Source organism: Bacillus sp. FSL P4-0334 (assembly GCF_038004825.1).
Lineage (GTDB): Bacteria > Bacillota > Bacilli > Bacillales > Bacillaceae > Bacillus > Bacillus velezensis.
The window spans coordinates 3,307,844-4,082,007 of record NZ_JBBORX010000001.1; the positions used below are offsets into that span (position 1 = coordinate 3,307,844).

Sequence of the window (774,164 nt, forward strand, 5' to 3'; positions counted from 1 at the left end):
TATATTATATCACGGGAAGCTTCCGGCGGGCATATACTATGTTGTCCGTTAAGAAAGGGTGAGATGCCGTGTTTGATTGGAACAGATATTTTCCCTTCCAAAATCAGTTCTCTAAAGAAACGTTTAAAAATGCTGATCCGAAAGATGTCGAGACATATGTCAACCGAGTGATGGAAAGCGTATTCGGCGCCGGTTATGCCGGACAGTTCCCTTTTCGCGACCCAATGTCCAAAAAGGCCGATCCGGTCGAAGCGGAACCGCCCAAGCCGGAAATTGACCTGTTTGAAACATCCGATCATGTTTTTGCGAAAATTCCCGCAGAACAAGAGGAACTCGACCGTATCAGGATTAAGCATACGTCACACAGCCTCGTTGTAGAGAACAGCAGTCTGGGAGAAGGAAAAAAAGAAATCGTCCTTCCGAGCCTCGTCAAACGGAAAGGAACAAAAGCAGTCTATAAAGACGGGATGATTGAAGTTATGTTTTCAAAACAGGAAGACTACAATCTATCGGAAGTGGAGATTTTAAGATAAAAAAAACGGCCCGCGCGATGCAGGCCGTTTTTTCTTTAATAAAATGGCGGATAACCGCCGGCTCCCGGCCCGAAACCGCCGTATGGGACGCCTCCGTATCCGTAACCGGCGAACCCGTACGGATAGCGGGGTCTTGTAAAACCTGTGGCAATCACGCCTCCGAGAAGACCGCCTAAAAATCCGCCGAATAAAGGAGCGCCGAACAAAAAAGGACTTCTCGCCGGAAATCCGGCAGGACCGAAATTCCCGCGATACAATGCATGACGAGGGTACATGTTTTTCCTCCTTTATGTCTGCCTATTCTTAAGCGTATTCATAAAATGAGGAAATTGATTGGGCGATTGTAACAACATGTGCCTCTCTGTGATATTGCATTAAAGTATAAATATTTGGTTATAATTTGATTACATTTTGATTAACTGTTATACTTTTTTACAAGTTACGACATGATAAAAAACCATCAGGGGGAATAAAACAATGCCATTACTTCGTTTTGACGTTATTGAAGGCCGGGATGACGCAGCATTAAAAAAATTACTGGATACCGCCCATTACGCCATGGTTAAAGCTTTTGACGTCCCTGTAACGGACCGTTATCAGATCGTTCACCAGCATCGGCCTCATGAGCTTATCATTGAAGATACCGGGCTCGGTTTCAAAAGAAGCAAAGATCTTGTCATCATCAGCATTGTCAGCAAAGCGCGCACCGAACATCAAAAAGAAACGTTATATCAACTGATGGCTGATCAGCTTAAAACAGAATGCGGCATATCACCCGAGGACATCATGATTTCCATTACAGAAAACGGGAACGCCGATTGGAGCTTCGGGCTTGGTGAGGCTCAGTTTTTAACCGGGAAACTGTAAAAGGCCTCCCCGCTTGTTCTGAATGATTGCAAACTGAATAAAAGAGGGATGTATGTTGGTTAGTGAGTTATATCCTTTTTTGCGGATTTAAAGGATTAGAGACAAATCCCGTTTATAACGGCGAATATCAAAAAACATTGATATTTGCCCCTGCTGCGGGTTTGAATTCGGCTACAGCGAGGACCATGACGTAAGCTTAGGGTTTATTGTAACGCCTGATTATTTAATTGAATCGGCATTTCAGTTATACCGGAAACAGTGGATTGAGGGAGGAATGAAACTATTTTCTCCAAATGATGTCCCGGCGGAATGTAAAAATGATCATTTCCTTACATTTGATGCTTTATTAAAGCAATTAAAAGGCTTGAATCTTAATCTGAACAATTTTGATATTAATGGTTTTTATGACGGGTAAACATGATCATTAAGAAAAGGCTGCCTTGGGCAGCCTTTGTTATTCATCACATGTGTCGTTGGCAGATCCCCCGGGCTCGCAAAAACTGTCTGCCCATTTTTGCATTTCCTGAAAAACGGCTTGCAGGGCCAAGCCTTTATCAGTCAGTTTATAAATGACTTTGACAGGTGTTTCAGGCAGCACCTGACGCTCGACAATTTCATTTTGTTCCAGCTCTTTGAGCCGCTCCGCGAGCATTTTTTGGCTGATTGTCGGTATCGTTTCGGTCATATCTTTAAATCGTTTCGGCCCGTCCATCAGTACATGGATAATGAGGCCGTTCCAGCGCTTTCCCAAAAGAGAAAAAGCGGATTCCATTTTAGGGCACATTGTATATCCCACGTGAGTTCATCCCTTCATCTATGAATTGACAAGTTTTTTGTGATCCATTAAAATTAGTTTTCGAGTTACATTTAGTAAGCTTCTAACTTTTCTATTATGATAACACGTTTATCCGAAGGAGGAAACATGATGACATCCGTATTAGACGTTTTAAAAGAACGCGCATCTGTTAAAGAATACGATAAAGACGCGGTCATTACAAAAGAGGAATTAACAGAACTCCTTGAAATCACAACGCAAGCGCCTTCCGCCTGGAACCTTCAGCATTGGCATTTTCAAGTCTTTCACAGTGATGAAGCAAAAGCTGCCCTGCTTCCGGTTGCTTTTAATCAAAAACAGATTATTGATTCATCAGCAGTTATTGCCGTATTAGGCGATTTAAAAGCAAATGAAAATGGGGAAGACGTTTATGCTGAACTGGCTGAGCAAGGCAATATCACAGAAGAGATTAAACAAACGCTTTTAGGCCAGATTAACGGTGCATACCAAAATGATCAGTTTGCCCGTGATTCAGCATTTTTAAACGCTTCTTTAGCAGCAATGCAGCTGATGCTTGCCGCTAAAGCAAAAGGCTACGACACTTGCGCGATCGGCGGATTCAATAAAGAGCAATTCGTTAAGGAATTCGACGTGAGCGAGCGTTTCGTGCCCGTCATGCTGATTTCAATCGGTAAAGCCGTTAAGCCGGCGCATAAAAGCAACCGGCTGCCTGTATCTAAAGTGTCAACTTGGCTGTAAGATGAAAGAAACCCTTAATCCGCTTAAGCGGACTAAGGGTTTTTTATAGGAATCGCTCACTGTACCAGGTTCGTGCCTGCTCTGCTTCCTGCTGTGTGAGCTGATGACCGCCCTCCTGCCAAACAAGAGAAACGGATGCATGGGCATCTGTCAGACACTGATAAAGCTCCTCCGATTCTTCTTTTGTACATAGAGGATCGCGTTTTCCCGCACCGATAAACACAGGCATCCCTTCCATATCAGGCAGCTTCACTCCGCGTATCGGCACCATCGGATGATGCAGAACCGCTCCTTTCAGTCCATCTTTATAATGAAACAAAAGACTTGCTGCAATATTGGCGCCGTTTGAATAGCCGGCAGCAATCACGTTTTCTCTGCTGAATCCGTACATTTGCGCCGCTTCATCAATAAAATTCTTTAATTCTTCCGTCCGTTCAATTAAATCTTTCTCGTCAAATACGCCTTCTTTCAGCCGCTTAAAAAAACGGGGCATGCCGTTTTCCGACACTGATCCTCTGACCCCGAGCAGACTTGCGTTCGGATCGATAAAACGTCCGAGCGACAGAAGATCATGTTCATTTCCTCCCGTTCCGTGCAAAAGCAGCAGAACATTTTCTGACGTTCCCTGTTCAAACACATGTTTCATCATCATTCTCCTTTCTCCATTTTGGGCAGAACAGCTGTAATCTGGCTGCGATGCTCTTCCAGCCATTCCGGAAGCTTCAGCTCTGTTCCGAGATTTTCAAAGGATTCATCCGTCATAAACCCCGGTTCATCGGTTGCCATTTCAAATAAAATGCCGCCGCTTTCCCTGAAATAGATTGATGTAAAGTAAGACCTGTCAAGAATGTCAGATGAAGCAAGATGAGAATCAGCAAGAATATCCTTCCATTCCGCCTGCTCTTTTTCGCTAGTGCGGAAAGCGACATGATGAACCGTCCCGTAACCGCCGATACCTGCTTCTTTCGGCGCAAGGTCAACATCTATAATATGTCCGATCCGCGCCTCCGATTGCAGCCTGACAATCTGCTGTTCTTCTCCTGTCTTTGAATAACCGAAGCATTCTTTGAGAAATTGAATGGTTGCTTCAGGACGGTACGAGTACAGAAGAACACCTCTCATGCCTGTGATCGCTTCTTTTTCAGTAATACCCGCAGGCGTCCATTCACTCTGTCCGCTTCTTTCATCTTCCATTATGGCAAGCGGCAGGTCTTCTGTATCATTAAAGAGAAGCACTTGTTCAGACAGCATGATCTGTTCTTTTACAGACAAGCCGTTTCCTTCAAGCCGGCGCTTCCAAAACGCGAGTGCTCCTTTCGGCACGGAGAAATAAATTCTTCCGGCCTGCCCTTTTCCCACGGTTCCCGGGCGGCTTCCCTGAAAAGGAAAAAATGTAATGATCGTGCCCGGCTCTCCGTTTTGGTTGCCGAAATAAAAGTGATAAGTGGCAGGGTCGTCAAAATTAACGGTTTTTTTAACGAGCCGCAAACCCAGCACTTCAGTATAAAACCGAAGATTTTCAGCAGGATCTTTTGCAAATGCGGTAACATGGTGCAATCCTTGCGTATTCAATGTATTCACTCCTAAATATCTTGATTTCGAGATATTAACTATTTTAATTTAATATGAATGAATATGCAACTAAAGTGTTTCAGTTAAAAAAGTAATAGAATTCTTTTTTTTCTGAAAAATATCTTGTGATCTTATCTGACACCTGCTATGATAAGGAGCATTATCAAGTTTCAGGAGGAAAGTAAATGGTCAGAAAAGCACTAATTTTCGTTCTCATCTTAATCCCTTTCAGCCAGCTGGCCCTGCTGTCAGTCGCTAATCGGGTTCATCCGATCATTATCGGGCTGCCTTTTTTTCATTTCTGGCTGCTTTTATGGATCGCAGTCACTCCATTATGTTCGTTTCTTATTTATAGGCTGCAGAAGAAACAAGGAGGACTGGACTGATGCCCGCAAATATAACAGCATTGATCATTACAGCCGTCATCGTTTTAACCGTTGTCTGTATCGGCTTTATAGCCGGGAGAGACAAATCATCACGCACTTCTGTTGAGGAATGGTCTGTCGGCGGCAGACGGTTCGGGGGGCTCCTCGTCTGGTTTTTAGTCGGCGCGGATCTCTATACGGCTTATACGTTTTTAGGCTTAACAAGCACAGCCTACACAGGGGGAAGCGTTGCTTTTTTTGCAATCCCGTATTCTGTTTTGGCGTATTTTATCGCTTATTTCTTTTTGCCGAAGCTGTGGAAGGTGGCAAAAATACACAAATTAACGACGCTTGCCGATTATGCCCGTGAGCGTTTTGACAGTAAACTTTTGGCCAGTCTTGTCGCCATTGTCGGCGTTCTTATGCTCATTCCTTATATTTGTCTCCAGCTGAGCGGAATTCAAGATACGCTTCAGGTGGCCGGAACGGGTGTCATTAATGTCAATATGGTCGTCATCATCTCTTTTATTCTTGTAGCGCTGTATACTTTTTTCAGCGGAATTAAAGGGCCGACGTTTACGGCGATTATTAAAGACATTCTCGTGTGGGTGATTATGCTGTTTATGGTCGTGTCACTCCCGCTGATCCATTTTCACGGCTGGACGCCGATGATTCACACTTTGGCTGAAAAAGCTCCGCAAATGCTGACGATCCCGGACTCGGGGCCGAAAGGAATTCCTTGGTTTATCACAGCTTCCATCGTATCTGCGCTGGCGCTCTTTATGTGGGCGCATGCGGCAACCGGCGTATTTACGGCAAAAAGCGCAGATGCCGTCCGCAAAAACAGCATGTTTCTGCCGCTTTATAATATTGTTTTGATTCTTGTTATTTTTCTCGGCTTTATCGCGTTTCTTGTCCTGCCGGAAGATACCAATCCGCGGCTTGCTTTATTGAAGCTGATTCAAACGTCTTACGGCGGAGTCGCGCAGGGCTTTGCTTACTCCACGATTGCCCTTGCGTCATTGATTCCCTGCTCTATCATGGCCATCGGAGCATCAAACTTATTTGCGAATAACTTATATCGGGATTTGATTCACCCGAATGTGTCACCAAGCAAGCTGACGATGATCACCCGTTCAATGGTATTTGTCGTCATCGGACTCGCGCTTTTATTCGGCATGCTGTTCCCGACTGCGCTCGTTACCCTTCAGCTTCTCGGTGTTTCCGGCATGGTTCAGATCTTTCCGGCTATCGCCGTCAGTCTGTTTTGGAAGAATCAAACGAAAGAAGCGACAATTATCGGTCTTCTCGTCGGTCTTATCGTGACATTCACGGTAAATATCACCCAATCCGCCCACGGTATATATGAAGGCTTTTGGGGTTTGACCGCTAACATGGCAGCCGTTATTATCCTTAACCCGTTTTTTGTAAAAAAAGCGGCTTCAAACGCCGTCAAAGACGGTTTATTCAATAAAGCGCCTTCTGATCAACTGAACCAAAAAGGCGCTTAACAGAAAGAAGCCGGCACGTAAATGTGCCGGTTTTTTACTTTTTTCACTTCCATTTGTAGGTAGCCACAGTTTTAGCCGGGATGACAGCTTCAAACTGCCGATTTTCTGAAACGACATGGAATTTTTGATCGGCGGATGTCTGGTTGATTACGACTGTCACAATGGATTGATCAGGATTAAGGAACGATACATTCGAGACTGTGTTTTTGGAGCCATAATTACTTTCTATCCGCTTTGCTCCCCGGTCGATAAATTTTGAAAAGTTGCCTGTCATATGAAAGATCGGGATATTCCAATAGCGGTCAGGGTTTTTAGCATCCTGAATAAACAGCGTCGGGTCTGGGGTGCCTATCCAATGATGCGTCTTGATTTGACTGTCGAGCATCGTCACCCACGCATTGTAGCTCGACGCGCCATTGCGGAAATACTGCGCGATCCGGTCCGCCCCTGCCGTCCCCCAGACAGACCGCTCCGTTAAGTGAATAGATTGATCAGGATATCTCTTTCCGATTTCCGACATGACGGAAAGGTCACCGTCATAATCGTGAAAAGCGATGCCGTCTGCCGCCCGGTTTCCTTTTTTATCATCTAAAATCGGCGGAATATAGTTCCACGCCCCGCTCGCATTGTGATCATAAATCCAAATTTTCGTGTCAATTACGTGTTTTTTCATTTCTTTTTTTAAGGCCAGTGCCAGTTTACGCTGCTGAGACGGCGGCATATACATGCTCGGATAGTCGATTTCCAGCAAAGGTTCATTTTGAAGGGTCATCGCATAAATCGGAATTCCCTGCTTTTCGTACGCCTCAATAAATTTGCGGAAGTAAACGGCCAGTGCGCCGATATATTTATCTTTCAGCTTTCCCCGCTTGAGGTTTTCATTCGTTTTCATCCAAGCCGGCGGACTCCACGGTGAGGCAATGATTTTTAGTTCCGGATTTATCGCCAGCGCTTCCTTGATGGTTGCTGTAATGTGTAAATCAATATCCTTTTGGATCGAGAAATGGCGGAGCTTAGGATCTGTTTGGCCTTCAGGCATATCGTCGTACGTATAAAATTCCTGTGCCGTAAAATCAGATGTCCCGATCGTTATGCGCATAACGTCCATTCCGATACCATCTTTGGGATCAACCAGTTTTTTCAGCACTTCTTTTCTTTTTGCGGGTGTCATTTTTGATAAATTATGGATTGTGGATTCTTCCAGGGACGATCCTACGCCTAACACATTTTGATAGCGGCGCGACGGATCAATATACACAGCGGCGGAGTCAGAAGCCTTCTTTTTTGTCAATGTAAGCGGTGTTTGTTCGTCTAAGGCGTATTTCACTTCTAGCGGCCCGTCATACCACGTACGGGAAGCCGGATCTTTTTCAGAACTGAACCACACCCTTACTTTGTTTTTGTCTGAAGCCTTCCGATCAGCCGCATACACTTCGGTTTCCATGCTGCTTGATATGAAAAAGAAAAACATAAGAAAAACCAGCGTTATGTGCAGACCTTTTTTAAAAAACATGAACCACCATCCCTTTCCTTATTTTTATAAGCGATTCTAATTGAAAAGCCGGACAGTCACCTCCTTCCCGCTTGAATGAATGCGCTTTCAAAATTACTGATAAAAAGCCGGCTTCACACAACGGTGAAGCCTTCCCTTTTTACACCTTTAAGATACATATGAGCCGTTTGTTTCAATCACTTTTTTATACCATTCAAATGAGTCTTTCTTAAGCCGCCTCATTGAACCGTTGCCTTCATTATCCCGATCAACATAAATCATGCCGTAGCGTTTTTTCATTTCTCCGGTTGTAAATGACACGATATCAATAATTCCCCATGGTGTATAGCCCATTACATCCACACCATCATATGTGATTGCTTTTTTCAAAGCTTTTATATGTGACGATAAATATTCAATTCTTGAAGTGTCATGAATTGAACCGTCCTCTTCTAATGTGTCGATGGCGCCGAATCCGTTTTCCACGATAAATAATGGAATCTGGTAGCGGTCGTATAAGCGGTTTAATGTGTACCGTAAACCGGTCGGGTCAATCGCCCAGCCCCAATCACTCGCTGTAATATAAGGATTTTCCACACCGTTTGGCAATCCTCCGTTTACGACATCCCCGGTATTATCGTTTGATACATCACTTTTTACGGTTGTAGACATGTAATAGCTGAATCCGAGGTAGTCCACTCGGCCGTTTTTCAAAATCTCTTCATCACCGTCTTCAAAGTGTATCTGATAGCCTTCTCTTTCAAACTCTTTTAACGCATAGCTTGGATAATATCCGCGAACCTGCACGTCCGGGAAGAAAAAACGCTGTCTCATCGTTTCTTCAGCCAGCATCACATCGTCGGGGTGAGATGAGTACGGGTAAATCGGAACATGTGATACCATCGCGCCGATCCTGAACTCAGGATTGATGTCTCTTCCCTTCGAAACAGCCAATGCGCTTGCCAGCAGTTCGTGATGGCCGGCCTGATACATGACTTCTTTTGCGTTTTCGTTTTCTTTGACGGCGACGCCCGAGTTCGTCCATAAAAAGATCGGATTATTCACATCCATCTTATTATTGATTTCGTTAAACGTCATCCAATACTTCACCTTATGTTTATAGCGTTCAAAACACACTTCAGCGAATTTTACAAAAAATCCGATGGTTTTTCTGTTTCTGAAACCGCCGTATTCTCTCGCCAAATGCAGCGGCATCTCAAAATGTGACAGCGTGATTACCGGTTCAATCCCATGTTTCAGCAATTCATCAAACACCCGGTCGTAAAAAGCCAATCCTTCCTCATTGGGCTCGGCTTCATCACCTTTAGGAAAAATTCTGCTCCAGCCGATGGACGTTCTTAAACATTTCAGGCCCAGCTCGCTGAATAATGCGATGTCCTCTTTATAACGATGATAAAAATCGATCGCTTCATGATTCGGATAAAATTCCCGCTCTTCAATTGTATCTGTTATTTTCCGGGGCACACCATGCGCGCCTGCCGTCATGACGTCCACTACACTCGGCCCCTTGCCGCCTTTATTCCATCCCCCTTCAAATTGGTGGGCGGCCAGAGCGCCTCCCCATAAAAAATCTTTTGGCAATGTCCCCATCGTTTATATCCTCCTTTATTTGACTGCCGCTTGCATGCCGAATAAATGCACTGCAGCCGCTTCAAGCATCCGCTTCGCAAGTGCAGAAGAATGCCTGCCTTTATTTTCATATTATACGTTTACATTATAATTGTACCGATATAATTTATCAATACATAAACAATTATAGTTAATTTACGAAATGGCTTTTAAAAACGATTATGCTATAATTCTGGAAGAAGCGGGACAATAAATGAATGAGGAATGTATATGTTAAAATACCAGCAAATCGCGATAGATATTGAAAAATACATAGAAGAACATCAGCTGCAGCAAGGGGATAAACTGCCTGTGCTGCAAACCTTAATGAGCCGGTTTAACGTGAGCAAAAGCACGATCACCAAGTCCTTAGATTTATTAGAAAAAAAGGGGATTGTGTTTCAAGTGAGGGGAAGCGGCATTTTTGTCAGACGGAATAAAAGAAAAGGGTATATCAGTCTGCTTTCTAATCAGGGATTTAAAGAATCACTTGAAGATTTTAATGTCACTTCCAAATTATTAGCGCTGGAAGTGAGAAAACCCACGCCTGAGGCTGCCCAAAATCTGAATATGCCGCCTGACGGCGACGTGTATTATGTCAAGCGAATCCGATATATTGATGGGCTGACATTGTGTATCGAAGAGTCATTTTACAACAAATCGATTATTACGTATTTGAATAAAGAGATCGTGGCAGAATCAATATTTGATTATATTAGAGAAGGTCTCGGGTTAAAGCGCGGTTTTTCAGATTTATATCTGTACGCGGGGATGTTAAATGAGGAAGAAGCGGAGTACTTAGGTCTGTTTACAGGAGCGCCTAAGCTTTGTGTTGAAACGATTTTTCATTTAACCAACGGCCAGCCGTTTGACTTCTCAAAAGTCACCTATCACTATGAGCAATCACAGTTTTTCATTCAGGCGAACAGCCACCTTTTTGAACAGGAAACGACATAAGACGGGCTTTTCGCAAACAAAAAACACCCAATGCGCGAGCGGCGCATCGGGTGTTTTTTACTATTTCATATTCTTATTTAATGTTTCAACGGCTTTTTTCATTTGTGTATCGTTGTCCGCAAGCTGTTTTTGCAGATCCGTCATCAATTTTGCCGTTGTGTCTCCCTTTATAATGCCTGTTTGTTTCAGTTTCTCTTTTGCTTGGAATTGTTTAACGGCTTGTTCAAATGCTTTATCATACGTGCCGTTTACTTTCACGCTGTACCCCAGCGCTTTCAGCATTTTTTGCGCATTGGTGACGGTGGTTCCGGAATCCCCGTATTTGTATGTTTTTTTCGCATCTAAATACGGCAGGTTCGCATATTCAGGAAGCTTAACCTGATATTGCGGTTTGATGCCTTTTTTATGAATCCACTCTCCGTCCGCTGTCAGCCATTTAGCGATTGTCAGTTTAACGGTAGAACCGTCGCTGTAATCTTTTGCCGTCTGCACGGTTCCTTTTCCGAACGTTTTCTCGCCGATCAGCGGAATGCCCGATGATTCATGCAGCGCAGCCGACATGATTTCCGCGGCGCTCGCGGTGCCGTCATTGACGAGGACGACTGTCGGTTTTGTCACTTTGCGCTCTTTCGTCGCTTTCATGACCTCTTTCGTGCCGTCTTTGTATTCGACCTGCATGATATTTTTCCCTTTATCGATAAACATGTTGCTCATTTTGATGGCTTCATCCATCAGTCCGCCCGGGTTGCCCCTTAAATCGAGAATGTATCCTTTCGCTCCTTGTTTTTCGAGGCTGTCAATGGCTGAATTCAGCTCTTTTGCCGTCGATTCGGAGAAGGATGTGATTTGGATTTCGCCGATGTCTCCTTTTTTCATTTCAGAGTACACCGTTTCAACCGGAATGGTGTCACGTTTGATCGACAGGTTCAGATCGCCGACACCCGCTCTGTGCAGCACAAGCTTGACGTTTGTTCCCTTTTTGCCGCGGATTAATGCGACGGCTTCGTTTACATTAAGGCCTTTAACGCTTTTGCCGTTGACCTTCAAGATCTGGTCATTCGGTTTAACCCCCGCTTTTTCCGCGGGTGACCCTTTAATCGGCGATACGATCAGGATGCTGCCGTCCTTTTCTTCCACTTGTGCGCCGATGCCTTCAAACGAAGCGGAAATGGTTTCTTCAAAAGACTTTCCTTCCTGCGGGTCCATATAAGAAGAATATGGATCATCCAGGGAACTGATCATGCCTTTTATCGCTCCGTCTACTAATTTGCTGTCATCTGTTTTTTGATAGTAATCACTTTTAATCTGCTCGTAGGCTTTATTGAATTTCTCAAATTTGCTGTTCGTCAAAGCAGCCGAGCCTTGTCCGAAAATGGTCGTATTGCCCGTGATAAACAGCGTAAGCGCCGAGGCTGCGACCGCGGTGATCAATATAATAAAAAACAGTTTAAATTGCCGCTTCAAGAAAACACCACCTTTTTATTCTTACATTATTATCATAGACGAACGCTCATTCGTCAACTTCAAACGTGAGGCGCCCTTCTTTCCCGTTTACCCAAACCTATGCTTTTCTCTCAACATATGCTGAGGAAAAAGGAGGATTCGGCCTTTGAGCAAATATTTAGAAATGCTGTCCTTATTCGGAGTCGGAGGGGCTCACCCCGGCGGGCTCGCTTTTTCCAAAGCCGTTCTCACAAAAGCGGCTCCTCCTCCTGGCGAACCGATTCTTGACGCCGGCTGCGGAACGGGACAGACGGCCGCTTATCTCGGCCACCTGCTGTACCCCGTCACCTGTGTTGATAAGGATCCCCTTATGCTTGAAAAAGCAGCAAAACGATTTGCCGCTGAAGGCTTAACCATTCCGGGCTATTTGGCGGAGCTTGAGCGGCTCCCGTTTGCTGAAAATCATTTTTCCGCCGTTCTTTCCGAATCAGTTCTCACCTTTTCAAATCTTGATTCATCGCTGTCTGAAATCCTGCGGGTCCTTAAACCCGGGGGTATGCTGATCGGCATTGAAGCTGCTTTACAAAAGCCCATGCCGGAAAACGCCATCACGCAGATAAAAGACTTCTACGGTTTTACCGTATTGCAGGATGAAACGGCATGGAAACAGAGATTGCTTCAGCAAGGCTTTCAGAAAGCGGATTTCATTCCCGCTGTCTTTGAAAACAATGCGCAGGAGCCGACTACAGAAATGGATTTATCGCCCGTTATTCAGCCGGTTCACTACGATACGCTGACGGCTCATTACGAGCTTATGCAGACGTACCGTGAATATATGGGACACTGCGCTTTTGTCGCTTACAAGTAAAACGGCGATTGTCCTCCTGTTTTCGTCCAACCTTTTTACCGCACTCTATCATAAGCTGACATAGAAAGATAGGTTGGATAGGAGGAGAAAAGATGCAAAACTATTATCATCTTTGCCGGCAGCACCAGGGAAAAGTAGCAAGAATTACAGAACGAAACGGCAGAGTCCACGTCGGAAGAATCGTACGGGTGACTAACAGCAAAGTGTATATCGCCCCTGTCGGCGGCCGTCACAGAGGATACGGGTTCGGCTATTGGGGAGGCTGGGGAGGCTGGGGAGCAGCCTACGGTATCGGCCTTGGTTTAATTACCGGATTTGCGCTTGGAGGTTTACTCTTCTGGTAATAAAGAAAGCCCGCTTTCTATTTTTCAAGCGGGCTTCTTCTTATTACACTTTCTTTACTTCATTAAAATATTCTTCAAGTGTTAATTGATGGTCATGGATGGCTTTTGCCGCTTTTTTGCCTACATAGCGTAAATGCCATGGTTCATACTCATACTTTGTGACATTTTCTTTGCCTTTAGGATAGCGGATGATAAAGCCGTATTCATACGCATGGTCTTTCACCCATTTGCCGTCCGCCGTGTTTCCGAACGCTTCATTCAGCTCATATCCGTTGCTTTTGCTGGAAATGTCCATGGCAAGCCCCGTCTGGTGTTCGCTTTGCCCCGGATATGCGACGGCTTCTTTCGCCTTTTTTTCACCTTTCAGACTGACTTCATTATCGAAAATAACTTTCTGTCTGTCATAAGAGCGGTATCCTGAAACGGCAACCAGGTCATAACCTTCTTTTTTCCCGGCGCTGAATAGTTCCGCCAAAGCATCGGCGGCAGGTTTGCGGATATATCGTTTCTCGATTTTCTCAGTAAAAGAAAATTCGACTTTCGGGATCACGAGATCATTCGGTTTATAATCTCCCGGCAGCGTGTATGTCTTATTCACGAGCGCAAGTGTATTTGTCGGGTTTTGAATGGTCTCAAGCCCGTTCACTTCTTTAATATCATTAAAATATTTGCTCTCCAATACAAAATCGCTGTTTTCTGCCTTCGTTGTTTTTTTGCTTGATGTGTCATCTGATTGTTTTGTTTCAGCTGCTGTTTTTGTGTCCTTGTGGCTGTCGCCGCCTGAAATGCTGCAGCCGGTTCCCACGATTGCGGTTACGCTGAGAGCGGCAGCGAGCGAAAACCATTTAGTGGATTTCTTCATTTTACACTTACCTTTCTTTTTTTGAATCAGGGCGATGCATAAAGAAGAGGGCTGCTTTAATCAGCATAACCCTCATCTCAAGTTTACGATACAGTATGCAGCGCCAGTTTAATCATATCATGAAAAGTCGTTTGACGCTCTTCTGCCGTTGTTTCTTCTCCCGTTAATACGTGATCGCTTACAGTCAGGATAGACAGCGCTTTTTTGCCGTATTTAGCGGCAAGCGTATATAAAGCAGTCGTTTCCATCTCTACGCCGAGAACGCCGTATCTGGCAAGCTTTTCGATTTGGGAGTCTTCATTGTAAAACTGATCGGCGGTGAATACGCTTCCGACCGCTACGGGAAGATTGTTTTTTTGCGCTTCCTGGTACGCTTTATGAAGCAGTTCGAAGTCTGCGCAAGGAGCATAATCTACACTGCCGAAGGCGACACGGTTCATCTGTGAATCCGTTGAAGACGTCATAGCCAAAATCACGTCACGCACCTTCACGTCATTACGGATGGCTCCGCATGAGCCGACTCTGATTAAGTTTTGAACATCATAGCTTTGAATCAGTTCATTCACATAAATAGAGATAGACGGAACACCCATGCCGGTGCCTTGGACTGATACTTTTTTGCCGTTATATGTACCCGTAAATCCGTACATTCCTCTGACTTCATTATAGCATTCCACATTTTCAAGATAAGTTTCCGCAATAAATTTCGCTCGGAGCGGATCTCCCGGCAAAAGCACTGTATCCGCAATTTGGCCTTTTTCTGCGTTTATATGTACACTCATTTCCTTTTCCTCCTGCCTATTCAAACTCCCACCCATTGTACACTGAATAACGGTAAGAGACAATCATCAGCATGATCAGGGCGATCTTGGGCAGAATATGCGGGATGACAAGCCTAAAGAAAAAGGAGTGAACATAATGGGCAAAAAACAGCGCAACCGGGTGACCGGCCAGAAAAAGAACAATCACGTGCCCGTTTCAGACGTCATTGCAGCTGATGAAGCGCATGGAAAAGAGCATTCCGCCGCTAAACGGAAGCCTTAACACTGTCTTTCCCAGACAATACGGAAGCCGGCTGAAGATTCAGCCGGCCCCGTCTTACCTCGGCTGGACGAGCAACCGGTTAATTTTGCTCCATCCCGCAGGGTTAAGCCTGTAATAGGTCTTTCCTTTTCTTCCTTCGTCTATGAGTATGACATCTCCGGTCGCTATGAATCTGGCTTGATAGTCGTTTGGGACCGTATCAGGCACATTAAAAACAGAAAATGCCCTTTCCAGTGCGTCTTGATGATTGTCAGCGGCCAGCTCTGTCCGATAGACGACCCTGTATCCCTTTTTCTCGCCGTAGCGGGGTGTTTGAAAAATCGTCACATCATAGGCGCAAGTCTTTTTTTTAAACACGGGCAGCGATAACAGCATCAAGATCCCTCCCTCTTATTTCTTAATAGTATTAGCGTTTTTTCTCATTTCTCCTGTCTCTATTTTTGTCGAAACGGATGATACTTTTCGTCAAAGAGCGCAAAAAGCGAAACGAGGCAAAGTCCGAGACTGAATCCGGCAAGCACATCCGTCGGAAAATGCGCGCCCAAATAAATTCTGCTGAATCCGATCAGAATGACGAGAACCCCGGTAAAAACGGTGACGGCCCGTTTTCTTTTCGTGAAAAACGGAACATGCTTGATCAAAAAGTAAGCGATGACGGGATACATCACTGCCGAATTCATGGAGTGGCCGCTCGGAAAACTGTATGAGGTTTCATGGACGAGCGGTTCAAAAGCGGGTCTGGCTCTTTCAATCAATTCTTTTATTTTTATGTTTACAATCCGTTCAATGAGAAAGAGAAGCGGCAAAAAAACAACATCCGGCGTTTTTTTGTACATATACAGAGCCGCGCCTGTCAAAAGAAGAAGCGGCAAAAGCACCGCGGTCGTGCCGAGCTCCGTTATCCATAACATCAATTCATTCAGCCAGGGAGCCCTGATCCTGACAGCCGCTTCTATGAGACGCTCATCAAAAACCTGGACGGCTTCTATCCGGATCGCTGCTGCGAGCAGAATAAACAATGCGAAAAGACTTGCTGGCTTGTACAACGTTTTCCCCCCATGTTTCATTCTCCCGAGCTGATTGAAAAAACCGAAGCTTTTTCACTTCGGTTCCGCAGTTTCAGTCTTCATCAAGCTCTTCGTCTATCATACATTTTTCTAATAAATAATCAAAGGTGATGTCGGCTATTTCGAAGATTTCCTCTTCACTCGGTATGTACCCGCGCATAGCAAGCTGACTGTAAAAATAATCAGCTATTTCTTCTGTGTCAATCACAAGATCTATTTCTTTCATGCAAACACCGCCTCCTTTTTTATGTTTTATGAAAAAACCGTTCAAATTATACCCGAAAGTTCTAAACGTTTTGTCCGCTCATATACTTTTAAAAAACAAGCCCCGGAGGGAGAAAAGATGATGACGAAAATGATGGCTTTATTGGACGGAGATGGATTTGATATCGTATTGGAAAAAGTGCTGAAAGGAATGTCGTTTGTAATCTTTGCCGGCTGTCTGCCCTGGTTTTTATATGTCACCGTCCGTTTTTTTGCCGGCTAGCTGAAATGCTCCCGCAGGCTTTCCAGCACAAAATTCATCATATCTTTATATTCTTCGTCACCGAACAAATGATAAAGAATCTTATAATCGTTATAAATATCAAGCAGCTCATCTACAATCGATACCGCCAGCACATGCAGGGCATCGGGATCATCAGCATCGCCTTCAAACTGAAGAAGAGCAGACGCGACGGTATCCTCGCCGATCTCATGAGATGCTTCCCCAACATAGTGGACAAACAGCAGCTGATGTACAAACTGATCCATTTCATATTTTCTCAGAACCAGCGTGAGATCCTCTTCCTCCGTTTCAAGCCACTCTCCGTCTTTCAGCCGAGTCAGCTCATAAATAATATCCTCCCAGCCATCCTCTAAATATCTCCATATTTCAGTTCTGTGGCCGATGACACGGAATAATTCCTTTCCGTAGTCCTTTACATATACTACGTCGCCGATCAGAAATTCATATTCAATATCCAATTTTTCCATATCGACGATCACGCCCTCATAATCTTTATAAAGCTGGATGGACGATTCAAAATAAAGCACTTCATTATGATTGACTTCGTAAAGATAATGTTTATCAATTTGATGAACCTTCGTAATGGTGCCGACGGTTCCGTACATCACGACGACCACGATGTCTCCCACTTGAAATTTCGGTTTATCTGGCTTCATGCTGTCTCCCCCTTGCCGCGGACTGTCATACGCTATCGTATGCCGGCCGCCATCATTTCGCATGGGCATGAAAACCACAGGAAATATCTATTTCTGAACCTGTTCAAAATGTCAAAAAGCGCAACATGCTTGTGCGTTTTTTCGCTTACCGTAACAGAAGCGTCCGATGACATTCCGCTCTCGATCGAATGAGCAGTAACAATGCTGAGACAAAAAGCTTCTATTTTTTATGAGTCTTTGTTTTTTTCTCTATGACGCAAAGGTAAATACCCGGCCCGAAGGCATGTTGACAATATCACCGCCGTGATGTTCAAGATTTGCCGTGAAACAAATCATCGAAGGTGTATGGAGATTCAATTCAGGCTGCATATTTGCAACAGAAAAAAACCGCACAATGTGCGGTTTTTCGTCAGGCGTGATGCACCTCGGTCTCATATTTTTCCCAAGCTTCATCAAATGTCGCCATCGTTTCTAAATAGTCGGCGCTCAGTTCTAAATAAGAACTGAGCTCGTGATAATCGCTTGACGTTTTCGGAAAGCTGTGATCTTCGTATGCCTGATTCGCAAACTGGCTGATTGCGTCCTGCGGCTTGGGATGCCTGTATTTCATCAAATAGTGATAAAAGGATTTCATGGGTTTCCCCTCCTGATGACTGTCTTTTGTTGTACTATTATACAATTCAAGTGTGAAATTACAACAAAAGAAGACTAGGAGAAGTCAAAATAATTCCGTTTCAAGATCCGTTCTGTCTCCATCAGCTCTTGATATGTGAGTGTTTCCGGTAATTTTTTTGCATTGACTAAAAAAAGCTGATTTTCGATTTCCGCTATGACCGCTTCCTCCTGATAAGTCATGCCGCAGGAGGAACAGGCGAATGCGGGTGTTTCTGTAATTTCTATGGCCCTCGTACCGTCAGGAAGCTCCCAGTACACAGCCGCCTGACAAGCTGATGCCTTCTGATTGCCGCACCACTCGCATGGCTTCACGGCGACTCACCTCCGACTTCCGATCCTGCTTTTTGCTCTTTCTTTTGCTGTGCAATAAATTTCTTTTCTTTCAATTCATCTCTCTTTTCCCTGCGGTCTTTCAGCGTTTCATGATCAGGGTTTGATGTAAACGTTTTCCTCCTGTCGATCCTCGATACATTTTCCGGTGTGAACGAAACCTCTTTGTCCGCGAAAATGGCGCTCAGTCCGACCGGCTCGTGTTTGGCCATCGTTCCCGGAAAAACAGATTCAAAATAGTCGTCGGCTTGATTCGGGATATAGTTTTCCGGCTCGGGATAAGATGTAATCACCCCTTCGAAGTTTCTGATCACAACTTTCTCCGGACTTTGGGAGAGCAAGTAGTTCGGCTGCAGGGCGATTTTACCGCCTCCGCCCGGGGCGTCGACGACAAAGGTCGGCACGGCAAAGCCCGTTGTGTGGCCCCTCAGTCCTTCAATGATTTCCAGCCCTTTTGACACAGGCGCTCTGAAATGGCCGATTCCCTCTGACAAATCACATTGATAAATATAATACGGACGCACACGGATTTTCACTAAATCATGCATGAGTTTTTTCATAATCGGCACCGAATCGTTAATGCCTGCTAAAATAACGGCCTGGTTACCGACCGGAACACCTGCGTTAACGAGCTTTTCACACGCCGCAACCGATTCTTCCGTCAGTTCGATGCTCGTATTAAAATGAGTGTTCAGCCAGACCGGATGATATTTTTTCAAAATCTCACAAAGGTTATCCGTTATCCGCTGCGGAAATACAACGGGCGCTCTCGTTCCGATCCGGATAATTTCAAGATGGGGAATGTCACGCAGGTTTTTCAAAATATATTCCAGAATCTGATCGTTGATTAAAAGCCCGTCTCCGCCGGAAATCAGGCAGTCACGGATTTCCGGCGTTTCCCGGATGTAAGCGATTGCCGCATCAAGCTGTTTTTTCGGCACCCCCATTCCGATCTGTCCGGAAAAACGCCTTCTGGTGCAATATCGGCAATACATCGAGCATTGATTTGTCACCAGAAAAAGAACGCGGTCGGGATAGCGGTGCGTAAGACCGGGAACCGGTGAATCTTCATCTTCAAACAGCGGATCTTCAAGGTCATATTTCGTTTTGTGCATTTCTTCTGACAGCGGCACGGACTGCATGCGGATCGGACATCTCGGGTTATCGGGATCCATTAAAGAAGCATAATAAGGCGTAATATTCAGGGGAATGGTTTTTACAGACATCCTGACGCCTTCTTCTTCCTCTTCGGTCAAATGAATGACTTTTTTCAGGTCATCAACGGTTCTTACAGTATGGGTGAGCTGCCACAGCCAATCATTCCACTTGTCTTCCGGCACATCTTTCCACAATTCAATCTCCTTCCAATGACGCTTCGGCTGAAACCATTTGTTTGTCAAACGAATTCCTCCTTATGAATGGCCAAACGTAAAGTCTTGCACCATATATTCATATTTTCGAGCCCTTCTGAAATGCGGCAGTTGTTCAAAAGCCTGCCTCTGTAGCCGTATCCGGCATGATACAAAACGGCATTCATCCCGTAAGACGCTGCACGGGCCAAGGAAAAAAGATGGATGATTCCCCGGTCCGCGAGTTCCTGCTCCAACGCTTTAAACAAGTGTGCCGTTACGGAGTTCCCCCTGTAATCTGACAGAACCGCGCAATCGGTCATTTCAGCGTGCCCCAATACCGGATTGATATCTGCGCTTGCCGCCCCAATGAGACGATCCTGATCGAATGCGGCATAATAGATGGTGTTTTCTCTCATTGTTTTTTTAATATAAAGGGGATTAAAGACAGGAGTCGGATAGGTAAGAAAAACATGTTTATATAAGTGCGTTAAACGGTCTGCATCATCTTCGTCCGCTTTTCTGAACATCAGCGCGCTTTCTGTCTGAGTCAGTCCCCGCCGCGGTGTCTCATGTAAACGGTCAACAGTCGAATCTTCTGATACATATGAATCTGACCGTCTCCGTTCCTCTGCTAAATAGCGCACCATCACAACAGCCTCATGCCCGTTGTAATACCCGTCTATGACACCCTCAACAATAAAAAGATGCTTGACAAATTCCGGCTCATCGCCGCGCTTGGCAAAGAAAATTACCTTTTGGGCTCCTTCTTGCTTTGCTTCTGCCAAAACGGCCGGAATAAGCGCCGTGATCTGTCCGTCATAATGAATGACTCTGAGCCGCTCATTGAAACGGTCTGCATCAATCTCGGCCGCTCCCTTTTCAGCCCTCAGTTCCTTTATCAGCTCCGTCACCCCCATCTGCCACCCCGCACCATTCCATGATAAAAAGAGAAATGATTTTGACGGCATCGATTAACGCCCGGATTTCAATGTATTCATTCGCCTGATGCGCCGCCTTGACTTCTCCCGGCCCGAAGACGATGACCGGCGTCTGTCCTGCGTGCTGCAAAAGCCCTCCGTCCGTTCCCCACGGGGACGCTTCACGAACCGGTTTTGCCCCTTTCATTTTCTCAAAAGAAGATTCCAGAGCGGAAATCAGCGGATGCTCATCCGGGAGATCATTCGGAAGCCACTGAGCCCCAAACCATTCTATTTCCGCGGGGTGGTGTTTAAACCATTCATCCCGGTACTCCAAATCTTTCAGCCAGCTTGCCAGCTCTTCTTTTACTGCTTCGGGCGTTTCATCCGGAGCTATTCCGCACCTGCCTTCTATCACCACACGGTCAGCTACCGATGATGGCCACGTTCCCCCTTGGACGGTGCCGATATTAATGGGAACCGGGATCGGAACGTCCCGATAAAGCGGGTCTGTGATACGGGCGTTGCGGACGTGTTCAAGCTCTTTAAGGGCTGTGATGACATGCAGGCTTTTTTCAATTGCGCTCACCCCTTCATAGCGGGTGCCGCCGTGTGCGGACAATCCCCTTACCGTAATGCGGAACCACATAGACCCTTGCTGCTTAACAAACAGCTTTAAATTAGTCGGTTCGGGAATAAGCGCCCCGTCAGCCTTGTAGCCCCTCATAACAGCCGACAGCGTTCCCGCGCCGCCGCACTCTTCATCTACGACACTTTGAAACAGGACATCTCCTTTTAACGTAATCCCGCAGGCTTCAAGCGCTTCTAACGCAAACAAGAGGGCTGTATTGCCGCCTTTCATATCCGTTGAACCGCGGCCGTAAACTTTGCCGTCCTTTTCAACAGCGGTAAACGGTTCATACGTCCATGCGGCGGGATTTCCTTCCGGGACAACATCAATATGTCCGTTCAGTATCAGTGATCTTCCGCCCCCGGCCCCTTTCTTTACGGCTGTGATATTCGGGCTTTCATGGAAGTCTTCGCGTTCCGATACAAAATAAGGATGCTCTTTCAAATGTTTGACACTCGGCTCCCATACATCAATATCCATGTCAAACTGTCTCAGTTTTTCTAAAACGACTGCCTGTGCGTTAAATTCATGGCCGAACGTGCTTTTTTCCCCGATCAGCCGTTTCAGCAAGCTTACCGCTTTTGCTGTGTTTTCTTCCGCCCACTCAGTGACTTTCTTTTCTAATTGATCCATGGACATGCCCCCTTTTAAGAAAACATTCTCCCAATCTGATCTCGGCATCCGTTGTTTGAATGACATCGTCTATGGTCGTGCCATTCAGCAGTTCCTCAAGAACAAAAGCCCCATCATCTATGCTGATGACGGCTTTCTCTGTAATGATGAGATCTGCACAGCCCGCTGCTGTAAGCGGCAATGAACAGCTTTCGACCAGCTTCGGCCGTCCTTTCTGATCGGTGTGGCTCATGACGACAACTACTTTTTTCGCGCCTTGGGCAAGCTCCATCGCCCCGCCCATTCCAGGCACTTTTTTTCCCGGCACGAGCCAATTGGCGAGATCACCTGTCCTGCTGACTTGGAGCGCGCCTAAAATGGTAATATCTATCAGCCCTTTTCTGATCATGGCAAAAGACAGAGCTGAATCAAAATAGGAAGCTCCCTTAACTGTACTGACAGGAAATCCGGCCGCATTGCATAAAAGCTCATCCTCCTCTCCGCGCTCCGGACTGCCGCCGATCCCGAGGACGCCGTTTTCCGCCTGCAGCATTACCTCCATGCCGGCCGGCAGAAAGTTCGGCACTAAAGAAGGAATGCCGATCCCCAGGTTGACAATCATACCTGAGGTAACTTCACTGGCGGCCCGCCTCGCGATACTCTCTCTTTCCGCTATTCCCAAGCCCATTTCCACTTCACTCCTTCACTTTGCACGACACCCTCCACGAAAACGCCCGGCGTTACAATATGCTCGCTGTCAAGTTCGCCGGCAGGCACAATCTCTGCCGCCTCAGCAAATGTTCTTTCGGCCGCCGCAGCCATCAGAGGGTTCATGTTGCGCGCCGTTTTGTCAAACGTCAGATTCCCGAATTCATCAGCAGTATGTGCGGACACAAAAGCGAAATCAGCCGTCAGCGCTTTTTCAACTAAATAGGACTTTCCGTCAATCGTTACGGTTTCTTTGTTTTCACAAACGGTTGCGTTATCAATGCCGATATCAGTTAATATACCGCCTAGCCCCGCTCCGCCTGCGCGAATCCGTTCAGCAAGCGTCCCTTGCGGCGAAAATTCCACCTCAAGCGCTCCGTCAGTCATTTGTCTGCCCGCGACAGGATTTGAGCCGATATGGGAAGCGATCAGCCTTTTTACCCGCTTATGAACGATAAGCGGGCCGATGCCGATTTCCGGAAATCCGGCATCATTGCAGATGACGGTCAGCTCTTTAACGCCGCTTTCCAAAATCGCTTCGATTAATGACGGAGGTGAACCCACTCCCCCAAAACCGCCGAACATGATGACAGATTCGTCCTTGACATCGGCAATTGCTTCATGAATATCGATTTTTTTATGAAAAATAGACATATCAGCTCAATCCTTCTTCATCATTTTTTCAACTTCTTCTGCTGCCTGGGAAAATAGATCTGACAGCTCATCCAGCTCGGCATATGAAATCGTGAACGGCGGGGCGATGATGACGGCGTCTCCTTCTCCGCTGTCAATACCGGGCTTTGCAGGGTAAATAAGCAGGCCCCGTTTTTTTGCCGCTTTAATGATTTTTTCGGTGAAGGCCTGTTTTTTCGAAAAAACGTCCTTCGTCGTTTTATCCTTAACGAATTCAACCCCGATCAGGAGGCCTTTACCGCGGACATCCCCAATCACCCCGCTGCGCTCTTTGATTTCTTCTAATTTCCGCTTCAGCATTACGCCTTTCTCCTCTGACTGCCGAAGCAGCTCGTGTTTCTTAACATAGCGAAGCACTTCAAGCGCCGCTCTAGCACAGTATGGGTTGGCACTGTACGTATGTCCGCTCATAATGACCCCGGAGCCCCGCTTGATCGTTTCAATGATGTCATCAGACGCAACGGCTGCCGCTATCGGAGCGTAACCGGCGCCTAACCCTTTTCCGAGCACCGCGATATCAGGTGCGATCCTCCAATGCTCAGAAGCAAGCATCCGCCCTGTTCTCCCGAGCCCCGTCATGACTTCATCCGCGATAAACAAAATACCGTGCCGGCGGCAGACATCCTCAAGCGCTTCATAATAACCTGCCGGCGGAGTGATGGCCGCCCCGGCTGCTCCGACAATCGGTTCTGCGACAAATCCCGCGATAAATGAGGGACCGATCCGCTGAACAGCCGTTTCCAGTTCAGCCGCCGCAGCTTTCACAAATTCCTCTCCCTGCAGCTCTGAACGATACATATTAGGCGCTGAAACGGCAGGAAACCGTTCGAGCAACTGGGTGAAGCGGTATCTCCGTTCGTAGAACCCCGATAATGAAAGCGCTCCCAAAGTAATGCCGTGGTAACTGCCCCATCTTGATAGAAAGACGGATTTTTGGTATTGCCCTTTTTCCTGCCAATATTGAACGGCCATTTTCATCGCTGTTTCGACTGCCTCTGATCCGCTGTTTACAAAAAATGACCAATTCAGCCCGCCCGGCAGATGATCCGCCAGAAATAAAGCGAGTTCTTCTGCCGGAGTACTGGTGAATTGCGAGCGATACACAAACGAAACGGAGTCAAGCTGCTCTTTTAAAGCTTGTATAATATCCTCCGTGCCGTGGCCGATATTGCAAGTGACCGCCCCCGATGCTCCGTCAAGATACTTGTTCCCCTCCTGATCATACACATATGATCCCTTTCCATGACTGACTGACGGATAATTCCCGTCAAGCTCCGGTTTGATTAAATAGCTCCCCATATCTTTCCACCTCGAAAACCCATTTGCTTCATTGTATGAACAGATGAATAACCGCATTCTTATCCTTCAGAAAGTTTTTTGCAGAAAATACCTTTCTGTAAAACAGGCTGCCGGAGATGTCCCGACAGCCTGAAGAGCGTTCTGGAAATTCTATTCCTATTGTTGATTTTATTCTTTGCTCAGCTCATCATCCATCATTTTTGATCTGAATCAGTATAAGCAGAAGGCGGAAAATTCCCGTCTTCTTTACCGTATGGGAATCAATATTTCACACAAATGATGATTCACCTTTTGTAAAGTATACCTTTCGATAATGGGCTGCTCTCTGATTGATAAATTATTTTTTTCGATCTCAGAAAAAACAGTGTTCCAAAATCCACTGACTGCCTCTTTTGTATGATCAAGCAAGAAAACAGCGTACTTCCCTCCGGAAAATGTACCAATCCGGGCTGGTTCAGGCACATGGTCTTGATTGATAACAAGACAAACATCATAGCGGCATTTCTCTTTAGGAGTACGATTCGGATGATCTTGCGGAATTCCTAAAATGACAGAATGACAAAGCAGACCATTCAATTGCGCCCAGTTTTTAAATGACCTCCATCAGTTCTTTGTTTTGCTTTCCGCCATACTCTCCGATGTTTCGGAAATAAGCAATTTTTGATTCAGGTAATTCTTCAATCGTTATGTTCACATTTTCGCCCCCTTCTCCAGAAAGGTAGTATGTATTAAAATGTTTTTCAAGCTGATTTTTCAGCATGGAAATAACAAAAAGCCTGCAGAAAGTGATGTTCTCTGCAGGCTGATTTTCATTATAGGATTTTTTTCAGTCTAACAAATAAAAGCCGCACCGACGATGATTAATAAAATAAACAATACCACGATCAGCACAAAAGTGCTGGTTCCGCCTCCGCAGCCGCCGTGCCCGTAACCATAGCCAAAACTGCCGCAACCGTAGCCATATCCGTATCCGTACATGCGCAAATCATCCTTTCTTCTTACGATATACGGCATTGTATGCGGGCCAACTCCCAATTGGTTTATGCGAATGCCCAACTATGTAAGAAAATAATGAAAAATTGTATGCACGCGCCGAAATCTTTTGAAGCCGAGTTTTTCATAAAAGCGGTTTACACCGTCCATCCCGGACGTCACAAGGTATACGGTTTCCATGCCGTTCAGCTTTGCCGCCGCCATCAGCTCATTCATCAATATCGATCCGTAGCCTTTTCGTTGGAATTGGTCCAGAATTGCGACTTCTTCTATTTTTGCGGTTTTATCTGCTTTGTTGATGAAAAGCTCTCCGCAGCCGATCGGAATCGTTTGCGAGGCGTCGCTGTAGCACACGACAAGCATAACCGTTCCGTCCTTATACAAAGGATATTTCCGCTCAAGCTTTTGTTCGGCCGCCGCCTCGCCAATGTAAAGGGCATCATAGATGTTCATAATAGACGACCCGTCGGCGAGGCTTTTTTCCGTCCCCCAAGCAGTGAGCGGGTGTCCGGCCTGCAGGTCCCCATTTTCCAGTTTCCTTGCAAAAAACAGCTCATCTTCCACTACGCAGCCCTGCTTTACGAGATTTTGTTTCAGAAGAAGCGGAAACGCGTGCTCCGGAGCCGCTTTCACATGAATATAATTGGCTTGAAGCAAGCCCGGAACGGACGAAAAAAACGGCAGCAGTTTGTCTAACGGAAATGTACGGTGCAGCTGAACAAAGTTATGCGAAAAAATCTGCGGCAAAAAAGGGTCCGTATATACACTGAAATGCTCGAACCTCTGAATGCCGGAAGTAAGCTCTATATACTGCTTCTCGGTTTTATCAAATTGATCGGTCATAAAAGCTCTCCTTTTCCTTACACATCCAACTGCATCCCTCAACCTTTTGTTATATTGAGATTTCTCATAATTTCATCGTACACCGGATAGAACGGCATTCCAATTGGTAATTGTTTAATTTGCTGAAAGGAAATGGGTATCGCCTTCTGATTCGCAAAAAAGCGTTTCGCTACGTCATGACTGATCGGATGGAGAACCCCTCTCAAATAAACATAAAATTCCCGTTCAATGCGAAACAGCATTCTCCCGGGCAGATGTTGAATACAGCCCGATGTCCCCCGGCTGATCGGCGGACCGTCCGGAAGCGATTGTATTTCGGCCCGCTCTAAAGCCGGGATGTCATGCCGTTTAAATCGGTAAAAGCGAAATGCGCTATGATCAACCAGCCTTTTCTCCCCGTCTTCTATAAAATAAACATGAAACTGATCCCTGACGAGCTGAAAATTCGGAATACTGACGGAGTTCTCTTCCTCATATTGAAATAAAAACGGATCCGGAATGACGACGGTTCGGCCTTCATATAACGAATGCCAGCGCTCGTTTACAGGCTTCCTTTTATTTCGGTCAAGCTGATATACTTTCTGATCCGTCCCCTTTACAAAGGATCCGTCGATCAGGACAGACGGAAGCGATTGATACGTGTTCTGAAATGAGTGGGGTGTTTTATAGGTCGTATCCAACACTTCTTTTATCGGCAGAAATGATGTAAATGTGTTGAGCCTGCTCCAAAAAACAGAGTCTCCGTGATTCCAATGCATAACATCTTCGTCCCAAAAGCTGCCGAACTTCTCTTTCACACGCTCAAGCAATGATCTCCGGTGCATCACTGAACAGTGATCAACGAGAAAAGCGGCCTGATCAAGCACCTCTTCAGCAAAACGATAGAAGTGGAATTGTTCTGTTCCGCGCCCGTTTACATGTATCACCTTCTGGCTGGAATAGACGGCATCAAACTCGCTGTATTGATTAAGCGCTTCCGCCATGCGGCTGAGCCTATCCGGATGAAATACGGTGTCGTCTGTCAAATAAGTGATGTATTCGCCTTTAGCCCGTGAAAGCGCATCATTAATCAAAACGGCATACCGGGTGGACTTCAGCCGTTCGGCAGGATTGATAAAACTGTTGTCATAATATATGCGAGGATCTTTTATATACGTACTGATGGCAGCCGAGGTTTCTTCATTTGAATGATCATCCATTACAAACAGCTCCCAATTGCTGTAGGTCTGATGCAAAACACTTTCAATCGCCTGTTTCACAAGATCCGGTTTGTTGTAACTCGTTAAGATAATTGAGATCTTCTTTTCCATCCCATCACCCCTTCTGTAAAACGTAAAAAACGGCTCCGAAAGAGACAGAGCCTGATATCCGTTATTAAAAAGCACCCCAGCTGACGATGCTTGAAATCGCGACGTTTGATCTCGTATTATTGAGCGGATTTTGAAAAACGGCCAAATCTGACAGCACTTCTTTGACAATTACGTTTTGCAGTGTGCTGCCGTTAATCAGATTGACGCGTGATACAGGAACCCCAAGCTCTTTTGCCATTACAAGCTGACGCCGCAAATCTGAATGATCTCCGGACGGCTGACGGGATAACAAAAGAAGAAGAAGCAGTACGAGCTGAAAGTCCTCCTCAAAACCCCCGTGTTTTACAGTTTCTTCTGAATCCAAAGTATTCCTCTCCTTCATTTTTTAATCTATACAACGTATGTCATACTCTTACAAACCGCATAGGCAAACAAAGCCTGATTCGAAAATTCAGCTGTTTGATTAAATATTGAAAAAAACACAAGCAAAACGGCATTCGACTTATACCAATCTCTTCAATCAGGAATATGAATAAACGTGAGGTTGAAATTGTTAAAGGAGGTGTATGTCCGCATGAGCGAAGATCGTTTGGAGCTTAAAAAGAACTTATTGAAAACTCTTTTAGCCCCTGTATTTGACAACAGCGCTTTATCTGGCGGTACAGATGGAGGAGATAACGTGAAAAACAGCGTAAAAGAATTATTGGAAGCGGCAATTGATGCAAAAGTAGATGAAGCAGCGGTGAAAGACAGTCTCAGCGCACAATCTGTATTGGGAAGCGGTATTTCATTAGCGGCGAGATGGATTTTTGCAAGAATTCAGCCCGGCACTGTCATCAGCATTGTGATGGATTCAGGAGACATGATCGGCCCGGTTCAATTTGTTGCCTTTGACGAAATTCACGGAATCGTTTTTGTTACACAGGAAAATTCTGTTACACCGGCAGGCTCTGCTACAACATTGCTTGACGTCGACAAAGTTGAAAGTGTCACGTTCACTTCGTAACAGCATATGAACGTTTTATATATCCGTTCAGGATATAAAGGCATATACACGTATTTTGACCGCTGGATCGAGGAAGGCTTTTTACAGTCTTCCGTCCGCTTTTTTTCTGTTTCTGAGTTTGAGGAAGATACCATCCGCAGTATACGGGCATTCAAACCAGACATCAGTCTGATGATGACGGGAGACCGTATTCCGTCTGAATGGCTTCAATGGCTGAAGACAGAACAGATTCCCGTTTATCTATGGATGACGGAAGATCCTTTTTATTTCGATGTGAGCATGACAATCGCCCCTTTCGCCGATGCCGTTTTAACGATAGAACAAAACGCGCTTGATGCTTACCGGCAAATGGGCTTACAGCACGTATATTATGTCCCGATCCCCGTTAATCAGCGGCTTTTTAAGAAACAACCTGCTGAAGCTTCTCTTCACACAAATCTGCTTCTGATCGGATACCCGTACCCGAACCGCGTTGAACTGGTGAAAGCAGCGGCGAAGCTTCCGTATACGCTTCGTATCATCGGGAAGGGATGGCGCAGACATCTGCCTAAAAAAATCGCCAGGCAGCAAAATGTGCTCGTAATGGATGAATGGATTGCACCCGAACATGCCGCATTATATTACAACAGCGCAGACGTGGTCTTAAACCCTCACCGTTCTTATCGGTTTGCGCTCAATCAGAACGGACGCGGCATCGAAAATATCAGTTTAAATACGAGAAGCTTAGACATTGCGGCTTGTCAGGCCTTTCAGCTGACAGACCTTTCTCCCGCGCCCCCGTTTTCATCCTTTGTTTCTTACAGCGGGCTTGCGGATTTTGCGGATAAAATCCATTTTTATATGACAAACCCGGGTGAACGTAAACAAATCGCGGCGCTTAATTATCAAGAGACAGTACCGGCGTACACGTATGACCAGCTTCCGGCTGTGCTTGCGGCTATCCGTTCCAAGACTTTCTCATGAAACGCTCTTCACATCAAAAAGCAGCTTGGATAAGCTGCTTTTTTCATGTTTATTTTCCGCTTCTGTCAGTCAGTTTTCTCGGGTCAACCTGTTTATTGACCTGCGGGTGAAAGCCGATTTTATCAGCGATTCTTTCCCAAGGCACCATTTTAAAATTTTGATTGGCCTTTTGGCCGTGATCTATATTTTCTCCGTCCTGTGCGACAAAAAGGCCGAACGGATATTCAGGTCCCAGCCCGAAACCCAGAACGTCAATTCCGTCTGTATCGCTTGTGCCGTCTGTCTCAGACCCGTCTGTTATCTGAAAGTCCGCAACATATTTGTTCTGTCCCTGTCTTTCATAAATCGCGTAGCTGCTGTTACCCTGGCTTGATGCAAGCAGATAACCTTTCCCGTCAGCAGCGTAGTAAATCGTCAGTCCTTCAATATCAGGGGTTAAATGCCTGCCGTCGGCACGATCGATAACCGTTCCGTTACTGCCGCTGTCCGGCTCAGCGCTGAACTTCCAGATGGCCTCATCTTCTTCTGCGATATAAAGACTGCCGTATTCATCGTCTGCTGCCATCCCTTCTGTCTGAGAATTCATTTTAAACACCCTTACCTTTTTGCCGGATATGTATCCATTTTTATCAGCATTTAATTCGTATTGTTCAAATTCGCCTTCTTTCCCTGTCACCATCGCGTAATATTTTCCTGTTTTTTGACTGTGGTACAAGCTGAAACCGTATACTTCATCAATTGCTGACGCAATCGGGCGGTCTGGGTTCGTAATGCTTTGTAATGTGCCGTTTTTCCCGTCAATGGCGTAAATCTCAATGGTATTCTTTCCTTCAGACCGATTGGATGCCGCCGCAATATCGACTTTTTTTCCGTTCAACGGAAAATCATAGCGGATATCAACATTGTTCAGCTTCCCGGTAGGATAGGAATGAAGCATCTTTCCCTCTAGGCTGTACACGACTAAGCCTGATTTTTTATTGGTTGTGATCAATTTGCTGTTCTGAGGATTCTTGGGGTCCAGCCAAATCGCAGGATCATCAGCTGCATCACCTGCTGTATCAACCGGTTCCGTTTCCGCCGCCGCATTCACGGTAAAATGATAAGGATCAGACAGCTTATGCTTGGCCTGGGAAGAAACCGCACCGCATGTGAGCATCAATCCGGCTGCCGCGGTTAACAAAAGTGTTTTTGAATGATTCATTTTCCTTCCTCCTTTTATGAAAGTGTACTTCAATTGTAAAATACATACAGGAATGTCAGTGTTAAGTTTTTGTGAAGATTGTCCGCATGTGAGAATTTATGAAGAGAAAAAATTGACGTGAGCAAATATTTAAAATGAACATTTAGTACAATGTTTTATTTGTTATTTCTATTCTATTAACCAGGTAAAGCGATATAAAAGCGCATCAGATTAATGTTTTTCTCTAATTTTTGATTTATTGGTTTCTTTCATTAACTCGCTGAAATTGTTCAACATATGATGCATGGTAGAGAAACGAGAGTTGGAGGATAAGCCATGCCTAAACAGCAAGCAGTAGAGCTACAACCGTTTTTTCACGATAAAACTGTTCTCGTCACAGGCGGGACAGGATCAATCGGAAGCCAAATAGTAAAACGCCTTTTGCTCTTAACCCCTAAAGAAGTCATTGTGTTCAGCAAAGATGACAGCAAACAATATGTGATGAAACAAAAATACGCGGATGAACAAAGACTGTCGTTTGTGCTCGGCGATGTTCGTGACTACAGAAGAGTCAACCAAGTGATGAAAGGTGTTGATATTGTCTTTCACACAGCTGCGCTGAAGCAGGTTCCGACATGTGAGGATAATCCCTTTGAAGCCATTCAAACCAACCTTATCGGCGGACAAAATGTCGCCGAAGCCGCTTTGCTGCAAGAGGTGACGCATGTGATTAATATCAGTACCGATAAAGCTGTTTATTAAGATACTTACTACAAACAAATCAAAAAAAGAAGCTTACTCTGCACTCCTTTCCAAAGCAGCCTCCAATAAATGCTGAGCAAATTGTTTATAAAATTCATCTAAGTCATCACTGGCTTCATCCTGTTCTATATAGCGGATACTGTAATTATCTTTATGGACAACCTTTATTGTTTTCTTCTTCAATTCCTCATAACGTTGGTAAGGTTCCAAAACTACACCCCCGCTTTCACAGGAGTATTATATGTATGTAATGGTTCGTCTCTTGACTGTTCTTTCTTTATCAAAACCTCGCAAGCTTGTTCAAATGTATGGTTAACTTTTTTCTTTATCCAGCGTTCAGTACCGATCTCTTCGCATATGAATACGGGAATGCTGGTTTTATTCAAGGTGCCCACTAATTCAAAAATGTGTTCTTGGCATGTGCCTTCTCCTTGCACTTGAGTCAACAATCGTCAAATAAATCCCGGAGCAGGAATAAGCCACCGCGAATGAAGAATGACGTGAGGTTTGAAGACATTATTTCGGTTCAATATGCCGCTTAAGTTTTGAAGCGGTATCCCTGAGAATTAAAGAATACGTACTAAATCCTTTCAAACTTTGAGATGTTTGTTTTTGGCGGTGAAGATTCATTTAATCTTTTATACAAAATACGAATTTTTTGTCCTTTGCTCAAGTCATCTTTATTGTTAAGTTGACTAAGTCCCAGTAAAACTATATCCGATCTATACTTTTTAATAATCTCTTTTTCACTAAGATTTTTAAAGTCTTTAGCATCAGCTTTTTCATTAGGTATGAGAATTGCTTGATTCTCTCCTTTAAAAATGACATAGCCGACCATGGTTTGCTCAACTTCCATAAAATGTTTGTTATGTTGGTTTTGACACCCTAATGTTATACATAACAAAATTAACAGCATTATAAACACTCTATACAAGTTCAAACCGCCCTTCTTGCATATTTGTAACAAGAATAAAACACTGGCTTAGGAAATGACAGACTAAAACGCCTTATGTTTATGAATTTAAACAAATTCCCCCCCTAGACAAATGGAACACGGCGAGGTCTTCACCATTATAGAACCGCACAATTGCATCATGAAATATTCAATTGACTGATCAACCACATCACCTTCTTTAAGCGATCTAATGTTTATATTATAAGGTCCTATAAGTCTATACAGCCTTTCCGCTTAATCATTTTGCTTATCTATAAGCAGTTTACATTAACTAAGGGTATGTACAGTTTTTCAGACATGTTCAGCTTGTCCTTGAAATGCCGGATTGCTTTATCTTGTTCTTTACTTAAAATGTTTATCATTTAATCATGCTGACTTAATATAATGTTTAAGTGTTTTTATATGGGGGGAATATGTGTAAGGAGGCGGTTTATTTGAAAAACGATCAGAAAATAACACTTGACTCTTCTTTTGCGTTATCCACTCTTATTGTCTTACTTATTGCATTGTACCCGTCCTATTCTTCTTGGTTTGTCACAATATTCTTTTTAGGATTTGCACTGATATACACATTTGAAAAAAAGAGCAAATCTTCAAAACTAATTGCTGTTATCTCTTATCCATTATTTATTGTTGCGTTTGTTTACAGCATAATAAACAGCATGTCATGATCCACTCTAAATTTGTTCTTAAAATTACGATTTTAAGTTAAGTTTAAACTGCATTATGTTGAGAATATCACCTTTAATTGGTAAGCTGATATCTAAGGTCATACTTATACAAAGCAGGTGATATATTGAACAAAATAATCGGAATGACCGGATTAATTATCTCCTTACTTGTGCAAGGGTTCTCAGCAAGTGATTCATTGACTCATAAGATCGCCATGGCTTGTCTATTTTTGTTCTTATTGGTTTATAATTTTAACCATACTAAGGAGTTCTCTAAAAAGTCTCTGGCGATTATAGGCGCTTCCTTTATTGTGCTAATGCTTGGAATTTATCAATTGCTCTTTTTTACTGGTGATTACTTTGAAAGTCGCGGTTTAAATTTTGGATTTATCCTCTTACTTGAAATTGTTTTAGTTATTGGATTAGTGACTGCTGCGCTGAGTTTAATTAAGCATATTGCAGACCGCTTAAGGAAAACACCTGATGGTAAAGAGCGTTGACTCTTTGCCTTTTTTTAGCTAACCATTTCTTTTTATGCCGTCTTTCTATGTACAAAATCAAACGCAATATCGACTTTTGCCGGCTCTCTTCTGTCAAATGATGAATTGACTCCAGACATTGCATCTTAATGGACTCTTTTTCATTTTTCACCAGAATTTCTCGATCAATTACCTTTTTGACTCCAGTCGCATTGCTCTCTTTGATAAGAACTCTACATTTCTAATAGCAAGATTGAATATTGTTTGTTAATACACTTGGCCCCAACTTTTGCGTCTTAGAATTTGAAAGGCGCACTTGCACTTTAACATTTGTCATTTCAGCTGATATGGAATCAACCCTTCCAGCCCAATTAGGGCTCTCTTCCTCGGGAGTCGGATATAGTTTAAATCGCCAACTGACCTCTCCTGTTTTGGAGGCAAATCCTTCATAACCGTCGTAGCTTCCATAAGAAGATGGTTGAGGAAGGTGGACAGCAAGAATACTCATATTCGTTCTTGCAGCACTTGGCGGGTATAACTGCACTTTATAGATTAGTGCCGCACCCTTCGCATTTTTCAGTTTTTGATTTACCGGTTCGAGTACTGCACTACAAGGCATTGGACTTGCTTTCATTTGAGTTGGAGAGGCAATAACAGCAGCCAATAACGGTATAACCAAGATAAATCGTTTCATCTACATTCCCTCACATTTGTTAATTTCCCTTACTCCCGCCTTGAATATTCATCACTTTTGAATGGTTAGCTTCATTAAAAGGTGAAAAAGGCAGTACTGGAGCTAAAGGAGCTACTGGTGCTGCCGGTAAAGATGGAAAATCAGCATATGAATTAGCGTTCAACAAGTTTTCTCAGGAACATTAGATGAATGGCTAGCTTCACCAAAAGCAACAGCAAACTGATCACGTACCCTTCTCTAACAAGGAGGATTCTATCGCATTCCATACCGAATTGAGAAATTAAGAAAAAACACCCTTCCCAACATATTACATTATGATAAAATATTACATAATCAGACGAAATGCTAGGAGGGTGATTTTTTTGGAGCAATTGATCTCTTCTTCAAAAGTTGGCTTAAAAATCAATGAATGGTACAAATACATAAGATTGTTCAGTGTTGCAGATGCAGAAATTCTAAAGGATGAAGTTGAACAAGAAATAGAGCATATGGAAGAAGATCAAGACTTATTGTTGTACTATTCGCTCATGTGTTTTAGACATCAATTAATGCTTGATTATCTTGAACCAAAAACCATGAATGAAGAACGCCCAAAAGTTTCAGACTTATTAGAAAAGATCGAAAGTAAACAAAGTGATCTAAAAGGAATTCTTGAATATTATTTTAACTTTTTTCATGGGATGTATGAATTTGAACAATACGAATATCTTAAGGCAATAAGTTTTTACAACCGAGCTGAAAAGAAGTTAGCCGTTGTCCCCGATGAAATAGAGCGAGCTGAATTTCACTATAAGGTAGCTGAAGTGTACTATCACATGAAGCAAACCCACATGTCTATGCATCATATCGTTCAAGCAATAGAAACCTACAAAGCGCACGAAACGTACTCAATAAGAGTAATCCAATGTTCATTCGTCATCGGTCTGAATTATTTAGACATGGAGTATCCAGAAAAAGCAATACCGCATTTCATGAATGCATTAAAACAAGCACAAGAAATTGATATGCCACGGTTAATAGGTTCTTCTTTGTACAATCTCAGTTTATGCTCATTTACAACAGGAAATATGGAGAAAGCATTGGAGTATTTTAAAGAAGGCGTCTCAATTTATCAAAGTAATTCTCTTCACAATTCTAGCCGACTACTAGACATACTTCTAATGTTGGCAAAAACGCACTTTAAATTGTTCAACACGGTTGAGGGAAAACAGGTTTGTAAACAAGGTCTCACGCTATCAAAGGCGTTGAACGATGACGTATTAGGAAAAATGTTTGATTTTCTTATGGGTTTATTCGTTGAGAATGACAAAGACCGACTATTTAAAATCTTAGATTACTTAGAATCAAAAGCTATGCTTTCAGATGTGGAAGACCTAGCGACTGATGCAGCAATGTATTATAATGTAAATGAAGACCATAAAGTAGCTACCGCCTTTTATGAGAAAGTGCTTTATGCCCGAAAACAAATTCAGAGAGGGGATTGTCTTTATGAAATTTAAACTTACATCTGCTTTTATTTTTTTAGTTATTTTACTTGGGTTTGCCGGACATTATCTTCTTGACGGCCACAAAGTTTTTAAAGAAGCCCGAAGAGGCCACACAGCCAGTATCCACATCGCGCTTGATCACCATAATGACTTCTCAACGGAACGCCGAGGGCAAACCGCATAAATGTTTTGGCACTCCCATATAAGGGGGTGTTTTTTTATGCTCTGTGTTCACCTGTTAAACCTGCTCTATGCAATGTTGTGCTCCAGGTGTATAAAAGATCGCTTTTGATCTGTATTTATTTCTGCTCAAAAAGAGGAATAAACAAATGTTTACTCCTCTAACTCAAGAAATAACAGGGCCTTCCTCATTTCAAATACAATTAAGAGACTAATTCGGAACTCTAAAGGTTTACCCTTTGTTTGAAATATTAAAGCATACTGCTTTGTTCAGTCATCTCCTGATAGAATATTTTATTCCTTCCCATCCTAAGCCCGATCCCTCTCCCCACCAAAAGGCATAGCGTCTATCCGATAATCAGAACCATGGTTTACCATGACTCAACCAACATCCAATTAATTTATAGCTTTAAAAGCCGCATTTATATTCTGAGTAAAGATTCCAACTTGTAAACCATAGGATACATCATTAGATTTTGAAATAGCGTTTTCAAGATCTTCAATTGAAACAACAGGGCCAAAAACTTCACTTAGTAGCAAGCCTACAGTCGTGAGGTATGCACTCAAAACCTGTTGGATAATAAAATGATCCCTCTCTTTTTCCACCACAAAGCAAGTCTGCCCCTTTTTCAAAATCCTCATTTACCCAAGACTCAACTCTATTTGCTTCTTCAACAGAAATCGTAGGCCTAATAGATGAACAGGATTTTAGAACAACAGATGTTGGTTGTTGTATAACTAATGCACCCGATAGTTTAAGTGTAACCCTTCACAATCTTTTTAGGCCTAACTCTGATTTAATGTGTGGAGTGGTTTGAAAAAGACGCTCGCCCTTTTCCATGATAGAACTAATGGCCTCTAAATTCATGAAGGAGATCACTTAACTCTTCGTTCTTTTTAATAAAATGATAAAGGTAATCCTCTGTAATAATAAACTGTTTTCCATGCTTATGTTTAGTTGCTAAAGTCTGTTTACCATCACCATCGGTTATTCGAAAGCTATGAATAATTCTATTTCTCATTTCAATGATTTCAGAAAAACACGAAGTAATTTTTGCACCTGAAAACTTAGTTATAGTTTCCTTTATTGGTTGACTAAGTTGACCAGAAGTATAGTCAATTAATTCTTGCCAATTAAACCTGTTTTCCACATCATTTTTAAGTATATTTTCAATGATAAATGCATTGTTAGAGTTGAAAACACAGATTGCGCTTCCTAACAACTCCCTATACTTTCTTGACGGTAAAGACTGCTTACTATATTCTTCATACATTTTCACTATTCTCCTCGCTGTTCAAGGTAAACTTTATTCCTTTTATTCATTCATAAATTATTTATTAATCTCGTGGCATGGCGCTAAATCATCGAATGTTCTCATCAGCGTTTCAGAGGATTTACCAAGTTAATCGTCCCAATCTTCGTCCTCTTCCCAATTTTCTTTTGCTTCTTCAAGCTCTTCCAAGAAAAATTGCAGAAAGTTATCTGCAACCTTGTCACCATAACCGGCTTCATTTGCCCAAACTATTACTGGACATTCGTCGTTTTCCATTTTGTTTGTATCAAGGCAATAAGAGAATTCATCTACATCTTCTATAACGATAATACCGTCACTTAAATTATAATAAGTTCTATATTCCTCAGTAACTGTAACAACCCTTGCAGAAACTTTCCCATGGCCTAGTATATTTACCCCGTAAATTCCACCGGAGCCATATTTATTTAAAAACCACTTATAACTCTCGGGAAGTTTTACATTTAAACGATTTTGTATCTCTTTGATTTTTTCTTCACTTATTCCGCCTGTAAAATCATCATCTTCAGCGTTTTCTTTAATAAATTCTTCAATTTCATGATAAGTCATTGTTACATTTCTCCTTTCTCAAATTGGCTCGCTCTCCATTTCCAATATCTTCGTTGGAAGCTTTTATACTGATTCCGCAACTCCCTGTCATTTCTAAAACTTTCCCCACCTTTTTTCAATCCATGGAGAACTTTTTTATTATTTTGATGAACAGAAGCTGGAATTTCCACCATCGTTCCTGGCTCTTCTTGAATTAAATGATGTAAGTTGATTTTTGTGCCATCATTAGCAAAAGGAGCGTCACCTTTTTTCATAAGTTGTAAATTTGTTTTTCCGCTTTCAGCATCAACTTTGTTTATATCAATATCTTTCAACGTGTATACTCTTCGACTTACATCTTTAGTTTTACCCGAAGCTTTTACCTTCCCTTTAACTTCAAAGGCGCCATACTTCTCTTTATTTAGCCAAGGGAGAGTTAATTCCTTACCTGTAAACGGCTTTCTACTCTCATCTAATTTCTTCGCATTAGTTAATAGTTGATTTTTAAGGTTTTGGCTGTCAACCACATTGTATGGTACGTCACCTGCCAGAGCAAGATCATATTTAGAGTTATAAGGAAGCAGTTCTGGAAGTTTAACGTCTTTAATTTTCTTCCCTGCCTGTCCTGCCTTGTTTATGACTTTCCCCGCCGCATCAGCTTTGTTAACGGCTCCTGCGCCTCCGACGACAGCCACAGCTGCTGAACCAATTGCATATGTCACCCATCTTGATCGGGAATACGCATCTCCATTTACCATATCTTTTTGATACGACTCTTCAATTGCCTCTGCAACAGCATCATATGTTTTAACAGGATGAAGTACTGCATTCCCCAGTGCTGACAAGGTTTCTCCCGGATCGGTTATGAAGTCCCATAGACCGGTTACCGTGTCTTTCCCGACATCATATAAACCAACGCCGGCTCCTTTTAATATATCCCAAGTCACCTCTCCGGCTTCTTCCAGCTGTTTTGCTTGTTCAAGCTGAATGACATATTGCTGCTGGGAAGGTTCAAGGTTTTCATAGCCGATCTTCTTCGCAATTTCCAAATATTCATCCGGATCGGCCACACCGTCGGCGAGTTTTTTCTTCAGATCCTTGATTTCCCGTTCTTTCGCCTCTTCCTTTTTAATCGTCAAATAAGCATCCGAATGTCTTGCAATCTCGCCTTTTTTCTTATGTATGTCACTTTCCCTGTATGCTTTGGCGTTATAGTGAAGTGGTGTTGCGTTTTTCCCTTTACCCGTGGCATTTTGAAGCTGCTGAAAATCTGCCTGAATGAAATGTTCGTTTGCCTCGGTTTCTGCGTATTCTTTCGTTAGATCATGATCAAGCTTGCCGAGCTTATGTATGGTTTCGCTTCTTTTTTTGTCAGCTGAAGAGAGCTTCTGATCCGTGTTTTCGGTTGAAAACAGATCAAGCGAGATGATGTCTTCGATCTCTCCGAGGATGGAGCGCATGTCCTTTTTCTGCTCTTCCATAATTGCCTTTGATTTATTTAGGGCGTGGGTGAGCTCGTGTTCCAGAAATGATTCCTCCACATGTGAATTGGAAAGTCCGGCATCTTCGACTTTGCCGGGAAGGCTTGTGAGAAATGCGATTTTCATGTCGATCAGATCAAGCCAGCTGTCTGTGACGCCGGCGTGGTCCTTAAAAAAAGCTTTGATGTTGTCTGCGCCTTTGCCTGAAAACTCACTGTCATCTAAGTCAGCCATTCCCTGATAGGCTTTCCTGAGAGTGATAAATTGCGTTCTTAGTTCCTTGTACTCTTTGGTTCTTTTATCCACTTCAGAAAGTAATGACTTCGCTTCAAACACCTTCATATCATTCTCCTTTTTCTGACACTCAACAGTCTAAATTTTACCATAGTATAGGAGAGTTAATGCTATTCCTATAGTTATTTTTACTCAATCCATAGTCCGACTCCTACGGCTATTGATCGAGATTACGGCACTACAAAAAAACTATATGCGCGATGATTGGGTGCAATTTAAGGGGAACGTTTATATATCGGATGAGGAAAAGAAGCGAGGTCTATCAGATAGCACGATAAATACACGCTTAAAAACACTGCGAGTAATGTATAACACCTTGGAGAGCGAAGGACTTATTCAGTAATTTATCTTTTATGTCTAATTCACCGAAATCACGAAGTTTACGCCTGCATATTCGTTTAATCGGTTTCCCCTTCCGAACATCATCCATAAAAAAAGAACGCCTCCTATTCCAGTTTAATAGAATAAGAAACGTTCAAACACGGTAACGGCCCACCGCTACCCTGTGCCTTAATACGCCTAAGTCATCGACTAAGTCAACGCAATAAAAAACGGCTAGAAACGTTGATATAACGCCTCTAACCGCCGTGGATGATTCCGACTGGGCTCGAACCAGAGACCTCTACCCTGTTAAGGACGAGACACGTATTCTGACTAATCTTTAACAATCCTAAATAATTGCCCAAACCCTTGTCATATCAAACTTCATGGGATTTAGTTTTCTGATTGATATTTGTTGTTTCTAAGTAGTTTAAAATGTTTGTGTGACTCCATGGTACACGAAAAGACCCGCTGAACAATTAGTTATGGAGTAACAAAACAAGACTCCATCATTGCCGACATAATTAAAGTAGTGTACAAATCAACATACCTTCACCTGAGGGTATGCAAAAGAACAGTTTCATTGACTAAAATCAAATTGAGTTAGTTCGAAAAACGCGACTTCGAAAATTTAGGTATCGCTCACCTTGGTCTCACTCTGCATTTTTGTAGACTGAACGATTCTTCACCCAGAAAAAGGAAATGTCTGTTTTGATCCAAAAGGCAATTTGTTCGTTTGCTCTAAGGAGATACACTATATACAATATATAGAGTGGACAGCAGCGCACTAGATTTGGAAGAGTGTTCCGACCTTTGACCTGATCGGAATAAAGTTCCGATTGATATTCTCTTTGTTCAATTTCATCATTCCTTTAATACAGGTCGTTGTTATTTCTCTAGATTAAATCGGTCTTTGATCTTTTCTGGCAGTTTTATCGGATTTAATAGCTTCAGGTTCTCCAGTATATCCGTTATGGCTCCTCGGCACACGTACAATATCCCCTTCTCGATAAGGCTTTTCAACAAAGAAAGAGACCATCTTTTTCTATCCTTTCTCGTTATACCCTTCTAAATTGTAAACGTAGTTGCTAAACTTATGAACCCAGCAGCTCCTATAATTGTAGATATAATGTAAATTAAGTAAATCCATAAGTCTTCTCCCCTAAGAAAAATTCAGATCCCTCTAATTAAATTCGTATTTTAAGGAGACAAGACTACGGCACTCTCTTGTCCCCTCAATTTTTTGTACTAATTTCTCCAAAAATTTAATTGCTCTGCTACTTCCAAAATACCTTCAATTCTTCTTTTCTTTTTATCAATCATTGTTGCTATAAACTTATCAAAAGATTCAGCCGGATAATGTGGATTTTTTCTATTAGTGTAAAGCTGTGCTGCAAATGTTTGTGCGAGAGATGTAAAAGCATAACTTTTGTTGTTATATTTATTAATATTCCCATATAAACATCTCAATTGTTCTATATGCTCATTCAAAGTTAACGATGAAAGATCGTGATACGTACTATGAACTCGTTTTTTGACCATTTCCTCTATTTCATGGCTGTTTGCCTCTTCAACAGACGTGTTTCTTCTTACATAAATTCTGTTTACTTTGATTCCTGTTGTTTCTTTCTTTGCTAAGAATGGAATGTATCTCAATTGCTTTGGAATGTATACAACAAAAAAAGCTTTTCCTTTCAAATCACCGTAAACATCTTCGTCGGAGTATTTTAAAAGTTGAGAAAAAAACTTAAGCTCATCAGGTACATAATTCCTCAATTTCTTCTCAAAAACTGTTTTATCAAAGTTGTCATCTAATTGTAGCCCAACTGGCTTATATTCTTTATCTTCAATACCAAAAACAATCATTCCTCCACCTGAATTCGCCATTGCAAGGAGAAGCTTTGCTAATTTAAATTCTTCAATTATCTTCTCCTTATAATCAAGAAAATTTGTCTCCCCGTATAAGGAATTGACAAACTCTTTAAATGAACCCACATCAAATTTTTCGTTTTTTATTACATCAAAAAAATCTTGGTAGCCTATTTGCTTTATTTCATCCATTGAATATATACCTACTTTACTTTAAAGTCTAAGTTCACTTAAAAATTCATTAGTTAATATCAAGCAGTTGCTCTTTTTTCTTCGCGAACTCTTCTTCGGTTATTATTCCTTGATCCCTAAGCTCAGCAAATTGTCTAATTTGTTCAGGGACATTCGAGCTTGAAAAAGACACATCATTCATATTTTGATTTGATTGCTCTGCTATCTTTTCTTGGATATATGCGAAAATTTCGTCAATGCTTCCTTCATCAATTGTTGAAACTGAAATTTCTTTCCCGGCATAATCAAAGATTAGTTTATAACCCGTTAGCCCACTTTTAACTTTTACATGATCAATCAGATTATAATCAAATTCCACAATCTCGTACTTTGCATATTTATCACCATAATGCAATAACCTATCTGGCATTGCAAAAAGAACGCCGGCATTTCCCATGAAACCATTTAGATTCCCTCTAACGAAAGTCACTATTTGATCTTGATTTATTCGATTGGCTGCATGACTAAATATTTTTTGAAGATCTTTAGATGGTTTTTTATATTTTTTACTCAAGGAACTATAGACTTCCTGAATAGGGTTTTGGAATGAAGTAGCTTGAACTCTTGCCTGATCTGAAGATATTGTTTTATTTTTAGACCTTTTAGAATTCACGGTATTACTATAAGAAATACCCGTACCTGGAATTCCTACAGTGGTTGTGGTTCTACCTTTAGTGTTTGTTGATATACGTGCCCCTTTAACACCGGCACTGATGCCGACACTTTTTGAGTTAATGTTCAGTTTAACTCCTGGAGCAATTTTGACACTTTTTCTAAATTTAAACCCCATTGTATACCCCTCACTTTTGGTTAGTTAATTTTTCCTATGCCTTACTCTATCATCATTTGATTATTTTTTCCATCTGCTATCTCCTTATATCTAGTTAAAGTCTCTTCCATTCAACATACTCAAATCGATGCTGATAAAGGTCTTCCAGGATTGCGGCCCATTCAATCCAGTACACCTGGACACTCCTCACCTAGTAATAACTTCAATTTGTCTTATGGCAGAAGTGGCTTTAAACTCTGTATGTAGCTCGTTTGAGATCACTAAAGCTTCTGACATTGTAGTAAACTTAGAAGCGCCATGACCCCCTTAGATACTATATAACCACTGCCTTTTAATTTAAATGACTTGAAGTAATAGTAATTATTATTTTCAAATTAAATAATAAAAAGGTATCGATAACCGGCATAGCTAACTCCTCTTCAGCAGACCAGCAATTTTTATGGCCAGTGGCAGCAACCCAATTAATATGTAAAACACCATGATATTTATTTTATTCTTAAAGAACAGTTCAATCATATTTTGCTCCATACCTGGTGGAAATGAATCAATCAGTTCCTGCTTAAACTCTTCATCATAAACCTGATCAACAAATAAGGCCTTAAATCCCGTTAGAAAGCCAACACCAAGCCAGAGTATTAAGAAATATGCTATTCCAATCAAATTAAAGCCCTCCTTATATACATCGTCTGGTATTATAGTAGTGTTAAATACTTTGTGTAGGTGAAATAAATGAAAGAGAAAGATTTTGAGACTAATGGCTACGATGTAACAGTTGTATATGATTATAAGGAGTACCCCGATGTTAAATATGGACGCTGCGACAATTGCAATTATACTTTGTTCAAAAGCTCTGTAAAAAGCGGTATATTCTTGCGTGAATGTCGGCGATGTGGTATGAAAAAGAGCATTTAGTTTAATGCTCTTTTCAGTAAAACTCTGTGTCTATTTCATAAATTTTAATAGTAGGAACAACTGCTTCACCATCAAAAGTTTCGATAGTCTCCTTTCCAATCGCAGTTGCTTTAACACCAACAAGAACAGATCTTTTTTCAGAAGTGCCTGCTTCAATTTGTTTTTTTAATTCCCAGGTTATACTCCCAACATCACTTTTCACAGTTTTTTTCCCGATATAACATTTTATAATGTCTTTGTTTGCATCTCTTAAAAGAAAATAAGGGTTAGCCAATTTAAGATGTCTCCACTCTGACATCCATAGATAACCTAACAAATAAAAAGCATGACCAAGTTTTTTATTTTCAATATCATTACTTAATTTTCCTCGATCCTGTATCAAGTAAAGAACACACTGATCTTGCAATTCTCCATATATCTTTCTTTGAATCTCCTTATCATATGCAGCAAGTTCTTTTTTCAAAGTAAAGAAAGATCTCACACTAATAAGCTTTTGAATATATGGTTTAGTAATTTCCTTTATTGATTTATTTACAGTTACAGTGGCGCGATTGGAAATTTCTGTATTATAAGACCCGCTATTATTAAAATAGGTTTGCTCTTCTTCTAGTGGCACAACCCACTTTACCTCATTGTATTTTGTCCTTTTTTCATTTACTTCAAATACATCCACATATTCATCAGGAATTAGATAACTACAACCATTTATATGGTTGTTTGGCTTACCGTTTGGTAGTCTCCGCAAAAAGAAATATGGTTTAGGGTTCTTACCACACCCCTTATTATGACTTAATTTAGCGTTGCAATTTGTATTTGGACAATAAAAAACTTGGCTTCTATCCTTCATTATTTTTGTAACATCTCTTGCATAAATCGATTTTAAAGTTCCATTTACCTCTATATGTGCTTTTTGAATTGATCTTCCTCTCCCCATTGTAGTTACTTACCTCCATTAAATTTTCTTTTAATTACGAATGAGGATGGGAAAAGTTTCAAACTTCTTTATAAAACACTTCTTTTATTAAATTTTATTTTTTCCCCTCTCTAAAGCCATATAACATTTCCCTAAGGACTTTCCCTGTTATAATTTGGCTCTTTTTAACCTCGTTGTCTGTTGAGTAGTAGGCATCTTCCTTATCTTTAAATTTAGACAGGAATTGATTTTGATTGACTTGAACATAATCAGCAAAATCTTCTTTTTCTGCTTCAGAATTGAATACTAAGATTACTTCAAAGAAATTCCTTCGTGCTATTATTCCCTCATAATTTTCTTCATTAAGTAAAAGGTCATTCAATTTATAATCGTTTTCATTATGAATATAATATCTAAAACTAAACTTTTCATTTATATCAAAAACAATAAAACCCCATTTAGGAGTGACTACTCTAAAACGACCAGCATCCAAAATTGCTGTATTGTATCCCTCTAATATAGTTCCATTAAATTTTAATTTAATCTTTTGATAACTTGTGTGCTCATTATCCATACAGTATGAATAAAATGCAGGATCTCCACTTTCATAGTCGCCATATTCCAATGAATATTCGGGATTATAGAGGTGATAAAAACCCACTTCATTTTCAACCCAATCATTCGAGTTATTTAGCAGAAATGATACTCTTTCAATTACTGTCTTGTTCAAGCCAAACCTCTTTTTCCATAAAGACTCTATAGTAGAGAAACTTGCCCCTTGATCAATTGGTGTATTTGTATCACCAAATCTGCTGTAAACAATGCCTTGTTTAATTTTTTTATAACTTTTTCCCCTTTTGGAGAGAATAAATGGAACTGAATAAGAATTTAATATAATTAATATGTCCAATGCTTTTCCTTCTATCTCAATATGTTCAAGTTTAATGTTTGGGGTTTCCCCGGAAAAAGGAAAGCTGTTAACCATATTGATCAAATCAGCTTGTTTTTTTCTTTCGTGCTCACCAAGACCAACTACTTCACCATCATCTTTAACACCGACTATAATAAAACAGTCTCGATCATGAACAGTATTAGAGAAGCATAAAATATCGTGAATTAAAAGTTCATTAAAAGAATGCCACTTTTCTTTGAAGTCCCAAAAGTCACCTTCTCTCTTTAATCTGATTAAATCTTTAACTAGTCTAATTAGGTTATAATTCATTTTACTTATGACTCTCCCCAAAATCGTAGTTTTATATGGATTGAAAGACTATTGAAAATAACGTTTAATGATTATATTCTTCAACCCCCGCAGAAGATAATACAACAGAGTAAGTTGAATTACCGATCATTATATTGTCAACTCTTTTTATTGCTTTAGAATAAAGTTTAGAAAGGTTTTGAGGGAATTGATAATAAAGTGGTTGTTTGGCTATTTCACTCCCTATAAAATTTACTGTTTCATCTGTAAGCAAGTCCTCTTGATCCGGATTGTTGGAGTGCATCTTTATAGCCGCCTCTCTTTCGACTCCAATGTAGTCATCATCTGAAGAAAAAGAGTATAATTTCGGCTGATTTTGATTTATATATCCGAGGAAAAACACCGAAATTGGGGGTATGTCAGGATAACTTGTTTCAAAAAATGTTTTTCCATTCTTAAATGCCTCTTTGAAAAATATTAGAGGATCAATATAATTGTTTATTCCATCTATTTTCGCATCAATGTATTCAAATGCTTTTTTTGCTATATCTGCTCTTCCAGCAAAAGAAACAATGTACTTATCCTTTATAATCTTAATCTTCCTGTAATCATCAGAAACTACCTCAAATCCTTGACCAAAACCGTTAGATTTGGTTACTCTTTTATCAGCAGTCATAATTATGCTATTATCTGAAATTACTGTTATCACCATCGTCATTCATTCATCATGCCCTTTCCATAACAAACTTTATTGAATCCTTGGAACACAATGTCCTAGATGTCTTATATCTGGTTAAAAGTACGATTTTATGTGGACTCAGAAAATTTGAAAGTATTTACTGTTCTTGTAACTTTAGTATACCATGATCACTTTAAGTGATCAATATCTTTTTTGTAAATCAACAGCTCATGCAATTCAATGTCTAAATATGTACAGACTTTATCCAACAGATCCCTTGGGTATCGCTCCATTTCGTCATGATACAGCTTCCTGACTGTGTTAAAACCATGATTAATATCATTGGACAGCTTTCGAATACTGATATTCCTTTCGTCTAATATTGGCTTTAAATTTGATTTAATCAATATTACTACCTCGCATTCATTATGTATGATCACTTTAAATTATCATTATATCCATAAAAAAGGTCAAGGATATACCTTGACAATGTATTAAGCTTACCAATCAAATGAATCTTCATGTTCAAACCCATAAATACCTTTAATCCACACATCTCCGCAGCCTGGATTTTTTGTAATCTCTAACATATGATTACGATTAGCATCTCCCTCTACTCGATCTGTAGCAGTATAGTCGGCATAGTTCCCTACAAACTGTTTCTCACTACGTGGAAATACCCAGCCAGCAAGAGTTATCCTACTGATTTTCATATTTAGAGTACACCCTTCTGCATTGCTAATTGTGAATTTGTAGAAGAACCAAGTGCGATCATAATTCCGATCAAAATAATCTGCCATTGAAAAACTCTCTGAATCCTCACTCATGTGAAAATTCACATTTTTGTAGTCTAATGTAAGCTTCGCCTCAGCACTTGGTGTGTTAAAACTCAATATAAAACCAATGCAATGCAAATCACAACCAAAAAGATTAGCTTTTTCATTCCCTCTCCCCCTTTTCCAAATTATACTATATTTGAAATAAAGGTGAAAGAACAGGCAGAAGCTTCGTGATTTATCTGTATTCTTCATGATATAGCTAGATATACATGTATCTATGAATATCTACGTGTATTTATAAGTATCTACACCTCCCTATATCACACAAATACATCTTATTGAGAACAAAAATATTTATTTTAGTTCATTTTCAAGAACAAATCTTCCATTTTTATGATATAATCATCACTGCTTATAGGTAACCTTACTGCTTATTCGACATATGGTATAGGAAAGAGGTTCTTTTAATGAATGTAAAACACTCTAATTGTTTCTTTCTTGTCAGGCTTTTTGCTGCTCTTTGTGTGTTGATTGGTCATGCTACAAGAGATCTAAACATTTCTGTCTTTGGCTATACTCCAGGGAGTAAAGCAATATTTCACACCGGCATATCGATCTTCTTTTTTCTAAGCGCATTTTTTCTTTTCACTTCTTATGAGAGATACAAGCTTAAAGGAAATAATGTAACGGATTTTTATTGGAGCCGAATTATCAGGATCGCACCCGCAATTTACACCTATACTATTGCCTCACCATCCTGTTAATTGTTCTAGGAGCTCTTTCATTAACAGTATTCACTACTAAAGAGTACTGGTCATGGCTTCTTAGCAATTTTGTGTTATACCCTCAATACTTCCCTGACATATTCCATCACATTGGCACAGGTCGCCTTAACGATTCACTTTGGACAATTCCTGTTCAGATTAGCTTTTACCTGGTGTTACCCGCAATTTATTGGTTTTATAAATGCTTCGGATTCAAAAAAATGATTCTTTGTTCTTTTGCTGTTTCCGCTTTTAGTGTGCTGATTTCTTTCGTGGCTTTGAAGTTCTTGCCAGGTAATGTAATCGGCAGCCTATACTTACATTCTTTTTTGCCGCAGATGTTTTATTTCACCTTGGGCATCTTCTGGGCAAAGGCATGGAGTAAGTCACCGCGGCATATTGTTTTATTCTTATCTTCAATAATTTTATTTTTATTCTTTAAATTTGACCTTCTACATCTCTACATCTCAGCTCAATAAACAGCACATTATGGAACTTTTCATGGTTCGTCCCCCTAAGCTATGCAATCGTCTGGTTCGGTTACAATGGGCCGAAGATATTGTGGCAGCTGAACCGGTTAGATGATATCAGTATGGGGATTTTCATATGGCACATGGTGATCATCAACATCTTCTTATACACTGGAATTAATAAAACATTGTCTGATTACCCGCTGATCATAGCCCTAATTGCTGTTACTGCTGCATCCGCATTTCTTTCGTACAGAATAGTGGAAAAACCCGCTCTTAAATTACGTAATATCAAGAAAAACAAACCAGTCAAAGCAAGGATTGCGAGCTAACTGCAAGGGCTGTTCTTATGTAGGCAGCCCGATTCCCGTTGATGTTTTGTTCACCAATTCCAATCTCCAGTTGGCTTATACATAAGCTCAATATCAATATAGGTTTTATAATTACCCTTAGGAAATTTAACCAGAACAATCTCACCCTTTTTAGGAACAAAATCTACATCGTTCCTCCAAAATTTAATTGTTTTAGCTACTTCCTTAGTAATTGGTGTTGTGTGATAACCATAGCTTTCGGCTTGACTACTAGAGATCACGTTGCCTCTATAAACATATTCGTCTTGTCCATTACGTGATTGAATTTCCCTGGTTGTTAAATCATATGCGTAAATGTCATATTCCTTATTCTCTTCTCGGCTTAAATATTTGTCATTAAGCGCTTCACTTTCTTGACTTGAATCATTGTCATAATAACTTTTTCTTTCATTTTCATCATCGTGATTTTCCTCTAATTGAGTATCCACATAAACTTCTGTATTGTTGTTAAATTTACTACACTGAACTATAAGAAATACCCCGATAATACCCAAACATAAAATTATTAACTTTTTCATCACTTCTCCTTTAGTTTCTTCGTCATCCCTCATGCTGTTGTACATATTTTAAAGTAACTTAAATGATTTTTTTATCGATACAATGCATATCGAATCCTTGTTTTATAATTCTTGCCTTTCCATTTGCTGCAGACCAACTTTCACTTATCTTTTCAATAAAAGAAAAAAGTTTGTGCTCTAATTTTCCGGGCGTAATCTTCATAACATTGCGAAAGATTTTTCTATAGCGAAAACTTTCTTCAAACTCAATCATAAATTCATTTAATTGCTTATTCCAAGTGTCCAACTTTTGATCGTTGAGACTGTAGGAAGATCGTTTAAATGAGTAAGGCGGATCTATAGAATAGAGTGCTACGGGCATACCTTTGTAAAGGATTTCTGAATAGTATCGAGTATTTTTAACTCCCCAGCTAAGGTCATTCTCCTCAAAATACTTATTAATCTGTGATTCTAATTCTTTAAATCTTAAGTATGATTTATATAAGGAAGGATTCTTTCTTGCTCTAGTTACTTGAGCATAAATTGTTGGAGCTCCTGTTATCTTGGCCCAAATTGTACGGTGTGTTCCATCACCGTAAACAGCATAAAAGTCGTCATCTTCATAATGAATCAATTTCACTGGTGAGTGTTGATAATAAGTGTGGAATTCTTCTAGGCTTTGTTTTTTCAAGTATTCAAAAGCTTTTTCACATCGGCCGATGTCAATATTATCTGTACCGTTATAACATGCGTGATCAAACCAAGACACACCACTGGTTCCCCTGAACCCTAAACCCTTAATTTTTTTTAACGGAACATCCCGATATAGTTTTTCGCTCTTTCCGACTTTATCATAATACAATTCATATGGATACTCACTTATATTTGCGGTTTCCTTCATTTCCTTAATATGAAATTCAAATACACCCTTTTCAAGAAGCAATTTTTCAAGTTTATTTTTCAAATCTCTCCCCCCAAGCAGTCGGACGTCTAAATGTCATTGGCAACTCAAGCCTATAGGTGAATTTTACATTTTTTCTTTGCGATGATAAAGAATCGTTTTGAAAATCTAATTAAACTGCTGTTTTATCTTAATTTAAAGCCATTAAAATGTGATGATCAACGATCCAACAAGTTTCCCCCTCAAAACTTTTGCCATCACAGCTTGAAATTATCGGTCTGTCTCCGAAAGCTTTGGCATACGCAATCACATAATATTCAGCAGTGATATCTATCTTAGGGAGACCACCGCCTAAATAGCTCGGGGAGTTTATCTCCTCTTTTTTTCATTTTTAATTAATGATTATTGATCATGCAAATAGGATCTGGATATATCGGGAGCCCAATGCTTGAGAAGTCAGAATCTAACCATGAAGTGATCCCTTCTCCTCCTGAGACATGGACGATTAAATATTCTTTCTATAAGTTCAGCTTTTCAAATGATCAGGAATGCCACGTATCAATCAATGGTGGCGATCCTATCAATTTAAGAGCTGGACAAGGCTTTCAAATGGAAGCTCATGAATCACCTATCACAAGCTTCAAGATTTCTGAGTCAGGAATAACATATAACTTTTTGGGGGCGCGCATAAATGAGTTTCTTCAATCCGATTGTTAATGTCTCAATTGTCACTGGGAAGTCTGCTTATGATATTGCAGTGGACAATGGTTTTTCAGGAACTGTAGAGGAATGGTTAGCTTCATTAAAAGGTGAAAAAGGCGATACTGGAGCTACAGGTGCAACCGGGGTTAAAGGAGCTACTGGTGCTGCTGGTAAAGATGGAAAATCAGCATATGAATTAGCCGTTCAACAAGGTTTCTCAGGAACATTAGATGAATGGCTTGCCTTACTAAAAGCAACAGCAAACTGATCACGTACCCTTCTCTAACGAGGAGGGTATTTTTTTCGTTTTTTCAAATTAGAAAATCCCAAAATCTCTACATCCTTTTACAATTTTTTCAATGACTATGTTATGATTATCCCCAAAGGATTTTTGAAATTTTCAGAAAGAGGGGTTTGGATGAGCAAGATCGCTTCAGAAGTTGTTGCTACTACACTGAATGATTGGTACATTGCTATAAAGAAACAAAAGGTACATGAGTCAATAAAATATTACTCAGAGATTAAAAGCCTGTTCGATGATATGGAAGAGGATCAAGAAGTTCTTGCATATTACAGTTTATTAGAAGAAAGACACAAAATGTTGCTACACTCTTCACGCGGAGAGCCTTTACAAAAGCACACTTATTTCACTGAAGAGAATGAAAATTTCATAAAAAGAACGAACGATAAATTGGAATATAACTTTTATTTATTCGAAGCAATGTACGAGGCATACAACAAAAATTATGATCGAGCAATTAACTTATATGGATTAGCGGAGAAAAAGCTTGCAGAAATTCCGGATGAAATTGAAGCAGCTGAATTCTACTCCAAGGTCTCCTACTTATACACTCTTGTTAAACAAAGCATTGTGGCACAACACTACATCAAGAATGCAATTGCAATATATAAGCGACACCCTGATTATAAATGCAAACTGGCAACTTCAACAATGATTGCGGCTGCAAACTATTCCGATATGAAACGGTTTGAAGAGTCAGAAACATATTATTTAGAAGCAATAGACATTGCACAAGAAACAAAGGATGAATATTTGGAAGCTCAGTTATATCACAACCTTAGTATCGTGTATTCTGATTGGGACAAACCTGATAAGTGCATTAAATCTCTCGAAAAAGCTATTGGAAATGAATCTTGGATGAATTCAAATTATTATATAAATTCTTTATTCATGATGATTAAGGAACTATTTAAAATTGACGAAAAAATGAAAGCCATTAATTTTTACAATAAAGCACAGGAAAGACTCATATTAATGGAGAATAAGATATACGAAGCCAAAATTAGCATCCTATACAACCTATATTGTGGTGAATTAAAAAACAACTTCAATAATTGCATCCGTTATATTGAGTTTTTAAAACAACAAAATGACCTTGAAAGTGTAGATGAATTGTCCTACATAGCTGCAAAAAGGTTTGAATCAATAGGTGCTTTTGAAGAAGCAACAAGCTTTTTCAATGAAAAAATTTGGGCTGAACAGAAAATGAATCAGGTGGAGGGAATCTTATGAAAAAAATTGTGCTTTGCGTATCTATTTTAACTGTAATTTTAAGTGGGGTAGCTTTAACGCAATTGAGTACAGATTCACCATCTAACATCCAGGTAGCTGAAAGGCCAGTCGGAGGTTAAAAATTAATTTAGCCCTACTCATATGAGTGGGCTTTTTATTTTATGATTTGTGATCACCTGTCAAACCTGCTCTATGCAAAGCTGTGCCTCCAGGTGTATAAGAAACAGCTCGTAAGATCGCTTTTAGATCCGTATTTATTTCTTATCCAGTCCATAACAAAATTATGGAAGCATGGGCTGGAAAAGGGTAAGGAATTATCAGAACAACTGGAGTAAGCGATTCAAAAGCATAAGGGCGCAGATATCTATGATAAGGTAAAGGCTCAGACATATGCTAGTAGTAAAACAGGTAAGCCTTATTCAGTAGCTGCAACCAAAAAAGCACAAATAAATAGTATTGCTCTAAACTTGTGTGGCAAGCATACAAAAACACAAAAGGAACAGACCTAAACAGTAATGGAGAAGCACTTGTCACATCTGGATATTGACCGCTCATCAAAAACTGTCTGCTCCTAATCATTTAATTTACTTGCAGATTTATTCTGCAAGTGTCTTTTTATTTTATATAAAAGATAAGGAGCGTTATATGAAAAAGTCTTATGTTTTATATGGGATTTCAGGAGTTCTAATTGGTGCAATAGTTATATTGTTGATCAATGCATTCTTTATAAATAAAGGTGAACACTCTGTAAGTACTTCTAAAATTAATCCAACCGAGGATAAAATCTTTTTTATCTATTCAAATCCACTCATCAAGAAAAGCGTACTCATATCCACATCCCAAGGAGAAAAATTCAATAAACGATACTTTAAGGTACCGGATATACCCATATATCCAAAAAAAACCTTCTTCAGACGATATCGTCTTGTTAGCTGAACATGAACCATATTATTACACATTAAATAACAACACCATTAAGGAACATCAATTGTCCAATCCATTTGCTTTTTGGTATCAAGGAGAGGATGTTATCGTAAAAGCCTATAATGTCGACACCAATGGAAATGAACTGAAAGTAAATGATAAAAAGTTCAATAAAAAATATAGCCTGACTTTGCCTACCCTCGTAACCATGGGAGGAAGCGATAAGAGGTATATTTACATCATTCAAGGAATGTCTATGTACGTCATTGATAGAAAAAAAGAAGAAATTATAAAAACGATTGGATTAGCTTCCTATGGAGATGTATTTGATCACTCTGAAAAATATGTTGTGGCTAGCTCAGAAAATGAACTAACTGTAATCGAAAAAGGATCCTGGAAATCAAAATTCATAAAATATCCTGATGATCTTGAACAAGCGGACACTGTATATTACGACAAAAAAAGCAACAAATTTTACGTTACATATATTAACAAATCCCGATACACCTGCTTACTTGAGTACGGTCAAGATTTTTCTTTTGAAAAATTCGATTTACAATTTCCATATATGAATGCAAAGTTTAAAGATCAAAAACTTTATGTGATTTCACAAGAGGAAAACAAAAAAGGCATTGGTGGCTATATGGGGATTTTTGATATCCGTACTAAAAAGAAACTTAATGAATTTGATTTGCCTGAAGAAGAAACAAAAGTGCAGGACTTTATGGTTTTAGATTAAACATAAAGAATAGGTGCAAAGCAAAAAGCCCCTTCCTGTACGATAAGGGGCTTTGATTTTAAATTAAATAGATGTTTTATACGCGTTAATTGCTTGATTTCTCAAAAGCATATTATCTTTCGTAACCATTCCGAGATTGTATGCTTGTTTGATGATATCCAGCACTTGATTATCAGTTTCAGTTACAGCTCGTCCCCCAGTTATTCTGGACTTCCAGTAATCAAACTGGTGATTTAACTCTGAACTGCTTTTAAGGTTTTTATTATCAACTACTTTGCCATTCTCCAGCGCTTCTTTGAATTCAGTAAAACCAATTGAACATTGCTGATTCGAACTAATTCCTGCGCCTTCTGTCGCTAAACTGCAAAACGCTAAAAACTTCGGATCTTTCGTGATATTGTAAGAGTTATTTAGACCTTCCATAACATTCACCCTCTCTCGAATTTTACAACGTTGCTATAAATGATTTTCATGTTTTTCCCAAGACCTTCAACTTGAATCTCATTTGAAGGAAGTTCGTTCATTGGAATTTCAATGTATTTGTCCCATCCTATCACAACTTTGTTTTGTCCAAGTATAGGGTCATATTTGTATATGTTCGCTTCACCTTTGTATAACAAATTTCTCCCATCCTTTGCTTTAATGACGGTTGAATTTGTATAGCCCATAAAGCGAACCTTAATATGCAGCTTGTCACCTTTCAAAACATTTGTTGCATTTGGTTTGCTGCTTGTAATGGATTCCCAAGCAAATTTGTTGCCATCTGATGTGACGGAAAGAATCTAAAGACTGTAAAGCGGTACTGCTTCAACTGCTTTTGCTCTCGATGTGTGAATGGAAAACATCGTTGTAACAGCAAGAAGTGTAATTGTTACTAAACTAAGTACATTTTTCAATTCTTTAACCCCATTGGTATTATTCCACATGTTATTTATCGGTAATTCCAGCGAGATATTTAACTTAAATACAAAAAAAGAACCTGATTCTAACATGGTTCTTTTCGTTTTAGTAACTGAATGGGTTTTTAACGACATATAAATGATTCCTGTACATTAAGTATGCTTACTTAAGGGAGTCTTGCTCCCCCCTATAGAAAGGGGGTGATGCTTATGTCAACATTTCAGGCATTAATGTTAATGCTTGCATTCGGGTCGTTTATAATCGCCCTGTTGACGTATATAAATAAAAATAGACCTCCCTTAAGCCTCAGAACCTGAAGGGATGGGTCTACTAAGAAACCGCATCGAGTAAGCCTTTTGACGGGGTGTGATCAACACCATACTCTTTTATTTTATGCATTTCTTATTAAAGAAATACACTATAACCAGTTTATATTTTACAGTTTGATTATAACAGATTAAACGAAACCATTGGAATTATTTACAAAAAATTTATTTATTGGATAAAACCATTTTTTATAGATCACACAAGTGTAATACTTTTGCTTAAGCGTCCCAGTCTTCATCCTCAATCCAGTCGTCTTTCGCTTCTTCTAGTTCCTCTATTAAAAACTCTAGGAATGTGCTACTAACTTGTTTACCATATCCCTCTTGGTTATCCCAAAGAATGACGGGGCATTCACCATTTTTCATCTTGTTAGTATCAAGACAATAAGAAAATTCATCTACATATTCGATAACTACGAGACCATCAGAAAGGTTATAATACTTTTTATATTCATTGGTCTGTTCGACAACTTCAGCACCGTGAGAGTCATAACCGAGTATCATAGTCCCGTATGCTCCCCCTGAACCATACTCAGTTAAAAACCATTTATAGCTGTCTGGAAGAGTTACATTGAGATGCTCTTCTATTTCTCTAATCTGGTCTTCAGTGACTCCCCCCGTGAGAATTGAATTTTCTTTATTTTCATCAAAGAAAGTTTTTATTTTCGAATAATCCATTAAACTTTCACCTCTTATTCTTGGTTCTCAAATTGCTGAGCTCTCCATCTCCAATACCTTCTTCTGAAACTTTTATATTGTTTATCAAGTACTGGATCATTTCTAAAACTCTGTCCATTCCCTTTTAATCCATGCAAAACATCACTGTACTTATTATGCCAGCTTTCAGGTATCTCCAGCATAGTACCAGGCTCTTCTTGGATCAAATGATGCAAATTAATTTGGGTTCCATCTTTTGCATAAGGAGCATTACCATTTTTCATTAGTTGAAGATTCGTAAGGCCTTTACGATTTTTTTGATTAAGATCAATATCTTTCATTGTATATACCCTACGGCTTACATCTCTAATTTTCCCTTTTGTTTTTACTTTGCCATCTATTTCATAGGCCTCATACTTCTCTTTATTTAACCAAGGGACTTTTACTTTCTGACCAGTAAATGGCTTTCTCGTTCCATCCGGGATTTTCTTTGCATTGGTCAAAAGTTCATTTTTAAGGTTTTGGCTGTCAACCACATTGTATGGTACGTTATCGGCCAAGGCAAGATCATACTTAGAGTTATAAGGAAGCAAATCTGCAATCTTAACATCTTTAATTTTCTTCCCTGCCTGTCCTGCCTTGTTTATGACCTTCCCCGCCGCATCAGCTTTGTTAACGGCTCCCGCGCCTTTCGTTCCGACGACAGCCACAGCTGCTGAACCGACCGCATATGTCACCCATCTTGATCTGGAATACGCATCTCCATTTACCATATCTTTTTGATACGATTCCTCAATAGCTGTTGAAATGGCATTATACGTGTTAATTGGATGAGCAACTGCCCCTATGATACCTTCAACAACTTCATCAGGCTTGCTGATCAGCTGCCATAAACCTGTTACCGTGTCTTTCCCGACATCATAAAGACCGACGCCGGCTCCTTTTAAAATATCCCAAGTTACTTCTCCGGCTTCTTCCAGCTGTTTTGCTTGTTCAAGCTGCGTCACATACTGTTGCTGGGAAGGTTCAAGGTTTTCATAGCCGATCTTCTTAGCAATCTCCAAGTATTCATCAGGATCAGTTACTCCATCAGCGAGCTTTTTCTTAAGATCCTTGATTTTCCGCTCTTTCGCTTCTTCCTTTTTAATTGTCAGGTAAGCGTCTGAATGTCTTGCAATCTCGCCTTTTTTCTTATGTATGTCACTTTCTCTGTACGCCTTGGCGTTATAGTGAAGCGGAGTGGCGTTTTTTCCTTGGCCTGTTGCATTTTGGAGCTGCTGAAAGTCGGCCTGGATGAACTGTTCGTTCGCTTCTGTTTCGGCGTATTCTTTCGTTAGATCGTGATCAAGCTTGCCGAGTTTATGTATGGTATCGTCCCGTTTTTTGTCTGCTGATTCCAGCTTTTGATCGACACCCTCTGTTGAAAAAACCTGCATAGGGACAATATCGCTTATCTCGTTAAGAATATCCCTCATTTCATTCCGCTGCTCTTGCATGATGGCTTTTGATTTATTCTTCGCATGAATCAACTCATGTTCTAAAAATGACTCTTCCACAAACGAATCGGCTAATCCCGCATCAGATACTTTTCCAGAAATACTGTTAAGAAACGCAATCTTCATATCTATTAGATCAAGCCAGCTGTCAGTAACACCTGCATGATCTTGGAAGAATGCTTTGATGTTATCAGCACCTTTACCTGAAAACTCACTGTCATCTAAGTCAGCCATTCCCTGAAAAGCTTTTCTGAGATTGATAAATTGTTCTCTAATCTGATCATATTCTTTTGCTCGCTTTTCCGCTGCTGAGATTAACGAGGATGCTTCAAATACCTTCATATCTGTCTCCTTCCCACTTATTTCATCTAAATTTTACCATAGCTTTATTATTTGATTAACAGAAAAAGACAGTCCGTTCCGACTGTCATACACAGTTTTATCTCGTCCTGTAATAATTTTCAGCTGTATAGTATTTCCAGTCCCAAAAAGCATCCCCGTTCGACATAATATATCGGTCTAAAAATATTTCAAAGTTTAAATTTAATGGATTATATTCTGAACCACTTTCAAATATAAATAGATAATTAGGATCACCTTGATTCACTCTATCCTTGTCGATCATTAAATGACATTCTTCCAACAGGTAGCCAACAGGTATTCCATTGATACCTTCAAACAAAAGCTCGTATTTTAGTTCTTCTTCTATTTCTTCAAGGCTAAATAGATGAAGTCCTCTTCCAATATTCTCACCCTCTGAAAGAATTTCGAAAATTTTCGCACCATTATGCTGAGAAATAAACTTCAGGTAATCATCAGGAAGAGTGAATTTATGATTCGACTGAAAGTTTTGGATTTCACTAAGAGACGCTTTGTTTGGAGAAAAAGTCACAAGGCTCTCTATAATATATCCCTCAGAACAAAACAATTTAATAGCCCCTTTTTCATCTAAAAGACTTTTCAAACCATTGATAGTCTTATGGACAAAGTTAGTCAATAAAAACACCCCCATACTCCTCAGAATAATTACTGAGGATACGAATTTGTTAATCAGTAACAATTTTATTCATAATTGAAGCAGCACTTGTGGTGAACAAAATGTAAGTGTTATTTGCTGTTTTAATTACTATCCTATCCGTAGAGCCAGAAGGAAACTCTATCCTAACTCTATCCTTACTGCGCTTTTCTCCCCTCCCCCATAGTTAGGCTCAAGAAATACATCGTTATTTGATTGGAAATGGATTTTTAATTTTGAAATAAATTGTTAAGTAAGAATGTAGTGTTAATCTTGATGACGAAAAAGGGAATTCGTCCGTGAAATTAAAAATAATTATGACCAAAGATATCTTTATCGTTGATTTTCAAAATTAGCTCTAGTATTCTTCATATATTCTCTGATAATTGGTGATTCCATTCTTTGTAACCCTCCCATATGTCGAGGAAGAACTAAGCTTTTTGCAAATCTAGAATCAGTAATCCACGGAAGATTAATTTTTTTGGTAACTCTATTGTGTGAGAGACTTATTATTTGGTTATTATCCTCTGATGAATGGTAAAATTTAACTTCTTTATCTAGTTCATTAATTTTGGAAGTATTCCTATTTTTATTATGAATTTTTCTAATATAGTCTTCTTTTATTCTCTGATTAAAGAAAGTATTATTATAAGAATTTAAATAGAACAGCTCATTTAAATAATCTATTTCTCGGGCTCTTTTTAATGTTAGAATACCATTTTCTTCCCCTGGAATATCATATGCTACACTATCGTAAAAGAGTAAACAGTGCTGGGGAGATATTGGGAGGAACAACTGTAGCCCTCTAGTAACAAGGCCAAAGCCCCTTCCATAATAATTCCTTCCAATATAAAATGAGTTGTAACGAACTAATGGATTATCTGATGTTATGAACTGTCTTGATGTTTTCTGTAATATCAAGATAGGTTCCAAATCATAAATTAGCGGGGAACTTTCTAAAGCAATACCTATAATATTATTAGCAGGTTGATTTATCTTGATTTCAAATTGTTCTAAATCTACTTCTTTAAAATTAGGGTGTCCCTTAATCATTGTTTTAATCAGTTTATCAGCTGCATTTTCTGCTGAGTCAGCACTCCTTAAATTTCTTCCCTCACTAACTAATAAAAAAGTAAGTAGATGTTCATAATCTTCTATTTCATTAACAAAGTGTATGATACTGTTCGTGTCTATAATTTTCTTTAAAATTCTCGCGGCTTTTCTTTCAATCTCTTTATCTAAAAAATCCTCAACTACTTTGTCGTCACCGTAGAAATTGTTTCTTTGGCACATATCTTTAATCGAAGCATTTTGGATGTATAATGAATTCATGATATTAAATGTGCTAATTGATTTGTCAGTTTCAGAAAAATTCTCAAATAAAATTTCGGAACATAGTGCTGTCTATTTTTTTGTCCCATACTTGCTCCTCCCATATCCCTTTACTGGACAATTTTACTCCACCTATTATTTGAATTTTAATTACCCTTTTATTGAATAACAAACCTCTAATATATCCGAAGGTACAAACACTTAATTAAGTTCCATTTGATTTTCCGACTTTAAAAACCCAATAATACTTTCTTCAACTTCATTCCCCCTTTTAGAATGTTTGTTCTCTAATTATATCGGTAAACCATCAATAATTATAATCCTGTATCTAATTATTGTTTCTAAATTTAATTTTCCCAAAATATAATCACATCTCTGTTTAAGTTTTGTTGGGGTATGTTAAAACTTTACTGGGTTCAGGATTCACTTTGAGCTTATCATTGGCAGCCTGCAGCTCAAATGATTCTGAAAAAGTAAGCACAGAAAAAGAAACGTCACAAGCGTCTACGGATGTAGAAAAGAAAACAGAACAAAAGGAAGCTGCTAAAGAAAAAACTGCTGACAAATCTAAGAAAAAAGACAAAAAAGAATTGGTCGATGTTAAATTAGATAGAGCAGTTGATGGTTACACAATTAAAGTTAACTACAACGGAAATGTAGACACAGTCTGCTACTTGCTTATTGATACACCTGAGACGAAGAAACCAAATTCTTGTGTTCAGCCACATGGTGAGGATTCATCTAAGCGAAATAAAGAATTGGTCAATAGCGGTAAGCTACAGCTTGAATTTGATAAAGGTGACCGCAGAGATAAGTATGGAAGACTGTTAGCTTACGTTTATGCAGATGGCAAATCAGTACAAGAAACACTGCTTAAAGAAGGATTAGCACGAGTAGCTTATGTATATGAGCCAAACACGAAGTATTTAGACACGTATAAGAAAGATGAGCAAGCTGCGAAAGATAAAGACTTGAAGATTTGGAGTAAGAATGGATATGCGACTGATAAAGGATTTAATGGCTGCGTAACGAAACCGAAGAAATCAGTAAGTGTATCTAAGCCGGCTCAAAAGTCAGTTGCAACACACCAATCCGAGACACATAAATCGAACTCAAGCGGTTCAGCATCAAGCAGCTCTTCTAACTCTGCACAAGCCTCCCCTTCTGCTGGAGGAACAGAACACTTTGCAAACTGCACAGAGCTGAGAAAGAAATATCCGCATGGAGTACCAAGCACTCACCCTGCTTATACATCTAAGATGGATCGGGATAATGACAACTTTGCATGTGAGAAGAATTAATTATTTTGAAGTCCTCTGAGGCTTCTTTTTTTATTTGGATACATTCAAAACCACTGAGCGTGTGAGGGACTCTGTGGCCTATAGTGGCTGATTAAACCCCTATGATACATCAATTAGGATTTTATCAAAACTTTTCTTTTAAAGATAACATCATCTCTGTCTCAAATAATACCTGAAGCAGTTCATCTATATTAATTTCGTTCTGCTTGTAATTATTCTTTTCATAAGTACGAATAATTTCTTCATATTCTGATCGATTATCTCCTTTAATGGAGCTAATTCCAAGCTCTTCACCGTATCGGTTAATGAATAGTTGTTTATTCATTTCTTTCGCTTTATCATTTTCATAATTACAAAATGCACCTGACAACTGGACGAGAAAAGTTTCATCTTTAGAATTTAAGTTATTTTCGTTACACCAGTCTACAAAACGATTTCCAGTCATGTTATCACCTTTAATTTTAGTATTTAAAGAACAAGATAATCTGCAGCAAGGATGATATATTCTACTGCCATGCCAATTGTTTCAGCAACTCCTGCGCCAACTGCACCTTTAATAGCTGGCGGGATTTGTTTTCTTGCCATAGCAGCAACCTCTTTAGGAGCTCCGGTTATATCTTCGAGAACCTTACAAATTTTGTTTGTGTTTTTAATAATCTTGTTTACCGTGGACTTTCCAAACATTGTACCTAAAATGTCTTTTGCCCAAGCATTATTCGCTAGTCCTCTAATAACCTTAATCGCTTCTTTAGCTGCGGCGCTTTTAGCTCCCATAGTACTCATTTGATCTTGTGAGTTACCATTTTCGAGACCTTTTAATTCTTCAGCAGCATTTAAAATGCCTTTTTCTTTAACTGGTGGGACTGAGTATTCTTTAGCTAGTTTTTGAAGCTCGGTAGGATTATAAGTAAATTGCACGTCCTGTTTAGAAACACTTGCTTTTTGCACTTCTGAGGCCGAAGCTCCAACAGTAGGGATGGCTATAACGGCTGCAAGCACCATCAAAAGAATTTTATTTAAACTCTCCTTTATCCCTAATTTTATTGTTCAACACATTGACCACAATACCATAAAATACTAATATTTTTTCCTGTTTTTATAATATTAGTTTAAAAAAGGCAAGGAAGTCCTGCATTTGAAACTGTTCAGAAATCACTACGGTGATCAAATATTCATTCACAATTTAAGATATTTTTACTACATAAAAAAGACTGTTCTCAAAAACAGTCTTAGATGTTTTTAGAATTAACGTATCCGTTAATTTCCTTAATTCTTATTCTGATTTTTAAACGCCAAGTGCTCAATTCCTTGATCCTTAAAAACTTGACGGATGTAGGGAGGTGAATAACCATATTTCCGGCCAATTTCTTTTAGACTCATTTTTTTGTTGAAATGCAGATCGTATAACAGATCAAAGTCCTTTGCTCTCCTCCTCTTTGACAATTCAGGATAAGAAAGCTTGTCCACTTTTTTCGCCTTAAAAAAAGATTCAGAATACCCCAGTCTGGAATATTAAGCTCCTTTGATATTTCCCCCATCGTTTTAAGTTCTTTGTTTATGGATAAAACCATTATTTTATTTAGTGTTCAAGTTATAGTTGCTCATAAGCGCTGCCATATGAGGATTAAATGAACAAAATAAAAACCCTGTTAATTACAGTCGGCGTTTAATTAAAAAATGAATACGATTAGAATAGATCAATATTCAAACAATACAATCCTTACAATATATTACGTTATTTTCGTATTCAATGTCAGACAGCATATTGTATGAATACTTCTGTTTTTACAGCAAATACAATAAAGAGGAGGTGCTGATTTTTGGAGTTAAAAAACATCGTTCATTCTTACAACATTACAAATATTTTGGGTTATCTTAGACGCTCTCGTCAGGATATGGAGCGAGAAAAAAGAACAGGCGAAGATACGCTAACAGAACAAAAAGAACTCATGAATAAAATACTGAAGTCGATTGAAATCCCCTATGAATTAAAAATGGAAATCGGGTCAGGAGAAAGCATTGAGGGCCGCCCTGTTTTTAAAGAATGTCTTAAAGACCTCGAGGAAGGCAAGTACCAGGCAATTGCTGTTAAAGAAATAACAAGACTCAGCCGCGGGAGCTACAGTGATGCGGGACAAATTGTTAACCTTCTTCAAAGCAAGCGATTGATTATCATTACACCATATAAAGTTTATGACCCTCGAAACCCTGCAGACATGCGTCAGATTCGTTTTGAATTGTTTATGGCCAGAGAAGAATTTGAAATGACCAGAGAGCGTATGACAGGCGCTAAATACACATATGCGGCACAAGGGAAATGGATTTCCGGACTAGCGCCTTATGGATACCGGTTAAACAAAAAAACATCCAAACTAGTCCCAGTCGAAGAAAAAGCAAAAGTCGTTCAATTCATCTTTAACATCTTTTTAAATGGGTTGAATGGAAAAGATTATAGTTATACAGCGATTGCTTCTCACTTAACAAAATTACAAATACCGACTCCATCAGGAAAAAAGCGCTGGAATCAATACACAATTAAAGCAATTCTGCAAAACGAAGCGTATATCGGAACTGTTAAATATAAGGTTAGAGAAAAAACAAAAGACGGTAAACGAACAATTAGACCTGAAAAGGAACAAATTGTAGTATCGGATGCACATGCCCCTATAATAGATCAAGAACAATTTCAACAATCACAAGATAAAATTGCAAACAAAGTCCCCCTGCTGCCTAATAAAAATGCATTGGAATTAAGTGAATTGGCAGGCGTATGCACTTGTTCTAAATGCGGTGAACCATTATCTAAATACGAAACTAGACGAACGCGAGAAAACAAAAACGGCACGAAAAGTGTGTATCACGTTAAATCACTCACTTGCAAAAAGAATAAATGCACTTATGTAAGATATAACGATGTTGAAAATGCCATTTTGGATTACCTCTCTTCTTTAAGCAACTTAGATAATAAGACTTTAACAAAACATATCACTTCAATGATTTCTAAATACGAAGACGTAAATAGTAATGTGAAAACAAAAAAGCAAATGTCTGAACATCTTTCACAAAAAGAACAAGAGTTAATAAATAAAGAGAATTTTATCTTCGAGAAATATGAGAGCGGCATTTACACTGATGAACTTTTTTTGAAAAGAAAAGCTGTTTTAGATGAAGAATTTAAAGAACTCCAGATTGCCAAGCATGAGCTCAATGGAACTCAAGAAGCGCAATCAGAAATAGACAGTAATACAGTCAGAAACAACATAAATAGGATAATTGATCAATATCACATTGAATCAAGCACAGAGAAAAAGAACGCGCTATTAAGAATGGTCTTCAAAGAAGTTATCGTTACGATGACACAAAAAAGAAAAGGGCCAATTCCGGCTCAGTTTGAAATTATCCCTATCCTAAGGTTTAATTTTTCGTTATCGACCTCACCGTCACTGATAGTCCCTCAAAATACAGTAAATATCTTAAAAAACCGATAAAGCCGTTTCCCCGGTAAACACAATGGGAGCTACGAAGCTGTTGTCCGAAAAGCTGTTTCATCAGGCGAATCATCATGTTCAAAACCGCGGTACGGTATTTTGTTCGGTCCGCTTCGGCAATGTTCTAGGTTCACGCGGTTCCGTTATTCCTATTTTATTTGAGCAGTTGATGGCAGGCGGTCCGCTCACCATTACGGATAAAAACATGACGAGGTTTTTTATGTCGATTGATGACGCCGCAACGCTCACCCTGCAATCTGCGGCGATTACAAAGGGCGGAGAAACGTTTATTTTTAAAATGGAGTCCCTGAGGCTTGAAGAACTGCTTCACGGATTTGAAGAATATGCGTTCCGGCATGGACTGCCGCGGCCAGCCGCTGTTGAAGTGGGAAAACGCCCCGGTGAGAAGCTTCATGAAGAACTGACCTCTCCTCATGAGACGGACTCTTTATATGAATGGGGCAATCTTTACGCGATATTGCCCGACCCCGCCAAACATCCGGAATTTCGGAAGGTCAATCTCCCCAGATATCAATCCGATCAGGCGCCGCTCATCACAAAAGACACAATCGTAAAGATTATTGAACGATTACATGAAGAAAAAAAAACATAGAAAAAAGGCCTGTCTGATAGGCAGGCCTCATTGCTGAGCTCTATTTTTCAAATAAATGCAGGCAGGCTTCATAGCCCTCTTCCTTCAGCTTGTCTTTCGGAATAAACCGGAGTGCCGCAGAGTTAATGCAATAACGGAGACCGCTTGGCCCCGGACCGTCATTAAATACGTGGCCTAAGTGGGAATCCGCTGTTTTGCTTCTCACTTCCGTCCGGATCATCCCGTGGCTTGTGTCCAGTTTTTCGTCAACCTCTTCTTCCTCAATCGGTTTTGTAAAACTGGGCCAGCCGCAATGAGAATCGAATTTATCCAGAGAAGTAAACAAGGGCTTTCCCGATACGATATCAACATACAGCCCCTCTTCTTTGTGATCCCAGAATTCATTTTGAAACGGCGGCTCCGTTCCGTTATTTTGTGTGACTTCATATTGCATGCGGTTTAATGATTTGATTTTTTCTTCTTTATTAAAAGCCATCTTATCTGTCCCTCCAATGCTCATCCAGAAAGCCTTGACGTCCGGAACCTACACGGTAGCGCCTGTAGTGATCAGGATTTTTCTTATAAAAGTGCTGATGATAGCCTTCCGCTTCATAAAAAGGCTCAGCCTTCAAAATGTCTGTCACGATCGGCTTTTTAAATATGCCGCTTTCTTCAAGCTGTTTTTTTGAGGCTTCAGCGATTTGTTTTTGTTCATCATTATGGTAATATATCGCCGCCCGATATGAACTTCCGCGGTCTGCAAACTGGCCGCCTGCATCAGTCGGGTCGATCTGCTGCCAAAACAGCTCGACAAGCTTTTCATACGGATAAATGTCAGGTTGAAATGTGATTTGAACGGCTTCTCTGTGTCCGGTCGTTTCACTGCACACTTCTTCGTAAGTCGGATTCTCAGTATGACCTCCTGTATAGCCGGACACCACCTTTTCAATCCCGGGCTGTTCGTCAAACGGCTTCACCATGCACCAAAAACAGCCGCCTGCAAATGTGGCGATTTCTTTTTTTTCTGACATACGGGTGCCCTCCTTTGTTCATACGTGGTATTATTATATTATAGCATGTATAAACAGAATAAAAATAATTCTGCTTTCAGGGGAAGCTAAACGAATGCCACGCTGACTACATATTGGAGGTTCATGATTTGAAAGTAAGGACACAAATGATGTATGATATGGAAGCTTTGCTTCGAAAAGTGTTTAAACAAATCAGAAATGAAGTTAATGAAATTCTAGATAAAGAGCTGTCCAGGAACGAATTCACCATTTTGCGGATTCTCAGTGAACAAGGGCCTAAAAAAGTAACGGAATTCGCCCCCATTCTTGAGGTCTCCGCAAGCCATATTACCGCAGTGACCGACGCTTTAGTAGAAAAGGAATGGATCACCCGCATCCGTTCTAAAGAGGACAGGCGAATTATCAGAATCCATATTACGGAAGCCGGGGAGAAAATTGTCGATCATTTCAACCAGAAAAAAACAGAATACTTTTTTAAACGGTTTGACTGCTACTCTGATGAAGAGCTCGCAACGTTAATCAAACTATTCAGCAAGCTGGACAAAAAACGCTGACACGAAAAAACACAAATCCCTGAAAGGATCTGTGTTTTTTTTTATGAAAACTTATTGTTTCGGATGATAATAGGAAAATTCAATTTCATCCGTGTCGAGATTGATTTTATCCGCTTTTACATACATGCCGTTGTCTAAAGGCATTTCCGACAGACGGATCTCGATGCTTTTATCCCCGGAATGAACGTGCACAAATGACGGGAGTTCATAAAAGCTGTCCATATAATTCAGCACAAAGCTGATCGGCAGGCTTAATTCGCCTAAGGAAAACTTCGTCACTTTCAACATCACATCTCCGTTCTCCTGTACGGACGGTTCAAATGTGACGACCGCGTTAATGGAGGTTGAGAATGCTTTGATTTTACCTGCCACGTGCACATCGTTATTGATGTCCACTTTGTAGTCAAGCTGATTCGATGCCTTCTCTTTTAAGTACGCATTCACAAACCTGGCAAGAGATTCTTTCGAGCTCGTGATATGAAAGCCGTACTCACTTTTTGTCTGATCTTGTATTTTCGCCTGCTCTCCCGGCATAACCAATAATGTCACAATTACCGCGGCGGCAATCACATTGAGTGCGAGAAGAACAAAAAACAGCGATTTCCACTTTTTCATCATTTCACCCTATTCTGCTGGTAACCCTTGTTTTTCAATGATGCCGTACAATCGATCGGCGATGAGTGCATACCCTTTTGCGTTCGGATGAAAATCATCATCCTTTGAAATCCGTCTGCTGCCGCTTTTTTGACTGAACAAGTCTTCAACATTCACCGCAGCGGCGTGGGGATCTTTTTCCAGCTCTTTTGCGGCGATCTTGTTCCAATCCGTTACAACCCCATTAATTTCTTTCAATTCAGGCAGCGTAAACGTGAATGGATTATACATGCTGACATACACCAGCTCTGCGTTTTCATTATATTTGCGGATTTTTGAAACGATCGCCTTGAATCGTTTTTCAAAAGGTTTCTCTTCCTTTTGGAACGGCTGAACCGTCAGCTGCATCATATTCTGGCGGAGCACCTTCATTAAGTCATTGCCGCCAATGGTAAAAAAGATATAGTCGGCGCTCTTTAATGATTTCTGAACTTTTTTATTATCAAGCTTTTCCAGCAGGTCCGACGTTTTGTCACCCTGCACCGCATAATTTTTAATATCTACCGTTTTCACATGTCCCTTTTTCTTAAGAGACTCCGCTGCCCTGCCGACGTATCCTGAACCGTCAGGATCTCCTACTCCTTCAGTCAATGAATCACCGACCGCAGCTATGACAATATGATCTTTCGTTTTCGGTTCTTCAGCGTTTGAACCGGTGCGCTGGACAGAACAAGCTGATAAAAGCAAGGCCAGTCCGGCGATCAATGAGAACATTCGCAGCTTCAATCTAGTTGCTCCTTCCCCGTCTACTAGTGGAAAGTGTAACATGTTTTTTCAGATTTGAAAATGTCTAATCTGCCAGTTTACTTGAGCTCCTCAGCCGCTTTGACATCTGACAGGATATCATCATACGGAACTTTCTGCACGCCGTCATAATCTTTAAGCACCTTGCCGTCAGGTCCGACTAAATAAAAAGAGGTTTGATGTATGACCTGGTCCTCTCCCTCCGGCTTTTTGACGATTGCTTTAAAGCTGTTCAGCGCAAAATCTTCAATGTCCTTTTGGCTGTAACCGGTCAGAAAATCCCAGTTGCGAAGCGAAAGCGGATATTTGGAAGCAAAGGCTTTCAGCTGTTTCGGCGTATCCTTTTCAGGATCTACACTGAACGACACAATCCGCACGTCCAGATTCTCAGCCTTCAGTTTTTTTTGCAGTTCGGTCATGTGGGCCGTCATCGGCGGACAGACCGTATTACAATTTGTAAACATAAAGTCGGCAATCCAGACATGCCCCTTCAGGCTTTTCAGTGACACTGTTTTTCCATCTTGGTTTTGATATGAAAACGGTTCAATCTGATAGTTCAGCGGGTCTTTTATCGTTTTCCCCCCGCAGGCGCACAAGAGCAGCAAACAAAAGACGGCAGCGAAGATTTTCATTTTTTTCATTTCCATTCCCCCCATGGATAAAACGCTTACAGCATTCATCATAAAAAAATTCCCGCACCCTCCCTTATCAAAAGGAAGGCGCTAAGGAATATGCACCGTTATGCGTTATGTTTTAAAATCTCTTGGTTGAAAACGGCCTCGTAATCTTTCCACTTCATACGGCGCTTGACATATTGTCGGAATGAATACACTGTTCTCACACTTTGTGAAGCAAAAACCTCTCTCAAATAAAGCTCAAGGTGCTGATGAATTTGAAAAAAATAATGTTCACCTTCCGTGACAACCGGTATTTCTGTCACTTTTACCTGAATCCCGTCCTGTCGTTTGAACTCTAGGCTTTTGAGTAACAAGATATCAATCCTTCTTTTTCGATTGTTTTCTTTTTATTATATACAATCTGAGAAAGCGTGTCTGTCATTTTGCGCGTCGTTCTAAAAAAAGTCAGATTAACAGGTGGAACAGATCCTGATCTTTATTCACCTCTACGTAATGAAATCCTTTTTGATTCATCCGGGCAATGAGCGCGCCGTAATCTTCCCGATGCTTAAGCTCAATGCCGACCAATGCGGGGCCGCTGCTTTTGTTATTTTTTTTCGTGTATTCAAACCGGGTGATGTCATCATCAGGCCCAAGCACTTCATCTAGGTATTCGCGAAGCGCTCCCGCCCTTTGCGGGAAATTAACGATAAAATAATGCTGCAGCCCCTCATAAATCATGGAGCGCTCCTTCATCTCCTGCATTCTGCCGATGTCGTTATTCCCTCCGCTGACCATGCAGATGACGTTTTTCCCTTTAATCTCTTCCTTGTACAGATCAAGTGCTGACACGGACAATGCCCCCGCCGGCTCCGCTACGATGGCGCATTGATTATATAATTCGAGAATCGTGCTGCACACTTTTCCTTCCGGGACAAGCACAACGTCATCGACGACGGTTTCGAGCGTTTGAAAGGTTTCCGCGCCGATTTTTTTTACGGCCGCCCCATCGACAAATTTATCAATTTTCTCAAGTTCAACCACTTGTCCGGCTTTTTTCGATTCAAAATAGGAGGCTGCGCCCTTCGGCTCTACCGCTATGATTTTTGTATCCGGCGAGATGTTTTTCATGTACGTGCCGAGCCCGGACAGGAGTCCTCCTCCCCCTACGCTTGCAAAAAGAAAATGCGGTTCAACGTCAATGTCATTTAAAATTTCGATGGCAGCCGTTCCCTGTCCGGCCATGACATCGGGATCGTCAAACGGATGAATAAACGTACGGTTTTCTTTTTCACAGCATTCCGCAGAACTCTTATACGCATCATCGAAAGTGTCACCCGTCAATATGATTTCAACAAATTCTTTTCCGAACAATTCCACTTGGGATACTTTCTGTCTCGGTGTGGTTGACGGCATAAAAATCTTGCCGTGAATGCCGAGGTGTTTGCATGAAAACGCAACCCCCTGCGCATGGTTTCCCGCACTTGCGCATACAATTCCGTTTTCAGTCTGCTCTTTTGAGAGCTGCCTCATTTTATTATAAGCCCCTCTGAGCTTAAATGATCTGACCACCTGCAGGTCTTCTCTTTTCAAATAGATGTTGCAGCCATACCTCTCAGAAAGTCTGTCATTCCTCTGCAAAGGCGTATGTATCACAACGTCCTTTACATTTTGGTGCGCTTTTAAAATGTCTTTTACCTGGATGAGAGAGTCTTCTTTAAGCAACGGTTTCATTTACAGAGTCCTTTCTTATTTAAATCCCTATTTAATATGCCATTATAACATGAATATTCAAATAATAAGACAATTATTTTAATTTTGTAAATAAAATTAAATGAACCGATACAAGAGAAAAAGATATTTTCGATCGCACAAACGTGTTATACTTAAACCAATTAGAACCAAAAGGAGCCAATTTATGAGTGTAATTGAACAAACTGATCCTTTTTATCAGCTAGCCGGCGAACATCACACCTTTTCAGAAGCGAAACGATTGGCCTCGCAATTTGCCTTATCTGATTTGCCAGTCTTCATAACGGGTGAAGTCGGAACCGGAAAAAAACAAATGGCCAAAGCGATCCACCATAAATCCCGCAGAAACAGCGAACTATTTATTACCGTTCACTGCAGCCAAAGCGAAGAGCGGCTCGAATATGAACTGTTCGGCGCTGAAGGCGCATTAAACAGGGCCAGCCGCGGAACATTATTCTTATATGAAATCGGAGACATGCCGCTCTCGGTACAGGCCCGCCTTCTTTCCGAGCTGGATGCCGGGCTTTCCGCCCGCATCATTGCAAGCAGCACGGCGGATCTTGGCGATACCGGCGCAGAAAATACGTTCAGCCAAGATTTATTTTACAGGCTTCACGTGTTATGCCTTCCGCTCCCTGCTTTATCTGAACGAAAAAGCGATATACCGCTTCTTCTGCAGCATATGCTGACAGCCACGGGGCAGCATGTTCATATCGATCCGTCCGTTTATCCGCTGTTTGAGCGGCACACCTTTAACGGCAACATCAGGGAACTTCAAAATGCGGCGTACTATATGGCCGCGGCAGCATCCGGCAGCACGATTTATCCCGATGATGTCCCGCTGTATATCAAAAACAGCCAGAAAGCGAAAACAGCTAAGAAAAAAGAAAAACGGCTGACATTGATGGAGAAAGAAGAGTTTTTGTTTATTTTGGAATCAATTAAAGACTTAAATACAAAAGGCGAACCTGCCAGCAGACGGAGCATATCCGAATTAAGCGAAAACAGCACAATGACATTATCGCCCCAGCAGGTCAGAAACAGGCTTGATTACTTAGAAAAGATGAACTATGTGACAAAAGGCCGAGGACGCGCTGGAACAAAAATTACATTAGAAGGGTTGAGCTTTTTGCAGTCACTGCAAAAACAAATCCTTTAAAAAGGAGGACATTTGATTGTTCACAATAAAAGAAGAAATCGCAAATGCCGTCACACACGGAATCGGTGTATTGCTGTCGATTCCGGCGCTTATTTTTCTCATTATCTTCGCGGTGAAATACGGATCGCCGACAGACATCGTCAGCTTTTCAATCTTCGGCGCTTCAATGCTGCTGCTGTATCTCAGCTCGACTCTTTTGCACAGCATTCAGCATAAAAAAACGAAAGACATTCTTGAGATTGTGGATCATTCCGCGATATACGTATTAATAGCCGGAACATATACGCCATTTTTATTAGGACCCCTTAAAGGGGCGCTCGGTCTGACCCTTTTAATTATTGTTTGGTCGCTTGCCATCGGAGGCATCGTGTTTAAAATCTTTTTCGTGAAGCGGTTTATCATTTTTTCAACGCTTGTCTATTTAATGATGGGCTGGCTGATCATCGTCGCCATTAAACCGCTGTACGCTTCGCTGTCAGGCCCCGGTTTCGGCCTTCTTCTTTTCGGCGGTTTATTGTATTCCGCCGGCACAATATTTTATATTTGGAGAAAGGTTCCGTATCATCACGCCATTTGGCACAGTTTTGTTTTAGGCGGCAGCGCCTCGATGTTTTTCTGTATTTTATTTTATTGCGTCAAAGTCCCCTTTATCTGAAATAAAAAAGCACAGCCTCTCTATAGAGACTGTGCTTTTTTTATGCACGGAGCCGTTTCTGACCGGCCGGATAATAAGCGGGCTTTATATGTAATTCAATGTCAGCCGGTTTCAGCCGTTTCAGTAATCTGCCCCGCAGCAGCCGGTCTGTTCCCGAAGTGCTGACAGGCACAATCGGGAGATCGAAACGAAGGGCCAGTTCCTCCGGATTGATTTTGCCGTCTTCGGACAGAATCAGACTTTGCCCTTTTTGCAGACGGACTTCCGCCTCCTGAAACATGGCATCCCGGCTGTCTCCGTCACAAATGACACCCATCAGCCGCAGCCAATTTCCGAGAAACGGCATCCGGAAAGCTTTCTCGCCAGCGATAAAACCAGCCGGCTCTTCAAGATGTCCCGCAAGCAGCAGAAGATCAGCCGGGCGCAATCTGGGATGCACATACAATACGGGGCCGTCCGGTATCGGCTGATCATGATGAATGCCGATTGCCGATCCCGACACGTCAATGCAGCCTCTCATAAAGGCTTTCGGCCGCTCATACACCAGCCTCATCTGTTTTTGAAAAGAAAGCCGCGGGTCAAGCTCTTTTTGATTGATATATTCCTGAATATTTTTCATGAACATAAATACAACGTACATCACAAGGCAGCCGTAACGAATCAATTCTTGTCCCCCTGCTTAAACTCAATTCTTTTTCTCGTATACAAGGTACTCATAATCGTAAGGGTTTTTTTCATCTTTTACTCCCTGTTTGCGGGATGTCAATTCCCATTCAGCTTCATTAAATTCCGGAAAAAAACGGTCTCCTTCAAAGACATGGTGAATTTTTGTCATGTAGAGTCTGTCCGCGTAAGGAAAGAGCGCACTGTACAGCTGGGCGCCGCCGATTACAAAGCATTCTTCATCCGCCGGGATCAGCTTGAGCACTTCCTCAGCCGAGTCAGCGGTAATACAGCCCGGGAATGAAGATTCGTCCCGTGAGGTTACAACGATGTTACGCCGGTTCGGAAGCGGGCGTCCGATTGATTCAAACGTTTTCCGCCCCATTACAATGGTGTGGCCCGTCGTCACTTTTTTGAAATATGCGAGATCATCGGGAAGGTGCCAAGGCAGATCGTTATCTTTTCCGATCAGCCGGTTTTCATCCATCGCAAAAATAAACGAAATCATACGCTGACAGCTCCTTTTATGTGCGGATGCGGGTCATAATCCTCAATGATAAAGTCTTCAAACGTAAAATCAAAAATAGAATCAACATTTCGCGCAAACCGCAGTTTCGGCAGCGGACGGACATCCCTTGTCAGCTGCAGATTCACCTGCTCCACATGGTTTTGGTAAATGTGGACGTCTCCGAATGTATGAACAAACTCACCTGGTTCAAGTCCCGTCACATGCGCGATCATCAATGTTAAAAGCGCATAAGACGCAATATTAAACGGCACGCCGAGAAAGACATCCGCTGAGCGCTGATAAAGCTGACACGACAGTTTTCCGTCCGCGACATAAAACTGAAACAGGCAGTGGCAAGGCGGAAGCGCCATATGATCAATTTCGCCGACATTCCAGGCGCTGACGATTAAACGTCTGGAATTCGGGTTTGTCTTGATGTCATGAATCAGCCGGGAGATTTGATCAATGGTCTCGCCGTCCGCTCCGCGCCACGAACGCCATTGAGAACCGTAAACCGGTCCGAGTTCTCCGTTTTCATCCGCCCATTCGTTCCAGATGCGGACTCCGTTTTCCTGAAGGTAGCGGACATTCGTATCTCCTTTTAAAAACCAAAGCAGCTCATGCGCGATGGACTTAAAATGGAGCTTTTTCGTCGTAAGCATCGGGAAACCTTTCTGAAGGTTAAACCGCATTTGGTAGCCGAACGTGCTGATCGTACCCGTTCCCGTACGGTCTCCTTTTTTTTCTCCGTTTTCTAACACATGACGGCACAAATCTTTATATTGTTTCATTTTTTTTCATCCTTTTAAAGTAGTCTTTTAGTAGTGTAACACAATAAAAAATCATTTCTGCAAAATTTCTCAGAAATGATTTTTTTATTTCTTCTCGCTATTACACGCTCATCCAGTCAGGCGGCGTATTGCGGTCCCAGTAAATGCTGCCGAGCTCATGATGTGATTGAAATCCGTCTTCAGCGGTATGGTAATGAAAATTAAACCAGTAGCCGTCTTGCGGGGGATGATCCCGGCGGACGTGGAACCTTAAAAGATCTTCACCCGTCAGCCTGTTATACACATGAAAAATTTTTTCAGTTTTTCCGGCCGACGGTTTGCTGGAAATAACCACATCCTGATACGCTTCATCATCTTGAAACTTGGCTAAATGTCCTGTGATCACATCTTCGATTTTCGGCAGAATTTCACTTCTGTAATCATCTTCAATGACCGGAGAGATTTTGCTGCCGAATTTTAAAAATGATTGATTTTCAGCATCACCGAGAAGCTGCTGCTGATACGATTGAAACAGAAATTCAGGCTCCCGCCCTGCCTTCTCTTCTCCCGGCAGGGCGTGTTCATCATAAAAAGCGGTGTAATCATTCTGCTCAAGACTGCTCGACTGTCCTGAAGGCTTGTCTGTCATCAAAGCAGCCGGAGGAGACACGAGTCCGAACGTTACAATGGTAAACAGAACCACAAGGGTCTTTTTCATCCACAATTTCATGACAGATTGTTCCCCTCTGTTTTATTGTCCTCTTTTCCTTTATTTTAGCATAGATGAAAGCGCGGCGTCATGTCCGGCAGCGTATTATCATGCAATATGGGAAATTGGTAACTGTGACTGAGCGGATAAACCGCTTACAATAAGAAGGAGAAAAAGGAGGGGATGAGATGATTAACGCTTTATTTGCGACTGTATCACTTCTCACGCTGCTTTATTTTGTCGTTATGGAAATCACTGATTAACGAAAAAGAAGCCCATGATATCATGAGCTCACATGGATGACACCAAAGTGGAAAAGCGCCGTCTTTCTTTTCAGCACCTTGAAGCCGTATCGTTCAAACCGCGGGCTTTTCCAATGGTCTTTAAGCACTACGCATTTTTTCGCCGCCCGGACGGCTTGCGTGATGCACTCTTCGTTAAAACCCTCTTCTGCCAGCGCGCGGAGCGGTGCAATGCCGTCTGACGTTTCTACAGGTTCGTGAAACATCGGGTCAAAATAAATGACATCTACCGATGAATCAGGAAGCTCCCGCAAATAATCGGCGCAGTCGGCATGTTTGACCTGAATGCGTTTCATGGCGGTTTGGAGCTGCTCCATTCCGGTTTCCCACGTTTGAAGTCCTGTTTCTACAAGCAATGAGACAAGCTTGTTTTTCTCCAGGCCGATGACTTGTCCGCTTTTTCCGACTGCCAGGCTTGCCAAAATCGCATCGGATGCCAGGCCGAGCGTACAATCTAAAAAGGAATCCCCTTCGCGTAATCCGGCTGCTTTTAACAACGGCTCGGCTTCACCTCTCAAAAACCGCTTTGCGCGGAACATCGCTGTATTCGGGTGAAAAAAGAACTTCTCCCCTTGCTTCGTGTAAAGTTCGAACCGTTCCTTTCCGATGACTAAAAGATCGTTAGCCGCTCGTTCCAGCATTTTTTCAATGGGCTGTTTATTGCGGCTGCAGTAAGTGTCACCCAGCTTGACACTGAGTGACTGCGCTGTGTGTATCGTATATTCGCTTGGTCTGTAACTCGTTGTGATCATTTTTTTCTCCAAAAAGAAAATGCCCGGAATTCGGGCATTTCAGCAGTGCGCATCGAAGGCATCCGTCAGATTTTTCATAATTTCCTCCATGTCATGCCCTTCGATTTCGTGGCGGGGAATAAAATGAACGACCTCTTTCCCTTTTAACAGCGCCATTGAAGGCGAGGAAGGTTCCTGCCCCGTAAAATATTCACGCATTTTTGCAGTTGCGTCTTTATCTTGACCGGCAAATACGGTAACCGTATGATCAGGCGCTTTTTCATGCTGTAAAACAGCCTGAGTCGCAGCCGGACGGGCAAGACCGGCAGCACAGCCGCACACGGAGTTGACAACGACCAATGTCGTGCCCTCTGCCTGTTCCATAAAGCTTTCTACTTCTTCAGCAGTCGTTAATTCCTGAAAACCCGCACCCGTCAGCTCACGGCGCATCGGCACGACCAGCTGGCGCATATATTCTTCATAAGCCATTGACATAAAAAAGCCCCCTCTAAAATCCTTATATGAAGTCAAGGATACTATAGAGGGGGCCGGAATTCAATTGTTCAGGCCTCTGTTTTATATTTTCATGATTCCGCCTGTATTGGCGCTTGTTACGAGTTTGGAATACCGGGCTAGATATCCTGTTTTTACTTTCGGCTCGAAGCCTTTCCATTCGGCTTTGCGTTTTTCCCATTCTTCTTCAGGCACTTGTACGTCCAAAATCCGTTTTTCTATGTCAACGATGACATGGTCGCCGTTTTCTACGAATGCGAGCGGGCCGCCTTCAGCCGCTTCAGGCGATACATGCCCGATTGAAAGGCCCCGGGACGCTCCTGAAAAACGGCCGTCTGTAATAAGCGCCACTTTCGGGCCAAGCCCCATTCCGACAATCTGAGACGTCGGAGCGAGCATCTCCGGCATGCCCGGGCCGCCCTTTGGCCCTTCATAACGGATAATGACAACATCTCCTTCTTTTACTTTGCGGTTTATAATGCCTTCAAGCGCGGCTTCCTGGGAATCAAAGACGACAGCGGGCCCTTCATGTCTTGTAATCCCGTCCTGTACGCCGCCTGTTTTGATAATGGCGCCGTCCGGAGCCAGATTCCCAAATAGGACGGCCAAACCGCCTTTTTCGGTAAACGGATTGTCAATGGGATGAATCACGTCATAATCCTTTACTTCATGACCCGCAATTGTTTCTCCGAGTGTGCGGCCTGTTACAGTCAGCGCGTCAAGATGAAGCGCTCCTTCTTTTTTCGCCAATTCATTAAGGGCCGCCGAGACTCCGCCCGCTTCGTGCAGATCCTCAATGAAGACGTCCGAGGCCGGCGCCAATTTCGATATGTGAGGCACTCGTTCAGCCACTTCGTTAATGCGTTCTAAAGAGTACTCAACCCCAGCTTCATTGGCAAGCGCAAGCGTATGAAGCACAGTGTTGGTTGAGCCGCCGAGAGCCATGTCTAACGCAAATGCGTTGTCAATCGCTTTTTCGGTGACGATATCGCGCGGCTTAATGTCTTTTTTGATGGTCTCCATCAATTGGGCCGCTGATTTCCTCACAAACTCTCTTCTCTCCGGTGAAGTTGCTAGAATTGTTCCGTTTCCAGGAAGCGCCATACCGAGCGCTTCAGACAGACAGTTCATGGAGTTTGCCGTAAACATGCCCGAACAAGATCCGCACGTCGGGCAGCCGAACTGTTCCAGCTCCTGCAGGTCGCTTTCACCGATTTTCCCGGCTTGATATGCGCCGACGCCTTCAAATACTGAAGAAAGCGAAATTTTGCGGCCGTCGCTTGTGCGGCCGGCTGCCATCGGCCCCCCGCTGACAAAAATGGTCGGAATATTAATCCGCATAGCCGCCATCAGCATTCCCGGCGTAATTTTGTCGCAGTTCGGAATGCAGACCATTCCGTCAAACCAGTGAGCCGAGACGACCGTTTCAACTGAATCGGCAATGATTTCGCGGCTCGGCAGCGAATATCTCATACCGATATGCCCCATCGCGATTCCGTCATCTACTCCGATCGTGTTAAATTCAAAAGGCACACCGCCCGCTTCCCTGATTGCTTCTTTTACGATTTTTCCAAATTCCTGCAGGTGAACATGCCCGGGAACGATATCGATGTATGAATTACAGACCGCGATAAACGGTTTGCCGAAGTCTTCTTCTTTTACGCCGGCAGCGCGAAGAAGGCTGCGGTGCGGCGCTCTGTCAATTCCCTGTGTGATCATGTTGCTGCGTAATTCTGCCATGGTGATCCCCCTACTGTTTTTAGACTGTGCGCTATTTTTAAAATTTTCAGTTTATTCTAGGGCGCGTTCTGCAAATTTTACAGTGTCTTTGCCCTGTCTCGCTTTTCTATTCTTTCTGTATTTCGATAAAAACCCTCCAACAATTAATATTGTACTTACTATATAGAGTTTTGAATCATTTTTCAACAATATTCTAAATAATTTTTATAAAAAGTGAATTCAAATAAAAAAGGTGCATGGCGCACCTTTTTGTTATAACTGTTCTTTTTTTCTGCTTTCAGTCATCTGTTTCCAGACTGAACCTTTCGCCTCTTCTCCGTGCTCAATCCGTTCAATCGCCATTTTGACTTGCAGGCTGACTTCGAATTCCGGATCGTCTTCCGCCGCTTTTAATGCTTCCAGCGCGCTTTCATCGCCGACTTCATATAAAAACATGGCCGCGCGCCAGCGCACGAGCTTGCTTGAGTCACTGAGCGATTTAATCATGGCCGGGATGGCGCTCGCATCGCCGAGATCCGACAGACAGTCACCAGCCGTCCTTCTGACCGTCACCGTTTTGTCTTCAAGCGCTTTGTATAACAGCGGAAGCACAGACGGCTTTTCGATCATTCCCAAATAAACGACGGCTTGTCTTCTGATCGAAGTCTTCGGATCATGCAGCGCCTTTTCCAATACTGGTAAATCGTCTTCATCCGGATCCATTTGCTCAAGATGGGCATAGCGCTGTTTCCAGTCTTCATCATCAAGCATGTCCAGTGTCACTTTATAAGCTTTCCGCTGCACTGCAGGTCTGGCCTCACCCTTTTGCTGTGCGGCTGCTTCTGTCAGGCGTTTGAGCCGCTCATCACTGTAGGCGGCCTGAAGCTCTTCTGTGACATCGTGTCCGATTTCGGTAAAATCTCCGAAGCGCACGCCTTGTTCTTTCCAAGTCCGCTCAAATACAACATTTGAAGCTTCGGAACGCAGCTTTAAAATGGCTTCTTGGAAACGTTCCGGAAGGCCGAAGCGCTCTTCACGTTCGCCGTCCGTCAATTTGACCTGCATCGGGATTCCGCTGAACATTTGTACGAAAACTTTCACTTCACCGAACGATTCCTGTTCAGAACGGCTCTCAGACTGCTCCGTATGTTCCATTCCGAAGGCGGAACGGACCTGAGGCAGAATTTCCTTCCAGTCAAAACGTGCGTTTCTCTCCACAGCCAGGAAATCGGCAACGTGATAAACGCCCTTTACTCCTTCAATGTTTAAAATATCACGTACGACAACCGGAGCATCATCTGCCTGATCGGGCTTGTAATTGTTGCTTTTCCCTGCCGGAAGCTCTTCAGTCAAAATCACTTTCATCGTGTTCGGACTCGGCGTCGGTTCTATTGATTTAATCTTCATATTGGTCCTCCTATGCGCAATCTGACACTTATTCTAACATAGTCGGCACAAGCGTTCTATTGCGCCGCTTAGCTTTTGCAAATGCCGGCTTCTTTTTGGATACGGGCGGCGAACTGCAAAAGAAATTGATGCCGCTCCTCTGCTAAACCGGCCCCCGCTTTTGTATTCATTAAGCCTTTAAGCTTGATTAATTTATCCTCTATATGGGCCAGCACACTTGTTTGAGTTCCGTACATCGGATGACCCTTCGCCCCGGCAAACATAAAAGCCCTGCCGATGCCCGCTGCGCCGATCGCATCAAGCATGTCTGCATCCTGAACAACTTTCCCCTCCAATGAAAGCGGCCGCTTTATCAGCAGTTCCCTGTGTCTGAATGACATTCTCGTGATAATATCCGTGATCTCCTGAATGGAGCCATCCGCGATGTTGAAAGCAGCCAGCCGTTCTGTCACTTCGCCTGCCGTCAGCCTTTCGCTTTTTTCGAGCTTGGCGTCAATCAGATCATGAACCAGCGCGGCCGTCTCAGTGATAAATAAGTCGGCGCCTTCTTCTTTTGCCATATAAACAGAAAGTGTTGCGACCCGGGAAATATGAAGCCAGTCATGGCCCGTTCGTTCATTGATAAGCTTGTCTCTGACCCAATTCCTGACGCTTTCCAGCTGCTCTTTTTCGTTCACCGTATCACCTCTTATCGGGCCAAAAGCCTCTGCACCGTATCTTCAAGCTCTTTTGGGTTGACGTTCGGTGAAAAACGCCCGGTGACTTCACCGTTTCGGTCCACGATAAACTTAGTGAAATTCCATTTGACCGCTTTTGTGCCGAGCATCCCCTTCGCCTGCTCCGTCAGATATGTGAAGAGAGGATGAGCGTCTGCTCCATTGACATCAACTTTCGCAAACATCGGGAATGTGACTCCGTAGTTTTTCACACAGAACTCTTGAATTTCCGCTTCGTTTCCAGGTTCTTGGTTCATGAATTGGTTGCAGGGAAATCCCAATATTTCAAGACCTTCCTCCCGATATGTATCATAGAGCTCCTGAAGCTGCTTGAGCTGGGATGTGAACCCGCATTTGCTTGCTGTATTCACAATGATCATCACCTTGCCTCTGTAAGCCGATAGCGTCATGTCTTCGCCTGTTATGGTCCGTACGTTTATATCGTAAATTGTCATCTGCGGCCCTCCTTTTTACATTCTCCATTTATTTTACCTGTTTTACACTGCAAAACAAACGGAAACCGCTTTTTCCTTCCACTTAACGGAAAACGTTTTTTTCGAGGAACCAAACGGCTCTTTACCCGTCATAATAAAGAGCCGCTCCGAATTTATGCCCATTTGCCGCTTTTATCCCTGTCATTATGCGTTAAATGCGGTTTATTACGCCGGGATGGATTGAAAAATGGCTTAAAAATTTCTATAATGAAGAAAATTAACGGGGAATAACGGAGGTGGCATGTTGCCTATTAATATACCAAATCACCTGCCCGCTAAGCAGGTGCTTGAAAGTGAACACATCTTTGTAATGGATGAAAGCCGGGCTTTTCATCAGGATATCCGGCCGCAGAAGATCGTGATTTTAAATCTGATGCCGAAAAAAATCCAAACGGAAACCCAGCTCCTCAGGATGCTTGGGAATTCACCTTTACAAGTTCACTTTACGTTCTTAATTCCGAGCACACATACTCCAAAAAATACGGCAAGGCAGCATCTGGATGAATTTTATACGGATTTTTCCAGCATCCGCCACAAACGGTTTGACGGAATGATTATTACCGGGGCTCCGATTGAGCACCTGCCGTTTGAAGATGTTTCTTACTGGGAAGAATTGAAGGAAATCATGGAATGGAGCAAAACGAATGTCACTTCAACCCTCCATATCTGCTGGGGCGCTCAAGCCGGTTTATACTATCATTACGGCATTGAGAAAGTGGAGCTGCCGAAAAAAATCTTCGGTGTGTTTGAGCATACCGTTCTTAAAAAACATGAGAGATTGGTAAGAGGATTTGACGAGCTATACTATGTGCCCCACTCACGGCATACAGATATTAATACGGAGCAGCTGCAATCGGCTTCGGATCTGGATGTGCTCAGCGTTTCAGAGGAAGCGGGGGTCTGTTTAATCGTTTCAAAAGACGAAAAACAGATTTTCTTAACGGGTCATCCGGAATATGATACCGATACGCTACTTCAGGAGTATGAGAGAGACATAGAGAGAAATCTTTCAAACGTAGAAGCTCCTAAGCACTATTTTGCGCCCGGCGGGAAAGAACCTGTTAACCGCTGGAAAGCTCATGCAACGTTATTGTTTATGAATTGGCTGAATTATTACGTATATCAGGAAACCCCGTATGAATGGGATTAATTTTTGTTTTGAGTGATACGGTGACAAAAATATGATAAAATACTCTTGATTCAGTATGCGTATAACAAAACTTTAAAATAATGGAACATATCAATTAAATTTAGTTTAAATATGTTGCCGCGCTTATTATAAAATGATGCACTTGTGTTATGTTTATCTATAGACAATAACTCCTTACGATGCATGAAGCTTGCTTGTTGTTGATTACATTGAGGTGAATTTACTTGAATACCAATAAAAAAGTATTAATTTTGACTGCAAATTACGGAAACGGGCATGTTCAAGTGGCCAAAACGCTCTACGAACAGTGTCTGCGTCTCGGCTTAGATGTGACGGTTTCCAATTTGTATCAAGAGTCAAATCCGATTGTTTCAGAGGTTACTCAATACCTTTATTTAAAAAGCTTCTCAATCGGGAAACAGTTTTATCGTTTGTTTTATTACGGAGTTGACAAAATCTATAATAAACGCAAATTCAATATTTATTTTAAAATGGGAAATAAACGTTTAGGCCAGCTCGTCGAAGAGCATAAGCCGGACATTATTATCAATACATTTCCGATGATTGTCGTACCGGAATACAGACGGAGAACCGGAAAAGTGATCCCGACGTTCAACGTTATGACCGATTTCTGCCTTCACAAAATCTGGGTTCATGAAAATGTTGATAAATATTATGTCGCCACAGATTACGTGAAGGAAAAACTGATTGAAATCGGCACTCACCCGAACAACGTAAAGATCACGGGCATTCCCATCAGGCCTCAATTCGAGGAATCAATGCCGAAAGAGCCGATTTATAAAAAATACAATCTCTCTCCCGACAAAAAAGTTCTTCTTATTATGGCGGGAGCGCATGGTGTGCTGAAAAACGTAAAAGAACTGTGCGAAAATCTCGTTCATGACGATCAGGTGCAGGTTGTGGTGGTATGCGGCAAAAACAGCTCGCTGAAAGAATCCCTCAGCAGCTTGGAAGGTGACAATGCCGACCGGCTGAAAGTTCTGGGCTATGTAGAAAGAATTGACGAGCTGTTCCGTATTACGGACTGCATGATCACGAAACCGGGCGGCATCACACTGACGGAAGCGACGGCGATCGGAGTACCCGTTATTTTGTACAAACCGGTTCCCGGGCAGGAAAAAGAAAACGCCATTTTCTTTGAAGATCGCGGTGCGGCTGTTGTGGTCAACCGCCACGAAGAAATTTTAGAGTCTGTCACCTCCCTTCTTGCGGATGAGGAGAAGCTGAACCGGATGAAGGACAATATTAAAAGCCTTCACCTCCCCAACTCTTCTGAAGTCATTTTGCAGGACATTATAAAAGAATCTGAAATGATGGCCGGGAAGGCGGATATGGCATTATCGTAAAAGAAAAGCACACGAATGATTCGTGTGCTTTTTGTTTTTTCCGGTTAAGCTTTGTTACTGGAAAAATAAAGATAAAAAATAGGGAGCGGCCGCTTGACGTCCGCTCCCATATGGTGTATAGTTGAACCATCATTTAACAACGTTTACATACGTACGGTTGGATGATGACAAAATTTTTTTTAGCACGAAGGTGCTACAGTACTAGGAGGAATTAAGCAATATGCAAAACGGTAAAGTAAAATGGTTCAATAACGAAAAAGGATTCGGCTTCATCGAAGTTGAAGGCGGAGACGACGTATTTGTTCACTTCACTGCTATCGAAGGAGAAGGATACAAATCATTAGAAGAAGGACAAGAAGTTTCTTTTGAAATTGTCGAAGGTAATCGTGGACCTCAAGCTTCTAATGTTGTAAAACTCTAAACTCAATACATGTTGATCAGATGACAAATAGAGGAGAGGCGTATGCCTCTCCTATTTGATTGCCGTCTGAATCTCAATTGCGACAAGATTCTGCTTGCAGCGCTGCTCGATCTCTTCAATTTGTTTCTCCATTGACGGCATTCCTTTTTTTGCCATTTCCGCTAAACTTCCCAAATCACCGTATATCTCTTTAAATGTCTGCTGAAGGATTGTTTTTAAATCTTTATCATTCACGGCTGGTTTTTCCCTTCTCTCCCAAGATACCCTGAATAATAGTAAATAAGCCCTAATTAATCAGGTTCAATAGTTATATCGGCTTATTTTCTATATTTTTTTCTATTTTCCGTACATATTTCTAAAAAAAAATCTCCAAACTATTTGCGGAGGTGTTTTTTAATGGACTCTGAATTTTTTCCAAACGGACTGACGGATAAACGCCAGCTTGAATTAGCGGTGGAAACGGCCCAGAAAACAACGGGAGCGGCTACCCGGGGCCAAAATTCAACTTTGGTGGAATCTGCATACCAGGCGATTCAGGATGCCAGAACGATGTCACAATCCAGTGAACTGCAGGCTCTCGACCAGGATTTTCTGCAAAAGCAGCGAATGCTTCTCGACGATTGCCAGCATCAGCTTGATGAATTCGAAAAATAAAACCGCAGAAGCTGCGGTTTTATTTTTTATTGATTTGTCAGCTCCTTGCCGTAGGCTTTCAGCTTCTCCCCCACTGTGCATTGGTTGATGCAGAAAGAATGAGCGTGATTTTTTCCAAACTCTTTGCGGAAATGCTTTTTTACGAAACAGTCTTTGCAATATTCATCCTGAAGCTCTGTCAATTCTTTATAAATGCTTTTTTTATCCAATATCAGTCATCTCCGTTACCTTCTAATGTTATACGGCTTTCAATCTGCCGGTCCGAGAGAATTTTTCTGGCAAGGTCATCCGCTTCTTGATTTTCCTTTCGGTTTACGGCTTCATATGTCGGTGTCAGCTTTAAGGATTCGAGCAGCGCTTCAATTTTATCCAGCCATTCGTTTTGCGTTTCATCATAACACGGCCAGCTGCCGTCAAGCTGATGTAAAACGACAAGGGAATCCCCTCTTATCGTGATTGAATTTCTGCTTGCGCCAAGTTCCTGCACTTCCTTAAGCGCTTCGTATAAAGCGGCATATTCCGCCTCATTGTTCGTCTGAAGCGTTAAGCTTTTGTTTTTCCGTATGCGGTATCGCTTGCCGCCGATAGAATAATACACGACAATTCCGAGTCCGGCGCGTCCGCTTGTTTTGTCAAAGCCGCCGTCGAAATACACTGTAATGTCGTCAGGTTCGTGCGCAAGCTCTTCAGTAAGCTTTTCTAATTCTTTAAGCGTCCAGCTCGCGCCTTTTTCATCCTCAAAATAAATGTCTTTTATATAAGGAAAGCGGCTGACTTCTCTTGCAAGCATGCGCGCTTTCGGAACGGTCAGCCAATCTTCGGAAAAAAACGCGACAGGGCCTGTTCCTTTTGCTTCTATTTCGATATACGGCTTAAGATTCATTGAAATCACCTTACCATTCATTAGTTGACGGGCGTGTGCTATAATCAAACCATTCTCAAATTGAAAGGAAGTCAGCAGGTTTTGTTTAACGATGTGTTATGGATCTTATTTGCGGTCATTCATTTTATCATTGTTCTTCTGTTTTATAAAGGATTTGGCAAAACGGGCCTATTCGTATGGATCGGTTTCGCCACGGTGTGCGCCAACTTGCAGGTTGTCAAAACAGTCGAACTGTTCGGGCTTACGGCGACACTGGGAAATATCATGTACGGCACCGTTTTCTTCGCAACGGATGTGCTGAATGAAAAATACGGTCCCAGGGAAGCGCGCAAAGCCGTCTGGCTCGGGTTTTCCACTCTGCTCGCTTTGACATGCGCCATGCAGGGGGCTCTTTTATATAAACCGGCTGCGTCAGATATCGCACAGCCTGCCCTTGAGACGATTTTCGGTTTTCTGCCGCGTGTTGCGCTCGGAAGCCTCTTGGCTTTTATTTTCAGCCAAACGATAGATGTTTATGTATATTCAGCCATTCGGAGAATCTTTCCTTCAGACAGGCTTCTCTGGCTCAGAAACAGCGGAAGCACGGCGCTCAGCCAGCTGCTGGATACATTTATCTTCACTGCCGTGGCCTTTATCGGCGTTTATTCCGCGGGAGTATGGTTCAGCATCTTCATTTCAACTTACCTGATTAAATTTGCGGTATCACTCATTTCTGTCCCTTATGCGTATGCGGCAAAACGAATGACACCGAATGGAGAGTGACGGATGATGCCCGCTGAAATTTATGTAGACGGTGCAAGCGCCGGAAACCCGGGCCCGTCCGGTATCGGTATTTTTATTAAACATGCCGGGAAAACAGAATCTTTCTCAATTCCGATCGGCGACCAATCAAATCAGGAAGCTGAATTTCTCGCTTTAATTGAAGGAATGAAGCTGTGTGCCGCCCGCGGATTTGAGTCCGTGTCATTCCGGACGGATTCGGATATCGTGGAGCGGGCCGCAGATCTTGAAGCGGTTAAAAACAAGGCTTTCCAGCCGTTTGTTGACGAAATCATCCGCTTAAAGGCCGAATTTCCATTGTTTTTCATTAAGTGGATTCCCGGCAGACAGAACCAAACAGCCGATCAGCTCGCAAAAAAAGCGATTCGGCTGAATAAATAACCGGAATGAAATTGCGTCTCACTGTTCATCCTACAAATGAGGTGAACAGCTATGAGAAAGGAAAATAAAGGCCGGCTGACCGGGGGCGTAAATCCTCAGGGAAATATGGAAGGAAATGCGCATAAAGACCCGAAATCAGCCCTTGAAAACAACGCAAAAAAAAGCAATACAAAACGCTAGAGGGATCAGCTGATCTCTCTGGCGTTCAGCTTTTCGAGCATCCTTTCAATTCCTTTTATCTGATGACGTCTGAGCATTAATGCCGCCTCTTCCATCTTTAATGAAAAAAGCGCTTCTTCAAGCGTACAGACTAACGGCACCTCGCAATGTATTTCAGCAAGCTGCCTTGACAGCTCCAATTCTTTCAAGCTTTGCTGAATTTTCGTTTGCTGGCCCTTCGGCAAGAGAGCGAGGCTTTCTAATAACCGGTCTATGTTTTGGTATTCACGGATCAGCTTGTACGCCGTTTTTTCCCCGATCCCTTTAACGCCGGGATAGTTATCGCTCGTGTCTCCCATCAGCGCCTTAATGTCAATCAGCGCTTTTGGCGGAACTCCCGTTTCTTCTCTGAATATCTCATCTGTATATACCTTATAATTGCCGATACCCTTTTGCAGCAGCGCTACTCGAACTTGATGATTCAGCAATTGAAGCAGATCTTTATCACCCGTTACAATCGTAATTTCCGCTTCCCCGGAAAATAGGGCAGAAAGCGTACCGATACAGTCATCCGCCTCATAGCCTTTTATGCCGATGTTTAAAAAACCGAGCTCTCGCGCTGCTTCTTTCGCTAGATCAAATTGCGGAATCAGCTCTAGCGGCGGTTCGCTTCTGTTGGCCTTATAATCTTGAAACAAATCATTGCGGTACGTTTTGCTTCCCATATCCCAGCAGCAGACGACATGTGTGGGCTGAAACGTATCAACCGCCGTAATAAGATGCTTTAAAAAACCGTTGACGCCGTTTGTGGGAATTCCGTTTTCATTTATCATAAAATTGCGATGAACGGCCGTCGCGAAAAACGAGCGGAACAAAAGCGCCATGCCGTCAACGAGCAGTAATTTATTATTCATATATCAAAACTCCTTTTTATTCAATGTTCCTATTTTACCAAAGAAGGCGGTAAAAAAACAGCATCCCCCCATTTGGAAGATGCTGCCGTCACGTTACTCACCGTGTCTTTTATTGCTTGCCATCAGCTTTTCAGCTTCACGGCCGGCATAAGAATCAAATTTCTGTCCGAAGCCGTTTTTCTTTTTGGCATTGTTATTCTGCTGAGCATTTCTGTTTCCCAGTTTTGTTCTGCCCATGGTCATATCCCCCTTTAGAGAAGATACGGATAGTATGTACAGCAAGCGCTGATGACACACGCGGCAGGTTCATCCATTACTGTCTGCTGACGAATTCTTTCACCATCTCTTCACTTACGAATCGTCTTTGCGGCACGATGCCCTTTTTCGCCAGCTGGTTCATTTTTGCGGTGATGCCATTGATGGCATCTGTCGTGAACGGTTTATTCTGTCTGCATTTTACAATGGCTTCTTCAATGGCCTGTTCACGCTCATAATCAAGCTGTACAAATGTTTTGACGTGCTGATGCTGTTTTGCGGAATGTGCTGAAATTGCTTTATGGACTTCTGACATAAAAGGTTTCATCTCGCTTTTTTTCATTTTAGTCTACCACGACTGTAATCTGCCCGCCAAGCGGATTTTTAAATTTTCAGCATTTCATCTTTCTTTTTCCATGCTTTTTCGGCTTCGTAAAGGTGTTCAATTTCCCTTGCACTCGTATTTTCCGCAAGACCTTGTAAATAAGTGTCCCGCTGCTCGCGGATCTGGGACAGGCTTTTATCCGCCATGTCTTCTTGCAGACGGCGCACCTGCTCAGCATATCGCTCTGAAAGGCTTTCTTTCTCCTGCTCAAGCCACTTTTCTGTCACTTTTTGCAGGCTCAGCCTGAGCCCTTCTACAAACGCTGCTTTTCCGTTCTGTTCAAAAAACTGCTTCGGTGATTTAACTTCCTTTACGTGATGTGAGAATGCCGAGACGTCAATGACCGGAGCGACCTCTTTCAGCTGAACGGCAAATTCGTTTTCACCGCTCACATAAATGGAGAAATCTCCGTCTTCCATAAGCTTCTTCTGACAGTTTTCCATCCATTCCTCAGTCATATGGCGCTCAATAAAACCGGTCATCCGGATATCGAGCGTTTTCAGCTCTTGAATATATTCAAAACGGAATTCCTTGAGCGCCTCATTCAGCGCCGCTGATATATTTCGTTTCCAATCACCGTTTTGAAGACCCGGATGGAAGGCGTTTTTCAACATATCATTCGCATAAAACGTCAGGCGGTGTTTAATGTGATAGAGCTGTTCTTCCGTATCTTTCATCACTTTTCGAATGATGACCTCAGACGTACGGCGCTTTGAAATGTCAGCGAGAGCTTTTTCATAGGAAGACTCCAGACGCTGTTTCTTTTTTTCTTTTTCTTCTGCCGACTGGTGAAGAGATTCGTGAAGCTGTTCCACCATATCGCACAATTTGTCCGCCTCTGTTTTCAGCTGGGCGCAGCTGGCCCTCATTACATCTTCCTCAATAAAGTGCTCAAGCCCGGTTCTTACATCAGAGAACCTGTTATAAAAAGCTTCTTTTTTACCCGCAAGCTCTTCTTTACTTGAGACATGATATAATTTCGGCCGGTTAATTCCCTCTTTTGAGAGTTCTGAGCGGACATAGTCTTTGACGGTTTCCAGCTCGCTTTCGGTTTTGGCCAGATCGGCGGCGTTAATGACAAAAAACATTTTATCCATGCCGAATGATTCTTTGACGAGGCCGAGTTTCTTCAGAAAAGACCTGTCTCCTTTTGAAAAAGAATGCTGATAGTACGTCATATAAAAGAACGCGTCAGCATCTTTTATATATTGAAAGGCAAGCTCCGTATGGCGCTTGTTTATACTGCTTGCTCCCGGCGTATCAACAATGGTGATGCCTTTTTGCGTGAGAGGCGAATCATAATACACGGTGACTTCTTTTACGCAGCAGGCCGTTTTTTCTTCGGCTGCGTACGGTTTTAAATCTTCAACCGGCACCGTCAGTGTCAGCCTTTGACGGATCTGTTCTTCGTACGTATCAAACGCCTGCAGCATCGTCTGAATCACCGGGATGAGTTCATCCGGAATTTTTCCCTTTTTAATGGCATAATTCCATCTCTCTTTCAGTGAACGCCCCTTTACATCAGCATCTTTCAGCTCAGTCAGCTGAAGCATTTCAGCGTCCAGCTCCTCCTCCGTTTTAAAAACGATCTCCGCAGATTTATGCGGTTTGCCGTCTTGCGGTTTCGTTATTTTGTTGATTGTAGCCGTTGTGGGCGTCGGTGATGATGGAAGCACGTATTCACCGACAAGCGCATTTGCAAATGATGATTTCCCCGAGCTGAATCCGCCGAATAATGCCAAGGTAAACTGGCGGTTTTCAAGCCGCTCAATCCTGCTTCGAAAGGCTTCTGCCTGTTTTCCTAATATGCTCGAGGATTCAAGAATCCCGGCAAGCTCATAGAACCGATCAGTCTGCTCTTTTATAGGAAGTTCCTTCATCGCATTTTTTTCAGGCTTGCTTACTTCATGCTGTACAGCCTCTTTTGGTTTCTCTTTTTGGACGGGCGCTTTCGCAAGGCGTTTTTTTCGCGTATACCAGTCGCCGCTTCCCGTAGCACAGGTCAATTCTTCTTCCCACAAAGCGCGGACGCGGGCTGCTTTTTCCAAGGCATTGCGTTCTTCTTTTGCCGATTGCGCGAGCTCATCCCTTATTTTCTTTTCTTTTTCGAGCCGGTTTTTCAAGTTCTCAATGAGCGGTCCGTTTTTTGTCTGAACATAAGCTGTCAGCTCCTCAATGAGTTCCGCTGTCTGTCTTTTGGCTTCCCTTCTGATCATTTCAGCGAGGTCTTTCGTATAAGTTAATACGTATTCAGATGAAAAGGCCGCTCCCTGCTTAAGGGCCTGAGCGGTGATATCATCAGAAAGCGATGTGCGGTACGCCTGGATTTTCTTGATCAGTTCGTCCGAATCCGCTTCATACCGCTTGGCAGCTTTCGTAAATGTGTCGATAATATGCCAATCCGCTTCCCCTTCCGTTCTTTTTTTAATATCGGCAAAAAATTCAGCATGCCTTCTCTCTTTCTCCTGAGCCGTTTTCGCTTTTGAAAAGAATAATCCGGTTTTAAATGAGGGCTGCTGTGATTCAATATAAGCAGATGCAAGCTCCCTCATCTCAAAGGGTGTCAGATTAGCGTTTTGCAATATGTTCTGCACGTCTTTTCTGATGTCTTTCTCTGCTGTTTCAGCCTGTTGAACGGCTTTTTTAAGCTCATCTTCAACAGAACGGACAAGTGCTTCTTGTTTGTCAAACTGCTCTCCGCTGCTGTTTTTATCTTCTTTTACGAGCATCTCTGTATGCTCTGTGACTAAGTGTGCGACTTTTCTCTCCGTTAAGGACCATAAATTTGTTTTTGCCTGCTGTTTCAGCTTCTGCAGATGTTTTTTCAGCTGTTCCATGCCGTTTAAAGGATGGTCAGGCTCAGTGACAGACGTAAAGAAAAGCGATTCTTTCGGTATTCCCGCGCCTTCAAGCATGTCTTCCACCTGCCTGCGGTACTCTTCAAACTTCGTTTCAGTTTCATCATGTCTGTCAATTTGGTTGACGATCAGAAATAAATTCGGAATACGGTCTTTGATGGAGCTGAGAAACAGCATATTTTCTTCTGAATGGACGTGATTATAATGAACGACGTAAAATAAAGCGTCAGCCTGATGCAGAACCGAAGCGGCAGATAAAAAATGCGCTTCGTCCGTCGAATCAATTCCCGGTGTGTCAATGTAGGCCGCATAAGGCTCTGACTCCTTAAAGCCGGCATAGACTTCCACCGTTTCAATTTGCTCACCGTCTTTACAGAATTGCTGCACTTGTTCTTTATCGTAACTTCCTTTAATTTCTGCATAAGCCCCGTCCGTCGTATGAAGCATGACTTTATCTTCACCGTGCCGGATGACAACGAGATTGGCGCTTGTGGGAATCGGGCTTGTCGGCAGTATGTCTTCACCGAGCAATGTGTTTAATAAAGAGGACTTTCCGGCCGAATAATGCCCGGTAAACGCGATATAAACCTCTTCATCAGCCGCTTTTTTCATAATGGCCGCGAGCTGATCGGCCCGTTTTTCATCCTGATGATCCAAAAATTGTGCGTATAAGGCACCCGTTCTGCTGAAAATCTCCCTGTTATGGCGTTCTTCTTCTGTCATGTGTCTTTACCCCTTTGTGTCTGTCGCATCAAATGACGTTTTTCATTTTTAGAAAGCTCTGAAAAAAACCTCTCCCCCATTTTACACAAGAATGGCTCACTTTTCTTCAGGAAACGCAAAAAAGCCGCCGATATCGGCAGCTGATAAAGAAAAAACACCCGCGGCAGGAAAAACCGCAGATGTTTAAGAAGACATCGATTTATTCGAAACTTTTTTCAATACGAAACCAATTAAAACACTGTATGTACAAACGGCTGCAAATAAAAATAACATTGTCATTTTCGGCACCACCTTGAATGAGAATCATTTTCATATTTATATCTTATCATGAGTGAGAATGATTTTCAATCTCTATTTTGCGGTGTTTTCTTCTAGCGCTTTCTCTTCGGCGCGAATCCTCACAGTGAGCATGCAGGCATTGAGAATCGAAAAGAGAAACAGTGTCCAATACGCTCCGTATAACAGCGGCAGAAAAATAAATTCTAAGATGACGACCGCGTAGTTCGGGTGCTTCATCCACCTGTACGGCCCCTTTCTGACAAGCTCCGCATCCGGCACGACAAGGATTTTCGTATTCCAATACCGCCCTAATGATAATAGCGCCCAATACCTGATCCCCTGTACAAATAAAATGATACATATAATGGCGGTCCACCTTGGAGAAAGCGTTTTTTGAAACGCCGCCACCTCAGCTGTAAGAGAGACAAAAAAGAGCACGTGCATCAGGACGAGAAAGGGATAATGTCCTTCTCCGTATTCGACTGCGCCTAGCTTTTTCACCTTTTGCTCATTGCGCCGGGCCACGATCATCTCCGCAATCCGCTGGGCCGCAAGCAGCATGATAAACAGCCAAAACATTAAGAAGCCCCCTTTTCCCAGCTGAACAGCAAAAGCTCAGACGAAAATCCCGGCCCGAGAGCGCCGATCAGCCCTTTCTCGTTTTCTTTCTGCCGTCCGTGGAGCAACTGTTCTTTTATCACATGAAAAATAGTTGCGGAAGACATGTTCCCGTGTTTTTGCAGCACCTTCCGAGATGCCGCAAGCTGACCGGTGTCCATTGAAAGACTCGTTAAATAGGCGTCAATGACCTTTTTCCCGCCTGGATGGGCAAGAAAGGTTTTAATGTCGTGAGGACTGACACCATATTCAAATAAAAATTCATCAACATTGTCCTTCAGCCACTGTGAAACCAGGGTGGGAATATCTCTTGAAAAAATGACTTGAAAACCGCTGTCCGTGAATTCCCAGCCCATCACATCTTCCGCATCCGGCATCATCACCGATTGGGTGGCGAATATCCGCGGAAGAAGCGGCTGTTTGACGTCGTTTCGGTTCGCCTTTTCTCCTCCGATTAGTAATGCGGCAATCCCGTCCGCAAACAGGGAGGTTCCGATTAAGTTGCTTTTTGACTTGTCGTTCGGCTGAAACGTTAAGCTGCAGAGTTCAGCCGCGATGACAAGCACGTATGCTTCAGGATACGCGCGGCAGTATTCGTACGCCCTGGACAGGCCAGCCGCTCCGCCCGCGCATCCTAAGCCCCAGATCGGTATCCGTTTTGTTTTCGCAGAAAACGGCAGCTGATTCATCACTTTCGCTTCAATGCTGGGTGTTGAAAGCCCGGTGCTGGAAATAAAAAAGATCGCATCGACTTTTTCATATGGAAAGGGATTTGTTAAACAATCCGGGTTTGTTAAACAATCAAGTGCCGCATCCGCACTGTGCTTGACGGTTTCTTCCGTATACAGCCGGTTTTTTTCTGAAAAACCCCGTGCCGTTTTATACCATTCAATCGGCCGGACAAACTGCCTTGATTCAATTTCGCCGTTTTGAAAGGCTTTTAACAGCCGGTCAATATCCTTAAATGAATCGGCAAACATCCCTCTCGCAAAATCCGCCGCCGTTTCTTGCGAGACATGATACTTCGGAATGCTCGTTCCGACAGATAACACATATGCCATGCCCATCACCTCTTTACATAAAGGTTCCCGCTTTTTTCCTGAATGTATGCATAAGTTTGAATCGAGGATTTCACTGACATGCCATTTTAATAGGAAATTGGCCCTTTTGAATAAGAAACCCTTCGACTATACTTGATCCATTCATAAAAAAAGGTTGTGATTGGGATGCTGACACCTGTCATTCTTAGAGGGTCACTCGTTCAGTTAGAGCCGATGACGATTGATCACACTCAGGCACTTTGTGACGCTGCTTCAGAAAATAGGACGACTTACGCTTACACCCATGTCCCTGACGGAATCGAAGAAACAAAGCGTTATATTGAGCGCTCGCTTTCCGATTATGAAAAAAGACTTGCATTGCCTTTTGCAGTACGGAGTCTTGAAACAGACCGAATCGTCGGAAGCACGCGGTTTATGGATGCGGAAGTGTTTACGCGGCCGGCGGACGCAGCTCCGGAAGTGTGTGAGATCGGCAGCACATGGTATGCCTCTGCCGTGCAGCGGACCGGTGTCAATACGGAATGTAAACTTCTGATGCTGACTCATGCGTTTGACGTGTGGCAAGCTGTCAGGGTGACGCTGAAAACCGACGTTCGCAACCAGCGCTCACGGACTGCGATTTTGCGGATCGGAGCCCAATTTGAAGGGATCCGCCGCGCACACATTCCGGCTGTCGACGGCGGTCTCAGAGATACCGCCTACTACTCCATCCTTCGGGAGGAATGGCCTTATATACGGCAAAACCTTTCTGGCCGGCTCAAAGCATATAACTGAAAAACCTGCCGATATATGGCAGGTTTTTCACATATTCGGATCATGGACGTATAAATTGAGATCGATCCGTCCGTCTGACGTGACCGCTACCCCCTCAGCTTCAAGAGACAGCTTCTGTACAGAAAACATCTCTTCGTCTCTCAATCCGATTTCGCCCTTTGCATTGATGACCCTGTGCCAAGGAAGACGATGCTTTTTACTCATGGAGTGAAGAATCCTCACAACCTGCCTCGCTCCCCGCGGACTTCCCGCAAGATCGGCAATTTGACCATACGTCATCACTTTTCCTTCAGGAATCTGTTTGATAATGGCTACCGCCCGTTCCGTAAATGTCATGGAACTCCTCATTTCGCAAGAGCAGATGATTTTTGAGAAAATCAGCCACTTCCTGATCTTATTTCTATAGATGATAATTGCTATATCATCATACTTATTTCATCTCTGCGTTTAAATAGATTATCTGTTTGTTCACAAAAAATTAACAAAGATAAGTATGTACATATTTAACATAATATGTAATAATACAATTGTATTAAAAAAGAAAAGGAGTGTTTACAATGAAAATGAAAAAAGCTTTAGCCGGCTCAGCCCTATCTCTCGCTTTACTCTGTTCTGCCGCCCCTGCTTTTGCCGCAGGTCCTGCTGATACACCTTCTGCAGAAAGTAAAACGAAGGAAGTATCTGCTTTGGCGACGTTCATACTGAATGGTTCCGGCCCTGATTATCCTACTTCAATTTACCGGAATGGAATCACCTATTATTTAGACAACATCACCTTCCATGGTGCTGATGGCACTTGGACAGCCGTCTACAAAAGCTGATTTTTCATGACGCGGAATGTTTGTTCTAGGCAACAACTAAAAATAATCCGTATGTTACCGTGCCGATAAGAGAATAAATGATTGCTAACATGTACCTAAGAAGTGTCAAAATTGAAAATTGTGACAGATTCTTCTGAATTATCTCTTGCTCTACTTTTATCAGCATCTCCTGCTTTTGCAACTGCTGGACGATATCAACAATTGGTATCTAAAAGGAGTTTCTTTCTGGAACGGAATCTGGTATGGGAATGATGAGCACTGTTACTAATATGAAGGGGGCTTTGCCCCTTTTTCTAGTTTCACTGCCTTTTATAATTGATCCAACATATAGCACCTAGGTGCGTAATTTCATTTCACCCGATGATCATTATCAGTTGTACTGTTTTCTGCTTTTAGACGCAAAAACACATAATCTAAAATTCTCTCCTGCCATAGGGTTTTTGATCGGATCCTGCAGCATTTTAGTGAATCACATGTCTATCCAAAAGCCGAGCCTCAACTCTTTACGAAGAATCAATCCAGATCCTTCAGAACATTTCTATGGACGCCTGAGTTCCCCAGCTCATGTTAAGGTAACTCTATTCTTGATATATGCTGACGTAAACAAAAGGCCATGGAATGTTTTTCCTCCCCTCTTTAGTTATCAAACCTTCTTTTGGACGAGGGGCACAGGACATCCCCGATCAGAAAAACACCTAAAATGAATAAAATTAAATGTAAGGGCAATAATTTTTCGTGAGCAAGTACACATAAAACCTCTTACTTGCTCTTTTATTTTTGATAAAACACAATCCAGGGTGATAACATGAGATTTGCTTGGGAAGAATTAATTATAATTGCATTCGGAATGATTTTACTGAGAATTTCAGGGAGAAAATCCATTGCACAAATGACCATTGCACAGACAATGGTGATGATTTCAATCGGTACGATTATCGTTCACCCCATTTTAGAAACCAGTTTATTGAAAACATTAATCGCTGCGTCTATCCTTTTTAGCGCTTTGATTTTGATGGAATGGTTTCAAGTAAAAGTAAACTGGATTGAATCTTTTCTAACCGGAAAATCTAAATTCGTTATAGAAGACGGCCAACTCAATATAGAAAACTTAAAGAAGCTGAGGCTGACAGCAGATCAACTCGAAATGCGTTTAAGGCTTCTTGGCATTTCAAATATAAACACAATTAAATATGCCACTTTAGAAGCTAATGGACAATTAGGCTACGAATTAAAAGATGATTGTAAGCCTTTAACCATCAAAGATCTTAAAAAAGTGATCGATCCAAAATGTCTTAACAAAGAGCCTCAGCCTCAAAAAGATGATCAAGCCAATATATTCGAGGAAATCAAAAAACACCAGGCTCAGCACAAGCCAAAAAATCTGAATAATTCGCTGATTAGTAATGCCTTTTGTTATTCAAAACCGATGCCGAATCAGACCGTTAACCGCCATTTTTTACCGAAACCGGTTTACAAGAAACAAAAAAAGCATCTGAAGCAGATGCCTTTTTTAAATTGATATTGCGACGATGAAAAGAGTCGGCAACCCCCGTATTTTTCGAGAGGTCCTTGTATGCGCCTGAATATGCTTTTCAGCCGTCTATATCCACCGCCGCCCTTAGCCATAATGTTAGTCAGTTTGTTTTTATAAAATCATTGATTAATTGATCAGTCGTTAATATTGTGGCAAATTCATCATGCAATGTTGCCAGAGATATATTGTGAATAGTCTCTGCATCATAATATGTATCATTTTGATCTCTCATTCCGAAGGCTGCTGTTGCATCTGAAATCAGGTATGTATCAAATCCTAAATTACCGCTCATCCTTGTGGTTGTTGAAACACAGTGCGGCGTAGTCAAGCCAGTGATTACGACAGTTGTTATATCATTTGCTTTTAAAAGCTCTTCTAGATTAGTCCCAATAAAGCTGCTGTTTACTTTTTTGGTTATAATGACTTCTTTTTCCATAGGTTTAACGATTTCCTTTATAGCAACCCCCTCATTTTTTGGATAAAATAAAGAACCAGGTTTATCAGAAGTATGTTGTATGTATATGACTGTCCATCCTTTTTCTCTCCATAATTTCAGTATTTTGCTGATATTTTCTTCCGCCTTTACGTTATTTCGTTCTCCCCACTTTTTATCATCAAAGGCTTTTTGTACATCCACAATGATTAAAGCTTTTTTCTTTTCTGCCATCAGATAACCTCCTATATTGAAAATTCGTATTTATAACATTTTAAATAAAGATTTTACTTTTGTACAATTGTTTCAGTGTTAAATTTCATATCGCACCTTCCCCGTTGGAAAAGCATTGAAATATCTAAAGCTAGCACTCACTCAAAAGCTGCAGATCACCAGAGGCCAGCAATATTCAACTCTTTTTCTCTATATACTTATCAATATCCTGAAATAAGCCGCAACAGTGAATGAAAAGATTGCCCCTAACTAAATTCACGCTCGCAAAATATTAACAAAAAAACCCTTGGTTATTTTTGTATTGTATGTAATAATACAAGTGTATTAAAAAACAAAGGAGTGTTCAAAATGAAATTAAAAAAAGTTTTAACTGGTTCTGCCTTGTCTCTCGCTTTACTCGTTTCCGCTGCCCCTGCTTTTGCATCTAGCCCTGGTCATACAAATAGCGACTCAACTCAAACAAAAATTTCGACACAAGCGACCAAAGATTCTTTTACAATGGATTACCTTCATAGATGGGATATCCCAAATACAACTGTTAAGAATGGTGTTACATATTACCTTAAGAAAGTAGAGATAATCGAAGGGTTCTATCGCGCAACTTTTGAAGGATGGATTAATTAAAAGAAGGGGCTTTCCCTTCTTTTCACTCTCATTTGTAAGGATCCGTGCACAAGATACTCGTTCACGTACATATAGTCCGGGACGGTTTTTCGGCAAAAAAAGTGGATGCCTCATCACTCAATTTGTTTCTTTTCAAACAATGAAAATAATAAATGAAAGAGGATGCCTCGCAAAAAGTTCAGCAAACTTTCGGAAGCATCCTCGATCTGGATAAAATAAGATGTTATTTTAAAGAAAAACGGGTGACTAACCCTCTTGAACCCTTGTCACATCAAGGTTTTTTTTCGTTTTAGGAATCATATTATAAATAATATTCAAAAGGACGGCGGTAAAGCTTCCGGCGACGATTCCGTTTGTGGTCAGTAGATTTAAGTAAGACGGCAGGTGCTTAAACATATCGGGAACGACGGTTACACCGAGTCCCAATCCGACCGAACACGCGACAATCAGAAGGTTTTCCTGCTTTTTAAAGTCAATTTGACTGAGCATTTTAATGCCGTAGGAGATGACCATGCCGAACATGGCCACCATCGCGCCTCCCAGTACGGAAGACGGGATGATGGTCGTGAAGGCTGCGATTTTCGGAAAAAGGCCGAAGAGCATTAAAAGTGCGCCCGTGACACCGATAACCGCGTTTTTCTTAATTCCCGTCAGCTGCACGAGGCCGACGTTTTGGGAATAAGCCGTGTACGGAAAAGCATTAAAAATGCCGCTGATGAATACCGCCAGGCCTTCCGCACGGTAGCCTTTTGCTAAATCACGTTCAGACAGGCGCCGGTTTGTCAGGTCACCGAGAGCGAAATAGACGCCGGTTGACTCAACAAGGCTGACAATGGCAACGATGGACATCGTAATAATCGGTGCCGCATGAAATGTCGGCGCCCCGAAGTAAAACGGTTTAATCATTTGAATTGCGTCAGCATTCGCCACATTGTCAAATTGCACTTTTCCCATAAAATATGCGATGGCCGTCCCGATGACAATGCCGATTAAAATCGAAATGGATTTCAAAAATCCTTTTGTAAACCGATAAAGCAGCACGATGATGACGAGCACCGTAAATCCGAGGGCAAGGTTAGCCGGATCACCGAAATCCTTGCTGCCTTCCCCGCCGGCAATATGATTCATCGCGACCGGCATTAAGGTCATCCCGATAATCGTCACGACAGATCCGGTTACGACAGGCGGGAAAAAGGATACGAGCTTGCCGAAGAAAAACGACAGCAGAATGACAAGCAGACCCGATGCCAAAATGCTTCCGTAAATGGCTGAAATCCCGTACTCCTTACCGATGGAAATAATCGGCGCTACCGCGGTGAACGTACAGCCGAGCACAACGGGCAAGCCGATGCCGAAACATTTATTCCTCCATACTTGAAGCAGCGTAGCCGCCCCGCACATAAAAATGTCAATTGATACGAGATATGTCAGCTGTCCTGCGTTCAGTCCCAATGCCGCTCCTACAATTAAGGGAACGACGACGGCGCCGGCATACATGGCAAGCACGTGCTGGATACCGAGTGAAAGTGTTTTGGCATAGCCGTTTTTCATGAACGGACCTCCTGTACAAATGTCACTTTTCCGTCTTCAAGCGATTGAATTCTCGCCAATGATTCGACCCGGCATCCTTTTTTCACCAGCTCATCTCTTCCCGGCTGAAATGACTTTTCAATGACGATTCCGATCCCGCAAACCGCTGCGCCTGCTTGTTTTACGATGGATAAAAGTCCTTCTGCCGCCTGTCCGTTCGCTAAAAAGTCGTCAATGATTAACACGCGGTCATCTTTCGACAGATGATTTCCGGAGACAGCAATCTGACTTTCTGTTTTTTTCGTGAAAGAATAGACGGATGCCGTCAGCAGATCATCCGTTAATGTGAGAGACTTCCTTTTTCTCGCAAAGATGACGGGAACGCCGAGTTCAAGGCCGGCCATCACCGCAGGGGCAATGCCCGAAGATTCAATTGTGACGATTTTGGTTATCTCGTCTTTTTCAAAACGGCGCGCAAATTCCCGGCCGATCTGCTGCATGAGAACCGGATCAATTTGATGGTTTAAAAAAGAATCCACTTTCAGCACTTGATCAGAAAGAACAATTCCGTCTTCTGCTATTTTTCGTTTTAATGCTTCCACAATGATTACCCCCGCTTATAAAAAATAAAAAAAGCATTGCCCGCTCTCCAAAAAAAGAGCAAGCAATGCCGAATGATCTACACGCAACGGCCGAATAAAGCCGTTCCATTGCTCACTCATAGTCGGACATTTACGGTGACCGGTAGAAACTTGCGTGCCATATCCACGCGATTATATGAGTGTTCGTATGATATTAATCAAATTATAACAAGATACACTTCTTTTGCATAGTGAAATTTGAATATTTCCGAACTTTTACAAAGAATTGGTTTTCGATTATTCGTGTTTTTAGAATTTTTAGAAAAACACCCGGTGTATACCGGGCGTTTCGTTTATAAATATAAATTTGAATATTTGCCGACGAGATACTCAATGAGATATTGAACGTTCAGCTCTTCTCCCGTTGCATCTTTTATGATGTCAAGCGGCATTTTGCGTCTTCCGTGCTGATGAACCTTTTCTGTCAGCCATTGTTTGATCGGCTCAAAATCGCCCCGTTCTATTAATTGGTCAAATTCAGGCAGATCGTCAAGCATGGTATGCTTCAGCTGTGCCGCATACATATATCCGAGCGCATAGGAAGGGAAATAGCCGAAATCGCCGCCCGCCCAATGTACGTCCTGCAAAATGCCTTTTGCGTCAGATGGCGGCGTAATGCCTAAATAATCATGATATTTTTGATTCCACAATGCAGGCAGTTCTTCCACTGTCACTTCATTGCTGAAAATCGCTTTTTCAATTTCATAACGGATAATAATATGAAGCGGATATGTCAGCTCATCGGCTTCAATTCGGATAAATGTCGGTTTCGCCTCATTTACGGCGCGTACAAAGTCCTCTCTTTTCACATCTTGAAATTGATCAGGCGAAGCCTCAACCATTTTTTCATAATAGGCGGTCCAGAAATGTTGATTTCTGGCGATAAAGTTTTCATAAAATAACGATTGGGATTCATGAATTCCCATGGATGCACCGTCAGATAAGTTCGTTCCGCTCAACGCTTCGTCAATATTCTGCTCGTAGATCGCATGCCCGCATTCATGAATCGTTCCGAAAATCGCCGTGCGGAAATCGTTTTCGTCATATCTGGTCGTCACCCGCACATCGCCCCGGTTGATTGTCGTCGCAAACGGATGCACCGTCTCGTCCAGGCGGCCGCCGTCAAAATCATACCCGAACTCTTTTAAGAAATACAAGGAGAGGTCTCTTTGTTGTTCTTTCGAAAACGTTTTCGTTATAAAGGAAGTGTCCGGTTTATTGCCGGATTCCGTCACTTTTTTGATAAGCGGAATAATCGCTTCCTTCAATTCAGAAAACAGCTGATCCAGCACCTTTACCGTAACACCCGGTTCGAAAATATCGAGCAATGCGTTGTATGGATGATCTTCATAGCCCCAATACGAAATAAACCGCTTATTAAAATCAATCAGCTTCTCAAGGTACGGAGCAAACATAGAAAAATCAGAGGCAGCCTTTGCATCCTCCCAAGCCGTTTCAGCTTTCGATGTTAAAATGACATATTCTTTATACTCATCTTCAGGAATTTTTTTATTATGATCATAATCTTTTTTCGCAAGTTCCGCCGCTTTCACTGTATCTTCAGGCAGCTCTTCTGCATGCGCGAGAAGGATGTCGATCAGCTCTTTCATCCGGTCGGATGTCTGGATTTGAAAAACGTCAGCCGACAGCTGTCCGATGCTTTCCGCCCGGTCATCAGAGCCTTTTTTTGGGGCTCCCGTTCTTAAGTCCCAATGCATAAGTGCAATGGCTTCGACATAGTGGGATACTCTTTTTAACAGATCAAAAAACTCTTTTTCATATGTATGTAAATCCATATCCGTTCCCCTCCCTTTTCACTATCAATTACAGGCTAATGGAATGCCGTGATAAAGTCAACTTCCCGGATTTAAAAAAGCCGCAGGATAAGAATCCTGCAGCTTTTGTTTTTATACGATTTTCGGTGTAACAGGCAAGATCTTTTTGACTTCGGCCAAGACCCGTTCACTTTCTCCGCCCGCATAAATGGATATGGTTCCGCTGTCCTGATTAGAACGGATGAGGCGGCCGATTCCCTGCCGGACTCTCAAGAGCATGTACGGCAGATCAACTTCCTCAAACGGATCTTTTTTCGCTCCGTTCCGCTTTGCGGTAAACACGGGATCATGAGGCGGATACGGCAACGCCCAAATGGTCACATTCCGGAGCGAGTCACCGGGAATGTCAAGACCTTCCCATAAGTGGACGGAACAAAGCACGGATTCTTCATCCCGCTGGAATTTTTCGACCAGACTGCTGATTTCTTCATCACCTTCGTAGTATATCGGATACGGCAGCTCCCACGCGGCAGCCTGTTCTTTAAATTCCTTCATGTCTTCAAAGGAAGGGAAAAGAACGAGGGTGCGTCCTTCATTCTTCTTAATGGTTTCAATCGTTTCGGCTGTTTTCTGCTCAGACGTCATGTCACCGTGAAGCGCAACAGACATTTGCTCCTCATAATCGTACGGAGATTCAACGGTGAATGATAAAGGATCACGGATTCCGAGGCTGTCAGCGATATAATCAAATGAACCGCCCTCAGAAAGAGTGGCCGATGAGAAGATATAAGGAATCTTTTTAGAAAAGACCTTTTCTCCCAAAACTTCGGCTACAGTTCTCGGCATAACGACAAACGTTGAGTCTGTATCCCGCGTTTCAAGCCAGCTGATGGCATCCTTTTGATACAGCGACAGCGAATATGCCATTTGTTCGACGTATTCTTCTACGACTGACAGCTCGTACTTATCGATCGTATACATTTCCGATTCAAATACGAGCGCCTCCCCGATTTTATCGAGCAGACGGCACAGTTCGTCAGCCGCACGCTTAACACGCTGATCGTTTTGGATGTCCAATCGGTGAGAGCCTGCGATTTCCTTCGATTCCTCTGACAGCACATAGAAAAACTCATCGTTTGCGGCAAGGGCATCTTCAATCAGTTCGGCGAATTCCTCTCTGATATCATTTTGAAGCAGACGCTCTAAAAACAGCTCAAGCGTCGACTGCTTCACGCGATACGTTAACGCTTTTTGCGCGGCGAATTCCAGCAGATGTCCTTCATCAAACACGACGGCGCTGTGATCCGGCAAAAGCGGCAGCTGTCCTTCCCTTTTGCGTGATTCTTCCGTCCATACATGCTCCATGTAGAAATCATGGGAGCAAACAATCAGATCCGTTGATTTTCTGTAATGATCTCTCGAAAGTGTTAAACCGCATCTATGTCTCATATCACAAGTTAAACAATCTTGGAAGGAATCATAGCTGACGCCTGCCCACTCTTCATTCGTCAAATCAGCGTACTGTTTGCGGTCGCCGTACGGATAAAAGCGCTGCATCGCTTGTGATTCGTGTACGAATGAAGGCAGCGACTCATAAAGATCCAGCCACTTTTCATCATCAGAACGCTGCATCGTTTTCTCAAGCTTTTTCAGACACAGATACTGCTCATGGGATTTGGACAGCCGTGTATCAATCTGCAGATCCAAATGTTCTGTCAGCTTGGAAATGTCGCCTTCTTTTTTGACAAGCTGTTCAATTAACGTTTCATCGGCGCATGCGATAATGGCCGGTTTACCCGTATATCTGGCATAGCTGATGGCAAACAGCAGATACACCAGCGTTTTCCCCGTACCGACTCCTGCCTCAGCGAACATGACTTTTTTCTCTTTAAATGCCCGTTCAAGCTGAAACGCCATAAATACCTGCTCATCCCGAAGGTCAAAGCCTTTCTCGGGAAGGATATCGTAAAACACGTCACCAATCCAATTGTTCAATTCTTCGTAAAAATTCTTTTCTTTTGTTAAAGCAAAAGGCAAACGTGATGTTGTCACCCAACTCCAACCCCTAACTATTCGGCATTCAGACCATCTATAATATCATTTAACCCTTTTCAATACAACAAAAAAACTTGGCCTCGCCAAGTTTTTGCCATTATCATTTCCGGTTAATGATATGTGTACATAGGAACGGATGGTCTGTTGAATGTGTATGTTTTACCGCATTTTCAAGTTCTTCCTGTGCGTGTGTCATGGCGGAAGGACCGAACTCCGCTCCGGCTTCCTCCAGCCGGAAAGCAGTTGCGTCTAACGCCTTTTGTATTTTACTGAAGTGCTCGCTGTTCAGCATAAAATAGATCACCTCTCAAATAGAAATAATCATCATTCTATGCCGATGCTTCACTTTCTATACATGCCATTCTGAATGATCCGCACCTGACCTGCACAAACTACAACAGATATTCGATCGAATATCCATCTTCACAAAATTATTCTATCCGGGAGTGATGGTTACATGAGTTATAAAGATCGATTAGATCAGCATTCTGAATTGTTTCATCACAATTGGACGCGGCCGAAACGCTCTAAATCGCAAGTGAACGGCCACACCGAAATGTCCAAGACCAACATTATTTTACGGAGCAACGCAAAAGCGCACCGCTGGTAATGGCAGAATAAAACGTAAAGATGCCGGAGAAGACGCTGTTTCAGGCGTCTTCTCTTTGTTGCGGCTTTTTCCGCTGCGGCCGCACTTTAGCCCAGTACTGATAATAATCCGTTTTGATAAAACCGTTAAAGAGCTTCCGTTTTTTGGTTGCTTTTCTTCCGTAGACCTCTTCAAATTGTTCATTTGACGTTAACATGTAGACAGACCATGTATCAAGAGATTCAAATGCCCGGCCCATTTCTTTATACATCTGCTCGACTTCCCTTTTTTCGCCGAGCCGTTCGCCGTACGGAGGGTTTCCGACGATTACGCCGTATTCGAGTTTCGTCGTAAAATCCTGCACCCGCATTTGTTTGCATTCGATCAGGTCACCAAGTCCCGCTTCTTCTGCGTTTTCTTTGGCGATGTTTACCATCCGGTGATCCACGTCACTGGCAAAGATCTGCAGCGGCTGATCATAGTTAGCCTTTTCTTCCACTTCAAGACGCGCCTTGTCCCACAGTTCTTTTCCGATCCATTCCCAGTCTTCTGAAACAAAATCACGGTTAAAACCGGGAGCAATGTTTTGCCCGATTAAAGCGGCTTCGATGGCGATCGTGCCGGAACCGCAGAACGGATCGACGAACGGACGGTCAGGCGTCCAGTTGGTTAACTGAATTAACGCGGCAGCGAGCGTCTCTTTAATCGGAGCTCCTCCCTGATCAACCCTGTATCCCCGTTTGTGAAGGCCTGTTCCTGATGAATCCAGTGTAAGCACGGCTTTATCTTTTAAAAGGGAAATCTCCACCTTATACTCGGGGCCCGTTTCTTCAATCCATTCATTTTGTTTTTCTGATTGAAGTTTCAGCTTTTCCGCTATCGCCTTTTTGACGATCCGCTGGCAGTCAGGCACACTGGCAAGCACTGATTTCACGGACTTTCCGATAACGGGGAACTTTGCGTTTTCCGGAATGTACGCGCGCCAGTCAATCGCTTTTGTTTTTTCAAACAGCTCATCAAACGTTTTCGCCTGAAACTCGGCGACCTGTACTTTGATGCGGTCAGCCGTCCGCAGCCATAAGTTAGCGCGGCAGATCGCAAGCGCATCTCCTTCAAAAATGACTTTTCCGTTGTCTACTTTGCATTCATAACCTAAATCACGCACTTCTTTGGCGACGATCGCTTCAATTCCCATCGGCGCTGTCGCTATTAGTGTGTACTTCTTCATCGTATCACCCTGTCTCTTTTAAGCTTTCGTTTCATTCAAGATAAAAGCTCCCCTTTTAAGGAGAGCTCTAATTTGTCATATCAATAATGTTTAACGTTCTGTAAGCCATGTTTTGTTCCGTCGTACTGCAATCGGCTCATCACCTCGTACTCAGGCGGCAATCATCTATCTACAGAAAGCATTCTGTCCTTCTATCTGTTCAATTCCTTCAAGAAGGTTCCCCTACCAAAATTTGGGTTTCTCGCTCGAGGGGTTTACCGCGTTCCACTCTCACCATTTCTGATGAGACTTCGTCACTGTGGCACTTTCAAGGATACTCAGCCATATCCGGAGACGTAGGCTTTTTTCCTGCCGTCAGCCTATCAAGGCTGCCCTAGCTTATTTCTTCGCTAGGCACGAACACTACGGGCATCTCAGCACCGTGCGAGCATGGACTTTCCTCTACAGATTCAAAGATCTGCAGCGATTACCCGAACGTTAAGAACACTTGTTCATTATAAAGCAACTTGTCTCATTTGACAAGTGCATCTGCCCTATTCGTCATAAAGTTTGCTTCCGAATACATGTTTCTCAAGGTTGGACAGCCTTTTCAGAATGTCAAAGTTGGTCGTATTGGACTGCACCGGCTGTTTTTTGCTTGCTTCTTCAAGCTGTTTTTTCAGCTGCAGATTTTCTTGCTGCAATTCTTCAATTTCTTGATGAAAGGTTTCATAATCCTTAATAATCATATCTAAAAATTTGTCAACGTCTTCTTGTCTGTAACCTCTAACGCCTGTTTTAAATTCTTTTTCCAAAATGTCTTTCGCAGAAAGCTTTACTTTATCAGCAAGCATCTTTTTCACCTCATATCGTGAATCATCATGTTATATTTTATTCAGAAACACGTCCCGTTGTCAAATATTCTCTGACGTGTTATGTAAAGAAATCTTCTTCTTCAACGGCGGCACGGAGATCATCCATCGTAATTGAATAAATCGGATATCCGTCTGTTTCACGGCGTTTTTCTGCCTGCTGCAGCATATATTTCGGTGATCCTTCCATTTCAGGATCATATAAAAGCAAAAGCGCATCTGACTTTTCAATAAAGAACGCGTTTTTCTGCCGGAATTGGAGCGGACTTTCGTACGGCCGATGCGTCAGGCTCTCCTCATAATCTGCCTGAGCAAGCACCGCTTCATACATTTCTTTATTCGGTTCCTTCCACTTTTCCTCCTGGCCGTAGAAAGGCGTGATAACGGCAACCTTTAATTCCGGATACTCTTCTCTGAGATCGTACGCCGTTTCTGCCGCCCAAAGCTCAGTCCCCAGCTGTCCGGATATGAGAATCCATTCCAAGCCTTCGTCAATAAAGCTTCTGAGTCTGGTTTCTATCGCCTTTTTTATATAAACAAGGGCCTGGTCATCCTGTTTAAAAATCCCGAGTTCAAACGGCTTGTATCCTGTTACGGCTAATACTTTCAATTGATCACCTGCTTAAAAAATGGGGCTCCCCATCGGGCCCCATTTTGATTTGCTGATATCCTAACCGATCTTGCTTAAGCGTTCAATACTAATGATCGCAGCAAGGGCTTCCGCACTGAAAATGCTGGTGAGTTGTCGGGTCAACATTTGAAAAAGTGTGCGGATAGTAATGAACGTGCTCAAAGTTGTGGTGATTTACGTTAGTTGTATGTTGCGGATGAATATGCGGCACAACCGTGTTAGAAAAGCAATGGTGTTCACAGCAATGAGTCGGATGGACAATCGGCGGCATCACGTTTGGTCTGCAACAATGATGATGAAACATGCTAAATCCCCTCTCCATTAACTTTTATTACACTGTTAGGTTATGAAGAAAAGAGGGTACATGTTCTAATTCAATCACCCAATTTAAAAGTGCGTCAGCAAACTGTCTTTAAAATTCGAAAATACAAACGCAATCAAAAAAACCACGACAAAGAACAAGTAAAAAACACCTTTATACATACCAACTCTCCCCTATAAATAACTAACGCTATTTTACAAGATGCGGCACCATTCTACAACAAAATCGATGCGGATTCAGAAAAAAATATTTTTGGCGAAACAGCTCGGCTTTTGCGCTTTCCCGGGCAATATTTCAAGAGGAATATTTCCTCTTGAGCCGGGCAATTCTCACATGGAGCTTCTCAGCTTCTTTTTCCGATATTTCCCCGTCTTCTGCCGCCTGCTGCGCGGCCTGCAGAGCTTTTTTGTAATCTTTTGCGTGATGCTCAAAATAGATCGCCAGCTCTACCGCTGATTGGTGTCTGCATATGTGAAGATCAGAGCCCGTCAGTTTCTCCCAAAGGGGCACGGCGTCTTGCCTGCGGTTTTGTTTTTTATAAAGCATTGCTAAGTCAAAAAGGGCCCGATCTGAATCTTCAAAGGCTTTGCCTTGCAGCGCTTCCAGCTGTGAAACAGCCCGATCGGTTTCTTTATGAGCGATAAACCATTTCGCCATGGCGTATGCTTCCTGACGTTCTGACGTCTGATCAGAAGATGCAAAGATCTTTTTTGACATATGGATGTAAAGAGCGATGAGGGAAAGCACATCTTGTTCATTATGCGAGAGCACTCCCTTTAAAAGAGCCGGATCCTCCGCCTTTAAAAATTGAAAATACAGCATCGGCGCCAAATAACCAGGGGTGTCTTCGTCCCTTTTAAAAGCAAGCTCTTCATTTTCAACCGCCGAAAGCGATACACGCTCTAATTTATGTTTCCAAAGCCGTCTCGCCCCGTGCAGAAGATCAAAGTGACCGAAGTCAGGAAGTTTCGGAAGCCTGTCCCGGAGCAATGTATGCCTAGTTTTTACCTGCGGCCAGTCAAAGGCTTTTCCGTTATACGTAACAAGGGACGTAATGTCAACCTCACTTAAAAAGCTTTTGTAAAGAGCCGTCTCGTTTCCCGGTTTAGGAAGCAGATGCTGTTTAACCGCGACACGGTCTTCATACACTCTTGCATGACCGAGCAAAAAGATCATATTGCCGGCCCCGCCGCCGAGGCCGGTCGTTTCAGTATCAAAGAAGAACAGCTGGCTTTTTTCGTATCCTTCTGCTGATAAAGTATGTGTCAATCCGCCTTTATTCCATAATGCCATGACGTCATCAAGTTCACTGAAGCTGTACCGTCCGTGGCGGTGCGAAAGCGGATAGACGGTTTCGCGGATAAGACAGTATTCATCCTCAAAAAAGAAAGGCTTCACTCCGAATGCCTCCCATTCTTCTCTAAATGGGACTTGAATATCCGGGACCGAAAGTTGTGAAGCTGCCGGCTTTTTTTCAGCTTCCGGCACATTCAGGTGGTTTTTCATCCGCTTTAATTTATTTTTCAAGGACATCTTTCGTCCCCCTTTTCTTTTACACGTAATTCAAGAGCCGGAGTATCGCTTTCTTTGCATCTATTCCTTCTATTTCGGAGCCGATGCAGGAAGGACATCCGTCTTGACATGGACATTGTCTGATCAGGCGCTCAGCCCCTTCATTGATTTCATCAAATCGCTTATATACTTCATCGGCAAGTCCGATTCCGCCCGGATAATGATCATACAGAAAGATTGTCGGAAGTCCGGTATGTGCGGCTTTGATTTGCGGCACGACATGCACGTCATTTCGGTCGCACATGACGTATACAGGCACGATATGCTGCAGGACGTGGGCAATACCTAAAAGCAGCTGTTCAAGCGTTTTTTCGCCGATCTCCGAATCCGTCTCTTTCAATTCAAGCCAGGCAGCACTGGTATGCAGTTCTTCTTCTGGAAGATGAATCGGCCCTGATCCTATATTTTCAAATGTCGTCATTTTAATTTTTTTAAATATTGTCGGAAGTGCGTTCACGGTTACATCGCCGAAATGTAAGGCCGTTTTCTTTCTGCTGTCCGTTCTGTCAATGTCCAGCACTTTCAGCTGCACCGCTAAATTGGCATCTGTATAATATTCGACATCGACCTTTCGCACGTACGCTTTTTTATGATCCCAATCAAGCTTTTCAACCTGATACTGCACCCCTTCATGAAGATAAATCGCTTCATCATGAAGAAGCGTCATCGCGCTGAAGCGGTCCATTTCTCCGATGATTTTTACATCAGCCGTCTCTGACTGGTCAACGATGACCACGTTTTCCTGTGACGCCGAACGGAGACTGATGTTGGAGGCGGGAAAAGATTCGCTCGCCCAGTGATAGCGTTCGCGGTTTTCGTAAAGCACCCCTTCTTCTTCTAAATACTCGAGAATATCTCTTGCATCATTTTCTCCGAATGTTTCATCGGCTCTGAAAGGCAGCTCATACGCGGCGCATTTCAGGTGATCGACCAGTATAATGAGATTATCGGGATTAATCCTTGCAGATTCAGGCGAGCGTTTAAAGAAATAATCAGGATGGCGCACAATATATTGGTCAATCGGATCAGAGTTCGCCACCATCACGATAAGCGCCTCTCCCTGCCGCCGCCCGGCCCGGCCCGCCTGCTGCCATGCGCTCGCGACACTGCCCGGGTACCCCGTCATCACGCAGACCTGAAGCTGGCCGATATCAACGCCGAGCTCCAGCGCGTTTGTGCTGACAACGCCGAGAATGCTGCCGTCTCTTAACCCCCGCTCTATTTCTCTTCTTTCTTTCGGAAGATATCCGCCGCGATAGCCTCTGACAGACTTCGCGCCGATTTCTTTTTTTACGATCTCCTGAATGTGGCTTAAAATAATTTCAACCCGGACACGGCTTCTGGCAAAAACAATCGTCTGGATCTTATTTTTTAAAAAAGTTTTGGCAAGTTCGTTCACTTCCACGGTGGCGCTTTTTCGAATATGCAGCGGTTTATTTACAATCGGAGGATTGTAAAAAGCAAAGTGCTTTCTTCCGGCCGGGGCGCCGTTATCGTCAATCAGGCGCACTGATTTTCCCGTCAGCTGCTCCGCCAATTCCCTCGGATTGGCGATTGTGGCGGATGTGCAGATAAATGACGGCTTGCTTCCGTAAAAAGCGCAGATTCTCATTAAACGGCGGATGACGTTCGCCACATGGCTGCCGAATACGCCCCGGTACGTATGTAATTCATCAATGACGATATATTTCAGGTTTTCAAACAGACTCACCCATTTTGTATGGTGGGGAAGAATGGCTGAATGAAGCATATCGGGATTTGTGATCACAATATGCCCGGCCTTTCTGACTTTCTGCCTGATGGCCGGAGACGTATCTCCGTCATAGGTGAAGCTTTTAATGTCCATGCCCGTCTCGTCTATGATTTCGTTCAGCTCGCTTTTTTGATCCTGCGCGAGCGCCTTTGTCGGAAATAAATAAAGCGCGCGGCTTGAGGCATCTTCCGCGATAGACTGAAGAACCGGAAGATTATAACACAGTGTTTTTCCGGAGGCCGTCGGTGTGACGGCCACAATGCTTTCTCCGTTTTGAACCGTCTGAAAAGCGGAGTATTGATGTGTAAAGAGCCGCTCGATCCCCCTCTTTTCGAGAGCCGCCCGAATTTTCCGATCTACTTGCTCCGGCATCGGCATGGTTTTCGCCTCCCGCGGTTCCTCTTCATGCCAATGCACAATATTTTCATGATTTTTTAATTCCTGAATCAGTTCGCTCAGTGATTTTTTCTTCATCGTTCACACCTCTTTATGAGGTACAGTTTACCGAATATTTGTTTGCCTGGCTAGATGAAAATCCTGCACAAGAAAAAAAGCAGGGAATCAGCCCCTGCCTACTTCATTTTTATCGTAAAAAGCTCTGTTTGTCCTTTTTTCGCTTCATTTGCGCCTGCAAATTGCAAAGGTTCTGCGGCATCGCCATTCATAATCACCATAGGGATGACGGTGCTGCTTGCTTTTTCTTTTATTAAATCCAGCCGGCACGTTAAAAGCAGATCGCCTGTTTTCACTTTGTCTCCTTCTTTTACATGCGCTTCAAAGCCTTCACCGTTCATATTGACGGTATCCAAACCGACATGTATCAAAAGTTCCGCTCCGGAAAGGGTGCGGATGCCGACAGCATGTTTTGTATGGAACAGCTGAATCACTTCTCCCTCAACCGGTGAAACAATGTCTCCGTTTGCAGGCTCGACGGCGATCCCGTCCCCCATCATTTTTTGTGAAAATACGGGATCCGGCACTGAAGCCAAATCCATCACCGCTCCGTCAGCCGGAGAAAAGATCACTTCCTCGGCCGGCTTTTTCCGGCTGTCTCCCAATCCGAATAATTTTTTCAGCAATGTGTTGTGCTCCCCTTCCTAAATGTGAATCCGTTACCAGTTTATTCTCCACTATTTAACCATACTTTCTTTTTTCCTTCAATTCTTAACCATACGGCATAACATCGCATAGTCTGTTTGTAAAAAGGCGGTGGTCATATGGATCAATCACAAAACGATAAACTTGATCCGCAAAGAAATGAGGACATCATCAGCCATGCGATGGACCAATTTTTTCACTCAGGTCCCTTCGCAGAATTGATGCAGGGTTTTCAGCACCTTGTCAATTCGGCTTTTACTGAAGCGCAAGTGACGATTGACGTCAGAGAAGAGCCGACGGGCCTCGCGGTTGATATCAGCGTTCCCGAGACATTCCGTGACGGTGATATGCTGGTGGAAACGAAGGGGTGCTACCTTCACGTTACAATCCGCTACGATCATAAACAGGCTCATTCATCCCATGTGTCTTCAAGCATGACAAGAACCGTTGTCCTCCCGTATAAGGTGAGTGAAGAAGATATGGAAACATCCTGGAATGAACAGACGCTTACCCTCTTTTTCCCTAAAAAATAAGCATGAATGATGGATATCATTCATGCTTTTTATTTGAAGATACTGGTGAAGCCTTTCACCAGCGATCCGACCTGATTTACGGCGCTTACCATCTGCCCCGTTGTATCTATCATTTTATTAAAGTCAAACTGTCCGTTCGTTTTTTTAAACTGGGAGAGTATGCCTGAGAATTGGGAAGACTGCTGCTGATTCGGTCTGGGAACGGGGTAAGGATTCACAAACCCCGGCTGCCCCCCCGGCATGGCTGCCTGAGGAGGAGAGGGAGCAAACGGCTGCTGCACATGACCGTATTCCTGATTCGGATAAAATTGCTGCGGGTACTGCCCTTGCTGATGATATGGCGGCTGCTGCAATGGCTGTATCTGCTGCGGATACGGCTGCTGTAATGGCTGTATCTGCTGCGGGTAGAAATATCCCGCCGGCTGCTGGTACATATTTTGATATGGCTCTGCTCTCCATTGCATATGACATTCCCCCTTGTCTCTCACTAAGTTTCTGCTATATATGTATGAATTCCGCCGTGGTTATGTGCTTTCGGTGATTCTGATTTTTGTCAAATGCTGTCGAAAGTCTTAATTTTTTAAAAACAGAAAAAAGTCGAATCGTTATGTTACCATAATCTCAACATACATGAGAGGGGATGCACCATTATGAACGTATCATACTTAAGAAAGCGTTTTGCTGAAGTGAAAAAATATGAAACAGATTGTGCAGATAAACTGATGGACTTTGCAAAATTCCTCTATATTCAAGGCCATCTCACCGCAACCGAATTTCGAAACAGTATGAAGGTTCTCGAAGCAAGTGGAGCAGAAAACCCGGCGTATGAATAACATACCCGACCCCTTTATATAAAAGAAGGCAGCCGTTTTCAGCTGCCTTCTTTTTCAATTTCATCCCTTAATATACGAAGCGTATATAAAACAGATTCAGTTAAATCCCTGTATCTTTTTTTATGAATATGATGAACATATGATTGGAGCATCAGCTCTCCGAAATTTTCTGTAACGGCCTGAATTTGTGCGTGATGAACGTATTTCGGACGGTTTTCCTGAATAAACGCAAGCGCTGCTTCTGTCCAAAGCGCGCAAAGCCGGTCTCTTTTTTCAACATCGGGTTTAATAATCTCAAAAAAATCATATGAACGGCCTGACTCTTTTCCATCCTGATACCTTTTTTCGGCTTCCAGAACCGCCTCTATCATTTGTTCTGTCAGCTCCAATAACGACTGTGTCTGCAAACGGACTCACCTCAGTACATATGGTACCAAAGTTTTTGCATAAAATCAGCTGATCCGGCAGGCTTTCGGCAAATCCTTTTTACGCCGGTCAGCCAAAAACAGGTCATCAATACAAACATGAAGCTCCCGCGCCTCTTCCTCAAGGCGGGAAAGTTTCTCCTGTCTGATTTCTTCAGCTTCCGCCTGACAGGATCTGACTGCTTGGGTAAGCGTCTTTTCAGCAGCAGAAATCCGGAATTCGATATCAGAAAGCAGACGGAGAATATCAGCCTTGCTCGTGTAAACAGACATTCATGTTCCTCCCTTTTATCACTTGCGTCTCTTTAGAATATAATTCTCGTTTTCATACCGCTCTCCTCTGCACATGACAAAACTAGAAGCAGTTCGGCAAACAAACAGAGATTATCCTAAAAGGCGTGCCTTTCGACAAAAAAGTGCCGCAAACTTTGTATGAACCGGCACGTTAATGCAAACGATACAGTTGAGGAGGTGCCGTATGAAAACGAGACCGAAAAATGCAGGTAAACAGCAAAAAACCGAAGCAAAAACGACTGATACGCTTGATAAAAAATTAGGCGGCCCAAACCGCCCTTCCACGTAACACATCAGCAGCCCGAAACCCCAGCGAACGGTTTCGGGCTTTTTCATTTCTTCAGCCACTCTTTAACCGCGAAGAGCGCATGGAGCTCCCGTCTTTTCTGGAAGTACCAGTCCGTCAGTTCAAGCTGTTTCGGCATTTTCTCCTGTAAGAAAGCCCCTTTTCTTAACCTTTTTTGAAACCAATCCGCCCTTTCGCCGTCTAATGGGTGGGCAACAATGGGATAGGTTGTCCTCAGCATCGGTGATGTTCTTTTTTTGATGCCGATCATTTTCTCCATATCAAAGCGTGAACCGGTATGAGGAACGGTATCAAGAAAACGGTAAAAAGAAGCGTGCAGATCAGGGCTGAACAGAAGACGGGCCAGCTGTTTTCCGAGCGTAATTCTTTCTTCGGTTTTCGAAAACCGTTTGACGGAGATTCCGTATAAATGTCCGTCAAATGAAGGGAATATCACCGTATTAAAGTGAAACCAATCACTTAAATAAAAAGGAATCGTGCCAAAAACATTCTTTTTAAACGAAGGATTTTGTATAATAGGTGCTTGGATAGTGTTTTGTTCATTTATAATAAGAGCATACATGAGCCGTTCCGTATCTCCGTCACGCCAAAAGCGGAACCATTCTTCCTGCATAAAAGCCGAGACGCGGAAATGAGGAAGATGACGGAAAAGAGGTTCGCCGATTTGTTTTGACCACTGGTAGACCAAAAGCTGAGGATAGGCATCAGAAAAAATCAGCCAATTCGCCCTTTCATACGAAAGGAAAAACCAGTTTTTCTGACTGCTGTCAAGGCCCTCCTGATAAAGGACGCCTCTTAAATCAGTCATCGACCAGCCCGCATTGCGGGACACAAACGATGCCAAAAGCGGCCACTTGATCTCAGGATGGCGGTCATAATATGCTTTATAGGCATTCGTCCGGGAAATATTATCGGCATTTTTTATTTTCGTCTCTTTTTCGATCAGGCGAAGAATGGCGGTTACGGTCTGTCGTTTATGCACGTTCATTCACTTCCGTCACTATTAGTTTGATAAGGAGGATGGAAAAAGTGATTCGGTACCCGAATGGAAAAACTTTTCAGCCGAACAAAACGGTTTCATCCCAAAACAGCCAGAAACGGTCTCATTCATACAGTAATCGCGGCATGACCCTCGAAGACGACCTGAATGAAACGAATAAGTATTATCTGGCTAACCAAATTGCTGTCATTCACAAAAAGCCGACACCCGTCCAGATTGTAAACGTCCACTATCCGAAAAGAAGCGCCGCAGTCATTAAGGAAGCTTATTTTAAACAGTCTTCCACAACTGACTACAACGGCATTTATAAAGGGCGCTACATTGATTTTGAGGCAAAAGAAACAAAAAACAAAACGGCATTTCCCCTGCAGAATTTTCATGATCATCAGATTGAGCATATGAAGCAGGTGGTCAGACAAGACGGCATTTGTTTTGTTATTATATCCGCTTTCGGAAAGGTTTATTTCCTCGAAGCCGACAAGCTGTTTGTCTTTTGGGAGAGAAAGGAGAACAATGGCAGAAAATCGATTCGCAGAGACGAATTAGAAGATGCTTCCTTTCCGATTTCCCTTGGATACTCACCGAGAATTGATTATATTAGTATTATTGAACAGCTTTATTTTTCGCAGGAACAGTAGACTGAGCGAAAGGTTGATAAACGAAAGGTTGAGATGTTATGTCAGATCAATTTACGAGCCGTGAAGAACGCCGTAAGGCAAGGCAGATGAAAAGCACTAAGCCCTCTTCACCGAAAAAAGGCAAGAAACAGCGTAAAGGCGGTTTATTCAAAAAGATTGTGCTGTCCTTGGTTATTCTGTTTGTCCTTGGCATAGTCGGCGGAGCGGCGGCATTTGCCGTTTTGGTTTCCGGCGCGCCGTCTTTGGACGAAGCCAAGCTGAAAACGCCTTACTCTTCAACGATTTACGATAAAAACGGCAAAGAAATCGCGGAAGTGGGCGGTGAAAAACGAACCTACGTCCCGATTAAGGATATACCCGATGTTGTGAAAGAAGCATTTATCGCAACTGAAGACGCCCGTTTTTATAAGCACCACGGTATAGACCCGATCCGGATCGGAGGCGCCTTGGTCGCCAACTTTACGGATGGATTCGGTTCAGAGGGAGGAAGCACAATCACCCAGCAGGTTGTGAAAAACTCGCTTTTGACCCATCAGAAAACGATTAAACGGAAAGCACAGGAAGTGTGGCTTTCACTGCAGCTGGAGCGCCATTATTCTAAAGATGAAATCTTAGAAATGTATTTAAACAGAATTTATTTCTCACCGCGCGCCTACGGCGTCGGTAAAGCGGCTGAAGAATTCTTCGGCGTAAAAGACTTGAGCAAGCTTACGGTTGAACAGGCGGCGACGCTTGCCGGAATGCCGCAAAGCCCGACCGGATATAACCCGGTTAAAAATCCGAAGGCTTCCGAAAAACGCCGAAACATCGTTCTCAGCTTAATGGAAAAACAAGGATTCATTTCAAATTCTGACTACCAAAAAGCAAAGAAAGTGTCCATGAAAGATGAAGGCGTCGTCAGCCAAAAGGAATACGATAAAAAGGACACAAATAAATACAGCGCTTTTGTCGAAGAAGTTATGAAAGAAATTGAGACAAAAGAAAAGAAAGACGTCGATATTTCAACTGACGGATTAAAAATTTACACGACTCTTGATACGAAAGCACAAGATTATCTTGATCAATTGATGAACGGAGATACAGCCGGCTTTTCGGAAGGCATGCAGGGCGGCGTCACCCTCCTTGATACGACAAACGGAGAAATCCGCGCTATCGGAGCAGGACGGAACAGAACTACCGGGGGATTCAATTATGCAACACAAGGTAAAACCCAGCCCGGTTCAACGATAAAACCTATTCTTGATTACGGGCCGGTCATTGAAAATAAAAAATGGTCGACGTATGAGCAGATTGATGATTCGGCTTATACGTACTCTAACGGCACACCGATTCATGATTGGGACAATAAATACAGAGGGCAGATATCTATGCGAGAGGCCCTCGCAGACTCACGTAATATTCCTGCTTTAAAAGCATACCAAGCAGCAGGAAAAGATAATGCCGTCGACTTCGCAAACGACTTAGGATTGGGATTAAACAAAGATCAAGTATATGAACCCTACTCTATCGGGGGATTTGGTGAGGGTAACCGCGGTGTATCTACTATGACCATGGCAGGCGCCTACAGTGCGTTCGGAAATAACGGAACGTACAACGAACCGCACGCGGTCACATCGATTGAATTTAATGACGGCACTAAGCTTGATTTAACACCGAAACCGAAAAGTGCTATGAGCGACTACACAGCGTTTATGATTACCGATATGCTCAAATCAGCTGTCGAATCAGGAACAGGTAAACTGGCTCAGGTGCCGAACGTGGAAGTCGCCGGTAAAACGGGTACGACCAACTTTACTAAAGAGGACATTCAAAAATATAACATTGCTCCGGGCGGAGTCCCAGACTCATGGTTTGTCGGATACACCCCTCAATATACAGCGGCGGTTTGGACCGGAGTTGAGTCTGGCAACAAAGCAGGCAAGAAATCACTGTCTTCTGCTGACCAGCAAGTCGCAAAACGGATTTTCCAAAAGCTGATCTCATACGTTGATGACGGTAAAGGAAGCTTCAAGCAGCCTGACAGCGTCGTCAAAGAAACAGTTGAGAAAGGCTCGAATCCTGCCGCTTTAGCCGGACCGAATACGCCGGATGATAAAAAAGTGACGGAGTACTTCGTGAAAGGAACGCAGCCAACTGCCGTTTCTAAAACGTACACGAAAGAAAAAGCCGATAAACCGACAGGATTGCAAGTGAAATACGACAAAGATAAAAAATCATTAACTTTAAGCTGGAATTATGACGGTGATGCAACATTCAATGTCAAACAATCCGTTGACGGCGGAAGCTACAGTGACATTCAAAACAGTTCAGCAAAAGAAGCCGTCGTCTCAGATGTCACACCAGGCTCCACATACAGCTTCCAGGTGACAGCGGAAAACGATGACGGAAAAAGCGATACGGCATCAGCTTCTTTCAAAGTCCCGAAAGATGAAGAAGACGATGCGGATAAAGATAAAGCGACTGACGATGAACAGAAGTCTGATGAAGATAAAGACAAAGACAAAACGCAAACCGATGATTCAAACACAGATGACAATCAGACAGATACGTCTGACGGATCGGATCAAACACCAACTGATGACTCGGATAAAAATCAGGATCAATCCGATAAGGATCAAACAGATAACAACAATCAGAATCAGCCCGGTAACGGGACCGATAACAACGGACAGCAAGATAACGGCTCTGATAATGATTCCGATTCCGGTTCAGACGGCTCAAATAAACCTGACAACGGTCAAACGGACAAAAACCAAGACTCATCTTCAAATATCAACGGGCAGTCAAATTCGTCAACCATCCAGTCAAATTCCGCTCATTAGCGGACGAAATCCTTCACCTCAACCAGGTGAAGGATTTTTTTCATACAAAAAAACCTCCTTATGAGAAAAGGAGGTTTTTAACCTTTGTTCATGGCTTCATATTTATGATATTGTTTCTTCATCTCCGTCATCAATTCATCAAGCTGAATAAACGAGTGATATTGAGTCGGTTTCGTTAAAATAAACGCCATTCGCTCCGCCCAATTGATCGGTTCGGCGGGAAAATGCTTTGTTTCAAGCACAGTCCAGTCGAGTGATGTGACCCGCTCCCCTGCCGTCCAGTGAAAAGCGGCAATCAGACAGGCAATTCCCTTCAGCATGTCATTTTGATCACATCTCGATTTTCTTGTTTGAAAAACGGGAAGCAGCGTTTCTTTCGTTTCATTCCAAATCTGAAACAGAAACGGGACATATTCGCCCCTTTCCCTCCATGGCTGCACGGTTGGCTGACCGCTGAAATCCATATACAGCGGATGGCGGCGCAGCGCCGTTTTGATCTCGAGGCTTTCCAAGTCCGTAAGGCTGCGCAGGTATGTTTCATAGCCTGCCAGAATGTCAATCGCCGTCACCGTTTCACCAGCCCTTTTTTGTCACGCTTCTGCCCTTCTCTGCATAGCGGAAGCAAAGGACATTCCGCACAGCGGGGAGATTGCGCTTTACAATGATACCTGCCGAAAAATATTAATCTGTGATGCGTAACAGACCAATCCTCTTTCGGCACTTTTTTCATTAATGTTTTCTCTACTTCCAAAACAGAGTCCTTCCAGCGGCAGATACCGAGCCGTTTAGAGACCCGCTCCACATGAGTGTCTACTGCGATCGCAGGTACGCCGAAAGCAACAGACACGACCACATTTGCCGTTTTCCGTCCGACACCCGGCAGATTCACAAGCTCATCCCGGTCTTTCGGCACTTCTCCGCCGTACTCTTCGATGATCATTTTGCTCAGCTTTTGAATATTTTTGGCTTTATTACGGTACAGGCCGATTGATTTAATATCTTGCTGGAGTTCTTCCAGCGATACGGCAAGATAATCTTCGGGCCGTTTATATTTTTGAAATAGCGTTTTTGTCACTCTGTTGACGAGAGCATCCGTACATTGCGCGGATAATGCGACTGCCACAACCAATTCGAAAGGATTTGAATGGACAAGTTCACATTCTGCGTGCGGAAACATATCGCCGATTTTTTCAAGACAATATTCAATTTGCTTTAAATTTAACACGTTTCTCCCCTTCTCATGTTATTGTTCCAGCCAATTGTAAAAAGGCACCTGCCTCGTATACTCTTTTTGCGGATCATTTTGTTTTGTTTGAACACGCCGGAATTTTTGGCTGTGCGCCTTTGCCTGCTCAACCGTTTTGAAGCCGTTCTTTTTCCATTCAAATAAAATACGGTCAATATAGCGAAAACTGAGTTTCCCCGATAAAACGGCTTCTTTTAAGGCGTGTTTAATCAGAATCGCATCATGCTGATCCTGGTCCTGCCATATGGCCAGCGTCTCGCATTCAAGCGGCGACAGCGGTCTTCCGAACTCTTCTTCAAAGATGGTATACAGGCTTTTTTGTTCTCTTTCTGACGTTCTTTCCTGCGTTTCGTTTTGTGAATGCTGCATGTAATCATACAGCTTCGCCCATAACGGCTGCAGAGAATATTTTTCAAACTTTATGCCGTTATGGTCTTCACATTCTTCAATAAACAGAAAACCTTTTTGAATAAACATTCTCAGGCAGCTTGTACATTCTTCAGCAGAGATGGACATGCCTGACTGAAGTTCAAACGGCGTCGGAAAATAAGAGCCCTTTTCCAAATGCATTTTAATCTTCAAAAGCAGGATCAATTCGGTTTCATTCAGCCCGAGCTGCCGGTAATGTGTCAGCAGCAGGTTGGGAATGCTTGAAATGCCGAGTTCCTGCATATCTATAAATTGCTGTTTTTTCATCCTTACACCTCTTACTGTAAAAGGTTATCTCCGGGAGCTTTCCCCTTTACTTAGAAAAAGTCTCCCTTGCAGGAGACTTCGTTTTTTAAAACTATTACGGATACAGACGGTTCAGAAGTCTCGGGAACGGAATCGTTTCACGCACGTGAGGCGCTCCGCTGATCCAAGCCACTGTCCGCTCAAGTCCGAGGCCGAAGCCGGAGTGCGGAACAGAACCGTATTGTCTGAGTTCAGCATACCATTTGTAAGCATCTGAATCCAGACCGTGTTCTTTTAATCTTTCTTCCAATAAATCCATATCATGAACGCGTTCTGAACCGCCGATGATTTCCCCGTAGCCTTCCGGAGCGATTAAGTCGGCACATAACACGACATCGTCACGATCTTTGGCAGGCTGCATATAAAACGGTTTTAATGACGTCGGGTAATGAGTGATAAACACCGGTTTGTCATAGCTTTCTGCGATCGCTGTTTCATGCGGCGCACCGAAGTCATCTCCCCACTCAATATCGTCAAAGCCTTTTTCTTTCAGGAATTCGATCGCTTTATCGTACGTAATGCGCGGGAATGGCGCTTTGATTTGTTCAAGCTTCGATGTGTCTCTACCTAATGTGTTCAGCTCGATCTTACAATGTTCCAGCACACTTTGTACGATGTATGCAACATAATTCTCCTGAACTTCAAGGTTTTCTTCAAATTCAACAAATGCCATTTCAGGCTCAATCATCCAGAATTCGATGAGATGGCGTTTCGTTTTCGATTTTTCCGCTCTGAACGTCGGTCCGAAAGAGAATACTTTTCCGAGCGCCATTGCAGCTGCTTCCATATACAGCTGGCCGCTTTGAGACAAGAAGGCGTCTTCATCAAAATATTTCGTCGCGAACAGCTCAGTCGTGCCTTCCGGAGCGCTTCCCGTCAAAATCGGCGGATCAACTTTCACGAAGCCTTCTTTGTTGAAAAATTCATAAGTCGCACGGATGATTTCGTTGCGGATTTTCATAATTGCGTGCTGGCGTTTCGAACGGAGCCATAAATGTCTGTGATCCATTAAGAATTCCGTACCGTGCTCTTTAGGCGTAATCGGATAATCAGTCGCTTCGTGAATGACTTCAATGGATGTAACAGCAAGCTCATAGCCAAGCGGTGAACGCTCGTCCTCTTTCACAATTCCTTTTACATAAAGTGACGTTTCCTGCGTCACTGATTTCGCGATTTGGAAGATGTCTTCTTCTACTTCAGCTTTGACGACAACTCCCTGAATGAAGCCGGTACCGTCTCTCAGCTGTAAAAATGCGATTTTACCGCTTGAGCGTTTATTAGCGACCCAAGCTCCAATCATTACTTCCTCGCCTGTGTGTTTATACACTTGGTTGATTGTTGTTTTCAAACTCTTTCCCTCCAGAACAAGAAAGACATTCAGGAATCTGCCTGAATCTCTTTTTTCATCACTTTATTATACCCGTTCTACTCTAACGGGGTCAATGCAAGTGAAAAGCGGCTTTAAAAGCCGCTTTTTCAGAATCAGCTGTGTTTTTCTGTGAAGCGGCGGATTCTTTCGACCGCTTCTTCTAAAAGATCGAGTGACGTTGCGTAAGATAAACGGACGTTGTCCGGTGAGCCGAAGCCCGAGCCCGGCACGACGGCGACTTTTTCTTCTTCCAGAAGCGCCTTGACGTATTCATCGACATCTTTGAATCCGCAGTTTTCTGCGGCCGCTTTGGCGTTAGGGAACAAGTAAAACGCCCCTTCAGGTTTGACACAGGTGAATCCGGGAATCTCACTGAGCTGAGCGTAAATGGTGTTCAGTCTGTGCTCAAATGCCTGTCTCATCTCTTCCAGCGGCTCAGCCGGACCGTTATAGGCCGCAATAGCGCCGTATTGAGCGATAGACGTCGGATTTGATGTGCTGTGGCTCGCAAGGCTCGTCATCGCTTTAATAATCGTCTCCGAACCCGCCGCATAGCCGATCCTCCAGCCCGTCATGCTGTGAGATTTGGACACGCCGTTAATGATGATCGTCTGCTCTTTCAATTCATCTGAAAGCTGTGCGATTGAGACGTGTTTTTTTCCTCCGTATGTAAGCTTCTCATAAATCTCGTCGGAAACGATCAGAATGCCATGCTCCAGACACACTTTTCCGAGTTCCGCAAGCTCTTCTTTCGTATACATAACACCTGTCGGGTTGCTCGGTGAATTGATAATGAGCGCTTTTGTTTTCTCGGTGATAGCCTGCTTCAGCTGCTCCGGTGAAATTTTAAACTGATTGGATTCCAGCCCTTCTGCATAGACGGGACGCCCCCCTGCCAGTTTCACCTGCTCAGGGTAGCTGACCCAGTAAGGAGTCGGTATAATCACTTCGTCCCCTTCATCGAGAATAACCTGAAATAATGTATACAGAGCGTGTTTCGCTCCGGTGCAGACAATGATTTCTGACGGCTTATATTCAATCCCCTGGTCGTTTTTGAATTTTTTTGCGATACTGTCTTTCAGCGCCGGCAGACCGCCTGAAGGCGTATATTTCGTATGGCCTTCATTCATGGAACGCACCGCGGCATCTATAATGTGCTGAGGCGTATTAAAATCCGGTTCTCCTGCTCCGAGGCCGATGACATCATGGCCTTCTGCTTTCAGCTCTTTCGCTTTTGCAGTAATTGCAAGTGTTGCAGACGGTGTTAATGCGGATACTCTTTTTGCCAATTTCAACTTGAACTCCCCCTAATACGTCTCACGGTGTGATGTTTTTGAGAATCTTGCCGCTTGTAAAGTCCACATAACTAAAGCTATACTGCCCGCTTTTGTTGATATAGGTCACTTCCCATAACGGAACATTGTTTTCTCTCGCCGGGTGAACGCCATTCAGCTTGGAAACAAGCCCTTCGTGCCGGACGATCTTGGCAGCCTTGCCGCTTGAAATGCCGTCACTGGCTTTTTTTGAGAGAATTTTTGCTTTTTTGTCGGCCGGAACCCATACATACATATCTTTTCCATGTTTATCCGTTCCGGTAACAACATAATATTTCTGTTTGCCGACAAAGGTCTCCACTTTCTCAGCATCTGTCAGATCCGTTTTTTCTTTAGCGGCTGCGGCAGCTGTGTCGTGGCCTTCTTCTTTTTGGGCCATTGCAGATTTAAAAATGCTGGCCGAAAATAAAAGAACTGCTAAAAAAATAATACCAAATACGGCTGTAAATATTAATGCTTTTTTTCTCATCTTTTTCACCTATGTGCGATAAATGGTGAAGACCGCTTCATTTTGATTTTCTTCGTCGAGCGCAAGCCCGAACATCAGATTGTCCCGTTTCAAAGTCCGGTTTAAAGTATCGACGATTTTATATAAATCATCTGAATGCTCCACATTAATCGTTGACAGAATTTCAATTTTGCTTTCCATTTTTATACCCTCCATCGGTCGAACAAATTTTGTTAGTCATAACGGGATGCGCCCGCGGCATAATAAAATCACAAGGCGGCATGAACCCGCTTTTACTATAAAAACAATTCCTCATCCCACACCACGAAAGCCGCGATTATGCGGCTTTTATTCCGTTTGGCTGACATAAGCCCCGAGTTCGGCATCAGTCAGCTCCAAAAGGGATGAAGTCGGGAGCGCTTCAAGAAACAGCCGTCCGTATCCCGCCGTCTTTACACGCTGATCTAAAAGAACGATTGTTCCTTTGTCTCCCGCCGTACGGAGCAGGCGCCCGATCCCCTGTCTGAACGTTAACACGGCCTCAGGCAGGGAAATCGTCTGAAACGGATTTTTCCCCTGCTTCTTGGCAAATTCGCATTTTGCGGCATGAAGCGGATTGTCAGGCGCCCTGAAAGGAAGTCTTGCGATCATGACGGTTGACAATTCATCCCCCGGAAAATCAACGCCTTCCCAGAAATGATTTGTCCCGAGTAAAATCGCCCGGCTTGCCGTTTTAAAGGTTTTCATTAATTTACCGGGACTCCCGCCCGAAATACCTTGGGCGAGAAGCTGAATGCCTGATATCTCCATACTGAGTTTCAGTTCCTGATACACTTTTTTCAGCATATCATGAGACGTAAACAGGACAAGGATCTTCGGCTGTTTTCCCTTTGACATGATTTCTGCATACTTGGCAATATGCTCAATGACTTCCCGCTCTCCGTCATATTTAACGGATTTCATCTCTTTCGGAATGATGACGTTCATCTGATCATCGTAAGAAAAAGGAGACGGGATGCTTTTGGTGCGCGGATAAAAATCCGCAAGTCCGAGCCTTTCAATCATAAATTGAAAAGAATGCTCCACCATTAAGGTCGCTGATGTGAGCACAACGCTTTTTTTGCGGGCGAAAAACTGGTCTGCCAGCATTTCACCGGGCTCCAAAGGCTGCGCATAGATGCTGACGGCATTTTTTGCGCCCTTCGCGTCAATTTCAACCCAAACGGCTTCTTTCTCATCATTTTCAAACAGCAGCCTGCTGAACGTATCGCGATATTCTTTCAGCCCCCTGATACACTTTACATATTCGGCCGCTAAAAAAGCCGCTCCGCTTTTCATCTGATCAAGCTTTTGATGTAACAGTTTCTCTTGTACTGAAAACATGTCAAGCAGCTGATCCAGCATCGCACAAAGCCGCTCCGCTCCGTCCGTTATCATGTGAAACCCTTTATCCTGGCTTTTATGATTGAGACTATAGACGAGACGGTTCGAATCGTCTTTAGGTTTTCTTCGTTTGACAAAAGAATGCACTGAACTGAAAAATGCGTCGCTTTCCGATTGAATATGCTTCATCCACTCATCGGCGTCAAAAAAACTTTCCGCCGGCAGTTCATACGTATAAAACAGTTTTCTCATCCGCTTTAACAGTCCGTGTTCCTTTAAGGTGCCGATTCGGCTGAGCTTTGTGTGCAGTCCGATGTATGAAGCTCTCTTCCCCAGGTGCTCGCTGGCGGCGCGTTCGAAATGATGCGCTTCATCAATGATGACCGTTCCGCTTGCAGGCAGTTTTTTCGTTTCACTGCTTTGATCTGAAAACAGCAAAGCATGGTTTGTGATAATCAGATCTGCGGCCTGCGCCTTTTCTTTAGCCCGTTCATAAAACCCGGCAGCCGAGTCCTTCCCTTTTTTAAAAAAAGAATTCTCATCGTAAGCCATGCGCTCCCACAGCAATCTGCCGCCTGATGGAAGATTCAGCTCAGCGGCGTCGCCAGTTTCAGTCTCCGTCAGCCAGACGAGAAGCTGCGCTTTCGTCAAAACCGCATCATAGTTGTCATCTTCCTCATGCAGAATATGTTCAAACTTAGGCAGGCACAGATAATGTGATTTCCCTTTTAAAATAGCGGCTTTGACCGGCCAAGGAAATATACGCTCCAAAAGCGGAAGATCTTTAGACATGATCTGCTGCTGCAGAAGAGTAGAGTACGTGCTGATAATCACGGGAGTTTGTTCCGCTTTGGCAAATAAAACAGCCGGAACGAGATAACCGATCGTTTTTCCGATGCCGGGTGCCGCTTCAATCAGCGCATGCTCCCGATTGCGGAAGGCGCCAAGCACTTCATCCATCATCGAAAGCTGCCCTTTCCGCTTTTCATAGCGGGGGATGATGCCGGATAAGATCTGTTCTTTTTCTTCGTTCCACTTTTCAAGGTCAATGTCCGCATTCACCGGACGGGAAACCGGAATGTGATCGGGCTCTTTAATCGAAAAAGAGGCGTATGGAATGCAGCTCTTTTCTTCCGCCGGCCTGCTTTCATGTATAAAAGAATCCAAAAGCAGCGTCAAATCGCTGATAAAATGCTGTGAAAGCCTTCTAAGCTGCTTTAATGTCGGTAAAGGCAAATGTTTCAGTTTATGTAAAATGTCTAAAAAGACCAGTCCCGTAACCTCCGCATCGCTGTCTGCGCGGTGAGGTCGGTCATGAACAATATTCAGCTCCGCGCACAACTCACCGAGCTTATATCCTTCAAACCCCGGGAAAACAATACGTGAAAGCTCAACCGTATCAAGCACTTCACAATCCGGCAGCTCATAGCCCGCTTCGCTCAGTTCATGCCGGACAAATCCGAGGTCGAAATGAATATTGTGGGCAACAAAATACGCGCCGTCAAGCAGATGAAAAATCTCCTCCGCGACCGCTTCAAACGGCAGTTCATTTTCAACCATTCCGGACGAAATTCCGGTCAGCTGTTCAATAAACGGCGGGATGGCCTGTTTCGGATTGATATATTTTGAAAACCGCTCAGTTATTTGTCCATTTTCAATGACAACCGCTGCGATTTGAATGATTTTATCGCCCTTTTTCGGCGAATTTCCTGTTGTTTCGACATCTATGACAACGAACCGTTGTTTGTTCATTAAAATGGACACCTCAATTCTTGCATACGAGAAAAGTGTAACACGTTTTGTTGAGAAATGGAGCGGAAAAACAGCTTTTGCCCCTAAATCTTAAAAGAAAACCCCCATGAAGGGGGCTCTTTTACAAAATCGTGTGTGCCGGCTCCTGACCCAGCATCTGCTCGATTTTATTCTGATCATCCAGAACGGCCACCTTCGGCTGATGGCTTTTTGCTTCCTGATCAGACATCATTTGATAAGAAATAATAATGACTTTATCTCCTTCTTGGACGAGACGGGCGGCTGCTCCGTTTAAACAGATGACGCCGCTCCCCCGCTTACCGGGAATAATATACGTTTCAAGTCTCGCTCCGTTATTATTATTCACAATCTGAACTTTTTCATTAGCGAGCATTCCGACGGCATCTAAAAGATCTTCATCAATTGTAATGCTGCCGACATAGTTTAAATTGGCTTCCGTCACGGTAGCACGGTGCAGTTTTCCGGCCATCATAGTGCGGTACATATTATGATCTCTCCCATTCATCAATATCAATAATGATATTATCAATCAGTCTGGCTTTAGAAAATTGGACGGCACAGGCCAGAATGACCTTGCCGTTTAATGTTTTAAGCGGAGTCAGCTCCGGATAAGCGTACAGTTCGGCATAATCAATGACGCCGCTTGTGTTTTCGATGATATCGGTGACGGTTTTTATAACGGTTTCCGGATTTCTTTCACCGTCTCTGATCCGTTCGGCGCCTTGCTGCAATGCTTTATAGATCATCGGCGCTTCTTTGCGTTCCTGCTCAGTCAGATAGACGTTGCGAGAACTTTTGGCAAGTCCGTCTTCTTCTCTGACCGTGTCCACTGCAACCAATTCGATATCCATAAAGAAATCCTCAATCAATCCGTCCACAACCGCTGCCTGCTGGGCATCTTTCAGGCCGAAGTAGGCGCGGGTCGGTTTAACGAGATTGAAAAACTTCGTCAGCACAGTGGCCACTCCGTCAAAATGGCCGACGCGGGAGGCGCCGCACAACACGTCAGTTCTCCTTTTCACTTGCACGGCAACATTTTGCTCGCCTTTGTACATATCACTTGGAGACGGCGTAAACAAAACATCTGCCCCCGCCTGTTCTGCAAGCCGGGCATCGCGCTTTAAATCTCGCGGATATGCTTCGTAATCCTCGCCCGGTCCGAATTGAGTCGGATTGACAAAGATGCTCATCACAACAATATCGTTTTCTTTGCTTGCTTTTTCAACCAGCGTCAGATGTCCTTCATGAAGAAAACCCATTGTCGGGACGAATCCGATCGTCCGGCCTTCTGAGCGGTATTGTGCAATTAATTCTTTCAGCTGTTGAGTTTCTGTCAGTTGTTTCATCGCTTACTTTCCTCCGTACAAGCCTTGCAGCACAGTTTGGTTTATCTGAAAGGAATGCTTTTCTTCCGGGAAAACCCGTTCTTTCACATCACGGACGTAACCGCTGAGGGCCGACTCAATCGTGCCGTCGATTTTGGCGTATTGCTTCACGAACTTCGGTGTTCTGTCCACGCCGTGGCCGACGACGTCATGATAGACAAGGACTTGGCCGTCCGCTTTTGAACCGGCTCCGATTCCGATGACGGGAATGGATACTTCTTCTTTTATTTTAGCAGTCAGTTCAGCAGGCACGCATTCAAGCACGAGCATCATCGCTCCCGCCTGCTCGCATTTGATGCTGTCTTCAATGAGCTTTTTCGCGCTTTGCTCATCTTTTCCCTGCACTTTATATCCGCCTAATACGCCGACAGACTGCGGTGTGAGGCCTAAATGGCTGACGACGGGAATTCCGCCGAGAGTCAGCGCGCGGATGGATTCGAAAACGCCGTCTCCGCCTTCCAGCTTTAACGCGTCCGCGCCGCTTTCCTGAATAATGGCCGCGGCGTTTTTCAATGTATCCTCTTTTGAAAGGTGGTAAGACATAAACGGCATGTCAGTTACGATAAACGTATTTTTCGCACCGCGTTTTACCGCTTTTGTATGGTGAATCATGTCACTGACCGTTACGCCGACTGTTGAATCGAGTCCGAGCACGACCATTCCGAGCGAATCCCCGACTAAAATCATGTCGACTCCCGCCTGTTCCGCAAGCTTTGCCTGCGGATAATCGTAAGCGGTGAGCATCACGATCGGCTCTCCGTTTTCCTTCATTTTCACGAAATCCAGTTTTGTTTTCATTCTGTTTCTCCTCCTCTAAACGGTGAGGAGATGAGCCGCCAATTCTTCGCAAGCAAAAAAGCCTTCTGTAAAATAAGAAGGATTCCCACTTGTTTAACGTTCGGCGAATGTCATCCCTCTGTCCCAGTCCTTTTTTGGATCAAGGCAGACTTTTCGTAATCTCTGTTCTGCTGATCGGGTGCAGTTCATTATGATACTGCCCATAGGAAGTATACCAAATTCACGAGGCTTGTACCAACTAAGATTAATTGAGCTCAATATCGGCAGAATAGATCTTCTTTATACCATCTCTCGTTTCCAAGAGAAGAACTCCCTCATCATCAATGCCGAGCGATTTCCCGTAAAACGTCCCTTGCAGCGTTCTCGCTCTGAGCTCGTTCCCCAGTCCGACCGCATAGCTTTCCCATAGCAGCTTGATCGGTGTAAAGCCGTGGTTCAAGTAATCCTGATAGCGTTTTTCAAAAGTCAGCAGAATCTCTTGTATCAGACCCGCTCTGTCAATTTTCTCGCCGGCTTCCATGCTCAGGCTCGTCGCAATGTCCTGAAGCTCGCCGGGAAAATCGGTTTCCTGCTGGTTCACGTTGATCCCGATCCCGAGAATAACCGAACGGACACGGTCTTCTTCCGCCTGCAGCTCAGTTAAAATCCCGACGGCTTTTTTGCCGTGAATCATTAAATCATTCGGCCATTTAATGGCGGGCTGTACACCTGTAAAAGCCTCGATGGCCTGTACGACCGCAACGGCGGATAACAGGGTGAGCTGCGGCGTTTTTTGCAAAGGAACGTCGGGTCTCAGAATGAGGCTCATCCAAATCCCGTTTCCCTCCTGTGAATGCCATACTCTGGCCATTCTTCCTCTGCCTGCCGTTTGTTTATCGGCGACTACGAGCGTCCCTTCCGGCGCGCCGTCATTGGCAAGTTCATGAGCGGTTTTTTGGGTGGACGGCAGGACGTCCCGGTAATGAAGCTGTTTGCCCAAAACCTCTGTTTTCAGCCCGAAACGGATTTCGGATTCACTGAGTTTCCCCGGTTTTTTAATGAGCCTGTACCCTTTTCGCCTGACCGCCTCAACCTCATAGCCCTCTTTGCGGAGCTCCTCTATATGTTTCCAAACGGCGGTTCTCGAGCAGCCGAGCGCGTCACTTATTTTCTGCCCGGAGATAAAGCCGTCACCCGCTTCAGAAAATAAATCAATTAATCGGGTTCTTAATGTTGATCCCATGATGCGAGCCACTCCTTTATGTCATGTTTTCGGTTAGGGAGCTTCCCTGCCAATACCGCTTCTTCGATCCGGCGAAGTTCTTCGGCCACCCATTTACCCGCGCGGCGGTTTCTGAGCTCCATCAGATCAGCGCCTGAAATGTCGAGGTCTCGAAGGCTTTTGATCGGCAGCTGCTCATACAGGCTCTGAACCTCTTTCAGCTTTTGTTCATCAATCGTCTTATGCTTTTTCAGCATCCCGATTTTAACGGCTGAAAACAGCGCCTCTCCCGCCCGGTACATCGCTTCCGCTTCCAGCTGCGCCGGATAAACGCTTATGATCTGCACCGCTTTTTTTATGACTTTTCCCGGCAGTTTCCATTGTTTTAAAAACGCCTCGGCGCTTTTCGGACAAAGACCGAGAAACAATAACAGCGCTGCCCAGCGTTCTTCGCGTGCATCTAAAGAAGAAAAGGGAAATCCGCTTGCTTCCAGCATTTGCTGCTCATAACCGGAAAGGCCGGGCAGCTCTTGTATCAGACCTGTCTGCACCATCGTTTGAATTGCTTCCTGTGAGAAAGCGCCCTGCAGCAGCTTTTCAAACTCGACGGTCTTTCGTTCTACTGATACATGTGCCAAAAGCTCCCTGTCTTTTATGACGGCCTCTCTTGTTTCTTTTTCTAACAGAAAGCCGAGCTGACTCATAAAGCGGACGGCTCTCATCATCCGCAGAGCGTCTTCCCGAAAACGGTCTTCAGGATTACCCACCGTACGGATCAGCTTTTGTCCGATATCATGTGCGCCTCCGAAATAATCAAGCAGCTCTCCTTCGGCAGACATCGCCATCGCATTAATCGTTAAGTCTCTCCGCTTTAAGTCTTCTGATAAAGAAGTAATGAACCGCACAGCTTCAGGGCGCCGGTAGTCCTTATATTCTGATTCGGCACGAAAAGTGGTGACTTCATAGGTTTCATCTTCCCACAGGACGATGACGGTGCCGTGCTCTTTTCCTACATCGACAGTCCGCTTAAAGAGACGCTCCACCTCATTCGGCGAAGCGCTGGTTGCGATGTCCACATCACCTATTTTTCGTTTCATATAGCTGTCTCTGACGGCTCCCCCGACAAAGTACGCCTGATGGCCCGCCTTCATCAGGTGATGAAGGATGGGGAGGGCTTTGACAAATTCCTGTTCCATAAGATCACTCCGGTCCTGCCAATTCGTCATAAATCCGTTCATACTGACTGACGATTCTTTGCGAAGAAAAGGCGGTCTCCACCATTTTCAGCGCATGATCAGTCAATCGTTTGCTGAGCTGTTTATCTTCTAAAACGGCAAGCGCCTTTTCAGATGCCGTCTGAATATCGCCGACTTCCACCAGAAAACCGCTTACTTGATCTTTAATCACTTCCGGTATTCCGCCGATATTTGTTCCGATGCACGGCACGCCGCAGGCCATCGCCTCCAGAAGTACGAGTCCGAAACTTTCTTTTTCAGAAAGAAGGAGCTTAAGGTCACTGATGGAATACAGCTCTTCCACCCTGTCCTGATTTCCGAGGAGCAGCACTTGATCCTGCAGTCCGTATTTTTCGACAAGCTGCCAAGCGACGCACTTTTCCGGCCCGTCGCCGACAAGCAGGAGCTTCGCCTTTGTTTTGGCTGCGATATTACGGAAAACGCGGATGACATCTTTAACACGTTTTACTTTTCTGAAGTTCGAGACATGGATGACGACTTTTTCATCCGGCAAAATGCCATGTTTCTCTTTTATACTCTCTGTATTTTTCTTAAGATAAACACGTTCATCAATAAAGTTGTAGATGGTCTCAATTTTTTTATCCGGCTTGATTAAGTCATATGTTTCTCCGGCAAGCGCGGTTGATACCGCCGTCACTCTGTCGGACGCTTCGATGGCAAAACGGATTAAATCTTTTAATGACGGATCATATCCTAAAACGGTGATGTCCGTACCGTGAAGCGTCGTCACGATGCCGATGTCGCGTTTGAGCATCTGTTTGGCAAGATAAGCGCATACCGCATGCGGCAGCGCATAATGCGCGTGAATGATATCAAGATTTTCCCTCGCGGCAACCTCGGCGATTTTGCTCGCCAGCGTAAGGTCATAAGGCGGATATTTAAATACCGCGTATTGGTTGACTTCCACCTCATGAAAATGAATATTCGGATGATATGTATTTAATCTGAACGGGATGCTTGATGTGATGAAATGAACCTGGTGCCCTTTTTCCGCAAGCAGCTTGCCGAGTTCCGTCGCAATAATACCCGAGCCTCCGACACTCGGGTAGCATGTAATCCCTATTTTTAATGGTCTCATTGTCCGCCCCCAAAAACATCATCATTCAAAACGGGAAGCTGTTTTGAAAAGAAGCCTTCGGCATACCCCGTCCCGGCTTCTTTGCCATACAGTTTTTCCCGCGCTTCCACCATTTCGATATAACCGTTGGTCAGCGGTGTGTTCACTGACTGCGCCGTAGGAATAAACTGGCTTTGATAGGCGTGCAGGCTTTCTTTTTTCAGATCGATGGTTTCCGTTATGTCGATTACAAAGTCCGGACGGTGAAACCCATTGATCATATAATAGTATACGCGCTGAGCCTTATGAGCCGGCAGTTCCTGGTGATCTCTGTATTTATGAATTCCCGCCGAGAACACCGCTTCTTCGACCAAAGCCGCCGCATTGCCGTGGTCAGGATGGCGGTCTTTCGGATAAGGCATGAAAACGGTTTTCGGCCGGCAGGCTCTGATGACACTGACAATCCGGCGGATGCCGTCCTCACTTTTCAAAAGCCCGCGGTCGGGAAACGTAAGCTGGATTCTCTCTTTTACGCCGAGAATTCGTGCCGCCTCTGCCGCTTCTTCTTTTCTTATCCCTACCGTTCCGTTGGATGATAGTTCGGCCTCGGTCAAATCGCATATCACCGCGGTTTTTCCTTGAGCCGTAAATTTTGCGATCGTGCCGCCCATACCGATCTCGACATCATCACTATGGGCGCCGAACGCCAGAATATCAACGTGTTCAGACATTCGGCTCTCCTCCGCGCACAAGATTGCGGAAATCAAATGCCCCGCCGTCCAGCGTCCGGACGAGGATTTCCGCTGTCCCCATATTTGTGGCGAGCGGGATCGCGTATACGTCACACAGCCGGATCAGCGCCGAGACATCCGGTTCATGAGGCTGCGCAGTTAACGGATCGCGCAGAAAAATGACGAGATCCAGGGCATTTGCCGCAATCAATGCGCCGATTTGCTGATCTCCGCCGAGCGGGCCGGATTGAAAACGTTCAACAGACAATCCGGTCGCTTCCTGGATTTTCAGGCCTGTCGTACCTGTCGCGTATAACTCATGATGGCTCAGTATATCTTTATATGCGGTCGTAAACTGAACCATATCCTGCTTTTTCTTATCGTGAGCAATCAAAGCGATTTTCATTTGATGTTCTCCCCCTTGCCGATTCAGTCGATAATATTTTCGAGTCCGTATACAAGCTGGTCGATTTTCATCACTTGCTCCACTGACAGCTTTACTCCTGACATAAAGGAAGCCCGGTTATAGGAGTCATGGCGCAGTTTCAGCGTCTGGCCGTCCATGCCGAACATGACTTCCTGGTGGGCGATAAGGCCCGGCAGACGCACGCTGTGAAGGCGGATGCCGTTTAATTCAGCACCGCGGGCGCCTGGCAGAATTTCTTTTTCATCAGGATGGCCCTGCTGCTTTTCTGTACGGACGCTTGAGATCATTTCCGCTGTTTTCAGCGCCGTTCCGCTCGGGGCATCCAGCTTTTGATCATGATGAAGTTCAATGATTTCTACATCTTCAAAATAGTTGGCGGCCATTTGTGAGAACTTCATCATCAGCACCGCGCCCAATGCAAAGTTCGGAGCGATGATGGCGCCGATTCCTTTTTCTTCAGTCAAGGCTTGAAGCTCCTCTAAATCCGCTTCAGAAAATCCGGTCGTTCCCACAACGGGGCGGACGCCGTGTTCAAGAGCGGCTTTCGTATGTTTTTTGCCGATTTCAGGCGTTGTCAAATCGATCAGCACATCCGGTTTTGTTTCTTGGAAACATGCGCGGATATCCGTATAAATAAGAGCGTCTGAATCAGCTGACATCACTTCCCGCAATGTTTGCTGATCGTATGTATGGTCAATGGCGCCGACAAGCTCAAAATGAGGCGTGCGGACGGCAAGTTTTACGGCCTCCTGGCCCATTCTGCCTCTCGGTCCGGCAATGACGACTTTAATGGTTTCATTTGACATGGTTTCTCCTACTTTCCTTCTTCTTTTCTAGTCCAGCGGTCTTTATCACGTGTATTAAATTTATGCATGACGCGGTTATGAGCTTCCACCAATGAAATATCAAGGGAGTTGGCGAGGCAGATCAGGACGAACAGCACATCGCCCATTTCCTCTTCCATGCTTTTCTCATTTTCCGTCGTTTTCTTCGGCTTTTCCCCATAATAATGGTTGACTTCTCTTGCAAGTTCGCCCAGTTCTTCCGTGAGACGGGCCATCATGGCAAGCGGGCTGAAATAGCCTTCTTTGAATTGGCCGATATATTCATCGACCTCAGCTTGTAAGTCTTTCATCGTTTTGTCACTCACTGTGCGAATACCTCCTGTCATCTCTTCCATGTTAGCTAATTCAAGTACATTTGACAAATGTTAAAAACGGCAGTTTGCTGTTTTCTTTTGTATCCACTATAATATTTACGCAATCTTATGGAAGGAAAAGGGGTTTGATGCAATGCTTGGAGAAATCAGAATCAAAAACATTTGCTTTATTTTAATCGGCGCCGCTGTTTTTTCATTCGGACTGGTTCACTTTAATATGCAGAACAATTTGGCGGAAGGCGGATTTACCGGCATTACGCTGCTTTTATATGCGTTATTCCACATCAGCCCTTCTATTTCCAACCTGGTATTGAACATTCCTATCTTTTTCATCGGCTGGCGTATGCTCGGCCGGACGATGTTTGTCTATACCCTGATCGGCACCGTCTCTCTTTCCGTTTTTCTGAGTGTTTTTCAGCGCTACGAAATTCATATGCCGCTGTCGCATGATTTAGCGCTGGCCGCCTTATTCGCCGGTGTATTTATCGGCGCGGGTCTCGGCATTATTTTTAAATACGGCGGCACGACGGGCGGGGTCGATATCATCGCCAGGCTGATCAACAAATTTTTCGGAATCCCGATGGGCCGGACGATGTTTGCCTTTGACGCCTGTATCATTTTGCTTTCTTTGTTTACGTATCTTTCTTACAAGGAAGCGATGTACACGCTTGTAGCCGTTTTTGTCGCTGCGAGATTGATTGATTTTATCCAGGAAGGCGGCTATGCCGCAAAAGGGGCAACGATTATTTCTTCGAAAAACGATTTGATCCAGCAAAAAATCATTGAAGAGATGGAGCGCGGCGTCACTGTTTTAAAAGGACAGGGATCATATACAAAAGAAGACAGGGACGTTCTTTACTGCGTCGTTCCGAAAAACGAAATTGTGCTTTTGAAAAGCGTCATCACTTCCGTTGACCCGCACGCCTTTGTTGCAGTAAGCGACGTTCATGATGTGCTCGGCGAAGGATTTACGCTTGATGAAAATAAAAATCCGATCAGACGATAATAAAAAGGCGGCTTTTGCCGCCTTTACTGTTTGTGTTTCCATTTGACAACCGGTGATTTTTTCTTTTTTAATCGGCGGGCGAATGCCGGACTGACATTGAGCGTCTGTTCGACGAAGCGCTGCGGCGTCAGTGCCAGCCATTGGTTTAAGGAGACGTCTTCGAAACGGTCGCTTTTGAAAATTTCCAGAAAGCGAAGTACGGTGTCACCGGTATTCTGAACATAATGTCCCATTGCAAAAGGAACATATCCTACGTCACCTGCTTGATAGTTAAATGTCCGCGCTCTTCCCTCCGCCGCAAACACCGTCATTTTCGCTTCTCCTGAAAGATAATACTGCCACTCGTCCGTATTCGGATGCCAATGCAATTCTCTCATGCCTCCGGGTTCGACTTCCACGAGAGCTGCGGCAATCGTTTTTGACACCTTAAACGTTTTTGAATCGACAATCTTTACTCTTCCCCCGCTGGTAACAAGGGGCTCCTGCCGGGAAAGCTTGTAGCTGAACGGCTCCAAAACGGTGCCTTCCGGGGAAGAAACTGCTGCCCGCTCAATCTGGGGAGGCGGTTCCAGCTGGAACATGTAACGCTCTTTTTTATGGATGTAAGCCAAATCATATCCGGGAACACCGAAGTTCGCCTCCAGCACGCTGCGCGGGGTATGGGCAAACCAGTCCGTTACTGAAAAGGTGCTGTTTTCTGAAAAAGAGCCGTCATCAAAGACGAGCAAAAACTCACTGCCCTGCTCTAATCCTTGAATGGAATGAGGAATGCCGGAAGGAAAATACCACAGGTCCCCTTCACTTACGTTGTCAATAAAATTCCGCCCATTTTGATCGACCGCAGTTAAACGGACTCCTCCGTTAATCACATATCCCCATTCGGCTTCTTTATGCCAATGAAGCTCCCGCACAGCTCCCGGCTTCAGTCTCATGTTCACCGCCGCGATGTTTTTGGATACCGGCAGTTCCCTGACCGTCACCTCTCTGGACCATCCGCCGTCTTCAAGCCTCATATGCGTATCAGAAAATGAGAATTTCAAGTTTTGAACCGTTCCTGCATCCGTTGAAGGCGGAACGAGCATGTCAGGATTCTGGAAGTCACGCGCGAGGTTTCGCGGTCCTTCGTCAGTCGCCCCTTTTCTGCCTCTGATCGGCTGCGGGAGGTGTTTTGAAGCCAATTGCTGGATGAGTTTTTTCACTGCCTTAGCTCCTTTACAGCAATTTGTGTTTATTTAGACTTAGGATACTCACGCTTTTTCTCTTTCTTTTTTTCCGCTCTGTATTTTCGGTAGCCGACATATGTCAGCGCAGTAATAATGATACCGCCTGTTGTCAGAATGACCCAGAGCAGCGAAGGGTCAGCGTCATCCCGCTCCACCTTGTCAAAAACCCGCTTTAAATCCTGCTGCAGGAGCGTCAGACGCTCAAGCTTTGTTCCTTTTGTCATCTGCTGGAACCCGTCCTGCTCAATCACCTCGATATGTTTCGCCACCGTATCAAGCTGGCCGGCCGACACATCCATTGTCAGGCTGGGATAAATTAAATCATATAATGATATAAATTCATTCCACTTTTCATTGAAATTTTCACTTCCGTTTCCGCTGACATCTTCTTTTAAGGCGCTGAATGTCGCCATAATCGGTCTTTCAAGCGAACCCCACAGCGGATCGGAGTGGTCTTCCATCGCATCCATTACCAACCTGAACTGGGCGGCTGCCCGGATTTTTTCGGTATCTGAGGCGTCTGCCTGTTTCAGAACGCGCACTAAATCATTGAAACCCAGAGTCACCTGCCTGACTTCGGCGCCGCTCAGTGAGTTTACGTGTGTCATTTTTTTCTTAAAGTAGCCAAGCACTTGCAGAGCCTCATCATACTGCGAATGCCGCGTCATTTGGAAAACGGTATCCGAAAGGTCGTTCAGTTCCTTGAGACCGCCCTCATCTTCAGCTTTGGCAGTTGTGATGAAACACATAAGAGCAAGTAAAAGACAGATCGTCAGCTTTCGTTTCATAGAGGTCCCTCCCACTCCTTCTCTTTACAGAATATGAGGAGCGGGACAAGGTTAGACCAAGATTCTATCAGTGTAAGTCAAGCTTTATCCGTCTTTTAGAAATCACCAAATAGTATGCAAGGCCGAGTGAAAATATGCTCAGCCAGAATGTAGCATAGCCGATCTCTTGCATATAGTCATTGAGCATTGAGTAGCGGGGCATCATGCCGAAAAGATAATCAATGACATCATTATGAAGCGTCCAAACAGCGGCAACGGCAAGATGCCTTAACCGGAACCGAAAATACGGGCTGTATAAAACGCCTTGAACGGCCATGGCAAAATGTGAAGCAATCAGCATGTACCCTTCCCAAGGCATCTGCCCCATTTTGACCAGCACAAAGACATTCATTCCGACCGCCCACAGCCCGTATTTTACAAGGGTTACAAGAGCCAGCGCTTCAAACAGCGGCGCGTTTCTTCCCATGAGAAATGCCAGAAGCACGAACAGGAAGAAAAACGTCGCCGTCGGGCTGTCAGGCACAAATATCAGAAATCGGAACGGCGTGTCCGCAAGCTGAGGCACATACCAATAATAGCCGTATACCGTACCGATAAAATTAACGGCAAGAACAAGCAGAAGCATGCCGCGCAACCCTAAAAGATAAGAAATCCACCTCATACCATCAACTCTCAGTCCGTAAAAAGTATGTATTATGCAAAAAAAGCTGACATCCAAGTCAGCTCTTTTCATAAAAGTATATCCTGCTATTGTCTACTTCACAATACGTTATTTCGCTGTCGTTTCAGAAATGAACTTCGCCAGCTGATCAAGCTGTTTGTCATTCCCTTTAAAAATACCGGCTGGCATCTGCCCTTTCCCTTTAACGGCGATTTTTTTAATTTCTTCCGGGCTCAGCCCGTTATCGACCAGGGACGGACCGGCGCTTCCGCCTTGAAGATTATCCCCGTGACAGGAAATACAGCCTTGTTCTTTAAATACCTTATAACCGTCTGATTCAGTATCAATGGCGGCTTCTTTTTTGATTTTCCCTTGCTCCTCCGCCTTCGCCCAGTCATGCGTTGCGACTGACTGCCACGTTAAAAAGACCGTAGCGCAAAGCGCCAAAAGCATCATGCCGACCGCAACCGGACGCTTCCACGGCCTTCTTTCAGACCCCCTGTCGAGAAACGGAGCCAAAAGCAGCGACCCGAAAGCAAGACCCGGTATAATCATCGCGCCGATAACGGTGTAGCTCCCTGCGGCATATTCATATTTTAATAGCTGGTATAAAAATAGAAAATACCAATCCGGCAGCGGAATATACCCTGTATCCGTCGGGTCCGCCACCCGTTCCAAAGGCGGCTCGTGCACAATCGTTAAAACGAGAAATCCGACGAGGAAAACGGCCCCGACCATCCATTCTTTCAGCAGGAAGTTCGGCCAAAACGCCTCTGTCTTTCCAGGATACTCTGAATAGTCTTTCGGTATATTCGGTTTTTTTTCAGCCGGTATCCTTGAATCTCCTACAAACTTCATTCCTTTCCCCCGGTGCATGTCATCCCCTCCCTTTTATATCAGATTTGTATTAAAGCGGTCCTGAAATTCCCTGCTTGCGGATCATGACAAAGTGGGCGCCCATGAGCGCAAACAAAGCGGCAGGGAGAAAAAATACGTGAATCGCAAAAAATCTCGTCAGCGTTTGGGCGCCGACAATATCGTGGTGGCCGGCAAGAAGAGTTTTCACCTGCGCTCCGATCAATGGCGTCGCCTCCGCAATCTGAAGACCTACCTTTGTCGCAAACAGCGCCTTCATATCCCATGGAAGCAGATACCCTGTAAAACCGAGACCGAGCATCACAAAAAAGATCAGAACACCGACGATCCAGTTCAATTCCCGAGGCTTTTTATAAGCTCCCTGAAAGAAAACCCGCAGCGTATGTAAAAACATCATCACAATGACTAAACTTGCACCCCAATGGTGCATACCCCTTACAATCTGCCCGAAAGCGACTTCATTCTGCAAATAATACACAGATTCCCACGCGTTTTTTATATCCGGCACATAATACATCGTTAAAAACATCCCGGACAACACTTGGATAACGGTTACAAAAAACGTCAAACCGCCGAAACAATAGACAAAAGCCGAGAAATGGTGAGCGGGATTTACATGTTCCGGCACTTCATGGTCGGCGATATCCCGCCACATCGGCGTAATATCGAGACGTTCATCCACCCAGTCATAAATTTTGTTCAGCATGTCACCCTTCCCCCCTAGGCTTTGCTTTTCCAAGATACAAAAAGCCGTCCTTTACTTTTTGCTCATAACGGTCAAGAGGCGCGAGCGGCGGCGTGCCCGGAACGTTTGTGCCGTCTTTTTCATACAGCCCGTAATGGCAGGGACAAAAGAACTTGTTCGGATTTTTAGGATCATTGTTCCAGTTTACGGTGCAGCCCAAATGCTTACAGATCGGAGAAAGCGCTATAATTTCATCCCCATGCTTGTAAACCCAGGCTGACCTGGATTCTTCCGATTCGTACCAGGCGTCGACTTGATGAATTTTAAAGTCAAACCGCTTCGGCTCCTTCGTCAGCTCATCCACACTGACAACCTGCACCATTTTTTGATCTCCCGTCGGTTTTAATACCGGGTCCAGTGCAAAACGGACCATGGGCATAAGCGCACTGGCGGCCATAAATCCCCCCACGCCGGTGAGCGCATAGTTTAAAAATTGTCTTCTTGATATATCTTGTTTTCCGCCCATCTCTTCCCCCCCTAAAGATTGACCAAAAATTAACTAAAATAGAAAATAATTCTGAGATTTGACACCCTCATAATATATGAATCTTTCAGCAAGGTCAACAGAGGCAAAACGGGTGTTTTGCGGGATGCCTGGTGTTTTTAAGAATTGTTCCACTTCTGTAACAAAACGTTCAAAATTTCTCCGCACTTGTCATCCGCAATTTTTCTCTTTAAAGAGTCTTTCATATGTTCAAACGGAACGGCAGGTATGTATATGACATCAGACCCTATTTCAGAATCCTTCCATTTTTCGTCTGCCGTCAGGAACAAGGCGTGGCGAAAGTTGGTCATCACCTCGTCTTTGAGTTTTTGAAGCAGGGCGATTTGTGATTGGTCTATATCAACATATGTATAAGAGGGGAATAAATATACCCGTCCCTTCAATTGGCGCTCAAGCTCTTCAGAAAGCAATTGGGTGCTTTCCCCCTGTTCAACGGCCTCTTTTAAGCCTCCTGAAGATGTTATGGAAATTAACGGAATGACAGCGGTATCAATGTAATCCGCAGATTGTAAATAGGCATCGGCATCAGCGGCCCTCCATCTCATGTCTCGTTCCTCCTCTTTACGCAACAAGCCTTGCATATTCTGCAAGGCTGTCATTTATGTGAGCTGATTCAATTGGCGGGAAAGCTTTTCAAATGTTTCTTTGTCGTGGCGGTCCAGCGCCTCGTCGATATCTTTAAGCAGCTTTTCCCGCTGGAAAGTGGAAATGGCATGTTCTAATATTTTTTCGGCCATCCCCTGATCCTGTTTATTTTCAAACAGGTCTTTCGGCAGATGCGGATTTGATTCAAGAACAGCGGCATATTCCGGTGAGCTGTAGGCCGAACGGAAATTCAGCTGGATAAATAAATCCTGCTGTTTATTTAACCGGATGTCGTGAAAAGATTTTTCCGCGTCCGTAGTCATGACATTTTCTTTGTAAAACCTAAACGGCACCTCATCAACGCAATGAGTAGACATGATAATGCCTCGCGGGCAAAATTCGGCTTGTTCTACAAAATGGACTTTTTCCATTAATGAATCATGACTCATTAAATAATTTAAAATCCAGACGCACTCCCGGCGTTTAAGCTGATAATGATTTAAAAACCAACGGATAAAATCCTTTTTTTCATTGACAGAAACAGGGGTCTGCATGTAATTCCCTCCTCTATCGATCGTATAATCTGACATCACTTATACATTCAGCAAGCATGGTCCAAAATCCTGCTTATCTTAAAAATTCATCCTCTATCCGTAAGATTGTTTCTTCAAGCTCTTCGTTTGTTCCATCCATTGAAAGCACTTGTTTTAAAAGCGGCAGCGCTTCTTTCTGGAGACCCTCTTCCAATAAGAAGTGAGCGTATTCATATAAGAAATCCCGATCATCCTGATAATGGAGATACGCAGCTTCGAAGCTTTTTTTCGCTTCAGCGTATTGCTCAAGGCCTGTATAAGCACCCGCCAAATACCAATTGTATTTCGGATCTTCTTCTCCGTAGCCGCGGACTTCCTGAATCAGATCAATAATCTCTTCAAAGCTTTCTTCTTTATGATAGACGGCTAAAAGCGTATGGAGCGCTTCCACGTAACCCGGATCGAGCGCCAGCGCTTCCTGAAGAAGCTTTTTTCCTTCTTCTGCGTTGCCGAGCTTTAACGCCATTTTCGCCGCATAGAGAAAAAGCTCTTTATTGTATTCATCGTAAGTAATACCTTCTTTAGCGGTTTTTAATGCATCTTCATACATGCCTTCTGCCTCGTAGCTTTTTGCAAGCGGCATATAAAGCGATGAATAGGAAGGATCAAGCCCTTTTAAATCAGACAGCTGCTTGATGGCTGTTTTGACCATTCCCGCCTGATAGGCTGTGAACCCGTACCCGAAAATCGTATTCGGTTCTGTATGTTCTGCCGCCGCTTTTTCATACCATGAAATCGCTTCCTCAAATTCACCCGCCGCGCTCAATGACTCAGCCAGCCTCTGATGAACATTTACGCCGCCGATTTCGTGCCGTTCTTTTGCCGTCTCTTCATAGTAAGGAACGGCTTTTGCATATGATCCCTGAGTGAAGTATAATTCCCCCAGAGCGAAATCAATAACAGGTTCATCTTGTAACATCGATTTCGCCTGTAACAGCTTTTGCTCACTTACTTCAAATAAGCCCTGCATCTGATACAGATCAGCCATTAAAAGAAGGCTTTCCGCGTAAGACGGGTCTTCCGGAGAAATTGTCTCCAGCACCTCTAGAGCTTTTTCTTCTTCATCAATATCTATTAACAATTCGGCGTAAAAATTCGTCAGCTCAGACTCATCCGGATAAAGGTCATGCAGATCACTGATCAGCGCTAACGCTTTTTCGGCGTTTCCCCATTCATAGTAGAGCTGGGCTGCAATGGCTTTGTCTTCGTCATGAAGCTGCGTTTCAGCTATCGAAAGCGCTTTTAGTCCCTTTTCGGTTTCACCTGCTTCAACTAATTTTATGGCTTCTTGGATCAATGTATTCAAATCAGACCGGTCCTTTCTTTTCCTATACCTCATCAACCAATGAAAAGGGTTTTTATTCGGGTTATTCTTATCATAATTCAGACAGGGCCTGCCCGCAAATAAGATGCTTCACCCGGCATTATAGTTTATCAGAAAATGCTTAAGAGGAAAACGGCAAAAAAGGGGACGGCATCTTTATACGCAAACAGCGCAATTTGTTCCGGCTGTTTCTGTAACGAAAACGCATTCCCCCTTTCTGTTATTTTCTGTTTAAGACAAGCTATGTCAAAGCCCAAAGTTTTATGACACATGAAGAAAAAAGCCCGAAGAATCGGGACTGACCCCCGTTTTTGAGACAGGGATCAAAACACCTTTAAGCAGCCAGCTGTCGGTATGTGACCGGCGGCTGGTTGTTTAGTTTCGTTTGAATACGAATGTTGTTATAATAGTGTATATAGGTTTCGACAGTTTGTTCTACGATGGTCGTCGTAGTGCTTTCCAACCTGTCGAGGTAGAACGTTTCAGACTTTAGTGAGGAATGAAACGATTCGATGGAGGCATTATCAGCGGGCGTCCCTTTGCGGGACATGCTCATGGTAATGCCTTTTGTTTTAACAGCTTTCTGATACTCATAAGATGTATAAACAGAACCTTGGTCACTATGTAACACACAGTTCTCTGGCAGTGCGGGCAGCTGATCAAGTGTGTGTAAGACAAAGTCTGTGTCCTGTCTATCGCCAATCGTAAAAGCAATCACTTCTCCATTGTATAAATCCAATATACTGGAAAGATACAATTGTTTCTGCCCATAAGGCAAATATGTGATATCCGTTACTAGCTTTTCCAGAGGGCGATCAGACTGAAAGTTCCGATCCAATATATTCTCGGCCACGGCATATGGCTGCCCATTCTTCTTACGCTTTTTCACCTTAACCCGGCATTGCCACTGATTCTTCTGCATAATGCGCTGAACCGTTTTATGATTCATACGCATTCCCTTTTTTAATATGGCTGTGATTTTCCGATAGCCATATCGATACTTGTGTTCTCGGCACAACGTGCCGATTTGTTTTTCTAAATGGTATTTAGGGTTATCTTTCATCAGATTCTTCTTCCAACGATAATAAGATGCTCGTGAGATACCTAAATGAATACAGATATCCTTTATGGTCATTGTGCTGCGCAATGCTTCTACAAGCTCGACTGGCGTTTCGCTATCAGCTTCCTTTCCAATTCGTTGTACTTTTTTAACACTTCATTCTGTTGTCTCAGATAACGATTTTCTGCCTGCAGTTTCTCTAATTCGGAAGAATACTCTGGACCTTTTCCATAAGAATATTGCTTTCCGACAGGTTGTTCGAATCGATGTGTGTCCCCAGCTTTATACCACCTGACCCATGTCTGCACCTGCGTCTTATTCTTTATATTCAATTCCTGCATGATCTCCTTCACAGGCACGCCCGCCAATCTCATTTCTACAGCCTTCTGTTTGACTTCAACCGGATAACTCACTCTTGCCCTCATAGAAAAACACCTCCAAGTCTAATTTCGGATAACAACGATCCGTTTTCAAACTTGAAGGTGTTTTTTGTTTGTCTCATATTATGGGGTCAGTCCCAATCTCTTCGGGCTTTTTTGGCTAATTGATCTAAATGCTCAAAAAATGTCGGATATGAGACATGGATTGCCTCAGTATCACAGATGTCAATCGGCTCTTCTGTCAGGCATGAAGCGACACCGAGCATCATGCCGATGCGGTGGTCGCCGTGGCTTGACACATCGGCTCCGCCCGCAAGCGTTTTTTTGCCGTGTATTTTCATGCCGTCTTCAGTCGGTTCAATGTCTGCGCCGATTTTCCGGAGCTCTGATACGACGGTGTCGATCCGGTTCGTTTCCTTCACCTTCAGCTCCGCAGCGTCTTTAATGACAGTTGTGCCTTCAGCCTGCGTTGCCAAAAGGGCGATAATCGGGATCTCGTCAATTAAACGGGGAATGATTTCTCCGCCGATTTCTGCCGCTTTCAGAGCTGAGGTTTCAATAACCAGGTCTCCGTAAGGCTCTGCGCTGTCCGCTTCTGAAGGAATCACTTCAAGTGAAGCCCCCATTTGCTTTAAGACATCAATCATTCCCGTGCGTGTCGGGTTCAGGCCGACGTTTTTCAGCACAATCCGGCTTCCGGGAACGACAGCGCCTGCCGCAAGGAAAAAGGCTGCTGAAGAAATATCGCCGGGCACGAAAATATCAGCCCCCTGAAGCTTCTGGCCGCCCGTTACGGAAGCGCTCGTCTCCGTTTCCGCCAGCTCGGCGCCAAAAGCGTTCAGCATCCGTTCCGTATGGTCTCTTGATTTATGAGGCTCCGTGACGGTCGTCGTCCCTTCAGCCTGCAATCCGGCAAGCAGCACGGCGGATTTGATCTGCGCGCTTGCAACAGGGGAGACGTAATCAATGCCTTTCAATTGTCCGCCTCTTACGGATAAAGGCGTAAATCCTCCGTCCGCTCTTCCGTCAATCGCGGCTCCCATCTGTTTTAAAGGCTCCGTCACCCTCTTCATCGGGCGCTTTGCAATACTTTCGTCGCCCGCTACCGTACTGTGAAATGGGCGTCCGGCTAAAATGCCGAGCATCAGGCGGATGGTCGTGCCGGAATTTCCGACATCAAGAAGGCTGTCAGGCTCACAAAGTGCGTCAATGCCCTTCCCGTATATCGTTACATCACTTCCGTTTTGTTCAATGGAGACACCCATTTTTCTGAAGCAAGCAATGGTGCTCAGACAATCTGCTCCGGGCAAAAAGTTTTTTACCGTTGTGGTTCCTTCCGCAAGCGCTCCGAACATAACAGAACGGTGGGAGATGGATTTATCCCCCGGAATATGAATTTCACCGTTTAAAGACGTCACTTTTTCTCTTTTCAATGTTTTCCACCTCAGTCAGCGTAAAATGTGTCATATTTGGCGCGGGATTGAATGCAGGTTTCCGCGCGCTTCCGGTCATCATCAGTCTGGAAACTGATTCTGAGAATTCCGTTAATATCTTCTCTTGTTTCGATAATGCGGATGTTGGTGATACTGATTTTTTCTTCTGCCAATATCGCCGTAATTTCCGAAATGACCCCCGGATGATCGGGAACATCGACATAAAGGTCATAAAAGGACGGGATCGCTCCTTTTTGACGGAGCGGCAGACCGTCGCGATAATCTTTCGCTTTTTTAAAATATCCGAACAGGCTGTCCGCATCTTCATTTTCTACATAAGATTCGATCGTGTCAATCTCCCGTTTCCATTCTTTGAAGCGGTCAAGCAGTTTATCTTTGTTATGAAGAAGTATGTCCCTCCACATCGCCGGACTGCTTGAGGCGATCCTGGTGATGTCCCGAAAACCGCCGGCTGCGAAACGTTTCAAAAACGGATAATCTTCTTCAGCATGATGAGCCTGATGTACGAGGCTTGCAGCAACGATATGAGGGAAATGGCTGATGACGCTCGTTACGCCGTCATGCTCCTCGGGGGTCATCTCCACAAAGTGGGCGTTTGCCGCTTTCAAGAGTTCCTTCAGATGCATTACTGACTCTTTAGAAGTTGATTTTCCGGGTGTTAAAATGTAAAACGCATTTTCGAATAAAAATTCTTTCGCGGCAGCGGCCCCGGATTTATGAGATCCCGCCATCGGATGACCGCCGACAAATTGATAGTGAGCCGGAAGCACTTTGTCGGCGTAGCTGACGACTTTCTGTTTCGTGCTGCCCACATCCGTAATCAGGAGTTCATGGGTGATGTCTGATGCGGCCAGCACATCGAGCATTTTCAGCGTTTGGGCGACAGGCGTGGCGATAATGACAACAGACGCTTGCTGCGCCCCTTCCGTAAATGAGCCGGCCCGCTCGTCAATAATTCCGAGCTTCAGCGCGGCAGTGAGCTGTTCTTCCGAAATATCCACACCGATAATCCGTTTATGCGGATGCTCCTTTTTGATGGCCAATGCGATCGATCCGCCGATCAGCCCGATCCCCGCAAGCAATATAGTATCCTTCATTTCACTCATTTCCTTTTTCAACTATTTTAATAGAGCAAAGAGGTGATGCCTGATCACCTCTTATAATATTTCAGCTAAAATTGTGAGAATTTCCTCATTCTGCTCTTTCGTACCGACCGTAATCCTTAACGCTGTCGGAAATCCGAGCGCCTGTCCTGAGCGGACGATATATCCTTTTTCCAACAGGGCTTGGAACAGTTCATCCGCCGGGCGGTTAAAATCAATGAGCACAAAGTTGGTTTGTGAAGGATAACAAGTTAATCCGTGAGTTTCTGCAAAATCATAATACTGCTTAAGGCCTGCTTTATTTTTCTCGACGCATTCCTGAATAAATGTCTGGTCATCAAGCGCTGCCAGTGCCGAAGCCTGACCGATTCTGCTCGTATTGAACGGCTCTCTCGCCGGTTCAATCTGGCGGATCAGTGCTTCGTCCGCAATGCCGTATCCGACGCGCAGCGCGGCAAGTCCGTACGCTTTAGAGAAGGTGCGGAGGATCATAACATTCGGATATTGCTTTAAAAGCGGAATGCTTTCTGGGTAATCTTCCGCCGTAACATACTCGTAGTACGCTTCATCAAGTACAACGAGTATATGCTCGGGAACTCTGTTTAAAAAGGCAATTAGCTCTTGCTCAGAAGTATATGTCCCCGTCGGATTATTGGGGTTGCATACCCATATGACTTTCGTCTCGCCGTCAATTGCTTCCAGCATCCGGTCCAAATCATGAGCGCCGTCACTGCGGAGCGGCACCTCGCGCACCTCAGCGCCTTCAATCACCGCATTGTGTCTGTATTGCGGGAAAGTAGGGGCGGCGGTAATCGTGTTTGCCTGATCATTTAATAAAGAACGGCAGATAATCTGCACAAGCTCATCAGAGCCGTTGCCAAAAATGATCGAAGATTCACTGACCTGCAGATGCTCACTGAGCCGTGTTCTCAAAGCGGCACTGTAACCGTCGGGATACAGCGCAAGCTGCTCAATCTCCTGATGCAACGCATCTTTAGCGGCCTGTGAACAGCCGAACGGATTTTCGTTAGAAGCGAGTTTTACTACTTTCTCAAGCCCGTATTCCATTTTCACTTCTTCTATTGGTTTGCCCGGCTGATACGGTTTCAGCTGCCGCAGCTGTTCTTTAATCTGCAAATCCAGTCACCTCATTTTACACTGTACAGTCGTCCGAACGTCTTTGCGTATTCTTCAAATTCAAGAAGCGCATTGGCTCTTGTGCCGGGATTCACAAGCTTTGTTTTAAGCTCTTCAACTTTTTTGACAAGCGCGCTGCCGACAACGACACCGTCAGATATTTCATTCATCCCGTCAACCTGTTTGCGGTTTGAAATGCCAAAACCGACCGCCACCGGAACAGGGCTGAATTCTTTCACCTTACGTATGAAAGAGTATACAGACGGATCGAATTCGCTGCGTACGCCCGTCACTCCTAAAGAGGATACACAATACACAAAGCCGCAGGCCTGTTCAGTAATTATTTTCAAACGGTCTTCACTTGTCGGCGCAACCAGTGAGATATAAGCGATGTTCTCCTTTTTGCATGTCATTTGCAAAAGGGCGCTTTCCTCTAATGGAAGGTCGGGTACAAGCAGACCGTCTATGTCGTTTTCCCGCAGTAAAGCGAAAAAGTATTCTTTTTCTAATTGTAACACAGGATTATAATACGTAAAGAGGATAATTGGAATATGAACGCCGTTTTTTTTCATTTTGCCGCCAAGTTCAATTGCTTTTACGATATTCATTCCGTTTTCCAGAGCCCGTTTTGAAGCCCGTTGTATGACGGGTCCGTCCGCAAGCGGATCTGTGTAAGGAACGCCGATTTCAAGGGCAGAAGCGCCTGCATTCTGCAATGATATTGCCAGCTCAACAGAAATGTCAGGAAGCGGATCGCCAGCTGTAATAAAAGGGATAAATAATTTTTCAGAATCTCGCAGATTAAACATGTGTCTCCACCCCGTTTTCCAAAACATTCATCAGCGTATGAACATCTTTATCTCCTCTTCCCGATAAACTGACGAGAATGATTTTGTCTTTATCCATGTCTTTTGCCATTTCAAACGCTTTTGCCAGGGCGTGGGCAGATTCAATAGCCGGAAGAATACCTTCTGTTTCAGAAAGCAGACGCAACGCGGCAATCGCTTCATCGTCTGTCACGCTTTCGTACGTTACACGGCCGCTTTTATGCAGATAAGCGTGCTCAGGGCCGATCCCCGGGTAATCAAGGCCGGCTGAAATGGAATACGGTTCGATAATCTGCCCGTATTCATCTTGTATTAAATAGGTCATTGAACCGTGAATCACCCCGAGCGTCCCTTTTGCGATCGTTGCCGCATGCAGCGGCGTATCAATTCCTTTTCCGGCAGCCTCGGCGCCGATCAGCTCAATATCTTCGTCTAAAAAGGCCTGAAATATGCCCATGGCATTGCTTCCGCCGCCGACACATGCAACAACCTTGTCCGGGAGCGTTCCTTCAACCCGGCGGAGCTGTTCTTTCGCTTCCTCGCCGATGATTTTCTGAAATTCGCGAACGATATACGGATACGGGTGCGGCCCCACTACAGAACCGATAAGGTAGAAATGATCTTCACAATGCTGGACCCAATACCTGATCGCCTCATTCGTCGCATCTTTCAGCGTGCCGTTGCCGCTTGTGACCGGCACCACTTCCGCGCCGAGCAGTTTCATCCGGAATACGTTCAGCGACTGGCGTGCAACGTCTTCTTCACCCATAAAAACTGTACACTTAAAACCGAATTTTGCGGCGGCTGTCGCGGCAGCCACACCGTGCTGTCCCGCACCGGTTTCGGCGATGATTTTCGTTTTGCCCATCTTTTTGGCAAGCAGAATCTGGCCTAACGCGTTGTTAATTTTATGAGAGCCGGTATGGTTTAAATCTTCTCTTTTCAGATAGATTTTCGCCCCTCCCAAATACTCTGACACCCTGTCTGCGAACGTTAATGCGGTCGGTCTTCCGGAGTAATCAAACAGTAGTTTTTTATATTCGGCATGAAAAACGGGATCATTCTTTAATTCTTTGAAAGCCGTTTCGATTTCCTCAAGGGGCCGCATCAATGTTTCAGGGACAAATTTGCCGCCGAATTCGCCGTATCTTCCGATTTCATTTGGATATGGATACATAGTGGTTCATCCTTTCTTCTAAAAGCCGGATCAGTGTTTGATCCTTTTGTCCGTTTTTTTCAATTCCGCTGGCAAGATCTATACCGCACGGACGCGATCTCAGTAAGCCGGTAATCGTTTCAGGATTAACGCCGCCCGCGATAAAACAGCGCTTGTTTGCATTTTGAGCCTGCTTTCGGTACAAGGGGACACGAGCCCATGAAAACGCGATTCCCGTGCCGCCTCTCATTCCTTTTACTGAAGAATCAATGACATATCCGTCGACAGCAGGTGCAAATTGAGCCATCTGACGAAGCGTCCCTTCCCCGTGATGGAGCGCTTTCCATATCTCCGAGCGCACAAGCGGACGGAGACGGAGGGCATCCTCAGGCGATTCATCACCGTGAAGCTGGATGGCGTCAAGTGCCAGATCAGAGGCGATTTGCGCGATGTTTTCTATCGTTTCATTTACAAATACTCCGACATGTTTCTTGTCTGTCCGGACCTGCTCTTTCCATTTCCGGACCTCATCCGGCGTTACTCTCCGTTTGCTTGCGGCAAAAACAAATCCCAGATAATCCGCTCCTGAAGCTGCCGCAAGTTCGTAATCACGCTTCGATCGTATCCCGCAGTACTTTACCTCAGGCTTTTTCATATCATCACTCCCCGAACAGTCCGCGGATCGCCTTTTGCTGCGAATCCTCTCTCATTAAGGATTCTCCGACCAATACAGCCTGCGCCCCGTGCTTGTTGACGAATTGCAGGTCAGCCAAAGAACCGATGCCGCTTTCGCTGACCAGCAGGCAGCCGTCCGGCACAAGCTGCGCTATTTTTTCCGTTTGCGAAACAGAAGTACGGAACGTTTTTAAGTCCCGGTTGTTTATGCCGAGAATGTCCGGCTGAAACACTTGTAAAATCCGTTCAAGTACAGTTTCATCATGGACTTCAACGAGAACGTCCATGCCCTTTTCGCGGGCTTCCAGATAAAGCTCATGAAGCTCTGAAGGTTCCAGCGCTTCCCCGATCAGCAAAATGGCATCGGCGCCGATCCTGAACGATTCCTCCACCTGAAGGGAATCAATAATAAAATCTTTTCTCAGCACGGGGAGAGACACGGTTTGTTTAACATCTGTCAGAAATTGATTTCTCCCCTGAAAAAAACGGGTATCCGTGAGAACCGAAAGGGCGTCGGCTTTAGCCGCTTCATAATCCGCCGCAATCGTTTCCGGAACAAAATGCTCTTTAATCAATCCTTTAGACGGCGAAGCTTTTTTCACTTCGGCGATCAGCCCGATAAAACGGTTCGGGTTCAGGAGCGCTTCTTTAAAGGATCTCGGTTCAATTTGACAGGTTTCCGGCAGCACGAGGGATTTGATTTCTTCTTTTTTCTGCTGAATGATTTGATCAAGCATACATTTCTTCCTCTTTCTGTTTCAGACGTTCGAGCTGCCTTTTGGCATCTCCGTTTTGAATCGCTTCTAAGGCGGTTTTCGTTCCTTCTTTCAGATCGTTTGCAAGACCTGCCGTATAAATGGCCGCGCCCGCATTTAAGGCGGTAATATGCAGAGCGGATGACGGAGCTTTATTTGCAAAAATATTCTGAATGAGGAGCGCGCTTTCTTCCGATGAACTCACTTGAATATCCTTTAGTGAACCTTCTGTAAAACCGAATTGTTCAGGTGAAACGGAATATTCCAGACGTTCACCGTTTTTCAGTTCAATGATATCGGTCGGTGCTGAGATGGACAGTTCATCTAATCCGTCACGGGCCGACACAAGCATGACGTGTCTGACATCAAATTGTTCCAAAGCGCTTGCCATCAGGCGCGCTTTATCAAATGAATAGACGCCGATCACCTGCCGCTTCACCTGCAGCGGGTTGCTGAGCGGGCCCAGCAGATTAAATACGGTTCGGAAGCCAAGCTCTTTTCTTGCGGCGGCGACGTGCTTCATTGACGAATGAAACAGCGGCGCAAACAAAAACCCCATTTGTTTCATTTCAATGCTGCGTTTGACGCTGTCTGGTGTGGCTTGAATGGAAACCCCCAGTTTTTCCAGCACATCCGCGCTGCCGCTTTTAGACGAAACGGAGCGATTTCCGTGCTTGGCAACTTTAGCTCCGGCGGCAGAAGCTGTAATCGCCGCTGCCGTGGATATGTTAAACGTAGAAATCCCGTCTCCGCCTGTTCCGCACGTATCAACGACATCCGCCAAGCCACCTGATGTCTGTGCCCGCGCCCGCATCACTTTTACAAATCCGGCAAGCTCCTCCGCCGTTTCACCCCGGTGGGCTAATACCGATAAAATCCCGCCGATCTCAGACTGCGACATGTCCCCGTTCATCATCATCTCCATCAGCTTTTCGGCTTCTCCGGTTTTCAGCGTACGGCCATTAACGCACGATTGCAGAAATTTGTTCATCCGTCTTCTCCTCCCCGCCAGAAAAGATGTCTTCTGCGATTTGAATCGTTTTTAAAAGCGCCCCCGCTTTGTTACAGCTTTCTTCATATTCGGCTTCCGGGACGGAATCGGCGACTATTCCCGCGCCCGCCTGCACCGATGCCGTACCGTTTTTGACACTCATGGTGCGGATGGTAATACACGAATCAATTGACCCGTCAAATCCGATATAAGCGATACATCCGCCGTAGGTTTCTCTGGAAGTCGGTTCTAATTCATTTAAAAGCTGCATCGCGCGGATTTTCGGAGCGCCCGTGAGTGTTCCTGCCGGGAATGCTGACATCAGCGCGTCAACGGGATGGACGCCCTGCTTTAAACGGCCGGTTACAACAGAGATGATGTGCATCACATGTGAAAAAGAAACGACCTTTGTGAATTCCGGAACGGCTACGGAACCGTACTCCGCAACTCTGCCGATGTCATTGCGCGCAAGATCGACGAGCATGTAATGTTCAGCTTTTTCTTTTTCGTCATTCATCAGCTCTTTTTTCAGGCGTTCATCCTCTTCTTTTCCGGCGCCCCTTCTTCTCGTTCCGGCAATCGGATGAATTTCCAGGTGCCTGTCATGCACGCGGATCAGACGTTCAGGCGAACTCCCGACAATGTCTCTGTCAGGCAGTTTGATATAGTACATATAAGGTGAAGGATTGATGATGCGAAGCACCCTGTACAGCTCAAATGAATGCCTGGATACCGGAATGTCAAACTTTTGCGAAAGCACCCCTTGAAAAATGTCTCCCGCTTTTATATATTCTTTCAGTTTATTAACACCGGCCATAAACTCTTCTTTCGTATAATTGGATGTCACATCGGCAAAACTTGGCGTGTCAAACGTTTCTTTAGAAAAAAACGGCTCTTTCATATCTTTCGATTCTGTCAAAATACCGATAAGCTTACGAAGCTCCGCGCAATTTTCTTTAAAAACGGCCCGCTTTTCTTCCTCCGTCTCCCGGCCGTTAAGCTCCGCATACTGAATGAAATGCACTTGTTTCGTTTCGTGGTCGTACGCGATGATTTTCCGGCAGACAAACAGCATGCATTTTTCGAAATCTGTTACTTTCGCGTGGCTTGGCACGGAAGGCTCAATCAAAGGAATCATCTCATAGCTCAGATAACCGACCGCCCCTCCCGCAAATGGGATATCAAGCTCTGGTGTTTTAATGCGGAAGCTCTCATTCATCCAGTCAAGCACGGCTTTTAATTCTCCGGCTTCAAACAGCGTATGCCCGTTTGGATCAGCGGCAGTGAATGTGTTATGACTCTCTTTAATCGTGATAAAAGGATCGAGGCCGATAAAAGAGTATCTCGACCAGCTTGATGACTCATCCTTGCTTTCTAAAAGATACGTAATGTTTCTGTCCAGTTTTTCAACCATCTGAATGGGTGTGATCGTGTCGACCGTAAAAGTCTCTGCGATTGGAATGGTGCGGTGTGTCAGACTGTCCTTTAAAAATAAAGAAACATCCGATTGTAAATTCATGATTCTCCTCCTTACGGTAAGGAGAATGAGATGAAGAGTGAGAGGAGTCTTGCGTATAAGAAATAAACCCAAAAGAAAGGCTTCTTTTGGGCAGAATAAAAACGTGTTTATCTCAGCTCAGCTAAACTCATTCTCTGCTACCCTATTCTAAACTCAACTGTTCAATGTCTTACTTACCAGCTCTATACACACTCTTGTGTATTTCTAAGCTTTGTTTATCGTATTACATGTCAGTATTTTTTGTCAATGATAAATCCGGCCTTAACACAACGGCTTTTTCTAAATAGACATGCTTGATTTCATCCTGAGGCGTATCCGTCTGAACCGTCATCAGGACACGGATACACTTTTGCAGAGCGCCGGTGACATCCATTTCCTGCATGCACGTCACCGGGACGTATTGCCACCCGGAAAGGCGGCGGACCGCTTTTGCCGGAAATACGGAATGGATATCAGGCGTGGCGGATAACAGGATCTGTACAACGTCTTCCGGCTTGCATCCATTTTGTTCAATGATTTTTTCAAGCAGCTGCTGTGTTTTTTCTAAAATTTCTTGTTCGGTGTCTTGTTCCACCGTTGTTGCTCCGCGAATGCCGCGTATCATCATGCTGTTTCCTCCATTCGCCATTTGTTCAGCAAATTTTCGAGCTCATCTTTTGAAAGCATGCAGTCCCGCGCTTCGCCTAATTCCTTTAACACGATAAACTGTGTCATGCCTCCGCGCGTTTTTTTATCATTCATCATCCGGGCGGAGAGAACCGGCGTTTCAATATCTTGTCTGATGCTTCCCGGGTAGCCGAGCCCAATCAGCCATTGTGTAAGTTCTTTCCTGTTCATCTTGCAACCCGCAACCTGTTCACTCACGTAAAGGGCAAACTGCATGCCGAGGGCGACCGCATCTCCATGTGTAATCCGTCCGTAGCCGTATTCCGCCTCAACGGCATGGCCGAGCGTATGGCCGAAATTCAGAAAAGCTCTTACCCCCTCTTCCTTTTCGTCCTCACGCACGACGGCCGATTTGATTGAAATTCCTTTATAAATCATTTCATTCAGCTCAGCGCTTGTCAGTCCTTGCAACGTGTCAAACGTGAGAAGTTTTTCTAAAAAAGCATGATCGGCGATAAACGCGTGTTTGATCACTTCAGCCATGCCCGATCTCAGCTCTTGTTCCGGCAGGGTTTTCAGTAGCTCCGTATCGTAAATCACCGCTTTCGGCTGATAAAACGCGCCGATTAAGTTCTTTCCGAGTTTATGATTGACGGCCACCTTGCCGCCGACCGCGCTGTCATGGGCAAGCAGTGTTGTCGGCATTTGAATGAAATCAATTCCGCGCATAAAAGTTGCTGCGCAAAAGCCGGCCAAATCACCCGTCACGCCGCCTCCGAAGGCGATCATACATGAGGAGCGGTCCATATGGAAAGCGATCGCTTCCGTTTGAATCCGTTCATACTCTTTTAGAGACTTCGCTTCTTCTCCGCTTGGGACGATCACTTTTTTCACGGGCCATGTTTCGTTTAAAAACCGGAACATCTCATCACCGTAAAGCCGGTCAACTTCAGCATCGATGATGAGAAGGATCTTTGTCAGCGGCCTGTTCAGTGAAGACAAAAGGGCAGCGGCCTGTTTCCTTATGCCTTCACCGATATACACGGGATATGCGGAGGAAGCTGTCCGAACCTCAAGCTCTTTCATCAGAATTCCCTCGATAATTTTTTCATGTTTTCAACATTTTCTTTAATTCGGTCGATCTGGTCAAGCCCGAATTGTTCTACGACGGCATTTGCGATTTCCCAGGCCACTGCTGCTTCAGCCACTACACTTGCTGCCGGAACCGCGCAGCTGTCTGAACGTTCAATGCTCGCTGTAAACGGTTCTTTCGTTTCAATGTCGACGCTTTTCAGCGGCTTGTACAAAGTAGGGATCGGTTTCATAACGCCGCGGACGACAATCGGCATTCCCGTCGTCATACCGCCTTCTAATCCTCCGAGCCTGTTTGTGGCGCGTGTATAGCCTTTCTCTTCATCCCATACGATTTCATCATGAACTTCACTACCGTTTTTGCCGGCCGCTTCAAAACCGATGCCGAACTCTACGCCTTTAAAAGCGTTAATCGACAGAACGGCAGCAGCGAGCTTGCTGTCCAGCTTACGGTCATAGTGGACATAGCTTCCGACACCGACCGGCATACCTTCGACGATCACTTCAACGATTCCGCCGATCGTGTCGCCGTTTGCCTTCGCTTCATCAATGGCTGCCATCATTTGACGGCCTGCTTCTTCATCGTAGCATCTGACCGGTGATTCTTCCGTTACCCGTTTGAGATCCTCAATGGATGTGTAATCGGTTTTCTCTGCTTTTACGCTGCCGATTTGCAGGACATGTCCGGCGACTTTAATGCCAAGCTCAGCTAAAATCTTTTTAGCGACGGCTCCGGCAGCCACGCGAACCGTTGTCTCACGCGCGGAAGATCGTTCTAACACATTTCTCATATCACGGTGATTATACTTAATAGCACCGTTCAAATCTGCGTGTCCCGGTCTCGGTCTTGAAATCTGGCGTTTCATTTCACTTTCTTCTTCTTCTGTAATCGGTGCGGCGCCCATAATTTTTGTCCAGTGGGTCCAGTCTTTATTTTCTACAACGAGCGCGATGGGTGAACCGAGTGTCCGGGCATGCCGCACGCCGCTTGTGATCTTCGCTCTGTCCGTTTCAATCTGCATGCGGCGTCCGCGGCCGTGCCCTTTTTGACGTCTGGCAAGCTCAAAATTAATGTCTTCTTCAGTTATATAAAGCCCCGCAGGCACACCTTCTATAATTGTCGTCAGCTGCGGACCGTGTGATTCTCCGGCTGTTAAGTATCTCATTTCTTTCTTCTCCCTTCATCGCATTAACGCTTTTAAGTAAAACTATACCACAAGTTTTCATTAAATGTCTTCTATCTTTTTTGATAAAAAAATGTATCAGTGCTCTCAAGGCCGAATTTTTCCGGGCTGAAAATCTGTTCTGTACTGCCGACAAACAGAATTCCGTTCTTTTTCAGACTGCCCGCCATTTTTACATACAGCTCTTCTTTTGCTTTTTCAGTAAAATAAATAAAGACGTTGCGGCAGACGATCAGATCAAAATCCTGTTCATAGCTGTCGGCAAGCAGGTTGTGCCGCTTAAACCGGATGTTTTTCTGAATCTCTTGTTTTACTTGATAACTGTTGTCAGCCTGCTTAGTGAAATAACGGCTTTTCACGGAAGCCGGCACCTCTTGCAGCGAGCGTTCCTGATAGATGCCCCGCTTGGCTTTGCTTAGCGCCTTTTCATCAATATCTGTCGCCAATATATCAAATCCGGCCAGTCCCGTCTGCTGATTGAGAATCATCGCCAAAGTATAGGGCTCCTCTCCCGTTGAACAGGCCGCACTCCATATTTTTAACGGTTTGTTATGCTTTATTAATGGGAGAATTGAGGTTTCAAGAACTTCCCACCGTTTATAATTTCGGTAAAATTCAGAAACATTGATCGTCATTCTGTCCAATGTTTCGTTTAATAAAAGCTTGTCCTTTTCCAAAGCGGCGGCAAATTCCTGAAAATCTCTGAACCCCTTCTTTTCATAAAGGGACGTCAGCCGCCTTTTCATCTGTGCTTCTTTGTATAAAGATAAATCAACGCCGGTTATTTGTTTCCACTTGGTGATAAAAATGTCGTAAGGCTCCATTGCTTCTCTCCCAATCTCGCTGTCTTTTGTCCTAGTATAGCCTGTTTTCTGTCGAAATTGTACGATTTCAATAAAAAAATCAGCCCGCGGGCTGATTTGTGAGAAACGAAAAGACAGGGCAGCGCAGCCTCTGTCTTTCATAAATGATGTAAACCTTTTCATAATGCGAGAAAAAGAAAGGCTGACGGCTTAGTACACCCAGTCGGCCATTAATTTTTGATACGGTACAAGCTCTTCCTGTTTAAAGAAAATGTGAATTTCCCGCTCAGCGCTTTCTAAGGAGTCTGAACCGTGAATGATATTTTTGCCGACAAACATGCCGTAGTCACCGCGGATTGTGCCCGGCAGTGCATCTTTCGGGTTCGTTTTTCCGATCAGCTGTCTTGTGATCTCTACTACATTTTCCCCTTCCCATACCATTGCAAATACGGGTCCTGATGTAATGAATTCCACAAGCTCGCCGAAAAACGGCTTCCCTTTATGTTCAGCATAATGGGTTTCAGCCATCTGTTCTGAAACTTGCATTAGCTTGGCTCCTGCCAATTGTAAGCCCTTACGCTCAAATCTGGATAAAATCTCTCCGATCAGCTGGCGCTGTACGCCGTCCGGTTTTACCATGATAAAAGTTTTTTCCATAAGATTCTCCACCCCATCATTATGTATAGGCTTTCAAGTTGCACACCGAAATCGTAACATCTTTCTGACAATTAATCAATCCAGGGCGGAGAATGTTCACATCTTGTTCGTAAAAAGGAATTTAAAATTTCCGTTTGCCGATATATTTGGCGATGGCGGCCAATGATGAGCGCGCACGTCCTCTCGGCAGTGTATTCAGTTTTTCAAACGCTTTTTTTAAGTACCTGTCACTGACGGCCATTGATTTTTCAATCGCGTCTGTGCGTTTAATATTTTCAATAATGGGGGCGAGCTGCTCCTGTGTTGTTTCACTGTTAATTAATTTCAGCTGATTTTTCAATTCAGGCTGACGGAGCGCGTACAAAACGGGCAGAGTGACATTTCCTTGCAGCAGATCCCCTCCGACCGGTTTTCCCAGTTCCTCTTCCGTTGAAGTGAAATCAAGAATGTCGTCAATAATCTGATAGGACATGCCCACGTAATAACCGAACCAATATAATGCTTTGTGAATCTTCTCATCAGCTCCCGAAGCGATGGCGCCGAGCTGGCAGCTGACGGCAATGAGAAGAGCCGTTTTCCGTTTGATGCGGCGCAAATAGGTTCTGAGGTTTTGCTCCATATTGTATTTATCTCTGATCTGTTCAATTTCTCCGAGGCATACTTCTACGATGGTTTTGGACAGGATCCGGTGGGCTTTCGGCTCATCCAATCTCGTCATCATCTCAAGTGAGCCCGCAAGCATATAATCACCGGTATACATGGCGATGCGGTTGTCCCACTTGGCTTTGATGGTCGGTTTTCCCCTCCGCAGCTCGGCGTCATCAATGACGTCGTCATGCACGAGGGACGCCATATGAATCATTTCCAGCGTCACCGCAACATATTTTATTTTATTAATGTCATAGTCGCCGAACATGCCGGAAAGCAATACGAAAACAGGGCGGATCCGCTTGCCGCCCGCCTGGAGCAGATGGAGTCCGGCTTCACTCAGCAAGGGATAGTCTGACCGCACCGTTTGCTCAAGCTCCCTTTCGATCACATCAATATCGTCATTTAAAAAAGAATAGGCCATTTTAAATTTCATATCATTCACCCAAACATCTGTATATTCATCATTTCCAACCGATATGCGTAGCAGCCACTCCGCCGGTAAACGAATGGTATTTGACATTCGTCAGGCCCGCTTCTTCAAACAGACGGGCAAGTTCTTTCATACCGGGAAATTCTCTTGCCGATTCTTGAAGCCAAGAATATTCTTTATAGCTCTTCGCAAACATTTTTCCGAAGAAAGGCATGATGTATTTAAAATAAAGAAAATATGCCTGTCTGAATCCGAACATTTCCGGCTGGGATGTTTCCAGACATACGACCTGTCCGCCCGGTTTGACGACCCGCCGCATTTCTTTCAGCACGGTCAGATAGTCGGGAACGTTCCGCAGCCCGAAGCCGATGGTGACAAAATCAAAAGAATCATCAGCGAAAGGAAGCTCCATCGCATTTCCGTGCAAAAGCTCAATTTGGCTGTAACCGCCCTCTTTCACTTTTTTCTCACCGATGCTCAGCATATTTTTGCTGAAATCCAGTCCTTTGATTTCGCCGCTTTTTCCGGCCGCTTCTGCGAGGGCAATCGTCCAGTCAGCCGTTCCGCAGCAGACATCAAGCGCTTTTGCGCCTTCTTTTACATTCATGATCTGCATCGTTTTATCGCGCCATTTTTTATGCTGCTGAAAACTGATAACAGAGTTCATTTGGTCATAATTTTTATAGATTTTTTCAAACACGCCGTGTACGCGCTGTTCTTTTGACTCCTGCATGTTGATTACCCTTCTTCCACTTTCTGATGATATGTTTTGTCCTGGCTGATCGCTTTAAGCCGGTTCAGCATTAGGTTTTGGATTGGTGAATTGAGCGGCAGCAGCGTTTCAATGCTTTGCTTTGCCTTTCGGAAGCTATCTTCCATTATGTCAGCCTTTGATTTTCCTGACTTTACAATATTGCCGATGACATCGAGAAATATAGCATTGCCGTTCATCAGCCGCTTATATACAAAAAAATCACTCGCCAGCTCTTTCCAGCGCGGAAGATTAAAGTGGTCTGACACTCTGTGAAACAGGGCCGCTTCCACAATCGCCATGCTTTCGATCAATTGATTCAAGTCATTGACAGACCGATCGTACAGACGGATTTTATGCTCATTGATTTCTTTAATTGCCGTAGCGAGCGTCCGAATCATATAGATATCCTTCATTTCAGATAAAAGCGAATAATACAGTCCGCTGAAATAGTCGCCGGCAAGCACGGTGAGCTGCCGGTTTTTATTTTCGTCTCGCTTTAACGCTCTGGCTGTTGTCACTTCATCGTGGGTATCAAGGGCGCTTTGGACAAGCATCGCAGTTACTATGTAATTTTCTCTGTCGTTGTTCTTAATGTCCGCCTCTTCAAACAAAGCGTGAAAAAGAAGAAGCTTATCCTCATCGATTTTAGGCGCAGAAATATGTTTCGCTAAATAAGGATGAGACAGCTTTTGTTTTAATTTCATATTTAGATTCGCTAAAGTTCCGTAGATGTCTTGCAAAAATATCACCCTTGTCCCCAAATTCACATTTATTCTAATATGTATGAGATTTACTCGTCATTATTATACGCAGGTATCATTATAGCATAAAAAAAAGAAATTGGCTGTATTCTCCCGCCGTTTGCGGGCATTTGGCAAAAGCGGGAAACAGCCGGCTTATTTTTTTTCGCTGTTCATTTCTCCGTAAGCGGTCTGGATGAGGGCGTTGCCTCTCACTTTGATGGCAGAGGTATGCTCAGTAAACTGAGCGATAATCACTTCGCCTTTGTCCAGTTTTTCGGAATGGTGAAATTTCGTATCCGTTCCTCTCGTTAAACCGATGACGTTCACGCCGTCCTCGACCGCTTTAATGACGACAAAATCACTTGAATGCTTTGAATTCATATCTGCACCCTCTATCATTATTAATCCGCACGTTTAATATGTTCTAACACTTCGGAACGCGCCGCTGCGTCATCTTTAAAAATACCTCTTACAGCGGAAGTCACTGTTTTTGCACCCGGCTTTCTTACGCCCCTCATCGTCATGCACATATGCTCAGCTTCGACGACAACCATGACGCCGTGGGGATCTAAGGTCTCTACGATGCTTTCTGCAATCGTTGAAGTGATGCGCTCCTGCAGCTGCGGGCGTTTTGAGACGGCTTCCACCGCCCGCGCCAATTTACTCAGGCCCGTCACTTTGCCGCCGCGCGGAATGTAGGCAATATGCGCTTTTCCGTAAAAAGGAACAAGGTGATGTTCACACATGGAATGAAACGCGATATCTTTTACAAGAACAAGCTCCTCATGGTCTTCTCCGAAAACGGTTTTAAAGTGTTCTTTCGGGTCTTCATTTAATCCCGAGAATACTTCCGCGTACATTTTTGCCACGCGTTTCGGCGTATCTAAAAGCCCTTCCCGGTCCGGGTCTTCTCCAATCGCCTCTAAAATCTGGCGAACCGCCTGTTCAATCTGTTCTTTATTAACTTCTTTCATTGTCTGTGTCCTCCACCATTGAATACATTTAATTTCGATTCTAGCACATTTGCCGCGCCAAAAGCAAAACGAAAGTCCTGCCCGGTGACCGAGGCTGCTTAAATATGAAAAGCCCCTTTATCAAGGGGCTTTTCTGTGAAGAAACAAAGTGTATGTATCAGATGCATACACGATCTATATTCACAATTATTTTCCTGCAACAGCGTCTTTAAGAGCTTTACCTGGTTTGAAAGCAGGTACCTTGCTTGCAGGGATTTCGATTTCTTCACCTGTTTGCGGGTTACGTCCTTTACGTGCAGAGCGCTCGCGCACCTCAAAGTTACCGAAACCGATCAGTTGGATTTTATCACCGTTTTTAAGTGCATCTAAAATCGTATCAAAAACAGAATCAACTGCTTTTGTAGCGTCTTTTTTAGACAATTCGCTTGCTTCAGCAACCGCATTGATTAGTTCTGTCTTGTTCATGCCTTTCACCTCCTCCCAAAAGGGTATCAAATCAGCAGTTTATTATCATTTCTTCACAGTTCAGCCTGATTCTAAACCTGTCTGATAAAAAATCAAAGCAGGGAAGAACAGACAAGTAAACGGCTTTTCAAAAGAAAACAGACACTTTGAGGAATGTTTGTCCAACAAAGTGAAGATTTTCTGTATGTAGAGTAACACATATAAAAAGCCATATCAAGCATTTTAAAGCCTCAATCCCTTGCTCGTCAAGGTTTTCACGTGTTTTACCGAACAAATATTCCTTTTTTTGTTTTTTTCCTCCTAATCCTTGATTGATTTCCAGTATCTAAAAAGAATAAAAAAAGACCCCCCGTTTCAGGAAGAGGTCCTTCAGCTTACAAAATAATGGCGATCAGGCCGCCTGAGCCTTCGTTAATAATTCTCTCCAGCGTTTCTTTCAGTTTATATCTCGCATTTTCCGGCATGAGTGACAGTTTTGCGGAGATTCCTTCTCTTACGATAGAGCTCAATGATCTGCCGAAAATATCGGAGTTCCAGATAGAAAGCGGATCATCTTCAAAGTCCTGCATTAAGTAACGGACAAGTTCTTCACTTTGTTTTTCCGTCCCGATGATCGGCGCGAATTCACTTTCCACATCCACTTTGATCATATGAATGGACGGAGCGACCGCTTTGAGCCTTACTCCAAACCTTGATCCCTGTCTGATGATTTCCGGTTCATCAAGGCTCATATCGGCTAAGGCCGGGGCGGCAATGCCGTAGCCGGTCTGTTTCACCATTTTCAGCGCATCTGATACCTGATCATATTCTTTTTTCGCGTGGGCGAAGTCCTGCATTAATTCAAGCAGGTGGTCTTTCCCGCGGATTTCAACACCGACAACTTCTTTTAAAATCTGGTCATATAAATGATCCGGCGCATACAAATCAATTTCTGCGACACCCTGGCCAAGTTCGATTCCGGCCAGACCGGCGCTTTCAATAAACTCAAATTCACTGAAGTGGCCGACAACCCGGTCGACATCGCGCAGGCGTTTAATATCTTTTACGGTTTCTTTCACTGATTCCTGGTAGCTCTCTCTGAGCCAGTGATTTTCTTTCAGCACCATGACCCAGCTCGGAAGGTTGACATTGACTTCCAGCACAGGGAACTCGTAAAGCGCTTCTCTGAGGACGCTTAACACATCTGTTTCCCGCATGCTTTCAACACTCATGGCGAGGACGGGAATATCATATTTCGCGCTTAATTCAGCTCTGAGCGCTTCTGTTTCCGGGTGGTACGGTTTTACCGAGTTGATGACCATAATAAACGGTTTGCCGACTTCCTTCAGCTCGTCGATGACTCTTTCTTCCGCTTCCACGTAATCGCCCCGCGCAATATCGCCGATTGAGCCGTCTGTCGTAATGACGACCCCTATTGTGGAGTGTTCCTGGATGACTTTTCTCGTACCGATTTCCGCTGCCTCATGAAAGGGAATCGGTTCTTCGTACCAAGGTGTATTGATCATTCTCGGGCCGTTTTCATCCTCATATCCCTTCGCCCCGGGAACCGTATATCCCACACAATCCACAAGACGGATGTTGACATCCAGTCCTTCCGCAACATGAACGGACATGGCTTGATTCGGGACAAATTTTGGTTCTGTGGTCATTATCGTTTTTCCTGCTGCGCTTTGCGGAAGCTCATCCTGCGCCCGCGCTCGATCGGCCTCATTGCTGATATTCGGGAGCACCACGAGCTCCATAAATTTTTTAATGAATGTAGATTTCCCTGTACGGACAGCGCCAACGACTCCTAAGTATATATCGCCCCCTGTTCGTTCAGCGATATCCTTGAAAATATCGACCTTTTCCAAGTGATCCCCTCCCGGACTTCCTATCCTTATCATTTTTCATTCACCATTCTCCAATCAAATACAGGACACTATATGTGTATGACGTTGTCCTATTTCAATATGACATCTTTAGAAAATTTTCAGGCAGTCTTTTCTATCAAAATCAAAAAAACCTTTCTCCCTATTTGTATGCGCGGGAAAAAGGTTCATTCCTGTTTCGTTTGACTTTCTAAAAAAACGGGTTCCTGTTTTTCATTTACGGTGTATGTGACTGAAAAGGCCGGGACGAAAGGAGTCTCTTTCCATAAAATATCTTGAATTTCCGCGCCCGGTTTGATTTTCTTTTTGTTTTCCTTCAGGCAGCGGGCGAGATCGACGCGATAGTCGGCATAGATTTCTCCGTCAGCGCCGATTAAAAGCGGCAGAGACGTGCCTGAAACCGGACTTTTGACTGAAGGAGAGTCTTTCATGCCGAGCTTTTTTTTATTTAAAGTGAAAAGCCCTTTTGAAACGGCGTCCTCATAGGGAGGATATGTATGCTTTTCCTGATACATTTTGACACGCAGCTTCATGTCGCGGATTGCTTCCGCCATTTGGAGATCGACCAGCTTGACGGTCGGCTTATGTTCCACATCGACAAGCACGTATTGGTACATTCCCCCGCTTTCATAAGCTGAGGCCGGCGGCTCCTCTATGTATCTGGGCGCGAGCCGCTTAAAATCTATCGGATATTTTTGATAGAGCGGTGTTTTCATATCTTTTGTCTGAATCGGCAGAAGTCCGCCGTTCGCCTTTTTAAATTCATCCACTGCCGCTTGCACCTGCTGAAGCTGATGTTTGTAAGATACTTTATTTTCAGTTTTTTCCGCTTCAGGGTACAGACAGCCGGACAGCAGGAGCACCGCCATTGCCGTTATGACGGCCATTTTTAACTTATGCATTCCGCGCCCCCTTTTTGCTTTATTCATTGACAGGCCCGCTGAAAACGACCATTAACACGATCAATCCCGAGATGACCATGCAGGCATAAGCAAGTGAAGAAACCGCTGCTTTTATCAGTTTGTTTTTCACTTTGTACCTGCTGACATAAATAGAGGCCACCGCAACAAACATTAATCCCATAGCACCAAGCGCAAACCACATTTTCATCAATGCCACACTCACGTTCGTGCCCCCCGTCCCATCATTGTAAGCGTTATATTTCATTTTAATATACAAATGTTGAAAAGATCAACAGGTTTTCCATCTATTGAAAAAACAAAAAAACTGAAGCAAAGAGGGGGACTTTGCTTCAGTCAAGTTGACTATATTCACCTGTACGTCTGAGATACACTCTCTTGGACTTCGATGCTATAGTATGCGCAGATGCATACGTCTGCATCCTCTTCTGCCTAAATCAGCAAATGTTTTAAGCGATTTCAGCCGGAGAGTTCTGCGTTTTGGACTTTCGTCACTTCAGAATATGCTGACGGCATGTTATTGTCACTTCACCCGGTTTTCGAATGTGTTGACCAAGTCTTCCATCTCATGGGTTTTCACTCTGGCCATTAAGGATTCTACGGCCGTTTCTACCTTCTGCCCGTTAAATAATACTTGGTGAAGCGCCTCTGTGATCGGCATTTTCACTTGGTATTTTTGAGACAGCTGATACGCAGCTTTCGTCGTCCGCACGCCTTCAACAACCATCCCCATCTTATCCAGGACAGCTTCCAGCTTATATCCTTTGCCGAGCAGGTTGCCGGCGCGCCAGTTTCGGGAATGAACGCTTGTACACGTCACGATTAAATCGCCTACGCCGGTCAGGCCGGAAAAGGTGAGCGGATTTCCGCCCATCTTTGTGCCGAGTCTGGCGATTTCAGCAAGACCTCGGGTGATTAAGGCCGCTTTTGCATTATCTCCGTATCCCAATCCGTCTGTAATCCCCGCTGCAAGAGCGATGATATTCTTTAACGCTCCCCCTATTTCAACACCGATCATATCCGGATTGGTATAGACGCGGAAATGCTGGTTCATGAATAAATCCTGAACCGCTTCTGCAGCCTTGATATTTTTTGAAGATGATGTAACAGTCGTCGGGTGTCTTAATCCGACTTCCTCAGCGTGGCTCGGCCCTGAAAGCACGACGATGTCTTTTCTGTACTCCTCAGGCAGCTCCTCTTCCATTAATTCTGAAATGCGGAGAAGCGAATCCGGCTCAATTCCCTTGCTGACATGAACAAAAATCGATTGTTTCGGGATGTACGGCAGAGCCTTTTTCAGCACTTCCCGAATGGCTTTTGTCGGAACTGCCACAATGATGAAGTCAGCTCCTTTTAAAGCCTCGCTTAAATCAGCTGTACCGATGATAGAACTTGATAGCTCCACCCCCGGCAGGTAATCTTTGTTTTCATGCAGTTCGTTGATTTGATCGATCAATTCGGCACGGTGTCCCCACATCATGACTTGATGTCCGTTATCAGCCAGCACTAAAGAAAGTGCAGTGCCCCAGCTTCCCGCTCCAAGCATTGCCACTTTTTTCATCTCTGTATCACACCTTTTTATTTTCTTGCTCTTGCAAATATTTTAATTGGCGTACCTTCAAATCCGAAAGCGTCCCGGATTCGGTTTTCTAAAAAGCGTTCATAAGAAAAATGCATCAGTTCCGGATCGTTGACAAAAACAACGAAGCTCGGCGGCTTAACAGCGACTTGAGTCGCATAGTAAATTTTCAGACGGGAGCCGTTGTGCGTCGGAGTCGGATTCATGGCGACCGCATCCATAATGACATCATTTAAGACATTTGTCTGCACGCGGAGAGAGTGGTTTTCACTCGCTTTAATAATCGCAGGCATGAGTGTATGAATCCGCTTTGTCGTCAGTGCCGACATAAACAGCACCGGCGCGTAATCGAGAAATTGGAAATGTTCCCGAATATTCTGTTCAAATTCTTTCATCGTGCGCTCGTCTTTATCAACGGCATCCCATTTGTTTACGATAATGACGACGGCTTTCCCGGCTTCATGGGCGTATCCGGCGATCCGCTTGTCCTGCTCAAGGATGCCTTCTTCTGCATTCAGCACAACGCCGACGACGTCTGAGCGGTCAATGGCTTTTAACGCCCGAAGCACACTGTATTTTTCTGTTGTTTCATATACTTTACCCTTTTTTCTCATTCCCGCCGTGTCAACGATTACAAATTCCTGCTGATTGTAGGTGAACGCCGTATCCACAGCGTCTCTAGTCGTTCCGGCTACGTTGCTCACGATAACCCGCTCTTCGCCGAGCATCGCATTGACAAGGGATGATTTTCCGACATTCGGGCGGCCGATCAGGCAGAATTGAACGACATCATCACTGTACTTCGTCTCCGGAATGTTTTTAAAATGCTCGGCACAAGCATCGAGCAAATCTCCCAATCCTAAACCGTGTGTGCCCGAAATCGGATACGGTTCTCCAAAGCCGAGCGCATAAAAGTCATAGATGTTCGCTCTCATTTCGGTATTATCTAATTTATTAACGGCTAATACGACCGGTTTTTTCGTCCGGTACAGTATTTTTGCCACTTCTTCATCCGCAGACGTCACACCTTCGCGGCCGTTCACCATAAAGATGATCACATCAGCCTCGTCCATGGCGATTTCAGCCTGCTGGCGGATCTGTGTCAGAAACGGTTCGTCTCCGATATCAATTCCGCCCGTATCAATCAGGTTAAAATCATAATTCAGCCATTCCGCCGAACTGTATATCCGGTCCCGCGTCACTCCGGGGGTATCTTCTACTATTGAAATTCTTTCACCCGCAATCCGGTTAAAGATTGTGGATTTTCCCACATTCGGTCTTCCGACAATGGCTACGACAGGTTTACCCATAGTACCCTTCCTTTCAATCCAGCCGCTTACATTTTCACAAAAAATTGTTCAACCGGTTATTAAAAATCATCTTCGCTATGAAAAGAACCCTTCAAACAGAAGGGCTTAACTCATTTATTATATCAGTTTTCACTGAGATCACAATGTATTCTTCAAAATGTTTCGCATTCATGTAACAGTCTCCGTCTGTTTTCAAGACATTTTTGTCGCTCCTTTGCCCTGCTTTTTGCTTTTTTGGCTGATGCGCGCCGCAAGCTGTTCATATGTAGTCAGCCCGACGAGCAGAATCACTCCCGCCGAACAGCCTGAAAGCCATTGATAATCCCCGACGGCTGCAGCACCCGCAATATTGCGGATGACCGCAGCATACAATAGCTCCCCCTGGCACATGCCGAGAACAAAAAGACAAAGCCTCTCAGGGAACCGCCCCTCAACGGAAAGCGTAATAACGGTAAGCAGTATAACCGCCGCCCATTCAGGTTTTATGATAAACCAAACAGGATCATATAATGCAAAAAGAAAAATAAAGCTGTACGCCGCAGCCGCCGTCAGATGAATCACAATATTACGGAGCCGTTTATGCATGCCGAGGCTTCCCGCATAAACAAATGCCGCAGCAAAAAACATGACATATGCCGCATTCAGCGTAAAATAAGCCGTAATCTGATGTATGCTTGCCATCATATTAGTCAAAATAAAGACTGATACGTAAAAACGGCTTTTCGTTTTGGCAAAAATAAAAGTCGCTAGTATCCATAAAAACCACATTGACCAGTAATAATAAAACGGTTCCATAATCGCTCCTCCTCTGATCAGTATGGAGCGGGAACGCATTTTTTAAACCAATTATGCCTGAAAGGAGCGGATAAGGATGGGAAAAGACAGACAGGAGAAAAAACTGAAAGCCTCCCGACGAGTGGAATCTGATCGCGATGATTCGATTCACCATAAAGGAGCGACAAGCCTTGAGCAAAACGGGGAATTCCGAAAAAGAAAATCGTAAAAAACAGAAAAAGGCATGCGGGTTCGCATGCCTTTTAACGTCTGCTGAAACGGGACGTGTCAATCCCCCGTTCAGAAAGCCAGTGATGTGTGTCACCTTTTATGACCAAAGGCGTCTTTTGCAATTGGGAAACCGATTGGCATCCGAGGGCGGTCATAATCATTTTCAGCTCTTGCAAAAGCGCCGTCATCTCGTCAAACAGGCCCTCTTCTCCTTTAGAGGTGAGAGCTTTCAGAAAAGTGCCCGCCATTCCCGCGCCGGAAGCGCCGAGGGCAATCGATTTGGCGACATCCAGGGCGCTTTGCAGCCCGCCGGATGCGATAATTGATTGATCAGCGGAGAGCGAGTGGATTTCCGCTAAGCTTGCGGCAGTGGAAATCCCCCACGTATTAAAAAAATGAAGCTCCTTCTCTCTGCGCATATTTTCAATCTTAGAGAAATTTGTACCGCCGTATCCGCCGGCATCAACTGCTGCTGCGCCAGCATCAAATAACTGCCGTGCCGATTCCCTGCTCATTCCGAAGCCGACTTCTTTGACAAAAACGGGAACTCCCGCTTCCGCCGCAATCCGCTCAATACGGCCGAGAGCGCCAGTAAAGCTTCTGTCACCCTCTGGCATGACGATCTCCTGAATCACATTTAAATGAATCTGGAGGGCATCTGCTTGAATCATATCAACTGCTCTTTTCGCTTGCTCGGCATCCGCCTCGCTGCCTAAATTGGCAAATATCAGCCCGTCCGGATTCTCTTTTCTGACGATCTCGTAAGAACACCGTTCGGAGGGATCTTTTAAAGCTGACATTTGCGAACCGACAGCCAGCGGCATGCCGGCTTTGCGCGCGGCTATTGCCAGCGATCTGTTAATTTCGTATGTAAGCTGTCCGCCGCCGCCTGTCATCGCATTGATAAAAATCGGCGAACTGCTTGTGAGTCCGCCGATTTTCGTTGATATATCCACTTTTTCCAATGCTAGGTTCGGTAGGCTGACATGAACAAACGTAATATCATCAAGCCCCGTTTCCCGGTTTTGGCCGGTAGACAGCGCATGATTTATATGTTCTCTTTTTCGTTCTGCTCGTGTCACGTTTTATCACCAATTTATTTTAATTTATTAAGCTTGTCTCCGATTAAATCGCCAAGCTGGAAGCCGGTGCTCGGCTCTTCTTTCGCCTGGTATTGGCGGAAGTCCTCCTGATCGGCTTTCGGCGCTTCTTCAAGCTCACGCATGCTTAAGGAAATGCGCTCTTCGCTTTCGTTCACGTCAAGCACTTTCACTTTAACAGTCTGTCCTTCTTCAAGCACTTCATGCGGCGTTCCGATATGTTTATTGGAAATTTGCGAAATGTGCACAAGTCCTTCCACGCCCGGAAGAATTTCAACGAAGGCGCCGAAGCTTACAAGGCGCTGCACTTTTCCTTCAAGCACATCTCCCTGTTTTACCTTTTCGCCGATCTGGCTCCAAGGTCCCGGCAGCGTTTCTTTAATAGATAAAGAAATACGTTCGTTATCGCGGTCTACGGACAGTACTTTCACTTTTACGTCCTGACCTTCTTCCACCACGTCAGACGGTTTTTCGACGTGTGAATGAGACAGCTGCGAAATATGAACAAGCCCGTCAATTCCGCCGATGTCGACAAATGCGCCGAAATCAGTCAGACGCTGCACTTTTCCTTCAAGCACGCTTCCAACCTCAAGTGTTTGGAGAAAATCATGCTTTTTGGCTGTCTGTTCTTTTTCCACTACAGCCCGGTGTGACAGAATCACCCGGTTTTTATCACGGTCGAGTTCAACGACGATAAGAGAGAGGGTTTTCCCTTTATAGTCAGTGAAATCCTCGACGAAATGAGCTTCGACAAGTGATGCGGGAATGAAGCCGCGAACGCCGATATCAACGACGAGACCGCCTTTCACCACATCTTTCACTTCAGCTTCAAACACTTCTTTTGTGTCGAATTTTTTTTCAAGGTCTTCCCAAGCGCGGTCAGCATCAACGGCACGTTTAGATAAAATCAAAGCATCGTCTTCCACTTTTGTTACTTTCAGGTCAAGCTCGTCGTCAACTTTTACGACATCCGATGCTTTCTCTACATGAAGACTTGATAATTCACTGATTGGAATGATTCCGGACTGTTTGACATTGACAATTTCGACATCTACATGCTTGTCCTCTACCTTTGTCACAATCCCTTTTACTACATCTCCAACCTCTGGCACTTGAACATCAATTTGATTCATTTCCTCTGTCATTTGAATAACCTCCTTGGTCCAAACCTACACAGCTTAATTAATACGGTTTGAAAGCTGAACATGTGAATGTCCGCTTTTCAGCCGAATATGTATTAAAGAATCATCCAAAAAAGATTTTGAATGATCAATAAAAAGTTTTATTAGTATTAACTTCTAATAAATGGACTGGTTTGTCAAGCAATAACATCTTGTCTTTCGAAAAAAATTATAAAGCGCTCCGCCCGAAGTTAACGTGATTTCTGTTCGACGATCTCCAGAATTTTTCCTGCGACTTCGGCAATGCTGAGTGACGTCGTATCGATTTCAATCGCGTCTTCCGCTTTGCGCAGCGGGGAAACTTCCCTCTCTGAATCGAGTTTGTCGCGTCTGGAAATTTCTTCAATGAGCGTCTCGTAATTCACGTCATAGCCTTTTTTCTTATTCTCTTCATATCGGCGCTTCGCTCTTTCCTCTACAGACGCGAGCAGAAAAATTTTCACTTCGGCATCAGGCAGCACATGAGTACCGATATCACGGCCGTCCATGACGACACCGCCTTTTTGTCCGAGCTGCTGCTGTCTTTTGACCATTTCTTCTCTGACGCCTTTATGCTTGGCGGCGATTGATACTTGGTTGCTGACTTCGTCTTTTCGGATTTCTTCTGTCACATCTTCTCCGTTTACCAGAACGATTTGTCCTTCCGGAGCGGATACAAGCTCAATTTCCGTACGCTTCAGCAGCTCTGTAAGCGCTGCTTCATCAGTTAAATCGGCATTCTGCTTGAGCGCCGTATATGTAATGGCACGATACATCGCTCCTGTATCAATGTACACATATGATTTTTTCTCAGCCACTATTTTAGCAACGGTGCTTTTTCCGGCAGCGGCCGGCCCGTCGATCGCAATTGATAATTTCTTGTCCATAATCTCTCTCCTTGCTCTTTACTCCTCTATGGATTGTATCATGAACTGCCGGAAAAGGGGCGAAAAAATTGAGCTGATTTACCGCTTTACCGTTTCAATCCATTCTTTTTTCTCCATTTTATCAACTCCCTCATATTTCACAGCTTTCGAAATATAAGGTTCAATAGGCTGATAATGAAGCAAAAATTGCACCGCGCCCAAAATGATAAGCTGAATACAGACCAATTTGACCAGCAGACGTTCAAACGTTTTCATATACGCGCACCTCCATTAGGATTAGTATGGAAAAGTGCGCTGCTGTTTATTCCGACAGACTGTTTCTTCTCTGCTGAAGCTGCGCGCGCATACAATATTGGAGTAAAAGCTGCTGTGATGCGGGATCGATTTCTGCAAATTCAAGCGTCATTTTTTGTTTATCCGCCTTTTCATCATAAAAAATCCGCTGGGTAACAGCCTCGGCCGTAATATCGGCTGTATTTTCCTTGCCGGGAAGAGAAAATGAGACATACAGCTTTTCACCTGGTTCCGCGGAAATATGCTCAGGCATCACAACAGCGATTCCGCCGGCGCTGATATTAGAGGAAACCGTTTGGAAAGCGGTTTTTTTCGCTTCCATTTTGACGGATACATCCAATACTGCGTCTGCACGGACGTATCGGCGTCTTTGAATCCGCTTCATTTCCTCCTGAGGGGGGATGTCCAATCCGATCATCGGGATGGGGTCTTTTTTCTTTCCTTTGATTATGCTTTTAAATTGATACGGCACGTGGCCATTCCCCATAAATTCCGCTGTTATTTCCAATCCTTTATGCAAAAAGACCGTCCGTCCCGAATCCAAATCGACGGGATATGAGATGTGCAGTTCGCCGTTTTCAACGCTTACTGCTTTGCTCCTCGCTTTTTTGGGCTCATTGTTCTCTATGTATTCAATCCAAATATAATCTCCGACAGCTATCATGGGCCTTCACTCTTTCATTATTTATGCTTTTATTAAAGCATGTAACGAAAAAAAGGAAAAGACTTTTAGTCCTTTCCTCCTTTATTTTTTATAGGTCTTTATATATAGGTTCTGCACTTTTTAACTTTTCTATTTTTTCCTCTTTTCCGTCGTCCGCATTAATGAACATTTGATATGTGTCTTTCCCGATCGTCCCAAGCATTTCGTAGCAAAGCACTTCCTGACCGAGTTCATTCGTGATCAGCGCCTGCCGGGTCTCCCGCACTTCAACATTTTTATTCAGCTTCGCTTTCGCTTCATCAGCTGACAAAGCGGGAGCCGGAATCGTTCTCGTGCGGTGTGCGGCCAGGTAATCACGCGCGGAAAAACCGACGACTTCACCATCATCCAGCGCCACTTTCATTCGGATGGCTTCCGGATAAATGCGGACATTTTTCTCCACGGGGATAAAAGAAAAGACGCCGATGTTATTATATTGCGCGCTTTCATCAATTTCGAGGCCTTTTGTTTCATATCCATTTTTCTTTAAAAACGCGACGGCCCGGTTAGATGCTTCATTGAGGCTGATCTTTTGTTTCTTCACGGCCCGTTTTTGAATCAAATAGACCGGATGTCCGCCTTTTTGGGTAATATCCATATAGATAAAAGACTTGTTGTCCGCGTCTTTCATGCGGATGCTGTATACGTCCCGATTCGTCTTCCTGCCGCTTTTGACCACTTTAATTGAATAATTATGATCAGGCGCAAACCGTTGTGCGATTTTGACCGCTTCTTTTTCCGTAATTTGTTTTCCTTTCAGATGCGTAAAACCTTTTCGTTCTGTATTTGCTCCCGTAAATGTGGGGCTGATGCTGTCTTCAGAAAAAGCGCCTACATTTTTTTCGACTGTTTTAAAGCTGTCGACGATCGTATTATCGCTTTGTTTTTTGTCAGAGGCGAGCGCCATCTCAACATCCATCCACCGTAAATTTTTGCTCATGACGAGATGCTGAACGCTGCGGAGCTGGTTTTGAATGTTCTCCGCCTGTTTGTACAGGCTGTTCAGTGTTGTATATTCTTTCTTATCAAGCGGTTTTTGATCTAAATCCCGGACGGATGTTTTATAGCTGAAATCTCCTATGTTGGATAAAAACTCCTCCGTCTTATTAAAAGGCATGAGAGTCAGCGGCAGCTGGCTCACATTGTTATGTGCTTCAGATGTAATTCTCCATACATCAATGAGCGCCGGAGACAGAGATTTTTTACTGTTCATTGCAAGCGTCGTCCCGATTTTGTCGTGAAGCTGATCAACATGGTACGTCAATTCATGAAAAGCCCTCTGATAATTATTTTCCGCATGCAGAAGGACCGCATCTTTTTCCTGATGCTCTTTATATCCCCAGTATCCGGTTGCGGCGATCGCGACACCGAGAACAGCGATAATGATTCCTCTAATCATGTTAACACCTCATTTTGCGTACTTTTACTCACAGAAAATGTGTTTTCCGATTCTTTTTATCTGCGGACGTCCCCAAATCCATTTGCTTGTCGCCGTATCAGGATTGAAATAATAAATCGCGTTTTCAGAAGGATCCCAGCCGTTGATCGCATCAAGAACCGCTTCTTTTGCTCTTTCATTCGGCTGCATATATATTTGGCCGTCGGCAACGGCGGTAAACGCGAGCGGTTCGAAAATGACGCCGGCCACCGTATTCGGAAATAACGGGCTTTTAATACGGTTTAAAATAACCGCGGCGATGGCAACCTGCCCTTCAAACGGCTCACCGCGTGCTTCCCCGTACACAGCCTGTGCCAGAAGATTGATGTCGTTGTTTGAGAAACCGCCAGGCATATTGGCCGCTGTCGTATTTTGCTTTTGATTTGACTGACCGCCTGTATTGTTTTGCGGCTTTTGAGCAGGCTTATTCGTTCCCGCCGGCTTCTGCGTTCCGGCTCTCGGTTTTGTTTGGTTTTCCAATGGGACGTTGCCATAATGAGTGAACGTATTCCCTTTTTGGATCTGCTCCATTACATATTCACGGTAATATTTTGATTTAGAAATCAGCACCTGTTTGGTTTTCGCGCCGACGAGGCCGTCAACCGGCTTCATGCCGAATTTCTCCTGAAAATTTCTCACGGCCCAGTATGTGGTCCAGCCGTAAACACCATCGATTTTCCCGTTATAAAATCCGTTATATTGAAGACGGGCCTGCAATTCTATAACATCATCACCCGTCGCGCCTCTTTGAATCACTTGATTTGAAAACGCATGAACCGTTTCATGATGATCGAAGAAAGCGGCGGCGAAAGAAAATAGAATGAGACATGCCATAAAGGCTCCTTTGCACTTCATCTCTTCAAGCCTCCTACTGCAAAATTTAAAGTGTACCCGTATTGTCTGTCACGAGGTTATTTTTATGCACGTTTCCTTCTTATCCCCTGTCAAGGCATAAAAAAGAAACCGCACGCGACGCGCGGTTTCTTCACACTTGGATCATATTGACGGAGCGTGCTTTTTTTGCCTTTCGCAGCCCGAACCACCATAAAAACAGCATAAACGGCAGCATATAATATACCCAATGATTGAGGGCGGTAAGAATAAAATCGTAAGAACCGTGCAGACATGAAGGCACGGCCAGCGAAATCACAAGCCATTTGACACGGGCTTTTTTCTGCGAAAAGCGGGCTTTTCCGAGATAAAATCCCATAATCACTCCGATCAGCGCATGGCAGGAGACCGGCAGAAGCGCCCTGATGAAAGCATGCTCAACGCCGTGGCCAAATAGATACAGAATATTTTCAAGCGTGGCAAATCCTAAAGACACACTGGCCCCGTAAACGATTCCGTCATAATGCTCATCAAAATGAGCATGCGGATACACACTGATCATCAGAACGAACCATTTCACCGATTCTTCCAGAAATCCCGAAGACAAAAACGAAACGAAAAAGCTTCCTCCCCCCACATGCTCTTTTTCAAGAACATATTGGATAAACATGGTCGGAAACACAAGGACAACCCCGAGAAAAAAAGACCTCAGCACCATATGTACGGGTTCATTGTCATACTGATCTTTTAAATAAAAATAGCTTAACAGCGCAATGCCGGGAGCAATTCCTGCAGAGATGATTGCAAACATCAGGCAACCTCTTTCCTTTATATTCCTATATCTATCGTACCATGTTGTTCACATTTTTACATCTTTCAATTTTTTTAAAAAAGAGCATATGAATGATCATATGCTCTCTGCACCCAGCCGTTTTGATATTTCATTTGCGATCAAGCCGCCGTGAAAACGGCCGTTCTCGATAAAAATTTCGTTGGCGTTATTTCCAGCCGCAATGACTCCGGCGATAAAAACACCGTCAACATTTGTTTCCATCGTTTCTTCCCGGAAAAACGGCCGGCCTGATTCCGCATCAATCCGCACACCGATTTTTTCGAGGAAACCGTGATCGGGATGGTATCCCGTCATGGCAAATACGAAATCGTTTTTCAGCCGGACCGTCTCATTTCGGCCGGAGCGGAAAATGATTTCATCTTCCGTCACTTCTTCAAGACAAGCGCCGAATTCCATCCGGATTGTGCCGTTTCTGACGAGGGCCTCAAACTCAGGCAGAATCCACGGCTTGATGCTCGGGGAGTACTCATGTCCTCTGTAGAGCACCGTGACGCGCGCACCGGACTTCACCAGTTCCAAAGCCGCGTCCACACTTGAGTTTTTCCCGCCGATCACAGCAACATCTTTATCAAAATAAGGATGGCCTTCTTTAAAGTAATGAAATACCTTAGGAAGCCCTTCACCCGGTATGTTCATATAATTCGGATGATCATAATATCCTGTCGCAATGATACAAAACGGAGTGAGGTAGCGGTCTTTTGATGTTTCTACAAGAAAACGGCCGTCTTCCTGTTTCGTTACGCGCTCCACCGTTTCAAAGGCGTTTACGCGCAGCTCTTTTCTTCTGACAACCTCTCTGTAGTAAGAGAGAGCCTGTATGCGGACCGGTTTTCTGTTTTCCGTAATAAAGGCGACATCGCCGATCTCCAATTTTTCACTTGAACTGAAAAAAGTTTGGTGGGTCGGATAGTTATAAATGCTGTTTACGACATTCCCTTTTTCGATCACAAGCGCGTTCACGCCAATTTGCTTCAGATGTATAGCCGCCGATAATCCGCAAGGACCTCCGCCTATTATAATTGCTTTTTCTTCTGTCATGTCCTTCAACTCCTGCGATTGGCATTTCCATCATAAGTTTCCACTCATATAAAAAATCTCCTATATTATCATAGGAGATTTTTTTTGTTTATGCAAACGATTGGTTTATATCCAGCCTCTGAAACGCGAAGCCTCCGCCATTTTCCGCACGCCGACCATGTAAGCCGCAAGCCTCATGTCAATCCGGCGGTTTTGGGACATTTCATAAATATTATTAAACGATTTTATCATCATATTTTCCAGTTTTTCCTCGACTTCTTCTTCACTCCAGTAGAAGCCTTGGTTGTTTTGAACCCATTCGAAATAAGAAACCGTTACACCGCCGGCGCTCGCCAGAACATCGGGAACCAGCAGCGTTCCTTTGTCTGTCAGGATTTTCGTTCCTTCCAGTGTCGTCGGTCCGTTTGCCGCTTCTACAACGATTTTCGCTTTGATGCGGTCAGCGTTCTCTTCTGTAATTTGGTTTTCGATCGCCGCCGGGACAAGTATATCACAGTCCAGCTCAAGCAGCTCCTGATTCGTAATGGTGTCATTGAAAAGCTTCGTCACCGTTCCGAAGCTGTCTCTGCGGTCAAGCAGGTAATCAATATCAAGACCGTCCGGATCGTAAAGGCCTCCGTACGCGTCAGAAATTCCGACAACTTTCGCGCCGGCGTCATGCATAAACTTGGCCAGATAGCTGCCCGCGTTTCCGAAACCTTGTACGACGACGCGCGCGTTCTGAATATCGAGACCTTTTTTCTTGGCCGCTTCTTTTATGCAGATGGTGACGCCTTTTGCCGTCGCTGATTCCCTGCCGTGGGATCCGCCGAGTACAAGCGGTTTTCCCGTAATAAAGCCGGGTGAGTTAAATTCATCAATTCTTGAATATTCATCCATCATCCAAGCCATAATCTGTGAGTTTGTAAATACGTCAGGTGCCGGGACGTCTTTAGTCGGTCCGACAATCTGACTGATTGCTCTGACATATCCCCTGCTCAGTCTTTCAAGCTCTCTGAATGACATATTTCTCGGATCACAAACAATTCCGCCTTTACCACCGCCATAAGGAAGATCAATAATTCCGCATTTTAAACTCATCCAGATGGAAAGTGCTTTCACCTCTTTTTCAGTTACATTCGGGTGAAAACGAATGCCGCCTTTTGTCGGACCTACGGAATCATTGTGCTGCGCACGATAGCCTGTAAATATTTTCACAGACCCGTCATCCATCCGAACAGGAATTTTAACCGTTAATAATCTGAGCGGCTCTTTCAGCAGTTCATACACTTCTTCTGGATACCCCAATTTTTCCAGAGCTTTATGTATTACGGTTTGGGTTGATTTTAATACATCATGTTTGTCTTCTTCATTATGACCGGTGAATCGATCGGCTGCCATTTGAGTTAACCTCCTAAAATCTTCTGTTTCTCTCATGCTCCCTTTCAGTGACTAGTATACACCTTCAATATCTCCGTGCATAGAAGAAAGACAATGATTTTTCCATTATTTCGCTTAAAAAAAGACGGCCGCTGAAAACAGCTGCCGTTTCAAATCTTTTTTATGAAAAATGTTTCTGGATGGTCTCCACAGCATTGCCGTCCATGATGAGTTTTCCGTACTCATGGAGCCTGTAAATCGTAATCGTCGCCGGGTGTCCGTATTCAGCCAGCACCGCGATGACGCCTTCGGCGGAACGGGAGCCGAGGTCTTCAAGGCTTACATAGTATTGGTTCTCATAGTGGTAGACGGTGCCGCCGGTAATCCCGATTCGGTGAAGGCTTCCGGCAAGCTGAATGATATCTTCAAACGAATGGAACTGATAAATAATATCCGGGCTTTCGTCAAGTTTGACCTGCATCTCGATATAATCATCGTCATATTCGTCATCTTCTGCGTCCGCGTCATGATTTTTCGTTACAATCACAACCATGCCTTGTGCCTGAAGAGAATATACTTCCACCGCGATCGGACCATTCGCTTCAAAGCCGAGCTCTGTATTTGCTTCATTCATCATATCTTTAAATAACTGGTGGACTTTAAACGAGTCCTTCCAGAGGTCTTCTTTTGTCAGTCCCCGATCAGTCAGATCGTCGAGGGTTAAAAAGATTTTAATCTTATTATAGTTCAGACGCTCAAGCCGCATAATGTTCCCTCCTGCCTCTTCTTGCACACAAATCATATAACACAGTATATGAATAAATGAGTCATAGGTTCTTAATTTGTTATCAGTTTACACCGTGTACAGCGGGAAGACAAGCAGAATGCCGTTTTTTATCACCGCGGCCGGGTTTGTTTCAGGAAGACGGCTCATCCGGTCCGCACAGCGTAATCATATGCGTCTCCGGTTTCGCCCCGAGCCTCAGCGGAACTTTTGTCGTCCCGTAGCCGTTGCTGATCAGGTAATGCGCTTTTTTTACCGTTCCCGTCCCGCCCAATTCGTACGGCCCGAACCGGCCGAAACGGATTTGGCCGCCATGCGTATGGCCGCTGAACACAGCGTCAATCCCGTCTGACTCCCTCATCTGCTCATGGATGTCCGGGTTATGGCAAAGCAGGAGGTTTACTTTGTCAGCATCCGTATATCTGATTGCAGCATCGTAATCATCCATCATCATCCTGATATCATCCACGCCGCAGATCGTAACGGTTTCCCCTTTATAAGCAAACTGAACCGATTCATTTCTCAGTGGGATCACTTTGTATGCCCGTAAAAGAGAGAGCAGTTTTTGCTGGCTGACCTCGTAATCGTTATTTCCCCACACATACATGACAGGCGCGAGAGCCGTCAGACGTTTGATGTTTTCTTCAATTCTGGCGTAAGGAACTCCGCCCTCCGCCATATCACCGCCGAGCAAAACGGCATCCGGCTTATAACCTGCCGCTTCGCGGAGAAGCTTTTCATCAATTAAACGGCGGTGCACGTCAGATATAAAAAAGATGGTGAGCGGCTTCATCCCCTTCATTTTATCAAGCGTAAATGTATGTGTTTTCAGATGGCTGCCGTTTGCCGTTTTGTACATAACGGCCGCCATAACCGCAGCCGCTCCCGCCAATGAGCCGAGAATTCCCGCTGTAAGCTTCATAAACGCACTCTCCATTCTGTCATTGTCTTATATTAGACGGACAAACAAAAAAAGACGTTTCTATCCTTTCCGGAAAACGCCTCATTTTATTTGCTTTCAAAATAAAGATTGATATCATACCGATGTTTCATCAAGTGAAAAACAGATTCTCTCGCCCTCCATTTTTCAGGCTGGGGCCATAAATCCGTGCTTTTTTGGATAATTTCACATCTCAGTTTATGAAATTCACCCTCAGCTTTTTCTTCCTTTTTTTTGAAATAATAAGAAGTGCAATACGCAAAAGCGGAAGCCATAATCCAGCACAAGTAAACCGTATGGCCTAATATTTCCTGCAGAATCAGCTGCGGAGAGGCTTGGGGGGCATTAAAGCTTTTAAACATCAGCAGTATGCACATCAGGGAAAAACAAACGAGGGACGCCCACTGCCATCTTCGGCATTGTGCGGCATAATTTTCGTATTTTAATTTCCGTTTCACCAGCGCCTGAAGCATTTGTTTCGTCGGTCCGTCAGCAAATCGGTCTAATTGCTTCCATAAAGAATCCATGCGCTTCACACCTTGTCCGTTTTCATTGGTACACTATATGAAAAACGAGGTGAAAACATGCATTTATTTTAATCAGACAGCGGAATGTTCAGAACCTGGCCGGTGTACACGTCGTTTCCGTTTAATCCGTTGTAGCTGCGGATTTTTTCTTCACCCGCCCGGCTTTTATAGTATTTCATTGAAATGCGGTAAAGCGTTTCTTTCGGCTGTACAGTATGCTGTACGGTCCGCACTTTTTTTGGGACAGTCCCGGCTTGATCACTCGCCTCAGCCGGAGCCGCTTTTTCACGGACAGCCGGCGGAGACTGCTGTTTTGTCTCCGCGTATTCGGTGTCTGTCGGCTTTACTTGTTTTTCTGAGGGCGTTTCCGTTTTTTTAGGTGTTTTTTCACTTGGTTTTTCTTTCGTTTTTTCAGGTGCAGCCGCTTCTTTCTTATCTTTGTCGTCAGACTTTTTTTTCGGTTGTTCTAAAAGAGCGGTTTCTGACGTTTCTTTCTGAGCGCCTTTCGGAATAACGGCAGGCGCGCTTTCACTGTGGTCTATAAAGACATCTTCATAGTCCTTCGGGTCAAATCTGCTGCTGTTCGTCATATAAAGAAGACCGAAAAAGACACCGATTGTTACGATAATGAACAGGACGGTCAGAAAAGTGAACAGCGGCGTTTTTGTTTTGGTTTTTTCCTTCACCTGCTCTTCCTTTTTTTTACGCTCCTCTTTTACAGATTGTCTTGTCGGGAGGCTGTCTTCAAGATATTCAATTTGTTCATCCGCGGCCGCGGCAACCTGCTGCTCGGCACGCAGCTGAGCTTTTCTTCTTTCAACTCTTGACATTTCCGTCATGCAAACCCCTCCTAACATATTGAAAACGGATCTGACAGGCAAATACCGCATCAATAATAAAATGCGCTGTAACCGGAACGAATAAATTGCCGGTCCATTCATAGATAAGCCCCAGCAAAAGACTGATGCCCGCAACCATCATAAACAGAAGCCACTTCGCCAAGTATCTGAAATGAAGCACGGTAAAAATGAAGCTGGCGGCCCATAAGCCGATATGTGTCTGCAGAACGCCTCTGAACAAAATCTCTTCGCTGAACGAAATGAGAAGCGTCAAAAACAAAATGTGCAGAACCGGCCTGTTCTTAAAAAGCAATACATTAATGCCGCCGTCATCATATAAATGCGAAGGACACCATTTCATCACCGCCAGATCGGCAAAAATGACAAGGACGGCAAGAGTTACACCGTACCATATGATATTATCGTCACGTATATGCCACAGCTTTAAAAAATCGTGAATGTCGGTAAAAAAGAAAAAGCCGATAATAGCTGAAACCGCCAATATGAGCAATTGGGTGGCGTACAGCTGCATCACAATCTCCCGGTCTGAGAGCTGCCGGATCAATTCGCTTTGCCGTCTCAGCTGAACTCACCCGCAGACTCTGATCCGAAAATCCGGCCTAATTCCAGCTTCCAATCTTCAAACCGTTCCATATTTTTACGTTCTCCTTTTTGCTCGTACGGAGCCAGATCAAGTCCGCAGCTGCTGCAGCATTGTCCGGTTTGACCATCAGGCTCATACGGTTCATCAAAATAAGACAGCAGCGCTTCTCTTATACATTCTTTCCGCTCTAATAACGCCGAAAAACGATTCATTTTACGCAGCTTCTTTTCCACGCGGTATGTCAGTTCTTCCTGCAGTTGCTCTTTTGTGGTTTTTCCTTGCAGATACAGATGGACGGCCGTTCGCGCCTGTGTTTCCTGGACGCCCTTATTGATCAGAACGTCCCGAAGCTTTCGTTCATCACCCGTACCGGCATCCCGTATGACGGCCAGAATGCCTTCCAGGTCATAATCAGACAGGCTTTCTGTCTGAATAATCTGCTGCTGAAGCTCGGTATCGCCGGGCGCCCTCAGCAAAATACTGACACTCGGGCTGCCGTCGCGTCCCGCTCTGCCGATTTCCTGCATAAAGGCCTCGGCCGTTTGGGGAGGATAAAAGTGAATGACAAAGCGGATATCTGACTTATCCACACCCATGCCGAACGCATTGGTGCAGCAGATGCAATCAAGCTGGTTATGGATAAATTGCTGCTGGATTAAAATCCTGTCGCCTGTATCCATTCCGCCGTGATAATAATCCGTCCGCTTTCCCGTTTTTTCGTTCAGCTCAGCCGCAAGCTCTTCCGCCCATTTTCTGGTCGGACAATATATGATACCCGGGCCTTCAAGCTTTTCGGCAAGCTCCGTGAGCCTGCTTATTTTTTCGGCATTATCAGCCAAATGTTCTGCCGCCAGGAGAATATTCGGCCGGTTGACTGAATAAAGATGACGCACCGCATGCTCAAGTCCGAGCACATCCGTCACGTCTCTGAGCGTTTCTTTTGTCGCTGTTGCGGTCAGCGCCAATACAGGCGGCTTTCCGAGTGCCTGCCTGAAAGGTCCGAGCTTCGAATAATCAGGCCTGAAATCATGTCCCCATTCTGATATGCAATGAGCCTCATCAATAACAAATAAACTGACCGAGACATTTTTCAAACGGTTCAGCACATAAGGTGAAGAAAGGGCTTCAGGAGACATATAGAGAAATTTATAACGGCTGATGTTGCTGAGGATAAAATGCCGCTCTGCGGAATTCAGCATGCTGTTTAATGCAGCAACCCGCTTTTCTCCTTTCGCTTTCAGCTGCTGCACCTGATCTTCCATTAATGAAAGGAGCGGCGAAATAATCAGCACCAGCCCGTCCATCATGTAACCCGGGAGCTGATAGCATAATGATTTTCCCCCGCCGGTCGGAAGCATGGCGATCGTATCTTTTTTTTGGAGCACGCTAGTCATAATCTCTTCCTGCCCTTTTTTAAAGGAATGCAAACCAAAATACCTGGATAAAGCTTTATGCAGCTCAGTCATGCTGATTCACCGTCTTTGCCAGCGCCAGCCTGATCTGAAAATAGCTGAAGCGCATCTGCATTCCTTCGCGAATCCGTTTAATTTTATTCGTTTGATGCTGTTTTGCAAATGCCGTTATCATACGCTGTTCCTCTTCAGAAAGATACTGTTCTATAAAAAATGCAGGCTGATGCAATGATATTTCTACGATATGATCTTCGATTGTGGCGGTTTTTAAATTTCTGACCGCGGCGATCCGTTCAATCGGAAACCCTTTTTCCAACAGCTCAAAGGTTTTTCTGGCAGACTGTGTCAGCGCGCTTTCCGCCTGCAAATCGGACAACAGCTCGCGCAGAGCGGGATATGCACATTGCGGAAGCGATTGAATAACATAATGTACCGCTCCCCAAAACTGGACGGACACATACCATTCATCTTCGTTCAGCTGGAGAGCAAGCTGCTTATTCGTTTTGCCGATTCTGTTGAATGAAGTTAAAGAATAGACAAAAATAAGCGCCTGCCGTTCACTTACGCCTTGCAGAAGGTGAAACAGCGTCTCATGCATTTGGACGGAGAGCTCTTTAGCGTCTCTGTTTTTCCGCATGAACCGTTTGACCCATCTCAGCGTCTGCACATCGTTTGTAACCGGGATATATTGACTGCATTGATGCTCTTTGTTTGACAGGACTTGAATGAGCAGGGAAAGCCGCCTCCACAGGGTGACAGCAGGCGTTTGATAATTCGCGCCGTGGCAGTGCTTCGGCCAAGGACGCTCGGCAAACGCCCGTTCAAGCCTTTGAACGCCGCGCGCAGTCACTTTCCACGTTCCCTCTTCTTTTCCGGCTGTAATGTATGAGTTCTCGGTGAGTTTATGCAAAGAAGCCGCAATATCGCCGCGTTCACAATGTGAAGCCATGCCGAAATATTTAGCGATCTGAAATAAGCCGGCATCCTGAATGGTTTGAGACGACTTTTTTCCTTTTAATAAATGAAACACAGCACTCGGAGTCCGTTCGCCGTCTATTTTGTTCAGACAGTCGAGAACCACGGTATCAAAGTAGTTTATCGCCAATCTAAACACACCTACATTTCTTCTGTGACAAGTTTCGTTTTTTGGTTCTTTTTATTTTAACAGATTTTCATATAAATTTGACGTTTAAAGTCATCTTTTAGGGGGAAGTGCTAAAGAGAATCCCTTATGTGATAAGCATTCTCAATCATTTTTCTGTTGAAATTTGACACTAACATCATTACAATAAGTAAGAGGAATAGGTGTTATATTTAAAAATATATAAGGTAAACCATTTGTTCCAACACGAACAATCTGGGAGGTTTTATTCATGGCAAAGTACACAATTGTAGATAAAGATACGTGTATTGCATGCGGCGCCTGCGGAGCTGCGGCACCAGACATTTATGATTATGATGATGAAGGCATTGCGTTCGTTACGCTTGACGAAAATAAAGGCGTCGTCGAAGTTCCGGAAGTTCTGGAAGAAGATATGATTGACGCATTTGAAGGATGCCCTACTGATTCAATCAAAGTTGCGGATGAACCGTTCGAAGGCGACCCGCTGAAATACGAATAAAAAAGCCCTCCCCGTGAGAGGAGCTTTTTCGTCCTGAATAAGACTCCGGCTGTTATCGGCCGGAGTCTTATTTTTTTGCGTGATCAAACAATCAAAAAAGCGCCCGGTCTGTGTTTTACAGAGCGGGCGTTTGAAGTGGTTATTGTGTCTGGATGCTGCGTTTTTGTTCAATCCAAGGTTTCAGCTTCGTAAAGATGAACGTAAAGACGATGGTGATGATAACGCCTTTTACAATGTTAAACGGCAGGATTCCTGCGACAACCGCCGTTTTTAACTGGCTGTTTGACAGTGCCGGTGAATGTAAAAACCAAGTATACGCGGGCAGGATAAGAATATAGTTCAAAATACTCATCAATACAGTCATCGCTGCGGTTCCGGCCAGCAGGCTCACTGCAAGTCCTTTAGCAGATTTGAGCTTTTTAAACATAAACGCCGTCGGCAGAATAAACAGCGTTCCTGCGATAAAATTGGCTGCCTGCCCGACAGGCACGCCGGCCATGCTTCCTTGAATGATATACTGCAGAATATTTTTAATCGCTTCAACCGCAATCCCCGCCGCAGGCCCGTAAACCAAAATGGCGATAATTGCAGGAACGTCACTGAAATCAATTTTCAAGTAATCCGGCAGCCCCGGAAACGGGAAATTTAACAGCATAAGCACAAAAGCAATACTGCTAAGCATACTGATGACAACTAATTTTTTTACTTTCACAATGCTCTCTCCTTTTCGATCAAATCTCTCGAAAAGAGGAAAGGTTCTTTTGCGCCCCAATAAAAAAACCGCTTTTGTTAAAAAGCGGGAGCTTACTAAGGCTTGGCAAAGAAACGTTTGATATAAGCATCAAAACGCCTGCTGAACCTCCATCTTCTCCCATCCAGACTATACTGTCGGCTCCGGAATCTCACCGGATCCTGCCGCCGAAGCAGCTCGCGGGCTTAGAGCATGATGCTCATCACCGCCGGTAGGGAATTTCACCCTGCCCCGAAGATTGATCTTATGAATTTATTCACATTATATATGATCAAATTGCAATTGTATAGAGAGCTGCTCAAATTTAAATAAAATATTGGGGAAGCCCAATTTAAGCTGATTCAGCGGTTTCCTTTTCTCCTTTACTGCGTCAATACACATTGACACTCTATTGAGAATATGATAAATTATCAGATATTTAGTCAGCTAAACTAGGAGGAAATCTAACAATGTTTCGAGTTTTGGTCTCAGATAAGATGAGCAATGACGGCTTAAAGCCGCTGATGGAATCAGACTTTATAGAAATTGTTCAAAAAAACGTCGCGGATGCAGAAGATGAATTACATACCTTTGATGCCCTGTTAGTCCGCAGTGCCACGAAAGTAACCGAAGAATTGTTTAAAAAAATGACCTCTTTAAAAATCGTCGGCAGAGCCGGTGTCGGCGTAGACAACATCGACATTGATGAGGCCACAAAACATGGGGTTATCGTGATAAACGCGCCGAATGGAAACACCATTTCAACGGCAGAGCATACATTCGCGATGATTTCTTCATTAATGAGACACATTCCGCAAGCCAATATCTCAGTAAAATCAAGAGAATGGAACCGGACGGCTTTTGTCGGGGCGGAGCTCTACGGAAAGACTTTAGGCATTGTCGGTCTGGGCCGGATCGGAAGCGAGATTGCCCAGCGCGCCAGAGCGTTCGGTATGACGGTTCATGTATTCGATCCTTTCTTAACCGAAGAGAGAGCCGGTAAAATCGGCGTAAACAGCCGGACATTCGAAGAAGTGCTTGAAAGCGCGGATATCATTACCGTCCACACGCCTTTAACAAAGGAAACAAAAGGACTGCTTAACAGAGAAACCATTGCCAAAACGAAAAAAGGCGTCCGTCTTATCAACTGCGCAAGAGGCGGCATTATTGATGAAGCGGCGCTTTTGGAAGCGCTGGAAAGCGGCCATGTCGCAGGCGCTGCCCTTGACGTGTTTGAAGTGGAACCGCCAGTTGAATCAAAGCTTCCCGACCATCCGCTGGTGATCGCCACACCTCACTTAGGCGCTTCAACGAAAGAAGCACAGCTGAATGTCGCTGCACAGGTTTCTGAAGAAGTGCTGCAGTTTGCAAAAGGTCTGCCTGTCATGTCAGCGATCAACCTGCCTGCGATGACGAAAGATGAATTCAAAAAAATCCAGCCTTATCACCAAATTGCCGATAAAATCGGAAGTCTCGTGTCACAATGTATGAAGGAACCCGTCAAAGATGTTGCGATTCAATATGAAGGCACCATCGCCAAACTTGAAACATCATTTATTACAAAAAGCCTGCTGTCCGGTTTCTTAAAACCGCGTGTAGACTCAACGGTCAATGAAGTGAACGCCGGCGGTGTAGCAAAAGAACGCGGAATCAGCTTCAGCGAGAAGATTTCCTCCAATGAATCAGGATATGATAACTGCATCAGCGTAAAAGTAACCGGAGACCGGAGCACATTTACGTTAACGGCTACGTATATCCCTCACTTCGGTGAACGAATCGTTGAACTGAACGGCTTTAATATTGACTTAAATCCTGCCGGCCACCTCGTTTATATCCAGCACCAGGATACGACTGGTGTAATCGGACGCGTAGGACGCATCCTCGGCGATAACGATATCAATATCGCTACCATGCAGGTAGGCCGTAAAGAAAAAGGCGGAGAAGCCATTATGATGCTTTCTTTTGATAAACATTTAGATGATAAAGTCGTCAATGAGCTGACTTCAATTCAGGATATTGTTTCCGTTAAACTGATTGACCTTCCGTAACCAACAAAAAACCCAAAACATTCATATGTTTTGGGTTTTTTACGTTTAATGGCTTGGAAGCGGATTAGGCGCGGCAGGCACAGCGATAGGTTTTGTCACATCATAATTACCGATTTTCTTTGTATGCGCATGTGTGAACAGCACCTCAGAATAACCGAATTCCTTCGCAGTTAACAGAAGTCCTTCGATCATTAAAATCCCTTCCAGCGAATCTTCAACCTTATGTTTTTCGGACAATTGAATCCGCAGCTGCTCGCCGTCTTCCCTTTCCGATACCGATGCAATCGCATCGGCTTCTATAATGCTCGCAGTCTGTGAGCCTCCGTCTGTTGTCTTCATCCCGTCAATAGCCTGATATACTGAATAATAGGTTTGTTCAGACGGGACGAGATACTCTTGTCCCAGACTGTCGCTGTAAGAAAAATACGCCCGGTTTGTCTGTTTATGTACGGACATCTCAGCGGAAATGCCGTAAGATTTATAAAAATCCTGTCCGGCTCCGTTTTGAACCTTTTTCAATTTAATCCGCTCGTAAGGACTCCATGTCAAAGTCTCTTTCAGCATCTTTTTCAATAAGTCAGCATCGACAACTGATTCGATAGAAAGCCGTCCGTTTACCTGCACAAGCAAATCCTTCTTATCCTCCGTTACCTGCACACCTTCCAAAAGGTTCGGCACAGACAGGAAGGATTCGGGCACTTCTAGGTCTTCCGCTTCGGATAAAGCCTCTGATACCGATTCATCCGGCTTCTTTTTTTCAAAACTGACCGGTATGACGGCGGATGTTTCTGAATCGGCAAATGCCAAAGTAATGTAATTGTTTTTGTTTTGGTTTGAGACGACGAACGTCTTCTGATCCGGCGGCTTGACAGAAGCTGACTGACTGGCTTTTTCAGTCTGGCGGCTGTCAGCGGTAAGATCACCGGAAGATTTGTTTGTCATCAGGTGAGGAGATATAATCAGAGCGATGCACAATGCGCAGACGCCGGCTGCGGCGGGGCTGATCCAGCTTCGGGCCGGTTTTTTCCTGTACGGTTTACCCGTTTCAATATTCCGGTAAATGGCCTCGGGTGAACGATGATCTCTAACCGCCGGAAGTTGTCTTAACAACTCCTCTACTCTTTCTTCGTTCCAATATGACTTCATCATCCATTAGCTCCTCCCTCAAAAGCTCCATCTGTTTCCGAAGTATTTTGAGCCCTCTGTGTTGGGTCGTTTTGACTTTGCTTTCCGAGAAGCGGAGAGCGGCGGCTGTTTCCTGAATGGAATATCCCTGAATAAATCTCAAGATAATAACAGCTCTTTGATCAATGGTGCAATGATCAAGCGCGGTATAAATTTCCCGGACGTTTTCATGCTGTACGGCGAGTTCGTCCGGAAGCAAATGCTGATCTCTGACATCTTGTGTATCCCAATCAAACGTACCCATAATACGCTGTCTGATCGTCTGCTGCTTGCGGAACCAGTCAATCGCCACATGGCGTGCGATGGACAACAGCCATGTTTTTTCACTGCTTCTTCCTTCAAATGTATGATAGGAATTCAAGACGCGGATATACACTTCCTGCGTCAAATCTTCAGCCTGCGACTTATCTTTTACCATATAAAATAAAAATTGATATAAATCTTGATGGTATGCATCATATAATATCTGAAAGGTTTCTTCCATGGGAAACCCCTCCGTTCACTTTTTTGTCGTAAAAATGCGTTGAAAAGTTACATTACAACTATATTACGAGAAACTGGAATTTGGAAGGGAATTTATATTAACATATTCTTAAATTTTTAAAGGAGAAACAAATAAAAAACACCCGCAGAACATGCGGGTGTTTCGTATGGAACAAGATTGTTCGTCAATTTCAGACGTCATCCTGCGCTTTTGTCGGAATATAAAATGTAAACGTCGTCCCTTTGTCGATGCTGCTGTGAACCGCAATTGAGCCGCCGTGGGCTTCCACGATATTTTTTACGATGGCGAGTCCGAGTCCGGTTCCCGCCCTGCCTCTTGTTCTTGCTTTGTCCGCTTTATAAAAACGTTCAAAAATAAAAGGCAGATCCTCTTCCGGTATTCCCGAGCCGGAATCTTTGATATCGATTTTCAGTCCGTCTTTTACGGTCTGAGCCGCGATATGAACGCTTCCGCCTGACTCCGTATGGCGCAGCGCATTATCTATAAGGTTGGTAAACACCTGTTCCATTTTGTCTTCATCAAAGACACACTCCGGCTGAGACACCGAGATGTCCTCTGTGAGCGAAACGCCTTTTTCCTTCGCTACCCCGGAAAATTTGCGGGAGATCTTCTCCAGAAATTCATGCAGGTTTACCGTTTCATAGTGCAGGCCCGTATGTCCGGATTCCATTCTGGCCAAATCCAGCAAATCATTGACGAGCCGGCCCATGCGAAGAGATTCATCATAAATGATCTGCGCGATTTCTTTTTTCTCCTCTTCGGTGCTTGCAATGTCGTCCACTATTGCTTCGCTGTATCCCTGCAGCATAGAAATCGGGGTTCTGAGCTCATGACTGACATTGGCAATGAAGTCTTCACGCAATTTATCCAGCCTGCGCTCTTCGGTCATATCACGGAGCACGGCCACGGCGCCGCGGACGTGTGATTCCGCATAAAGAGGCGACATCAATAAAACCCATGACCTTCCTTGAAGCGTCATTTCAATCATTTGCTCTTTTTCCGTGTTCACTGCATTTTGAAATAGCTCTTTTGCTTCAGGGGGAAGGTTGTCTCCTTCTTTAATGTTCATGTTCTGCTCATAATACCATGCCTGCAGAAAACGTTCGGCCGGCGGGTTGGTCACCAAAATGGTGCCGTCGATATTAATGGTGATGACCCCGTCTGCCATACTGCTTAAAATATTGGACAGCTGTTCTTTTTCCTGATTCAGCGCGTTAATATGGAAATTGAGCTGCCGTCCCATCTGATTAAAGGCAATGGCCAGTTCCCCGATTTCATCTTGGGTCAGAATCGGAATTTTTGTATCAAACTTTCCTTTCGCCAAGTCTTGGGCGCCTTCCCGCATTTTCCGAAGGGGATATGTCACCCTGCTGGATAAAAAGAACGCGAAAAACGTTGTCAAGACGATGGCAATGCCCGCCGCAAGAAAAATATAGCGTGTCGTATGTTTCGTCGTATCTTTGACGGCAAGCAGCGATTGGGATAAAAAAACCATGCCTTTTTTGCCGTCTTTTTCATACGGCACTCCGACGATCAGCCGTTCGTTATCCGAACCGGCATTGTTGGGGACCGCGCGTTTGCTTACTTTTTTGCGGTCTGTCAGCGCCTTGTGCAGATCCCGGTCATGTTTGATCTGCTCTAATGTAATAGAGGATAAATGATTATCGTCATTGGGCGAATACCAGACATGCTTATCATCCTGAATGATCGCGATGCTCGTTAAATTGTCCGCCAGTTCCCACGTGATGGATCTGGCAAGCGGCTGGTCTTCATGATTTTCTATTATGACCGCAATTTTATCGGCAAGCTGCGTTAAATCTTTTTCCGCTTCTTCAACGTGGTAATTTTCTATAAATTCCAGAAGCAGCACCGTTAAAATAAATAAAACAATTAACACGAGTGAAAGAATGGTAAACCAAAGCTTTCCTACTACGCTTTTCCAAAACTTCATTCAGCGCCTACCTCAAATTTGTATCCGACTCCCCATACGGTGACGATTTTTTTCGCCGCTCCCGGGGACACTTTATTTAATTTTTCACGGAGCCGTTTGACATGGGTGTCCACCGTTCTGAGGTCTCCGAAAAATTCATACTGCCACACTTCTTTTAAAAGCTTTTCCCTGTCGTACACTTTGTCCGGTGTTTTCGCCAGGAAGTACAGCAGTTCATATTCCTTCGGCGTCAGGCTCACCTCCGTGCCGTCCGCAGTCACCCTGTGAGCATCGTGATCAATGGATAGATGCGAAAAGACGAGCACATTTTTTGTCGGGGTATTGGCTGTCAGATAAGATGTTTGGGAAGCTCTTCTTAAAAGCGCCTTTACCCGAAGCACCACTTCTCTCGGGCTGAAAGGCTTGACGATATAATCGTCCGTACCCGCTTCAAACCCCTGGACGCGGTTGGCTTCTTCCCCTTTTGCCGTCAGCATGATAATCGGCGTCGCTTTTTTTTCTCTGAGCTGCCGGCATACTTCGATTCCGTCCGTTCCCGGCATCATTAAATCCAAGAGCACCAGATCATAATCTGATGCCAGCCCCATTTTAATGGCCTCGTCGCCGTTTTCCGCTTCTTCAATCACATAGTTTTCCCGTTCAAGGTACATTCTTAAAAGGCGTCGAATTCTGGCTTCATCATCTACTACTAATATTTTAGTTTCATTTGTTTGATCCATCGTTTTCCCCCTGCTTTCCTTCTGTTACTTTCATTTTAACAAACTGTGCGGCAGCTTGAGAACTGTATCGGCTTTTTGCATCTATGCGTACGAATGAAGTCCGGCAAGCACGAGATTCACAAAAATCAAGTTAAACATAATAATGGCGAAGCCGATGACGGCAAGCCACGCGGACTTTTCGCCATGCCAGCCTCTTGACAGCCGCAAGTGCAAATACGCTGCGTAAAATAAAAAGGTGATCAGCGCCCATACTTCCTTCGGGTCCCAGCCCCAAAAACGCGTCCATGCAAGCTGCGCCCAAATCATCGCAAACACAAGCGCGCCGAGTGTGAATACCGGAAAACCGATGGAAACAGCGCGGTAGCCGACTTCATCGACCAAGTCCAGATTCACATTTTTGACGAGCGGGCTGATAAGAGCGCTGATTCTCTTTCTGAATATCAGCCTGAGCGCACCGTATAAAACGAGGCCTGCGCCAAACGACCAGATCACCGTATTGACCTTTCTGCCTGAAAAAATGGCCGGAAGCTCAATAAGCGGCTTCATTGCGCCTTCCGTAAGCAGTTCTCCCTCATGCGGGCCGACAAGCGCAGGCATATCATATATCATGACGCTTTTAGCTTCTTTTTTATCCACCCAATTAAATTCAGCTTTGTAGTCCGCCAGCCGGAATGCCGACGTGACGGCAATAAATGCCACGGTCGTCACGAGTATAAACATGATGACTTCAAGCCAGAACGTTTTTTTGCCCGGTCTGGATTGGTCGACATGCTTTAACAGGAAAATGACGCCGGCTACAAAACTGATCGCAAGAATCGCCTGCCCGAGCGCCGCCGTCGTGACGTGAATGTACAGCCAATTGCTCTGCAGTGACGGAATAAGCGGCGTGATGTCTGTCGGAAACATGCTTGCATATGCGATAAGCAAAAGCGCGATAGACAATGTGAACATGCCTAATGAAGGCAGTCTGTAAATAAAGTAAATAATAATAAAAGCGAGAACAAGCATCATGCCGAATGACGTCGTAAATTCAAACATATTGCTGACAGGCGCATGTCCGCTTGCCGACCATCTCGCAATGAAGTAGGCGAGATGACAAAGAAATCCGAATATGGTTAACGTGATTCCGATAGCCGACCAGCGGCCGTTACCGTCCTTAGCACCTTTTGTTCCCCGGATGGCGCCGCCGAAAACCGGGACGGCAATTAAATAAATCAAAAAGGCAGCATAAAGAAAATTTGCGCTCAGCTCCGCCATGACACCACTCCTTTTTCACTAGGCCTGATTTTTGGCCAATTCTTTTTGATCGGCCGGCTCTTGAATCCCGGTCCCGCTAAGAACAAATTCGATATCCTTTTTCAGACCGAACCAGTTTTTGTTCGTATGTCCCGCCACAAGCACTTCATGATCACCTGTTTTGATCCAGATCCTTCTGTGCTGCCAGTACATTCCTTGAATGACGCCGATCATAAAGATCGCGCCGCCGACGGCAAGCACCCATAAGGTTAAATCTTTTCTGACGGTGAGTCCTGTAATGTTTTTCGTTTCCACATGGTCGAATTTTAATTTGTACTTGTTACTTTCGGAACCTTCAACAGTCTGCTGAATCGCAACAAAACTTTTCTCCCCTTTCGGCTTGTCAGGAGCCGTGATTTTAAAGACAAAAGCCGGATTGTTAGGAACCTTCGTTTTCGTGCTCGGTTCTCCGTCCTTGTTAAAATAAAAATCAGGAAGATAACTGGCGATCTGCACTTTGTAACCGTTACCAAGATCATAGTCCGTGTCGGGATCGAGAAGATTGATCTTCAGTTTGCCGAATGACTGTTTTGTTTTTTGGTCGATCAGCTGAAATACCATCTGATCGAGCTGGTTTTCTTTATAGTCCACCTGATACACAGAATAGGAGTCAAAGCGCAGCGGTTCATTGACGCGGATATTGTTTTCTTTGACTCTTTTAAGCTTCGGCTTTTCACCGAATACAATGTCGCCTTCCCTCTTGTACAAAACCGCGTCCGTTGTGAAGGATTTGGCGACTTTGCCGTTTCCGGCTCTGTCAATGGCGTCGGCGAATACTTTTTTCTCAGTGTTTTTGTTATATGTCTGTATCGTGAACCGATTGTTTTTTAAGTAATACTTGCCGTCAGTGCCGGGGATCTGAGCGGTTTCGCCTTCACGGACCCAGAGCGTTTCATCGACATACATACCAGGTACAAATCTCAGCATGGCTCCGATCAGAAAAATGATCAGGCCGATATGATTGACGTAGGGCCCCCACCTTGAAAAACGGCCTTTTTCCGCCAGAATGCTTCCCTCTTGTTCTCGCACTCTATAATGCTTTTTTTTCAATCGTGTTCTGAGGCCATCAGCCGCATCCCCGCTCAGCTCGGTTTCTGTCCGGCTGTATAGACGCTGCCTCTTCAAAAAGACCGGATTCCGCCGAACTCCTTGATTTTTCAGCGCCCTGTACAAAGGAATCACCCGATCCAGGCTGCAGATGACCAGTGATATGCCAATGGATGCGATCAGGAGCATATACCACCATGAGCCGTACAGGTGATGAAATCCCAGCAGATAATACATTTGGCCGATTATGCCGTACTGCTGTTCATAATATGTATCCGGCTGGGCGCCCGGCGGCAGATAAGCTTCCTGCGGAAAAACCGTGCCGAAAGCAGACGCCGCCAGAGTAATGACGATCAGCCATATTCCGACTTTTACGGAAGAAAAGAAGTTCCATACCTTATCTACGATTGTTTTGTTATATGTTTGCGAACGCCTTGCGCTGCCGTCGTACCGCATATCGGCAAGCGGCGATTTTTGATCATCAAGCGGCTTCCCGCACGACTCGCACAAAACCGTCCCGGCTGGATTCACGTGCCCGCATTCACATTTGACCTTTTTCATGAAGACGCCTCCGGCTTAATTAAATTCATATAGTCATGAACCATGCGTTCTGTCATCGTGCCGGTCACCACTTTCACGACTTTTCCGTCGGGATTGATCAAAAATGTCGTCGGAATAGGTGATACGCCGTACGCGTCCAGCACTTGCCGGTCAGTATCGAGCGCAACCGGGAAATTGACGCCGTATGTTTTCATAAAATTATGTACTGCAATTTTTGATTCGCCGACATTTACCGCAACCACCTCGACACCGAGGTCTTTAAAATGCTTGTATTGATTCTCCATATAGGGAAATTCCTGCTTACACGGCTCACACCACGTTCCCCAGAAATTCAGAAAAACACCTTTTCCTTTTAACTGACTCAGTTCTATGAGTCTGCCCTCTGTATCTTTCAGCGCGAAATTCGGGGCTTTGGACCCCTCAGATATACGCTCACCGTTTGTGTATACGGCATTATAGATGGTATATCCGAGCGCGCAGAGTAAGATGAGAAGGATGCCGGTCCGAATGAATAAACGCCGCCGTTTTTTGTTCATTGTACACTGCTCCCCTCCCCTGCCTGCAAATCCATTCAATTATATCATCAACACGTTTTGTAATTTTTGAAGGTTATGTGAAAATTAGAAAGCGTTTTTACCGTGTTCAGCTAAAGCCCGCAGCCTTTTCACCTCATGCGGCGACAATTCTCTTGCGTCTCCTGTGCGCAGGCCTCTTAAATCTAAAAATGCGTATTCTTCACGTTTTAGTTTCAGCACGTCATGACCGATCGCCTCGAACATGCGGCGGACCTGTCTGTTCCGGCCTTCATGAATCGTCAGCTGAATGATGCTCGTCTGCTTTCTTTTGTCCAGGGAAAGCATTTTCGCTCTGGCCGGCGCCGTCTTGCCTTCTTCAAGCTGAATGCCGCGCTCAAGCTTTCTCAGAAGTTCCTTGGAAGGAATCCCCTTCACTTTGGCGACGTACGTCTTATCAATTTCGTATTTCGGATGCATGAGTTTGTTGGCAAACTCGCCGTCATTTGTCAGCAATAAAAGTCCGCTCGTATCATAATCAAGCCTGCCGATCGGATAAATGCGCTGCGGCACTTCTTTGAAAAAGTCGGTCACCACTTTCCGCCCTTTGTCGTCATCAGCTGCTGAGATCACTCCTCTCGGTTTATAAAGCAGAAAGTACACGGGTTCTTCCCGCTCCACCTTTAATCCGTTTACTTCAATCTGATCAGAACCGGTCACTTTTACGCCGAGCTCTGTTATTACTTTTCCATTCACCTTTACTTTTCCTTCTTTTATCAGCTCTTCTGCCTTTCTGCGTGATGCCACGCCGGCATGAGCAATAACTTTTTGCAGTCTTTCCATGTCGTTCACCTCAAGTATAATCTTACTTTTTTCCCCTTGAACAAACAAGCTTTTTCAAGGAGAGTTATTTTGATATATAAAAAGCGCCTGATTTCAGGCGCTTCCAAATAATAACGTAACTATGATGATTGATGCAACCACCCCGATCAAATCAGCAAGAAGACCAACCTTTAAAGCATCCCCCATTTTTTTGATGCCGACCGCCCCGAAATACACCGTCAGGACATACAGCGTCGTGTCAGTCGATCCCTGCATGACCGAAGCCAGCCTGCCGATAAATGAATCAGGCCCGTACACGGCGATCAGATCTGTCGTCATGCCGAGCGCCGCCGTCCCCGAAATCGGGCGGATCAGAGCAAGCGGCACGACTTCTGCGGGAATGCCGATCGCTGTAAAGAAAGGCTTGCACAGCCCCATGACAAAATCCAGCGCGCCCGAGGCCCGGAATACGGTAATCGCCACCAGCATCCCGACCAAATACGGAATGATGGAAAACGCAATCTCAATTCCTTCTTTTCCGCCTTCAACGAATGATTCATACGTCGGCACTTTTTTGATCGTGCCGTATATCAATATACCGGCGATAATAATCGGAATCATGGCTAAAGACAGCCAATTCACCATTTCCATTCGCTTACCTCCCTTTTCTTTTGCGGCGGTACCAGAAGTAGCGGTCAATGAAAATCGCGCCGATTCCCGAAATTAAAGTCGCTAAGATGGTCGGCCCGACGATATCGGTCGGTGATTTCGCCGAGTAAGCCATGCGCACGGCAATGACGGTTGTCGGTATCAATGTAATACTCGAAGTATTTACCGCCAAAAAGGTAATCATGGAACGGCTGGCCTCAGACTTACCTCCATTCAGCTTTTTCATCTGCTCCATGGCTTTAATGCCGAGCGGTGTCGCCGCATTTCCCAGTCCGAAAAAGTTTGCCATGAGATTTGATAAGATGTATCCCATCGCCGGATGATCAGGGGGAATATCGGGAAACAGCTTAGAAATAAACGGGCGGCACATTCTGCTGAATATATCCAAAAGGCCGGACTGCTCGGCTATTTTCATCAGGCCGAGCCAGAACACGAGAACGCTCATTAATCCGAACGAGATCGTAACCGCTTCTTTCGCTCCTTTAAAAACGGCTTCATTCACATCCTGCAAGGTACCGTTAAACATCGCAAAGACAAGTCCGATTACCGTCAGACATACCCAGATTAAATTGACCATGACGAACCGCCCGCCGCGCTCATAAACAGGCTCGTAAACGTCTCAATGAAATGCTTTTTCGGTTTTTTATGGCGCTCATTTTCATAATAGACGGGGATCTTGGCGATCACTTTCCCATCATGCATAACAGTCATCCGGCCGACGACATCAGGAATGAGAGAGGCGTCCTTTTTCCAGGCTTTTTTCGGTTTTATTAAGGTTGTGCGGATTTTTACATCGTCTATTTCATCCTCTTTTAACAAATATTTGACATCCCGGGCAATAAAAGCGCGCTTTCCGTAAAACGTCTTTTTCAGCTTCGGGATGCCGCCTTTTTTAGCGACGACATAGGTTTTATAGTGCTCAAAGACATAATTAAACATATTCATATGATCATCCCAATCATCCGGATCATTTATGGTGACCGCGATGAGATCCGTACCGTCTTTTGAGGCCGTCGAGACGAGCGTCCGTTTCGCGATTTTTGTGTAACCTGTTTTTCCGCCTGTGCTGTAACGGTAGAGCCCTGTCAGAAGCTTGTTTTTATTTTTCCATACCCGGTCCATCGTTTCCGCCTTATACACTTTTGTGCCTGAAACGGTCCGGTATTCCTTGATTTTCATCGCGTATTTAGTCAAAAGCGCCATGTCATACGCCGTTGAATATAAATTTTCATGGTCGTCCAGCCCGTGCGGATTTTGAAATTTTGTATTTTCCATCCCGATTTGCTCGGCTTTTTTGTTCATCATAAATACAAAACCGTCAAGGCTTCCGCCGACATATTCCGCTATTGCCGCAGCGGCGTCATTTCCTGACCTTAACATAAGCCCGTATACGAGATCTTTCAGCTTTACTTTTTGTCCCGGCTGAAGATAAATGGCTGAGCCTTCCGTTTTTACGGCATTCGGGGAAACCGTCACGGTCTCTTCCATCTTCCCTGATTCAATCGCCAGCACCGCCGTCATGATTTTCGTAATGCTTGCAATCCGCCGCTTATGATGTTCATCCTTGGCGAATAACACCCGGCCAGATGCTCCGTCGATTATAATCGCGCTTTTTGCGCTGACATGTATTTGGGCATGTGCCGTATTGCCGTCTGTAATGGAAAAAAGAATAACAAAAGTCAAAAGAAATACGGCAGCTTTTTTGAGAAAGCGCATGAATGCTCACGTCCTTGTTGTGGGTTTGTACAAGTTTATGCGCATGTCCATGACTTATGAATACCAATTGCATCACTTTCACATAAAAAAACTCTCCCAAAAGGAAGAGTTTTTATCTGACTGATGCCATATTTGAGCCTGATGCTTCATATTGCGCCAATTCTTCCCGCATGCGCAGAAATTCACTGCTGAGCGAAAGCAGAAGGCTCCGCAGCGAGTCCGGCACTTGCTGGTAGAATTCAATCGCGCTTTGGCCTGTATAAGCGGCGCGGCTGTTTTCGTACCATGTATCCTTTTTCGGCATGAAAAACTCTTCCACGCACTGATGATATACTTTATACAGCGTTTTTTCCGCTCTCGCCTCATGAAACGGCTCCTGCATTAAAAGCCGCCTGCAGGCTTCCTGGGCGCCTTCGCAAAAGACGGTCATCCTCCTCAGCACACTGAGCACGTCGCGGCAGTATGCTTCATCCGCCTCTCCTTGAGCCCGCATCTCCGGCAAAGTTGTATGATTTAAATAGCTGCTGACCATCGTGACAACCTCGGCTAAAAATTCACCAGTTTCTTCAGTATGGGCCCTCACAATCGAATTTCCCATTTCCGTCCGTTTCCTTCCTCTCTTGTACGTCGTCATTTGCGTCATTCATCAATGGCCTTTCCCTACTATCGTATGATGAAAAACGATTATTATTTAATATCCTCAAAAGTTTGGTTGAAGTTTTCAAAGAATAAATCGGCTTCCTCCTGGAGAACGTCTTCCTCCGCATTTTCAGGAAGCGGCGGGAGCTCCTCCAATGTTTTTAAGCCGAATTGTTCAAGAAATACCGGTGTCGTGCCGTATAAAATCGCCCGGCCGGGACCGTCGGCGCGGCCCACCTCACACAGCAGCGCTTTTGACACGAGGCTGTGCAGAATCCGCTCAGACTTCACGCCCCGGATATCTTCAATTTCCGCCCGTGTGATCGGCTGCTTGTACGAAACGATCGCCAGCACTTCCAAAGAAGCCTGTGACAGCCCTTTTGACGGCACTTCGATTAGTTTTTTCAAATAAGGCACGAATTCTTTTTTCGTTCCAAGCATATACGTATCCGCATATTCGGTAAGCTCGATGCCTCTGTCGTCTTCCTTGTACTGAGCGGCCACTTCTTCCATGATTCCGGCCAGTTCCGCTTCTTCTATTTCAAGCACCGTCACCAATTGCTTTTTGGTCAGCCCTTCATCACCCGCCGCATACAGCAGGGCTTCCACAATCGCTTTCCAATTCACGATATCAAGCGCCATGAATGGATTCACTCCCCGTAATGTATATATCTGAAAAGTTTTCTTCCTGTTCAATGATAATCTGCTGATTTTTCATCAGTTCCAGGACTGCTAAAAACGTCACGACGAGATGGTCCTTTTGCCGAGAAGGAAAAAGCTCCGTGAAGTTTATTCTTCTCCCCGCCGTTTTTAAGCTTTTTACGATTTCGTTCATTCTGTCTTCAATCGGTATTTCCTGCCTTGTAATGGTCGTTTCTTTCGGCCGCGTGATTTTTTTACGCTGAAGCACCTTTTGAAACGCGCCGATCATGTCATAAACGGTCACCGACAGTTTCTGCTCCGTCTGTTTGATTTCTTTTGCATACTCACTTAAATCACTCGGCGGCTTTGTAAATGACTTTTGTCTTTCTTCTTCCCGCTCTTTTAAATCCTTCGCAGCGGTTTTATACTTTCTATACTCAATCAGCTTTTCAATCAGCTCGTCCCGAGGGTCTTCTTCTTCAAGCATTTCGTCTTCAAACAGCTCTTCCTCTTGTTTCGGAAGCAGCATTCTGCTTTTAATGCTGAGAAGCGTCGCCGCCATGACCAGATATTCACTGGCGACATCAAGTTCAAGCTCTTGCATTGTATGTACATATAATAAATATTGTTCAGTAATGGTTGCCACGGGTATGTCGTATATGTCGATTTCAAGACGGTTAATCAGATGAAGCAGCAGGTCCAATGGGCCTTCAAACGTATCAATTTTCACTTGATATTCTACCATTATCTCACCATTTTCAATATCACTCTCATTGCCGGAAAAACTGGCTACCCTTTAGTATAATCCACCGAAATGCTCTCGTCCAATACTTTTATACACGTCCTCCGTTATTTAGAAAATACTGAAAAAGAAGATATACGCCTATACCTTTAAAGGCGGATGCACATATGATAGCCGTGTAAACTTGAAACAAAGGGAGGCTGATTTCACATGAGCGGAGCTTGTTTCGGCGGAGGTTTTGCATTAATTGTCGTTCTGTTTATTTTGCTCGTTGTCGTAGGAGCATCTTACATCTGCTAGTTCCTCAGGCTTCAGACACCAAGCCGCTCTTTTTTTCCTTTTCATAGCGCTGTGGTACACTGGTTTTAGCATAAAAGGAGGAAGCGGCTTGTATCCTAAAGCTTATATCGGCTTTTTGGCCGAATTTCACGCATCAAGAGATTATTTTGAGTGTCATGAACTGTTAGAGGAATATTGGAAAGAAAGCCCGGCTGAAAAGCGGAGCATTCATTGGGTCGGCCTGATTCAGCTTGCCGTCGCTCTGTATCACCAGCGCAGGGGAAATGAAGCCGGGGCGAAACGGCTGATTGCCAACAGCTTACGTATTCTCCGGTCTGAAAAGCAGGCGGTCTCTTCTCTCGGTCTCAGCCACCCGAAGCTGATTGAGCTGATAGAAACGCTGTCAGACGATATAGAAGCGGGCCTGCCTTACAGAAGTGTTATGCTGCCGATTACAGATGAAGCCTTGAAAGAAGCATGTCTTGCCGAATGCCGCCGAAAGGGCTATACATGGGGGCAAGACGGCGTATCAAATACCTTTCTTATTCATAAACACCGCCTGCGGGACAGGACGGATGTCATTAAGGAACGCGAACGGGAAATTGAGAGAAGAAAAAAAAGCAGAGGCTGACGGTCAGCCCTGCTTTTTCTATATCAAAACAGCTCCCGAAACCGTGAAGATTCCGGGAGCATTTGTCAGTTATTATATGAGATATCCTGATCTTTTTGATGTTGACAGCGTTCAAAAAAGCTTTGCGTTAATTCATTCGGAACGAGTGCCTCCGTTTTGAACAGACGTTTTAAGGCGTCCATCATTTGCTTTCCGATTCCTTGATGGCGGTGAGAAGGATTCACGCTGATATGCCGGATTTCAACTTCTGAGTCCTTTTTTTCGACTCCGATCGCTCCGACGATATCTTCATCCTCTTTCCAAAGAAAGAGCTGGCGGCCAGTATCCGTTTCATAGTCCTTTATTGTCTGCTGAAGCTGCTTGAGATCTTTTTCATTCGGCATAAATGACAGAAGACCCATCGCAATCTTTTCAAACGATTTTTTATAACGAATTAACATAAAAACCCCTCTATATCCAAAATGTCCATTCATGTCCTATCAAACGGATACATAAAGGCGATCCGTTTCCTCACATTATATCATTTTCGCCGCTGTTTTAAACGCTTTTCAACAAATTATTCAAATGAACGGTTTAAGTTTGCCATTTCAATGGCAGATACCGCGCAATCCGCTCCCTTATTTCCGGCTTTTGTTCCGGCTCGTTCGATGGCCTGCTCAATGGTTTCAGTCGTCACGATGCCGAAGATAACCGGGACGCCCGTCGCCGTTCCCGCCTGGGCAATGCCTTTTGCCGCTTCATTGCAGACATAGTCATAATGCGTTGTCGCTCCTCTGATAACCGTGCCGAGCGTAATGACGGCATCGTATTTTTTCGTTTCCGCCATTTTCTTTGCCGCAAACGGGATTTCAAACGCTCCCGGCACCCAAGCGACGTCAATGTCGTTTGATTCTACACCGTGGCGAAGCAACGTGTCTTCCGCTCCGCTTAACAGCTTGCTCGTTATAAATTCATTAAATCTGCCGACGACGATTCCGATTTTAAGTCCTGTTCCTACTAGGTTTCCTTGTATGATATTCATATGTTATCCATCCTTTTTTGTGAGATTTGTTTTTAGAAATGAAGCAGATGTCCAAGTTTTTTCATTTTGGTCTGTAAATATTGCTTGTTATGCTCACTCGCTTCCATTTGAAGCGGCACCCGTTCTGAAATGCTGAGACCGTATCCTTCGAGGCCGGCGATCTTCCGGGGGTTATTGGTTAAAAGCTTCATATGCTGAACCCCTAAGTCGCGGAGAATCTGGGCGCCGATGCCGTAGTTGCGCAGATCAGGCAGAAAGCCGAGCGCTTCGTTCGCTTCAACCGTGTCGTACCCTTGTTCCTGCAATCGGTACGCCTTCAGCTTATTGATTAAACCGATTCCTCTGCCTTCCTGGCGCAAATACAATAGAACGCCGCGGCCTTCTTCAGCAATTTGCGCAAGCGCGGCATGAAGCTGAGGTCCGCAATCACAGCGATGGGATGCAAACACATCGCCCGTCAGGCATTCTGAGTGCACTCTGACAAGAACGGGTTCGCTGTTAAACGGGACATCCCCCATGACAAAGGCGAGGTGTTCTTTTCCGTCAACCTCGTTTGTATATCCGTAAACTCTAAACGTGCCGAAGTCAGTCGGCAGCGTAATATCAACTTCTTTGTTCACAAGTGTCGTAATGTTGTAACGGTACTCTATTAAGTCTTTTATCGTAATCATTTTCAGCTGGTGGCGTTCGGCGATTTCGGCTAACTCCGGCACTCTGGCCATTGTGCCGTCTTCATTCATAATTTCACAAATGACGCCCGCTCCCTGAGATCCGCAGGCTTTTGCAAGGTCAACGGCTGCTTCCGTATGGCCGGCCCGCTTCAGGACGCCTCCTTTTTTTGCGATTAAGGGGAAAATGTGGCCCGGACGCTGAAAATCGTCAGACACAGATTCTTCGTTCAACAGCGCCTGAATGGTAAAGGATCGTTCCTGCGCGCTGATGCCCGTTTTTGTCAGCCTGTGGTCAATACTGACCGTAAACGCGGTCTCATGTGAGTCCGTATTATGATCGACCATCGGGTGAAGATCCAGCCGGCCGGCGATGTCTTCAGACAGCGGCGTGCAGATCAGGCCTCTCCCATGGGTCGCCATAAAATTCACCACTTCCGGCGTGGCATGCTCAGCCAGCGCTACGAAGTCTCCTTCGTTTTCTCTGTCTTCATCATCGACAACAATGATGACTTCACCTTTTTTCAGCGCCTCTAACGCCTCTTCTATCGGATGAAACATATCGATCTTCCTTTCTAAAAGCCGTTCTCGCTTAAAAAGGCTTCCGTGATAGTTTGATTGCTTTTCGTTTGTTCTGTTTTGTGCAAAAAGCGGTATAAGTATTTGCCGATCATGTCACACTCAATATTTACGGTCGATCCGACTGTTTTCGTCTGAAAAATCGTTTCTGAGATGGTATGCGGAATGATGGATACCGTCACGCTTTCGTCTGATAAACCGAAAATCGTCAGGCTCACGCCGTCTACCGTAATTGAACCTTTCAATACGAGCGTTTTTGTCAATTCCGGCGAAAGTTTTAAATCGTAATAGACCGCGTTGCTTTTTTTCTCGATCCGCGTAATTTCCGCCGTTCCGTCCACATGCCCTGATACAAAGTGGCCGCCGAACCGCCCGTTGGCGGACATCGCTCTTTCCAGGTTTACTTTACTGCCTTTTGACAAGCCGTTCAGCGAAGTGGCTTTCACTGTTTCCGGCATGACATCAACCGTAAATTGATTGTCAGAAAATCCGGTTACGGTCAGGCAGATGCCGTTTACCGCAATGCTGTCGCCAAGCTTCACATCACTTGTCACTTTTGAAGCGGCGATGGTTAATGCCATGGAAAGGCCTGTCTTTTTGATTGCTTGGATCGTGCCTGTTTCTTCAACGATTCCTGTAAACATCGTCACCATCCTTTCCATCTTTAGGTATGGCCGTCAGTTTTATATCCGGCCCGATTTGGGTGATTTGTGTGAATTGTAAATGGGGGACATCTTTCATTGATTGAAAACCTTCACCGGAGATCAAGCTGGGAGCAAGCGTTCCTCCGATTAATTTAGGGGCGAAATAGAAATGAAGCTCTTGGAAACAGCCTTCCTTGACAAAACTTCCGTGTACGGATGCTCCGCCTTCCACATAAACGGACATTATGCCGTTTTCAGCGAGAATACTGAGCACCTCAGGGACGTGAATGCGGTCTGTTTCCAACGGAATAACTTTTATTCCGAGTGCGGTCAGCCGGTCTTTCTTTTGCACGTCTGCACCTTTGGCCGTAAATATCCATGTCGGCGCAGCGCCGTCAGTGAGCACATTTGCCGTTTCAGGAATGGTCAGCTTTGTATCGAGAATCACTCTGACCGGCTGCTTCACCGCATCAGGAAGCCTGCAGGTCAGGCTCGGATTATCGGCTTTGACTGTGCCTGCTCCGACAAGAATGCTTTGATGCGATTTCCTGTATTGCTGGGCATCAAGCCTTGCTGCCTCTGATGTAATCCATTTGCTGTCACCGGTTTCAGTCGCTGTTTTCCCGTCAAGGCTCGCGGCCGCTTTCAAGGTGACATACGGAAGTCCGGTCCGCATGAAGTGAAGAAACATTTTATTCAGCTCTTCTGCCTGCTGCCTGAGAAGTCCGGTTTTCACTTCGATGCCCGCTGCTTCCAGCATTCCGATGCCTTTTCCGGCTACAAGCGGATTCGGATCTTTCACAGCGATGAACACCCTTTTTATTCCCGACTTTATTATCAGTTCGGCGCATGGCGGTGTTTTTCCGTAATGGCTGCAAGGCTCCAGCGTCACATACAAATCGGCGCCTTTTGCGTGTCTGCCGGCCATATGAATCGCGTGAACCTCGGCATGCGCTTCTCCGTATTGCAAATGGGCGCCCATTCCGACGATCTGTCCGTTTTTGACGACGACAGCGCCGACAAGAGGATTGGACTGTGTCTGTCCTTCACCGCGTCTGGCAAGTTCTATTGCCGTATTCATATAATATTCTTCCATCGTTATCCCTCCCTTCTTCCACGCAATTTGGCGTCAAAAAAGCCCCGAATGTTTACACAGTTCGGGGCTTTTCCAGTTTTAATCCATAGGAAATAAGACTATACAGTAAGTTTATTTTTTGCATAGCTTCTCTCATCCTTCTCCCATCCAGACTTTCACTGTCGGCTTCAGCTTTTCACTGAATCCACCGTATACAGATGCATACGGGTCACGGGCTGTAAAGCGCAAAACGCCTTATTACCGCCGGTCGGGATTTTCACCCAGCCCCGAAGGATACAATCAATATTTTTTTGTCCTTATCCGCTATTATAACATCCTTTGCGGCAGGCGCAATGAATTTGCACCTAATTATTCAGAAAAATAAAAAGCGCCCTTTTCCCATAAAAGGCGCCTTTATTTATTCGTTCACTTTGACGACCTTCAATAAGCCGTCAATCCGGTTTGATTTGCTGAAATACGCTTTAATCTTATCTCCCTTTTTCACATCGGAGAGATCCTGCTTCAGCTTGTCGCCGTTAAAAATAATTTTTGTGCCGTTTTCTGCCGTACCGTGGTACTCAGTTCCTTCGATTTTCGTAATTTTATATGTTTTGACTGTATATTCTTCTTTTTCCTGGGACAGGGTTTGTCCGATTGCAGTCGGCACGTCTTTCAGTTCAATATCGTTTATGACCATATAACCGCCCGCTAATAACAGCAGCAGTACAAGTAAAATGGCTGCTTTTGTTTTAATTCTTCCCATTTTTCTACCTCCAGCCCGTATCAATCTATTCATTACTATGTCATATTCCTTTTGTTCATGAATAGAAAACCGTTCTTCCCTGCGTGAGTTATTCATATAACGTTTCATAAAGGGAAGATGTTTCATGTATCTGTAAAACTTTCTATCTATTAAATAGATATACGAATTTATGTTCTGTTTTTGAGGGTAGAAAGATAAATTTATATAAAAAAGCAGTTTTCCTCATGAAGAAAACTGCCTGTACGGTTTATTTCGTCTTGCGAATTTCATTAAACGGGAAGAAGACGAATTTTGATGTGCCCGCTATTTGTTTTTTCGTAAAAAGACCGAGGCCGTTGCGGCTGTCCATAGATTCTCTGCGGTTATCACCCATGACGAAATATTTGTCGTCCGGCACCTTCACCGGGCCGAAGTCTTCTGTCAGCCGGTCATAGCCGTCTTGCTTCGCCTTGTGCTTATTTGCCGCTAAATACGGTTCGGACACTTTTTTGCCGTTGATGTACAGCTGGTCGTTTTTCATTTGCACCGTGTCGCCGGGAAGTCCGATAATCCGCTTGACATAGTGTTCGTTTTCTCCGTTCAGAACGACGATCTGGCCGCGTTTGAAGTCGCTTATGTATTTGACCGTCATATTGACAAAGATTCTCTCGCGGTCATGCAGCGTCGGATCCATTGATTCGCCATCAACGAGATAAGGGGCAAATAAAAAGTTTCGGATGAGCAGTGCCAGAACGACAGCGATGATAATGGCTTTCGCCCAATCAAGTACGGCGCTTTTTTTAGAAGTTTTTTCTTTTTCTGATTTCAAGTGATTTCCTCCCATTAGCCATGGTCGTTTTTATTTTACCATGAATCCCTGCACAGAGGGCAAATAAGCCCCGCACCTCATCCATTTTTTTCATTTTATATGCCGGATCTGCTGATTTTACGGTATTTCACGAAGCTTCCGATCCGCCAAATGCACAAATACACAAAAGCAAGTTCCATCGTTAAAACGGCGAATTCCGCCGCGTCAATGTTTTTGAAATATTGGCTGAGCACGATACGGATCGCAATAATCGCGATAATGACATATTTAAAGTTTTTATTCCGCTTGGAGTAGACAAAGCCGTCTTCCCGGATTTCATAGGCGGTTTGCGACAGCATGATGACGCCGAATACCACGCCTAACAGTCCGGCGATGGCGAGCTCCCAAAGAGCGGGAAAATGAAACGGCTTTCCCGGGATATTCATGAGCTGGCTGATGCTGAATGTAAAAATGACGGCGATAATTAAAAGCGGGAGAATGATGCCGAAGCCGCCGCCTTTAATCGGCCTGTTCCCCTTTTTCGCCCTGAACCAAATTATAAGTGCGAGAATGATAATGACAAATAAAACGGTTGCCAATTGAACCAACGTTTCTACCTCTTTTCATTGTTGTAATCGGTCTTTATCACTATACCAGAATGATCACCGATGTTCATATATGTATTTTTTCATGATTTACACATGAGAATTTTCATATACATAAAAAAACCCGCCTGAAAAAGGCGGGTTTTCCGTCATTATCCTTCTACACGGATTTCTTTCATTTTGTCTCCGTTAGACATGTTTTTCGCATGCTCTAAACCGCTTGTCACTTTTCCGAATACAGTATGAACGCCGTTTAAATGCGGCTGCGGCTCATGTACGATGAAGAATTGGCTTGAACCCGTGTCTTTACCGGCATGCGCCATTGATAAAGAACCGGCTTCGTGCTTATGCGGATTGCCTTCTGTTTCACATTTGATCGTTTTTCCGCTTCCGCCCATGCCTGTCCCAGTCGGATCTCCGCCTTGGCTGACAAAGCCCGGAATCACGCGGTGGAAAATAACGCCGTCATAAAAGCCCGTATTCGCCAGGTTTTCAAAGTTAGCGACTGTATTAGGCGCTTCATTCGGATAAAGTTCAAATTCGATTCTGCTGCCGTTTTCCATTTCGATGTAACCAGTTTTCATTCTCATTCCTACTTCCGTATTGTTTTTTGTCAAAGCCTTCTTCAATATGAATTTCAATTGTAAGCCGGCTTTCTTTTTGATATTCTTTTGAAGGAAGAGGCCTCTGCTCTTCTTTTCGCGGCTATTATACCACACCTTCAGCCGGAAAACGAATCTCCCCGCTTCCGCAGAAAGAAAATGAAACCAGAACAGCTTCACAGCCGTCTATGTATCGGAACTGCTTCACGCAGGCCCTCACAAACCGCTTCAAAACGGCATTTGTGAAAAGAAGGAGGTTAACCGCTTTGAAAAAAATGTGGATTGGATTGCTGGCGGCGGCCGTTGTATTGTGCACAATACCGAAAATCAGCCTGGCCGATGCCGCAGTCGGAGATGTCATCGTCACACTGGGGGCGGATCTGTCAAACGAAAACCGTCAGAAAGTGCTTGACGAATTAAATGTCCCTGATAACGCGACAAAAGTGACGGTCACGAATAAAGAAGAACATGAATATCTGGGAAAATATATATCGAATGCCCAAATCGGCACAAGAGCCATCTCTTCATCATCCATCACGGTGGCAAAGAAAGGGTCCGGGCTTGACGTTAAGACCCATAATATCGATTCCATCACGGATGAAATGTACTTAAACGCCCTGATGACAGCAGGAGTGAAAGATGCGAAAGTATACGTGACGGCGCCGTTTGAGGTATCAGGCACCGCAGCATTAACGGGAATCATCAAGGCATATGAAGTCTCATCAGACAAAGCGATTTCAGAAGATGTAAAACAGGTCGCCAACCAAGAGCTTGTCACCACTTCAAATCTCGGGGATAAAATCGGGGATAAAAACGCCTCAGCGCTCATCGCAAACATTAAAGATGATTTCGCGAAAAACGGTGTGCCCGATACAAAAGAAGGAATCGAGAAAAAGGTCGATGATGCGGCTTCAAACCTTAACATTACACTGACTGACGCTCAAAAAGACCAGCTCGTTTCATTGTTTAATAAAATGAAAAACGCCAAGATTGATTGGGGCCAAGTCGGCAGCCAGCTTGACAAGGCAAAAGACAAAATCACGAAGTTCATTCAATCCGATGAAGGCAAAAGCTTTGTTCAAAAAGTCATTGATTTCTTCGCTTCGATTTGGAATGCGATCGTGTCTGTATTTACAGGAGACAGCGGATCAAGTTCTAACAACAGCTGAATGCAAAAAGAGACCGGACGCCATTGTTCCGGTCTCTTTTTTATTTATTGTTTGACCCCCGTCTTAAACGGCAGATCCAGTTTTACAATGTCTTCATAAGTTTCCCTTCTAATGACAAGGTGCGCTTCGCCGTCTTCCACAAAAACGACGGCGGGACGCGGAATGCGGTTGTAGTTGTTAGCCATGCTGTATCCGTATGCTCCCGTGCAGAAAACGGCGAGAAGATCGCCTTCTTTCACTTCCGGAAGGTCTATATCCCAAATGAGCATATCACCGCTTTCACAGCACTTACCCGCGATGGATACCGTTTTATCGTGGTGTTCTCCGATTCTGTTTGCCGATACGGCTTCATATTTCGCCTGATACAGCGCAGGACGGATATTATCGCTCATGCCCCCGTCAACCGCTGCATATTTACGGGTGCCGGGCACTTCTTTTTGCGAACCGATGGTATAAAGCGTCGTTCCGGCGTCTCCGACGAGCGAGCGTCCCGGTTCAATCCAGATCTCCGGAATGTCAAAAGCGTGCAGCGCTGCGTTTTCTTTTACCGCTTCGATAATTTTTTCCACATAAACGGCGGGATGAAGGGGTTCATCCTCCTCCGTGTAGCGGATGCCAAAGCCGCCCCCTAAATTCAGCACTTCAGAGACAAAGCCGAATGATTCTCTCCATTCATTCAGTTTTGTGAAGATTTTTTCTGCGGCCAGCACAAAGCCCGCCGTATCAAAAATTTGCGATCCGATGTGGCAGTGAACGCCGAGAAGGCGGATATGGTCTGACTGTAATACTTGTTCAATCGCCTTTTCTATTTGCCCGTTATGCAGATCAAAACCGAATTTGGAATCTTCCTGTCCCGTTGTAATATAATCATGCGTATGCGCCTCTACCCCCGGAGTGATCCGCAGAAGCACATCCATTGTGCGCCCTGATTTGCGGCACAGTTCCGCAAGTAAGGATATTTCATAAAAATTATCAACGACGATGCAGCCGATTTGATGATCGAGCGCCATTTTCAACTCTTCTTCGCTTTTGTTATTTCCGTGAAAATGAATCCTGTCAGCCGGAAAACCAGCCGCAACCGCCGTAAACAGCTCTCCGCCGGATACAACGTCCAGTGAGAGCCCCTCCTGCTCAGCGAGCTGTATCATCGCAACAGAAGAAAACGCCTTGCTCGCGTACGCGACCTGCGCCTTTAAATCCGCGTCAATGAATGCCTGTTTAAAGCTTTTAGCGCGCTCACGTATTAAAGCCACATCGTAAACATAAAGAGGCGTGCCGTAATGCTCCGCTAAATACAGCGCGTCCACACCTCCGATTTCCAAATGACCTAGTTTGTTTTGTCTGCTTGTGCCATGTAAGAACAATGCTCATTCCCTCTTTCTGATCCGCATATGGGTGAAAAGGACAGCTTCTTTTGAGCTGTCCTTATACAAGTCCCGTATAAGTTAAGACATACAATATCATAATCTTCTGTCGGTTTCAATGCGATTATGAACCGCTTGGCTGTCTTTGACGGTCTTTCGGGTGAACAATGCTCGGTCTGACTTTGGCTCCCGGCACTGTCGTCCGGACGAGCACCTGCCACAGCGCCTTGCCGTTAAACGGTAAAAACGGCCATAAATACGGCGTGTGAAACGAGCGGATATTCGCCATTATGATCAGCAGCAATGTAAAACCTATCACAAAGCCTTTCACTTGGAAAATGGCCACGAGCACCATTAAGATGAGGCGTATCATTTTATTGGCGAGGCTGAGCTCATAGCTCGGCGTGGTAAATGATCCGATGGCGGCGATCGATACGTACAGAATCACTTCTGCTGAAAACAGCCCCACCGCTATGGCGATTTGACCGATCAGCACCGCCGCAATCAGACCCATGGCGGTGGATAAAGCGGTCGGCGTATGGATCGCGGCCATCCTGAGAAACTCAATCCCCAAATCGGCCAAAAAGATTTGCAGAATGATCGGGATGTGCGTATTTTTATTTAAACCGATAAAATCCAATCTTTCAGGCAGAAGAGACGGTTCGAGAACAAAGAGGAACCAAATCGGAAGCAGAACGGTTGAAGCAATAATACCGAAAAACCTGATCCATCTTAAAAATGTGCCCACTGAAGGCGCCTGCCTGTATTCTTCCGCATGCTGAACATGGTGAAATATCGTTGTCGGCGTTATGATCACGCTCGGTGACGTATCGACGACGATGATGACGTGCCCTTCTAAAATGTGATTGGCTGCTACATCCGGCCGCTCTGTGTATCTGACCATCGGAAACGGATTGTAACCCTGTTTGACGATGAATTCTTCCACCGTTTTATCAGCCATCGTCAATCCGTCAATGTCAATCGCATTCACTTCGTTTTCGACGATGCTGACAAGGTCCGGGTCCGCGATGTCTTCTATATACACAATCGCAAGATCGGTCTTAGAGCGCTCGCCGACTTTCGTAATTTTGACGCGGAGCCTTTCGTCCCTGATTCGTCTTCTGATCAATGCTGTATTAATGACGATATTTTCAATAAAACCGTCTCTTGCCCCGCGGACGACCTTTTCCGTATCCGGTTCTTCAGGTGTGCGTCCGGGATAACTTCTGACGTCAACGATAAAGGCGAAGCCCGCGTCTTCAACGATAACCGCCACAAGTCCGGAAAGCACTTGATCCGTTGCTTCGTCGAGCGTTTTGACTTTTTGAACCTGCTGATTGACAAGCCTGTTTTCAACAACGTCAATCGCTTCATCCGCATTCTCGTCATAATTATTGACGTCGACGAGCTGTTCCATTAAATGAATGATAAACAAAGTATCGGTTAATCCGTTGACAAAGTAAATCTGGACTTCCCGGTCTAATACTCGAACTTTGCGGACGCCGACATCATAGCTCGTTCCCATACCGACGCGGTCTTTAAAAAATTGTTCATTTTTTCTAGGATCCCGGTACACCTTGATCATGTTTTCCGGTTTTTCCGGCATGGCTTTCGCTCCTTTCTAAAATGAATTCGACCGCCTTCATCGTGATCGGCGAGCCTTTGGATATGTCATCTTTTCTTCCCATCTTACCTATGTCGCCGATGCCCACAATGAGGGGAACGTCCAATTTATCCAGACAATACACCGTATCTCCATTCATTCTGTGCTCGTCCATTTCTCTCATTCCGGTTTTATCGACGCCAAACTCCGTCACTTCTCCATCACGGTCAATGGAGACATCGACTTTCGTCCATTCAGCCTGATGGGTCTTAGAAGCGACCGCAATCACCCCCAGCACTTCAATGTCCTGATGTGAGGCGACATATTTCAGCGCCGTTTCGCCCGGCCCTTCCCCTTGCAGGCCTGAATCGTCAAACATGACAAACACCGGGTCATTCGGCGCGGCTTTAATCAGCTGAACAAGTTCGGGGCCGCTTCTTGTTGACGGATTGCCCTTTGATTGGGAAATACACCGTCCGCCTGCTTTTTCCGCGGCGTATTCAATTGTTTTTGCGGCGTATACGTCCCCGTCTGTCACAAGAATGACCTTCCGTTTCGTCATCAGGCATTATCCTTTCGGTTTAAAAATAACGGCTACAAGAAATGCGAATAAAATCGCTGAAGATATACCGGCGGAAGTAAGTTCAAAAATCCCCATGGCGATCCCGATAAATCCATGCTCGTGAGCTTGATGCATGGCGCCGTGCAATAAGCTGTGACCGAAGCTGACGATGGGAACCGTCGCGCCCGCGCCTGCGAATTCGATAAATTTGTCATAAATTCCGAACCCATCTAACAAGGCGCCGATAACGACAAAAGTTGTCATCACATGGGCGGGTGTCAGTTTAAAAATGTCAAGCAGCAGCTGACCGATAATGCAAATGATTCCCCCGCAAACAAAAGCCAACAGATATTCCATTTATGATGCACCTCCCGCCCGCTCAAATACCACACCGTGCGCGATGGTCGGAATGGTTTCCTTCTGCTGGATCATTGTCGGACTCAAAAGCGCTCCTGTCGCGACAACGAGTACCCTGTTTAGAGTCCCCGCTTTTAATTGATTAAAAATATGTGTGTACGTAACAAGCGCAGAGCAGGCGCAGCCGCTTCCGCCCGCAAACACCTGCTGGTCCGGCGTATAGATGAGAAGACCGCAGTCATCGTGTTTCGTTCCCACGGGATAGCCTTCTTCTTTGAGCAAATCTTTCACGATCGGCGAGCCGACGCCTGAAAGGTCTCCCGTTAAAATCAGATCATAATCATCCGCCGTGCGGTTTAAGTCCTGCAGGTGCTGTTTGATTGTGTCGGCGGCAGCGGGCGCCATGGCGGACCCCATATCGAACGGATCTGTTATTCCGAGGTCGCTTACTTTTCCCACTGTTGCGCTTGTAATCTTGATATCAGAAGGGTTTTGGCTGATGATGACCGCCCCGCCCCCCGTGACCGTTGAAGTGGCGGTATCCGGTTTTTGCCCGCCATACTCCGTCGGATTGCGGAATTGCCGTTCTGCCGTCGCGTTATGGCTGCTCGTGGCTGCGATCGCCCGGTTCGCAAAACCGCCGTCAATGAGCGCGGATGCGACGGCAATCGTTTCCATTGATGTCGAACAGGCGCCGAACAGACAGAGGAACGGAATTTTCAGATGTCTGGCGACGTAGTTGGCGGTCACATTTTGATTTAAAAGGTCCCCCGCGAGTAACAAATCAATATCGCTCTTTTTCAAATTCTGTTTTTGCAAAGCGGAGTTGATGGCATCTTCCATTAACTGACGTTCCGCCATTTCCCAGTTTTTCTGATTGCAGTGCATTTCATCGTATGTCTTATCAAACAGCGAACCGAGCGGGCCGTCTTTTTCTTTCGGTCCGGCTGCCGTCCCCGCCGCATTTACAAATAACGGGTTTTCAAACACCCAGGTTTGCTTTCCGGTCAATTTCATTTTTTCTCCTCCTACGAAAACAGTTTTTCACAAGCAAACCGTATCAAGCCTACGATATAGGCTGCCACGACGCCGAATACAATGACGTTGCCCGCCAATTTAAACATGTTTGTCGCTACCCCGAGCACGAGTCCTTCACTTCTGTGTTCGAGAGCGGCGCTTGTCATACTGTTTGCAAAACCCGTCACCGGCACGGCTGAACCCGCTCCGGCAAACTGCCCGAGTCTGTCATAAATGCCGAATCCGGTCAAAAGGGCGGAAATTAAAATAAGAGTGGCGGCCGTCGGGTTGCCCGCTGTTTTTTCATTAAAATTAAAAAAGTGGATGTAAAAGTCTTGAAGAGCCTGCCCGATCAGACAGATCAAACCGCCGATCAGAAAGGCTTTGACGCAATTCCAAACATATGGCGGTTTCGGCTGATAGTCTTTCACTTTTGTTTTGTAATTTTCTTTTAAGTTTGTCATGTCGGTTCCTCCTTATGAATGATGGATAAAATACAGCCAATGAAATAAAGAGCCGGCTATTTTGCCGAACACAATAGCCATCAGCAATATGATGATTTTGCTGCCGAAGCCGATCCGTTTGGCAAGAATGGGAAGCACATTCAGCACTTCTGTAAGCGCGGCGGCCAGCATGCCGACAAACATGCCGGCCAAAAGCCCGACCGGAACGGCCAGCCATTCAGATAAAAAAAAATGATTCATATTTAAGGTTTCCCAGCCGCCGAACACAGCTCCTGAAATAACAGCTCCTTCGTAGGCCTGTACAAAGCGCATTGTTTTTGTCAGCTGCATAAGGCGGGGGACGATTCCCATAACGGTTAAAAAAGCCACAAAGCCCGCTCCCACGGTCAGCCCTCCGCCAAGCCCGACAAACATAACGAAAAGAATGCTAACGATCATGCAGATCTTTCATCGTCTCTTCATTTTCGTGCATTGCGACATAATGATCGAGATCAAGCTGATAATTAAACATCTCGACTTCCAGCGGGCTTGGCTCTTCATTCAGGCGTTTTTTGAAGATGTGATTAAAAAAGACGATCATACCGAGACCGAGGCCGATGCTGTATGGAATCTGAAGCAGATACGGGTATTCATTCCGTTCGCCCGTTATGATTTCATATAAAGCGATATGAACTTCTCTCATACTGACATCTTCATGAAAATTCATAATGGCAAGACATGAACCGATAAAAAGCAGGAGCCAGACACCGACGAACAAAACGGCTGACAGCTGCTTTTTCTGGTAATGGATTTCCACTATCGTTTCAGCGCCGCCGACGGTCTGTACATCAAGAGCGGGAAAAGCGGTATGAATGGTTTTCAGCACTTTTATGATGTCCAGCACGACGATATTTTTGTCTTTTTTCGTGACCTTATACAGCGGCAGTGCCGACAGTTTTTTTTTCAGCTTTTGCTGTCCCGCGATCTGCGCGGCGTCGCCGATTGTGATGATATCTCCGGTATGAGCCTTCACGCGGTGGCGAAGTCTGAGAAATATTCGTCTTTCCATCTTGCATCACCATCTTTCGGGTGGTTATATATGTAGTATGCGGTTCACTTTTGTTCTCATTCATCAGCGGCAAAAGACCATAAATTACCACCGATGCACAAATAAAAAAAGCCGGCCCGTAAAAGGTCAGCTTTCCGTATGATCCATCTGCACTTTAATCTGCTTTAATATTTTTTTCTCCAGCCTCGATACCTGGACTTGGGAAATCCCGAGCCGTTCGGCTACTTCCGACTGTGTCTGATCTTTATAATATCTCAGATAGACAATGAGTTTTTCCCGTTCTTCCAAATCACTGATTGCTTCCTTGAGGGCGATTTTGTCAAACCACTTCTCTTCTGAATGATCGGCGATCTGATCAAGCAGGGTGATCGGGTCTCCGTCATTTTCATACACGGTCTCATGAATGGATGAAGGCGCCCGCACCGCTTCCTGCGCAAGCACCACATCCTCCGCGTCAATTTCTAAATGGTCCGCGATTTCCTGGACGGTCGGCACTCTTCCGTATGTTTTTGACAGTTCATCTTTCGCCCGGCGTATTTTATTGCCGAGCTCTTTTAAAGATCTTGAAACTTTGACGGTTCCGTCATCGCGGATGAAGCGCTGGATTTCTCCGATAATCATCGGCACGGCATAAGTTGAAAAACGGACATCATAGGACAAATCGAATTTATCAACGGATTTTAACAATCCGATACAGCCGATCTGAAACAGATCGTCCGGCTCATAGCCTCTGTTTAAGAACCTTTGAACGACGGACCACACAAGACGCATGTTTTTTTCTATGAGGAGGTCTCTTGCCTGCTGGTCGCCCTCTTGGCTCTTTTTGATTAATTCTTTGACTTCATGGTCCTTGAGCTGCGCGTTTTTGGTGTTTTTCTTAACCTCCACATCCATAACAAATCTCCTTAATTACAAAGCGCTTTGCTTTTTGATAGGTGTTTTGTTAAGCGTATCGTCGTTCCCATCTCCGGCGAGGAATCAATCGTGACATCATCCATGAAGTTTTCCATAATGGTAAAGCCCATTCCGGAGCGCTCAAGCTCGGGTTTTGTCGTAAAGAGCGGCTGGCGCGCTTCCTCAAGATCCGTGATCCCGAGGCCTTCGTCACGTATGGTCAGATAGACGACATGATCCTCCAGCGTAACGGAGATGTACACCTTTCCGTCGCAGTTTTCTTCATAGCCGTGGATGATCGCGTTTGTTACCGCTTCTGATACGACGGTCTTGATTTCCGTCAGCTCATCCATCGTCGGGTCGAGCTGTGCGATAAAAGAAGCAACTGTTACGCGCGCAAACGATTCGTTCTGACTGAGGGCTGAAAATTCAAGATGCATCTCGTTTTTCATGATGCCACCCCCAACGTTAAAAGCGCTTTTTGTTCTGATTGTTCGAACCTGATGATTTTAAACAGGCCGGACATGTCAAACAGACGCCTCACCGCGGGTGAAATCGCGCACACGACCATTTCTCCGCCGAGCTGTTTAATTTGTTTATAACGCCCTAAAATCACGCCGAGGCCGGAGCTGTCCATGAAGGTAAGATCTTCAAGGTTCAGCACGATGTGACGGATGCCGTCAGCCTCCAGCGATTCAGTAACCTTTTGTTTTAATGATTCTGCCGTATGATGGTCGAGTTCACCTGTTAATCGAATACAAAGCACGGATTCTTTGACATGAAAGTCAATTCCAAGGCTCATGCTCATTCCTCCTTGATATGATCGGATAATGAGTGTTTCGATTTTCGGGAAAGCAATTCCTTCACTATGACAAAACTAGTGCCCGTTCGCCACGATTATTTAAATTTAGTCCAATCTCCCATCGTCCGCTTCAGAAAAGTGAGAAAACCCGCTTTTTCCATGTCGTCTTTTGCCGTGACCGGGCTTTCAACGAGCACCTTTCCGTCTTTTTTCAGAACGAGGCTGCCGAGCACTTCTCCTTTTTTAACCGGAGCCGTTACATTGCCGTTGATTTTCACTTCTTTTTTTACTTTGTCCATGTTCTCTCCCTTTTTGGCCAGAAGAGAAATCGGCTCAGATGTGGTCAGCTTGATCAGTTTCTGTTTTCCTTTTTTTACTTTTACCGTTCCGACGATTTGATCCCGTTTGTACAGCGGGTGTGTTTTAAACTGGCTGAAGGCGTAATCAAGCATTTTGGTCACTTGGGCATTTCTTTCTTTCGGAGTGCTGGCTCCGAAAACAACAGCAATGACCCTCATATTTCCTTTTTTAGCGGTGGCGGTTAAACAATACTTCGCTTCGCCTGTAAAGCCCGTCTTCACGCCGTCTACACCCGGATAAAATTTGATCAGCCGGTTTGTATTGACGAGCCAGAACTTTTTGTCTGTATTTTCTCTTAAATAATCCTCATACGTTCCCGTAAATTGAGTGATTTTATCATACTTTAATAATTCCTTCGCCATTTTCGCCATGTCATAAGCAGAGCTGTAATGGTCTTTTTCAGGCAGTCCCGTCGGGTTTTTGAAGGAGGTATCTTTCAATCCCAATTCTTTTGCTTTTTTGTTCATCCGGCTGACGAAATCCTCTTCTGAACCGGCAATATACTCCGCCATTGCGACAGATGCGTCATTTCCGGAAGCTATCGCAATTCCTTTGAGCATTTCTTTTACCGTCATTTCTTCTCCGGGTTCAAGGAAAATCTGTGATCCGCCCATGGACGCGGCATGTTCACTCGTCCTGACTTTATCGCTCATCTTTATTTTCCCTTTGTCAAGCGCTTCCATGATTAAAAGCATGGTCATGATTTTTGTCATGCTTGCCGGCGCCAGACGCTCCCGGCTGTTCTTGTTATAAAGAATGCTTCCCGTATCGCGTTCAATCAGCACGGCGCTTTTGGCTTCATGAGCGAGCTCCGATGTATGTTTTCCGTCCGGCTTTGCAAAAGCGGACGGTGCTGATGCCGTTAATAAAATGCCAATCAACAAAGTGGATATAAGACGTTTCATCTCCAAAGCCCTCCATTTCATAATCCTTTTTATTTTTTCCAAATCCGGTGGTTTTATACGCCTCATCTGGAAAATGTTTCGTGTTGAGGGCACAAAAAAACAGCTGCTTCCGAAGAAACAGCTGACTTATGCTGACTTATTTTTGAGATCGTGCGACTACGGCTTTTACAAGCTTCAAAAAGCCGCCTTTTACTTTTTCCGTCATTTCCATTACTTCTTCATGGGATAACGGCTGGTCAAGAATACCTGCCGCCGCGTTGGAAATGCATGAGATGCCGAGCACGCGCATCCCCGCGTGGTTGGCGACGATGACTTCCGGCACGGTCGACATGCCGACAGCGTCAGAACCCATCGTTCTTAAAAACCGAACCTCAGCAGGCGTTTCGTAAGACGGCCCCGTAACAGCTGTATACACCCCTTTTTGAACAGGGATGCCAAGCTCATCGGCCGTTTTTTCAGCCAAGCCTGACAGCTCTTTGTCATAGGCTTCTGACATGTCCGGGAATCTCGGTCCGAATTCAGCTTCGTTCGGCCCGATTAACGGGTTGGTGCCCGTAAAGTTGATGTGGTCTGTAATAATCATCAGATCGCCGGCGCGGAATTCAGTGTTGATACCGCCGGCTGCGTTCGTCACGACAAGAGATTCAACGCCGAGCGCCTTCATCACGCGGACGGGAAATGTGACCTGATCCATTGAGTAGCCTTCATAGTAATGAAAGCGGCCCTGCATCGCGATGACCTGCACGCCTTCAAGCGTTCCCATCACAAGCTGGCCGGCATGGCCTTCTACCGTTGAGACCGGAAAATCAGGGATCGTTTCATATGTAAGCTTGACAGCTCCTTCAATTTCATCGGCCAATACGCCGAGCCCTGACCCTAAAATCAGACCGATCTTTGGTGTTTCTTTCACGTGTTCTTTAATAAATGCAGCAGCACGTTCGATCTTTTGTTTCAAAAAAAGTCCCCCTACTGTAATCTTGATAAAAAGCTTTTTCCGTATTTCGGCTTTTCCGTTTTGAAATTATCCGCAATGGTTGCGCCGATATCGGCAAATGTATCCGCAAGCGGCAGCTGTTCAGTGTGTTTGTGCTTTTTGCTGTACACAAGAAGCGGCACATACTCCCGCGTGTGATCCGTGCCGTGATGGACAGGATCATTGCCGTGATCCGCAGTGATGATAAGCAGATCGTCTTCTTTCATTTTCTCAAACACTTCCGGAAGCCTTGCGTCGAATTCCTCGAGCGCTTTTCCGTACCCTTCCGGATCGCGGCGGTGTCCGTACAGCGCGTCAAAATCAACGAGATTGGCAAAGCTCAGGCCCGTAAACTCTTCACCGAGCGTTTCAATCACTTTGTCCATGCCGTCCATATTAGATACCGTGCGGCGGGAAGATGTAATGCCTTCTCCGTCATAAATATCAGAAATTTTGCCGATGGAAATGACGTCTAATCCGCTGTCTTTCATTCCGTTCATTACCGTGCGGCCGAACGGTTTGAGCGCATAATCATGACGGTTCGGCGTGCGTTTGAAGCTGCCCGGTTCTCCGACGAACGGTCTTGCGATAATCCGGCCGACCATGTATTTCGGATCAAGCGTCAGTTCTCTGGCCGTTTCACAGATGCTGTACAGTTCGTCAAGCGGAACGACATCTTCGTGAGCCGCAATCTGCAGCACGGAATCTGCTGATGTATAAACGATCAGCGCACCCGTTTCCATATGTTCTTTTCCGAGCTCATCCAGAATCGCCGTGCCTGAAGCCGGCTTATTTCCGATGATTTTCCGTCCTGAACGCCGCTCAAGTTCCTGAAGAAGTTCATCCGGAAATCCTTCCGGGAACACTTTAAACGGTTTTTCAATGTAGAGGCCCATAATCTCCCAGTGCCCCGTCATCGTATCTTTCCCGTTTGACGCCTCCTGCATTTTTCCGTAGTACGCAAGAGGGTGCTCCGTTTTTTCCACGCCCTTAATGTCTCCGATCAGTCCGAGACCGAGCTGCGCCATATGGGGCATATGTAAGCCGTTCATGTGCTCTGCGATGTGTCCGAGCGTATTTGCGCCTATATCATTAAAATCGGCGGCGTCCGGCGCTTCACCGATTCCGACAGAATCCATTACGATCAAAAATACCCGGTTATATTTGTATTCAGACATCATAAAAGCCTCCTTTTCTTCCATCTGTCCATTGTAGCTTACAGAGGTCAGACAACTCAAGTATAAACCGTTTACATTCTTGCTGACAATGCCGATTCAAATAATTAGAACCTTCTCTGTATTCCGCCAATCCGGCAAAAAAGCCGCGGCCCCTCTGGCAGCGGCTCCTAAGCGCGCGGATGATACTGTTTGTACACGTCCTTCAGCCTTGTTTTCGTCACATGCGTATAAATTTGCGTGGTGGAAATATCGGCATGTCCGAGCATCTCCTGCACGGCGCGCAGATCCGCGCCGTTTTCGAGCAGGTGCGTTGCAAAAGAGTGCCGGAGCGTGTGCGGTGTCAGCTCTTTTTTAATCCCCGCTTCAAGTGCGATTTTTTTCAGGTTTTTCCAGAATCCCTGACGGCTGATCTGCCTGCCGTGATGATTCAGAAAAAGCGCTTCGGTTACGTTTTTCTTTAATAATTTCCCTCTGGCTTTTTCAATGTATGCTTCTATCGCATGAGAAGCGGCTTCACCAATCGGCACAATCCGCTCTTTCCGCCCTTTTCCGAAGCAGCGGACAAATCCCATCGTCAAATGGACGTCGGATAATTTCAGCTCGATCATCTCGCTGACCCTGATGCCGGTTGCGTACAGCAGTTCAAGCATGGCTTTATCCCTGAGACCGAACGGGCTGTCAAGCTTAGGCGTGTCCAATAACCGCTCAACTTCGTGAAGCGCCAATACTTTTGGAAGCGTCCGCTCTGTTTTTTGTGTTTCAATATGTACCGAAGGATCTTTATCCGCGGCTTTTTCCCTTAACAGAAATTGATGAAAAGACCGGATTGACGCCAAATGCCTCGCAGACGTCTTGCCGGATTTCCCGGAGTCCTTTATATGCTTTAAATATTGAATAATATGAAGACGGGTCACATCATTCCATGAAGTGATCTGAAGGCTTTCAGTTAAGAAGAGAGAATAACTTTTCAGATCACGCTCATAGGACATCATCGTATTTTGGGACAGCCCTCTTTCAACCCTCACATAATGGATGAAATCCTTAATTTGATCCTTCACTCTTGATCTACTCCCCGTTTTGGTAAAAAAAGATCAATCGGCCGAACCAGCCGTCTTTATCCTCTTGTTCCGTTTTGGCCACTTTGACGGCGGAGCCTTCCGGTTTATCGTACCGATGATAGTTTTCATACTCTGAATTCACCCATATCATAGCATAATAGAACAGCGCGGTAAAACCTGTGAACAGAATAAACACTTTGATCGTATCCGCGGCTGTTTTTAGGAATCTGCCCATCTTTCGATCGACCCTTTCTTTTGGCGGCTGTTAGTACACCTTATGCCAATTTCAAAGGCTTTTATACATAAAAACAGCAAAAAACCCTTTCCTGGCAGAAAAGGTTCGTAGGCTTTTACTCTGTTTCATCCCCGCGGCAGCGGTGGCAGATTCCGTGAAAAGTCAATCTATGATCTTTAATTTTAAATTTCCAATCACGTTCAATCACTTCTTCAACGTCTTCAAGCAGATCTTCTTCAATTTCATCGACGGCTCCGCACTCCATGCACACCAAATGGTGATGAAAGTGAGCCGCGCCTTCTTTGCGAAGGTCGTAGCGGGATACGCCGTCCCCGAAGTTAATTTTATCAACGACTTTTAATTCTGTTAATAATTCTAATGTACGGTATACTGTAGCGAGACCAATTTCAGGAGATTTCTCTTTTACGAGGAGGTATACATCTTCTGCGCTTAAATGGTCTTCTTCGTTTTCAAGCAGCACTCTTACCGTTGCTTCCCGCTGTGGCGTAAGCTTGTAGCTTGACGAGTGCAGCTGCTTTTTAATTCGATCAATACGGTTTTCCATGTCTTTCCCTCCTACGCCGCATTCCATGACTCATTATAACAAAATACGCGCAGAGTTCCAACTATAATTATTATAAACTGATAAATAAAAGTATTATTTTGTGATAATCATTCTAAAATATGCGTGATGACAGCTTTTCCATAAACAGCGGAGACACGTACGCCTCGAGCAGCGAGGCGATGACCGAGAAGAAAACGATGAGAATCAGCACGAAGGCGTAGCGTCCGAACCATTGGATCGGCGCGTCATGAAGGCTGCGTTTGACAAACAGCTGCCGGATCAGTTTCAGTGAAAAAGCGATGGAGCATGTCCCCATGATAAGATACGCCGGAATGAGAACGATGTTTTGCGGCAGAACCGAAATAAATGACAGGAAAAACCCGTTCATCCCCATTTGATTCACTAAAAAACCGACCGTGAAGCCGACCACGATTCCTTTTAAGAACACCATAATGAAAATAACCGGAAGACCGATCACGGAAATACCGAGAATCCACATCAGCCCCAAATATTTCACATCATGAAAGACGGCCTGCCAAAACATTTCTGAAGCGCCGGCATGTTTTCCGTCAGACAGCTGTCCGAAAAACTTGCTTAAATAGTAATACAAATCTTCTTTCTGCGTGATGGTCATGCTGTTGACGATAATCGCCCCGAAAATGACCCCCATTAAAAACAAGACGAACACAAATATATAAAGTGACAGATGATCCTTTACATGGCGAAAAAACAGTTCTTTGTACGATTGTTTTCTCATACCGCTTTCCTCCCGCTAATCTATTGACTTGATTTAGTAGATTGTATGAAAGAAAAGAGAAAACATGACAGAGAAATCATAGAAAGGCGCGAGATTCGGGCATAAAAAAAGAACCCCCGTCATCACTCCGGTGATCATAGGGGCTCCTTTTTTTATGCTTTATTCTTTCGAGCCTGTCTTTTTTGGTTTTCGTCACTCTTTCATGGGTGCTGAAAGACGGCGCCGTCCCCCTTGACAGGACTGCGTCACGCATCCCGTTTCTTTTGAGATGCTCCCGCATTTTTTTCGTTTTGCTCTTCGCCATGTGCCAATCGCTCCTTTTTCCCTTTTCTTTATCATAACAAAAAAATCCGGATGTGTTCATGAATACGGCTCATGTTTCGACCGGTAAGCGCGCAGAGACGTTTTGGCAGATGAATAGCTCCCCATTGCGGCGTATCCGTAAAAAAAACCCATAAAAATCCCCGCATACACGTGTTCATGATGACCGAAAACGATAGACACAACATTTCCGGCAGCAAGGGCAATCGTGGGAACGAATATGCCCGGAACCCGGCAGAACACTTTGATCAGCTGTGTGACACATAAGACGACCGGCACGCCGATCACAGCATCCCAAATATTTGTATGGATCAGCGGAAAATAATCCACATCGACACCTCTTTATTCCGTCTTTTGCTATCTGTTAGCCTGCCTAAGAATTCCGCTTCCTATTCATGATAAAAAAACAGCACCGGCACATGTCCGGTACTGTAAGAGTTGTTTATTTCCCTGCCGCGGCCCGTTCTACGGCTGCTGATACGGCTTGATGCACGTCCGCATCCAAAGGCTGAGGCACGAGATCGCCGTGTTTCGTGCAAGAGGCGATGGCTTCTGCGGCCGCCACAAGCATTTCATGGTCGATTTTCTTGCTTTTGGCGTTCAGCGCGCCGCGGAAAATCCCCGGGAAGCCGAGAACATTATTGACCGAACGGCCGTCAGCTGCATAAGCGGCTCCGGCTTGTAATGCCTCTTCCGGTTCAATCTCCGGCTTCGGATTAGATAAAGCCAGAATGACGTGTCCTTTTCTGACATCCTCTTTTTTAATGAGACCCGGAACTCCTGTGGTGCTGATCACAATGTCACACGTGTCCATTAATTCTTTGATGCTTCCAAGCGGCTGACCTCCGTACTGAGCGAGGCGGTTCATTGCGTCTTCTGACTTGTCCGTTCCGCAGACCGCTTTGACTCCGTATGCCATAAACATGCGGCAGATGGCGACGCCTGCCGCGCCGAGACCGATCTGACCGACCTTCGCTTCTTTTAAATCAAGACCGGCGCTTTTACAAGCGGAAATGGCGGCGGCGAGCGTGACGACCGCCGTGCCGTGCTGGTCATCGTGCATAACCGGAATGTCCAGTTCTTCTTTCAGGCGGTCTTCAATGTCAAAGCAGTGGGGCGAACCGATATCTTCAAGCAGAATTCCGCTGAACCCCGGAGAAATATGTTTTACCGTGCGAATGATTTCTTCCGGATCAGAGGTATCGAGCAAAATCGGAATTCCGCTGATACCCGCCAGCTGGTCAAAAAGCGCGGCTTTCCCTTCCATTACGGGCATTCCGGCGACAGAGCCGATATTGCCGAGGCCGAGAATCGCCGTTCCGTCGGTGACAATGGCGACAGAATTGCTGATTGTCGTATAGATGGACGCTTTTTCAGGCTCGTTTTCAATCAGTCTGCACACATCGGCGACACCCGGCGTATAAACACGCCCAAGCTCAGCCAGTGTCCGGATCGGCATTTTGCTTTTCATCTGAATTTTGCCGCCTTCATGAGCAGAGAGCACTTCATCTGAGACTGTATGAAGCCGGATGCCTTCACCGAGAGCTTCAATGGCTTGAATGATTTCCTGCAGCTGCTCTTCATTTTCGGCCTGCACCGTGATGTTGCGCATTGTGTAGTTCGGGCCGACTTTAACAGTTTCAACTTCCCCGATATCTCCGCCCATCACTCCAATGGCGGTTGCCACTTTTCCGAGATTTCCGGGAACAGTCGGCGTTTCAATCATTAACGTCCGAATCATATGCTTTGTAATCATGAAATGAACCTCCTAACCCAATTTTTGAGATTGCAAGGATTTTTCTTTCGTGTACCAAATGAATTTCCCCGTGTATCCGTACAATATTGCCAGTCCGATAGATACAAAACTGAGCCACATGAACGGCAGATAAGAAAATGTGGATACGCCGAGAATGCCGGCCATATAGATGCCGTTATCAGACCACGGCACCATCCCTGAAGTAAGCGTGCCGCCCACCTCTGCGTTCCGGGATAAAACTCTTCTGTCAAGTTTCAGTTTATCATAACTGTTCTCCATGATTTTCGGCGTCAGAATCAATGACACGTACATCGCACAGCCGAAAATGTTTCCTAAAAGGGCGACGATCAATGTCGAAAGCGTTACATTTCCCGGTGTGGTCAGCTTTTTCTCAAAAGTTGAGACAATCACTTTTAATACGCCGAGCTTCTCAAGAATTCCTCCAAAACCGAGACCGAACAGGATAACGACTAACGTATCCAGCATACCGGTAATGCCTCCGCGGTTTAACAGGCCGTTTAAAAATTCGACGTCCGTTTTAATAGAAAAACCATTATAAGCAGTCGCGATGGCACTGGCAAAATTCATTCCCTGAAAGACGGAAGCCCAGATTGCGCCAAGCAAAGCACCGATGATAATAACGGGCATAGACGGCTTTTTCAAAATCAGAAGGACAACGACGACAACAGCCGGAATGAGCATCCATATATGAATGTCAAACGTTTTCTGCAATGAAGATTTTAAAAATTCCACTTTGCCGAGATCAATATTTTTTCCGCCGTATATAAATCCCGTTACGGTAAACAGAATGGCCGTAATAATATAGGACGGAATTGACAGATACATCATCGCTCTGACGTGTGACAGCACATCCACCTTAGAAAGCGTGGAGGCAAGCACCGTACTGTCAGACAGCGGTGAAAGCTTGTCTCCGAAGTAAGCGCCGGACAAAACGGCTCCCGCTACGATCGGAAGCGGTATACCCATTCCCTCTCCGATGGCAATCATGGCGATCCCTGCGGTTCCCACGGTTCCCCACGACGTTCCGGTCGCAACGGACATAACGGAACAAATAACCAGTGTGGCCAGAAGGAAAATATGAGGATTAATAAACTCTAAACCATAATAAATTAACGTCGGCACAACGCCGCCGGCAATCCATGTCCCGATGAGCGCACCGACCGAAACGAGAATCAATACCGCTTCAAGACCGTTTGATATCCCGGTGACAATCGAAGCCTGCAAGTCTTTATATGAATATCCCAGCCTGACTCCGAGAATAATAGCGAAAAACCAGGATATTAATAGAGCTAGCTGGATCGGCAGGTCTAAAAACACTGTGAACGATAAGACAAGTGCTAAAAACCCGAATAATAAGATAATAATTTCCAATAAATTTGGCAATCTGGCCTCTTTCACAAGAAAATCCCCCTAGAAGAAAAAAGCTAAAACGCTTTCATCAAATGATATAACAAATTATACTATACTGCCTCATCCCTTTGTATGGCAACCGCCTATTCACTAAAAAACGTGAAAAGGCGGCTGTTGTTGCTTTAAAATTTATTTTTCTAATAGATCTTTTCCGGCAATCCCCGGTTTTGTCATTTCATATGGATTCAAAATGATATCCAATTCTTCTTCTGTCAGTACATCATTTTGAAGGCAAAGATCTCTTACAGATTGCCCCGTCATGATTGCTTCACGGGCAATTCGCGCAGCCGCTTCATACCCGAGGTGCGGATTGACCGCTGTAATGACGCCGACGCTTTTTTCCACGTATTGCTTCAGACGTTTTTCGTTGGCTTCAATTCCCGCCAGACAATGATCGGTAAATGAACGGAACCCGTTATTCATGATGCTGATGGATTGAAGCAGGTTAAATACGAGTACTGGCTCCATTACGTTAAGCTCCAGCTGGCCCGCTTCTGAAGCGAGGCAGATCGTATTGTCATTCCCGATGACCTGGAAGGCGATTTGGTTGATCAGCTCTGCCATTACAGGGTTGACTTTCCCAGGCATAATGGATGATCCCGGCTGACGGGCGGGCAGTGAAATTTCCGCAAGTCCCGCGCGCGGACCTGAAGCCATTAAGCGCAGATCGTTGGCGATTTTCGACATGTTCATCATGCATACTTTCAACGCGGCTGAAACTTCCGTATACGCATCAGTGTTTTGTGTGGCGTCAACCAAATGGCCGGCGCCGACAAGCGGCAGTCCGCTGATGTCAGCCAGGTGCTTCACAACCTGTTCTATGTAGCGCGGATCGGCGTTAAGTCCCGTACCTACGGCCGTTGCCCCCATGTTTACTTCATACAGATGCTGGCGGGATTGTTTAATTCGCTTTATGTCACGCTCAAGCACGCGGCTGTATGCTTCAAATTCCTGTCCGAGACGGATCGGCACAGCGTCCTGAAGGTGTGTGCGCCCCATTTTAATGACAGAATCAAATTGTTTCGCTTTATCTTTAAAGACACTGAGCATATGCGCCATCGTATCAAGGAGCTTATCCAAAAGTTTCAAGGTTGAAATATGGATTGCCGTCGGAAACACGTCGTTCGTCGATTGTGACATGTTGACGTGTGTGTTCGGGCTGAGGTGAATGTATTCACCTTTTTTATGGCCCATGATTTCAAGAGCCCTGTTGCCGATTACTTCGTTGGCATTCATGTTCATGGACGTTCCGGCTCCCCCTTGGATCGGATCGACGATAAATTGGTCATGCCATTTTCCCTCAAGGATTTCATCTGCGGCCTGTACAATCGCATTTCCGATTCCTTCATACAGCCGTTTTACATCCATGTTGGCAAGCGCCGCCGCTTTTTTGACGATGGCGAGCGCATTAATCATTTCTTCGTGGATGCGGTAGCCGGTAATCGGAAAGTTTTCTTTCGCGCGCAGCGTTTGTATTCCGTAATACACATCAGCTTCAATTTGTTTTTCTCCGAGGAAATCTTTTTCCTGACGATATTCTTTTTGCGCGTTTGTCATGCTAAAACCCTACTTTCTCTTTGTGGTAGTCATGTTTTTACAGTACAACGTCGTCTGCGATCGGTGTCTCCATAATGTTTTTGACTTCAGCCAAGTTGTGAGACTGGCCGAGCGCCCACATTAATTTCGGCACGATGGCTTCCGTGTTCATATTTCTGGAGCGGATAATGAGATCTTGATTAACTCTTCGGCCGACTTCATAGACGCTCATGTCCTCTCCTTCTTCAAGACATTGTGTCGTAATGACGACGACAATGCCGCTTTCAATCATTTCATTGACTTTGGCGAGAATGTCTCTTCCTTCAAACGGCACGCCGCCGCTGCCGTAGCTTTCAATGACGATTCCTTTGTACATGCCCTTTAATGCATCAAACATTTCCGGTTTCAGCCCAGGGTGTAGCTTGAGCAGGCACACGTCCGTGCAAAGTGAAGTATTGACCGTAAAAGCATCGTCTTTTGGGATGTGCACTTGTTTGTTGTATTCAATTCCGTTTTCGGTAATAAACGCGATATACGGATAGTTAATGCTCTCAAATGCATCATAGCTTTTCGTTCTTAATTTAATGGCGCGTGTGCCTTGAATGACTCTGCCGTCAAATACGACGTATACGCCGCCCACCCCTTCACATGCGAAGCGGATCGCGTCCGTGATATTTTTTTTGGCATCGGTTTTTTGAAATGTAATCGGGATTTGCGAACCCGTAATGACGATCGGTTTATCAGCATGCTGAAGCATATAAGACAGTGCCGCTGATGTATAGGCCATTGTGTCTGTTCCGTGCGTAATGACGAACCCGTCATATGCGTCATATTTTTCTTTGACAGCATTTGCGATTTCGGCCCAGTATTCAGGCTGCATATTTGTGCTGTCGATGTTCATTAACGAATGGGTTTCCATCGTGTAATCGTTATCAAGTTTTGATACGTAGGTTAACAATTCGTCTGCTTTCACCCCGGGTGCAAGCCCGTTTTCTCCTTCGACTGAGGCGATTGTTCCTCCGGTTGTTAACAGCAATAATTTTTTCATACCCTGCACCTCTTCATCCATTTCTCAAGATGTGTTAAGCATTCGCTTTTCGCATACTTTTAATCAAATTATAGACAGACGAATGAAATTAATCAAGTGATTATTATTCAATTCGCGTACACTTTTGCATATCGATATGATATAATTTGCTCAAGTGAAAAGGAGCGGTTTTGAATATGAATTTAGATCGTTTAACTGAACTGAGAAAAAAGAAAAATTGGTCTCTTCAATATACGGCTGACCGTCTCGGCATCGCCAAAAGCACGTACGCCGGGTATGAATCAGGATACCGGCGTCCGTCATTCGAGGCGCTGGGCACGCTTGCCGATCTGTTTGACACGACGTGCGACGATTTACTCGGGCGCACTGAAAAAAAGGCGGAGCCGTTTGCCCAGACCATCGAATTAACAAACGCCGCACAAGGCCGCGGCACACTGACCGTTGACGGACAGCCGCTGAATCAGGATGAAATCATCGAATTGATTGCGTTTGTCCGCACGAAAAAGAAGGTGCAGGAGGAGCTCCGCTAAAAACCGGCTTTTACGGCTTGATTCTGCCGTACGTCCCTCCGCCCCCGGCCTCAAGGACAAGCTGCCCGGTGCGCGCTTTATGAATGACAGCCGCTATTTTAGGCTGGACGACACGCGCCAATTCCTCTTCTTGCGCCTGATGAAGAATCGCCATCTCCGTCCCGAAAGCCCGCTTCAGTTTTTCTAACGTTTTCGGCCCGACCCCGGGAATGAACTGCAACGGGATTTGATGAATATACGGCGGCCGCGGCACGCGGCTTTTTTTCGGGCCGCTCAGTTCCTCCAGCCGTTCACTGACCCCTTTTGTCATTGTTTTCCCCCCGCACTCCGGACATGCGGAAGCTCCTTTTTCAACCGGGCTGCCGCAGCGGTCGCAAGCCGTCCGGTAATACTTCCCGAGCTTCGGGTTCAGCCCGTAATTCGCCGTGATTTTTCTTCCGTCCTTCCCTTTTAAAGCCAGCGAAAATTCCGTGAAATTCGCTTCTTTAAGAAGCATTTCATTATATTCTCTGCCGATTTTTCCTAAGGAATGCGCATCAGAATTTGTTAAAAATGTATACGGATCAAGTTCTGTTACCCGCGAAGCCATGTCGGTGTCACAGCTTAACCCGAGTTCCGCCGCGTCAATGAGCGACGGGTCGAAAACTTCTGTCAAAGAAGATCTGACCCCTTTTCCGTACAGGCTTTTATGCGGGGTGAACATATGGGCGGGAATAAACAGGCCGCCCAATTCCTTTGTTTTCCTTTGAAGATTCAAACCGGTTTCATAAATGCGCTGGGAACTGAGATGGATATTTTTAAGCCTTTTTGCAAGCCACTCAGAAAACATCTTCATTTCGGCAAGAGACGGCATAAAGACGAGAACGTGAATCGGCCCGCGGCATGTGTGATCATAGATTTCAAGCTCACTGCCCAACAGAAGCGTCGTATTCCGATACCGGATGCCGCCTTCTTTCAGCCCACGGTATCCGCCTTCTTCAATTCCGCGCTCGATTTCTTCTATGACTTCCGGGGAATGGCAGTCGATGATGCCCAATAGTTCAATTCCCTTCCCCTCACTGGCTTCTTCTAAAATCCGGTGCAGCGTCAACGTTTTGGCCCCGGTGATTTTGACCGGTTTTCCCGTATAGGTGCGGCCGATATGAATATGCAGATCCGCATAGATGGTTTTCATCATTTTTCCTTCAGCGCTTCTTTCAGCTGGAGATACTGAATCGCGTAAGCCGTTTTTGCGTCATACACCCTGCGGGATTCAATCAGCTTCACGGCCTCTTCAAGCGTGACCTGCATGACTTCGACAAATTCATCCTCATCCAGCTCTCGTTTTTCTTCCAGCGGCGAAAGCCCTTCCGCAAGAAAGAGATGCACGATTTCATCAGCAAACCCGGGTGATGTATAAAAAGCGGTGATTTTCGTCAAGGTTTCCGCCGTATATCCCGTTTCTTCCTCGAGCTCTCTTAACGCCGTATGTTCCGGCTCTTCCCCCTTTTCAAGCTTCCCGGCCGGAATTTCAACGATTGTCCGTTCCAGCGGCTTTCTGAACTGGTTCACCAAAATGATTTTTCCTTCCTCGGTCACCGCAAGTACGGCCACCGCTCCCGGATGTTTGACGATTTCCCGCTTGCTTGTTTTTCCGTTCGGGAGCTCTACGTCCTCTAAGTAAAGATCTATGACTTTCCCGTCATACAGCTTTTTTTTCGCAAGTGTTTTTTCTTCTAAATGTTTCATCATGTCATCTCCCGTTCTGTCTCTCTATTATGCCTCATATATTTTATCATACATGCATGAGAGGGAGGTGCTTTTCGATTGAAGGTGTACCGGAAGGATAAGAGTATCGTATTGGTCGGAAAGGCGTGGGAAGTGCGGGCTAAACTGAAAGAATACGGACGGACATTCCGCTATGTCGGAGATTGGATCACCGGGCCTTAACAGTTGAAAACTTCGCGCCTTTATATTACGGTCAATAAAAGACTATAAAAAGGAGCGAAACGATGAGAAAACGCACACTGGGACATTCTGATTTAGAAATAAGCGAAATCGGGCTCGGCTGTATGTCGCTGGGCACGGATAAAGCTAAAGCGCTGTCTATTTTGGATGAAGCGATCGAGCTTGGAATCAATTATTTAGATACCGCTGATCTTTATGATTTCGGCAGAAATGAGGAAATTGTCGGGGAGGCCGTCAAAAACCGCAGGCACGACATCATTTTAGCCACGAAAGCCGGAAACCGCTGGAATGATGATAAAGACGGCTGGCATTGGGACGCTTCCAAGGGCTACATAAAAGAAGCGGTCAAAAACAGCCTGCGCCGGCTGAAAACGGACTATATCGACCTTTATCAGCTGCACGGCGGCACGATGGAAGACCATATTGACGAAACGATCGAAGCATTTGAGGACTTAAAACAGGAAGGTGTCATCCGGTATTACGGCATTTCCTCGATTCGTCCGAATGTTATTAAAGAATATGTGAAAAAATCAAATATCACCAGCGTTATGATGCAATACAGCCTGCTGGACCGGCGTCCCGAGGAGTGGCTTCCCCTTTTAGAGGAGAACGGAATCAGCGTAGTCGCAAGAGGGCCTGTCGCTAAAGGGCTTCTTACGGAAAAACCGCTTGATCAAGCGGCCGCAAGCGTAAAAGAGAACGGCTATTTAACATATTCTTTTGCAGAACTGGCAGAAACCAAAAAAGCGATCAGCGCTGCCGCACCTGACTTGAGCATGACGGAGCTTTCTCTTCAATACTTGCTGTCACAGCCGGCCGTCGCTTCTGTCATCACCGGAGCCAGCTCACTTGAGCAGCTGAGAGAAAACTGTTCGGCTGCAGAGGCCCGGCGTTTAAGCAGCCAGGAAATCAAAGCCCTGCAATACCATACAAAACGGGACGTATACGAAGCCCATCGTTCTTAAATAATAAAACCGGCACCTTTTCAGATGCCGGTTTATTTATATTTGTGCCAATCGAGACTGCTTTCATTCAGCAGCTCTTCAAAGCTTTTATGTTTTTCTTTTTCTTTTCGTTTTCTGATTTGTTCCGCCTTTTGCTGCGCCTGTTTTTTCTCGTCTTCTTCCTTCAGCTCACTTTTCATTTGCAAAAGCCTGGCCTTCAGATCTTCCTCCAGATCGTCTTTTAAGCTGTGTTTTTCTTTAGGCAGCTGCTTTTTCATCATTACGCCCCCCGTATCTGAATATGGTGAAGCAAGTGTACCACGGAGCGCCGGAGGCCGGCAACGTTCACGGTCCTGAATAGCCGGAGGAAGGATTTTTCATATGAAAGGAGGGTGCCTGTGTGAAAAAATGGCTGGCGGTGTTCGGTTCGGCTTGCGCAGTCTTTTTGGCTGCCGGATTCGCTTTTACGAATCTGATTATGTTTATGAAGAAAAAGACGGATGAAGATATCATGAAAAAAGAAACGGCGGACGGGCATGATAGATTTGATTCCTTTCAGGCCATGGAAAAAGAAGAGGCCGTCATCCTGTCACGCCACGGGTATGAGATCAAAGGCTTTTACATCGCCCCGCATCATACGGCAAACACCATGATTATTTGTCACGGCGTTACCGTAAATTCGTTCAATTCATTGAAATACATGGATTTATTTTTAGATTTAGGCTGGAATGTGCTCGTATATGACCACCGCAGGCACGGAAAAAGCGGCGGCAGAACGACGAGCTACGGCTATATTGAAAAAGATGATTTGGAAGAAGCCGTGAATTGGGTGAGACACAAAACCGGAGACGGCGGTCAAATCGGCATCCACGGGGAATCGATGGGGGCGGTGACGGCCTTATTATACGCGGGCGGGCATCAGGATGAAAACGGCGCTGATTTTTATATTGCGGACTGTCCGTTCGCAAGCTTTCGCGATCAGCTCGCCTACAGGCTGAAACGGGAGTTCCGGCTGCCTCCGTGGCCGCTTCTGCCTTTGGCTGATTTCTTTTTGCGGATGAGAGAAGGCTACCGTATCCGTGATGTATCTCCTCTATCGGTTATCAGCCGCATCCGGCAGCCCGTGCTGTTTATTCACAGTAAGGAAGATGATTATATACCCTCCGCTTGTTCCGAATTGCTGCACCGCAAAAAAAGCGGCCCTAAGATGCTCTATCTGGCCGAATCGGGCGGGCATGCCATGTCGTACACCAAAAATCCGGAGAGCTACCGTAAAGCCGTTCAAACCTTTTTAGATACCATGACGCAAACGTAAAAAAGCGAAAGAACGTATGCTGGTTCTTTCGCTTTCCCGTCATAAAACGTCGGTAATCCCGTCCATATTTTCTCCGATCCAGTCAATGGCGAGGTCGATTGTCGTAAACTCCTGCGCTTTGAAGGTCATCTCATCCTGAAGCAGCCAGACATCCTTCTGAACGGATTCAGCGCCTCCGATGGACCAGTGCAGCAGACTGTACGGGTGGTTGTTGTTCAGAAAGGATACCCACGTTTTATGCTGTGCCGTCTGTTTAATGGCTTTCAGCTTTTGATTCACTTTCCGTTTCTCCCTGCTTTACTAATATGCTCATTCTCGGGCTCAGCATCTCTGCCGGGCTTTTTAAGACGAGCGTTTTTGCCTTTTCATTGTAATCGATTGTCATTTCCTCGTCAAAAAACACTTTTTGTGAGGTCTGGATGTAAAGCGGAAGTCCGTTGGTTTCAATGGCTTCGCATTGTCCCGTTAATTCGTCCGCCAGCCAGATGGTCGGCACGCCGCTCACCGCGCACCCGCAGCCTTCTGCGTCATAGCGGAGCTGCGCTTTTTTCCCCGGGTTGGCGTCCATTGCCTGCTGAAGTGTGTGTTTCGCCGCATCCGTCACATGTATTTGCATAGATGATCCTCCGTTTTTCATTTTCGCCATTGTAGCATACCGAGCCGCTGTATGCATTGTTTCTGCTTTCTTTACAGCAGCCCGCTCTCCCAGACCTTTGCCTCTTGTTCAGCCGCCTTGATCCAGTCATTTTTCCCTTCACTATACTTTGCCATATCGTATGGGTACGTCTTAGCGAGGTGCCGTTTCAGTTCCATGTATTGAGCCGCTTTTTCAGGCTTTGCGGTGAGGTAATCCCGGAACAGCAGATGACGCTTCACGTCCGGATGGCCTGTTTCGTATATGTGAACGTGGTGTGTGCGCTTGTTGCCGCCTTTTTGAAAGAAACGCCGGCCCTCTATCCCGTTTTCCCCTTTCGCCTCATAGCCGAGTGCTTCCAGTTGCGGACTGAATCGGTCAGCGTCCGAAATATCTTTAACCTCCGCCAGTATATCGATGACGGGTTTGGCGGCCATCCCTGGGATAGAGGTGCTGCCGATGTGGCTGACAGAATGAAGTGCTGGGCCGAAGATTCGGATCAAGTCCGTCTTCTCTCTTTCAAATATTTCTTTCCATTCCGGCTTGTACGGAACAACTTCCGCTTTCCTCTTCGGATAAAGATGAAAAAACGAGAGGGTCAGCCCTTCCGGCGTCTCTATCTGTCCGGCTTCTGTGAAACCTATTTTTAAATAGAGAGAGACTGCCGGAACGTTTTGGCTGGCGGTAGCCGCCTCTATTTTTTGGGCGTCCCGGTTTTGATTTATCACAAATTGAATAAGCGCCCGTCCGATTCCTTTCCGAAAGCCGGACGGGTGCACCGTCAGCCTGCATATGACAAGGTCATATCCCTTTTTTTCATACGAAATGACGCCTGCAAGCTGATCTTTTTCCTTGAAACCGGCAAACGTCTCCCGTGACCGCTGTATATCATCGGGTGTTTCATGCAGGGCGGGAATGCCGAAAAAGCCGATCAGCTCGGCTTCTTTTTGATAAGCGCAGCGCTGAACCGCCGCAATTTCCCGCGCGGTCTGTTCTTGTGTATGCTGTAAAAATGTAATCAATCTTCCGCCCCTTTTGACGCAAACATCCGCTGAGACTCCGTCTTCGTAATGCGGACCGCGTACGCTTCATACCAGGCGCTTTTTCCTTTTTGTTTTGCCGCCTGGTGGTCAGTATGATCTTTCCACCTTTTAATCGCTTCCAGGCTGTCCCAGTAGGAAACCGTGATGCCGCAGCCGTTTTCCTCCCGAACGCTTTCCGCACCTAAAAAGCCCGGCTGTCCGCCTGCCAAATTCATCATGCGCTCTGCCGTATGTTCATATTCCTCATCATATTTTCCCTTTATTGATGAAAAAATGACCGCATAATAGGGCGGTTTGGGCGTGTCAGCTAAAAAACCCATATTCATCCCCCTCTACATATATTTCACAAACAGAATCCGGTCTTCTCCCGGACCGTCATAATTCGCAAAAACAGGGATTCCGTTTACGGTTTTGGTTCCTTTTTCAGCTTCAAATCCTAATTTTGTATGATAAGCGATTGATACTTTATTGACAGGCGCCGTCACGCAATTGACTTTCGTGCAGCCCCTTTTCTTCACCGTCTCCATAAATCGGTCGTAGAGCTGTTTTCCAATTTGCATTTTTCTGAAATCCGGATGCACACCGGAAAAATGAATGTAGGCTGTCTCAGGGTCTGATTGTGACTGAAAACCGATTAAAAAACCGGTCATTCCCTCCGGCCCGTACGTGATAAAGCTTGTGTCCTGAAAATGTTCAAAAAACAAGCGCGGCAGTTTGTCTTTCATCTGCCTGCCGCCCCACCATTCATTCAAAACAGACGTAACCATTTCATAGTCTTCAGAGGTAATTGTTCGAATATCCATTATCGATTGACTCTCCTTTTCGTCCGGCAAAATGAATGTCAGCTCTTCTCATTGGAATATAAAAAATTATATGTGGGTTGTTTGCAATTGTAAATGATTTCTTTTCAAGCGAACGAATCAGCACGTCTTCCAGCCGGGGAATGATTTACCAGTATAAACGTGATCATTGTTCGGGTACAATGAAAAACAGAACAAATGTTCCCGGAGGTTTTTTTATGGCTGATATTCTTCTTGTAGATATGCAATCGTTTTATGCGTCTGTGGAAAAAGCGGAAGCGCCTCATCTCAAAAGCCGGCCCGTGATTGTCTCGGGAGATCCCGAAAGACGCAGCGGCGTCGTGCTTGCGGCTTGTCCGCTCGCCAAACGATACGGCGTAAAAAATGCCGAACGGCTGTGGGAAGCGCAGGCCAAATGTCCCGACGCCGTTATTGTCCGTCCGCGGATGCAGCGGTATATTGATGTATCCGTCATGATTACCGAACTGTTTGAACGGTATACCGATCTTGTAGAACCCTACTCCATCGATGAGCAGTTTCTCGACGTGACCGGAAGCAGGCGGCTGTTCGGTGATCCTTTTACAATTGCCAAAAGCATTCAGCAAGCGATTATGCGTGAATTCGGAATTTATGCCCGTGTCGGCATCGGGCCGAATAAGGCGCTCGCGAAAATGGCTTGCGACCATTTTGCCAAAAAAAACGCATCCGGCATCCACAGATTGGATATGTCAAATATCAGGCAGGATCTGTGGCCGCTGCCGGTCGGAAAATTATTCGGCATCGGAAAACGGATGGAGCATCATTTAAGACGGATGGGCATCAGCACAATCGGCGGGCTTGCCGGACACCCCGCCGAATTGCTGAAAAAACGCTGGGGCATTAACGGCGAATTGCTTCAGCGGACAGCCCGCGGCATCGATCCCTCTCCGGTCACCGTCAACACGCACAGCCGGCAAAAAGCGATCGGCCATAACATGACCCTCCCGAGAGACTACAGCCGCTTTGAGGATATCAAAGTCGTGCTGCTGGAGTTAAGCGAAGAAGTGGCCCGCCGTGCCCGTTTCAAACAATACATCGGCCATACGGTTTCGGTCAGCATCAGAGGCGCTGATTTTGAATTCCCTTCAGGTTTTCACAGACAGAGAAAGCTGGTGTCTCCGACTAATTTCGGAATGGATATTTTTAAAGCGGCGGTCAAGCTCTTCAAAGAGCATTGGAACGGTGAGCCCGTCCGCAGCGCCGGCGTCTCCCTTTCCCAGCTGGAGCCCTGTGATTATGTTCAGCTGAGCCTGTTCGATGCCCAGGAAAAAAAGATCAGTCTCGGCAAAGTATTGGATGATATTCATGAGCGGTACGGCCCTGCGTCGCTCCTCCATGCCGCTTCACTGACAGAGGCCGGCCAAGCCTTTCACCGGGCTGAAAAAATCGGCGGGCATTACAAATAATTTGAGGTGATATACATGAATCCGAACAAATTAACACCCGGGTATAATGTCATGTGGGAATCAAGCCGGATGATGCTGCCCGAACATCGGGAACAGCTGCTTGCGAAAAAACAAAAAGAACGGGAATTCCGGCCTCCGGAACTGAGCGAAGAGCAACTGAACGACATGAACCGCATCATTGCGGCGTCAATTGAAGAAGACAGGGCCATTTCGGTCACCTACGCTTCAGCACACGGCCCCCGCCGCTTTTGGGGCTGGGTAAAACAAGTGATGCATGACGAAAAGCGTTTAAAAATCATAAACGATGAAGATGCGTTAACGCTGCCTTTTCATCGTATTCTCTCGGCTGAACTGGAATAAAAGCCCAAATCGTCCTGACAGAAAATATGATAGAAGAGTGGGAGGATCACATGATATTTAGTAGAATAAAGATGAATGACAAGAATAGGAGAATATATGATGGATCAATTTATAGAAAAAATGCTGGGACAAGCCCTCCGCCAGTATGGACGGAATGTGTCGACAGATCCGCTGAGCCCCTATGAAAAACAGAGTTTAAAAAAAGCTTTAGAAGAAAGAAGGAATGAAGAACCCGATGAGGATCTCCATGCCCATGTAGAAGATATTATCTACGATTACGTCACCAATCAGGGGCAGTTTTCCTGACACGACGTTTATGCACCGGGCGATAAGGGAAATGTCCGAGAGTAAACCCTTAAAGATTGCGTGGTGCAGGATATGCCTGTCGGGCCTTATTTCAGGATCGGCTATGCCGTTCTTCTGTTATTTCTCATCATTTATCTCGGAACATTAATAGACTTTTTGTTCCAGCCTGTTGTGATTACGGTTAAAACCTTATTTCCGCCCATTGTATTATCGGGCGTCCTTTATTATTTGTGCCGCCCGCTCGTCAGACTGCTGCATGCGAAATTAAAGCTGCCCGAAGGAATCGCGATTTTAGCGATTTATGCGGGAACAGCCGGCCTTTTTGTCCTCTTCCTTTATACGGCGGGCCCTGCCGTTCAAAAACAGTTTACAGCCTTCACAGATCATATTCCGGAGCTTTCCGCAAAAGCTGAAAATTGGATCGGGCATCTCCAGGACAGCAAATGGTTTTCCCGGCTTCAGCATGGGGATTCCTTTAAAAAATTAGCAGACAAAGCCGCAAATTATTCCGGTTCAATCGCTGATTCTCTCAGCAGCCTGGCCGGTACGGCTGCCAATGCCGCCATCACCGCAGCCATTATTCCGTTTGCGCTGTATTACATGTTAAAAGAAGGAAACAAAGCCCCCCGGCGACTGCTGCAGCTTCTTCCGGAAAAACATCAAAAAGAAGGAAAACAAATCCTTCGGGACATGGATGAAGCTCTCAGTTCATACATACAAGGACAGCTGCTCGTCAGTTTCTGTGTCGGCGTTCTCGTCACGATCGGCTATTTTATAATCGGGCTCGATTATCCGCTCGTTCTGGGCGCGTTCGCCATGGTGACAAACCTGATTCCGTTTATCGGGCCTTGGATCGGCACATTTCCCGGAGTCATTGTCGGATTGTTCGATTCACCGACCGAGGCGGTGCTGGTGATTACGGTCGTCGTCATTGTCCAGCAGCTTGAAAGCCAGCTGATTTCCCCGCAAATTATGGGACGGAAGCTGGACATTCACCCGCTGACCATTATTTTTCTTCTGCTTGCCGCCGGCAAATTCTCAGGAATTGCCGGGATGCTTCTGGCCATTCCGGGATATGCGGCCGCAAAAGTGGTCATAAGCCACATGCAGAAACTATTCATTCTCAGAAAAAAAACAAAGCTAGGAGAGAAATGATTCATCCCCCATGTCTTCACATCGGTCAAAATGAAAAAACGGCGGGCTGAAGAAGCCCGCCGCACACGGAGGTAAAAAAGATGAACATCGGTGATGTCATTTTTCAATTGATTTCATTTATTGCAGCCGCATTTTTCCTGTTTGCCGCGATATACGTATTCAGAAGCTTGAACAAGCGCCGCATACAATTGGACAGAATCGAAAAGAAACTCGACGCGCTGCGCGAAGAAAAAAACGAAAAGTTATAGTTCATTCAGAAACAGGAGCAACGAGCTCCACTTTTATCCGATCCGGGTCCTCCGTGTATACGGCGTAATGCGTGCTTCCGCCTGCATATGGATGGCGGTCCCTGTAAAGCACGGGGCATCCTCTGGCAAGCAGCTTTTCTGTCATCTCGTCAACCTGCTCTCTTGATGCAGCATGAAAAGCCAGATGGTTCAGCCCGACCCGGCATCTGTGGTACTCCGGTGTTAAAAAACGCTCCTCTGTCTGTACAAGCACAACATAAAATCCTGCGTTTTTCCAGCTGATGCCGGAGTCCCAATTTTGAAATTCCCTATAACCGAGCTCACCTAAAAACCATCCCCAAAACCGGGCGGAGGCATTCAAGTCAGATACATACAACTCAATATGATGCATCATAATATTCGCTTCCTCCTCCCATCACACCCGCCTTACCAGCACCTCTTCAACTTTATGGCCATCACCTTTTCTCAAAATCAAATCCGATCTGAATTTTGTCGGCAGGATATTTTCATACAGATTCGGACGGTTGACGCTCTCCCAAATGGAGGCGGCCATGGTATCCGCTTCTGCATCAGACAAATCCTTAAATTTATGAAAATAAGAAGCCGGATCCTGAAAAGCGGTTTCTCTTAAGAGGCGGAAACGCTCCAAATACCACGTGAAAATCCGGCTTTCTTCGGCATCCACATAGATCGAAAAATCAAAGAAATCCGATACAAAAATCCGCGGATCTTCCCTGTCGTCCTCTAAGGTCGGCGACTGCAGGACATTGATTCCTTCGATAATAACGATATCCGCACCTTCGACAACCTCGACGGCGCCCTCTTCCCTGTCATAGGTAAGATGGGAATATACGGGCGCCTCCACTCTCTCTTTCCCCGACTTTATATCGTTCAGAAACTCAAGCAGCGCTTTCACGTCGTAGCTTTCCGGGAATCCCTTTCTGGACAGAAGGTTTTTCCTTTTTAATTCCGCCGTCGGATACAAGAAACCGTCGGTTGTCACCAGGCTCACCTTCGGCCTGTCCGGCAGACGGGAAAGAAGCTTTTGCAAAATTCTCGCCGTCGTGCTTTTGCCGACGGCGACGCTGCCCGCGATTCCGATGATAAACGGGATTTTCGCTGAATGCGGATGCTTCAGAAACACATTGACATGCTGATTCCGTCTTGCGGCAGACGTGACATGAAGATGGAGCAGGCGCACAAGCGGAATGTAAATCGTTTCTACTTCTTCCACCGACAGGTAGTCATTCAGCCCCTCTACGGCCTTGGCTTCTTCCTCTGAAACGGCAATGGAAAGATGGCCGCCGAATCCGGCCCACGACTCGCGGCTGTGCTGCGTATACAATGTATGTAAGTTCAATTCTTTACTTTTCACAATTCACACCAATCTCTCTGTATGGCTTTCCGATAAAAAAACAAACGCTTACAAAGATTGTAACGGAAAACCGCTTCACTGTCTGCCCATTTTTTTCACAAATGAGGAACCGATCCGGCTGTACTCTTCCATTTCCTCCTCCGGAACCATGCTTCCGCCGGTGCTCCACACAAGGTGCACGGCATTTTCCATCTCAAGCCCCCGCTCTTTTATATAACGGTTTCCGGCTTCGGTCTGAACGACCTTGACGGCTCCGGCCAGTCCGGCGAGTGCAGAGGGTTCAAGGCTCTTATTCTCGGCCGCCCTTAATTGATAAAGCAGCGAAAAAAGCGTGCCGTCATCGGCGGTATAACAGCCGCTGAGTATAGGTTCCATCAGAGGGCCGGCCAGTCCGGACGGCCTTCCCACCGCGAGTCCGTCGGCGGCCGTTTGATTATCAAGACCGATATCCTGCACGCTGATTCCGTCATGCAAGCCGGAAAACAGTCCTAACAGCATACACGGTGAATGCGTCGGCTCACCGAAAAAAATATGGACATGCTCGCCATAGATCAGCTTTAGCGCAAGCGCGACGCCGCCCGGGCCTCCTCCGACCCCGCATGGCAAATAAACGAAAAGCGGTTCATCTGCATCAGGCTTTATGTTCATTTGATCGAGCTGCTTTTTCACACGGCTTCCCGCAACGGCATACCCCAAAAACAGATCCCGGGAATGTTCATCATCAATAAAATAACAATAAGGGTCCTGCTTCGCCTGCATGCGCCCCTCTTTGACAGCCAGACTGTAGTCTGCTTCATATTCGATGACGCGAACCCCCTTTTCCCGGAGCAGCTCCTTTTTCCACTGCTTTGCGTCACTGGACATATGAACGGTCACACAAAAGCCGAGCTTCGCGCCGATTATGCCGATACTCAGACCTAAATTGCCCGTAGAGCCGACGGCTATAGAGTATTTTGAGAAAAAAGCGGTAAACCGTTCTTCAGTCAATATGCTGTAATCGTCGTCTGCTGAGAGCATTCCCGCTTTTACCGCGAGATCTTCGGCATGCTTCAGCACTTCGTAAATCCCGCCGCGCGCTTTAATGGAACCGGAAATCGGAAGTTCGTCGTCGCATTTCAAAAGCAGACGCCCGGGGAAAGCCTGAGCGGCGCTGTGTTCCAGACGCTTTTTCATTTCATTAACCAAGACAAGCGGAGATTCAATGAGGCCTCCCTCCGCTTCCGTCTCCGGAAAAGCCGACGCGATATAAGGCGCAAACCGGCGCAGCCTTTCTCCCGCTTCGGCAATCTCCTTTTTCCATTCAGCGCCATGCTTTACTGGATCATCGGTTTTATGCGGATTGATCCAAAATACTTCACGCGCCTCCGCCATTTGCCTGACTAGAGGCTCTGCCATCAATGCCTTGTGTATATCCCGGTCGGACATTCCTTTTTCCCCCTTGTTACTTTTTCTTTAATGCGCGGCCGGCCAGTTTTTCTGTAAACGATGGGAAAAGCTGATACAGCTTCGTCCCGAGGCTCATCCATCGCGGAAGATTCATTTCCCGTTTATCCGTCAGAATCACGGATGTAATGCGCTCTGCCACATGGTCGGCATCAAGCATCCATCTGCCGACGCTTTTCACATAACCGCCCTCTTTATCTGCAATTGTAAAGAAGTCTGTTTTGATCGGACCGGGATTAACCGTTGTCACGGCTACACCCGTACCGGCCAGCTCAAGCCGCAGCGCATTGGAATACCCTAACACGGCGTGCTTCGTTGCAGAATAAAGGCTTGATTTCGGCGTCGCCAATTTGCCGGCCTGTGAAGCGATATTGATAATATGGCCGCTTTTCGCATGAAGCATCACAGGAAGACAGGCCTTCGTACAGGCGATTAATCCGAAGACGTTGACTTCAAACATTGCCTTCATATCATCCAAAGATGAATCAGCGGCCGTTTCAAAAATGCCGAAGCCGGCGTTGTTGATTAATACGTCAACATGACCGATCAAACGCCTTACGTTTTCAGCCTCTTCTGCATACCGGACGTCAAACGGAACGACATCACACTGTCCGCCGCGCGCGGTAATCGTCTTTTTCACTTCCTGCAAGCGGTCCTCCCGCCTGGCGGATAAAAAAACATGAGCCCCTTCTGCCGCGCAAGAATATGCAAGCCGTTCTCCGAGTCCGCCTGATGCTCCGGTGATCCAAATCCGCTTATCCGTTAATCTGCTCATTTCCTTCACCCCTTCACAGCTTTAAACTTCAGAGTGTTCCCCGACTGAAAGGATACAGCCTTCCCTTCGGCGGCCAGCACGTCAAGATGGCCGATCGTTTCTGACATCGTTAAAAACAATTCATTTTCATACACAGCCGGAAACAGCCGCCGGCATACCTGGAAAGCCGTCAGTGTTTCCTCTGACAACAGGCGCAGCACATATTCCGACCGATTTCTCTGTTTTTCAAGCCGCCTGTCAAAAGCAGGCTTTACGTCTGTCAGCAGATCGCCGTGTCCCGGATATAAAAAGGACGGGTTTACGTCATACAGCCGCTTCATTGAGTTCAAGTAGTCGAGCATCGGGGCCGCGCGCACGCCCCCCTTTTCCGGAGCTTCCAGAATCGGATTGGTGGAGCTGTTGGACAAAAGCAGATCGCCGCTGAACATTTCACCGCTTTTTTCATGGTAGAGCGCAATGTGAGAAGCGGCATGACCCGGGATTTCGAGCACCGTCCAGCCGTTAAGCCCGTCAATTTTTCCGCCTTCCCTCACTGTTTTCGTTAACGGACGGTTTGCAGAAAATAAGTATGACAGCTTAACTGTTTTATGTATGTCTTCGGGCGTCAGAGGAACGCCCATTTCTGTCATAAGCGACAGAAAAAAATCCTCCTGCCGGGCGATATACGACTGGTTCTGAGTAATGTACCTGTCATTCAGCGGATGTCCGATCACTTCCGTATCCTCAGAAAAAAGGTGCAGCAGACCTGAATGATCTGCGTGATGATGAGTGAGCACCACCTGTTCTATATCCGCCGCAGAAACCCCGTGTTCCTTAAGCTGCAATGAGAGCGATTCAGCCGCTTCCTTTGTATTCGGGCCGCAATCAATAAGGGTTAGGGCTTCATCTTTTACTAAATAAACGATAACGTCGCCGACTGCAAACGGAGTCGGCACACGTATCGGAATGATCTTTCTCGCTGCCATGTTTACGCTCCTTCGTTCTTTTCATTCCTGAATAATCATATTTTAGCGTTTTCTTTTCACTGTGTCATTATTGCCGCATATCGGAAAAAAAGATTGACATCCCGCTCTTGCGCATAGCATAATGAACAACAAACTAGAAAACACGGAACGCGATGACGAGGAACTAGTATATAAACAACGGCAGCAGAGAGCAATGTCCCCGGCTGAAAGACATTGCGGCCCTCTTGTTTACAGAACCTGCCCTCAGAGCGGTTAGGAAAACCTAAACGTATCCCCTCGTTACGGGATTTGAGCTGAGCACGGCTGATTCGTGCTAATGTAAGGTGGTACCGCGAAACCTTTTCGTCCTTTTTGACGGGAAGGTTTTTTTGTGTTTTGAGAAGAAGGAGGATTTATATGAAGAAAATCGGTTTTATCGGGGCCGGATCAATGGCGGAAGCAATGGTGAACGGACTGCTGCAAAGCGGGATGACAGCCCCCGGACATATATATATGACAAACCGGTCAAATGACAGCCGGCTTGAAGAGCTCCAAAAAACGTACGGAGTGAAACCGTGCCGGGATAAAGAAGAGTTTTTCAGCAATACCGACATTATCGTTCTCGCCTTTAAACCGAAAGATGCGGCAGAAAGCATTGAGAACATTCGCGAATACGTGAAAGATCAGCTTGTGATTTCTGTCATCGCAGGGCTGACGATTCACACGATTCAGCAATATTTCGGCAGAAAGCTCACCATCATCCGGGCGATGCCGAATACATCCGCGGCCATTCAGCAATCGGCGACCGGTTTTTCCGCAAGCTCCGAGGCGAGTGAAGCTGAAATCCGGACGGCAAAAGAGCTTCTGGAAACAATCGGAGAAGCGACGCGCTTTGAAGAAAAACACCTTGATGCCGTCACAGCCATTGCCGGAAGCGGTCCCGCCTATGTGTACCGGTATGTCGAAGCAATGGAAAAGGCCGCCCTTCAAGCCGGCCTGCCGGAAGAAACGGCAAAAGAGCTGATTTTACAAACCATGGCCGGGGCGACGGAAATGCTTAGAACAAGCAGCAAACGGCCTGAACGCCTGCGCAAGGAAATCACAAGCCCGGGCGGCACGACTGAAGCAGGCCTTCGCGCATTAGAAGAGCGCCGCTTTGAAGAAGCCATCATGCACTGCATCGCAGAAACCGCAGCCCGGAGCGCCGAAATTAAAGAACAATTCGCAGGCTCCGTTCTGCAAAAGACGGACCAGTGATAAAGCATGGGGCTTCCCATGCTTTTTTCATTCTGTTTAACTGCCGTATAAGCGGCTGATTCTCTCTTTTACTTCAGGAAGATGGAATGTGGCTTCGTGCATGTTCACCTCTTCCTCAACCGCTTTTGTCAGCTCTCTTTTGATCCGTGCCGTCACATTGGTTTTCAGCGCAACCAGTGAGGCTCTCGGTTTATCCGCCAGCAGCCGGGCTAATTCGCGGCCTCTTTGAAGGACGTCTTTTTTCGGCAGCACTTCAAACGGAACTCCCCGTTTTTCCAGAGCGGCGCCGCTGAAATTCGCGGCAGTAAACAGCATTTCTTCCCCGAGGACAATTCCCAGTTTTTCAGGCACAATATACGTCGCGCCCATTCCCGGTGTAAATCCGTACTTCATATAATTACAAGAATAAAAACTCTCTCTGCTTAAAATCACAAAATCCGAGCTCAGACCGATCGTAAAGCCGGCTCCGATCGCATGCCCCTGCATGGCGGAAATCACAGGGATCCTGCAATCCAATAAAAGACTGTGAAGCTTTAAATCTGTAAATTGGAGCTTTCCGCTCTGAATGGTCAAAAGCCCCTCCTGCGTTCCTCCCGTGCAGAAATAATTTCCGTAACCCGTCAGAAGGACGGTTTTATAGGACGGGTGGGCATTGATGTCTTGGAATACCCGGTGCAGCTCTCTGACAAACTCTTCTGACAGCCCGTTTTTCCCGGCCGTATCCTGCATTGTGACCTGCACAATGCCCGGTTCTGTTTCCTGTACATCAATCATTGGATTCATGTTTATTCTCCGTTTCTTTAAAAATACTCAAGCCTTCCGTCTCTGAGTGTTTCTGATACTAGGTCGTCCATTCATACTTTCTGTGAAACTCTTTTATTTCAGTCAGCACCAATCGCGTTTTTCCTTGATGCGCATTCGGGATGTCTGCTGCGGGCGCGGCATTTCTTGTGCCGAATTTTACGATGCCGCTGTCTTGGAGCAGCCGGTCATAATCAGCCATCGATAAACGGACGCGTTCATCCAAATGCCGGCTGATCTGAAATTGATTCTGCCGCGTACGGCTTTGCGGCATAACGACACCGCTGTAAAATTCAGAACAGCAGCCCGAACCGTATGAAAAACAGCCGACTCGTTTCGGCGTTTCAAAAGAGCCGTTATCAATCGTGCTGGCAAGAGATAAAAATACGGTGGCCCCCATGATGTTGCCGACGCGCTGACAGTATTGAATCCCAGGCAGCACGCGTTGCTGAAAATCCGCTTCAATGTCTTGCGGCTTAGCCTTTGCCAATTTTCTCATCATCGTCCGATGCGCTCCTTTTACCATTCCGCCAAACGGAGTATGAAAAGAAAGGTATTGAAATGTATTCTTATAATCCGCCCCGCTCACACGCTTTCTGTATTCCTGAAATGATTTTTCACAGCAGTCCAAATAAGACATGAGCGACAGATCAGCATCCCCCGCTTCACTATCCGGGATCGGGCGGCAGGTATCCATGACTTCATACCCGTAATACCCGCTTGCGCCTTGATCAAGCAAAAAGACATGAGGGGTGCTGCTGACTAAAAGCGCCACAGCTCCCGCCCCCGCACTCGGTTCGGCATAGGACCATTCCTCCGTCAACGCGTCACCGCCTTCAGCCACTAAAAAGCGGGAAATATCCGTTCCGATGATGAGCGCTTTCGCTCCCGGCGATGTTTGCGATAAGATGAAATTCACGCCCATTTGAAACCCGGCCGTTAAAGAATAGCAAGCCTGTTTCACCTCAAATAACCGGCAATTCCGCTTCAGCTGCAAATAATCATGGACGTATGTACTGATGGATTTGCCAAAATCAATCCCGGATTCCGTACAGGTGATGACCATTTCAATCTGATTCCGTTCCTCTTCTGACAGAGAGTCGATAATTGGTTTTGCGGCATTTACGGCGAACGTAATCGGATCTTCAAACGGAAGCGCCACCACTTTTTCTTTCATCAGCAGGTTCTCAAACCTTTTTTTATCCAAGTTCCGATGTTCCGCAAGCTCCATGACGTCTACATACGCGGTTCCGCCAAACACGTTCATTGCTTCGATTCCTACATTCATTTCTCCAAGCCCCCAGAGTAAAGAGGCTTCCTGTGGAAGCCTCTTTTATTTTTTCGCTCAAAACTCAACAAGCAGCCTGTCAACGCCGTGAAATACAGGGCTCGGAACCAGATTCGGCTCTTGATCCTCAGTAAAACGCCATGCGGGCACCTGTTCAAAAAAGTGGGAAAGCGCGATTTTCGCTTCAAGCCGGGCCAGCGGCGCTCCTAAACAATAATGGCTGCCCTGACCGAATGACAGATGCTGATTCGGCTTTCGTCCCAAGTCAATTTGATCGGCATTTTCAAACTTCTTTTCATCTCTGTTCGCCGATCCAATCCACGCATACACTTTTTCTCCGGCCGGAATCGTTTTTCCGCCAATCTCGCTCTCAACCGCGGTGTAGCGGGTTACCCGCTGAATGGAAGGTCTGAGGCGGATGACTTCCTCAATAAAGTCAGGAAGGAGCGCCTTGTTTTCAAGCAGCCGGGGCAGAATGTGCGGGAACTCCTTGAGACTGAGAAATGAATTTCCGATCACATTTTCCGTCGTTACGTGCCCCGCGACGATCAACAAGCCGCAAAAACCGATTAATTGCTTGTCTGACAGTGGCTCTCCGTCTAAATCAGCTGAAATTAAATGGCTGATTAAATCATTTTGCGGCTGTTTTCTCCGCTGTAAAATAAACTGCATGAAGTATCCGATCATCTGCTTTTGCACTTCATTCATTTTCTTTTCATCTTTTACATTCTGGCTTTGGTCGACCCAGCCTTTAAAGATATCTCTGTCTTTCGGAGGAAATCCTAAAAGCTCTGCGATCACGATAATCGGAAGCGGAAATGCGTAATCTTCAATAATGTCCATCCTGTCTTTTGAACGGACGGTCTGAAGCAGGTCATCAGCGATAGCGGCTATACGCGGTGCAAGAGTCTCAACCGATTTCGGCATGAACGGCTGATTGACCAATTTTCTGAAGACGGTGTGTTCAGGCGGGTCCATTTTCAAAAGGCTGTCTTTGTTAATATGCCGAATCATTTTTTCCTGTTTGTCCGCACTTAAGTATTTATGATCGGAAGAAAAATGACTGTAGTCAGAAATCACCCGCTTCACTTCATCATAGGTGAAGATTTCCCAGCAATCTTCCTTTTTATTGTAATGAACGGGAGAGGTTTCTCTCATCGTTTGGTACCACTTGTACGGCTGCTGCTGTCTGATTTTTGTTAAACTGGTCATTTTCATTCCTCCAAGATGTGATCAAGATTTGAAATGACCCGCCAAAGCTTACGAGTAAACCCGGCGGGCGGATATGTGAAATTACGGTCTTGTTTTGGCGGGCTGCTTCAGCATCTCACCATGCACATTCAGTATCTTTTCCTGCAGCTGCAGAAAGCTGTATTCTGTCATTCCGTCTGCCGAATATAAAACGCCGCAAAATTCAGAAATCGTTTCGGCTGTGCTGTCTTCTGCCAATAACGTCATATGGTTGGATACCGCCACATCCATGATGGCGATGTTTGTCATATGCTCTTCCCACTGGCTCCAATAGTTGACGAAATCAGCGGATAAAATATCAGCCCTGATCGTAAAATACGGATCAAGCTCACCCAAGAAAATACCGTTTTTATTTCGGAAATAATAGCATGTCACCCCGTTCGGATCCGGAAGCGGCAGGAGTTCGTAATCAGTGATTTCGTAAGCGTCCTGAACGTTTATATTCTGCCTGATCAGATTTTTCACCAACGCGTCCGTCTTCGTTAACCCCCGCTGTTTGGCTTTTGCGATTAATTGCTCTAAAAATATGTCTTCATGAAGATCGGCATTCAGTTCATCACGATGAATCAAGGTTTCAGAAATGCGTTCCGGATGTTGATAGATTGGTGCAAATAAAGCCATGTTCACCGTCTGCAGCATCATATTTTTATCAAATAATTCATCAGGAATGTTTATTTCCCGCGCACCCGCCGAGTCAAAGGAGTCGAGCATGACGATTGACTCAACGGTTTCTCCAGCCAGCTGCAATTGCCGGGTGACTTCATAAGCGAGCATGCCCCCTAATGAATAGCCGCCCACATCGTAAGGACCCCGGGACTGCACGGTACGTATGAGCTTAACGTAATATTCGGCCATGTTTTTAATGCCGCGGATCGGTTCCCGGTCTGTCATCCACCCTCTTGCCTGAATTCCGTAAAAAGGACGCCCGGTCCGTTCGGCAACAGGCTGGTACAGCTCCACTGCCCCCAGCGCGGAATGAAACCAGAAAATCGGTCTTCCCTTTCCACCCGGGTTAAGACAGATCAGCTCGGGCGGTTCTTGATCATCTGTCTCTTCTGATATATCGTTTTGTTTCGTATGTTCCCCATGTACTTCCTCAGTGTCTTTTTGGACAGAACCGGTCAGATACCCGGCTAATGTTGCGATTGTCGGATATTCATAGACCAGATTTGCCGTAATAGACGCTTGATAGGCTTTATTAATGGACTGAACCCATTCCACACCGATAATAGAATCCAGCCCCATCTCAATGAATGCCTCATGCTCATCAATATCTTCCGGCTTCAGAAACAGGATGTCCGCAAGGCTTTCTTTGAGCTCTTTGCGCAAAGTGCCGTCAGAGATGCCGGCAAGGGGAGTTTCTGCTTCCGGGATTTGCGGACGTACCGCTGTTTCCTCCGCTTCAGCATACTCGGGTTTCTTTATTTGTCCCGCTATATATTCCGCAAGCTCTTCAAGCGTCGGGTGTTCATACACCTTATTGGCAGTAATCTCAGTGTGGTACGTTTTATTTACTGATTGTATCCATTCAACCCCGATAATGGAGTCAAGCCCCATGTCGATGAAAGGCTCATCAGCATCAATATCTTCCGGTGACAAAAATAAAATATCTGCCAGGCTTATCCTCAATTCTTCAAGCAATGTTCTATTGTCTTCGGAAACGGCTTTTTCTGGCTGCTGGACAGAAACAGTACAATCCAAAGGCTGTAACACGATCGGTTTTTGCAATGTCTCCGGTTCAAACGCTGTCATTTCGATCTCAGTTAAAGGACTCAGAGAAATCAGCCCTTCATGTTCAGGCGGCGAAGACGGGAGAACGGTTTGCGTTTCAGACTTTTTCATGGTCTGTCCTGGTAAAGAACTGTTTACATCAGCCGCCCAATACCTTTCTTTTAAAAACGGGTAGGCAGGAAGCGGCGTTTTATAATATTGCCCTCCGTCAAAAAGCCGTGTAAAAGGAAGATCATACCCTCTGCAAAAAAGGTCAGCGATATGTGCCAGGCTTTCTCTGTACTGTGCGGGCGAAGCCGCCGAGCGGCACTGTTCAATGCATTCCATTCCGAATGTTTTCATTCCGGCTTCTTCTGCCGGCTTCTGATCCTTCAAATTGGACACAAACACACCCGGAAGCTCTCTTTTTACAAGCCACTCCGATAATACCCGCTTCAGTTCGTCCGCACTGCTTACGATACAGGCAAACCGGTGATGTAAATGCTTTCTGCCGAGCAGGAGCGTATAACTTATATTTCCCAGATCGCTGTCTTTGTTCTTGCTGAGTGAATCCAGCAGGCGTTCTGCCTGAATTTCCAGCTGACGCTCCGTCCGCGCAGATAAAGGAATGAGGCAGACCGGTTTTGCCGGCGACCGGCGCACGGTTTGCGGCGCCTCTTCAATCACAAGATGGGCATTTGTTCCGCTGAATCCGAATGAACTGATGGCGGCTCTGCGCGGTGCATCCGGATTCCGTTCCCACGGTATCAGCTTTTCATTCACAAAAAACGGGCTGTCCGCAAATTGAATATGCTGATTGGCTTGGTGAAAATGCAGGGAAGCCGGAATCTGCCGATGCTTCAGCGACAGCAGGATTTTAAACAGTCCGGCCATCCCCGCGGCCGCAGCGGCATGTCCGAGATTGGTTTTCACAGAGCCGATGGCGCAATATCCTTTTTTATCCGTATAGCGGCGGAAAGCGCGCGTTAAGGCGCCGAATTCGATCGGGTCGCCCAGTGCAGTGCCCGTTCCGTGAGCTTCCACCATTTGAATGGTTTCCGGATCAATGTGAAAAGTATCATAGACATGACGTTCCAATCGTTCTTGAGAAAGCGCGCTTGGAGCGGTGATTCCGTTTGTAGCGCCGTCCTGATTCATTGCAGATCCTTTTATGACGCCGTACACATGATCTCCGTCACTAACGGCGTCGCTAAGACGTTTCAGCACCACCGCTCCCACGCCTTCACCCGGCACGAACCCGTCCGCGCTTTGATCAAACGTATGGCAGCGTCCGGTCGGTGACAGCATATTCGCCTTATTTGACGACTGATAAAAAGCAGGAGTGGATTGAATGAAAACCCCGCCCGCCACCGCCATTTCCGTTTCTTTCGTCCAGAGCCCCTGACATGCCAAATGAATGGCTGTCAGTGAACTGGAACATGCCGTATCAACAGTGATCGCCGGACCTTGTAAATTAAGGTGATAGGCGATCCTTGCCGGAGTGACGGAATTGTGATTGCCCCAAAACGCCTGCGCGGGCCCCTGCTGTTTAAAAATGGCCTGGTAATCTCCGCCGCAGGAGCCGGCATACACGCCGCATTCCCGGCCTCTTACCGAGTCTCCCGCATATCCCGCATCTTCAAGCGCTTTCCATGATTCTTCCAAAAACAGCCGCTGCTGAGGGTCCATATAGGTCGCTTCACGTCCCGATATATGAAAGAAAACGGGGTCAAAACATTCAATGTCCTCTATAAAACTGCCATACTGGCATTGGCTGTCAGAGATATCCCATCTGTCTGCTTTTTTAATCAGATCCCGTCCGGCGGCTAAGTGTTCCCAAAACTCATGGAGATTCTCCGATTCAGCAAACCGCCCGCTCATCCCGATAATCGCGATCGGTTCTTTTTCAGGTAACACAGCTGCTGATTTTACTGTATCGGCCGGATCCTTTTGTTCGGGGCGGTACGTCATTTGATACGGCTCAGAAACGCTAATGACGATTTTCCCGATATTTCCGCGGTCATCCAGACAGTGATACGCTTCTTTTATGTCTTCAAAGGAAAAGATTTTTGAGATGACAGGCTGAATGACTCCCTCTTCCGCCAGCCGCTGCAGTTCCAATTGATAGTCCTTGACCTGATCCGGATTTTGAAGGGACAGCTTCCGCAAATCCACGCTGTGAAACGATTGATTGTTATGAAGGACGGACAAGTCGACTGATTTAGCGGATTTCAGCGCAGTCATGGCAATTTCGATATATCTTCCGCCCGGCGCCAGGCAATTCATTCCTTTTTGCAAGGCATCACCGGCCAGGGTATTAATGACAACATCCACCCCCCGGCCGCCGGTCATTCGCATGATTTCCGTTTCAAAATCTTCTTCTAAATAGCAAATGGTATTGCGGACCCCGAGCGAATGCAAATACTCAATTTTTTTCTGTGATCCGGCCGTGGCATATATTTCCGCGCCGATATGCCGGGCCATTTGCACCGCGATCAGCCCCGTTCCTCCCGTCGCGGTCTGAATTAATATTTTTTCGCCTTTTTTAAGTCCGGCTTTCCGGAAGGCGTCTATCATTGTCACCGCCACGGTGGGAAGAGCGCATGCTTCTTCAAAGGTCAGCCGGGCCGGTTTATGATAGACTTGATGTTCTTTACATGTGATGAGATTCGCCTGAGATCCAAATTCCTCTCCCATGCCGACAATCACTTCATCACCTGGAATGACGGATGTTACATGCCTCCCTGTCTTGATCACGACGCCGCTTGCTTCAAATCCCGGAGTGAACGGATAAGGCGGCATCGTCGGGTACAGCCCTCTGACACAAAGCAAGTCTCCGAAATTTAAAGAAAAGGCGCGGACGGCTATTTGAACCTCGTCATCTTTTGTCTCGGGCACTTCACTGCGGGCAATCGTCAGATCTTCAATGCCGCCCGGACGGTCAATCACAACCCGTAACATTCCCGAGTCATCGGACTTTGCGAAAGAAGGCGGCATACGTTCTTGTTTCGGTTTCTGATAACCGTTTTCCTTTCTTTCCGTCTGCAGAGGTTTTTCAGCAGGCCGTTCTTCCTGAAGCGCCGGGCGGATTTTCGCTCTTTCGGCCTTCAGAGACGAGGCTATGATGGTTTCGTATTCTTCCGAGATATAACCGGTCAGCAGTTTCACATGATAGTAATCAAATAAAATCGTTGTCTGCAGTGTAAGATTCAATCGCTTATTAATCTCGTTAATCACATTGACGGCCAGAATGGAATCAATGCCGTATTCAGAGAAATTCAGTTCTTCCTGAATATCCTCTTCTTTCATTTTTAATACATCGGCAATACTTGTTTTGATGACAGAGCGGACATGGGAAGAGACCGATTCCCCATCAGCCTTAACAGCTTGATGCTCCTCTGGCGCGCGGCTGCGGGAAGCAGGCTGCGCGGGCTTTCGGAAAACTTCGGCCGGGGCGGCGTATGGCTTTCTGCCGTCTCTGATCCCTTGCATCCGGACGAGTCCGTCACTCTCAGCTGCGATAATCTGCTGGCCTAAATCATGAGCCGTTTCAGCAGGGAAACAAACCGCTCTGTATCCTTCCGAATGCAGCACACGCTCCCACGATTTTGGATATAAGCCGGGACTTCCCGGAATCCGAAGCTCAGCATCCTCATAGGACCACCACCCGTCAAGCAGCCCGAAGGTTAAATGGGTAAAAACAGAACGATCGCTGATTTCGTTTATCAAAATCATCCCGTTGTATTTCAGGAGCGCTTTCAGACGGCGCAGTGTCAAACCGATATTTTTTGTGGCGTGAAGCACATTGGCGGCGATGACAATATCGTAAACACCCGTTTTGATATTTTGTGATTCGCAAGGCTCCTCCGCATTAAACAAGGCTGTTGTCAAATACGGCACATCAGGTCCGTATTCCTGTTCGGCATGCATTAAAAAAGCTTTAGAAACGTCCGTATAACAATATTCCGCAATCTGTTTTGCAAATGGTTTCAGTTTTGTAAACAGCATGGCGCTCGTTCCGCCCGTCCCGGCCCCTACTTCTATCAGCCTGATGCGGGCATCGGGGTGTTCTGTAAGATAGGCTTTCAGGTAAGCGGCCGCGGAATCTGCTAACACTTCATTAAAATAATCCGCGACGGGATTATGCTTATAAACACCTTCAACGAGCCGCATTGATGAATCGGGAAATACGATATCCGTAGCCGGACGTTCTCCTTTTAAAATGGAAGGCATCGCTTTTATCGTCGCCTCGGCCAATTCAGCTTGCGCAAGCTCCCCATTGGGAAGCAGGCGTTTATGGGCATTCCACTCATTCCAGACTGTGCGGCCGTCCGGGCGCTGATCCGTGAGAAGAGTGATCGTGTATCCGTCATACGCGATATATCCGTTTTCTTTTAATAGATTCAAGCTTTCTTCCAGCCATCTGCCGTATGTGCCGATCACGCCGGCGCTCCGCATGGATGCTGCAGGTGTGGTGACAGGCTCGCTGAAAAACCCGATTGACTGTAATTGGTAAAAGAGCAGTTTGCAAAGAAGGCTGTTCATATGCGCAACTCCATTTCTCGTTTTAAAGTCTCAAGCCGGTCATTCCGATCCGGATTTTGCCGCTTGACGCTTTCCATAAATGAAGGCTTCGGGCCGGATACAACCGATATTGCATCTTGATCCGTCAGCGCGGCTAAGCCGTGCGGAGCAGCTTTGATGAATGCCGCTTGGCTGAACGGTTCTGATAGTAAGACTTCCAGCGCCTCCATTGCTTCATCGGGTTCAATAGAACCGATCCCTGACGCCTCCATCCGTTTTCTGTAAGACGGGTCTGATACAACACCCAGACTGCCCCAATATCCCCAATTCATGACTTTCACTTCACAATCAAGCAAGGAAGCGATATGGCGGGCAAAGGAGTCTTGAAATGTACACCCTGCCGCATAGTTGCTTTGCCCGGCATTTTTTGTGAAAGAATTAACGGATGAGAAAAACAGCACAAAATCAAGCGGTTCTCCCTTAAAAGCTTCGATCATTCGGACGCTCGTATTCACCTTAGCTGAATAAGCGTTTCTGAAAGAAGCTTCATCCATATTCGCCATACTTTTGTCGGCAAGCGTTATCGCGGAATGGATGACTCCCGTTATATTGCCGTATTGTTCTCTTACGGAACGGACGGCCGCTTTAAGCGCTGCGGCATCTTGAGCATCAGCCTGTATATAATGCGGCGCGGGGCCTGATAGCGCCAGCCTGTCTATTTTGCTCTGAATCTCCTGATCCTTAGGCCGCCTGCCGATCCATATCATCCGTGCCTTGTAACGGGTGATCATGTATTTGCTCCATGCTTCTCCGATGCCGCCCGCTCCGCCGATGACAGCATAAACGCCGCCTTCTCTGTACGACATACGCGGAGCGGAACTTGTCAGCACCCGGACTGTTTTTTGCTTGTGCCAAGCTCCGTGACGGTACGCGGCAGCATTTCCGCCCGGATCTGGAGGAAGGCGCCAGATGTTTTTCATCTCAGACGAATCACTGCCTTCTTCTGCATCAATCAGCCTGATGTCCCAGTTCGGATATTCTTTTGCCAATGAACCGATCAAACCGTGTACGCCTGCATGCTCAGGCTGCGGCAGATCACCCGGATACACGGACTGTGTCTGCCGGGTCACCGCCGTAAAGCTGATGTTTCGGTTTCCATACCCGAGTGACAGCAGCGCTTTGATGAAACGGAAACATTGAATCACCCCATTCTCCTGCTCATCAAGCATTTCCTGACTGACGGATGCGGGTGCGAAACGATCCGGCGCAATCCATAAGAAATGGCGGATATCCTGATACCCGGCTGTCAATTCACGTAATGTTTGCTCGCTTGAATGATCCGGCGTCTCCGCCAGATGGGCGCGGGGCCACATTTTTGCCGCAGCCTTTATGGTATTTCCCGGCTTTCCGATGATCAGCAATTGTTCCTGATCAACCGCTCGATTTTCTTCCAGAGAAAAGAAAGTTTTGTCCCAAACAGGGGCAAGCATCGCCGTCTGAACTTCCTGCCGTTTGCTTTCGGTTTGGTTTGTCTGCCGGACAGCCCGGCAGGAAAATCCTGTTAATCTCATACAAACAGCGCCGTTTTCATCACATAAATCAATATCCAGCGTCAGCGCTCCGTTATCTGACCGATCGCTCTGTTTGCGGACAAGCGCCCACATCGTTTTCTGAGTCGGCAGAAATATTTCTGCCTGCCTCAGGGAAAACGGCAGCATCGGAGTGTCTCCGGCAGTATCTGAACCGGCACCCATTGACGCCTGAAACGCGGCATCTAAAAGACTCGGATGGATGACAAACTGATCGGCGGTACTGTCTGCCGTTTCCGGCAGCGACAGCCGGGCTGCAGCACCCCTCTCTCCGATCATCAGCTGATCAATTCCTTGATGGCTCGGCCCGTATATCATACCCGCATGCCGGAAAGCCTGATAAACCTCATCAGACGTCATAACCGATTGGCTGCAGTCGGACAGCCAGCCCTCTAAGTGAACTGACGGAGCCGCTGCTATCTCTCCTGATACCGCGGTGCCTTTACTGTATAAAATCCGTTCTCCCCCGGGTTCTTCCGATAGGCTGTAAATTGTAAATTCAATGTCTTCATTTCCCTTAAGGATAAGGCTGATATGGACTTCTACATCCGTCCCCTTATGAACGACAGGCCTCATCCATATGAGATCTTTCAAATACAGTCCTTTACGTCCGTCCGGCACAGCGTATGCGGCACGCTCAACGGCCGCCCTGGCCATTTCGATCACGGCGGCTCCCGGGAGCACCTTCTCCCCATTGACTGTGTGGTCAGTGAAAAAGAATTCCCGTCCGGTAAAAACGGAGGTGAATTTCAGCTCCCACAGATCGGATGTGTTTTCATGAAGCAGCGGATGGATCACCGTTTTGCCGTCATTCCGTTTTGAAACCGCCTCGGCTTCATCTTGAATCCAGCATCTGACCTTTGCAAACGGATAGGCGGGAAGGCTGATTCTCCGGGGTTTTTGTCCCGAATATAACAAGTTCCAGTCCACATCGACTCCCTGCACCCACATGTTCAGCAAATGACCGTACTTTCTCTTTTTCAGCCATTTGACCATGGCTTCCTGCAAATCTTCATCAGATTCAAACACAGCCACTGTCTCATGATTTCGCTTCGCCCGCCCCCTGTAAAGATGCGGTGCGTTTTCATTTTCCAAGTACGATCTGAGCTTGTCCTCCAGCTCCTTAAGAGAGTCCGCAATGAAAGCCAGCCGCTCATCCATCGCTTCCCGCCCCGCTTGTAAAGTGTATGCGACATCAAATAAGTCCGGCTTATCCGTATGCTTCTTTTGAAGAAAAGCAAGAAGGCGCTCCGCATATTCTGTCAGACGCTCCCCATTTTTCGCAGACAGCAGAATGACAGCCGGCTCTTGGCTGCTGATTGCTTGTTTGACAGGAGCCTCATATTCTTCAATAATGATATGCGCGTTAGAACCGCCCGCCCCAAAGCTGCTGATCCCCGCCCTGAGAGGCTGTTCTGCTCCGTCTGCTGCAATCCGTTTCCAATCTGTTAATTCCCGGCAGACGGAAAACGGTCCTTCATCAAATTGGATATTCGGATTTAAAACATCTGCATGCAAAGATGGGGCGATTTGTTTGTGCTTCATCTGCAGCAGCACTTTTGTGACAGCGGCGATGCCTGCTGCTGATTCCCCATGTCCGATATTTGATTTGACAGACCCGATGAGACATGTTTCAGGAACATCACCGAATGCATCGGTTAAAGCCCGGATTTCAATCGGATCGCCTAATTTCGTCCCTGTCCCGTGCGCTTCCACATAGCTGATCTGGCTCGGAGAAACCCCCGCCTCCTGTAAAGCTTGAGAAATGACTTCGCTTTGCGCCTTGGGGTTCGGTACGGTGTAACCGCTCGCTCTTCCGCCGTGATTAATGGCAGCTCCCTTAATGACGCCGTAAATCCGATCTCCGTCTTGTACGGCGTCTTCTAAACGTTTAAGAAGCAGCACCCCGACCCCTTCTGCCGGAATATAGCCGTCACCCCCGGCGCCGAAACTCCCGCAGTGTCCTTTAGATGAGATGAACTGCCCCTGGCTCAGCATGAAGTACTTGTTAGGATGAACGGTGAGATTCACTCCGCCGGCAAGCGCCGCGCGAATCCGATGATCCCGCAGATCCCGGCACGCCATGTACAATGAAGTCAGCGAACCCGAACACATCGTATCGACCGAAATGCTCGGCCCTTGAAAATCACAAAAATAGGAGACACGGTTAGCAATGGATGAAATCCCGCCGGGGAGCCCGATATGCCGTCCTTTCACTCCCGCTTCAGCCGCGAATAGCGGGTATTCCTGATACATGACACCGGCATACACACCTACCTGACGGCCCAGTTCAGGTGATGTCCTCGTATATCCCGCATCCTCCATGGCCATCCACGCATGCATTAAAAACAGCCGTTCCTGAGGATCAAGGTGTTCCGCTTCACGGGGGGAAATCTTAAAGAACTCAGGATCAAAATCGGCGATCCCGTCAATGAATCCGCCCCATTTGCTGTAGATCGCTCCCGGCGCCGTCCGGTCCTCGGAAAAGTAATGTTCCCATTTCCAGCGGTCTTTCGGAATTTCGGTAATACAATCCTTTCCTTGTTTGAGATTTTCCCAAAACGCATTGATATCATCGGCCTGCGGATACTTGCCGGAAATCCCGACAATGGCAATATCCAGCGGTTTTCCTTTCGTTTTCGGACGGTTTTGATTCCCGGACGGGGCAAAAGACGCATTTTCAAGCCGATTTGGCTGAAGCACTTCTTTCACAGACGCGTTTTTCAATTCCGCCAGCTGTTCCCCGGTATGACTGAGGACTGCGGCATCAAATGAGAGAAACCCGTCTTTTTTATGTTTGATTGTATTCACCACATAGGCGGTATCAGACATGACTGGTCCGTAAAGCGTCAGCCTCTCAATCATGAGCGGGACGTGAATCCGCTTTTTCAGCTGCAATTCTTCTTCACCGAGCGACATATAACAAGAATTCAATATAAGCGGGTCAAATGCAAAGTGACGCAGATCGCCTTTTTCTTTTTTTCCTGATAAGTCCAGCTGCAATAAAAAGGAGCTCTCACTCATTTTGTATCCCGCCGTTACCGTTTTCAGCATCGGGCCTATCGTGAAGCCGGCAACCGAATCGTACAGACGGGAAATAACATCCGGCGCTACCTTTTGTGCATGCGCCTTCATTTGTTCAACGTCATACGATTTTTTTACGGGTGCCTCTATACCTCTGCTTATTTCTCCTTCGGCACACGTCTTCCGGCTTTCTTTACCGGAAACAGTGCAGCTTGCGGTAAAGCGTTCGGCACTCTTTTCTGCCGCAAATGAAATGTCAATCTGTGCGGCCTCTCCCGGCTCCAGCGTGACGGGCCCGCCCGTAAAGCGGATATCTTTCAGCTCGGCGGGATACGTGCCGGAATGAGACGCTCCGGATGCTTCAAGCACCAGACACGGATACACTACACCCATCAGTGCCGGTTTGCCGAAAACCAGATGATCCTGAAGGAATGCTTCATGTTCATAGAAAGTAAATGTCTGACTGACTGATTGCGTTTCAGAGACCGGTGCTGCATCCGCGACAAGGCCGGAAGATTCTTCTGTTCCTTTTGTTTTTATGTCTTCAAGCAGTTCGGATATGCTGCTGCACTCAAATAAAAGAGTCGGATTCAGCCGCAGATCAAACGCCCCTTCGATGTCTTTAATAATGGCCAGAAGCTGTGACGATTCAAGACCTAATTCAAAAAACACGGTGTGCGCATCATTTCTTGTGACAGGACGGCCTACGTATGTTGAGAAAATGCGGTATAAGGTTTCCTCCATCTGCTGAACGCCTGGTATCAGCTGCCGGTCTGTCCGCACCTTTTTGGCTGTCAGGCCGAGCAGTGAAGCAATATGCGCACCGCTGAGGTTGTAAAAGTCAATATCCATTTTCACCATTTCAGAAGGCGTGCCGGATTTTTTCGAAATCACCGCGTAACAGCGCTCCGTAACGGTTTCAGCGGCAATAAACGAATCATAATAAATCGGTAAAAACAAACCGGCGCCTGCAGCTGTCTGCAATACGCCGGAGGCCATGGCGGCACCGTCCATCAGCGCGGGATGAAAGAGAGCGCCGGGGAGATTTTCCTGGCATGAATCAGACTGCCGAATATCAAGGAAACATTCCTCTTCATTTGCATAGATCTCTCCCTCCGGCTTCATCAGCCCGTCATGCGACAGTCCGCGGCTTCTCGCGTCTTCGTAAACCGTATGCAAGGAGACTGATGGAAGCGCAACTTGTTTTTTCTCTTCCGCGTCAAGGCGCTTATCTGATGAGAAAACCCCTTCATGCACCTCCGCTGATAAGAAAACCGTCCCGGAATCCGCCCCGCAAATCGAGGCTGTCCAGAACTCCTTTTCTTTGCTGAATATGACACTCACATCAAGCCGCTCTGACCGTTTCACTGATAAAGGATGATAAATGGTCACCCGTTTCAGACAGATGGAACGGAATGAAAGATCAAGGCTTTGCTTTGCCAGCTGATACAGCATATCAATATAGGCCAGACCGGGCATGACAGATTCTCCGTGAACAAGATGGTTTTTCATAATGGGATGTTCTGCCGTCAGGCGCAGATTCACTGTTTTTTTCATGGTTAGTCCCCTTTTAAAAACGTCACGTTGTCACCTGCCAAAACGAGTCTGCAGGTGCAGTGCTTGTCTCTGCTTTTTTCTCATATTTCTTTAAAAGATCCGCAATGTCTGTTTTTTCATTACTTGTTTTTTCCGCTTCATTCTCCGTGCTGTTCCAGCCGCCCAAAAGCGGGTAGTGTTTTTTTCTGAATTCCGGCGGCTGAGGCGCCAGGTGATGTTCCCGCTGCCTTTCACCTCTGTATTCTTCAACGAGGATATGAGCATTTGTCCCGCCGTCAGGAAATGAACTCTGAGCTGCGACGCGGGGTTTCTTCTCTGAATGCCAATCAATGGGTTCACGATTAAAATGAATACGCGACGCTTCAAAGTCATAATGTTCAAATGGCTCACGCGCTGATAAGAAAGGCGGAATCCGCTTATGATAGACGCTCAGCACACATCGGATGAAGCCCGCAAGACCTGAAGACAGAAGCAAATGCCCTACATTCGGTTTCACCGATCCGATCCGGCAGGGCAGAAGCGTTTTCCGGTTCAGCTGATAGACATCTGAGAGCGCCTTGATTTCCACCGAATCAACGATTGGGGAACCGCCTCCGTTCACTTCTATATATCCAATGTCTTCGGGCGACTTTTCCGCTATGTCAAGCGCAGTTTGAATGGCGTCTCTCTGCGCTCTTATATTCGGTGAACCGGGACCGAGCGTCCGGCCGTCATTGTTTACCGAGACGGCTTTTATGACGCCGTAAATACGGTCTCCGTCCCGCACCGCATCGCTCAATCGCTTGATAAAAACCGCCCCCGCTCCTTCTCCGAGCACTTCTCCCGCTGATTCACGGTCGAATATATGAAACACGCCGTTCTCATTTAAAATATGGCGCGCTCCGAATAACCGGTGCGCGGACGGAGATAAGAGCAGACTCACCGAACCGACTAAGGCCGCGTCAATCCTTCCGGCCAAAAGGGCGTCTTTTGCAAAGGACAGCCCGATCAGCCCTGAGGAACATGCTGTATCCACGACAAGGCTCGGCCCTGTGACATTCAAAAATCGTGAAATGTTGGCCGCTAAATAGTTTTGCCCCGCCCCCAAAATCGGGTTAGGCGCCTGCAGGATATGTTCCATACCGGCTGAAGGCTGCGCCCTGCCGCCGATGTACACGCCGACTTTCCGGCCCGATAAATCCTTTTGGCCGTACCCGGCATCATAAACGGAATGAACCGCTTCTTCTAATATGATCCGCGCCTGGGGGTCCATAATTGCCGCGTCTTTTTCAGAGATGCCGAAAAAGCCCGCATCAAACATATCGATATCATCAATCCACCCCGCATAATCCTTTGCATTTGCTGTTGCATGCCAGCGCGTTGCGGGGACAGGCCGGATGGCGGTGTTTCCTTTCATCAGCAGCTCCCAAAAAGCATCCGTTCCGCCCGCCCCCGGAAAACGGCAGGACATGCCGACGACGGCAATATCGTCTTCAGTATCCGCTTTCGGCTCCATGAATGTTCTCTCTTCAGCGTCAGCGATTAAATCAGGCTCTACGTCCCTGTCTTGAACGAAACCATTTTCTTTTGTCACAAAATCGGCTTCATGATGCGCTGCGAAATAGTCAACCATTTCTGTAATCGTTTGATATTGAAGCATTAAGGACGGTGTTAACTTAATGCTGATCCGTTTTTGCAATGATTGAACCAATTCCGCAAAGAGTATTGAGTCAATCCCGTATTCATCAAACGGCATATCATCTTTTATCCGCTCATCCGTCATTTTCAGTTCTTCGCTGAAAACGGTGCGCACCCATTGACGAATCATGTCCTTCACCTTTTGGTCACCGGCAGTGCTTTTTTTCACGGGAGCTTCAGATTTCTTCACCTTCAGAAGATCACCAAAATCAGCCTCACTGTCTTCGGGAACACAAGGAATTCCGCAGCTTTGTCCGTTTAAAATGATGTAATCTAAAAACTTCAGTCCGTCTTCGGCAGACAGCCTGGAAAGTCCTGATTTTTGATAAGCAGGTGTTTCCGGCAGGCCTTCAGCCATGCCGGTTTCTTTCCAGACGGGCCATTGAACGGCTTTAACAAACACGTTCCCTTTACCTGCTTGATGATTTGCAAAAGAGTCCATAAACGAATTAGCCATCGCGTAGTCACTTTGCCCCGCAGCAAGCGAAGGGATCAGGCCCGAAACGGATGAGAACAAAATAAAAAACGACAGCGGCTCATTCTGAACAGCTTCATAGAGACCGCGAAGCCCTGTTACTTTCGGCGTGCAAACGCTTTCGATTTCAGTTTCGGTTTTGTTATAAAAAGCGGGGTGTTCTCCCATTGAACCCGCGCAATGAAAAACGCCGGTAATCGATCCCATCGTACCGCGGATACTGTCCGTCATGTTCCGGAGCCCCTTTTGATCCGTAAGAGAAACGCTGTAATAGCGGATCTCCGCGCCCCGCTCGGCTAACCTCTGCATCCGCTCGGCTTTTTCCGGGAGAATGCCGTCCTTTTTCATGTCTGCCCACTTTGAGGAATCGGGAAGCGGCTCCCGCCCCATGATGACCAGTTTCCTGCATCCGCGTGATACGGCATGCTCCGCCGCAATTGCGCCGATCCCGCGCGATCCGCCCGTTATTAACAGCACATCATCAGACGAATAGGAAAGCTCAGGCGCCGCCGAAACATTCACACCCTGCTTCAGAAACGGCACATAACGGCGATTCAGCCTGTAGCAGCATTCACTGACGCTTTTGGCCCGGGGCTGTAAAAATTCAGTCTCAATCTGTCTGCTTAATTCTTCTGTATGCTCAATCTCACAATCGCTATCTATCGTAAAAGAATGAATGTTGGCATACTCAGCGCCCAGCATCCGGTACAGCCCCGCCGTTTTCGCCCCTTGCATCAGAGGTTTACTTTCCTTGAAAGGCTGAAGGCGGTGTGTCACTTGGCTGAACACAGCGCCGCTATGACGGAATGATTCAAGAGCCTGCTGTAAAAAGGCAAGCTTTCCGTGTTCTATCTCTTCCTGCCGTTCATATTCCGCGTCATATGCGGTTATGTCGACGACCCCGAGTATCTGTTTGTTTTGAAGAGACTCCCGCACTCTGCCGTAAAGGTTTCGCCCCGATGCGGCGGCGTAATAATCAGCGCCGTCTTTTGCCTGATGGATGAAGCAGATCGTTTCAATATGGCCGTTTCCTTTAAAAAGAGCATCGGCCAATCGGCTCGTCTTATCAGTTGCAAGTATCATTACTGTTCCTGATAATGCTTCAGATTCCGCCGGATCTTGCTGCTTCCAGTCTTTTTGAAGAATGATCTTTTGGTTTTCCGCCGGTTCGTCTGTCTGTTTCCGGATATCCGCAGGCACAGGCACCCAATACCGCTCCTTCGCGAACGGATATACAGGAAGGCTGACCCGTTTCGGCTTCTCTCCTTCGTATAACAGGCTCCAGTTAACGGCGGCTCCTTTTGCCCACTCAGTGAGCAATCTGGAATATTGCTGGTTTTTCAACAGCTCGGCCATTCCACTTGATGAAATATCATCTTGAGCACGTCCCCGGAAACATCCTTCAATTTCTGTTTTCCGTTCAAGCACATCCTTCAGTTTCGCTTGCAGGCCGCAAACGGATGTAACGATCAATGCCAGCCGTTCAGGCATCGCTTCTCTGCCAGCTTGAAGCGTGTAGGCCAGGTCTTTAAGGTTGACTTCTTTTTCCCGTAAAAAGCGGTCATACCGTTTGACATATTCTAATAGGCGATCTTCATTTTTTGCCGAAAGCAGAAACAGAACCGGCTCGTCTTCCCGTATATTTACCGATTTCTTTTCAGCCTGCAGCGGCAGATATTCTTCTATGACAAAATGGGCATTGCTCCCGCTGGCGCCAAAAGAACTTAAACCCGCTCTTCTCGGCTGGTCAGGATGTGACGGCCGTTCCCATTCTTCCAGCCGGTCCGCCACATAAAACGGCGTGTCCGGAAACGGAATATGGGGATTCAGCGTGTCCGCGTGCAATGACGGAAAGATTTCTCCATGCTTCAGCTGCAAAAGCACCTTTGTTAATCCGGCGATCCCGGCTGCTCCTTCTAAATGGCCGATATTTGATTTGGCAGAGCCGATGGCGCAAAACCGCTTCTTGTTTGTCCATTTGCGGAAAGCGCGGCTCAGCCCTTCAATTTCAATCGGATCACCCAAAGACGTGCCTGTTCCGTGGGCTTCAATATAGCTCAGTGTCTCCGGATCAATGCCGGCACTCTGAAAAGAATCTGTAATGACTTCCGCCTGTGATGCCGGATCAGGCACGGTCAAACCGGATGTTTTTCCGACATGGTTTAAAGCGGAGCCTTTTATGACGCCATATATCGGACAGCCCATTCTTTCCGCTTCTTGAACGGTTGTCAGTAACACCGCGCCGACGCCTTCTCCCGGCACATAACCGTCACCGCCGTCGGCGAAGCTTTTGCAGACGCCTTCTGAAGACAGAAATCCGGCATTCGCCAAAAACGCATATTTATGCGGGTGTGTGACCGCATTCACACCGCCGGCAAGGGCGAATTCGCACTCCCCTCTTTTAATGCTTTCACATGCCAAATGTATGGATGTGAGCGAAGAAGAGCACATCGTATCAACAGCCATTGACGGTCCCGTAAAGTTCAGGCAGTGAGACACGATATTCGGAACAGAGGCAGGCGTCACGCCCATAGACAGCGGTGTACCCCGCTGTGTGATTTCAGCCCCGAACAGCTCATAATGGCTCCAAAACACACCTGCGAATACCCCGACGCGTTTTCTCTTTTGCGAAGATGGCCCGCGCGCCGTTCTGTCCTGATAAAAACCGGCATCTTCACAAGCTTCCCAAGCCGTCTCTAAAAACAGCCGTGCCTGCGGGTCCATCATTTCAGCCTGGCGAGGAGTCAGATTGAAAAACAGCGGATCAAAGCTGTCTATGCGATCTAAAAATCCTCCGTAACGGTAGAACTGATCTGCTTCATATGAGAAAGGATAACCTTTCCATCTGTCTTTCGGCATTGTTGTGATGCAATCTTTCCCTGAGCGCAGATTTTGGTAAAATTCATCAATGCTTCCCGCCTGCGGGTATCTTCCCGCCAATCCGATTACCGCAATATCGTGCTCTTCTGTATGTCTCTCTTGTTTTTGGCTCCTTCTCTTTACAGCTGCATGGGATAATGAAGAGCGGTTCTTGTCTGCCATCGGAACCAATCGGGCCATGCTTTCAGTTACAGCCGGCTCCTTCCCGTATAAAATAACAGATTGCAGCTTGCCGAGACGCAGCATATATTCAAGTGAAGCCATCCCTTCCCCGGCCGGAAGCGGGCTGGTGCCCGTTGCATCATTCATGATCTCTTTCATCAAGCTGTCAACCTGCATGCCGCCATCTTCCCAAAGCGGCCAGTTGATTGTTATAGAAGCCCCGGTCCGTTCGCCTTTTTCCGCTTTGCAATCGCGATATTTCATATATTCATCCATAAAAGCGTTCGCCGCGGCATAATCTGTCTGGCCCGCATTTCCGGCCAACGCCGAGAATGAGGAAAATACGGCGAAAAATTCAAGCGGTTCATGCCGTGAAGCTTCGTCCGCATGAATCAGGCCGCTGATTTTCGGCAGGAACACCTGCTTCAAGTCAGAACTGTCTTTTTGGATGATAAATTGATCTTTTAAAACACCGGCGCAATGAAAAATGCCCGTCAGCCGGCCGAAGGTTTCTGTAATCTGAGCAAATGCCCGCTCTGTTTCGGCTTTGCTGCCGATGTCCGCTTGAACGTAAAGAACTTCTGCGCCCAATGCTTTCAGTCTGCTGATCTTCTCAGACTGTTCAGGCGAACGGCCGATGAGTGCGAGCTTCACCTTTTCTTTTTCTGCAAGGTGACAAGCAAGCAGAAATCCAAGACCGCCGAGACCTCCTGTAATGACATATACGCCGTTTTGTTTCCAGGGAGACTGTGTCTGCCCGTCCAGTTTCTCAATACGTTCGAACAATCTGATCTGCCGTATATTGTCTTTATACCGAATGTCTGTGCAGCCTGCATGAGAGCAGTCTGCTTCTGTTCTAATGATTGCGGCCGTCTCACTTGGCAATCTCTCATTCTTGTCACAGAAGGTAATCACCTGAGTGCGAAGAGCCGGATTTTCCAGATGTGCCGTTTTCAGCATAGCCCCGAGAGCGGAAGACAATGCCGCTCCATCCTCAACGGCGCATACAAGCTGAATCAATGTATGTTCTTTCGGATGGTCTGTCAGTTCCCGTTTGAGCATACGAAATATGCGCTCGGCATCTGCTTCAAACTGCTCATCTGCAACCTCATGCTCCCTTTTCAGTTCTATCACTTCCGCTTCCGGGCAATGTGTGCCGAGTTCACCGGTGAGACGGGGTCCTGCATCGGCAGCGATAATGAGATGACGGGTGTGTTTTTGCCCGTTCTGCACCGCCGTTTCCAGCGGATGATCTTTCCAGGCGGGTTCAAAAAACAGAACCTCATCAGCAATGTCAGCATCTGATGTATGCCGTTCTTCGGCCGAATCTTTCAGCACACAGCCCGCTTCATTGATAAGGTAATCCGCAAGGCGGCGGACAGAGGAATATTCAAAAAGCAGTGTCGGATAAAACTGCTGCTGAAAAGTCTGCTCTAATATCTTTACAAGCTTCAGCAAATGCGCCGAGTCAAGCCCCATATCATAAAAGCCTTTCCGCACATCAATATCCTGTGCCGGACGATTGATCAACCTGGCGATTTCCGACTTTATGTAAGTCACCATGTTTTGTTCCGGCGTTTGCTGTTCAGACACGTCTTCTGCGGCCACAGAATTTTCCGACTCACCACGGCCGCTTCTGTTCTGCTGAGGCGGCTTCTCTTTGTCTATCAGATGGGTAATCATATTCGCTTGTCTGACCCTTTTTACTGTCAGTTTCTCACATTCGGCCAATACGTTCCCTGCCCTGTCGTAAATCGTGAAGTCAGCCGAATAAACATCAGGTTCGCTATCTGATACGCCGCTTTCAGTGCGGCTGTTTTTCGCAGAATAAGTGTAAATCGTTTTCGGAAACGGCTGATACATGCAAAAACGATCGATCATAAAAGGAATATAAGGTGTGTCATTCTGCTTTTGGGCCGACAATGCAAAGGAAGAGCCGGCAAGGGTGGACGCATCTAAAAAAGCCGGATGCGCCTTAAATTTCTCCCGGAATCCTTCAGCCAAATCACTCAGAGTGAGCTCCATTAATTCTTCTTTATCCTGAAGCTGATAAACGGCCCCTTCATTTTTCATAAACTCGCCATGCTCAATATGGCTTCTTCTTGCAATTCCGTAAATGTCATGCATGTCCCATTTTCGGCTTGCGTTTTTCATGAACGCTTCAATATTCAGTTCTTTTGCCCTGGGCGTGTCTTCTTGCAAATAAAGCTGGCATTCCATATTCTCATCCCGGTTTCCGCCAAGCGGTGTGCCGTTTTTTGCTTTTTCGCTAGTAATCTCAACTTTCCAGCTGTCACGCGCCGGCGTAAAGGTCACATACAGGTGTTTATCAAACTCTTCAGATGTTACAACAGGCTGCTTAAAAATGATCTGTCTTAATTCTATAGGCCTTTCACCGAGATACCCGGCGGCGAGCCGATACAGCATATCTATTAAAGTCACGCCCGGGAGGACGCGGATTTGATGAACGCGATGATCCCGGACGATATAATTCGTATGGCTGATTTTCTGCAGGAACGTTTTGACTTGATCGGTGGCAACTGCCAATCTATCACACCTCGCTTATTTCAAACATTGCTTCTGTGCCCGCCTCATTTTCTTCCGCTTCGGACAACTGTGCTTTTTCAGGCCAATACCGTTGTTTTCGGTATACTGTCTGGCCGCCTTTCGGTTCCATGGCCGCTTTTCGCTCTTTCGGAATTCCTTCGTTGCTGACAATGATATGGGCATTATTCCCGCCCAAACCGAACGCGCTGACCCCGGCCCTGAGTATCTCTTTTTTTCCGTCCCACCGCTTCAGCTCAAGCACAGGATAAAGCGGCGAATCATTAAATTGAAAGCGGGGGTTCGGCTTATGGCAATGCAAAGTCGGCGGCAGTTCTTCATTGGCAATCGCCAGCAAAACTTTGATGATTCCCGCCGCGCCCGCCGCACTCAGCAAGTGGCCGATATTGCTTTTGACGCTTCCTACACCGCAAAATTGTTTTTCATCGGAATAAGCAGACAAGACATTGGTTAATCCCTTTAATTCAATCGGGTCGCCGATCAATGTACCGGTTCCGTGCGTCTCTACGTATGTCATGGTGTCCGGATCGATTTCCGCTGATTGAACCGCCTGCTCAATCAAGTCCTGCTGCGCCCGGGGATTCGGCGTCGTCACGCCCATTGTGCTGCCGTCATTATTTATCGCAGAGCCGTCAATAACGCCGTATATTTTATCTTCGTCTTCTATCGCTTTTTCGAGCGGCTTCAGCATCAGCACACCGCAGCCCTCTCCGATTCCTGTTCCGTCCGCATCGGCATCGAAAGATTTTGAACGGCCATTTGGCGATAAGATTCTCGCCGCGCTCATTGTGAGAAAAGGTTTTTCATCAAGCAAAATGTCAACCCCGCCCGCAAAGGCCGCTTCCGCTTCTCCATTTTGAATAGCCTGCACGGCCAAATGAATTGCCGTAAGCGAACTGGAGCAGGCCGTATCCACGACCAGGTTGGGCCCTGTAAAGTTATAAATGTGCGCCATGTGTGCGGTAATAAAATTTTGCCCCGCGCCAATAATCGCGTCTTTTTGCAAATATTGAAATTTCTGATGGAACGCACCTGCCCTTGCACCGGCAAAAACGCCGATACGGCGGCCCCAGAGATCCTCTTTTTGATAACCGGCATCGGCCAAAGCTTCCGCGCTCACTTCGAGCCACTGCCTTTGCAGCGGGTCTATCATCGGTGCCAGCGTTTCTGAAATATTGAAATACTCCGGGTCAAATTGATCAATATCGTGAATAAAACCGCCCCATTTACTGATGCTTTTTCCTTCTTGATATTCACCCGGCTGATAGTGTTCCCCGGCGTTCCATCTGTCCGGCGGAACTTCAGTGACGGCATCCGTTCCGCTGCGGAGATTCTTCCAAAATTCTTTTATATCTCCCGCTTTCGGAAAATGGCAGGCCATGCCGATGATCGCAACCTTTCCCCGTTTCCCGGGGTTATCTGCCGTTTTTTTGCTCCGTTTCGGCGTCTTCTGCAAAGGGACCTTCTCCGCGGGAACTGCTGCATCTGCCGAAAAAGCTTCCGGACAATGTACGGCTAAATAATCCGCGAGCTGTTCTATGGTAGGGTGTTCCAGAAGGACAGTCGGATCAATTGAAACGGACGGCAGTTTTTGATCGATCTTTGTCAGCACTTGCGCCAGAAAGATAGAATCCATTCCGTATTCCTGAAAAGGCACATCGATATCCATATGCGTTTCATCGATACTCAGCTCTTTTGCCAAAAGCGACCTTAGCCAAGATTGAATATCAATCCGGTTATGTTCCCGTTTTTTTGTTTCAGGAGGTTTGGAAGCTGCTTTCATTCCTTTATGGGCGGCTGGCTTGGCATTTTCCAGCGCTTTGGCGTCCCAATCATGTTTCACTTGTGCCGGCAGCACGACAGCTCCGGGTCTTTCTCTTAAAATGTAATCAAGCATCTTGAGACCTTCAGCGTCAGAGTGCCGCAGCAATCCCGTTTGCTCATAAATCCCGCTTTTTATATCCCTGCTCATGCCCGTCTCATCCCATGCCGGCCATTGTATGCTAATGATGCCGCTCTCATTGTTTTCTGCAAAATAGTCCATGTAAGAATTAGCCATCGCATAATCGCTCTGTCCCGCCGCAAGAATCGGGACGGCTGCTGAGACAGATGAAAACAGGACGAAAAATGCCGGCGCATCATCCTTTACACTCTCATACAGACTGTGAAGGCCGTCTGCTTTCGGCGCGAGCACCCGCGCGATACTGTCTTTGGATTTGCGGAGAAAAGCAGGGTTTTCACGGTCCGCAATTCCCGCGCAATGCAGAATGCCTCCGACAGGTCCGAGCGTTGTGGTTACCTCTTTTATAAGCCGTCCGACGGCCTGCTTATCCGTCAGATCAACTGCTGAGACGCACACTTTTACACCTTGTGATTCCAGCTGCCGGATAAGCTGTATTTTTTCCGAAACGACAGGGTCTGTTTGCTCAAGATCCCACTCGGTTTTCGGCGGCAGCTCCTTTCTGCCTGTCAGAAGCAGTTTCTTCACACCGTATTCGGAAACGAAATGCTTGGCGCATAAAGCGCCGAGTCCGCGCGTTCCTCCGGTTATCACCAGGACGGCGTCTTTTGGAAACGCAGTCCGGTCTGTTTGCACAGCTTCTGGTTCAATCTGATCAGTCTGCTGAAGAACATAGCTGAAGCGCATGCCGTCCCTATAGCAAACAGCAGACTCCGTTAAGTCTGATTCAATTTCTTGTTTAATAAAAGCGGCTGTCTGCTCCAGCGGCCCTTCAGGATCAATATCGGCGTGACAGGTGAGAATATGGCTGTATTCATGCCGCAGCATGCGATAAAGCCCCGCTTTTTCAATACCATGCATAACGGCAGCCTTATTTTTGAAGGCTTCAAGCCCTTTTGTAAGATAAAGCATTTTCATGTTTTCTTGTCCGCGGCCGTATTCAATCAGCTGCTGCAGCGATGCCACCCAGCTGATGTCCTGCCGCTTTTGTCGGGAGCCGCAGCCGGTGAAGTCAATAAACCCGGAATAGATGGCCGCGTTCGGACCCTGTAAGAAAGAGATGAGCTGATTTTCCTGCACAATGTCAGCATCATTCAGGTGTTTTTTCACCTCGGCGGCAAGGTCTTTTGTATCTTCAGAGACGATGAGCGCTATTTTGCTGTTGAACGGCTCGGATGAAGACACTGCCTCGCACGGTTCCCATGTTTTTTGCAATAATACTGTTTTTTGATTCGAAAGCGGCAGCTGTCCCCGTTTCGGCACCCAATAGCGGTCGGCTCTGAACGGATAGGAGGGCAGGCTGATGCGGCGCGGTTTCCTGTCCGTATACAGCTGCTCCCAATCTGTGTCAAATCCGTTTGCCCAGAGCCGCAGCACTTTCCTGTATTTCTTTTTCTCAAGCCAGGCGCTGACGAGGTCAGCCGCGTCTTCATCGTCTGAGAACATGGAAATCGTGTTATTCTCGCGTTTTTTACGGCCGCTGATGATATCTTCGCTGTTTTTTCCCAACAGAAACGCGTTCAGTTTTTCAGTCAGTTCCTCTGCGGAGCCTGCAATGATTCCCAGCCTCGCTTCCATCGCGTCCCGTCCGGTCTGCAGTGTGTATGCGGCATCTGCAAGATCGATATGGCGGGATGATCCGTTCTGGATAAAATCGCGAAGGAGACGCGCTCTTTCTTTCAGCCGCTCTTCATTTTTAGCTGACAAAACAAAAAGAGATGACGCTTTCTCACTGGTTTCCTGCTGTTCCGTCTCACTTCTGCCCATGTATTCTTCAATAACGATATGCGCATTGACACCTCCGAAACCGAATGAGCTTACACCCGCCCGGCGGGGCAGGACCCGGCCGTTTTCATCACGCAGCGCTTCCCACTCCTTTGTTTCTGTCACAATGTAAAACGGACTGTCCTTCAACTTGATATGGGGATTGATGTTCTCGCAATGCAGACTTTTGGCGAGCGTCCGATGTTTCAGCTGCATCAATACTTTGATAACGCCCGCAATACCTGCTGCGAGCTCCAAATGTCCGATATTTGTCTTCACTGAGCCTATCCCGCAATATCCGCCCGGCGCCCCCTCTGTTTGGAAAGCTTTTTTCAATGCATTGATCTCAATCGGATCTCCGAGTGCCGTTCCGGTTCCGTGCGCTTCTATATAAGTGATCGTTGACGGGTGAATACCGGCTTTTTGATAAGCGCTTTTCAGCACATCCGTCTGAGCCTGCGGATTCGGCGCGGTAAGTGACGCTGAGCGTCCGCCGTGATTTTCCGCTGTACCGCGGATGAGGCCGTAGATGTGATCCCTGTCACGCTCAGCCTCTGAAAGCTTTTTCAAGACAATCATCCCGGCACCCTCTCCTCTGACATAACCGTCAGCCTGATCAGAAAATGTTTTGCAGCGCCCGTCTTCACTGAGCATGCCTGCTTTTTGAAAACCGATATGCCCTTCAGGCGTGACGATCGTGTTGACGCCCCCTGCGACCGCCATATCACAATCTCCCGTTTCAATGGCTTTTACCGCGCGGTGAATGGCGACTAAAGAGCTTGAACAAGCGGTTTCTACCGGCTCGCTCGGCCCGTGGATATCAAGAAAATAACTCATTCGGTTCGGCCCGACGGACGGCACGATTCCGGTCATCGTATACCCCTCGACAGGAAGACCCGCCTTATTGATTAAAGTTTGATATCCGCTTCCCAGTGTGCCGGTGAAAATGCCGGTTTTTGTTCCGGCAATCCGTTTTGCTGAGTACCCCGCGTCTTCAATGGCTTTCCACACATACATCATTAATAGACGCTGCTGAGGATCCATCATTTCAGCTTCTTTCGGAGATATCCCGAAAAACAGCGGGTCAAACTCGGCGATTCCATCTATAAAACCGCCCCATTTAATTGACGTTTTATTTGCATCCGCTGCCGGATCGCCGTAATATTCGCGCCAATCCCAGCGATCTCGTGGAATTTCTGTGATGCAATGCTCTCCTTTTTGTAAACGTGTCCAGAATTCATCTATGTCTTTCGCTTGCGGAAAAATACCGCTGATTCCGATAATGGCTATCGGTTCGGTTTTTTCTTCTGATTTTCCTTTTACGGATACGGGCGTTTCCCGCTTGACATGAACGGCCGCCGGAGCTTCAGCTTTTCTTATTCCGGCTTTTGGAGCGGTTTTTAAACGCTCTCTTTCTAAGCCGCTGAATGCTTCTTTCCATTCAGATATCAAATGGCCGCTCAGTTTGCGCAATGTCGGAAATTCAAAGAAGATAGTCGGGCTGAGCTCAAGCTGATAAGACCGATTTAATAGATTTGTAAATTCAGTGAAAATGATCGAATCAAATCCGTATTCCGTCAGTTCGCTGTCAGCCTCAATATCTTTCATGCTTACCTTTAAAAGATCTGATACATGCCGCTTTAGTTTCTCTTGAACCTGATCTTTCAGATCTCTTGCATCTGCCACTGCCGGAGCTTTTCCGGCGGCGCTTTGTTCTTCGCCCAGATCGAAAATATGGCGGCGGATCCGTTTTTCGTCGCCTTCTGCCACCATGACCTGGTGTTCTCCGGAGGCAAAAGCGGCGTACAGCGCTTGGATGCCTGAGGCCGATCGCATGGCTTTCATTCCGGTCTGTTCGTACATCAGCCGTTCGGTCTCTTTGTCCACGCGCATACCGCCTTCTTCCCAAAGCGGCCAGTTGACAGACAGAGTCTTCCCGCTCCGCTCGTTGTCCCGCACGAGACGGTTCCGGCGGGCTGCATAAACATCCATAAATGCGTTGGCTGCCGCATAACCGGCCTGCCCCGGATTTCCCATACCTCCAGCCAAGGAAGAAAACAGAATGAAAAAGTCCAGCCGCACATCTTTCGCTGCTTCATCAAGATTGATAAGCCCTTTCACCTTCGGCGCCATGACGGTCTTCCGTTCGTTTTCTGTCTGGTTGAGAATGTAATTGTCAGCGATCACGCCTGCGCCGTGAATGATCCCGTCGAGTGTTCCGTGCTCCTCCTGTATGTCGCGGACGAGGGCGATGACCGCCGCCCTGTCTGTCACGTCTACCGGTTGATACAATACGCGGGCACCCGACGCTGCCAAGCGCCGTAAGCGGGCGGAGCGCTCTTCATCAAGCACTTCTTCCCTCCCTGTTAATACGAGGACGGCGTTTTTGACGCGGGAGGCTATTTCTTCAGCGAAAATCAGGCCGATGCCGCCCGCTCCCCCGGTGAGGAGGTAGACCCCTTCGTCTTTCCACGGAATGGCGCCGCTTTGAGGCGCCGGCAGATGACGCCAGTTTCTGACGAGACGTTTGCCGTCTTCATAACGGATTTCCGCTTGTTCAGGATGCGCCCGGTTTTCTTTCAGCTTGGCAAGAAGCGCCGAGGCTGACTCGTCCGGATCGGCTTGGATGACTTGGCCGTACAGCTTCGGATGTTCAAGGTGAGCCGTTTTCAGAAAAGCGGCCAGCCCCGCCAATACATTGTCTTCCCCCCTGTCGGGGACAAGAAGCTGGATCAGCGTTTTTTTCTTCTGTTTTTCTTTGATAAGACGCGTGACGATCGCTGACAGCTCCGCCGCGCAGGCGTCATAACGGTCTTCAATCGGACCTTCGCCGTCAGCCGCACATACGGCGCCGCCGCTTATGTCCTCAGCGTTCATTCCGCCATACAGCGTCACGTATCTGAAAGACGCTTCTTGTCCGCCGCCTTCATCCGGCGGTGATTCCTGCCACTTTGGCTGAAGCAAGAGCGGTTTTTCCTCCGTTTCCTCTTCCAGAAAACGGGCGGTGAGCCCCGTCAATCGGACACATACCGCGCCGTTTTCATCACACAGCTCAATATGATAGGCGCCGTCCGCTGAGGAAAGCACCGCCCACATCGTCTCCCGGCACGCAGAAAACACCTGCATATCCTGGAGGGCAAACGGCAGAAACGGCCGTCCGGACGCGGAACCGTCTGAGAGCACGAGACCGATAGAAGCCTGAAGGGCGGCGTCCAGCATGCTCGGATGCAGGATGAACGGCTCCTTTTCCTCGCGGGCGGACGGCGGAAGAGTGAGCTTCGCGAGCACTTCTCCGTTTCCGGCATAGACGGCGTCAAGCGCCTGATGAGACGGTCCGTAGGTGATGCCGAGGCTGTCGAACGCTTCATAGCACTCAGCCTTTGACAAGTGACGGCCGCCGCAGCGCGCCTGAACCGCTTCCACATCGAGAACAGGAGCACGCTCCGTCTCTTCGAGCACGGCCTTTCCCTGGAAAAAGACAAGCGGCTCTTCTCCTTCGGCATACGCTTCAAAAGCAATATCTCCGTTTTCTTCCGGCTGAAGCTTTACATGAAGCGTCACTCCTTCAGAAAGCGCCGTCACCGGACGGAGCCAAACGATCTGTTTGAGCCTTACACCCGTTTTCCCGCCGGGTAAGTCTTCAGCAGCCAGCGTAACGGCGGCCCGGGCCATTTCTAAAGCAGCCGCGCCCGGAAGCACCGGTTTTCCATTGACGATATGATCGGCAAAAAACGGTTCATGCCCTGAAAAAACAGAAGTAAAGCGCTGGGCGGTAAAGGTCGATGTATTCGTATGGAGCAGCGGATGGAGCTTTTCACGTTCAGCTGAATTCCGGCTTTCAAGCTCCCTCTGAAGATGATCGGATGCCCAATACGTCTGCCTGGCAAACGGGTAGCCCGGCAGATTGCCGATTCGCGGCAAAGGTCCGCCATAAAGCAAGTCCCCTTCGATTTCATAACCTTGACAATAAAAATCTGCCAGCACGCATAACAGCTCCTGATATTTTCTATGGTCAGAATATGAGGCGCTGCACTTGCCGAGCACTTCTATTATGTGCTCCTGAATATGCTGACGGCCTGCAAAGTGCTGCGGTACTTTTCCCGAAAACACATAAGGATGATGTTCATTAAGCTTTGCCTGCTTCCATACATACACTGCGTCATCAGCATCTTGCACTACGATGGCGGCGCGATGGTTAAAGTGATGCCGTCCTTTTAGCAACGTGTAGCTGAGCTGGGCTAGATCATTTTCTTTCAGTCCGCCATTTTTCGCCCAAGTGATCATATCTTCGATTTTTTCCTGAAGGGCCTCCTTTGTTTTTGCAGACAAAGTCAGTAAATATGCAGGGGCATCCGGATGAGGTGAAGCGCTGCGCTTATAGCTTTCCATAACGATATGGGCATTTGTTCCGCTCATCCCGAATGCGCTGACTGCCCCCATTCGGTTTTTACCCGGCAGAGAAGGCCACGGTTTACCCGTTTTATTCACATAAAAAGGACTCTTCTCCCAGTTGATATAGCGGTTTTCCCCGCTGCAATGCAGACTGGCGGGAATCATTTCACGGGAGAACGCCTGTAAAAGACTGATCAAACTGACAATGCCTGATGCGGAAAACGTGTGGCCGATATTGGTTTTAATTGATGTGAGCGCGCAAAAAGCTTCTTCGTTTGTATAGGCAGAAAATGCGTCATAAAGCGCGTTAATTTCCACCGGATCACCGAGTTTTGTACCTGTGCCGTGTGTGACGATATATTCGATATCTTCAGGGTTGATACGGCCCCGGTCATAAACGGAAGTAAGCAGCCGGGTCTGCGCGACGCCGCTCGGAGCGGTAATTCCGTTTGTTTTCCCATCATAATTGATGCCGCTCGCCCGAATCACCCCGTAAATCGGATCACCATCTTTTTCCGCCTCTCTCAGCGGCTTCAGAACAACCGCCGCGGCCGCTTCCCCCGGAACCATGCCGTCAGCCCTTTTATCAAACGCGAAGCATTTCCCGTTTTCCGACAGCATTCCGGCTTTATCTATCGTTTCAAAAAAGTCCGGGGTATTCATGATATTCACCCCGGCCGCAACAGCTGTTGTGCACTCTTTATTCTGCAGGCTTAATACCGCCTGATGGACAGAAACGAGCCCCGAAGAACATGCTGTATTTATGGCCATCACAGGACCTGATAAATTCAAGTGATAAGCCAGCCGTGCCGCCAAAATACCGTTATGATGAGACGTGACATTGCCTTTGTCCCGTGTTAAAAGGTGATAATCTCCTTCTTCCGCCCCCACAAACATACCGATCGTCTGCTGCTTGATGTGACTGGCGCCGTAGCCGGCGTCCTCAAGGGCCCTCCACGCTTCCTGAAGAAGCAGCCGCTGTTTCGGATCCATCGTTTCAGCTTCCCTCGGCGATATTTCAAAAAATAAAGGGTCGAATTCGTCCGCCCCCGGTACAGCGCCGAGTTTCCATTTTGAACTTGTGAAGCCTTTTTTTGCGACCGGTGCGACAACGTCCTTTTCCTGAAACAGAATGTCCCACAGCTCGTCCGCCGTGCGCGCCTGAGGAAATCGGCCGCTCATGCCGATAATGGCAATGGAATCAGCTGCCTGACTGCCCTCGGTTCCGGCGTTCAGCTTATTTCTTCCCCTCTGCTTCTTTCGCTTTTCCGTTCCTGCCTTTTCAAAGACAGATTGATCTGCGGATTCAGGTTTCTTTTCTTCATAGACATGCTCCATGACGGACTTGTGTTCCGTCAGAAAATAGCGGACGACCTTCTCCAGTGTGGAATGTCCGAAAAACAGGGCCGGTGTCACTTCAATCCCGTAATGGGCGGACAAAGAAGAGGCGAATTCCGCCAAACTGATAGAATCAAAGCCGAAATCAGCCAGATTGTCAGCGTCCGTCAGTCTGTTCTTGTCTATTTTCAAAAGCCCCGCCGCCAGTTCTTTCACATCCCAGCTTACGCATTCTTCCAGTGTAAAGCCTTTCATTTCACTCCGCCTTCCTGAAAACGGGACGTTCCTGTTTACAGAACCCGAAATCGGCCGTTCGCCTTGATCTATCTGCAGGAAGCGTTTGGCCCTCGACGGAAAACCGGCCAGGACGAGATACTGGCTGGACGGCTGGACTAACAATGTTTCAAAAGCTTCGAGTCCTTCCTCAGTGTATAAATAACGCTGTCCGCTTGATTTTAAATACATATCGGTGCTTTCCGCCGTGCCGACATGCATCCCCCCTTCTTTCCAAAGCGGCCAATTGATTGCAAGTGACTTGCCGCTTCTGAGTCCGAGGCTCACAAGTTTATCCCGGTGACGGACAAAAGCCATTTGGAAGCGGTTCCCCATCGCGTAGTCACAAGAACCGAAGTCTCCTAAAATCGCTGAAGAAGAAGAGAAACAACAGAAGAAGTCAAGCGGCTCCCGTGACAGAACCTGATCTAACACCGCGGTGCCGTCCGCTTTTGGCGATAAGACTTGCTGAAAGGTTTGCAGATCTTTCTCCAGAATGCTTTCAGTGCCTTGAAGACCTGCAGCGTGAATGACACCGTGAATCGGCCCGCATCCTTTCTCTTTCACTTCTTGCAAACCTTTCTCCATCTGAGCCTGATCAGCGGCATCCGCCTGCACGTAAAACACCTTGGCGCCTGATTCTTCCAATCTCTTTATCTTGTTCAGTACCGGGCCATCTGCCGCTGATCTCCCCGTCAAAATGAGCGTAACCGGTCCTTTTTCAGAAAAATATCCGGCAAATAACAAGCCTAACCCCCCGCATCCGCCGGTAATCAAGTACGTTTTTCCGCTCTTTATCACACGCTTCTCGCCAGGGGCAATATCCGTCTGCTTCATTTCCATGACGCGACGGATTTCCCCACTGTACATGACACTGCGGAACGACGCGCTGTGAAGTTCTTCACATACGTTATAGATCAGTTTTTCTAACGGTCCTTTTTGTCCAAAATAAACCGCGGCCGTATCCGTCTCCGGCAAGATCAGTTTCAGCGACCGTTCCAGCCCGATCCATGACTCGGCGTAACTGATATCGGTATCGCTCCCGCACTGAGCGGAAAGAAGGATCCGCCTCGGTTTAGAACGCAAAGAAGCAGCTGCGCGGATCACATGATACAGAATGGAATAGTCTTTCACGGCCTTTTCATCTTCAAGCGGCCATCCATATAAAACGGCATCCGCTTTGCCTGCAGCCGTTTCAATATGCCGAAACGTTTCTTGATATGCTTGTCCGTCAGTGATTTTAATTTGATAATGCGTGTTTGAAAGCTTTTGAGTTTCCTCACCCTGTGAAATAAAAAACACGCCGGATTCCGGATAAAGGGATTGTAAAGACTGATAAGCATGCTTTCTGGCAGCTTCTCCCGTAAGAAAACAGATGACCGTTTTCAGCTCTTCATGAATGGATTTCTTCAGAGGCTGCTGAGTCCACATTTCTTCAAATATCATCATCTCGGATTGTTCCTTTTGCCCGTGATCCTGCTGAGACGGCTGTCTCATTCTCACCCCTTTGATTTCTGCGCAGACAATGCCGGTTTCGTCACAAAATTGAATGTCACAGCCGGTTTGATTCTTTTTATTAATATACATCCACATGCCGGATGAGCACGGACGCATGACGCGCAGTTCTTCAACCGCTTCAGGCACGATATGGACTGACGGCTCCGTTTTGGCCAGGACATGAAAAGCTGCGTCCAGAAATTCCGGCGGCAGATGATATCCCGGATTACGTCCGCTTTCATCTGTGAGAGCAAGCTTCGCCCAAACCGCACTTTCTCCCGCATAAAGCTTTTCAACGGTGCGGAACTCCTTACTGATCGTTACACCTGATGTGCCTGGTGTTTCATAATCGAATGAAAGCGGGCGGCAGTCTTTTTGTAAGGAGGCAATATCAAGCACGCGGGATGGCTGTATGTTCCCTTGTCCGATGATTCCATAATGATGCAGCTTCTCTTCGTCACTGTATATTTCATAATGGATGCCTTCCTCGTCTTCAGACAGAAGGGAGAGATTGACGCCCGCACCGTGAAGTCCGCCGGTAATCGGGTCAGTCCATGCCGCTGTTCGGATCCATATCTCTTTTTCTTCAGAGCTGTCTGCCGCATGATGAAAAGCCGCAAGCGCCATTTCTAAATAAACGGCTGCCGACAGAACCCGCTCCCCGCTCACATCCTGGAAAACGTGTTCCCGGCCTGTAAAAGATGTATGATAGCTTTGCTCCGCCAAGGTTGACGTATTTTCATGCAGGAAAGGATGCACATATTCAGTTGTTCCTGCTTTTTGTTCTTCCCGCTTCATCCAGTAGCTTTCTTTTGCAAATGGATAAGACGGCAGACTGATACGATGCGGCAGCGCGCCTTTATATAAAGATGCCCAATCGACGGGCGTCCCGTGAACCCAGGCATTCAAAAGACTGTCAAATTGACGTTTTTCCATCCAATCACTGACTGTGCCTTCCGTCTCCGTGACAGCACTATCACTCCGGCCCGTAAACACCCCGCTTACAGAACCAGCATTATTCAGAAAAGCAGTCAGCTTCTGTTCCAATTCAGAAACAGAGTCCGCTGTCATCGCCAGCCGTTCTTCCATCGGGACCCTCCCGACTTGAAGGGTAAATGCCGCGTCAAGCAGGTTCGCATCTGTAATTGTTCCGTTTCCGGCGGCATCCGACAGCAACAGAGCCCGCTCGCGCAAGCGGTCTTTATCTTTTGCCGATAAAACAAAAAGCGCCGGACGGCCGGTGTCTGCCGAAGTCATTTCAGCCGGTTCATACTCTTCTATCAGCAGGTGGGCATTTGCACCGCCCGCTCCGAAAGAAGATGTACCCGCGATTCTCGGATATTCCCGTGTTACTCCTTCAGATTCTATGACCGGCCGTCTCCATTCCGCTGTTTCCTGCTGCACGATAAAAGGAGAAGTTTCAAAATCAATTTCCGGGTTCAGCTGCTTTGAATGCAGCGACGGCACCAGATATCCGTGTTTCATCTGAAGAAGAATTTTGGTGACCGCAGCAATGCCCGCCGCACTTTCCAGATGTCCGATATTGGATTTAACAGAACCGATGGAACAAAATTGGTTTGCATCCGTATAGCGGCGGAAAGCCTTGGTTAACCCTGCGATTTCAATCGGATCTCCCAAGGAAGTGCCGGTGCCGTGGGCTTCCAGATAGCTGATTGCTCTCGGGTCAATCCCTGCCCGCTCCATCGCATCTGTGATCACTTCTCCTTGTGCATTCGGATTCGGAACGGTGAACCCGTTCGTTTTGCCGCCGGCGTTCAGAGCGCTTCCTTTAATGACACCGTATATATGATCATGATCTTCAACAGCCTTCTTCAACGGCTTTAACACGATACAGCCGACGCCCTCTCCGTCAACAAACCCGTCAGCCTTATCACCGAACGCTTTGCACGCGTTTGACGGTGACAGCATTCTCATAGAAGAAAGTCCGATATAATGAACCGGATCTGTAATCAGGTTTACGCCGCCGGCAATCGCGCATTCAGATGCACCTGTTCTGATGCTTTCTGCGGCGAGATGAATGGCGGTTAAGGATGAGGAGCATGCGGTATCGACCGCGATGCTCGGACCGTGAAAATCAAACACATAGGATACGCGGTTCGGGATAAAGTGATAGTGGGCCCCTGTCGGATAGTTGCCGTTCATGACACCCGCAAAGACACCAACCTTTTTACCGGCGCATAGTGAATCAGGGGTATATCCGGCATCCTCCAGGGCCGCATAAGCGGTTTCCAGAAACAGTCTCTCCTGCGGGTCCATGCGCTCCGCTTCTTTCGGGGAGATTTTAAAAAACAGCGGATCAAATTTATCAATATCTGTTAAAAATCCGCCCCACTTTGTATACATCCGGCCTTCCTTACCTTTTGTCTCATCATAGTAGTCCCGCCAATCCCAGCGGTCTTTCGGAATTTCGGTGATTCCGTGTTCACCGGTCTTTAACCGTTCCCAGAACTCATTAACATTTTCAGCTCCGGGATACCGTCCGGCAAGACCGACAATTGCCACTTCAAGGTGTTTTGACGGCGGTTCGGAAGCGGGCGGCGCTTTTTCAGAAAAAGATGCCGCTTGGCGCTTCGTCAATCCCGCGCTTTTGTTGCGGCTTTGCTTTTTCTGTAGAATGTGCGGCCCCTTTTCGGCTTCTTTATTTGTCTTGAAAATCCCAGCCATATCTTCCTGTCTTGAGCTGACGAGATATTCCGCTAATCCGCCGATTGTCGGATACTCGAAGAACAATGTGCTGCTGATATCAGGTATGTCTTCCCGCACGCGGTTGGTCAGCTGTACGATTAAGATGGAATCGATTCCGTATTCTTCCAGGGGCGTATGGGCTTGAACGTCCTCAATCGGCATCTTTAAGATGGCGCTGACGATCTGTTTCAGATACTCTGTGCTTTTTTCAAGCAAAGAGCCGGATGATGCCGCTTCAGTATGACGGACTTCTTCAGAAAATTGCGCATGCAGTTCGCGCTCCTTCGTTTCAGCCAAGTATGCGGCAAGCTCTCCTATCGTCCGGTATTCAAAAAACAGCGTGCTGCTGATATCAGGGACGAGATCCCGCAGCTCATTCGTCAGCTGAACGATCAGAATAGAGTCAATGCCGTATTCATCCAGAGGAGCCAGCGGATTTATCTCTTCTGCCGGCATTTTTAATACTTTTGCCGCAGCCCTTATCAGAAAAGCCGCTGTCTTTTCCGAAAGCCCCTCTCCCGCTTGTTTGATTGGGAGCTGACGATCAGAGGATGTTTGCGGTACGTTTGATTGGCGCTTTTGCGCGGTGTGAGCTTCCCTGCTCTGCCTGATGACTCCGTTGCTTTTCGCCGTGATAATCTGCTGGGTGTGCAGACGTTCGTTTTCAGCCGGAAATTGAATGGAATGAAAACCTTCAGCCATTAAAACGGATTTCCATGTTTCCGGATAAAGACCGGGACACCCCGGAATCCGCAACGCCTCGTCTTCGTACAGCCACCAGCCCTCTAATAAGCCGAATGTAACATGTGTAAACGGCGTATGCCCGCCCAGTTCATTAACAAGCAGCAAACCGTCCTTTTTCAATACGGCTTTTGCCGTCCTTAAAGTTTTCCGGATATTTTTGGTGGCATGCAGCACGTTTGCAGCGATAGCGATATCGTAGGTTCGCAGATGTAATCCCTGGCCCGCCGCAGGCTGCTCCACATTAAACAGCTGATACGTCAAATACGGATTGTCCGCGCCGTATTCCTTTTCGGCATGCATTAAAAAAGCTTTTGACAAGTCGGTATAACAGTATTCCTGAATATGGTTTTGATAGGGGCGGAGCTTTTTAAACAGTGTGCTGCTCGTTCCGCCGGTGCCCGCTCCGATCTCCAGCAGACGGATGTTTGCATCAGGATTGTTTTTCATTACATTTTCCACATAAATACACGCTTCATTTGCCAGCACATCGTTGTAATAATCAGCGAGAATATTATGCTTATAGATTCCTTCAACAAGCTCCATTGAAGAATCGGGAAACATCACGTCAGTGGCTTTTATTTTGCCTGTTAAAATGTCAGGCAAAGCTTGAATGACGGTATCCGCCAGCAGAACCTGCGCTTTCATATCCGGATCTTTCAGCCATTCGTTTTTCTTCTTATGCCACTCTTCCCAAACCGCGGCCGTTTCACCGCTTTTAAAATCTCTGTCTAAAAGACGGATGCTTTCTTCCAGCCAGCGTTCATATAAAGGCAGACAGGAAGCCGCCGGCGCTTCGCCGGTCAGACCCATTGAACGCAGCGTCACCCGCAGCACTTGCAGCAAAAGCCGATTCAATTCTTTCATTTGATTGCTTATTTCTGTTCTTAAGGATAACTGTGTACGGTCTTTTTGTTTGTCTCCCTTACCCAAAACCTTATCCTCCTAAGAAAATTAAATTTGCTCCGTCATTTTGACAGGCAATCAGATAGTCACAAATTCATAAGGGTTCATTCCCTCGATCGGAATCGGCTTGGTCAGCTTCATCAGCCCCATGCGGGAGATCGGCTGCGTCAGCAGAGTTTCCAGCGCCTGCATCCCTTCCGCCCGGCTGATCAGCCCGAGACCGATTGCACTCAGTCTGTCAAACTCTTCAGAAATGTGATTGTCAGCCCGCTCCCAATAACCCCAGTTCATCACTTTGACCCGGCATGACAGCCGTCCGGAAAGCTCATGGGCAAATGCGTCTTTAAATGCGCACCCCGCCGCATAATGGCTTTGATTCGGATTCTTAATATATGAAATAACCGAAGAGAAAAAGAGAATAAAGTCCAAAGACTCTTTCGCAAATACTTCGGCAATGTTGACGGAAATATCCACTTTCGCCGCAAGACCGGCGTGAAACTGTGATTCTTCCATATCTTTTACGCTTTCATTCGCAAATACCATCGCTGAATGAACGACGCCGCTGATGGTGCCGTATGTGTTTTTAATCTGTTCATAGGCGCGCTGAAGCGATGGAAGATCAGAAGCATCTGCGGCTATATATTCGGGAGCCGGGCCTGATGGCCGGTACCGGTCTATTTTTTGGCGTATCCGGCTGTCCAGCGGCCGCCTCCCGATCCAGACGACTCGGGCTTTATACGTCGTCACTATATAATCTGTCCAAACCTCGCCGATGCCTCCCGCACCGCCGATGATGACATATACGCCTCCATAGCGGTAAGGAACACTTTCAGATGGCTCGCTTTGGACCGGAAGCAATTGAGGCCGGTACCATTCCTGATGTCTGCGCACCCATGCTTTACCCGTACGGTCGCGGGACAGGCTGAATATGTCTTCTGCGGGGAAATCCCCCCCGTCTTCAAGATCGGCGAGACGGATGTGCCAGCTCGGATGTTCTTTAGCGAGAGACCCGACGAAACCGTGCACACTGGAATGAGCGGGACGCACCTCATCATATTGGGTGATAGGCTGTGCTTGGTGCGTAATCACCGTCATCCCGAGCTGCTCCTTTCCATACCCGAGACCGATAAGAGCTTTGGCCGCTCTGAAAATCTGCAGCACCCCGCTTTTTTGATCATGGCTGTCAGAATCAGCCGGCTGAGGGGCAAACCAGATCATATGCTGAATCTCACCGAGACGGCGGAGCCGATCAGATATCACTTCAACGGAAGCACTTTGGCCGATATCAAATCGCACAGCTTTAGGAAACAATCGTAAAACCGCGTCCGCCTGCCCGTCTGTACCGCCTATGATGACAGCTTTTGCTTCAGAAATGGGGAAGCCGGTTTGGTTGTCTATCGGTTCCGCGTCCCATACCTGCATCAGTTTGACGGCTCCGGTAAGGTTACCCGGGAGATCGTATTGCTTATTATCGGTTACGGCCGGCGCACTTTCGGCCATCCGGGCAGAAAATCCTTTTATCCTTACACACACATTGCCGCGTTCATCACATATATCAATGTCCATTCTTCGCACGGCCGGTGTTTCATGCGTCACAAATACGGCCGCCCACATGTTTGGACTGCACGGATGAAAAACGGTCAGTTCATGCAATTCAAAAGGCATTAACGGCTGCTCCGGATAACCCGCTTGATCTTCATTTATAACGCCGATGGCCGCCTGAAAAGCGGAATCAATCAGACTCGGATGGAGCACAAACTGTTCGGCTTCATCAGAAACGGAAGCAGGTAGCACCAATTTAGCCAAAGCTTCTTTTTCCCCGCAATAAATGTAATCAATTCCTTGATGTGAAGGTCCGTATACAATTTCCGCCTTTGCAAACGCCGCATAGCAGTCTTCTTTTGACAGCACTTTTTTGCGGCATCGCGCTTTCAGCTGTTCAATATGCAAAACCGGCGCCTCAGACAGCGGCTCAATCACAGCGCTGCCTTCACAATAAATGTCTGAATCATTTTCATTGCTGTACACTTGAAATGAAACATTGCCGTTGTCCTCCAAAGAAAGCCCTGTCGTCATACGCAGAGGCTCTTTTTTATGAACGGCCTGGCGTATCCAGCTGATATACCGCAGCGAAATGCCGGTTTTAGCCGTGTATCCAGCGGCTAACGGCGCGGCAGCCAGTTCAGCCGCGGCTCTCGCCATTTCAAGATAAGCCGCCCCGGGGAGAACACGCTTGTTTCGGACGATATGATCGGCTAAGAAGAATTCATCTCCGTTCAGTATCGTACTGAATTTTTGTTCTAACAAATCTGATGAATTGCGGTGAAGCAGCGGGTGAAGCCTGCTTTCTGTATTTGCGGAAGTGACGGGATGATCGGGCTCCGGTATCCAATATCGTTCCTTTGCAAAAGGGTACGTCGGCAGACTCATCCTGCGCGGTTTCTCCTCCCGATACAGCCGCGTCCAGTCTATCTCAAATCCTTTTGACCACAGCTCCGCAAGTTTTTTGTAAGTGCCGCTGTCCATCCATTTTCGGATCAGCTCCTCCGTATCCTGATCATCATTCAGGAAACCCCTGATTTCCGTTCCGCTATCAGACCGCCCTTGAAAGCAGCCGTCAATCTGCCGTTTTCGTTCTGTAAATTCAGTTAATTTCCTGATCAGGTCCGCTTGATCGTTCACTAAAAAAACAAGCCGTTCTTCCATTGCCAGCCGTCCCGTTTGCAGCGTATACGCCAGTGACCGCAAGGAAAAAGATTCATCAGGCTGCTTATCTAAGCCGGACTGACCGAAAAGACCGGAAAGAATATTCTTATGTTTCTCATCGTTTGTAAGACATTCTGCTAAAGTCCGGACGGAAGTATGCTGTATGAGATCAGTCATGTCTATTGCCAGCCCGTATTGATCCGTCATCAGCTCAGAAAACTGTGTCAGCTGCATGACATCCAAGCCGAATTCCTTCCAATCCTGTTCATCATTTACCGAGCCGGCCTCTACATGCAGAACTTCGGCCAGAACACCTCGCAACGCTTTTTCCAGCTGATTTTGCATTGTATCTATTTTGTCATGAAGCGGACCGCTTCCTTCAAGCGCTTTATCTTTGAGAAACATCAGCAGGCGGGCAGCGTATTCCTTCAGCCGCTCCGGATTTTTCGCTGACAGAGGCACGATATACGGTCTCTCTTGATCCTCCGTAATACCGGGGTTTTTAGGCCTGTACTCTTCTAAAATGAGATGAACGTTTGAACCCGTCGCCCCGAATGAACTGATGCCTGCGCGTCTCGGGCAGGCATGTTCACGGCCGTTCTCTGTATACGCCGGCCTTTTCCATGACTCAGTTTTTTGCTGCACGTAAAATGGCGAGTCCTCTAAACGGAGATACGGATTAATCGTCTCTGAGTGCAAAGAAGGGACAAGCGTTTTGTGAAACAGCTGCAAAACCGTTTTATGAAGCCCGCTGATCCCGGCAGCTGATTCCGCATGTCCGATATTCGATTTAACGGAACCGATCGCACAAAATTGACGATCCTCCGTAAACGTGCGGTAAGCTTTAACAAGACCTTGTATTTCAATCGGATCTCCTAAAGAAGTTCCGGTTCCGTGCGCTTCCACATAAGAAATCGTCCGGGGATCGATCCCCGTCTTTTCAAGACATTCAGCTATCATATCCCCCTGCGCCACGGGGCTCGGCACGGTAATCCCGCTGACGGTTCCCACGTGATTGACGGCGCTGCCTTTTATCACCGCATAAATATGATCCTTATCTTCTTCGGCTTTGTGAAGCGGCTTCAGCAGCACGGCTCCGATGCCGTCAGCTGAGACATAGCCTGTGCCTCCTTCGCCGAACGTGCGGCACAGCCCGTCACTCGAATGCATATCCATCAAGCCGTATGTGATATATTTTGTCGGGTGCAATGATAAATTGACGCCTCCGGCAAGAGCTGCTTCACATTCACCGCGTCTCAGACTTTCCGCCGCCATATGAACGGCCGTCAAAGATGACGAACACACCGTGTCAACCGCCATGCTCGGCCCGTGAAAATTGCAAAAATATGAAACCCGGTTTGCGATCGGCGCATAGTTCAAGGGATAAGGAAAGACCAGCCCTTTAGCAGCAGCTTCAGCGCCGGCGAGAGAATAATCCATATGCATCACCCCGGCAAACACACCGACGTTCATTCTCTTATTCGGCCCTTTCGGCTGAACGATTGTTTCCGGGGTGTAGCCCGCATCCTCAATCGTTTCCCAGCATGTTTCTAAAAACAATCGTTCTTGCGGATCTTTAGCTTCTGCCTCCCGCGGAGAAATCCGAAAAAATTTCGCGTCAAAACAATCTGGATCGTCTATAAAACCGCCCCATTTGGAAATCAGCTTGCCGGACGGCGATCGCAAATGCTCATATGTCCTCGTATCCCAGCGGGAACGAGGCACTTCCGTTACGCTGTTTTCTCCATTTTTTAAATTTGTCCAAAATTCACGAAGATTTTTGGCGCCGGGGTACCGTCCCGCCATCCCGACGATCGCAATATCTCCATTCTGCGTTCCGGCTGACGCCGATTTTTTCACGCGGATTTGGGTTGTCCTCTTTTTTTCCCGGGGCAAAGGCTCAGCACTTGAATGCCCGCTTTGAGCATGGCCGAAACCGGCTCCGTAATGTTCGCACAAATATCCCGCCAATTCCGCGATGGTCGTGTATTCAAATAACAGTGTCGGCAGTAGCTGCGTTCCGATTTTTTGTTCAATTTCCTTTACCATGTCCAACAGCCCCGGAGAATCCAGCCCCATTTCATAATAGCCGATATCCGGGTCAATCTCTTTCACAGGTTTGTTCAATCGGGCGGCAAGCAATTCTTTTAAATAAAGGATGCACTGTTCAGTAAGGCCGGCGGAAGCCTCCGCACGGCGGGGCTCAGAAGGCTCCGGTTCCGCTTGCGGAGCCGGGACGGCATTCCGCCCGTCAGGTTCTTTCTTTTGCCGTTTCTGATTGATCAGTTCCGGGTCCCTCACCAGTTTATTGGCGAAGTTTTTCAGTTCGCCGACTTTTCTGCCTTCCTCATTAAAAAACTCCATTGTCACGTAAACGAGATCTTTCTTACGGGTGACGGATTCTTTTTTTATCTTGGTGATACATGTCGTCTGCAGCAATTCGGCGCAATAAAACGATTCATAAAACAGCGGCAGAAATAATTGCCCCTCCTTCCTCGTCAAAGGAGCGAGATATACATTGGAGCCGATGCTGCTCGCATCTATCAATGCGGGATGAAACATCGTCTCTTCTGCATGTTCCAGCTGATCCTTTTGCACCGACAGATCAATATAAATCTCTTTTTCAGTTTGGTAGACGCTTCCGCAGCCTTTCATCATTCCTGAATGAACCAGTTCTTGATCCCTGCATTCCGCGTAAATGTCCTCAAGCGGTATTTCTGCCGCCGTTTGTTTTACGGCATCCATCCGGACGCTTTCTTGGAAGCCGGCGGGCTTGACGGAATGCATTTGCGCCGCGGCATATACCTTTGTCTCTGCTGCTTCGTCACCTTGTTTTTGCCCTTTCACCTCTACCTTCCACTGCCCTTCGCCGTTCTCTGTACAATTAACGGAAAGCAGGATTGTTTCTCCCTGTTCAGGAGCTAAAGGGTGAAAAATCGATAAGTGCCTGAGTTCAAGGCCGGCATGAAAAAAACCGTTTTCTCTGAAAGTCTGATAGATCAGGTCAATATAAGCCAGACCCGGCAGCAGTTCCTTTCCATAGGCTTTATGATGTTTCAGAACGGGATGCTGATTGTTAATAAGAAGCTGCTCTTGCATATGAACTTCCTCCATATCGACGTTCAATTTTCAGCGCAATCAGTAAGTCTTCATTTGTTTCCAAAACGTATTCGGACGGGACTTATGTGCGTTTTCATGCAGGTTTTCGGCTTTGTCCGGACGAATGGGCCGGCGTTTTAATTCCTGTCTCGGCAAAGGCTTTCTAACCGGGGTATACGCCTCTTGCTCCCAGGCTTCCACTATGACATGGGCATTCGTCCCTCCGTCAGCGAAGCTGCTGACGGCGGCAATCCGCGGTGAATCCGTCCATTCACGCAGAGCGTGCGAAAAATAAAACGGCGAGGCGGACAGATCGTAATGCGTCATCGGCTCTTTGCCCGAAAGGAAAGGCACACGCATTCGGCGCGAGAGCATAAGCACTGTTTTAATGAATCCGGCAATCCCTTCAGCGCATAACGGGTGTCCGATATTCGGCTTCATCGACCCCAATTCGCAAGGCGCGCTGTTTTGCATACGGTACACCGCTTCAATCGCCCTCAGTTCCAAAAGGTCTGTTACTTCAGAGCCTGAACCGTTTGCTTCAATGTAGCTGATATCCTCCGCTTTTCTGCCGCTTTTGGCAAGCGCCTTGGCCATCACTTCTTTCTGCGCCTGTATATTCGGTGTGGCAGGCCCCGCGGTTCTGCCGTCATTGTTTACGGAAATGCCTTTAATGACCGCATGAATCCGGTCCCCGTCTTTTACAGCCTGGGCCGCTGTTTTTAAATACACCATTCCGACGCCTTCTCCCAATACGATGCCGCCGGTGCGGCGGTCAAAAATATGAAACGCAGGCTCTTCGCTTAACAGATTGCGAAGTTCGAACATCCGGTGGGTTTGACCGGATTCCAGCAGACTGACTCCCCCGACCACCGCTGAGTCGATTTCACCGCAAGAAAGCGCCTGTATCGCCATATTCATACCGACAAGCGCTGAAGAACAGGCCGTATCCAAAACAAGACTCGGCCCCTTCAAATCAAAGAACTGAGAAAGATTGGCCGCTAAGTAATTCGGACCGGCTGCGACTATCGGATTTTTTGCATGCTTCAGACGGTTTTCATCAGGCATACTGCCGCCGCGTCCTCCTAAATAGACACCGGCTGACCTGCCTTTCATTTCTTGTAAAGAGTAACCGCTGTCTCTGAACAGATGAAGCGCCTCTTCTAATATAAGAAAGGACTGGATATCCATTGCCTTGATGTCTTCTTCGGGAATAAGGAAAAACTCCGGGTCAAAATGCGTTACATTTTGTAAAAGGCCCGCATAATCCGCCTTCTCCGTTTTCCAGCGCTCTTTCGGAACTCTTTGAATGGCTGACGTTCCTTCAGACAGCAGCTTCCAATAAGCTTCAATTGATTCAGCTCCCGGAAAACGGCAGGACATTCCGACAACAGCAATGTCTTGCGCCGCTCTAGCACGAGAAGGCTGAATAACAGCGGCTGCTGTTTGTTTGGGAACGTCCGGGATTACAGGCTGAACCGGTTTTGAAACGGCAGCTTTGATTTCCGGATATGCTGTTTCAAGCCATCCGGCCAGCGCAGCAACCGTAGGGTATTCATACAGCACCGCCGGGTCAAGGTCAGCTTTGATCCTCTTTCCGATCGCTCTGGACACTTGGGCAAGCATGATGGAATCGGCTCCGTAATCTTGAAACGGTGTATCAGATTCAAATCTTGACGGCTCCAGTCTTAATTCCCGGCAGCAAATGCCCGTCAGCCACTCCTCAACGCTTTCTGTATCGGCCTGTTCCTGCTGCTTTGTTTCAGTAAGGCCGGATGAAAGCAGCAGACGGTCAGGCTCCCATTTTTCCGGGTGAATGACGGCCGGCATAATAACAGATCCGCAATCGCCTGCCATGATGGCATCAAACAGGCTCAGCCCTTCTCTGTCAGTGATGCTCTTTAAACCGCTTTTCAGATAGGCCCGGCTTTTTGATTCGCCCATACCCGTTTCTTTCCAGCTCGGCCACTGGATGCTCAGCACCGGAAAACCTTTTGCGGCCGCAAAATAATCCATATAGGCGTTAGCCATGGCATAATCGCTTTGTCCCGCTCCTAATTCCGGCATCACGCCGGACACTGAAGAAAACAGCGCAAAAAACCGGAGAGGCTCCTTGTGCAGCGCTTGATACAAAAGGTCCAGTCCGTCTGTTTTAGGCTCAAGCACGGGCATCATCTGTTCGCTTGTTTTGCGGATAAAGGCCGGATGATCGAGATCTACGGCTCCCGCTGCGTGTAACACACCTCCTATCGGCCCCATTTGATCTTTCACACGGCTGACGGCCTGCTCATATTCAGGGCCGGAAGATACAGACAGCACTTCCGTTCGGATACCTTTTTGTTCGAGCTCTCTAATTCTTCTCACCTTATCGGAAAACGGGGAATTCCGTTTGATATGATCATCCCATTCCGCTTTCGGCGGCATTGTTTCTTTTCCGGTAAGCACGAGTTTCGTGACTCCGTAACGTTCGGCAAAATGCCGGGCAAATAAATATCCGAGTCCCCGGGTCCCTCCGGTGATCCAGAGCACATGGTCTTTCGGAAATGAAAATTCTTTTTCAGCTAAGCTGTTTGTTTCCTTTAACCGCGCGTGATAGCGCACACCGTTTCGGTAACACACTTCGATGTCTTCAGAATCGCGAAAAAACTCATCTGCGATCTGGTTTGCCAGCTCAGGATCTTCGGCAGTCCGTTCTGCATCCATATGCCGCGAGCGGATATCCTTATACTCACTTTGGAGCATCCGGTACAATCCGGCCTTTTTTGCACCTGAGAGATTTATCGTTTCATTTGCAAAGGGTTCAAGCCCCTTTGTCACACAAAGCAGCTGAAGCTTTCGGCCGCGGTTTCTGTTGTCAATGAGAGACTGCAGACGATGAATCCAGCCGTCATCATGATTGATTTCCGTCCCGCATCCGGTCACATCAATCAGACCGCCGAATCGGGCCGCGTCCCCGGATATTTCCGGTGATGCAGCGTCAATGATTTCAGACTCGGGGAAATAACGGGACAGCTCAACGGCTAAATTTCCTGTCTGGTGATCAGCAGCTATTCCGATGACGCCCCGCATTTCCTTAGCCGGAACACTGCTGCTTTCTGCCCAGCTTTTCTGTAAAAAGCGGATTTCACGAAATGTTTCAGAATGTGTTTCAGCATCACGAACATTGTCCGGCGCTGCATCGTCCGGCCAATACCGATCCTTTATAAATGGATAACCGGGAAGGCTGATGCGGTGCGGCAGGCTGCCGTTATAAAGCTCTGACCAATCAATCTTCAGCCCTTTCACCCAAAGTTCCAGAAGCTTCGCGAATTTTTTTCTTTTCATCCATTTACGGACGGCTTCCTGCATATCTTCATCCTTAAAAACGGCTAGAATGTCTTTATACTGTTTGCTTTTTCCCCTGAAGCAGCCGTCTGTCCCGCCGTCAATAAAACGCTGCAGTTTTTCCGCTAACTGCTCTGTCGACGTCACGATAAACGCCGCACGTTCTTCCATCGCTTCTCTTCCGGTTTGAAGGGTGTAAGCCGCATCCCGGAGGCTGCGGTCTGTGACGTCATTTTTTCTGATCGCTTGAAGAAGCTGCTGCGCCCGCTGCTTCAGGCTGGCCTCCAGTTTGGCGGATAATAAAATGACTGCGGGATCTTCATCTGTGAATGGCTCATAAATCTCCCTATCAGGTTCAATATATTCTTCTATCAATATGTGGGCATTTGCCCCGCCCGCGCCAAAAGAAGAGATTCCCGAGATTCTCGGAATCTCTTTTTGCGCTCCGTTTTCCTCAATGACCGGCCGTTTCCAGTCTGCCAATTCACGCTGCACCACAAACGGCGTCCGGTCGAATGCAATATTCGGATTCAATTTTCTGCAATGTAAAGAGGGAGCCAGCTGTCGTTTTTGAAACTGAAGCAGCAGTTTCGTTACACCGGCAATGCCTGCCGCGGCTTCCAAATGCCCGATATTGGATTTAACTGAGCTGATGGCGCAAAAACCTTTATCAGACGTTTTCGTTTGAAATGCGCGGGTCAAACCGTCAATCTCGATCGGATCTCCGAGTTCAGTACCCGTGCCGTGTGCTTCGATACAGCTGATCATCCGCGGATGTATTCCTGATTTTTTAAGCGCGCCGGAAATCACGTCAGCCTGGGCGCTCGGACTCGGCACTGTATACCCGTTTGTTCTGCCGCCGTGATTGATATGAGTGCCGCGAATCACCCCGTAAATATGGTCCTTATCAGCCATCGCTTTTGACAGCGGCTTTAACAGCACGGCCCCGACGCCTTCCCCGGGAACAAATCCGTCCCCGCTTTCACCGAAACTTTTGCACGTTCCGTCTTTTGAAAGCATTCGATAGGCGCTGAGCTCCGCATAAGCCGAAGGATGCGTATACACATTCACACCGCCGGCAATCGCCATGTCGCATTCGCCGCGAAGGATGTTTTCACACGCTTCGTGAATTGCAGTCAGCGAAGATGAGCACATCGTGTCGACCGGCATGCTCGGCCCTTTCAGATTAAGAAAATAGGAAACTCTGTTGGCCGCTGAACTGAACGACGTTTTCGGCTGCAGGGTGCCGCCGTTTTTCCAGTACATTCCGTACCCGTTTTTCGTAATGCCCGCAAAAACGCCGACCCGGCCGTTATACAAATTCTCAAGCTGTTCCTTCGTATAACCGGCATCCTCCAGCACCTGCCAGCACATTTCAATAAAGAGACGCTCCTGCGGGTCCATATTCAAAGCATCACGGGGTGAAATTTGAAAAAACAGCGGATCAAAGAAAGCGGCTTCTTTCAGAAACCCGCCCCGCTTACTGTAACTTTTCCCTTCTTTCACGGCCGCTTCAGGATCAGGGTTGTAGTACTTGTCCTTTTCCCAGCGCTCTTCGGGAATTTCCGTCACACAGTCTTTTCCGGCCGCTAAGTTATCCCAGTACTCTTCAAGTGTTTCAGCTTGCGGATAACGTCCACTGACTCCGATAATCGCAATCCCTTCTTTTGTCTGGTTCTCATTGGAAAAAGCAGGCCGTTTCTTTCGCTTGATAAACGACGGAAGCACCGGAAAATCTTCATTTGCCAAAACCTGTTCTGATATGCCTGAACGGTGGTCATCATCATTTGTCCATTTTCGGCATTCTTTTGGATAATCCGTGACAAAGTGAGCTGCCAGAGATCCCAGTGTCTTATATTCGTAAAAAACCGTTTTGGAAAGGTCACCGAAAAGCAGAGACAATTCGCGGTTCAATTTCGTCACAGTGACTGAGTCGATTCCGTAGGTTTCCAGCGGCTCTTCAGTATCTATGTTGGAAACAGCAATTTTTGTAGTCAGGGCAAACAGCGTTTTGAGCTGAAGAAGCGTTTGTTCATACAAACGTTCACTGCGGTGTTCGGCATTGGTTTTTCCGGGAGCGCCCGTCTTGATGACAGGCTGCAGCTTCAACCCTGATAGGGAAGCCCATATTTTCCCCTCTTCGTCACATAAATCAATATAAAAGCTCCCCGCCTTCTCTTGTATCTCGGCCCATACCTTGTCAGGACAAGGTTCATAAAACAAAAGCTCGTCCAATGAAACCGGGGCGAGCGTTTTATATTCTTTGCCGCCAAGCAGCGCGCATGCCTCTGTCACACTTTTCATCAGACAGGGAGGGAGGCCGAATCGGGCGGATTCTTTTTGGTTTGTCAATGGAATTGATATGTCTGCCAGCATCCGTCCTGCTGAGGCGTAAATACGCTCAATTCCTTTCATGTGCTCACTGTATTGAACGGTATCGTTCTGAGTGATGGCTTCAATTTGCTGCTGATCCATCAGGAAGCCGCTGTTTTCCTTCAAGCGGCTGATATCCAGCATGCCAGGCGCAGCATCAACTGGCTGAATCGTCCCTTGGCTGTACACATCATAATGACTGAAATCGGCAGAAAATGGATTATAAATCTCAAACCTTTTGGCTTCACCCTCTGCGGGTATCAGCCTGATTTCGATATGGAACGGCTCAGCCTCAGTCAGAATGGGCTTTGACCACACGATATGCGTCAGCCGGACAGCCTCAGTCTCCTTTACTGTCAAAACAGCCGCAGCTCTCGCCATTTCCAAAAGAAGTTCTCCGGGCATAAGCTTTTTACGCTGTAAAGAAACATCAGCGAGAAAAAATTCCCGGCCGCTGAAAGCTGCCGAGAATCCCTGTCCCGTTTCATCGGAAATATGCTGCTGAGCAAGCGGATGAAGGGAATCCGCTTGGCGAAGTCCCATCCGCATATCATAATCGCGCAAAATGCCGATCGCATCCTGTTTTGTCATTTTTTTATTTTTGACGTCAGAAAAAACCCGGTGCAGAAACTCTTTCATATGGTTTCCTCCATTACGCTAATCCCTGTAAAAACCGATCGTTCTTTTTACAGCGGCTTCTATGCTTATTTCGTTTTTCTCCAATTCATCAAGCAGGCGCTCATAAGTCTCAAGCGGGGACGTATCAATCTCATAAGTCTCCCGGTGCCTTATATGCTGCGCACTGTGCGGTATCCAGCAATGTGTTTTCGCAAAAGGATAGACGGGCAGGCTGACTTTTTTTGGCCTTTCGTCCGGATATAATTTATTCCAGTCGACATGTAAACCTTGCACCCATAATTTTGCAAGCATTGTATACTTTCCTGCTTCCATCCATTGATCTACGGTCCCGCTCATTTCTGCGTTGTCCGTCATCTCTGTAAACAGCTGTTTCATCGCTTTGTTCCGGCCTGTAAAGAAATTCTGCCCCGTCTCCTTGCCGCTGAGGAAATCATTCAGCGCGTTCGTAAGCTCTTCTTTTGTTTCAGCAATGACGGCTAGGCGCTCTTCCATTTCATCCCGGCCAAGCTGAAGCGTATAAGCGATACCCGCAAGAGCTCCGTCAGCTGAATGTGTCTTTTCCAAATATCTGCGCAGCTGTTCCGCACGTTCCTTCAGCTGTTCCGCCGTCTTTGCCGAGAGAATGAATAAGGACGGCTGAAGTTCACCGGCCGTCCATTGTTTCTCTTCAACAGGAGAAACATATTCTTCGAGCACGACATGAGCGTTGACACCGCCAAATCCGAACGAGCTGACACCCGCTCTCCGCGGCAGTTCATTTCCGCTATCATCAGTCGCCGCTTTCCACGGCTGAGTGTCGCGGACGAAATAAAACGGGCTGCCATCGAGGCTGATATACGGATTAACGGTTTCACAATGCAGACTTTTCACAAGCGTTTTGTGCTGCATCTGCAAAATAATTTTTAAAAGCCCGGCCATGCCGGCGGCAAGCTCTGTGTGGCCGATATTCGTTTTGACGGAACCGAGGCCGCAATGAGGCTGATCGGGTGCCGTTACTCCGGCTTTCTGATAAAGCGCTGCAAAAGCCGCTTTGAGTCCGTTGATTTCTATCGGATCTCCGAGCGCCGTTCCCGTGCCGTGGGCTTCAATATAACTCACTGTACGGGGGTCGATGTTCGCTTGCTGATAAGCTTTTATCATGACTTCTGTCTGTGCTTTCGGATTCGGCGATGTAAGGGAAGCCGCCCGTCCGCCATGATTTTCCGCCGTTCCGCGAATAACGGCATAAATACGGTCGCCGTCACGTTCCGCATCGGATAATGTTTTCAAAACAATCATGCCCGCACCTTCAGCTCTGACATACCCGTCCGCTTGATCGGAAAATGTTTTGCATCGCCCGTCTTCACTGAGCATTCCCGCTTTATTAAAGCTGATATGCATATCCGGCGACACAATAGCATTGACGCCTCCTGCAATTGCGATGCCGCAGTCTCCGGCCTGAATTGCCCTGACCGCACGGTGAACAGCGACCAATGAGCTTGAACAGGCGGTTTCAATCGGTTCGCTCGGCCCATGTATATTCAGAAAATAGCTCATGCGGTTCGGACCGATTGACGGAACCGTACCGGCGGCGGAAGAACCCTCAATCTCTATATGGAACTTTGAAGCTTCCTGAGCGTAACCGCTGTTTGTCGTGCCTGCAAAAATGCCTGTATTTGTTCCTGACAGGCTTTTGGCAGAGCAGCCGGCATCTTCAATCGCTTTCCATACATGCATCATTAAAAGTCTTTGCTGAGGATCCATCATTTCGGCTTCATGCGGAGAAATACCGAAAAATAAAGGATCAAATTGAGCGGTTTCATCAATGAAGCCGCCCCACTTTACATTACTCGCATTTTTATCTTTCTGCGGTTCTCCGTAATACTGTCTCCAGTCCCAGCGCTCCGGCGGTATTTCAGAAATGCAGTCCTTTTCTCCGGCTAAATTCTCCCAAAACATTTCCGGATTTTCAGCCATTGGAAATGCACAGCTGATTCCGATTATCGCCACGGGCTCAGGTGCAGCTGCGGTTTTTGTTTTAGGAAGACGGGACGGAATCGAGAATGGCTCCGTCTTCATTTTTTTACGCACAACCGGTTTCTCCGTTTCTGTTTCTGCCTGTGAGCCGAATGTATCCGGATGTTCCGTCAGCAAGTATTGGGCAAAACGAAAGACTGTCGGGTATTCAAAAAACACAGCCGGTGTCAGTTCAAGCCCATACATTTTATTTAGTTCATTTGCAAACTGCGTGAATGAAACCGAATCAAAGCCATAATCTCTCATCTCTGATTCAGCATCTATCTCGTCTTCTTTCACCTTCAGAATGCCTGATATCATATGTTTGAGTTCCGCTTGTACTTTATTCGGCATATGGACGGGCGTCTTCCTTGACACATGAATGCTACGGGACGGTTCCGGCGGTTCCGGCGTTTCAGGCATCAGGTTTTTTCGAATCCGTTTTTCGTCGCCCTCTGCCACCATGACCTGGTGTTCTCCGGAGGCAAAAGCGGCGTACAGCGCTTGGATGCCTGAGGCTGATCGCATGGCTTTCATTCCGGTCTGTTCGTACATCAGCCGTTCGGTCTCTTTGTCCACACGCATACCGCCCTCTTCCCAAAGCGGCCAGTTGACGGACAGGGTCTTCCCGCTCCGCTCGTTGTCCCGCACGAGACGGTTCCGGCGGGCTGCATATACGTCCATAAATGCGTTGGCTGCCGCATAACCGGCCTGCCCCGGATTTCCCATGCCTCCCGCCAAGGAAGAAAACAGAATGAAAAAGTCCAGCCGCACATCTTTCGCTGCTTCATCAAGATTGATAAGCCCTTTCACCTTCGGCGCCATGACGGTCTTCCGTTCGTTTTCTGTCTGGTTCAGAATGTAATTGTCAGCGATCACGCCGGCGCCGTGAATGATCCCGTCGAGTGTTCCGTGCTCCTCCTGTATGCCGCGGACGAGGGCGATGACCGCCGCCCTGTCTGTCACGTCTACCGGTTGATACAATACGCGGGCACCCGACGCTGCCAAGCGCCGTAAGCGGGCGGAGCGCTCTTCATCAAGCACTTCTGCCCTCCCTGTTAATACGAGGACGGCGTTTTTGACGCGGGAGGCTATTTCTTCAGCGAAAATCAGTCCGATGCCGCCCGCTCCCCCTGTGAGGAGGTAGACCCCTTCGTCTTTCCACGGAATGGCGCCGCTTTGAGGCGCCGGCAGATGACGCCAGTTTCTGACGAGACGTTTGCCGTCTTCATAACGGATTTCCGCTTGTTCAGGATGCGCCCGGTTTTCTTTCAGCTTGGCAAGAAGCGCCGAGGCTGACTCGTCCGGATCGGCTTGGATGACTTGGCCGTACAGCTTCGGATGTTCAAGGTGAGCCGTTTTCAGAAAAGCGGCCAGCCCCGCCAATACATTGTCTTCCCCCCTGTCGGGGACAAGAAGCTGGATCAGCGTTTTTTTCTTCTGTTTTTCTTTGATAAGACGCGTGACAATCGCTGACAGCTCCGCCGCGCAGGCGTCATAACGGTCTTCAATCGGACCTTCGCCGTCAGCCGCACATACGGCGCCGCTTATGTCCTCAGCATTCATTCCGCCATACAGCGTCACGTATCTGAAAGACGCTTCTTGTCCGCCGCCTTCACCCGGCGGTGATTCCCGCCACTTTGGCTGAAGCAAGAGCGGTTTTTCCTCCGTTTCCTCTTCCAGAAAACAGGCGGTGAGCCCCGTCAATCGGACACATACCGCGCCGTTTTCATCACACAGCTCAATATGATAGGCGCCGTCCGCTGAGGAAAGCACCGCCCACATCGTCTCCCGGCACGCAGAAAACACCTGCATATCCTGGAGAGCAAACGGCAGAAACGGCCGTCCGGACGCGGAACCGTCTGAGAGCACAAGACCGATAGAAGCCTGAAGGGCGGCGTCCAGCATGCTCGGATGCAGGATGAACGGCTCCTTTTCCTCGCGGGCGGACGGCGGAAGAGTGAGCTTCGCGAGCACTTCTCCGTTTCCGGCATAGACGGCGTCAAGCGCCTGATGAGACGGTCCGTAGGTGATGCCGAGGCTGTCGAACGCTTCATAGCACTCAGCCTTTGACAAGTGACGGCCGCCGCAGCGCGCCTGAACCGCTTCCACATCGAGAACAGGAGCACGTTCCGTCTCTTCGAGCACGGCCTTTCCCTGGAAAAAGACAAGCGGCTCTTCTCCTTCGGCATACGCTTCAAAAGCGATGTCTCCGTTTTCTTCCGGCTGAAGCTTTACATGAAGCGTCACTCCTTCAGAAAGCGCCGTCACCGGACGGAGCCAAACGATCTGTTTGAGCCTGACACCCGTTTTCCCGCCGGGCAAGTCTTCAGCGGCAAATGTAACGGCGGACCGGGCCATTTCTAAAGCAGCCGCGCCCGGAAGCACCGGTTTTCCATTGACGATGTGATCGGCAAAAAACGGTTCGTGTCCTGAAAAAACAGAAGTAAAACGCTGGGCGGTAAAGGTCGATGTATTCGTGTGGAGCAGCGGGTGAAGTCTGGCTGCTTTCTCACTTTTCGCTGAGCCTGTTTTGTCAAGTGACACATCAGCTTTTGTGACCCAATATCGGTCTTTGGCAAAAGGGTAGGCCGGGAGACTGATGCGGCCCGGGTTGCGCTGATAAAGAGCTGACCAATCGACGTCAAGTCCTTTAACCCAAAGGTCAAGCAGCTTTCCGTATTTCCCTTTTCTCAGCCAGGCATTTATGGTAAGCGCCATATCTTCATCAGAAGTGAGTGAAGCCGCCAATGAATGATGTTTGGCTGTCCTGCCCCGCCAGATATGAGCATGTTCGATATTATGATCGTTTGAGAAACTCATAAGCTTCATTTTCAGTTCTTCTATCGACTCGGCCGTAAATGCAAGCCGCTCAGCCATCGGTTCTCTTCCCGTCTGAAGCGTGTAAGCGATCTTGGCTAAATCCCCGTCAGAACGTTTTTTTCTTATGACATCATCCAGAAGCTGGCGGGCGCGCTCTGTCAATTGCTGCTCATTTCGAGCTGATAAAATAATAACAGCCGGTTTTTGCGGAGAAACAGACGCGTTTTCCATTGGTTTCAGGCTGTCAGACGGCACATATTCCTGAATGATGACATGCGCGTTTGAACCTCCTGCTCCAAACGAGGAAATGCCGGCAATTCTCGGATATTCCTTCATTTTACCCGTGATATTCAAGACAGGTCGTTTCCATTCCGTTTCTTTTTGCTGTACGAAAAACGGAGTGTGCTCAAACTCAATATTCGGATTCAATTCCGCCGCATGCAATGAAGGGGCAATCCTCTTATGTTTCAATTGCAGAAGCAGTTTGGTGATCCCCGCAATCCCGGCAGCGCTTTCTAAATGTCCGATATTTGATTTAATTGAACCGATGGAACAAAACTGCCGGTCTTCTGTTGTCAGGCGAAAAGCTTTCGTTAACCCGTCGATTTCAATCGGATCACCGAGCGCAGTGCCCGTTCCGTGGGCTTCCAAGTAACTGACCGTTCTCGGGTGAATGTCTGTCCGTTTCAACGTCTCTGCGATCAGATCAAACTGCGCTTTCGGATTCGGCACCATATAAGCGTTTGTCCTGCCTGCTGCGTTCAGCATGCTTCCTTTGATAACGCCGTAAATATGATCGCCGTCTTTCTCCGCTTGAGCAAGCGGCTTTAACACAATCGCCCCTACTCCTTCACCGTCAACAAAACCGTCCGCACTGTCTCCGAAAGATTTGCATTTATCACCGGGAGACAGCATTGAAAAAGCGGACAGCCGCTCATAGTGGGCCGGATCAACGATAAGATTGACTCCGCCGGCAATCGCTGTTTCACTCATTCCGCTCCGCAGGCTTTCTGCAGCGAGATGGACAGCTGTTAAAGAAGAAGAGCATGCTGTATCCACAGCCATACTCGGCCCTTGGAAATTGAACAAAAACGATACTCTGTTTGCGATAGACCAGTCGCTGGGAACTGTCGGGTAATTGCTGTTCATCACACCGACAAAGACTCCGATTTTCCGGCTGTCACAAAGGGTGGCCGGGGTGTACCCCGCATCTTCAATGCTTGAATAAGCAGTCTGCAGAAACAACCTTTCCTGCGGATCCATCCTTTCAGCTTCCGCGGGAGATATACGGAAAAACAGCGGATCAAATTTATCAATGTCATCGAGAAAACCGCCCCATTTTGAATAAATGGACCCCCATTTTCCGCGTTCCTCGTTATAAAACGTTTTCCAGTCCCAGCGATCTTTCGGCACTTCAGTAATAGAATGCCTGCCGGCTTTTACATTTTCCCACAGCTCATCAACGTGATCGGCGCCCGGATACCGGCCTGACAGACCGATGACAGCGATATCCTGGATATAGGGATCTCCGTTCGTCCTGCTGCCTTCCTCGTTTTGAGGAATTTTGTTTTGTTTTACATTCAGGTTATCTGTGTGATCAGACAGCTGCTCTTCACGCACACCCATCGCTTTCATAAATGCTCCCCGCTGAGAAAGAAGCAGGTAATCCGCGATTTCTTCTATCGTCTGATATTCAAAAAAGAGGGTGCTGGTCATTTGGTCAAACACGTTACGAAAAGCATTCGTGAGCCTGACGACCAGAATAGAATCCAAACCGTATGCGGTTAAGGAAACCGACGGATCCATTCTCCCGCTCGGAATCTTCAACGTTTTTCCTATTAATTCCGTCAGATATGCGATGCCCCGTTCTCTTACGTTTGGAATCGGCGCGGCGCTTTCTGCGGGAGCCTGCACCCGTCCGGCGTTTTCGGGATGAGCCCGTCCATTCCCGAATTGCCGCTCGAGCGCTTCTTTACGGGAAGACAGAAAGTAATCAGCAAGCTCATCAATGGTTTGATATTCAAAAAATAAAGTGCTGCTGACAGAACCGAAGACGTCTTTTAACGCATTGGTCAGTCTGACGACCAGTATGGAATCCAATCCGTATGCGGTTAAAGGTTCATGGGATAAAAGACGATGCGCCGGCACTTTAAGCGCTTCACCGATTACCTTCTTCATCAGTTCAACGCTTTTTTCTCTCAGGCTGACATGCAAAGTATCATCCGAAAGACCTTCTGCGTCATACGGACGGCGCTCCGGCTTCTCTTCTGACGCCTGCGTGAGGGCAAGCCTGACCGTTCCGTCACTTTCAGCCGCTATAATCTGCTGGCCTAAGTCGTGTGCGGCTTCAGCCGGAAACAGAGGATGGACGAATCCTTCAAGCGAAAGCGCTTCCGCCCAGCCGGCCGGATTAACCCCCGGACAGCCCGGAATCCGTAAATCATGATCCTCATACAGCCACCAGCCTTCAAGAAGGCCGAACGTCACATGGTTGAATATGGTACGGCTGTTGATCTCATTTATAAACAGCTGGCCGTTTTTTTGCAGCATTGCTTTCGCATGGCGCAGCGTAGAGCGGATATTTTTTGTCGCATGAAGCACATTGGTCGCGATCACTGCGTCATACGTGCCGATGTCCGGCGCTTCTGTTGATACCGGCTGCTCAGCGTTGAATATTTTATAAGTGACATAAGGATATTCCGGACCGAATATGTCTTCTGCATGTAAAAGAAATGCTTTAGAAATATCCGTGAAACAATATTCGGCAATATGCGCTTCATACGGTTTCAATTTTCTCATGACCGCAGCGCTCGTCCCGCCCGTTCCGGCTCCGATTTCTAAAATGCGGATTTTCGCCTGCGGGTCTTTTTCCAGACGTTCCTTCAAAACTGCAATCAATGTGTCAGCAAGCTTGTCATTGAAAAAATCAGAAATGATATTATTGCGGTAAATGCCTTCCACAAGACGGAAAGAGGAGTCAGGGAACATCACTTCCGTTGCCGGAAGCTTACCGGTTAAAATGTCTGGAAGCACACGCAATGTCTCTTCTGCCAATCTGACATGCGCCCTCATGTCTTTCTGGCGCAGCCAAGTCTCTTTTTTCCGCTCCCATTCCTCCCACACCTGCCCTAGATCCGTTTTTTCCGGAGTAAGCGCTAATTTATTCAGGAGGACAAAGCTCTCTTTCAGCCATCTGCTGTATTGTTCCGTTATGCCGGCAGCCGATTGAAATAACGGCAAAGCCTGACCAAGCCCGGCTCCCATCTCATAAAGGGTTGATACAAGCATTTTTTCAATAAGGGACTCCATCTCTCTCATGCAGCTCATGACACTTGATGCTTTTAACCGCTCAGCTTCGTCATTCTGCGTGATGTTAACCGTTAATTGTCCGAGTGCGGAAGGAATCTTTTCCGGATAAACCGTTACTTGTTCTTTCAGATCGTCTTTCATAAAAACCGGATCTGTCGTTTTGATCAGCGCCAGCTGGTCATGAGGTCCGGAAAGCAGGGTTTCCAGCGTTTTCATCGCTTCGGGCGCCTCAATAGAAGCGATTCCGTCCCGCTCCATCCGTTTCCGGTATTGTTCTGAAGCGACAACGCCGACACTTCCCCAAAAGCCCCAATTGACAACTTTTACGGCATACGGCGCTTTCTGTGAGATCCGCTTAGCAAAAGCGTCTTTAAACGTGCACCCGGCGGCATAATTGCTCTGTCCCGGCGCTTTTTGAAACGACATCATCGAAGAGAAAAACAGCAAGAAATCCAGGGGTTCCCCTTCAGCTATCCGGGCAATCTGCAAGCTCACATCAGTTTTTGCAGAAAGTGACGCGCGGAACTGATCCTCTTCCATATTGGCAAAACTGCGGTCTGATAACACGATGGCGGAATGGATGATTCCGCGGACCTTTCCATTTTCCTTTACAATGGTGTCATACGCCCGTTTGAGAGAGTCATAATCGGCAGCATCCGCGCTGAAATATTGCGGTGCGGGGCCTAAAGCCGCAAGTCTTTTCAGCTTTCTTTCAATCTGTGTATCTTTTTTCCGCCTCCCGATCCAGACAATTTTCGCCTGATAGGTCTGAATCATATATTCAGTCCATACTTCTCCTATTCCGCCTGCTCCGCCGATAATCACATAAACCCCGCCGTGCCGGTATAATGAAGGCTCATCTGCATGAGGCTGGCAGACGGCCAATTGCTGTCGATGCCACTGACCTGCACGAAAGACCCACGGATTTCCCTCGGGGTCCGACGGTAAAGAGAAGACATCAGGAAGATGCCGGTTTCCCCTTTGAGATTCCAAATCAAGAAGCCGGATGCTCCAATTGGTGTATTCTTTTGCGAGCGCCCCCGCTAATCCGTGTATGCTTGCATGACTCGGATTGACCTCATCATGTTCATGAATCGGCTGTGCTTGAAACGTGCAGATTGTCAATGATAGTTGTTCCGTGTCAAAATTCAGAAGCAGAAGCGCTTTTACCAGCCGGAAAAGCTGCATGACCCCGTGCTCCTGTCCCTCGGCCGTATCCGCATCATAAACGGATGGAATGGGATGATCCGGCGCCGCCCATATCATGTGTTGAAAAGAACCTTGCGCTTTCAATGTTTCAGCCATTTGTTCCGCGCTGTCCAAAGAAGTGATGTCCGGAAAACGGACATCGGAATACATCTCTTTCAAAGCCTGCTGAAAATCCGGCCCGGCCCCGATGACGATTATTTTTTCTTCACGCATGAAAGACATGCCGGTTTCCGGAATGGTGACGGTGTTCCAAACCGGTGTCATAAGCAATTCCGTTTCACGGCTTTTCTTCGGCGTGACGCCGGCTTTTTGGTTAAACCCGGCGCTTTCCTGCACCTCTTTTATGATAAAATCTTTCACTGCCGCCAACAGCACGCCGCGCTCATCACAAATATGCAGATCAAATTGGTGAACGGAGGCCGCTTTTACCTCCGCATGCACAAATACGGTTTTCGCTAACGGTTCAAGCAGCTGTATTTCTCCGAAGGAAAACGGTACGATAAGCGCAGGCTCTTTTTGAAATTGCAGCACATGCGCCATTGCAGTTTGAACAGCGCCATCCATTAAGGACGGATGTAGGATGTACTGTTTAAAATCGGCTTCCAAGTGTGACGGGAGCGTTAATTTGGCCAGTGCTTTCCTTTCTGTATAAGAGAATTCGCGGATGACCTGAAAACTGTCCTTTTGCACGATTCCCGCCTCAGAGAACGAGTGATAGATGTCTTCCGGCTCCGTTCTCTGCGCAAATGGCGCCGGGAGCTGAAAGGCCGAGGCCTCAAAAGACGCCCCTTTTTCTTTACAAATCACTTCTCCTTGCGAAAAGAGGGCGCCGTCCGCTCCTTTTTCTTTAATGACATAGCTTATACGCTCTTTTTCTGCTTCAAACTCTATCATGACGGATCTTGGGTCTGTCCCTGTCACAATCGGCTCCATGTACCACACACTTTGAAGAGAGACGACCGGGCGTTCTCCCCACAATCCCGCGCCGTATGCCGCCATTTCCAGATGACAGACTCCGGGAAGCACATATTTTTCGTTCACTAAATGATCTTTAAAGAAATATTCATCCTTGGAAAATATCTTTTGAAACGTCCCTTTCCGGGCGGATGAAATATTCTCATCAAGCAGAGGATGCAGCGCTTCACGCTTTTTGATATTTTGGGGCTTTTTTGTATACCGCTTTTTTTGATCGGTCAGCCAGGACGTTTCCTTTAAAAACGGATACGTAGGAAGCGGAACTTTCTGATACGGCGTTTCCGGCTTTTTGCAACCTTGAAGGCCTTTCACCCACAGCGCGGCAAATTTCTCAGGATCTGAAATGGATTGGCCTGAAACATCCGGCCGCCCGTGTGACGCTTTTCCGAAGTACATATACCTGCCGTCGCTGTGACCGCTTACAAATCCGTCCAATCGCTGTTTCAGCTCAGAAAGGGATGATGCAATGACAGCAAGCCGGAAGGAGAAAGGCTCTCTGCCTGACAATAAGGTGGCAGCGATATTTTCCAGACTGTATCCGCCGGCAGAAGGCAGGTTTTCCAATCGGGCAAGAAAGGAGCTCAATTTCCCGGCATATTCTTTCAGCTGCTGTTCGGAATGTGCGCTTAATACGACGGCATGCGGTTTTTGCTCAGTATTCTTGTCCGCTTGCCGTTTTGGGTGATAAGCACCTACGATCAGATGGGCATTAGAGCCTCCTGCGCCGAATGAACTGATTGCGGCGATTCTCGGTTTATCTCCTTCAGCCGGCCACGGCCGGTTGTTTCGGACGACATAAAATGGCGAATCAGAAAAAGAAATCTTGCGGTTCAGTTCCTCGGAGTGCAGACTGGCGGGAAGCGTTTCATATTTCATGCTTAAAAGCACCTTGATTAAACCGGCGATCCCTGCAGCCGCTTCCAAATGACCGATATTGGATTTCACCGAGCCGATTCCGCAGTAGTTTTTCTCATCGGTCTGTTTATCAAATGCCATAGACAGGCCGCGTATCTCAATCGGATCGCCGAGTGCCGTGCCGGTTCCGTGAGCTTCAATGTAGCTGATATCCGCCGGACTTACCGCGGCTCTGTTTAGAGCGGATAAAATCAGGTCCCGGTGCGCTTCCGGATTAGGCACCGTATACCCGGTCGTTTTGCCGCCGTGATTAGTGGCGGACCCCTTAATGACACCGTAGATGTGGTCTTTGTCCGCAATCGCTTTTTTCAATGGTTTTAACAAAACGGCTCCCGCGCCTTCGCCGGGCACGTAACCGTCTCCGCCTTCACCGAAACTGCGGCATTTTCCTTCAGAAGACAGAAAATGCGATTGGCTTAAAAACATGTATTTTTGCGGATGTAAGCTGAGGTTGACGCCTCCGGCCAGCGCCATTTCACAGTCGCCCGACATAATGGCCTGACAAGCCTGATGGACGGCGACAAGCGATGAAGAACACGCCGTATCAACAGCGATGCTCGGGCCATGGAGATCAAGGAAATAAGAAACCCGGTTCGGAATGCCCCAATATAAGGAGCCGGGGCCTTTGTACTGATCTTTGAGGAAACCTTCTTCGTGTGCAATTAATGAATATTCATTCCAGGTCACTCCGGCGAATACACCGATTTGATCCGTCGGCCTCGCCGTCGGATTCCCGTAACCGGCATCCTCCATCGCTTCCCAGCAGCACGTGACATACAATTTTTGCTGGGGGTCCATTAAATCAGCTTCCCACGGGGAAACAGAAAAAAACAGCGGGTCAAATTGATCCGGATGATCAATAAAACCTCCCCATTTACTGTATGACGCGTATTCTGCCGTTTTCTCTTCCGAGTAATAAGAGCTGTCCCATCTGTCCTCTGGGATTTCGGAGACACAATCTTTATTTTCCATTAAATTGTCCCAAAAATCATGCTGGTTTTCCGCTTTCGGAAACATCCCGCTCATTCCGATAACCGCAATATCAGAGCTCCCGCCCGTTCCCGGTTCAGGCACCTTTTCAGCCGCCTGTACGGGAAGCAATTCTTCTTCCTGCCGGCTTCCCGTATCAGGCTCCGTTTCTGTGAATTCAAGAACGCTTTCGGGATTTCGTTTCTGCGCACTTAAAAACTCACTCAATTTCTCAATGTTCGGATATTCAAAAAGCAGCGTTTCAGAAAGGCCGGTAAATTCTTTATGCAATATGGTCATGATTTCTTCACTGATGAGAGACGTCACGCCCAAAGTAAAAAAAGCGGTTTTATCTTCCGCTTCGGTCACCTCGGCACCCAGCTTTTGCGCTATTACCGTTCTTAAAAATTCGTTAATACATTTCATGAGGATACCATCCCTTGTACAAAAGAATTTTTCTGTGCTTTAACAAGTTAATCCGCCGTCTATTGCCATTGTCTGTCCGGTCATAAAGGACGATTCAGGAGAAAGCAGGAAACGAACGAGTCCGGTCATATCGTCTGTTTCGCCTAAACGGCCCATCGGCGTCCTTCTGATAATCTGTGATTTTTGTTTTTCCGGCATATTTTTCGTCATATCGGTGTCCACAAAACCGGGCGCAAGAGAATTGACACGGATTCCTTTAGACCCGAGCTCCCTGGCCAGGCTTCGCGTCAAGCCGTCAAGAGCCGCTTTGGATGCACTGTAGACTGAAGTGCCTTTAAATCCTCTTGAGCCGATAATGGAGCTTATGTTAACGATTGAGCCGGAATTTTGTTTCAGCATGACACGGGAAACGTTCCGGGTCAGCTTGATGACTGAGCCGATATTCAGATTGAGGATGCGGTCAATGTCTTCATCATTGGTCAGGGGCAGCAGCTGATCAAGGTTCAAACCGGCGTTATTGACCAAGCCGTCTATTCTGGAAAACTTGCGGTATACTTGAAGAACAAACTGTTTCATGGCGGCATCATCCGCCGCATCCGCCGCTTCCCAATAAAAGCGGCCGCGGTACTTTTCACTCTCTCTCAATGTGTTAATAAAATCAGATTCACTGCGGCTGAAAGCGGCTACTATGTAATCCTCATCCAAAAGCGTCTGTACAATCGCTTTTCCCAGCCCCCGGCTTCCTCCGCTGACGACCGCTACTTTTCCGTTATTCATATTTGCCTCCTGTTTTACACGTTTCTTATTTTTTTAAATCGATCATTAGACAGTTTCCGATCTGTAACAGAGATGATCTGCGGTATCTGATATGGCTGCAGCTTCTGTTTGCAATGAGCTACGGCCCGCTTTCTGAAAGATTTGATATCTTCTTCTTTTTCGAGCACGGCCTCTGCCGCGACAATCTCGCCTGTAATCGGATTTTTTCTGCCTGTTATGAGAACATCCCGGACATTCGGTATCTCCAGAAAGACGCTTTCCACCTCTGCCGGAAACACTTTCTCTCCGCCCACATTAATGATTTCACTCTTTCTTCCAAGGATTCTTATATATTCGCCGTCTGTTTCCACCTGGTCACCGGTGTCATACCAGCCGTCTTCATCGAAAGGTGACGGTGCGTTTAAATAGCCGAGCATCGCGGACTCAGAACGGACCCAAAGCGTGCCTCCGGTAATTTTGGTCTCTGTTCCGGCACCTCCTACTTTCATCCAAGTGGATTGGCTGTCTTTTGATTTCGTTGAGAATATACCCAGTTCAGTTAATCCGTATGTTTGTTTCAGCCGTACATCCGGAAACAGCCGGTGAATGCCGCGCAGCGTTGATTGGGGCATCGGTTCTGTGCCGTAAGTGATCAGCCGGAGTGAAGAGAGGTTATAGCCGGCATCCGCCTTGGACATCAGCAGCATGTTTAAAAAGGTCGGGGTGGCGGGGAGCACTTGGACAGCATGCTTGTCGACCGCCTGATAAACGGACTCCGGCGTTCTGCTGTCTGATGTGACGATGGTTCCCCCGTTAAACAGAATCGCAAACAGCGTATTAATGCCGCCGATATGATCCAATTTCAGAAAAATGAGCGTACGCAGCGGTTTTCTCTTCGCCGTTTTATATTTTTCAAGCAGCCGGCCGGCGCTTAACACGGATGCTTTGCTTTTGCCGGAAGTTCCCGATGTGAAAATAATAATGCCTGACTCCTCTCTCTCGCGCAGGTCATCAAGCAGAGGGTGAGAGGCGCTTTCAGAACCTTCACGAAGCGTCCAGCTGTCATTTTCATTTATTTCAATGATTTGATTCACTTTCGCGTCTTCAAACATATCGAGATGCTTTTCCCTTGATTCATTGCTGAGAGGGACAACGATATTTCGGTTTAACAAAAGCGCCATCAGCAAAAAAATGGCGTTCGGGGAATAATCCCCGATAAGCGCCACACATTCTCCTTCACGTATTCCGTTTTGTTTAAGTTCTTTCTGAAAAAAGCTGATTCGTGTCAGCAAATCATCATACGTAAAAGTCTGCCCTTTAAAAATGAGAAACTCACTGTCTTGCGTTTCCCTAAGCTTATCAGTCACCCAGCTGATATCTCCCCTGCTTTCTGTTTTCATGATTGAGCACTGTCCATATATTTTTGATAAATATTACAAATGCTGCCGACGGTTGTAATGCTGGAAATCGTTTCTCCTTGGGAAAAAGGATCTACTCCGGTTTCCATCTCCATCTGTGCGACTAATTGAGCGATATCCAGTGATGAGAAGCCCAGATCCTCTATGACTCTCACATCATCCCCCGCTTCGACGGCCCGATATGACTGCTGTTCTTGAATATCCTGAATGATTTGAGCGATGATCTGCTTCATTTCCTTGGTTTGTTCCATTTGCTTTCAGCTCCATTCTTCATTTTATAAACTTCTGATGACCCGTTTATAATCCGGAATATGATCTTGTGAAGAGGTCGGCACCGCCAGCAGCTTATCCACCTTGGAAATGGCCAGCAATGTATGATTTCTTTTCATATAGACTTCAATCTGATAGCTGATTTTCGCCACTGAGATCATACCGAGGGACTCACCGTGAAAGTCGGGATCGCACTCTTCAATGTGTCCCGTCATATAAATATCAAGCTCTTCATCTGCAAAACAATTTCCGTAATAATACGTCTCTCTTTCAAGCAAAAATAAATGCCGCGCGATTGAAACCGGAAAACCCGGCTTCGACCGGCGCGTCATCCATTCAAATTCCGCCGCATCCATTATCTTGCTGAATTTCGCAAACACCATGGCATGTCCGGGCGCAGCATCCTGATCAACAGGAACCCGATATGAAACGGGGTCTGCTGTTTTGAGATTGCCCGGCTTCATACCGAAGGCGTCCGTTCTGATTTTCTTTGACCGCATCAGGGCGTAAGGCGGCTTGGCTAGCTTAGAAAGTTCCGCAATGCATTCAGCCTTAGGCGCTGAGACTTTGCGCGTCGAACCTTCTGTTTGTGTGACGTCGACGACAATTAAACTATTGGCTTTCATAGAAGGAAACCGTCCCCGGTCCCACTCGCTTTTATCAGAGCTGACCGCTCCTTTCGGCCCGAACAAATAATCAGATTCTAATATGGTTTCTCCAAACCGGGAGATATCGACTCCGACGGAAACCTCGTCCCATAATCGGTACTGATCAAGAGGCTGATCTGAAGGAACTTTGAGATGTGTCATAAAATAAGCCGGATACAAAATCAGCCCTTGGTGATCGGCCATCTGATCAGGCCGGAATCCCGTTCCGTCCGTTAAATGGTGACTGTGTGCGTTGCCGAATAACAGCAGCAGCGCGTACTCATTCAAATTCCCTAACCCGACATGGCTCATCGTTAATTCATGATTTTCAATCAGCATGGTCTGTCCTCCGCAGAAAAAATGTAATGGCTGGTCATACTCAGCCTGTAATCGATACCAGCCTTTGCGCAAGAAGGCCGGCTGTTTCTTCCATGAGCTGTTTGCCGATCAGATCGACATGCCTGTTTCTCCAATTTTCAAGCGGGGTTCCTTTCACCCATTGATTAAACGCGCCGAGCGCAGGACCGCAATGAATTTGGTAATCTATTTTACTTTCGCTTTTTCCTTCCAGAGCGAGCCTTGTCGTATGAGAAAAATACCATTTAAATACCATCGCCATTTTGTGTTTCGGATTCTGTTCGGCTTTGGCGATCTGCTCAGGAGATTTATCACGTTTCAACTGCTCATACACTTCTTCAAAACTGCGCTGGAAATACTTTTCTTCAATTAATGTTTTCGTTTTTTCATCTATTTCATCTAAAGAATTGTATTGTCTGTACAAGTCAAAGAGTTTATTGGCTCTTGCCGGGAAAAACAGGCCTTTTTTCAGCACCTGCACCCTTGCTCCCGCTTCAAACATATCTCCCGCAGGAGCGTATGACGTATCCTGCACGTTCGCTTCCTGAAGCAGATCTTTCACTGAATCACTTGTCCCGGCTTCGACCGTGCATTGATTAATAGAACCGGTTCCGATAAATTCGGCGCCGAGCAGAAACGCGGCAGCAGCCGCTTCCGGAGTGCCGATGCCGCCCGCTGCGCCGATTCTTACTTTTTTCGCATAACCGTGCTTCTCCATCATGCGGTCTCTGAGTCTGATCATAGCAGGCATTAATGTATACGGAATCCCTTGGTCGGTATGCCCTCCTGAATCCGCTTCAACGCAAATGTCATCAGCCATCGGAATTTCTTTTGCAAGCGCCGCTTCCCCGGCTGTCAGCCGATTGTCAGACACAAGTCTTTCCAGCACATGAGCCGGAGCCGGATTCAGAAAGGCCTCAGCGACTTCAGGCCGGGATACTTTCGCGATGATTTTGTTTTGAACTGACACCGACCCGTCATGATTCCTGGTTAATCCCTTTGCCCTGTATATAACAAGAGCGGGGGTTATGCCCATAAATGCCGATGCTTCAATAAGATGAATGCCGTTTTTCAAATATAAATCTATCATTCTGACTTCCTTGTCAGGTGACATCATATGATGAAGAAGATTCATTCCGAATGTTTCCCCTTGCCGCAGTGCAGACCGGATGGTGCCGATGGCCTGTCCGATCCGTTCGATACTCAATCCGCCCGTTCCGAAAAAGCCCAGCATTCCCGCTTTTGCCGCTTTAATGACCATCTGTTCCGAAGCAATTCCCCTGTACATGGAGCCCGTCATGTAAGCATATTGGATGTTATAATCTTTTTTAAAATCTTCGTTCCCTAATCTCATTCCCGCCGTTTTTTGCGGATCAGCTGCCGATGCTTTAACATCAGCAGTATCAGACTCTTCTTTCGGCATAGGTAATGGGACGGCATCTTTTTTAATCTGACGCGTCAGTTTTGTCAGCACTTCTCCGGGCCCGACTTCTGCAATTTCATTATTTTCAAGTCCCATCAGACGGCGTATCGTGTCCGTCCACTTTACCTGATTGGTCATTTGCAAAGTCAGATTTGTTTTGATTTCATCATTCTTATAAGGTGCGGCATGAAGATTTGAGATCACCGGAAAACGAAGAGGCAAAAACACCGTTTCTTCTAAATAATCCGCGAACTCTTTTTCAGCATCTTTCATATAGCGGGAATGGAAGGCGCCGCTCACATTTAAAGGAAGGTACATTCTCACGCCGGCTTTTTCAAAGACGGGGCCCGCTTTTTCAATGTCTTGTTTCGTTCCGGCGATCACAATTTGCGAAGGTGAATTGTGGTTAGCGATATCAATGCCGGTCAGATGATAATCGGATAGAACCTCTTTTACTTGTTCAGCGGTAAACCCCAAAACCGCCGCCATGCCTCCGGGAGCTGCCTTGCTCATGAGCTCCCCTCTTTTTTTCACAAGCTGCAAACCGGTCTCAAAATCAAAGCAGCCGGCCGCAAATAACGCATTATATTCTCCTAAACTGTGCCCTGCGGCGTAATCAGGCTCTCTGCCGGACTCTTTCATTTTCTTTAAATAACTGAGTGCACTCACCGTATATAACGCCGGCTGGGTAAATTGCGTTTTCCCCAGCTGGTGATTCGGATCCTCCAGACACAATTCTTCTATAGAGTAGCCTAATATGTCATCAGCCTGACGTGTCAGATCTTGAAATTCATCAAACAGTCCGGCTCCCATTCCTTTAAATTGAGAACCCTGCCCCGGGAACACAAACGTAAGCATCTTATCCTCATCCTTTCCGCATCGCCAATTTTGTACATCACATGTGGTTCTCCATACAAAAACGTCTCTTATTTCATATATTGACTGGTGTAAACACCGGCATAAAAATAAAAACACAAACGCGTTTGCGATTCAGCACAGGTTTAAAAATCGCAAACGCATTGTGTTTTCCTTTTCTAACATAATTTATATAAAGACATCTTGCTTGTTTACTGAATGTTTCGCATGACAAGCTGCAGTGCCAATATGCCCGAAAACAGCCATGACGGCACACTTCTCCCTTATCATGTATATGTAGATATATACACTACAATCATTTTTATAATCCCTATTTCCTCTTCAACGTGCCGAAACAGCGATTGAAATTTAATAGGTGCTTTACATCAATTTAATAAATTTAACAAATAGTTGCTATTTAAAGAGAATAATATCAATTTATAGATAATAATGTCAAGGAATTATTTCATTATTTTCTGACATTTATTTCACAGTTTTATGTTCGGTGGACAGTCGGCATAATTGTTTCGGGATAAATGTCAGATAATTCCCTGAACCCTATTCATGTCAAAGAAAATTCATCGCTTCTCTGTCAATTGGGTCTATACTTATTTTTCATTTTCATATATTATGTAAAAAAAAGACGAATTAGAAAAATTTTTAATCACTTTAAATACTATCCATTAAATACTTTCTTTGTATAATAATTTCTTATTATTCTAAGGAGGACCCAGTCATGAAATGGTACGCACTTTTTGTAGAGTCCGGAAAAGAAGAAACAGTTCAAAAATTTCTGCGTCTGCAGTTTGATGAGCAGGCTCTCTACTCAATCATACCCAAGAAAAAAGTCACAGAACGAAAAGCCGGAATCAAATACGAGGCACTCAAAAAGATGTTTCCGGGATATGTTCTGTTTAAAACGAAGATGACAGAGCGGACATTTCATAAAATCAAAGAACTCCCCATTTCATGCAGAATCGTGAATAACGGCGCATATTATTCCAAAGAGCGTAAAACCTATTTCACGACAATTAAGGATGAAGAAATCCTCCCTATTATCAGGCTGATCGGAGAAGGAGACACTGTAGATTATTCAAAAGTCTATATTGAAAATTCAAAAGTAACCGTTGCCTCAGGGCCTCTTAAAGGAATGGAAGGCATTATTAAAAAGATCGATAAAAGAAAAAGACGCGCCAAAATCTGCCTGTCTTTTATGGGACTGGACAAAATGGTCAACGTCGGAATTGAAGTGCTCTCCAAACCCTAGCATATCAAAAAAAGCATCAACAGCATGTGCCGTTGATGCTTTTTTTATATAAACAGACGAAAGCCCGACATCAAAATAACCCCGCTCACCACCGTCACGGTCAGACTTTTTGACATAGTTGACCTAAAGCCGGGCTGCGCCCATGAGGCAAAATCACATTTAGGGGAAGATACATTTTAATCAAGAGCGGTGAATTGACGGTTGAGCTTCATGACGAAAAGCATGTGCTGACTTCGGGCGATGCCGCACAGTTATTTTAATTCCTCGGATGAACCGGTGACATATTTTATGCTGGTCTATTATGCTGAACCGGCTTAAACGCATATCAGGCTTCTTCAGACAGAAGCCTGACGGACCGCAACCCATTCTTGTATGCATTGAATCAGTTTCTGGACAGAAGGTGTCTGCGTCTCCTTTGCATGAGCTGTCAAAATGCCGAGCTGCCTGGAGACATACCGGTCGAACCGTTTGATGAGCACATCACAATCATTCACCAAAAGCTGCGGCAAGATGCTGATCCCCAGATTGTTCCGCACCATTGCAATAATCGCTTCATCCCCTCTGATTTGATAAGCGACCCGCGGCGTAATCTTTTCTTCCTTCAGCACTTTCAGCACATCAAAATGTGTCTCCGGATAAGGCACGATACATTTGACGGACTCCATGACATGTAACGGAACCGTTTCACATTGCGCCAATTCATGCTGCGGGCTCATCACCGCTACAATCTGATCCTCGGCCAACGGGTAAAAATGCCACCTCTCGCTGTGGGATGTGCCGATCGCCGCATCAATCCGGTCATCTTTCAGCCATTCTTCCAGTTCAGTAGAATTTCCTTCAAACAAATGCACCTTAATGGAAGGATACAGCTCATTAAATTCCCTCAAAATTTTCGGCAGCCATTTTACCGCCACGCTCGTAACAGTGCCGAGCCGGACTTCCCCTCTTTCTAACCCATTAATATTATCAACGGTTTCAGACAGTTTTTCATAGTTTTTTTGAATTTCCTTCATAATATGTAACACTTTCAAGCCATTTGCGGTGGGCCTCACTCCATGCCGCTGTCTGATCAAAAGCGGAAAACCGTACTCTTCCTCTAATTTACTGATCATTTGGCTGATGTTCGGCTGTGTGTAATTCAATATGGCAGCGGCTTGGGTCAGGCTGCCGCTTTCAACCGTTTTAATAAAGGCTAAATGCTTCTTTAAATCCAACCGGCTTCATCTCCCAGATATCATTCTTTATTATCCAATGCATTAGTTATATTTAGTTTACTTATACATCAATCAAAAATAAAATGGCAATGTCTCCATCATTATACTTGATAACAAACAGAAGGTGAGCGTTTCAGCATGGGTTTTCTCATTCAATTTTTTATCGGCGGCACCGTTATGGTGGCCGCCGCGTATTTAAGCAAATCGAAATACTTATTCTTATCAGGCGTTATTACATTGCTGCCGATCATGACGTTACTGAATATTCACTTGCAGCTGAAAAATATGAGCCCCGACGATTTCAGAGCCGCTCAAAAAAACGGAATATTCGGTGCCTTCGGCGCAGTGATCTTCATCAGCAGTATTTTCATCCTGACAAACTGGTTCAAAGGTGGCCACGCAGTCATCGGTGCGTTTCTCATCTATATTTGCTATATGATCGGCTGTAAATGCCTGTTATGAAGATACGGCTACGCTGTGTATAAAAAAACAATAATAACAATGCGCTCAGTCGTGAGCAGTTTATATGACTGAATGATCATGAGTTGTTATAATCAATGTCTAAAAACATTCCGGGAGGCGAAATAAATGGCCAGAAAATTATTCACACCATGGACCGTTAAAGATGTAACGATCAAAAACCGTATTGTTATGGCACCGATGTGCATGTATTCCTCACATGAGAAGGACGGAAAACTGCAGCCTTTTCATATGGCGCACTACATATCGCGTGCAATCGGACAGGTCGGCCTGATTATCGTGGAAGCGACAGCCGTTAATCCTCAGGGGCGCATTTCCGATCAGGATTTGGGCATTTGGAGCGATGATCATATCGAAGGTTTTGCCAAACTGACGGAACAAGTGAAAGCGCAAGGATCTAAAATCGGCATTCAGCTTGCGCACGCCGGACGTAAAGCTGAGCTTGAGGGAGACATTTACGCTCCGTCAGCCATTCCGTTCGATGAGCAGTCCAAAACACCGGCTGAAATGACGACAGAACAAATTAAAGAAACCATTCAGGAATTCAAACAGGCAGCGGCGCGCGCGAAAGAAGCCGGCTTTGACATTATTGAACTTCATGCGGCACACGGCTACTTAATGCACGAATTTTTGTCCCCTCTGTCCAATCACCGTACAGACGAATACGGAGGCTCACATGAAAATCGCTACCGCTTCTTAGGCGAGACCATTGAAGCCGTCAAGGAAGTCTGGGACGGCCCGTTATTTGTCCGTATTTCTGCATCGGATTATACAGACAAAGGGCTGGACATTGCGGATCATATCGGTTTTGCGAAGTGGATGAAAGAACAGGGAGTCGACCTCATTGATTGCAGCTCAGGCGCACTCGTTCAAGCTGATATTAATGTCTTCCCAGGCTACCAAGTGAGCTTCGCAGAGAAAATCCGTGAACAGGCCGAAATCGCAACAGGCGCCGTCGGTTTGATAACGACGGGAACAATGGCGGAAGAAATTCTGCAAAACAACCGCGCTGACCTTATTTTTGTCGCAAGAGAACTTCTGCGCGATCCGCACTTTGCAAGGAGTGCAGCGAAGCAGCTGAATACTGAAATACCGTCACCGGTTCAATACGACAGAGCATGGTGATGAAATGACAGCCGGAGTTTTTCGATCCGGCTGTCTCTTTTTTTATTTTTTGAGAAACGATTGCCGAAGCTTCTCCGTCTTCCCTATAGAACCAATTAGAGGGGATGACTCCAATGAAAGCAGCATGGATGGAAAGGACATATCTGATTGACGGGTGTCCGTTTTATACGAAACACCGTAAAGGCGCCGGCGAAGTGACGATCGTCTTTGAAGCCGGCTACGGCACTTCTTCTGAAACATGGACATCATTACTCGCTGACATAGATGAAGAATTTGGGGTTTTCACATATGACAGAGCCGGAATCGGCAAAAGCGGACAAAGCCGAAACAAGAGAACGGCGGACCACATGGTACAGGAATTAAACGCTCTTCTTCTGAAGGCCGGCGTCAAGCCTCCTTATCTTGTCGTCTCGCATTCATACGGCGCGATTATCAGCAGACTTTGGGCGAGCCGAAACCGCCGGGATATTCTCGGGATGGTGATGCTTGATCCGGTTTCTGAGGATCAGGAGACGAAAGTGCTTCCGCTTCTTCCCGAAGAAATGAAAGCCGCCTATTTGAAACAGTTCATATTGGAAGGATCACACGCGGAATTTTTGACGAGCCTTCGTCAGATCAAGCATCAGCAGATTCATTTCGGCGATATGCCGCTGTTGATTTTATCATCGGGAGAGCGGGATGAGCGTTTAAAGCACGCTCATGAACAATGGGTGAAACTGCACAGAAGCATGCTTGATGTCTCTTATCAAAGCGGATGGATTCAGGCCAAAAACAGTTCTCATGCCATTCACCACGATGAACCGCACATCGTCCACCTTGCCATTTATGATGTTTGGTGCGCGGTGCGCCAGCAAATGAATGCTCCTGCCTATCAGGCGGTAAACTGATAAAACAAAAGCCATTGTGCAACGGCACAATGGCTTTTGTTATCGTGATCTATTTTGTCTCACGATGCAACGTATACTTTTTCAACCGGGGGGAATACTTTTTCATTTCTAACCGGTCCGGATTCGTCCGTTTGTTCTTCGTCGTAATATAATTTCTGTCCCCTGTCTCTGTACAGGCCAATGTAACATTCACACGCATCATTTTCACCCCTTGTGCAAATCGTAATTATTACGTTTTATTATATCTCACCAGAAAAAAATGTCAAGCGTCCATTTTTTAAGACCGCTCCACAGTGACCTCCATGAAGTCAAATGCGATCTTACTGTTTTCAAATACCGCTTTCGCCTCATGTTCGAGACGCTCTATCGGCGATTCACCCTGATACCTTGCGCTGATATGAGTTAAGATCAGCTGTTTGGCGCCTGCTTTTTTTGCCGTTTGCGCAGCCTGTTCTGTCGTCGCGTGATAATAATTATGTGCGAGCTTTGCATCTTCCTTGGCAAATGTCGCTTCATGAACAAGCACATCCGCATTGCGCGCCAGCTCCGTTACCCGCTCTGATACCCTCGTATCCCCGGAAAAAGCGACGATTCTCCCTTTTTTCGGGGGTTCCAAAAAATCCCGCCCGTTAATGATTCTGCCATCGTCAAGTGTGACCGTTTCGCCGTTTTTGATTTTCTGATAGACGGGTCCGGGCGGGATATTCATTTCTTTTAATCTGCCGGCCTGCAATGCGCCGGGAATATCCTTTTCCTGAACCCGGTAGCCGAACGCTTCCACGCCGTGAATGACGGATGCTGCGGTAACAATGAATTGCTCATCTTCAAAAACCGTCCCCTCTTCGATTTCAAGTACGGTAAGAGGATACGTCAGATGAGTCGCCGTCACGTTCAGGCTTGTTTCGATAAAGGCTTTAATGCCTTTTGGCCCGTAAATCGTCAGCTCTTCTTCACCGCCCTGAAATGAACGGCTCCCCAACAGACCCGGAAGACCGTAAACATGGTCGCCGTGAAGGTGGGTGATGAAAATCTTCTCAATTTTCCTCGGTTTGATTGTTGTATGTAATATCTGATGCTGAGTGGCTTCTCCACAATCAAACAGCCATACGGAACGCCTTTCTTCAAGAAGCTTCAGCGCGACGGACGTTACGTTTCTCGTCTTTGCCGGCATGCCGGCCCCCGTCCCTAAAAATAATAATTCCACAATGCTTCCTCCTAGATCTTTGTACTACTAAGGATACAGGATCAGGCTGAAAATGTGAATTCACCCGGGCCTTCTCCGGCCTGATTAATTTTTTTCCGCAAACCGCAAAAAACAGGCTGAAATGTTTGCTTTCAACGAATTTTAGATTTAAAATGAAGGAAATATGCGGGGTTTTAAACCATGCTTCAGATAAAGTGAGGTACTCTAAGTGAAAACAAACGACAAACCAAAAGCAGTAATTGTAATATTTGGTGCCACAGGGGATTTGGCAAAACGAAAACTTTACCCATCCATTCACCGTTTATATAAAAATGGTCAAATTGGTGAAGAGTTTGCAGTTGTAGGTGTTGGAAGAAGACCTTGGTCAAACGAGGACCTCCGGGAAACCGTTAAAACGTCTGTTTCTTCTGCCGGGCAAAAAGACATAGACGATTTCACATCTCATTTTTATTACCATCCGTTTGATGTAACGAATCCGGGTTCCTATCAGGAGCTGAATGTCCTGCTTGATCAGCTTGAACATACATATGAAATCCCGAACAACAGAATGTTTTACTTGGCGATGGCTCCTGAGTTTTTCGGCACTATCGCAAAATCACTTAAAAACGAAGGTGTCACAGCGACAAATGGCTGGTCACGTCTCGTCATTGAAAAACCGTTCGGCCATGACCTGCCGAGTGCGAAAGAGCTTAACAAAGAAATACGCGAAGCTTTCACGGAAGATCAAATTTACCGGATCGACCATTACTTAGGCAAACAAATGGTTCAAAATATCGAAGTCATCCGGTTTGCGAATGCGCTGTTTGAGCCGCTGTGGAATAACCGCTACATCTCAAACATCCAGATTACGTCAAGTGAGGATCTCGGCGTTGAGGATCGTGCGAGATATTATGAGAAATCAGGCGCACTCCGTGATATGGTTCAAAACCATATTTTACAAATGGTCGCTCTCTTGGCGATGGAACCGCCGATTAAACTGAACACGGAAGAAATCCGCAGCGAAAAAGTGAAGGTGCTGAGAGCCCTCCGCCCTGTCGCTCCAAACGAAGTAAGTGACTTCTTCGTCCGCGGACAATACCAAGCGGGAACGATTGACGGAAACGCTGTACCGAGCTATACAGATGAGCAAAATGTAGCACCGGATTCCAATACGGAAACATTCGTGTCCGGAAAGCTGTTAATCGATAACTTCCGCTGGGCCGGCGTTCCGTTTTATATCCGCACAGGGAAACGGATGAAAGAAAAATCAACGAAAATCGTCGTTCAATTTAAAGACATTCCGATGAACCTTTATTACGGCAATGAAACGAATGTAAATCCGAACCTGCTTGTCATCCATATTCAGCCGGATGAAGGCATCACACTATATCTGAACGCTAAAAAATTAGGCGGAGCCGCACATGCTCAGCCGATTAAGCTGGACTACTGCAGCAACTGCAGTGATGAAATGAACACACCGGAAGCCTATGAAAAATTAATCCATGACTGTCTGCTCGGTGATGCGACAAACTTTGCCCATTGGGACGAAGTGGCGCTTTCATGGAATTTCGTCGATGCGATTTCCGAAACGTGGGCAGCCGACAAAACCCTTTCTCCGAATTATGAAGCCGGGTCAATGGGACCGAAAGCTTCGGACGATCTTCTTGAAAAAGACGGTCTCCACTGGTGGAATATATAAGAAAACATCAAAAACCGCGGCGCCGTTCATGACGGCCCGCGGTTTTTAATATTAGAAAAGCCCCCGCAATAACTGCGGGGGCTTCTTCATTACTTCATCCATTCAGTATGGAAAATGCCTTCTTTATCTGTGCGTTCATACGTATGCGCGCCGAAGTAATCACGCTGCGCTTGAATCAAGTTTGCAGGAAGCACTGCCGTACGGTAGCTGTCGTAATACGCAAGTGCGCTTGAGAACGAAGGTACCGGCACGCCTTGGGCTACGGCAAGTGAAATCACTTGGCGAAGGGCGCCTTGGTAGCTTTCTGCAATGTTTTTGAAGTAGCTGTCTAACAGCAGGTTGTCAAGCTCCGGTTCACGGTCATATGCGTCTTTGATCTTTTGCAGGAACGCCGCGCGGATGATACAGCCGCCGCGGAAGATCATCGCGATTTCACCGTATTTCAGATCCCAGTTATACTCTTCAGACGCGGCTTTCATTTGGGCGAAGCCTTGTGCGTAAGAACAGATTTTACTCATGAAGAGCGCTTTTCTGACCGCTTCAATCAGCTCTTCTTTATTTTCAGTGACCGGCTTAACGTCTGGTCCGGACAGAAGGCTGCTTGCTTTCACACGCTCTTCTTTCATTGCGGAAATGAAACGCGCAAAAACAGATTCAGTGATAATCGGAAGCGGCACGCCTAAGTCAAGAGCGCTTTGGCTTGTCCATTTACCCGTTCCTTTTTGGCCTGCTTTATCAAGGATCACGTCAACAAGCGGTTTGCCCGTTTCTTCATCTTTTTTAGTGAAAATGTCAGCCGTGATTTCGATCAGATAGCTGTCAAGCTCTCCTTTGTTCCACTCAGCGAATACTTCGTGAAGCTCTTCGGCAGACAATCCGAGCACCTGTTTCAAAATGAAATATGACTCAGAGATCAGCTGCATGTCACCGTATTCGATACCGTTGTGCACCATTTTTACATAGTGCCCCGCTCCGTCCGGGCCGATGTATGTCGTACAAGCTTCTCCGTCCACTTTAGCAGAAATGGCTTCTAAAATCGGTTTCACGAGTTCATGCGCTTCCTTTTGGCCGCCCGGCATAATAGAAGGCCCTTTCAGCGCTCCCTCTTCACCGCCTGATACACCCGTTCCGATAAAGTGAATGCCGCTTTCGGCAAGCTCTTTGTTCCGGCGCTGTGTATCTTTATAGTATGTATTTCCGCCGTCAATCAAAATATCGTCTTTTTCCAGATGAGGAAGAAGAGATTGAATCGTCGCATCCGTTGCAGTTCCCGCTTTAACCATTAATAAAATTTTACGGGGTGTTTCAAGAGACTGGACAAACTCCTCAATGCTGTATGTACCGACAACATTTTTGCCTTTTGCCTCTTCTAAAAACTCTTCCGTTTTGCTGCTTGATCTGTTGTATACAGACACAGAAAATCCCCGGCTTTCGATGTTAAGAGCCAGATTTTTACCCATTACCGCAAGACCGATAACTCCGATTTGTTGTTTTGACATATTCTAACGTCCCTTCTTCAAACGTTTAACCATTTTAAAATTTAAATTAAAATAAAATGATATTTATACTAAAGAAATTATCATACATAACCCCTTTTTTCAAGTTATTCACCTTTTCTTTTCATCCTGAAAAAAGTCTCTGTTAAAGCTCGTTCCCCTTGTTTTGCTTTCTTCTTTTTTTATAACGGCGCCTTTTCTGATCAGGTTTTGGCCGTACTTTTCATTCAGCTCGTTCATCATCTGAAAAATCGGCTCATCCTTTGCGTCCTCCTTGAATGAAAACAGATCAAGCTGTTTATACGCCTGCTGTTTTTCAACCAGTTCCGTTCCGGTGATGCCGAGAAGCCTTACCGGATTTTGGTTCCAGTGCTTGTCAAACAGTTCCATCGCCGCTTCCATGATGTCTTTTTTCTGATCAGCCGGATTGCTGAGGGTCATGCTTCTTGTGACCGTTTTCCAATCCGCATACCGAATCATGATGAACAGCCGGCAGGCCATGACCTCCTTACGCTGGAGCCGTTCGCTCACAGACAGCGCGAGCCGGTCAAACACGCCCGTTAATTCATCCCAGTCAGCCGAATCATGCGACAGGGTGGATGAGTTGCCGACACTTTTAAATTCATATATCCGCTCGGGATTGACTTCTGCAGGATGGATGCCGTTCGCTTTATCCTTCAGCCTCGGGCCGTTTATGCCGAGAAGCGTTTTCAGCGCATGTTCATCTCCTTTTGCCAAATCACCGATCGTTTTGATGCCGAGCGTTTTTATTTTTTCCGCAGTTTTCGTTCCTATACCGTGCATCTCTTCAATCGGAAGAGGCCATAAGACGTCCGGCAGCTCTCTTTTTCTTAAAATGGTGATGCCGAGCGGTTTTTTCATGTCAGACGCCATTTTGGCGAGAAATTTATTCGGGGCGATGCCGATGCTTGACGGAAGCAAAAGCTCTTTTTGCAGTCTCGCCTGAATGTCTTCGGCTGTCTCATACGCCCTGTGTCTGTGCGGTGTGTCCGTAATATCCATGTATCCTTCATCAATAGAAACAGGCTCGACTAAATCCGTATACTCCCTCAGAATGCTGAACATTTCTTTTGATGAACTCCGGTAGCGGTCAAAATTCGGAGGCACGACGATGAGTTCCGGACAGAGGCGTTTTGCCCGCCACACCGGCATGGTGGTCTTTACGCCCCGCGCTCTCGCTTCATAGCTGCAGGTGACGATGATTCCTTTCCGTTCCTTCACGTTTCCGGCAACGGCGATAGGTTTTCCTCTTAAAGACGGATCATACGCCATTTCTACGGAGGCATAAAAACTGTTCATATCGATATGAAATATAATTCTCCCTTTTCCGGCCACTCCCGGCGCCTCCTTTCCTTTCATAGACAACCTTATATATATGTAGTAAAATAAGAGCTGAATGGATGTGATAAAATGATTCTTGAGTCAATGAATGACTTTTTATTTTTAGTCGATTTTTTCACAATTATTCTTCCCGCTCTGACCGCGATCGGCATCGCTTTTCTTTTGCGTGAGCGCCGCGCAGGCGAGCATTGGAGAACGAAACGAATAGATGAACATCAAGCAGTCGTTCAGCTGAACCGAACAGACTTTCTTATTATTATATATCATCGCATTACAACTTGGATACGTAAAGTCATCCGCATGAATTCACCGGCGAATGATGATGAAGATGTCAGCTTCCTCCTTTTATAACGGCAAGTGAAGATAAAAAGGAGGAGACATAATTGTCTAAAACATATCAAAAATGGATCGCATTCGGATTGTTTTTTATCGTACTGTGCACAGGCCGCTCGGCTTTTGCGGCGACATCTCAGACTCAGACGGGAGGCCTCGGGAATATCGGGTTTTTCCACGATTACCTGATCGAGCCGTTTTCGGCACTTTTAAAAGGTGTGGCGGGCCTGTTCCACGGTGAGTACGGACTGTCGATTATTCTGGTGACGATTATCGTCCGGATCGTTGTATTGCCTTTGTTTGTGAACCAATTTAAGAAACAGCGGGTGTTCCAGAAAAAAATGGCTGTGATCAAACCGCAGGTCGACAGCATTCAGGCTAAAATGAAACAAACGAAAGATGCGGAGAAACAAAAAGAACTGCAAATGGAAATGATGAAGCTTTACCGTGAGCACAATCTGAATCCGATGGCAATGGGATGTCTTCCGATGCTGGTGCAATTCCCGATTTTGATCGGTTTTTATTACGCCATCCGCTCAACGCCGGAAATCGCTTCACACTCATTTCTGTGGTTCAGCTTAGGGCATTCTGATATTCTTGTATCACTGTGCGCGGGGGCCATGTATTTCTTACAGGCTTATATTTCCCAAAAATTAAACGAGAAATATTCACCGGCTGCTCAAAATCCGGCCGCGATGCAGTCAGCAAAAATCATGGTCTTTATTTTCCCTGTCATGATGACCGTTTTTTCACTTAACGTACCGGCTGCGCTGCCGCTTTACTGGTTTACAAGCGGACTGTTTTTGACAGTGCAGAATGTACTTTTACAGCAGACGCATCATAAAAAGAAACAAGCTGCGGCTCAGGCGGAGCCCGCCAAATCATAATACTGAAACCCTGCCGGAACCTATCCGGCAGGGTTTTTTCTTGTATCTGCAAGGCTTTAAACCAATTATCATGAAGAATGAAAAAAGCACCCAAACAACTGGGTGCTTCGTTTTTAGTTGGCCGCTGTTTCGATAATGGCAACGACCATTTCCGCCGTTTTGACGAGCTCTTCAATCGGCATTTTTTCATTTTTCGTATGGATTTGTTCATAGCCTACTGACAGGTTGACTGTCGGAATGCCGTGGCCGGCAATGACGTTTGCGTCACTTCCGCCGCCGCTTGTCTGAAGTTCGCTCGGCCGGCCGATTTTTGCCGCCGCTTTTTTCGCGACTTCCACAACCTGATCGCCGTCCTGATATTTGAAACCCGGATACATGACCGCGATGTCCACTTCCGCGCGGCCTCCCATCTCAGCTGCAGCAGATTCGAAAGCTTCTTTCATTTTCTGCACTTGCGCTTCCATTTTTTCAGGCACTAATGAACGCGCTTCAGCCAGAATATCAACCTGGTCGCAGACGATATTGGTTTGCGTGCCGCCTTCGAAACGTCCGATATTAGCCGTTGTTTCTTTATCAATACGGCCGAGCGGCATTTTAGAGATTGCTTTTGATGCGATTGTAATCGCGGAGATGCCTTTTTCCGGTTCTACCCCCGCATGAGCCGTTTTCCCGAAAATGGTTGCTCTCACTTTCGCTTGTGTCGGCGCGGCTACAATAATGTTGCCGACTTTTCCGTCTGAATCAAGCGCAAAACCGTATTTCGCGGTAATGTCTGAACGATCCATTGCTTTTGCCCCGACTAATCCCGATTCTTCTCCGGCCGTGATAATGAATTCAATGGTGCCGTGCTCGATGTTTTGTTCTTTCAGCACTTTAATGGCTTCAAACATTGCGGCAAGTCCCGTCTTATCATCAGCACCGAGAATCGTCGTGCCGTCGGATTTTACATAGCCGTCTTCCACAATCGGCTTAACGCCTTTGCCCGGGACAACCGTGTCCATGTGCGATGTGAAATAAATCGTATCCGCATCTTTTGTGCCCTTTAACGTACAGATTAAGTTGCCGGCTCCATGCCCCGTCACTTCTTTTGTATCATCTTCTTTTACGCTCAATCCTAAATCAGTGAATTTTTGTTTGAGCACCTTGCTGATTTCCGCTTCATGTTTTGTCTCTGAATCAATTTGAACGAGTTCAAGAAATTCTTCAAGCAGACGTTTTTCGTTTACCATTTTCAGTTCCCTCCGTTTAAAGCGGTATATTACCGTGCTTTTTTTTCGGTCTTTCCTCTTCCTTATGCGCAAGCATGTCAAATGCCTGAATCAATTTTTTCCTCGAGTCTTCCGGCCGGATGATATCATCCACCATTCCGCAGGCCGCTGCTTTATACGGACCGGCGTTTTCCTTTTCGTATATGGCTTTTTTTTCGCGCTTCGTTTTCTCCGGGTCGTCAGAAGCCTGTATGTCTCTGCTGTATAAAATCGACGCCGCGCCTTCCGCTCCCATCACGGCGATTTCCGCATTGGGCCAGGCGAATACAAGATCTGCCCCGAGCCCTTTCGAATTCATGGCGACATAGGCGCCTCCGTAAGCTTTTCTGATGATGAGCGTCACTTTCGGCACCGTCGCTTCGGCAAAAGCATACAGCAATTTTGCTCCGTGACGGATGATTCCCGCATGTTCCTGCTGAAAGCCCGGAAGAAATCCCGGAACATCAGCGATCGTCAATAGCGGAATATGAAACGCGTCACAAAAACGGATGAATCTCGACGCTTTGTCAGCGGCATCAATCGTGAGGCTCCCCGCCAAGTGTTTCGGCTGGTTTGCGACAACACCGACTGTACGCCGTCCGAGTTTCAGAAAACCGACAGCAATGTTTTTGGCAAAATACGGCTGAATGTCAAAAAACGTTCCGTCATCCGCCAGCTCTTTTATTACCTGTAACATATCGTAAGGTTTCGAACTGTCCGCGGGAACGAGGGTGTTTAATAACGGTCTGGCGTCTTCCTTTTTAACGGGCAATGCCGTCTGTCCGCCGTGCGGGAGATAAGAAAGCAGGGTTTTCACAGCGGAAAGAGCCTCTTTTTCCGTTCGTGCGGAATAGTGGGCATTTCCGCTTATCACATTATGTATTCCCGCACCGCCTAAACTTTCCGCGTCAATCTGTTCACCCGTCACCTGTTCAATGACTTTCGGGCCTGTAATAAACATGTGCGACGTATGTTCCGCCATAATCACAAAATCCGTCAATGCGGGTGAATAAACAGCACCGCCGGCACACGGCCCAAGGATGACAGAGATTTGCGGAATCACTCCCGAGTAAAGGACGTTGCGCCTAAAGATATGACCGTATCCATTTAATGATACCACACCCTCTTGAATTCTCGCACCACCTGAGTCGTTCAGCCCGATGATCGGAGTTTTATTTTTCGCCGCCAGATCCATTACCGCCGCGATTTTTTCCGCATGTGTCTCGCCGAGCGTCCCGCCGAGTACGGTAAAGTCATGGGCAAACAAATACACGGGCCGTCCGTCAATTGTGCCGTATCCGGTAACAACGCCGTCTCCCGGAGCATTTCGGGACCCGGGCATGCGGCTTTTGGCAAACGGCTGCAGCTCTGAAAAACTGTCTTCGTCCAATAAATAGTCAATTCTTTCTCTTGCCGTCAGCTTGCCTTTTTTGTGCTGTTTTTCATTTTTTTCCGCTCCGCCGCCATTTGTTAAAAAGGAACGTCTTTCATTTAAGTGTCTGATATGATCACTCATGCTCATCTTGAGTTTCTCCTTTTTCAATTGTTTCACAAAGCTCAATCAGGACCCCGTTCGCCTCTTTTGGAGAGAGAAATGCGATCTTCTTCCCGCCCGCTCCGTTTTGCGGTTCATGATGGATCAAAGTCATGCGGCATGCTTCAAGCTCCTTGATCGTTTCCTTCATATCGGCGCAGCGGAATGCCAAATGATGCAGCCCTTCGCCTCTTTTCTGTAAAAAAGAGCTGACGGGAGACGCGTCCGACAGCGGCTCAATCAGCTCAAGCTTTGTGCCTCCCGCTTCTAAAAAAGCAACTCTCACATTTTGGCCGCTTACCAGCTCGTCTCCCATATACGTAAGCCCGAGCATCCGTTCGTAAAATCCTCTCGCGGCTTCAATAGAGCTGACGGCAATGCCGACATGATCAAGTTTTTTCATAGCGCGGCCACCTGCTTTCCGCCATAGGATATGGCTTGTTCATACAAGCAAAACACGTTAAAATGATAGACAGTAATCTTAAGGAGTGAAACAATGTCTCAAAAATTTATGAAAAGCGCCGTCATCGTCATTTTGGGCGTATTTATACTTTCAACCCTCCTCTCAGGCATTATGATGTATTTGCGGTAAAAAAGCAGGCGCCTCATTGCAAGGGGGGTTCCTGCTTTTTTATGAGGGCTTTCCGCTCTATTGCAATGTCCTCGAATGAGCGGTTTTCTTTTGTAATCAACACTTTCGTTCCGGGAGGGATAATCCGGAAAATACGGATGACATCCCGGTTTTTCATACGGATGCAGCCGTTTGAAACAAACCCCCCGATCAGCTCTTCTCTGTTTGTTCCGTGAATGCCGTATATCCTGCCGTCGGTGCCTTTCGCGTCAAAACCGATCCAGCGGACGCCGAGCGGGTTTTCCGGCGCGCCTCCCTCTACATTTTTCTTCCGGTAATACGGATTGACGGCTTTGACCGTTACCGTAAATTCTCCTTCAGGCGTCAAATCATCCGTTTTTCCCGTCGCCACCTGATAAATGCCTTCTATTCGGTTATCCTTCACAACAGCAAGCGCATTTGTGGCTTTATTGACGATAATATAAGGGTCACCCGGCAAAGGGTTCGCGCCAAGCGGCCAAAGCGGAGACAGCAGCAGGGCGGCTGACAATAAAAAAAATCGCATGGGCTCCCCTCCTTTTTTCATTAGAATGACCAATGAAAGGAGGACTCATGCGATTGATCCATATGTTTTTTACAGCTTGATGCCTTTGAAATAACTTTTAATCACGAGATATTGTTCCATCTCACCGAGGAGGTGGAACAAAGCCGCCCGCGCTTCAAACTCCTCGCGCGTTGCCGGGAGCGGCATTTCTTCAAATTCCGTTCTCATTTCTGCAAGTCTTTTTAAAAATTTATGAGCGGTATTGCCGGGGTGAATGGCTTCCCTTAATTCATGGATGAAATGGGCGATTATTTTGCCCTGCTCCACCGTTATTGAAATAGAGGTAATCTTCGGCAGCAGCCGTTCAATGATTTCAAATTGTTTCTGTCTCATCTTAAAATAATGATAGTAGAGATTTTCATGGCGCAAAATATGATTCTGAACGTCCCGATAGGCGAGGTTTTTCGCCTCTTGAATCATCTGATGCGTCTCCGGTATTTCCTTCCCCGACCAATCTTGCTCACCAGTTAACAAATACCGTTCGATTTCGGCGAAGATGACGGAAAAGTTGTCCTCGATTTTTTTCCGGTACGCCGCGAGTTTTCTGTCGAGGCTCGGCATATACAGATTCATTAACAGCGCGACGCCGATACCTACGGTGATCAGCTGGAACTCATTCCAGATAAACGCCATCGTAATGCCGCCGGACATATATAAATGAAGAATGATTACTGAGCTGGTGACAATTCCTTCGTTTATTTTTAAAACGACTGTAGTCGGAATGAACAGCACCAGCAATATTCCGATCGCAAACGGATAATAGCCGATCAGCCCGAAAAAGACATATGAGAAGACGATCGCCAATAAACAGGCGGCAAATCGGGCCCACGAGGCCTGAAGCGACCGCTTTTGCGTAATCTGGATGCACAATATGGTGATGATTCCTGCGGATGCGAAGTTTTGCAGATGCAACAGCTGGGCTAAATAAATGGCCAGCGCCGTTCCAAGTGCGGTCTTTAGTGTGCGGTAACCGATTTTAAACATTGCTTGCTCCATTCTGTTTGTTTCTTTCTCAAAAAAAAGAAGAAGAGCACTCTTCTTCTTTTCTTACAGTTATATTTTATAATATTTTTTCTAAAAAGTCCTGTGCTCTTTTTGACTTCGGAGAAAGAAAAAATTCTTCCGGCTGCCCGTCTTCCACGATCGTCCCTTCATCCATGAATAATACGCGGTCTGCCACTTCTTTGGCAAATCCCATTTCGTGCGTTACGATCACCATCGTCATGCCCGTCTGCGCGAGCTCTTTCATCACCTCAAGAACTTCTTTGACCATTTCCGGGTCAAGAGCCGAGGTCGGTTCATCAAACAGCATGATGTCAGGATTCATGGCAAGCGCACGCGCGATGGCGACCCGCTGCTTCTGTCCGCCTGACAAACGGTTCGGATAGTCGTTCTGTTTGTCAAGCAGTCCGACTTTTTCAAGGAGGGCGCACGCCTTTTCCTCCGCCTCCTTTTTAGACTCTTTCTTCACGCTGACTGGCGCGTATGTGATATTTTCAAGCACCGTTTTATGAGGAAACAAATGAAAATGCTGAAATACCATGCCGATATTTTCCCGCACTTTCAGTTTATTCGTTTTAGCTGCGGTAATTTCATTTTCTTTAATGGCAATCGTTCCGCCGCTCGGGGTTTCCAGCAGATTTAAGCAGCGCAGAAACGTTGATTTGCCGGAACCGGAAGGGCCGATGACAGCGACGACTTCCCCTTCTTCGATCTGTGTTGAAATGTTTTTCAGTACTTCATGTTTCCCGAATGATTTTGACAGGTTGTCGACCTTAATCATTGGCTTTCAGCTTCCTTTCTACGCCTTTTCCGATGAATGCTAAGATCAAAACGAGCACGTAATAGATTAAGCCCGCCACAATAAGAGGTTCTAAATAGTTGTATGTTGCGGCGCCGGACTGGTAGGCCCGTCTCATAATGTCGCCAAGACCGATAACTGTGACGATCGCCGATTCTTTCGTTAAGGTGATTAATTCGTTAATAATAGCCGGAGAAATGTTTTTAAACGCCTGCGGCAGCAGCAGATCTTTCATCATTTTTCCGTACGGCACGCCGAGAGCGACGGCAGCCTCTTTTTGTCCTTTGTCAATTGCGTTGATTCCCGCTCTGATAATTTCAGAGACGTAAGCGGCTGAATTGAGCGATAATGCGGTGACCGCCGCCCAAAATTGATCGATCTGAAAGCCCAGAAGCTGCGGCATACCGAAATAAATGATCATCAGCTGCAGCACGAGCGGCGTGCCGCGGAATATCGAAGTATAAAAATCCGCAATCCATTTCAGCGGACTGATCGTGCTGATTTTAAATAAGCTGAGCACGATGCCTAATACAAGACCGATGACCGCCGAAACGAGCACAATTTTCAATGTGACCGCAAGGCCTTCCAATATAAAAGGAATTTGGGGGATTGTCGCTGAGAAATCCAAATTCATACGTGTGATCTCCTTTGTCTTTATTCAAGATAAAAAGCTCAACGAAAAGTTGAGCTTTCTTTTATTTCTCGTTGGTGAACCATTTTTTCTTCAGTTTTTCGATTTCTCCGTTTTTCTCCATTTCTTTCAGCGCTTTGTTGAACTTCGCTGTCAGATCACTGTCTTTGCGGAACGCAATCGCGGAACCCGATTCGTCTGATTTCGCATCTGCTGACGCAAAGCCCTGCAGATCTTGATTTGAACTGAAATAGCCTTGTGCTACGATGTCTTCGATAATCGCGGCATCAAAACGCCCGGATTTGATCTCTTCGGTTAAGTCTGAGATCCGGTTGCGGTCTTCGAGCTGAAAACCGTATTTCGAAGCGAGCTTCTTGCCTTTTTCCTCTTGAATGGAGCCGAGCTGAACACCGACGGTTTTGCCTTTCAGATCATTCAAGGATTTCATGCTGCTTCCCTTTTTCGTAACGATCATATTGTTAGCAGTATAATAAATATCAGAAAAATCAACTTGCTTTTTCCGTTCCGGTGTAGGTGTCATTCCAGATAAAATCATATCTACCTGCTTGGACTTCAAGGCTGTAATCAGGCTGTTGAAGTCCATGTCCTGCACCTCAACGTCATAGCCGGTCTTTTTGCCCAGAGCTTTTGCCAGATCAACGTCAAACCCGGTGATCTGATCGCCGTCTTTATATTCAAATGGTTTATAGTCAGCCGATGTACCCATAATCAGCTTGTTCTTTCCGCCCTCTGAGCCTGAATTGCCTGATCCGCAAGCGGACAGCGCAAAGGTGATACATGCGGCAGCTAATACCAACAGCCATTTCTTCATGATTCATTTCCCCCATATCTACTGATCTCTTAAATTTGAATATTTATTCGTTAACTTGTATTTTAAACACTTTTTAATTGTGATGCAATACTATTTTTGAAAAATATATTTTCCTTTCCGTGTTTATTATAGTCATTGTTTTTCAGGTTAGTGACAGCTGAACGCCGATGTATATATATTTATATTTATACATATGCCATATAAAAAAAAACCCCCAAGCGCTTGGCTCCGGGGTTTTTCTTTCACTTATACTTCTTCACAATATTCTTCAAATGCTTCCTGCAGTTTTGTGACGACGGCCATCGGCTCATGGCCTTCAATTTCATGGCGTTCCACCATTTTCATGATTTTCCCGTCTTTTAAAATGGCAAATGACGGAGAGGACGGCGGATAGCCTTCAAAGTATTCTCTCGCTTTGGCTGTCGCTTCTTTATCCTGTCCGGCAAATACCGTCACAAGCTGATCCGGGCGTTTATCGTAATGTACGGAATGGTACGCGGCAGGCCGTGCAATACCGCCTGCGCATCCGCACACAGAGTTGACCATGACGAGTGTCGTTCCTTTTTTCGAAAGCGCTTCGTCCACTTCCTCAGCGGTTTTCAGCTCTGTATACCCGGCGGCCGTGATTTCCTGACGGGCTTGACGCACGACATCATTCATAAATAAATTAAAATCCATATTCAACTGGGACCTCTCCTTTTTGATCATCTCTTCTTATGATAGCAAGGAACCTCCCTATCGGCAAATGACACCGCTCATATCCAATTGTTTTTTGTCCCTTTTATGTTCCCGATGTAAGTTTATGACCCTTTAAAAACGGGAAACTTGTTAAGGAGATTGTCTGAAATAAAGGAGCAGTCATATGAGCCAACGGAAAGCAGTTTTAATTTATAACGGAAACGCCGGTCAAAAACAGATTGATAAAACGCTCGGCACGGTCGTCCCCATTTTGGCCCAGTCAGCTGATGAACTTTTGATTAAACCGACCAAACATCAGGATGATGCCCGTCAGTATTGTGAAAATCTCGACAGTTCAGTTGACCATTTATATATTTTAGGCGGAGACGGCACTGTGCATCAATGCATCAACAGCATCAGCAAGCTTGATCACAGACCCGCTGTCGGCATTTTGCCGGGAGGAACGTGCAACGATTTCTCCCGGGCGCTCGGCATCCCGCAAAACCTTCAAAAGGCCGCTGAAGTGCTCGCGGCCGGACATAAACGGATGATTGACGTCTGTAAAACGGATGACGGCTATTTTCTGAACTTCTGGGGCATCGGACTGATCACCGAAGCATCAAGCCATATTAATGAAACTGAAAAAGCATGGCTTGGTAAAATCAGCTACTTCACGAGCGCCTTGCGGACGATGACAAGCGCGAACCCGTTTCCTGTCAAATTGACGATTGACGGCGAGGTGAAAGAAGACGAAGCCGTAATGGTGCTTGTCATGAACGGGCATTATATCGGGACAAACAGAGTTCCCCTGCCTGATGCCAGCCTCCAGGACGGCTTAGCCGATGTGTTAATCTGCCGCAACACAAGCCTTGCCGCGTTGCGGGAGCTGATGACGATGGAGCAGGGTTCGTTTGATGATTTCAAAGGGGAGCTGTCCTATATTCAGGCCTCCAGGATTGAAATCGAAACCGGACGTGAGATGGACGCGGATACAGATGGCGAGGTATACGGAACAACACCTTGTACGATCGAAGTGAAAAAACATCATCTCACTATGATTGTTCCCGAGGATTCACAATGAAAATAAAAAAACTCCTTTTGCCGCCCGGGCAAAAGGAGTTTTTTTAATAGACGGAAGTATGTTCATCAATGTTTTCTAAGATCTCTTTGACGCGTCCGAGGAATCGGCCGCACACGAGCCCGTCGAGCACTCTGTGATCTAAAGACAGGCAAAGATTAACCATATCACGAACTGCGATCATCCCGTTATTCATGACAACCGGACGTTTGACGATAGATTCTACCTGAAGAATCGCCGCCTGCGGATGGTTGATAATGCCCATAGATTGAACTGAGCCGAAAGATCCCGTGTTATTGACGGTAAATGTGCCGCCCTGCATATCTTCCGCAGTAAGTTTTCCGTTTCTCACTTTTTTCGCAAGGTCCGTTATTTCTCTGGCTATGCCTTTAATCGTTTTTTCATCAGCATGCTTAATAACCGGAACAAACAGCGAATCTTCCGTGGCAACGGCAATGGAGATGTTGATGTCTTTCTTTTGGACGATTTTGTCTCCCGCCCACATGCTGTTCATCTGCGGGAACTCCTTGAGAGCCTGCGCCGCCGCTTTTACAAAGAAAGCGAAAAACGTTAAATTGAAGCCTTCTTTCTGTTTAAATGAGTCTTTAATGCTGTTTCTGTACGCCGTCATGTTCGTGACGTCGACTTCCATCATCGTCCAGGCATGCGGAATTTCTGTTTTGCTTTTATGCATATTGGCGGCGATGGCTTTTCTGACGCCTGTAACCGGAATTTCAATATCACCGGCTGACAGAGCGGGTGCCGGCGCTTGTTTTTGCTGTTGTTTCGGCGCTTGTTGCGTTGTTTGAACGGCAGCCGGCGCCGGTGCTTCCGACTTCTGCTTCATTCCCGAATCAATGATCTTTTGAATGTCTTTTCGCGTAATTCTTCCGCCTGCACCCGTTCCTTCAACTTCTTCAAGCTGAATGCCGTGTTCTCCCGCTAACCTGAGCACGGCCGGCGAATAACGCGCTTTATTTGACTGATCTTTACCTTGACGGTTTGCATCTGTGTCTGAAGTGGTATTCTGCTCTTCTTCCCGCTTCGGCGCCTCTTCGGTTTCCGTTTCTTCTGTTTCAATTTTGCAGATGATCTCGCCGACTGCAAGAGTCTGGCCTTCTTCTCCTACAAGTTCTCTAATCGTACCGGTAAAAGAAGACGGCACCTCCGCGTTCACTTTATCTGTCATGACCTCCGCGATGGGGTCATATTTATTCACTTGATCACCGGGGGATACCAGCCATTTGCTGATCGTCCCTTCCGTCACGCTCTCTCCGAGCTGAGGCATAGCCATTTGTTCAATCGCCATGTCAAAAACCTCCTTACGTCTTTAAAACTCCGCTAATTCTCTCATCGCGGCTTCTGCTTTGTCAGGATTCATCATGAAGTATTTTTCCATTGTCGGCGCATAAGGCATTGCCGGAACGTCAGGACCTGCAAGCCGCTTGATCGGCGCGTCTAAATCAAATAAGCAGTTTTCAGAAATAATGGCGGCGACCTCGCTCATAATACCGCCTTCTTTCGTATCTTCTGTGATCAGCAATACTTTTCCCGTTTTAGACGCGGCTTCAATGATGGCTTCTTTATCTAACGGATAAACCGTACGCAAGTCTAATACGTGCGCGGAAATTCCGTCTTTTTCAAGGCGCTCGGCAGCCTGCAGAGCAAAATGGACGCATAATCCGTACGTAATAACAGTAATGTCGCTGCCTTCGCGTTTTACATCCGCCTTTCCGATCGGAAGGACGTAATCATCCGCAGGGACTTCGCCTTTAATCAGACGGTACGCCCTCTTATGTTCGAAAAACAGCACCGGATCTTCGTCACGGACTGCAGCTTTCAACAGCCCTTTTGCGTCATAAGGAGTTGAAGGCATGACAATTTTAAGGCCCGGCTGGTTGGCAAAAATAGCCTCCACAGATTGGGAATGATACAACGCGCCGTGCACGCCGCCGCCATAAGGCGCTCTGATGACCATCGGACAGCTCCAATCATTGTTTGAACGGTAGCGTATTTTTGCCGCTTCTGAAATGATTTGGTTGACCGCAGGCAGAATGAAATCGGCAAACTGCATCTCGGCAATCGGGCGCATGCCGTACATCGCGGCGCCGATGCCGACACCGGCAATCGCTGATTCAGCAAGCGGCGTATCCATCACCCGCTCTTCTCCGAACTGTTCATAGAGACCCGCCGTGGCTTTAAACACGCCGCCTTTTCTCCCGACGTCTTCCCCGAGAACAAACACGCGCGGATCTCTTTCCATTTCTTCTTTCATTGCTGCATTAATACTGTCAATATAAGACATTACAGACATAAGTATTCCTCCCTACTTCGCATAAACGTGATCAAGCGTTGATTCAGGAGATGCGTATGGCGCTTTCTCCGCTTCGTCTGTCGCTTCGTTTACGATAGCCATGATGTCATCCAGCATGGTCTTTTCTTCTTCTTCACCTAGAAGCCCGGCTTCTTGCAAGTATGCTTTGTATAAAAGAAGCGGATCTTGTTTCTTCGCTTCTTCTACTTCTTCGCGTTCTCTGTAGCTGCTGTCGTCGTCATCACTGGAATGCGGCGTCAAACGGTAGGAAACCGTTTCTATTAATGTAGGGCCTTCGCCTTTAGACGCCCGTTCGCGCGCTTCTTTTACGACCCGGTAAACTTCCAGCAGGTCGTTTCCGTCAACAGTGACTCCCGGCATGCCGTAGCCTGCCGCCCGGTCGGATATTTTCTCGCACGCCACCTGTCTGTCATACGGGACAGAAATAGCATACTTATTGTTTTCACACATGAAAATGACCGGCAGTTTATACACGGCGGCAAAGTTTGCCCCTTCGTGAAAATCCCCCTGGTTGGAAGATCCTTCTCCAAAGGTAACGAAAGAGACGATATCCTTTTTATCCATGCGTCCCGCAAGCGCGATTCCGACTGCATGAGGAACCTGCGTCGTAACAGGGGATGAGCCCGTTACGATTCTGTTTTCCTTTTGCCCGAAGTGGCCCGGCATCTGCCTTCCGCCTGAGTTCGGGTCAGCTGCTTTCGCAAAACCCGACATCATCAAATCCTTTGCAGTCATACCGAATGCAAGCACAACCCCTATATCTCTGTAGTACGGAAGCACATAGTCGGTATCACGGTTTAAGGCATAGGCCGCGCCTACTTGCGCCGCTTCCTGTCCTTGACATGAAACAACGAACGGAATTTTGCCCGAGCGGTTTAAGAGCCACATTCTTTCGTCGATTTTTCTGGCTAACAGCATGGTTCTATACATTTCAACGGCTTCTTCGTCAGAGAGCCCTAATGCTTGATGGCGGTTTGTAGTCATTCAAACCCCTCCTTCTTTCCTTTTAAAAATGAATCGCGTTTCCGTCTGCGGCTAACGCAGCTTCTCCAATCGCTTCTGACAGCGACGGATGCGGATGTATGGATTGGCCGATTTCCCAAGGCGTCGCGTCGAGCACCTTGGCAAGCCCCGCTTCAGAGATCATATCGGTGACGTGCGGACCGATCATATGGACACCGAGAATATCATCTGTATTCCGATCGGCGACGATTTTGACAAAGCCATCGCTTTCTCCGTATACAAGAGCCTTTCCGATCGCCATGAACGGAAACTTCCCGATCTTCAGTTCATGCCCTTTTCGAAGAGCTTCCTCTTCTGTCAGACCGACGCTCGCCGCTTCCGGATTTGAATAAATACATTTCGGCACAAGAGCGGCATCAAGCGGAGCCGGATTAAGACCCGCCATATGCTCAACGGCAATGATGCCCTCACGGGAGGCCACATGCGCAAGCTGCAGCCCGCCGACAACATCACCGATCGCATAAATGTGCGATTCCTTCGTCTGCCCGGCTTCGTTCACGATGATAGAACCGTTTTCCGCTTCAATATCCGTGTTTTCAAGCCCGATCCCTTCAATGTTCGGCTGGCGGCCGATGGAAACAAGCATTTGTTCCGCGTGATACGTTTCTTTTTTTCCATTCTTTTCAGCGGCAATTGAAACGCCGTCCGCTTTTTCCAATGTATCCGGAAGCACTTTCGCACCCGTCACGATCTTAATTCCTTTTTTCGTTAACAGTTTTTCCATCTCGCTTGAAATATCACGGTCTTCCGTCGGCAAAATGCGGTCCGCATATTCAATCACAGTGATATTGACGCCGAAATCGTTCAGCATGGATGCCCATTCAATTCCGATGACACCGCCGCCGACGATCATCATGGATTGGGGCAGACGTTCAAGCTCTAACGCTTCATCTGATGTCAGAATATATGTACCGTCTGCTTCTAAACCCGGCAGCATTTTCGGCCTTGAACCGGTTGCGATAATCAATTGTTTCGGTATCAGCATGTCGTTTTCTTCACCATTTGCGTATTCGACGGAAACCGTACCGGGAAGAGGTGAGAAGATGGAAGGGCCGAGCATACGTCCGTACCCGTTGAATACATCAATCTTCCCCTTTTTCATCAAGTGGGCGACACCGCCGGCCAGCCGGTCAACGATTCCCTGCTTTCGTTTTTGCACGCTGTCAAAGCGGAGGGAGACACCTTCCGTTTCAATGCCGAATGCTGCCGCTTCCTTTGCGGTTCGGTACACTTCCGCGCTTCTTAACAGCGCTTTACTCGGGATACATCCTTTATGCAGGCATGTTCCGCCGAGCTTTTCTTTTTCTACAACGGCCGTTTTTAAGCCGAGCTGGGCCGCTCTGATGGCGGCTACATAACCGCCCGTGCCGCCGCCCAGAATGACCACATCATACTCAGTCGCCATTTGTTTTCACTCCTTCGCCGATCTGATATTGCTTTGACTGCTCCTCACCGGCTAAAACCCGAAGCGCGCCTTGCGCGAGAGATTGCAGTTCATTTTCTCCCGGGTACACCAGTACATCCGAAATCCAATCTATGTACGATCTGATGGCGGATACGAAACTTTTCCCGTACGCCAATCCGCCCGTCAGAACGATAATGTCTACTTTTCCTTTTAAAACGGCGCTTGCCGCCCCGATTTCTTTTGCTACTTGATAAGCCATGGCGTCATAAATGAGACGCGCGTTTTCATCGCCGGCCTGAATGCGTTTTTCCACCTTCACCGCGTCCGTTGTCCCCAGGTAGCCGGAGAGTCCGCCCGTGCCGACAAGTTTTTTCATCATATCGGCTTTTGAATACTTGCCGGAAAAACACATTTCTACCAAATCACCCGCCGGAACAGTTCCCGCGCGCTCCGGGCTGAAGGGTCCTTCTCCGTGAAGCCCGTTGTTGACATCCGTCACCCGTCCGCAATCATGGACACCGACTGTGGTGCCGCCTCCCATATGAGTGACGATCATCTTCATCTGTTCATACCGTTTGCCGAGGGACGCCGCCGCCTGACGGGCAACAGCTTTTTGGTTCAAAGCATGGAAAATGCTTTTCCGCTTGATTTCAGGCATTCCTGATACTTTAGCGAGCGGAGTCATCTCATCCACCACGACCGGATCGACGATATACGCGGGGATATTTAATCCGTCAGCTATTTCCCTGGCAATAATTCCGCCCAGATTAGAAGCATGCTGGCCGTTGTAGCCGTTTTTCAAATCAGTGATCATGGCGTCATTCACTTCATATGTGCCGCCCTCAATCGGTCTGAGCAGGCCGCCTCTGGCACAAACGGCATCGAACTTTGAAATGTTGATGCCCTGTTCGTGCAAAGACTCAAGAATGCTTATTTTTCGAAATTCGTATTGGTCGATGATGCTGTTAAATGTTTTCAGCTCTTCTTCGGGATGCCGCAGCGTCTTTTCAAAGATACAGCGTTCATTGTGAAAGACACCGATTTTCGTTGATGTTGAGCCTGGATTCAGAATGAGAATGCGTTTTTCCTTTTCGAACATTTTCATACCTCCAGATCAAATTCCTATCGTCTGCTTAATATACTTTGGCCGTTTTGCAGAAACTGGCTTCTTGAACGGCGCATGCGCTCAATTCGTTCCTCAGCCAGACGGTCGGCCGCTAAGTATGTCGGAATGCCGTCACGCGCGGAAATATCGAGCACCCGCTCAATGTTTGCATAGATGCCTTCAACCTTTTTCAAAGCCCGCTCAGCATTGTAGCCGTAAAGCTCATCGGCCACATTGATGACGCCGCCTGCATTGATGACATAATCCGGAGCGTACACGATTCCCATTTCATGAATGGTATCGCCGTGACGTGTTTCTTTCAGCTGGTTATTGGCCGCTCCCGCAATGACTTTCGCCTTCAGGTGTTTAATCGTGTCATCGTTAATGACGGCGCCGAGAGCACATGGGGCATAAATATCGCACGCCTGTGAGTAAATGTCGCCGGGATCAACTGCGCGGGCGCCGAAGTCCTCAACGGCACGTTTAACAGATTCTTTATTGATATCCGTTACGATTAAAGAAGCGCCTTCTTCGTGAAGGTGGCGGCATAGATTGTAAGCCACATTTCCCACGCCTTGCACGGCAATTGTTTTACCTTCCAGTGAATCAGTGCCAAACGCCGCTTTCGCTGCGGCTTTCATCCCTTTGTAGACGCCGTACGCCGTAACGGGAGACGGATTTCCTGATGAACCGAATGCCGGAGAAATTCCGGTTACATAGTCTGTTTCATCATGAATGATGTCCATATCTTCAACGGTGGTGCCGACGTCTTCCGCCGTAATATACCTTCCGTTTAAGCCTTGGATGTAGCGGCCGAACGCGCGGAACATTTCTTCATTTTTATCTTTGCGCGGGTCTCCGATAATAACGGTTTTCCCGCCGCCTAAGTTTAAACCGGCAGCCGCATTTTTATAAGTCATGCCTTTTGCGAGTCTTAGTGCATCTTCAATCGCCGCTTCTTCACTGTCATATGTCCACATTCTTGTTCCGCCGAGTGCGGGGCCGAGCGTCGTATCATGAATCGCGATGATCGCTTTTAATCCGGATTGTTCATCTTGGCAGAATACCAATTGTTCGTAATCATAAGTCTCCATATATTTAAAAATTTCCATTGGTTCGTTCCTCCTACTGTTCTTGTGATGCGCAAATCGCAAGCGCAATTGAATACAGTTTATTTTCTGCGGTATCCGCTCTGCTCGTTAATGCGATCGGCGCTTTTGCACCGGCGATGACGGCAGCAACACTTGCTTTCGCAAAATAAATCATTGACTTATAAAGCATATTTCCGGCCTCGATTGAAGGAACCAAGAGAATATCCGCCTGGCCCGCTACGCTTCCGGAAATCCCTTTTTGCAGCGCAGCCGCTTGGGATACGGCATTATCCAAAGCAAGCGGTCCGTCCGCAATGCAGCCAGTAATCTGTCCTCTGTTGCACATCTGGACGATCGCAGCCGCGTTCAGCGTCGCCTCCATTTTCGGATTAACCGTTTCAATAGCGGCAAGGACTGCGGCTTTCGGCATAGGGTTCCCTACTGAATGTGCGACATGAACCGCATTTTGCAGAATATGCCCGAGCTCTTCAAGAGACGGGGCAATGTTCAGCGCTGAATCAGTCACATACATCAGCCGGTCATAGTCCGGCACCTCAAAAACGGCTACATGTGATAACACCCTTTTTGAACGAAGCCCTTCATGGCGGTTTAAAACCGATTTCAGAAGAGTTGAGCTCGGGAGATTCCCTTTCATTAAAACGTCCGCCTCTTGTTCACGCACTGCGCGCACTGCTTTTGCCGCAGATTCTTCGGGTGAATCGGCGTGGATGATTTCAGCATTGAACTTCGGCTCATTTGCGAGAAGCTCTTTCAGCTTTCCGCTGTCACCCGTCAGTAAAAATCGTGCCGACAAGTGTTCTGCCGCCATTTTGACGGCCTGGATCACTTCTTTATCTGCTGCGTGGGCCACTGCAATGGTTTTTGCGTTTTTTGCCGCGGCTTTTTCAACTAGGTCTCTCAGCTTCATTTTGTACCACCTTCCTTGTGCGAATCCGCTTTTAACAATGCAAGTTCCGTGCCAAATGTGCGGGAGGGTTTATTCCGGCTTTCTTCAAGAAAACATGCAGCTGTTTGCGCTTTCTCTGCAATTTATTGCATGCCGTCATTTGCAAGGCCGTACTTGTCCATTTTGTAGTACAGATTCCGAATGCTGACACCAAGCGCTTTTGCCGTTTTGGTTCGGTTGAATTTATGCTTTTCAAGCGTTTTTTGAATGACGTGCGCTTCAAATTTTTCAACAGCCTGAGACAGCTTTTCCCCTTCCACATCCGGAAAATCACTTTGGGTGCCGTTTTTTTCATTCAGCTCTGATTCAAAAACAGGCAGATGCTGCTGTTCGATCCGTTCCATGTGCGGCTCTAAAAATATCATTGCCCGTCCGAGAACATTTTCAAGCTCCCGGACGTTTCCCGGCCAGCTGTAGGCTGATAAAGCTCGCAGCGCGTTCGGCGTGAGCCCCTTTACATTGCGGCCGTAATCCTGATTGATTTTTTCAATGAGCCGAATGCTCAGCGCTTCAATATCTTCTTTGCGCTGCCGAAGCGGCGGGATTGAGATCGGATAGCGGTTAATCCGGTAATACAGGTCTTCACGGAACGCGCCTTCCGCCATGGCCTTTTCGATGTTGACGTTTGTCGCTGCGATAATTCTGACATTGACAGAAATCGCTTTAGCGCCGCCGACTCTGATAATTTCTTTTTCCTGCAGAACTCTGAGCAGCTTTGCCTGGGTGCTTTGGGTCAGCTCTCCGATTTCATCTAAGAAAATGCTGCCGTTATTCGCTTCCTCAAAAAGTCCTTTTTTGCCCCCGCGCCTCGCGCCCGTAAACGCGCCTTCCTCATAGCCGAAAAGCTCGGATTCTAGCAGTGATTCAGACAAGGCCGCACAATTGACCCGAATGAACTTATTGTATTTTCGGTCGCTTTCATTATGGATGGCGTGGGCGAAAAGTTCTTTTCCTGTGCCGGATTCTCCCCGCAGCAGAATCGTCGCCGGCGTTTTCGCCCCGAGCTTCGCCTGTTCAAGGGCGACCAGCATTTGTTCACTCGTGCCGATAATGTCGTCAAACGTATATTTCGCTTCAAGCGTGCGGATGATCTGGCGCGCCCGATTCAGCTCAGCAGTCAGCGTTTTAATTTCTGACACGTCGTGGATGACGCCGACGCTGCCTTTTAAAATACCGTCCACAATAACGGGGGCAACATTTACGATAACATCCTTTTTATTGGGGCCGACCTTCATTCTCACACCCCGCACGGGCCGCCTTGTCCCCAATACTTTCAGGTGCATGCTCTCCCCTTCTGAGATATCGGTGGAAGCGGGTTTTCCGATGACTTCGCTTTCTGACAGCCCGGTCATTTTTGTATACGCTTTGTTGATTAACATTCCGATGCCGTTTTCATCAACGACGGAAATGGCCTCGTCTGACGATTGTATAATCGCTTCAAGCATGGTGCGGATTTGTTTTAAGTTCGTGACCTCTTCCGCCAGTTCAACTGCGTCGGTGATATCTTTAAACACGCATAACGCGCCGAGAAGTTTTCCGCCTTCATCAATGATCGGCAGTCTTGTCGTGACAATCTGCAGGTGCTTTCCGAGAAGCTGCTTCTGGTTATATTCCGGCTCTCTCGTTTCCAGAATCCGCGGCAGCTTTGTGTTCGGCACTACATCTTTAATTTGGCGGCCGATGACATCCTCCCGTTTTTGGCCGACCATTTTTTCTGCCATCTGATTAAATAAAATGATCGTTTCGTTGACGTCTATAAAAATCATGCCGTCGTGCGTTGAATTAAAAATCCGGTCATGCTTATACGTCTGCGACTTCAGCATTTGGATAAGCTGCTGTTTTTCCTCCATCAGCTGAAACACCATGTACGCCAATTTTCCCGGCATGACGATGGTTTGTTCTTTTTTCTCATGGAGCAGCTCATCCATGACCGCTTTATCGCCTGTTGTATGGATGATAATATCTATATCTTCAGTTATGTAGGGTTTCCAATCTGATGAGGTTGCAATTCCATATTTCCGGGCTTCTTGCAGCCCTTGCGCCTCCGGATCTTGATCAACCACCGCAATAATCCGGATCAGCTTTGTTTTCATCAAAATCTGTAGGAGCGCCGTGCCTCCTTTACCAGCACCTATAATCAGCACCTTCTGCATCCCGATACCCCTTTATATGAAAAAATTTGCACACCTGTATTTCCCGTTGCAATAATTTGCACAACCCCTATGTTACCACGTTTTGATCTCTTGACAAAATATTTTTTCGATTGGACAATAAAGGAAAACATATCGTAAAGGGGTTTTCTGAATATGAGCCGGCTTGTTGCGCTTTTGATTCTGGTCCTCCCCGGCGCTGTCGCGGCGCTCGGCATTAAGCTGATGAGAGATGCATTATTCGGGCATGCGTTTTCCCCGTTTCCGTCCCTTTTTCTTCAGGGGGCGGCCGGATTGGCGTTTTTTTTGTTCGGCCTTTATGTTCTGGCCGGGTTTATTCTGTACAGAGATCGGAAACGCAATCAAGTCAGCCCGCGGTTCAGGAAAAAAAAGCTGTAAAAAAAGCCCTTGCAAAAAAAGGGCTTTTTCAGTCGTCCGGCAGTATCGTTTTGGCAATGGATTGATCCAGTTCTTCATAGTCATCGTAAGCGATCGTTTCATATAATTCTTTTCTCGTCTGCATATCCGAAAGCCCCTCTTTTTGCGAGCCTTCTTCTTTCAGAAGGCGGAAAATACGCTCAAAAGCCTTGGCCGCCGTTCTGAGTGACGTGACCGGGTAAATGACCATCTGACAGCCCATATCGGAAAATTCATCAGCACTGTAATACGGCGTTTTTCCGAATTCAGTCATGTTTGCGAGAATCGGCACACTGATTTGTTTGGAAAACGCTCTGAATTCACTTTCGGATTGGAGCGCTTCCGGAAAAACAGCGTCAGCACCCGCTTTTATATAAGCGGACGCCCTTTTTAATGCCCCCTCCAATCCTTCCTGCTGTCTGGCGTCTGTTCTCGCAACAACAAGAAGAGTCGGCGCGGCCCGCTTGACCGCTTGGATTTTTTGCGCCATTTCTTCAATCGGCACGAGCTGCTTCCCATTCAGATGTCCGCATTTTTTCGGCAGGCGCTGATCCTCCATCTGGACGGCGGCCGCGCGCGCTTCATACATTTCTTTCGCCGTCCGGGCGGCATTCAGCACTCCTCCGAAACCCGTGTCAATATCAACAAGGACGGGCAGATCAGTCGAGCGGACCAGATCTTTAACCCGTTCAGCCATTTCCGCCGACGTGATGATCCCTAAATCGGGCAGCCCTCTGCTCGCCGTGTAAGCCGCGCCTGATAAATAAAGAGCCGAAAACCCCGTTTTCTTGGCGATAAGAGCGGCCATCGCATCGTGAGCGCCAGGGATCTGCAATAGATCCGGCGCTGCCATCAGCGTACGGAACCGCTCTGCAAGCTCCTCTTGAGACGACTGCTTGCTGACGATCCACGTCATGTTTGTCACCCTCCTATTTTATACGAGAAATAAGTCCATAAATTCACTAACGCTGAGCTTCTGCATTCGGCCGCTATGTTCGCAGGCCTCTTTGATTTTACGCTGCTGCTTCAATGAAAAATGAGTGCTGATGTTTGCTGAAAACTTGGCAAGAATCTTCGGAACGGCTTCTTTTCTGCGGAACCGGTGCCCGAGCGGGTATTCACATTCAATCCGTCCCGTAGCCGTGCCGTCTGTAAAATGCACCTGTACGGCATTTGATATGGATCGCTTATTCGGGTCTAAGTAATCTTTTGAGTACGCTTTGTGTTCCGTCACCTCCATTTTGCTCCGCAATGTATCAATTCGCGGGTCAGACGCCGTTTCCTCTTCATAATGATCCGCCGTGATATCTCCGAAAAGCAGCCCGATTGCCGTAATATACTGGAGGCAGTGATCCCGGTCAGCCGGATTGTGAAGCGGCCCTTTTTTATCGATAATCCGGATAGCCGACTCATGGGTCATAATCGTGATCCTGTCAATGTCTTCGATGCGGTCTTTCACCTCAGGATGAAGCCGGACCGCGCATTCCGCCGCTGTCTGGGCGTGGAATTCAGCCGGGTAGGATACTTTAAACAAAACATTCTCCATCACATAGGACCCAAGCGGGCGGGCAAGCTTCATTTCCTGCCGGTTAAACAATACGTCTTGAAATCCCCACCCAGATGCGGTCAGAGCCGTCGGGTACCCCATTTCACCTTTTTGCGCCATAAGGGCCAAATATACGCCTCTGCTCGTCGCGTCGCCGGCCGCCCATGATTTGCGTGATCCGGTATTCGGCGCATGACGGTACGTTCTGAGGCTTGAATTATCAATCCAGGCATGAGATACGGCGTTATTGATTTCCTCTTTTGAGCCGCCCAGCATTTGCGCGCAAACAGCCGCAGTCGCCACTTTCACAAACAGCACATGGTCAAGCCCCACTCTGTTTAAGCTGTTTTCCAAAGCGAGAATTCCTTGAATTTCGTGCGCTTTGATCATTGCGCAAAGCACATCGCGCACGGTAAGCGGTTCTTTCCCTTCTGAAATCCGCACTCTGGATATATAATCCGCACAAGCCAATATGCCTCCGAGATTGTCAGACGGATGACCCCATTCCGCCGCAAGCCACGTATCATTATAATCGAGCCACCTGTTGATACAGCCGATATTAAAAGCAGCCGTGACCGGGTCTAAAACAAAAGGCGTGCCCGGGACTCTGCTGCCGTTGGGCACGGCGGTTCCCGGGACAATCGGGCCGAGCAGCTTTGTACATTCGGGATAGCTGAGCGCCAAAATTCCGCAGCCTATCGTATCAAGAAGCACATGTCCTGCCGTAGTAAAAGCTTCTGAACTGTCAATCTCCTGATGGAGCACGTAATCAGAGATCTCTTCGATTACAGCGTCCATTCGGCGGGGTTCTGTCATGTTTTCATCTTCCTTTCTCATCTGTTTACAGGCGCGCTCCGGTATAGCGGACACGCGGGCGGAAAAGCCGGTTTCGGCTGTGCTGTTCAATGACGTGTGCGCACAGTCCGACCGTCCGTGCGCTGAAGAATATAGGCGTGTACAGCGGTATTGGGATGCCGAGCATGTAATAGACCGGCGCTGCGTAGTAATCTAAATTCGGATAAAGGCCTTTTTTCTCCCGCATGACGGTTTCGCCGGCTTCACACATATGATAAAGACGGAAATCACCTGAAAGATCAGACAGCTTTTTTAACGCTTCTTTCATCATGAGCGCCCTCGGGTCCATTTTTTTCATGTAGACACGGTGGCCGAAGCCCATGATTTTTTCTTTGTTTGCGAGTTTTTGAGTTAATAATTGTGTAAATCCGTCTGTATCCTTCGCTTCTTCAAGCATGTACATAACCGCTTCGTTCGCTCCGCCGTGAAGATTTCCCTTAAGCGAGGCGACGGCTCCGGTCAGCGCGCCGTAAATATCCGATTGCGTCGAAGCGATGACACGGGCCGTAAACGTTGAGTTCGGCAATTCATGCTCACTGTATAAAAGAAGCGACCGGTCGAAGATTTCTTCTTCCAAAGATGACGGTGTTTTTCCGGTAATCATATATAAAAAGTTTGCGCTGTATGATAAGGTTCCAACCGGCGCCAAAGGCTCCAGCCCGTTGATGACTCGATAGCTGTTGACCGTCAGATTCGGCATTTTGCCTATCAGTCCGCGTACGCGGTGCTGATTTACGGAAGATGAACGGTCATCGATGTCCTTGTCAAAGCCTCCAAGCGCGGACAAACCCGTCCTCAGTCCGTCCATCGGGTGAGTATGTTCGGGCAGCAGACGGCATATGTGCAAGATTTCCTCGGGAAGGTGCCCGCCGCGCCGAACGTCTTCTTCAAGCGCCGCCTTCTCTTTCGCATCAGGAAGTCTGTCTTCCAATAAGAGATGAACAATGTCCATATAGCCGGCCGTTTTAGAAAGCTCAATCAGATCGTGGCCTTTGATTAAAATACTGCCCTGCTGTGTATCCAGGAAAGAAATCCCCGTTTCCACCGCAATGACGCCATCTAAACCGGGAGAATAAGATTCCATGGTTTCGCTCCTTTGCGCACTTTTTATTGAAGAAGATACTTAGAAATAATCAGCCTTTGAATCTCATTGGTTCCTTCATAAATTTGCGTGACTTTCGCATCCCGAAATAAACGCTCCGCGGGATACTCTTTCATATAGCCGTAGCCGCCGTGAATCTGCACAGCCTCCACCGCCGCTTTCATCGCCGCATCGGACGCGAATTGCTTCGCCATAGATGCTTCTTTTCCGCACGGAAGCCCTCGCTGATACAGATCAGCAGCATGATAGACCAATAATTTGGCAGCTTCCGCATTCGTCGCCATGTCAGATAATTTAAATGAAACGGCCTGATTCGAAGCGATGGGTCTGCCGAACTGGCTGCGGGTTTTGGCGTACTCCACCGAGCAGCCGAGCGCCGCTTCGATAATCCCGAGCGCCTGAGCCGCTATGCCGATCCGTCCGACGTCAAGGTTTTTCATGGCGATTGAAAAGCCCTCGCCCTCTTCGCCGAGCCGGTTTTCAATCGGAATTTCCGCTTGGTCAAACTGCAATTCGACAGTATTGGAACCTAACAGTCCGAGCTTTTTTTCTTTTTTTCCGACAGAAAAACCGGGTGTGTTTTTTTCAACGATAAACGCGGAAATTCCCTTTCTTCCCTTACCTGGATCGGTTATGGCGAATGTCAGATACAGATCTGCCGCTCCGCCGTTTGTAATAAAGATTTTTGAACCGTTCAGAATATATGAACCGCCTTTTCGCACAGCCGTTGTTTTCAGGCTTCCCGCATCAGATCCGGATTGAGGCTCAGTAAGCGCAAAAGCCCCAATATATTCGCCCGCTGCCAGCTTCGGAATATACGTTTGTTTTTGGGCTTCTGTCCCGAAATGCAAAATCGGGATTGTCCCTACCGATGTGTGGACGGACAAAATAACGCCGACGGCCGCGCTGACTTTTGATATTTCATGAATCGCTAAAATGTAAGATGTTGTATCAGCACCCGCCCCGCCGTAAGTTTCCGGGACGGGAATACCCATCAATCCCGCTTCGCCCATTTTTTTAATCAGCCGCTCCGGAAATTCATCTGTTGATTCCATGAGCTCAACCACCGGCGCGATTTCCTTGCGGGCAAAATCACGCACCATTTTTCTCATCATGATGTGCTCTTCTGTAAAATGCATGGCTGCCGTCTCCCCTCATGATCTTTACGTCATCTGCCGTACTCATAAAAACCGCGCCCGCTTTTTTTGCCGAGCCAGCCGGCGCTGACATATTTTCTGAGCAGAGGGCATGGGCGGTATTTCGAATCTCCGAGCCCCGCATAGAGAACCTCCATAATGGAAAGGCACGTATCCAGCCCGATGAAGTCAGCTAATGTTAAAGGACCCATCGGATGCCGCATGCCGAGCTTCATCACCTCATCAATGGCTTCCTTTGAAGCTGCTCCTTCGTAAAGGCAATAAACGGCTTCGTTAATCATCGGCATTAATATGCGATTAGATATAAAGCCCGGGAAGTCATTGACTTCGACAGGGGTTTTATTCATCCGGACGGCAAGCTTCTTTACTGTTTCCGCCGTTTCTTCCGATGTGGCGAGTCCTCTGATGACTTCGACAAGCTCCATGACAGGAACCGGATTCATAAAATGCATGCCGATTACTTTTTCAGGCCTTTTTGTGGCCGCGGCAAGCTCCGTAATGGGAAGAGAAGACGTATTGCTTGCCAATACGGCATGAGGGGGACAGATTTTATCTAGTGTGTCAAACAATTCTGCTTTTGCTTTTTTGTTTTCTGCAATGGCTTCAATTACAAAATCAGCATCTCCCGCTTCTGTGAGCTCTGCCGGGGAAATACGGCTGAAAACGGCATCTGTCTCCTGCTGTGTCTTCCGTCCTTTTGCCTGCTCTTTCTCCAGGTTTGTCTTTATGCGGTGAAGACCTTTTGTTACCGTTTCCGGCTCCCAATCGTATAACTTGACGGCAAACCCGGCTTCTGCAGCCGTCTGCGCGATGCCTGCTCCCATCTGACCCGCACCTGCGACCATGATTGTTTTCATCTTCATCCGGCGCTCCCTCCTTTGATCAGTACACCTCAAGCAGGACGGCATCTCCTTGAGCCGCTCCGCTGCATATAGCCGCTATGCCTAAACCTCCTCCGCGACGCTTTAATTCGTATATTAAACTCATGATGATTCTCGCTCCGCTTGCGCCGATCGGGTGGCCGAACGCGATTGCCCCTCCGTTTACATTCACTTTTTCCCGGCTGAACCCGGCTATTTTTTCACTCACCAGCACGACAGACGCAAATGCCTCATTTACCTCAAACAAATCAATATCGTCAACGGACAGTCCGGTTTTTGTCAAGAGCCGGCTGATGGCCTCTCCCGGCGCGCTGGCCAGCTCGGACGCTTCCAGTCCGACTGACGCAAAGCCAAGTATCGCTGCGAGCGGCCTGACATGCTGCTTCGCGGCTTTTTCCTCTGACATCAGCACAAATGCTCCTGCCCCGTCATTTACACCGGGAGCGTTTCCGGCTGTAACCGTTCCGTCGGCTGTAAAAATTGGCTTGAGCGCTGCAAGCTGCTCAAGGCTCGTATCAGGGCGCAGCCCCTCATCCGCTTCAACGGTATGCTGTTTGCCCTTTTTGCCGGTCCAGGTGACGGGGACAATTTCTTCACGCAATTTGCCCGCCTCGGCCGCCTCAGCCGCGCGTTTCTGACTCAAAAGAGCGTAATGATCCTGTTCATCCCGGGAAATGCCGTACTTTTTGGCCGCAGTGCTTCCGTGGACAGCCATATGCACCTGGTCGAACGCACAGGTCAGCCCGTCATGAACCATTAAATCCTGAAACACCCCGTCCCCCATCCTCACACCCCAGCGGCCGGCCGGAATGGCGTACGGAATGTTGCTCATGCTTTCCATTCCGCCTGCAATCAGCACGTCCGCATCTTTCGCCCGGATCATTTGATCACAGATGGTAACGGCCCTGAGCCCTGATGCACAGACCTTATTAATGGTTTCAGCCGGAACGGACCACGGAAGCCCGGCATATCTTGCAGCCTGCCGTGCCGGAATCTGCCCGGCACCCGCCTGGACGACCATTCCCATCACCGTTCCTTCCGCTTCGCTTTCACTGATAGCGGCGCGCTTGATTGCTTCTTTTATGGCGATGCCGCCAAGCTCGGCCGCCTTTACCTCTTTTAATGTGCCGCCAAATTTTCCGAACGGCGTTCTTGCCGCACTGACGATAACCGTTTTTCCCACAATTTTGCCTCACTTTCAATAAGATAAAAGATAACGCTTACACAAAACTGTTACAATATATGAACCGGCTGACCGAGTTATGAGTGCACCGCCTTTTTCCCGCCCATAAAAAAAGAAGACTGTCTGAACAGTCTTCTCAGCTGCGGCATTCTTCTTTTATAGAAACAGCCAGCTTTGGATAATCGGTAAAAATTGCGTCTGCTCCCGCTTTCATCAGCTGCTTCATATCCTCAGGACGATTGACGGTGAACGGACGGAGCGCCGCTTGGTGTTTTGCAAGATGTTTGATCACTTCAGCGCTCACCGCCGGCGTACCGAGCTTCGGATGATAACCCGAAGCGGGAATGGCGGCAAGATACCGTTCAGGCCGGTACAGCACATCCATTGTCAGCACCGCCCGCTCAATTTCAGGCGCCAGGGCATAGCAAACCGCGAGACTCTCATGATTAAATGAAGAAAAAATAACGCGCTTTTCCAGTCCGTAATATCTGACTTTTTTAATCACTTCTTCTTCCATTCCTTCGTAACGGAATACACTGTTTTTCAGCTCAATGTTTATCAGAAAATCAGCACGTTCCGCAAAACGCAGCACATCTGACAAAAGCGGAATTCTGACACCTTTAAAAGCATCTTTCCATTTTCCGGCGGCATCAGCGGTTCTGATTTTGTCATACGCCGTATCTTTCACAAATCCTTTCAAAGACGTCGTGCGGTCGAGTGTTTCATCGTGAATGACCACGATCCGGCCGTCTTTTGTCATCTGTACATCAAGTTCGATTCCGTCAGCCCCGTCCTCAATCGCTTTTTTGAACGCGGGCATCGTATTTTCAGGGCAGTCGCCCGACGCCCCCCGGTGGGCAAAAATATTCGTCATATGTGTCACCTCAGGTGTTTGTCATCGGTTTTCTCTATTATATTCGTTATGCACATAAGGAGGGCGCTATTTACACATATTTTATAATTACCGTCCGCTGTAATAGGTTTCGATTCCGTTTACAACGGCGTCCGCGGCGTGCTCTTGTCCGTTATCGCTTTTCAGCTTGTCCGCATCTTGAGGATTTGTGATAAAACCTAATTCAGCCAGCACACTCGGCATCTTTGAATATGTAATGACATAAAAAGGAGCTTCTTTTACGCCTCTGTCCTTCATCCCTAAAGACGTGACAAGCTGCTGCTGGATGTCGGAAGCAAGCCTTTCGCTGTCTGCTCCTTCATATGTCGAATTAAAATACGTTTCCGTGCCCGATGCCGTTGAGACGGCTGAATTCGTATGGAGGCTGACGAATAAATCGGATTGGCTGGCGCTTGCTTTCGCCACCCGCTCGTCCAAACGTAAAAAAGTATCGTCAGTCCTTGAAGCAACAGGTTTTGCGCCTTCTGTCTCCAATTTGGCGATCACCTTGTTTGACACCGCTAAATTGATGTTTTTCTCAAGCAGTCCATTTCCGCCGGCCCCGCTGTCTTCTCCGCCATGTCCGGCATCGATATAAATGGTTTTCCCTTGCAAAGGTTCAGCTGCATAAGCAGACGGCGCAAGCAGAAGAAGAGCGGCACCGAAGGCAGCAGCACTTTTTGTCAGTAAACCCACGTTTTTTCCTCCCCGTTTTCACATATCTGTTTCTTTTTTCAGTTCCTCAAGCCGTAATTGTCCGTTGCTCTCTTTTTTATAGGTGATTTGCACCGCCGTATGTTCAGGCAGAGACTGACATTCAAACCGCTTAGCGAAAGGCACCTTCACCTCTTGCCTTTCTCCGTCAATTTCGACCGCGATCGTATCGTTTCCGGCCGCTTTTATAAATGTTCCTTCCTGTGTAAATGACGGCGCCGCATCAGCCTCCGCGGTATACTCGCAGCCTGATAACAGCCATGCGGTGAAGATCAGAAGTATGACAGACTTCACACAGATCACCTCACGTTTTCTCATTCGGCTTTATCTTTGAACAGAATGACCGATTTGTAAAGGGAGCCTCCATTCCTCCAGCGCTTTTCCATATTTGGAATGAAGGCTATCTGACCTGCTGTTTACCTGAACTTAGAAAGAAAACAAGCTGATCAGTCTATGAAAAAGGTTCTGTCTGAAGGCCGAATATGCAGAATTTAACGGAAACGGACGACTTTCTGTTCATTTTGAAAAAATATCAGATCGGCAAAAAAAGAGAGCCGCGTCATGCGCTCTCCCGAATAGAAACATTCATATTTATTTTGAGCTTTTCATAAAATGAACGGGACAACTTAAAAGAGCAGCGTATTGGCGGCAATGATGAGAATAATCACTCCGCTCAGCACCGTGCTGAACTGTCCGATGTGAAAAGAACCGATGCGCAGTGACGCGGCTTTTTTTCCAAGCGAGCAGCCGATCCATATGGTCAGAAAGCTTCCGACCGCCGCAGTGATGGAAATGGCAGCGGGAGAAAGCCCGATCAACCCCGCGCTTAATCCGTTGGTCAGCGCATTTGCGGATACGGCTACCCCGAGAACCATGGATTCCAATATACCGATTTCTCCCGAACCGTCGGCATCCGCTGCCTCCGGATTTTGCAGCAGACCGGCAAAACGGCCTTTTTTTCCTGACGCGCCAACACGCGCTGTTTTTCTCGGCACAGCCAGCAGAATGATGCGGATACCGATGACAGATAAAATAAACGCCGCCAGTAATACAGGAAGAAAGCCCGGTAAAACGGCTGAAATCCATTTGCCGAAATAAATTCCGATATAACTGAATACAAAACAGATAAAAGCGATCATCATATTTGACGCATGCGATATTTTGATTTTTCTGATGCCGTATGACATCCCCACTCCTAAATTATCAATGCTCGAGGACACTGCCAAACCTAAAATCAATAACCAAGCCATGTTCGTTTCTCTCCATTCTTTGATGTCTTTTCAACATGTTGTGCCGTTGAATCTACACTATCCTATTCAGCAGCACAGAAAAGGTACCTATTCTGCAAAAATTATTGATTAATGATCATCATTCCGGCGGAAACGAGGTGACACCCTTGACAGAAAATAAAAATACGACACTGGGGCCCCTTTTAAAATCACTGCTTGATAAGCACTCGCTCTCCATGAGAAAACTCGGCGCCTTAACAAACATTGATACGGCCACCATCTCCCGGATTATAAACGGCAAGCAGAAGGCCAATTTAAAGCATCTTCAGGAATTTTCAAAACATCTCCGCACCCCGCTGGAGGAATTGCTTGAGGCGTCAGGCATAGACATCGGCCATGAAAAAGAAGCTGCGCCGCAAGACCCGATGCACGCGATTCAGGATATGCTGAATATGGCCGAGATGTTTGATCAGCCTTTTTCCCGGGAGCAAATTGAGCGCGAACTGACCAGATATGAACAATATGCCAAAACCCAGCAGGGCCATCGCCTGATTTGCGATGAGTTTCAAAAGAAAATGGACAATGAAGAAAGCGTCGGCCCTTTTATTGATCATTTGAAAAACATGCATCATCAGTATATGGATGAATCAACACCGGCTGAAGACCGCGCGATTCTCGGGAGCGCGCTGCTGTATTATATTTTAGCGACCGACGTCATTCCGGATTACATGTTTCCGATCGGCTACCTGGATGACGCCATCGCCGTTCAAATCGCTTTGAACCGGCTGAAAAAAAAGTAAAGGCGCTTAAAAAAGCGCCCTTTTTGTGTTGAAAAATATGAAACACCGCATTACGGTTTTGTCAAAACAGAGACAGCTGTCATATGATACATCAACCTAACAAAAAGGAGGGTGTCTTCTATGGACAGCAACACAGTTGTGGCAGTGTGCGCTCTGTTAAGTGTTGTGATTCAGATCGGAACGATATTCGCCGCAGGAAAGTGGAAAAAAGAATAAATAAAAACAAATTGACGGTTTTTTCGCACAAGCGTATGCTTATAAATAACCTTGTAAAAGATAAGAAAGAAGATATGTATATGAAAAAAATCATTCTCCTCTTCGCCGCCGCTGTCATATTCAGCTCGATCGGCCATCAAATTTCAGGAGGATATAAAGATCCTGAAAAGGAACGGAGAAAACCGTTTCATTCGTTTAAATGGTTCAGCCGGTCATAACCTCAGGAAGAAGAACAAGCAAAATAATTGCACACAATTAAAACATAAGCTAGAATACGGACGAGTTAAACTCCTAAGGAAGAAGGCGAAATGATGAAGCAAACTTATAAACCGCTGTTTGAACCTTTTACGTTCGAAAGCGGCGTCACCATACCAAACCGTATTTCAGTCGCACCGATGACACACTATTCATCAAATGATGACGGAACGATTTCCGACCGTGAATTAAGCTACATTACTCCCCGTTCAAAAGAAATGGGCATGGTCATTACGGCATGTGCAAACGTAACGCCGGACGGCAAAGCGTTTCCAGGCCAGCCCGGCATCTATGATGATTCTCACATTCCCGGCTTGAAAAAACTCGCTCAGGCGATCCAGTCTCAAGGAGCGAAAGCCGTTGTGCAGATTCACCACGGAGGATTGGAATGCCCTCCTGAACTCGTGCCAAACAACGACGTCGTCAGTCCGAGCGGCTCAGAAGAAGACGGGAGACAAACGTCCCGGGCTCTCACCGAACAAGAAATTGAGCACATCGTGAAAGCATTCGGCGAAGCGACACGCAGAGCGATTGAAGCCGGCTTTGACGGTGTTGAAATTCACGGGGCAAACGGGTACCTGATTCACCAATTTTATTCACCGAAAACAAACCGGCGCACAGACCGCTGGGGCGGAAGCGATGAAAAGCGCCTTGCGTTCCCGCTTGCAGTCGTTGACGCTGTCAAACAGGCAATTGATACACACGCTGAAAATCCATTCGTTCTCGGCTACCGCCTGTCACCGGAAGAGCCGGAAACACCGGGGCTTACAATGAAAGAAACATTCATGCTCGCCGACGCGCTTGCGGAAGAGAACTTGGATTATCTGCATATTTCACTGATGGATGTCAACTCCAAAGCCCGCCGCGGGGCGGATTCTTCACGGACGCGGATGGATTTATTAAACGAACGCGTCGGCCATAAAGTGCCGCTGATGGCCGTCGGTTCCATCTATACCGCGGACGAAGCGCTTGCTGTATTAGAAAGCGGAATTCCGCTGGTGGCTCTGGGACGTGTCATTTTGATTAACCCCGAATGGGCGGTGCTGGTCAAAGAAGGCCGCGAACAGGAAATCGAAAAAGCCATTCAAGCATCTGAAATTGAGAAATACCGACTTCCTGAACCGTTATGGGAAATGATTCAGAATACAGGCGGCTGGGTGCCGTTTGAAAAGTAGACTAAAAAAACTGCCGGATGGGGACTGACCCCATAATATGAGACAAACAAAAAACACCTTCAAGTTTGAAAACGGATCGTTGTTATCCGAAATTAGACTTGGAGGTGTTTTTCTATGAGGGCAAGAGTGAGTTATCCGGTTGAAGTCAAACAGAAGGCTGTAGAAATGAGATTGGCGGGCGTGCCTGTGAAGGAGATCATGCAGGAATTGAATATAAAGAATAAGACGCAGGTGCAGACATGGGTCAGGTGGTATAAAGCTGGGGACACACATCGATTCGAACAACCTGTCGGAAAGCAATATTCTTATGGAAAAGGTCCAGAGTATTCTTCCGAATTAGAGAAACTGCAGGCAGAAAATCGTTATCTGAGACAACAGAATGAAGTGTTAAAAAAGTACAACGAATTGGAAAGGAAGCTGATAGCGAAACGCCAGTCGAGCTTGTAGAAGCATTGCGCAGCACAATGACCATAAAGGATATCTGTATTCATTTAGGTATCTCACGAGCATCTTATTATCGTTGGAAGAAGAATCTGATGAAAGATAACCCTAAATACCATTTAGAAAAACAAATCGGCACGTTGTGCCGAGAACACAAGTATCGATATGGCTATCGGAAAATCACAGCCATATTAAAAAAGGGAATGCGTATGAATCATAAAACGGTTCAGCGCATTATGCAGAAGAATCAGTGGCAATGCCGGGTTAAGGTGAAAAAGCGTAAGAAGAATGGGCAGCCATATGCCGTGGCCGAGAATATATTGGATCGGAACTTTCAGTCTGATCGCCCTCTGGAAAAGCTAGTAACGGATATCACATATTTGCCTTATGGGCAGAAACAATTGTATCTTTCCAGTATATTGGATTTATACAATGGAGAAGTGATTGCTTTTACGATTGGCGATAGACAGGACACAGACTTTGTCTTACACACACTTGATCAGCTGCCCGCACTGCCAGAGAACTGTGTGTTACATAGTGACCAAGGTTCTGTTTATACATCTTATGAGTATCAGAAAGCTGTTAAAACAAAAGGCATTACCATGAGCATGTCCCGCAAAGGGACGCCCGCTGATAATGCCTCCATCGAATCGTTTCATTCCTCACTAAAGTCTGAAACGTTCTACCTCGACAGGTTGGAAAGCACTACGACGACCATCGTAGAACAAACTGTCGAAACCTATATACACTATTATAACAACATTCGTATTCAAACGAAACTAAACAACCAGCCGCCGGTCACATACCGACAGCTGGCTGCTTAAAGGTGTTTTGATCCCTGTCTCAAAAACGGGGGTCAGTCCCATGTCCGGCAGTTTTTTTTGATTTACAAGTTTTTACCGCTTTGTTTACTCCTATTTCTAACACACAGCGTACATATAGTAAATAGATTAATAGAAAGGAGACCGTATATGATGGCTGGTTTTCCTATTACGATTAACAGTCTTTCCGGAAACGGGGTTGTCAATGTCGGCGGTGCGTTTTCGATAAGTCCTTTAACCGTATCAAAAACCGTCTACGGCTCAGGTGGGGGAAATACAGGGATGGTCCTGCAAATGAATCAATCCAGTACATCTCAATCTTCAAGCTCTCAATACTCTGATCAAAATGTAACGAAAACACTATGACATCCGTATTTCCCTCCCTTTCCGGCTGGCAGCAGCCGGATTCTTTTTGCCGTTTTGTTTAATCTTATTCCATATCACAGCGTACATATAGTTAGTAGACTGTGAGAGAAAGGAGAAAAAATAGAATGAGCGGTTGCCCGATTACGATAAACAACGTATCAGGAAACGGAGTTGTCAATGTTGGCGGCGCCATATCCATCAGTCCGCTGACTGCATCAAAAACTGTTTTCGGTGCCGGAGGGGGAAATATCGGCATTGTCATTCAAAACAATGCTGTAAGCCAGTCCAAAATGTTTGAACATCAATTTTCAGATCAGAATATTGTAAAGTCAATTTAAGGGCTGCCATGCAGCCCTTTCAGCATAAATAAAGCAGCCACACTGATTTCCCAAAAACTTGATTTTTAAACATCAGCGATCACCTTCCCTTGTTTTGAATGATTTCAGTTCAAGGTGAATAGAATGCAGATTGAAAGCATGAGTACTGAAACTCATTAAGGAAAGAAGGAATCGTGATGAAAAAACTTTGCCGGGAAGTTTGGATTGAAGTTGACCTTGATGCGATAAAAAAGAACGTACGGGCGATCCGCCGCCATATTCCGAATACGTCTAAAATTATGGCCGTCGTAAAAGCGAACGCTTATGGCCACGGCTCTGTGGAAGTAGCGCGGCAGGCACTGGAAAGCGGGGCGAGCGAGCTCGCTGTCGCCAGCGTCGAAGAGGGAATTGTGTTACGGAGAGCGGGAATTACGGCACCTATTCTTGTGCTCGGCTTCACAGCTCTCAGCTGTGTGAAAAAATCTGCCGTTTGGAACATAACATTATCAGCGTTTCAAGTCAGCTGGATCAAAAAAGCGAATCGGATATTGGAAAAAGAAGCAGATTCGAAACGGCTGTCCATTCATATCAATGTGGATACGGGAATGGGCCGGCTGGGTGTGCGTACGGAAGAAGATCTTTTAGCAGTGGTGAAAGCGCTCAAGTCGAGTACATATCTGTCATGGGATGGCATCTTTACACATTTTTCAACAGCGGATGAACCGGACACTGAGCTGACGATGCTGCAGCACGAAAAGTTTATCAGCTTTCTCCGCTTTTTAAAAAATCAAGACATTACGCTGCCTACCGTGCATATGTGCAATACAGCCGCCGCTATCGCATTCCCGGAATTCAGCGCCGACATGATCCGTTTAGGCATTGGGTTATATGGTTTATATCCGTCCGCCTCGATAAAGGAACTGAACCTCGTAGATCTCACACCCGCACTAAGTTTAAAGGCGCGTATCGCTTATGTGAAAGCCATGGTGACAGATCCCCGGACCGTCAGTTATGGCGCCACATATATCGCCGAACCGGGTGAAATCATCGCGACGATTCCGATCGGCTATGCTGACGGTTACTCCCGCGCCCTGTCCAACCGCGGGTTTATTCTGCACCGCGGCAGACGGGTGCCGGTAGCGGGGAGAGTGACAATGGATATGATCATGGTCAGTTTAGGTGAGAATGAGGGCAAACAAGGAGAAGAAGTCGTCATCTACGGTAAACAACAAGGAGCCGAGATTTCCGTTGATGAAATTGCCGAAATGCTCGGTACGATCAGCTACGAAGTCTTATCTGTGTTAAGCCGCCGCGTCCCCCGCTTTTATTTCAGAGACGGCAAAATCATTAAAATATCAGCTCCGGTATTATACGTGTAGACGTCATAGATCCCGCATTTATAGAACAAGTAACGGCGTGAGTGATTTCCATTGTTTTCGCCAGCAAAATTTCAAAACGCCTTCTCTTCCGCGTTCATGCACGGAATAGAAGGCGCGAAAAAGACATATGGCCAAAAGCTTGCGTTACGAAGCTTTATGCTCCAATCTCAGCTTGTCAGCAACCATCGCGATGAATTCCGAGTTGGTTGGCTTTGCTTTTGTCATGCTTACCGTATATCCGAACAGTGAAGAAATGGAATCAATATTTCCCCTGCTCCATGCGACTTCAATGGCGTGGCGGATGGCCCGTTCTACACGGCTTGCGGTCGTGTTGAATTTTTTGGCGATGTCGGGATAAAGGACTTTTGTGATGCTGCCGAGGAGTTCAATATCGTTATACACCATGGAAATGGCTTCACGCAAATAAAGATAGCCTTTGATATGGGCAGGCACACCGATCTCATGGATAATGCTTGTAATGCTGGCATCGAGATTTTTCCGCTTCGGTTCCGGCTGGCTGCGGATAATACTGCTTTGCGCGGACGGCGCACGGTGTGTGACACTGCTGACATTTCCGCTTACCTGGCGGATATGGCCGACAAGGTTTTCCATATCAAACGGCTTCAGGATGAAATAGGACGCGCCTAAATCGACGGCTTTTTTCGTAACGTCTTCCTGACCGAATGCCGTCAGCATGATGACGTTCGGCTGCTTCTCGAGCTCTGATTCCCGCAGACGCTCCAAAACCGCAAGTCCGTCCAGATGCGGCATGATAATGTCTAAAACGAGCACATCTGGATTCTTATCTTTAAACAAAGAAAGACATTCCTGTCCGTTATAAGCAACGCCGATCACTTCCATATCATCCTGTCCCTCTATATATTCACTCAACAGGCTTACAAGCTCTCGATTATCATCAGCAACACAAACTTTAATTTTCTCCACGTTTCTTCCTCCCCCAATGTATTAACAGGACGCAACCCATTTGACTGCTACATGTTACATTCGACAAAACCACTACTTCCCCTTTTAAAAAATCCATATTTACCAATAATAGTGGTATATCTTTGTTTTTCTAGCATTTTCTAGGTTTTTCGACTAAAAATTAAGTTTGACAAATCAGGAAACGTGAATTTGTCGAAAAATCTTCATGTCTTATTTTACATGAATCCAGGAAAGAAGTGAAGAACGCATCACATAAAAAAACTGCCGGATCATCCGGCAGTCAGCTTGCTTTGTCTTTCCCGTAAACATCAACACCCGCTTCAGACAGCATCCATTCGATATGAACGCCGTAGCCGCTTGTCGGATCATTGACAAATACGTGGGTTACGGCTCCGACGACCTTTCCGTTCTGGATGATCGGGCTTCCGCTCATCCCCTGAACGATTCCGCCGGTTCTTTTCAGCAGTTTCGGATCTGTCACTTTCAACACCATTCCCTTTGTCGCCGGGAATTTTTGCGGCGTGGTGCTGACGATTTCAATATCAAATTTCTCTACTTTATCGTTTTCGATAACCGTCAGCATTTGCGCAGGTCCTTTTTTTACTTCATTTGACAAAGCAATCGGAAGCGCTTTGTCGGAAATGTTGTTTTTAATCGGCTGATGCAGTGTCCCGAAGATGCCGAACGGGCTGTTGCGGTTAATATCGCCGATCGTTTTCCGTTCTGACGAAAACCTTGCCAGTTTTTCGCCTGGATTGCCGCCTTTTCCTTTTTCAATCGATGTTACAGTTGAACGGACGATTTCTCCGTCTTCTACAACAATCGGTTTTTTTGTATCCATATCAGAGATGACGTGGCCCAATGCGCCGTATTTTTTTGTTTTCGGTTCAAAAAATGTCATGGTGCCGATGCCGGCTGCCGAATCGCGGATATAAAGGCCGATTCGATATTTCCCCTCGGCTTCGTCCTTTGTCGGAATCAGCTTTGTTTTGATTTTTTGCTTATCGCGTTTCACCAATAAATCCAAAGATTCACCGGTTTTGCCCGCTTTTTGAATAAACGGGGCGATGTCGCTCATTTTTTCAATTTTATGTCCGTTCATTTTAATAATGATGTCGCCAGATTCAATTCCCGCTTGTTCTCCCGGAGACTTTTTTCCATCCTTTGTCATCACTTGGTGAAAACCGACGACCAAAACACCGACTGAATGCAGTTTTACACCGATGGACTGTCCGCCCGGAATGACCTTCAATTCTGGAAGGACACGCACTTTCGTTTTTTTAATGGGAAATCCGGCAAGATCATATACTACTTCCGACCGGCCTTGTGTTTGCCCTGTTATGTTTGCATGGCCGTGCTCTTCTTTCAGCGTAAAGGCTTCTGATAATTCGCCCTTTTCAGCGCTTATTGATGCATTGACCGAAACGGCCTGTGTCTGGTTTTCAAAGACGCTCATTTCTGATGGTATCAGTAAATATTCTTTAAATGGCTTAAAAAAGCCTACACTTAGTAAAGAAACAAGGAGAATTACACCTATTGCTTTCCTCATGTTATCGTGCATTCATTCCTTCACTCTCCTCGCTCCTATCCCACACCACTTTCTTTTTCTGCTACATCTATACTTTTGCCTTCCTGCGCTTGATTTATAACCGGCATACGAAGAAAAACATTGGATACACTGTTAGAGAAATGGAACAAAAAAATAAGCTGCCTGTATCAGCAGCTTATCCTGTCGTTTTGACCTGTCCGGCCTGTTTTAAAAGCTCTTGTGCATGCCGTTTTGTCAGATCGGTCACTTCGACGCCCGCAATCATGCGGCCGATTTCCGCTACCTTGTCCTGTTTGGAAAGCGGCGTGACATGCGTTGTCGTCCGGCCGTCTTTGAATTCTTTTGCGATTAGAAGGTGCGTATCCGCCATAGCGGCAACCTGCGGCAGGTGTGTAATGCAGAGCACCTGTGAACCGGTCGATACTTTATGGATTTTTTCCGCGATGGCTTGGGCAACCCGCCCGCTTACACCGGTGTCCACTTCGTCAAAGATGATGGAGGTGACATCCTGCTGGGAAGAAAAAATACTCTTCATCGCCAGCATCACCCTTGAAAGCTCGCCTCCGGAAGCGACCTTTGACAGCGGTTTTAAAGGCTCACCGGTGTTTGTTGAAATTAAAAACTTCACAAGGTCAATCCCCTTTTGGGTAAGCTGCACGGGCTGCCCGTTAACAACCGGTGCTTCACTGGCTGACGGATCGGTTTTCACGAGAAATTCCGTATCAAACGTTGATTTGCCCATATACAGACTTTTTAATTCCTGATGAATCGCTTCCGCCAGTTTCTTAGCCCAAGCTTTTCTGATTTTTGATAAATTGGCGGCTTCTACGGCCACATCTTTGCCGACCGACTCCAATTCCTTCTTCAGCGCTTCAAGGTGGCTGTCGCGGTTCTCGATTTGATCGATTTCCTCTTCTATTTTAGAGCCGTATTCCAAAATGTCTTCTACCGTCGCTCCGTATTTGCGCTTCAGCTGTTTAATTTCGTTTAAACGGGTTTCAATAAAATTCAGCCGTTCCGGGTCATATTCCAGATCATCTAACAGATTGCGCATCTGAAAGGTTGCATCCTCCAGCAGATAATAGGAACTTGACACACTTTCAGACAGCTTTTGCAGCGGTTCATTGATATCCGAAATATCTTCAAGCTGGGCAGAGGCCATTCCGACCCAGTCAAGCCCCCCCTGCTCGCTGCGGAGCGCATTATAGGCGTTTTGCAATGATTCATAAATTTTTTCAAAATTGGATATCTGCTTCCGTTCTTCCTGAAGAAGCTCGTCTTCATTCAATTCAAGCTTCGCCGACTCGATTTCTTCAAGCTGAAATTGAATCAGGTCTAACCGATGCGCCATTTCCTGCTCGCTTTCTGACAGCTTCTTCACTTTTTTGAGCAGCTTCATATAACGCTCATAGCCTTCATGGTAAGCCTGAAGCGCGGATTCGGCCTCAGCGCCCGCAAACCTGTCCAACAGCTCTAAGTGTTTATCGTCCTCCATTAACAGCTGGTTATCATGCTGTCCGTGAATATCTAATAAAAGTCTGCCGATTTCCCTCAAAGCCGCAATCGTCACTAATTTTCCGTTGACACGGCAGACGCTTTTTCCTCCGGCATTAATGTCCCTTCTCATGACAATCATGTCGTCAGATGCGTCTATTCCCTGCTCACGGCATACTTCAAAAACGGGATGACCGCTGTCCAAAAGAAACAGTCCTTCAAGCTCGGCCTTTGTTTCACCGTAACGGACAAATTCAGACGAGCCGCGGCCGCCGACTAATAGGGAAACGGCGTCTATAATAATTGACTTGCCGGCCCCTGTTTCTCCCGTCAGGACGGTGAGCCCCCGTTCAAACGAAATCGTCAGTTCCTCTATAATGGCAAAGTTTTTTATTGATAGTTCAGCTAACAAACAGCATTCCACCTTTTATCTGATAATTACGCTACAGCAGCTCCAAAAGACGGCTTTGAACGCCCTCCGTATCTTCAGGCGTCCTGCAGATGATTAAGATCGTGTCATCTCCGCAAATCGTGCCCATGATTTCTTCCCATTCGAGATTATCCATCAGAGCGCCGATTGCCTGAGCATTCCCCGGCATCGTTTTTAATACGATCATATGGCTTGCTGAGTCAATTTTTACGAACGCATCCATTAATGAACGCTTCAGTTTTGACAGCGGATTGAACCGCTGATCCGCCGGCAGGCTGTATTTGTAGGAGCCGTTGTTTGTCGGCACCTTTACGAGATGCAGCTCTTTAATGTCTCTGGAGACAGTCGCCTGAGTTACCTTATATCCTTCTTCTCTCAGCATGTCAACTAAGTCATCCTGCGTTTCAATCTCATGGCTTGTAATAAGCTCTCTGATTTTTATATGCCTTTGGCCTTTTGTCATGTAAGCACCTCTGTTTTCAAGCTGTTCTTGTCATTATGTTAACCGCTTCTTGATAAAAAGTACATGATGGCAGAAAAAAGGAATAATAGCCCCCTATTATTCCGGTACATCTGTCTTTTTGGCTTTTAATGTCTCATGTGCTTCGCGGACGGTACGGTGAATGTCTTCTTCCGGCAGTTCAGCGCCGTTTCCGTCTTCTCCGCCCCATTCCAAATGAAGCAGAAACTCAATATTGCCGTCTCCCCCTGTAATCGGTGAGAAGGACAGTCCTTTCACTGTATATCCTTCAGAAGCGGCAAATTGATTCATGCGGCGGAGAACGTCAGTATGAACGCCGGGATCTCTGACAATGCCTTTTTTTCCGACGGATTCCCGCCCGGCTTCAAATTGCGGCTTCACCAGTGCGATACAATCGCTCCCCGGTACAAGCAGCGTTTTTAAAACCGGCAGAATGAGGCGGAGTGAGATGAAAGAAACATCGATTGTCGCAAATTCCGGCAAACCCTCTGTGAAATCGGAAGGCTCGGAATAGCGGAAATTCGTTCGTTCCATGACGACGACCCTCTCGTCCTGTCTGAGCTTCCAAGCAAGCTGATTATAGCCGACATCCACTGCGTAGGACCGCTCGGCTCCGTTTTGGAGGGCGCAATCCGTGAATCCCCCCGTAGACGAGCCGATGTCAATCATCGTTTTGCCTTTTACCGAGACGGGAAACACTTCCAGGGCTTTTTCAAGCTTTAATCCGCCTCTGCTGACGTATTTAAGAGGGTTTCCTTTTACCGTTAACGGAAGATCCCGGGCGATTTTTTCACCCGGTTTGTCCAATCGGTTTTCATTTGAGTATACGATGCCCGCCATAATGGCGCGTTTCGCTTTTTCCCGCGTTTCCGCAAGGCCTTTTTCTACAAGAAGTACATCTAATCGTTCTTTTTTTGCTGTCATGATCCAATTCCTTTATGTGTCTTCGGCGGCATCAGCAGTTTGATCCGGTTCATAACCTCAACCTTAGTGAGACCGATTTCTTCAAGCAGGGCGGTTACGCTGCCGTGTTCAATAAACCGGTCTGGGATGCCCATTCTGTCAATCGGTGTATGATACATGCCGAGGTCATGAGCGTATTCAAGAATCGTGCTGCCGAATCCGCCTTCAAGCACGGCTTCTTCTATCGTTAAAATCGGCAGACCTTCATTAAGAATGGCCTTCATCATTTGTTTATCAATCGGTTTTATGAACCGCGCATTCACGACACGCACGGTCAGGCCTTCTTTTTGCAGTTCTTCAGCCGCTTCCAGCGCCATTTCAATGGTCGTACCGAATGTTAAAATGACCGCGTCTTTTCCGGGACGGAGCACTTCCCATGTTCCGATCGGAATGGTTTTCAGCTCTTTATCCATCTTTACGCCGAGCCCGTTTCCGCGCGGGAAGCGCATCGCGATCGGACCCTCCTCATAATTAAGGGCTGTATTGACCATATGGCGGCCTTCATTTTCATCCTTCGGCATCATTAAAACGAGGTTTGGTATATGCCGCAAAAAGGCGATGTCAAAGACGCCTTGATGCGTCTCCCCGTCAGCGCCGACCAAACCGGCGCGGTCAATGCCGATAAACACATTCGCGTTTTGACGGCAGATGTCATGGACGACCTGATCGTACGCCCGCTGCAAAAAGGTCGAATAAATCGCAAGAAACGGCTTCATGCCTTGGAGCGCCATTCCAGCCGCCATCGTCGCCGCATGCTGTTCTGCGATTCCGACATCAAACATGCGTTCAGGGAATTCTTTCGCAAACCCTTCCAGTTTGGAGCCGACCGGCATGGCCGGTGTAATGGCGACAATTCTGTCATCCTCACGTGCCAGCTCCTGCACGGTGCCGCTGACAAGTCCGCTCCATGAAGGCGCCGCGGCTTTCGGCTTGACGAAATCACCCGTATTGATTTTATACGGACCCGTTCCGTGCCATGTGCCGATTGTGTCGGTCTCAGCCGGTTTATAGCCTTTGCCCTTTTTCGTGATGACATGTAACAGGACAGGGCCTTTCGTTTTTTTGGCGTATTGCAGGTTTTCAAACAGTTCGTGGTAGGAATGACCGTCAACCGGGCCTAAATACGTAAAGCCCAGCTCTTCAAAAAACATGCCTGACACAAGCATATATTTCAAACTGTCTTTTATCCGTTCAGCTGTGGCGGCCAATTTTCCGCCGACGGCCGGGATGCGCTTAAATAAATATTCAAGCTCGTCTTTTACCCATTGATATTTGCCGGCCGTGCGAAGCCGTCCCAGCATAGAATGAATCGCCCCGACATTCGGCGCAATGCTCATCTCATTATCATTCAGGATGACGATCATGTCTTTCTTCTCATCACCGATATGGTTCAGCGCTTCAAGCGCCATTCCTCCGGTTAAAGCGCCGTCTCCGATAATCGGGATGATATATTCTTTCGATCCTTTAATATCACGGGCGGCAGCCATTCCCATCGCGCCTGAGAGCGAGGTTGAGCTGTGGCCTGTTTCCCATACGTCATGTTCGCTTTCGCTGCGTTTCGGGAAACCGCAAAGCCCTTTATATTGGCGCAAGGTTTCAAACTCCTTGCCGCGTCCGGTTAACAGTTTATGAACATAGGACTGATGTCCGACATCCCATAAAAATTTATCTTTCGGACTGTCAAATTCTTTGTGAAGCGCAATTGTCAGCTCGACAACCCCAAGGTTCGGCCCGATATGGCCGCCAGAGGCAGACAGCGATGTGATGAGGAAATTGCGGATCTCCTCACTCAGCTCTTCCAGCTGTTCAATTGACATCTTTTTAAGAAATGACGGGTCCTGTATTGATAAAAGATCCAAAGCGGATCAACTCACTTTCAGCATGAATTTCTGCAAATTAAACAGTGTCTTTTTGAAAAAAGAAAAAGACTCCCTTTGTATTTTCATCGAAACTGCTTACATTTTACCATAGGAGCGGCAGCCCCTTCAAATCAGGACCGTTTTTAATGATCTCTCGCCGCGATTAAATCACAGAGGTCATGCAGCAATTCTTTCTGAAGAGAAAGGCCGCTGATGATCTGTTTCGCCTCGCTTATATGATACGCAAGCTTTTCTTTCGCGCCTTCAAGCGTTAAAAGCGACGGATACGTTGACTTTTCATTCGACGTGTCTGAGCCGACCGGTTTGCCGATCCTCTCCTCATGCCCTTCAATATCAAGGATGTCGTCTCTGATTTGGAATCCGATGCCGATATGGCTGCTGAACAGACGGAGCTTTTCGACTTCATCCTCCGGCGCATCTGCCAAAATGGCGCCCGCCGTCACGGAAAAACCGAGGAGCTTGGCCGTTTTCCGCTCGTGGATGGATTCCAGCTCCTCAAGCGTTATCCGCTTTTGTTCCGCTTCCATGTCGGCAGCCTGTCCGCCGACCATTCCTTCCGTTCCCGCCGCGCTGATCAGCTCATCGACGAGACGGAGCCGTTTTTCTGCTGAAACCGCCTCAGACACATGAGATGTGATCAGTTTAAAGCTTTCTGTCAGAAGCCCGTCTCCGGCCAATACGGCTGCCGCTTCTCCGAAGACTTTATGGTTTGTGGGCTTTCCCCGGCGCAGATCATCATCGTCCATGCAAGGCAAATCATCATGGATTAAAGAATACGTATGAATCATTTCGACAGCGCATCCGACCGGAATCCCGTCTTTTTCATCTTTTCCGTAAGCATTCAGAACGGCTAAGACGACGAGGGGGCGCAGCCTCTTTCCGCCCGCTTCCAAAGAATACAGCATAGATTTTTTGAGGGTTTCCGGCATCGCAAGCCGTTCTGTATACAAAGAAAGCTGCTGTTCAATCAGTTGTTTGCGCGATGCTAAAAATGCGTCCAGTTTATTTGTCACCTTCGTCTTCCTCCTGAACGCTGAAAGGTGCAAGTTCGCCGTTATCTTTTAAAATAAAGTCCATTTGCTTTTCAACATGCTGAAGCTTTTCATGGCACATTTTTGAAAGGGCCATCCCTTCCTGAAAATAATTAATCGCCTGCTCCAGCGGCACGTCTCCTTCTTCAAGCTTTGCCACAATGCCTTCAAGGCCTTTCATCGCCTCTTCAAATGTCAGCTCTTCACTTTTTTTGGTTTCTGTCATTATCGTTCGCCTCTCTTTTGCAATACTTCACACGTCAGAACGCCGTCTGTCATCTTTACTTCAAGCGTATCATTTTGTTCCACTTGATCAACGCTTTTGATCAGCTCTTTGTCTTTATAGGCCAGGCTGTATCCTCTCTCCATCACCTGAAGGGGACTTAATGCATTCAGTTTACCAAGAACCGTCTGAAACTGCGAATGAAGCTGCTTCAGCTGGACATTCATGCTTCGGGCGAGCTGATTTGAGCGCTCCTCGTACCGTTTTTTCGCCTGTTTCAGCTGGGTTTCAGGGTGGAGCGCCGTTAATCTGTACGTATTCCGCTCCAGCTGCCTTTGTTTCCTGTCCGTAAGCCCTGTGAGCTGTGATTGGAACTGCTGATACAAAAGGTCAAACTGCTGTTCTTTTTGGGTATACAATCGTTTCGGAAAACGGAACGCGTAGGATGACTGGAGCGATTGAACCCGTTCTTTTTTCTTGCTGATATGCTGCTGCATCGCTCTTGTCAGGCGGACTTCCGCCGTTTTTGTCCGTTCCATTAAGTCCGTCGTGTGGGGGACGGCGATTTCTGCCGCTCCTGTCGGCGTTGCCGCCCGGATATCCGCGACGAAATCACTGATTGTAAAATCTGTTTCATGTCCGACGGCTGATATAATCGGAATGGCGGAAGCAAAAATCGCCCGGGCCACGATTTCTTCGTTAAATGCCCACAATTCTTCGATCGAGCCCCCTCCTCTTCCGACGATCAGGACGTCACACATTTTTTGTGCATTGGCTTCTTCAATGCGCTTCACAATCGATCTGCTGGCATTTTCACCTTGAACGAGCGCGGGAAGCACAATGACTTTCACAAGGGGGTATCTTCTTTTGAGTGTGGTAATGACGTCTCTGACGGCTGCTCCCGTCGGTGACGTGACGACCCCGATCGTGGCCGGAAAAGCGGGGATGGCCTGCTTATGCCGGTCATCAAACAACCCTTCGCCGGCAAGTTTTTTCTTTAATTCTTCATATGCTAAGTAGAGCGCCCCCACACCGTCCGGCTGCATTTCTTTCGCGTACAGCTGATAGCTTCCGCTCGGTTCATAGACGGAGATGCCGCCTCTTACGATGACCTTCATTCCGTCTTCTGGCTTAAACGCAAGCCTCGAACTTTGCCTCTGAAACATGACGGCCTGCATGCGGGCATGCTCATCTTTTAATGTAAAATAGATGTGGCCTCTCGTATGAATTTTAACATTGGAGAGCTCACCCTTAATCCAAATGTCTTCAAGATGAGGGTCCACATCGAATTTTCGTTTAATGTATTTGGTCAGCGCGGAAACCGTGACATATGCCGCTTCACTCACATCCTGCACTCCTTTCATAAAGGCTTTTTGCCCTAAACTAAGAAAACCCGCTCTGGCTGAAAGGAGCCTTAAGAAGCGGGTATCGTGCTCATTGTCACAATTTTTGTGACTGTCTCCGGTTATCTATGATAACGTACGTCTGGCAGATTTAACAGTATTATGCGCAAGCATTGTGATGGTCATCGGACCTACTCCGCCCGGCACCGGCGTAATGAAAGATGCTTTTTCTTTCGCTTCATCAAACTGAACGTCTCCGCAGAGTTTTCCGCTTTCGAGACGGTTGACGCCGACATCAATGACAATGGCGCCCTCTTTGATTTGATCAGCTTTGATGAAGTTCGCTTTACCGACCGCTACCACAAGAATATCTGCTTTTTTCGTATGCTCAGACATATTTTTCGTGCGGGAATGGCAATATGTGACGGTCGCGTTTTCGTTCAGCAGCAGCTGGCCGACCGGTTTACCGACAATATTGCTTCGTCCGACTACAACAACTTCTTTGCCGGAAAGATCTACGTTCGTCTTTTTCAATAACTCGACAATTCCGTGCGGCGTGCATGGAAGAAATGTATCTTCGCCAAGCAGCATTTTCCCGACGTTGAGAGGGTGGAAACCGTCAACATCCTTATCAGGGGAGATCCGCTCGATTACGGCTTTTTCAGAAATATGATCCGGGAGCGGCAGCTGGACGAGAATGCCGTGGAATTCCGGATTTTGATTATACTGATCAATCACTGTTAAAAGCTCCGCCTCGGTTAAGCTTGAGTCAAAGCGGTCAAGCTTAAATTTCATTCCCATTGTTTCAGCGGCTTTTTTCTTGCCTGTCACATATGAAACAGAAGCGGGATCGTCTCCGATTAAAATGACCGCCAATCCAGGCACTACGCCTTGTGCTTTCAGCTCTTCTACTTCTTTTGCCAATTGTTCGCGTTTTTCTTTAGCCGTTTCTTTTCCGTCGATGATTGTTGCAGTCATTTTCTTTCCTCCTATGATTCGATATCAGTTTTAATGTTAGAAAGAACCCCGTTTACGAATTTTGCAGCTTTATCGTCGCCGAACCGTTTTGCCAGCTCGATTGCTTCGTTTAATGACACGTTAGCAGGAATGTCGTCAGAATAAACCATTTCATACACCGCCAGACGCAGGATCGCGCGGTCTACGTTTGCAATCCGGTCAAGCTTCCAATTGACGAGATGGCCGGAAATCATTTCATCAAGCTGAACCTGATGTTCGATCACTCCGTACACCAGCTGTTCAAAGAAGGCATCTGTTTTTTCACCATCAAGCGCGTGCTCAATGGCATCGTTCGGTGCAATATCGCTGACATCAATCTGAAAAAGTGCCTGCAAAGCTTTTTCTCTAGCTGTTCTTCTTTTCATTTTCTTTCTCCTTCAGATCCGCTTTATCCGCTTGTCGTTAAGCTTAAAGAGATCATAACATATTTTTTTCTCAATCGCATGTCGAAATTTAGGTTTTTTCACCCTAATGCCGAATATTTTCACAAACCGTATTAATTTCATTCGGATTTCACAGCATGAAGAAACTCGGCTGCCGTTTGTAAGCCGGCTTTCTTCATGCCTGAAATGACGGGAAACGTATAAAAAACCAAAGGGCTGCCCATCCCCTTGGTTTTTATACGCTCATTACATTTCTTCGTCGATTTCGACTTCTTGGGCTTTCGTGTCAAATTGAATGCCGACGATATGAATATTGATTTCATTAATGGTCAGAGACGTCATGTTTAATAAGGTTTGGCGGATATTCTCCTGAACGCTTGCCGCCACTTTCGGGATCGAGATCCCGAATTGAACGACGCAATAGACGTCGATGGTAATCCCGTCATCGGCTAAATCGACCTTTACGCCTTTGCCGTGATTGATTTTGCCGAAGCGTTCTACGACGCCCGTGGCGAAATTGCCGCGCATTTCAGCAACTCCTTCAACTTCGGAAGCGGCGATGCCGGCAATGACTTCAATGACCTCAGGAGCAATTTCAACCTTGCCTAAATGAGCCTCATCATGATCCATTTTAAGCACACTGTTGTCTTCCATTCAATTCACCTCCCGCAAAAATTATGAGCCCATTACATCATATGTTTCTAAAAACTTTGTATTAAACTCTCCGCTGACAAATGTTTCGTGTTCAAGCAGTTTCAAATGGAACGGAATCGTCGTTTCAATACCTTCAATCACGAATTCGCTCAGCGCGCGTTTCATCCGTGCGACTGCCTCATCACGCGTTGTTCCGTATGTGATGACTTTAGCAATCATACTGTCATAGTACGGCGGGATCGAGTAGCCGGGATATGCGGCTGAATCCACGCGTACGCCGAGTCCGCCCGGCGGCAGGTACATGTTAATTTTACCGGGTGAAGGCATGAAGTTTTTCGCAGGATTTTCAGCGTTGATGCGGCATTCAATCGCCCAGCCGTTAAATTCAACGTCTTCCTGTCTGAGCGAAAGCTCCTGTCCGGATGCCACTTTGATCTGTTCTTTGATCAGATCCGTTCCCGTCACCATTTCTGTGACAGGATGCTCTACTTGAATACGCGTGTTCATTTCCATGAAGTAGTAGCGCTGTTCTCTGTAGTCATAGATGAATTCTACTGTGCCGGCTCCCGTGTAACCGACGGCCTTCGCTGCTTTTACCGCTGCTTCACCCATCTGCTCCCTGATTTCAGAATCAAGCGCAGGTGACGGTGACTCTTCAAGAAGTTTTTGCAGACGTCTTTGGATAGAACAGTCACGCTCTCCGAGATGGATCGTGTTTCCGTAATTATCCGCAAGCACCTGAATTTCAACATGGCGGAAATCTTCTATGTACTTCTCGATGTACACACCCGGATTTCCGAATGCCGTAGCGGCTTCCTGCTGGGTAATTTCAATGCCTTTGATCAGTTCTTCTTCTGTGCGTGCGACCCGGATGCCTTTTCCGCCTCCGCCCGCAGTGGCTTTTATAATGACAGGATACCCAATTTCACCTGCAAGCGAAACCGCTTCTTCCGTATTTTTTATGATTCCTTTTGAACCGGGCACAATCGGCACGCCCGCCAGCTGCATCGTGTCGCGCGCGATATCTTTTGTTCCCATTTTTGAAATGGCGTCCGCCGTAGGGCCGACAAACGTTACGTTTAATTCCTCGCACAGCTCGGCAAAGTCGGCGTTTTCAGCTAAAAACCCGTATCCCGGATGAATCGCATCCGTGCCGGTCAGCTTTGCGACGCTGACGATGTTCGTTACATTTAAATAGCTTTCTTTTGATGTTTTCGGCCCGATACAAAAAGCCTCATCGGCCATTTGGACATGCAGGGCGTCTTTATCTGCCTCAGAATAAACGGCTACAGTTTCAATGCCCAGCTCTTTGCAGGCCCGGATGATTCTGACGGCGATTTCTCCTCGGTTGGCGATCAATAGCTTTTTAATCATAATAGCAGGTCTCCTTACTCAGCTTTTACAAGAAATAGAGGTTGTCCGTATTCGACCAGCTGGCCGTTTTCAACTAACACTTCAACGATTTCTCCTTTTACTTCGGCTTCAATCTCGTTAAAGAGTTTCATTGCTTCTACGATACAAACAACTGTATTTTCGCTCACTTTTGAACCTTGGTTTACGTAAGGGCCGGCTTCCGGCGATGAAGAAGCATAAAACGTTCCGACCATCGGAGACGTAATTTTGTGCAGGTTTTCGTCTTGTTTCGGCGCTTCCTGAGCAGGAGCGGCTTCACTCGCTTCCGGTTTTGCAGCCTGCGGAGCAGGTGCGTAAGCGGCGGGAACGGCTTGGGCTTGTCCCGTTACATTCACTGCCGGCGCTTCATTTTTTTTCAGTTTGAGACTTACGCCTTCAATTTCGTAAACAAATTCGTCGATGGAAGATTCATCGATTCTTTTTATCAGTTCATGAATTTCGTTGATTTTTAACATCAGTTTCCACTCCTATGTATAAAAAATAGAAATTTATGGGTTGCTACTAAAAGTACATACTATGTTTATCTTACAGGAGCGCTTGTGTAAATTCAACACTGATCTAAAATGACATCAGAAAAGCCCGCAGCGGGTGCGGGCGGTTCAGGTCTCTTACTTTGTCGGTTCAAACGTGACGGCGACGTCTTTCATCGTCTTGATTTCTTTTTCCACCAGGTCAATGATAGCGGAAGCTTTTGCGTTTGAATGTTTGTCAGACATGACGGTAATGTTGATTTTGTCTCCTTCAGCATCCACGAGCGCATCTTTGTAGCCTTGTGTTTTAATCAGCGTTTCCAGCTGTTTTTCCGTCCCTTCAGCATTGCTCAGCGCCGTCATTTTATCGTAGGCTTCGCTTTTTTCCTTTGCGGTCGCATCATCGCTTGAAACAATGCTGTTTAACTGTTCCCTTTCTTTGCTTCTCGCGTCTTCAAGCTCCATGCGGTATGCGGTAAATAAGTTTTCATCAGCTGTTTCTGTGGCGACCGATCCGTCTTTGTCCGATGCTTCGGCTGATGTTTCTTTATCCTCTTTTGTGCCTTTAGAATCTTTCGTTCCTTTTGTGCCGTCTTCTTTTTCCGTGCCGCTTCCGCTCTTATCTTTCGTTTCAGGAGCCGGCGTTTTTTCAGTGGCGACTTCTCCGCTGCTTTTTTCGCTTTTCATCTGCACGGCATTTTTGCTTTCCGGCGACATAATATAATAAACACTTAATACCACGACAAGACTGAGCATTGTTAAAAGCCAAACCGTTTGTTTTTTCAGCATGATTTATGAATCCTCCTTGATTTTTTTAGGGGCAACCGCTACACGGTAGCTCGGAACATCAAGCACCCTTGTGACGGCATCAATGATGGTTTTTTTTATTTGAACGTTGTCCACTCCCTGAGCGACAACGAGTACACCGCGGATATCGGGCTTTTTCGTCTGGACGACGACCGGGGTTTCCTGGTCCCCGTTTCGAATCATGACAATTTGTTCTTCAGAGGTTTGATCGGTTACGCTTCTTTTGCCGCCTTCTTTATCGGTTTCTTCAGTGGTGGTGTCTTTTTTCGTTTTATTTTTCTCAAACACTTTCAAAGATGTTGCGTCTACGTTTACGACAATTGAGACATCCTCCACGCCGATAATCGTTTCAAGGATTTCTTTCAGCTGGTTTTCATAGTCTCTTTCGTAATCATCGATCGTGGTTTTTGCGCTGCCGTCTTTCGATGCCTTAAAAACGGGTGCGCTTTTTTGCCCGCTTTTGTCTTCCGTTCGGCCGGACATGACGGTCTGCACCGCTTGGTCCTTCCCGGTTTTCTCCGGTGAAGAGAACAGCTGGCTGACCAGCATAAAAGATACCCCGAGCACAAACACGAACAGAAAGTAATGATATTTTGTCAGTTTTGGTTTTTCTCCGTCTTTCGCCTGTCCGATCATCAGCTGTTTTTTGAGTATGGTCCATAGTCCGTTTTTATTCATGGCCGTTTTTCTCCCCGCCTTCCATATAAACCGTAATTTTCTCACTGCCGATTTCCCATATATCCGCAAGTTTTTCTTTGATGTCTGCGGCCTCTTTTTTGTCGGCTGCGCCTTCCGGTTCGTATTTGCGGTCTGTGCGGATGTCGATCGGTGCGACGGTTTGCACGGTTTTTTCAGAAGATGGGGCCATATACACGCTGATCGTTTTTACATCTTCTTCTGAACGAACCTGTTCTTCCGCTGTAAGGCGGATGTCGTCTATTTTGTATTCGTCATGACTGAACATCTCCTCCGCTTTCTTTTTTAGTTGGACAGCCATTTCTTCTAAAACATATGCGCGGTTTGATGCTTGTATTTCTTTTTTTTCTGATTTAATTTGATTTTTTATATCAGCGGATTGAGATTGCTCTTGTTTTGTCAAATAATCGAAGATGATTTCCGGGTCTGTTTTGAAAAGTTTGAATATCGGGTTGAGCATGACAATGATTAACAGCAGGCTGACAACCATCTTGGCGTATTTTTGCATACTGGAGCTGGGCAGCAGCATGTCGATAACGATGGCGAATAAGATAAATAAAATAATGCTTGTCAGCCATTCTGTTAAAAAGCTCATATCCAATGGGCCTCCTTTATTTCATCATCATGGTGAGGTTGCCTGCTGTAATAATGACTGTGATGCTGAGGAAAAACATGAGAGAGACGATGGCGAGCGCCGCGAAAATATACAGTACGCTTCTGCTGATGACGCCGAGGCACGTAATGACGGGCCCGCCTCCGAGCGGCTGCAGAATAGCGGCCGCGAGCTTATAAATAAAAGCGAGCGAGAGCACTTTGATCGCCGGAAACGCGGAGATGCAGATCAAAATTCCGACTCCGAGGATTCCCACGGTGTTTTTTAATAGGAGCGAGGCGCTGATGACCGTATCCGTCGCATCCGTAAACATCCGGCCGAGTACGGGAATAAAATTGCCTGTTATAAATTTTGCAGTCCTGAGCGTAATCCCGTCCGTCACGGCAGCCGAAGCCCCCTGTACGGAGATGACGCCGAGAAACACGGTGAGAAATACGGCAAGCGCGCCGATCGCGATATTTCTGAGCAGATTGGCAAGCTGCGTGACTTTATATTGATCCGTCATCGTGCTGACGATGCTTAAAATCGCTGACAGGAAGATAAGCGGCATGACGATGTTTTGAATGAGAAGGCCGCTCGTATTCATCAGAAATAAAATAACGGGGTGAAAAAAAGCTGCGGAGACGGCTCCCCCGGAAGACGCCAAAAGCGCGAGTAAAAGCGGGATGAGCGCGAGAATGAAGCTTGTCATCGTCTGGATCGCTTCACTGGCATAATTGACGGCAACATGAAAGCTGTTTAAAGCGAGAATAATCAGCACCATGTAGACGATTGCATAAGCCACTTTGCTGACGGTGCTCTGCTGGAACGCATTTTGCAGGAGCTGCAGAATGACACAAAAAATGGTGAGAAGAATCAAAGTTCCCAGAAGCTTTCCGTTTGCGAGCACTTCATGAAACAAGTATGAAAATAAAGCCTTCAGCCATGCCTCCGGCGAGAACGTTTTTTCTCCGTTAATAAAGTCGACGATGCTTCCCTTTTGGCTTTCAGGCAGAAGACCGCCGTATTCTGTCATGATGTCGTCCCAAAACTTTCCGATGCCTTCTGTTTTCAGCGCTTCGGCCTGCTTTTTCGCCACTTCATCAGCGGATTCTTGGTGAACTGCGGTTTCCTGCGACGCACCGTCTGTTCCGGCAGCTTGTACACATTCAGTCTGAAAAAATAAGAGGATGAACAAAAAAGCTCCCGCCCACCGAAAGCGCTTCATTTTTTGTGTCCCCCTTTCCATTTTATTTATGATCAAGAAGGAATAAGTCCGAGAATCGTTTCAATAATGACGGTGAGTATCGGCACGGCCATTACCAGTATCAAAATTTTTCCGGCCAGCTCTATTTTCGAAGCAATCGCTCCCTGGCCCGCATCCTTTGTCAGCTGCGCTCCGAATTCAGCGATGTAGGCGATGCCGATAATTTTTAAAATGGTTTCCACATAGACCATATTGACATTTGCATTGACGGCTATTTTTTCTATCATTCTGATAATGTCGTAAATCTGGTCGATGAGATAAAGAAAGATCACGCAGCCGCTGAAGACGACAATCATAAACGCGAAAGTCGGTTTCTGTTCTTTTACGATCAGGGAGAGAAATGTGGCGATCAGGCCTAAACCTACAATTTGAACAATCTCAATCTGTAAGCCCCCCTATCCTTGGAATAGAAACACAGCTTTGATCTTTTTGAACAGGTCATCGACAATCGTCGCCACCATAAATAAAATATAGATAAAGCCAAGCAGCGTCACCCATTGGGCGTATTCTTTTTTTCCCATTTGGTCAAGTATGGTGTGCAGAAACGCAACCACGATACCGACTCCGGCGATTTGAAAAATGACATTTACGTCGACTCCCATTTTATGTTTGCTCCCCTCATGTTTACATCAATAGAAGAATGAGTAACAGTCCGGCTAAAAATCCTAAGCTTTTCACCATTTTTTCATTTTTCGCCTGCGCCCGTCCGGCATCCGCTTCCGCCGCTTCCAAATGTGTAAGCGCAAGCTTGATATGTTTCTGCTGAGAAACACGGTCATGGAGCCCGAGCGTCTCTCCGAATTGCTTCAGCACCTCATATTCGCTTTTTTTCATCGCCATGGACGACCAATTATGTTTCAAGCTCTGTTCCCAAGCCGTTTTGGCGGAATCGCTTCCCTGCTCAAGCCTTCTGCTGAAAGCTTGAAACAATAACGATACAGGTTTGGAAAGCTGTGCAGCAATTTGTCCCGAGGCGGTATGCAGCGGTGTATGCCCGAACATGATTTCCGCTTCAAGCGATTGGAGCGCCGCGCGCAGCTGACGGATCTGCCTCGGCCTTTCTATATACATTTTGGCGATCTCAAATCCGGTCCAAGTCGTCGCTGTCAGAATAAACACGGCACCCAAAAGCTTCAGCATGTCATCACGCTTTCAGCATGCGGAACAGGTTCCCCGTCCTTTCCGTACATCCTGCTGATCGTTCCCGGACCGCGGCGCCTTGACAGTTCAACATACCGGTCAAACACGTTTTCCTCCCAAAGCATTTTCAGCGACGGCCTCTTTACCAAGTCTTTCATATTCCACCCGTGCGCAGATACGATGACGGATACGCCCGCATGGAGCGCCTCCAGCAGCGCTTGTGAGTCTTCCATTCTCCCGATTTCATCCACAATTATGACATCAGGACTCATAGAGCGAATCATCATCATCAGCCCTTCCGCCTTCGGACAGGCATCAAGGACATCGATTCTGCGGCCGAAACTGTGCTGGGGAATGCCCCGCAGGCAGCCGGCAATTTCCGAACGTTCATCTACGATACCTGTCTTTTTTGCGGGTATGCGTTTTGATCCGGTGCTGGAAAGCCGGGCCAAATCACGAAGCAAGGTCGTTTTCCCCGTTTGCGGAGGACCGATGATCAGCGTATTCAGCCAGTTTTCTTTCCATAAGAAAGGAATGAGCGGTTCTGCGATTCCCAGCTTCTCCCGGGCGATTCGGATATTAAAAGAAGTAATATCCCGGAGTCCTTTGACGGCTCCGTTTTCGACGATGACTCTTCCGGCCAGCCCCACACGGTGGCCTCCTCTGATTGTGATATATCCTTTTTTCAGCTCTTCTTCTAGCGTGTACATACTGTAATTGCTGAGCCGGCTGAGGATCAGCTGTGCGTCGCCGGCCGTACAGACATATGACAAATACAAAGGTTGTCCTTTTTGGATCAGTTCAACCGGCCTGTCGACGCGGATTCTGATTTCTTCTGTATCCCGCCTCGCTTCTTCGGGCACGGCGGAGATGGCATCTCTCAATAATTCAGGGAGAACCTCTGTAATCTCATTCAATAGAGTCTCCTCCTTTTTTACCGATTGGCTTCTCTAAAATGTATGATCCGGGACAGACTTTATGACACCCCGGCCCTCTATTTATGCACACCGGCCAAAATCAGCACCACTCCCGCAAAAATCAATATTAATTTTGCATATGAGAGCTGTCCGGCAATCTGATAAATGCCGATCGTCATTGTGATGATAAAGATCAGCGGGCCGACGATTGCCAAAATACTATTCACCACAACCGCCTTTCTGATGTCGTTTGTCAAAAGCATGATAATAGCGGCCGATAATTCAATGAGCGAGGACAAAACTCGTAAACCGGCCATCGTTAAAACAGTAGAATTGATTGAACCGAACAAAAATTTCATTGCAATCCCCCAACTTCAAGCATTTTGTTACACTATATGCTCTAGCTGACGGAAGTAGTCTCACTATTTTCATATAGAAGAAAGATTCAGGCAGAACGCAAAAAAAGCCTGCCCCGTAAAAGGAGCAGACTCCGAATTTCTTTGACTACGCTCTTGACACGTAAGAGCCGTCTGATGTATTTACAACCAGCGTATCGCCTTCGTTCACGAAAAACGGTACGTTTACGACAAGACCTGTTTCCGTTTTGGCAGGTTTTGTGCCGCCTGACGCCGTGTCGCCTTTAATTCCCGGCTCTGTTTCAACAACTTTCAGTTCAACTGTGTTCGGCAGTTCAATACCGAGCGTTTCAGACTGATACATCATGATGTGCACAGACATATTTTCCAGAAGATATTTCAATTCTTCTTCGATTTGGTTTTCGTTCAATTCAAGCTGTTCATATGAGCTTGTATCCATGAACACGTGCTGATCGCCGTTGGCATAAAGATACTGCATCGTTTTTGTTTCGATTTGAGCTTTCGCGACTTTTTCACCTGCACGGAATGTTTTCTCCTGAATAGCGCCCGTGCGGAGGTTACGCAATTTAGAACGGACAAATGCCGCTCCTTTTCCCGGCTTTACGTGCTGGAAGTCAACGACGCGCCAAATGCCGCCGTCTACTTCAATCGTTAGTCCTGTACGAAAATCGTTAACTGAAATCATGTTTGATGTCCTCCTATATTCCGATCACAAAATAATTAATTCTTTAGGGGAATGCGTAATTGTCCGGTTGCCGTCCTCAGTGATGATGATATCATCTTCGATTCTTGCGCCCCCAACTTCCGGTATGTATATGCCCGGCTCAACCGTTACCGCCATGCCCGGCTCAAGAACGGCCGATGACCTGAAAGACAGCCCCGGTGATTCATGGACTTCCATTCCAAACCCGTGTCCTGTCGAATGGCCGAAATACTGTCCGTAGCCTTTTGCGGTGATGTGATCCCTCGTCAGGGCGTCCGCTTCTTTTCCCGTCATGCCGGGTTTAATATGCAGGACACCAAGCGCTTGGGCATCGTATACGACCTGATAAATCTCTTTCAGTTTATCACTTGGCTCTCCGACCGCGACGGTGCGTGTGATATCAGAACAATAGCCTTTATAATAAGCGCCGAAATCGAGCGTGACCAAGTCTCCCTTTTCAATCAATTTGCCGCTTGCCACTCCGTGGGGAAGGCTGGATCTGACTCCCGAGGCGACAATCATATCAAAGGAAGAGCCGTCTGCTCCTTGACGTCTCATATAAAATTCAAGCTCGTTTGCAACTGAAATCTCTGAGATGCCCGGTTTGATAAACGTCAGAATATGTTCAAACGCATCATCCGCAATCTTCGCAGCTTCCTCTAATATCTTAATCTCTTCACTTGACTTAATCAAGCGCAACTTTTCAACGGAATCCGCGACGGGAACCATCTCCGCTTCCTGCAGCACCGCTTGGTAGGATGCATATGTTCCGTACGTCATGCTGTTTTGCTCGAAGCCGAGTTTTTTAATGCCGTACTCAAGAATCGTATCCGCAGCCGTTTGGATTAAGCTTCCGCCGTGCTCGATAATGTCAAAACCCTTCACTTGCGTCTTCGCCTGCTCGGTGTAACGGAAATCCGTGATAAATGCCGCACGTTCTTTCGATATGACCGCAAGGCCTGACGAACCCGTAAATCCCGTCATATACTGCAGATTGGCGGAGCTTGTCACCAACATTCCGTCTATATCCAGCTGACCGAAAAGATTTCGCAATTTCTCAAGTTTCATTCCCTTTCTCCTCCTCGCCGATTCTTGACTGCCGCCTGACAACGCGGGAGCATCCCCGCCCGGTTTTCAGCATAAAAAATGTTCACTTCTCGTGAACATTTTACCATACCGGACAGGGATTATACACTTATTCACTTGTTGCCGAGCGCCCTTGCAAGCTTGTCTGACGTAAGTTCATTGTAGTTGAAGGAAATTGAGTAGCCGACAAACAAACCGTACAGAATGTAAAGGCAAAGCGTCGTCACGATTGTATCTGATTTCAATTCAGTGACGGATTTCACATCTTCGAAAATCGGATTGAATAAGAAAAAAACCGCACACCATAAAATGACGCCGTACACCATCCCCGGCCACATGGTTTTAAAACGTTTCAGGCAGACGAAATAAATAAACGCCCCGGCAATTGAAATGAATCCGATGACAACGATGCTGACCATCGTGCCGAGCCATTGTTTTTTCCATTCTCCGATCATAAACGGCTGAAGAATCATGTTGGGGCTGATCTCTGAAAAATGAAAGACATACCCGAGATAGCCGATCAAACTCCAAAATACACCGCCGGCAAATCCGATACCGCAAATTCTGCCGGTAAATGAAACAGGCTGCTGATCATCATCCTGCTTCTTTTTTTCTTCCTGTTCTGAATGTTTTTCGCTTGTCATCATGGCACCTCCAGTCATAGATTGCCCCAAAATTGAAAAGTCATAAAAAACTGCGCCATATTTTCATTCAATGAGTAAAATCTAAAGAAACGGGGTATACTGCATGTAGAAAAAGCATTGATTTTCCGGCTGTCTAACTAGAGGTTTACCGCGGTTTCCTGTACAATAGAGTGAAAGGAAATGGTTAGTAAATCCTAAAAAAACAGGCAGGTTGATAAACAATGTCCAAACAAAAAACGCCCCCTGCTTACGGCGGGCAGGCTGTCGTTGAAGGGGTCATGTTCGGCGGCAGAAAAAATTATGTTACCGCCATCCGCAGGAATGACGGAAGCATTGATTTTTTCAAGCTTCCGAGAGTGCCGAACGCCAAGCTTTCGGCTTTAAAAAAGATTCCTTTTTTGCGGGGAATCGTCGCCATCATTGAGGCGAGCGCCAACGGCACAAAGCATTTAAACTTTTCCAGCGAACGTTACGGGCTTGACCCTCAAGATGACGCCAAGCTGGAGCAGGAAGATAAGAAGGGTTCGGGCTTATCGATGTTTTTCAGCCTGGCGGTGATCGGCGTTCTGTCGTTTTTGTTCAGCAAATTCGTTTTTACGCTCGTCCCGGTCTTCTTAGCGGAGCTTGTAAGGCCCGTCTTTTCCTCAGACGCCGCGCAGATCGGAATCGAAAGTCTGTTTAAGCTTATTCTGCTTCTCGGCTACATTTATTTTTTATCAATGACGCCGTTAATTAAAAGAGTGTTTCAATATCATGGAGCCGAACATAAGGTCATAAACTGTTATGAACAGAATTTGCCAATTACAATAGAAAATGTTCAGAAGCAGTCACGGCTTCATTACCGTTGCGGTTCAAGCTTTATTTTATTTACGATCATTGTCGGCATGTTCATCTATTTACTCGTTCCGACAGATCCGCTTTGGGTGCGGATTTTAGACAGGATTGCGCTTATACCGGTCGTTCTCGGCATCTCCTTTGAAGTGCTCCAGCTGACGAACAGAGTGCGGAATATCCCCGTTTTGAAAGTGCTCGGTTATCCCGGCCTGTGGCTGCAGCTTTTAACGACAAAGGAACCGGCGGATGACCAGGTCGAGGTTGCCATAGAAAGCTTTAACGAGCTTCTCAGACTGGAAGACATTTCAGAACAGAGCGAAAAGCCGTCTCACAACGTAATCTGAACCGTTACCGTTATTATTTTGGAGGTGGGCAGTTATGAATCATCGTGTACAACCTTTTTTTGCTGTATTGATAGCGCTTGGCGCATTCGGTTTCATTTATGCGGCGGTAACCAACCCCGGGCAGATGATTTCAAGAGCGATCACCGTTATTATCGCAGGCATCATTATTTATTTTATCGTGAGGACGGTCCTGAACCGCCGCACCGGCCGTGACGGAACCGCTTTCAGAAAAGCGGCCAGACAATCGCAGCTCCGAATGAAGGAGCAAAAAGCGAAGCACCGCGCCGGACACAGAGGCCGGGTCAGCCATTTGCGGAGCGTGCCGAGCAGCAGCAGACCGAAGCCGATGATTCTTAAGAAAAAAAGCCAGACCCAGCTTACCGTCATAGAAGGCAAAAAGAATAAAAAGAAAAACAGAGCGCTTTTTTAATAGCTCCATTGCTTCAAAAATTGCTCTGTTCTGCTTTTTCCTAGCTCAATGAGAGCTAGTTTTTTTTGCGGTGTGAGATGAAACTCCGTCGCCATCACATGTTCCACCGGAATAAAAATAATATTCTGTTCGTACTTTGTCGCGATATGCCTGGCATCATGAGCGTCTTTCATCGTTTCAAACAAAGCCCCGAACAGCTCAAAAGCGTTGCGGATTGATTTTTTCGGGCGCTCTTTTTCGTTGGGCGAAAGCGAAATTCCGATGACCGGCCGTTTGCGTTCTTTTGAATACAGCCAAATCGGGAAATTGCTTAACACGCCGCCGTCAACGACCGTTGAGGTGCCTTTTTCTGTCTTCAGTTTTATCGGTTCAAAAAAATAAGGAATGCTGCAGCTCATTCTGACGGCTCTGGCAACCGGGAACATCTCCGGATTTAATCCGTAGCGGGGAAGATCGTCAGGAAGCACGATCATCGTTCCGTTCGTCAGATCTGAAGCGATGAGACGGAGCGAGCCTTTTTTCAAATCGCCGAACGCGATGATGCCCTTCGCTTTTAATTTATCCGCAATCCATTTTTCCAGCATATCGCCTCTGTATAGTCCGAGGCGCCAATATATCGACACCCACCGCAGGATTTTCAGCGGGAGGAATGAGTATCTCTGATCAAGCAATTGCCTTCCGTCAACCTCATCTATGATGGAATGAACCTCTCTGCTCGTATAGCCCGCAGCGATAAATGCGGCAATAATTGCGCCGGCGCTTGTTCCGGCGAGTCTTTCAAAGCGAAAGCCCTTTTCTTCCAGCGCTTCATAAGCGCCGGCAAGCGCCACCCCCTTTATCCCCCCGCCCGAAAATACGCCGTCAATCTGCATAGCGCGCCCTCTCCCTTCCATCTCAAGGTGTATTATTATTTTAAGAAACGGCTGGGCGAAATAGACCAAAGAATGAAGACATTAAAAAAAGGGCGCCCCATTTCGGACTGCCCTTTATTCACCGGGATTTTCGGTTTTTTTCTGTACGGATTTCAATTCTTTTTTCCGGCTTTCGTCATCTTCGAAATACTGAACGAGGTCGCCGATGCGGTCAATGCTGTTCCAGCTAAGATGATGTTCGATTCCTTCAACATCATTGTAAATCTTCTCTTCATCAACACCAATGATTCTTAAAAACTGCTCAAGCAATTCGTGTCTGTATACGAGCCGTTTGCCGATCTTTTTGCCTTTTGACGTCAATACGAGCCCGCGATATTTTTCATAAATCAAATACTCGTCTTTATCTAGTTTTTGAACCATTTTCGTTACAGAGGAGGGGTGGACTGCCAAAGCTTCCGCGATATCAGAAACCCGTGCATATCCTTTTTCTTCTATCAGCATATAAATCTGTTCAATATAATCTTCCATACTTGGTGTTGTCATAAGTAACCCTCCCAAAAAGCACCTTAACTTTATAAACCATTACAAGTTTACACTAACGGTCATGAAAAAACAAGGATGCTTCCGGTCTGTCAAGCCTTATCAGCGCTTATAATTCCATTCATCAGACGCGTATTTCGTCTCAGCCAGCTCATTGACAAATGCAAGCTCTTCAGACGTGAGTGTGTAAGGCTCAAGATGAATGTTCAGCCCTTCCTCAAAACCGGCTTTAAAAGCGATTCTGGCCTCATCCATCGTTACCCGTTTCGGCGCTAAGGCGTTGATGGCTACCGCTTTGTTTTTGAAATTCCGCTGCATGCGCTCACGGACTCTGTCGCTCGGATATAAAAACAGATCAAACAGCTTATCCTCATCAATGTCAAGCAGGATGGAACCGTGCTGAAGAATGACGCCTTTTTGGCGTGTCTGTGCGCTTCCGGCAACTTTCCGTCCTTCGACGACCAGTTCATACCACGAAGGTGCATCAAAGCAGACGGACGAGCGCGGATTTTTCAAGCTTTCTTTTTCTTTCTCTGTTCGCGGAATCGCAAAGTAGGCATCAAGTCCAAGGTTTCTGAATCCCTGCAGAATACCTTCTGAAATCACCCGGTACGCCTCTGTCACCGTGGCCGGCATTTCCGGGTGATCCTCTGAAACGATTACGCTGTATGTCAATTCTTTATCATGCAGAACACCCCGTCCGCCTGTCGGTCTTCTGACAAACCCGAGGCCGTGTTTATGTACTGCGTCAAAGTTAATTTCCTTCTTAATATTTTGAAAATACCCGACAGACAAAGTTGCCGGATTCCAGCCGTAAAAACGGATCACCGGAGGAATTTTTTTTTGGCTGTGCCAATATAAAAGCGCTTCATCCAGCGCCATGTTAAATGCCGGGCTTTCATTCCCTGAGTCAATAAACCGCCATGTTTCTTTTTCCATACACTGAACCCTTCTTTATCGTTTTAATAAAATCAGTTTAACAAACTGCCTTGAAAATGAAAAATATTTCGTTTCATTAAGGATGACAATCGCTTCATGCTTTACTATAATAGTATTTGTCCCAAAACGTCCGGTAAGCCTTGTTTTCAGGAAGCGGGGCTTTGATTTTATAAGCTAAAGGAGTAGAATCGCATTGTCTAATATGATTGCTTTAATTATTGTTGCGGCGTTTATCGTTTATATGATCGTGTCGTATTTTTACCAGCAGCGTTTAATGAAAACACTTACGGAAGAGGAATTCCGCGCGGGCTACAGAAAAGCGCAGCTGATTGACGTCCGTGAACCGAATGAATTTGAAGGCGGCCATATTCTCGGCGCGCGCAACATTCCGCTGTCACAGCTGAAACAGCGCAAAAGTGAAATCCGTCCTGATAAACCCGTTTATCTGTACTGCCAAAACAATGTCCGCAGCGGACGCGCGGCACAGACGCTCCGCAAACACGGCTGTAAAGATATTTACAACCTGAAAGGCGGATTTAAAAAATGGGGCGGAAAAATTAAAGCAAAAAACTAATCATAAAAAAGAGCTTCCGTATAAAACGGACAGCTCTTTTTTTTTACACCGTGTCAGCGGCTGCCGTCAAGTGTACGTTCGTATTTTAAAACGGGCTTTCTTGCCGCCTTGGTTTCATCCATTCTTTTGACAACTGTTGTATGCGGCGCCTCCTGAACGATTTCAGGCGATTCCTCCGCTTCCCGCGCAATTTGAATCATGGCATCTATAAACGCATCTAGCGTTTCCTTTGATTCCGTTTCCGTCGGTTCGATCATGATGCTTTCTTCAACATTGAGGGGAAAATACACAGTCGGCGGATGATAGCCGAAGTCTAAAAGCCGTTTGGCAATATCAAGCGTTCGTACGCCGAGCTTTTTCTGCCTTCTTCCCGATAACACAAATTCATGCTTGCAATGACGGTCATACGGGAGATCATAATAAGGCGCGAGTCTTCTCATCATATAATTTGCATTTAAAACCGCGTTTTCGGTCACAGCTTTTAAGCCGTCAGGCCCCATGGACCGGATATACGTGTAGGCTCTGACATTAATGCCGAAGTTGCCGTAATAAGGTTTTACACGCCCGATCGACTGCGGCCGGTCATAGTCAAAAGTCAAACGCCCCTCTTTTTTCGTGAGAACGGGTTTCGGCAGATACGGAATGAATTCTTTTTTCACGCCGACCGGACCTGATCCCGGTCCTCCCCCGCCGTGCGGCCCGGTAAATGTTTTATGCAGATTAAGGTGAACGACGTCAAATCCCATATCTCCCGGTCTTGCTTTACTTAAAACGGCATTTAAATTCGCTCCGTCATAATAAAGCTTTCCGCCGGCCTGATGGACGATTTCAGCCATTTCCGTAATGTTTTCCTCAAATAACCCGAGGGTGTTCGGATTCGTCAGCATCAGCGCCGCTGTTTCTTCGTTTACCGCTCTTTTCAAATCTTCAATGTCAACCAGCCCGTGCTCATTTGACTTAACGGTAATCGTTTCAAAACCGGCGACCGTGGCGGATGCCGGATTCGTACCGTGGGCTGAATCAGGGACAATCACCTTCGTCCGTCCGAAGTCTCCCCGCGCTTCGTGATAGGCGCGGATCATCATCAGGCCGGTCCATTCGCCGTGAGCGCCCGCCGCAGGCTGCAGCGTCACCTCGTCCATGCCCGTAATCTCCTCCAAGTGTCCGCTTAAATCGTATAAAAGCTCAAGCGCCCCCTGAACCGTGTCCTCGTCCTGAAGCGGATGAATAGCGGAAAAACCTGGGATCCGGGCAATTTTTTCATTTAATTTCGGATTGTATTTCATCGTACAGGAGCCGAGCGGATAAAAGCCTGAATCAACTCCGTGGTTCCTCTTAGAAAGAGCGGTATAATGCCGCATAATATCGAGCTCTGATACTTCCGGCAGCTTTGCGTCTTCATCGCGGATATAGTCACCGGGAAGAAGGCTTTCAAGCTCTGTTTCCGGCACATCAAGCTCCGGAAGGCTGTAACCGATACGCCCTTCGCGGGACATTTCAAAAATAAGCGCCTGATCTTGATTATTCATGTTGATCCCCCAATCCCGCAATAAGCGAATCGATCTCTTCTTTTGTTCTCAGCTCTGTGACGGCAATGAGCATATGCTGATTCAGTTCCGGATACGCAAGGCCTAAGTCATATCCGCCGATTATGCCGTCTTGCAGGAGCCGCCGGTTTGCTTCCTTGACGGGAAGATTCAGCCTGACGGCAAATTCATTAAATATCGGGCCGTCAAATGCTACGTGCAAGCCGGCTTTTTCCGCTTGGCGTCTCGCGTAATCAGCTTTCAATATATTTTGGCGGGCCATGTCTTTGACGCCGTTTTTTCCGAGCGCCGTCATCGCGGCTGAAGCCGCTAAAGCATTCAGCGCCTGATTTGAACAAATGTTAGACGTGGCTTTGTCTCTTCTGATATGCTGCTCGCGCGCCTGAAGAGTGAGAACAAAACCTCTTCGCCCGTTTTCATCCTCCGTTTGGCCGACAAGCCGGCCCGGCACCTTTCTCATCAGTTTTTTCGTTACTGCAAAATAGCCGCAGTGCGGGCCGCCGAACGCCGCAGGTATGCCGAAAGGCTGCGCGTCCCCGACGACGATATCAGCTCCGTATGCCCCGGGCGGTGTCAAAATACCGAGCGCGAGCGGGTTTGAAGAAACAATCAGCTGGCTGTTTCCTTTATGTGCGAGCGGCTCAATGTCCTTTAACGGCTCGATTTGTCCGAAGAAGTTCGGATACTGGACGATCACGGCGGCCGTTTCATCACAAACGGCATGTTCCAATGCTTCAAGATCTGTGACGCCGTTTTTCGCGGGCACCTCTACAACCTCAATATATTGGCCCTTTGCGTATGTTTTCAAAACATCCCGCGATTCCGGATGAACGGCTGCGGAAATGACGATTTTTTTCTTTTTCGTATGTCCCGACGCAAGCATCGCCGCTTCCGCCAGCGCCGTTCCCCCATCGTACATAGAGGAGTTTGCGATATCCATTCCCGTTAATTCACAGATCATCGTTTGAAATTCAAAAATCGCCTGCAGCTCTCCTTGTGAGATTTCAGGCTGGTAAGGCGTATATGCCGTGTAAAACTCTGATCGGGATATCACATGATCGACGATAACCGGCTGGTAGTGATCGTACACTCCTGCGCCCAGAAAAGATGCATATGTAACAGCGTCTTTATTTTTCGCCGCAAGCTTCGTCAGCTCTCTCGTCAGCTCTGTTTCTGATTTTGCTTTTTTAATTTGGTAGTCTTTTTGAAACCGTACATTTTCCGGAATATCGGCAAACAGTTCATCAATTGTTTCTGCGCCGATGGCTTTCAGCATTTCTTTTTTATCCTGTTCTGTCGCGGGCAAATATCGATGCTTCATATGACTCTCCTTTTTCAGCTCTGTTTTGGACGTTTATAAAACGGTGTGCGGACAATCTTCGCTTTTACCGTTTTTTTACGGATTTCCACTTCTACTTCCGTTCCGACTTCACTGAATTCCGTTTTGATTAAGGCAAGGCCGATATTTTTCTTTAAAGTCGGAGATTGCGTGCCTGTCGTGATTTCACCGATCGGAACACCGTCTTTTTTCACGGCGTACCCGTGTCTCGGAATCCCTTTTTCAATCATCTCAAGTCCGACCAGCTTTCGCGGGGCTCCTTTTTCTTTCTGTTCGCGCAATACAGACTTCCCGAAAAAATCGGAATCTTTCTTGTGTTTCACGGCAAATCCGATTCCGGCTTCAATCGGTGTAATATCTTTCGTCAATTCCTGACCGTATAAAGCAAGCTTCGCTTCAAATCTCAGCGTATCACGGGCGCCGAGGCCGCACGGAACGAGGCCTTCATGCTCTCCCGCTGCAAGTATCTCCTTAAATAGATGAACCGCATCTTCATTGCGGCAATATAACTCAAATCCGTCTTCACCGGTATAGCCTGTTCTTGAAAGCAGGACTTGTCGTCCGGCAACGTCCGCCCCATCAATAAACGTAAACGGCTTTAAGGAGGACAAATCACATTCAGTCAGCTTCGTAAGAACCGACTGAGCATTCGGCCCCTGAACGGCAAGCAGTGAAATCCCGTCAGACTGATTCGTCAGCGTGACATCGCCTTCCGCATGTTCCGTCAGCCAAGCGATGTCTTTTTCAATATTAGACGCGTTAATCACGAGCAGATAGCAGCTCTCGCTTTTCTGATAGATCAGCAAGTCATCGACCGTACCGCCGTCAGGATAACACATGGCGGTATAAAGCGCGTTTCCCGGCTTTAAATCGGCAACGTCATTTGTCATCATTTTTTGCAGAAAAGACAGGGCGTCTTTACCGGATACTTCAACTTCTCCCATATGGGACACATCAAACAGGCCCGCTTTTGTGCGGACGGCTTCATGCTCCTCTTTAATAGAAGAAAATTGAACCGGCAGCTCCCATCCTCCAAAATCAATCGTTTTTCCGCCGTATTCTTTATACACGTCATAAAGCGGTGTTCGTTTCAGCATCATCTTCCCCCTTCAGTCATTGGCGCATTGTAAAAACATATAAAAAAGGACAGAGAAACACCTCATGAAAATGAAGGTTTCTCTGTCCCGGCACCTGAAAGTTTACTTTATGAACATATCATAAAGACGTCCCCTTTGGTGGTCTGCTGCTTCTAAGTGCAGACACTCTCCAGAGTTGCGTCGAGCAAGAGTTCTTTTGCCTGAGAGATTCACTCCGCAGTTTGCTCCTTCGGCGCCCGGACGCCCATCTTTCGTCCGAGTCTCTCCCCTTGCTGTCATTCGCTCATATTTACCAATTTTATGGACATACTAAAGCAATATCTTTTAGTGAAATCATTACTTATATCCTACCACCCTCATTTACGTCCGGCAACAAAAATTATGATAAATCAGTTTTTTAAAAGAAAGGCGGTTTTGTTACATATGACAGCAGAGATCATATTTGATGCAAACTGGCCGGGAGAGTTTTCTGAGCGGCTGAAAACGGACGGTCCCTGGTCAAATTGGGAGATGTACAAATTGTCGGCTGAAGTCCAGCAGACCCTTGCCATTCCTGAATTTGAAGGATTGAGGGCTCCTTTATACCTGCCCGATTTCACTCCGCTTCCCCATCAGCTTGAGGTCGCGCAGAAAGTCGTTGAAAAAATGAACGGCAAGGCGATTTTGGCTGATGAAGTGGGGCTCGGAAAAACGGTGGAAGCGGGCCTGATTTTAAAAGAATATATGATTCGCGGGCTGGCCAAAAAAATCCTGATTCTTGTGCCGGCATCACTCGTTTCCCAGTGGGTGAAAGAGCTTCAGGAGAAGTTTTTAATACCCGCTGTTGAACAGAAGAAAAGCTATGTGTGGGAACAGTGCGATATCGTCGTTTCTTCTATTGATACGGCCAAACGCTCGCCTCACAAAGACATTGTGCTTTCTATTCCGTATGATCTCGTCATTATTGACGAGGCGCACAAGCTCAAAAACAGCAAAACGAAAAATTATGAATTTGCGAGAAGTCTTGTGAAGAAATACTGCCTGCTTCTGACGGCGACGCCGATTCAAAACCGGATCGAAGAAATCTTCAATTTAGTGTCACTGTTAAAGCCCGGCCATTTAGGAAACGAAAGCGGATTTCAAGAAACCTTCAATCAGAAGGACGGGATTGACGCTCATGAGCATTTGAAAGAGCTCGTCAATAAGGTGATGATCCGCAACACGCGGAGCGACACCGGCCTTACATGGACGAAGCGCCATGTGGAAACAGTGCCGATCACCTTTTCACCGACGGAACAGGCGCTTTACGATGACATCGCCGCACTGAAAAACGGCACGGAAAAGCCCGCAAGCGCATTTTCCATTATGACGCTGCAAAGAGAGTGCTGTTCAAGCAGGGAAGCCGTGTATATGACGCTCAAAAAAATGCTTGACCAAAAAGACAAACAAGCGCCCGCATTCGATGATCAGACGATCGCTAATTTAATGGACCGCATCAATCAAGTCACGCAAAACTCAAAAGCGATTCAAGTTGTTGACTTGATCCAAAAGATTAATGATAAAGTCATTATTTTTACTGAATACAGGGCGACACAGATTTACCTGCAATGGTTCCTTCAGCAGAACGGCATAAGCTCCGTTCCGTTCAGAGGCGGATTTAAGCGCGGAAAAAAAGACTGGATGAAGGATCTCTTCCGCGGCAAAGTGCAGGTGCTGATCGCTACAGAAGCCGGAGGCGAAGGGATCAACCTGCAATTCTGCAACCATATTATCAATTATGACCTCCCGTGGAACCCGATGCGGCTTGAACAAAGAATCGGAAGGATTCACAGACTCGGTCAGGAAAGAGATGTCCATATCTACAATATGGCGACAAAACATACGGTGGAAGAGCATATTTTAAAACTTCTGTATGACAAAATTCATTTATTTGAAAATGTCGTCGGAGAATTAGATGACATTTTAACAAAAATCAAAGTGAGCAATTTTGAAGACCATTTGCATGATATTTTATGCCATTCGCTGACAGAGGAAGAAATGAGAATCAAAATGGACAATCTCACCTCTTTTCTGTCGTACGATACGGAAAAGCCCGCCAGAAAAAAAGGATCTTAATCTAAAAGGAGGAAGCGCGACATGAGACAGCAGGAGGTTCACGAATTTTTACTGCGCTTTTTTGAAGCGAACCACTGTCCGATTACAGAACACGGGCCGGGTTTTATGACGGTTCAGTTGACGGTCGAGATGGACAAACAAATTATGAACCGCCCGTTTTATTGGCATTGGCGTGAAAAAACGGGCGGCGAACCGAACCCGATGAAGATCACGTTCATCACTGATAAAGAAACGGCTCCGGAGGATATGGACGGCGAATTTATTTACTTTGGAGCCCCGCGCCTCTTTCAAATCTTTCAAGCAGTTAAACAAAATGGGAGATTTACAAGAATATATGAGAAAATTGTATCAGCCGGAGCCAGAGTGCCGCTTCAGCCCTGGCTTGGATTAAATGTAGTGATTTCATACCAATCCGACATGAAAAAAGACAGACTTTTGTCTTTAGGCCTGCATCTTGTTTCTGGAACAATTATAGAAGGGTTTCAGCAGAAGCTTGCACCGCTTCCGCTGACCTCGCAAATATCAGACTATTGCTTTACCATATCGCCGATGATTAAGCCGGAAAGCGGAATTAAAAGAATGGAGCATTACTTAAAAGACGCTGCCGCCAAAGAGCCGTCAGCCTGGGCTGACAGTGCGATCGCCAGATGGAAAAAGGACCTCGGGCTGCTCGATCAGTTTTATGAGCAGACAGAGGAAAAACCTGAGGAATACCATTTGGAAAAACAAGCGCTGAAAGCCTTATATCAGCCGAAAATTCACATTCAGATTGAAAACGGCGGTTTATTTTTCCTGCAAAGTAATTTTTCTGGATAAGCGTTATCCATTCGACACCTTTCCCGTTTTTTCTGGAAATTCTATATTATAATAAAAGTATATAGAAAAAATTTCTGGCGTTTCGCATGCGATGAATCACTTCCAGACATGTAAAGATAAGGTCATGGGCGGATTGGCTGAAATACATAAACAAGTATTTTAGGAGGAGAAAATGCATGAAAAATGCAAAAATGGAATTTTCGCAATTAGATAAGGAATGGGTTGAGCTGATATTAGAAGCCCAAAAAGCAAATATCAGCCTAGAAGAAATACGCAAATACCTGCTTTCGCATAAAAAGTCTTCTCAACATATCCAGGCAGCCAGAAGTCATACCGTAAATCCTTTCTGAATGTGCTATAATATCACAAGGAAGGTGATGACATTGATTGGCCAGCGTATTAAACAATACCGAAAAGAAAAAGGCTACTCACTATCAGAACTAGCTGAAAAAGCTGGGGTAGCGAAGTCTTATTTAAGCTCAATAGAACGAAATTTACAGACGAACCCCTCCATTCAATTTCTCGAAAAAGTCTCCGCTGTTCTGGACGTCTCGGTTCATACTTTACTTGATGAAAAACATGAAACCGAATACGATGGTCAATTAGATAGTGAATGGGAGAAATTAGTTCGCGATGCGATGACATCCGGGGTATCAAAAAAACAATTTCGTGAATTTTTAGATTATCAAAAATGGAGAAAAGCGCAAAAAGAGGAGTAGTGCCGCCATATGTGCACAACTCCTCTTTTAACTGTCCGACTTTCGGATTAGTTTTTATCCTCACTGTGAGCCTTTTCATTTTCCTTGACGTAACCGTCTTTATCCGTATGATCTTTCGTAATGGTCAAGCCGTTCCATTGCGTTGCTTCAAAAGAGAATTGAAGAGAAATCGCATTGCCTTGGAACTTGTTTTGCACACTTAATCCGTCCGCAGTTTTTGCGGTGTCATTTTTAAATTGGATTTCCATTCTCACCTGGTCATAATCAGCAGGCGTTTTCGGAACTCCGTCGTACTCAGGAGCTGTTTTGCCGTTAATGGTTGCTACATTGACTTTTCCGCTCTCACTCAGGAATTTCGGATCAATGTGCTTGCTGATCGCTTCGGCAGCTGCTTTATCCTGTTTTGTTGACATTAAGTATAAGTCTTTCAGGCTGGCCGCCTTCAAAATGATATTTTTAGGATAGCCGTTGCCCCCTTCTTTACCGACTGTCAGAACCGTAATTTCAAACTGACTGAGGAAATCCTCCGCAGATTCATTTCCTTTCTTTGCTCCTTTAAAGTCAGTAAAATTCAAAGCCATCAGCACTTCTTTAATAGCAAGTGAACCGTTGTTTCTGAATTCAAAATCTTTCGTCAATTTATCACCTGGTTTTAAGTTTGACAAATTGACATTGGCTGATTGTTCTTTAGCCGATAAATCAAGTGTTCCTGACGCAAATGTAGCGTCTGTCGACTTCACATCATTAAATGCGGCCCATGTGCCTCCTCCTACTAATGCTAAACCGAGTGCGGCTGAGGCAACGCCCAAGCTTAATTTCTTTTTCATACCCATGTCTGTACTCTCCCCTTACTTTTTATTTTTGTTATCAAATCCTGTCGCCAGGTTGCAACCGTATTCATGTGGAGATGGTTCCCTTTTTCGCATGTTCTTCCAGCGCTTTCGTTTTCCGCTCAATATCGCGGAGGGCGCTGACAATGACTGTTATTGAGTAAATCAAAAGCATGACGCCGGGAACGATTAACAGAATCGCCGTTCCGATCGGCTGGCTGGCCAAATGTATGACATATCCGGCATACGGAAGCTGATATCCCGTATACTGGGCCGCCACTTTTTCAGCTTGAACGGGTGCGGCATCCGGGGCGGCATTATGGTCCCCTTTTGTCTCAAACAGCAGGTTCCCGTCCTTTTTTGTGATCCCGATTATTCTGTGTGTGACGGCTGTTCCGTCATCTTGCGTAAAGGTGATCACATCCCCTTTTTCTAAGTCATTCACGTCAGAAATTTTCTTTACCGCTATGAGCGAACCCGTCTTAAATTCCGGGTCCATTGAACCCGACAGCACGGATTTCAGCGTATAGCCGAAAATAGCCGGCTCACCCCCGGAAGCCCGGGTCGAAATCACCGTTAACGTCAGCACAATAATCAAGCTGAAGATGACGGCATACAAAATATTACTGATCAATTTCAGCGTTTTTTTCATGTTCTTCCCCGCTTTCTTTTACCGGCTCAGCCGGCTCTTTCTCCGTTTTCTTTAGATCGGAAACGGTCGCCTGTTCCCGGCATTTGACGAGTTTCATCGGTTTTGACCACTCAAATTTTTCTTCGTCCGCCGGATACCCTTCAGGCTTGTAAACCTTGAATGCGTATATGCCCGGCTTCAAAGACCGCTTTGACTCAATTTTATAAATCGTTTTGCTTTTTTTATCAGTAATAAGCCCTTTTTCCACAACATTGCCGTTTCGTAAAGGCTGCTGCTGAGAAGCAATTTTATGGAGCTCCCATTTCCAGTCAGAAACAGTCCGCTCTTTTCCCTTATTCTCCAGCTCGGCATAGAGCTGAAGCGGCGCACACACGGTGCCTGACGTATCAGTTTGATTTGTTATATGTAAATCACTTTGATCCCAGCGTTCGTCATAACGGCAATCGTCATCCGTATATTGAAAATCTCCGCACGTTTGAACCTGGAGACTGAAGCTTTTCACATCATTGAAGGAGGAACTTGTATCACCTGTGAACTGAGCACATATCGTCACGGACAGGCAAAAAATGAACGAAAGCCGTAAAAATAGCATCATCCGCCATCTCACCTTGCCCTTTTTTTCCATTCGCAACAATCGGAACATGCCTTACCCCCTGTAAAACTGTTAATAAATATGACAACCGTTCTCTTTAAAGAACTGTATGAACAAAGTATAATCAAGGATTATCGTCTTGAAAAATGTCAAAATCGGTCAAATTGTTCGTTTTTGAGAATGGTATCTTTTAAAAACAGCGTTTTGCTTCAAATTACACACCTTTTTGGAATTTTTTCTAATAAAACGTGAGAAAATAACGAGGTGCCTAGAACAAAATGGAAAGTATATACAGCGAAAGGACGAAGAATGATGATCAAACAAAGTCTGATTTGCCTTTCTCTTCTTGTTTTCGGGGTTTCAGGAACAGCTCAGGCGGAAACGGTGCCTTATTATGCTGTTCACCATAAATCAAAATGGGAAAAGTTAGCAGAAAAGGAAGCTAAAAAAAGATATCCTCTCGCCCAAACGTTATTTATTCAAAAGGTGTGGGATCGGAAAAGAACGGACGAAGCAGTCAAGCAATACCACTTGACATTGCGGGATGGCGCAAAAGAATTTGGCGTGTTTGTTACGATTTCTTTTAATCCCTACAGCCAAAAGGTAAATAAAATTGCCGTCATTGAGGAATACCAATAAGGCCCTCCTGTATCAGGAGGGCCTTTCGTGTGATTCACTTTATTTTTTCCGCTGCATCCACAGCTTAAAACTATACGGCAATATTCCGAACCAGTGCTGAGAAGCCGGCACTTTCTTTTCTTTCCGCACTTCTTTTCGCTCTCTCCGTTCCTGTTTCGGCGTATCGAAATATTTAACGAATTGCTCAGTCATATATTTTACATAATCATTTGTTTTCACGGCTCTCACCTCATAGTGCTGTCTTTACTATGAAGTGTTGTCCCGCCGCCTCTTTTTTATACTTCCGTCCATTGAATCAGCTGTTTCTTCTTCTGATCGAACAAAAGGTGAGCCCCCCGTCTCGTTCCGGTCGTTGTTTCCGCCTGAATTGTAACCTGAACCGTTTCCCGGCGATCACTCCCCGTGATGTGAAAAGAAACGGTGCCATACGGAAAACGCTGTGTACCAGTTTGGACCTTTTGTCCCTGTGTCATATGGCGGCTTGACAGCAGCACGCCGTTTTGGAGCAGATTCTCTCCGATCCAGTACTCCCCGGCCTCTTTTGCAAATGTTTTTCGGGTGAAGAAATCAGACGAAGTATAGCTGATGACAAGTAAAACTGCGGCAGAAACAAACAGAACCGCGGGATATATAAAACCGTCAGATTTGTACATTTAATCACCTTTAAAAGAGCTGTAAACCGGAATGACCGCCTGATTCTTTTGACCTGCAACGCTTGAGATCTCTAATAAGAGCAGGCCGTTTTTCACATCAGCCGTTAATGATGCCGCGTTTTGCAGGATCGGCACGTGGCCTTTTCCGTTTACTCTTTTCCTTATCATCTTATGATAAATTTCAAAACGCACTTCTTCGCCTCCGGTTTTCCGGCATGCTAACGTCCGTCCGCCGTCCGCCGGCTTCACAGTCTCAGCCTGTTTACATTCGTTCATGATCTGCTGAACGGCAATTTGATGCTCCCGGCTGTCTAATCCGCCGTTATCGGCCCGGTTTGATAAAAACAGATGTAAAATCGGGCCCAAGGTGCCTGATAGGAAAAGACAGACTGCCAAGGAGAACAAAACATTAAGAAGCGTAAAGCCAGTCTGTTTTGAGAATGCTGAGGCACATTTCTTTTTCGCTGCGGTCAGCCGTACACACTTTGTAATACTCACCATCCTCCTTCCACTTCACACCGGGAGACGGCGGCTTTTTTCCGGTCATCATATAAGTGCTGATATGTTTCTGAAGAAGCTGGTACGCTTCCTGGCGATCTTCTATTTTCAGACCATCTGTCAGCATGCCCGTCCAGACCGGAATGATAGACGTCATAAGGAACAGCCAAATGGCCATTGCTGATAGTGTTTCAATAGTAGAGAACCCCTTATTTCCGTTTAGCATGAACATTTCCGCTCCCTAAGTAAACTGTGATCTCATAGGTGAACCCGGCGCTCTTCAATTGAATCTTTCCTCCCGAATTCGGATGGCCTTTTTCGTTAAATTCAAGGCTCTCCGGTAAAGTCACAAGTGTAATGTGAAGCGAGTCAAAAGAACGCTCGACAATCCTTCCGCCTGACTGCAGTTTGTATTTATGCTCTTTTGGAAGAAAAGTGATTTTTGTTCTTTTATGTTCTGCGATAGCCGTTTCCTGAGCAAGCTGAATATCTTTTTGGAGCAGTTCTGTTTTTTGCCGCACGGCAAGGTGGGTGTAGGCCGGCGGAACCGTCGTGAACAAAACCGTCAGCAGGACGGACGCCAGGCTTAACACAATCAGGCTTTCAAGAAGGGTAAACCCATTTTCTGTCCGCCTGTTATTGTTCAACTGTAACTTCTCCGCCACTAATTAAGATCTGTTTACCATTCGGGCAGGCTGTATTCTTTTTGATATACCCCTCTGATTGTAAATCGTTCATATCCGGCATTTTACCTTCATGATCGATTTCGTACGCCGTCACTTGGGCTTTCACCATATTCTGCAGTCCTTCACAGCCTTTATGCTGAATGCTTTGATTATGTTTTGTAACGTTAGGAATGGTGATTAAAAGCAGAATGGAAACGATAAATAAAACGATCAGCATTTCAATTAAAGTAAATCCATCTTGATTTTTCAGACGAAGCACTCCCTTACATTTGGTTCATCATCTGGTACATCGGCATCAGCATTGACATGTAGACAATTAAAATCATACCGGCCACAACACCGTAAATGACAGGCTGGAGAATGCCGGTATACTTCGCCGCGTTTTGTTCAAGACGCTCCATCATAAACTGGCTGTACGTATAAAGTTCGCGGTGAAGCAGGCCGTTTGCCTGTCCGTGGCTGACTGCAGCCGCAAGGTCTTTTTCATAACACGGATGCCCGGAAAGAGCGGATTCTATGGTTTCTCCGGCTTTCAGACGTGTAATGAGCATCTTTGCTTCTTCACGATAAAAAGGCAGAAAAGATTGTTCTTTAAAAGCTGTTAAGCTGTCATAGATCGATAGGCCGGATTTCAGAAGACTGCTGAGCTGTAAAGAGAAAAAGTAGCTGTTAAAAAGAACGGCCACTTTTCCTAATAGTGGTATTTTCACAACAATCAGCATTTTATCTTGCGGGGATTTTTTTTTACATAAGAACCAAACGTACAAAAACAAGCAGAAAGCGGCGGACAGCGCCAGTGCGCAGGCTTCATGAAAATGCCGAAAAAACGCAAAGATGAAAGCAGTCGTACCGGATGTATTCATATTCATTGATTGATAAATCCCAGAAAACTGCGGAATAATTAAACTTTGCAGGATATAAAACATGACACAGACGGAAGATATTAAAAACATCGGATACCGGAGCATTTTTTTGATTTGATTCGTCTGCATGAGCTTTCTCTGTAACAAGTCGCCGCTTTGTTTCATCGCCCCCGGCAATTCCCCATGTTTCTCAGCGAAATAGCAGATAGAGACGGCTTCTTTATGAAAAGACAGTGCCTCAAGCACTTGGTAAAACGCATCACCTTCCCTCAGCCGGCGGATTCCGTCCGTCAGCTCTGCAAGCTGACGTTTATGCAGCTGGAGTTTTAGCAGTCTGAGCCCTTCAATCAGACTGTATCCTTTTTCCGTCATTTCACCGAGCCTTTTCAAAAAAGCTGCTTGATCCTTCAAGGGCCAGGTTCGGTTAATCCGCTTCATGATACACCCACCGATCGTAATTGTCGGTCGTGACATAGCCGAGCGCGATTCCTTTTCTGATCAGCCTGCGGAGCGTCTGATATTGAAAATTCGCGTGCTCTCCCTTTGCTTCCTGAAAGCATTGGGTGAGGTTTTTCCCGTAGAGCAATTCATAAATGCCCGCACGGCGTGTCTGCCTGTACATCCGGCAGTACACGGAACAGTTTTCCTCTTTGCAGAACGGACATGTTAAATCAACCAGACGCTGAGCGGCAATAGCAATGACGGTTTGTTCAATTTCTGTCATGTTCACGCCGAACTCCAGCAGCCTGTATATGGCGCCCTTAGCATCTCTTGTATGCAGGCTTGAAAGAACGAGGTGTCCCGTCATTGCCGCGCGGACTGCGATTTCAGCCGTCTCGGCATCCCTGATTTCCCCTAAGATGATCATATCGGGATCATGTCTTAAAATCGCTTTTAAACCGGCGGAATATGTGACTCCGGCTTTTTCATTCACCTGAACTTGCAGCACATCCTCATCTCTTGTTTCTACGGGGTCTTCAAGCGTGACAATCCGCCGGTTGAAATGCCGTTTTGCATAGTTGACAAGCGAGTAAAGAGTGGTCGTTTTTCCAGAGCCGGTCGGGCCGGTAAACAGAAGCAGGCCGTGCGAATGCTTCAGAAAGGACAATAGTGCGGCGCCCGCCCCCCGAAATAAGGACAGTTTATCCAGAGGGGGAATCTGCCGCTTAGGCAAAAGCCTGATGACAAGACTTTCATCATTCATTGTCGGCAAGGTTGACATTCTTAAATGAACGGTTTCCGTCGGAAGCGGCAGAGACAATGACCCGTTTTGCGGCTTACGTCTTTCTCCTATATCCATGGCCGATAAAAACTTAAAATGAGAAATTAGCCTTACGCATTCCTCTTTTTTTAAGACTCTTTTTTTCACAAGAGCATGGCCGATGCGAAAATGAATGAAAGCATCCCTTTCTCTCGGCACAATGTGTATATCTGAAGCCCTTGCCGTATAGGCCTCGTTTATGATGTTCCTGCTGTATGTTTCAATATTTTTCACAAGACTTCCCTCCTTCCGCACGTATTGTAAATCAGATACACAAAAGCCGGCAAAAGAGAGATTATGCGTTTTACACTGTGTAAAACGTAAAAAAATAAAAAATAAGCCGCTGACATTGATTTACCGAATGAAATCCGGAACCATTCGGCCATTTTCAGCCATCAAAAAAAGCAGGCGTATGCCTGCTCTTCTTAGCGTTTCTTTTCTTTCCGCAAATATTTTTTTTGATGCTCCCTCAAAATGTCCCCTGTCCAGCCTTTCTGCCGCAGATAAATATAAATCAGCAAGGTAGATACAATAATGAGCACGATGGAACAAATATACGCATATTTCCAATGAAGCTCCGGCATGTTATCAAAGTTCATCCCCCAGAGAGCTCCAAGCGCCGTCATCGGTGTAAAGAGAGTTGTAAAGATCGTCAAGGCTTTCACAATTTCATTTCCTCTTTGGGAGGTAATGACTTCCTCGGCGTGCAGCAGATTGCTCAATTCCTGATCAAACTCATTGATATATGTAATTCCTCTTTCCATCTTTTGATGGGCTCTGAGGTAATCTTTCTGCCTGTCATTTTTGGGGAGAAAAGCTTCTTTTAAAGCCATTTCCACTTTTTTAGCCCCCAGTGTAAGGCCTTTCCAAATGAACAGCTCATGGCGCAGTTTATGCACATTTTCCAAGATTCCTTTGCTGTTGTCATCATGAATCTGCCATTTCAGCGTCCGCTGCTTGACTTCAAATTCATCCAGTCCGATCAGATAGGAATTCATCAGCTCTCCCAGCAGAACAAAAAAGCCTTCAATCGGATTTTCACAGGTTTGGATCTGCTGTGTGGCATGCTTTTCTTTTACACCGCGCAGCAGCGAAAAATCAAAATTAATTGTAAAAAAGAAGTCTCTCGTAATATAAAAGTGAAATACGGTATGGTTTTTTTCATCATCTAATCCTTGATGATAGATTAAAGAACCGAAAACCGCTTCATTATTCTGATCATTTGTATCTGAGCGCAGAAAGTTTATATGATTTTCATGTTCAAACCACTTTTCGCATTGCGGCCAGTGATTGTGATGAATCATTTTTTTCGCTTCTGTTTTTTCATGCGGCCCGAGCTGGTACCACAGCCAGTCCGCACCCGAATGTACCTTCATCTCTTGTCATCCTCCAGTATCGCTTTCTTGTTTTATTACCGTAAATGAAGCAGGCTAAACCAGGTTCGATGTTTGAGCAGCTTTCTACAGTGGTATTATTCCGAAAAAAGGGAGGTGCAAGCCTTCCTTCGCGGAAGGCGTTACATTGTATATCATCAAACTGTCTGCCATCGTACTATTTATTTTATTAACGGCGTGTTTTGTCGCCATAGAGTTTTCAATCGTTAAAGCAAGGCGCTCCCGCATTAATCAGCTCTTTGAGGAAGATGTAAAAGGAGCAAAAGCAGCCAAGCATGTCATTACACACCTCGATGAATATTTATCGGCATGCCAATTGGGCATCACCGTCACCGCTTTGGGAATCGGCTGGCTGGGTGAACCGACAGTCAAAGCAATGCTTCAGCCGTTATTTTTAAAGACCGGAGTTCACGAAGCGGTTGCCCAAGTCCTGTCATTGATCATCGCCTTTCTGCTGGTTACATATGTGAATGTCGTTATCGGCGAACTTGCCCCGAAAAGTTTTGCTATCCAAAAAGCCGAGCGGATTACACTTTTGTCTGCCAGACCGATGATTTTGTTTTATAAGTTAATGTTTCCGTTCATCTGGCTGCTCAATCATTCCGCCCGCCTGATTACAGCCATGTTCGGCTTGAAGCCTGCTTCCGAACATGAAATGGCTTATACGGAAGAGGAATTGCGGGTGCTCCTTGCCGAAAGCTATCGAAGCGGTATGATTAAAAAAAGCGAGCTGCATTACGTAAATAACATTTTTACATTTGATAAGCGCACTGCCAAAGAAATTATGGTGCCCCGGAATGAAATGGTGAGTCTGCCGTTAGACAGCGGATCGGGACATATGCTCCGGGACATTATCAAAACAAATAAATATACCCGGTATCCCGTAGTAAAAGGAGATAAAGATCATGTAGTCGGCATCATCAATATAAAAGAAGTTTTATTCAGATTCCTGTCAGAAGGAGCGGCGTTTACAAAACACGAACTCAGCCCTTACATCCAGCCGGCGATCCATGTGATTGAGACGATTCCGATTTATCAATTATTCGTTAAAATGCAGCGGGAACACGCCCATATGGCCATTCTCATTGATGAGTACGGCGGAACCGCGGGATTAGTAACGGCGGAAGACATCATTGAAGAGATCGTCGGCGAAATCCGCGACGAATTTGATACGGATGAAACACCTTCCGTTCAAAAGCTTGGGAAGAACCGCTATCTCCTGAACGCCAAATTGCTGATCAGCGACGTCAATGATGTACTCGGAACAGAGATTACGGCTGATCAAGTCGATACACTCGGGGGCTGGTTTCTTACTCAGCATATTGACGCGAAGCCCGGGAGCACCATTGATTTTGAAGGCTACACATTTACGGTAAAAGAAATCGACAGCCATCATATCATTACGATTGAAGCTGAAAAAGCTGAATAGCTGAGGGAGACATCCCTCCCGGCCATTCAGCTTTTTATCATCTTAATGATTCTTTTACGATAAATCCGTTTTTTGCCAGCGCTTTCGCCAGACTCTGCTCCGTTTTCACCTGAGAAAAATCGATGCCGAGCTTCACGACGGTCTGCGCGATTTCCGGCCTGATGCCTGAGATTGTCGTTTCTATGCCAAGAAGTTTTGTGCTGTCAATCACTTTAAAAATCTGATAAGCGACCATCGTATCCACAATCGGCACACCTGATATATCTAAAAATAAATAAGAAAGACGGAGTGAAGAACATTGGTCAAGCACCGATTCCAAAATCATTTTTGCCCGGTAGGTGTCAATTTCGCCGACGAGCGGCAAAATTCCAATACCGTCGGCAATCGGCATAATCGGCGCACTTAGTTCGTTAATCATTTCTTTTTGGGCGTTTAATTGTGTAACCGTCACTTTATAATATTCCTCTGTAAATACTTCAATCATATGGTCAATTGCTTTGTTCAGCTTCTCTCCCCAATGGAATACCGCATTCGCCCCAGGCTTCTCAGACATTGTTTCACAGCACGTCTGTATGCGGTTCCAGACCAATCTCCGGAATTCTTTAAAGCTCGTGACGCTTTCATAGACCGGTACTTCATGGACGGCCCGGTCCCTTGCGAACTGAAGCGCCCATTTTGTCAGCTCCTCTTCCCCGCCGTCTTTTTCCGATAAAATGCCGGCAACGATTTCAATTAACAGACGGTGCTGCATTTCCGCTTTCTGATCATCTGTAGGCCGCCCCGATTTTGGTATGAGCAGCCACTGGCGTGTGATTTCACCTGATTCTTCAATTAAGGTTCGAGATAATGTTTCACTCAAATGTTTCACGGGTCTCCTCCATTCAAATTCCTTTGTATGTATAAATCGGCGCCGGACGCACATACTGTAATTACACCCGATGGGCTATAGCCAAGCGGTAAGGCAATGGACTTTGACTCCGTGATCGTTGGTTCGAATCCAGCTAGCCCAGTCCCGCAACCGCAAAAAACGAAGATTAGCTGATAAATTTTGATCAGCGGATCTTCGTTTTTCTCTTATGATACAGATTGATGTACCGTTTTTTTCTTCGTCAGCTTCATCAGTTCTCCCGGATTGTATCCGATAACGAGCTTATTTCGATCGATCAGAATCGGACGCCGCAGCAGTTTCGGCTTCTCAGTCAAAAGCTTCAGCACTTCATTTACAGTCATTTCTTCAATGTTCAGGTTGAGATTTTTAAATGTTTGACTTCTCGTCGCCAATATTTCATCAATTCCTTCAGTCGTTAATGATAAGATCTGCTTCAATTCATCAATTGTCGGTGTCTCCCTGAATAGATGGCGCTCTTGAAAGTCAACATTGTGGGCTTTTAACCAATGTTTCGTTTTTCGGCATGATGTGCAGCTCGGGTATGAATAAAAAATAAGTTCTTTCATTTTTAAAAATTCCTCCCTCGGATAATCCGTCTCTTTGTTAACATAAGTACCCTGAACTTTTTTTCATTAAACATATTTCAAAAAGATTTTTCGGATCTTTTTCAGAGAGCGGCATAAGATATAAAACACAGGGAAAGACATAAATTCCACAATAAATATAATCATGAAAATGTTTACATTTCGAGTGCCGATCTATTATAATAAACTTCAGATAGACTCTCGGGAGGGGATAAGGAATGAATCGCATGTTCCGGGTGTTAGGATTTTGGACGGGGATATTTGCAGTTATGTTTTTTTTAGGGGGCATGAAAGACGCTTCACTTTTGTTTTTTGGACAGACGATCTTTTTCGTATTTCTTTCTTATTTGAATCTGACTGAGCGGATGTATATTTATATTTTCGGAGCTTACTTAACCGTATTTTTCGCCGGATTTACATATTACTCTATTTTTATTATGACACCGGGCGGCGGAACCCACTGACAGAAAAAGACAGACCGTTATGGTCTGTCTTTTTTCATTTACAGTGAAAAACCATTGATAAACGGGTTTCGCTCCTGCTCTGTCTGAATATCCGTTTCCGGCCCGTGCCCGCTTAACACAAGTGTATGTCCGGGAAGCGTGAGCAGTTTTTGATGAATGGAATCAAGCAATACGTCCTGACTTCCGCCCTGTAAATCAGTTCGGCCGATGCCTCCCTGAAAGAGCACATCACCTGAAATCACCAGATCCGCGTCCTTCACATAATAAGAAACGCTTCCCGGTGAATGTCCCGGCGTAAACAATGTCTCCAAATGGAAAGGCCCGATGTCCAAAATGCCGTCGCCTTCGATGAGCCGTTCGGCGGGCCGTGCCGTTACGGCGATGCCCCGCAATATGCCCGATCCGTTTAAGGAAGAGTCCTCCAGCCACTTTTCTTCATTTTTGTGAAGATATACGGGAACATCCCATCTGTCTCTTACTTCGTCAAGCGCGCCGATATGGTCAAAATGGGCGTGCGTCAGTAAGATGGCCAGCGGCTTCAGATTGTTTTCTTTTATGTAATTGTTGATTTTGTCCGCTTCTCCGCCCGGATCAAAAATAAGACAGGACTGATCCTCACTGACAAGAAAATACGCGTTTGCCTGAATCGGACCGGCCGGCATTCGTCTCCATTTCACTTTCATCACCTCTTTATGTATATGCCCTTATTATGAAGGTTTTCTGCGGAAGATTCAATGAATGCGGCCGGGAAAACGCTATCGACAAACAAAATGAAAACGGTTAAAATGAAATGGAAAGATTTTCAGGTTTCAATGACAAAGGAGGAGCATGATGTTACTTGTTGTAATCTTCGGCCTTGTCGCATTATTAGCTATATTAGGAGTCCTGCGGGCTGTCAGACAGAGAAATATCCTGGGATTTTTGTTAGCCGCCGCCACGCTGGGCGTGTTTGGCTGGTTTACCGTAATGACCGTTGTAACCAGCGGCTATCCGACTGCACATTAAAAGCCTGTATCCAATGGATACAGGCTTATTTTTTATTGCTGCAAATGTTTGCTGACACTTTTGATTTTGCTCTCCAGTGTCGTTTCTTTATCACGTCTGTCATCAATGCGGATATTTGTCGCCACTCTGTGCAGCCCTTTTTGGAACGGGGCTTCGTGAATGTCCTGAATGACTGCGAATAAGTCGCTCAGCTCACCTTCAATCAAAGTGTTCATCGGCGTGAGCTGAAATTTGATTTTGCCGGCAGCTTTGTAACCCTCCAAAATGTTTTGCACATCCGCTACATACTCACTGACGCTCGGTGTTTTTGTTCCGATCGGAATGATTGTCACATCTGCAATTGCCATTTGGTTCAAACTCCTTTTTCATTTGTTATGATTGGTTCTGTCATGCCTGTTTTCAGTGAAATCAGACGGTCATACGTAAAGCCGTATAAAGCGTATTCCCCGTTCGGAGAGATCTGAATCGGCTCCATTTCCGTGTTTTTGAGCACCGTCCGCTCCCGTTCGTCTCCTAAGTCAAAGCTGATCAGATTGTAAGAGCGGCCTTCAGGCTTGAATATGTAAAACCGCTTGTGTGTCTGATCGTAATCATATTCCATCGGCGCAAAGCTCTGATACTTTTCTTGGAGAGGAAAGCGGTGCGTCACGGATGCCGGCTTTTGGAAAAGGAACTCGCCGTCTCCGTCCGATTGATCCGTTTGTCTGACGGCAATCGTCATGCCCGGGCGGGAATCGGCCCAGATGACGTGATGAAGCACTCTTTTTTCTTTTTTTGTCTGCAAGTCATAAGAATATAAAGGACCCTCTTCCTCCGTTTTTCCTTTTTTGATATATTGGAATTCATCAGTGGAGGTCCAATGGACAAAAGGGGCCTGAACGGGACTCTTTTTTAAAATGCCGTTGTTCATATCGGCCGTATAGGCTGTGAAGTCCCATGTTTCAGTAAAGACGGTAATCATCATTTGATACGGGTCATACGGATTCCAAGCCGTCTCCAGCTCATAAGAGTTAAAGGCTTTGTGATAAAGTCTTTTCCCCTGCTTGTTCATAAGCACAAGCTCAGTCTGACCGCTGCTTGTCACCTGTACGAGAATCAGCTGTTTTTTCCGGCTGATCTTTACATTGACAATATTGCCCTTTGTTTCATAGAGCCGTTCGGATTTTCCGCTGAAAAGATCATATTTCATCAGCTGATGATGTGCTGTATACAGGATCGTTCTGTTATCCAGCCATCCTTCCGTTTTCTCCGCTTCCTTTTTACTGAGCGGAACGATTTTCTGTTCTGCCGATTTTGCCGAAACGCCTGTGTCTTGCTGCTGATGAGATGGTTCACAGGCCGCTAAACACAGAACGAATGCGGACAGCAGAACACAAACCAAGTATCTCACCAGCCTTCCCTCCATTCTTTTCTATTGTCCCATATTTGTTTATGTAAACAAATGAGAAATTTCACAGATGTCTCAAAAAACAAGCGACCTCCACAAAATACCTTCCGTCGCTTGATAAATATCAGCAAACTGATGAAAAGGCAAAGGGTTTTTTCCCTTCCCGAGCTCAATGGTATAGCCCTCTTTTCCATACTGCTGTATAAACCAATCCCTAAAACCGGCATGGCTGTCAATGGTTTTTACGCCTTGATAGCGGTTTCCGCTTATCGCTTCAAACTCCCGAATCATCCGGGATGATTGCTCGGGTTCACATCCTTCGTATCCCCAATAAATCTCTTTTCCCTGCGTATGAAGCGCGATCAGCCTGTCAGGCGGCTGCTCCGTTATCAGCCGGTGCATTGCCTGCGCCTCCGGTTCAGTGAGCGGCGCCGTCCCCGGAAAATCACGGTATGAAGGGGCTTTCGGTTTGCGCCTCTGTTCAATATCCCAATTGGATGGGAAATGTTTATTTAAATCCACACCGTTTATATTCGCCTTCCATTCGCGGAAATCCGGGCGGTGTTCATTTAATCGATTAAGAAATTCATTTTTTTCTGATAAATCTTCACATCCGTAAAGTACGAGATCAACACCGTCGGGATTTACGAGCGGAACGAATGACAATGATGTCAGGCTGAATATATCAAGCGCAGAGTGCCCGAAAACGGTTTTATTTTCGCATAATGCCGCGCAATATTCTTTACACCATTTAAGCGCGACCGAGGTGGTGATCCATTCATTGGCATGAAATGAGGCGTTTACATGGACTTTTCTTTCAGCCGTATCCGCACCTATTTTCAGCTCATAAAGCGGCTTTCCCAATACGGAACTGCCGATTTTACGGCACGTGACAAACGGAAAGACATCCGTTATTTTCTCAATTTCTTCATAAACCGATTGGGAGTCGTACACCTTTTCTTCCTTCACCCATTGATCAGCGGAAAGAATCCTTTCACAGTGCCGGATGTATCGCGAAAGCCCGCTCAGCGTCTCAAGCGGCGGACCCTCTGACTGCCCGCTCACGGCAAAGCCGGGACAAAATAATTCATCGCTTTCCGCCGTTTTATCAGCGGCTTTCAACAGTTTTTCATCAATTGAAAGCACCTTTGCAATATCTTTCATATGCTGTTTCAATTCAGGTTTGACACGAATTCCCGCCATGTTCATCCCCCTTTTTTAAAAACTATATGACTGGGGAGATAAAAAAAGAAAGCCGCCCGCGATATGGGCAGGCAGACTTTCTTCAGCAGTTTTGATGTTTGAGCCATTCATTTTTGGCAATCCACGCCCCGCCGATGACTCCGGCGTCATTTCCAAGTGCCGCAATCGAAATATCCGCCGCTTCCGCAGAACGCGGGAACGCGGTGATTTTGAAGGTCTCTTCCACTTTTGACCGCAGGATTTCACCCGCTTTAGACACGCCTCCGCCGATCACGATTTTCGTCGGATTCATGGCGCTAGCCAGATTTCCGAGCACGAGGCCTAAATGTTTTGCGACATAATCGACGACTTCAAGCGCTGTCTTATCCTGCTGTTTAGCCGCTTCGAACACGTCACGTGCTGTCAGATCGCGCACTTGTAAGAGCGAAGAGTCGGAAACCGCCGCAAGCTTTTCTTTCGCGATGCGGACGATGCCTGTTGCGGACGCAATCGTTTCGATGCAGCCGGATTTTCCGCAGTTGCACGGAGCTCCTCCTTCCGGAATACTGCAAATATGACCGATTTCTCCGCCGGCCCCGTTTTTTCCGTGAACGATTTCTCCGTTGACGATGATGCCTCCGCCGACTCCGGTTCCGAGCGTCACTAAAATGACATCTTTGGCCCCGTCACCTGCACCCTTCCACATTTCTCCGAGCGCCGCGATATTGGCATCGTTTTCAATGACGGCCGGAATACCCGTTTCCGCCTCGAGATGGTCTTTCAGCGGATAGTTTTTCCACCCCATATTTGTCGTCTCATAGACCATCCCCGTCGTCATTTCCACGGGTCCGGGCGCTCCCATTCCGATCCATTTTACGATCCGTTTCGGCTTGTTCAGTTCTTCCAGCTTCTGGTCAAGCGCTTTGGCGATCGTGACCGTAATTGTGTTTCCTGATTTATCGGTCGGAACTTCCCATTTATGCTGAATTTCACCGTACATGTTGATAAAGGCCAGCTTGATGGTTGTTCCGCCAAGATCAATCCCCGCAAACCATGTATCTTCCATAATAATCTCCTTTTCTTATTAAAATCCTGCTGTGTTATCTGCCTTTGATCCGCTCCGATTCTCTCTGAAGAACTCCGGCGGCTTTTTGCCATAATTCTCTTTCAATCACGTTTGACAAGTACATTTCCTTTAATTCATCTTTCATAAAGTCAATTTCGGCTTGTCTGTCACCGAAATAAACGATATGTCCGAATGACTTAAACAGCTGCTGCACGTCATAAAATGAATTCATCTTCTTCACCATTTCTATTCTTCTTAGTATAAGCGTATTTCATCACTGATCCGGGCGTCAAGCAAAAAACGATTGGAGAAAATATCCTTGTATTATTTTCATAAATTGTATATTCATAATTGTAAAAAAACACTCATTTATGCGTTTTTCTGTTACAATACTTTCGTGCCCAAAAGCACAAAAGGATTAAAGTTTGATGGGGTGTTGTTTTGAAACAAGAAAAAAGGCTGACGTTCATCTCAGCCATCAGTTTATTTGTCTTGATGTTAGCAGTCATTATTTCCTGCCTGTTTTTCTTTCATACAGAGCCGCATATGCCGCTGTTCTTTTGCGTCATTATTCTGTCTCTGGCAGGTTTGTGGCTCGGTTTCTCGTGGGAGAGTCTTGAAAAAGGAATTGTCAGCGGATTGAAAAACGGTGTGCAGCCGATTATCGTGCTGGCTTTGATCGGTGTGCTGATCGGCGCCTGGATGTACAGCGGCGCCATTCCCACCGTCACCGTTTACGCTTTGTCAATTATACAGCCGAGTCAGCTGCTTTTGACCGCATTATTTTCCTGCATGATTATCAGCACGCTTGTCGGCTCAAGTCTGACAACTGTCAGTACAATCGGCGTCGCGCTGTTAGGGGTAGCAAGCGCGGCGGGAGTTCCGCTCGAATGGACGGCGGGAGCAGTCATTTGCGGGGCTTGTTTCGGTGATAAAATGTCACCGATGTCCGACACGACGAATTTTGCCGCCGGAATCGGCGAAATTCCGATTTTTAAGCATATTCGCCATATGATGGGCACTACCGTTCCGGCACTGCTGATCACGATTGTTCTTTTTTATATTCTCGGTTCATCGGTTTCAATAAATGCCGCTTCAACGCAAAATATTGATGCGGTCATTTCCGGAATAAAAGAGGCCGTGCACGTTACGCCTTGGTCGCTTCTTTCACCTCTGTTGGTGATCATTTTAGCTGTGAGACGGGTTTCCGTGATTCCGGTGCTTACCGCCGGTATTATTTCCGCAGGGCTTCTGACTGCTGTTTTTATTCCTGACAGCAGCATTCAAGGATTTATATCCGCCCTGCAAAGCGGGACGGCGTTTAAAACCGGCGACCAGGCTGTGGCCAGCATTATCAACAGAGGCGGGCTCCAATCGATGATGGGATCAGTCTCTCTGATCATGATCGCCTTTGCGCTCGGCGGCCTGATGGAAAAAACGGGCCTGATCGCGGCGCTGCTTCAAGGATTGATAAAAGGCGTGCATACGAAAGGACGTCTTGTCATGGCGACCGTCTTCTCAAGTATAGGCGTAAACCTTGCGACAGGTGAGCAGTATTTGTCGATCTTAATTCCGGGTCAATCTTATAAACCTTTATATGACAAGCTCAGCATTAAGCGGATTCACCTTGCGCGGTCGCTTGAGGACGGCGGAACATTGATCAACCCGCTGATTCCCTGGGGAGTAAGCGGCGCTTTTATGGCAAGCGCATTAGGGGTTTCCGTCATCGACTACCTGCCGTTTACCTTTTTCCTGTACATTTCTCCTATGATCTCAATTCTGCTCGGTTTCCTGAAAAAAAGCTGACAATACGAGAAAACCTGCCGTTTTTTACCGGCAGGTTTTCTTATGCAAAAAATCCCGCTGAAAAACGGGATTTGTTTAAAATGCCTGCTGAATGAATTTGTTTCTGATAAACGGTATTTTTAAAAAGAAATGAATGAATGACCGTCTGATCCCTGGCTGGCTGAGCACGCTGTTCATCAGACGGTAGCGGTTTTGGTAAACGGCTAAAACAGATACGGCGCATAATGAGTAGATCAACAATTTTTTCATCTTATCCCTCCTGCCCCTATCGTTTGTCAAACAGCGAGAATTATTCCGGTGCAAGAAGTTTTTTATGCGATTAAGCGATGGTTTCAGATTCAGTCACGATCATATCGACCGGAATATCGTGGGGCATGCGGGGAATGCGGTCTGTCAGCTGGCAGTCAAAGAGAAGCGACACGGTACGGCCTTTATAACCGGAGAGGTACCGATCATAATATCCTCCGCCGTATCCGATTCTGAAGCCTTCCCGGTCAAAAGCCACGCCGGGCACAATCACAAGGTCAATGTCTGTTTGGGCGGCTTTTTCCGTCTGGCTCTCGATCGGTTCACTGAGGCCCGCATATACGGTTTCCAGCTGATCATACGCAGAAAATGTACGGAACTCCATCGCTCCCGTCTGCGGAAAGCATTTTGGGATACAGACTTGTTTTTTCTCTTTCCAGGCCTGTTCAATAATCGGCTGTGTCGGAATTTCCAGGCGTGTCGAGATGGTAACGGCGATCACGCGGGCCTGTTTCCATTCTTTTAAAGAAAACAGCGTTTCACGCATGCTGCGGCATTTTTTCTCCCATTCACTTTCTGTCATGTCAGAAAGCTTTGCTTTGATAGCGGTTCTGATTTGTGCTTTCACGTTTCTCAAACCTCCCTGAAAGACAAAAAAGCCAGAACTTTATTGAAAGCTCCAGCTTTTTCCGCTGTTTTAAACAGCTTATTTTGTTTCACGGTGTAACGTAGATTTTTTATCACGTGGGCAATATTTTTTAAATTCAACGCGGTCCGGATTGTTGCGTTTGTTCTTTTTAGAAATATAGTTACGCTCACCACATTCAGTGCAAGCCAAAGTAATATTAACGCGCATTATTTTCCCTCCAAACTAAATATCATTTACTTATTCAGACTTATATATAATACCACTATAATGGACGGAATGCTAGAGTGATTTACATGAAATGTTGTTTAAGTGCAGAAAACATCAGTTTATGCTTCTGATCCTCTGAATGAGCTTGCGTCAGATGAAGGGAAAATATGACGAAACAGGACAAAAAAGGACTTTCTGATACGAAATCTATAGAGAAATAACCGTTTACTCCCCGAATAAAAAAGATTTCCCGACAAAATTCCGTTTTTTTCTCTATTTCCTTTAGAATGGCGGCGTTTTATGGTATAAAAAAGAAGGGCAAATTAATAATAGAAGGTGATGAAACGTGGAAATTGCTATTATTGCGTTGTTTATCGTCAGTATAGCGCTTATTGCATTCTCATATTCTCAAAGAGATCCGATGAAAGACGTGGAACAGGAGCTTGAAACGCTTCAGCTTTCCGCCATGCAGGAAATTTACAAGTTGAAAAAGAAAATGACGGTGCTTGAAGAAGAATTGCTGGAAACCAACCTCGTGATCCGCAAAGCCAAAAGCAGCGGCATTAACCAAAAAATCGCCAAACAAATCATTTCAAAATATAACAACGGAATGTCTGCGGAAGCCATCGCAAAAGCGGAGCACGTGTCTGTCGAGGACGTCAATACCATTATTAAAGATAATGAGAAGGTGCTCGTATGACAAAACGGGGCATTCAGGCTTTTGCAGCAGGCATGATTTTAGCGACGGCCGTTCTCGCCGCTGTCTTCTATTTGACTGACCATGACCAGGCAGCCGCCGTTAAAACCGAAAAAACAGCATTGACAGAAAAAGAAGTAAACAGCTACCTCGACGATCAGCAAAAAGTCTCCGTCAACCGAGATGACTATCAAAAACTGCTTGATTCTAAAGAAAAATCGTTAAACAACGACCAAAACACAGACGCCAAAAAGAAAAAAGTAACATACAAACTGACGATTAAAGACGGAATGAGCACTGCTGATGTGTCATCCATTCTTGAAAAAGAAGGGATTATTCCTTCAGCGAAGGACTTTAATGATTACGTCATTGACGCAGGCTACCATAAAGAAATCCGCGCCGGCCATTTCAAAGTCGACTCAGATATGAGCTTTAAAAAAATCGTCAAAACATTAACCCGCTAAAAAAGCTTGCAGGCATCGTCCATTCAGATGGATACGGCCGGCAGGCTTTTTTAATAGGCAGTATAAAACGGACCCGGTCAATGGCCGGGCCCGTTTTTTTCATCCGAATTTTCCGGTGATATAATCATGTGTTTTTTGATGATCCGGCTGAGAAAATATTTTGCCCGTATCGCCCCACTCTACCAGTTCGCCCATATAGAAAAACGCGGTTTGATCAGAGACCCTCGCAGCCTGCTGCATGTTGTGCGTCACAATGACGATTGTATACTTTTCTTTCAATGTCAAAATCAGCTCTTCTATTTTCCGCGTGGACACGGGATCAAGAGCAGACGTCGGTTCATCCATCAGAAGGACGTCCGGTTTTGTGGCGAGCGCCCTTGCGATGCACAGCCGCTGCTGCTGACCGCCTGACAGTGAAAGCGCCTGCTGGTGAAGGCGATCTTTCACTTCATCCCAGAGCGCAGCTGCCTTTAAAGATTCCTCGGCGATTTCAAGCAGTTTCTTTTTATTTTTTTCGCCGTGAATTCTCGGACCATACACGACATTCTCAAATATTGACTGGGGAAACGGATTGCCTTTTTGAAACACCATACCGATCTGTTTTCTTAATTCTGCCGCATCCGTCTTTTCTTTCAGCAGATTGCGCCCGTTATAGATCATGTCGCCTGTCACTTTGACATTCGGGGCCATTTGCAGCATTAAGTTTAATGTTTTAATAAAAGTGGATTTCCCGCAGCCGGACGGACCGATGATCGCAGTTACCTTCCGCTCCTCAAAACCGATCGTAATGTCTTTTAAAGCCTGGTGGGCTCCGTACCATACGTTCATGCCGTGAATATCAAATAAATTCTGTGTGTGCACCGCTTCCTTCACAAGGCTCACAGTCCTTCCCCCTATCCGAACTTTCCGTTAATGTAGTCATCTGTCTTTTGCGCTTTAGGACTCGTGAAAATTTGTTCTGTCTGCCCGTATTCCACCACTTCCCCGTTTAAAAAGAAAGCCGTTCGGTCAGACACCCTAAGTGCCTGCTGCATGTTATGCGTAACGATAATAATCGAATAATCTTTTTTCAGTTCTGTCAAAAGCGTCTCGATTCTGGCGTTTGAAATAGGGTCCAGAGCTGAGGCCGGTTCATCTAAAAGTAGCACGGCAGGTTTCATCGCAAGCGTACGGGCGATACAAAGACGCTGCTGCTGGCCGCCTGATAACGAAAGAGCCGATGAATGAAGCCGGTCTTTGACTTCATCCCAAAGCGCCGCCTTCGTTAAGCTTTCCTCGACCGCATCATCCAAAACGGCTTTCCTGCGTTCCCCCGCATACTTCAGCGCATGTGTGATGTTATTGTAAATGGATTTCGGGAACGGATTCGGTTTTTGAAACACCATACCGATCTCCCGTCTGAGAGACACGACATTAATCGCTTCCCCCAAAATATTCAGCCCTTCATAAAGGATCTCTCCCTCGCTTATTGCCGAAGGGATGGCATCGTTCATTCTGTTAATCTGTCTCAAAAATGTTGATTTCCCGCAGCCGGACGGACCGATCAGAGCCGTCACCGCATGTTTTTCAATATTCATGTTCACATCTTTAACCGCTTGTTTGTCACCGTAATAAATTGATAAATGCTTCACTTCCAAAATTGAAGACTCCGGCGAACGCTTTGTCTGTTCCGCTTGTTCCCTGATGATGTGATCAATCATGTTTTCGCCTCTTTCCGATTAATTTGCCGTAAGCTTTTTATAAATGACAGATCCGAGCCATCTTGCACAAAGGTTAAACAAGAGCACCGAAATCACCAGCACCGCGGAGCCGCCGTTTGCAATCGCTTCGGCGTCAGGGATGATTCCCTGCGTATTGACACTCCATATATGAACCGCCAGCGTCTCAGCCGGCCTGAAAATGTTGAAAGGAGATGATTCAGAAAACGGGTTCAAATCCGTAAAGTTCAACCGCGGCGTTGTCAGTCCCGCTGTAAATAACAATGCGGCCGCTTCTCCAAATACTCTTCCGGATGCGAGAATGGCTCCGGTCAAAATCGAAGGAATCGCACTCGGAACCAGCACCGTTTTGACGGTATGCCATCTCGATACGCCTAAAGCGAGAGAAGCTTCTTTCAGCTCCTTAGGAACTGCAGTGAGCGCGCCCTCCGTCACCCGGACCATAACGGGAAGGTTAAAGACCGTTAACGCGAGCGCACCCCCGATAATCGTGTAACCCCATCCGGTCAGGTTTACAAACATCAGCATGCCGAACATCCCGATGACAATGGACGGAAGCGAAGACAGCACCTCAATACACGTTCTGATAAAATCAGTGATTTTATTTTGGGGCGCATATTCAGCCATAAAGACGCCGCCCCCCACTCCAAGCGGTATCGTGATCAGCATGGTGATAAACAGAATGTAAAAGGAGTTAAAAAGCTGATCCCGTATTCCGCCGCCTGACGCAATGGCGCTCGATTTTGACGTAAGAAAATGCAAGGAGATTTCAGAGACGCCGTGAATAAGAATGTACAAAAACAATCCTGCCAAAATCGCCGCGATTACAGCGGCGCATAACCCGAATACACCGGTGGCCAATTTATCCGTTATTTTCCGGTTCATTACACTTTCCTCCTAGATGACAAGTAGCGTATGAGCAATATAAACAGAAACGACATGATAAGAAGAACAAGCCCCATAGACCATAACGTATTATTTTCAATACTGCCGTATGTGGTATGGCCCATGTTTAACGTAATAATCGTCGTTAATGTTCCCGCCGTATCAAGCAGGCTTTCCGGCAGAAGCTTTGTATTTCCGATAACCATCTGTACGGCGAGTGCTTCTCCGAACGCTCTTGCCATCCCGAGCACGACGGCGGTCAGCAATGTCGGAAACGCCGCCGGGATAAGCACCTTTCTGATTGTCTGCCACCTCGTCGCACCAAGCGCGTATGAACCGTCGCGAAGATGTTTCGGAAGTGACGCAAGCGCATCAGCGGAAATCGATGTAACAGTCGGCAGAATCATTACCGAGAGTACGATCGTCCCCGCCAGAAGGCTGTGACCCGTTCCGCTTGATTTAAATGAGCCGATAAACGGAACCAATACTGTAAGACCTATGAATCCATAAACGACGGACGGAATGCCGACAAGCAGCTCAATTACCGGCTGCAGCACCTTTTTTCCCCAAGTCGGCGCAATTTCCGTCATAAACACGGCACCCGCAATTCCGAGGGGCGCTGCGATCAGAGCGGACAGAACCGTGACCGCAAATGATCCGAAAATAAAAGGCAGCGCGCCGAACTCAGGTTTTGCCTGGGTTGGATTCCAATTCAGACTTGTTAAGAACTCAATCGGGCTTACACCATTTACAAAAAAAGATTGCAGCCCCTTAATGCCGAGAAAAATTGTGATCGCCGCTGATGCCGCAATGATAATCGCGGCACACACAGACACAATCACCCTTCCGCGGACTTCATCCAATTGCCTGTTTTGTTTTGAGCTTATTAAGCGTTCGCTTACAGACTCTTTTTCTCTGTGATTTATCATTTGTTTACACTCCTATAAGGAAGAAGAGGCGGGGAGCCCGCCCTCCCCTCAGCTTTGCTTGCCGTTTGCGTCACGTGTGACTTTCATATCAGAGATCGGGATGTAGCCCTGATCTTTTACGATACTTTTCTGTACTTCATCGCTGTTCATATAGTCAAGAAACGTTTTTGTAAGGCCTGACGCTTCACCTTTCGTATAAGAGTGCTCGTAAGCCCAAATCGGATACTCGCCTGTGACGACGTTTTTCTCTTCCGGTTTGATGCCTCCGATCGATAAAGGCGTTACTTTGTCATCGTTTATATAAGAGAATGCCAGATAACCGATAGCTCCCGGCGTTTCCGCAATGATTTTTTTGACTGTATTGGAGGAATCCTCTGTAATGCCCTCAGCAGGATCTGCTCCGTCAAGCGCGTATTTGACGAACGTAGCGCGTGTTCCTGATGAATCAGGACGGTTCACGAGTGTAATTTTTTGATCTTTACCGCCAAGCTCTTTCCAGTTTTTAATTTTTCCTGTAAAGACGTCTGTCAGCTGTTTTTTGGTTATATCCTTTACGCCCGCACCGGGGTTGACCGCAGCCGCCATCGCCACTACCGCTACTCGGTGGTCTTTTAGGGCTTTTGCATCAATGCCTTCTTTTTCTTCAGCAAAGACATCTGAGTTGCCGATTTGCACTGCCCCTTCAGACACTTGCGAAAGACCTGTTCCTGAACCTCCCGCTTGCACCTGCACATCAGCATCCGGATGTTTTTCCATAAACTTTTCCGCCGCTGCCAGTACTAACGGCTGCATGGCTGATGAACCAGAAATGGTTAAAGAACCTGATGCTTTTTTATCCTCACTTGCAGATTGACTGTCTGTCTTGCCGCTTTCCTTTGCATTTCCGCATGCTGCAGCAACAATCATAACAGCAGCCATCAGAAGCATAAGCATCCATTTGTTTTTTTTCATTTCCTGAATTCCCCCTGCATTTAATGTGTAATTTGTCCTACAGGTCTAGAGTAAAGGGTTCTTGTAAAATGCGTATAAATCAAGTGTTAAGGTTTTGTAAATCCGGATGTTTTTTTGTATAAAAAAAACGCTCACAAGTTGTGAGCGTTTTTCTGTTAGTGATTTGTATTGCCGTTTTCAGCGTCTTCCTGAATTTTATCTTCGTTTTTCTGCTTCGTATTATTATCTTCTTGTTTCTTTTTCAGCTCAAAGTATTTGTCCAGAGCTGCTCTCCCTATATCATTCGTAATCGAATATCGATCGCTGTAATCAATATAGGCCCAAGGAACGACTACAGAAATAGCCACTTCCGGATTATCCGCAGGTGCATAAGCGACAAGAGTCGTATTATACGTTCCTTCACCCGTCTCTGATTTGTCCGGACCGTCATAGAAAGATTGCGCCGTACCCGTTTTACCGGCAGGACTGTATGTCGCCGTCGCAAAATCAGTTGCGGCTGTCCCTTTCGTCATGACGCGTCTGAAACCTGCCTGCACTTCTTTAATGTCTGCATTATTCATATCAATCTTGTTCAGTACTTGAGGCTGAACAGACTCTACAACGGCTCCGATTCCTTTTTTCGAATCAGGCTGCCTGACCTCTTTTACAAGCTGAGGCTTCAAACGATAGCCTCCATTGGCGATTGTAGATACATACTGCGCCATTTGCAGCGGTGTAAACGTATCATACTGTCCGATGGCAAAGTCTAACAGAAGACCGGAAATTCGCTGTGACCCTTGGTACCCGGTCGCTTCATTCGGGAGATCAATTCCCGTCTTAACTCCGAGTCCGAACTGATTGAAGTAATATCTGAAAGTATCGAATGCCTTCATATCAAGCGGCAGGGACTGGCCTTTTTTGTATTCCCCTTTACCGACGGCAATCGCCGTTTTGAACATGAACACGTTTGACGATTCCTGAAGCGCTTTTTGGATATCTACGGGACCTAAATTCGTCCATGATTTTTTCGGGTTTTTGCTTCCCTTGAAATACATAGGTTCATCCTGGAAAACGGTGTTCAAATTAATCGCGCCCGTCTGCAGTCCGGTCAACACCGTCGCTCCTTTGACCGCCGATCCCATTGCGTAGGAGGAAGTCATTGCGCCGAGGGCATAATCATTAATTTTGTACTTTCCATGGTCATTCGTAATCTGTTTGCCGGCCATCGTCAGCACTTCTCCGTTTTTCGGGTTCATCATGACGACGAAGGCCCGATCAAGAAGCTTCGTGCTCGGTCTCGCTTTTGCCGATTTTAAATTTTTCTCAATGATTTTTTCAACGGATTTCTGCAGGTCCATATCAATGGATAAAACAAGGTCTTTGCCGGCCTGTCCTTTTGAAATCACTTTGCTGCCCGTGACATTTCCGGATGAGTCGGTTAAGTTCTGCACTTTCTCTTTTTGACCCTGCAGCAGGCTTTCATATTGATATTCTAAATAGCTTTTTCCGACCCTGTCATTCCGGCTGTAGCCAAGTGACAGATAGTGATCCAGCAGGTTGGACGGAAGACCTTCGTTCGAACTGGATACACTGCCGAGCAATGTCCGGATCAGGCTTTTATAAGGATAAGACCGTTCCCAGTCAGACGTCACGTCAACTCCCGGCAGTTCATCCAAATGTTCGCTGACGACGGCCATTTCTTTTGCCGACACGCCTTCATTTTTGATGTATTGAGGCGTCAGGGAGTAGCCTGAATCCATCTGCCTTTTGATCGCAAGGATCTGCATGTCTTTTGAAGTGAGCTCATTCAGCTGTTTGTCTGTGATGCGTTTCAGCTGAAGCTGATATAAATCATCGTCAGACAGTTTTTTGTCTTCAGCTTTTTGCTTTTCTTCGGCCGTAATCAGTTTTTTCGCTTCATCAGGCCTCGTTAACATCCAATAGTCTTTTTTATCCCGCTCAGTCACCTTTTTGGTGCTTACCTTAATCATACCCGACAGTTTTTTTGCGATTTTCAAACGCTGCGCCTGGGTGGTTGAGGCTGAACGTGTATATGTAATCGCATTTAATGCTTTATTCGTTACGATGGGATTTAGGTTCCGGTCGTAAATTTTCCCTCTCGGAACCGCCGTGCTGACATCAGACTCCTCCTGCTTATTAGCGGCGTTTTTATAATCATCACCCTGAACGATCTGCTTGATGCCAAGCTCGACGATAATCCAAGTGAAAATAAGAAACGCAGCCAAAAACAAAAAATTAAGCCGGATCGGCAGTGATTTTTTCTTTTCTTTGTTTACAGCTATTTTCTTTTTATTTCTCCTCATGACATCACCTTTTCTTATTTACAGAAAGAAATGACACCTTCTGTTCAGGTGCCATTTTTCATTCTAAAGGTTTTTTCGATATTTTTCTACAGATAACCCTTTTATCTTTCTCCTTTTATAAAATTCGGTTCCGCCGCCCGTTTTTGTCGGTCTTCTTCCACTGTTTCATCAGAAGTTTCCGTGTCCAGTTTGATGTCTTTTATAAAGTAATAAATCAGCGGATGCCCGGCTCCGAGCAGCACGAGCGCCGCCGGTATTCCCACTTTTTCCTTGAACAATGTAACGATGACAAGGAAACAAAGGATGGAAACGATCCGGCCCGCATTTAAAAATAACTCCCTGAGCACAATGTATTCAATTCTGGCTTTTCTGGCAAGCCGCGCCCGGCCTATCACATCGTATGTAAGCGAGACATACGGCACGAGAAGAACTGGATAGCCGATCGCAATAAACACTCCGTACAAAAGGAGCGTCGTGAAGCTCATTTTAAAAATGATGAGAAACAGGGCGCCGTACAAGATCAATCCGCCGATAAGAATCGCCTTTTTCCGCGCTCTTTTTTTGATGAGCCTTGATGCAAAATAATAGGCAAAAAAAGAAACCGCGGAATTGACGAGACCGAATGTTCCGAGCGCCAGCTCACTGTTTGTCGCAATGAATACAAATACGCTGATTAAAAAAACAAAAATCCCTTCTCTCAAGCCTTGAAAAAAGTGCGCGTTGGTAATCCGGCGCCAATTCAGATTCGTGTGGCGCTCATCAAAAACTTTTTTCAGCATAAACCGGCCTTTCGACTCCCTCCGCTTCAGAAAAAAGCTCATGACCACGGCAAGGGCAAATAAGCCGAGCGACAGGCTGAAAATGATTGTATAACCCGTATTGTTTTCAAGTCTTGAAATGACATATCCGGCCACAATTGGACCGATCATGCCCGCCGATGAAGACAAAATGCCTAAAAACCCGTTAAAAAAATCTCTCGTTTCCGGTTCCGTGATTTCGAAAGTCAGCACATTAAAAGCCAGCCAGTAAAAGCCGTATCCAACTCCGAGCACAGCCCCTATCAAAACGAGACGGGAAGCCGCAGTTTCTCCGGCAAGCAGCACACTTAAATAAAAAGCGGCCAAAAAGATAACGCCGAACCTGAGAATAAACACCCTGTCAATTTTTTTAGCCAGCCGGCCAGCCAGCAGAAAGGTAACCGGCTGCATCGTCACGACCGACAAATTGTATATGGCCAAATCAATAAATTTTCCCGACTGCTTCCACAAATACACGTTGACAAATGTATTTGACAGCGCGATGCCCAATGAGTAAAGGCCGCCAATCGTCAATAACAGCAGCAGCCCTTTATTTATTTCGATGTCGCCGATAATTTTTTTTATTTTGCTCATCATTGACTCCCCTTTACTACACATTAGTTTGTCTCACTCAAACTGAGATATGTAAAAGGAATCAAAGTCAATAAAAAAACAAGGCCTCCCGCGGGAGACCTTGTGATCATTCAACTCAATTATTTTGCTTCGCTGTAAAGACGGGCAACTTCATCCCAGTTCACAACATTCCAGAAAGCTGAAATGTAATCAGGACGGCGGTTTTGGTAGTTCAGGTAGTACGCGTGCTCCCAAACATCAAGGCCGAGAACAGGTGTTTTACCCTCTGAAAGCGGTGAATCTTGGTTTGGCGTGCTTGTAATTTCAAGTTTGCCGTTGTTTACAACGAGCCAAGCCCAGCCTGAACCGAAACGGCCTGCAGCTGCTGCGGCGAATTTTTCTTTAAATTGATCGAAGCTTCCGAACGTGCTTTTGATCTCTTCAGCAAGCTCACCAGTCGGTTCGCCTCCGCCGTTCGGAGATAAAAGAGTCCAGAATAAAGAGTGGTTTGCATGTCCGCCGCCATTGTTGCGGACTGCCGTGCGGATGTCCTCCGGCACTGCGTTCAAATCAGCAACTAGCTCATCTACAGATTTCTCTGCAAGCGCTGATCCTTCGATCGCTTTGTTGAGGTTTGTCACGTATGTGTTATGGTGCTTCGTATGGTGAATCGTCATCGTTTCCTTATCGATATGAGGTTCTAAAGCATCATAAGCGTAAGGCAATTCTGGAAGTTTGTAAGCCATAATTTTTTCCTCCTTTAAATATATGTACTGAAATGCCGCTTAACGCGAACTTTTCTAATCTCAATGTAACAAAAGAAAGCGTGGTAATCAATGAAAAAGCTCACAATCCGGCGATTCCAGCAGACATATTACACTTTATCCGTTCACGGCCGAAATTAAACCTTTCTAAAGCACCGTCCATAAGAAATATCCGATCATAAAGAGCTGAATGACGCCTTTTGCCGCCACGCTTGTTAAAAAGCCGATTAACGAGCCGAGCCCCACTTTTGCCGCGGACTTGATATCCTTTTGATGAACAAACACCTCAGCGCAGAGAGCACCGATAAACGGGCCTAATATAATGCCCGCCACGGGAATAACGAAGGGCCCGATCAATAGTCCGATCGTGCTTCCCCAGATTGCCGCCCTGCTTCCTCCGTACCTTTTAACGCCAAGTAAATTTGACACATAGTCAGCTGCGAATAAAACGGCCGCAAATACCGCCTCAATGAGCCAAAACAGGTAAGAATAAGGACTGAAGGAAAACAAAAATCCGTAGAGAAGAAAACCGGCCACAATAAAAATAACGCTTGGAATCACCGGATATACAAGCCCGATAAAAGCAATGACGAAGACCGCAATGATCATCAGCCAATACAAAACACTCATGACAAAAACACCCTCCTTTGTTTTGCGGGCGATCACCGCTTCCCGCATTATCTTATTATGTATGATTCCTAATCAACGCTTTAAATACTCTCACTTGTGTTCATCCCCTGTGAACGATACAATAAGCAACATATACCAGTTTAGGCTAGGAAGTGAAGATGTTGAACATATTTACGGCTTTATTGAAAAGTACATACTCTCCGGCAGATATTGCAAAAACACGGTTTCAGGGGATAGGAAAAGCGATCCTTTATGTATTTTTGCTGTCTGTCCTTTTTACGCTGCCAAGCGCTTATTACCTTTGCTCCGGCACCGTAAATTCAATGAACGGTTTCAAAACCGTGTTAAAGAAAGATTTCCCTGATTTCAGCATTTCAAACGGAGAATTGCAGACGAAAGCGTCCGCCTCTAAGGAAACGGAAGCGAACGGGTTCGTCATCGTGTTTGATCCGACAGATGCTTACGGCGCGAAACAAATAGCGGCGAAACAAAATGCGATCGGCATTTTGAAAAATAAAATGGTGCTTGCTGTAGACGGACAGGCGACAGAAATGAATTATTCGCTGATGCCTGCTGATATCACAAAAAAAGAAATCATATCAGCATTAAACCAAAATAAAACAATGATCGTCACCGTCCTGTCCGTTTTGCTGTTCATCATGACAGCAGCCGGAAAATTCATTGAAGTATCATTTCTCGCCGTCATCGGACTGATATTGAAAAATGCGCAAAGAAAGACATTGAATTACCAGCAGCTCTGGAAGCTTTCGGCTTATTCCATTACACTTTCGACCATATTCTTTACGATCATGCGCGCGCTTGTTATTACAGTGCCGAGTGAATTTTTAGTGAATTGGTTTGTAAACTTTATCATCCTTTTCCTCGTCTTAAAAGAGATACCGCCAAGAAAAACAGCTGTGTAACAAAGACTGCCCCCGGCGGTCTTCTTTTTTTGTCATGAACAAAATGGGACAAGCATACAATGAAGTAAAAATGTATGCGGGAGGCGGTTGGAATGAAGCGGCTTACTTTTGTATTCGGCAGTTTATTTGTGATATTCATTATCTTTTACGATCTTAAAATCGGCACGATCCCTTCTCAAGACCTTCCAGCATACGCAGCGGCGGCACAGCCAGCCCGACAGGAAGCTTCATACAGAACGGTTACGGTCAAAAAAGGCGATACGGTGATGTCGATAGTCGGCGCACATAAAGCGCCAGATGATATTGCACAAGATTTTGAAGCGCTGAATCCGAATGTAAAAGCAAATGCCATTCAGGCAGGCACCGCTTATAAATTCCCCGTCTACCGCAATTAAACGTTAATTTCTTGTCAGTTCGGCAAATACACTGTTACAATATAACATGTAAATAGAAGTTGCCTGACATGTAAAAGGCTCAGCCTGCAAAAGCGGTAACTACAATTAAGGAGCGATTGACAAGTGAGTGAAATCACACATCGTACAAAAACGCGTCCCGTCAAAGTGGGACCTTTAACAATAGGCGGAAATAACGAAGTCGTCATTCAGAGTATGACGACGACCAAAACACACGACGTAGAAGCAACAGTTGCGGAAATCAACCGTTTAGCCGAAGCCGGCTGCCAAATTGTCCGGGTGGCATGTCCGGACGAACGCGCCGCTAACGCGATTGCCGACATCAAAAAACAAATTTCCATCCCTCTCGTTGTCGATATTCATTTTGACTACAAGCTTGCATTAAAAGCAATTGAGGGCGGCGCCGACAAAATCAGAATCAACCCGGGTAACATCGGCCGGCGCGAAAAAGTGGAAGCCGTCGTAAAAGCGGCGAAAGAAAAAGGAATTCCGATCCGGATCGGTGTAAACGCGGGATCTTTGGAAAAACGCATTTTAGAAAAATACGGCTATCCGACTGCTGACGGGATGGTTGAGAGTGCGCTTCATCATATCAAAATCCTGGAAGACCTTGACTTTCATGACATCATCGTCAGCATGAAAGCGTCTGACGTCAATCTCGCCATAGAAGCATACGAAAAAGCGTCAAAAGCATTTGATTATCCGCTCCACCTCGGAATTACAGAATCGGGCACACTGTTTGCCGGAACGGTAAAAAGCGCGGCCGGACTCGGAGCGATTTTAAGCAAAGGAATCGGAAACACGCTCCGGATCTCTCTGAGCGCCGACCCGGTTGAAGAAGTAAAAGTAGCCAGAGAACTGCTGAAATCATTCGGTCTTGCTTCAAACGCGGCTACGCTTATTTCATGCCCGACATGCGGACGGATCGAAATTGATCTCATCAGCATCGCAAATGAAGTGGAAGAATACATTTCTAAAGTCAAAGCGCCGATTAAAGTAGCCGTTCTCGGATGTGCCGTTAACGGACCGGGCGAAGCAAGAGAAGCTGATATCGGGATTGCCGGCGCGCGCGGCGAAGGACTTCTTTTCCGCAAAGGCCAAATCGTCCGCAAAGTCCCTGAAGAAACCATGGTCGAAGAGCTGAAAAAAGAAATCGACAAGCTGGCAGAAGAACACTACGCAAAGCTTGAAGCGGAAAAAGCAAAAGCAGAACAAGAAACACAAAAAGCTTGACGGATATTCCGCCAAGCTTTTTTTGCGTTGTGTTAAAAAAACGGTGTAATGAAGATGCCGAGCACAAGGGAAACAATACCGATTCCCATCGCCCATCCGCCTAAAGCGCCTGCTCCTCTTCTTCTGGCGATATAGCCGACGATAATGCCGCATGCCCCTAATAAAACAGGGAGCACAAACAGGGAAATGATAGAAATAGCCAATGCTGCATACCCTATCCCCCGGCCTTCACTTACTCCGTCCCGATTATCATCACGGTCTGCTGCCCGGTCAGAAGCACGATATGGCTCTGAAATTTCGGCCGCTGTTTCTTCTGAATAAACATCACGCGTGATATCGGTTCCTTCCGATCCATGATCCACATAGTAGTCGTTGCCTTTTCGATTTTCGTAATCGTATGCCACCTTCAATTCCCCCTTTTTCTTTTATGAAAGGAGCTTTTTTAGTTTCCGCGTTTTTTACGGATTCATGTTTGCTAAACTTTTCTGGTATTGTTAATTGTTTATGTTACACTTGAAGGGATGAATTTATAGGAGTGTGGACATGTTACGGTTAGGTATAGATATTGACGGCACAGTTACGGCACAGGATACATTTGTCCCTTATTTAAACCGCTCATTTCATCTTTCCATTACCCTGGATGATATGACTGATTATGATCTGACGAAGCTTTTGAACATTACAGACGAGGAATTTTGGGAATGGATGAACGTTCATGAAGCAGCCATATATAAAGAAGCGAAGCTCGCGGAATTTGCCAAGCAGGCACTGGACGGACTGAAAGAAGAGCACCGTCTGATCTACATTACGGCAAGACGCGGCCACTTAGAAGAAGTTACGCTGGACTGGTTTGCAAACCGGGACATTCATTACGATCACATTGAGCTTGTCGGAGGCCATCACAAAGTGGAAGCCGTCAAAAAACACGGCATTGATTTATTTTTCGAAGATCACCACGGCAATGCGACAATGATCGCAAAAGAAGCAGGCATTCCGGTTATCCTGTTTAACTCCCCATATAATCAGCTCCCCATCGATTCCAATATTATCAGGGTGCAGAATTGGCTTGAAGCCGTCGCCTGGATTAATAAAAACAAACATAGCTTTCAGCATGTCAAAAGCTGAAAAAACCTCCTGTATAAGCAGGAGGTTTTTTATCGGCACGCCGGACAGGTGCCGTAAATTTCAAACTTATGGCCGCTGATTTCATACCCTTCCAAATCATCGTGCAGCTTATCCATCGGACAGGACTCAATTTCCTTCGTTTTCCCGCAGGTTAAACAGATAAAATGGTGATGATGATGGGTATAAGAGCATGTAAAACGGAACAGTTTTTCTCCGGAAAGCTCCGTCGTTTCCAAAATGCCGAGTTCTTCATATAACGAAAGATTTCTGTATATGGTATCAAAGCTCAGACCCGGATAGTCGTCATTTAATGCGGCAAGCACGTTTTTGGCGGTCAGATATTTATCAGAATCAGCAAAAAGCTGCAGCATGTCTTCTCGCTTACTCGTATATTTATACCCTTTTTCTTTCAGCAGGTTCAACGCTTCTTGTACGTTCATGAGGACCTCCCCTTTACAACACGGTATCGCTCCAAAAAGAAAATGGCAGCTGTCTGAACAGCAGGCCATTTTCTTATGATGTATCAAATTATACCTATAAAATGATGAAAAGTAAATGAAAGCCTAGTGAATCGCGGTTTTGAACTTACCGCCCCTCGTTTCATGGGTATTCATGATTGTAATAAAGGCGTTTTTATCAATTTCAAACACAATGGATTTCAATTTAGTCACTTCAAGCCTTGTCACGACCGCGTAAATGACTTCTTTGGTTTCATCCGTATATCCGCCTTTTCCCTGAAGCTTGGTGGTTCCCCGTCCAAGCCGGTGCAATATTGCATCTGAGATCTCAGCATATTGCTCTGCAACAATAATGACCGCTTTTGTTTCATCAAGCCCCTGGATGACCGCGTCAATCGTTTTCATGGCAATATAATAAGTCATGAAAGAATACATTGCCTGCTCCGGACCGAACACAAAACCGGCCCAAATGAAAATAAACACATTGATGAGCATAACGAATTCCCCGACTGAAAAGGGCAGCTTTTTCGTGAGAAGGATACCGAGGATTTCAGTACCGTCCATCGAGCCTCCGTTTCGGATGACAAGGCCTACCCCGAAACCGAGCAAAAGCCCCCCGAATACCGTCGCCAAAATAGGCTGGGTCGTAATGGCCTCCACATGGTGCAATGAGGATTCAATCAGCGCTAAACCGACGATTCCGATAACAGTAGAGATGAGAAATGTTTTTCCGATATATTTATATCCGAAAATCATAAATGGAATGTTGAGTAACACAACGAATAAGGCAAAATTGAGGAGGGGATTGGACATAAAGAGGTGGTCTAAAATTAATGAAACACCGATAATGCCTCCGTCGATAAAATTATTAGGGACCAGAAACAATTCAATACTTACGGCGGCTGAACCCGCCCCGATCAGAATCATAATGACCCTGAAGATAAAGTGTAAAAATGATTCTCTTTTATGCTGTTTATTTGGGGTCATAAAATCTCCTTTCCTATAATAACTATTTTAAACAGTAAGCAACTTTATTTTACCATTAAAAGCTGTAACAGTTTAATGATCTGCTCAATACATTATGTCTAAAGAGGTGAAAGTATCGATGATTTTAATACAAAGAATTATTTTGCAGCGGCTCAATCAAGTCACTGCGGACGATCTGCTGAAATATTCCAAGCAATACGGGATCAGCATTACAAGAAGTCAAGCGGCTGAGGTAGCGGCTCTGATGCACGGAAAAAACATCAATATTTTTGATGAACAGGAGCGGCTGCGCCTGCTGAAAAAAGTGGAAACGATAACTTCAAAAGAAACGGCGCGGAAAGTTGACGAACTTTTCAATCAATTCTCAGGGTAAAAAAGGAGGGACACCCGCCCCTCCTTTCTTTCTTATTGAGCTGATATTTTTTCAAGAAGCTCTTTATCAAACTGCTTTTCTTTCAGCATTTCGATTTCAAAACGGTACGGCGGCTTCTTATTTTTCTTGTCTTCGCCTACATACGGTGTTTCGAGGATTTTCGGAATATCGGCAAGCTGCTCGTGATGAACGATGTACTGCAGAGCGTCAAAACCGATCTCTCCGAACCCGATATTTTCATGGCGGTCTTTCCGGGCGCCTTTAATATTTTTACTGTCGTTAACATGAAGGACTTTTATCCGATCGATGCCGACGATTTTATCAAACTCGTTAAGAACACCGTCAAAATCATTAGCGACATCATACCCGGCGTCATGAGTGTGGCAAGTGTCAAAGCAGACGGATAGATGTTCATTATGCGTGACTCCCGCAATGATCTCGGCCAGCTCTTCAAAGCTTCTCCCGCATTCTGATCCTTTGCCCGCCATTGTCTCCAGCGCAATCTGCACGTTTTGCCCTGGAACAATCACTTCGTTTAAACCTTCAATGATTTTTTTGATGCCCGTCTCAGCCCCGGCTCCGACATGCGCCCCTGGATGAAGCACGATCTGTCTCGCGCCGATCGCTGCCGTTCTTTCAATTTCAGAACGCAGAAAATCAACGCCCAGCTCAAATGTTGCCGGATTTGTCGTATTTCCAATGTTAATGATGTACGGCGCATGCACGACAATCTCATCGATGCCGTTTTCCTTCATATGGGCGCGGCCCGCTTCAATATTCAAGTCCTCAATTTTTTTGCGGCGCGTGTTTTGAGGAGCGCCCGTATAGATCATAAATGTGTTCGCCCCGTACGAAACAGCTTCCTTGCTTGCGGCAAGGAGCATATGTTTTCCGCTCATTGAGACGTGTGAACCTATTTTCAGCAACCCGATTCCCCTACTTTCCTTTGTTAGATTTGTTTCTTCTCTGCTTTCTTTTTATCTTTTCCATTTCGTAGCCCATTTTCTTTTTATAACCCGGCTTCACTTTTTTCGGTTTTTTCACGAGGCGCTTCGCCATTTGGTCGGCCTCATTCTCCGATTTTTTGCGTTTTTTGCGGCGGTGGCGGTCATCGCCTTTCTTCCATTCGCCGTTTACAAGCTCCGCATAGTCAAACACAATACCCATCTTTTCGAGTCTTACGAGCGCATCTTCGTCAGAAAGCTCGTAAATGGTCAGTGCTTGGCCTGATGAACCCGCGCGTGCGGTTCTCCCGACGCGGTGAACATAAAAATCCAGATCATCCGGAAGCTCGTAGTTGATGACGTGGCTTACGCCTTTAATGTCAATTCCTCTAGCCGCAAGGTCTGTCGCAATGACATAAGTGAACTCCAGATCATTAATCTGCTTCATTACCTTTTTGCGCTCACGCGGCGTTAATCCCCCGTGCAGAAGACCGACCCTCATTCCTTTTTCAGTCAGGTATTTCGCAATATGGTCAGCCGTGTTTTTCGTATTTGCAAACACAATGCCCAGATAAGGATTCAGATGAGACATCATATCAAAAAGCAGTTTGTCTTTATCACGCTGTTTAGAAGGAACCAACACATGTTCAATCTTTTCGGCTGTGATTCTTTTCGGCTCAACATGCGCGTACTTCGGATTTTCCATATACTTTTTCAAAAACGGCTTCAGCTTTTCCGGAATCGTAGCTGAGAACACAAGCATCTGCAGTTCTTCCGGCATACGCGATCCGATATAATCAACGTCTTCTAAAAAGCCCATATCAAGCATCAGATCAGCTTCGTCAATGACGAGAGACTGCGCTTTATAGACGTTCAATGCCTGCGCCTTAATCAGATCCGCGATCCGGCCCGGCGTTCCGACGACCAGATGCGGCTGTGTTTTCAGCTTATCAATTGATTTTTGCTTGTCCGTCCCGCCGATGAAGCATTTTGTCCGGATCGGCTCGTCTTCCGCACCCTGTGTGATTTTGAGCGCTTCCTGATGAATCTGATTGGCAAGCTCTCTCGTCGGCGCCGTGATAACGGCCTGTACCGTATCAGAACCCGGATCAATCCGATTCAAAATTGGCAATAAATAGGCGTGGGTTTTCCCCGTCCCCGTCTGGGACTGCCCGATCACGCTTTCGTTTTTCAGTACGGCAGGTATCAGACGCTTTTGAATATCTGTCGGTTCATAAAAACCAAGGCGGTGAACTGCATCTATAATAAACGGTTTTAAGTTGTATCCATCAAATTTAGTTTCTTTCATTTTTCCCAGCTCCTTAAAGCGGCACATTCTGTGTCCATCATCACATTATAACCGATTTTACTTAAAAACACCATGTCTTGGGGGAATCCTGTTTTCGAGACAGAAAAGCAAATGCCCCCTCCGATGCATATTGTAATAGCAGAGAGACAGAAAGGAGGTACAAGTATGTTTCCACAGCAGCCGATGAGAAATATGGCGCAGCAGGGACGGCCGTTTATGAATCCGCGTATGATGATGGGAGGAAGACCGTCATTGCCGGGACGGCAGCTAATGCAGCAGGGACGGCAGCTTTTCCCTCAGCAGCAGATTGCCGGAGCGGGCCTGAGAAACGCAGGCACGGGCGGCGGAGGGGGCTTAAAAGGGATGCTTTCCCGTTTTTTACCCGGTTCAGGAGGAGGAAGCGCTGCCGCGTCGGCACCGGCGGCGGCCAGCGGAGGAGCAGGTGCAGGACTGCAGGGAATACAGAACCTGGCAAGTCCGGCATCCCTGTCGAGCATGCTCGGCAACGTTCAGAAGGTGCTCGGCGTGGCGCAGCAGGTTACGCCGATGATCCAGCAGTACGGTCCTTTAGTACGGAGTCTGCCCGCCATGATGAAGCTTTACAGCCAATTAAGCAGCAGTGATGACGAGAATGAATCTGACGAGACGAAAGAAACAGACGAACAGGACAAAAAGGATGAAGCTGAAAAAACAGATGAAACAGAAGATGAAAACAAATCAGACGCCTCATCCAAAACATCAAAGAAGACGTCTGAAAAAGCATCCGCTTCAAAAGAAAAAGACGCCGCACAGGCAGACTCAGCGGAACAGCCGCGTCCAAAAAGAACATCGGGCAGATCAAAGCCGAAATTATATATTTAACATTCTTTGATATCTCACGAAAGATTAGCTATAATGAGATCAGAAGAATGCAAGATTTGAGCCGTTTAACTACGGCTTTTTATATTGCCTCTACACTCACTTTTGATAGGAGGACATCTACATTGGACGTTATCAAAATATCGCCGCGCGGCTACTGTTACGGCGTTGTTGATGCCATGGTCATAGCCAAAAACGCGTCACTCGATAAAACACTGCCAAGACCTATATATATACTCGGAATGATTGTTCATAATAAGCATGTCACAGATGCGTTTGAGGAAGACGGCATTTACACGCTTGACGGCACAAACCGTCTGGAGATTTTAAAGCAGGTGGAAAAAGGAACCGTTATTTTCACGGCTCACGGGGTATCTCCGGAAGTAAGAAAAGCCGCTGAGGAAAAAGGGCTTGTTACGATTGACGCCACATGCCCGGACGTCACGAAAACACATGACTTAATCCGAAAAGTAAAAGCTGAAGGTTATCACGTCATATACATCGGTAAAAAAGGCCACCCCGAGCCTGAAGGAGCCGTCGGCGTCGCTCCTGAAATCGTTCATCTCGTTGAAACAGAGGAAGACGTGAGAAATCTCGATATTCAGGCTGAGAAATTAATCGTTACAAACCAAACGACAATGTCCCAGTGGGACGTCCACGATATTATGGAATCAGTCAAAGAAAAGTACCCGTACGTGGAATACCATCAGGAAATCTGCCTGGCCACACAGGTTCGTCAAGAAGCTGTATCAGAGCAGGCAAAAAAAGCGGACTTAACCATTGTTGTCGGTGATCCGAAAAGCAATAACTCCAACAGACTGGCGCAAGTGTCAGAAGAAATCGCCGGAACAAAAGCCTACCGAATCGGAGACATCAGTGAACTGAAGCTCGAATGGCTGAAAGACGTCAATACCGTCGCCGTTACCGCAGGCGCATCAACACCGACACCGATTACAAAGGAAGTCATCCGCTTTTTAGAGCAGTTTGACCACAACGATGAATCGACATGGCAGCTTGAACACAGTGTGCCGCTTAAAAAAATCCTTCCGAAAGTAAAAATAAAAAACTGAGGCCCGGGGCCTCAGTTTTTTTATAAGAAAGTAAATGGGTTTGTATCTGTTTCGGAAGCGAAAATGCGGACGTCATAGTTTTTCTCTCCGGCCATTGCCGTAAGCTTCTCAGCAGTGCCTTTTCTCATGATCTTTTCAGCATAATGCCCCGGGTCCACGACGTTTAATCCCATCATCATCGCATCATGCGCTACATGGAAATAAAGATCGCCTGTCACGTAAACATCTGCACCCTTCCGCTTTGCCTGATAAATATATTTATTTCCGTCACCGCCAAGAACCGCGACTTTTTTCACCTTGCTGTTTCGCTCTCCGACCATCCGGACTCCGTTAACGTCAAACTTTTCTTTCACAAACAGCGCAAACTCTTCAAGCGTCATGTCTTGCTGAAGTTTTCCGATGCGGCCGAGCCCTTTTTTAAGCGGAGACTGCTCCACCGGATAAATATCATATGCCACCTCTTCATACGGATGGCTTTTTTTCAGCGCTTTTACGACGGTTTTCTCCATACTTGCCGGAAAAACGGTCTCAAGTCTCACTTCATGGACGAGCTCCAGTTCTCCCGTCTGTCCGATAAACGGTTCTGCCCCGTCCAGCGGCTTAAAGCTGCCGATTCCCTCAGAGGAGAACGCGCAATGGCTGTAATTGCCGATATGTCCCGCTCCGGCGTTGCCAAGTGCAGTTCTTACAGCTTCTTCATAGTCTTTCGGAACATATACAGCAAGCTTTTTCAGCGGGTCCGAATATGTCGGGACAAGCACTTCTGTGTCTGTCAGGCCGAGAGCTTCGGCAAGCAGATCATTCACACCGCCGTCCGCCACATCAAGATTCGTATGAGCCGCATATACGGCAATATCATGCTTTATACATTTCTCAATCAGTCTTCCGCCAGGCTGATCAGTGGTGATCTGTTTAAGCGGCCGAAAAATCGGCGGATGGTGGGCGATAATTAAGTCAACTTTTTTCTCAATGGCTTCATCTACCGTTTGTTCCAGAACATCCAGTGTCACCATGACATTTTTCACCGGCTTATTCAATGTACCGATCTGCAGGCCGATTTTATCTCCTTCCACCGCAAAAGCCTTCGGTGAAAATTGTTCAAACAGCTGGATGATTTCCTGTCCGTTCACATGTTTAGGCATGTCCGATTACCTCCTTCAGCAGAGAAATCCGCTCTTTCAATTCAGCTAATTTTTCATGATTTTCATGCTTTGCGCTGCGGCTGATCTGTTCATAAATTTGTTCAGTATGCTTAAGTTCCTGGCTCCATTTCCGAAGAAACACTTCATTCCTCTCTTTTAATAAAAACGGACCCGCAAGCATTCCGGCAGCCATCGGCACGTCCCGATACGGCGCATCACGGTCGCCAGTTTCCGCAACGAGGATTTCATAACACTTTCCGTCTTCTTCGAGAATCACTTCATCAATCAGTTCATAACCTTCCTGATACAGCCACTCTCTTATATGAACGGCATGAATATTCGGCTGCAGAATCAGCCGTTCACGCCCCGTCAATTTCGTTTTTCCGGACTCCAAAATATGAGCGATCAGCGCTCCGCCCATGCCAGCGATTGTAATGGCGCCGGCTTCTCCTTTTTCAAGGACGCTCAGCCCGTCACCTTTCCTTACGGAGATAAGAGTGCTTAAGTCCAGTTTTTCCACCTGCTGTTTGGCGGATAGAAACGGTCCGTCTGTAATTTCACCAGCGATTGCCCGGCTTGCCAAATGATTCAAAACGGCATAGCAAGGAAGATACGCGTGGTCCGACCCGATATCAGCAACCAGGGCACCCGGAGGGATATATTCCGCCACAGACTGCAATCTCTTAGATAACTTCATTTCATTCACAATATCACAACTTTTCTCAGGTTCTTTTTCCTTTACTATCATATAAAAAAACCGCCCGGAATCCAAGCGGCGGATAGAGTTTTTCATATGTCTTTTATATAGGGACCGGTAAAGCTTTATTTAATGTCAGAAACCCATTTTGCCATGTCATCCAGCTTTTCGGCCGGCACAAGGCCTGCGGGCATCCCGTTGCCGCCTTTTTCAATTTTTGTTTTAATCTCAGCGACATCTTTTCTTTTGCCGACGCCTTTTAAGTTCGGCCCTGACACACCTTCATAGTTTTCCCCGTGACAGGTGATGCAGTTCGCTTTATAAATCTCTTCAGGTGAAGCGTTTGCAGTTTCCTTCTCGGCATTTTTGCTTTCACCGCCGCTTGCGATCTGATGCGCATCTCCATTGCCTTTTACAGCTAAAAAGAAAGTCAGCCCTATTCCCAGCACTGCAATGAGCAAAAAAGGAATCAGCGGATTCCACTTCATATCTCCATCCCCCTTTTTCATTCTCCCCCTATGTAAACACTTCTAATTCTAACTTATTTTTACAAAAAGTAAATGGTCTTGCTCAGCAATTTCATTGATTTCACAATTTATACAAAAAGCAAAAATAACTGTTTTGTTTATCACAAAATTATCTTTATTCTATTGTATAATGAATTGTATACGCTTACAATAAAGAATATAAATAAACTTATCTCATTTTCCCCCTTTCAGGACATGCCGCATTTTTTCCAAACTCATTTGCAAAACATATGCTTATCCAGTAAAATAAAGGTATATTATCCATATATCTTTATACATAAAAAAGAACGGATCAAAAAGACCCGTTCCATTCTATTCGAGAAAATCCTTCAGACGTTTGCTTCTGCTCGGATGTCTCAATTTGCGAAGCGCTTTTGCTTCAATTTGGCGAATACGCTCTCTCGTTACTCCAAACACTTTGCCTACTTCTTCCAAAGTTCTTGTGCGTCCGTCATCCAGACCGAAACGGAGACGCAGCACGTTTTCTTCACGATCTGTCAACGTATCCAGCACATCTTCCAGCTGTTCTTTTAAAAGCTCATATGCCGCATGATCCGACGGAGATGTCGCTTCCTGGTCTTCGATGAAATCACCGAGATGTGAGTCGTCCTCTTCACCGATCGGCGTTTCTAAAGAAACAGGCTCTTGAGCAATTTTTAATATTTCACGGACTTTTTCAGGTGTAAGATCCATGTCTTCAGCAATCTCTTCCGGTGTCGGCTCTCTGCCAAGATCCTGAAGAAGCTGACGCTGCACCCGGATTAATTTGTTGATGGTTTCCACCATGTGAACCGGGATACGGATTGTTCTCGCCTGGTCAGCGATGGCGCGTGTAATCGCCTGTCTGATCCACCAAGTCGCATACGTACTGAATTTATATCCTTTACGGTAGTCAAACTTCTCGACGGCTTTCATGAGACCCATGTTTCCTTCTTGGATCAAGTCTAAGAAAAGCATGCCGCGGCCGACATACCGTTTAGCAATGCTGACAACTAAACGAAGGTTTGCTTCAGCCAGTCTGCGTTTAGATTCCTCGTCACCCTCTTCAATTTTTTGAGCGTAGGTGATTTCTTCTTTAGCAGAAAGAAGATTTACCCGTCCGATTTCCTTAAGGTACATGCGGACTGGATCATTGATCTTTACGCCAGGCGGTACGCTGAGGTCATTAAGGTCAAATTCTTCTTCGGCTTTGGCAAGCTGTTGAATATTAGGATCTTCCGTTTCTTCATTTTCACTAATTAATTCAACACCTTGTTCTCCTAAAAATTCATAATACTCATCCATTTGGTCTGATTCAATTTCAAAGCTGGACATGCGTTCAGCAATTTCTTCATATGTTAAAACGCCACGTTTTTTTCCAGTTTCAGTAAGCTGCTCTTTTACCTGGTCTAATGTAAGTTCTGTTTCTGTTTCGTGGGTTTGTTTATCAGCCATTATGGATCCCTCCTTCCAAAGCTTGCAACGAATTCTAAAAGCGGTATGTTTCTTATCCGACCCGGAAGCCTTCTCTCTTTTTCAGCATGCAGGGCTGCGGATAATAAATGACAATTCATGATGAGGTTAAGCGATCTATTTGCTCCTCCGCAAGGAATCATTGCCAATCAGAACGCAAGCCTCTTTTTGGTGTTACTTTAATGATCGGTTCAATGCAACAATTTCTTGAGCCAGAGACGCAGCTTTCACGAAGTCTTTCTGCCTCTCCGCATCCGCTCTTTCTGCTTCTTTTTCCTTTATCATTGACCATTTTCGGTGATCCAACACTTTTTTTACGTAATCGGATAACTCGGCCTCTGAGAGCTCCTCGTTTACTTGGAGCATCCCTATATCTGAAAGCAGCTGGCTGATTTCCTCATCCTGCATTCTCGCCATAAGATGCTGCGGCGTCATGTCAGCGCCCTCTTCATAAACAGCGTACAGGTATGCTGCCAGCGCACGATGTCCGTCAATGTTAAATTCAAAGCCGACACGCTCTATCACTTTCTTTATGACGTTTCGGTCTCTCAGCATATGAGCGAGCAGAAGTCTTTCCGCGTTCTCATAGGCGGGACGGAGACGGCGCCGTTTCGCTTTTGTCGTCACCCGGGCCCGCCTTGTCTGCGGTTCGGCGTTTTTGTCGCCGGGGGCGTTTTGTCTGGCGTAGATGGAAAGCTGTTCCGTCAAAGATTCTACCGAAAGAGAAAATTCTGAGGCGAGCTGCTTCACATACATTTCCTGCTCAAGCGACCCGGAAAGAGCGCTGATTTCTTTCAGCACTTCTTTCATGTAAGCGAGCCGGTCTCCTTCGTCAGATAAGTTTTTCCCTTTGCGGAAATACTGCATTTTAAAAGCCATGACCGTAACGCTTGCATCAATGATATCGGTCCGGAATTTTTCTCCGCCCCGGGTTCTGATATAATCATCAGGATCAAGTCCGTCAGGCAGCATGCTTACTCTTACCTTACAATCGGCTTTCTGGAGCAGGCCGGCCGCTTTCAGCGTAGCTTCGTACCCGGCTTTATCCGAATCGTAGCAGAGAATGACCTCCTGAACATTTCTCCTGAGGATTTTCACATGTTCTTCGGTGAGCGACGTCCCCATTGTGGCGATACTTTCTTTTACGCCTGAGCTGACGGCGGATATGACGTCAGCGAAGCCTTCAAACAGAACGGCTCTCTCCTCTTTCCTGATCGGCAGGCGCGCCTTATGAAAGTTATACAGCAGCTTAGATTTATGAAACAGCGGCGTTTCCGGGCTGTTCATATATTTCGGCTGCTGGCTTCCGAGCGCCCTTCCTGAAAAAGCCGCCACGGCTCCGTGGTGATCATGAATTGGAAACATAATTCTGTTTCTGAAACGGTCAAAATACCCGCTGCCGTCTTCCCTTCTGATCAGCAGACCCGCTTTTTCCATCAGTTCTTCCTCAAAACCGCGCTTTTTCAAGAATTTCGTCATGAAATCCCAGGAATCCAGCGCGTAGCCGATTTCAAACTCATCTATGAGCTCTTTCGTAAAACCCCTTGATAAAAGGTAATCTAACGCTTCCTGGCCTTCCTTTGTATTTATTAGCAAATGATGGTAAAATTTCTTCAGAAGCTCGTGAGCTTCCCCCATCTTCTGCTCTCCGGAAGATTCCGGCCTGGATGCAGAGTGAATCGTTATATCATCAGGGAAATCAATCTGATATTTATCCGCAAGGTGAGAAACAGCTTCCGTAAATGAATAGCCTTCCATCTGCCGTAAGAAAGAGAAAACGTTCCCGCCCGCACCGCATCCGAAGCAATGAAAGATCTGCTTATCGCTGGAGACGGAAAACGAGGGCGTGTTTTCCCCGTGAAACGGACAGAGCCCAAAGTAGTTGCGGCCTTGCTTTTTCAATTGGACATAATCACCTATGACTTCAACAATGTCTGCTGACTGCTGCACCTGATTAACTACTTCATCTGGTATGCGGTTTCCCATCTTATAACACTCCGTCGTACATTATTCGATGTTTTGATTTGAAATCCCTTCATCATTCGACAGGATTTTTTTAAGCAGGGTAACAAATCGATTCCGATCTTCTTTATTTAATTTTTTAGGTCCTTTGGAATGAATGCCGCTTCTTCTCATTTTGCCTGACATATGACGGCTCATCAGAGCGAAGTCAATCGTGTCTTCAGTATAAGAACGGCCCCTTTCCGATAAGACGGCAATATTTCTGTTCAGCAAAAGAGAGGCTAAACCGATATCCTGCGTGACTACGACGTCTCCCGATCTCACATGGTTTGCGATATATAAGTCTGCCGCTTCTTTATGAGGATCAACGTATACCCAGTTCTCGTCTTTGCTTCTGGAAAGCTGGTAGTGTTCAAATGATGCGACGAAAATAACCCGAACGCTGTATTGCGATGCAATGAGCATTATTTCCTCTTTTACGGGGCATGCGTCTGCATCGACAAAAATCGTCTTTTCTTTTTCATTTAGAAGACTAATTCTCCATCCCTCCATCAATCTCCTGCATAAAAACAAGCGAAATCGCATATGCTCCATGACTGCGGATCTATTTTGAGCTTTGTCGAAAAATTTCCGGGAGTTATTCTTGACATCTTACCCATAATAGTTTATTCGTATCACACGAAGCTTAAACCTAAAAATAAACATTTTATCACAATTTTTTATTATAATACAAACTTCGCAAAGATGCCATCCTTTTTGTTTATTCCCTATTTGCATACCCAAAAACCCAGGATAAAGCGTCCTGAGTTATCGGCCCTTTGTTTTGAGATGATGAATGATGTTCGCTGTTTCCTCGACCGCTTTATTCGAAACGTCAACGACTTGGCAGCCGATCCGGTCCACGATTTTCTCAAAATACTCCAGCTCTTCTTTAATTCTGTTGATATTGGCGTAAATGGCTTTGTCATTTAAGCCGAGAGATTTTAACCGTTCTTTTCGTATATGGTTCAGTTTATCAGGGCTGATTTTTAAGCCGATGCATTTTTTCGGATCAACGCTGAACAGTTCTTCCGGCGGATCGACCTCAGGAACGATCGGCACATTGGCCACTTTCAGACGCTTATGGGCAAGATATTGTGATAATGGGGTTTTAGACGTTCTGGATACTCCGAGCAGGATGATATCGGCTTTTAAAATGCCTCTTGGATCTCTGCCATCGTCATATTTGACGGCAAACTCGATCGCCTCGACCTTTTTGAAATAATCTTCATCAAGCTGGCGGACGCGGCCCGGTTCATATTTAGCGGTCAGACCGTAAGCCGATTCCATTTTATCGATGAGCGGACCGATAATATCGTAATACAGCACATTCGCTTTTTCCGCTTGTTCAACCAGGTATTTGCGCATTTCAGGAACAACGAGCGTAAAACAAATAATGCCGCCGTCCGCTTTGGCGAGAGACACGACTTCATTAATGGTGCCGATATCTTCCACATAAGGTATTCTTCTGATATGCGTATCATCGGCTGAGCCGTTAAACTGGCTGAGCGAGGCTTTTACAACGAGTTCGGCGGTTTCTCCGACTGAGTCTGATACTACATAAATGATGCGATTGTCCATGTTATCCCCCCGTTAGTTTTCAAGCTTATATGATTTCATTTTCTGATAAACTGACAAGTATCTTAGTCATATTCGTTTTGGTAAACCGGCCGATGACCTCAAAGCCTTTATCCGTATCTTTAATAACGGGCAGGGCATCGATCTGTTTTTCAATTAAATACTTGGCGATGTCCATCACATAATCGTCACGCCGGCAGACGGCGATATTCGGCATTCTTGTCATGATAATATGAACCGGTATTGAGGCAAGTTCCTGCTGGCCGATGCTCGCCCGCAGCAAATCTTTGCGTGACAGCACACCGACTAAGACAGCATCACGATCTACGACAAATAACGTGCCGACATCTTCTAAAAACATGGTGCAGATGGCATCGTATACCGAGACATTCTCATTGATGACAACAGGGATCGATTGAAAATCTTTCACTTGCAGCTTTTTCAGTTTATCCGCAAGCAGCTGATTTCCCGTTTTCCCCGTATAAAAATAACCGACCCGCGGACGGGCCTCTAAGAAGCCTGACATGGTGAGTATGGCCAAGTCCGGCCGCAGCGTGGCCCTCGTTAAATTGAGCTGTTCTGCGATATGCTCTCCGGTAATCGGGCCGTTTTCCTTTACAATCTGTAAAATTTGTTCTTGCCGTTTATTTAATTCGATCGTACTCACCACCTTTATGGAAGGGTTTCTTTATCTATGTTTTCATTCTGTGATGTTTATGTAAAAGGGGAAAAGACGATTGCCGATCACACAGCAACCGTCTTTTTCTTTATTTTACAATAAGATGATTCATATTAGCAAAAGACTTGATTACATCTGCAAGAGCGGTCATTTGCGCTAAACGGTTGGTTTTTAATGCTTCATCGTCCGCATTTACCATCGTGTGATTAAAGTAGTCTTCAATCGGCTCCTTTAATCCGCTGAGCACGGCAAGCGCCTGTTCATAGTTTTTGGAGGCAAAGCTTTCCGCGACACTGTCTTTTGTTTTTTGATAAGCGTCAAACAGCTTTTTCTCCTGTTCATTTTCAAACAGATCCGGATTGATATCGCGGCTCTCGCCTTTTTTGCTGATGGAGATGACCCGGCCGAGTGATTCAGCCGTTTCTTTAAATCCGGGTGTGCCGAGGTGCTTCTCAAGCACTCTTGCTTTATGAACGGCTGCATACGGCTCAAGCTCTGTGCTGTCCAGAACGGCTTCGATAACGTCATGACGGATGTCTTCAGCGTTTAAGACGTATTTCAGACGCTGTGTAAAGAAATCGAGGAGCTCATTTTCTTTTTCCGTTTCTGTCAATGACAGCAGCTCTTTAAAAGAAATGCCCCAGTTGCGGTCGATCAGAATGGAAACGATGCCGCTTGCCTGACGGCGCAATCCGTACGGGTCCTGAGAACCTGTCGGAATCACGTCAATGCTGAAGAAGGAAGCAATCGTGTCCAGTTTATCAGCTAACGCTACAACCGCGCCGGTGAAGGTTGAAGGCACTTCTCCCCCGGCCGCTCTCGGCATATAGTGCTCATTGACAGCGGCAGCGACGGCATCATCTTCACCGAGCATGCGCGCATATTTTTCTCCCATTACGCCCTGAAGCTCAGGGAACTCATAGATCATATGTGTAACCAGGTCAAATTTAGAAATCTCTGCGGCGCGCTTCACAAGGTTTTGCGTCTGTTCATCCGCTTTCAGGCGGACGGCAAGTTTGCCCGCAATGGCGGCCGCTCTTCTTACTTTATCTCCAAGGGAGCCGAGCTCTTCATGGAAAACGATATTTTCCAGTTTCTTCACGTTTTCATCAATGTTCAGCTTTTGGTCTTCTTTGTAGAAGAACGCAGCATCTGAAAGCCTTGCTCTCAGCACTTTCTCGTTTCCGCGGGCAACATTTTCAATTGCATGGCTGTTCCCGTTTCTTACCGTAATAAAATGAGGCAGCAGATTCCCGTTTTCATCTTTTACCGGGAAGTAGCGCTGATGCTCTTTCATTGTTGTTACAAGTACTTCTTCAGGGATAGAAAGAAACTCGGATTCAAAAGATCCGTAAAGCGCCGTCGGGTATTCCACCAGATGGTTGACTTCGTTCAGCAAGTCCTCATCGATCGGAATGTTCCATTTCTTCTCGGCCGCAAGCGCGTCCAGCTGGCTTTGGATCATTTGTTTGCGTTCTTTCGGGTCAGCAATGACGCTTTGTTCTTTCAGCAGCTTTTCGTATGATGACGGTGCATCAACAGATACTTCTTGGCCGAGAAAGCGGTGTCCCTGCGTGTTCCGGCCCGTCTCGACATTTGTGATTTCAAACGGAATGACGTCTTTCCCAAAGAGAGCGATAATCCATTTGATCGGACGGATATAGCGCAGATCCTGCGTGCCCCAGCGCATGTTTTTCGGAAAATGCATTCCGGCAATCAAATTTTCCAGCTGCGGTAAAAGTGTCTTCGCCTCTTGTCCCGCCTGGAATTTTTGAACGAAGACATATTCCGTGCCGTTTACATCTTTTATATACAGATCATCCACTCCGGCGCCTTGGCCTTTTGAAAATCCGATAGCGGCTTTTGTCCAGTTTCCGTCAGCATCCAGAGCGATTTTTTTCGCAGGGCCTTTTGCTTCTTCCTGAATATCAGCCTGTTTTTCTGCTACGTCTTTTATATATACTGCCAGACGTCTCGGCGTATTAAAAAGTTTCACTTCGCCATGGGCGATATTTTTTTCAGCCAGCCAGCCGGTCAGCTTTTCACCGAGCTGCACCATGCTGTCATGTAAAAACCGCGCCGGCATTTCCTCGAGTCCGATCTCTAAAAGCAAGTCTTGTTTACTCATGGGAAGAGCCCTCCTCTTTAAGCATTGGGAACCCTAATTTTTCCCGTTCTTCATAATACGTTTTTGCCACTTTTCTCGCTAAGTTGCGGACACGGCCGATATAACCCGTCCGCTCCGTCACCGAGATCGCGCCTTTTGCATCGAGCAGATTAAATGTGTGAGAGCATTTCAGCACATAATCATAGGCCGGATGCACGAGCCCGTTATCCATTTGTCTGATCGCTTCTTTTTCATAGGTGCTGAACAAATGGAAAAGCATATCCACGTCAGATGTTTCAAAAGTATAAACGGAATGCTCATATTCAGCCATCATAAATAAATCTTTCACAGTAAATCCTGACGTCCATTCAAGATCAAAGACGTTTTCTTTATCCTGAATATATGACGCGAGACGTTCAATACCATACGTGATCTCAACGGATACCGGTTTACATTCAATTCCGCCCACCTGCTGGAAGTATGTAAACTGAGTAATTTCCATCCCGTCAAGCCATACTTCCCAGCCGAGACCTGCACAGCCTAAAGACGGGTTTTCCCAGTTGTCTTCTACGAAACGGATATCATGTTCAAGCGGGTCAATGCCGAGCGCACGCAATGAATCAAGGTAAAGCTCTTGAATGTTATCAGGCGACGGCTTGATAATGACTTGGAATTGGTGATGCTGATAGAGCCTGTTCGGGTTTTCACCGTACCGTCCGTCCGCAGGCCGTCTGGACGGCTCAACGTAAGCCACTCTCCACGGTTCCGGCCCGATGCTTCGTAAAAATGTATACGGGCTCATTGTGCCTGCGCCTTTCTCCACATCATACGACTGCATGAGCACACAGCCTTCATTCGACCAGTGCTTCTGCAAGGTTAAAATCATATCTTGAATGTTCATTTCAAGCACCTCCACTTTCTCCATTCTTTTACAAGTGCGGCGGCAACCAAAAAACTCCCGTCTCTATGCTTGCCGGCCGCAAACATAGGGACGAGAGTTCTCCCGCGGTTCCACCCTAGTTGCTGAGGATGTGAATCACTCAGCCTCTTTTTAAAGGGTTGCTCGAGAATGCCTTTCGTTGCGCGCTCATCCTTAGCTTACACTGCCCTAAGGTCGCTTGTATGAGTTGGACGCAAGTACTTCTTTCTGTCACTGCAACATATTTTATAATAAATGATCATATAAAAAGATGGGCAGAATGTCAACTTTTGTTTTCATCCAAAAGGTTCTTCATGCTTTCCATCTGATCTAAAAACCGTTTTGACTTTAAATAAAGTCCTGAATATTCCTCGTAATACAGATCAATGACCCGTTTAATTTCGTTTTTGGTTTCCTGTTTTAACGAGACGCTGCCGAGCCTTCCGATATCAAAGTAATAAAAAAGCCTTAGCAGCCTTGCCGTTTGCGGCGAAATCGGAACTCTGTACGGATCCTTTTCAAAGCAGCGGTGGCAGATAAACCCGTTATCTCTTATCGAAAAATGAAACGTCCCTTCCCCGCTTTTGCAGTGGACACAATGATTCAGCTCCGGATACAGCCCCATGACGCCGAGCATTTTCATCTGCACGATGAAGGTGATCACGTCCGGGTCAGTCCCGTCATTCAGCCTCTTAAAGGATTCGAGAATCAATTCGAATAAATAGGGGTTCGGTTTCTTCTCTTCCGTTCCTTTGTCAGTGAGTTCAGCGATAAAAGCGGCATACGCCGTCAAAAATAAATCTTCTCTGATCGTTCTCATGCTGAGAATCATTTCACCCTGCTGGAGCGTGCCGAGTCCTGATGTTCTTTGCATTAAAAATGACCCGTACAAAAACGGCTGGCTGACTGCTGACAGCCGGCTGGCTGACTTCCTGGCGCCCCTTGCCATGACGCCGATTTTGCCGTGTTCCCTCGTCAGCAATGTCACGATTTTATTCGTCTCCCCGTAGTCATTCGTACGGAGCACGATTCCTTCACATTTAGTCAGCATTTCCGCACCTTCCAACAATGGGAGGGGCCAAGAGGTTTACAAAATTGGAAAATCAATTCGGGCTAGCTCATCTTCCGGTTCTTCGGGTCTTTCCAGGTTCTCTTTTTCCAGTTCTTTAAAAAGAAGGTACGTATCAACACTTCCTGTTTGAGAAAATACGTTCCAGGTAAAATTCAACACAAAAAACCCACCTTTCATCATTAAACTAGCTTGCAAATCCAAATTCTTACCCTTATCTTGACCTGATGTCCTCCTTTTCATGTTAAACAAATTTTGCTAACGAATCCCTGCTTCTGTGAGGTAATCTCACACCTCAGGCATGCGCCTTAGATGAATTAATATTCATCCTCTTTGAAGCCGAAATCACGCAGCTGAGACATTTTATTCCGCCAGTCCTTCTGCACCTTCACCCATAATTCCAGATAAACGCGTGAGCCCAAAAGAGCTTCAATATCAGCCCGCGCTCTTTTGCCGACTTCTTTCAGAAGCGCTCCTTTTTTGCCGATGACGATGCCTTTTTGAGAATCCCGCTCGACCACAATGGTGGCAGCGACATGGACGGAGCCGTTTTCCTGCCCTTTAATGGACTCGATAGCGACAGCGATGCTGTGCGGCACTTCTTCCCTTGTCAGATGGAGCACCTTTTCTCTGATCAGTTCAGAAATAATGAACCGCTCGGGGTGGTCAGTCACCTGATCGCTCGGATAGAACTGAGGCCCTTCCGGTAAATACGCTTCAATCTGCGCGAGAAGGGTTTCGACGTTGTTCCCTTCCAAAGCTGAGATCGGCACGATTTCTTTAAACGGATAGCGCGTACGGTACTCATCAATTAAAAGAAGCAGCTGGTCAGGGTGGATCTTATCAATTTTGTTTACGATCAGAAAGACCGGTGTAGACGTCTGTCCGAGCTTTTCAATGATAAACTCGTCTCCTTTTCCGTACCCTTCTTCGGCGTTAATCATAAATAACACCAAGTCAACTTCTTTCAGCGTATTCTGCGCCACTTTCATCATAAAGTCGCCAAGCTTGTGCTTTGGTTTGTGAATGCCCGGTGTATCAATAAAAATGGTCTGCGACGTGCCGGTTGTCAGCACCCCTTGGACTTTATTTCTTGTCGTCTGGGGTTTGTCGCTCATGATGGCGATCTTTTGACCGATGACCCTGTTTAAAAAGGTAGACTTTCCTACATTCGGCCTTCCGATGATAGATACAAATCCTGATTTAAAGCTTTCGTTCGTCATGTAAATCCTCCGATGAAAATGCGCCCGGTAATAATTCTTCCGCAGTCATTTCTTTTATTTGTCCTTGTAAGTTGGTCAGAATAACAAGCATATCCTTTGAGCACAGCTCGGAAATTACTTGTCTGCAGGCTCCGCACGGCGAAACCGGTCCCGGAGTATCCGCAGCCACGGCGAGCATCGCAAATTCCGTATCCCCCTCGGAAACAGCTTTGAATATCGCCGTGCGTTCAGCACAGTTGCACATGCTGTATGCCGCATTTTCAATGTTGCAGCCTCTGTACACTTTTCCGTCTTTGGTAAGAAGAGCGGCTCCCACTCTGAAATTTGAATACGGCACATACGCTGTGTCCCGCGCTTTTAATGCTTCTGCAATCAATTCTTGTCTGTTCATGTGTACTTAATTCCTCTCTTACCTTTATCCTGTATGATACCGCTGTCACTTTTATTTTACATAATTATGATTGGTTTTTCACGCCCATTTTTGGCAATGTAAAATAATTGTAAGAATCTTCTGCTAACATATCTTCGGCAAGAAGATGAGTAAACCAATGATACACGATATCACGGCAAAGACGCAAACGGCTCCGGCGGCCGCGTCCTTTGCCGCTTTTGCGAGCGGGTGATACTGATCGGTAACTAAATCCACAACATGCTCTATCGCCGTATTTAAAAGCTCCAAAGCAAGCATTCCTCCGATCAGCACCAAAACAACGGCCCATTCGGCTGTGCTCAGCCCGGTGAGAAAACCGCAAACGATAACGGCGCAGGCCGCGGTAATATGAAATTGAAAATTCCGCTCTGACCGCGCCGTTTTCCAGATTCCCCTCCATGCATGGACAAAGCTCTTCAGGAACCTGCTCCACTCGTTTTTATGATCTCGTGAGTCCATACTCATCCAGCAAATCCTTTTGCTTTGAAAACATTTCTTCCTCTTCTTCTTTTGTCATGTGATCATAGCCAAGCAAATGCAAAAAGCCGTGCACGGCCAGAAAACCGAGCTCCCTCATAAACGAATGGCCGTACTCTTCCGCCTGCTCTTTCGTTCTGTCTGCGCTGATGATAATATCTCCTAAAACAGGCGGCATGTCGGCGCCTACGATTTCAACCTCGTCTTCGCCTTCTTCTTCAAGCGCAAACGAAATGACGTCAGTCGGAGTGTCTTTTCCCCGGTAGTCTCTGTTGATTTCTCTGATTTCCTCATTTGTCACAATCGTGACCGATACTTCAGCCTGGTCCTGAACGCCTTCTTTTTCCGCCGCGAATTGGAGCAGCTTCTCCACTTCTTGGAGCGCATCAGCTGAGACGCTGTTCGTTTCATCAACAATATCTATGAGTAAACCCATTTATTTCACCTTCTTCGTAGCCTCCGGATATTCAATCCGGGAGTGGAAAATTCCTTTTAAAGTCGCACATAGTGTTTTTGCGATCGTATCCAGTTCTCGGAACGTGAGATCACATTCTGAGAATTGTCCGTCCTGAAGCTTATCGGATATAATTCCCCGCACCAGTTTTTCGATCCGCTCGGGATTCGGATTATGCATGGAACGGACGGCGGCTTCAACGCTGTCGGCCACTGAGATAATAGCCGCTTCTTTCGATTGCGGCTTCGGCCCCGGGTAGCGGAACTCTTTCTCTGTAATCTGGTCGCCCTTTTCTTTCGCTTTATAATAAAAGAATTTTAAAAGGGACGTTCCGTGATGCTGCTCCGCGATATCCACAAGCTCTTTCGGAAACTTATAGCTTCTGAGCATATTCGCACCGTCTGTCGTATGTGCGATAATGATATTTTTGCTGAGCTGCGGAGACAGCTTGTCATGCGGATTATCCATATTCATCTGATTTTCAATAAAATATTGCGGACGTTTCGTTTTGCCGAGATCGTGATAATACGCTCCGACCCGTGCTAAAAGACCGTTTGCCCCTACGGCTTCACAAGCCGCTTCCGACAGATTTGCCACCATGACGCTGTGATGATATGTACCGGGTGTTTCCGTTAAAATCTTACGAAGCAGGGGATGATTCGGATTAGACAGTTCAATCAGCCTCATCGTTGAAAGAATGCCGAATCCCGTCTCAAAAAACGGCATCAGACCGATAATCAAAACGGATGAAGCAAGTCCCGAGACGACCCCCATCAGCATAAGCGTTCCGATTTCAACCGGTGACAGCGCCGTATTTTGTATTAATAAAAGCGACAGCACGATAATCATATTAATAAATGAGACGAACAGTCCCGTCTGCAATATTTTTGATCTCGCATTATGTTTTCCCAAAAACAAAATGCCTGAAATGCTGCTGATTAAATAGTAAATGCCGATGACGTAATTAAATGTTCCCGTCACACCCTGATTAAACATCATACTGCCGCAGATCGCCAGAATGATGCTTCCTAAAATGGCGAGCCTTTCATTGAGCAGCAGCCTGATTAAAATCGCGCCGGCGGCGATCGGCACAAGATAGCCGATATTGGTGTATTCAATCTTCTGAAAGAGACTGACGACTTCCATAATGACGAGAATAAGCGTTGTAATGATAGAAAACAGCAAAAGAGATTTATTTTTCAGCTTAAGCTCCTGCTGCTGTTTCTCAAAATAGTAGACAAGCGTGGCAATAAACAGGCCGATCATCAGAAGGAGACCGCTGATCGGTTTTAACAGGTTGGAATTATTCAAAAGACCCGTCAGTTCAAGCTTCCTGTATACTTCTCGGTCAATCAGATCATTCTCTTCCACGAGAACCTGTCCCTGTTTGATCTGTACCGGCTGGACGCTGTCTGACGCTTCCTGGCGTTTTTCATCGGTCGCTTTCGGATCAAAAACGTAATTCGGGATGACCGCGTATTTTCCGATTTCAGTCGCAGCCGCTAAATATTTTGACGGCACAGAAGCGCTTTTCAGCTCTTTTGCGACCTTATCCTTCGCTTCAGCAAGCTTTTCAGAAGGAATTTCACTGCTCATCACCGTATTCACCGCGGTAATGACGGAATCCCTCACAAATGAGAAATCTTCATTGTTTGCATGGAGAAGCGATTTAATGGCATCTTCCGAGACGGATTCATTGACATCCTGTGTCAGCTTGTTTTTCACCGATTTTACCAGTGATTTTTCCGAAGGTGACTTTTTGTCTTTTTCCGCATCTTTTTTCACTTCGCCGATGCTGTCAAAAATGGAAGTGATCAGGTCAAGCCGGTTGTCGGTATAGCCTTTTTTCAGAGTGTATTGATCTTCCACCGCATCTTCGGCCGCCTGTTTTTTCGATTCCGTCGCCTGCTGATCTTCCACTGTGGCGGGCGCGTAAATCGTCTTATCACTGACTGCAAATAAATCCAAATTAAGTGATTCAGGTTTTACATGAATAAAGAGCAAACCAAACATGATCGCTGAAAGCAGCAGGTACAGCAGCACATGGGCTGAGCGGGCATGTCTGAAACTGCGGAACCGTTCCCGGGCGCTTTTGCCCTTTCCCTTCTTTTTCAAAACAAGAACCTCCTCCCTGAAACATCAGGAACACATCATATAAAAATGACCCGATAACGGGAGATCGGGTCATTTTTGCATTACTTTTGCTTATCATAAGCTTCAATAATTTTTGCAACAAGCGGATGCCTGACCACATCTGTCTGGTCAAGTTCAATCACGGAGATGCCGTTTACGTCCTTCAGCATGTCCTTCGCTACTGCAAGTCCCGATGTGACGCCTTTCGGCAGGTCAATTTGGCTTACGTCGCCCGTAATGATCATTTTAGAGCCAAAACCCAATCTCGTCAAAAACATTTTCATTTGAGCGGGAGTGGTATTCTGGGCTTCATCAAGAATCACATACGCGTCGTCAAGCGTCCGCCCTCTCATATAGGCAAGCGGGGCGATTTCGATAACCCCTCTTTCCATAAGACGCTCCGTATGGTCGCTTCCGAGCACATCATGGAGCGCATCATACAGCGGGCGCAGATAAGGATCTACTTTTTCCTTTAAATCTCCGGGCAGAAAACCGAGGCTCTCGCCGGCTTCCACAGCGGGTCTTGTTAAAATAATTTTTTTAATGTGGCCGTTTTTTAAAGCGTGCACCGCTTTTACGACCGCCAAATAAGTTTTGCCGGTTCCCGCCGGCCCGATGCCGAACACCATGTCGTTTTTCTTCATCGCCGCCACATATTCTCTTTGGCCGATGGTTTTGACACGGATCGGTTTGCCTTTTGCCGTTTTCGTTATTTCCTCTTCATACATGCTTTCAAAATAGTCCAGTTCATCTTTTTTTGCCATTTTCACGGCATACAGCACATCACGTTCCGAAATCTCGATCCCCTTGCGAATTAAAGTAAGGAGCGAGCCCAATAATCTGTCAGCGATCTCAAATGTTTCATCATTCCCGGAAACGTAAATGGTTTCACCGCGTGTGATGAGGCTAATGCCCAGATCCTTCTCCATTAAATGTAAAAAGGCATCTTGGCTGCCGAACAAAGAAAGTGCTTCGTCCGGGCTTTTCAGTTTGTGATTAATCGCAAGTAAATGTTCTGCCATTCTTTAGTCTCCCTGAACAATAGGTGTGGTTTGAACGATATCTTCTATAACTTGGTAGAGAATAATCAACTTTACTTTACCATTCTCAACGGATTGGTGCAAAACTTTTTCACTTTCCACCTCTCCGCTGCCGTTTAATCGCTTTTCTATATCTTGTCTTCCCATTTTGATACCGGCCTGAACCGCTTCGCCTTTCGTATAAGTCCGCACGGATGTTTCACTTTCTCTTGTCTGTTCTGAAACGTAAGAAACCGGAAGCTTCATCCCCAGAAATTGAAACGGATGCTTTTCTTCCTCTGTTTTCGGATGTTTCAGCGGCTCCTCATTAAACCCGAAGCCCCAAAAAGGCACGCCCCATGATCCGAAAGACAGCTTGTGCTTCGTCCTTACTTTACCCGTATATAGCGTAAATGATGTTTCAAGGGGCACGGTTACTTCTGACTTGTACCATGTTTCTCCGTAAATTTCCGCTTTTGAGGCGACTTTCCGGTCTTCATTTCCGATCAGTCCTGAGACGAGGAGCTGTCCTTTGTCAACATGATCGTTCACAAAAGCCATCGGCTGCCCCTTTTGCACGAACATCCTTTTGATGACCGCCTTCTTTTTGGCAACGATATGGCGGGGGCTCACGTACTTTTCTTTTGTCGGTTCGTTCTTTTCGACCACTTTCATATGAAGGGCTGTCCCGTTCAATTCCACACCGACCCACGTAATATTATCGATGCCGTTTGTTAATGATTTTTGAATTTTCTCCGGCGTCATCATTAAAAATTGCAAACGGCCTTTTTTCACACCGATTTCTTCAAGGTGCTTTACCATCTGATGCTCGGTTTCGGGCTTGGCCCCTTTAATATCAATTTCCCAAATCATGTTGGACAAAAGAAACAATATAACAAAAAATATCACAAATCCCGCAGTGAAGCCCAGATTTAATTTTGATTTGAGAAGCAGAAAGGGAAGACCCTTTCTTTTTGTAAAGCTTGCTTTGCATTCATGTTTTCTGATGACTCTTCTGAAAGCATGTACATCTTGAAGCTGAATCATCAGCAGAACACAGTCTTGCTTTTTTTTCACCGCAAAGATGGCGATTCCGTTTCTCGTGCATTCATTCAGCAGCCGTTCAATTCCTTTTCCTTTGACTTCCATTTGGACTTTACCCGAAAAAAATGACAGCCATTTGTTTTTCACATTATTTCCCCCCGGCTTTATGAATCGACATATCGTACGTGATCTATCGTGCCTTCCAAAAGGATTTCCTCAGGAAGGATTGCCTTAATGACCAAGTTTTTTCCTGATATGATACACTGCCCCTGCTTGAGCATCAGCCTGACTTCTTCTTCACTGAACAGCAGGAGGCCTCTGTGATTCTCTATGTAGATATGAAGTCTGCCGACCATCGTAATACGAGGCAGATCCATCATAACGTCCGGGGGAATTTCCAATGCTCTTGTCAGCCATGCCTTTACACGATTCTTTCTTTGCCCCATAAAAAAAGAACCCCCTTTCATCTCATATGTATGATTTGAAAAGGGGTTCTAACACTTTATTTTTTACCGATGTTCCGCATGGTCCGGTGCGGTTTTTTTGCACGGGGCGGACCCAAAACCTCACTGAATATAATGCCTTGGACCGCAGTTTCTTTATTTATTTTGAGGGCTGATTTCTTCAGAGACGCGTTTCGTGCGCGTGCGGACGTCAGCTTATGTTCGAGCCCGTTAAACATCTGCTCCGTCTCCGCTAGGCGCTTTTCAGCTTCCCTTCTTTTTTGCTCAAAAGGGTTCTCTTCTGAAACGGCAGGCAATTCTTCCGCTTCCGGCTTATGCTCTTTCTGCGGCTGTTTTTGATCCTGCTTTTTTGCCTGATTTCCGGGACGTGTACCCGGCGGACGTTTTTCATCTTTGTTTTTCTTGCCGAATATTGCCGATATAATGCCGATGACGGCGGCAATGACGAGCGGATTTGTCAGAATCTCGTGCATATAGCGGCTCCCTCCTTAATAGAGAGGTTATTGTTGGTCTTCATCTTGCTGGTCATTCGTCAGCTTGCCGATAGAATCCCTCATGTCCGTGTCCGCGTCGATATTTTTTATGTTCATATAGTCCATGACGCCGATGTTTCCTTCACGCAACGCTTCTGCCATCGCAAGCGGCACTTCGGCTTCTGCTTCCACGACTTTTGCACGCATTTCTTCTACGCGAGCGCGCATTTCCTGCTCTTGGGCGACCGCCATGGCGCGGCGCTCTTCGGCTTTGGCCTGCGCAATGTTTTTGTCTGCTTCTGCCTGATCCGTCTGAAGAATCGCTCCGATGTTTTTGCCGATATCAACGTCGGCGATGTCAATCGAAAGAATTTCAAATGCGGTGCCTGAATCCAGCCCTTTGCCAAGTACGGTCTGCGAAATCATATCAGGGTTTTCAAGCACTTTTTTATGATTGTGTGAAGAACCGATTGTCGAGACAATCCCTTCTCCGACACGGGCGACAACCGTCTCTTCTCCCGCTCCTCCGACAAGGCGCTCAATATTGGCTCTTACCGTGATTCTGGCTTTTGCTTTTACTTCAATTCCGTCCATGGCGACACCCGCGATAAACGGTGTTTCAATGACCTTCGGATTGACGCTCATCTGTACGGCTTCCAATACGTCACGCCCGGCCAGGTCAATGGCTGCGCAGCGTTCAAATGACAGCTCAATATTGGCGCGCTGTGCCGCAATCAGGGCATTGACCACCCTGTCGACATTACCTCCGGCCAGATAATGGCTTTCGAGCTGATTTGTTGTTGCGGTTAGGCCGGCTTTGTGCGCTTTAATTAACGGATTGACAACGCGGCTTGGTATGACGCGCCGCAGCCTCATCCCGACCAAAGTGAAAATGCTGATTTTGACTCCTGCTGCAAGCGCCGAAATCCATAGCATCACCGGTACAAAGGTGAAGAATATGGCTAACACAATAATGGCAGCAGCAACTAATGCTAAAATCGCCAAACTTGACAGTTCCATCTAATTCCTCCTCAAGGTTATCATCTATATTTCTCTCACGACAATGCGTGAGCCTTCCGCTTTCACTACTTTCACCTGTCTGTCTTTTTCAGTGAATGATCCTTCTGAGACGACATCCAGACGTTCATCATCAATAATGACGGTGCCTGACGGTCTGAGGGCTGTAGCGGTAACGCCGACTTTTCCCAACAGCTCCGTCCGGTTCTGATTTGAAACATAACCGCTCTCCGTGCTTGTTGAATCAGTTAATATTAATTTTTTAAAGAATTTCATTCGTTTCCCCAACACCCTTGTTAATATGATAAAGGCTGTAATAGACACAGCAATGGCGATCAAGAGAGAAACCGCCATTACGGTAAAGCTGCCCGCAGCGAGAAAGAGGCTCGCGATGACGCCTGCAATACCGATAAGACCGATTATGCCTCCGGGCAGAAATATCTCTAAAAGGATAAAAACCAAGCCCGCGCAAAATAAGAATACGCTGTCATAGCCGGCGAATCCGGCAGCGATATGCCCGGTGAAAAACAGCAGCATGGCCGTCAGTCCGACGGCACCCGGTATCCCGAGGCCCGGCGAGAACAATTCAATGGTCAAACCAAGCAAAGCAAGCGTTAATAAGACGGGGACAACAAACGGATTTGTCAGCCATCTGCCCAGTTTGCCGACGAAACCTTCTTTTGCATGGTGAACATCCGCTTTGTCAAAACCGAGCTTTGTATATAAAGCATCAAGGTCTGAAACCGTGCCCTCCGAATATCCGACTTCCTTGGCTTTTTCAGCTGTCAGTGTCAGCAGTTTTCCCTTTGGGGCGCCCGCTTCCTTTGCATTAATGGCGGGATCTGCCATGGCCAGGGCGTATTTCGGATTTCGGTTGTTTTTAACCGCTGCGTCCTCCATTTCTGCATGCCACAGTGATTGGGCCTTTTTGTCTGCCGCGTTTCCCTTTCCGTCGATGATGGCTGCGGCACCCATTTTTCCGCCCGGCGCCATATAGATTTCATCTGCCTGAAGCGCTATATACGCTCCGGCAGAAAGCGCCCGTTTATTAACGTAAGCGGTAACAGGCACATCCGCGCGGCCGATGATATCAGCAATATCCAAGGCTGATTGAACGGCGCCTCCCGGTGTATTGATGTCAAGAATAATGTGTGACGCGCCGGACTCCTTCGCTTCTTTGAAAGAACGCGATAAAAACGAGGCGAGCCCCTGTTCGACATTTTTCTCAACCGGGATGACATAAACCGATGGATGATCAGCTTTCGCGTTCAATTGAACTCCTAATAAAGATAATACAAATAAGCCCAATAGAGCAACAGCAATTCCGGTTTTTTTTCGGAACAAGGCAAATATACCCTCCTTCCCGTTTCGTTCTTCTTTATATACGTAACAAATGTACTTTAGTTTCATTTTTTTATGTATAAAAAAAGACATCTCTCAAGGAAAGATGTCTTTTTTCTTGTCAATTAAGATAATTGACTGCTGACAAGTCTGTTAATTACGCTGCCGTCAGCTTTACCTTTTACTTTAGGCATAATAGCACTCATCACTTTGCCCATGTCCGCTTTGGAGCTCGCACCGACTTCAGCGATGGTTTCATTTACGATTGTCTGCAGCTCTTCTTCAGAAAGCTGCTTCGGTAAATAAACTTCTAAAATGTCCAGCTCTTTTTGAACTTTATCTACTAAATCTAAACGATTAGCGTTTGAAAATTCATGGAGGGAGTCTTTACGTTGCTTAAGTTCACGAGATAGGACAGTAAGTTCCTCATCCTCGGTCAAACTGTCTTTCTTAAGCTTAATTGCTTCGTTTTGAAGTGAAGCTTTCACCATTCGAACGACAGTCAGTTTGTCTTTCTCACGGCTTTTCATATACAGCTTCATATCTTGGTTAAGTCGCTCAAGAAGACTCATAAATCCACCCTCTTTTAGAATTTGCGTTTTCTAGCAGCTTCTGACTTTTTCTTGCGCTTTACGCTAGGTTTTTCATAAAATTCGCGCTTTCTTGCTTCTTGCAAAGTACCTGTCTTTGATACACTGCGTTTGAAGCGACGAAGAGCATCTTCAAGCGATTCGTTTTTTCTAACGACCGTTTTTGACATTCTCTTTCCCTCCCTCCGAATACACCAATCGACTACCTTTAAAAAGATACATATATAAACATGTACTTTGACATTATAATATAAGCCATCAGTCAGGTCAACTAAGCGAGCTCACTTTTCCGTCATGAATAAAGCTGCTTGTCTATATAATGATGGAAAGGGGTGTTTCATTTGATGATACTGATTCTCTTTACCGCACTTATCCTGATTTTTTTACTCGGAATGAGCCTGCTCAGGCAGGGGCTGATCGCATTAACGTATTCAAAAATTGAGAAGAGCCTGCTCTTATTTACCGACCACCCTTTGAAAGCTTTTCTCATAAGCATCGTATTCACCGGTTTTCTTCAGAGCAGCTCAGCCTTCATGGTCATTGTCATCGGCTTTGTCAGCGCAGGCGCTTTATCTTTTAAACGGACCATTCCGATGATTCTCGGCACGAATGTCGGCTCCACGTTTACGACGGAGTTTTTAGCCATAAAGATGGATGTGCTCATTTGGGTGCTTTTTATCGGAGGCCTTGTGTTTATCCTCCTCCGTAAATATCCGTTCAGGCAGATCGGCATAAGCTTCCTCGGTCTCGGCATCATCTTTTTTTGCATCACATGCTTCAGCCGGCTCGCCGTTCCGCTGACAGAAATGAAGGCGGGGGCGGAGGTTTTGCGACATGTGAATGATTCGAGCTGGTCCGCTCTTTTTATCGGCATGATATTGACGGCAATCATTCATTCAAGCTCCGTCTGCATCGGCATTTTGATGAGTTTTATGAACGAAGGGGTGATCGGCATTGAACAAGCGGTCAGCGTCGTTCTGGGATCTAATATCGGGACATGCGTCACGGCCGTCATGGCTGCTGTTTCAGGCGGGTATGCCGCCAGACAGACCGCCGGTGCTCACGTTGTGTTTAATATTCTCGGCGTGCTGCTCGTATTTCCCTTCCTGTCCGCATCAGCAGGTTTTACGGAGCGCCTGTCTGATGATCCCGCGCAGATGATTGCGCATTTCAGCCTGTTATTTAACGTAGTCACCGCCTTATTGTTTCTGCCGTTCACACATTTGTTTTACCGGCTGATTGACAGGCTGATTCCTCCGAAACCGTAAAAAAACCGATGCGGGAAGGCACCGGTTTTTTTATCAGTTATGAAGACATGCGCATGTTTCGGGTCATTTCATCCTCAACGACGCGGACGAATTGTCCTTCGTTATACGGATAGCCCGCTTTTTGAATTTTGACTTTGACAAGTTTGCCGATTACATCTTCCGTGCCTTTGAAGACGACTTTCATGTAATTGTCCGTATAGCCGACGAACATGCCCTCCTCATCAGACTCTTTAAACGCCTCTTCCGGAATGATTTCCAGAACCTCTCCTTCATAATCGGAGGCGTATTCTTTTGCAAGCTGGTCAGACAGCGCGATCAGCTTATGCACCCGTTCGTTTTTCACGTTCTCGTCAACCTGGTCTTCCATTCTGGCCGCAGGTGTTCCGGTGCGTTTGCTGTAAGGGAATACGTGAAGCTCTGAAAACTTATGTTCTTTAATGAACCGGTATGTTTCCATAAATTCTTCTTCCGTTTCTCCCGGGAAACCGACGATGACATCAGATGTGACGGCAAGACCCGGCAGCGCTTCTTTCAGCTTATTTAAACGGTCCGCGAAAAATTCCATCGTATATTTGCGTCTCATTCGTTTCAGAACGGTGTTTGATCCTGACTGAATCGGGATATGAAGGTGACGGACGATTTTATCAGACGCATCCAGCACTTCAATCACTTCATCAGTGATTTGGCTTGCTTCAATAGATGAAATTCTAATCCGCTTCAGTCCTTCTACACGCGTATCCAGCTCGCGGAGAAGCTTGGCGAAATTATAATCTTTCATATCTTCGCCGTAGCCGCCCGTATGAATCCCCGTCAGGACGATTTCTTTATAGCCGGCATCCACCAGCTGCTGCGCCTGTTTAATGACTTCTTCAGGATCGCGGGAACGAAGCAGGCCGCGCGCCCAAGGGATAATGCAGAACGTACAGAAGTTGTTGCAGCCCTCTTGGATTTTTAACGACGCTCTTGTGCGGTCAGTAAAAGCGGGAACATCCAGCTCTTCAAACACGCGTGCTTTCATAATATTGCCGACGCCGTTGATCGGCTGACGCTCTTCCCTGTACTGCTCAATGTAACCGAGCATTTTTTCACGATCCTGCGTGCCGACGACGATGTCAACACCCGGGATGGCCATAATTTCCGCCGGAGAGGTTTGCGCATAGCACCCTGTTACGCAGATGACGCCGTCAGGATTTTGGCGGATCGCCCGTCTGATGACTTGACGGCTTTTTTTATCTCCCGTGTTTGTTACCGTACATGTATTAATGACATATACATCTGCTGTCTGTTCGAATTCTTTTCGTTCATAACCCGCATCTTTAAACAGCTGCCAGATTGCTTCTGTTTCATAATGGTTGACCTTGCAGCCAAGGGTATGAAAAGCAACAGTTGCCACTACTGATCACCTCTTAATAACTCTGTATGATAGGAAACTGCGCTTAACGCGTAAAGAGGCGCAGTTTCAGTCCGTAAAATTCTCGGTCCGAGGCCGCATAAGACGGCGCCTTTTTCTGAAAGCTGATGAACTTCAGACTCAGTCAGACCGCCTTCAGGGCCGAATACGATTAAAAGAGACGAACCTTGCGGAAGGCTTTTGAGCTCCGCAGCGAAAGCGCCCGTTTCTCCCTGCTTTGATGACTCCTCGTATGCAACGACACATTTATCGACATTCTCCGCCATTTCAAGCAGCTGCCGGAACGTATGAACGGTTTTCACTTCGGGAATTTCATTGCGGTACGATTGCTCCGCCGCTTCCTTCGCGATTTTCGCCCATCTCTCCCGCTTTTTCTTTGCCTTTTTGTCGTCTAGCTTAACGACGGATCTGGCGCCCTGAAAAGGGATGAACATACTTGCCCCCAGCTCGGTCCCTTTTTGGATAATCCATTCAAGCTTATCGCCTTTCGGGAGGCCGCTGGCGATCCTGATCTTCAAAGGCAGTTCACGGTTTTCACCCGTCCATTCAGCAATGCTGCATGATATATGATCTTTAGAAACCTCTTTAAGCAGGCATAACGCTTCATGGCCGTCTTTCGAACAGCAGATAATCCGGTCTCCCGCACTCATTCTCATGACGTTCGCTATATGGTGGACGTCTTCCCCCGTGATTTGAAAATCAGGAGTTTCGTCCATCTCCTGCTTCGTGAGCTCGATAAAATATCGTTGCATACGCTGTGACACCTACTAACTGTTATTTTTTCGCGATGATGCTGACCCAATCTTCCATAGACAGAATTTCTATGATGGTAAAGCCGGCTTTTTCCAACGCTTCTTTTACTTCCTGTTTTTTCTGGCCGATAATGCCTGAAGTAATAAAATGGCCTCCGTCTTTGAGCAGATCGTACGCCTGTGATGTAAAGCGGAGAATCACTTCCGCCAAAATATTTGCGACAATGACATCATGTTCGCCCGTGATGCCGTCTAACAAATTGTTCTGCTTCACTTCAGCCGTATCACTCACTTTGTTCAATTTTACATTCAGACGCGCGCTTTCAACAGCGACCGGATCAAGGTCATACGCATGAACCGATTCGGCCTCAAGCATGGCGGCCGCGATGCTTAAAATTCCTGAACCGGTGCCGACATCAATGACACGGTCGCCTTTTTGAACGATACGCTCAAGCGCCTGAATGCACAGAACGGTTGTCGGATGCGTTCCCGTACCGAATGCCATACCCGGATCCATTTCGATAATCAGTTCATCTGTATGAACAGGTGTGTACGTTTCCCAAGTGGGAACGATCGTGAACTTTTCAGAAATTTTCACAGGATGATAATACTTTTTCCAAGCTGTCGCCCATTCTTCTTCATTAACTTCAGAAATGGTGATTGTGTTTCTGCCCAAATCAATGTCGTACAAAAGCAGATTATTAATCGTCTCTTTAATGCCGTCCACCGTTTCGCCGAGGAAACTGTTGATCGGCAGATACGCTTTGACAATGACACCCTCATCGGGGTAATCATTGGGGTCGAGCTGGTAGATTTCCCCGTAAACATTCTCACGCTCTTTCATTAAATCAAGCGGATCTTCGATGACAACCCCGCTCGCACCAGCTTCATGCAAAATATTTGAGATGGGTTCGACCGCTTCATGTGTTGTGTGAATGCTGATTTCGGACCATTTCAAAACTACCAACTCCTATCCAATCATTACTCGCCTTTAAATGCGCGTTTTACTTTGTCAAAGAAACTCATTTCTTGTTCATCCGGCAGGTTTCCGCTGACTTCAGCGAACTCGCGGATGATGTCTTTTTGTTTGTCTGTCAGATTCGTCGGTGTGACGACGCGGACGACAATGTGCTGGTCGCCTTGTCCGTAGCCCCGGACGTTCTGAACGCCTTTGCCTCTTAATCTGAATTTCGTGCCTGTTTGTGTGCCGGCAGGTATTTTCAATTTCACTTTTCCGTGAAGCGTCGGCACTTCCACTTCGTCTCCGAGTGCCGCTTGGGCAAACGTTAACGGCATTTCGCAATAAATATCGTCTCCGTCGCGCTCAAAGAACTCGTGGGCGCGCACATGGAATACGACAAACAGATCTCCCGCCGGCCCTCCGTTTACGCCCGGTTCACCTTGGCCCGGAACGCGCAGCTGCTGTCCGTCATCCACACCGGCAGGAATCGTGACATTGATTTTTTTCCGTTTTTTCACTTTGCCCGTGCCGCCGCAGTCAGAACACTTGTTTTTGATGATTTTTCCTGTTCCTTCACAGTGGTGGCAGACTCTTCGGTTAACCACTTTGCCAAACGGCGTGTTCTGTTCGACGTTCAGCTGGCCAGAACCTCCGCAGTGCGAGCACGTATCCGGCTTTGTTCCCGGCTTCGCGCCAGACCCTTTACATGTTTCGCAATTCTCTTCGCGCGGAATTTCAATGATCGTTTCTTTCCCGAAAGCCGCGTCTTCAAATGACAGGGTCATTGTATACTGCAGATCCGCGCCTTGCCGCGGCGCATTCGGGTCACGGCGTCTCGTGCCGCCTCCGAAGATGCTTGAGAAGATGTCATCGAAACCGAAGCCGCCGAAGTCTCCGCCGCCTCCGAAACCGCCGCCGAATCCCTGGTTAGGGTCTGTATGGCCGAATTGGTCATATTGAGCGCGTTTTTGGTCGTCTGAGAGCGCTTCGTACGCTTCTTTTACCTCTTTGAATTTTTCATCTGCTCCGGATTCTTTATTGATATCAGGATGATATTTTTTTGAAAGCTTCCGATAGGCTTTTTTGATTTCATCCTTTGAAGCGCTCTTACTTACCCCAAGCACTTCATAGTAATCACGCTTACTCATCTCGCTTCACTCTCCCGAATTTCTCACATAAATTAGATTGTATCATTTTGAATTATGTTTTTTCAATTCCTTTTATCCCGGGCAAGAAAAAAAGTCAAAGCCAAGAGATGCCTGACTTTGACTTTCTGTCTGTTGAATCAGAATATGCTGTGTGTTCTTCCGCCTATAGCCATGCGGGACAGAACTTATTTTTTCGTTTCGTCGTCTTTTACTTCTTCGTATTCCGCATCGACAACGTTGTCATCCGCTTTTTTGCCTTCAGCGTTTGCTCCGCCTTCAGCCTGCTGCGCTTTCGCCGCTTCTTCGTAAAGCTTCATAGAAAGCTCTTGAACGATTGTTTGAAGCTCATCTTTTTTCGCTTTGATGTCTTCAATTTCGTTTTTCTCGATAGCGGCTTTCAGCGCGTCTTTCGCGTCGTTTGCTTTTTTCACTTGCTCTTCGTCCACTTTGCCTTCCAGATCTTTTAATGTTTTTTCCGTTTGGAACACAAGCTGGTCAGCTTCGTTGCGGACTTCGATTTCTTCTTTTCTCTTCGCATCAGCGTCAGCGTTTTCTTCCGCTTCTTTTACCATGCGTTCGATCTCATCATCAGAAAGACCTGAAGAAGATTTGATTGTAATGTTTTGTTCTTTTCCTGTGCCTAAGTCTTTCGCTCTTACGTTTACGATACCGTTTTTGTCAATATCGAAAGAAACTTCGATTTGCGGTACGCCGCGCGGTGCAGGCGGGATATCAGTAAGCTGGAAGCGGCCGAGCGTTTTGTTGTCGGCAGACATCGGGCGCTCACCTTGAAGCACGTGAATGTCAACAGCCGTTTGATTGTCAGCTGCAGTTGAGAATACTTGAGACTTGCTCGTCGGAATTGTCGTGTTGCGGTCGATCAGTTTCGTGAACACGCCGCCCATTGTTTCAATACCGAGAGAAAGCGGTGTAACGTCAAGAAGAACAACGTCTTTTACGTCTCCCGTGATGACGCCGCCTTGAATCGCTGCACCCAGCGCTACAACTTCATCAGGGTTTACGCCTTTATGCGCTTCTTTACCCGTTTCTTTTTTGATTGCTTCCTGTACGGCAGGAATACGTGTTGATCCGCCGACAAGGATAACTTTGTCGATTTCGCTCGCAGAAAGATCCGCATCTTGAAGAGCCTGACGGACAGGAGCCATTGTGCGCTCAACAAGGTGAGCGGAAAGCTCTTCGAATTTAGCGCGGGTCAGTGTCAGCTCAAGGTGAAGAGGACCTGCTTCTCCCGCTGTGATAAATGGTAAAGAAATTTGTGTAGATGAAACGCCGGAAAGATCTTTTTTCGCTTTCTCAGCCGCATCTTTCAAACGCTGAAGCGCCATTTTGTCTTTTGAAAGATCAATGCCGTTTTCTTTTTTGAATTCTGCTACGAGATGATCGATGATGACTTGGTCAAAGTCGTCTCCGCCAAGACGGTTGTCACCGGCAGTTGAACGGACTTCAAACACGCCGTCGCCAAGTTCAAGAACAGATACGTCAAACGTACCGCCGCCAAGGTCGTAAACAAGAATTGTTTGGTCTTCGTCCGTTTTATCAAGTCCGTATGCAAGCGCTGCTGCAGTCGGCTCGTTGATAATACGCTCTACTTCAAGACCGGCGATTTTACCGGCATCTTTTGTCGCTTGGCGCTCTGCATCGTTGAAGTATGCAGGAACCGTGATAACGGCTTTTGAAACTGTTTCGCCGAGGTAGCTTTCAGCATATGCTTTCAGATGCTGAAGGATAATAGCTGACACCTCTTGAGGCGTGTAGTCTTTTCCTTCGATTTCCACTTTATAGTCAGTACCCATATGGCGTTTGACAGACATGATTGTGTTAGGGTTTGTGATGGATTGGCGTTTTGCCACTTCCCCTACTTGGCGCTCGCCGTTTTTAAATGCAACGACTGACGGAGTCGTACGGTTTCCTTCAGCGTTGGCGATAACTGTAGGCTCTCCGCCTTCAAGCACTGCCACACATGAGTTTGTCGTACCCAAGTCAATTCCGATTACTTTACTCACTTTGAATTACCTCCTGCTATGTAGTTATTGATTCACTTTTACCATTGAAGGACGGATGACGCGATCCTTCAGTTTGTAGCCTTTTTGCAGTTCTTCGATAACAATATTGCTGCCGAAGTTTTCATCTTCCACCTGCATGACAGCTTGGTGAAGGTTCGGATCAAATTCCTGACCGACAGCTTCGATGGCTTCAACGCCTTCTTTTTCAAGTGCGTCCATCAGCTGGCGGCGGACCATTTCCATACCTTGCAGCAAGCTTTTTGTCTGCTCGCTTTCAGCTTCTACCTGTAACGCCCGTTCAAAGTTGTCGAGAGCCGGAAGGATTTCCGTTACGACGTTTTGAGAACGGTATTTCTGAGCAGCTTCCATCTCAAGGCGGCTGCGTCGTTTATAGTTTTCAAAGTCTGCTTGAACACGCAAAAGCTTGTTTTCTTTTTCATCAAGCAAACCCTGCAATTCATCAATTTGGTGCTGAAGGGCTTCTTCCTGACCTGCCGTTTCTTCATGCTGCTCTTGTGAAGCGGCTTGTTCTGCCTGTTCTGTCACTTCTTCTTGTTCTGCTGCTTCAACCTGTTCTGCGGTTTGTTTTTCTTCTGACATTGTGTTCACCTCCCTCAAATGCTGTAAAAAGATGACTGAAAATGATTGCCAAAATTCCCTTATTCATCATACAAACTTGTGAATGCTTTTGACAAGTCCGAAGTCACGTGCTGCAGCAGGCTGACGACTCTTGAATAATTCATGCGCGTCGGCCCGATAATGGCGATTGATCCGATCTGTTTCGTATCAACTGTATAGGTGGCCGTGATTAAACTGCAGTTTTCCATTTCTTCGTAGTCATTTTCTTTCCCGATTTTGATTGAAATCCCGGCTTTTGATGACTGAAACAGCTTCAGAACATCCTGCTCTTTTTCAATTAAAGATAAGAGCGAGCGGACCCTTTCAATATCATGGAACTCCGGCTGATTCAGCATGTTGATCTTTCCGCCGAAAAACAATTTCTCAACGTGGGCCGCCGGATGGAATGTGGAGCGGAGCGATTCAAGTATGCTGTCATAGTTGGCGATATGCTGCCTTAAATATGTGACAACCTCTTTGAAAATGCGCTCATTCAGTTCGTCCATCGGCACGCCCGCCAATCGATCGTTTAGTATATTGACCAGTTTTTCAATATCGGCCAAATCCACTTTAGCCGGGAAATTGATGGTGCGGTTTTCGACATGCCCCGTGTTCGTGACGAGGATGGCGACCGCCTTATCCGGCTGGATCGGTACGATTTGAATCTGTTTAAGATAGTTCTCGCTCAGCGTCGGCCCGAGGACAATCGATGTGTAGTTTGTCAGGTCGGACAGGATTTGCGCTGATTTTTGGACTGTTTTTTCCAGCTCGAAGATTTTTTCTTTAAATATCGAGTGAATTAAATCCAGATCGGTTTTTGTCAGCTTGACGGGTGACAGCAAATGATCGACATAATACCTGTACCCTTTTTCCGACGGAATCCGTCCTGAGGATGAATGGGTTTTTTCAATAAAGCCCAATTCCTCCAAGTCAGCCATCTCGTTTCTGATCGTTGCAGAGCTGAATGTAATCTCGTCTTTTTTTGAAAGAGTTCTTGATCCTACAGGCTGCGCTGATTGTATAAAATCATTAATAATCACTTGCAGGATCAACAGCTGACGATTTGTTAACATCATCATCACCCCTGTTAGCACTCAAGGTCAGCGAGTGCTAATTCTATATCAAAAGTAACAAACCAAAAGAAAAATGTCAATTATAACTCACCCAAAAAAGCGCCAAAAACCTCATTTCCTAATAATTTGCCCTCATGCGTTAATGCAACCGATTCTTCCGTGTCACAGATCAGGCCTTTTTCGGTTAAATCTTTGAGAACATCGGGAAACAGTTCGTCGACCGAGCGTCCGAATTTATCGAGAAAAGCTTGCTTTTGTACGCCGGACATTTTTCTGAGACCGAGGAACATTTCTTCTTCAATCTGCTCCTCACGTGTCACCTCGTGCGTGTCACGGTAAGGCAGCCCCTTTTCTTCGATGAGCTGCATGTAATGTTTCACAGGCCCGGCGTTGACGGTGCGCGTGCCGCTGATATATCCGTGAGCGCCTGCGCCAAAACCGAAATACTCTTCATTGCTCCAATACGTCAGATTATGCTGCGACTCGTATCCGGGCTTTGCAAAGTTACTGATCTCGTATTGACGGATGCCCGCTTCACTCATCTGCCTCATGACTGTTTCATACATCTCGGCCTCTTGTTCTTGCGCGGGGAGATGCAGGCGGCCTTTTTGCATTAAATTATAAAACACCGTTTTCGGCTCTACGATCAGCGAGTAAACGGAATAGTGCTCCGCATCAAGAGACAAAGCCGTTTTGACGGAATTGTCAAGATCGGCCAGCGTCTGACCCGGCAGGCCGAACATTAAATCGAGACTGATGTTGTCGAAGCCGAGAGCCCTCGCACGTTCAAAGGAAGTGAATACGTCCTTTTGTTTATGCACTCTTCCGATTTTTTGTAAAAGCTCATCTTCAAAGGTTTGAACACCGAAGCTCAGCCGGTTGACACCGGCATTTTTCAGGATTTTTAATTTTTCCGGAGACAAATCATCCGGATTCGCTTCCGCGGCAAATTCTATGAGTCCGTCAGAAGGCTTCAGCACGCGGTGAATGGAATCCATCAATTTTTCCAGCTGGACGGGTGAGAGCGATGTCGGCGTGCCTCCCCCGATAAAAATCGTGCGGAGATCAGGGCGTCCCGTCCGTTCTATTGTATTTATCATTTCCTTTTCGAGTGAGTTTAAGTACTCATCGACAGGCTGGCTCTGAATAAAATATTTATTGAAATCGCAATAGTGGCAGATATGCTCACAAAACGGAATATGAATATAAGCTGATTTCATTTTGAAACACCTTCTTCTTTACAGAAAGAAGCCGCAGCGCGGGACTGCGGCGGCTTCCGTTATTTTTTCGGGCTGTCATCCATTTTAAGAACGGCCATAAACGCTTCCTGCGGCACTTCTACTGAGCCGACCTGCTTCATCCGGCGTTTTCCTTCTTTTTGTTTTTCAAGAAGCTTCCGTTTCCGCGAGATGTCTCCTCCGTAACATTTTGCAAGGACGTTTTTCCGCATGGCCTTAATGGTTGAGCGGGCCACGATTTTCTGTCCGATCGCCGCTTGAATCGGTACTTCAAAGTGCTGGCGCGGAATAAGCTCTTTCAGTTTTTCCACAATTACTTTTCCGCGTTCGTACGCGTAATCGCGATGCACGATAAATGAAAGGGCGTCGATTTTTTCTCCGTTCAGCATAATGTCCATCTTGACAAGTTTAGACGGTTTGTAGCCGATCAGTTCGTAATCGAAAGAGGCGTACCCTTTCGTGCTGGATTTCAGCTGATCAAAAAATTCATATACGATTTCCGCAAGAGGCATCTCATATACAATGCTGACCCGGTTGGCGTCTAAGTACTGCATATCGATAAAGTTGCCCCGTTTCCCCTGACAAAGCTCCATAACCGCTCCGACGTAATCGTTCGGAACCATCATCGTCGCTTTGACATAAGGTTCTTCCACCCGCTCTATTTTTTGCGGGTCAGGCATGTTTGACGGGTTGTCGACAACAACCTTTTCGCCGTCTGTCATATACACATCATAGATAACACTCGGTGCCGTTGTGATCAGGTCGATTTTAAACTCACGCTCAATCCGCTCCTGAATGATTTCCATGTGAAGCATTCCTAAAAAACCGCAGCGGAAGCCGAAGCCGAGGGCTTGTGACGTCTCCGCCTCGTATTGAAGAGATGAATCGTTCAATTCAAGTTTTTCCAGAGCCTCGCGCAAATCATTATATTTGGCTGTGTCAATCGGATAAAGTCCGCAGTATACCATCGGATTGAGTTTGCGGTAGCCCGGAAGCGCTTCTGCCGCAGGCTTAACCGCGCTCGTGATCGTATCACCGACACGGGTGTCGCCGACGTTTTTGATTGCGGCTGTCAAATAGCCTACGTCACCGACTGTCAATTCGTCAGCCGGCTGCGCTTTCGGCGTGAAGACGCCGACTTCGATGACTTCAAACTCTTTTCCGGTTGCCATCATTTTAATTTTCTGGCCCGGTTTGACTGTTCCTTCTACGACTCTGATATACGCGACGACTCCGCGGTACGCGTCATAAAGCGAGTCAAAGATGAGCGCTTTCAGCGGAGCTTCCGGATCTCCCGCGGGAGCCGGCACTTTTTCTACGATCTGTTCTAAAATGTCTTCGATGCCGATGCCCGCTTTCGCTGAAGCGAGGACGGCGTCTGAAGCGTCAAGGCCGATAACGTCCTCAACCTCTTGACGCACACGTTCTGGCTCTGCGCTCGGGAGATCGATTTTATTAATGACAGGAAGAATCTCAAGATCATTATCAAGCGCCAGATAGACGTTCGCCAATGTCTGCGCTTCTATTCCCTGAGCCGCATCAACAACGAGAATCGCGCCTTCACAGGCAGCCAGGCTTCGCGAAACTTCATATGTAAAGTCGACGTGTCCGGGCGTGTCGATGAGATGGAATATATATTCTTCTCCGTCTTTAGCTTTGTATTTCAGCTGAACGGAATTTAATTTGATGGTAATTCCCCGTTCGCGTTCAAGGTCCATTGAATCAAGCAATTGTTCTTTCATTTCCCGCTGGGTGATCGCCGATGTTTTTTCTAAAATCCGATCCGCCAAGGTCGATTTGCCGTGGTCTATGTGGGCGATGATGGAGAAATTCCGGATTCTTGACTGCCTCTCTAAACGCTTTTCTTTATCTGTCACAATCTATCACTCCTACTATTAAACGCAAAATACACTAGCTTAGATTATATCAATAGGATTGTAAACATTCAATTAAAACAAGAAAGAGAAAAGCTTCCTTTAAGGAATCATCCGCTTTTCTCTTCATCAATGCTAACGGTTCAGTTTCGAAACCCACTCATACATCGCTTGCGCCGAGTCCGTCACGGTATTTGAAAGGGTTTCTCCGGCTTTTGAAAACAGGTTGAAGGTTTCCGCCTGTTCCAGCTGTTTTTGTTTTTCTTCCAGATCTTTCGCCGTAACGGTTTGCCCCAAAATGGAAGCTTCTTTTTCCTGTCCTTCTCCGCCGAGCGTGAATGCTCCTTTTAAGGAGGGATCTTTGTATCCTTTCATATCAAGCATTCCGCTGTTTGCCTGCTGCATGCCGAACAAAACGCCGAAAAACATGACAATGGCGATCAGCAGGCATTTGCCGGTAAAACGGATCATTCGAATCACCTGATTTCTATTGTTTTTTCTTCTCTCCTGATTGCGAGCTGACCTTTTCTGCATCCCAGTACAGTTCGCTGAACACATCGGCCACGGCATCTGATGCGCGCCTCAGTTCTTCAAGATTGTTATCCACGCCCCCGAATTCCAGCAGAAGCGACCGGTCGTTTAAATCTTGGTTGTATACTCCATTATCTCCCGGAGAGCCTTTTGATAAAACACCGACGCTTAAGCCGGGGTATTTTTTCTCCATGAGCTTATGAAGTTCACTTGCGAGTTTATAGTTTTCTTCAAAATTAGCGCTTTTTTTGCCGACGACGATGGCGACTCTGGCATAGCTTTTTCCTTTGATGTCGGCTGTCGTATTTTTCTTGCGGCGGGAATCCCGGTGAATGTCTATGGTATATTGCAGGTTTTTATTTTTGGCGAGCGCGCTTTTTACGACCGGCCTTGATTCGTCGTAGCTTCGCGCATAATTTAAACCGTCTTTGTTCAGACGGGCCTGAATGTCGGTTTTATCTACGGTCGCTCCTACACCTTGCGCTTCAAGCGCTTTTCCGAACATATCTCCGACAAGTGTGACATTGGCCTTCGAATGGCGGGCGTTATCCGGATTTGTTTCCCCCTTTAACAGAGGAAGATAGGATTCAGTATTATGAGTGTGGTAAATAAAAACGACTTTTTTGCTGCCTGTTGAATGTTTCGGCGGCGCCGTTTCTTCTTTTTTCGTTTTGTTTTCGATTTCTGCCAGGTTCACTTCTTTTTCTTTTTCCATCACCTTTGACGGCGGCGGAGATTCAGCCGGCATATTCGTATAATCCGTCCCCTGCCCCGCCAGAAGGATCTCCGTATCGTATTGGGCAAATCCCGGCAGCTCACGTCCCAAGAAACTCCGCGGGTCTTCCATATTAATGCTTGTCGCCAGTTTTAAGGAAAGCCGGGACAGCTGAAAAGAGTCTTTTTCAGGAAGCTCTGAGGCGAAATAATGATTTTCCATGCCGAGGAGGTGTGCAAACGCGTCACCCGGAAGTTCTCCGGCAATCCCGTGAAGAGAATCCGAAGAAAGCCTCAGTTCAGGGCGAAGCGATGTGAGCACACCCGATAATACGAAAATAACGATAAGGCTTGTCATAAACAAAAACATGCCCTTGAGCGCATTTCCACCGTTTACTGCAACGACAATTTGACGGTTTCTGCGTTTTTTTCTCATGATTTGAATCCCTCCAGCGCTTGTCTAGTAATTACTCTATGAACAAGCTAGAGGAGGTAGAACTCATTTTAATGATTATAAGAACCTTTGTTATCTTGTGACACTTTTTCATGAAGGGCGGTGTTTAACCCGTTTGCAAGTACGTTCGCCATATCATCAATAAAGGTGTCAATCTCCTTCGGCGTGACCATCAGATTATGGCCGAGCGGAGAAAGCACTTCGTGAATCAGCTGGCGTTTTTCGTTTTCGTCCAGCGTGCCGACAATACCGAGAAAGGATTGGCGTTCTTTTTCTCCCGGAAGGTCTTCGTCTGTCAGCACCTTCTTTTTGCCGAAGTTCATTCCGGCGGGCACCAGAGATCTTGACGGGCTGTCATCTTTCATCTCTCTTCCGAAATGTTTTAATATATAATCCACCGTATCGCTTGCGATCGTAACCGCGTCAACAACAGTCGGTACCCCGATTGCGATGACGGGAATGCCGAGCGTTTCCTTGCTTAATTCTTTTCTCTTATTGCCGACGCCTGATCCCGGGTGAATGCCAGTATCAGAAAATTGGATGGTCGTGTTCACCCTTTCAACGGCTCTTGCCGCAAGAGCGTCTACCGCGATCACAAAATCCGGCTTTGATTCTTTGATCACACCTTGAATAATATCGCTCGTTTCAATTCCCGTTAATCCCATCACACCGGGAGCAAGCGCGCTGACCGGCCTGTACCCTTCCTGCACGTTTTCCGGCTGAAGCCTGAACAGATGCCTTGTCACAAGAAGGTTTTCGGTCACGAGAGGGCCGAGCGCATCCGGCGTCACATTCCAGTTGCCCAGACCGACGATCAAACAGCTTGCATCCTTTGGAATCTTTAATGCCGACAGATAGGCGGAAAATTCCTCGGCAAACACTTCCGTTACTTTTTCCTGCATGTCAGAGTCGTGTTCCCGAACCCCTTGAGCCTCGATCGTGACATAGCGTCCCTGCTTTTTCCCCGATAGCTCGGCGCCTTCTTTGGTAATATCGACGGTTCTGACTTTAATGCCGCCCTTGTCGCGTTCTTTTTCAATAAACCCGTTTATTTCTTTTTTCTGACCGGCTTGTCCGTCTTTTACCGCCTGTTTCGTTTCTACCGCTAAATCCGTCCGTATCAGAAATTGATTGACATCCAGTTCGTTGTTTTTCACAGGGAAGACCTCCTTCAATCATCGTGGTACATAGTGTGGCCATTTACAAAACGAATCATGCGAATTTACCCATCAACGAAAAATACTTTACATTTATATTGCAATCTAAAGTTCTGTTTGATAGAATACAATTTGTTCTATTGTGAAGAAGATTTAACCTTAAGACACTGTGCTACAGGTTGTATCTTAGGAGGTGAAACACATGCCAAACATTAAATCAGCGATTAAACGTACAAAAACAAACAACGAACGCCGCGCTCATAACGCGACAATCAAATCTGCTATGCGTACTGCAATCAAACAAGTTGAAGCTTCTGTTGCTAACAACGAAGCGGATAAAGCGAAAACTGCTCTTTCTGAAGCAGCGAAACGCATTGATAAAGCAGTGAAAACAGGTCTTGTACACAAAAATGCCGCAGCTCGATACAAATCTAGACTTGCGAAACAAGTGAACGGACTTTCTGCATAATACAAAAACGATCCCTTTAACGGGGATCGTTTTTTTCATTCAGTCCGGAGAAGCTCAAGGAGAAAGAGTTCCAGCAAGAGCTGCTTGTCCTTTTTCCCCGTTTTCATTTCATAATCCATCACTGCGAGTCTTTCTATAATACGCCGCAGCTCTTCTTCAGAAAAAAGCCTCGCCTGATCCATCGCCAGCTTTACCCGGAAGGGGTGCACCTTTAAGTTGGAAGCGATTTGCTTTTGGCCGTATCCTTGTCCCGCAAAATACTTCGTCTGCATAATCAGACGGAATTGGTTGGCGATCAGCGCCATAATTTTGATCGGTTCTTCGTTTTGTTTTAAAAGATCATAAAATATTTGAAGACTTTCCGTCCGTTTTCGGTTCACGATTTTGTTGATCAGCTCAAAAATATTCTGCTCCAAACTTCTTGCGACGAGCTCACGGACATCTTCAAGTGTGATCTCATGTCTGTCACCGGTGTAGGCGGAGAGTTTTTGTATTTCCTGATATATGGAAGACAGATGGCCGTTTGCAAGCAGAACCAAATGCTCGGCAGCTTCTGTATCGATCATTTTATTTTCGGATTTCGCCAGATTAATCGTAAAATCCGTCGTCTCCTTTGCATTCAGCTCCTTAGCTTCAATCATAAGGGCTTTTTGCTTCAGCGCTTTCGTCAGCTTTTTCCGTTCGTCCAGTTTCTCATACGGAGCCACAATCACAAAGACCGTATAAGGCGCAGGGTCCTTCAGATAAGTCTCCAGAGCGGCTGTATTATGCTCTATTTTTTCTTTCTTTTTTTCCCCTGTTAAAAAAGACGGATTTTTTAAGATGACCAGCCGCTTCTCTCCCATAAACGGAAACGTTTCCGCATCGGTTACGGCCTGGTCAAGCGGATCTTCTTCAAGATCAAAAACAGACAGGTTAAAATCCTTTGTCTCCTCATCAACGACAGCTTGTCTGATCCGGCTGACAGTCTCTTGGAGCAGATACGTTTCTTTTCCGTATAAGCAATAAACGGAGCGGACATCCCCTTTTTTCAGGGCTTTCCAAACATCAAATACCATGATCGTATGACTTCCTCTCTTTCTTGATCCCCTTCTATCCTAAATTGAGTTTGGCAAATAGTAAAGAGGAAGCTTTAAGGACAGCTTCCTCATTTATAATAAACGCCTGATTCACAAGCTCCCGGGTCTGCTTGTAAAAAGGCGATAATCACAAGAACAGAAAACGTTACCATCACTTCTAGATTTTTCAAAACAATTCCAGTATACTTAGGGAAGTCAGGAGGGATGAAATTGAATGATTTTGAAAAAAACGTTCAAAGCAAACGAAATGATGCTGTTGACTCAGCTGTCGGTTTTGTCGTGTCCTTCGGATTTTTCGCCTTTTTGTTCGTGATGGCAACAGCCATCCATCTTATCGGCTCTTAGCCGCATTCCGGGCTGCTGTCAATCGGCAGTCTTTTTTACTTCTTGCGCCCTGGTTTCTTCTATATCATATGGAGGGAAGACGGAAAACGTTCCGGCGCCTTTTTTAAATCTGTATTGAATCGTTCCGCTGATATCGGTGCGAAGCACATTTACAGAGTACGCCTTCAAACGATCCAGCACTTCTTCATGCGGATGATGGTATCGATTCTCTTTTCCTGCTGAAATCAGCGCTGCTTCCGGCTGAAGCTGCTTCAAAAAGGCTTCACTCGTTGAGCTTTTGCTGCCGTGATGACCCGCCTTCAATATATCAGCCTTCAGATTCGGATACGTTTTCAGCACTTCTGTTTCGCCGTCCGATTCTAAATCTCCCGTCAAAAGCCAGCTCACTCCGCCAAAAACCGTCCAAAGCACCAGTGACGAATCATTTTTACTCCTTCCGTCAGACGACTCCGGAGACAGCACCTGAAACTGAAGATCCCCGGCTGTAATGGTGTCGCCCCGCTTTGCTTCGGCAACGGGAATGTTGTTTTCTTTCGCCATATTTAATATGTTCTGATCTTTCGGTTCTTTTACGAATCCTACGGGGACAATTAACCGTTTGACTCTATGATTTTTGATTAACACTCCGGCTTCCCCGATGTGATCTTGATCCGCATGGGTTAAAATCAGTGCATCCAGCTTTTTCACCCCTTTTCCGTTTAAAAATGGAATCAAAACCTTCTCGCCGATAGAATACGGGTGACGTTTTTCTTTCCATGATTCTCCGGGATAAGCAATCACTCCCCCTGTATCAACCATTACGGTCCCTTTGCGGTGCGGCGCGCTTATAAACAGTGAGTCTCCCTGCCCGATATCAAGCATATCCGCTTCTCCCCATGGACTGAAATACGGACGGCATATTAAATAAGCCAAAACCGCGCAGAAAAAAAGAGCCGATTTCCTGAGTTTTAAAAAACCTCCCTTTTCCAAAGCCGCAAAAAGCGTAAAAACGGAAACCGCAAGCAGAAGAAGGGAAAGAAAGTCAGGCTTTGACACAATCATAGTAAATAAATCAACGGATGCCGCATATGTAATGAAATCATGCACAGGCTTCATCACAAGGTCAAACATACCAAACAAACATTCTCCCATCTGCCTTGAGAGTAAAAGAAGAAGGAAACCGATGACAGAAACCGGAATGACAAATAACGTATAAAAAGGCACCATCACCATATTCATCGGAAAACTGACAAGTGAAATCTGCTGAAAATGATAGAGAAGAAACGGAAGTGAGCTGAGCTCTGCAATCAATGAAGCCATCGCAAGCCCGGCAAGTCTGCTTTCCCCTGCTTTCTTTAAAATGGAGGATGACAGAATTAAAGAGGCGCTTACCGCAAAGGAAAGCTGGAAGCCCGCCTGCCAAAGGAAGTAAGGATTAAACAGCAGGAGCAGCAGATAAGACAGGGACAATGCAACAGAGGAATGAATGCCGCGTTTAACAAGAGTTCCGGCGATATAAAATCCCAGCATGAGGGATGCGCGCAATACGGATGGGGCGGCACCGCTCAGCAGTGTATACACCGGCAAAAACAGCAGCAGCAAAATTCCTGCTTTTTCTCTTGCCAGCCCGATTCTGATCAGAGCATAAAATAATCCCGCCGTAATAAGACCGACATGCATTCCGGAAATCGCCATTAAATGAACGACTCCCAAATTTTGATATGCACTCAGTATATCGTCCTCTATAGAAAATCTTTCACCTAAGGTCAGCGCTTCAACAATTCCGGCGGAAGATTCAGGCACGTGATTCCGAATGATCGAAATCAAATTTTTTCTGATGTTCAGCAGTTTAAACAGCGGCTGTTTGGATTTTTCACACTGCTGAATGGAAGTCACGGAAAATAACCAGTGAATCTGCTGAGAGTGAAGATATTCCTTATAATCAAAACCTCCGGGAACCGTCGCATGTGCAGGCTGTTCCAGAGAGCCTGTAAACGTGCAGCGCATCCCCGGTTCAAGCTGTTCAATGAGTCTCTTTTCCTCAAGAGACCGGATTTTGTACGAAGCCGCCCATTTTTCCTTGTCATGTGTACGGATAACGGCTGACATTTTCGCTCCGTCAACCTTCGGAATATTAGTGATGACGGCCTGTTCAGTATAACTGCCGGCCTGATACCGCGTTACATTCGCAGCGTCACAAACCGTATAAAGAAAGAAATAAAGACAAAAAGAAACGAGGCAGACGATAACCGGAGCATGCTGCTTTGTTTTTACAATGATAAAGAGAAGATACAGAAGAAAAAGGAGCATAACCCAGAAGACATGAGCGGCGGCAATTCCCGCAGTTGCAGAAACCGCCGCCAGAGGCAGAAGAAGGTATTTATATTTCATTTATACGTAACTGGTAAACAGCTCATTGGCCTGTTCATGAATTTTTTTCAGTTCATCTGCCTTAACCCCCGCATCAGATAATTGCTGAATCAGACCTGCTACAAAAGACAATTTTTCGCGGTTTTTCAGATCGATGATCATTTCATCAAGTTCGACCTGCTCCACCTTGACTCCGGCTTGGCTGAACAGCTCTTTTGCATAAGGCTGTGTTTTGTAATCTTCAGCATAATAAACCGTTTTGATGCCTGCCTGGATAATTGATTTGCAGCATTGAATACAAGGATAATGCGTCACATAAATTTCGGCACCCTCCGTCGGAACACCGAACTTAGAACATTGCAGAATCGCATTCATCTCTGCATGTATGGTCCTCTGGCAATGATTATCTATTAAAAGGCATCCTTCATCAGCGCAATGGACGCCGCCGGCAATTGAGCCGTTGTATCCGCCGGCAATCATCCGCTTGTCTCTGACTACTGTTGCCCCGACTGACAGTCTCGGACATGTGCTTCTCAGCGCCAGCAAATGGCTTTGCGCCATAAAATATTGATTCCATGAGATTCGTTCCACAAGTGTTCCCTCCAAAAAGTCTTGTTGCTTTCTAAGTTTACATAGATTTAAGCAGAACCGTCAATTCACTTTACCGTAATGGAAGTTTTTATCCGCTCAAATGACTTCTCTCCAAAGCCTGATACATTCATCAAATCTTCAGCAGTCTGAAACCGTCCGTTTTCTTCTCGGTAGGCGATAATCGCTTCCGCTTTTTTCTGCCCCACCCCGGAAATCGCCTGAAGTTCGTCCAGAGATGCCGTATTGATATTGACAGCTGCATTCTCCTTTTCACCCGCCGCTGTTTTCGGGCGATTCTCCTCTTCGCCTTCACTCGGAATATAAACAATCGTCCCGTCCTGCAGCTGCTCTGCTAAATTAACATTCAATTCATCCGCCTTTTTCTTCAGGCCGCCGGCTTTTTCAATGGCTTGCGTCACTCTGTCTCCCGCTTTCATTTCATACACGCCGGGATTTCGGACCGCGCCTTTCACATCAATCATAATCTTGTCGTCTGCGGTGTCTTTTTTGTCCGCGACGGATGCTGAGGCTGTTTGGCCGAGCACGGACTGCTGTTTGACCGGCTCTTCCTTTTCAGAACGAAACAGCCAAATACAGATAAAAACCGCCCCTGCCGCAAGACAAGCGCCCAGAATTTTCAGGTTCCGCCGCAGCCGCTCCGTCATCATCGCTTTCGTCATATTGCATTGCCTCCCCGCATAAGGTTTAGAGGATTAAGGGAAAAAGGAGGGGAATTCATTGAAAATAGGCTTTATCGGCACCGGAAACATGGGAACGATCCTGATTGAATCGTTTATCGAATCAAACGCTGCCGATCCCTCACATATCACCATCACAAACAGAACAATCGAAAAAGCATTAAAACTAAAAGAACGTTTCAGCGGCATCCATGTCACCGAGGATCAGGAAAAGCTCGTACAGGAAAATGAAATAATATTCATTTGTGTAAAACCGCTGGATATATATCCTTTGCTGAAAAAACTCACACCGCATTTACGGAAAGATCACATTTTAATCTCCATTACCAGCCCCGTTCAGACGGATCAGATTGAACATACGGTTCCGTGTCAGACGGCCCGCGTCATTCCGAGCATTACGAACCGCGCCTTGGCCGGCGTCTCGCTTGTTACGTTCGGCAAAAGCTGCAGCGAGTCTGCAAAAGCGGATATTCAAACGCTGTTCACTCATATTTCAAAACCTGTGGAAATCAGCAGCGGCATTACAAGAGCGGCGTCAGACATTGTCAGCTGTGGGCCCGCTTTTATGAGTTATCTCGTTCAGCGCTTTATTGACGCGGCAGTGGAAGAAACGGACATCACCAAAGAAGAAGCCGTGATTATGTCGACGGAAATGCTTGTAGGTCTCGGCAAGCTTCTGGAAACAGGGCATTACACACTTCCCGCCTTGCAGGAAAAAGTATGCGTAAAAGGCGGCGTAACCGGAGAAGGACTGAAGGCTCTCGAAAGCGGTGTTCAGGATATGTTCAACCGTGTCTTTCAGCGTACACATGACAAATACGATGAAGATATATCGTTAGTGAAGAAGCAATTTCACGTGTAACTGAGTATGCCATAAAGTGCTTTATCGCGCCAATCGCAAAAAATGCATTTTAAAAACCATCGTTCCGTTTAAACGATGGTTTTTGGTTTGCCTGCCGTAAAGAAAAGACGTTCAGACTCTGTTGAAGGAGGCCGGTCTGTAAAATCAGCCGTCACCTTCTTCAGTTCAAATCCGGTCTCTGCAAGCATTTGTTCATATTCTTCAATGTAAAATGTTTTTTGCTCATGCGTCTCGTCATAACGGTCATAAGATTGTCCGTTCCATACGAAAAAGGACATATCATGGATGACAGAAAGCTCTTCATCGCCGGCAAAGCTTTGCCAGATATAGCTGATCTGCTCATCCTGATCCGCATGGGTGCTGTCCGGAAAAAGCTCCGTCATTTTAAATGGGGAATGGACGTCAAACAGAAGCAGGCCGCCCTCTTTCAAAACTTGAAAAACACTTTTGAAGGTGCTTAAGACATCACTTTTCGTTTTTAAGTAATTTAGGGAATCACAGCAGATGACAACGGCATCAAACTGTTCTTCAAAACCGGAAAGCTCTCTCATATCCTGCTGGAGAAAAAGAATCGGCTTTCCCGTTTTTTTCTGCTGGGCACAGCTCAGCATATCTTCACTCAAATCAATCCCCGTGACTTCGCAGCCTTTTTCAGCAAGCCTGATGGATATTTCTCCGGTTCCGCAGGCAAGATCAAGCACCCTTCCCTTTTCCGGAAGAGACGCTTCGATCCAGCCCGCCCATTCATCATACGGCGCATGTGACATTAACTCGTCATATACGCCGGCGAAGCCTTGGTAAATCATGAGTTCAAGCCGAGTTCAAGCTCTGCGAGCGGCGCGTCGCCCCATAGCTTTTCAAGATTGTAGTAGCTTCTTTCATCTTTATGGAAAACGTGGACAATGACGTCGCCGAGATCAACTAAAATCCAGCGGGCCTCATCAAACCCTTCCATCTTTTTGACATCAATGCCGTTTTCTTCTGCCTGATCTTTAATTTCACGCGCAATTGCCTGAACCTGCTTATCAGAATTCCCGTGGCAGATTAAAAAGTAATCCGCTATAAGTGAGATTCCTTCCATGTCCAGCGCTAAAATATCTTCTGCACGTTTATCGTCGCATGCTTTTGCCGCGATTTTTAATACGGAAGCTTGATTCATTCTTTAAATTCCTCCTGTCAATTTTGAGACACCAGCCAATTATAGGTTGCAAACGTCTCCGGAAAGACCGGCTGGTTTTTTTTCATCAGAAATATCATTGTATTTTTCATTGCTTGTATGAGCGCTTCGTTCAGATCTGTTTCCGCCAGACGGCGCACCTCTTCCACTCCGGGGAAATGGCGTCCGGGTTCAATGTAATCCGCAACGTAAATGACTTTGTCTAAAAGGGTCATTCCGGGACGCCCTGACGTGTGATAGCGGATTGCATCCAAGAGCTCAGGATCAGTGATCCCCGCTTCTTTCTCAGCCAGATACGCTCCCACAGGGGCATGCCACAGCTCGGCATTGTAATCCAAGAGCTCAGCCGGCATTTTTTCCCGCACGATGATCTGCTTCATTTCTTCTTTCGGCCGGAATTTCGCATAATCATGAAAAATAGCCGCCATTTCCGCTTTTTTCGGGTCTGCTCCGAACCGGCCTGCGAGAATAACCGCCGTATCTGTCACGCCGATTGTGTGGATGTAGCGATGCTCGGTCAGCTGCTCTTTGACGCAGGCAAGTGCTTCCTCACGATTCATATAAATCATTCTCCTCTATATACTGCCTCACTTTATCCGGCATTAAGTATTGCGTCGGCTTTTTTGCTTTGAGACGGTCTCTCAGCATCGTTGACGAAACGTCAAATTCCGGAACATCGGCAAAAAGCAGCGGGTAAGGGGTCTCAATATGATACCCCGGGCGCCGCACTCCGATAAATTGAATGAGCGTGAGCAGTTCGTCCAGTTTGTACCATTTCGGCAGATATTCAATCATATCCGCCCCGATAATAAAGAAAAGCTTGTCGTTCGGGTGCCGCTCCTTCAGTAAACGGACGGTATCATAGGTATAAGAAGGGCCTTTCCGGTCCATTTCCGCAAGCTCAAGCTTAAAGCCGGAATTAGAGCTGATGGCAAGCTTCAGCATCTCCACCCGGTGCCGACTGTCTGTAAAGTCTTCATTCTGCTTATGCGGAGGGATTTTATTGGGCATAAACCAAATCTCATCGAGCTCCGCCTGATGAAGGACTTCATTAGCCATCAGAAGATGTCCGTTGTGCGGAGGGTCAAATGTGCCCCCGAATATTCCGATTTTCTTCATGTCAACCACCTTACGGAAGCTCGATTTGTTTATTTTCCTTTGATTCCTTATACAATACGATCGTATTTCCGATCGTCTGCACCAATTGTGAGCGGCTGCCTTTCACAAGGGCTTCTGCGACATCATTTTTATCGTCTTCGCAGTTTTGAAGCACGCTGACTTTAATCAGCTCTCTTGCTTCTAAAGCCTCGGCAATCTGTTTCACCATGTTTTCGTTGACTCCGCCTTTTCCCACTTGAAAAATAGGCGTTAAATGATGCGCTTTTGAACGCAAAAACCGTTTTTGTTTTCCTGTTAACATTGTGTTCCTCCTAGTTTTCCTTCAACAATTGCTCTCATTAAGCCGCTATCAGGCTCTTGTCCCGTCCACAGCTTGAAAGACAGTGCGGCCTGTTCCACAAACATGCCGACACCGTCAAGGGTTGTTAAACCTCTTTTTTCAGCTTCTTTTAAGAACGCCGTTTGAATCGGGTTGTATACGATATCACAAACGATGGCGCCCGTTTTGGCCCGTTCCAATGAGAGCGGCACGGCATCCGTTTTCGGATACATGCCGACAGATGTTGTATGAATAATGACGTCATATTGTTCAAGCTGATTTTCAGCTTCTTTTAAAGTAAGGGCGCGTTTCTGCTGAAAAGAGGGAGCAGCCGCAATCAGGCTTTCTGCTTTTTCCGGCGTGCGGTTGCAAACGTCAAATTGTTTCGGCTCTCTGCGGACGATCGTCGTAAAAATCGCTCTTGCCGCTCCTCCCGCCCCAATCATGAGGATGGAGAGCTCTGATATCGGTTTGTCCAATACTTTGACTAAGGATTTATAAAACCCATCTCCGTCAGTATTATACCCGATGAGCCTGTCTCCCTCTCTTTTGACGGTATTTACGGCCCCGAGTACTTTCGCGCTTTCATGTATTTCATCCAGATGCTCCATGATCGCGACTTTATGCGGGACTGTGACGTTCACTCCGCAGATGCCAAGCGCCTTGATTCCGTTAACGGCGTCCTTGAGATGATGAGGTTCCACCTGAAACGCAAAATACTGCCCGTTGATGTTCTTATCTTGCAAAGCCGCGTTATGAATATCGGGTGACATTGAATGCCCGATCGGATTTCCGATTACTCCGTACAATTGTTTCATGCTCCCTCTCCCCTTCTCTCTATATTAATGAACGGCGGACAAATACGTGTACGCCTTTCGGAGCGTATGCCGTTATTTTTTTATCTGCTTGCTGCACCGTGACCCAGCCGAGACCGGAAAAAACGATATCCGTCTTTCCTTCTTTAATCGAAAACGTATGGGGTGTAAGCTCCGGAAATTCATCCAAATGATCTTTTCCGGGCGGGGTAAGCAGTTCTCCCGCATGCTTTTCGTATAAGGCATCAGCATTTTCAAGCTTTGTTCTGTGAATCATCAATTCATTCGGCATATAGCAGACAAACGCCGTTTTATCGCCTGATACATAGTCAAACCGGGCAAGCCCGCCGAAATAAAGCGTTTGTTTTTCATTCAGCTGAAAAGTGCGCGGCTTCAGTTCTTTTTTCGGTGTCAGCACCTTTAAGTCACGCTTGTCCACGTAATGCGCCATCTGGTGATGGTTAATGATTCCCGGCGTATCATAAAGCGCAGATCCGTCATCAAGCGGGATTTCAATCGCGTCAAGTGTCGTGCCCGGAAATTGAGAGGTGGTAATAATATTCTCTTCCCCTGAGACCTCTTTAATAATCCGGTTGATAAATGTGGATTTGCCGACATTGGTACAGCCCACCACATACACATCGCGCCCTTCGCGGTAATGTTCAATGGCGTCAATGACTTCCTTCATCCCTTGTCCGCGGGAAGCGCTGATTAAAAAGACATCAAGGGGTTTTAAGCCGTATTCTTTCGCTTCGCGTTTCATCCATTGAACGAGCCGTTCCCGTTTTACGGATTTCGGCAGGATATCGGCCTTATTACCGACAAGAATGATCGGATTACCGCCGACAAAGCGGTTCAGCCCGTTTATCCAGCTTCCGTTAAAATCAAAAATATCAACGACTTTGACAATTAGAGAGTCAGTATCGCCGATTGTGTGCAAGATATTTAAAAAGTCATCATCCGTTAATGAAACATCTTGAATTTCATTGTAATTTTTCAGTCTGAAGCAGCGCTGGCAGATGACATTCTCTTTCGTGAGCGATGCCTTTGGCGCGTATCCGAGACCTTGTTGATCCTCGGTCTGGATCGTTACTCCGCAGCCGATGCAAACAACCTTTTCCATTTCTAATCCTCCCACTGAATATGGCCTTTACGTTTCAAAGAACTCAATATTCTCCGTTCAATCCGGCGGTTAAAGCGCGTCATGACTCCGTCAGAGGAAGCGACAGGCACGACGAGGATCGTATGATACCCGTTTCTGTTTCCGCCGAGAACATCAGTAAGCAGCTGATCGCCGATGACCACACAGTCTTCTTTTTTCAGATCCATGCTGCTGACGGCTCTTTTAAAGGCGCGCCCCATCGGTTTTCTTGCCTTATAAATAAACGGTATGCCAAGCGGCTCCGAGAATAATTTCACTCTTCGTTCATTATTATTGGAGACGATCGTGACTTTAATGCCGTGCTCCTTCATTTCTTCAAACCACTCGATTAATCGAGGTGTCGCACTCGGTCTGTCCCACTCCACAAGCGTGTTGTCAAGATCTGTAATAATCCCTTTCACATTGCGTTCTTTGAGCTTTTCCGGTGTGATATGAAATATATTTTTCACAAATTCGTCAGGTAAAAAAAACTTTTTTAACAAAACCCGCACCCTTCCTTTTCTTTCTATCATCTATATGTCGAAACCTGTCAGATTTAAAAACAAAGTCGGACTCAGTAAAAAAATTTCGACAGAAATTGGGTTTCTTCACCAGTTGTGGATAAAATTACACACATTATCCACTCTTATTACATCCGGATTTATCCAGATTATAAACAAGATACTAACAAGTTATCCACTTACGAGTGTGGATAACAGAACGATTGTTCTTATTTGTATTTCATGGTAGATTAAAGATAACCTCACCATGATTGAAACGCAACCTTCCATCATATGCTTGCGTCTGATGATTGATTACAATTGTAAGGAGGTGCCACTCCCATTAATTGGGTCCCCGGCATGAGAAAGCTTTCTGATGAATTACTAATAGAATCTTATTTCAAAGCCAATGAAATGAATTTGAGCCGTGAATTTATCGAGTTAATTGAAAACGAAATCAAAAGAAGATCGCTCGGACACATTATTTCCGTTTCTTCTTAAACAGAAAAAATTCCCGGGCGAATTTCCTTTTTTTACTCAGATGACTGATATTATATCACTTCGGTTATGCGCATTACTACCACTTTCAACAAAAAACACCCCTAAAATAGAGGTGTTTAAGAGGACGGCTGCTATATATTGAACCAATACAGACCGCCCAGGACGAGAATGACGACGAGCAGCACAACAAAAAATGCGTACCAGTACCCCGCATTCACCCGAGGAGGCGGGCATACAGGATATTGCGGAGGGAAACCGCGGTTCATAGCAATCGCCTCCAAAAAGATGTTTTTTCTACAGCCTATGAAGCAGAAGCAAAACGGTTTAGGCAGCTGACGGCGTCAGCGTTCCAAAACCCGCCCATTTTTTATGCCTTCAATTAAGATTCTGGCGCCTTTTGGCGTCATATGATTTCCGGAGGGATCTATCAGTCCGGATTGAATCAGCGCCCGGTCTGTATCTTTGCCGCCGTCCGCGCGTATAAAGTGTTTCCAGTTATCCACCAGCGGCACTTTCAACTCAGCTGCAACCTGCCTCGTAACGCCGTTATAGGAATTATGCCATTTTCTCGCGCCGCCTTTTTCTTTAAAGGCTGAGGCTTTATATCTCGAATAGTAATAGAGATGATGCGTTCCGTTTCCTTCTATAACCGGGATGCACGTCATTAAAATCGGCTTTATGCCGTGATTTCTGCTTTCGTTTATGAAATAAGTCAGGTTTTCTTTAAACCGTTTCTTTGATACCCGCGGCTGATCGCCCGTCAAAATGCCCGCATCATTTGTTCCGAACATGATAAATAAATATTGGGGCTTACGGTCCAGCACGTCGCTTTGAAAGCGCAGGCGCGCATCCTCAGTCGTCTGGCCGCCTATTCCCGCATTTATAACCGTAAGACGGCCGCGTTCCGCTGTTTTTAAAATGTTTACCCACTGCTGCGCCTTCGGATAATCACGATAATCCCAGTTGGAACCGCGCGTATTGCTGTCGCCGAACGCGACAACACTTTTCTCTTTGCCCGCGGCGCATCCTGATAACAGACAGATTATCGTAATCAAAAGAACAGCAAACTTCATTTTCTCTCCCCCCAAACCTTACCTCCTATGGTACACATCTCTTTGGCGGCTTTCAACGCGGCACTCTCTTTACTGGATATGAAAAGGACCGGAATCCTGTCCGATCAAATCCGAAACCTTAACAAACGTGTAGCCCTGCTTTTTCAGCTTGGGAATGATTTCTTTCAAAGCCTCAACCGTCTGGCGCCGGTTTCCTCCGCCGTCATGCAGAAGAACGATATCTCCATCTCTGGCATGTGAAACAACGTGCCTGACGATTTTTCCTTTCCCTGGCCTTTTCCAGTCCCTCGGATCTTGGTTCCATGACCACATGATGATATGATAGCCCTCTTTTAAGATGCTTTTGAAAGCCGTATGATTCAGCGACCCTCCCGGCGGGCGGAATAACTTGTCCCCTTCCGGCTGCAGCGATGTGATATGATGCGCTGAGCTGTGAAGCTCTTGTAAAATGTCTTTGCGTTTCAGTCGGTGAAAATAAACATGGTTCATCGTATGGTTGCCGATTTCATGCCCTTCTTCAACGATGCGTTTTGCCGTTATGGGGTATTTGTCTATACGGCTCCCGACACAAAAAAAGGTTGCTTTAACATTGTGCTGTTTCAGCACGTCTAACACAGCCTCCGTATAGACAGGATGGGGGCCGTCATCGAAGGTTAAAGATAGTTTCTTTTTTTCAGACCTTATATCCCAGTACACGTTTCCCGTCTTCTCCATGTCACTTCTTTTTAAAGATTTCGCATCGGCGGACACGGCAGTGAGACTCGTGAGGACGCATATCATGATGATCAGATGAAAGCATCTCAACGTTTACACCTCCAGTAAACACTACTGTTAACGTGTCCCCTTTTATAAAAATCATTCTCTGCATCAAATGATGCACATCACCCGCTTCCCGCTTGTTTTTGTCCAAACCCGGGTGCCAGCCGTTTCTCATCAAACGGCAAATGCTGATAAATCAAATACGCTTATCGGACAGCTTATTTTAATAGAAGGAGATAGATTTGTGCTGTATACTAATTGACAAGAGGTGAACGTGCAGATGATAAAAAAGGGATTCAGTCTTGCCGTCATCATTGCTGTCGTGATGATCGGCTTTATGCAAAAAGACGTCTGGCTCAGCATGATTCGCGCGGGCGGCATGTACGCCGTGCTTATGAGTATCCTTCTGGTCGCAGCTGACGTATTTTTTCCGATTGTTCCATTCGCCATTATCGCGGCCTTAAACGGAGCGGTTTTCGGGATTGTAAACGGGGTGTGGATTACATTGTCAGGCGCGATGCTCGGAACAATGGCATTGTTTTTTCTCGTCCGGTACGGATTCAGAGACTGGGCCAGAAAAAAGCTGCTGGCTTACCCGGCAGCGGCCCAATATGAAGATTCATTTCATCAGCACGCGTTTACGGCGGTGCTTTTCGGGCGGCTGATTCCGATTATACCGTCGCTTGCCATGAATACCGTCTGCGGGCTGAGTAATATCCGATGGCCGATCTTTTTTTCTGCGTCGGTGCTCGGCAAAATTCCGAACATTGTGATCGTGACGGTCGCAGGCGCTTCATTTACAAGCAACAAACTGCTGTCTTTCGGGATTTATGGAATGTATATGCTCGTCTTAATGGCGGTCATTTATAAGAAGTTTCCCGGCCTTTTAAAAACAACGAAAAAATGAAACGCGTACCGCCCCCTATTCCGGCGGTACGGCTCCTCTCATTCTGAGAACTTTTCCGTTTAATTCTAAATTGATGCAGCTTCGTTCCGCGTTCTCTTTGCTGCTCAGTAAAGGTGCACATAACCGATTTTTTGGCTGCGGTAAAATTTGATGGAAGCTTCAAGCTGTCCGATCGGCTGCCCGTTATGAAAAAGCGGCATAAAACCGTCGGGAAAGCATTTGATTTGGGATGACAGCCACCTGAGATATTCATCCTTATTAAAATGATCCGCCGTGCCAAAGCTGACGAAAAACGAATCCTCACGAAACGAAACGGCCGTCTCTTTATGTTTGTTTAAATTGATCCGCTTGAAATACATCAGGAGTCCTCCTTTTTGCGGCCGCAAATAAGAACGAGCATAAAACGGCTGCCAACACCAGCATAACAGCAGCGCCTGCGATGACGATGCCGCGGACGGAAGAACTGACAGAAGCTGCTCCGAAAACCGCCGTTACTACTATAATGAAGACGGCTTCGATTAATGAATAAAAGCTCCCCACTCTCCCCATGATGTCCACCGGAACATTCTTTTGATAAAACGTCAGAAAGCCTGTATTGGCAAACGCCAGAAAAAAAGCGAGAAGGAAAAATCCGAAAGCAGCCGTCCAAAAAACGTCAGAAAACGCATAAATCATATATCCGGCCGCTGTGAATAAAGAGCCCATTCCCATCAATAAAGAAGCCGGCATTTTTTTATTAAAGAACACATTGACAAGCGCCCCCGCGATAATGCCTGCCCCTGAGACACTGACGAGAAAACCGTAATCGGCATCAGTCAGCTGAAGAACCTCTTTTGCAAAAGCGGCTTCAAGCGAATCAAGCGCTGATGGCATAACGGTCATGACCAGACTGAATAAAAAATAAATGATCATGACGTTTCGCGCTGTTCGGCTGAAGCGATAGACGAGCTTCCAATCTTGTTTGTAAACTGCCAAAGAAAGCTTCTGTGCGGGAGAATGTACGTGAGGCCCATTTTCAAGGTTCGGCAGCAGCATCGTGATGAAACCGGACAGCACTAAAGCCGCCGCATTCACCCAAATCGCAAAAATCGGCGTGCCGGCGATAAAAAGCAGCCCGGCCGCAGCCGGCCCGAGGAGAAAAGCCCCTGATTCCGACAAAGCCCTTAGTGAATTGAATCGTTTTCTCCTTTCAGCCGGGATAAGCATCGTCACATACGCCATGGAACACGGACGAAACATCGCATTGGCCATTTGAATCAAAAATACGATACAATAAACGGAAAATAAAGACCGTGCTGTAACCATCAGCGGCAGAACGGCAATGAATGCAGCCCGGATGAAATCAAGCGACATCATCATATTCCGTTTGTTACACCGGTCGATGATGCTGCCTGCCCACCCATTTGTCATCAAAACAGCCGCAGGTCTGATTAAATAAAGGATGGAAACCGCAAAAGCAGACCCCGTTTCTTTTAAGACAATAAGATTAAGAGACAAAAAATAAATCCATTCACCAATATTTGCTATCCCGATTCCGGTTAACAGAAGCATCGGGTACCGCCAAGACTTCAGGTTTTTCATCTTATCCCTCCCTTAGAAATAAAAAACAGAAATAAAAAACGCCCTCAAGACAATAAAGTCTTGAGGACGGGAAACAGCCCGCTATGCCACCTCAATTCGGTTTGGTGCCGGCCTAAGCCGGGTACAAAGCTTACTCGGTAACAGGAGTATCCGCCGCATCATCCTCGTTTTTCATGATTCCGATGCGAAGCTAAGAGGTTTGTTTCAACACATCCATTCATACTCCTTCACAGCTCCCGGAGCTCTCTGTCATGAATGATATCTGTCTACTCGTCTCTTCAGCGCTTTTCGGTTATATTGTTTTCACCCTTACTTTTTTTAACAATATACAGGCTCAATCAGCAAAAATCAAGAGGCTGTAAGAAATAAAACCTGCCTTTGATTAATTTCCCTGTACAGACACAAACAGCCTGACTGCCACATACAGTTACATATAGGCTTTTGCCTACATAACTTTGTGGAGGTGAGGATGGTGACAGGTGTTTTTGCAGCGCTCGGGTTTATTGTGAAAGAACTCGTGTTTTTAGTATCATACGTGAAAAATAATGCCTTTCCACAACCGCTCTCAAATAGTGAGGAGAAAAAATACTTAGACCTTATGGCTGAAGGAGATGAACACGCCCGCAACATGCTGATCGAACACAATCTCCGTTTAGTCGCCCATATTGTGAAAAAATTCGAAAACACGGGAGAGGACGCAGAAGATCTGATCTCCATCGGTACAATCGGGCTGATTAAAGGAATTGAAAGCTACTCAGCCGGAAAAGGCACGAAGCTTGCCACATATGCTGCACGATGTATTGAAAATGAGATTTTAATGCATCTGCGCGCATTGAAAAAAACGAAAAAAGACGTCTCCCTTCATGATCCGATCGGCCAGGATAAAGAAGGGAATGAAATAAGCCTGATCGATGTCCTCAAGTCGGAAAGCGAAGATGTGATCGACACCATTCAGCTCAACATGGAACTTGAAAAGGTCAAAAAATATATCGATATTTTAGACGACCGCGAAAAAGAAGTCATCGTCGGCCGCTTCGGGCTTGATTTAAAAAAAGAAAAAACGCAGCGCGAGATCGCAAAGGAGCTCGGCATTTCAAGGAGTTATGTGTCGCGGATTGAAAAACGCGCATTGATGAAGATGTTTCATGAGTTTTATCGGGCGGAGAAGGAGAAGCGGAAGAAGAAGGGAAAGTGAGCGAAAAGCCGGATCTGACATCCCGGCTTTTTCTGCATTTTAGGACATTGCTCTTCAAGTATAACTTCAGGATTTAGAAATAAAACATAACAAATGAATAGAATTGGTACAATCGTTAACCTTTTTAATAATTTTTTATTGATATTTAACCCCTTCAACACAGCCCCCCTTTATACCCCCCCATCATTGAATGTATTTCCTATGAAAAATGATTTTGAACCTCATAGGAACCCTTACATCACAGGGTTTTTGTTGTTTTTTCATTGTTTATCAAGACCTAAAGCAAAAGAACTTGCTAATTCTCAAATACATCCACCAAATGTTCAATGTTAGTTTGTTTTTCATACATACTAATAATAAAAATAAAACCTAGTTGAAACTTTACAAGACAAGCTGAATGGACTATAGTCTAATTAGACTAAAATATTGATGTAAAGAAGTGAAAAAATTAGATGATAAAGTCTTTTTTAATGTTAGGGCAGTCGAATATGGCAGGCCGTGGATTTTTGAATGAAGTAGACCCTATCTATAATGAAAAAATAAAAATGCTGCGCAATGGACAGTGGCAGATGATGACAGAGCCGATTAATTACGACCGTCCGGTTTCCGGCGTTGGCCTGGCCGCATCTTTTGCAGATGCATGGTCGAAAGCTCATCCCGATGAAGAAATTGGCTTGATCCCTTGTGCGGAAGGCGGCAGTTCATTGAATGACTGGCATCCGGAAGGCATCCTTTTTCAGCATGCTTTGTCCGAAGCCCGCTTCGCCCTCCAGTCCAGTCAAATTTGCGGAATTCACTGGCATCAAGGTGAGAGTGACAGTTATCGTTCGCTGCATGAAACTTATTACGAGAAATTAACTCTTATCATCGGGACGCTAAGAAACGAGTTGGAATTAGATGAGGTACCGTTGATTATTGGAGGGCTTGGTGACTTTCTTGGGAAGACTGGTTTTGGACAGCACGCGACTGAATTTCGACAGGTTAATGAACAATTGCTGCGTTTTGCTGATGAACAAGAGAATTGTTATTTTGTTACTGCGGCAGGTTTGACTGCGAATCCTGATGGCATTCATTTAGACGCAGCTTCACAACGCAAATTCGGTTACCGCTATTTCGAGGCTTTTTCGAAAAAGCACCATATCCTGAAACCCATTTCGGGAGAGGAGCAATCACTGAAAGTGAATGGTGACTATTCTAAAACAGAACAGATTTACCTTCATAGTATGGATTTGGCTTCGGGTAAAATCACGTACGCGGAATTTGAGGCGCGGATGGCGAAGGTGATGAAACCATGATTCCCTTACTTATCCTTGGCTTGCTCATCCAAAACCCCGGAGCTCACGGCTATGAACTTCTGGCCTTAATGGAAAAACGTCATTACAAATACATTGTTAACTTCACGAAAGGTTCATTTTATTACAATCTGCAGCAACTTGAAGAAAAGTGTTTGATTGAACAGATTCAGCAGAAACCCTCAACCGGCGGGCGTGAAATCCGTAACTTTAACGTCACAGATTCGGGAAGGGCAGAATTCGAAAAATTAATGATCAAATACGGCACCAAATCGGAATATGTGAACCTGCAATTTTATGGGGCGTTACTCTTTGCCGATGAATTCGACAAAAATAAATTACTGGATCTGATCCAATCACAAATCGATCAGACTAAAACTCGAATCGAGCTCCTTGACGAATACCTGTCCATCACTCAAGAAATTCCCGGCACAATCAATTACTTTCGCCGTATGAATGAAAATTCCCGTTCACATCACTTGGTTAATTTAGAGTGGTTCGAAAAATTGAAAGCAGAAATAGAGTGAACTATTGCATCATAAAAAATGCAATGTTACATATATAAGAATATTAGTTACCTGCATATAAAACCTGTGTCGCAGATATCTCGTAACATCATTGATACAGGTTTTATACCCCTTCTTTAATTAAACCGGCTAATAGGGTTGTCAACACTTGCCCCCAACAAGAGCAAGTGAGTCTGCTGCGTGTTCTTCTTTTCCAATCCGTATGAATAACCATTTTTTGCACCTATTTAGTATTCAAGTAAGTCAACTGATTTTTCTCCATCTTCCGCTAAATTGCTGCTTTCGTCGAATAAGAAAAAGTGATCTCCCTTAAGGAAGAATCACTTCCTCTAATTGAACAAGTAGTGAAGGTGAACACCGTTCTCGACATAACTAAAATTTTTTATCTACCTCTGCGTAAGCAACTTTCAATTGATTGATAGTAAACCCCTCCAACAAGAAAACTCCGGATTTTCCTATTTTTTTCAATATAAAACAATGATAACTTTCTTTCATCTTATGAAACCCAAGCAGTTATGAGGTGTTTTCTTTATCTGTACAAATACAGGTGAATCACTAATTTATTACATATAAGTTATCCTGCAAAACTGTGCACGAAATGTCGGGCAGATACATTTCGCTCCTGTTATTCTTTTGGTAAAGGAGGTCAAATAAATGGATTCGCTTAAAAGGATGAACAGCGCATTAACGTATATTGAAGAAAACCTCACGAACGATATTGATTTCAAAGAAGCAGCAAGGCTTGCTTTCTGCTCTGAATATCATTTTAAAAGGATGTTTTCCTTCCTCACAGGTATTTCATTATCGGAATATATTCGTCGACGACGTCTTACTCTTGCAGCTTTTGAACTTAAAGACAGCCGCGTAAAGGTGATTGATCTTGCAATAAAATACGGTTATCACTCACCAGATTCTTTTGCGCGGGCATTTCAGAATCTGCATGGCATAAGACCATCAGAAGCTAGACATAATGGCCATTCACTTAAAGCTTATCCGCGAATGACCTTCCAGTTATCAATCAAAGGAGGAAATGAAATGAACTATCGCATTGAAGAAAAAGAGGCATTTCGCATCGTCGGCATTAAAAAAAGAGTCCCTATTTTGTTCAAAGGCGTGAATCCTGACATTGCATCGATGTGGGAAAGTTTAGATGAAGCAGCAATCAATCAACTAAAAGAGCTTTCTAATGTAGCGCCTGTAGGACTCATTAGTGCATCCACGAACTTTTCTGAAGGCCGGACAGAGGAAAACGGAGAGCTTGATCACTATATTGGCGCAGCCACAACGAAACATTGCCCAAATCACCTATCACAGCTTGAAGTCCCTGCCTCAACGTGGGCTGTATTCGAAGCAGCCGGATCATTTCCGGATGCACTGCAGGAAGTATGGGGGCGGATTTATTCCGAATGGTTTCCATCGTCACATTATGAACAAATTGAAGGCCCAGAAATCCTGTGGAATGAGCATAAAGATGTAACATCGCCATCTTTTAAAAGTGAAATTTGGATACCCATCTCAAAAAAGTAATATACCTTACAATGAAATTAGAGGAATTAAAGATTTTAAGGAAGGGGTCTCATCCCTTCCTCTTTATGTCACTAACCCGATCTGCGGCAATATTGATGCCACTAATCTACGAATTGAGTTTTTTAATGAGCAGAGCCGTTCTTACTGAAAATCTAAATTGAGGTGTCCTATTGCGTTTTGATGATCTGCTTCTCACCTCTTATTTTCCGCCTTAACACCCGATCCTTTCTGCAATTGCTTCTGCAAAGTCTGACGTTGATGATTGACCGCTAAGATCTCCCATTTTGATTCCTGCCTTCACGGTTTCCCGAAGTGAGTTTTCTATTAATTCCGCTGCTTCTTTCAGCTTTTTATCACGATACTGTGTACTGAGCCATTCAAACAACATAGCAGTTGAAAGTATAATACCGATAGGATTCGCAATATTTTCACTGCAATGTCAGGTGCCGAACCGTGAACAGCCTGGGCCATTGCCTGCTTTCCCTAATTGACAGTGCAAGCCCCAAGCTGCCGACGAACTAAATGTACCGTCATTGCATCGATATGATAATTATCCACTTCAGTGTTCCGCCACTTCTCGGCACGTATTCAAAAAGAGTCCCGAGCCATGTAACCTTCTTACGGCGGCTGCATGCGCAATACGTGTAATCGCCTTTTTAGTGAAAACTCCAGTCAATACAGCCACTTCCGGGGTTACTGCCATACATATTTCGGCCAGCGTAAAAGCCTTCCGTATTTTCACGGTAAATGACCAAATTAGCTTTCCCTGCAATACTTTTCATTCCAGGTACTGTCTTTGCCGGGCGGCAATGGCTTTTCACTCAATGGTAACCAGCTTAAACGCTGGCTGGACAGGTTTCAGGGTGTATCTATTCATTGGAGTTCCGCCTCTTGCAACTTAACCAAAAACTTCCTCACGAAGAACAAATCACTTCTCTATTGTGGGATACTGCCGAAAATAAATCACTTCACAACAGAGAAACTGAAAGCGGTATAAAAAAACAGCTCCGTTAAAAAAATGGCCGGAACTGTCTTTGAATTTTGGTTTTCCAGTTATCTCCGTCCGTTAGTTTAATTAGAATTCAGATAATCCAAGACACGATCAACTCTTTCATTGACTGAGTAATCTCCTTCAATTTTTAGCAATGGACAAGATAAATCTGCCATCCAATGTTCGTGTAAAGCTTTGCTTCTAACTTCCATTCCAGCATTATCATATAAAGAAGCCCACTCTAAAAATGTTTTTGATTGTTCATATTTACTGCCGCCGGCTAACACTTCGTTTCCATAACGCTGAAATTCCCTATGCCTTAATCTCTCAAGCCGTATATCTTGCGGAATCCATAAGAAGATGACAAGGTCAAAGTAACTTTTTAGATCATCGCCCCAGCCGCACACTGCGCCAGAAAGAATCCATTTCTCATTTATTGTCAAGTCTTTTTCAAGCAACTTTCTTCTTTCAGGAATTTCTCTTTTCTTAGTGAATTTGTCTGTCCAATAGTAATCATCAGTATCAAGATGCGTATGAGGCAAATGCTTTGATAATGCAACACCCAATGTTGAAGTTCCGACTCCGGAGGCTCCCAGTATGTGAATATTATTCATAGTTCCCTCTCCTTATGAAGCAACGAAACTCTCTGTCCGCTGCACAAGGTTCTTACTATTATTTTAACATAAATCCCCAAAAACCTTTACTTTGCCAGGGAAATCCAAATGCGTGTTAAAACCATACTGCTTACGAACTTCATGGTCATTTTCAAACAGAATGATTAACTTTCTCTCCGGCCTATTTTAATATCCTCATACACTTTCTCAAAAGTCTCGATTGGCAGTGAAAACTTGGTTGTTTTCTCGTTACGATAATTGATCATAATCTCAATTTGATTATTTTTTTGTTCAAACTCAATAAGTGCATTCTCCCATTTATCTCTGATTGAAATGATACAATTTCCATTTTTCTTTTCCTTTTTCTTATAAATGTAATTCACTTTAACTCCCCTTTCATTCATCGAAAAAAGGTTTCGGAATAAGGAAGCTCCTCAAAAAAAGGATCAAAACTTTTATCAAGTTTGATCCTTTTCCCTTTTTAGTCATTTCTTTGCGAACGTTTATAGACATTCATGTTTACCAGCCAGCTCATAACGATGATTCCTGCAAAAAGAATGAGCATATTACTGTACAAATAAGCGGAATGATCAGCGTTAACAGGCAGCAGCCTTTGATCCAGCAAGCGGGTCGATAATAAACCGCCTGCAATTGAAATACCCGTTCCCTCTGATAAAAAGCTCGTAAAATTAAGCAGACTCATTCCGGCGCCGGCTTCCTTTTGTTTCAAACTGCCAGACACAATTGTAGATATAACCGTTTTTGTGAAGGAGAGCCCCCCAAAAACAAAAACGATGATAACGGTCATGAGCCAAGGTGTCGCATCTATAAAAAAGGCAGCGATTAAAAAGCTGGAAAACATCAATACAATCCCAATGGTCAGCACATATAAAGAACCCTTCCGATCAACAAGCAATCCTCCACTGTAACCGAAGATGATGACGCTCATCGTTCCGGGAAACATAATCCCGCTTCCAATTGCCGCAGTACTTAAATGGTGAACATCTTTCATCATATAAGGAACCATAGAAACAAATCCTGCAGCAGTGCCGAATATCAGTCCTCCGCAAAGGACGCCCATCATAAACAAGACATTTTTCCCCAGTGCAGGGTCAACAAAGGATTTTGCACTTCATCCATAACTCCCCCTGCATTGATTGATATACCTTATTATAAATCCTCAAGCCGATGTTTTGAATACTTCGCGACACACACCCGCTAAATGACGAAACATCTAAAATTTACATTACCAAAAAACCGCAATTTCATTTGCTGTTGAAAAATTGGAATAAAGCATTGTATCGACCGCTCCTATGACAAAGTTATTTTTGGCATAAAAATGACAAGCTGAAACATTAATATCTTGTGTTTCAAGCATAAGACCGCATAAATGATTCTCCTTTGCCCACTCAATCGCTTTATGTAATAAAGCCGTCCCGACACCATTTTTTCTATAATCTTCTGCAACGGCAATGTCTTCAATCAGTGCGTATCCATTCCAATTAGAACGAAGCTTGCTCCGGCCGACACAGTCGTTCTCTGCGTAATAAAAAAAGACAACTTTATCCTCTTCTTCAATATAACTGACATCAATGTCTTCATCGTCATATTTTTTGACATAAGGCTCAGCAAATTTCTCCTCTGTATATGTCCAAACATTGCCCTCAAATGAAGGGATGATTCTCCCTGAAACAACGAAAGGTTCGTTTGGTTTATTGAAGTCTTTCATATTGAATCGCGTCATTTTAGTTATCACCATAATCACCTTTCTGTATTTATTGACCTTAATTTACATCTTTTGAACTGTTGATTCGTCTGCATGTCATGGATACCGGTTTAATAACTCTAAAAAACAAAAAAGATACCAACATCGATTGGTATCATCTATTCATTCGAGCCCTTACAACAACATCCTATTTCGGAGCTTCCAAACCGAATTTAATCCATTCCTCTTTTGCCGGACCGTAAATACCCGGAACAGGTAAACCTGCTTGTCTCATAAGGACAGTCATTTGTCCTCGATGATGGTTTTGATGTTGAATTAAAAACATCAAAAGTGAACCATTTGGCAATTGCTGACCAATAAAGTTGACACATTCTTGAAGTGTATCGTCAGTCCATTGCGTTTTTAACGCCTGTACAAATGCATTACTGGCTTGATGATAACTCTCAGCAATAAACCGCGCCGATGCAGGAACAGGATAATCTTCAGCCGGAGCGTGAAACGTTAAATCTGTGTTTGAGGTAATGATGTGAATGGCAGCGACAGTATGCCATGCAATACGGCCTAAAGTCCAATGTTGTGAAGTGATTTCTTGTTTAAGTGATTCATCAGTCAGATGATTCAGCAGTTTTTGTGTCGCATCGGCTTCGAATTCCCAAGATTTCAAAAAATGGTCTAAGGTTTGAAACATAAAAATCCTCCTTATCCTTTTTTGTTTTTCTATGTATCTACAGTTCAATTATAGTGCTCCGTTTAGTTAAAAAAGAACAAAACGATAGACAGACATTTTTAACAGAAAGCCCGATCTGACAACAACAGACAAAATATAAGAACATAACGGATAACTCTATACTTCTTTTTCTTCAATCGACAAAAAAAGGATAGCTGTTCAAACAGGATTCTTCTGTCTAATATTTTCTCTTTGCGAAAGTCCATATCGTCTTAGTGATTGAACCGGAGACAAAACAGCTCCCCGTCATCATAGCCACCCAAATGAAAAATGTCGGTTCGGCACCTATTACAATAAACATGAATATCAAGGACAAAATGAAGACAATAACAACCATCATCCATACTTTTTTAAAGATGAAATACCCTAAAATCCCTAACAGAAAAGAAGCTGCCGGAAGAAAAATGAGAATGATATACGCGGGGCTCAACAGCGGGCTAATACAAACACCTCCCAATTTCAAAACGAGGCAGTTCCTGCTTTTTGTCTGATATGAAGTGATTTTTTTCATCTTGATATTACACCGCTTCATTCATTTTATACATATTATACCAATACAATCGAGTCAAATATAGATATTTATTCATTTTTAACGTATTTTAGAAAAATCAGGAGTGAATTAAAGTCTGAGGATAGCCCGCTTTTTCTATCCCTAGTAAGTCCTGCCGCATTGATTTTAGCTCATCATTGTTTTTGCAGCGCTAATATTCTCATAATCGTGTGCATGACGCTGCTTTCCTCATTTGATTTGATGACAAAGTGCGCTGCATCTTTTATTTCGTCAATGGCATTCTTAACCGCAAAGCTGTAGGATGCCGCTTCCATCAATTCTTTGTCATTGCGGCCGTCTCCGAACGCCATTGTTTCATCAGCCGAAACCCCTAATAATCGCTGCAGTTCTTGTACTGTTGTTCCTTTATGTATTCCGATGTTTGATATGTCCATCCAGGTATCCTCTGATGCTACGATATATAATTGGTGAAAAAATTCATGCAGCTTTTCTCTCGTTTCCGGACAGTTGGCGTCGGGATCATGAACCGTAATCTTGATAAAATCGTCTTTTATCTCAGTAAAATCAGTTATTTTCGTTACATGTGCATAAGAGGCATTTACATATTTCATTTCACTTTCAGACAGATTTTCTTTTACGATCGCGCCATTTTTTGTGCATGCGATAATGCTATGCCCGCAGCTGATTTTTTCTAAAGCGCCTATAATTGACAGTCCCGCTTCATTGCTGATCAAAGATTCATATACGAACTTGCCGTTCTTTTTTATACGTGTGGCACTGTCTCCTAAAATCCAAAAATCTTTCGCATCTTCTCCGAATAAAGCTTCCACTCTTTCACACTGCTTCCCGGTGCAGATGGCGAAAGCGACATGCTGTTCCTCCATTACTCGTTTTGTCTTTTCAAATAACGTTCTGTCAAAATCGCCTTGATTATTTAAAAATGTACCGTCTAAATCCGTAATCACTAATTTAATCATCGTTCAGCACCTCCGCAGTTAAAACGTCTTTTTCAGACAAAGGGTTTTTCACATTTGAGGATGGAATCAATCGCATTTAAGACCCCTTCTTCATTGTTTGATTGCGTGATATGCGCGGCAGCCTGTTTAATGCTTGCCTGCGCATTATCCATGGCGACCCCGTATTTCACGGCGGACACCATTTCCAGATCATTGCCGCTGTCTCCGAAGGCCGCGCATTCTTCAGCATTTATCCCCCATTGTTTCTGGAGAAGCTTAATCCCGCTTGCTTTATGAAGCCCCGGTATGATCAGATCTATGTCACCGTGCCCGCTTGATACAGGCGTGACGAAAGACCCGATGGCGTTTTTTAAATGGCTCAGAAGTGCGGAACAATGTTCGGCGGGAAAGCTGATGGAAAATTTCAAAATGTCATCATCGATGTTTTCAAAATGCGGCACCCTTTTTAACACATAATAATACTTACTGGCATGCAGATATTCATCTTCACCGGCATTTTCATGAATATACGCGCTTTTTTTTCCGCAGACAATGACGTTTTTCACCTCATACTGCTCTAAAGCACGGATCACTGCTTTTATAGTGTCTTCAGACATGTTACCCGCGAATAATTCTTCTCCGGCATTCACGACGAAAGCGCCATTCTCAGAAACGAAAGCGATTTCACTTTTGATTTCCGGAAAGAAGGATGTAAGCTGCGCATATTGGTTTCCGCTTGCTACGGCAAATTTAATTCCCCGCGCTTTTAATTCACGATACTGATTCATAAAACGCTCTTTATTATATGCCATTTCATCATTCAAAAACGTTCCGTCCATATCAACCGCTATCAGTTTGATACTCATATTGTCCTCCTTTTTTCGGCCGCTTTTGTCAGAGACCCTTGAAGAGATCATGCATAAAGCGTATGAACGAATTATATCCGCAGTTGTTTTGCGCCGTAAATCATTGGCTGACGTCTTGTTTTGAATGACACAAAAAGTGATTTGTCACATAAATATAACACTATGTTTCTTTTAAAAATGATATGTTACGATTAGATGTACATTCACCATTCTCATAAAAAGGAGAATCCCCCTGCATGTTCACACACGAAATGATTGCTTCATTTAACGAGCTTGAAACTTCTTTATACAACTACATCTCCCAAAACAGCGAGAAAGTCGTCTATATGCGAATCCGTGAATTGGCAAATGAAACCCATGTATCTACGGCTTCTATTTTACGTTTCTGCAAAAAAATAAACTGTGAAGGGTTTTCGGAGTTTAAGGTGAAGCTGAAAATGTATACGGAGGCAAATAAAAAAACGATTTTAAAGAGTCCCCATCATTCCGTTGCCGAATTTTTTGAAAGAACAGTAAGCGGAGGGATGGAAGAAAAGCTGAAGGAAGCAGCAGCCCTTGCGGCCGATGCAGAAAGCGTTATTTTTATCGGAGTGGGAAGTTCAGGAATTCTCGCCGAATACGGAGCCAGATATTTTTCGTGCTTAGGGAAACTTTCAATGTATATTAAAGATCCTTACTTTCCGGCCCATTCCCATTTCCGCCATAACAGTATCACGATCGCATTATCGGTTTCAGGTGAAGGAGATTCTACGGTGACTCATCTGAATCAGCTGAAACAAGAAGGCAGCCGGGTCATCAGTATTACAAATCATAAACATTCAACCATTGCCAAAATGTCCGATGTGAATATTTCATATTACGTGACGGAAGAATGGGTTGAAAATGCGAATATCACCACCCAAATCCCCGCTATGTACATACTTGAATCAATGGCTCGGGAGATATACAAATTGAGAGAATAAATTCAGGAACGAAAACACTGATACACTGGAGATTTCGCCCTTTTTGTAAAACCCTTCTCTGATGCTAGAGAAGGGTTTTGAAGATCACAGATGAGACACAATACAATTTGCATGGCCTGCCAGTTTATATTCTCCCAAACCGGAAGGCAGGAGAATATGATCTCCTTTTCTAAAGGGATATTCATGCCCGCCTGCAATCATTATTCCGTCTCCTTCGATCACGCTGACAAGAAGGAAGGGATGATCCTGGAATAGATTTGCTTCACCTTTTACATCCCACTTTTCGACTGAAAAATAAGGACATTCTATTAAAACAGCTGCCAGCAGATCATCTGTTTGTTTATATTGAACGGTCGGCCGTTCACGGACAGATGGAACGTCTATCACTTCTATACTTTTTTCCAAATGGAGCTCGCGCATCCTGCCGTCCGCATCTTTTCTTCCGTAATCATACAATCTGTAAGTCGTATCTGAATTTTGCTGCGTCTCTAAAATAAGTGTGCTCTTTCCAATCGCGTGAACGGTGCCGCTTGGGACAAAGAAGAAATCTCCCGGCTTTACCTTAACTCTGTTCAAAAGCCCGTCCCATTCTCCGCGCTCAATCATGGATATCAGTTCTTCTTTTGTTGTTGCGTTGTGGCCGAAAATGATCTCCGCATCTTTTTCACAATCAATGATATACCAGCATTCGGTTTTTCCAAGTTCCCCGTTTTCATGCATTTTGGCAAAGTCATCATTCGGATGCACCTGAACGGACAGGTCTTGGTCTGCGTCCAAAATTTTTGTAAGAAGAGGAAAACGGTCTCCTTCAAGGTTTCCGAATAAATCTCTGTGATGCTCCCACAATTCACCGAGCGTACATCCTTTATACATGCCGTTTCGAACTGTGCTCTGTCCATTTTGATGAGCGGCGAAGGCCCAGCACTCCCCTGTCCGCTCGGACGGAATATTATAGTGAAAATCACGCAGGGCGGCGCCTCCCCAAATTCTTTCTTTGAAAACCGGATTGAAAAATATCGGTTCAGTAGACATGATCATCCCCCGCTTTATTCGATTTCTTCCAGAAGCTCATACGCCTCTTCTTTTGTCTGAACGGAGAGCAGCCTTTCCCGATAGCTGTCATCCATCAGTTTTCGGGATAACATCTGCAATATTTTCAGATGCTGATTTCCGCCGCTTTCCTTCGGTACGGCAATCATAAAAATCAGTTTTGCATCAGAACCATCAAGGCTGTTCCAGTCAACACCCGAACGTCTTATTCCGAATGCGACACCCGGCGTTTTGACGGCTTCAGACTTTCCGTGCGGAATGGCGATATTCATACCTATCGCCGTGGTTCCCTGCTGTTCCCGGCTCAAAATGGCCTGCTTAAATCCGCTGTCAGACAGCAGCATACCTTTACGGGACATTTTCTCGATCATTTCATCGATAATGTCATCCCTCGTTTCGCCGGATAAATGCGGTTCAATCAAGTCCGTACTGATAATGTCAGTCAGTTTTTTGATTTCGGTCATCCCGGCTTTTCGGCTGTCAGCCTGAGATGGTTCCTTTGTTTCTTTTGCCGCTGCAGCTTCATTTGGTGCGGCAGACGGCAGCACCTCGCCGGGCGCGGGGGATTTCGCCATATCTTTCTTCAGTACATTAACCAACAGAGCGGTGACAAGAGAGCCTGCTGTTACAGCGATAAAAAACATCAGTACATGATCTACTGCTCCAAGTACAGCAACGATGGGGCCGCCGTGTGCCACTCTGTCCCCCACATGGCCGATCATCGCTATCACCGAGCCGATCATAGAACCCGCCATAATACTCGGGATCACACGAAGGGGGTCTTGGGCCGCAAATGGAATGGCTCCTTCCGTGATACCGAAAAGGCCCATCGTAAATGATGCTTTTCCCATTTCTCTTTCTGCGGCGGCGAATTTTCTTTTCCCTAAAAACGTTGCAATCCCAAGCCCTATCGGCGGTATACAAATGGAAACGGCAATCGGGCCCATGATTTCATAATTTCCTTCTCCGATCATTGCCGATCCGAAAAGAAAGGCCACCTTGTTTACGGGTCCTCCCATATCAAAGGAGATCATCGCTCCTAAAATCAATGCCAGAAGAATTGAGCTCGAACCTTTCATTCCCGCAAGCCAAACCGTTAATGATGCGAAAATATGAGCGACGGGGGCGCCGATCAGAAAGACAAACGCCAAACCGACGATCAGTGAGGCAAACACCGGAATAATAATAATCGGCATAATCGGCTGTATTGCTTTAGGAACTTTACATTTTTTGATTCCAAGCGCCGCATATCCCGCCAAAAATCCCGCAATGATTCCTCCAAGAAATCCTGCGCCGCTTGCACTGTCGTAAAAGCTGCCGGATGCCGCAATATATCCGCCGATCATTCCGGGGACAAGACCCGGCTTATCAGCGATGCTGAACGCGATGTACCCGGCTAAAATCGGGATCATGAATGAAAAAGAAGCACTGCCGATCTGTTCAATCGTTTTCCAAAAAGACTCGTCCGGAATGACTAAGCCCTTTGGTGTTTTTTCTCCTCCAAGCGTCAATGCAACCGCTATCAATAATCCGCCGACGACAATGAAAGGAACCATAAAAGAAACGCCGTTCATTAAATGACGGTAAATCGGGTTTTGTTTTTTGCCCTGCTGACTTGCGGATTCAGCTTTTGAAGCAGATTGATAGACCGGCACTTCACCGCTAAGCGCTTTTTGAATTAATTCTTCCGGTTTGCGGATGCCTTCCTGAACCCCGACAGCCAGCAGCTTTTTTCCCGCGAATCGGTCTTTGTTCACCGAACGGTCCGCCGCGATAATGATTGCGTCTGCTTCCTGGATTTCCTCTTCGGTCAGCCTATTTTCCACCCCGATTCCGCCCTGGGTTTCCACTTTGATCTCAACGCCTAATCTGCCGGCTGCTTTTTGTAAATTTTCAGCAGCCATATACGTATGGGCAATGCCGTTCGGACATGAAGTAATCGCTAACAGTTTCATATAAATCCTCCTTTGCAGTCTGAATTTCAAGATCTTGTCTCAACTTTATACTGAAATCAGCCTGTGATAAGCACGTTTTTTTACCATAAGTTCCGGAAATAACGGCATTTTTCCCTATAAACAGAAAAAAAGCAGGGAGCCATTCCCTGCTTTTAATAGTTTAAATACGATAAAAACGTCATCACATTTTTTTCTTCCGTCAGTTTTTGAATAAATGCCGGCTGCTCGCTAAGATAGGAAAGCTCACTGAATAATTGCTTTACCTTGTTTTGATCTTCGTGTTTGACAGCAAGCATAAAAACGAGCGACACCTTTTCTGTCCCCCATTCAATCGGCTCTTTTAAGGTGGCGATTGCAATGGCTGATTGTTTGATATATTTAGAGTTCGCGTGAGGGATGGCAATACCCGCCCCAATATTTGTCGCCGACATTTTTTCTCTCATTACTGCATGAATGCCATACTCTTTTTCTACATAGCCTTTTTCATACAAAGCCTGCGCCAGCTTTTCAATGACCTGATAACGGTGCTCTGTCTCTTGCTGTAAAAAAACGAGAAACGGAGTCGTGTCGTTCAGCATTTTAAACGTTTTTTGCTCCCGGCGATGTGATGTATCAAGCTGTTGCATAAATGCGCTGAGCTTCTTTTCATCAGCAGACTCCAAAAGCGGTGATACGACAATATGAGGGATCGTTACATTTCCAAGCCCTATCGTAGAAATGACGAAATCTATATCTTTATGCTTTTTGATATACTCTGTCAGCTCCGCTTTTGCGATACAGTCTTTTACCGTAATGTGATGAAATTTGCGTTCAATTTTAGTCCGCAGCAATTGTGACATGCCAATGCCCATATGGCAGACGATGATCGTCCCTTTAGGGTTATGACTGCTTCGGCGCAGCCGTTCGATCGCTGCCTGAAAATGCAGCGTCAAATAGGCCGCCTCTTCTTCAGGAATATAAAGATCAAATGTTTGATTGATGTCTTCTAAAACGTCAATGATAAGATGAAACAAATAAGGGTACATTTTTTTGATGTCGTGAAGCATGGGGTTTGAAACAGAGAGATCATAGCTCAGCCGCTTCAACACCGGATCGAGATGAATGTTCAATCCGTTGATCAGTTCCCGGTCTTTATGAAAATCCAGCATTTGCAGTTCTGAAACACGATTGATCAAATGCCTGACGACTTTGGAAAGCTCAGAATCTTCAAGATCAAGCTTCTTTTCTTGCTGCGATGGATAGCGGACTTTCCCGCCTATTATATGTAAAGTTAAATAGACGGCTTCTTCCTCAGGAAACCGGATGGCAAATACCGGCTCAAGCCGTTTTAAACAAGCCAGTGTCCATTCATATTCTTTCTTCTTTTTTACCGCGTCCAGCTGTCTTGCAGAAATGGCGACCGGCTGTTTCATTTTGATACGGCGGATAGTCAGCAATGTATGCAGCAGCAAACTTTCAAATGTTTCATCCGTAAAATAGATAGAATGTTTTTTTTGTAATAACTTGATTTCTTTTCTCACAAAGTCCGCTTCATAACTTAAAAACTTACTTTTTATAAATTGGCTTGTAAATTCCGCATTATCAATCAAATCTGAAATTCGCGCCAATGCTTTTCTTTTGTTTTTTTCGTCCCCTTCAATCTTTAAGCCAAGCCGCTGTTTAGAAACCAGTATGAGATCAAATCGCTTCAGCCACTCCTCAACCGCACTTACATCCTTTTTAATGGAAGCTCTGTTTACAAAATGCTGTGCGGCAATTTCTTTTGCGGAAACGGGCTTTGAATTCATTAATAAATCATAAGCGATGTGAAGTATTCTTTCTTCATCGGTCTTGTGCCCGCACGTAAAGTGCTCATTATAAATTTGCCGGCTTAACCGTGACCTTTCCTGTTCAGATATATGTAAATAGACGCCTAATCCCGGTTTGCGGATCAGCTGAGCTTGAGCATGTTCATTCAGGAAATCTTCAATCGTTTTCAAATCATTCCTGATCGTTTTTTCAGAACAGCGGACCCTGTCTGCGAAATCTTGCACAACTAAGTAGTCATCAGGTTCAGATAACAACAGATACAAAATCTTTTTCTGCCTTGAATTCATGTATTTCATCTGTTTTTCTATCCTTCCTGTCCGTTTCTGCTGGAGCAATTGTGATAGGTTAAATATACTGCGCATACGAAACCGTTTTCATTTTATAGTGAAACAAAAGAGTAAAAAGTTTTGTTTTTTACCGCAGGTTCCGGAAAAATCATGTTTTATACAGAGACAATTCACCTTTGATTGACGTCAAAACACCAACCGTTTTTAAACGATTGGTGTCGGCAGCGAAAACCTGCTGTTACAGCCAAAATGTTTCGCCAAGCGCTAATGCTTTCAGGTTTTCAGGAGATAATGCAAGCCGATCCCACTCGCCGTGCAGTCTGCTTAATGCTTCCCGGCCTGTATCATCAGCAAGCCGGAATGCCCCGTAATGCATGGGAATGAAGCTGTCAGCCTTCAGCTCCAAAAACGCTTTTACGGCGTCTTCCGGATTGATATGTGACACTTGCATAAACCATTCCGGTTCGTATGCTCCGATCGGCATCAGAGCCGCCTTAATACGAAACCTCTCTCCGATTTCTTTAAAGCCTTCAAAATAGCCTGTATCTCCTGCAAAATAGATGGACTCGCCGTTTTTGCTTTCTATGACCCAGCCTCCCCAATGAGAGGTATCGGTATCCCAAAGCGTTCTCCGTGTCCAGTGCTGGGCCGGAACAAATGATATATTCACCCCCCGCATCTCAAAACGATCCCACCAATTCATTTCATGAACGTTTTTGCGGCCTTTTTTGTTGAACAGCTTTTTCAATCCCGCAGGCACGTAAAAATCCGGGTTTCCTCTCAGTTTTTTTATACTCGGAAAATCAAGATGATCATAATGCCCGTGTGAAATGAGCACGGCATCAATGTCAGGCAGTTCGCTCAATTCATATCCCGGCTCTGTCAGCCGTTTTTGAAAACCCATCCGCCGCGCCCATACAGGGTCGGTCATTATGTTAAGCCCCTGTATTTGGATCAGAAATGAAGAATGGCCGATCCAAGTTATGGCGGTTTCCGTCCGATTGACGGCAACATCACGGACATCCCTTGTGACCGCTTTCGGAATGTTCTCGCTTAAGTCTTTACTTTTTTCTCTTCGTTCTTTCATCCATTTCCACATGTCCCTGAATCCATGTTCATTCTTCACGCCATTCAAGTTTTCATATCTTTTTTTCATTATCATTCTCCCTTGACACGTGTTCTATTAGATTCATCGGACATTTATACAATGTCTGTAAATACCGCCCCGCTTGCTTCGGCTAAATCTTGAGGCGCTGCTTTCAGCTGCATTCCGATTTTCCCCGCACTGACAATCATAAACTCCAGTGTTTCAGCGGATCTATCAATAAAAGTCGGAAACCTTTTTTTCATGCCGATCGGAGAGCAGCCGCCGCGCATATAGCCGGTTACTCCCAAAAGGTCCTTCATGGCAATCATTTCTATTTTCTTCTCACCTGCCGCCTTCGCAGCTTTTTTCAGATTCAGTTCTTTTGCAACGGGAACGACAAAGACGTAATAACGATCAGTACCTGCAGATGCCACTAAGGTTTTATAAACATATTCGGCAGCGTATCCGATTTTTTGTGAAACGGAAAGACCGTCTGCGGGCTGTCCCCCTTCTGTTTTGTAACCTAATAGCTCATAGGGAATGTTTTGCTGCTCAATTATACGGACAGCATTTGTTTTCACTGTTTTTTTCGCCATGGTTTTCCTCCGTTTTCTGTATTTCTTTCTGCTTTATTTTCAACTTCGATTTTAATAAAATGACCGCTCAGTTGCGTGCTTTGTAATACTCAAGTGCAAACTGTTTAAAACACTCAGCAGCGGGAGAAAGAGCATGGTTTTTCAGCTGGGCTAGCGCTATGGTGCGTTCGCATTGGTAATCTGCAACCGGTAGAAAAACGACCGGAAAGTATGAATGCTCCGCGGTTTTCGGCAGCACTGCAGCCCCCAGACCCGCGGCGGTCAGCCCTAATATGGTTGACACTTCCTCTCCTTCAAATGCGAGATGCGGGTGTATATTCAAATCCCGGCACATCAGATCAAACATATACCTCAGCCCGTATCCCGGTTTAAAACCCACAAAATCCTCGTCCTGCATCTCTTTCATTTGAATGCTTTTATTTCCTGCAAGCGGGTGGTTCTCAGGTAGCACCGCATAAAGAGGCTCTTTCTCCAGCACTGTCCATTGTAAAAGCTCGCTGGGAAGCGGCGGGGAGCTGAGACAGATATCCGCATCTCCCGTTTCCACCATTTTGCGAAGCGTTTCATTTGCGCCTTGATAAAGCCGGAAGGTCACGTTTGGGTATAGCTTTTTAAATTCGGCAATCAGCTGAGGCATTAAGCGCAGCCCGAGTGTATGAAGAAATGATACAGATATTTCGCCGTGCTCCAGGCTCATATTCTTTTTCACTTGTTCAACGCCTTCATTTAAAGCTCGTCTCGCTTGTTTTGCTTTTATTAAGAACTGCTCTCCGTGCCTTGTCAGCCGGACGGCTTTTGTCTCTCTGTAAAATAACGGCGCGCCTAATTCTTCTTCGAGCCTGATAATCGATCGGCTTAATGCCGGCTGAGAAATCATTCTTTCTTTTGCCGCATTTGTGAAATGCTGATGAGCTGCCGCCGCAATGAAGTTGTCAATTTGATGAAGCTCCATTTTCTCCTTTTCCCCTTCCTCCATAACCTACACGCATTAATTCTATAGTTATTATAAATTAGACACATTGAAATGAAAAGCGTACGATACATATATAACCAACAGTGAGAAAAGAGGGACATTCATGACGTTTATTCAGCCTCATACAAAGGCTTACAGAAAGGCCAGCTTGGCTCTGTTTATCAGCGGCTTTGTGACCTTCGCCACGCTTTACACGACACAGCCGCTTCTGCCTTTGTTTTCGGAAGAGTTTCATATTTCCGCTGCGGCTGCCAGCTTAACTTTATCCATCTCAACAGCCGTTTTGGCATTTTCATTATTGGCCGCCGCTTCGTTGTCTGACGGATTCGGCAGAAAAAAATTAATGGTGCTGTCGTTAACAGCTACTTCTGTTTTAGGTCTATTAACAGCGTTCAGTCCGGCTTTTCCCGCGCTTTTGGCGATGAGGGCGCTGCTCGGTATTTTCCTGGCAGGCGTTCCGGCTGTCGCTATGACATATGTAGGCGAGGAGTTTGATCCGAAGGGCCTCGGGAAAATGATGGGCTTGTATATCAGCGGCACAAGCATCGGGGGAATGAGCGGCAGGCTGTTAACGGGGCTTCTGACCGATGTATTCGGCTGGCGGCCGGCGCTTGCCATCATCGGCATTCTTTCTATTGTATTAAGCTATTTGTTTTGGCGTTTTCTTCCGGCTCCGCGCCATTCATCTCAGCGGCATGCGGGCGAAAAGCGGCATGTAAGGAATACGGAGCGGTCCTGCACCGCAAACGGCTGCTTTTGTTAATATCTCTGGGATTTATATTAATGGGGAGTTTTGTGACATTATATAATTATATCGGCTTTCATTTAATGGCGGCTCCTTATCATTTGTCGCAGACTGTGATCGGTTTTATTTTTATTGTCTATCTCGCGGGAACGTTCAGCTCGGTCTATATGGGGAAAAAAGCAGATCTTTTCGGAAGCGCGAAAATGATTAAGATTGCGATTTTTGTTATGCTTGCCGGCGCAGCGGTGACACTTTTGCCCCAGCTTGCGCTTAAAATCGCGGGGATTGCCGTCTTTACCTTCGGCTTTTTCGGTGCGCATTCGATCGCAAGCGCCTGGGTCGGCCGCGCAGCCGGTGATCATCGTGCGCAAGCCTCTTCATTATATCTGCTTGCATACTATATCGGTTCAAGCGTGGCAGGGTCTTGCGGCGGTTTCTTTTGGACGCATTTTCATTGGATCGGTATCATTTCATTTATTTCGGTTTTGCTATTGCTGTCTTATCCGGTTTTATTTCTGGCGGAATTCAGAAAAAAGGGACATAGCCGCCTGCATGTAAATCAATAAAAACATTAAAGATTTGTGTCTTTTGGCCGATACTAAAGATAAGGCCGGCACGATACTCCCTATAACTATTCCTTTTGATTCAGTAGATTTCAAATATCGTGCCGGCTTTCTTCAATTAAAAAACATTCTTCAGTTGTCTCACTCTTCTGTTACATACCTGCCCAAACATCTTTCGCATATCTTCCTTCCGCCTGCAGCTGTTCAAGCCACTCCAAGGAAACTTTTGAATCGGTGTTATGCCCCTTTTCATACGCCTGAAGCAGTACATTTTCGACAGCCGGAGCCATTTTGCTTCCGTCACCGCATATATAGAGATGGCCGCCTTGGTCAAGAAGGGCAATAATTTGTGCAGCCTCGCGAAGCAGAACATCTTGTACATATACTTTACAGTCCTGATCTAACCTGGAATACGCCCGATGCACGGTGACAAGGCCGTTTTTCTCCGCATGGTCGAATTCATCTTTGTACAGATCGTCTTGTTCAGGATGCCGGCAGCCGAAGTATAAATGAGCTTCGCCCAGGCTGTTACCGGACATTTTTTCGGCAGCCCGCGCCTGGATAAATCCCCTGAACGGCGCAATTCCTGTGCCTGCTCCGACCATAATGAGAGGCGTTTTCGGATTTTCAGGCAATGCGAAACCCGACTGCGGCGAGCGGATGAAACAGACGGCAGAATCGCCTTTTTGTAATCCGGCTAAATAGTTCGAAGCCACGCCCCGGTATTCCCCACGGCCGCTCCATGCCGGAGCCGTCACAACGCCGACCGTGATACTGAGCTCCCCGCTGGTTGCCTTCGGTGAGCTTGAGATTGAATAATAGCGCGCCTTTAAGGACGGCAGAAGTTCTAAAAAGCGCTCAAACGGCAGTTCACATGCAGGATAATCTTCCAGCAGGTCCAGCATGGTCATTCGTTTTTTCAGCACGTTTTCTTTATATGCCGCATCATCAGAATAAAGATGCTCCAATTCTTTTTGGTGCGGCGGGCACACGGTATGTGCGGCAAGTTCGCGAAGCTGGGCTCTCGTTGCCGGCTCCTGCAGCTCTACATAGGACGCCAAAAGCTCCGGCGCATTAACCGGCCGGTCCATCGGCAGATGAGGCAGCTGCCGGCCCTTGATCTTAAAGTGCTGGTTCGGATCAAGACCGAATCGGCGAATGACACGGCTGATCAGTTCCCCGCTGTTTTGCGGAAGCACCCCGAGATGATCTCCTTCCTGATACGTTTCTGTTTCGGGGAGACGCAGCTCAATATGCCGGACTGAGCGCTTGCTGCTTTCGGTATGAAGCTCTTTGTTCGTGATGACCTCCGCCTCAAATGCTTTGTACGTTTTGGCAATCGGCGTCTCGGCTGCTTCACTTACGTATTCGATTGATAACTGTGATTTGTTTGTCTGTTTTGGAGCGGCCTCTATATGAAAAGCCTTCATGATGTCCTTCCAGAATGAGTCTTCCCAGGCTTCCTGACTGTACTCAAAATCATCGGCATTGTCGCCCTCCCCGATAGAGGTCAGCCGTTTTGCCCCTTTTTCTTCAAGCACTTTGTCTATCAGGCGGGGGATCCTTTGGTAAGTGGCGGCCCAGTTGCGGTCTCCGCAGCCGAAGACGGCGTAAGAAACACCCTTTAATTCCTGATCTTCAAGGGTTTCCATCCATTTCACAAAACCCGCCGCATTATCAGGCGGCGCCCCGTTATAAGAAGCCGTAACAATAACGACCGCGCCTTTTACAGGCAGTTTCCCGGCATAATCATCGAGCGGGCCGGTTTCAGTTGAAAATCCTTTGCTTCTTCCGATATCAGCCAGCTCTTCCGCGATTCCTTCCGCAGTTCCTAAATTTGATCCGTAAAGAATGAGAAGCGGCGTTCCGTGGGACGGGATTTCTTTCGTTTCTTCTTTGTGACCGCTTCCTTCAGCTTTATGGTTTTGTACGGGCTGATGATTGAACACGTCCTTGTTTTTCACACGGATTTTAAAATCACCGGGCTTAATGGTTAGAGCTTCTTTAATCGTAAGCTCATAATCAGTATGATCAATCAGTTCAAAATGTTTCAGGACAAGGCCGAGCACCATTGTCGCTTCCTGCAGGGCAAACTGCATCCCGATGCATGCGCGCTGTCCGTTTCCGAACGGCTTATACGCATCAGCCGGAATTGCCGCGGGATCACTGAACCTTTCCGGACGGAATAACTCGGCATCTTCTCCCCACGCGCTTTTATCCCGGTGCAGCTGAGGAGTCAGAATCGTCACCGGCTGTCCCTTCGCAATCGGATATTTCCCGCCGAGAACCGTATCTTCCTTCGCGTACAGAGAAAATGCCGGGGCAGTCGGATACAGCCGCAAAGTCTCATTTAACACCATGCGGATATATGTCAGCTGCTGAATCTGCTTATATTCAGGGGTCTCTCCCGTCAGCACCCGCTCGGCTTCCTGAACGGCTTTTTTCAATTTATCTTTATTTTTCAGCAGGCAGTATATCGCAAAAGAAAGCAGCCCGCTAGTGGTTTCATGCCCAGCGATCAAAAAGGTAATGATTTGATAACGGATATTTTCATCATCCAGCCTTTCCCCTGTTACAGGGTCTTTCGCTTCAAGCATCAATGCTAAAAGGTCAGACAGATTCTCATCCGGATTTTCCCTCCGCTCAGCGATGATCCGGTCTACAAGCGAATTCATCTCTTCAATATCCTGCTGGAACTGATGTCTCGTTTTGATCATCAGCTTGTCCTGCAGGCTGTGTCTTTGTGATTGGCGCATTGCCTCCTGCAGCGCACGAAGCATACTTGTGATAAAAGGATGCTGTGTGTCGCGGTAAAAGCTGTTAAAGCGGTAATGAAATCCGCACAGGCCGATTGTATCCAGCGTCAGGCGCGTCATATCTTCGGCAACGTCAATTTCTTCATTCGGATTTAATCTGCTCCACTTCTGCACGAGCTGCATGGCAATATCCAGCATCATTGAATGATAGCCTTTCATCGCCTTCTGGCTGAAGCTCGGCAATAAAATCCGATGCGCTTTCTGCCAATTCTTTTCGTGAGTCCAGCTCGTAAATAGTCCGTCACCGCCAAACTCACGGACCTTCAGCAAAGCTTTGCTGAGATTTTTGTCAAATCGCTTTTCATCACAGACTTCTGCCGCGAGCTCGCGGCCTGAGACGAAGACCCCGACAGAGCTCGGAAATTCAAAACGAAAGATCGGGCCGTATTCTTCGGCAATTTTCCATAGCGATTGTGACAGTTTTTCTTTTTCCAAGTGAGGGAGATTTTTCAGAGGCCCGTATGTTTTCGGCTGCGGTATAGCGCTTAGCTGTTTCATATCGATCTTCCTTCCTTCGGCGAATAATTAATGAGTTCTGATGGCATCCCAAGAACATTGTTCCAATTCTTTCAAAAACGGTTTTGTTATTTCGACGCTTCCCGTCCGGATAAGCTGATAGAGTTTGAGATATGCCCCGAGCAGCAGCGCCATCAGCACATTGGACGGCAGATTGCGGAGCACACCTTCAGACTTGCCGCGCTGAAAAAAGACGTCAAGCATCTGTGTTATTTCATCAAGAAGCTTACGGCTCGTTTCATTCAGAAAGTAGGCGTCCTTATTCGTTTCAAGAAAAAACAATGCATACTCACTTTCCTTCGTAAAATCAATCAGACAATAAAACAGGTGATGAAACCCTTCTCTTACAGATATCCCCTGAAAGTCCGTTTTGACTTTTTTCATAAAACGCTGCGCACTTTCCTGATACAGTACGTTCACAAGTGTCTCTTTACTGTCAAAGTAACGGTAAATTGTGCCGGTTCCAACATCGGCCTGAGCGGCAATCATCGGAATCGTCGTGGCGTCAAATCCTCTATCTGTAAACAAAGTAAGCGACGCTTTCATAATGAGTTCAACCTTGTTTGAAGCTGTCATTTCATCCCCCTTTCTAAATACGGAATGAATATTCATTCCGTTTGTTCAAAATATTTAAAATGTACGGTCATCTGATTACCATTGTATAAGAAAAAAACTTTTTTTAATATAAAATATATGTGAAATAACCAAAAATAAGGAAATATGCCCAATTCCACAAAAAGAGCTGCAGTGACTTAAGCAGCTCTTTTTATTTCCCAAGAAATATTCTATTTAATGGCAGTAATAAAATGGAATGAATCTCTGCTGACAACTGAAATGTCTCTGAAATGCTGATCATAGAGCACCTCAATCACATCCTTTTCACTCATCCGCGAAGGTTTCAAAACCATATAGAAACACCCGTCAATTTGAAGAACGCGGTACACTTCTTTACATGCTGTCCGGTAATCGCTGACTGTTTCAGCAGTATGTAATGAGAAGACTTTATGAAAACTGCGGTCGCGGAACGGTATGCTTTCCGGCCTCCCCTGCTGAATGTTTCCGAGCCCGGCTTTTATAACCGAACGGTTTGCGCGCTGTGTTTTCCGTATTTTACGTTTCGATGTTTCTATGCTTTTAAGACTGCCCTTTTCAAGCTGTCCGATGATTTGTTTAAACATTGAGCCGTTTCCGGTCCCGATTTCCAAAATGCGGTCGTATTCCTGTATGTCCATCAAAATTTGCTGAATGACTGACTCTGCCGGTTCTGATGCAGCAAAGTATTTCGCGCGCATTCGTTTTAATGCTGAAGATGTGTGTTGCAACATTGTATAACACCCGCTTTTCCATTCCTGTGATTTATTATTCAGAAATAATATCACCTCGTATTAGTATGAGGTACTAACTAGACGCACTTCTCTTCATGAACGTTTCGATTTATTTGAAATTTATATTTGTTTTCATAAAAAAAAGACGGAAAACGTAGGTTTTCCGCCTGCTCTAGTACCAATAATACGGTGCTATATATCTTGTCTGCCGGGAAAGCGCCGCCATTCTCTGCCGGCGATACGGGTTGCCGTAGCCGTGTTTAAATGAATGGGGCATTGACGCATACCCGTGCCCGATGGATGGAATTCTGTTCTGACCGCCTTGCATGCTATCACCCGCTTACCAGTTTTTCTTTCTTTACCATGGTATGCAGGCCGTCTGCGACGTGACAGCAACATCCTCGCTAAACCTGGTCCTTCTCCATTGTGTAATGATTCAGCAGTTCAATTCTGAACATGATGATCTCCTCCTTCTCCTCCGTTTTGGCCCTTCGTGTCCGTTAGTTCATATAAAAGTGTTTCAGCTGGCGTTCTTTCGCTTCATTATAAAACTCTTCGACCTGCTGTTCTCGTTCATACTCTTCCGCACTTTTAAAACGCTTTGAAATGGTCAGTGTTAAAAAGAAAAGATTAATGGTCATTATCGCTCACCCCCTTTCAATATCCGCACAAGCGAAAATAACCCGCAGCAAAGTTCATATGCGCTGCGGGCAGACTAAATCCGCAGACAAAAGAAGACGGTGCTTCTTTCCCTGCGGGGAGCTGCGAATGTCCTGATACTCCGAAATTAACGTGCTTGACGGGCAGAGGTTAAGGAAGGACACGAACTCTTCCACAGGCTGAATCGGTTCAATTGTAGATTTTGATTGCCGTTTAACGTCGTCATGTGATTCAACCTCCCTTTGCTTTTTTCTTACTTTGTAAGTATATCCATCAGCTTCCATTTTGTAAACATTTTTTTCAAGATTTGGACGGAAAATGTGCTGGCATTCCGCTTCAATTGTCCGTGTTTTCCGGCATCTTTCTTACCTCAGGAAACTCTTTTCATCCCTTGCTTTTTCTGATCTTCTTTTGAATATGCAATAAAATAAATAAGACCGACAAACACTGCCCCGCCGATGACATTCCCGATAAAGGCCGGAATAAGATTGCCAATCAGATCACCCCACGAAAAAGAACCTGCAAATATCGCAGCCGGGATGATAAACATATTGGCTACAACGTGCTGAAAACCAATTGCGACAAACGCCATAATCGGAAACCATATACCCGCGATTTTTCCGGCTCCGTCTTCTGCACCGAAAGAAAGCCAGACGGCCAAACAGACAAGCCAGTTACAGCCGATCGCCGAAACAATGACTTTTCCAAACGGCATATCCAATTTGCCTTGTGCGACCGCAATTGTTTTTTCCAAGTAAGGTCCTGTTTCGGTTAATCCGACAACATGTCCGAAAAAGTAAGCGACAAACAGTGCGCCGACAAGATTCATCAACGTCACGATCACCCAATTTTTCACTAATGCACCGGCGGATATTCTTCTGGAAAACAGCGCCATGGATACCGACATCATATTTCCCGTAATCAGCTCCGCGCCGGCAAGAACGACGAGCACCAAGCCGATGGGAAACACGGACGCCCCGATTAAACTCGACAGGCTTCCCCATTCTTTCGGAAGGTCGCCGATGACACGGATATCAAGCAAATAACCGAGTGCGATAAACGCTCCTCCCAAAAATCCCAATACAATCAGTGCTGAAAGCGGTGAATGCACCTTTTTTACCCCTGATTCGACCGCAAGCTCCGCTATTTCGTCCGGTTTACGAAAAGCCATAATAACCCCTCCATTTATCATTTCAGCCCGCAGTTTCCAAAGACGCCTAACAAAAAAGGCAGCACTCAACTAACCCGTCTGAAAAAACGGGGTTTGAATGCTGCCTAACTTGTATGCATACCCATACAACAATATCAAGCAGAATGAAAATATGCGGTATAGAATATGTACAGATCATGCACACATTCCATAAAAAATCGTCCTTAGGCCACTGCTGGCAGTTCATATCATATCAAATGTGACAATTTCGTGTCAATTGAATATTGTCAGCTTTTGATTTCTTCTTTATGCTCTTCAATTGAGCGGTCAAAGACAAACACCGATACGGCAATATTTTCCTCTATTTTAATATCTGAAAACAGATGCACAAGCTTTGCTCCGATGAGCTCTTCCATTCCGTCAGGCGTTTGTTTTGAATACAGTTCCTGAATTAAGCTGGTACGCGCCGCATGAACCATTTCTCTTCCTTCAGGCGTGCGTGCGATAAACTGCTCACTTGCGCTTAGATTGCCGTAAAGTGTAGATACCGCCATGTTATCCACAAAAACGGTGTGAATTCGTTCAGGCCCCTTTCCAAATAATTCTTTGCGCAATTTCCGGATAATATCGTTAAATTCATGAATTTTTTTAGACATATTGTCCCCTCCGATTTTAGCCTATGAAAGACATTCCCGGTTCCCCTTTGTGACATTTCACCTGGTTAAAGTTTTCCTTTCGTATTGTATTATAATAAATATCACCTTATAATAAAAGCAGTGAAGATGGATTTGTAATAGGAAACGTGTTATGAGTCTATCGTTTTATACAAATAGGATTGGTCTGTTAGTAAGACTTGCTAGTGAACTATTCCGCCATGCGTATTTATACCGTTCTCCGTACAGGAGGCCGGTATCTATGTGCATGGCTTTTTTTCGAGTTTAAAAGATGGAGGGGAATTGGAAGTGACAGACGTTCAGTCTATCCGTGTCAAAATTGACGGCACGGAGTATGAAGCACCAGAGGGGTCTAAGATTTTAGATATTTTAAACCAAAACGGAATTGAGATTCCGCAAATATGCCATGTACCGGAAGTGGATCCGATTCAAACATGTGACACCTGTATTGTTGAAGTAAACGGGAAATTGCAGCGCTCTTGTTCCACGGCTGCAGAAAACGGGATGTCCATCTCGCTTACGTCGGGAAGGGTAAAAGAGGCTCAGACAGAGGCCATGGACCGCCTGCTCGAGAATCACCTGCTTTACTGTACGGTATGCGATAACAACAACGGCAATTGCACACTGCATAATACAGCGGAAATGATGGGAATTGAGCATCAGAAATATCCGTATACGCCGAAAGATGATTCAAAGTGCGCGGTTGATATGTCTCACCCGTTTTACCGCTATGATCCGAACCAATGCATCGCCTGCGGCCAATGTGTGGAAGTGTGTCAAAACCTTCAGGTGAATGAGACCCTTTCAATTGATTGGGAGCGCGACCGCCCGCGGGTCATTTGGGATGAAGGCGTCGCCATTAATGAATCTTCCTGCGTCAGCTGCGGCCAGTGTGTCACTGTCTGTCCTTGTAACGCACTGATGGAAAAATCAATGCTCGGCCAAGCCGGATTTATGACAGGAATAAAAGAAGATGTCATGGAACCGATGATTGATTTAGTGAAAAATGTTGAACCCGACTATACAAGCATCTTCGCCGTGTCTGAAGTGGAAGCGGCTATGCGCGATAAACGGACGAAAAAAACAAAAACAGTCTGCACGTTCTGCGGCGTCGGATGCTCTTTTGAAGTATGGACAAAAGGACGTGACATCCTTAAAATTCAGCCTGTTTCCGATGCTCCGGTTAACGCGATTTCCACTTGTGTGAAAGGGAAATTCGGCTGGGACTTCGTGAATTCGGAAGAACGGATTACAAAACCGCTTATCCGGAAAAACGGCGCATTTGTTGAATCGTCATGGGAAGAAGCTCTTGATCTTGTCGCTTCAAGACTCGGTTCGATCAAGGACGAACACGGAAATGGTTCTGTCGGTTTTATTTCTTCTTCTAAAATTACGAATGAAGACAACTACGTCATTCAAAAATTGGCACGTCAAGTATTTGAAACCAACAACGTGGATAACTGCTCACGCTACTGCCAGTCACCGGCAACGGACGGCTTATTCCGCACCGTCGGTATGGGCGGAGACGCCGGCACAATTAAAGATATCGCAAAAGCGGGCCTCGTGCTCATCGTCGGCGCCAATCCGGCGGAAGGACATCCGGTTCTGGCCACACGCGTGAAACGCGCCCATAAACTGCACGGCCAAAAACTGATTGTTGCCGATCTGCGCAGAAATGAAATGGCTGAACGGTCCGACCTCTTTATCAGCCCAAAACAAGGGACTGACCAGGTCTGGCTCATGGCAGTAACGAAATATATGATTGACCAAGGCTGGCACGATCAAGCGTTTATTGATGAAAATGTCAACTACTTTGATGATTATAAAGAAACGCTGGAAAAATACACATTGGAATATGCGGAGCGCATCACCGGACTTTCTCAGGATACGATCATCCGCATTGCCGAAATGATTCGTGATGCAGACGGCACTTGTGTTCTTTGGGGCATGGGCGTTACTCAAAATACAGGCGGCTCTGATACATCAGCGGCGATTTCCAACCTGCTGCTTGCCACAGGAAACTACCGCCGTCCGGGCGCCGGAGCCTATCCGCTGCGGGGACATAACAACGTTCAAGGCGCTTGCGATATGGGAACTCTTCCAGGCTGGCTTCCGGGGTATCAGCATATTACCGATGATGCGGCACGCGCTAAATTCGAAAAAGCTTACGGTGTTGAAATTGACGGCAAGCCGGGTCTTGATAATATCGAAATGCTCCATGCGATTGAAGAAGGAAACATGAAAGCCATGTATCTCGTCGGTGAAGATATGGCGCTCGTCGATTCAAACGCCAACCATGTTCATAACATTTTATCCAGCCTTGATTTCTTTGTTGTGCAGGATATTTTCCTTTCAAGAACGGCGCAATACGCGGATGTCATCCTGCCTGCGGTTCCATCTCTTGAAAAAGACGGAACATTTACAAACACAGAGCGGCGTGTGCAAAGATTGTATCAGGCGCTTCCGACACTCGGCGATGCAAAACCCGACTGGTGGATTATTCAGGAAGTCGCCAATCGTTTAGGCGCTGATTGGAATTACACGCATCCTAGCGACATTTTCTCAGAAATGGCGAGCCTTTCTCCGCTGTTCGGAAAAGCAAGTTACGACGTTCTTAGCGGCTGGAACAGCTTCTTGTGGGGAAGTTTTACGGGAGAAAGCACTCCGCTTCTTTATGAAGACGGCTTTAACTTCCCGGACAAAAAAGCCCGTTTTGCGCTGAGCGATTGGGTGGAGCCTGCCGTATTCCCTGAAGAATATGACCTGCATATTAACAACGGACGGATGCTTGAACATTTCCACGAAGGAAACATGACAAACAAGTCAAAAGGCATTCAGTCTAAAGTTCCGGATGTATTTGTTGAAGTATCGCCGGAGCTCGCGGCTGAACGCGGAATTTGCGACGGGACAATGATCCGGCTCGTCTCTCCTTTTGGGGCGGTTAAATTGAACGCGCTTGTGACAGACCGCGTCCGCGCAAATGAGCTTTATCTGCCGATGAACTCTACAGATAAAGATTCTGCGATTAATTTCCTGACCGGGCCTGCGTATGATTCACGGACACATACACCTGCCTATAAGCAGACAAAAGTCCGCATGGAAGTGCTCGGTTCCTGTGATACTCCGCCGCTTCCGAAAACGAATCCGCGGAACAAAAAACGTCATCCGCAAAACGGTGTGGAAGCTCAGCGAAAATGGAACCGTCCGGGCTATGTGCACTTAACTGATTAAGGAAAGGAGGAAACATTATGGCAAGCCCAATTACTGAAATTCAAAAAGAAACGAAAACAGAGGAACAGCTGAAAGCTGAAAAACTGGAAGAGCTGAAGACGCTTCTCGCAGAAAATGAAGAAGCCGTCGCGAAAACGATGTCCATCATGGCAGAGCTGAATGGCTTGGGCATTTTTGATGCCGCCGGCTATATGCTCCAGGCAAAAGAGGAGATTGCCAAAATCGCACTCGGACAGATTTCCCGGGAACCTGTCACCAATCTCCTGAATACGATGATGGCCGCGGGAGGCGCGCTGTCAAAAGCTGATCCCGAATTTATGGGCAGACTTTTAGAAAGCGCCATGGCCGGGACGGATCAGGCGCAAAGATTTTTAAAAGAGGACAGGAAAGTCAGTATGTTTGAACTGATGAAAGCCGTCGGTGATCCTGATATTAACCGCGCGCTCGGCTTCGGGCTGCAGTTTTTAAAAGGAATGGGAAAAGAATTACGCGAAACCCCGTCTGAATAAGAAACGAAAAAGCCATTGTCAAAAGACAATGGCTTTTTTTTATTCATCGGCCTCTTCCAGCCTCTTTTTATAAATAAGTGAACGGTCAACGCAGAAATAAGCGCCCGCTAAAAATACACAATCCGTTACAAACATCAGCATTTTTTGGCCCGCAGTCAGCCCTTGTCCGGGAAGAACCGCGCCGATATAAATGAAGGTGCTGACTGCAAGCAGAATAAATGCGTAATGCTTAAAATCTTCTATTAATGATTTCAGTCTTTTCTTCTCCATATAAGGTCACCTGCCAGTTTTATAGTCTACCAACATTATAATACAAGCTGACAGCCGACAGAGAATGTAAATCTATCCATTCTTTATAAAAGTGAATCAAGCGCCTGTTTCACATCCGCCGTTAAATCCTCAGTATCCTCAATACCGACCGAGATCCGCACGAGCCCGTCGGTAATGCCAAGCGCAAGCCGGCGGTCGCGCGGGATCGATGCGTGCGTCATTCTGGACGGCACGGAGATTAGGCTTTCAACCGCTCCTAAACTTTCCGCGATCGTAAACAGGTTCAATTTTTCTAAAAACGCGTCGACGCGTTCGCTGCTGCCGACATCAAAGGAAATCATTCCGCCGAAACCGGAGCTTTGCGCTTTTGTCAGCTCATGGCCCGGGTGTTTCGCTGATCCGGGATAGTAGAGCGTCTGAACGGCATCATGTGCTTCAAGCAGCTCGGCGATTTTTCCGGCGCTGTGATTGATGGCATCCATTCTGAGTCCCAGCGTTTTAATCCCTCTCATCAAAAGCCATGAATCCTGCGGTCCTAAAACGCCGCCCGTTGAGTTTTGCACATAATGAAGCTTTTCGCCCAGTTCTTTATCAGCCGTGACGACTAAGCCGCCGACGACATCGCTGTGGCCGCCGAGATATTTTGTCGCGCTGTGAAGCACGATGTCCGCGCCGAAGCTGAGCGGCTGCTGGAAATACGGCGTGTAAAACGTATTATCGACGATAAGCAATACACCCGCTTCTTTTGCGATGTCAGACATCAGTTTGAGGTCAGTCACTTTCAATAGCGGGTTTGTCGGTGTTTCGATATAAATGGCTTTCGTATTCGGGCGAATGGCCTTTTTGACTTTTTCTTCACTGCTCGTATCGACAAAGTCCGCTTCAATGCCGAAGCGGTTCAGCACGCCTGTCATCACCCGGTAAGTGCCGCCGTATACATCATCCGTCAAAATAACATGATCGCCGCTGTCAAACAGCATCATGACGGCAGTAATCGCAGCCATGCCTGAGCCGAACGCATATCCTGCCGCGCCACCTTCAAGCTCCGCAATTAAGCTTTCAAGCGCCGTCCGCGTCGGATTGGCCGTTCTTGAATATTCATAACCCGTGTGCTCGCCCGCTTTCGGCTGCCGGTACGTGCTTACTTGATAAATCGGTACGGAAACCGCTCCTGTTTTTTCATCTCCCGTAATTCCTCCGTGCACCATCAGCGTTTTTTTCTTCATCTTACTGACCTCCTTGAAAAATGTTTTTGCTTATATATCGATCGCTGCCATCAGGGAAAATAGTGACGATATTTGATCCGGCGGGCGCTTTTTTCGCTTCTTCAAGCGCTGCATAAAGAGCCGCCCCTGAAGAGCTTCCGATTAAGAGGCCTTCTTTCTCAGCCGCTTCTCTGACAAGCGAAAACGCCGTATCGTCTTCCACCGTGTAAATGGCGTCAAAATGGTTCTCGTCCATATAATCCGGGATAAACTCCATGCCGATGCCTTCCGTTTTATGGGCATGCGGCTCTCCTCCGTTCAGGATCGAGCCTTCCGGTTCAACGATCACCGTTTTGACGGCAGGATTTTTCTCCTTTAAATAAGCTGCCGTACCGGCAAAGGTGCCGCCGGAACCCGCTCCTGCGACAAAAGCGTGGATATCCCCGCCGAGCGCGTTCCATATTTCGGGTCCGATCGTTTTATAGTAAGTCAATGGATTTACTTGGTTTTTAAATTGCAGAACGGCATAAGAATTATTAATCTCTCTCTCCAGTTCAAGCGCTTTTCGGATGGCTCCCTGCATGCCTTCTTCTCTCGGCGTATGCACGATGTCCGCTCCGAGAGCTTTCATAATTTGCTGCTTTTCTCTGCTGAAATGCTCCGGGACGCAAAAAACGGCGCGAAGCTGATGCTTTCTGGCGCACAGAGCGAGTCCGATCCCGGTGTTTCCGGCAGTCGCCTCAATGATAACGCCGCCCGGTTTCACCTTTCCCGTGCGAAGCGCATCTTCAATGAGCATCCCGCCCAGCCTGTCTTTAATGCTTCCGCCCGGATTCATCATCTCAAGCTTAGCATAAACCGCTGTTCCCTCCGGTATATCAAAATGCTTGAGACGGAGCAGCGGTGTATTTCCGATCAGTTCTGTAATATCTGTTATCACGTTCAATATATGTCCTCCTCCTGGAAAAGCGGAGGAGAACGAGAATCCCCCGCTTAGTGAATTCGTTTGATGACATTCAGGACAAGCTCAGTTGAATGAACGGCAGCCTGTTCTAAAAATTTATCAAATGAAACGTCAGATTCTTTTCCGGCAATATCAGATAAAGCTCTGATGACAACAAAAGGCGTTTTGAACTGGTGGCACACCTGTGCGACAGCCGCAGCTTCCATTTCAACCGCGTACAAATCCGCAAATTTGGCGCGTACGTCTTCAACCCGCTTCGGATCATTCATAAAAGAATCTCCCGTAGCGATTGTGCCTTTGGCGACTTGAATGCCGTTCAGTTCAGAAACCGCTTCCTCAGTAATACTGATCAGCTTTTCATCAGCTTTGTATGCTGCCGGAAGACCCGGCACCTGTCCGTATTCATAGTCAAACGCCGTCACATCCACGTCATGATGGCGGACATCTGTTGAGATGACGACGTCGCCTACATTCAATGTATGATGAAAACCGCCCGCTGAGCCTGTGTTAATCACATAATCAGGTTTGAAACGGTCAAGCAGAAGCGTCGTGCTGATCGCCGCGTTGACTTTCCCGATACCTGATTTCAGCAAGATGACTTCGACGCCTTCATAGCTGCCAGTTGTAAACTCACAGTGAGCGATCATCTCTTGTTTTGCGTCTTTCAGTTTGCTTCTTAAAATCGTAACTTCCTCTTCCATTGCTCCGATGACTGCCAGTTTCATTTATACACAATCCCTTCGATTTACCGTTTAATCGCCTCCATTATCCAGACAAAGTCATTTTGCTGCGTAAACCGAGCGGCAAATCCCTCTTCTGAAAAGATGTTTTTCATTGTCCCGAGTGTCGGATAATGTTCCGTCTTTAAATCGTCCGCTAATTGATGATAGCCGTTTCGGATTGCTTTTTTAATGGCTTCATCATAAGCTTCATGATCTTTAAAGACTGTATCGGCAAACACTATTTTATCATGCTTCTGAAGGATTGCGCCATACTGCTTTACAGCCGTTCGCTTTTCTTCATCGGTTAAATGATGAAAGGCGTACGAGCTGACGATGGTATCTATTTTAAAAGGCGGAGCGGGAAACTCCAGAAAATCTCCGTCACTGAACACGGCTTTGTCAGAAAGCTTGTCAGCCGCCAGTTTTCTCATTGACGGAGACGGTTCTACACCAAACACCTTTTTGTTCGCAGCGGCTAATTTCGCCGTTAAATTCCCCGTTCCCGGTCCGAACTCTAAAACGTTTGAACCTGAAAGTGCGACAATGCTGTCAAGAATGCTGTCATATCCTTTAAAAACAGCGGCATATTGTTTGTCAGCCCCGTGCACTGTGGCATCATAAGTCGCTGCCCAATCTTCAAATAAAGGAATAAATTCACGGCCCATATTTTTCACTCTCCATATTTTATAATTCCTATGAGTATAGTATGGATTAATCGTGGAACAGTTCCTATCCTATCACAAAAAAGAATGGAAGGGTACTAAAATACTTTGGGATTATTGCGCAATTACGGCAGAAAGGCTTATACTTTCATTGACTCAGAAGAAAAATCAGGAGGATCTGTACTGATGAATTTTCAATTGGATTTAATCAAAGATAAAGTAGAACTTTTCGAAGCGGCATCTTTGCAGGAGCTTGAAAAGAAAATAAACGTTCAGATTGAAAACAACCAGGCGATTATGCTTCGCGTCCGTTCCGTATCCCATCAGGTGACGGCCGTTGACGGCAGAATCCTTTACAGCGCGTCGGTGCATTTTTCAGCTGACGTATGACAGAAAAAAGCAGCTGAATAATCAGCTGCTTTTTTGCGGTTATTTTAAGGTTTCTACTTTTGTCGGCTTCCAGCCTTTTTTGTCTTTCCAAGTGATGGTGACCTGATACTTTTTGCCGTTCGTTTTGTCTAAAACTTTACCCTTCGCATCTTGCGGGCTTCCATTGTTTCCGAGCCACAGCACTGTCATATGATCTTTTGACACGCCTGTTGCGTAAGAGATGGCGTCAAGCATTTCGGACCAGTCTTCAGAGCTTGAGTCATACGTCGCCGTATGTTCTCCCGTCTGCTTTGTGCCGACCGCTTTCCATTTTGGGTTAACAATTGTTTTCTCGACATCGCTTGATGAGCCGCCCTCTGTTATTTTTGCGCCTTTAAAAGGATCGCTTGAATCAGAGTCTTTTTTGCTGCTGTCATCACTTTTCGATGAATCATCGTCTTTTTTGCTGTCAGAGTCTGAAGATGAATCAGATGTGTCCTTATCCTGTTTATCTTTTTTGTCATCGTCTGATGCCGTATCTTTTTTGCTGTCTTTTATGTCTTCATCGGATGTCTGCTTCGTCTTGCCTGATGCAGGTGTTTCCTGCTTCTGGCTCGTGTCCGCTTTTTCGCTCACGTCGCTCGACGGACTGTTGATGAAGAGGCTGACGGCAACGACGACAATAAGAATAGATACGATAGCAATTAAAATGTTAAGCACCATATTTGCTTTTCTGCGCTTATCACGGTTTTCAAAACGAGATTGTTTATTGCTCAATCATTCTGCACTCCTTTATCCCTCTTGCTCAGCATATATTTTAACATGGGCTGAGCGGTTGTTCTATGTCTGATTTATTTCATTTTCATGTACCTTTTTAACAATATCATAAAACACTGTATTTGTCAGAGCCTTATCCCCCGGCGTGTCCATGTGCAGCACCACGAGAGCGTATTTCGGCTTGTCCGCGGGAAAGTATCCCGCAAACCATTTGTGGTAAAGCGTCTGTTTTTCTTTTGTGAACATTCCCGTCTGGGCCGTTCCCGATTTCCCTGCTATCTCATACGGCAGATCCTGAAACCTTCGGCCGGTTCCTTTCGGTGAGGTGACGACTTCTCTGAGAATTTTTTGAAGCTGCTGCGCCGTATATTTGTCGATGTTTTCCCCTTTTAACGGCTGATCATTGAATGACGCCATCGTCGTTTTGTTTTTGTATTCAATTTTGTCCGCGATTTTGACTTGTTTTTTTTCACCGCCGCGCGCGATCGCCGCCATCATATTGGCGACTTCAAGAGGCGTGACTTTCACGTTTTTTTGCCCGATCGCCGTCTGTGCGACAGCTTTTTTTACGGTTTTGTCTTTGTCATCTCCCCAAATGATCCCGCTTTTTTCATTATACAGCTGCCTGAATCCGTCTTCCCGGTACAGCTTGCCTTCCCAGCCCGCCCGCTGTGTGAGACCGAGTTTTTCCGCCATGTTTTCAATAACGGAATCATCTTTTTTGATCAATTTTTCCGCAAGACTTGTAAACGTATAATTGCAGCTTTGAGCAAAGCTTTCTCCAAAACTGAGCGTGCCTTTGTCATCCCCCGGCTCTCCGTACAGGTTGAGATTGCAGTTAAAGGATGTGCCCGGCTTCACTTCGTTTTGTTCTATTGCGGCTGCGGCGATCACCGTTTTAAACACTGATCCCGGATAAATCGGCGTCAGCATGTAATTTTGCAGTGTCTGCTGCTTTGACATGTCGGCGTCAGGCTTTGATACCATTCCGAGCACACTGCTTTTTTCAATGTCTAAAAGGACGGCTCCCCCCTTTTTTAACCCGCGGTCTTTCAATACATCTTCCATTGCTTTTTGAATATTGCGGTCGATGGAGGTTTTGACTTGCAGCGGATAAAACGCGTTTGCTTCAGCCGTATATTTGACGTCCATTCCGAATAAAGGGTTTCCCCTTCCGTCGACATGATACAAAAGTTTTGTGTCCTGATCCGCCAGTAAAAACTCATCAAACGTCCGCTCCATCCCGCTTGTCCCGATCTTTGCCGTGATCGGCAGTTCCTTCCTGCCGGGGTATTTCTTTTTCAAAAGCTCAGGGTCCTGGTTTGTCGCGCCCAACAGATGAGCGGCTATGTTTGTTTCCTTGCTGTCTTTCATATATACGCCGTAAATGCCGGGATATTTCAAAGAATTTATATTTGACACGGATTGTTTCGTCAAATGTTTTATTTTTCTGCTGTTCAGGACCACCGGTTTTTTCGCTTCCGTGAGCAGCTGCCTGAGCTCCCCCTGTTTCATTCCGAGAATGTCTGATACCCGGTCAACCGGCCAATCCTGCGTCACGAGAAAGGGAAACAGTATGACGGCAGGCTGCTTTTTTCCGGTCAGTTCTTTGCCGTTCCGATCAAGAAAAGAGCCGCGTCCGTCTGAAATAAGGACTTCTTCCGTCCGCTGCTTGACGCTTTCCTGAATCAGATTAATATTGGATTTTGAAAAAGATTCTGTGAAAAACAGCTGAATTTCAGCCAGCCTCGCAAGCAGAAAGAAAAACACGAGCAGAAAACAAATCACGGCCGCTTTCAGCCTTTTTGATACGATCATAAAAAAACACCTCATCCACATTTTGGACGAGGTGTTTCATTGTTAAACGGATCTTATGAAATTTTCACAATTTTCACGAGCATTTCTCCGCCCGGCGTCTGAACTGTCACTTCTTCGTCCACTTTTCTGCCAAGCAGGCTTTTGGCGATTGGCGAGTCGTTTGAAATTTTCCCTTCAAACGGATCAGCTTCAGCGCTTCCGACAATCGTGTAAGATTCTTCTTCACCGTCCGGCAATTCGATGAATGATACGGTTTTTCCCAAACCGACTACATTTGAACCGCCGTCGTCCTCGATGATTTTCGCATTGCGGATCATGTTTTCAAGCGTCGTGATGCGCCCTTCCACAAATGCCTGTTCTTCTTTTGCAGAATCATACTCAGAGTTCTCTGACAGATCTCCGAAGCTTCTTGCGATTTTAATGCGTTCTACTACTTCTTTACGTTTAACCGTTTTCAATTGCTCTAATTCTTGTTCTAGTTTTTGTTTTCCTTCGTGAGTCATCGGAAAAACTTTTTCTTGTGCCATGTTCCTTCACTCCTTGGTGGTTGTCCCTCAACAATAACGTGTGATTATGTATGAGAGCATAAACGAAAAAATCAAGAATGAGAACACAGGGCAGTCCTCGTTCTTCTCTCCCATATAGGTACTGTTTATCTTAAACTGAATGTGTGTTTTCTGCAAATGTTTCGGTTTATAAACAGGGAAAGAAGGGAACTGTCTCATTCCCTTCCAGCCTATACATAATATGGTCTGAGTTATTTATGTCTATGCTATGGTATTACAAAATTGCATTTTGTTCAAGGATCGTTTGAATCTTCGTGACCATCAGATCAATCGCGACGTGGTTTTGTCCGCCTTCCGGAATAATGATGTCCGCGTAGCGTTTCGTCGGTTCAACAAACTGATTGTGCATCGGTCTGACGACGGACACATACTGCTCAATGACAGAATCGATTGAACGGCCTCTTTCGTTAATATCTCTCATAATCCGTCTGATGATACGGAGATCCGCGTCCGTGTCGACATAAAGTTTCATATCCATGAGGTCGCGAAGTCTTTTATCTTCGAGAACGAGAATGCCTTCCAGAATAATGACATCCTTCGGCTCAACCGGAATGGTTTCCTCAGAACGCGTATGCAGTTTATAATCATAAATCGGCTTTTCTATCGGCCGGTAATTCAAAAGCTCTTGAATATGCTCGATTAAATAGTCATTATCAAATGCGAGCGGGTGATCATAGTTTGTGTTCAGCCTTTCTTCAAACGGAAGATGGCTTTGGTCTTTATAATAAAGGTCTTGCTGGATCATTAAAATCGAGTGTCCTTTAAACTGTTCATAGATGGAACGGGTGACGCTTGTTTTTCCTGATCCGGAACCTCCTGCGATGCCTATAACTACAGGACTCTTACCCATTGGTGATTACTTCCCCTTTCTCATCATGTTGCTCGGATAAATCTTTTTGTCTACTTTAAATGTAACGATTTGCAGGGGATGGCGGGCAGCATCAAGCTCGTTTCCGTCTTCGTCCCAAATAGTGCCGATTGTGAATGTGAAATTGTCGATTTCAGGACCGAAAAATTCCACTTCGTCACCTTGTTTAAAGAAATTGCGCTGCTGGAGCGTCACCATTTGAGTTTCCTCGTTATACGCGAGCACGAGACCGGCAAAATCAAATGTTGTTTTCTTTCCGTGTTCACCGAACATCTGCTCTTCATACCCGGGCGTGCCTTCAAAGAAAGCAGGCGCGGTATCCCGGTTTGCACATTTGTCCAGCTCATCCAGCCATTCTTTTTGAATGACAAAGTTTTCAGGATCAGCGCAGTATGCGTCGATGACTTTGCGATACACGCTGACAACCGTCGCAACGTAATGAATCGATTTCATCCGGCCTTCAATTTTCAGGCTGTCGATGCCCATCTCGATCATTTGCGGGATGGATTCAATCAATTTTAAATCTTTCGGGCTCATCGCAAACGGAGCGTCTTCTTCGTCGTAGAGCGCGACCGCGTTTGCACCGTCTGTCTGATACAGGTCATAATCCCAGCGGCAGGACTGACAGCAGCCGCCGCGGTTAGAATCCCGGGCCGTCATGTGATTGCTCAGCACGCATCGGCCTGAATAAGCGATACACATGGCGCCGTGGATAAAGGTTTCAATTTCAATATCCACCTTTTCCTTCATTTCTTTAATTTCCAGTCCGCTCGTTTCACGGGCAAGCACTACGCGGTCAAGCCCTTCTTCTTTCCAGAACTGCACCGCTTTCCAGTTGGAAAGGGACTGCTGTGTGCTGAGGTGAATTTCTACGTCCGGGGCCACTCTCCGGCATGTTTCAATAATCAGCGGATCAGCGACGATAATTCCGGCAACTTTTGCGTCTCCCAACGCTTTTAAGTATTCTTCCAGACCGTCCATATTTTCATTATGGGCGAAAATGTTTGTTGTCACATATATTTTTGCCCCGTATTTTTTGGCAAATTCTACGCCCTCTGCGATTTCTTCTATTGAGAAGTTATCCGCATTTGAGCGGAGTCCGTATTCCTGTCCTCCGATAAAAACCGCGTCCGCTCCGTAATGAACGGCAATTTTTAATTTTTCAAGGTTTCCTGCCGGAGCAAGGAGTTCAGGTTTTTTCGTAATGACGCGTTTTCCGTTTACGACTTTGGAAATGGTTTGATTTACGGCTGTCATCCGTTGCACCCTCCTTTTTAATAGACCGTTTCTTTAAAGAAGAATCCTGTGTCGATGCTTCTGTTCACAGGCTGAATGCTTTCAATCCGCTCTATCCAGCTCTCTTTTTTCTCTTCGTATGTCTCTCGGCTTTCGAAGCACAAATCGATTGCTTCTCTGTACATGCGGGTCACTTCAGTTAAGTATTCAGGAGACTTCAAAACTCCGTCGATTTTGAAAGAATCGATGCCGGCGTCCATCAGGTCCTCTAATTCATCAATCATGCACACATCGTTCGGGCTCATGATGTGCGTGCCGTTTTCATCTTCAAAAATCGGGTATTTATTGCCACGTTCCTTGTCATGCAGAAACATCCCCGCTTCTTTTTTCTTCTGTTCGATGTCCATGACTTTACCTTGATATTCGAAGTAATGGCCCACTAAAGAACGCTTCGATTGGAACATGCACGTCATGCCATGGATTTGAATTTCAATTTCCACTTCGGCGTTTTCTTTTATGTCAATGATGCTGTCCATATTTAATTCCTTAGCCAGCACTGCCCGCCGTGCGCCTTTGCGTCCCCAGTAATTGCAGGAATAGTAGTTGGTTCCCGTTGTTTCCGTGCTCCAATGCAGTTTAAGCTCGGGAGCCGCTTCACGCGCCGCCATTAAAACGGCCGGATCACCGAAAACAGCCGCATCAACGCCGGCCTCCTGCAAAAAGGCAAGATAGCCGTTCAGCTCGTCCACTTTTTCGTTGTGAAAAATAGCATTGACGGCAGCGTACACTTTCGCGCCTTCCTGATGAGCTGTCTTTACGGCTTCTTTTATATCTTCTCTTGAAAATTCACCGGCCAGTCTCAGGCCGTATCTCTGTTCTCCGACTAACAGGGCCGTTGCGCCCGCTTGAATGAGCGGAAGAATATCCTGTACAGAAGTCGGAGTCACCAAAAGTTCAGGTTTTTTCATGATCCTTCACCTCTTCTTTTTACTGATGGCGATGCCGTCTCCGACCGGCAGTATGACCGTTTGATAGTCAGGCCGGTCCATCAGCCATTGGTTATATTGATCAATTTTTTCAACAAGCTTCCGTCTTCTTTTCGGCTCAATGTCCGAGTGATTTTGCGCCACCAGCCCTTTAAACAGAACATTGTCCGTAAAAATGACTCCATCCGGCGCAAGCATCGGTTCATAGAGCTCAAAAAAGTTCGTGTACTGGCCTTTGGCCGCGTCGATAAAAATGGCATCATAAGGAGCCGTGACACGGACAGACTCAGAAAGTTCCAGCGCATCCCCGTGCACTACGTGAATCCGGTTTTCCATTTCAAAGTCTTTTATATTGTTCACAGCTTCTTCATAGCGTTTGTCGTCCCGTTCAATCGTGTAAATATTCGCATCCGGAAGCTCAAGCGCCATCCGTATGGCGGAATATCCGATTGCCGCGCCGATTTCCAAAATGTTTTTCGCCTGTTGAATCGACAGCATTTGAAGCAGCACTTCAATGCCCGCTTCTTCCATAATCGGAACATGGTGCTCTTTTGCATAGGCTTCAAGCTTTTTCACTTTATCAGGCCGAGGCTTCAGCATCGCGTTTATATACTCGTTTATTTGTTCATACCGATCATTCACGGCAAACAGCCTCCGTTCTAAAAAGGAGTGCCCCTGACGAATCCGCGGGGACACTCTCTTAAGACACTTCTTTATCCATAAGTAAACAACCCGATATATTTTATCATAAAACCTTTCAGAATGGAATAAAAGGAGAGCTTTTGCCCTCCTTTTATTCGCTGTCTTTTTTGGAAATATACTTTTCCTTCGCTTTATTATGGTCTTTTAATGTTTTGGTGAAAACAACCTCGCCGTTTGATTTTGCAAGGAAATAGAGATAATCCGTTTTGTCAGGGCGGAGAGCCGCTTCCCATGATGAATCACCGGCATTTGCAATCGGTCCCGGCGGCAGCCCCTTATGTTTATACGTATTAAACGGAGAATCAATTTTCAGGTCTTTGTAGTAGACCCGGCTTTTATGCTTACCGGCCGCATATAATACCGTCGGGTCAGTCTGCAGCGGCATTTTTTCTTCGAGCCTGTTGTAAAAAACGCTGGCGATTTTGTGACGGTCGGCTTTGGCGGTGGCTTCTTCTTCAATAAGCGATGCCATTGTCAGCGCGTTATGGACGGAAAGTTTCTTTTTTTCCAGTTCAGATTTATATGTTTCGATACGGGTGTTTGTTTCCTGAACCATTGCCGTCAAAATCGTGTCAAGCGATGCATCCGGATCATTAAAAGGATATGTGGCCGGATACAGATAGCCTTCTAGCGGATGCTTGAGCTTCTTGTTTGAAAGCGCGTCCGTTATCGTATCAGGAAACTGTTTCTTCAGTTTGCCGATGAATGTTTTGTCATCCAGTTTCGCCATGATCTCTTCTTTTGAATATGATGTTTCTTTTGCGATCGCATCCGCAATCTGCGTAAGCTGTTTTCCTTCAGGAACGGAGATCTGAAAAGCATATCCCGTTGATCCCGCGGTCAGTTTTTTGATAATCGCATCCGCATCCATTCCTTTATTCAGGTGGTAAAATCCCGCCTGAAATCCGGAAGCGCCTTTATACTTCACATACAGCTGAAATGCTTTTTTGCTTTTGATGACATGCTGATCCTCAAGAATTTCAGCGATTGCCGAAACGGAAGAACCGCTCGGAATATTAATATTGACTGCCGTTTTGCTGCCTTTGTCAACCGGAGACAGCAGAGATTTTCCATAGAAAAAAGCACCGCAAATGATGATAAGCAGAGCGATCACGGAGGACAGTATTATCGTCATTTTTTTGTTTTTACGCGGAAATGAATGTTTAGTCTGATTGATATTCATACAAGTATTTTCCTCCCAACAGCTCTTATACTACATGATTCATGTGCATTCGGCAATTTATTACAAAAAAAAGCCGAAGCGCATATGCGCTCCGGCTTTTTCCGTTCATTTTATTCTTCGTCTTCTTCCGCTAAAAACGTGTTCAGCGTTTCTTCGATCATTTCCCACTCTTCATCGGTTTCAATCGGCATCAGTTCGCCGTCTTCACCATTTTCGTTCGGTTCGAAGCTTGAAGCGTGAATTTCGATTTCATCATCGTCTTGAGCATCAATCGGATAATAAAGTACGTAAGATTTGTTGAATGTGTCGTTTTCAAATGTGAACAGCACTTCGCAAAGCTGTTCGTTGCCTTGATCATCGACAATTGTAATGTGTTTTTCGCCGTGTTCCATTTTTTTCACCTCTTAGTTTAAACTGTCCAGATATCCTTGAAGGATCATGACAGCCGCCATTTTATCAATGACTTTTTTTCGTTTTTGCCTGCTGACGTCAGCCGCGATCAGCATTTTTTCAGCCGCCATCGTCGTCAGACGCTCGTCCCACAGCACAACAGGGACATTGTACGCTGTTTCAAGCAGTTTCGCAAATGTTTGGCTGGCTTCGCCTCTCGGACCGATCGTCCCGTTCATGTTTTTCGGAAAACCGAGCACGATCTTCTCTACATTATAGTCTTTCATCAGCTCGGATAAACGGTCCAGACCGTAATCTCCTTCAGCCTCGTTTATTTTTATCGTCTCAATGCCTTGAGCGGTCCAGCCCATTTCATCGCTTAAAGCTACGCCGAGTGTTTTCGTTCCAAGATCAAGTCCCAATATTCTCATGAATGTATTTACGCCTCTTTATGCTGTTCTAGATAGGATTTTACCAATTCCTCAATTAATTCGTCACGTTCCAGTTTGCGAATTAAGTTCCGGGCGTCGCGATGCCTAGGAATGTATGCAGGATCTCCAGACAGCAAGTATCCGACAATCTGGTTGATAGGATTGTACCCCTTTTCCTGAAGCGCATCATATACCGTATTCAGCACTTCTTCGACGTTTGTTTCAGCAGAATCATCGGAGAAATTAAATTTCATCGTTTTATCAAACGAGCTCACCGTTTTGCACCTCTTTCCCAAATTCGCAGGCAAAGTTCAGCCTGAGGTCCTCATCTTATCATCATTCTACACTACTTGAAAGGATTATAAAACGGATTTTATCCAATCTACCGCAGATGCGAGCGCCTCTTCCAATTTTTCAGGCTGCTTTCCGCCGGCCTGTGCCATGTCCGGACGGCCTCCGCCTCCGCCTCCGCAGACTTCAGCCGCTTGTTTGACCATTTTGCCGGCATGAAGGCCTTTTTCGATCAGGTCTTTCGTCACGCCTGCTGAAAGGTTGACTTTCTCATTTTGCACGGCGCCGAGAATGATGACCGCAGAACCGAGCTTCGCTTTCAGATCATCCACCATAGTGCGAAGGTGGTTCATGTCTTTCGCATTTACTTTTTCAGCCAGCACTTTTACGCCGCCGATGTCTTTTACTTTAGACAGAATGGCTCCGGCTTCCACATTGCCGAGTTTGCTGAGCAATGATTCATTTTCTCTTTGCGCTTCCTTCAGCTCCGCTTGAAGAGACTGAATTCGCTTCGGTACGTCTTTTACGTTTGATTTCAGCTCGTCCGCAGCATGCTGCAGAAGGCTGAGCTGGCTGTTCATTTCCTGATAAGCGCCTTTTCCTGTTACGGCTTCAATTCTTCGTGTCCCTGCGCCGATCCCTGATTCGGATACGATTTTAAACAGGCCGATTTCAGCCGTATTCGTGACATGGCATCCGCCGCAAAGCTCAAGGCTGTAATCTCCGACTTGTACGACGCGGACGATATCGCCGTATTTCTCGCCGAACAGGGCCATCGCGCCCATTTCTTTCGCTTCATTGATCGGTTTCAAATCAATCGCTACCGGAATGCTCTCCCAGATTTTTTCGTTGACGATTCCTTCAATGCGTTCAAGTTCTTCTTTCGTCACTTGACCGAAATGAGAGAAGTCAAAACGCAGACGGTTTTCGGTAACGAGTGAACCCGCTTGGTTGACATGTGTGCCGAGAACGTCTTTCAGCGCCTGGTGCAGAAGGTGGGTAGCCGTATGGTTTTTCACCACGCCGCTTCTCATTTGATCTTCAACTTCAGCCGTCACGCTTGCGCCTTTTTGAATCGTGCCGCTATCCACCGTGCCTTCGTGTACATGCTGACCGTTCGGAGCTTTTTTCACGTCTTTAATGGTTACGACAGCCTGCTCGCTTCTCAGCACTCCTCTGTCACCGATCTGTCCGCCGCTTTCAGCATAGAAAGGCGTTTTGTCAAGAAGGATTTGGACGGTATCCCCTTCATGCGCCTCGCTGATTAATTGCCCGTCATGAAGAAGCTCGATCACCTTCGCTTCAGCTTTTACGGCACTGTAGCCGACAAATGTGCTTTCTGCGGTAATGTCGCGCAACGCGCCGCCCTGAACCTGCATGCTTCCTACATCTTGGCGCGCATTTCTCGCCCGTTCACGCTGTTTTTCCATTTCGGCTTCAAAGCCTTTATGGTCAACCGTCATTTGCTCATCTTCCGCGTATTCCTCCGTCAATTCAACCGGGAATCCGTACGTATCGTACAGTTTGAATACGTCTTTTCCGGAGATGATGCCGCTGCCTTTTTCCTTCTCTTTCTTTATCACGTCGGATAAAATGGCCAGACCTTCGTTTAATGTTTCGTGGAAGCGCTCTTCCTCCGTTTTGATGACTTTGGCGATAAACTCTTGCTTTTCTTTCACCTCCGGATAGAAAGCGTCCATAATTCCTGCAACAGTCGGTACTAGCTCGTACATAAACGGACGGCTGATACCGAGGGTTTTCGCGTATCGCACTGCCCGGCGCAAGAGGCGTCTCAGTACATACCCGCGCCCTTCGTTCGAAGGCAGCGCCCCGTCGCTTACCGCAAATGCGACCGTTCTGATATGATCGGCGATCACTTTAAAGGCCGTATCCTTCACTGCGTCCTTTCCGTAAGCATCTCCGGAAATGCGCTCTGTTGCTTCAATAATCGGCATAAACAAATCAGTGTCAAAGTTTGTCGGGACATCCTGAATCACGGAGACCATCCGTTCAAGCCCCATGCCCGTATCAATGTTTTTCTTCGGAAGCGGTGTGTACGTGCCGTCCGGGTTGTGGTTGAACTCTGAGAATACCAGGTTCCATACTTCAAGATAACGATCATTTTCGCCGCCCGGATACAATTCAGAATCTGACGGGTCATTGCCGTATTTCTCGCCGCGGTCATAGAAAATTTCCGTATTCGGTCCGCTCGGGCCTTCGCCGATATCCCAGAAGTTCCCTTCCAGACGGATGATTCTTTCTTCCGGAACGCCGATTTTTTCCGCCCATAGCGTATAAGCTTCTTCATCCTCAGGGTGAACCGTTACAGACAGCAGCTCCGGATCAAAGCCGATCCACTTTTCGCTCGTTAAAAACTCCCATGCCCACGTGATCGCTTCTTCTTTAAAATAATCACCGATGGAAAAGTTTCCGAGCATCTCAAAGAACGTGTGGTGGCGCGCCGTTTTCCCCACATTTTCAATATCATTTGTTCGGATTGATTTTTGCGCGTTTACAATTCTCGGATTCTCCGGCACAACGCGGCCGTCAAAGTATTTTTTCAGCGTCGCAACGCCGCTGTTGATCCATAATAAAGACGGATCTTCATGCGGAACCAATGAGGCGCTCGGTTCAACGGCATGGCCTTTTTCTTTAAAGAAATCTAAAAACATTTGACGCACTTCAGCAGAAGTTAAGTGTTTCATCTATATTCCTCCTTATCACTACCCGAAATTCTCTTTTGCGACAGCAAAAAAGCTCTCTCCCTATGCAAACCATGCGTTCACACAGGGACGAGAGCTGTCTCGCGGTACCACCCTGATTACAGGCCGAAAAAGGCCTGTCACCTTTCATCCCGTAACGCAGGACTGCGGCAGCCTTTAACTGCACTCAGGATTAGCTTCGGCCGATCTTCTGCTGAAGCTCCTTTCAGCGTATCGGAGCTTCTCTCTTAAACAGGGCTTCGGCGTACTCATATCCGTCACTCGAGATTCGTATGTATTCTACTCGAAATTATAGACAAGCAGAACCCGAATGTCAATGTTCCGTCCTGATCCGCAAAAAGTGTATGGCCGTCACTTTTAAAACGGCTGCCGCCGGAACAGCGAGAATCATGCCGGGAATGCCCGCGAGCTCTCCTCCGGCAAGGAGCGCCAGCATGATCACGACGGGGTGCATTCTGAGACTGCGCCCGACAATAAGCGGGCTCAAAATGTTTCCTTCTATAAATTGCAGAATAAAAATCGTGACGATTACGATGATCACAGCTTTAGCAGAAATCGCCAGCGCAAGGAGCAGCGCCGGTACAGCGCCGATAAACGGACCGAAATACGGGATGACATTCGTAATCCCGATGGCAAGGCCCAAAATCAGCGGGTAAGGAAGCCCGAACAGCCAAAATGAAACGCCGGCTATTAGCCCGAGCAAAAAACAAACGAGAAGCTGACCGCGGATGTAATCACCGAGAGAGTCGTCCACATCCCGCAGAAATTCACTCCCCCTTTTTCTCCAGGACTTCGGCGTCAAATACCAGACTGTCTTTTTCATGACGTCTATATCCTTCACCATATAGAACACGAGAAAAGGAATCGTCGCCGCGATCAGGATATAATCAAGCACGAAACGGATGCTTCTGATCGTGCTTTCAATCGTGCCGGCAAGAAACGTTTCTGTCTGCTGAATCATTTTGTCCATTCGATGGTGCATGCCGTCAGGCCAATGATCCGTGTGATTATGCAGATGCTTCAGCATGCTGTTGTAGTTTTTGGCAAGACCGGGAATGCTCTCAGACAGATCCTGCAGCTGTTCAATTAAAACAGGAACCCCTTTATAAACCCCCCAGCCGATTCCGCCGAAAAACAGGCAATAAATCAGAAGCAGGCTTAAAGTTCTAGGCATCCCTTTTCTATGAAGCCATTCAGTAATCGGAAGTAAAAGATAAGCAATAAATACTGCGATGAATATAGGAATAAAGAGAGATTTTATAACAAGCCAAATGGGAGACCATAACATATCGAGCATGCAAAAGACATACACTGTTAACAAAACGAGCAGACATACAGCCGTCCACATTAAGAGCTGCAGCGGTTTTTGAAGCATGACGTTTCACCTCTTGCTTTATCTTTTGACAGAAAGCCGGAATTATTCCCGTTTCATAAACTCCGCCTTATGACGCAGACCTCTTGACGGAAATAATTATCAGAAATTACGAAATAATCTAAATAATATTCATAAAAATCTGTATAACCATCGTAATGTGTTAAAGGATTTCAAAAACTGTCCAGTCAATATGACTCATGTTTTTTAAGGAGGATGGCCATGATTTCATTTCAGGATGTAAATAAGCACTACGGACATTTCCACGTGCTGAAAAACATTAATCTGCACATTAAAAAAGGGGAAGTCGTCGTTATCATCGGACCTTCAGGATCGGGAAAAAGCACGCTTCTCCGCTGCATTAATCAGCTGGAAACAGTTGATGGAGGCGCCTTAACGGTAAACGGCGTCTCCATCCATGACAAGAAAACGGATATAAATAAGGTCCGCAGCAATATCGGCATGGTGTTCCAGCATTTTCATCTGTACCCGCACAAAACCGTTCTGCAAAACATCATGCTCGCACCGATCAAAGTGCTTAAGCAATCAAAAGAAGAAGCAAAAGAAACGGCCTTATACTATTTGAAAAAAGTCGGTATACCGGAAAAAGCGGACGCTTATCCTTCACAGCTTTCCGGCGGCCAGCAGCAGCGTGTCGCCATCGCCAGGGGGCTTGCGATGAAGCCCGAAATTATGCTGTTTGATGAACCCACATCCGCGCTTGATCCGGAAATGATCGGGGAAGTGCTGGATGTCATGAAAACACTCGCAAAGGAAGGCATGACCATGGCAGTCGTCACACATGAAATGGGATTCGCAAAAGAAGTGGCGGACCGCATCGTGTTTATCGACGGCGGAGCCATCTTAGAAGAAGCTGCACCGGCTGAATTTTACGAAAGCCCACGTGAAGAGAGGGCGCGTTTATTCTTAAGCCGTATTTTAAATCACTGAAAAGAAACGGAGGAGTGCTTATGTCACGTGTAACAAAATGGTTGTCATTCGGGTTGATATCACTACTGGCCGTCTTTATGCTGGCCGCCTGCGGAGGGAAAGAAACGTCCGGAGATTCAAAAGGAACGGGAAAAGACACGTTAGCCTCTATTAAAGACAGAGACAAAATCATCTTCGGCGTCAAAACCGACACGAGGTTATTCGGGCTGAAAAACCCAAGCTCCGGTGATATTGAAGGCTTCGATATTGATATCTCAAAACAGCTCGCAAAAGATATTCTGGGGGATGAGAAGAAAGCGGAATTTAAAGAAGTGACGTCAAAAACGAGAATTCCGATGCTGCAAAACGGCGATATCGATGCCATCACCGCCACGATGACGATAACGGATGAGCGGAAAAAAGAAGTTGATTTCTCAGATGTTTATTTTGAAGCCGGGCAATCCCTGCTCGTCAAAAAAGGAAGCAGCATCAAAAGCACCGAAGACCTGGGAAAAGGCTCAAAAGTATTGGCGGTAAAAGGCTCTACTTCCTCACAAAACATCAGAGAAAAAGCGCCTGACGCCTCAGTGCTGGAATTTGAAAATTACGCCGAAGCGTTCACTGCGCTTAAAGCGGGACAGGGAGATGCGCTCACAACTGATAATGCGATTTTATACGGCATGGCAGATGAAAATAAACAATATCAGCTGACAGGCGAAACCTTCACCGATGAACCTTACGGAATCGCCGTCAAAAAAGGCCAATCCGGACTCATCAAGGAAATCAACGCCTCTTTGAAAAAAATGAAAGCCGACGGCAGGTACGAAAAAATCTATAAAAAATGGATTAAAGAAGAACCGGCAAAATAGAAAGGACCGCGGGATGAGCAGGCATGCTCATCCCCGTTTTATAAGGAGTGACATAGATGAACTTTTCAATTTTAACGGAAAACTTCGATATGTATATGGACGGTTTCCTGCACACATTGCTTGCGAGCTTCATCGCGCTGGCAGGCAGCTTTGCGCTGGGCGTTCTGATCGCAGTCATGAGAATCACGGCTTTCAAACCCCTTCAATGGATCGGCACTGCGTATGTGGAATTTATCCGCAACATCCCGCTTCTCCTCATCACATTCGTTTTTTATTTCGGACTTCCGAACGCCGGGCTGAGACTGGACGGCTTTCAGGCGGGAACGATTGCGCTTACGATATACACGTCGGCCTTTATCGCAGAAGCCATCAGAGCCGGAATTCAGACTGTCTCCAAAGGGCAGATGGAAGCGGCCAGATCGTCAGGCTTCACCTACAGTCAGGCGATGAGATACGTCATTCTTCCTCAGGCCGTAAAAATCGTGATTCCCCCGCTCGGAAACCAATTTCTCAACCTTGTCAAAAACTCATCAATACTCGGAGTGGTGGCGGGACTCGATTTGATGTATCAGGCGGATCTCGTTTCCTCAAGCACTCTTGTCGTGTTTGATGTCTATATTTTCGTCGCGCTTTTTTATTTGATAGTAACGATCCCGCTCAGCATCGGGGTTCACTATTTGGAAAGACGTCTCGGAAAGAGTTATTAGAGAAGGAGAGTGAAAAACATGGATTTTAGCGGCGCCTATACACCTGACCATCTGCTGTTTTTATGGGACGGCTTTTTGGTCACACTTTATGTTGCGCTGATCTCCATTGTCCTGAGTTTTATTTTCGGGCTTGCCGCCGGCACTTTGCGCTATGCGAAAATTCCTATCGTCTCGGGCATTATAGCGGCCATTGTGGAAACCATCCGCAACCTGCCGCTGTTATTAATCATTTTCTTTACGTTTTTTGCCCTACCGGAAATCGGGATCAAACTGGAAATTACCGCGGCCGCCATCACGGCGCTGACGATTTTTGAATCGGCCATGCTGTCAGAAATCATCAGAAGCGGTTTGCAATCCGTTGACAAAGGACAGATTGAAGCGGCACGTTCTTCAGGACTGACGTACACGCAGACTCTTTTTCTCGTCGTCATGCCGCAGGCGCTCAGGCGTATGGTTCCTCCGATTGTGAGCCAGTTTATCTCCTTATTAAAGGATACGTCACTTGCGGTCGTCATCGCTCTGCCCGAACTGATTCATAACGCGCAGATTTTAAACGGACAAAGCGCTGACGGGGGATATTTTTTCCCGATCTTTCTGCTGGCGGCCCTGATGTATTTCGCGGTTAATTACTGCCTGTCTCTCGCAGCCAGACGGCTGGAAGCGAGACAAACGTAAAAAGGATACTTCCGGAGAAGTATCCTTTTTTCTGCTTAAAACATTTTCATGACTCGTCTTCTCATCCGTTTCATACCTTTTTTATTCAGCATATCGGACTGAGAAGCCATACGATACATAACGGCTCCAGCTCCTAAAGCCAACAGAGAGGTCATTGTTCTGCCCATCGCGCGTATCTCCTTTCAACTTTAAAAATTGATACTGCGTTCGTCTTCAGAAAACAAATCATCAAGACTGCTTAACGTGCCGTCTTCCTCTACTTGATGTGTCGCAATTTTGCCTTTGGCCACCGTCAGCTCAATGAAGCAGCCCCAGCAATAGTATTGGTTTACGCCGATTTTGCCGATATCTTTACTTTTGCAGTTCGGACATACAAGCACAGACTACACCTCTTATCCGTTCAGGACGATGCCTTCTTTCCCCGCTTCAATAAGCGTATCGGCGGCGCGGCGCACTTGGCGTCTGCCAGCCAGATCTGAAAAGAAGCCGTCCGAGAGTTCATATGCTACGATTATGCCCCTGTCCAAACAAAAGTATACATCTTCCAGCAAACCGAACATTTCACCATCAGGCGATTTCACCGGCTGCATCTTAATCTGTTCAAAGGTGAAACAGCTCTTCGGCAAAGGCTGCAAATGAGCATGACCGGCAGCTACGGCTTCTTGATCCATCTCTTTTATATCACTTGCCTCTAAAAAAAGATGGCGGTTGTGAAACAGGCGTTTCTGCTCCAGCACGAAACCGAGAAACCGGCCGTCCAGAGAGAAACATACATCCGATATCATCCCGAGACTGCGCCCGGTGTTTTCGTCATATACTGTTCGTCCTTCAGCTGCATGGCATGTTCTCAAAGTGTGATCAACCACCTTTTGTTGAACACGTATAGGTTTTGCCAAGAAGCCGGGCAGCATACTTTGAAATGACTTCCACAGGCGAAAACCCGGCGCATGTTTATGCTCCGGGTTTTATTTACGCTTTTTCTTCCATAAAGTCAAACGGCGTGATGCCTTCCATTCCGATGTTCGCATCATATACACTGAACGGCAGCTCTTTTTGCAGGGCGGCCAGTTCTGCATCCATCTCTTCAGTCTGCTCTGTGAGCCTGTTTTTAAGCGACGTCTGTCTGACGGTGGCATCATTGTTTTTGACGCCCCATTCAAGCGCTTCTTCTTCTCCGCAAAGAATCAGAAATTTTTTCGCCCTTGTTATGGCGGTATAAAGCAGATTTCTCCTGAGCATTCGATAGTAGCCTTTGACGACAGGCAGGACGACAATAGGGAATTCGCTTCCCTGCGACTTATGAATCGAACAGCAGTAAGCGTGGGTAAACTGGCTGAAATCCTTTTTCGTAAAGGTGATTTCGTTGCCGTCAAATGAGACGACGACCATGTCTTCTTTTTCCGTATTTTCTTTGGCATAAAAAATGGATACGATTTCGCCAATATCGCCGTTAAACACATTGTTTTCCGGCTGGTTGACAAGCTGCAATATTTTATCGCCCGTCCTGTAGACGACATCTCCGAATTTCAGCTCCCGCCTTTTTTCTTTCGGCGGATTCATGATGTCTTGAAGAAGCATATTCAGCTCGTTAATTCCCGCTTTTCCCCTGTACATCGGGGCCAGCACTTGAATATCCCTGGAGGTATACCCCTTTTTTAACGCGTTCGAGACGACCTGATCCACGACTTCTTTAATCTGTGAAGAATTACAGCGGATAAATGAGCGGTCCTTTGTCGGCGCGGTCAGCCCCTTTGGAAGCAGTCCTTTTTTCATATCATGCGCAAATTCCACAATGGATGATCCTTCAGCCTGACGGTAAATATCTGTCAGGCGCACGGTCGGCAGCACCTCAGAAGCCAAAAGGTCTCTGAGCACCTGCCCCGGTCCTACTGAAGGAAGCTGGTCTTCATCACCGACGACAATGAGCTGAATGTGCTTAGGAAGCGCCTTAAACAAATGGCTGGCGAGCCAGATATCGAGCATACTCGCTTCGTCTATAATGATCAGTTTCCCTTCAATCGGCTGATCTTCATTGTAGGTAAAGCCTTCAGCGCCATTCCAGCCAAGCAGCCTGTGAATCGTAACAGCCGGCAGACCCGTAGATTCGCTCATCCGTTTTGCGGCTCTTCCCGTCGGCGCGGCAAGCAGCACCGGGAACGCCTCGTCTTTTTTATAATCACCGGGGTCAAGCGATACTCCGTGCAGTTCACTGTATAATTCCACGATTCCTTTAATAACGGTCGTTTTCCCCGTCCCAGGTCCTCCGGTCAGTAAAAGCATCGGTGAAGACAGCGCTTTTTGAATGGCATCCTTTTGGCTTGGTGCGTATTGAACATTCATCCGTTCTTCCAGTTCACCGAGTGCAAGCAGAAATTCCGATTCAGGAAATTGATCGGCATACTCCGTCTGAGCCGCAATGTCGAGCACGCGTTTTGCGACATTTTGTTCGGCGTAAAACAAGGACGGAAAATAGCAGCGTTCTCCTTCTATGACGATATCCTTACTCTCCCCGAGGGCGATGATGCCGTCAGCCGCATCCATTTCCGTGACGCGGCCGCCTTCAGCTGACTGATTCAGGAGCGTTTGCGTATTGATTATCAGCTGCTTTGTTTCTATGTACGTATGGCCCTCTGAAAGACAGGTCGATTCAATTGTATATAAGATAGCCGCTTTGATCCGCTCCGGGTGGTTTCCTGACAGACCCATTTTTCCGCCCAGCTCGTCAGCTTTCACAAAGCCGATGCCTTCAACGTCTTTTACAAGCTGATAAGGATTTTCCTGAATTTTCTCCAGTGTTTCCGTTTCGTAGGCCTGATATATTTTCATGGATAGCTGAGGCCCGAAACCGTATTGGTTCAGAGAGATCATAATCTGCTCAAGCCCCTGATGCCGCTGCAGCTCTCCGGCAAGCTTATCCGCTTTCTTTTTCGACATTTTCGGCACATCGTAAAGCACCGACGCATCCGTCAGAATTTTATTGAGCGCGCCGTCTCCGAGCTTTTTGACGATTTCTTCCGCCGTTTTTTTTCCGATTCCTTCAAACAGATCACTTGATAAATAGTGAATGATCCCTTCTTTTGTGGTCGGAATTTCTTTTTTAAAGTGCTCAGCCTGAAATTGCAGGCCGAACTTAGGATGCGTGGCGGTTTTTCCGTAAAATGTGTAGGTCTCATCTTCTTGCAGCAGAGGGAAGTAGCCCGTTACGGATACGACCTTGTCTTCGATCGCCTCAGACGTTTCTGCAACCTTGACTTTCAGCACTGTATACAGGTTGGTGTCATTGTGATAAATGACCGTATGAATGACGCCTTTTACATACGGCTGTTCCTCGATGTTCAGCTGATCCACGAGCCTTCCCTCCTTTTGTTATGACTGGGTGATAAGCTGTTTCGCATGAAGCGCAAGCATATGATCAGGCTGTATGCCGATTGCGCCTTCCAGCATCTCAAGCGCCTTTTCACGATTTTCTTTGTACGCGTAAGCGACCCCGGCATTATAAAATGCGTCCGCGTGGCTTGGGTCCTGCTCGATCACCGTCTCAAACTGCGCCAGAGCTTCATCCAGCATTTCTTCGTTTGCGAGGCACATTCCGAACTGGAAGCGTGCTTCCGTGTCATTTTCATTTAATTCAACGGCACGCTGCAAATATGGCAGTGCAAGCTTCGGCCGCTCTAATTTAACGAGAACGGTCCCCAGCATATAAAACAAATCTCCGTTTTCCATTCCGGAGCGAAGCGCTTTTTCAAACATATCCTTCGCTTCGGAAAACGATTCTTTCATCACATATACGTTTCCCGCACCGTAATAAGCGGCTGCCGCCGAATTGTCCAATTCGAGCGCTCTGTTATAGAATGCAAGCGCCCGTTCGAGTTCGTTCACAGAAGAAAGCAGATTTGCGAAGTTGATATACGGCACCGGATCTTGCCCGTTTTCCTCAATCGCTTTCGTAAATGCCTCCGCCGCTTTTTCAAAATCGCCCTCCTGCATGGCGTCAATCCCGATTTTATTATAATCCATTTTTAACTTCCTTTCGCTAAAAAACCCCAACATGCGAGTTGAGGTTTTTTACATGTGTTATACGTACCACAGTTTTGTTCCGTCTTTATAAACGTCATCTATCGTTCCGCCGCCGAGGCACTCTTTTCCGTCATAAAAAACGACGGCTTGTCCCGGCGTAACGGCGCGTACCTGCCCGTCAAAAATGACTTCCGCTTCATCATCACCCGTCATTTTCACCGTTACTTTGTGATCTTCCTGACGGTAGCGGAATTTCGCCGTGCATGTCATTTCGCCGCCGTCCATCAGACCGGGACGCGTCCAGCTGACATTTGTCGCCGTGATCTTATCAGAATACAGAAGCGGATTATGGAATCCTTGATCAACATACAGAATGTTTTTTTCAAGATCTTTACCGACGGCGAACCACGGCTCGCCGCTTCCGCCGATTCCAAGACCGTGGCGCTGTCCGATAGTATAATACATCAGACCGTCATGACGCCCTTTTACTTCTCCGTCCATTGTCATCATATCGCCCGGCTGAGCGGGGAGATATTGGCTGAGAAACGTTTTGAAGTTGCGTTCGCCGATAAAGCAGATTCCCGTGCTGTCTTTTTTCGCAGCTGTCGCAAGTTCCGCTTCTTTGGCGATTTCCCGCACGCGGCTTTTTTGCAGATCACCGATCGGGAACATGACTTTGCTGAGCTGTTCCTGATTGAGCTGATTCAGAAAATAAGTCTGGTCCTTGTTTTCATCCAGACCGCGGAGCATGCGCACTGTACCTGCGCTTCTGTCCACGCGGGCGTAATGGCCCGTCGCAAGATAATCCGCGCCGAGTGACAGAGCATGATCCAAGAAAGCCTTAAACTTAATTTCTTTATTGCACATGACATCCGGATTGGGGGTTCTTCCGGCTTTATATTCATCAAGGAAATATTGAAATACCTTTTCCCAATATTGCTTCTCAAAATTGACGGCATAATACGGAATTCCGATCTGGTTGCAGACCCGGATGACGTCTTCATAATCTTCCGTCGCCGTGCAAAAACCGTTTTCGTCCGTATCATCCCAGTTTTTCATAAAGATTCCGATTACATCGTAGCCCTGCTCCTTCAGCAGAAGGGCCGCCACGGAAGAGTCCACGCCGCCGGACATGCCGACTACGACTCTTGTATCCTCCGGCCGTTTTTCCATTTGCATTCACTCCATTAAAAACGTAAGTCCGCCGTTTTAAGCAAGCCGTTTAACGACGGCGGCAAGCTTTTCGGCGGCTGTTTCGATTTGTTCCGCCGTATTGCCGAGGCCGAAGCTGAGGCGGATTGACGAAGTCAGCCTGCCGCTCTCACTTCCGAACATGGCCGTAAGCACATGGGACGGAAGAACGGATCCCGCTGTACAAGCAGATCCGCTGGAGACGGCAACGCCTTCCATGTCAAGATTGACCAGCAGCGCTTCCACCGGCACACCGGGAAAGTAAAGGTTTAAAATATGAGGCAGGCATTTCTCGGCATCTCCGTTCACCTCCGCTGTGACGCCGGATTTTTCCAGCGTGCTCATGATGATGTTCTTAAACTCCTTATACTTCGCTGTTTTCTCTTCCCTCTCACGGTTTGAAAGGACGACCGCTTCTTTTAAGCCGGCGATGCCCGGTACATTTTCCGTCCCCGCGCGGCGCTTTCGTTCCTGCTCTCCCCCGAGAAGAATCGGTGACAGCTTCACCTCTTGATTTACATATAAAAAGCCTGTCCCTTTAGGCCCGTTAAGCTTGTGACCGGAAACAGACAGCATGTCAATTCTGCTTTTTTTCACGTCAATCGGCATATAACCGAATGCCTGGACGGCATCTGTGTGAAAATAGGCCTGATGCCCGCTTAACAGCTCTCCGATTTCGTCAATCGGCTGAATGGTACCGACTTCGTTATTGCCATACATGACGGTAACAAGGATTGTATCATCACGGAGCGCTTCTTTCACCTGATTTGCACTGATCCGTCCTGAAGGGCCGGGGATGAGGTATGTCACCTCAAAGCCGTCTTCTTCCAGCTTTTCGCAGGCGTGCAATACAGCATGATGCTCAATAGCGGTCGTAATGATATGCTTACCTTCATTCTTCCGGGCGGCAGCCGTTCCGAAAATCGCTAAATTATCAGCCTCCGTGCCGCCGCTTGTGAAAATAATTTCCTGTTCTTTCGCACTGATTTCGCGCGCGATGTCCGCTCTCGCTTCATCGACCCATTTCCGGGATTCTCTCCCGAATGAATGAATGCTTGACGGGTTGCCGAAACTGCCGAAGAAATGGGGCTTCATCTCTTCGAGCACACGCTCATCCATCGGGGAAGTCGCGGCATGATCTAAATAAATCCGTTCCATTGTCTGTACACCTCTGGTTTAAATATAGAACATATAAGCTTCCTGCTCGCCGTCCGTGTAGCTCGCAAGGTCTTCTAACGTCGTGCTGTCCAGCACGTCTTTTACAGCGTCGCGGATGCGGATCCATAACTCCCGCTTGGCAGGCTCTTCATCCTCAAGCACTTCTACCGGGCTGATCGGCCCTTCCAGCACTCTGATAATATCTCCGGCCGTTATCTCTTCAGGCTGGCCCCCGAGCACGTAACCCCCGTAAGCGCCTCTGATGCTTTTTACGAGTCCGGCGTTTCTGAGCGGTGATACAAGCTGTTCCAAGTAATGCTCAGAAAGGCTGTTTGTTTGGGCGATGCTTTTGAGCGACGTCGGACCGTCTCCGTGCTTTTTCGCCAATTCAATCATAATGGTGAGCCCGTATCTTCCCTTTGTCGATATTTTCAATATGAACACCCCAGTCAATTCTAATTGTTAATTTATACAAGTAAATGGATATGAATAATCTGTTTAGTATCTTATAGACCAACTGTTATTATAACATAACTTATCCTAATTTTCATTGAAACACGGGGCCCGCCGCAATTCGCTTTTCTAATCGTCCGTTTTCCGTTACCCTGTATATGTAAGGAGAGATGTTCATGAAACCATTGGCGTATCGGATGCGGCCTGCCAATATCGAAGACATTATCGGCCAGGAACATTTGGTCAAAGAGGATAAAATCATCGGCAGAATGGTGCGTGCAAAGCACTTATCATCCATGATCCTGTACGGACCGCCGGGCATCGGAAAAACGTCCATCGCCACAGCGATCGCAGGATCGACAAGCATCGCATTCAGGAAATTGAATGCCGTCATTCATAATAAAAAAGACATGGAGATTGTCGTACAGGAAGCGAAAATGTCAGGCCAGGTCATTTTAATCCTTGACGAAGTGCACAGGCTTGATAAGGGAAAGCAGGATTTTCTGCTGCCCTATTTAGAAAACGGCATGATTATTTTAATCGGCGCGACGACCGCCAACCCTTATCATGCCATTAACCCGGCCATCAGAAGCCGGACCCAGATATTTGAGCTTGAACCGTTAACACCCGATCTGATCAAGCAGGCATTGGAAAGAGCGCTCACAGATGAACACCGGGGGCTCGGTTCCTACAGCGTTTCGGTGGACGACGACGCGATGGATCATTTCGCACAAGGGTGCGGAGGAGACGTCCGCTCCGCTTTGAACGCACTTGAGCTTGCCGTGCTCTCCACAAAGGAATCAAGCGACGGCACGATCCGGATTACACGGGAGACGGCGGAAGAATGTCTGCAGAAAAAAAGCTATACTCATGATAAAAACGGCGATGCGCATTATGACGTCTTATCCGCCTTCCAAAAATCGATCCGAGGCTCGGACGCAAACGCCGCCCTTCATTATCTGGCCCGTCTGATCGAAGCCGGCGACCTTGAAAGCATATCAAGAAGACTTCTCGTGATCGCCTATGAAGATATCGGCCTCGCAAGCCCGCAGGCAGGCCCCCGGGTGCTGAGCGCGATTCAGACCGCAGAACGGATCGGCTTTCCGGAAGCGAGAATTCCGCTGGCCAATGCGGTAATCGAATTATGCCTCTCGCCAAAATCAAACTCCGCCATCTCAGCCGTTGATGAGGCGCTCAAAGACATCAGGACGGGTAAAATCGGCGATGTGCCGAAACATTTAAAAGACGCCCACTATAAAGGGGCCCAAGAGCTCGGACGCGGGATCGGCTATCAATATCCTCACGATTTCGAGAACGGATGGGTCGAACAGCAATATTTGCCTGATCCGTTAAAAAACAAGCAATACTATAAACCGAAACAAACGGGGAAATTTGAAGCCGCCATAAAGCAAGTGTATGAAAAACTGATGAAGCAGAAAAAATAACCGGACAAGGACACCCTATGTGTTCTTGTCTTTTTTGATACCGGCCAAAATCTTTCGTGTAAACGGCGGATTCAAATAAAAAAAACAGCCTTTCCTGAAGAAGGCTGTTTTTCTTTTTATTTATCTTTAACCCGTTTAATGTCGATGTCCTTTAAGAGCTCCATGACAACATGTCCGCCCATAATCAGACCGGCCACTGACGGAACCCAGGCGTTGGAAGACGGCGGCATTTGCGCTTTGCGGATTTTCGCTTCATCATTCCCGACTTCTTTTCTGACGTCCTCACGGATGACGATCGGGCTTTCATCAGAAAAAATGACCTGTACGCCTTTTTTAATGCCCTCTTTGCGAAGCCTTGTGCGGACGACTTTGGCAATCGGATCGGTATGGGTTTTTGAAATATCAGCAATCTGAAAGCGTGTCGGGTCTGTTTTATTCGCCGCTCCCATGCTTGAAATCAGCGGAACATTCCGTTTCAGACATTCTTTCATCAGATGAATTTTATAATGAATCGTATCCGACGCGTCAATGACGTAATCAAGCGGATACTCAAAGAACTGCTCATATGTCTCTTCTGTATAAAACATTTTTAAGGCGACGACATCGCAATCCGGATTAATATCCGCGATCCGCGCTTTCATCAAGTCTGTTTTCGGCTGTCCCACCGTCGACAAGAGCGCATGCAGCTGGCGGTTTACGTTTGTAATGTCAACATCATCTTTATCGACAAGCACGATCCGCCCCACTCCGGACCTCGCCAATGCTTCGGCTGCGAATGAACCGACTCCGCCGACGCCGAGAACGGCCACCGTGCTGTTTTTTAACGTGTCCAGCCCTTCTTTTCCAATCGCTAGCTCATTTCTGGAAAACTGATGTAACAAGAACCTCACTCCACATTCTGGTTTTATAAACTCGGCTTGTCAAAAAGCCGCTGGTTTTAGCGCACAAAAAATAAAGTCCCAATTGTGCCGTTGCAGCTTTCCTTCGTTTTGAACCCGCTCTCAGCAGGTGGGTGCCCTTTTTTAAATCTTGTAAGTCCTCTTAACGAATGAAAAGAGGCATGTACGCCATTTAAAAATACGGGCTCCCAAATCAAAAAAATGTTCGGTCAAAACTAGGTGTACAACTAACACATCAGGACTTTATTTAACTTGTCAAAATCATATCACAGCAGATTTTGATTTTCAAGAAACAAACTGCTGATCTTTACTGTTTCACTTTTCTTTTGACAGAAAGGTGAAGTTCTTCAAGCTGGGCGTCGCTCACTTCGCCGGGCGCTTCCGTAAGAAGGCAGCTTGCGCTTGCCGTTTTCGGGAAAGCGATCGTATCTCTTAAGTTTGTGCGGCCTGCAAGAAGCATAACCAAACGGTCTAAGCCGAGCGCGATTCCGCCGTGCGGAGGTGCGCCGTATTCAAAGGCTTCGAGAAGGTATCCGAACTCCTCCTCCGCTTCTTCTTTTGTAAAGCCGAGAAGCCCGAACATTTTTTCCTGAACGTCTTTTTCAAAAATACGGATTGAGCCTCCTCCGAGTTCATAGCCGTTTAAGACGAGGTCGTAAGCCTGCGCTTTCATATCTTCAGGCGCCGTTTCAATCAGATCAAGATCTTCACGGACAGGCATTGTAAACGGGTGGTGAGCCGCATAGAAACGGCCTTCTTCCTCGTCATGCTCCAGTAACGGCCAGTCCACAACCCACAGGAAGTTGAAGAGGCTTTCGTCAATCAGGCCGCGTTCTTTGCCGAGCTTTAAGCGAAGCGCGCCGAGGGATTGAGCCACAACCTCAAACTTATCAGCCCCGAACAGGAGCAGATCACCTTCAGAAGCATCAAGCGCTTCAGCCAGTTTTGCCTGCTTCTCTTCATCAAAGAATTTCGCAATCGGGCCTTTTACGCCGTCAGCTTCAACTTTCACCCAAGCGAGACCTTTCGCGCCGTAATTTCCGGCAAAAACGCCGAGCGCATCGATATCTTTTCTGGAATAGTCGCCGGCAGCGCCTTTGACATTGATCGCTTTTACAACGCCGCCGTTTGCCACGGCTGATGAGAACACCTTAAATTCAGTATCTTTCACTATGTCTGACACGTCCGTCAGCAGCATGCCGAAGCGGGTGTCAGGCTTGTCGGAACCGTAGCTGTTCATCGCTTCTTCATATGTCATTCGCGGAAGCGGAAGCGGTACTTCAACACCTTTTGTTTCAAGCATGACTTTCGCCATCATCTCTTCCGCCAGAGCCATGATGTCCTCTTGACTCATAAAGGACATTTCGATATCAATCTGCGTAAATTCCGGCTGGCGGTCGGCACGCAAGTCTTCATCGCGGAAGCAGCGGGCCACTTGATAATACCGTTCAAAGCCCGACACCATCAGAAGCTGTTTAAAAATCTGCGGCGATTGCGGAAGGGCGTAAAATTCTCCTTCATGCACCCGGCTCGGCACTAAGTAATCACGGGCGCCTTCGGGAGAGCTTTTTGTTAAAATCGGTGTTTCAATATCAAGAAATCCGTTTTCATCCAAGAAATGGCGGATGGATTTTGTGACTTGGTGGCGCATTTGCAATGTTTGAAACATCGCCGGGCGGCGCAAATCCAAATAGCGGTGTTTTAACCGGACGTCTTCAGAAACCTCAGCCGCCTGGTCACTGATCGGAAACGGAGGCGTTTTCGCCGTACTGAGCACCGTCACCGCTTCAGCTTTGATTTCAATTTTACCGGTTTTCAGGTTGGGATTCACCGTGCCTTCTTCACGGGCAGAAACCGTGCCTTCGATATCAAGCACATATTCGTTTCTGATTGCTTCCGCTGCGGCAAGGGCTTCCTTCGATACGTCAGGGTTGAACACAACTTGCACAATACCCGAGCGGTCGCGCAAATCAATGAAAATCAAGCCGCCGAGATCGCGCCGCTTCTGCACCCATCCTTTCAGTTTGACGGTTTCGCCAATCGCTTTTTCAGTTATCTCGCCACAATAATATGTTCTTCCAAACATAGCGTTCCTCTCCTTCACTGCTTTTGATCTGCCTTTAACACTTGTATCAGCTCGTCTAACACCACTTCACGCTGCTCTCCTGTTTCCGCATCTTTTACATTGATTTTATTTTGGGCAAGCTCATCTTCCCCTAAAATCGCAATAAAACGTGCGCCGAGACGGTCAGCTGTTTTAAATTGGCCCTTCATCTTTTTATTTTCATAATCGATTTCACTTGAGATGCCCGCTTCTCTCAGTTTGTACACGAGGGAAACGGAATAATCCTTCGCTTTTTCTCCGAGCGTCACGATGTAGCAGTCAATCCCCTGATTGACGGGAAGCTCTGTTTTCTCAGCGTCAATGGCTGCCAGCAGACGTTCGATGCTCATCGCAAATCCGATACCCGGCGCTTCAGGTCCGCCGATCTGTTCAACAAGCCCGTCATAGCGGCCCCCGCCGGCAAGTGTTGTAATCGCCCCGAATCCTTCGGCATTGCTCATAATTTCAAAAGCGGTATGGTTATAATAATCAAGCCCTCTGACAAGGTTCGGATCTATTTCGAACGGGATGCCGAGATCGTTTAAGTATTGTTTTACTTTCTCAAAATAAGCGGCTGATTCTTCATTTAAGTAATCAAGAATGGACGGAGCCGTTTTCATCAGTTCATGCTCTCTGTCTTTCTTGCAGTCAAGAATTCTGAGCGGGTTTGTGTGCAGGCGCGACTGGCAGTCTGAGCAAAACTCTCCGATGCGCGGTTCAAAATGTTTGACGAGCGCCTCCCGGTAGGATTTGCGGCTGTCCTGGTCACCAAGGCTGTTCAGCACAAGCTTGACATGTTTCAAACCGGCTTTACGGTAAATACTCATCGCAAGCGCAATGACTTCTGCATCCACAGCCGGATCTTTGGAGCCGATCGCTTCAATTCCGAATTGATAGAATTGGCGGAAACGCCCTGTCTGCGGACGTTCGTAACGGAACATAGGTCCGACATAATAAAGCTTCGTCGGCTGCACCGGGTTCGCAAATAATTTATTTTCATTGAACGCGCGGACTGCAGCGGCTGTTCCTTCCGGCCGAAGCGTCAGGCTTCTCCCTTTACGGTCTTCAAACGTGTACATTTCTTTCTGCACGATATCTGTAGACTCACCGACGCCTCTTGCGAACAATTCCGTATGCTCGAAAATCGGCGTGCGGATTTCTTTATATTGATAAGTGCGGCACGTCTCCCTCATAATTTGTTCGACGAACTGCCATCTGTCTGATTCACCCGGCAGTATGTCCTGTGTGCCTCTTGGAATGTGATATGCCATGTTACAGGCCTCCTTAATGTCTTTCTTCAAATAAAAAAACTCCCGCTCCTACTATACATGTATAGTAGGGACGAGAGTTATACCCGTGGTGCCACCCTAGTTGGAATGCCGAAGCATCCCCGCTCTGACCTTTAACGCAGGTTCACGTCCGCTGCCTAATGACTTGCAAAAGCGTTCAGCAGGGAACCTCCGGAGTGTTGTTTCGAGAAAGATGCAGTGCGGATCCGCTTTCAGCCCGGGACGGTTCCTCTCTTCTCCATGCATTCTGACCTACTCTTCTCCATTATCGGTTCAAAATCGTTATCATGACTTATGTACATCAATTTCTATTATAATAATGGGATTGCACTCCCCTGTCAAGTTTTATTCCGTCTGTTTTTCCTTGCGACCGCTTCTTTCGATAAGAGACCGAACTCCGTCGCCGTCTCTTCAAGAAACCCCGCCTTTTCTCTATCGCTCTGATCACTGAAGTGCAGATTTCCTTCCGCATCGTGCAGCGCGCGTCCCATTTTTGGTTGATATTTCATGATTTGCACACCTTTTCGCTGTATTTATGACTAGTATAAACAAACCATTTTATTTTTATTTAACATTCAGCAAGGAAAATACGATATTATACAAGAATGTATTTTAGTTAGTTCAGAAAGGAGGACAGCCATGAAGAAGAGAACTCTTGCTCTTATTTTATGCGGCGTCATCATCACAGCGCTTCTTCCGTCATTCCACACCGCAATCGCCGCAGAGGGAGAAGCGGTCATCGCGACAGACAAGATCAATGTCAGAGGCGGTCCCGGCCTGAGCTACGGAATTAAGGCTGAAGTAAAAAAAGGGGAAAGATACCCGATCGCTAAAGAAGAGGGAGACTGGGTGCAGCTTCAGCTGAGCCCCGGTAAAACCGGATGGGTCGTTTCCTGGCTGATATCAAAAACAGCCGGAGGAGCAGACCATTCATCCGCAACAAGCGGAACGGTCACTTCTACCGATCCTGACCTCCGCATCAGAAAAGGCCCGGGGACATCATATGAAGTCATCGGCAAACTTCCGCAAGGCGCACATGCATCCGTGCTGGACAAGAACAGCGGATGGGTGAACATTTCTTATCAAGGCACAACCGGATGGGTTTCTTCCGAATACGTCACCGCGGACAGCGGCGGATCGGATACGAAAGCAACTTCGGCCCGAAGCGGGTCAAAAAACGGGACGGTCGGCGTTTCTTCATTGAATGTCAGAAGTGCAGCGTCACATGATTCAGCGATTATGACTAAATTATCACGCGGAACAAAGGTTTCCATCTTAAGTGAAGACCACGGCTGGCTGAAAATTGAAGCAAACGGGCAAAAAGGCTGGGCAGCAAGCCACTACATCATAAAGGATTCTGACTCATCGGACAGCGCATCCGGCTCGGGAGACGGTTCTGCGGGCTCAGGCTCCTCGAAAAAAGCGTATATTGTTTACGGCGGCACCAACTTAAGGAGCTCGGCCTCGACTTCCGCTTCTATCGTAAAAAGAGCAGATAAAGGCGCAGCCTACCCGATTGTCGGCTCAAGCGGCAAATGGTATGAAGTCCGGCTTGAAAACGGACAAACCGCATATGTGGCAAACTGGGTCGTACAAACGTCAAAAAGCGGTGAGGAAACAGGTGAAGCACCTTCTCCCGACACGTCAGGCGGCAGCGGCTCACTTAAAAACAAAACGATCGTCGTTGATCCCGGACACGGAGGAAAAGACAGCGGAACGATCGGCTACTCCGGAAAGTTTGAGAAAAACGTAACCATTAAAACCGCTAAGCTGCTGGCCCAAAAATTGCGGGCGGCCGGTGCAAACGTGTATATCACCAGACAGGATGATACTTTTATCAGCCTGCAGGCCAGGGTTTCAACCTCTCATTACCGGAATGCGGATGCCTTTATCAGCATTCACTATGACAGCTATGCCGATACGTCAACACGGGGAAGCACGGCTTATTATTACAGTCCGTCTAAGGATCGCCAGCTTGCCTCAGACGTCCATTCTGAAGTAGTGAAGCGTTCCCCTATCCCGGATCGCGGCGTTCTGTTTGGCGATTATTACGTCCTGAGGGAAAATAAACGGCCTGCCATGCTGTATGAGCTCGGCTATCTCAGTCAACCGCAAGAAGAAACAATCATACATAGCGGCTCTTATCAGGAAAAAGTGACAGACGGAATTGAAAGCGGATTGGAACATTATTTTCAATCATAAAAAAAAGCTGCCGAACGGCAGCTTTTTTATTGTTTAGAATCCATAATCAATGTAATCGGCCCGGAATTCGTCAGCTGAACATCCATCATGGCTCCGAATATTCCGGTTTCCACTTTGACTCCTTTTTCCCGAAGGAGTTCGTTCCACTTTTCATAAAGGAGCACAGCCTGATCCGGTTTAGCCGCATTCATAAAATTCGGGCGTCTCCCTTTCTTCGTTTCGCCGTAAAGCGTAAACTGTGAAACGGATAAAATCTCCCCGCCCGTATCCAAAAGCGATAAATTCATCTTGCCGCTTTCATCATCAAAAATCCGAAGATTCACGATTTTATCCGCCAAGTAAGCGGCATCTTCTTCTGTATCTTCATGAGTGATGCCGACAAGCGCCATAATACCGGGTCCGATCCGGCCGGCGACAGCGCCGTCAACCGTCACACTCGCTTCTGTTACACGCTGAACAACTAATTTCATAGCAAGCTCCTTTTAGTTCATTACCCGGCGGACTGAATAGATGTCTCTGATCTGCTTAATCCGCTCGACCACTTTATGCAGATGGTTGATGTTTTGAATAAAAATCGCCATATGAATCGTAGCGACTTTATTGCGGTCGGATTTGCCGGAGACAGAGGAGATGTTGGTTTTCGTTTCATTTACGGCTTGGAGCACCTCATTTAAAAGTCCGAGACGGTCATACCCCAAAATCTCAATCTCAACGTTATATTCTTTGCGTCTTTGAACCTGTGATTCATGCTCCCATTCAACGGGGATCAGACGTTCCTGCGCTTCATTCGTTTTGACGTTCGGACAGTCATCCCGGTGAACGGATACACCGCGCCCTTTTGTAATAAAACCGACAATATGGTCGCCAGGCACCGGGTTGCAGCATTTCGACAAGCGGACGAGAAGGTTGTCAATGCCTTTTACGCGCACACCCGCTTCCCGTTTTCTCCCTTGCGGATAATGTTTCGGCTCGGAAGTGACTTCCTGAACGATTTTTTCCTGCTCTTCCTGGTCACGGAGCTTCCGTTCTTTTTCGGTGAGCCTGTTGGCCACCTGAAGAGCGGTAATGCCGTTATATCCGACCGCCGCGTACATATCCTCTTCATTTGAGAAATTGAACTTGTCGGCAACTTTTTGAAGATTTTCGAGTGTTAAAACATCTTTCACTTCAAAATCAAGATTTTTAATTTCTTTCTCGACAAGCTCACGGCCTTTTTCGACGTTTTCTTCACGGCGCTGTTTCTTAAAGAATTGGCGGATTTTGTGTTTCGCCTGGGACGTCTGCGCCAGTTTGACCCAGTCTTGACTCGGACCGTATGAATGCTTGGACGTCAGAATCTCGACGATGTCGCCCGTCCGGAGCTTATGGTCAAGCGTCACCATTTTTCCGTTCACTTTCGCCCCGATTGTTTTGTTGCCGATCTCCGAGTGGATCCTGTAGGAAAAATCAATCGGCACAGAGCCTGACGGCAGTTCAATGACATCGCCTTTTGGCGTAAATACGTATACCATGTCAGAAAACAGATCGATTTTCAGCGATTCCATAAATTCTTCCGCATCGGTAGACTCGTTTTGGAATTCCAGAATTTCACGGAACCAGGACAGTTTTTTCTCAAATGTCGCTTCTTCGTTTGCAGCCTTGCCTTCTTTATATGCCCAGTGTGCGGCCACCCCGTATTCAGCGATCTCATGCATCTCAAATGTTCTGATCTGCACTTCCAGCGGATCGCCTTTAGGCCCGATTACGGTCGTATGCAGGGACTGATACATATTCGGCTTAGGCATTGCAATATAATCTTTGAATCTGCCCGGCATCGGCTTCCAGCACGTGTGAATAATGCCGAGTACGGCGTAGCAGTCTTTAATGCTTCCGACAAGAATACGGACGGCGAGCAGATCATATATTTCATTGAACTGTTTATTTTGCAGCGCCATCTTGCGGTAAATGCTGTAGATGTGCTTCGGACGTCCTGAAAAGTCCGCTTTGATATTCACTTCTTCGACGCGTTTTTTCACTTCATTGACAACCTCTTCGACATAAAGTTCGCGTTCCGCGCGCTTTTTCTTCATGAGATTGACGATTCTGTAATATTGCTGAGGATTCAAATAACGGAGAGCGGTGTCTTCCAGCTCCCATTTGATTTTAGAAATCCCGAGCCGATGGGCCAGCGGAGCGAAAATTTCCAGCGTCTCATTTGAAATTCTCCGCTGCTTTTCCTGCGGAAGATGCTTTAACGTCCGCATATTGTGAAGGCGATCCGCCAGCTTGATCAATATGACTCTGATATCCTGAGCCATAGCGACAAACATTTTTCGATGGTTTTCCGCCTGCTGCTCCTCTTGAGATTTATACTTAATTTTACCGAGCTTCGTCACGCCGTCGACAAGCATCGCCACTTCTTCAGAAAATGCTTCCTTCAGGTCGTCGAGGGTGACATCCGTGTCCTCTACCACGTCATGCAGAAATCCGCCCGCAATTGTGGAAGGGTCCATTTCCAGATCGACGAGGATCCCCGCCACCTGAATCGGATGAATGATGTACGGCTCACCTGATTTGCGGTACTGTTCGCGATGCGCGTTTTGCGCATACAGGTAAGCTTTCTCAACAAACGCAATCTGCTCCTCCGGCAGATAAGTGCGCGCTTTATCTATTACTTGCTCGGCAGTCAATACTTGTTCGTTCGCCATGGAATCACCTTTTTTAAATGTAAACTGTATTAGTTTATTATCAAGAAAAAAACGAGAGATGTAAAGGGCAGAAGTTCAAAACACCTAAAGAATCTGTCAGGATGATGAAATAATAGGAAAAAAGCACCCTGACACGAGTGCTTTTTTCCATATGCGGTTAATATTTCATTAATGTTAAAATATCGTAATCGTCAAGCTTGTCTCTGCCGTCAAGGTAAGAAAGCTCGATTAAGAACGCAATACCGGCTACAACGCCGCCCAGTTCTTCGACCAGCTTAATTGTCGCTTCGATCGTGCCGCCTGTTGCAAGCAAGTCATCAGTAATCAGCACGCGCTGTCCCGGCAGAATTGCATCTTTATGAATCGTCAGTACGTCTTTTCCGTACTCCAAACCGTAATCGACTTTAATGACCTCACGCGGAAGTTTTCCTTCTTTCCGAACCGGCGCAAAGCCCACTCCGAGAGCGTATGCAACCGGACAGCCGATAATAAAGCCGCGCGCTTCAGGCCCGACAACTAAATCAATTTCTTTTTCTTTTGCATATTCAACAATTTGGTCAGTGGCGTAACGGTATACGTCGCCTTTGTCCATCAATGTCGTAATATCTTTAAATTGTACGCCTTCTTTCGGGTAATCGGGCACAATTGTTACGTATTTTTTAAGATCCATCTGTTCTATGTCCTCCTCGTACTTTCATAAGCTTCTGAACCTTGGTTCATCAGCTTATTCAGCCATTCCTTCAGCTCATGGGCTGCGGAATAATTGAGCTTCTGGTCTAATTCCATCAGCTGCTGTTTTACCTGATAGGTTTGCGAATCTGCCAGGTCGCGTTTTTTCGCGCCGCTCACGACAGACAGCACACCATCTTCTATTTTAACAAAACCGAGATCAAAAAACACCTTTGTCATGAAATTGATTGTGTCAATTGACCATCCTCTATGTCTCGCAAGCTCTGAACCATGCTTGCCGAAGTCAAAAGCGCCCCTTTTCAAGAGAAATGCGTAAAACCACTTGAAATCATTCCGCGATGGAAATGAGGACAGGAAATGTTCTTCATGATTGATAAAAACAAAATAAATCCGTTCCGGCTTCTTTCCGTCAAGCAAATGCTGCAGGCGATCCGCTGACGGCGGCACATCCAGAAAAACGGCATATTTTCCGTCAAGCTGGAGAGCTTCCGCCTCGGATTCCGATGTGATCCCGGCCAGCTCGCCTGACAGCTCTTTTGCATGGAGCTTCTGAGCGGTTTTTTCGTTAAAGCTGATGAGCACCCGTTTTTCCTTCGGCAGCGCGGTGACCGTGTCTTCCCACGTCCGCTTGCCCCTGATATCAAAAAGCTGCCATTCCGGCACCGCAGCGTCTTTAATCATCAGCTGGGGCTTCTTTCTGTTGTTCCATTCATTAATGGACATCTCGCCGACAATGGAAATCGTTGATCCGGGGACAATTCCGGCTTCAAGCTCTCCTTTGTTAAAGCCGACGCAGTCAAGGACGGCGGAATCACTTTTCACCGTCATTTTCACGTGGTTTTTATTCGCTCCGATCAGGCGCACATCATCAAGTACCGCATTTTTCACCATCACATGCGGTTTAGGGTTAAGCATGCCGAACGGCGACAGCATATTTAATTCTGTAATGCTTTCAACGGTTATGTCTTCAACGCCGCAGACAAGATCAACCTCCTGAACGGGAATAAAATCCTCTTCCGTAAGGGTTTCTTCAGCCATTTGATTCAGCCTGTCCCTTAATTCCGCCACATCTTCAGCCTTCAACGTCATTCCTGCCGCCATCGGATGCCCGCCGAAATGAGGAAGAATGTCTCTGCACTGTGAAAGGCTCGTAAACAGGTTGAAGCCTCTGATGCTTCGCGCCGACCCTTTAGCGATTCCCTGCTCCTCATCTATCCCAAGCACAACAGCGGGCCGGTAAAAACGTTCAGCCAGCTTCGATGCGACAATACCGACGACTCCCGGGTTCCAGCCGGCTTTTGCCACTACAATGGCAGACGGGTTTCCGCCTTGCTGCTGAACCATTTCAACAGCCTCTTCGGTCATGGTTTTCACCATTTTCTGCCGCTCTTTATTCAGCCGGTCAATATCCGAAGCCAGTTCCTCCGCTTCAAACTGATCTTCGGTCATCAGCAGATGGACGGCGGGATCGGCCTGTTCTATTCTTCCGACGGCATTGAGCCTTGGCGCGACCTGAAATCCGATCGTTTCCTCATCAGCTTGTCCGATATCTCCGCCGGAAAGCTTAATCAGGGCTTTGAGGCCCGGCCGATTTGTCGTCCGAAGCCTTTCGATTCCGAGTGACGCAATTAATCTGTTTTCATCATGAAGAGGCACCAGATCTGCAACCGTACCGATTGCCGCCAAGTCCAGCATAGCTTCCGGCAAAGAACCCGTAAGCGCGTGGGCAAGCTTAAACGCCACACCGACGCCGGCCAATTCTTTAAACGGATAGCCGCAGCCCGGCTGCTTCGGGTGGATGATCGCAAATACGTCAGGAAGCTCGGGTCCCGGCTCATGGTGGTCGGTAATAATGACGTCTAAGCCCAGCTCTTTTGCGACTTCAGCTTCATGGACGGCGGCGATTCCCGTATCCACTGTAATGATCAGCGAAAATCCCCGCTCTTTTATGGAGCGGAAAGCCTGTTCATTCGGGCCGTAGCCTTCTGTGAAACGGTCGGGAATATAAAAGTCAACGTCCGCCGACAGCTGTCTCAGTGCCGTCAGCATCACCGACGTGCTTGTAACGCCGTCTGCATCGTAATCTCCGTAAATCATAATCGGTTCCCCTTGAGAAACCGCCAGTTTTATCCGATCAACTGCTTCCCGCATTCCCTTTAATTCATACGGGTCATAAAAGTCTGCATCCTTTGTATGTAAAAACAGCCTTGCGCTTTCGGCAGTATCAAAACCTCTTTTTACAAGCAGTGATGCCACAAGAGGTGTTATGTCCAATTGTTCTGTGAGTGATTTGACTTTTTCCTGATCCGGCTGCTGGATTTCCCAGCGCATTTTTGACGCTAACATAAATTCACCCCTCAACCACCCTATTATACTAGAGCGGACTGAGGGGTTTCAAATGTTATTCTGATCCTTTTTTCTCTTCAAGCATTTCTTCCGGCGGCGCGGCTGTTTTTTTGCCGTCCGAATCAGCCGTCAATTCAGCCGCAGATCTGTTTTCTTTCCGCAGCATTTTAATTTCGCGCTTCAGCTTCATCACTTGAAAGATACCGGCTGAAAACACGATCAGCGCTCCCATTAACACAGAGCCTAAAATGACTAAAATCAGCGGCCATTCAGCGGTTCCGAACAGATAATCAACCTCAACCGCCCGCACGTTAATGACAGCAAAGATGGCGACAATCAAAGTAAATAGTAAAGCGAATATAATAGTCCATTGTTTATTCATGCGTCTGCCCCCAATTGTTCATTCTTATCTTTTCCCCCATTTTCCCGGGAGTAAACCCCGGTCTCAGGAAATCCGGGCCGTTAATTGCTCGCGGACCAGCTTTTTCAGTCCGCTTCTTTCTCCCGATATGACGAGGGTGTCCCCTTCTTCAATTACGGTATCAATGCCGGGGCTCAGCTGTTTTTGCCGGTTTTTCTTTACGATCGCAATAATCTGGACGTTGTAATGTTTCTTGATCTCCAAATCTCCGATTGTACGGCTGACAGCCGGTGCATGAGATTCGGCTTTAAACCACTCAATGACGAGGTCATCAAGCGCAACTTCCACAGATTCCAGCGCTTTCGGCTTATACGTCATACCGCCTAAAATAGCGGAAATCTGCCTCGCCTCTTCGTCGTTAAATTCAACGGATGCCAAGCATTCGTCATGATCATTCTCATCGAAGTAATAGAGCTCTTTTCTGCCGTCATCATGAAGAATAATACTGATTTTATCGTGATTTTTCGTAATGACTTCTACTTTCTGGCCGATGCCCGGAAGCTCCGACTCACGAACGTTCATAAGAACCCTCCTACATGTTTTTACAATGATGATTGATTATGTAAGCGTATGTCATTATAGCAAATGCAGGTTTTAAGTTCAATGCGGCCTGAAAAAACAGGCTGCCTTCCGGAAGACAGCCTGTTCCCATTTTACTCTTCGATTGATTTTTTCCCTTTAAATTCTTTACCTTTCCATACAAGCCACAGCTGCGCGGCGATGTAAAGAGAGGAATAAACGCCCGTCAATAAACCGACCAATAAAGCGACGGAGAAGTTTGTAATTGACGATGAGCCCAAAATGAGCAGCACGACGACAACAATCACAACGGTCAAGACCGTATTGATCGAACGTGTAAAGGTTTGCTGCAAGCTCAGATTCACGATATGTTCCAGATCGGCAAATGACTTCGGCTTACGTTTTTTCATCTGCTCGCGTATCCGGTCAAATGTAACGATCGTATCATTTATCGAGTAACCGATTATGGTGAGAATAGCGGCGATAAAGGTGACATCGACCTCCAGCCTTGTAATGCTGAAAAACGCGACGATAAAGAAAGCGTCATACAGCAGGGATACAATCGCGGCGATAGCCATTCTGTACTCGAAACGTATTGATACGTAAATAATGATGCCGATTGATGCAATGGCGACAGCATATAAAGCATTACGGGCCAGTTCTTTTCCGACTGTCGGCGATACCGTGCTGACGTTCGGTTCAGATCCGTATTTGTCCTTAAAGTACGTTTTGATTTCAGCGATTTTTTCTTTAGATGGCTCTCCGACAAACCGGGCCGCGGCAACATGGTTCTCTTTACCAGAAAGCACGATGTTTTCCGGCTCCATGCCGAGAGAATCAAAATCTTTTTCAACCTGATGCGCCGTCAAAGAATGATTGCTCTGCACGTCAATCCGCGCGCCGCTTGCAAAATCGATTCCCAGGTTGAGCTTAAAGACCAGTAAGATGATAATTCCCGCAATGGTTACAGCGCTTGAGAAAATAAAGAAATATTTTCGCTTGCTCGTGAAATCCCATTTTTGGAATGCCGTATGCGGTTCAGTATTTTCATCCGTTTTTTGAATGTCCATAATATGTTTTTTCTTGACGCCGAACCAGCTTTTTTTCCGGTCAAGCCATCTGCTTTCCACGAGAAGGGAGAGCAGGAATCTTGAAAGGAAGACAGCTGTAATAAAGCTTGTCAGAATTGACAAAATCAGCATCGTCGCAAACCCTTTTACAGAGCTTGTCCCGAAAATAAAGAGCACGACCGCTGCGATGATCGTTGTGATGTTCGCATCGAAAATCGTCGCGAATGACCGTCTGTTCCCTGAACGGAAAGCTGAGCGGACGGATTTGCCGAGCTTCAATTCTTCTTTTATCCGTTCATAGGTGATGATGTTGGCGTCAACCGCCATCCCGACACCCAAAATGAGCGCCGCAATACCCGGAAGCGTCAGCACCGCCTGCATCCAGTCAAACACTTGAAGCGTAATATACACGTATACAGAAAGCGTAATTACCGCTATGAGTCCAGGCAGTCTGTAATAAAGCAGCATAAATAAGAAAACAATTGCAATACCGATAATGCCGGCCTCTACCGTATCATGCAAAGCCTGCTGTCCGAATTGCGCCCCTACTGAAGTAGAGTATTTTTCGGTCAGTTTCACAGGCAGCGCGCCCGCGTTTAAAATATTGGCCAAATCCTTCGCTTTTTGAACGGTAAACTGGCCTTCAATTGTGACATCCTTCGTGTTTAATTCCTGGCTCACATTCGGAGCGGATACATATTTCGGATGTTTTTTGCCGACTTCTTTTTTAAATGAATCGCCTTTTTGGTAATCAAGCCAGATCACAAGCTGATTATTAGGCGCCATTTTCTTGACTTTTTTCGTCACTTCGCCGAACTTATCCGCATCCTTCAGCTTAACGCTGACAATCGGTTCGTTCGTCGTCGGATCAAAGGTTTGCTTCGCGCCGTTTTCCACGAGATCAGAGCCGTTTAACAGCTCTTTATCATTCGTATCCCTGAACGAGAGCTGCGCTTCCGTTGACAGAATTTCGCGCGCCCTGTTCTGATTCGTGACGCCCGCCAGCTGTACGCGGATGCGGTTATTTCCTTCAATCTGAATGTTCGGCTCGCTTACGCCGAGAACGTTAGCCCGGCGGTTCAGCGCCTGCACCGTGCTGACGAGCACGTCTTTTGTGATTTTATCGCCTTTTTTGACGGGCTGCACATCGTACAGAACTTCAAACCCGCCGCGTAAATCCAATCCTAACGTAATATTATTGGCAGCCGGTTTTGTAAAATACCCCAGCCCTGTGCCGATCAATAATACGATCAGGAAAAACGCAATCAAGCGTCCTTTTTTCATTATGTATTTCCTCCTTAAACCTATGCCGTCAAATCATTATCTCAGCAGTTCATCTAAAGCTTCCTGACCCTCATCGCTTTCCAGCCAATTAGACGACTTAAAAGCTTCAACGGTTGCATAGTTCATAAAATCGCCAATTTTAACTGATAAAATATGACCGGCCAATTCATGCAGCGGCAGTTCCTTTTTCTGTTTCCACTTTTTATGTATTAAGTATGACCATAAACTCTCGTGCTCAACATCATCGTATCCGAGGATTTTGAACTCTTCAAGTTTACTGTACAAGAAAGGCCGCAAATGATCTTTGTACATTTCGGCGGGATGTTTCTCCACTGGGCGCTCGCTCCTTTTTCCATTTTTCTCGAAGACTTGTCATGCTCGGACGACATCGGCGCATATCTTTATTGTATATGATTCCAGGTAGTTTGAGAAGGCAGGGGTTTATAAAATGGCAAAACAGACTTTTTTAAGGGGCACTCTTATTCTCATCGCAGCCGGGATGATTACGAGAATGCTCGGCTTTGTCAACCGGGTGGTTATCGCCCGGTTTATCGGTGAAGAAGGGGTCGGTTTATACATGATGGCTGCCCCGACATTTTTCTTGGCCACCACTTTGACTCAATTCGGCCTCCCCGTTGCCATCAGCAAACTTGTCGCTGAAGCGAGCGCGCGGGGGGACCGGCAGAAAATGAAACATATTTTAGTGATGTCGCTTACCGTCACCGGGATATTAAGTCTCATCTTCACGCCGCTGTTTTTATGCTTTGCGCCGATTATGTCCGAAACGATGCTGACGGATCAGCGCACGGTTTACCCGCTTCTGGCGATTACGCCCGTCGTGCCGATTATCGCGATCTCCAGCGTGCTGCGCGGTTACTTTCAGGGCAGGCAGAATATGAACCCGCTGGCGTTTTCCCAAGTACTTGAGCAGATCGTGCGGATTTCACTTGTCGCGGTCTGCACGACGGTGTTTCTGCCGTACGGGATTGAATATGCCGCAGCCGGAGCCATGATTTCGTCTGTCATCGGGGAGCTTGCCTCTCTTATTTATTTATTCATTTGTTTTAAAGCAAATAAAACAATCAGAATCAGAAAACAATTTTTCAAGTCGATCGCAAATGGAAAAGAAACCTTCCGCCAGCTGATGAGCGTGTCGCTCCCGACAACCGGAAGCCGCTTCATCGGAAATTTATCTTGGTTTTTTGAACCTATTGTCGTCGCGCAAAGCCTTGCGATTGCAGGAGTGGCCACCGCTGCCGCCACCAGCCAGTACGGGGAGCTGACCGGATTTGCCATGACGGTTTTGACGCTGCCCAGCTTTATAACCTATTCTCTGTCAACGGCGCTTGTTCCTGCGATCAGTGAAGGAATGGAGCAAAAAAAGCTGCAAGTTGTCGAATACCGTCTGGAACAGGCGATGAGGCTGTGTCTTTTAAGCGGAGGCATTTCGGTGGTTATTTTATTCTCTTTCGCTGATGAACTGATGTCCGTCATGTACGGATCAACTAATGCGGCGGTATTTGTTAAAGTGATGGCGCCGTTTTTTCTGCTTTACTATTTTCAGGGGCCCCTTCAGGCGGTGCTGCAGGCTCTCAATTTAGCCGGGGCCGCCATGATGAACAGTTTTATCGGCGCCGCTGTCAAAACTGGCCTAATTTTTGTTTTGGCGACCAGGCCTTCCTTGGGCATCATGGGCGCCGCACTTGCGATTGTAACGGGGATGGTCCTTGTCACCCTGCTGCATGCGGCCACCGTAAGCAAGGTGCTTCCGATCAGCATTAAAATAAAAGAATACGCGCTCTGTTTTGCCGTCATATTCATTTGCGGTTATGTCAGCCGCATCATCAAGCACACCGTTCATTTTTCAGGGTCAGAGGCTGTTAATCTCACAGGCTGGATTGCAATGACCGCGATTTTGTATATAGCGCTTCTTCTGTTATTCAGGCTGATTAAAAGGGAAGAGCTGATCCGGATTCCGGTCATCGGCAAGTTCGTGACGCGGTGAAACCGATTCACGGCTCCCCTTTTTCATCTTTAAGATCAATAAAAAAAGCGCCGTCCGTAAACGTGCAGAATGATATAACCGAAAGATCGCGATATCCTCTTTTTGCTAAATTTTTTTCGAGCCAGTGTTTATCTTTCCCGATTCTGTCCAGATGCTCGTTCTGAATGACCCCGTCAACGATAAGCGATGTTTCCATCTGCTTATCCTTATTGTTTTTCTTTTTGACGATCGACAGTTTGCCTGAAGACTCCAAAATGGCGTATGACACGTCAGAGATTCTATCGATGTTATTCTCCCTCAGCTGCATAAGAAGATCGTCAAAATTGTAGCGCTGCGATCTCATCGCCCGTTCATCAATTTTTCCCTGTTTTATAATAATGGTGGGTTTTCCGTCAAGCAGCTGCCGTATTTTTTGGCTTTTGAGCGAAATAAAAGCAAGGCTTACTTGAATAATCATTAAAACGACAATCGGCACAATCGTATGCAAAAGCTTATCTTTTACATTTTCAATTGCCAATACGGCAATCTCGGCAATCATAATGGAGACGACAAGGTCTAAAATGCTCAGTTCTCCGATTTCCCGTTTTCCCATCAGTCTGAAAATCACAAGAATGATAAAATAAAGCACAATCGTACGAAACGTAATAATGAAAATATCTTCCATATCGCACCTCCAACGGTCATAGCATTTGCCATCGGCTCTGAATTATGTAAGAAACGGGCTGAACATCATGCATTTACGTCTAATTCGAACATTCAGAGAATACATTTAGAAAAAGACGGGCTCCGGCTTGTCATATATCAGGCCGCAGGGCGGAGAGGAGATAAAAATGGAAGAAACGAAACAAGTGGGAAGAGGCGTCTTGTACGGCTTAGTGGCTATCTTTGCGGTGATGCTTCTTACGAGTTTGGCGATTTCGCTTTTACTGACGGTTACCTCAATGGAAGAGTCATCTTTCAGCTGGCTGATCACCGCGCTTTCCTTTCTTTCTTTATTTGCGGGCGGTTTTATATCGGGCGGCAAAGCGAAGGAAAAAGGCTGGATGATCGGAGCGTTAACCGCCGTCTGTTTTTCATTAATCATCTTGCTGTTTCAATATTTAGGGTTCGGAAAAACGTTTACATCCGGTCAGCTTTTGTTTCATCTCGGCTTTTTGGGAGTCAGTATGCTGGGCGGCATTTTCGGAGTGAATTTGAAAGGAAGCAGATCAGCGTAATAAAAAAAGAGCGGATTCTCCGCTCTTTTTTTGTATGTATGAGCTTCGCTGTTATTCAGCGGAAGCTTCTCTGATTGCGCGGCGGTCAAATGTTAAACGGGTGTTATCACCTGTTTTAATGACGACCTTGCTTTCATCAATTGACTCAACAGTGCCGTGCAATCCTCCGATTGTCACCACTGAATCCCCTTTTTTCAGCTCTTCCTGCATCTGGCGTACGGCCTTCTGCTGCTTTTGCTGCGGACGGATGAGCAGGAAATAAAGCACTGCAAACATTAAAATAATAGGAACGATTGTACCTAAAGTACCCATCTGTTTCCCTCCCTTCAAGAATGGTTTTATTTAGAAGCTTTTCGCATTTGGCTTATTATAGCCGTAACGCTCAAAGAACTCTTCTCGGAAATCACCAAGACGATCCTCCCGGATGGCTTGTCTGACCTGCTCCATTAAGTGTAACAGAAAATGAAGGTTATGGTAAGTTGTTAATCGAATTCCAAACGTTTCATTACAGCGGATCAAATGTCTGATGTAAGCGCGGGAGTAATTTTTGCATGTATGGCAGCTGCACTCTTCATCAATCGGACGGAAATCACGCTCATATTTGGCGTTTTTCATATTCAGACGCCCTTCATTCGTAAACACCGTGCCGTTTCGGGCAATCCGGGTGGGCAGTACGCAGTCAAACATATCCACGCCGCGAATGGCGCCGTCAATTAAGGCATCCGGTGAACCCACACCCATTAAATATCTCGGCTTGTCCTTCGGTAAAAGCGGAGTTGTAAACTCAAGCACTCGGTTCATGACGTGCTTCGGCTCGCCGACAGATAACCCGCCTATGGCATAACCCGGAAAATCAAGCGAAACCAAGTCTTTTGCACTTTGTGTCCGCAGGTCTTCGTATTCTCCGCCCTGTACGATTCCGAACAGCCCCTGCTCACCTGAGCGCCCGTGCGCCTCCAGGCAGCGTTCCGCCCAGCGGCTGGTCCGTTCCACAGAGCGTTTCATGTAATCATACTCTGCCGGATACGGCGGACACTCATCAAACGCCATCATGATATCAGAGCCGAGGGCGTTTTGAATTTCCATCGCTTTTTCCGGAGATAAAAACAGCTTGTCTCCGTTTAAGTGATTGCGGAAATGAACGCCTTCTTCTTCTATATTACGAAACTTGCTCAATGAAAAGACCTGAAAACCGCCGGAATCCGTTAAAATCGCGCGGTCCCAGTTCATAAACTTATGAAGCCCGCCCGCTTCTTTTACAATGTCATGTCCCGGGCGGAGCCATAAATGGTACGTATTGCTTAAAATAATGCCCGCATCCATAGATTTCAGCTCGTCCGGAGACATCGTCTTTACCGTAGCAAGCGTGCCGACCGGCATAAATACAGGCGTCTCAAAGGAGCCGTGGGGCGTATGGACTCTGCCCAGGCGCGCTCCCGTTTGTTTGCATTCCTTTATAAATTCATAACGTATCGGTTGTTCAGCCACTTTGTATGAGGCCTCCTGTCATTCAAATTAGATAATCAGCATGGCGTCGCCAAAGCTGAAGAAACGATATTCCTCTTCTACCGCATGACGGTAGGCGGAAAGAACATGCTCTCTGCCGGCAAGCGCAGAAACGAGCATAATAAGGGAAGATTTCGGCAGATGAAAATTGGTGATCATGCCGTCAATCGCCTTAAATTCATATCCCGGATAAATGAAGATGGACGTCCAGCCGCTTGAAGCGGTAAATTCGCCGGCATGCTCGCCGGCGATGGTTTCCAGGGTGCGCGTTGATGTCGTCCCGACCGACACGATACGCCCTCCCGCCTTTCTGACCTCGTTTAAAGAGGCGGCGGTTTCTTCCGTCATTTCATAAAATTCCGCGTGCATGTTATGCTCTTCCACATCATCCGCACTGACCGGGCGGAATGTGCCGAGTCCCACATGAAGTGTGATAAATTCAATCCGCACACCTTTTTGCTTCAGCTCGTCCAGAATCTCTTCCGTAAAATGAAGTCCGGCCGTCGGAGCTGCGGCAGATCCGATTTCTTTTGAAAAGACGGTCTGATACCGTTCTTTATCATCAAGCTGCTCTTTAATATAAGGAGGCAGCGGCATTTCACCGAGTGATTCAAGCACTTCGTAAAAAATCCCGTCATACCGGAATTCTATTTTTCTGCCTCCGTGATCAAGCTCCTCCGTGCAGACCGCTGTCAGCCGGCCGTCGCCAAATGTCAGGACCGTTCCTTTTTTTACGCGTTTCGCCGGCTTTACGAGCGTTTCCCATGTATCATTTTCTTCCTGTTTTAATAACAGAAGCTCCACTTTCGCTCCCGTATCTTCTTTTGTGCCGAATAATCTTGCAGGCAGCACACGGGTATTGTTCAAGACGAGGCAATCCCCTTCATTAAAAAAGCTTACAATCTCTTTAAATGAACTGTCCGTCAGCCCGCCCGTCTGTTTGTCGAGCACCATCAGCCGCGATGCGTCACGCTCTTTAAGCGGCACTTGGGCAATGAGGCGTTCAGGCAGTTCAAAATCAAATAAATCGACTTTCATCATTTCACCTTAATTCTGTCTATTGTTATTTCATTCTGCCGAAAAAATTAAGCAGAATGGATAGTATCACACTGATCACAATACAAGTGACAACGGGAAAGAAAAATGTAACATTTCCCTTCTTAACGAAAATATCTCCGGGCAGCCTTCCGACAAAGTGCCAGACTGCGCCGGCAATAAGCAAAACGGCACCGAGAACCATGAGAACCTTCGGAAAGTCAGTCACGGGCGGGCGCCTCCAATCGAAAATGTTCATACACAGCCGGAGTCACGACCCGTCCCCTCGGCGTCCTCTGAAGAAATCCGATCTGCAGCAGATACGGTTCGTACACATCCTCTATTGTATGCGGTTCTTCGCCGATTGTCGCGGAAATCGTATCAAGACCGACGGGACCGCCGCTGAATTTTTCGATCATGCCCATCAGCAGCTTATGGTCGATATGGTCAAGGCCGAGCGCATCGACTTGAAGACGTTCGAGCGCGTCGTGAGCGATTTCTTCCGTGATGCGGCTGTCGCCGAGCACCTGGGCAAAATCTCTCACCCTTCTGAGCAGACGGTTTGCAACCCGCGGCGTTCCTCTTGACCGTCTGGCGATTTCCAGAGCCGGGGCTTTTTCGATATCCACTTCAAAAACGTCAGCCGTTCTTGACACGATATCTGTCAGCTCTTCCTGCGTATAGTATTCAAGGCGCGACAGCACCCCGAACCGGTCTCTGAGCGGTGCGGTCAATAATCCGACCCTTGTCGTCGCTCCTACAAGCGTAAAAGGGGGAAGGTCGAGACGGACGGAGCGGGCGGACGGGCCTTTTCCAATGACAATATCAAGGCAGAAATCCTCCATCGCCGGGTACAGCACTTCCTCAATTGAGCGGTTCAGCCTGTGAATTTCGTCTATAAACAGCACATCCCCTGGTTCGAGCGCCGTCAAAATGGCTGCCAAATCCCCCGGTCTTTCGATGGCGGGACCTGACGTCGTCCGCATCTCCACACCCATCTCATTGGCCACGATAGACGCAAGCGTTGTTTTCCCGAGACCCGGAGGCCCGTATAAAAGAACGTGGTCCAGCGTTTCCTGCCTCATTTTCGCCGCATCGATAAACACGCGCAGATTTTCTTTCACCTTCTTTTGGCCGATATACTGGGCGAGATTCTGCGGCCTGAGGCTTTGCTCGATTATTGATTCATGGCTGTCTGCTTCACTTGAAACGAGCCGTTCATCCATGAACATCACCTTACTTTAATAATTTTTGCAATGCTTTTTTTACATATTGATCTGTTGAAAGCGCCGTTTCCTCTTTTAAGTGAGGAAGCACTTTTTTAATTTCTTTTTCGGCGTAGCCGAGAACCCGGAGCGCTTCAAGCGCCTCGTCAAGCGCCGTTTCAGCCTCTTGTTTTTCAATGCGCGCTTCATGATTGAACAGGTTGTCAATCATTTCAGGCACGACGTCGGCCAGTTTGCCTTTCAAATCAAGAATAATCTGCCGCGCCGTTTTTTTGCCCACACCCGGAAATTTCACCAAAAAGGCTTCATCTTCCTGTTCGATCGCTTCGATGACGGCTCCGGGGTCACCGGAACCGAGGATGGCGAGCGCCCCTTTAGGCCCGATGCCGGTGACGTTCAGCAGCTTTGTGAAAAGCGCTTTTTCTTCCCGGGTTGAAAAACCGTACAAAGAAAAGGCATCTTCTTTTATATGATGATACGTAAAAATGGTCTCTTGATTGCTTACCTTATAAATAAACGGATTCGGAGTGAAGACCTGATAGCCGATTCCGCCGTTTTCAATCACGATGTATTGGGGAGATACATAATCAATCGTCCCCTTCACGAATTCAATCACACCTATTCACCTCTTTGACTGCTTATCATTGTAACACAAAAACAGCCAAAGTCTTATAGAAAAGTTAACGTATGTTCGCTTTGACACCTTCCATTCAGAAAAAAAAGACATGTGTCACATGTCTTGCGTCAAAGTCAGCCGCTGTAAGTCTTAATATGATCGATCACGCTCTCAAACTCCGCTTTTGTCCTGTACGGTATGCCGTGTTCCAAGTGCTTTTGCAATCGGCTTTCCAGTCTTTCTATATCAATCTGGAAGAAAGATTGAATCGGCTCGGCCAGCGATCCGGGACGGCCGTGAAAAGTGGAGATGACGCCCCCGTCCGTGACCCCGATATAACCGTTAACCTTACTGAGCGGAGAAATGTCATCAACATGCTTACGGAAAAGGACGAAGCCTTTTTTCTGCTCAACGAGCGTCCAGCCGGCATATGCGGCCCAAAAATCCTCCATCGCCAAAACGGTTTCATCCGTATGTTCGATGCCGACATCACCGTCCAGATAGACCTTTTCCAGCTGGACGTGCACCCGAAGCGGCCCGTAATGCTCAACCTCCGCCCCGTATGCGCCTTTTCCTCCGCAAATCAGGACTGCAGCCGATAAGACAAGCATAAACAATAGACGAGCACCGCAAATTCGTTTCACCAATAACACCTCTTTATTCAATCAAACTCTTGATGCTAGTTTGACCAAAGATGCCGGTGCTTAATCGTTTTCTTTCATTTGTCTGTTTCAGCCGAAAAAAAGCAGCTCTCTAAATGAGGGCTGCTGCGATGATTATGCCCGGCCGGCTGAAATCAGTTTCATTTGTCCGGGCGTCAGTTTGAGCCGGTATCCCCTTACGGTCAGATACACAGTTTTTGCTCCGCGGCTTTTGTCATGCTCCGTTTTTTTCATTCCGGCCCCTCCGTTACGTTTTATTACTTTTATGTTAACACCGCAATATAAAGAGCGTTTTAAGAATATGTAAAGAAATGATGAAGCTTTATTCATAAAAATACTGCCGGATGAAATCATCCGGCAGTCCCGTTTAACGGCTGTTTCTGTTCATGTCTTGCAGCTTTGTAAAAGTAGCGTTGTCGGTAAACACTTGAATTGTACGGCCGTCCGCGAATTTTTTGGCCGCATGTTTGACATGTTTATCATCAGTTTTCGTAAAAGGATGATTTGTTCTGACGGCAATGACGACTCTCGTGTCAGTCACGATAACCTGACTATCCTGTACGCCTTTTACTTTTTTCACGCGGTTTGCAACTTTTGCCGCCAACCTGATGTTTTCGGCGTTGTCATACCCATTATAAGACATTGCTGCCGGCGGCGTATTGGCATTTCGGCCGTTATATGTGCCGTCCGTCGTTAACGGAACCCCGTCATTAGGCGCGTACTGGTCGGACACGTTTGTCGTATTATGACGGCCGTTTCGGTTTTCCATCATTTCAGAAACGGGTCCTTGATGGTCCATTCCGTACTGGCCTCTGCCGTTACCATTATCATTCGAATAATATCCAACCGGACGTGTTGACTGGTTGTAGCGTCCGTCATTCATGGCATTATTTGCTCCGCATGCCGTTAAGCTTGCCGTCACGGCTAAAACGCCCGCGATCGTCATCAGTTTTTTACCCAATGGAAAAACCCCCCGTGGATTCATCGCTGTTTTGAGCGTTTTCCGCTCATGTTTAGGATGCGCGGCGGGCGGCGGGTTTAAGCTTGTCAGTTATGTCCATTCCTCAGTTGGACATAAAAAAAGGAACGACATACATCGTCCCGAAACATTAATCTTCTTCTTCCTCCGGCCGTCCGAATACTTGATTTGGACTCGGCTGATTCGGCGCGGCATTAGGATTTGCTCCGCCGTAAGGCATAAAATATCCGGCGTTTGCACCCATATTCGGATACGGCTGCACAGGCATATTTGCGTGATGGTGAAGTGAACCGTGGTGATGGTGGTGGTGATGATGTGAATCATGGCAGCCGCAATCATCATCCTTATATTTTCCATCATGATGAGGCGCGTTTGCGTAATGTGACGAATATCCGCCGTAATACGGCATTTGACCGTACGGAGCACCGCCGAAACCAGATGCAGAACCATCATAATGCTCTGCATTTTCATGGGCCTGGTTTTCATATTCACCGTAACCCGCATGCGGCCCAAATCCCGGATGATGGAATCCGTACGGTAACGGCATCGGCATGACCGGAAAGCCTCCAAAACCTCCTCCAAAACCGCCGAAACCTCCGCCTACCGGGAAGCACGGATGGCATAGTCCCGAACCCGGCAGCATCGGTGTCACCGGAACCGGACAAGGACAAGGCATGCACGGCATCGGATAATGCATAAAAGACGGTTCAACGGCCGGCATATTCGGAAACGGGACATTCGGAATGTTTGGCATGTTCGGCAGATGATAAGCGGCGTTTTCTTCTTCCATCTTTCCGGCTTCAGGCGCCTTTGGCATATTCGGGTAATTCGCGTTTTCCATGTTGATCATTTCCTCCTGTTGTGGAATGTTATTGTCATGCTCTTTTTCTTTCGGCTCGACAAAATGTGTCACCGGTTCCTCCGGCTTAGGAGGCGACCACGGCTGAAACAGCTGATTGGACGGGTAATATTGGTTCATATCAGCTTCCGGCAGCACATTTTCATGCTTTTCAGGGATTGGCGGCACATACGGAATTGACGGCTTTGGTTCTTCCGGTATGGTGTCTTCAATGTCCACAACTGATTTCGGTTTTTCTTTGGCATATGGATGCTCATACTTATGCGCAGACGTTCCGAAGCCGGCCTTAGGTTCTTTTCTGACCGGAACGGCTTCTGAAGGCACCTTTATCTTCATTCCAGGCATAATTAAGTCTGGATTGCTAAGCTGATGATTCAGTTTTTTTAACTCTTCAAGATCAACTCCGTATTTTTCAGCTATTTTCCAGAGCGAATCGCCTTTTTGAACGATATGAATTTTCAACGTTTTCCCCTCCTATGCACAAAACGTGAACGGTACATTTGTCATTACAATACGTTTCTTCACACTATATGCCGATGGACTGGGCATGATGATAAAAAATTTGGGAAGGAGGGGAAATTTTTATGATTACGTATGACTCAGCATTCTGTTCAAAGCACGAAGCGCTTCTGTCCGAACCGCTTCCGGAACTTTAATGACACCTTTCGGCTCGCCTTTTTCAAGCTGCTCAAGCGACCACAATAAATGCGGCAGGTCGATTCTGTTCATTGTCAGACACGGACACATATCGGGATTCAATGATTCAATCTGTTTATCCGGATGCGAGTGAATGAGGCGCTGGACAAGATTCATTTCCGTGCCGATCGCCCACTTGCTTCCCGGTTCAGCCTGTTCGATCGTATCAATAATGTATTTGGTAGACCCGCTGTCGTCACTGAGCGAGACCACTTCCCGCGAACATTCCGGATGAACGATAATGCGGATGCCGGAATCCCGCTGCCGCAGCTGAGAAATATTTTCCGCTGTAAACTTTTCGTGTACGGAGCAATGCCCTTTCCAAAGGATAACCTTAATGTTTTCCGGATGGTCAGTAAGCAATCGGTTCTGCACCGGGTCCCATACAGCCATTTCTGTCAGCGGAATGCCGAGGTCATAGGCCGTATTTCTGCCTAAATGCTGATCCGGCAAAAATAAAATTCTCTCTTTTTGTTTAAAAGCCCATTTCAGCACACTCCGGGCATTTGAAGAGGTGACGGTCGCTCCCCCGTGCCGTCCGACGAATGCTTTAATTTCCGCCGTCGAGTTAACATATGTTAACGGAATGATGGTGTTACCGTACAGTTCTTGAAGCTCTTGCCATGCTTTGTCCGTCTGCTGAATATCTGCCATATCAGCCATCGAGCATCCGGCGCGCATGTCGGGCAAAATGACGGTTTGGTTATCATCAGTCAGCATATCAGCGGTTTCCGCCATAAAATGCACGCCGCAAAACACAATATATTCCGCCTCTTTATTTTTTTCTGCCACTTGAGCAAGCTGCAGGGAGTCACCTGCCGTATCGGCGAATTGTATTACTTCGTCTTTTTGATAGTGATGCCCCGGAATGAACAGGCGCTTTCCGAAAGCCCGTTTAATGGCGGCGACCCGCTTTTCCATTTCTCCAGTGCTCATGTCTTTATAATGGCTCGGCATCATTTCGGCTGATGCAGTTAGCACGTCAAAAATAGACATCTTAAAAATCCCCCTGTTCCGCTGCCTCAACATCCATGCTGATGTCGGCGCTTTTTACTGAATGAGTCAGAAATCCGAGTGAAATATATTGGACCCCCGTTCCTTTATAAGCGGGCAATGTGTCGAGCGTTATGCCTCCGGATGCTTCCGTTTTGATATGGCCCGGTGTCATACCTGCAAAACGCCGGACGGACTCAGGCGGACAGTTGTCAAACATAATAACGTCTGCACCCGCTTCTATTGCCTCGAGCAGCTGCTGTTCGGATTCGATTTCGACTTCCACCGCAAGCATCTGCCCCGCCGTTTTTCTTGCCCGCTCCATGGCCGCCCTTATCGATCCGCAGGCGGCAATATGATTATCTTTTATCATGATGCCGTCATATAAGCCGAAGCGATGATTAAAGCCGCCTCCGACCCGAACGGCGTATTTTTCCAGCATTCTGAGCCCGGGTGTCGTTTTTCTCGTATCACAAAGCTTGATAGTCGGATCATCAAGACGCCTTTTGGCCTCATCCGTCATTGTCGCAATGCCTGACATTCTTTGTATGAGATTCAGAATGACCCGCTCCCCCGTAAGAAGTGCCGCCGCCTGGCCTTCCATTTTCGCGAGCACGTCTCCTTTTTTCATCCGTTCTCCGTCTTTTTTCAGGGAGCGGATGCGGATATCATCGTGTAAAAGCTTCCATCCTTCACGGATAACGGCTTCTCCGGCAAACACGCCGTCTGTTTTTGCGATGATTCGCGCTTTACATTGCTGATCAGAAAAAATCGCTTGTGACGTCGCATCACCCGTTCCGATATCTTCCTGAAAAAAATGAGTCAGCATTTGTTTCAGCTGCAGAATGTCCATAGTTCCCCAATCCTTTCGTTTTTTCTGATAGCTGTTCCAGATGTTGAATGAATGATTTGTTTTCCGTGCCACTCTTTCTCCGTCCCGGGAAAATCAGCGCGAAAATGAGCCCCCCTGCTTTCTTCCCGAATAAGGGCTGAGGTCACAACAAGTTGCGCAGTCTTCCATAGGCAGGATAGCTCGGCTTGTTCTATTGTGATTTCCTTCACATTTATATGACGCACAGATACGTTGTTAAGCCAGGATGCCAGCGCCTGCATGTTTTCTTTTTCCCTGACAATGCCCGCTCCGGTTGTCATTTTGGCTTGGAGCACATGAAGCGCTGTGTCCGGCACTTCTAAGATGACGTCAGATTTCTTCGGGGTTTTTTTATATCTTCCGTTTAACGGCGTTTGAATGATATGTTCAGCACATCGTTTCCCGCTTGCCAGCGCTTCCAGCAGTGAGTTGCTCGCAAGGCGGTTCGCCCCGTGCAATCCTGTGCAGGCGGTCTCGCCTATGGCGTACAAATCAGGCACGGACGTTTTCCCCCAGGTATCGGCTTTTACTCCGCCCATTAAAAAATGCATTCCGGGTGCTACAGGAATCCCGCTTTCAAGATCAACACCGGCTGTTTGACAAATTTCTGTTATGGTCGGAAAACGTTTCTTAAAATCGGCTATTCGGCTGCAATTTATAAAAACAGGATTTTCTTTCATCATTTCTTCATAAATCGCCCGTGAAACCACATCCCGGGGCGCCAAATCTTCAAGCGCGTGTCTGCCAGCCATGATCCTGCGCCCGAAGCGATCCGCTAAATATCCGCCTTCTCCCCTCACTGCTTCAGAAACCAGGCCGTACACAGTCCCGTTTTTCACAAGGAGGGTCGGGTGGAACTGGGTGAACTCCATATCCGTGATCTCAGCTCCCGCGCGGAAGGCAAGAGTGATGCCGTCTCCCGTTATGGCGGAATCATTTGTGTGATATTGGTACAGACTGCCGCAGCCGCCTGATGCAAGCACTACACAATCCGCTCTTCTGTAAGAAACAGCGCCTGAAGCATCCTTTACGGCAACGCCTGCGCATCGTCCGTGTTCAATCAGCAGATCAACAACCGTCTCGTGTTCAATGATCCGTATGCCGTCCCTCAGCTGCTGAACCAGAAACTCAACTAACATCCGTCCGGTCGCATCTCCCCCGGCGTGCAGAATTCTCCTTTTGGAATGAGCGCCTTCCCTGCCGAGACAAAACGTCCCGTCCGACTTCGTATCAAAAGGGAAATGGCCTTCTATCAGCCTGTTTATCATGGTTTGTCCGCTTTTCAGCAAATGCCGCACGGCTGTCACGTCATTGTGTCCGCATCCCGCATACAGTGTATCGTTCACATGGGATTCTATAGAGTCATCTTTTGCGTATGAAACAGCAATCCCGCCTTGAGCATAATGCGAATTGCTGTTCGTTACGTTTCTCTTTGTGATGACGGTCACTTGGTATGACGGAGGAAATGAGGAAGCACAGGCAAGGGCCGCCGTCCCCGAACCAATGACGATAATTGTTTTTTCAGACATACATCACCCTCCTGTTATGTTTACACCTGTCTTGACACCTATATTTACACAACGATAAAATAAACTCAAGCTTTTTTTTAACATAAACGGATAGGAGACGGGCTGTATGATTTATCTTGATTACGCGGCGGGAGCGCCTTTAAGCAAAGAAGCCGCGAAAGTCTTTCAGCATCTCAGCACAGAGGTATACGGCAATGCAAGCAGCCTTCATGACGCCGGAGGAAGAGCGGCGGACGTGCTGGAATATTGCAGACATTCTGCAGGCAAATTGATCGGCGGAGCGGCAGACGGCATTTACTTTACAAGCGGCGGAACGGAAGCGAACATCCTGGCCGTCCAATCATTGCTGCACGGCCTGCCCGATCACAAAAAACATTTTATTACGACCGCAATGGAACACCATTCGATCCATAATGCCGCGGCGTTTTTAGCTGACCGTGGAATTAATGTCACCATCATATATCCCGACGAAAACGGCCTTATAACCGAGGACATACTGGCGGCTCATATCCGTCCTGACACGGGGCTTGTTTCCATACAGCACGCCAATTCAGAAACCGGCCTCATCCAGCCTGTGAATCGTCTGGCCGCTTTTCTTCACCAGAGAAACATTTTGCTGCATTGCGATTGTGTTCAAAGTTTCGGCAAACTGCCGATTGATGCGGATCAGGAGGGAATCGACGCCCTTTCCGTCTCCGGTCATAAAGTATACGGCCCGAAAGGCACCGGGGCTGTTTACATTCGGCCCGGTGTCAGCTGGAACCCGGTTTATCCGCATACCGTGCATGAAAACGGGTTCAGGCCCGGTACGGTGAATGTGCCGGCCATCGGCGCTTTTACCGCTGCTGCCGAGTATGCAGTGAAACATATGGAGGAACACCGTGAGCATGCTGACAGGCTGAGGAATTATTTGTATGACCAAATTCGGCGTCAAGGCCTCCCCATTTCATTTTCAGAGGAAGAAACCGGCGGTGAATGCCTGCCCCACATTGTCGGGTGTTTTTTTCACTCCTTTGAAGGACAATATATTATGTTAGAATGTAATCGTAACGATATTTGCATCTCAACCGGGAGCGCATGTTCCGCCGGCAGCCACGGCCCTTCTTCAGCTATGAAGGCGCTGGGAAAAACCGAACTGGAAGCGCGGCAGTTTTTCCGGATCTCATTCGGAAACGAAACAACATGTGAACAGCTCGATATGCTGATACATACATTTACGGCGCTATGGGAGCAAAAGAAAGGAGAATCAGCAATTTGACAGAAGGAACGAAGCTTACTGGGGAGAAAAGACGCGACATGCTGCTTCATTGGCTGAAAGAAGCCGGCTCGCCATTAACAGGAGGCGAATTGGCCAAAAAAGCAAATGTCTCAAGACAGGTGATCGTGCAGGACATATCGCTTTTGAAAGCAAAAAACGAGCCGATTATCGCGACGAGCCAAGGCTACTTATACATCAGCATGAATGCCGGCGGCGAAAAAAATGCCGAACGGATTGTCGCCTGTCTGCACGGCCCGGAGCGGACGGAAGAAGAGCTTGAACTCATTGTCGATGAAGGCGTCACCATAAAGGACGTCATTATTGAACACCCCGTATACGGCGATTTAACCGCCGCCATAAGAGTCAGTACACGGAAAGAAGTCAAACAATTCATGGAGCACATTAACTCGACAAATGCCGCTTACCTTTCACAGCTGACCGGAGGCGTGCACCTCCATACGTTAAGCGCCCCGACAAAAGAGCGGATTGACCAAGCCTGCCAAGCGCTGGACGACGCGGGTATTTTAATAAAAGATTAAAAAAAAAGCCCCCTGAAGGGCTTTTTTTATATCGAATAGGATTGATATGTTCCCAGAAGCTTGACCCGGCAGCCGAGGGCTTCCATCTCTTGAACGGCACCGGGAATGAGAACCTGATCCATCGCCTGTTCAATATCAATAATAAAGAAATAGTTGCCGAGACCCGTTTTTGTCGGGCGCGATTCGATCTTTGATAAATTCAGGTTTCTCCATGAAAAAGCGGACAGCACCCTGTGCAGCGCACCTGATTGGTCATCTTGGGGAAGCGTTACCATCATCGTCGTTTTCGGCCGTGAAGACAGTTTCGCATTCACTTCGAATGAGACGTCTTTTTCAGGCGAAAGAATGACAAATCTCGTGTGGTTGTCCTGATAATCCTGAATATCCCGCTTCACGATGCTCAATCCGTATGTAGCGGCGGCCATTTCATTTGCAATCACGCCGATCGGAAGGTCCGAATGCTCACTGACATACTTGGCAGCCGCACCTGTTGACTTCGCATACTCATAAGGAACGGACGAAAAATGCCGGTGAAGAAATTTGTGGCATTGCGCAATCGCATGGGAATGAGAATAAATTTTCTCAAGCTTTTTCCACTCATTTTCTCTCGAAGGGTGAACGAGCAGATGCTGGTGAATCGGCAGCGTCATTTCCCCCACGATCGCAAGAGGCTGCTCATGAATCAAATAGTCAATCGTTAAGTTAACCGAGCCCTCCAGCGCGTTTTCCAAAGGAACAAATGCAAGATCAACTTCTCCCGCAACCGCCGCATCCATGCATGCCGGTATTGTTTGATAAGGTGCTTGTGTCACACTGTTTTGAAAGCAGGAACTGACTGCTAGATGTGTAAATGTGGCTTCTGGCCCTAAATAACCGACTTTCATGTCTCTTCTCTCCTTACGCGCCTGACCCTAAGATCTCAACTTTTTCTATAAAATCAAATTTTCTCAGTTTATTCATTAACGTATGAATGTTTTCTTCCATTGCGGACGTACTGATTGAGAGCGTGACATTCGCCCTGCCCTGAAGCGGAATCGTCTGGTGAATGGAAAGCACGTTGCTTCCTGAGTCAGCCACCGCCTGCAAAAGCTGGGATAACGCGCCTGACCGATCCTCCAAATGAAAGAAAAGTGTGATTATTTGTTCTTTAACCATCGTGTAAAAAGGGAAAACCGCATCTCGGTATTTGTAAAAAGCGCTTCTGCTTAAATCAACTTTCTGCACAGCATCTGCAACCGATTCAGCCTTTTTTCTGTCGAGCAGCTTTTTGACTTCAAGGGTTTTCCGCATCGCATCAGGCAGAACGTCTTCACGCACTAAATAAAATGTCTCTTCTTTCACCTGCACCCCTCCCTTTTACATCAGAGAGCCTGCATTGCAAGCTCTCCGTTTTTTTAATCAATAAATTCAAATTCAAATTCCAGAAGCCGGATGATATCGCCGTCTTTAGCACCGCGTTCTCTGAGCGCTTCATCAACGCCCATACCGCGCATCTGTCTTGCAAAACGCTTGACGGATTCGTCACGGGAGAAATCAGTCATTTTAAAGAGGCGTTCCAGACTGTCACCTGAAAGCACAAACGCACCGTCCGGATCACGGGTAATGTTAAATGGAATTTCTTCGTCTTCCATCGTGTACATCACGCGGTTTTCCGCCAGTTCTTCTTCATCATACAGCGGGAATTCAGGCGTTGTTTCCAGCTGGTTGGCGACTTCAAACAGAAGATCGCGGAGCCCTTCTCTCGTCACAGCGCTGATCGGAAAGACAGGGTGATCATCCTGAAGCTTTTCTTTAAACGCTTTAAGATTCTCAGCCGCTTCGGGCATGTCCATTTTATTCGCAACGATAATTTGCGGACGCTCCGTCAGCCGCAGATTATATTCACTGAGCTCCTGATTAATGGTGACATAATCCTCATACGGATCACGGCCTTCCATCGCTGACATGTCAATGACGTGAACGATGACGCGCGTCCGTTCGATATGGCGGAGAAATTGGTGGCCTAAGCCGACTCCTTCATGCGCTCCTTCAATCAAACCGGGCAGATCCGCCATGACGAAGCTTCTTCCGTCATCCGTTTCCACCATGCCCAGATTCGGAACAAGCGTTGTAAAATGATAATCGGCGATTTTCGGCTTTGCCGATGAAACGACAGACAGAAGCGTAGATTTTCCGACGCTCGGGAAGCCGACGAGACCTACGTCTGCAAGCACTTTCAGTTCAAGCACGATATAGCGCTCTTTTCCGGGCTCTCCGTGCTCTGACAGCTGCGGTGCCGGGTTGGCCGGTGTCGCAAAGCGGGTATTTCCGCGTCCGCCGCGTCCGCCTTTTGCGATGACGGCACGCTGCCCATGCTCAGTCAGATCGGCAATGACCTGTTTTGTATCGTCATCCGTTACGACTGTGCCGGGCGGAACTTTAACAACCATATCGTCCGCATTTCTGCCGTGCTGGTTTTTAGACATGCCGTGCTCGCCGCGTATCGCTTTGAAATGCCGCTGGTACCGGAAGTCCATGAGCGTGCGCAGTCCTTCATCAACCTCAAAAACGACGTCGCCTCCATTACCTCCGTCACCGCCGGCAGGCCCGCCTTTCGGCACATATTTTTCACGGCGGAACGCAACCATTCCGTTACCGCCGTCGCCGCCTTTTACATATACTTTCACCTGATCTACAAACATAATATCCTCCGTTCTAAACCGTAAAAAACCGCTAGTTCATTCCAATTTCGGCCACACATTCATGGCCGGTCAGCTCAAATTGCATGACATCAAAGTCCTCATGCCGGGATTTGCGAAATTCATCAAACACATCTGCATTTGCAATCGTTCCATGAAAATCGAGATATACAATAAGCTGTCTGTCAGGGTGATCCGTCTGCAGCGATACGGTCAGATGATTTTCACTTTCATTATTTACCGCCAGACCGAACAGATGAAACAGTTTTCTCATCAGGTTCGACAGCTTTTGATCATATGCCGATAAATCTTTAATTTCTCCGAGCACTTCGTATTCGAGCCTCATATAACGGGACTTCCAATTAAATGTAAGAAAGTCAAACGCCAAGTGCGGGGTTTTCAGGTTTGAGAGCTTTGATTCGTGCTTTGCATCTATGACCATTTCGTCAATAATTTCAACGACCCTGTCATACTTCTGCAAACTTAAGTTTCCTTTTATCAGCTGCAGCTTATTCATCCAATCATGACGGAAATGGCCCATTAATTGGATCAGCTCATTGATCAGAGCCGCATCGCTTACAGGTTCTTCTTGTTTCTTCGATACATCCTTCATTTTCGCACTCCCAATCGTTTAATTTCTTTTTAGGAGTCTTGATAAGTGTGTACTATGAATTATAACAGAGAAGGCTTTGTTAAAAAAACACTTGTTTTTCCTGGTTCATCATGTTCCTTTTTCGGATCGCATACAATGCGGATGCCAGGCAGAAACATTTTTGGTATCACTGCTTGGGGAACATATCCAGTGGGTATGGGAAGCTGATGTCCTCATTCAAGGCGGGGTTCACTCACGCATCCTCTGCTTTTCATTCTTGATGTTACTCCGCTTACTGCAAAAAAAACTCCAGTCAACGACCGGAGTTTTTTGTGTCATTATTGAGCTACAGGATATACGCTCACTTTTTTGCGGTCACGGCCGAAACGTTCGAATTTAACAGTTCCGTCGATTTTAGCAAAAAGAGTGTCATCTCCTCCGCGGCCCACGTTTTCACCTGGGTAGATTTTCGTTCCGCGTTGACGGTAAAGGATAGATCCGCCTGTTACGAATTGACCGTCTGCACGTTTAGCGCCTAAACGTTTAGATTCAGAGTCACGTCCGTTCTTTGTAGAACCTACACCTTTTTTAGAAGCGAAAAACTGAAGATCTAATCTAAGCATGTAACTCACCTCCTATATTTGGTTTGCAGTCAACCGTAAGTGTTCACTGTAATCCCGCTCGATCGTTTCAAGAGAAACAATCATGCCTTCAATCAGCAGCTGCGCTTTTTGCAAAGCTTCCTGATCAGCGGCTTCAGGGAATTCAAAGTAGAAATAACCCCCGTCCTCGCCTATATCAAGAATCGGTTCGAGAGGAGCCAGCGCGATAACCGCATTGACCGCTCCGAAAACGACAGCCGTGACCCCGGCGCATACGAGATCTCGTCCATGTTCAGCAAAATCGGCATGTCCCGTCATTTCAAAGGACAAAATGCCCCCGTCATTCCGGGATCTTCGAATTGTTGCCTCAATCATGCTTACGCGTTGATTTTTTCGATTGTCAATTTAGTATAAGGCTGACGATGACCTTGTTTTTTATGAACATTTTTCTTTGGCTTGTAACGGAAAACAGTGATTTTTTTCGCACGGCCTTGTTTTTCAACTTTAGCTGTAACTGTCGCGCCTGCAACTGTTGGGTTGCCGACTTTCACGCTGTCTCCGCCAACAAACAATACGTCTTCAAACGTCACTGTTTCACCTGCTTCAGCAGCAAGTTTTTCGATGTAAACAGTTTGACCTTCTTCAACTTTGATTTGTTTTCCGCCTGTTTTAATGATTGCGTACATTCTCTGCACCTCCTATTAGACTAAGACTCGCCAGCAACAGGGGGCTTTAAAGCTCTTATCACCTGTCCCGAGCGGTTGTAGCATTGGTGCTACATCCATAACATTAAAAAATATATCAGAACCAAAAGGATATGTCAATCTATTTCTAGTAAGGCAGCAGCAGGTCTTCCATAGAGGAATCTGTCCGTTTATCGGCAAAATACGCATGAAGCACTTCATTTTCATCGAGCTGGCTGAGCTTTTCGCCGGCTTTTTCAACGATAATGGGGTGCTTGCATCCCCGTTTGAATTCGGCCATGACATGCTTTACTTTGGCATCGGCCGCGACCGTCAAAGGATGCAGCATGGCGACATCGCGGTTTTTGCCGTAGTATCTCTCCAAAAGAAACCTCAGCTGAATATAATGCCGCTTCCGGTATTCATCCCATAAAGAGACGGCGAGAAAGACGAACAGAACCCATGCGCTGACCTGAAGGGGGACGGCCAGCACAATCCAGCAGCAGAGCAAAAGCGCGGAAACGGCCGATGTCTGCAGGCTGAGGAGATGCGCTTTTTGAAAAGCCATTTGTTTAGAGAAGTATAAAAACACGAACTTTCCGCCGTCAAGCGGCCAGATCGGCAAAAGATTGATGAAAAGAATGGAGAGATTATAAAAGGTAAACATCTCAAATGTCTGCTCACTTGCAAAGCCTGACATGAAAAAGAGCCAGGCTGCCGCCTGAAGCCACACATGCTGAAGCGGGCCCGCCAGGATGACCGCAAATTCCTCTTTAAGCGGCCGGTTTCCGTGCTCCTCCACCTCAACCGTCCCGCCGAAAGGGAGCAGAAAGATTCGTTTAATGCGCCACGAAAAAAACACAGCCAGAGCAGCATGCCCCAGCTCATGAACGGATACGACCAGCAAAAGACACAGCAGCGCTTTGATGTGCCCCGTCATAAGACCAAGCCCCATGATAATCCAAAGAAAAGGATGGACATGAATTTTAAAAAGGAGGATGAGCCATTTATTCATCAAATGTGATCACCTGGATCGGATCTATGAATTTATCGCCATCCTGGATCGCGAAATAGTACTGGCCTTTACTTTTATCGTTGAGCTTGATCGAACCGATCTTTTTCCCTTTATCGACAAAGTCGTACAATGAAACGTTAACATCTTTTAGCCGGCCGTAAATGCTGCTGGTATTGTCGGCGTGCTGCACCTTCACCGTCAGCCCTGTTTTTTTATCTTTGCTCACTTCCATAATGTAGCCTTCTTTTACGCTGTCAATGGCTTCGCTGGCGGTTTCGACGACGACGCCTTCTCCGTTATTTTGAAAGTCCTGCTGGATTTTCCCCACGGCAGGAACGGCCATATCCTGACTGACCGCCACCTGACCGTCCTTCTTTTTCGTTCCCGGCGTAAGAAAAGCGAGCGGGTTTCCGAAGGAAGATACGAACCAATTGCTTACGGCAGCAAACTGAAATTCTTTTTGAAAGGTTTGTGCGATCGCCGGTTTGATCTGACTCAGCGGCTGTTTGTCAGTTTTATAGGCAATAGCGGAGATCAGTACGAGACAGGCGGCCAGCAGGCATTTTAAAATAATAGAATGAGCGCTGATCAATGGATGCCGTCCGTTAAATTCGGGCGGGTGTTCCGTTTGATATTCGTAGTCCGGTAGAAGCTTGTGCTTTTCCTGCTCCTTGACCGTCTGCCACGCGGGAAAATTCTGCGTTTGGGCGTTTTGAACGAAAGTCCGTTTTGATTCAGGCCGCTGTTTTCTTCTTTTGGCCAGTCTTTTTCTAATTTCATCAGCTCTGTGACTCATCGCCATCATCCTTTGCAATCGTTGGGTTTGTACATCCTATGTCTTGTCCATTGCAAATATGCGCTCTTGAAAAACAAAAAAGACCTGATAAGCTGGGCTTCATCAGATCTTTGTATTCTGGTATATATTATGAACGCACGCCGAAAAATGACTTGATTTTCGCCATCATCCCTTTTTGCTGCTCTTCAAGCACCTGCAAAGGAACGGATTCTCCTAAAATGCGCCGGGCGATATTGCGGTACGCAATGCTGGCGCGGTTTTTGGAATTCATGGCAATCGGTTCGCCGATATTTGAAGCCCTGATCACTTCATCATCGTCAGCAACGATTCCGAGGAGATCAATAGACAGATGATGAACAACTTCATCCACATCCATCGTGTCACCGTTTTTCATCAGGTGATTTCTGATGCGGTTCACGATAAGGCGCGGCGGTTCGATATCTTCCTGCTCCAAAAGTCCGATAATGCGGTCAGCGTCCCGCACCGCTGATATTTCCGGCGTCGTCACAACAATCGCCTTATCAGCTCCGGAGACGGCATTTTTATAGCCTTGTTCAATTCCGGCCGGACAATCAATAATGACATAATCAAATTCCTGCTTAAGCTCCTGCACGAGCGATTTGATCTGCTCAGGGACAACAGCCGTCTTGTCGCTTGTCTGGGCAGCCGGCATTAAATGAAGCAGATCATCAAAACGTTTGTCTTTGACAAGCGCCTGATGCGTCTTGCATCTGCCTTCAATTACATCTACTAAGTCGTAAATAATTCTGTTTTCAAGACCCATTACGACATCAAGGTTGCGCAGTCCGATATCTGTGTCTACCAAACAGACGCGCTTCCCTAAAATGGCTAAGGCGGTACCGAGGTTTGCAGATGTTGTTGTTTTACCTACTCCGCCTTTTCCCGAAGTTATTACGATAGCCTCACCCAATTTCACATTCCTCCCTCAAGCCTTGTTAGATCAGGTCTTAAATGAGCCAATTGCTGAAGGCGTTCAATGACCATATTTCCGTCAGTATCTAAATAAGCACATTCCATGTCGTTCCCTTTTTGAATGTGGTCTGGGGAGCGATTTAACACGTGATTGATCCTCAATTGTGTCGGCATCATTTCTGATGCGGCGATCACAGCCCGGTTATTTCCGTTATAACCCGCGTGGGCAATCCCTTTTAATGAACCGAGAACAAATATATTTCCTCCGGCTCTGATCGTACCGCCGGGGTTCACATCTCCGATTAAAAGCAAATCTCCCGTCACGTGAAGCACCTGGCCCGAACGGACGATTTTGGAAACAGAAACAATTTCCTGCTCCTCTTTCATCCGCTGCGCTTCTTCTTTGGCGATGACTTCACTGTCAATTGAATGCACGACTAAATCTTTCTTTGACGCGATCAGATCAGTCAGCTGCTCTGCCTGTTCCTGATACAGATACCGATGCCCGAGTTTAATATGAACACTGATTTTTTGGCCTTTGCCATCAGTATATTGTTCAATCGACAGCATGTTTTGAAGACCATCGAGAAGCTCATCAAAAGAACACGCATCATCCAGATGCAATGTTAAGCCGTTTTTTGTTCCTTTTATTGTTACATATTGCTGCTTTTTGGTCTTCATCAATGTTCACCTCAACAACATACTCTTTTCGTCAAAAAAAGATAAAATCCTTTTTACTCATCTCTTAATTCTTTCTTCAGACTTATATAAAACAGCCTGAAGGGCAGGACTAATATAACGGCTCCCGCAATATTCAGCAAAGCGGTCGGCAAGAACCTCTGAATGACAAAATCGTTAAATGTCATTGTGCCGCTGCGGATTAACGTCTGAATGCCGTAGACGTAAAATTCAAGCACACATACGCTCAGCACCGCAACCAGAATGACCATCAGGGCGTTTGTCTGCAGCACTTTAAACGCTTTGGCCGCCAGATAGCATAAACCGGCAAAACCAAACATATAAACGCCTAAAACACCCGTATAATTGATGTCATAAAGAAATCCGAAAATCAAACCGTAGATCACCGCATGCTTTTGGTTGATATAAGCGGACATAAAAATCAGCGCAAGCAAAAGAAAATGCGGAACGACCTGCTGCTCGACGGAAACGAAAGGAAAACGCACCAGATCGGTATAGATGCTTTCCGCACAAAAGACCAAAATCATAATCAAAGGGAGAAGGAAACGTTTCACGATCCTTCCTCCCCTGTTGCTACGCTTCGGTTCACGACGATGACATGGTCAAGATCGTACAGGTCGGCAGCCGGTTTCACGTAAGCGATTTTCGTCAGGCCGTAAGCATCTGATTCTACATCGGTCACTTCCCCGACCGTCAGTCCTTGAGGAAATACGCCGCCCGTTCCGGATGTCTCCACGAGGTCGCCTTTTTTCACTTCACGTTTTTCATCCGGCTCAAGGATGGTCATTTTCAGAGTCTGCTTCTTTTTATCATACCCTTCAATTAAACCGTAGCCTTTGCTGCCCTTTTTGCCGGAGATTTTGGTGGCCACTCTGTTATTGCGGTCAACATCGCTCAGCAGCTGAACGGCGGATGTGAAACTGTTGAGTCCGCTGCTTTTGATCTTCCCGACCAGCGCACCCTTTTCGTTCGTGACAGCCATGTCTTTGGCCACTTTCTGCTTCGTTCCCTTATTGATCATGATCTGCTTGTACCATTGATCAGGGTTTCTGGCGATAACGGTCGCTAAAATCGGATCATAGTCGGAAATTGATTTGACATGCCCGAGTTCATCACGCAGCTTCTTGTTTTCATCTTTGAGTTCTTGGAGCTTCGCTTCATATTGTGTCTGTCCGTCCAGCTTTTGTCTTAAGCGTTCGTTTTCCTTGTACGTGTTTTTCAGGTCTTTTATGTCCCCGAAGAACCCTGCAAAATATTCGGCAGGCGTGTGAAAAATGTTTTGAAATACTCCCGTCGTATCACCGATCAGCTTTTCAGGCCAGGTGGTATTACGGCCGTTCTTCAGCGAGAATCCAATCATAGCCACCAATATGATAATACACAGAAGTAATAGCATTAACCGTTTGTTCGGCATCGTGATACACCTCTTCTATTTAACTCCTGATTATCTTGTTTTTCCTTTGAAAAGATGGATGTGCTCCAGTGCTTTTCCAGTGCCGATCGCAACACAATCCAGCGGATCTTCAGCGATAAGAACAGGCATTTTCGTTTCGTCGCTGATGACTTTGTCGAGATTGCGGAGCAGGGCGCCTCCCCCTGTTAATACAATACCTCTGTCCATAATATCAGCGGCCAGCTCAGGCGGTGTTTTTTCAAGCGTGCTCTTCACCGCGTCAACGATTGAGAGAACTGTATCACGCAGTGCATTTGCAATTTCCGTTCCCGTGATTTCGATCGTTTTCGGCAGACCTGTCAGAAGATCGCGGCCGCGGATTTCCATTGACGCATTTTCTTCACCGGTTTCTGCTGAACCGATCTCCATTTTAATAGCTTCCGCCGTACGGTCACCGATCATCAGATTATATGTTTTTCTGATATAGCTGATGATTGAGTCGTCCATTTCGTCACCGGCTACGCGGATTGACTGAGACGTGACAATGCCGCCTAAAGAAATGATCGCTACTTCAGTTGTTCCGCCGCCGATATCAACGACCATGCTGCCCGTCGGCTCCCATACCGGAAGATTCGCGCCGATTGCTGCCGCAAACGGTTCTTCAATCGGATAAGCGTCACGTGCGCCCGCTTGTCTTGTCGCGTCGATGACCGCCCGTTCTTCAACGGCCGTAATACCTGACGGCACACACACCATAACGTAAGGCTTTCTCGCAAACAATCCTTTATTTTTCACAGCCTGATTAATGTAGTATTTCATCATTGTCGCAGTTGTTTCATAGTCAGCGATAACGCCGTCTTTCATCGGACGGAGCGCAACCACGTTGCCCGGAGTTCTTCCGATCATGTTTTTCGCATCGTTACCGACCGCAACGATGGACTTCGTATCCGTTTGCAGAGCAACGACAGACGGCTCTCTCACTACGATTCCTTTTCCTTTAACAAACACAAGCGTATTCGCGGTTCCCAAATCTATACCAAGGTCTCTTGTACCAATTCCGAACATATGTATGTATCTTCCTTTCTTAAAGCAAAAATACCCTAAAGGGAAAAACTCATAAAATCTATTATATCTTAAATCAACGAAAAAAAAAGTGTTACAAATATCCTTTTTCCTTTAAACTCACAAATTTTTTGTCACCAATGACCAAATGATCCAGCAGCTCGATGCCGATTAAATTTCCGCACTCAAAAAGCCGCCTGGTTACCTCTATATCTTCCCTGCTCGGTGTAGGATCTCCTGAAGGATGATTGTGAACACAAATGAAGGACGCGGCGGATCGTTTGAAAGCTTCTTTAAACACCTCCCGCGGGTGGACAATAGATGAATTCAGACTTCCGATAAAAACGGTGCGTTTATGAATGACTTGATTTTTGGTATTTAAATATAAACAGACAAAATGCTCCTGGGATAAAAAGCGCATATCCTCCATCACATACTTCGCCCCGTCTTCCGGAGAGCGGATGACGCAATGCTCCCCGGCGGATGTCTTATGAATGCGGCTCCCCAGCTCAATTGCGGCAAGAATCTGAACGGCTTTCACCGTGCCGATTCCCGGAATGCTGGAAAGCTCCTGGGCAGAGGCGCCTTTTAACAGTCGCAGACCGTCAAACGTCCGCAGCAGCCGGTGAGCGAGGTTCATGACGGACTCATGTTTCGTTCCCGTCCGCAGCAGGATGGCGAGCAATTCATTGTTAGACAGATGTTCGGCTCCGAAGTGCAGAAGCCGCTCTCTCGGTTTTTCTTTTTCGGGGAAATCTCTTAATTTTAACGGCAGATCACGGATGATCAACCCCTCCTTGTTCCCCTTCCCGGTTTGAACATCAAGCTTTTATATTAAATTCTTTCAAGGCTCTCATTGTTTTAGCGACAGGAAGCCCGACGACAGAATAAAAATCACCGTCTATTTTTTTCACTAAAAGCGCGCCTTTTCCTTGGATGCCGTATGCACCTGCTTTATCCATCGGTTCTTTTGTTTCAATGTAGAGCTGTATGTCGTCTTCACTGAGCGGCCAAAACGTCACTTCCGTCGTGTCACAGAACGTTTCTTTCCGGTCATGCGTCTGAATGCTGACCGCCGTAATGACTTGATGGCTTCGGCCGGAAAGCCTCCGCAGCATGTGTGCCGCTTCTTCTCTGTCATGCGGTTTGCCGAGGCACTCGCCGTCTATGCACACCATCGTGTCAGCCCCGATAACGACTGCATCGGGATTTTCGGCCAATACAGCACCAGCTTTTTGCTCGGCCAAACATTGGACGTTTTCTTCCGGCGAAAGGTTTCGATTTAATTTTTCTTCTGTGCGGCTTGCAATAATGCTGTAAGGAATCTGAAGAAGAGTAAGGAGTTCTTTTCTTCGCGGAGATTGTGATGCGAGTATTAAGCGTTTTGTCATGATTGTCATCCTTTCAGGGTTTGCTTAAGAAAAAAAGATACTTGTCTATCCTACCAAATCAAACGGGCAACCACAATTTCAGAAAAATAACTTTTTGATGACAAAATAAAAAATCCCGCCGGATGACGGGAAATGAGATACTATTTTACAACACTTAAAAGCTCTTTTTGGGCTTTCCAGCCGGATTCTGAACCCGACGTTTCCAGTTCTTTCAGCGCTTGAAGCACGGCCTCTTTCTGCTTTTTGTCAGCGGCGTCTGCACCGTCTGCCGCTTTTGCCGCTTCAGCCACTTCCGTTTTTGAAAGATCTTTGCCGGTAATCGCTTTGGCGGAGAGCTCAGATGCTTGTTTAAAAGAGTCTTCCAGTCCTGAATCGACCGCAAAGCTGAGCTCTTTTCCGCCCCAAGCCTCAAAATCATGGTCTATCAGTGTCTGACCCAATTGCTGTGATAGGCTTTTTTCCGCTGCAAGCCCGGCGATCACGTATGTGTATCCATCTTCTTTAGCCAGAGAGACGGCCGAGTATCCTTTTTCAGTCAGCTGGTCAACAAGCGTTTGCGCTCCTTTTTCTGATGAAAATTTTCCGGCCTGCACCGCATATGTTTTATAGTTTCCCTCTGAAGATTCCGCATCTCCTGTGCCGGCTGTTTCAGATTTGTCTTTAGAAACATCTCCCGCTTTCGCCGTCTGCCCTTGTGAACCTTTGTCAGCTGATGCCGGAGCGGAGGCTTCTTTACTTCCCGACATATTTAAGGCGACAAGGCCGAGCCCGGTGCCTAAAACAGCCGCAACGGCAATTGTCGTGACCGCTTTTTTAACTGGAGAAGACGGCTGCTTTTTTTTCGGAAAGTGAGGGCCGTTTTTTTTCTTCTGGTATGGCGGAACGACTTTCGGGTCATCTTCAAATACCTCAGAATTCTTCTCATGATCCCAATTGAAATCTTCTTCTTTCGGATCTTCATGGGATGCAGCGGTCTCCTGCTCCGCCTTTTTTGTTTCCTCCCAATTTGAAAATGTGACGGTTTTCTCCCCGCCTTCTTTCACATCTTCTTGTCCATACATCGTTTCTTCTTGTCCGTTAATGGTTACTTTAAGGGCATTGTTTTTTGCTTTGCTGTGCTTTTTGCTCTTCCTTTTTTTCAACGTCTCTTCCCCCTTGCATTCGTCTTGGCCGTACCTTGAACTGATCATGATTCACACTTTAGCATAGGCGAAAAAAAAAAGAACAAGACTTTTGTCGTCTTGTCCAAAAAACGTTCGCCAAATTTTTCAAGCCCCTCCTGAAGCGAGCTTGATGTAAAACGAAAACAGCTCTTCACCGTATAAATAACTCAAAGCGCTCCCGGCTGAGATGGCCGGCGCAAACGGAAATGGCTGCTTTTTACCAAGCCTGCCCCGGGCTGCGGCGCACATACCGTATACGGCTCCGATCATAACAGAAAGAAAGAATGCAATGAGCACGAGCTTCACGCCGAGCGTCAGGCCGATCACCCCAAACAGTTTCACATCACCTGCGCCGATGCCTCCTTTACTGACAAACATGATAAAAACAAGCAGAAAAAATCCGCAAACGGCTCCGGCAAACCCTGCATACCATGAATCCAGCGGAGAAAACATACGGCCGGCGATGAAAAGCGGAAGAAAAAACAGCAGAACCTTGTCAGGAATCAGCATATATTGCAGATCCGTCATAGTAACAATCATGAGCAGAGACAGAAATAACAGCGCGACTAACAGTTCTTTTGAGAAACCGAAATGAATGCCTGCAGCCGTGAATAAACACGCCGTCCAGCATTCCGCCGCCGGATACATAACCGACAGCTTTGCACGGCAGTTTCTGCATCTGCCTCTTTGCAGAATATAGGAAACGACGGGCACAAGCTCCCCCCAGGAGAGCGGCAAGCGGCAAAACGAACAGGCTGAACGCGGCGAAATAACCGAGATTCGCAGCGGGATACGGCACGCTGCTGTATAAAAAAAAGAACCGAAAATCAAGCCGAGAAAAAACAGAATCAAAAGCACTCAGACCACACCTTTACTATCAATCTGGCTCAGATTATAGCAAAGAAAAACACCATGACTGAAATGGCTGAAAATATATTTTCAGCATAAAAACACCCGGCAAAACCGTAAAATGGTCCGCCGGGCATCCGAGGGGCTGTCAGATAAGCCGCTTTCTCATTTCTGAAATAAAATATAAGGAGCCGGTAATGATGATGACATCATCCGCCCCGTCTTTTTGTTCTATCCATTCTTTCACACTGTCCGGGTTCTCATCGAAGCTCTTATCCGCTAGACTGCTTGCGTTATAAAGGGCTTCGGCGCTTGAAGCACGCGGAAAGTCAAATGATACAAAGTGAATGGAATCCGCTTCGGTTTCAAGCTTTTTAATCATTTCCTGATACGGTTTGTCTTTTAATGCGCTGAATACGACATGGACGTTTTTATCGGCAAAGCGCTGGCGGATCGTTTCTGTCAGCGTTTCAACGCCCTCTTCGTTATGCGCGCCGTCCGCAAACACTAAAGGGCGGCTTTGAAGACGTTCAAACCGGCCCGGCCACGATGCTTTTTTCAGGCCGTTTCGCATCGCTTCTTCAGAAATGGCTGCGGCTTCCAGACGATTCAGCCATTCAGCGGCCAATATCGCCAATGCCGCATTCTGCCTTTGGTGAATGCCGATCAGCGACGTTTGAATGTTTTCATAGCATTTCGTTTCCGTTTCCAGCGAAAAACTTTCACCGGACGGAAGCGCCGCTTCATTAAACAGTCTGCACGTTTTATATAGTGACTGATACGGAGCCTGCTTTTTATCGGCTTCCGCTTCAATAACGCCGAGTGCTTCCGGCTGATTGACGCCCGTAATAACCGGAATGGAATTTTTAATGATACCGGCTTTCTGCCCGGCGATCTCCTCGATGGTATTGCCTAAAATCGCCATATGGTCATGTCCGATACTTGTAATGACCGACAGGAGCGGATTCACAATATTGGTTGAATCAAATGTGCCGCCGAGCCCCGCTTCAAAAATGACAAAATCGATATCAGCCCGCTTCGCAAAATATAAAAATGCACACGCTGTAATGATTTCAAATTCTGTCACCGTTCCGGCATCGGTCTTATCAAGCTCATCGACTATCGGTTTTATGTCATTAACGAGCGTTCTCCATTCCTCATCAGAAATCGGCGTGCCGTTGACGCTGATACGCTCATTAAACGTAATGATGTAAGGCGATGTGAACGTGCCGACTTTATAACCGGCTTCTTGAAGCACGGAACGGATAAAAGCGACGGTCGATCCTTTGCCGTTTGTGCCCGCCACATGAATGGCGCGAATGTTCTTTTCCGGGTGTTCCAGTTTTTCCATCAGCTTTTCCATACGGAGAAGGCCCGGCTTAACGCCGAACTTGAGTCTGCCGTGAATCCAGCTGATCGCTTCTTTGTACGTATTAAACAATGAAATCCCCTCTTTTATACGACAAGGCGGTTTCTTAGGAAACCGCCCCGCTGTTTTATCAGCCTTTCAGCTCTGCAATCCGCTGCCGGACAGCTTCGCGTTTTGCCGTGTAGTCTTTCTCTTTTCCGCGTTCTTCTTCAATGACATGCTCAGGAGCTTTTTTAATGAATCCTTCGTTGCCGAGTTTTTTCTGAACGCGTTCGACCTCTTTTGTCAGCTTGTCGAATTCTTTTTGCAGACGGGCGATCTCCTCATCAATGTTAATCAGCCCTTCAAGCGGCAGAATGACTTCCGCTCCGGTGACGACCGCTGTCATCGCTTTGTCTGCCGCAGTGATATCCGTCCCGATTTTCAGCGTGCTCGGATTCGTAAAGCGTTCAACGTAAGAACGGTTCTTCTCAAGGCGGCCGGCAATGTCTTCGGTAGCTGTTTTAATATAAAGCTCAACCTGCTTGCTCATCGGCGTGTTGACTTCGCTCCGGATATTGCGGACAGAACGGATTAATTCAACGAGCAGTTTCATATCCGCCGCTGCCTCTTTATCCGTATGCTCCGGCACCGGAACCGGCCAAGAGCTGATCGTGATTGACTCGCCTTCATGAGGAAGGTGCTGCCAGATTTCTTCCGTTAAGAATGGCATAAACGGGTGAAGAAGACGCATCGTCTGGTCAAGCACGTATGCCAGAACAGAACGGGTTGTTTTCTTCGCCGCTTCATCTTCCCCGTACAGCGGAAGCTTCGCCATTTCGATATACCAGTCGCACACATCGTCCCAGATAAAGTTGTACAGGTGGCGTCCGACTTCACCGAATTCATAACGATCCGCAAGCTGGGTTACGTCTTCTATCGTTTCATTCAATCTTGTGAGGATCCACTTATCAGCAACTGATTTTTCACCGGACAGATCAAGCTCGTCATACGTCATGCCGTCCATGTTCATTAATGCAAAACGGGAGGCGTTCCAAATTTTATTTGCGAAATTCCATGTGGATTCCACTTTTTCATAGCTGAAACGGAGATCCTGTCCCGGTGAACTTCCGGTTGCCAGGAAATAGCGCAGGGAATCCGCTCCGTACTTGTCGATGACATCCATCGGGTCCACGCCGTTCCCAAGGGATTTACTCATTTTTCTGCCCTGCTCGTCACGGATTAAGCCGTGAATCAGCACGTCTTTGAACGGACGCTCGCCGGTAAACTCAAGACCTTGGAAAATCATCCGGGATACCCAGAAGAAAATGATGTCATATCCCGTTACAAGAACATCGGTTGAGTAATACCGCTTAAAGTCTTCAGCGTTTTCATCAGGCCAGCCCATTGTAGAAAACGGCCAAAGCGCGGAGCTGAACCATGTATCAAGCACGTCTGAATCCTGTTCCCAATTTTCACTGTCCTCAGGCGCCTCAAGGCCGACGTACACTTCTTTTGTTTCTTTATGATACCAAGCCGGGATGCGGTGGCCCCACCACAGCTGACGGGAAATACACCAATCACGGATATTTTCCATCCAGTGCAGGTACGTTTTCTCGAAACGGTCTGGAACGAAGTGAACTTTCTCTTCTTTTGACTGAAGGTCAACCGCAGCATCGGCCAGCGGCTGCATTTTGACAAACCATTGTGTGGACAGGTACGGCTCAACAACGGCGCCGCTTCTCTCACTATGTCCGACAGAATGCATATGGTCTTCGATTTTAAAGAGAACACCGGATTCCTGAAGATCTTTGACGAGTTTTTTGCGGCATTCAAACCGGTCCATGCCGTTATATTGCAGCGCTTTTTCATTCATTGTTCCGTCTTCATTCATGACGAGAATCCGCTCTAAATTGTGGCGGTTTCCGAGTTCAAAATCATTCGGGTCATGGGCAGGCGTGATTTTAACGGCTCCTGATCCGAATTCCATATCAACATAATCATCGCCGACAATCGGAATTTCACGGTTTGTAATCGGCAGAATCACCGTTTTGCCGATTAAGTGCTTGTAGCGCTCATCTTCAGGATGAACCGCGACAGCCGTGTCGCCAAGCATCGTTTCCGGACGGGTGGTCGCGATTTCAATTGAGCCTGAACCGTCTGCTAACGGGTAGCGCAAATGATAAAACGCGCCCTGTACGTCTTTGTAAATCACTTCAATATCGGATAAAGCCGTTTTTGTGGCAGGGTCCCAGTTGATGATATATTCGCCTCTGTAAATCAAGCCTTTTTTGTACAGCTTGACGAATACTTCCCGCACGGCTTTGTTCAGCCCTTCATCAAGAGTGAAACGTTCACGTGAATAATCGAGTCCGAGTCCCATCTTAGCCCATTGGCTGCGGATGAAATCAGCATACTCTTCCTTCCACTTCCACGTTTCTTCTAAAAACTTTTCACGGCCGAGGTCATAACGGCTTGTGCCCTGTTCGCGGAGCTTCGCTTCGACTTTTGCCTGAGTGGCGATGCCGGCGTGGTCCATGCCCGGAAGCCAGAGCACGTCATAGCCCTGCATGCGTTTCATACGCGTAACGATATCTTGCAGCGTCGTATCCCACGCATGTCCGAGGTGCAGCCTGCCCGTCACGTTCGGCGGCGGAATGACGACAGAATACGGCTGTTTCGTTTGATCGCCGCCCGCTTCAAAATATTTTCCTTTCAGCCAAAAGTCATAGCGGCCTTTTTCAATCGCAGACGGATCATATTTTGTCGGCATTGTTTGTTCATTTGTATCCATGATAACCCTCCAGCATGTTTAGAAATGGCTGAGCAACTAAAAAAGAGCCTTCATCCTGATAAAGGACGAAAAGCTCTTTCGCGGTACCACCTTTTTTCATGAACAGATTTGTTCATGCACTTAAACGGATAACGGGTGCGGCCCGAATTTCTCTACTGTATGTTCAAGAAATTATGCTCCCGGGCGACCTTCCAATGAGACAGCATAAGAAGCCTTTCAGCACAGTAGCTTCTCTCTCTTCATGCGTCTTTCTTGTACTCTTCCCGTTCAAAGCAGGTGTATTTATATCAGCTCATGATCTTATTTATTATGTTCTTTATTATAGTAAAAGTGTTTTTGATTCGTCAATCATCTTTTCCAAAAACCGCTGCCGTCATACATAAATGGGCATGCACCCCGCCCTTTCCCTTACATACGATACATAGAAAGGCGAATGTGAGGAGGAATTGCCCGTGAGAAAAAAATTCAATTCTTATTCGCTCCCCCAGTGGGCCAGACAGGTCCGCCTTGTATCCGTGCAAGTCATTATCCCGATTACGATCTTTCAGGGGATCAGGACGATTTTCTTTCCGACGACTTTTGATGTCCTGCTGCTTGCCATCCTGCTGTTTTTAGCGTGCGCCCTGCATTTGGAATGGATATAAAAAAACGAGTCCCGTTATGAAGAGGACTCGTTTTCCGCTTTTATTTTTTTCTCCCGCTCAATCTGATGAACCTTCATGAGAAAAGGCTCAACATTTTTCATCTGCCAAAACGCTCTTAATAATTGCGTGCACTCTTCTTTTTCAGAGCCCCTTTGGCCGGTCTGATACCGTTTCAGCACTTTGTACATGGCGGACGGATAAGCCATATAGCTGAGAAACAGGCTGATTTCCGCTTCACGGAGCGGGAATGATTTGTGATACGTATAAAACCAGTCCAGACACTCCGGGCATGCTTTCGGATAGCTTCTGAACATTCTGGAGTAAAAGCCGAGCAGGTCGTTTTGCGGAGGGCCCAGCGCAGCTTTCTCGAAATTCGTGAAAAAGCCCGATCCCGCATCATTATACAGAAAGTGGCGGCTCGATAAGCTGCCGTGGTTGATCACCGCTCTCGTCTTGTCATGATCCTTTGCCGCGTCAAACCATTCTTCCAGACGTTCCAGAGCAAAATTGACGGCGGAAACCGTTTCTGTAAGATACGTAACAGCCTGCAGTTCAAAAGGTGAAAGATACCACTCTTTTTCCGCCCGGTCGGCGAATTGTTCATAGACAAGCTTATCATTTTCCCAATCTCTTTTCGTTGCTTCATAAAAGCCGCTGATATCTTCAGTCCGGATTTGGATGTCCCGCACAGTCGCAGAATGGAGCTTCGCGACCTCTTTAAAAAGGTAAACATGTTTTTGATCCCGTTCCTCTTCCTGATCGTACTGAAGCCAAGGCATTAAATAATAAGAATTCTCCGTCTGTCTTCCCGCAAAAAAATCGCCGGCATACGTGCGGCAGATCGGCACAAATGATCGGTAGCCTTTCTCCTCAATCTCAATCATAAGATCCGTAAATTCACTGCTGCGGGCCGGCTTGAGCTGTTTCAAAGCAAAAATGCCGTAGTTTGAGTAGACCTTCCAAACATGCGGGCTGACAGGCTCAATATACTCAGCCGCCAGCCCGTATTCCTGAAGCACTGATTGGACTGCTTCCATTCCATTCACCACATTTTTACGGCCTCTTTGTGCTTACGCATGGCTGTTATTATATTCAGGTATATACAGAAGCTGACCTTCTTCAAGCTCGTCATCAAACGATAAAGCATTCGTTCTGATGAGCTGCTGGGTTGTTATGTCATATCGTTCACACACCCGGTCGATAGTATCTTGCTGCTGTACGATACAAATTTTCATTCTTGAAAACTTTTCTTCTTCCCTTGTAAATAATTTTGTCAAGTAATGAGAGTTGTCATTTTCCTTCTGCTCGGTTCCCGGTGCCGCTTCTTCATTCTTTCTTTCAGACTTAAGCGGCTCAGGCGGTTCAGCTTGCGCCGGCTCCTCAGGCGGCAGTTTGGAAAACTGAAAAGACAAATCGAGAGGCTTCCCGGTTTCCTCCTCCGGCTGCGCCATCTTCCTTACCTCAATTTCAAACCCTTCTTCATCATGAGCCTCTTCTTCAAGCAGCTTAGGAGCGCTGTAAAACTCCTCTTCCTGCCGTTCCGGAACGAACTCGCGATAAACGGGCGCCTGCTCTTCTTGAAAAACCGCAGGCTCATCTTCGTCTTCTGCCGCCTCATGATCGCTCTGACGGAGAAGCGGCTCGGCCTCTGGCTGCTCTTCTTTTTGAAGGAAGGGCTGTTCCGCAATTTTTGGTTTTTCTGCATGCGGAGTCAGAGTGAACGCAGGGAAAACCTTTTCGATATCATCTTTTGGCTCTTCCTGGACTTCTGCTGAATCATCCTCAAATACAGGTTCATTCCTCACAGCCGACATGATTGCAGGCTCCTCAGCTTCTTCCGGCTCTTCTTCGTGTTGGAAAGAAACGGGAGGAGGAGGCTCAGTAAAGGAAACAGGTTTCGGCACCTCTTCCTGCTCCCTCAGAATTGGGGCAGTCTCCCGCTCTTCTTCTTCCCGCTCCCTCAAAATCGGGGCTGCTTCCTGCTCTTCTTCTTCCCGCTCCCTCAAAATCGGGGCAGCTCCCTGCTCCTCTTCTTCTTCCTGCTCCCTCAGAATCGGGGCAGTCTCCTGCTCTTCTTCTTCCCGCTCCCTCAAAATCGGGGCTGCTTCCTGCTCTTCCTCTTCCCGCTCCCTCAAAATCGGGGCTGCTTCCTGCTCCTCTTCTTCTTCCCGCTCCCTCAGAATCGGGGCTGCTTCCTGCTCTTCTTCTTCCTGCTCTCTCAGAATCGGGGCTGCTTCCTGCTCTTCTTCTTCCTGCTCTCTCAGAATCGGGGCAGTTTCCTGCTCTTCTTCCCGCTCCCTCAGAATCGGAGCAGCTTCCTGCTCTTCTTCCCGCTCCCTCAAAATCGGGGCTGCTTCCTGCTCTTCTTCCTCCAGCCTGATTAAAGGCGGGATTTCTTCCTCGTTCTTCTTGGTTTCTTGTGCTGCTTCTTCTGATACAGTCAAAGGTATTTCAGGCTCATGGCGTATCATTAATTCTGGTTCGTTTTCGTCCTCAGAATGATGTCCGGCAAGATTGATCATTTCTTCTCTGGCAAATTCAGGCGCCACGTACAAAGGGATCTCCGGCTCTTTTGGCTCGGATTCCTCAAGCAGCCCTTCAATTGCCAAATCAGCTTGAATGGTTAAGATCCTTGAATCCGTCAGCTGATAATCAAAGGCATCGATAAATACGAAAACATCATTGAGGTGGCTCACTTTATTTTTCGGAATCGTGATGTCCACCGGGAAACAATGAATGAGCTCGGCCGTGCCATCCTCCCTCGCCCTCACTTCCTCTACATGCCTCAGCTCCCTATCAAGCTCTTCAAAATGACTGCTGTGATCTATGTTGTACTCGCCAGTAAGTTCTAATGATCCTTTAATTGAGACATAATCATTTACTTCCTGCACCCTGATGTCAGGGTCTAATGAAATCGAAAGTAATTCAGAAACTTCCTGTCCTTTTTGGAAACAGATTGATTCTTCAACAGAAAATTGCAATCGGTGATTATGCGGCAAGTTCATATCCTCCTTTCATCTAATCCATACAATTAGATGTCACTAAAGGTGTATGCCGCAATCCGGAAAAATATGATAATGGAGGCATTGAAAAAAGCCGATACAAGTCTTGCTTGCATCGGCTTTTCGGTATCAGCGGCTGATCGCCTGGAACACTTTCTCAGCGGCTTGAATGGTTTTTTCAATATCCTCCATTGTATGCGCAGTGGAGAGAAACAATCCTTCAAATTGAGACGGCGGCAGAAATACGCCTGCATCAGCCATCCCTTTATAATATTTGGCGAACAGCTTTAAATCAGAAGATTTGGCTGCTTCATAGTTAATGACAGGCTCATTTGTGAAAAAGAAGCCGATCATTGAACCCGCCCGGTTAAACGTGTGCGGAATGCCATGTGCTGCAGCTGCTTTTGAAATGCCTTCTTCAAGCATATCGCCTTTTTTCACAAATTCTTGGTAAGATTCAGGTGTGAGCTGCTGTAACGTCTCAAGTCCCGCTGTCATGGCAAGCGGATTTCCTGACAATGTTCCAGCCTGATAGATCGGACCGCTCGGCGCGATTCGTTCCATAATGTCAGCTTTTCCGCCATACGCACCGACAGGAAGACCGCCGCCGATGACTTTGCCGAGACACGTTAAGTCAGGCGTCACGCCGAAATACCCTTGCGCACAGTTATAATCCACGCGAAAACCGGTCATGACCTCATCAAAAATGAGCAGCGCACCATACTGTTCCGTCATGTCGCGAAGTCCTTGTAAAAAGCCTTCCTGCGGCGGAACAACGCCCATATTGCCTGCTACCGGTTCAACAATGACCCCGGCAATATCTTCACCGTACTCCCGGAATGCGAGTGCAACGCTTTCCAAGTCGTTGTATGGAACGGTAATCGTATTCATTGCTATTCCTTCCGGCACGCCCGGGCTGTCCGGAAGGCCGAGTGTCGCCACTCCGGATCCCGCTTTGATCAGCAGCGAATCACCATGGCCGTGGTAACAGCCTTCGAATTTCAAAATTTTGTTTCGGCCGGTATATCCTCTTGCCAGACGCAGGGCGCTCATTGTCGCCTCTGTGCCGGAGCTGACCATCCGCACGATTTCAACAGATGGCACACGGTCAATGACCAATTTGGCCAGTTCGTTTTCCACTTCAGTAGATGCCCCGAAACTTGTCCCGTTCTCGGCTACTTTTTTCAGGCTTTCAACGACCCGGTCGTTCGTGTGGCCCAAAATGAGCGGCCCCCAGCTCAGGACGTAATCGATATATTCATTGCCGTCAATATCAAATATTTTCGATCCTTTTCCTCGCTGCATAAAAATCGGATCCATATCGACTGATTTAAACGCGCGCACCGGGCTGTTCACTCCGCCCGGCATCAGTTTCTGCGCTTCTTTAAAAGCGGCTTTTGATTTTTCATAGCTTCTCATCTGCCTCAGCTCCCGTCAAATGAAATCGTTACTCAGCAAGCCATTTTGCTGCGTCTTTTGCATGATACGTCATAATCAGATCAGCTCCTGCACGTTTCATGCTCGTTAAAATTTCCAGCACCATTTCTTTTTCTTTAATCCAGCCGTTTTGGGCTGCCGCTTTCACCATGGAATACTCCCCGCTCACATTATATGCGACCAGCGGCAGGTGATGGCGGTTTTTCACATCACGCATAATATCTAAGTATGACATAGACGGTTTGACGATTAAAAAGTCAGCGCCTTCTGCCGCGTCTGATTCAGCCTCACGGAGCGCTTCCAAGCGGTTGGCCGGATCCATCTGATATGTTTTTCGGTCTCCGAACTGCGGCGTGCTGTCAGCCGCGTCGCGGAACGGACCGTAAAATTCACTTGAATATTTTACGGCATAAGACATGATCGGAATATTCGTGAATCCTTCTTTGTCGAGCGCTTCCCTGATCACTGTGACAAAACCGTCCATCATATTTGAAGGAGCGATGATGTCAGCGCCGGCTTTGGCCTGGCTGACGGCTGTCTGAGCCAGCAGTTCAAGCGACTCGTCATTGAGAATTTCTCCGTCTTTCACGACCCCGCAATGGCCGTGATCCGTGTATTCACAGAGACACGTATCAGCGATTACGATCATTTCAGGATAATGCTTTTTAATTTCAGCAATCCCTTTCTGCACAATGCCGTGATCGTGAAAAGCCTGGGTTCCGCAGGCGTCTTTTTCTTCCGGCACGCCGAAAACGATGACCGACTTAATGCCGAGCGATATCAGCTCAGCCATTTCATCCTTTAACAAATCGAGTGATACATGATAAACCCCCGGCATGGAAGGAACTTCTTTTTTTCCTTCGAGCCCTTCAACGACAAATAACGGGTAAATAAAATCTGAGGGGTGAAGACGTGTTTCTTTTACTAAATCTCTCATCGCAGCGTTCGCACGCAAACGGCGGTGTCTGTTAAATGTTTGATTCATCATTATCAATCCTTTCCCGACATGCTGCACATGACGTCCAGCATGCCTTCAATCGTATAAGTGTCAGGCACATGGGATGAGATCCCGTATTCCAAGAGCGCTTTCTCTGTCAAAGGGCCGATGCTGATATAGCTCGCACCGCTGTTTTCCCACGCTTTTTCTCCGTCTCCGACCGCGTGCATAAACGTATGCACCGCCGATGAGCTGGTAAACGTAATAAAATCAAAATGAGAGCGGGATGCAGCCCGTCTCAGCTCGTCCATGCCTTTTTCATCCTGAATGGTATTGTATAACACCCATTCCCTTATTTGATAGCCAAGCGGCTCAAGCTCCGCTTTTATGACATCGCGTGATAAATTGCCCTTTATCACTGAAATGGGTTCGGCAGCTGATGCGTGCCGTTTTAAAGTATCAGCCAGACATTCCGCCACATACTCGTCAGGCATCGCATCCGTCCGGGCTCCCCGCTCTTTCAGGGCGCGCGCAGTCTTTTCACCGACGGCTGCGATTTTTTTCCGTCCCGAAAGCGCAAGACCGTGACGATCAAGATAGGAAAAAAAGAACCGGACACCGTTTACGCTTGTAAACACAAGCCATCCCGGCTCAGAAAGGTCTTCCCGCAGACTGTCCGCACATTCATCCGGGAGCGCTTCCTGAAAAGCGATCAGCGAAGCGGAAACAGCCGTTCCGCCGAGCGCCTCCACTTTTTTTCGGAACGGAGCGGCCTGTCTTTTGTTCCGAGTGACAAGCACGGTCTTTCCTTGTAAAGGAAGGTCATTTGCCATCCTGATCGAGCTCCTGTTTCACGCTGTCGATTAGTGCTTTGGCTCCTTTTTCAGACATCATCGCCGCACAGCGTTTACCGATTTCTTCCGGATCATGTCCCGCCGCTGTTTCTTTATAAATCGTCTTTCCGTCCGGAGACGCGACAAGACCGACCAATTCAACCTCATCCCGGTCATTGACGGACGCATACCCGGCTATCGGCACTTGGCAGCCGCCTTCCATCGCGTGTAAGAAAGCCCGTTCGGCTGCCACCGTGCGCTGCGTATATTCATCGGTAAATTGCGCAAACAGCTTCAAAAGCTCCTCATCCGACTCTCTGCATTCAATGGCAAGAGCGCCTTGGCCGACCGCAGGCAGACAGCGGGCCGGTTCGAGAAATTCAGATACGACATCATCTTTCCAGCCCATTCTCGAAAGCCCCGCAGCCGCTAAAATAATAGCATCGTAATCTTCCGTTTCAAGCTTTTGAAGTCTCGTATCGATATTGCCTCTGATCCACTTAATTGTAAGATCAGGGCGTTCAGCAAGAATCTGGGCGCTTCTTCTTAAACTGCTGGTGCCGATGATGCCCCCTTCTTTTATGTCGTCCAGCTTTTGATGCCCCTTTGAAATCAGCGCATCACGCGGATCCTCACGTTTCGGTATGCAGCCTATGACAAGACCCTCAGGCAAAACGGCGGGCATGTCTTTCATGCTGTGAACCGCCATATCAATCTCCTGATGCAGCAGCGCCTGTTCAATCTCTTTGACAAACAAACCTTTGCCGCCCACTTTTGACAGCGTAACATCGAGGATGCGGTCGCCTTTTGTGACAATCTCCCGGATTTCAAAGTTATAGGAAGGGTTCAATTCCTTCAATTTGTTAATCACCCATTTTGTCTGGGTCATAGCCAGTTTGCTCCGTCTGGAACCTACCTTAATCGTTCTCATTTTCTTTCCTCCCGAATCTGTTTGGGCGCGTGCGTTAACTGAACCAATGGAATTGCGACAGGCTTCCGAGCAGGAAGTAATTAATCATCAGCACGAGAAAACATGCTGAATTCCATAACGCCGCCACTTTTCCCTGCAGTTCCTTAATCATTCTGATATATAAATAGTAGCTGTATAAAAGCAGCACAATAAACGAGCCGAGCACTTTTGAATCAAACCAGTACAGCGTTTCCAGCGACACATACGCCCAGATCACGCCTAATATCAGGCTCAACAGCAGCATCGGAACCCCGATGACATTTAAAACGTAAGCCATATAATCAAGTTTTGACAAATCTTCAATTCTCAACAGCCATTTTCCCCACTTTTTCTTCTTTAATAAAGAGTATTGAAACTGATAAAGAAGCGAAAAGACAAAAGAAAGGGAAAAAGCGCCGTAAGACAGAATCGCCATTGTAATATGAATGACCAAAAGCTCCGAGACCAGCTGGCCGGAAAAAGCGGCCGAATGCTGATCCGTCGGTGAAAACGTATGGATCGCAATCATCGAGAAACCGATGACATTCGTGAAAAACACGATAAAATCAACGCGCAGAATCTGCGTGACCACAAGTGAGAGCGTGACAAGCACCCACGCATAAAAGTAAAGGGCCTCCGTAATATTCAAGACCGGAAATCTGCCCGTCTGCCACATGAAATAAGAAAGATAGACAGTTTGCAGAGTCCAGACAATAGAAAGCAACCAGAAGGCCATTTTCCCAGCCTTCCGGTTGTGTTGAAGAAAATCTATAAAGTAAAAAAGGACGCTTACTGCATAAATAACAATTGTCGCTTCATTAAGTCTTGCCATTGCTGTATCAATCATACAGCCCTCACTCACTTACAAGCGGACGTAAGCCCGTTTTTGCTTCTGCCTTTTGAAACGAATGAACCGTCTGGCGGTTATCCAGGCTTTTGTCCAGCTGGCGGCCGGCCTCTTCCTCAATATCGAATATCTGCATAAACAGCTTCAGCTTTTCATCTGAATCCGCTTCAGCCGCAAGCTCTTTCGCTTTCAGAATCGGGTCGCGCAGCATTTGGTTAATGATGCTTTTCGTATGTTTGCTGAGAAGTTTTTTCTCTCTTACCGTCAGATGAGGCAGCTTGCGCTCAATGCTCTGCATCGTATCAGACTGGATGGACAGCGCCTTTTCACGCAGCGCCGAAATGACCGGCACGACGCCGAGCGTATTAAGCCACTGCTTAAACTCAACAATTGCCGCTTCAATAAACAGCTCGACTTTTTCAGCGGTTTCACGGCGTTCTTGTAAGTTGGCTTCAACGATTCCTTCAAGGTCATCAATATCGTACAGAAAAACACCTTCAAGATCGTTCAGCGCCGGATCGAGGTCCCTCGGCACAGCGATATCCACCATAAATAACGGGCGGCCTTTCCGCTGTCTGCCCGCTCTCTCCATCATTTCTTTAGACACGACGAAATCACTTGCGCCTGTCGAACTGATTAAAATATCAGCTTCAGCAAGTGCATGTTCAAGCTGGTTTAAGCTGCGCGCTTCTCCGGAGAAACGGTCAGCAAGCGCTTTTGCCTTCAAAAACGTTCTGTTGATGACCGTTACTTTGCCGATGCCCTGACCGTGCAGGTTTTCTGCGGCGAGCTCGCCCATTTTTCCCGCACCGAGAATCAAAATGTGCTTATTTGACAATGAGCCGAAGATTTTTTTCGCGAGTTCAACGGCGGCGTAACTGACGGAAACGGCATTGGCGCCGATATCGGTTTCGGCATGCGTGCGTTTGCCGACGGTGACCGCCTGTTTAAACAGCTCATTGAAAACGGTGCCGATCGTCTTCTCTGCCTGCGCCGTTTTAAAGCTTGAGCGGACCTGGCCGAGTATTTGCGTTTCCCCGATGACCATGGAATCCAAGCCGCACACCACACGGAATAAATGCTCGATCGCCGCGTCGCTCTCATAAAATTTCAGAAACGGAGACAGCTCTTCTTTCGGCAGCGAGAACCATTCGGATAAAAATGTCTTTATATAATAACGGCCGGTATGAAGCTGGTCGACCACCGCATATATTTCGGTGCGGTTGCAGGTTGACACGATAATGTTTTCAAGAACACTTTTTTCTCCTTTTAAACGGAGCATCGCTTCTGCAAGCTCATCCGGCTGAAAACTTATTTTTTCGCGTATTTCAATAGGGGCGGATTTATAATCTACTCCCACAACAAGAATATGCATCGCTTTCATGCACCCCCGTACATCGCAATTTATTTATAATCATTCTAACATAGAATTTATTATTTATAATGATTATAACATAGTTTCTTCGGGAAAATGTGAACAGATTTCAAAAATGTTATGCTATAGTATAAAAAGCTCGTTTCCACTGTAATCATCATACTAAAAATCCTTTACTGCGGGTAGGTGACAGGATGAAAAAAACATCAATTTTATTACCGGGACTTCTGCTTGCCGCTTCATTATTCGCATGGCTTCAGAGCAGACAGGTTCACCTGTTTGCGAATCAGGGGGAATGGCCGGTGCTCCTTATGCTTTTGGGCGCTGTGCTCTTGTATCAGGGCAAAAAGGAAGCGGCCGGGCCTCACGTCCTGATCGGCATGCTTCTTTTCGGCATAGGTTTACACTTTTTCGCCAAACCTGAGCTCTCATGGTGGCCGGGAGATTTTGAAATGATTCTCTTCGTCTTCGGGTTCTCCTTATTTGCGGCAGCCAGAAAAGAATATGTATACGAAGCGGTTGCCATGATTGGTTTTTCCCTCTTTTTATACTTCTTTAAACAAATTACGGCGTGGCTGGAGTCCGTCCATATTCCGACGGAACACTTCAAAACATACTGGCCGTATGTTTTCATCGGAATCAGCCTTTTATTATTGTTTATCAAGCGGAACAAAACTATACGATAAAACCCAAAACGCACTGCGTTTTGGGTTTTTCATTACCGGCTGATCATTTTTTTAATGGCTCCCCATGCTTCATCTTTGCCTTTTTTCGTTTCAGAGGAAAATAAAATCAGCTCATCTTCAGGATCCATATCAAGCGTCTGTTTGACAACCTTTAAGTGCTTGTCCCATTTTCCTTTTGGAATCTTATCCGCTTTTGTCGCGATAACGATGACGGGAATGCCGTAATACTTCAGGAATTCATACATGTTCACGTCTTCAGCAGACGGCGCGTGCCTGAGGTCGACAATCTGCACGCAGGCTTTCAGCTCTTCGCGGGTCGTCATATAGGTTTCAATCATTCTCCCCCATGCTTCCCGCTCGCTTTTGGAAACTTTCGCAAATCCGTACCCGGGAACGTCGACAAAATGCAATTCATCATTGATGATGTAAAAGTTTAGGGTCTGTGTTTTCCCCGGTTTTGATGACGTTCTGGCCAAGTTTTTCCGATTGATTAATGAATTGATAAAAGATGACTTTCCTACATTTGATCTTCCCGCCAGCGCGATTTCCGGAAGCCCCCCATCAGGGTACTGTTCGGGTTTGACCGCGCTGATCACGATTTCTGACTTTGTGACTTTCATTTCTTCTCTCCTACTAAGGCATGTTCCAAAACGTCATCCAGGTGAGAAACGAATATAAACTTCAGTCCTTCTCTGACGCTTTCTGGAATATCCTCTATATCTTTTTCGTTATCTTTAGGCGCAATAATAGTGGTCAGGCCCGCTCTGTGCGCGCCGAGCGCCTTTTCTTTCAGTCCGCCGATCGGAAGCACGCGGCCCCGCAGCGTAATTTCTCCCGTCATACCGACTTCGCGTTTTACCGCACGGTCCGTTAATGCTGAAACGAGCGCCGTGGCCATCGTAATTCCGGCAGAAGGGCCGTCTTTCGGCACCGCTCCTTCAGGGACATGGATATGAATGTCATACTTCTCATGGAATTTCGGGTCGATTCCGAACTGTTCCGCTTTCGAGCGGACATAACTGAAAGCGGCCTGTGCTGATTCCCGCATGACATCTCCAAGCTTCCCGGTCAGAATCAGCTTTCCTTTTCCCGGTGACAATGACACTTCGATTGACAGCGTATCTCCGCCGACCGTCGTATACGCAAGCCCCGTGACAACCCCGATTTGATCTTCGGTTTCCGCCTGTCCGTATCTGAATATCCGTTTTCCGAGATAGTCGGCCAGATTTTTCTCTGTAACGGTAATGCGTTTTCTCTCCTCAGACACAATGGCTTTTGCAGCCTTTCGGCAAATGGCGGCAATCTGGCGTTCAAGCGTTCTCACGCCGGCTTCCCTCGTGTAGTAGCGGATGATGTCCGTAATCGCCTGGTCCCGAATCTGCAGGTTGCTCTTTGTGAGCCCGTGCTCTTTGATTTGTTTCGGAAGCAGGTGGTCCTTCACGATCTCCAGCTTTTCGTTTTCAGTGTAGCCTGACAGGCTGATAATCTCCATTCTGTCTCTGAGAGGGCCCGGGATGGAAGCAAGGTTATTCGCAGTCGCGATAAACAGCACTTTCGATAAATCGAACGTCTCTTCAATATAGTGGTCGCTGAATGTGCTGTTTTGTTCCGGATCCAGCACCTCAAGCATCGCCGAAGACGGATCGCCTCTGAAATCAGACGACATTTTGTCGATCTCATCGAGGAGAAAGACCGGATTTTGTTTACCGGCTTTTTTCATCCCCTGTATAATACGGCCCGGCATCGCTCCGACGTATGTACGCCGGTGCCCGCGGATTTCAGACTCATCGCGCACTCCGCCCAGTGAAATTCTCACAAAACGGCGCCCCATGCTCGTACTGATTGATTTTGCAAGAGATGTTTTACCGACTCCCGGAGGTCCGGCCAGACAAAGAATCGGCCCTTTCAGCGTTTTCGTCAGCTGTTTCACGGCCAAATACTCCAAAATCCGCTCTTTCACTTTCTCTAAGCCGTGGTGCTCTTTATCTAAGATTTCCCCGGCTTTTTTAATATCAAGTTTATCTTCTGTTTCATCCGACCACGGAAGGGCGATGAGCCAGTCAATATAGTTGCGGATAACAGAGCTTTCCGCTGAGCTTGACGGCACTTTTTCGTAACGGCTTAATTCCTTAAGCGCCGTTTCTTTGACACGCTCAGGCATGCCTGCTTCTTCTATCTTTTCCGTGAGCGACTGAACTTCGCCGGTTTTTCCTTCTTTGTCGCCAAGCTCCTTCTGAATGGCTTTCATCTGTTCACGCAAGTAGTATTCCTTTTGAGTGCGTTCCATCGAACGTTTGACGCGCTGACCGATTTTTTTCTCAATCTCCAGCACTTCTTTTTCATTATGAATGGAACGGATGACCTTATTCAGACGTTCTTTAATATCCGCCGTTTCTAAAATGTCCTGCTTGTCCTTTAATTTCAGCGGGAGATGAGAAGCGACGATATCCGCCATTCTGCCGGGCTCTTCAATATCAGTCACAGCCGCATACGTTTCTGCGGAGATTTTTTTAGAAATTTTTATGTACTGGTCAAAATGGTCCAGCAGCGTCCGCATAAGCGCTTCGTCTTCCACGTCTTTTGAATCATCCTCATGCATCAGCTGTATATCGACCGAAGTATAATCTTCGAGCTCGGTGTATTCAAGGATCTGCGCCCGCTGAATTCCTTCTACAAGCACTCTGATCGTACCGTTGGGCAGCTTCAGCATCTGTTTAATTTTTGTATAAGTGCCGACGGCGAAAATATCCTCTTCACCCGGTTCGTCTATCGAAATATCCTGCTGAGTGGCTAAAAAAATCATATGATCATGCATCATTGCCTGTTCAAGAGCCTGAACCGACTTGTCACGGCCTACATCTAAATGTAAAACCATTGTCGGGTATACCAATAAGCCTCTTAAAGGGAGGAGCGGGATGCTGCGTTTTGTATCTTCTGCCATGTGACTGACACCTCCGTGACTTTAGTATGAACCATTATAATACAACTTTTTCATCGTTGTACAATTCCGGGATCGGGCTTTAATCGGCTTATCCGCCTGCCCTGTATATAAAACAGTCTCTTCGTAGTATACCCTTTCTTTCTGTTCTGAAAAAGGAAAAGATGTCCTCCATAAAAAAACCCCATTATAAAAATGGGGTTTATACGGATTCTTTATTCATTTGGATATCAAACGGTTTTTGTTCTGAAGGAGGGTCAACCAATATGACGTCCAGCACTTCCTGGAACGTTTTTACCGCTTTAATGGTGATTCCGTCTATTCGTTTCAGAATGGACTGCTGATTTTCATATGGGATAATGACCGTTTTTGCTCCGGCCTGTTTTGCGGCTTTAATTTTCGGAATGACGCCGCCGATCGGTTTGACAAGCCCCGTCAGGCTGATTTCTCCCGTCATCGCCACCGTATGGTCGATCGGGATGCGGTGAATCGCGGAAAAAATCCCCGCGGCCATCGCGATACCTGCTGAAGGTCCGTCAATCGGGCCTCCGCCCGGAAAATTGACGTGAATGTCATAGTCTGAAGGTTTGATGCCCATTGTGCGCAGAACCGTCAGAACATTTTCTACAGATCCCTTCGCCATGCTTTTGCGGCGGATCGACTTCGATTGGCTGCCGATGCTTTCTTCCTCTGCAATTCCCGTGATATTCAGGCTTCCTTTGTCCTGCGCAGGTGTGACATTCACTTCGATTTCCAGCAATGCGCCGCTGTTCGGCCCGTAGACGGCAAGTCCGTTCACGATGCCGACTTGCGGTTCATCGGCGATTTTCTGCTCATTTTTAGGTGTAAGCTGACTGGAATGAACAACCCATTCTATATCTTCTGTCGTAATTTCTTTTCTGTCCTCAGTCACCGCCATGCCGGCGGCGATCTGGATCATATTGACGGCTTCACGTCCGTTTCTCGTATATGTGGTCAGCACACTGAGAGCTTCGTCAGAAATCTCTTTCTGAATTTTGTCGGCTGCTTTTTTCGCAACGATTTTAAGTTCATCCTTTTCCAGCTCGCGGAAAAACACTTCAAGGCAGCGCGAACGGATGGCCGGCGGAATTTCATTCGGCATTCTCGTTGTGGCTCCGATCAAACGGAAATCTGCCGGAAGCCCATTTTGAAAAATATCATGAATGTGATTCGGTATTTGCGTATTTTCTTCACTGTAATACGCACTGTCTAAAAATACTTTTCGATCTTCAAGCACCTTCAGCATTTTATTCATCTGAATCGGGTGAAGCTCGCCGATTTCATCAATAAACAATACCCCGCCGTGAGCATGGGTCACAGCCCCCTGTTTCGGCTGCGGAATGCCTGCTTGGCCCATCGCACCCGCTCCCTGATAAATGGGATCATGCACTGAACCGATAAGCGGATCGGCAATCCCCCGTTCATCAAACCGCGCGGTCGTCGCATCAAGTTCAACAAAAACAGCCTGCTTTTGAAACGGTGACTGTTTATGTTTTTTCGCTTCTTCCAATACCAGCCGCGCCGCAGCCGTTTTACCGACTCCCGGAGGACCGTAAATAATGACGTGCTGCGGGTTCGGTCCGCAAAGCGCTGCTTTTAACGCTTTAATTCCGTCTTCCTGGCCGACAATGTCCTGAAAGCTTTTCGGCCGCACCTTTTCTGATAAAGGTTCTGATAAACTGATGGCGCGCATTTTGCGCAGCTGTTCCATTTCTTTTTTTGATTCTTTATCTATCGTCACTTTTTGTGTACGCTGGTTTTTGAGCAGATTCCAAAAATATAATCCGATGACTATCCCGAAAAACAGCTGTACAAATAATGCGATCCCTGTCCAACTCATGCTGGTCCCTCCTGAAAAAACGATTTATGTATCCAATTCATTCCTCTGTCCGCTAGTATCTCCCAGCAAAGCCCGGAATAAACATTTTCAGAAGGGTCAGGACAAGAAAAAAACCTCCTGATCGATTCGAGTCAGGAGGTTTTGTCATGTTATGCTGATGTTTTATCTTGGCCGATAACTGTGCCGTCTTTTAATACAAGACGCGGTGCTTCACCGTCTGCGACTGTCGCTCCGGTAATGACACATTTTTCAATATCATCGCGGGACGGCAGATCAAACATGACGTCAAGCATGATGCCTTCAATGATAGAACGCAGGCCGCGTGCGCCTGTTTTACGCTCGATCGCTTTTTTCGCAATTTCAGATAATGCCTCGTCTTCAAATTCAAGCTCGACATCATCAAGTTCTAACATTTTCTTGTATTGTTTGACGAGTGCGTTTTTCGGTTTAGTCAGAATTTCAACCAGTGCCGTTTCGTCAAGCTGCTCAAGGCTTGCAATGACAGGAAGACGGCCGATGAATTCAGGAATCAGACCGAAACGGAGCAAGTCTTCAGGAAGAACTTTAGAAAGCAGTTCTTCTTTTTCCAGGTCCGCCGCTTTATTATCTGAGCCGAAGCCGATGACTTTTTGTCCGAGACGGCGTTTGATGATTTGTTCAATGCCGTCAAATGCACCGCCGCAAATGAACAGAATGTTCGTCGTATCGATCTGGATGAATTCCTGATGAGGATGTTTGCGTCCTCCTTGAGGCGGCACGCTTGCAACCGTTCCTTCAAGAATTTTCAGCAGCGCCTGCTGAACGCCTTCGCCTGATACGTCGCGTGTAATGGACGGGTTTTCAGATTTTCGCGCTACTTTATCGATTTCATCGATATAAATAATGCCTTTTTCTGCTTTTTCCACATCATAGTCTGCTGCCTGAATCAGCTTGAGGAGGATGTTTTCCACGTCCTCACCGACATATCCGGCTTCAGTCAGAGATGTAGCGTCCGCGATCGCAAACGGCACGTTCAGAATACGCGCAAGCGTCTGGGCAAGAAGTGTTTTCCCGCTTCCAGTCGGTCCGATTAAAGAAATATTACTTTTAGAAAGCTCGACATCATCCACTTTACTGTTGGAATTGATGCGTTTGTAGTGGTTGTATACCGCAACCGCAAGTGATTTCTTCGCCTGATCCTGTCCGATGACATATTCATTCAGAATCTCACGGATTTCCTGCGGCTTCGGAACGTCTTTAAATTCGACTTCTTCTTCTGTACCAAGCTCTTCCTCTACGATTTCTGTACAGAGCTCAATACATTCGTCGCATATATATACACCCGGTCCTGCAACCAGCTTACGAACCTGATCTTGCGTTTTTCCGCAGAACGAGCATTTCAATTGTCCTTTTTCCTCGTTGAATTTAAACATTCTTTCACCCCTTAATCTTGTCTCACTTTTTCTTTTACCTGAAGGGCAAAAGAAAACGGTTCTTGCTACGATCGAGTATGTATTGCATTTTACCATACTTTCCAGTAAGACGGTAACAATGTGTTTCGCACTTGCACATTCTATATGTATGACGAAAAACAGCCCGGCAATGACTATCTTGCCCCAAGAAAAAGAGTTATATCATAATTGTACAAAACAAGGCACGAATTAATCGCGCCCTGTTTTATTATGTCTATTATTATGAACCATATTAACGGTTTTCTACAAGAAAATCAATTGCTTTTCGAACTTTTAAATCTTCTTTCATCGCGTCAGTTGAACCGATTGCCTGCTTAATGTTTTCAACCGGCATGTTGTAAGCTTCAGCCATTTTAGTCAGCTCAGCTTCAACTTCTTCGTCCGTTACTTCAAGGTTTTCCGCTTGAGCGATCGCTTCAAGAGTCAGGTTTGATTTTACGCGTTTTGCGGCATCTTCTTTCATTTGCTCTTTTAACGCGTTTTCGTCTTGGCCTGAGAATTGAGTGTAAAGCTCAAGGTTCATGCCTTGCATTTGCAGACGCTGTTCGAATTCTTTCAGCATGCGGTCAAGCTCAGTGTCGATCATCGCTTGAGGAACATCAGCTTCAGCGTTTTCAGATGCTTTCAGAACAAGCTCTTCACGCAATTTAGCGTCAGCTTCGTTTTCTTTTGCTTCTTCAAGGCGTTTTTTTGTTTTCTCAGTTAATTCAGCAAGCGTTTCAACTTCTTCGTCAATGTCTTTTGCGAATTCGTCGTTAAGCTCAGGAAGCTCTTTCGCTTTGATTTCATGAATTTTCACTTTGAAAACAGCTGGTTTTCCGGCAAGCTCTTCAGCGTGGTACTCTTCAGGGAATGTTACTTCAACATCCTTTTCAGCGCCTGCTTCAAGGCCTGTTAACTGCTCTTCGAAGCCCGGGATGAATGAACCTGATCCTACTTCAAGTGAGTAGTTCTCAGCTTTTCCGCCTTCAAACGCTTCGCCGTCAACGAAACCTTCGAAGTCAAGAACGACTGTATCGCCGTTTTCAACAGCGCCTTCTTCTTTCACGACAAGCTCAGCCTGACGCTCTTGAAGCGCTTTAAGTTCGTTTTGTACATCTTCGTCAGTAACGGCAGTGTCATCTTTTTCGATTCCTAAGCCTTTGTAGTCGCCAAGTTTCACTTCCGGTTTTACAGTCACTTTTGCAGTGAAAATCAAGCTTTCGCCTTTTTCGATTTTTTCAACATCGATTTCAGGGCGGTCTACAGGTTCAATGCCGGCTTCTTCAACCGCTTTAGGGTATTCTACAGGAAGTAAAATATCTAAAGCATCCTGGTAAAGAGCTTCAACGCCGAAACGCTGTTCGAATAAACCGCGGGGAACTTTCCCTTTGCGGAATCCAGGAATAGAAACCTGTTTTACTACTTTTTTAAATGCATCATCAAGAGCTGTTTTGAACGTATCCGCATCAACTTCAACCGTTAATACGCCTTCGTTGCCTTCTTGTTTTTCCCATTTTACAGACATGTGTTTCCCTCCAAAAATCTATTCAGGTTGTGTCGGTCTTCCATTCTAAAGCAATCCGCGGCTTTGTCAAAGAAAAAACCGCTTTGAATCAGAATCATTATGTAATGAACTGGCAGCCTGTCCAACCGTAATTCTCATTTCAGTTAAACCGCTATACATAAATACAACCACTATATTATAACATAACGCCTACCGCTTTCAACTATATGGTGTGATTTACAAATAAGAAATTTCTTCAATATCCTTAATCATCGTGCAGGCTTCTTCAAGTTCGCGGCTGTCAAACTCGTACATCATATGAAGTTCCTCCGGCTCAATGTCAATGCCGTGCATCTCGTAACCGACCTTATGAAGCGCCGCCGCCCATAAATCTGCGTTCAAAAACTTCGGCATAAAAGGGTGCAGGACGTACAGATGCCTTCTCCACAGCTCCTCGACGGCAGCGTATAATGTAGGGTTTTCATTGCCGAGCGTTTCATCAAGCACCCGGAGAACGCGATGCAAAATCGGAGCCGCATCAGGCTGAACCGTTTCACTCGGAACCGCGGTCATTGAATCGCCGAATTTTGTAATATGGACCGGCTTGCTGTAGTCGTGCTCCGCCATCAGCGTCAAAATCATCGTTTTGATAAGCGGATGTGCGCCCGGATCTTGAAGAATCGTTTTTAAGAGACCCGTGTATTTTGCAATATTGCGGTCTTTGAGAGAATGAATCAGATTCATTTGTTCAGCGGGGCTGTTCAGCACTTTTTCCGCATCAAGAATGTCCTCGTATTCCTCCTCCCACGCTTCATCCTGCTGGTCGGGATCGGTCATTTTGCGGCTGAATTCGAGCAGCCGGTAGAATTGCTCCGCACTTTCTGCGGGCAGCTGGTTTTCTTCCAGCACAGCTTCAATTGTGCTTTTGACTTCTTCATATTGTTTCAGCTGAATTAAAATGGTCATGTACACCTGCAGTACGGTGAAATAATGGCCGTACCCTTCATTCAGCATTTTCTCGCAAACTTGTTTTGCTTCTTCCAATTCCCCGAGTTCCAGAAAACAAATCGCCATGCCTAAATGTACGTCGGACTCGGTATCGCCGTGGCTTACCGCCTCTGAGAACAGTTCGAGGGCCTCCTGATACTGTTTATCCTTCATGGCGGCCATCCCTTTATCAACCAAGCGTTCTTTCAGACGGGGGAAAGGAATGATATCAGCTTTTTTCTTGTCATGCGTCATACTTTATTTCCTTTCAGGCGCTATTTTTTTCAAGTGTATCAACACGCGTCAGGAAACACAAGAAAGGATGGTGCGCACGGTAAAAAAAGCCGCCGGACAGATGCCGGTCGGCTTTTTTCAGGCTTGAAGCCATGAACTTCTTTTCGATTCAAACTGCTGTATGTCGTCTTCCAGCAGAAGCGTTAATGAAATTTCATCATAGCCGTTAATCAGCATTTCCTTCCAGTGCGGATCGACTTCAAATGAAATCTCTTTTCCTTCACTGTCGTGAATGAGCTGGTTTTCCAAGTCAACCGTCATGTTAAGAGACTGATTTTCATATTGACCGGCGAGTTTTTTCCACTGATCATACGGCATACGGATGGGAAGCATACCGTTTTTAAAACAGTTTTGATGAAAAATATCGGCAAATGACGGAGCAATAATGATTTTGAAGCCGTAATCATCCAGCGCCCAAGGAGCGTGCTCACGGGATGATCCGCAGCCGAAATTCTCTCCGGCAATTAATATGGACGCGCCTTCATAGACTTTGCGGTTTAATTCAAATTCAGGATCAGGCTCACCGTTCTCAAGGTATCTCCAATCAAAAAACGCGAATCTGCCGTATCCGGTTCTTTCAATTCTTTTCAAAAACTGTTTCGGAATAATCTGGTCCGTATCGACGTTGATCCGGTTTAAGACGGCCGCTTTTCCCGTATGTGTTTTTAAAGGTTCCATCTTTTCGCGCACTCCTTACACAACTGTTTTTTCTTGATAAAACTTTCTTACATCGACGAAATGCCCGTGAATGGCTGCCATTGCCGCCATCGCCGGACTGACAAGGTGTGTTCTCGCGCCTTTTCCCTGTCTGCCTTCGAAGTTGCGGTTGGAAGTGGAAGCGCATCGTTCCCCTTCAGGCACGACATCATTGTTCATACTGAGGCACATGCTGCAGCCTGATTCTCTCCATTCAAATCCGGCCTCGAGAAACACGCGGTGCAGCCCTTCTTCCTCGGCCTGCTGTTTCACGCTTTGAGAACCCGGGACCACAATGGCTCTGACGCTGTCAGCGACTTTTCGGCCTTTGATCATATCCGCAGCCTGGCGAAGATCGGTCATCCGCGAATTTGTACAGGAGCCGATAAACACATGCTCGACTTTAATATCTTCAATTTTTTGATTCGGTGAGATTCCCATGTATTCGTACGCGCGGATGGCTTCTTTTTTACCGTCTTCAGAATCAATCGTTTCCGGCGCCGGTATTTGGGCATCGACCGGAAGAACCATGCCGGGATTGACGCCCCATGTTACCATTGGAGAAATCTCGCTGCCGTCTAACACGATGGAATGATCGTATACGGCGCCCGGATCGGTTTTTAACGCTTTCCATTCTGCGGCGGCTTTTTCAAATTCCTCGCCTTTTGGCGCGTATTTACGGTTTTTACAATATTCAATCGTCGTGTCATCCGGAGCGATCAGTCCCGCCCGCGCTCCCGCTTCTATTGACATATTGCAGACCGTCATGCGTTCGTCCATAGACATGTTTCTGAATACTTCCCCGGTGTATTCAATGACATATCCGGTACCGAATTTCACCCCGTATTTTCCGATGACCGACAAGATGACATCCTTCGCGGTCACTCCTTTTTGGAGCGTTCCGTCAACGCGGATTTCAAGCGTTTTCGGCCGCTGCTGCCACAATGTCTGAGTGGAAAGAACATGTTCCACCTCACTTGTGCCGATACCGAAGGCAAGCGCCCCGAATGCACCGTGAGTCGATGTATGGCTGTCTCCGCAAACGATCGTTTTCCCCGGTAGTGTCAGACCAAGCTCAGGCCCGACTACGTGAACGATCCCCTGGTCTGCGCTGTGAAGATCCGCAAGACGGACGCCAAACTCCTCACAATTCCGTTCAAGCGCGGTTACTTGGCGCTTTGCGACTTCATCTTTAATGTCAAAACGGTTGACGGTCGGAATATTGTGGTCCATCGTCGCGAATGTATTCTGCGGCCGTCTGACCTTTCTCCCCTTCTGTCTTAACCCTTCAAACGCCTGAGGAGACGTCACCTCATGAATTAGGTGCAAATCAATATAGAGAAGGTCGGGTTTTCCTTCACCGCTTTTTACAACATGCCGATCCCAAATCTTTTCGATGATTGTTCGAGGCATCATCTTTGTTTCCTCCCTCTACCTATGAACTAAGACCGCTTTCTTTAAAGCGTCACACTATAGATTTTGTATTCGAGCCGGCTAATGCGGCTTTTACTTTTTCAGTAATGTCATGCGTTCCGGCATATTGGCCGTCCCGGGCGATATCACGTGTACGGCTGCCGTCTGCAAGCACCTTTGCGACCGCCTTTTCCACCGCCTGAGCTTCGTTTTCAAGCCCGAAAGATGTTCTCAAAAGCATCGCCGCAGATAAAATCGCCGCAAACGGATTGGCCATCCCTTTACCGGCGATGTCAGGCGCAGATCCATGCACGGGTTCAAACAAGTGAAGACCTGAACTTGATAAACTGGCTGACGGCAGCATGCCGAGCGAGCCTGTCAGCATGGAGGCTTCATCGCTTAAAATATCGCCGAACATATTCTCAGTTACCATGACGTCAAACTGGCTCGGAGCGTAGATGAGCTGCATCGCGGCATTATCGACAAGCATATGTTCAAGCGTCACATCAGGAAATTCTTTTGCGATTTCATCCGCTGTTTCACGCCACAGCCTGCTTGATGAAAGCACATTCGCCTTATCAACGGACGTCACTTTTCCTTTTCTGCCGGCAGCCATCTTAAAGGCTTCTCTGACAGCGCGTGCGATTTCTTCTTTCTTATAAAAAAGGGTATCGACCGCTTCCTTTTCTCCCGCTTCATTGACATACTGTCTGCTCGGTTCTCCGAAGTAGAGGCCGCCCGTCAGTTCCCTGACGATTACAAAGTCGACGCCGCTGATATATTCTTTTTTCAGCGGAGACGCCTCAGACAAGCTTTCAAATACGGTCACGGGACGCAGATTGGCAAACAGGCCGAGTTTTTTTCTGATGCCGAGCAGGCCTTTTTCCGGTCTGAGCTCCGGAGGATTTTGGTCCCATTTCGGCCCGCCGACTGCCCCGAGCAGGATGGCGTCGGATTTTTCACAAAGAGCCACCGTCTCCTCAGGAAGGGGGTTTTGATGGGCGTCAATAGCCGCTCCCCCGATCAGTCCGTTTTCAAATTCAAATTCATGTCCGAATTGTTCGGCAACGCTTTTCAATACATCTGCCGCTGATTCCGCCACTTCCGGTCCGATTCCGTCACCGGGAAGCAAAGCAATGCGTTTTTTCAAATCAAACGTTCTCCTTTCTATTACGAGCCGACCGCAGTCTGTCTCTTTAATCCGTCTAAATTGCAATCCAGCACCAGCTGCCGGTTCACGGCGTTCAGATAAGCTTTAGCAGAAGCTTCCAGAACATCCTGCGCGATTCCCCGCCCTGATGTTTCTTTTCCGTTCACGGTCACTCTGACAAAAACTTGAGCCAGCGCGTCTTCGCCTTTCCGGTTGGATTGGATGCGGTAGTCTGTCAGTTCAATATTTTTATCGATGCAGCGCCCGAGCGTATTATAAACGGCTTCTACGCTGCCCGCCCCCGTTGCCGCCTCTTGCATCAGCTGTTCGTTTTCCTGATTTTTTAAAGAGACTGTTGCAGTCGGCACCTGAGACGTCCCGTAATGCACTTGCAGAGACAAAAATTCATAGCCGATTTTTTTGTCTGTCACTTTTTCTTCTAAAATAAGAGAAATCAGGTCATCATCGGTAATTTCTTTTTTCTTTTCGGTCAGTTCTTTAAACATCGTAAAATATTTATTGATTTCATCACTATCAAACTGGAATCCAAGCGTATTCAGGCGGTCTTTGAACGCGTGGCGCCCGGAATGCTTTCCGAGTACGAGCGCATCAGCAGTCACGCCGACAAGTTCCGGTGAAATGATTTCATATGTTGATTTTTCTTTCAGGAAACCGTCTTGGTGAATGCCGGACTCATGTGCGAAAGCGTTATCTCCGACGATTGCTTTATTGCGGGGAACGGCCATGCCCGTCAGTTTGCTGACAAGATCACTCGTCCGCTTCAATTCATGAAGATTAAGAGATGAATCGGCTTGATGCGCGTCATTTCTGACATGAAGCGCAACGGCGATTTCCTCTAGCGCGGCGTTCCCGGCTCTTTCTCCTATGCCGTTAATGGCGCATTCAATTTGATCAGCGCCGTTCTCAATTGCCGAAAGCGAGTTGGCAACCGCCATTCCGAGATCATCGTGGCAATGGGCTGAAAGCTTTACCCGGCTGATATTCGGAACGTGTTCCTTCATATATTTAAAGATGTTTCCGTATTCAGCCGGCGTCAGGTAACCTACAGTGTCCGGCAGGTTGATGACGCTCGCGCCGGCATCAATCACTTCTTCAACGATTTCAGCCAGAAACGGAAGTTCGGTGCGGCATGCGTCTTCTGCTGACCATTGAACGATCGGAAAGCGTTCTTTTGCATACTTCACCATTGCAACCGCTTTTTCCTTAACCTCTTCCCGCGTCATTTTCAGCTTATGCTTCAGATGAATGTCAGAAGTGGCGATAAAGATGTGAATCCGCGGGCTGGCCCCGTCTTTCAGCGCTTCCCAGGCTGCGTCGATGTCACCTTTGACAGATCGGGCAAGCCCTGTTACCGAACAATTTTTAATCGTTCTTGCGATTTCCTGCACGGCTAAAAAATCACCTCGGGATGAAGCGGGAAATCCCGCTTCAATAATGTCCACCCCGAGTCTTTCAAGCTGCTTGGCTATCGCCAGTTTCTCCCGGGAATTGAGGTTGACCCCGGGGGATTGTTCACCGTCACGAAGGGTCGTGTCGAAAACATTAATTTTGCGCAACGGAGACCACCGCTTCCTTCTTTTTGCCTTGTTTGACAAACGGCATCATTTCACGAAGCTGTCTGCCGACCTTTTCAATCTGATGCTCGTTTTCACTTGCATTGATCGCATTGAAGCGAGGACGGTTCACTTGGTTTTCCACGATCCATTCTTTCGCGAATGTACCGTTTTGAATATCCGTTAATACTTGTTTCATCGATTCTTTTACCTTCGCATCGACTACGCGCGGCCCTGAGACAAAATCTCCCCATTGAGCCGTATCGGAGATAGAGTATCTCATGCCCGCCAATCCTTCTTCATACATCAAGTCTACGATCAGCTTCAGTTCGTGCAGACACTCGAAGTATGCGAGTTCAGGCTGGTAGCCGGCTTCTGTCAGCGTTTCAAAACCCGCTTTGACAAGCGCCGTTAAACCTCCGCACAGAACAGCCTGCTCACCGAACAAATCCGTTTCCGTTTCTTCCTTAAATGTTGTTTCAAGAACGCCCGCACGCGCTCCGCCGATTCCTTTTGCATAAGCAAGAGCCGTATCTTTCGCTTCGCCTGATACATCCTGGTAGATGGCAAACAATGCCGGTACGCCCGCGCCTTGTTCATATGTTCTTCTGACAAGGTGTCCAGGCCCTTTAGGGGCGACAAGGAATACATCCACATCAGCAGGAGGCACGATCTGATGGAAATGGACGTTAAATCCGTGTGCGAATACTAATGACTTGCCCGCCGTCAATTCATCTTTGATTTCAGCTTCATATACTTTTTGCTGCTGTTCATCCGGAAGAAGAACCATAATGATATCAGCCTGGGCAGCCGCTTCTCTTACCGAAAAGACTTGATGACCGTCTTCTTGGGCCTGTGTAAATGATTTTCCTTGTCTGACGCCGACAATGACATCAATTCCGCTTTCTTTTAAGTTCAGCGCATGTGCGTGACCTTGTGAACCGTAACCGATAATCGCTACTTTTTTACCTGCCAATACGTTCTCTTTGATATCACCGTTATAATATACTTTTACCATTTTAATCTCTCCCTTTTTTGTGTTATACAATTGAAATTGTTTTATTGGATGACGTCTTCTGCTGGGTTCCCCTCGCAAAAGCCGTTGTGCCCGTTCTCGCGATTTCTTTAATGCCGTAAGGTTTGAGCAGCTCTATGAGCGCTTCGATTTTATTAGATTCGCCGGTAACCTGAACGACGACGCTGTCTCTTGAGACATCAACGACGGAAGCTCTGAACGGCTCAATGATTCCATTGATTTCCGTTCTGGCCGACGGTGCGGAAACAACTTTGATTAATGCCAGCTCACGCTGTACAATCGATTGGTTTGTAATATCCGTCACTTTCAGGACGTCAATTTGTTTGTTAAGCTGCTTTGTCAGCTGCTCTACGTCATTTTCGCCTTCCACATGGACGACAAATGTAATCCTTGAAACACCGCTTGTTTCCGTGTGGCCTACAGTGATGCTTTCGATATTATAGTGTCTTTTTGTAAACAGGCCGGTGATCCGGTTTAATACTCCCGAGCGGTTGACCACCGTTAATGTGATAATGCGTTTCAAGGTTTCACCCCCACCATTTCATGAAGTCCTTTACCCGGCGCAATCATCGGGAATACTTTCTCGCTTTTGGCGACCCGGACGTCAATAACGGCCGGTTCTTTTGATGAAAGCGCCTTTTTAAGCTCTTCTTCCGCCTCTTCCTCCGATGAAATCCGGACGCCTTTAATGCCGTAGGCTTCTGACAATTTGACAAAGTCAGGCTGCGCCGAGAATTTGGATTCAGAATAGCGCTCTTCATAGAAGATTTCCTGCCACTGTCTGACCATGCCCAGACATTCGTTGTTCAAGATAACCACTTTGACAGGAAGATTCAGCTGCCGGATGACATCTAATTCCTGAAGGGTCATCTGAAAACCGCCGTCTCCGAGGATGGCAACGACCGTGGCGTTACGATCGGCCAGCTGCGCTCCGATAGCCGCCGGAAGGCCGAAGCCCATTGTGCCTAGTCCCCCCGAGGTAACCCACTTATCAGCCTTTCGGAAAGGATAAAACTGAGCCGCCCACATCTGGTGCTGGCCGACATCCGTCGCCACAATCGCCTCACCGTTTGTGAATTGGTGAATATACTCAATCAGCTTTTGGGGTTTCAAGCCCTCTTCTCTGTTGTCTGTATACCAAAGCGGATATTCTTCTTTCCATTCTGAAAGCTGCTGTTTCCATTCCTCTGTCTGTCCCTGTTTTCCGTTTTGCTTCAATAATTCCTGAAGGACGATTTTACTGTCGCCGACCACCGGAATCTGCGTTTCGATAATTTTTCCGATTTCAGCAGGATCAATATCGATATGCGCTACTTTGGCCGATTTTGCAAAATGCTTCAGATTTCCGGTCACACGATCATCGAACCGCGCTCCGATGCTGATCAACAAATCACAGTGGTAAAGCGCCATATTCGCTGTGTATGTGCCGTGCATCCCCGCCATTCCCAGAAAAAGAGGATGGTCTGCCGGGAAACCGCCCAGACCGAGAAGCGTGTGCGCTACCGGGATTTGCTGCTGTTCAGCATAATTTTTTAAATCTTCTGAAGCTTTACCGTGCAAAACACCCGCTCCGGCTAAAATAACCGGCTTTTTCGCACTGCTGACAGCTTCCACGAGCTTTCGGATCTGCAGATAGTTAGGCTCTTTTACAGGCTGATAACCCGGAAGGCTGATCTCGTGATCATATCTGAACTCTCCTTCAAATGCTGCGACATCCTTCGGTATATCAATTAATACCGGGCCCGGTCTTCCCGTCGTGGCAATATGGAACGCCTCTTTAATCACACGGGGGAGATCTTCCGGACGGCGGACTTGGTAGCTGTGTTTCGTAATCGGCATCGTAATTCCTAAAATGTCGGCTTCCTGGAAAGCGTCGCTGCCGATGACCGAAGTGGCCACCTGACCGGTAAACACTACGAGCGGCAATGAATCAATCATCGCATCCGCAAGACCGGTAACTAAATTTGTCGCTCCGGGTCCGGAAGTAGCAATCACAACCCCCGGCTTTCCGGAGACTCTCGCATACCCTTCTGCCGCATGAATCGCGCCTTGCTCGTGGCGGGGCAGGATGTGAACCAATCCTGATTGATACAGTTTATCGTAAATCGGAAGGACGGCTCCCCCCGGATAGCCGAAGATCATCTCGACATTTTCTTTCTTTAATGATTCAATCAGCATCAGAGCCCCGTTCATTGTTTTTGTACATTCGGCAGACAAAGAATCCGCCTGTACATTTGTGCCCATTTTCAGTTCCTCCTTTTCAATGTTCCTTTCTAAAATCCAATTCATAAAACGCAGCGCCGGCTGACGCAAATAAAAAAGCCTTCCCACCCACATTCAGCCAAGCATTTCATGCGATAGCCAAAAGGGGCGAAAAGGCTTTGCTTTCCGCGGTACCACCCTTGTTTACGGTCATATGCAGACCGTCTCATGGATAATGATTATCCGTTTTGATAACGAGTAAACATTGTGTTCACTCGGCCGAGTCCTACTCTTTACATTTCAGACCGGCACTCTGAGGGGAGTTCACTTTGATTTGTTTTACCGGCTCTCAGCGTTACCGGCTCTCTGTGAAAAACTTCAGCAAAGCTACTTATCCTCTTCTGCGCTTTTTATTATGGCAGCTCTTTTATTAAAAAAGAACCTTCATTTGTTTGTTTTTTCAGTGTTTTATGATTTTTCTTTTTAGCGTGAATCATTTATTTATTTTTGTTTGAACTCATATTACGCCCGTTTGCAGACAGTGTCAACAGCATTTTTATAATTATTAGACAATTTAGATTAATCAATCTACTTTGTATACGCTTTCATTACTGGTACAAAGGGATCTGTAAATATTAAAAGTTTTTATCATTTTTTTATTAATCTCTCAAGATTACATGAAATTTTTCCGTTCATATACGAATATGTCACATTTTATTACACGATTTTTCTCTGTCCTTCCGGCATGCTTGTCAGATATTCCGTTCGATTGAACAGGCTCTTTCTACAGACATACGCATACACTGTTCTTATCTCGTAAGAAATGAGTGATGCCATGAATAAGATGTTATCAGGCATGCAGGGCCTGCCTCCTGGATTTCCGCCTTTACCGGTCTTACCGCCGCAGTCTTACTATCCTCCGGCCCCGATGCATACAGCACCATATCAAGGCGGCCCTTCTTTTCAGCAGGGATTCCCGTCATCCGGATACGGACAGCAGACCCCGCAAAGCACGCTGTCATTCGCCGGGCAGCAATTCGTTCCGTACCCTTATACAACCGGGTACTACGGCCAATCCTTCAGTGACGTCGGCGGAAGCCTCGGCGCAGGGGCCCATCCCGGCGCGCTCGGGGGCGGTTTCAGCGGCCATGCCGGGGGCTTCAGCGCTCCGAGCGGATTCAGATGATACAAAAACCGGCCTCCCACGGCCGGTTTCTTTTCTTATTCACAGAGTATAACGGTCATTCCACTGATTCATTTCCTGCTCCGTATAGTAATCAGCCCTTGAAACCTCAACGATGATTAAACCGCATTGAGTGATTAAAAATTGCTTCAGTTCCTCAAACAGCTCGTCTTTTCCGCAAAAGATCGTTTCTATATTGTGATTTTTATATGCAAATGCGTACTTCAAAAGCTAATTCCTCCTGCTGTCTTTCTATCATTCATTGACAAAATGCATGATAGAAATTAGATAATTTATCACTCAAGGGCGCCTTAAGTATCTTTATACATATATTTATTACGGTAAATATTACATTAAGTTTCATTTATATTAAAATTACTTTACAATTTTTCATCAAATACGGAACTTTTGTTTCGTAAAATAAAAAATAAAATACAAAAAAACCTCAAACCCATTGTCAGGACTTGAGGTTTTTTATACGTCCCAGGAGAGATTCGAACTCCCGACCGACGGCTTAGAAGGCCGTTGCTCTATCCGGCCTTCATCCTTTACATATCGCTATCGTTACGTTCATGTATAACGGTCACTTTCCGAACTTTGACCGATTGACTTAATTTCTATTATATTTGCTTATACTGTACAGTTCAAGCATTCATATAGTAGAAAAAAACCCTATTGAAGAGGTAATACAGTTGTACTTAAATCTGCTATGTTAAAAGGTATAGGTATTTATTTAAAGAAGTGGTTTCATGAGAGATAACAAAGAATGCTGTCCCTATTGCGATGCTGATGCAACCCACGAGAATACCTGTAACACCAAGTCAGCCACGAAAGAACCGATGGATTCATTGTATTTCCGTGTATCCAACAATGGCTTATCAATTACAACAATATGTGCTTCGATGTTCTGTGTGATATCTTTCCACTCGTTTAAAATCATCTCTTTGTTACGACCTAGCCTATCTAATGAATGTATGTATACGTATCTCCTTTACGCAAACGCAATTTCAAAGCTTGGTATTGAGGTCTATTGACGTCTTTCCCGCTTTGCTTATCGATATAAATATCACGCTCATCACTTCCAAGAGCATACATACTATCCAGTTGTCGTGCTTCATTTTGTTCTTTGCTGCTTACTCTAACGTATCCAAATTCTTTGTTGTCCATAATTGATTCCACCTTGAGGCATCGGTATCTTTTCTTTGATATCACTTATAAGTCTACACCCTCTGCTATCGATATTATTATCGAACTCGAATAGGGTTTCACTGCAACTCTTATTACTTTACCATGCTAAATCACATTCATAATGTGAGTCGTGTCGGAAATTTACCGATTGTCAGTTTGTGAATGAGAGTGGTTCTGTATCAAACCAATACCACAACGCAACCATAAAAGACAGGCATCCAATTAATTTGGATGCCTTCTTATAACTATTTCACCTGTTCTTGCAGCACTTCTTTTAACAATTCAATCGCACTTTCTTCACTTGGGTCATTTGTTCCTAATTCACCTCGGAATGCTTTTGAAAGAATTGATTGCTTTAGTTCGTCTAAATTTTTTTCATCAGACACTAGGCTTAACACAATTTCTTCTCTCTTAATCATTTCCTCTAATTTACTTACTATTTCAGCTTGTTCTTCAATTGAAGGAATTGGCATAACTAAATTTCTACTTTGAGAAACAGATATATTACTTTGACCTACAACACCTCTAGTTTCATTGATTACATCTCTTAACGTTTCATCATATTGTAGACAGTAATAAAGATATTTTGGTAATACATATTTTATTGGTCTAAAACGGACAATCGCTTGATTCATGTTCATTTCAGAATATTCTTCTGGAATTATGGCTATTTTTTTTAATGGCGGACCAACTATATTCATAATTACATCATTAGGTCTCAACATTGATTTCTTTAACTTTGATTTATGAACCTCTTTAGGAATGTATTGAGGCTTATACGAAAAGTCAACTTTATTATTTACTATGTTATAAACTTTTAAAAATGGAATTTCTCCTTCCTCAGAAATATCTTTAGAAGGTGTACCTCCACAATTTATGTTATAACAAAACATATTTGCCTTTATATACAACCAATCATTATTATTTATACATTCCACTATATTAAGTTCGTCAAACATCTCTATTATTTCAGATACTTCTCTCTTAGTTTCAGCAATTTGAAATCTTTCTTTTTTTATCATCTCAAGTCTTTGGGCTGCCGAATCTACTGAAAGATTTTGTTGACGCCATTTCTTTGTCAATTCCCCACGAAACGCCTTATCCAAAATAGCCGCTCGACGAAGGTCAAACGTTTCCTTCGCTTCCTCAATCAACTGCTTTGCTTCTTCAACTTTACTTAAAAGCCGCTCCACTTTCTCAGCAATCCGTTTTTGTTCATTAAATGGTGGCAGTGGGAAAGTGATTTTTTTAAGTTTCTCTACTTGTATACCTTTAACAGTAGAGCCTGTTGACATCGATTCAATTAACGGGGTATTCATTGTAAAAAATAACCACAAAAAATAAGGCAGTATTTCAATTTTTGGTCTGACTATTTTTAAATCTTGATTAATGGTTGTCGATATCTTTGTTATTGCACTCTTACCAGGAGACATTCTTGTAATTAATAAGAGTTCATTTGGTGATGCCATAGTAGCCGAACTGTTTTCCAAACCTTCAACCGTAATATAATCTATTGTAGATGATAAATACCCATTCTTAATATCTTTTACTGTAGCCCACGGAATATCTCCATTCCAATAATCACTATTACTCTTCGAAGGTGTGCCCCCACCTATGAAGTTCAATATGTGTCCTGAATTAACCCACATCCAATTCTCTGGCACTTGATAAGGTTGTTCCTCATGTGGCACTACCACTTCTTCCATCAACTCTTCGATGGTCTTTTGTGTCTTACTCATTTTCTGACCACCCCATCCTCTTCAACAGCACGTAACTCCTCAACTACTTCACCTAATAAATCCATTGCTTGCTGAAGTTTCACTATCGCTTCTTCTGCTGATTCAATCGGGTCTGGTAAGTTTTCATATGAAGATAATGATTCATCCGCAATCAATCCAATATCTAAACTATCATCCTTTTTGGCAATTTCTTCTCGTGTAAACACATTCCAGCGTTCATCTTCCACTTTAGAACGGTCTTCTGCCACATATGCCTTCATGAAGTTTTCAAAATGAGCCATTGTTAGCTGATTACGTTTTCCAAATGAAGTCATATTTGTACGAAGGTCATAGACCCAAACATCTTTCGTGTTATCTTGGTCTGTTGTTCCCCTTGTAAAGAATAAGACATTCGTTTTTACACCTTGCGCATAAAAAATTCCTGTTGGTAAGCGTAAAATCGTGTGTAGATTACACTTGTTCATCAAGTCACGACGAATTTGTGCGCCAATACCACTTTCGAACAACACGTTGTCGGGCAAGACAACCGCTGCTCTTGCATTTCCATCATCTTTTAAAGCGTTATAAATCAACTGTAAGAAATTCAACTGTTTATTCGATGTTTCAAACGTTAAATCGTCACGGGATACCCGTTCCCCGCCTTTTTTTGTACCGAACGGCGGATTTGTTAAAATAACATCAAAGTTCTTCATCCATTTCCCGTTGCCCGATAACGTGTCTCCTTGTTCCAAACGACCTTCGATATTATGAAGCAACGCATTCATGAGTGCCAGACGATGCGTATCTTTAACAAGTTCCATCCCTACAAAGGCTTCTTTCTTTTGGAACTCGGCTTCTTGTGGTTCTATATCAAAGTAATCATCTGTTTGATTCTTTAAATATTGGTCTGCAGCAATCATGAAACCGAATGTTCCAGCTGCAGGGTCAGCACACCGCTCACCAATTTTCGGGTCAATTAATTGAACCATCACATCAATTAATACACGAGGTGTGAAGTATTGCCCCGCTCCCGATTTCTTTTCACTGGCATTCTTCTCTAACAATCCTTCATAAAGATTGCCCAGTCCTTCTTCTTTTGCATTGTACCAATCAAGGGCATCAATCGATTTAATAATCTTCTCTAAGTTTTTCGGCTCAGCAATACTTGTAGAAGCATCACTGTATATTAGACGCAGCCGCTCATTTTCACTGCTTCCTAATTCAAGTAATAATCGCTGATAAAATGTCTTTAATTCCAAACCTTCTTTATCTAACAAATCATCCCATCGATATCCTTCTGGAATCACACCTTCTGTTTCCTGCTCCTTCATCATTTTGAGGAATAATAAGTAGGTTAACTCTGTTACATATTGCTGATAGGTAATCCCATCATCACGTAACACATTACATAAATTCCATAGTTTTTGAACGATTTCTTGGTTGTTCATTTTTCAGCCTCCTGCTAACTCCGAGTATATTTTAATGTTGGATTCTCATTCAAACCTCATTAAAGTGAAAATCAAAGATAAAGTAACTTATCTATTATAACTGAAAAAGTGCCCCTATGAAGAGGCACATTGTTAACTAATATAAAGGTTCTCATTTATAGTGGTAACAACCGTATCAATATAGTCACCGAACTCCCGCTTCAGCAATTTATAGCCGCCCGGAGTTTTAAATGGTTCTTCCGAGAATGCCTCTTCTGCAGTCGGTGCTAATACAGGCACTTTAAGTAATTGCTTTTCTATTCTCTCTAACCATTTCTTCTGTCTTGGAGTCCAATCATGCAGTGAATACACTTTTTGCATCGCTTGTTTAATACGTGCTTCATGGGCAACTAGTGCTTCACCTAATGCAGCTTGGCGAATAAAGCTAATAATGTCTGCTGCAATGTCTTCATTTTTTGTCTGCTTCCAAGCTGTCTGCAAATGCGATTGCTTAAAGCCTTTCGTTTCTAGAATGGTAATAAGTTCTCGTAAATCCTGCCTTGTTAAATCTTTCGGTCGTGTGCAAATAAGATGAAGAGCGGGAATTTCATTAATATTTTCTTGGATAAAACGAACGAAACCTTCTAAATAATCTTCTGGTCTCTTGTTTCCTTCACCATATCCCCGAACCACATCTGTTACTTCATCCTCTTTGTTGGAGATATATCGTTTCTCGCCTTTTACCCGATAGGCTTCCATATATTCAAATAACATGTTGTGCTGTTTTGCTTCTTGCGGAGTATATAACTGAATTTCTTTCGCCCACTCATCCACATTTTTTCCATTCGACAATTCTTCAAACTTTTGTTTTCCTTCTTCATTCAGCCTTTGCTTGCGACGCTGAATTTTCGCTGCCAATTGGTTACGATAAAACGAAGCTTCATCTTCTGCAGTAGCATTGGCAAGTGATTCATATAGTTCACCGATACTGTAATTTTGTTTCTTTACAACAGGTTTCATCTCCGTATAGCTTTGCAATTTATCGTAGATGCCCACTGCATCGTAAATGTTAAAGTGTGTTTTTCCAATGTCGGGACAAAGACGGGTTGCACGTCCAAGCATTTGGTCATAAAGAATACGAGACTGTATACGCCGTAAGAATACTAGATTTGTTATTGGAGGAACGTCAATGCCTGTGGTGAGTAAATCAACCGTTACAACGACATTTGGCAGCCGCTCGTTCTTAAACCTTTTAATGGCATCTAATGGCTTATAGATATAGCCAGTAATTTTCATAATAGCATCATCTTCAATTTCATCGCCACGTTCTTTAAAGGCTTCCTTTAATAACCGAACAACCAAATCTGCGTGTTGGTCAGTGGCTGCAAAGATAAGAGTTTTCTCTTTTCCTGTCGGATCAATGTATTCAACCAGTTTGTTTAGAACCGCCCGATTAAAAGGTTCAGTAATTACCCGTTTATTAAACTGCTCAACCTCAAAATGAATGGTATCTTCCATTTTTTCTAGTTGAATCTCGCCTTTATCAACATCATACACTTCAACTTCTTCGTCTTTTTCAAGAGTAATGCCGACTTGTGAAAGTTCTGTCTTAAACAGATATGGTGGTTCATGGTCAACTAAGTAGCCATCCAGAACCGCTTCACTATAAGAATACTTAAAAATAGGCATACCAAAAATCTCTGTTGTATGAAGAGCTGGTGTTGCAGTAAGTCCTAAACATGCCGCATCAAAATAATCAATTACACGTCGATATTGGCTAATATAATCATTTTGGTCACGGAATTTCAATTCTTCCTCTGACATTTCTTTGTCACTTGTATAGCCACGATGTGCTTCATCTACAATGATGAAATCATACTGCCCGACACTTGGAAGCTTTTCGTTATCGCTATAGAAAAGTCTTCTAACCATTCCCTGCACCGTCGCAATTTGCACCTTCGTTTCAACTTCTGGAGACATGTCTTCTAAAGACTTCACATCGTATATATCAGCAAATGAGTAGCCTTCAATTTTTGTATCCTTAAGTGCATCCTCTGTCTGTTTTCCTAACGAATTACGGTCTACAAGGAAAAGAATACGACGACATTTTTTGGACTTAATTAAGCGATACATGAGGGCGATAGCTGTACGAGTTTTCCCAGTTCCAGTTGCCATCGCAATAAGCATTCTTCGTTGCCCTTCTTTTAATCCCTCTTCAGCGGAAAGTACCGCTCTTTGCTGATAATGACGCAAACCAAACTTCGTAATATCCTCTTCTTCTAATCGTTTATTCGCATCCTTATCATCTTGACTAAGAAGAAGCTGCAAGTCGTCAGGTGAATGCCAGCCTTCTAATGGGCGAGCATGTTCTAACGGTTTACGTGAATCCCAAAACCAGATGCCCGACTCTTCTTGAAGTTGTTTCAAGTATGGTCGGCCGTTCGTTGCGTATAAGAACGGCACCTTATATTCACCTGTTGTAGGTGTGATGACTTCATCTTCGACTTGTGCCGCATTTTTTGCATACACTTTTGTTTGACTTTCTAATGCGCCAGGAATCGTTTTCTTTTTTGCCTTAGCTTCAATAAAGCCAACAAGCTTTAAGCCAATAAACAACGCATAGTCAATCCTGCCGCCATTGACCTTCCATTCAGCAATTGCCATGTTTCGATTTTTCTCTGGCAGCGTTCCGTTCTTTTGATGATTGAGTACAGTTGTGTCTACTTCCCATCCAACAGCACGTAGTTTTCCATCAATAATCGTACGCGTTTCGGCTTCAGTTAATTGCTGTCGACGCATGAAGTTTTTGGATATTTTTTTACGCTCGATTTTTACCTCTTCTTGTTCCACTTCCGCCTGTCGACGAATTGCCTCTAATTCTTCTTCAAGCTTTTTGACTTTTTCCTCATATTCTCGCTGAAGTGTTTCTGTACTCTGTTCTACTTGTTCTTGAAGTTCTGTATACTCTGGTGCTTGAAAATCCCAATCACCATATACCTCCATGAACCAAATGGACAAGCGGAACGTTAATTGCAACAAAGCCTTTGCTTCTTCTACTTTTCCATAATCCGCTTCATGCATCGCTACATTCCCTTTGCGACGAAGAGCCTCTAATATATCAATTAATTCAGGCTCAAGTAACCTTTCCCGACGCAAAGTGTTAATGCGATCCACTTGCGTTGTACCATATGCCTCTTTAATATTTTCAGCGGCAAGAATAAATTTAGTTAGTGTTTCAGCGAACAATCGCAGTTTCATTACTGTTGTATGGGGGTCATGATATACATTTCTCTCAGCTGTCTCTCCCAAGTTAGCAAGTACATCCCATTTCCCTTGAAAAAATGAAAAGTTGCCACTCATTGTTATCACCGTTTTCCTAAAAGGTTGTTTGTGTCTATTATACTATAATCATGCAAAAATTAGGAATAATATGTATCGCTCTTTTTTCTACTCTGCTCCTTAGTTTAGGTTCATTCTTTAACCAAGTGAATAAAAGACGGGTTTTATTAGTTATTGTTTAAATATCGGAGCTGCGACATCAGATTTGATCGATAAAAAGAAGAGCCTCAATTAAGAGACTCTTACAAAGTTTGTGCCTTTTAGGTTATATAAATCGAATAATTGCCGCATCCGCTCCATATATAGATTCTGCAAGTGTAACCTCTTAACTCCCAAGTCATAGCCAGCAAAGATATCTTCAAGTACTTGCTGCGTGTAGAAGAGTCTAATAAATACTTCCTCTCCTCAGTGGCAAATCCAATCTTCTGTTCCTTGTATTCCTGAAGCCTTTGCTTGTGACGTTTTTCAGCCTTTTTCATGATATTTACCTTGCGTTTTAGCACATAGTCAGCTTCATTTTCATTTTCTTTTGGTCACAACAAAAAACCTCCTATACCGAAAGTGATATAAGCCAATAACAGGTGTAATTTCTTACTTGACCGTTATACTGACCGTTTCACTAAACGAAATAAGAGGTTGATTTGACGGGCTTCACACCCGATTTCTTAGCGTCCCAGGAGAGATTCGAACTCCCGACCGACGGCTTAGAAGGCCGTTGCTCTATCCGGCTGAGCTACTGGGACATGAAAATCAAATTGTTCTGCTGATCATTTTACCATGATTTCAGCGATTTGACAATATAGTCATCCGATAAAAAAGGCCAGCGGCATCAGTTTTCACTCTGATGTCACCAGCTCTTTTTTTGTACGTCCCAGGAGAGATTCGAACTCCCGACCGACGGCTTAGAAGGCCGTTGCTCTATCCAGCTGAGCTACTGGGACAGCTTTTGCATTATGTATCAGCGACAAGATTTATTATATACAGGTTCAAATCATAAGTCAATATTTTTTTAAAAACTTTTGATGGGGAAGAATGAAATCTCCCCCATCACTTGTTAAAAACTGATTGTAGTCCCCAAATCCTTCAATTCCCGACCCGTTTCGTCGTAAAATGTCACGGCGACTTCTCTTTCTGTAAGAGTAAGAATGGCATAGCTTTTCACATTGCGGACTCTTGGAAGACGGATGCTGCCCGGATTAATCAAAAGCTTGCCCCGAAGCTCTTCACTCCCGGCAATATGTGAATGGCCGAAGCAGACGATATCCGCCCCAAGCTCTTCCGCCCGGTAAAAAACAGTTAAAAGTGACTGTTTAATGCCGTGAAGATGCCCGTGAACGGCCAGAATTTTCTTTGAACCTGCGTCCAGAAGGAGTTCATCCTGAAACCCGCCGCCAAAGTCGCAATTGCCTTTCACCGTGTGATACGGCGTGAGCGCCGGATGTGCGGCGTCAAGCTCTGAATCACCGCAATGAATCATCAGATCCGCTTCGTCTTCGTGCCGCTTTGCAATCGTCTCCAGCTCGTCTTCAAGGCCGTGACTGTCACTTATTATCAGCACTTTCATTGCATACGCTCCCCCTTATGAATCAAGCAGCTTTGACAGTTTCTTGAGCGCCTCAGCCCTGTGACTGATTTTGTTTTTCTCAGCGCTTGTCAGCTGGGCCATGGTTTTATCTTTATCTTTTACAATAAAAATGGGATCATAGCCGAACCCGTTATCTCCCTCGGGTCCTTCCGCAATATACCCTTCAACATGACCTTCGACCGTTTTTGTTTCCTGCCCCGGCATGCTGACGGCAAGGGCGCAGCGGAAACGGGCCGTGCGCTGCTCTTTTTCGATGCCTTTTAATTCTGACAGCACCTTGTCCATGTTCGCCTTATCATCTTTTGCTTCTCCGGCATAACGGGCTGAATAAACGCCCGGTCTGCCTCCAAGGTTGTCCACTGATAAACCGGAGTCGTCTGCAATGACCATTTTGTTGACGGCTTTTGCCACGGCTTCCGCTTTTAAGATGGCGTTTTCTTCAAAGGTATGTCCGGTTTCTTCAATTTCTTCCGTAAATCCGATTTCCGCCAAAGAAGAGACGCTGTAGCCTTTCGGTTCGAGAATTTCCTTGAATTCTTTCACTTTTCCCTGATTGTGTGTCGCAATAATGGCTTCTTTCACGGTGATCAGGCCTCTCTTTCTTATTTCAGTTCAGGCAATGTTTCTCCCAGCACTTCTTTTTGCTTTTGAATAAGCGTCTGGATTCCTTTTTCAGCAAGGCTTAACAGTCCGTTTAAATCTTCACGGGAGAATGTGGCTTCTTCGCCCGTCCCTTGAAGCTCTACAAAACGTCCGCTTCCCGTCATGATAATATTCATGTCGACTTCAGCCGCCGAATCCTCTTCATAATTCAGATCCAAAAGAAGGCCTTCTTCTTTATCCATCCCGACAGAAATGGCCGCGAGATAATCTGTCACAGGAGAGGTTTTGATAACGCCGCTTTTTACGAGTTTGCCGATCGCAATGGCCATTGCCAAGAAGGCGCCGGTAATGGAAGCCGTTCTTGTTCCGCCGTCAGCTTGAATGACGTCACAGTCGATCCAGATCGTCCGTTCGCCGAGCTTCTCCAAATCAACGACGGCCCGGAGCGCGCGCCCGATCAGCCGCTGAATTTCCATCGTTCTGCCGGAGACCTTTCCTTTTGAAGATTCTCTTATCGTTCTTTGATTCGTCGCGCGGGGAAGCATGCTGTATTCCGCTGTGATCCAGCCTTTTCCTCCGCCGCGTAAAAATGGCGGCACCCGGTCTTCCACAGATGCATTACAGATGACCTTCGTATTTCCCGCTGTAATTAAAACAGAGCCTTCCGGGTGAGTGATAAAATCCAAATCAAATGTGATAGGGCGCAGCTCATCGTGCTGTCTTCCGTCGTGTCTCATATTTTACCTCCGATTATATGTACATAAACCTTTTGTTCCGGATTGTGAATAAAGAAAGAGGCAGCCGGAACGCTAACCTCTTTTTTACTAGTATATCAAAAATCGCAAATTAAAAACTACCCGTATTCACTTGTGACGGCCTCGAAACAGGTTTTGAAAGGGATTCTCCTTTCTCATTCACCAGTTCTGATTTTCCGTTTACTTTTATAGAAACACTTTTGATCGACGGCTGTTCGGTTAATGTGAGAACGATGCTGTCCAGTACGCCCGATGATACCATTTTTGTTTTTTCGTCGGCGCTTCCGTAAATGGAGCTGTTAAAGTCCAGTGTAACTTGGCCGTCTTTTACTTTCGGCTTGCCGAGAAGCTTAACATCGTTATTAAAGTCCGTCAAAAGCCCGCTTGCTTTGCCCGGTCCGTCGGCGAGCTGTTCAACGGCAGCGGTGATGTCATTTGTTTCCGAATTGTCAATCCGCTTTGTGACAGGCACGTAGTATTCGCTCGTCTCTGTTTCCGCCAGATAATAGACAGTCAGCGGATGGGTGTCTGTCAGATCATTCACTCCGGCCGTTTCAATATTAATCCCGTCTTTTCTGCTTAAGTCGCCCGTAATCGGCGTGCCGCCCACAGGCATTTCTTTCAGCTCGTGCCCGTTGATTCTGATTTTGACTTTATCTATTGAGCTGAATTGGGTAAGCGTCCATGTAATCGATTGCAGGATTTTTTGTTCGTCTTCTTTTTTATAGTTTTTAAATTCCTTCGAAAAATCAGCGACGGCAGTGCCGTCTTTTTTAATATCGACATTTACCGTCGTATCCGCAGGGAGCACCGCTCTGAAGCCGTTCGGCAGGATTTCTGACACAGGCCCTCCCTGAACCAAATACTCAAGGGCCTGCTTTGCGGTTCCCTCACTGTTCGGAAGAGGCAATGTCTGTGCTGCGACATAGCCGTTTTTATCAATCAGATACAGCTCTCTCATGACTGTATTGGCCGGCTGGTCGGCTTTAGAAGTGCCGTTTTTCTCTGACTGCTTTGATTTTGCCTGAATTCCCGCTTCATCCTTTACATATGAAATGTCTTGAGGCGGGTCAATTTCCCCGGCTGTTTTATCGGATTGAAACAAACCGCATCCAGATAACACAAAAGCCGAAGTAAGACATGTTGCAGCAATGACTGCAGGTCCTTTTTTCAGCATACTTTTCCCTCCTAAGGCTGTTTGTACTATGATGTATACGAGCCCTGTCCGGGAAATAGACCGGGAAGCGCAAAAAAACCCGCCGTAAACAGCGGGTTTTTTGATTTATTTTCTGACCGGCTCTTGAAGGGAGATGCACTCGACATGGCCGATTTCGTGGCCGAACCAGTCTTCGGCAATTTTTGCGAAGCCGTTCCGCTCTCCCGTTGTAAGAAATTGATGCTCCGGTGCATGTTTCGATTGGTTTAACAAACCTTTATAAGACAAGATGGTGCTCACTTCTCTCGCCGTCTCGTCTCCGGAGGAAATGATTTTCACATGCTCTCCCATATAGTTCTGAATCGGATCTTTTAAAATCGGATAATGCGTACATCCTAAAATCAAGGTGTCAATTGATGTACCTTTTAAAGGCTCAAGCGATGCTTCAACCGCTTCCTCCGCTGATTCCTGAAGAAACCGTCCGCTTTCCACAAACGGCACGAGCAGCGGACAAGCCGTGTTCTCAACTTGAAGTTCTGCGTTTAACCCGAGCAGCGCCTGCTCATACGCTCTGCTTTTAATGGTATTGACCGTGCCGATGACGCCGATATGCTGGTTTTTCGTGACCTTTATCGCCGTTCTCGCACCCGGCTGAATGACGCCGACAACCGGAATATCCGTTTTGCGCTGAATATCCTCCAAGGCAATGGCCGTGGCCGTATTGCAGGCGATCACGAGCATTTTGATATGGTGGTTTTCCAGCAGGTAATCGGTCATTTCCCACGTGTATTGAAGAACTTCTTCTTCAGGACGCGGGCCGTACGGGCAGCGTTTTGTATCTCCCACATAGATGATATTTTCCTTCGGTAGCTGTCTCATGATTTCCTTAGCAACGGTTAACCCGCCAACCCCGGAATCAATGACTCCTATCGGCTGTTCCAACAAAATCGCCTCATTTTCTTTTCATTTCATGCTGCAGTTTCAATAATGATTTTTCGAAAGCGGCTGTTTCTTCTTCGGAAAATGTCGCAAACATATCCCGCAAATAAGCCTGTCTTTTCAAAATCACTTCTTGGATAATGCGCTCTCCTTCAGCGAGAAGATGAATTCTGACGACCCGTCTGTCAGCCGGGTCTTTCACCCGCTCGACAAGCTTATTTTTTTCCATGCGGTCTATCAGATCCGTCGTCGTGCTGCAAGCCAAATACATTTTGCCTGATAATTCGCCTATTGTCATATCCCCCAATTCATAAAGCCATTGAAGCCCCACGAATTGCGGCGGTGTAATTGCATATTGGTTAAGGATTTCTCTTCCTTTTTGTTTAATGATCGCAGCGATATGGCGGAGTGATTTTTCGATATCCGCAACATGCTCTACAGATTTTGATGTCATTTGTCCATCCCTCACTCAAGGATCTTTCTGGGCTATGCGCTCCGTGTCTATTTTCCTTCTTTTTTTAAGAAAATGCAAGACTGACGGAGAAAAAGGAAAAACCGGGATTTTCACCGCATGCCCATCAGCCCGGGCGCCAACGCAAATAACCGGCTCCTTCTCGAAAAGAAGGAAAACCGGCAAGAATCAGAGCTCTAGCTCACCCATTCTAAGAAGCTCGACAACAGCTTGCGAACGCCCTTTCACACCTAACTTCTGCATGGCATTTGAAATGTGATTCCGTACAGTTTTTTCACTGATAAATAGCTCGCTTGCAATTTCCTTTGTTGTCTTGTCTTGAACGAGCAATTCGAATACTTCTCTTTCTCTTTTGGTCAGCAGCGGCTTTGATTGAAAATCTTTCTCCTTCAAGTATTGTAACCCTCCTTGCTAAGGTGAGAGCGAATCTGAAACGAATGGGTTTATATAGTCAAGATATCATATGTAAAGGGCGCTTCGGAGGTGACGTCTCTTAGAGAAATAGTTATCCGTTCAGGCGAGCAGAATGCCTTTCTCCCGCTCCGTCCAGCTGACCGCTTTGCCGCTTTTCTTCGACACTTGAACCATAACGACGGAACCTGTAAAGCACGGCAGGCCCGACTCATTTTCTCCAAGGTAATGAAGGGTGACGGACGCATTTCCGGCAGCGCTTGCTTTCACATAAATCCGCAGATTTTCATACGGCATCACCTGACGCATATAGTCGCACTGCTGGCTTGCGACGACCGTCATCGTTTCCGAGTTTTGCGCCGTTATGCCTCGCTGTTTGAAATAAGCGATCCGCGCTTCTTCAAAATAGATGAAAGGGGTTACATTATTCATATGGCCGAACATATCCGTTTCTGAAAAACGAACCGATACTTCAGTAAAGAAAGAAAACGACTGTCTCCATTCTTCAAACGGGATATCAATATATTGCGGCTGTTTCATCACCTTCAGCTCCTTATAAAAAAACCTCTCCCGTGCGGAAGAGGCTCTTTTTCTCTTTCTTATACTCTGTCGCTTCCGAAGAAATTACGGAATGCTTGTAAATTGGTATCTCTGTTCAAAGCGGCGATTGAAGTCGTAAGCGGAATGCCTTTCGGGCAGGATTGAACACAGTTTTGTGAATTCCCGCAATCTCCGAGGCCGCCGTCTGTCATTAACGCTTCTAAACGTTCTGCTTTGTTCATCGCGCCCGTCGGATGGGCGTTAAACAGACGGACTTGCGACATCGGGGCAGGCCCCATGAATTTCGACTTGCTGTTGACGTTCGGGCAGGCTTCGAGGCAGACGCCGCATGTCATGCATTTAGATAATTCATATGCCCACTGGCGGCGTTTTTCCGGCATTCTCGGCCCCGGCCCCAAATCGTAAGTTCCGTCAATCGGCACCCATGCTTTCACTTTTTTCAGTGAATCAAACATTCTGCTGCGGTCAACCTGAAGGTCACGGACAACCGGGAATGTTTTCATCGGCTTCAGACGGATCGGCTGTTCCAGCTTATCAATCAGCGCCGTACATGACTGGCGCGGTCTTCCGTTGATGACCATGGAGCAGGCGCCGCATACTTCTTCAAGACAGTTCATGTCCCATGCGACCGGAGTGGTTTTCTCTCCTTTTGCATTCACGGGATTTCTGCGGATTTCCATCAGGGCGGAAATCACGTTCAGGTTCGGGCGGTAATTGATTTCGAATTCTTCATCGTATGGCGCGCTTTCGGGCGTATCCTGACGTGTAATGATAAACCGTATCTTTTTCTCACTCATGATTATTTCGCCACCTTCTTCTTCGAGTAGTCGCGTTTACGGGGCGCAATCAGTGATACATCGACATCCTGATATTCAAATTCCGGAGCTTCAAACGGACCGGCATGTTTAGCCATCGTCGTTTTGAGCCACTCATCGTCATTTCTTTCAGGGAAATCCGGTTTATAGTGCGCTCCCCGGCTTTCATTTCGGTTATATGCGCCGAGCGTGATGACTCTGGCAAGCTGAAGCATATTGGAGAACTGGCGGGTGAACATCGCGCCTTGGTTGCTCCATTTTGTCGTATCGTTGATATTGATTTTCTTAAAGCGTTCCATCAGCTCTTGGATTTTGTCATCCGTTTTCAAAAGCTTGTCGTTGTGGCGGACCACCGTGACGTTGGCCGTCATCCATTCTCCGAGCTCACGGTGAAGCACGTAGGCATTTTCGTCGCCGTCCATCTTCATAATATCGGCCCATTTTTCTTCTTCTTTTTTCACATAGGAATCAAATAATGAAGAAGGCAGGTCTTCCGCTGATGTTTCAAGTCCGGAAACATATTTCACCGCATTCGGTCCGGCCACCATTCCTCCGTAGATGGCGGAAAGCAGAGAGTTCGCCCCTAAACGGTTTCCTCCGTGCATTGAATAATCACATTCTCCCGCTGCGAACAGTCCGCGGATGCTTGTCATCTGATCATAATCAACCCACAGTCCGCCCATTGAATAGTGAACGGCAGGGAAAATTTTCATCGGAAGCTTGCGCGGGTCATCGCCCATGAATTTTTCATAGATTTCGATAATGCCGCCAAGCTTAACGTCGAGCTCTTTCGGATCTTTGTGCGACAGATCGAGATACACCATGTTTTCACCGTTGATGCCGAGTTTCTGATTCACGCACACGTCAAAGATTTCACGTGTCGCAATATCCCGCGGCACGAGGTTTCCGTAAGCCGGATATTTTTCCTCAAGGAAGTACCAAGGTTTTCCGTCTTTATACGTCCAGACTCTTCCGCCCTCGCCGCGCGCCGATTCACTCATCAGACGCAGTTTATCGTCCCCCGGGATTGCTGTCGGGTGAATTTGGATAAATTCGCCGTTTGCATAATAAGCGCCCTGCTGATAGACGATTGATGCGGCAGATCCCGTGTTGATCATGCTGTTTGTTGATTTTCCGAATACGATTCCGGGACCTCCCGTCGCCATAATAACGGCGTCAGAACGGAATGACTCGATTTGCATATTGGTCAGATTTTGGGCTACGATACCGCGGCACGTGCGCTCATCGTCAAGAACGGCGCCGAGGAATTCCCAGCCTTCATATTTTGTGACGAGACCCGCCACTTCATATCTGCGCACCTGCTCGTCCAGTGCGTAAAGAAGCTGCTGACCCGTCGTCGCTCCCGCGTATGCGGTTCTGTGATGCTGTGTACCCCCGAAACGGCGGAAGTCCAAGAGCCCTTCCGGCGTTCTGTTAAACATAACCCCCATGCGGTCCAATAAGTGGATAATGGACGGCGCCGCTTCACACATCGCTTTTACAGGAGGCTGGTTTGCCAAAAAGTCGCCTCCGTATACCGTGTCATCAAAATGCTCAAACGGAGAGTCTCCTTCCCCTTTTGTGTTGACAGCTCCGTTTATCCCGCCCTGCGCGCAGACCGAGTGAGAGCGTTTGACCGGAACGATGGAAAACAATTTAACGGCCGTGCCTGATTCCGCTGCTTTAATTGTCGCCATGAGGCCGGCAAGACCCCCGCCGACTACGATAATGCTTGATTGACTCATGATAGCCCCTCTCCCTCTAGTAATCTAGTTCTCTTACACAAACGCAAAAATCGCTTTTAAACCTACGTATGAAAGCGCTAAAAATATAATCAGCGTCACGTAAGTCGAAATTCTTTGAGAACGCGGCGTGACCGTGATCCCCCATGTGACCGCAAAAGACCATAAGCCGTTTGAAAAGTGGAAAATGACCGATAAAACGCCTACAATGTAAAAACCGAGCATAAACGGCGAGCTCAAAATATTCGCCATCATATCGAAGTTGACTTCAGCGCCCATCTGCGCGGCAATCCGCGTCTGCCACACATGCCAGCTGACGAAAATAAGGGTGAGAATACCAGTGACACGCTGAAGCACAAACATCCAGTTTCTGAAATAACTGTAGTGGCCAGCGTTGTTTTTCGCAGTAAATGCTATGTACACACCGTAAACCGCATGATAAATTAAAGGTAAGAAAATAATAAAAATTTCTAACGCATACCTGAACGGCAGACTGTCCATAAAGCCGGCCGCCTTGTTAAACGCATCCGCTCCCCTTGCGGCAAATTGGTTGACGACTAAATGCTGGATCAAAAAGATGCCGACCGGAATAACACCGAGCAAGGAATGCAATCTTCGAAAATAAAACTCTCTGTTCCCAGACATTACTTTACCCCCTGTTTGATTTAAGTGCGAAATGTACTAAAATCTCTGCCCCCACTTCGTTTCAATTGTAAGCACTTTATTAAAATTTATTGACAATTTCATTTTACTCCTCCCTCAAAAGGGCGTCAAGAAAACGTGTACATAAATTATAATTTTCGGAATTGATTATCTGGAGGGAAAATTTTATTTTCCTGCGATATCTTTCTCACATTTTTTCGCGTGTTTTATAGGATCATCCTGTAATCCTCCCCCCTGTTTAAGCTATAATAAACGAAGGAGAGAGGGGAATACATAATATGAAGAATAATTATGAAGCAGCTTTAGAACCTTTAACTGAACTCGACGTCAGCGCATACGGCTACGAATTAATCCGGGAAATCCTGCTTCCGGATATCCTCGGCCCGGAGCATTCATCGATGATGTATTGGGCGGGAAAACGCCTCGCCCGCAAATTTCCTCTTCAATCGTGGGAAGAAATCCCCGCCTTTTTTGAAAAAGCCGGCTGGGGAACTTTGACAAACGCAGGATCAAAAAAACAAGAACTGGAATTTGAACTGGAAGGACCGCTTGTATCCAGCAGGCTCAAACATCAGAAAGAGCCTTGTTTCCAGCTTGAAGCCGGTTTTATAGCCGAACAGATTCAATTGATGAACGATCAGATTGCAGAATCTTATGAACAGGTAAAAAAGAGAGCGGATAAAGTCGTCCTGACTGTAAAATGGGATATGAAGGACCCTGTATAATTGAAAAAAGGCGGTGACTCCAAGTCCCGCCTTTTTGCCTGCCCGTTTACACGGCAGACGGCTGTTTAGAAAGCTCAAACGCATCATGAAGCGCTTCGACCGCTTTCACCATATCATTTTCGCTGACAACCGCTGATACTTTTATTTCAGATGTGCTCACCATTTTGACTTGTACATTTTTTTCCGCCAGTACGGCAAACATGTCCGCGGCGACGCCGGGATTTGAAACCATGCCCGACCCGACAATAGAGACTTTCGCCAGTTTTCTTTCGGTTTCAATTTTTTCATAGTCAAGCGCGTTTTTATATTCTTCAAGCACGGCGACCGTTTGCGCGGCATCTTCCGTTTTCACTGAGAAAGAAATATCCGCTTCCCCATCGTCCGACTGTGTCTGAATAATAATGTCAACGTTGATGTTTCGTTTTGCCAGCGCGGTGAAGATTGTTGAAAGTGTTGTCAATCCGCTTGCAAGGCCTGTAACGGACACCCTCGTGATCTGGTCTTCAAATGCAATTCCTCTGACGATTAAATTCTGCTCCATTGATGATTCCTCCTCAATTAATGTTCCCGCTTCATGTTCCGTACTAGACCGCACTTCTAAAGGCACTTGGTAGTTTTTCGCGAACTCAACCGCCCGCGGGTGAAGAACACCCGCTCCCAGATTTGCAAGCTCCAGCATTTCATCATAAGAAATTCCCGCCAGTTTTCTCGCTGACCGGACATACCGCGGATCTGTCGTAAATACGCCCGGAACATCTGTATAAATGTCGCATTTATCCGCTTCCAGCGCTGCGGCAAGAGCGACCGCCGTCGTATCGGAACCGCCCCGTCCGAGCGTCGTGATGCCTCCGTCTTCCGTTACGCCCTGAAAACCGGCAACGACTGTAATCCTGCCTTCTGCAAGCTGCGAACGAATCGCCGTGATATCAATATCCGTAATTCTCGCATTGCCGTGAACGGCTTCCGTGCGGACACCCGCCTGCCAGCCCGTATAAGAGACGGCGTCATATCCTTTTTCCTGAAGCGCCATGGCCAAAAGCGAAATCGTGACCTGCTCTCCCGTAGACAAAAGCATATCCATCTCGCGTCTGCTTGGTTCAGATGTGATTTCAGCCGCGAGGTTAACGAGCGCGTCGGTTGATTTTCCCATTGCCGAAACGACGACTACGACATCATGGCCTTTTTGCTTTTCAGCAATGGCGCGATTTGCGGCATTTTGAATTTTTTCGGCAGAGCCAACGGAAGTGCCTCCGAATTTTTGTACGATAAGACCCATACTAGACCACCCTTTACATTTTGGTTCGTGCGGGTGAGGAGAAAAGAGCGTTTTGTCCACAATAAAAAAAGCAATGAGAGGAATAGCTCTCATTGCTTTTTCATATCATTACGATTGATTATGAACAACGAGATAGCCCTCCAAGAAAATGAATTCTTGACAGCCTTACATTTATTTAATGCAAGGCCAGCGAATCACACCGATGGGATGTGATACACTTCGGCGACGCTCCCCTTTCAGCCTTTTTCGCAGAATCCATCATTCTCCAAAGGCTTACTATTGAAGTTCGCACCTCTATCTTCACCATATAACACGATCTTATGAAATTAGTTCACATTCTAGCAGATTTTTCAGAAAAGCACAATACTATTTTTTTAATTTTTCAAACAGCAGCTGGGCCGCCGCGGCCGGCACACCCGCTTTTTTGATATCGTCAAGGCTTGCTTCCTTCATCTTTTTGACAGATCCGAAATGTTTTAAGAGCATTTTTTTGCGTTTTTCGCCGATTCCGGGGATATCGTCCAGAACGGATTGAAAGACGCTTTTTCCCCGGATCTGTCTGTGAAAGCTGATCGCAAAACGGTGAACTTCGTCCTGAATGCGCTGAAGCAGGTAAAACTCTTGGCTGTTCCGCTCCAGAAACACCGGTTCAAGCGGGTCGCCGATCAAAAGGTTGGATGTTCGGTGTTTATCATCTTTCGCCAATCCCGCTACCGGGACATCAAGGCCGAGCTCATTCTCAAGCACGTCGCGCGCCGCGTTAATCTGCCCTTTTCCGCCGTCAATGATGATTAAATCCGGCAGCGGAAGATTTTCGCGGAGCACCCTCGTGTACCTTCTTCTGACGACTTCCCTCATTGAGCCGTAATCATCCGGCCCTGTTACGGTTTTAATTTTATATTTGCGGTATTCCTTTTTATTCGGTTTTCCGTCAATAAAGACAATCATGGCCGATACGGGGTTTGTGCCTTGAATATTGGAGTTGTCAAACGCTTCAATCCGATGCGGCGTATAAATATTCAGCGCTTCGCCGAGCCGTTCGGCTGCACCGATTGACCGTTCCTCATCCCGCTCGATTAACGAGAATTTTTCCCGCAGAGCGATTTTCGCATTTTTGTGCGCAAGCAAAAGCAGCTCTTTTTTCGGGCCTTTTTTCGGCTGATGCACGGCGGTTTCCAACAGCTCGGTGATCATGTCCCTGTCAACGCTGTCAGGCACCAGAATTTCCTTAGGCAGAAAGTGATTGTTTTTAGAGTAGAACTGGCCGATGAAGGTCAGAAATTCTTCATCCGCTTCCTGATACATCGGAAACATGCTGACGTCGCGTTCGATCAGTTTTCCTTGGCGTATGAAAAAGACTTGGACGCACATCCAGCCTTTATCGTAGGCATATGCAAACACATCGCGATCCAGAAGGTCATTCATGGTCATTTTTTGCTTCTCCATCGTCGATTCGATGTGAGCAAGCTGATCGCGGAATTCTTTAGCCCGTTCAAATTCAAGCTTTTCCGCCGCTTCTGCCATTTTCGCTTCGAGCTCTTTTTTGATTTCGTTATGCCCTCCCTTTAAAAAACGGGTAATGTCTTCAACAATCTCGCGGTTTGTCTCCTCAGATATATCCTTTACACATGGAGCAAGGCATTGTCCGAGATGATAATAGAGACAGACGCGGTCCGGAAGCTTTGAGCATTTCCTGAGCGGGTAAAGGCGGTCCAGCAGTTTTTTCGTTTCCCGCGCCGCCTGCACATTCGGATACGGGCCGAAATAGCGTCCTTTGTCTTTTTTGACATTCCGGGTGACAATCAGCCGCGGATGGCGTTCATGGGTGATTTTAATAAAGGGATAGGTTTTATCATCTTTCAGCATGACATTGTATTTCGGATCGTATTTTTTAATCAGATTCATTTCCAAAATAAGCGCTTCAAGATTGGAGGAAGTCACGATATATTCAAAGTCCTCAATCTCCGACACAAGCCGTTGGGTTTTTGCGTCGTGAGAACCGGTGAAATAAGATCGCACCCTGTTTTTCAAGACTTTCGCTTTCCCCACGTAGATGACTGTTTTTTGACGGTCTTTCATTAAATAACAGCCCGGCTGATCGGGAAGGAGGGCCAGCTTTTCTTTCAGTTGTTTATTCATACGTTACCCTTCCTTACATTCATTTCTCGTGTCCATTCAGTGTATCACGAACATTTGTTTTTCTCCATTCTCAGCTTTTGGAAGATCAAAAAAGGCGATTCCCTTTCAAAGGAATCGCCCTGCCGTAACGGAAGCTTTCGGCTTACAGATGTTTGTTTACAAGCTCTTCAAGAGCTTCTTTCGGTTTGAAACCGACAGATGTTTCAACGACTTCTCCGTCTTTCAATACGAGAAGTGTCGGGATGCTCATGACGCCGTATTTACCGGCAGTTTCTTGGTTTTCATCCACGTCGATTTTGACGATTTTCAGTTTGTCTCCCATTTCTTGATCAAGCTCTTCAAGAACGGGCGCGATCATTTTACAAGGTCCGCACCAAGGAGCCCAGAAATCAGCCAATACGACACCTTCACTTGTTTCAGCTGAGAACGATTGATCAGTTGCTTTTACGATAGCCATTTGTTATTCCTCCAATTGTCAAATGATGATTTTTAGTATAGCATCTCCCATTCGTTCATGCTAATTTAATGCTTATATTATTTTCTCCCGAACCCGCCGGAAATAATCTTATTTATACAGTGTATTATAACCGGGCGGCAGGCGTTCAAAACTTAAGATGGATCCGCAGGCAGCGTGATTAGTACAACCGCCATCGGAGGAAGCTCCGCCTCAAGTTTTCCGCCCTTTTGAGCAAACCCGGAAAACGGCTTCGGTTTGACGTTTTCCGGACTGCTGAATGTATTGTGGGCATTCATTTTTTCCGCGTGAAGAATCGTTCCCGAAGGCTTCCCTGTCTTTTTCATGCCCCGCAGTTCAATCTTCACATCAGCTTTTTGCAGATGATCGATATTGCAAATGCTGATATGTATGTCTCCGTTTTGCTGTTTGGACGCTGAAATGCTGACTTGCGGGAGCCGGCCGTCATTCCATTCGTACCCGGCTGCTTTTGTTTCTGTCGCCAAAAGAGAAGCGTCCTGATGCACCTTAAACATATCAAACACATGATACGTCGGCGTCAGCAGCATATCTTTCCCTTCTGTCAGGATCATTGCCTGAAGCACGTTGACGGTTTGCGCGATATTGGCCATCTGTACGCGGTCTGCATGCTGATGAAAAATGTGAAAATGCGTCGCGGCCACAAGGGCGTCGCGGATCGTATTCTGCTGATACAGAAAGCCCGGATTCGTGCCTGGCTCAGGATCAAGCCACGTGCCCCATTCATCAATGATCAGCCCGACTCTTTTTTCGGGATCGTACTGATCCATGATGGCGCTGTGCCTTGTGATCAATTCATCCATATGCGCCGCTTTTTTCATCGTGATGAACCATTCATCTTCCGTAAACTCCGTCGCTGATCCTTTCCCCTTCCAGAAGTCGCCCGGTATTGTGTAATAATGCAGGCTCAGCCCGTCCATGAGATCAGCGGCTTTTTTCATTAAAGTTTCAGTCCAGCGGTAATCGTCGACATTCGCGCCTCCGGCAATTTTATAGATTTCATTACCGCTGTAATTGCGGACATAGGTTTGAAAGTTTCTGTAAAGGTCGGCATAATACTCAGGATGCATGTTTCCGCCGCAGCCCCAGTTCTCATTCCCTATTCCGAAATATGTCAGCTTCCACGGTTTTTCCCGCCCGTTTTCTTTTCTCCAGTCGGACATCGGCGTGCCCGCTTCAAACGTCATGTATTCAATCCAATCAGCCATTTCTTTAACCGTTCCGCTGCCGACGTTTCCGGCGATGTACGGTTCGCAGCCGAGCAGTTCACAAAGCATCATAAACTCGTGCGTGCCGAATTCATTGGAATCAATCGTCCCGCCCCAATGGGTATTCAGCATGGTTTTGCGTTTCCCTACGCCGTTTGCCCAATGGTATTCATCTGCAAAGCAGCCGCCCGGCCATCTGAGGACGGGAATCTGAAGCTGTTTGAGGGCGGCGGCGACATCCGTCCTGACCCCGCCGGTATTCGGAATATCGGAATCTTTTCCGACCCAGATGCCCTCATATATGCCTCTTCCCAGGTGTTCCGCGAAATGTCCGTATATGTTTTTATTAATGGTTCCCCGTGTGATATCAGTTTGAATGACTGCCGTATTGTGAGACAAACTTGATCATTCCTTTCCCTTAATAAGAATGAAAGCACTACAGCCGATCTATGTATCTGGGATGTATGCTGAATGGATAAGTTTGTAAGCGCTTTACAAAAGCTTATTATATTGGTTCGTACATGTCAATCTCTTATTTTATCAACCTTTAATTTGTACGAACCAATTAACACAAATTAAAACCCTCTGACAAATAAGCCAGAGGGTTTATGATTATGAATGAATATTGGCATTTTTAAATTCCTGCGTCAGAAGCGGAACCACTTCGAACAAATCGCCGACAATTCCGTAGTCCGCTATTTTAAATATTTCCGCTTCCGGGTCTTTGTTAATGGCAACAATGACCTTACTGTTTGACATGCCCGCCAAGTGCTGAATCGCTCCGGAAATGCCGCAGGCGATATACAAATCCGGCGTGACGACTTTTCCCGTCTGGCCGATTTGAAGAGAATAATCGCAATAGTCCGCGTCACACGCGCCGCGTGAAGCGCCCACCGCTGCTCCGAGCACCTCGGCAAGTTCTTTTAACGGTTCAAATCCATCTTTGCTTTTTACACCGCGGCCGCCTGCTACGATAATTTTCGCTTCTGATAAATCCACGCCGTCCGCCGTTTTTTTGACTACTTCTTCAATGACCGTCCGCAAATCTGCCGGCGGCGGCGCAAGCTCTTCAATATCACCCGTCCGGTTCGCGTCTTTTTCTAATGCCTGAATATTATTCGGACGAATTGTCGCCATAATGAACGGATCGGTTGAAATTACCTGTTCAAAGGCTTTGCCGGAATAGATCGGTCTTGTAAAAACGATGTTGTCTCCGGTAACGCTTACATCCGTGCTGTCTGAAATCAGCCCCGTTTCAAACCGGGCCGCAAGCTTAGGTGACAAATCTTTTCCCATAGAAGTGTGGCCGAAAATGACCGCATCAGGCTTTTCATTTTCGATCAAATCCCCGAGAACCGCGGCATATCCGTCCGCCGTATACTGAGAAAGCCCCGGCGAATCGGCCGTAAATACTTTGTCGGCGCCGTACTGAATGAGTTCTGGTGCTGCATCAGCTGCGCCTTTTCCCATCAGCACGCCGATGACATTTCCTCCGCCGGAAATGGTTTTGCCTGCGGCTATGGCTTCAAAGGTGACGTTCCGTAAGGCGCCGTCACGAATTTCTCCGAGTACGATCACTTTTTTTCCCATTCTGACATCCCCCAGTTTCTTTAATATCGGTTTATACGACTTTGGCTTCTTTTCTCAGCAGTGACACAAGCTCTTTCGCCTGCTCAGCGGCTTCTCCTTCGATCAGTCTGCCCGCTTCTTTTTGCGGCGGCAGAAAACGTTCGATCGTTTTGAGCTTCGGTGCGGCATCATCTTCATCAATGTCGAGGTCATCGAGTTCAAGTTCTTCCAGCGGTTTTTTCTTCGCCTTCATAATGCCCGGAAGCGACGGATAGCGCGGCTCGTTTAAGCCTTGCTGTGCCGTGATGACTAAAGGAAGTGAGGTTTTAATGATTTCGGTATCCCCTTCATTGTCTTTCTCTGCCACAGCTTCATCGCCGCTGATTGTCAGTTTTGTGATCGTTGTGACGCAAGGAATGTTCAGCAGTTCGGCAAGCCTTGGAGCCACTTGGCCTGAACCGCCGTCAATCGCGACATTTCCGCCGAGAATCAGATCATATTCCCGGTCCTTGAAATAATGATATAAGATAGTTGAAATGGAGTATTGGTCAGGATCGCTCAGATCATCTTCAATATTGATTAACACCGCCTGGTCACAGCCCATCGCAAGGGCGGTTCTCAGTTCTTTCTCCGCATCTTCTCCGCCGACGGTTACGGCGGTAACGCTTCCGCCGTGCTCTTCCTTCAGCTGAATGGCTTCTTCAATGGCGTATTCATCATACGGATTAATGATAAATTCGGCCCCGTCCTCCTGAATCTTTCCTGCTTCAATGACGATTTTCTCTTCTGTGTCAAACGTCCGTTTCATCAGTACAAATAGATTCATATTTTTATCCCCTTTATCTTCGCCCACCGAATTGAGGCTTTCTTTTTTCGAGAAATGCCTGAATGCCTTCTTTTGCGTCATCTGATGCAAATGCTTCCCCAAAGCGCTTTGCTTCAAGCTTTAAGCCGCCGTCATAAGAATAGATCTTGTTTGAATAAAGGAGCTCAAGCAAATAAGCCATCGACTGCGGGCTTTTTTCCGCAAACTTGCCCGCGAGCGTTTTCGCCTTTTTCAGCAGCTCTTCCTCATGTTCGGCGCCTATCGTGACAAGGCCGAGGCTGAGCGCTTCTTCTCCGGTCACAGGTTCTGAAGTGCCGATCATTTCAAGCGCTTTCGCCGTACCGACGTACCGGGGAAGCCGCTGCGTCCCGGCAAAGCCCGGAATAATGCCGAGATTCAGCTCGGGCAGGCCTAGCTTTGCATCCAATGTAGCGATTCTGATATGGCAGGCCATGGCTAGCTCAAGACCGCCGCCGAGCGCAGCGCCGTGAATCGCTGCGATAACGGGCTTCGGAAACCCTTCAATTCTTTCCATCAGCTGCTGGCCTTTATCCGCCATGGCAGAAGATTGCTCAAGATTTTCAAGCGACGTAAATTCCTTTATATCGGCGCCCGCCGAGAAAAATTTCCCCTCACCGCGAATGATGATGCTTCTGACGCTGTCATCTGTTTCACACCTGTCGAACAGACCGGACAACTCATCTAAAACCGCACCGGACAGCGCGTTGGCCGGCTGATGATTAATGGTGATCACCGCAACAGATTGTTCTACCGCCATCGAAAGGCTGTTCATCCGTCAACCCCCTTTAGTTTTGATGAATTCCTGACACCAACAGCTCCAATACCTTGTCTGACAAATCCGGAAGATCATATTTCTGATCGTTCATCACCCATGTTGTCACTGTTTCATCTATCGTCCCGAATATCATCTGCCGGGCGAGGCGGACGTCGAGATTGTCTTTCCATTCCCCCGACTTGATTCCTTCGGTCAAAATGGTGTCCAGCATGTTTAAATAACCTTTTAAAATATCATTGATTTTCAGGCGCAGCTTGATATTTGACTGTCTGAGCTCAAGCTGGGTCACAATCGCGAGGTGGCGGTCGTTGCCGAGCAGTGTGAAATGCTGCTTAATAACGAGGGCGAGTTTTTCTTTTGCCGTCGTTTTTTCTTTCACTTCTTCTTCCATGCGTTCAATGAACTGGCCCATCTTTTCTTTAAAAAGAGAAATGAGTATATCCTCTTTGTTTTTGAAATATAAATAGATGGTGCCGTCCGCAACGCCGGCCTGCTTGGCGATTTTGGACACCTGTGATTGGTGATAGCCGTTTTCCGCTATGACTTCTACTGCTGCATCAATAATCTGCATATACTTTGGCCGTTTTTGGTTCAATGTCATCGTTCCTTCCTTCGATAATGAATGACTATTCATTCATAACTTCATGATAAAAAGGAATCCGGATTTTGTCAAGTTTTTCTTTTAAGGCACCTTGTTTTCACAGGAAGCATCTTCCTCTTCGACTAAACGCCTTCTTAATATTTTTCCGACGGCCGTTTTCGGAAGCTCTTTTCTGAATTCGTAAAGCTTCGGGACTTTGTACGGCGCAAGCCGCTCTCTTGCAAACGCATCAAGCTCATCGGCATCTGCCTCGGCGCCTTTTTTCAAAACGATAAATGCTTTCACCGTTTCCCCTCTGTAGGAATCAGGGACGCCCGCTACGACGATTTCCTGAACGGCTTCATGCTCATAAAGCGCCTCCTCCACCTCCCGGGGGTAAATGTTGTATCCGCCGGCAATGATGATGTCTTTTTTCCTGTCGGCGATGTAGAAAAATCCTTCCTCATCCATATATCCCATATCTCCGGTAAACAGCCAGCCGTCTCTGATGACACGCGCCGTCTCCTCCTGCTTATTCCAGTATCCTTTCATGACTTGAGGGCCTTTTACGATCAGCTCGCCGTGTTCATACGGCTTCGCAAGCCCGCCTTTTTCTTCTGAATAGATTCCGGCGTCGGTATTGGGCCAGGGACAGCCGATGCTGCCTGGTTTATTTTTTCCCCAAATGAAGTTTGAATGGGTAACCGGTGATGCTTCGGATAATCCGTAGCCTTCCACAAGCTTTCCTCCGGTCACTTTTTCAAATTTCTGTTTGACCTCAACCGGCAGCGCCGCTGAACCGCTCGGACAGCTTTCAATGGAGGACAAATCATACTTATTCAGCTCCGGGTGATGCAACAGCCCGATGTAAATCGTCGGTGCCCCGGGAAAAACCGTCGGCTTCAGCCTGTCGATTGTTTTCAGGGTATCCAAAGGATTAAATTTAGGAAGAAGGATCATTTCACATCCCTGCATAATGGAAAAATTGAGCACGGCGGTCAATCCGTACACATGAAAAAAAGGCACGATGCCGAGCACCTTTTCGGCTCCCTTTTTCATTTTGTACATCCAGGCGGCGCACATTTCTGTATTGGCCTGAATGTTCCGGTGTGTGAGCATGACGCCTTTCGGATAGCCGGTTGTTCCGCCCGTGTATTGAAGCACGGCGATGTCATGCGCAGGGTCAATATCAAATGGCTCTGCCTCCTCCGCTCTTTCGTTTTTTAAAATATCCGCTAATTTGTGAATTTGTTCGCATCCGTCATAATCAATATGAACCTGCTGTTTTTGCGTGAGTGTATACAGCATATTTTTCGGAAACGGCAAAAAGTCTTTTATACTCGTTGTAATAATGCGTTCGACGAGTGATAACGTTTTCATTTTTATCACCTTCGGAAACAGCATATCAAGGGTGATGATCACGCGCGGCGCACTGTCTTTCAGCTGATACTCAAGCTCGTGTTCCGTGTAGAGAGGATTGGTCTGAACGACAATGCCGCCGGCAAACAATACACCGTAAAAAGCGATGACCGACTGCGGACAATTGGGCAGCATAATGGCGGCTCTGTCACCTTTTTTCAGGCCTGTTTTGCGTAAAAAAGCGGCTAGCTTTAACGAATCTGTGAGAACGTCCTGGAATGTGAGTTTTTTTCCGAGAAAATAAATGGCGGTATGGTTCGGGAATTGAGCTGCGGAGTTTGTCAGATTGGATGGCAGGGTTTGATCAGTAAATTCAAGCTCATGCGGAATCTCTTCGGGATATTGAGAAAGCCATGGCTTTTCAGACTGCATAATACCTCTCCCTTCTGTTTTCCTATACGCTATTATTATAGCAGAAGGGTGATTGGAATTGGAAAGCGTTTCATGTGAAATTTCGAGTTTCAGGAGGTGTTGAGTTTGCTGGAAACGCTGCATTTTGAAGAGGGAGTTCCTATCCTGCGCCAGCTGCCGAAGCCGTTTACGTCGGCCGCCTTTTTGCTCCATCCCTTTGTCCGGATGCCGGATGGGTGGGAAGAGCAAAAGCGCAAACGGCCTTATGAACATATGTATCCGAGTGATGAGGAGATCATCGCGATGGGCAGACCCGTTTCCTGGCAATCCGTCATGACCGTTTGCGGATTGCGCTCTGAAAAAGAGACGGCGCGCTTGCGCTTATGACTGCTGCCACGGCACTTCGGGATGAATATGCACATCCTGAATCCGCCAGGCTGTTTAATCGGCTTCATCCCGATCTGTACTTGCCGAGCGATGATGTCACTTCACCATTTTTAATTCCGGGACTTTTGGATGTGTTCCGTTCAAAAGGCATAAAGCGCTGCACTTATTATGAGCCGGTCGAAGAGAAAGGCATATTTTCACTCAATCAAACGGCGGCTTCGGATGTATGCGGACTGCTGCGGGCTGACATGATCATTGCCGACGAAAAACGGCGCGCCGCTTTTATGAGCCTATATGATTCTTTTACGACACTTTTTCTTATGGAAGATCAAGACATGCCGTCTGTCATCCGCGCCATGAGTTGGGAAGCCGTCATTTGCTCTGATACGGCCTGCATAAACTGGTATTCTCAATAAAAAAGGCCGCCGATTTTAGTTCGGCAGCCTTTTTTCAGTATTAAGATGTCATGACCAGATAAATAAGTCCGATGAACAGAAAAATTCCCGCTGCCGACAGCAGCACTTTCGCAAGCTTCTCCATTTTTCCCCGTCCCCTTAAATCCCGGCGGCCACCACGAATGACAGGCCGACTGAGATGACAAATGAAATAAAGCCGACAGCTCTGTTATCTTTTTCAATTTCTTTATCAATTTTAAACCGGGGCGTCAGAAATTCAAAGATAAAATAGCTGATTAAAAGCATAATAAATCCGTATACGCCCCAGCCGATCATTTGCAAAAGCGAATTATGCTGGGCGATGCTGTGCTGAAAGACATTCGCGATACCGAGAATTTTCCCTCCGGTCGCCATTGCCACCGCAAGATTGCCTTTTTGGATTTCCACCCAGTTTTTATAGGATGTCACCAATTCAAACACGGTCAGAAAAATGACGAGACACAAGACGGCTACACTGTAATAAGCCGCGATTTCAACAAGCTCATTTTCCCAAAAAGCATTCATGACGTTTACTCCCTTTTTATTTTAGTTCGACAATCGTTACGCCTGATCCTCCTTCTCCCGCTTCCCCGAACCGCGAGCTTTTCACGCTGCGGTGGTTTTTCAGAAGATCCTGCACCCCTTTTCGGAGGGCGCCCGTGCCTTTTCCGTGAATGATGGACACTCTCGGATGGCCGGCAAGCACCGCGTCATCTAAATATTTTTCGACGCGGCTGAGGGCGTTTTCGTAACGCTCTCCCCTGAGGTCAAGTTCAAGGGATACGTGATAATCCTTCCCTTTTACGGCGGTGATTGCTTTTTCTTTTTTCGGTTCAGGAGCCGATTTGAGAAACTCAAGATCTTTTTCCTTCACCTTCATTTTGAGGATGCCGATTTGGACGTTCCATTCTTTCTCGCCGGTTTTTTCAAGCAGCGCCCCTTTTTGTCCGAATGTGAGCACCTTTACTTCGTCGCCCGGCTTCAGCTCGCGTTTTTTCTCTGTCTTTCTTTCCGGCTGCTTTGATTTTTCAAAAGCCGGCATCGCGTCTCCGAGACGTTTTTTGGCGTCAATCAGCTCGTGTTCCTTAAAGGATCTGTGTTCTTGCTTGATAGACCTGAGCTCGCGGATGATCTGTTCGGCTTCATTTGCGGCGGCTTCCAGTTTTTCCGCAGCTTTCTGCTCGGCTTCTTCCATCATTTTATCTTTTTGGGCGTTTAGCTCAATGATTTGCTGCTGAAGTTCTTTGTGCAGTTTTTCTGCTTCTTTTCTGATTGATTCGGTTTCAGAAAGCTCTTCATCCGCTCTTTTTTTGCTTTTTTCAAGCGATGCGATCATCAGATCGACTTCGTTATGTTCGGCGGTCATTTCTGACTTCGCCTGGCCGATGATATGCTCCGGAAGCCCAAGGCGTCTTGAGATTTCAAATGCGTTGCTTCGGCCCGGCACTCCGATCAGAAGCTTATAGGTAGGCGAAAGCGTTTCAATGTCAAATTCAACGCTGGCATTCATGACGCCTTGTCTGTTATATCCGTATGCTTTCAGTTCCGGATAATGGGTTGTCGCAAGCACTCTGGCGTTTGTCCGGTGAACTTCGTCAAGGATGCTCATGGCAAGCGCCGCTCCTTCCTGCGGATCTGTTCCGGCACCGAGTTCATCAAACAGCACAAGACTGTTTTCAGACACGTCTTTTAAAATATTGACGATATTGACCATGTGGGATGAGAACGTACTCAGACTTTGTTCGATCGACTGTTCATCGCCGATATCGGCAAACACATTGTCAAATACTGCTGCTTCCGATCCCTCATCAGCCGGTATGTGCAATCCTGCCTGCGCCATTATCGTCAGCAGCCCGAGTGTTTTTAACGTAACGGTTTTACCGCCCGTATTCGGTCCCGTGATAACGATCGTTGAATAATCTCCGCCCAGTTCAATATCGTTGGCCACGACTTGATCTTGGGGCAGCAGCGGATGGCGCGCTTTTTTCAGCCGGATAAAGCCGTCTCCGTTCATGAGTGGTTTTGTCGCCTTCATTGCTTTTGCGTATCGCGCTTTGGCGAAAATGAAATCCAGTGTCTGCAGCACTTCCACATTTTGAGCGATTTCTTGTGTGTGTTCAGCCGTATGCTCCGTCAGCATCCGGAGAATCCGTTCGATTTCCTGTTTTTCTTTTACTTTCGCCTGCTGAAGCGAGTTGTTCATATCTACGATCGCCTGCGGTTCAATAAACAGTGTCGCACCGGATGAAGATGTATCGTGGACAATTCCGCCGTAGCTTGATCTGTATTCCTGTTTGACCGGGATGACAAAGCGGTCATTCCGAATCGTAACGATGGTGTCAGACAGCATTTTAGAGGCGGAAGATGAACGCAGCATCGATTCAAGCCGGTCTCTGACTCTTGATTCAAGTGTCCTGAGCTGCGTGCGGATTCCCCTTAAAGCGGGGGATGCATGATCAAGCACTTCGCCGTGATCATCAATGCAGGAGTTAATCTCCCTTTCCAAATCGCCTAATGTAATCAGCTCTTCTGCATGGGCCTGTATCAGCGGAATGTCGACGCCATCTTCTGTCATTTGGCTGATAAAGTGCTTCATTTGTTTAACGGCATACAGCAGCCCGGACAATTCGGTAAATTCCGCCGGCGTCAGCACACTGCCGATTTCCGCCCGCCGTAAAGCGGATCTTATGTCGGTCAGGCCGCCGAACGGAGCATGGCCTCTCAAGCGCATGACCGCGGATGCTTCTTCGACTTCATCCAGCTGTTTTTGGATGTCTGAGAGATCCGTCAAAGGTTTCATCTGCAGAAGCTTCTCCCGGCCGAGCGATGAGGCGGCATGTGCGGTAATCTGTTCTTTTACTTTATGAAATTCAAGTGATGATAACACTTTTTGCTGCACGGTTTTGTGATCCTCCTTACTTAATCATTGCGCGTCAGAAATGCTTTGACCTCGTGTAGCGGCCGGGCGTTTAACACATGTTTTGTTTCCGTCCAGCCTTTGCGCGCAGCGGTCACGCCCGTTTTCATATCATCGAGCATCTCGATATTATGGGCATCTGTATTAATGACCAAAGTCACGCCTTTTTCATTTGCTTTGATCAGGTGCTCAGTCCGTAAATCGAGGCGCGCGGGGTTTGCATTCAGTTCAAGCGCCGTATTTGTTTTGGCGGCGAGTTCAATCAGCATGTCGATGTCGACTTCATAGCCGGCCCGTCTGCCGATCAGGCGTCCCGTTGGGTGGGCGATAATGTCCACGTGCTTATTCGTCAGCGCCTGTTCAAGCCGTTTCATAATGACATGCTCCGGCTGGCTGAAGCTTGAATGAATAGATGCGATGACAAGATCCATTTCCGACAGAACACTGTCATCATAATCAAGCGAACCGTCGGGGAGAATGTCCATTTCTACGCCTTTAAAAATATGAAAATTTTCAAATTCAGCATTTAACGCGTCAATTTCTTCCGCCTGTTTTTTGAGCCGTTCGGCCGTTAACCCGTTGGCTACCTTTAAATACTGGGAATGGTCGGTGATCGCCATGTACTGATAGCCTTTTGCCATACACGCTTCTGCCATTTCTCTGATGGAAAAAGCGCCGTCACTCCAGGCTGAGTGCATGTGGAGATCGCCTTTTATCGCTTTATGCTCCACAAGATCCGTTTCTTCCCGGTACGTGTCGACCTCCTGCCCGGTTTCTCTGAGCTCAGGAGGAATAAACGGCAGACCGAAGTGGGCGTAAAACGCTTCTTCGCTCGGGAATGTTTTGACGTCTCCTGTTTCTATGGTTTCTACTCCGTATTCACTGATCCGTTCACCGCGCTCTTTCGCCAGCTGGCGCATTTTAATGTTGTGATCTTTAGAACCGGTAAAATGATGCAGTGTGGTGGCAAACTGTTCCTCTGTCACAAGCCGGAAATCCACACTCGTCTCATATTCAAAGGTCAGGATGACTGATACTTTTGTATCCCCGCTCGCTATCACGTCTTTTACGTTCGGGAGGGAAAGAAGCTGTTCTCTGACAGCCTCCGGATGATCTGTAGCGATAATGTAATCCAGATCTTTTACGGTTTCCCGCGCTCTTCTGAGACTGCCGGCCCGGGAATATTTCTGAATATCCGTCAGCCGGGCCAAATGTTCTTCAATTACTGAAGCAATGCCGAGCGCATAGCCGATCGGAAACCGTTCCGGCTGTTTTCCGGCTTCTTCGAGAGCCTGAAGGATTTTCTCCTCCGTTTTTTTGCCGAAACCGGCGAGCCCCTGTACTTTTTGCTGCTCGCACGCTTCTTTCAGCGATTCCGCGTCATGAACGCCCAGTTCCTGATACAGCTTGGCGATTTTTTTGCCGCCGAGGCCCGGAAGCTTCAAAAGAGGAACCAAGCCTTCCGGAACTTCTTTCTGCAATTGGAGAAGCGTGCCGGACACACCTTCCTGCATATATTCACGAATGACGCCGTAGGTGCCTTTTCCGATTCCGGATAAAGACATCATGTCGTCGATTTCCGACAGGCTGCGGTCATCCTGCTCAAGCGCCGCTGCCGCTTTTCGGAAGGCTGATATTTTAAACGGGTTGTCCCCTTTCAGTTCCATATAGACCGCAATCGTTTCAAGCAGCCTGATGATATCTTTTTTATGCATACTGTTAACCCCCAGTCGTTTCCTGCTTTTCATCATACAAATTTTTCTCCTCCGGCACAACTGACGCAGAGCTTGAAAAAAACTTCTCCGGTCAAGAGAAGTTTTTTATGCCCCGTACTGGGCCCACAGTTCTTGCAGGAGCCCTGACAGATACGGCGTATGATGTGTGATGATATTTGCAAGCGTCGATTGTGCGAGCATACCCTGAAGCGCGCTTACCGGCAGTACGGATGCGACGTATAACAGGATAAACGCAAATAAATAGACTTCCAGAAACCCAAGCACCCCGCCCAGCAGTTTGTTGATCTGTTTAATAACCGGAATGCTGGCGATGATATTAAGCGCCGCTCCGATAATCCGGAGCAGAATCTTTGCGATGATAAACAAAATGACAAACGCGATCGCGTTGTAATAAGCCGTCTCTACGTTTCCTTTAATAAAAGACAGAGCCGCCTGCCCGCCGGAAAAATCAGGCGCGGGTATAAAGCTCAGATGCGGGGCCAGATTTTTGTAAAAAAGCGCCGCAAACGCAATCGAGAGGATGAAACTCGTTAAATATATAAATTGGAGGATAAATCCTCTTTTTAATCCAAGCAATGTGCCCATTAAGAGCAAAACTAAGATGATGATATCTATCATATGGTGTTCATTCCTTTTCTTTAAGCTGCCGCTCCAGTATTTCATATTTTTCTTGCAGTTTCATATAATCATGCACGACATTGACCGCAGTCAATACAGCGAGCTTATTTATATCAAGATATGGATTTTTCTCGTTGATTTCTCTCATTTTATCATCAACCACTCCGGCCACATGGCGCATGTGCGCTTTGCTTTCTTCCCCGATAATGGTGAAGTGCTGGCCGTAAATGTTTACTGTCGTTTTGGTTTTTTTGCCGTCAGACAACGTTTCTCCTCCATTCCGCGAGAATCCTAGTTCCTATCATACCACGATTATCGTTTGAATGGAAAGACGAGCCTCGGGCTGTTATGATACACTGGTATATACAGTGAAAAGTGCCAAAAAAGGAGATTATATCGTGTCCCATTCTGTTATAAAAGTATCCGCTTCCGCTATGGAACAAATGAAACAATCCTATGCCGGCTCCCTTACTCCCGCCGTTCCGCAGGGCGCCGTCTTCCAGGCCAAGCCTCCGGGCTGTACCATTACAGCCTACCGCTCGGGCAAGGTTCTCTTTCAAGGAAAAAACGCCGGCACAGAAGCGGCCCGCTGGGGAACGGCTGAGGCGCCGAAAGCAAAGAAAACCGTCAAAAAAGCGGCCGACCCGCTCTACGCTCCCCCGGCGGGCATTGCCTCCATGTCAGTAATCGGCTCTGATGAAGTCGGAACAGGCGATTACTTCGGGCCGATAACGGTTGCCTGCGCCTACGCCGACAAAACAAAGCTTTCTTTAATGAAAGAACTCGGTGTGAAGGATTCGAAGGATTTAAAAGATCCGCAGATTATTGAAATCGCCAAACTGTTAATTAAAACCATTCCTTACAGCCTGCTTGTGTTAAAAAACGAAAAATACAATCAGATGCAGGAAAAAGGCATGAGCCAAGGAAAAATGAAGGCGCTCCTTCATAATCAGGCGATTTCCAATCTGCTGAGAAAAATGAACGGCGTTAAACCGGAAGCGGTTCTGATTGACCAATTCGCAGAGCCCGGCATTTATTTTAAGCATCTTTCCGGACGGGATATCGTAAAAGAAAAAACGTTTTTCAGCACGAAAGCGGAAAGCATACATCTTTCCGTCGCCGCAGCCTCTATCATTGCGCGATATTCTTTCTTAATTGAAATGGATAAGCTTTCCCGAGAGGCTGGGATGACGATTCCGAAAGGCGCGGGGCCGCATGTCGATGAAGCTGCCGCCAAGCTGATCATCAATAAGGGAGAAGGTGCGCTCAGAACGTTCACCAAACTTCATTTTGCCAATACGCAAAAAGCGAAACGCCTTGTTGAACGGAAGCGGTCATAATAAAAAAGCTTGCAGAGTGATCTGCAAGCTTTTTCTTTATCCTCTTAATACGGCCTGATACGTTTCTTCCAGCGCTTTCAGCACGTTTTCATGTACTTTTGTCACTTCTTCTTCTGTCAATGTTTGTTCAGGGTTAACATATTGGAGCGAGAAGGCGACGGATTTTTTGCCCTCTTCCATATGCTCACCTTCGTACACATCAAATACGGTGACTTCTTTCAGCAGCGCGCCGCCGGCTTCTTTGATCACGGCTTCGAGCTGTCCGCTTGTAACGGTTTTATCTGCCACAAGTGCAATATCGCGCGTGACGGACGGGTACTTCGGAATCGGCGTATACACGACAGGTTCTGTTTCCTCGGTCAGAAGCGCGTGCAGATCAAGCTCGAACACATACGTTTCTTTGATATCCAGCTCTTTTTCCATTGCCGGATGCACCTGGCCGATAAATCCGGCAAGCGAACCGTTCAATAGAATGTTTGCCGTCCGGCCGGGATGCATGTTTTTGCGTTCTGACTGGACAAATTCAACCCGGTCTGACACATTCATTTGATGTAGCAGGCCTTCAACGATTCCTTTGGCGACGAAGAAATCAACCGGCTTTTTCTCACCCTGCCATAAATTTTTGCGCCACAATCCGGTTACAGCACCGGCAACCCGTTCTTTTTCAACCGGTTTTGTGTTTTCTTCTTTCGTCAGAAATACAGAACCCGTTTCATATAAAGCAACGGAATCAGTCTGTCTGGCCAGATTGTATGAAACGGCTTCAAGAAGATTCGGCACGAGGCTGTGTCTGAGAATGCTTCTTTCTTCGCTCATCGGCAGAGCAAGCATCGTGTTGAATGATTTTTCGATCGCAAAAGCGGCCGCTTTTTTATCATTCGTTAATGAATAAGTGATCGCTTGTGAAAGACCCGCTCCTTCAAGAAAACGTCTCACTTTCCGGCGTTTTGCCTGATACGGTGTCAAGCCGCCTGTCGTGCCGGCCGTTTCCGGAAGCGTGGACGGAATATTGTCATACCCGTACAATCTCGCCGCTTCTTCAATCAGGTCTTCTTCTATTCTAATATCTCCCCGGCGCGACGGCACCGTTACGACGAGAACGTCTTCAGCTTCACCGACTGCAAACCCGAGGCGCTTGTAAATGCTGATGATTTCTTCTTTAGCGATTGTCATGCCGAGCACGGCGTTCACTTTTTCAACAGACACGTGAATATTGTTTGCTTCGATTTTCAGATGGTTTTCTTCAACCGTGCCTGAGAGCACTTCTCCGCCGGCATATGCCTGAATGAGACTGCAGGCCCGTTCAGCCGCCAGCAAAACGCGTGCCGGATCAATGCCTTTTTCATATCTGGCGCTCGCTTCGCTTCTCAATCCGAGGTCTCTCGACGCTTTGCGGATGGTCTGTCCGTCGAAATAAGCGGCCTCCAGTAAAATCGCAGTGGTGTCTTCACGGACTTCAGACTCAGCTCCGCCCATGACTCCCGCAACGGCTTGCGCTTTTTTTCCGTTTGTGATGACCAAATGGCTGCTTGACAGCTTGCGCTCTTGTTCATCCAGCGTTACGATGGTTTCGTTTTCCGCCGCTTTTCTGACGACGACCTCTTTTGAACCGAACCGGTCGTAATCGAAAGCGTGAAGCGGCTGTCCGTACTCAAGGAGGACGAAGTTTGTAATGTCCACGACGTTATTATGCGGGCGGATGCCTGCATTCATCAGCTTCGTCTGCATCCATAGCGGAGACGGGCCGATTTTGACGTTTTTAATGATTTTTGCGGCATAATGCGGATTGGCCTGCGTATCTTCAACCTTAACGGAAACAGCATCCGCCGCTTTTTCTGCCGCTTTTTCATATGAAGCCTCCGGAAGCTTTACCTCTGTGCCGAGGATAGCCGCAACTTCATAAGCCACGCCAAGCATGTTCATCGCGTCGGCGCGGTTCGGCGTTAAGCCCAATTCTAAAATCGCATCATCAAGCTGAAGGGCCGCCATTGCGTCAGCTCCCGTTTCAGCATCATTCGGAAAAACGAAAATGCCTTCCGCATATTCTTTCGCCACGAGCTTGCTTTCAATGCCGAGCTCCTGAAGGGAACAGATCATGCCGTGAGACGCTTCGCCGCGCAGCTTGGCTTTTTTAATTTTGAAATTGCCGGGAAGCACGGCTCCGACCGTTGCAACGGCAACCTTCTGTCCTTTATCAACATTCGGGGCGCCGCAGATAATCTGCACGGGTTCCTCCGCACCGATATCAACAAGGCATTTGTTGAGTTTGTCGGCATTCGGGTGCTGTTCGCGCTCAAGCACGTGTCCGATGACAACGCCTTTTACGCCCTCCCCTTTATACTCGATACCCTCAACTTCAATACCGGCTCTCGTAATTTTTTCTGCAAGCACGGCCGGGTCGATTCCCTGCAAGTCAACGTAATCTTCTAACCATTTATAAGAAACAAACATGTGTATCCTCCTCTTACGCCTGTTTAAACTGCGAAATGAATCTGACATCATTGGTATAGAAATGGCGGATATCTTCAATGCCGTATTTCAGCATCGCGATACGTTCCACACCCATTCCGAAAGCAAAACCCTGGTATTCCTCAGGATTGAATCCAGCCATCTTCAGCACGTTCGGGTGAACCATGCCGGCGCCGAGAATTTCGATCCAGCCTGTTTTTTTGCAGACGGAGCAGCCTTGTCCGCCGCACTTAAAGCAGGTCACATCCACCTCGACAGAAGGCTCTGTGAATGGGAAAAAGCTCGGACGGAGCCTGATTTCACGGTCTTGGCCGAACATTTTTTTGGCGACCAATTCAAGCGTGCCTTTCAGGTCGCTCATGCTGATTTTGCGGTCGACGACGAGACCCTCGATCTGCATGAACTGATGGGAATGTGTCGCGTCATCGTTGTCGCGGCGATACACTTTACCGGGACAAATGATTTTGACAGGGCCTTTTCCTTTATGCTTTTCCATCGTGCGCGTCTGCACCGGTGACGTCTGCGTTCTCATCAGCATTTCTTCTGTAATGTAAAAGCTGTCCTGCATGTCGCGGGCAGGATGTTCCTTCGGCAGGTTCAGCGCCTCAAAGTTGTAATAATCCGTTTCCACTTCAGGGCCTTCTTCGACGGTATATCCCATGCCGATAAATAAATCTTCAATTTCTTCAATAACGACCGTCAGCGGATGGCGTCCGCCGATGTTTACCTGACTGCCCGGCAACGTGACGTCAATCGTCTGGCTGCTGAGTTTTTTATTCATTTCTTCTTGTTCAAGCTGTTCATTTTTCGCCGTAATGGCTGCTGCAATGCGCTCTCTCACTTCATTGGCGAGCGCTCCCATTTTCGGGCGCTCTTCGGCGGACAGTTTGCCCATGCCGCGGAGAACTTCTGTAATCGGCCCTTTTTTTCCGAGATATTGCACCCGAATGTCGTTAACTTCTTTTAATGAACCCGCCGCTTCTACTTTTTCTGCAGCTTCCAGTTCGAGCTGTTTAAGCTTCTCTTCCATCATGCATCCTCCTTTTATGTAAACCAAACCGTTCTATGCCTTTTTCAGAAAACAAAAAAACCCGCCCCTTGAGAGAAGGGACGAGTTGTGGCCGCGGTACCACCCTTTTTAAGGCAGACTTCATCTGCCGACAGCTTCATTGACATAACGGAAACGATCGTTCCGGTTCACCTTTACGCGCGTTTGGCGCGGTCCCGGTGACAACTCGAGAGGTGAAAATCAATTTCTGTGCTGCGATAAAAATGCTCTCAGTCAGCGGCATTTTCTCCCTGGAAGGCAGTGTGTGCAAAAATTGACGTCCTCTGTCACGGTTTTTACATTATTGCTATCTATTATAGTGAAATCCAAGGCTTTTCGCAACCTATCCTCTGAGATGATAAACGAGGATGGCGGCCGCTACCGCCACATTCAGCGATTCCGCCTGCCCGTACAGCGGAACGTACAGGTTGAGATCCGTTTTTTGCAGAAGGCCGGCGTCCACTCCCGCCCCCTCGTTCCCGACGATTAACGCGAACGATTCTTCAGGCTTCACGCTTTGATAAGCCGCACCGTTTTCAAGCGCCGTGCCGTAGATCGCGACGCCTTGTGATTTCAGCTCAGCGGTAAACTCATCAAGCGGACGTTTCAAAATGGGAATATGAAAATGAGAACCTTGTGCTGAACGCAGCGTTTTTCCATTGTACGGGTCTGCTGTTCCCTCACCAAGGACAACGGCGTCGATTCCCGCCGCATCTGCCGTTCTGATCATTGTTCCTAAATTCCCCGGGTCCTGCACGGCATCAATCAGAAGCAGCCGCTTCAGCTGATCAGGCTGCCTATCCGGCATATGGCAGACCGCGGCGATCCGCTGCGGCGTTTCTGTTTCCGTCACGGCTGAAAACGCGTCTTCGCTCAGCACGTAGCACGGAATGCTCATGTCCAGATCGGCCGGGATGGCGCTCTCATCGTTTACGAGAATTTCTTTTACCGTTCCCTTTGATTTGAGCGCTTCTTCTGCCAGATGCTCTCCTTCTATCAGAAATGTATTCGTTTTAAGTCTCTCTTTTTTTGTGTGAAGTTTTTTCCAGTCCTTCACTTTTTGGTTTTTTGCAGAGTCGATTCGTTTCACTTTATGTCTGTGCTCTCCTTTTTTCATGCATGTTGTTATTATATCTTAAGAACAGCACATAATAAACCGCGTGCGCGGTAAGAATATGCGTATCACATTCAGAAAAAGGAGCGGTTGTAATGGATCTTAATTTACGCAACGCCGTTATTGCCAATGTAACCGGCAATAACCAGGATCAGCTGGAGCATACTATCGTTGACGCCATCCAAAGCGGTGAAGAAAAAATGCTTCCGGGTCTCGGCGTCTTATTCGAAGTTCTTTGGCAGCATGCGTCGGACTCAGAAAAAAATGAAATGCTCAAAACACTTGAAGGCGGATTAAAACCTGCGCAATAAGCATGAACCGGGTGATGGGACACCCGGTTTTTTTTTGTATAATAATGGCGAGGGGGATCGCCATGCAGTTACAGCCGGAACTGGCAAAGAAATTGATTGCCGAAGTCAAACATATGTACAGCCGCGAAGTGATTATTGCCGATACAAAAGGGATGATCATCGCGGGCACCAACGAGGCGCGCGCCGGATGGTTTCATGAAGGCGCACTGATCTGCGCGCGCGAAAAACGGAATGTCATCATTACGAAAGAAGATGAAAAACGGCTCGAGGGCGTAAAAGCAGGACTGAACCTCCCCGTTTTTTCAGGCCATGAAGTGATCGGAGTATTCGGCCTGACAGGAGACCCTGACGATATCCTGCCTTTCGGAGAATTGCTCAGAAAAATGACGGAGCTGTTTATTAAAGAAACGCGCCATATGGAAGAAGCGCAGTGGCGTGCGAGAATGCTTGAATCCTTTATGGTTGATTGGCTGCAGCTGAAAGAATGGTCTCCGGGCTTTTTAGAAAAAGCAAAGCTCATCGGCGCAGACCTTCATGCATACCGCCGGATCATACTCATTCAAGGCCGTTATGAGCAATATAAAGTGGAGGAGCTCGGGCGGCTCTGGCAGTACGAATGCCCTGAAGACCTGTTTGTCCGCTGGGGAAATGAACGCATTCTCATTAATCATGAAGCAAATTCGGCTTCCAAAACACAGCTCATTAAAAAGATCGGCGCCGTTTTTGGGCAGCCTGTCACCGCTGGCATCGGACGGATCGTTCCGGGAGAGCGCCTCACGGAATCATACGAACAGGCAGATAAAGCACTTTCAGCCGGAATCGGTGACAAGCAGGCCGTCTTTGAAGAAGATTTAAAACTGGATATGTGTCTTGCCGATATCACACCCCGCACGAGGTCGGAATTTTCACGGCGGGTTCTCGAGCATGTACTCGGCCGGGAAGAACTTCTGGATACGCTGCGCGCCTTTTTCGACCGGCAATTATCGTTAAAGCGCACCGCCGACGACATGCATATTCATATCAACACATTGCGCTACCGTCTTTCCAAACTGGAATCACTGACAAATATGAAGCTGGACCGCCCTGAAGACATAACGGCTTTTTATTTGGCGCTGCGCTTTTTAGATCAACATACAAAAATCACGTAATCATATCATCATTTTTCATATGTTTCTCCATAGTGTGCGGAATCGTTTTTCTTTACAATTAAATGAAAACGCTTTTCTTATCAGGGAGGTTGGGAGAACATGATTTCACGAGAGGCAAAAGAAGCGTTCATCCGGACGGTCGGGAAGGAGAATTATGATGATTCGGCGGCGGGCCGTCTTGTGTATTCTTATGATGCGGCTCCTCAGCTGCAAGCCATGCCGGATGCGGTAATCGCCCCCCGCAGCGCGGATGACGTGTCCCGTATATTAACGATTTGCAGCAGGCATGACATTCCGATCGTGCCGAGGGGTTCAGGCACAAACTTATGCGGCGGCACATGTCCGTCTGAAGGCGGGCTTGTGCTTTTATTCAAACATATGAACCGCATTCTAGAAATCGATGAAGAAAATTTGACGGCAACCGTCCAGCCGGGCGTGATTACGCAAGATATGATCCGTGCGGTTGAACAAAAAGGTTTATTTTATCCGCCTGATCCGAGCAGCATGAAAATATCGACAATCGGCGGGAATATTAATGAAAATTCCGGCGGGCTGCGCGGTTTGAAGTACGGCGTCACCCGGGATTATGTCCTCGGCCTTGAAGCCGTATTGGCTTCAGGCGATATCATCCGCACAGGAGGAAAGCTGACAAAGGATGTCGCCGGTTATGATCTGACCCGGCTTTTCGTCGGATCAGAAGGGACGCTCGGCGTTGTGACGGAAGCGACTTTAAAGCTGGTTCCGAAGCCGGAAACGAAAAAAACGCTGCTTGCACTCTATGAACATATTGAAGCGGCTGCGGAATCGGTTTCTGCCATCATCGCTGAAAAAATCATTCCGGCGACACTCGAATTTCTTGATCAGCCGACACTGCAGGTCATTGAAGATTACGCCAAGATCGGGCTTCCGACCGACGCAAAAGCGGTGCTGCTGATCGAACAGGACGGTGACATCGACACGGTCAGACGAGATATGGAAAAAATCGAAGCGATTTGTAAAAACGGAGCCGCCGTATCCGTCCAAACGGCTGAAACCGAGGAAGAGGCATTCGCGCTTACAGAGGCCAGACGGTCCGCATTATCAGCCCTTGCCCGGCTGAAACCGACAACGATTCTGGAAGATGCGACCGTGCCGAGATCACAAATTGCCAGCATGGTCAAAGCCATTAACGAGATTGCAGAAACATACGGCCTGTCCATCTGCACATTCGGCCATGCCGGAGACGGCAACCTCCATCCGACGTGCACCACCGATATCCGAAATACAGAGGAGATGGAACGTGTCGAAAAAGCTTTTGCCGCCATTTTTGAAAAAGCGATTGAGCTGGGCGGGACGATAACGGGTGAACACGGGGTCGGCATCGTAAAAGCGCCGTATTTAGAAATGAAACTGAAAACAGAAGGCATCACCGCCATGAAAGCGATCAAACAAGCGCTTGATCCCCAAAATCTGCTGAATCCGGGAAAAATATTCGCCAATTCATCAAGGAAACGCGTGGTGGTGATGAAATGACAACGGCTAAAGAGCAGCAACAAATTCAAACAGAATTCAAAACCCGCATGGATGAAGGTGAATTGCTGAACTGTATGCGCTGCGGCTTCTGCCTTCCTTCCTGTCCGACCTATATTGAATCGGGATTTCAAGAATCCCATTCGCCGCGCGGCCGGATCGCCCTGATGAAAGCCGTCACTGACGGACTGATCGAGCCGGATGAAGATGTCGAGCGCTCACTTTCGCTGTGTCTCGGATGCCGGGCATGCGAGCCCGTTTGTCCGGCAGGGGTCAATTACGGACAGCTGCTTGAAGAAGCGAGGGATATCATTCATCAAAATAAAAAACATAAGCCGGGCGTGCGCCTCTTGCGGAAAGCCGCCTTCACCGGGCTTTTCCCTCATCAAAACCGCATGCAGACAGCCGTGAATCTTCTCGGAATATACCAAAGATCAGGACTGCAGACCGCCGTCAGAAAAACCGGTATGCTGCGCGTTTTGCCTGAACATCTGCGCACAATGGAACAAGTGCTCCCGCCCGCCCCGAAACGGAAAGACATGAAGGAAAGGCCGCGTTTTCTTCCTGCCGCGGGTCCCGTCCAAAAACGGGCCGCTTTTTTCTCGGGCTGCTTAATGGATACGATGTTTTTAGCGACAAATCATGCGACAACGGCGCTTTTACAGGCGGCCGGGTGTGAAATCGCGGTTCCGGACGGCCAGGCGTGCTGCGGCGCGCTTCACGGGCACAGCGGAGAAAAAGAGATGGGAAAAGAACTGGCCAAGCGGAATATCGCGGCTTTTGAGGCGCTTGACGCTGATTATATCATTACAAACGCCGGCGGATGCGGCGCCTTTCTTCAGGAATATCCGCATTTACTGAAAGATGAACCTGGATGGGCGGAACGTGCCGAACAATTCGTCCGGAAGCTCAAAGACTTTTCATCCGTACTGGTTGATCTGAAGTTCCATCAAAAAAACCTGCGGGCGCAGTCTCCTCATATCGTCACATATCAGGACTCCTGCCATCTCCGCAATGTGATGCATACGTCAGAGAAACCGCGCACGCTTTTGAAAAGCATTAAAGGGGCTGAGTACAGAGAAATGGAAAAGGCCGACAGCTGCTGCGGGTCGGCGGGAATTTATAATATAACAGAGTCAGAGATGTCTATGAAAATATTAGACAGTAAGATGAAAGCCGCCGGAAAAACGGAGGCGGCCGTCATCGTGACAGCCAATCCCGGATGCCTTCTGCAAATGCAGCTCGGCATTTTACGCGAAGGATTAACAGGCCGTGTCCGCGCGGTTCATTTGGCGGATTACCTTTTGGAAGCGGCGGATTTGTCATAAGATGAAAGCAGAGAGACATATCGGCTCTCTGCTTTTTTATGATGCTGCAATGTTCGGACGGCCGCGGATTTATCCGGGTATTGAAGCTTCCAGTCTGGCACTCGGATCACGCCATACATTCGCCCATTTTTTCACAGCCGCAATGATAATCACAAGCCCGAGAATGAGCATGATAATGGATAAAACGCCATTCAGCACGTTGTATCCCGCCGCTTCGGGGTTCAAATACACATACCGCACCATCCAATAACCCGCATAGTTGACGGTCACGTACAAATAAGCGAGAGGAATCAGGCATGTCAGCATATAGCGCCGCTTATCCGCTATTTTTAATACGACGGTCGCACCGATAATTAAGCCGACAGACGCCATAAGCTGATTGGATACGCCGAACAGCGCCCAAATGGAGCTGATGTCGCCCGAACACAGAAGATAGCCCCACAGCAGGCAGGCGAGCGCGCTTGAGAAAATCGAGCCCGGCAGCCAGTCTGTTTTTTTCAGCGGCTTATAGACCTCTCCGAAAAACTCTTGAATCAAGTACCGGGCGACACGGGTTCCCGCATCAATCGCCGTTAAAATAAACACCGCTTCAAACATAATGACGAATTGAAAAAAGTATGAAGCCAAATGACTGAAAAACGGAATCTCCGTAAAGATATACGTCATTCCGACGGCAAGCGTAACAGCGCCGCCCGTTCTTCCTTCCAGACTGAGCCCGATTTCTTTACTCAATTCAGGCAGATGGACGACATTCATCCCGAGGGTGCGGAATATTTCAGGCGTGCTGTTAATAGCAAAATAGTCGGCGGGCTCAAGAGCGGCAGCTGCAATGAGCGCCATAATTCCGACGAGACATTCCACAAGCATCGCTCCGAAAGCAACCGGCTTTATATCACTCCATTTATCCAGCATTTTCGGCGTTGTGCCGGAACCGACAAATGCATGAAAGCCCGAAATGGCGCCGCAGGCAATCGTTATTGAAATAAACGGCCAGACAGGACCCGCGATCACCGGCCCTCCGCCGTGAATAAACTCCGTTACGGCCGGAAATTTAATGGCGGGATTGACGAAAAAGACGCCTGCGATCAAAGCGGCAAAAACCCCGATTTTCATAAAACTGCTTAAATAGTCACGCGGAGCCAGCAAGAGCCAAACCGGAAGCGCCGCGGCGAAAAACGCATAGACAGGAAGCGCCACTGCAAGCGTTTTCGCATCCAGTGTCAGCATGTCCCCGAGAGCCGTTGTCTGCAGCCGCGGCCCGATGACAACACCGGCCATTACCAAAAGAAACCCGACAGTTGATGCGAGTTTGAGATTGCCCGTTTTTTTATAATAGAGGCCGACCCCCATCGCGATCGGAATCGTAATCCCCACCGCAAACGTTCCCCACGGGTTTTTCTCAAGCGCGTGCAGCACAACCATGGACAGCCCCGCCATCGTGATCGTAATGATAAACAGCATCGAGAGACCCGTGCAAAAACCCGCCACCGGGCCGAGCTCTTCTTTGGCGACTTCAGAAAGCGTTTTCCCGTTTTTCCGCATTGATGCAAACAATACGACAATATCGTGCACGGCTCCTCCGATCACCGCCCCGATTAACAGCCATAAAAGCCCGGGCAGATAGCCGAACTGAGCTGCCAGAATCGGTCCGACAAGCGGGCCGGCAGCGGCGATTGCCGCGAAGTGGTGGCCGAATGACACCCACTTATTCGTCGGCACATAATCTTTCCCATCCTCAAGCACATGGGCCGGAGTCGGTGTCTGATCATTGATTTTTAATACTTTGACCATCATAAAGGTACCGTAAAGCCGATAGGCGATCGCCAGAATACATATAGACGCTATGACGATTGTAATCGCATTCATTTAATCCCAGCCCCTTTTCTCTTTTTCTAAATATTATCACAATTATCAGATAACGGGAGATGATTTTTGCGTAAAAAAAAGCCGGCGGCGCAGCCCGGCTTTTCGGAACATTATTTGCCTGATAAACGGATGACATTCCAGGACAGCGGAGTAAAATGAGCCGTTATCCCTTCAGCATTTGCCGAAGACGTTCCGTTTGAGTGAGGCGTGACTTCTTTTCTGTTTTTTTGATTGGTCGCTTTCATATCCTGATGCTCCAGCACGATATGCTCAATAATGCGGTAATCTTCAAACCCTCTCAGCTTGATCTCCGTTTCCATCAGTTCCTTGCTTTTGTTGACGGCAAAAATGGTCAGTGCTTCATCCTCTTCATGGTAAACGGCCGCGGCATCAACATACGGCACATCCGTAAAATCCGCTGAGTCGTATTTCGGGGAGGTGACCAGCAGCTTCATTGAAGTCCCTCTCCCGTAGACAGAGGCGTGCATGTAAGGGTAAAAGATCGGCTGCCTCCATGCTTCTCCGCCCTTTTCGGTCATGATAGGCGCAATTACGTTGACAAGCTGGGCGAGACAGGCGATCTTTAGTCTGTCCGCATGCTGCAGCATGGTAATCAGCAGTGAACCGATCAACAGCGCATCTTCAAAATTGTAGATGTCTTCAAGAATCGGCCGGGCCGTAATCCATGGCTCCACTTTTTTATCCGCTTCATTTGAGTGATACCACACATTCCATTCATCTAAAGAAAGGTGAATCGTTTTTTTGCTGCGTTTTTTCGCTTTCATATAATCACATACGGCTGTGACGGATTTAATAAAATGGTCTAAATCCATCGACTTCGCCAAATAGTTCTCAAGATCATTTTCATGGTTGCCGTAATACGTATGCAGTGAGATGTAATCCACATGCTCGTACGTATGCTCAAGCACCTCGGCCTCCCACTCAATGAAGGACGGCATGCCGCTGTTTGAGCTTCCGCAAGCCACCAATTCGATCGTCGGGTCCGTCCATTTCATCACCTTTGCCGTTTCAGCGGCGAGCCGTCCGTATTCATGCGCCGTTTTATGACCGATCTGCCAAGGGCCGTCCATCTCATTTCCTAAGCACCATGTTTTGATGCCGTAAGGTTTTTCATATCCGTGCGATTTTCGTAAGTCGCTCCAGTATGACCCTTCAGGATGGTTGCAGTATTCGACGAGGTTCCGGGCGGCATCGATCCCTCTCGTCCCGAGATTGACCGCCATATTCACTTCGGCGTTCACTTTTTTCGCCCACGTTAAAAATTCATTCGTCCCTACTTCGTTCGTTTCTGTCGTCTGCCATGCCAAATCAAGCCTCCGCGGGCGGTCCTTCACCGGCCCGACGCCGTCTTCCCAATTGTAGCCCGAGAGAAAATTCCCTCCCGGATAGCGGATGAACGGCACTTGCAATTCCTTGATTAACTCCTGCACGTCTGTTCTGAAACCGTCCTTGTCGGCTTTCGGGTGTCCGGGCTCATAAATGCCTTCATACACCGCCCGGCCCATATGTTCTATAAATGATCCGTACATCCGTTTGTCCACTTCACCGATGATATATTCTTTATCTGCTGTAATCCCCGCTTTTTTCATTATATTTCCTCCCTCTCTCTATCCCTTCACTCCGCCTACTGTGAGTCCGGAAATGAAGTATTTTTGGAAAAACAAGAATATGATGATCACCGGCAGTATCGCAAAAACGGACCCGGAAATCAGCATGTCATAGTTGTTGCCGTACGGACTCAGCAGCCCTGAAAGTCCGATTGGAAGCGTAAACATTTCTTTCGACCGAAGCACGATCAGCGGCCATAAAAAGTTATTCCAGCTGTTTAAAGATTGAAGAATGATCATTGCCCCGAATGCCGGTTTCATGAGCGGCGCCATAATTCTGAAAAAAATGCCGAATTCGGTGCAGCCGTCCATTCTCGCTGAATCAAGCAGATCCTTCGGAAGTCCGAGCGCATATTGCCGGAAAAAGAACACGGCGACAGGCGACACAATAAACGGCAGAATCACCCCAGTATAAGAATCGATCAAATGAAGACCCACCGTCAATTTGAACAACGGAAGCATCATCACTTCAAGAGGCACCATCATAATGATCAGCACAAGAACGAAAATAATATTTCTGCCTTTAAATTCGTAGACACCGAGTCCGTAGCCGATCAAAGAGGAAAAAAACAGCGTGAGAACCGTGGTGAGAACACCGAGCAGCAGGCTGTTAAAAAACCATTTAAAATAAATGCTCCCCCCGTTGAACAAATAGGTGTAGTTATCAAGGCTCATCACATCCGGATCAAGGCGCAGATTCAGCCCGATGCGCATAAGCTCAGATGACGGCTTTAAAGAACCGAGCAATAGACAGATCATCGGAAAGATATACAACAGGCTCAGCATGATAAAAAACAAGGTAAACGCGACTCTGTACACGGAAAACATGTGATTGTTACGCAACGCTTATCCCTCCCCTTTAAACGAACCGGACAGTTTCAGTGAAACAAGACTGACTAGTAAGATGACAAGCAAAAGGACAATTCCGATTGCGGCCCCGTACCCCATTTCGTTGTATGCAAGCCCCTGCTGATATAAATAACCGACAAGCGTGAGGCCGATATTGCCCGGGGAATTATTCTGCCAAAGCACATAGCTTTCCTCAAACATTCTGAAACCGCCGATAATACTGATCGTTAACACATAAACGGACACTGGCTTTAAAAATGGAAGGGTAATATGCCGGAACTTTTTCCACGTACTCGCCCCGTCAATTTCAGCCGCTTCATACAATTCTTTTGGCACGTTTTGCAATCCCGCCAGAAAGTAAAGAATGTTAATCCCCATCCACCTCCATGACGCAAGCAGCACCATTAAAAACATGCCGGTACCTTTGTTGTTGAGCCAGTTTTGGGGTGATGCGCCAAGCTTCATCATCAGCTCGTTTGCAAGCGACGTATTCATTTCTCCGAACATCAGACGGAAAATAATCCCCGCTACGATCGTCGATGTTAAAGCCGGTACAAACAGAGCCGATTTAAACACATTTCTGAACCTGACGAGCTTCGAATTCAGAATCACCGCCAAAAGAAGCGGCACCGGAATCAGCACGATCAGCGTCCAGAAGGTATATTCCAATGTGTTAAATAATGCCGTATAAAAGGTTGGATTAAGAAGAGCGGTATAATTGGAAAACCCGACAAATGTAATTTCTCCCGGCAGTATCCGTTGAAAGCTCATGATAAACACGCTGATAATCGGATACAAAAAGAAAACGAGAAACGAAATGATAAATGGCGCCGTAAAAAGATAAGGCGCCGCTTTTTTTGAATACAGCACATTGCGCCGGCGCGGCTTCTTCCGGACTGCAGAAACGGTTTGCGCTGTCTCTGTCTTTACAGGTCTCATAAAAGCTCCCCCGCTTTCACTGTTAAATAGGGCGGCTTCTCCTATTTCTCTAATTGCTCTGCCGCCTCGTCCAAGGCTTCCTTAGGTGTTTTTTCCTGCGTCTTCAGCGCATCGAACAGCACTTGTCTGACAACGAGATCAGCCGCTTTAGAGAAGTCTTCATGCAGATAAATCGGATTGATCTCATCTTTTATTTCAAGGAGCGAGGAAAAAATTGACGTACCGTTCCGGAAGAAATCCGTGTACTTGTTTTTCTCCTTCAATTCTTTTGAATCCCACACGTCCCAGCGGAGCGGGTCAAAGCCGAGCACCGTCCAAAGCTTTATATTCCCTTCCTTCGAACCTTTCGCAAAACCGAGAAATTCTTTCGCGAGCTTCAGATGTTCAGCCTGCTTCGGCACGACGGTGGCTGTTCCGCCTAAACCCGCTGATCTGTCACCGCCTTCTTTCCAGGCCGGCATAGGGTAAATCGCCATTTTTCCTTTTAAATCAGGCATATAATCGATAAACCGTCCCATGTACCAAATGGGCATCAGCACTGAGGCTGCCCCGCCTTGATTCATAAAACCGTAGTATTCTTCGCTGTGATGGCCGCCGCCGGGAGCCGGCAGAAGGGTTTTATCATTTACCATGTCCTTTACATAATTCAGTGTGTCTGTATTCGTCTTGCTGTTCAGAATCAATTTTCCGTTTTTGCTGTAGTAGCCTGACCCTTGCTGCGAAATCATGGATAGGAATGTGGCGGAGTCGTTTGTTTCAACCGTTCCCATCGGTTTCCCAGCGGCTTCACGCACTTTTTTCCCTGCCCGCCGGTAATCTTCCCATGTCTTAATGGAGGCGGGATCAACGCCCGCTTTTTTCATGATATCCATGTTGTAAAACATGACGGTCGTCCCCACATGTGTATCAAGGCCGTACAATTTTCCGTTTTTGCTGTATAAGGCCAGACGCGCTTCCACAAACTTATCGCGGTCTTTTTCAATCAGCGGCGTCAGATCGGCAAGCGGGATATCCTTCCCCTTCAGAAAGTTCGAGAACCGGCTTAATTCCACGTCGGCTATATCGGGAAGCCCCTCACCCGCGATCAGCGAAACCGATAAATTATCATGCATTTGTCCATAAGGATAAACAACGGTATTCAGCTTGATTTTGCGATCCGGATATTTCTGATTCCATTCTTTGACCATTTCCTGATAAAACTGTTCGTGCAGACCGTTAAACGTCCAGAACGTCAGCTCCGTTTCTCCCGGCCGGCCGGCAGTCCGTTCTTGTGAACAGCCGGCGGTAAACAAGAAGAGCATCATCAGCACCAAACATACAGCGGTCGTTTTTTTCATGTCATTACCCCTTCCACATTAGGCCGTACGGCTATTGATGCAAATGATGTGCAAAGAGCGCTGCATTTTCATTTATGATGGTTAAACCGGTATAACGGTCTCGCAGTGTGTGCGCATGCTTAAGCGCATCGCTGACAAGGTCCTGTTTTACACCGATCTCATCGAAACAGGCGGGACCTCCCGCAGATGCGAGCCACCCGGCAATTGTCTTGCCGTCGGGAAGCCCTTCATATGCAGATTGAATCGCCTCGCGAAAGTGCGGCGGCAGTTCAGCAAGCTTTTCGTGACAAGCCAGTTCTTTGTAAATATCACTCAGCACCGCGCACGCACAGCCGACCTTCGCACCGTGGAGAATCGGAGGCTGTTTTGCCTTCAGCATTTCCATCTCAATCCAATGCGAGATGTGATGTTCTCCTCCTGAGGCGGGGCGGGAGTGGTCAAGCGCAAGCATGACAAGACCCGAAACGATCAGCGCTTCCATCAGTATCTGAATGCCGGCCTCCGTTCCCATGGCAATGGCAGCGCGGTGATCAATGCACTGCCAAAGCGCGTCTTTCACAAGCTTCGCCCCGGCTTCTGAGTACGGCTCACCCGCAAGCCTGCGGGAAATCTCCCAATCTGCCAGCGATGTTATTTTTCCGAGCATGTCTCCGAAGCCCGCGGCTGTCATTGAACGGGGCGCTTCTTTTAATACATTCGTATCCGCAAATAAGGCGATCGGCGCTTTCGTTTGAATCGTCGTTTTGATTCCGTTTAATATGAGCGGCGCTCCCGCCGACGTAAAACCGTCGACTGACGGAGCGGTGGGGAATGAGATAAACGGCAATCTGCGCTGGCAGGCGGCAAACCGCGTAATGTCGTGAATCGTTCCTGAACCGGCCGCAATGATGACATCCGTCTCTTCCGCGAGATTGATCAGCGTATAGACCAATGTCCTCTCATCAGCCGCGGCGGCCCCGGCTTCATGCTCCGGAATAATGACTTTTGACGCTTTGATCCCGCCTGCCCTCAATTCGTCCGCAAGCAGACGCCCCGCCGCCTCGTACGTGTTCCGGTCACAGACGATGACCGGATGATTCCAGCATTTTTTTTGCAGAAATCTGAGAAGCTCTTCTTTTGCATTCGCCCCGATCACGATATCTTCTATTTGAATCGGTGAGCGGCTGGCCCCTTCCTTGTCAAACTCGGATTGAATGTCCTCAGGAGAACGTTTCATAAAAGGATTCCCTCCTTCGCTAATTCTGTCAGGTCTTTAATAGAATCAAGGACGATGTCAGGTTCATATAGACGGGGCTCCCCAAGTTTGGCCGACCCCGTCAGAACCAATACGCTTTTCATCCCGTACAGGCTGCCCATTGCGATATCAGATTCGAGGCTGTCTCCGATAATGGCGCATTCCTCAGGGGGAAGTCCGAGCGCTTCACATGCCGCCTCAGCCATCAGCCAAGAAGGTTTGCCGATGACAAGCTCCGTTTTTGCTCCGGCGGATGCTTCAATGGCCCCGATCATTCCCGCGACATCCATGGCATGGCCGCCTTCATTCGGAAAGGAGCGGTCCCGGTTCGTGGCGATGATGCGCGCGCCGGAGGAAGCCGCCTTAAAAGCGAGATTCAGATCCTCATAGGTGACGGTTTCATGCAGGGAGATGACAAGCCAGTCTGCCGCCTGCGGGTTTTGCGCCAGGGCGACACCCGCTAAAGCGAGTTCATCAGTCAGCCCTTTCTCTCCTAACACCCACACCTTTGACAAAGGATAATGCTTCTTTAAAAATGATGCCGTCACACTGGAGGACAGCACGATGCTCCGTTCATCCGTGCGGATACCGGCACCCAGCAGTTTCTTTCGGCACATTGCTCTTGATAGGTTGCCGCGGTTGCTTAAAAAGACCACGGCTTTGCCCAGTGACTGAAGGGTATGAACGGCTTCTTTTGCGCCGTCAATCAGCTCCCGCCCCCTGAATACGGTTCCGTCTAAATCAATCAGAAACCCGGCTGCGTCAAGTTTGGCCATAATAAGCATTCGCCCCGTGTTTTCTGTAAAAATGCTTATCATGCAGCACTCTGTCGATCGGACTGAGCTGTTTGTTCAGCATAAGCGAATGGTAGGCCATTTCCGCTACCGTTTCGAGCACAACGGCGTTATGCAGGGCATTCAGCGCGTCCGTTCCCCAGCAGAACGGGCCGTGGCTGTGGACGAGGACACCCGGATTTTGTTCATACGGTTCGTTTTGAAAAGTTTCGGCTATGACTTTGCCTGTATGATATTCGTAATCTTTCACAATTTCTTCTTCATACATTTCCCTCGTGCAGGGTATAGCGCTTTCAAAGTAATCCGCGTGAGTCGTTCCGAGAGCGGGTATGTCTCTTCCGGACTGCGCCCAGCTCGTCGCCCAGCGGGAGTGCGTATGAACGATTCCGCCGATAGCCGGAAACGCTTTATACAGATAAAGATGGGTCGGCGTGTCAGAAGACGGTTTCAGCGAGCCTTCGAGAATGTCTCCGTCCTCATTCAGGACGACCAGTTTGTCAGCGGTCAGCTCACTGTAATCGACACCGCTCGGTTTAATGACGATTCTCCCGCTCTCTCTGTCGATGCCGCTGACATTCCCCCATGTAAACGTGACAAGGTTATGTTCCTCAAGCTTCAGATTGGCAGCGAGCACTTCTTCTTTTAACGCTTCAAGCATGGCGGCTTCCCCCTTTCGCAAAATCACGGTTTTTAATGGCTTTCAGGCGTTTCATGACATTGTTTTCTTTGCCGAAGTGGTGTACGAGCTCTTTATATTCCGTATATAAGCTGTCATAAATCTCAGCTCTTTCCCGATTCGGGACATAAGAGCCGTCTTTTAATTTCCCCATATGTGCGCAAGCCTCAGCAATATTGGAGTATCCCCCGTTTTCCCGTCCCGCGGCGAGCGCTCCGAAAATCGCGGAGCCCAGTGCCGGCGCCTGCGGAGAACCGGATAATTTAATGTCCATATTTGTGACGTCTGCATAAATTTGCATGATAAATGGATTTTTCTCAGCGATTCCTCCGGCTGCGTAAAGCTCCTCGACCGGAACGCCGTTTTCCCGAAACGTTTCGATAATCATCCTCGTTCCGAACGCCGTCGCTTCAATCAATGCCCTGTAGATTTCTTCCGGCTTCGTGTGCAGCGTCATGCCGAGCATCATGCCCGTCAAATCGGCGTCCACCAAGGTTGACCGGTTTCCGTTCCACCAGTCAAGCGCGAGAAGGCCGCTTTCCCCCGGAACAAGTTCAGCTGCTTTTTTGCTGAGCAGCTCGTGAATGTCTATGTGTTTATCTTCAGCTTCCTTCTCATAGTCTCTCGGAACGCACGTTTTGACGAACCATTCAAAGTGGTCGCCGACACAGGACTGTCCCGCTTCATATCCCGCATATCCGGGCAAGATGCCGTTATTGACGACCCCGCACATACCGGGGACGATATGTTCTTCCTCGCCGAGCAGCACATGGCAGGTAGACGTTCCCATAATCATCAGCATTTTCCCCGGCTCTGTAATACCGACCGCGGGCACTGACACGTGGGCGTCGACATTGGCGACGGCAACGGCCGTCCCCGGCAGAAGCCCGGTCAGCTCCGCCATTTTTTCGGTCAAACCTCCTGCCTTTTCCCCGACTGAATAAATGGTGCCGCTTAATTTATCCTTTGTAATCGTTTTCATTAACGGGTTGAGCCTTTCGAAAAAATGATCCGGCGGATACCCCGTCTCCTCATTCCAGATTGCTTTGTAGCCGGCCGTGCAGTTGCTTCGCTTCAATGAACCGCACAATTGAAAGACGATCCAGTCTGCCGCTTCCACAATCCGATCTGCCGCCTTGTATATATGCGGCGCTTCTTCCGCGATTTGCATGATTTTCGGGATCATCCATTCAGAAGAAATTTTACCGCCGTATCTTTTAAGGAATGTTTCTTTTGTGTCTTCGGCAATCGTGTTCAAACGGTCTGCATGTTTTTGAGCCGCATGATGCTTCCACAGCTTCACATAACTGTGGGGCTCCCGTTCAAATTCCGGCAGCATACAAAGCGGCTGCCCCGCGACGTCTATCGGCAAAATCGTGCAGGCGGTAAAATCAATTCCTATGCCGATCACGTCTTTTGGATCAGCGCCCGCCTCTTGAAGCAGGTTCGGAATCGCCGTTTCCAGAACTTCGATATAATCGGCAGGATGCTGAAGCGCCCAGTCCCGAGGGAGTTTTTCACCCGTCTTCGGCAGCGTGCGGTCGATGACGGCATGAGTGTATTCTTTTACCGCAGACGCGATCTCTTCGCCCGTGCGGACATTGACAAGCACCGCCCGGCCGGACAATGTGCCGAAATCAACACCAATCGTATACGCCATATCAATTCCCTCCCAACCGGTATAATACGTCATTCCATTTCAGCTCTTTTTTCAGCTCATGTATTTCGGTATTGCGGGAAATAAAGATGCTTTCAATGCCTGCCATCTCAGCCCAGTCAAGCATCTGTTCAGCCGTAAGCCGGAAAGACATACAAGTATGATGGGCGCCTCCCGCCAAAATCCATGCTTCCGCAGCTGTTTTCAGCGATGGCTCCGGCTTCCACAGCACCCGCGCCACAGGGAGATTCGGCATATCATGATCAATTTCCCTGCCTTCTGCTTCATTCAGAATGAGACGGAATCGCCCGCCGATATCAATGATGCTGGCGATGATGGCTGAACCGCCGATTCCGTTAAAGACCAACCGGGCCGGATCTTCCTTCCCTCCGATTGAGAGAGGATGGACTTCGATTTTCGGCTGATCAAGGGCGATCGTCGGACATACTTCAAGCATATGTGATCCGAGAATCATCGCACGCCCCGGTTCAAAATGGTACGTATAATCTTCCATGAAGGAGGTTTGTTCTCCGTCCGCCATTATTTTCATCATTCGCACAAGGGCAGCCGTTTTCCAATCGCCTTCGCCGGCAAATCCGTACCCTTTTTCCATGAGACGCTGAACGGCAAGTCCCGGAAGCTGCTTCATTCCGTGCAAAACTTCAAAGGAGGTCGAAAACGCTGTATATCCGCCCCGTTCGAGAAAGGCCGTTAATCCGAGTTCAATTTTCGCCTGTTCTTTAATGGAAGCAACTTTTGCTTCATCCCGTTTTGTTTCGTCGCTGATGACATACAATTTGTCGTATTCCTCATAAAGCGCCTCAATTTCTGCGTCGGTGACGTTGTTCATCACCTCGGTAAGATCGCCGATTCCGTACCCGTCAACCTGCCAGCCGAATTGGATGTGGGCGCCGACTTTGTCTCCGTCAGTAACCGCCACATTCCGCATATTGTCGCCGAACCGGGCTACTTTAATATTCCTGCTTTCATTCCAGGCGGCAGCAGTGTTCATCCATTGCGAAATGTCATGTTTGACTTCCTCATCATCCCAATAGCCTGCGATGACTTTTCTCGTCTGCCCCATTCTTGACTGGATATACCCGTATTCCCGGTCTCCGTGAGCGGATTGGTTGCTGTTCATAAAGTCCATATCAATCGTTTCCCACGGGATGTCGCGATGATACTGGGTATGAAGATGAAGCATCGGCTTTTGAAAAGCGGAAAGACCTTCAATCCACATTTTCGCAGGGGAAAATGTATGCATCCACGTCACGACCCCGGCACAGTTTTCTTGATACTGCGCTTCCCGCAAAACCTCTCTGATCGTTTCAGATGACGTGACAACCGGTTTATGCCTGATCTTGTATCTTGATGACACCCCGCTGAGGCCGTCACATATCCCCTTTGCGTGTTTATCGACAAGCTGCAGCGTTTCCTCTCCGTATAAGTGCTGGCTTCCCGTTACAAACCAAAATTCATATTCTTTGTTCTGAAGCACATTCATTTCCCCTTCCCATCAAAATAAAGCGCTTGCATTTTTAAAAATATACGTACGAATATAAAATATAAAACTTTTATCCTTTTATTTGTACGAACAATTTTATTATAGTTAAGGAGGAATCAAACTGTCAATCTTTTATTGCAAGTAAAAAAGCCGGACACACATGCCCGGCTGATCAATTAATAGGAAGGCCAGCCTGAACTCCAATCAATATCATTGATGAGCATCTTCGGAATTCCGCTGTTTTCGGCATCATACGCATGACGCACTAAAATATTCCCGTTCACAATGTCTTGGCCGCCCGGGCCTTTCCAGCGGTCATTGCCGGAGTCAAGAATCGTTCCTCCGCCTTCTGACATGCTTTTCCCGCTTTTATCGAGATATGGGCCGGTGATGCTTTTGGATCTTCCATAAGCGATTTTGTACGTACTATTCACGCCTGAACAGCATTTATCAAACGACACCATTAAGTAATAGTAGCCGTTCTGGTAGGTGATGGCCGGCGCTTCCAAAGCTCCGCCGTTATTCGGTCTGGCAGCGATGGAATAAAGTGATCCCGTCGGTTTCATTGTATTTTTATCAAGCTTTGTCAGCTTAATGCCGCTCCAAAAAGAACCGAAGGCAAGCCAAGGGTTTCCGTCTTTATCAATTGTCAGCTCCGGATCAATTGCATTGTAGTTATCGGCGCTTGTTGAACGGATGACGAGCCCTTCGTCCTTCCAGTTTCCCGAACTGAGGCTTGTAGATGATGCAAGACCGATCGCGGAGGTATTTTTGCCGAATGAAGAAACGGCATAATACAGCCAATACTTTCCGTTAAAATATTGAACATCGGGGGCCCATTGATTCAGCCCGTAATTCGGCACATAATTGCCCCACCATGACAGCGGGGAAGTAAAGATTGATTTCTGAACGGTCCATACGCCGCCGCTGCCCGCCTTTAAGACGCGAAGCCCCCTCTCCCCTTCCAAACCGGTTCCGAAAGCGTACCACGTGTTTCCTTCCTTCGCCATTGTCGGATCGTGAAGCAATTCATTTGATGCCCCCCAAAACGCGGCAGATGCCGGAGATGAAGACATCAGCAGCAGACCGGCTGTAACGGCTGCGCATGAAAAGCGGATCATGCGTCTGAATCTGTTTTTCATTTGTAAACCCTCCCCTTTTTTAAAGCGCTTTCAAAAACGTGTTGTCAGATTTTTCTATGTCTTCTCTTATTGTAGACGCAGGGCTCATATTTGTACAGACAAAAAAAAGAATCTGCTTAAAAAAGCAGATTCTTCCGTATCTTTATTGATAAGTAATACGGTCAACCGTTTCCCGGTCTAATTTTTTAATCACTTCTGTGATCAATTTTACCGTATTCTCATAATCATCCCGATGCAAAATAGCGGCATGAGTGTGAATGTAGCGCGTCGCGATCGTAATGGACAGCGCCGGCACTCCGTTTGCGGTTAAATGAATGGAACCTGAATCCGTGCCCCCTCCGGCAATGGAATCGAATTGATAAGGAATTCCCGCTTCTTCCGCCGTGTTCACGACAAGGTCGCGCAGCCCTTTGTGAGATACCATTGACGCGTCATACAGAATAATTTGCGGCCCTTCGCCGATTTTGCTTTGTGCCTCTTTTTCAGAAATTCCCGGTGTATCTCCGGCAATTCCGACATCCACACCGAACGCGATATCAGGCTGAATCGTATGTGCCGCTGTTTTCGCCCCGCGAAGCCCGACTTCTTCCTGAACCGTTCCGACCCCGTATACTTCATTCGGATGATCGCTGTTTTTCAGATTTTTTAATACATCGATGGCAATCGCGCAGCCGATACGGTTGTCCCATGCTTTTGCCAATAAATGCTTTTCATTGTTCATCACTGTAAATTCAAAATACGGCACAATCTGGTCACCCGGAAGAACGCCCCATTCCATTGCTTCTTCACGGCTGGACGCCCCGATATCGATGAACATCTCTTTAATATCGGCGGCTTTTTTTCTGGCGTCAGGAGGCAGAATGTGAGGCGGTTTCGAACCGATGATCCCCGTGATGTCCCCTTTTTTTGTCACGACGGTGACGCGCTGGGCCAGCATGACCTGAGACCACCAGCCGCCGACGGTTTGAAAGCGGAGAAAGCCTTTATCAGTGATTTGCGTCACCATAAAACCGACTTCATCTAAATGCCCTGAGATCATGATTTTCGGACCGTTTTCTTTGCCCGTTTTTTTGGCGATTAAGCTTCCCAGCCGGTCTGTTGTGACATCATCAGCAAATGGTTCTATGTATGATTTCATCACTTGTCTTACTTCTCTCTCATTTCCCGGTATCCCTTTTGCATCCGTTAACGCTTTCAGCATGGTGAGCGTTTCATCTAATTTTGTCATCAATAAACCTCCTTTTTTTCACTACCCTTCTTATTATACAAAACCAATGCTGAAGCATACGATTAATTCGCCTGAAAAACGGGTAAATGTTTTTATCTATTCTTTTAAAAAAATGAAACCTTTTGTTTTGTTTTTCGTATTACATCAGATCATGACAAAGGTGAGGAGGTGCCTTCACACATATGGCCATTACAGTATTGAGGATTGTCTTGCTTGCACTTCTTATTTATTTTATTTACATGGGCGTCAAATTCTACGCAAACCCGAAAAGAAGGCTCAGACTGGCGCAATCAAAAGAGAATTTTTATTTTATTGACGAACAGAAAAACACGCGAAAAAATCTCCAGCTTACTTATAAAGGAGTGCTCTTTGAAGGAGAAAAGCATATCCCTTCCAAAGATCATCCGCTGTTTATTCATACGATATTTGTATGGACCGAAAATCCGGAAAAGCTGAACCGCTTTTCTGCAGGTGATTTTGAAGAAGTCGAAAAAAAGGTATTGGAGCGGTATCCGAATTGCAAGATTGATTGGGACCAGCCCATCAAAAAAGCGAAAAAAGCAGGCGAGCGATAAGCTCTCCTGCTTTTTATGTTTTATACATCAAATACATCAGCACAAGGGCGGCTTCAATGAGAAAAAGCAGCGGCACCCCGTATAAAAAGGATTTGTGTTTCGTTTTATGCCTGAAGGTGCGCATGCCGATCCATACGCCGAGTGAGCCGAACATGGCGGCTGTGAGCCATATTCGTTTCTCTGATATTCTCCACCTGTGCGCCTTTGCTCTTCTTTTATCAGCGCCCATGATCCAAAAGCCGTATCCGTTTATCAACACGGCGTAAATGAGGAGAGCCATTGATTGTCACCCTTTACGTAAAAAAACCGCTCCCGGAAAGAGAGCGGCTTTTTCAACTTACTTGTCTAACTGAGCTTTAGCAGCATCAGCAAGCTGATTGAAAGCAGTAAGATCGTTTACAGCAAGATCAGCAAGCATTTTGCGGTTTACTTCGATGCCTGAAAGCTTAAGACCGTGCATTAAACGGCTGTAAGAAAGACCGTTCATACGTGCAGCAGCGTTGATACGAGTGATCCAAAGCTTACGGAAATCACGTTTTTTCTGACGGCGGTCACGGAATGCATAGTTTCCTGATTTCATGACCTGCTGGTTTGCTACTTTGTATAATCTATGTTTTGAACCGAAATAACCTTTTGCTAATTTAAGAACCTTTTTACGACGCTGACGCGACACAGTTCCGCCTTTTACTCTTGGCATTATATTTCCCTCCTAATTGTTCCTTGTCCGATTACTTGATGTTGGCAAGCTGTTGTTTGATGCGTTTGAAGTCTCCTGCGCTCACAATAGCACCCTTGCGAAGCTTACGCTTTTGCTTTTGGGATTTGTTGGCGAATAAGTGACTTGTGTATGCATGAGAACGTTTTAACTTCCCAGAACCTGTCTTTTTAAAACGTTTAGCAGATCCGCGGTGAGTTTTCATTTTTGGCATGGGATTTCCTCCTTATTGCTTTTCGTTTTTCGGCGCGAGCATTAAGAACATGCTGCGGCCGTCCATTTTTGGTTTTGTTTCGACTGTCGCAACTTCCGCACATGCTTCAGAGAAACGGTCCAATACGCGCTGGCCGATTTCTTTATGAGTGATTGCGCGCCCTTTAAAGCGGATAGAAGCTTTCACTTTATCGCCTTTTTCAAGGAATTTAATCGCATTGCGCAATTTCGTGTTAAAGTCATGCTCATCGATCGTCGGACTTAATCTAACTTCTTTTAAGTTAATGATTTTTTGATTTTTGCGTGCTTCTTTGTCCTTTTTCTGCTGCTCGAATCTGAACTTACCGTAGTCCATGATGCGGCAGACAGGCGGTTTTGCATTTGCTGCAACTAACACAAGGTCAAGATTTGCGCGGCCGGCGATTTCAAGTGCTTCCTGACGGGACTTGATGCCGAGCTGATCGCCATTTTGTCCGATCAGACGAACTTCACGTGCACGGATACCCTCATTAACCAATTGATCTTTGCTAATAATGAGCCACCTCCATAGTTTCTTCGAATTGATTCACAACGCTTGTTGACTGCATTCTGCAGGCAAACAAAAAGTGCGGGCATGACAACACACCCACACTACGAACATCTGCATAAATAAAAATGTACGGTCAACCTGCCAACTACATGAATGTGTCAATCAGGTGAGAAGCGGGTGCCTCTGCTTGTGATTTATATTCAATTCAATAACTATTCTACACAATACCGGATCATTAGTCAAGAATGACTTCTCCGGATCAACTTTTTCATTTTAACACGATGCCATTGTGAGCGCAAGGAAAAATGTGAAATTTCGTTCTTTGCCGCACGCGGACGTGCCAACACAATAAAAAAACCCGGGTCTATGATCCGGGTTTATCCTCCGATGAGCTGAACGAATACCGGAATAACCAGCACCGTCACCACTCCTACGACGACAACCGCGATACTTGCCATTGCCGCTTCTACTTCCCCCATCTCAATACCGACCGCAACACCGAGTGCGTGTCCTGATGTGCCGAGAGCCAGTCCCTTAGAGATCGGGTGTTTCACTTTAAACAATTTTAAGAATAGAGCGCCCAGAGCATAGACGATAACGGCGTTGAAAATAACGGCGAAAGCGGTGATGTCGGTGATGCCGCCGATTCCTTTTGACAGCGGAAGGGCAATTGCCGTTGTCGCCGCCTGCGGAAGCATGCTTTTCATAACGGCTGCGTCAAGATGAATGCCTTTTGCGATCAAATAGACAATCGTGACTGAGCAGATAGAGCCGACAATGATAGAAGACATGATCTGCCACCAGTATTTTTTCAGTTTGTCACGCTGTTTGTATAAAGGGATCGCAAAAGCGATCGTCGCGGGCTCCAGGAAGAATTTAATAATGTCTCCCCCGCTTTTATAATCTTCATATGAAAAACCGCCGAGCTTCAGAAAAAGGATTCCAAGCACCATCGCGACAAACAGCGGGGTGAAGAGGAAAAAGCCTCTCGTTTTTTTAAATAAATACGTGCCGATGCCAAAGGCCGCAAGTGAAACGACAATACCGAAATATGGACTCATCCGATTTCCCTCCTAATGCTGCACAAGTTCTTTTTCCTGATTGGAACGGCGCACCGTTTGTTTTTCAGGGGCTGCCTTCTGACGTTTTTGGCTGACAGACAAGATCAGCTGAGAAAAAAGGCCCGTCGCCCCTAACAGAATGATGGTGGCGAGTAAAATGACGAGTGCGATCTGCACGCCGTACTGCTGCATGACGCCAAGTGAATTCATCACGGAGATGCCCGACGGGACAAATAAAAATCCGATCAGTGACGTTAATGATGTTCCCAGCGTTTCTACTTGTTCAAGCTTAATCACTTTCAGGCATAAGAGGACAAATAATAACACCAAACCTACTACGGAAGCGGGTATAGGAATGGGGACAATCGCTGCAATCCCATTAGATATGAGCATAATTACGGCAAAAATAAATGCTTGTGTCAGAAATCCGTACACTTTTTTCGCACTCATTTTCTTCACCTCTTTCTCTTTGTTAGGTCCATTATAAAAGAGAAATCGCCTTTTAAAGCGCTTTCATAACAAACGGCTGAATATTCATTCTGAAATGCAAAAAACGGCTGCTGAAATGCAAAAGCCGCCTCATATAATATGAAGCAGCTTTTTTAAGTCCTTGGCGTATGTACGGCTGACGGGAATTTTAGAGCCGTCTTTTAAGATAAGATTGTACGTCGAATTAAACCACGGATGAATTTCCGTAATATGCTCCGTATTCACGATGAACGCGCGGTGCACTCTCAAGAAACCCGTATCAGGCAGTTTTTTCTCAATGACCGCCAAAGTTTCATGAACGGAATAAGACGCGGCAAACGTTTTAACGGAAACGTGTCCGTCCTCCATGCCGGCGAAAATAATGTCCTTCGTATCTAAAATGACAATAGATTCACCGGCTGATACAGCCAGTTTATGCGCTCCGGCTGCGGACGGCTGCTCTGAGACGGCTCCTGCCCTGTCCCGCTTCACTCTTTTAAACTTTCTGATCGTCTGGCGCACTCTTTCTTCATCAAAAGGCTTCGTTAAATAATCGAGTGCGTCGACTTCAAAGGCTTTTAAAGCAAATTGGTCATACGCCGTCGCAAAAACGACGGCCGGCGGATTTTTCATGTTTTTCAGCCGTTTGGCAATGTCAAATCCGTTTTCTCCTGACAAATCAACGTCCAAAAACAGCAGATCCGGTTTTTGATCCATCATACTGTCAAAAGCGGATTCAATATTTTCAGCTTCGTTTATGTCACTTACTTCATTCGTCCGTTTCAGCAAATAAGCTAATTCATCTCTTGCCAGCATTTCATCATCAACGATTAACACCTTCAGCATGTTCTTCTCCTTTAGTCATCAGTTTCAAAGGCAGCTCAAATGATACGTCCGTACCTTTGCCGGCCTCACTTTCCAATCGCAGGGCTGCTTTGGGGCCGAACAGCCCGATCAGCCGCTGATTTAAATTGTAAAGCGCGGTTCCCGTCCCTTCTTTAGACGGGAGCGGACGGTTTCCGAGCACGGACAGCAATTCCGGATCAATTCCCCGCCCGTTATCTCCAACCCGCATTAAAACCGACTGACCGGCGGATACCACGCTGACATTGACGGCACAGCTGTCCTGCTTTCTTGAAAATGCATGGCGGAGCGCATTTTCGACGAGAATCTGCAGCACAAAAGGAGGAATTTCGATGTCCTCCAAACCGCGTTCGATTTCAAGACTGATTTTATATTTCCCGGGAAAACGGGCCTGCTCCAATGATAAATACGCCTGCAGATGGTTCAGTTCTTTAGAAAGCGGGATGAGCAGCTGCCTTGCCCCCTGCAGATTGGAACGGAAATAGACGCTCAGCTGCAGCAGAAGCTTTCTGGTTTTTTCCACATCCGTACGGCAAAGAGCAGAAATCGTATTGATCGCATTAAACAGAAAATGCGGATTGACCTGTGCCTGAAGCGCCTTTATTTCTGCGTCTTTCAGCAATTTGCTCTGCAGTTCCGCCTCGCCGAGTTCAAGCTGGGTGGAAAACAGCATGGCGAGTCCTTCTGCAAGCTCTTCTTCAACCCGGCTTAAACCTGACGGGCTTTTAAAGTACATTTTCAGCGTCCCGATCGTTTTGCCGTTTGACGTCAGCGGCAATACGATCGCCGCATGCAGCGGACAGGGATCGTGCGTGCATTCAATTTCTTCCTTTGATGTCGCTTTCATAATATGACCCGTTTTAATGACGCGTTTTGACAATCCGGTGATCAGGCTTTCAGACGGAATATGGTGGTCGGCACCCGCGCCGACGTGCGCCAAGATCTTTTCGTTATCCGTAAGCGATACCGCGTCCGTTCCTGTTTGCCTGTGAATGATGGCGGCGACGCTTTTGCATGAGCTTTCATTCAGCCCCTGGCGGAAAAACGGAAGCGTCTGATCGGCAATCATCAGCACCCTATGGGTTTCAAGGGCTCTCGCCCGTTCTTCCTTCCGGATAATCGACTGAATGATCGAAAGAAAAATAAAAGTTCCTGACCCGTTTACCAATATCATCGGGATGCTGATGATGCTCACAAGCGTCCAAGCATCAGAAAACGGCTTGGCCATCAAGAGGATGAGCAGCATTTGCAGCGATTCCATTCCGAGTCCGACAAGCGCGGCCACCCGCGGTGTCGGCATCGCATAGCGTTTTCTGAAATACCGTCCGATCCATCCGGACAAAATGCCCGCTAAAACGGATGAGACGGCACAGCTGACTGCGGTCGCGCCGCCGAGTGATAAACGATGCAGGCCGGCCAGTATGCCGACGCCGATCCCCACATACGGGCCGCCTAAGAGTCCGCCGATTTCAACGCCCATAATTCTTGTATTGGCAATTGAACCGGACGGATTAATTTGAAACACCCAGTCATTATTCATGATTGTATTCCGCTGAATTTCTATTCCCGTATAGTTGCTGATGATACTGAACAGCGAGAAAATTGAAATCAGCACCGCTTTGCCTTTATAGCTCTCAGGCTGCTGGAGCGCCTGTCTGAACAATCTGGTATGAGCCAGAACAAATCCCAATATGACGATAATTCCGACTCTTTCCAGCATCATGATGATCAAATGCAGCATACTTTTCACCTGTTCTTTCAAATTTAATTTTATCACGTTTTAGAGCCTGAGACAGAATCTGACACAAACCTGCCTGTTTTTTTCAAATCATCTGAAAACAAATCTTTCACAGTCTATATATCTATTGTAGAATAAACGGGAGCCTTGCGGCAGAGAGTTTCAGAATATAACAAAGAGGAGAAGATCATGAAAGCCGTATTTTTTGATTTGGACGATACACTGTTATGGGATGAAAAAAGCGTCAGAACAACATTCAGGGAAACATGTTTACAAGCGGAAAAAAAATATGGCCTTGACCCGCATACATTTGAAGATGCGGTTCGGAAAGCGGCACGGGAATTGTATATGTCATACGAAACCTATCCTTATACGGTCATGATCGGCATTAATCCATTTGAAGGATTGTGGGCGAATTTTTCCGAGCCGGTCAGCGAAGGATTTAAACAGCTGAATCGGATTGCGCCGGAATACAGACGAAACGCCTGGACGAACGGCTTAAAAAGCGTCGGTATAGACGATGCGGCTTACGGCGAATATTTGGCGGAGTTTTTCGCGGCGGAACGCAGACAGCGTCCGTACGTGTATGATGAAACGTTTGCGGTGCTTGATAAGCTGAAAGGTGTTTATGAATTGCTTCTGCTGACAAACGGCGATCCCAGCCTGCAGAAAGAAAAACTCGCCGGCGTTCCTGAGCTTGCGCCTTATTTTAATGAAATCGTCATCTCAGGCGCTTTCGGAAAAGGGAAACCCGACGCCTCCATATTCGAACATTGCCTCGGCCTCCTGAACCTGAAAAAAGAAGACGCCATTATGGTCGGAGATAACCTCAATACTGATATATTGGGAGCGAAACGGGCAGGCATTACGACAGTCTGGATAAACCGGACGCAAAAGAAAAATGATACGGACATTGCGCCTGATTACGTGATCAGCGATCTTCACGAGCTGTTTGCGATTATAGAGAAACAAAAAGAAAGATAATTTTATACGCAAAAAAACCCCATTCTGAATGAACGGGGTTTTTTGCATTTCCGGTTATTTTTTCGCTTCGGCTACAGCCTTTTTCACAAAATCGTCCAATGAGACGGTTTCTGATTTCTGCTCGCCGTATTTCCGGACGTTTACCGCGCCGTTTTCCGCTTCTTGGTCACCGACCACAAGCATGTACGGGATTTTTTGCATTTGCGCTTCACGGATTTTATAGCCGATTTTCTCGTCCCGGCTGTCAAGCTCGACACGCAGGCCTTCACGCTGCAGGCGCTCCTGCACTTTTTTCGCATAGTCAAGATGCACGGACGGTGATACAGGAATGACTTGGAACTGCACCGGCGCAAGCCATGTCGGAAGGGCGCCTTTGTGCTCTTCGATTAAGAAAGCAACGAAACGCTCCATCGTTGACACGACACCGCGGTGAATAACGACAGGGCGGTGCTGTTTGCCGTCTTCTCCGACGTAAGTGAGATCAAAGCGTTCCGGAAGAAGGAAGTCAAGCTGTACAGTTGACAATGTCTCTTCTTTGCCGATCGCCGTTTTCACCTGTACGTCAAGCTTAGGGCCGTAAAACGCCGCTTCGCCTTCCGCTTCATAGTAGTCATGGCCGATTTCGTCCATTGCCGCCTTCAGCATGGATTGCGCTTTGTTCCACATCTCATCATCATCAAAATATTTTTCCGTATCTTCAGGATCGCGGTAAGACAGGCGGAATGTGTAATCACTCAGGCCGAAGTCTTCGTATACGTCTTGAATCAAACGGACCGTGCGGATGAATTCTTCTTTAATCTGGTCAGGGCGGACGAAAATGTGCGCGTCATTTAACGTCATGCCGCGTACGCGCTGAAGACCTGAAAGCGCCCCGGACATTTCATAACGATGCATCGTTCCCAGCTCTGCGATGCGGATCGGAAGCTCGCGGTAGCTGTGAATGTCCTGTTTGTAAATCATCATATGGTGAGGACAGTTCATCGGACGGAGCACGAGTGTTTCATTGTCCATTTCCATCGGCGGGAACATGCCTTCCTGATAATGTTCCCAGTGGCCCGATGTTTCGTACAGGTCTTTGCTTCCGAGAACAGGCGTATAGACGTGCTCATAACCGAGGCTCAGCTCTTTATCCACAATGTAGCGCTCGATCACGCGGCGGATGGTTGCGCCTTTCGGCAGCCAGAGCGGCAGGCCTTGTCCGACTTTTTGAGAGTTGGCGAACAATTTTAATTCTTTGCCCAGTTTTCGGTGGTCACGCTCTTTCGCTTCTTCAAGCATCCGCAAATGCTCTTTCAGGTCATCTTTTTTAAAGAAGGCCGTGCCGTAAATGCGCTGAAGCATTTGGTTTTTGCTGTCGCCGCGCCAGTATGCGCCCGCAAGGCTCAGCAGCTTAAATTCTTTAATTTTGCCTGTAGACGGCACGTGCACGCCGCGGCACAGGTCAAAAAATTCGCCCTGCTCATAAATGGAGACCGTTTCGTCTTCTGGGATGGCATCCAGCAGTTCAAGCTTCAGATTATCGCCGATTTCCGCAAACATGGCTTTTGCTTCATCACGGCTCACTTCTTTTCGGATAATCGGCAGATTTTCACCGACGATTCGTTTCATTTCTTTTTCAATCTTCGGAAGGTCATCCGGCGTCAGCGCCTGCTCCATTTCAACGTCATAATAGAACCCGTTTTCAATGACGGGACCGACACCGAATTTCACATCTTTATAAATGCGTTTAATCGCCTGGGCCAATAAATGCGCCGTGCTGTGCCGCATGATGTTCAAACCTTCTTCTGTGCCTTCTGTAATGATTTCTACGGCACCATCCTCTTGAATCGGCGTTCTTAAATCAATTTCCTGTCCGTTCAGTTTTCCGGCTAAAGACTTTTTCTTTAATCCCGGACTGATGGATGCCGCGATATCTTCTGTTGTTGTTCCTTTCGGAAATTCCTTTACCGCTCCGTCCGGAAATGTGATGTTGATCATATCTGACATCTTCGTCACTCCTTTTTTTATGCAAATCAAAAACCCCGCCCCCTATGAAAGGGACGAGGTTAAATAAACGGAATCGTGGTTCCACCCTTTTTTCCGCGCGGCCGATTGTTTCGGCACCTGCGGCTCTAAACTCTGTAACGGGAGTTCCCGTCAGCTATTACTGGCGCTTCTTCCGGCGTTCACAGCTGAAGTTCAAAGGCGGTAAAGACAATGATCCATAGCTGGAAAGCTTTCAGCCTGGGCTCTCCTCTCTTATAAAGCCGGTATCAATGCTTCATGTCCTTATCAATACGTGTAGCAATCATTAATCTTTTATGTATTATAAAATGTCTGTGAGAAAAATGCAACTCGGTTTTCCGTCTGATTTCGCACAGACAGCCCTGCCGCTTACACAAGGCCGTCCGTGCGGCTATCCTTCCGTCTTCTCGGCTGCAAACGCGCCCAGCGGAAAAAGGCGCACCCTCTCCTGAAACACGTTTTGAATCGTTCTGGACATCATATGCTCCGGTTTGTCCGTATACAGTTCTACCGTCTCAGGCGCAATGGAGATCAGCGGCGCAAGGAGATGGGAATCTATATACATCGGGTGCTCCCGCACAAACCGTCTGTCTATGTATTTTTTCTGTTCCCGTTCTGACAAATAGCGCAGCTCCCACAGCGTAAAAGCCCGGTCATGTACGATGCGGACTTTCTTCATCCGCGGCGGATTGGATGTCACATAATCTCTCAGAGACTGGATAAAGTTTTGATATTCCTGTTCCATCCGGTATTCATCTATCGCAGCCTCCGCGTATTCTCTGAGCCGCTCATAATACCTGCCGAGCCGGAACGTCTGAAACGAACGCACGGAAAAAACACCCGCATCAAGTGAAATCGTCCGGAGCGCATCTGAAATAAACTGTGTGCGCGGCTCTTTCTTCGGCTCGAACGGATGATCATCAAGCTCTCCTTCCATAATGCTGTGTGCAAGCTGAAGGATTTGCTGCTGTTCATCCTGATCGGTGAAGCAGTATGCATCCTCAATAAGCGAAAGCATATGCTCGTCTTCTTTGCATTCCAAAAAAAACCTGACAAGTATCGGCTCAATAAAGCGCTGAACGCAAAAAGCCGTTTCAGACCTTGCGATTCCGACTTTTTTTATGCCTTCACGGACAATAAAATGTCTCCGGTCGTCCGATTGCTGAATGAGATGTAAAAAAGCGGCGGTATCGTGGTCATCTTCAAAGATCACTTCAAGCATATTTGTCCCCCCTTACGGCATCTGTTACAAGTATATGGGGGATGTTTTTAAAATAGACGTAAAGGTTAGCTTTCACCGCCGAACAAATGGCGCACCTTCTTTTTAAATATAACGGGAAGCGATAAAAATACGATGTAAAGACAGATCACGCCGAGTACGGTCAGCACATTTCCGGACATAAAGCTCGCGCCGAGCACATTCAGGACGATCGTCCCCGGAATGATGCCCGCTGCGGTCGCCAAAAAATACGTCATCGGCCTGACTTTCGATAGGCCCGCGGCATAGCTGATCACATCAAAGTTAACAGGCAGAATACGCAGGATAAAAATATAAAAGAAGCCATTGGTTTTCATCTGTTTTTGAATGGCTTCCATTTTTCCATGACGGCTTTTCTCATTAAAGGCAAACAGCCCCGCCGCAAAAAAAGACGCGGCGGCAGCGCCCATTGAGCCCGCCAGCGTATACATGGTGCCGAAAAACGGGCCGAACGCCAATCCTCCGGCGACGGAAACGATTGATACGGGAAACAGCACAAAAGGCCTGACGATGGAAATTCCGATAAACACAAGCGGCGCAAAAACACCGAACGATAATACCCACAGCCGGATCTCCTTAGGCGACAGATTCAGATATTTGCGGTTTGCCCACAGCAAAAGGCCCGCTCCCGCCGCAGCCGCAGCCCAAGTGACAGCCTTCTTATTCCTCATTCCCTTCAAATCCTTCCCATTGGACGCCGGCATCATGAACGGCGGCGGTTTTCCCCGTCAAGACGGACGGGCGAAGCCAAATATAAAATCCGCTCCATCAGTCTTGCCGCTTTTACTTCTTCCTTTTCTCCCCGCTGTGAATACGTAAAATGATGCTTCAGCTCGTCAGGTGAGAAATTAGACGAGAAGAAAGTGGGAAGCTGCTGGCTCATTCTGTGCTGAAGCACGGTGCCGATGACCTCATCTCTGACCCAGCTTGTCATTGACTCCGCTCCGATGTCATCAAGCATCAATACGGGCGTCGTTTTCACCATATTCAGTTTCGCCTCCAACGACTGATCCTGGAGCGAGTTTTTCAGCTCTCTGACAAATTCGGGAACATATACGATCATTGATGAATACTCTTTTTCCGCCAGTTCGTTAGCAATGGCGGCTAAAATAAATGTCTTTCCGATTCCGAATTTTCCGTACAGATACAGCCCTTTGCCTTTTCCCGTTTCATTATAGCTCTTCAGAAAATCCGTCACATGCTGGAAAATGCCGACTCTGCTCGGATCGGTAATGTCGATCTGCTGAAACGTCGCGCCGAGAAGATCCTGCTGGATATACATGCTCTTCATCAGGGACTTTTGCCTTTTCTGGCGGTCGAGCTTTCTCTTTTCCGGACATTCGTAATATTCAATATCAATGGAACGCCCGTTGATCACAAGCTTCGGATGATAGCCTTCAAGCAGGCTGTTCGTCCGGCTGTCTTTCGAACAGAAGGCGCACTGTTTGCTTTGCTGAACGAATTCGTACAGTTTATTTAACCCTCTGTCAATCATGCTTTGATTGATTACATCTTTCTGTTCCTTCAAAAAAGCCTGGACGTCTTCGTCGGCCATGACTTGCTGCTGCATTCGTTCCAGGCGTTTTTGAAAGTCAGGTCTTTTCGTCACGCCTTCTAAGGATCGGCTGATCGGTTCCATTCAATATCACCCCGCTTCTCTGTCTCAATAGGCAGAGTATTTTTTCAGTTTTTTCATTTCTTCCATCATTTTTTTCTTCTGTTCTTCAAGATCCTGCGCGGAAAGAGCCGGCTGTTCTTGTTTCTTCCCGGTTTCTTCTTCTTTCATCCAATCAGGGCGCTTTTCTTCCCGGACAGTTTTTTTGCCGCGCGCCGCGCCGTTTGTTTTGCCGTCCGCCCAATCAAGATATTGCCTGTGCTCTTCTATTGCGAGCTTCATTGCTTCCCGTACCGTTTTGACTTTCTTTCTGGCCCAGTGGGCGGCGATTTTTTGGATATAGTTTTTGGACAGCTTCATATCCGTTTTCAGCATGACATAATAAATCAGCACATTGGTGACGCCGGGCTCAAGCTTTTGTTCGAACATAATATCGGCGATAATCTGCAAGTCGGCTTTTGACGGCTCGGTCCCGTCCGCAATGTCTTGAAGAAGCTTTCTCGGTGATATGGTCTCAAGCTGTGCGATGAGTTCGCCGTTCAATGAATCGTCCTTTTCCGTCCGGTTTTCTCTCAAGGTGACAGGCTGTGTTTTATCAATCAGTTCCGGAAGCTTACCGCTTCTTTCAATTTGGTACCAATCGCTGGCCGCTTTCCTCAGCGCTTCGGCCGTTATCGTATCCTGTTCATTAATTGCGGTCATGACGACGTGCTGCATGGAGATAGGATCTATTCCGTATAAATATGAAAGCTTTTTAATGCTCTCCCGCACGTCCTGCGTGATTGATTTGCGCGGTATCATCGTTTCTGACAGTCCCGCCATGAAAAGCTCAAAATCAAATACTTCCTCCGTCACCGTATAGGAAGGCGCTTGTCCGACAGACGCCGTCTCATAGTCCTCGGGGAGCTTCATCGCCTCTTCCATATCAGGCGTCATTTTCCATTCACTCGGCTGAAAAGAGGCAAAAGCGTGATTAAACGGACGGGTAATGTCCCTTGCGCCCGCGCCGACGGAAGGGTGCGTGTAAAATTGTCTCAGCTGCTGGTATTTCGTTTTACCGACTCTGTTATAAAGAAAGACATTCAGCATGCCGTCTTCAAAAAAATCATTCGGTCTGAGCGGGGGCAGCAGCTCATAAATAAACATCCGCTCTTTCTGCTCGGACTCCCGGATATACACTTTCAGCAGCCCGATTCCTTCAAGCTTTCCCTGTTCATGATGAATCTTTTTTAAATTTGACTGCATCATGCCCATCAGCTGCCTGTGCGAGGATTCCGCTCCCCACAAGCGGTTCTGCTCAAGCTCCCCCCATAAGGTCATATAAAGGGAGAATGCAAAAGAACCGATCAGCGGCTGGTACAGATGTGTCAAAACCTGTCTGTCGACCTCCTGAAGAAGCGAACGGCTTTTGACCGTATAAGGATCTACAGGCAATACGTCATTCCAATAGTCAGCCATGATTCTCAAACCTTCCGATATGTTTCTACTCTCATTTTACACCGTTTCTGCGATCTATCAAATGCCAATTTTGCTCATGAGAAAAGAGCCAGACACAATCTCTTAGCTCTCTCAGCGTTCTTTCTTTATTAAATCTTTCAATTCATCGATAAACACGTTTATATCCTTAAACTGCCGGTAGACGGAGGCAAAGCGGACATAAGACACCTCATCGATTTTCGCCAGACGGTCCATTACCATTTCTCCGACAAGTTCGCTTTTGACTTCAGATACACCTTGGTTTCTCAGTTCTTTTTCAATGTCAAAGCACATGTCTTCCAATGTTTTTAAAGGAACGGGCCTTTTTTCACAAGCTTTAATTAACCCGCGCAGCATTTTTTCACGGCTGAATTCTTCCCGGACGCCTTCTTTTTTCACGACGATCAGAGGCATCTCTTCAAACTTCTCAAATGTAGTGAAGCGGTAATGGCAGGCTTCGCATTCCCGCCTTCTGCGGATTGATTTCCCTTCGTCCGCAGGCCGTGAATCAAGTACGCGGGAACCGTTGTGCTGGCATGAAGGACATTTCAAATTGGATCAGCTCCCATCTGTTTCGTTGCTGTAATGCGGTTCGCAAGCTTCCGGTAAATGCCCGCCAACGTTTCTAGGATGAGCCTATTTGTTGGGAGAGCCGATAGACCGGCCTTATCTTTTCTATTTTACAAAAAAAATGCTTAAAGAAAAAGCAATGCTGTTTTTTTACATTAGAAAAGGAGCATCAGCTTCAAAGCACGTAATGGCTTTTTCAGCTTAGCTCCCTTGTGTTTGCGTTTTGAAAATTACAGTACTTTCGCTTGTGCCTGTTTAATCTGTACAGGCCCCATTCCTCTCGGTATTTCAATGTTTTCTCTTGTATCTGCATGTAATGCGTCCGCAATGTAATCCGCAGCCACATTAGGATCCAGGTCTCCACAAGTATAAACATCAATGCTTGCATATCCGTGTTCAGGAAAACTGTGAATCGTTAAATGTGACTCAGAGATGATAACGACTCCGCTTACGCCTTGCGGTGCAAATTTGTGAAATGCGACCTCGCGCACTTCAGCTCCTGATTTCAAAGCAGCATTTACAAACGTTTTTTCAATAAAATCCATGTCATTGAGCTTATCAAAATCGCATCCCCACAGCTCGGAGATGACGTGACGCCCCATTGTTTCCATAATCATGGACCCCCCTTAACAAGAATTAAAAAAGTGAATTTCCGAGAACTGACCCGGCCATTTACCACGGGGGAAAGTTAGTCCGGAGAGGTCCTAACCCTTTAAGTAATTCCGAAGCAGTCACGAGCAAGAAGTTCACGAAAGATAGTATACTGTGTTTAAGTTTATTTTGCAAGGTGTGTTTTTTGCGAATATGCCGTTAAGGGTTTTTTTCTAACAAATGTCCATGATCTTTAGTCTACACAGCTGACGGGTGTTTCATTCGCGCGGCGACGTGACGGATAAGATCAACGACCCGGCAGGAATATCCCCATTCATTGTCATACCAGGCGAGCACCTTTACTTTTCGGTCTTCCATCACCATCGTTGTCAGTCCGTCGATGATCGCAGAGTGTGAATTCGTATTATAATCCGAAGAAACGAGCGGCTCATCCGAATAATCAAGAATTCCGTACATCGACGTTTTTGCGGCTCTTTGGAAAGCGGCGTTTACTTGCTCGGCCGACACATCTGTTTTCAGATCGCAGACAAGGTCCACTAATGACACATTCGGAACGGGAACACGCAAAGCGAGACCGTGAAGTTTTCCTTTCAAATGAGGCAGCACGAGCGACAGCGCTTTGGCGGCGCCTGTAGAAGTCGGAATGATGGATTCTCCGCAGGCTCTCGCCCTCCGCAGATCTTTATGCGGATTGTCGATATTTTTTTGATCATTCGTGTAAGCGTGAACAGTCGTCATCAGGCCGCTTTCAATCCCGAATTCCTGATCAAGCACTTTGACGACCGGCGCAAGACAGTTTGTCGTGCAGGATGCATTTGAAATAATGACATGTTCATCGGGATTGAACTGCTCTTCATTTACTCCCATGACAATGGTAACGTCTTCATTTTTGCCCGGGGCCGTTAAAATGACTTTTTTCGCCCCTGCTTCAATATGGCTCATCGCTTTTTCTTTTGAATTAAATTTCCCCGTTGCCTCTACGACGATGTCTATTCCGCATTCTTTCCACGGAAGCTCTCTCGGGTCCCGGCGATTGAACAGCATAATATGTTTTCCGTTGACGATCAGACTGTCGTCGGAGGTCTCAACTTCTTGATCGTATTTGCCGTGAATTGTGTCATACTTTATCAAATGAGCAAGCGTTTCCGGGGGATAGCTTGCATTAATGGCTGTTATTTGAATTTGATCATCTTCCATTGCTTTTCTGAACACCATTCTTCCGATTCTTCCAAACCCGTTGATTGCTACTTTTACCTTCATGCTCAGGTCACCCCTTTTTAATATGCCACTCTAATTTACCTTTATTTATATATAGTATAACACATTAAAAGAAATCCGCCAGTACAACTTGATAAAAATCCACCCTTATACCGATCAATATGTTGTTCAATCGGTTTTTTTGCATATAAAATGATCTTTCTTCCATAAAAAAAGCAGGATCAGCGTCTCAGGCTGCCTGCTTTTTTCTTATATTTGTCCCGGTTCTTTAAATTTGTCATTTAAAATGCTGTCCTCTAAAACGGAAGACACCTCGCCGTACCGTTTAGCAATATGCATCGCGCCCCAGTCGCACAGCGCGTTTAAAATTCTTTCCAGACTGTGCCCGTATTCACTCAGCTCGTATTCCACTTTCGGCGGCACCTGATTGTACACGATCCGGTTGATGACGCCGTCAGCTTCCAGCTCCCGCAATTGCTGTGTCAGCATCTTCTGGGTGATGTCCGGCATAAGCCGCTTCAATTCGCTTGTCCGTTTTTTCCCGCGCATGAGGTGGCAGAGGATCACACACTTCCATTTTCCGCCGATCACTTCAAGCGCCGCTTCTACGGATATATTGTATTTTTTCTTCAGCAACGGTAATTCCTCCTCATCTATAGGAACTAAAAAGTGCCTATGGCACTTAAAAGTACGTTCTTTTCAATGACACTTCTATCGATCATAATGACATTTGCCGGCTGAAAAGGAATGTACTCTTATACTTATATCGTTTACCCGGCATCATTTCAACCATACATTATCGTTCAAGGAGGAAAACAGATGTCTTCACATCGCCAAAGCTATTTACCAGCGCTGCTGGCATTAGCCGTCAGCGCTTTTGCGATCGGCACAACCGAATTTATCAGCGTCGGGCTGCTGCCGCTTATATCTCAAGATCTGCATATACCTGTGACAACGGCGGGGCTTACCGTTTCCATGTATGCTCTGGGCGTGACATTCGGCGCGCCGGTTTTAACGTCTCTTACATCCGGCATGTCGCGGAAAACGCTGCTGCTCTGGGTGATGTTAATTTTTATCGCCGGAAATACACTCGCAGCGAGCGCTTCCTCAATCGGCGTCTTACTGGCGGCACGGGTTATTTCGGCTTTTTCCCACGGCATTTTCATGTCAATCGGGGCAACAATCGCCGCCAATATCGTGCCGGAGCATAAAAGAGCAAGCGCGATTTCCATCATGTTCACGGGGCTGACGGTGGCTACGGTGACCGGCGTTCCGTTCGGCACCTATCTCGGCCAGCAATTCGGATGGAGAATCGCATTTGCCGTCATTGTGGCGGTAGGAATCATCGCATTCCTAACAAACGCGCTTCTCGTTCCGTCGCGTTTGCGCAAAGGGACGAAAACCGCATTTTCCGAGCAGGTCAAACTCGTCACAAACGGCCGGTTATTGCTTTTATTTATGATTACCGCGTTAGGCTACGGCGGAACGTTTGTCGTGTTTACGTATTTATCTCCGCTTCTTCAGGAGGTAACCGGTTTTCAGAAAGAAACCGTCGCGGCCATCCTGCTCGTTTACGGAATTGCGATTGCCATCGGAAACATGATTGGCGGCCGTTTATCAAACCGAAATCCGCTGAAAGCCTTGTTTTATATGTTCATTGTCCAGGCTGCTGTGCTGTTTGTTCTGACTTTTACCGCGCCGTTTAAAACAGCCGGGCTGATCACCATTATTTTCATGGGGCTGTTGGCGTTTATGAATGTGCCGGGGCTTCAGGTATATGTTGTGATGCTGAGTGAACGTTTTGCGCCAAGCGCCGTTGATACAGCATCAGCCTTAAATATCGCGGCATTTAATGCCGGAATCGCGATCGGCTCATTTGCCGGCGGAATCATTACAGACTCAATCGGAATCATTCATACCGCTTGGATCGGGGCGCTGATGGTGCTCAGCGCGGTCGTATTAACCGGATGGAGCAGGAAGCTTGAAAAGCGGGATCGCACTGCCCTTGAAAGGAGGTGAGTTTTTCTTCAGCGCATTTTGATTGTTTCAACAGACAACTAATAGGAGGAATATATACATGACAACACATTTACAAGCAAAAGCAACATTGCATAACGGAGTAGAGATGCCTTGGTTCGGCATCGGAGTTTTCAAAGTAGAGGAAGGCGCGGAACTCGTCAACGCGGTGAAAACGGCATTGGTGCACGGCTATCGCAGCGTTGATACCGCCGCGATTTACGGAAATGAAGAAGGTGTCGGCGAAGGCATCCGCCAAGGGCTACAAGAAGCGGGATTAAAACGTGAAGACATTTTTGTCACGTCAAAAGTATGGAATGCCGATTTAGGATATGAAGAAACGTTAAAAGCGTTTGACACAAGCTTAGAAAAACTCGGTTTAGATTATTTGGATTTATATTTGATCCATTGGCCTGTCGAAGGAAAGTACATCGATGCGTGGCGGGCGCTCGAAACCCTCTACCGGGATGGACGCATTAAGGCGATCGGGGTCAGCAATTTCCAAATTCACCACCTGAAACATCTCATGAAAGAGACGGAAATCAAGCCGATGATCAACCAGGTGGAGTACCATCCTCGTCTGACACAGAAAGAACTGCTTGCTTTCTGCACTGAACAAGGCATTCAGCTTGAAGCGTGGTCGCCATTGATGCAAGGTCAGCTGCTTGATCACACCGTCTTACAGGAAATCGCTGAGAAGTACGGCAAATCAGCCGCTCAAGTGATTTTGCGCTGGGATTTGCAAAACGGTGTCATCACCATTCCGAAATCAACTAAAAAACACCGTATTGAAGAAAATGCAAATGTCTTTGATTTCGAACTGTCAGCTGACGATATGAAGCGGATTGATGATCTGAACGAAAACCTCCGTGTCGGTCCGGACCCTGACAATTTTGATTTTTAACCAGAAAAACACCGTTCGGCTTTCCGAACGGTGTTTGTTTATGCCCAGCTGCTCAATACTTCCTCAAGCTGGTGCTTTGTATATTCAAGACTGCCGCTGTTATCAATGACGGCGTCAGCTTTTTTTGTTTTATCCGCTAAAGGCATTTGCGACGTTATCCGGCTCATCGCTTCTTCTTCTGTAAGGGAATTCCGCTCTATCAGCCGTTTAAGCTGAATGTCTGCCGGTACGGTGACGACGAGCACCTTGCCGACAAGATAATCAAGCCCGCTTTCATACAAAAGCGGTATATCCAAAACGACGAACTGCTCTTTTCGCGCAACGGCTTCATCCCGCTGTTTCAGCATTTCCGCACGCACCGCCGGATGAACGATCTGATTCAGCTTCAGACGCTTCTGTTCGTCAGTGAAAACGATAGAACCGAGTTTTTTTCTGTCAATACCGCCATTTTCCAGCAGGATGTCTTTTCCGAATGCTTCCACAATTTGTCCGTAAGCCGGCATTCCTTTTTCCACCGCCTGTTTTGCGATGGCATCCGCATCAATGACTGTTATTTTTTTGTCGATCAGCATACGCGCTACCGTGCTTTTGCCGCTTGCGATGCCTCCCGTTAAACCGATGACCAAGCTCAAAAAGCCCACTCCTTCTTACATTTTCCAAATCCCGATGATAATCAGCAGGACTCCCGGCAAAAATGTCATTTTATCTATCCAATTCCATCTTGAAAGCAAATGCCCCGCGTTTATGCCGAGTGAAACAAACAGCGAGCTCATCAGCCCGACAGTCACGCTCATCATAACCGGAGAAAAGCCGAGAATGGCCGCTCCCAGCCCGGCGCCAAACGCGTCAATGGATAAGGCGATACCGAGCAGAAGCGCCTCGACTCCATTAATGGTTCCGGATTGATCAATATCAGCGCTGGTCGGTTTTTTCAAAATATGAATGACGATGCCGAGCGATTTCACTTCAAGATTAAGTAACGTTTTTTCATGCAATAAGTAATCCGGCTCTTTAGCCGGTTTGAAAAATTGCCAGATGACCCATGCCCCGATTCCGATTAAGATCAGTCCGCCCAGTTTTTCCGTGACGGATACGGGAAAAATCTTTGTCAGAAAATGGCCGATCAGCATGGATATAAACATCACAGAGGCTGAACAGCAAGCGATCACGGCAATCGCTTTGAACGGGATTTTCATTTTTCTCAAACCATACGTAAACCCGACTGAAAAACTGTCCAAGCTGACAGCAAAAGCCAAAAGCAGCAAAGAAACAATCTCCATATCCGTTTCTCCCTTTCTCTTGATCGGCACTTGTGACATATGCCTATTGGGTGAATCACAATATATATATGGAGAAAGGTCATCAACTGTGTTAGAAAAAAGTCATTCTGCTGCCGCCTGCTTGAACCGCTTCAGTTCATGATTTTTTTTGGCAGCGGGCGCAAAAATGCGTACCCCTTCCGCCGACCACGATTTTAGAAATCATCGTGCCGCACGTTTTGCACGGTTCATCCTTTTTGCCGTATACGTAATGTTTGAGCTGAAACATTCCGATCTCCCCTTGAGAATTGATATAAGACCGGACGGTGCTCCCGCCCGCGTCAATCGCTTCCTGAAGGGTGTCTTTAATTTCTGTATGAAGCGTTTTTATCTGCCCGTCTGACAGACTGTTCGCTTTTGTCTCAGGATGAATACGCGCCCGGAATAAAGCTTCATCGACATAAATATTGCCGAGGCCGACGACCGCTTTTTGGTCGAGCAGGGCTGTTTTCACTGCGCGGTTCGTTTTTGCAAGCCGCTCTTTTAAATAAGCAGCGGTAAATGCTTCATCATCGGGTTCGAGCCCGAGCTGTGAAAGCGGTAATGCATTCTGTTCCTCTCCCGGCGCAAACAAATGCATCGTGCCGAATTTCCGGACATCCCGGTAGCGGAGCTGTGTTCCGTCCGTCATGTGAAACACGACGTGCACATGTTTATCGTCAGGCTCATCGGCCTGATGAAGACCGTATTTCCCCTCCATCCGCAGGTGGGACACCATGACATAATGATCCAGATGGAAAAGCAAAAACTTTCCCCTTCTTCCGATGGATCGGATTGTTTCTCCTGCAATCTGCCGCGCGAATTCCTCCGGCTCGGCGGGTTTTTTGATGATATTCGGCCATCTGATATCCGCCGATTCAATCGTTTTCCCCTTCACAAGACCGGTCAGAGTGCGCCGGACCGTTTCAACTTCTGGTAATTCCGGCACAATCATCACTTCCTTTTTCTCTGTTTATTTTGCATCGTACCAAGACGGCCCTGAAGCATAATCCGCCTTCAGCGGCACGTCTAATGCCAAAGCATGCTCCATCACTTCAGGAACCAGCTTCTCTAATATTTCAATTTCTTCCTTAGGCGCTTCAAAAATCAATTCATCGTGCACCTGAAGCAGCAGTCGCGCCTTCAGGTTTTTTTCTTTCAGCTCAGCTGCCATGTCAATCATGGCTTTTTTAATAATATCGGCGGCGCTTCCCTGAATCGGCGTATTCATGGCCGTTCGTTCCGCAAAGCTCCGCAGGTTGAAGTTGCGGCTGGTCAGCTCAGGAATATAGCGGCGGCGCTGCATAAGGGTCGTGACATATCCTTTTTGCTTCGCTTCCTGCACCGATTCTTCCATATACGCCTTAACGCCCGGGAAGCTCTCCAAATAGCGGTCTATAAAAGCGCCCGCTTCTTTCCGGGTGATGCCGAGGTTTTGTGACAGCCCGTAATCACTGATGCCGTAAACAATGCCGAAATTGACGGCCTTTGCCTGGCGGCGCATCGCTTGTGTCACTTCATCTTCACTGACATGAAACACGTCCATGGCGGTTTTTGTGTGAATGTCCATGTCATTCGTAAACGCTTCAATCAGATTTTCATCTTTTGAAATATGCGCAAGCACCCTTAATTCAATTTGTGAATAATCGGCGGCGAAAATAAGCCAGTCCGGTTCGGACGGTACGAAAGCCTGACGGATTTTCCGCCCTTCCTCCAGCCGGATCGGAATATTTTGCAGGTTCGGATCCGTTGAGCTGAGGCGTCCGGTTTGAGTCAATGCCTGATTGAATCGTGTATGCACCTTATGAGAATCCTTGCGCGTGACCTTCAGCAGCCCTTCAATATAAGTCGATTGGAGTTTGCCGATTTGTCTGTATTGCAGAATGTGCGCGACGATATCATGTTTGTCTGCGAGCTTCTCAAGCACATCGGCTGAAGTGGAATAGCCTGTTTTTGTTTTCTTTACTGGCGGCAGGCCGAGCTTTTCAAACAGAATGACGCCGAGCTGTTTTGGTGAATTGATGTTAAACGGCTCACCGGCGATGTCATGGATTTTTTCTTCATATTCTTTCAGCTTTGCCTTGAGCTCTTCGCCCATTCGCTTCAGTCTTTCAACATCCACTTTGACGCCCATTGATTCCATTTCTCCGAGAATTAGCGCAAGCGGGAGTTCGAGATCTTCATATAATTCAAGCTGATTATTTTCTTCCAGCGCGTGCAGCAGTTTGTCACGGAGGCTGTTAACGGCAGACGCTTTCCGCGCGAGATGATCGGCAAGCTCTTTTTCAGCCGGAACGGCGCGCTTTGCGCCTTTTCCGTATACCGCTTCATCTTTTGAAACGATATTCAGCCCGTATTCTTTCGCTACGCTCGCGACATCGTCGTACGAATTGCCCGGGTTTATAATGTAGGCAGCAAGAAGCGCGTCAAATTCCGTTCCCTTCAGCTCAATTCCCTGCCAGCGCAAAGCGACGACTGAACGTTTGCTGTCGAACACCCACTTTTTCATCGATTCATCTTCAGCCCAAGATTTAAAAGCTTCAGACTGAATGGCGATTTCTTTCGGAATATAATAAAGACCTGTTTCATTCACGATGGAAAAGCCGAGGATCGGTTCTTCGTGATAGTTATCACCGATTTGTTCGACGACCAAAGCGGACGGCGAAACGAGCATATCTTCAGTGATTTCTTCTGCCGTTTCAACATTGATGTCTTCAAAATTTTCTTCCGCCGTTTCGCCGCTTTCTTCACCGAGCCGCTCAAGAAGCGTATTAAAACCGAGGTCTTTAAAAATGGCAACAACTTGTTCACGGTCAAACCCTTGGTAATCTAAATCTTCGGGCTTGACTTCAATCGGCGCATTTGTCATAATCGTCGCCAGCTCTTTGCTCATCAGGGCTTGTTCCTTATATTCTTCAAGCTTTTCTTTTAATTTTTTTCCGCTGACTTCATCAATGGAATCAAGCAGTTTCTCAACCGAATGGAACTGCTTTAAAAGCTTAATCGCGGTTTTTTCTCCGACGCCGGGGACGCCCGGTATGTTATCGGATGAATCCCCCATTAATCCCTTCATATCAATGATTTGCAAAGGGGTCAGACCGTACTTTTCTTGCACGTGCTCCGGCGTGTAATCTTCCACGTCGGTAATGCCTTTTCTCGTAATGGCAACGGTCGTTTTCCCGGTTGCAAGCTGGGTTAAGTCCTTGTCCCCCGAAACTACCTTTACTTCGAAGCCTTCTTTTTCAGCAGATACGGCAAGGGTGCCGATAATATCGTCCGCTTCATATTCAGGAAGCTCGTAGCGGCTGATTTTGTAGGCATCAAGGAGCTCGCGGATGAACGGCATCTGTTCTGAAAGCTCCGGCGGCGTTTTTTGTCTTCCGCCTTTATATTCTTTAAACGTACTGTGGCGGAAAGTGGTTTTTCCCGCATCAAAAGCCACCAGCATGTGGGTCGGCTTTTCATCTTCCAGCATTTTCATTAAAATCATCGCAAACCCGTATACGGCATTTGTATGGATGCCTTTTTCATTGCTTAAAAGCGGCAATGCAAAAAACGCCCGGTACGCCAGACTGTTTCCGTCGACAAGCACTAATTTTTTTCGTTCCGTCATTCAATATCCTCCTAAGAGCAAAAGCTCGTCATTCCTCTATTTTTTAATCTCACAGCTTCTCTTATTTTAACAAAGTTCAATTTGAAAGGAAAATGAGCGAACCCCGTGAAAACGCAAAAAAGGACGGGAACAAGAAAACACGTTCCCGCCGTCAAAATTGGCTCCTTGGATGAAGGGGTTCTGTTATATCCTAACAAGATAGGTTTAACAGGTCATGAAGAAATTGTTAATCCTTTGTAAAGCTGGTCACGCTTCCGGCTGCCGCTTCAGCGTCACGGTAAATACAGTCCCCTGTCCCGGCTCGCTTGTGACCTCGATTTTACCTTCATGGGCTTCTATTAAGTGCTTCACGATGGCGAGGCCGAGCCCGGTTCCTCCCGAGTTGCGGCTTCTGTCTTTATCCACGCGGTAGAATCTCTCAAATATCCTCGGGATCTCTTCCTTCTGAATGCCGATTCCCGTATCGGACACTTTGATATCGACAACGGTTTCTTTCACATGTACCGAAATCCCCACCGTCCCTTTTTCAGGCGTGTAGGTCAGGGCATTGTTCGCCAGATTCAAAAACACCTGCTTCAGCCTGTGCGCATCACCCGTCACAAAAATCGGCTCTTCCGGGAGATCGAGCTGAAAGCTGATGCCTTTTTCCTCAGCCTTATGCCGCAAAAGCGCTTCAATTTCATGCAGAATTTTTGCGGCGTCAAAGGACTCTACGCGCATCGTAAAGTTTTGCTGCTCCATCTTGGATAAATCCAGTAAATCCTGCACGAGAGATTGGAGCCGCTCACTTTCTTTCAGAATGATAGACAGAAAGTCTGAAAGCGCCTTTTCGTCTTTCATCGCTCCGTCTAACAGTGTTTCCGTAAAGCCTTTAATCGAGGTGATCGGTGTTTTCAGTTCATGGGAGACATTGGCGACGAAGTCCTTTCTCATCTGCTCCAATTTTTTAATTTCCGTCATATCGTGAAAGACGAGGACGATGCCCTTCCATTCATCGTCAGGCCCCATGATCGGAACGCCGTCAACTTCAAAGTAGCGCCGCTCAATGTTGATGGGAAGTCTGAGCAGCTGGCATTTTTTCGTCTCCGTCATAAAAATGTCTTCGACAAGCCGAATGATCTCCTCATGTTCAAACGCATCATGGTAAAGACGCCGAAGCAGACGTTCAGGCTTTGTATGAAACTGCTGCGTGTATGACCGGTTCACGAGATTGATAAAACCTCTCCCGTCTATTAAAATCAAACCAGATCCGATATTTTCAATGACGGTTAACAGACGATCGCGCTGCATATCCTGCGTTCTCGTCATTTCCATTAAATCGACCGCCAGGCTGTTCATCGCACGCCCGAGACGGTCCGACCGCCTTGCGTAACCGCTGTAGGAGCGGGCGTCATAATTCCCCTTGGACAGCTCCGTCGCCACTTTTGTCGCGGCGTCGATTGATTTTTTGTAACGGGACGTCATGTTTGTATAAAAGAAAACGATAATGATAAAAGCGGTACAAAGACTTGCTGCCAGCATGCCCCACATTTCTCCGGTAACGCTTGAACCGCCGTTGATCTCAGAGGAAACGAGTACATACCCCGCAATTTTCCCGGCGTCATTTTTTACGGCAGTGCCGCGGATGACTTTGCTTTTCGACTGTACGGCTTCCTCGCTTTTATTGTGAGAAATGAACTCCTTTACGGCTGAATCATCAGCATGACTGCCGGAATGATATACGGCGTCACCCTTCTCGTTGAGCACGGCGACGTTTATACCGAGGGTGCGGCCGGCGTCACGGATTACCGTTTCATTGCTTTTATTGCCGATTCGGCCGGTGTCAAGAAGGCCCGCTATGTATACCGATTCCTTTTTCAGCTGATCCGCCGTTCTTTCTTCAGCGGATGAAGAAATAAGCTGCTGTAAAAAAAGGCCGAGAACACTGAAAACCAATATGATACATACAACGAGTAAAGCGAACAGACGCACACGGACTTTATTCATTCATTTTTGGCTCCTCCAGTTTATACCCCAAACCTCTGATTGTTTTAATATAGATGGGTTTTTTGGTATTTGATTCGATTTTGTCGCGCAGATGACTGATATGAACGTCAACAATCCGGGTATCCCCGGCAAAATCATAGTTCCAGACCGCGCTCAGCAGAAGATCTCTCGTCAGCACTCTTCCCTTATGTTTTCCCAAATACAGAAGCAGTTCAAATTCTTTAGGCGTCAATTCCAGCTGTTCTGACTTGAAGTACGCTTCGTAATGCTCCGGAAGAATTTTCAGCTCGCCGATGAGGATCTGCCCGTCCTTTTCCTCTTCTCTGCCTTGTGACAGCGAAGAAATGTCAGCCCTTCTTAAAATGGCTTTCACCCGCGCAGTGACTTCCCGCGGACTGAACGGCTTTGTCATGTAATCATCCGCTCCGAGCTCCAGTCCCAGCACCTTATCAAACTCCTCATCTTTTGCTGTCAGCATCAAGATCGGAACCATCATTTTCTGCTGTCTGAGCTGTTTACAGACGTCGATTCCGTCCACTTTCGGCAGCATGACATCCAGTACGATTAAATCCGGATTTTCATTCTCTGCCAGCTCCAGAGCCTCTTCACCGTCTGATGCGGTAATGACATCATAGCCGGACCGTTCCAGATTATACTGTAAAAGAGTAACGATAGATTGTTCATCATCTACAACTAAAATTTTTTTGTTCATGCTGCGCCCTCCGCTGTCTATTTTCCCCGACATCCAATTTTCTCTATTTTATGTGCTGCATATCACTTTATGATTTCATTTTATCCAATACTGCCCGTTCAGACAATTCGCCTTTTTGATCATTTTCAGAGAAAGGATCGCTCAGGGAAAAAGAAAACGCTTTCATTAATTGTAAAAAGAGGAAGGCTTCTGATTCGGAAGCCTTCCCTTTTTTCTTATGACAATACTTTCATCACGTTTTTGACAGATTCAACTGATTTACTCAGCTGCGCTTTTTCATAGTCTGTCAGTTCAAGCTCGATGATTTGCTCTAGGCCGTTTCCTCCGATAATCGTCGGTACGCCTAAGTAAATGCCTTCATGACCGTATTCGCCTTCTAAGTAAGCGATGGTCGGAAGCACGCGGCGCTGATCTTTCAAAATGGCTTCTACCATTTCAGTCAGTGATGCAGCAGGCGCGTAGTAGGCGCTTCCGTTTCCGAGAAGGTTGACGATTTCCCCGCCGCCTTTTCTTGTGCGTTCTACAATCGCATCAAGACGGTCTTTCGGGATAAGCGTTTCAAGCGGAATGCCGCCCGCATAGGAATAACGGACGAGAGGAACCATGTCGTCACCATGTCCGCCAAGAACAAAACCGGTCACATCTTTTACAGACAGGTTTAATTCTTCAGCGACGAATGTTCTGAATCGCGCAGTGTCAAGCACTCCGGATTGTCCGATGACGCGTTCTTTCGGGAAGCCTGATTCTTTGTACACCGCATATGTCATCGCATCAACAGGGTTTGTCAATACAACGATAATGCAGTCAGGAGAATATTTCACGATCTCACGTGTGACGCTTCTCATGATTTTTTCGTTTGTAGATACGAGATCATCACGGCTCATGCCCGGTTTTCTCGCAATTCCGGCTGTGATGACGACGATATCAGAACCGGCTGTGTCCTCGTAGTTGGACGTGCCTGTGATTTTCGCGTCAAATCCTTGAACCGGACTTGCTTCGAGCATGTCTAGCGCTTTTCCTTTTGTCGGGTTTTCTAATTGCGGAATATCAACGAGCACAACGTCCGCAAGCTCTTTTTGAGCTGTCAGAAAGGCTGTTGTCGCTCCCGTAAATCCTGCTCCGATAACAGAAACTTTACTGCGTGTTTTTCCCATGATTCTCTTCTCCTTTTTTGGCTTCATTAGAAGTCTGCTTTAGGTTCAGTCCATGTTTTTAATTAGCTCTTCACCAAACTCTGAACATTTCACTTCAGTTGCGCCGTCCATTAATCTAGCAAAATCGTACGTTACTACTTTTGAAGCAATCGTTTTTTCCATAGATTTAATGATCAAGTCGGCAGCCTCATTCCAGTTCAGGTGTTCAAGAAGAAGCACTCCTGAAAGGATGACGGATGACGGGTTGACTTTGTCAAGGCCGGCATACTTAGGAGCCGTTCCGTGAGTCGCTTCGAATATCGCATGCCCTGTTTCATAGTTGATGTTCGCTCCCGGCGCGATTCCGATTCCGCCTACCTGAGCGGCAAGCGCATCAGAGATATAGTCTCCGTTTAAGTTCATTGTCGCCACGACGTCGAATTCGCTCGGACGGGTTAAGATCTGCTGAAGGAAAATATCAGCGATGCTGTCTTTGACGATGATTTTTCCTGCCGCTTCCGCATCGCTCTGCGCTTTATCAGCCGCTTCTTTTCCGTCTTTTTCGACAATGCGGTCATATTCAGCCCAAGTGAATACTTTATCTCCGTATTCTCTTTCGGCAAGCTCGTAGCCCCAGTTTTTAAATGCCCCTTCAGTGAACTTCATGATGTTTCCTTTGTGGACAAGCGTGACAGACTTACGGCCGTTTTCGATCGCATACTCAATGGCAGCTCTGACTAAGCGGCTTGTGCCTTCTTCAGAAACAGGTTTGATGCCGATTCCTGACGTTTCAGGGAAACGGATTTTGTTAACACCCATTTCATTTTGCAGGAAGCTGATCAGCTTTTCAACCTCTTCAGAACCTTTCGCATACTCAATTCCGGCGTAAATATCTTCCGTATTCTCGCGGAAAATGACCATATCCGTATCTTCAGGTCGTTTGACCGGAGAAGGCACTCCCGTGAAATATCTGACAGGGCGCAGGCACGTAAACAAATCAAGCTCCTGTCTCAGCGCCACGTTCAGAGAACGGATACCGCCGCCGACCGGTGTCGTCAGAGGACCTTTGATGGCGATGAAGTACTCTCTGATGTCTTCCAGCGTTTCGGCAGGAAGCCACTCACCTGTTTTATTATAAGCCTTTTCACCGGCATAAACTTCTTTCCACGTGATTTTTTTCTCGCCTTTATATGCTTTTTCAACAGCGGCTTCCAATACTTTAGAAGCGGCGTTCCAAATATCAGGGCCTGTGCCGTCGCCTTCAATAAACGGGATAATCGGATTATTTGGTACGTTTAATACTCCATTAGAGACTGTAATTTTTTCACCTTGTGACACAATATTACCTCCCAGTATGTAATTCATATTTAGAAAACATTTTATTTTTCTTGTATAGAAAATAAAATGACTTTTCTCAAGATTCTATCAAAATTGTAAACCAATCCGGGCTTGATTAACAAGAGGCTAACGACATGAAAATCACCAGCCTCCCGTTTGATCAGGCTCTTTCATCAATCGGAACAAAAGTCTGCTTATCCGGACCCGTGTAATCAGCGCGCGGGCGGATGAGGCGGTTGTTATCGTACTGTTCAAGAATATGGGCGATCCATCCTGACATTCTGCTGACCGCAAAGATCGGCGTGAACAGATCGTGATCAATGCCGAGACTGTGGTATACAGATGCGGAATAGAAATCAACGTTAGGCGGGAGTTTTTTCTCCGACGTTACGATTTCTTCGACACGGATTGACATCTCGTACCATTTGCTTTCACCCGTCAGATTCGTCAGGCGTTTGCTCATTTCTTTTAAGTGTTTGGCGCGCGGGTCTCCATGCTTATACACACGGTGTCCGAAGCCCATTACTTTTTCCTTTTTCTCCATTTTGCTGCGGATATAAGGCTCGGCGTTTTCCACTTCGCCGATTTCTGTCAGCATTTTCATGACGGCTTCATTGGCTCCGCCGTGAAGCGGTCCTTTTAAAGCGCCGATGGCGGCAGTGATGCCTGAGTAAATATCGGATAAGGTGGCGACACATACTCTCGCCGTAAATGTTGATGCGTTCAGCTCATGATCCGCATGAAGAATGAGCGCTTTGTTAAACGCTTCCACTTCGATCGGAGAAGGCTCTTCACCGTTTAAGGTGTAAAGGAAGTTCTCCGCGATTCCGTACTCTTCCTTCGGTTCAACAGGATCAAGTCCTTTGCGGATTCTTGAGAAAGCGGCGACAATGCCCGGCACTTTCGCCTGCAGACGGATGGCTTTTCTGTAGTTCGCTTCCGGATTCATGACATCGGCTTCACTGTCAGTCAGACCGAGTAATGAAATCGCCGTCCGGAGCGCAGCCATTGGATGTACGTTATTGAGGGGATAGGATTTGAAGTGCTCAATGATTTCTTGTGGAACGGCAGCTTCTTTCGCAAGCTGTTTTTTCAGTTCAGCAAGTTCCGTTTTATTCGGCAGGCGCAGATGCCACAGCAAATAAATGATTTCTTCAAAACTTGCATTCTCTGTCAAGTCGTCAATATCGTACCCTACATATGTAAGGGTATCGTCGATAATAGAGCTTACAGATGATGTTGTTGCTACAACCCCTTCAAGACCGCGTGTTGCTGTCATATTCAACCTCTCCTTTTCAATCAAAATTCCCCTTTAAAGAGTATATAAAACATACGGCTTACTTAAAATGAGTCATGCAAACAATCCCTTTCCCCTTTAAGAAAATGCTTACATTTCACTGATTGCGGTTACATAACCGATATGCTTATAGAGGAACATAACAAATTCTTATAAGCTTATTTAAGTTTAAGCCTATTCTTATTATAAACAATAATCTGATTAATTTGTAGACTTTTAACTAAAAATGTTTTAAAAGCCCTATATATCAAGGTTTTGCGTTGATAAATTTAATCGCTTGCTTTCAGGCGCTTTGTAAAACCATGTATTCTTATTGGGGGAGTTTTAGGGGAGTTTAAAAGGACAACGCACCACTACCCGGGTTATTCACAAATGAACGCCAGAAAGAGCGCAAAAAAAAGCCCTGTCTGGGGCTTTTTTTATGTGCCTACTGGCCGCTCTGCTAATTTTAGAGTACCCACCGGGCGCTCTGTTATCTTAACATCTGATGATGCTTGATTAATCTTGACTACAGCTAAACCACTTAACGTAACAAAGGTTAGGGCTGCACAAAGAATAATTTTTTTCAATTATAATCCCTCCAGGTGCTTCATTTTCTTCTCGGCTAAAATAGCATGTTTAGAAAATTCAAGCGCCTCTTTAAAGAGTCCATGCTTCTCACAGTGTTCTGAAATAATCAAAGAAAGATCAAAAACGCTATCAAGGTCATTTACTTCGTACAAGTAAGAAATACCACCTCGACAAGTTTCAATGCTTTTCCTCTGATCCTGCTGCAGAAGTCCGTAAATAATATTTATTTTAGCCTCATACACCTTATTCTCTTTTCGTTTAAAATATTCCTTTGTCTTTTTATAATAATATGGCATTTTATTTACATCCCCTATTTTATAAAGCTCTTTCAAAAACATATACAGGGAATTTATATAATATACCGAGCCCCTCCACTCTTTATTTCTGATGGCTTTTTTCAAGGCATTTATACAGTCTTGGGGGCGGTTTGCTGCAGAATATGTAAGACTTAAATTATGATGTATTAAAGCTGTGAAAAGTGAATCGTGAAGAACTCTCGAAATTCTGATTGCTTCTAAATAACTTTCCTCCGCTTTTTCATAAAGTCCTAAATCAGTGTAGTTTTGTCCAACAATCATAAGAGACGTGGCGAGCTTTCGTTTATAGCCTTCATTTTCTCTATAAATTTGTAGCGCATCATTGATATAATTCAAAGAAATTAGACTCTGCCGCAGCATCATATACATAGACGCCACTTTCGAATAAAATTCAGCCCGCTCTATACAATCGGGTATATCCTTCAATTTTTTCTCTGCTATTTTGAATAAAGTAATTGCTTTCTCAAAGTTCCTTTTATGCGATTCATATAACGCTTCAAATAGAAAGAAATAATATTCAATCATATGGTCTGTTTTTTTTATTTCATCAGCGTGGTTTTCATTAAAATATGAATGGGGCGGAAGCTCCTCCCCTTTCACCTGATACAAAAGCATTTTGTGCCTTTCCTCCAACAAAGAATAATACATCAAAACTTCCTGATCCTCTTCCATTTCATCAAACAATGGTTTGATCTCTTCAAAATATCTCTCAGCAGACTCAGCGTCTTGTTGTTTTATCGCGATATACCAATCATTTAATATATTTGCAACACATTCAGAAGCCAGTTTACTCATCAATAAACCCCTCTTTCTACAAATATTCTAAATTTTCTCAAATAATATTCTAGCATACTTTTAACATAAAATGTAATTAATAGGAGTTTTTTTCGACATCGCGCAATTTTCCCTTTCGACATCGCGCAATTTCAAAAAAAGGCTATTGACCCACTTTTTCAGAACGGTATTATAGCGGACTATTTCTCTCTATTGTCGAATCTACAGATGTTTTTCCCCATTCATAAAAAAATATAGACCTGTATAATCGGCACTGTAACAAAATAACAAAAAAGGAGATTTTGAGATGAAAAAATTTGTTTTACCTTTCCTGGCTACCTTTACTTTAGCTTCCGGATCATTGCTTTCTTATCAAGACACCGCCTCTGCTACATCTAATACTGATGAAGAATGGATTACGATTGAAGACAGTTCGCAAGGTTCTGGCTCTATTCTTCAGACAGCAACCGAAAGCCCGTATACTGTAATGGCGTCAAAACCTGATTATAAGACCAACTGGAATTTAAAAAAGCGTAGACAGGGACTGGACTTTTTCGCATGCAATTACGCCATGCTGACAAAGGCCAGCGCAAAAATGAGAATAAATACAATCGAGGCAAAATCACGATTGTACTATAATAACGGCGCGCTTTCAAAAAGCAAAACTGACACAAATAGTAATTCAAACTATGCCGGGGCCGAAGCTGTGGGAACAGTAACAGGGGGATATGGATGTAAAGGGAAAGCATATGGCAACTCCAAATACGCGAGAAAAAAATATAAAACTGTTACACATCAGAAAAAATGGAACATAAAAGACGTTCTTTAAAATATAAATGAGAATGAAAAAGATTCTTTTAATTTGTGTTCCCTTCGTAATCTTGGCAGTTGCCGCATCCCTTTACTTTTTTAATAAAGATCAAAACAAACAGACTTCTGCAGTTACAAACGATGAAAAGTACAATGATGAACAAGAAGATGTGACCGGCCCCGGCACTGACACCGTTTCATACGGTTTATATGAAGAGGACGGGCAAATTTTAGACTCTTTGGATATTGGAAAGAAAAATGGGAAGGGATACAAAAAAGTATTATCGTTTAGTCATTATTTTAATGACAAAAGAAAATATGGATTGGTTATCCTCTCAGACTTCAAGACAATTCCTTTCAAAGCAGATAACGGAGGGTACAAAAAATCTTATACATTCAAAATGGATAAAGATTCGGTAAAAAAAATCAAGCTGGAATTTGAGCCGCCTTCTAATTTCAGCGAGTTAAGTTTCATTATTATTCCTGAGCCTGATTACAAACAAGAAAGCACTAACCTTGATATAGCATCAGGTTTACAGGAAAACTTTACTCTCCGTTACATCAGGAAAAGCCGGGATGAAAAAGAAGACCTAAAACCCCAAAAAACAACTGATGAATTAACGGGCGAACAAGTATTTTTAACGTCAAAACAAACCGGAAATAAAATCCTATTCAAATCAAAAAGCAACCAAAAAACATACTTGCAAATTTTTAATTCGCATGATACGAATCTTGATTATGCCTTAGTTGCCTTATCAGGGACAGAACAAAGCTCAGTTAATGGGAAACCTGTTTCATTTACCAGTGTTAAAGAGAATGCCACAAATATATATGAAATTGACATGCCGAAAGTTGAAGATAAAGAAAACTATCAAATTGTCCTATTTCCAACCCCATACAAGACAAGTACAATGTATGAAGGTCTAAACAATACAAGTGAATCGACTTTCAGGACGGTAATAACACCTTAGGGGGTATGGCCTTGTGTGGATTATAATTTTTCTGCTTGTCATTTTGATTGGTTTCACAGGGAATATTGTTTCGTTGTTGAGAGCGCAAAAACAGGCTAATCAAAGAATTATTCAACTATTAGAAGAGAAGAAAAAGTAATCCCCCAAAACGGGGGATTTTTTCATTTCAATAATGATTTCAGTTTCGCTTTCGTACTCGGCCCGTAAATTCGCATCTGCTCTGTTTATTCGTGATAGACAGGAACCTTTTTACCAAAAGAGGACATCCTATGTAGAGTATCCTGTTTTATCAATTTTGCCTTGTGGAGTTGTTATGCTTTAAATGCAGGAATGTAACTGCTGAATTTCTGTCCCTTGAACCAGAACCCAAAAGGAAGGGGTCTACTCTGAAAGTCAATGTATCGGTTCCTGAAATCTTGCCTTTTTTACCCAGAAGCTTTGAATGAGGGATAATTATGAACTTCACTATATACCTGCCTTCTTTTTCTTCGGATAATTTAACGCCTCCTTTAGTGGTAACAGAGAGTGTGTCATCCTTATAGAATTCACGGGCACTGTCTAATATATTTTTACAGAAAAGCTCATGCATAAAAACACCAAATAGCTCCTGAGAAACTTTTGGGTTCTGGCCGTGTTCTTGTTTAGCAGCAGCCACTGTGATAGAGCTTAACGAAAAACATAAGATCACCAATACAATTATTTTTTTCATAGTAATCATCTCCCTTCACTTTAACATTTGCATTCCTTTATTTTTTATTACATCTTGAATATCTAATAACTTCGAAAAGTCTTCTCCCTTCATAAAAGAGAGAGGTTATTATTACTTCAGCTAAGACAAGATTTTCGCTTTTGTACTCAGCTGTAAATATCCTTATCAAACCGTTCATCAATTGAAACTGACTCATTTACTGATGTAAGTGATTTTAAATAAATGGCAGAAAAACCCTCCTCATCTCGAGAAGGGCTCTGACTTATACTTTTTTTCTCTAAATCAGTCCGAAGAAACTAACTGATGCCGCTCAACTTTTCAATCGAAGGGCTTCATCGGGCTCTCCAACTATTTTCCCCTATGCTTTTCTTTTGCTTTTTGTTTTCTGATTAAATATTTTTGTTCCTTTATTTTTTCTCTTTGTTTTCTATTCAGTTGTTTTTTCTTTTCTTTTCTTGCTTCAAGCTCCTGTTTTATCGCTTTTTGTGCCTTAGTTGATATCCCGATATTTTTCATCTCTTTAGAAGCTTGTCGCTGCAATCTTTTTGGGTTTAATTTCTTAGATTTTGCTTTAACACAAACCCCTTCTTGTTCAGTGTGGGAGAGAGTCTGTAAAAGTTGATTATTAACAAAATGCATTATTTCTGAATCCTTTGGCTCTTGTCCAAACAAATGACGAATTGCTCTTAATTTCCCATCATTCACAACTTCAATGACTCCTACCCAAAACTGACCATCGTAGTAAACCGTTAATTTCATAACGATTCCCTCCTCCTAAATTTACTGAAGAATGATGGACATCCCGAGGAGGGGAAGGTTACTGACATTTTAAATCATGCATCCGGACTACCAACCGAATTGTGTTTTTTCATTCTCATTATAAATTTAACAAACTTTCAAATTGAAGGAAAGGGTCTCCGCTTATTTTGACAACACTTCAAGTTTTGCTTTGGTATCAGGCAGGCCCATAAATCCCATCAGCTTTTAATCTACTATCGCTGTTTTCGCTCCATGTGCGCCGTCAATCCCGAAGTTCTTTGTTACATGATAAGCCGCTTCATTCATCGGAATAATGCAAATGGCATTTGTCTGAACTACAAAATGCGCAAGTGCAAACTCTAATTTTCTCCACAAAAAAAGCAGCTTTACGCCGCTTTTTTACTTTACGAAGTGAATATTTTAACGATTTGCATGGCCAAGTAGGCGATTCCGGCGCCGATTAACGGGCCTACGGCGACGCCTCCGAAAAGCGCGACGGCAAGTATCGTGCCGATGACCAGCGCCGTTGTAATATGAGGGTCGTTTTCCAATAAGGTGAGACCGTTTTTGGCGATTAAGGCAACCGCGATCCCGGCACCGAGAGCGATCCACGCATAATATGATTTCATCGCTTCTCCGAGCTGTTTAAAACCGATATCACCTGTGGCAATCGGCACTAAAACGGCGATTGTAATGACGGTGACCCCCCAGTTGATGCCTTTTGACTGAATAACCGGAAATAGTTTCTGATCAAGACCGACAGCTTTTATCACAATGAGAAAGCCGACGGCAAAAAGCAATGACTGATTTTTGGCTACCAATGCGATGGCCAGCAATAATAGTAAAAATAAATTCGCCTGTGTAAACATCCTGAAAGCACCCTCTTTCATCATATCTGTATTCATATCCTTTTTTTTGACGAATAAACTAATGTAATAGGACGTGCCATCGAGAGGAGGATCGATGTGAATCCGCACTATGCAACTGTTTTTTTCCGCGCGCTGTTTGTACTCGCTGCGGCCGGCGGCGCTTTAGCGGCCGGTTACGCCTCATTTCCGTTAACTTATCCGTTTCTGATCGCCCTTATTCTGTCATCAGCGATCATTCCCGTAGTTGACTGGCTGGACAAACTGACGGGGATGCCCCGATCAGTCAATACAGTCATTGTCCTGGTCTTCTTTTTGCTTATTCTTCTCGGCGCGGCGACATTTCTCGTTGCGGAAATCATTTCGGGAACCGCCTATCTGGCCAAAACGCTCCCTCCCCATATCAGCGCCTTTATGACGTATTGCGAAGAGCTGTTCACTTCCCGCATTCAGCCATTGTACCACGAGCTGACCGTCTTATTTAACGGGCTTGAAACCAATCAGCAGGCATCCATCGTGACGCATATTCAGACCCTCGGTGATACAGCCGCTAAAAATGCGGGGCTGATGCTTTCACATCTTTTGGAGCTGGTGCCGAAATGGATTGCCTTCCTTCCCAATACAGCTGCCGTCTTCATTTTCGCAATGCTGGCGACTTTTTTTATGACAAAGGACTGGCATAAGCTGAAGGCGCTGCTTTATTCCATTCTTCCGGAACGGGTTTCGGCAAACGCCAAGGCCGTATCGGGAGAGCTGAAAAAAGCGATGGCAGGTTTCATTAAGGCGCAGGCCGTGCTCATACTTTTCACGATGATCATTGTCTTTATCGGACTTTTTCTTTTAGGGATTGAGCATGCGGCAACCATCGCCTTTTTTATCGGCCTGGTGGACCTGCTCCCGTATCTCGGCGCCGGATCGGTCTTTGTTCCCTGGATTATGTATTTGGCCATTGCCGGTCAGCTTCCTCAAGCGATCGGTCTCGGTGTTTTATATATTGTGGTTCTTATCCAGCGCCAGCTGACGGAGCCGAAAATTTTAAGCAAGTCAATCGGACTTGATCCGCTTGCGACCTTAATCGCTCTGTTTGCCGGCTTTAAATTGTTCGGAATTTTAGGACTGGCTGCGGGGCCCGCGCTGCTCGTTTTCATTCAGGCCTTTATCACAACGGGCGCTTTAAAAGAAATATGGGCCTATATTACTGTTCAGTCCAAATAAAAACAGCAGCCCTGTAAGAAGGCTGCCGTTTTTATTTGATAATGATCCGCTTGTTTTTTGACATTCCTCTCAGCCATTTGAACAAAAGCGGCTTCATGCGGTTCCGAGTGAACGGAATCAGAAGACAGGCCCCTGCAATATCGGACAGAAAACCCGGAAGCATCAAAAGCAGGCCTCCGAAAAAGACGCATATTCCGTCAAGAAGCGCTTCCCCCGGCATTTTGCCGTGCTGCAGGTCGCGCATCACCCGATGATACACATCGGTTCCCTGTCTTTTTGCCACCAAGGCGCCTAACACGCCTGTCAAAATGATGAGAAGGAAGGTCGGAAAAATACCGAGCCATTTTCCCGCCAGCAGAAACAAACCGATTTCAATTGCCGGACACACGATAAACAGTAAGAATAACACTCTCATTTTTCTGCCCTCCTGCCCTTCTAAAAGCGCGTCACCGCCCGCATGGGAATAGGAAAATAAACCTAAAGACAAAAGAGAAGGGAGAACCCCCTCTCTTTTTTAAAGCTGTTTAAAGAACGCTTGCGCGGCCTTCATACACAGCGCCGCGGGCAGCGTCAACTGTGATAACCTGTCCTTCTGTTAAAACTGAAGTTGCGTTCTCCAGACCGACGATAACCGGAATGCCCAAGCTTAAACCGACAACGGCTGCATGGCTTGTCAGACCGCCTTCTTCAGTGATGAGCGCTGATGCTTTTTCAAGTGAAGCGATCATGTCGCGGTCAGTGCTTGAAGCAACCAATACTGCGCCGTCTGTCATTTTTTGTTCAGCTTCTTTCGCATTTTTTGCAACAACGACCGGACCGAATGCAGATTTGCGTCCGATGCCTTGCCCTTTCGCGATAACGCTGCCGACAGTGTGGACTTTCATCAGATTCGTCGTGCCTGATTCACCGACAGAACCTGCTGTAATGACAATCAGATCACCGCGTTTCACGATGCCGCTGTCAAGTGATTTTTGAACCGCGTCTTCAAGCATTTCATCGGTTGAATTCGCGTTTTGGCCGCTTGCCGGGAATACACCGAATACAAGACCGAGTTTGCGTGATACAGACTCATTAACCGTAACGGCTACAATCGGAGCCTGCGGACGGTATTTCGCGATCATACGCGCCGTATGGCCGCTTTCTGTAGGGGTAACGATAGCTGCCGCACTCAGATTGATCGCCGTGTGCGCAACTGATTGGCCGATCGCATCGGTAATCGTCATGCCGACCTGATCTCTGCGTTTAGACAGAATTTCTTTGTAGTTCAGAGATTCTTCCGTGCGTGTGGCGATGTTAAACATTGTTTGAACCGCCTCGACAGGATATTGTCCCGCAGCCGTCTCACCGGAAAGCATGATAGCGTCTGTGCCGTCGAAAATGGCGTTGGCAACGTCACTTGCTTCAGCGCGTGTCGGACGAGGGTTGCGCTGCATGCTGTCAAGCATTTGTGTCGCAGTAATAACCGGTTTGCCGAGCGCGTTGCATTTTTTGATCATTTCTTTTTGCACGAGCGGCACTTCTTCGGCCGGAATCTCTACGCCGAGGTCTCCGCGCGCTACCATTAAGCCGTCAGATACTTCCAGGATCGCGTCCAGGTTGTCCACGCCTTCCTGGTTCTCGATCTTAGGAATGATTTGAATGTCAGACGCGTTATGCTCTTCAAGCAGTTCGCGGATTTCAAGGACATCCGTAGAACGGCGTACAAATGACGCAGCGATGAAATCAACGCCTTGCTCGATACCGAATACGATGTCTTTGGCGTCTTTTTCAGTAATTCCGGGAAGGTTGACGCTGACGCCGGGAACGTTTACGCCTTTTTTATTTTTCAGCGTGCCGCTGTTTAAGATTTTTGTTTTGATTTCGTGTTTTTCCGGATTTGATTCTAGCACTTCCAATCCGATTAAACCGTCATCCAACAGGATGATAGACCCTGCTGACACGTCGTCTGCCAGGCCTTCATAAGAAACTGAGAATTTTCCAAGCGTTCCCAGCACCTGTTTCGTAGAAACGATAATTTCATTTCCCGCCTGAAGCTCAAGCGCGCCGTTTTCCATATCGTGCGTGCGGATTTCCGGACCTTTCGTATCGAGGAGAATCCCCACGTTTTTGCCGAGCTTTTTGCTTGCTTCTCTGATGTTTTTGATTCTTGCGCCGTGCTCTTCGAAATCACCGTGTGAAAAATTCAGACGAGCAACGTTCATACCCGCTTCCATCAATTTTGTCAGCATTTCTACACTTTCACTGGCCGGACCGATTGTACAAACGATTTTTGTTTTTTTCAACTCGTTCACTTCCTTCTGAAATCTTCAGCTTCTTCCGCCTTAAATAGACAGTTCTTTTGAAAGCTGATACATGTTTGGTTCAACAGTATGTTTTGATTCTAAAATTTCTATAATATCATGGTCTACAAGCTTGTTGTTTTGTATACCTACGCAGCGTCCGCCTTTTCCTTTAAGCAGAAGCTCAACCGCGTAAGCGCCGAGGCGGCTTGCAAGAACCCGGTCAGAAGCGCTTGGAGATCCGCCGCGCTGGATGTGCCCTAAAACGGATACCCGTGTTTCAAGGTTCGTTTCTTCTTCGATGCGTTTTCCGAATTCAACCCCGCTGCCTACCCCTTCTGCAACGATGATGATACTGTGTTTTTTGCCGCGGTCGTGCCCTCTCTTCAAACGGCCGATAATTTCCTGCATATCGTAGTCCGCTTCAGGAATTAAAATTGATTCCGCTCCGCCTGCAAGACCTGCCCATAAAGCAATGTCGCCCGCATGGCGCCCCATCACTTCAATAACGTATGTACGCTCATGAGACGTAGCGGTGTCACGGATTTTATCAATCGCATCAATTACGGTGTTTAACGCCGTATCAAATCCGATCGTAAAATCAGTTCCCGGGATGTCATTATCTATCGTACCCGGTACACCTACACACGGAAACCCGTGTTCCGTTAATTTTTTCGCACCCATGTATGAACCGTCTCCGCCGATGACGACAAGACCTTCAATGCCGAGTTTCTTTAAATTTTCGATTCCTTTTTCACGGCCTTCAACTGTTTTGAATTCAGGACATCTGGCCGTATACAGCTTTGTTCCGCCGCGGTGGATGATGTCACCGACCGAACCAAGCTCCAGTTTCTCTATTTTTCCGCTGATTAATCCTGAATAACCGTTATAAATTCCGTACACTTCGACGTCGTGGTAGATAGCTTTCCGCACAACCGCGCGCACCGCAGCGTTCATACCCGGGGAATCCCCGCCGCTCGTTAAAACTCCTATACGCTTCATTTCCTATTCACCTCAGCAACATATATATGTTAAACATATCATGATCATTGCCCTAAAACAATGAAAAGGGACGCCTGAGCTCCCATGAAACCTTACCTATTATACAATTAAATAAATTGTTTTTAAATAAAATTTAAGGAATATCACAAAAATCACAAAAAATAAACGTGAGCCATAGGCTTCACGTCTATTCAGTTTACCCCGATATATTGATCCTCAACCGAAACTTTCCCAATTGCTTTATATTTTTCATAGCGCTGTGAGATCAATTCTTCGGCGTTCAATTGAAGAAGAGATTTTAACGTTTCTTTAAGTATACCGTCAATGTAGCCCGCCTGCTGCTTGATATCGTGGTGAGCTCCGCCCTTCACTTCTTTAATCATATCGTCAATAATTCCTAATTCTAATAAATCGGGCGCAGTAATCTTCATGGATTCGGCCGCTTTTTTCGCAAGGCTGGAGTCCTTCCACAAAATGGACGCGGCTCCTTCAGGAGAAATAACGGAATACGTCGAGTTCTCAAGCATCAGCATGCGGTTGCCCACACCTAATGCAAGCGCGCCTCCGCTGCCGCCTTCCCCGATGACGATACAAACGACAGGCACTGTCAGGCCGGCCATCTCGAACAGGTTCTTGGCGATGGCTTCACTTTGTCCCCGTTCCTCCGCCGCTTTACCCGGGTACGCTCCCTTCGTGTCGATGAAGCAGATAATCGGGCGGTTGAACTTATCGGCCTGCTTCATGAGACGAAGCGCTTTGCGGTAGCCCTCAGGGTGAGGCATCCCGAAATTGCGGACAAGGTTTTCTTTCGTGTCTTTTCCGCGCTGATGTCCGATGACGGTGACCGGCATGCCGTGATATTTGGCGACTCCGCCGACAATCGCCGCATCATCTCCGTATGTTCTGTCTCCGTGGCACTCAAAAAAGTCGGTAAACAGGTATTGAATGTAATCAAGCGTCGTCGGCCGGTCGGGAAGGCGTGCGATCTGCACTCTGTCCCACGGCTTCAGGTTTTTATAAATCTCATCCTGAAGCTTGCTGAGCCGGTCTTCAAGCCTTGCGATTTCAGCGCTTAAATCCATCTCCGAATCTTGGGTGAATTTTTTCAGTTCGGCGATTTTCGTCTGCAGTTCAATCACTGGTTTTTCAAATTCTAATCTTGCAGCCACTCATGCTCACCTCCTGTTTGGTGCATGTCCAGCAGAAATGCGAGTTTGTCTTTCATGTCGTTTCGGTGAATCACCGCATCAAGCTGGCCGTGCTTTAATAAAAATTCCGCCGTCTGGAAATCTTCCGGCAGTTTTTCCCCGATCGTCTGTTCAATAATACGTCTTCCGGCAAATCCGATCAAGGCGCCCGGTTCAGCGAAATTATAATCACCGAGAGACGCGAAACTGGCCGATACGCCGCCTGTCGTCGGGTGGGTCATGACAGAAATAATCAGTCCCTGCTCCTCACTGAACAGTTTTAATGCAGAGCTTGTCTTTGCCATTTGCATAAGACTTAAGACCCCCTCCTGCATACGTGCGCCGCCGGAAGCGGTAAAGATGATAAACGGGACTTTTTCCTCTTTTGCCTTTTCAATTGCAAGCGTGATTTTTTCGCCGACAACCGAACCCATGCTGCCCATTCGGAATGTTGAATCCATGATCGCGATCACGGCCGGGAATCCGCTGATGGTTCCTTTTCCGGTAACCACCGCTTCATTCAGCGATGTTTTCTCACGGTCTTTTTCGATTTTTTCTAAGTATTCCGGGAAACCGAGCGGGTTTTCAGATATCATTCCCTGGTTGAATTCTTCGAATGAATCTTCATCCAGGAGGCTTTCAATGCGCTGCTTTGCATTCATCGGGAAATGGTGCCCGCAGTTCATGCAGACGCGCAGGTTTTTATCTAACTCTTTTGTGAGCATGATTTTTTTACATTTGGGGCACTTTGTCATAATGCCTTCCGGAACATCATGTTTTGCCTGCTCAGACGGCACGGAAGCATATTTTTTCTTTTTTGTGAATATATCCTTTAACAAATGATTACCTCCCTTTTGTGAAGGGTTCTCTTCACTGCATGTCTTCCGATTAGATAGACTTAATAATAACTTTACCGAAACTATTGTACTTTTTTTGTCAAACGGTGTCATCCTCCATTCGACATTTTTTGCTTCAAAACAGACGGAAACGGACGGATTTCATACCGTAAAAAGCGTTGTTCAGCCTTATCTGTCAGCGTTTTCAAAAGAAATAAGGATTCTGCTGAAATTTTTTTAAGACCTGCCCTTAAAAAAATGCCAGCAGTCCGTATATTGAACAGCAGCGCGTTGTTTTTTTCCAACGCGCTGCCATTTCATTTTTGTGTTATTATTCGCCGATGACCGTGAGCTGTCTTGTTTTTTCAGCCACTTCCTCAGGATCGACCGTAATTCTGGCGACGCCCGTTTCCATCGCTGCTTTCGCAACAGCTTTCGCAACGGCAGGAGCCACACGTTTGTCAAATGGAGCCGGGATGACATAATCAGCGCTTAATTCTTCCTCTGTAACAAGGGAAGCAATCGCTTCAACCGCAGCAATTTTCATTTCTTCGTTGATGTGAGTCGCGCGAACGTCAAGCGCTCCGCGGAAAATTCCAGGGAATGCCAGGACGTTGTTGACCTGGTTCGGGAAATCAGAACGGCCTGTTCCGATTACGCTTGCGCCGGCTGCGCGCGCGTCTTCAGGCATGATTTCCGGATTCGGGTTGGCCATTGCGAAGATAATCGGATCTTTCGCCATGCTCTCCACCATTTCTTTCGTCAGCGCGCCTTCGACTGATACGCCGATAAAGACGTCTGCATCTTTAATGACATCCTGAAGCGAACCGTCGTTGCGGTCTTGGTTTGTAAACTTCGCCACTTCGTTTTTCACTGCGTTCATGCCGGCCGGACGCCCTTCGTAAATCGCCCCTTTAGAGTCGCACATTACGATGTTGCGTACGCCGAAATGGTAAAGAAGCTTGATGATCGCGATGCCTGCCGCTCCCGCTCCGTTTGCCACAACTTTAATGGATGACATGGATTTACCTGATAATTTCAGCGCGTTTACAAGTCCGGCAACGGTTACGATGGCAGTGCCGTGCTGATCATCGTGGAAAACCGGAATGTTTGTTTCTTTTTTCAGGCGCTCTTCGATAATGAAGCAGTTCGGCGCCGCAATATCTTCAAGGTTGACACCGCCGAATGTCGGTGCAAGCAGCTTTACAGTGTCAATGATTTTGTCCACATCGTTTGTGTCAAGCGCGATCGGGAATGCATCCACGCCCGCGAAACTTTTGAACAGCACCGCTTTCCCTTCCATGACCGGAAGTGAAGCTTCAGGCCCGATATTACCGAGTCCGAGAACGGCTGATCCGTCTGTTACGACTGCTACCATGTTCCCCTTCATTGTATAATCATATACTTTGTTTTTATCGTCATAAATCTCTTTACAAGGCTCAGCTACTCCGGGAGAGTAGGCAAGGCTTAAGTCATCTGCATTTCTGACTTCTACCTTTGCTTTTGATTCCAGCTTTCCTTGATTTACTTTGTGTAAATGTAACGCTTCTTCTCTTAATGACATTCTAAACACTCCTTTTAAGTACTTTGTTACATATTCTGCCGCATAGACTGGTACAATCGCTGGAGGTGAAAAATTTCAGAATCTTTAAATAAGATAGCACAATTGTTTCAATTGTATAACAAAACGATTATTGTTACCACTATTTTAACACGACGTTTTCGCGGCCCAGCAGCTCTTTTAAACGGTATAACGCCTGATGGTCCGCCTGAATATGAAAAGTATCCGGCAGCCTGATCGTCTGCTTGTCTTTTTCATAATAAAGATAAACGCCGGTTTCCCCTTTATGCTCCAGTAAAATACGCTTCATCTTTTCCAAAAACTCCTGATTGTGCCGGCTGCCTTCGATTTTGATGTAAACAGACGGCGCTCTGTCTGCCTCCGTCTGCTCAAGAAGAGAGCAAGATGACATGATGAATTGTGTCTTCTCCTGACGCTCTTCCATTTTTCCGGCGGCGAATAAAAGCGCGCCTTCTTTTAACAGCGGAGACAGCCTTCTATATTGGTCAGGAAACACGACGGCTTCCATTTCTCCCGTTTCATCGCTTAATGTGAGAAACGCCATATGCTGACCTGTCTTTGTCCGAATCGTTTTGATGCCCGCGAGCAAAGCGCCGATTGACAGCTGCCCCTTCGGCATCTGCCGCGCTGCTGTGATCGCTTGCGCCCCCCGTTTTTTCAGGAGATCCCTGAAAGCGGACAAAGGATGGCTTGAGAAATAAACACCGAGAGCTTCTTTTTCGAACCGAAGCTTGTCCACGAGCGGAAATTCCTCAGCCTCTACATATTTTGGCTTAATGGAGAACGATTCTTCCAAAAACAATCCCATTTGGTCATCGTCTGCACGAAAAAGTTCAGCGTGCTCTAAAGCCACATCAACGGAGGCCAGCAAGGCGGCGCGATTTTGATTGAATTCGTCCATGGCGCCAGAAAATATAAGGGCTTCGATGGTTTTCCGATTCACGCTTTTTGCGGGTACGCGAAAGCAGAAATCGAAAAGATCCTCGAACGGTTTATGTGTTCTTGCTTTATAAATATCTTTCACTGCCGAGACGCCTACGTTTTTAACGGCCCGCAAACTGTATCTGACGGCTCCGTTTTCCGGCGCAAACGGAAAACCGCTTTTGTTTATTGACGGCGGAAGGACTTGAATCCCGCTCCCCTTCGCTTCATGCAGATATTGCGATATTTTGTCCTCATTGCCGATGACGCTCGTCAACAGCCCGCACATAAAATATAACGGATAATGCGCTTTTAAATAGGCGAGCTGATAGCCGATCATGCTGTATGCGACAGCATGGCTTCTGTTGAATCCGTAGTTAGCGAATTTTACAATCAGATCGTAGACCTCGTTTGCAGTGACTACAGAATACTCCTTTTTTAAGCACCCTTCAACAAAATGGCTTCGCTCTCTGTCCAGAATGTCCTTTTGCTTTTTGCTGACAGCCCGTCTGAGCAGATCCGCTTCACCTAATGAAAACCCTGCCATGCGCGAGGCGATCATCATTATCTGCTCTTGATAGACGATGACGCCGTAAGTGTCACTGAGAATATTTCGTACGTCCTCGTGCGGCACTTCCACACGCGCCCGCCCGTGCTTCCGGTCGATAAATAACGGAATATTTTCCATCGGTCCCGGCCTGTAAAGCGCGTTAACCGCGACAATGTCTTCCAGTCTTGACGGCTTCAGGCGTTTCAGCACGTTTCTCATTCCTGATGATTCCAGCTGGAAAATACCCGTCGTATCACCGTTTGACAATAGTGAGAACGTTTTTTCATCCTGATAAGAAATCTCGGAAAAATCAATTTTCGTATTCGTCTCTTTTTCAATCATCGTTTTAATGGATTCAATAAGCGTCAGGTTGCGCAAACCTAAAAAGTCCATTTTTAAAAGACCGAGATCTTCCAAGTGATCCATCGCATACTGCGTTAAATACACGCCGTCATGCCCTTCTTGAAGAGGGACAACTTCAGAAAGCGGCTCTTTACTGAGAACGACCCCCGCCGCGTGTGTTGACGTGTGCCGCGGAAGACCTTCAATTTTCCTTGCGATCTGAAACACTTTATGAAGAACGGCGGATTCGGACAGCCGCCTGTTCAGCTGAGCGGACTGCCGCCTCGCTTCCTCAAGCGTCATTCCCGGTTTTGACGGAATCAGGCGGGCAAGCTGGTCGGCTTCTTTCGGGCTGATTCCGAACACTCTCCCGGTATCCCTTAACGCCGCCTTTGCGGCCAATGTCCCAAAGGTGATAATCTGGGCGACGTGCATGGCCCCGTACTTATTTTGCACATACTGAATGACCTCATCCCTTCTCGTGTCAGGGAAATCGATATCAATATCCGGCATGCTGATCCGCTCGGGATTAAGAAATCTCTCAAACAGCAGAGAATGTTTAAGCGGATCCACGTCGGTAATGAAAAGGGAGTAAGCGACAAGCGAGCCTGCCGCGGACCCTCTTCCCGGACCTGTCACAATGCCCTTTTCATGCGCGTACTTCATAAAGTCCCATACGATGAGAAAATAATCACTGAATTTCATGCGCCTGATGACGTCCAGCTCATATTCAAGCCGGCGGACAGCGCGCTCATCAGGAGTGCCGAAACGGAGGCGCAGCCCCTCATGACAGATCTCCGCCAAATAGTCATCGGCTGATTTGCCGTCCGGCGCCGGAAAAGACGGAAGCTGTGTCTGTCCGAGGCTGACATCGACCCGGCATTGCCGGGCGATACGCGCGGCTGCTTCAATCGCTTCCGGATGCCGCGTGTAAAGCTCTGCCATTTCTTCAGGCGCCCTCAAGTATAAGTCCGGCAGATTCCCGCTCTGATCCTCCCACTTCTCTCCGGCTTTAATAGCGCACAGACAGCGGTACGCATCTTGATCTTCTTTCTTGATATAACGGACATCTCCCGCAGCGCAGACAGCGATTTCCGTCTCGGCTGACAGGCGGAGAATCTCTTCTGATAACGTCTCATGTCCTTTAAAAGGCTGGTACCCTAAATAAAAACGGCCGTCTCCGAACAGCTCCCGGAATCCTTCGGCAGCCCGGACCGCTTCTTCAAACTTCCCGGCTTGAAGCAGGCTTTCAATGTAGCCGTTTTCACCGGGCGTAATGGCGATCAGCCCCTCATGATAGCTCTTCATCCATTTTCGCTTCATGCCGCCCTTTGCCATGGATTGCAGCGCACTTGAGATTTTCACCAGGTTCTGATATCCGGTGTTTGTCTCTGCTAAAAGAATGAGCGGATGTGCTTCAAGCTCCGTATCGTCCGTGTATATAGAAGCCGTCAGACCGATAATCGGCTTAATTCCGTTTGATTTGCATGCTTTATAAAACTCAATGGCGCCGTACATCACATTTTCGTCCGTCAGCGCCAATGATGAATATCCGAGTTCCTTCGCTTGTGTAACAAGCTCTTTTACAGAAGCGGCGCTGTTTAACAGACTGTAGCCGCTATGTACTTGCAGGTGAACAAAAGACAATGCCGCCACTCCTTTCCCATACGTTCATTTTGCCTTTCTACATTATAAGACGGGTTTTCTTAAGAAACAAATGTTCTTTTTTGACTCATCATCATACTTGTCCGTTTCGCTCAATATGATAGAAAAGTGAGGTGGTGTATATATGGATCAGGAAGCCGGATTTATGGCGAATTTCATCAGCAGTTATTTTATCGCCCTCGGTGTGTTGCTCGGCGGCGCGCTGATCGGCGGCCTCGGAGCTTATTTATCAGGCGAGCCTCCGCTGACGGCGATCACAAAATTGGCGAACAGGCTGAAGATCTGGGCGCTTGTCGCGGCGATCGGGGGAACATTTGACGCGGTATACAGTTTCGAGCGGGGGCTGTTTGAAGGCAACACGCGCGACATTTTCAAACAGCTTCTTTTAATTATTTCAGCAATGGGCGGCGCGCAGACCGGCTGGCTGATTATTTCATGGCTGACCCAGGAGAATATGTCATCATGAGAATTCCCGAGTATTATAAAAAACCGGGATGGCAGCGTTTTTTCGCGGGAATGATGTGCGGAGCCATCGTCAGCTGGCTGTTCTTTCTGTTTACATACGGAACGTTTCAGGAAGAACAGGTGACGTTAATTGAAAAGCAGCGTGAGCACGCGCGGGATTTAAAAAACCAAATCTCCATCTATCAGAAGGATCTTCATAAATTAAATGAGGATAATAAGCAAAGACTTCTCATCCAAAGTGTTGATGTGAAGCTGATCAATGGGGAAAAATACAGAATCGCCCAGCCTGACAAGATGAAATTTGAGGAACAAGTGAAAGATAATATTTCTGAAGTCATCACAAAAGATATTGAAAGCGTGTATAAAACAAAGGAGCTTTTAAAACGGACGATCGAAAACAAAATATACACCATAAATGAGAAGGAATTTAAAGCTGAAGTAAAGGAACTGACGATTTATACGAGATTGTCTGTCGAAATTCATATTTCTTTTGCGACGTAATTATGTCATTTTTAAAAATTTTCCATAGATCTGTCGCTTTTTTCTCCGCTTTTTTATAAACTGTAGATGAGACATTTTCAATGATTCTGAAGGGAGGAAGGGAAAATGGAGGTTTTTAGTGAACGACGCTTGGCAAAAGATCATGCAGCCCGAATCAGACAAGGCTATTCCGCATATGCAGAAACAGACACACTCGCTTCCCTCATAAAAAAAGAACTCCAAATCTGTAATCTCCGCGTCTACGAAGACCTGACTGATTTCGGCTGCTGGTTCATCCCCGTGACAGATGAACACTAAGAAAGAGGGTCTCCCCTCTACTTGTGTTCGTTACATACCTCTTCCAGATCAGCAAGAATCTGATCGGTTTCATCCCAGCTGAAGATGGATGCGCCGGCCGCAAGCGGATGTCCGCCGCCATTGTATTTCCGGGCAATTCCGTTGATGACCGGACCTTTTGAACGGAACCGGACTCTGATTTGATCGTCTTCTTCTACGAAAAACACCCAAGCGCGGATACCCGAAATATTTCCGAGTGTTCCGACAAGCTGCGACGCTTCAGAAGCGGTGGTTCCATATGTCTCCAAAATGTCTTTTTTAATGAACACGGAAGCGACGCCGTTTTCAGACAGTGACACATTTTGATAAATAAAGCCGTTAAGCTTCACCACATTTAATTTTGTTTCATACAATTGATTGAACAGCTCTGACGATGAAAATGGGAACTCAATGAGCTCTCCCGCGTATTTTAATGTCTTTTTTGTGGTGTTCGGGAATAAGAAGCGCCCCGTATCACCGACGATACCCGCGTAGATCAGCTCAGCTGCTTTCGTATTCAGTTTCCAGCCGTGCTGTTTTCCTTCCAGGTACAGCTCATAGATCATTTCGCTTACGGAGCTTGCATTCGTATCGACCCATAACAGATCGCCATACGGATCTTCATTTGGATGGTGGTCTATTTTCATGAGCTTTGCGCCGGAATGGTAGCGCTGATCGTCGACCCTGCCTTGGTTTGCGGTGTCGCACACGATGACAAGAGCATCTTTATAGGTTTCGTCATCCACCTCATCGAGGGAATATAAAAAAGACAAGGACGGCTCAGGCTGTCCGACGGCAAAAATATTTTTTTCGGGATACGTTTCCCGCAGGATTTCCGTAAGGCCGCACTGTGAACCGTAGGCGTCCGGGTCAGGCCTCACATGTCTATGTAAGATAATGGTGTCATATAATGATATGGTTCTGATCAGTTCGGATTTCATCGCTTTCTCCTTTTCGTTTTTATTCATTTAATCATACTCTTTATCCATGGAAAAGGAAAATCTTTCAGCAACGGTATAAACGGTTTTGCAAACTCATATAATGGAGGATTTCATTTATGCTGGTTTTTGTTTTTCTCATCGGGCTTTCTGCCTGCTTTTACGTGTATTACAAAGTAAAAGGAATCCAGACGAAACGGGCGCTGGAGAAAGAATGTTTTTCGGCTAAATCAAGTATGGCATTAGGCGCGCTGGTGTTTTTGTACGGAGTAAACCAAATGATTCTGTTTCACTCCGTCCTGACTCTGGTCATCGGCGGCGTCTTCATTTTAATCGGAGCAGGCAGCGCATGGGCCGGGTATAGAGCCTATAAGCATTATGAGCCCATCCATGCAAAGGAAGCGGAGAGGGACCACGCATAATGAATGCCAAGGGACCCGGGTGCGTCCCTTAACTTCTCTCCATCAGCTGCACCATGAGCATCGCTTTTGAAACGATGCCGCTTTGGCTTGACACTTCCACTTCCATTTTCCCGAATTTCCGGCCCGCCTCTAAAATGCGCGGTTTCACTTCAATGACCGACTCCATCTGTACGGGCTTCAGGAAGAAAATCGTAATGCTTTCAATGACCAGCTCGCCGCGTTTGCGGGAGCGTAAAAATCGGCTGGCGGCCTGGGTTAAAATCGTCGTAAACACCCCGTAAGAAATCGTGCCGAGCTGATTGGTCATTTGCGGCGTGACTTCATATTGATAAACGGCCGGCGTTTTGTCATCTTCGTCTTCTTTAAATCCCCTTGAAACAATATCATCCAGCTTTTCCCCGACCTGAGGCTGCTTTTGAACCATTTGAAGCGCTTTTAAGACATCCTGGCGGCTGATCATTCCGATCAATTTGTGATGCCCGTCTGTCACCGGAAGCACTTCAATTCCTTCCCAAACCATCATTTGAGCCGCTGAGGCGACAGATGTTTTCCCGATCACCGTGACAGGGTTTTTGGTCATTACTTTTTCAATCGGAACTGACCGGTCATGCCCCGCGATATCTTTCGATGTGAGGATTCCGTGGATTTTCATCTGCTGATCGATAACCGGGAAGCGGCCGTGTCCGGTTTCATAGTTTTTTTCGTACCATTTCTCCAGCTTATCCTTAGGGGACAGCGTCACTGTCCGATCTGCGGGCGTCAAAATGTCTTCCACGAGCACAATCTCTTTTTTTATGAGCTGATCATAGATCGCCCGGTTGATCATCGCGGCTACCGTAAAGGTATCGTAACTCGTGGAGAGAATCGGAAGCTCAAGCATATCGGCCAGCTCGATAATGCTGTCGTCGGTATTAAACCCTCCCGTTACCAAAACAGCCGCGCCCGCTTCAAGCGCCTGGCGGTGGGCGTTGATTCGGTTCCCGACGATTAACAGGTTCCCCGCCGCCGTATAACGCATCATCGCGTCAAGCTCCATCGCGCCGATCACAAACTTATTCAACGTTTTATGCAGACCGGCTTTTCCGCCGAGCACCTGGCCGTCTATCACATTGACGACCTCGGCGTATGTCAGCTTTTCAATATTTTCTTTTTTCTTCTGTTCAATCCGGATGGTCCCCACACGTTCAATAGTGGAAACGAATCCTTTGTTCTCGGCTTCCTTAATGGCTCTGTAAGCCGTTCCTTCACTGACTTTCATTTCTTTCGCAATTCTTCTGACCGAAATTTTTTCACCGACAGGAAGCGAATCTATGTATGATAGGATTTGTTCATGCTTTGTTGCCAAGCGTTTCACCTCTAAGGACAGTCTTCTGCTTTTATTATAAGGGTACGGGGGATTCATTCGCAATGAGACGCCCGAAAAAAGGCGGCATCACAAAAAGACCTTCTGAATGCTTGATTCAGAAGGTCTTTGACACATATGTCAGGCAAGCTCAATGGTCTCGCCGGCCGCCATGACTTTGCCGACGCCTCCGGGCAGACTTTCGGCGAAAGCGTCAGGGTCCTGTTCAATGACAGGAAATGTATTGTAATGAACGGGAACGACCTGTTTCGCTCTCAGCCATTCAGCCGCGAGTTTCGCATCTTCAGGGCCCATGGTGAAGTTATCACCGATCGGCAGAAACGCCAGGTCAATGTGATTCAGTTCCCCGATCAGTTTCATATCAGAGAACAGCGCCGTGTCCCCGGCGTGGAAAATCGTTTTGCCGTCAATCGTCAATAAAATCCCGGCCGGCATCCCCGTGTACGTAATGGTTTTGTTTTCTTCATCAGTGACCGCCGATCCGTGGAATGCCTGTGTCAGTTTCACTTTACCGAAATCAAATTGGCGCGCCCCTCCGATATGCATCGGGTGGACCTTTAAACCTTTAAAGCCGAGATAAACGGCCAGCTCATTCGGCGCAATAACGAGCGCATCGTTTTGTTTAGCGATCTGCTCTGTATCTCCGACATGGTCATTGTGTCCGTGAGTAAGCAGGATGACATCCGCTTTCACTTCTTCCGGTTTCAAATTTGTCAGACTGTTTCCGGTCAGAAACGGATCAAAAATAATGTTATGGGTTTTCGTTTCCACTTGAATGACAGAATGTCCGTGATAAGTCACTTTCATCGTTTTCACCTCATAAAAAATTAATATTTATCAAGTTCCCTTTTTGACAAACGAAAAAACTTACAGGGATTGATGCCTGTTAATCACATTCAGCCCGCCTGTTGCTTCAATGACCGTTCCGGTTACAAGATCGGAATCATCTTCACATAAAAAGGCGATGATTCTCGCAATGTCCTCTCCGGTTCCGGACCTGCCGATCGGCGTCTTTTCTTTGCCGATTTTCCGTCTTGCTTCCTCTATAGACGCTTCTTTCATATCTCCTACAATATCACCCGGGCAGACCATATTGGCCGTAATGCCTGATTCAGCTTCTTCAATCGCAATGGTTTTCGTTAACGAAGCCAACCCGACTTTAGCCGCTCCGAAAGCGGAACGGTGAAGCCAGCCGGGGGCATGGTCCGCTCCTTGAAAACCGTATGTAATAATCCGGCCGAACCGCTGCTGTCTCATGACCGGGATAACCGCTTTAAACAGATGGAAAACGGCGCTTAAATTCCCTTCAAGCATGTCATACCATTCGTCATCGGAGTAATCGGCAAGCTTTTTGCGCTCAAATATGTACGGCCCGGCATTGTTAATCAGTATGTCAATCCTTCCAAACCGCTGAAGGGCTGCATCGGCGATCCGCATGAGATCTTCTTTCCGGGTTACATCGCCCTTAACGAATTGCAATCTGTCATGGCACCCGGGATAATCCGCCTTCAGACAGGCGACCGCTTCTTCGTCTTGTCTGTAATTCACTGTGACAGAAAAGCCTTTTTCCAGAAGCATTTCAGTCACTTTTCGGCCCAATCCCTTTGTACCGGCAGTGATTAGAGCATGTCGCACATTGAATACCCTCCCCAGGCAACGTTGCCGCTTCAATAAAATCAAGACGTTTCTCCCTCTACTTTACTATAAACAAACGGCAATATCACTTTTTTGCACTTCGTCCGCACGAAAAAAAAGCCGTCTTTACAGACAGCTTAATTTTCTGAAGGAGCAGAGGCTTCCTCCATGCCGACATAACCGCTTTCGTATGCCTCTGAGATGAGCCTGGCCGTTTCTTCACTTTCTTTTTCATCATAGATGTAACGGTCTTGTTCTTTGCGCATTCCTTCTACCTCCCATCTTTATAGATGTAGGGTGTCTGATATGACGGGAAAATATGAAGGAAATTTCAGCAAATTAAATGCCGGCGCAGGCTTTTGCTTTTACGAGCGCCTGTTCTACCTGCTGAAAACCCGTTCCGCCGGCGCTCATTCTTTTTTCAACCGCATGATGCGGATCGAGCACGGTATAGATATCTTCTTCAAAGAGACTGCTGGCTTGAAGGAATTCTTCAAATGCCATATCACTTAAATAGATTCCTTTTTCAATGCAGCTGTACACAAGCTTGCCGACCACTTCATGCGCTTCTCTGAACGGCATGCCTTTTTTAGCTAAATAATCGGCAAGTTCCGTCGCGTTTGAAAAATCTTGTTTTGTCGCTTGTTTCATGATGTCTTTGTTTACTTTCATCGTTTCAATCATGCCCGTGAAAATCTGAAGGCTTCCTTCAATGGTTTTCACCGTGTCAAACATGCCTTCTTTATCTTCCTGCAGGTCTTTGTTGTAAGCGAGCGGGAGCCCTTTCATAATCGTGAAAAGCCCCATCATATCACCGTATACGCGTCCGGTTTTACCGCGGATCAGCTCCGCCATGTCGGGGTTTTTCTTCTGCGGCATCATGCTGCTTCCCGTCGCGTACGTATCATCCAGTTCAATGAATCTGAATTCCTGCGAGCACCATAGAATGATTTCTTCTGATAAACGTGAAAGGTGCATCATCAGCATGCTGCTGCCGCTTAAAAACTCGAGAATAAAATCTCTGTCACTGACTCCGTCAAGACTGTTCTCATAAATGGAGTCAAAACCGAGCAGCTCCGCCGAATAGTTACGGTCTATCGGAAACGTGGTTCCGGCAAGCGCCCCGCATCCGAGCGGCGATATGTTAATCCGCTTCATAGCGTCGCGAAAACGCTCTTTATCCCGTTCAAGCATCCAAAAATAAGCAAGCAGATGGTGGGCGAAAGAAATCGGCTGAGCCCGCTGCAAATGGGTGTACCCCGGCAGAATGGTCTCGACATTCGCCTCCGCTTTTTCGATCAGCGCTTTTTGGAACTGTTCAATCAGCACGATGATATGTGAGACATGATCTTTCAAATACAAATGCATGTCGGTCGCCACCTGGTCATTCCGGCTTCTGCCGGTATGGAGCTTGCCGCCTAGCGGTCCGATTTCTTCGATCAGCATTTTTTCAATATTCAAATGGATATCTTCATAATCAACAGAGAATTCAAGCGTTCCTTCCTCTGCTTTTTGCAGGAGGGTCTGCAGCCCCTGTCGGATGGCGCCTTCTTCTTCTTCCGTCAGAATGCCGCATTTTTTCAGCATTGCCGCATGAGCGAGAGACCCTGTAATATCCTCTTTGACTAAGTTTTGGTCGAACGTGATGGATGCGCCGAACTCATCGACCCACTTTTCCGGTGTTTTTTGAAAACGGCCTCCCCAAAGCTTCTTCATGCTTCAATCTGCTCCTTCTTTTTCACAATGCTGTTTACTTTTGTCGGCAGCCCCCAAAGCTCAATGAAACCGATTGCCGCGTGATGGTCAAAAGCATCGTCTTTTGTATATGTCGCAAGTTTTTCATCATAGAGTGAATATTCCGACTTACGTCCTTCTACAATGGCATGGCCTTTAAACAGCTTGACGCGTACGACGCCGGTGACGTGTTTTTGAGTTTCTTTCAGGAATGCAAGCAGCGCGTCTTTTAACGGCGAGAACCATAAACCGTTATAGATGATTTCAGACAGTTTTTGTTCAATTGCCGGTTTGAAATGGGCCACTTCTTTCACTAAAGTCAGATCCTCAAGCTCTTTGTGAGCCGTAATCAAAGTCATGGCGCCCGGGCACTCATAAACTTCACGGGACTTAATGCCGACCAGGCGGTTTTCCACATGGTCAATCCGGCCGATGCCGTGTTTTCCGGCAGTCTCGTTCAGCTTGAGAATTAAATCAGCGAGCGGATAGGTTACGCCGTCGATTGAAACCGGAACACCGGCTTCAAATGCGATTTCGATGATTTCCGGAACGTCCGGCGTGTTTTCAAGAGATGCTGTCAGGTCATATGCCCCTTCAGGCGGCGCCGCCCACGGGTCTTCTAATATACCGCATTCATTGGCGCGTCCCCATAGGTTCTGGTCGATGGAATACGGGCTGTCAAGATTGATCGGAATCGGTATGCCGCGGTTTGCAGCATATTCAATTTCTTCTTCACGCGACCATTGCCACTCACGGACCGGAGCAATGACCTCCAGATCAGGATTTAATGATTTAATGGATACTTCGAAACGCACCTGATCGTTGCCTTTTCCCGTGCAGCCGTGCGCTACGGCCACCGCGTTTTCCTTTTCCGCGACTTCAACGAGTTTTTTCGCGATTAACGGACGGGATAATGCAGATACGAGCGGATACTTGCCTTCATACATTGTATGGGCCTGCATAGAAATGAGCGCGTACTCCCGGGCGAATTCTTCTTTCGCATCAATCACATAGGAATTTACGGCGCCTACTTCCAGCGCTTTTTGCTGAACGAATGCCAAATCCTTTCCTTCACCTACGTCTAAGCAGCAGGCAACAACATCGTATCCCTGTTCTTGCAGCCATTTTATCGCTACAGAAGTATCAAGACCTCCTGAGTATGCCAATACAACCTTTTTTTGTTCTGCCATGTTAAAAGCTCCCTTTTGTATAAAAATTAGTTTTAATTAATAAAAATGCATTTTGTATGTATACACTGTAACAAGTAAATTCTGTTTTTTCAAGCCTTTTATAAAAAAAACCCCACCCAATTTTTTGAGCGGAGCAGAGCCTTTTTATACATTTATAAATCTTTTCGGATTTCCCGGAGCACATGAGGCAGTTCAGGAATAATCAGTTTACTCATTGCAAGCTTTACGGCGCCTGAGGAGCCGGGCGTGCAGAAGACTGCGGTATTTTGGATCACACCCGCTGCCGCTCTGGACAAAATGGCGGCGGAACCGATGTCCTCCGTATAGCTCAGCATGCGGAACAGCTCGCCGAATCCCGGAAGTTCTTTTGAAAACAGCGGCGTGACCGCTTCAATTGTGACATCCCTTTCGGCAATGCCCGTCCCTCCGTTTAACAGCACCGCATCTGTATATTCATCCATACAGCCGGATAAAACGGCTTTCTGCAATTCATCTTTTTCATCTTTAACAATGTCATAAGCGACCGTTTCAAATCCCGCTTCCCTGAGGAAGTCCATCATGACGCGCCCGCTTTTGTCGGTTTCTTTCGTTCTCGTGTCGCTGACTGTAATCACCTTGCAGCGCACGGCTGACGGGGCTTCTTGTTTATGTTCATGCACACTCATTGCTTCACCTCATCGTTTATGTATTAAACATATCGTAACGTTTGATCCTGGGGCATTCAATAAAAAAGCACACCCTAAAAGGATGTGCTTTTTTTGATCATTACTGTGCAAGGCGGACAACGTCGCGTGCGATCATGACCTCTTCGTCAGTCGGAATGATCATGACTTTGACAGGAGAGTGAGGGTAGCTGATAAACGCTTCCTCGCCGCGCACGTTGTTCAGCGCAGGATCCCAATATACACCCATGAATTCTAAGCCGCGAAGCACGCGTTCTCTGACTTCAACGCTGTTTTCACCGATACCCGCAGTGAAAATAATTGCGTCAACGCCGCTCATTCTCGCAGCGTAAGAACCGATGTATTTATGGATTCTGCTTGCAAACACTTCAAGAGCCGTTTCCGCTCTTTCGTTTCCTTCTTTTGAAGCTTCTACGATATCGCGAAGGTCGCTGGAGAAACCGGATACGCCAAGCAGTCCGCTCTTTTTATTTAACGTATTTAATACTTCATCTGCCGTCTGATCCGTTTTTTCCATAATGTACGGAATCAATGCAGGGTCGATGTTTCCTGAACGTGTTCCCATCGCAACACCCGCAAGCGGTGTGAAGCCCATTGACGTATCAATGGATTTTCCGCCTTCTACCGCCGCGATACTTGCGCCGTTACCGAGGTGGCAGGAAATCAGACGCAAATCTTCAAGCGGGCGGCCGAGAAGCTCAGCTGCGCGCTGTGTCACGTATTTATGAGATGTGCCGTGGAAACCGTATTTGCGAATGCCGTATTTCTCGTAGTATTCGTACGGTAGGCTGTACAGGTAAGATTGTTCAGGCATCGTTTGGTGGAACGCCGTATCAAACACTGCAACCGCAGGCACATTCGGAAGCACTTCTTTAAAGGCTTTAATGCCGACGATGTTAGCCGGGTTGTGAAGCGGCGCTAGTTCTGAAATCTCTTCAATCTCACGGATTGTTTCATCCGTAAGCAAAACAGAATCGCTGAATTTTTCTCCGCCGTGAACCACACGGTGGCCGATTCCGTCAATTTCATTTAAATCCTTTATAATACCGAATTCAGTCAGCTTGTGAAGCAGCATCTTCACCGCAACCGCATGATCCGGAATATCTGTCACTTCTGTATTTTTTTCGCCGTTAACAGAGATTGTGAAAACGCTGTCGGCGATACCGATCCGTTCTACTAAACCTTTTGTTAGCACCTTTTCTGAAGGCATTTCGAATAACTGAAATTTTAAAGATGAGCTTCCTGCGTTAATTGCAATAATTTTAGACATAAATGACGCTCCTATCAAAATTCTTCTTCGTTTGTTCGTTCTTTTTTCCCAGACCATAATTGCAGTCCAAAAAATATCTGACTTTTCCATTTAAACATTGTCAACTCAGCATTTCAAGTCAACATCCACATTGGTACCGCTTACAATATGAAGTCGATATTTTCTGATAAATTTCATTTGTGCCAAATGGACGGCACGGTCTTACGGAATGTTATTTTCTTTCCTTAATTTGTGTTATCGTCCTGATTTCCATTCATTTTAAAAAGCAAAAAGCAGCGCGGGATTTTGCATCTCACACTGCTTTTTCGCCATTATTTTTCTTTTTGAATCCATTGATCCAATTTTGCCATCATCTCCCGCATCGCCTGCTGGTTCGCAAAAGAAGGAAGATTCGCCAAAAGCGCTTGTTTCGGCGGCTTTGCGTCTTCGCCTTTTTTCTGCAAGATTAAAATGCTCTTTGCCTGCGCTTCGTCTTTAAACATAGTAGCCGGCAGCTGAAGAAGGGCGTTGATATACACTTTTTCCGCAAAAAACCGCTTCAGTTTATCGCTTTGCGCGCTGTCAAACAGATGGTTCGGAATCATAAAAAATAAGTATCCGCCCGGTTTTGTATGTTTGACGCTCTGCTCAATAAATAAGTGGTGAGCAAAAGAGTGGCCTTCATCCGCTTTCAGCTCAAACGCTTCAGCGCCTTCGTCATTCGGATAGTAGCCGACCGGCAAATCGCAGATGACCGCATCGGCCGGCTCGATAAATAACGGCTGAAGACTGTCCTGGCAGAACAGCTCCATTTCTTTTTCCTGCAGATTCGCCTGAGCATAAGCGATCTTCAGAAGGACATCGTCGATTTCAATGCCGAAGCTTTTTGCAGCTTTGTCAGAAAGCTGGTTTGCCGCGGTCAGCAGAAGATTTCCGGTGCCGCAGGCGGGGTCCAGCAATGTCAGGCCTTTTCGGCCGCCCGTAAATTTATTCACGAGGTAACTGATGAAAATGCCGATCGTATCAGGCGTCATCTGTCTGTTCGGATGGGACTTATCTTTCAGCCCTTTTAAAATGGCGAGCTGGAACGCCTTGCGGATCCATTCATGCTCCCATTTTCTGAAGTCTGCTTTCGCAAGCAGGCTGTTAAGCTCGCCGGTTTGCTTTTCCTGAAGCGGAAGCTGGTCGGCCTTTTCAAGAAAATACATTTCTCCCGCTTCCGCAAGCCCCTCAATATAAGAAATCTGAAGGCCTTCTGCTATCACTTGGGCGGCTTCATCTAAAAGTTCATAAATCTGACCGACATGGTCGTGTTGCATGCTGTTTCCTCCTTGCCATGAAAAGAGCTCCGCGGCAGCACCCGGAGCTCTTTTTCTCTCTTTACTTGATTAACGCTTTTGCAGCTTCGATAGGCTTTTCATAATTCGGGTGGTTTGTCGCTTCGCTTACGTATTCCGCGTAAACGACTTTTCCGTCCTGATCAAGGACAAATACGGAACGTGCCAAAAGACGAAGTTCTTTGATGTGAACACCGAATGCTTCACCAAATGACATCTCTTTATGATCCGATAATGTTTCAACTTTATCAATTCCGTTCGCTCCGCACCAGCGCGCTTGTGCAAACGGAAGGTCGGCGCTGATTGTATAAACGTTCACATCACCGAGTTTTGCGGCTTCTTCGTTGAAGCGGCGTGTCTGCGCGTCACATACGCCTGTGTCAATGGAAGGAATAACGGATATGATCGTTACTTTCCCTTTCATATCTGCTAATGTCTTCTCTTCTAATCCGTTTGTCAGAACCGTGAAGTCAGGAGCTGGGTCCCCCGGTTTCACTTCTTGTCCGATCAGCGTCACGGCTCCGCCTTTAAATGTAATTTCAGCCATTCTGATTCCTCCCTTTATCTATGTATAGCTCTATCATAGTCGAGTTTTATGCAAACTGCAAAGGTTATGCCGCATCGTAAAAAAAGCTAACTGCGGGCGGCAGTTAACTTTTCTGTTATAAATCGATATCCGTTCTTTTTTGGTTCCGGCCTTTTTCATTCTTTTTAAACATATGCTGGATGCGTTCAATCGTTTGAGGCGCGGAGTCTAACAGTTTATCAATCAGATGGGTGTTTTCGTCTAAATGAAGCATACGCACGCCGTTTGTTCCGACAATCAGAAACGCAATCGGCGTAATGGATACTCCGCCGCCGCTTCCGCCGCCGAACGGGAGCTTCTGCTCTTTTCTTTCATCATCATCGGTTCTTTTTTCAGCCGGCTTTCCTCCAAACTCGCTTCCGCCCGCCGCAAATCCGAAGCCGACCTTTGAAACCGTTAAGATTACGCTGCCGTCAGGCGTTTCAACAGGATCGCCGATGATTGTATTCACGTCAATCATTTCTTTTAAATTTTCCATAGCGGTTTTCATTAAACCTTGAATGGGATGGTCTGCCATATGCGCTCCTCCTTAAACTGATGAATCATTCTTTGAAGCAACCGGAACCGGCTGTTTCTTTCGTATGATAGAAAGTCCGTTCCGCCCGTATTTGAGCAATTTGAAAGCTGCACCTATAAGATGTCCAAAACGAAAAAAGAATATACACTGCAAATGCGTCTTGGATGCAGGCACTTGAAAAGACGGAATGACTTCGCACACCGGTTTATGTATGAAACGCAGATGATCATACAGCATCGCCGTAAGTCCTCCCTTTACGGCCCACAATCCGCCGGCGGCGATTCCCGTAACGGCGGCGTCCTTTATTCCGATAACCGTCACCCATTCGAACTTCGTAACACGGACTCCCGCAAGAAATGAAGCGGCGATTTGGCGCATCTGAAAGACTTGGTGCAGAATCATTTCTATTCTGTGAATGCTCTGTTTGACATCTTCATATGTGATTTTTTTCTTCTCTTTTTTCTGACCTTTCATTTCTGATTTTGTGTCCTGTTTGACATCAATTGACGCGTCTTCGCTGTTTACTTTTATGACGGGCAGCGTTTTTTTAATACGGATCAGCCCGTATAAGGCCGAGATTTTAAACGTCAGTTTGTCGTTATCTTTATCGTGAAGATATTCGAAAGTCAGGTGGATTTTCATCCTCATGAGCAGCCAGGCCAAAATGAGAATGAGAATAACAGCTGCTGCGGCATATCCCATAAGCTTCACTTCCTTAGCAGCATTATCGCCAAAACCAAAAAAAATAAACCCGGACGTTTATTCCGGGTTTACTGCTTTTATTTGCGGTACAGCGCTTCGTGAATCACCGTTGTGTCGGCGATCAGATCATGAATGCCCTGCTTTTTGGGCGTAAACGCAATGACGATATAGAGAATCCAGATTTTATCGATATAACGCCCCACCGCTTCTCTGAAAATGACGGTGCTCCAAGTCAGCGGCTTTCCGGGCGTCAAAGAAGTGACCTTTAACCCGAAGACCATCTTGCCGAGTGTCTGATGAAACCATTTCGTCATGAACACAAAATAGGCGAGGTAGACGATCAGGGTTGTGACGGAATAAGCTGAGATTGTAAACATTCCGCTTGTTGCCGGGAGCTTCATCAGCGTGAAAATCGGTGAAACGATGAGATGGTTAAGTCCCCAGACCACCAGCCAATCAAGAAGAAACGCCCAAAACCTGATCCAAAAGCCCGCATATGCCTGCTCGGGCGCCCTCTGTTGTTCGGCTTCCTCTTCTTTGCCGTGAAAGCCTTCGTAAGTCGCGTCCATTCTTTCTTCCCCCCTACTTTGCATAGAGATACATCATCCGCGGCGAACCGGATTGCGAAATGAGTTCTTTCATATTCAGAAAATCAATTTCGCTTTTAAACATTTTCGCTGCGCTCATGGAAAAGAGCGAGCCTAATCCGAATCCTTCCTCGTATGTGATGACTGAAGCGTTTTTCATATTTTTATGGTCCTTTTTCATCGCGCTGATCGTATCATCGTAAAAACCGAGCTCATCAACGAGGCCGATTTTTTTCGCTTGTCTGCCGTCGTAAACACGGCCGTCGGCAATTTTTTTCACATCCGCTTTTGACATGTGCCGGCCTTTTGAAATGACATTGACAAATCCTTCATAAGAATCGTTGACCATTGTCTGCATGATCTTTCTTTCTTCCTTCGTCATGTCGCGGGTCGGGGACATGATGTCTTTATGCGCGCCGCTTTTAATGGTTTCAAACTTGATGCCGAGTTCATCGGCGAGCTTGGAATAATTGACGCTTTCCATGATGACGCCCAGTGAACCCGTGAGCGTTTCCGGTGAAGCATAGATTTTATCGGCGGCCGTTGAAATATAATAGCCTCCCGATGCCGCCATGGAACCCATGGATACATAAATCGGTTTCTTCGTTTCTTTCTTTAGTTCTTCCAGTTTTTTATGTATTTCCGCGCTTTCGTATACGCCTCCGCCAGGTGAATTGATTTTCAGCACAATTCCTTTGACGCTTTTATCTTCTTTCGCACGCTCAACCTGTTTTAAAAATGATCTGTGATCATACCCGCCTGAGCTGAGCAGGCCAGCGGACCCGCCGTTATCCTCAATCGTGCCGTCCACTTCAAGCACGGCGATTTTACTGCCGGGGCTGCCCTTATCCAGCGTCACTTCCTCTGTGTCATCTGTCAGTGATGCAAAGTCAGACCCTGTATCTCCGATATTCTTCAGCACCCCGACGGTCACACTTGCAATGACTGATACGCCGAAAATGCCGAGCGCGATGACGAGCGCAATCCATCTTTTTGCATTCATTTGTTCTCCTCCTTTTCTGTCAATATTCGTACGTTCCCCCGTAAAAAAAGATTCATTTTTTTCATGAAGCGCTTTCCCTTAACGGATAAACAGGAAACATGTTACACTATTGCCACAGGTATTTTAACACAATACCTGCTGGGAGAAAAACGTAAATATGACAGCAAAGGGGAATGGGGATATGACCGATCTTCGCCGCAATGTTTATTTTTTTCACAAACAAAACAACGAAACAAAAGAACAAGTCAGCTCTTTGAAGCAGCTTGCTGAATCGCACGGTTTTACAGTTGCGGCTCAACCGGAGGATGCCGGAATTATCGCCAGCATCGGCAGCGACGGCTCATTTCTGCAAGCCGTCAGAAAAACCGGATTCCGTGATGACTGCCTGTATGTCGGCATCGCTAAAAAAGGGAAAGCCCATTTGTACTGTGATTTTCACAGCGATGATCCTGAAAAAATGGCGGCCAGCATGACCGCGGAACAGCTTGAGGTCAGAAAATACCCGCTCATTCACGTAACGGTGGACGGCAGCAATCATTTTCACTGTTTAAACGAGGTTTCCATCCGTTCAAGCATTATTAAAACGTTTGTGATGGATGTGTTAATTGATGATCTTCATTTTGAGACGTTCAGAGGAGACGGGATGATCATTTCCACCCCGACGGGCAGCACTGCCTACAATAAATCTGTTTCAGGCGCCGTTGTTGATCCTTTGATTTCCTGCATGCAGGTATCCGAACTGGCGTCGTTGAACAACAACACATACCGTACACTCGGATCTCCGTTTATTTTAAGCTCAGACCGGAAGCTGACACTGCAGGTGGTGCAAGGCGGCAATGAGCATCCGATTATCGGGCTTGATAATGAAGCGCTCAGCACGCGGAATGTCAAAAAGGTTGAGATTAGACTATCCGATAAAAAAATCAAAACGGTGAAACTGAAAGACAACTCTTTCTGGGAAAAAGTAAAACGATCATTTTTATCATAAAAAAAGAGGACGGGCATCACTGCCTGTCCTCTTTTTCATATACGATACGGCCGCCGACGACGGTTTTGACAGCTTCCAATTCATGAAGCTTTTTCGGGTCCGTCCTGAACGGATCACCGCTGAGTACGGTAAAGTCGGCATCATAGCCGGGGGCGATCCGTCCGCGGCTATGTTCTTTATGGATGATGGCCGCGCTTCCCTCCGTGTAAAGCTGAATGGCTTCGTACACGGTCAGACACTCTTTTTCATAATAGGCCGGACCTTCCGGGTGCTGCTTGCTCGTACGGAGCACAGCCGATTGAATACCCAGAAGCGGATCGGCCGGCTCAATCGGGGCATCTGAACCTCCGGCGCACAGCAGCCCTTTTGACAGCAGTGTTTTCCAGGCGAAAGCCGTTTTCATCCGCTCTTCTCCGAGCCTGTCAATCACCCACGGAAAATCACTGGCCACAAAATGCGGCTGAAGATCAAGTCCGATCGGCAGCCGGGCGGCTCTTTCAATCAATCCGTCATCTAATACTTGCGCATGAATGAGCCTGTCTAGCTGTCCGGGCTTTGCCGGGTATCTTTCGATAACATCCAGCACCTTTTCAAATGCAAGGTCGCCAATCGCGTGCACGGCGATCTCCATCCCTTTCTCTCTCGCTTTATAAACAAGAGCGGCAAGGGTTTCGTCATCATGCACCTGAACGCCGGAAACAGACGGATCATCATGGTAAGGCTTTTTCAATAGAGCGGTTCTGCCTCCGAGCGCACCGTCAGCAAAAATTTTCATCGCTCCGTATTCCAAATAAGGTCCGGTCGATTTATCCAGAGCGCTCCAGCTGTCGACGGCTTCGTGATGTACGAGCAGATGGGCGCGAAAAGGATAAAGGCCGCTGCCGGTTAATGACTCGTACGCGGCAACGGGAACGGACGCGTCTCCGTAGTATGCCAGATCTTCTGAATGCCCGCCGGTCAGGCCTTTTGACCAGCAGTCCGTAATCGCCGTTTGAAGCGCGCGTTTGACATAGTGAAGTGAGACGGGCGGCAGAGCCTGTGTCACAAGCTCTTGGGCTTTATCCAGCAGAAGGCCCGTCGGACCGGTTCCGTCCCGGACGATAATCCCGCCGTTTGGATCAGGTGTTTCGTTTGTAATTCCCGCCGCGCGCAATGCGGCCGAATTAACCGCGGCGGCGTGCCGGCATACCCGCTTCAGCAGGACGGGGCGGTCGGGAAAGAGCGGGTCAAGGTCATGCTTCGTGACGTAATCCGGCTGTTCAAACAGATTTTCATCCCAGCCTTCGCCGATCAGCCATTCGCCATCTTCCAATTCACGCTCTGCTTCTTTTGCGGCCCGCAGTATCGCTTCTTTTGACGTCAGCTGCGACAAATCGAGGCGAAGCTGTTTTTCCCCGTGTCCGATTAAATGCATATGACTGTCCGTAAACCCCGGGAACATGACAGCCCCATATAAATCGATTTCCTCCGTATCAGGCGAACCGTATGTTCCTTGGAGCTCCCGGAAGCTGCCCGTCTGCCTGACGACGCCTTCTTCGGTATAAATGGCTTCAGTGACATGATTCTTGTCCAGCATTGTATAGATGGTGCCGCCGTGCCAAATCGCTTTCATCCCCGCTCACCCTTTATCCTGTATTATGCTTTTTTATCAGCCTTCAGCCGTTCTTCACGCTGTCTCAGCTCCACACGTCTGATTTTTGCGGACGCCGTTTTCGGCAGGCTTTCGACAAACTCAATTTCTCTCGGATATTTGTAAGGCGCCGTAATCGTTTTTACGTGGTTTTGCAGTTCTTTGACAAGTTCATCACTGCGCTTTTCATCGTCTTGTAAAACGACATAGGCTTTTACGATTGAACCTCTGATTTCATCCGGGCTCGCCACGACGGCACATTCTTTCACTTCCGGATGCTTCACGAGCGCGTCCTCTACTTCAAAAGGCCCGATTGTATATCCGGAGCTGACGATGATGTCATCATTGCGGCTCTCAAACCAAAAGTAGCCGTCCTCGTCTTTTTTCGCGCGGTCTCCTGTAAGAAAGTAATCTCCGCGAATCTGCTTTTTCGTTCTTTCGGGATCTTTATAATATTCCTTGAATAAGGCCGGTGTGCTCAGATGCACGGCGATATCGCCCGTTTCGCCTGTTTCGCATATTTCGCCTTTATCGTTTATAATCTCCACTTGATTTCCAGGGGTCGGTTTGCCCATGCTTCCCGGCTTAATATCCATATCCTTCAGGACGCCGACTAACAGGGTGCTCTCCGTTTGGCCGTATCCGTCTCTCACTTTAATGCCGAAATGCTTCCGGAATACGTCAATGACTTCCCGGTTTAATGGCTCACCCGCAGAAACTGCGCTGTGAAGGGCAGAAAGATCATATTTGTCCAACTCCTCCACTTTTGCCATCAGGCGGTATTCCGTCGGGGTACAGCAGAAGACATTTACTTGATGGCGCTCCAGCAGCTCTAAATACGTCTTGGCGTTGAATCTGCCGTGATAAATGACTCCTGTCGCGCCGCTTCCCAGAATTGCGAGCAGCGGGCTCCACACCCATTTCTGCCAGCCGGGCGCCGCGGTGGCCCACACTGTATCGTCTTCAGAAATATCCAGCCATGCACCGGCTGATGTTTTTAAATGGGCAAAGGCCCAGCCGTGTGTATGTACAACGCCTTTAGGCTGGCCGGTCGTGCCTGAAGTATAGGACAAAAACGCCATGTCTTCTCTTGTTGTATCAGCTGTTTGAAAACTGTCTCCATCCGCTTCAATCGTTAGGAGGTTTTTCCAGCCGGCATCATTTTCACCGATTGACAATGTCACCAGCTGTTCGGTATTCACCTCGTCAAACGCGTTTATAAATGAAGGATAAACGATAGCGCCTTTCACTTCGGCGTGTTTGATCCGGTATTCAAGGTCTTTGGCGCGCAGCATTTCCGAGCAAGGAATGACGACCATCCCCGCTTTTAAGATCGCTAAATAAACGGCATACGCTTCAAGCACTCTCGGAACCATGACAATCAGCTTATCGCCTTTTTCAAATCCGAGACCTTTCAGGCGGGCTCCGATTTTATTCGTTTCTTCCATCAATTTTTCATACGTCCAGACTTTCTTGCCGCCTGTTTGATCTTCCCAAATAAGCGCGTTCTTCTCTTTGGAACGGCTGAACTTTTCGATTTCATTTACAAGGTTATAGTTCTTTGGGGCGATTAAATCTTCTCGTTTTAACACGAACAACTCCTCACTTTCTTTCCCCATTATACATAAACATAGGCCATTACAATAAAAATATGCATAAATTGCTTCCCGCCTTCTATCTATACTCATGAAAAAAGAGCGGGGAATTCCCCGCTCTCTTAGCCATTATGTGAAGTTGTGATTAAAACTGCTGCTGGCTGCTTCCGCCCATGCTTTGCTGAGCAAAAGAGACAAGACGTTTTGTGATTTCTCCACCGACAGAACCGTTGGCGCGAGAAGTTGTTTCCGGTCCAAGGTTTACACCGAATTCAGAAGCGATTTCATACTTCATTTGGTCGATAGCTTGAGCAGCGCCTGGCACTAAAAGCTGGTTGCTGTTTCCGCTGTTTGATTGTTGTGACATGTGTATCACCTCCTTGTGAGTATAGAATGTGATAAAACACATGTCTTCATTCAAAAAAACTTTGGTAATTGTATACAGTTTTAAAACAGGCCGGCAAACTTATCGTGAGCTTCCTGCTCTGAGTAAACAGTGATGGTTTCGATGCCGGCAGCGGCCTCTGCAATTAGCGGTTCAAAATCAACGAAGCTTTCGAAGTGCTCGATTTTTTCTTTTTTCGGACGTGTTTTCGGACTTGGCGGCGTAAAGATGGTGCAGCAGTCCTCAAACGGCTGAATGCTCGTTTCATAAGTGCCGATTTCTTTTGATTTTTCGATGATTTCTGTTTTGTCCATTCCGATTAAAGGGCGCAAAATCGGCGTTGCCGTCACCGCATTGATCGCATACATGCTTTCAAGCGTCTGGCTCGCTACCTGCCCGAGGCTTTCTCCCGTAATGATCGCGAGCGCTTTCCGTTCTTCTCTGATTCTGTCCGCGATTTGCAGCATAAGACGCCGCGTCGCCGTCATCGTATAGTTCTCCGGGATTTGTTTTTGGATGAGTTCCTGCGTCTTTGTAAACGGCACAATATGAAGTGTCATACTGCCGCCGAACTTCGCGAGGCATCCCGCGAGATCCATGACTTTCTGCTTTGCCCGTTCACTCGTATACGGCGGACTGAAGAAATGTACCGCTTCAACTGATAATCCCCGTTTCATCGCGTAAAAACCGGCGACCGGACTGTCAAAACCGCCGGAAAGCATCAGCATCGCTTTACCCGCGGAACCGACAGGAAGGCCTCCGGCGCCTTTTTCGTTACGAATGGTCAGGAATGTCGCTTCCTCCCTGATTTCAATCCGAAGCGGAATATCGGGATGTCTCACATCGACGGTTAATCCATCCGTGTTTTTCAAAATATGGCCGCCGATTTCAGCGTTCATCGCATTCGTATCTAATTCAAACTGTTTGTAAGCCCGTTTGGTCTCGACCTTAAACGTATTCCCCGGTTTATATTCGCCTTCTATCGCGGCTAAAGCCGTTTTTTTAATGTCTTCCAGCTTGCTTTCGCATTTAATTGCGAGACTAAAGCTTTGAATGCCGAATATATTCTTTAATAAGGAACAAATTTCCTCCGGGTTTTCTCCATTAAGAGTAATCGACATCCGGTCCCGGTTTGAAAAGTATTTTACTTTTTTATAATCCTTTAATACCAGGCGGATATTCTGTTTTAATCTTTCAATAAAACTGCGTCTGTTTTTTCCTTTTGTGGATATTTCACCAAAACGGATTAAAATATGATCGTAATTCATATGCTACCTCATCATTTTTTTTAGTTTTTGAACAGCCGGCGCCAGCGCGGCCATAAACGGCTCCGTGATGTCAGCCGTATGGCTGAAGTTCAGGCTGACTCTTATGCTGCTTGATGCAATCTGTTCGCCTTTATTCATTTGCAGAAGAACACGGCTCGGTTTGTGCTCTCTTGCCGAACATGCCGCGGTTGTGGAGACATATATTCCTTTTTCCTCAAGCATGTGCAGCAGCACTTCCGCCTTCACGCCCGGAACGGAAAAATTAATGATATGCGGCGCGCTGCTTTCAGCGGGGGTGTTGATGACGACCCCGTCCGTCCCGCTCAGCCTTTCCATGAGCGCATTCTTGGCAGCCTCCACGGAAGAAAGCTGCTCGTTCATGTCACGCGCGGAAAGATTGATCGCTTTCGCAAGGGAAACGGCGCCTGCCGTGTGTTCCGTTCCGGCGCGGACGCCTTTTTGCTGCGAGCCGCCTGTTATAAGCGGAATGAGCCGCGTTCCTTTTTTGACGATAAGCGCTCCGGTCCCTTTTAAGCCGTGAAACTTATGCCCTGAAACGGTGCAAAGGTCAATGCCCGCTTCTTCTATAGACAGGGGAACTTTATGAATGCCCTGCACATGATCAACATGAAACAGAATATTCCGGTGCTGCTTTAAAAACCCGCCGATTTCCTTTACGGGCTGAATGGAGCCGACTTCGTTATTGACATGCATGACGCTGACGATTATCGTATCCGGCCTGATAGCCGATTTGACGTCTTTCAAAGAAACGAAGCCGTTTTGATCGGCCGGAAGATATGTGACTTCAAAGCCGAACAGCTCTGTCAGCTGATCAAGCGTCTCCGTCACAGAAGGATGCTCAATCGCCGAAGCAATGATATGTCTTCCTTTACTCATGTTTGCCCAGGCTGCTCCCTTTAACGCAGCGTTATTCGCTTCAGTCGCGCCTGATGTAAATACAATATCATAATTTTTTAAACGCAAGGTTTTTTTTATTTGCTGAGCGGCCGCTTCAAGGAGCTGTTCCGTCTCAGTTCCTAACTGGTGCAGAGACGAAGGATTGCCGAAATAACGGCTGCTCGTCTGTTTATACACTTCCAAAACCTCTTCATACGGCTCGGTCGTTGAGCTGTTGTCTAAATATATCATTTTTTTTACTCCTTTAATGAAAACGGTACATCGTATGATATTTATGCTACCATAACAAAAGTAAATATAAATTCGCAATAAATCGAGTATTGACTTCTCTGTACATTGCCATATAATAAGTAATGTTCGTTTTGTTATATTATCTGACAATTAATTGACAGAATATTTCAACATAGTATTTAGGAGGATTTTTATGAAACACTCACTACCTGTCAAAGATACCGTTATTATCGGTTTCATGCTTTTCGCACTTTTTTTCGGGGCAGGAAATATGATATATCCGCCGGAGCTCGGGCAAGCGGCGGGGCATAATGTCTGGAAAGCGATGGGCGGTTTCTTACTGACCGGCGTTGGTCTGCCGCTTTTGGGTATTATCGCCATCGCATTAACGGGCAAAGACGCGAAAGGGCTTGCCGATAAAGCTCATCCGGTATTCGGGACTATTTTCACCGTTGTGCTTTATTTATCAATCGGGCCGCTTTTCGCGATTCCGAGAACCGGAACCGTTTCATATGAAATCGGTGCAGTTCCGTTTTTAAGCGGCATTCCGGAAAGATTATCTTTATTTGTTTTCACGTTGATCTTTTTTTCTATTACGTATTATTTAGCTCTTAACCCGTCCAAAATCGTGGACAGAGTCGGAAAGATTTTGACTCCTATTAAATTCGGTATTATTTTAATCATCGTCGTAAAAGCCATTGTCACTCCGATGGGCGGGCTGGGCGCCGTACATCAGGCATATTCCGGAACGCCGGTGTTCAAAGGATTTTTGGAAGGCTATAAAACAATGGATGCGCTCGCCTCAATCGTCTTCGGCGTCGTTGTCGTCAACGCTGTTAAAAGCAGGGGCGTCACCCAGCGTAAAGCGCTCGCCGCCGCTTGTATTAAAGCGGGTCTGATTGCAGCGGCAGGTTTGACATTCATTTATTTATCTTTGGCCTATTTGGGAGCGACAAGCACGGACGCTGTGGGGCCGCTCGGCGAAGGCGCAAAGATTTTATCAGCTTCATCTGATTACCTGTTCGGTTCACTGGGAAACATCGTTCTCGGCGCCGCCATCACCGTTGCGTGTTTAACGACAAGCATCGGGCTTGTCACATCTTGCGGCGAATATTTTTCAAAATTGATTCCAGCTTTATCATACAAAATGGTGGTTACGATTGTCACGCTGTTCAGTCTGGCGATTTCAAATTTCGGACTTGCTGAGATTATTGCATTTTCAGTTCCTATTTTATCAGCCATTTACCCGCTGGCGATTGTCATTATCGTCCTTTCCTTTATTGATAAAATCTTTAAGGAAAGACGCGAAGTCTATATCGCCTGCCTGATCGGAACGGGGCTGTTCAGTATCCTGGACGGTTTGAAGGCAGCCGGCATTCCGCTCGGATCATTAGATTCATTCTTAAACGCAAATCTTCCGCTTTACAGCATGGGAATCGGCTGGGTGCTTCCGGGCATTGCCGGAGCGATCATCGGCTGCATTATCACGTTTTTTACCAGCCCGCCCATCGAATTAAATAAAGCAAAATCGTAACATTCAGCGCCTGCGGTTTGATGTATATCAGCCGCAGGCGCTTTTTATATTCCGTGAGAAACTAAAAAACTGCACCTCTGATTTCCATCAGGGTGCAGTTTTGCTTATGCGTCTATGAAGCAGATTGATCAGCTTTAATTTTTTTCACGGCGCCGGGAGCTGCTTTTTCAACAGCATCTGCCGCCATCTCATAAGCTTCATTATAGCGGTAAGCATAAAACAGCCGTTCCGCTTCTTTCAGCTGTTCGGATAAAATATGATTCTGGCTTCGGAAGCGGTTGCCGTACTGGATGATCCGCTCAATCAGCTTCACCTGAATCACAAGATCTTCCGCCTCTTCACTGACTTCCTCAACCACCTTTTCGGCTTCAGCCAGATGTTTGGCGGCTTCCTCCATGTTCAGCGGCAGCTCTTCCAATTGGCTGACGGTTTCTTCTATATGATGATTTGCCGTCTCGAGCTTGTCCTTGACTTGTTCAGGAATTCCCGGCACGTTGCTTTTTTGCAGCATTCGGGCCGTGTCAGAAATGGTTTTCCGAAGATGCATCAGCGTTTCCCGCGCCTGCAGTTCTTCTTTTCTGAGCGCCTGCAGATTTTCACGGTATTCGGCATGTTCTTTCTGAGCCTCTTCCATCTGCTTTTCGATGGCCTCGACTTCTTCAATCAGCAGCGAGTAAGCTACATGCTCGCCGTCAAGCTTTTCTCTCGCCTGCTCAAGGAGCCGGCCGATCGTTTCCAGCTGTTTTTCGAAGGCATGCTGTCTGCCGATTTCTCCCGCCGTCAGCTGATAGCTTTCCTTGACGAGCTCCGTTTCGGTTTTTGTGCGGTCTTTTTCTTCCTCAAGCTTCTCATACGCGATGATCAGCTCAGGCATTTTGCTTAATACGGACTGTCCGGCTTCCACTTCGCCTTCCAGCTGTTCATACATCGATTGAATGGTTTCATCAATCAGCTGAAGGATGGCGGACGCTTCGTCGACATCCAATTCTTCTAAAAGCGCGTTTTCGGCCCGTTTCAATTGATTTGTGAGGGTCTCCAGCTCTTTTTCGATTTGAATATGCTCCAATTTGTAGCCTTTTTCCGTCATTTCCCGGTAGCCGTCTTTCAGCTTGGCAATTTGGTTCGGCACGGTCTGTTTACAGTCCGCAAGCAGTTTCGGAACGTCATCTATGTATGTCTGAAGCTGATCCAGTCTGCGGTCCTGTTCAAGCAGCACTTTTCTCGCTTTGATGTAATTGCCGCTTTCCGTCTCTTCTTCGAACTCTTTTATGCCGCTCCAGATTTCGTCGAGATCCGTCTCCAGGCTGTTATAAAGCTCTCCGTAGAGATGGCTGTACGCCAGAAGGTTTTTCCGCGCTTTTGAATACCGCTCACGCACCTGTTCAATCTCTCCGCGGCTTTTTTCCTCGCTCGTCACAAGGTCGCTGATCTCACGCAGTATGCCTTCTATATTTGATTCGGCTGCAGTGAGGAGGTCGTCGATGTGGACAAGCACCTGATTCGCTTTTTTAAATCGGTATTTGTCGGCGTTCTCTTCGGCATCATAAAGGAGCTCTTCTACTTTCGGCAGATGGGCTGTGACAATTTCATCCCACTCCTCGCGCCATCTTTCAAAGAACTCTTCCGTCTCTCCGGTCATTTTCAGATGTTTGATCTTGGACATTTCTTCCACTATCGAACGGTTTAAAATTTCAATCTTCCATGATTCCAGCCGGTCAATTTCCGTATAAATTTTTTTCCTGAAAAAGTAGCCCGCCGCAAAGAGCGCGAGCAGTATAACCAATAATCCGATGACTAACTCCATAATGAGCCCCCTTGTTGTTCTCTTAATCTGTCAGGGTGTTTTATGTATTCAGAAAGATTTCAATATATGTATTGAGAAAATCTGTCGTTTTCATTGTTATTATGATACCATGTAACCAACATTTTTTGACCAGAAATCAAAAACTTTTTGCATAATTTCGGCAGGATTCTGCAATTTTTTAATGGAGTGACACAAATGGAAAAACGAGACGCTCATATCCACACCCCTTTTTGCCCTCACGGCTCGAAGGATGCGCTGAAACAATATGTCGAAAAGGCCCTGGAAAGAGGCTTTGACTCGATCACATTTACAGAGCACGCCCCCCTTCCTCCGTCATTTCAAGATCCCGTACCGCTTCAGGACAGCGCGATGGATCTCAGACAGATGGAGGTTTATTTGGAGCGGCTGTCACAGCTGAAAAAGGAATACGATGGACAAATCAGCATTCTGACTGGGCTAGAAACCGATTTTATCATAGGGTATGAAGAGGAAACCGCGGCGTTTCTGAACACGTACGGCCCCTCACTGGATGACGGCATTTTATCCGTTCATTTTTTGAAAACCGGTCCGTCTTATATATGCCTCGATTTTGACGAGCACGCCTTTCAGCAGCTTGCCGACCGCTTCGGAAGCGTTGAAGCCGTATATGAACAATACTATGAAACCGTGTATTCTTCCATTGTAACACCGCTCGGCCCCTTTAAGCCAAAACGGGTCGGCCATATCACGCTCGTCAAAAAATTCGCGCGCCTTTTCCCTTATAGCATGTCACCTCAAATAAGAGAGCTTGCGGCCCGCTGTCTTGACGCCGTGAAAGAACACGGAATGGAGCTGGATGTGAATACATCCGGGCTCAGAAAGAAGTTTGCCGGGGAAGTATACATGGAGGATTGGATGGCTGAGACGGCGAAGCAAAAAAAAATCCCGCTCATATTCGGGTCGGACGCCCATCAAGCGGAAGATGTCGGCAGTTCCTACGAAACGTACAAAAACATCATTACTTCATAAGCGCTGCATCAGGCCGTCGGAACACGCTTTCGATCCAGATCTTCACCTCTTCAAAATACCTTTTATAAAAGTACGGCTCATGAGGCTGCATATAGAGCACCTCCGTAATATATTGAGGCTGGAGATACGGCATCATCAAGAGGGATTTCAATTGCAGAATAAAATGCGGCACGGGCAGCGTCAGCCGTCTATGGCGTGACTGCCCTTCTTCAATCACCAGCTGGAAAATATATTTTTCTTTCATTAAGTAAGTAGACATAATTTCCCTGATAAGCACGGAATCAATCGTCACTTCCCGGTATACAAACCGCGTTAATTGACGGTTATCGTGCTGATAGGATAAAATATCGAAAATCACCCGCAGGATGCGTTCCTGCGCGTCTTCACCGTTCATACTGACGGCGGCTTTTTCCAGCGCTTCAGTATAGCCTTCGTAAAACTCGGAAACTAAATGTTCCATTAATCCGCCTTTCCCTTTAAAATAGTAGGAGATGTGCGCAACATTTACATCAGCTGACTTTGCGATTTCACGGACGGACGTGCCGGAATAACCTTTTTGGTTAAACAGCTGGACAGCGGCGTTAATAATTTTGTCTTTGGTGCTTACTTTCATACGGCTCACCCCTTTATGTGTAACAATTCAAGCAGAAAGGCGCCGTTCCTGTAAGAACTTCTCGACAAATGCCGGCAGAACGGCCGGAACTTTGTTTGATATTATAGAAAAAGTGAGGGTTTTCCATGTTTCATGTCGAAAAACAATCCGGAGATAAAGAAAAAAGTTATCAGCTTCTGCTTAAACAGCTCGAAGCCATGACAGAAGATGAAACGGATGCGATCGCAAATTACGCGAATGCGTCAGCGCTTTTATACCATTCATTACATGAAGTCAACTGGGCGGGGTTTTACTTCGCTAAAGAGGGCGAGCTCGTGCTCGGACCGTTTCAAGGACTTCCTGCCTGTGTGCGCATTCCGTTCGGCAGAGGCGTATGCGGCACTGCCTACTCTAATGGCGACGTGCAGCGGATTGCCGATGTGAATGCGTTCCCGGGACATATCGCCTGTGACGCGGCTTCCCAGTCAGAAATCGTTCTTCCGATCCGCGTAAACGGTGAAGTGATCGGTGTGCTGGACATTGACAGCCCCGTGAAAAACCGTTTTGATGAAACGGACGAAACCTATTTAGCAAAGTTTGTTGAAACGCTTGAAAAACGATTAGGATAAAAAAAGGAGCCCGGCCGGCAGGCCGGCTCCTTTTTTATGTCGTCGTGCTGTTTTGATGGATGATCAGCCGGTTTTTGCCGTTCCGTTTGGCGATATAAAGCGCCTCATCCGCTTGCTGAACGAGCAATTTCAACGGCATCGGGCCGGTCTTTGACCAGCAGGAAACGCCGCAGGAAATCGTCACGCGCGGCTCGGTATTTTCCCGGATGGCGCGAACCAGCCTTTTAGCGATGCGTTCTCCGGATGACACGTTGATATTCGGCAGATAGACAGCCAGCTCCTCGCCCCCCCACCTCGCAGCGACATCATGCTCACGAATATGGTTCTTCATAACGGAGGCCACCTGAATCAGGATCGAATCTCCCGTTTGATGACCGTATGTATCATTAATATTTTTGAAATTATCGATATCAACGAGGATGAATACACCCCGTTTATGAATTTTCATGCTGTATTGAATTTTCTCATCCAAATAGGTTCTTGAATACAGCTCCGTCAGCTGGTCTGTCTGAACAAGATGCTCAAGCCTGTCGCGCAGCATGGAGTTCGTAACCGCCAATGTCGCATGGTGAATGAGCGCTTGAAAAAGTTTATACATTTCAAACGTAAAAGCATACAAATCCTTTTTCAATAAAATCGCGAACCCGAAGACGGTGTCATTTTCGATCATCGGCACCGCCATCAGCGAGCCGAAACCGTTTTCGCCGAATACAGTCTTTCCGCTGCCGATAAACACGCCCTTTTCTCCCTCGAACAGCTTTTCTTTCACAATGCTGATATAGGGGTTCGCACGTTCTGTCTTAAAAAAAGCGGTATGTCCCGGAAGCAGATTTTGCGTCTCAAAATGATCAATATGAAAAAAAGCCACTTCTTCCGCATGAAACGATTGGGTCATAATGGCGGCGAGCTCCCGCATCGTATCAGTGAGTCTGAGGCGCTGATTCAGCTGGCGCGATGTTTCATTAATGAGCTCCAGATTCGCAATGCTTTTTTTCGATTGCTCATAGAGCTGCGCATTTTCAAATGCTTTTCCCGCTGCGCCCGCAAGCAGCAGCATTTCACTGAGAGTACTGCACGAAAGAACGGCATCCTGCAGCCCCTCCGTCTTCAGAACCCCGTAAGTCCCCTGCTGGCCTTTGATCGGCAGATAAGCAGATGACCTGCCTTTTCTGAGCAGTCTCCCCGATAAATAAACCTTCAGGGCAGACGGATCGGCATCTTTTCCGTCCATATGTAATTCTTTTGCGGGAAGCTGTCTGTCCGTATCCTGATCCTGCGTGATAAACAGTGAAAAACGGAAAGACCGGAAAGCCGTACTCAAACTTGCCTGCAGTTTTTCCAAAACCTCATTTTGGTCCAAAAGCGAATGGAACATTTCTGTCATTCTGTGAATTTTCCGCTGATGCTTCGTTTTGTCAAACAGCCCGCTTTGTCTCACAGATTGATTAATAAACTGAGTAACGATCTCAGGCAATGATTCCGGGATCGGCAGCCCGCCTTCCGAGCACAGATAAAAGGATCTGCCGGACGTCTGATTCCTGATCATAAAACGGCCGTCACTCTCTTTCAGCGGAGCATAATGCGGTTCATCTTCTGTTTTTATGGTGAAACGTGTTGATTCTGCCGGTGAAAGGGTCAATGAAAGAGATGTAAAGCAGGATTCTAGAGCTGAGGCCAGCCATAACAGCGAGTCGGATAATGAGACGGATTCAGATTTCGTTAAGAAAAAAGAAAGCATTTTCTGATGAAAGGCCGTCACTTCATCAATTGTTTGTTTTTTCATTTTTATCACCTAAACATGTACTACTCATTTTTGTACATTATATCATAAACCGGCACTCTTCATGGAGAAATGGTTGACGGCGGCGGAGAAAAATCATATAATGTTCTTTGTGTGAAATATTGCAGCCTTTTTGTTCAGCTTCTGTGTTTGCATTTTGTTCCTTAGCTGTAAGGTGTATCGTGTAACTCTCTGCTGCTGGAGCGAGGATACATGAAAACAAAATGTGCACGGTCGGATCGAACAGACGGTTTTTATTTTCCACAAAATAAAACCAAAGGAGGAGTCACATTATGGCTCGCTATACAGGTCCATCTTGGAAACTGTCTCGCCGTTTAGGAATCTCTCTTAGCGGTACAGGTAAAGAATTAGAAAAACGCCCTTACGCACCAGGTCCCCACGGTCCGGGACAGCGTAAAAAACTATCAGAATACGGTTTGCAATTGCAAGAAAAGCAAAAACTTCGTCACATGTACGGTGTAAACGAACGTCAATTCCGCACATTGTTTGACAAAGCTGCAAAAATGACTGGTAAACACGGCGAAAACTTCATGATTCTTTTAGATGCACGTCTTGATAACGTTGTGTACAAGCTCGGTCTTGCACGCACTCGCCGTCAAGCTCGCCAATTAGTTAACCACGGTCACATCCTTGTTGACGGAAGCCGCGTTGACATTCCGTCTTACCAAGTAAAACCTGGTCAAACAATCGGTGTTCGCGAAAAATCAAGAAACCTTTCTATCATCAAAGAATCTGTAGAAGTAAACAACTTCGTTCCTGAGTACCTTACTTTCGACGCTGAAAAGCTTGAAGGTACATTCACTCGTCTTCCAGAGCGCTCTGAGCTTGCTCCGGAAATTAACGAAGCGCTTATCGTTGAGTTCTACTCCCGTTAAGTAAAACGCTCTTTAAAGAGCATTGGATTAAACCCCGGACATGTTGTGATGACAATGTTTCCGGGGTTTTTCTTTTGGGCTGTCAGAATAATGGACAGATGCTCCCTCTCTTTATTAAAAAAGCCCCTGTCCGGGGCTTTTTTTATGTGCCTACTGGCTTTTCAGCTACATGCACATTAGAAACCCCCATTTGACAAGCAGAAGAAACTTTCCACATAATAAATCACCATACCTTACAAAAAGGAGAGACGAAATGAACAGCATCCCCTCTATCGTCAGCAAGCACAAAGCCTATTTTGCGGCGGGGCATACGAGACAGCTAGAAACGAGACTGAACATGCTGCAAAAGCTGAAACAAGCCATCAAAACACAAGAAGCCGATATAACAGCCGCTCTCTATCAGGATCTCCACAAATCCGAACAGGAGTCGTACACGACAGAAATCGGAATTGTACTGGAGGAAATCAGTTTTGTGATGAAGCGGCTGGGAAAATGGATCAAACCGAAACGAGTCAAAACGCCTCTGACTCACCTAGGCTCGAAAAGCATCATTATCCCTGAGCCATATGGAACCGTTTTGGTGATTGCGCCTTGGAATTATCCCTTGCAGCTGGCGCTTTCTCCGTTGATTGGAGCCATTGCAGCGGGGAACACGGTCGTTCTTAAACCGTCAGAATATACCCCGGCGGTTTCCGCTGTTCTTTCCAAACTCATCAGCAGCGTTTTTCCGAGTGACTATGTCGCTATGGCGGAAGGCGGGCCCGACGTCAGCACTGTGTTATTACAGCAGCCCTTTGACTATATTTTCTTCACTGGAAGCGTTGCCGTGGGAAAAATCGTCATGGAGGCCGCCGCCAAACAATTAATTCCCGTTACCTTGGAGCTCGGCGGCAAAAGTCCCTGCATTGTCCATAAGGATGCTGATATACAGCTTGCCGCCAAACGCATCGTCTTCGGGAAATTTACAAATGCAGGGCAAACCTGCATCGCACCGGATTATTTATTTGTCCACCAAGATATCAAAACGAAGCTCACAGAAGAAATGAAGCGTGCGATCAGCGAATTTTACGGCCCTCAGCCTGAACAAAATCCGCAGTACGGCAAAATCGTCAGTGAACGCCACTATCAGCGGCTGCTCAGCTTTCTAAATGATGGCGTCCCGCTCACAGGCGGACAATTTAATCCTGATCACCACAAAATAGCGCCGACGATTCTAGATCAAGTGAAGGATGACTCTCCAGTGATGCAGGAGGAGATTTTCGGGCCGATTCTTCCGCTGTTTACATACGGTGATATCGATGAAGTCATCGAGAAAGTCCAATCGCGCCCAAAGCCGCTCGCTCTGTATCTCTTCACCACAAACAAAGAAACTGAGCGCGCTGTTTTAGAGAATCTGTCGTTTGGCGGAGGCTGCATCAATGATACGTTAATGCATGTTGCGACGCCGTATTTGCCATTCGGCGGCGTCGGGGAAAGCGGCATCGGGAGCTATCACGGATTTGACAGCTTTAACACGTTTACGCACAAAAAAAGCGTCGTCAAACAAACGAACCGCTTCGACTTCGCTTTCCGTTATCCTTCTTCCAAAAACGGGCTGCGAATGATTCGGAAAATACTTAAATAAAAAAGCGCAGAGTATCTGCGCTTTTTATAAATCCTCTATACACCAATTAATCGGTTCGTCTCCTAAATTAAACCTATTTTTAAAAGTTCAAATCGAAGTCTAATAGTAAAAATGAACCAACCCAACTGTAGGAAAGGTTAATCCTCATCACCCTGGTGAGTCCTATAATAATTTTCAGCAGTATAGATATTCCACTCCCAAAAATCTGCTCCTTGAGACATGATATACCTATCTAAAAATATCTCAAAATTAAGTTGCATTGGTTCATACTCAATAAATCCGCGGAACCATAAATAGTTTGGATCTGTGGACATTTTGGTTTTGTGAATTAACAAATAACATCCGTCTAACAGATGTGCGACGGGAATAAACTGAGGCTCTAAAAAACCATTTTGCATATACTTTTCAATCTCTTCTAAATTAAGAATATGCAATCCCCCACCCACATTCTCACCGTAAATCAACAAATCAAATATTCTGGCTCCGTTATGCAATTTTAAAAAGGTTTTATAATCTTCAGGAAGTGAGACTTTTATTTTCTTCTCAAAACTCTCAATCTCCAGATCTGTTGCACCTTTAGAGAAAGTACATTCTGTCTCTAAAAGAGTTCCTTCATTCCCTAAAATTTTTAAGCGGCCTTTTTCATCAATTAATTCTTTTAGACCTTGGAGCGTTTTTTCAACAAAAACTGCCATTGAGCCACCTCTTACTTATTAATATTTATCCCACCAAGGATTTAATAGATTTTGGTGCATATCACGAGGGAGAGGATACAAATTATTAAAGTTATTTTTTCCTCCATACTTTAGCGGAAGCACATGGTGAATATCGAATGAACTCCAATTCCACTTTGGATCAACTTTGTCTGTTTAGGATAATATGACTTTGAGTATGATTTACCTGCTTTAATATTTTTACCTAAAAATTCTCTGTTATGGAGAAAAACCCTTCCGTATTTTCCGCTATAAGTGTTACTTTCATATAAATCGTTTCTTGCTTCGATAACTATCGGCTTTTCGCCAACTATGCTTGCTATTTTAATTGTGGTTGTGTGGATTTTTTGTTGGGGTCATATATTGTTGTGTAGGACATCGTAACTAAGCTAGCTGCTTTAGTGTGCGCTTTCTCTTCTTTTTTCTCAACGACTGGCACATTAACAATGTTGTTTTCTTCTTTAGCTAAGGGGTTCTTATAGGTAATTTCATTGTGGCTATCCTGTTTGGCAAGTTGTCGTGCCTCCTTAATGATGGAAGCCTGGCCATCATTATTGCTCTTAGCCACTCCATTCTTATCTACTGTTAAAGTTTCTTTTTCTTCAAAGGTTACTGGTTTTGCTAATCCAAACGAGTGCTCTTGTGTTGCTTTCGTTTGCGGCGAAAATCCAATAGCAAACAATAGAGTTGCGACAAGTAAACAGATTGAGTTTTTTAACAACCTCATACAAATCCTCCTTCATTTGTTTTCTGGTCTATCATGCTATATTTTTACTTTTATTTAAACAATTTGAAAATTAACCCTGCTCCCTTTAATAGGAGTTCCTTTTTGAGAAGTCCTAAAGTAACTGTTTAGTAGAGATTCGCGCTTTGCTTTTGTTTTAACCCTAAATGCCGTCAGGAATCATGGATTGCATATGCCGTTTGTGAGCCATATACGCCGTTAATAAGTTCTTTACCTTTTTATCTAGGCAATGATGGAGATCTGCTGACAAGCCTAAATCCGAACTGAATTCCTGTAGTTGCGCTGCCATGTCTTTTTTATGGATAATAACAGGGTTGAGATTTGGCACCCTTTCAGCCGCACACCTCACATTCTTTCCTAATTCCTCTAAGGCTTGACTAATTATTTTATGTAATCCCTCCAATCATATTCTTTCTAAACTGCCCCCGTACTCAGTCGTTAACCGCCAATCGTTTATCCCGAGATTTACCGGACGCAGTTTACAGAGAACATAAAACTTTTTTCATTACTCGAGAGACGAATACTGCCATAACTTTCTGGGAATATTTGATTTGTAAGAGAATACTGCTGCTGTACCACCCATAAGAGAAAAGCCTCCTACTGTGTTGACTCGCTTAACAGTTGGAGGCTTTTGTCCTTAAATTTAAAGCACCCTCCCCTGCGGGAAAGTGCCTGCCTGTTTATTACCTATTACCATAATACCTTATATAAAAAAATTAGATGAGTTTGCTTATATTTTAAATTTCTTCATCCTTCTAAAGCTGTATATTAAGCTCTATAAGCTTTTTTAAGTCATTCTCATTTCTTGTTTAATATGGAGATTTAAACCACTTATCTAATTTAATTTTTTGAGAACAATAGAAGCGTTTACGTTTGTTTGCGTTCCCCCTGCTAAAGTTTGAAGAGTAACTGCTGCTGCAGAAGTATGATTTACAAGAGTAAGAATGTCACCTGCTGCTAGAGTAATTATGGCCTGACCATTGTTCTGTTGAGTACCAGCTCCTGAACCGTAAACTGTGTTCGTCACCGGCCCTCCATTTACAAATAAAGTGAATTGGTTAGGCTCTACACCCGAGACTGAAAAAGTGACCTCGTAATCTCCTGGAGTGGTTACTATAATTTGAGCTGTTCCAGGGGCATGTGTAATGCCAGCAGTAGTGATTCCAGTTGAGTCAAAAATTACCGGAGCCTCTATAGCTACCGTTTCTGCACTTAGATTGTACACATAAGCATATTCTGATAGCCCAGATCCTGTGGCTCCGGTTGCTCCGGTTGGACCGATATCTCCTGTGGCTCCGGTCACTCCAGTGACTCCCGTCGCTCCAGTTACCCCGGTCGCTCCAGTGGCTCCGGTGGCTCCGGTAGCTCCGGCTGCTCCCGTGGCTCCGGTGGCTCCGGCTGCTCCCGTGGCTCCGGTGG

At 46.2% G+C, this 774,164-nt stretch carries 769 protein-coding genes, 3 tRNA genes, 2 other RNA genes, 21 pseudogenes, 5 riboswitches and 6 other annotated features; of the genes and pseudogenes, 159 read left to right on the forward strand and 636 right to left on the reverse strand.

The window, feature by feature from the left end; all coding sequences use genetic code 11:
- Positions 1-68 precede the first annotated feature (68 nt).
- A complete protein-coding gene (locus NSQ37_RS16540) occupies positions 69-533 on the forward strand; it encodes a hypothetical protein (protein WP_003153738.1) in 465 nt (154 codons plus the stop codon).
- Positions 534-568: 35 nt separating this feature from the next.
- Here the strand turns inward: NSQ37_RS16540 and NSQ37_RS16545 are convergent, their stop codons facing one another.
- Positions 569-808, reverse strand: coding sequence for a hypothetical protein (locus NSQ37_RS16545; protein WP_003153736.1), 240 nt, complete (start codon positions 806-808; stop codon positions 569-571).
- Between the two features lie 202 nt (positions 809-1,010).
- Here NSQ37_RS16545 and NSQ37_RS16550 point away from each other — a divergent pair, with 202 nt between their 5' ends.
- On the forward strand, positions 1,011-1,400 hold the full coding sequence (locus NSQ37_RS16550) for a tautomerase family protein (RefSeq protein WP_015240015.1): 390 nt from the start codon (positions 1,011-1,013) through the stop codon (positions 1,398-1,400).
- 62 nt (positions 1,401-1,462) lie between these two features.
- Positions 1,463-1,815: pseudogene (locus NSQ37_RS16555) on the forward strand (hypothetical protein).
- Positions 1,816-1,854: 39 nt separating this feature from the next.
- Here NSQ37_RS16555 and NSQ37_RS16560 read toward each other — a convergent pair.
- Positions 1,855-2,196, reverse strand: coding sequence for a winged helix-turn-helix transcriptional regulator (locus tag NSQ37_RS16560; protein WP_012117759.1), 342 nt, complete (start codon positions 2,194-2,196; stop codon positions 1,855-1,857).
- A gap of 129 nt (positions 2,197-2,325) precedes the next feature.
- Here NSQ37_RS16560 and NSQ37_RS16565 point away from each other — a divergent pair, with 129 nt between their 5' ends.
- The gene (locus NSQ37_RS16565; protein WP_003153727.1) at positions 2,326-2,934 is read left to right on the forward strand and encodes a nitroreductase family protein; all 609 of its coding nucleotides are present in this window, start codon (positions 2,326-2,328) and stop codon (positions 2,932-2,934) included.
- 43 nt (positions 2,935-2,977) lie between these two features.
- On the opposite strand, the gene NSQ37_RS16570 is transcribed toward NSQ37_RS16565, so the two are convergent.
- Positions 2,978-3,580: an alpha/beta hydrolase gene (locus NSQ37_RS16570; protein ID WP_341124224.1), complete on the reverse strand. Its 603-nt coding sequence runs from the start codon at positions 3,578-3,580 to the stop codon at positions 2,978-2,980.
- Between the two features lie 2 nt (positions 3,581-3,582).
- Entirely contained in the window at positions 3,583-4,506 is a 924-nt protein-coding gene (locus tag NSQ37_RS16575) for a ring-cleaving dioxygenase (protein ID WP_341124226.1), read from the reverse strand.
- A 185-nt stretch (positions 4,507-4,691) separates the two neighbouring features.
- Between NSQ37_RS16575 and NSQ37_RS16580 the strand changes: the two genes are divergently transcribed.
- Together NSQ37_RS16580 and NSQ37_RS16585 are read left to right on the forward strand one after the other, a co-directional pair.
- On the forward strand, positions 4,692-4,892 hold the full coding sequence (locus tag NSQ37_RS16580; protein WP_003153716.1) for a DUF3311 domain-containing protein: 201 nt from the start codon (positions 4,692-4,694) through the stop codon (positions 4,890-4,892).
- Positions 4,892-6,382: a sodium:solute symporter family protein gene (locus NSQ37_RS16585; protein ID WP_012117763.1), complete on the forward strand. Its 1,491-nt coding sequence runs from the start codon at positions 4,892-4,894 to the stop codon at positions 6,380-6,382. The genes NSQ37_RS16580 and NSQ37_RS16585 overlap by 1 nt, the downstream gene beginning before the upstream one ends.
- Before the next feature lie 43 nt (positions 6,383-6,425).
- Here NSQ37_RS16585 and NSQ37_RS16590 read toward each other — a convergent pair whose 3' ends face one another.
- On the reverse strand, positions 6,426-7,895 hold the full coding sequence (locus tag NSQ37_RS16590; protein ID WP_025284867.1) for a glycoside hydrolase family 30 protein: 1,470 nt from the start codon (positions 7,893-7,895) through the stop codon (positions 6,426-6,428).
- A 147-nt stretch (positions 7,896-8,042) separates the two neighbouring features.
- Complete coding sequence (gene bglA, locus NSQ37_RS16595) at positions 8,043-9,485, reverse strand: 6-phospho-beta-glucosidase BglA (RefSeq protein WP_122504070.1); 1,443 nt, start codon at positions 9,483-9,485, stop codon at positions 8,043-8,045.
- A 249-nt stretch (positions 9,486-9,734) separates the two neighbouring features.
- Between bglA and NSQ37_RS16600 the strand changes: the two genes are divergently transcribed.
- Positions 9,735-10,460: a GntR family transcriptional regulator gene (locus NSQ37_RS16600; RefSeq protein ID WP_007407949.1), complete on the forward strand. Its 726-nt coding sequence runs from the start codon at positions 9,735-9,737 to the stop codon at positions 10,458-10,460.
- Positions 10,461-10,520: 60 nt separating this feature from the next.
- Here the strand turns inward: NSQ37_RS16600 and ctpA are convergent, their stop codons facing one another.
- Positions 10,521-11,924: a carboxy-terminal processing protease CtpA gene (gene ctpA, locus NSQ37_RS16605; RefSeq protein ID WP_039254848.1), complete on the reverse strand. Its 1,404-nt coding sequence runs from the start codon at positions 11,922-11,924 to the stop codon at positions 10,521-10,523.
- Between the two features lie 145 nt (positions 11,925-12,069).
- Here ctpA and NSQ37_RS16610 point away from each other — a divergent pair, with 145 nt between their 5' ends.
- Positions 12,070-12,771, forward strand: a complete 702-nt coding sequence (locus NSQ37_RS16610) for a class I SAM-dependent methyltransferase (RefSeq protein WP_076425292.1) — start codon at positions 12,070-12,072, stop codon at positions 12,769-12,771.
- 92 nt (positions 12,772-12,863) lie between these two features.
- Positions 12,864-13,115, forward strand: a complete 252-nt coding sequence (locus NSQ37_RS16615) for a hypothetical protein (RefSeq protein WP_007612011.1) — start codon at positions 12,864-12,866, stop codon at positions 13,113-13,115.
- Positions 13,116-13,158: 43 nt separating this feature from the next.
- Here NSQ37_RS16615 and NSQ37_RS16620 read toward each other — a convergent pair whose 3' ends face one another.
- Both NSQ37_RS16620 and deoD read right to left on the reverse strand, forming a co-directional pair.
- On the reverse strand, positions 13,159-13,977 hold the full coding sequence (locus NSQ37_RS16620; protein ID WP_007407945.1) for a M15 family metallopeptidase: 819 nt from the start codon (positions 13,975-13,977) through the stop codon (positions 13,159-13,161).
- Between the two features lie 83 nt (positions 13,978-14,060).
- Positions 14,061-14,759, reverse strand: coding sequence for a purine-nucleoside phosphorylase (gene deoD / locus NSQ37_RS16625; protein ID WP_003153702.1), 699 nt, complete (start codon positions 14,757-14,759; stop codon positions 14,061-14,063).
- Between the two features lie 136 nt (positions 14,760-14,895).
- On the opposite strand from deoD, the gene NSQ37_RS16630 reads away from it, so the two are divergent.
- Complete coding sequence (locus tag NSQ37_RS16630; RefSeq protein ID WP_003153701.1) at positions 14,896-15,021, forward strand: hypothetical protein; 126 nt, start codon at positions 14,896-14,898, stop codon at positions 15,019-15,021.
- Between the two features lie 54 nt (positions 15,022-15,075).
- Here NSQ37_RS16630 and NSQ37_RS16635 read toward each other — a convergent pair whose 3' ends face one another.
- The 3 genes from NSQ37_RS16635 to NSQ37_RS16645 form a co-directional block, all read right to left on the reverse strand.
- On the reverse strand, positions 15,076-15,396 hold the full coding sequence (locus NSQ37_RS16635; RefSeq protein WP_003153700.1) for a YodL domain-containing protein: 321 nt from the start codon (positions 15,394-15,396) through the stop codon (positions 15,076-15,078).
- A gap of 59 nt (positions 15,397-15,455) precedes the next feature.
- On the reverse strand, positions 15,456-16,067 hold the full coding sequence (locus NSQ37_RS16640; RefSeq protein ID WP_099566845.1) for a phosphatase PAP2 family protein: 612 nt from the start codon (positions 16,065-16,067) through the stop codon (positions 15,456-15,458).
- A 73-nt stretch (positions 16,068-16,140) separates the two neighbouring features.
- A complete protein-coding gene (locus NSQ37_RS16645; protein WP_003153696.1) occupies positions 16,141-16,314 on the reverse strand; it encodes a YozD family protein in 174 nt (57 codons plus the stop codon).
- Between the two features lie 117 nt (positions 16,315-16,431).
- Here NSQ37_RS16645 and NSQ37_RS16650 point away from each other — a divergent pair, with 117 nt between their 5' ends.
- Positions 16,432-16,575, forward strand: a complete 144-nt coding sequence (locus NSQ37_RS16650; protein ID WP_012117771.1) for a hypothetical protein — start codon at positions 16,432-16,434, stop codon at positions 16,573-16,575.
- Here the strand turns inward: NSQ37_RS16650 and NSQ37_RS16655 are convergent.
- From NSQ37_RS16655 to cgeC, 14 genes and pseudogenes are all read right to left on the reverse strand, one after another.
- Entirely contained in the window at positions 16,572-17,252 is a 681-nt protein-coding gene (locus tag NSQ37_RS16655; protein ID WP_003153690.1) for a hypothetical protein, read from the reverse strand. The genes NSQ37_RS16650 and NSQ37_RS16655 overlap by 4 nt on opposite strands.
- Positions 17,253-17,661: 409 nt before the next feature.
- Positions 17,662-17,886 (reverse strand): YozE family protein, encoded by a 225-nt coding sequence (locus NSQ37_RS16660; RefSeq protein ID WP_150941277.1) that lies wholly within the window; start codon positions 17,884-17,886, stop codon positions 17,662-17,664.
- A 74-nt stretch (positions 17,887-17,960) separates the two neighbouring features.
- Positions 17,961-18,239, reverse strand: coding sequence for a YokU family protein (locus NSQ37_RS16665; RefSeq protein WP_012117773.1), 279 nt, complete (start codon positions 18,237-18,239; stop codon positions 17,961-17,963).
- Positions 18,236-19,657 carry a lysine 2,3-aminomutase gene (ablA, locus tag NSQ37_RS16670; RefSeq protein ID WP_007612018.1) on the reverse strand — a complete coding sequence of 474 codons (1,422 nt, stop codon included), beginning with the start codon at positions 19,655-19,657 and terminating at the stop codon, positions 18,236-18,238. The genes NSQ37_RS16665 and ablA overlap by 4 nt, the downstream gene beginning before the upstream one ends.
- Positions 19,654-20,526: a putative beta-lysine N-acetyltransferase gene (ablB, locus tag NSQ37_RS16675; RefSeq protein WP_059368413.1), complete on the reverse strand. Its 873-nt coding sequence runs from the start codon at positions 20,524-20,526 to the stop codon at positions 19,654-19,656. Before ablB ends, ablA begins: the two co-directional genes overlap by 4 nt.
- The gene (locus NSQ37_RS16680) at positions 20,489-21,796 is read right to left on the reverse strand and encodes a peptidase (RefSeq protein WP_095272795.1); all 1,308 of its coding nucleotides are present in this window, start codon (positions 21,794-21,796) and stop codon (positions 20,489-20,491) included. Before NSQ37_RS16680 ends, ablB begins: the two co-directional genes overlap by 38 nt.
- Entirely contained in the window at positions 21,762-22,457 is a 696-nt protein-coding gene (locus NSQ37_RS16685; protein ID WP_025284875.1) for a 3-oxoacid CoA-transferase subunit B, read from the reverse strand. The genes NSQ37_RS16680 and NSQ37_RS16685 overlap by 35 nt, the downstream gene beginning before the upstream one ends.
- Positions 22,442-23,131, reverse strand: a complete 690-nt coding sequence (locus NSQ37_RS16690) for a CoA transferase subunit A (protein ID WP_015240035.1) — start codon at positions 23,129-23,131, stop codon at positions 22,442-22,444. The genes NSQ37_RS16685 and NSQ37_RS16690 overlap by 16 nt, the downstream gene beginning before the upstream one ends.
- A 6-nt stretch (positions 23,132-23,137) precedes the next feature.
- Positions 23,138-24,469, reverse strand: a complete 1,332-nt coding sequence (locus tag NSQ37_RS16695; protein ID WP_015240036.1) for an aspartate aminotransferase family protein — start codon at positions 24,467-24,469, stop codon at positions 23,138-23,140.
- Between the two features lie 246 nt (positions 24,470-24,715).
- Positions 24,716-25,163: pseudogene (locus NSQ37_RS16700) on the reverse strand (AraC family transcriptional regulator).
- 137 nt (positions 25,164-25,300) lie between these two features.
- Positions 25,301-25,447, reverse strand: a complete 147-nt coding sequence (locus tag NSQ37_RS16705) for a YjcZ family sporulation protein (RefSeq protein ID WP_014418145.1) — start codon at positions 25,445-25,447, stop codon at positions 25,301-25,303.
- 78 nt (positions 25,448-25,525) lie between these two features.
- Positions 25,526-26,305, reverse strand: a complete 780-nt coding sequence (locus NSQ37_RS16710) for a GNAT family N-acetyltransferase (protein ID WP_015240038.1) — start codon at positions 26,303-26,305, stop codon at positions 25,526-25,528.
- 38 nt (positions 26,306-26,343) lie between these two features.
- On the reverse strand, positions 26,344-27,615 hold the full coding sequence (locus tag NSQ37_RS16715) for a glycosyltransferase family 2 protein (RefSeq protein WP_099566849.1): 1,272 nt from the start codon (positions 27,613-27,615) through the stop codon (positions 26,344-26,346).
- A gap of 64 nt (positions 27,616-27,679) precedes the next feature.
- Positions 27,680-27,979: a spore maturation protein CgeC gene (gene cgeC / locus NSQ37_RS16720; protein WP_059368415.1), complete on the reverse strand. Its 300-nt coding sequence runs from the start codon at positions 27,977-27,979 to the stop codon at positions 27,680-27,682.
- A 210-nt stretch (positions 27,980-28,189) separates the two neighbouring features.
- Here cgeC and NSQ37_RS16725 point away from each other — a divergent pair, with 210 nt between their 5' ends.
- Complete coding sequence (locus NSQ37_RS16725; RefSeq protein ID WP_012117783.1) at positions 28,190-28,621, forward strand: hypothetical protein; 432 nt, start codon at positions 28,190-28,192, stop codon at positions 28,619-28,621.
- A 6-nt stretch (positions 28,622-28,627) separates the two neighbouring features.
- Positions 28,628-29,584 carry a CgeB family protein gene (locus NSQ37_RS16730; RefSeq protein ID WP_253612911.1) on the forward strand — a complete coding sequence of 319 codons (957 nt, stop codon included), beginning with the start codon at positions 28,628-28,630 and terminating at the stop codon, positions 29,582-29,584.
- A 49-nt stretch (positions 29,585-29,633) separates the two neighbouring features.
- Here the strand turns inward: NSQ37_RS16730 and phyC are convergent, their stop codons facing one another.
- Positions 29,634-30,785 carry a 3-phytase gene (phyC, locus tag NSQ37_RS16735; RefSeq protein WP_341124244.1) on the reverse strand — a complete coding sequence of 384 codons (1,152 nt, stop codon included), beginning with the start codon at positions 30,783-30,785 and terminating at the stop codon, positions 29,634-29,636.
- A gap of 315 nt (positions 30,786-31,100) precedes the next feature.
- On the opposite strand from phyC, the gene NSQ37_RS16740 reads away from it, so the two are divergent.
- Complete coding sequence (locus NSQ37_RS16740; protein WP_003153663.1) at positions 31,101-31,526, forward strand: SDR family NAD(P)-dependent oxidoreductase; 426 nt, start codon at positions 31,101-31,103, stop codon at positions 31,524-31,526.
- A 33-nt stretch (positions 31,527-31,559) separates the two neighbouring features.
- Here the strand turns inward: NSQ37_RS16740 and sprB are convergent, their stop codons facing one another.
- Together sprB and NSQ37_RS16755 are read right to left on the reverse strand one after the other, a co-directional pair.
- On the reverse strand, positions 31,560-31,736 hold the full coding sequence (gene sprB / locus NSQ37_RS16745; protein ID WP_139134430.1) for a recombination directionality factor SprB: 177 nt from the start codon (positions 31,734-31,736) through the stop codon (positions 31,560-31,562).
- Between the two features lie 370 nt (positions 31,737-32,106).
- A complete protein-coding gene (locus NSQ37_RS16755) occupies positions 32,107-32,442 on the reverse strand; it encodes a DUF3221 domain-containing protein (RefSeq protein ID WP_223302487.1) in 336 nt (111 codons plus the stop codon).
- Between the two features lie 473 nt (positions 32,443-32,915).
- Here NSQ37_RS16755 and NSQ37_RS16765 point away from each other — a divergent pair, with 473 nt between their 5' ends.
- Both NSQ37_RS16765 and NSQ37_RS16770 read left to right on the forward strand, forming a co-directional pair.
- The gene (locus NSQ37_RS16765; RefSeq protein WP_007407922.1) at positions 32,916-33,152 is read left to right on the forward strand and encodes a hypothetical protein; all 237 of its coding nucleotides are present in this window, start codon (positions 32,916-32,918) and stop codon (positions 33,150-33,152) included.
- 125 nt (positions 33,153-33,277) lie between these two features.
- A complete protein-coding gene (locus NSQ37_RS16770) occupies positions 33,278-33,652 on the forward strand; it encodes a YoqO family protein (RefSeq protein WP_015240044.1) in 375 nt (124 codons plus the stop codon).
- 16 nt (positions 33,653-33,668) lie between these two features.
- Here NSQ37_RS16770 and NSQ37_RS21275 read toward each other — a convergent pair.
- Positions 33,669-33,747, reverse strand: a pseudogene (locus tag NSQ37_RS21275) (hypothetical protein); the annotation flags it as partial.
- Between the two features lie 125 nt (positions 33,748-33,872).
- Complete coding sequence (locus NSQ37_RS16775) at positions 33,873-34,325, reverse strand: hypothetical protein (RefSeq protein ID WP_025284885.1); 453 nt, start codon at positions 34,323-34,325, stop codon at positions 33,873-33,875.
- 362 nt (positions 34,326-34,687) lie between these two features.
- Here NSQ37_RS16775 and NSQ37_RS16780 point away from each other — a divergent pair, with 362 nt between their 5' ends.
- Positions 34,688-35,824 (forward strand): Rap family tetratricopeptide repeat protein, encoded by a 1,137-nt coding sequence (locus NSQ37_RS16780; protein WP_332286248.1) that lies wholly within the window; start codon positions 34,688-34,690, stop codon positions 35,822-35,824.
- Entirely contained in the window at positions 35,814-35,996 is a 183-nt protein-coding gene (locus NSQ37_RS16785) for a hypothetical protein (protein ID WP_080130157.1), read from the forward strand. The genes NSQ37_RS16780 and NSQ37_RS16785 overlap by 11 nt, the downstream gene beginning before the upstream one ends.
- A 392-nt stretch (positions 35,997-36,388) precedes the next feature.
- Here NSQ37_RS16785 and NSQ37_RS16790 read toward each other — a convergent pair whose 3' ends face one another.
- The 10 genes and pseudogenes from NSQ37_RS16790 to NSQ37_RS16830 all read right to left on the reverse strand — a co-directional run bounded on the left by NSQ37_RS16790 (position 36,389) and on the right by NSQ37_RS16830 (position 43,479).
- Positions 36,389-36,601, reverse strand: a complete 213-nt coding sequence (locus tag NSQ37_RS16790; RefSeq protein ID WP_157773903.1) for an aldehyde dehydrogenase family protein — start codon at positions 36,599-36,601, stop codon at positions 36,389-36,391.
- On the reverse strand, positions 36,519-36,728 hold the full coding sequence (locus NSQ37_RS21280; RefSeq protein WP_124693176.1) for an aldehyde dehydrogenase family protein: 210 nt from the start codon (positions 36,726-36,728) through the stop codon (positions 36,519-36,521). The genes NSQ37_RS16790 and NSQ37_RS21280 overlap by 83 nt, the downstream gene beginning before the upstream one ends.
- A 112-nt stretch (positions 36,729-36,840) precedes the next feature.
- On the reverse strand, positions 36,841-37,266 hold the full coding sequence (locus NSQ37_RS16795; protein WP_080130156.1) for a selenium binding protein: 426 nt from the start codon (positions 37,264-37,266) through the stop codon (positions 36,841-36,843).
- A 129-nt stretch (positions 37,267-37,395) separates the two neighbouring features.
- Positions 37,396-37,854 carry an SMI1/KNR4 family protein gene (locus tag NSQ37_RS16800; protein ID WP_041482154.1) on the reverse strand — a complete coding sequence of 153 codons (459 nt, stop codon included), beginning with the start codon at positions 37,852-37,854 and terminating at the stop codon, positions 37,396-37,398.
- Between the two features lie 2 nt (positions 37,855-37,856).
- Complete coding sequence (locus tag NSQ37_RS16805; protein WP_341124258.1) at positions 37,857-39,656, reverse strand: T7SS effector LXG polymorphic toxin; 1,800 nt, start codon at positions 39,654-39,656, stop codon at positions 37,857-37,859.
- Between the two features lie 1,161 nt (positions 39,657-40,817).
- A pseudogene (locus NSQ37_RS16810) lies at positions 40,818-41,019 on the reverse strand (DUF1093 domain-containing protein); the annotation flags it as partial.
- Positions 41,020-41,177: 158 nt separating this feature from the next.
- Entirely contained in the window at positions 41,178-41,990 is an 813-nt protein-coding gene (locus tag NSQ37_RS16815) for an AlbA family DNA-binding domain-containing protein (protein ID WP_080130237.1), read from the reverse strand.
- A gap of 49 nt (positions 41,991-42,039) precedes the next feature.
- Positions 42,040-42,819, reverse strand: a complete 780-nt coding sequence (locus tag NSQ37_RS16820) for a DUF4236 domain-containing protein (protein ID WP_080130238.1) — start codon at positions 42,817-42,819, stop codon at positions 42,040-42,042.
- Positions 42,820-42,913: 94 nt separating this feature from the next.
- Positions 42,914-42,988 (reverse strand): annotated as a pseudogene (locus NSQ37_RS16825) (hypothetical protein); the annotation flags it as partial.
- A gap of 239 nt (positions 42,989-43,227) precedes the next feature.
- Positions 43,228-43,479: a hypothetical protein gene (locus NSQ37_RS16830; RefSeq protein WP_021493954.1), complete on the reverse strand. Its 252-nt coding sequence runs from the start codon at positions 43,477-43,479 to the stop codon at positions 43,228-43,230.
- A gap of 69 nt (positions 43,480-43,548) precedes the next feature.
- Here NSQ37_RS16830 and NSQ37_RS16835 point away from each other — a divergent pair, with 69 nt between their 5' ends.
- Positions 43,549-43,731 carry a hypothetical protein gene (locus NSQ37_RS16835; protein WP_076425311.1) on the forward strand — a complete coding sequence of 61 codons (183 nt, stop codon included), beginning with the start codon at positions 43,549-43,551 and terminating at the stop codon, positions 43,729-43,731.
- Positions 43,732-43,744: 13 nt separating this feature from the next.
- Here the strand turns inward: NSQ37_RS16835 and NSQ37_RS16840 are convergent, their stop codons facing one another.
- From NSQ37_RS16840 to NSQ37_RS16860, 5 genes are all read right to left on the reverse strand, one after another.
- Complete coding sequence (locus NSQ37_RS16840; protein ID WP_076425313.1) at positions 43,745-44,665, reverse strand: hypothetical protein; 921 nt, start codon at positions 44,663-44,665, stop codon at positions 43,745-43,747.
- Positions 44,666-44,759: 94 nt separating this feature from the next.
- On the reverse strand, positions 44,760-45,866 hold the full coding sequence (locus tag NSQ37_RS16845) for an AlbA family DNA-binding domain-containing protein (RefSeq protein WP_076425315.1): 1,107 nt from the start codon (positions 45,864-45,866) through the stop codon (positions 44,760-44,762).
- Positions 45,867-45,930: 64 nt separating this feature from the next.
- Positions 45,931-46,557, reverse strand: a complete 627-nt coding sequence (locus tag NSQ37_RS16850; protein ID WP_157773904.1) for a hypothetical protein — start codon at positions 46,555-46,557, stop codon at positions 45,931-45,933.
- A gap of 155 nt (positions 46,558-46,712) precedes the next feature.
- Positions 46,713-46,931: a helix-turn-helix domain-containing protein gene (locus NSQ37_RS16855; protein ID WP_076425319.1), complete on the reverse strand. Its 219-nt coding sequence runs from the start codon at positions 46,929-46,931 to the stop codon at positions 46,713-46,715.
- Between the two features lie 93 nt (positions 46,932-47,024).
- Positions 47,025-47,555: a hypothetical protein gene (locus tag NSQ37_RS16860; RefSeq protein WP_223252743.1), complete on the reverse strand. Its 531-nt coding sequence runs from the start codon at positions 47,553-47,555 to the stop codon at positions 47,025-47,027.
- A 215-nt stretch (positions 47,556-47,770) separates the two neighbouring features.
- Here NSQ37_RS16860 and NSQ37_RS16865 point away from each other — a divergent pair, with 215 nt between their 5' ends.
- Together NSQ37_RS16865 and NSQ37_RS16870 are read left to right on the forward strand one after the other, a co-directional pair.
- Positions 47,771-48,067, forward strand: a complete 297-nt coding sequence (locus NSQ37_RS16865; RefSeq protein ID WP_223252744.1) for an acyltransferase family protein — start codon at positions 47,771-47,773, stop codon at positions 48,065-48,067.
- Positions 48,001-48,546, forward strand: coding sequence for an acyltransferase family protein (locus NSQ37_RS16870; protein WP_326132867.1), 546 nt, complete (start codon positions 48,001-48,003; stop codon positions 48,544-48,546). The genes NSQ37_RS16865 and NSQ37_RS16870 overlap by 67 nt, the downstream gene beginning before the upstream one ends.
- A 373-nt stretch (positions 48,547-48,919) precedes the next feature.
- On the opposite strand, the gene NSQ37_RS16875 is transcribed toward NSQ37_RS16870, so the two are convergent.
- Together NSQ37_RS16875 and NSQ37_RS16880 are read right to left on the reverse strand one after the other, a co-directional pair.
- Positions 48,920-49,426 (reverse strand): hypothetical protein, encoded by a 507-nt coding sequence (locus tag NSQ37_RS16875; RefSeq protein ID WP_232515833.1) that lies wholly within the window; start codon positions 49,424-49,426, stop codon positions 48,920-48,922.
- Positions 49,427-49,484: 58 nt separating this feature from the next.
- Positions 49,485-50,369, reverse strand: a complete 885-nt coding sequence (locus tag NSQ37_RS16880; RefSeq protein WP_076425323.1) for an NADH dehydrogenase — start codon at positions 50,367-50,369, stop codon at positions 49,485-49,487.
- Between the two features lie 628 nt (positions 50,370-50,997).
- Here NSQ37_RS16880 and NSQ37_RS16885 point away from each other — a divergent pair.
- The 3 genes from NSQ37_RS16885 to phrK all read left to right on the forward strand — a co-directional run bounded on the left by NSQ37_RS16885 (position 50,998) and on the right by phrK (position 52,661).
- A complete protein-coding gene (locus tag NSQ37_RS16885) occupies positions 50,998-51,276 on the forward strand; it encodes a hypothetical protein (RefSeq protein WP_080130242.1) in 279 nt (92 codons plus the stop codon).
- A 150-nt stretch (positions 51,277-51,426) separates the two neighbouring features.
- Complete coding sequence (locus NSQ37_RS16890; RefSeq protein ID WP_064115743.1) at positions 51,427-52,542, forward strand: Rap family tetratricopeptide repeat protein; 1,116 nt, start codon at positions 51,427-51,429, stop codon at positions 52,540-52,542.
- Positions 52,539-52,661 (forward strand): phosphatase RapK inhibitor PhrK, encoded by a 123-nt coding sequence (phrK, locus tag NSQ37_RS16895; protein ID WP_016936664.1) that lies wholly within the window; start codon positions 52,539-52,541, stop codon positions 52,659-52,661. The genes NSQ37_RS16890 and phrK overlap by 4 nt, the downstream gene beginning before the upstream one ends.
- A 40-nt stretch (positions 52,662-52,701) precedes the next feature.
- On the opposite strand, the pseudogene NSQ37_RS16900 reads toward phrK, so the two are convergent.
- Positions 52,702-52,822: pseudogene (locus NSQ37_RS16900) on the reverse strand (DNA polymerase); the annotation flags it as partial.
- A 365-nt stretch (positions 52,823-53,187) separates the two neighbouring features.
- Here NSQ37_RS16900 and NSQ37_RS16905 point away from each other — a divergent pair.
- A pseudogene (locus NSQ37_RS16905) lies at positions 53,188-54,205 on the forward strand (hypothetical protein).
- 63 nt (positions 54,206-54,268) lie between these two features.
- Here the strand turns inward: NSQ37_RS16905 and NSQ37_RS16910 are convergent.
- From NSQ37_RS16910 to NSQ37_RS16920, 3 genes are read right to left on the reverse strand one after another with little or no spacing between them, the layout of a single operon-like run.
- Complete coding sequence (locus NSQ37_RS16910; RefSeq protein ID WP_045926142.1) at positions 54,269-54,628, reverse strand: hypothetical protein; 360 nt, start codon at positions 54,626-54,628, stop codon at positions 54,269-54,271.
- Between the two features lie 5 nt (positions 54,629-54,633).
- The gene (locus tag NSQ37_RS16915; protein ID WP_080130244.1) at positions 54,634-54,987 is read right to left on the reverse strand and encodes a DUF4879 domain-containing protein; all 354 of its coding nucleotides are present in this window, start codon (positions 54,985-54,987) and stop codon (positions 54,634-54,636) included.
- Positions 54,988-55,239 carry a hypothetical protein gene (locus NSQ37_RS16920; protein WP_080130245.1) on the reverse strand — a complete coding sequence of 84 codons (252 nt, stop codon included), beginning with the start codon at positions 55,237-55,239 and terminating at the stop codon, positions 54,988-54,990. It lies immediately after the preceding gene.
- A 69-nt stretch (positions 55,240-55,308) separates the two neighbouring features.
- On the opposite strand from NSQ37_RS16920, the gene NSQ37_RS16925 reads away from it, so the two are divergent.
- Positions 55,309-55,422 carry a putative holin-like toxin gene (locus tag NSQ37_RS16925; protein WP_079891058.1) on the forward strand — a complete coding sequence of 38 codons (114 nt, stop codon included), beginning with the start codon at positions 55,309-55,311 and terminating at the stop codon, positions 55,420-55,422.
- Between the two features lie 228 nt (positions 55,423-55,650).
- Here the strand turns inward: NSQ37_RS16925 and NSQ37_RS16930 are convergent, their stop codons facing one another.
- From NSQ37_RS16930 to NSQ37_RS16950, 5 genes and pseudogenes are all read right to left on the reverse strand, one after another.
- A complete protein-coding gene (locus tag NSQ37_RS16930; RefSeq protein ID WP_080130246.1) occupies positions 55,651-56,109 on the reverse strand; it encodes an SMI1/KNR4 family protein in 459 nt (152 codons plus the stop codon).
- A gap of 14 nt (positions 56,110-56,123) precedes the next feature.
- A complete protein-coding gene (locus tag NSQ37_RS16935; RefSeq protein WP_098081512.1) occupies positions 56,124-57,926 on the reverse strand; it encodes a T7SS effector LXG polymorphic toxin in 1,803 nt (600 codons plus the stop codon).
- A 97-nt stretch (positions 57,927-58,023) separates the two neighbouring features.
- Entirely contained in the window at positions 58,024-58,581 is a 558-nt protein-coding gene (locus tag NSQ37_RS16940; protein WP_080130311.1) for an SMI1/KNR4 family protein, read from the reverse strand.
- Positions 58,582-58,630: 49 nt separating this feature from the next.
- A pseudogene (locus tag NSQ37_RS16945) lies at positions 58,631-58,842 on the reverse strand (SunI/YnzG family protein).
- 90 nt (positions 58,843-58,932) lie between these two features.
- Positions 58,933-59,931 carry a DUF4238 domain-containing protein gene (locus tag NSQ37_RS16950; RefSeq protein WP_253612905.1) on the reverse strand — a complete coding sequence of 333 codons (999 nt, stop codon included), beginning with the start codon at positions 59,929-59,931 and terminating at the stop codon, positions 58,933-58,935.
- Positions 59,932-60,320: 389 nt separating this feature from the next.
- On the opposite strand from NSQ37_RS16950, the gene NSQ37_RS16955 reads away from it, so the two are divergent.
- Positions 60,321-61,232: a thermonuclease family protein gene (locus tag NSQ37_RS16955; protein WP_080130248.1), complete on the forward strand. Its 912-nt coding sequence runs from the start codon at positions 60,321-60,323 to the stop codon at positions 61,230-61,232.
- A gap of 124 nt (positions 61,233-61,356) precedes the next feature.
- Here the strand turns inward: NSQ37_RS16955 and NSQ37_RS16960 are convergent, their stop codons facing one another.
- Positions 61,357-61,677, reverse strand: a complete 321-nt coding sequence (locus tag NSQ37_RS16960) for a hypothetical protein (RefSeq protein ID WP_060562820.1) — start codon at positions 61,675-61,677, stop codon at positions 61,357-61,359.
- Positions 61,678-61,700: 23 nt separating this feature from the next.
- Positions 61,701-62,234: a hypothetical protein gene (locus NSQ37_RS16965; RefSeq protein WP_099566855.1), complete on the reverse strand. Its 534-nt coding sequence runs from the start codon at positions 62,232-62,234 to the stop codon at positions 61,701-61,703.
- A gap of 818 nt (positions 62,235-63,052) precedes the next feature.
- On the opposite strand from NSQ37_RS16965, the pseudogene NSQ37_RS16970 reads away from it, so the two are divergent.
- Together NSQ37_RS16970 and NSQ37_RS16975 are read left to right on the forward strand one after the other, a co-directional pair.
- Positions 63,053-64,737, forward strand: a pseudogene (locus NSQ37_RS16970) (recombinase family protein).
- Positions 64,713-65,333: pseudogene (locus NSQ37_RS16975) on the forward strand (polysaccharide biosynthesis protein); the annotation flags it as partial. The pseudogenes NSQ37_RS16970 and NSQ37_RS16975, both read left to right, overlap by 25 nt.
- A 40-nt stretch (positions 65,334-65,373) precedes the next feature.
- Here the strand turns inward: NSQ37_RS16975 and msrB are convergent.
- Together msrB and msrA are read right to left on the reverse strand one after the other, a co-directional pair.
- Complete coding sequence (gene msrB, locus NSQ37_RS16980) at positions 65,374-65,808, reverse strand: peptide-methionine (R)-S-oxide reductase MsrB (protein WP_007409536.1); 435 nt, start codon at positions 65,806-65,808, stop codon at positions 65,374-65,376.
- Position 65,809: 1 nt separating this feature from the next.
- On the reverse strand, positions 65,810-66,343 hold the full coding sequence (gene msrA, locus NSQ37_RS16985; protein WP_220007348.1) for a peptide-methionine (S)-S-oxide reductase MsrA: 534 nt from the start codon (positions 66,341-66,343) through the stop codon (positions 65,810-65,812).
- 128 nt (positions 66,344-66,471) lie between these two features.
- Between msrA and NSQ37_RS16990 the strand changes: the two genes are divergently transcribed.
- Positions 66,472-66,897 carry a MarR family transcriptional regulator gene (locus NSQ37_RS16990; RefSeq protein ID WP_003153639.1) on the forward strand — a complete coding sequence of 142 codons (426 nt, stop codon included), beginning with the start codon at positions 66,472-66,474 and terminating at the stop codon, positions 66,895-66,897.
- A 51-nt stretch (positions 66,898-66,948) separates the two neighbouring features.
- On the opposite strand, the gene NSQ37_RS16995 is transcribed toward NSQ37_RS16990, so the two are convergent.
- From NSQ37_RS16995 to ilvA, 5 genes are all read right to left on the reverse strand, one after another.
- Complete coding sequence (locus NSQ37_RS16995; RefSeq protein WP_007409535.1) at positions 66,949-67,512, reverse strand: YpmS family protein; 564 nt, start codon at positions 67,510-67,512, stop codon at positions 66,949-66,951.
- A 9-nt stretch (positions 67,513-67,521) separates the two neighbouring features.
- Positions 67,522-68,277, reverse strand: coding sequence for an SGNH/GDSL hydrolase family protein (locus NSQ37_RS17000; RefSeq protein WP_341124283.1), 756 nt, complete (start codon positions 68,275-68,277; stop codon positions 67,522-67,524).
- A 77-nt stretch (positions 68,278-68,354) separates the two neighbouring features.
- Positions 68,355-68,936, reverse strand: a complete 582-nt coding sequence (locus NSQ37_RS17005; protein ID WP_025284891.1) for an SCO family protein — start codon at positions 68,934-68,936, stop codon at positions 68,355-68,357.
- Positions 68,937-69,034: 98 nt separating this feature from the next.
- Complete coding sequence (locus tag NSQ37_RS17010) at positions 69,035-69,286, reverse strand: DUF2535 family protein (RefSeq protein ID WP_007409532.1); 252 nt, start codon at positions 69,284-69,286, stop codon at positions 69,035-69,037.
- A 91-nt stretch (positions 69,287-69,377) separates the two neighbouring features.
- On the reverse strand, positions 69,378-70,646 hold the full coding sequence (ilvA, locus tag NSQ37_RS17015) for a threonine ammonia-lyase IlvA (protein ID WP_007612085.1): 1,269 nt from the start codon (positions 70,644-70,646) through the stop codon (positions 69,378-69,380).
- 184 nt (positions 70,647-70,830) lie between these two features.
- Between ilvA and NSQ37_RS17020 the strand changes: the two genes are divergently transcribed.
- Positions 70,831-71,823 (forward strand): sigma-54-dependent transcriptional regulator, encoded by a 993-nt coding sequence (locus tag NSQ37_RS17020; protein ID WP_076425335.1) that lies wholly within the window; start codon positions 70,831-70,833, stop codon positions 71,821-71,823.
- A 16-nt stretch (positions 71,824-71,839) separates the two neighbouring features.
- The gene (gene trhA, locus NSQ37_RS17025; protein ID WP_007409529.1) at positions 71,840-72,478 is read left to right on the forward strand and encodes a PAQR family membrane homeostasis protein TrhA; all 639 of its coding nucleotides are present in this window, start codon (positions 71,840-71,842) and stop codon (positions 72,476-72,478) included.
- 40 nt (positions 72,479-72,518) lie between these two features.
- Here trhA and NSQ37_RS17030 read toward each other — a convergent pair whose 3' ends face one another.
- From NSQ37_RS17030 to NSQ37_RS17075, 10 genes are all read right to left on the reverse strand, one after another.
- Positions 72,519-73,142 carry a lysophospholipid acyltransferase family protein gene (locus NSQ37_RS17030; RefSeq protein WP_059368434.1) on the reverse strand — a complete coding sequence of 208 codons (624 nt, stop codon included), beginning with the start codon at positions 73,140-73,142 and terminating at the stop codon, positions 72,519-72,521.
- 21 nt (positions 73,143-73,163) lie between these two features.
- Positions 73,164-73,649, reverse strand: coding sequence for a dihydrofolate reductase (locus tag NSQ37_RS17035; protein ID WP_012117807.1), 486 nt, complete (start codon positions 73,647-73,649; stop codon positions 73,164-73,166).
- Positions 73,646-74,440 carry a thymidylate synthase gene (locus NSQ37_RS17040; protein ID WP_061582163.1) on the reverse strand — a complete coding sequence of 265 codons (795 nt, stop codon included), beginning with the start codon at positions 74,438-74,440 and terminating at the stop codon, positions 73,646-73,648. Before NSQ37_RS17040 ends, NSQ37_RS17035 begins: the two co-directional genes overlap by 4 nt.
- Before the next feature lie 100 nt (positions 74,441-74,540).
- Positions 74,541-75,149 (reverse strand): YpjP family protein, encoded by a 609-nt coding sequence (locus NSQ37_RS17045; protein ID WP_072589185.1) that lies wholly within the window; start codon positions 75,147-75,149, stop codon positions 74,541-74,543.
- A gap of 262 nt (positions 75,150-75,411) precedes the next feature.
- Positions 75,412-76,182 (reverse strand): class I SAM-dependent methyltransferase, encoded by a 771-nt coding sequence (locus NSQ37_RS17050; RefSeq protein ID WP_085342101.1) that lies wholly within the window; start codon positions 76,180-76,182, stop codon positions 75,412-75,414.
- A gap of 39 nt (positions 76,183-76,221) precedes the next feature.
- Positions 76,222-76,656 (reverse strand): BrxA/BrxB family bacilliredoxin, encoded by a 435-nt coding sequence (locus NSQ37_RS17055; protein ID WP_003153619.1) that lies wholly within the window; start codon positions 76,654-76,656, stop codon positions 76,222-76,224.
- 81 nt (positions 76,657-76,737) lie between these two features.
- Positions 76,738-78,414, reverse strand: coding sequence for a dihydroxy-acid dehydratase (gene ilvD, locus NSQ37_RS17060; RefSeq protein WP_085342102.1), 1,677 nt, complete (start codon positions 78,412-78,414; stop codon positions 76,738-76,740).
- Positions 78,415-78,666: 252 nt separating this feature from the next.
- Positions 78,667-79,800, reverse strand: coding sequence for a conserved virulence factor C family protein (locus tag NSQ37_RS17065; RefSeq protein WP_025284899.1), 1,134 nt, complete (start codon positions 79,798-79,800; stop codon positions 78,667-78,669).
- 68 nt (positions 79,801-79,868) lie between these two features.
- A complete protein-coding gene (locus NSQ37_RS17070; RefSeq protein WP_085342103.1) occupies positions 79,869-80,477 on the reverse strand; it encodes an HD domain-containing protein in 609 nt (202 codons plus the stop codon).
- Between the two features lie 11 nt (positions 80,478-80,488).
- Entirely contained in the window at positions 80,489-80,971 is a 483-nt protein-coding gene (locus NSQ37_RS17075) for a glutathione peroxidase (RefSeq protein WP_007409521.1), read from the reverse strand.
- 283 nt (positions 80,972-81,254) lie between these two features.
- On the opposite strand from NSQ37_RS17075, the gene metA reads away from it, so the two are divergent.
- The 4 genes and pseudogenes from metA (at position 81,255) to cspD (ending at position 83,948) form a co-directional block, all read left to right on the forward strand.
- Entirely contained in the window at positions 81,255-82,160 is a 906-nt protein-coding gene (gene metA / locus NSQ37_RS17080) for a homoserine O-acetyltransferase MetA (protein WP_003153608.1), read from the forward strand.
- A gap of 224 nt (positions 82,161-82,384) precedes the next feature.
- Entirely contained in the window at positions 82,385-83,527 is a 1,143-nt protein-coding gene (locus tag NSQ37_RS17085; RefSeq protein WP_007409520.1) for a diglucosyl diacylglycerol synthase, read from the forward strand.
- A 93-nt stretch (positions 83,528-83,620) separates the two neighbouring features.
- Positions 83,621-83,732 (forward strand): annotated as a pseudogene (locus NSQ37_RS17090) (hypothetical protein); the annotation flags it as partial.
- A 15-nt stretch (positions 83,733-83,747) separates the two neighbouring features.
- A complete protein-coding gene (gene cspD / locus NSQ37_RS17095) occupies positions 83,748-83,948 on the forward strand; it encodes a cold-shock protein CspD (protein WP_003153604.1) in 201 nt (66 codons plus the stop codon).
- Positions 83,949-83,999: 51 nt separating this feature from the next.
- Here cspD and NSQ37_RS17100 read toward each other — a convergent pair whose 3' ends face one another.
- Positions 84,000-84,182: a hypothetical protein gene (locus NSQ37_RS17100; protein ID WP_012117812.1), complete on the reverse strand. Its 183-nt coding sequence runs from the start codon at positions 84,180-84,182 to the stop codon at positions 84,000-84,002.
- A 162-nt stretch (positions 84,183-84,344) separates the two neighbouring features.
- Here NSQ37_RS17100 and NSQ37_RS17105 point away from each other — a divergent pair, with 162 nt between their 5' ends.
- Positions 84,345-84,602, forward strand: a complete 258-nt coding sequence (locus NSQ37_RS17105) for a DUF2564 family protein (RefSeq protein ID WP_007409519.1) — start codon at positions 84,345-84,347, stop codon at positions 84,600-84,602.
- A gap of 26 nt (positions 84,603-84,628) precedes the next feature.
- Here NSQ37_RS17105 and NSQ37_RS17110 read toward each other — a convergent pair whose 3' ends face one another.
- Both NSQ37_RS17110 and NSQ37_RS17115 read right to left on the reverse strand, forming a co-directional pair.
- On the reverse strand, positions 84,629-84,811 hold the full coding sequence (locus NSQ37_RS17110) for a zinc-finger domain-containing protein (protein ID WP_015240062.1): 183 nt from the start codon (positions 84,809-84,811) through the stop codon (positions 84,629-84,631).
- Positions 84,812-84,813: 2 nt separating this feature from the next.
- Positions 84,814-85,485 (reverse strand): ribonuclease H family protein, encoded by a 672-nt coding sequence (locus NSQ37_RS17115; protein ID WP_076425341.1) that lies wholly within the window; start codon positions 85,483-85,485, stop codon positions 84,814-84,816.
- An 81-nt stretch (positions 85,486-85,566) separates the two neighbouring features.
- Between NSQ37_RS17115 and NSQ37_RS17120 the strand changes: the two genes are divergently transcribed.
- The 3 genes from NSQ37_RS17120 to sspL are packed head-to-tail and all read left to right on the forward strand — an operon-like array spanning position 85,567 to position 86,826.
- Positions 85,567-86,247, forward strand: a complete 681-nt coding sequence (locus NSQ37_RS17120; protein ID WP_012117815.1) for a queuosine precursor transporter — start codon at positions 85,567-85,569, stop codon at positions 86,245-86,247.
- A gap of 6 nt (positions 86,248-86,253) precedes the next feature.
- The gene (locus tag NSQ37_RS17125) at positions 86,254-86,646 is read left to right on the forward strand and encodes a reverse transcriptase-like protein (RefSeq protein WP_253613218.1); all 393 of its coding nucleotides are present in this window, start codon (positions 86,254-86,256) and stop codon (positions 86,644-86,646) included.
- Between the two features lie 51 nt (positions 86,647-86,697).
- Positions 86,698-86,826: a small, acid-soluble spore protein L gene (gene sspL, locus NSQ37_RS17130; RefSeq protein ID WP_003153575.1), complete on the forward strand. Its 129-nt coding sequence runs from the start codon at positions 86,698-86,700 to the stop codon at positions 86,824-86,826.
- Positions 86,827-86,831: 5 nt separating this feature from the next.
- Here sspL and NSQ37_RS17135 read toward each other — a convergent pair whose 3' ends face one another.
- From NSQ37_RS17135 to NSQ37_RS17165, 7 genes are all read right to left on the reverse strand, one after another.
- Positions 86,832-87,719, reverse strand: a complete 888-nt coding sequence (locus tag NSQ37_RS17135; protein WP_025284902.1) for a 5'-3' exonuclease — start codon at positions 87,717-87,719, stop codon at positions 86,832-86,834.
- A gap of 93 nt (positions 87,720-87,812) precedes the next feature.
- Positions 87,813-87,956, reverse strand: a complete 144-nt coding sequence (locus NSQ37_RS17140) for a hypothetical protein (RefSeq protein ID WP_003153570.1) — start codon at positions 87,954-87,956, stop codon at positions 87,813-87,815.
- Positions 87,957-88,032: 76 nt separating this feature from the next.
- Positions 88,033-88,290 carry a YpbS family protein gene (locus tag NSQ37_RS17145; protein WP_012117818.1) on the reverse strand — a complete coding sequence of 86 codons (258 nt, stop codon included), beginning with the start codon at positions 88,288-88,290 and terminating at the stop codon, positions 88,033-88,035.
- A gap of 68 nt (positions 88,291-88,358) precedes the next feature.
- Complete coding sequence (locus NSQ37_RS17150) at positions 88,359-91,940, reverse strand: dynamin family protein (RefSeq protein WP_253612901.1); 3,582 nt, start codon at positions 91,938-91,940, stop codon at positions 88,359-88,361.
- Positions 91,941-92,123: 183 nt separating this feature from the next.
- Positions 92,124-92,219: a Fur-regulated basic protein FbpC gene (gene fbpC / locus NSQ37_RS17155; protein WP_025284905.1), complete on the reverse strand. Its 96-nt coding sequence runs from the start codon at positions 92,217-92,219 to the stop codon at positions 92,124-92,126.
- A gap of 72 nt (positions 92,220-92,291) precedes the next feature.
- Positions 92,292-92,798 carry an isoprenylcysteine carboxyl methyltransferase family protein gene (locus tag NSQ37_RS17160; RefSeq protein WP_253612899.1) on the reverse strand — a complete coding sequence of 169 codons (507 nt, stop codon included), beginning with the start codon at positions 92,796-92,798 and terminating at the stop codon, positions 92,292-92,294.
- Positions 92,798-93,898, reverse strand: coding sequence for a type III polyketide synthase (locus NSQ37_RS17165; protein ID WP_253612897.1), 1,101 nt, complete (start codon positions 93,896-93,898; stop codon positions 92,798-92,800). The genes NSQ37_RS17160 and NSQ37_RS17165 overlap by 1 nt, the downstream gene beginning before the upstream one ends.
- 165 nt (positions 93,899-94,063) lie before the next feature.
- Here NSQ37_RS17165 and NSQ37_RS17170 point away from each other — a divergent pair, with 165 nt between their 5' ends.
- The gene (locus NSQ37_RS17170) at positions 94,064-94,672 is read left to right on the forward strand and encodes a GNAT family N-acetyltransferase (protein WP_122504087.1); all 609 of its coding nucleotides are present in this window, start codon (positions 94,064-94,066) and stop codon (positions 94,670-94,672) included.
- Between the two features lie 27 nt (positions 94,673-94,699).
- Here the strand turns inward: NSQ37_RS17170 and NSQ37_RS17175 are convergent, their stop codons facing one another.
- Complete coding sequence (locus NSQ37_RS17175; RefSeq protein WP_007612133.1) at positions 94,700-95,008, reverse strand: MGMT family protein; 309 nt, start codon at positions 95,006-95,008, stop codon at positions 94,700-94,702.
- Positions 95,009-95,229: 221 nt separating this feature from the next.
- Between NSQ37_RS17175 and NSQ37_RS17180 the strand changes: the two genes are divergently transcribed.
- Positions 95,230-95,493 (forward strand): hypothetical protein, encoded by a 264-nt coding sequence (locus tag NSQ37_RS17180; RefSeq protein ID WP_032866282.1) that lies wholly within the window; start codon positions 95,230-95,232, stop codon positions 95,491-95,493.
- Positions 95,494-96,298: 805 nt separating this feature from the next.
- Positions 96,299-96,877 (forward strand): annotated as a pseudogene (locus NSQ37_RS17185) (DUF421 domain-containing protein); the annotation flags it as partial.
- Positions 96,878-97,127: 250 nt separating this feature from the next.
- Here NSQ37_RS17185 and NSQ37_RS17190 read toward each other — a convergent pair.
- Positions 97,128-97,694, reverse strand: a complete 567-nt coding sequence (locus NSQ37_RS17190) for a cysteine hydrolase family protein (protein WP_012117823.1) — start codon at positions 97,692-97,694, stop codon at positions 97,128-97,130.
- Between the two features lie 348 nt (positions 97,695-98,042).
- Between NSQ37_RS17190 and NSQ37_RS17195 the strand changes: the two genes are divergently transcribed.
- Positions 98,043-98,318, forward strand: a complete 276-nt coding sequence (locus NSQ37_RS17195) for a hypothetical protein (RefSeq protein WP_015417694.1) — start codon at positions 98,043-98,045, stop codon at positions 98,316-98,318.
- A gap of 246 nt (positions 98,319-98,564) precedes the next feature.
- Here the strand turns inward: NSQ37_RS17195 and pbuX are convergent, their stop codons facing one another.
- From pbuX to NSQ37_RS17220, 5 genes are all read right to left on the reverse strand, one after another.
- Positions 98,565-99,869 (reverse strand): xanthine permease PbuX, encoded by a 1,305-nt coding sequence (gene pbuX, locus NSQ37_RS17200; protein ID WP_218791239.1) that lies wholly within the window; start codon positions 99,867-99,869, stop codon positions 98,565-98,567.
- The gene (gene xpt, locus NSQ37_RS17205; protein ID WP_015240076.1) at positions 99,866-100,450 is read right to left on the reverse strand and encodes a xanthine phosphoribosyltransferase; all 585 of its coding nucleotides are present in this window, start codon (positions 100,448-100,450) and stop codon (positions 99,866-99,868) included. The genes pbuX and xpt overlap by 4 nt, the downstream gene beginning before the upstream one ends.
- A 99-nt stretch (positions 100,451-100,549) precedes the next feature.
- A riboswitch (purine riboswitch) is annotated at positions 100,550-100,649 on the reverse strand.
- 133 nt (positions 100,650-100,782) lie between these two features.
- Positions 100,783-102,285, reverse strand: a complete 1,503-nt coding sequence (locus NSQ37_RS17210) for a carboxypeptidase M32 (protein WP_015240077.1) — start codon at positions 102,283-102,285, stop codon at positions 100,783-100,785.
- Positions 102,286-102,396: 111 nt separating this feature from the next.
- Positions 102,397-104,316, reverse strand: coding sequence for an ATP-dependent DNA helicase (locus NSQ37_RS17215; RefSeq protein ID WP_012117827.1), 1,920 nt, complete (start codon positions 104,314-104,316; stop codon positions 102,397-102,399).
- A gap of 103 nt (positions 104,317-104,419) precedes the next feature.
- On the reverse strand, positions 104,420-104,611 hold the full coding sequence (locus NSQ37_RS17220) for a hypothetical protein (protein ID WP_003153550.1): 192 nt from the start codon (positions 104,609-104,611) through the stop codon (positions 104,420-104,422).
- A gap of 165 nt (positions 104,612-104,776) precedes the next feature.
- Here NSQ37_RS17220 and NSQ37_RS17225 point away from each other — a divergent pair, with 165 nt between their 5' ends.
- Complete coding sequence (locus NSQ37_RS17225; RefSeq protein WP_169510007.1) at positions 104,777-104,929, forward strand: YpzG family protein; 153 nt, start codon at positions 104,777-104,779, stop codon at positions 104,927-104,929.
- 40 nt (positions 104,930-104,969) lie between these two features.
- Here NSQ37_RS17225 and NSQ37_RS17230 read toward each other — a convergent pair whose 3' ends face one another.
- The 9 genes and pseudogenes from NSQ37_RS17230 to NSQ37_RS17270 form a co-directional block, all read right to left on the reverse strand.
- Positions 104,970-106,136: a THUMP domain-containing class I SAM-dependent RNA methyltransferase gene (locus tag NSQ37_RS17230; protein WP_253612895.1), complete on the reverse strand. Its 1,167-nt coding sequence runs from the start codon at positions 106,134-106,136 to the stop codon at positions 104,970-104,972.
- 96 nt (positions 106,137-106,232) lie between these two features.
- Positions 106,233-106,614: RNase P RNA component class B (gene rnpB / locus NSQ37_RS17235), an RNA gene on the reverse strand.
- Between the two features lie 55 nt (positions 106,615-106,669).
- Complete coding sequence (gene gpsB, locus NSQ37_RS17240; RefSeq protein WP_003153541.1) at positions 106,670-106,969, reverse strand: cell division regulator GpsB; 300 nt, start codon at positions 106,967-106,969, stop codon at positions 106,670-106,672.
- 79 nt (positions 106,970-107,048) lie between these two features.
- Positions 107,049-107,597, reverse strand: a complete 549-nt coding sequence (locus tag NSQ37_RS17245) for a DUF1273 domain-containing protein (RefSeq protein WP_012117830.1) — start codon at positions 107,595-107,597, stop codon at positions 107,049-107,051.
- 88 nt (positions 107,598-107,685) lie between these two features.
- Positions 107,686-107,922, reverse strand: a complete 237-nt coding sequence (gene cotD, locus NSQ37_RS17250) for a spore coat protein CotD (protein ID WP_003153539.1) — start codon at positions 107,920-107,922, stop codon at positions 107,686-107,688.
- Positions 107,923-108,005: 83 nt separating this feature from the next.
- A pseudogene (locus NSQ37_RS17255) lies at positions 108,006-108,113 on the reverse strand (hypothetical protein); the annotation flags it as partial.
- A 121-nt stretch (positions 108,114-108,234) separates the two neighbouring features.
- Positions 108,235-109,473, reverse strand: coding sequence for a ribonuclease H-like domain-containing protein (locus NSQ37_RS17260; protein ID WP_012117831.1), 1,239 nt, complete (start codon positions 109,471-109,473; stop codon positions 108,235-108,237).
- Between the two features lie 19 nt (positions 109,474-109,492).
- Positions 109,493-111,739: a DEAD/DEAH box helicase gene (locus tag NSQ37_RS17265; RefSeq protein WP_163113748.1), complete on the reverse strand. Its 2,247-nt coding sequence runs from the start codon at positions 111,737-111,739 to the stop codon at positions 109,493-109,495.
- Positions 111,740-111,837: 98 nt separating this feature from the next.
- Positions 111,838-112,344 (reverse strand): PTS sugar transporter subunit IIA, encoded by a 507-nt coding sequence (locus NSQ37_RS17270; protein WP_012117833.1) that lies wholly within the window; start codon positions 112,342-112,344, stop codon positions 111,838-111,840.
- 138 nt (positions 112,345-112,482) lie between these two features.
- Between NSQ37_RS17270 and NSQ37_RS17275 the strand changes: the two genes are divergently transcribed.
- Positions 112,483-112,896: an Hsp20/alpha crystallin family protein gene (locus tag NSQ37_RS17275; RefSeq protein WP_017418017.1), complete on the forward strand. Its 414-nt coding sequence runs from the start codon at positions 112,483-112,485 to the stop codon at positions 112,894-112,896.
- 29 nt (positions 112,897-112,925) lie between these two features.
- On the opposite strand, the gene NSQ37_RS17280 is transcribed toward NSQ37_RS17275, so the two are convergent.
- Positions 112,926-113,360 carry a YppG family protein gene (locus NSQ37_RS17280; RefSeq protein ID WP_025284916.1) on the reverse strand — a complete coding sequence of 145 codons (435 nt, stop codon included), beginning with the start codon at positions 113,358-113,360 and terminating at the stop codon, positions 112,926-112,928.
- A gap of 186 nt (positions 113,361-113,546) precedes the next feature.
- Here NSQ37_RS17280 and NSQ37_RS17285 point away from each other — a divergent pair, with 186 nt between their 5' ends.
- Positions 113,547-113,729, forward strand: coding sequence for a YppF family protein (locus NSQ37_RS17285; protein WP_003153532.1), 183 nt, complete (start codon positions 113,547-113,549; stop codon positions 113,727-113,729).
- Positions 113,730-113,767: 38 nt separating this feature from the next.
- Here the strand turns inward: NSQ37_RS17285 and NSQ37_RS17290 are convergent, their stop codons facing one another.
- Positions 113,768-114,136, reverse strand: a complete 369-nt coding sequence (locus NSQ37_RS17290; protein WP_007409492.1) for a YppE family protein — start codon at positions 114,134-114,136, stop codon at positions 113,768-113,770.
- Between the two features lie 45 nt (positions 114,137-114,181).
- The gene (locus NSQ37_RS17295; RefSeq protein WP_015240083.1) at positions 114,182-114,427 is read right to left on the reverse strand and encodes a DUF5446 family protein; all 246 of its coding nucleotides are present in this window, start codon (positions 114,425-114,427) and stop codon (positions 114,182-114,184) included.
- Between the two features lie 205 nt (positions 114,428-114,632).
- Here NSQ37_RS17295 and sspM point away from each other — a divergent pair, with 205 nt between their 5' ends.
- Entirely contained in the window at positions 114,633-114,737 is a 105-nt protein-coding gene (gene sspM, locus NSQ37_RS17300; protein ID WP_003153525.1) for an acid-soluble spore protein SspM, read from the forward strand.
- A gap of 43 nt (positions 114,738-114,780) precedes the next feature.
- Here sspM and NSQ37_RS17305 read toward each other — a convergent pair whose 3' ends face one another.
- Complete coding sequence (locus NSQ37_RS17305; protein ID WP_014418234.1) at positions 114,781-115,743, reverse strand: DUF2515 domain-containing protein; 963 nt, start codon at positions 115,741-115,743, stop codon at positions 114,781-114,783.
- 41 nt (positions 115,744-115,784) lie between these two features.
- Between NSQ37_RS17305 and recU the strand changes: the two genes are divergently transcribed.
- Entirely contained in the window at positions 115,785-116,393 is a 609-nt protein-coding gene (gene recU / locus NSQ37_RS17310) for a Holliday junction resolvase RecU (protein ID WP_094031925.1), read from the forward strand.
- Positions 116,394-116,431: 38 nt separating this feature from the next.
- Positions 116,432-119,215: a PBP1A family penicillin-binding protein gene (locus NSQ37_RS17315; RefSeq protein WP_122504091.1), complete on the forward strand. Its 2,784-nt coding sequence runs from the start codon at positions 116,432-116,434 to the stop codon at positions 119,213-119,215.
- A gap of 77 nt (positions 119,216-119,292) precedes the next feature.
- Here the strand turns inward: NSQ37_RS17315 and NSQ37_RS17320 are convergent, their stop codons facing one another.
- From NSQ37_RS17320 to NSQ37_RS17405, 18 genes are all read right to left on the reverse strand, one after another.
- The gene (locus NSQ37_RS17320) at positions 119,293-119,784 is read right to left on the reverse strand and encodes a YpoC family protein (RefSeq protein WP_032870046.1); all 492 of its coding nucleotides are present in this window, start codon (positions 119,782-119,784) and stop codon (positions 119,293-119,295) included.
- Positions 119,781-120,440, reverse strand: a complete 660-nt coding sequence (nth, locus tag NSQ37_RS17325) for an endonuclease III (RefSeq protein WP_007612187.1) — start codon at positions 120,438-120,440, stop codon at positions 119,781-119,783. Before nth ends, NSQ37_RS17320 begins: the two co-directional genes overlap by 4 nt.
- 18 nt (positions 120,441-120,458) lie before the next feature.
- On the reverse strand, positions 120,459-121,157 hold the full coding sequence (gene dnaD, locus NSQ37_RS17330; protein ID WP_003153516.1) for a DNA replication protein DnaD: 699 nt from the start codon (positions 121,155-121,157) through the stop codon (positions 120,459-120,461).
- 94 nt (positions 121,158-121,251) lie between these two features.
- The gene (gene asnS / locus NSQ37_RS17335) at positions 121,252-122,544 is read right to left on the reverse strand and encodes an asparagine--tRNA ligase (RefSeq protein ID WP_012117840.1); all 1,293 of its coding nucleotides are present in this window, start codon (positions 122,542-122,544) and stop codon (positions 121,252-121,254) included.
- 134 nt (positions 122,545-122,678) lie between these two features.
- A complete protein-coding gene (locus NSQ37_RS17340; RefSeq protein WP_020955983.1) occupies positions 122,679-123,860 on the reverse strand; it encodes a pyridoxal phosphate-dependent aminotransferase in 1,182 nt (393 codons plus the stop codon).
- A gap of 22 nt (positions 123,861-123,882) precedes the next feature.
- Positions 123,883-124,368, reverse strand: a complete 486-nt coding sequence (tseB, locus tag NSQ37_RS17345) for a cell wall elongation/penicillin-binding protein regulator TseB (RefSeq protein WP_122504092.1) — start codon at positions 124,366-124,368, stop codon at positions 123,883-123,885.
- Between the two features lie 9 nt (positions 124,369-124,377).
- Complete coding sequence (locus NSQ37_RS17350) at positions 124,378-124,548, reverse strand: YpmA family protein (RefSeq protein ID WP_003153512.1); 171 nt, start codon at positions 124,546-124,548, stop codon at positions 124,378-124,380.
- A 147-nt stretch (positions 124,549-124,695) separates the two neighbouring features.
- Positions 124,696-127,482, reverse strand: a complete 2,787-nt coding sequence (gene dinG / locus NSQ37_RS17355) for an ATP-dependent DNA helicase DinG (protein WP_253612891.1) — start codon at positions 127,480-127,482, stop codon at positions 124,696-124,698.
- Positions 127,483-127,603: 121 nt separating this feature from the next.
- Entirely contained in the window at positions 127,604-127,987 is a 384-nt protein-coding gene (gene panD / locus NSQ37_RS17360) for an aspartate 1-decarboxylase (RefSeq protein WP_003153510.1), read from the reverse strand.
- A gap of 1 nt (position 127,988) precedes the next feature.
- Positions 127,989-128,849 carry a pantoate--beta-alanine ligase gene (panC, locus tag NSQ37_RS17365; RefSeq protein ID WP_069007169.1) on the reverse strand — a complete coding sequence of 287 codons (861 nt, stop codon included), beginning with the start codon at positions 128,847-128,849 and terminating at the stop codon, positions 127,989-127,991.
- Positions 128,850-128,852: 3 nt separating this feature from the next.
- On the reverse strand, positions 128,853-129,686 hold the full coding sequence (gene panB, locus NSQ37_RS17370) for a 3-methyl-2-oxobutanoate hydroxymethyltransferase (RefSeq protein ID WP_012117845.1): 834 nt from the start codon (positions 129,684-129,686) through the stop codon (positions 128,853-128,855).
- A gap of 244 nt (positions 129,687-129,930) precedes the next feature.
- Positions 129,931-130,908: a bifunctional biotin--[acetyl-CoA-carboxylase] synthetase/biotin operon repressor gene (locus NSQ37_RS17375; RefSeq protein ID WP_012117846.1), complete on the reverse strand. Its 978-nt coding sequence runs from the start codon at positions 130,906-130,908 to the stop codon at positions 129,931-129,933.
- Positions 130,893-132,083, reverse strand: coding sequence for a CCA tRNA nucleotidyltransferase (locus NSQ37_RS17380; protein ID WP_059368453.1), 1,191 nt, complete (start codon positions 132,081-132,083; stop codon positions 130,893-130,895). Before NSQ37_RS17380 ends, NSQ37_RS17375 begins: the two co-directional genes overlap by 16 nt.
- A gap of 4 nt (positions 132,084-132,087) precedes the next feature.
- On the reverse strand, positions 132,088-133,221 hold the full coding sequence (gene bshA / locus NSQ37_RS17385) for an N-acetyl-alpha-D-glucosaminyl L-malate synthase BshA (protein WP_043021744.1): 1,134 nt from the start codon (positions 133,219-133,221) through the stop codon (positions 132,088-132,090).
- A complete protein-coding gene (bshB1, locus tag NSQ37_RS17390) occupies positions 133,218-133,931 on the reverse strand; it encodes a bacillithiol biosynthesis deacetylase BshB1 (RefSeq protein ID WP_032870061.1) in 714 nt (237 codons plus the stop codon). The genes bshA and bshB1 overlap by 4 nt, the downstream gene beginning before the upstream one ends.
- Positions 133,924-134,337 carry a methylglyoxal synthase gene (gene mgsA, locus NSQ37_RS17395; RefSeq protein ID WP_003153499.1) on the reverse strand — a complete coding sequence of 138 codons (414 nt, stop codon included), beginning with the start codon at positions 134,335-134,337 and terminating at the stop codon, positions 133,924-133,926. The genes bshB1 and mgsA overlap by 8 nt, the downstream gene beginning before the upstream one ends.
- Before the next feature lie 23 nt (positions 134,338-134,360).
- Complete coding sequence (dapB, locus tag NSQ37_RS17400; RefSeq protein WP_003153497.1) at positions 134,361-135,164, reverse strand: 4-hydroxy-tetrahydrodipicolinate reductase; 804 nt, start codon at positions 135,162-135,164, stop codon at positions 134,361-134,363.
- Between the two features lie 8 nt (positions 135,165-135,172).
- Positions 135,173-135,508 carry a nucleotide pyrophosphohydrolase gene (locus NSQ37_RS17405; RefSeq protein WP_059368456.1) on the reverse strand — a complete coding sequence of 112 codons (336 nt, stop codon included), beginning with the start codon at positions 135,506-135,508 and terminating at the stop codon, positions 135,173-135,175.
- Positions 135,509-135,650: 142 nt separating this feature from the next.
- Between NSQ37_RS17405 and NSQ37_RS17410 the strand changes: the two genes are divergently transcribed.
- Positions 135,651-136,523, forward strand: a complete 873-nt coding sequence (locus NSQ37_RS17410; RefSeq protein WP_341124333.1) for a YitT family protein — start codon at positions 135,651-135,653, stop codon at positions 136,521-136,523.
- A 23-nt stretch (positions 136,524-136,546) separates the two neighbouring features.
- On the opposite strand, the gene NSQ37_RS17415 is transcribed toward NSQ37_RS17410, so the two are convergent.
- The 36 genes from NSQ37_RS17415 to NSQ37_RS17590 all read right to left on the reverse strand — a co-directional run bounded on the left by NSQ37_RS17415 (position 136,547) and on the right by NSQ37_RS17590 (position 169,714).
- Entirely contained in the window at positions 136,547-137,722 is a 1,176-nt protein-coding gene (locus NSQ37_RS17415) for an oxalate decarboxylase family bicupin (RefSeq protein ID WP_218791277.1), read from the reverse strand.
- Positions 137,723-137,751: 29 nt separating this feature from the next.
- Positions 137,752-138,534 (reverse strand): sporulation protein YpjB, encoded by a 783-nt coding sequence (gene ypjB, locus NSQ37_RS17420; protein ID WP_007612217.1) that lies wholly within the window; start codon positions 138,532-138,534, stop codon positions 137,752-137,754.
- Between the two features lie 67 nt (positions 138,535-138,601).
- On the reverse strand, positions 138,602-139,195 hold the full coding sequence (locus tag NSQ37_RS17425; RefSeq protein ID WP_015240097.1) for a DUF1405 domain-containing protein: 594 nt from the start codon (positions 139,193-139,195) through the stop codon (positions 138,602-138,604).
- A 108-nt stretch (positions 139,196-139,303) separates the two neighbouring features.
- Positions 139,304-140,071, reverse strand: a complete 768-nt coding sequence (locus NSQ37_RS17430; RefSeq protein WP_007409471.1) for a menaquinol-cytochrome c reductase cytochrome b/c subunit — start codon at positions 140,069-140,071, stop codon at positions 139,304-139,306.
- A gap of 31 nt (positions 140,072-140,102) precedes the next feature.
- Positions 140,103-140,777 (reverse strand): menaquinol-cytochrome c reductase cytochrome b subunit, encoded by a 675-nt coding sequence (gene qcrB / locus NSQ37_RS17435; RefSeq protein WP_003153485.1) that lies wholly within the window; start codon positions 140,775-140,777, stop codon positions 140,103-140,105.
- A 1-nt stretch (position 140,778) separates the two neighbouring features.
- A complete protein-coding gene (locus NSQ37_RS17440) occupies positions 140,779-141,282 on the reverse strand; it encodes a ubiquinol-cytochrome c reductase iron-sulfur subunit (RefSeq protein ID WP_003153484.1) in 504 nt (167 codons plus the stop codon).
- A gap of 137 nt (positions 141,283-141,419) precedes the next feature.
- Positions 141,420-141,866 (reverse strand): YpiF family protein, encoded by a 447-nt coding sequence (locus NSQ37_RS17445; protein ID WP_042635302.1) that lies wholly within the window; start codon positions 141,864-141,866, stop codon positions 141,420-141,422.
- 54 nt (positions 141,867-141,920) lie between these two features.
- Positions 141,921-142,460, reverse strand: a complete 540-nt coding sequence (locus NSQ37_RS17450) for a ReoY family proteolytic degradation factor (protein ID WP_003153482.1) — start codon at positions 142,458-142,460, stop codon at positions 141,921-141,923.
- Positions 142,461-142,533: 73 nt separating this feature from the next.
- Complete coding sequence (locus NSQ37_RS17455) at positions 142,534-143,805, reverse strand: tetratricopeptide repeat protein (protein ID WP_150941287.1); 1,272 nt, start codon at positions 143,803-143,805, stop codon at positions 142,534-142,536.
- A 352-nt stretch (positions 143,806-144,157) separates the two neighbouring features.
- Positions 144,158-145,308, reverse strand: a protein-coding gene (locus NSQ37_RS17460) for an IS3 family transposase (RefSeq protein WP_094031235.1) whose coding sequence is annotated in 2 segments (ribosomal slippage) — positions 144,158-145,035 and positions 145,035-145,308 — 1,152 coding nt in all. Because the reading frame shifts where the segments join, the coding sequence is not laid out codon by codon here.
- Between the two features lie 86 nt (positions 145,309-145,394).
- Positions 145,395-146,696, reverse strand: coding sequence for a 3-phosphoshikimate 1-carboxyvinyltransferase (gene aroA, locus NSQ37_RS17465; protein WP_253612889.1), 1,302 nt, complete (start codon positions 146,694-146,696; stop codon positions 145,395-145,397).
- A gap of 11 nt (positions 146,697-146,707) precedes the next feature.
- Entirely contained in the window at positions 146,708-147,823 is a 1,116-nt protein-coding gene (locus tag NSQ37_RS17470; protein WP_080130315.1) for a prephenate dehydrogenase, read from the reverse strand.
- Between the two features lie 51 nt (positions 147,824-147,874).
- Positions 147,875-148,957 (reverse strand): histidinol-phosphate transaminase, encoded by a 1,083-nt coding sequence (gene hisC / locus NSQ37_RS17475; protein ID WP_043021738.1) that lies wholly within the window; start codon positions 148,955-148,957, stop codon positions 147,875-147,877.
- A gap of 11 nt (positions 148,958-148,968) precedes the next feature.
- Entirely contained in the window at positions 148,969-149,766 is a 798-nt protein-coding gene (gene trpA / locus NSQ37_RS17480) for a tryptophan synthase subunit alpha (RefSeq protein WP_253612887.1), read from the reverse strand.
- The gene (trpB, locus tag NSQ37_RS17485) at positions 149,759-150,961 is read right to left on the reverse strand and encodes a tryptophan synthase subunit beta (protein ID WP_020954213.1); all 1,203 of its coding nucleotides are present in this window, start codon (positions 150,959-150,961) and stop codon (positions 149,759-149,761) included. The genes trpA and trpB overlap by 8 nt, the downstream gene beginning before the upstream one ends.
- Positions 150,942-151,595 (reverse strand): phosphoribosylanthranilate isomerase, encoded by a 654-nt coding sequence (locus NSQ37_RS17490; protein WP_042635306.1) that lies wholly within the window; start codon positions 151,593-151,595, stop codon positions 150,942-150,944. The genes trpB and NSQ37_RS17490 overlap by 20 nt, the downstream gene beginning before the upstream one ends.
- 4 nt (positions 151,596-151,599) lie before the next feature.
- Positions 151,600-152,352 (reverse strand): indole-3-glycerol phosphate synthase TrpC, encoded by a 753-nt coding sequence (trpC, locus tag NSQ37_RS17495; RefSeq protein WP_253612885.1) that lies wholly within the window; start codon positions 152,350-152,352, stop codon positions 151,600-151,602.
- Positions 152,345-153,361, reverse strand: coding sequence for an anthranilate phosphoribosyltransferase (trpD, locus tag NSQ37_RS17500; protein ID WP_015240102.1), 1,017 nt, complete (start codon positions 153,359-153,361; stop codon positions 152,345-152,347). The genes trpC and trpD overlap by 8 nt, the downstream gene beginning before the upstream one ends.
- Positions 153,333-154,880, reverse strand: coding sequence for an anthranilate synthase component I (trpE, locus tag NSQ37_RS17505; RefSeq protein ID WP_253612883.1), 1,548 nt, complete (start codon positions 154,878-154,880; stop codon positions 153,333-153,335). The genes trpD and trpE overlap by 29 nt, the downstream gene beginning before the upstream one ends.
- Positions 154,881-155,103: 223 nt before the next feature.
- Positions 155,104-155,487 (reverse strand): chorismate mutase, encoded by a 384-nt coding sequence (gene aroH, locus NSQ37_RS17510; RefSeq protein ID WP_003153463.1) that lies wholly within the window; start codon positions 155,485-155,487, stop codon positions 155,104-155,106.
- Complete coding sequence (gene aroB, locus NSQ37_RS17515) at positions 155,484-156,572, reverse strand: 3-dehydroquinate synthase (RefSeq protein WP_025284931.1); 1,089 nt, start codon at positions 156,570-156,572, stop codon at positions 155,484-155,486. The genes aroH and aroB overlap by 4 nt, the downstream gene beginning before the upstream one ends.
- Positions 156,572-157,744: a chorismate synthase gene (aroC, locus tag NSQ37_RS17520; protein WP_253612881.1), complete on the reverse strand. Its 1,173-nt coding sequence runs from the start codon at positions 157,742-157,744 to the stop codon at positions 156,572-156,574. Before aroC ends, aroB begins: the two co-directional genes overlap by 1 nt.
- 71 nt (positions 157,745-157,815) lie before the next feature.
- The gene (locus NSQ37_RS17525) at positions 157,816-158,586 is read right to left on the reverse strand and encodes a protein-glutamate O-methyltransferase (protein WP_032866312.1); all 771 of its coding nucleotides are present in this window, start codon (positions 158,584-158,586) and stop codon (positions 157,816-157,818) included.
- 189 nt (positions 158,587-158,775) lie between these two features.
- Positions 158,776-159,222 carry a nucleoside-diphosphate kinase gene (gene ndk, locus NSQ37_RS17530; RefSeq protein ID WP_012117865.1) on the reverse strand — a complete coding sequence of 149 codons (447 nt, stop codon included), beginning with the start codon at positions 159,220-159,222 and terminating at the stop codon, positions 158,776-158,778.
- Between the two features lie 121 nt (positions 159,223-159,343).
- Entirely contained in the window at positions 159,344-160,306 is a 963-nt protein-coding gene (gene hepT / locus NSQ37_RS17535; RefSeq protein ID WP_003153454.1) for a heptaprenyl diphosphate synthase component II, read from the reverse strand.
- A gap of 28 nt (positions 160,307-160,334) precedes the next feature.
- Positions 160,335-161,036: a demethylmenaquinone methyltransferase gene (menG, locus tag NSQ37_RS17540; RefSeq protein ID WP_003153453.1), complete on the reverse strand. Its 702-nt coding sequence runs from the start codon at positions 161,034-161,036 to the stop codon at positions 160,335-160,337.
- A gap of 5 nt (positions 161,037-161,041) precedes the next feature.
- Positions 161,042-161,797, reverse strand: coding sequence for a heptaprenyl diphosphate synthase component 1 (gene hepS / locus NSQ37_RS17545; RefSeq protein WP_015240105.1), 756 nt, complete (start codon positions 161,795-161,797; stop codon positions 161,042-161,044).
- Between the two features lie 156 nt (positions 161,798-161,953).
- Positions 161,954-162,181 carry a trp RNA-binding attenuation protein MtrB gene (mtrB, locus tag NSQ37_RS17550; RefSeq protein ID WP_003153449.1) on the reverse strand — a complete coding sequence of 76 codons (228 nt, stop codon included), beginning with the start codon at positions 162,179-162,181 and terminating at the stop codon, positions 161,954-161,956.
- A gap of 20 nt (positions 162,182-162,201) precedes the next feature.
- Entirely contained in the window at positions 162,202-162,774 is a 573-nt protein-coding gene (folE, locus tag NSQ37_RS17555; RefSeq protein WP_003153448.1) for a GTP cyclohydrolase I FolE, read from the reverse strand.
- Positions 162,775-162,960: 186 nt separating this feature from the next.
- Positions 162,961-163,239, reverse strand: coding sequence for a non-specific DNA-binding protein Hbs (gene hbs / locus NSQ37_RS17560; RefSeq protein ID WP_003153447.1), 279 nt, complete (start codon positions 163,237-163,239; stop codon positions 162,961-162,963).
- 374 nt (positions 163,240-163,613) lie between these two features.
- On the reverse strand, positions 163,614-165,092 hold the full coding sequence (gene spoIVA, locus NSQ37_RS17565; protein WP_007409454.1) for a stage IV sporulation protein A: 1,479 nt from the start codon (positions 165,090-165,092) through the stop codon (positions 163,614-163,616).
- Between the two features lie 185 nt (positions 165,093-165,277).
- Complete coding sequence (locus NSQ37_RS17570) at positions 165,278-166,012, reverse strand: hypothetical protein (RefSeq protein WP_012117868.1); 735 nt, start codon at positions 166,010-166,012, stop codon at positions 165,278-165,280.
- 19 nt (positions 166,013-166,031) lie between these two features.
- Positions 166,032-166,235: a DUF2768 domain-containing protein gene (locus NSQ37_RS17575; RefSeq protein WP_003153435.1), complete on the reverse strand. Its 204-nt coding sequence runs from the start codon at positions 166,233-166,235 to the stop codon at positions 166,032-166,034.
- Between the two features lie 318 nt (positions 166,236-166,553).
- Positions 166,554-167,591 carry an NAD(P)H-dependent glycerol-3-phosphate dehydrogenase gene (locus NSQ37_RS17580; RefSeq protein WP_003153434.1) on the reverse strand — a complete coding sequence of 346 codons (1,038 nt, stop codon included), beginning with the start codon at positions 167,589-167,591 and terminating at the stop codon, positions 166,554-166,556.
- Positions 167,592-167,608: 17 nt separating this feature from the next.
- Complete coding sequence (gene der / locus NSQ37_RS17585) at positions 167,609-168,919, reverse strand: ribosome biogenesis GTPase Der (protein ID WP_003153433.1); 1,311 nt, start codon at positions 168,917-168,919, stop codon at positions 167,609-167,611.
- Between the two features lie 192 nt (positions 168,920-169,111).
- Positions 169,112-169,714, reverse strand: coding sequence for a YphA family membrane protein (locus tag NSQ37_RS17590; RefSeq protein WP_025284933.1), 603 nt, complete (start codon positions 169,712-169,714; stop codon positions 169,112-169,114).
- A gap of 76 nt (positions 169,715-169,790) precedes the next feature.
- Here NSQ37_RS17590 and NSQ37_RS17595 point away from each other — a divergent pair, with 76 nt between their 5' ends.
- The gene (locus tag NSQ37_RS17595; protein ID WP_003153429.1) at positions 169,791-169,922 is read left to right on the forward strand and encodes a YpzI family protein; all 132 of its coding nucleotides are present in this window, start codon (positions 169,791-169,793) and stop codon (positions 169,920-169,922) included.
- Positions 169,923-169,956: 34 nt separating this feature from the next.
- Here the strand turns inward: NSQ37_RS17595 and fni are convergent, their stop codons facing one another.
- The 17 genes from fni to NSQ37_RS17680 all read right to left on the reverse strand — a co-directional run bounded on the left by fni (position 169,957) and on the right by NSQ37_RS17680 (position 185,798).
- Positions 169,957-171,006 carry a type 2 isopentenyl-diphosphate Delta-isomerase gene (gene fni, locus NSQ37_RS17600; RefSeq protein ID WP_032866317.1) on the reverse strand — a complete coding sequence of 350 codons (1,050 nt, stop codon included), beginning with the start codon at positions 171,004-171,006 and terminating at the stop codon, positions 169,957-169,959.
- 14 nt (positions 171,007-171,020) lie between these two features.
- Positions 171,021-172,169, reverse strand: a complete 1,149-nt coding sequence (gene rpsA, locus NSQ37_RS17605; RefSeq protein ID WP_003153426.1) for a 30S ribosomal protein S1 — start codon at positions 172,167-172,169, stop codon at positions 171,021-171,023.
- 227 nt (positions 172,170-172,396) lie between these two features.
- Complete coding sequence (gene cmk, locus NSQ37_RS17610) at positions 172,397-173,071, reverse strand: (d)CMP kinase (RefSeq protein ID WP_015240110.1); 675 nt, start codon at positions 173,069-173,071, stop codon at positions 172,397-172,399.
- A gap of 78 nt (positions 173,072-173,149) precedes the next feature.
- Entirely contained in the window at positions 173,150-173,326 is a 177-nt protein-coding gene (locus tag NSQ37_RS17615) for a YpfB family protein (RefSeq protein ID WP_003153420.1), read from the reverse strand.
- 46 nt (positions 173,327-173,372) lie between these two features.
- A complete protein-coding gene (locus NSQ37_RS17620; protein ID WP_007409449.1) occupies positions 173,373-174,029 on the reverse strand; it encodes a flagellar brake protein in 657 nt (218 codons plus the stop codon).
- An 88-nt stretch (positions 174,030-174,117) separates the two neighbouring features.
- Entirely contained in the window at positions 174,118-175,467 is a 1,350-nt protein-coding gene (ypeB, locus tag NSQ37_RS17625; protein WP_007409448.1) for a germination protein YpeB, read from the reverse strand.
- A 24-nt stretch (positions 175,468-175,491) separates the two neighbouring features.
- Positions 175,492-176,361: a spore cortex-lytic enzyme gene (gene sleB / locus NSQ37_RS17630; RefSeq protein WP_007409447.1), complete on the reverse strand. Its 870-nt coding sequence runs from the start codon at positions 176,359-176,361 to the stop codon at positions 175,492-175,494.
- 130 nt (positions 176,362-176,491) lie between these two features.
- Positions 176,492-177,148, reverse strand: a complete 657-nt coding sequence (gene prsW, locus NSQ37_RS17635; RefSeq protein ID WP_003153415.1) for a glutamic-type intramembrane protease PrsW — start codon at positions 177,146-177,148, stop codon at positions 176,492-176,494.
- A gap of 96 nt (positions 177,149-177,244) precedes the next feature.
- Complete coding sequence (locus NSQ37_RS17640; protein WP_012117874.1) at positions 177,245-178,228, reverse strand: YpdA family putative bacillithiol disulfide reductase; 984 nt, start codon at positions 178,226-178,228, stop codon at positions 177,245-177,247.
- Positions 178,229-178,333: 105 nt separating this feature from the next.
- On the reverse strand, positions 178,334-179,608 hold the full coding sequence (gene gudB, locus NSQ37_RS17645; RefSeq protein ID WP_003153413.1) for an NAD-specific glutamate dehydrogenase: 1,275 nt from the start codon (positions 179,606-179,608) through the stop codon (positions 178,334-178,336).
- A 160-nt stretch (positions 179,609-179,768) separates the two neighbouring features.
- A complete protein-coding gene (locus NSQ37_RS17650; RefSeq protein ID WP_003153412.1) occupies positions 179,769-180,353 on the reverse strand; it encodes a genetic competence negative regulator in 585 nt (194 codons plus the stop codon).
- 151 nt (positions 180,354-180,504) lie between these two features.
- Entirely contained in the window at positions 180,505-181,293 is a 789-nt protein-coding gene (locus NSQ37_RS17655) for a metallophosphoesterase (protein WP_025284937.1), read from the reverse strand.
- Positions 181,294-181,379: 86 nt separating this feature from the next.
- Complete coding sequence (locus NSQ37_RS17660; protein WP_007409443.1) at positions 181,380-181,838, reverse strand: YpbF family protein; 459 nt, start codon at positions 181,836-181,838, stop codon at positions 181,380-181,382.
- Positions 181,839-181,906: 68 nt separating this feature from the next.
- Positions 181,907-182,677 (reverse strand): LysM peptidoglycan-binding domain-containing protein, encoded by a 771-nt coding sequence (locus NSQ37_RS17665; protein ID WP_007409442.1) that lies wholly within the window; start codon positions 182,675-182,677, stop codon positions 181,907-181,909.
- Positions 182,655-183,242, reverse strand: coding sequence for a CPBP family intramembrane glutamic endopeptidase (locus NSQ37_RS17670; RefSeq protein WP_015240111.1), 588 nt, complete (start codon positions 183,240-183,242; stop codon positions 182,655-182,657). The genes NSQ37_RS17665 and NSQ37_RS17670 overlap by 23 nt, the downstream gene beginning before the upstream one ends.
- Before the next feature lie 14 nt (positions 183,243-183,256).
- The gene (locus NSQ37_RS17675) at positions 183,257-184,747 is read right to left on the reverse strand and encodes a RecQ family ATP-dependent DNA helicase (RefSeq protein ID WP_094031812.1); all 1,491 of its coding nucleotides are present in this window, start codon (positions 184,745-184,747) and stop codon (positions 183,257-183,259) included.
- Positions 184,740-185,798 (reverse strand): helix-turn-helix domain-containing protein, encoded by a 1,059-nt coding sequence (locus NSQ37_RS17680; RefSeq protein WP_076425384.1) that lies wholly within the window; start codon positions 185,796-185,798, stop codon positions 184,740-184,742. The genes NSQ37_RS17675 and NSQ37_RS17680 overlap by 8 nt, the downstream gene beginning before the upstream one ends.
- A 268-nt stretch (positions 185,799-186,066) precedes the next feature.
- Here NSQ37_RS17680 and NSQ37_RS17685 point away from each other — a divergent pair, with 268 nt between their 5' ends.
- Positions 186,067-186,315, forward strand: coding sequence for a ferredoxin (locus tag NSQ37_RS17685; RefSeq protein ID WP_003153403.1), 249 nt, complete (start codon positions 186,067-186,069; stop codon positions 186,313-186,315).
- A gap of 139 nt (positions 186,316-186,454) precedes the next feature.
- Here the strand turns inward: NSQ37_RS17685 and NSQ37_RS17690 are convergent, their stop codons facing one another.
- Positions 186,455-187,027 (reverse strand): ECF transporter S component, encoded by a 573-nt coding sequence (locus tag NSQ37_RS17690; RefSeq protein ID WP_015240114.1) that lies wholly within the window; start codon positions 187,025-187,027, stop codon positions 186,455-186,457.
- Positions 187,028-187,174: 147 nt separating this feature from the next.
- A riboswitch (FMN riboswitch) is annotated at positions 187,175-187,309 on the reverse strand.
- A gap of 206 nt (positions 187,310-187,515) precedes the next feature.
- Here NSQ37_RS17690 and serA point away from each other — a divergent pair.
- Complete coding sequence (gene serA / locus NSQ37_RS17695) at positions 187,516-189,093, forward strand: phosphoglycerate dehydrogenase (protein ID WP_007409437.1); 1,578 nt, start codon at positions 187,516-187,518, stop codon at positions 189,091-189,093.
- Positions 189,094-189,138: 45 nt separating this feature from the next.
- On the opposite strand, the gene NSQ37_RS17700 is transcribed toward serA, so the two are convergent.
- From NSQ37_RS17700 to NSQ37_RS17765, 14 genes are all read right to left on the reverse strand, one after another.
- Entirely contained in the window at positions 189,139-190,203 is a 1,065-nt protein-coding gene (locus tag NSQ37_RS17700) for a sugar dehydratase (RefSeq protein ID WP_253613216.1), read from the reverse strand.
- A complete protein-coding gene (gene sigX / locus NSQ37_RS17705) occupies positions 190,178-190,762 on the reverse strand; it encodes an RNA polymerase sigma factor SigX (RefSeq protein WP_003153399.1) in 585 nt (194 codons plus the stop codon). The genes NSQ37_RS17700 and sigX overlap by 26 nt, the downstream gene beginning before the upstream one ends.
- A gap of 190 nt (positions 190,763-190,952) precedes the next feature.
- Positions 190,953-192,734, reverse strand: a complete 1,782-nt coding sequence (locus NSQ37_RS17710; protein WP_025284944.1) for an ATP-binding protein — start codon at positions 192,732-192,734, stop codon at positions 190,953-190,955.
- Complete coding sequence (resD, locus tag NSQ37_RS17715) at positions 192,731-193,453, reverse strand: DNA-binding response regulator ResD (protein ID WP_003153397.1); 723 nt, start codon at positions 193,451-193,453, stop codon at positions 192,731-192,733. The genes NSQ37_RS17710 and resD overlap by 4 nt, the downstream gene beginning before the upstream one ends.
- 81 nt (positions 193,454-193,534) lie before the next feature.
- Positions 193,535-194,710: a c-type cytochrome biogenesis protein CcsB gene (ccsB, locus tag NSQ37_RS17720; RefSeq protein WP_015240117.1), complete on the reverse strand. Its 1,176-nt coding sequence runs from the start codon at positions 194,708-194,710 to the stop codon at positions 193,535-193,537.
- An 18-nt stretch (positions 194,711-194,728) separates the two neighbouring features.
- The gene (gene resB / locus NSQ37_RS17725; RefSeq protein WP_253612874.1) at positions 194,729-196,357 is read right to left on the reverse strand and encodes a cytochrome c biogenesis protein ResB; all 1,629 of its coding nucleotides are present in this window, start codon (positions 196,355-196,357) and stop codon (positions 194,729-194,731) included.
- Positions 196,354-196,893 (reverse strand): thiol-disulfide oxidoreductase ResA, encoded by a 540-nt coding sequence (resA, locus tag NSQ37_RS17730; RefSeq protein WP_003153391.1) that lies wholly within the window; start codon positions 196,891-196,893, stop codon positions 196,354-196,356. The genes resB and resA overlap by 4 nt, the downstream gene beginning before the upstream one ends.
- 84 nt (positions 196,894-196,977) lie before the next feature.
- Positions 196,978-197,712: a 23S rRNA pseudouridine(2605) synthase RluB gene (gene rluB / locus NSQ37_RS17735; protein ID WP_007612296.1), complete on the reverse strand. Its 735-nt coding sequence runs from the start codon at positions 197,710-197,712 to the stop codon at positions 196,978-196,980.
- Positions 197,713-197,805: 93 nt separating this feature from the next.
- On the reverse strand, positions 197,806-198,342 hold the full coding sequence (spmB, locus tag NSQ37_RS17740) for a spore maturation protein SpmB (protein ID WP_015240119.1): 537 nt from the start codon (positions 198,340-198,342) through the stop codon (positions 197,806-197,808).
- 4 nt (positions 198,343-198,346) lie between these two features.
- Positions 198,347-198,937, reverse strand: a complete 591-nt coding sequence (locus NSQ37_RS17745; protein WP_003153385.1) for a nucleoside recognition domain-containing protein — start codon at positions 198,935-198,937, stop codon at positions 198,347-198,349.
- On the reverse strand, positions 198,925-200,076 hold the full coding sequence (locus NSQ37_RS17750; RefSeq protein ID WP_012117887.1) for a D-alanyl-D-alanine carboxypeptidase family protein: 1,152 nt from the start codon (positions 200,074-200,076) through the stop codon (positions 198,925-198,927). The genes NSQ37_RS17745 and NSQ37_RS17750 overlap by 13 nt, the downstream gene beginning before the upstream one ends.
- A gap of 112 nt (positions 200,077-200,188) precedes the next feature.
- Positions 200,189-200,674 (reverse strand): DUF3907 family protein, encoded by a 486-nt coding sequence (locus NSQ37_RS17755; protein WP_015240120.1) that lies wholly within the window; start codon positions 200,672-200,674, stop codon positions 200,189-200,191.
- Between the two features lie 89 nt (positions 200,675-200,763).
- On the reverse strand, positions 200,764-201,357 hold the full coding sequence (gene scpB / locus NSQ37_RS17760; protein WP_007409428.1) for an SMC-Scp complex subunit ScpB: 594 nt from the start codon (positions 201,355-201,357) through the stop codon (positions 200,764-200,766).
- Entirely contained in the window at positions 201,347-202,102 is a 756-nt protein-coding gene (locus NSQ37_RS17765) for a segregation/condensation protein A (RefSeq protein ID WP_007409427.1), read from the reverse strand. Before NSQ37_RS17765 ends, scpB begins: the two co-directional genes overlap by 11 nt.
- Before the next feature lie 207 nt (positions 202,103-202,309).
- Between NSQ37_RS17765 and NSQ37_RS17770 the strand changes: the two genes are divergently transcribed.
- Together NSQ37_RS17770 and NSQ37_RS17775 are read left to right on the forward strand one after the other, a co-directional pair.
- Positions 202,310-202,399 carry a YjcZ family sporulation protein gene (locus tag NSQ37_RS17770; RefSeq protein WP_003153376.1) on the forward strand — a complete coding sequence of 30 codons (90 nt, stop codon included), beginning with the start codon at positions 202,310-202,312 and terminating at the stop codon, positions 202,397-202,399.
- A gap of 88 nt (positions 202,400-202,487) precedes the next feature.
- Positions 202,488-203,009, forward strand: coding sequence for a DUF309 domain-containing protein (locus NSQ37_RS17775; protein WP_253612872.1), 522 nt, complete (start codon positions 202,488-202,490; stop codon positions 203,007-203,009).
- A gap of 65 nt (positions 203,010-203,074) precedes the next feature.
- Here NSQ37_RS17775 and ribT read toward each other — a convergent pair whose 3' ends face one another.
- From ribT to NSQ37_RS17820, 9 genes are all read right to left on the reverse strand, one after another.
- A complete protein-coding gene (gene ribT, locus NSQ37_RS17780; protein WP_003153373.1) occupies positions 203,075-203,449 on the reverse strand; it encodes a GNAT family N-acetyltransferase RibT in 375 nt (124 codons plus the stop codon).
- A 116-nt stretch (positions 203,450-203,565) separates the two neighbouring features.
- Entirely contained in the window at positions 203,566-204,030 is a 465-nt protein-coding gene (ribH, locus tag NSQ37_RS17785) for a 6,7-dimethyl-8-ribityllumazine synthase (RefSeq protein WP_003153372.1), read from the reverse strand.
- A 32-nt stretch (positions 204,031-204,062) separates the two neighbouring features.
- The gene (locus tag NSQ37_RS17790) at positions 204,063-205,259 is read right to left on the reverse strand and encodes a bifunctional 3,4-dihydroxy-2-butanone-4-phosphate synthase/GTP cyclohydrolase II (RefSeq protein ID WP_253612870.1); all 1,197 of its coding nucleotides are present in this window, start codon (positions 205,257-205,259) and stop codon (positions 204,063-204,065) included.
- A gap of 14 nt (positions 205,260-205,273) precedes the next feature.
- Positions 205,274-205,921 (reverse strand): riboflavin synthase, encoded by a 648-nt coding sequence (gene ribE / locus NSQ37_RS17795; protein WP_007409425.1) that lies wholly within the window; start codon positions 205,919-205,921, stop codon positions 205,274-205,276.
- Positions 205,902-207,017: a bifunctional diaminohydroxyphosphoribosylaminopyrimidine deaminase/5-amino-6-(5-phosphoribosylamino)uracil reductase RibD gene (ribD, locus tag NSQ37_RS17800; RefSeq protein ID WP_015240125.1), complete on the reverse strand. Its 1,116-nt coding sequence runs from the start codon at positions 207,015-207,017 to the stop codon at positions 205,902-205,904. Before ribD ends, ribE begins: the two co-directional genes overlap by 20 nt.
- A 131-nt stretch (positions 207,018-207,148) precedes the next feature.
- Positions 207,149-207,295, reverse strand: a riboswitch (FMN riboswitch).
- Between the two features lie 119 nt (positions 207,296-207,414).
- The gene (locus tag NSQ37_RS17805) at positions 207,415-207,759 is read right to left on the reverse strand and encodes a hypothetical protein (RefSeq protein WP_007409423.1); all 345 of its coding nucleotides are present in this window, start codon (positions 207,757-207,759) and stop codon (positions 207,415-207,417) included.
- A gap of 247 nt (positions 207,760-208,006) precedes the next feature.
- A complete protein-coding gene (lepB, locus tag NSQ37_RS17810) occupies positions 208,007-208,582 on the reverse strand; it encodes a signal peptidase I (RefSeq protein ID WP_038456219.1) in 576 nt (191 codons plus the stop codon).
- 80 nt (positions 208,583-208,662) lie between these two features.
- A complete protein-coding gene (locus NSQ37_RS17815) occupies positions 208,663-209,154 on the reverse strand; it encodes a CcdC protein domain-containing protein (RefSeq protein WP_341124371.1) in 492 nt (163 codons plus the stop codon).
- A gap of 149 nt (positions 209,155-209,303) precedes the next feature.
- The gene (locus NSQ37_RS17820) at positions 209,304-209,735 is read right to left on the reverse strand and encodes a peptidylprolyl isomerase (protein ID WP_003153363.1); all 432 of its coding nucleotides are present in this window, start codon (positions 209,733-209,735) and stop codon (positions 209,304-209,306) included.
- Between the two features lie 284 nt (positions 209,736-210,019).
- Between NSQ37_RS17820 and NSQ37_RS17825 the strand changes: the two genes are divergently transcribed.
- Entirely contained in the window at positions 210,020-210,922 is a 903-nt protein-coding gene (locus NSQ37_RS17825) for a DUF1002 domain-containing protein (RefSeq protein ID WP_007409419.1), read from the forward strand.
- A gap of 44 nt (positions 210,923-210,966) precedes the next feature.
- Here the strand turns inward: NSQ37_RS17825 and lysA are convergent, their stop codons facing one another.
- The 24 genes from lysA to NSQ37_RS17945 form a co-directional block, all read right to left on the reverse strand.
- Positions 210,967-212,286, reverse strand: a complete 1,320-nt coding sequence (lysA, locus tag NSQ37_RS17830) for a diaminopimelate decarboxylase (RefSeq protein WP_025649809.1) — start codon at positions 212,284-212,286, stop codon at positions 210,967-210,969.
- A gap of 124 nt (positions 212,287-212,410) precedes the next feature.
- Positions 212,411-213,892 carry a spore germination protein gene (locus NSQ37_RS17835; RefSeq protein WP_007409417.1) on the reverse strand — a complete coding sequence of 494 codons (1,482 nt, stop codon included), beginning with the start codon at positions 213,890-213,892 and terminating at the stop codon, positions 212,411-212,413.
- A complete protein-coding gene (locus NSQ37_RS17840) occupies positions 213,846-214,454 on the reverse strand; it encodes a stage V sporulation protein AE (protein WP_025284950.1) in 609 nt (202 codons plus the stop codon). Before NSQ37_RS17840 ends, NSQ37_RS17835 begins: the two co-directional genes overlap by 47 nt.
- Positions 214,455-214,457: 3 nt before the next feature.
- On the reverse strand, positions 214,458-214,808 hold the full coding sequence (gene spoVAE, locus NSQ37_RS17845; RefSeq protein WP_007409415.1) for a stage V sporulation protein AE: 351 nt from the start codon (positions 214,806-214,808) through the stop codon (positions 214,458-214,460).
- On the reverse strand, positions 214,809-215,825 hold the full coding sequence (gene spoVAD / locus NSQ37_RS17850; protein WP_015240132.1) for a stage V sporulation protein AD: 1,017 nt from the start codon (positions 215,823-215,825) through the stop codon (positions 214,809-214,811).
- Between the two features lie 11 nt (positions 215,826-215,836).
- The gene (gene spoVAC, locus NSQ37_RS17855; RefSeq protein WP_003153353.1) at positions 215,837-216,289 is read right to left on the reverse strand and encodes a stage V sporulation protein AC; all 453 of its coding nucleotides are present in this window, start codon (positions 216,287-216,289) and stop codon (positions 215,837-215,839) included.
- A 12-nt stretch (positions 216,290-216,301) separates the two neighbouring features.
- The gene (locus tag NSQ37_RS17860; RefSeq protein WP_014418289.1) at positions 216,302-216,727 is read right to left on the reverse strand and encodes a stage V sporulation protein AB; all 426 of its coding nucleotides are present in this window, start codon (positions 216,725-216,727) and stop codon (positions 216,302-216,304) included.
- Complete coding sequence (locus NSQ37_RS17865) at positions 216,717-217,337, reverse strand: stage V sporulation protein AA (RefSeq protein ID WP_007409412.1); 621 nt, start codon at positions 217,335-217,337, stop codon at positions 216,717-216,719. The genes NSQ37_RS17860 and NSQ37_RS17865 overlap by 11 nt, the downstream gene beginning before the upstream one ends.
- A 126-nt stretch (positions 217,338-217,463) precedes the next feature.
- On the reverse strand, positions 217,464-218,231 hold the full coding sequence (sigF, locus tag NSQ37_RS17870) for an RNA polymerase sporulation sigma factor SigF (protein ID WP_015240133.1): 768 nt from the start codon (positions 218,229-218,231) through the stop codon (positions 217,464-217,466).
- A gap of 11 nt (positions 218,232-218,242) precedes the next feature.
- Entirely contained in the window at positions 218,243-218,683 is a 441-nt protein-coding gene (spoIIAB, locus tag NSQ37_RS17875; protein WP_003153347.1) for an anti-sigma F factor, read from the reverse strand.
- Entirely contained in the window at positions 218,680-219,033 is a 354-nt protein-coding gene (gene spoIIAA, locus NSQ37_RS17880) for an anti-sigma F factor antagonist (RefSeq protein ID WP_007409411.1), read from the reverse strand. Before spoIIAA ends, spoIIAB begins: the two co-directional genes overlap by 4 nt.
- 95 nt (positions 219,034-219,128) lie before the next feature.
- A complete protein-coding gene (locus NSQ37_RS17885) occupies positions 219,129-220,298 on the reverse strand; it encodes a D-alanyl-D-alanine carboxypeptidase family protein (RefSeq protein ID WP_007409410.1) in 1,170 nt (389 codons plus the stop codon).
- Positions 220,299-220,434: 136 nt separating this feature from the next.
- On the reverse strand, positions 220,435-221,253 hold the full coding sequence (locus NSQ37_RS17890; RefSeq protein WP_007409407.1) for a purine-nucleoside phosphorylase: 819 nt from the start codon (positions 221,251-221,253) through the stop codon (positions 220,435-220,437).
- An 11-nt stretch (positions 221,254-221,264) separates the two neighbouring features.
- Positions 221,265-222,449 (reverse strand): phosphopentomutase, encoded by a 1,185-nt coding sequence (gene deoB, locus NSQ37_RS17895; RefSeq protein WP_015240135.1) that lies wholly within the window; start codon positions 222,447-222,449, stop codon positions 221,265-221,267.
- Positions 222,450-222,616: 167 nt separating this feature from the next.
- Positions 222,617-223,507: a site-specific tyrosine recombinase XerD gene (xerD, locus tag NSQ37_RS17900; RefSeq protein WP_007612347.1), complete on the reverse strand. Its 891-nt coding sequence runs from the start codon at positions 223,505-223,507 to the stop codon at positions 222,617-222,619.
- Positions 223,508-223,514: 7 nt separating this feature from the next.
- Complete coding sequence (locus NSQ37_RS17905) at positions 223,515-223,742, reverse strand: YqzK family protein (RefSeq protein ID WP_015240136.1); 228 nt, start codon at positions 223,740-223,742, stop codon at positions 223,515-223,517.
- 115 nt (positions 223,743-223,857) lie between these two features.
- Entirely contained in the window at positions 223,858-224,307 is a 450-nt protein-coding gene (fur, locus tag NSQ37_RS17910; RefSeq protein WP_003153330.1) for a ferric iron uptake transcriptional regulator, read from the reverse strand.
- Positions 224,308-224,419: 112 nt separating this feature from the next.
- Positions 224,420-225,064 carry a stage II sporulation protein M gene (spoIIM, locus tag NSQ37_RS17915; protein ID WP_007409404.1) on the reverse strand — a complete coding sequence of 215 codons (645 nt, stop codon included), beginning with the start codon at positions 225,062-225,064 and terminating at the stop codon, positions 224,420-224,422.
- 76 nt (positions 225,065-225,140) lie between these two features.
- The gene (locus tag NSQ37_RS17920; RefSeq protein WP_069007656.1) at positions 225,141-225,368 is read right to left on the reverse strand and encodes a hypothetical protein; all 228 of its coding nucleotides are present in this window, start codon (positions 225,366-225,368) and stop codon (positions 225,141-225,143) included.
- 56 nt (positions 225,369-225,424) lie between these two features.
- Complete coding sequence (locus tag NSQ37_RS17925) at positions 225,425-225,715, reverse strand: hypothetical protein (protein WP_003153325.1); 291 nt, start codon at positions 225,713-225,715, stop codon at positions 225,425-225,427.
- A 112-nt stretch (positions 225,716-225,827) separates the two neighbouring features.
- Positions 225,828-227,141 (reverse strand): NAD-dependent malic enzyme, encoded by a 1,314-nt coding sequence (locus NSQ37_RS17930; RefSeq protein WP_007409402.1) that lies wholly within the window; start codon positions 227,139-227,141, stop codon positions 225,828-225,830.
- A gap of 12 nt (positions 227,142-227,153) precedes the next feature.
- Positions 227,154-228,560, reverse strand: coding sequence for a Na+/H+ antiporter NhaC (gene nhaC / locus NSQ37_RS17935; protein WP_032866348.1), 1,407 nt, complete (start codon positions 228,558-228,560; stop codon positions 227,154-227,156).
- A gap of 141 nt (positions 228,561-228,701) precedes the next feature.
- Positions 228,702-230,129, reverse strand: coding sequence for an aspartate ammonia-lyase (aspA, locus tag NSQ37_RS17940; protein ID WP_003153322.1), 1,428 nt, complete (start codon positions 230,127-230,129; stop codon positions 228,702-228,704).
- 37 nt (positions 230,130-230,166) lie between these two features.
- Positions 230,167-231,156 carry a type I asparaginase gene (locus NSQ37_RS17945; protein ID WP_022553011.1) on the reverse strand — a complete coding sequence of 330 codons (990 nt, stop codon included), beginning with the start codon at positions 231,154-231,156 and terminating at the stop codon, positions 230,167-230,169.
- A 176-nt stretch (positions 231,157-231,332) separates the two neighbouring features.
- Between NSQ37_RS17945 and NSQ37_RS17950 the strand changes: the two genes are divergently transcribed.
- On the forward strand, positions 231,333-231,686 hold the full coding sequence (locus tag NSQ37_RS17950) for a helix-turn-helix domain-containing protein (RefSeq protein ID WP_007409399.1): 354 nt from the start codon (positions 231,333-231,335) through the stop codon (positions 231,684-231,686).
- Between the two features lie 10 nt (positions 231,687-231,696).
- On the opposite strand, the gene NSQ37_RS17955 is transcribed toward NSQ37_RS17950, so the two are convergent.
- Together NSQ37_RS17955 and NSQ37_RS17960 are read right to left on the reverse strand one after the other, a co-directional pair.
- Positions 231,697-232,860, reverse strand: coding sequence for a TIGR00375 family protein (locus NSQ37_RS17955; protein WP_032866351.1), 1,164 nt, complete (start codon positions 232,858-232,860; stop codon positions 231,697-231,699).
- A complete protein-coding gene (locus tag NSQ37_RS17960; RefSeq protein WP_003153317.1) occupies positions 232,860-233,414 on the reverse strand; it encodes an NUDIX hydrolase in 555 nt (184 codons plus the stop codon). Before NSQ37_RS17960 ends, NSQ37_RS17955 begins: the two co-directional genes overlap by 1 nt.
- Before the next feature lie 78 nt (positions 233,415-233,492).
- Here NSQ37_RS17960 and mciZ point away from each other — a divergent pair, with 78 nt between their 5' ends.
- Both mciZ and NSQ37_RS17970 read left to right on the forward strand, forming a co-directional pair.
- Complete coding sequence (mciZ, locus tag NSQ37_RS17965) at positions 233,493-233,615, forward strand: Z-ring formation inhibitor MciZ (protein WP_003153315.1); 123 nt, start codon at positions 233,493-233,495, stop codon at positions 233,613-233,615.
- 62 nt (positions 233,616-233,677) lie between these two features.
- Positions 233,678-234,598, forward strand: a complete 921-nt coding sequence (locus NSQ37_RS17970) for an aldo/keto reductase (RefSeq protein WP_007409397.1) — start codon at positions 233,678-233,680, stop codon at positions 234,596-234,598.
- A gap of 32 nt (positions 234,599-234,630) precedes the next feature.
- Here the strand turns inward: NSQ37_RS17970 and NSQ37_RS17975 are convergent, their stop codons facing one another.
- Positions 234,631-234,855, reverse strand: coding sequence for a YqkE family protein (locus tag NSQ37_RS17975; RefSeq protein ID WP_007409396.1), 225 nt, complete (start codon positions 234,853-234,855; stop codon positions 234,631-234,633).
- A gap of 122 nt (positions 234,856-234,977) precedes the next feature.
- Here NSQ37_RS17975 and NSQ37_RS17980 point away from each other — a divergent pair, with 122 nt between their 5' ends.
- Positions 234,978-235,892 (forward strand): alpha/beta hydrolase, encoded by a 915-nt coding sequence (locus NSQ37_RS17980; protein ID WP_253612865.1) that lies wholly within the window; start codon positions 234,978-234,980, stop codon positions 235,890-235,892.
- A 39-nt stretch (positions 235,893-235,931) separates the two neighbouring features.
- Here NSQ37_RS17980 and NSQ37_RS17985 read toward each other — a convergent pair whose 3' ends face one another.
- The 5 genes and pseudogenes from NSQ37_RS17985 to NSQ37_RS18005 all read right to left on the reverse strand — a co-directional run bounded on the left by NSQ37_RS17985 (position 235,932) and on the right by NSQ37_RS18005 (position 238,372).
- Complete coding sequence (locus tag NSQ37_RS17985; RefSeq protein WP_003153307.1) at positions 235,932-236,171, reverse strand: DUF2552 family protein; 240 nt, start codon at positions 236,169-236,171, stop codon at positions 235,932-235,934.
- Entirely contained in the window at positions 236,146-236,508 is a 363-nt protein-coding gene (locus NSQ37_RS17990) for an iron-sulfur cluster biosynthesis family protein (RefSeq protein WP_014305346.1), read from the reverse strand. The genes NSQ37_RS17985 and NSQ37_RS17990 overlap by 26 nt, the downstream gene beginning before the upstream one ends.
- 74 nt (positions 236,509-236,582) lie before the next feature.
- Positions 236,583-237,548 (reverse strand): annotated as a pseudogene (locus NSQ37_RS17995) (GNAT family N-acetyltransferase); the annotation flags it as partial.
- On the reverse strand, positions 237,545-237,889 hold the full coding sequence (locus tag NSQ37_RS18000) for an antibiotic biosynthesis monooxygenase family protein (RefSeq protein ID WP_007409393.1): 345 nt from the start codon (positions 237,887-237,889) through the stop codon (positions 237,545-237,547). The pseudogene NSQ37_RS17995 and the gene NSQ37_RS18000, both read right to left, overlap by 4 nt.
- A 12-nt stretch (positions 237,890-237,901) precedes the next feature.
- The gene (locus NSQ37_RS18005; protein WP_012117908.1) at positions 237,902-238,372 is read right to left on the reverse strand and encodes a GNAT family N-acetyltransferase; all 471 of its coding nucleotides are present in this window, start codon (positions 238,370-238,372) and stop codon (positions 237,902-237,904) included.
- Between the two features lie 215 nt (positions 238,373-238,587).
- Here NSQ37_RS18005 and NSQ37_RS18010 point away from each other — a divergent pair, with 215 nt between their 5' ends.
- The 5 genes from NSQ37_RS18010 to NSQ37_RS18030 all read left to right on the forward strand — a co-directional run bounded on the left by NSQ37_RS18010 (position 238,588) and on the right by NSQ37_RS18030 (position 241,883).
- Entirely contained in the window at positions 238,588-239,814 is a 1,227-nt protein-coding gene (locus NSQ37_RS18010) for a DNA polymerase IV (RefSeq protein WP_015240144.1), read from the forward strand.
- Positions 239,815-239,829: 15 nt separating this feature from the next.
- The gene (locus NSQ37_RS18015) at positions 239,830-240,174 is read left to right on the forward strand and encodes a YolD-like family protein (RefSeq protein WP_069007650.1); all 345 of its coding nucleotides are present in this window, start codon (positions 239,830-239,832) and stop codon (positions 240,172-240,174) included.
- A 99-nt stretch (positions 240,175-240,273) separates the two neighbouring features.
- A complete protein-coding gene (locus NSQ37_RS18020) occupies positions 240,274-240,480 on the forward strand; it encodes a YqzH family protein (RefSeq protein ID WP_003153294.1) in 207 nt (68 codons plus the stop codon).
- A gap of 72 nt (positions 240,481-240,552) precedes the next feature.
- A complete protein-coding gene (locus tag NSQ37_RS18025; RefSeq protein ID WP_012117912.1) occupies positions 240,553-241,635 on the forward strand; it encodes an AI-2E family transporter in 1,083 nt (360 codons plus the stop codon).
- A gap of 80 nt (positions 241,636-241,715) precedes the next feature.
- On the forward strand, positions 241,716-241,883 hold the full coding sequence (locus NSQ37_RS18030) for a DUF4083 domain-containing protein (RefSeq protein ID WP_122504109.1): 168 nt from the start codon (positions 241,716-241,718) through the stop codon (positions 241,881-241,883).
- 1 nt (position 241,884) lies between these two features.
- On the opposite strand, the gene NSQ37_RS18035 is transcribed toward NSQ37_RS18030, so the two are convergent.
- From NSQ37_RS18035 to NSQ37_RS18055, 5 genes are all read right to left on the reverse strand, one after another.
- Positions 241,885-242,274 carry a VOC family protein gene (locus NSQ37_RS18035; RefSeq protein ID WP_122504133.1) on the reverse strand — a complete coding sequence of 130 codons (390 nt, stop codon included), beginning with the start codon at positions 242,272-242,274 and terminating at the stop codon, positions 241,885-241,887.
- A gap of 24 nt (positions 242,275-242,298) precedes the next feature.
- A complete protein-coding gene (coaA, locus tag NSQ37_RS18040; protein WP_003153290.1) occupies positions 242,299-243,258 on the reverse strand; it encodes a type I pantothenate kinase in 960 nt (319 codons plus the stop codon).
- Between the two features lie 75 nt (positions 243,259-243,333).
- On the reverse strand, positions 243,334-244,683 hold the full coding sequence (gene dsdA / locus NSQ37_RS18045; protein WP_059368506.1) for a D-serine ammonia-lyase: 1,350 nt from the start codon (positions 244,681-244,683) through the stop codon (positions 243,334-243,336).
- Between the two features lie 16 nt (positions 244,684-244,699).
- Complete coding sequence (locus NSQ37_RS18050) at positions 244,700-245,476, reverse strand: SDR family NAD(P)-dependent oxidoreductase (protein WP_015240149.1); 777 nt, start codon at positions 245,474-245,476, stop codon at positions 244,700-244,702.
- Positions 245,477-245,481: 5 nt separating this feature from the next.
- Positions 245,482-246,441: an MBL fold metallo-hydrolase gene (locus NSQ37_RS18055; protein ID WP_025284961.1), complete on the reverse strand. Its 960-nt coding sequence runs from the start codon at positions 246,439-246,441 to the stop codon at positions 245,482-245,484.
- Positions 246,442-246,837: 396 nt separating this feature from the next.
- Between NSQ37_RS18055 and proC the strand changes: the two genes are divergently transcribed.
- Positions 246,838-247,677 carry a pyrroline-5-carboxylate reductase gene (gene proC / locus NSQ37_RS18060; RefSeq protein WP_012117916.1) on the forward strand — a complete coding sequence of 280 codons (840 nt, stop codon included), beginning with the start codon at positions 246,838-246,840 and terminating at the stop codon, positions 247,675-247,677.
- A gap of 36 nt (positions 247,678-247,713) precedes the next feature.
- Here the strand turns inward: proC and NSQ37_RS18065 are convergent, their stop codons facing one another.
- From NSQ37_RS18065 to fabD, 15 genes are all read right to left on the reverse strand, one after another.
- On the reverse strand, positions 247,714-248,460 hold the full coding sequence (locus tag NSQ37_RS18065) for a polyketide synthase (protein WP_015240152.1): 747 nt from the start codon (positions 248,458-248,460) through the stop codon (positions 247,714-247,716).
- A 58-nt stretch (positions 248,461-248,518) separates the two neighbouring features.
- Positions 248,519-249,766, reverse strand: a complete 1,248-nt coding sequence (locus NSQ37_RS18070; RefSeq protein WP_007409381.1) for a hydroxymethylglutaryl-CoA synthase family protein — start codon at positions 249,764-249,766, stop codon at positions 248,519-248,521.
- A gap of 57 nt (positions 249,767-249,823) precedes the next feature.
- Positions 249,824-250,978, reverse strand: a complete 1,155-nt coding sequence (locus NSQ37_RS18075) for a cytochrome P450 (RefSeq protein ID WP_169510027.1) — start codon at positions 250,976-250,978, stop codon at positions 249,824-249,826.
- An 81-nt stretch (positions 250,979-251,059) separates the two neighbouring features.
- Entirely contained in the window at positions 251,060-257,272 is a 6,213-nt protein-coding gene (locus NSQ37_RS18080) for a beta-ketoacyl synthase N-terminal-like domain-containing protein (RefSeq protein ID WP_253612863.1), read from the reverse strand.
- Positions 257,269-263,421 carry a type I polyketide synthase gene (locus NSQ37_RS18085; RefSeq protein WP_326365174.1) on the reverse strand — a complete coding sequence of 2,051 codons (6,153 nt, stop codon included), beginning with the start codon at positions 263,419-263,421 and terminating at the stop codon, positions 257,269-257,271. The genes NSQ37_RS18080 and NSQ37_RS18085 overlap by 4 nt, the downstream gene beginning before the upstream one ends.
- Before the next feature lie 22 nt (positions 263,422-263,443).
- Complete coding sequence (locus NSQ37_RS18090; RefSeq protein WP_341124399.1) at positions 263,444-271,162, reverse strand: type I polyketide synthase; 7,719 nt, start codon at positions 271,160-271,162, stop codon at positions 263,444-263,446.
- 4 nt (positions 271,163-271,166) lie between these two features.
- The gene (locus tag NSQ37_RS18095; RefSeq protein WP_341124401.1) at positions 271,167-286,784 is read right to left on the reverse strand and encodes an SDR family NAD(P)-dependent oxidoreductase; all 15,618 of its coding nucleotides are present in this window, start codon (positions 286,782-286,784) and stop codon (positions 271,167-271,169) included.
- 51 nt (positions 286,785-286,835) lie between these two features.
- Entirely contained in the window at positions 286,836-292,562 is a 5,727-nt protein-coding gene (locus NSQ37_RS18100) for a type I polyketide synthase (protein WP_341124402.1), read from the reverse strand.
- A gap of 39 nt (positions 292,563-292,601) precedes the next feature.
- Positions 292,602-298,898: a type I polyketide synthase gene (locus NSQ37_RS18105; RefSeq protein WP_326365292.1), complete on the reverse strand. Its 6,297-nt coding sequence runs from the start codon at positions 298,896-298,898 to the stop codon at positions 292,602-292,604.
- Positions 298,899-298,916: 18 nt separating this feature from the next.
- Positions 298,917-311,519 carry a type I polyketide synthase gene (locus NSQ37_RS18110; RefSeq protein ID WP_341124404.1) on the reverse strand — a complete coding sequence of 4,201 codons (12,603 nt, stop codon included), beginning with the start codon at positions 311,517-311,519 and terminating at the stop codon, positions 298,917-298,919.
- Positions 311,520-311,558: 39 nt separating this feature from the next.
- A complete protein-coding gene (locus tag NSQ37_RS18115) occupies positions 311,559-312,296 on the reverse strand; it encodes an SDR family oxidoreductase (protein ID WP_025284970.1) in 738 nt (245 codons plus the stop codon).
- A gap of 14 nt (positions 312,297-312,310) precedes the next feature.
- Entirely contained in the window at positions 312,311-313,675 is a 1,365-nt protein-coding gene (locus tag NSQ37_RS18120) for a long-chain fatty acid--CoA ligase (protein ID WP_032866374.1), read from the reverse strand.
- Positions 313,672-313,944, reverse strand: a complete 273-nt coding sequence (locus NSQ37_RS18125; protein ID WP_032866377.1) for an acyl carrier protein — start codon at positions 313,942-313,944, stop codon at positions 313,672-313,674. The genes NSQ37_RS18120 and NSQ37_RS18125 overlap by 4 nt, the downstream gene beginning before the upstream one ends.
- 24 nt (positions 313,945-313,968) lie before the next feature.
- Positions 313,969-314,949 (reverse strand): LnmK family bifunctional acyltransferase/decarboxylase, encoded by a 981-nt coding sequence (locus NSQ37_RS18130; RefSeq protein ID WP_015240163.1) that lies wholly within the window; start codon positions 314,947-314,949, stop codon positions 313,969-313,971.
- Positions 314,950-314,989: 40 nt separating this feature from the next.
- Complete coding sequence (gene fabD / locus NSQ37_RS18135; protein WP_032866379.1) at positions 314,990-317,248, reverse strand: ACP S-malonyltransferase; 2,259 nt, start codon at positions 317,246-317,248, stop codon at positions 314,990-314,992.
- Positions 317,249-317,981: 733 nt separating this feature from the next.
- On the opposite strand from fabD, the gene loaP reads away from it, so the two are divergent.
- Entirely contained in the window at positions 317,982-318,512 is a 531-nt protein-coding gene (loaP, locus tag NSQ37_RS18140; RefSeq protein WP_007408401.1) for an antiterminator LoaP, read from the forward strand.
- Positions 318,513-318,847: 335 nt separating this feature from the next.
- On the opposite strand, the gene NSQ37_RS18145 is transcribed toward loaP, so the two are convergent.
- Positions 318,848-319,726, reverse strand: a complete 879-nt coding sequence (locus NSQ37_RS18145; protein ID WP_032866381.1) for a LysR family transcriptional regulator — start codon at positions 319,724-319,726, stop codon at positions 318,848-318,850.
- Between the two features lie 138 nt (positions 319,727-319,864).
- On the opposite strand from NSQ37_RS18145, the gene NSQ37_RS18150 reads away from it, so the two are divergent.
- The 3 genes from NSQ37_RS18150 (at position 319,865) to NSQ37_RS18160 (ending at position 322,218) form a co-directional block, all read left to right on the forward strand.
- Positions 319,865-320,188 (forward strand): GlpM family protein, encoded by a 324-nt coding sequence (locus tag NSQ37_RS18150; protein WP_032866384.1) that lies wholly within the window; start codon positions 319,865-319,867, stop codon positions 320,186-320,188.
- Positions 320,189-320,314: 126 nt separating this feature from the next.
- The gene (namA, locus tag NSQ37_RS18155) at positions 320,315-321,331 is read left to right on the forward strand and encodes an NADPH dehydrogenase NamA (RefSeq protein WP_003153250.1); all 1,017 of its coding nucleotides are present in this window, start codon (positions 320,315-320,317) and stop codon (positions 321,329-321,331) included.
- 113 nt (positions 321,332-321,444) lie between these two features.
- On the forward strand, positions 321,445-322,218 hold the full coding sequence (locus tag NSQ37_RS18160) for an alpha/beta fold hydrolase (RefSeq protein WP_012117933.1): 774 nt from the start codon (positions 321,445-321,447) through the stop codon (positions 322,216-322,218).
- 49 nt (positions 322,219-322,267) lie between these two features.
- Here NSQ37_RS18160 and rpmG (NSQ37_RS18165) read toward each other — a convergent pair whose 3' ends face one another.
- On the reverse strand, positions 322,268-322,417 hold the full coding sequence (gene rpmG / locus NSQ37_RS18165) for a 50S ribosomal protein L33 (RefSeq protein WP_003153246.1): 150 nt from the start codon (positions 322,415-322,417) through the stop codon (positions 322,268-322,270).
- Positions 322,418-322,495: 78 nt separating this feature from the next.
- A complete protein-coding gene (gene rnz, locus NSQ37_RS18170) occupies positions 322,496-323,422 on the reverse strand; it encodes a ribonuclease Z (RefSeq protein ID WP_099566891.1) in 927 nt (308 codons plus the stop codon).
- Positions 323,423-323,630: 208 nt separating this feature from the next.
- Here rnz and zwf point away from each other — a divergent pair, with 208 nt between their 5' ends.
- Positions 323,631-325,100, forward strand: a complete 1,470-nt coding sequence (gene zwf, locus NSQ37_RS18175) for a glucose-6-phosphate dehydrogenase (protein WP_012117935.1) — start codon at positions 323,631-323,633, stop codon at positions 325,098-325,100.
- Between the two features lie 89 nt (positions 325,101-325,189).
- Here the strand turns inward: zwf and gndA are convergent, their stop codons facing one another.
- Positions 325,190-326,599 (reverse strand): NADP-dependent phosphogluconate dehydrogenase, encoded by a 1,410-nt coding sequence (gene gndA, locus NSQ37_RS18180; RefSeq protein WP_007408395.1) that lies wholly within the window; start codon positions 326,597-326,599, stop codon positions 325,190-325,192.
- Between the two features lie 108 nt (positions 326,600-326,707).
- Positions 326,708-327,952 (reverse strand): DNA polymerase IV, encoded by a 1,245-nt coding sequence (locus NSQ37_RS18185; protein ID WP_029973901.1) that lies wholly within the window; start codon positions 327,950-327,952, stop codon positions 326,708-326,710.
- Positions 327,953-328,027: 75 nt separating this feature from the next.
- Between NSQ37_RS18185 and NSQ37_RS18190 the strand changes: the two genes are divergently transcribed.
- Both NSQ37_RS18190 and NSQ37_RS18195 read left to right on the forward strand, forming a co-directional pair.
- Positions 328,028-328,309, forward strand: coding sequence for a hypothetical protein (locus NSQ37_RS18190; protein ID WP_003153239.1), 282 nt, complete (start codon positions 328,028-328,030; stop codon positions 328,307-328,309).
- A gap of 32 nt (positions 328,310-328,341) precedes the next feature.
- Positions 328,342-329,178: a membrane protein insertase YidC gene (locus NSQ37_RS18195; protein ID WP_341124411.1), complete on the forward strand. Its 837-nt coding sequence runs from the start codon at positions 328,342-328,344 to the stop codon at positions 329,176-329,178.
- Positions 329,179-329,291: 113 nt separating this feature from the next.
- Here the strand turns inward: NSQ37_RS18195 and NSQ37_RS18200 are convergent, their stop codons facing one another.
- The 3 genes from NSQ37_RS18200 to mce are packed head-to-tail and all read right to left on the reverse strand — an operon-like array spanning position 329,292 to position 332,362.
- Complete coding sequence (locus tag NSQ37_RS18200; protein ID WP_003153237.1) at positions 329,292-330,407, reverse strand: tripeptidase T; 1,116 nt, start codon at positions 330,405-330,407, stop codon at positions 329,292-329,294.
- Positions 330,408-330,423: 16 nt separating this feature from the next.
- A complete protein-coding gene (locus NSQ37_RS18205; protein ID WP_373467135.1) occupies positions 330,424-331,947 on the reverse strand; it encodes an acyl-CoA carboxylase subunit beta in 1,524 nt (507 codons plus the stop codon).
- Positions 331,934-332,362 carry a methylmalonyl-CoA epimerase gene (gene mce / locus NSQ37_RS18210; RefSeq protein ID WP_015240172.1) on the reverse strand — a complete coding sequence of 143 codons (429 nt, stop codon included), beginning with the start codon at positions 332,360-332,362 and terminating at the stop codon, positions 331,934-331,936. Before mce ends, NSQ37_RS18205 begins: the two co-directional genes overlap by 14 nt.
- A 93-nt stretch (positions 332,363-332,455) precedes the next feature.
- On the opposite strand from mce, the gene prli42 reads away from it, so the two are divergent.
- Positions 332,456-332,551 (forward strand): stressosome-associated protein Prli42, encoded by a 96-nt coding sequence (gene prli42, locus NSQ37_RS18215; protein ID WP_007408390.1) that lies wholly within the window; start codon positions 332,456-332,458, stop codon positions 332,549-332,551.
- A gap of 13 nt (positions 332,552-332,564) precedes the next feature.
- Here the strand turns inward: prli42 and NSQ37_RS18220 are convergent, their stop codons facing one another.
- From NSQ37_RS18220 to brxB, 6 genes are all read right to left on the reverse strand, one after another.
- Entirely contained in the window at positions 332,565-333,095 is a 531-nt protein-coding gene (locus tag NSQ37_RS18220; protein ID WP_015240173.1) for a L,D-transpeptidase, read from the reverse strand.
- Positions 333,096-333,164: 69 nt separating this feature from the next.
- Positions 333,165-334,118 (reverse strand): aromatic acid exporter family protein, encoded by a 954-nt coding sequence (locus NSQ37_RS18225; protein WP_007408388.1) that lies wholly within the window; start codon positions 334,116-334,118, stop codon positions 333,165-333,167.
- A gap of 76 nt (positions 334,119-334,194) precedes the next feature.
- Entirely contained in the window at positions 334,195-334,917 is a 723-nt protein-coding gene (locus NSQ37_RS18230; RefSeq protein ID WP_059368145.1) for an amino acid ABC transporter ATP-binding protein, read from the reverse strand.
- Complete coding sequence (locus tag NSQ37_RS18235; protein WP_003153227.1) at positions 334,910-335,569, reverse strand: amino acid ABC transporter permease; 660 nt, start codon at positions 335,567-335,569, stop codon at positions 334,910-334,912. Before NSQ37_RS18235 ends, NSQ37_RS18230 begins: the two co-directional genes overlap by 8 nt.
- 61 nt (positions 335,570-335,630) lie before the next feature.
- Positions 335,631-336,398, reverse strand: a complete 768-nt coding sequence (locus tag NSQ37_RS18240; RefSeq protein ID WP_007408386.1) for a transporter substrate-binding domain-containing protein — start codon at positions 336,396-336,398, stop codon at positions 335,631-335,633.
- Between the two features lie 246 nt (positions 336,399-336,644).
- The gene (brxB, locus tag NSQ37_RS18245) at positions 336,645-337,082 is read right to left on the reverse strand and encodes a bacilliredoxin BrxB (protein ID WP_003153223.1); all 438 of its coding nucleotides are present in this window, start codon (positions 337,080-337,082) and stop codon (positions 336,645-336,647) included.
- 178 nt (positions 337,083-337,260) lie between these two features.
- On the opposite strand from brxB, the gene NSQ37_RS18250 reads away from it, so the two are divergent.
- Positions 337,261-338,157: a YegS/Rv2252/BmrU family lipid kinase gene (locus NSQ37_RS18250; protein ID WP_020956063.1), complete on the forward strand. Its 897-nt coding sequence runs from the start codon at positions 337,261-337,263 to the stop codon at positions 338,155-338,157.
- A gap of 43 nt (positions 338,158-338,200) precedes the next feature.
- On the opposite strand, the gene NSQ37_RS18255 is transcribed toward NSQ37_RS18250, so the two are convergent.
- The 8 genes from NSQ37_RS18255 to NSQ37_RS18290 all read right to left on the reverse strand — a co-directional run bounded on the left by NSQ37_RS18255 (position 338,201) and on the right by NSQ37_RS18290 (position 348,233).
- Positions 338,201-339,463 (reverse strand): dihydrolipoamide acetyltransferase family protein, encoded by a 1,263-nt coding sequence (locus NSQ37_RS18255; protein WP_043020806.1) that lies wholly within the window; start codon positions 339,461-339,463, stop codon positions 338,201-338,203.
- A gap of 21 nt (positions 339,464-339,484) precedes the next feature.
- Positions 339,485-340,468, reverse strand: coding sequence for a 3-methyl-2-oxobutanoate dehydrogenase subunit beta (bfmBAB, locus tag NSQ37_RS18260; RefSeq protein ID WP_003153216.1), 984 nt, complete (start codon positions 340,466-340,468; stop codon positions 339,485-339,487).
- Positions 340,469-340,480: 12 nt separating this feature from the next.
- Positions 340,481-341,473, reverse strand: coding sequence for a thiamine pyrophosphate-dependent dehydrogenase E1 component subunit alpha (locus NSQ37_RS18265; RefSeq protein ID WP_015240177.1), 993 nt, complete (start codon positions 341,471-341,473; stop codon positions 340,481-340,483).
- Positions 341,474-341,495: 22 nt separating this feature from the next.
- Complete coding sequence (gene lpdA / locus NSQ37_RS18270; protein WP_014418337.1) at positions 341,496-342,917, reverse strand: dihydrolipoyl dehydrogenase; 1,422 nt, start codon at positions 342,915-342,917, stop codon at positions 341,496-341,498.
- Positions 342,907-344,022 carry a butyrate kinase gene (gene buk / locus NSQ37_RS18275; protein ID WP_014721483.1) on the reverse strand — a complete coding sequence of 372 codons (1,116 nt, stop codon included), beginning with the start codon at positions 344,020-344,022 and terminating at the stop codon, positions 342,907-342,909. The genes lpdA and buk overlap by 11 nt, the downstream gene beginning before the upstream one ends.
- A 17-nt stretch (positions 344,023-344,039) precedes the next feature.
- Positions 344,040-345,134 carry a branched-chain amino acid dehydrogenase gene (gene bcd, locus NSQ37_RS18280; RefSeq protein ID WP_043020804.1) on the reverse strand — a complete coding sequence of 365 codons (1,095 nt, stop codon included), beginning with the start codon at positions 345,132-345,134 and terminating at the stop codon, positions 344,040-344,042.
- A 13-nt stretch (positions 345,135-345,147) separates the two neighbouring features.
- Positions 345,148-346,041, reverse strand: coding sequence for a phosphate butyryltransferase (gene yqiS / locus NSQ37_RS18285; RefSeq protein WP_039063302.1), 894 nt, complete (start codon positions 346,039-346,041; stop codon positions 345,148-345,150).
- 122 nt (positions 346,042-346,163) lie between these two features.
- Complete coding sequence (locus tag NSQ37_RS18290; RefSeq protein WP_015240180.1) at positions 346,164-348,233, reverse strand: sigma-54 interaction domain-containing protein; 2,070 nt, start codon at positions 348,231-348,233, stop codon at positions 346,164-346,166.
- Positions 348,234-348,386: 153 nt separating this feature from the next.
- On the opposite strand from NSQ37_RS18290, the gene NSQ37_RS18295 reads away from it, so the two are divergent.
- The gene (locus NSQ37_RS18295) at positions 348,387-348,629 is read left to right on the forward strand and encodes a DUF2627 domain-containing protein (protein WP_007408378.1); all 243 of its coding nucleotides are present in this window, start codon (positions 348,387-348,389) and stop codon (positions 348,627-348,629) included.
- Positions 348,630-348,657: 28 nt separating this feature from the next.
- Here the strand turns inward: NSQ37_RS18295 and prpB are convergent, their stop codons facing one another.
- From prpB to ytaF (NSQ37_RS18345), 10 genes are all read right to left on the reverse strand, one after another.
- Complete coding sequence (gene prpB, locus NSQ37_RS18300; RefSeq protein ID WP_043020803.1) at positions 348,658-349,563, reverse strand: methylisocitrate lyase; 906 nt, start codon at positions 349,561-349,563, stop codon at positions 348,658-348,660.
- Positions 349,564-349,581: 18 nt separating this feature from the next.
- Positions 349,582-351,009: a bifunctional 2-methylcitrate dehydratase/aconitate hydratase gene (locus tag NSQ37_RS18305; RefSeq protein WP_025284981.1), complete on the reverse strand. Its 1,428-nt coding sequence runs from the start codon at positions 351,007-351,009 to the stop codon at positions 349,582-349,584.
- A gap of 25 nt (positions 351,010-351,034) precedes the next feature.
- A complete protein-coding gene (gene mmgD / locus NSQ37_RS18310) occupies positions 351,035-352,132 on the reverse strand; it encodes a citrate synthase (RefSeq protein WP_007408375.1) in 1,098 nt (365 codons plus the stop codon).
- A gap of 23 nt (positions 352,133-352,155) precedes the next feature.
- The gene (locus NSQ37_RS18315; protein ID WP_043020801.1) at positions 352,156-353,289 is read right to left on the reverse strand and encodes an acyl-CoA dehydrogenase; all 1,134 of its coding nucleotides are present in this window, start codon (positions 353,287-353,289) and stop codon (positions 352,156-352,158) included.
- A 29-nt stretch (positions 353,290-353,318) separates the two neighbouring features.
- Positions 353,319-354,170, reverse strand: coding sequence for a 3-hydroxybutyryl-CoA dehydrogenase (locus NSQ37_RS18320; protein ID WP_039254529.1), 852 nt, complete (start codon positions 354,168-354,170; stop codon positions 353,319-353,321).
- Positions 354,171-354,189: 19 nt separating this feature from the next.
- Positions 354,190-355,371, reverse strand: coding sequence for an acetyl-CoA C-acetyltransferase (locus NSQ37_RS18325; protein WP_099566895.1), 1,182 nt, complete (start codon positions 355,369-355,371; stop codon positions 354,190-354,192).
- 136 nt (positions 355,372-355,507) lie between these two features.
- Complete coding sequence (locus tag NSQ37_RS18330) at positions 355,508-356,245, reverse strand: glycerophosphodiester phosphodiesterase (protein WP_099566896.1); 738 nt, start codon at positions 356,243-356,245, stop codon at positions 355,508-355,510.
- 87 nt (positions 356,246-356,332) lie between these two features.
- Positions 356,333-356,959 (reverse strand): N-acetylmuramoyl-L-alanine amidase family protein, encoded by a 627-nt coding sequence (locus NSQ37_RS18335; RefSeq protein ID WP_017418119.1) that lies wholly within the window; start codon positions 356,957-356,959, stop codon positions 356,333-356,335.
- Between the two features lie 18 nt (positions 356,960-356,977).
- Positions 356,978-357,295, reverse strand: coding sequence for a hypothetical protein (locus NSQ37_RS18340; RefSeq protein ID WP_014721488.1), 318 nt, complete (start codon positions 357,293-357,295; stop codon positions 356,978-356,980).
- Between the two features lie 308 nt (positions 357,296-357,603).
- Positions 357,604-358,227, reverse strand: a complete 624-nt coding sequence (gene ytaF / locus NSQ37_RS18345; protein ID WP_076424956.1) for a sporulation membrane protein YtaF — start codon at positions 358,225-358,227, stop codon at positions 357,604-357,606.
- A 146-nt stretch (positions 358,228-358,373) separates the two neighbouring features.
- Between ytaF (NSQ37_RS18345) and NSQ37_RS18350 the strand changes: the two genes are divergently transcribed.
- The 7 genes from NSQ37_RS18350 to alr all read left to right on the forward strand — a co-directional run bounded on the left by NSQ37_RS18350 (position 358,374) and on the right by alr (position 363,976).
- Positions 358,374-359,006: a helix-turn-helix domain-containing protein gene (locus NSQ37_RS18350; protein ID WP_007408365.1), complete on the forward strand. Its 633-nt coding sequence runs from the start codon at positions 358,374-358,376 to the stop codon at positions 359,004-359,006.
- Positions 359,007-359,302: 296 nt separating this feature from the next.
- The gene (locus NSQ37_RS18355) at positions 359,303-359,440 is read left to right on the forward strand and encodes a hypothetical protein (RefSeq protein ID WP_014470646.1); all 138 of its coding nucleotides are present in this window, start codon (positions 359,303-359,305) and stop codon (positions 359,438-359,440) included.
- Between the two features lie 93 nt (positions 359,441-359,533).
- A complete protein-coding gene (locus NSQ37_RS18360) occupies positions 359,534-360,652 on the forward strand; it encodes an NADH-dependent flavin oxidoreductase (RefSeq protein WP_015240192.1) in 1,119 nt (372 codons plus the stop codon).
- 114 nt (positions 360,653-360,766) lie between these two features.
- A protein-coding gene (locus NSQ37_RS18365) for an IS3 family transposase (protein ID WP_094031235.1) occupies positions 360,767-361,917 on the forward strand; the annotation gives its coding sequence in 2 pieces (ribosomal slippage) (positions 360,767-361,040 and positions 361,040-361,917; 1,152 coding nt in all).
- A gap of 150 nt (positions 361,918-362,067) precedes the next feature.
- Positions 362,068-362,280 carry a spore germination protein gene (locus NSQ37_RS18370; protein ID WP_007408362.1) on the forward strand — a complete coding sequence of 71 codons (213 nt, stop codon included), beginning with the start codon at positions 362,068-362,070 and terminating at the stop codon, positions 362,278-362,280.
- A 125-nt stretch (positions 362,281-362,405) separates the two neighbouring features.
- Positions 362,406-362,618: a spore germination protein gene (locus tag NSQ37_RS18375; protein ID WP_003153181.1), complete on the forward strand. Its 213-nt coding sequence runs from the start codon at positions 362,406-362,408 to the stop codon at positions 362,616-362,618.
- A 176-nt stretch (positions 362,619-362,794) separates the two neighbouring features.
- Entirely contained in the window at positions 362,795-363,976 is a 1,182-nt protein-coding gene (gene alr, locus NSQ37_RS18380; protein WP_007408361.1) for an alanine racemase, read from the forward strand.
- Between the two features lie 144 nt (positions 363,977-364,120).
- Here the strand turns inward: alr and spo0A are convergent, their stop codons facing one another.
- The 26 genes from spo0A to NSQ37_RS18510 all read right to left on the reverse strand — a co-directional run bounded on the left by spo0A (position 364,121) and on the right by NSQ37_RS18510 (position 386,481).
- Complete coding sequence (gene spo0A, locus NSQ37_RS18385) at positions 364,121-364,921, reverse strand: sporulation transcription factor Spo0A (RefSeq protein WP_003153177.1); 801 nt, start codon at positions 364,919-364,921, stop codon at positions 364,121-364,123.
- A 280-nt stretch (positions 364,922-365,201) separates the two neighbouring features.
- A complete protein-coding gene (gene spoIVB / locus NSQ37_RS18390) occupies positions 365,202-366,482 on the reverse strand; it encodes a SpoIVB peptidase (protein ID WP_043020798.1) in 1,281 nt (426 codons plus the stop codon).
- Between the two features lie 163 nt (positions 366,483-366,645).
- Positions 366,646-368,376 (reverse strand): DNA repair protein RecN, encoded by a 1,731-nt coding sequence (gene recN, locus NSQ37_RS18395; protein WP_007408359.1) that lies wholly within the window; start codon positions 368,374-368,376, stop codon positions 366,646-366,648.
- A 31-nt stretch (positions 368,377-368,407) separates the two neighbouring features.
- Positions 368,408-368,857 (reverse strand): transcriptional regulator AhrC/ArgR, encoded by a 450-nt coding sequence (gene ahrC, locus NSQ37_RS18400; RefSeq protein ID WP_003153173.1) that lies wholly within the window; start codon positions 368,855-368,857, stop codon positions 368,408-368,410.
- 96 nt (positions 368,858-368,953) lie between these two features.
- Entirely contained in the window at positions 368,954-369,799 is an 846-nt protein-coding gene (locus NSQ37_RS18405) for a TlyA family RNA methyltransferase (RefSeq protein ID WP_043020797.1), read from the reverse strand.
- Positions 369,796-371,697 carry a 1-deoxy-D-xylulose-5-phosphate synthase gene (gene dxs / locus NSQ37_RS18410; RefSeq protein WP_341124439.1) on the reverse strand — a complete coding sequence of 634 codons (1,902 nt, stop codon included), beginning with the start codon at positions 371,695-371,697 and terminating at the stop codon, positions 369,796-369,798. Before dxs ends, NSQ37_RS18405 begins: the two co-directional genes overlap by 4 nt.
- Before the next feature lie 143 nt (positions 371,698-371,840).
- A complete protein-coding gene (locus NSQ37_RS18415; RefSeq protein WP_007408353.1) occupies positions 371,841-372,731 on the reverse strand; it encodes a polyprenyl synthetase family protein in 891 nt (296 codons plus the stop codon).
- Positions 372,721-372,975: an exodeoxyribonuclease VII small subunit gene (locus NSQ37_RS18420; RefSeq protein ID WP_007408352.1), complete on the reverse strand. Its 255-nt coding sequence runs from the start codon at positions 372,973-372,975 to the stop codon at positions 372,721-372,723. The genes NSQ37_RS18415 and NSQ37_RS18420 overlap by 11 nt, the downstream gene beginning before the upstream one ends.
- On the reverse strand, positions 372,975-374,318 hold the full coding sequence (gene xseA, locus NSQ37_RS18425) for an exodeoxyribonuclease VII large subunit (protein ID WP_007408351.1): 1,344 nt from the start codon (positions 374,316-374,318) through the stop codon (positions 372,975-372,977). Before xseA ends, NSQ37_RS18420 begins: the two co-directional genes overlap by 1 nt.
- 123 nt (positions 374,319-374,441) lie before the next feature.
- Positions 374,442-375,293 carry a bifunctional methylenetetrahydrofolate dehydrogenase/methenyltetrahydrofolate cyclohydrolase FolD gene (gene folD, locus NSQ37_RS18430; RefSeq protein ID WP_007408350.1) on the reverse strand — a complete coding sequence of 284 codons (852 nt, stop codon included), beginning with the start codon at positions 375,291-375,293 and terminating at the stop codon, positions 374,442-374,444.
- Positions 375,294-375,304: 11 nt separating this feature from the next.
- Complete coding sequence (gene nusB / locus NSQ37_RS18435; RefSeq protein ID WP_007408349.1) at positions 375,305-375,697, reverse strand: transcription antitermination factor NusB; 393 nt, start codon at positions 375,695-375,697, stop codon at positions 375,305-375,307.
- A 264-nt stretch (positions 375,698-375,961) separates the two neighbouring features.
- On the reverse strand, positions 375,962-376,369 hold the full coding sequence (locus NSQ37_RS18440) for an Asp23/Gls24 family envelope stress response protein (protein WP_003153156.1): 408 nt from the start codon (positions 376,367-376,369) through the stop codon (positions 375,962-375,964).
- Between the two features lie 21 nt (positions 376,370-376,390).
- Positions 376,391-377,743, reverse strand: coding sequence for an acetyl-CoA carboxylase biotin carboxylase subunit (gene accC, locus NSQ37_RS18445; RefSeq protein WP_007408348.1), 1,353 nt, complete (start codon positions 377,741-377,743; stop codon positions 376,391-376,393).
- A gap of 14 nt (positions 377,744-377,757) precedes the next feature.
- Complete coding sequence (gene accB / locus NSQ37_RS18450) at positions 377,758-378,237, reverse strand: acetyl-CoA carboxylase biotin carboxyl carrier protein (protein ID WP_007408347.1); 480 nt, start codon at positions 378,235-378,237, stop codon at positions 377,758-377,760.
- A gap of 153 nt (positions 378,238-378,390) precedes the next feature.
- Positions 378,391-379,041 (reverse strand): SpoIIIAH-like family protein, encoded by a 651-nt coding sequence (locus NSQ37_RS18455; RefSeq protein ID WP_007408346.1) that lies wholly within the window; start codon positions 379,039-379,041, stop codon positions 378,391-378,393.
- A 3-nt stretch (positions 379,042-379,044) separates the two neighbouring features.
- Positions 379,045-379,737, reverse strand: coding sequence for a stage III sporulation protein AG (gene spoIIIAG, locus NSQ37_RS18460; RefSeq protein WP_033574142.1), 693 nt, complete (start codon positions 379,735-379,737; stop codon positions 379,045-379,047).
- Entirely contained in the window at positions 379,730-380,350 is a 621-nt protein-coding gene (gene spoIIIAF, locus NSQ37_RS18465) for a stage III sporulation protein AF (RefSeq protein WP_003153146.1), read from the reverse strand. Before spoIIIAF ends, spoIIIAG begins: the two co-directional genes overlap by 8 nt.
- A gap of 16 nt (positions 380,351-380,366) precedes the next feature.
- Positions 380,367-381,575 carry a stage III sporulation protein AE gene (gene spoIIIAE / locus NSQ37_RS18470; RefSeq protein ID WP_015240197.1) on the reverse strand — a complete coding sequence of 403 codons (1,209 nt, stop codon included), beginning with the start codon at positions 381,573-381,575 and terminating at the stop codon, positions 380,367-380,369.
- A 32-nt stretch (positions 381,576-381,607) separates the two neighbouring features.
- A complete protein-coding gene (gene spoIIIAD / locus NSQ37_RS18475; RefSeq protein ID WP_071392571.1) occupies positions 381,608-381,997 on the reverse strand; it encodes a stage III sporulation protein AD in 390 nt (129 codons plus the stop codon).
- A 12-nt stretch (positions 381,998-382,009) separates the two neighbouring features.
- Positions 382,010-382,216, reverse strand: a complete 207-nt coding sequence (spoIIIAC, locus tag NSQ37_RS18480; RefSeq protein WP_003153142.1) for a stage III sporulation protein AC — start codon at positions 382,214-382,216, stop codon at positions 382,010-382,012.
- 22 nt (positions 382,217-382,238) lie between these two features.
- A complete protein-coding gene (spoIIIAB, locus tag NSQ37_RS18485; RefSeq protein ID WP_253612844.1) occupies positions 382,239-382,754 on the reverse strand; it encodes a stage III sporulation protein SpoIIIAB in 516 nt (171 codons plus the stop codon).
- The gene (gene spoIIIAA, locus NSQ37_RS18490) at positions 382,748-383,671 is read right to left on the reverse strand and encodes a stage III sporulation protein AA (RefSeq protein WP_007408342.1); all 924 of its coding nucleotides are present in this window, start codon (positions 383,669-383,671) and stop codon (positions 382,748-382,750) included. The genes spoIIIAB and spoIIIAA overlap by 7 nt, the downstream gene beginning before the upstream one ends.
- A 77-nt stretch (positions 383,672-383,748) precedes the next feature.
- Positions 383,749-384,030, reverse strand: a complete 282-nt coding sequence (locus NSQ37_RS18495) for a YqhV family protein (protein ID WP_003153124.1) — start codon at positions 384,028-384,030, stop codon at positions 383,749-383,751.
- 145 nt (positions 384,031-384,175) lie between these two features.
- Positions 384,176-384,733, reverse strand: a complete 558-nt coding sequence (efp, locus tag NSQ37_RS18500; protein WP_003153123.1) for an elongation factor P — start codon at positions 384,731-384,733, stop codon at positions 384,176-384,178.
- 24 nt (positions 384,734-384,757) lie between these two features.
- Entirely contained in the window at positions 384,758-385,819 is a 1,062-nt protein-coding gene (locus NSQ37_RS18505) for a M24 family metallopeptidase (RefSeq protein WP_003153122.1), read from the reverse strand.
- A gap of 131 nt (positions 385,820-385,950) precedes the next feature.
- Entirely contained in the window at positions 385,951-386,481 is a 531-nt protein-coding gene (locus NSQ37_RS18510) for a YqhR family membrane protein (protein ID WP_003153121.1), read from the reverse strand.
- Between the two features lie 221 nt (positions 386,482-386,702).
- Between NSQ37_RS18510 and NSQ37_RS18515 the strand changes: the two genes are divergently transcribed.
- Both NSQ37_RS18515 and NSQ37_RS18520 read left to right on the forward strand, forming a co-directional pair.
- Positions 386,703-387,659, forward strand: coding sequence for a DUF1385 domain-containing protein (locus NSQ37_RS18515; RefSeq protein WP_007408341.1), 957 nt, complete (start codon positions 386,703-386,705; stop codon positions 387,657-387,659).
- Positions 387,660-387,693: 34 nt separating this feature from the next.
- The gene (locus tag NSQ37_RS18520) at positions 387,694-388,089 is read left to right on the forward strand and encodes an SA1362 family protein (protein ID WP_015240198.1); all 396 of its coding nucleotides are present in this window, start codon (positions 387,694-387,696) and stop codon (positions 388,087-388,089) included.
- On the opposite strand, the gene NSQ37_RS18525 is transcribed toward NSQ37_RS18520, so the two are convergent.
- The 3 genes from NSQ37_RS18525 to NSQ37_RS18535 form a co-directional block, all read right to left on the reverse strand.
- On the reverse strand, positions 388,086-388,961 hold the full coding sequence (locus NSQ37_RS18525; RefSeq protein WP_012117971.1) for a patatin-like phospholipase family protein: 876 nt from the start codon (positions 388,959-388,961) through the stop codon (positions 388,086-388,088). The genes NSQ37_RS18520 and NSQ37_RS18525 overlap by 4 nt on opposite strands.
- Positions 388,962-389,075: 114 nt before the next feature.
- On the reverse strand, positions 389,076-389,504 hold the full coding sequence (gene mntR / locus NSQ37_RS18530; RefSeq protein ID WP_007408338.1) for a transcriptional regulator MntR: 429 nt from the start codon (positions 389,502-389,504) through the stop codon (positions 389,076-389,078).
- A 99-nt stretch (positions 389,505-389,603) separates the two neighbouring features.
- Positions 389,604-390,440, reverse strand: a complete 837-nt coding sequence (locus NSQ37_RS18535; protein ID WP_015240200.1) for a lipoate--protein ligase family protein — start codon at positions 390,438-390,440, stop codon at positions 389,604-389,606.
- Positions 390,441-390,633: 193 nt separating this feature from the next.
- Between NSQ37_RS18535 and NSQ37_RS18540 the strand changes: the two genes are divergently transcribed.
- A complete protein-coding gene (locus NSQ37_RS18540; RefSeq protein ID WP_007408335.1) occupies positions 390,634-391,014 on the forward strand; it encodes a rhodanese-like domain-containing protein in 381 nt (126 codons plus the stop codon).
- Between the two features lie 53 nt (positions 391,015-391,067).
- Here NSQ37_RS18540 and gcvPB read toward each other — a convergent pair whose 3' ends face one another.
- From gcvPB to gcvT, 3 genes are read right to left on the reverse strand one after another with little or no spacing between them, the layout of a single operon-like run.
- Positions 391,068-392,543 (reverse strand): aminomethyl-transferring glycine dehydrogenase subunit GcvPB, encoded by a 1,476-nt coding sequence (gene gcvPB / locus NSQ37_RS18545; RefSeq protein ID WP_319936987.1) that lies wholly within the window; start codon positions 392,541-392,543, stop codon positions 391,068-391,070.
- Entirely contained in the window at positions 392,536-393,882 is a 1,347-nt protein-coding gene (gene gcvPA, locus NSQ37_RS18550) for an aminomethyl-transferring glycine dehydrogenase subunit GcvPA (protein ID WP_059368121.1), read from the reverse strand. The genes gcvPB and gcvPA overlap by 8 nt, the downstream gene beginning before the upstream one ends.
- Before the next feature lie 14 nt (positions 393,883-393,896).
- Complete coding sequence (gene gcvT / locus NSQ37_RS18555; protein WP_032866432.1) at positions 393,897-394,997, reverse strand: glycine cleavage system aminomethyltransferase GcvT; 1,101 nt, start codon at positions 394,995-394,997, stop codon at positions 393,897-393,899.
- A 178-nt stretch (positions 394,998-395,175) separates the two neighbouring features.
- Positions 395,176-395,276: riboswitch (glycine riboswitch) on the reverse strand.
- A 144-nt stretch (positions 395,277-395,420) separates the two neighbouring features.
- On the opposite strand from gcvT, the gene NSQ37_RS18560 reads away from it, so the two are divergent.
- The 4 genes from NSQ37_RS18560 (at position 395,421) to sinR (ending at position 398,626) form a co-directional block, all read left to right on the forward strand.
- A complete protein-coding gene (locus NSQ37_RS18560) occupies positions 395,421-397,091 on the forward strand; it encodes a DEAD/DEAH box helicase (RefSeq protein ID WP_025284995.1) in 1,671 nt (556 codons plus the stop codon).
- A gap of 21 nt (positions 397,092-397,112) precedes the next feature.
- On the forward strand, positions 397,113-397,907 hold the full coding sequence (locus NSQ37_RS18565; protein WP_015240204.1) for a YqhG family protein: 795 nt from the start codon (positions 397,113-397,115) through the stop codon (positions 397,905-397,907).
- A 176-nt stretch (positions 397,908-398,083) separates the two neighbouring features.
- Positions 398,084-398,257 carry an anti-repressor SinI gene (gene sinI, locus NSQ37_RS18570; protein WP_003153105.1) on the forward strand — a complete coding sequence of 58 codons (174 nt, stop codon included), beginning with the start codon at positions 398,084-398,086 and terminating at the stop codon, positions 398,255-398,257.
- 33 nt (positions 398,258-398,290) lie between these two features.
- Positions 398,291-398,626: a transcriptional regulator SinR gene (sinR, locus tag NSQ37_RS18575; protein ID WP_003153104.1), complete on the forward strand. Its 336-nt coding sequence runs from the start codon at positions 398,291-398,293 to the stop codon at positions 398,624-398,626.
- 47 nt (positions 398,627-398,673) lie between these two features.
- On the opposite strand, the gene tasA is transcribed toward sinR, so the two are convergent.
- From tasA to tapA, 3 genes are all read right to left on the reverse strand, one after another.
- Positions 398,674-399,459 (reverse strand): biofilm matrix protein TasA, encoded by a 786-nt coding sequence (gene tasA / locus NSQ37_RS18580; RefSeq protein WP_007408329.1) that lies wholly within the window; start codon positions 399,457-399,459, stop codon positions 398,674-398,676.
- Positions 399,460-399,523: 64 nt separating this feature from the next.
- Positions 399,524-400,108: a signal peptidase I SipW gene (sipW, locus tag NSQ37_RS18585; protein ID WP_015240205.1), complete on the reverse strand. Its 585-nt coding sequence runs from the start codon at positions 400,106-400,108 to the stop codon at positions 399,524-399,526.
- Complete coding sequence (gene tapA, locus NSQ37_RS18590) at positions 400,080-400,751, reverse strand: amyloid fiber anchoring/assembly protein TapA (protein WP_341124451.1); 672 nt, start codon at positions 400,749-400,751, stop codon at positions 400,080-400,082. The genes sipW and tapA overlap by 29 nt, the downstream gene beginning before the upstream one ends.
- Before the next feature lie 258 nt (positions 400,752-401,009).
- Here tapA and NSQ37_RS18595 point away from each other — a divergent pair, with 258 nt between their 5' ends.
- Positions 401,010-401,339 (forward strand): DUF3889 domain-containing protein, encoded by a 330-nt coding sequence (locus NSQ37_RS18595; RefSeq protein WP_012117979.1) that lies wholly within the window; start codon positions 401,010-401,012, stop codon positions 401,337-401,339.
- 39 nt (positions 401,340-401,378) lie between these two features.
- On the opposite strand, the gene NSQ37_RS18600 is transcribed toward NSQ37_RS18595, so the two are convergent.
- From NSQ37_RS18600 to NSQ37_RS18640, 9 genes are all read right to left on the reverse strand, one after another.
- Positions 401,379-401,558 (reverse strand): YqzE family protein, encoded by a 180-nt coding sequence (locus tag NSQ37_RS18600; protein ID WP_003153093.1) that lies wholly within the window; start codon positions 401,556-401,558, stop codon positions 401,379-401,381.
- Between the two features lie 56 nt (positions 401,559-401,614).
- Positions 401,615-401,992, reverse strand: coding sequence for a competence type IV pilus minor pilin ComGG (gene comGG / locus NSQ37_RS18605; RefSeq protein WP_167340753.1), 378 nt, complete (start codon positions 401,990-401,992; stop codon positions 401,615-401,617).
- Entirely contained in the window at positions 401,993-402,493 is a 501-nt protein-coding gene (gene comGF / locus NSQ37_RS18610; RefSeq protein WP_257720329.1) for a competence type IV pilus minor pilin ComGF, read from the reverse strand.
- A complete protein-coding gene (gene comGE / locus NSQ37_RS18615) occupies positions 402,402-402,716 on the reverse strand; it encodes a competence type IV pilus minor pilin ComGE (protein ID WP_012117982.1) in 315 nt (104 codons plus the stop codon). The genes comGF and comGE overlap by 92 nt, the downstream gene beginning before the upstream one ends.
- Positions 402,700-403,137, reverse strand: a complete 438-nt coding sequence (gene comGD / locus NSQ37_RS18620) for a competence type IV pilus minor pilin ComGD (RefSeq protein WP_043020787.1) — start codon at positions 403,135-403,137, stop codon at positions 402,700-402,702. Before comGD ends, comGE begins: the two co-directional genes overlap by 17 nt.
- On the reverse strand, positions 403,127-403,435 hold the full coding sequence (comGC, locus tag NSQ37_RS18625; protein ID WP_003153087.1) for a competence type IV pilus major pilin ComGC: 309 nt from the start codon (positions 403,433-403,435) through the stop codon (positions 403,127-403,129). The genes comGD and comGC overlap by 11 nt, the downstream gene beginning before the upstream one ends.
- Before the next feature lie 4 nt (positions 403,436-403,439).
- Positions 403,440-404,477, reverse strand: coding sequence for a competence type IV pilus assembly protein ComGB (gene comGB / locus NSQ37_RS18630; RefSeq protein ID WP_341124456.1), 1,038 nt, complete (start codon positions 404,475-404,477; stop codon positions 403,440-403,442).
- Complete coding sequence (gene comGA / locus NSQ37_RS18635; protein WP_012117985.1) at positions 404,464-405,534, reverse strand: competence type IV pilus ATPase ComGA; 1,071 nt, start codon at positions 405,532-405,534, stop codon at positions 404,464-404,466. The genes comGB and comGA overlap by 14 nt, the downstream gene beginning before the upstream one ends.
- A 191-nt stretch (positions 405,535-405,725) precedes the next feature.
- The gene (locus NSQ37_RS18640) at positions 405,726-406,676 is read right to left on the reverse strand and encodes a magnesium transporter CorA family protein (RefSeq protein WP_007408319.1); all 951 of its coding nucleotides are present in this window, start codon (positions 406,674-406,676) and stop codon (positions 405,726-405,728) included.
- A 145-nt stretch (positions 406,677-406,821) separates the two neighbouring features.
- On the opposite strand from NSQ37_RS18640, the gene NSQ37_RS18645 reads away from it, so the two are divergent.
- Positions 406,822-408,123 (forward strand): hemolysin family protein, encoded by a 1,302-nt coding sequence (locus NSQ37_RS18645; RefSeq protein ID WP_327943787.1) that lies wholly within the window; start codon positions 406,822-406,824, stop codon positions 408,121-408,123.
- Between the two features lie 37 nt (positions 408,124-408,160).
- Here the strand turns inward: NSQ37_RS18645 and NSQ37_RS18650 are convergent, their stop codons facing one another.
- Positions 408,161-408,991 (reverse strand): STAS domain-containing protein, encoded by an 831-nt coding sequence (locus NSQ37_RS18650; RefSeq protein WP_015240214.1) that lies wholly within the window; start codon positions 408,989-408,991, stop codon positions 408,161-408,163.
- A gap of 71 nt (positions 408,992-409,062) precedes the next feature.
- Between NSQ37_RS18650 and NSQ37_RS18655 the strand changes: the two genes are divergently transcribed.
- Positions 409,063-409,133 (forward strand) — tRNA-Gln (locus tag NSQ37_RS18655).
- A gap of 64 nt (positions 409,134-409,197) precedes the next feature.
- Here NSQ37_RS18655 and NSQ37_RS18660 read toward each other — a convergent pair.
- Complete coding sequence (locus NSQ37_RS18660; protein WP_003153079.1) at positions 409,198-409,578, reverse strand: Spx/MgsR family RNA polymerase-binding regulatory protein; 381 nt, start codon at positions 409,576-409,578, stop codon at positions 409,198-409,200.
- Positions 409,579-409,814: 236 nt separating this feature from the next.
- On the opposite strand from NSQ37_RS18660, the gene NSQ37_RS18665 reads away from it, so the two are divergent.
- Complete coding sequence (locus NSQ37_RS18665; RefSeq protein WP_003153078.1) at positions 409,815-410,060, forward strand: DUF2626 domain-containing protein; 246 nt, start codon at positions 409,815-409,817, stop codon at positions 410,058-410,060.
- Between the two features lie 38 nt (positions 410,061-410,098).
- Here NSQ37_RS18665 and NSQ37_RS18670 read toward each other — a convergent pair whose 3' ends face one another.
- The gene (locus tag NSQ37_RS18670; RefSeq protein WP_015240215.1) at positions 410,099-410,737 is read right to left on the reverse strand and encodes an MBL fold metallo-hydrolase; all 639 of its coding nucleotides are present in this window, start codon (positions 410,735-410,737) and stop codon (positions 410,099-410,101) included.
- A gap of 154 nt (positions 410,738-410,891) precedes the next feature.
- Between NSQ37_RS18670 and NSQ37_RS18675 the strand changes: the two genes are divergently transcribed.
- A complete protein-coding gene (locus NSQ37_RS18675) occupies positions 410,892-411,065 on the forward strand; it encodes a DUF2759 domain-containing protein (protein WP_341124460.1) in 174 nt (57 codons plus the stop codon).
- Positions 411,066-411,097: 32 nt separating this feature from the next.
- Here the strand turns inward: NSQ37_RS18675 and NSQ37_RS18680 are convergent, their stop codons facing one another.
- From NSQ37_RS18680 to NSQ37_RS18700, 5 genes are all read right to left on the reverse strand, one after another.
- On the reverse strand, positions 411,098-411,412 hold the full coding sequence (locus NSQ37_RS18680) for an MTH1187 family thiamine-binding protein (RefSeq protein ID WP_003153073.1): 315 nt from the start codon (positions 411,410-411,412) through the stop codon (positions 411,098-411,100).
- Positions 411,413-411,417: 5 nt separating this feature from the next.
- Entirely contained in the window at positions 411,418-412,455 is a 1,038-nt protein-coding gene (locus NSQ37_RS18685; RefSeq protein ID WP_169510250.1) for a YqgU-like beta propeller domain-containing protein, read from the reverse strand.
- Between the two features lie 72 nt (positions 412,456-412,527).
- Positions 412,528-413,655, reverse strand: a complete 1,128-nt coding sequence (locus NSQ37_RS18690) for a M14 family metallopeptidase (RefSeq protein ID WP_341124461.1) — start codon at positions 413,653-413,655, stop codon at positions 412,528-412,530.
- Between the two features lie 82 nt (positions 413,656-413,737).
- Entirely contained in the window at positions 413,738-414,700 is a 963-nt protein-coding gene (glcK, locus tag NSQ37_RS18695) for a glucose kinase GlcK (protein WP_341124462.1), read from the reverse strand.
- 34 nt (positions 414,701-414,734) lie between these two features.
- Positions 414,735-414,944, reverse strand: coding sequence for a YqgQ family protein (locus NSQ37_RS18700; protein WP_007408313.1), 210 nt, complete (start codon positions 414,942-414,944; stop codon positions 414,735-414,737).
- Between the two features lie 197 nt (positions 414,945-415,141).
- On the opposite strand from NSQ37_RS18700, the gene nhaC (NSQ37_RS18705) reads away from it, so the two are divergent.
- Entirely contained in the window at positions 415,142-416,506 is a 1,365-nt protein-coding gene (gene nhaC, locus NSQ37_RS18705) for a Na+/H+ antiporter NhaC (protein WP_015240219.1), read from the forward strand.
- A 75-nt stretch (positions 416,507-416,581) separates the two neighbouring features.
- Here the strand turns inward: nhaC (NSQ37_RS18705) and NSQ37_RS18710 are convergent, their stop codons facing one another.
- The 3 genes from NSQ37_RS18710 to rpmG (NSQ37_RS18720) all read right to left on the reverse strand — a co-directional run bounded on the left by NSQ37_RS18710 (position 416,582) and on the right by rpmG (NSQ37_RS18720) (position 417,608).
- On the reverse strand, positions 416,582-416,755 hold the full coding sequence (locus NSQ37_RS18710; RefSeq protein ID WP_007408311.1) for a hypothetical protein: 174 nt from the start codon (positions 416,753-416,755) through the stop codon (positions 416,582-416,584).
- A 70-nt stretch (positions 416,756-416,825) separates the two neighbouring features.
- A complete protein-coding gene (locus NSQ37_RS18715; protein ID WP_015240220.1) occupies positions 416,826-417,380 on the reverse strand; it encodes a 5-formyltetrahydrofolate cyclo-ligase in 555 nt (184 codons plus the stop codon).
- Positions 417,381-417,458: 78 nt separating this feature from the next.
- The gene (gene rpmG / locus NSQ37_RS18720) at positions 417,459-417,608 is read right to left on the reverse strand and encodes a 50S ribosomal protein L33 (RefSeq protein ID WP_003153056.1); all 150 of its coding nucleotides are present in this window, start codon (positions 417,606-417,608) and stop codon (positions 417,459-417,461) included.
- Between the two features lie 346 nt (positions 417,609-417,954).
- On the opposite strand from rpmG (NSQ37_RS18720), the gene NSQ37_RS18725 reads away from it, so the two are divergent.
- On the forward strand, positions 417,955-418,308 hold the full coding sequence (locus NSQ37_RS18725; protein WP_003153047.1) for a hypothetical protein: 354 nt from the start codon (positions 417,955-417,957) through the stop codon (positions 418,306-418,308).
- Positions 418,305-418,769, forward strand: a complete 465-nt coding sequence (locus tag NSQ37_RS18730) for an endolytic transglycosylase MltG (protein WP_007408308.1) — start codon at positions 418,305-418,307, stop codon at positions 418,767-418,769. The genes NSQ37_RS18725 and NSQ37_RS18730 overlap by 4 nt, the downstream gene beginning before the upstream one ends.
- Positions 418,770-418,868: 99 nt before the next feature.
- Here NSQ37_RS18730 and pstB (NSQ37_RS18735) read toward each other — a convergent pair whose 3' ends face one another.
- From pstB (NSQ37_RS18735) to NSQ37_RS18775, 9 genes are all read right to left on the reverse strand, one after another.
- On the reverse strand, positions 418,869-419,651 hold the full coding sequence (gene pstB / locus NSQ37_RS18735) for a phosphate ABC transporter ATP-binding protein PstB (protein ID WP_003153040.1): 783 nt from the start codon (positions 419,649-419,651) through the stop codon (positions 418,869-418,871).
- Positions 419,652-419,662: 11 nt separating this feature from the next.
- On the reverse strand, positions 419,663-420,469 hold the full coding sequence (gene pstB, locus NSQ37_RS18740; protein WP_015240222.1) for a phosphate ABC transporter ATP-binding protein PstB: 807 nt from the start codon (positions 420,467-420,469) through the stop codon (positions 419,663-419,665).
- An 18-nt stretch (positions 420,470-420,487) separates the two neighbouring features.
- Complete coding sequence (gene pstA, locus NSQ37_RS18745) at positions 420,488-421,372, reverse strand: phosphate ABC transporter permease PstA (RefSeq protein ID WP_015240223.1); 885 nt, start codon at positions 421,370-421,372, stop codon at positions 420,488-420,490.
- A complete protein-coding gene (pstC, locus tag NSQ37_RS18750) occupies positions 421,372-422,301 on the reverse strand; it encodes a phosphate ABC transporter permease subunit PstC (RefSeq protein WP_007612605.1) in 930 nt (309 codons plus the stop codon). Before pstC ends, pstA begins: the two co-directional genes overlap by 1 nt.
- A 48-nt stretch (positions 422,302-422,349) precedes the next feature.
- A complete protein-coding gene (locus tag NSQ37_RS18755; protein ID WP_007408304.1) occupies positions 422,350-423,252 on the reverse strand; it encodes a phosphate ABC transporter substrate-binding protein in 903 nt (300 codons plus the stop codon).
- Positions 423,253-423,407: 155 nt separating this feature from the next.
- Positions 423,408-425,555, reverse strand: coding sequence for a penicillin-binding protein 2A (pbpA, locus tag NSQ37_RS18760; RefSeq protein ID WP_224182180.1), 2,148 nt, complete (start codon positions 425,553-425,555; stop codon positions 423,408-423,410).
- A gap of 101 nt (positions 425,556-425,656) precedes the next feature.
- Positions 425,657-426,946 carry an MFS transporter gene (locus NSQ37_RS18765; protein ID WP_007408302.1) on the reverse strand — a complete coding sequence of 430 codons (1,290 nt, stop codon included), beginning with the start codon at positions 426,944-426,946 and terminating at the stop codon, positions 425,657-425,659.
- A 119-nt stretch (positions 426,947-427,065) separates the two neighbouring features.
- The gene (sodA, locus tag NSQ37_RS18770; RefSeq protein WP_003153025.1) at positions 427,066-427,671 is read right to left on the reverse strand and encodes a superoxide dismutase SodA; all 606 of its coding nucleotides are present in this window, start codon (positions 427,669-427,671) and stop codon (positions 427,066-427,068) included.
- Positions 427,672-427,836: 165 nt separating this feature from the next.
- A complete protein-coding gene (locus NSQ37_RS18775) occupies positions 427,837-428,319 on the reverse strand; it encodes a DUF456 domain-containing protein (RefSeq protein WP_007408301.1) in 483 nt (160 codons plus the stop codon).
- Positions 428,320-428,477: 158 nt separating this feature from the next.
- Between NSQ37_RS18775 and NSQ37_RS18780 the strand changes: the two genes are divergently transcribed.
- The 3 genes from NSQ37_RS18780 (at position 428,478) to ispG (ending at position 430,888) form a co-directional block, all read left to right on the forward strand.
- Positions 428,478-429,242, forward strand: a complete 765-nt coding sequence (locus tag NSQ37_RS18780) for a DUF1189 domain-containing protein (RefSeq protein WP_014418394.1) — start codon at positions 428,478-428,480, stop codon at positions 429,240-429,242.
- A gap of 92 nt (positions 429,243-429,334) precedes the next feature.
- The gene (locus tag NSQ37_RS18785) at positions 429,335-429,637 is read left to right on the forward strand and encodes a LysM peptidoglycan-binding domain-containing protein (protein ID WP_063094746.1); all 303 of its coding nucleotides are present in this window, start codon (positions 429,335-429,337) and stop codon (positions 429,635-429,637) included.
- Between the two features lie 132 nt (positions 429,638-429,769).
- Complete coding sequence (ispG, locus tag NSQ37_RS18790; protein WP_169510269.1) at positions 429,770-430,888, forward strand: flavodoxin-dependent (E)-4-hydroxy-3-methylbut-2-enyl-diphosphate synthase; 1,119 nt, start codon at positions 429,770-429,772, stop codon at positions 430,886-430,888.
- Between the two features lie 32 nt (positions 430,889-430,920).
- Here the strand turns inward: ispG and NSQ37_RS18795 are convergent, their stop codons facing one another.
- Complete coding sequence (locus NSQ37_RS18795) at positions 430,921-431,298, reverse strand: DUF308 domain-containing protein (RefSeq protein ID WP_087920773.1); 378 nt, start codon at positions 431,296-431,298, stop codon at positions 430,921-430,923.
- 133 nt (positions 431,299-431,431) lie between these two features.
- Between NSQ37_RS18795 and NSQ37_RS18800 the strand changes: the two genes are divergently transcribed.
- Positions 431,432-432,013 carry a nucleotidase gene (locus NSQ37_RS18800; RefSeq protein WP_025285007.1) on the forward strand — a complete coding sequence of 194 codons (582 nt, stop codon included), beginning with the start codon at positions 431,432-431,434 and terminating at the stop codon, positions 432,011-432,013.
- Positions 432,014-432,042: 29 nt separating this feature from the next.
- Here NSQ37_RS18800 and NSQ37_RS18805 read toward each other — a convergent pair whose 3' ends face one another.
- Both NSQ37_RS18805 and NSQ37_RS18810 read right to left on the reverse strand, forming a co-directional pair.
- Positions 432,043-432,453: a Fur family transcriptional regulator gene (locus NSQ37_RS18805; RefSeq protein ID WP_003153018.1), complete on the reverse strand. Its 411-nt coding sequence runs from the start codon at positions 432,451-432,453 to the stop codon at positions 432,043-432,045.
- Between the two features lie 123 nt (positions 432,454-432,576).
- On the reverse strand, positions 432,577-433,458 hold the full coding sequence (locus NSQ37_RS18810) for a YitT family protein (RefSeq protein ID WP_007408296.1): 882 nt from the start codon (positions 433,456-433,458) through the stop codon (positions 432,577-432,579).
- Positions 433,459-433,576: 118 nt separating this feature from the next.
- Here NSQ37_RS18810 and NSQ37_RS18815 point away from each other — a divergent pair, with 118 nt between their 5' ends.
- On the forward strand, positions 433,577-433,831 hold the full coding sequence (locus NSQ37_RS18815) for a DUF2624 domain-containing protein (RefSeq protein WP_003153013.1): 255 nt from the start codon (positions 433,577-433,579) through the stop codon (positions 433,829-433,831).
- Between the two features lie 32 nt (positions 433,832-433,863).
- Here NSQ37_RS18815 and NSQ37_RS18820 read toward each other — a convergent pair whose 3' ends face one another.
- Together NSQ37_RS18820 and NSQ37_RS18825 are read right to left on the reverse strand one after the other, a co-directional pair.
- The gene (locus NSQ37_RS18820) at positions 433,864-434,757 is read right to left on the reverse strand and encodes a deoxyribonuclease IV (protein WP_012118004.1); all 894 of its coding nucleotides are present in this window, start codon (positions 434,755-434,757) and stop codon (positions 433,864-433,866) included.
- A gap of 10 nt (positions 434,758-434,767) precedes the next feature.
- Complete coding sequence (locus NSQ37_RS18825; RefSeq protein WP_063094742.1) at positions 434,768-436,084, reverse strand: DEAD/DEAH box helicase; 1,317 nt, start codon at positions 436,082-436,084, stop codon at positions 434,768-434,770.
- A 165-nt stretch (positions 436,085-436,249) separates the two neighbouring features.
- On the opposite strand from NSQ37_RS18825, the gene vrrA reads away from it, so the two are divergent.
- Both vrrA and NSQ37_RS18835 read left to right on the forward strand, forming a co-directional pair.
- Positions 436,250-436,945, forward strand: coding sequence for a VrrA/YqfQ family protein (vrrA, locus tag NSQ37_RS18830; protein WP_012118006.1), 696 nt, complete (start codon positions 436,250-436,252; stop codon positions 436,943-436,945).
- 122 nt (positions 436,946-437,067) lie between these two features.
- Positions 437,068-438,012: a 4-hydroxy-3-methylbut-2-enyl diphosphate reductase gene (locus NSQ37_RS18835; protein ID WP_012118007.1), complete on the forward strand. Its 945-nt coding sequence runs from the start codon at positions 437,068-437,070 to the stop codon at positions 438,010-438,012.
- A 20-nt stretch (positions 438,013-438,032) separates the two neighbouring features.
- Here the strand turns inward: NSQ37_RS18835 and NSQ37_RS18840 are convergent, their stop codons facing one another.
- From NSQ37_RS18840 to rpsU, 25 genes and pseudogenes are all read right to left on the reverse strand, one after another.
- Complete coding sequence (locus tag NSQ37_RS18840) at positions 438,033-439,154, reverse strand: Nif3-like dinuclear metal center hexameric protein (RefSeq protein ID WP_253612839.1); 1,122 nt, start codon at positions 439,152-439,154, stop codon at positions 438,033-438,035.
- Complete coding sequence (locus NSQ37_RS18845; RefSeq protein WP_012118009.1) at positions 439,147-439,851, reverse strand: tRNA (adenine(22)-N(1))-methyltransferase; 705 nt, start codon at positions 439,849-439,851, stop codon at positions 439,147-439,149. Before NSQ37_RS18845 ends, NSQ37_RS18840 begins: the two co-directional genes overlap by 8 nt.
- Before the next feature lie 125 nt (positions 439,852-439,976).
- Positions 439,977-440,339: a cytochrome c550 gene (gene cccA, locus NSQ37_RS18850; protein ID WP_003152999.1), complete on the reverse strand. Its 363-nt coding sequence runs from the start codon at positions 440,337-440,339 to the stop codon at positions 439,977-439,979.
- Positions 440,340-440,690: 351 nt separating this feature from the next.
- Complete coding sequence (gene rpoD / locus NSQ37_RS18855; RefSeq protein WP_003152998.1) at positions 440,691-441,812, reverse strand: RNA polymerase sigma factor RpoD; 1,122 nt, start codon at positions 441,810-441,812, stop codon at positions 440,691-440,693.
- A 192-nt stretch (positions 441,813-442,004) separates the two neighbouring features.
- Positions 442,005-443,816: a DNA primase gene (dnaG, locus tag NSQ37_RS18860; protein ID WP_032870473.1), complete on the reverse strand. Its 1,812-nt coding sequence runs from the start codon at positions 443,814-443,816 to the stop codon at positions 442,005-442,007.
- A 21-nt stretch (positions 443,817-443,837) separates the two neighbouring features.
- On the reverse strand, positions 443,838-444,344 hold the full coding sequence (locus NSQ37_RS18865; RefSeq protein ID WP_007408289.1) for a YaiI/YqxD family protein: 507 nt from the start codon (positions 444,342-444,344) through the stop codon (positions 443,838-443,840).
- Positions 444,345-444,599: 255 nt separating this feature from the next.
- Positions 444,600-445,412: a pyruvate, water dikinase regulatory protein gene (locus tag NSQ37_RS18870; RefSeq protein WP_003152991.1), complete on the reverse strand. Its 813-nt coding sequence runs from the start codon at positions 445,410-445,412 to the stop codon at positions 444,600-444,602.
- Between the two features lie 25 nt (positions 445,413-445,437).
- Positions 445,438-446,076 (reverse strand): transcriptional regulator CcpN, encoded by a 639-nt coding sequence (gene ccpN / locus NSQ37_RS18875; RefSeq protein ID WP_003152989.1) that lies wholly within the window; start codon positions 446,074-446,076, stop codon positions 445,438-445,440.
- 100 nt (positions 446,077-446,176) lie between these two features.
- On the reverse strand, positions 446,177-448,216 hold the full coding sequence (gene glyS / locus NSQ37_RS18880; protein ID WP_253612837.1) for a glycine--tRNA ligase subunit beta: 2,040 nt from the start codon (positions 448,214-448,216) through the stop codon (positions 446,177-446,179).
- Positions 448,209-449,096: a glycine--tRNA ligase subunit alpha gene (gene glyQ, locus NSQ37_RS18885; RefSeq protein ID WP_003152984.1), complete on the reverse strand. Its 888-nt coding sequence runs from the start codon at positions 449,094-449,096 to the stop codon at positions 448,209-448,211. Before glyQ ends, glyS begins: the two co-directional genes overlap by 8 nt.
- A gap of 301 nt (positions 449,097-449,397) precedes the next feature.
- A complete protein-coding gene (gene recO / locus NSQ37_RS18890) occupies positions 449,398-450,165 on the reverse strand; it encodes a DNA repair protein RecO (protein WP_007408287.1) in 768 nt (255 codons plus the stop codon).
- A 36-nt stretch (positions 450,166-450,201) separates the two neighbouring features.
- Positions 450,202-450,345, reverse strand: a complete 144-nt coding sequence (locus tag NSQ37_RS18895; protein WP_007408286.1) for a YqzL family protein — start codon at positions 450,343-450,345, stop codon at positions 450,202-450,204.
- A 155-nt stretch (positions 450,346-450,500) separates the two neighbouring features.
- A complete protein-coding gene (gene era / locus NSQ37_RS18900) occupies positions 450,501-451,406 on the reverse strand; it encodes a GTPase Era (protein WP_007408285.1) in 906 nt (301 codons plus the stop codon).
- Entirely contained in the window at positions 451,387-451,797 is a 411-nt protein-coding gene (locus NSQ37_RS18905; RefSeq protein ID WP_003152976.1) for a cytidine deaminase, read from the reverse strand. Before NSQ37_RS18905 ends, era begins: the two co-directional genes overlap by 20 nt.
- A gap of 123 nt (positions 451,798-451,920) precedes the next feature.
- Entirely contained in the window at positions 451,921-452,295 is a 375-nt protein-coding gene (locus NSQ37_RS18910) for a diacylglycerol kinase family protein (RefSeq protein ID WP_003152974.1), read from the reverse strand.
- On the reverse strand, positions 452,276-452,749 hold the full coding sequence (gene ybeY, locus NSQ37_RS18915) for an rRNA maturation RNase YbeY (protein ID WP_003152973.1): 474 nt from the start codon (positions 452,747-452,749) through the stop codon (positions 452,276-452,278). The genes NSQ37_RS18910 and ybeY overlap by 20 nt, the downstream gene beginning before the upstream one ends.
- Positions 452,750-454,882 carry an HD family phosphohydrolase gene (locus NSQ37_RS18920; RefSeq protein ID WP_007408284.1) on the reverse strand — a complete coding sequence of 711 codons (2,133 nt, stop codon included), beginning with the start codon at positions 454,880-454,882 and terminating at the stop codon, positions 452,750-452,752.
- Between the two features lie 80 nt (positions 454,883-454,962).
- Positions 454,963-455,922, reverse strand: coding sequence for a PhoH family protein (locus NSQ37_RS18925; RefSeq protein WP_007408283.1), 960 nt, complete (start codon positions 455,920-455,922; stop codon positions 454,963-454,965).
- Positions 455,886-457,110: pseudogene (gene yqfD / locus NSQ37_RS18930) on the reverse strand (sporulation protein YqfD). Before yqfD ends, NSQ37_RS18925 begins: the two are co-directional and overlap by 37 nt.
- A 17-nt stretch (positions 457,111-457,127) precedes the next feature.
- Complete coding sequence (gene yqfC / locus NSQ37_RS18935; protein WP_003152966.1) at positions 457,128-457,409, reverse strand: sporulation protein YqfC; 282 nt, start codon at positions 457,407-457,409, stop codon at positions 457,128-457,130.
- A gap of 56 nt (positions 457,410-457,465) precedes the next feature.
- Positions 457,466-457,900, reverse strand: a complete 435-nt coding sequence (locus tag NSQ37_RS18940; RefSeq protein WP_007408281.1) for a hypothetical protein — start codon at positions 457,898-457,900, stop codon at positions 457,466-457,468.
- A 27-nt stretch (positions 457,901-457,927) separates the two neighbouring features.
- Positions 457,928-458,920, reverse strand: a complete 993-nt coding sequence (floA, locus tag NSQ37_RS18945) for a flotillin-like protein FloA (RefSeq protein ID WP_043021631.1) — start codon at positions 458,918-458,920, stop codon at positions 457,928-457,930.
- Positions 458,921-458,944: 24 nt separating this feature from the next.
- The gene (locus NSQ37_RS18950) at positions 458,945-460,261 is read right to left on the reverse strand and encodes an NfeD family protein (RefSeq protein ID WP_012118019.1); all 1,317 of its coding nucleotides are present in this window, start codon (positions 460,259-460,261) and stop codon (positions 458,945-458,947) included.
- Positions 460,262-460,383: 122 nt separating this feature from the next.
- Complete coding sequence (locus NSQ37_RS18955; RefSeq protein WP_007408278.1) at positions 460,384-460,830, reverse strand: GatB/YqeY domain-containing protein; 447 nt, start codon at positions 460,828-460,830, stop codon at positions 460,384-460,386.
- Positions 460,831-460,844: 14 nt separating this feature from the next.
- Positions 460,845-461,018 (reverse strand): 30S ribosomal protein S21, encoded by a 174-nt coding sequence (rpsU, locus tag NSQ37_RS18960; protein ID WP_003152957.1) that lies wholly within the window; start codon positions 461,016-461,018, stop codon positions 460,845-460,847.
- A 171-nt stretch (positions 461,019-461,189) separates the two neighbouring features.
- Between rpsU and NSQ37_RS18965 the strand changes: the two genes are divergently transcribed.
- Positions 461,190-462,116 (forward strand): Na/Pi symporter, encoded by a 927-nt coding sequence (locus NSQ37_RS18965; RefSeq protein WP_015240237.1) that lies wholly within the window; start codon positions 461,190-461,192, stop codon positions 462,114-462,116.
- Positions 462,117-462,153: 37 nt separating this feature from the next.
- On the opposite strand, the gene mtaB is transcribed toward NSQ37_RS18965, so the two are convergent.
- The 12 genes from mtaB to gpr form a co-directional block, all read right to left on the reverse strand.
- Positions 462,154-463,509: a tRNA (N(6)-L-threonylcarbamoyladenosine(37)-C(2))-methylthiotransferase MtaB gene (gene mtaB / locus NSQ37_RS18970; RefSeq protein ID WP_007408276.1), complete on the reverse strand. Its 1,356-nt coding sequence runs from the start codon at positions 463,507-463,509 to the stop codon at positions 462,154-462,156.
- Entirely contained in the window at positions 463,509-464,279 is a 771-nt protein-coding gene (locus NSQ37_RS18975) for a 16S rRNA (uracil(1498)-N(3))-methyltransferase (RefSeq protein ID WP_007408275.1), read from the reverse strand. The genes mtaB and NSQ37_RS18975 overlap by 1 nt, the downstream gene beginning before the upstream one ends.
- Positions 464,280-464,301: 22 nt before the next feature.
- The gene (gene prmA / locus NSQ37_RS18980; protein WP_012118021.1) at positions 464,302-465,237 is read right to left on the reverse strand and encodes a 50S ribosomal protein L11 methyltransferase; all 936 of its coding nucleotides are present in this window, start codon (positions 465,235-465,237) and stop codon (positions 464,302-464,304) included.
- 23 nt (positions 465,238-465,260) lie between these two features.
- Positions 465,261-466,388, reverse strand: a complete 1,128-nt coding sequence (dnaJ, locus tag NSQ37_RS18985) for a molecular chaperone DnaJ (RefSeq protein ID WP_003152895.1) — start codon at positions 466,386-466,388, stop codon at positions 465,261-465,263.
- Positions 466,389-466,573: 185 nt separating this feature from the next.
- Positions 466,574-468,412 carry a molecular chaperone DnaK gene (gene dnaK, locus NSQ37_RS18990; RefSeq protein ID WP_007408273.1) on the reverse strand — a complete coding sequence of 613 codons (1,839 nt, stop codon included), beginning with the start codon at positions 468,410-468,412 and terminating at the stop codon, positions 466,574-466,576.
- A gap of 24 nt (positions 468,413-468,436) precedes the next feature.
- On the reverse strand, positions 468,437-469,012 hold the full coding sequence (gene grpE / locus NSQ37_RS18995) for a nucleotide exchange factor GrpE (protein WP_003152892.1): 576 nt from the start codon (positions 469,010-469,012) through the stop codon (positions 468,437-468,439).
- A 59-nt stretch (positions 469,013-469,071) separates the two neighbouring features.
- Positions 469,072-470,103, reverse strand: a complete 1,032-nt coding sequence (gene hrcA / locus NSQ37_RS19000) for a heat-inducible transcriptional repressor HrcA (RefSeq protein ID WP_003152889.1) — start codon at positions 470,101-470,103, stop codon at positions 469,072-469,074.
- Positions 470,104-470,183: 80 nt separating this feature from the next.
- Positions 470,184-471,323, reverse strand: coding sequence for a radical SAM family heme chaperone HemW (hemW, locus tag NSQ37_RS19005; RefSeq protein WP_007408272.1), 1,140 nt, complete (start codon positions 471,321-471,323; stop codon positions 470,184-470,186).
- Between the two features lie 59 nt (positions 471,324-471,382).
- Positions 471,383-473,218 carry a translation elongation factor 4 gene (gene lepA, locus NSQ37_RS19010; RefSeq protein ID WP_007612672.1) on the reverse strand — a complete coding sequence of 612 codons (1,836 nt, stop codon included), beginning with the start codon at positions 473,216-473,218 and terminating at the stop codon, positions 471,383-471,385.
- Between the two features lie 132 nt (positions 473,219-473,350).
- Entirely contained in the window at positions 473,351-473,686 is a 336-nt protein-coding gene (locus NSQ37_RS19015) for a YqxA family protein (RefSeq protein WP_015240242.1), read from the reverse strand.
- A gap of 16 nt (positions 473,687-473,702) precedes the next feature.
- Complete coding sequence (gene spoIIP / locus NSQ37_RS19020) at positions 473,703-474,896, reverse strand: stage II sporulation protein P (RefSeq protein ID WP_007612673.1); 1,194 nt, start codon at positions 474,894-474,896, stop codon at positions 473,703-473,705.
- Between the two features lie 68 nt (positions 474,897-474,964).
- Positions 474,965-476,071, reverse strand: a complete 1,107-nt coding sequence (gpr, locus tag NSQ37_RS19025) for a GPR endopeptidase (RefSeq protein ID WP_007408268.1) — start codon at positions 476,069-476,071, stop codon at positions 474,965-474,967.
- A gap of 202 nt (positions 476,072-476,273) precedes the next feature.
- Here gpr and rpsT point away from each other — a divergent pair, with 202 nt between their 5' ends.
- Positions 476,274-476,540: a 30S ribosomal protein S20 gene (gene rpsT, locus NSQ37_RS19030; protein ID WP_003152876.1), complete on the forward strand. Its 267-nt coding sequence runs from the start codon at positions 476,274-476,276 to the stop codon at positions 476,538-476,540.
- A 16-nt stretch (positions 476,541-476,556) separates the two neighbouring features.
- Here the strand turns inward: rpsT and holA are convergent.
- Positions 476,557-477,598, reverse strand: a pseudogene (gene holA / locus NSQ37_RS19035) (DNA polymerase III subunit delta).
- A 39-nt stretch (positions 477,599-477,637) separates the two neighbouring features.
- Positions 477,638-477,789: pseudogene (locus tag NSQ37_RS19040) on the reverse strand (hypothetical protein).
- A 40-nt stretch (positions 477,790-477,829) separates the two neighbouring features.
- On the opposite strand from NSQ37_RS19040, the gene NSQ37_RS19045 reads away from it, so the two are divergent.
- Positions 477,830-477,964, forward strand: coding sequence for a YqzM family protein (locus NSQ37_RS19045; protein ID WP_003152870.1), 135 nt, complete (start codon positions 477,830-477,832; stop codon positions 477,962-477,964).
- Between the two features lie 18 nt (positions 477,965-477,982).
- Here NSQ37_RS19045 and NSQ37_RS19050 read toward each other — a convergent pair whose 3' ends face one another.
- The 3 genes from NSQ37_RS19050 to NSQ37_RS19060 form a co-directional block, all read right to left on the reverse strand.
- On the reverse strand, positions 477,983-480,334 hold the full coding sequence (locus NSQ37_RS19050) for a DNA internalization-related competence protein ComEC/Rec2 (protein ID WP_015240244.1): 2,352 nt from the start codon (positions 480,332-480,334) through the stop codon (positions 477,983-477,985).
- On the reverse strand, positions 480,335-480,904 hold the full coding sequence (locus NSQ37_RS19055; protein ID WP_003152868.1) for a ComE operon protein 2: 570 nt from the start codon (positions 480,902-480,904) through the stop codon (positions 480,335-480,337). It abuts the gene before it with no gap.
- 65 nt (positions 480,905-480,969) lie between these two features.
- Positions 480,970-481,584: a helix-hairpin-helix domain-containing protein gene (locus NSQ37_RS19060; RefSeq protein WP_015240245.1), complete on the reverse strand. Its 615-nt coding sequence runs from the start codon at positions 481,582-481,584 to the stop codon at positions 480,970-480,972.
- A gap of 58 nt (positions 481,585-481,642) precedes the next feature.
- Here NSQ37_RS19060 and comER point away from each other — a divergent pair, with 58 nt between their 5' ends.
- Positions 481,643-482,464 (forward strand): late competence protein ComER, encoded by an 822-nt coding sequence (comER, locus tag NSQ37_RS19065; protein ID WP_012118027.1) that lies wholly within the window; start codon positions 481,643-481,645, stop codon positions 482,462-482,464.
- Between the two features lie 68 nt (positions 482,465-482,532).
- Here the strand turns inward: comER and NSQ37_RS19070 are convergent, their stop codons facing one another.
- The 8 genes from NSQ37_RS19070 to NSQ37_RS19105 are packed head-to-tail and all read right to left on the reverse strand — an operon-like array spanning position 482,533 to position 487,538.
- On the reverse strand, positions 482,533-483,270 hold the full coding sequence (locus NSQ37_RS19070) for a class I SAM-dependent DNA methyltransferase (RefSeq protein ID WP_015240247.1): 738 nt from the start codon (positions 483,268-483,270) through the stop codon (positions 482,533-482,535).
- Complete coding sequence (gene rsfS / locus NSQ37_RS19075; protein ID WP_007408260.1) at positions 483,267-483,623, reverse strand: ribosome silencing factor; 357 nt, start codon at positions 483,621-483,623, stop codon at positions 483,267-483,269. Before rsfS ends, NSQ37_RS19070 begins: the two co-directional genes overlap by 4 nt.
- 17 nt (positions 483,624-483,640) lie before the next feature.
- Complete coding sequence (yqeK, locus tag NSQ37_RS19080; protein WP_326364989.1) at positions 483,641-484,201, reverse strand: bis(5'-nucleosyl)-tetraphosphatase (symmetrical) YqeK; 561 nt, start codon at positions 484,199-484,201, stop codon at positions 483,641-483,643.
- Positions 484,191-484,760, reverse strand: coding sequence for a nicotinate-nucleotide adenylyltransferase (locus NSQ37_RS19085; RefSeq protein WP_326364988.1), 570 nt, complete (start codon positions 484,758-484,760; stop codon positions 484,191-484,193). The genes yqeK and NSQ37_RS19085 overlap by 11 nt, the downstream gene beginning before the upstream one ends.
- 10 nt (positions 484,761-484,770) lie before the next feature.
- Positions 484,771-485,061 carry a ribosome assembly RNA-binding protein YhbY gene (gene yhbY / locus NSQ37_RS19090; RefSeq protein WP_003152858.1) on the reverse strand — a complete coding sequence of 97 codons (291 nt, stop codon included), beginning with the start codon at positions 485,059-485,061 and terminating at the stop codon, positions 484,771-484,773.
- Positions 485,055-485,897 (reverse strand): shikimate dehydrogenase, encoded by an 843-nt coding sequence (aroE, locus tag NSQ37_RS19095; RefSeq protein ID WP_007408256.1) that lies wholly within the window; start codon positions 485,895-485,897, stop codon positions 485,055-485,057. The genes yhbY and aroE overlap by 7 nt, the downstream gene beginning before the upstream one ends.
- A gap of 19 nt (positions 485,898-485,916) precedes the next feature.
- Positions 485,917-487,017: a ribosome biogenesis GTPase YqeH gene (gene yqeH / locus NSQ37_RS19100; protein WP_144663967.1), complete on the reverse strand. Its 1,101-nt coding sequence runs from the start codon at positions 487,015-487,017 to the stop codon at positions 485,917-485,919.
- A gap of 2 nt (positions 487,018-487,019) precedes the next feature.
- Positions 487,020-487,538 carry a YqeG family HAD IIIA-type phosphatase gene (locus tag NSQ37_RS19105; protein WP_007408254.1) on the reverse strand — a complete coding sequence of 173 codons (519 nt, stop codon included), beginning with the start codon at positions 487,536-487,538 and terminating at the stop codon, positions 487,020-487,022.
- A 357-nt stretch (positions 487,539-487,895) separates the two neighbouring features.
- Here NSQ37_RS19105 and NSQ37_RS19110 point away from each other — a divergent pair, with 357 nt between their 5' ends.
- The gene (locus NSQ37_RS19110; RefSeq protein ID WP_003152850.1) at positions 487,896-488,036 is read left to right on the forward strand and encodes a sporulation histidine kinase inhibitor Sda; all 141 of its coding nucleotides are present in this window, start codon (positions 487,896-487,898) and stop codon (positions 488,034-488,036) included.
- A 131-nt stretch (positions 488,037-488,167) separates the two neighbouring features.
- Here the strand turns inward: NSQ37_RS19110 and NSQ37_RS19115 are convergent, their stop codons facing one another.
- From NSQ37_RS19115 to NSQ37_RS19125, 3 genes are all read right to left on the reverse strand, one after another.
- A complete protein-coding gene (locus NSQ37_RS19115) occupies positions 488,168-488,302 on the reverse strand; it encodes a hypothetical protein (RefSeq protein ID WP_003152848.1) in 135 nt (44 codons plus the stop codon).
- Positions 488,303-488,377: 75 nt separating this feature from the next.
- Positions 488,378-489,109: an SGNH/GDSL hydrolase family protein gene (locus tag NSQ37_RS19120; protein WP_326364987.1), complete on the reverse strand. Its 732-nt coding sequence runs from the start codon at positions 489,107-489,109 to the stop codon at positions 488,378-488,380.
- A 69-nt stretch (positions 489,110-489,178) separates the two neighbouring features.
- Positions 489,179-489,913: a polysaccharide deacetylase family protein gene (locus NSQ37_RS19125; protein ID WP_007612700.1), complete on the reverse strand. Its 735-nt coding sequence runs from the start codon at positions 489,911-489,913 to the stop codon at positions 489,179-489,181.
- A 235-nt stretch (positions 489,914-490,148) separates the two neighbouring features.
- On the opposite strand from NSQ37_RS19125, the gene NSQ37_RS19130 reads away from it, so the two are divergent.
- On the forward strand, positions 490,149-490,775 hold the full coding sequence (locus NSQ37_RS19130) for a TVP38/TMEM64 family protein (protein WP_012118035.1): 627 nt from the start codon (positions 490,149-490,151) through the stop codon (positions 490,773-490,775).
- A gap of 104 nt (positions 490,776-490,879) precedes the next feature.
- Here NSQ37_RS19130 and NSQ37_RS19135 read toward each other — a convergent pair whose 3' ends face one another.
- The gene (locus NSQ37_RS19135; protein WP_326364986.1) at positions 490,880-491,134 is read right to left on the reverse strand and encodes a hypothetical protein; all 255 of its coding nucleotides are present in this window, start codon (positions 491,132-491,134) and stop codon (positions 490,880-490,882) included.
- Positions 491,100-492,356: an MFS transporter gene (locus tag NSQ37_RS19140; protein ID WP_326364985.1), complete on the reverse strand. Its 1,257-nt coding sequence runs from the start codon at positions 492,354-492,356 to the stop codon at positions 491,100-491,102. The genes NSQ37_RS19135 and NSQ37_RS19140 overlap by 35 nt, the downstream gene beginning before the upstream one ends.
- A 469-nt stretch (positions 492,357-492,825) precedes the next feature.
- Between NSQ37_RS19140 and sigK the strand changes: the two genes are divergently transcribed.
- The 4 genes from sigK to NSQ37_RS19160 all read left to right on the forward strand — a co-directional run bounded on the left by sigK (position 492,826) and on the right by NSQ37_RS19160 (position 496,897).
- A complete protein-coding gene (gene sigK / locus NSQ37_RS19145) occupies positions 492,826-493,551 on the forward strand; it encodes an RNA polymerase sporulation sigma factor SigK (RefSeq protein WP_020956104.1) in 726 nt (241 codons plus the stop codon).
- Positions 493,552-494,003: 452 nt separating this feature from the next.
- Positions 494,004-494,846 (forward strand): sialate O-acetylesterase, encoded by an 843-nt coding sequence (locus tag NSQ37_RS19150; RefSeq protein WP_032866681.1) that lies wholly within the window; start codon positions 494,004-494,006, stop codon positions 494,844-494,846.
- Positions 494,843-495,370: a PadR family transcriptional regulator gene (locus tag NSQ37_RS19155; protein ID WP_032866678.1), complete on the forward strand. Its 528-nt coding sequence runs from the start codon at positions 494,843-494,845 to the stop codon at positions 495,368-495,370. Before NSQ37_RS19150 ends, NSQ37_RS19155 begins: the two co-directional genes overlap by 4 nt.
- Positions 495,371-496,024: 654 nt before the next feature.
- Entirely contained in the window at positions 496,025-496,897 is an 873-nt protein-coding gene (locus tag NSQ37_RS19160) for an AraC family transcriptional regulator (RefSeq protein WP_014418433.1), read from the forward strand.
- A gap of 211 nt (positions 496,898-497,108) precedes the next feature.
- Here NSQ37_RS19160 and NSQ37_RS21285 read toward each other — a convergent pair.
- From NSQ37_RS21285 to NSQ37_RS19205, 9 genes and pseudogenes are all read right to left on the reverse strand, one after another.
- A pseudogene (locus NSQ37_RS21285) lies at positions 497,109-497,712 on the reverse strand (isocitrate/isopropylmalate family dehydrogenase); the annotation flags it as partial.
- A gap of 256 nt (positions 497,713-497,968) precedes the next feature.
- Entirely contained in the window at positions 497,969-498,502 is a 534-nt protein-coding gene (locus NSQ37_RS19170; protein ID WP_015240259.1) for an ATP-binding protein, read from the reverse strand.
- Positions 498,503-498,666: 164 nt separating this feature from the next.
- Positions 498,667-498,885 carry a hypothetical protein gene (locus NSQ37_RS19175; RefSeq protein ID WP_031378922.1) on the reverse strand — a complete coding sequence of 73 codons (219 nt, stop codon included), beginning with the start codon at positions 498,883-498,885 and terminating at the stop codon, positions 498,667-498,669.
- 98 nt (positions 498,886-498,983) lie between these two features.
- Positions 498,984-499,622 (reverse strand): annotated as a pseudogene (locus NSQ37_RS19180) (MFS transporter); the annotation flags it as partial.
- A gap of 126 nt (positions 499,623-499,748) precedes the next feature.
- Positions 499,749-500,258 (reverse strand): streptothricin N-acetyltransferase SatA, encoded by a 510-nt coding sequence (gene satA / locus NSQ37_RS19185; protein ID WP_038456475.1) that lies wholly within the window; start codon positions 500,256-500,258, stop codon positions 499,749-499,751.
- 157 nt (positions 500,259-500,415) lie between these two features.
- A complete protein-coding gene (locus NSQ37_RS19190; RefSeq protein WP_012118046.1) occupies positions 500,416-500,916 on the reverse strand; it encodes a DinB family protein in 501 nt (166 codons plus the stop codon).
- A gap of 217 nt (positions 500,917-501,133) precedes the next feature.
- Positions 501,134-501,487 carry a DUF2651 family protein gene (locus NSQ37_RS19195; RefSeq protein ID WP_307772235.1) on the reverse strand — a complete coding sequence of 118 codons (354 nt, stop codon included), beginning with the start codon at positions 501,485-501,487 and terminating at the stop codon, positions 501,134-501,136.
- 152 nt (positions 501,488-501,639) lie between these two features.
- Complete coding sequence (locus NSQ37_RS19200) at positions 501,640-502,443, reverse strand: HAD-IIB family hydrolase (protein ID WP_045208313.1); 804 nt, start codon at positions 502,441-502,443, stop codon at positions 501,640-501,642.
- A gap of 32 nt (positions 502,444-502,475) precedes the next feature.
- Positions 502,476-503,288 carry a Cof-type HAD-IIB family hydrolase gene (locus NSQ37_RS19205; protein WP_341124501.1) on the reverse strand — a complete coding sequence of 271 codons (813 nt, stop codon included), beginning with the start codon at positions 503,286-503,288 and terminating at the stop codon, positions 502,476-502,478.
- 236 nt (positions 503,289-503,524) lie between these two features.
- Between NSQ37_RS19205 and NSQ37_RS19210 the strand changes: the two genes are divergently transcribed.
- On the forward strand, positions 503,525-504,250 hold the full coding sequence (locus NSQ37_RS19210) for a MurR/RpiR family transcriptional regulator (protein WP_025285032.1): 726 nt from the start codon (positions 503,525-503,527) through the stop codon (positions 504,248-504,250).
- Between the two features lie 84 nt (positions 504,251-504,334).
- On the opposite strand, the gene manA is transcribed toward NSQ37_RS19210, so the two are convergent.
- The 6 genes from manA to NSQ37_RS19240 all read right to left on the reverse strand — a co-directional run bounded on the left by manA (position 504,335) and on the right by NSQ37_RS19240 (position 511,986).
- Entirely contained in the window at positions 504,335-505,282 is a 948-nt protein-coding gene (gene manA / locus NSQ37_RS19215; RefSeq protein WP_032866664.1) for a mannose-6-phosphate isomerase, class I, read from the reverse strand.
- A 14-nt stretch (positions 505,283-505,296) separates the two neighbouring features.
- The gene (locus tag NSQ37_RS19220) at positions 505,297-507,255 is read right to left on the reverse strand and encodes a fructose-specific PTS transporter subunit EIIC (RefSeq protein ID WP_032866662.1); all 1,959 of its coding nucleotides are present in this window, start codon (positions 507,253-507,255) and stop codon (positions 505,297-505,299) included.
- A 152-nt stretch (positions 507,256-507,407) separates the two neighbouring features.
- Entirely contained in the window at positions 507,408-509,360 is a 1,953-nt protein-coding gene (locus NSQ37_RS19225; RefSeq protein WP_032866660.1) for a BglG family transcription antiterminator, read from the reverse strand.
- Positions 509,361-509,589: 229 nt separating this feature from the next.
- Positions 509,590-510,507 (reverse strand): MBL fold metallo-hydrolase, encoded by a 918-nt coding sequence (locus NSQ37_RS19230; RefSeq protein WP_032866657.1) that lies wholly within the window; start codon positions 510,505-510,507, stop codon positions 509,590-509,592.
- A gap of 44 nt (positions 510,508-510,551) precedes the next feature.
- A complete protein-coding gene (gene ybaK / locus NSQ37_RS19235; protein WP_012118054.1) occupies positions 510,552-511,034 on the reverse strand; it encodes a Cys-tRNA(Pro) deacylase in 483 nt (160 codons plus the stop codon).
- A gap of 67 nt (positions 511,035-511,101) precedes the next feature.
- Positions 511,102-511,986: a LysR family transcriptional regulator gene (locus tag NSQ37_RS19240; protein WP_032866654.1), complete on the reverse strand. Its 885-nt coding sequence runs from the start codon at positions 511,984-511,986 to the stop codon at positions 511,102-511,104.
- 124 nt (positions 511,987-512,110) lie between these two features.
- Between NSQ37_RS19240 and NSQ37_RS19245 the strand changes: the two are divergent.
- Positions 512,111-513,318 (forward strand): annotated as a pseudogene (locus NSQ37_RS19245) (MFS transporter).
- 149 nt (positions 513,319-513,467) lie between these two features.
- Here the strand turns inward: NSQ37_RS19245 and NSQ37_RS19250 are convergent.
- From NSQ37_RS19250 to NSQ37_RS19280, 7 genes are all read right to left on the reverse strand, one after another.
- Positions 513,468-516,629, reverse strand: coding sequence for a bifunctional cytochrome P450/NADPH--P450 reductase (locus NSQ37_RS19250; RefSeq protein ID WP_341124506.1), 3,162 nt, complete (start codon positions 516,627-516,629; stop codon positions 513,468-513,470).
- A gap of 27 nt (positions 516,630-516,656) precedes the next feature.
- Positions 516,657-517,223: a TetR/AcrR family transcriptional regulator gene (locus NSQ37_RS19255; protein ID WP_003152789.1), complete on the reverse strand. Its 567-nt coding sequence runs from the start codon at positions 517,221-517,223 to the stop codon at positions 516,657-516,659.
- A gap of 209 nt (positions 517,224-517,432) precedes the next feature.
- Positions 517,433-517,972, reverse strand: a complete 540-nt coding sequence (locus NSQ37_RS19260; protein WP_007408228.1) for a class I SAM-dependent methyltransferase — start codon at positions 517,970-517,972, stop codon at positions 517,433-517,435.
- A 172-nt stretch (positions 517,973-518,144) separates the two neighbouring features.
- Complete coding sequence (locus tag NSQ37_RS19265; RefSeq protein WP_007408227.1) at positions 518,145-518,300, reverse strand: hypothetical protein; 156 nt, start codon at positions 518,298-518,300, stop codon at positions 518,145-518,147.
- Positions 518,301-518,472: 172 nt separating this feature from the next.
- Positions 518,473-518,613 carry a YrzI family small protein gene (locus NSQ37_RS19270; RefSeq protein ID WP_003152787.1) on the reverse strand — a complete coding sequence of 47 codons (141 nt, stop codon included), beginning with the start codon at positions 518,611-518,613 and terminating at the stop codon, positions 518,473-518,475.
- 389 nt (positions 518,614-519,002) lie between these two features.
- Positions 519,003-519,803: a formate/nitrite transporter family protein gene (locus tag NSQ37_RS19275; protein ID WP_069007482.1), complete on the reverse strand. Its 801-nt coding sequence runs from the start codon at positions 519,801-519,803 to the stop codon at positions 519,003-519,005.
- A 266-nt stretch (positions 519,804-520,069) separates the two neighbouring features.
- Positions 520,070-520,438, reverse strand: a complete 369-nt coding sequence (locus NSQ37_RS19280; RefSeq protein ID WP_007408224.1) for a DUF2294 domain-containing protein — start codon at positions 520,436-520,438, stop codon at positions 520,070-520,072.
- Between the two features lie 306 nt (positions 520,439-520,744).
- Between NSQ37_RS19280 and fdhF the strand changes: the two genes are divergently transcribed.
- Both fdhF and NSQ37_RS19290 read left to right on the forward strand, forming a co-directional pair.
- On the forward strand, positions 520,745-523,687 hold the full coding sequence (gene fdhF / locus NSQ37_RS19285; RefSeq protein ID WP_099567282.1) for a formate dehydrogenase subunit alpha: 2,943 nt from the start codon (positions 520,745-520,747) through the stop codon (positions 523,685-523,687).
- A 17-nt stretch (positions 523,688-523,704) separates the two neighbouring features.
- Positions 523,705-524,196 (forward strand): DUF1641 domain-containing protein, encoded by a 492-nt coding sequence (locus tag NSQ37_RS19290; RefSeq protein ID WP_003152780.1) that lies wholly within the window; start codon positions 523,705-523,707, stop codon positions 524,194-524,196.
- A gap of 39 nt (positions 524,197-524,235) precedes the next feature.
- On the opposite strand, the gene NSQ37_RS19295 is transcribed toward NSQ37_RS19290, so the two are convergent.
- The 5 genes from NSQ37_RS19295 to NSQ37_RS19315 all read right to left on the reverse strand — a co-directional run bounded on the left by NSQ37_RS19295 (position 524,236) and on the right by NSQ37_RS19315 (position 528,022).
- The gene (locus tag NSQ37_RS19295) at positions 524,236-524,466 is read right to left on the reverse strand and encodes a YrhC family protein (protein WP_012118061.1); all 231 of its coding nucleotides are present in this window, start codon (positions 524,464-524,466) and stop codon (positions 524,236-524,238) included.
- Between the two features lie 83 nt (positions 524,467-524,549).
- Positions 524,550-525,692, reverse strand: a complete 1,143-nt coding sequence (locus NSQ37_RS19300) for a bifunctional cystathionine gamma-lyase/homocysteine desulfhydrase (protein WP_061582046.1) — start codon at positions 525,690-525,692, stop codon at positions 524,550-524,552.
- Position 525,693: 1 nt separating this feature from the next.
- A complete protein-coding gene (locus tag NSQ37_RS19305) occupies positions 525,694-526,617 on the reverse strand; it encodes an O-acetylserine dependent cystathionine beta-synthase (protein WP_015240277.1) in 924 nt (307 codons plus the stop codon).
- Positions 526,618-526,664: 47 nt separating this feature from the next.
- A complete protein-coding gene (gene mtnN / locus NSQ37_RS19310) occupies positions 526,665-527,360 on the reverse strand; it encodes a 5'-methylthioadenosine/S-adenosylhomocysteine nucleosidase (RefSeq protein ID WP_003152774.1) in 696 nt (231 codons plus the stop codon).
- A 20-nt stretch (positions 527,361-527,380) separates the two neighbouring features.
- Positions 527,381-528,022 (reverse strand): class I SAM-dependent methyltransferase, encoded by a 642-nt coding sequence (locus tag NSQ37_RS19315; RefSeq protein WP_151280722.1) that lies wholly within the window; start codon positions 528,020-528,022, stop codon positions 527,381-527,383.
- 183 nt (positions 528,023-528,205) lie between these two features.
- Between NSQ37_RS19315 and NSQ37_RS19320 the strand changes: the two genes are divergently transcribed.
- The gene (locus tag NSQ37_RS19320; protein ID WP_151280982.1) at positions 528,206-528,409 is read left to right on the forward strand and encodes a YrzA family protein; all 204 of its coding nucleotides are present in this window, start codon (positions 528,206-528,208) and stop codon (positions 528,407-528,409) included.
- Positions 528,410-528,448: 39 nt separating this feature from the next.
- Here the strand turns inward: NSQ37_RS19320 and NSQ37_RS19325 are convergent, their stop codons facing one another.
- The 13 genes from NSQ37_RS19325 to NSQ37_RS19385 form a co-directional block, all read right to left on the reverse strand.
- A complete protein-coding gene (locus NSQ37_RS19325) occupies positions 528,449-529,165 on the reverse strand; it encodes a YrrS family protein (protein ID WP_007408217.1) in 717 nt (238 codons plus the stop codon).
- Positions 529,166-529,228: 63 nt separating this feature from the next.
- Positions 529,229-530,983 carry a peptidoglycan D,D-transpeptidase FtsI family protein gene (locus NSQ37_RS19330; protein ID WP_032866641.1) on the reverse strand — a complete coding sequence of 585 codons (1,755 nt, stop codon included), beginning with the start codon at positions 530,981-530,983 and terminating at the stop codon, positions 529,229-529,231.
- A 53-nt stretch (positions 530,984-531,036) separates the two neighbouring features.
- Positions 531,037-531,510, reverse strand: coding sequence for a transcription elongation factor GreA (gene greA, locus NSQ37_RS19335; protein ID WP_003152766.1), 474 nt, complete (start codon positions 531,508-531,510; stop codon positions 531,037-531,039).
- A 253-nt stretch (positions 531,511-531,763) separates the two neighbouring features.
- The gene (udk, locus tag NSQ37_RS19340; RefSeq protein ID WP_003152763.1) at positions 531,764-532,399 is read right to left on the reverse strand and encodes a uridine kinase; all 636 of its coding nucleotides are present in this window, start codon (positions 532,397-532,399) and stop codon (positions 531,764-531,766) included.
- A 6-nt stretch (positions 532,400-532,405) separates the two neighbouring features.
- The gene (locus NSQ37_RS19345) at positions 532,406-533,674 is read right to left on the reverse strand and encodes a peptidase U32 family protein (RefSeq protein ID WP_003152759.1); all 1,269 of its coding nucleotides are present in this window, start codon (positions 533,672-533,674) and stop codon (positions 532,406-532,408) included.
- A 17-nt stretch (positions 533,675-533,691) separates the two neighbouring features.
- A complete protein-coding gene (locus tag NSQ37_RS19350; RefSeq protein ID WP_007408214.1) occupies positions 533,692-534,621 on the reverse strand; it encodes a peptidase U32 family protein in 930 nt (309 codons plus the stop codon).
- 6 nt (positions 534,622-534,627) lie between these two features.
- Positions 534,628-535,281: an O-methyltransferase gene (locus NSQ37_RS19355; protein WP_025285043.1), complete on the reverse strand. Its 654-nt coding sequence runs from the start codon at positions 535,279-535,281 to the stop codon at positions 534,628-534,630.
- A gap of 151 nt (positions 535,282-535,432) precedes the next feature.
- The gene (mltG, locus tag NSQ37_RS19360) at positions 535,433-536,524 is read right to left on the reverse strand and encodes an endolytic transglycosylase MltG (protein WP_032866639.1); all 1,092 of its coding nucleotides are present in this window, start codon (positions 536,522-536,524) and stop codon (positions 535,433-535,435) included.
- A 110-nt stretch (positions 536,525-536,634) separates the two neighbouring features.
- Positions 536,635-536,916, reverse strand: coding sequence for a DUF1292 domain-containing protein (locus NSQ37_RS19365; protein WP_003152751.1), 282 nt, complete (start codon positions 536,914-536,916; stop codon positions 536,635-536,637).
- A 12-nt stretch (positions 536,917-536,928) separates the two neighbouring features.
- On the reverse strand, positions 536,929-537,345 hold the full coding sequence (ruvX, locus tag NSQ37_RS19370) for a Holliday junction resolvase RuvX (RefSeq protein WP_003152750.1): 417 nt from the start codon (positions 537,343-537,345) through the stop codon (positions 536,929-536,931).
- Between the two features lie 8 nt (positions 537,346-537,353).
- On the reverse strand, positions 537,354-537,620 hold the full coding sequence (locus NSQ37_RS19375) for an IreB family regulatory phosphoprotein (protein ID WP_012118070.1): 267 nt from the start codon (positions 537,618-537,620) through the stop codon (positions 537,354-537,356).
- 84 nt (positions 537,621-537,704) lie between these two features.
- Entirely contained in the window at positions 537,705-540,341 is a 2,637-nt protein-coding gene (gene alaS, locus NSQ37_RS19380; protein ID WP_136396515.1) for an alanine--tRNA ligase, read from the reverse strand.
- A gap of 80 nt (positions 540,342-540,421) precedes the next feature.
- Positions 540,422-540,629 (reverse strand) — a binding site (T-box leader).
- A 43-nt stretch (positions 540,630-540,672) separates the two neighbouring features.
- Positions 540,673-541,734 carry an AI-2E family transporter gene (locus NSQ37_RS19385; protein ID WP_007408210.1) on the reverse strand — a complete coding sequence of 354 codons (1,062 nt, stop codon included), beginning with the start codon at positions 541,732-541,734 and terminating at the stop codon, positions 540,673-540,675.
- Positions 541,735-541,953: 219 nt separating this feature from the next.
- Between NSQ37_RS19385 and NSQ37_RS19390 the strand changes: the two genes are divergently transcribed.
- The 4 genes from NSQ37_RS19390 to NSQ37_RS19405 are packed head-to-tail and all read left to right on the forward strand — an operon-like array spanning position 541,954 to position 544,912.
- Positions 541,954-542,682: an amino acid ABC transporter ATP-binding protein gene (locus NSQ37_RS19390; protein ID WP_253612833.1), complete on the forward strand. Its 729-nt coding sequence runs from the start codon at positions 541,954-541,956 to the stop codon at positions 542,680-542,682.
- A gap of 20 nt (positions 542,683-542,702) precedes the next feature.
- The gene (locus tag NSQ37_RS19395; RefSeq protein ID WP_007408208.1) at positions 542,703-543,530 is read left to right on the forward strand and encodes a transporter substrate-binding domain-containing protein; all 828 of its coding nucleotides are present in this window, start codon (positions 542,703-542,705) and stop codon (positions 543,528-543,530) included.
- 56 nt (positions 543,531-543,586) lie between these two features.
- Complete coding sequence (locus NSQ37_RS19400; RefSeq protein WP_007408207.1) at positions 543,587-544,237, forward strand: amino acid ABC transporter permease; 651 nt, start codon at positions 543,587-543,589, stop codon at positions 544,235-544,237.
- Between the two features lie 18 nt (positions 544,238-544,255).
- Positions 544,256-544,912 carry an amino acid ABC transporter permease gene (locus NSQ37_RS19405; protein ID WP_012118075.1) on the forward strand — a complete coding sequence of 219 codons (657 nt, stop codon included), beginning with the start codon at positions 544,256-544,258 and terminating at the stop codon, positions 544,910-544,912.
- Between the two features lie 35 nt (positions 544,913-544,947).
- Here the strand turns inward: NSQ37_RS19405 and NSQ37_RS19410 are convergent, their stop codons facing one another.
- From NSQ37_RS19410 to cymR, 8 genes are all read right to left on the reverse strand, one after another.
- Positions 544,948-545,079, reverse strand: a complete 132-nt coding sequence (locus NSQ37_RS19410; protein WP_003152741.1) for a YrzQ family protein — start codon at positions 545,077-545,079, stop codon at positions 544,948-544,950.
- Between the two features lie 21 nt (positions 545,080-545,100).
- Positions 545,101-545,292 (reverse strand): hypothetical protein, encoded by a 192-nt coding sequence (locus NSQ37_RS19415; protein WP_003152738.1) that lies wholly within the window; start codon positions 545,290-545,292, stop codon positions 545,101-545,103.
- A gap of 12 nt (positions 545,293-545,304) precedes the next feature.
- The gene (locus tag NSQ37_RS19420; protein WP_007408205.1) at positions 545,305-545,763 is read right to left on the reverse strand and encodes a PRC-barrel domain-containing protein; all 459 of its coding nucleotides are present in this window, start codon (positions 545,761-545,763) and stop codon (positions 545,305-545,307) included.
- Between the two features lie 118 nt (positions 545,764-545,881).
- Positions 545,882-548,260, reverse strand: a complete 2,379-nt coding sequence (gene recD2, locus NSQ37_RS19425; RefSeq protein WP_253612831.1) for an SF1B family DNA helicase RecD2 — start codon at positions 548,258-548,260, stop codon at positions 545,882-545,884.
- An 18-nt stretch (positions 548,261-548,278) separates the two neighbouring features.
- On the reverse strand, positions 548,279-548,899 hold the full coding sequence (locus tag NSQ37_RS19430) for a tetratricopeptide repeat protein (RefSeq protein WP_088461189.1): 621 nt from the start codon (positions 548,897-548,899) through the stop codon (positions 548,279-548,281).
- An 87-nt stretch (positions 548,900-548,986) separates the two neighbouring features.
- Entirely contained in the window at positions 548,987-550,102 is a 1,116-nt protein-coding gene (gene mnmA, locus NSQ37_RS19435; RefSeq protein WP_341124523.1) for a tRNA 2-thiouridine(34) synthase MnmA, read from the reverse strand.
- A gap of 36 nt (positions 550,103-550,138) precedes the next feature.
- Positions 550,139-551,278 (reverse strand): cysteine desulfurase family protein, encoded by a 1,140-nt coding sequence (locus NSQ37_RS19440; protein ID WP_012118078.1) that lies wholly within the window; start codon positions 551,276-551,278, stop codon positions 550,139-550,141.
- Positions 551,279-551,296: 18 nt separating this feature from the next.
- Positions 551,297-551,713, reverse strand: coding sequence for a cysteine metabolism transcriptional regulator CymR (cymR, locus tag NSQ37_RS19445; RefSeq protein WP_003152730.1), 417 nt, complete (start codon positions 551,711-551,713; stop codon positions 551,297-551,299).
- A 194-nt stretch (positions 551,714-551,907) separates the two neighbouring features.
- Between cymR and NSQ37_RS19450 the strand changes: the two genes are divergently transcribed.
- On the forward strand, positions 551,908-553,176 hold the full coding sequence (locus NSQ37_RS19450) for a replication-associated recombination protein A (RefSeq protein ID WP_015240288.1): 1,269 nt from the start codon (positions 551,908-551,910) through the stop codon (positions 553,174-553,176).
- A gap of 116 nt (positions 553,177-553,292) precedes the next feature.
- Here the strand turns inward: NSQ37_RS19450 and NSQ37_RS19455 are convergent, their stop codons facing one another.
- The 5 genes from NSQ37_RS19455 to NSQ37_RS19475 all read right to left on the reverse strand — a co-directional run bounded on the left by NSQ37_RS19455 (position 553,293) and on the right by NSQ37_RS19475 (position 557,977).
- Positions 553,293-554,057 carry a tRNA threonylcarbamoyladenosine dehydratase gene (locus NSQ37_RS19455; RefSeq protein ID WP_012118080.1) on the reverse strand — a complete coding sequence of 255 codons (765 nt, stop codon included), beginning with the start codon at positions 554,055-554,057 and terminating at the stop codon, positions 553,293-553,295.
- A 71-nt stretch (positions 554,058-554,128) separates the two neighbouring features.
- Positions 554,129-554,320, reverse strand: a non-coding RNA gene (gene ssrS, locus NSQ37_RS19460) — 6S RNA.
- A 62-nt stretch (positions 554,321-554,382) separates the two neighbouring features.
- The gene (aspS, locus tag NSQ37_RS19465) at positions 554,383-556,161 is read right to left on the reverse strand and encodes an aspartate--tRNA ligase (RefSeq protein WP_020956140.1); all 1,779 of its coding nucleotides are present in this window, start codon (positions 556,159-556,161) and stop codon (positions 554,383-554,385) included.
- Between the two features lie 14 nt (positions 556,162-556,175).
- On the reverse strand, positions 556,176-557,450 hold the full coding sequence (hisS, locus tag NSQ37_RS19470) for a histidine--tRNA ligase (RefSeq protein WP_012118082.1): 1,275 nt from the start codon (positions 557,448-557,450) through the stop codon (positions 556,176-556,178).
- Between the two features lie 63 nt (positions 557,451-557,513).
- Positions 557,514-557,746: a binding site (T-box leader), on the reverse strand.
- Positions 557,747-557,806: 60 nt separating this feature from the next.
- On the reverse strand, positions 557,807-557,977 hold the full coding sequence (locus NSQ37_RS19475) for a YrzK family protein (protein WP_003152722.1): 171 nt from the start codon (positions 557,975-557,977) through the stop codon (positions 557,807-557,809).
- A gap of 130 nt (positions 557,978-558,107) precedes the next feature.
- Here NSQ37_RS19475 and NSQ37_RS19480 point away from each other — a divergent pair, with 130 nt between their 5' ends.
- The gene (locus tag NSQ37_RS19480; protein WP_015240291.1) at positions 558,108-559,670 is read left to right on the forward strand and encodes an SH3 domain-containing protein; all 1,563 of its coding nucleotides are present in this window, start codon (positions 558,108-558,110) and stop codon (positions 559,668-559,670) included.
- Between the two features lie 26 nt (positions 559,671-559,696).
- Here the strand turns inward: NSQ37_RS19480 and dtd are convergent, their stop codons facing one another.
- From dtd to NSQ37_RS19520, 8 genes are all read right to left on the reverse strand, one after another.
- Complete coding sequence (gene dtd, locus NSQ37_RS19485) at positions 559,697-560,140, reverse strand: D-aminoacyl-tRNA deacylase (protein WP_007408194.1); 444 nt, start codon at positions 560,138-560,140, stop codon at positions 559,697-559,699.
- 12 nt (positions 560,141-560,152) lie between these two features.
- The gene (gene relA / locus NSQ37_RS19490) at positions 560,153-562,357 is read right to left on the reverse strand and encodes a GTP diphosphokinase (RefSeq protein ID WP_003152716.1); all 2,205 of its coding nucleotides are present in this window, start codon (positions 562,355-562,357) and stop codon (positions 560,153-560,155) included.
- 157 nt (positions 562,358-562,514) lie between these two features.
- A complete protein-coding gene (locus tag NSQ37_RS19495) occupies positions 562,515-563,027 on the reverse strand; it encodes an adenine phosphoribosyltransferase (RefSeq protein WP_003152714.1) in 513 nt (170 codons plus the stop codon).
- Positions 563,028-563,032: 5 nt separating this feature from the next.
- The gene (gene recJ, locus NSQ37_RS19500; protein ID WP_025285048.1) at positions 563,033-565,393 is read right to left on the reverse strand and encodes a single-stranded-DNA-specific exonuclease RecJ; all 2,361 of its coding nucleotides are present in this window, start codon (positions 565,391-565,393) and stop codon (positions 563,033-563,035) included.
- 55 nt (positions 565,394-565,448) lie between these two features.
- On the reverse strand, positions 565,449-565,775 hold the full coding sequence (locus NSQ37_RS19505; protein ID WP_099566988.1) for a LapA family protein: 327 nt from the start codon (positions 565,773-565,775) through the stop codon (positions 565,449-565,451).
- A 63-nt stretch (positions 565,776-565,838) separates the two neighbouring features.
- Positions 565,839-566,336: a cation:proton antiporter regulatory subunit gene (locus tag NSQ37_RS19510; RefSeq protein ID WP_012118088.1), complete on the reverse strand. Its 498-nt coding sequence runs from the start codon at positions 566,334-566,336 to the stop codon at positions 565,839-565,841.
- Positions 566,337-566,467: 131 nt separating this feature from the next.
- On the reverse strand, positions 566,468-568,687 hold the full coding sequence (gene secDF, locus NSQ37_RS19515; RefSeq protein WP_033574175.1) for a protein translocase subunit SecDF: 2,220 nt from the start codon (positions 568,685-568,687) through the stop codon (positions 566,468-566,470).
- A 36-nt stretch (positions 568,688-568,723) separates the two neighbouring features.
- Positions 568,724-569,020, reverse strand: coding sequence for a post-transcriptional regulator (locus tag NSQ37_RS19520; protein ID WP_007408189.1), 297 nt, complete (start codon positions 569,018-569,020; stop codon positions 568,724-568,726).
- A gap of 115 nt (positions 569,021-569,135) precedes the next feature.
- Between NSQ37_RS19520 and spoVB the strand changes: the two genes are divergently transcribed.
- Positions 569,136-570,692, forward strand: coding sequence for a stage V sporulation protein B (spoVB, locus tag NSQ37_RS19525; protein ID WP_038459361.1), 1,557 nt, complete (start codon positions 569,136-569,138; stop codon positions 570,690-570,692).
- A 7-nt stretch (positions 570,693-570,699) separates the two neighbouring features.
- On the opposite strand, the gene NSQ37_RS19530 is transcribed toward spoVB, so the two are convergent.
- Positions 570,700-571,356 carry a DUF421 domain-containing protein gene (locus tag NSQ37_RS19530; protein WP_003152699.1) on the reverse strand — a complete coding sequence of 219 codons (657 nt, stop codon included), beginning with the start codon at positions 571,354-571,356 and terminating at the stop codon, positions 570,700-570,702.
- Positions 571,357-571,522: 166 nt separating this feature from the next.
- On the opposite strand from NSQ37_RS19530, the gene NSQ37_RS19535 reads away from it, so the two are divergent.
- Positions 571,523-571,909: a TIGR04086 family membrane protein gene (locus NSQ37_RS19535; protein ID WP_003152697.1), complete on the forward strand. Its 387-nt coding sequence runs from the start codon at positions 571,523-571,525 to the stop codon at positions 571,907-571,909.
- A gap of 51 nt (positions 571,910-571,960) precedes the next feature.
- Here NSQ37_RS19535 and yajC read toward each other — a convergent pair whose 3' ends face one another.
- The 13 genes from yajC to nadB all read right to left on the reverse strand — a co-directional run bounded on the left by yajC (position 571,961) and on the right by nadB (position 582,881).
- Positions 571,961-572,221, reverse strand: a complete 261-nt coding sequence (yajC, locus tag NSQ37_RS19540; RefSeq protein WP_012118091.1) for a preprotein translocase subunit YajC — start codon at positions 572,219-572,221, stop codon at positions 571,961-571,963.
- Positions 572,222-572,251: 30 nt separating this feature from the next.
- A complete protein-coding gene (tgt, locus tag NSQ37_RS19545) occupies positions 572,252-573,397 on the reverse strand; it encodes a tRNA guanosine(34) transglycosylase Tgt (protein WP_025285051.1) in 1,146 nt (381 codons plus the stop codon).
- 27 nt (positions 573,398-573,424) lie between these two features.
- Complete coding sequence (gene queA, locus NSQ37_RS19550; protein ID WP_015240297.1) at positions 573,425-574,453, reverse strand: tRNA preQ1(34) S-adenosylmethionine ribosyltransferase-isomerase QueA; 1,029 nt, start codon at positions 574,451-574,453, stop codon at positions 573,425-573,427.
- A 25-nt stretch (positions 574,454-574,478) separates the two neighbouring features.
- Positions 574,479-574,679 carry a DUF2905 domain-containing protein gene (locus NSQ37_RS19555; RefSeq protein ID WP_003152687.1) on the reverse strand — a complete coding sequence of 67 codons (201 nt, stop codon included), beginning with the start codon at positions 574,677-574,679 and terminating at the stop codon, positions 574,479-574,481.
- Positions 574,672-575,676 (reverse strand): Holliday junction branch migration DNA helicase RuvB, encoded by a 1,005-nt coding sequence (gene ruvB / locus NSQ37_RS19560; RefSeq protein ID WP_007408185.1) that lies wholly within the window; start codon positions 575,674-575,676, stop codon positions 574,672-574,674. Before ruvB ends, NSQ37_RS19555 begins: the two co-directional genes overlap by 8 nt.
- Before the next feature lie 10 nt (positions 575,677-575,686).
- Complete coding sequence (ruvA, locus tag NSQ37_RS19565) at positions 575,687-576,292, reverse strand: Holliday junction branch migration protein RuvA (RefSeq protein ID WP_003152683.1); 606 nt, start codon at positions 576,290-576,292, stop codon at positions 575,687-575,689.
- 134 nt (positions 576,293-576,426) lie between these two features.
- Positions 576,427-576,936, reverse strand: a complete 510-nt coding sequence (locus NSQ37_RS19570; RefSeq protein WP_025285052.1) for an intercompartmental signaling factor BofC — start codon at positions 576,934-576,936, stop codon at positions 576,427-576,429.
- A 132-nt stretch (positions 576,937-577,068) separates the two neighbouring features.
- Complete coding sequence (locus NSQ37_RS21290; RefSeq protein WP_007612850.1) at positions 577,069-577,188, reverse strand: hypothetical protein; 120 nt, start codon at positions 577,186-577,188, stop codon at positions 577,069-577,071.
- Between the two features lie 133 nt (positions 577,189-577,321).
- Positions 577,322-577,915 (reverse strand): YhcN/YlaJ family sporulation lipoprotein, encoded by a 594-nt coding sequence (locus NSQ37_RS19575; RefSeq protein WP_025285053.1) that lies wholly within the window; start codon positions 577,913-577,915, stop codon positions 577,322-577,324.
- A gap of 148 nt (positions 577,916-578,063) precedes the next feature.
- Positions 578,064-579,254: a spore coat assembly protein SafA gene (safA, locus tag NSQ37_RS19580; RefSeq protein ID WP_341124534.1), complete on the reverse strand. Its 1,191-nt coding sequence runs from the start codon at positions 579,252-579,254 to the stop codon at positions 578,064-578,066.
- A 126-nt stretch (positions 579,255-579,380) separates the two neighbouring features.
- The gene (gene nadA / locus NSQ37_RS19585; RefSeq protein ID WP_012118097.1) at positions 579,381-580,484 is read right to left on the reverse strand and encodes a quinolinate synthase NadA; all 1,104 of its coding nucleotides are present in this window, start codon (positions 580,482-580,484) and stop codon (positions 579,381-579,383) included.
- Position 580,485: 1 nt separating this feature from the next.
- On the reverse strand, positions 580,486-581,334 hold the full coding sequence (gene nadC / locus NSQ37_RS19590) for a carboxylating nicotinate-nucleotide diphosphorylase (RefSeq protein ID WP_025285055.1): 849 nt from the start codon (positions 581,332-581,334) through the stop codon (positions 580,486-580,488).
- Entirely contained in the window at positions 581,316-582,881 is a 1,566-nt protein-coding gene (nadB, locus tag NSQ37_RS19595; RefSeq protein ID WP_085342227.1) for an L-aspartate oxidase, read from the reverse strand. The genes nadC and nadB overlap by 19 nt, the downstream gene beginning before the upstream one ends.
- Before the next feature lie 106 nt (positions 582,882-582,987).
- Here nadB and NSQ37_RS19600 point away from each other — a divergent pair, with 106 nt between their 5' ends.
- Positions 582,988-584,139, forward strand: a complete 1,152-nt coding sequence (locus NSQ37_RS19600) for an IscS subfamily cysteine desulfurase (RefSeq protein WP_341124537.1) — start codon at positions 582,988-582,990, stop codon at positions 584,137-584,139.
- Positions 584,136-584,678, forward strand: coding sequence for a transcription repressor NadR (locus NSQ37_RS19605; RefSeq protein ID WP_033574182.1), 543 nt, complete (start codon positions 584,136-584,138; stop codon positions 584,676-584,678). The genes NSQ37_RS19600 and NSQ37_RS19605 overlap by 4 nt, the downstream gene beginning before the upstream one ends.
- Before the next feature lie 26 nt (positions 584,679-584,704).
- Here NSQ37_RS19605 and pheA read toward each other — a convergent pair whose 3' ends face one another.
- The 20 genes from pheA to NSQ37_RS19705 form a co-directional block, all read right to left on the reverse strand.
- On the reverse strand, positions 584,705-585,562 hold the full coding sequence (gene pheA / locus NSQ37_RS19610) for a prephenate dehydratase (RefSeq protein WP_003152668.1): 858 nt from the start codon (positions 585,560-585,562) through the stop codon (positions 584,705-584,707).
- A 13-nt stretch (positions 585,563-585,575) separates the two neighbouring features.
- Positions 585,576-586,019 (reverse strand): transcriptional regulator ThrR, encoded by a 444-nt coding sequence (gene thrR, locus NSQ37_RS19615; RefSeq protein ID WP_007408173.1) that lies wholly within the window; start codon positions 586,017-586,019, stop codon positions 585,576-585,578.
- A 53-nt stretch (positions 586,020-586,072) separates the two neighbouring features.
- Positions 586,073-587,359 carry a GTPase ObgE gene (obgE, locus tag NSQ37_RS19620; protein ID WP_007408172.1) on the reverse strand — a complete coding sequence of 429 codons (1,287 nt, stop codon included), beginning with the start codon at positions 587,357-587,359 and terminating at the stop codon, positions 586,073-586,075.
- Positions 587,360-587,390: 31 nt separating this feature from the next.
- The gene (locus tag NSQ37_RS19625; RefSeq protein ID WP_007408171.1) at positions 587,391-587,969 is read right to left on the reverse strand and encodes a sporulation initiation phosphotransferase B; all 579 of its coding nucleotides are present in this window, start codon (positions 587,967-587,969) and stop codon (positions 587,391-587,393) included.
- A 317-nt stretch (positions 587,970-588,286) separates the two neighbouring features.
- Complete coding sequence (rpmA, locus tag NSQ37_RS19630) at positions 588,287-588,571, reverse strand: 50S ribosomal protein L27 (RefSeq protein ID WP_003152662.1); 285 nt, start codon at positions 588,569-588,571, stop codon at positions 588,287-588,289.
- A 12-nt stretch (positions 588,572-588,583) separates the two neighbouring features.
- Entirely contained in the window at positions 588,584-588,925 is a 342-nt protein-coding gene (locus NSQ37_RS19635; RefSeq protein ID WP_012118103.1) for a ribosomal-processing cysteine protease Prp, read from the reverse strand.
- A gap of 2 nt (positions 588,926-588,927) precedes the next feature.
- Complete coding sequence (gene rplU, locus NSQ37_RS19640) at positions 588,928-589,236, reverse strand: 50S ribosomal protein L21 (RefSeq protein WP_003152660.1); 309 nt, start codon at positions 589,234-589,236, stop codon at positions 588,928-588,930.
- Between the two features lie 13 nt (positions 589,237-589,249).
- Positions 589,250-589,323: a sequence feature (ribosomal protein L21 leader region), on the reverse strand.
- A 58-nt stretch (positions 589,324-589,381) separates the two neighbouring features.
- Entirely contained in the window at positions 589,382-590,248 is an 867-nt protein-coding gene (locus NSQ37_RS19645) for a M50 family metallopeptidase (protein ID WP_033574183.1), read from the reverse strand.
- Positions 590,241-591,044: a M23 family metallopeptidase gene (locus NSQ37_RS19650; RefSeq protein WP_059368034.1), complete on the reverse strand. Its 804-nt coding sequence runs from the start codon at positions 591,042-591,044 to the stop codon at positions 590,241-590,243. The genes NSQ37_RS19645 and NSQ37_RS19650 overlap by 8 nt, the downstream gene beginning before the upstream one ends.
- 127 nt (positions 591,045-591,171) lie before the next feature.
- A complete protein-coding gene (gene minD, locus NSQ37_RS19655) occupies positions 591,172-591,975 on the reverse strand; it encodes a septum site-determining protein MinD (protein WP_016938784.1) in 804 nt (267 codons plus the stop codon).
- Positions 591,976-591,977: 2 nt separating this feature from the next.
- Positions 591,978-592,658 carry a septum site-determining protein MinC gene (gene minC / locus NSQ37_RS19660; protein ID WP_003152653.1) on the reverse strand — a complete coding sequence of 227 codons (681 nt, stop codon included), beginning with the start codon at positions 592,656-592,658 and terminating at the stop codon, positions 591,978-591,980.
- Positions 592,659-592,711: 53 nt separating this feature from the next.
- Positions 592,712-593,230, reverse strand: a complete 519-nt coding sequence (gene mreD, locus NSQ37_RS19665; RefSeq protein ID WP_007408167.1) for a rod shape-determining protein MreD — start codon at positions 593,228-593,230, stop codon at positions 592,712-592,714.
- Positions 593,227-594,090, reverse strand: coding sequence for a rod shape-determining protein MreC (gene mreC / locus NSQ37_RS19670; protein ID WP_007408166.1), 864 nt, complete (start codon positions 594,088-594,090; stop codon positions 593,227-593,229). Before mreC ends, mreD begins: the two co-directional genes overlap by 4 nt.
- Positions 594,091-594,120: 30 nt before the next feature.
- Positions 594,121-595,134 carry a cell shape-determining protein MreB gene (gene mreB, locus NSQ37_RS19675; RefSeq protein ID WP_003152647.1) on the reverse strand — a complete coding sequence of 338 codons (1,014 nt, stop codon included), beginning with the start codon at positions 595,132-595,134 and terminating at the stop codon, positions 594,121-594,123.
- Between the two features lie 91 nt (positions 595,135-595,225).
- Entirely contained in the window at positions 595,226-595,921 is a 696-nt protein-coding gene (radC, locus tag NSQ37_RS19680) for a RadC family protein (RefSeq protein WP_007408165.1), read from the reverse strand.
- A gap of 31 nt (positions 595,922-595,952) precedes the next feature.
- The gene (locus NSQ37_RS19685) at positions 595,953-596,522 is read right to left on the reverse strand and encodes a Maf family protein (protein WP_007408164.1); all 570 of its coding nucleotides are present in this window, start codon (positions 596,520-596,522) and stop codon (positions 595,953-595,955) included.
- Positions 596,523-596,662: 140 nt separating this feature from the next.
- Positions 596,663-597,664: an SPOR domain-containing protein gene (locus NSQ37_RS19690; protein ID WP_012118106.1), complete on the reverse strand. Its 1,002-nt coding sequence runs from the start codon at positions 597,662-597,664 to the stop codon at positions 596,663-596,665.
- A 126-nt stretch (positions 597,665-597,790) separates the two neighbouring features.
- Entirely contained in the window at positions 597,791-598,543 is a 753-nt protein-coding gene (locus tag NSQ37_RS19695) for a prepilin peptidase (protein WP_012118107.1), read from the reverse strand.
- Positions 598,544-598,682: 139 nt separating this feature from the next.
- The gene (locus NSQ37_RS19700) at positions 598,683-599,975 is read right to left on the reverse strand and encodes a bifunctional folylpolyglutamate synthase/dihydrofolate synthase (RefSeq protein ID WP_253612823.1); all 1,293 of its coding nucleotides are present in this window, start codon (positions 599,973-599,975) and stop codon (positions 598,683-598,685) included.
- Between the two features lie 58 nt (positions 599,976-600,033).
- On the reverse strand, positions 600,034-602,676 hold the full coding sequence (locus tag NSQ37_RS19705; protein WP_020956152.1) for a valine--tRNA ligase: 2,643 nt from the start codon (positions 602,674-602,676) through the stop codon (positions 600,034-600,036).
- A gap of 58 nt (positions 602,677-602,734) precedes the next feature.
- Positions 602,735-602,956 (reverse strand) — a binding site (T-box leader).
- A gap of 172 nt (positions 602,957-603,128) precedes the next feature.
- Between NSQ37_RS19705 and NSQ37_RS19710 the strand changes: the two genes are divergently transcribed.
- Positions 603,129-603,320: a hypothetical protein gene (locus NSQ37_RS19710; protein ID WP_003152639.1), complete on the forward strand. Its 192-nt coding sequence runs from the start codon at positions 603,129-603,131 to the stop codon at positions 603,318-603,320.
- 14 nt (positions 603,321-603,334) lie between these two features.
- On the opposite strand, the gene ysxE is transcribed toward NSQ37_RS19710, so the two are convergent.
- The 8 genes from ysxE to hemA form a co-directional block, all read right to left on the reverse strand.
- A complete protein-coding gene (gene ysxE, locus NSQ37_RS19715; protein WP_012118110.1) occupies positions 603,335-604,357 on the reverse strand; it encodes a spore coat protein YsxE in 1,023 nt (340 codons plus the stop codon).
- 33 nt (positions 604,358-604,390) lie between these two features.
- Complete coding sequence (locus tag NSQ37_RS19720; RefSeq protein ID WP_085342233.1) at positions 604,391-606,319, reverse strand: LysM peptidoglycan-binding domain-containing protein; 1,929 nt, start codon at positions 606,317-606,319, stop codon at positions 604,391-604,393.
- A 132-nt stretch (positions 606,320-606,451) separates the two neighbouring features.
- Complete coding sequence (gene hemL, locus NSQ37_RS19725; protein ID WP_021494394.1) at positions 606,452-607,741, reverse strand: glutamate-1-semialdehyde 2,1-aminomutase; 1,290 nt, start codon at positions 607,739-607,741, stop codon at positions 606,452-606,454.
- Between the two features lie 28 nt (positions 607,742-607,769).
- Positions 607,770-608,744, reverse strand: a complete 975-nt coding sequence (gene hemB / locus NSQ37_RS19730; RefSeq protein ID WP_015240312.1) for a porphobilinogen synthase — start codon at positions 608,742-608,744, stop codon at positions 607,770-607,772.
- A 5-nt stretch (positions 608,745-608,749) separates the two neighbouring features.
- Complete coding sequence (locus NSQ37_RS19735) at positions 608,750-609,529, reverse strand: uroporphyrinogen-III synthase (RefSeq protein WP_020956156.1); 780 nt, start codon at positions 609,527-609,529, stop codon at positions 608,750-608,752.
- Positions 609,519-610,460 (reverse strand): hydroxymethylbilane synthase, encoded by a 942-nt coding sequence (hemC, locus tag NSQ37_RS19740; protein ID WP_015240314.1) that lies wholly within the window; start codon positions 610,458-610,460, stop codon positions 609,519-609,521. Before hemC ends, NSQ37_RS19735 begins: the two co-directional genes overlap by 11 nt.
- A 34-nt stretch (positions 610,461-610,494) precedes the next feature.
- Positions 610,495-611,325 carry a cytochrome c biogenesis protein gene (locus NSQ37_RS19745; RefSeq protein ID WP_007408154.1) on the reverse strand — a complete coding sequence of 277 codons (831 nt, stop codon included), beginning with the start codon at positions 611,323-611,325 and terminating at the stop codon, positions 610,495-610,497.
- A 7-nt stretch (positions 611,326-611,332) separates the two neighbouring features.
- Positions 611,333-612,700: a glutamyl-tRNA reductase gene (gene hemA, locus NSQ37_RS19750; RefSeq protein WP_082998891.1), complete on the reverse strand. Its 1,368-nt coding sequence runs from the start codon at positions 612,698-612,700 to the stop codon at positions 611,333-611,335.
- Positions 612,701-612,894: 194 nt separating this feature from the next.
- Between hemA and NSQ37_RS19755 the strand changes: the two genes are divergently transcribed.
- Complete coding sequence (locus NSQ37_RS19755; RefSeq protein ID WP_341124555.1) at positions 612,895-613,386, forward strand: hypothetical protein; 492 nt, start codon at positions 612,895-612,897, stop codon at positions 613,384-613,386.
- Between the two features lie 32 nt (positions 613,387-613,418).
- Here the strand turns inward: NSQ37_RS19755 and yihA are convergent, their stop codons facing one another.
- The 13 genes from yihA to ilvB form a co-directional block, all read right to left on the reverse strand.
- Positions 613,419-614,006 carry a ribosome biogenesis GTP-binding protein YihA/YsxC gene (gene yihA / locus NSQ37_RS19760; protein ID WP_003152626.1) on the reverse strand — a complete coding sequence of 196 codons (588 nt, stop codon included), beginning with the start codon at positions 614,004-614,006 and terminating at the stop codon, positions 613,419-613,421.
- Positions 614,003-616,327, reverse strand: a complete 2,325-nt coding sequence (gene lon / locus NSQ37_RS19765) for an endopeptidase La (RefSeq protein WP_007612896.1) — start codon at positions 616,325-616,327, stop codon at positions 614,003-614,005. Before lon ends, yihA begins: the two co-directional genes overlap by 4 nt.
- A gap of 199 nt (positions 616,328-616,526) precedes the next feature.
- On the reverse strand, positions 616,527-618,185 hold the full coding sequence (gene lonB / locus NSQ37_RS19770; protein WP_012118116.1) for an ATP-dependent protease LonB: 1,659 nt from the start codon (positions 618,183-618,185) through the stop codon (positions 616,527-616,529).
- Between the two features lie 149 nt (positions 618,186-618,334).
- Positions 618,335-619,597, reverse strand: coding sequence for an ATP-dependent protease ATP-binding subunit ClpX (clpX, locus tag NSQ37_RS19775; protein ID WP_341124557.1), 1,263 nt, complete (start codon positions 619,595-619,597; stop codon positions 618,335-618,337).
- Between the two features lie 271 nt (positions 619,598-619,868).
- Positions 619,869-621,143 carry a trigger factor gene (gene tig, locus NSQ37_RS19780; protein WP_003152618.1) on the reverse strand — a complete coding sequence of 425 codons (1,275 nt, stop codon included), beginning with the start codon at positions 621,141-621,143 and terminating at the stop codon, positions 619,869-619,871.
- Positions 621,144-621,359: 216 nt separating this feature from the next.
- On the reverse strand, positions 621,360-622,364 hold the full coding sequence (ddcA, locus tag NSQ37_RS19785; protein ID WP_012118117.1) for a DNA damage checkpoint antagonist DdcA: 1,005 nt from the start codon (positions 622,362-622,364) through the stop codon (positions 621,360-621,362).
- Between the two features lie 117 nt (positions 622,365-622,481).
- Complete coding sequence (gene leuD / locus NSQ37_RS19790) at positions 622,482-623,081, reverse strand: 3-isopropylmalate dehydratase small subunit (protein ID WP_007408146.1); 600 nt, start codon at positions 623,079-623,081, stop codon at positions 622,482-622,484.
- A 15-nt stretch (positions 623,082-623,096) separates the two neighbouring features.
- On the reverse strand, positions 623,097-624,515 hold the full coding sequence (gene leuC, locus NSQ37_RS19795; RefSeq protein WP_007408145.1) for a 3-isopropylmalate dehydratase large subunit: 1,419 nt from the start codon (positions 624,513-624,515) through the stop codon (positions 623,097-623,099).
- 49 nt (positions 624,516-624,564) lie between these two features.
- Positions 624,565-625,662 carry a 3-isopropylmalate dehydrogenase gene (gene leuB / locus NSQ37_RS19800; RefSeq protein WP_341124559.1) on the reverse strand — a complete coding sequence of 366 codons (1,098 nt, stop codon included), beginning with the start codon at positions 625,660-625,662 and terminating at the stop codon, positions 624,565-624,567.
- A 20-nt stretch (positions 625,663-625,682) separates the two neighbouring features.
- Entirely contained in the window at positions 625,683-627,239 is a 1,557-nt protein-coding gene (locus NSQ37_RS19805) for a 2-isopropylmalate synthase (RefSeq protein WP_253612819.1), read from the reverse strand.
- Positions 627,226-628,254, reverse strand: coding sequence for a ketol-acid reductoisomerase (gene ilvC, locus NSQ37_RS19810; protein WP_007408142.1), 1,029 nt, complete (start codon positions 628,252-628,254; stop codon positions 627,226-627,228). The genes NSQ37_RS19805 and ilvC overlap by 14 nt, the downstream gene beginning before the upstream one ends.
- A 22-nt stretch (positions 628,255-628,276) precedes the next feature.
- On the reverse strand, positions 628,277-628,795 hold the full coding sequence (gene ilvN, locus NSQ37_RS19815) for an acetolactate synthase small subunit (protein WP_012118120.1): 519 nt from the start codon (positions 628,793-628,795) through the stop codon (positions 628,277-628,279).
- Positions 628,792-630,516 carry an acetolactate synthase large subunit gene (gene ilvB, locus NSQ37_RS19820; RefSeq protein ID WP_032866714.1) on the reverse strand — a complete coding sequence of 575 codons (1,725 nt, stop codon included), beginning with the start codon at positions 630,514-630,516 and terminating at the stop codon, positions 628,792-628,794. Before ilvB ends, ilvN begins: the two co-directional genes overlap by 4 nt.
- A gap of 119 nt (positions 630,517-630,635) precedes the next feature.
- Positions 630,636-630,887, reverse strand: a binding site (T-box leader).
- Positions 630,888-631,309: 422 nt separating this feature from the next.
- Here ilvB and NSQ37_RS19825 point away from each other — a divergent pair.
- Positions 631,310-631,660 (forward strand): hypothetical protein, encoded by a 351-nt coding sequence (locus NSQ37_RS19825; RefSeq protein WP_015417942.1) that lies wholly within the window; start codon positions 631,310-631,312, stop codon positions 631,658-631,660.
- A gap of 39 nt (positions 631,661-631,699) precedes the next feature.
- On the opposite strand, the gene NSQ37_RS19830 is transcribed toward NSQ37_RS19825, so the two are convergent.
- The 18 genes and pseudogenes from NSQ37_RS19830 to sdhC all read right to left on the reverse strand — a co-directional run bounded on the left by NSQ37_RS19830 (position 631,700) and on the right by sdhC (position 649,013).
- The gene (locus NSQ37_RS19830) at positions 631,700-631,885 is read right to left on the reverse strand and encodes a hypothetical protein (RefSeq protein ID WP_007408136.1); all 186 of its coding nucleotides are present in this window, start codon (positions 631,883-631,885) and stop codon (positions 631,700-631,702) included.
- A 562-nt stretch (positions 631,886-632,447) separates the two neighbouring features.
- A pseudogene (locus tag NSQ37_RS19835) lies at positions 632,448-632,824 on the reverse strand (recombinase family protein); the annotation flags it as partial.
- A 266-nt stretch (positions 632,825-633,090) separates the two neighbouring features.
- Positions 633,091-634,584: a restriction endonuclease subunit S gene (locus tag NSQ37_RS19840; protein ID WP_076425054.1), complete on the reverse strand. Its 1,494-nt coding sequence runs from the start codon at positions 634,582-634,584 to the stop codon at positions 633,091-633,093.
- On the reverse strand, positions 634,581-636,011 hold the full coding sequence (locus tag NSQ37_RS19845; RefSeq protein WP_076425056.1) for a class I SAM-dependent DNA methyltransferase: 1,431 nt from the start codon (positions 636,009-636,011) through the stop codon (positions 634,581-634,583). The genes NSQ37_RS19840 and NSQ37_RS19845 overlap by 4 nt, the downstream gene beginning before the upstream one ends.
- Before the next feature lie 132 nt (positions 636,012-636,143).
- Positions 636,144-639,350, reverse strand: a complete 3,207-nt coding sequence (gene hsdR, locus NSQ37_RS19850) for a type I restriction-modification system endonuclease (RefSeq protein WP_025853160.1) — start codon at positions 639,348-639,350, stop codon at positions 636,144-636,146.
- Between the two features lie 648 nt (positions 639,351-639,998).
- A tRNA-Arg gene (locus NSQ37_RS19855) sits at positions 639,999-640,072 on the reverse strand.
- A 124-nt stretch (positions 640,073-640,196) separates the two neighbouring features.
- Positions 640,197-640,270, reverse strand: a tRNA-Arg gene (locus NSQ37_RS19860).
- 113 nt (positions 640,271-640,383) lie between these two features.
- Entirely contained in the window at positions 640,384-640,893 is a 510-nt protein-coding gene (locus NSQ37_RS19865) for a YfcE family phosphodiesterase (protein WP_015240324.1), read from the reverse strand.
- Positions 640,894-640,908: 15 nt separating this feature from the next.
- On the reverse strand, positions 640,909-641,505 hold the full coding sequence (locus NSQ37_RS19870) for an XTP/dITP diphosphatase (RefSeq protein ID WP_087920775.1): 597 nt from the start codon (positions 641,503-641,505) through the stop codon (positions 640,909-640,911).
- A gap of 11 nt (positions 641,506-641,516) precedes the next feature.
- The gene (gene rph, locus NSQ37_RS19875) at positions 641,517-642,254 is read right to left on the reverse strand and encodes a ribonuclease PH (protein ID WP_007612934.1); all 738 of its coding nucleotides are present in this window, start codon (positions 642,252-642,254) and stop codon (positions 641,517-641,519) included.
- Positions 642,255-642,363: 109 nt separating this feature from the next.
- A complete protein-coding gene (locus tag NSQ37_RS19880) occupies positions 642,364-643,449 on the reverse strand; it encodes a GerMN domain-containing protein (RefSeq protein ID WP_032870767.1) in 1,086 nt (361 codons plus the stop codon).
- Between the two features lie 105 nt (positions 643,450-643,554).
- A complete protein-coding gene (gene racE, locus NSQ37_RS19885; RefSeq protein ID WP_012118125.1) occupies positions 643,555-644,373 on the reverse strand; it encodes a glutamate racemase in 819 nt (272 codons plus the stop codon).
- 7 nt (positions 644,374-644,380) lie between these two features.
- The gene (locus NSQ37_RS19890) at positions 644,381-644,821 is read right to left on the reverse strand and encodes a MarR family winged helix-turn-helix transcriptional regulator (RefSeq protein ID WP_003152580.1); all 441 of its coding nucleotides are present in this window, start codon (positions 644,819-644,821) and stop codon (positions 644,381-644,383) included.
- A 186-nt stretch (positions 644,822-645,007) separates the two neighbouring features.
- The gene (gene gerE / locus NSQ37_RS19895; protein ID WP_003152579.1) at positions 645,008-645,232 is read right to left on the reverse strand and encodes a spore germination transcription factor GerE; all 225 of its coding nucleotides are present in this window, start codon (positions 645,230-645,232) and stop codon (positions 645,008-645,010) included.
- Positions 645,233-645,352: 120 nt separating this feature from the next.
- Positions 645,353-645,790: an acyl-CoA thioesterase gene (locus tag NSQ37_RS19900; protein ID WP_012118126.1), complete on the reverse strand. Its 438-nt coding sequence runs from the start codon at positions 645,788-645,790 to the stop codon at positions 645,353-645,355.
- Positions 645,791-645,849: 59 nt separating this feature from the next.
- Complete coding sequence (gene sdhB / locus NSQ37_RS19905) at positions 645,850-646,608, reverse strand: succinate dehydrogenase iron-sulfur subunit (RefSeq protein ID WP_003152575.1); 759 nt, start codon at positions 646,606-646,608, stop codon at positions 645,850-645,852.
- 2 nt (positions 646,609-646,610) lie between these two features.
- Entirely contained in the window at positions 646,611-648,371 is a 1,761-nt protein-coding gene (sdhA, locus tag NSQ37_RS19910; RefSeq protein ID WP_007408129.1) for a succinate dehydrogenase flavoprotein subunit, read from the reverse strand.
- Between the two features lie 33 nt (positions 648,372-648,404).
- A complete protein-coding gene (gene sdhC, locus NSQ37_RS19915) occupies positions 648,405-649,013 on the reverse strand; it encodes a succinate dehydrogenase cytochrome B558 (RefSeq protein ID WP_003152571.1) in 609 nt (202 codons plus the stop codon).
- Between the two features lie 296 nt (positions 649,014-649,309).
- Here sdhC and NSQ37_RS19920 point away from each other — a divergent pair, with 296 nt between their 5' ends.
- Positions 649,310-649,756, forward strand: coding sequence for a YslB family protein (locus NSQ37_RS19920; RefSeq protein ID WP_160242187.1), 447 nt, complete (start codon positions 649,310-649,312; stop codon positions 649,754-649,756).
- 46 nt (positions 649,757-649,802) lie between these two features.
- Here NSQ37_RS19920 and NSQ37_RS19925 read toward each other — a convergent pair whose 3' ends face one another.
- The 9 genes from NSQ37_RS19925 to NSQ37_RS19965 form a co-directional block, all read right to left on the reverse strand.
- Positions 649,803-651,032 (reverse strand): aspartate kinase, encoded by a 1,230-nt coding sequence (locus tag NSQ37_RS19925; RefSeq protein ID WP_025285071.1) that lies wholly within the window; start codon positions 651,030-651,032, stop codon positions 649,803-649,805.
- A gap of 125 nt (positions 651,033-651,157) precedes the next feature.
- A riboswitch (Lysine riboswitch) is annotated at positions 651,158-651,337 on the reverse strand.
- Between the two features lie 61 nt (positions 651,338-651,398).
- Positions 651,399-653,171 carry an excinuclease ABC subunit UvrC gene (uvrC, locus tag NSQ37_RS19930; protein ID WP_007408126.1) on the reverse strand — a complete coding sequence of 591 codons (1,773 nt, stop codon included), beginning with the start codon at positions 653,169-653,171 and terminating at the stop codon, positions 651,399-651,401.
- 142 nt (positions 653,172-653,313) lie between these two features.
- Positions 653,314-653,628 (reverse strand): thioredoxin, encoded by a 315-nt coding sequence (gene trxA / locus NSQ37_RS19935; RefSeq protein ID WP_003152560.1) that lies wholly within the window; start codon positions 653,626-653,628, stop codon positions 653,314-653,316.
- Between the two features lie 152 nt (positions 653,629-653,780).
- Positions 653,781-655,271, reverse strand: a complete 1,491-nt coding sequence (locus tag NSQ37_RS19940) for an alpha-N-arabinofuranosidase (protein WP_341124568.1) — start codon at positions 655,269-655,271, stop codon at positions 653,781-653,783.
- A 213-nt stretch (positions 655,272-655,484) separates the two neighbouring features.
- Positions 655,485-656,462, reverse strand: a complete 978-nt coding sequence (locus tag NSQ37_RS19945) for an electron transfer flavoprotein subunit alpha/FixB family protein (protein WP_020956166.1) — start codon at positions 656,460-656,462, stop codon at positions 655,485-655,487.
- 31 nt (positions 656,463-656,493) lie between these two features.
- Positions 656,494-657,267, reverse strand: a complete 774-nt coding sequence (locus tag NSQ37_RS19950) for an electron transfer flavoprotein subunit beta/FixA family protein (protein ID WP_032866571.1) — start codon at positions 657,265-657,267, stop codon at positions 656,494-656,496.
- A 13-nt stretch (positions 657,268-657,280) separates the two neighbouring features.
- Positions 657,281-658,060: an enoyl-CoA hydratase gene (locus tag NSQ37_RS19955; protein WP_015417952.1), complete on the reverse strand. Its 780-nt coding sequence runs from the start codon at positions 658,058-658,060 to the stop codon at positions 657,281-657,283.
- Between the two features lie 13 nt (positions 658,061-658,073).
- Complete coding sequence (locus NSQ37_RS19960) at positions 658,074-658,658, reverse strand: TetR/AcrR family transcriptional regulator (RefSeq protein WP_007408119.1); 585 nt, start codon at positions 658,656-658,658, stop codon at positions 658,074-658,076.
- Between the two features lie 87 nt (positions 658,659-658,745).
- Positions 658,746-660,434, reverse strand: a complete 1,689-nt coding sequence (locus tag NSQ37_RS19965) for an AMP-binding protein (protein WP_326365098.1) — start codon at positions 660,432-660,434, stop codon at positions 658,746-658,748.
- Between the two features lie 105 nt (positions 660,435-660,539).
- On the opposite strand from NSQ37_RS19965, the gene NSQ37_RS19970 reads away from it, so the two are divergent.
- The gene (locus NSQ37_RS19970) at positions 660,540-660,800 is read left to right on the forward strand and encodes a DUF2711 family protein (RefSeq protein WP_341124572.1); all 261 of its coding nucleotides are present in this window, start codon (positions 660,540-660,542) and stop codon (positions 660,798-660,800) included.
- On the forward strand, positions 660,797-661,216 hold the full coding sequence (locus NSQ37_RS19975; RefSeq protein ID WP_341124574.1) for a DUF2711 family protein: 420 nt from the start codon (positions 660,797-660,799) through the stop codon (positions 661,214-661,216). Before NSQ37_RS19970 ends, NSQ37_RS19975 begins: the two co-directional genes overlap by 4 nt.
- A gap of 138 nt (positions 661,217-661,354) precedes the next feature.
- On the opposite strand, the gene NSQ37_RS19980 is transcribed toward NSQ37_RS19975, so the two are convergent.
- The 5 genes from NSQ37_RS19980 to zapA all read right to left on the reverse strand — a co-directional run bounded on the left by NSQ37_RS19980 (position 661,355) and on the right by zapA (position 666,770).
- A complete protein-coding gene (locus NSQ37_RS19980) occupies positions 661,355-661,759 on the reverse strand; it encodes a DUF350 domain-containing protein (RefSeq protein WP_003152541.1) in 405 nt (134 codons plus the stop codon).
- 16 nt (positions 661,760-661,775) lie between these two features.
- The gene (locus tag NSQ37_RS19985) at positions 661,776-664,133 is read right to left on the reverse strand and encodes an endonuclease MutS2 (RefSeq protein WP_253612814.1); all 2,358 of its coding nucleotides are present in this window, start codon (positions 664,131-664,133) and stop codon (positions 661,776-661,778) included.
- Between the two features lie 20 nt (positions 664,134-664,153).
- Positions 664,154-665,866, reverse strand: a complete 1,713-nt coding sequence (gene polX, locus NSQ37_RS19990) for a DNA polymerase/3'-5' exonuclease PolX (RefSeq protein ID WP_253612813.1) — start codon at positions 665,864-665,866, stop codon at positions 664,154-664,156.
- A 105-nt stretch (positions 665,867-665,971) separates the two neighbouring features.
- The gene (locus NSQ37_RS19995; RefSeq protein ID WP_025285079.1) at positions 665,972-666,505 is read right to left on the reverse strand and encodes a CvpA family protein; all 534 of its coding nucleotides are present in this window, start codon (positions 666,503-666,505) and stop codon (positions 665,972-665,974) included.
- Positions 666,506-666,512: 7 nt separating this feature from the next.
- Entirely contained in the window at positions 666,513-666,770 is a 258-nt protein-coding gene (zapA, locus tag NSQ37_RS20000) for a cell division protein ZapA (RefSeq protein WP_007408114.1), read from the reverse strand.
- A gap of 133 nt (positions 666,771-666,903) precedes the next feature.
- Here zapA and rnhC point away from each other — a divergent pair, with 133 nt between their 5' ends.
- Positions 666,904-667,845, forward strand: coding sequence for a ribonuclease HIII (gene rnhC, locus NSQ37_RS20005; RefSeq protein WP_052827707.1), 942 nt, complete (start codon positions 666,904-666,906; stop codon positions 667,843-667,845).
- Positions 667,846-667,881: 36 nt separating this feature from the next.
- On the opposite strand, the gene pheT is transcribed toward rnhC, so the two are convergent.
- From pheT to NSQ37_RS20020, 3 genes are all read right to left on the reverse strand, one after another.
- On the reverse strand, positions 667,882-670,296 hold the full coding sequence (gene pheT / locus NSQ37_RS20010) for a phenylalanine--tRNA ligase subunit beta (RefSeq protein ID WP_253612812.1): 2,415 nt from the start codon (positions 670,294-670,296) through the stop codon (positions 667,882-667,884).
- Between the two features lie 13 nt (positions 670,297-670,309).
- Positions 670,310-671,344, reverse strand: coding sequence for a phenylalanine--tRNA ligase subunit alpha (gene pheS / locus NSQ37_RS20015; protein ID WP_003152530.1), 1,035 nt, complete (start codon positions 671,342-671,344; stop codon positions 670,310-670,312).
- A gap of 361 nt (positions 671,345-671,705) precedes the next feature.
- Complete coding sequence (locus NSQ37_RS20020) at positions 671,706-672,452, reverse strand: TrmH family RNA methyltransferase (protein WP_059367992.1); 747 nt, start codon at positions 672,450-672,452, stop codon at positions 671,706-671,708.
- Between the two features lie 119 nt (positions 672,453-672,571).
- Here NSQ37_RS20020 and sspI point away from each other — a divergent pair, with 119 nt between their 5' ends.
- The 4 genes from sspI (at position 672,572) to NSQ37_RS20040 (ending at position 676,772) form a co-directional block, all read left to right on the forward strand.
- A complete protein-coding gene (gene sspI, locus NSQ37_RS20025; protein ID WP_003152527.1) occupies positions 672,572-672,787 on the forward strand; it encodes a small acid-soluble spore protein SspI in 216 nt (71 codons plus the stop codon).
- A gap of 62 nt (positions 672,788-672,849) precedes the next feature.
- Positions 672,850-673,935 carry a CdaR family transcriptional regulator gene (locus tag NSQ37_RS20030; protein ID WP_253612811.1) on the forward strand — a complete coding sequence of 362 codons (1,086 nt, stop codon included), beginning with the start codon at positions 672,850-672,852 and terminating at the stop codon, positions 673,933-673,935.
- A gap of 99 nt (positions 673,936-674,034) precedes the next feature.
- Complete coding sequence (glcD, locus tag NSQ37_RS20035; protein ID WP_015417962.1) at positions 674,035-675,447, forward strand: glycolate oxidase subunit GlcD; 1,413 nt, start codon at positions 674,035-674,037, stop codon at positions 675,445-675,447.
- A complete protein-coding gene (locus NSQ37_RS20040) occupies positions 675,444-676,772 on the forward strand; it encodes a (Fe-S)-binding protein (protein WP_253612810.1) in 1,329 nt (442 codons plus the stop codon). The genes glcD and NSQ37_RS20040 overlap by 4 nt, the downstream gene beginning before the upstream one ends.
- 69 nt (positions 676,773-676,841) lie before the next feature.
- Here NSQ37_RS20040 and cstA read toward each other — a convergent pair whose 3' ends face one another.
- The 12 genes from cstA to NSQ37_RS20100 form a co-directional block, all read right to left on the reverse strand.
- Positions 676,842-678,638: a carbon starvation protein CstA gene (cstA, locus tag NSQ37_RS20045; RefSeq protein ID WP_253612809.1), complete on the reverse strand. Its 1,797-nt coding sequence runs from the start codon at positions 678,636-678,638 to the stop codon at positions 676,842-676,844.
- A gap of 110 nt (positions 678,639-678,748) precedes the next feature.
- Positions 678,749-680,248 (reverse strand): arabinosylfuranosidase ArfA, encoded by a 1,500-nt coding sequence (gene arfA / locus NSQ37_RS20050; protein ID WP_012118142.1) that lies wholly within the window; start codon positions 680,246-680,248, stop codon positions 678,749-678,751.
- Positions 680,249-680,266: 18 nt separating this feature from the next.
- Positions 680,267-681,094, reverse strand: a complete 828-nt coding sequence (locus NSQ37_RS20055) for a carbohydrate ABC transporter permease (RefSeq protein ID WP_007612991.1) — start codon at positions 681,092-681,094, stop codon at positions 680,267-680,269.
- An 18-nt stretch (positions 681,095-681,112) separates the two neighbouring features.
- Positions 681,113-682,054 (reverse strand): carbohydrate ABC transporter permease, encoded by a 942-nt coding sequence (locus tag NSQ37_RS20060; protein WP_007408105.1) that lies wholly within the window; start codon positions 682,052-682,054, stop codon positions 681,113-681,115.
- 41 nt (positions 682,055-682,095) lie between these two features.
- Entirely contained in the window at positions 682,096-683,391 is a 1,296-nt protein-coding gene (locus NSQ37_RS20065; RefSeq protein ID WP_012118143.1) for an ABC transporter substrate-binding protein, read from the reverse strand.
- Positions 683,392-683,422: 31 nt separating this feature from the next.
- Positions 683,423-684,607 carry a sn-glycerol-1-phosphate dehydrogenase gene (locus NSQ37_RS20070; RefSeq protein WP_341124582.1) on the reverse strand — a complete coding sequence of 395 codons (1,185 nt, stop codon included), beginning with the start codon at positions 684,605-684,607 and terminating at the stop codon, positions 683,423-683,425.
- Entirely contained in the window at positions 684,604-685,410 is an 807-nt protein-coding gene (locus NSQ37_RS20075; protein WP_371136942.1) for an HAD-IIA family hydrolase, read from the reverse strand. Before NSQ37_RS20075 ends, NSQ37_RS20070 begins: the two co-directional genes overlap by 4 nt.
- Positions 685,388-686,077 (reverse strand): L-ribulose-5-phosphate 4-epimerase, encoded by a 690-nt coding sequence (gene araD / locus NSQ37_RS20080; protein WP_003152509.1) that lies wholly within the window; start codon positions 686,075-686,077, stop codon positions 685,388-685,390. Before araD ends, NSQ37_RS20075 begins: the two co-directional genes overlap by 23 nt.
- A complete protein-coding gene (gene araB, locus NSQ37_RS20085) occupies positions 686,070-687,755 on the reverse strand; it encodes a ribulokinase (RefSeq protein ID WP_341124584.1) in 1,686 nt (561 codons plus the stop codon). Before araB ends, araD begins: the two co-directional genes overlap by 8 nt.
- Position 687,756: 1 nt before the next feature.
- Positions 687,757-689,250: an L-arabinose isomerase gene (araA, locus tag NSQ37_RS20090; RefSeq protein ID WP_022552845.1), complete on the reverse strand. Its 1,494-nt coding sequence runs from the start codon at positions 689,248-689,250 to the stop codon at positions 687,757-687,759.
- 182 nt (positions 689,251-689,432) lie between these two features.
- Entirely contained in the window at positions 689,433-690,398 is a 966-nt protein-coding gene (locus NSQ37_RS20095) for a glycoside hydrolase family 43 protein (protein ID WP_012118149.1), read from the reverse strand.
- 142 nt (positions 690,399-690,540) lie between these two features.
- Complete coding sequence (locus NSQ37_RS20100) at positions 690,541-691,626, reverse strand: M42 family metallopeptidase (RefSeq protein ID WP_007408096.1); 1,086 nt, start codon at positions 691,624-691,626, stop codon at positions 690,541-690,543.
- A gap of 182 nt (positions 691,627-691,808) precedes the next feature.
- Between NSQ37_RS20100 and NSQ37_RS20105 the strand changes: the two genes are divergently transcribed.
- The gene (locus tag NSQ37_RS20105; RefSeq protein WP_007408095.1) at positions 691,809-692,201 is read left to right on the forward strand and encodes a hypothetical protein; all 393 of its coding nucleotides are present in this window, start codon (positions 691,809-691,811) and stop codon (positions 692,199-692,201) included.
- A gap of 13 nt (positions 692,202-692,214) precedes the next feature.
- Here the strand turns inward: NSQ37_RS20105 and NSQ37_RS20110 are convergent, their stop codons facing one another.
- The 8 genes from NSQ37_RS20110 to NSQ37_RS20145 all read right to left on the reverse strand — a co-directional run bounded on the left by NSQ37_RS20110 (position 692,215) and on the right by NSQ37_RS20145 (position 697,792).
- Positions 692,215-692,481, reverse strand: a complete 267-nt coding sequence (locus tag NSQ37_RS20110; protein WP_341124587.1) for a DUF1294 domain-containing protein — start codon at positions 692,479-692,481, stop codon at positions 692,215-692,217.
- Positions 692,482-692,538: 57 nt separating this feature from the next.
- Positions 692,539-692,898: a 50S ribosomal protein L20 gene (gene rplT, locus NSQ37_RS20115; RefSeq protein WP_007613019.1), complete on the reverse strand. Its 360-nt coding sequence runs from the start codon at positions 692,896-692,898 to the stop codon at positions 692,539-692,541.
- 31 nt (positions 692,899-692,929) lie between these two features.
- Positions 692,930-693,130, reverse strand: a complete 201-nt coding sequence (gene rpmI, locus NSQ37_RS20120; RefSeq protein ID WP_003152493.1) for a 50S ribosomal protein L35 — start codon at positions 693,128-693,130, stop codon at positions 692,930-692,932.
- A gap of 12 nt (positions 693,131-693,142) precedes the next feature.
- Positions 693,143-693,664, reverse strand: a complete 522-nt coding sequence (gene infC, locus NSQ37_RS20125) for a translation initiation factor IF-3 (protein ID WP_071543361.1) — start codon at positions 693,662-693,664, stop codon at positions 693,143-693,145.
- Positions 693,665-693,722: 58 nt separating this feature from the next.
- Positions 693,723-693,853: a sequence feature (ribosomal protein L20 leader region), on the reverse strand.
- Positions 693,854-694,035: 182 nt separating this feature from the next.
- Complete coding sequence (lrgB, locus tag NSQ37_RS20130) at positions 694,036-694,719, reverse strand: antiholin-like protein LrgB (RefSeq protein WP_007408093.1); 684 nt, start codon at positions 694,717-694,719, stop codon at positions 694,036-694,038.
- A 12-nt stretch (positions 694,720-694,731) separates the two neighbouring features.
- Positions 694,732-695,169, reverse strand: a complete 438-nt coding sequence (gene lrgA / locus NSQ37_RS20135) for an antiholin-like murein hydrolase modulator LrgA (protein ID WP_007408092.1) — start codon at positions 695,167-695,169, stop codon at positions 694,732-694,734.
- Between the two features lie 129 nt (positions 695,170-695,298).
- Positions 695,299-696,033 (reverse strand): LytR/AlgR family response regulator transcription factor, encoded by a 735-nt coding sequence (locus NSQ37_RS20140; protein WP_007408091.1) that lies wholly within the window; start codon positions 696,031-696,033, stop codon positions 695,299-695,301.
- Positions 696,011-697,792 (reverse strand): sensor histidine kinase, encoded by a 1,782-nt coding sequence (locus NSQ37_RS20145; RefSeq protein ID WP_341124591.1) that lies wholly within the window; start codon positions 697,790-697,792, stop codon positions 696,011-696,013. The genes NSQ37_RS20140 and NSQ37_RS20145 overlap by 23 nt, the downstream gene beginning before the upstream one ends.
- A gap of 186 nt (positions 697,793-697,978) precedes the next feature.
- Between NSQ37_RS20145 and NSQ37_RS20150 the strand changes: the two genes are divergently transcribed.
- Positions 697,979-698,773 (forward strand): HAD family hydrolase, encoded by a 795-nt coding sequence (locus NSQ37_RS20150; protein ID WP_341124593.1) that lies wholly within the window; start codon positions 697,979-697,981, stop codon positions 698,771-698,773.
- Between the two features lie 54 nt (positions 698,774-698,827).
- Here the strand turns inward: NSQ37_RS20150 and thrS are convergent, their stop codons facing one another.
- The 9 genes from thrS to NSQ37_RS20195 all read right to left on the reverse strand — a co-directional run bounded on the left by thrS (position 698,828) and on the right by NSQ37_RS20195 (position 708,162).
- On the reverse strand, positions 698,828-700,759 hold the full coding sequence (gene thrS / locus NSQ37_RS20155) for a threonine--tRNA ligase (RefSeq protein WP_007613029.1): 1,932 nt from the start codon (positions 700,757-700,759) through the stop codon (positions 698,828-698,830).
- Between the two features lie 409 nt (positions 700,760-701,168).
- Positions 701,169-701,999, reverse strand: a complete 831-nt coding sequence (gene ytxC, locus NSQ37_RS20160) for a putative sporulation protein YtxC (RefSeq protein ID WP_015240356.1) — start codon at positions 701,997-701,999, stop codon at positions 701,169-701,171.
- Between the two features lie 65 nt (positions 702,000-702,064).
- Positions 702,065-702,706, reverse strand: a complete 642-nt coding sequence (locus tag NSQ37_RS20165) for a TVP38/TMEM64 family protein (RefSeq protein WP_025285089.1) — start codon at positions 702,704-702,706, stop codon at positions 702,065-702,067.
- Between the two features lie 32 nt (positions 702,707-702,738).
- Positions 702,739-703,674 carry a primosomal protein DnaI gene (gene dnaI / locus NSQ37_RS20170; RefSeq protein ID WP_012118157.1) on the reverse strand — a complete coding sequence of 312 codons (936 nt, stop codon included), beginning with the start codon at positions 703,672-703,674 and terminating at the stop codon, positions 702,739-702,741.
- Between the two features lie 24 nt (positions 703,675-703,698).
- On the reverse strand, positions 703,699-705,108 hold the full coding sequence (locus NSQ37_RS20175) for a replication initiation and membrane attachment family protein (protein ID WP_341124597.1): 1,410 nt from the start codon (positions 705,106-705,108) through the stop codon (positions 703,699-703,701).
- Positions 705,109-705,219: 111 nt separating this feature from the next.
- A complete protein-coding gene (nrdR, locus tag NSQ37_RS20180; RefSeq protein ID WP_003152473.1) occupies positions 705,220-705,678 on the reverse strand; it encodes a transcriptional regulator NrdR in 459 nt (152 codons plus the stop codon).
- Positions 705,679-705,926: 248 nt separating this feature from the next.
- Positions 705,927-706,307 carry an adenosylmethionine decarboxylase gene (speD, locus tag NSQ37_RS20185; protein WP_003152471.1) on the reverse strand — a complete coding sequence of 127 codons (381 nt, stop codon included), beginning with the start codon at positions 706,305-706,307 and terminating at the stop codon, positions 705,927-705,929.
- A gap of 238 nt (positions 706,308-706,545) precedes the next feature.
- Complete coding sequence (locus tag NSQ37_RS20190) at positions 706,546-707,568, reverse strand: glyceraldehyde-3-phosphate dehydrogenase (protein ID WP_007408083.1); 1,023 nt, start codon at positions 707,566-707,568, stop codon at positions 706,546-706,548.
- Positions 707,569-707,775: 207 nt separating this feature from the next.
- On the reverse strand, positions 707,776-708,162 hold the full coding sequence (locus NSQ37_RS20195; protein ID WP_003152469.1) for a winged helix-turn-helix transcriptional regulator: 387 nt from the start codon (positions 708,160-708,162) through the stop codon (positions 707,776-707,778).
- Between the two features lie 183 nt (positions 708,163-708,345).
- Here NSQ37_RS20195 and NSQ37_RS20200 point away from each other — a divergent pair, with 183 nt between their 5' ends.
- A complete protein-coding gene (locus NSQ37_RS20200; RefSeq protein WP_341124599.1) occupies positions 708,346-709,545 on the forward strand; it encodes an MFS transporter in 1,200 nt (399 codons plus the stop codon).
- A gap of 58 nt (positions 709,546-709,603) precedes the next feature.
- Positions 709,604-710,446: an aldo/keto reductase gene (locus NSQ37_RS20205; protein ID WP_007408081.1), complete on the forward strand. Its 843-nt coding sequence runs from the start codon at positions 709,604-709,606 to the stop codon at positions 710,444-710,446.
- A gap of 38 nt (positions 710,447-710,484) precedes the next feature.
- On the opposite strand, the gene coaE is transcribed toward NSQ37_RS20205, so the two are convergent.
- The 11 genes from coaE to NSQ37_RS20260 form a co-directional block, all read right to left on the reverse strand.
- On the reverse strand, positions 710,485-711,078 hold the full coding sequence (gene coaE / locus NSQ37_RS20210; protein WP_326144869.1) for a dephospho-CoA kinase: 594 nt from the start codon (positions 711,076-711,078) through the stop codon (positions 710,485-710,487).
- Positions 711,079-711,093: 15 nt separating this feature from the next.
- Positions 711,094-711,726: a sporulation membrane protein YtaF gene (gene ytaF / locus NSQ37_RS20215; RefSeq protein WP_003152461.1), complete on the reverse strand. Its 633-nt coding sequence runs from the start codon at positions 711,724-711,726 to the stop codon at positions 711,094-711,096.
- A 136-nt stretch (positions 711,727-711,862) separates the two neighbouring features.
- Positions 711,863-712,693 (reverse strand): DNA-formamidopyrimidine glycosylase, encoded by an 831-nt coding sequence (gene mutM / locus NSQ37_RS20220; RefSeq protein WP_109127555.1) that lies wholly within the window; start codon positions 712,691-712,693, stop codon positions 711,863-711,865.
- A gap of 24 nt (positions 712,694-712,717) precedes the next feature.
- Entirely contained in the window at positions 712,718-715,357 is a 2,640-nt protein-coding gene (polA, locus tag NSQ37_RS20225; RefSeq protein WP_032871711.1) for a DNA polymerase I, read from the reverse strand.
- Positions 715,358-715,603: 246 nt separating this feature from the next.
- On the reverse strand, positions 715,604-717,343 hold the full coding sequence (gene pnpS, locus NSQ37_RS20230; RefSeq protein ID WP_076425094.1) for a two-component system histidine kinase PnpS: 1,740 nt from the start codon (positions 717,341-717,343) through the stop codon (positions 715,604-715,606).
- Entirely contained in the window at positions 717,336-718,055 is a 720-nt protein-coding gene (locus NSQ37_RS20235; protein WP_003152457.1) for a response regulator transcription factor, read from the reverse strand. The genes pnpS and NSQ37_RS20235 overlap by 8 nt, the downstream gene beginning before the upstream one ends.
- Positions 718,056-718,270: 215 nt before the next feature.
- Positions 718,271-719,209 (reverse strand): malate dehydrogenase, encoded by a 939-nt coding sequence (gene mdh, locus NSQ37_RS20240; RefSeq protein ID WP_003152455.1) that lies wholly within the window; start codon positions 719,207-719,209, stop codon positions 718,271-718,273.
- Between the two features lie 45 nt (positions 719,210-719,254).
- On the reverse strand, positions 719,255-720,526 hold the full coding sequence (icd, locus tag NSQ37_RS20245; protein ID WP_007408075.1) for an NADP-dependent isocitrate dehydrogenase: 1,272 nt from the start codon (positions 720,524-720,526) through the stop codon (positions 719,255-719,257).
- Between the two features lie 160 nt (positions 720,527-720,686).
- On the reverse strand, positions 720,687-721,805 hold the full coding sequence (gene citZ, locus NSQ37_RS20250; protein ID WP_003152453.1) for a citrate synthase: 1,119 nt from the start codon (positions 721,803-721,805) through the stop codon (positions 720,687-720,689).
- 437 nt (positions 721,806-722,242) lie between these two features.
- Positions 722,243-722,392 (reverse strand): PhrK family phosphatase-inhibitory pheromone, encoded by a 150-nt coding sequence (locus NSQ37_RS20255; protein ID WP_164463356.1) that lies wholly within the window; start codon positions 722,390-722,392, stop codon positions 722,243-722,245.
- Positions 722,393-723,505 (reverse strand): response regulator aspartate phosphatase, encoded by a 1,113-nt coding sequence (locus NSQ37_RS20260; protein WP_025285096.1) that lies wholly within the window; start codon positions 723,503-723,505, stop codon positions 722,393-722,395.
- A 286-nt stretch (positions 723,506-723,791) separates the two neighbouring features.
- Here NSQ37_RS20260 and NSQ37_RS20265 point away from each other — a divergent pair, with 286 nt between their 5' ends.
- Positions 723,792-724,313 carry a hypothetical protein gene (locus NSQ37_RS20265; RefSeq protein WP_218791317.1) on the forward strand — a complete coding sequence of 174 codons (522 nt, stop codon included), beginning with the start codon at positions 723,792-723,794 and terminating at the stop codon, positions 724,311-724,313.
- Positions 724,314-724,326: 13 nt separating this feature from the next.
- Positions 724,327-725,265 carry a hypothetical protein gene (locus NSQ37_RS20270; RefSeq protein ID WP_253612805.1) on the forward strand — a complete coding sequence of 313 codons (939 nt, stop codon included), beginning with the start codon at positions 724,327-724,329 and terminating at the stop codon, positions 725,263-725,265.
- Positions 725,266-725,554: 289 nt separating this feature from the next.
- Here the strand turns inward: NSQ37_RS20270 and NSQ37_RS20275 are convergent, their stop codons facing one another.
- The 3 genes from NSQ37_RS20275 to NSQ37_RS20285 all read right to left on the reverse strand — a co-directional run bounded on the left by NSQ37_RS20275 (position 725,555) and on the right by NSQ37_RS20285 (position 727,602).
- Positions 725,555-725,974, reverse strand: coding sequence for a hypothetical protein (locus NSQ37_RS20275; RefSeq protein ID WP_032871707.1), 420 nt, complete (start codon positions 725,972-725,974; stop codon positions 725,555-725,557).
- Between the two features lie 348 nt (positions 725,975-726,322).
- Positions 726,323-726,733, reverse strand: a complete 411-nt coding sequence (locus tag NSQ37_RS20280; protein ID WP_015240369.1) for a YjdF family protein — start codon at positions 726,731-726,733, stop codon at positions 726,323-726,325.
- Between the two features lie 404 nt (positions 726,734-727,137).
- A complete protein-coding gene (locus NSQ37_RS20285) occupies positions 727,138-727,602 on the reverse strand; it encodes a DUF441 domain-containing protein (protein ID WP_003152447.1) in 465 nt (154 codons plus the stop codon).
- Between the two features lie 96 nt (positions 727,603-727,698).
- Between NSQ37_RS20285 and ytvI the strand changes: the two genes are divergently transcribed.
- On the forward strand, positions 727,699-728,814 hold the full coding sequence (gene ytvI / locus NSQ37_RS20290) for a sporulation integral membrane protein YtvI (RefSeq protein ID WP_012118167.1): 1,116 nt from the start codon (positions 727,699-727,701) through the stop codon (positions 728,812-728,814).
- 31 nt (positions 728,815-728,845) lie between these two features.
- Here ytvI and NSQ37_RS20295 read toward each other — a convergent pair whose 3' ends face one another.
- From NSQ37_RS20295 to dnaE, 7 genes are all read right to left on the reverse strand, one after another.
- Positions 728,846-729,229 (reverse strand): FxsA family protein, encoded by a 384-nt coding sequence (locus NSQ37_RS20295; protein WP_012118168.1) that lies wholly within the window; start codon positions 729,227-729,229, stop codon positions 728,846-728,848.
- A gap of 109 nt (positions 729,230-729,338) precedes the next feature.
- Entirely contained in the window at positions 729,339-731,096 is a 1,758-nt protein-coding gene (pyk, locus tag NSQ37_RS20300; protein WP_332286165.1) for a pyruvate kinase, read from the reverse strand.
- Positions 731,097-731,135: 39 nt separating this feature from the next.
- Positions 731,136-732,095 (reverse strand): 6-phosphofructokinase, encoded by a 960-nt coding sequence (gene pfkA / locus NSQ37_RS20305; protein ID WP_007408068.1) that lies wholly within the window; start codon positions 732,093-732,095, stop codon positions 731,136-731,138.
- A gap of 191 nt (positions 732,096-732,286) precedes the next feature.
- Positions 732,287-733,264 carry an acetyl-CoA carboxylase carboxyl transferase subunit alpha gene (accA, locus tag NSQ37_RS20310; protein ID WP_025285100.1) on the reverse strand — a complete coding sequence of 326 codons (978 nt, stop codon included), beginning with the start codon at positions 733,262-733,264 and terminating at the stop codon, positions 732,287-732,289.
- Positions 733,249-734,121 carry an acetyl-CoA carboxylase, carboxyltransferase subunit beta gene (gene accD, locus NSQ37_RS20315; protein ID WP_003152441.1) on the reverse strand — a complete coding sequence of 291 codons (873 nt, stop codon included), beginning with the start codon at positions 734,119-734,121 and terminating at the stop codon, positions 733,249-733,251. The genes accA and accD overlap by 16 nt, the downstream gene beginning before the upstream one ends.
- Before the next feature lie 328 nt (positions 734,122-734,449).
- Positions 734,450-735,682 carry an NAD(P)-dependent malic enzyme gene (locus tag NSQ37_RS20320; protein ID WP_015240371.1) on the reverse strand — a complete coding sequence of 411 codons (1,233 nt, stop codon included), beginning with the start codon at positions 735,680-735,682 and terminating at the stop codon, positions 734,450-734,452.
- 139 nt (positions 735,683-735,821) lie between these two features.
- Positions 735,822-739,160, reverse strand: a complete 3,339-nt coding sequence (dnaE, locus tag NSQ37_RS20325) for a DNA polymerase III subunit alpha (RefSeq protein WP_085342252.1) — start codon at positions 739,158-739,160, stop codon at positions 735,822-735,824.
- 142 nt (positions 739,161-739,302) lie between these two features.
- Here dnaE and NSQ37_RS20330 point away from each other — a divergent pair, with 142 nt between their 5' ends.
- The 3 genes from NSQ37_RS20330 to NSQ37_RS20340 all read left to right on the forward strand — a co-directional run bounded on the left by NSQ37_RS20330 (position 739,303) and on the right by NSQ37_RS20340 (position 740,441).
- Positions 739,303-739,644 (forward strand): YtrH family sporulation protein, encoded by a 342-nt coding sequence (locus NSQ37_RS20330; protein ID WP_003152438.1) that lies wholly within the window; start codon positions 739,303-739,305, stop codon positions 739,642-739,644.
- Positions 739,641-740,144 (forward strand): sporulation membrane protein YtrI, encoded by a 504-nt coding sequence (ytrI, locus tag NSQ37_RS20335; protein WP_007408062.1) that lies wholly within the window; start codon positions 739,641-739,643, stop codon positions 740,142-740,144. Before NSQ37_RS20330 ends, ytrI begins: the two co-directional genes overlap by 4 nt.
- Before the next feature lie 105 nt (positions 740,145-740,249).
- Positions 740,250-740,441, forward strand: coding sequence for a hypothetical protein (locus tag NSQ37_RS20340; protein ID WP_007408061.1), 192 nt, complete (start codon positions 740,250-740,252; stop codon positions 740,439-740,441).
- Between the two features lie 17 nt (positions 740,442-740,458).
- Here the strand turns inward: NSQ37_RS20340 and NSQ37_RS20345 are convergent, their stop codons facing one another.
- Positions 740,459-741,400 carry a DHH family phosphoesterase gene (locus tag NSQ37_RS20345; protein ID WP_003152435.1) on the reverse strand — a complete coding sequence of 314 codons (942 nt, stop codon included), beginning with the start codon at positions 741,398-741,400 and terminating at the stop codon, positions 740,459-740,461.
- 116 nt (positions 741,401-741,516) lie between these two features.
- On the opposite strand from NSQ37_RS20345, the gene NSQ37_RS20350 reads away from it, so the two are divergent.
- Positions 741,517-741,819, forward strand: coding sequence for a YtpI family protein (locus NSQ37_RS20350; RefSeq protein ID WP_012118174.1), 303 nt, complete (start codon positions 741,517-741,519; stop codon positions 741,817-741,819).
- 28 nt (positions 741,820-741,847) lie between these two features.
- On the opposite strand, the gene NSQ37_RS20355 is transcribed toward NSQ37_RS20350, so the two are convergent.
- From NSQ37_RS20355 to sppA, 14 genes are all read right to left on the reverse strand, one after another.
- A complete protein-coding gene (locus NSQ37_RS20355) occupies positions 741,848-743,164 on the reverse strand; it encodes a CBS domain-containing protein (RefSeq protein WP_012118175.1) in 1,317 nt (438 codons plus the stop codon).
- Positions 743,165-743,302: 138 nt separating this feature from the next.
- Positions 743,303-743,989 carry a metal-dependent hydrolase gene (locus NSQ37_RS20360; RefSeq protein ID WP_007613083.1) on the reverse strand — a complete coding sequence of 229 codons (687 nt, stop codon included), beginning with the start codon at positions 743,987-743,989 and terminating at the stop codon, positions 743,303-743,305.
- Positions 743,990-744,049: 60 nt separating this feature from the next.
- Positions 744,050-744,817 (reverse strand): SDR family oxidoreductase, encoded by a 768-nt coding sequence (locus tag NSQ37_RS20365; protein WP_012118176.1) that lies wholly within the window; start codon positions 744,815-744,817, stop codon positions 744,050-744,052.
- 137 nt (positions 744,818-744,954) lie between these two features.
- A complete protein-coding gene (locus NSQ37_RS20370) occupies positions 744,955-745,083 on the reverse strand; it encodes a hypothetical protein (RefSeq protein WP_007408056.1) in 129 nt (42 codons plus the stop codon).
- A 73-nt stretch (positions 745,084-745,156) separates the two neighbouring features.
- Positions 745,157-746,533: an argininosuccinate lyase gene (gene argH, locus NSQ37_RS20375; RefSeq protein ID WP_053103929.1), complete on the reverse strand. Its 1,377-nt coding sequence runs from the start codon at positions 746,531-746,533 to the stop codon at positions 745,157-745,159.
- Positions 746,530-747,741 carry an argininosuccinate synthase gene (locus NSQ37_RS20380; protein WP_042635418.1) on the reverse strand — a complete coding sequence of 404 codons (1,212 nt, stop codon included), beginning with the start codon at positions 747,739-747,741 and terminating at the stop codon, positions 746,530-746,532. Before NSQ37_RS20380 ends, argH begins: the two co-directional genes overlap by 4 nt.
- A 152-nt stretch (positions 747,742-747,893) precedes the next feature.
- Complete coding sequence (locus NSQ37_RS20385; protein WP_007408054.1) at positions 747,894-748,406, reverse strand: MogA/MoaB family molybdenum cofactor biosynthesis protein; 513 nt, start codon at positions 748,404-748,406, stop codon at positions 747,894-747,896.
- Between the two features lie 100 nt (positions 748,407-748,506).
- The gene (locus tag NSQ37_RS20390) at positions 748,507-749,694 is read right to left on the reverse strand and encodes an acetate kinase (protein WP_007408053.1); all 1,188 of its coding nucleotides are present in this window, start codon (positions 749,692-749,694) and stop codon (positions 748,507-748,509) included.
- A 311-nt stretch (positions 749,695-750,005) separates the two neighbouring features.
- Positions 750,006-750,992, reverse strand: a complete 987-nt coding sequence (locus NSQ37_RS20395) for a class I SAM-dependent methyltransferase (RefSeq protein ID WP_015240376.1) — start codon at positions 750,990-750,992, stop codon at positions 750,006-750,008.
- A 61-nt stretch (positions 750,993-751,053) separates the two neighbouring features.
- The gene (gene tpx / locus NSQ37_RS20400; RefSeq protein WP_253612804.1) at positions 751,054-751,557 is read right to left on the reverse strand and encodes a thiol peroxidase; all 504 of its coding nucleotides are present in this window, start codon (positions 751,555-751,557) and stop codon (positions 751,054-751,056) included.
- 115 nt (positions 751,558-751,672) lie between these two features.
- Complete coding sequence (gene ytfJ, locus NSQ37_RS20405) at positions 751,673-752,113, reverse strand: GerW family sporulation protein (RefSeq protein ID WP_003152423.1); 441 nt, start codon at positions 752,111-752,113, stop codon at positions 751,673-751,675.
- A 12-nt stretch (positions 752,114-752,125) separates the two neighbouring features.
- Complete coding sequence (locus NSQ37_RS20410) at positions 752,126-752,815, reverse strand: DUF2953 domain-containing protein (protein ID WP_007408049.1); 690 nt, start codon at positions 752,813-752,815, stop codon at positions 752,126-752,128.
- A 77-nt stretch (positions 752,816-752,892) separates the two neighbouring features.
- Positions 752,893-753,384, reverse strand: a complete 492-nt coding sequence (locus NSQ37_RS20415) for an RDD family protein (RefSeq protein WP_007408048.1) — start codon at positions 753,382-753,384, stop codon at positions 752,893-752,895.
- A gap of 13 nt (positions 753,385-753,397) precedes the next feature.
- Positions 753,398-754,405: a signal peptide peptidase SppA gene (sppA, locus tag NSQ37_RS20420; protein ID WP_003152419.1), complete on the reverse strand. Its 1,008-nt coding sequence runs from the start codon at positions 754,403-754,405 to the stop codon at positions 753,398-753,400.
- Positions 754,406-754,586: 181 nt separating this feature from the next.
- Here sppA and NSQ37_RS20425 point away from each other — a divergent pair, with 181 nt between their 5' ends.
- The gene (locus NSQ37_RS20425; protein ID WP_007408046.1) at positions 754,587-755,393 is read left to right on the forward strand and encodes an NAD kinase; all 807 of its coding nucleotides are present in this window, start codon (positions 754,587-754,589) and stop codon (positions 755,391-755,393) included.
- Between the two features lie 16 nt (positions 755,394-755,409).
- Here NSQ37_RS20425 and NSQ37_RS20430 read toward each other — a convergent pair whose 3' ends face one another.
- The 5 genes from NSQ37_RS20430 to NSQ37_RS20450 all read right to left on the reverse strand — a co-directional run bounded on the left by NSQ37_RS20430 (position 755,410) and on the right by NSQ37_RS20450 (position 761,420).
- Positions 755,410-757,005 (reverse strand): amidohydrolase, encoded by a 1,596-nt coding sequence (locus NSQ37_RS20430; protein WP_020956200.1) that lies wholly within the window; start codon positions 757,003-757,005, stop codon positions 755,410-755,412.
- A gap of 23 nt (positions 757,006-757,028) precedes the next feature.
- Entirely contained in the window at positions 757,029-758,615 is a 1,587-nt protein-coding gene (gene mbcS / locus NSQ37_RS20435; protein ID WP_032866515.1) for an acyl-CoA synthetase MbcS, read from the reverse strand.
- Between the two features lie 148 nt (positions 758,616-758,763).
- Complete coding sequence (locus tag NSQ37_RS20440; RefSeq protein ID WP_007408043.1) at positions 758,764-758,985, reverse strand: alpha/beta-type small acid-soluble spore protein; 222 nt, start codon at positions 758,983-758,985, stop codon at positions 758,764-758,766.
- A gap of 80 nt (positions 758,986-759,065) precedes the next feature.
- Complete coding sequence (gene thiI / locus NSQ37_RS20445; RefSeq protein WP_085342254.1) at positions 759,066-760,271, reverse strand: tRNA uracil 4-sulfurtransferase ThiI; 1,206 nt, start codon at positions 760,269-760,271, stop codon at positions 759,066-759,068.
- Between the two features lie 3 nt (positions 760,272-760,274).
- Positions 760,275-761,420, reverse strand: a complete 1,146-nt coding sequence (locus NSQ37_RS20450; protein ID WP_085342255.1) for a cysteine desulfurase family protein — start codon at positions 761,418-761,420, stop codon at positions 760,275-760,277.
- Positions 761,421-761,613: 193 nt separating this feature from the next.
- Between NSQ37_RS20450 and brnQ the strand changes: the two genes are divergently transcribed.
- Positions 761,614-762,954, forward strand: a complete 1,341-nt coding sequence (gene brnQ / locus NSQ37_RS20455; RefSeq protein ID WP_015240382.1) for a branched-chain amino acid transport system II carrier protein — start codon at positions 761,614-761,616, stop codon at positions 762,952-762,954.
- Positions 762,955-763,066: 112 nt separating this feature from the next.
- On the opposite strand, the gene ezrA is transcribed toward brnQ, so the two are convergent.
- On the reverse strand, positions 763,067-764,758 hold the full coding sequence (ezrA, locus tag NSQ37_RS20460; RefSeq protein ID WP_007408039.1) for a septation ring formation regulator EzrA: 1,692 nt from the start codon (positions 764,756-764,758) through the stop codon (positions 763,067-763,069).
- A 195-nt stretch (positions 764,759-764,953) separates the two neighbouring features.
- Here ezrA and hisJ point away from each other — a divergent pair, with 195 nt between their 5' ends.
- Positions 764,954-765,766 carry a histidinol-phosphatase HisJ gene (hisJ, locus tag NSQ37_RS20465; RefSeq protein WP_099567011.1) on the forward strand — a complete coding sequence of 271 codons (813 nt, stop codon included), beginning with the start codon at positions 764,954-764,956 and terminating at the stop codon, positions 765,764-765,766.
- On the opposite strand, the gene refZ is transcribed toward hisJ, so the two are convergent.
- On the reverse strand, positions 765,756-766,379 hold the full coding sequence (refZ, locus tag NSQ37_RS20470; RefSeq protein WP_007408038.1) for a forespore capture DNA-binding protein RefZ: 624 nt from the start codon (positions 766,377-766,379) through the stop codon (positions 765,756-765,758). The genes hisJ and refZ overlap by 11 nt on opposite strands.
- Positions 766,380-766,504: 125 nt before the next feature.
- On the opposite strand from refZ, the gene NSQ37_RS20475 reads away from it, so the two are divergent.
- Positions 766,505-766,987, forward strand: a complete 483-nt coding sequence (locus tag NSQ37_RS20475; protein WP_007408037.1) for a GAF domain-containing protein — start codon at positions 766,505-766,507, stop codon at positions 766,985-766,987.
- A 34-nt stretch (positions 766,988-767,021) separates the two neighbouring features.
- On the opposite strand, the gene NSQ37_RS20480 is transcribed toward NSQ37_RS20475, so the two are convergent.
- Positions 767,022-768,770, reverse strand: coding sequence for a sensor domain-containing diguanylate cyclase (locus NSQ37_RS20480; RefSeq protein ID WP_007408036.1), 1,749 nt, complete (start codon positions 768,768-768,770; stop codon positions 767,022-767,024).
- A 290-nt stretch (positions 768,771-769,060) separates the two neighbouring features.
- Between NSQ37_RS20480 and rpsD the strand changes: the two genes are divergently transcribed.
- Positions 769,061-769,663, forward strand: coding sequence for a 30S ribosomal protein S4 (rpsD, locus tag NSQ37_RS20485; RefSeq protein WP_003152406.1), 603 nt, complete (start codon positions 769,061-769,063; stop codon positions 769,661-769,663).
- Positions 769,664-769,916: 253 nt separating this feature from the next.
- Entirely contained in the window at positions 769,917-771,287 is a 1,371-nt protein-coding gene (locus tag NSQ37_RS20490) for an aldehyde dehydrogenase (RefSeq protein ID WP_025285111.1), read from the forward strand.
- 137 nt (positions 771,288-771,424) lie between these two features.
- Here the strand turns inward: NSQ37_RS20490 and NSQ37_RS20495 are convergent, their stop codons facing one another.
- The 3 genes from NSQ37_RS20495 to NSQ37_RS20505 all read right to left on the reverse strand — a co-directional run bounded on the left by NSQ37_RS20495 (position 771,425) and on the right by NSQ37_RS20505 (position 774,048).
- Positions 771,425-771,982: an SMI1/KNR4 family protein gene (locus NSQ37_RS20495; RefSeq protein WP_015240389.1), complete on the reverse strand. Its 558-nt coding sequence runs from the start codon at positions 771,980-771,982 to the stop codon at positions 771,425-771,427.
- Positions 771,983-772,319: 337 nt separating this feature from the next.
- Positions 772,320-772,727 carry a hypothetical protein gene (locus tag NSQ37_RS20500; protein ID WP_015240390.1) on the reverse strand — a complete coding sequence of 136 codons (408 nt, stop codon included), beginning with the start codon at positions 772,725-772,727 and terminating at the stop codon, positions 772,320-772,322.
- A gap of 853 nt (positions 772,728-773,580) precedes the next feature.
- Positions 773,581-774,048, reverse strand: coding sequence for a BclA C-terminal domain-containing protein (locus tag NSQ37_RS20505; protein WP_272928447.1), 468 nt, complete (start codon positions 774,046-774,048; stop codon positions 773,581-773,583).
- Between the last annotated feature and the right edge of the window lie 116 nt (positions 774,049-774,164).

Bases quoted from the DNA above. Each gene is read 5' to 3' on its own strand.
- arfA (WP_012118142.1), bottom strand. From the start codon at position 680,248: ATGAAAAAAGCGGGGATTACAGCAGATAAAGAATATATCATCGGTGAA.
- rluB (WP_007612296.1), bottom strand. From the start codon at position 197,712: ATGGAAAGACTGCAAAAAGTTATTGCTCATGCCGGCGTGGCATCACGC.
- nusB (WP_007408349.1), bottom strand. From the start codon at position 375,697: ATGAAAAGAAGAACAGCTAGAGAAAAAGCTTTGCAGGCACTTTTTCAG.
- NSQ37_RS19475 (WP_003152722.1), bottom strand. From the start codon at position 557,977: ATGAAATATCAACCAAAAATGGGACGCGCGCTGCACGATGCGGAAGGA.
- NSQ37_RS20070 (WP_341124582.1), bottom strand. From the start codon at position 684,607: ATGAAACGTTCTCCTGAGGACATTCAATCCGAGTTTGACAAGGAAGGG.
- bglA (WP_122504070.1), bottom strand. From the start codon at position 9,485: ATGGGGACATTGCCAAAAGATTTTTTATGGGGAGGCGCTCTGGCCGCC.
- NSQ37_RS16580 (WP_003153716.1), top strand. From the start codon at position 4,692: ATGGTCAGAAAAGCACTAATTTTCGTTCTCATCTTAATCCCTTTCAGC.
- NSQ37_RS17430 (WP_007409471.1), bottom strand. From the start codon at position 140,071: ATGCACCGGGGGAAAGGAATGAAGTTTGTAGGAGATTCAAGGATACCG.
- udk (WP_003152763.1), bottom strand. From the start codon at position 532,399: ATGGGTAAGAGTCCTGTAGTTATAGGCATCGCAGGAGGTTCCGGATCA.
- NSQ37_RS17150 (WP_253612901.1), bottom strand. From the start codon at position 91,940: ATGACAGAAGAAGAACGCCATAACAGGGAGATTTTCAGCAGAACGGGT.
- NSQ37_RS17115 (WP_076425341.1), bottom strand. From the start codon at position 85,485: ATGAATCTTAAGCCGTATATCGAAATAGAAGCAAAAGGAACAGGCCCT.
- NSQ37_RS19200 (WP_045208313.1), bottom strand. From the start codon at position 502,443: ATGATTAAATTAGTGATTACGGATTTAGACGGTACATTTTTAAATAAT.
- NSQ37_RS20205 (WP_007408081.1), top strand. From the start codon at position 709,604: ATGACAACACATTTACAAGCAAAAGCAACATTGCATAACGGAGTAGAG.
- ribE (WP_007409425.1), bottom strand. From the start codon at position 205,921: ATGTTTACAGGAATCGTTGAAGAAACAGGCACGATCCAAGCAATCAAA.
- NSQ37_RS17860 (WP_014418289.1), bottom strand. From the start codon at position 216,727: ATGATCGTTAGCATTCTTTTCGTTATGTTTGTCGGGCTTGGCGGAGGG.
- thrS (WP_007613029.1), bottom strand. From the start codon at position 700,759: ATGTCAGATATGATCAACATCACATTTCCGGACGGAGCGGTAAAGGAA.
- rplT (WP_007613019.1), bottom strand. From the start codon at position 692,898: ATGCCAAGAGTAAAAGGCGGAACTGTGTCGCGTCAGCGTCGTAAAAAG.
- NSQ37_RS17710 (WP_025284944.1), bottom strand. From the start codon at position 192,734: ATGAAGTTTTGGAAAAGCGTAGTAGGAAAGCTTTGGTTTACCATTCTT.
- lrgB (WP_007408093.1), bottom strand. From the start codon at position 694,719: ATGAGTCCATATTTCGGTATTGTCGTTTCACTTGCGGCCTTTGGCATC.
- NSQ37_RS17990 (WP_014305346.1), bottom strand. From the start codon at position 236,508: ATGCAAATACATGTGACGGATGCGGCGAAACACACACTTCAGCAGGCA.
- mreC (WP_007408166.1), bottom strand. From the start codon at position 594,090: ATGCCGAACAAACGGTTAATGCTATTACTTCTGTGTATTATCATATTG.
- NSQ37_RS19070 (WP_015240247.1), bottom strand. From the start codon at position 483,270: ATGATTTACCAAGGCTTCGCCGGCGTATATGACGAGTTAATGTCACAT.
- NSQ37_RS20030 (WP_253612811.1), top strand. From the start codon at position 672,850: ATGCAGTTACAGCCGGAACTGGCAAAGAAATTGATTGCCGAAGTCAAA.
- NSQ37_RS19865 (WP_015240324.1), bottom strand. From the start codon at position 640,893: ATGAAAGTGCTGATAATAAGTGACAGTCACGGCCTTGAAGACGAGCTG.
- loaP (WP_007408401.1), top strand. From the start codon at position 317,982: ATGAAATGGTACGCACTTTTTGTAGAGTCCGGAAAAGAAGAAACAGTT.
- NSQ37_RS18765 (WP_007408302.1), bottom strand. From the start codon at position 426,946: ATGAGCAAAATAAAAAAAATTATCGGCGACATCGAAATAAATAAAGGG.
- NSQ37_RS19840 (WP_076425054.1), bottom strand. From the start codon at position 634,584: ATGAGTAAGACACAAAAGACCATCGAAGAGTTGATGGAAGAAGTGGTA.
- NSQ37_RS18160 (WP_012117933.1), top strand. From the start codon at position 321,445: ATGAAAGCAGCATGGATGGAAAGGACATATCTGATTGACGGGTGTCCG.
- NSQ37_RS16860 (WP_223252743.1), bottom strand. From the start codon at position 47,555: ATGAAGAATACAGATAAATCACGAAGCTTCTGCCTGTTCTTTCACCTT.
- NSQ37_RS19365 (WP_003152751.1), bottom strand. From the start codon at position 536,916: ATGGAACACGGCGAAAAACACATTACAATTGTCGATGATCAAGGCAAC.
- aspS (WP_020956140.1), bottom strand. From the start codon at position 556,161: ATGTTTGGAAGAACATATTATTGTGGCGAGATAACTGAAAAAGCGATT.
- NSQ37_RS20360 (WP_007613083.1), bottom strand. From the start codon at position 743,989: ATGAAAGTGACTTATCACGGACATTCTGTCATTCAAGTGGAAACGAAA.
- NSQ37_RS17755 (WP_015240120.1), bottom strand. From the start codon at position 200,674: ATGGGAAATTCGATTGTGAGGGCCCATACTGAAGAAACTGGTGAATTT.
- spoIIIAG (WP_033574142.1), bottom strand. From the start codon at position 379,737: ATGAATAAAAACGGACTATGGACCATACTCAAAAAACAGCTGATGATC.
- NSQ37_RS17580 (WP_003153434.1), bottom strand. From the start codon at position 167,591: ATGAAAAAAGTGGCAATGCTTGGAGCGGGAAGCTGGGGCACTGCACTT.
- NSQ37_RS19295 (WP_012118061.1), bottom strand. From the start codon at position 524,466: ATGGAGAAGAAAAGACTGAAATCATTAATAGAAGATTTTAAGCATTAC.
- NSQ37_RS17660 (WP_007409443.1), bottom strand. From the start codon at position 181,838: ATGGATTCTTTATGGAAGCAATTAGACCGATTTGCTGACGGACCGACG.
- NSQ37_RS19220 (WP_032866662.1), bottom strand. From the start codon at position 507,255: ATGAAACTGTTAGCGATTACTTCATGTCCGAACGGCATTGCCCATACG.
- trpB (WP_020954213.1), bottom strand. From the start codon at position 150,961: ATGTATCCATATCCAAATGAAATCGGAAGATACGGCGAATTCGGCGGC.
- dsdA (WP_059368506.1), bottom strand. From the start codon at position 244,683: ATGTCCGACCGGGATATACACAAGGCATTGATGGCAGAGCCTCTAGTC.
- NSQ37_RS18870 (WP_003152991.1), bottom strand. From the start codon at position 445,412: ATGGACAATCGCATCATTTATGTAGTATCAGACTCAGTCGGAGAAACC.
- NSQ37_RS16590 (WP_025284867.1), bottom strand. From the start codon at position 7,895: ATGTTTTTTAAAAAAGGTCTGCACATAACGCTGGTTTTTCTTATGTTT.
- NSQ37_RS16775 (WP_025284885.1), bottom strand. From the start codon at position 34,325: ATGAAACGATTTATCTTGGTTATACCGTTATTGGCTGCTGTTATTGCC.
- NSQ37_RS20370 (WP_007408056.1), bottom strand. From the start codon at position 745,083: ATGCGCAAAGAACAAGACCGTTACATCTATGATGAAAAAGAAAGTGAA.
- hemA (WP_082998891.1), bottom strand. From the start codon at position 612,700: ATGCATATTCTTGTTGTGGGAGTAGATTATAAATCCGCCCCTATTGAA.
- NSQ37_RS20095 (WP_012118149.1), bottom strand. From the start codon at position 690,398: ATGAAAAACAGATTCAGACGCATGATCCGCTTTTCATGCGCAGCCGTT.
- NSQ37_RS18225 (WP_007408388.1), bottom strand. From the start codon at position 334,118: ATGTTTAAAATCGGTTACCGCACACTAAAGACCGCACTTGGAACGGCG.
- NSQ37_RS16730 (WP_253612911.1), top strand. From the start codon at position 28,628: ATGAACGTTTTATATATCCGTTCAGGATATAAAGGCATATACACGTAT.
- NSQ37_RS16840 (WP_076425313.1), bottom strand. From the start codon at position 44,665: ATGGGGAGAGGAAGATCAATTCAAAAAGCACATATAGAGGTAAATGGA.
- NSQ37_RS18925 (WP_007408283.1), bottom strand. From the start codon at position 455,922: ATGGCAGAACATTTACTTGCGATTAATCACAAACTGAAAAGCCCGGAC.
- NSQ37_RS20490 (WP_025285111.1), top strand. From the start codon at position 769,917: ATGAACAGCATCCCCTCTATCGTCAGCAAGCACAAAGCCTATTTTGCG.
- rpmA (WP_003152662.1), bottom strand. From the start codon at position 588,571: ATGCTTAGATTAGATCTTCAGTTTTTCGCTTCTAAAAAAGGTGTAGGT.
- NSQ37_RS17375 (WP_012117846.1), bottom strand. From the start codon at position 130,908: ATGGGATCAACATTAAGAACCCGATTAATTGATTTATTTTCTGAAGCG.
- ysxE (WP_012118110.1), bottom strand. From the start codon at position 604,357: ATGGAAGCAGTCCAATCAGTGCTTCAGGAATACGGGCTGGCGGCTGAG.
- NSQ37_RS18115 (WP_025284970.1), bottom strand. From the start codon at position 312,296: ATGAATAACGGAAAAGTAGCGGTCGTCAGCGGAGGAAGCCGGGGGCTG.
- gpsB (WP_003153541.1), bottom strand. From the start codon at position 106,969: ATGCTTGCTGATAAAGTAAAGCTTTCTGCGAAAGACATTTTGGAAAAA.
- NSQ37_RS18305 (WP_025284981.1), bottom strand. From the start codon at position 351,009: ATGACAGAACCCCGCCGAATGGACGCTGTAATCGAAGAGATCTCTGAT.
- NSQ37_RS17440 (WP_003153484.1), bottom strand. From the start codon at position 141,282: ATGGGCGGAAAACAAGATATATCAAGAAGACAATTTTTAAACTATGCG.
- sleB (WP_007409447.1), bottom strand. From the start codon at position 176,361: ATGAAGTGCAAAGGAGCCTTTATGGCATGTCTCATTCTATTTTCTTTC.
- NSQ37_RS19130 (WP_012118035.1), top strand. From the start codon at position 490,149: ATGATAAAAAAGGGATTCAGTCTTGCCGTCATCATTGCTGTCGTGATG.
- NSQ37_RS19270 (WP_003152787.1), bottom strand. From the start codon at position 518,613: ATGACCATTAATCTTTTCTTTTTAACACTGACCATTTCAAAGCGTTTT.
- NSQ37_RS20350 (WP_012118174.1), top strand. From the start codon at position 741,517: ATGCTGGTTTTTGTTTTTCTCATCGGGCTTTCTGCCTGCTTTTACGTG.
- NSQ37_RS19250 (WP_341124506.1), bottom strand. From the start codon at position 516,629: ATGAAACAGCTAAGCGCTATACCGCAGCCGAAAACATACGGGCCTCTG.
- tpx (WP_253612804.1), bottom strand. From the start codon at position 751,557: ATGGCTGAAATTACATTTAAAGGCGGAGCCGTGACGCTGATCGGACAA.
- NSQ37_RS18510 (WP_003153121.1), bottom strand. From the start codon at position 386,481: ATGACAAGCGAAAAACATTCAGAACAGGAAGAAAAAAAGAAGCAGGAT.
- ribD (WP_015240125.1), bottom strand. From the start codon at position 207,017: ATGGAAGAATATTATATGAATACGGCAATAGAACTTGCCAGACGCGGT.
- NSQ37_RS17135 (WP_025284902.1), bottom strand. From the start codon at position 87,719: ATGAATAATAAATTACTGCTCGTTGACGGCATGGCGCTTTTGTTCCGC.
- aroH (WP_003153463.1), bottom strand. From the start codon at position 155,487: ATGATGATACGCGGCATTCGCGGAGCAACAACGGTGGAACAAGACACC.
- nadC (WP_025285055.1), bottom strand. From the start codon at position 581,334: ATGGACATTCTGCAGCTGAAACAAATGCTGACTCATTTTTTTCAGGAA.
- mnmA (WP_341124523.1), bottom strand. From the start codon at position 550,102: ATGGAAAAACGGCCGGAGGATACAAGAGTCGTAGTCGGCATGTCCGGC.
- NSQ37_RS19060 (WP_015240245.1), bottom strand. From the start codon at position 481,584: ATGACGAAAGCGATGATGACGGAGCGGCTGCGGCGGAACCTGAAAATT.
- NSQ37_RS19155 (WP_032866678.1), top strand. From the start codon at position 494,843: ATGATTCCCTTACTTATCCTTGGCTTGCTCATCCAAAACCCCGGAGCT.
- brnQ (WP_015240382.1), top strand. From the start codon at position 761,614: ATGAAACACTCACTACCTGTCAAAGATACCGTTATTATCGGTTTCATG.
- cspD (WP_003153604.1), top strand. From the start codon at position 83,748: ATGCAAAACGGTAAAGTAAAATGGTTCAATAACGAAAAAGGATTCGGC.
- NSQ37_RS20105 (WP_007408095.1), top strand. From the start codon at position 691,809: ATGGCCATTACAGTATTGAGGATTGTCTTGCTTGCACTTCTTATTTAT.
- NSQ37_RS20055 (WP_007612991.1), bottom strand. From the start codon at position 681,094: ATGTTTTCCGTGTACAGAGTCGCGTTTACCTTGTTTTTTATCATGCTG.
- NSQ37_RS18825 (WP_063094742.1), bottom strand. From the start codon at position 436,084: ATGAAAGAAACTAAATTTGATGGATACAACTTAAAACCGTTTATTATA.
- ahrC (WP_003153173.1), bottom strand. From the start codon at position 368,857: ATGACAAAAGGCCAAAGGCATATAAAAATCAGAGAGCTTATTACAAGC.
- NSQ37_RS17005 (WP_025284891.1), bottom strand. From the start codon at position 68,936: ATGAAAAAAATGAAAATCTTCGCTGCCGTCTTTTGTTTGCTGCTCTTG.
- resD (WP_003153397.1), bottom strand. From the start codon at position 193,453: ATGGATCAAACAAATGAAACTAAAATATTAGTAGTAGATGATGAAGCC.
- NSQ37_RS16960 (WP_060562820.1), bottom strand. From the start codon at position 61,677: ATGACTGGAAATCGTTTTGTAGACTGGTGTAACGAAAATAACTTAAAT.
- NSQ37_RS17960 (WP_003153317.1), bottom strand. From the start codon at position 233,414: ATGAAACATTTAGAAGAAAAAACACTTGCGAAAAAAAAGCTGTATGAC.
- NSQ37_RS20330 (WP_003152438.1), top strand. From the start codon at position 739,303: ATGGATCAGGAAGCCGGATTTATGGCGAATTTCATCAGCAGTTATTTT.
- dnaJ (WP_003152895.1), bottom strand. From the start codon at position 466,388: ATGAGTAAGCGTGATTACTATGAAGTGCTTGGGGTAAGTAAGAGCGCT.
- NSQ37_RS17745 (WP_003153385.1), bottom strand. From the start codon at position 198,937: ATGGTCAATTTAATCTGGGTATGTCTGACGGTAATCGGACTTGTCTTT.
- dnaD (WP_003153516.1), bottom strand. From the start codon at position 121,157: ATGAAAAAACAGCAATTTATAGATATGCAGGAACTCGGCATTTCAAGC.
- leuD (WP_007408146.1), bottom strand. From the start codon at position 623,081: ATGGAACCTTTAAAAACACATACGGGAAAAGCGGCCGTCTTAAACCGG.
- greA (WP_003152766.1), bottom strand. From the start codon at position 531,510: ATGGCACAAGAAAAAGTTTTTCCGATGACTCACGAAGGAAAACAAAAA.
- ytxC (WP_015240356.1), bottom strand. From the start codon at position 701,999: ATGCTTGAAGTGATCTTTGAAGATGACCACGATACCGCCGCTTTTTTA.
- gcvPA (WP_059368121.1), bottom strand. From the start codon at position 393,882: ATGAAGCATCGATATTTGCCCGCGACAGAACAGGATAAAAAAGAAATG.
- NSQ37_RS18055 (WP_025284961.1), bottom strand. From the start codon at position 246,441: ATGGCAGCGAGAAAGATCATTCCGATACGTGTGCCGACTCCGTTTGCA.
- NSQ37_RS18940 (WP_007408281.1), bottom strand. From the start codon at position 457,900: ATGCACGAGATTCTGACAAATCCGCTCGTCATTGCCGCCGTCATCGGC.
- NSQ37_RS16545 (WP_003153736.1), bottom strand. From the start codon at position 808: ATGTACCCTCGTCATGCATTGTATCGCGGGAATTTCGGTCCTGCCGGA.
- NSQ37_RS16805 (WP_341124258.1), bottom strand. From the start codon at position 39,656: ATGAAGGTGTTTGAAGCGAAGTCATTACTTTCTGAAGTGGATAAAAGA.
- NSQ37_RS17865 (WP_007409412.1), bottom strand. From the start codon at position 217,337: ATGGAAAGACGAATATTTCTCAGACTTCGCCACCGCGTGAAGGCTCAT.
- sigF (WP_015240133.1), bottom strand. From the start codon at position 218,231: ATGGATGTGGAGGTTAAGAAAAACACCAAAAACGCGCAGCTCAAGGAC.
- NSQ37_RS18955 (WP_007408278.1), bottom strand. From the start codon at position 460,830: ATGAGTCTTCTTGAGCGACTTAACCAAGATATGAAGCTGTATATGAAA.
- proC (WP_012117916.1), top strand. From the start codon at position 246,838: ATGAAGAAAATCGGTTTTATCGGGGCCGGATCAATGGCGGAAGCAATG.
- ybeY (WP_003152973.1), bottom strand. From the start codon at position 452,749: ATGGGTTTACTCATAGATATTGTTGATGAAACGAACAGCGTCTCAGCT.
- NSQ37_RS17950 (WP_007409399.1), top strand. From the start codon at position 231,333: ATGAATTTAGATCGTTTAACTGAACTGAGAAAAAAGAAAAATTGGTCT.
- NSQ37_RS19980 (WP_003152541.1), bottom strand. From the start codon at position 661,759: ATGAATGCTTTTTGGGAAAATGAGCTTGTTGAAATCGCGGCTTATTAC.
- pheS (WP_003152530.1), bottom strand. From the start codon at position 671,344: ATGGAAGAGAAGCTTAAACAGCTCGAACTGGAAGCTGCAGAAAAAGTA.
- NSQ37_RS17380 (WP_059368453.1), bottom strand. From the start codon at position 132,083: ATGGAACAGGAATTTGTCAAAGCCCTCCCCATCCTTCATCACCTGATG.
- sspM (WP_003153525.1), top strand. From the start codon at position 114,633: ATGAAAACGAGACCGAAAAATGCAGGTAAACAGCAAAAAACCGAAGCA.
- NSQ37_RS19390 (WP_253612833.1), top strand. From the start codon at position 541,954: ATGATTTCATTTCAGGATGTAAATAAGCACTACGGACATTTCCACGTG.
- glcD (WP_015417962.1), top strand. From the start codon at position 674,035: ATGATTTCACGAGAGGCAAAAGAAGCGTTCATCCGGACGGTCGGGAAG.
- spoVAC (WP_003153353.1), bottom strand. From the start codon at position 216,289: ATGACAAACTTAAAAGAAAATTACAAAACAAAAGTGAAAGACTATCAG.
- NSQ37_RS17140 (WP_003153570.1), bottom strand. From the start codon at position 87,956: ATGGGCAGAACAAAACTGGGAAACAGAAATGCTCAGCAGAATAACAAT.
- NSQ37_RS18780 (WP_014418394.1), top strand. From the start codon at position 428,478: ATGTTGAACATATTTACGGCTTTATTGAAAAGTACATACTCTCCGGCA.
- refZ (WP_007408038.1), bottom strand. From the start codon at position 766,379: ATGAAAGTAAGCACCAAAGACAAAATTATTAACGCCGCTGTCCAGCTG.
- NSQ37_RS19650 (WP_059368034.1), bottom strand. From the start codon at position 591,044: ATGAGTCACAGAGCTGATGAAATTAGAAAAAGACTGGCCAAAAGAAGA.
- NSQ37_RS17180 (WP_032866282.1), top strand. From the start codon at position 95,230: ATGAAAATGAAAAAAGCTTTAGCCGGCTCAGCCCTATCTCTCGCTTTA.
- NSQ37_RS18690 (WP_341124461.1), bottom strand. From the start codon at position 413,655: ATGGCGGGAATTCGTGTCAAACCTGAATTGAAACAGCATATGAAAGAT.
- NSQ37_RS18065 (WP_015240152.1), bottom strand. From the start codon at position 248,460: ATGAATCCAATGATTGATGTACAGGAAACAGAACCGGGCATTGTGCAG.
- nadB (WP_085342227.1), bottom strand. From the start codon at position 582,881: ATGTCTGAAAAAACAATTATCGTCATTGGTTCGGGGACGGCGGCCCTT.
- NSQ37_RS18320 (WP_039254529.1), bottom strand. From the start codon at position 354,170: ATGAAGATGAAAACAATCATGGTCGCAGGTGCGGGTCAGATGGGAGCA.
- hrcA (WP_003152889.1), bottom strand. From the start codon at position 470,103: ATGTTAACAAATCGTCAGCTGTTGATCCTGCAAGTGATTATTAATGAT.
- tig (WP_003152618.1), bottom strand. From the start codon at position 621,143: ATGTCTGTAAAATGGGAAAAACAAGAAGGCAACGAAGGCGTATTAACG.
- ybaK (WP_012118054.1), bottom strand. From the start codon at position 511,034: ATGGCGAAAAAAACAGTGAAAACAAATGCTGTCCGTATAATTGAGCAG.
- NSQ37_RS16690 (WP_015240035.1), bottom strand. From the start codon at position 23,131: ATGTCTATTTTTCATAAAAAAATCGATATTCATGAAGCAATTGCCGAT.
- deoD (WP_003153702.1), bottom strand. From the start codon at position 14,759: ATGAGTGTACATATAAACGCAGAAAAAGGCCAAATTGCGGATACAGTG.
- NSQ37_RS18700 (WP_007408313.1), bottom strand. From the start codon at position 414,944: ATGGTGAAGAAGATGAATTCATTTTATGACGTGCAGCAGCTGTTTAAG.
- ytaF (WP_076424956.1), bottom strand. From the start codon at position 358,227: ATGGCTTGGTTATTGATTTTAGGTTTGGCAGTGTCCTCGAGCATTGAT.
- NSQ37_RS19085 (WP_326364988.1), bottom strand. From the start codon at position 484,760: ATGAAGAAAATCGGAATATTCGGGGGCACATTTGACCCTCCGCACAAC.
- NSQ37_RS16585 (WP_012117763.1), top strand. From the start codon at position 4,892: ATGCCCGCAAATATAACAGCATTGATCATTACAGCCGTCATCGTTTTA.
- mdh (WP_003152455.1), bottom strand. From the start codon at position 719,209: ATGGGAAAAACACGCAGTAAAGTTTCTGTTATCGGAGCAGGATTTACG.
- NSQ37_RS16600 (WP_007407949.1), top strand. From the start codon at position 9,735: ATGTTAAAATACCAGCAAATCGCGATAGATATTGAAAAATACATAGAA.
- NSQ37_RS17425 (WP_015240097.1), bottom strand. From the start codon at position 139,195: ATGAGGTGGATTTCTTATCTTTTAGGGTTGCGCGGCATGCTTCTGCTT.
- leuC (WP_007408145.1), bottom strand. From the start codon at position 624,515: ATGATGCCTCGAACAATCATCGAAAAGATTTGGGATCGGCATGTTGTA.
- aroB (WP_025284931.1), bottom strand. From the start codon at position 156,572: ATGAAAGAGCTTGAGGTTCGGACAGCTTCCTCCGCATATCCCGTGTAT.
- NSQ37_RS17470 (WP_080130315.1), bottom strand. From the start codon at position 147,823: ATGAGTGAAATGAAGGATACTATATTGCTTGCGGGGATCGGGCTGATC.
- trpD (WP_015240102.1), bottom strand. From the start codon at position 153,361: ATGAACAAATTTCTGCAATCGTGCGTTAATGGCCGTACGCTGAAAACC.
- NSQ37_RS18080 (WP_253612863.1), bottom strand. From the start codon at position 257,272: ATGAACAGCCTTCTTTGCAAACTGCTCTTTTACCAATTACAGTCAATC.
- gudB (WP_003153413.1), bottom strand. From the start codon at position 179,608: ATGGCAGCCGATCGATTCACCGGTCATAATGAAGAAGACAAACATGAT.
- yqfC (WP_003152966.1), bottom strand. From the start codon at position 457,409: ATGGGGCAAAGAAAGAATCGTGTAAAGGCATGGCTGACAAGAGCATTG.
- obgE (WP_007408172.1), bottom strand. From the start codon at position 587,359: ATGTTTGTAGATCAGGTGAAAGTATATGTAAAAGGCGGCGACGGCGGT.
- NSQ37_RS18070 (WP_007409381.1), bottom strand. From the start codon at position 249,766: ATGAATGTAGGAATCGAAGCAATGAACGTGTTTGGCGGAACCGCGTAT.
- NSQ37_RS16695 (WP_015240036.1), bottom strand. From the start codon at position 24,469: ATGGGGAGCTATTTAATCAAACCGGAGCTTGACGGGAATTATCCGTCA.
- ruvB (WP_007408185.1), bottom strand. From the start codon at position 575,676: ATGGATGAACGGCTCGTTTCAAGTGAAGCAGACAGCCATGAATCAATA.
- NSQ37_RS18240 (WP_007408386.1), bottom strand. From the start codon at position 336,398: ATGAAGAAATGGCTGTTGGTATTAGCTGCCGCATGTATCACCTTTGCG.
- glyS (WP_253612837.1), bottom strand. From the start codon at position 448,216: ATGAGTAAACAAGACTTGCTTTTAGAGATCGGACTCGAGGAAATGCCG.
- NSQ37_RS17835 (WP_007409417.1), bottom strand. From the start codon at position 213,892: ATGCCGGAAAAACCGGAAAACATGATCAAGGTGTACCGGGATCCTAGA.
- NSQ37_RS18250 (WP_020956063.1), top strand. From the start codon at position 337,261: ATGAGCCAACGGAAAGCAGTTTTAATTTATAACGGAAACGCCGGTCAA.
- mtrB (WP_003153449.1), bottom strand. From the start codon at position 162,181: ATGAATTCAAAGCATTCAAGTGATTTTGTCGTCATTAAAGCGGTCGAG.
- NSQ37_RS17920 (WP_069007656.1), bottom strand. From the start codon at position 225,368: ATGGCGAAGAGCAAAACGAAAAAAATGCGGGAGCATCTCAAAAGAAAC.
- hisS (WP_012118082.1), bottom strand. From the start codon at position 557,450: ATGGCATATCACATTCCAAGAGGCACACAGGACATACTGCCGGGTGAA.
- NSQ37_RS17655 (WP_025284937.1), bottom strand. From the start codon at position 181,293: ATGAAGCTTACAGCGGGAATTCTCGGCTCATTGGCGGGAGCGGCTGCG.
- NSQ37_RS16795 (WP_080130156.1), bottom strand. From the start codon at position 37,266: ATGTATGAAGAATATAGTAAGCAGTCTTTACCGTCAAGAAAGTATAGG.
- NSQ37_RS20480 (WP_007408036.1), bottom strand. From the start codon at position 768,770: ATGAAAAAACAAACAATTGATGAAGTGACGGCCTTTCATCAGAAAATG.
- NSQ37_RS20285 (WP_003152447.1), bottom strand. From the start codon at position 727,602: ATGTTTACACAGGCGAATTTATTTTTACTATTATTGCTGGCCATCGCA.
- NSQ37_RS19900 (WP_012118126.1), bottom strand. From the start codon at position 645,790: ATGAAACAGCCGCAATATATTGATATCCCGTTTGAAGAATGGAGACAG.
- NSQ37_RS17930 (WP_007409402.1), bottom strand. From the start codon at position 227,141: ATGATTACAAAGCATATGATTCGGACGTTAATGATTGAAACGCCGACT.
- NSQ37_RS19290 (WP_003152780.1), top strand. From the start codon at position 523,705: ATGGCAAGCCCAATTACTGAAATTCAAAAAGAAACGAAAACAGAGGAA.
- NSQ37_RS19685 (WP_007408164.1), bottom strand. From the start codon at position 596,522: ATGACAAAACGCTTAATACTCGCATCACAATCTCCGCGAAGAAAAGAA.
- NSQ37_RS17970 (WP_007409397.1), top strand. From the start codon at position 233,678: ATGAGAAAACGCACACTGGGACATTCTGATTTAGAAATAAGCGAAATC.
- NSQ37_RS18035 (WP_122504133.1), bottom strand. From the start codon at position 242,274: ATGCATCATATTGAGTTGTATGTATCTGACTTGAATGCCTCCGCCCGG.
- NSQ37_RS17450 (WP_003153482.1), bottom strand. From the start codon at position 142,460: ATGCAGACCCCTGTTTCTGTCAATGAAAAAAAGGATTTTATCCGTTGG.
- NSQ37_RS18560 (WP_025284995.1), top strand. From the start codon at position 395,421: ATGACAGCAGAGATCATATTTGATGCAAACTGGCCGGGAGAGTTTTCT.
- glcK (WP_341124462.1), bottom strand. From the start codon at position 414,700: ATGGAAGATACATGGTTTGCGGGGATTGATCTTGGCGGAACAACCATC.
- NSQ37_RS18535 (WP_015240200.1), bottom strand. From the start codon at position 390,440: ATGGAAAAAGAAACATGGCGGTTTATTGACTCAGGGAATGAAAGCCCG.
- sinI (WP_003153105.1), top strand. From the start codon at position 398,084: ATGAAAAATGCAAAAATGGAATTTTCGCAATTAGATAAGGAATGGGTT.
- NSQ37_RS18710 (WP_007408311.1), bottom strand. From the start codon at position 416,755: ATGAAAAAATTGTTGATCTACTCATTATGCGCCGTATCTGTTTTAGCC.
- araB (WP_341124584.1), bottom strand. From the start codon at position 687,755: ATGGCGTATACGATTGGTGTTGATTTCGGCACATTGTCCGGCCGGGCG.
- ribT (WP_003153373.1), bottom strand. From the start codon at position 203,449: ATGTTAATTCGTTATAAAAAATCGTTTGAAAAGATTGCGATGGGTCTT.
- ribH (WP_003153372.1), bottom strand. From the start codon at position 204,030: ATGAATATCATACAAGGAAACCTAGTAGGAACAGGACTTAAAATCGGA.
- pfkA (WP_007408068.1), bottom strand. From the start codon at position 732,095: ATGAAGCGTATAGGAGTTTTAACGAGCGGCGGGGATTCCCCGGGTATG.
- NSQ37_RS16755 (WP_223302487.1), bottom strand. From the start codon at position 32,442: ATGCTGTTAATTTTGTTATGTATAACATTAGGGTGTCAAAACCAACAT.
- NSQ37_RS20065 (WP_012118143.1), bottom strand. From the start codon at position 683,391: ATGAAAAAAACGACCGCTGTATGTTTGGTGCTGATGATGCTCTTCTTG.
- NSQ37_RS20060 (WP_007408105.1), bottom strand. From the start codon at position 682,054: ATGAGACCTGTAAAGACAGAGACAGCGCAAACCGTTTCTGCAGTCCGG.
- NSQ37_RS18000 (WP_007409393.1), bottom strand. From the start codon at position 237,889: ATGGGTTTTTTAGCTGACACGCCCAAACCGCCCTATTATGCGGTCATT.
- citZ (WP_003152453.1), bottom strand. From the start codon at position 721,805: ATGACAGCAACACGCGGTCTTGAAGGGGTTGTAGCAACAACATCATCT.
- aroE (WP_007408256.1), bottom strand. From the start codon at position 485,897: ATGAAACAATTGTACGGAGTAATCGGAAATCCGATCGGGCATTCAATG.
- NSQ37_RS20395 (WP_015240376.1), bottom strand. From the start codon at position 750,992: ATGCAACACGACCATGTCGGTCAGATTTATGAACTTTTAGATGAAGCC.
- cccA (WP_003152999.1), bottom strand. From the start codon at position 440,339: ATGAAGTGGAATCCGCTGATTCCTTTTTTGCTCATTGCAGTGCTGGGA.
- NSQ37_RS18230 (WP_059368145.1), bottom strand. From the start codon at position 334,917: ATGATTAAGGTCGACAACCTGTCAAAATCATTCGGGAAACATGAAGTA.
- mltG (WP_032866639.1), bottom strand. From the start codon at position 536,524: ATGAATATCAATCAGACTAAACATTCATTTCCGCGTAAAAACAAAAAA.
- NSQ37_RS19300 (WP_061582046.1), bottom strand. From the start codon at position 525,692: ATGAAGAAAAAAACGCTGATGGTGCACGGAGGAATTACGGGAGATGAA.
- hemW (WP_007408272.1), bottom strand. From the start codon at position 471,323: ATGAAATCAGCTTATATTCATATTCCGTTTTGTGAGCATATCTGCCAC.
- prsW (WP_003153415.1), bottom strand. From the start codon at position 177,148: ATGTTTGCAATCATCTCTGCAGGAATTGCTCCCGGCATTGCGCTGTTA.
- NSQ37_RS18675 (WP_341124460.1), top strand. From the start codon at position 410,892: ATGTTACTTGTTGTAATCTTCGGCCTTGTCGCATTATTAGCTATATTA.
- efp (WP_003153123.1), bottom strand. From the start codon at position 384,733: ATGATTTCAGTTAACGATTTTCGTACAGGACTAACGATTGAAGTAGAC.
- spoIIIAE (WP_015240197.1), bottom strand. From the start codon at position 381,575: ATGAAGCGCTTTCGGTGGGCGGGAGCTTTTTTGTTCATCCTCTTATTT.
- hsdR (WP_025853160.1), bottom strand. From the start codon at position 639,350: ATGAGTGGCAACTTTTCATTTTTTCAAGGGAAATGGGATGTACTTGCT.
- ypjB (WP_007612217.1), bottom strand. From the start codon at position 138,534: ATGAAACGAAAGCTGACGATCTGTCTTTTACTTGCTCTTATGTGTTTC.
- NSQ37_RS17685 (WP_003153403.1), top strand. From the start codon at position 186,067: ATGGCAAAGTACACAATTGTAGATAAAGATACGTGTATTGCATGCGGC.
- NSQ37_RS19260 (WP_007408228.1), bottom strand. From the start codon at position 517,972: ATGTTGCAACACACATCTTCAGCATTAAAACGAATGCGCGCGAAATAC.
- comGF (WP_257720329.1), bottom strand. From the start codon at position 402,493: ATGGTGAGTATTACAAAGTGTGTACGGCTGACCGCAGCGAAAAAGAAA.
- NSQ37_RS16615 (WP_007612011.1), top strand. From the start codon at position 12,864: ATGCAAAACTATTATCATCTTTGCCGGCAGCACCAGGGAAAAGTAGCA.
- NSQ37_RS21290 (WP_007612850.1), bottom strand. From the start codon at position 577,188: ATGAAAAAAACGGAGCATGACAAAAGCCGCGGAGCAAAAACTGTGTAT.
- NSQ37_RS20265 (WP_218791317.1), top strand. From the start codon at position 723,792: ATGAAAAAATTTGTTTTACCTTTCCTGGCTACCTTTACTTTAGCTTCC.
- prli42 (WP_007408390.1), top strand. From the start codon at position 332,456: ATGTCTCAAAAATTTATGAAAAGCGCCGTCATCGTCATTTTGGGCGTA.
- NSQ37_RS19405 (WP_012118075.1), top strand. From the start codon at position 544,256: ATGGATTTTAGCGGCGCCTATACACCTGACCATCTGCTGTTTTTATGG.
- gndA (WP_007408395.1), bottom strand. From the start codon at position 326,599: ATGTCAAAACAACAAATCGGAGTTATCGGTCTTGCGGTAATGGGTAAA.
- polA (WP_032871711.1), bottom strand. From the start codon at position 715,357: ATGACGGAACGAAAAAAATTAGTGCTTGTCGACGGAAACAGTCTGGCG.
- serA (WP_007409437.1), top strand. From the start codon at position 187,516: ATGTTTCGAGTTTTGGTCTCAGATAAGATGAGCAATGACGGCTTAAAG.
- NSQ37_RS18775 (WP_007408301.1), bottom strand. From the start codon at position 428,319: ATGAGTGTTTTGTATTGGCTGATGATCATTGCGGTCTTCGTCATTGCT.
- menG (WP_003153453.1), bottom strand. From the start codon at position 161,036: ATGCAGGAGTCAAAAGAACAGCGCGTACACGGCGTGTTTGAAAAAATC.
- hemC (WP_015240314.1), bottom strand. From the start codon at position 610,460: ATGAGAACGATTAAGGTAGGTTCCAGACGGAGCAAACTGGCTATGACC.
- NSQ37_RS16815 (WP_080130237.1), bottom strand. From the start codon at position 41,990: ATGGATGAAATAAAGCAAATAGGCTACCAAGATTTTTTTGATGTAATA.
- NSQ37_RS20140 (WP_007408091.1), bottom strand. From the start codon at position 696,033: ATGCTGAAGGTGTTAATCGTTGATGATGAAATGCTGGCAAGAGATGAA.
- prpB (WP_043020803.1), bottom strand. From the start codon at position 349,563: ATGACGTGGATCGTCAGCAAGCAGTCGTCTCAAGAGGAGCTTGCAGAG.
- NSQ37_RS17230 (WP_253612895.1), bottom strand. From the start codon at position 106,136: ATGAAGAAGTACACACTAATAGCGACAGCGCCGATGGGAATTGAAGCG.
- ezrA (WP_007408039.1), bottom strand. From the start codon at position 764,758: ATGGAGTTAGTCATCGGATTATTGGTTATACTGCTCGCGCTCTTTGCG.
- NSQ37_RS18150 (WP_032866384.1), top strand. From the start codon at position 319,865: ATGGGTTTTCTCATTCAATTTTTTATCGGCGGCACCGTTATGGTGGCC.
- sdhA (WP_007408129.1), bottom strand. From the start codon at position 648,371: ATGAGTCAATCAAGCATTATCGTAGTCGGCGGGGGTCTTGCCGGCCTC.
- ytaF (WP_003152461.1), bottom strand. From the start codon at position 711,726: ATGGAGATTGTTTCTTTGCTGCTTTTGGCTTTTGCTGTCAGCTTGGAC.
- NSQ37_RS19120 (WP_326364987.1), bottom strand. From the start codon at position 489,109: ATGAAGTTTGCTGTTCTTTTGATTACGATAATCTGTCTGTTATCAGGA.
- pstC (WP_007612605.1), bottom strand. From the start codon at position 422,301: ATGATAAATCACAGAGAAAAAGAGTCTGTAAGCGAACGCTTAATAAGC.
- folD (WP_007408350.1), bottom strand. From the start codon at position 375,293: ATGACTGCAACAATCATCGACGGAAAAGAAACGGCTAAAGAAAAACGC.
- sspL (WP_003153575.1), top strand. From the start codon at position 86,698: ATGAGAAAGGAAAATAAAGGCCGGCTGACCGGGGGCGTAAATCCTCAG.
- era (WP_007408285.1), bottom strand. From the start codon at position 451,406: ATGACGAACGAAAGCTTTAAATCAGGATTTGTATCTATCATCGGAAGG.
- NSQ37_RS18360 (WP_015240192.1), top strand. From the start codon at position 359,534: ATGAAGCAAACTTATAAACCGCTGTTTGAACCTTTTACGTTCGAAAGC.
- spoIVB (WP_043020798.1), bottom strand. From the start codon at position 366,482: ATGCACGATAACATGAGGAAAGCAATAGGTGTAATTCTCCTTGTTTCT.
- msrB (WP_007409536.1), bottom strand. From the start codon at position 65,808: ATGGCTTTTAATAAAGAAGAAAAAATCAAATCATTAAACCGCATGCAA.
- mmgD (WP_007408375.1), bottom strand. From the start codon at position 352,132: ATGGAATCTTATTCTCCCGGTTTAGATGGCGTCATTGCGGTGGAAACG.
- NSQ37_RS18680 (WP_003153073.1), bottom strand. From the start codon at position 411,412: ATGGCAATTGCAGATGTGACAATCATTCCGATCGGAACAAAAACACCG.
- NSQ37_RS18015 (WP_069007650.1), top strand. From the start codon at position 239,830: ATGAATCCGAACAAATTAACACCCGGGTATAATGTCATGTGGGAATCA.
- NSQ37_RS19705 (WP_020956152.1), bottom strand. From the start codon at position 602,676: ATGGATACAAATGAACAAACAATGCCGACAAAATATGATCCGTCTGCG.
- NSQ37_RS20190 (WP_007408083.1), bottom strand. From the start codon at position 707,568: ATGAAGGTAAAAGTAGCAATCAACGGGTTTGGAAGAATCGGAAGAATG.
- NSQ37_RS19255 (WP_003152789.1), bottom strand. From the start codon at position 517,223: ATGACAGCTTCAAACAAGGTTGAACTCATTATGAAAGCGTCGCTTACT.
- pstB (WP_015240222.1), bottom strand. From the start codon at position 420,469: ATGATTGATCACATCATCAGGGAACAAGCGGAACAGACAAAGCGTTCG.
- hbs (WP_003153447.1), bottom strand. From the start codon at position 163,239: ATGAACAAGACAGAACTAATCAATGCGGTTGCTGAAGCAAGCGAATTG.
- yqiS (WP_039063302.1), bottom strand. From the start codon at position 346,041: ATGAAGCTGAGAGACCTAGTTGAAAAAGCCGCGGCAAAAAACGCAAAA.
- NSQ37_RS18025 (WP_012117912.1), top strand. From the start codon at position 240,553: ATGCCTGTCGGGCCTTATTTCAGGATCGGCTATGCCGTTCTTCTGTTA.
- NSQ37_RS17570 (WP_012117868.1), bottom strand. From the start codon at position 166,012: ATGCATAAGTTAAAAATGGCCGTCATAACGGCAATGGCGGTGCTCCTG.
- NSQ37_RS19140 (WP_326364985.1), bottom strand. From the start codon at position 492,356: ATGAAAAACCTGAAGTCTTGGCGGTACCCGATGCTTCTGTTAACCGGA.
- accC (WP_007408348.1), bottom strand. From the start codon at position 377,743: ATGATTAAAAAGCTATTGATCGCCAACCGAGGAGAAATCGCCGTCAGA.
- rpsA (WP_003153426.1), bottom strand. From the start codon at position 172,169: ATGACAGAGGAAATGAATCAAATTGATGTTCAAGTGCCAGAGGTTGGA.
- NSQ37_RS19240 (WP_032866654.1), bottom strand. From the start codon at position 511,986: ATGGAGCTTCATCAAATTGACAACTTCATTGCGGCGGCAGCTCATCAG.
- NSQ37_RS18265 (WP_015240177.1), bottom strand. From the start codon at position 341,473: ATGACTACAAACCGCCATCAAGCATTAGGGCTCTCTGACGAAGAAGCC.
- mgsA (WP_003153499.1), bottom strand. From the start codon at position 134,337: ATGAAAATCGCTTTGATTGCTCACGATAAGAAAAAGCAGGATATGGTT.
- NSQ37_RS18525 (WP_012117971.1), bottom strand. From the start codon at position 388,961: ATGCAGATTGACGGCGTATTTTCGGGCGGGGGGATAAAGGGGGTGGCG.
- NSQ37_RS18355 (WP_014470646.1), top strand. From the start codon at position 359,303: ATGAAAAAAATCATTCTCCTCTTCGCCGCCGCTGTCATATTCAGCTCG.
- lepB (WP_038456219.1), bottom strand. From the start codon at position 208,582: ATGGGAGGAAATCACTTGAAATCAGAAAAAGAAAAAACTTCTAAAAAA.
- NSQ37_RS19400 (WP_007408207.1), top strand. From the start codon at position 543,587: ATGAACTTTTCAATTTTAACGGAAAACTTCGATATGTATATGGACGGT.
- NSQ37_RS16620 (WP_007407945.1), bottom strand. From the start codon at position 13,977: ATGAAGAAATCCACTAAATGGTTTTCGCTCGCTGCCGCTCTCAGCGTA.
- tapA (WP_341124451.1), bottom strand. From the start codon at position 400,751: ATGTTCCGATTGTTGCGAATGGAAAAAAAGGGCAAGGTGAGATGGCGG.
- NSQ37_RS19110 (WP_003152850.1), top strand. From the start codon at position 487,896: ATGAGAAAGCTTTCTGATGAATTACTAATAGAATCTTATTTCAAAGCC.
- NSQ37_RS19505 (WP_099566988.1), bottom strand. From the start codon at position 565,775: ATGAATAAACAATGGACTATTATATTCGCTTTACTATTTACTTTGATT.
- NSQ37_RS18665 (WP_003153078.1), top strand. From the start codon at position 409,815: ATGAATCGCATGTTCCGGGTGTTAGGATTTTGGACGGGGATATTTGCA.
- NSQ37_RS18085 (WP_326365174.1), bottom strand. From the start codon at position 263,421: ATGAAAAAAACAGTGAATCTGCGCCTGACGGCAGAACATCCCATTATG.
- pheT (WP_253612812.1), bottom strand. From the start codon at position 670,296: ATGTTTGTTTCTTATAAATGGTTAGAAGATTACGTTGACTTGCAGGGA.
- trxA (WP_003152560.1), bottom strand. From the start codon at position 653,628: ATGGCTATCGTAAAAGCAACTGATCAATCGTTCTCAGCTGAAACAAGT.
- dnaI (WP_012118157.1), bottom strand. From the start codon at position 703,674: ATGGAACCGATCAGCCGATCCTTAGAAGGCGTGACGAAAAGACCTGAC.
- NSQ37_RS19050 (WP_015240244.1), bottom strand. From the start codon at position 480,334: ATGAAATATAAATACCTTCTTCTGCCTCTGGCGGCGGTTTCTGCAACT.
- buk (WP_014721483.1), bottom strand. From the start codon at position 344,022: ATGAAAATGTTCGAAAAGGAAAAACGCATTCTCATTCTGAATCCAGGC.
- bcd (WP_043020804.1), bottom strand. From the start codon at position 345,134: ATGGAAATTTTTAAATATATGGAGACTTATGATTACGAACAATTGGTA.
- NSQ37_RS17175 (WP_007612133.1), bottom strand. From the start codon at position 95,008: ATGACATTTACGGAACGGGCGGTAGCCATTATCAAACAGATTCCTGAA.
- lrgA (WP_007408092.1), bottom strand. From the start codon at position 695,169: ATGAGTGCGAAAAAAGTGTACGGATTTCTGACACAAGCATTTATTTTT.
- NSQ37_RS18125 (WP_032866377.1), bottom strand. From the start codon at position 313,944: ATGGAACAAACCAAGGAAATGAAGCAGATCATCGCTCAAATCATTCAG.
- NSQ37_RS17445 (WP_042635302.1), bottom strand. From the start codon at position 141,866: ATGAGATGGAGGGCCGCTGATGCCGATGCCTATTTACAATCTGCGGAT.
- NSQ37_RS17145 (WP_012117818.1), bottom strand. From the start codon at position 88,290: ATGTCAGAAGTCCATAAAGCAATTTCAGCACATTCCGCAAAACAGCAT.
- NSQ37_RS18200 (WP_003153237.1), bottom strand. From the start codon at position 330,407: ATGGTAAACGAAAAACGTCTGCTTGAAGAATTTCTTGAACTCGTTCAA.
- NSQ37_RS17765 (WP_007409427.1), bottom strand. From the start codon at position 202,102: ATGGTAGAATATCAAGTGAAAATTGATACGTTTGAAGGCCCATTGGAC.
- spoIIM (WP_007409404.1), bottom strand. From the start codon at position 225,064: ATGAGAAAACAATCGTACAAAGAACTGTTTTTTCGCCATGTAAAGGAT.
- msrA (WP_220007348.1), bottom strand. From the start codon at position 66,343: ATGTCAGAAAAAAAAGAAATCGCCACATTTGCAGGCGGCTGTTTTTGG.
- NSQ37_RS20345 (WP_003152435.1), bottom strand. From the start codon at position 741,400: ATGAAATCCGAACTGATCAGAACCATATCATTATATGACACCATTATC.
- NSQ37_RS19440 (WP_012118078.1), bottom strand. From the start codon at position 551,278: ATGGAACGGATTTATTTAGATCATGCCGCGACTTCCCCGATGGATGAG.
- ablB (WP_059368413.1), bottom strand. From the start codon at position 20,526: ATGGGGGTGACGGAGCTGATAAAGGAACTGAGGGCTGAAAAGGGAGCG.
- speD (WP_003152471.1), bottom strand. From the start codon at position 706,307: ATGGAAACAATGGGGCGTCACGTCATCTCCGAGCTGTGGGGATGCGAT.
- NSQ37_RS19975 (WP_341124574.1), top strand. From the start codon at position 660,797: ATGACTGCTGCCACGGCACTTCGGGATGAATATGCACATCCTGAATCC.
- NSQ37_RS19330 (WP_032866641.1), bottom strand. From the start codon at position 530,983: ATGATCGTATCAAAAAGGCTGAAAGCGGCCGTGATTTGTTTTCTGCTC.
- aroC (WP_253612881.1), bottom strand. From the start codon at position 157,744: ATGAGATACTTAACAGCCGGAGAATCACACGGTCCGCAGCTGACGACA.
- NSQ37_RS18100 (WP_341124402.1), bottom strand. From the start codon at position 292,562: ATGCAAGAGCAGCTTCTTATTAACAATCAGCATCCCGTTCTGAAACAT.
- NSQ37_RS16845 (WP_076425315.1), bottom strand. From the start codon at position 45,866: ATGAATTATAACCTAATTAGACTAGTTAAAGATTTAATCAGATTAAAG.
- NSQ37_RS19225 (WP_032866660.1), bottom strand. From the start codon at position 509,360: ATGAAATACATGAATTCAAGGCAGAAAAAGATTTTGTATCTGTTGTTA.
- NSQ37_RS17675 (WP_094031812.1), bottom strand. From the start codon at position 184,747: ATGACTGAGCTGCATAAAGCTTTATCCAGGTATTTTGGTTTGCATTCC.
- NSQ37_RS17615 (WP_003153420.1), bottom strand. From the start codon at position 173,326: ATGAAAACGTTTGAACGTCTGCTGGTCAAATTGGTCTGTATTCAGCTT.
- NSQ37_RS17525 (WP_032866312.1), bottom strand. From the start codon at position 158,586: ATGGAGCCTTACGACATTTTTATCACCAAGTGGAAACAAATAACCGGC.
- NSQ37_RS16910 (WP_045926142.1), bottom strand. From the start codon at position 54,628: ATGGAAGGTCTAAATAACTCTTACAATATCACGAAAGATCCGAAGTTT.
- NSQ37_RS16885 (WP_080130242.1), top strand. From the start codon at position 50,998: ATGAGTTTCTTCAATCCGATTGTTAATGTCTCAATTGTCACTGGGAAG.
- comGB (WP_341124456.1), bottom strand. From the start codon at position 404,477: ATGAAGCGGATTAACCGAACCTGGCCCTTGAAGGATCAAGCAGCTTTT.
- floA (WP_043021631.1), bottom strand. From the start codon at position 458,920: ATGGAACTGTCAAGTTTGGCGATTTTAGCATTAGTTGCTGCTGCCATT.
- NSQ37_RS17805 (WP_007409423.1), bottom strand. From the start codon at position 207,759: ATGGGAAGAATTAAAACAAAAGCAGCCATTTTACTTGTACTGCTGCTG.
- NSQ37_RS18730 (WP_007408308.1), top strand. From the start codon at position 418,305: ATGACAAAACGGGGCATTCAGGCTTTTGCAGCAGGCATGATTTTAGCG.
- spoIIP (WP_007612673.1), bottom strand. From the start codon at position 474,896: ATGAGAAAAAAACGCAGAAACCGTCAAATTGTCGTTGCAGTAAACGGT.
- NSQ37_RS20275 (WP_032871707.1), bottom strand. From the start codon at position 725,974: ATGAAAAAAATAATTGTATTGGTGATCTTATGTTTTTCGTTAAGCTCT.
- NSQ37_RS16800 (WP_041482154.1), bottom strand. From the start codon at position 37,854: ATGACTTATCATGAAATTGAAGAATTTATTAAAGAAAACGCTGAAGAT.
- NSQ37_RS18520 (WP_015240198.1), top strand. From the start codon at position 387,694: ATGAATCATCGTGTACAACCTTTTTTTGCTGTATTGATAGCGCTTGGC.
- NSQ37_RS17750 (WP_012117887.1), bottom strand. From the start codon at position 200,076: ATGCGCTTTCTCAAAAAAGCTGCCGTATTTCTTTTGACTTTTGTTATT.
- NSQ37_RS18255 (WP_043020806.1), bottom strand. From the start codon at position 339,463: ATGGCGATTGAACAAATGGCTATGCCTCAGCTCGGAGAGAGCGTGACG.
- tseB (WP_122504092.1), bottom strand. From the start codon at position 124,368: ATGAGAAAAAAAGCATTAATATTTACAGCCGTATTTGGTATTATTTTT.
- NSQ37_RS17590 (WP_025284933.1), bottom strand. From the start codon at position 169,714: ATGGAACCGTTTTATTATTACTGGTCAATGTGGTTTTTATGGATACTA.
- NSQ37_RS18800 (WP_025285007.1), top strand. From the start codon at position 431,432: ATGTTACGGTTAGGTATAGATATTGACGGCACAGTTACGGCACAGGAT.
- deoB (WP_015240135.1), bottom strand. From the start codon at position 222,449: ATGTCTGAATACAAATATAACCGGGTATTTTTGATCGTAATGGATTCT.
- NSQ37_RS18190 (WP_003153239.1), top strand. From the start codon at position 328,028: ATGATTCTTGAGTCAATGAATGACTTTTTATTTTTAGTCGATTTTTTC.
- NSQ37_RS19450 (WP_015240288.1), top strand. From the start codon at position 551,908: ATGAAACCATTGGCGTATCGGATGCGGCCTGCCAATATCGAAGACATT.
- NSQ37_RS19635 (WP_012118103.1), bottom strand. From the start codon at position 588,925: ATGATTGAGGCAACAATTCGAAGATCCCGGAATGACGGGGGCATTTTG.
- clpX (WP_341124557.1), bottom strand. From the start codon at position 619,597: ATGTTTAAATTCAACGAGGAAAAAGGACAATTGAAATGCTCGTTCTGC.
- NSQ37_RS17595 (WP_003153429.1), top strand. From the start codon at position 169,791: ATGGGAAAAGACAGACAGGAGAAAAAACTGAAAGCCTCCCGACGAGTG.
- NSQ37_RS19230 (WP_032866657.1), bottom strand. From the start codon at position 510,507: ATGAAAAAAAGATATGAAAACTTGAATGGCGTGAAGAATGAACATGGA.
- NSQ37_RS18020 (WP_003153294.1), top strand. From the start codon at position 240,274: ATGGATCAATTTATAGAAAAAATGCTGGGACAAGCCCTCCGCCAGTAT.
- NSQ37_RS20235 (WP_003152457.1), bottom strand. From the start codon at position 718,055: ATGAACAAAAAAATTTTAGTTGTAGATGATGAACAATCTATCGTTACT.
- NSQ37_RS19345 (WP_003152759.1), bottom strand. From the start codon at position 533,674: ATGACAGCCGTAAATCAAACCATTTCCAAAGTCGTAAACGGAAAACGC.
- NSQ37_RS19280 (WP_007408224.1), bottom strand. From the start codon at position 520,438: ATGTCTAAAAAAATTCATGAATTTAACGATATTATCCGGAAATTGCGC.
- NSQ37_RS18840 (WP_253612839.1), bottom strand. From the start codon at position 439,154: ATGCCTAAACATGTGAACGGACAGGAAATCATCCAGCTGTTTGAACAA.
- NSQ37_RS17210 (WP_015240077.1), bottom strand. From the start codon at position 102,285: ATGGATTTACATACATATGAAAAAGAGTTTTTTGATCTGTTAAAAAGA.
- NSQ37_RS16725 (WP_012117783.1), top strand. From the start codon at position 28,190: ATGAGCGAAGATCGTTTGGAGCTTAAAAAGAACTTATTGAAAACTCTT.
- accB (WP_007408347.1), bottom strand. From the start codon at position 378,237: ATGTTAAAAATCAACGAAATTCATGAACTGATAAAAAGAATCGATGAA.
- NSQ37_RS20475 (WP_007408037.1), top strand. From the start codon at position 766,505: ATGTTTCATGTCGAAAAACAATCCGGAGATAAAGAAAAAAGTTATCAG.
- spoIIIAC (WP_003153142.1), bottom strand. From the start codon at position 382,216: ATGGGAGTCGACGTAAATGTCATTTTTCAAATCGCCGGAGTCGGTATC.
- NSQ37_RS19170 (WP_015240259.1), bottom strand. From the start codon at position 498,502: ATGAATAATATTCACATACTGGGAGCCTCCGGAGTCGGAACTTCAACA.
- NSQ37_RS19350 (WP_007408214.1), bottom strand. From the start codon at position 534,621: ATGAAAAAACCTGAACTTTTGGTGACTCCGACTTCTGTACAGGATATT.
- dnaG (WP_032870473.1), bottom strand. From the start codon at position 443,816: ATGGGAAACCGCATACCAGATGAAGTAGTTAATCAGGTGCAGCAGTCA.
- NSQ37_RS17020 (WP_076425335.1), top strand. From the start codon at position 70,831: ATGAGTGTAATTGAACAAACTGATCCTTTTTATCAGCTAGCCGGCGAA.
- NSQ37_RS17040 (WP_061582163.1), bottom strand. From the start codon at position 74,440: ATGAAACAATATAAAGATTTGTGCCGTCATGTGTTAGAAAACGGAGAA.
- NSQ37_RS17035 (WP_012117807.1), bottom strand. From the start codon at position 73,649: ATGATTTCGTTTATTTTTGCGATGGATGAAAACCGGCTGATCGGAAAA.
- NSQ37_RS17260 (WP_012117831.1), bottom strand. From the start codon at position 109,473: ATGTCCTTGAAAAATAAATTAAAGCGGATGAAAAACCACCTGAATGTG.
- NSQ37_RS18865 (WP_007408289.1), bottom strand. From the start codon at position 444,344: ATGGAGGGATGGAGAATTAGTCTTCTAAATGAAAAAGAAAAGACGATT.
- NSQ37_RS19600 (WP_341124537.1), top strand. From the start codon at position 582,988: ATGATTTATCTTGATTACGCGGCGGGAGCGCCTTTAAGCAAAGAAGCC.
- NSQ37_RS18975 (WP_007408275.1), bottom strand. From the start codon at position 464,279: ATGCAACGATATTTTATCGAGCTCACGAAGCAGGAGATGGACGAAACT.
- NSQ37_RS16920 (WP_080130245.1), bottom strand. From the start codon at position 55,239: ATGTCGTTAAAAACCCATTCAGTTACTAAAACGAAAAGAACCATGTTA.
- bshB1 (WP_032870061.1), bottom strand. From the start codon at position 133,931: ATGTCTGAACACGTTGATATTCTGGCGTTCGGCGCCCATAGTGATGAT.
- rph (WP_007612934.1), bottom strand. From the start codon at position 642,254: ATGAGACACGACGGAAGACAGCACGATGAGCTGCGCCCTATCACATTT.
- NSQ37_RS19410 (WP_003152741.1), bottom strand. From the start codon at position 545,079: ATGGGCAGAACAATGACCTCTCTGTTGGCTTTAGGAGCTGGAGCCGTT.
- NSQ37_RS20430 (WP_020956200.1), bottom strand. From the start codon at position 757,005: ATGAAAGCGATTTGGCACGGCGGCACCATCTATACAATGCTGGACAAG.
- NSQ37_RS20380 (WP_042635418.1), bottom strand. From the start codon at position 747,741: ATGGCAGAACAAAAAAAGGTTGTATTGGCATACTCAGGAGGTCTTGAT.
- NSQ37_RS17315 (WP_122504091.1), top strand. From the start codon at position 116,432: ATGTCAGATCAATTTACGAGCCGTGAAGAACGCCGTAAGGCAAGGCAG.
- minC (WP_003152653.1), bottom strand. From the start codon at position 592,658: ATGAAGACCAAAAAGCAGCAATATGTAACAATAAAAGGAACAAAAAAC.
- NSQ37_RS16925 (WP_079891058.1), top strand. From the start codon at position 55,309: ATGCTTATGTCAACATTTCAGGCATTAATGTTAATGCTTGCATTCGGG.
- NSQ37_RS19920 (WP_160242187.1), top strand. From the start codon at position 649,310: ATGAAGAATAATTATGAAGCAGCTTTAGAACCTTTAACTGAACTCGAC.
- pheA (WP_003152668.1), bottom strand. From the start codon at position 585,562: ATGAAAGTCGGTTATTTAGGGCCAGAAGCCACATTTACACATCTAGCA.
- NSQ37_RS17125 (WP_253613218.1), top strand. From the start codon at position 86,254: ATGCCCGCTGAAATTTATGTAGACGGTGCAAGCGCCGGAAACCCGGGC.
- sdhB (WP_003152575.1), bottom strand. From the start codon at position 646,608: ATGAGTGAGAAAAAGATACGGTTTATCATTACACGTCAGGATACGCCC.
- ytrI (WP_007408062.1), top strand. From the start codon at position 739,641: ATGAGAATTCCCGAGTATTATAAAAAACCGGGATGGCAGCGTTTTTTC.
- pstA (WP_015240223.1), bottom strand. From the start codon at position 421,372: ATGAACCGGAAAATAACGGATAAATTGGCCACCGGTGTATTCGGGTTA.
- NSQ37_RS19755 (WP_341124555.1), top strand. From the start codon at position 612,895: ATGAAAAAAACATCAATTTTATTACCGGGACTTCTGCTTGCCGCTTCA.
- phyC (WP_341124244.1), bottom strand. From the start codon at position 30,785: ATGAATCATTCAAAAACACTTTTGTTAACCGCGGCAGCCGGATTGATG.
- qcrB (WP_003153485.1), bottom strand. From the start codon at position 140,777: ATGCTGAACAAAATTTATGACTGGGTGGATGAACGTCTCGATATTACG.
- NSQ37_RS18515 (WP_007408341.1), top strand. From the start codon at position 386,703: ATGTCCAAACAAAAAACGCCCCCTGCTTACGGCGGGCAGGCTGTCGTT.
- NSQ37_RS19190 (WP_012118046.1), bottom strand. From the start codon at position 500,916: ATGTTTCAAACCTTAGACCATTTTTTGAAATCTTGGGAATTCGAAGCC.
- NSQ37_RS16655 (WP_003153690.1), bottom strand. From the start codon at position 17,252: ATGAAGCCAGATAAACCGAAATTTCAAGTGGGAGACATCGTGGTCGTC.
- NSQ37_RS20410 (WP_007408049.1), bottom strand. From the start codon at position 752,815: ATGGGATATGCCGCAGCAGCTGTTATTCTCATTCTCATTTTGGCCTGG.
- yhbY (WP_003152858.1), bottom strand. From the start codon at position 485,061: ATGTTAACAGGAAAACAAAAACGGTTTTTGCGTTCAAAAGCGCATCAT.
- gcvPB (WP_319936987.1), bottom strand. From the start codon at position 392,543: ATGAATAATCAAGATCAGGCGCTTATTTTTGAAATGTCCCGCGAAGGG.
- NSQ37_RS19210 (WP_025285032.1), top strand. From the start codon at position 503,525: ATGTTCACACACGAAATGATTGCTTCATTTAACGAGCTTGAAACTTCT.
- NSQ37_RS19265 (WP_007408227.1), bottom strand. From the start codon at position 518,300: ATGCAAGGCGGTCAGAACAGAATTCCATCCATCGGGCACGGGTATGCG.
- NSQ37_RS20385 (WP_007408054.1), bottom strand. From the start codon at position 748,406: ATGAGTGTGCATGAACATAAACAAGAAGCCCCGTCAGCCGTGCGCTGC.
- NSQ37_RS20295 (WP_012118168.1), bottom strand. From the start codon at position 729,229: ATGAGAGTGTTATTCTTACTGTTTATCGTGTGTCCGGCAATTGAAATC.
- NSQ37_RS19480 (WP_015240291.1), top strand. From the start codon at position 558,108: ATGAAGAAGAGAACTCTTGCTCTTATTTTATGCGGCGTCATCATCACA.
- spoVB (WP_038459361.1), top strand. From the start codon at position 569,136: ATGGCAAAACAGACTTTTTTAAGGGGCACTCTTATTCTCATCGCAGCC.
- NSQ37_RS16835 (WP_076425311.1), top strand. From the start codon at position 43,549: ATGAAAGAGAAAGATTTTGAGACTAATGGCTACGATGTAACAGTTGTA.
- NSQ37_RS18295 (WP_007408378.1), top strand. From the start codon at position 348,387: ATGAGCCGGCTTGTTGCGCTTTTGATTCTGGTCCTCCCCGGCGCTGTC.
- dtd (WP_007408194.1), bottom strand. From the start codon at position 560,140: ATGAAATTAGTTGTTCAGCGTGTAACAGAAGCGAGTGTGACGGTTGAC.
- NSQ37_RS18315 (WP_043020801.1), bottom strand. From the start codon at position 353,289: ATGCATTTTACAGAAGAGCACATCATGATGAGAAAAATGGTGCGTGAT.
- NSQ37_RS20280 (WP_015240369.1), bottom strand. From the start codon at position 726,733: ATGAAATTAACGGTTTACTACGATGGTCAGTTTTGGGTAGGAGTCATT.
- tasA (WP_007408329.1), bottom strand. From the start codon at position 399,459: ATGGGTATGAAAAAGAAATTAAGCTTGGGCGTTGCCTCAGCCGCACTC.
- rplU (WP_003152660.1), bottom strand. From the start codon at position 589,236: ATGTACGCAATCATTAAAACAGGCGGAAAACAAATCAAAGTTGAAGAA.
- NSQ37_RS19735 (WP_020956156.1), bottom strand. From the start codon at position 609,529: ATGGCAAATGACCTTCCTTTACAAGGAAAGACCGTGCTTGTCACTCGG.
- comGG (WP_167340753.1), bottom strand. From the start codon at position 401,992: ATGTACAAATCTGACGGTTTTATATATCCCGCGGTTCTGTTTGTTTCT.
- rsfS (WP_007408260.1), bottom strand. From the start codon at position 483,623: ATGAATCAAGCTTCCGTATTAAAAATCGCGGCAAAAGCATGCGACGAT.
- NSQ37_RS17350 (WP_003153512.1), bottom strand. From the start codon at position 124,548: ATGGAAAGCAAAATTGAAATTCTGTCAACGATTAATGTGGAGCATTCA.
- NSQ37_RS19430 (WP_088461189.1), bottom strand. From the start codon at position 548,899: ATGCAGGAGGGCGATTTTGAAAAAGCGGCGGAGGCATTTACGAAAGCG.
- NSQ37_RS17665 (WP_007409442.1), bottom strand. From the start codon at position 182,677: ATGACGGAAATGTCAAGAGTTGAAAGAAGAAAAGCTCAGCTGCGTGCC.
- NSQ37_RS17220 (WP_003153550.1), bottom strand. From the start codon at position 104,611: ATGCTGAACAGCGAGCACTTCAGTAAAATACAAAAGGCGTTAGACGCA.
- vrrA (WP_012118006.1), top strand. From the start codon at position 436,250: ATGTTTCCACAGCAGCCGATGAGAAATATGGCGCAGCAGGGACGGCCG.
- NSQ37_RS16785 (WP_080130157.1), top strand. From the start codon at position 35,814: ATGAAATTTAAACTTACATCTGCTTTTATTTTTTTAGTTATTTTACTT.
- NSQ37_RS17620 (WP_007409449.1), bottom strand. From the start codon at position 174,029: ATGATAGCTGTCGGAGATTATATTTGGATTGAATACATAGAGAACAAT.
- sspI (WP_003152527.1), top strand. From the start codon at position 672,572: ATGGATCTTAATTTACGCAACGCCGTTATTGCCAATGTAACCGGCAAT.
- mtnN (WP_003152774.1), bottom strand. From the start codon at position 527,360: ATGAAACTGGCAGTCATCGGAGCAATGGAAGAGGAAGTTACGATTTTA.
- NSQ37_RS17195 (WP_015417694.1), top strand. From the start codon at position 98,043: ATGAAATTAAAAAAAGTTTTAACTGGTTCTGCCTTGTCTCTCGCTTTA.
- resB (WP_253612874.1), bottom strand. From the start codon at position 196,357: ATGAAAAAGGTCAAATGTGAATGCGGGCACGTGAATCCAGCCGGGACG.
- NSQ37_RS17790 (WP_253612870.1), bottom strand. From the start codon at position 205,259: ATGTTTCATCCGATAGAAGAGGCGTTAGAGGCGCTGAAAAAAGGTGAA.
- NSQ37_RS18120 (WP_032866374.1), bottom strand. From the start codon at position 313,675: ATGAAAACAGAAAGCAGGGGAGATATCAGCTGGGTGACTGATAAGCTT.
- NSQ37_RS19845 (WP_076425056.1), bottom strand. From the start codon at position 636,011: ATGAACAACCAAGAAATCGTTCAAAAACTATGGAATTTATGTAATGTG.
- NSQ37_RS16705 (WP_014418145.1), bottom strand. From the start codon at position 25,447: ATGTACGGATACGGATATGGCTACGGTTGCGGCAGTTTTGGCTATGGT.
- pnpS (WP_076425094.1), bottom strand. From the start codon at position 717,343: ATGAATAAAGTCCGTGTGCGTCTGTTCGCTTTACTCGTTGTATGTATC.
- NSQ37_RS16930 (WP_080130246.1), bottom strand. From the start codon at position 56,109: ATGGATTATTCGAAAATAAAAACTTTCTTTGATGAAAATAAAGAAAAT.
- NSQ37_RS19880 (WP_032870767.1), bottom strand. From the start codon at position 643,449: ATGCTGAAAAAAGGACCTGCAGTCATTGCTGCAACATGTCTTACTTCG.
- NSQ37_RS18660 (WP_003153079.1), bottom strand. From the start codon at position 409,578: ATGAAAGAACTTATTTTTTATTCATACCCGAGCTGCACATCATGCCGA.
- NSQ37_RS19385 (WP_007408210.1), bottom strand. From the start codon at position 541,734: ATGCTTCAAAAACCGCTGCAGCTCTTAATGTGGACGGCTGTATGTCTG.
- der (WP_003153433.1), bottom strand. From the start codon at position 168,919: ATGGGTAAACCTGTCGTAGCCATTGTCGGAAGACCGAATGTGGGAAAA.
- hemB (WP_015240312.1), bottom strand. From the start codon at position 608,744: ATGAATCAAACATTTAACAGACACCGCCGTTTGCGTGCGAACGCTGCG.
- NSQ37_RS20260 (WP_025285096.1), bottom strand. From the start codon at position 723,505: ATGAGTAAACTGGCTTCTGAATGTGTTGCAAATATATTAAATGATTGG.
- resA (WP_003153391.1), bottom strand. From the start codon at position 196,893: ATGAACAAAAAACGGCGGCGTTTATTCATTCGGACCGGCATCCTTCTC.
- thiI (WP_085342254.1), bottom strand. From the start codon at position 760,271: ATGAATTACGATCATATTTTAATCCGTTTTGGTGAAATATCCACAAAA.
- sodA (WP_003153025.1), bottom strand. From the start codon at position 427,671: ATGGCTTACAAACTTCCAGAATTGCCTTACGCTTATGATGCTTTAGAA.
- NSQ37_RS18235 (WP_003153227.1), bottom strand. From the start codon at position 335,569: ATGAATTTGGATTTCTCAGCGACAATCCCCCAAATTCCTTTTATATTG.
- NSQ37_RS16660 (WP_150941277.1), bottom strand. From the start codon at position 17,886: ATGAAATCCTTTTATCACTATTTGATGAAATACAGGCATCCCAAGCCG.
- sdhC (WP_003152571.1), bottom strand. From the start codon at position 649,013: ATGTCTGGGAACAGAGAGTTTTATTTTCGAAGATTGCATTCCTTGCTC.
- hemL (WP_021494394.1), bottom strand. From the start codon at position 607,741: ATGAGAAGCTATGAAAAATCAAAAGCCGCTTTTAAAGAAGCGCAGAAA.
- NSQ37_RS16630 (WP_003153701.1), top strand. From the start codon at position 14,896: ATGGGCAAAAAACAGCGCAACCGGGTGACCGGCCAGAAAAAGAACAAT.
- panD (WP_003153510.1), bottom strand. From the start codon at position 127,987: ATGTACCGCACTATGATGGCCGGAAAACTGCACCGTGCTACCGTGACG.
- bshA (WP_043021744.1), bottom strand. From the start codon at position 133,221: ATGAGACCATTAAAAATAGGGATTACATGCTACCCGAGTGTCGGAGGC.
- NSQ37_RS18110 (WP_341124404.1), bottom strand. From the start codon at position 311,519: ATGAAATGTATTAACGAATTTTTAAGAACGGTAATAGCGCAAAAGCTG.
- hepT (WP_003153454.1), bottom strand. From the start codon at position 160,306: ATGAAATTTAAAATGGCCTATTCTTTTTTAAATGACGATATTGATGTG.
- NSQ37_RS16715 (WP_099566849.1), bottom strand. From the start codon at position 27,615: ATGGAAAAGAAGATCTCAATTATCTTAACGAGTTACAACAAACCGGAT.
- rpsT (WP_003152876.1), top strand. From the start codon at position 476,274: ATGCCAAACATTAAATCAGCGATTAAACGTACAAAAACAAACAACGAA.
- NSQ37_RS18810 (WP_007408296.1), bottom strand. From the start codon at position 433,458: ATGACCCCAAATAAACAGCATAAAAGAGAATCATTTTTACACTTTATC.
- trpE (WP_253612883.1), bottom strand. From the start codon at position 154,880: ATGAATTTACAATCGGATGTTTCTTTATTTTTAAAGGACAGTCTGACA.
- NSQ37_RS16950 (WP_253612905.1), bottom strand. From the start codon at position 59,931: ATGAATTCATTATACATCCAAAATGCTTCGATTAAAGATATGTGCCAA.
- NSQ37_RS20320 (WP_015240371.1), bottom strand. From the start codon at position 735,682: ATGTCATTAAGAGAAGAAGCGTTACATTTACACAAAGTAAATCAAGGA.
- NSQ37_RS19955 (WP_015417952.1), bottom strand. From the start codon at position 658,060: ATGAACAGCCTTTCGATGGCGGTAGAACAATCTGTTGCGGTGATCACC.
- NSQ37_RS20165 (WP_025285089.1), bottom strand. From the start codon at position 702,706: ATGAGGAATAAGAAGGCTGTCACTTGGGCTGCGGCTGCGGCGGGAGCG.
- NSQ37_RS19625 (WP_007408171.1), bottom strand. From the start codon at position 587,969: ATGAAGGATGTATCGAAGAAACAAGAAGAACCTGTAAGCGATGCGGCT.
- NSQ37_RS20145 (WP_341124591.1), bottom strand. From the start codon at position 697,792: ATGCTGCATTTGATCATCATGATGCTGGAAAGAGTCGGAATTATCGTC.
- NSQ37_RS20340 (WP_007408061.1), top strand. From the start codon at position 740,250: ATGGAGGTTTTTAGTGAACGACGCTTGGCAAAAGATCATGCAGCCCGA.
- NSQ37_RS16550 (WP_015240015.1), top strand. From the start codon at position 1,011: ATGCCATTACTTCGTTTTGACGTTATTGAAGGCCGGGATGACGCAGCA.
- NSQ37_RS17770 (WP_003153376.1), top strand. From the start codon at position 202,310: ATGAGCGGAGCTTGTTTCGGCGGAGGTTTTGCATTAATTGTCGTTCTG.
- phrK (WP_016936664.1), top strand. From the start codon at position 52,539: ATGAAAAAAATTGTGCTTTGCGTATCTATTTTAACTGTAATTTTAAGT.
- NSQ37_RS19950 (WP_032866571.1), bottom strand. From the start codon at position 657,267: ATGAATCTATTTGTACTGATGAAACGGACGTTTGACACAGAAGAGAAA.
- spoIIAB (WP_003153347.1), bottom strand. From the start codon at position 218,683: ATGAAAAACGAGATGCATCTTGAATTTTCAGCCCTCAGTCAGAACGAA.
- NSQ37_RS16710 (WP_015240038.1), bottom strand. From the start codon at position 26,305: ATGACCGATCAATTTGATAAAACCGAGAAGCAGTATATAGAGCTTACT.
- NSQ37_RS17285 (WP_003153532.1), top strand. From the start codon at position 113,547: ATGAACGTATCATACTTAAGAAAGCGTTTTGCTGAAGTGAAAAAATAT.
- NSQ37_RS17275 (WP_017418017.1), top strand. From the start codon at position 112,483: ATGGATCAATCACAAAACGATAAACTTGATCCGCAAAGAAATGAGGAC.
- NSQ37_RS18130 (WP_015240163.1), bottom strand. From the start codon at position 314,949: ATGCTGATTGAAAATCATGAATTAACGATGAGCCATGTCGGGTTAGGG.
- NSQ37_RS19015 (WP_015240242.1), bottom strand. From the start codon at position 473,686: ATGATCCGTTTTACCGGCAAATGCCTGCTGATCGCCATTGTCATGTTT.
- NSQ37_RS20110 (WP_341124587.1), bottom strand. From the start codon at position 692,481: ATGGCTCTCCTCATTTACGCCGTGTTGATAAACGGATACGGCTTTTGG.
- NSQ37_RS17055 (WP_003153619.1), bottom strand. From the start codon at position 76,656: ATGTCAATGGCTTATGAAGAATATATGCGCCAGCTGGTCGTGCCGATG.
- NSQ37_RS18340 (WP_014721488.1), bottom strand. From the start codon at position 357,295: ATGAGAAAACGTGAGGTGATCTGTGTGAAGTCTGTCATACTTCTGATC.
- ccsB (WP_015240117.1), bottom strand. From the start codon at position 194,710: ATGGCGGAGCTGAGCGCAAATTTTCTTTATGCTGCCTTTTTGATTTAT.
- NSQ37_RS17050 (WP_085342101.1), bottom strand. From the start codon at position 76,182: ATGATCACAACGAGTTACAGACCAAGCGAATATACGATACACACAGCG.
- mce (WP_015240172.1), bottom strand. From the start codon at position 332,362: ATGAAAAAACTTGATCATGTCGGCATTGCCGTCAGCTCTATTGAAGCC.
- NSQ37_RS18495 (WP_003153124.1), bottom strand. From the start codon at position 384,030: ATGAAATTTTTGTTCGGTTCAATCAATTCTACTGTTTTAACGATGGCC.
- NSQ37_RS18370 (WP_007408362.1), top strand. From the start codon at position 362,068: ATGGCTGGTTTTCCTATTACGATTAACAGTCTTTCCGGAAACGGGGTT.
- NSQ37_RS18050 (WP_015240149.1), bottom strand. From the start codon at position 245,476: ATGAGCAGATTAACGGATAAGCGGATTTGGATCACCGGAGCATCAGGC.
- NSQ37_RS16645 (WP_003153696.1), bottom strand. From the start codon at position 16,314: ATGAAAGAAATAGATCTTGTGATTGACACAGAAGAAATAGCTGATTAT.
- trpA (WP_253612887.1), bottom strand. From the start codon at position 149,766: ATGTTTAATCTGCGAGATTCTGAAAAATTATTTATCCCTTTTATTACA.
- NSQ37_RS18905 (WP_003152976.1), bottom strand. From the start codon at position 451,797: ATGAACAGACAAGAATTGATTGCAGAAGCATTAAAAGCGCGGGACACA.
- NSQ37_RS17045 (WP_072589185.1), bottom strand. From the start codon at position 75,149: ATGAAATTGTGGATGAAAAAGACCCTTGTGGTTCTGTTTACCATTGTA.
- NSQ37_RS18205 (WP_373467135.1), bottom strand. From the start codon at position 331,947: ATGAGCATGAGTGATCATATCAGACACTTAAATGAAAGACGTTCCTTT.
- NSQ37_RS19395 (WP_007408208.1), top strand. From the start codon at position 542,703: ATGTCACGTGTAACAAAATGGTTGTCATTCGGGTTGATATCACTACTG.
- NSQ37_RS19205 (WP_341124501.1), bottom strand. From the start codon at position 503,288: ATGAGTATCAAACTGATAGCGGTTGATATGGACGGAACGTTTTTGAAT.
- NSQ37_RS20425 (WP_007408046.1), top strand. From the start codon at position 754,587: ATGACCGATCTTCGCCGCAATGTTTATTTTTTTCACAAACAAAACAAC.
- NSQ37_RS17905 (WP_015240136.1), bottom strand. From the start codon at position 223,742: ATGGGCAGATTCCTAAAAACAGCCGCGGATACGATCAAAGTGTTTATT.
- NSQ37_RS16965 (WP_099566855.1), bottom strand. From the start codon at position 62,234: ATGGTGCTTGCAGCCGTTATAGCCATCCCTACTGTTGGAGCTTCGGCC.
- recJ (WP_025285048.1), bottom strand. From the start codon at position 565,393: ATGTTAGCGTCAAAAATGCGCTGGGAAATCCAGCAGCCGGATCAGGAA.
- ilvC (WP_007408142.1), bottom strand. From the start codon at position 628,254: ATGGTAAAAGTATATTATAACGGTGATATCAAAGAGAACGTATTGGCA.
- NSQ37_RS20440 (WP_007408043.1), bottom strand. From the start codon at position 758,985: ATGTCACAACAATCAAACAGCGGAAACAGCAACCAGCTTTTAGTGCCA.
- NSQ37_RS16935 (WP_098081512.1), bottom strand. From the start codon at position 57,926: ATGAAGGTATTTGAAGCATCCTCGTTAATCTCAGCAGCGGAAAAGCGA.
- NSQ37_RS16820 (WP_080130238.1), bottom strand. From the start codon at position 42,819: ATGGGGTTTAAATTTAGAAAAAGTGTCAAAATTGCTCCAGGAGTTAAA.
- manA (WP_032866664.1), bottom strand. From the start codon at position 505,282: ATGTCTACTGAACCGATATTTTTCAATCCGGTTTTCAAAGAAAGAATT.
- fabD (WP_032866379.1), bottom strand. From the start codon at position 317,248: ATGCTTACGTTTGTGTTCCCGGGGCAGGGTTCTCAATTTAAAGGAATG.
- NSQ37_RS17295 (WP_015240083.1), bottom strand. From the start codon at position 114,427: ATGTCTGTTTACACGAGCAAGGCTGATATTCTCCGTCTGCTTTCTGAT.
- ndk (WP_012117865.1), bottom strand. From the start codon at position 159,222: ATGGAAAAAACTTTTATCATGGTAAAACCGGACGGCGTACAGCGCCAG.
- ddcA (WP_012118117.1), bottom strand. From the start codon at position 622,364: ATGACGCATGACAAGAAAAAAGCTGATATCATTCCTTTCCCCCGTCTG.
- ilvB (WP_032866714.1), bottom strand. From the start codon at position 630,516: ATGGGCACAAATGTACAGGCGGATTCTTTGTCTGCCGAATGTACAAAA.
- spoVAD (WP_015240132.1), bottom strand. From the start codon at position 215,825: ATGAAATTGACCGGAAAGCAAACCTGGGTGTTTGAAAACCCGTTATTT.
- yihA (WP_003152626.1), bottom strand. From the start codon at position 614,006: ATGAAAGTCACAAAGTCAGAAATCGTGATCAGCGCGGTCAAACCCGAA.
- NSQ37_RS16635 (WP_003153700.1), bottom strand. From the start codon at position 15,396: ATGCTGTTATCGCTGCCCGTGTTTAAAAAAAAGACTTGCGCCTATGAT.
- NSQ37_RS20200 (WP_341124599.1), top strand. From the start codon at position 708,346: ATGTCTTCACATCGCCAAAGCTATTTACCAGCGCTGCTGGCATTAGCC.
- NSQ37_RS18595 (WP_012117979.1), top strand. From the start codon at position 401,010: ATGATGATCAAACAAAGTCTGATTTGCCTTTCTCTTCTTGTTTTCGGG.
- bfmBAB (WP_003153216.1), bottom strand. From the start codon at position 340,468: ATGTCTGTAATGTCTTATATTGACAGTATTAATGCAGCAATGAAAGAA.
- NSQ37_RS17955 (WP_032866351.1), bottom strand. From the start codon at position 232,860: ATGAAAACCATCTATGCGGATCTGCATATTCATATCGGCCGCACCTAT.
- NSQ37_RS17280 (WP_025284916.1), bottom strand. From the start codon at position 113,360: ATGCAATGGAGAGCAGAGCCATATCAAAATATGTACCAGCAGCCGGCG.
- NSQ37_RS16650 (WP_012117771.1), top strand. From the start codon at position 16,432: ATGATGACGAAAATGATGGCTTTATTGGACGGAGATGGATTTGATATC.
- NSQ37_RS16865 (WP_223252744.1), top strand. From the start codon at position 47,771: ATGAATGTAAAACACTCTAATTGTTTCTTTCTTGTCAGGCTTTTTGCT.
- NSQ37_RS20415 (WP_007408048.1), bottom strand. From the start codon at position 753,384: ATGGACGCGACTTACGAAGGCTTTCACGGCAAAGAAGAGGAAGCCGAA.
- NSQ37_RS20040 (WP_253612810.1), top strand. From the start codon at position 675,444: ATGACAACGGCTAAAGAGCAGCAACAAATTCAAACAGAATTCAAAACC.
- rpmG (WP_003153246.1), bottom strand. From the start codon at position 322,417: ATGCGTGTGAATGTTACATTGGCCTGTACAGAGACAGGGGACAGAAAT.
- NSQ37_RS17945 (WP_022553011.1), bottom strand. From the start codon at position 231,156: ATGAAAAAATTATTGCTGTTAACAACCGGAGGAACAATCGCCTCAGTC.
- NSQ37_RS19315 (WP_151280722.1), bottom strand. From the start codon at position 528,022: ATGGGCCGTGAATTTATTCCTTTATTTGAAGATTGGGCAGCGACTTAT.
- fur (WP_003153330.1), bottom strand. From the start codon at position 224,307: ATGGAAAACCGTATTGATCGAATTAAAAAGCAGCTGCACTCGTCAAGC.
- NSQ37_RS18815 (WP_003153013.1), top strand. From the start codon at position 433,577: ATGATTTTAATACAAAGAATTATTTTGCAGCGGCTCAATCAAGTCACT.
- mntR (WP_007408338.1), bottom strand. From the start codon at position 389,504: ATGACAACACCAAGTATGGAAGATTATATTGAACAGATTTATATGCTG.
- NSQ37_RS17190 (WP_012117823.1), bottom strand. From the start codon at position 97,694: ATGGCAGAAAAGAAAAAAGCTTTAATCATTGTGGATGTACAAAAAGCC.
- NSQ37_RS18375 (WP_003153181.1), top strand. From the start codon at position 362,406: ATGAGCGGTTGCCCGATTACGATAAACAACGTATCAGGAAACGGAGTT.
- NSQ37_RS18640 (WP_007408319.1), bottom strand. From the start codon at position 406,676: ATGAAGGTACATTCGGGTGCGGACTGGCTGTGGTACCAGCTCGGGCCG.
- panC (WP_069007169.1), bottom strand. From the start codon at position 128,849: ATGAAACAACTGACAGAAACTCAACAGCTGAAAGAATTAATTGCACAA.
- lon (WP_007612896.1), bottom strand. From the start codon at position 616,327: ATGGCAGAAGATACAAAACGCAGCATCCCGCTCCTCCCTTTAAGAGGC.
- yajC (WP_012118091.1), bottom strand. From the start codon at position 572,221: ATGGGTACTTTAGGTACAATCGTTCCTATTATTTTAATGTTTGCAGTG.
- trpC (WP_253612885.1), bottom strand. From the start codon at position 152,352: ATGCTTGATCAAATCATTCAGCAGAAAAAAGAAGAAATCAAATCCCTC.
- namA (WP_003153250.1), top strand. From the start codon at position 320,315: ATGGCCAGAAAATTATTCACACCATGGACCGTTAAAGATGTAACGATC.
- NSQ37_RS19115 (WP_003152848.1), bottom strand. From the start codon at position 488,302: ATGAACCGCGGTTTCCCTCCGCAATATCCTGTATGCCCGCCTCCTCGG.
- sipW (WP_015240205.1), bottom strand. From the start codon at position 400,108: ATGAAAAAAACGCTGAAATTGATCAGTAATATTTTGTATGCCGTCATC.
- NSQ37_RS19150 (WP_032866681.1), top strand. From the start codon at position 494,004: ATGATAAAGTCTTTTTTAATGTTAGGGCAGTCGAATATGGCAGGCCGT.
- pbuX (WP_218791239.1), bottom strand. From the start codon at position 99,869: ATGAAAAACGGCTATGCCAAAACACTTTCACTCGGTATCCAGCACGTG.
- NSQ37_RS18330 (WP_099566896.1), bottom strand. From the start codon at position 356,245: ATGACGAATATTTTTGCCCACCGGGGGGCGTCGGGCGACTGCCCTGAA.
- lonB (WP_012118116.1), bottom strand. From the start codon at position 618,185: ATGAGTTGGACAGGGATCGCATTATTTGTACAGCTGTTTTTCGGGATA.
- NSQ37_RS18910 (WP_003152974.1), bottom strand. From the start codon at position 452,295: ATGGACTCACGAGATCATAAAAACGAGTGGAGCAGGTTCCTGAAGAGC.
- NSQ37_RS18005 (WP_012117908.1), bottom strand. From the start codon at position 238,372: ATGGATATTCGAACAATTACCTCTGAAGACTATGAAATGGTTACGTCT.
- ilvD (WP_085342102.1), bottom strand. From the start codon at position 78,414: ATGGCAGAATTACGCAGCAACATGATCACACAGGGAATTGACAGAGCG.
- NSQ37_RS16740 (WP_003153663.1), top strand. From the start codon at position 31,101: ATGCCTAAACAGCAAGCAGTAGAGCTACAACCGTTTTTTCACGATAAA.
- NSQ37_RS19995 (WP_025285079.1), bottom strand. From the start codon at position 666,505: ATGATAGATATCATCATCTTAGTTTTGCTCTTAATGGGCACATTGCTT.
- NSQ37_RS20270 (WP_253612805.1), top strand. From the start codon at position 724,327: ATGAAAAAGATTCTTTTAATTTGTGTTCCCTTCGTAATCTTGGCAGTT.
- dapB (WP_003153497.1), bottom strand. From the start codon at position 135,164: ATGTCAAATGAAACCATTAAAGTCGTCATTGCCGGACCGAGAGGCAGA.
- NSQ37_RS17225 (WP_169510007.1), top strand. From the start codon at position 104,777: ATGAGTTATAAAGATCGATTAGATCAGCATTCTGAATTGTTTCATCAC.
- rpmG (WP_003153056.1), bottom strand. From the start codon at position 417,608: ATGCGCGTTAATATTACTTTGGCTTGCACTGAATGTGGTGAGCGTAAC.
- NSQ37_RS19965 (WP_326365098.1), bottom strand. From the start codon at position 660,434: ATGCAGTCTGAAAAGCCATGGCTTTCTCAATATCCCGAAGAGATTCCG.
- NSQ37_RS19535 (WP_003152697.1), top strand. From the start codon at position 571,523: ATGGAAGAAACGAAACAAGTGGGAAGAGGCGTCTTGTACGGCTTAGTG.
- NSQ37_RS20495 (WP_015240389.1), bottom strand. From the start codon at position 771,982: ATGGCAGTTTTTGTTGAAAAAACGCTCCAAGGTCTAAAAGAATTAATT.
- NSQ37_RS17410 (WP_341124333.1), top strand. From the start codon at position 135,651: ATGCTTGGAGAAATCAGAATCAAAAACATTTGCTTTATTTTAATCGGC.
- NSQ37_RS18505 (WP_003153122.1), bottom strand. From the start codon at position 385,819: ATGAAACTTGAGAAATTGCGAAATCTTTTCGGTCAGCTGGATATAGAC.
- NSQ37_RS18420 (WP_007408352.1), bottom strand. From the start codon at position 372,975: ATGACAGAAACCAAAAAAAGTGAAGAGCTGACATTTGAAGAGGCGATG.
- araD (WP_003152509.1), bottom strand. From the start codon at position 686,077: ATGCTTGAAGCGTTAAAAGAAGAAGTGCTCGCTGCCAATCTGAAGCTT.
- NSQ37_RS18105 (WP_326365292.1), bottom strand. From the start codon at position 298,898: ATGAAAGAGTTTCTGCACCGGGTTTTTTCTGACGTCAAAAATAAAAAA.
- NSQ37_RS19135 (WP_326364986.1), bottom strand. From the start codon at position 491,134: ATGTATTTCAAGCGGATCAATTTAAACAAACATAAAGAGACGGCCGTT.
- comGE (WP_012117982.1), bottom strand. From the start codon at position 402,716: ATGCTAAACGGAAATAAGGGGTTCTCTACTATTGAAACACTATCAGCA.
- ilvA (WP_007612085.1), bottom strand. From the start codon at position 70,646: ATGAAACCGTTGCTTAAAGAAGACTCTCTCATCCAGGTAAAAGACATT.
- NSQ37_RS17885 (WP_007409410.1), bottom strand. From the start codon at position 220,298: ATGAAACGTCTTATATCCACTTTGTTGATTGGCATTTTATTAACGGCA.
- mreB (WP_003152647.1), bottom strand. From the start codon at position 595,134: ATGTTCGGAATTGGTACAAGAGACCTTGGTATAGATTTGGGAACCGCG.
- rpsU (WP_003152957.1), bottom strand. From the start codon at position 461,018: ATGTCAAAAACGGTCGTTAGAAAAAACGAATCGCTTGAAGATGCTCTT.
- spmB (WP_015240119.1), bottom strand. From the start codon at position 198,342: ATGGAAATGGTGAATTGGCTGTCTTTAGCCATGATTCCGATTATTATC.
- NSQ37_RS16850 (WP_157773904.1), bottom strand. From the start codon at position 46,557: ATGGTGATAACAGTAATTTCAGATAATAGCATAATTATGACTGCTGAT.
- fbpC (WP_025284905.1), bottom strand. From the start codon at position 92,219: ATGACAATGTTATTTTTATTTGCAGCCGTTTGTACATACAGTGTTTTA.
- grpE (WP_003152892.1), bottom strand. From the start codon at position 469,012: ATGTCAGAAGAAAAACAAACCGCAGAACAGGTTGAAGCAGCAGAACAA.
- NSQ37_RS18785 (WP_063094746.1), top strand. From the start codon at position 429,335: ATGAAGCGGCTTACTTTTGTATTCGGCAGTTTATTTGTGATATTCATT.
- hisJ (WP_099567011.1), top strand. From the start codon at position 764,954: ATGGAAAAACGAGACGCTCATATCCACACCCCTTTTTGCCCTCACGGC.
- NSQ37_RS19275 (WP_069007482.1), bottom strand. From the start codon at position 519,803: ATGGCTTTTCGTAAACCGGACGAAATAGCGGAGCTTGCGGTCGAATCA.
- NSQ37_RS16680 (WP_095272795.1), bottom strand. From the start codon at position 21,796: ATGTCCATGGATCAATTAGAAAAGAAAGTCACTGAGTGGGCGGAAGAA.
- sigK (WP_020956104.1), top strand. From the start codon at position 492,826: ATGGTGACAGGTGTTTTTGCAGCGCTCGGGTTTATTGTGAAAGAACTC.
- NSQ37_RS20150 (WP_341124593.1), top strand. From the start codon at position 697,979: ATGAAAGCCGTATTTTTTGATTTGGACGATACACTGTTATGGGATGAA.
- panB (WP_012117845.1), bottom strand. From the start codon at position 129,686: ATGAAAACAAAACTGGATTTCGTGAAAATGAAGGAAAACGGAGAGCCG.
- NSQ37_RS16890 (WP_064115743.1), top strand. From the start codon at position 51,427: ATGAGCAAGATCGCTTCAGAAGTTGTTGCTACTACACTGAATGATTGG.
- yqeH (WP_144663967.1), bottom strand. From the start codon at position 487,017: ATGGAAAAGGTTGTTTGCATCGGCTGCGGAGTAACGATCCAGACCGAG.
- alr (WP_007408361.1), top strand. From the start codon at position 362,795: ATGAAAAAACTTTGCCGGGAAGTTTGGATTGAAGTTGACCTTGATGCG.
- NSQ37_RS16875 (WP_232515833.1), bottom strand. From the start codon at position 49,426: ATGAAAAAGTTAATAATTTTATGTTTGGGTATTATCGGGGTATTTCTT.
- NSQ37_RS18440 (WP_003153156.1), bottom strand. From the start codon at position 376,369: ATGGAAGACAACAGTGTGCTTAAAATGGATCATGATGAGGCTCATTTA.
- NSQ37_RS17650 (WP_003153412.1), bottom strand. From the start codon at position 180,353: ATGCGGCTTGAGCGTCTGAACTATAATAAGATTAAAATCTTTTTAACC.
- NSQ37_RS18220 (WP_015240173.1), bottom strand. From the start codon at position 333,095: ATGCGATTTTTTTTATTGTCAGCCGCCCTGCTGCTGTCTCCGCTTTGG.
- NSQ37_RS19160 (WP_014418433.1), top strand. From the start codon at position 496,025: ATGGATTCGCTTAAAAGGATGAACAGCGCATTAACGTATATTGAAGAA.
- NSQ37_RS20175 (WP_341124597.1), bottom strand. From the start codon at position 705,108: ATGGCTGACTATTGGAATGACGTATTGCCTGTAGATCCTTATACGGTC.
- NSQ37_RS19645 (WP_033574183.1), bottom strand. From the start codon at position 590,248: ATGAATAAATGGCTCATCCTCCTTTTTAAAATTCATGTCCATCCTTTT.
- NSQ37_RS19320 (WP_151280982.1), top strand. From the start codon at position 528,206: ATGAATTTTCAATTGGATTTAATCAAAGATAAAGTAGAACTTTTCGAA.
- queA (WP_015240297.1), bottom strand. From the start codon at position 574,453: ATGAAAGTCGATTTATTTGATTTTGAACTGCCTGAACGCCTCATTGCC.
- NSQ37_RS20500 (WP_015240390.1), bottom strand. From the start codon at position 772,727: ATGAGGTTGTTAAAAAACTCAATCTGTTTACTTGTCGCAACTCTATTG.
- sppA (WP_003152419.1), bottom strand. From the start codon at position 754,405: ATGAATGCAAAAAGATGGATTGCGCTCGTCATCGCGCTCGGCATTTTC.
- NSQ37_RS20075 (WP_371136942.1), bottom strand. From the start codon at position 685,410: ATGCTTATTATGGCCAAACTTGACGCAGCCGGGTTTCTGATTGATTTA.
- NSQ37_RS18030 (WP_122504109.1), top strand. From the start codon at position 241,716: ATGAACATCGGTGATGTCATTTTTCAATTGATTTCATTTATTGCAGCC.
- NSQ37_RS17065 (WP_025284899.1), bottom strand. From the start codon at position 79,800: ATGAAGATTAAATCAATAGAACCGACGCCGAGTCCGAACACGATGAAA.
- NSQ37_RS17265 (WP_163113748.1), bottom strand. From the start codon at position 111,739: ATGAAGAAAAAATCACTGAGCGAACTGATTCAGGAATTAAAAAATCAT.
- NSQ37_RS17975 (WP_007409396.1), bottom strand. From the start codon at position 234,855: ATGAAAAAGCAGCTGCCTAAAGAAAAACACAGCTTAAAAGACGATCTG.
- rpoD (WP_003152998.1), bottom strand. From the start codon at position 441,812: ATGGCTGATAAACAAACCCACGAAACAGAAACAGAACTTACATTAGAC.
- NSQ37_RS19825 (WP_015417942.1), top strand. From the start codon at position 631,310: ATGAATAAGATGTTATCAGGCATGCAGGGCCTGCCTCCTGGATTTCCG.
- polX (WP_253612813.1), bottom strand. From the start codon at position 665,866: ATGCATAAAAAAGATATCATCAGGCTGCTTGAAACGATTGCGGTCTAT.
- NSQ37_RS19510 (WP_012118088.1), bottom strand. From the start codon at position 566,336: ATGAACGTTCGTGAGTCGGAGCTTCCGGGCATCGGCCAGAAAGTAGAA.
- spoIIIAB (WP_253612844.1), bottom strand. From the start codon at position 382,754: ATGCTGAAGCTTTTGGGTGCCGTGTTTATTCTGACAGCGACGACTTGG.
- lpdA (WP_014418337.1), bottom strand. From the start codon at position 342,917: ATGGCGACTGAGTATGATGTGGTCATTCTGGGCGGCGGCACGGGCGGT.
- NSQ37_RS17165 (WP_253612897.1), bottom strand. From the start codon at position 93,898: ATGGCATATGTGTTATCTGTCGGAACGAGCATTCCGAAGTATCATGTC.
- glyQ (WP_003152984.1), bottom strand. From the start codon at position 449,096: ATGAACATTCAAGATATGATTTTAACCTTGCAGAAGCACTGGTCGAAT.
- NSQ37_RS18290 (WP_015240180.1), bottom strand. From the start codon at position 348,233: ATGCAGAAGGTGCTGATTATAGGTGCTGGTAAAGGAGGCACGGCGCTC.
- NSQ37_RS19925 (WP_025285071.1), bottom strand. From the start codon at position 651,032: ATGGGTCTTATCGTACAAAAATTCGGAGGCACTTCCGTTGGCTCTGCC.
- aspA (WP_003153322.1), bottom strand. From the start codon at position 230,129: ATGACAAACGCGCAAAAAGAATATCGTCAGGAAAAAGATTTCCTCGGA.
- NSQ37_RS18805 (WP_003153018.1), bottom strand. From the start codon at position 432,453: ATGAACGTACAAGAAGCGTTGAACCTGCTGAAAGAAAAAGGGTATAAA.
- secDF (WP_033574175.1), bottom strand. From the start codon at position 568,687: ATGAAAAAAGGACGCTTGATTGCGTTTTTCCTGATCGTATTATTGATC.
- NSQ37_RS20390 (WP_007408053.1), bottom strand. From the start codon at position 749,694: ATGTCTAAAATTATTGCAATTAACGCAGGAAGCTCATCTTTAAAATTT.
- NSQ37_RS18075 (WP_169510027.1), bottom strand. From the start codon at position 250,978: ATGACCAGTTTAACAAAAATCAGACAGCAGCAGCCGTACAAGTGGTAC.
- alaS (WP_136396515.1), bottom strand. From the start codon at position 540,341: ATGAAACACTTAACTTCTGCTGAAGTGCGTCAAATGTTTTTAGATTTC.
- NSQ37_RS19195 (WP_307772235.1), bottom strand. From the start codon at position 501,487: ATGAAGCGGTGTAATATCAAGATGAAAAAAATCACTTCATATCAGACA.
- NSQ37_RS18010 (WP_015240144.1), top strand. From the start codon at position 238,588: ATGGCTGATATTCTTCTTGTAGATATGCAATCGTTTTATGCGTCTGTG.
- NSQ37_RS19945 (WP_020956166.1), bottom strand. From the start codon at position 656,462: ATGGGAAAAAAAGTGATCGTACTCGGAGAAATTCGTGACGGCGCCTTA.
- NSQ37_RS17305 (WP_014418234.1), bottom strand. From the start codon at position 115,743: ATGAACGTGCATAAACGACAGACCGTAACCGCCATTCTTCGCCTGATC.
- spoIIIAF (WP_003153146.1), bottom strand. From the start codon at position 380,350: ATGAGCTTTTTAACAGAATGGCTGACAAGCATTATTTTATTTATCTTA.
- relA (WP_003152716.1), bottom strand. From the start codon at position 562,357: ATGGCGAACGAACAAGTATTGACTGCCGAGCAAGTAATAGATAAAGCG.
- NSQ37_RS17160 (WP_253612899.1), bottom strand. From the start codon at position 92,798: ATGTTTTGGCTGTTTATCATGCTGCTTGCGGCCCAGCGGATTGCGGAG.
- NSQ37_RS17820 (WP_003153363.1), bottom strand. From the start codon at position 209,735: ATGAAAACTGGTTACATCGAAATGGAAAACGGCAGCAGAATCGAATTT.
- yqeK (WP_326364989.1), bottom strand. From the start codon at position 484,201: ATGAATCGTGAGGAAGCACTTGCCTGCGTCAAAGAGCAGCTGACCGAG.
- NSQ37_RS19745 (WP_007408154.1), bottom strand. From the start codon at position 611,325: ATGATTGATACAGCAATGGCAAGACTTAATGAAGCGACAATTGTTATT.
- spoVAE (WP_007409415.1), bottom strand. From the start codon at position 214,808: ATGGAATATCTGTTGGCTTTTGTTTGCGGGGGAATCATTTGCATTATC.
- NSQ37_RS16685 (WP_025284875.1), bottom strand. From the start codon at position 22,457: ATGGGCTTGGGAATAGCGGAAAGAGAGAGTATCGCGAGGCGGGCCGCC.
- NSQ37_RS17170 (WP_122504087.1), top strand. From the start codon at position 94,064: ATGCTGACACCTGTCATTCTTAGAGGGTCACTCGTTCAGTTAGAGCCG.
- NSQ37_RS18755 (WP_007408304.1), bottom strand. From the start codon at position 423,252: ATGAAAAAAAACAAATGGATGCTTATGCTTCTGATGGCTGCTGTTATG.
- NSQ37_RS17490 (WP_042635306.1), bottom strand. From the start codon at position 151,595: ATGAAAAAGCCTGAGGTAAAGTACTGCGGGATACGATCGAAGCGTGAT.
- NSQ37_RS18455 (WP_007408346.1), bottom strand. From the start codon at position 379,041: ATGCTGAAAAAACAAACGGTTTGGCTTTTAACAATGCTCAGTCTTGTC.
- spoIIAA (WP_007409411.1), bottom strand. From the start codon at position 219,033: ATGAGCCTTGGAATTGACTTTCATGTCAAAGAATCCGTGCTTTGTATT.
- folE (WP_003153448.1), bottom strand. From the start codon at position 162,774: ATGAAAGAAGTTAATAAAGAACAGATTGAACAGGCGGTTCGCCAGATT.
- NSQ37_RS17105 (WP_007409519.1), top strand. From the start codon at position 84,345: ATGGACTCTGAATTTTTTCCAAACGGACTGACGGATAAACGCCAGCTT.
- NSQ37_RS18845 (WP_012118009.1), bottom strand. From the start codon at position 439,851: ATGAAGTTATCTAAGAGATTGCAGTCTGTGGCGGAATATATCCCTCCG.
- NSQ37_RS17075 (WP_007409521.1), bottom strand. From the start codon at position 80,971: ATGACAATTTACGATATAAACGTACGGACCATAACAGGCGAAGACATG.
- rpmI (WP_003152493.1), bottom strand. From the start codon at position 693,130: ATGCCAAAAATGAAAACTCACCGCGGATCTGCTAAACGTTTTAAAAAG.
- rpsD (WP_003152406.1), top strand. From the start codon at position 769,061: ATGGCTCGCTATACAGGTCCATCTTGGAAACTGTCTCGCCGTTTAGGA.
- sigX (WP_003153399.1), bottom strand. From the start codon at position 190,762: ATGGAAGAAACCTTTCAGATATTATATGATGCATACCATCAAGATTTA.
- NSQ37_RS19495 (WP_003152714.1), bottom strand. From the start codon at position 563,027: ATGGATCTTAAAAAATACGTAACAATTGTGCCCGATTACCCGAAAGAA.
- recO (WP_007408287.1), bottom strand. From the start codon at position 450,165: ATGCTGACTAAATGTGAAGGAATCGTGCTCCGTACGAATGACTACGGG.
- pbpA (WP_224182180.1), bottom strand. From the start codon at position 425,555: ATGAGGAGAAATAAAAAGAAAATAGCTGTAAACAAAGAAAAGAAAAAA.
- NSQ37_RS16565 (WP_003153727.1), top strand. From the start codon at position 2,326: ATGACATCCGTATTAGACGTTTTAAAAGAACGCGCATCTGTTAAAGAA.
- uvrC (WP_007408126.1), bottom strand. From the start codon at position 653,171: ATGAATAAACAACTGAAAGAAAAGCTGGCCCTCCTTCCCGATCAGCCG.
- NSQ37_RS19890 (WP_003152580.1), bottom strand. From the start codon at position 644,821: ATGACATCAAAATCTGTAGAGCATGTTGCGGATATCGAAAAATCACTC.
- gcvT (WP_032866432.1), bottom strand. From the start codon at position 394,997: ATGCTGAAACGAACACCGCTTTATGACGTGTATAAAGAATACGGCGGA.
- NSQ37_RS17640 (WP_012117874.1), bottom strand. From the start codon at position 178,228: ATGACAGAAGAAAAAGCAATTATAATAGGCGGAGGTCCTTGCGGATTA.
- NSQ37_RS19530 (WP_003152699.1), bottom strand. From the start codon at position 571,356: ATGGAAGATATTTTCATTATTACGTTTCGTACGATTGTGCTTTATTTT.
- NSQ37_RS20100 (WP_007408096.1), bottom strand. From the start codon at position 691,626: ATGACAAAATTAGATGAAACGCTCACCATGCTGAAAGCGTTAACGGAT.
- NSQ37_RS16995 (WP_007409535.1), bottom strand. From the start codon at position 67,512: ATGAAAAAGTGGAAATCGCTGTTTTTTGTTCTTCTCGCACTCAATGTG.
- NSQ37_RS20450 (WP_085342255.1), bottom strand. From the start codon at position 761,420: ATGATATATTTAGACAACAGCTCAACGACCGAGCCGTATGAAGAGGTT.
- cmk (WP_015240110.1), bottom strand. From the start codon at position 173,071: ATGGACAAGAAATTATCAATTGCGATCGACGGGCCGGCCGCTGCCGGA.
- ypeB (WP_007409448.1), bottom strand. From the start codon at position 175,467: ATGATTAGAGGAATCATTATCGCTGTTCTCGGTGTCGCGATCGCCGCA.
- ytfJ (WP_003152423.1), bottom strand. From the start codon at position 752,113: ATGGCAGACCATCCCATTCAAGGTTTAATGAAAACCGCTATGGAAAAT.
- scpB (WP_007409428.1), bottom strand. From the start codon at position 201,357: ATGGCGCTTGATATCGTGAATTGGAAAGCGATTGTGGAAGCCCTGCTG.
- cstA (WP_253612809.1), bottom strand. From the start codon at position 678,638: ATGAATGCGATTACAATCGTCATAGCGTCTATATGTATTCTGGCGATC.
- ruvX (WP_003152750.1), bottom strand. From the start codon at position 537,345: ATGAGAATATTGGGACTTGATCTTGGAACGAAAACACTCGGCGTAGCT.
- dinG (WP_253612891.1), bottom strand. From the start codon at position 127,482: ATGAACAAACAACGGTTCGTTGTCATAGATGTCGAAACAACAGGAAAT.
- cotD (WP_003153539.1), bottom strand. From the start codon at position 107,922: ATGTTTCATCATCATTGTTGCAGACCAAACGTGATGCCGCCGATTGTC.
- argH (WP_053103929.1), bottom strand. From the start codon at position 746,533: ATGAAGAAGCTTTGGGGAGGCCGTTTTCAAAAAACACCGGAAAAGTGG.
- nadA (WP_012118097.1), bottom strand. From the start codon at position 580,484: ATGTCTATTTTTGACGTGCTAACTGCATCAGCCGAAATGATGCCGAGC.
- NSQ37_RS18405 (WP_043020797.1), bottom strand. From the start codon at position 369,799: ATGACAGCAAAAAAAGAACGATTAGATGTACTTCTTGTAGAAAAAGGC.
- NSQ37_RS18565 (WP_015240204.1), top strand. From the start codon at position 397,113: ATGAGACAGCAGGAGGTTCACGAATTTTTACTGCGCTTTTTTGAAGCG.
- NSQ37_RS16570 (WP_341124224.1), bottom strand. From the start codon at position 3,580: ATGAAACATGTGTTTGAACAGGGAACGTCAGAAAATGTTCTGCTGCTT.